Below are 922,746 nucleotides of genomic sequence, written 5' to 3'. Positions count from 1 at the left end.
TCCGTTTGGGAAAGGTAGGTCTGTTTGCCATCGATTTGCACGATGACTCCCGCTTTTCCGCGCAATTGAAGACGATCATTCTGCTGGTCTACCACCACACCCGGCGAGCGTTCCAGTACTTCCAGCGCCGTGGCCCCAGCCGATACGATGCTATTCTCTACATTGACGACCGTGCGGTCGATTTCCTGCTCGATGAAAGGTTTTTGGGCTAACACTTTCACCTCGTTCAGTAGCTCGGCACTGACGGAAAGCGTCACGGCCGAAAGTTGAACAGGTGCATTGGCCACCACGAAGACGGGACTGTATACTTTTTGGTACCCGACCATCGAAACCAGCGTCAGGTAGCGGCCTGCCTCCACCTGTTCAAACGCAAACTTACCGTCGTTATCGGTGGTCATGCCCTTTGCCAGGGTGGAGTCCTTAGCTTTTAGCAGCAGTACATTGACAAAGGGAAAAGCGGCCTGTTTTTCGTCGAGGACGGAGCCAGATATGGAGCCGCGGTCGTTATTCTGAGCCCAAAGAAAGGCCGGAACCAGTAGCAGAGCTACCAGGTAGGTAAAAAATTTCATGGCTAATAGATGGTTATGTTTTCGCTGCGATGGAATTTCGCTAGCGTTTATTATGCTTCAAAGGTAGGTAGTATGTATTGCATAGAACCTTTTATTACACAAAAGGAATATAATTTGGATGAGTGGAGTGGATAGGTGCAATGCGTACTTCAAGCCTTCGGACTAGTGATGCGAAGGAAGGACAGAAAGTTGCACGAAAGAAGAGAATTATTTTAAAACGGCTAAAAATGGGGATGAAGGGGAGTTTTTTAAGGGAAAATTGAAAGTTGAAAATGGAAAGTGATACTTTCAGGGTACCTTACCCATTTTCAATTTTCAACTCTCGACTACATTGATCAACCGCCTTTATGATACTTCGCTAAGCCTGCTTACTGACTTGTACCAGCTGACCATGGCCTACGGCTACTGGAAGTCGGGGAAGGCCGAGCAGGAAGCCGTGTTCAATTTGTATTTCAGGAAGCACCCCTTCGGCGGGGGTTTTACGGTTGCCTGCGGCCTAAGCAGCGCCATCAGTTATCTCAATGAATACGGCTTTTCTAAAAAGGACATCAGGTACCTGGGTACCCTGACGGGCAGCGACGACCAACCGTTGTTTGAAGAAGATTTTCTGGAATACCTGCGGAATCTAGAATTCAAGTGCGACGTGGAGGCTATTGCCGAAGGTACCGTCGTGTTCCCGAACGAGCCGCTGCTGCGCATTACAGGACCGATTCTACAATGTCAGCTTCTGGAAACGCCGCTGCTGAACCTGATCAATTTCCAAACCCTGATCGCCACCAAAGCCGCGCGCATGCGATTGGTAGCACCCGATGACGCGTTGCTGGAATTTGGCCTGCGCCGTGCCCAAGGCCCAGATGGTGGCATGACGGCCAGCCGGGCGGCCTATATCGGCGGCTTCGACGCTACCTCCAACGTACTGGCCGGAAAACTGTACGGCATTCCCGTGAAAGGTACCCATGCCCACAGCTGGGTCATGTCGTTCGATACCGAACTGGAATCGTTTGAAACCTACGCAAGGTACCTGCCCAACAATGTCACATTGCTGGTGGATACCTACGACACAATTCAAGGGGTAAAGAACGCGATCATCGTGGGGCAGCAACTGCGCGTCCGCGGCCACGATCTGGGCGGCATCCGGCTAGATTCGGGCGATCTGGCCTACCTTAGCATCGAAGCCCGTAAGATATTGGACGCTGCCGGATTTGAGAAAACATCCATCGTCGCCAGTAACGACCTCGACGAGCACATTATGGACAGCCTGAAACAGCAGGGTGCTAAAATCAACGTGTGGGGCGTAGGTACCAAACTGGTCACCGCCTACGACCAGCCCGCCCTGGGTGGCGTGTACAAACTGGCCGCACTGAAAAACGAAAGGGGCGAGTGGGAAAATAAAGTCAAATTATCCGAGCAGACCATTAAAACCTCCACGCCGGGTATCCAGCAGGTGCGCCGATACCGCAATGACAGGGGCTTCGTGGCGGATATGATTTTTGATGTGCGTATGGAAGTAAGTGAAAAAGCGACGATGGTCGATCCCTACGACTTTACGCGTCAGCGCAGGTTCGATACGCGCTATCAATCGGAGGATTTGTTGAAGCCAATTTTTCGCGCTGGAAAACAATGCTACGAAATTCCGGCCATAGAAGACACCAAACAGCGCGTACAGCACCAGCTCAGCCAGTTGCACGAAGGTACCCGGCGTTTTGTGAACCCGCATACCTACCCCGTGGGCCTGGAAAAAGGGCTCTTCGATACAAAAACAGCCTTGATTTTAAAACTTAGGGGCGGGGAGTGAGTTTGGTTTAAGTACAGGAGTACAGGAGTACAGGAGTACAGGAGTACAGGAGTACGAAGGGCTGGGCTGGTGCACCAGCAAAGGCACAAAGTATTTTTTGATTGAAGAGTAGGTACCCTTGGCGTCCGAATTTCCCTTCAACAATTACACAATTACACAATTACACAATTACACAATTACACAATTACACAAATGAAAACAGCCGGTGTCGTCGGCGCGGGAATTGGGGGCATTGCTGCGGCGATTCGCCTGGCGGTGAAGGGCTACCGGGTCGAGGTGTTCGAAGGCAATAGCTACCCCGGCGGGAAGTTATCGTCTTTTGAAATCAACGGCTACCGCTTCGATGCTGGTCCATCGCTGTTCACGATGCCGCAGTTGGTCGACGATCTTTTTCGTTTGGCGGGCAAGAATCCAACGGATTATTTTCAGTACCAGAAACTCCCCGAAACTTGCCGGTACTTTTATGAAGACGGTACCCGCTTCACCGCTGACGCCGAGCCAGCGCTACTGGCCAAAACGATTGAAAAGTACCTGGGCGAACCCGCCGAACAGGTACTGGCGCATCTACGGGACAGTGCGGTAAAGTACGAGGTGACCGAGAAACTGTTTCTGCACCGATCATTACATAAGGTAGGTACCTACTTCAACCGCGATGCGCTGAAAGGGTACCTTAACCTGGGCAAGCTGGATGCTTTCCGAAGCATGAATCAGGCTAACAGCAGCCGATTCACCGATCCGCGCGCAGTGCAGCTTTTCAACCGCTACGCCACCTACAACGGCTCCGATCCTTACCAGACCCCCGCGACGATGAACATCATTCCGCATCTGGAATACAACATCGGAGCCTTTTTTCCAAAGGGAGGTATGGTAGCGATTACCAACAGTCTGGTGAAACTGGCGGAGGATTTGGGCGTGACTTTTCACTATACTAGTCCGGTCGAAAAACTGCTCATCGATGGGAAGCGGATTTCGGGCGTACAGGTGAAGGGCGAAGCGCTGAGCTACGACATAGTGATCAGTAATATGGATGTGGTCAATACTTTCCGCAAGCTCCTGCCCGACGCCCGGCAGCCCGAGCGTATTTTGCGGCAACCCAAGTCCAGTTCGGCGTTGATTTTTTATTGGGGCGTTAAAAAGCAGTTCCCCGAGCTGGGGCTGCATAATATCTTTTTCAGTAAGGACTACGCCACCGAATTCCACCATATTTTCCAACAAAAAACCATTCACCACGATCCGACGGTGTACATCAATATTACCGCCAAATACGAACCCAACGATGCGCCCGCTGGCGGCGAAAACTGGTTTGTGATGGTGAATGCACCCGCCAATGATGGGCAGGATTGGGGTACCCTCATCGCCGAAACGCGCCAAAACATTCTGACCAAAATCAGCCGTCAATTGGGTGAAAACATTGAAACCCTAATCGAAGCCGAGGATGTACTCGATCCGCGACTGATCGAAAGCCGCACGTCGAGTTCGCAGGGCGCTTTGTACGGCAATAGCTCCAACAATCGCTTCGCGGCTTTCCTGCGCCACGCCAATTTCTCGCGGCAGTTCAACAACCTGTACTTTGTAGGCGGTAGCGTACATCCGGGCGGAGGGGTACCTTTGTGTTTGCTGTCGGCCAAGATTGCGACGGAAATGGTGAAGTGAAGTTTTTGTTGAAAAGTAGTACCTTGTCTGTTTTCTGACGCTTTGCTCAATAGATAATGCAAGACCAAAACGTACGCTGGCTACAACGTTTCGCAAATTTCAAAAAGGCCCTCGCCAAATTAGCGGAGGTATTTGAAGATCGGGAAGACGACTTATCTGACTTGGAACAAGAAGGTATGATCCAGCGATTTGAGTACACCTTTGAACTGGCCTGGAAAACCTTGCAGGATTTGTTACGATACAAAGGTTATCTCGACATCGCTGGTCCCAATCCAGTTTTGGAGCAAGCGCTCAAAGATGGGTACCTTACCGATGCCGAAGGCTGGAAAGCCATGAAGAAATCGCGTGAACTCACTTCGCATACCTACAATTCCGAAACGGCCGAAGAAATTGCCGATAGTATTCGGTTCAGCTATTACAAGCTTCTGGTAGATTTAGACAAAAGATTGGATGCAGAACGTGGCGGACAGCAGACCTCACTAATTGACACATGAAATACGGATTGTCCAATACTACTCTGGAAGAAATTCTGGCGGTGTTTCGGGAAAATAGCCACGTGGAGGAAGTTATTCTCTTCGGTTCGCGAGCCAAAGGTACCTACCGTCCTGGCTCTGATATTGACCTGGCCGTGAAAGGAAAGGATCTCACTTTTCAGGAATTCATCAAGCTACTGGTCAAGCTGGATGAGTTGGAAATACTCTATAAAATTGACGCTATCAACTACCAAACCATCAAGAGCCAGGAACTCCTCGACCACATTAGCCGGGTAGGAGTTAGCCTTCTGCAAACTGCTGCCCCGTGAAATTTCTAACGAAAGTCCTCAAATACCTTCTGGTTCTGGTGGTCGTGCTGGTAGCTGGAATTGCCATTTTTGTTAACACCGCTCCGCAGTTTGGCGCGGCGGCGGAAGGTACCCGGCTGGCGCGGATGAAGGCCTCGCCTGAGTACCGCGAGGGTGCCTTTGTGAACCTGATCCCCACGTCGATGGACATGAGTGCGGGGCAGGTGGGAGAAACGCTCGAAGAATTCATTACTGCCAAAAATACCCGCCCCGACCAGCCCCTGCCCGTCGATTTTGCGGACAAGGTACCCCCATCGGATAGCCTGTTGCACATCACCTGGTTTGGGCACTCGGCGGTACTGCTCGAGCTGGAAGGCAAGCGCATTCTGCTCGATCCGATGCTCGGCCCGGCCGCGTCGCCCGTGCCGTTTTTTGCCCAGCGCTTTGCCTACCGTGCTCCCATCGACATGGCACAGTTTACCAATATCGACGCCGTCGTTATCTCCCACGATCATTACGATCATCTGGATTACGGTTCCATCCAGAAACTGGACGCGCAGGTCGGGCATTTCTACGTGCCACTGGGGGTAGGTGCGCATCTGGAACGCTGGGGCGTGGATAGCACCAAAATCACCGAACTCGACTGGTGGCAGTCAGTAGAAGCGGAGGGGATTACTTTCACCGCTACCCCCGCGCGGCATTTCTCAGGCCGGGGGCTCACCGACCGCAACTCCACGCTCTGGGCTTCTTGGGTCGTGCAGGGGCGGAAAAATAAAGTCTATTTCAGCGGCGACAGCGGCTACGGGCCGCATTTCAAACAGATCGGTGCGCGCTATGGCCCGTTTGATCTCGCGATGATGGAGTGCGGCCAATACAATGAAAAGTGGAAAGCCATTCACATGATGCCCGAACAAACCATGCAGGCTTTTCTCGATCTGAAAGGGAAAGTACTGCTGCCGATTCACTGGGGGGCCTTCAACCTGGCGGTACATCCCTGGACTGAAAGCGTGGAGCGGCTGAACCGCGCCAACAGGACGAATGTGTTCATTGCCACTCCCATCATCGGCACAAGGTACCCCGTTGCTACGCATCCACCCACCCAACGCTGGTGGGAGCCACTGGTGGCCGAATAGTACACGCCCCACCTAATCCTAAATACCTAAGGAACGGAATTTGTAACGCATACCCGTGTGGGCAGTATCCTCACTACGGAACTACGGGCTATCTGTAACACCGAGTGGCGCTGCCAGATGTATATTTTTCAAATGCTTAAAATCAACTGACCATGAAAACCATGAAAAACATTACTTACATTTTGTTCGTAGCTCTGGCACTTAGTGCCTGCTCCAATAAGATGACCTTTCAGGATTCCTCGGTTGTGCCGGCAGCTTCGGGCGATGTCAAAGTGAAGAAAGACAAAAACGATAACTATGCGATCACGGTAAACGTGAGGAACCTAGCGGAGCCCAAAAAGTTGAGTCCGGCGCGGGAGGTATACATTGTCTGGATGCAATCTGACCGAGATCTGGTTAAAAAGCTGGGACAGATCTCTGTCGGTTCGGGGATGTTTAACAAGTCGCTTTCGGGTGAACTGACGGCCACCGAAACCGTCAAGCCCGATCGAGTGTTCATCACCGCCGAAAACGACGCCCAAACGCTGAACCCCAGCACGGAGATGATATTGACGATAAAATAATCCTCTGGAAATTTATTCGGATTAGCCTACTAACTGTAACACCGTATTTCGAACAATGAGGCGGGTGAAGTAGGAGAGGGATGCCCTACCTTTATCGTCAGGCTGGTAGTAGTAATGGGTTTGTCAAACTCAATGCTATTCCTGGTCTGATGATTGTCCATCTTCTCAAACACGACATTTTCTTGATCGTCGAGCAACTGATAATGCTGCACACAAAATGGCATTACGTTTTCCGGATGGTGCATCAATACGGTTTCGGCAGGGTGATCGTAATCGGTATCGAAAAATAGCTCTACTCGCTTTATTTCCTGCTTTTGTGGCCAGGACAACGTCAACGTAGGTTGCGGATCGTTAAAATCAGCGACCCACGCATTGGGCTGGTGGGTAGGCCGCTGTAAACCATTACGAATATTCTCGGGCTGATAGCAGTCCACATCCGCTTCCAGTTTGAAAGCCAGGTTTTTGCCGGCCGGCCGCCGTTGCGGACACCAGAACTCGAAAGCATCCACGCCGATGTCTTCGGTAGGCTCCTGTTTGCCGTAGTTCGATACGGCAGGATTGATGGAGTTGAAAACGGAGAGCAAACCCGTAATGCGTTGCGGAGAGTACTTTAAAAGTACTTTTTCATTCATTTGAAGTACCAAGAAAGCATAGGTAGGTACTTTAAAGGTTGAGTTGAAGTCAAGCCGTAGGCAGTTTCTTCCTTTTTGCAAAGCGATTGTTTTTTTCTCCAGAATCACATCGGGAGAATGGCTGTCCTTTCGGCTGCATACCCGAAGTTCTATATCCAGATCGGTAGTTTCCGAAGCATAGGGATGAATCGTGACCTGCGGCATTTTTCCGGCCGCTACCGGAATCATCTGGGCGGTGGCGAACTGCATCGGGGTTGTTTCTGCCTCTTCGGGTAGTTCGGTGAGCGATAAGGTACTTGACACAGAAATTTTAGCCTTCCGTACTAAGTCTTCTTCGTCTTTTAAAAGTAGATTAGGTATATGCTGACCCGTTTTCAGTAGTTCTTTTTGCAGGATTTTTACATTTTCTTCTCTGGCTAACTCGGCGGGTAACCAGCCTTTTTCCGCACAGATTTTTGCCGCCATACCTACCGCCTGTCCGCCGTGAGCACTGGTAGCCATCACCCGCGACGAGCCAAAGGCTACGTGCGAGGCGGAAATGATACGACCGGCGATGAACAGGTTTTTAACATTTTTCGAGTAATGGCAGCGGTACGGAATGCCGTAAATTCCTTTGCTATGCCACTGGTTGCAGCCGGGTTTTTCGCTGAATACCCCGTCGGCGGGATGCAGATCGATGCTCCACCCGCCAAAGGCTACGTCGTCGTAGTGAGGGCGCTGCTCTACGACATCCTGCTGAACAAGCATATAATCCCCTCAAAGCGGCGGCTTTCGCGCTTGCCGGGTATGGTACCTACCCATTCGAGTGTCAGGTTCTCGGCCTCGGGAAACTTGCCGGAATTTTTGATATAGTCCCACACGCCATAAATCACCTTCCAAAGCTCCCACTTGATTGTTTCGGTATCATGCACCGTATCGAGCCGACCGCCGTATTCGAGCCACCACAGGCGACACCCGAAATCCTGGGTGTTAAAGCTGCGAAAGCGGGGTATCTTGTGGGTCACATCCAGGGCGAAACTCGGGGCAACGTACTTCACCGGCTTGCCTACATCCTTGGAATAGAAGTACATCGAATGCCCCAGTAACTCGCCATACTCGGCCGAGGGGGCAAATTTTTCCCCGAATTCATCACTTGCTTCGGCCCCCATGCGGAAAGCCGCGCCTGCCAGAAAACCAACGATACCATCACCGGAAGCATCGCAGAAAAGTGGCGCGGACAACTCATAATGCGTGGAATTCTGGGAGCAGAACGCGATGATTTTGGTGATTTTATCGGGGTCGTTAGGATCTTTTTCCAACTCGTACACGGCGGTGTTGAGCAGAAGAGTGATGTTGGGCTCGCTCACTACTTTTTCCAGCGTGATCGTATCGAAAATCAGCGGATTGCCTTCGGCATTGCGGTACATATTCTCGACCAAAAGCTCGTCAATGACGCCCCCTTCCCGCGCCCAGCGGTTGTTGTTGCCCATGTGCGAGGTAGCGCCCAAAATCCACAACCGTACCTCCGACGAAGCGTTACCACCAAGTACCGGGCGATCCTGGACAAGAATGACCTTGATACCCGCCCGGGCGGCGGTAATGGCGCAGCAAACGCCCGACAGCCCCCGCCCACGACGACGAGATCGGCGGAAAGTTCGGATTTTGGGGTAGTACGTTGGGTGGTGGGGTTCGAAAGTAGCATAAGTCTTATTTTAAATCGTTGGTGGTGTGTTACATGCGCCTGCCAACTGGGTCGACATTCTTTATTTTAAATCCAGTGTTTCTTCCAGCGCGGTAAAGCCAGTCGGTTTCATTACTCTGATCAGCAGGCTTTTATCAAAACCTCGCACTGGTACTACCATTTCCCTGCTTTCACCGGGCTGCAAATCTGGAATCGCAAGGATTTTACCCGAAATAGAAAGGGTGTATCCCATGACCGGGTAGGCCGGAAAATCGCTTCTGGCCTGTACCCGAAGTACCAGTTCATGTACCCCCTGCCCACCCGCTGTGAAGCGTACTTTCTCAACCGTCAGGGGCGCCATTTCCTGTTGGTAGGCCGTGTAGGCGGGCCGGGGCGTGCGGTCGGGTTGCACCAGCCCCCAGGGTCGGTAGCCGTTTGGGTTGGTCAGGTAGTAGCGGCTTTGGTAGTCGTTATAAGTCCACCAGGATGCTCCTACCACATACGGACGCTTCCGAATTTCTTCCACTACCTCACGCACATGCTGAGCCTGCCCGGCTTCACCGGCAGGAGCGTCGGCCCGGGTACCCCACTCACTGATTAAGATGGGCTTATCGGGGTAGAGCTGATTGATATAGTCTAATGCTTTAGCATGATTTCCGTAAATATTGACGGAGACAAAATCGACGTACTGACTGGCTTCGTCTTCCGGTTTTTCTGGTCTGGCGTTGAGACGGTTGCTGGCGAAAGTATACAGCCGGGTAGGGTCCAGTTCCCGCGCATAATCGATCATGTCTTTGGTCCAGCGCTGACCAGCGGGCTGATCGGAGAGGTACTCGTTGCCCACGCTGTAGGCAATCACGCTAGGATGGTTCCAGTCACGCTCGACCATTTCGCGGAATTGTTGCCGGAACTTTGTCCGGATGGTATCATTATTGAGTTGGTTGGGCGTAAGTTGCCAGTTGCCCGCTTCGGTGACAATCAGCATGCCGTACTGATCAGCCAGATCGTAAAAATATTCCGAGGGAGTATAGTGCGTCAAACGCTGAAACTCCATTCCGGCCTCCTTCATGAGCCGGAAATCCTTCTCAACAAGCCAGTCGGGTTCCAGCGAGCCAAGACCCGGATAATCGAGCACGCGATTCCCGCCGCCCAACCGCACGGGCTGACCGTTGAGCAGGAGTTGCGCATTCCGTACTTCAATCTTCCGAATCCCGAATCGCGTAGCCATCGTATCCTGTCCGACCACAGATTCCAACTGATATAGTGTTGGCGAATTTATATTCCAGAGCCGGGTTTGCGCCGCCGTGAGGCTGGTTTCAGATTCCACGAGTATCGTTTGCCCCGCCGGGATGTTCGTAGCTTTCGTTTTCCATTTCAGCGGAAGTACCTGTTCTCCCAACCGTATCAGGTAGTTGACCTGAGGAGAAACAGCCTGCCGAGACGTATTTCTGACAAGTACCTTAGTCGTGAGGGTGGAGGTACCTTTGGCCAGATCGGGCGTAGCTTCTACCTTCAGATTCTCTACATACACTTCCGGCTCTACGGTGAGGTACACGGGTCGGGTCAGTCCGCCGTAGTTGATCCAGGCCGGAAATGAGCCGTTAATATCGTCGTTGTCCTTCACCGCCGGAACGGTATTCAGCTTCCAGACATCATTATTGACCGATACGGCCAACAGGTTATCGCCTTCCCGCAGGTAGTCAGTCACGTCAAAGTGAAATGGGGTGTAGCCCCCTTCGTGGGTACCTACCGGCTGGCCATTCAGCCAGACCTTGGTGAGGTAAAAGGCTGCGTCGAAATGCAGAATTACGCGTTTTCCAGCGACAGGTTTCCAGCCAAATGATTTGCGGTACCAGGCCGTGCCCGTATAAAAAAGGTACCTTGGGTCAGCCGAAAAACAATGAGGTACTGTCACTTTATCCTGGCGGTTGGTTCTGGTAATACTATCAAGGTACCACTTCCCAATTACACCCCGGTCGGCTAGATCGAGCGCGAAGGTCCATTCCCCATGCAGCGGAATAGCATTAGGTACCTTGATGGTATACTGCCCCATAACCGGCGCGGCCAGGAACAGGATGACTATAAATTGGGAAAGGATTCGTTTCATTCTTTAGGGTTCGTTCGGCAAGCAACAGGGTATCAGGCCTTTTTGACTTTATCTAGTTATAAATCGTTATTTTTGTCCAAAAAACAATTCGCTATGGCCGTTTCGCAATCATCCAGCCGACTCAGCAATCTTCAATTAGAATTGCTCAAACTATATCCTTACAATGTTTCTGACAATGAGGTGAGAGATATAAAAAAATTGCTCGCCAACTATTTTGCCAATAAAATTGACTCAGAAATGGATCAGCTTTGGGATGAAAAAGCTTGGGATGCTCAGACCATCGAAGGATGGAAAAAGGAGCATTTGAGAAGCCGGATTGATTCATGAAAGTAGTCCTCGACATCAACGTACTATTGATTTGCTTACCTGTAAAATCGCCGTATCGACCTATTTTCGATGCTCTCAAAAACGGAAGATTTGAATTGATAATCAGCAATGATATATTATTCGAATACCACGAAAAACTTGCTGAAAAAACTACAGCTTCGATAGCGGATAATGTGGTCAAACTCTTACTTTCTCTTGACAACGTTACCTTACAATACATTTCTTTTAAGTGGGATATCATGCAAAATGATCCTGACGATAATAAGTATGTCGATTGCGCATTGATAGCCAATGCTGATTTTTTAGTTTCTGAGGATAAACACTTTAACATATTCCAGAACATTGGTTTTCCAGCTTTGAAAATCATAAGGATTGACGAGTTTTTGAGCTACTGGGTTTGATTTCCAGCCGCTTGTTACGCTCCCGCGTCGACCAGCCAATCCAGGCGGCTACCGCTACAATAAGCAGCCCCACCCCGGCAATCAAACCGACGTCTTCTCCTGAATTAATACCTAGCCCCGCTATACTAAGCCCCGTTAACGCAAAGCTGATGGCAATGGCCCGCAGAGCAAAGGTATTTTGAGAATCCGAAGATTTGTCCGTGGCTTCCATTACTTCGATAGTAGGTACTACTCTGCTGCTCAACCAATTTTGATAAGTAACATATTGTAAATCCTGGGTTTTGCTACCATAAATAACCCATTCGTACAGAGCCAGCAGCAGGAAAGGTACCCCCACGCCGACCGACATTTCGGCCGCCCGGCTCAGCGAATAATCGAAAAGCAAGGGTGAGATGAATTTGAAGAAAATCCCGATACCCAGGCTGATCAGCGATACCATCAGGATCGAGCGGGCATTCTGCCGTTTGGAGAAGAGCGTCCAGACTACCGGCAACAACAACGAACCGCCCGAGATCGCCCCTACGCTCAGCACCAGATTGACCAGTCCGCCAATATGCGGCACCGCCAAAGCGATACCAATGGTAATGAAGCCAAATACGACCGTCATGCTGCGCCCTACCCGCACCTGGATTTTTTCGCTGGCTGTGGTATTGATCAATTTCAAATACACATCATTGGTAAATACCGCCGCCAGCATATTCAGCAGAGTATTTGCCGTACTCGCCGTGGCCGAGACCATGGCGGCGAGCATCAATCCTACGAGTCCGGCGGGAAGTACCAATTGCGCCATGAGCATGTAAGCACCCTCCGATTCCAGACCGGTAAGGTCGGGCCTGAGCGAGCGAAAAATCATGGGAGGGAGCATCCACAGGAAAGGACTTATAGAATATAATCCAGCAAAAAGATAGGCTACTTTTTTGGACTCGCGCGGTGTACGTACGCTGGTGTATCGCTGCACGAAAGCCCAACTACCGCCAATGTAGATGATGTGGTACATGACAAAGGCCAGCGTAAAACCGAGGGTATATTCGCCATTGAATACCTTGAAAAAATCGTTGGGTACCTTCTGCACAAAAGCCCCGAATCCATCAGTCCGTTCCAGCGCGAGGGGTACCACAATAAGTACCGCCGCCAGCAGGATCACGAATTGTAGCACATCCGTGACCAGTACGGCCCACAGGCCGCCCAGGGCAGTGTACAAAATCACCATCAACCCCAGCACAATGATGCAGGTTTCGAGCGAAAAAGGCGTGGCCACGTAGACCAGCTTGCCGACCGGATAAAGTACCCCGCCGATGGTAAAAAGCGTAAAGAGGGTCAGGAGGTAGGTAAAAAGCTGCTGTACCCGGGTACCCAGCCGACGGCCAATGTACTCGGCGGCGGTCATGGCGTGGGTACGTTTCCAGCGGGCTGCAATGAAGTAGGCCGTCACCAACCCGCCGATGCACATGGACAATTGGATAGTAATGGCTACGAAACCCAGATCATAGGCAATCGACCCCCACACCACAAAGGTACCTGCCGACAGAAAACTCATGAACAGCGACAGCCCGCTTACCCACCAGGGAGCGGCTTCCCCGGCGGCAAAAAAGGATTTGGAGTCGGTACCCGTCCGGGCGAAGGCCAGGCCTACCACCATCTGGAATACCGCAAATACGGCCATGACTATGAAATCGAGTTGTTGCAATTAATGGAAAGTTGAAAATTGAAAGTGGACCCTGCTTTTTTATTCACTCATTCAAAACTAACTACCTCTATCCCCCAGGGTGGAAGCTGCTTGCGGGTAGGCGATTTTCCGGCCAAAGTCATCGTGAAGTCCGTAGCTTGCGCGCGGTCGTTCAGCAGGATTACGAACTTCTTTTTGCTATCCACTGATTCGGCAAGAATATAGTCGATGACAGGTTGATCTACTTTCACCCAATCTTCGCTGATGACCAGATTGGCCTTCTCGCCGTTGACAGTGCCGGGGGCAAAGCCGTAGGTCTGGTGAGGCCCTACTTTGGGGGTGACGAATCCGCGCGGGAAAGATACTTTGCCGTGGGAGCGCAGCTCAGCCTCAGAAAGCAGATAATCGGTAATCCAGCCGATCTGCCACCAGGCATGGTGCGGGTAGGGCCCGGCCCCTTTGTTCATAGCCTGCCAGTAGTACGAGGCCACGCTGGTTTTGGGGTCCACGAAAGCGTCGCGACCTACCGCTGCCGCCCGCGCCATATCGGCAAAAAGCGGCTCGCCCGTCAGCTCATTCATTCGGATAAACATCCCAGCATGACTGGCCAGCTGGATGGGGCCGCCACGATTGGCCGAGCCGAAAATGCCGCCATGCTCGAAGCTGAGGCCAGCCTGCGAAATTTCCCAGTCTTCACGCGGGGTACCATTGACCATCTTGGGCGAATGGTCGGGAATAGGGTGTGTATAAATAGAACTCGTGTAGATTTTTGCGGCTTTGATGGCCGCTTCCTTGTAGCTTTCCTTTTTCGTCAGATCATAAAGATCCAGCAGCGCCTGCGCCGATTGCCCGGTGGCAAAATCCGGGGCATAGCGGGCATCGCCGCACACGCCCAGAAAACTACCCCGATTTACCCCGTTTTTGACAAACCAGTCGGCCCCTTTTTTCGCAGCTTCCAGGTACTTGGGGTCTTTCAAAATGCGGTAAGCTACCAGTAAGCCGTAGAAGGTCGGGCGGTAGTCGGCCACGTCTTCAAAGAGCTCTTGCTGCGATTTGTGATCATAAGCTACCGACCAGCTACCGTCGGGCTTTTGCCAGCGGAGCAGGTTTTCGGCACCCAGCCGGAGGCGGTCTTTGAGCTGCTGATTGTTGGGTTCAAACAAGAGCATATTACCCACATCGAGCATGATGTAGTAGGTGACGGCCATGGGTTCTACCACTTCGCCCCATTCCTCCACAAATTTCTTTTTCTTGGCCAGGTAGTATTGTCCGATGGCGGCCCCCTGAAAAAAGCCCGGTTCGGTCTGTTGCTGGGTGAGCTTGAAATTCAGGGCGTAGGGTAGTACATTCTCGGTCAGGTCGGGATCATGGGTTGCTTTGCCCAGCATCCACATGGCCCCGTAGTCTGAGTTTTTCATGGCGTCCCTATTAGAGCCTACGACACCCCCGAGGTACGATTGTGCCCCAATCTTCAGACCTTCAAAGTCTTCGATATTCCACATCGACGTTTTCGGGTCGGTGAGGTAGTGGTGCATCTGCTCGATGCGGTCGGTCAGAGATTGGGTACTTTGCCGGAGCGCCAGACCTTCCTTGAATTGGTAGATGTCATAAATGGCATGGTTGAGGGTTTTGAACCAGTCACCATCCACCAGGCTATACCGGAACGAGTACGTCAGACTTTCGCCCGTACCGCGTTCCGAGGCGTACTCGCCCAGCACGGGGTAATACAACGTGGGCGAAAGCTGCCCTTTGCGGTTCATGTGCGACAGGCCGATCCGCCATTCGGTCTGAGTGATTTTATCCTTAGCCCAGGGATCGCGCCCCAGGCCGGGCTCGGGGATGACGGCCAGCGTTACGCCGCTTTTGGTACTTACCAGCGGGGCCAACGTACTGGCAGTGCGCTCGCAGTACACCACCGGCAGTTTCGGAATGCCGAATCCGTAGGCATAGGCCTTGGCAAAATTATCCTGCATGTAGTTTCCCTGAAAGTACCCTGGCACCGACGTCCACCCCATCTTGGCCACGCTAATCGTTGCTAACGAAGGACTGGCCAGTGAAAAGTACCCTTGCTTCTTGGGAGTCAGGGTTTGGGTGATGACCACGTCCGTGGGGTACTTTTCGTCCAGCTTCCAGTCGGTAGTCAGGGTAGCTACTTCGGTTTCTGAGGTGAACTGAAGGTGGTTTTTGTCCACCATTTTTTCCGTAGTCGGGAAGAAATGGTAGGCTTTGCCCGCCGTATTCAGCGCCACGGCGGTGGTACTTTCCTGCCACTGCTTCTGCTGATAATGGTAGTTTTCTTCGGGAAAAGTCCCCCCCGTACTTTTCTCAAAAGTTTGGGCGGCCTGGTCAGAAGGTTTTGTTTCGGAATAGATCAGGGTGTACTCACCTGAGGGCGTGAGTTGGGTATCCCATTTGTTATTTTTTCGAATGGCAACCTTTTGAATTTGCCATCCCCGGGAGGTATTGTGCCACTGAATGCGTAGGTGGTCGTTGGCCAATTGGACAGATTTTTGTCCCTGCACCAAAGTCACAAAACCCGCTGCTAAAAGAAAAGTCAGAAAAAAGAATCGTCTATTGATCATTAGGTCTTTGTGTATCGTGGTTGTGAAAAACCAATTGCCACTGGCGCGGCCTTTTCGTCTTATATTTTTTCCAAAGCTTCAATCCCAGGTACCTTATAGTTTTGGAGTAACTGGTAGTTGGCCGCCGAGAGCTTAATTTTTTTTTCAATCAAATCACCGATCATTTTTTTGATTGTATCCCGATCGTCATTCTTGATAATCAAAGCGATGATCTTTTGATTCTGGATACTGTTTCGGTCGCTGATTTGCGTGAGGAGTTTGTCACTCAAACCCTTTTGCAGGGGTACCTTTTGTAATTTATTCAGGGCCGCTACCTGGGTATAATAAGAGAGCGAATCGTAGTTTTGAATCAGAAAATCCTGCATCTCCTTCCGGGCAAACAATTTTTCGGGAATTTTCTCGACGGCGTTTTTAGGAAAGTACCCCTTCCCCGTTCGTACCAACTCAATGATCTCCGGCAGATTTTGCTCAAACTGAGCTTCCGACAAATGGTCGATCAGATAGTAGTTTGCCGAAGCGGTGTTATAACCGATAATTTTCGCAATCATCGCTTTATCAAGCTGCCGCTGGGTATGCTGGCGAATCGAGTCTACGACGGCCCCGTTGGCGATGTGCCACAGCGTGTAACAGGTAAAAAGCGCCCCGTCGATCACTTCGTCTTTGATGGCCTCAATGGTAGCACCCGAGTAGCCGTCTACGGTTTCATCGGCCTTCACTACCAACTCATGCGCCGGAAGTCCCGTAAAAATCAGGTCGTGATTGGTCAGGATACTTTGGAGTTTGGCATAATCCGCCAGCGTAAAGGGTTTGTGGTCCAGCTTGGTCAGCGGGTCGTAGGGTTGGGTCTGGTAGTCGATGAACTCGCCGATCAGATTCCAGTTAAAAATAACGTTCACGTTGTAGCAGATCCCTTCTTCACATACCGGAGCCATGATATTGGCCGAGTACTTTTCCAGCTTATCGCCCCAGCGTACTTCCTCCACCTCGAAAGATCCGCCATTATTCGTTTCTATCTCAAAGGCAGGGCCAGGCTTGTTCACCAGATACGTAAACAAGCCCACGACTGCCATCAAAACAGAAATGACAAGCTTCATTTTACAACTTCCATCAAGGTACCTCCCAGGTTGTAGTCCTGCTCTCTGGGTAAAGTCGGATCACCTACCCCTTCGATCATCATCGCTTCCAGCTTCGGGAAATAATTTTGGTACACTCCCCTGGGGGTAGTTTTCTCTTCCTTGCAAATGGCGGCGGCCATCCCAAGTACTTCGCCCATCATACCCGTCGTACGCATCAGGCGCACGGTACCCAACGCCACGTGCGACACGCTGATGTCACGTCCCGCCATCATCAGATTGTCGATGTTTTTGGAATACAGACAGCGAAATGGAATGGGGTACGGGTAGATTTTGATATGCTTGGCGATGGACTTAAAGGCCGCACCGGGGAAAAGCTTGGAGTTTTCGGGATCGGGATAGTGTAGGTCGATGGTCCAGGAAGTAGGGGCAGTTCCGTCGGGATACACGCGCTGGTCGGTCAGATCCTGCTCGATGAGTACATAGTCTCCTTTCAAGCGTCTGGATTCGCGCTTTCCTGCCACGTAAGCAACCCATTTGAGCGCATCATGGGCAAACTTCTCCTTATTGGCAGCATGGTTTTTCAGATACGACCAGTTGGAATAGACCGCCAGCATCCCGTAATCGCGGATTTGCTCGAAATCCATCGTCATATCCAGGCCCATGCCCGTTTCCCATTCCCAGTCGCCCTTGGTGATTTCCTCGGCTTTGGCTTCGTTCCAGGGTAGTCCCCATTGTATATCGGGGAAAGAAACGGGATGATCGAGCTTCTCCGAAAACCATTGCACCGAGGCGCCCATCGTCAGGTTGTCGGCTACTTCGGGCGCCGTTTTTTCTCCGTAGACATCGCGGCTTTCGCGGCCAGTCATGTACTCGGCCCCGGCCAGGAAGCCAATGGTACCATCGCCGGTGCAATCGGCAAAGAGGGGCGCTTCAAAGTACACCTTCTCTCCTGTTTCGATGTTGGTGGCATATACCTTTTCTATTTTACCTCCCTTAGTATCCACTTTGTTGGCGTGGTAGTTCAGGAAGAGCGAAATGTTGGGTTCGGCCAGAACGGCTGCCATTTTCTTGTCGTCCTCGTAATATTCTTTCGGCTGGGCGTTTCCTCCCTCCGAAGGACCGATTTCATTGACGAGGTTTCCCAGCGCCGGGTAGGGTTCCAGGTTAATCCGCCCGCCCAGGTGGACCCGTACTTCGGAGCTATTGTTACCGCCCAGAACGGGGCGATTCTGGATCAAGGCTACCTTCACACCTTTTCGGGCGGCTGAGATGGCAGAGCAAGTACCCGCCATGCCACCGCCTACCACCACGAAGTCGAAGCTACCTGCGTTCTTGGGATTCTTGTCAAAACCGAAATACGCGTTGCGGTACTCGGTTAGCTTTTCCTTATCCTCGATGGGTTTGAAATTGGGATCGCTGGTGAAAATAATGGCATCGCAACGGCCATTGAAGCCCGTCAGATCTTTCAGGGCGATCTTATTCTCTTTCTGCGTGATTTTCACCGTTCCGCCGTCGGACCAATTCCACTTGCCGTTGTCTTTGCCGAATGTTTTGGCGAGCGGCTTGTCATTGATCAGTAATTGAAATTGTCCGGCCGCATCCTTATCCGACCATTGGGCGGTCCAGTTGCGGGTGCGAACGTACACTTTGTACGTGCCGGTTTCGGGAAACGTGACAGTCGTGCTGGCGTTTTCCACCGGGCGGCCCATGCCGTGGGCCATCAGGAAGGAAGAACCCATCACATCCATAAACTGCTGGTCGATGGACCAGCCGCCTTTATTGTCGAAACTTTCGGCTTCGACGAATACCGTAGCGGGCTTTTGCGCCAGGGCGAATGGACTGGAAAGCAAGAAAAGAAAGATCAGTCGTTTCATGAATACAGTTGCGTTGATTTTAGAGGCTCAATGGATGAATCGCGTTCGGGCTCGGATAATTCCACGCCGAATTGCCCGTATGAGTGAGGTACCTTTACCCGCGAGGTGAAAATAGGCGAATTAAAAACCGTTACAAGTTCGGATAATTTTTAATTCAGGCTTGGTGAAAACAAAAAAGCGGCTCCCGAACGACAAGAGCCGCTTTATAACCAATTTAACCTATGAGAAAAAACGTATGCATGTGACAGTCTTTTTATTGCCAGTCAGGATTCTGTTCCAATTCCGGATTGGCGTTCACCTCATCCTGTGGGATCGGGAAGTACTTGTTCTTGGCCTGCACTGGACGCGATGGGTACACCGAGTTAGTCGCTTTGGGAATCACCGTCAGAAAACGATCCGTGCGGGTCAGATCATACCAACGGTCACCCTCGGCAAACAACTCCCAGGAACGCTCCTGAAGTACGGCATCGATAAATGAATCTTTGCTGAGTCCGGTGGCCAGGTTTGGTAACCCGGCTCTGCTCCGAACCGCATTGATATAGCCGTAAGCTTTGGCGGTCCCCCCGTTCATGCGGGCTTCGGCCTCGGCGGCAATCAGGTAAATATCGGCCAAGCGCAGAATGGGAATATTCACGATGGTACCCGTGGTCGAAACCGGATCACGGTATTTTCGGATCAATACACCCTCAGTGGTAATTGGGGTAATGTCTTTCTGGGGCACAATCTTTCCAGCTTTATTGACATAGGAAGTTGCCAGTAATTGAAGGCGTTTATCTGTAGGATCGAACGAATTGTAAAAATCCTGATACGCAAACATGGAGCCATACGAAGTACGGGCGTACTCGACTCCCGCGCTACCCGAAGGGCCCGTGAGGCCTACTAATTGATGACCGGTACCCGGTGAAATCGGATCTACCTCAAAAGCCCAGATATTTTCTTTACGGGCGGCGTCTTCCGTCTGATAATCAAAGACATCTAGCACGTTGGTCATCAGCTGGTACTTGCCTGAGTTGATGACGGCTTCGGCTTTTTCCAGGGCTTTGGCCCAGTCTTCGTTGTACAGCGCAGCCTTGGCGTACAGTGCATTCACGGCTTCCTTTGAAGGACGTCCTTTTTCTACCGCAGGATACGAGAGTAGACCTGCCGCCAAAGCCTGATCGAGGTCGCTGTAAATTTGCTTGTAGACATCGACTTTGGGGCTTTTCCCTACGTATGCCTTTTCTTCCGACGTACTTGGCTCCGTTTTGATGGGTACATCACCAAAGTTTTTGGTGAGCATCCAGTGATAAAAGGCTCGCAGATAATATGCTTCGCCGATGATCTGCTTCTTACGGGTTTCGTCCATCGTAGCGTCAGGTACCTTCAGAATAATCCAGTTGGCATTTTCGATGCCTGCGTACGACGATGCCCAAATCTGCTGGGGTGACTCGTTGGTACGGCCGGCGCTGCGTTGGGTAGTATAGGTGGGCTCTACGGTAAAAAGCGTCAGCGTATTACGGCCTACCACCGCCCGGGGGTACACCTGGTCGGCGCTGTAGTCGGGTACCATCACCGCGGCAGGTCCACCGTACAGGCCACGCATGGCATCGTATACGGCGATGAGGCCCTTCTCGGCATCGGAGCCTGTTTTGTAAAAATTATCGGTAAAAATGGACGAGTATACTGTCTCATCCAGTTCGCAGGCAGTCATGCCAATGCCCAGCATAACCAGGGGCAGTATTTTATAAAGGGATTTTAACCTTGATTTCATGATTAGTTTCTTTTTATGGTTGCTTACTACCAAGTTTTTAACACCTACTTAAAAAGTCAGCTGAATGCCGCCCAGGAATGACTTGGCCTGAGGGTACACCAGGTTGTCGATGCCGATGGCGGTATTAGAGCCCGCGTAGGTGTTGACTTCCGGATCAAAGCCCGTGTACTTCGTGAGTGTAAGCAGGTTGTTGCTACTTACGTAGATGCGCACCCGGCTGATGCCCTTGATCGTGGGTAGTGTATAGCCCAGGGTTATATTTTTCAGGCGGACGTAGGAGCCATCTTCCATGGCATAGTCTGTAATGGGAAGGCGGCCTGCCACAAAGGCACTCACGTACTGATTGCTCGGATTCGTGGGAGTCCAGCGATTTACCACTCCTTCCAGCAGGTTGCGTTGTCCCAGCGGATTTTCGAACGATAGGCGGCTGACATTATAGGTGTCGTTGCCCTGTGAGCCCGACAGAAAAAGACTGAAATCGAAGTTCTTGTAGCTCAGGTTGGTAGAAGCTCCAAAAATGAATTTAGGATTGGGATTTCCAGTAATGATCTGATCTTCTGAATTAATGGCGCCATCGTTGTTCAGGTCTTTTACTTTGTGTCCGCCCACACGTCCGTCGTAGCCCGGAATAATGGCGTCGCCGGTTTGGTTAATCCCGTCGAACACGTAGGTTTTGAATACACCCAGCGGCTGTCCGACACTCAGGAGGGAATAGTTGGTCACGAAGCGCTCCTGCGTGGTACCTCCATCCAGATCCAACAATTTGTTGCGGTTGGCGGTCAGGTTACCTGACACCGACCAGCGTACCGGGCCGTTCAGGATCGTAGCATTGGCCGCAAACTCGAAGCCCTTGTTTTCCAGTGAAGCATAGTTGCCGGTGATGCTGCCGTAGCCCGAAGATAGCGGCAGGGTTTTTACATACAGCAGGTCATCGGTACGCTTGTAGTAATAGTCCATGACAATGGACAGGCGGTTGTTGAACAATCCAATGTCGAGGCCAATGTCCGTCTGAGCTGATTTTTCCCATCGCAAGTCCGGATTGGCGATACCGGTCGGACTGATGGCTGTCTGATAAGTATTGCCCAGGTTATACCCTCCACCCGAGCTCACCGTCGCCAGGGATTGATAGGGGTTTAGTCCACCGGCGTTACCCGTGATTCCGTAGCTGGCGCGGAGTTTCAAGTCCGACATCCAGCGCAAATCCTTGATGAAATCTTCTTCTATGATCCGCCAGGCCGCCGAGATCGCCGGGAAGAAACCATACTTGTGGTTAGCTCCGAACTTGCTCGATCCATCCACGCGGGCGGTCAGGTCAAGGAAGTACTTGTCGCGGAAACCGTAGTTGATCCGGCCCATGTAGGAATCGAGCCGCTGCTTGGAGCGACCGCTGCTAACGGTGCGGTTGAGGGCCAACTGCAGAGCTTCGTTACGGGTAGCATCATTGGGAAAACCTGACGCGCTGATGGAGTTGGAATTGGAGTTTTCGACCTGCGAGGCAAACAGACCCGTGAAGCGCAGACTGTGGTCTTCGCCAAATTTATGGCTGTACGACAGGATGCTCTCGTGCAGAAGTCCCAGGAAGTTGCTGTTGGACTTCGAGGCCGAGCCCGAGTTATCGCTGATATCGGCCCGGTTGATGATCGATAGGGGAGAATAAAAATCGTCGAGGCGGTTTTGAACGTCCGCATTGAACGAGGCCCGATACGTAAAACCCGGCAGAATCTCGAACTCTCCGAACAAATTCACCAAAGTACGTTTGATATTCCGCTGGCGTGTAATGGCCGTATAGTTAAGTGGGTTGACTACCTCGCGGTACTGCCCGTTGCCTTGCTCGCCAAAGGGAAAAATAGAGCCATCTTCGCGGTAGGGTTGCAGCGTGGGCGGTGCGCCAACAGCCGCACCCAGAACACTGGCGGTTACCACGCCCGCATCACCGATGGTGGTACTGCCGGCATCGATCCCGTTGTTGACGATGATACTACCCAAAATACTGGTACCTACCTTGAAGCGGTTGCTTACCTTGTGGTCTACATTAAGCCGGTAGGAGTACCTCTTAAAATTGGAATTGACAATGATTCCGTCCTGATTGAAGTAGTTGGCCGATAATGCGAGCTGCGTTTTTTCGCTTCCGCCGTTGATGGATAACTGGTGGCTTTGAATAGGAGCTTTCTGGAAAATCAGACTTTGCCAGTCGGTACCTTCGCCCAACGAAGCTGGGTTAGGATAAGCGTTATTTTTGAATACTTCATTTTCAAGCTGGGCAAATTCGGCGGCATTTAGGACATCCAGGGTTTTGGCAGCCTGCTGCACGCCATAGTAGCTATCGATGGATACCCGGGTAGCGCCCGCTTTTCCACGCTTGGTGGTGATAAGTACCACGCCATTAGCGGCCCGTGCGCCGTAAATGGCCGAGGCCGAGGCATCTTTCAGCACTTCTACCGACTCGATGTCGTTAGGGTTGATGGTCGAAAGGGGACTCACATCGTTGATGCCGCCGCCATTGGAAATCTGGATACCGTCTACCACGTACAGCGGCTCCGAGTTACCGTTGATGGAGTTGGTACCCCGTACACGCACGCTGATGTTTCCGCCGGGTGAGCCGGAGTTCTGGTTGATCTGTACCCCCGAAACGCGCGCCTGCAATCCCTGCGCCACGTTGGTGACAGGTAGTTGGGTCAGCTCATCGGACTTAACCGAGGCAATTGAGCCGGTGGTTTCCACTTTCCTTTGGGTACCGTACCCTACCACCACCACTTCTTCCAAGGCTTTGGTGTCGGTTTTGAGGGAAATGTTGATCGTAGCACGATTGTTCACCACAGCTTCCTGACTTTCATAGCCCAGAAATGAAAAGACCAGGGTAGCGTTCGACGCTGCATTGACCGAGTAGGTACCGTCCACATTGGTAATGGTACCTCGCTGGGTACCTTTCACCGTTACACTTACACCGGGAATGGCTTCCCCGCTATCGTCCGTTACTTTTCCTTTTACGGCCAGGTCCTGCGCCTGTATATGACTCAAGGATAGTAACCCAAGTACCGCCAGTGAAAAGAGTCTGATTAGATTTTTTAACATAAGGCTAATGATTAAGAATAAAGGGTTGAAATAAGTATAGTACAATTTTATGTAAAGATTATCGGGCCTTACAAAACAGAGACGCTTTATTCATTAACTGCCCTGTTTTGTATTTTAGGCTGATTTTATACTAAATATAAGATACAATGCGCAGTTGTCAAGGAATGGGAAATGCATAAAACCAGAATTTTTGGTCAAAAAATATCGGTAACGTTTCCGCAAACGTTACCGATACATAACTTTTATTATTTATAATTGCAGAATACCGAAAAAAAACAATTTCAGTTCTTCCAGTGACTTCTGAGAATATAGGAAAGGCGGACTGTAAAAAATACAATTTTCACTACTATGACAGAATGCCCAAAATGCCAGCAGGTCGATTCGATCATGAAGGCGGGATTTGTGCGGGGTAATCAGCGCTTCCTTTGCAAGAATTGTGACTATTACTTTACCATTCCCTCGGCCAATCGCCAGGTTCGGAAGAGAAGGCGGCATCAAACTACCATCATTGACATCGCTCAGGACCTGGGCGTTTCTAACTCTACGGTATCGAGAGCGTTGCACGGCCATCCCGACATCAACCCCAATACCCGCCGGGCCATCCTGGAAAAAGCCCAGGAGCTCGACTACCAACCTAACCAACTGGCCCATAGCCTAGTGAAAAGTCGTACAGAAACGGTCGGCATCATCGTACCTGAGTTTATGACCCAGTTTTTTCCCAACATCATTGTGGGAGCACAAAAGGTACTGGCGCAGGCGGGGTACCACCTGATTATCATGCAGTCTGACGAATCGTATGAAACCGAGAAGAACAATACCAAAGCCCTGCTGGCCAACCGCGTGGACGGTCTGCTGGTTTCGATGAGCCATGAAACCAACAACTACGACCATCTGAGGATTTTTGAAAAAAGAGATATTCCGGTGGTATACTTCAACCGGGTGAGTGAGGAACTTGGAAAGTATAGGGTGGTGGTCAACGACTACCAGGGTGCCTATACGGCGGTGGATCACCTGATTCGGAATGGCTACCGCCGCATTGCCCACCTGGGTGGTCCCACCAACTTACTGATCAGCCAGGAGAGGCTCCGCGGCTACTGCGATGCTTTGCGCAAAAACGGATTGGAGGTTATCCCCGAACTGGTTATACATGGCGATTTGCGCGCGCAAAAAGCACGAATTTATACGGGCTATTTTCTTGATTTACCTGTACCACCGGACGCTATTTTTGCAGTCAATGACCCCTCGGCGATCGAAATCATGATGCTGGCCAAAGCCAAAGGGCTGCGTATTCCGGACGATCTGGGTGTGGTGGGGTTCAGCGACGACTCTATTGCAGCCCACATTGGCAACGGTCTCACTACGGTGAAGCAACCTACTACGCAAATCGGCGAGGCGGCCGCCAGGATGATTTTGCGGCTGATACAGGGAGAGGAAGAGTTGGCAAAACCCGAGACGGTCGTGCTGGAAGCAGAATTGATCGTGCGGGGATCATCGGTGCGGGTACCTTTAACTCCCCGAAAGTTTTGAACTTTCGGGGAGTTAAAATCAATCAGTCGACTTTCGCGAAAACAGCACCGTTGCCAGAAAACCCGTAATGAAAAGCACCAGGGTACCAAACACGATCGCCAGGTAGGCGTGGAACGGACTGGCGTAGACGCTCAAGGTACCCTCGGTCCAGAAAATGGGAGAAAGGCTCATCCATAGGATCAGTAGTACGCCCAAAACCATACCGACGATCGCGCCTTTCCGGTTGACTTTCTCTACAAATGCCCCTAGCAGGAACAGCCCCAGCATCCCGCCGCTAAACACCGAGGCCAGCTTCCACCAGGCATCCAGTGCGCTCTTGACATTGATCATCGCGAAAGCAATGCCGATACCCAGAATGCTGATGATGAAGGTAGTGAGGTAGAGCACCCGCATGGATTGCTTTTCGGTGAGTTTGGTTTTAGAAAAACGCTGGTAGTAATCGACCAGCACGACCGTGGACGAACTATTGATACTGGTGGAAATGGTACTCATGCCTGCCGCAAAAATGGAGGCGATAAGCAATCCCGTCAGGCCGGGCGGGAGAACCTTGACAATGAAAAAAGGAAATACCCGGTCGCTTTTCGTTACGTCGTGCAATTCGGCGGGCAGCGAATTCGGAAATACGGAATAGTAGGAAAACAGTGCCGTACCGATCAGAAAAAACAGCATCGAGACGGGTACGTACAACATCCCGCCCCAGAACGCCGACCGCTTGGCTTCGGCTTCAGAACGCGAGGCCATGTAACGCTGCACGTAGTTTTGGTCGATGCCGTAGTTCTGTAAATTGATGAAAATACCGTAGATCAGCACCACCCAGAAGGTCGATTCGCTGAGGCTACTGCCAAAGCTACCCAAGCTGAATTTATCGTTTTCCAGCGCGACGGTGAACACCTGACCCGGTCCTTCGGGCATGGAAAAGAAAATGTACAGCAAACAGACCAGTGCCCCGCCAATGAGCACGATACCCTGAATGGCGTCCGTCCACATCACGGCCTGAATCCCGCCCAGCAGCGAGTAACCCATCACCACCAGTCCGGTGAGGGCGATGATTGTGAGAATGTCCCAGCCGAATAGCGCGTTGACAGGCAGCGCCAGCAGGTACAGAATGGTACCGATCCGCATCATTTGGGTCAGCAAGTAGCAGGCCGACACGTACACCCGCGCCCACAAGCCGAACTTTGTCTCCATGTAGGCGTAGGCCGATGGACTGTTCAGTTTGCGGTAGAGCGGCACGAAAAACTGCACCGCCATGATGGAAGCAATGGGCAGCGACAAGCTGAAAACGAAGGCGTTCCAGTTGGTTTGGTAGGCATTTCCCGGTAGGCCCAGAAAGCTGATGCTACTCACGAACGTCGCGAAGATGGACATGGTGACCACCCAAGTCGGAAAATTGCTGTTGCCCAGCGTGAAGGTATCCGAGGATTTGTCTTTGGAATAAAATGAAGCGCCAAAGAGCGAAATGCCGCCCATGTACACAATGAATACGATCAGGTCGAGGGTTTGCAAGGGATAAGCGAAGTTTAAAGTTCTGAAGCTGTTAGCTGATGGCTATTGGCGGAACGCCGCCCGGCTAATAGCTCAAAGTACCAGCGGTATATCGTGCATTTCCGCCAGGGACCTGAACGAATCCATCAAAGCCTTGAAGCGGAGGTGATCTACTTGTGGCATGGTCTCTGTGGGAATACGCGTGTAGGTACCTATAGCCAGACCGCGCTGTTGCAAAAACCACTTGGCCGAGTAGGGATAAAACGTATGCGTGGTGCGATCCATCAAAGTAAGCCAGGCGTGGAATTGCGTCAGTGCGTCGGTCTTGCCGTGCTCCCGGTATTGCTTCATCAAGTAGGTATACAATTCGGGATAAAAATTGGCGGAGATGGGGGACAGCCCGTCAGCACCGGCTTCCAGAGAGTCCAGCGCGGTGGCGGTGTCGGCGTTCATGAAGAGTAGGTTGGAACCCTGCGTAGCTTCCCGCTTTTTCTGAATTGAGGCGGAATGGCAGGAAGTATCCTTGTGGTACACAAACCGGCCGCTACTCACCAGCCATTGCATCAGGCCGGGGCTGAGCAGACGTTTATAGGGTACCGGACATTCGTACAAGCCCAGCGGAATTCCGTCCGTTTGGTCGAGGATTTGCTCCAGTCGATTTTTAAAGGTACCCTCGTCTTCATCGGGCAGCACGATCAGGCTCGAAATGAGCACCACCGCTTGCACCCCCGTATCGTGGACTTTTTTGATAAACTCTACATTCTCCGAAAGATCCCGGCTGAGGGTACCTGTCGCCGCGACGGGTACCTTGCCGTCGCTGGCCCGAAGTACCCCTTTGATCAAATCCAGCCGCTCGGATTCGGTGAGCTGGTACATTTCGCTCGACAGGCAATTGGCAAATAGTCCGTTTGATCCGGCGTCGATATAAAACTGTGTGAGCGTTTCAAGTCCCGCGTAGTTGATTTCGTTGGATGCGGTAAAAGGCGTAATCATCACGGGCCAGAGGCCCGAGGGAAGTTTGGGGTAGCTGGGCATCAAATCGGTTGGTAAAAAAATGTAGGGTTAAAGTTTTATAAAAATCTTTTTTTTGTATAAAGCGTAGGCAGGGATAAAATTAATCGCAGTAAAGGCCAGCGCGTACAGCATGCTCGCCAATTTGGGCGCCAAGCCCCAGTCGATCAGGGCACCTACGGCCTGTTCATTGAGGGGTACCTCACCAAAGAGAGTTCCATAAAAAACCAGGGCGAAAATATCCGCCAGCACGTACACAGTAATAGCATTGGCTCCAAATATGACCCCGACGCCCGTCCCTCGCTGTCGCCCCAGAATGTCCACCACAAAATACAACGCACCCAGCAACAACGCTGCAAATCCCGAGGTGAGCAACACAAACGAACTGGTCCACAGATTCTCGTTGAGCGGAAAGGCCAGGCTCCACGCATAGCCCAGTAGGGATGAAAGTACCCCGGCCGTCATCAGGAAATTAACTTTTTCGTGGGGCGTGAACCGACTGAGCAACAGCCGCCCGGCCAGCATCCCGGTGATGCCCGTAGCAGTGGCGGGGAACGTGCTCAGGATACCCTCCGGGTCCCAGGTACCCTGCCACATCTTGCCAGGCAGCCACTGCTGATCCACCCAGGCCGCCAGGTTGACACCCGGCTCCAGCATGACCTCACCTACGCCCGGCGTGGGAATGAGCGTCATCGCCAGCCAGTACCCTACCAGAATGATGGCGGCGATCCAGGCTTGTTGCCGCCAGGTTGTGTGCAGAAACAGGAGTCCGCAGAATAAAAAAACGAAGGCGATGCGGTGTAGGGTACCCGTCCAGCGGACGTCCGAAATATCAAAAGCGGGCAGCAGGTTGAGGAACATGCCGACGGCAAAAATCTTCACCGCCCGGATGATGATTTTGCGGTGCAGTTCCGCTTTGGGCGACTTCTCCGCTAGCCTCCGGGAATAGGCGAAGGCAATCGAAACCCCGATGACAAAGAGGAAGATGGGCGCGATGAGATCCGTGAACGAAAGCCCGTTCCAGCGGGTATGGTGGAGCGGCGCGTACACGAAGTCGGGATGGCCCGGAAAATTGACGGTGATCATGGCGGCAATGGTGAAGCCACGCAACGCGTCCAGTGACACCAATCGTCCGGCGGGTTTGCCCATAGGTTTTATTTCAGAAAATGCGCAAAAAGTGTTTTATTGGGTCAGTAGTAGTTTTAATACTGCCGGGAGTAGTATAAAGGCTACTTTCAAATTGAAATTTACAGCTATCACCCCGTTGGGGGTACCTAATCGCCTTTCCATGAAAAAAATCGCGTGTTGTTTTCTCCTGTTGTTGAGTACCCTGTTTTTATTCCGGTGTGGTAAAGTCAGTGAAGAAACCCTCACGGGCAAGAGCGAACTGAAGGTTTCGTGGAAGCTGGTCAGTAATTTTACGGAGCGGGAGAATGCCTTCGACGCCTATTTCAATCTCACGAACAACGGTACCACCGACCTGAACGACAGCAATTGGGCGCTGTTTTTCAACATGGCTCCCCGGCCCATCATCCCCAACAAAACCCCGCAGGCGGCCCGGGTGGTACACATCAACGGTGATTGGTACAAGCTGGTACCTGAGAAGGGTTTCTCGCTGAAAGCCGGTGAATTTACCCAGATCTGGTATTCGGGCATCGAAGGCGTCATCAAGGAAACGGACGCTCCCCTGGGCCTATACATCGTGTACTATGACAAAACCGGCAAAGAGGAAAAATTTGAGCAGATAGCCGACTACACCATCGAGCCGTTCACGGAGCGGCAACAGATATTGCGGGGAAAGGAAGATTCGCTGCGGATGCCTACCGCCGCCAACCGCTACGCCGCCAACCTACCCCTGCATGTGGTACCTGCTGACTCGCTGCTGAAAATAATTCCTTCCCCGGTACATATCAAAAGGGTAGGGGGTACCCTGACCCTGGACGGGAGTCAGGCGATCCGGTACGGGAAAGGGCTCGAAAAAGAAGCTAATTTCCTGAGTAAGCGACTGAATGAAATCACGACCGCTAGCTACAAGGTAGGTGCGGCAGCAGCCAATGCCACGCCCGGCATCGACCTGCGGATCGATTCCCTTTCGGTGAATGGGATTGCCAAAGAAGCCTATCGCCTGTCTGTTACCCCCAAAGGCGTCTCCATTGTGGGCTCCGATGCGGCCGGCGTTTTTTATGGTATTCAAAGTCTGCTGGCGCTGATTCCGTTTGAAGCCTACGCGCAGAAAAAAACTACCCTGGCCTGCCTGGACATCGAGGACGCGCCGCGTTTTCACACCCGCGGCCTGCACGTGGACGTGAGCCGGAATTTCCAGACTAAGGAAACCATCCTGCGTACCCTGGATTTGATGGCGCGTTACAAACTGAACCATTTTCTGCTCTATACCACCGAAGACGAAGGGTGGCGACTGGAAATAGACGGACTGCCCGAGCTGACCGAAGTAGGAGCACAGCGGCAGCATACATCAGGTATGGATGCTCCGGCCATACATCCGGCCTATGGGTCGGGGCCGCTGGCCTACGAAACGGGTAAACACGGAAGTGGGTACTATACCAAGGCCGATTTTGTGGAAATATTGAAATATGCCGCTGAACGCCATATCCGGGTCATTCCCGAACTCAATTTTCCGGGTCATGCGATGGCAGCCATTAAATCCATGGAAGCCCGGTACGAGCGGTTGATGAAGCAGGGCAAAGAACAGGAAGCCAACGAATACCGCCTGATCGACCCCGACGACCGTTCGGCGTACCTCTCGGCGCAGGGCTACAAAAACAATGTAGTGAGCGTGGCGCGCGAATCCACCTACCGTTTCTACGAAAAAGTGGTGGACGAAATGGCAAAAATGTACCAGCAGGCCGGCCTGAAAATGAACGTGATCCACGCCGGAGGCGATGAGGTACCCGAGGGAGCATGGACGGCTTCACCGATGGCAGCCAAACTATTGAAGGAAAATCCTACGATCAAAGACCCTAAAAACCTGCAGGCCTATTTCTTCGGAAAACTGGTAGAGCGCATGAAAAAACGCGGACTTACCGTGCACGGTTGGGAAGAGGTAGCGCTGCTAAAAGCCGATGGCGGCAAATACGAGCCCAATCCGGCCTTCGCGGGCGGCGGGGTGGTACCCTACATCTGGAACAACCTGTTCGACTATCGTGATTTGGGCTACCGCCTGGCCAATGCGGGCTATCCCGTAATCCTCTGTAACGTGTCGAATTTCTATTTCGACATGTCCTACGACAACGACCCCAAGGAGCCGGGTCTCTACTGGGCGGGCTTCGTCGATACGCGCGACAACTGGACGTTCGCTCCCTACAACATGTTCAGCACGACGCTGGAAACCAATATGGGCCGCCCGCTGGATGTCAATGCGGATTTCAAGGGAATGGAGCGGTTGCGACCTGACGCCCGCAAGAACATCATTGGGGTAGAGGCGCAATTATGGAGCGAAACCGTCAAAGGGCGCGCCATGCTGGAATCGTATATGCTGCCCAAAATGATTGGCTACGCCGAGAGTGCCTGGGGCCAGGAACGCGACTGGGAAGAAATGCCACCAAACGATGACCGGAAGAAACGGGTGGCCAAGGAATGGAATGTGTTTGCCAATACCATCGCGGTACGGGAACTGCCCCGTCTGGCGCGTTTCAACGGAGGCTACAATTACCGCCTACCCTTGCCCGGCGCTATCGTGCGAAACGACACCCTGAAAGCCAATACGGCCTTACCCGGCCTGAGTATCCGCTATACCACCGATGGTACCGAACCCACCACTGAATCGCCCGAGTACAGACAGCCCTTGCCGGTGAAAGGTACCGTCAGGCTGAAAAGCTTCGATAGAGCCGGACGCTCCAGCCGCACGGCCATCGCTTCGAAATAGGACATTCGATGCTGGACGTTGGATCGGCCAAAGTACTTATCTATAATCTATTAATTTTCAACTCTCCACTGTCAACTACACGAAGTGAAACGCAACCCCTTTATTGTATTTCTAATCTTTGTAATCTTCTTCGTCATTTCGTTTCTCAGCAATATTCTGGGGCCGATCATCCCTGATATTGTGGATAGTTTCGATTTGAGTCTGGGCTTAGCGGGCTTCATGCCGTTCGCCTTCTTCGTTTCTTATGGCGTTATGTCTATTCCTTCGGGTTTGCTGGTAGAGAAGTACCGCGAGAAAAAGGTACTCTTGTGGGCCTTCATGCTGGCTTTTGTGGGTGCGTTGCTTTTTGCGTTGTTGCCGGGCTTTGGCGTCGCACTGCTTTCGCTTTTTCTGATTGGCATTGGCATGGCCATGTTGCAGGTAGTGATCAACCCGTTGTTGCGGGTTGCGGGCGGCGAAGAGAATTTCGCGTTTAATTCGGTCATGGCGCAGTTGTTTTTTGGGGCGGCTTCGTTTCTTAGCCCTTTGCTGTACAGCTATCTGGTTTTGCACGTACATTCGGGCAGCGACTCATCGCTGATTCAGCTGTTCGATTCGCTGGTACCCGAAAATCTGAAATGGGTGTCGCTTTACTGGGTGTTCGCGCTCATTGCGCTGGCGATGGTGATCATCATTCAACTGGTACGGTTTCCAACGGTGGAGCTGAAAGCGGATGAAAAAATGGAAACCGGACTGGCGTTTCGCGAGCTTCTGGCCGACCGCAAGGTACTGCTGTTCTTCCTGGGGATTTTCACCTACGTAGGTACCGAACAGGGCATTGCCAACTGGACCTCCAAATTCCTCCAGACTTATCATGGCGTCGATCCGGCTACCACCGGAGCCTCGGTACTTTCCAATTTCTGGGGCTTGCTCACGATCGGTTGCCTGCTGGGCCTGGTACTGTTGAAGTTTTTCGATAGTCGCCGCGTACTCCTGATTTTCACCGCCGGTGCCGTCGTTGCCTTATTAGCGGCTTTATTCGGTACGTTGGAAATTGCCCTGATCGCATTTCCATTGACGGGCTTTTTTGCCTCTGTCATGTGGTCTATTGTCGTGTCGCTCGCGCTCAACTCGGTGCCCCATCACCACGGTACCTTCTCGGGGATTCTGTGCAGCGGCATCGCGGGCGGCGCGGTGGTACCCCTCGTCGTAGGTGGCCTGGCCGAGTGGCTGGATTTACGTACGGCTATGTTGTTTATGTTGCTTACCTTAGGCTATATTTTTAGTATTGGTATCTGGGCGCGTCCGCTGGTGACGAATGCCACCATTCGGGTAGGTGAGTTGTTTAAAGGCAAGGGTACCTGAACTTTTTCTTTCACTTAGGGAAGCCGGGAATGGTAAAGTTGTTTACGTTGTTTAAAATCAAGATATTTACTTGGGTGTTCGATGGGTGATAGAGTGGAGGCAACAAAAAATTAAGATTATGAAAACGGTTCAACTGAAAGTAAGCGAAACGGATTTTCAGAAATATAATCTGGATAATGAAAGTGAGATAGACTTCTCTGACCTGGTTGAAAAAATAAGCCTGGAATATGCCAGACAGGCCCTATTGGAGTGTAACGAAATTGCGCAACAAGTAGGTCTTTCGGAAATGAGTCTGGATGAAATCAATGCGGAAATTCAAGCCGTGCGCGATACAAAAAATAATTTTACTAAGTAATTAAATGGAATTCCTTAAAATAATATATAGAGGAAAGGAATATTCTCTTAAAGAGTTAGTTCAAGAAACAAACAAGTTTTCAAAAGATTTATTACTTCCATTATCATATCAAATAGATACAAATATTGTTGATTTTGGATTGGTGCATGATAAAGGTTATTCTATTGCTGGCGAAAAATTTAATGATTTGTATTCCGTATTGGCAAGTGCGAGACTTTCTTTAATTAATGCTCATACTAAGATACATAAGTCTGGAGTTACTTGGAATTCTGGGTATTCTGGTCAATTGTGGCTACGAACTCAATTTTTACAAAATTCAATATTATGGTATAATAGCTGTGAAGATTATTTTTTACAGATTATCTGGTTTGCATTCGATTTTTATTCAGATTTAGAAAATTACAAGAGTGAAATGAGAAAGTGTAGTTTTAAGAATATTGAAAAAGAACTGAATAATTATAAAAGTTTTCAAAGTGCAAACTTACTATTAGAGAATTTACTAATTTATAAAGAAAATGAAAATGTAAAGAATATACGAGAAATTTCTAATTCTATAAAACATAAACAATTGATTAGATTTTATGGGCTAGATGAGGAACGTAATATTTCCATTGAATCCGTAAATTTTAAATCTACATGGATAGATCCTAAAATTGTTGACATTGATATCACTATTAATGAATTAATTAGTGTTCATAATTCTATTTTGAGTTTAGGAACGTTTTTATTAGAGTTTATTAAATTTGATGCAATGTTCCCTAAAGATAAGAATGAAAGAATACCTTGGGGTGAAACTAGGCCGAAAGCAGAATACAAGAAAATAAGTATTAGTGATAAATATGCTATATAGAGTTGATTAGGATAAATGATCTGAAATAACTACCGAATTATTTTCAACTCTCCACTAAACAGAAGTGTACAAAATCATCCTCCTCATCGACTTCGCCGAAGAATACAGCAAGAGCCTGCTCAAAGGAATTTCGGCGTATTCGCGGGATCATGGGCCCTGGATTTTCTGCCGGATGCCCCTGTTTCACCGCGAAACGATGGGACTGGAAGGAATCCTGAAATGGGCGCTCGATTGGGGGGCGGATGGCATCGTGGGGCAGTTGTACAACGACGAAGATATTGTCAAAATCGTGGAGGCCGGCATTTCGGTCATTGCCCAGGATTTCAAGGAGCGCTTCCGCGAGGTTCCCAACATCACCGGTGCTTACCGCGAAACGGGCCAAATGGCGGCGGAACATTTTCTTAAAAAGGGCTTCAAGCACTTTGCCTTCTACGGGTTCAGCGACATCGTGTGGTCGCGCGAACGGGCCGAAGGCTTTGAGGAGCGTATCAACAAAGCAGGGTACCCCGTCGAGTACTTTGAGCACCGGAAGGCGCGGTCGAGCGAACTGTGGTACTATAAACCGAGTTCGCTGAGTCAGTGGCTCAAATCACTACCCAAGCCCGTGGCGCTGATGGCCTGCGACGACAATCAGGGACAGCATATTACGGAGGCCTGCCGCCTGTCCGGCATCCGCATTCCCGAAGAAGTAGCTGTGCTGGGGGTAGATAATGACGTAATGCTGTGCGAGTTATCCGATCCACCGCTGTCAAGCATCGCCCTCGATGTGGAAAAAGGGGGCTATGATGCCGCTCGCCTGCTGGACCACATGATTCGCCACGGCACGGCCGATGCTTACGATATTGTAGTAAAACCCACGCAGGTTGTCACGCGTCACTCGACGGATATTTACGCTACCAACGACACCTGTATCGCTACTTCGCTGAAATATATCCACCAGAATGCCGACCGAAACCTGCAGGTCGATGAAGTGGTGAAGCAGGTACCCCTGTCGCGCCGAGCGCTGGAAAAGCGGTTTCAGGCTATTACGGGCTACCCCGTGTACCAGTATATTTTTAATCTGCGCATGGAGAAATTCACCCAGAAACTGCTGGAAACCGATATGTCGATTTTTGAAATCGCCCTCGACATGGGCATGACCGACAGCAAGAACATCGCCCGGCAATTCCGGCAGATCAAAGGCTGCACGCCCATCGAGTACCGGAAACAGTACCTGGCGGGAAGGTGAGTTTCTGCAGTCAGAAAAAGATTTATCAAGGTACCCCCTGAATTTTAACACAAGCGCATGACTCCTTTTCCCGTTACGGATTCTACCCTTTCCGCGCCGCACCTTGCTTTGTTTTTGCAGGAAAAATACGGGTTCGACGAAGGTACCACCTGCAGAATCTTTCGAACCGGAATCAATCATACCTACCTGGTGGCAGCCGGAGGGCTTAGGTACGTTTTCAGAGTGTACAGCTACCAATGGCGCACCGAAACCGAAATCGCCGAAGAACTGCGGCTGTTGAATCTGCTTCGTGAAAACGAGGTGTCGGTTTCGTATCCCATCGAGGATAAAAATCAAAACTATATTCAGCCGATTCCGGCTCCCGAAGGGCTGCGTTATGGCGTCCTGTTCTCTTTTGCCGAAGGACAGAAAATCAGGAATCTGCATGAGAATACCTGCGAAAGCATAGGTACCCTGATGGCGCGCATGCACCAGGGTACCCTGAATCTTAACTTGAAAAGAGTGGACTACACGGTACAGGAACTAGCGGTGCTACCGTACCAATACGCCAAAAAGTACTACGACGAATCGCTGGAAGAAATGCAGTTTGTGAAAAAAGCGGGAGGGTACCTTGCCACATTTTTTGCGCAGGCCGACACTAGCCAGCTGCGGAAGGGAGTTGTGCATCTGGACCTATGGTACGACAACATGAACATTGTCGATGATTCGGACATCACGCTCTTCGATTTCGATTTTTGTGGCAACGGTTGGCTGTTTCTCGACGTCAGCTACTTTGTGGTGCAGCTTTTCAATACCGAACCCGACAAAGAGCGATACACATCGAAGCTGAACGCCTTCTATCGGGGCTATCAAGCCATAACCCCACTGACCGAAGAGGAAAAGCGACTGATTCCCTACGCCGGGCTGGCGATCTGGTTGTTTTATCTGGGGGTACAGTCGCGGCGGTTTGATAATTGGTCCAATATTTTCCTGACTGAAAATTATCTAAAACACTTCATTGGATTGATTATCAAATGGTTGGATTTTAATGGGGCAGATCCAAACTTATGGGAATGAGCTTCGGACTGAGAAAATAATTCATCGTGGAATAATACTTTTATAGGCGTAGACAATTCATGTTTACACCTATAAAATAACACAATGAAAACTAACCTACTTCCCGGCGCGCTGCTTATGGCGGCAGTCTGCGGTTTATCGGCCTGTGAAGACCACCGGTTGAGCCCCAATGCTGATTTTCCCGAACGCATCGAATTCTTTGCCGAGCGGCAGTACCCCGAGGGTATGGCGTACTCGGCCCGGCTGGACCGATTCATTATCACCTCCCTCACGCAGGGCAAGGTAGGTACCGTGAGCACCGATGGCCAGTACGCCGACCTGGTGTCTGACCCCGCATTAATCAGTGGCGTCGGTGTGAAGGTAGCCGACGAGCGCATTTTCGTGGCGAATAGCGACAATGGCGTGTCGAGCAAGAGCAGCCCCGCTACGACCCAAAAAACGGCCGAACTGCTGGTATTTAACCTTAACTCCCGTACCCTCGAACGGCGGGTCGATCTCGATGATCTATTACCAGGTATGAATCATTTTGCCAACGACATCGCCCTCAATCCTGATGGTACCGTGTACGTCACGGATTCGTTTTCGCCCGTAATTTACAAAGTGACTTCCGAGGGTACCCCCAGCATCCTGGTACGCGATGACGTACTGTTTTCCAGTCCGACGTTCGGCTTGAATGGCATCGTGTATCATCCGGACGGCTTCCTCATCGTGGCCAATACCGGAGTCGGAAAGCTTTTCAAAGTGGATTTGAAAAATGGCAATGCCATCACCGAGGTCGGCGGCCTTGGCAACCTGCCCGGCGACGGAATGACGCTGGTAGGTACCACCGATCTGTACGTGGTGACAGGCAGCGGCAGCCGCGTGGCGCTGGTGCGCAGCAACGACAACTTCGCCACCGCCAGCGTGGTCGAAACCCAAACCGACGGTTATTCGATGGCCACCACAAGTACCTATGTCAATGGTCAGATTTTTACGATCAACGCCCGCATTGGTGAAATCAACGCCGCCATGGGCGATGCTTCCAAGCTGCAATCGAATACTTATAGCATTCAGCGGTATAAATAAGGAAGGTAGGTCAGTAACCCGCCTGTCGCCGTTCGGCGACAGGCGGGTTTTCATTTATACGGATTTGGGTACCTTTTCGGAAGCCCTGACAACCGTCTGAATTTTCCGAATGGCTTTGGCAAAAGCTACCATGTCCTCGGCCGTACCCAGCATGGCGTGTTGCAGAATCCATACGGCTTCTTCGGCGCAGGCCTGCTCTGCCACGGGGCACACGGTGTCGGCGTAACTGACCGAATCGGGTAGGGCGTAGCACATGAAAAATTTTTCCTGAAAAAGTGGCTGTTTGTACAACGGATGCGGGTACCCCCGGAAACAGGGTACCCCCTCGGCGGCGAGCATGTCGACAAATTCGTTTTTGGGCAAGCCGTTGAAATGCGCCGGATCGTATTTGAAAATATACAAATGATGGCAATGCACCGTCTCGCCGTGGCCCCGGCTGAGGGGCGTGATTCCCTCGATTTCTGAAAGTAGTTCGTTGAGCAGAAGTCCGTTGTCATCGCGGCGGCGGGTTTGGTCGTCCAGCCGTTTTAATTGGCTCGATAAAAGTACGGCCTGCATGGGCGTGAGGCGGTAGTTGCAGCCCGGCAGGAAGTGGTCGTACCATTGTCCTTCGGGCAGGCGGCCGACATTACGAAGGGATGCCATTTTGCGATACAACTCGGGGTCGTTGGTAATCACCATGCCGCCCTCGCCGCTGGTCAGGTTCTTGGACGATTGAAAGCTGAAACTCCCGGCGTCGCCGAGGGTACCTAGCTTCCGGCCCTTGTACTCAGCGCCGTGCGCGTGGGCGGCATCCTCGATGACGCGTAGCTTGTGCCGCCCCGCAATGTCCAGGATCGCATCCATGTCGCAGGCCTGCCCGGCAAAATGGACCGGGATAATAGCTTTTGTCCGGGAAGTGATGGCTGCTTCTATTTTGGTGGCATCGAGGTTGTAGGTTTCGGGATCAATGTCCACAAACACGGGTACCCCATTGGCTTCGATCACCGTGGAAACCGTGGCGATGAACGTATAGGGGGGGACGATCACCTCATCACCGGGTTGTAGGCCGCAGACAATCAGAGCCAGCCGCAGCGATACCGAACCATTGACGCAACTCACGGCATATTTTGCGCCGCAGTACTTCGCAAATTCCTGTTCGAAAGCTTCGACTAATCCCGTACAATCGGGATTGCCCCACTGCCCACTACGGACCACGTCTGCCACGGCTTCTACTTCGCCTTCGTCAAAAATAGGCCAGGGAAATAATTTCTGGACGGTTTTTGGTCCGCCGTGGAGGGCAAGTTGGGATAGCATAAAACCTTGATTTCGTTTCTCATAGTACGTGTAGGTGTGGGTTTAAGGCTATTTTTTTTCTGATAAAGTTGGGTCAAATGGCCCGATTGGCGGAGCAGTCCGTATTTAAGACACTAGGTACCTACTCCCTTAAAACACTGGAATGAATCCATCGAAATCTTTCTACTACGGGCTTCTCCTGGCCGGCATTTCGCTGGGTACCGCCTGGGCTATTCGCGGGCAATTCGGTCATGAACACGGCGCGGCCTGGGCGGGCGGCATCGGGTCGCTGGCGATTATTTTACTGGCCAAGCGCCCCGAATGGTACCCCAAAGCGCTCAAAGCTACTGTGGCGGGTGCCATTGGCTGGGGGTTGGGCGGCATCATGAGCTACGGCATGGTGGTAGGCTACGGGCGGGGATCGGACTTTGGCAATGTGTATTACGGACTAGCCATGTTGTTCGTGATTGGCGGTCTGTACGGGTTTCTGGGTGGTGGGCTGTTTGGGCTGGCCCTCAGTGATTCCAAAGATAAGCCCGTTTCGTGGGCTAGTCTGCTCGTGGAAATGGTGGTGATGGCGGTGGTTTTTTATTTTTTTATAATCGAACAATTTGCCTGGCTCATGACGCCTCCGCGCTCCGAACTGTGGGCGGCTTGCCTGGGCATGGCGGTGGCCCTGGCGTGGTACCTTGTGCGGAACGGCCATCCGGCTGCTTTGCGGGTGGCGGTGTACGCCGGACTCGGCGGCGGGTTTGGTTTTGCGTTCGGGAATTTCCTACAGGTACTGGGGCGGGTTTCTGAGATCGACTTCAACTTCTGGAATGTCATGGAATACACCCTGGGCTTTTGCGGGGGCATCGGGATGGCCTACGGTACCTTCACCGCCGACTGGACGCCCGCTGCCCCGGTTGAAGTACCCAAGCGAAACTGGTTTCCGATCGTGATGCTCACTTTGGTGATTCCGCTGATTGTGTGGGATCAAAATTTTGAAACAGAGCGCCTATCTAAAATGCTGGAACCGCTTATTTCCATGAATATTGAAAGCGCCACGCAACTCACCCAAACCCTGTCTTTCCTGGCCATCGCCTGCGCTGGATTGTATTGGGTATTCACGTTTTATTTGGCAAATCCGCCCCTTCCGCTTACTTACCTGAATTTAAGGAACTTCTTTCTGGCGCACTTCGCGCTGTATACCCTGTGCAGTTTTCTGATTACGGGCGCTTTCCTGAGTACCTACCGCATCGAGCAGTACCTGTACGTGATCAATCTGCTCATTGTGGGGCTGTTGATCGGAAAAGTAAAGGCTGAGTTTTTTTCTCAACCTAATGCGCCGCGCCAATGGGGTACCTTGTTGGCAGGTGTTTTGGTTTTCATGGCCGTGTTGGCGATAATCGCCATTGCTTCCCACGGTGAGCTGAAAGGCGCACAGGTACGTTTCTGATTTCAAGGTACCCCTACAAAATTTGCCATCGAATAACTGGGTTAGCGGTTTTATGAGCCAAGCAAAATCTTTTTTCTGATTGGCTTGCTTCATAAAATTCTATTCATACTTTTGTAGTGTACTATTATACTAGAACACTATATCAATCTTAACGATGATTCAGTTCGATAGCGTTTCCTTCGGGTACAGCAAGCGTCAGCCCTTGTTTGAAAACCTGTCCATGCAGCTAATGACTGGCCATATCTACGGCCTGCTGGGAAAAAATGGCGCAGGAAAGTCGAGCTTGCTGCGCCTGATGGCGGGTTTGCTTTTTCCGTTAAAAGGGAAAATCGAAGTCAACGGCTACGAACCGCGCCAACGTCTGCCCGCTTTTTTGCAGGATGTCTTTTTCATTCCCGAGGAAATCTACCTACCCTCCGTCACGGTGGATCAGTACGCGGGTACCTACGCGCCGTTTTATCCCCGCTTCGACGAATCGCAGTTCCTGAGGTACCTTGCCGAGTTCGACATTCCTGAAGGCAACAAGCTGACCGGTATGTCTTTTGGGCAAAAGAAAAAGGTACTTATGGCTTTTGCGCTGGCCACCAATACCAAAGTCCTGATCATGGACGAGCCGACCAACGGGCTGGACATTCCGTCCAAGAGTCAGTTCCGCAAAATCGTGTCCGCCGCCCTGCGCCCCGACTGTCTGATCCTGCTTTCCACGCATCAGGTGCGGGACCTGGACCATCTGATTGATCATATCATCATCCTGGACAACCACAAAATCGTGCTGCAACACAGCCTGGAAGCCGTGTCCGAGCGGCTTTACTTTGGCACACGCCCTACGGTCGAAAACGATGCACAGGTACTCTACGCCGAGCCTTCTTTGCGCGGCTACAACGCCGTCACCGAAAATCTGGAACAGGAAGAAAGCCGCGTGGATCTGGAACAACTCTTCAACGCCGCGATGCAGAATCCGGCGCGGATTAGGGAGTTATTCGGGTAAAATGAGGAGCAAAGGCACAAAGGGGCAGAGTACCAAAGTACAGGAGTACAAAAGTACCAAAGCAACCGAATCAGAATTCAATTGCTGCATGTGGAAGGTGAACAAATACTCAAATCAATAACCTTATGAATCAAACTTTCAGCTTCTCGCGCTTCCTGCTTCTGGTCAAAGCGGAATTTGCCGAAAAAGGCCGCATTCAATTATTGACGGCGGGCTTGTTACTAGTGTTTTTGTTGCTGCTTATGCTGCCGATAACAATTGTAAAAGAATACGGAGGGTTTCTTTCTGGGTTGCATAGCTTGGCCTTATTTATGATCGTATATTTTGGGGGGAGCTTATATACAGACTTGGCTTTCAGTCAATACGGCCCACGAGATAAAGGTATGGCCGCCCTTATGGTACCTTCTTCGCGCCTGGAAAAATTTTTGACACCACTGGTTTTGAACCTTATAGTCATCGTACCATTGATGATACTTTTTCTGTGGTTGCATAATTGGACCGTAGATTATGCTAATGCCAAACTATTAGAAGATTGGAATACCACCAAAGGCAATAACAGAATACCCGCTACTGATATTAGCGAAAAATACCGAAAAATACCACTGTCTGTAATACAGTTCTTTACCTTGTTTTATGTCGTTATTCAGGGGGTAGTTTTCCTGGGCTCGCTGTATTTTACGAAATCCTCCTTTGTCAAAACAGTAACTGCTTTTATCCTGATTGTTCTTATTCTTATAATGGCTAACCGTGGGATAGTGCTTTTTCTCCTTGCCGATACCAGTCCATCGGGACTATCTGCGGTTCCTTTCTTTAGCTGGGATGTAGTGTATATGATACCAAGATACAAGTCGTTCCACGTCGCCTACTCCGATGGAACTGAAAACGTCGTATACCCGCTGCTGATAGTCATTGTTCTGATCCTGTGGTACATCACCTATGTCCGGCTGAAAGAGAAAGAGATTTAACCCATTCGATGCATGGAATTCAAAGATAAACAATCCATTTACCTGCAAATCGCCGACTACGTCTGCGAGCAGATCGTGCTGGGGCAATGGCCGCCGGGTGAGCGTATACCGTCGGTGCGGGACCTGGCCTCGACCCTGGAAGTGAACCCTAATACCGTCATGCGTACTTACGATTTTTTGCAGGGGAAAGACATCATTTTCAATCAACGCGGCATTGGCTACTCGGCGGCCGAGAACGCCCAGAAGCTCATTTTGACTTTTCGCCGGGAGCGCTTTCTGGAAACTGAATTACCCGTCTTTTTCAAGACCATGTACCTGCTCGACATCAGCCTGGAAGACCTGCAAACGCGCTACCAGAAATTCGTCGCCGCCGAATACCCAACTACCCCTAATTCCTGACGCTATGAAAACCAGTAACTTGTTGCTCCTCGCGCTGCTTGCGTTTGTCTTTATATCCATGATTGGCTATGATCTGGGGCTCAAAAAAAACTTCGACCGCATCGACCGGACCGATCCCTACTACGGCTTCTCGCACGATACGCTGCCGCCATTCAAGTACATCAAGCTGACGGGAAAGCAATTCGGGATGGTGCAGATCAGGCCGGGCAAAACCTTTGAAATGCGGAAGCAGGATGTAGACCACATGTGGGGTGATCCTGGTTTAGAATGGAAAGTAGTTCACGATACGCTGTTTATCTACCATACCTTGGATACAGAAAGGTACCCCTATGGCAATGGGTATGATTTCAGGAGTAATACCTACCTATACATCATGGCTCCTGCGCTGTCCGGTGTTCAATCCGACGGCGTCGTGGCAAACGTGAGGGGATGGAAAAGTGGTGAATTTTCGATCAGGCAATCGGACAAGGCTATTTTGCTCACCAATAATACCTTTGACCAATTAAATATCGAAGCTCACGCGGGTGGCTTTGTGGAAATAAAGGGCAACAACCAGATCGGCGCGGCCACGCTTCAGGTGCGCGATTCCAGTACGTTGATTGTGGAAAAAGATATTTTCAAATCCATGGAAATACAGGCCGACAGCAGCGCGCACATCAACCTGCCGGGTAGCCTGCTGCGAAGAAGTTTGAGTTTATAGGGGTGGGGTACCCTGCTAGTCAGGTGAGGTATTTTTATAATAATCCTGAATTCTTTAAAAGCTGAATCAAGACCTTATCGGCAATATCGCTTTGAGCTGATTTATCGTAAATGGAAAGAAGCGTGACTACTTCTGCCGAAATTTTTACGCAAATAATTACCCTGGCCCCACCACTTTTTCCCTGACTTTTCGAGCTGATGGCCATCCGTACCTTGTAGCAATCTTTGCCAAGCTGCTTACCCTGAAAAGGGTTTTCTGCCAGACTTTCTCCCAGTTTTCGCAAATCGGCCGCAACAGAAGGGTACTTCTTTAGAAGTTTTTTCAACTCCCGATCAAAGTGCTCAATGGTGTAAACTTTGAACATCAGCCGTTTAGCTCGTCGAGTAGTGCTTCGATGGGCCGTGTTGGCCGCTTCCCTGCTTCGGTAAGTTTATATTCTTCAAAGCCTGCTTTCACATTTTCCCAAGTTTCCCGTTGCGGGGGAGTTAGGGAATTCTCCAGCGTTTCCTGATCTTCGATTTGAACGAAATTCAGGGCTTTTACCAACTGCATGAAAAAGGCGAACTGACCGTCAGGCACGCTAATAGTAATCTGTTTCATGGAAGAAGAATTGTGCAAGTTTTACGATGAAACCTCCGCAAATATACCTTTATTGTGAGAACATTAAACGAAAGTAGGATTGCCTGGATTGCATTTACTTTCAATTACGACCCCTTAAAATGAACCTTAGCCAAACGACCAAAGTTCTCCTGCTCATTCTTCTTCTGGTACTCATAGGCGTGGCCGCCTGGTACCTGTACAAAGAAAAAAACGGCAATCCCGTGTCGGGTCTGAAACCCCGCATCGAAATGGGCGTGGGCCGGATCAATAATTTTACTGACAAAACCATCGACCTGACGCTCAATCTGCTGGTAGATAACCCGCTGCCGATTGGACTGGATATCGAAGATTTCAGCTACTCGGTGCAGATGGACGGCGATACGATCCTGGAAAACAACTACACGGAACCCCTGCGCATCGAGTCGCGCGACAGTACCGTGGTGACCTTGCCCTCACAGATGAACATCAGTACACTGAAAGCGGTCAATGAACGAGCCGCCACGGGCCGCGACAGTGCCGACTATCACTTTGCGGGTGTGTTTCACCTGCGCAAACCTGTGTTGGGCAAAGACACGCTGCGCCTGAGCATGGACAAGCGGCTGCCCCGTTACCGGTTGCCGCAAGTGGAAGTGGTAGGCTACGATATGAAAAAATTCGGGCTGAGCGAATCAAAAATAGTGTTGCAACTCAAATTCAAGAACCGGAACGCCTTTCCGATTGAATTCAAAGATCCGGCCTATGAGGTGGATCTGGGAAGCCAGAAAAGTCTGGCCAAAGGTACCGTAGCGGGTGTAACCCAAGTAAGCGGCGGCAGCGAGGAAATTTACGATATTCCCCTGGCCGTGGACATGGGCGATCTGCTCAAGTCCATTGGACAACTGATCGGGCAGGGCAAAAGCCTGCCCTTCAAGCTTAATTTTAACTGCACCCTGTCGTCCGACAATGAAATGTTCAAAAACAGCGACGTGAACCTGATCATCGAAGGCGATCTGGAAGACTTGCAGAAAATCAAGGAAAACATCGGGAATTGACTCCGCTTAGGCTCGCTCCAGGGTACCTGCCAGTACCCGGTCGGCCTGCTGGATGTGCCGGGCGTTGTGGGCGATGACGAAACCGAACACATCGCCCAGCTTCAAACGTACTAGCGGCGAAATGGAAATAGGTACCCGCGCATTAAGCTCAGCGACGCGATTTACTTCGTCCAATAATCGCAGCCACTGTTCCTGCTGTTCGATAAACTCGGCCACGACCGCCGCTCCATCCAACTTAGGAGCTGGTATGTGTCCCTTAAAAGCCTTGAATTTTTTGGTGTTTTCGGGCTTCATCATATTGATAAAGTAGCGGCCCAACCACCCACTTCGGTAGGTACCCCCGGACGGCTCAGCCGGACTTGCCACAGCATGTAGAGCCTTCCTGACCGCCGGCAGATAAAAATGACCATAACTGTTGAGGTGCTCGAGGCACTGGGCCACCGACCAGCCCCCGTCCGCGGGCGGGGTGTTCATATCCGCGTCCGAAAGGTTTTGGTACACCTCCGTGGCGCGTATCAGATGGGCTTCTACCGATTCGGTAAGGGGTTCGATCCATTGCTGGGGCGAGTATTTTTTCATGGCTGACAGATTGGTTTAAATGTTACCCCAAAGGTCTGGCGGCGACGGGAAAATAATCTTGGTATTTACCATCATTTCAAAGCCGTACTTTGTTGAGCAGCTTGCTGAAATTCGTCGCGTCGATGCCCAGGTAGCTGGCCAGGTACTTGTGGGGTACCCTCTGCAGAATGTGCGGGCTCCGGCGGAGCAGGGAACGGAATTTTTCCTCGGACGAAAAAAGCTGCACTTCCACCAGTCGTTCCAGCAGTCCGCTCAGCGTGGCGTTGGTACCCAGGCGGATCATCCGTTCAATCGCCGGGTACCGGAGCATCAGCTGATCGATTTCGGAGAAGCTGGTTTTGAGGAAAGTCGAAGGCGTGAGGGTTTCGTAATAGTAGCGCGAGGGTACCTGTAAAAGGAACGAATCGATGACGCCGCCAAACGAGGGCGCGTAGGTGAACACTAGCGTTGCCTCCCGTCCCTGCTCGTCCAGATAATACACCCGCTGCAACCCTTCCCGGACAAAATACAGCTCGGTGGCTACCTCGCCCTGGGCGGTAAGCACCACCTTCCGCTTGGCTGTCAGTGGCTTCCAGACCGCCAGAAATGCCTTCATTTCTTCGGGATTCAGCGGATAAATCAGCTCAATTGTGGTACGTAATGCGTCAGTGTCGCTCTTCATACTAGATTCCCTACGGAATAATTACGGCGGCGGGTTAAAACAGAGACTTAGCGAATGGGTGATTGTCGACAGTAAAAATTGCCCCAAGATCGCCTTATCGTGTACGGAGGTACCTATGTGGCTTCGGGTTGGGAACGCAAGGGTACCCCGGGAACGCAACGAAACACCTGGACTGTAAAACTATGAAAAATCCCTACATACTGATCGTGGGTTGTTTCGATACCAAGGGCGAGGTATTTGCTTACCTACGCGAATGCATACGGCGGAATGGGGAACAGGTGGTAACGATGAACACCGGCGTGATGGGTACCACGGAAGCTTTTCCGGTGGACATAGAAGCCGAAGCCGTAGCCCAGGCCGCCGGAACGACCCTTGCCGCACTTCGCCAAAAGCAGGATCGTGGCCAGGCCGTGGAACTGATGGGGCAGGGCGCGGCGATTCGGGTAGCCGAACTAGTGACCAGAGGAGGACTCAAAGCGGCGATCAGCATGGGGGGCGGCGGGGGTACCTATATTGCCCTTTCGGCCATGCAGGCCATTCCACTGGGGGTACCTAAGTTTTGCCTGAGTACCCTGGCGGCCAAGGATTTGTCGCGTCAAATTGGGCATAAAGACATCACCCTCATGCCTTCCGTGGTGGACGTAGCCGGCCTGAACAGCCTCATCCAACCGCTTATCGAACAGGCGGCCGCCGCCATTTGCGCCATGAGCAGGGTGGTACCTTCGGAAAAAGCTGATGCCGCGGGTAGCATCGCCATCAGCATGTTCGGTAACACGACCGCCTGTGCTGATCAGTGTACGGCGCTTCTGAAGCAGCAAGGGTACGAGGTACTGGCTTTTCATGCCAATGGGGTGGGAGGGCGCACGATGGAAGCCCTGATCCGCGAGCACCGTTTCGACGCCGTGCTGGACATAACCACCACCGAACTGGCCGATGAACTCTGTGGCGGCGTCTGCAATGCCGGAATAGATCGACTGACGGCCGCCGCCGAAACGGGTATTCCGCAGGTGGTAGCACCGGGATGCCTCGACATGGTGAATTTTTGGCAGCCCGACACCGTGCCGGAACGTTATCAGCATCGTCAGTTGTATAGTTGGGCGCCCAGTGTCACGCTCATGCGCACCAACGCGGAAGAAAACCGTGAACTAGGCCAACAACTCGCCCGGAAACTACACGGAGCCCACGCTACCGTAGTGCTACCTTTGAAGGGAATTTCCCAAATTGACGCCGAAGGCGGTATTTTTTATAATCCCGAGGTCAATCAGGTACTTTTTGATTCTATCAAAGAAAACAGTGATGAAACTACGAAAGTAATGGAAGTGAACGCCCACATCAACAACCCGCTTTTTGCCAAAGTGCTGGTCGATGAGCTTTTGAATTTGCTGGAAGGGAAAGAGGCACAAAGTGACAAAGGTGCAAAGTGGGAAAGTACAGGAGTACAGAAGTTTTTCAGAAACGGAGAGTAGGTACCCTGGGCACCCGAATTTTCCTTCAACAATTCAACAATTCAACAATTCAACAATTCAACAATTCAACAATTCAACAATTCAACAATTCAACAATTACACATAAAAATGCCAAATCCATGGACCGGTAAGGGGAATCCTTACACACGACAGGAAGTAAGGGACCGCCTGCGGGCTACCCTGAATCAGAACAAAGCCATCATTGCCGCCGGGGCGGGTACCGGCATCAGCGCTAAATTCATCGAAAAAGGCGGTGCGGATTTAATTATTATTTACAACTCAGGCCGGTTCCGCATGGCGGGACACGGCTCGTCGGCTGGTTTGATGGCCTACGGCGACGCCAACGCCGAAGCCATGGCGATCGGGGAGTTCGAGGTACTGCCGGTGGTGGAGGAAATTCCGGTCATCTGTGGGGTACATGGCTCCGATCCGCGCCGCCGCATGTGGCACCATCTGCTCAAAGTAAAGGAAATGGGTTTTTCGGGGGTCAATAATTTTCCTACCCATTCCATCGTGGACGGGCACCTGCGGCAGGTACTGGAAGAAACGGGCATGGGCTTTGCCAAGGAAGTGGAAATGGTGCGGCTGGCTTCGATGATGGATTTATTCTCAATCGTCTACGTCGCTAAGCCCGAAGAGGCCGCCCAGATGGCCGAGGTAGGGGCTGACGCCATCATTGCGCACGTGGGTACCACGGTGGGTGGCTCTATTGGTGTGGTGAACGCCTCGTGCAGCATGGACGAAGCCGTTGAACGCAGCCAGGCTATTATGGATGCCGCGAAAGGTATCAACCCCGACATTTTTTTCCTCGCTCACGGCGGACCTACCAACACACCCGAAGACGTACGCGTCATGCTGGACCGTACCGAACTGCACGGTTTTGTGGGTGCATCGTCGCTGGAGCGCATGGGCGTGGAACAATCGCTCACCGACCTTACGCGCCGTTTCAAGGCGCTGAAACTGGACGGAAAGTCGTGAGGGTACCTTCTTTGACTGTATAAGGATAGGGCTTCGGCCCTTTTTTTGTTATTTTGGCCCTCACTGGTTTGCGTCTTCATCGTGTAGACAGTAAAAGGTATTTTCCTGGCCTGATTCCCAACGTATGATCAATTCCAATCCCGAACTCCGCACCGTACAGGTTACGCGCTATGTCACGCCCCTGCGCGAGGGGGGCTCGTTGCCCGCCCTCACCGAAGCCGATGACGGTTTCCTGTATGTGCTCAAGTTCCGGGGGGCGGGACAGGGGGTCAAAGCCCTCATCGCCGAACTTATCGGGGGCGAGCTGGCCCGGCTGCTCGGCCTGCGGGTACCTGAAATCGTTTTTGCCCAACTCGATGAAGCCTTTGGCCGCACCGAGCCCGACGAGGAAATCCAGGATTTGCTGCGGTTCAGTACGGGACTCAACCTGGCCATGCACTACCTGTCCGGCGCCCTGACCTTCGATCCGCTTGTCACGTCGGTAGATGCCCGCCTGGCTTCCCAAATTGTGTGGCTCGACTGCCTGCTGATGAATGTCGACCGTACACCCCGCAACACCAATATGCTGATGTGGCATCGGGAGCTATGGCTCATCGACCACGGGGCATCGCTGTACTTTCACCATTCGGGACAGGACTGGACCGAACAGGCCAAACGGCCTTTCGTGCAGATAAAGGATCACGTGCTGCTACCCTATGCATCGGAACTGGAAACCGTGGATACCCAAGGCAAGGAAATCCTCACCAAAGAGCGCATTCAGGGTATCGTGGCGCTCATCCCCGACGACTGGCTCGCCGATGAGTCTTCTGATGATTCGCCCGAAGTGCGTCGGCAGCGGTACGCGCAGTTTTTGACCGATCGGATCGCCCATTCCGAAATCTTCATCAAAGAAGCCCAACTCGCCCGTGCAGCACTTGTTTGAGTACGCCGTTATCCGCGTGGTACCCCGGGTCGAGCGCGAAGAATTCATCAATGTTGGGGTAATTCTCTATTGTTCCGGTCTCAAGTACCTGAATGCCCTGCATCGACTGGACGTTGAAAAACTCCGCGCCCTGTGCAGTCATACTGATCCCGACGAACTGGAAAGGTACCTGCAGGCCCTGACGGCGATCTGTGCCGGAAAAACCGAAGGCGGACCCATCGGCCAGCTACCCCTGGCCTCGCGGTTTCGCTGGCTGACGGCCACCCGCAGCAGTGTGGTACAAACCTCCAGGGTACATCCGGGCTTCTGTACTGACGCCAGCGAAACGCTACTGCGTTTGTTCGGGCAGCTGGTCCTGTGAGTATTTGATTAATAATGATGAACTCTTTTTTTCCTAAATCCAACCTGCTTTGAAAAAGTCAATCCCCTGTAATACGGGCGGCTCGCCTGTTTTTCCGCTGATATTCATTTTCATTAATTTAGGAATAATCCTCCCGGCCACCGCCCAAACGCTCCTGCCCACCTACCTCCGCACGGAATACAAAGTGAATCCGGTTACGGACGCAACGGCTCCGAGGTTGAGTTGGGAGCTTACCTCGCCGGAACGCAACCAAATGCAGACTGCCTACCAGATTCTGGCGGCGAGTTCTCTGGAAAAACTGTCGGAGGAAAAAGCGGATCTCTGGAATTCCGGTAAAGTGGCGGGACGCTCGACCGCGCAGGTACCTTATGCGGGTAAAAAGCTGGAATCGCGCCAAATAGTCCATTGGAAAGTCCGTAGCTGGGATAAGGCCGGTAAGCCGGGAGCATGGAGCCAAGCTGCCTACTGGGAAACGGGACTTTTGGACAAAAAAGACTGGCAGGCGCAGTGGATCGGACTGGACCCGGATACGCTGGGGAAAGGGAAAACCTATCAACTCCCTCCGGCCCCCTACCTGCGCCGGGAAATACGGCTGCGGCCCGGTTTTCGCAAAGCCCGCCTGTACGTGACTGCCTTGGGCCTGTATGAATTCTCGATCAATGGCCAGAAAGCCGGTACCGAGTTCCTGACCCCCGGCTGGACGGATTATGACAAACGGGTGTACTACCAGACTTATGACGTAACCAGCCAACTCAAATCCGGGGCGAATGTACTGGCCTCGCAACTTTCCTACGGCTGGTACGCAGGGTACCTTGGCTACGCCCTGCTGGTGGGTAATCCCGTGGTGCGGGCCTTTTACGGAAAGGTACCTTTGTTGAAAGCCCAACTCGAAGTGGAATATCCTGATGGCAAAACCGAAACATTCGCCACCGATAATTCCTGGAAGGCCAGTTTCGGGGCCCTTCTGGAATCGGATATGCTCAACGGCGAAACCTACGACGCCCGCCTGGAATGGGCCGATTGGCAAAAGCCGGGCTTCGACGACAAAAGCTGGCAAAAGGCCGGAGTCTACCCCGACCGGGCGGGTCGTCTGGTGCAGACTTATCCGGGTCCGCCCGTGAAAATAACGGGTACCCTACCCGTAAAGCATCAAACGCAGCGACCCGATGGTACGTATATTTTTGACATGGGACAAAATTTCGCGGGGATCATCCGCCTGCGGGTGAAAGGCCGGGCGGGCGATACGATCCGGCTGCGCTACGGCGAGAAACTGTTTCCCGACGGGCGACTGATGACCGAAAACCTCCGTATGGCCCGCGCTACGGATACCTACATCCTGAAAGGAGCCCGCGAGGGTGAGGTCTGGGAACCCAAATTTACCTACCACGGCTTTCAATACGTGGAAATCAGCGGGCTGCGCGACAAACCCGACGCCACTACCCTCGTCGGCCTGGTCATTGGGTCGGACACCCCGCAGGTGGGTACCTTTGAAACAGACAACGCGATGGTGAACCAGTTGTATCGAAACATCGACTGGACTCAGCGCTCCAATTATGTCGACATCCCCACCGACTGCCCGCAGCGCGACGAGCGCGTCGGCTGGACCGGTGACGCCCAGGTGTATGTGAAGTCGGCTACTTTCAACCGCGATGTGGCTTCGTTTTTTACCAAATGGGTCGTGGATCTCAACGACGCGCAGTACGAAAATGGAGCCTACCCGCTCTATGCGCCGCGTCCGAATCTACGAAAGACGGATACGTTTTCGCCCGGCTGGATGGAAGCAGGGATTATCTGCCCCTACCAGATGTACCAGACTTATGGCGATACGCGCCTCATCGAGAAAGGATGGGTACCTATGGTACATTTCATGGATTTTCTGGAAAAACGCAGCCAGGGTACTTACCTCTTTCCCGAGGGTACCTTCCGGGATTTGAGCCCTAAGGGTGGCTTTGGTGACTGGCTTTCGTTTGGTAAAAAAACGCCGCCCGACCTGCTTGCTTCCTTCTATTTTGCCTACTGCGCCGATTTGATGGCCGAGATGGCCGGAGCCCTTGGCAAACAGGATGATCAGAAACGCTTCGGGGAGATGGGACAGAAAATCCGTAAGGCAGTGCTGGATCACTACACGGATACCAAGGGGCGATTCAAAACGGACACGGTGCCCTATGGCAATGGCGCTGGGTATGTAGACGGTCAACTCGGCTTTTCGGGCCACACCCAAACGGCTTATGCCAATGCCATTTATATGGGAATACTGCCCGCCAAAAGCATTGGACAGGCAGGCGACTACCTGGCTGAACTGATCCGACAAAACGACGGCCGACTGGCTACCGGATTCCTAGGTGCCAAGCCGCTGCTGCCCGCTTTGTCGGCCAGCGGACATTCCGCCCTGGCGTATGAGCTGTTTTTAAGTAAGGAATTCCCGTCCTGGGGATTTGAGGTAGAAAACGGCTCGACTACGATCTGGGAGCGCTGGGACAGCTATACCAAAGAAGATGGCTTCAAATACAATGCTGCTATGAATTCCTTCAATCACTACGCCTTCGGGGCGGTGTGCGAGTGGATGTTTGAAAATGCGGCGGGCATCCAGCCCGCCGAACCTGGTTTTGCCCGCTTTATCATACGCCCCGAAATCGATCCCAAGTCCGGAACAGACAGGATAAATCAACTGCAGGCGTCGTACCATAGCCCGAATGGCCCGATCGTTTCTTCCTGGAAAAAAGAGCCGGACGGCCTGCTGATGAACGTTACCATTCCGGTCAACACGACAGCACAAGTATACGTACCTGCTGCGTCGGTCAATCAGGTCGTGGTGGACGGTAGGAAACTCACCGCCCTTCCGGAAATAAAAAGTTCGGAAACTAGAGACGGATACGTGGTGCTGTCGGTGGGATCAGGAAGTTACGAAATCAGGAGCAGCCGCTAAGCGATTTTTTACAGAGGTACCCCAAATCGGTGGCCGGCGGTCAAGGCAGGTTTTTCAGTTCTTCGATTACTTTCCGGGTAATCTGGGCCAGCTTTTCATAATTGACTCTGATTTCATGCAGGGGTACCTCGGTATTACCCTGATGCTCCAACTCCTTCACCAGTCCATCGTCCCGGATACCCAGCATTGAGTAGGAGGATTTGAGCTTGTGAGCTACTTCGGCTACTATCATATGGTTGGCGTCCCGGATAGCTTTTTCTATGATTTCCAATTCTGCGGGAGCCTGATGGATAAAAAGTTCGATCATTTCATGTTCGAATTCCTTGTTATTGCCTGAAATCTCGTTCAGGTAGGTAAGGTCCACGAGTGAATGGCCGGACGGTACGTCCGCGGTAGCCAGCGTGGTGATTTTATTGAACAGATCGGCGGGTACAAAGGGTTTGGGTAAGTAATCGTCCATCCCGACCGTAAGACATTTGTCACGCTCACCCACCAACGAGTGAGCAGTCATGGCTATGATAGGAACGGTACTTTTCAATTCGTTACGAATGAATTCGGTCGCCTGATAACCATCCATTTCGGGCATTTGCAAATCCATTAAAATAACATTGTAGTTATTTTGTGCCACTTTTTGGGTAGCAATTTTGCCATTTTCGGCCAGGTCAGGTTCAAAACCAAGATTTTCCAGTACCCGGGTGGCCAGACGTTGATTAAGGACGTTGTCTTCCACAAGCAGTACCTTGAGTCGCGTCGCACTTACAGGCTGGGCTGGCTTGACTTGCACCTGAGCTGCGGCTTGTTCGGGTGCTTTTCTAAATGGCATGGTAAAATAGAAGGTGGACCCTTCATTCAGTCGGCTCTCGACGGAAATGCTGCCTTTCTGAAGTTCGATCAACAGTTTTGAAATACTGAGTCCCAGTCCCGTGCCGCCGTACTTGCGGGTTGTGTCGGTATCGGCCTGCGTGAAGCGCTCAAATATGGTAGTCAGCTTGTCCTCCGGAATCCCAATGCCGGTATCGCTGACACTGAACCGGATCACGTATTCAGACTGGGATTCTTCTTTAAGCTCAACTAATACCTTGACCGAGCCCTTCTCAGTGAATTTAAGGGCGTTACTGACCAGGTTTAGCAGAATCTGATTTAGCCGGGTAGGATCGCCCACCATGAAATCAGGGACTGCATCTCCCACAAACACGTCCAGCCGCAGACCTTTTTCGGTGGCTTTCTGCTGCTGTACCGCCTTTACATTTTTTATAAGCCCGTTCAGGCTGAATGGGATTTCTTCAATAGTCAAATGCCCCGATTCAATCTTCGACAGATCCAGAATATCATTGATAATGCCCAGGAGATTTTCGCTCGCGGTACATATACTCTGGGCGTACTCCTTCTGCTCTTCGGTTAAAGGTTTATAATTCAATAGGTTAGCGAAGCCCATAATCGCATTCATAGGCGTCCTGATTTCGTGACTCATATTGGCCAGGAAAATATCCTTAGCCCGGGCGTTTTGTTCGGCCGTTTCCTTTGCCTTCAGTAGCTCCTTTTCCATATTGATCCGGCTGGTCAGATCCACGGCATTACCGATCACGTATTTACGGCCATCGGCAAACTCCGATAGTACGTTGTTGTACATCCAGGTCCTTTTTTCACCGTCTTTATCCAGTATTTGCATCAGTCCCTTCAAGCTGCCGTTTTTAGCAATTTCCTGCAAATAAATATCAATATCATCGCGGTGTTGCGGCACAACGATATCGTGCAGGCTACGGATCAGCATTTCTCCGAAGGTATATCCCATCATTTCGATACCCGCGGGATTAATGCTCAGAAAATTGCCCTTCAGGTCGTGTGTGCACATCAGGCTCTGCGAATTTTCAAAGAACGCCCGATGCCGCCTTTCACTTATTTCGAGCTGGTTGAGGGCCGCATTCCGGGTCGTAATATCTTTCCCTACTGCCAAGTAGCCCGTTATGTCTTTGCCGTCACTTTCGAGTTCCGAAATCGTGAGTTCCACTACGAGCGGAGTACCGTTTTTCTTGATGAAAGTCCAGGAGTCTGCTTCTGTATCGGCCGAATTCGGTTTTGTGAGTAATGTATCAAACTCTACCCTGTCCTGAATGAAATCTACCAGATTCATGCGGTTCACCACTTCCGTCGCATCGTAGTCAAGCATGATCTCAGCCCCGCGGTTGAATGTGGTGATGGTACCCTGCGTATCCGTCGAAATAATAGTATAGTTGGTACCGTTAAGGATCTTTTCGTGAAAATCGGATACCTGAATCAGTTCGTTCTGAATCTTGGTGTATTCCGTGATGTCGCGGCCAATGGCGTATAGGTTGTCATTCTCGGTATCCGGCGTGGCGATCCATTGTAAATATTTATACTCTCCACCTAGCGTTCGGAAACGGTTCGTGAAATTGAGTACTTTTCCTTCCTGATTCAAAGCATGGAGAACCGACTTGGTGGTTTCCACATCGTCAGGATGGATAAAGCTATAAAAGGGCCTGCTCATAATTTGCTTGTCGGTCCATCCAAGCGTTTTGTGGAAAGCCGGATTTATCTTCCTGAAGTAACCATCCGAGCCCCCAATGGCTATCATGTCAATGGATTCGAGGAATAATTTTTCGTAATTTTTAAGCAGTATTTTTTCCTTACGGGCCACAATCTGGGAGACGGCCTCTTCGGCCAGGAGAGCAAGGATCTTTTGTTGCTGGCAATCCAGCTCATTAGGTTCGCGGTCGATGACACAGAAGGCGCCTAATGCGTAACCATCGGGGTCGATAAGTGGATAACCGGCGTAATAGCGCATATTGGGAGGGCCGGTCACCAGCGGATTATCAACGAATCGCTCGTCTTCCCAGGTATCCTTTATCTCCATCAGAGCATCTTCCATGAGCGCATACTGACAGAATGAATCCCGACGCGGTCCCTCACCCACATGCATTCCCACATTGGACTTAAACCACTGCCGCTCCTCATCCAGGAGCGTGATCAGCGAAATGGGCGTTCCACACACGATGGAGGCCATTTTGGTGAGCCGATCAAACTCCTCTTCCGGATGAGTATCCAGAATATGGTAATTTTTCAAGGCCCTCAATCGCTCTTTCTCGTTCTCGGGAATAGGTATGTGGTTCATAAAAAATGGTAATTTCTGCTTCGGTATGCTTTGACGGAATATCCAGACCCTGCGAGTTCGGACAGTGGTTTGCCGGGTAGCATGTCCAGTGTTCTGGAACAGCTTTTCGTTATGCAGTTGGAAAAATAGTACATTCTCCTGATATTGAAGAGTATTTATTGGAATTATGGTTTAATATTTCAAACCGATGGTAACTATATGCTTTCATTATTTTGAGACAATATGTATCCAAAATCGGCTATTTTGTGGTATCAGACCTAAACGTTCGTGCCCGCAGGCACGCATTAGATCTTGATCTTGCTCCACTGAGCCTTAAAACAGGATGAGGGGCGGCAAAAGGCTGAAACTTCTATTCATTGAATTCAGGAGGCACGGAGTTAGCCCGGCACATGCTGATCGGGTAGGGTAAAGGAGTATTTCTGTGCAAAAATAGCGCCAGTTAGTCGGTTTTCCGCTATTAGTCCCGACTGGTTGGTAGCGTCATAAAAGAATTCCTGAAAGTTTGATGCCTGAAAACCCGACCCGACAGAGGATTACAGAAGAAAGGTTGATTGTATTTTGAATAACGTAACTCTGGCGGCAAATTAAAATAAAATTAAAAATGGAAGGCAGATTTCAACAATAGGCAATTATATTTGCCTCGTAATTATTGTTACCCCAATGTTCTGTTGGCTAACTACTGTCTTTATTCTATTTTCTATTGTGTTCAATTTTTAACTTAATCCAGTTCATTTTTTTCATTAGTTTAAACGATTTCCCATGAAAAAAGCTTTCCTATTTTTCATTTTGGTGTGGTCAGTACTAGCCGGAGGGCAAGGATACGCACAAGACAATATGGTCACCGGCAAGGTGACCGACGACGGAGGCAGCGCGCTGCCAGGTGTGAGTGTAGTGGTGAAAGGAACAACCCGGGGAACAACGACTGATACCGATGGCAATTTCCGGATTGCTGCCGGTAGCAATGCACAACTGGAATTTAGTTTTGTAGGCTTTGTGGCCAAAGAAGTCACGGTAGGTACCCAGAGCACCATCAATGTAAGCCTGGCACCCGATGTAGCCAACCTGGAAGAGGTAATCGTAACGGCCTTTGGTAGCTCCAAAAAAGCTTCATTCACAGGTTCAGCCGGAACGATCAGTGCGGAAAAAATCGCCGTCAGGCCCATTACGACTCTGGCTTCGGCCATTGCCGGTACTACGGCAGGGGTGCAGACCACAGCGGGTAGCGGCCAGCCGGGTGCTTCTCCGGAAATCCGTATCCGGGGTTTTGGCTCTATTTCTTCCGGTAACGATCCTCTCTATGTGGTGGATGGTATCCCTTATACAGCCAGCATCGCCAACCTCAACCCCTCGGATATCGAGAATATCACAATTCTGAAAGATGCAGCCTCTACCGCGCTGTATGGTGCGCGGGCCGCGAATGGCGTAGTGATGGTAACCACCAAGAAAGGCCAGAAAGGTAAGAATACAATCAATGTAAAATTTACGAAGGGTTTGAATACAAGGGGTTTACCCGAGTATGATCGCGTAGGACCCGCCGACTATTACCCCCTGATGTGGGAGTCTTATCGTAACAGTATCGCCTACCGGGCTACCAATCCGGTAGCCATCCCTACCGCCAATGCCGATGCTTCGGGTCGGGTGGTTTCTCTGGTAGGCTACAACGTGTATGATGTACCGGCAGCTGACCTGGTGAGTACAGATGGTACCCTGAATCCGAATGCCAATCTGATTTATAGTCCCAAAGATCTGGACTGGGCTGCACCCCTCATGCGTCAGGGCAGCCGTGACGAAGTGAATTTGAGCTTTTCGGGTGCTCAGGACAAGACGGACTACTTTATTTCGATGTCGTATTTGCGGGATAAAGGGTTTTTGATCCGCTCGGACTACGACCGTTTTACGGGTCGTATGAATGTCAATAGCCAGATGAATTCCTGGTTCAAAACGGGAGCCAACCTGTCGGCTACCATTACAAAGTCCAACCAGGCCGATGCGGGCGGTAACACGACTTTCGTGAACCCCTTCTTTTTCTCCCGCAACATGGGCCCCATCTATCCGGTTTATGCGTTCGATCCGGCCAATCCACGCCAGTTCCTGACGCTGCCCGACGGTAGCCTCCGCTACGACTATGGTAACCTGAATGCCCTGGGCTTGCCCAACCGCCCGCAGTTTGGTGGACGCCATGCCATTGCCGAAACGATCAAGAATCAGAATTTCTTCCGTCGTAACGTAATTGGCGCGCGTGGTTATGCGGAAATTTCATTTCTGAAGGATTTCAAATTCACGACCAACATAGGGGTAGATTTGACCAACATCAACAACGTGACTTTTGGTAACCCCGAAATCGGTGACGGTGCACCCGCTGGCCGCGCAACCCATGAGTTTGAGAATATTGCCAGCTACAACCTCAACCAGCTGCTGAACTACGACAAGTCTTTTGGCAACCATAGCATCGGCGTGCTGTTGGGCCACGAAAACTTCCAGGTAACGGACAACAACCTGACGGGTTCACGCGCTAATCAGGTGGTAGAGGGTGATGTGGAATTGATCAACTTTACGAACACGACCAACCTGAACTCCCGCTACAATATCCGGCGGGTAGAGGGGTATTTCTCTCGGATCAACTACGATTACAATGAGAAATACTTTGTGTCGGCATCGGTCCGTCGCGACGGGTCAAGCAAGTTCTATAAGAATACGCGCTGGGGAACGTTCTACTCCATCAGCGGTGCCTGGCGTTTGGATCAGGAAGACTTCATCAAGGCGATTCCTGCCGTTAGCCTGCTTAAGCTGAGAAGTTCGTATGGGCAAACGGGTAACGACGGTGGTGGCAATACGCAAGATGGTACCTCCATCAGCTACTATGCCTGGCAGCCCCTTTATGAGCTAGGCTGGAACAACGCCGGAGAGGCCGGAATTCTACAGTTGAGCCTGGGTAACCGCAACCTCGAATGGGAATCCAGCAATGCCTTCGATGCCGCGGTAGAATTTGGCCTGTTTAACAGCCGGATTTCAGGTACGGTGGAATATTTCAACCGTCAGTCGTCAAACCTGATTTTTGATGTACCCCTGCCTCTCTCAGCGGGTATCAAGACGGAGACTCGTAACATCGGTACCATGTACAACAAGGGAATCGAGTTGGAACTGAGCGGCGATGTGATTCGCAAAGGTGACTTTACCTGGACTTTGGGACTGAATGCCACCTCTTTCAAGAACCGGATTACCAAAATGCCCGAGGAAAACCCCGAGATCATCGACGGTACCAAAAAGTTAAAAGAAGGTAGCTCGATCTACGACTACTGGCTGCGTGAGTACAAAGGAATTGATCCGGCCACCGGCGAAGTCCTATACCGGGCCGAAACCTTCGTAGCGGCTAACTCCAAGATTACTGAAACGGGCGATACCCTGACGACGAGCATCAACAACGCCCGCTATCACTACAACGGTAGCTCCATCCCCAAACTGTCGGGTGGCGTAACGACTACGCTGAGCTGGAAGGGCCTCTCTCTATCCGGTATCTTGGTGTACCAAATCGGCGGTAAAGTGTATGATAGTGGGTATCAGGGTTTGATGAGCTCGGGTGGCTACGGTAGTGCCAAGCACGTGGACATCCTGAACCGCTGGCAGAACCCCGGTGACATCACCGACGTACCCCGCATGGATGCGGCCCGCACTTCCGATTTCGATGCGCAGTCGGATCGTTGGCTGATCGACGCCAGCTACCTCAACATTCGTACCGTCACGCTGGGCTACTTCCTGCCCAAGACCATTGCTTCTAAATTGTTCTTGCAAAACGCTCAGGTGTATGTGAGTGGGGAAAACTTCTTCATCAAGTCGCGCCGGAAGGGTATGAACGTGCAGCAGAGTTTCAACGGTATTTCCAACAACGCATTTAGTTCGCAGAAAAGCCTGGTCATGGGTATTTCCTTCTCATTGTAAGCACCAGACTTAATTTTAAAATTTACAATTCATCAAATTATGAAAAAGAAAATAATATTTCTATCCGTAGCGATGCTTAGCCTGCTGGGGGTTTCCTGTAGCGAAGACTACCTCGATACGATCCCCACAGCAAGTGTGGATTCTGGTGCGGCCTTTGCTTCTACAAAAAATATTTCCGCTGCCATCAATGGTGTTTACCGGGCTATGGTGGTCCGTTATCTTGGTTCGCAAGGACATTTCGGTTATCCGGCCATGATGATCATGCTGGACGTGCTGGGTGAGGACCTGGTTTTTGGCAACTCTTCCAACAACTGGCATTTTGGCGAAGGTCGTTGGATCAGCCATCGCTCCGACCAAGGGAACCTGGCTCAGCTTCCTTACGAAATGTACTACCGGATGATCGGTAACGCCAATTTGATCATTGCCAATATCGACGGAGCCGCCGGGCCTCAGGAAGACCGCGATCGGTTGAAAGGCGAAGCGCTGGCTTTGCGTGGCTTCTCCTACTTCAACCTGGTGCAGCTCTACGGCAAGCGTTACGATGCGGCTGCCAAGCCTAATGCACAACTGGGGGTACCCCTGGTACTCGAGCCGACGACCGAAGGCTTGCCGCGCAATACCGTAGAAGAGGTATATGCGCAGATAAACAAGGATTTGACTGAGGCTGTTGCCTTACTACCCTCGGCCCGTGCTGCCAAGTCACACATCAACAAGGAAGTAGCCAATGGATTGTTAGCCCGCGTGGCGCTGGTTCAGCAGAACTGGGCCGCTGCTGCCACGTATGCTGCCGCTGCCCGTCAGGGCTTTCCGTTGATGTCTGCGGCGCAATATCTCGATGGCTTTTCCGACGTAGGTAATCCCGAGTGGATGTGGGGCTTCGACCACTTGGAAGATCAGTCCGAATTTTTTGGAGCGTACCACTCCTACATTTCGAGTAATTTTAACTCCTCGGTAAACCGGCAGACGCCCAAGGCGATCAACAGCCTGCTTTACAATAAAATCCCATCGACGGATGTTCGTGCCAAAATGTGGTTGAAAGCTCCTACGGCGGCTACTGCCGTTACCCCTCCCGGTGGCGTGCGGGTACCTTACATGAACCAGAAGTTCCGGTTACCGCCCAATCCTGCTACCAGTACTATGGGCGATATTCCCTACATGCGGGCTGCCGAAATGTATCTGATCCAGGCCGAAGCTCTGGCCAATCAAGGCAAGGATGCCGAGGCGGCCAAGGTACTGTTTGACCTGGTGAGCGTACGCGACCCCGCTTATGTCATGTCCACCAAAACGGGTGCCGATCTGCTGGAAGAAATCTATTTCAATCGCCGCATCGAACTGTGGGGTGAAGGCCATCGCTTCCTGGATTTGAAACGCCTGAATCAGCCTTTGAACCGTAATGGTGCGAACCACAACACCGCCGTAGCCGTAATCTTTGACGTACCTGCCGGAGATCCCATGTGGGAGTTTCTGATTCCTCGTCGAGAGATCAACTCCAACGCTGCTATCGTGCAGAATCCACTCTAATTGTGATTGAGTGAACTTTAAATAAAATTTTCATTCTGATTGTCCGTGCCACAGTCTTAAACTGTGGCACGGATCCACGCCCGTCCCTGGATAACAAGGGACGGGCGTTTTATTTTATCTTTGTAAAATCATTCATCATCGCACGGGCCGCTCCAGCGTACCGGACCCCGTCCTCATTCATCAATCATTGAACAAGGTCCTCTTCCTCACCCCACCCTTCACGCAACTCAATACCCCCTATCCGGCGACGGCCTACCTCAAAGGCTTTCTGAACACGGTAGGGGTACCTTCGCATCAGGCGGATCTGGGGATCGAGGTGATTCTAAAACTGTTTTCTAAGCAGGGCTTGGGTAAGATGTTCACCGATCTGGAAGCTTCCGATGTGGCACTTTCCGATAACGGCTACCGGATTTACGCACTGCGGAAAGAGTACCTCCGCACCATCGAGCCGGTAATCGGTTTTTTACAAAATAAAAATCCCACCCTCGCCCATACCCTCTGCGACCGCAACTATCTGCCCGAAGCCGGGCGCTTTGCCGAACTCGACGAACTGGATTGGGCCTTTGGTACCATGGGCATTCAGGATAAAGCCCGGCACCTGGCCACGCTGTACCTGGAAGACCTGGGCGATCTGATCCAGGAAGCCATGGACCCTCACTTCGGATTCAGTCGCTACGCCGAGCGCCTAGGTAGTACTGCTACGCATTTCGACGCGTTGCACGAAAGCTTACAAGCTGCCGAAACCTTGATTTCTTCTTTTTTAGTAGAATTGTTGGAAGAAAAAATTCAACGCTGGCAGCCATCGGTGGTTTGTCTGACGGTACCTTTTCCAGGCAACCTGTTCGGCGCGTTGAAATGCGGGCAGTACCTAAAAAAGCATCATCCGCACATAGCTGTAGTGATGGGCGGCGGGTATTGCAATACTGAATTACGCTCGCTGCGCGAACCGCGCCTGTTCGATTATGTGGATTTTGTAAGCCTGGATGATGGCGAAGCACCGTTGCTCAATCTGCTGGAATACCTCGATGGCAAGCGCGAGCGTAACCAACTCAAACGGGTCTATGCCCGTACCGAAGGAAAGGTACTTTACTACAATAATGCCAAAGAAAAAGACGTAGCCCAGCGCGACGTAGGTACACCTGACTACGCCGACTTGCCACTGGACAGGTACCTGTCGGTCATCGAAATAATCAACCCCATGCACCGGCTATGGAGCGATGGCCGCTGGAATAAACTGACGCTGGCGCACGGCTGCTACTGGGGCAAATGTTCGTTCTGCGACATTTCGCTTGATTACATCAAACGCTACGAACCCGTCACGGCCGCGCTGCTCTGCGACCGCATCGAGGAAATCATCACGCAGACTGGACAAAACGGTTTTCACTTCGTGGATGAAGCCGCGCCGCCCGCGCTCATGCGTGACCTGGCGCTGGAAATCATCCGCCGCCAGCTCACCGTGACCTGGTGGACCAACATCAGGTTTGAAAAAAGTTTTACCCCCGACCTTTGTCAATTGCTCAAAGCTTCCGGCTGCATTGCCGTATCGGGCGGACTTGAGGTAGCTTCCGACCGCTTGCTCGAGCGCATGAAAAAGGGCGTTACCGTGGCGCAGGTGGCCCGCGTGGCCGACTCCTTTACGCAGGCGGGTATCATGGTGCATGCCTACCTGATGTACGGCTTTCCCACCCAAACGGCACAGGAGACCATCGACTCGCTGGAAATGGTTCGGCAGTTGTTCGAGGTAGGCGTGGTGCAGTCGGGCTTCTGGCATCGTTTTGCCATGACGGCTCATAGTCCCGTCGGCCTGCACCCGGCGGGCTTCGACGTGCAGCGCATCGGCCCCGATTTCGGCGGTTTCGCCGACAATGATCTTTATCACGACGATCCCACCGGTGCCGATCATGATCTGTTTTCCGAGGGATTACGCAAATCACTTTTCAACTACATGCACGGCGTGGGTTTTGACCTGCCACTCAGGAAGTGGTTTGACTTCAAGGTACCCCCCACTTCCATTCCCCCGACCTACATCGAGCGCAGTATCGGTGATGAGGTACCCTACGCCGAAACGCGTCCCAATGCGCAGGTGGTGTGGCTGGGTGGCACGGCTGAACTGATGGTGCTAGAAGATATTGTGGTACAGGCCGGGCCGCGTTCGGCTTCCAGCCCGTCCTCGGCAGGAAAAAATAACGGCATTAAAGTCCGAGAAAGAAAGCAAAAGGTAAAGAGGGCCGAACTGGAATTTTATTCAAAAAAGAGCCATTGGACGCTCAAGACCCATGTTTCGTTGGCAGAATGGCTATTGGGTACCCTACCTGTTCTTGCCCTCGACGCGGAAGGGGTACCCCTGTCGTGGCAGCAACTGAAAGGAAGTTATGAAGAAGCGGGTTTAGGTACCTTTGAAGACTTTTTGCAATCGAATGTATGGAAAGCATTGCGAGAGAATGGGTTGCTGGTGGTGTAGACCCGGTCTTGTTCTGAAATAAAAAAATTCCCTACTTGTTCCGCCGCCAGGCCGCCCAGGCTCCGGTAGACCACAGCGCCCACGCTACCAGCACGGGCTGAAACAAAAGGCGTATACCGCGCGCCAGATCCGAATTGAGGCCGAATGCATCGGTATGGTTGAGGTACTGCGCGATGTTGCCGGGAAAGACCAGCACGAAAAACGTAGCGACTACCCACCCGACCAGCACACGCTGCCGCGCCAGAAAGATTAGCGATAAGCCCAGCAGAATTTCGACAATCCCCGACAAAACCACGACCAGATCACCATTGAGAGGTACCCATTGGGGTACCTGCGCCAGAAACTCCGTGCGGGCCCAGGTCAGATGACTGGTACCGGCCAGAATCAGGGCTCCACCCAGCAGAAAACGAAAGATGGTTTGAACGGTAGTGGTTTGAGTCGGGTGGTGAGTTGTCATGGATCGAAGCGGTTGGGTAAGGGGAAGGGATGGTAGGGCCACTTGATAAAAAGATCGTGCTTGACCCCGCGCCAAAACTATTTGACAAGGACGAAAATGACGGATTATTCCTACATTGTGTCATGGAGCAGGAAAAACACAGCTGCATCATTCCAATGAAGAACGACCAACCAAGAACCACTAGCGAACTGAGCCGACGGGATTTTATAGGCATGAGCGCGGCATTTTGCGTGCCGTTACTGGCCAGAGCCAGCGTAAGTACCTTGAAGGAGTCCGTTAAAATGGGTTTGATCACCGATTTGCACCACGACCTGATCCACGATGGGAAAACCCGTCTGAAAGCCTTTTTGGCGCATAGCCGCCAGGTTCAAACGGATGGCCTGATCCAGCTGGGAGACTTTACCTTCCCGGATGAAAAAAACCAGGACGTGATCGACCTGTTCAACCAGGCGCACAAAACTACCCTGCACGTGATCGGCAACCACGATACCGACAACGGCCACACCAAACAGCAATGCCTCGACCGCTGGGGCATGCCGGCCCGGTACTATACCCGGAAAGTCAAAGGTATCTGGTTTATCGTGCTGGACGGGAACGATACCGGCTCGCCCGACCACAAGGGAGGGTACCCTGCCTACATCAACCCGGAGCAGGTGGCTTGGTTGAAAACCCAATTGCAGCAAATCAAAGAACCGATCGTGATCGTCTCGCACCAACCGCTGATCGGGGCGCTGGCGGTCAATAATGCCGCCGAAATGCAGGCGGTTCTCGCCGGCGCGGCCGATCGGATCATCGTGGCCATCAACGGCCATACACACGTGGACAGTCTGATTTACGAAAGTGGAATACCCTATCTTACCATCAACTCGGCTTCCTACTTTTGGATTGGTGATAAGTACCTTCACGAAAGCTACCCAAAGGCGATTCACGAAGCCCATGAGTGGATGTCGCGTATGTGCCCCTACCGGGACCCTTTGTACACGGTGATGACGATCGACCCGGCCACGATGACCGTACAGATCACCGGAAAACCAAGTACCTGGGTAGGAAAATCGCCGACCGAACTGGGTTTTACAGATGAGTACAAACCCCTGCGCGTGGGGGAGGAGATTGTGCCTTTTATTCGGAAGAGTACGGTGAAGCAACACTAATAAATGTTATACTCCCCTTCATTGGCCTACTGCGGTCGTATACAGGTGGAACTCAGGATAGGGGCATGACGCTAAACCGTCCAGCGTTGGCACCTGCGTTACGACAATACAAGATCAAGAATGGATTACAAAAGTACTGCCGAAAGAATAATTGACCTGAGAAATGCTGACCTGGCGCTTAGGGACAAACTTATTCAGGACGGAAAACTTGGGGAAGGCTATGATGAGGAAATGGAAAAACTGCACAACCGGAATGCGAAGATTTTGAGCGATATTATTGATACGATAGGGTACCCGACCCTTAACAAAGTAGGTAAAGAAGCAAGTGAGGCCGCGTGGCTGGTTGTACAACATGCCATCGGACAGCCCGACTTTATGAAGAAGTTTGCGAAACTATTGGAAAGGGCAGTAAACGAAAATGAAGCGGAACCAAGAAGTTTGGCCTATCTGATAGACCGAATCGCGGTGCTTGAAGGAAAACCGCAACAGTATGGTACTCAATTTGACTGGGACGAAAGCGGTAAATTAAACCCAAATCCTTATGATGACTTGGCCAAAGTAAATCAAAGAAGGAAGGATATCGGGCTTAATACCCTTGAAGAACAGACCCTACTTATCAGGAGACAGGTGGAAAATGAAAAGCAAACTCCACCGGCAGATTTTGAAAAAAGGAAGCAGGAAGTCGAAGCATGGAGGAAAAAGGTAGGTTGGATAAAATAATAACTTCTACACGAATCAGGGGATTGTGTATCCCCTAAATCGTAATCGGAAAATAGTATTTTAGAAAATCAGATTCCCTATGAAAAAGCAACAGATATTATTTATTGAGGGAGGAGGCGACGATGGGTATGAAGCGGATAAAGATTTGGTAAACTCCTTGCAGGAAAACCTGGGGAATGGATACGACGTACACTACCCGGAAATGCCATCCGATGAGTCGGCCCCTGACTTTGGGTGGCTGTCCCAAATTGATCAGGAAATTTCTGAGGCTGAAAACGACGTGATCCTGGTCGGGCATTCGCTCGGCGCCTCCATGCTTTTGAGGTACCTTTCCGAGAATATTGTCAACAAAACCATACAGGGCATTTTCCTTATTTCCACCCCATTCTGGACGGGTGATGAAGCGTGGAAAGCCGGTTTAAAACTGAAAAGCGATTTTGCCGACAGGCTACCTGACAAGGTACCCCTATTCTTTTACCATAGCCAGGATGACGAAGTGGTACCCTTTTCTCATCTTGACCAGTACAAGCAAAAAATTAGTCACGCCACTTTCCGTGAAATACAAAGCGGTGGTCATCAACTTAACAACGATTTGCCATGGATAGCTGACGATATTAAATCATTGAATGGCTAAGGAAAGTATATTTTAATTGATTGGATGCAGAGAATTTTGTGAGTATAGTATCTGCTGAAATCTTAGACTGTTTGAATGCCTGTGGAAACCTACATAGATGATGGGAGAAGGAGAGTTGATGGAATGTATATTTATTTTTAATGAAATATCATACGAAAGTGATCCGTAAATTTTTGTTTTATATTTTAGTAGCACTCAGTCAATATCTTTTATTTTCTTGCGATTCAAAAACGAATGAATATACGATAAGTTCGCAGAATGTGGCAATGCTTAAAAGTAAATATGATGCTGAAACTATCAACTACTTCTACGAAACTGTTTTTCATGCAGATTATAATAAAAGCAAACGCAATTATATTTCTAAGTGGAAATCAAACCCTAAGATATTAATAATGGGTAATCCATCCGCTGATGAAATAAACTATGTAAATGAAGTAATCACGGAAATTAACGGTTTAAACCTTTCAATAAAATGTTCTATCGGGACTCTGCGTGATTCTAGCCTTATCAAAGTGTATTTTGGGAATTTTACAAAAATGAATGAATTTCTAGAATCAGATAATAATCTTGCAAGTAATATTGACACCACGGCTGATGCGGGCACTGGAATTTTAGTTGACTATGATGGTGAAATAAAAAAAGCTAGTGTAGGTATTTTTTATGCGAAAGAAGACACTAACCATTTGATGCGGAAGAAACTAGTTTTAGAAGAAATTATTCAAACCCTGGGTGTTATCGGCGATAGTTATACGTATCCAAGTAGCCTTTTTTTTGAAAAAGATAATCCTGAAAAATATTTCACAATCTTAGATAAAAAGGTGCTATCACTACTTTACGAACCGTCAATTCCTGTAAATTTTTCCAGGATTCGTTTTGAAAGGAAGTTTTCAGATGTACTTTATTCTGTAAAGGCTGAGGATAAGATTAAAAAATTATTGATCAAATATCCGCCAAGTTTGTCAAGAGGTAATATTTTGGAAGCCTCTTTTACAAACAATGAACTGCTCAAACATCCAAAAGATGTTCACATATATTTGTACGGAACTATCTTGAATGAGGATTCAGTCACGATAATAAAAGCCATCAAATCTTTAAATAATATATCTCCAAATTTAAAGCTCAAATTGGTAAAATCGAGTATTTTGGAACCAGAGCACGGGATAGTCTTAAATTTTAAAGATTCATGCGAACAAAAAGAACCCATTAAAGTTTCAAATGCATATTTTAAAGGAAGTAATTGCATGTTTCCAAAGCTGATAAAAAATAAAGTAACGTTACTATATAACACTAGCGAAAGAAGTAGGACGCTAAGGCAGCAAAGTATAGTTGAAGCATTATATTTCAGTTTGATACAGCTTCCCACAAAATACTTGGGTTCTGATAAATTATATTATTTAAAAAACGACACAATTGATTTTAATAACAAATACTCTACCCTTTTAAAGTTAATCTATTCAAACGAGTTTATTGATGGACTTAAACTCAGTGATTTTAAGAAAATTAAATCGACTATGCCTCATCCAGGACCAACTGGCAATCAGTAGGCTGTATCCCACAGCCCAAATAATAGAAGGTACCCCATAAAAAAACTAAAAGTCAATCTCAAGAAAAAATGAAAGCCCAAAAAGAACTACCCTCGGTAGAACTAAACCACTTAATCATCCTGGCCAAAGAAAAGCAGAAAACCGCGGATCTATTGACCAGGCTATTGGATTTGCCGAAGGCAATTCCGGCGGATGGCCCGGTACCCGGTTTCTTTCTTTGCATTCAGCTAAAAAACGACGTCATGCTGCTGATTGCGGAGGCTAAAGAACATAGTACGGGCCACTATGCGTTCAAGGTACCCCCCGATGAATTTGAGCGCGTTATCCATCGACTGAAAGATTGGAAAATAGATTATTGGGCCGATCCGCGTATGCAGCGTCCTGCGGAATACTACGTGGAAAACGGCAATAAAGGTCTGTACTTCATCGACCCTTCGGGGCACGGCATGGAAATACTGACGCCGATTTCTGACAATTCGTAAATTCGAAAAGCGTACAATAAGTAAGCTAGCAAAGAAATGAAACCCTTGGTTGTTTTGCTGGTCGTTTTCGTCCTTGCAGTCGTTGCGGTTCAACTGATTACGCAACAATTCGATCTGTCCCTAGCAGCCCGGATCGCGATGTGCGCTATGTTGTTTTTTACGGCGGTTGGCCATTTTGCCTTTACAAAAGGTATGATCCTGATGATGCCTTCCGTGATTCCCTTTAAGAAAGAACTGGTTTACCTGACGGCCGTACTGGAAATTTTGTTGGGAATTGGACTTTTAATTCCGGATTTCACGGTATATGCTGCCTGGGCATTGATCGCCTTTTTCGTACTGTTGCTACCTGCCAATATTAACGCTGCGATCAAACACGTTGATCACGAGAAAGGTACCTATGCCGGCAAGGGCGTTTCCTACTTGTGGTTCAGGGTGCCTTTGCAGCTACTCTTCATTGGCTGGACTTATTTCAGTTCTATTAAAATTTGGGAATAAATTTCTGATAGGTACCTGATATTCCTAAACTCCCATGAAAATTTCCGCTCATATTACCAGCAGCCTCCACCAGCATGAGGCTACCGTCCAAACCAACGACTCGGCCAAAGAACTGCAAATCCCGGCGAAATCCACGGGCTACGGCTCGTCGGTGAATGGCGGCGAACTCTTGATGTTGGCGCTGGCGACCTGCTTTTGTAATGATATTTACCGCGAAGCCGCTAAACGCAGGATGGTGGTAACGGGCGTGGAGGTCAGCGTGAGCGGTGAATTCGGAGCCGAGGGCGAACCGGGTACGAATTTTAGTTACCAGGCTTCTGTCGCATCCGACGCTTCTCCGGCTGAAATCGAAGACTTGATCCGTCACACAGACCAGGTAGCTGAGATTCAAAACACCTTGCGGAAAGGACTCGCCATCACATTGACCAACACAAGTGATCCTACCTAAACAATGGAAATTACCTACCGGCACGATAAAACCCCAACGCCCGAGCAAGTCATCGAACTGTACAACAATGCCGGGCTACCGCGTCCGACCCACGACCCGGAGCGGATTGCCAAAATGTACGAGCATTCCAACCTGATCGTTACGGCCTGGGATGGGGAAACGCTTGTCGGGGTAGCCCGTTGCATCACCGATTGGGCGTGGAGTTGCTACCTGGCCGACCTGGCCATCCGAAGCGATTACCAAAAAGCGGGAATTGGTAAAAAACTGATCGAACTCACCAAAGAAAAGGTCGGCGACCAGTCGATGGTATTACTGCTCTCCGTACCAACGGCTCTGGACTATTATCCCAAAGTAGGCTTCACGAAGCAGGAAAGTAGTTTTATTATCAATCGGAAGGAGTAGCCTGGAGCAAAGAATAACCGGATTTCGAAAATTTTCGTAGGCCAGCCATTTCATGAAGCTTGCCTAAACGAAGCGGGTGAATGGTAGAGAAGGCCATCTTTGGCCATTTCTAATAGATAGGCATACACCGCTCGAAGTGATTCTGAAGTAAGACGGGGGTAACTTTCCAGAAGCATCTGTTCGGTCCAGCCATCGGCTAGGCGTTCCAGAATAAATTCGACGGAAAGACGCGTTCCTTTGATAACGGGCTTTCCACCTACTATCTTAGGGTCAGAATGAATGTATTCTTGCCAGTTCATATATTTGTTTTTTACAAAGATAAAATTTTAGGCTTTACATTCCTTTGACCTCCCAAGAAACTCAAAAACCGACCTCATGAAAGTAATCGTAACGGGTGCCACGGGCATGGTGGGTGAAGGCGTGATGCACGTCTGCCTGAATCACCCTGATGTTGAAAAGGTACTGGTTATCAACCGCCGCCCCGACGGGGTGAAGCATCCGAAACTTACCGAAATCATCCACCAGGATTTCTTTGATTTATCGGCCATCGAAAGCCAGCTGGTAGGCTACGATGCCTGTTTTTTCTGCCTCGGCGTGTCGTCGGTAGGCATGAAAGCACCCGAATACTACCGCCTCACCTACACGCTGACAATGCACGTGGCCGAAACGCTGAGCCACCTGAATACAAACATGACCTTCGCGTACGTGTCGGGTGCGGGTACCGATGGCAGCGAGCAAGGCCGCAGCATGTGGGCGCGGGTGAAGGGCAAAACCGAGAACGATTTGCGGAAGCTGCCCTTCAAAAAAGCGTATGCTTTTCGCCCCGGCTTCATCAAGCCCCTCGAAGGGATGAAGCACGTCAATCAATACTATAAGTACATCAACTGGCTTTTTCCGGTCGGGCGGAAGCTTTTTCCCAACGGATTCTGTACAAATCAAGAAATCGGACTGGCGATGATCTATACAGCCAAAAATATCGTGGCTCAGGATGTAATCGAAGGCCGTGACATCATCGCACTGGCGGCGAAGGAAGAACCCTCAGCCTACCAAACCACCTCGCCGCGCTCCACGTAATTCTTGAAGTTCAGGATATCCTGCATCACCATATCCTTAAACATGGGATTGAGCAGACGGGAAATTTCCTTGCCAGGTACCCCCATCGGAGCCTTGTAGCTGATGACCACGTGCAGGAGGGTACAATTCTCACCCAGATCCGAAAATTCCACCTTTCCGGCGTTCACAATGGGCGCACCCGGCAGCGACCGCCAACCCAGCAGGCGTCCGGGCTCATCTTTGACGATCTCGGCTTTCCATTTCAGGGTACCTATACCGCCCGGTCCGGCCGCCTTCCAGACCGAGGTAGTGGCGTCCAGTTCGGTCACGGATTGGATATGGCGCATGAAGAGCGACAGGTTCTCCAGTTTCCGCCAGAAATCGTATACTTCCTGCCGTACCCGGTTCACTTTCAGATCTACCCGGATGTTGATATTGTCACTATGTTCCTGGGCGGTATTTGCCTCAAGGGCGGTATGCAGCGGACAGTAACCCGTAGCCGAACGGAAGAGCATGTACCCGCCCACCAGCGCTTCGATCGGACTGGCTTTCCGGCGGGCCAGGGCATCTAATAGCAAGAAACCGCCGCCAAAGGCCGAAATGATTCGTTCCGTGGTGCCGACGTTCATTTTCTGGTGGCGCAGGATGGGACTATAAGCATCTTTTTTCATCGTAGCGGATTTTTAGGCGGGAACAACTAGCTTAAACAAAAAGGCCTGTTGTTTCCATGGTTTAGGAATATTCTCAAAAGTCTAAATATGCACAAAGCCTTGCAGGAATGCAAGTGATTTCGGGCTAACAGCTTTTGGGAATAGATCGCTGAGGAAGTAGAATGCAGCACTTTTCCATATTGGAGGTAGTAAAAATGCCGGCCTTCCGTTTTTTAGCAGTACCGCCATCCACTCACCCAAACCATTCATGCAAAAAGCCCTTGCTCCGGCGCGCTGGTATCGCCTGATCCCCATTGCCTTCATTACGTACAGCCTCGCCTACCTCGACCGCGCCAATTTTGGTTTCGGTGCTGCCGGAGGCATGGCTACTGACTTGGGCATCACACCGGCGATGTCCTCGTTGCTGGGGTCGTTGTTTTTCCTGGGGTACTTTTTCTTTCAGGTACCTGGGGCTATTTACGCCGAAAAGCGGAGTGCCAAAAAACTCATTTTCTGGTCGCTGATCCTGTGGGGCGGGCTGGCGATGGCTACCGGCATTATCAGCAATATCAACGGACTGATCGTCATTCGTTTCATGCTGGGGGTAGTAGAAAGTGCCGTCATGCCCGCCATGCTACTTTTCCTGAGCCGATGGTTTACCAAATCCGAGCGCTCGCGGGCCAATACCTTCCTGATTCTGGGCAATCCCGTCACAATTCTGTGGATGTCGGTGCTGTCGGGCTACCTGGTCAATGCCGTGGGCTGGCGGTGGATGTTCATCTGGGAAGGCGTGCCGGCGATCATCTGGGCCTTTTTCTGGTGGAAACTGGTACAGGACAAACCCCAGGAAGCCAACTGGCTCGACGCGACCGAAAAGCGTAACCTGGAAGCGGAACTGCAACGCGAGCAGCAAGGCATCAAGCCCGTAAAAAACTACCTTGCGGCCTTCCGTTCCCGCATCGTCATTCTGCTCAGTTTGCAATATGCGCTGTGGAGCATCGGGGTCTATGGCTTCGTGATGTGGCTACCCTCCATGCTCAACGCCGCGCCCGACATGGACATCGTCAAGACCGGCTGGCTGTCGGCGGTACCCTACCTGCTAGCGATCATCGGAATGCTGGCCGCTTCGTATTTTTCGGATAAAACCCTGAATCGTAAAATTTTTGTTTGGCCCTTTCTTTTGATCGGGGCCGTGGCATTTTATGGTTCCTACCTGCTGGGTACCAATCATTTCTGGCTGTCGTTTACGCTGTTGGTTGTGGCGGGCGGTGCCATGTATGCGCCCTACGGGCCATTTTTTGCCATTATCCCCGAGGTACTCCCCAAAAACGTGGCGGGTGGGGCTATGGCGCTGATCAATAGTTTCGGGGCGTTGGGCTCGTTCGTGGGGTCGTACATTGTGGGGTACCTCAATGGTACCACGGGCGGCTTCGGGGCTTCTTATCTTTTTATGGCGGGGTCGTTGTTGCTCTCGGCGGTCATTACGCTGGTGGCTTTGAAGCCTATCCGTTCTCCGATTCAACCTACCCCCATTCTGGCCAAACCGGAATGAAGGTAGGTTTTCAAAAAATCATACAAATGACGTATTGCCAGCTGGGGTTCCAGCCGCTAATTTTGTCTTGTTGATTAATGGTGATCAATATCAATCTATATCGATCAGGATGAACAAGCTATTTTCTATTACCCTACTACCCATCGTCGCCCTACTTTTTGCGATTCAGCCAGAAGCTGACACCCTTTCGAACAAGGTACCTACCCCAGCTGCCGATCCCGCCACGGTGTATTTTTACCGGGGCAAGCAGTTTGGCTCGGCTCTACAGAATTTTGTGCTCAAAGCCGATGGCAAGGAAATTTGCCGTCTGAGCGTCAAGCGCTACGTGATTTACAAGGGTCAGCCGGGTAAGGTGGCTTTTAGTGCGGTGGAGGGCGGCCTGGCGATTCCCAAGAAGGAAATGCTCGAACTGGAACTGGAAGCCGGAAAAAGCTACTACGTACAATGTGATGTCAAGTCCGGACTGGTGACCACCCGCATGGAAATGACGGAAGTGACCGAATCTACGGCCAAGAAAAAAATGGAAGGGCTGGAAGCAGATAATTGCATGAGTAAAGCGCAGTAAGCCAGCCGATTTTCTTATTATCAAGGGTGCGGAACGCGGGTTCTGCACCCTTTTTGTTGTAGCTTACGGCCTGTGTGACTAACGTCACTGTGGTACCCTGCCCTGGGCATTACCTTTGTAGCAATGAAAGCAATCGGTTAAATACTACATCCACCGATTGGTAAAAGGTGTCCGATCGTTACGTACTAAAAAAGAAAAATGCTATGAAAATCAAACAATTTGAAGATAAAGACCTGGCTCATTATGCCTACGCCATCCTGAGTGAGTGTGAGCAGAAAATTATCCTGATCGATCCGGCGCGCGATCCGAAGCCGTACTACGACTACGCCGAGGAAAATAACGCGAAAATTGTGGGCGTGATCGAAACGCATCCCCATGCCGACTTCGTCAGCTCGCACCTGGAAATTCATGAGCATACCGGCGCGACCATTTACGCCCACAGTTTGACCCAGGCCGGCTACCCCCACAAAGCTTTCGACGAAGGAGCTGAATTGACGGTAGGTAAAATAAAACTGAAAGCACTGCATACGCCGGGCCACTCGCCCGACAGCATCAGCGTGGTACTCGAACACGACGGCCGCGACAAAGCCGTTTTCACGGGCGATACGCTTTTTGTAGGTGATGTCGGCCGTCCCGACCTGCGCGAGAATGCGGGCAACAGCCAACCCAAACGGGAGGAACTGGCCCGCCAGATGTACCATAGCACCCGCGACAAACTCATGAAACTGGACAGTTCGGTGGTCGTGTACCCGGCTCATGGCGCAGGTACCCTATGCGGCAAAAACCTGGGCGATGCCAGCAGCAGCACCATCGGAGAAGAAATCGCCACGAACAGCGCGCTGCAACCCATGAGCGAGGAAGAATTTGTGAACATGATCGTAGAAGACCAGCCTTTCGTACCCCGGTACTTTGGCTACGATGTGGCCCTGAACGAAAAAGGCGCGCCGAATTACCGGACTTCGGTGGAGGCCGTAAAAAGGCTGCCCCTGAATCACCATCCCACTGATAATGCCCTGGTCATCGACGGGCGCAAGGAGAATATCTTCAAAAAAGGCCATTACCGGGGAGCCTTGAATATTCAGGAGGGGGCGAAGTTTGAAACCTGGCTGGGTAGTATTGTGGCACCGGAAGAACCGTACTACCTGGTGGCCGATCAGGAGGAATCATTGGAAAATCTGATTGCCAAAGCCGCTAAAATTGGCTATGAGCTATTTATCAAAGGTACCTTTGTGCTGACCGAAGCGGAGAAAGTTACTTCACCCAAGCTAGATCGGAAAGACTTTGAAGCAAATCCCGAACACTACACCATCGTGGACGTGCGCAATGCTTCGGAGGTGGAAAAGCAGGCCTACTTTGAACACGCGATCAACATTCCCTTACCCGAACTCCGCGAGCGGGCCGCCGAGGTACCCCGCGAAAAACCCGTAGTGGTACATTGCGCCAGCGGCTACCGCTCGGCGATCGGCAGCAGTTTGCTGGAAGCGGCGCTGCCCGGCACACCAGTGATTGATCTGGGTGAGGCCGTCAAGGACTTTATGCCCCAAACCGCATGACGAAGCGACGGTTTTCCTATAAAGATATACCTGGTTGGGTGGTGATGCTGGTGATCTTCGGGGTACTCTACGCCACCGGATTGCATACGGAGGCCATCGGGCAGGTACAACGGCTCATACTGGTTACAGGCATTAAAAATGCGGACGTACCTGATTCCGAATCGCGCGGAAGTGAGGCGACATCGGGCCCGCTGGGCGCAAGCTTTGAATTAGCCGGTTTGGATGGTAAAAGGGTACCTTTTGGAAGTCTGCGGGGCAAGGTCGTCTTTATGAATGTATGGGCTACCTGGTGCCCGCCCTGCCTCGCCGAGATGCCCGGCATCCAGAAATTGTATGATTCCGTGGATACCAGCCGGATCGCTTTCGTCATGCTGTCGGTCGATGAAGCAGGACGGGAGAAAGTCAAGAAATTTATCGATCGGAAGGGGTACACCTTTCCGGTGTACACGCCGCTGACTGGAATTCCCCCGGCGTTTCAGTCCAGCGCGATTCCTACCACGTTTATTCTATCGCCCGAAGGTACCCTGGTGGCGCGGCAGGAGGGCATGGCCAACTACAATACCAGGAAAATGCGGGAGTTTTTGGGGAGCCTGACGGCCCGATAATGGATATATCAATTAATGAGGTAGCTGGTACGAAAGCCGCTTCGCTATCCCGCCCACAATTACCTCCAGCTCCATCCGCGAGGTACCCACGGCGGGTTGTCCCAGAATGCGGGCACTGACCACTGGCGGCGCGGCATTGAAAGGAGCCACGACCGTTACGAAACGGGTACCTGATTCTTGGGCGGTTTTAGGTAGCCGGTACCGGAAGGCAGGGCGGGGTTCCTTTTTGGTATAGACAAACGAGACCTGTCCTTCCTCTTCTTGCAGCGTGAGGCCCGGCTGCGGCATGGTTTGCACCAGCACGTTCCAGCCTTCGCCCAAATCGGTACGTACCTGTTGTTGATCGGGCGTAAAAAGGGCCTTTCCCGGCGCGAGCTGAAAATGAAGATCCACGTCGCCGGTACCTTCGCCAATCGCTTCGTCGACGATCACAAAATACTTCTTATCGACAAACAACACCGCCCGCCGGTGCGCCAGGGTAGGGTAGCTTTGATTTTCCACCACCAGTACATCCAGATTCTGCCCCGGTTGCCAGAGGAGCAGCTTGGGGGCATAGGCCGAGTTGGCGCCGTTTAGCGTGAGGGTTTGGTGGACTTTGGTTTGCCGGAACCACGCCCGGCCTTCTGGATCACCGCTGTAAATGAAGCTGCCCGCGTCGGGCATCAGGTGGCGTCCACCCGCGTAAAGCTCAAAGGTACCATTGTCGGGCTGGCAGTGGCCGCCGCCATCAGGCCCGCATTTCAGGACCAGGCTGATGGCCGCCGGGTCCCAGCTACTCCGCAGGGAATACAGCCCGCTGTACGGCAAGGCGTAGGCCGTGGAGTCAGGTGGGGTACCCTGCTGCCCTTCGGTGGCGGCGTACAGGAAATCGGGGCGGTCGAACAGCTTCGCCCATTCTTTTAGTTGATGGTAGTGCTGACCGGGCTGACCCGACCACGAGTCGCCAAACTGCGGTGTGGAGCCGTCGGGGAAGGCCAGTTTCAGGGGTACCTCGCACATTTTCTCAATCCGTCGGATGTAGGAGGCCGGAAAAGCATCCTGACGGCCATTCAGCTGCGCCAGCTCGTAGGTCCGCATAAACCAGCCGATGCAGCCCATGTGGTAGCCGAAGGCGAGTTCGCGCTGGTGGCCGTCGGGGTACACCTGGTTGGTGATTTCTTTGTTCAACCGCCCAATGGCCTCATCGCTCCATTTTTCTGAATCCTGAAATTCCGGAAATGTTAGCGCGATGAAGGCCATGCCCTCGGCTTCCATCAGGGCCCAGTTGCTGCCTTTCCGGTATTGGGTCATCAGAAAAGCCGAGTGGTCATAACAGCTATTGAGAAACGCAACCAATACCTCAGGCGCAAAAGCAGGTGAGTCGAGAAAAGAATGGAACAGTCCCGTCCAGCGGTAGCCCCGGATACCCGCTTCGATGGAACGCCAGGCGTAGGCGTGCTGGTCGTCGCGCGGATTTTTTCTGGTCCAGTCCACGAACTGGGCGCACCATTCCCTGGCGTACTTTTCGTCGCCCGTCTGCCGGTAGACTTTCCCCATGGCGTCCCAGAAACTCATGCGGTTCAACTGCCACACCCATTCCTTGTCGGGGTAGGGGTTGTTGGCCCAATGGATGTCTTCCCCACAAAAATGCGACGGATAGGCGGGCTGCCCCACGAACACATGCTTCAGGGCGTCGTTGGCTACCTGCATGTCTTTTGGGGTAGCCTGCTCGTCATAACCTGAGCCCGAAGCGTCGGCCGGGTGTTTTACGGAAGTACGGTTGCGATAGTAGGTGAGTAGATGAGCCACGGCCTGGGCGGGATTACTTTCTGCCGAGGCTTTGACTTTCTCAAGGCCAGGGGCGTTCAGGTTCAGCCGTGAGAGGAGAAGGGTAGTAGGGGAGTCACTCCCTTTTTCTGAATAGTCAAAAAAAGGCTGCTTCGGCACACCTGCCCGGATACTCAGGGCAGCCTGCATGAATATCAGAACCGCTAGTACGATTTTCTGGGAAAAGCTGTTGGAAGAAGCAGGCATGCGGGCTTGTCGGTTGGTTATTCAACACTAAAAGCAGCGGTCGGGCTGCTTTTAACCGGTGGGCTGGGAGAAGTGCTTTTTACCGTTAGATAACTTTCTTGAAAGCTGGGAGGGAAATTGGGTAGAAACCTTGCATAGCTTGCTTAGACGGTTACTTTTGCTAAAAAGCCCAGCTGCCCACCTTTACTGTGGGTTGCGTCCCCACAGCCCTTTTGGGTACCCTGCTAAAATATGGAATACCAGGAAAGCAGATACCGAAATTCTAGAATGGAGTTCGACCATGTTGATTATTGGTCGGGGGCGCCTAGTCGGGGGCGCCTAGTCGGGGACGCCTAGTCGGGGACGCCTAGTCGGGGACGCCTAGTCGGGGACGATCAAGGATTGGAAGCGATTACTAAAACCGGATAAGTACAAGGAGGTCATCATTTCTTCCTCGCAAGAGTTGACTGAAAGGAAAATAATGATGGGGTAAGGGTTGGTAATTATGCCGAACCACCTGCACGTAGTTAGGGAAATGAAAGAGCCGAACGGTAAAGAGATCGGAACGCAGCCCGGCCTAAGAACTACTGTTGGGCTTCGGCGCGTCTTTACGAAACGGGCGTTGATGAGTTTGGCATTCTGACCCATTATATGGACAGGTTTGAATATATTTAGCAGCGCTGGGCTAAGGTCTGTGGGGACACAGAGCATGGTGAAAAGAATTCCCTGCCTTCGCAAATACTCGACCCTTAGCTGCAAATTACAGGAAAAATCAACAATAGAAAAATGGCAAGAATAACTGAAATAAGATTAACACTCGCAGCATTCCTTTATGGAATAGAAATAGACATAAAAAACGTTCTTAAAAGATATGTAACACCCTTTCAAGAGGACGTAGGATTTTTTAAAGACTCCGAACTTGAATCAAAAATAATCGACCGATTTAAAAAGGATAACCCAGGCGTTGACTATAAAAATAACATTGATGATGTTTTAGATTTTGTTGATTTTTTTGATTCGTTTAATATTCTAAAGAAAAACGATGTTTTTTTGCCAAAAAAAACATCTGAATATTTGTCACAAATATTTGGAGAACTTAGCGATTTAACTCCAATTAGAAATCGAGTAATGCATACAAGACCATTGTTAGGTGGAGACTTTTCAACAGTATATGACTTTGTGCAAAAGCTAAAAAGTAATTTGCCAATCGATTGGAAGTATGCAATTGAAACCAGAGAATTAATCGATAAAGATCCAACATATTTGCTTACTCTGCGCCTTCCTACCATTGTAACTTACGGGACACCTAGTAAAGTAACGCATAATTTGCCGGCTCCAGATTTTGACGATACGGGTTTTATTGGTCGCACAAAAGATGTAGATGAGATTAAAAAATTAATATTTTCAAATAAAGTAGTTAGTATTTTAGGAGATGGAGGTATTGGAAAAACAGCGTTAGCAGTAAAAGTGGCTTATGACTTAGTTGATATGGGAGATAAGTGTCCATTTGAACTTATCATTTGGACTTCTGCTAAAACAACTATGCTGACATCAAAAGGTATTGAAGATATTTATACAGCAATAACTGACTATACCGGACTAATTTCTGTAATATCAGATTCATTAGACAAATCTATAACAATCAATAAATTTGATGCAGTTATTGAATACTTAGAATTATTTAAAACTTTAATAATCATTGATAATTTAGAAACTATACAAAGTGAAGAAGTGCGAAATTTTATTCGAAATGCTCAAACAAAATGCAACATAGTTATTACGTCAAGGATAGGTTTAGGTGAATTGGAATACCCAAGAACTTTAAGCGGTTTAACAGAAAATGAATGTGCGAAACTAATTAGAGAAATAGCACGAATAAGGAATAGTGATATTTTAATGAAACTACCACAAAGCACATTAATTGACATAGCTTCTAAATTATATTACAATCCCTTGGCTTTAAAATGGTTCGTAAGTACAGTTGAAACAGGAATCTCACCACAAGAAGTATTGAACAACAAGGATAATTTATTGAATTTTTGTTTGACTAATGTTTATGAAAAATTAAGTGAGGGCGCAATTTCTGTTCTAAATTCAATAAGAGCATCTAGAAGAAAACTTAGTAGTGCGGAGATACTGTATCTTTCAGATTATGAAACATTAGATGCACGAAAATATTTAATTGAATTATTTAAAACTACTTTAATTAGCAGAGAGATAGTAGATGCGACGAATATTGAAGAAGTCTACTACTATATTCCAGATTTTGCCAAAGAATATTTATCACAAAAACACCCTGTTGACCAAGCATATGTAAAAAGAATAACATCAAAATCACGTGAGTTAACTTCGGGCATTCAAGAAATTAAAAAGATAAATAACTATAATGAGTTCTCAATAAATGCTTTGGCTTGCGAGACCCCCAATCAAAGAATTGCAGCAAAATTACTATCAGAAGCTTTAAGTTTTTCGAAAGCTAATAATTATACTAAAGCCTTTCAAAAAGTTACCGAAGCTAAAAATGTAGACCCTAATTATTATGAAGTATATAGGGTAAGTGCTTTTATGAAAGCAACTAATGGCGATACGCTAAGTGCAGAAGATGATTATATCTTAGGTTTAGAAATCGCTCCCGAAAATCCAAGATTACTATACTTTTATGCACAATTTTTACTTTTCCATCTTGAGGACACAGAAAAAGCTTTAGAATGTGCTGAAAAAGTTTTTAAATTAAAACCAGACCATCCAAATTCTTCATTTCTATTTGCACGTTGTTACAATGTGATGAAAGAATTTAATAAGGCAATACAAATCATAAAAAACTTAATTTCCGATAAAGAATTAGATCCTTTAAATCTAAGAGTTGCATATACAGAGCTTCTTAGTTTATACAATCATAGTGGGCAAAGCTATTTGAAAATAGAAAATGATATTGATAATGGAGTAGGCCATTTTAAAAAAGCTTTTGATGTTTTTCACATTTGTGTAAAGAAGGAAATTGTAGACATTAAAATGATAAAGAATTTCTGTGAAGCCCTTTATATATTTATGCAAATGTTACCTTCAACAGAAATTGAAAAGAACCATTTATATATAAAAACAATAATTGAAAAAAATAAAAATCAAATAAGCTTAATATACCTTAATAGAAAAGTTGTTTTAAAATTTTCCGAAAAATTTGATGATGATTCTCTAAACTACTTACTGGATAGCCAAATTGAAGAGGGTACTAAAATTGGAAATATAATGAAAGGCTCGAATGACTCATTTGTATTCATTGATTCGGAAAACGAAAGATATTTTGCTCATTGCACAGATTTTTCTGAAATTAAAAACACAAACGAATTAAAAAAAGTTAAAAATGGACAGCTTGTTTCATTTGAAGAAGGACATAATAATAAAGGGATTTGTGCGAAAAATGTAAAAATAATCAGCAGCTAATAGCAGTTTTGCGTTATGGAGGTGGACGTGCGAATATGAACAGTAGTGCATTTAATGAACTTTGTGCGGGTAGACAGTTTAATGTTTCAAATCCGCACCATCGAAAAATCTAATCCGTTAGCGGCCATGCTATGCCGATTCTAATCCACTGTCCACGAAACAGAACCCCCCTTCCCTATACCTCTCCCTTCACCTGCGGAATCGTCCGATTCCCCCACCAGATAATCCCAACAGAAGTTACGAACATCAGCAGGCCGTAAATGGCCGAGGGAATAGACATGGCAGCATTTTGCAGCAGGGTGGCCGCAATGGCGATGCCCAGGGTACCATTCTGGATTCCCGCTTCAATGGCAATGGTGATGCTTTGTTTGAGGCTGTGGCCCGTCCAGCGGGAGGTACCGTAGCCGACGCCCATCGTGAGCAGGTTGAGAAGGAGGGCGGCGGGGCCGATCAATACAAAAAAACCAACCAGGTTTTCCTTTTCTTTAAACAAAGCGCCCGCAATGATGATGAACAGGAAAATGCCGGAAAGCAGCTTGACCGGGCGGTCGAGCCGCGTAGCCAGGGTAGGTTTCATGCGGCGGATCACCATGCCAATCGCGACCGGAATGAGTGTGATGACGAGGACCGAAATAATGGTTTTGAAAATGGGCAGTGCCTGTTCCTGACCATTGGGCATAAACTCGACGATGGCGAAATTGACCAGAAAGGGAATGGTGAACACCGTAATCAGGCTGGAAACCACGGTAAGCGAAATGGAAAGCGCCACATCGCCCCGCGACAAATGAGAGATCAGATTGGAGGTAGGTCCGCCCGGACAAGCCGCCAGAATCACCAGCCCCACGGCGAGTTCGGTTTTTAACTCCAGTACCATGATTATGGCGAAAGCGATGAGGGGTAGCAATACAATCTGATTGACGATGCCGACGGTGATGGCTTTGGGATACAGCAGAATTCGTTTGAAGTCATCTACCACCAGCGACAGACCCATCCCCAGCATAATGATGGCCAAAGCCAGCGGTAAGAAAACCTCGGTCAGTACGTTGGATTGCATGGGAATGAAGGGTTGAGCGTGATAGATAGGTCGATCAGTCCAGTCTCTCGGCGGTGGCAGGAATGGCGTTCGTTAGCTTATTTAGACCATTCTTGCCTTTTTCCAGAACAAACGAATCGTATAATTCACCGGCGGCAGTAAACGCACGGTAGCGCAACTGCTTTCCTTCCAGCGTGATGAGCTGAAAAAGCTGTGTGTTCTGCGCGCGGCGATCCATCCACGGGTCATCAGAAACCTCGTACATTTTGGGACCGGAAACGGAAACGACATAGACGGTTTCGGAGGCTTTTTTTCGGGTGTCGGCCGTGGCCGGAGCGTTGGTCACGCTGCCGCGCCCGTAGGCGTGGTCATGGCCCTGTAGCACCAGATCCACCCGGTGTTTGTCAATGATAGGTTTGAAGCGTTCCCGGAGCTTGGCATTGTCACGCTTCGGGCTGGTGGAGAAAAACGGGTAGTGCAGCGTAACGACCGTCCAGGGGCGGGGATCATGCGTGAGGATGGAATCCAGCCAGGCGGCTTGCTGTGTGGCGTACCGCTCCGATTCGTCAATCTGCTCGGCGTCGAGCGACACCACTTTCAAGTTTCCGTAGTTAATCTGGTAACAGGTTTCGTCCAATCCTGTGGGGCCGTTGGTGGGTAGGTTGAACTGCTTTTTCCACTGCGGGGTCAGAATGACGCCTTTGGCGTACTCGTGGTTGCCGGGCGTCATGAGGCCGGGTACGGTGGCGTGGATGAACGATCCCGCGTGGAACCATTCGCCCCACTCGATGTCCTCGTTGGAACGGTTGATGAGATCGCCCGCGTGGAGCAGGAAGTCTACCTGCGGCATTTGTTTATAAGCTTCCCGGATTACCCGCGACCACATGGATTTTACATCATTCTGGGCGTCGCCAAAGTACAGGAACGAAAGGGTTTTACCCGAATCGGGCGTCTTGAACTGGTACCATTCGCTCCAGTGTTCACCGAAGCCTACCCGGTACACGTAGGTCTGCCCCGGTTGTAAGGAGTCGATCCGGGCGGCGTGGTAATTGGCCTCGATGGTAGCCTCGCCATTCTGCACGGAAAGGAACTCAGTTTGGGCCGAAACCGTATGAAATGTTTTCAGAAACTGCGGTCCCGCCGTGCTCACGGCCCATTGCACTTCGCCCTGCGCCTGGCCAGGATCGGTACGCCAATTGACCGCCACTGACGTCTCGGGGGTTTCAGTCACGTTCAGGATCACACGGTCGGGAACAGCCGTGGGGAACAGGAGGCGTTGGTCTATTTTCGGGTTCAGGGCCAATCGTTGCGCCAACGCCGTCGCGCGGGGCGACGGCGATTGGGCATATGTGTGTATAGATGGAACAAGGGTAAGCAGAAGGAGAAAACAGCGTTGGGTAACATGCATAGGAGTAATCTTGGGTCTGGTAAAGGGTACCTTCCGGTCGGTCAGCTCACGAATCAGATCTGAAGGAAATCACAACACACCCGTGGAATCGGCTACAAACATGCGGGTACTGACGGTGTAGGTACCTCCGGTGGGCGATTGGTATTTCAAATCCATATAAAAAGCGCGGTACCCCTTTTCGGGTAGGGGCTGGGTGGCGGTGATGGTACCTACGTGGTTTTTGCCCAAACTTTTACTGGAAAAGACTTCATTTCTGAAATCCCGATCCTCCACCGAGTCAGCCGACCACAGGATTGCGTCCAGCAACTGATCTGAACTGGCTTTCACACTGAGTGTGATACTATTGCCTTTTTTAGAAAACTCCCATTTACACTCCGGGTAGGGCTTGTTGAGTAGCGTGGTGCCGAAAAACGCCCCCAGGGCGGTAATGGCCTGCTTGCCATCGCCCAGGTCGTGCCCGGCGTTGGGTACATAGTGAATCAGGTTTTTACCGGGAATATCGTCGTAGTAGTTCTTGATCGCATCCACGGGCCAGTATTCGTCGTTGGTGCCGATGAAAATCATCTTGGGCATGGTGAGCGCTTTACGATAGGAGTAGGGGTCGATCATTTGATTGAGCGCTTTTCCGTCTTCGGTTTCGGCACCCTGCGGGATACCCAGCTTTACATAATCCTCGATCTGCACGCTGTAATCGTGCCACACCTCGATCTGATAGTTCAGGCTCACGGGCATGTTCAGTACATCGATCACCATCGGTCCGATGGCCGCCACGCGCTTGTCCTGCGAGCCGGTGAGCCAGGTGGTCCAGCCGCGCTTGGAAGCACCGGATACTACGAAGCGGTTGACGGGATGCTTCAGGGTACCTTTGGCAAACTCCTGCACGGCGTCCATGCCCCGCACGGCACTCTTGACCATCGGAAACAGCAGCGGCCAGGAGTAGTCGTGGTCGTTTTTGAATTGATGGAGCGTGTAGGAAATCAGCTCGTCCTCTTTCAGCTCGCCATAAAGGGGCTGGTTGGGCGTTTGGTTCAGGGCCGCTACGATCGCCTTGTTCTGGTTAGCCGTCTGAGCCAGACTCGCCACCAGCCCGTCGTTGTTTCTCTTCCAATTGGGTTGTTCGTTGGTATTGGAGCCGCCCGTGATGAAGAGCAGAGCGCCGTCATGTTCGATTTGGGCGGGAACCAGGATGGTCAGCTGATGCCGCCAGGTGTACTTGCGCCACTTTTGCGAGGTAAGGGCCAGGTTATAAGCTTTCACCGTGCCGAGTTGAAACGAATCCCGCACCGACCACTGGTACGAATCATCGCCATTTTTCAGGTAGGCTTCAAGAGCTGTTTCGGGTGTAACGGTTTCCTGCGCCCGGCCTTGCGTGCACATAAGACAAACAAGAGTTACGAATAGAAAAAGGTACTTCATGAATGAAATAATTGATGTTTATAAATGATTAATGGGTGGGTTTTGGGCTCTCCTTGACCAATTGTAAAGCTTTCTCCATATAAATTTCTCCGGTCATCTCGCCCAGGCTGGTACGGCTCACGTAGTCGTAGCGCTTGAAACTGGTAAAGTCCACTTTCGTGAGCATGTAGCCGAAGGCATCATTGGTAAGCCCGAACAGAAAAGGATGCTCGGTGGGCATGTTACGCTTCACGTAGTACCCTATGTTGGGCAGGGCTTCACCCGGAATGGTCAGGATTTGGGCAGGACCTACGTTGACGAGGTTGAGCTGGGTGGCCACCGTATTGGGCTTGGCCATCTTATAGTTCAGCGGCGATTTTTGCAAAATGTATTTCATGATGTCGGAGTCGATGGGAAATTCCAACCGTCGTGAGGTACAATATAAATCAGGGTTGTCAAGCACCGGAGCGGCCGCTACCAAACGCAATGCTTCGTCGGCCAGCAATTCGCCGATGCGGTGGCACTCTTCCCAGGTGTTGGCCTCCTGCCCATTGTCGCGCCGTACATCGGCAGTCACCATGCCGCCCTGCGCACCATTGATGAACATCGCCACACCCCCTACCTTCGCCTCGATCTGGTCGTAGAGTGGACCACATAGATCAGGACTCAGAATACCCTGTCCCGAGCCCAGCACTTCGGGATGCACGGCGTAGTTGACCAGGGTAGCAAGGATTTGCCCCTTGCGGGTACCCCCGCTGGCGATGGCTTGAATGACACCACACCGTGGATCATACAGGTCGGGAGCGTAGTAGTTGTAAGCGATTTTGCCCTTCGCTTCGCCCGTCGTGACTTTCAACGCGGCGGGCTCCAGTTTCTGAACGGCTTCATTGATGGCATCGGCGGTTTGCTGCACGCACCAATCGAGGTACTTCAAATCGGCGAACGATTCGCCCTTTTCATTGGGAAAGCCGTAGGCATCGGGCGCGCTGTGGGTATGGGTGGCGGCAATGAGAATATTCTCGGGCTTGATGCCCTTCACCAGCGCACGCGATTTATCGCCCAACACGGAGGGCCAGCCGAGGTTGTCGATGCTCACGAAAGCTACCCGCACATCGCCCTTCTCCAGTACCATGGCCCGCACGAACAAATCCCCCTTTTTTTCGAGGGACTTTTTGGGTGTTCCGATGCCACCCGAAACGGGCAGGAGCGGATCGGGCGTAATGACGCGTTTGGCGGCACCGGCGCTCAGGCCCTGGGCGGCCAAACCCACAGGCAGGAACAGAAGTACGGCAAGAAATAACCTTATTGATCTCATCATAGCTAGGAAGAAAGTACCTTGCAGTCAAAAAAATGGGCGGGAGATTTCTCCCACCCATTTAACCACTAACCTATCGAATTACCAGGGCTTGCCCGTACCTTGAATGAGCCAGGGCTTCGACCAGGCACTGTTTTTGTTATCCGCCTGAGAATAGTTTGTCACTTCCAGCTTGTCCAGGGCGGCAGTGGCATTGGCTTTATTGATGTTCAATTCGTCCTGCATGTAGTAGAAACGAACGGGTAGCACGGAGCGTTTGGCCGCGGGGCCTGCCTTCAGGGCCGGGAAGCCGGTGCGCCGGAAATCGAACCACGCCTCGGTGGCAGCCGTCCAGCTGGCGATCCACTTTTGTTCCATGATTTGCTGTAGGGTACCCTTGTAGGCTACGTTGGGCTGGGCGATGTACTCGGCATATTTCCCTCCGACACCCCAGGTCGTGAGGGAGTTCTGGATACCGGCTTCGTAGTGGGCTTTGGCATCGCCAGCGGCCCAGCCTTTCAGAGCGGCTTCGGCCAGGATGAAATGTACCTCGGCGGCGGAAATCAACCGGGCTTTCAGCAAAGGACCTTTGGCTTGCTTGTAGATGTCGTTCAGGAACGATACATGCGGGTTGAAGGAAGTCTGACCGGGCGTTGGGTTGAGGTTATAGGCCGAAGGTAACGCCGAAAAACTTGGTGGCAGCCCCACGTATTCAGGGTCGGTGTCTATTACCGTATTGCCCACTTTATCAGGCGAAAGCATCCGCTTGCCATTTACGATCTTATCAGTTCCGGCGGGTAGGGTAGCATCCACCACCAGGGGTACTTCTACTTTATTTGCCCAAACACCCAACCGGGGATCATTTTTGGCTTGCAGCGACTCGACTAAGGTAGACGCCATTTTGATGCGGCGGTAGTTGCTGCCGCTTGCGTCAAATACGGAGTTGGCAGGCCAGGACGTACCGTCGCTCGTGCCGGGGAATGCCATGGTGGCGTCCTCGGTGCTCTTGGTAATGATGGGGTACTTGGCAGCATCAGAAACAATTTTCTCAATGCCCGCTTTGGCTACATCGGCCTTTTTGGCCGAGATGCGCATGAAATAGCGCAGGGCCAGCGAATTGGCGAACTTTTGCCAGGCCGCCGGGTTACCGGCATAGTACACGTCCACATTGTCCACGATTCCCGAATACTCACTCTTGGGCTTGGCGAGCAAACCATTGGCTTTTTCCAGATCGGCCAGGATACCGGTATAAATCGCTTCCTGGCTGTCGAAGGCGGGTAGGATATTTTCGGTTCCGCCCAATTCGCCATTCAGCGCACTGGAATAGGGGGCGTCGCCCCACAGGTCGGTGATGAGGCCGAACATGAATGCCCGCATGACCAGTGCCACGCCCTGGTGAAACTCAAAATTGGTTTCCACGGCCCGCTGGTACAGCAGGTCGTTGTTGCGCAGGATGTCATAATAGCCGCTCCAGCTCTGGTTCGACCAGTCGTAGTCGTTGTGTCCGCTCGACCAGGCGTCCTTTTGGGTATGCTGTACCACGCCCGCGATGTCCTGGTAGCCCAGGTTGGTGTATAGTTTTGCCGCTTCGGTAAGTACCGTGGGCATAATCAGGTTGGGGTTCACCTGGCTGGATTCCACGCCGTTCGGGTTTTCGTTGAGTTCCGTAAGGTCTTTACAGGAAAAAAACGAAGTGAGCAACACCAGAAAAACGAGGTATTTTTTGTTGGATGTTTTCATTTCTTTAGAGCTTATGGCTGTTAGCTGATCGCTAGTAGCCTTTTTGATAAATAGTGGTCAAGATTCCTTAGGGAAGCAGAGAGAGCTATCAGCGGAACGCCGCCCGGCCATCAGCCAATAGCCATCTGCTACTCAAAACGTTAGATTCAGCTTCACACCTACGGGAATCACCCAGGGAATTACATTGTAACGCTCGATCCCCTGCTTGAACTGCGTACCTGCCTGCGCGCCGGATTCCTGCTGGAAAGCCATCTCGGGGTCAACCCCGATTTTGGCCTTCGTCCACAGAATGATGTTACGGCTGTACACGGCAATGCTGGCATTCTGCATTTTGAGCTTTTTAGTCAGCGAATTGGGTAGGCTGTAAGCCAGCGAAATCTCGCGCATCTTTACAAAAGAGGCATCGAAAGTAGCGGCCCGCGTAAAGTCCCAGGGGTAGTTGTCGCCGTAGGGGATATACTTGGTGTCGGCACCACCGAGGTTCTCGGTGTAGCCCACGATCTGCCCTTCGGCGTTGTATTGGGCAATAACGCCCGGATTGAACACCGCGTAGGGGTAGGTGTTGCCGCCGTATTCGAAGGGGTACCCGCCGTACTCTTCCGTAGGCCCGCCCACAATGTTGAAATGGTTGCCGTTGACCTTAATCAGCTCATCCGCATTGGCTTTCAGGTAGCTCACCAGCGCGTCGCCGGTCAGGCCATTGGGGTTGATCAGGTTGTCGAGAAAACGCTGCGTCTTCAGATCCGACTCGGCGTAACGGTAGGTTTGCGAAACGAAGTCGCCGCCGTTGCGCCAGTCGAAGGACATGTTCAGTGTGAACGCTTTGTAAGACAAGGCTACCTGACCGCCCATGATGAATTTGGGGTTGAAGTTGCCAATCTTATTCCGCGTGTTACTGGCGCTAATGCTCTGCCACGAACCGTTTTCGTCCAGGATGGGGTACCCATAGTAGGGAGAAGTTTTGTCCGTCACCGTCACGAGTTCTGAATCGTAGATATCGCCGATTTTTTCACCCACGTAGGTCCAGGCACCACCCTTGGCGTCGGTCCAGAGGGTGTAGAAATTCAGGCCATCCGAGAGCTCCTTGATGGTGGTCGTGTTGCGCGAAATGTTGGTATTGATGTCGAGCCGCCACCCGTTTTTGTCGACGGGGGTACCCCCTACGGCCAGTTCAACTCCCTTGCTGACCAGCAAGCCGGCGTTGATATTCTTGGTCGTAAAGCCGGTAGACGGAGGTAGCTTCGTGGGGATAATCTGGTTGCGGTTCTCGACCATGTAGTAGGTACCCGATACGCGCAGTCGGTTGCGGAACATCGCCAGGTCGACGCCTGCTTCGTAGGAGGTGGCAATTTCGGGCTTCAGGTCGGGCAGCAGGATATTGCCCGATTTCGACAACCGCGTGATATCGCCCCAGGCTTCGGCGTTACCGAGCGTATTCAGCAGGGAGTAGGGGCTGGTGTCGTTACCTACCTGCGCTACGCCGCCCCGAATTTTCAGAAGATTGATCGAGTTGGAAAACGGAATCATCTCGTTGAGCAGCACACTCAGCGAAGCCGAGGGATAGAAGTACGAGCGGTTCTCCTTGGGCAGCGTACTCGACCAGTCGTTGCGGGCAGTTACGTCCAGGTACACCATGTCCTTATAACCGAAGTTAGCCAGTCCATACACGCTATATACGGCGCGTTGGGTTTTGTAGCTGCTGTATTGAATGTTGGCCTGCGAAATATTCTGCAACGTGAACAGTCCCGGAATTACCAGGCCCGACTTGGTTTTGCTGGCGTTGTTGACATCCGATGTCTTCTGGTAGCGGCTGTTCCCCCCGGCGGATACCGATATGTGGAAATCACCCAGCGGTTTGGCGTAGGTAGCCAGGAAGTCGGCGTTGCGCTCGAAGCGTTGCAGGTCGATGACTCCGTACGCACCGCGTGGCTCACCCGTGTAGCTGTTGCCGATTTTGGTTTCGCGCTGTTCGTTGTAGGTATCCAGTGAGATACGCCCCATCAGGCTAAACTCGGGGGTAATCTGGTAATCGGCCTTCATGTTGCCAAATACCCGGTCGCGGACAAAGCTATTGTTGACTTCGTAAGCCAGGAAATAGGGGTTGTTGTAGTTTTTGATATCCTGAGATCTCTGCTGTATGCCCTCTTGACCGGGAATCCAGTAATCTTTCAATTCCAGGATGTCAATATGGGGCGATACCGCGTAGGCCCACTGCATGGGGTTGGTACCCCGGTTGCCCGCCGGACGGTTGTTGGAGTTGTTGCGGCTGACATCCACCATCGTGCTCAACTGGAGTTTGTTGCTAAGCTTCAACGTAGAATTCAACGCCAGCGAGTTCTTGAACAGGTCCGAATTGGGTATGATCCCCTTGTTCTGCAGGTTGGAGTAGGACAAGCGGTACGAGATCACATCGTTGCTATTGGAAATCGACACGCCGTTGGTCGTCGTAATGCCCGTCTGCACGAAGTTGCGTACGTTGTTGGGATGCGACACCAGTTCCGTTGGGATGGGTTTTCCGCTGGCATCCTTCGGGCTATTCCACTGAATGGCCTTGTAGCCTCTGTCCAGTTCGGGACCTGATCCACCCGCCGAGCCTTCGTCGATCATCAGCACTCCACCGGGATAGGGGTTGTTGTCGGGCGTGAAGGGTAGTACGCCGGTCGCGAACTTGGAATGGAAATCAAGGAACTTGTAGGGTTTTTCAAAAACCGTATTTGACGAAATGTTGACCGTCATTTTCTTGGCCTTCGAGCCGTTCTTGGTCGTGATCAGTACAACGCCGTTGCCCGCCCGGGAACCGTAAAGCGCCGCCGCGCTGGGACCCTTCAGAATCGACACACTTTCCACATCGTCGGGGTTCAAATCCGAAATCGCGTTTCCGTAGTCCACCCGGTTGTCGCTGCCGATCTGGCTTACGTTGTTGAGCGTGTTAGTAATGGGTACCCCATCGATCACAAACAAAGGCTGGTTGTCGTTGCTCAGCGAGGTAGCCCCCCGGATCACCATGCTCACCGAAGAGCCCGCACCGCCCGTACTGCTGATGGTCACGCCCGGTACCTTACCCGCCAGGCCGTTCAGCACGTTCTCCTGCGCCACGCGGCTCAGGTCCTTGCCGTCTACTTTGCCTACCGAGTAGCCCAGTGAGCGCTCTTCACGCTTGATGCCCAGCGCGGTGACGACCACCTCATTCAGATTCTCAGCGCTTTCGGCCAGGGCGATGTTGATCACACTCCTGTTGCCGACGGGTACCTCCTGGGACACATACCCGATAAAGGAGAAAACCAGCACGGCCTGATTGTCAGGAACCGACACGGAGAAAGCACCTGAGGCATCGCTTGAGGTACCGGTTTGGGTACCCTTTACCACAATATTGACCCCGGCCAATGAAGAGCCATCGGCCTGCGAGGTAATGGTGCCAGTCACTGTACGCGCGGTAGGAAGCAGCGGATTTGCTCCGGCCACCGAGGTCTCCAGCATGACCAGTAGAAGGGCCAGGAACCCGGCACTCAGCTGGCGTCGAAGTAAACGTATTGCATTCATAAGGATTGGGATAAAGGTGAAATTTTAGTTGAATACGTATTGGTTTTTGGTTTGACTTACAAAAGGTGATACACTCAGTTTTGCACGGATTTCCGGTCTTGGAGCAACTCGCTGAAATAATTTTCCAGCAATTCCGAGTACTCCTCGGTCATTTGTTCGCGGCCAATCGCCGCAAGCAGTTCGCTCAATTCATCCTCCGATAAGCTATTTTTGATCAACCGATCAATTAAATAGTGAGCTCTCGAATTAGACATTCCCTCGGACGGTATAGGTTGACTTACCTATGATACTGACTGAGTGGGCCATCGTACTATCACGTTCCGATTTTATTTATGTTAATTTTAATCGGATGATTCCTAGGAGCTTATCGGGCGGTTTTTTGCCTGTTCTGTCAAACTGCACCGCCCGCCCTGTAAGGTACAAGGCGGGTGAATAGTGCAGCGCTAACTGGATTAAAGAGGAGGGGTGAAGAGAGGGCCGGACTTTTTCTTAAAAAGAAGTTTCGTACAGATCTCAGGAGGCCGGCCGGAAAAGCCCTAGCGTCCGTGTGGAACGTAGATCGTAACCAGGTCAGTTGGGTTAGGTATTTGGGCGAATTTGTTTAATTATAGACCACGATAAGCTGGTCTCTGAGAATTTGCTTGGCTTTCACCAGCTGATTTTTGACCGTATTCTTCGATATTTTCATCAGTTCCGCAATCTCCTGGTACGATTTGCCCTCATAGATATTGAGGAGGATTATTTTCTTACGTTTTTCCGAAAGTCGGGCAATGACGTTCTGTACAAACTGATCGCGCTCATCGTGTCGTATTGCCTCATCGGATTCCGTGCTGTGTTCCATGCGGTTCACGTAGGCTTCCCGTAGCCGCTGGTCTTTTTCCATTCGCTTGAAATGATCGAAAACGAAATTACGCAGGCACGTGAACAGGTAAGAATTGAAGTTCAGGTCGGGCCTGATGTGCGCCCGTTTCTCCCATATTTTTATGAAAACCTCATGCAGGGCGTTCTCCGCTTCTTCCTGGTCTTTCAGCAAGGCGAAACAAAATTTCAGGGCGGGTACCCGGTAGTAGTTGTACAATTCGGCAAAAGCTTCCTGGTCTCCCTCAACCACATTACGGAGCAAAAGTTCACTGGGCTGATTCATAGTCGAAAAGGGTTTGGAACGATAGGTTATGGAACGAAAGAGGGTACACAACAGTCATGGAAAAGTACAATCCAGTACCATTGCAATCATAAACTTACCAGCTTTTTTCAACAGATTCGTCGCATTTTGCGTTAATCTATCTTCAATTTGCGTAAATGTTTGAAAAAACAATAAAAGGTTAATAATCAAGGGTACCAAATTTTACGATGGGGTAACAATGGTGGATAAAATGGTCGTATGCCGACTCCGATCAGGCCGCACAATAGCCCAAATCAGAAGCGGATGAGTAATTAGCCTAGTGAGACCATCAATTTCAATCCCTGTGTTATTTCCAACCCTATTCAATACCCGTACTTATAGGCACCCACTGCGTGGAGTGTTTCTGCTTTTACTCAGCGTTTCGGGAGTAATGGCCCAATCCGGCCGCCTACCTACCCCCAAAGTATCCGAAACGCTTATTTTTCCCGAACAGCCCGACCATACCCACGGCAGTAGCCTGGTGCAACTACCCAACGGCGACATGCTGGCGGCTTGGTTTCAGGGGAGCGGCGAACGCACCGCCGACGATGTACGCATCATGGGCGCGCGACTCAAAAAAGGTACCCGGCAGTGGAGCAGTCCCTTCCTGATGGCCGACACGCCCCACCTGCCCGACTGTAACCCGGTACTTTTCCTCAATCATGAAAAGAAACTTTTCCTGGTGTGGATTGCCGTGCAGGCCAATCAGTGGGAACAGTCCATCCTGCGGGTACGCACGGCCACCAACTACGGCGGCGATGCTGCTCCGGCCTGGGACTGGCAGAACAATATTTTGCTCAAACCCGACGATGCCTTCGCCCGGGAAGTGAAAGCCAGGCTCGACGCCCTGCCTGAGCACGGAATCGGCTGGGCTGGCTATGCGCCCAAATACGACAATATGATCAAGGAAGCTTCCGCGGACCCGGCCAAGCGCAGCATCGGCTGGATGACCCGCATCAAACCGATGCTGTTGGAAAACAGGCGTATTATCCTGCCGCTCTACTCGGATGGGTTTAACCTTTCTCTGATGGCGATTTCGGACGATGATGGCGCTACCTGGCAGCCGAGCCTACCCCTGGTGGGGCGTGGGCCGATTCAACCCGCATTGGCGCGCAAGAAAAACGGTACCCTGGTGGCCTACCTGCGCGATAGTGGCGACTGGCCGCCGCAGGTGCAAACGAGCGAGTCGACTGACAATGGTCAATCCTGGTCGGCGGCTACGAAGACGGATATTCCAAACACGGCGAGTGTGGAGCTGTTGGCCATGCAGGACGGGAACTGGGCCTTTGTAGGAAATGACATCCACGACGGCCGCTATCGGCTGGCGCTGTGGATGTCGGACGATGAGGGTAAATCGTGGCGTTGGAAGACCTACCTCGAGGACAAAGCCAAAGATCAGGGAGGGTACTCCTACCCCTGTCTGATCCAGTCGGACGATGGTCTGCTGCATATCACCTATTCCTGGCACGCCGAAAAGAACCGTAAATCCATCAAGTATGTCGTAGTGAATCCGAAGGCGATTACAGCACGTTGAGCCTGATTTCATAAAATCTCAAAACCTCCTTTTACATCACTCTTCCCCAATCCTCATGCAAAAGACACTTCTCACGATTTGCCTTACCTTCACTTTGTTGTGCTTGAATCACGCCAATTCCTGCGCCCAGCGCGTCTATCAGGACAAACCCTTTCTGCAGGAGTACAGCGTCAAATACTACCTAGATTCTCCCAAAGCGGATTTGAAAGCGGTCGGTGTCGATCGCAATGGCGTGGTCAAGGTACTTTCGTCCAAGGGACTCATGATGCCGCATGGCGGCCAGTTCTTGTATCCGGGTACATTGGTACCCGACGGAAGGTACCGTTTTATCAAGGATAAAAAACTTACGGATATGACACTCTCAGAAAACCAGTTTGTTTTTCTGAGCGACAAGGCCGTGCTGAGCGATGCCTGGGCGGGTTCGTTGTACCAGAGTCACGACCTGGCCAAAGCCGACCACCTGGCCGCTGGGGCGGATTTTACGTTTCTGGTGTCGGATGGTAGCCAACTGGTGCTTGTATCGAGAGAAAAGAACGTGTGGGAAGGCAAACTGGATAGGGATGAGGTTCAGGAAATCAGGTACCAACCATCCGGGAAGCAGTTTTTTATACTGGGCAAAACCGGCCTGTTTACCTTCTCGACTACTTCTCAGAAACTCACCAAAGTACTGGATGGAAAAAATTTCACGGCCTTCGATGTGGCTAGCGATTCCCGGATCGTCATAGGTACCTCCGAGGGGTACCTGGAATGGAATCCGGCCACCAAAAAATCGACGGTTAAGACCAAACTGCCCGCCACCGACATCACGACCGTGGAGGTGATTGGGGACAAAACCTGGTTCGGTACCTCGCAGGGTGCCTTTGCCGTGGATGCCAAGGGGAAAATCGATTACTACTACGGCGAACGCTGGCTGCCGGGCAATGAGGTGGTGGACATTGCCAAGGGTACCGATAATTCCGTCTTCATCCTGACGAAGGCAGGGTTGAGCGAATTGATTTTCAAATCCATGACCCTGGCCGATAAAGCAAAATTCTACGACCAGCAGGTGCGTACGCGCCACATTCGCGACGGCTTCAATGCCTCGCTCTCGCGCATGGAAAAAGGGAACCTAGCCACGGGGTACCTCTCGGACTCCGACAACGACGGTCTGTGGACGAGCATGTACCTGGGGGGTGAAATTTTCCGCTACAAGGTCACCAAATCCGCCGAGGCCCTGCAAAATTGCCGCGAAGCGCTGGATGCGATGGAGCGGCTTTACACCGTCAATCCAATCCCGGGTTTTCCTTCGCGCTCCTTTGAGCGGCGCGGCTACATCGATCAATTGTCCGATCCCGATCGCTGGCAGCACTCCGACAATCCCGAGTGGGACTGGAAAGCTACCACGAGCAGCGACGAGGTGATCGGCCACATGTTCGCCTTCGGTGCCATGGCCGAGCTGGTGGATGCGCCCGATCTGAAAAAACGCGCCATTGCCCTGATGGATACCCTGATGGACCATATCGTGGTCCACGATCTCTACCTGATCGATTATAACGGCAAGCCCACGCAATGGGGCAAGTGGAATCCGGCCTATGTAAATAATTTTCCGACCGACGTAGGTGACCGTAAGCTGAATTCGTCCAACATTATTGCCATGCTGCAAACGGCCTATCATTTTACCAAAAAAGAAAAATATAAGAAAAAGGCGTTTGAACTGATGCAGCAGCATGGGTACCTCGAAAACCTGATGCGCCCCATGGAACAGATCGGGAAAGCGCCCGAAGGGGCCGATGCGTACAGCAAGATGCTATCGGAAGGCTGGAACCACTCCGACGACGAAATGTACTTCGTAGGCTACTGGGGCCTGTACCGCTATGCCTTCAACGATACCCTGAAAGCCAAGTACAAGCAGGCGATCCTGGACCACTGGCAGGCCGAACGCCCCGAAAAAGAGGGTGCGTGGAATATTTTTACAGCCCTGACCGGCGTACAGAATTTCGACCTGAATGAAGCGGTATGGTACCTGAAGGAATATCCGCTGGATCTGATCGATTGGGCTGTAAAAAACAGCCACCGGAAAGATATTGAGCTTATGAAACCCAACTTCCGCAACCAGACCACCACCGAAGTGCTGCCTCCCGACGAACGGCCTATTCAACGGCACAATGGCAACACCTTCACGCTGGACCGCACGGGTGGCAATGGTACCTCCGAGCACAGCGCGGGTGATATTTGGCTGCTACCCTACTGGATGGGCCGCTACCTGGGTGTCATTAGTGCGCCGGTAAAGTAGAAGGTACCCCCTGACTAATGCTGAAACCGGTCTTGTAAAGTTGCCGGAATACGACGATATAGACTGTCCACAATGGACCGCAGTAATTCGGGGGGCGCATTATGGTCGAAAGTATCGGAGGTATACGTCGTGTCGCTCGTCACGACAGTCAACGTTGCGTGCAGGGCGGCATCGACCTGGTGTTTCTTGCTCAGAATGGGAATTTCAGCCAGGCTGGACACAGGCAGATTTTGTAGCTGCTGCGTCAAGTCTTGCCAGCTTTTAGATGGGGTAGGGGTAGTTTCTTGGGCATCGTTGATCCGCACCGTCGTTTGGGTGGGCGTCACCTCGATACTCCGGTTGGTACCCCGGGTGAATTCGGTAAGGCGGATGTTTTCTATAGTACCTGAATCGTCCATTGACTTTGGCCGGCAGGCGGGCTCGGGAGAAATTAACAGAATGAGGTAGGTTGACAAAAGCAGGGGAAAGCGCATGAACGGGACAGAAAAAGGCGAGGTGAAATACAGACTTTCCTGAAAACGCTTCGACTCTAACAAAAGTGCGTTTGTCATTCCGACTCGGCTTGGTTTTTGCTCTCCATTCCATGTAGCTGATTTTAGTGCATGGGAAAAAATAGAGTTGGAATTAGGGTTAGGGTCTGGTTGGTGCTGGGATGTAGTGGGTTAATGGGTGGAGTGATGCAAGCTCAGCAGTTGCCGCAGGGTACCTTATACACCATGAACCCTTATGTGGTAAATCCCGCCCTGTCGGGAGCCTATGATTTTGCCGATGTCCGGCTCAGCTACCGTCGCCAGTGGCAGGGGCTGGACGATGCTCCCAACACAGCGTATATCACTGCCCATACCCCCGTTGGTTTTGGTGATAAAATAACGGGTGCGGCGCGCACTCCCCGCTACGCCGGAGGAACCACCCGGTTTCCTGCCCCGCCCGTAGGTACCTGGCGCTGGGGGGCAGGAATGGTGCTGCTGGCCGACCGGACCGGACCCACCGAGCGCAACATCGGCCAACTCACGGGGGCGGCCCACGTTAGCCTGCCCGGGGAGTGGCAACTCTCGGTGGGGCTCGGCGCGGGCGTATTGCAGTATGTCCTGCGGTTTGACCGTATTCAAACGGCCAATCCTTCCGATCCCATTTTGCCCGCGGGTCGTGTATCACAATTGAAACCCTATTTTTCGGCGGGCTTGCTGGCCCGGAAAGGGAATTTCTGGGGTGGTGCCTCGGTGCTTTCACCCACGGCCGTTTCCTTATCCTATGCTACCCCGTCGGGGGTAAGGCTGCCGGCAAACTTGTTCCCCACTACTACCTCACCGCCGCCTACCGCCTCGAACTGGCGGAGGAGTGGGTCATGTTTCAGCAGCTATGGTTCAAAAAAGCCGGTCCCGCATCTCCTTCGCTGGATGCACAGGTACGCCTACAGTATGCCGACCGCGTGTGGGGAGGCCTCCAGTATCGTCACAAAGATAGCCTGGGCGGCGTGCTGGGTATGGCCCTCACGAGCGACCTCACGCTCAGCTACGCCTACGAATATCCCCTATCATCCATTAGCTCGGTTTCGACCGGAAGCCACGAAGTCCTACTAGGCTTCCGGTTCAACAACCGAGCCGCTGTTTATTGCCCTCCTATGGGTTGGTAGATTTTATCGGTGAGTGCCATACAAACGCCCGTTTTAGGGCCAATTTTCGTATTATTGCACTCTACCCGCTAAACCACAGTCCGTATTTATGGATATTTCCATATTAATTATTATCCTCAGTTGTTCGGTACTGTTATCGTACGCGTTCGACCTGATCAGCAGCCGGACAAAGCTCCCCTCGGTGGTGCTGCTGCTGGCTACGGGGATGGTGGCCCGCCAGGTCACCCAATACTTCAACATTACCATTCCGTATGTAGATGTACTGTTGCCTACGCTAGGTACCATCGGTCTGATCCTCATCGTACTGGAAGGGGGGCTCGACCTGGAGTTGAGTGGCGGCAAGCACAAGCTCATTGCCCGTACCTTTGTTTCGGCCCTGCTGGGGCTGGTGCTCAGCATGCTGGTCATTGCGGGGATTTTCTATTTACTGCTGGGCGAGAGCTTTTACAATGCGATGGTTACCGCTACGCCTTTTGCCATCATCAGTAGCGCCGTGGCGATTCCCAGCGTGCGGGGGCTTGACAACCGGCGGCGCGAATACATGGTGTACGAGTCGTCGCTGTCGGATATTCTGGGGCTGATGCTATTTAATATCCTGGTCATCCCGAGTGGTTCGGGCTGGGAGTCGGCCGGAAAATTTTTTCAAAGTACCCTGCTGATTGTCGTCATATCGGTCATCTGCTGTTTCGTGCTTCTGTACCTGATCAGCCGCATCAGCCACCACGTCAAGTACCTGCCCATCATTTCGGCCTTGTTTATTATTTATGCCGTCGGCAAAATCTACCACCTTTCGTCATTGCTGGCCATTTTGGTCTTTGGCCTGTTTCTGAACAATACCGAACTTTTTGTGCGGGGAAAACTTGACAATTTCTTCAAAAACGATCTGTTCGAAGAAGAACTCGAACAATTCAAGAACCTGACCGCCGAGAGCGCCTTTATCATCCGTACGTTTTTTTTCCTGATTTTCGGCTACGCCACCAATATCAACGAACTGCTCGATTTTGACGCCTGGATCGTGAGCGGCCTTATTTTGCTGGCCATTCTCGGTACCCGTTACCTGACACTCGCCACTACCTTCAAGGGGAATTTGAGCCCGCTGCTGTACATCGCCCCCCGAGGACTGATTACCGTTTTGCTCTTCCTGACCATCCCGCCCCAGTACATGGTAAAGGGATTCCGGGAGGGTATTCTGATGATCACAGTCATCATGACCGCCCTGACGATGATGGTAGCCGTAATGAGCTACCGCAAACCCGTCGAGGAGGAAGAACATGAGGAATTAGATGTACTGTAAAAATGCCCAATTGGGGCGTAGTCGCAAGTAATCAGCGGAGGTTTCATGCCGGAAAGCCTCACGCTCAAACGAAATGGCGCGGTAGGCGCGGTAGTGATTCCGGTAATGGAGTAAATGAATAAGGTACTCGGTCAGATACCAGACATAAAACAGAATAAAACCCATCTCAAGCTGCTGCCGCAAATGGATGCGCTCGTGATTGAGCAATATCCAACCGGGGCGGTCGCTTTTCACGAGTACTAACGGAAAGAGCGCCATGCCTTCTACCCATAAAAACGATACCCGTACGACAAAGCCTTTAAATGCCATAAAGATGACTGAATTCCAGATTATAGATTCTGGACTTTGTTTGAAACTTCAAGCGGATAGAGCGGCCTGCTCCTTGCTTCCTGCCTTCGAATATACCCACTAAGCTTGGTAAACTCCAACGGATTGAATTCGATTAGTAACCAATAAACTTTTTTTCTTCCAATAACTTACAACTCTAAATTCAAAACTTTTAATTCCTTTATGCTCACTACTATTGTCATTATTTTTGTTGTCGGATACCTTGCCATTGCCCTTGAAGAACCCCTCCGCGTAAATAAAACCGCTTCCGCCCTCATCACAGGGGTACTTTGCTGGACGGCCTACGTACTATATAGTTCTGATACCGAACACGTCGTGGATGCCCTGTCGGAACATCTGGGCTCCATCTCCGAAATCCTGTTTTTCCTGCTCGGAGCCATGACGATCGTCGAGTTGATCGATGCTCACGAAGGCTTCGCCATTATTACCGAGCGCATCAAAACGCGGAATCCGGTGTACCTGCTCTGGATCATCTGTATCCTCACCTTCTTCCTGTCGGCCCTGCTCGACAACCTGACTACCTCGATCGTGATGGTATCGCTCTTGCGGAAAATCATGCCCGAATCGGAGCAGCGCAAGCTGATGGCGGGGATGATCATCATCGCGGCCAACTCCGGGGGCGCGTGGTCGCCCATCGGGGATGTGTCCACGACGATGCTCTGGATCGGCGGGCAGGTGACCACTACGGCTCTTATTACTAATCTGATCCTGCCCAGCATGGTATCGCTGGCCGCGCCGCTGCTGTACATGACCTTTGCCATGAAAGGTAGTCTGAAAGCACTTCCGGTCTTATCGGGTGAGAGTGCCGCGCCTAGTTTCGACGCCGAGAATGGTGTTTCGCGTAATCAGGGAAGGCTGATGCTGGTAGCGGGGGTAATTGGACTTTTGTTCGTTCCTTTTTTCAAAACCGTCACGCACCTACCCCCTACATGGGGATGTTGCTGTCGTTGGGTTCACTCTGGGTACTTTCCGAAATCCTGCATAAGGATAAGGACGAAGAAGACCGCCTGCCCTACACCCCGGCTTACGCGCTGAGCAAGATCGACGTACCCAGCATCTTGTTCTTTCTAGGGATTCTGGCCGCCGTGGGCGTGCTGGAATCGACCCACGTACTGAGCGACCTGGCCACTCAACTGGATGATCTGGTTGGAAACCTGGATGTGATCATAGTCATCATCGGCGTTGTTTCGGCCATCGTCGACAATGTACCCATCGTGGCGGCGGCGATGGGTATGTATGATTTAGGTACCTACCCGACCGACCACAAGCTATGGGAGTTCATGGCCTACTGTGCGGGAACGGGTGGTAGTATGCTGGTGATCGGCTCAGCTGCGGGCGTGGCTGTGATGGGTATCGAAAAACTGGACTTCATCTGGTACCTCAAGCGCATTACTTTGCTGGCTCTGCTAGGATACCTTGCGGGAGCGGGAGTGTATTTGTTGCTGTTTTGAATCGTGATGGAGACGAATCCAGAATATCTTCCTTTATCATAAAAAAGCAGGGGCCGGCATTAAACTTGCCGGCCCCTGCTTTTATAATTTTCCAGCAATGCTGCAAACCCATCAATAATGCGAGGGATTCTCGTCCTGCCATTCGTTGACGCCGTCGCGGATGCGGTTGCGGAACGTGAGCGTGTCGGTGGCGTAGGAGGTGGTACCGTCGGCATTGGAATATTTGTATTTCAGGAACAGCTTCCGATCCTGTAGCAGCTTGGGGCGGTTGAAGGTACTTTCGCCATCGGGCAGCACGTTCACTTTGGAACCGGGTGCCTGGCTGACAATGACTTTATTGCCGTCCAGCGTGATCTGGAAGGAGCCCTTCTGATCGCTAATCAGGTTGGTCACTAGGGCATTGGGGGCCACGGTCGTCAGATTCATCACCTTCACTTCGGGAGAGGGAATAGTCGTGTAGTAGTTTGTTGTTTTCACCACTTTTCCCGTCGAATCTTTCACGGTGGTCACGCCTCCGTGCCAGTAGTTGCCAAACAGCATGTTTTCGTATTTCAACCCAATTACGGCATAACGCTTCTCCATAGCCACGGAATCGGCGTCGGCTGAATTGATATAAAACGGCAGCGCATAGGTGGCAGTAAGGGTAGCCGGATCGGCCAGAAAAGCCGCCGAATCAGCCTTGACGACCACCGAACCCGAATACGAGCCTTTCTGAATAACCAGCTGGTTGTTGCTGGATATGGTGAAATAGTTGGCCGGAAGCGGTTTCAACGCGGTTACCGAGGCCACCGCATTTTTGATATAAGCGGTACCTACCTTCATCGTTTCCAGGATTTCGTTGGTAATCAGCTTATTGTCCATCGTAAAATTGACCAGCCGATCGCGGGTATTGTCACGTACTCCGGCCAGGGCCGCGCCTATCTCAATGGTCATACCTTCCCCCACCACAAACGTACGGACGTCGGTTTGGTACGGGAAATAGATGGCGGTGTAGTCGAAATCCTCGATGTAGTCTTTGTAGCATGAGCTGAGGGCTACCAGAAGGAACAAAAACGGGATAATTTTCTTTTTCATGTTGAATTGAGCGGTTTAAGGATACGCCAATGAATTCTTGATTTTTTTGTATCAGTCAATTATTTCCAGGCGTCCCAGCCTTCGTTTTGCACCAGATTACTCATCCGCAGCACTTCATCGTAAGGAATGGGTAGGTAGGCCGATTTGAACGAGCGCGTTTCGACGGGTACCGTCAGATCGTACGTGAAGGTGTTGTCGTCATTTTTAGTGATTCGGGCCATGTGTACCGGTTTGTTGAGGACATCCAGGCTGGTAGACCAGCGGCGCAGGTCATAAAAGCGCTGCCCCTCGAAACAAAGTTCGAGCCGACGTTCGTTATGGATGAACTCCGTAAAGGCCGCTTTCCCGGCATCGGCTACTTCGGTCAGGTAGGGGTCAGTGGTGAATCCTTTCCCTCCGTCGGGTGTGTCGCGGGAGCGAAGGTACCCCATGGCCTCCTTGGCCGAAAGGCCGTACTTGCTACCGTTGGGCCCTTCCACCTGATTGGCTGCCTCAGCAAAGGCCAGTACCATGTGCGACCAGCGAAGGAAGAACTTGGCGTGCGGCTGCCGGTTGATGGAGTTGTCAGAGAAGTTGAGGCCCATGAAAACCATCTTTTTGATATGGTAATTGGTGCGGCTGTTTACGGGTGGACCGGCGGCATCTTTGCCATTGAGCCAGTTCTCGAACGTATACATGACGTTGGACGTATTGATCTTCACCGCTTTGGCATTATTGTAGAAGATGGTGCTGTAAAAACGTGGATCGCGGTTTTCGTAAGGCTTGGTAGGATCGTATCCGCTTTTGGGATCGGTGATCGGGTAGCCGTTCTTCATCGGAAACGCATCGACCAGTTCCTGCGTGGCACCCACCGAGCCGGTACCCTGGAAGCCTCCCGGGTAGAACATCCTCTCCATGGCGTCGTTGGCGTTCTGGTAACGTGAGCTGAAAATTATACCCGGAAAATTGGGATCGAACCAGTTGACGGCCTTGTTTTTGGTAAAGCCCTTGCTCACAGCGTCGGTGTTCATTTTGAAGTCCATCACTTCCTTGGCATACTTCGCGGCCATGTCCCAGCGGGTCAGGTCATTGCCGGGATTGAACCGGGGACTTGCCCAGGTCAGGTACACCTGGGCCTTGATAGCCCGCGTGGTGATGCCGTCGAAGCGGCCCCAGTACCTTGCGCCGGCGTAGGCGCGGTCGTTGATGTTGGGTACCAGGAAGTCACGGTGGGCGATAGGCAGGTACTTGTAGGCAGAATCGCAATCGGCCAGAATCTGCTTCACGCATTCGTCGTAGGGGCTGCGGGCAAAGTTGACTTCCTTTCCAATATCGACCGGTTCGAGCACGATGGGGTACCCCAACATCTGGCCGTCCATGCCTTTGCCGCCAAATTTTTGTAACAAATCCCACTGAAACCAGGCCCGCAGCGCAAAGGCTTCGCCCTGTAAGCGATTCTTGACCAAGCTGTCCAAATGGATATCGACCAGGAAACGGGTGTTGTAGCCCCGGCGGTCTTTCAGGAACAGATTGACCGAATAAATGGCCCGGTAGTCGCGGTCCCAGTAAGTGCGGAAGGGGTCCTGGCTGGTAGGTAAAGAACCGACCGCCAGGCGCGTTATGTTGTTGGTAGTACTGGTGATGACTACATCGTCGGAGGCACCGTCGAGGTACACCCCTTCGTTGTCGTTGTAGTTGCGGGGCATGAAGTCGTAGCATTGACCCACCAGGCCCTGCACCATGTCCTGATACTGCCAGAGATCTTCCGAATCGCGATTGCCATTGGGGTAGGGGTCGAGATAATCGACGCAGGAAGCCAGCAATGTACCAATCAGAAGAAGGAAAGCGGTGCTTCGTGCACTCTTATACATTGATTTCATAGCGAGTTACGTTAAAAAGTAAGTTTAAGACCCGTGGAAAAAGTCCTGAACAAGGGATTGACCGTCACACCCGAGTTAATGGATTCGGGATCGACATCTTTGATTTTGGAAAGTGTCAGCAGGTTGGCCCCGCGCACATATACCCGCAGGCCGCGAATACCCATGAGATTGCCCGCGCTCAGGGGGACGGTGTAGGCCAGTTCCACGTTTTGAACCTTGAAGAAACCACCGCTTTTCAACCAGAAATCCGATGCCACAAAGTTGTTATTCACTTTGTAGTAGGTCAGGCGGGGATAGTCTCCGCCGATGTTGTCGCGGGTGAAGTTGGAGAAATTATTGTCGCCCCAGCCGTTCCAGAAGTACTTGTTGGTCATAGGAATATCGTAACCCGCCCGTCCGGCACCAATGACCGTCAGATCGAAATTCCGGTAGCCGAGGCGCAGGTTAAGCCCGTAGAAGAGACGGGGCGTGGTGTGGCCGATCTGACTTTGATCGTTGTCGTCCACGACGCCATCGCCGTTTTTATCCAGGTACTTGAGGTCGCCTTGTTGCAGCGTCTCGTCATAAATCTGGGGTACGGCCTGGGTTTCGGCATCACTGGCAAATTTACCCAGGTAGGTCTGACCGTAGTAGGCGTCGACGGGCTGACCGATGCGCGACTGGTAATCGAAGCGATAGTTGGGCTGATCGAATTTCAGGATTTTGCTGTTCTGCACCGTGGCATTGGCCCCGATCGAAAACCGCAAGGCCCCGATTTTGTCTGTATACTGGAGAGACGTTTCCAACCCGTAGTACCTGATTTTGTTGTAGTTGAACCAGGGCCGGGCGTTAGAGATTCCTGCCGTATAGGGAACGGTGTTGAACAATTGGCTCACCATGCCATCGCGAAGATTGTTGTAGTAATTGGCTTCAACCGATATCTTACGGTTAAAGAGCAAAGCATCCAGGCCAATGCTGACTTCCTTGCGCTTTTCCCAGGTCAGGTCGGGATTGCCAATGCGATTGGCGGTGGTACGGTACACGGCGTTGTCGGTGTTGGTGCCAAACCACTGGTTGGTAGAGTAGGGGCCAAAGGCTGAACCCGAAGAATTGACGCCCCAGCGATCCAGGTAGAGGAAAGGCGTCAGGAAGCTTTCGTAACCTATGATACCCGCCTCAGCGCGGAGTTTTAGATAGTTGATCGCTTTTACATTCGAGAGAAAGCTTTCTTCCGAAATCACCCAGCCCAAGCCCGCCGACGGAAACATGGCGTAGCGCTTACTCTTGGCAAAACTATAGGTACCTGCGTAGTTGAGCACACCCTGCACAAAGTACTTGTCTTTCAATGAATAAACGCCCGTCATTACGGCATTTTGCTGGCGCTGGGGTTCCTCGATACCGTTTTTGGATACCTTACCCAAGTAATAGGTTGCCCCAACCTGGACATCATGATTGCCCCATTGCTTTTCGTAGCTCAGATTTTCGTATACCACGAAACGTTGCGAGTAGTAATCGTGGAGCTTGGCTTGCTCGGCCAGGTCGGTTCCGTCGTGTACCTTGGAAAGGCTGATCGTATCGGCACCCGAAGCGGTTACGCCCGGTGTGACGATGTAGGCGATGTAGTTTTCAGCCTTGCCGATACGTACACTGTTGAAAATGTTGAAGCCCACGAAGGTTTTGGATTTCAAACCCGGTATAACTTCCTTCAAATCATAATCGAACGTCAGATTGGATGCCCCTGTGCGTCCGGTTTCATTGTAGTAGCCATTGTGGACCAGATTCCCGATGGGATTGTCGCGGTAAGCGGTATTGGCACTCACCGCATACCAGGGAGCCTGAGCGTTGTCGCCGAAGGCCGCGTAGATCGGGAAAGCGATGGGCGGCGTGTCGGTAATATCGCCGATGGCTGAGTTGAATTCGACCAGATCAAGGGCCGTGTTAACATTGCCATCGTCGCTGGTGAAGTTAGAATTATAGCCGTAGTTGGGTGAACGGCGGATGTTCAGGCCTCCGAAGAAATCGACTTTCACTTTAATCAAATCATTTATTTTAACGTCGATGTTCGAACGGACGTTGATACGGTTGTAATCCGATATCTTGCCCAAGTTGAAAATGTCGCCCTCCCCGTTGTAGCCCAGGTACGCGCCATACTGCACGGTTTCGTTACCGCCCGTTGAGGAAAGGTTGACCCGGCGGAACGATTTGGAATCTTTCAGCATCAACTGCCGGAAATCCACGCTGGGGTACTTGAAACTGTACGGATCGTTTTTGGCATATTCGCTAATGGCCGTATCGTCGTACAAAGGCGCCAGGCCGCTATTCGTGCGGGCCTGGTTGTTCAGCCGGGCGTAATCGGCCCCGGAGGCCCAGCCAGGAAAACGGTCTACCCGGCTGACGCCCTGCTCGGCGTTGACGGTTAGGACGCGCTCGTTGGCCTTGCCGCGCTTGGTCTTGATGTAAATGATGCCGTCCGCACCCCGGGGACCGAGCATGGCTTTACCTACAATATCTTTAATAACCGTGACCGATTCAATTTCCTGCGGGTCGAGGGGCATCTCGGTGATGTCGGTTGGGACGTCGTCTATGATGAAAATCGGACTGCGCCCCCGGGTGGCGAGGCTGATTTTCTCAGTTACCCGAAAATTTCCCAGTTCTTCCTCGGCATTCAGTCCCGTTGAACCATCGCGCTCGATAACTTCGAGGCCAGGTACCAGTCCGGTAAAAGCATTCCGCAGGTCATTAGTGGGATATTTTTCCAAATCGGAGGTTCGCAGTACGCTATAGGCACCCGAGAGTTTGCGCCGTTTGAAATCCATAAAGGGTAGGGGTACCTCATCCTCCGAAGTGTTGAACAGCTTGGACCTTTTAAGCTCCAGCACATTGTTGGCTACCAGGGTACCTACCAATGAAACTGACTTGTGGAAGCCATAGGAACTGACCGTAACGAAGTTCTCAGGCAATGCCTGGAAGGAGAAGGTACCTGTTTCATCCGTTTCAGCATGAATGTTGCCTTCACCTACCACAACGGCAGCGTTAGGAATGGGGTTGCCCTGTTCGTCGGTTACTTTCAGACTGATAGTAACGGGCTTGGCTTTTTTTGCGTTGTTCTGGGCGCTGAGTTCGGAAGTCGCTCCGAGGCAAAGTACCAGCAGTGCCAACACACAACGCAGAGTGTACGGGAAAATTAATCTCATGATGGTCTGTTTAGAGAGTTGGGACTACCAAACGACGTTGGGAGTAAAGTTTTTCATTTTGTACGTGTCGTCGGTATTGAACGGAAAGTAGTACATGGCGTCTTTCCACTTCACCTGACGCGTCGCTGGCAAAGGCTGCCGGATATACTTGAAGCCGGTAGGGTAGGTCTTGCTAACCGGAACTTTCTCGATGTCCATCCCGATGAGCGTACTCGTCATCACTTCCGGGGCGTCCTTCCAGCGACGGATGTCGTGGTAGTAGTGTGACCCTTCGAAGCACAGTTCGATCGTCCGCTCGTTCTTGATGCGCTCCCGGAGTGCATCCTTTGAACCTGTATAAGCGTCCAATACGTCAGGCATTTCCGCCCGTTTCCTGATTTTGTTGAGGGCCTGAAGGGCTGTCATGCTCGCGCCGGGTGCCATACCGTTGGGACCGTAGGCTTCGTTGGCGGCTTCGGCGTAGTTGAGATACAATTCGCCCAATCGGATGATCGGATCGGTGTACTGGGGCGTAGTCTTGTTGTTGACACTCTGCTCGCCCCAGGTCTTACGCAGGTAGTAGCCCGTCTTGGTGATTCCGGCGTAGGATTGATCCAGCAACTGGCCATAGTTGGCAGCCCCATTGACGGTTTCGTAATAGATCTGGGCTTTGCCATAGCCCGGCACCGGTGCCGTATTATAAATGATATCGATATAGAAGCGGGGGTCGCGGTTTGCGTAAGGGTCTTGGTCGTTGTAGTGCCCTGCAGCAATAGCGGCCTGCCGGTCAGCGGCCGTATTGAGGGGTTCCCCCCACTTGGTTTCGAACTTGTCCACAGTATTCTGCGTGGGTGATTCGCCGGAGAAACTGGTCTTCGAAGCGCCAAATATTCCGTTATTTAAGCCTGCCAAATCACCGGTATTGTACGTTTTGGTACCAGCGTACCAGGCCCAAAGCTGTTCGTTGGAATAGGTGGTACCGATGTAGTTTTTCTTATAGTCGGCCAGGGACAGCAGATCGAAGCCGAAGCTCTCGGCGATTTTGATAGCCTCCCAGTTGGCAGCGGCGGCTGCTTCCCAGTCCTTAATCCCCTGTTCGTTGTTAAGCGGACTGGCGGCATACAGTAGCGCGCGTCCTTTCATGGCTTTGGCCGCGACGCCGCCGGGCCGGAACTGATTGGGACTATTCAGGTGACCCGCCACGCCAGGACCTGGGTCGCGGCGCATCAGGTCGGCCTTTGCGAAGAAAGTGGCCGCTGAGTCCATATCCGCCGCGATCCGCAGCAGGGTCTCGCGCTTGGACAGCCGGGCAACATCCCACTGGTCGTCAGGGCCAATTACGGTGGTTAGGTACGGCATGGCGCCCCAAAGCCGGAACAGTGTGAAATGGGCAAAGGCACGGATAAAATGTGACTGCCCTTTGAAATCGTTGATATCCTCGGCGTTCACACCCGTCAACTTATCGATGTTGGCCAACGACATATTACAGATACGGATAATCTGAAACATTGACCCCAGGACGGGTCGCCGGGCCTGATCGTAGGTCATCTTGTTAATTACCGCCGAAACTGAACCCGCTTTGACGACCTGCGCGTCCATCGACCGGCCCATATCACTCATGTCGGTGAGTGATTCCAGGGTGTATTTTTGATCCCAAAAATTGAAGTAGAGCGAAAAAGCGGTCTTGATATTGTAGTCCCGCCAAGTGGTACCATCCAGTTTGGTGCCTTCGTAAATGGTATCGAAAAACCGCTTGAAGTTGTCGTACTTACTGAACACTTCCTCGGTATCCAGCCCCGATTCCGGCGATTTGTCCAGAAAGTCCTCTTTACAGGCTGCCATGAGTACGGTTACCAGCGCTGAAGCCAGTAACAGCGTACTTAATTTTTTGATTTTCATAGGAGTCATGTTTAGAATAAGGCCCGAACGGCAAATTTGATTGCGGTCATTTGGGGATAAAAGCCCTGGTTGAAGTCCTTGCGCTCAGGGTCGCCTTCGATCAGCCTGGTTTTGGTCCAGAGGTTGTTGGCGGTCACGAAGAAGAGCAGGTTATTGGTTCCCAACACTCTTTTCAGGGTTTTGGAATTGAAGGTGTAGGCCGCATAAACCTCCTTCAACCGCAGGTAGTCGGCATTGCGCCAGAAGCGGTTCTCGACCATGATGTCAAAACCCCGGTCGGCTTCACCTCCACCCCAGAAAAGGTTTTCGGTACTACCACCCGCTGAGTAATGCAGCGTGGCGTGGTTAGTCGCACCATTGGTGGGCGTCCAGTAGTCGAGTTGCGAGGCGTGTACCCGCCAGTCGCCTTTGATAAACTCTACTTCGTAGGGTTGGTTGAATTCAACGTACTTGCCGATGTTACCCGTGAAGAGGAAGTTGAAATCGAACTTTTTGTAGGAGAATCCCGAAGAGAACGAATACGTGAGTGGCGCGTAGTCGGAGCCGCGAATGGGGTACTTGTCAAGACTTGTAATTTTACCGTCGCCGTTGAAATCCAGGTACTTGTAGTCCCCCACATTGAGCCGGCTCACGTCGATGGCCGACACGTTGTTGTGAATGTCATCGACGGAAGTGTAGTACCCGGTGCCGGTAAGTTCCACGCCGCTGAGTTGTGCCCCCAGCGGTTTACCCTGATTCTTCTGGTAGTCGGCGGCAAAGGGAAGGTCATCTTTGTAGAGGATGCGGTTTTCGTTGAATCCAAAGATTCCCCGGACGAAAAAGTTGATGCCCGACGCCGTGTTCTTGCGGTATTCGGTTTCGAGTTCTATCCCGTGCTTCTTAAGACTACCCAGGTTGAGTTCCTTGAACGAGTTACCCACCAGCATCGTGACGGTGCGGGGTACCAACAGCATTTTGTCACGCTGCTCGTCGAACACATCGACGCTGAACGTAAAGCTATCGTTCCAAAGTCCCAGTTCCAGGCCGATATCCCGCTTCCGCGCTTCTTCCCACTGGGCGGTTGAGTTGGCTCCCAGATCTTCATGAATGTACCCCCGGCTATCCTTGAAATAATTGCTGAGATACAGCCAGCGGTTGTCTGCGATGTCGCTGCCCACGATACCGTCGGAATAGCGAACCTTTAATTTGCTGATCCAGGGTAGGTTGTCTTTGATGAATCGCTCCTCCGAAAGCATATAGCCCACGGCTCCCGACGGGAAAAAACCGTAGCGGTTGCCGGGCGCGAAACGTTCTGAACCCGTAAGTCCCACGTTAACTTCTACCAGATACTTATTAGCGAAGTCGTAGGTAGCCCGACCGACCAACGCCTGGTTGTAGTAGGGGAATTGAGTGTCTTTGTTCTTTTGCTGACGGTTGGCCAGAGCCAGACCGGACACGGTGTGCTTCCCGAAGCTACGGTTATAGCTCATGGAAAGCTCGTAGTACATATCCTTGTAATAGTCGTTTTCCAAACTACCTACGTTGATGTCCAGTGGTCCCTGCTTGAAAATCTCGTTGCCCTGCCCGTTGCGGAACCAGGGGTTTTCTTCGCTGCCGATCTTGTCGTAATTCAACTGGTAGTCGGGGAAAGAATAGGAGGCCGTTAAGGTACGGTTGCGGTAATAGGTACTCATGGATACCTTGCCTTTGGCGGAAAGGCCCTTGGTAATGAAGTCCAGACTTTGGTTTAGGATCAAATCCGAAAATAGTTTGGAGTCCAGATAACGGTTGAAAGAACCCTGGTTGAAGGATGTGTAGGGGTTGCCCGTGTACTCACCGAAGTTCATGGCCAGCCGCCGTCCCTGGTCGTCGGGGTAGTCGGGATCGGGAACCTGCTCAAGCACCCATTCGGGGAAATACGCCGGGTAGCGCGACGGACCAGTGGAGTACAAATTACGCCAGGGGGTACCATTGGGCTGATTCTTAACACCCGTTTCGCCGCCTACATTTAGCGAGAGGACGGTACTTTGGGTAAGATTGAAATCGATGTTGGTGCGGTAGTTGAAGCGGTCGTACCAGAAGCGGGTATCGTCGTAGCCGTTATGATATGCCTTGAAAAAATCTCCCTGGTGGGTGTAGCCCACCGACGCGAAGTACTTGATAAATTCAGTACCCCCCGACACGTTGAAGTTGGCGTTGGCATTGGCCGCAAAGGGTTTGATCATCGTATCGAACCAGTTGACGTTCGGATAGCGCAAGGCATTCAGCGGTGTCGAAGGGTTCTGGTATTCGTTCAGGACATTCTGCGGAATCAATTCCGTAAATTGCTGGCCGTTCATTAAAGCTACATTATACATGCTCATCGTCTGATACGAGCTGATATGAGCCGGAATCCGGGTGGCCCGTGACATACCGTACGAGGCCGTAAAATCAAGTTTAGGCTTGCCGAACGCGCCTCTTTTGGTAGTGACCAACACCACGCCATTAGCTCCTTTGGCTCCGAAAACTGCCGTAGCTGACGCGTCTTTCAACACCGAGATGGTAGCGATTTCGTTGGGATCCATATCCTTAAAATCGCGCTCGACGCCATCCACCATGATAAGGGGCTGCGACCCGTTCCAACTCGACAAACCCCGGATGATAATTTCGGAGTGGTCGTTGCCGGGTTCACCGCTGTCTTGCATCGTGAGTACTCCCGACAGCTTGCCCGCGATGGCGTTGGTAATATTGGAAGTCCCCGAACGCATGAGCTGCTTGTTGTCCACCTGCGTAATGGCCCCCACTACGCTTTCCTTGCGCTGCGTACCGTATCCTACCACTACCACTTCCTCGAGTGCCTGGTTTTCTGACACCAGCGTCACATTGATAGTGGTTTGTGTTCCTACCAGGACTTCCTGAGATTTGTAGCCAATGTAGCTGAATACCAGGATTGATTTCTCACTGGCGACTACAAGTTTGTATTGGCCTTTCGTATCGGTGGAAATACCGTTCATGGTACCTTTCTCCACGACGTTGACGCCTGGGATTATCGCTCCGTCGTCACCTTTTACCGTCCCCGAAACCGCCACGGCAGCTAGGGTTTGTGAATCGTTACCTACTTTGAGGTCTTCCGGTTTTCTTCCATCGGAAGCGGCCACTAGCCCCACAAACAGAAACTGAAGCAAGACTCCGGTAGCCATCTGCCGCGCAATAGCCGGGATGTAATTGGGTAGTTTTAATGGCATAATCAAGTGAGTTATGTTTTGCAAAGTTGTCTTGATTGACCGTGTTTGCGCTCGAAGCGGGGTACGGCTGGACCCGGCTTGAGAGAACTCAACTCGTATTGCGTAGCATGGGATAAAGGTTTAGGTTCGTTGTGTATTATTTTATATATGCTTCTGAATGCCAGTCATTTTAGAATGGCTATCCACCATACAGGGGATGCGGTAAAACCTGTCTTCAGGATTAGGCGGACTTTTTTTCAGAAGGTCCGTTTTTGAACTACATGGAAATAAATCATCAAGAGTAAGTAGACAAAGGGGATTGTTTACCTATGCATGCAACTGATAAATGATTAATAATTGAATTATTTCTTAAAAGACTATACACTTATGAATATCGGTATAAGAAATGTACAATACTATACTCAGTTGATTATGAAGTAGGGTACCTCTCAGTAGACGAGGAGGTCAACTGGGGTGTCCATTTGACTTGACGTCTGCCTTCAGTAAACACCCCTACCTGTAAAATACTTTTTTGTCACTTTTTTTGATTTTTTTAGTACTGTATGTGGAAGTCGGGCCTGCCAAACTGATGTAGCGCGGGGGTGAAAGTATTTTTATCGAATCCCAAACTAAGTATGGATAGCTGAGCGAAATCTTTTGTATTTTCTTTGTATTGGTAGAGATAGGAGGTATGTATCCATCCCAATTGAATGGTGTGCTTCCTTGAAAAGAAGTGAAAAGAAAAGACAGGAATTAGTGCGTAAGCCGCTTGAAAACAGTAAATTGTGCTAACTGAGTGGAGTTTGTGAGCTAATTCCAAACTGAAAGTATCAAACTATAATTTTCTGATTTTATACATTTACCTGAAATCAAAATTTCGCTTATTATGAAAATCAAAATGTTCTCCGGACTCCTGGTGGCATGGCTGCTGGGTTTCTCGGCTCAGGGCCAGGATCTGACCACGGCTGATGCGGTAGTTAGCAAATACCTGACGGCTATTGGCGGCCTCGAAAAACTCCGTTCACTACAGGATATGACCGCCAGCGCGACAGCCGATATCCAAGGTCGCACACTGGAAATGGAAACAAAAATGAAAATGCCCAATAAATACAAACAGGTGTCTTATATGATGGGAAACGAAGCTGGAGGCGCTACCTTTGACGGTACTACCCTGTCGCGCTCGATGCGGGGGCAGCAGACCACCAAGGATGGGAAGGAAGCTTTCATGGAATTTTTGCAGGGCCATCCTTTTCCCGAGCTATACTACGATACACTGGGGGTGGAGAAAAAGCTGGTGGGCGTGGAGAAAGTAGATGACAAGGATGCCTACAAGATTCAGTATACAGTCGATGGCAAAGAATGGTACGATTACTTCGATAAACAAACCGGCCTGAAGGTGAAGCGATCCGCTACGAATGAATCACCCCGGGGTAAAGTCGAGACAGATATACGGTTTGGAAACTACAAAGAAGTGAACGGTATCAAGTTCCCTTTCACGAGGAGTCAGAAACTGGGGCAATTCGAAATGACTATGGAAACGCAGTCGATCAAACTAAATAAGGGAATCGACGATAAGCAGTTCAAGATCAAATAGTGGAAATGAACAATGAATCATGAAATAGTGGAATCGAAATTGGCGACTTTTCACCATTCATTGTTCATCACACTCAGCCTCGGCTGATTTCCAGTATTTCAAATTCGACGGTACCGGCCGGGATCTTGATCTCGGCCGCTTCGCCTACTTTTTTGCCCAGTAGCCCTTTCCCGATGGGCGATCCTACCGAAATCTTGCCCGTTTTCAGATCCGCTTCTTCTTCCGAAACCAGGGTGTAGCTCATTACAGCACCGTTTTTCTTGTTTTTCAACTTGACCGTAGACAGCACCGCCACCAGGGAGGTGTCGATGGACGATTCGTCCAAGACCCGGGCATTGGAGAGGATTTCCTCCAGCTTGGCGATTTTCATCTCATGCAGGCCCTGGGCATCCTTAGCGGCATCATACTCGGCGTTTTCACTCAGGTCCCCCTTGTCGCGGGCTTCGGCAATCTGGCGGGCGATTTCGGTGCGCCCCTTTGTTTTCATGTCATTTAATTCATTTTTCAGGCGGTTGAGGCCTTCTTCGGTGTAGTATGAAATCTTTGCCATGGGGTCAGACAGTCGTTTGAAAATTAAAAATATCGTTTATTTACTAGGGGCTTTATAACAAAAAAGAACGGCGTGCCGACCGTTCATGGAGAATAAAAAATCACTCGCAGGAGTGATTTTCAGGTCTCTTCGGTTGGGAAGCCGTATCGGAAATATTGTTTCATAGTCCAATCTTGGACGACAAATTTAACAATATTTGCAAACCTTGCCAACAGAATGGTTGAAAATGGACCAAGGCAACGTTGTAAAAAATTGAAAAATAAATTCAAAAAATTGTAAAATGCTTGGAATAAGTGGATTGCAGTTTTTAAACAGCTGGAAGATCGTCTATGTCAAAACCGTTGAAAATCATATTTATGGGAACGCCCGAATTTGCCGTTTCCAGCTTGCAACTACTCCTGGATAACCAATGTGAGGTCGTAGCGGTTATCACCGCCCCCGACCGACCGGCTGGCCGTGGGCAAAAACTGACCGAATCGCCCGTGAAGCAGTGTGCGGTAGCCCGGGGTATACCGGTGCTGCAACCCGAAAAACTTAAAAATCCCGAATTTCTGGCTACACTGCGCTCGTTTGAGGCCGATCTGCAGGTCGTCGTGGCATTCCGTATGCTGCCCGAAGTAGTGTGGGCCATGCCACGACTAGGTACCTTCAACTTACACGCCTCGCTGCTGCCCGACTACCGGGGAGCGGCGCCGATCAACTGGGCCATCATGAACGGGGAAACGGAAACCGGCGTGACCACTTTTTTTATAGAAAAAGAAATTGATACGGGCAAGATCATTTTTCAGGAGAAAGAAGCTATTGCGTCCGACGACACGGCAGGTACCCTCTATGAGCGCCTGATGAAACAGGGTGCCCAATTGGTGCTACGCACGGTACGGGCCATCGAAGCGGGTACCTATCCGCAGATTCCTCAGCCCGCCGGGCGGGAAGGCAAGGAGGCACCTAAACTTTTTCGGGAAACGTGTGAAATCGACTGGAACCGCCCGGCAGCTGAGATTCGGAATTTTGTACGGGGATTATCGCCCTACCCAGCCGCCTGGACGACCCTGAACGGTCAATTTTGTAAACTATACCATGTGAGCGTAGTGAAACCTGATCCAGAACCAAACGCCGAACCCGGTGACTACTGGTCCGATCAAAAGACTTTCCTATACTTTCGGGCGGCCGATGCCTGGGTAGCCGTTCATGACATTCAGGTGGAAGGAAAAAAACGGATGAAAACCGAGGACCTCCTGCGGGGTTTCCGATTCTGAAAGGATAGCCTGGTGCTATCGACAAATCAATCTAACGACATGCTTGTTTCTATTCTTGTTGCCGTATCCAATAACGGAGTGATCGGCCGTGACAACCAATTATTGTGGCGGCTCCCTGACGATCTGAAGCGATTCAAACAATTGACCCAGGGCCACCCGATCATCATGGGCCGTAAAACCTTCGAGTCCATCGGTAAGCCGCTGCCCGGTCGCACGTCCATCGTCATCACCCGTTCGCCCGGCTATATTGCAGAGGGTACCTACGTGGTAAATTCCCTGGAGGAGGCCCTGACCGTAGCCCGGCAGCACCACAGCGAAGAAGCCTTTATCATCGGAGGAGGTGAAATATATCGGCAGGTTCAGGAAAAAAAATTAGCAGATCGCCTCTACATCACAAGAGTACTGGCTGATATTGAAGGAGATACTTTTTTTGAGGTTTTAGATGAGGCAAAATGGCAGCTGGTCAGTGAGGAATTTCATGACGTAGATGAACGCCATCCAATAGCCTTTTCTTTCAACAATTATAGTATAAGAGATGTTATATAATCTTTATCACAAAGATAAGTTAACCCGACTCTTAATTTTTTTTGACCTAAACAGCGAACTATGGAAATAGCTGTACAATCCCCAACACGCACGCTAAAACTAGAACTCATCACGCCCATACTGGATGACCGTCCGGTCTATGTCTCTGGGAATTTCTGCAACTGGTCGCCCGATCTCGATGAACTGAAAATGGAGTGCCTAGCACCCGGACATTACCAATTTGTCTTTCCGAAAGACCTTGAACTGCCCGACGAAATCGAGTATAAATATACCCGCGGCGGCTGGGATCAGGTGGAACTCGATAGTAACGGAAATGCGCCCCTGAACCGTTTTGCACCCCTGGACCGTAAGCGGATCAAGGATTTCGTACCTCACTGGAGACGCAACGGTGTTTCGCTCGACTCGGCGCTGTTTCCTATCGTCGAACTTTTGGCCGAGGCATACGACGTACCTGAACTCAAGGTTAAACGTAAAATTCAGGTACTGCTACCTCACAACTACCACGAGCACCCCGACCGGCGCTATCCGGTGCTGTACCTGACCGACGCCCAGAATCTGTTTGGGGCGGGCTCGGCCTATGGTAACTGGGGCATCGATCGCAAATTGGCAGTATTGGCTGCCCGTGACCGGGCCGATGTGATTATTGTGGCCATTGATCATGGTGACAAAGAGCGGATCAATGAATTTTCGCCCTATGATACTCCCCGCAATGGAAAAGGTAAAGGACGGGAATTTCTGCGTTTTATAATCAATACGCTGAAACCGGCTATCGATGCCAAATACCGCACCAAACCGCACCGTCTGCACACGGGGATCGGAGGTAGCTCGCTGGGAGGACTGCTGGCTACGTACGCCGGACTGATGCATCCTGATGTGTTCGGTCGGTTGATGATTTTCTCGCCCTCTTTATGGATATCGCCCCGCATCCATTTCGACGCCATCCACTTCTTCGAGCCGTTCGAAACCCGAATTTATTTGTACGGAGGTAATCGTGAAGGGGCCAATATGGTCAAGAACCTGAAAAGCCTGCACGAAACCATCGAGAAACAAGGCTATGGCTATGATCGGGTAAAAGTCAAGCTGGAAGTTGATCCACAAGGCAAACACAATGAAGCCCGCTGGGGCGAAGAATTTCCTAAGGCGTTGGAGTGGCTATATTATTGAAAAGCTACTGGCTATTGATATTGACCAATAGCCAGTAGCTTTTACTTATAAAATAAACTGGCTGAGGTCGCGGTTCTGGACTAGCTTGGAAAGCTTTTCATCCACCATTTCCTTCGTGACTACCACGTGGGCGTTCGGTCCGATCACATCCGGGATATCGAACATGAAATCGTTGAGGAGTGAACTCATGACCGTTTGCAGACGACGGGCTCCGATGTTCTCTACTTCACTGTTCACTTCGAAAGCAATTTTGGCAATTTCCCGGATTGCTTCCTCCTGAAACCGCAATTCTACCTGTTCCGACTGCATCATCGCTTCGTACTGCTTGGTCAGGGCATTTTTGGGTTCTTTCAGGATCTGGTAAAAATCATCCTGCGTCAGGCTCTGTAGTTCCACCCGGATTGGGAAGCGTCCCTGCAATTCCGGAATCAAATCGGAGGGTTTGGCCACGTGGAAGGCTCCAGCCGCAATGAACAGAATGTGGTCGGTATTGATAATACCGTGCTTGGTGTTGACTGCACTGCCTTCCACAATAGGGAGCAGGTCACGTTGCACGCCTTCACGGCTGACATCAGGACCGCCGCTACCACCCGAACGGCTGGAGGCCACCTTGTCAATTTCGTCGATGAAGATAATGCCCAGGTTTTCTGCTTTCTGAATGGCTTCGGACTTCACCTCGTCCATATCGATGAGCTTGGAGGCCTCTTCTTCCAACAATAATTTCTTGGCCTCTTCCACGGTAACCTTCCGCTTTTTGCCACGCCGGGGCATCATATTGCCGATCATTTCCTGAATGTTCATCATCGAAACATCGTCAATCGCACCGCCAATCATGCCCACGTTGGGGCCAGAACTCTGCTGGATTTCGATTTCAATTTTCCGGCTGTCGAGTTCACCGTTGCGGATTTTCTCCCGGAAACGCTCCCGGGTACGCTGATTCAGTTCCTGATCGCTGTCGGGCATGGATTCGGAGGTAGAGCTACCATTACCGTTATCATTTCCAAAGCCGACTCCGGCGGTCGAAGAGGCGTGCATGGGCGGAATAAGAATATCCAGGATCGCATCCTCGACCATCTGCTCGGCCCTGATTTTCACTTCTTCTTTTTTCTGAGCTTTCACCATGCCCACTGCCTGCTCCACCAGGTCGCGCACCATGCTTTCCACGTCGCGACCCACGTAGCCTACTTCGGTAAATTTGGAAGCTTCAACTTTGACAAAGGGAGCGTCGGCAATTTTGGCCAGACGGCGGGCGATTTCGGTTTTCCCTACGCCCGTCGCGCCAATCATGAGAATATTGTTAGGGATAATTTCGCCCTGGATTTCTTCGGGGCTATTCATGCGACGCCAGCGGTTGCGCAGGGCAATGGCCACGTGGCGCTTGGCATCGTGCTGGCCGATAATATATTGGTCCAATTCGGCTACAATTTGCCGGGGGGTAAGTCGATCTAAGTGTTCAGTCATATAGGTTAGCTGATGGCGGACAGCCAGTAGCCGATTGCCATCTTTATATTGTATAGATTAAAAAAGGGCGGCAGGCCGCCGGAAAAAAAACTATAATTTGGTAATAAATAAAGGGAGCCGGAACGATAGGTGAGGACGGGTTGAAAGAAATTAACACCCAAACAACCGTTCCCGTTTGGAAAAAACGGTCATTTTTTCAGATTTAGATTAAAACTGAAGGTATTGGCAGCCATTCCTGCATGGTACTGGGCGCGTCCGTAAGCGAGTTCAAACCGTTTGATCCGTAGCCAGGCACCAAATGAAAAGCCCGAAAAACCGCCCATATCCTGTAGGCGCAACTCCTGCCGGAGCAGGTGGTCGTAGCCCAGCATAAGCCGAAAGGTAGGATGAATCAGGATTTCGGTACCCAGCGTGAGGTGCCGCAGGAATTTTTCGGGTAGGTTGGTTTTGCGTGGAATACGATTGCCATTCGCATCGAAATCATAAAATAGAGCCGGATCATTATATACCATGTCGAAGGAGTTGAGGTGGTGGGCGGTGAGTGAAAGGCGCAGAGGTGCATACTCAGGCTTGAAAGTAACGCCTATCCGCAGGTCGAAGGGCAGGGGAGGTACCTCGCCGCCGGCGTAGTTTTGTTTCAGGAACCCCAGGTTTTTCACTACAAAACCGGCAGTCAGGTCACGGGTAGGATGCCTGAACACGGCCCCCCAATCCAGCGCCAGCCCCCATAGTTGGTAACTGGCCAGCGAGGAGCCCACTAGTTTTAGCGCGCCGCCGATGGTAATGTTCTGAATCGTGTTGCCATAGCCTACCGACAGTGAGTAGTCGGCCGCCCGGAATTCGCCCACCGGATTGCCCAGATCATCCGTTTCTACCATCGTACCGTAGTTGAAATACTGAATACCACCCGCCCATACACCCCGCATTTCCCCGAATTCGTGGGCAAAGGCCATGCTCACAAAGCGGGTGTCAGCCAGGTAGGGCATATATGTCATCGAGAGTTGGTCAACTTTGGCCGTATCCAGCAGAGCCGGATTTTGCATGAATAAAGTAGCATCGGCGCCCGACAGCGTAACATGGCGCGCCCCCAGCGCCGTGAGGCGTGCAGTGGGGGGAGCTGTAGGAAAGTAAGACCCGCTCTCCCGCCTGTGGGCTGGGCGGCCAGCCCTGATCCAATGCTGAGCAAAAGCAGTAGGAACAAAGGTTGGCTCCCTAGGTACCCCCGTCCGGTACGTTGTTGCATAAAAGTATTGATTCCGTAAATTGCCCGTTATTTGCCGGTTGGTTGAAAAGTAAAAGTACAATGAAAAAACCAACCTATCCCAAACCAACACCCTCACAAACAAACGAGCGAAACAACATGAAAACGCCGGATTCAACGACGGGTCGAACCGAAATATTGGATAAAAAAAACGCCGAGGCCCTGTTGGGAGGCGGTGAAAAGCGGATTGCCTCCCAGCACAAAAAAGGAAAACTGACGGCCCGCGAGCGCGTGGAGCTGTTGATGGACGAGGGTACCTTCGAAGAGATCGGTAAATTTGTCATGCACCGCAGCAAAGATTTCGGGCTGGACAAGGAACACTACCTCGGCGATGGCGTCGTGACGGGTTATGGTACTGTAGCGGGGCGGCTTACCTACGTATTCGCCCAGGATTTTACGGTGTTTGGCGGCTCGCTTTCTGAAACCCACGCCGAGAAGATCATCCGGATTATGGACCTGGCCATGAAAAATGGCGCCCCTATCGTGGGCCTCAACGATTCGGGCGGCGCGCGTATTCAGGAGGGGGTGCTTTCGCTCGCCGGCTATGCCGATATATTTTATAAAAACACCCTGGCCTCGGGCGTCATTCCCCAGATATCGGCCGTGATGGGTCCCTGTGCGGGCGGGGCGGTGTACTCTCCAGCCATCACGGACTTTATCCTGATGGTGGAAAATACCAGCTATATGTTCGTGACGGGGCCTAACGTGGTGAAGACCGTGACCCACGAAGACGTGACTTCCGAAGAGCTCGGCGGTGCCATGACCCACGCCACCAAGTCGGGCGTAACGCACTTTGTGGCCGCCAATGAAGTGCAGTGCATCGAATACCTAAAAAAGCTGTTGAGCTATATGCCCCAGAATTGTGAGGACGAAGCCCCGCGCCAGCCTTACGAAGGTACCGACGAGCAGCGTCCCAAATTGAAAGACATCATTCCGGCGAACCCCAACCAACCCTACGACATCCGGGAAGTGATTGATGAACTGGCTGACGCCGATAGTTTTTTTGAGGTACACTGTCATTTTGCCGAAAACATCGTCGTGGGTTTCGCGCGCCTGGCCGGGCGGAGCATTGGCATCGTGGCCAATCAGCCCGCCGTGCTGGCCGGGGTACTTGATATCCACGCCAGTCAGAAGGCGGCCCGCTTCGTTCGTTTCTGCGACAGCTTCAATATTCCGCTGCTGGTGCTCGAAGACGTACCCGGCTTCCTGCCCGGCACCGATCAGGAATGGAACGCCATCATTACCAACGGCGCTAAATTGCTCTATGCTTTTTGCGAGGCCACGGTACCCCGCATCACGGTCATCACCCGCAAAGCCTATGGGGGGCCTATGATGTAATGAATTCCAAGCACATTGGGGCCGACATGAACTACGCCTGGCCAACGGCCGAAATCGCGGTGATGGGGGCCAGCGGCGCGGCCGAGATTATTTTCAAGCGCGAGATTGCGGAGGCGGACGATCCGGCGGAGAAACTGCGTGAAAAAGTGCAGGAGTACACCCACAAGTTTGCCAACCCCTACCGCGCTGCCCACCGGGGCTACGTGGATGAGGTGATTTATCCCGAGCAAACCCGCGAAAAGCTGATTCGGGCCTTCGCCATGCTGGAAAATAAAGTAGACACTTTGCCCAAAAAGAAGCACGGAAACATTCCCCTCTGAGAAAAGTTTAGCTTCCAAAGTACCTGTACCTGATTTTAGCTTCCCATCAAGAATCAAAAAATGATTGACAAACAACAGCGCTTTGAAGAATTACATCCCGATGTATTCTTTCTTACTTCGGAACAACCCACTCAATTGGCTGATTTTCTGCGGCAGTGCGGCTGGATTGTTGCCGATGAAGCCGTGCAGCGTATCGAAAAACCGGGTGAGGGCAATATGAATTACGTACTTCGGGTAGGTACCGACCGCCAATCTTTCATCGTGAAGCAGTCGCGGCCCTGGGTGGAAAAGTACCCCCAGCTCGACGCGCCCATTGAGCGGATTATCGTAGAGGCCCAGTTTTATGATGCTTTGTCGGAAGTGGCAGGATTACAATCTTACATTCCGGCGCTGAAAGGCTTTAAGGCGCAGCACTTCATGATGGCGGTGGAGGACTTGGGCGAAGCTTCGGACTTTACGAATAATTATAAGAAATCGGAGCAGATCACTCCGGCCGAACTGGCCGACCTGATACAATTTATTTCGGGGTTGCATCAGGTATCGATCGGGCAGCTGCAAGTCCCCTTCCCCGACAACCAGGCCTTGAAAACCCTGAACGCGGAGCATATTTTCAACTACCCCTACCTGGAAGATAATGGCTTCGACCTCGATACGGTACAACCGGGCTTGCAAACCCTGGCCACCACGTATAAGAAAGATGAAACACTGAAAAAGAAGATCCAAAAATTGGGTGAGGTATATTTGGGCGAAGGGGGTACCCTACTTCATGGCGATTATTATCCCGGTAGCTGGCTGAGAACGGCGAAGGGTACCCGGATCATCGATCCGGAATTCGCCTACGTGGGCTGTGCGGAATTTGATCTGGGGGTGCTGGTGGCGCATCTCAGAATGGCCCAAACCGACGATGCGGTCATCCGTGCCGGTTTGGAGGCCTATGACCTTACGACCCGTACCTTCGACCATGCCCTGTTTGCCGGGTTCTGCGGGGCCGAGATTCTGCGGCGCATCATCGGCCTGGCCCAGCTGCCGCTGGATCTGACCCTGGAAGAGAAAGAGCATCTGCTGCTGTGGGCGGCCGCGTCGGTACTGAATCCCGAAACCAATCCCTACCTTACTGGCTTGCCGGAAAAAGATTCGGTACCTTCAATCGATAAGAAAGAATGAGATTTTTTTGCATGAACAGCCGGACTGTCGGTTTTGGAAAGCTACTGGTTCTGGCTTGGTTGGTGAGTACATCGGCTGCGCTGGCGCAGGTTTCGACCCGATTGTCCAAACAGGAATACTACAACAAAATACTGGGCTTACTGGTTGGCTCGGCCATCGGCGATGCAATGGGCGCGCCGACCGAAATGTGGCAGCGTCGGGATATCGAGGTGGAATACGGCCGGGTTCACAAGCTGGACTCGATGGTGCGTGCCCCGTCGCCCGAGGGTACCTGGAAGTACAATCTGCCCGCCGGCGGTACCACCGACGATACCCGCTGGAAAAAACTGACGGTTGACTACGTACTGACGCAAAAGCTACCCCAACTCAATTCCAAAGCTTTCGCTGACCACATGATCGGGCGTTATAAAGACGACATCAAAAACCTGAAAAACACCGAAGGATTTGACCCCGAACCTTACGAGGAGGCGATCATGCGGATGGCGTGGCTGCAGGAATGGGCCAAAGTAGCGGAGCCTTTCCGGAACAACGATCTTAAAGCCTACGCCGATGCGCTCAGTAAATTCTACGGCGGTGAAATGGTGTGCGCGGGCCTGCTGTACGCGCCGGTAGTGGGGGCGGCCGTACCCGGCAATCCGCTGCAGGCTTACGAACAGGGCTATGCGCTTTCTTTCTTCGATATCGGTTACGCCCGTGACCTCACGGCTCTGGCGGCCGCCATGACCTCCGCCGCTTTCGAGCCGCGCGCTACCCCCAAAGCGTGATGAACGTGGTCAGGACGGTGGACCCCAAAGGGTATTTCAAAAGCCGGTTGGTAGGTCGGCGTGCCTATGCTTTCTAGCAGGTTGCCCAGAACATCGCCTACGATTTTCAGAAAACCCAGCCGTCGGACTTGCCGGGGGGTACCTGGTACCTGCCGCCTGGACCGCGCTTTCGCCGCTGGAGCATTACCGCATCACGCAGGCCTACGCCCAACTGGACAAGCTGAACGAGGACCTGCCTTTCCACGCGGCCGAAATCATATTGATTACGCAGACGGCCCTGCTCTGCCATCAGTTTGATTTTGAAAAGAGTATGGCTTTCATCATCAATTACGGCCGCGACAACGATACCGTAGGTGCCGTGGCGGGTGCGATCCTGGGCGCCTATTGGGGAGCCGATCGCCTACCCCAAGCCCAATCCAAACTTGTGCGGGAAGTATGCAAAAATCAGCTGGGAATTGATCTGGAAAAACTGGCGCAGCAGATGACGGACAAGGTGTATTGATCTACTGGACTTGATGTGTACTTTCTTATCTATTCATGCAAAGAAAGCACTTCAATCTTATCTTGTAAAGATCTTGTTCACAGCATAGGATCGGTTAATTAGTTGCACCTGAAAATATTTCAAGTACCCATGATCACTAGTTTACGGTCTCTTACTCTTCAAAAAATGACTTGGCTGCATTTCTTTGATATAAAATATCCCGTCAAAGACCTCGGTCCAGCGGGCTTCAATCGCACTGTGTCCTCTTGCTTTTAGTTTGAAGTAGTCGGCATAGTCAGGGTACTTCTTTTTGAAAGCCTGAAAATCAATGAAGGCGTAATCCAGTTCTTGATCTATCCAGTTTTCAAAATCGTTTCTTCTGCTTTTTTTAATAAGAAATAAGGGCTGGTTTAGGGAGGCTTTCGGGGCTGTCTGTGATTGGCCATAATTGGAGGTGAATCCCAGCATGTAGGTTTGTTGGTGTAGAGCACTATCCGTCGAGAAATAATGCCCCATCGAGGCAATGCCAAGGTGAGGATTTTTGAAGGACGTTTCCCCATTTTTCATAATATGAAGATTTGCCGCCCACACAATAATTTTTTCATTAGGGTACCTTTCCTCAACCAGCCATTTTAGGTTTTTTGCCATTCTGGCTTCCCTTGTGTTGTGAGAAGCCGATTTTCCCTGGTTGCAGATCTCAATGGCAAACTCTTTCAGGTTTTCCAGGGCCAGGTAGGGGGCTTCTCTTTTTTGGCTGTTTGGTAGTTCTTTCTCTATTCCCTCGACCGCAGTTTGAAATTTTTCAAGTTGTTTGATGAAATCGGTATTCACCAGGCTATCCAAATAAAGAGTAGTCTTATAATTTGATGGCAGCAGTGTATCAATAAAAGGAAGAAAAAGTGATTTGTAATCGTCTGATTCATAGTATTCGCTATGGTTTGTTGATAAAAATTCGTCGAGCGATTTTTTCAACGAATCAGTAGTGAATCGACCATGCATTTGATTGTCGAAACCCGCAATGATTAGAGGATGAGTCGATCGGTAGGAATCAGGTATATAGTTATAAAGTAAAAGGCTGCATTCTTCACTATATGACCAGACAGGGTATAAATTCTCTTTAAAAAACCGGGAAACAGTGGCTGAATCATGGCTTGTGTGTTTCCAGCCTTCGGTCAGAGCGAAGAAATCACTTTCAAAAGCGAGAACGTTAAATCCCATTTGCTCGTGGAGATATTTTATTAGTTTGGTTTTGGCCAGAAAGGTGGTTCCATCCCCATGCGACTGCTCTCCCAGCATTACTACTCTGGAATCTCCCACTGCCTGCCGGATTGGAAGTAGGTCGTCTGAATTATCAGTGATCAGGGAGGGGATATCTTTAGTCTCTTGTTGTACATATTGTTTTAACTTAGGCTGTCCGTATCCCAGAATAGGAGTGATGGCTGAGACTATGAATAGAACGTATTTTAGATAATCGAGTCTAGGCTTTTGCATGATTTCCTAAGTGTATGTTTGCCAGACCCGAACATTGCTAAAAGTGTTGGAATTAAAAGCAATTTTACTGCGGAATAACCCATTTGAAAAAGGCAGGGGTAGCTGGTTTTTGCCAGCTACCCCTGCCTTTTAATATTTTAGAAATATAAACCTACGCCAATTTTGCTTCGGCGCGTTCAATGGCTTTGTTTTCCTTCCACTCCTTCCATTTCGGGCCGAGCAGCGAGTTCATGCCTTTGTCTACCACGGTATGACGGGCCAGATTCATGCCGCCTTTGAGCAGCGTGAACACCGAGTCGTTGGCGCGTAGGGCCAGGCCGAAGCCCCCGTCGATGTACTTGATGTAGTGCCACCACAGCGAGGGAATGAATACCGTTTCGCCGTGTTCCAGAATCGTTTCGTAGCCGTGGGCTTTGTCGAAAGCCGGGAAGCGCTTCAGGTCGGGGTGCAGCGGGTGCACGTGACTCATCACCGTAAACGGATGCTGGTACAGTTTTACGCTTTCCGAGGGGGGGAAAAGGATGATTTTCTTGCGGGTCTGGAACTGCGACAAGAACACGTGCGAGCAATCCATGTCGTAGTGCAGGTTCACTTCGGAATTCTGTCCGCCAAAAAACATGAACTTGTAGCTTTTGACAAAGCCGTCCATGATGGTCGGGAACTGCACGTCGGCGTTCAGTTCGGGGATTTTCTTGAAAATATCGAACAGGAAAATCCGCAGGTCCGTCGGCCCTTTTTCAATCAGCGACAGGTACTCTCCGAACGGCATGGTGGCCGCATTCTGAAAGTACTTGTCCGGGTCGTGAATGTGGTTGTCGACCAGGGGTACCTCCAGGTCGCCGTGGTTTTCCCGGAACCAATCGAACGTCCATTTCTGGGTAGCGGGCCAGTCTTTGATCAGGTCCTTGAAAACCACCGGACGGCGGGGCTTGAGGTAGTTTTCGATGAATTCTTCGCGGGTCAGGCCCGAGCGTTTTTCTATGGGTGTTAGTTTCATAGCGGCGAGAAGTTTGCGCAAGTACTAGGGGAGGTCCCGTTTCGAGGGATGTCTGTCTTGTCGTTTCCGGTGCAAATTTATACTTTCTCGAACAATTTACAGTACGAAGTTGGTTTCTTATGCAGGCAAAAAAACGTTTTGATCTGCCCGAACTACACGGGGCCGTTGTACCTTGCGGCCTGAGTGGTATACTGAACAATTTATATACATTATGACTGAAAAGAGCACCGAATTTCTGTACAAGTACCTCAACAATGCCTCCCCGACGGGCTTCGAAGCCTCGGGCCAGCAGATATGGCTGGATTATTTGAAACCCTACATCGACGAGCAAATCATCGACGTGTACGGCACTGCCGTGGGCGTAATCAATGCCGGAAAGGAGGCCGCTAACAAGGACTACAGGGTAGTCATCGAAGCGCACTCCGATGAAATTGCCTGGTTTGTGAACTACATCAATGACCAGGGGTACATCTACGTCCGGCGCAATGGCGGTTCCGATGCGGCCATCGCGCCCTCTATGCGCGTCAATCTGCACACGGTCAATGGTCCGGTACCGGGCGTATTCGGCTGGCCCGCCATCCACGTGCGCGACGTGGCCAAAGATCAGGTACCTCAGGTGCATGATCTGTTCATCGACGTGGGCGCAGCCAATAAGGATGAAGTGGAAAAAATGGGCATTCATGTAGGTACCGTGGTGACGTTCGCCGATGGACTGACCGAAATGAACGGCCGATATTACGTAGGCCGTGCCCTCGACAATCGCGTGGGCGGTTTTATGATTGCCGAGGTAGCCCGGATGCTGCACGAAAACAAGGTGGAGCTGCCTTTTACCCTGTATGTCGTCAATGCCGTGCAGGAAGAAATTGGCTTACGGGGTGCCGAGATGATTTCGCGCCGTCTGAAACCCGACCTGGCTATTGTGACGGATGTGACCCACGACACGCAGTCGCCGATGTACACCAAGACCAAGCAGGGCGATCTCAAATGCGGTTCGGGTCCGGTGCTGTGCTACGGTCCCGCCGTGCAGAACAACGTCCGCGATCATATCATCCAGGTAGCACAGGAAAAGGAAATTCCCTTCCAGCGGCAGGCCGTGAGCCGCTCCACGGGTACGGATACCGATTCGTTTGCCTATTCGGCGGAAGGAGTAGCGTCGGCGCTGATTTCCCTGCCGTTGAAGTACATGCATACTACCATCGAAACTGTGCACAAGGACGACGTTCAGAACGTGATTAAGCTCATGTACGAAACGCTGCTGAGTCTGAAAGGCGACGAAGATTTCCGGTACATCAAGTAGGGGTACCTTCTCTATGGTGGCAGGTGTTTCCACCTGCCATCACGGCAATCACCTGAACTATAAAATCCCCCACAGACTGAGCGGTTTGTGGGGGATTTTTCGTGGATTGGCATTTTTATTTAATCTTGTAAAAAATGAAGACTGCCCCATGAAACAACAACTTCAACGCGAACGCAACAAACTCCTGACCTCCATCGACCGGTTGCTGGAAGGCCCGATGATATTCCTGGGCTTTGTGTGGCTCATCCTGTTGGTAGTGGATCTGGTTTGGGGGCTATCCAAAACGCTGGATTACATCAGCCTCACGATTTGGGGAATCTTCATCATCGACTTTGTCGTCAAATTTATTTTGGCTCCGGTCAAACTACTTTTTATCAAAAAAAACTGGCTTACGGCTATTTCGTTGATTATTCCGGCTTTGCGGGTCTTCCGTATTTTTCGCTTTCTGCGGGTGCTGCGGAGTTTGCGCGGGTTGCGGCTGGTGCGTATTGTTTCGTCGCTCAACCGCAGCATGAAGAGCCTGACCGCTACCATGCAGCGACGCGCGTTTGGCTACGTAGTGCTGCTATCGCTGGTCGTTACCTTCACCGGAGCAGCGGGAATGTATGCCATCGAAAGCCCGGCACCCGGCTTCGACAGCTACGGCATGGCCTTGTGGTGGACGGCCATGCGGGTCACCACGGCGGGCAGTGAGTACTCACCTAAGACGCCCGAAGGCCGCGGACTGGCCTTTCTGATCACGTTGTTTGGTTTTGCCATTTTTGGCTACGTGACCGCTACCCTGGCCACGTTTTTCATTGGCCGCGATGCCGAGGAGAATGATGCCCCCGTAGCTGGAGCAAAAGATGTCGCGGAACTAAGGAAAGAGATTTCCCGGCTTACCAAAACGATTAATGAAATGAAGGAAAAACTAGATAGTAACTAACTCAGTCGGAACGGGGAGAGGTACCTTCGATGTCTGAAGCTTCTATGGGAATGCCTTGCTTGGCTAATTCGGAATTTTTCAATTCACGTTCCAGAAAATAATTCAGGGCGGTCCGTAGCGTGGCGATGGCCGCCAGTTTGCCGATCTCATCCCAGGTAGGAGCGATGGCCGTAGCCAGGATGTCGGCGCCTAACAGAAGTTCGAGTGACACCGTGAGCGAGCTGCCAAACCGGATGCGAATATCCTGAATGGTTTTCCCCGAATTGGGCCGCGAAACGTTGAGGGCATAGCTGTAAAGAAATTGCAGCAGCGCGATGCCGATCACGACAGCCGCCAGGATTTCGATAAAACTACTGAGGTACTTGGTGACGAGTTCGGCTAGTTCTTTCATGAAAATAGAAGATAAAACTACCTTGCCAGGCACGTCAGGGCAGATTCCTTAGGTTATCGGGCTGGCGAATCAGGATGAGTGCCGCCATGCCCCAGCCAAAGCAAGCCATTTAGAATAAGTTTATTTTGCTCTTCACTCCCGAAGGTAGATGACAGCGTAGCGTTCGTTTTACCCTCGTAGTCGATGTCATTGTGTCCCATATTCAGGTAAAGCATCCGGTACTTACGGTTCGTCCAGACTACGGGATAATACCCGCTATGCCATATTTCGTGCGGTTTGGGGCCGGTGCCCAGGGGAAAGCTGGTCGAGTCGATAGCCAGAAGAATATCGATGTCGGGATTTTTTCGCAAATCGTTTTCCCAGCGGTACCACTCGTTGGCCGACGACCGGAAGGTAACGGGCACGCCCTTCGTGACTGGTTGCTTCGGATCTTCGACGCGCAGAATGGCCGGCGTTGGTCGCCAGGTATTGCTCCCGTAGGAACCCGAACCCAAAAACTGCTGATGGTACCAATCCCAATTCTGGGGGTAGGTGGAAGGCGTGAGGGCAAAGGCCGCGAAGTGAAAACCCAGCCAGGCTCCGCCGCTTTCCATGTACTTCTGAAAAGCTACCCGTTGGGCGGGACCTTCGGGCCGGGTATCCAGAAAAAGTACCACCTGATAGTCCTTCAGATACTTTGTATTCAGATTGTCCCAGTTGCTCGTCGAGTCGTAGGTGAAGCCATATTGGGTGCCCATTTTCGGAAACCAGCGGTTGGCCTCGTGCACAAAACTAATGTGCGCCGCATCATTTTTGGCCGTGTAGAAAGCGATAACGCGAAAATTCTTCTGGCTGGCCTGAGCCTGAGTAGGTACCCTTGATCCACTGGCGAAAATGATAGCGAAGGCAAGTAGGTACCCCCATGTTGTCATAGCTTTTAAAGTGGTAAAGTTTCCGGGTAGGGTCATTTGTTCAAATCAGGCCGTTTATCGAACCAGGGTTCGGTGGATTCCAGTTGTGCCGCCAGTCGGAACAGTAAATCTTCTTCGCCCATTCGCCCGGTGAACATAACCCCCACGGGCAGGTTGGTTTCGGTCCAGTGCAGGGGTACCGACATGGAGGGTTGTCCCGTCATATTGGCAATGGGGGTGAAGGGAATATAGCTGAAGGTACGTTCGACAAGCTCATCGATGATTTTGCTGCCTTTCAGGAAACGGTACCCGCCCGTTTTTTGCAGAAGTTTCAGGGAAATGTTTTCCTGGGTGGTATTCTGTAACTCCCCTATTTTGATGGGCGGGCGCGAAAGTACCGGCGTTAGCATCACATCATATTGTTGATGCAGGGCAGCCATTTTTCGCGCCAGCTGATTCCACTGGAACAGAGCATGAGCATAGTCGGCTCCCGTATACACTTCGCCCAGTTTGGCCAACAGCCAGGTGTTGAGCTCCACATCGTCGGTACCCACCGGCTGGCCCAGGTAGGTACCTAGGTTGCGCAGGGTGGCGGCCGTTTCGCTGGCCACCATCGGGAAAAACAAATCCTTGAACGCTTCGGGACCGTAGGGTAGGGGTACCTCTACCACTTCGTGGCCCAGCGATTGCAGCAACCGGGCAGCTTTCTCGACGGCCCGCACGCATTCCACATCCACCGATTGGCTAGGGTAGGGATGATGGCTGCACAGCGCCACCCGGAGCTTTCCGGGCTCCCGCCCCACCTCCTCCGCGTAGGGGCGTGCGGGACTTTGGATCTGATAGGGGTCACCGGGAGCGTACCCTTGCAGAATATCCAGCATCGCGGCGCTGTCGCGCACGGTTCGCGTCACGGAACCTTCCACCACTGCTCCGCCCCAGGATTGCCCGAAAAGGGGACCCAGCGATACCCGGCCCCGCGAAGGCTTCAACCCGAATAGACCACAACAGGAAGCCGGAATCCGGATGGAGCCGCCGCCGTCGGAGGCAGAAGCGGCTGGTACGATCCCTGCTGCTACGGCTGCTGCCGATCCGCCACTCGACCCACCCGATGAGTGCGCCGTGTTCCAGGGATTGCGGGCAGGGCCAAAGAGCGTTGGTTCAGTAAAGGGAGTGAGCCCGAACTCGGGCGTGTTGGTTTTTCCAAAGGGTACCAGTCCTGCTTTCCGGCAGCGTTCCAGATAGTAACTGTCCTGCCCCGAAACGTATTTAAGGTACCCCTTGCTACCCGATCGCATCGGCGTTCCCGCCCATTCCACACTCAGGTCTTTCACCAGAAATGGTACCCCCCGTAACGCGCCCTGCTCGGGGAGATTGGAAGCAATTTTCCGACCTTCTTCGTACAGCGGATGCACGATGGCGTTGAGCGCCGGGTTTCTTTTTTCGGCCAGAACGCGGGCATTTTCCAACAGTTCCAGCGGGCTTACTTTGCCGACTTGTACCAGTTGGGCCAGGCCCACGGCGTCGTACTTCTGGTATTCTTCGGCGGTCATAGCAGGGTAGAGTTAAGAAACATGGGGATTAGGAAAGTAAAACTTGGGCCGGAATACCCAAGTCGTGGTACAGGTACTTCATGAAGCGCACACTCATTTGTTTTCGACCGTTCAGGATTTCGGAAATGGTGCTTTTGCTCATGGCGAAGCGCTTTGCCAGGTCACTTTGGGTCAGTCCCTGTTCCTCCATTTCATGTTTCAGTGCTTCCAGGGGTGTGAGCAGTTCAATTTTATAATGCTTTTGCTCATATTCGTGCACGAGTAATGACAGGACTTCCAGCAGGTCACCCTCCGGAGTATTAGGCTTTGCATGTAACACACTTTCTAACTCTTTCAAGGCTGCGTCGTAGTCTTGTTCCGTTTTGATCGGTTTTATCGGCTCCATAGCTTTTTCAAGGATTATAGTCGATGGTCTTGGCATCTATTCGGTCATATTCTTTGTGGGTTCCTACAAATTTTACGAAGCAGAGCTGATAACCATAGTTAAAGGAGACAATTAGCCGGTACTTGTTTCTTGCAATATTGAAAACGATTCTTTCATTGCCTACATAATTTGCTCCTTTAAATTGCATAATGACTTCCTGCGGGTTTGCGTAGGTACCCCCCTCTATTTTACCGTACCAGTGTCTCAGGTTTGGCTCGGAATCCGGGTATTTATTCCAAAAGGATTTTAAGGTTTTCAGAGCATGAACTCTCATATTGACAAATATACGAAAAAGGGTTCGCTGCCGGCGAACCCTTTCTGTTTTAAAAAATAAAATTTAATGGTAGGCACAAAGCTCTTGCCAGGTTTATGACTCTCTACGCCATGATTTTGCCGATCGAATTATCGTACAAATCCTTCGCTTCGTCGGAACTCAGTACCTGCTGGCCATCTACCACAAAACCCTGTGCGGTGACGGTACCCAGCAGCGTGTGGGCGATTTTCAGTTCACCGCCCAGGTACTTCTGGAACTCACCCTGTTGCGCCGGCTTCACTGAAACCAGCACCCGGCTTTGTGCTTCGCCGAAAAGGTAGGCATCGGTGCGGAAATTCTTGTCAGTCGCGATCTGGAAACCGAGTTCGCGTGGCATGGCCGATTCGGCCAGGGCTACGAATAATCCACCATCCGAAATATCGTGAACCGACTGCACCAGCCCTTTGGTAATAAGTTGTTTGACGGCTTGATGCAAGGTGTACTCTTCTTCCATATCAAAAACCGGCGCGGGCGATTCCTTCATTTTCCGATAGCTGTACAGGTACTCCGACGAGGCAATGTCATTTTTGGCCGCACCGACCAGATAAATCAGGTCGTCGGCGGCTTTGAAATCCAGCGTCATCTGGTGTTCGGGATGTTCCATCAGGCCGATCATGCCAATGGTCGGTGTCGGGAATACGGGGCCGTCGTCGGAGCTTTGGTTGTAAAAACTCACGTTCCCCCCGTGACGGGCGTACTGAATTTCAGACAAGCCGCGCCCATGCCCTTCACGGCCTGCACGAACTGCCAGTAAACTTCCGGTACATACGGATTGCCAAAATTGAGATTATTGGTCACGGCCAGCGGTTCGGCGCCCGTGCAGGTAAGGTTGCGGGCGGCTTCCGACACGGCAATCTGCGCGCCCACGTAGGGGTCGGCATTCACGTAGCGGCTATTGCAATCCACCGTCATGGCGATGCCCTTTTTGTAGTCGGGGCGCTCCACATCGCGGATGCGCACCACGGCGGCGTCGGAGGGGCGGTTGGTGCTTCGGTTGGCTGTACCGACCATCGAGTCGTACTGCTCGTAGATCCAGCGCTTCGAGGCGATGTTGGGGTGCGCGAGCAGGTGGCGGGCTACTTTCCCAATCTCCTCCTTTTTTGTATCGGCTACTTTGTCTATATTGAATTCTTTGAATCGCTGATAGTAGGCGGGCTCGCGGTACTCGCGGTGGTACTGCGGAGCCCCGCCGCCCAGCACCAGGTCGTGGGCGGGTACGTCGGCGATGAGTTCACCATGCTGGTAAAAATGCAGGCGTCCTGTATCGTTCGGCCCGGCAGCCACCACCTCGCCGATTTGGGCGCAGTGCAGGTCCCACTTGTCGAAGATACCCTGAATAATGTCTTCCTTGCCTTTTTCGACCACCACGAGCATTCGCTCCTGTGACTCCGAAAGCAGGATTTCCCAACCGTGCATGTTGGTCTGGCGGGTAGGTACCTTATCCAGGTCGATCACCATGCCGTGCTCGCCCTTGGCGCTCATCTCGGACGTGGAGCAGATGATGCCCGCTGCGCCCATATCCTGAATACCAATGACGTGGCCCGTCGCGATAATTTCCAGGGTAGCCTCCAGCAGCAGTTTTTCCATAAATGGATCACCTACCTGCACGGCGGGTAGTTTCTCATTTGATTTGTCCGAAATATCTTCCGAAGCAAAGGTAGCACCATGGATGCCATCTTTACCCGTAGCCGAGCCAACGATGAACACCGGGTTGCCTACCCCATAGGAAGTCGCTTTGGCTACCTTACCTACCTCCACGATGCCCGCCGAAAAGGCATTCACGAGGGGATTGGTATTGTAACATTCGTCAAAAAACACTTCACCTCCCACGGTGGGAATGCCGAAGGCGTTACCATAGTCACCGATGCCTTTTACGACCCCCCGCACCAGCCACTTGGTTTTGGCCAGGTCGGGATTGCCGAAACGGAGCGAGTTGAGCTGGGCGATGGGCCGGGCGCCCATCGTGAATATGTCGCGGTTGATGCCGCCCACGCCCGTAGCTGCTCCCTGATAGGGTTCCAGCGCTGAGGGATGGTTATGGGATTCGATTTTGAAACTACACGCTAGTCCGTCGCCGATGTCCACCAGTCCGGCGTTCTCCTCCCCGGCCTTGGCCAGCATGCGGTCCGAGTCGCGGGGCAGCGTTTTGAGCCACACGATAGAATTCTTATAAGAACAATGCTCCGACCACATCACCGAAAAGATACTCAATTCGGTAAAGTTGGGCGTACGGCCCAGAATATCCTTGATACGATCAAACTCTTCGGGAAGTACCCCCAGTTTGCGGGCGGTTTCGACGGTGGGTAGGGCGTTGCCGTCATGTATTTCGTTGCTCATCGGTTAACAATTGACAGTTGACAGTTGACAATGGCGGCTAGCCATCAGGAGCCCGGAACGAACGGACTCGGCACAAAACTAGGGGTTTATGTGTAGAGAAGCGGCATCAGAAGATTTTTTCTGTTAAAAGTATTGACAGGTTGAAAATGATCCCTAATTTTGCAGCCTAGTTTTTACCGCACCGGCGGGCCAGTAAAGAGGGATGGCGGAGTGGTCGAACGCGGCGGTCTTGAAAACCGTTGTAGGGTAACCTACCGGGGGTTCGAATCCCTCTCCCTCTGCAAAACCCGTTCAGAATCATCTGAACGGGTTTTTTCTTGCCCCAGGGTACCCCGTTCGCCCGTGCCACAGGAATGCAAGTGTTATTATTTTTCTTCCCTTTGCCGAAGTTCTTTGTCGCTCCAATGCCTGATCAAGCGTCTGCTGCCTCGACATAATCAGCTGGCTGTGTTAGGCTATTTGCTATGCCGACTACGCTATGAATAGTAAATTCCGGGCCTCCCCTGCTTGCTACGATAAGTAATATGCTCATTTTTTAACCAGGAGTATTGACAGGCTGCGTGAATACGGCAATCCATAGCTTTTAAGGATCGAGTCAGGCCAATGAGTATCAGGAATGCAAATAAAAATTTTGTATATTTATTACTTAAAAATTGTCATCGTAGAATACATCGGACCAATCAAAATTTCTCAATTGCTTGACGGTACTCTATAATGCAATGTGAGGTTAGAGTCTGAAAACACGTGGCCCTTGCAGCGACAGTCTATATATCAACAACTGTAGACGGTAAGACAGATTCAAGAGGCAACAGTTAAGGAGTAGACGACACATATAAATGAAGGCAGGCGAAAGATATCCGCAGAAAATCTGAGACTATAATCTGGATGTGATTGTCTGGTGATAGGATGGGATAAGGAAATGGAATGGTTTTAATATAGGTATATATAACCTATATTTATAAAAAGCCTACCTTCTCCCCCAATGTTATGTCACTAATACGTAGTAAATTTGATACCGATTATGATAATCGGCCTCTGGAATTGTCGCTGGTCAGAAAAATTAAGCTGAGTCCGGCGAGTCCTAAGAATAAAGGCTTGTGGATTCTTCGTTTCTACGGGTTGGATGAAAATCAGAATGATGAAGTGTTGAGATCGTGGTTTTATACTACTAACCGCAAGCGGATGGATGACTTACGGGGAATCTTAAAAAATAATCCCCAAATTATAGTGTGCCAAGTGCAGTATAGTGCATCGGTACCCAAAGCTTGCGTCCCAAGGTAATTCCCTCTATGCGGCAAAATTGCACACACAAATGGAAAGTATTTCGAGCCTGTTCAGGGTTAAAAACATGAATCCTCCGGTTGAGGAAGCAAAAATACGCCGGGTGGTACCTGCCCCTGCCGATCCTGATAATCCTCAACTGTCGATCCTTTATTTTTATGGAGCCGATGACCAGGGACATGATAAGATCGTGCGGGTATGGTTCTATGCGTCAAAGGCTATGCGTGAACAAGAACTAGCCAGTATCCGACTAAAATATCCACACCTACCCATTATATAAGGTCGCCCGCTGTATCGATACAGCGGGCTTTTTCTTACGTACCAGGCGGACAGTCAAAGACAGCCGAACAACACTAACTAGTACTTCGTACCTTTTGAAAAGCAACACGATCCGGAGAGGGCATTTTTAAATTAAAAAACCGAAAAGCGGCTACGTAATGCAAATATTTCAGTCTTAGCCCCAACCCCGCCCTAGATTACGTTAAAACGGTTCGCGTGTTCATCTATTCCCAGGTCCATTTGGTCTATGAAAGTAACCTATTGGGCGAATGAGGCTATTATAAATATCAATTTCAAGGCTCTATTGAGATAGGTACAACAAATTATATTACTTATCTACATTAATCTAATAGCTATGGCCCTTTTAAAAAGTAAGTTCAGAAGCGGATTGAACAATCTGACGGTGGAAGCTTCGAAGGTGGCAAGAATCAGACTCAGCCCCGCCTTTCCTGCAAAGCCCAATCTATGGGTTCTCTATTTTTGTGGCCTGGACGATCAGGTCGTTCGTACCTGGTATTACGACTGCCAGAACAAACGACAGAATGACCTTGATCAGGTTCTCGAAAGATGTTCACACCTTAGAGTGGCATAAACTGTGATGCATTTTAATACTATCAAAAAGGCCCCGGCCTCAAGGCTGTGGGCTTTTTTAATGAATTGAGGACATTATTTCGGGTTGATTCTTTTTGTTGACCCTTTTCCAGCAGCCCGAATCTTACAAGAAAACAGCCGATCTGCAAAGGCTGTCTGGCTGTTATACACTATACACACATTTATATATTGATGACCTGAGCGTCAATATCCTTCACCTTTAAACCGTACAGGACTGCAGCATTATGCTTATATTCTATTAGTCAATAATAGCTATTTTGGGCGAGCTGGTTCATGTCTTTCATAGCTAACTGTGACTAGTTACAAAAACCATTGTCTCGTATTGAGACAGAAAGTGCTGCTTTTGTGACTGTGTAAAAAAATAGTATAAAAAATAATTACTAATAAATTGTTTCATAATCAATAACTTAGTTACCTTTGCTTCTAGTTACTTACACACTATGCACACACAATAATATACTCTATTCGCTTAAAAGTCCTAAAAGAAAATTTACCATTATTTATTTTTCAGTTACAATTTTGATATTTTCTTTTTAGAAAGCGTATCTAGTTACTTTTTTTCGTTTTGCTTTTTAATAGGGTTCTGACAAAGCTCTGTTCACTGCTTTCCTTCCGTTCGTAAGGTACCTTGGTTTTTCTTAGATCCGGTCTTTACTGTTGGTTCTTCGTAAGGACCTAGACAAGGCATAACCCGTTGCGTTCCAGCCTGCCGATTGGATACCTTGCACCTGTTGCGCTTGAAAACTCCCAGTCAAATCCATTTTTATGAATAATTTTTTCCAAACCCTCGCTGCTATATGAGGATTTCTGGCAGCTATTTAATGACGCTAGAAGCGAAAATAAAGATAAAAGATTAGTGGTAGGGAAAAGCGCAAGGAAAGCATAAATAGGTATAACCTTAGACTTCGGGCCTAACAAAAAATCGCCCCGCTGCGAGCACCACCCATCTGATCCACGTTATATACACACTCAGTCTTGATATCTCGGAGTAGTCCATTACTCCGTACTAAGCCAGAAGGAGCGGATTAGGTAAGAACAGGGTACTGTCAATATGACAATCAATCTGTTTGATAAATTAAATTCTCATACTCAGTTTGCAATGCTTTTACGCTGTTACAAGTAATAGCCAACTCAATACAGTTACTTGATAACGAGTAAAACAAACAGCCGGGCTGCAAATGCTGCCCGGCTGTTTTGACTACACACACACTATATATTATATTTCGAACAACATCATACTCCTTGCGTCCTCGTTCAAGAAAAATCCTGAAAAAATCGATGACAATTTGTTAAAAGGGGATCGTTGAAAAAGAAGTATTCAATAAGAAAACTCCAAACTTACTTGTTAAGTACTAGAAGACAGGTTAATTAGATTCGTGAGAAAGATATAGAATGGAAAGGTAAAAAGCAAATGTTTTTATCCCTTTTTCTATATATTTTATAAATACTTTGTTAAGAATCCCACTACTATACGTTTCCAATCAAGGTGATTTGATGCTTTATTGAATGCTCAAAGCGGGAATGACGAATTTTTATTTCAACCGACAGATGGTTTTCAGTAGGACTATTGGTAACTGACGGTATAGTCTAGACGTTGAATACCAATACCTACACCGAACTATATTAGTCATCGGACTTCCTTTTTTATTGCTTATTCTGAAGCGATAGGTAAAGCGGATCTGACTGCTTCGGGTCAAATAAAAAGTAGTTGCCGAGGAATAGCAGCTTTTTTTTAAAACCGATTACATACAAAATAATTCACTTCAAACATGTGCTATCATACCTCACTCGACGTCAAAAAAGCCGCCCTGGAAGCGCGCTACAAGGCCGAACTAGCCAAGGGTAAGACATGGAAATCGGTCATCCATGCCAATGCCTACGCCGTGCCATTCTGGCCGTTGGTGACGGTTCAGCAGCCCGAAATACTTTCCCTATTCACCTGGGGGATGATTCCAGGCTGGACCAAAAGTGAACAGGACGCCAAAAAGTTGCGTACTATGACCATCAATTGCCGCTACGAAACTATGTATGAGAAACCCTCCTTCCGGGGCGCAGCAAGCGCGGGCAGGCGGTGCCTGATCCCGGTGACGGGCTTTTTTGAATGGCATACGGAAGGCAAGAAAAAGTACCCCTTTTATATTCACCCCCAAAAGGAAGAGATCGTGAGTATCGCGGGCTTGTGGGACGAATGGGCCGACCCCGCCACCGGGGAAGTTCATTATTCTTACACCATGCTGACCCAGCCTGCGAATACACTGATGGCCAAGATACACAACAGCAAAAAACGGATGCCTTGTCTGCTGACTCGCGAATCGGAACGGGAGTACCTGAATCGAACTCTGGAATCAAAGGAAATCCTGGAATTGCTCTCGGAACCCTATGCGGCCGAAGCGCTGCGGGCGTACCCGATTAGCAAGCAAATCACCTCCCGAACCGAACCTACCGATGTTCCAGCCGTGCTGGAACCTCACAATTACCCTGAACTTTCGGATTTGCTTTCCTGAAACGAACGGACCAGGTTATTTAACTTGTAACAAGTCCGTCCATTTCGTGGTGTAGGCTGGCGACATCCACTGTTGCCTGTGATGCCAGGTGACGTCGTAGCCCGCACTAGCCAGCCGTACCTTGTCGCGCCCAAAGCGGTGATTGAGGCGATCCATGGTTGCCGACAGTACGGCCAGTCGCTCATCGGGACCTTTAGTGAAGTAATGGGTCTGGTGGTGGTCGATGGGTACCAGGCCTGACAGGATTACACCTACTTTCTGGTATGCGTAGCCGAACTGATAGACCGATTGTAGCGCTGCCAGTGCGTAGCCCGTCAGTTCGGCGGTACTAGCCGTGGGATGCGGCAACTGTATGGTACGGCTGTTGTAATACTGCCGGGCGGGCTGTCCATTGGCCGATCGCTTGAAGCGGTTGGTATGGACAAAGACGGTCATTGTCCCGGCCGCCGAGCCCTGTCTGCGCAGTTTTTCGGCGGCACGGCTCAGGTGCGTCACTAAAGCTTCCGACATGGTCTTCAGGTCAGGAATCAGCCGTCCGAAACTCGGGCTGGTGCAGATCGCCTTCTTAGGGGCGAATTCTGTTTCCAGCATCTTACAGGGTACCCCCCGCAATTCGTAGGCCAGTCGCAGTCCGTTCACGGTCATGGTCCGGTTGATCCAGTCGTCGGGCGCGTTGCTGAACTGGGCAGCGGTGCGAATGGCATTGCGGCGGAGTAGGGCCGCATAGCGCGAACCCACACCCCAGAGTTCGGAGACGGGAAATTCCTGTAAAATTTCAGAAATCCGTTCAGGCGAATCCAAAAGCAGAATGCCCCGGTTCTCTGCCTGGCGTTTGGCAAAGTAGTTGGCCACCTTGCAGAGCGTCTTGGTCGGGGCCATGCCTATGGATACCGGGATGCGCGTCCACTGCCTGACCGTACTTTGCAAAGTTAAGGCCAGTTGGTGCAAATCCGGGTACAGGTGGGCAAAGCCTTCAAAATCCAGAAAGGCTTCATCGATGGAATATATTTCTACCTGATCCACGAACCTACCTAATGTAGCCATCACCCGTGCCGAAAGATCGCCGTAGAGCGTGTAGTTGCTGCTGAATACCCGCACATCATGTTCTTTGATCGTATCCTTCAACTGAAAATAAGGAGTACCCATCTTGATCTCCACTGACTTGGCTTCATTGGAACGTGCAATCACGCAACCGTCGTTGTTGGAAAGCACCACCACCGGGCGACCTTCCAGAGAAGGATTGAAGCTCCGCTCGCAGGAAACGTAGAAATTGTTGCAATCCACCAGTCCAAACATAGCTAACTGGATTTATGTAAGACATAGGTGACTACCCCGAAGACCCGAAAATCGTCGCCAGGCCCTACCCGGATGGGAGAAAAACGGGGATTGGAGGGCACAAGAATCACATTTTCTTCCTGATAATGGATCCGCTTGACGGTATGTTCGCCGTTGAGCCACACAATCACGATCCGGCCTTCCCGGGCTTCCAGCGAGCAGTCCACTACCAGCACATCACCTACCTCGATGCGATCGCCATTCATGCTGTCGCCCGTTGCCCGTACAAAGTAGGTAGCCTCGGCGTTGGTAATGCACAACTCGTTCAGATCGCAGACCCGCTCGATGTAGTTCTCAGCGGGCGAGGGGAAACCCGCCTGGACGAAAGAATGGAAAAAAGGGATCCAATGGCGGGTCGATATCTGCGCTTTGGCAGGTAGAAACGAGTCTGTGTGGCTCATGGTATTTAATGTAAAATACAAGTATAGTAAAATATAATACAAGTATATTATATTCATGCTTAATTCTTTATAACATGAGACAATAGCAGCGGATTACCTTTATCAGATAGCACCTTCTGAGCACTTCCAAAATCTTCCATTTCTGGAAATGGAATCTGCCAGAACATACCTTACAATCAGGTAAAGTGAGTGTACAGAATTCTTGGCAATAGTGCTCCTGACCCGCGGGCCTGTGGAACAAATGCCAGGGTTGGAATTTGAGAGGTACCTGTTTTTATTAAATCATCAGATATTTTTGGAAGCCAGATTCAAACAATTGGAATATGGGGAAAATTGAGCCGAATGTAGTTTAGCTCCTGTTCCCGGAACATCCGGGAAGAATAGAACCATATCCGCACGATCTTGTCATGTCCCTGGTCATCCAATCCATAGAAATAGAGCATGGAAAGGTGCGAGTTTGCGGCATCGACAGGAACAGACTCTATCCGGCTGATCCGGTCCTCGTCTACTGGAGGGTTCAGATTCCTGATTCTGAAAATACTCGACACACTACCCATAGGAATTGGTTTTAGCCCCAACCAGCTTGATAAACTGGACAGGGAATACGAAAAATGGGAAACCTGTCACGCTAAATCGGGACCATCTGGACTCGATTTAGCGGAGCTTACCTTGATTCGTACATTCCTTCTGGATCAATGCGGCGATTGCCAAATTCGTCTTCGGATTTACTTCGGATTAGAAACATAACGTTGAGGGGAGATGTATCTATTTCTAGATATTGGCTATATAGAATACTAGTAAAAATCGTTCCATACACCTACTAGGTACTTGATAACGTGCAATCGTACTAGTGACAATCGTCCAATGGGTGACTTTATCCTATCAAACGGGCCTGGGAATAGATGAGTAATTAGTCGCCTGGATCTACGTTCAATTTTCGAAAACGATACGCGGCATCTCCGTAGCTAATAGTCTGTGATAGGAAGTAGTTCGTCGGAAGCCAGGTTTGGAACCTGGACATGGTGAGCAAAAGCAACAACCTACCCTGCTAAAAATCATTCAAAGGCAACATCAGGTTTGCCGGGTTATTGCCCGAAAAAGGTCCGAGTCGAGCGTGACTCTGAGTAGTAAGCAAATTTTTGGCAAGGTACCCTCCTTGGGAGGCATCCTTGGATTTGCATCCTGATCCGGCCAGTTAGGCTGAGTAATGAAGTTCAGGAAGGGCTATTCTTGTTCTGAGATTGTATTTGGTGATCATAGAGCGAGTACAGGCGCTAGTGGACTGCCGCCCGAGAAGGCTTGACAACTTCCTTTCTGTGGAGATCAATAAACCGCTGCATTTTTTTTACTGTGGTGGTATACGCTGCACCTCTTGCCAAATTTGTCATCTCGTCGGGGTCGTCATCAATCCGGTACAATTCCCGGAAATTCACCCGGTCCAGTTTATCATCCTCATACGTAACAATGTACCGGTAAGGCCCCGAAACTACCGTAAGATTCGGCTGAGCACCGCCGTAGGTACCCAGGCCTTCGTACACAAAATGATCTCTCACGTTTTTCTCCTTTCCCAGCAATATCTCTTTTAGGCTTTCTCCATGAATATTGCCCGGAATTTTCAGCCCAGCCAAATCCAGGATAGTGGGCATCAGGTCAATATTTAAGACAAGACTTGAATTTTCCGAAGCAGCAATGCCTGGTCCGATGATGGCCATCGGCACATGAGTACTGGGCAGGTAGGGGAGTACTTTTCTGGTGAAGCCGTGGTCGCCCAGCATCCAGCCATTATCGCTTATGAAGATAATGTAGGTATTATCGGCTATTCCCAATTCTTCCACTTTTTTCAAAATACTGCCCACGAAGGCGTCCATCTCCGACAACACGGAATAGTAGTCTTTGGTGTGAGCCTGAATTTTGTCTTTGTCAGGGTAGCCGTACTCTTTGGCTTGCGTGCGGTTACGGACGGTTTTCAAATAGGCGGGCTTGTCACTCAGGTCGTCATCTTTATTGGCTGCTACGGGCATATCGGCTTCCTGGTACCTGGCGCGGATCGAGTCAGGCGCGGGCCACGCTAATTTGTCGTTCATGTGCGGAAGCTGCGTGTTATGAAAAAGGAAAAAGGGCCGGTCCGCGCCGGCCCTTTCCAGGAACTCGATCGAGCGCCGGGCACAGTAGAGATCGCAATGCTCGGCTGGTTGTACTATGTTGCCTTGATCGTTGATTTTCCGGCCGTAGTAGGTACCATTGCTGTAAAAAGTTGTGGCAAAGTCGAAGCCTAGTTCTTTTGGCGACTGGTCCACGTGCCACTTGCCCGATACTCCTGTATAGTAGCCCGCCGCTTTCAGGTAGTTGGCGATGGTTTTCTCTCCTGGATTAAGCTTGCTGTCGAGTTCCAGTACCCCGTTGGCGCTTCCATAGCGACCTGTGAGCACGGCGGCCCGGCTGGGACTGCAGAGCGAAAAAACAACGTGGGCGTTGGTGAAGTTCTTTCCCCGTTTGACCAGACGATCAAGGTTGGGAGTTAGAATGACCGGGTTGTTGTTGGCCTGTAGAGCGTCGAACCGCTGGTCGTCGGTCAGGATGACAATGAAGTTGGGTTTCTTTTGCGCCCATGTTGAATGATAGCCCAGGGTACCCAAAAAGAGTATCAGCATGGCAAAAAGAATCCTCATGTCTCTCAGAAATTTTTCACTCATAGCGTAACCAAGCCGTTGCCGCGCAATCCTGATCGGCCGCAAACCGTATCCACCGTGCTTCAAATTCCTTTGGGAAATCGTAGGTAAAGGTTTCGCCCGGCTTTATGGTGATCTCTTTGTAAGTCATCCACGGCCCATGGCCGATGGGGTTGACCTGAATTTGGAAGGTCACGGACTGCGTAGACTTATGCGATAGTTTCAGACTCTTTTTATCATAAAAGCCGATCAGATAGGGATCGGAAGGGGTACCTGCTTTCACCTGCGTATCTTTCCACGGACCACCATGGCCGATTAGTTTGCCCAGTTTCCAAAGATCGTCGATGGTACCCGCCCATATTTTGGCCTTGCCGTCGTTAGAAGTGATAATGTGCTCGCCATTTGAGGCTTTTGAGTCGATGCCCGTCATGACCAGCAACCCGCGGTAGGAAGCGTAATCGTGGATACCCAGCGAATGCGAGGCAACGGGCCGGATTTTGGCAAAACCGTCGGCATTCTCGGCGGGTAGTTCATAGAAAGTACCGTGGGCATTGAGTAAGTCGCGTTCGGTGGCTACTTCCCGGGCAATTCGCAGATTACCTGCATTGGTTTCTTTAGTGAATTTCTCATCCCCGAGAGGTAATCGCCAGCGACGGCCACTGTCGTCCACGATAAGTACCGAAGAACCCTCTACTTTCATGACATTTTTTGGAATGGCAAATTTCTCCCGGATAAATTGCGCCGTTTTCGGATCATCTTTCCTGACCAGGTTCATTGCACTATCCAGTTCGTAATAGCCATTTTCAGTGTACTTACCATTTTCGAACTGTCCAGCCAGCAAGCCTAGAGCACGACGATTGTCGCCCAGGCCGTACATGAGGCCGCCCAGGTACTTATTGTTGCCAATACTCGCTAATCCATCAAAAATTTTGTCTTGATTTTTGGCAAAGCGCGAAGCATCGTGGTAGTTGAAATTAACGGTGGCTTTGGTACTATTGCTACTTTTCACCCGTACCCATTCGCCTTTATCACTAGTTGAGAAGACTACAGCAACCGCCTGATTGGGCTTGGCTTCCACCGAGCGAAGCTCTTTCCAGTTGCCTTTGCCGTCGGTATCTACCTCAAATGTAAACGTCGCAGTTTGGGTACCTTCATTTTTTACCCAGGCCATGCGATTTTCCCAGCCCGCAAACAGGAAAGGATCGGAGGGAGCATTGGCTTCTACATTTTCCGAAAGCCAGATCGCCCCCTGCGCGGTATTGGGGCCTAACTCATCGGGCTTAATCACGGAGGTAAACCACAGATTAGAGTTGGATTGTCCGGGGCCACCGATGGTGCCTTTTATTTTCCGGGTGTTCAAAAACTCCTTCTGCGCCGAGTCGTCGCAGCCAAACACTAGATGGTCGTTCCAGCGGGTGTAGTCGCCAATGACTTTCAGGTGCGCTGAGCGCGGACGAATGCCCGCTGTGTTCTTAGCAGTGAAGGTACCTGGAAATTTCCAAAACATCCCGTGCATGGTCATCAGGTAGTCGGGCTTACCCTCGGTACCTACATCGCGAATGCGGGGCCACTCCGTGTTCCAGCCGTGGGCGCCGTCGTAGCTGTGACTGGCTTTGGGCAGGCGGTAAAAATTCCATCCCTGTTTAGCATCCCGTACTCCAAGAAGTACCGATTTATGGTCCCATCCCGTAGCCCAAATGGGGTCAGTGGCGGGATTCGGGTTGCCGTAAATTCCGCCCGGCCCGGTTACCTCCACGAACTGACTACGCCTGACTACCTTCCAGTCTGTACCATCCCATTCCGACAGCGCACCCGACTTGATATCGAACTGCTTGAGCGCTTCCGGCGAGGCCTCCCCGTTGTTGGAGTACACCGCCACGCCCTGCCCGGAGTAGAATCCCTTGCCATGTGCGCCGGGTAGCAGGGTACCTGGCTGGTTGGTGGAAATATCGTCGCCCTTTTCGTGTTTTACGTTGGCGTCTTCATAAAGCATTTTGGTTTTCAGAGTATGTACATCCAGTTCGTAAAAGCCTTCTTCCATCGTGGCCAGCAACAGTTCCTCCTTCGGATCGGTAAGCGAGCGAGCTAAACCTGTATAGCGACCGGGGGCTTCTTTATACGGAATCGTGCGTACCTTTCGCTGGGCATCAATGGCGTAGGGACCTATAAAAAGCTGGTTGCTCTCGCGGTGAATCATCCGGTCGGCGGGGGTACCTCCCACACTTTCGGGACGAACCGTCTTTTGTAAATCCGTAGTAATCTCATACAGCTTATCCGATGAGCCAAAGGGTAGGTGCGGACCGTAGGTGATTACCCACAGCCGCCCTGCCCAGGGTACTACCGCGCCGGTGCCGCATTCGCCCTCGTTGTTGTAGTAGGCCAGATGTGGATATATGCCGCTGATCTGTCGAGGTTTGGGTTGAGCCAGCGAATAAAAGGAAAGCAGGCTTAGACTAGCCAGGCAGAAAAAATTGCGAAGGCTGAATGTTCTTTTTTTCATATAAAAAGCAGAAAGGGATGGAGCAAGCACTTTCGGGAAGTGGAGCAAATCATCCACTTCCCGAAAGTACATACAAGGTCAATAGCCAGGATTTTGGGTTAGGTTGGGATTTAGCAGTCGTTCGCTCGCCGGGATGGGCCACAGGTACTGCTTTGAAGCGTCAAATTGGTAGCCAGCGATTTTACGGGCAAAGCCAGCCTGGATGATATGGTCATGAAATACCAGTCCATTTTCGTCAATTCGCGGGAGTAGCGTATTGGTGAACGGCCATTGCTTTCGATCCTGTTTGGTGGGATCGTTCAACCCTGGTACGTCAGTATTTAAAGCTTTATCGGCTAGTTTCCAGCGTATCAGATCCATGTAGCGCAAACCTTCAAGTACCAATTCTACCCGCCGCTCCCGGCGCAGGGCATTGCGCAGTGCCGCCTGATCGGTGGTTGTGATTTTGGGGTACCCTGCCTCGGTCGGGGATGTTTTTCCATAGGCCCGTGCCCGGATGGTATTAAGGGCGTCCAGAACACTCTGGTCAATTTCGTTGAGTTCGATCTTGGCCTCGGCATACATCAGCAGGATATCGGCATAACGGAGTACGATGATGGGATTTTCAGCCATCTGCAGGTCGGCCCAGCTTTGATCGATCCGCTTTTTCCAAATAAAACCGGTGTAGCTTGCAAACTGTGCAATGGAACGAGTATCGTTATTATTGACTCGAGTCCCCAATTTGGAACTATATACCTTGACAGAATCAGGATGAGGCTGGTAGGTAAATCCCAGCCAGCTTGATCCTAATTCTACGATGCTCATGGCCATGCGTGGGTCCCGGTTTTTGAAGGGTTGGTGGGGATCGTAAAGCGGAGATTTGTCGATCGTCTGTCCGTCGGTACATTCGTAAATATCCAGCATTGACCAAGTGGGAATCCAGGCCCCAAAACCACCCGAATTGCGAGAAATGTAGTTACGGACATTTGCCGTCGGCTCATAGACATTACCCAGCGAAATGGACTGCGGTAGTGAAAAGATTATTTCGCTGCTATTTTCGCCCTCCTTGGTGAACAGGGTACGGTAGTTCGGAAAAAGAGAATGAATTTTTAGATCGATGACCGCTTTGGCGGCATCGCGAGCGGTGGCATAGTCACCCATGTATAGGGCAATACGCGCCTTGATTCCCAAAGCCGTACTTTTGGTAACGCGCCTTATTTCACTAGCAGAATAGCTTTGGGGAAGCACCTGAGCGGCGGCATCCAGTTCCTTAAAGATAAAATCAAGGATAGTCTTTTTATCGGTGCGCGGAAGGTCATATGACTCACTCAGTGCTACGGTTTCACCATAGAAAACGACATCTCCAAAATGACTGATCAGGATCGAGTAACAGTAGGCTCTTACAAAACGTGCTTCCGCCTCGATCCGATTGTAAACTGCCTCAGGTACCCGGTCTTCGGCCTGCTGCATGTTTTCCAGCAGGGTGGTAGCGCGGGAGATACCCTTGTATAGATCCGCCCAATATTGGGCTATGAAGTCTGTCTGGGAGTTGAGAGTACTGTTGGTAATGGGGTTGGTGAGCTGACCTCTGATCCAGTGGTCGTCACCCCATTCGTCCAGGTCTAATTTGAACAGGAATTCCTGATACAAGTCATTAACGGCTATTTCGAGCTCCTTCTGATTGCTGTAAAAATTTCCGGAGGCGCTGGAGGAGGTAGGATCGATATCCAGATCGGCACAGGATCCCAGTACCAAGGCCGTTAGTAGGAAAAGGATTTTAGCAAAATATTTCATAGGATTAAGTTCTTAAAGTTTGATGGAAATACCCGCTGTGAATGATTTCAGGACTGGATAGCTGGCGGCATTGCCTTCGGGGTCCCAGCCTTTTGGGTAGTTGTGAATCGCAAAATAGTCCCGTAACGATACGTAGATCCGCAGGCCACCCAGCTTCATTTTGCTGGCCACGTTTTCGGGTACATTATAGCCTAGGGCTATATTCTTGATGCGGAAGTAGGCTGCATTAATAAACCAGAAATTGGACACGGCGTAATTATTACCGCTCGAAGTACGGGAAAGCCGGGGGTAGATGGCAGCACGGTTCTGCTCGTCCGTATTGTTGGTACTCCACGAGCGCCCGTCAATGAAAGCAGGTACATTGCCGTAGTCTTCGCTGAATGGCGCCACCTGGAAGTCGTTTAGCCGATCGGTCTGTTTGCCAACTCCCTGGAAAACGGTGGTAAAGTCGAAATTGCCGTAATTGAGGCTGATATTTCCGCCGAAAATATAACGGGGCAGCGAGCCCCCCAAGGGAATTTTATCGAACTCGTTGATGATACCGTCGCCCTTGTCGGGTACCCCATCCCCGTCGGTATCGACCGTCAACTGGTCCACATACTTCACATCTCCCAGTTTGGTTGTGGTAAATTTGGGAGAGTTGTCCAGATCTTCCTGGGTCAGGAAAAGCCCCGGCGACTCATACCCATACCATTCAGAAAATTCGTTACCCTCGCGGCTGATCTGTGTGCCGTTGGCTTGGGTTAGGTTATTTCGGCCGTTGATGTCAATGACGGTGCTTTTGGAATCGGACAGGTTGAAGCTGGCCGAGTAGTTCAGCTTACCGATCCGGTCACGATACGATATCTGGAAATCCCATCCCTTGACCCGGATGGCCCCCACATTCGTGACGGGATCGACGAAACCCAAGTAATCCGGGATGTCCAGGGGCATCAGAATGTCGTCGGTATTCTTGACATAGTACTCGAAAGTGGTACTCAAGCGGTTATTAAAAAGCCCGAGATCCACCCCCACGTTGGAAGTTTTGGTAGTTTCCCAAGTAATGTCCGTGACAGCATAGTCGGTCTGTGAGTCCGAGAGCAGGGACACGGGCTGTCCATTTTGATAAAACAGACTATTGCGGAAATTGATCAGCGCCTGGTAGGGCCACCACTTGAAAGCGTCGGAGTTATCGCCCGACACGCGCTCGTTCCCCAATGTACCGTAGGAAGCCCGGATTTTCAACAAGTTGACCAGGCGGACCTCCTTAAAAAAGTTTTCGTTCGATACAACCCAACCCACCGATACCGAGGGAAAGTACCCCCAGCGGTTTTCGGGTGCAAAGCGCGATGAACCGTCGGCCCGGATGTTGCCCTGAACCAGGTACTTGTTCTGGTAATCGTACTTTAAGCGGCCAAAGTAGGAGTTGAGGCCGTAGGCGTACGACCAGCCCGCATTGGTGACCAGGTCCTGGCTACCCAGATTCAGGTAGGGAAAGGAGTTGATGGCAAAGCCCGTGCGGGAAGCCGCCAGATTCTCGTATTTTTCCGATACATCCTCGTAGCCCGCCAAAATACTGATGGTATGGTCGCCCAGGGTTTTGTCGTATGTCAATAGCAGTTGTTTGTTGAGCAAAACCCGCTCGCCCCGGTTTTCGGAGAGCTTATCCTGCGCCCGGGTCTTAAAAAGAATTCGATTAGGATCGGTTCGGTCGGACAACTCGACGACTTTGTTGAATTCCTTCGATTTGTCAAAATCCAGGGTAGGTGAGAAAATTCCCTTGATTGAAAATCCGGTGAAAGGCTTGAATTCCAGCCCGATGCGCCCGGTAAGCTTATTGTAGTTTTCGCGGCGGGTACCCCCGTCCACCAGTATGGCCGCCGCATTTTCTCCGTCCTTGCCAGTGGCCCAGCGGCCGTCCTCGTAGCGATCGTCGTAGATGCCGGGGTACCGGCGCGAAAAAGCAATGGTATTGTCAGCACCCGGGTAGTTGTAAACGCTGTTTTTAAAACTGAGGTCTAGGAAAGCGGTCAATTTATCCGAGAAAAGAAAATCATTATTGACGCGGGCCGTATAACGGCTGAAATCCCTTTTCACATAGAGGGCATCTTCAGTGTCATAGTTCAGGGAGGCATTCGTACGCAGGAATTTATTCCCAATTGAAAAAGTAAGGTTGTGACGGTGGCGCTGCGGAGTTTGAGTCAGGAGCACATCCTGCCAATTTGTATTCGGATATAAATCCGGGTTTTCAGCGTGAAGCTGTTCATAGTTGGCCACCGTCTGCGGGTTAAAGCGGGTACCCAGGCCATCATTGGCCTCCCGCTCGTTGAAGAGCTCCATGTAGCGCTTGGCATCCGTAAATTCCGGCAGAGCGGTTGGAGAACTAGAGCCGAACTCATAGGTGTACGAAAGCGTTTTCTTGCCCTCAATGCCCCGCTTGGTCGTGACCAGGATTACCCCCGCCGCCGCCCGCGAACCGTAAATGGAAGCCGCCGAAGCGTCTTTTAGAACCGAAATGCTCTCTACGTCATTGGGGTTGATGTCGTTGATACCCCCGCTGGGAACACCATCAATGATTACCAGCGGGTCGTTGGTGTTGAAGGTGGTGATACCCCGCACGCGGATGGTGCTGGTAGCGCCGGGAGCGCTGTTGTTACGGGTCACGGTCACGCCGGGAATCGCGCCTTGCAGGGCATCTGAAAGCTGAATGGATTGCCGGCTGGCGATTTGATCCGCCTTTACGCTTACTACGGAGCCAGTAAGGTCGACCTTGCGCTCGGTGCCGTACCCTACTACCACGATTTCATCCAGGGTAGTATCGTCGGGTTGCAAGGATAAATTAATGTTCGATTGGCTACCGATGTTTATCTCCTGCGTTTTATACCCCACAAAACTGAATACCAGTATCTCAGGGGAATCCGTGCGATCGGGCAGGGTCAATTGAAACCGTCCATCCGTGTTGGTGGTGGTACCGCGTTGGGTACCTTTCAAGACGATGCTGACGCCCGGCAGGCCCTGTCCCTTTTCGTCGGTGATAGTACCGGTGATGAGCCGATCAGGTATCACAACCGAAATGGTGGAGAAGGGTTGCGGAGTCGCGTACGAGTTAGACTGCTGACTCAGTACGATTTCCTTACCGATGACCCGGTATTTTAATTTTAATGGCAGCAGTATTCTATCCAGTACTTCGCCGAGTGATTCATTAGAGAGGGAAAGGGTAATCGTCTGATCAGTCGGGATAAGGCGAGGACGGTAAGTAAACCGTATTTCCGCCTTATACTCGATGTCCGACAGCACGGATTTGAGGTTCTGATCGACTGCTTTGAGGCTGATCTTCTGATTTAATAATTCCTGGGCCACGGCATCCCGGGCCAGGGAAACACCCGCAAAAATCGCCGCAATGCAGAATTGAATGAGCGTGATTTTCATGAGCTGCAATAACTTTACTTGGTTTCGTAAGGGTTTTTTCATTTTTTTACAATGTTTTTGAGGTTTGACAACGCAAAAACATTCCCTCCGGCCGTCACAAGCGGCCAGTACTGACAGGTACCTTAAAGGGAATCTTTACAGGCCGATGACGCTGGAACCGTCATCGGTTTTTTATTAGGGAGAATAAGCTGTTTTACATGGGCATCCTATTTTAGAGTTCAATCAATTTTTTCGCATCCCCTGCTGGTAATCACCACCTGAGCATCCATTACCTTGAAAGTGGCCCCGATACCTTCACAAATCACTTCTAATTTTTCAAATAGGGTTTCAGCAGAGAGGGAAGTTGTCAGCCGGCAGTTGGAAATCACTTCCTCGTCAAAGACAATATCCACGCCATAGACTTTTTCCAACGCTTCAAAAATCTGACTTACCGGAGCGTCTTCAAATGAGAATTGCTGCATCTCCTCCTTACTCAGCAATATGACCGGCTTCTTTACGAGCGTTCGATTAAAGCGTTCGTCCGAGCGGGTGAAACGCACTTCCTGGTTGGGCGTCAGAAGCATACCCGTTGTTTCGGGATCGGGGTGTTGCGAAGATTTGTGCGCATATACCGATACTCGGCCTGTTTTTACCGATACGACGATGTTCTTATCCTGTTCAAAGGCCTGGATTCGAAAGCTGGTACCCAGTACCTTGGTTACCAGTTCATTGGAGTAAACCAGAAAGGGTTTTTCAGGATTTTTGGTTACGTCAAAAAAGGCAGCACCAGTTAGATACACTTCCCGATTTTTTCCCGCGAAAACTTTGGCATAACTTACCCGGCTGTCTTTCTCGAGGGTGATGACACTACCATCGGGGAGGTTGACCACGCGCGGCTTCTCTGACTTATTGACGACCTCCACCAAAGGCTGGATCGTCTCGGCTTCTTCCACAAGGGTTTGGTAAGACTCAGGCATACTCGATTTTGAAGAACTAGCAAAGTACCATCCCACGCCCAACGTCAGTACCACTGCAGCGGCCGCCGCCCAGCGTTGCCAGCCTTGGGCCAGAAACCCAATCCGGCGAATCGGTATAAAATTCAGGCTTTCCTCGATAGAATCCCAGATTTGCTCCGCCTCCTTCGAAGCGGGTGGGATCGCTCTGCCTTCCTGGATCAGTAACTGAACCGCTTGCCGGGCTTGCTGCAAAGCCGGGTGCTGGTGGGGAAATACTTCCAGGTACTCCTGCCAAAATTGGTTGGAGGCTGCTGTTGGCCGACGAACCCACTCGATGAAATCGGTATCGGCCACAAAGTCGGCGGTCTGGAAGGAGGCGTATTTTTGAAACATAGTACAAGTCGTTCTTGCCCCCTAAATCGGGAGAAAGTCTTTTTGTACTGTTTTTTGTCAAAAAAATTTAAAGTTTTTGGAAAAAACCAGCGAGAAGAGCGAAAAGGAAGAATCCTTCCCCAAAGAAATCACGCAACCGACCAATGGCCTGGTGCAGCAGATTTCGTACAGATTGATTGTTGATTTCCAAAAGTTTGGCTATTTCCTCGGCGTTGAAATCGTGATAATAGCGCAGCTGAATTACTTCCTGCTGCCGTTTGGGCAGGCGGGCAATGGCAGCGCGTAGCTTATCGGCCTGTTCCGCCTGCTTTTCCTCCGCCATCCACGCGCTTTCAAAGGGTAGGTCACCTGAGATGTGTTCAGGGATCAGGTGTACGTCGGTGGCCAGTCTGGATGATTTTTCCGTGTTGCGGAGGATGCGGTTCCGTAGCGAGCGGTACAAGTAGAATTTAATGGAATCGGTAGGGGAAAGGTTCTCGCGTTGCGCCCACAAGTAGAGAAAAAGATCCTGAATGCTGTCGCGAATCAGTTGGCGGTCGTTGGTAATGCGGTAGCCGTACGAGAGAAGTTCCTGAATGTACAGGTCATAGATTTGGCCAAAAGCCACGCGATCTCCCCCTCGGAACGCTTTCCAGAGTTCAGAATCTTCTGCCTGCGTCAGGCCGGGTTTTTGGGGTAGGGTAGCCAATGCGATGACTCGGAAAAGAGGGCAGAAAAAAGTGTCCTGATTAAAAGCGAGACTTCACACAAAACTACCAATGACCACCAAGACAGCCGTGAAGCAAATGAAAAATGCCTCTCCCTTTCGCCCTGGCAATATTTTTAAGAAGATAAGAACCCCTATGGTACCTGCGGAAATAGGTAAGCGGTACCTGTCATTCGCACATTGATCCCGACTTTACTCCGTTTGTGCTTTCGCCAGGTCTTGGGGATCGATTAGTGCTGTCCTTTAAGTAGTTGCGAGTCAGTCGATGAAGGTAGGTTCTCGACCTCCGTAATTTCATTGGAAAAACCGGGACAAATGAGGAATTGAGGTAGAGCATTGTTTCTGCCAGCCATTGAACCGAGACGTATTATGAGGCTACGAGAAAGTCGGGTTGTCGTAAATAGAGAAAATAATACAGGAAAGGCCCTATGCGCCGGATGTGGAAGGTAGCTTTTTGACAAAGGGGTTTCAATTAGATATGCTTCACAGCGCCAACTTCTGGACGGTATCAATTTCGTTGGTTTTAGCGACCATTAAACATGAGGTACCAGTAAGAGCTCTCATTTACAAGAATTCATTAAAATCTACTACTGACTGTAGTTAGAGAAAGCATCGGCTTGCGAGCCACCTTTCAGCGTGAGCCTGGCCACCGAGCCGATCTTCTTCAGCGTCGGCTTCACGTATGACTTCTTGCCCCCGGGCGTCGTTGCGTTATTGGATGTATATGCGTTCATGGGAATTTCTGTTTTAGGAGATGAATGGGATTGACAGCTGCGTATGGGGTACCCTACTGCTTGAGGACCTTGAATGTGTCCGTGCTGCCGTTGGTACGCGTGACCCTGACCACATAGAAGCCGGTAGGCAGGCCCTTCACATCGATGCCGCTGGCGGTAATCGCCTCCGACTCCAGCACGCTTTTCCCAGACGCATTGTAGAGCTCCACCCGGCGGATCTGGCTCAGGTCGCCTGCTTTCAGCAGCAGGCGTTCGGATACAGGGTTGGGGTAGAGCGCCGTCTCGAGCCTGATGTCGAATTCCAGGCTCCTGGCGCGGGTATAATCGAAGGTACCGTCGCGGTCGACCATCCGCAGCCGGTAGAGGTTGGAGCCGTCGGCCGGGTCGGCGTCCGTGAAGGTGTACCACTGCGTGCTGCTGCTGTTGCCTCTGGCGGCCACGCTGCCGATCATCCGCCAGTTCTTGCCGTTGAGGCTGTGTTCCACCTCGAAGCGGTCACTGTTGATCTCCTCGGCCGTGCTCCAGCTGAGCACGGCTGTCTGGGCTTCCTTCTGGGCGGTGAAGCTGATCAGGGAGACGGGATTCGGCGCCCCTGTGACGCTGGCCGTGGTCGAGCGGTTGTCATTCTCGGTAATGTTGCCTGGGGGCTGGGGGGCGTACGAAAGGTTGGCCACGGTGGTCGCGCTGGCCGTAGCCGTGTACCCCCCGACAGTAATGTCGATCTGAGTACCATCCCCCGGTGCCAGAGCTACGCTGTTTGTCCCGTTAAACGTACGGTTTAGCGCATCGTAGGTAAAGGTAAACAGCGGAACGGTCTGCGTAATGGTAGGAGTGCCCTCGGGTACCGGCCTGTAGGAGTTCGGAAATGAGACTTGAATAGTAACCGAACCAACCGGAGCGGTGGTGGCCCCCTGCCCCCCCACGGAGAAGTTTACTGAGGCCGTGGCCGTTGTTCCGACGGGGATGGCGTTCGGTGCCACCTGGATGGCGGCAATCTGCGGGTCCACCACATCCTGCCCTAAAGTAACACCCGCAGAGGCAAATGCGCTGATGAACACAGCCAGCCGCATATAATTTAAAATACGCTTTCTCATGTTGGTTTTCGTTAGACGTGAATTAATTGTTTGAATCGTTAATACTTATCCGATACACGGCACTGTTGTTGGTGGTTGGGGTTTCGCCCCCACCAGTTCCGTTGAAGACCCTGGCCGTGATGGTAGCCGCTGCGTTGGGAGTATTGGTCGCAGTGACCTGAATCACAATTTTCTTGTTGGCCCCTGCCGAAATCGAGAAGCCATCTTTCAGAGTCACTACATAGCGTGTGGCTTGCTCCGTAAATGTCCATTCTGTATTATCCACGCTACCATTGCCTGTTACTGTTGCAGTGGTAGCGGTGGAATTGATTGAGGTGGTGAATGAGGGGGTTAGTTTGTTGAACTCAAAAGTTACCGGACTGGTGGTTGCAACTGGGCCAATATTATAGATGACAAGCACGACGTCCTTCTGCTCATTGGCGTTATAGGTGGCACCATTCGAGAAAATAGAGGGCGTCAAATCCGGGGCAACGTTGACTTTGTTGGCATCCAGGTTGATTTCTCCGGCGATTGATAGAGCTCTTCCTTGAAGCGAAGCACCCGTTAGTAAACTGATTGCTCCATTGGCTAGGATAGTTCCCTTGAAAACTGAACCGATTCCCAAGTTGACGGCACCATTCACTTGAAAATATACATTTTCAAAAGAAGCACCGTTGATCAGTACAATGCTAGAACCAGTAGCGGTAGAAAGTGCACCCGTTAGCTTAATGATAAAAACGGCATTCGGGTTTCCTTGCCCGTCCAATGTCAGAACACCCGTCAAATCTGAAGCAGAAGAACCGCTCTGGCAATATACGCCTGCTGTCAGAGTCTGCCCCCCTATGCTGGCGCTGATCGGGGCTGTGCAACCTGTAGCAGTTAGTTCGGCGTAAGCGGCTGTCACATCATTGGCAGTCTGAAGGGAGGATGCATTGGCTACATGGGTTTCTCCCATCACTTCGCCTGGCGGGAAACCCGTGAGTGCGCCCGAATTGGTTCCGATATTTCCCTTTACTAAAGTACCTCCGTTGTTAGAAAAGGCGCCGACCACCGTAAAGAGGGCATAATTGGAAGCAGTTCCCAAATTGGGGACTTGACCGAGACTCAAACGGGAAAAAGCAAACGCAATGAACAGTGTCAAAACTAATAATATTGGCTTCATCTTTATTGATGTTTAAATGTTGTTGTATTAGTCCTGACAAGGTCGGGTTAATAGTAGTCATTATCGTTACATAAGAATACATGATTGTTATAGAATTCACATATATAGCATATTAAATGTAACTAATAATTAATTTAGCCAATTGTAGTCGAAATGATGTGGAAAATATGAGTGTGCCGAAGTGATTGACCGATAGACTGACAACTTTATTGATAGCAAGAGGAAAGCTTAGTACCCCACGGCGGTATCCTCTAGAAGCGATTGGTAAAAGCGTTAGTAAAGCTATCCTCTTTTAAAGCTGAGTCCCTGATTTTAACTCTGAATCTGTATAAGGGAAAGATCGTTATTTGTTAGGAGTTTACCGATCACCATTTCTTGATTTAAGTCGGACACATTGATATAGTAGGCGTTATGCACATTTTTAACAGCTAACCCCTAGGATTGCCCAGAGTAGCTAGAAGTACAGGTGCCTGTATAGCCGTGAGGAGGTCTACAAAATCGACCTGAGAAAGGGAAGCTAAGTTGAGCTATTTATAGGTATTTTCCATCGGACTATTATCCTCTCCGATGCGATGGGCGCCAGCCCGGATAGCACAAACGGATTCGATTCGGTCGGAGACGGCTTCAGTTAAAGCACATGTTAGATTTGATCAGTACCCCTCCAGGCAGGCAACTGAGGGCCTCATAAGTCTTCTAGAGGAACCCTTTTGTAATTGGATTTCTTAAAGTAGCTGGGAGTCAGTCCCGTTACCTTTTTGAACTGACTGGATAAGTGTGATACACTGCTGTATTGTAATTGATAGGAGATTTGTGTCAGATTCAATTCATCGTATGATAGTAGCTCCTTAACCCGTTCAATCTTATGGATGATGATATATTGTTCAATCGTAGTGCCCGTTACTGATGAAAAGAGATTGGCCAGGTAGGTATAGTCATAGCCGAGTTTCTGGCTAACGTAGTTGGAGAAATTGGTTTTGGGAAGCTGATCTGAATGATGCACCACTTGGATAATGGTATTCCTTATTTTTTCAATCAGTATTGCTTTTGGATCCTCCATAAGTTCTAGCCCATGGGTCAGCAAAGATTCTTTCAATTGATTCCGCTGCTCAGCATTCACAATACCCATAATCTCTACTTCCCCTAAATCAATCGGGCCGTAGAGCAGGCCTTGTTTGTCCAATTCCGTTTGAACTACTTCTTTACAGCGTGAACTGACCATATATTTGATGTTGATTTTCAATAGGTACCCACTAGGTAGTGGTGTTTGGTGGTGGTATCTGAGCGCAGTCTCAGGATTCAGTATATTTTATCAATTATCGAGCCAAATACAGTATGGTTGACACCGGAGGTAGCGTAGAGTCTCAAGAAGCCGTATATAAATCATTGCTCATACCACATCATGCTATGTATTATTGTACGATGACGGGTTTACGGCCAATATTCCCTTATGCGACAAGTTTTTTAGATTAATACCAATTTGTACTACAACTAATTGACTATCAGCGAATCAGGTCCCAGTTAGCTCATGCCTGTATTACCTAAGATGGGTTGCCCGAAGGTGTAGAGAGAAAGTTTACCAAAAACGGTCAAATGATTGCAATATTCTTTTGGTAGCCAAATTTAAAATATCTTCAATTGACTAATAATCAGTCGATTGTAAAGAATAGTCACACAAATTTAAATTTTGCAATGTGCTCTTTCGAGTGTCATAATCAAATTAAGATTTTTTAACTGGCTCAAATCCTTACTATTCCTCCTAACTCATTTGTATTGCACCTATAAAGAAAAAGAATTTGGCTTGGCCCGATCGATAAACACTAAAGAAACCAGGTTCTTAGGTTAAATGAATGCATTCGAAGCCTTAAAATAAGGACTAGTACTATCCTTTTCTTCAACCTCTGCCAGCTACACACGCCGCGTCAAAAGGTGCTCTGCTTCTTTTCTTAGGGTCTCAAGAATAACGGCAGTAGACATTTCGAGTGTTGTCAACTCATGATACCGTTTGCTCAAGTATTCCTTGAAATTCATAAGTGTAGCGTGTTGGGGGTCGTAGATTGGAATACCATCCTCCCGTTCATGCCACTCTTCCGTAGAAACCGTATATCCTATCGGAAAAGAAACGCGGGTCTCGCCCTCCTTAATGCAACAGAATAAATTTTCCTTTTGATCAGGCTCTAGATAATAGGCAATTTTCATTCCGTGGTGCATAAGGGAATTACCAAAGAATAAAGATAATAAAAAAGTAACAAGTATCGGTACTTATAGTTATATTCAATAACATGTATCCAATAGTAATTAAATTTTATATGCCTTGATGAGATTTCTTTTGCGGTAGGAATCTGTCCTGTCTTTTCTGGAAAGATATGGGTATCATGAGTTGGAGGGTTGAAACTTAGGGCAAATTATAGAGCATGAGCACAGTGCAGAATTTGTTTCCTCCAGATCTGGGTATATCAGTGTATTCAGGGAGGCACTAGCTTCACATAAGGAAGGCAGCCATCGTTCACAACTAAATGGGGACCATGAGGAATGGTCGTTTAAAGACCGGTTCTTCCTATTCAGGTTTTGGTAATGGTTTCTTCCATGTTGTAAATCGTCTCGATGACCTGCATGAGCGCCGCCCGGCCGGCGATCTTAGCCTGCGGGTACTCGCCCACGTCGAGTAACTTGCTGGCGTTGAGCTTCTTTTGCCTGAAAAGTGCCATCTGTCCTTCGAAGTACCCCTTCAGGATTGCCGTCTCCTTCTCGGTTGGTTTACGGCAGACGATCCGGCGGAAGGCCTTGGTGATCTTCTCCTGCGCTGGGCTTTTCTCCTGCATCAGATTCTGGGCCAGCACCCGCGAGGCCTCCAGCACCGTCGGGTCGTTCATCATCACCAATGCCAGCAGCGGCGTGTTGTTCTTTTTGAAGAAGCTGTTCTTCTGGAAGCACGGGCCACCACCAGAATCAGCGTTCCCAGAAAGGCAGTCAGTAAATAGAGTTGGTTTTGCATCCCATCAATATCCATAAAATCCCCAATCCCAAAGACTTTTCTACCTTCGGACTGAGGCTAATGTTTTCAAAGCCTCCTCGTCCTTGTATTCCTCCATGAGCTTTTTCAACATAGCTTTCAGATCAGTGGCGATTTTCTCCGTACCCGGCTTCCCGTAGATATTGGCCATTTCCTGCGGGTCCTTTTGAAGATCGAATAATTCCCACGAATCAGCTCCTCCGTAAAAGTAGGCAAGCTTATACCGGTTGGTGCGGATGCCAAAATGCGGATACACGTGGTGGGGCTGTGGAAACTCATAATAATGATAGTACACTTCCTTCCGCCAGGGTACCTTGGCGGATTGTGGGGCTTTCAACAGCGGCAGAAATGATTGCCCCTGCATGTCGGTTGGAATTTTGGCACCTGCCATATCCAGTACGGTTGGCGCCCAGTCGATATTCAAAACCAGCTCATCCACTTTGGTACCTGGTTTGACCACACCGGGGTATCGCACCAGCAACGGGGTCTTCATGGATTCTTCGTAGATGAACCGCTTGTCGAACCAGCCGTGTTCGCCCAGGTAAAATCCCTGGTCCGAGGCGTAGATAACGATCGTGTTTTTGGCTAGTCCGGATGTATCCAGGTAGTCCAGTAATTTGCCGATATTACGGTCCAGCCCATTGGCGGTGGCGTAGTAGTCCTTGAGGTACCTCTGGAATTTCCATTCGACGAGCGCCTTACCGGTCAGGTGCTTCGCTTCCGGTTCTTGGGCGATCCGGTCGTAGTAAGCCTTAAACACCTTTTTCTGCTCGGGATTAAACCGCCTGAAAAGAAACCCTTTCTCGTAATTCGGAAGAACCTTCAGGTCTTCCTTCATGCGCATGGTTTTGTCAATGGTCATATCCTGCTCATGGGCCGCAAATCGCCCGACAAAATTTGCAGGGTTACGGTAGGTTGAAGGTCAGAACCCGGTTGAACCAATTCATCGGCGGCGCGGGCCGGAACATGCGTCAGGACGACGGCCCAAGCCATTAATACCAGAGACAGCATACGTGCCGTTTTTTGTCGCGGCGGCACATGCGGGAGTAAAAGGTTTTTCATAGGGAAAGGATTTAGGATAATAAAGTAGCACCGGTCATCAGTACACGTAAAAGATTCAGTCCGAGGATATTTACCTGTAGTCTGGATGCTTTTGTGAAGGGTTAACCGCCAGGATACGAGCGCTTTGAAGGCAATGCTGTCCAAAATAGTAGCAGCTCTGATTTTCTACGTACCGGTTGTTTTCATTTCTCCACGTAAGCCGGCCTGATTTCCGCGGTCAGGACGGTATCGAAAGCCTGAGCGGCGGCGGTCAGTTGCGCAACTATTTTAGAGTTGTCCGCGGCGCGGTTTTTGGTTTCCCCGATATCCGTGGAAAGGTCATAAAGCCAAGGCAGGGGCGTAGCCGGTTTTGTATCCAGCAGGGCTTCCTGCACAGGCTGCTTGCCCGCCCACTTCTCATCGGGTGCCAGAAAATGAAGCTTCCATTTTCCCTTTCGAATGGCGTACAACTGTCCCGTCCGGCCGTAGTAACACAGAAAATCGTAGGGAGATTTGGCTTTTTTGCGGGTCATGAGCGGGAAAATATCATGACCATCGATCTTGCGATCTGCGGGTACCTGAGCGCCGGTGAGTTTGGCCAGCGTGGGGTAAAAATCCATCATGGTGGCTAACTCTCCGGTAACGCTGCCGGCCGGAATATGGCCCGGCCAACGCACAATGAGCGGCACCCGGAAGCCCGCCTCCCAACTGCTGCCCTTACCACCATGCAGCGGCGGAGCCGCCACGCCCGAGGGACCATTGTCGGAGGTGAAGACGACAATGGTATTTTCCATGATGCCGGTGGCTTCGAGTTCTTTCAATATTTCACCGCAGCTCCAGTCCAGCTCTTCGGTCATGTCCCGATAAAGTCCGGTGGTACCTTCGTGGCGCCGGAATTCTTTGGATGCAAACAACGGAATGTGAATGGCGCTATGGGCCATGTACAGAAAAAAGGGCTTTTCCTTGTTTTCGCGTATGAAAGCAACCGCCTCTTTCGTATAGTTCTGCGTGATCTGATCGTATTCCACCTCGCTGTTCTTTTTCAAAAGCTCAGTATTACGATACAGGTCTGAGCGCCCGTGGTTGGGCCCAGGCATCCCGTAATAGTAGTCAAATCCCTGCGCGTTCGGCTTCACCTCGGGTAGTAGCCCCAGGTGCCATTTGCCGATGGCACCGGTGGTGTAGCCCTGTTCTTTCAGGAGTTCCGCAATGGTTTTTTCATTGGGATTCAATCCGCTGTGGGTATCCGGGGGCAACACGGCCACGTGCAGGCCTACCCGCTTGGGGTAGCTGCCCGTCATCAGGCTGGCCCGGGTGGGCGTGCAGACACCCGCTGGGGCATAGAAATCAGTAAACCGCACGCCTTGGGAGGCCAACTTATCCAGATTAGGTGTTTTTATTTCTTTGGCACCATAGCAACTCAAATCGGCGTACCCCAAGTCATCGGCCAGAATAAATACGATATTAGGCTTATCCTTGGCTGGGCTTTTCCCTTCGGAAGGTCCGGCGAAAAAGAGGAAGAATGCCAGTCCGGCCAGCGCTAGGGTAGCGCGTTGTTGTATCCGGAGTAGCGGATAGATTTTGAATAGTTTGTGCATAAGGCCTGAATTTTAGGTTGGGGCATGTATCAATTTAGCTCATTACCAGCCCGGATTTTGTACCAGATTGGGATTGAGGGAGAGTTCACTCACGGGTATGGGCAAAAGATTGTAGTACTCAAGGTACCCATTCGGAAATTTGGTTTCGATAACCCCGCCCAGGTGATCCCTGATCACTAGGGGATAAAGCTGCTTGCCGATATTCCAACGCTTGATGTCGAACCAGTAGAGACCTTCCAGAGCAAATTCAATTCTTCTTTCCTTGCGCAACCGCGTGCGGGCCTCACTCTGCGAAAGACCGGTGGGAATGGGAGGTAGCTTGACATCATTCCGCTCCGTCCGGATTCGGTTGATCAGTGCAATGGCTTCGTCCAGATTTTTGTTCGTTTCGATCAGTGCCTCTGCTTTGGACAACAGTACATCGGCATACCGCAGCACGATATTATTCATATTGGACTGGCCCGAAGGAGGGAGCGAACTCATCTGGTTTTCGCGGTATTTCCGGGTACTCAAGTGCTTCAACCGGTTGCCAGGATGGTTGAAAGCGCCACCGGGATACAGATAATTGGGAAACTGGAAACCTAATATGTAGGTACCAGGCAGGACCACGGTAAATCCAAGCCTCGGATCCCGGTTTTTCAGGGGTTCTGGGGGTCTGGCGCCGAACCGTCCAGAGTTTCGTAGGCACTTACCAGATCATCCGTGGGCACGTACCGGGAACCGCGGGTAAAGCTACCCGTCCCGGTACCACAATACTGATCAATGAAGGTACCCTGGGAATTCTCGCCGGAGATGTACTGAATATCAAAAATCACCTCCTTGTTGTTCTCGTTCTCTTGTTTGAAGAGCCCTTCGTAACTCGGGAAAAGCGCATACTTTTTCAGGGCTTCGATCTGGTCGATCACTTCCAGCACCTTATCGTATTTGTTCTGGTACAGATAGGCCCGCATTTTCATCCCCAGGGCAGCCCCTTTATCGGCCCGGCCTACTTCCGGTGCTTTTTCGGACAAATTCTGAATAGCCACATCATAGTCGGCAATCACTTGGTTCCACACTTCATCCTTAGTGGCTCGGCTGAGGTTGCGGGCCTCATTCGCCGTCACGGCTTCCAGAATTAATGGGACGCCCCCGTAGCTGTCCACCAGCAGAGAGTAGGCCAGTCCCCGCAAGAAATGCGCCTCGCCCAGGTATGTAGCTTTGGTTTTATCGGCCAACTCGACCTCCTCGAGGGCACTCATCAGATAATTGGCCCTGAAAACGATGGCGTAGCATCGGGTCCAGCGGAAGGTAATCATCTGCGCATCCTGGGAAGAAAGTTGTCCGTTGCCGATTTTGGCAATGGACGTGTTGCCCCAGTTGAATCCATTGGGAGTGGCGCCGTCCAAGGCTCCAAACCCAAAAAGGCCCTCGTCGTAGATTGATTTTTCCCGCAGCAAGGCATAGACCCCATTCAGAGCCAGTTTTACATCGGCCTCATTCTGGGGGAAATTGGCTTTCGTGATTTTGTCTTCCGGAAATACGTCCAGATACTGGTCTGAACAACCCTGACAGAAAAGTAAGACTAGTAGAAAGATAGGTTTGAGTTTCATGGTCTTAAAAGGTAAGGTTAGCGCCAAATGAAAAAATCCGGGGAACAGGGTACACATTGTATCCCGAATCAAACGTGTTTCTTTCGGGATCGTAGCCCTGGTACTTGCCATTCACCAGCGTGAACACGTTTTGGGCATTCAGGTAAAAATAGGTTCGCTTCAAACCGTATTTGGTGGAAACTTTTTCGGGCAGGGCGTAGCCCAACTGAATGTTCTTGACTTTGATGAAGTCGGCCTTATTGACCCAGAAGGACGATTGCGAATTGTCCCAGGTGCTGTTAAAGCGGACGGCGGGGATGTCCGTATCGGTATTCTGTGGGGTCCAGGCATCGAGCCAGCTGGTAGCGATAACCCGATTCTCGAAGGAAAGGCTGGTAAAATTATTCTGCGTGAACATATTGACCCCCAGAATCCCCTGCATGAGCACGTTCAGATCGAAGCGTTTGTATTTCAGGCTCGGCGACAGGCCAAACGTCAGTTTGGGAATTGTGTTTCCCAACGGTTGCTTGTCCTCGAACCCTAATTTTCCGTCGTTGTTGACGTCTTCAAATTTCAGGTTTCCAGCTTTGGGTTTGAACCCGTTGGCCGACATGTGCTGTAGGGCTTCCTCGTCGGTCTGGTAAATGCCGATGGCCTTGTAGCCGTACAATTCCCGGAAAGAGTACCCCTGCCGAATCAGATACAGCTGGTCCGGAGAGCGGCCGGTCCCGAACCGGGTCACCTGGTTGTCGATGTAAGTAAAATTGAGGCCCATGTTGAAGCCTACCTGATTTTGATCCGAACGCTGGTTGTTGTAGTTGACGATAAATTCGAACCCGTTGTTCTTCATTTGACCTTCGTTCTCGAAGGGGGGCGTTAGTCCACCCAACACCAGCGGAATGGGAAGCTGGACGATGATATTATCGGTGGTCTTCCGGAAGTAGTCGGCTTCCACCGTGATTTTATCGTTGAACAAGCCCATTTCCAGCCCAAAATCCAGAGTAGAGGTGGTTTCCCACGTGATATTTTCATCAATCAGCGAGGTGACCGCCGCTCCCGGCGCCAGCTTGCCTCCGTAATTGTAGCTGAGGTCATTGTTCTGGTTGATGATGGTCAGGTAGGGCCAGTAGTCAGCGATATTCTGGTTGCCGAGTTTACCCCAGGAGGCACGCAGCTTGAGGTTGGAGAGAGCCCGCACATCCTGCATGAAGGCCTCGTCCGAAATGCGCCAGCCGGCCGAAAATCCGGGGAAGATACCCAATCGGTTGCCCTCTTTGAAGCGCGATGAAGCATCGGCCCGCAGATTGGCCTCAAAGAGGTACTTCTGGTCGAAGGCGTAATTCAGTCGTCCGAAATAGGAAAAGATCCGCAACCGGTTCATGTTACCCGTCCCCTGAATACCCGAGGTACCTGCATCGACCTGTGTGAGGCCTTCCTTGGGAGGGCTGGTACGGCGCGCGTACAGGGTCTGGATTTTGTTGGACTCCAGCTGAATACCGGCGATGGCCGAAACTACGTGCCTGGTGCCGAAAGTCTGGTTGTAATTCAGCGTCGAGAACAGGTTCGTGTTCAGGTTCGACGTATGGCCCCGGTTGATTTCCAGACCCTCGCGGTTGTAATTCTTGGTAATGGTCTCGATGCCCGTATCTGTATAGCCAAATACACTCGTATTGTGCCGGTCTACCAGGCTCCAGGTACCGTTGGTGGCGAAGGTGGTCCGGGACGTCAGATTCTTGTTGAATTTGATTTCGGCCGTTGAATTGATCGTGAATACATTGTCCTGGGTTTCAGTCCGCCCGTTGGCGGCGTCAATGAGCGGATTCCGGTTATCGTACAGCAAAGTACCATCGGCCCCGATTGCCTGGACCGAACCAAACCGGCCATCCTCCGTGTAGGGCGCAATGTAGGGGGCCGCGCCTCCCAGCATTTCAAATACCCGGCCCAGCGAACCGTAGGTAATGTCGGCGTAGGGTTCCCGGGAACTCCGGTTGAGGTAGCTCAATCGGCCGATTACCTTGAACCAGTTATTGACATTGGATTCCAGATTGGCCCGAAGACCGTACCGCTGCGAGCTGGTGTTGGGAATCATCCCCTGCTGGTTCAGGTAGTTGAACGAAATGTAGGAGGACGTTTGGGCGGTACCGCCCTTCACCGACACATTATGCTCGTGGATCAGAGCCGGTTTGTACAGTTCCTTAAACCAGTCCGTGTTTGGGTACTTATACTGATTCGTACCGGTATTAAAAGCCGAAATCAACTCGTCGGAAAACAGCTGGCTCCCGCCGTCATTCATCAGCGCCATATTGGTCAGTTTCATGTGTTCGGCGCTGTTATTGATCAAGTCGTAATGCATGCCCAGCGTCTGGACACCTACGTAGGAGTTGATATTCACCTGCGCTTTTTCGTTATTCTTGCCCATCCGGGTTGTGACCAGTACCACTCCGTTAGCCGCTTTGGATCCGAAGATGGCCGCGCTGGCCGCATCTTTCAGTACCGAAATGGATTCAATGTCGGAGGGATTCAACTGGTCAAAGGAGCCTTCCACCCCGTCGATGATGATGAGCGGATTGGAGTTGTTGAGGGTACCCCAGCCCCGCACCCGGATCTGCGCGCCATCGCTGCCGGGCTTTCCTGAGTTCTGGCTCACCCATACCCCCGAGGCGGTACCTCCCAGTGCCTGCGAGGAGTTGGTAATGGGGCGGTTATTGATTTTATCATCGAACTTCACCACGGATATCGCGCCCGTAAGGTTGACTTTCTGCTGACTGCCATAGCCGACCACGACTACCTCGCTGAGCGATTTGCTATCCGTCACCAACTGGATATCGATGGTGCTGCGGTTTCCGGGGTTCAGTTCCTGAGAAACGAAACCCACTGAGCTGAATACCAGCGTCACTTCTTCGTCGGGTATCAGCAGCTCATAGCGCCCGTTGACATCCGTGGAGGTACCCCGGTTGGTCCCTTTCACCACCACATTGACGCCCGGCAGACCTTCGCTCTTCTCGTCGGTCACCTGGCCCGATATCGTGCGGTCCAGCGAAGCCTGCTGCCGGGGGGTACCTTGTTACGCTTCTCGTTGGATTCATCTGGCTTGCCCGGGGCGGCACGTTTGGGTTCACGCGCCCCTTTGTTTCTGGCGATGATGACGAAGGTACGGCCGTCGATTTTTTCATACACCAGACCGTGGGGTTTCAAAATCAAACGCAGGGCCTCTTCCTGGTTGTCAGCTGACCTGAATGTGCCGGTTTTGCCTTCCAGCAGCTGAGCGTCGGCCAGAATGTTGACCCCGTAGTGTGATTCGATTTCAGTCAGTGCCTTTTTTAAGGACTGTACGGTGACCTCCTCACGGACGTTTTCCTTGTTCTGCTCTTCTGTAAGCATCGCTTTGGCCAGGGCCTGGGCGCACCCCGCTTGGACGGTCAGAAGCCAGAGGCCGCCCAGCAGGAAAGTAAAGTTTGTTTTCATCGGTCATTGGAGTTGGTTTAGGAATAAAAAAATTACCGGGATTGGATCAGAATGGCATCATCCCGGACAGTAATGCGCAAGTCAAAGGCTGTGGCAAGCGCCTGAGTAAGGCGGCTGAGGTCATCGTCAGGAATGGTGCCCGTCAGGCGGCGGCTCATCAGGTCTGTATCGGCAAAGGTGACTGTTTTGCCATAGGTGTTCCGGATCGTCTCGGCTACCTCCGAGAGGGGGGTGTTATCGAATACCAACCGGTTTTCCCGCCAGGCATTAAACCGCCGGATGTCCACCCGCTGGCGGTTGAGGGCATGATCCTGCGGGGAGTAGGTTGCCGCCTCACCAGGGGTCAGGTCGAGCAGTGGCTGATGGCTTGCGGTGGCGCGCAGGCGCACTTTACCTGTTTCCAGCACCACCTGCGTGCGCTTGGCCCAATGCTGTACGTTGAATTCGGTACCCACTACTTCGATACCCAAATCTCCCACCCTTACAGTGAACTTAACCGGCCTGCCCGCTACCCTCCGCTTGCTCACGCGAAAATAGGCCTCTCCGTCGAGCGCTACCTCACGATCACCGTTGATCGGCCAATCGGGGGAGTAGCGGAGGGTCGTGTTGGCGTTGAGCATAACCTCCGACCCATCGGGCAGGCGCAGGAGACGTTTTTGTCCATAAGCCGTTTTGATGACAACCTGGTCGGCTTCGGCGTACAAACGCGTCAGGACCCAACCGGCACCGGCCAGGAACAGCAGCGCAACCACCGCGGCGGCCAGCGAGCTTCCCAGCCACCGCGCGCGTCCTGCAAATGGATGGGGTACTTTAAGGTCATGGACAGCGGCTCCCTCAGCATCCATCTGTTCCACAAGCCTGCGAAGTTCGGCCCCCTGGTCGGGTAGGGGTAGGCGGTTCTTCGGACCGTTCAGCAAACGAATCAATTCGGCGGCTTCCTGCACTTCCTGCTCCCGGTGCGGGTTACGGGCCCGCCAATGGGTCCAAAAGGCTACGGCCTCCGAATCGGTACAGAGTACATAGGCCTGGAAGTAGTCATCCAGGACAAAATCAGAAAGGGTATAGCGGTCGTAGGACATGGAGAGCGTAAAAGCACTGAGTCTAGTTGCGGCACGGTAACGGGCAGAAGTCCTGCCCAAAAAAATCAGTAAAGCTTTTGAAAACCATCCCTGGACGACTATCCAGGTACCCAGACGGGGCTGCGCGCTCTGCGGTCGTTATGGCTTCGCGCTGATCCGTTTCTCCAGGTTGCTCTTGGCCGGTTGTGCGGTTTTCAGGTGCTCCTGAACCATCGCTTCTATTTCTTTGATGACCTCAGGGTTTTTGTCCGCTATGTCGTAGCGTTCCGAGGGGTCATGCTGTACATTGTACAACTTCGGGGTGGCCAGTTTTTCAAGCTTTTCAGGGTACCCCAACGGATTGTTGCTGTAATACAGCAGCTTATACGCTCCCTTCCGGGCCGCAAACAGATATTCGTCGTGGTAGTAGTACATTTCTTTCCGGGGGTTCTCCTGTTTTCCCAGCAGCACGCCCGACAGGTCATAGCCGTCATACACGCGGTCGGTGGGTACCGCTACTCCGGCCAGTTTACTGAAGGTCGGGAACACGTCCATCGTACAGCCCATCTGCGAAATCACGGCCGGTTTGATCCGGCCCGGAGCCCAGAAAATGGCCGGTACGCGTACCCCCCCTTCGTAACTGGTACCCTTGGAACCGTAGAGCAGCCCGGCAGAGCCGCCGTGCTCGTTGAAAATAGCCCAGGGTCCATTGTCGGAAGTGAATACCACGTACGTGTTCTTGTCCAGGCCTTGCTGCCGAAGCGTGTTCAGGATCTCGCCCACGCTCCAGTCGATTTCTTCAATGACATCGCCGTACAGGCCCCGTTCACTTTTATCCTTGAAATCCGGTGAAACAAAGAGGGGTACGTGCGGTAACGAGTGCGCCATGTACAGGAAAAAAGGCTTGTTTTTACTCTCCCGGATAATTTTTAGAGCTTCGGCGGTGTAGCGCTTGACGATGGTATGCTGATCGGCAGGGCGCTCCACCTCCACGGTATTGCGGAGGAGGGGTACCTGAAAGTATTCAATTTTGGGATGCAGGAAAGCTTCCTTCGAATCCACATTATTGACGCGGTCCATGTCGTTGCTGTACGGAATGCCAAAATAGGAATCGAAGCCGTGGCTGGTGGGCAGGTAGGCGGGTAGGTGTCCCAGGTGCCACTTGCCAATGGCAGCGGTGCGGTAGCCCTTCTGTTTCAGTTGCTTGGCAATAGTGATTTCGGTCTCGGGAAGGCCTCCATCCGAGTCTGGAAACAGCACACGACGCTTGTGGCTGTACATGCCATTGCGAATGGGAAGCCGGCCCGTCATTAAGGCAGCTCTTGAAGGGGTACATACGTTGGCCGCTACGTAGAAACTGGTCCATTTTTGTCCTTCGGCGGCCATGCGATCCAGGTTCGGTGTCCGTATAGTCGGGTGGCCGAAGCAACCCAGATCGCCGTAGCCCTGGTCGTCGGTAAAAATGATGATGAAATTAGGCTGACCGGACTTACCCTGTGCTTGTGCCGGGTACCCTCGGGAAAGTGCAACGAGCGAAAGAAGGGCGAGCCAGAGGATAGACGAACGGGCAGAGTGCGCAAAATGGGTTGTAAAATGGAGCATGGATTTAGGAATAAGTAATACGTAAAAGGATTCAGGGATGGGTCGGGGACTGCCAGGGTACCCGGCCGCCTTGCTGAATATGCTGCATCAGGAGCGCGTTCAGCTTCTTATATTGATCAGGATGTTCCTGTCTGATATTGTGCTTTTCCAAAGGATCATTTTTAAGATTGTACAGTTCCATGGCTTCAAAAGGCGTATTCTTGACCAGCTTCCAGTCTCCCTGCCGCATGGCGTAGCTGCACTGTCCCCCGTATTCGGTTCCTCCCTCACGACGGGTAAAATACAGCGGCCGGTTAGGTTCGTCCGCCGGCGTTTGTCCCAGCAGGGTAGGCAGAAAACTCCTTCCTTCCAGAGTAGGACCGGGTGTGACCCCGGCTGCCTCCAGCAGGGTTGGGAAAAGGTCCATGGTCAGGTTCACCTGCGGCGAGATGGCATCTGGCTTGATCCTGCCGGGCCAGACAAGGGCGGTAGGGACGCGGAGACCCCCTTCATACATACTCTGCTTGCCGTCGCGGGTAGGACCGTTGTTGGCCAGGCTGGGCAGGTGGCCTCCATTATCGCTGGTGAATACAATCAGGGTATTGTCATACTGTCCCGTCGCTTTCAGGGCGGCGATTACCTTTCCGATTCCGTCGTCCAGATGCTCGATGAGGGCTACCAACTCGGCTCGTTTTGGCTCGATACCCGGCTCACGGGTCTGCACCCGCTTGAGCCAGTCGGCCGGGGGCTGAACAGGAAAGTGGGGGGCGTTGTAGGCCAGGTAGAGGAAAAAAGGGTGGGCCGTAGCCGACTGTTTAGTTTTGGCGTGATTTGACACATAATCCACGGCCCACTGGGTAAACAGGTCGGTGGCGTGTCCGGCGGGATCAATGGTTTTTGCGTTGTCACGCATGTAGTTGATCCCGTGCCGACGGTGCTTCCAGTAGTCGTCCATCATATCGCCCAGCCAGCCCTCGAAGGTATCGAAGCCCCGCTCATTAGGCAGATTGGGCGACTCCAATCCCAGGTGCCACTTCCCAATGATTGCGGTCTGGTACCCGGCTTTCTTGAGAAGAGACGGTAAGGTAGTGGCTTGGGGATCGAGGTACCCCCAGCTGTTTTCGGGATGGGTTCGGATGACGCCCGGTACCCCCACGAAATCCTGATAGCGGCCGGTGAGCAGGGCAGCCCGGGTTGGAGAGCAGACCGGACAATTGGCGTAGAAATTGTCAAACCGCATACCTGATTTGGCTAACTGATCCATATGGGGCGTTTTGATATCCTGAGTCCCGTAGTAGGAAACATCATGGTACCCCTGATCATCGGTCAGTATGACGAGAATATTGGGTTGGGAAGCAGCCGGGATTTGCCGGGGAGCGCTTCCGGAAAGGAAACCAATCAACAGAATAAGAAGGCACGGCACGGTCGCCGAAGCACCTGAACGTAGAGTATTCATAGGGGCCGATGGGTTCTCGCCGGAACAATTTATGAAAGGTAAGGTCCCGGTTTTCGATAGCAACACGGGGGATCGCCGATCATCTACCCAAAAAAAATGAAAAATTTCTTGAGTCGCCCGGACCACTCATTCTCTCCGGCGGAAAAAAGCATCGGAAGGTGCTACTGGACGCTCAACAGCAACAGCAGGAAGAAGTTGTCACGCAGGGCCTGCACCGAACGGTAGAGCAGGTTATAAACCGATTGGTCGGAAAGCCCCATGATCTGAGCGATCTGATAGGGTTCGAAATCCTCGAAATAGCGAAGGTGGATGGCTTCACGTTGCCGCCGGGTAAGCTGGTTGAGAGCCCGTGTGAGCCGCTGCCGCTGTTCCTGGTCAATCTGTTGGGAAATGAGGAAATCTTCGTGGGAAAAAATGACATCAAGACGGTCTTCATCCGCGGGATTCCAGATTCTGTACCGCCTGGTACCCTCCCGAAGCGCGTCGATGATGCTCCGGCGCAAAGCCTTGCACAGGTAGGGCGTTACTTCCACGACCGCACCCACGGCATCCCGTCGGTGCCATAGTTTCAGAAACAGTTCCTGAATACAGTCCTTGACTAGATCTTCGCAGCCGTACAACCGGTGCCCGTAGCGGTACAGGGTATCGTACTGATTGAGAAACAGATCAGCCAGTGCCTGCTGATCACCCCGTCGGAAGGCCTCCCACTGTTTGAGGGATTCCTTTGTTTTCGGGATGGGGTTTCTGACCATGAGAAAGGCTTGTTACGGGCTGGGTCGGAGATTGTGGCTCTTAAAACTTTTGAAAAGCAGGCACCGATGTACCGCCCAGGTTCCACCACCGGGCTGGTCATGTCAAAAAATTGAGACGAATGCTTTGGAAAGTTGTATAATAACAGGATCTACTTCTTTTGCCGGGTGATTCACACGGAGAATTCTTCTTCACTATCCAGTTCATGCAGGTACTTGTCTCCTGGTGGGGCAAGCCGGAATCCAGTGGGTACGGCGTAAACCGCCAGAGCGGTGCGCGGCTGAAATTCTTGGTTGTACAGCCTTAGCATGAAGGGTCAAAACCGCTAACTTTTCAATTGGAAGGTAGGGTACCTTAACTTCTATTTAAAGTTCATACTGAATATCTTAAGAAAGTTCGGACGCCAGACTCTCTGTTTTAGCCGTTCATACCGCACTGTTCAGGAACCGGGCTACCAAAAAGGCGGCGGCCGCCGCGATGACGCCTACGATCAACACCTTAAAAGCACCCTGGATAGGGGGCTGCCCGGTAGCTCTGCTTTTGAAGTAGCCAAAAACAAACAGGCATATGATTGTTAAAACCGACGAAACCATTAGGCCCTGCATGGGTAGGTCGGTGAAGAAATATCCCAGCAAAGGCACAAATCCGCCCACTACGTAAGCTCCGCCGATGGTAAGGGCGCTATTGCGGGCGCGGTTGAGGGAAGGGCGTTCCAGGCCCAGCTCGAACTTCATCATGAAGTCCACCCATTGGTCCTTGTCTTTGGCCAGTTCTTCCACAATTTGCTTTTGGGAGTCCACGCTCAGGCCGTAGCCAGCGAAAATCTCCCGGATTTCTTCCTTCTCTTTCTCGGGAACCGCCTCCACTTCGTCGTACTCGCGTTTCAGTTCGGAGTCATAATGTTCGATTTCGGTTTTGCCCGCCAGGTAGCCGCCCAGCCCCATGGCGATGGACCCCGCCACGATTTCGGCGATACCCGCCGTGAGGATGATACCGTTGGAAGCCACCGCTCCGCTCAGGCCCGCCGCGAGCGCGAAGGGTACGGTCAGGCCGTCGGACAGGCCGATGACGGTGTCGGTAATGAAGTCGGAATTGCGGAGGTGTTGTTCCTGATGCTTATTCAAGGGGAGAAGTGGTAAGGGGTAGGTTAATCATTAACTAGTTCGGATGAGATTGCCGTGGCTTCATTTATTATTTCCAGACCAGTACCAGCAGGCCGGCAAAGACCAGGGCGGCGCCGAGAAGCACTTTTCCGGTGACGGGCTCCCGCAACAGAATGAAGGAGAGCATCAGGGTAACGACAATGCTGGCTTTGTCGATGGATGCTACGTAGGATACCGGCCCTTCTTTCATGGCGCGGTAGTAGAACACCCACGAGATGGTGGTACACAACCCAGAAAACGCAAGCAGCCACAAGTCGCGTGAGGCAGAATGACGGATCTCAGTGAAGGCGTTTTTAAATAGAAACGCATTGACCGTCACCAGGGTGAATACCACCGCCGTGCGCACGGCCAGGGCGGAGTCACTGCTCATGTTGCTCATACCGAATTTGGCCACCACCGATGTCAGGCCCGCGAAGACCATTGAGATCAGAGCGTATACCATCCATTTTTCCATAGAATCCGATAGCCGAAGCCGTTGAAAGTAGAATCAAAAGTCGAGGAAAATGGTGGTATCTACCCGCCCGTTCCGGTGAAGATTTAACGTCGGTACATGACCAGAGGCGTCGTCAATCCTTTTTGTAAAGATACGTGCAATCCGCCACAAAACGACGCAGTGGCACCTTAGTACATAACGGGAACAGGCGAGCCTTCCTGTCGATTCCTATAACTCTACCCTAGGCAAGCTGCGGGTCGCTCCAGCCGTTTCGGCCCGTTTCCACGCGGCCCGCATAGCGCTGCTCAAAGGCATCGACGCCTTCGACGGTCACACTGAAATCGTACCAATTGGCGCTCTTGCTCAAATCCAGCTCGATGGACTTCCCGGCGCCCTTTTCCGACTTTTTGGGTAGCAGGTAGGTTTGGGGCTGAGCTCCATAGGCCCGGTCGATAATCCGAATTTTTTGGGAATTTTCCGGGTCCAGGTTTTTTATATTCACCACGACCTGGCCCGTGAATTCTGCCCGACGGTTGCGGGGGTAGGTACAGGTAATTTCCAAAGCGGGATTTTGGCTTCCGCCCCGGAATTCGCGATAAAAGCCGTTGGGGCCATAGACCTGCAGGTGGTACCCCTCCCGCCAGTAATCTTTCAGGGAAGTCCCGGCGGCTACTGTATAGGAACGGATTTGTACGCCATTTTCCGAATGCTGGTACACCTGGAAAGGCGCGCCTAAAGCCTTTTTGCCAAAGGTCTCGTTGCGTGCGGCGAAGGTCAACTCAAAGCCTTCGGGGCGCATGACGCCATCCACATAGAGCTCGTAGGGAAGGGCGCAGGAAGGCCGGGTACCGGGCTCCTGGGCTACCAATGCCCGGACGGCTTTGGGATCGGTCCTGTGGCGGGCGATTTCTTCGGCGGAGAGTTTCCGGTAGCCCGTAGGTACCTGCTTGAACTGGGCCTGGTGAATGGAGGCGATGAAGGGCTCACGTTCCACGTAGGCCAGGGGCTCCATCCGTTCGCCCTGTTCGGGCCGGAACACCGAGGTCAGGTCGCCGCAGACCGTCCGTCGCCAGCTGCTGATGTTTTTTTCTTCAAGGGGTACCTGCTTTTTATGACTCAGGAAATGCTCGAGAAATTGCAGCACCGACGTGTGGTCGAACACTTCGGAGCAGACGTACCCCCCGCGACTCCACGGAGAGGCCACCACCAGGGGTACCCTGAAGCCCAGGCCCACCGGCCCGGTGCGCCCGCCATTCTTCCGCTGGCTTTCCTGGGCGGCGGTCACGAATTCGCCCCGGGTGTCGAGGTCGGGGCTGTTGAGGCCGGTTTCAGGCTGGTCAGGATGGGCAGGCACGAAGGGCGGTACGTGGTCGAAATAGCCGTCGTTCTCATCATAAGCCAGAATGAAAATGGTTTTTTTCCAAACCTCCGGATTCTTAGTCAGGATGTCCATGACCTCCGAAATATACCAGGCTCCGTACCAGGGGGCACCGGGGTGGTCGGAGAAATTTTCGGGTGCCACCAGCCACGACACGGTGGGTAAGGCCTGATTTTCCACGTCGGACCGGAATTGGTGGAGTACATCGCCCTGGGGAATGTTCACCTGCCTTTCCTGGGTACCATCCCGGTAGGTCATGGGCGTCAGCTTCCGGTAGTCCGGATCGCCGGTGTTGGTGGTGAAAGCTTTGCGGTGCAGGTTCCTCGCAGGCTCGGGCAGAGCTTCAAATTTTTCCGGAGCATAACGGACCAGGTCTTCCTCCACCATTTTCAACCACGCCTTCTCCTGAGCCAGTTTCTTTTGCGCCGGGGCGTAGGCGGGGTCATTCTGCGCCAGGGAGTTCAGCTTTTTCTCAAGCGCCGTGATCCGTTCGGGAAGTACCTTCGCCTCCTGGGTTATGTGGGCGTAGTAGGCAGGATGAAACCGTACCCGATATTGGGAAAACCACTCGATGGGATTGTCGGTAAAATTACTCAGCCAGCCCTCCTCCTCGTTGCCAAGTCCGGTCGAAAGACTGATTTCGTTCTGGTAGATGCGCCACGAAATGCCGGCTTTTTCCAGCCGTTCGGGAAACGTGGTCCAATCGGCTTCATCGTCATAATCCACGTTTTCGTTACGCACGTTGGCGATAGCTTCGGGGTTAGCCGGATCGCGCACGGTACCCGTCCACAGAAACAGGCGGTTGGGGGTGGTACCCGTCAGGGAAGAACAGAAATTCTGATCGCAAACCGTAAAGGCATCGGCCAGGGCGTAGTAGAAGGGCAAATCCTCGCGGGTATAGTACCCCAAGGTAAGCGGCATGGCAGCGTACTCTTTTCGGCCCGATTTCTTCGCTTCCAGCCAGCCGTCCATCTTGCCCCCGTTGCGGGCATCCACCTGATTTTCCCAGGAGTGGGGAAGGGAGCTCATCCAGGTGGATTTGGTGTCTTTGATATTCAACCGGAAGGGGGCGTAGGTTTCGTTCGCGGCGTTGGTTTGCAGCCACACCTTGTTTTGATTGGGTAGCGCCACCGCCCTTGGGTCGTTGAATCCCCGCACACCGCGCAGGGTACCGAAAGTATGATCGAAGGAACGGTTTTCCTGCATCAAGATCACGACATGCTCGGCATCCAGGTAGGTGGAGCCGGGCGCGGGCGCGATGGCGTAGGCTTTTTGGATCGAATCGGGCAGAATTCCGGCAAATCCTGTGGAAAGCAGGGCGGCTTTCTTGAGAAAATCTCGTCTAGAGTTCATAAGGGTACCTTGTAGCATCGGGCCTTGTGCCTGACCCGGGCGGGTAAAAATAGCCATAAAAAGCGTTTTCCAGCCTTTTTTCTGATAATACCGCTAGGGTAAGGAAGTGATTTGATCGGTAAATCTCCGATTCTGATACAAATTACTACCAAACAACCGGGTATAGCGTGGTATCCCTTCCGATCTTTAGTATGTTAACTTTTTATGAAATTTTCTATGAACACTTATCTGAAGGTACTTTTCGCATATTTGCTGTGTGCTGTTCATCCCTACCTTGCTTTGGGCAAAATCACGCTGCCCTCCCTGGTAGGCGACAATATGGTATTGCAACAGAAAACCGACGTTTCGCTCTGGGGAAAGGCCAAAGTCCGAGCAACCGTGGAGGTCATCCCTTCGTGGAATAACAAAAAGTACACGACCCAGGCTGCTGCGGATGGCTCCTGGCGGCTTAAGGTACCTACCCCACAGCGGGCGGACCCTATACCATAGCGCTGAGTGACGGGGAAAAACTCATCCTCAACAATGTGTTGATCGGGGAAGTGTGGGTATGTTCGGGCCAATCCAACATGAGCATGCCCATGATCGGCTATAAAAACCAGCCCATTAAGGATTCCAACGCCGAGCTGCTGCTTTCCAGCAATCCCAATCTCCGCCTCTTTACGGTAAGCCGGAATGCCGTCCGGACTCCCCAGGACGATTGCGTGGGCAAATGGGAGGTATCTTCCCCGGGCGTCGCCCGCGTGTTCAGTGCCATAGGCTATGAATTCGGGACGATTTTGGAACAAAGTCTGCATGTACCCATCGGCATCATTCATTCTTCCTGGGGAGGTACGCCGATCGAAGCCTGGATCAGTGAGGAAAGCCTGAAGCCGTTTCCGCACGCCAAAATCATCCCTCCCTCCGATACTAGCCAGGTACTTCCCCGGAATCCGGCTTCGCTTTACAACGGGATGATCCACCCCCTGGAGAATTACGGAATCCGGGGTTTCCTTTGGTACCAGGGCGAGGCCAACACGGCATCCTATGCCCGGTACGACAGTCTGATGAAAGGTATGATTACCGACTGGCGCACGCGATGGAACCAGGACAATGCACCCTTTTACTATGTGCAGCTGGCCCCCTACAAATACCCCAATAACCAGAATTATTCACCCTACCTGCGGGAAGCCCAGCTACGCGTTATGCAGCAAGTGCCCGGCGTAGGCATGGCCGTGGCCCTGGATGTGGGCGAAGAAAACTACATCCATCCCCCCAATAAGGCGGATGTCAGCAAACGGCTGGCTTACTGGGCGCTGGCGAAAACCTACGGGTGGGAAGGATTGGCTTACTCCGGCCCGGTGTACGAAGGAATGAAGATTGATGGGAATAAGATTCAGTTGACCTTTTCGTTTTCCGCCGGTGGATTGACCAGCTTTGGAAAAGAGTTGTCAGGGTTTGAGGTAGCTGGCGACGATAGGGTTTTTTATCCCGCCGAGGCCACGATCAATCCGGCTGGGGTGGTCGTTATGAGCGCGCAGGTACCCAAGCCGGTGGCGGCCCGCTATGCGTTCAAGGACTGGGTGGTCGGGTCGCTCTACAATGTGGAGGGACTTCCCGCATCTTCCTTCCGCACGGATGACTGGAAAAAGTAGATTTGGTAAATCAGAGAAATTGGGAGTCAATCCAGCAGCCGGACATTGTACTGTCGTGGACCTGGAAGGTACCCTTTGAAAGCTTTGGGTCTGAGGGGCGCAGGCGTATAGATATACACCTGACTGTCCCAGGGATTGTATAGTACCACCTCCTCACGGGTATCGCCGCACACGTCGGCAGGTACGCAATGGTACCAACCCTGCCGGAAACTACCCACGGGAGCGGGCAGATCGGCAAAGACACCGTGGGCTTTCCCCTGGCCGTTCCACAGCATACCGCCATTGTAAAGGTAGGCTGGCTGATCGATGCCGTCCCAGAAGACCGCATCCATACCCGTGTTGTTGGGCGATTCATTGATCTTAAACTTTCGGATGACTTGGCCTTCCCGGCCTACCAGCATAATATCGGGCTCGTGACCGTTGTAGCGGATCATCATTTGCGGGCCGGGTGTGGCGTCATCGAAATGGGCCACCCGTAGTTCCTGGCCGTGGGGGACAATTTTTTCGCCCAAAGCCAGAATGGCATTACCCTTTTCGTCCATCACGTGGCCGAAACCGGAGCAGAAAGCCCTTTTTTTCTTAGGATCGTCCCAGTAGTCGATGACTACCGCATCCATGTTTTTGCCCAACTTCTTTTCCCACAACGGCTGGCCATCAGAGCCCAGAACATAGTACCCTCCGTTGATTTCATCGCGGCCGTCGTTATTCATATCCCCCACGGTGGGTACGTAAGCCGGGCAGTTGGCGTAGGTATCCCACTCGCTTTGGTAGGTCCAAAGTACCTGCAGCTGGTTGTCAAATGCCATGATTTTCTTCCCCAGTTTGATGATAAAATCCTGCGGAGTTTTCCGCCCGCGCAGGTTAGCGATCAGGATGCGCTGGTGCACCCAATTGGGCCCTTCGCCCCGGCTGGAAGTCAGTTCCGGCGGACTCGCTTGTCTTTTGACCGTACCTGTTGCCCCGTCGAGAATCTGTACGGTTATGTTTTCCATGCTATGGGAATCCACAGATTCGGCCGCTTGCACGAAAAAGGTAATGACCTCATTTTTTCCGTCGCCGTCAATGTCAAAAATGGCTACCGGGCCGGGACGATTCGGCTGAAGGCCGCCTTCGCCTTTGTGCCATAACGCCCGACCTTCCTGATCAAAAGCACCCAGAAAGCACGGCTGCACGGCTCCGCCATCCACGGAATTCAGGGCCCTGTACACCAGAAAATCGACCTGTCCGTTACCCGTCAGGTCGCCCATTCTGATGTCCCCTCCGAAGGTCAGACTATCTTGGGTGGTCAGAAAGGATTTGGGAATGGTAATTTTTTGGTACAGGATGGGGGTACCTTTCCTGACTTCCGTTGACTCGGTTTGGGGTGTGAAGTCCAGGGTACGCATTCCGGCGCAAAGCAGTACTGAAAAAAGGACAGCGCTAAATAAGTACTGCGGCATGGTCTGAGGTTGTTAAAGTACAGTGGGCGTCTCGAATCAGACTTTTACTTTTTAGCGAAGAACCGCCAACCGATTTCAGCTGCCTCCACGCAAGGTCTAGTAGGCAGCAGGGAAAATGGAATAGGTACCTCCTGCTTCGGCGGCAAAAGAGAATCCTTGTTGGGTGGCACCATCAAAAACGGGCGTCAATTTTTTGCCGGTTCTAATATTTTGGATGACCAGGTTTTTCGTGGTCCAGGGATTCACAATATGGCAGGGAATGCTGCGCCGGGCGCTCACCTCAAGGAAAGTGACCTGACCTTCCCGAAGCTCGGACGACACCTCGAATCCCCCGCTAGCCAGCAGTTTTCTGAACCCAATGGTAAAGTCCTCGGGCACGCACGGGTACAGGTGGATTCGTCCGCTGCGGGAATTCAGCAGCCGCTCGGGTTCCAGCCAGCAGGCGTTTACGTGGTCCAGGTAAGTATTCAAGATGCGGTTGCCGTCGGAGCTGGGTTTCATTTGCCGCAGCATTTTCTGGTGTTGCCAGCGCGCCGTGGTACCCACATAGCTATATAGTTGGTCTTTGGCCTGACCCAACAGATGGTAGGTGAAGTTCTTGTCCCACACGACAGGATCATGAAAGCGAGCCGACCGCAACGCAATAGCCGTATCGGCCGGGCTTGAATCCAGATTCACTTCGTTGGTCAGCGTGACGGGTGCCATCATGCCGCTGATTTTGGCTAGACAACCGATCGAGTAATCCTGTTCCAAAGGGTCGCCCGCCACCGGCATCCATACCGGTCCGCTAGCGGTTATTTTTTGGGGATAAGGCGGCAGCTCTTTACTCAATGCAATCCACTGCGCCCGAAGGTCCTGATCTACCCCCAGTACCGCAGCTGCTTCGGCGGCTTTCAGGAAAGTCCAGCGGAACATGGCGATGGAGGTGGTAGCGTCGCGATTATACTTAAATCGGTAATTGAATACCCACCGCTCCTGAGGGATGGTAGGTACAATATGGTAGCTGCCGTCTTCATCCCGGGTAATAAATTCAGTATAAAAAATCGCCAGATCCTTCATGACCGGATAGACTTTCTCCCGCAAAAAATCCGTGTCACCTTCGTAGTCCCACACATCCCAGATGTACTTGAGAAGCTGGGCGGGCATGTCCATCGAAAGTTCGTAGATCAAATGCGAATGGGGGTAGGTATCGGTTTTGATGGGGGCAGGTACCCATGCCCCACGTAAAGCCCCGGCAAGTCGAACACCTCCCAGGCATTTTTCCGGGCTGTTTCATGCCACATGCCGATGAGTTTGACATAGTAGTTCAGCAAATCGGTTCGGTTGGCCACCGCCAGAGGGGTCGACATGAAAAGTTCGTTGTAACAGGGAAGGGCATGCCAGGGGGCGGCGTCGAGTTCTAGTAAAGAGTACCCTTTGGCCTGCGCTTCATAGCGCGTGGGATCGGGGCTGGTGAGGGAATGATCGTACATCCAGCTATAGTAATTACCTGGCATGACCGCCTTGACATCCTCACTATTCCCGGTAAAAATCCGGCCTTTTTCGCGCTGGTTGTAGAGCGATGTGTACCAGGCTTCGTTTTGGGTCGTGAGTCCGGCGAAACCTGCTTTCTGAGCAGACAATAGTCGTTTTTTTGCCTCGGCCAATAGGTTTTGCGCATCGTTAGTGGTAACGACCGTGATGTAGGCTGTAAATTGATGCCCTCTCTGCTTTGGGAAAGTGGCTATGGCGGCGGCACCCGTGGAATCTCTGACATACTTGGAAAGCGATCCGCTGGATTGGGGTAGGGTACTTACGCCTTTTGCTCCTTCCACCGTTTCTATGCTGTATTCCTCGCCGTCGATCAATCCGACCAGCAGGTATTCAAAGCCTTCGAGATAGGTTTTTTCGGCGGGCATTTTCTGTTTAATCCAGAAAAATTTTCCTTCCCGTCCGCTCTCGGGAGGGTCGAGGCGCTGATTCCAGGCAGAATCTGCCGTTACATCGTAGCCTCGGTAGTGCTTGTTCTTCAACATCGGCAGATTCGCGGGATCGTAGGTATCCCGATGCCGGGAAAAACGTAGCTTCAGGTCTTGGTCAAGATTTTTAAAATCGCCCCGAATGGCGATGACGTTCTGCTCCATCATGACCAGGTAGTTCAGTTTTCCCTGCGCAGTACCTTGTGCTAAATTCACCTCAGTCAGTCCATTGTGCATCCGGGTGGTAGCGGTGGGTTGATCCGCCGCTTTGAAATCATCGGCCAGTATTGCTACCTGACCGACCGGTTTAATGCAGGGGAAGGGATACACACGCCAGGAGGCGTAGGGATCGACCCAATTTCCCTCGGGCGTCGGATAAAATGAGGTGGTAAATCCCAGTGGGTCGGAGTTGTCGGCATTGACTGGTGAAAAGTACCCGGCTTTCATTTCAGCCAGCGTTACCGTGGTATCGTGGCCCATCCGCCGGTCCCAAACATCGTTTTTGTTGATGCTTAGTGTAAGCTGATCGGGTGGTCCCCACAGGGCAATGGTCATTTTAGGATTGCTCAGATTGGGCGTACCGTCCGATTCGGTCATGCCCATGGGTTGGGGGTTTGTCCTGCTAACGGCATACTGAAGTGAACACTCCCGCGCCACCGTAGCCAAAGGTACCTCGGAATTCCACAGTTTTGGGGTGTGTTCCAGCAAGGCACTGCGGGGAGCCGTAGGTTTCTGGCAGGAGGTGAGCCATAAACCCGCCATCAGGCATCCCGTTTTCAGCACGGCTAATAAATGAATATTTGGCATTATTGAAATGGTCTATTCCGGCTGATACCGGAATTTTTGTAGAAACAGCGCGGCGAACGGCTCGTTATCTTTTTTCTTCGTGAGCCGATGGCTGATGCCCCAGTAGGGCGGCTGCATTGAGGTGTTATTCTGAAAATTGTCACTGCGGTACATTCCGGGGGCTGACGGACAGTTTTCGGCTTTATCCTGCATCTCGAAATGAACGCCGTCGGCGGCAAAATAAATGGCCTTGGGTCCCGAGGCCGTCGCCATGGAGGCGACGCCCCCATTCAGCGGCCACACCAGTACTTCATGCCCGGCATGCAGGGCACCATACTGTTTCTGCTTTTTGTAGGGTCCGGTAGGTTTGTCGGCAATCGCCAAACCCATTTTCGTATCACCCGTGGATTTGTTCTGCGACCTACCCTTGTAGTACAACCAGTACTTTCCGTCCCGGACAATCAGGCTCGCATCGTCTACCCGAAAGCTGTCGAAATAGTCTGGCTCACTGGCTTCTGGTTTCAGAATCGGGTTCTTTTTGAATTTTTTCCACGGGCCCTCGGGCCGGTCGGCTACGGCTACCCCGATGGCGGTCGGTGTAATTCCCTTGGTGTAGGGTACATCGAAAGGCTCGGGTACCGCCGTATAAAACAGATAGTACTTTCCATCGGCAACCAGGATGTTGGGCGTGAAAACCCCGTGACTGTCCCACGACTTCCCTTGACCAGTTTCCAGGCAGACGCCCTCTTCCTGCCAGTTTTCACCATCCGGCGAGGTGGCATAGGCGATTACGCCTGGATAGCCGGAAGGGTACCCCTCCTGACTCTCAAGTACTTTGGTGTACCAGAGGTAGTACAGGCCACCTACTTTAATGACATCGCTCGGATCACGGCGAGTTATGCCAGTTTCGGGGCCAAGGGCGGTCGAGTAGGTGAATTGACTAGCCGGGCGGAGCGTAGTTTTCTTGGAAACACCCTGTTGAAAGGTGGGTGAAAAAGCCAAACTACCGGTTAGGAGGATACTCAGCACAGCCACATTGACAAATCTCATGGTATCAGTTCGATAAAATTCTACTTATATAGCTGCTAGGAGAGACGCCGAACCCGGGCATCTCCCATGAACCAGACCCATCAATTATAGCCCGGATTCTGCTCGAGCGTGCCTTCAATGTTGGCATCGATGGCCGTTTGGGGAATGGGAAACAATTCGTGTTTTTCTTCAATGCTGGAACTACTCCGGGGATTGTACTTGCGCACGCGCTCCACGAGTTTGCCCACGCGGGTCAGGGTACGGCGGCGTACTTCTTCGGTGGTCAGCTCCCGGGCGCGCTCGTCCAGAATGTAGTCGATCGACATCTGAGCGGGTGTGGCGGGTTTGGCCTTGGCGCGCGCCCGAACTACGTTCACATCGGCCGCAGCGCTGGTCATATCGCCTTTGCGGATGTAAGCTTCGGCCCGCAGCAGGTAGGTCTCGGCTAGCCGGTACACATACTTGTCTTTTACCGTTTGCCCGGTATTACGTCCCAGCACGGGTTCTCCCTCTACTTTCCTTAGCATCGGACCCACATGCTGCATCGTATCGAGTCCGGGAAAATACGTTACCTTCTTGCCAAAATAGGGCGAAGTGGGCAGATTGTAATACCAATCACGCCGGATGTTATAGGGCGAATTACGCATGTCTTTAGAGTCCTCTTTCCAGATATCGTAGAAAAGATAATTAGTGCCCCGCAGCCAGCCTACCCCACGGCCGAGGCTATCGGCCACGACCATCGCCGTGGTACCATTGGGCGCTTTGGCCGCACTGTAAAAAGAGCCCCACCCGCGCAGGTCCATATTCCCCAGATTACCTGACGAAGAAGCCAGTCCACCCGGAGTTTGAAACTCATACTGCAAAGCCCAGATGGTCTCCGTGTTGCCGCTGCTGGGGTTCTGATTGCCATCCCGGAATAAGTCAGAATAGACATCACCGGGTTCGCTGGCTTTGCTACCGAAACGGGCGTTCATCAGTTTGTACTTGCCGGAATTGATCACAGCCGAAGCGCTGGCAATCGCCTTGTCGTACTGCCCCAGGCTCATGTATACTTCGGATAACAAATGGTCGGCGGCGGCTTTGACAATGCGGCCGGGTTGGGTGGTCGTTTCGGGCAGCCATTGCGAAGCAAATTCCAGATCCTGCCGCACGAACTCGTACACTTCCTGCTGGCTGGCCCGCACAAAATCGAACTTGGGTTGGTCATAAATCCGGTCCACAATCGGTACCCCGCCGTAGGTATTGGCCAGGCCGTTGTAGGTATAGGCCCGCAAAAAACGCGCTTCGGCCACGATGGCATTCTTCTCCGCCTCATTGGCCCATTTTGCGGCCGGACGATCGGCGTAATCAATCACCGTATTGGCCCGGGGAATCATGGTTGTGTACTCAAAATTCCAAAAATAGGCGGCCGTGCTTGATCCCGGAGTGAGGGTGGTTTCATAGTTTTTGAAGGTCTGAAGGGTTTCATCACCCGTGGTGCACACATCGGTGCCCAGCTGGAGTATATAGATTCCCGTAGCATTGCCTCGGTTGAATTCGTCGCGTACGGCTTGGTGGATGGCCGCAATGGCACTTTCAAAGCCCGCCTTATTGACCAGCGCGACCTCGGGGTTCAGGAAAGCCAGGGGTTTTTCTTCCAGAAAATTATCCTTGCAGGACGTACCTAACAAGATAAGCGTGGTACAGATAATTGCTTTATATAGTATCGTTTTCATTTTCATTGATTTTTTGTTTAAAAACTGAGGTTCACGCCAAGGACAATCGAGCGGGGCGTAGGAAAGCCCACCCGGTCGGCCGATCCGCTCACATCGGAAGCGTATCCACTTTCGGGGTCCCAACCCGTCCAGTTGGTGAACGTAGCCAGATTTTTGCTGCTCAGGTACACCCGGGCCGATGCCATTTTGTACCGGCTCAGAAGATCATTCTTGAAAGTGTAGGATAAGGACACGTCCTGGATACGGACAAAATCACGACTTTCGTAGAAACCCAGCCCCAGCGGATTGGTAAATACCAGCGAGGGCCGCGTGTTGGATTTGTTCTCGGCGGTCCACCAGCCCACGTCGGCAAAATTCAGCGAGCGACCGGTGAATATTTTGGACGGATCGAGGAAAAAGCTGTTGTTCTTCTGCCAGCCCAGCAGTGAATTCACAAAAACCGACAGGGAGAAACCATTGTAGTTGAACGTGTTCGTAAACCCCCAGCGGTACTTAGGCTGGCTTTGGCCCACCACCTGACGGTCGCTGGCGTTGAAAATACCATCCCCGTTCAGGTCTTTTACCCGCACGAAACCGGGTTTGTATCCTTTGGGTAGTTCATCTCCTTCCTGGTAAATACCATCCCGGACATAATCGTACAAAACACCCAGCGGCTCGCCGATAAACCAGCGGTTGCTGATGTCGTTGTCTTCCACGCCATCGCCGTCGGCATCATTGCCGTAAAGTTTCACAATTCGGTTGCGGTTGGTCGAGAAAACGATATCGCTGGTCCAGCTGAATTGCGCTCCCTTCACATTGACGGTATTCAGTGTTATTTCAAGCCCTTTGTTATTAGTCGCTCCGACGTTGGTTCTTATTTTGGAGAATCCGGTCATAACCGGGATAGAGCGGTCCAGCAGCAGATCGCGCGTGTCGAGATTATATACTTCGACTGTACCGCCAATTCTACCCTTAAGCACACTGAAATCCACCGCCAGGTTGGCGGCCGTAGTTTTTTCCCATTTCAGATTGGAGTTGGGAATCGTGGAAAGGTAAATGCCCGTGGTCGTGGGGCCGCCGTCACCGTACACATAGCGGGTACTTTCCATCTGACTTAACGATGAATAGGGCGATACCGCCTGATTTCCCACCAGGCCGTAGGAAATCCTGAATTTGAGCATATCCATCCAGGAGACACTCTGGAAAAAAGATTCGTCGGAAGCGATCCAGGCCAGGGCCGCGGAAGGAAAAACGCCGTACTTATTATTCTTGCCAAACACGGAGGTACCATCCCGTCGGGCGGTGAAAGTTAGCAGGTAGCGTTCCATGAACCGGTAGTTGATGCGGGCCATGGACGAAATTCCGGCCTGTTTATAGGCATCCGTATTGGAAGTCTGTACCTCGGCTAGGCTCAGGTTATTCCAGCCTAGTACATCATTGAAAAAATTGCTGCCCGATGCCTGGGTAGAGTTAAAATTGAAGGCATTGGCTCCGTACAGCAGCGTGACATCCAGGTTGTGCTTATCGCCAAAGTGTGTGTTGTAGGTCAGAATGTTCTCCACCACCCAGTCGAAATTCTCCTCGTTGTACTTGCTGCCACTGCCCAGCCGGTTGATGCTGTTTTTTACATAAACCGGGGAGAAATTGTAATTGTGCGCCCAGCGGAAGTTTGGGGAGTAGTTGAGCCGGTACTTCAGGCCTTCGATGGGTAGATTGACGATGGCATAAAAATTCGCAAAAAGGTTATTGTAAATCGATTCGTTCTGGTTGGTCAGCGCATTGAATTTAGGGTGCAGAATCAGGTTGTCGGTCTGGGGATAGGGGATGGGGTCCGTTTTGGCTTCGTCAAAGTACAGCGTGGCGTACGGACTCAACTGCGCGGCCGAGGAAGTACTTGCCTCGATTCCACTTAGGTCCCGCTGGCTGAACTGCGATGTGATGCCGACATTCAGCCAAGATGTGATCTTGGTGTCGACATTGGACCGAAGGGTTATCCGCTTGGCCCGATCGCCAAAGATCAAGCCTTTTTCGTCGGTATAGCCCGCCGAAAGGTAGTAGGATGACCGCTCTGAGCGGGCTCCGATACTCAACTCGTAAGACTGGATAGTCGCCTTTTGCGTGATCTCATCCCAGGGATCGATGGTAGTTCCGTTACGGTAGTTCTCAAGCTCTAGCGGCTGGAGGTAGTTTTCAATATCCGCCGGATTGGACACTTGATCATTCTGAGTGCGGTAATCGAGAAATTTCTTGATGTAACGTTCCGGCGTCAGCAGCTGGATTTTATGGGCGAAAGATTGCACGCCATAATACGTATTGAATCGGATCGTCGGCTTTTCGGTTTTGCCCTGTTTGGTCGTGACCAGAATCACGCCATTGGCCGCCCGCGACCCATAGATGGCCGAGGCGCTGGCGTCCTTAAGTACCTCCACCGACTCGATGTCGTTGGGACTGATATCCGCCAGACTTCCGTTGAAAAAAGCGCCGTCGACTACGATCAGCGGATTATTGCTGGCCGTGATGGAACGGAGGCCCCGGATGTAAATGCTCCCACCCTGTCCGGGACGGCCGTTATCGGTAAACTGCACGCCGGCGATGGTACCCCGGAGGGCCTGAGTCACGTTGGTATTGGGCAGGGTTTCGGTGCGCTTAAGATCTACCTTGGCCACCGAACCTGTCACATTTCGTTTGGATTGGGTACCATACCCTACCACCACGACTTCTTCCAGGGCTTTGGTATCGGGCGATAGGCTCACCCGGAAAGTAGTTTGACTACCCACTACAATTTCCCTGGCTAAATAGCCTACGTAGCTGAATACCAGGGTAGCTTCGCCCGAGGGTACGTCAAGCCTGAAATTTCCGTTCTGGTCCGTGGTAGTACCCCGGCTGGTATTTTTTACCAGAATACTCACCCCGGGAAGCGCTTCACCGGATTTTTCATCGACGACATTTCCCGTCAAAGTAATGTCCTCGGGGGCTGTCACAATGCCAAACGTGGCGTCATCTTCCTCCGCCGGTACTTTCAAAGACGCTGTCTTACGGCGTCTGAGCACAATTTGCCGGTTGGTGATTGAATATTCGATTTGTAACGGATGGAGCACCCGGTTCAGAATAGAAGCCAGGGCTTCCTGATTGGCCACAATCTGTACGGACTCCTTTACCGGAATGAGGCTCCGGCTGTAAGCAAACCGGATATTGGCCTTGGCTTCAATTTCAGTCAATACCTGTTGCAGGGGGACGTTTTCGGCCCGAATACTAATCTGCTGCTGCAGAATATCCTGCCCGGCGCTATCGCGGGAATAAGCGGCCGCGGTGATGAGGCCCAGGAGCAGGATTTGTTGAAATGATAATCGCATAAGTAGGTGCCAACACGATTGCTTGTTCCTTAGAAATAATTGCATAGCTTTGGGTTTGGTAAATTTTGATAAAAGGAGTCTTCCATCACCGCTGGGTGACGTTCGTAAGGGGGAGGCTTCGATCCAATCAGGAGTGGCGCAATCACTCCTGATTTTTCTTAAGAAGCAGTCCCGGTCGTAAGGTTGGGTTTGGGCATAGGCAATGTTTTGTTAGTTTATCAGATATTTCTTCAGTACTTATTCAGGACAACCTGCTCCCGTCAGAATAATGGTATTCCCCTGCATTTCGTAGGTAGCTTCTACCATCAGGGTGGTCATATCCAGGATTTCGGGTAGGCGCTGCTGGTCAAAAACAGCTTTAATCCGACAGTTGGCCAATCTGGGATTGGCCAGGGTAATCTTCAAATCAAACTTTTTTTCGAGCCGGCTGACGACCTCTCCCAATGTGGCATCCTGAAAAGTGAGAGATACGGGCTGCCAGGAGGCAACCTTTCCAGCACTGGCGGGTAACTCTTTCTGGGCTAACTGGCCACTCGTGGCGTCGATGATCGCTTGCTGACGGGGCAATAGCTGTACTGATTGCCGGCGCCCACTCGGATCGGGCGCGGAGACGGATACTTTGCCCGTCACGACCGACACTTCGTATTGTTGATCGATCGGATTGGCTTTAACATTGAAGCTTGTTCCCAAAACCGTAGTCAGCATTTTGCCACTGCTTACCCGGAAGGGACGCGATGGGTTAGGAGTCACCTCAAAAAAGGCTTCTCCCTCCAGCGATACATCCCGAAAATCGGATTGAAATAGTTTGGCATACCGGATGGAAGCCCCCGGATTCAGCCATATTTCGCTACCATCGGGTAGGGAATGACGTACGATTCTATTGAGCGTGTTTTCGATCCGGACAGTTTCAGGGGCAGACACCCCGACGGTCGTCATCCTTTCGTCATCCTGAGTATTTTGCCAGTACCGGTACCCACCCAGCACGCCCAGCAGTAGCAATACGGCGGCGGCGATCCGCGAGAAATTCGGCCACAGGGGTAAGGTTTTCGATTTGGCCGGAGTGTAGGTGTGCCCGGCCGGATTGTCCATGTGATCCCGCAGGGCGGCCCTCACGCGTGCCCATTGCTTCGGTTGGTCGAACACCTTTTCGTCGGCAGGCAGGCTTCCCTCTTCGTCCAGAGAGGCGTACCATTTTTCTACCAGATATACCTCTTCCGCCGTGCACCTGCCTGCCAGGTACTTGTCCAATAGTTCGTACGAAACGGGATTCTTGCTCATAGGGAATTTATGGATACCTTGGTAAAAAAACGAGGGTTATAGGGGTAAGACGCCGCAGGGACGGGGTACCCTAGTGGGTTTTGACTTTTTTTTTGAAATTATAGTATTATTGGCATAGGGGTTCCTTTCCAGCTTAAGGTGAATGTAAACTATCGACATATAGAGGATAAAATCCTTTGGAACCTCGTAGGTTCGGAGGATGACTCTTTGGCTTTTGGGGAGCTGCACCGGCGCTACGCGGCCAAAATGTACACCCTGGCCCGTCGTAAACTGGACGATCAGGCGGCGGCTGAAGATCTGGTGCAGGAACTGTTCGTTTCGTTCTGGCTGAAGCGAAAGGAAATCCGGATTGAAAAGGATATCGACGTATATCTGTTCACATCGCTCAGGAACCGGATTATTTCGAGCTTGCGGAAAAAGCTGTACGAAAAGTCGGTTTCGCTCCATGATATTCCAGACCAAACGTTGGCTTCCCATTCGGCTAACCCCGTGCAGGAGGAGATTCTGCTCAGTGAGCTTCAGGTGGCTTATGACCGCGAACTTGGCAAGCTACCCGAAAAAAGCCGCCGGGTGTTCCAGTTGAGCCGCAGCGGCCTTACTAACCGCGAAACCGCCGAACTGTTGGAGATCACGGAAAAGACCGTTGAATTTCATATCAGCAAAGCGTTGCGTATTCTCCGGGAGAAATTGAACTACCTCGCGCTGATCGTGGCCCTTCTATCGTCTTAGGGTAGGTGTGCTTGTTAGCCATTCACTGTTTCCCTTTGGTTATCAGTCATTTGAAATTACATGAGGTACCCCTTAGCACGAAATGCGCCCCGAACTGTACTGCTAAGGAGCTTTACCTTCTTAGGGATTAATAGTCAGATTTCAACCCTTTCCACCCTGATGAACAAAAGCAGTTTATACCTCAGGATTTTTCCGATACCTAAATCCGGGCGGATGGGCGGCCCGCTGCGTCTGCTGGGTACCTGTATGCTGATGGGTCTGATGTCAATGACCCTTCCCCAGGCCATGAGGCCCGCTGGAGGGGACCATGCTTCGGGAAAGACCAAGGAATGGAAACTGATCAATGCCTTTCCGAATCTGACCTTTGAACGACCCGTAGAATTTACCCACGCGGGGGATGGCAGTAATCGGCTGTTTGTCCTTGAACAGGAAGGCCGAATCAGGGTGTTCGCGAACGATCCCGGTGTACAATCCGCCCCGGTTTACCTGGACATTAAACATAAGGTTTCCTCCGAAGGAGAAATGGGCTTGCTGGGACTGGCCTTCCATCCCCAATTCAGGCAAAATGGCTATTTCTACGTGTACTATACCAAGCGCAATCCGCTCGAATCGGTATTGGCAAGGTACCAGGTTGCTTCCCCAGGACAGGCTGTGGCCGACCCCGCCACTGAAACCGTACTCCTACGCTTTGCACAGCCTTATGACAACCACAACGGGGGTAAAATTGCGTTTGGTCCCGAAGGGTACCTGTACATCTCGACTGGTGACGGGGGTGCTTGGGGCGATCCGCATCAGAACGCCCAGAACCGGGCCTCCCCTCCTGGTTGGGAAAACTGCTCCGCATCGACGTCGACGGCACCCAAAAAGGTACCTACGGCATTCCCTCGGATAATCCCTGGGCGGGAAATGCCGAGATGGTACTGGAGGAGGTATTCGCGTACGGCCTTCGCAACCCCTGGCGGTTCAGCTTTGACCGGCAGACTGGCCTGATCTGGGCGGGGGATGTGGGTCAGAATGAATTTGAAGAAGTGAATGTCATTACCCGGGAAGGCAACTATGGCTGGCGACTGAAAGAAGGCAACCGCTGTTACAACCCCCGGAACGATTGCGATCCGGGGAATCTGATTGCTCCGGTTCATACCTACCCCCGGCAGGACGGGGTATCCATTACCGGAGGGGTGGTTTACCGCGGAAACCGGTATCCTTCCCTACAGGGAAGCTACCTGTATGCTGATTACGGGAGTGGAAAGGTGTGGGCGTTGGTGACAGAAAAGGGACAGGAAACAGCGAATCAATTACTGGTAGATGGGGCGGGAAATATCAGTGCGTTTGGGGAAGATGCAGCCGGAGAAGTCTACCTGCTGGATCATCAGGGTACCATCAAGCAGTTTCTTCCCGCAAACTGAATAGGCGTAATTTCTGGTTTGCCAATATCCAGAAGCTTTTCTTTTAGGGATGGGAATCAAGTCTACAGAAATAAAAAAGAAGCTGTTCGAGTTAAGTTTTCTATACAAAATGAATGGCTTTCGTCAGGACAAGGTACCAAACCCGGGACCGAGGGGTACCTTAGCATAGGTTTGGCGGAAAAGCGTAATTTTAAATAAGATCAAGATTAACTCGAACAGCTTCTAAAAAGCGCGAGCCAGACTTATGGCCGGGCTCAAAACCTTTCGGAAATCAGTACCCCGGGTTCTGGTACATGGCTTCGGGATTGAGTTTAAACTCATCGAACGGAATAGGGTAATAGCGATCCTTGGCGCTGAAATTCGACAGTTTGGCGAGTCCGTAATCGTCCTGACTTTTGGCCCGGAAATAACTTACCAGTTCGTCGGTTGTGAAGAAACGGAGCAGGTCGTACCAGCGCTGGTTTTCGAAGGCCAGCTCTACCCGGCGCTCGTGCAGAATAGCCAGTTTCAGGGTGGGGTACCTGGCTGCGTAGGCAGGGTCGCTTTTGGCGGTACCATACAGGGGTAGTCCGGCCCGCTCGCGTACCTGGTCGAGGTACCCAATGGCCGCAGCCTCGTCGCCCAGGTACAGGTTTACTTCGGCCAGCATCAGGATCACGTCGGCGTAGCGCAGCAGAATCCAATCGTTGCCACCGTACCCGTTGGTCGTAGCCGCAGCGCTATTGTCCCGGAATTTGGTGATGAAATAATCCTTGACGATGGGATCATTGGCGTACTTGATGGAGAAATCCTTCCGCTTGTCTCCTTCTTCGAAGGCTTTTACCAGGTCGGGTTTCACGTTGGTTCCCGAACCACTGGATGTAAAAAGCGAATTGATCGTTTCGCCTTTCGCCTGGTTGTTGCGGGCGATGGACGAAGAGTAGTTGATATCGCCCTGTTTGTTCACAATCTGAAAAATCAGCTCGGGATTGGTGGTCTTCTTGCTCACATCGAACACATCGGCGTAAGGAATTTCCGACAACTTTCCGAAGGTACGCATGCCGTAGGCCGCCATCAGGTAAGTCTTAGCCTGATTTAGGTTCGTAGAGCGGTTAGCCGCATCGAGGGTGGTGGCCATGGTCAGGTACACCTTTCCCAAGAGTGCGTTTCCGGCGGCTTTAGATACCCGGCCCCTATTGGCGGCGTTCTGCTGATTGGGTAGCGGACTGGCTACTACGTCCTTCAGGTCGGCCACGATTTGCTGGTATACGACCTCCTGCTTCTCACGGAAGGTACTGGCCCGCACTTCGTCGGCAGTCGTGAGCGGCCTGGTCACCAGAGGTACATCGCCCCATTTTCGTACCAGCTCGAAGTAGATCAGCGCCCGCAGGAACTTCGCTTCGGCTTGGTACTGCTCTTTCAGGTTGTTATCCGAAAACGTCACTTTCTCAATTCCCTCAAGTACCTGATTGCTGCGCGATATAGTCTGGTACAAGCCCAGCCAATGGCTTTTCAGGTAGGTGTTGCTGGGTAGCAGTGAGAAATCGTTGAACTGGAACGGCTCGCCGGCATTGGATTGGTTGTCGTTGCGGCCGGCATTGTCCGAACGTTCCTCGTTGAAAAGTCCACTGGTTTCGCCAACGCTATTGCCGCTGCGCAATGATTGGTAGATCCCATTGACGGCCAGCTGCACGTCGTTCTCGGTACGGTAATAGGTGGATGATGCCACGGCATTCGGATCCTGTAGGTTGATGAAATCGGTCGAACAGGAGGCGAGTAATGTCAGGGCGAAAGCAACCGCTGTATGGCGAAAAATATGTATTTTGTTCATTGTCTTCATTGTTATAAAAAATTAATAGCGAATCATCTGGAAAGCTAAGAGCCAATCGCTAACGGCATCCTCAAAAAGTGACTTTTGCTCCGATGTTCCAGGCGCGGGCCAGGGGGTACTTGCCATAGTCCACACCCGGCGTCAGATTAGCCCCATCATTATAATCCACTTCGGGATTGTACCCCAGGTACTTCGTGAGCGTAAAGGCGTTGTCGGCGCTTACATACAGCCGCAGGTTGCTGATGGCGTTGCGGGTCAGACCCGCTATGTTGGGTACATTATAACCCAGCATCAGGTTGGTGCAGCGTAGAAACGAACCGTCCTGCAGGTAGAAGGTAGAAAGCCGCGTACTGTTGCTCTGGGTACCCCCGCGCGAAGCGCGGTATACGCTGCCATCGCCCGGCTCGGTTTCGGAACGGTAGCGGTTCACGACTTTCTGGTACTGGTTGCCCGAAGCTTCCATGTTGAAGAGGTAGTAGTCTTGTCCGTCGAGTACCTGGTTGCCGTACACGCCATTGAAGGAAGATGTGAAGTCGAAATTGCGGTAGCGCGCCGACAGCGAAAAGCCATAGGTGAATTTTGGATGCGGACTGCCGATGACCCGCTTATCGTTGTCGTCCACTATCCCGTCGCCATTGACATCTTCAAAGTACAGATCGCCGGGACGCAACGGGTTGGAGGAAGCCAAGGAGCGGGCCGGACCTTTGAGTACATAGCCTTCCGGAAACGACTTGGTAGCGGAGTTGTAGTTGGCATTGTCAATGGCGATATTCTCCATGTCCGCTTCGCGCACCATGCCTGCCACTTTGAATCCGTAGAACATACCGATGGGCTGGCCTTCCTGCGTGATGTGGGTCAGGTAGGAGCGCTCGGCTCCGTTGGTGATGATGGTACTCGCGCCGCCCATGTCCAACACTTTGTTGCGGTTCAGGGAAATATTACCACTGACGTTCAGGCTAAAATCCCGACTGGAAATGGCCCGGCCATCCACCTGGATGTCAAAACCCTTGTTCTCGACCTTGGAGTCACGCAAATTGGTCAGAATGGTAGAGGTACCGGAAATCGCCGAGATGGGTTGGTAAAATAACAGGTTGAACGAGCGGCTCAGGTAGTAATTGGCGATGATGGATAGCCGGTCGTTAAGTAATCCAATATCCGCGCCAAAGTTAAACTGCGAAGTGGATTCCCAGCCCAGGTCCAGATCCTTGATACCCTCGGCCCACAAGGCGGTGTTGACCGATCCATTGCCGAAGACAACGCCGCCCGGCGTGGCCATGGTTTGCAGGAAGTTGTAATTTCCGATGTTGTTGTTGCCGCTCAGTCCCCAGCTGGCGCGTAGCTTAAGGGTCGTCGATTTTCCGAAACGGTCGCCGTAGAAGGATTCGTTGGAAATGTTCCAGCCGGCGGATACCGAAGGGAAATTGCCCCAGCGGTTGTTGGGACCGAAGCGCGACGACCCGTCGGTTCGGAAGGAGGCCGTCAGGTAGTAGCGGTTGTCGTAGTTATACACCGCGCGGGCCAGGTAGGAAAGCAGTGACCACTCGGTTTTTCCGGTATTGTTGAGCATGGAAAAATTGGTGGCGTCGGCACCCTTGGCCGTTACCTCTTCGATCAGGTCATTTTGGAAGCCATTGGCCCGCACGGCCAGTACATCGCGCGTGTTTTTTTGGGCCGTATACCCGGCGAGCGCATCGAGGCTATGCAATCCGAACTGCTTCCGGTAATTGAGCGTGAACTCGGCCAGCTGGTCTACCTGCGTGAGCAGTTGTGACTCGGCAAAGGCCGCCGCCACGGCCTGCGGTGAGCCGGGGGGATTGGCCCCGCTGCTCAGGCTGGTCGGCTTGTAAAACTCGTATTTTTCCGTGTAGGTCTGCATTCCCAGATTGGCTTTGAAGGTTAGGTCGGGAATGATTTCGTAGGTGGCGAAGCCATTGTAGGTACCCCGCAGCCCCCGGCGGTTGATGTGGGTTTCGGTAGCCAAAGCCACAGGATTTTCGATCGACTGGAAACCGAAGCCGGAGCTGAGCGCGGCGGCCTCGTTCTTGGCCAGGGTACCGTCTTCGTTGTAGGCTTTAAAAATCGGCATGTAAATCAAAGCGCCCAGGATAGGTCCCTGGTTGAAGCGGCCTTCCTGAACCTCCCGGTTGGTGTTGGAGGTTACGGCGAGATTGGCACCCACTTTCAATTTGCTGGTCAGCTCCGCGTCCAGATTGGTCCGGAAATTGAGCCGTTGCTGGGCCGTGCTGAGAATAATTCCCGGCTGGTCGAGGTACCCCCCGCTGACGGCGTAGCGCACGCCGTTTTTACCCCCGGTAAACGAAAGGTTATGCCGCTGCACCAGCGCATTCTGGTACAGTTCGTCCTGCCAATCGGTGTCGTACTGCTGCGGCAGGGCCTTTTGGGTTGCAAAATCGTACAGACTGGTGGGAATACTTACCGAGCCCGCGCTCCCTATGTTTTTGATGCGGGTAGCGTTGTCGTCCGAATAGTTGGCATCCGTAAAAGGCTTGCCCGCGTTCACCATCAGGTCGCGGTAGGTACCATTGCGGGCGTCGATGAACAGTTGGGTGTATTCGGCGGAGTTCATCAGCTTCACTTTTTTACTCAGCTGATTCACGCCAAACTGATAGTCGTATTCCAACCGTCCCTTGCCCTCCTTGCCGCGCTTGGTGGTGATGAGCACCACGCCACCCGCCGCCCGCGAACCGTAGATGGCCGCCGAGGCGGCATCTTTCAGGATGTCGATCGACTCGATGTCGTTGGGGTTGATGAAAACGTCGTTTCCCGCCGGATAGCCGTCGATGACATAGAGGGGGTCCGAACTGGCGTTGACCGAACCTACCCCCCGTACCCGGATTTTGGTCGTATTGTAAGGCGCACCACTCACCTGTGAGATTTGTACCCCGGCTACCTTACCCACTAAGGCCTGGCCGATGGTAGGCGTGGTCAGGTTGAGTTCCTTGGCTTTCACGCTCGATACCGCCCCGGTCAGATCGCTTTTGCGCAGCGTCTGGTACCCTACGGCCACCACTTCGTTGAGCATCAGTGCATCCTGTACCAGAGTGACGTTGACCGTGGGCCGATCGGATACCGGAATTTCCTGGGCGATGAAACCCACAAAGGAAAACACCAGCGTAGCCCCGGGTTCGGTGTTCAGCGTATAGTTGCCTGTTTCGTTGGTAACGGTTCCCCGGCTGCTGCCTTTTTCCAGTACCGTCACGCCGATCAGCGGTTCGCCCGCCTCGTCCACCACCTGGCCCGACACCGAAATCAGGGCCTGAGGCACTGCGTTTTCTCGCCTGATGACGTCTTCCCCTCTTACCACCGTCGCCCCACCCGAAAACGTGAAGCCGATCGACAGCACTCCGGTCAGGAGGTAGGGTACCACGGATAATAGTTGTTTTCTCATACGACTCCTCTGTACTTAAAATTGAATAATTACAATAAAAAAATACATTTACACTTTATTGATCTCACCAGTAAAGTGATTCAATCAAAGCGCAAATGTATTTTTGGGCTGTTACCCTAATGCAGAGTAAAAATTAAGAAAATATGAAATTTAAGGGATAGGGATAATCAAGGCTTTACATGAATGAGGTGCACATTGTTCTTCCGGGAGGAGGTAACGGCAATTCCCGTTTGCCCCTTGCCGACCATCGCAAATCCTTCCAGTTCGTCGGCTTTGTCAAGATCATGCGTGCTGAGCAGGTGCGCGGTACCCTCGTTGAGTGATTTTTCAAGGTCCAGGTAGGTGAAGCGCCATTTCCGACCTTCGATCTGATTCTGGATCAGCACCAGCACCCTGTCTTTTGCTAGCCAGTGTAGATTCTGTACCCAGGGACCGCACGTGAATTTTTTGTAGAGTACCCCCGGCTCTGAGGTTTTGGTGGCGCTTTTGAGCTTTTCAGGATCATAGAGCCGTACCTCGTTCCGTTTGTCGCCGTAATCGGCGGTGGCCACGTACCATTTCCCCTTGTATTGCACGTACTCCGGACGGGTACCCTGGATGCAGGCGTCGTCTTCAATCGTGCGCAGTAGGTTGCCGTCCAGCGTTTTGCTGTTTTGCAGGCCCGGCCAGTCTACCTGGTAGATAACCGCTTTCCATAGGGTACCTTCGGGATTCAGCCGGATGCTGTTGCCCATGAATACGGGCTGGCCCGGCTGGTAGGCGATACCCGTCGGGTGGTTGATGACGTTTTTCCCATCCACAGTGAGGCGGTATTCTCTACCCGAATAAACCAGCGAATCAGGGCTCACGGAATATTCCCGGATTACGCCTACCTCCCTATCCCCGTATAGAAAGACCTTGTTGTCGATAAAACTCACGCCCTGACATGCCCCCAAAGAATCCACGGTGAGGGAACGGGTGACTTCCATTTTTCCTACCCCCGGCAACTCGTAGGTAAAGCACCAGAGCATACCGGCGGTGATAGTCGCCAGGATCAGATTTTTCATAGAGTTAAGGGTCTAGGGGTTCGTCGTGGTCGATCTGTAAAGAATTCAGAGAAGGAAAAAACTCCAAATCAGTATCGCTCAGCCGCTCCCCCAGGCGGTAGGGCAGGTACCCCAGTTCGCGGCGGCAGCGTTCGACAAAAGCGTGGGAGCCGATGCTCAGGCTTTGGGAGCGGGTAGTGGTGATCAGGCAGGGCTTGCCAATAGGCATGCCGTAGTGGAATAGCAGCCGGACGGTGTTGCGCAGGTTCGTTGTCGTATGTCGGGCGTGGGGCTCCAAGACGATTGCCTCCTCCGGCACGTGCAACACCTCCATAAGGTACCTTTTCATCTCAAACGCCTCACTGTATTTGGTTTTGAAAGGATGTACCCTTCCGCCCGACACGACCAGGAACGGGGCCAGGCCATCGAAGTACCGCAACGCCCCCAGGCGGCAGCGCAACATGCCGACCGGACTCAGCGCAACACTGGGGTCGGAAGGCCCGGAGCCGGGTACCAGGATAACGCTGTACTTAAATTTGTCCCAGGCAGCCAGGGAATCCAGGGCTCTGGCGTGCAGAAAAGCAGCCTTGTTCTCCGTAAACCGCATGGGCTCGTAGTCGGCGGCCTCGTCGCGGCCATTCACTTCCAGCCACCGCAGAGCGTATTGGAGGGAGGGGGAAAAGAACAGACTGGTATTGCCTTCTTGTCGGGTCAGTTCGGCCACGTCGTAGGCCAGGGTACCAAAACTGCGGGACTTGGTATTGAAAGCAATGGAGTCGATGGCCGGGTAGTTGGGTTTCATTCCCTCGGCGTACACTTCCAGGACGTGGTTGAGGCCCCGGGCTTCCAGTTCCCAGGCTTTGACCAGCAGTTCCCCGAGGGGCAGGGAGTCGTAGAGGATATAAGTACCCGAAGGAATAAGGTGGTCTTTTACCAGTTTTCCCAGGCCGTTGTCTGCTTTATAGAGCTGAGACAGCCGCCCGCTAACAAGTTTGATTTCATCCTCTGTGAATTTCATTGTACCCGTATAGCAACCCACGTCGCTGCCACATTCCTTCACCGCCCGACTGAGGTGGTCATTTTTCTGCTGATACAAACTGCGCAGGGCAGGATCGGCCAGCAGAATCCGTGATGCGTCCGGGCTTTCCAGCAAACTGAGGGCATAGAAATTCTTCAATTGAACAACTGACGGCCCGTAGATGGGTTCATAGGTGGCCAGGGGCCCGGGTTTCTGGGCAGACAGACCTAAGGACAGCGCTAGGAACAGCAGGCATATCGGCGTCGCTTTGAGGAATTGGCTCATCTGGTTATAGATTTTACGGAAGCAAAGGAAGATAGGGAGCGTTAAGCCAGGATTAACGCACCGTTAAATTTTTAACGATTCGACCGGAAAGCTATCTCCTGGCCAACTGCCTGCCCCCGGTAGGTACCTGGCTGTTTTGGAGATGGGTATTAGTTCTGTCTTGGACAGAACGATTTATCCAGCCGGAATGCCAGTTAGGACAGTCTAGTGCCCAATTGGTACGAGTCGTATTTCCCCGAAGACATTCCAAAGGGGAATTTTGAAGGGTCAAAAACAAAGTCAACTCCGCCGCAGCGGAATTTCCGTTCTTCAACCATGAACATGCTACGTTTACATCAGATTTTATTGCTGGGCTTGCTGGCCTGCACTCAGCCTGATGCAACCATCGAACCTGACACGCCCGATCCCAACATTCCATCGGGGGGCATCTCTACGGAAGTAGGCCAACCCAAGGGGAGCTCCTTTACCCGGATGGTCGGCCCGGCGGGAGGAGAAATTACCCTGCCGGGCAGCCCTGTAACGTTTACTTTTCCCGCCGGTGCCCTGGAAAAGGAAACGGCCATCACGGTACAACCCATCGAAAACAAAGCCCCGGGGGGAGTAGAATCCGGGTACCGGCTGTTGCCCGCCGACGCTACTTATAAGAAACCCATCACCGCCACCTGGAATTATAAGGACGAGGATATTATCGGTTCCACACCCGATGCGCTGGGCTTAGCCGTGCAGCAAGCCAATGGAACATGGCTGGGCTGGGCCATTACTCCTGACAAAGTAAAAAAACAGGCTATGGCATCCATCAGCCGGCCGCAGGACATCGCCTTTTTTGAACAGTTTTTTCTGCGTCCTGAAAACCCCCAAGTGTTACCTAATGAAAGCATACTGGTAAAACCCTACTATCTGAAAAATTTCAGTGGCGACCCTGAAGAAAAGTGGCTTGCGCTCACCAATCCAGAAGAATCGGGGCTTGCAAGTAACTGGAGGATCAACGGGGTACCTGTGCGTGAGCACGCTAATGCGGATTTGGGGCTCGCTGTAGAACATGACGATGGGCGGAATCTGGAGTACCTGGCTCCCCCCCACTCACCAGGGAGCACTGTAACCATCAGCACTCAGATCATGATTGCTGAAAAAACGCAATTGCTGCTCGTGACCAACTTAAGCATCTATGGTGGCAACACTTGTACCGTTAACGGCAATTCGGTAAATAACGCCTTTGTATCGCTGGCCAACGCCAATGGTACACTGGTTGGACTTGTTTCGGAGAAGGGAGCCGTTATTCCCGGAGCGGCATCGGTTGGCTTTACAATTGAAAATTTTTCGGGCAAAGGTACCTACGAGGTGAACGAAGCCAGTACAAATCCCGGCAAAAGTATTGGTATAAATGCATATGACGGGAGTAAAGCCTACGCTCACTTCTACCGCTCGGATAACAATCAATGGATGTCAGGTGGAGGGAAAATTACCATTACCGATTACATTCCAGGTAAACTTATTGCGGGATCGGTTTCTGGAACCCTGTTCTATACCCAGGGTGGTAAGCAGCAAGTCAAGTCCATCCAGAGTTCGGCTTATTTCCGTGCATGGATCAATTGATGTACTTTATAAACTTGGAATAAACTGAAATTCCCGGCTGGAAAATTTAGAGATCGGGTAGGTCAAATAGTGCCTGTGCTGACCTCCAAATCAGTATAGTTAATAAAATTGGTTCGATCTTACTTTGCGTGAGGGCTCCTTTTACTAATCCTTCTGCCCTTACGGGCAGCAGTGGGCTGACTCCAAAGTGGTCAAGCGGGCAATCGATGTTTGGCTCAAACGTATTCATACGGAGTTTACCCTCGGGTTAGTGCCCTGAATCACTGCAACTCATGGACTGCTTATCGTTTCATACGGTCCTATCTCTTTCACTCAATACTTTGTAGATCGATGAATTCGGAGCGGCTGGAGGTAGATACTCCAAATAAGCTTCATCAATGGCGTAATCTCCACATTGCAATCACCATCAGACATCCTATTTAGTAGCGCGACTGCGAACATCAGATAATATTCTCCAACCACCGTCCCGCCAAGTTTGCAGATCGATCATTACATATGAAAATACTGGTCAAACAGATCAACTTCCTTTTGTAACGATTGATGAATTGATTAAGCGGGTTCAAGAACAGCTTGTTTTAAAGAAAAGAACTAACGGTCCATCTTTAGGGCAATTAGCTTTTAAATCACTACTTTATATGAAACTACTATTCTTGCTTCGGTTGATTTTCAATGCTGTTTTTTTGTTAGCGGTACCCTGGCTAACGGTCAGCGTCGCTCAACCTACTGGGGAACATTCAGCCACAACTGACTCAGGGGCCCGACTGTTGCGTTTCGAGGCCAACCCTGCTATGGGTTTTCACTTTCCGTATTTTGTATTCGTCCCTGCCGGCACACCCCTCCATGACACCCGTTTCCTTCTCGTAGAACCAAATAATACAGGCGTCGTGAATGATACGCTGGCTGTTCATGAACGGGCCGCCTACTATGCCGCCCGAACAAGTTCGGTAGGTAACTACGTGGCCAAGGCCCTGCGTGTACCTCTGCTGGTACCCGTCTTTCCCCGGCCTTTCAGTGATTCGCTGACCTATACCCACGCCCTCGACCGGGATGCTGTGTTGATTGCACAGGGGCCATTGAAGCGGTTAGACCTGCAGTTACTGGCGATGATCGAAAATGCCCGCAGACAGTTGGATACCCTCGGTATTGTCATACACCAAAAGGTATGGTTGACGGGTTTTTCAGCTTCGGGAACATTCGTTAACCGCCTGACGATGATTCATCCCGACCGGATAGCTGCCACTGCTTGTGGCGGCATCAATGCTATGCCGATCCTGCCCCTCAATACTTTGCGCGGCAGGCCTCTAGCGTATCCGCTGGGACTGTATGATTTCAAGCAATGCTTTGGAAAGGACCCCGATCTAAAAATGTATCAGCAAGTTCCGCAATTTCTGTACATGGGCGAACTGGATGAAAACGACGCTGCGCTGTATGATGATGCGTATAGTGACGAAGAACGTGGCGTCATCTTCTCGGTCATTGGAAAGCCCATGTTTCCAGACCGCTGGGCTACCTGTGAAATAGCTTACCGGATGGGCGGGGCCACCGCCTGGTTCAAAACTTATTCTGGGATTGGGCATGGCACGGACGACAAAATCAATACTGAAGTAGCCCGGTTTTTCCAGACAGCTATGAATCCACCGGGTATCAAATGATGAGTCCCGGTAATTCTACAGACTAGGCTTCGGGTAAGTTCTTTTAAACTTCCGGCTTTGGATCTGTACTTATTAAAGCATCACCGAAATTTTCCCTAAACCGAGATTTGTTCACCACCCAGACTCATTTCTAGGATTCAAACAATTGGAATATGGGGGAAATTGAGCCGAATGTCGTTTAGCTCCTGTTCCTGGAGCATCCGGGAAGAATAGAACCATATCCGCACGATCTTGTCATGCCCCTGGTCATCCAATCCATAGAAATAGAGCATGGAAAGGTGCGAGTTTGCGGCATCGACGGGAACAGACTCTATCCGGCTGATCCGGCAATGAAGGCCAAAGTCATTGAGTATCGGGCCAACGGAAAGCTGAGATTCAGGAACCATACAGCTCGGATTTTAAGCTGTCCGCGATTAAATCCTGGTGCTGTTTGGCTTTTCTGAAAGCGGAGGTAGCTCGAAGTGCTATCGCTTACTAATCCGTATTCGGGGAAATGGCCTCCGCCAACGCGCCGTAATTGTCATCGTAGTGGTGGCCGCCCGGCAAATGGGCTACCCGGATGCCAGCCTGGGTGAGTTTGGCTTCCACGGCATTGTCTTCATCGTGCCCAAACAGGCAGACCAAACCTGAGTCTTTGATTCGGGTCATTTCGGCTAGTACATTGTAATGGCCCTTGTTGTTGCCCAGGTTGAGCATATCGGCCAGATGTACCTCAAAATCCGTCCGTTCGTCGGGCGAAAGGGCTATGACTACCCGTAATGATTTTTGTAAGTCGGGTGCCAGCCGAGTGGCGACAAAAGGTACTATGGATGCGCCAAATGAAAAGCCCAGCAGCACAAACGTCTTTTTGTTCCAGCGTTTCATGTATTGCGCGATGGCCGCGCTCAGTTCGGCGGTTGTTTGGGCAGGCGTTTTTTCCTTCCAGAAGTACTTCCTGGCGTCCAGTCCCACAACCGGCATCCCCCGACGGGAGAGGGTTTCCGACAGCTTTTGGTCAAACTCGATCCAGCCGCCATCCCCCGAAATAAAAAACACCAGCGGCTGCTCGCTATTCACCGACGTCGGGATCAGCGTTAAGGGTAGGTCTGCGGGCAAATGGAAGGAACCCGCGATAGACCATTGATTTATCAAAACCAGAAGAATCACCCATCTCACTCTCTTCATAATCATTTATAATTCCTCATTGAAATTACGGTTTTATCACCTTAGCCAGAACAGTCGTAATATTGAATAAGTCATAGTCGTCATTGAACACCAGGTACTTGTTGTGCCAGGTTGGGGCAAATTTATCCTTAAAATCACGCAGTCCTTTGTAATGGCCAAACGAGCGGATTTTCTCATAGGCAAATTTCATGGAGCGCTCGGGCAGGTTCTGTGGATCGGCGATGCCCGACATGGGGGCAAACCCCAGATTGACTGACGTATAGCCTGCCGATTTGAGGTACCTGAACAGCTCTACGGTGATGAAATCAATCACGCCACCAGGGGCGTCTTTGGTTTTGCGAATGAGGTCATAGGTACCCTCGCCAGGTGCATAGTCGGGAATCACGTTCAGAAAGGCGACGATCTTTTCTTCGGGATTCTCCACCGTCAGGATAGTCTGCTGTTTCAGTTCATCCCATAGGAACATCCCCTGCGAGAAGACAATTTCGCTACGTTCGGTGTCAGCCAGCCATTCGTCCGACACGGATTTGAGTTTTTGCAAAAGCCCATCATTGATGGGTGGCTGATACACCCGGGCCTGATAGCCTTTTTCGGATACTTTTTTCAGGGCATTTCGGATTGATTTCTTAGCGCCCCCTTCCAGCGAAAACGAAATGAGGTCCATGACTGCTTCCTGTCCAAGCAGGATTTTCTTTTTCTTGGGAAACAGGGCAAGATTTTCCTCCGGAACGCGGTAGTACAGGCTTTTCAATCCGCTTTCACGGCAGAATTTGTTGAAAGCGATGACGCAAGCACGCCAGGATTCCCTCGGTCCCACAGGCCCTTCCAGCGCCACGGCGTAGCTGCCCGTAACCCGGTAGGCGATGAAGCAGTCGAGGTGGTCGGGTTTGAAAATGATCTTGTCAAAATAGGTCTTGAAATGATCGAGCGCGGTGCATCCGTGTTGTTGCAGGACTGTCCGCGCCCATTCCAGGTCCTCGTCTTCCACCGCGGCTTTGATGATGTAGGGCCGCACCAGGGTGTAGATCAGAAAGGCCAGGCACAAAAAACCGCTGATGTTGATCGAATACAGGAATCGCTGCGCGAAGGCATCTTGAGGTACCAGGTCGCGGCAGCCGATCAGGAAAAAATTCTGTACCGTGTAGCGGATGGATTCGCCAAGACTGAAATCGTTGATGAAGTGTTTACGGTCTAAAAAATAGAACCCGATGCAGCCATACAGTACCACCGCCGCGCAACTCAGCAGGGTGGTTTGTACGCCGATGATGCCCAATTTGCGGTTGTTCTTGACATAGTACTCGCGGCGGGAAACCAACAGGATGAGTAGCGTGACAAAGGAAAAAATCGCCTCCTCGTAGTCGATGGCTTTGGTGATATTACCCACGATTGACAGCCCGCACAGCACCACCGCAAAGTACCAGGCCATGCGCAGGCCTTTGAGCATAAAAGCTGCCGTGACGAGCAGAAACAGTCCGGCGATCAGCACAAAGAAGTTGGAGGCTTCGATGGCATCGGTGGGGAGTACCCCTTTCAGAAAACTCAGCCGCTGGTTGATCGCGGGCGTCAGCACCGACACGATATTGACTACCCCCAGCACGAACAATAGCAAAGCCGGGAAAATGCGCAGCAGCAGTTTGTTGATTTTCAACAGAAAACTCGCCGCCCCGGCAAACAGCGGCAGCCAGAACTCGAGAAAGCGGAACAGGAACGTGACCGATACGGCGGCGGCCTCGGTATAGCCGAAGCGCACCAGGATAAAGCTCATGGATACCTCGATGGCACCCAACCCGCGCAAAAAAGGCGAGATGATAAGAAAAATAACGGCCACAATGTAACTCATCAGCGCGGCGAATAGGGAAGGCTCGAGCCGCAGGGCCACCATCGCAATGTACACATGCGCGACGCCGACCAGTTCGATGAGGACACTGTAAAAAACCGTCAGCGCAAAGTGCCGGCGATCGATCCGGTTGCCCAGCAAATCCTCGATGTAGAGTTCCGCCGCCGGGAAGTACCGGATCAGTTTCTCGTAGAGAAAGCCTTTGGCCAGAATGGAACGGTACAAGCCGTACAGTCCGGCTACCAGGGCGATAATTCCGAGCAGAGCAACCCACTCGCCCGTACCCAGGGTACCCTGGACCAGCGCGTACCCAAAGGCCGGCAGCGCAACCACCACAACCGACAGGATGCCCACAAAGGCATAAATGGAAGACGCAAAGTGGATCTGGGATTTGCTGACGCCTTTTTTGGTAAGGTCGCTTGTAAAAAAAGCCAGGGACGAAATGCCGCCCGCGGGCAGGAATACGCTGACGAAATTACGTTTCAGGAATAGAATCACGGCGTCGTAGAGCGGTACCCGGCTACCAATGGCCGCAAAGGACGCTACGTACATCAGGCCCTGAATGATGAGGTAGGCTACCGTAAGTGCGATGCCCGCTGCCACCCATTGCCCCGAAGCAGTGACCAGCAACTGCCTGACCTGCCCCAGCTCGGCCTGCTCGTGTTTGATAAACCAGATTCCCAGGCCGACAAAGAAAATAGTCAGGATAAACTGACCGATACTTTTGGCATTCTCGCGGAGGTAGGGGAGTCCCTTTTGGGTGATGAAGGTAAGTGGTCTTGTGGACAAGGTCATAGAACGTCAATCGTGTATTAGGGGGTAATGAAGCTAATACTAACGATTTTTTGCGGCAATACGGCCACATGTCTGGGAAAAATTACAGGGTTTTCACAATGATATAGATCGACTCGACTGATCCCGCCGGGTTCAGCTGAGCCCTTAATTCTTGGATACTCGGTATTTGATTCCAGCGCCAGAAGCTAGGGCTGGTAGAATCGGGAGGGGTGTCGGGTAGGCCCAGTAGAATTGGGGTTTGTCGGGCCGGGGTACCCTTGGGCGGGTATATCGTAATCCAGTCGGCCATATCGTTGATGTAAGTGATTTCGATGGTACCCTCCTGGTAGGAGTACTTCTGACAGTTTGGACACCGTGACCTGGCGGCTTTCTCGGGGTCGAGGCTGCTCTGCGGTCCCAGAATAGTAGCGATATCTTCCTGGGTTTGGTCCGCAATGTCGCGGATATTCAGTAGAGGTTTTGGACCGGAATGGTCCGTGGTATTTTGATGTTGCGAAGGTGCAGACCCACAGGCCAGCATGAGTAGTGAGAAAAAAATCAGTTGACTGACCGTCATGGATCGTAAACGTAGGATGGTGCTACCCTACCAAATCCATCAGAAAGCAATATTTACTCAAAGCCGCAGGAAACATTCAATAACCAGGATAGCGAGCAAAAAGAAAAGAAGTGCCCGGCTACTGCTGCTACGGCGGAGGTGAAAGACGATATCCTCGAAAAGGTACTTCATGAAGGCGGTCTGTTTGGGGTTTCAAAGCAAACGACCCCGCCCTAAGACTCCAAAATATTTCCATTATGGTTTTGTTACGCTTTCGTGCGGACGACTATACAATACGCAAAAACCCCCGAAGCGAGGTGCTTCGGGGGTTCTGTACTTTTCATTAATGAAGTGCAATTCGACACATTATAGGTCGGCTATTTCTTTCTTGATTTCGTCTTTGGTTTTGCCTACTTTCTGCTGGATTTTACCCCAGGTTTCGTCTTCTTTTCCTTCGGCGTAGGTTAGGTCGTCGTCGGTAAGTTCGCCATACTTTTGCTTCAACTTACCTTTCATTTCGTTCCAATTTCCTTTTATGGTTTGCTCGTTCATGACAGTTAATTTTAAATTTAGTGGTAAATGGTACTTTGAAAAACTATACTATCTCATGTAAAAAGATTATTCCACCCCCAGTCGAGCGATTCGAGAGCGGAAAATGGGCCATTCGGGGACGAAATGGGAATATTATTGCGCAGTGTTTCCTATAAGTTAAAAGAGCCTTTGATGCCCGACAGAATGCTCTGCATGGCAAAAGAGGCCAGAATCAACCCCATGATCTTACTGATGACCGTAATGGCCGACTCACCGATACGATCCTGTATCTTGCTGGCTGTCAATAATAAAAAGCAGGTAAGGCTCATTACTAATAGTACATTCAGGGTAGTGAGCGCTTGCTCCTCGATCGTGTATAGGTGGTTATCGGTGAGAAGTACCACCGCCATAATGGCTCCGGGCGAGGCCAGCGAAGGAAGGGCGATGGGAAAGATAGTGACGTGCTTGTAATCCTTGATCAGGTGCTTTTCTTCGGCCGGCTTACCTTCTCCAAAAACCATGGTAAGGGCAAACAGGAACAGAATGACGCCCCCGGAAATCTGGAAGGCATCCAGCGAAATGTGCATGGCTTCCATAATCACCTGGCCAACCACAATGAAGAATACGAGGATCAGAGCCGCAATGACGCTGGCCCGCAAGGCGATTTTCTTTTTTTCTTTATTGTTAAATTGTTTGGTGGCCTCCAGGAACACGGGTATGGAGCCAATCGGGTCAATAACGGCGATCATGAAAAAAAAGGTCTTTATCGCTTCAACCATGCCATGTTGGTATTTTGGAGAACAGAATCTGAATGGGTACCCACCAAGAACGGATGTTATGCCTTATGCGTTCTGTGAAATTTCTCAAAGGTACCTATGGGGATAAAAAAAGCGATCTTTTAACACCAGAGCCTCCCCGATTTTAAAATTGGGGAGGCTCTGGCATTTCTAGTCCGGCAGCAATAGCCTATGTTACATTTACTGAGCCAGTAACTTATCCAGCCGCACGATGCTCTGCACCATGGCCCGCACGCTGTGGTAGTTGACTTTCCATGAATGGCTCATGTGCGTCCAGATGGGTTCACCCTGTCGGGTCAGCAGCGGCTTCCATTCGCCTACTTCGTGCGCGATCATCTTATCGAAAACGAACCGATGCGTGGCGTCGTAGGCTTCCAGGTACTTTTCGTCGCCATACACCCGGTAGGCATCCAGCATCCCGATGAGTACCTCGGCCTGCTGCCAGAATTCTTTTTCGCGGTCGTACACTTCACCCGCGTGGGAACCTTCCACGTACACGCCACCGTACTCCCAGTCGATGCCGTGCGCGATGGCGTGCCGGAACGATTGCAGAAGCTGGTTTTCGTACTGGCTATACGGAATGCCCAGCACGTCGAGGGCGTGCATGAGCAGCCAGGCAAATTCTACATTGTGGCCGTAAGACGTATTGTCCTCGGCGGCGCTCTTTTGACCGTCCTCACTGAACCGGTCCCAGCCCCAAATGATGTCGAACTTGATCTGCGGCGCCACGCGCCAGTCGGCCCAGAACTGCGGGATGCCCGTTCCGTATTCGGGGTGCGTAACTCTATGGATCAGCAGCTCGATCATTTCCAACAGCTTGCGGCGGTGAATTTCCCGGCCGCTGGCTTCGTAGAGGGTCGTGAATGCTTCCATGAGGTGCATGTGGGCATCGAGCGTTTTACGGTCGCCGCCCGCCGAGCCGGGCCCTTTGAGCGTCCAGTCGCGGTGGAACATTTCAAAGTACCCGCCGTAGTAGGTATCCACGGCATATTTTTGCAGCAGGTCAAAAACTTTTTCGGCGTATTCCAGACCGCGCGGGTCGCCCGTGGCCAGGGTATATTCACTGAGGGAGTAGATGGCAAAGCTGTGGCCGTACACGATTTTCTCGTCGATCGTGACCTCGCCCTTGCGGTTCATCAGCCAGTAGAAGCCACCATGTTCCGGATCCCACATTGTATTGAGCATGAAATCGACGCCGTGGCGGGCAATGTCGGCAAAGCGACCGTCGCCGTAACCTGCCCGGTGGGCCGAAGAGAAGGTGAATACCGTACGGCTTTGGGCGATAAGTGATTTTTCATCTTCGCCGGAGTCGTTTCCGTCTTTATCGAAGTGGGTGATGAAGCCACCGTTCTCCCGGTCCACGCAGCGGGTTTCCCAGAAGGGGAGTAGTTCCTGAGTCAGATGATGGTAAGCTTCGTCGCGGTAGGTTTGCAGTTTTTTCAATTTTGAATAAATGATTGAGTGAATGAGAAATTGAGGGGTGTGAGAAGAAAGGAAGGTACCTGTACGTGGGCAATCCAGTTCTGCTCATTTTTTTAAACTGTGCGGATCAGTTCAATGATTTCGTCCCGGGTGGCGGTACCCGTCTGGTTGATTTTCTGGACCGTGACGGCGGCCGCCAGATTGGCCAGGGCCAGTGTTTCCAGCACAGGTACCCTGGCTCCGGCGCAAGCTGCGAAAGCTGCTACGCTGGTATCGCCCGCGCCGACGGTGTCCAGTTCGCCTTCCAGCGTCAGGGCCGCACTCTGGTGTACGCCGCTGGCGTGTACGTACTGCATGCCTTGTTCGCCGCGCGTGATCAGCACCGGACCCTGCACGTGGTCGGAGAGTTGATGCCCGTAAAAGGTACATTCGTCGGTGGTCCAGCTTTCGTGTCCTGCTACTTCCAGGAGGCGGCCCATTTCTTCGGTATTTACTTTCAGCGTCATGCCGCGCAAGGCCAGCCCGTAGGTACGCATGTCGGCCAGAATATACACCTGTGGGTACACGGTGGCCAGGGTGTTCAGCAACTCCACGCGCTCCTGGGTTATGAGGGGCGAGGCAAACTGCTGATTGATGATCAGGATGTCCAGATGCGCCATCTGGGCTTTCAGACTTTTCAGGATTTTTTCAAAGCCCTCTTTGCTGAGTAGGTTGTGAGTGCCGAAGTCCACGCGGTTGAGCTCGGTACCCTGGTGCAGTGGCTTGGTGTAGGCGCAGGTTTCCCAGCCTTCGTCCTGTATCCGGATTCCGGCGGTATCCACGCCCAGCTTCTGCATCAGATGCAGCATTTCGCGGCCATAGACATCCCGCCCCACAGCTCCGAATACCTTCAGGGTACCTACACCCAGGGCGGCCAGGTTCTGCACCACATTGCCCGCGGCCCCGAGCGAAGTGCGCGGCTGGCGTCCCCACCACACCTCCCGTCGGGTTTCGAGGGAAATTTCACCCGTTTTTTTTTGCAGGTCATAATAAAAATCCACGGCAAAATCACCAATCACGCCAACCCGCAGGCTGCTTATTTTTTCAAAAATATAATGGACTTCGCTTTCCTGCATGAATTGTAATGAGAGATTGAGTGAGTTGTGAAGGGCGTGCGATGAGTGAACAGGTATTTGCACGATTCACTCATCGCACGAGCGATCCTGCCAAAATTATAAAACTACCACGTACGACCTTTCAGGAACTCATCCAGCTGCTGCTTGGTCATAGGTACCTCTTTGGGGTTGTCGGCTACCCATTTCAAAAAATCCGCCTTGATGGTATCGGTCCAACGGGTATCGATTTCGCCAGGGGTATACTTGCCTTCGCGGAGCCGCAGGTGGCCGAATTTATCTTTCAACGAAATGAATTCTGAATTAACAACCACTTTCTCAGCCAGATGCGCCGGAATAAAGACAATGCCTTCCTCCTTGGCCAGAATCAGATCGCCCGGAAGCACCGTGGCGCGTCCGATCCGGGTAGGGCAGTTGATGCAGCCCACCACCATGCCCTGAATGTAGGACGGATCGTAGCCGCGCACCCAGGCGTTGAACCCCTCGATGGCTTTTAGGCCTTCCAGGTCGCGCACCGAGCCGTCAAAAATAACGCCGTTTTTCGATTTGGCATAAATTGAGTTGCCCAGGTTGTCACCAATCAGGGTACCATCCTGAATTTTGCCAAAGCCGTCGGCAATATAAATATCGCCTTCCTGCAGCATATCGATGGGCCAGGAGTTGCTGGCGCCGCTGCGTTTTTCTTTTTTACCCTGCTCTTTGATCGGGTTTTCCATATCGGGCCGCGAAGGTAGGTAAGTTACCGTCAGGGCGCGGCCCGCCATCGGTTGTTCGGGGCGCATGATTTTCCAGTCACCCACAAACTGGTTGTGGTACCCTTCGTTGCGCAGTACCCCCCAGGCTTCTTCGAGCGAAATATTGCGGGCGCGGCGCACGAGGTCGTCCGATACGCGCGGGCGTCCATCGGCCGAGCGCTCCCCTTTCCATTCCTGAGAGTAAGCTGCGATGGCCTCTTTTGTGGCCTGAACCGATTGCGCATGGCTGGATATCGAAAGGCCGTAAATACTAAAAAGGCTTACGAGTAGGAATAATTGCTTCATGTTCTTTATCAGGTTAAAGTTTAAGAACTAAAAAGCTGAGTGCAATTTTTTTTACTCACCAGCAAAGAAACCTCTGCCTGAGTGGGAAACTACCAGGCTTAGGGATAAGGCGTTGCTGACCGCTGGCCTGCCTGGATTTTTTTGCTGTGCCTTGGCTTCACCAGCCTCAATTACCTATCATTTCTTTACAAAACCCTTAAAAACGATGAAAAAGAGATTACAAGACCTGTTGAGCAAACTACCCCAAAGTAGCCGCGATGCGGCGGACGCTCCGCCTCCATTTTCACCAGGCTCACCCCAGGACAGTCGGCGCGACTTTTTCAAAAAAGCTACTCTGGGCGGTCTATCGCTGGGAATGGCTCTGGATGGACAGGTAGATAGGGAAATGGAGTTTTTGACCCAAAAAGTAAAGCGCGATTCCAAACCGTCGGATCTGAAAATAACCGACATCCGGGTGGCTACCATCGTGGGAGCGCCGATGGTTTGTCCGATCATCCGGATCGATACCAATCAGGGCCTGGTCGGCTGGGGTGAAGTGCGCGACGGCGCCAGCCCCAACTACGCCCTGATGCTCAAAAGCCGCCTGCTGGGCGAAAACCCCTGCAACGTGGAGCGGCTTTTCAAGAAAATTAAGCAGTTTGGCGGCCAGAGCCGGGCAGCCGGTGGGGTGTGCGGCGTGGAAATGGCGCTGTGGGATCTGGCCGGCAAGGCCTATAATGTACCTGCCTACCAGTTGCTGGGCGGCAAGTTTCGGGATGAAGTCCGGATTTATGCCGATACGCCCGAGGTGAAGACGCCCGCCGAGTTTGCGGTGAAAATGAAGCAGGAGCGCATGGACAAAGGGTTTACATTCCTGAAGATGGACTTCGGGATTCAGCTGGTAGCGGATATTCCCGGCGCGCTCATCGGCGCCAAGGACTGGAACATCAAGCGGCAATGGAGTGACGGATCGAATAGGGGGAAAATTGGCGACTACGGCATGACGAAGCACCCTTTCACGGCGGTGCAGATTACGGACAAGGGATTGGACGCCATGGCCGAATTTGTGTCGCAGGTACGTGATGCCGTGGGCTACGAGATACCGCTGGCGGCGGATCACTTCGGTCACTTCGATGTCAACACCGCCATCCGCCTGGGCAAGCGCATCGAACAGTATCAGTTGGCCTGGCTCGAAGACCTGGTACCCTGGCAGTATACCGAGAAGTGGAAGCAGATTTCGGACGCCATCGAAACACCTACCCTGACCGGCGAGGATATTTATCTGAAAGAAGGTTTCATGAAGCTCATCGATGCCCACGCCGTGGACATGATCCATCCGGATCTGTCTTCGTCGGGAGGTTTGCTGGAAACCAAGAAAATCGGCGACTACGCCGAAGAGAACGGGGTACCTATGGCGATGCACTTTGCGGGGAGTCCGGTGGCTTTTATGGCGAACGTGCACTGCGCGGCCGCTACCGAAAACTTCATTGCCCTGGAACACCACTCGGTGGATATACCCTGGTGGGAGAGTCTGGTAAAATCTACCAAACCTTTGGTTGTCAAAGGTTTCGCGCCGGTACCTGATGCGCCCGGTCTGGGGATTGAGGTGGTGGAGGAAGTGGTGAAAGAGCACCTTAAGCCCGGCACGAAGCTATTTGCCCCCACGCCCGAATGGAACACGAAGGATTCGTGGGATCGGGAGTGGAGCTAAATCAATTGTGACGGGGTGCGGTACGCCGGAGCGGCCCGTGCGAGGTCAGAATGAGAAAATGGGTGAATTAAATTTTCGTCAAGGAAGTATTCACCCATTCTCTCACGATGTTCTCCATTCGTTCAATACTTCTGTAGTGCCTTTCCCCGAAAAATCGTACGAATTGTTTAGGATATCGAGATACCGCTGTCCGTCAGAATGCCGTACCGTGATCCGTACGTAAGGTAGGGGCGTTCCTTCGCTGACGGCTCTCCGCCTTCTAATCAACTCAACCGATTCTATGTCCGATTTTTGAATCATGACGATAGGTAGGAAAGGTACCTTTCTCCGCCACACTAAAAAATGGTCATCCAGAAGAAGGCCGAAATGAAACCGAGTTTGCTCTTTGTTTCGGGCGATGGCAAAATCCCGAAAAAGGGTGATGTACATGGCGACCGCGCAAAGAATAATGGCCAGCAGCAGCAAGGTGCCAAAAGCCGTCAGGAATGCTAATCCGGCAGACTGTGCCTGATTTTGCTCCTTGAAAAGCCGCCCTACTCCGTAAAAAAAGAAAACCAATATGCCGATGAATATGGGGAAGGTAAGCAGCGACACGATTCCCAACAGTACCCGCTGGGTATGGGGATGGTAAGTCCTTAAAGCCGGTGAGGGAGGTACGTGACCCGTTTGGAATATACCCCGGTACGGCTGCGGCACTTGACTCAGAAAATGATAACGTTTGATCCCCATCGTTCCTTGATTTACACCTTTATCTCCTTTCCCGTCCGGGCGGCTTCGTAAATAGCCTCCACGACTTTGATGTCACGAAGTCCTTCTTCACCGGGAGCGATCAGGGGTTTATTTTGCATAATGGCCAGAGCGTTGTCGTCCATCTGATTGGCCTGTTGATTGTTCAGTGGGACAGCGAGGTCAATCACCCCGTTGGAGTAGGTACCCTTGTTGCCGCTGTAAGCCGAAAACGGTTCCATCAGCAGGGTACCCTTTTCGTAATTCACTTTCAGGAAATTGGTGTTGATGCCGAAACTAGCGGTGCAGTTGGCCAAAGCCCCGCTGGGAAAGTGCAGCTGGTACATCGTCGTTTCGTCCACATCTTTATAAATCTCCGGCCGGTTTGTGAAGTGGTGGGCCGTCACCAGGGTGGGTTCTTCGCCCACCGCATGCCGTGCCCCCTGAATGGAGTACACGCCCATGTCGCCCATCACGCCGCCGCCCATTTCTTTTTTCTGTTTCCAGTGCGTGGTGCGGTTGTCCACGTAGCCCGCCGCGCAGCTGACGAGCCGGGGCTTGCCCATAGGCCCTTCTTTGGCGAGTTTCATCCAGGCCTGCATGTTAGGATCGTGTAAATTGCGGTACCCGATCGCCAGTTTCTTTTTATTGTCGGCGCAGGCTCTGATCATCGCCTCGCAGTCTTTGACGCTGGGTGCCATGGGTTTTTCGCACCATACATCTTTCCCGGCTTTGGCCGCCCGTACCACGTACTCGCGGTGCATCGAGGGGGGGAGCACCACATACACCACGTCGATATCGGGGTTGTTGGCAATCTGGTCGAAGGTCTGGTAGTTGTAGATATTCTTATCCGGGATGTTGTACTTCTTTTTCCAGGTTTCGGCTTTTTCGGGGGTACCTGTCACGATGCCCGCGAGGTAGCAGTGCTGGGTGAGTTGCAGCGCGGGCGCCAGCAGGTCGGTGCTGTAGTAACCCAGTCCTACCAAGGCAACGCCCAGCTTTTCTTTGGCTTTGGTGCGGCCGATCACATAGGGCGAAAAAGCGGCGAGCGCCGCTGCACCTACGCTGGTGGTCAGGAAATTTCTTCGTGAGAACAGAGCAGAGGAAACGATCTTTTCCATAATAAATGTCGAGCGTGAAGAATAAGGACGGGGAATGGTTAAAGAAAAAACTTTTGGCTTAATAATGCAAATCAGAAAGTCGCAGGAACTACTTACCCCAAATCCAGCGCGACGATTTCATGATCCAGGATGCGGGGTACCTGCACCGTGATTTTTCCATCGGTTTGTGTGAATTCAGGCTCCGTTCCGCGCATGAGGAGTTTTACGCGGGAAACTTTCTTGCCGGCAGGTACCTGCACAGTAACCTGGGTGTCGATGGGAATCAGCTCCCGGAAAGGGCCTTTCATCATCATCGGATTCGTGAGGTTCACGAGGTGTACCGTCATGGACTTTTCCTGCTGCCATACGGTACTGTCAATGACCCCCGGCCCGGCGATTGTCGTGATTGGCTCTTCGTCCAGTGCCCAGCCGATGATGTTGTTCAGTAAAATCCGGTGATCTACATTCAGCAGTTTCCAGAAGGTACGATCCAGATCGCCAGGCAAATAGGCTACCCGGCCTTTTCCAACCTGGCGCAGGTACACCTCCCGGATGTCGGTTTCGGGTACGCGCGGGTACACATCTTCCATGGGTAGATCGGGGTAGGTGGGGATCAGCGTAATGGGACTGGCAAAATCGGCCGTGGGTTTTACATTGACTTTATAAATCGCGTTCACGATCCGGGGGTACCTTCCAGTCCGGCCAGAATCTGCGTATGCAGGACATCCTGAGGCTGGTGCCGCAAGTGCAGGTAGCTGTTGCGCATGGGGCCTTCCACCTTTTGGTCAAAGGAAACGCCGAACAGTCTGGCCAAACCAAAATCCGAACGGGGCTGGGCTTCTTCGTCGTAGAGGGACGTTTCGAAGGTAGCCACCACGCTACCACCCCGCTGTACAAACGCTTCGATTTGCTGGCATTGCGCATCCGACAAGGCCGCAATATTGGGCAGGATCAGCAGTTTGAAGCGTTCCAGATCGGCAGCGCCGAGCAAACGGTCGTTGACCATGTCGAACGGAATCCGGCTTTCGACCAGCGCGTGGTACATGCCGTCCAGGTGATCGCCGCTGCGCTGTTGCCAGGGTTGGCCGCCGTACTTGCGGTCGGTTTGCTCGGAGTACATCACACCTACCCGCGCCAGCGAAGCAGTATTGCGCAGGTACTGCTCATTTTTGTGATAGACTTCGTACAGGGTAGCTACGGAATCCATCCAGCGCTTGTCGTAGATATCGGCACCGAATTTTACAAAACAGGGTCGCATGCCGTTGGCGGTACCCTCGGCTACCCAAATCCGGATTTCGGCGTCGCTCTGCACGGAATCCTTCCACCGGAATTCTTCTTCCAGTCCGACGCTGAAAATACCAATCAGTGGTTTGGCACCTAGCGTTGCGCGCAGTTCCTTGGCGCCTTTGCCATTAGTCCAGGGCGGAATCAAGCCCGAACGAGCCTGCTGGTCGGCAAAGAAAAGATCGGCTTCTTTGCCCGTGAGTACCTTATCCGGAAAGCCATTGGGAATGAAGCGGGAGGCCGGGCGTACCTCGCGGATGCCAGCATCCCACAAGGCCCACAGTTCCCGGAGGCGTTTGGTGCGCCATTCCGTCCAGCGGCGGTAGGTAGGGTCGAGCCTTTCTTCTTTTTGGGGCAAAGCCAGACCCGAAAAAGCTTTGAAATTCTGCTGGCAATGCTCACAGTAACACACGCCATGGCCCGCCCAGCGGTTGGAAAAAATGCCCTCCGGCGCGAAGCGCTGCATGATTTCGCGATTGACCTGCGGCATGAATTCAAAATTATAAGGCCCCAGCGCACAGGTGACCCACAGATCAGGATTGGCCCAGTGCCGCCGTTTATGGCCGTCGGCCGTCACCGCAATCCAGTCGGGATGGGCGTCGAAGGTACCCTGCCGGGTGGCGTGGGGGTCGGTGCGCAGCATGATTTTCATCCCCAGTTTCTTGCAGCCTTCCACCAGGTACCCCAAGGTATCGGCATCCCCCATGTATTGGCTACGGTGGTGCAGGGGAATTTCAGTCGGGTAAAAAGCCACCACACCCCCCGCGCTCAATAGCGCGCCATCGGCATGAATGCGCTTGAAGTAGGCAAGCCAGAAGTCGGGATCGTAATGGCCGGGATCGCGCTCTACAAAGGCCAGCTGCGCCCAGCGCATGGGACCGTCCAGCCAGAGGGTACCCTGCGGCGTATAATAATGGCCCGTATCCGATCGCGAGTTCGCCAGTACCGCGGTGCCCGTCAGAGCGAGGGTACCTCCCCATAATCCTGTGTTCTTGATGAATGCTCTTCTTTCCATATACAAAAGTTGTCAGCCGCGCCGAGGTGGCATTTTGGCCAATACCCGGTCGGGTACCTGAGGGGTAAAAGGACGTATGGTTTCCATTTTACCATTCATCCTCAGAATCCGGATGATACTAAGCCAGGAACCTATGGAAACGCCTTCCGGCTCGTGGTGAGGGTAAGAATCGGCTTGGGCTGTGAGAGGGGTACCTTTGTAATAATTTTTAATATATAAATATATTATAGAAATATTGGTAGATCGTATGAATAGGTGTCCTTTTAACACTATTCACTAAAACCTATGAAAAATGGAAAAACTTTCTCCTACTAAAACCCTAACATTCATGGGGTTATTTCTACTGCTGAGCCTGTCTAGTTTGGCTCAGGTGAACCCGGTGACGGGGACTGTGACGGGTGCCCGGGAAAACCAGCCTCTGCCGGGAGTTTCTGTGCTGGTAAAGGGTACCAACACGGGTACCACGACCAATGCCGACGGTAAATTTTCGGTCAATGCGGGGCCATCCGCCACGCTGGTGTTCAGCTTCATCGGATACTCCACGCAGGAGGTAGCCCTGAACAACCGCAGTAGTGTCAACGTAACGCTGGAAGAAAGCGCTACCGCGCTGAGCGAAGTAGTCGTCACGGCCCTGGGTATCCGGAAAGAATCCAAGAAGCTTGGCTATGCCGCCACCACGGTAGGTTCCGAAGCGATTACCGTCAACCGGACGCCTAACTTTATCAATACCCTGCAAGGCAAGATTGCGGGCGTCAACATTACGAGCCTGGGTACCGGGCCGGGGGGTACCTCCAAGATCCGTATCCGGGGACAATCCTCATTCTCGGGCCAGAACTCACCGCTGATCGTGGTGAACGGGGTACCCATCGACAATACCAACTTCGGTACCAACCCCAACAACCAGTCGTCGGATGGTTCCATTGCCGTGCGCGGCGGTGGCGGCAACACTTCCGATGGTGGCGACGGCTTGAGCAGCATCAATCCCGACGACATCGAAAGTATGACCGTACTGAAAGGCGCTACGGCGGCGGCCCTCTACGGTTCCCGCGCCAAGGACGGGGTGATTATGGTCACGACCAAAACCCGGGGCGAAAGCCGGGGCATCGGCGTGAGCTACAATTCTAATTTTACCGTGGACACACCCCTCGATTTTACGGATTACCAGTATGAGTACGGACAGGGTGAGGGTGGTGTACGCCCTACCACGGCTAACCCTACTTCGGGGCAGTGGTCGTTCGGGGAGAAGTTTCAGCCGGGTATGACGCAGGTACTTTTCGATGGCGTGACGGTACCCTACGAGCCTGTGTACGACCGGATCAGAAAGTTCTACCGCAATGGTACCAACTTCAATAATACGATTTCGGTTTCTTCCAATTCCGAAAAAGGCGGCTTCAACCTGTCGCTGGCCAACATGGACAATAAGGGAATTGTGCCTAACAATACCTTCAACCGCAAGACGATCAACCTCGGATTCAGCTATGACCTTTCCAAGCGGTTGAGTGTTACGGGCAATATCAACTACTCCAACGAGTACAACAAGAATCCACCTGTGATTGCCGAGCAGGATAACTCCATCCCGACTGCCCTCATGAACATGGCCAATTCCATGCCGCTCGACTTGCTGGATGAAAAAAAGTACGATGCCGATGGCAACGAGTTTGTGTATTCGCGCTTCAAGAACCGGACAAATCCCTACTTTACCCTGGCCGAACAGTTTCAGAATATTCGGCGTGATCGGATTTTTGGTAACATAACCGCCCGCTATAATTTGTTCGACTGGATGTACGTGCAGGCCCGGGTGGGTCAGGATTACTGGTCGCGCGACCAGGATTATACCAACTTCCCGACCGGACAGGCTTCTCGTCCTCCCGCGCCCGAAGGGTTTGTGAATGGCTTATATACGCAGGAAGCCCGGCGTTTTCGTGAAATCAATAAAGACATCTTGATTGGCGCTAACCATAAATTTGGGGTAATCGGGGTGGATGTTACCCTGGGCGGCAACCAGATGTACCGCCGCTCCGACCTGAATAGCGTACAGGTGACCGATTTTGTAGTGCGTGACCTGTACACCGTACAGAATGGTCGGGTAAAAGATCCTCTGTATAATCTTTCCGAGCGGGCGGTCAACTCAGTATACGGGGCGGCCGAACTCTCATACAAAGATTTCCTGTACTTGAACGTGACGGCCCGGAACGATTGGTTCTCTACCCTTTCTCCCGCCAACCGGAGTATCCTGTACCCTTCGGTATCGGGTAGCTTCGTGTTCTCGCAGGCCTTTGTCAATGTACCCAATTGGCTGACTTTTGGCAAGCTGCGCGCCGCCTACGCGGAAGTAGGGAGCGATACAGATGTTTCTCCCTACTCGAATAATCTTTTTTACGGAATCAATGCCAACCTGTTTCCCAACGTGGTCGGTGCCCAGCAACCCGTTGGCAACATCGCTACGAATACGGTACCCAACGCCAACCTGAGGCCTATGAGCACCAGCGAGACCGAGCTGGGACTGGAATTGAAAATGTTCGACAACCGGCTTGGTATTGACTTTGCCGTATACCGTAAAATAACCACCGATCAAATCGTTTCGGCGCAGATTTCCAACGCTTCGGGTTTTGCTAATACCCTGATCAATAGTGGGAAAGGACAAAATCAGGGAATCGAGTTGCTGGTCAACTTAGGCCTGGTGCGGAGTAATGATTTCCAGTGGGACTTTACCTTCAATGGCTCAGTCAACCAAACCAAAGTGCTCAGTCTGCTGACCGATACCCCCGGTGAACGCATCACCGTAGGTACCCACGTGTTCAACGGCGAACTGCGGCAGGTAGTGGGCCAACCGATGGCTTCGCTGTACGGCTTCGGCTTCAAACGGGACGACCAGGGCCGGAAGATTTTTGCTACCGATGGAAGACCCCAACGTACCACGGATCTCATTTCGTTCGGGTCGGCCATTCCTAAGTATGTGGGGGGCTTTACCAATACCTTCAATTACAAGGGTATCAACCTGTCGTTCCTGATTGATTTCAAGTTAGGGCATAATATGATGTCGGGTACCAACTTCAACGCTACCCGCCACGGTCTGCATAAGATGACCCTCGAAGGCCGTGAAGGTGGCGTAGTGGGCGATGGAGTGAACGAAAAAGGTGAGAAAAATACCGCAGTGGCCCCGGTGCAGTCGTACTGGGAGGTGGTGCGGTCACTGGCTTTGGTGGAGCCTATCGTGTACAACGCGGGTTTTTGGAAACTGCGGCAGATTACCGCCGGGTACGATTTCTCCCGGTTCCTGCCCGCCAAATCGCCATTGAAGGGGGTACGCCTGAGCTTTGTGGCCAATAATGTATTGTTACTCAAAAAATGGGTACCTAACATCGATCCCGAATCCTTCGGCTATGGCTCCGACAATATCGTGGGTCTCGAATCCACGGGCTTGCCTACTACCCGCAGCATGGGCTTTAACCTGAATGTAAAATTCTAACTGTGAATGAGGGATTGGGAGAATAGACTACGAAGCTTCATTTTATTCGCTCATTACCTCCATCAAAACTAAACTGAACAATGAAAAAACTACCTATATACCTCGCCCTCGCCACCTGCCTGTTTGCGACTTCGTGCGACAAAGGGTTTGACGAAATGAATACCAATAAGACGGCGGCTACGACGGTAAATCCAGTTTTCCTGCTGAACAATGCCGTCATTAACGCCTCATTTCCTTCACCCATTTTGTGGTACGACATGAGTATCGTGCAGCAGACGGTCACGCCCAACTCGGGCGTATTGACGGGTGCCAACTTCAACCAGGATAACCGCGATTACACGCAGCAAATCTGGCTTCGGTACTATCCTGATGTAATCAGAAATACGAAAACCACGATTGACCTTGCCTCGAAAGATCCCGCCCGCAGTAATCTGGTCAACATGACCCGGATATGGCAGGCTCACGCCTTCATGGTGCTGACGGATACTTACGGCGATATTCCCTACTTCGATGCTGGGGTTGGGTTTATTAATCAGGTAGTTCTGCCCAAATATGATCCCCAGGAAGCTATCTACAAGGATATCATCAAAGAGCTGAAAGAAGCTTCGGCTGCCCTGGATGCTTCCAAGCCCAAAGAAAATGCGGATATTATGTACGCAGGTGATATAGCCAAATGGAAGAAGCTGGGTTATTCGTTGCTCTTGCGGGCGGGTATGCGACTAACGGAGGTTGACCCCACGCTAGCGCAACAAACCGTAAAGGATGCCGTGCAGGGGGGGCTCATAGAGTCCAACGCCGACAACGCGGTGGTCCGGCATAATGCCAACTACAACAATGCCCTGGGAAGTACCCTCAATGGTACCGAAGGCAACAATATCTATCTAGGCGCGCCTTTCGTGAACTACCTCAAAAGTACCAACGATCCCCGGCTGGGTTCCATCGCGGTACGCTATGTAGGGGCTACGTCGGGGCCGCAACAGATTCCGGCCAACGCCAAAACCGACCCGTCGGTGCAGATCGGTATGCCGTTCGGATTTGACAACATTAGCATAAAAGAACAGGCTACCAAAGACGGACTTGCCAGTTTCTACGCGTACAGCCAGATCGACCGTACCCGCCTGGCCAAGCAGCAGAGCCCGATGTTCCTTGTGACCTACGGGATGAATCAACTTTTGCTGGCGGAGGCTGCCACACGCGGTTGGGTGGTGGGCTCAGCGGAGGATTATTATAAAAAGGGGGTTCGCGCCCACATGGAGCAGATGGCTTTGTACGATGTCAATTCGGCCATCCCGAGCAGTGCCATCGATGCCTACCTGGCCGCCAATCCGTTCGATGCCAGCAAAGCGCTGGAGCAGATCAACACGCAGTACTGGATCGCTACGTTTATGAATGGCCCCGAGTCGTTTGCCAACTGGCGGCGTAGTAACTTCCCGAAACTGACACCCAATCCGTTTCCGGGTAAATCGATCAAGGGCAATTTCATCAATCGCCTCACCTACCCCAACTCCGAAGTATCGGTCAACAGTGCCAACCTGAAAGAAGCCGTAGGTCGCATGGGAGCCGATGATCTGGACACCAAAGTGTGGTGGGATAAGTGATCAATTTTGAATGACCGAATGGGTGAATGATGGAATAAGCGTTGTACTTTTATCGTATCATCGCACCGGCGACCCGGTCACTTATTCTGTCATTGAAAACTTTGCTCCACGCATGACTAATTCTGAGATTGTAGAAACTCTTGAACTGACTGCCCGCCTACTGGAACTCCACGAAGCAGATGCCTTCAAAATAAGAGCCTACGGGGCGGCGGCTTTCAATCTGGATAAATTGACGAATCAACAGATCGCCGGACTCCCGTTCGGCGATCTTATTAAAATACAGGGGGTAGGTAAGGGTGTGGCGGGCAAGATCATCGAACTAGTCGAAAAAGGTCACATCAAAGAAACCGACGAGCTACTGGCCGCTACGCCGCCTGGCGTGCTCGAAATGTTCCGGATCAAAGGAATTGGCCCCAAGAAGATCGCCGCCCTCTGGCACGAATCGGGAATTGAATCCATCGCCGAACTGGAAGCTGCCTGCCTGGACGGCCGCATTGCCAAGCTCAAGGGTTTTGGGGAAGGTACTCAACAAAAAATTCTGGATTCACTGGCGTTCCTGCGCAGTCAGACGGGTAAGTTGCGCATGAATCAGGCCGAGGCGCTTGCCCAGCTACTTTTGGATGAACTGGAGAAACAGTTTGATCGGGTAGAGGTGGCAGGCGAGGTACGTCGCAAGACAGAAACGGTCGAGACCATCCGCTTCCTCATTCCCGCGGATTCGCCCGTTGCGGTGCAAAAGGTACTTTCCAAAATGGATATGCTCCATCAGGACGTGAAAGCTTCCACGCCCTTCGTGTGGCGTGGGAAGGCATTTGATCAAGATATTCTTGTAGAAATCGTGGCCGTAAGCCCCGCCAGAATCGAGAACGAACTTTTTGTGCAAAGCAGTGCGGAGGGGCATCTGACCCATCAGACAGCCAACGGACGCACGCTCCTGCAGATCGCCCGCGCCGAAGCAGTGGACGTAGAGGAGGAGATCTACCAGAAGGCCGGGGTACCTTACATTGTGCCCGAAATGCGCGAGGGACATGGGGAGTTCAGCTGGGCGCAACACCATACGCCCGATGAACTCGTGACGTGGGACGATCTGAAGGGGATTTTGCACAACCACAGTACCTACTCCGACGGACAAAATACGCTGGAAGAAATGGCGGAGTATTGCCGCGAACTGGGCTTCGAATATCTGGGCATCGCCGACCACTCACAGACCGCCGCTTACGCCAGTGGGATGCGGGTCGAGAAGATTTTTGAACAACACGATGAAATTGACCGGCTGAACGCCCGTTTTGCGGCGCAGAATTCAGACCAACCCTTTAAAATTCTAAAAGGCATCGAGTCCGATATTCTGGGCGATGGAGCGCTGGACTACCCCGATGCCGTACTGGCTTCCTTCGATTACATTGTGGCTTCGGTGCATAGCAACCTCACCATGTCGCTCAGTAAAGCAACGGACCGGTTGCTGGCGGCCATTGCCAACCCCTATACCACCATTCTGGGGCATCCCACGGGTCGGCTGCTGCTTTCGCGCGATGGGTACCCCATTGATTACAAGGCCATCATCGACGCCTGCGCGCAGCATCAGGTCATCATCGAGATTAACGCCAGTCCCTGGCGGCTAGACATTGACTGGCGCTGGGTAGGGTACTGCCTGGAAAAAGGGGTGAAGTTGAGCATCAACCCCGACGCTCACGCCACGCAGGGCTACCATGATATGCACTACGGGGTAGCTATTGGCCGTAAAGGTGGGTTGACGAAGGGTATGACTTTTAATACTTTGTCTTTAAAAGAAATGGAAGGGTACCTACAGAAGAAAAAACAGAAAAAGCCTGAGTAAGCTGTATTCCTTTCCATGATATTTGCGCATCCTATTCCTTAGCTATTCCACATGATTTGTCAACGTTATTTCCTCACCATACTTTTTTTTGCAGGATTTCTAGTAAATAGTCAGGGACAGGGTACAAAATCCACCACACTTTTTGGTACCGTAACCAACGCGTTGACCGGCGAGAAAATGTCCGGCGCCAGCGTGTTTGTCATGGAAGTACGGAAAGGGACTCAAACCGATAAAGGAGGCTTTTATATACTTTCGGTACCTTCCGGCAAGTACACCGTCAAATACAGTTCCATTGGGTTTAAGCCGGTTTTGAAAGAAATTGAGTTGAGGGCCGATCAGGTGAATCAGGACATACAACTGGAAGAAGATACCAAGCTGCTGGATGAAGTGACGGTCACTACGGGCAAGCCCGAGGAAAATGTCCAGAAAGTAGAAATCGGCGCTTCGCGTCTCAACATCCGCAGCATCCAGAAAATCCCGGCCTTCATGGGCGAAGTGGATGTAATGCGCAGCCTGCTTATGCTGCCCGGCGTCACGACCGTGGGCGAAGGTACCACTGGCATCAATGTGCGCGGCGGCAGCATCGACCAGAATCTGGTGCTGATGGACGAGGCTCCGCTATTCAACACCTCGCACCTGTTCGGCTTCTTTTCCGTCTTCAATCAGGATGCCGTGCGCGACGTGACTCTACAGCGCGGCGGTATTCCGGCCGAATACGGCGGGCGGGCCTCCTCAGTGCTGGACGTGCGGTTGAAATACCCCAACTCCGAACAGTTCTCAGGCAGCGGTGGCATAGGACTCATTTCCAGTCGTCTGACACTAGAGGGACCGATTGTCGCCAAGAAGCTGTCTACGCTGCTGGCGGTGCGGGCATCGTTCAACGACTTTCTGTTTAAGATCGGTCCCATCGCCCTGCGCGATACGAAGGCCAATTTCTATGATATTACCAACAAATGGCTCTGGACGATCAACAACCGTCAGGAGTTGACCTTCTCGGGGTATTTCAGCAACGACAATTTCAAAATCCCGTCCGATTCGCTCTCGTCGGTCGATGTTAATGCCTCTTCGTCGTTGTTTGGCTACCGCACGGCGAGTGGTACCCTGCGCTGGCAGTTCAATGTCAATGACAAGGTGAGCTGGGAAGCCGCCGCGGTACTGACCAACTACCGCGCCAGTACCATGATTCCCGACTCGGCCAATGCAATCGATCTGGTGTCGTCGATCACCTACCAAAACCTTAAATTTCAATACAGCAACCGAACCAACCCCCGGCATTTTCTCAAAGGGGGCGCGGGTGTGATCGGCTACGGGGTACAACCCAACACGCTGACACCCGGTCCCTATTCCAACATACTGCCGTTGGACATCGAGCGCGAACACGCAGCCGAATTTTCGGCTTTTGCCGAAGACGAATGGAAGCTTACGGATAATTTTTCGGCGGTCATCGGGCTGCGCTATTCGCAGTTTCTGCGGCTGGGTGCCGCTACGATCAACCGTTATGCACCCGGCGGCCCGCTGGCTGAGGATGTGGTTATTGAAACCGAAACCTACGACAAAGGTGCGGTGGTGAAAACCTACGGCGGGCTGGAGCCTCGCCTGGCGCTGCGTTGGACGCTGGGAGCCACTACCTCGGTGAAGGCGGGGTACAATCGGATGCGGCAGTACCTACAACTGGTGTCCAACACCACGGCCGCCTTACCCACTGCCCGCTGGACCACGAGTAGTCCGTACATCAAGCCACAGATTGCAGACCAGGTATCGCTGGGACTCTTTAAAAACCTGAAAAATGATATGTACGAAACCTCCGCCGAGGTGTACTACAAGAAAATACAGAATGCTCTCGACTACAAGGATGGTGCCGATATCGTACTGAACGAAAAGCTGGAAACGGCGGTGTTGCAGGGCGATGGCCGTGCCTACGGCCTGGAACTGATGGCCAAGAAGAATACTGGCTTCTGGACGGGTTGGGTAAGCTATACCTACGCCCGTACCTTTTTACAAATCAACAGTCCGTTTCCTGAGGAGCGCGTCAACAATGGCAACTGGTACCCGGCTAACTTTGACCGGCCCCATACTCTGAACGCCATGACCGTGTTCCGGCCTAACCTGATGGTGACGGTGGCGTTCAACTTCACCCTGAGCAGTGGCCGGACCGCCACCTACCCATTCGGGCGTTACACCCTATTTGACCCCACGATTTTCGGGGCCAATATTCCTATTTACCTCAATCGCAACCAGGATCGTATCCCCGCCTACCATCGGCTTGATTTTTCTATTACGTTCGACCAGAATCCTGAAAAGCATCCGGAGCGGAAATGGAAAAACAGCTGGGTGTTTTCGCTCTACAATGTATACGCACACAAGAACGCCTTTTCCATATTTTACAACTTACGACCCTACGCCCTGACCGAAGCCAACAAGCTTTCGATTTTTGCCACCGTGTTCCCTTCCCTGACGTATAATTTTAAGTTTTAGGGGTACCTAAGCAAAAAAGTACAACGTGTTAAAGGTATAAGGTATAGAGAAGCAAAGTCAGGTTACAGAATTTTTCAGGAGTTTTATAGATAAACCGATCCAACATTGTCCATCATCCAGTACTATTTATCCATTAGAAAGGCTGCTTTGTGGGCGGTAATCGCTCTGGTATCCGCCTGTGTGACACCCTACGAGGCTGATTTTAAGCAGCAACCCGAATCGGTGGTCGTGCAGGGTTTTGTTTCAAATCAACCGGGTCCTTACACCATTCAACTCGTACGGCCCGCCAACTACTCCTTCGCGGGATATAGCATTGGCATTCAGGGAGCCAAAGTGTATATTACCGACGATACGGGCCAGCGGGAAGACCTCGTGGAAACGCTGGCCAGCGGACAGTACAAGACTCAAAAGCTGCAGGGAATTGTCGGTCGTACCTACCAACTTCATTTTGAGGTGAACGGTAAAAAGTATGAATCGAGGCCCGAACTGTTGCGCGATGCGGGTACCATCGGCCGTATTTACCATGAGGCTTTCCAAAGCATCAGCCCGATTACGCAGGAGCGACAGCTTGGCGGCTGGCACGTTTATATCGACACAAAGGATCCCGCCGAACGGGGCAACTATTACCGTTGGAACTCAGTGCACTACAAGCGGTTGGTAGCGTGCGGATCGGCCAAGGATCGTTATGGCAACCCGCTGTACCGGCTATTCTGCTGTACCGATTGCTGGGACATCGTCCGCTGTTTGGGGCCCGATTGTATCAAGGTTGCCAACGATGCCCTCAACAACGGCCAGGAGATAGCCCGGCAGGAAGTAGCTACGGTTCCGGTGGACTGCCGCGACAAATATTACCTTGAAGTGGAACAGCAGGCACTCTCGCGCGAGGGGTACCTCTACTTCAAGACGATCAAGCAATTGCTGGAAAACACGGGTGGCGTGTTCGACGTGGCTCCATCGGCCGTACCGGGCAACATGAGCTGCCTCACCGATCCTGACGAACAGGTACTGGGCTTATTCGGCGCGGTGGGAATCACGCGCGTGGGGTATGTGGTGGATCGCAGTAATGCCGAACGGTCGGCTTGTCCGCAAGAACTGCCCGATCCGCCTTCGGGACCGCCGCCGCCCTGTGCGCCCTGTGAGGAAAGCCTGTACCGGACGGGCCAGAAGCCACGCTTCTGGGATTTATAAGCTAGGGATTTTGGACGACAAACGTCGTTTCTGGCTCAGACAATCTGGCTCCTGGGGGAGGGTACCTTTGAAACGGAATTTTAAAGATATTTCCCAAATCTCCATTTTCAGGGGGTATCAATGCCATAAATGAGCTAGCTGCCCTCCGGCGGTTTCGCACTGAAAAGATATTGCGGTATTTGAAACTCGTATCGGACTTTGTAATGGTGATGATGCAGATCGACAGCCCGAACTCAATACTAAACACAGAATTTCACAAAGTTCACACGACGTATGTTAACAAAAAATAAACCCTTATACCCTTGTTAACTTTCCTTCATCAGTTGCCCTTTAAAAAAGCCCTCGCATGGGTAACCATTGCCTTAGTGTCCGCCTGTGTGACACCCTACGAGGCTGATTTTAAACAGCAGCCCGAAAATGTGGTCGTGCAGGGTTTTGTTTCAAATCAACCGGGCCCTTACACCATTCAACTCGTACGGCCCGCCAACTACTCCTTTGCGGGATACAGCATTGGCATTCAGGGAGCCAAAGTGTACATTACTGACGATACGGGCGGGCGGGAAGATCTGGTGGAAACGTCGGCCGGCGGTCAGTATAAAACCCAGAAATTGCAGGGAGTTGTCGGCCGCACCTACCAGCTTCATTTTGAAGTGGATGGAAAAAACTATGAATCCCGACCCGAACTGCTGCGCGATGCGGGTACCATTGAGCGCATTTATCACGAACCGTTCCAAAGCATCAACCCGATTACGCAGGAGCGACAGCTTGGCGGCTGGCACGTCTACATCGATACCCAGGATCCTGCCGAACGCGGCAACTACTACCGCTGGAATTCAGTGCGTTACAAGAAGTTGGTTGGGTGCGGCTCGGCAAAAGACAGATACGGTAACCCCATTTATTTTCTTTTTTGCTGTTCAGATTGCTGGGATATTGAACGCTGCCTGGGCCCCGACTGCATCAACGTCGCCAACGATGCGCTCAATAATGGGCAGAAAATCGCGCGGCAGGAGGTAGCCACCGTTCCGGTGGAATGTCGCGACCAGTACTACCTGGAAGTAGAGCAACAAGCCCTCTCCCGGGATGCCTACCTGTACTGGAAAACGATCAAGCAACTACTGCAAAATACAGGCGGCGTTTTTGACGTGGCCCCGTCGGCGGTGCCGAGCAACCTAATCTGTATCAGCAATCCGCAAGAGCAGGTACTGGGCTTTTTCAGCGCAGTGGGCATTACAAGGGTAGGGCATGTGGTGGATCGCCGGGATGCCGAGCGTGCCAGCTGCCCCGCCGGATTGCCTTATCCTCCTACGGGAGGGATCCCACCGCCCTGCACCCCTTGCGAGGAAAGCCTGTACCGGACGGGCCAGAAACCCCGTTTTTGGGACTTCTAGGTCAGGGATTCTGGACGACAAACTTTGTTTCTGATTAAGATAACCTCGCTTTTAGAGATGGGTACTTTCGCAAAGGAATTTTCATCAGCTTATTGCCCAACCCCCCATGTTCAGGTGGGAGTTGATGTGGTAAACAGGTTGGCTCCCTCCACCGGATTCAGGGTACCGAAAAGCCGGTTCTAGACTAAAAAGATATGGCGATATTTGAAATCCGTATAGGACTTTGTAATGGTGATGATGCAGATCGATAGTCAGATCCCCGAGATACGGATCAATACTGGACACGGAACTTCATAAAGTTCACACGACGTATGTTAACAAAAAATAAACCCTTATACCCTTGTTAACTATCCTTCATCAGTTGCCCTTTAAAAAAGCTCTCGCATGGGTAACCATTGCCTTAGTTTCTGCGTGTGTGACACCCTACGAGGCTGATTTTAAGCAGCAGCCCGAATCGGTGGTCGTGCAGGGCTTCATTTCCAATGAGCCGGGCCCCTACATCGTCCAGCTCGTACGACCTGCCAACTACTCCTTCCAGGGATACAGTATAGGCATACAGGGGGCCAAAGTGTACATCACTGATGATGTGGGGGAACGTGAGGACTTAGTGGAAACACGGGACATCGGTCAGTATAAAACCTTGAAATTGCAAGGCATTACCGGACGAACCTATCAGCTTCATTTTGAAATAGATGGTAAAAAGTATGAATCAAAGCCTGAACTATTGCGCGAGGCCGTTGCAATCGACCACATTTACCATGAGCCTTTTCGGAGCATCGATCCCATTACCAAGGAACGGCAACTCGGCGGCTGGCACGTCTATGTCGACACTCAGGATCCTGATGAACGGGGTAACTACTACCGCTGGACCGCTATGCATTACAAATACTTGCTTACTACCTGTACCGATTGCTGGGATATTGTCCGCTGCCTGGGGCCGGACTGCATCAAAGTTGCCAATGACGCCTTGAACAACGGCCGGAAAATTGCCCGACAGGAGGTGGCTACGGTCCCGGTGGAATGCCGAAATAAGTATTATCTCGAAGTGGAACAACAGGCACTCTCGCGCGAGGGGTACCTCTACTTTAAGACGATCAAGCAATTGCTGGAAAATACGGGAGGCGTGTTCGATGTGACTCCATCGGCCGTACCGGGCAACATGAGCTGCCTCACTGATCCTGACGAACAGGTACTGGGCTTATTCGGCGCGGTGGGAATCACGCGCGTGGGGTATGTGGTGGATCGCAGCAATGCCGAACGGGCAGCCTGCCCACCCGTCCTGCCCTATCTTCCACCGGGGGGAATACCACCGCCTTGTATTCCCTGTGTGGAAAGCCTGTACCGGACGGGTCAGAAACCCCGTTTTTGGGATTTATAGCTTCATTTATTCTGCATTCCCGAAATCGGTTCATGGGCTTCTTTTGCTGTCCCCACGGGTGGGCGGTACTTTTGAAATGGAATTTTTAACAAATTCCCGATGTGACTATGCTCGTGCGGTTCCCGGTGCGTATCGATACCATAGATGATTTCACTCCCCTTCAGACGCCTAAAAGTCCCGAACAGGCGATCCCAGATAGGAAAAATATTACTGTAGTTAGAATCCGTGTAAGGCTGCACGTAGTGATGGTGTACGTGGTGCATATTGGGCGTTACGATGAACCAGCTAAGTACCCTGTCGACCGACTCGGGTAGGTTGATATTAGCGTGGTTGAATTGAGAAAGTCCCGCCGAGATGGCCTGATACAGGAACACCAGCCAGATCGGGGCACCTACCAGCACTACGCCGATGGTGGTGAATAGGAAGCGGAACACGCTCTCGCCGGGATGATGGCGGTTGGCAGTGGTCGTGTCCACGTAGGCATCGGAATGATGAATCAGGTGGAGACGCCACATCCACTTCACCTTATGATGCAGCCAGTGGATGAAGTATGCACCGATCAGATCCAGGAGCAGCAGCCCTACCCCCATGTAAGCCCACAGCGGCATTTCCGGCAGCCACTGCAATATCCCGAAATCGTGAGCAATAGTCCAATCGCTCGATTTGAGCAAAATAAAGGCCATGGCAAAGTTGACAATGATGGTCGTGAGGGTGAAGAAAATATTGATTCCCGCGTGCTTCCATTTATTATAGCCGAAGCGAAACAGCGGAAACGCTCCCTCGATGAGCCAGAACAAGGTAAGGCCTCCGACCAGAATAGCACTCCGGTGCGCCGAAGGTATGTGCTCGAAATAATCTACGAAAGTCTGCATGAGCATGCGTTTACTTTGAAGGAAATAACTCCTTTAAGGTAAACGATTTAAAGCATTTGTTTGCACAAAATCAATTAAATATTTGACTATAGCCAGTGTGTATATAAAAATTGCTGATGGAGCAAAGTGGTATTCCTTTAATCAAAGTGGTATTCCTTTAACCAAATATGCACCCCTTACCCAATAAAACCTATGCAGGCAGATAGCTGTTTTTCAGGAATTTATCGAACGGTAGGTACCTTTGGAAGGTAGGTCAGACGATGGGGACTAGCGCCAGATAGCCAGCTTTTCGTATTTTTCAGAAAATCTTTTCATATTCCATGACGCTATCCGTTCAAAATCTGCGAAAAAGCTACGGAAACCACGAAGTACTCGCCATCCCCGAGTGGAGTATCGACGACGGAATCTACTGGATACAGGGTGAAAACGGAGCCGGTAAATCCACATTATTCCGAACCTTGGCGGGGATGCTACCTTATGAGGGTACCATTCTTTTAGACGACCGCTACGATCTCCGAAAGCAACCCGTCGAGTACCGCCTGCGATTGAACCTGGGCGAGGCTGAGCCGCTGTACCCCGCTTTCCTGACACCTGCCGATTTGCTGGCGTTTGTGGCTGAAGCCAAACGCAGTCCCGCCGGGCAGGTAGAGGAACTGGTGAACGCACTGGGAATCAATTTTTTGGATCAAACGATGGGCGCATGTTCGAGCGGGATGATCAAGAAGACGTCACTGGCATTGGCCTTTCTGGGTGAGCCGCGCATAATCATCCTCGACGAACCGCTCATCACCATCGACCAGGAAGCCCGCGGCAATCTGTTCGGGCTGATTCATGCCTATCGGGCGCGGGGTGTCACGTTTCTGCTATCGTCGCATCAGCCGTTTGAACACGACGATCTGGTTATTACCGCTTCGTATGCTTTAAGGAACAAAACCATGATGTTGCAAAATCCACTTGCACAGCCTAACGCGCCAGAGGTACCTTCATGAAAGCACTACTGCTCTCCACCGTACGCGAGTTTTTCCGGCAGCGGGCCGGTTTCTTTCTGGTCGGAATTTTTCTGATTTTCGGTTTTCTGACCAGTCGTGAACATTACGCCTTTGCGATGTTTTTCCTGACAGATGACTGGGGTATGTTGACCCTTTTTGTGGTTTGGGGTGGTTATATACTGCTTTGCGCCCAATTCATAGCGCACCAATGGTTACGGCCCGAGTACGTTTTCCTGCACAACGTCCGGTTGTGGCCGTTCGGCAGGCGTTTGTATCGATTGTCCGTAATGGCTCTGGGATTCATTCAACCCCTGCTTTTGTATGGGATCTATGTACTAAGTATTGCCCGGCAGGAAAAGATTCTGGGTAGTAGCTGGCCTTTGTTGGTGTATTGGCTGATCTTATACCTGGCTCTGGTGGTGGTGACGGAGTGGCGATTGCGCAATCCGGACGTGGCGTCTTCCGCCCGGAAATCCGGTGTTCGGCTACCTTTCAAACGCCCGGCCCATATGATTTTCTGGACCCTGGAATGGTTGCTGCGCGAGCGCGGGCTTACGCTGTTGCTTACCAAAGTCGGTGCCCTACTCTTTGTTACCGCTACCCTGGTCTATGACCACACGGGCGACTACGATTTGCGTCTTCCTGCTATCGGATTCACGCTGGCCTACCTCATGAACATTGGCCTTTCGCAGGAACTATTCGAGTGGGACAATCAAATATGGCTCTGGGGGAAAAGTCTGCCGATTTCCCAAGGGAAACGGTTTTTGAATGTACTGATTCTGCACGCCATTCTCATCCTACCTGAAACGTTTGTGGCGGTCCGGGGCGATACGCTGGGTTCGTTGAGCGCCTGGGAATGGGTGCAAGTTTTTGGACTGGGGCTAGCTTGTTTGCTTTTACACCATGTCCGCTTGTATAGAAAAAGCTACGACCCCGAAAAAAGCAGCCAATCGCTATTGGTAGGGTACCTGGTGCTTACTTTTCTGATTTTGTACAGTGTTCCGGTATGGGCGTTGGGGGTGGTACTTTTGGGCTGGTCTATGTGGATGTGGTACGGCGGTTTGAAAGGCAGGCTTCCAGCCCGTTTGTAAGTGCTGTCAAAACGGGCTGGAAGCCGACCCATCGGACTGTCGTACCACAGGTTTTTACTTGGGTGGCATCGAAGGCCGTACTTCCACCTTGCTGGGCAGGGTACGGGCGGGCATTTTGATCAGGTCTACTACGATCTGCCCGATATCTTCAGGCTGGATTTTCCAGGCGTCCTTTTCGCTGGGTTCGTGGTCGCCGAAGTGCGTGGCCACCGATCCGGGCATAATGGTACTTACCTTGATTCCGTCATTTCGCACATCCAGCATCATGGCTTGTGTAAACCCAACCAGCCCGAATTTGCTGGCATTATAAGCGGCTCCGGCGGCGAAAAAATTGGTACCTGCCAAACTGGCAATGCTGATGAAGTACCCCTGCGATTCTTTTAGGGCGGCCAGGGAAGCTTTGGCGCTGTGAAAAACGCCCGTCAGGTTAATGTCAATGGTTTCATGCCATTCCTTATCGGTCATCTCCTGAATCGGGGCAAAGTGACCCACACCCGCATTGGCGATGAGATAGTCCAGGCGACCCCATTGGTCAAGTACCTCGGCAACGGCTTTTTCCTGGGCGGTGAGGCTGCGTACATCAGCTATCAGACCCAGCGCGTAGCCGTCTTTGATTTTATTGAGAGAAGCGGCCGCTTGATCGGCATTTTCCTGAGAGCGGCTCGTAATGGCCACTTTAATGCCTTGGTTGATGAGGGCTTCGGCTACGCCATAACCGATTCCCATGGAGCCACCCGTAACGAGGGCGGTTTTAATTGTATCGCTCATTTTTCTGATTGATTAGGGTAGTGAAAAACAAAAGACGCTACAATATCTGTGCCCCGGCTGGTAGTACGGAGGAATCGCCATAAAAAAAGTGGCCGGAGATTCATTCCGGCCACTTCAAAAAAACTGGTACCAACGTTGATCACTTCAACTCCATCGTTTTGATCATCCGCTTTTCACTGGTTTGCAGATTGTCTTTTAGGAACTCGCCCGACAGCGGGGTTACACGGGCCGTCGCTCCTACGCGGGCCGACGTACTGGCCGGAATGCCCATCACATTGAGTACCTTACTGAATAGCGTTTCGTTATCGTCGCCAAACGAACGGAACGGAATTACCGTATCGTCTACTTTATAGCCGGCAGCAATGCCGTTCACATTACCGTAATCCGACTCGCCGTTGGCGTTGGCGGTTTGTCCCAGCATGACGTACATGCCCCAGTTCCAGCGCTTTTTATCATCGCTCACCAGGGTACCGAACAGGTTTTTACCGTACGTGTGATCACCCACCGTAATAACCGTCATATAGGGTTTGAGGCCGTTGATAACCAGCTCGCTGGCCGAGGCGGTACCTTCGGAGGTAAGCACAAATACGCGACTGAGATTGGCTCCGATATTGTTCGGTTCATTCAGGAAAGTATGATCCAGAGCATTGGGACCACTTTCTTTCTGATAGTAAGCCGTGTAATTCTCATTCCACTGTTCTTTATAGAATACCTTGGACGTAGAGATGTTTTTACCGATCAGGGATGCCAGCGTTTCGGCTGAGCTGATGTAGCCACCGCCGTTGAAGCGTAGGTCGAGCACCAGTTCGTTAACGCCCTGCGCCTTGAAATCGCCGAAAATTTTGCGAAGCTGGTCATCGTACAAGGTAGGTGAAGTGTCCGTGCCGGGTACGAACTGGGTATACACCAGGTACCCTATCTTCTTGCCGTACTGCGATTTGTCGATGACCGCCGAAAAGCCGACCGGATTTTCGGTCACCTCGGCTTTGGTCATCGTGTATGTTTTCTGGTCGTCGGCTACCAGCGCGGCACCGTCCAGCTTGCCCAGATTAAAACTAATATTATCGCTGCTACGCAGTAAGGTAGCATAGTTACCGGTAGTCAGAGCCTGTCCGTTCACTTTCAGGATAATATCCCCACGCTTCAGCCCAGCCGCTTCGGCGGGGCTACCTTTTACGACATAGCTCAGAAACAGCCCAATGTTCGACTGGTTTTGATCCACCGCCGCCAGTTGGTACTGGATGCCAAAAATCTTGCTGATGCCGTTGAATTCCTTCTGCAGCGACTCGATGTCGTCCGTAATGCCCGAGAAGCGGTCCACGGTGGCTCGTTGATAAATCAGTTTTTCAAAATAATCGGCCGGATTGGCATTGGCGTTGAGGGTACCCTGTGCGGGCATTTGCTTCGACCAGAAATATGCATCCTGCATCACCTCGTAAATCCAGGCATTGATGGAGCTGTATTGAACGCCCGAAGTAGACAGAGAATCGACCCCAACCTGGGAAGTGGGCTCGACGGCATCTCTCTTGCAACTTACTACAAAAAGGAACAGAACCGCAAACCCAAAAGCACTGAGTCTTTTACCTATATTCATTCGTAATCAAAGGTTTAAGTTGAAATAATAGGTAGAGCGATTAGGCCATAAAGTCAGGGTAGGTATATTTTAGTTTTAATATAATATCACTAACATATACGCACCCTTTTGCAGAAAAGTTGCAGACGAAAGCTATTTTTTTGCCCGGAAAGAAAGAAGCCTTTGAGGTACCTAGCGTACGAATTTTCGCGTAAGCACCGCCTGACCCGAACGCGCCCGGATGAGGTACATGCCTTTGGGCAGGGTACCTACCGAAAACTCGCCGGAATGTTGGATTGCAGACATTTTGAATTCTTTTTTTTGTAAAACCCTGCCCTGTAAATCAACGAGTTCTATTACAGATGTGGAAGGTCGGCGGGTACTTACTTCCACGGTAATGTACTCGTGGCTGGGCACAGGGTACACCACCATGTTGAGTTCAGTAGGAAGAAACTCCTGCGGAGGTAGCGCCGTAATGATTCCCTCGAATTCAACCTGCACCGGCTCAAAGGGCGGGATTGGATTGGACGAACTGTTCTGATCGGTGACGAACAGCGCATTGGTACGCCAGCTTTCGGCGATTTTCACCCCCTGCCGCCACTCTTCCGTCACATAGGCGTAGGTATACAGGCCAATCTGGGCCGGAGCGTTCCAGACCAGCTTTGCCGCCGGGCGGTCGAGCCGGAAGGTACCTTGTCGGGTAACCTCATTGGGGAAAATATAATTGTTGCTCGGAAGATTGGGGGCACATTCCTGGCCCGGTACTAGGATTTTGACCAACCGATAGGCCAAGCTATCACCATCAGGATCGGTGGTAGCCAGCGGAAGCAAGAAAACCTGACGCAGTCCGGTGGTAAACGTAGGGGTAGGGGCTGGCGCCGTGGAGTTGGATACTGTCGTATTCAGAGTTGTTTGAATCACCATTTGCAGCCCCCCCGTGGGAACAGGCCCCAGATTAATGATACTGCTGGTGAGATTATCCAGCTTGGTTGCGATGGTATATTGCCCGGGAGCCGGGTAGGTGTAGCGAATCCGGTACACGCTGCGATTGACCAGCAGACCGGGTAAAATTTCCGAACTAATGCGCTCTGCCTTCATTTGGGTACCATCACCCAGGCAGAAACTAATTTCCGTCTGTGCGTCGGCCGCTGGCCTTCCATTCTGATTGTCCAGATATATTACGCCCGTAATATCGTAGGTCAGTCCACTGATGTTTCTGGCCTGGATTTCTCCGCCCAGCAAATGGGTGGCGTAGGCGGTGGTGCCGACGCAAAGCAGCAGGATAAAAAAGAAGAACTTTTTCATGGGAACGGACTGGTTTAGGGTGGAAATCAGGGACTAACTACTTTTTGAACGTGACTTTATTCTAAAAAAGTATCAGTAAAGTCCACAAAAAAAGACGAGCCGTATGACTCGTCTTTATAAGAAATTTAAGAAGCTGATTTTTTATTTTCCTGCCTCCTTCGCCCAGTTATCGCGTAAGCCGACCGTGCGGTTGAAAACCAATTTATCGGCGGTACTATCCGGATCTACCGCGAAGTACCCTTTTCGCAGAAACTGGAACGAATCGCCCGGCTGTGCGGACTGTAAAGCGGGTTCGGCATATCCCGTGATGACCGACAGCGAGTCGGGGTTGAGGTAATCTTTGAAATCACCCTCTTCCGAAGATGGATCTTCTACCCGGAACAGGCGGTCGTACTGACGGATTTCCACGGGAATCGCCTCCGAAGCCGACACCCAGTGCAGGGTCCCTTTCACCTTCAGGCCTGATTCGTCCTGACCACTTTTACTATTTTCGATGTAGGTGCAATGTACCTCCTGGACGTTGCCGTCGGCATCTTTCACTACCTCATTACACTGAATGATGTAGGCACTTTTCAGGCGTACCATCTGGCCGGGCGCCAGGCGGAAGTACTTCTTGGGCGGGTTTTCCATAAAATCCTCCTGCTCGATATACAACTCGCGCGTGAAAGGCATCTCACGGTCGCCCGTTTCGGGTTGCTCAGGGTTGTTTTCACTTTGGCAAGGCTCTACTTTGTCCTCGGGAAAATTGGTTACGACCACTTTCAAGGGATCGGTGACCACCATCCGGCGGGCGGCGCTCTTGTTCAAATCCTCCCGCACGCAGAATTCCAGCAGACTCATATCGATGAGATTGTCGCGTTTAGCCACCCCGATGCGGTCACAGAAATTACGGATGGATTCGGGCGTGTAGCCCCGACGCCGTAGACCCGAAATAGTAGGCATCCGCGGATCGTCCCAGCCCGTGACGTGTCCTTCGTTCACGAGTTGGAGGAGTTTCCGCTTGCTCATGACCGTGTAAGTCAGGTTCAGGCGGGCAAACTCGTACTGTTTGGAAGGGAAAATCTCCAGATTTTTAATAAACCAATCGTACAAAGCCCGGTGCGGAATGAATTCCAGCGTACAGATCGAATGCGTGATTTTTTCGATGGCGTCCGACTGTCCGTGCGCAAAGTCGTACATGGGATAAATGCACCAGGTGTCGCCCGTGCGGTGGTGGTGGGCAAACTTGATGCGGTACATGAACGGGTCGCGCAGGTGCATGTTGGGCGAAGCCAGGTCGATTTTGGCCCGCAACACGCGGCTCCCCTCGGCAAACTCACCCTTCCGCATCCGCTCGAACAGATCCAGGTTTTCCTCCACGCTGCGGTCACGGTAGGGACTGGGTTTGCCGGGCTCGGTAGGGGTACCTTTCAACGCGGCGATTTCCTCCGCCGTGGAATCGTCCACATAAGCCAGTCCGGCTTTGATCAGTTCAGTCGCGAAAGTATAGAGTTGATCGAAATAATCGGAGGCATAGCGCTCCTCCACCCAGTCAAAACCCAGCCAACGCACATCGTATTTGATGGAATCCACGTACTCGACATCCTCGGTAGTAGGATTGGTATCGTCAAAGCGCAGGTTGGTGCCGCCGCCGTACTTTTTGGCCAACCCAAAGTTCAGACAGATGGATTTGGCGTGGCCAATGTGCAGGTACCCATTGGGTTCGGGCGGAAAGCGCGTGAGCACCCGGCCGCCGTGCTTGCCCTCGCGGATATCGTCTTCGACAATTTCTTCAATGAAATTGAGCGACTTTTCTTCTTTTTTCTCTTCGATAGTCATGATACGGGTACTTGGTTCCGAATTCCTGGTTTTAGAAGAATTCCAATAAAGAACGCTATACACTGCGCCAGGAATTCCCAAAGTTACGGTTCTTCATGCTAGGATAGAAAAGAAATTGCGGAGTTGTTGCGAAGTAAAAAATATTCTGAGGATGGCGCGGGAGAGAAACAAACGCGGCCGCGGGCTTTTCTGCCTATCTTTGCGCCATGCGGTACTTTATCGAACTCAGCTACAAAGGCACGGATTTTATCGGCTGGCAGCGGCAGGTCAAGGGCCGCTCGGTACAGCAAACGCTCGAAGAAGCTATGGCTACCATTCTGCGGCAGCCCGTCGAAATCGTCGGCAGCAGCCGCACCGATGCGGGCGTGCACGCCGGGCAGCAGTTTGCGCATTTTGATTCGCAGGTACCCCTGGCAGATCCCGAAAAGCTGGTATATCGCCTGAACAGCATTCTGTCTTACGATCTGGCCGTACGCCGTATTTTTCCGGTCGAAGCCGAAGTCCACGCCCGTTTTGCGGCTACGTACCGTCGCTATGAATACCGCATCATCCGGCATAAAAATCCCTTTTTAACAAATCAGGCCTACCTATTTCGTCCTGATCTGGATCTGGAAGCCATGAATGCAGCGGCGGCATTACTGCTGAAATTCGACGATTTTGAGAGTTTCAGTAAGGTACATACCGACGTCAAAACTTTTTTGTGCACGATCACCACCGCCGAATGGCAGTGGGCAGGGGGTACCTTAATATTCAGAATACAAGCCAATCGGTTTCTGCGGGGTATGGTGCGCGCACTGGTGGGTACCCTGCTGGATGTGGGTACGGGTAAGCAAACCGTAGCTGATTTTGAAAATATTATTCTGGCCAAAAACCGAAAGCATGCCGGAGCACAGGCACCGGCCCACGGACTGTTTCTGGTCGAGGTAGGGTACCCTTCTGAAATTGTAAGGCCTGATTATCTGAACTTTACCTGATTTATTAAAAATAACGCTGACGGATCATTACCGAAAGCCAACAACGGAAAGTATGACGATAGGAATAATAATTCTGGCCGCTGGCGCTTCACAGCGCATGGGCCGACCCAAGCAGACCCTCGCGCTGGATGCCGGCAAAAGTATGTTACAAACCACCGTTGAAACGGCTCTGGCCACGAAGCAGCGCCCGGTGATCGTGGTGGTAGGGGCCAATAAAGCCGAGGTGGTTCCCGAACTGGCAGGGTACCCTGTGACGATCGTAGACAATGCGTTCTGGCCGGAAGGTATGGCCACCTCCATCAAGGTAGGTTTGGCCGGGTTGTACATGACCGAACCCAAACTGGACGGCGTGCTGATGCTGGTCTGCGACCAACCCTACCTCACCACCGCGTTACTGGAACAAATGGCAGCTACTTTTCAGGAATCGGGTAAGAAAGCGGTGGCGTGTCGCTACAAAAAGCAGTGGGGGGTACCTGTACTCATCGGACGCGAATTACTGGCCGAACTCACCCAACTCACAGGCGATCATGGAGCGAAACCTTTGCTGGAAAAGCATTTGACTGACGTAGCTTTCGTGGATTTTGATCAAGGTGTTATCGATCTGGATACGCCGGAGGATTATGAGGCGTTTTTGGCGAAGTGATGGAAATCAGTTGTGAAGTCAGTTGTTTCCACCTGATTTTGCAGAAAACAGGCAGGTGCCCTGTTCTGGCGGCTGTTAGGTGGAAACACTCGACAGTACGGAAAGAACCAGCACAAAGTAGATGATTAAACGATTTTTTAGATGGAACTGTTGGAAAAGGTGGTTATCCATAACAAGGGGGTGCTTACTTTTTGTTTATGCATCCTCTGTGGATTTTCTGTGTTTTCTCAAAATTCGGAACATAGGGTTCATCCAGCAAATATTGAATTGTTTCCAAAGCCAGGATTTGAGCCGCTTCCGCCGCATAAGTCTAAAATTATCGATAGATCAAACTTCAAACCCGAAAATTTTCGATTTTCGGATGCAACCGGCAAAAGTTTGAATGATCGACTGTCCGCGGGTGTAGGCATAGAACCGGCCAGTTGTAAACCGTCCTATGGGTTGTTTAAGTTTAGAGTCAATGGCAAAGGGGTGATCGACAGCACCTGGTTCGATGGCCAACTTTCAAAAGAAGTGTCAGTTCGGATCTTGGACAATATTCGTGCCACGGAGGGCAGTTGGGTAATCACGTCTGGAACCAAAGAAGCGGATGTGGCTTGGTATGTATATTTTTATTCTGATACGCGTGCCCGATGGGATAAGAAAATGAAGTGTACAGAATCAGACAAGGAGCTACAAAAAGCAGTTTCTGCAATTTCAAATTACTATTACAACCTTTATTATTGGATTGGAGAGGACAAAGCTACGCTAATTAGGCCAACAGCAAACGACGGTCAACCCAGGTATTAGACTTGTAGTGTTGTTTTTGTAGTGTTGTCGGGTGTTTTTACCTGACTTTGCAGAAAGAGATAAGTGCCCTACTCTGTCCACTACCAGTACCAGAAGGAAACAACCGACAGCACGAAAAAAGGCGTTAACGACCTGGATACGCCGGAAGATTACGAGGCGTTTTTAGCGGAGTCATGGGTGTTCCAGGAAATAATACAGTCAGATATTTTCACCTGATTGTAGAAAAAATATAAATTTCAACCGTTAGTATACGCTCGTCAATTCTTTGAATTTCGTTATTTTATTATAAAAGACTTTTTCGCTCCATTTTAGCGAATCCGGGAAAGGTAGATTGAATTTGGAGAAATCGGACCAAAAGATCAATATCCGGTGTTTGGACGGATCTTCTGAGGAGAGAATGACAGGAAAGTGCGCACCCTCTATCAGGCTCCATTTGTCTTTGGTGAAATTGACGAAATAGCGTTGATATTTATAATCTACACGATATACGAAAACCTGATTTTGGTAAGAGTACCGGTAGTGAAATCTTACATAAAGTGTTAGGGGTCTGGATCTTTTTACCATCTCAATCCCACTTATCGTTGCCGTTTCGTAGACTTGATTTTCAATTATTTCTTTTTTTATATGAGCACCCCTAATACTCATATAAAGCGCCGGTAAGGCGAGCAGTACAAATCCCCAGATCGAAATAAACATCGCCCACTCAAATTCCGTTTTCGATTCCTTGGGAACACCTTCCATCATCTCTGGTACAGCTAGTGTTTGGGGGTTTAGAACTGACGTTGGGTAGATACCTTTCGTTGGGGGAAAGTCAGGTGTCGCCGTGCTGTCAGGTGTGTCCACCTAACATTCTAGAAGATGGAAGATTTCGAGGCCAAGATTACTTTTGGACGAACATACTCCCAGTGGCCCTGGCATTGCTTATTCAACGAAAATTGTGTCCTCTACATTTTTTTCAACGGTCAAATTTACTGTTCTATTGATAGCACTTGTTTTATGAATTATTTTGGAAGGTATTTTAATAAAATCACCCGGTTTTAAATAAACGGGCTCCTTGTCTTTAAATTCAATTTTGAGTAAGCCTTCAAGAATCAAAAATAACTCATCTGTATTTTCGTGGAAATGCCATTTATATTCTCCATTCATAACGGCAATCCTCAAACAGTGATCATTTACACTTTCAAGAATAAAATTATCATACACTTTGTCAACCTTATCACTGATTTCTTTAAAATTTTTCTTAATCAGAATTTGTGAGCTTACCATTTGAGGTCGTATTTAATATAAAAATTTGTTGAGCAAAACCGTGAACCTTTGCAGTGTAGTCAGATATTTCCACCTGATGTTGTAGGAAGGTCATTGTCGGATGGTAATAACCGACAGCACAACGACATCCCACACCACACCTGTTTCTGAACAATTATAACGAAAAATTCCCCAAAAAGCAGTCGCTTTTTGGGGAATCAAGAATATAACAGGTCCACCAATTTATATGGCGTCCTGGGTCAATTCATTATTAACCAAACGCCAGATTCCGAGCGGATTGCTGTCCTTTAACTCGTCGGGCAAAAGGCTATCCGGCCAATCCTGGAAGGAGAGTGGCCGCACGAAACGCAGGATAGCGTCGCGCCCGACGGACGTGAACCGGGAGTCGGTGGTAGACGGGAATGGGCCGCCGTGGTGCATAGCCGCACATACCTCTACGCCCGTAGGTACCCCATTCATAATGAACCTTCCGGCCCGGCGCGAAAGGAGGCGTAAAATCTGCGGATGCCCGGCGGCTTCGGCGGCATCGGCCATCAGCGAAGTAGTAAGTTGTCCGGGAATGTGCTTCAGGGCAGCTTGCAATTCGATGGAATCCTCACAAACGACTAATAACGAGAAGGGACCGAACACTTCCTCGTGCAGGTTTGGATTTTTGATAAAATCCTTGCCACTTACACGCGCAATGGAAGCCTGAGATTGGTTTTCACCTTCTGCTTTTTCATCGGAAAGTACCAACGTTTCTACCCCGGCCTCAGCAAGAGCCTTGTCGCGTAGTTTGAAAAAATTCTTCCGAATACCCTCGGTGAGCATCGTCATGGAAGTGATTTTACCAACTTCCCGGGCGTAGATTTTCTCAAATTCATCCAGAGCGGGCGAATCCAAAGTAAACACCAGTCCCGGATTCGTGCAAAACTGTCCGGCCCCCAGTGTCACCGATCCGGCCAGGGTTTTTGCCAGCGACTCCGTATGTGCGGCCAGCGTATCAGGCAGGATCACGACTGGATTCACGCTACCCATTTCGGCAAAAACGGGTATGGGTTCGTCGCGCTCCTGCGCCATTTTGTAGAGGGCCATGCCGCCCTTAAAGGATCCTGTAAAGCCAACCGCTTTGGTATAGGGGTGCTGCACCAGGGCGGTACCTACCTCATAGCCATCGTCGTAGAGCATGGAAAATACGCCATTGGGCATACCCGTGCGCTGAGCCGCCTTGACAATGGCCTGAGCTGTGAGATCGCTTACACCGGGGTGGGCAGGATGGGCTTTGAGGATAACCGGGTTGCCCGCCGCCAAAGCCGGAGCCGTATCGACGCCCGCAATAGAATAGGCAAAGGGAAAATTGCTGGAACCGAAAATCACGATCGGACCGATGGGTACCAGCATCTTCCGCAGATCGGGCTTGGGCGCGGGGGTACGGTCGGGCTGGGCGGTATCCACGCGCGCTTCGACCCAGGAACCCTCCCGTATCAGATTGGCAAACTGCGTAAGCTGGTTGATGGTACGGCCCCGCTCGCCCTGCAAACGCCCCATGGGTAAGCCGGTTTCCTGATGGGCGCGCTCCAATAATTCGTCGCCCATAGCCATCATTTCTTCGGTGATCGCCATTAAAAAATCGGCCCGTTGACTGGCCGGAATGGCAGCGTATTCGTCAAACGCTCGCTCGGCCAGTTGCATGGTTTTTTCTACTTCTTCCGCAGTAGCGGGATGAAATGTTTCGGGTAGGTGCGTATGTTTTACCGGAACGTATGATTGAAATGTTTTGGCGTTTTCAGCTGATTGCGAATAGCCAATATAGTTTTTACCTGTGATGGACATGGTAGTTTTTGTTTAATTGTTTAATCGTGTAATTGTAATGACAGGGTGCGTGATAGGAAATCTCTCTTTTTGAGTTTTGCTACAAAAAGAAAAGATTTGCGCTGATTTCCTGTAAGGACGGGCGCAAATCTTAAAATAGAATAAAAAAATAGGGAGTTTATAGGTTGGTTGACTGAGCCATTTTTTGCTACAATTAAACAATCAACTCTCTACTTTCAATTTTCAGCTAATTTTAAACCAATCGCCCGATCAGATTATCCACGGTAATTCCTTCGGCTTCGGCCTTGAAATTACGGACGATGCGGTGCCGCAAAACGGGTAGCGCCACGGCCTTCACGTCCTCAATATCAGGTGAGTACTTACCCGACAGCAGGGCATTGCATTTAGCGGCAAGAATAAGGGCCTGCGAAGCACGCGGACCTGCGCCCCATTCCAGGTAGTCGTTGGCTTCGGCGGCCGAAAGACCGGTATCCGGGCGGGTTTTCTGGACGAGTTTTACGGCGTACTCGATCACGTTGTCGGTCACAGGTACCCGGCGTACAAGATGCTGAAACTCCTGAATATCTACACCACTCAATACTTCCTGTACCTGATAGCGCACGTCCGTCGTAGTGTTCTTCACAATGCTCACTTCTTCGGCGTAGGAAGGGTAGTCCAGCGAAATCATGAACATGAAGCGGTCCAGCTGCGCTTCGGGTAGGGGATAGGTACCTTCCTGTTCGATAGGATTCTGCGTGGCCAGCACGAAAAACGGCCGCGATAGATCATGCCGCTGACCGGCTACGGTCACCGAGTACTCCTGCATGGCTTCCAGCAGAGCCGATTGGGTTTTGGGTGGCGTACGGTTAATCTCATCCGCGAGGATGATGTTGGCGAAAACCGGTCCGCGCAGAAACTTGAAATTCCGTTGCTGATCCAGGGTTTCAGAACCCACAATATCCGAAGGCATGAGGTCGGGGGTAAACTGAATACGGTTGAAGCTCAAATCCATGGATGAGGCAATGGTCTGGATCAGCAGGGTTTTGGCCAGGCCGGGTACCCCTACCAGCAGGCAGTGTCCCTGACAAAAAATGGCCGTCAGCAGTAGTTTCACTACGTCGTCCTGTCCTACAATCACCTGCCCGATTTCGGTGCGGAGTTTTTGGTAAGCTTGCGTCATCGCCTCGGCGGCTTCGACATCCGATTGGTATTTCACGTTAGTTAGTCGGGGTTGGTTTAGAGTAAAAAGCTATCAGCCAATAGCCAATAGCTATCAGCTTTTTTTGGAACTACTGATTTTCCTTCGGAGCCAGGCCGAAGATTTGGCAATTTTGGAATTCTTCGTCCACACTGATGAACACATCCCCCGCCGCCTTCTTAAACCACTCTTCCAGCGCATTGTTTTTCTTATTGGAAAGTACGATCTGTGCCAGCTTTTCGTAGTCGTCGCGCAGGTTGGCCGTGTGAGGCTCCGATTTGCTTTTGTACCACAGAATCCGCATGGCCGACCGTCCATCTTCGGTGCGGTAGGAAATAGGGGCACTTACGTCGCCTACTTTCATGCTGTCGAGCGCAAAGTAGAGCGCCGGGTCCATCGAGGCGTCCAGGGGTATGCGGGCCAGACCCGTATTGGGGTCCACAATGAGTCCTCCGCCATCGGCCGTCATTTTGTCTTCGGAATTTGCCTTGGCGGCCTGCGCGAAGGTAAGCGAATCGATCTCGATCAGCGTGTGCAGGCTGTCAAGATAGCGGGTAGCTTCGGTAATATCAGTACCCCGGTTATAGTCGGGCCGGAGCAGAATGTGCCGGGCATGGTACTCGGCACCCCGTACCTCGAGCAGTTGAATTAGGTGAAAACCGTACTGGCTTTCCACGATGTCGGATATCTCATTGGGCTTCAAAGCCAGGGCGGCGCCTTCAAACTCGGATACCATAGCTCCGCGCTTGGCAAAGCCCAGGTCGCCACCATTTTTGGCCGAGCCCAGGTCTTCAGAATAGATTTGGGCCAGCATGGCAAAATCTTCGCCAGCTTCGGCTTTCTTTTTAATGTCGAGCAGCTGCTGGCGCAGCTTGTCTTTTTGCTCCTTGGTGACGGTCGCCAGGCGCACAATCTGACCTACCTCCACTTCCGACGGAATATAGGGTAGGCTATCCTTGGGAATTGCGTTGAAAAACCGCCGTACCTCGTTGGGCGTTATCTTCACGTCGCCGGCAATTTTCTGCTGCATGGTTTCCACAATAGCCTGATCCTTTACTTGCTGACGAAGTTCGGTTTTCAATTCGTTGACGCTTTTACCGTAGGCTTCCACCAGGTTTTTTTCTGAACCGAACCGCTGAATCATGTAGCTCATGCGGCCGTCCAGTTGGTCGTCTACCTGGCCCTCTTCCACCGTAACAGAGTCTATCTCAGCTTTGGCCAGCAGCATCTTGTTAATAATGAGCGATTCGAGCAATTGGCAGCGTTCGGGCGTACGCTGGCCTTCGGCTTTGTAGCTTTGAAAAATTTCTTCCAGTTCGGAACGAAGGATATAGTAATTGTCTACGCGGGCGATGATTTTATCTACGCTGATTCCCTGCTGGCCCTGTCCAAAGCCGATCAGGGATACCAGACCAAAGGCCAGCACGAGAAGGCCTCGGCGCATAATTGGATTAAATTTCATATTGTTTTGTTGCTGTCGTTGCAAAATACGGTTATCTGGTGAGTTTTTCTAACTCCTTTTCATTGACCTGTACGGGAAATCTCGTTTTCAAGGAATCCAGCCATTGCTTTTCCAGAATTTTCTGGTACGCATTGATGACCGAACCGCGGGCTTCATTAAAGGTTTTCGGACGCGGAGGCTCGATTTTCTGAATCTGGATGGCCAGTACGCTTCCATCCAAAGCAGCAGGAATACGTTGATCACCTACCTCCCAGAGGGCTTCTTTGAAGAGGGGATGGTCTTTGGCAAAGTACCCTTCCGTAATCCGAACATTACCGGGCGCGTCGCGGTTCATGGCTCGTTCCAGGTCTTTTTTAGAACGACTGAAAAACTGAAAACTGACCCGGCGGTTGCGATCCGGCTCCGGCACGGGGCGGAACGAGCCATAGTCTTTTTCCATGATTCGGGTAATCGGAATGCCCTGGCTATTGAGGTAGCGCACCGCGTGACTGATGCGACTGGCCGATACGGTATCCGCTTCGTCAGCCGTACGGTAGCCCGCCACTTCCACCACGTACTCCTGGTTTTTCTTCAAGGTAGCAGCCAGGCTGTACAGCGTATTCGTTTGTAAGGGTGAAAGCTGGGTTTTTCCCTGCTCAAAAAGCAATTCTTCCCCTTTCAGCCGCAAGACATAAGGTACCTGGGCCAGTGATTCCAATACCTGATTCAACACCGTCGTGTCCTTGGCCTGGATCACTGTAGCCAAAGCCCGGGCAGGGTACTGATACTGCTCCAGGTTCTGCTCGTAAAGCCGGCGTTGGCCGGTTGAATCATCCAGCGACCGCTGCCAGACCTGCTCTTCCATCACCTGCGAAAGAAGTACCCCATCCCGGATTTCGTTCATCAGTACCTTAAATTCGGGGTACTTTGTTTCCAGAATACTCTTCTCATAATCCAGGAGTCGCCGGGCCAGGAAATCGTTGTAATAGCTACGCAAAACAATTTTGGGATCGGAACCTGCGGGACGCGCCACGAGATGACTTTTGACGTAATCCAGAAACATACGGCTACTGGAAGCTTCTTTCTCGATGGTGAACAGCATCGGGTTTTCCACAGCCGCTGTGAAGGTTTCGGGAATTTTTAAGGTACCCTTAAGCAGGCTGCTGTCGGCCAGCTCCAGCATTTCGCTCCACGCGTCGGGATTTTCCTGAATGGTATATTCTTTCTTCAGACGTTCTATAAAATCCCTCTCCATCAGGTGGCCCCGGCTGTCGGTCATCACTTTCTGCCGCAGGGAGGGCTCCATCGTGGCAAATGATTCCAGCGGGCGTTTCTCTACCAACCGGATGATATGCCAGCCGTAAGGAGTTTCGACCGGTTTGGAATAATCACCGACTTTATCCAACCCGTAGGCCGCCGCTTCGAAGGCGGGCATCATTTCTCCTACCCCAAATGCCGGCAGAAGTCCACCCGACTGCCGTGACTGGAAATCGTCGGAGTAGACCTGCACCACTTTGTCCCAGGGCTCCCCTTTTTCCAGGCGGGCGTAGGCATCCCGGATGCGCTGCTCGGCTTCCTTTTTCTTCTCAGCAGGAAAATCGGGCTTCACCTGAATCATCACGTGGGCCACGCGGCGTTTGCCCCGCGTGGGACGGCGGTCGAGTACCTTGATGAGGTGATAGCCAAACTTGGTGCGAACGGGCTCGGAGATTTGCCCGACGGGTGTGGTGTAGGCAGCGTTCTCGAAGGGGTACACCATCTGAAAAGCCGTAAAATAGCCCAGGTCGCCCTTATTGTCTTTGGCCGTTGCGTCCTTGGAAAATTTCTGGGCCATATCGCCAAAATCCGAGCCTTCCAGTAAACGTCCACGCATGGCTACGGCGGCCCGATAGGCCGAGAGCGTATCGGCGGGTAGTGCTTCCTCAGGTACCGCGACCAGAATGTGGGCGGCATGTACTTCCTGCTTCAGTCGGTTGTAGGCTTCTTCGGTCAGTTCGGCTACCCGTTCCTTATCGGTGAGGTAGGGAGCGGCCAGTTGTTCGCGGTACGAAGCGATTTCTTCCTTAAAATCGCTCGTGGTGTCGCGGCCCTGCGCCTCGGCTCCCAGAAGTTTCAGTTTGGTATTGGTATAGATATCAAAGTACTGCCGGGCACTGAGCGATTGGGCCGAGTCGGCGGAGAAGCGGTTTTTGGTAAAAGACTGAAAGAAAGCATCCGGGCTGAAAGTCTTATCCCCGATCTGCACCAGGGTAGGTACCTCCGGTTCGGCGGGCGACTGTTGGGGGGGAATAGCCGTTTTGCAGGACGCCACAACTCCGGCCAGAACCACTATATACAGCCAACGAAAAGTATGCATAGATCGAATTGAAATCAGACTTGCTCGGATTTGCATGGGTGTTAGTATAAACAAACCGAAGGGGAAAATATTGTACAAAACCTCAAAGTTACGGGCTTTCCTCCCAGGATAAAAACGAGTGGTCAGGATTTTGGCTTTCGGGTACGTCCTACCCGTACCGTCTGGGTACGGAGATCGTAGTTCAGCTCGTAATGAAAACTGCTGCCCAGGTGGCCGCCTTTGAAAGTCAGGGGTACCTTGAGGTCAGCAGAAAGCAGGGCTTGCTGGTAGGTGAGTTCGGTGTTGTTTTGGCCGATCAGGTCATCGTCGTCGAGGCGGTCGGCCAGCTGGAAACCTACCCCCGTGGCGGATAAGGCCAGCGAAAGGTACTTAAGGGGCGTCAGGGCTACGTCGGCTAATTCGGCCAGCGCTGCCGGGATCTTGATGTAGTCGTGGTACCTTCTGATTTCGGTCAACGTCTTCTGGGCGCTGGCGTAATCATCCACTTCCACCAGCACCACCGTGGCTACTAGCTTGCCGTTTTTGGGCAAAGGAATCGAAATCGGCTGAAATGCATTTTCCCGAAATTCCTGCCCTGTCTTGGCTTCCTGTACCCCCCAACTCCCGGTGCTTACGGCCACGGCTTTGTTCGAAGCGTCGAAGGAAGTCAACGTATAAGCCATTAGCAGCTCATCCTTCCGGGTAAGGGTTTCTTCCAGATCCAGCGCTTTCAGGGAGGTAATTTGAAAACTCGTTACGGTTTGTTTCGCACAGGAGGCGGAAAGTAAAAGGAGTAGGCAGTAGGCGCTAAGCTTCAGGCTTTTCATAGCTGAATAAAGTGAGATATCGGGCGAAATTTATGAGCAATAGGTTTTCTAGACCGCCGGCTCCTGCTGGCTCAGGCAGTGAAAGCTACCTTGCCCCCAGATGATTTCGGTGGCGGACAGCGGAATGATTTTCCGGTCGGGAAAGGCTTGTTCCAGAATGTCGATAGCCGTTTGGTCATTGGGGTTGTCAAAGACCGGTACGATCACGCCCGCGTTGCAGATCAGAAAATTGGCGTAGGAGCCTGGCGTGCGGAAGTCGTCGATCATCACGGCTTTGGGCATGGGCAGTTCAATGACGTTTAGAGGTTTGCCATTCATCAGGCGCATGTTCTGGAGCAGACGCAGATTCGTTTGGAGTACCTCGTAGTTCGCATCGTGCGGATCGGTTTCCACGCAGGCTACCACCGTATTTTCGTTTACAAACCGCGTGGTGTCGTCGATATGGCCATCGGTATCGTCGCCCACGATGCCGTCTTCCACCCACAGAATTTGTTCTACTCCGTAATAATTGCGCAGGTACTCTTCAATCTGGTCCTGATTCAATTGCGGATTGCGGTTGGGGTTGAGCAAACACGAGCGGCTTGTGAGCAGGGTACCTGCTCCATTAAACTCGACCGAGCCGCCCTCCATGATAATGCCGGGCTGTACCGTGAGCAGGCCCAGATGCTCCGCCACGGCCAGCGGGGTGCGGTTGTCGTCGTCGTAAGGGGGGTACTTGCCGCCCCAGGCGTTGTGACCCCAGTCGACTACGAGGCGCTGCCGGGTTTCGGGATTGATCAGAAACGCCGGGCCGTGGTCGCGGCACCAGGCATCGTTGGTAGGTTTTACCACAAATTCAATCTGATTCAGATCTACGCCAATCGCGTCAAGTTCCTGCGTGACAAACGCTTTAAGCGATTCGTCATGGGCAATAATACCGACCTTCTCGCCCTGGCTGATGGCTTTGATAAAGGCCAGATACTGCGGCCTCATACGGGCAAGTCGGTCGCCCTGCCACGAGGCTTCGTTATGCGGAAACGTGAGCCAGGTGGCGCGGTGCGGATACCATTCGGCGGGGAAAGTAAAGCCTAGCTGGCTGGGAGTAAGCGAAGAAGCGGGAAGGGGATTGGTCATTGTCACAGGAAGTGGGTGGGATACTGGTTTATTCACCAAAACCCTCGTATTTTTATTGTAAAATCAGTGTTTCTTTATTCACACAAAGGTACTGAATCATGTCATTTCAAGCCTACTTGGACAACATTAAAGCTAAAACTGGAAAAACACCGGAGGATTTTAAGAAATTGGCGGAGGCGAAAGGATTTTTCCTGAACGGACAAATCCAACCGAGCGTAAAAGCCGGGGAAATTGTCAAATATTTGAAGGAAAAAGGCGTAAGGTACCTTACGCCTGGCAATTTAAGGAGAAGCTCAGCATCAATCGGCATCACCGGCCCTTGTCAGCGGTGCTTTTTTTAGCTAGCAGACTTCTTAGTAGTTGGTCGCCAAAATGGTAGTTAAAATACCAGAAATGGCTATTCCGATACCGTATATGAGATAAAAAAACAGTAAATTTATGATTAGAAAATATTAATCCACTCACTGACTCTCATGACTTCATCTTCGGCTAGTCTTACTAATATTCATAATTTCAAGAATATAACAATTTTGCTGGTCGAAGACAATCCCGATCACTTATTTCTGATCAGGGCTGCTTTACAGGAATGTGTGCCCGATATTCATTTAGTCGAGACGGTGGACAGAAAGTCGGCTTTACAATACCTGGCTTCTGAATGGGATAAAAAAGGAAAAAACCTTCCAAAACTCATTTTGCTCGATCTTTACCTACCCACCCGCGAAGAAGGACTGGAAGCCCTGAAAGGGTTCAAATCCTTCTTCGCGGGCAGAAGCCAGCCTTCCATCCCCGTCGTAATGTTCAGTTTTTCGGACCGCGTGGAAGATATAAACGACTCCTACGAATTTGGAGCCAATGCTTATTTGGTAAAATCACCTGACTACGAAGCGTGGAAGAAGTACTTCGAAGGCTTACGGGATTTCTGGCTGGAGACTGTCAGTCTGCCGATGCATGAAGTATGAGAAGTAATCTGAAACCCAATTTTCTGTCTGCTTTGGGCAGACTGCCTCAGATTAGAATCTAATCTATATACCGCTGCGTAATGGGTTGATACGAATCTACCCGACGATCGCGGAAGTAGGGCCAGGTAGTACGGTAGTGGTCGATGCTGGCCAAGTCAATTTCCTGCGTATACACGACTTCGTCATCGTGCGGGGCCAGGTACAGTAGTCTACCGTGCGGATTAGCCACGAATGAGCCGCCCCAGAACTGTTGGTCGCCTTCTCGGCCCACGCGGTTCACAGCCACCACAAACACCCCGTTGGCCACGGCATGGCTACGTTGAATGGTTTGCCAGGCGCCGTACTGTTCCTCATGGATCACGGGATCGGTTTCGTTAGTATCCCAGCCAATCGCCGTAGGATAAAACAGGATTTCAGCCCCCATCAGGCTGGTGATGCGCGCGGCCTCAGGGTACCACTGATCCCAGCAAATCAATACCCCGATTTTGGCAAATTTAGTGTCGAATACGCGGTACCCCTTTTCATCGGAGGCGGAGGTACCATTGACGGGAGCATCGCCGGGGGTGAAGTAAAATTTCTCGTAGTAGCCCGGGTCGTCGGGAATGTGCATTTTGCGGTACTTACCCAGGTAGCGTCCGTCGGCGTCGAGTACGGCGGTGGTGTTGTGGTAGAGACCGTGCGTTCGTTTCTCAAACAATGAAGCGATGATCACCACACCCAGCTCAGCGGCCAGCACGCCCAGGGCCTCGGTAGAAGGCCCCGGAATGGCCTCAGCCAGACTGAAATTGGCGTGGTCTTCCACATCACAGAAATACAGCGATTTGAATAATTCCTGCAAACAGATGATTTGGGCACCCTGAGCCGCCGCCGCCCGGATTTTAGTGGTAGCTTTCTGAAAATTAGCGTCCAGATCAGCCGTACAGCTCATCTGCACCAGGCCTATGTTTATTTTTTTTGTCATTTAGTATCGGTTTGGGCAGCGGGTAATTTTGGACAAGAAAAATTGTAAGTCCCAAATTAAATACCCCTTTAACCCCTTTTCCGGGCGCTTAGTTCTTTAATCTCAAATTGGAACGAGAGTTCGTTCATGCATTTGAAATGTCCTTTCGGACATTTTTCATAGCCGATTTTAGAACAGGGACGGCAGGAAAGGCTATTATTTTCGAGTACGACGTGCGGGGTTTGGTAGGGGTACATGCCAAACAGCGGCGTCGTGTTTCCCCAGATCGAATACACTTTCTTTTTGAAAGCGGCCGCGATATGCATCAGCCCCGTATCGTGTGAGAATACGATCCCTGCCTGCTTCACCAATGAGGCCGACTGGTTCAGGTTGCATTTGCCGCAGGCGTTAAAAATCAAGGCATCGCCCAGCGCCAGCCGTACGAATTCACCCGTCTCAAAGTCCTCTTTCCCTCCGAGCAGGATGGTAGGATAATTGATTTTTTTGCAAAGTTCGACCATCCGCTCCACAGGGAGCCGCTTGGTGGCGTGCTGGCCGCCGATGGCATAGGCCACGTACCCGGCGCGGTGGGTTAGCGGTAGCCAGTCGCGCTCCACTTCGTCGCGGTAGGGAATGAAGTAATCAAGACCCTGATCGTCATTTGATACACCCAGTGGAGCTACCGTGGCCATATAGCGGTCCACGATATGCATAGAAGGCATGACATTGAACTTGAACTGGGTGAGGAGCCATTTTTGTACGTTGAGTTTTGGGAAACTGTACGACTTGACTCCCAGGGCCAGTTTGATCCGCAATGTGCGGACATTGGTATGGAGATCGAGCACATAGTCGAATTTTTCGTGCCGTAGCTCTTTCAGCAGGGTACCTAGCTTGCCATCCAAACACCAGATTCTGTCAATGTAGGGGTTTTCGGTCAGGAGGGTTTTGTGCCGGATTTTAGTAAAATAATGGATTTCTGCCTGAGGGTACTGCTGCTTCAAACAGCGGACCACGGGCGTAGTGAGCACAATATCGCCAATGGACGAAAAGCGTAGAATCAGGAATTTAACGGGCTTGTGGCTCACGATGCGAGGTTTTATCGAATACTTGGGAAGGTTCCAGACGCGTAGGTCGGCGGTGCTTCCAGCGCTTGTGGCTCCACAGCCAGTTGGCAGGTTGCCGTCGGATGTCGGCTTCCAGGAGCCGGGCTTGTTTTTCCAGAATTCCGTTCTGAGGTACCTCGGCCGGGTTGTCTGTGATCAGGTCGAGTGCTACCCGGTAATGTCCTCTTTTGGCTTCATTGCGCTCGATCTTGGCGTATACGACGGGACTGTTGAACTGCCGGGCGATCACCTCCACGCCCCGGAATATACCCGTATCCTGATGGAGAAACGTGGTCCAGTAGGCTTTGTGCGGGTTGGGAGACTGGTCGTTGACCAGAAAGAATAAAAAAGGCTTTTCCCCGGGGACAGGCGGACGCGCGTACGCCTGCTTCATGGGAATCAGTTCGGAACCGAACCGGCTCCTGACGTCCTTAACGTACTTCTCAAAAAGCGGATTAGCCAGGGGGTGGTACACGACCACAATATGATGCGAAAAATGAGAGGACGCATACAGGTTAGCCAGCTCCCAGTTGCCCAGGTGCCCCAGTACCACCACTACGTTACGACCCTGCCGGTAGTAGTTTTCTAGCAACGACACATCCCCTTCGAAACGCTGACCGATTTCCTGCCGGGACATGCGGGAAAGTTTGAGCGTTTCTGCGATAATGTCGGACAGGTTGCGGTGGAAAGCACGCTGTATTTGGGATCGTTCCGCCGCTGATTTGTTGGGAAAACTTCGTTCCAGATTTTCGGCAATGACCTGTTTGCGGTACTTGAACAAATCGAAGACAATCCATTGAATGGCATCCGAAAGCCTGTACATGGTTTTCCAGGATAGCCTTGAAATTGCGTTGAGCAGGGAGACAAGAAGATGGCCAGGTAAATTCTTCATGACTTACTTTTTACAAAAATAAAGGAAATCCGGCATCGTTAAAGGATTGTTGGAGATGTTTCCAAAGATTAGTACCTTCACTTGCCAAAAAAATATACCTGAGGTATGTTCGAAGGAATATTTGACATTAAAAACGACCGGCGGCTGAGCATGTACCTGTATAGGCTGGGCTTCGGTCTGTGGTTGGTGTACCTGGCGCTGGGTGCGCCGGCTCTGCGGGCTTACGGTCACTTCCGTGAGGACGCGGGGGTAGGGTGCATTCTGCTGATGGTGGTTGGGTTCTCAGCTTCGATGGTGTACGATTATTTTCATAATCACGAAGCCTACGAGCAAAAGAAAAAATGGTTGTTCGTTTCCTACCTTTTTTTGGCGGGGATCGTGTATCTGCTGGAATTTCAGCACAAGGGCATCCGCCTGGACTGGACATGGCTGCTACGGTGGTTCTCTTAATAAAAGCAAAGCACATAGCAATTTATAAGTCAAAAAAAAGGGCCTCGTAATGAGGCCCTTTCTTTTGATAAAGTACTTTTAAGCTATTCAAAATCGCAGTAAGGATCAGTAACAATGTCCGATTACGACATTAAATCCGACTTGCTGGAAACCTGTCGCACACACTCAATGGCCGTATCGGGCAGAGCCGCTGCCTGACCAATGACGATGATCGCGGGAGAACTGATGCCGCTGATTTGGGCCAGGGGTAGAATATTGCTGATCTTTCCCGTTACCATTTTCTGGTTGGGAAGCGAACCATTTTGAATGATGGCGATCGGCTGATTCAACTTTCCTAATTCTGAATAAATTTCCACGATTTCGGGCAGTTTATGTACCCCCATCAGAACTACCACGGTGGCGGTCGACTGAGCAGCCAGGGCCAGATCGCCGGACATCTGGTGCGATTTGGTGGTACCTGTCACCACCCAGAAACTTTCGCTCACGCCGCGTGAAGTCAATGGAATACCTGCCAGGGCAGGTACTGCGTAACTGCTGGAAATACCGGGAATTACCTCAGATTCAATGCCGTGGCGGGCGGCGAATTCTACTTCTTCATAGCCCCGGCCAAATACATAAGGATCGCCGCCTTTGAGACGTACCACCTCGCCGTACTGGTAGGCGTATTCCACAATCATAAAATTAATGACGTCCTGACTGCAGCTGTGCTTTCCGAACCGCTTGCCCACGTGCACTTTCACGCAGGACTCTGCGCAATGCTCCAGCAGAGCGGGATGAATGAGCGCATCATACAGTACCACCCTGGCTTTTTGCAAAGCCTTTACGCCTTTCAGCGTGATAAGGTCGGGATCGCCGGGGCCGGCGCCTACCAGGGTTAGTTTCATTGTATTTTTCATGGTCACATATCTTTGAAGGTACCTGAGTTTGAAAAATTCATCTGGCACCCATTTTCAACTAATCAACTATCTTGTCCAAACACCAGTTCCTGCAAAGCCGGTAGGGGATTGTCCGAAAGTTGGTTCTCACGATACCCCTTGACTTGGTTCAGGAACTGCTCAGCCTTGGCGACAAATTCCCGGGCAAAGGCTTCGGTCGGTTCATTTTTGTTAATACTGAACACGATTTCAGCAAAGGGTTTGTCTCCTTCGGCTGCATTAGGATAAAACACCTGGCCAAAGTTTTCGTCAAACTCTTTCACCATACCGTATTGGGTGTTGGTAGCGATTCCTTCACCAATCAATAAGGCTTTGGCCCCCGTAATGAAGGTATTGTAAGCATGATAGATGCCATCAGCCCATACACCTACTTCCAGCATTTCGTGCGCCAGACCCAATTTTTCGTTGGCTTCCACGAGCGTGGTACCCACCAGGTCGATCATCACGCCCGCGCACTCGCCTACCCCTACCTCAGTTTTAAACAATTCATCGTGATCCCAGTCGCGGTACTCATCGTCCTGAACGGTTGATAAATCAGCTATGGGTTTGAGAAGCTGGTAGAAATAATTCTTGGTTTGCCGGGCATAGTACTGATTGAAGTATTCCCCTTCGAAAGAATTAGTTTGGTAATCGTCCAACAGTACCCGCATGGCCTCAGGGCCGCGCTTGGAAGGTAGTTTGATTACTTTATCACCAATCAGTCCAATACCGTCGCCCGTAAATCCTCCGCCGAGCAGTACCTGCAAAGCCGGAAGTACCAGTTTGCCGTTCTTGATGGAGCTGCCATGGAAGCCGATGTTGGCGGCGCTATGCTGCCCGCAACCGTTCATGCAACCGCTGATCTTGATCTTGATGTCGTTGTTATAAATCAGGTCAGGGTACTCTTCTTTCATCATCACTTCCAGTACCCGGGTAATCCCGTAGCTGCTTGAAATAGCCAGATTGCAGGTATCCGTACCGGGGCAGGTAGTAATGTCGGCGGTACTGTCGAAGCCCGGCTCCGCTAGTCCCAAGGTGTTCAATTCATGGAAAAGTGCAGGAAGGTCTTCTGCCTTCACAAACCGTAGCAGGTACCCTTGGTTCACCGTCACTCGTATGTCGTCGGCGGCGTATTGCCGCACGAGGTCAGCTAGTTTGCGGGCCGTATCGGAGTGCATATCACCCAGCAGAACGCGCAGGTACACACCATGCCAGCCTTTTTGTTTTTGTTCAAATACGTTGGTAGTCAGCCATTTTTGGAAAATTTCTTTTTCAGAATGTTCCAGTTGTGTGTCAGCCAGGACCAGGATATCTTCCCGGCTCGCTGGCTCGCTCTCAGCCAGATTCTGCCACGCAAATGACAGTTCTTCCACGGGAAAAGTCTTATTTTTAAGAGCCGTCCATTCTTCCTTCACTTTTTCCAGCATGGCTTCCAGGCCCAAATCGTTGAGCAGAAACTTCATGCGGGCCTTGTGTCGCCGGGTACGTTCGCCGTAGCGGTCAAACACCCGAATGAGGGCTTCGGTAAACGGAATCACCTGATCGGCAGGCAAAAACTCGTAGGCTACCTGCGCTGAGAAAGGCTGTGCGCCCAGGCCGCCCCCGATCAACACCTTAAATCCTTTGATCGTTTCGCCTTGCTCATTCTGACCCAATTTGGGAATGAGCCCTACGTCGTGCATGAAGGCGAACGCTGAATCCTTTTCAGAAGATGAAACCGCAATTTTGAATTTACGGCCCATTTCCTGCGAGATAGGATTGCGGAGAAAATAAGCAAAAAAAGCCTGGGCGTAGGATGTTACATCGAAAGGCTCGTCAGGGTCTACCCCCGCCGTAGCAGAAGCCGTAACATTCCGAACCGTATTGCCGCAGGCCTCGCGCAGCGTAATATTGGCATCTTCCAGGTCAGCCCATAATTGGGGAGAGTCGGCTAACTTGACGAAGTGAAGTTGTATATCCTGACGGGTCGTGGCATGCAGGTTCCCGGTCGCGTACTTATCCGAAGAGTCAGCAATGCGTACCAGTTGGTCGGCAGTCAGGTGGCCAAAAGGCAATTTGATGCGGATCATCTGTACTCCCGGCTGCCGCTGTCCGTACACTCCGCGCGTCAGGCGGTACTTGCGGAAAGCCTCTTCGGGACCGTCTCCCTGGGTAAAGGACCCGATTTTGGCCTGCAATTCAAAAATATCGCGTTTGGCGGCAGTTGATACGTTTTCGGTAATCGTCAGGTTTTTCATGATATCAATGTCTTCTAGTCTATCGGATTAGTAGTATTTAGGATTCTAGGTATAAGATTTAGGATACTGGATAGTGACTGATTGTGCACTTTGGCAAAAACCGAGTAAGCTACCTGCTCATCAAGTTCTCAAAACTCTAGCTTCCTACATCCAGTTTCCAGTCTCTTTTTTTACTCCACCATGCAGGCACCTACCGTCACATTTGAAGTTTCGTCAATCAGAATGGCCGCTCCGTTTGCCCGGTTTTTCAGGTAGGGATCATACGCGATGGGATTGGCCGTACGCAATACTACTCGGGCTACATCATTTAATTTCAGGCTTTCGATGTCTTCGAGTTGCTCATACGTGTTAATATCCACCCGGTACTCTATGCTACGAACCGAGCAACGGGTACGGTTGGTTCCGTGCTGCAAGGTGAATTTACTCCCCACTTTCAGCTCCTTGCGGTCATCCATCCAGCAAATCAGCGTTTCCAGATCCTGACTTACGACGGGCTGAGCCTGATTGGCAGTCACCAGCAAATCGCCCCGGCTGATGTCGATATCATCGTCTAGTATCAACGTGACCGACTGCGGTGCGTGAGCTACCTCAACCTCCTTACCCGCTACTTCTACCCGCGCAATGGTGGAGCTTACTTCCGACGGCAGTACTGTAATACGGTCGCCTTTACGGAAGGTACCACTTTTGATGCGGCCGGCGTACCCACGGTAATCGTGTAATTCGGCCGTTTGGGGACGGATGACATACTGCACGGGAAAACGCCCGTCGGTAAGATTCAGGTCGTTCAATACATCGACATTTTCCAGCACCGAAACCATCGTTTCTCCGTCGTACCAAGGCATATTATCCGATCGGTCCACTACATTATCACCATTCAGGGCGCTGACGGGGATAATCGTGAGGTCTTTGATTTTCAGCTTAGCGGCTAATTCCTTGTAGGCTTGGGCGATTTCCAGAAAACGGTCTTCTGAGTACTCAACCAGGTCCATTTTGTTAACGGCCACCACCACGTGCGGTATCCCCAATAGCGAAGCAATGAGCGAATGGCGTCGAGTCTGCTCGACCACCCCCTGCCGGGCATCAACCAGAATTATGGCCAGGTCGGCATTGGAAGCGCCCGTGACCATGTTGCGGGTGTATTGGATGTGCCCCGGTGCGTCGATGCTGATGAACTTACGTTTTGGCGTTTGGAAATATTTATAGGCTACATCAATGGTAATGCCCTGCTCGCGTTCGGAGCGTAGGCCGTCGGTCAGCAGCGCGAGGTCGATCTCTCCGTCGTTGCGGCTTTTGCTGGCTTTTTCGATAGCTTCCATCTGATCGGCCAGAATATTTTTAGTGTCAAAAAGCAGCCGCCCGATGAGCGTACTCTTGCCATCGTCTACGGAACCTGCGGTAATAAATCGTAATATGTCCACCGTATTAGTATTGAATGATAGAATGAGTGAATAATGGGGTTGATAACCAGTGCTTAATTATCTAGGATCAATTATCCATTGATCAAAAGTACCCCCCTTTTTTCGGTCCTCCATAGCCGCTTCGGTCTGCTGATCGTCGATGCGGGTTTCGCCGCGTTCGCTGATGCGCGAAATCGTGATTTCGGCCACCACTTCATCAAGCGTAGCAGCGTCGGATTCTACGGCGGCCGTGCAGGTCATGTCCCCTACGGTACGGAAGCGCACGCGTCGCGTCACGATCCGGTCGTTCTCATCGGGTTGTATAACGGGCGTATTGTTCAGCAAGCGGCCGTCGCGCAGGATACACTCGCGCTCATGGGCGAAGTAAATACTGGGTAGGTCAATATTCTCACGCTTGATGTATGACCACACGTCGAGTTCGGTCCAGTTGGAAATAGGAAATACCCGCACATTCTCGCCTTTGTGGATCCGCCCGTTGAACAGGTTCCATAACTCGGGTCGTTGTCGCTTGGGATCCCATTGGCCAAACTCATCACGAAATGAAAAAATACGCTCTTTAGCACGGGCTTTCTCTTCATCACGGCGGGCTCCGCCAATGCAGGCATCGAACTCAAATTCCTCGATGGTATCCAGTAGGGTGAAGGTTTGCAACCAGTTACGGCTGGCGTTTTTACCCGTAGGTTCCTGTAAGCCTTTGGCCTTGATGGTATCTTCCACGTAGCGAACCACTAGCTTGGCCCCAATTTTCTCAACCAACTCATCGCGGTACCGGATGGCTTCCTCAAAATTGTGGCCTGTATCCACATGGACGAGCGTAAAGGGTATTTTGGCCGGAGCAAATGCCTTCTGCGCCAGACGCACCAGGGTGATCGAATCCTTACCCCCCGAAAACAGCAACGCGGGACGTTCAAACTGCCCGGCTACCTCGCGCATGATATAAATCGCCTCGGCCTCGAGTTGATCGAGGTAATCGAGGGTGATGACGTTTGGAAAAGTGCTTTGCACGGCTTGTTCTTTGATCAATGACATAATTCACACTATTTAATAACAATCCAAAACCTACCTGGCATGCAGCCCGCACTCTTTTTTGCTCTCATCCTCCCACCACCAGCGGCCGGCGCGGAAGTCCTCGCCCTCCTGGATGGCCCGGGTACAAGGGGCGCAGCCTATACTGACGAAACCTTTGTCGTGTAGCGGGTTATAGGGTACGTTGTTCGTTTTTACGTAGGCTTTGACTTGCTCGAAACTCCACGAAAGAATCGCATGAAACTTGAACAAATCATGGGCATCGTCCCGCTCGATTGGGGGCATCTCCTGGCGGTTACCCGACTGCTCGGCCCGAATACCCGTCACCCAGATTTTTACACCCTGCAAAGCCCGATTCAGCGGCTCTACCTTACGTATGAAACAACACTCTTTGCGATTTTCAACCGTATCATAAAAACTGTACGGACCTTTTTCGCTAAGTAGTTTTTCAACGGAATCGTTTTTCGGAAATACCACCTCGAGTTTGGTGTCGTATCGCTTGTTGGTACGTTGGAGAGTCTTATAGGTTTCCTCAAAGAGCCGTCCCGTATCCAGCGTAAAAATTCGGATCGGAAGATCGTTTTTCAGAATCAGGTCCGTGATCACCTGATCTTCGTAGCCCAGACTGCTCGAAAAAGCGACTTGGCCAGGAAACAATTCTGTAAGGGAGCGCAAGGCTTCAACTTCCGTTTTGTTGGAAATGAGATCTAGCAGTGACTCAGATGTCACGTTCTCACTCAGTATCATAAGTACTTATAGTTTTATTGGTTCTATCAAATCCCAAAGATTTCCGTACAAATCCTCGAATACCGCAACAGTGCCGTAAGCTTCGACGCTGGGTTCACGCACAATTCTGATTTCCTGATCCAGTAAATTCTGATAATCCCGCGTAAAATCGTCGGTGTGCATGAATAAAAACACCCGGCCTCCGGTCTGGTTCCCAACGCGACTTTTTTGTTCTTTCGTAGCCGCCTGAGCCAGTAGAAGTCGGCAGCCATCCGATCCTTGTCCTTGCGGAGCTACCAGTACCCACCGTTTGGTTTCGCTCAACCGGGTATCCTCAATCAGATCGAAATGCAACTTTCGGGTGTAGAAGTCGATCGCTTCATCGTAGTCGCTTACTACGAGGGCTATATGGGCTATGCGTTGGTTCACTCACTCACTAGTATCTCGGCACTCACTTTTACTGCCTGCGTAAAATCTTCAATCAAATCCTCTACCGCTTCCAGACCCACTGAAATCCGAATTAGCCCTTCGGTAATTCCCAGGGTAGCTTTCTCTTCCGGCTTCAATTTTGAATGGGTCGTTGTATAGGGATTGGTGACAATAGTCCGGGTATCGCCCAGGTTGGAGGAAAGGGAGGGGATTTCCAATGCCTTCATAAAGGCGCTTACGCGTTCGAAGCCCCCTTCCAGATCGATCGTGACGATAGCACCCCCGGCACTCATCTGCCGGGTAGCCAGTTCATACTGCGGATGTGAAGGTAAAAAAGGGTAGTTTACCTGCTTCACTTCGGGTAGCTGTTCCAGGGCCTCCGCTAGTTTCAGCGCATTATCGCAGTGTTTTTCCATACGCAGGTCCAAGGTTTCCAAACTCTTGGATAAGATCCAGGCATTGAAGGGAGACATGGATGGACCCGTCTGGCGACAGAAGAAACGCAGCGGCTTAATGTATTCCTTGGTACCTACCACCACGCCTCCCAAAACCCGGCCCTGGCCTTCCATAAACTTCGTCGCCGAATGAACGACCAGATGCGCCCCAAATTCCGAGGGTACCTGAAGCGATGGTGTGGCAAAGCAATTGTCCACATTGAAAATCAGACCGTGTTTCTTGCACAACCGGCCGATCATTTCCATGTCTACTAGTTCGAGACCGGGATTCGAGGGCGTTTCCACGTAAACCATGCGGGTGTTGGGTTGCACGGCTGCTTCCCAGTCGGCTTCGGGAGCCGAGGCATCGAGGTAGGTATGCGTAATGCCCCACTTGCTCAGGATCTGCGTAATGATCTGATGGGCGGAGCCGAATAACGCCCGACTGGCAATCAGGTGATCACCCGATTGCAGGATTCCGGCCAGACTGGCGAATACCGCCGCCATGCCCGTCGCCGTGGCCACACCGTCTTCACAATCTTCCAGCATGCACACTTTGTCCACAAATTCCTGCACCGTGGGGTTCGAAAACCGGCTGTAAAGATTACCTTGCTCGGTTTCGTCAAACAGCGCTTTGCCTTGCTCGGCGGATTCAAACGTGAAGCTGCTGGTTAGAAACAGGGGCGAAGAGTGCTCGCGGTACTGTGTCTGCTGGGTTTGGGTACGAATGACTTTGGTTTGCTTTTTCATGCTGGAATTCAAAGAAGATTACTCAATACGACCATATAAATAATCCTCAAACTTACCACAATTACCACGATTCCGACCAGAATCATCATCGTTTTTATCGGCAAACGGCGTGAGAGACTAGCCGCGATAGGAGCTGCCACCATACCGCCAAGGATCAGACCCACAATGACTTGCCAGTGCGAAAAGCCGATCAGGGTAATGAAGGTTACCGAACTGGCCAGGGATACAAAAAATTCCGTAAGATTGACCGAGCCAATCGTATACTTGGGATGGCGACCCCGGGCGATCAATGTAGAGGAGACGATCGGCCCCCAGCCTCCGCCACCGATCGCATCCATCGAGCCACCCAGCATGGCCAGCCAGCCAATTTTGGTGAAGGGGCGTTTTTCGATGCGTTTTTTAAGCGCTTTTTTAATGATCAGGATGCCCAGAATCAAAGTATATACGGCCACAATGGGCTTAATGATGTAAACGTATTCTTCCAGCGAGGTAAGTACATACGCACCCAAAATGGCCCCGATTACGCCCGGAATCAGGAGAGTTTTGAACAGCTTGCTGTTGACATTCCCGAATTTCAGGTGCATGTAGCCTGATACGCCGCTGGTAAATATTTCGGACGAGTGGACACTCGCGCTGGCCACCGAAGGGGGTACCCCCAGCGTGAGCAGGAAGGTGGTGGCCGTTACGCCGTACGCCATACCCAGAGCACCATCGATCATCTGCGCGATGAAGCCCCCAGCAGATAGTAGAAGAAATCATTGTCTTCGAGCAAGCTGCTCCATACCAGCCCCAGGCGGTCTACGCTGACGTAACTAAAAAGTAAATGGCCCACAACCATCAAGGCCAGCGCCGAGAAAATATTGACGGCCACTTCGGTGCGGCTTCGCTCCCGGAAGACTACCTCAGACAAGCGCGTAGACAGGCGTTTCCAAACAGTAAAAGAAGTTGTATTATTGGAAGGTATAGTTAAATTATTTTTATTCCCTTCAAGTTTGTAAGCTTGGCTGATCAAGAGCGCATCCGATTCCTCGGGTAGGTCTGGTAAGAAAACAGTGTACCCCTGTTGACGAGCTAAGACAGCCAACCGACGATCTTCGGATAGATCGCCCGTAGCAATGCTGACAGCATTTACAGGCTGCCATTCGGCATTTGCAGCTATTTCCACGAGGGAAGAGGCAGGCTGGGGATTTTCCAAAAGTCTATTTAGTATAGTAAGTTAGTAGAGTAAAAAACTAAAAAGAATGTGGCTTGCCTGAGCCACACTACAAACGTACAATTGAATTATTGATTTTCCAAGAATGGGTCCAGGGTTATTCACGAATTTTCATGATTTTATAAACTGTTGTTGGCTAAGCAAAAGTACTAAAGGTACCCTCGACAAGCTCCACAGCCAGGTAGAGAAATAGCGCCCGTGAGGTAGTGACTGAGGGATAATTTGTATTTTTGAAAAAATCATCAACAAACCGACGCATGCAGGAGGAAGTATTCATAGTAGCAAACGCCCGGACACCCATCGGCAGTTTTGGAGGTACCCTGGCTTCGATTTCAGCCACCGAACTGGGCGGAAAAGCGATTCGGGGCGCTCTGGAAAAGATCGGACTTGATCCATCACTCATTGAAGAGGTGTACATGGGCAACGTCGTGTCGGCCAATCTGGGACAGGCACCGGCCCGTCAGGCAGCTTTATCAGCCGGCCTTGCCAAAGAGACTATTTGCACGACGGTCAATAAAGTATGCGCGTCCAGTATGAAAGCAGCGGCATTGGCCGCGCAGTCCATTCGCCTTGGCGACGCTGGGCTGCTTGTGGCTGGAGGAATGGAAAGCATGTCCCAAGCCCCATTCTACCTACCCAAGGCACGTTACGGGTATGGCTACGGAAACGGCGAAGTGGTGGATGGCCTGGCGCGGGATGGACTAGTGGATGCCTACGACTGCATCGCTATGGGAGTATGCGGCGACCGAACGGCGGCGCAGCGCGAAATCACGCGGCAACAGCAGGACAAATATGCCATCCGCTCATACCGACGCAGCGCCGAGGCTACCGAGAAAGGCTATCTGAAAGAAGAAATCGTGCCCGTAGAGGTACCTCAGCGTAAGGGCGAAACTCTGATCATGCAGGAGGACGAAGAATACAAACGGGTGAATTTTGACAAGATACCTACCCTGCGTCCGGCTTTCTCGGCGGAGGGTACCGTTACGGCGGCCAATGCATCGACCATCAACGACGGTGGGGTAGCGCTCATCCTGGCGAGCGGGAGCAAAGTAAAAGAGCTGAACCTGACCCCACTGGCCCGCATAGTTGCTTGTGCCGATGCTGAACAGGAGCCTGTCTGGTTCACTACCACGCCCATCGCCGCCACGCGTAAAGTGCTTAAAAAAGCAGGATTGACGCTGGGTGATATGGATTACTTTGAAGTAAACGAGGCCTTTTCAGTCGTTGTGCTGGCCTATATGAAGGAACTTGGGATAAGTGCCGATCAAATTAATCTTTTTGGAGGAGCAGTGTCGTTGGGACATCCGCTGGGTGTATCAGGTGCGCGTATCATGGGTACCCTCCTAAATGTATTGCGCCACAAACAAGGCAGGTATGGATTGGCGGCCATCTGTAACGGCGGCGGAGGGGCTTCGGCTGTAATTCTTGAGCGTGTTTAGAAATCCGAAATACTGCAGCCGACCCTCTATTTAATAAGTGTTTTCAGGCGGTCGTAAAAGCCGGTACTTTGAAAAGTAAAGGTTTTGTGCAAGGTATAGTTGCTGATAAAGCTACATCCCATGCCAAACACATAGCAAATCAATCCAGTGACATCAACTATCTTCTTGGAATGCGGGATTTGATATTCGATCAGATCAAAATTGGAGTTGGCAATGAATACGGCAAATCGAACGGCCAAATCCATCACAAAGCCTGAGAAAATCGCAACCATCACAAACTTCACCATTTCACGGCGGGTTTGATTGGTGCGGCGGGCGTCAAAGGCAAAAAATTTGGTAAGTACAAAGCCCACTCCGAACGAAACAATATAAGAGGGCCAAACCGACTGAGTTAGCGTTAAATCAAACCAGTCCTGAATCAAACTGCTGCACACCAACTGGACAATAGCACCCGTACCGGCAACCAGAAAATAAGCAATTAGGTCTTTACGATTGAGGAATTTAGTTCTTGACTCGGTTGACATTACGGCGCTCTGTTTCATAGGCGGTGGCTGATTTGGGGCACAATAGTAAAAATAAATCCCACTGCAAACAACGTACCCGGTACGATTTTAGGATTTTGTGTTGCTTTGAGCGCACGGTTTTTGATGCATAATATAGCTTGTGGAGCGGCAAAATTTCGGGCAAGCAGATAGTACACTTATTTTTTCAATACGTAGAGATTGGCCATAGATCCTTCCACCTTTTTTCCCGACATGTCCAACTGCGTCAGGGTATTCTCACCCACAGTATATCGATTGGGGCCTTCAATGCCTTTCAGCTCAATCGTGCGACTTGATACGTCCCAGGCATAGGTACCTTTTTTTTCAAAAACGGCGCTTTCCTTTTTTCCCAGGTAGGTCGTCTTCTTTATGAAGGATTTGTCCGTGTGCAGGGTGATTTCAGTTTGTATACCCTCACAATCGGCGCAGGGAAGTACGCCTGTGTAGGTACCTGCGTAGTCGGCAGAGTCAGGCAAAGACCGATCCTGATCAGTAACCGATTGGGTGATAGTAGTATCTGTGGAATTGGATGCTGAATTGGTTGAGGAAGTACAACTTCCCAAAACAAAGGCCACAAAGCCAAGCATCAGCCAGACATTTTTCATTACGAATCCAACAGGTTTTAGTTATTAAATTTCTCAAACGATTTGGCAACATCCCGGAAGGTATTTCCCGCTACCTTGGGGCTGTCTTCCTGTTTGATCGAGCCACTGCGAAGCGCGTCGATTACCGCGCACATGGTCATACGGCTGTTGACATATTGTTGATAAAACTCATCGCTTACTGGGGTGCGTGACTTGGAGGCTTGCTCAATATACGTCTTGAGCGCGGATGAAACAGCCATCGGATTGGTGTTCTTGTTGGCTACCAGGCGATCCATAGTGGCGGCATCGGCCTGGGCCGATTGGGTGATTTTTTCGGCCAGTTGATTTTGTTTGGCCTTATCGAACTGTTGGCTTGCATAAAGCCACTGCAACTTATCCAGCGGACAGCCCTTCGACAGCAGGCTGTTGTCGGTATCCGCCGATCCTTCGACATCGACCCGGGCGTTGCCGCCTCCCATAGAGGGACTTTGGCTAGGGGAAGTGGTAGCGCATTGGCTAAGGATGCCCATACATCCTATAAAAATGAGTTTTTTGATCGTTGTCATAACCTTAATGCTTGTTTGGCAGGTTGGACAAATATCGGATAAATGTGTTTAAATGCCCGGGTACCTTAGCAGAAATCACGGAGTGTCACGCGCATTCTTGATTTATTCCCAAAAACTTGCTCACAGCAAAAAAAGAAACGGCGATCACTGTATCGTGATCGCCGTTTGTCAAAAATCAAATAATTTCTGTCTTACAGAATAGCAAAACCCAGGGTAGCCTGGAACAGGTTGCTCTTTTTGCCGAATTTGGAGGCCGTGCTGGCGTTGTTGTAGTTAATGTTGACAACATCGTTCACATTGCCCTCATAGCGCACATCCAGGCTTAGGCGTCCGAAGTCCAGTCCAATACCCGCCTGGTACCCAATCGCTACGTTATTATCAAAAGTAGCTTCGGTATTCCCTTCGGTGTACTTATTGAACGAATCGCTGATTTTTCCGCTATCCGATAAGCGGAATGAAGCTACGGGTCCCACGTTGATCCGGAAGATTTTGGCGATGCGATAACCCAACAATACAGGAATGTCCAGATTACTGAAACGCACGTCCAACTCGCCCTCATCGTTGGTTAATCCGGTCTTGTACACGTCGAATTTACCTCCTTTTTGGGAGAGCATTATTTCGGGCTGTACGTAGAACTCGCGTCCGAACCGCATGAAAATACCTCCGGCAAACCCGGTAGAACGATTGTCATTGTTTTTGAAGTCGAAGCCCGTGCTACCTGAGCCCAGTGAGAGGTCATTGCCCCGGATGTTGGATAAATTTACCCCGGCTTTAAGACCCAGGCGGAAGAAAGGATCATATTCCTGTGCTGTAGCAGCGAAACTTAGCAGTGTGGCAACCGCCACGATGAATAACTTTTTCATGGTTTGTAATTTAAAATATAAGTGATTGAGAATTGTACTAAAAATAGAATGCCATTGGGATTAGAGGGGGGTAAAAAAGAAAAGAATAGGAAAATGGGTAGGAGTTTCCCCGAATCGTTTCGCCGGAGTCAGGTAGTTTTTACTATTCGCAATTGAACCGGAAAAACAAGGAATGACGCGAGGGCAGAAGCTTCCTCTATGAAGTATTTTGGCACTGAAACCACTTTTTTGCCGGGCTTTTATGGAAGAAACACCGGTACCACGGGTGAAAACGCTAATTTTGCGCCGTCGTTCCGGGCTACCCCACGACCTTGAATCCCGTTAACATCAATCCATTAGCAGAATGAGCGAGTACAACCACCGCGTAATTGAACAAAAATGGCAACAATTCTGGGACGAGCAGCATACCAATCGCGTCGTCATCGATCCCTCCAAACCCAAGTATTACGTTTTGGACATGTTCCCCTATCCGTCGGGGGCGGGCTTGCACGTGGGACATCCGCTGGGGTACATCGCCTCGGATATTTATTCACGCTATAAGCGTCTCAAAGGCTTTAACGTATTGCATCCCATGGGGTTCGATAGCTTCGGGCTACCTGCTGAGCAGTACGCCATCCAGACGGGCCAACATCCGGCCCTGACGACCGAGCAAAATATTACCCGCTACATCGAGCAATTAAAGAATTTAGGGTTCAGCTACGACTGGAGTAGGGAGGTACGTACCTCCGATCCGGCTTATTACAAGTGGACGCAGTGGATTTTTGGAGAGTTGTTTAACAGCTGGTACAATAACAAAACCGACCGGGCTGAACCAATAGGTACCCTGACACAGGAGTTTGGTCACCGGGGCAACGGACGGGTCGATGCGCCCTGTGACGAAGATACGCCACTGTTTACGGCCGCCGAGTGGAAGGCCATGAGTGCGGACGAACAATACCGAATGACGCTTAAGTACCGCCTGACCTACGTGGCCGACGCCACCGTGAACTGGTGCGCCGGGCTGGGCTCGGTACTTTCCAATGACGAAGTGAAAGACGGCGTTTCGGAGCGCGGCGGTTTTCCGGTGGAGCAGAAACTCATGCGCCAGTGGATGATGCGCATCACGGCCTACGCGCAGCGACTGTTGGACGGCTTGGATACGATCGACTGGACGGAATCGCTCAAAGAACAGCAGCGCAACTGGATCGGCCGATCAGTGGGCGCGATGGTCAAATTCGGGGTGGAAGGGTACCCCGACCGCACCATCGAAGTTTTCACGACCCGCGTGGATACCATCTACGGCGTGACCTTCATGGTGCTGGCTCCTGAGCATGAACTGGTCGATCAGATTACGACCGAAGCGCAGAAGGCGGAAATTAAAGATTATATAGAAAGTACCAAAAAACGTTCCGAACTCGACCGCGTATCAGACGTCAAAACCGTTTCCGGCGCTTTCACCGGCGCGTACGCCATCAATCCGTTCAACGACCAAAAGGTACCTATCTACATCGCCGACTACGTGCTGGCGGGCTACGGGACGGGCGCGGTGATGGCGGTACCTTCAGGCGATCAGCGCGACTGGAATTTTGCCACGCACTTCGGCTTGCCGATCATTCCGATTCTGGACGGGCAGCAGAATATTGAAACTGAAGCCGACCCCACCAAAGAGGGTAGGTACATCAATTCCGGCATCATCAACAGCTTGTCGTACGCCGAAGCTACCCCGGTTTTGATTCAATGGATGGAAGAGCGTAACATCGGAAAAGGAAAAGTCAACTACCGGCTCCGTGATGCCGTATTCAGTCGGCAGCGCTACTGGGGCGAACCCGTACCTGTCTACTACAAAAACGATGAAAACGGCCAGCCGCTTCCCTACTTGATGCCTGAATCCGAGCTGCCGCTGGAATTACCATCCGTGGATAAGTACCTGCCCACCGAAACCGGCGAGCCACCGCTGGGCCGGGCCGAAGATTGGAAGTACCACGGAAAATATGATTACGAGCTGAGTACCATGCCTGGCTGGGCGGGCAGTAGCTGGTACTGGTACCGCTACATGGACGCCCATAATTCCCATGAATTTGCTTCCCCGGAAGCCATCGATTACTGGCGCGATGTGGACCTGTACCTCGGCGGGACCGAGCACGCCACGGGCCATTTGCTGTACAGCCGTTTCTGGAACAAATTCCTGAAAGACCGCGGCTATGTACCCGAAGAAGAGCCATTCAAGAAGCTCATCAACCAGGGGATGATTCAGGGACGGAGTAGCTTTGTGTATCGCGTGAAGGGTGATGATTATTCCAAACCTGTTTTCGTAAGTGCGGGTTTGCGGGCTCAATACGAAGTTTCCGCATTGCACGTGGATGTTAATATCGTGGAAAACGACGTGCTGGATATTGAAAAATTCAAAGCTACCCGTCCCGACATTGCGGGAGAGGGCGCTGAATTTATTCTGGAAGAGGGCAGGTACCTGTGCGGTGTGGAAGTGGAAAAGATGTCCAAGTCCAAGTTCAACGTCGTCAACCCCGACGACATCGTGGAGCGCTACGGGGCCGATACGCTGCGGCTGTACGAAATGTTCCTCGGTCCGCTCGAGCAGGCCAAACCCTGGAACACCAATGGCATCGACGGTACCTACCGCTTTATTCGCAAATTCTGGCGCTTGTTCTATAACGATGCCGGACAATGGCTCGTGAAAGACGAGGTACCTACTAAGGAAGAACTGAAGGTACTCCACAAAACCATCAAGAAGGTACAGGAAGACATCGAAAGCTTCTCGTTCAACACCGCCGTGAGTGCCTTCATGGTGTGTGTCAATGAGCTGGGTACCTTGAAATGTTTTAAGAAAAGCATCCTGACTGAGCTGGTCGTGTTGTTGTCGCCCTACGCGCCGCACATTACCGAAGAGTTGTACGCCGCCCTGGGCAATGAGCCAGGTACCCTTACCAAAGCCACTTTTCCGGTTTGGCAGCAGGAGTACGTTACCGACGATGTGTTCGAATATCCGATTCAGATCAACGGTAAGGTACGGGCTACGCTTTCGTTCGCCCTCGACACGCCACCCGCCGAGGTAGAAAAAGCCGTGCTCGCCAACGAAATCGTGCAAAAATGGCTGGATGGCAAAGCTCCAAAAAAGGTGATTGTGGTACCCAAGCGGATCGTGAACGTGGTATTATAAAAAAATCGGGAGGGGTAATGGCCCCTCCCGATTCGTCACTATTTCTCACTATACCCTTTAAAAGTTGTTGGATTACTCGAACGTCAGTGTGCGCTCGATTACCGATTTTTCGCTGGTGATGGAGAATTCTTTCACTACTTCTTCGCCTTTGCTGGCTACCATCACTTTGTATTCACCATCGTTCAGGTCTTTCAGGTTGAACTTGATGGCGGTTTTCATTTGCTTGCGGCCGATGCCTTCACGAGCCAGCACGTCGCCCTTGGCGTTGGTAATGATCACGGCGGCCGTGGCGAGTCCTTTTTTCTCGACGTTGACGTTGATGCCCCCGTCGATGTTTTTGTAAATCACCGTAGCGAAGGTGGTGGGTTTTTTAGCGCTTTCGCCAGGACCGGCAAATGCTACTGTAGTACCAAGCGCCAAAGCGCAGATAAGGGATTTGAATGAATTTTTCATGGCTTTTTGTTTTTTAAGTTTTGGCTAATATTTGTCGTTATTGACTCTACAAAGGTGGGGTATAGGAAGGTACTATGTAATACAAAGTACAGGAACGGAAAATTGAAAGGATGAGTGGTGTAGAAAGGGGAGAATAGTAATTTAAAGGCATACGAACTTGTCGGCCCGGTCGTTGGACTGGTAGTCAAGTGTGGTACAACCGTAATACAATTGGGAGTGAAATTTGTCAAATGGGGCGCCGTTGTAGTCGGCTTGGTAGCGGGAATATGCGGATGTTCATCCCGCAATCATTTGCTGATCAATAACTTATCGAATTATCTTCAATACAGCAGCCATAAAACCCCCATAATCAGCGCCCACCGGGGCGGGGGTACCTATGCGGGCTATCCCGAAAATTGCCTCGAATCGTTCGGCTACCTGGCCCGACAGATGCCCGTTGTCATCGAGTGCGATATTTCTATTACGAAGGATAGTATACTGCTGATGATGCATGACGACACCTACGAGCGCACGAGTACCGGTACCGGCAAAGTCAGCGAGCAGACCTGGACCTACGCCCAAACGCTTTTTCTGGAAGATCACCGTGGTGTTGCTACCAAGTACCGCATTCCCACGCTGGATGAAGTGTTGAAATGGGGGAATGGAAAAGTTATCTACACGCTGGACGTCAAGAAAGACGTACCCTACCGCTGGGTAGTGGAAGCTGTGCAAAATGCCAAAGCTGAAAACTACGCCGCGATTATTACCTACACCGCCACTCAGGCCGAACTCGTGCATCGCCTGGACCGCCGACTGATGATTTCGGTTACCATCCGAAATCGGGAGGAGTACGACCGCCTGCACGCGGCGGGCATTCCCGACAACCGTATGATTGCCTTCGTGGGTACCCGCGAACCCCCGGCGGACCTCTACGAGTTCCTACACAAAAAAAAGATCATGACGATTCTGGGTACCTTGGGTAATCTGGATGGCATGGCCGAAGCCCGGGGCGATGGTACCTACCGCCGGTTTGTGGAGAATGGCGCTGATGTCCTTTCGACCGACCGGCCCCTGGAAGCCGGACGGGCGCTCAATCTGATCAGGTAGAGAATGGGTAACGAACTACTGCTCCAGTTTGGTTAACAAAGCAATGACATCTTTCTCCGAACGTAGGTTCAGTTTCTGCTCCTGCACGATATTGCGGGCTCCCCGCTGATCCGACAATTTAGCAAGCAGACTCCTTTCGTTGAGCTTTATCGGCACGAGTGACCCATCGAGGCTTTGCAGGAAAAGGTCATCGCCCTTGGTGTATTCGTAGTCGTACTGTACGTTTTCATTATAGCCATTGCGCTCTACCGGATCGAGCCGGGCGGTATAGCGGCGCAGTAGTTTGGTTTTGCCATCGTACAGGGCTTGATAATATTGACTCTTTACCCGTACGAACGTCAGGTCGTTGATCATGAACGATTCAGGGTAAATCTGTTTCTCACCGTCGGCCAGACTTACGACGGCGTAATCCTCCATAACATTGTAGTTAATTAACAGAGCCAGCGACCGATTGTTCCGATAAGGAATGCTACCCTGTTGCCATTTGTTAAACAGAAAGGGCGAACCCTTGATGGCTACCGTACGGTAGCTGTTCTGCTGACCATTGAGGCGGTAGTCGTATAGTTCGGCCCGATATTCGTAGCGGTGAATGTCGGTAATGGAATCGTAGGCGATTTCTTTCTGCGCCCAGGTGGGCGCAGTGATCAAGGCGACAAACAGACAGATAAAATTTTTCATAGCCAAAGTATTTAAAAGGATGCCTTTCACAAATATACAAAAAAAGGAGGGAAAACTATTTCCCTCCTTTTTGCACCACATTGCTAATCAAAGAATTACTCGGCCACTCCTTCGGTCGCTAGCACGACTTTAGGTTTAGGCTTGGACTTCTTACGCATCACCACGTCGTAGAGATCGGTGCGGCGGTCTTTCATAATCTGTACCGACCCGTGCTCATGCAATTCTTTCAATTGCAATAGGTCCACATCCACGATCAGCATGATCTCGGTATTCGCGGTAGCTTCGGCCTTGATCGTGTTGGTGGGAAACTGGAAGTCCGACGGCGTAAACACCGCCGACTGCGCGTAGTGGATATCCATATTCTCGACGCGGGGTAGGTTACCCACACAGCCCGAAATGGCCACATAGCATTCGTTCTCGATGGCCCGCGCCATCGCACAGTTTCGTACGCGCATGTAGCCGTTCTGGGTATCAGTCAGGAAGGGTACAAACAGGATTTCCATACCCTGCCGGGCCAGCAGGCGGCTCAGCTCGGGGAATTCCACGTCGTAGCAAATTACAATCCCGATCTTGCCGCAGTCGGTATCGAACACCCGTACCTCATCGCCACCTACCATACCGTAGTGGCGTACCTCGTTGGGGGTAATGTGGATTTTACGAAATTCCTCGCTCGTGCCATCGCGGCGGTAGAGGTAGGCAGCATTGTACAGCTTGTCGTCCTCGACCAAAGGCATGCTGCCTCCCACAATATTGACATTGTAAGATATGGCGAACTCCTGCATTTTCTTTCGCACCACATCGGTATAGTCGGCCAGTTTACGGACCGCCTGGGGTTCGGGCATGTCGTTGAACTGTTCGAGCAGCGGCATGTTGAAGAACTCAGGAAACTGGATAAAATCAGCCTTGTAGGAACTCACGGCATCCACAAAGAACTCTACCTGCTCGAAGAAGGCGTTTACATCCTTGAAGAGGCGCATCTGCCACTGTACTACCCCAATGCGGATAATCGAGTCCGAAGGGTTGGTTCGCTTCTTGCCGGGTTGGAAATAGATGTTGTTCCATTCCAGCAGGGTAGCATAGTCCTTCGATTCGGTATCGCCGGGTAGGTAGCTGTTGAGTACCTTGCGCACGTGAAAGTCATTGGCCAGCTGGAAAGTCAGCGTCGGATCGTACAGTTCACGTCGTTTAACTTTATCGATGTATTCCTTGGGAGTCAACTCGTGGGCGTACGTATTGTAGTTCGGAATCCGGCCTCCGGCCACAATGCTTCGCAGATTGAGCCGCTCGCATAACTCCTTGCGGGCGTCGTAAAGGCGGCGACCCAGGCGCATGTCGCGGTACTCGGGATGCACGAACACCTCGATGCCATATAGCACATCGCCCTTGGGATCGTGGGTTTTGAAAGTATAGTCGCCCGTTACTTCCGCGTAGGTATGTTCGTCTCCGAATTTGTCGTATTTGATAATAATCGACAGTGCCACGGCTACTACTTTGCCGTCCACTTCCACACAAATTTGCCCTTCGGGAAATTTGCCCAGCAGTGAATCAATTTTATCCTTACGCCAGTACTCACCGCCAATACCCTGGTAGGCTTCGATCATGGCGGCCTTCAGGTCTTTGTAATCTTCTTCGACGAGTTCTCTGTTTATTATTTTCATAAATGAATTCTGAATTATTGATGGGTATGTTGGAAAAAACGTCCCGCGTGGATCATGACCGTGCTGGCAGACGAAGGGGTAAAACGTATCGTATAAGATCGAGCAAAAACGATAGAATCACCCACAAAACATTGCCAAGGAAAAGGAGGTTTGCCCAAACAGATGAAAAAACAAAAATAAATGCTGCTTGGCGAGACGGGAGGTACCCCTGATTTATACAAAAATACGCAAATCGGCCTTGAATGTCAAACTTTGCCAGTCCTGCCCGATGGGATTAAAATGGGCCCAGGTACCCCCTGCTAACCGAAAATGAGAAGAGCAGGCCATCTCCCGCGATCCGGGAGATGGCCTGCTCTAAAAATATATTAAAGGAGTTATAATTCGATTTGCCCGCGGATTTCTCCGCCCGGATTGGTGGCCGTATGAAAATTGAAATAGTACAAGCCATTCATCAGATCGGCCTCCTGCGCGGCTGTCAGGACGACCGAACCATTTACCGCACCGGAGGTAGAAGCCGGGAGGCCCGAGAAGGGGAACAGAACGGGGGCGTTGGCGCCCCGAGCAGCGTTGCCATGAATGTGACCCATCGTCGGATTGCCCGACAGGTTACTGTACGTCACGTAGTAGCTCAGCCGCTTGGTGTTTTTGTTGTAAGAAACATCGCCGCTGCCAGTACCGGAACCTGGTTTGGCAGGTACTTCCTGATCACCGCTCAGCGGTATTCCCTTTTTGCTGACATTAAAGCTCAGATTATAAAATTCGATCTGTCCCCGAATTTCGCCAGCAGGATAGGCCGCCGTGTGGAAATTGAAGTAAAAAAGCCCGTTCAGAAGATCAGTTTCCTGCGCCGCTGTTAGCGTAGCCGTACCATTCACGGTACCTGATGTAGCGTTGGGGATGCCGGTGAAGGGGAACAACACCGGAGCATTGGTACCACGCGGGGCACTGCCGTGAATATGGCCCATCGTGGGAGCACTCGTAAGGTTGCTGAACGACACGATGTAGGTCAACACCCTCGTGCTCTTATCATAGGAAACAATGGCGTTGCCGGTAGCCGGACTATTGATCTGGCCGGGTTCCTGAAAGGTACTCAGGGGTAGGTCATTCTGCGTGATAATGTTGCCGCCTAAATCATGATCCTGGCAGGCTGTGAAGAGGGCGATCAGAGCTAGTAGAGGGAAGAGTTTGGAGATAGTTTTCATAGGTAGATTCGTGTTTAGTATGATAAGGGAAACAGAAAAAGTAAAGATATGTTTAATAAGTTTTCATATTTCTTAGTGACTAAAATAAAGCTAGTTATAAAAGAATAATCTACCCTGTTTTGAAAACAGAACGGGACGGAAAGATCATACGCACAATGATCTTTCCGCCCCGTTTTATAATCTTAAAAATAACGCTAGACCTCGGTCTGTTCCTGGATGATGTTGAGCAGTAAAGCAGGAATAACGCTGCCGCTGTAATTTACTAATCCGATGAAATAAAATCCTCCTATCAGCTCTGATTCCTTAAAGGGTACCCCATTTACCGAAACATAACCCAAAAGAGAATTGAAAGCAGGATATTTTACGATATAATAAAGGGGGAATAAAAGAGATATGCGATGCCGCTATTCTTGCGACAAGCTAGTCCAGGCGGGAGGTTCCACGCCCATTAAGTGCCTTACGAAGAAGTCGCGCCGCTTGCGTTCACCGTATTCGCCCCCGGAGGAGTGCGCCATATTGGGTACCATCAAAAAATCAAAGTCCTTATCGGCTTTCACCAGGGCATTGACCAACTGCATCGTAGAGGCAGGATCGACATTGTCGTCCACCTCACCCAGAATCAGCAGCAGTTTTCCTTTCAAATTGGCCGCGTGAGTCACATTGGAACAATCGGCGTAATGTGGACCAATGGGGTACCCCATCCATTGCTCGTTCCACCATATTTTATCCATGCGATTGTCGTGGCAGCCGCAGGAGGATACGCCTACCTTATAAAAATCAGGATAGAACAGTAGCGCGCCGGTGGAGCTTTGCCCGCCGGCCGAAGTACCATAAATCCCCACACGGTCGAGATCCAGGTAGGGGTACTTTTTGGCCGCAGCCTGCATCCACAGCATCCGGTCGGGTAGACCTGCATCTTTCAGGTTCTGCCAGCACACGTTGTGGAAAGCTTTGGAGCGTTGCGAGGTACCCATACCGTCGAGCTGCACCACGATGAATCCCAGCTCGGCCAGCTCGAACATGGAGCGGTTGTTGGTCATGAACGACTTCGGAGCGAAGGCACTGTGCGGACCCGCGTAGATATTCTCGATGACGGGGTACCTTTTGGTCGAATCAAAATTCGTGGGGCGAATAATGATCCCCCAGATGTCGGTCTTGCCATCGCGACCCTTGGCCACAAACGATTCAGGCGCCCGCCAGCCTACCTTCGTCCATTCCGACGCATCGGCCTTTTCGAGTTCCATCACCACCGAACCATCGGTACTACGCCGCAGTACCGTCACCGGCGGCAGATCCACGCGGGAGTAGCTATCCACAAAATAGGCAAAATCGGGCGAGAACGTGGCGGCGTGATTGGCGTCTTCGGTCGTCAGGGCAGTCAGACCCGAACCATCGAAATTGATGCGAAAGTACTGAACAAAGTAGGGGTCCTGCTGCGGGTTGACGCTTCCGGCGGCAAACAGAATGGTACGCTTTTTCTCATCGACGTGTATGACATTCCGCACCACCCAGTTGCCCCGGGTAATCTGATTTTTTACCTGTCCAGAGGTACCATCGTATAGGTACAGGTGATTCCAGCCATCGCGTTCCGACGCCCATATAATCTCTTTGCCATCGGCTATATCCTGGCGAAAACGTTTGCCGCTGTAATCGATGAAAGTCGGACTTTTTTCCTCGATCAAAGGCTGGATGGTACCATCGGCGGCGTTTACTTCCAGCACCCGATAGAGCTGATGCCCGCGTTGGTTATACTCGAATGTGAAGGCGCGGCTGTCCTCACGCCATTCCATCCGTGAGAGGCTGTATTGCTGCGCAAATAGCGCGTCGTCGATGGACAGGTGCTTTTTCTCTTCTACCCAAAAGAGCTGCGGCCTCCGCACGGGCAAGGCATCACCAGGTTTAAGGTACTCCCGGTTTTCAAGTTTGGGCTGGAGCTGGTCGTCGGGTGAGGAGCGCACGAAATAAATGAGGTGCTTTTCGTTAGGACGGATTTTGTTGGTCACGAGCTTTTTTGAATCCGGTGACCAGCGCACGTAGCCCGAATAATACTCACCTTCCGAACCATCGAAACTGAGCTGGCTTTCTTCCTGCGTCTTTTCAGTACGTACGTATAGGTTGTGGTTTTTTATGTAGGCTGTGCGGGTACTGTCGGGCGAGAACACGGGTTTGGCCGACTTTTCGTCGTCGCTGTTGGCCCAGTAACGGCGTTCATCGGTAGGAATCGGGTCTTTTTTGGTAAGGCTGTTATTGGCCAGGTTATAGGTCCAGGTGAAACGCTCAGCCCTGAACTCGATTTCCCGGTCGTCCTGGATGTAGGCAAGTCGTGCAAGGGGTAGGTTGTAGGGATCGATTTTCGACTGCGTCAGTTCCGAAAGTTTATTGGCCAGTTTTTCATGATCAAAAGCCACCAGCCGTTGCTTTTTGGCCGGATTGACCGCCATGTACTCTTTGCCACGTGGTGTCTGGATCGCGTACCAGAGCCATTTCCCACTTGCCGACCACGCCATAGCCTGGGGGGCATGGTACACGTTGTCTTTCAATTGCTTTTTTAATTTTTCGGCCCGCTGGTAGTCCTCCAGCCGTCCCTGTCCATGGACAAGCGCGTGGCAGGCCACCAGCAGGATGCAGACAAGGGAAAAGCTACGGAGGGTGCTGAGTAAAGTAGGCTTCATGGAAATGCTGATCTTGGTTTTTGGGTAAATTTAAAAGAATCTCTCAAGATTGCCAGACAGGCAGCATTAACGATTGTGCAGGTAGTAGTAATGGGCGGAAATACACTTTTAAGTATAGTTTCTTAGTTAGTGCTACCTCTCGAAATCATGCCCCAGATTTTTTATAACCACGGCCGACGTACTTTTCTGAAATCATCCGCCCAGGCAGCAAGTGTATTGACCGCCTACGGAATGGGCCTGACTTCCGTTCTGGGAGCTGGCAAAGCCGATGAAACATTGCTGGCCCTGCTGTCGGATACCCACGTTTCCGAAGATCCCCAAAATGAATACCGGGGTTTCTTTCCATTCAAAAACCTGCAGACTGTGGTACCCCAGGTACTGGCGGCCCGTCCTGATGCCGTGCTAATCAACGGCGATGTCGCTCGCCTGACCGGCGAGAAAGCCGATTATCAGCAAGCCAAAGGGCTGCTGACTCCGCTAGCCAGCCAGAAGCCCATCTACATGACACTGGGCAACCACGACCACCGTGAAAATATCCTGGAAGTTTTTTCGACTCCCAAAGAAATGCAGGATTTGAAAGACAAACGCGTACTGGTGATCGAACAGCCCACTACCCGCTTCGTACTGCTCGACTCGCTGCTGTTCACGAACAAAACGCCCGGACTGCTGGGGCAAAGCCAGCGTACCTGGCTGGGAGAGTACCTTAAACAGTCGTATACTAAGCCGACAGTGCTTTTTGTGCACCACACCCTGTCAGATGCGGACAGTGCCTTGCTGGATACGGACAAGTTTTTTCAGATCATCCAGCCTCATCGGCAAGTGAAAGCCGTGTTTTATGGCCATTCGCATGAGTACAAGTACAGTACCCTGGATGGCATTCATTTGGTCAATCAACCCGCGGTAGGTTATAATTTCGCGGATGAGGAGCCCGTGGGCTGGCTATCGGGTAAGTTTCGCAAAGAGGGGGCCGAACTCACGCTGCACGCTTTTGCCGGTAACAGGAAGGACGATGAAAAAACGGTTTCGCTCAAGTGGCGTTAATATGGGTCGTATACCAAAAAACGAAAAAAGGAAGAGCGTTCGCTCTTCCTTTTTCGTTTGAATTTCATGGCTGTGAATTCTTACTTGTCTTTTTCGAACCCTTCCATTTTCACGAGCTTGTTGTAAAGTCCCAACATCAGGAATGAAGGTGCCCATTGGCCCACAAAAGTAGAATCCTTGTCTTTGCCCAGGATTTTGAACGCGGCCGAAACGGCCATCGAACCCAGGGCAGCCCATAGGAATACATCAGAAGGTACCCGTGCCGTGTAATCTTCAATGGCTGCCGCCACCGGTCCTTCTTTATGGTCGGGGTTATAGTTATTGACTTTGTCTTTTACTTCTTTGGCTTTCTCTTTCACTTGTTCGGTAGCTTCCATGGTGTTTCGTTTGTTTTAGTTAGTTGATAGGTACCCAGTAAATAATCTGTTTTGGGCGATTGTTTCAAATTTCTCAAGATTTCTTAGGTACCCATGACCTATTCTTTTTCCGAACTAATCAAAAAAGTATTCCAATACCAGGCCACTCGGTTTATCCGCGTGAGTATGTAAGTGGAACCCCACCACAGCGGGTGAAAATTCAACAAGAACGAGGAAACAACGAATCAGTTGGTGTAGATCATAATGTATTTTTTATCCTGCCGATCTTCTCCAATGACTATCTGTTTTACCTTGTCAAAAAGAAGGGTATTCAACTCTTGCATGCTTGATAGTTGGCCGTCCAGATAGAAGACCGCCCCCATGTTCCTGCCCGTTATTTGAAGTTTATTATCGATGGATTTGCCTACCCCCAACTTTTCGAGTTTTTCAGCCTGATTCTTTCCTTCAAAAAATGCACTAGGGTAACTGGCTCTACCCATTTGGATTCCCTTTTCATCGAACTCTTTCATGAGTTTGTCTTCAACATACTCCGACTCATGCGCCTTTTTGAGGGCCAAAGCTTCCTGATAGTTCTGATTATAGCGCGAAAGCAAGGGCTCAGGGGGCAATTGACCCAGACCTACCCCACCCCCAAGCACGTACCCCGAGTACCCTTTGATGGGCGAGTATGCATCATCACTGCTGTTGTTTCCTGTACCCGAAGATCCGCCGCCCCCCGAAATAGTGTGTACCACAATGCTGGTAATGAACTGCTGCATGGGATCATATTTCAGTTCGTTTATACTCATTTTGGCCCCAAACTTGTTGAAATCTCCCTTTATTACACTGATTTCATCCCAAGTAGCTGTGGCCGGAATGGTCCAAAAAAGCGTATCACCTTTCATTTGAGTCCATTTGCTTTTGGTTGCAGAGGCGGTGTCGGACTGGGGTACCCTGGCTTCCTGAGCAACGGGTTCGACTACTTTCTCTGGAAGAATTGGGGACGGTGTTTCCGCTTGGGGTACCCCCTTTGTAGTCTCAGTCTCAGTCATGAGTGCATCAACGACGGGCTGCATTGCCTCAGGTACCGCAACCACAATCTTACTTTTGTAGGGAGCCACAAAGGCCGAGGATAGGTACAGCGTGGCGAGCAGGCAGGCGTACTTCCCGGCTACCCAGTAGTTGGATGGTTTTCGGTTCATCATTTTGATACGTTTTTTGAGTAAGGATTGGGCAAAGGAGTTGGTCAGAGGTGGTTCGTTGGTGCGCATCACCGTTTTCAGCAGACTCACCTGGTAGTACTTTCTTTCAAATCCGTGATCCAGTACGGCCCGGTCGGCCAGATATTCCAGATTCTCCTGCACCAGCCGCTGATGCATCCAGGCAAACGGGTTGAACCACAAAAGGATGCGCTGGATTTCAGCCAATAACAGATCCAGGCTGTGGCCCTTGCGGGCGTGCTCGAATTCGTGCAAAAGAATGTGCTGTAATTCAGCTGGAGTATGTTTTTCGGGATTGCAGACCACCCAATGAAAAAACGAGAAAGGGGACAGGGTACCTTTATGCCGTAACATGCTCACGCCGTTCTCGAGTCGCTCGACCGGATGCCGCCAAAGCATGCGAAACAGACCCCCCAAGTGGTACAATAGACGTGCAAGCATGATGCCGGCCCCTACGAGGTATATTAATAAAAGCCAGTCGGCTAGTTCCCATACGGGGGTACCTTGGGTACCCGTTGAAACCGGTTCCAAGGAGATTGCTGCAATAGGCGGCGCTACCGTTGGTACGGCATTGACGATTTCGGGTAGGGTACGGTGAAATTCCTGCTGTACCTCCACGGGTCCCCAACTTGCCAGCGGAATCCACGGCAACGACCAGGCCGCTAATACATTCAGCCACAGCAAAGCGCGGTTAATTCCCGAAAATGTTTCGAACTGAATTAGCCAGCGGTAGCCCAATGTCAGGGCTGCCAGCAACAGGCTTACTTTGAGTAGATAGTATAGTAACATGGAAATGGTGAGTTTAGGATGAACGGAATGCCGCAGAATTTTGCGCCGCTACGGATTCTCTTCGATCATTTTGATGATTTCGCGCAATTCATCGGGGCTGATTTTGTCCTGTTTGGCAAAATATGCCACCAGATCTTTGTAGGAGTCGTTGAAATAGCCACTCACGACTTTGTTGAGGACAAAGTGATTCTGATAATCCTCCTTGCTGATTACTGGGTAGTATTCGTGCGTGTTGCCAAACTGCCGGTGCGCGACGTACCCCTTCTCTTCCAGATTGCGGACAATGGTCGAGAGGGTGTTGTAGTGCCAGTTAGTTGCCGCGAAGAGCGGCAGCATGTCCTTGATGAAGGCACGTTGCAGATTCCACAGCACCTGCATGACCTCCTCCTCTTTGTTGGTTAGTTTTTCTATTTCCATGCACCAAAGCTAAAACTATTTTTCTAGTAATCAAACTATTTTTCTAGTGGAAATTCTAAAGCAACAAAATCCTGTGAGCGTATCGGGATTTTGGTTGGGCGAATTATGAGGAGGGAAAATTCGTATAGCACTCCGTTCAAAATTTGGCATACTTTTTAAAATCGACTAGGATACTCAGCGGGATCTAGCAGGGAGCTGGGCATTTTCAACCATTATAAAGCAACAATCAGATGAAAGAGAAAAAGACGAATGAGGGGCGTCGCTCCGTGGGGCGGGTATTGCGGTCGGCAGGAGGCATGCTAGCGCTGGTACTTGTCATTGCGGTAAGCTGTAAGGAGGGAGAGGATTTCTGGGATAGCATGATTCCGGAGACTGATAAGGAAACCACTACCGCTCAGGTAGCCGGGTATGTGTTTCGTCCGGCCCTGGCGCCAGCCAATGAAGCCAATGAGCGCCAGCTCAAGGTACCCTCGGGCTTCCAAGTGAGCAAATTTGCGGAAAACATGGGACAGCCCCGCATGATGGTTGTTAGCTCGAGCGGCCGGGTGTATGTGTCGGATCGGGAAGCGGGCACGGTCACCATGCTTATGGATGCTGACGGTAATGGAATGGCCGAAAGCAGCAAGGTAGTAGCTACGATCAAGCAGGTACATGGGTTGTCGATTTATAACGGAAAAATATACATGGTGGCAGTAAACGAAGTGTATGTTGCCGACATGAATGGCGACGGAAGCTTGGGCCAGCCTAAGATGCTGATCAGCGACCTGCCGGACGGGGGGCAGCACCCCAACCGGACAATTGGGTTCGGGCCGGATGGGATGATGTACCTTACGGTAGGCAGTACGTGCAATGCCTGTGCCGAACCTAATCCCGAAAACGCCACCATTTTACGGGCCAATGCCGACGGTAGCAATCGAAAAATATACGCCAAGGGTCTGCGCAATACCATTGGCTTTGGCTGGCACCCCGAGACGGGTGAATTGTGGGGCCTGGACCATGGAATCGACTGGCTAGGTGATAATGAGCAGGAGGAGGAGGTAAACCAGATTAAACAGGGTGCCGATTACGGATGGCCTTACATCTACGGAAATGGTAAATACAATCCTGCTGATCGTCCTAAGGGTGATACGACCTACCAGCAATATCTACAGAAAACCACCCTGCCTACCCTTACCTACCAGGCTCATTCCGCACCAATCGGGATGGTGTTTTATACGGGATCACAGTTTCCGGCTGAGTACAAAAATGACGCTTTTGTAGCCATGCGGGGTTCCTGGAACCGTAGTTCGCCGGTAGGGTACAAGGTAGTTAGGCTACATTTTGAAAACGGGAAACCCGTCCGCTTCGACGATTTTCTGACGGGCTTTGTCATTGACAACAACCGCTCGCATTTTGGCCGTCTGGCAGGATTAGCCGTGCATACTGATGGTTCGCTGTTGGTATCAGACGATACCAACGGAGTTATCTATCGGATTTCGCGACAACCCTAACTAGTTTGGCCAGGAAATTTTTGGAAAAGGTACTATTTATCGCTTCAATGGCTCCATTAGTTTAGAAAAAGATAACGGTACCCCAATAAGCAAGTCTCTATTGCTTATTGGGGTACCGTTAATTCAGCCCAGCCACTCGTCATATCGAAAATAGGCCAGCATTGGAAGTATGTGCGGTTAGTCCGTTTGGCTTTTAAATAACAGCGAAGGTTTTGCCTGCACCTCTTGTCGGAAAGCTGCCCACTGGGTATCAAAAAACTGATTCACCTTTTCGATCGCCTGCGTTGCCATCACCTCAGCGTCCCGTACCATTTGCTCATCCTCCTGATTGGGCATAAAGGGTTTGCTGCCGGTCCAGGGGGTACCTGCCACGGAGTAGTAGGCGTCGCGCCATACGGTGAGGGCGGTTTGGCGGTAGGGGCGTCCGTAGCCCTGTTTTTCGAGTGGCTTGGGTTCGATCAGTTCACGGGTAATTTTGAGGGTATCCTGCATGGCCTTCAATTTCTTATCCCACCCTCTCCAGGCTTCACTGTCGGCACCTTTTAATTGTTCAGTAAGCAGCTTTACGGTGTTATCAGCATCGTTGAGACGATCGGTAACTTCGGTCAGCTTCGCGCCGGTTTCGGTCAGGCGATCGGCCATCGCGCGTCGCGCCAGAATTGCGGTCCTGTTATATTCCAGGCGCGGGTCAGCGCGGACATTCACCGTGGTAGAATCCTTCAGGTCTTTGTAGCTCACCACCACCCGGTAGGTACCTGGCATCACGGGTAAGCCAATGGGTTCGGGAGCATTGGTTTTGGGTTTCTGGCTGCCGGGCTGGCGGATTCCCCGCTCGCGCAAATCCCAGGTCGTGCGCTGCATGCCTACGGTATCCACTTTATCGGTGAACGAACGCACCAATTTCCCTGCCGCATCATACACCCATATTTTTACCGTATCCATCTTCACAACCTTTGCCGAATCCGTTTTCACTACGGGTAGGGTCATATCCTCGCGGTTCGTTTTTTTCTCCACTTTCTTGGCTACCGGAGGCGTAACGGGCGCAGGAATGTCCTGTATTTCCGGGTTGAGATAATAGGTGAGCCGGGCCATGCGACTACGGTTTTGAGCCTGGTATAGCCCATCTCCGCCTGATCCGTAGCCCGGTATGTCTTTGGTTTCGGCCAGATAGGCCTCCGGGCTCGCAAAGGCCACTATTTTTTTGTCCAACGTCTTGGCATTGGAGGCGATCGCCCGCAGAGGACGGATGTCGTCCAGCACATACAGCGAACGCCCGAAGGCACCTATTACCAGATCGGCCTCACGCTCCTGCAAAGCCAGATCCATAACGCTTGTGGAAGGAATGCCCGACTTCCATTGAGTCCAATTCTTGCCATCGTCCGTACTTACCCATAGGCCGTGTTCGGTGCCGGCAAAAATCAGGTTAGGTACCTCGGTGTCGGAAAGCACGCAGAGCGCGTAGCCCCGTACTTTTTTATCGTCCACTAGGCGCTCCCAACTTTTGCCATAGTCGCGGGTGCGGAAGATATAGGGGGCAAAGTCGCCCATACGGTAGTGGTTGGCTACTACGTAAGCTTCGGCCGGATTCTTCTTGGTGACTTTAACCTGCGGAATCCAAGCTTCCTTAGGTAGGCCCGGAATCCGGTCGCGCAGATTGGTCCAGGTTTGGCCGCCGTCTCGTGTCAGCTGCACATTACCGTCGTCAGTCGTAATCCAAATCACTCCCTTTTCGGTATAAGATGGGGCGATGGCCAGAATAGTCGTGTTGTTTTCGGCGGAGGTCACATCCAGCGAAAGGCCACCGCTTTCATCCTGCTTTTGTTTAAGAGGATTGTTAGTCGTGAGATCCGGGGAAATAATGGTCCAGGATTTTCCCTTGTCCGTGCTTTTGTGCAAAAACTGACTACCGTAGTAGATCGTACTGTTGTCCAGCGGATCCTGGGCCAAAGCAGCGTTCCAGTTAAAGCGCAGGCGGGTGGCCAAGTCTGGTGCCGGTGGGCGCAGGCTATAACTTTGTCCGGTTTCAATGTCAAAACGGCCCAGATTACCACCTTGTGACATAGCATAGCCATAGCGGGCATTGTCGGGGTCGGGCAGTACGTCGAAACCGTCGCCTCCCCATACGCTTTGCCACAGGTAATTACGAATTCCTTCGCTCATCCAGGTGTAGGCTGGGCCCCGCCATGAGCCATTGTCCTGTAAGCCACCATATATATTGTACGGAATTTCATTGTCTACATTGACGTGATAAAACTGCCCAATGGGGATTCCTTCCGCAAAAATCCATTTTTTGCCTCCATCCCGTGAGATAGTCACACCGCCATCATTCCCATTGATGATAAAAGACGGATCTTTTGGATGAATCCACAAGGCGTGATGATCGGCGTGAGCCTGGTCAAACCCGGCGGCAATCTTGAAACTTTTGCCACCGTCGACACTGACATTCACGGTTTGCCAGAGAGTATATACCTTGTTTTCATTAATTGGGTCGGCAATGATATCATTGAAATAGAACGGGCGGTTGGTGGCAATTTCGGGATCATCGGTAATTTTGGTCCAGGTGAATCCACCGTCACTGCTGCCATATAACCCGTTTTTTTTGGCTTCCACCAGTGCATACATGCGGTCGGGGTTGGCGGGTGAAATCGCTACGCCGCAACGTCCGTAGTCACCTTCGGGCAATCCCTCGTCCTTTCCCAGTTTTTTCCAGGATTGGCCGCCGTCGTGCGTCAGATACAGGCCCGAACCCGGTCCACCTGACTGGAAGTCGTAGGGCGTACGGCGGTGTTCCCACATGGCTACCAGAATTTTCTGGGGGTTAGCGGGGTCCATGATCATGTCCGCAACGCCCGATTTTTCGTTGGTAAAAAGGATTTTCTCCCAGGTTTTGCCGCCATCCATAGTTTTGAACACTCCCCGTTCGGGATGCTCGGCGTAAGGATTGCCAATGGCGCCGGCGTATACCACTTGGGAATTGGTTGGATCAATCAGTATCCGGTGAATCCCCCGCGTTTTTTCCAAACCCATGCGTTGCCACGTTTTTCCGGCATCCAATGATTTGAAGATACCTTCACCCAGGTTAATCGAATTGCGGGGATTGCCCTCACCAGTACCTACCCACACTACGCTGGGATTTGACTGCTGAATGGCCAGAGAACCGATATTTAGCGTTGGCTGTCCATCAAATACAGGCTCCCAGGTACCTCCACCGTTTTCGGTTTTCCACACGCCACCCGAAGCCGCCCCCACATAGATGATATCGGGGTTGGCGTGGACGGCATCGACGGTTGTGATGCGTCCCGACATCACGCCGGGTCCAATGCTACGCGCTTTCATGGCTTTTGTAAGGGAGGTAGGTAAGGCCTGGCCGGAGGAAGAGTACCCCATTATACTGATCGTAATGGCTAAAAGCAGCGATTTTAAGGAAATGTGTTGCATTTGATCCGAGTTAGGTTAGAATTATTCTGCGAAACGCCTAAAATACAAAAAGACCGCGAAGGCGGTCTTATGTTTTTATAAATGTATTTGGTTATTCGCTCATGGCGAGTGACATTGAGAAACTTACATTTTTTTCAATTGCTTCTCCAGTTCTTCCAGATGATCGTCTGTAAAATCCAGGTGCGTCACCAAACGTACCAGGTGCTTGCCAAAGGCCACCGCCCGGATACGCAGCATATCCAAACGCCGCACATAGTCTGTAGCCAGAATGGTATCGGGCAAGCGGAAAATCACGATATTGGTGTCGATGGGGTAGATGTCTTCAACCTCCGGCATCTGCCGAAGCATGGCCCCGATGGACCGGGCCCGCTGGTGATCTTCCCGCAGGCGGTCTACATGGTGGTCGAGGGCATAGATACCCGCGGCGGCCAGGAATCCGGCCTGCCGCCAGCCGCCGCCCATCACTTTGCGAAAGCGCCGCGCCTGCCGGATAAAATCGGCTTTTCCCAGCAGCAACGACCCCACCGGACAGCCCAGTCCTTTGGACAGGCACACACTTAGTGAATCAAACAGGGCCCCGTGTAGGGAAGGTGCTTCACCCGTTTCGACCAGTGCGTTGAATAGCCGGGCACCGTCCAGATGCAGGGGTACCTTGTGGTTATCACATACCTGGCGGATCGCCTCGATCTCTTCCAGCGCGTAGTAGCATCCGCCGCCCTTGTTCATGGTATTCTCAAGCGATACGAGCCGGGTCACGGTGGCATGTACATCGTCGGGACTGATTGCCTCGGCTATCTGCTGGGCATTCAGGCGGCCCCGGTCACCGTCCAGAAGCTTTACCGAAGAAAAAGCATTGAGCATAATGCCACCGCCTTCATAGAGGTAGATGTGTGACAGCTTATCACAAATCACGTCACTGCCGGGCTGCGTATGCACCCGGATGGCAAGCTGATTGGTCATAGTACCCGAAGCGCAGAACAGCGCTGCCTCTGTACCAAACAGTCGGGCGGCTTTTTCTTCGAGCGCATTGACGGTCGGGTCATCACCCAATACGTCGTCGCCCAGCGGAGCCGCCCACATGGCTTCTCTCATGCCTTCAGTGGGACGGGTAACGGTATCGGAGCGGAGGTCGATTTGCATAGGATCAGGCGTTTCCTTCTGGAGGGTTGGAAGGTTGAGGCAAAGTTAGGGTACCGATGATTCAAAACGCTCTTTTTTCGGATTTTCAATTTCATATTGCGTTACAAGTTTTTTGTTTCTGAAAATCAGTAATTTATTGTCTGATAATTCTAATTTGTTGCCCATAAATCGCTTGTTGTACACAAAAAATTTATCCTGGCTCCTTTCAATGGTACGGATCAACTTCTTGCCCTTCCGGGTAGGTCGGTAGATTCCCAGTGTCTTATTCTGGTTGGTCAGAGCTACTATGTAGTGGTCCCGAAGATGAATTTCATCACCAGTGAGGCGATAGTCGATTTTCTTGCGGCGCCTTTGCAAGTAGAAATTCTCGTCATTCCGTTTATAGATTCCTTCCGTCACCCTTCGTTTGTTCCGATGTACCAGTGCCGAGTCACGCTGGACAACGGTATATTTGAGGTTGCTTTTGCGCATGAACGAAAGACTGTCTTGCGGACCGGAGCGATGGTACTGGTAACGGATTTTTTTGCCGGGTGGACGGGAAATGGTCAGCGTATCGTTGTCGAGCGAATAGACTGTGAAGCCACTGCCCACCGTGGCGGGCGTTATTTTCTTCAATTCAAAAGCCTTCTTATCCGCGAAGTCCAGCAAATAATCCAGCCGTAGAGAAAAGTTTTCATTCAGATCGTAGAAAAGCCCGTTTCCCAGATTCAGGCCGAGGGGATCGTAAGGTACCTCTACTGTTTGCAGGGTATTTCCTACCATTTGCTGTTCCGTCTGCCGTACCACATCCAGCCTCAGATCGTTCGGTTCGACGTCGGGTTCGATATGCACAGTTTCGAACGGAATGCGTTCGAGTGCTTTGATTTCCCTGACATTCAGGGTAGAACAGCTGCTCAATCCCAATCCGGACAGAAGCAGAAAAGTACCTAAGGTGATGGTTTGAGTTTTCATGCTAGGTTGGCTAATTTGGAAAGTTATAGAGACACTTGCTGCTTACCTTACTAGTGGAGGCTCACGCAGGCTTTTAGATAAAGGGTATGCCACCTACTTTTTTCCCCACTGGTTTGGGAGAAAAAATAGACATACCCATATACGTGAGCAAAACATTCGACAATTATAAGTACGGGTGTGAACTAGGTAGTAGTTGAAAATAATATCTATTAATAGATTGATAGTCAATAAATTGAGTTTTTGAATTAGTGAAAACACCCGGCTGATGTTGAGTAGAAGAGTAAGGATATCCTATATGTGGCTTAGATGTTTTATAGTATTCCATGAAAATTTAGTATTTAAGTTTTCTACAACTAACTCTTAACAAACTAGAAAAATGGAAAATAATCAGAAAAATCAGGAAAACGAACAGCAAACCAATAGGAACGCTGGACAACAAGAACAACGTAGCGGACAATCACAAGGTAACCAGGGCAACACGGGGCACCAGCAGGAGCAGCGCCAGAGCGGCCAAGGCCAGCAGGAGCAACGCAACCAGGGAAACCAGGAAGGCAGCGACCGTAATAGCAAAGGTTGGCAGGACCGCGATGAAGAAACGCAGCGTACGCAGCAATCAGATCAGAATCGCGACCGCAACAGTTAATTGCATAAGATAAAATCTGTTAATGAACGGAGGAATTCAATAACTTGAATGGTTTTGTTCATTGATAAGATGGAAAGCAGGAAAGCGAAAGCATTCCTGCTTTTTTTTATGTGATACTAACCCAATACTCCTACCAATCAGGGTAGGTACCGGGAGACAAACGGATTTGAGCAGGCGCCAATGTGAAGCGTCCGCACAATCCTTGTGTCACCATCAGCCTATTCGCGGGTATCGGTAGGGATAAAGCGTGGGCGTGGGTACTAAAGACCAAACCTAGTGATGTTATCGGAAACGTTTCACCTTATCGTATCGAATGCGTACGTCGTCGCCTTCGTGTATGGCGCGTAGGAAAATAACATCCCCCTTCACATCTTCCACTTCCCGGATCTCCAGATGATTGGCAGGCGCTTTCCGACGCAGATTATTCATCGGAATCTGAATGCTCAGGTTGGTTTTGTTGCCAAAACTATACACTCCATCCAGAAAAAAATAGAAGACATTGGATTCTACTTTCATGCGGTTTACTTCTACTTCCTCTCCTTTTAGGATAAACTTCGTTCGGAAGGGAGCGAACTTTATGTTATCCAGGTCCCGGTTTTTAAAAATGAGTTTGCGGATATCCATCAAAGGCTTGAAATCAATAATACGTACCTTATCCAGATTCAGGTTGACAAAGCCTTTCATAGAAGGTTTTACAAAAGTGGTATCGTTACTGATGCGGGATTCGAACTGGAAATCGGCGGTAAGAATACCGTGAAGGTTCTGGTCTGTAATGGTTTTCTGTCCGAAATTAGCCAGTGAGTAAAAAACGGAATCCACTGTGGCCTTGTCCACATTTCCCTCAGCATAGAACAGAGGCAAGCCCTGGCCATCAAAGGTTTTGATTCCGCCGGACAAACGTACCTTACCCCCGCAGGTATTCATGGAAAGATTTTTCAGCTCGATCAATTGATTCTTGACCAGTACTTGGCCCCGCACCTGATCGGCCCGTAGCCTATGGTACCGCATGTGGTCGACTTCCAGACTGGCGGTTACCTGAAGTTTGTCGATGGTTTCATCCAGAAGTTTGGTGATTTTAAACTTCGTTTTTCCGCTGGTCCGGCGGGCACGTCGGCCCGCCAGCCGGTCGGGAAACGTCACAACCCAGTTGGGGATCCGGGCATGAACAAAAGCCTGGGCCGGATTGATGGAACCGAACAGGGCCGCAGGCAGATGCATCACTTTACCGGAAATAAGCAAATCATTGCGACCATCATACAGACTCAATCGGGGAATCCAGACGGTATTTTCGTCAAAAGTAGCCTTTCCGGTAAGCTGACTGAGATCGATCTTTCCTGGTTTGTTGCGGAGCGACAGATTGGACAGTTGCAAACTACCCCGTAGTTTTCCGGTCATGCGGTCAGCTCTGGCATCATAAAAAGTAACGGGGCTCCCTTCGTAGTGAAACGTAAGTGCCGCGGTACCCTTACCCACCGCATAACGGCTCGAATCGAGCAGGGCATTGAGAGTAGCGGGGGTAGCGCGCAACGAAAAATCCATGACCGAACTGGCTACTTTAAGATTCGTAATGCTGAGATGGCCTTGTAAAGGTATGGTTTCAAAGAAACCTGCCGCCTGACTGACGTCGATGCGCGAATTTTCGTCACCCGCCGGTTTTTTAGTATCGTACCGGTTGGTGAAGGTACCCTCGGCTTTCATACCCCGCAAGTGACCATAGGGTAGGGGATACGAGAAGGTATCGGTCTGGAAGCGCACATTGATTCGGGGGTTTGGATCAGTCAGGGTACCCCTCAGGTGTACCGTGGCCCTGACAGTCGGCAGAATTTTGCGACGGACAATAGCCCGCTCCAGTTTTTCGGGCAACAGATGGAGCGTAGCCGCAAGGCTGGTTTTTTCTACCCCGAAATTCAAACCTACAAAGCCGGGTTTTGGTCCCCCTTTGATGTAGCCGACTATAGTGATTTTGTCAACGTTTGGATTAGCTACCCGGATGAATGATGGATTGACCCGCCACAGCTTACGGGTAGGAAAAAAATCAAGACTCAGGTGTACTTGCGCCAGCTGATTCCGTAGAAAACTGCCTTTGGCTGCGTTGAATACCAGGCCATTGAAATAGGTTTCTCCGTCGACATCAAAATGACGTAGGGTGTCAGTCAGATGCACATCACTCGTTACCCGTCGAAGCTCGGCTCCGTATGATTTGCCTCGGAGTGAGTCGGTGTATTGAATGGGGCAGTTGCTGAACGAGAGAGTTTCAAGTGTTTGCAGAAAATCGCCATTCTTCTTTTTTAGAGTATCGGGTACCTCGCTGGTGCGGGCCTTCTCAAACATGGAAGCATTAGAATACCCATCCCGCCTGACAAATACGGTGATGCTACCTTCTTCCACCCCTACCTTCCTGATCCGTATACTTCCATGGAATAGCTGGTCAAAATCCAGGGTAGCAGTTACACGATCGGCCCGTAGTAAAGGCGTGTGGTGTTCGGAAAACCGGCGGTCTGTCATCGATACATTTTCAAAGGAGAAGGTCAGACCCAAGCCGTGCCCGAAAGGAGTAAACCCGACATCGCCTACCTCCAGTCTGCCATCGAGGTTTTCGGCGGTCAGGGCCTGCACATAGGCCAATAGCTTCGATTTATAGGTACGTGTCCAGAGTATGGTACCTCCTACCAGCCCCAGAACCAGTAAAATTAATCCCGTGATGATAATTCTTTTGAACAAAACCCTGCGCATGTATATTCGAGATCCGGAAAAACAGTTTAAGGTTGGTGGGCAAAAGAAAAAATAAACGAGGGAAAGAGAAAAGAAGAGAAGTTCTGGATGGCAAGTGCAAGTCCACCGGCAGCCTCAGTCGACAGGACGGTTTTAATTGAAACTACTGGCTAGTTTAGTATTCCACAGGCATGCAGAACCCTTTCAACGAGCCTGGAGGGTGGGTTTTTCGGGAGTCGAGCATCCACATCCTTTCGCACACCCACCCGTAGCCGGGCGGCGCAGCGTTTTCCACAATCGGGTACCCAGGTACCCTAAAGCTCCCGCAAAAATGAGTAACACGATGATTTGCTGAATCATGGAATAACAGATTGGATAGCTATGTAAGCACTGAATTCAAACCAACGCTTACACACGTACAAAACTCCAAACTTACTGCCAATGGTTCCGCTGTGCCAGTGTAAAGGCCTGCTGGTAATGGTGCTCGCTATGCCAGGCATAAAGCGCTATCACTTCCGAAAGCGGATAAATGCGGCCGGTTTCGGGGTGGACATAGGTACGGGCCAGATCGTCCCCATCCAGGGAGTTCATCAGCAGAACCCAGCGCAGGTGGATGTATTTCATCAATTGCAGCGAAAGATCGACCTGGGCAGATTTGGCGTCGGGTAGTTCGGCCCATAAATTCTCCATGTAGGGCTTGATAGTGGGCGAATCTTCGGTAAGGGCCAGCCGAAAGCGAACGTAAGCATTCATATGGCTGTCGGCCACGTGATGGACCAATTGCCGGATAGTCCAGCCATCAGGTCGGTAGGGGGTATCCAGTTTTTCGTCATCCCAACCGCCCAGCAGATTCATGAATTTGGAGGGTAGGGCGCTGATGATCTGTATATTCGATTTTATTTCATCGGGCGAATACTGGTCTTTTTTCTGAAAGCGTCCGATGGGGTAGCGTAAATCTTCGAGTTCCGGAGTCATAGGCAAATCTTGGATGGCGTTTATAAATTTCGGCTTGTACCGTTTTCCATTTTTCCCGGCTAATTTAAGCAAAAGAATCCGGTAAGAACACGGGACAATATTTCAGGTACCTTTCATCACCAGAAACAGCGAACTACCAAAGGGGGCGCTGCGGAGAAGCGCTTGCTCTGCCCTGGTCACAAATCGGAGGGTACCATTGATTAAGTCGCCCGGGTACCGCACATCGGATTCAACCGTCTGTGGTACCCTGCCCCGTCGAAGCTGATGGCGCTGCCACTGTCGAACAGCCAGAATGGGTAGGGAAAGCAGGAACGGCCAATAGGTATGGTAGAAGCTACGCAGGCCGGCAGCCTGGGCGTAGCTCTTGAAATCAGCCCAGGTGAAACGACGGGTACTGCCCACGGCGACGTCGTGGGTACCTGCAAATGCACTGAAGGCATGGATATTGATCAAAACCATACCATTCTCAGTGAGTCTTTTCCGAAAAACCGACAGCGTTTTCTTGATCTCCGCATCGGTTAGGAAATACAGGGCATCATTGCAAATAATCACATCGTACTGCTCCCGGGGGCGAAAGTTTTCTGTCTGCCGGAGGTCACCAAATCCTACGTCCAGTCCACGTTCCCTCGAAAAGTCAATGGCGTGCGGGGAGAAATCGAAGCCTGTGAGGTTGGAGTAGCCCTTTTCGTGCAGGTAAGAAAGTAAACCACCCGTGCCACAGGCGGCATCCAGAATTTTCAGGTCCGGGGTAGGTGGGCCAAAAGTTTTCCGGATTTGGTGAAAAATCCGATCGTGTAGAATCTGGTACCACCACAAGCTGCGCTCTACCTCGTACATCCGCTCGTATTCGGCCCGGTTGTCGATCATTCTACTATTTTTTTGATCACGTATTGCGGCTGGCCGCTCTGCGCCATGAAACTCTTGCCAATATACTCGCCCAATACGCTCAGCAAGCTACATTGGATTCCTCCGATGAACAGCAACGTAGCTGTCACGACCTGCCAGCCTTTGGGATCGGGGCCGACGACCCACTGCCCAAACAGATACAGCAACAGCAGAAAACCGATTCCTACGAGCCCTAGCCCGATGGGCATGAACAGCCGGATTGGCAGAGCCGAATAACAAAACAGGATGTTGAGGAAGAGCGAAATCAGTTTGCGTGGCGTGTAGTTGGAGCGGCCTTCTTCGCGCTTTTGATGGGTTACCTTCACGGTGCCAATGTTGCGAGTGACTCTCAGGATCAAGCCGTCGATATAGGGGTAAGGGCCTGTGTACTTGATAATTTCCTGGACCACTTCAAGTCGGATGAGCTTAAAGCTCGATAAATATAAATTCCGGGGCTTATTGAGCAGGTAACTGGTAATCCAATTGACGAATCGGCTGCCGAAGTTGCGATACAGGGCATGTTCTTTTTTGCCATAGTAGGTGTATACAACGCCATAGTTCCCCATCTCGGCCGTGTGTATGAGTTTTAGGATTTCCTCGGGCGGGTTCTGGAAATCATCGTCGATCATAACACAAAAATCTCCCTTCACATAATTCAGGCCACACATAACCGCATTGAACTCCCCGAAATTACGCCGCAGCGATATGAATGTCACCTCAGGCCGGGCCTGGGCCAGCTGGGTACATACCTGCTCCGAGGCATCGGGACTGCCATCGTTGACCAGTATCACCTCGTAGGTAATGCCCTGAAGGGCTTCACTAAGACGATTGATGAGCGGCCCAATGCTGTTTTGACTGTTGTAGACCGGAATAATGACGGAGAGTTCCATACGCCTACGCAAATTGATTGATGGATTCGATAATGTAGGCACTTTGTTCGTCGGTCAGCACGGTGTTGAGTGGAAGGCTGATGACTTCCCGGTGAATTTGTTCCGTCACGGGCAATGATACGTCATGGTACCTCTGATACGCCTTTTGCTTATGGATGGGCAAAGGGTAGTGTACGTTGGTCTGAATTCCTTTTTCCGAAAGATAAGCCACGAAAGCCTCCCGGTGTGGATGCCTGACTACAAACAGATGCCAGGCATCGTCCTCGATCTGGTCAGCGGGAGGGAGTACCAGGCTGGGCAGGGTAATGCCGTTCAGATATAGTCGCGCTAGCTGACGGCGGCGTTCATTCTCGGCATCGAGATACGGCAATTTTACATTTAGTACGGCCGCCTGTATTTCGTCCAGACGACTGTTAATGCCCTGATAGTCGTTTACGTACTTCTGTAATGAACCATAATTCCGGAGGTAGCGGATCTTTTCGGCCAAAGTCGCGTCGGACGTTACTACGGCTCCGGCATCGCCCAGAGCACCGAGGTTTTTGGTAGGATAAAAACTGAAGGCCGCCGCATCGCCCAGCATTTTATCACGCTGGCCCTGGTGCCGGGCCCCGTGTGCCTGGGCAGCATCGGTCATGAGCTTCAGATCATGACGTTGCGTGATTGTACGTAGGGCCGACATATCGCAACTACGACCGTACAGATGAACCGCCAGAATTGCCTTAGTCTTATTCGTGATTTTTTCCTCAACCTGAGTAGGGTCAATCAGTAGAGTGGTGGGGTCGGGTTCTACCCAGACAGGTACGAGATCCAGAAAATTCACGGATAACACGGAGGCGATGTAGGTATTGGCCGGGACTATCACCTCGCTGCCTCTAGGGAAATCGTACGCCTGAAGAATCAACTGCAAAGCCTCTAGACCGTTTGCTACACCTACGCAGTGTGAAGCCCCACAGTATTTTGCAAAGTTGTCCTCAAAAGCCGAAAGTTCATGGCCAAGGATGTACCATCCCGAGCGAACCACCCGTTGCACAGCCTCTTCTAGAGCCTGCTGATGAGGCGCATTGATCTGCTTTAAATCGAGAAACGGAATCATGGGGACAGGTACGGCCACACTGCGAGATTACTTACTTCAGGAACGAATTGACCGCATGCTCGGAATGGAAAACAGTCGGATAGGGGGCGTCGATATAATCGTTCAGGTCGTAATACTCATTGGAAAGTACTAGCAGGATGGCGTCCTCAGAAAAATCCTCCATCGTGTGCCAGTCGCGGGGTTCTAAAATAAGACAACTGGCAGGGTTTTCCAGAAAAAAATGATTTTCCTCTTCACCGTCATGCACATATACGCGGCATTTTCCGTGCAGACAAATGAGAGCGTTCCACGTCTTTTTGTGGCGATGGCCGCCGCGCGGAATATGTCCGGCTCCGTAAATATAGAACACCCGTTTGATGGTACCGGGCATCATTTTTTCGAATACCGTCAGGTTTCCCGCCTCAGAATGGAAGGTACTGAGCTCAATTAAATTGGGCATGAAAAATGTCAATAAAAGAGTAAATTTCTATTCATTCAATCGGATTGCACTTTTCAAACTTCACATACTAACCTCCAAAATACGGATTATTACCAAAAACCGCTAAAATATTTCTTTGATAACTGCTAATAATTCGTCGTGAACGGCACATCCCGCTACGATATCGCCCCCAAAAAGGTAGTTGTCGCCCCCTGAAAAATCAGTTACTTTTCCTCCTGCTTCCTGAATGAGCAATACGCCTGCCGCCATGTCCCAGGAATTAAGGTTGTATTCATAAAACCCTTCAAAACGTCCGGCGGCCACATAGGCCAAATCCACCGCTGCCGCACCCAATCGACGTAGACCGTGGGTTTTTCGCATGAGTGTTTCAAGGATCATCATGTAGCGGTCGTGCTTGTCGAAACGATAGTACGGGAAGCCCGTTGCCAGCAGGCTTTCGCCTAAGTGCTGGGCTGTGGATACCTGCAACCGTTGCCCGTTGCACCAGGCTCCGCCACCTTGCCAGCCGTAGAAAAGCTCGTCGCGATTGGGCTCGTGAATCACGCCGATCAGTGGTTCCTTTCCCTGTGCCAAGCCTACACTCACGCAGTAAATCGGCAAACCGTGAACGAAGTTGGCCGTACCGTCTAGTGGATCAATAATCCAGTTGAGCGCCTCAGGGTCGGGGATTTGGCCCGTGGTGCCTTCTTCCGTAACAAAACTGGCTTCAGGAAGCAGGGCAGAAAGACCAGCTACTAGCCTTTTTTCAGCTTCCTTATCCACATAGGACACTAGGTTATTGACGTCTTTGTATTCAATTTTTTCCTGCCTGAAAGTTGCGGCCTCAAGCTGAATGAAGGCTGAAGCTTCTTTGACGACGCCTATTGTTTTTTGGGTGAGGTTTTCCAGGTTCATACAGGTTACTGCTTTTTGGAAGTTGAAATCTTTGATAAGGAATTAATCAGGTAGTATACCCGCATCACTAAAATCAGCAAAATGGGAATGAGCACATAGTTGTGTTTTGATAAATTTCCAGCGGCCAATAGCAGTAAAGCTCCATACGTGATCAAAAATCCCCGGGACCAGGCGGATTTATGGGTTTTTGAAAATGAGAAATGAAGGGTACCCACAAAGGAAATGCCCACAGAATGTCCCAGTTCCAGCTCGTGACACCGTGATCGGTACCTATCCACAGAAAGACGATCAACCAGCCCGTGAACCCTATGAGGGTAAAAAGTATTTTGTCAAAAACAAAATGAATTCTGTGGGTTTTGATTTGCCAAGCCGTAAACATCGCCACCAAGGTTGCCAATGTCCAGAAAAGTAATTTAGGAGTCAATACATGCTCTTCGACAGTGGGAGTAGCGACGTAAAGGATATGAGTGTCTAGCACCAGAGGTACCTTTCCCTCGCTTGACTTGACCCAGGCATCGGCGAAGGCGTCACTTAGATTATTGGGCAGGAAAGTAGCCTGCTGGGGCGTGGCGATTTCGTCGGAAGGCGAGCCGATGGCTAGGTCCATGCCAAAGTCCGCCCAGGGTTTCTGCACATAGGCGTAGCGGTCGATCCACTGTCGGAAGCTCAGCGTGTCGCGGGTGTAGCCTGGGAAAATCAGGCTATTGCCTACGGCGATTTTCAATACATCAGCTAGTCGCGTTGAGCAATTGTCGTAGAAGAATTTATACTTCTGACTGCGATTCTGGGGGAGAAGATTGGTTTCCAGGTACTCAAAAATGCGCTGTTTCTGAGCCGCTGTGAGGTCAAGTACCTGTTCTTTGACCGAGCGGTTTTCCTGCTGCCAGCGATAAAGCTGAGGTGTCAGCGCATTGACAGAGATCGTGTAGGGGATGGTATTACGCAGAAATTTGATATAAAAGTACTCCGTTTCTGCGCTGGGAAAGGTACCGTAGTTATACGCGCGATCGAGCTGGTACATGGGATCATAAATCCACAGGACGCTATGACCAAAACTCGAATAAAGATCAGTTCCCGCCCCAATCGTAATAAGACTTATTTTGGCGTGCGGGCTGAGTTGAAGCTGGGCGGAAGCAAAAGGGGCGCTGAGAAAAGCCACAATAAACAATAGGTATCGCCTCAAAAACGTATAGGCCGGGCAAAATGAGGAGCCGAACTTGATCATCCCTGGCTCTTTACGTTACCTATCTTTTCCAGCGAATTATTCAGGTAATATACCCGCATTATCAAAATCAGCAGGATAGGAATAAGTACGTAATTATGCTTCAAAAGATTGGCCGTAGCACACAACAACAGCACTCCGTAGGCAATCAGAAACCACTGGAACCAGGCGGGTTTATGGGTTTTTGAGAAAGAAAATACAAAAGGTATCCACAGCGGAAACGCCCACAGAATGTCCCAGTTCCAGCTTGTGACGCCGTGGTTGGTACCAAACCACAATAATAAAATCAACCAGCCCGTGAGCCCGACGAGCGTGAAAAGAATTTTGTCAAGTGTAAAGTTGAGTTTGTTCTGTTGGATTTGCCAAACCGTGAACGCTGCGATCAAAATAGCCAAAGCCCAGAAGAAAAGCTTGGGCGTGAGCCAGCCATGATCAGCCTCGGGCGTGGCGGTATACAGCTCGCGGGTTTCCATCACCAAAGGTACCTCCTGATTCCCGGCCTTAACCCGGGCGTCGGAGAAGGCGGCACTCAGATTATCGGGCAGGAAGGTAGCCTGCTGGGGTGTGGCGATTTCGTCGGAAGGCGAGCCGATAGCCAGGTCCATGCCGAAGTCGGCCCAGGGTTTCTGCACGTAGGCGTAGCGGTCGATCCACTGCCGGAAGCTCAGCGTGTCGCGGGTGTAACCCGGAAACGTCAGGCTGTCGCCCGCAGCGGCCTTAAGGGCATCGCCGAGGCGCGTTGAGCAATTGTCGTAGAAAAATTTGTACTGATACTCCCGGTTCTGCGGCAATAAGTTCGTTTCCAGGTAGTCGAAAAGCCGTTGCTTTTGGCGTGTACTTAGGTTCAGTTCCTGCTCCTTCACCGAACGGTTTTCCTGCTGCCAGTAGTAGAACTGCGGCATCAAGGGGTTGACCGAGATGGTGTAGGGTAGGGTACCCCTGAGGAATTTGATGTAGAAATTGCCCGTCTCGAAGCTGAAGGTACCGTAGCTATAAGCGCGGTCGAGCTGATACACGGGATCATAAATCCACAACGCACTGTGTCCAAAACTGGAATACAGCTCATCGCCCGGCCCCACGGTAATGAGGCTGACCTTAGCCTGCGGACTGAGTTGAACCTGGGCTTTGGAAGAAAAAGAAAAAAGAACCAGGCAAAAAAAGAAAAAAGTGAGGAAGGTACCTTGACGGTAGTGGGTAATCGTGCGAACAAAAGGCAGTGACTCGGCACGCATTATTCCTAATTCATCATTCATCTTTTCCATTACTTTTCTTTGCCCCCGACGACAATAACGATTTCCCCTTTGATGCTTTTTTCGGCAAAGTAAGCAATTATTTCGCGTAAAGATCCCCGGACGTTTTCCTCAAAGACTTTGGTCAATTCGCGCGACACACTGGCCGGGCGATCGCCGCCGAAGTACTCGGCCAGTTGTTCGAGCGATTTGAGCAGCCGGTGGGGCGATTCGTAAAGCACAATCGTGCGGGTTTCTTCAGCCAACTCTTTCAGCCGCGTTTGTCGGCCTTTTTTATGCGGCAGGAAACCCTCGAAAGTAAAACGGTCGCAGGGGAGGCCCGAATTGACCAGCGCCGGTACGAAAGCCGTGGGGCCGGGCAGGCATTCGACCGGAATGGAAAGCTTGATGCATGCCCGCACCAGCAGAAAACCCGGATCAGAAATGGCAGGGGTACCTGCGTCCGAAATAAGCACCATCGTTTCGCCTTTCAGCATCCGATCGGTGAGCCGGGCGATGGTCTGGTGTTCGTTATGAATGTGGTAGCTCTGCATGGGTTTGCTGATTTCGAGGTGTTTCAGCAAATGCCCGGAGGTACGGGTGTCTTCCGCCAGAATTACGTCCACACTCTGGAGCACCCGAATGGCCCGCAGCGTAATGTCTTCCAGATTGCCGATGGGGGTCGGAACCAGGTATAGTTTCATGCCTCGGGCCGGTTTTCCAGCAAGAGATCGATCGCCGCCGCCAGTTGGCGGTCCTTTTCGGTAACGACGTCACCCGCATCGTGGGTGGAGAGCTTGATCATCACTTCGTTATATACATTCGACCACCACGGATGGTGGTTCATGGCTTCGGCGATTTCGGCCACCTGGGTCATGAAAAGGAACGCCGCCCGGAAGTCGGCAAATTCAAAACTCTGGCAGAGTTTGTTATCTTGTTCGGTCCACATTTTTTTCAATGGAAAAGTGAAAATGGAAAATTGATAGTGAAGGTACCCTACTGTTTCGTGGCCCGCAGCTGGACGAAGGTTTTGGCGGCGGCGAGGCTACGGGTACATTCCAGGGTTTCCAGGAGGAACAGTTTATTGTCTTTGAATGAGCCTTCTCCCTGAATCTTGGCCACCCCACAAGCTGCTTCAGTAATTCCCAGGTCGTAAGTGAAGCGGTTGTTCTGCATAGTTACCAGGTACTTGAATTCGTTGGGCGATGTTTGGAGTATCTGAACCTGGCCCGAAGGCAGGCGTTTCACTTCCAGGATGATCCTCGTCGAATCCTTAGCGACCTGCTGACCGATCTGTTGGGAGCGATACCCGGAATAGGTACCCTCAATGGAATCGGCATCCGGGATCATCGAGGCGCTATTTTCTTTCTTAATGCAAGAGACAAGCGTGAAGAATATGATTACACAAAGGGGGACGAAAAACTTCATGGGTGTAGGTCGTTTCACTTTTAAACGACCTACAAACCATAATAGTTTGTTTTTTATTGTTCTAAAGCCAGCACGACATGCCGGATGTTGCGGCGCTGCCAGGTGTAGGTAATGTGTACACGCCCATCGGCGGCCTGTACCACGGCTGGGTAGCTGAACTCACCCTTGGGCTGATCTTCCAGGGAGTACACATCCGTCCAGTTTTTGCCATCTTTCGACATGGCCACTGACAGTTTTTGACGACCATTGGACCATTCTTTGCCCTTGAAGGTTGGGTTATAAACCAACAATTGCCACCCGTTTTTGAGCGTCACAGCGTCGGTACCCGAGTTAGGATTGAAGAGTTCGGTTTTAGTCAGGGTACCCCACGTTTTTCCCCCATCCGTCGACCATACCTCCGCGATGCGGTCTTGTTTGCTGCGGCACAGCATCTGTAAACGCTGGTCGGGGTAGGTCAGGATACTGCCCTGAATCACGTCCAGATCCGTCTTAGGATCGACCGGGATCAGTGTCCAGGTTTTGCCACCATCCGTCGACCGCTCCACGTGGGCCTTCCAGCTTTCACGGGTTTCGGTGCTCGCTGAACTCAGAATACTGCCATCGGCCAGTTGAACCGGCTTGTTTTTGATGGGCCCCAGAATTCCGTCGGGCAGGCGTTCGGGTTCGGTCCAGGTGCGGCCGTCGTTGGTGGAAGTCCGTACCATACCCCACCACTCGCGGGGCGATGGACCTACTTTATAAAACAAGAACAGTTTTCCTGCTTTGCTTTTGAACAACACCGGATTCCAGCAGGGCCAGCGGGTGTTTTCATCTATTATTCCTTCGGCCATAAGCGTGGGCTTGCTCCATTGTCCGTTGGTATTCGTGGAAAGCCAAATTCCGACATCCTTATTGCCCTCGTCCGTCCCGCCAAACCAGGCCGACATCCATTTCCCGGGGTTAGTTTCTATAATGGTGGAAGCGTGGCAGGAAGGAAAGGGCGGGTTTTCGAAAATATATTCTTCTTTGACCAGAGTAGCCTTAGGTACCTTGGGCGACGATTGCGCGAAACCCAGATAGGTACCCAGCAGAAAAACGACAAGTGGAAAGGAACGTGAGCGCATAAAGGGTTTATGGAAGTTTGACGTATAGGTAGTACCCGATTAGTAGTAAATGCGACTACCGGCCGTACCTACTTATTTTTCACAAAAACGTGACGGATGTTGCCGCTACCCGTGGGCCGCTCGTCAATTTCGAACTGGTGGAAACTTTTAATGAGGGGAAGGAGCTTATCGAATCCATAGTTTCGGGAGTCAAAACTGGGTTGTTTCTTGATCAGTAGGTTCCCTAGTGCGCCCAGAAACGCCCAGCCGTCCTCGTCGGCCAGGTCTTCGATGCTGCCAGAAATCAGATTCAACAGCTTTTTATCCGTTTTTGGTGCTTGTTTTATTGCCTTAGGGGCTTTTGTGACGGCTTTGGCATCCTCTTCCAATTTGGTTAGAATCTCAATATAGATGAAACGGTCGCAGGCCGACGTAAAAGCCGAGGGCGTTTTTTGCTCACCCATGCCGAATACTTTCATACCCGCTTCGCGGAGGCGAATGGCCAGCCGCGTGAAATCGCTGTCGCTCGATACCAGGCAGAAGCCGTCCACGCGTCCCGTGTAGAGGATATCCATGGCGTCGATGATCATGGCCGAATCGGTGGCGTTCTTGCCGGTCGTGTAGCTGTACTGCTGAATGGGCGTGATGGCGTTGTCGAGTAGGACGGCCTTCCAACTCGTAACGCGGGGATTGGTCCAGTCGCCGTAGATGCGTTTGAAAGTAGGGGTGCCATATTTGGCAATCTCCTCCATCATGGCCTTGATCTTGGCGGAAGGTACATTGTCCGCATCAATCAATACAGCGAGGCGAAGATCGGAAAGGGAAGTTTGCATGAAGAGTGTTATGTGGTATTAATGAATGTACGAGATAGGTTTGTACACGGCAGGTGTAGCCATGAAGGTACAATGCTTGGGGTACATTACCAATTTACGGCCCGATTGGCGCAAGAATTTGAACCTTTCAGAAAGGATTCGGACTTTTGTAATGTATAGATCCAATCAAAAATCCAATCCATGAAAATAGAACTCCTGCGCGTAGACGACGCGTTTCATTTTGAAGGCACTGGCTCCTCGGAAGTAAAGGTACACGTCGATGGCTCGCCCGACATTGGCGGACAGAACGCCGGGGTACGGCCCATGGAACTATTGCTGATGGGCCTGGCCAGTTGCAGCGCGATCGACATCGTGTTGATTATGAAGAAACAAAGGCAGGAAATTACCGATTTTCGTATCGTGGCCGAGGGCGACCGCGAGCAGGAGGAAGGTACCCAACGCAAACCCTACCGGAATATAAACCTGCATTTTATCCTGAAAGGAAATAATCTGGATACCGATAAGGTAGAACGCGCCGTGCAGCTTTCAATGGAAAAATACTGCTCGGCCACGGCTCAGTTCGAAGGCAGCGCGAACATCACCCACAGCGTTACGGTAGAATAGAGTTCAGGATTTCGAGGTTTAGAAAGGGCTGAAATTTTGCGCCTCAGCCCCTTTTTGCAGAAATGAATGAGGTACCCTCATTCACAATTCACGGTCTAACAAAAACACTGTCAAACAACTACATACCCATGCAGCAATACCACGATCTTCTGCAACATATTCTGGAAAAAGGTACCCGCAAAACCGACCGGACGGGCACGGGTACCCTCAGCGTGTTTGGCTACCAGATGCGCTTCGACCTGGCGGAGGGATTTCCGCTTGTGACGACTAAAAAAGTACATACTCGCTCCATCATCCATGAATTGCTGTGGTTTCTAAAGGGAGACACCAATACCAAGTATTTGAAAGACAACGGCGTAACTATCTGGGACGAGTGGGCCGATGAAGAAGGTAACCTGGGGCCGGTGTACGGCAAACAGTGGCGGTGCTGGTCGAGCCCGGATGGCCACAAGATCGACCAGTTGAAGGAAGTACTGGATCAGCTTAAGAAGAATCCCGATTCGCGACGCATGATCGTATCGGCCTGGAATCCAGCCGATCTGCACATGATGGCGCTACAGCCTTGCCATGCATTGTTTCAGTTCTATGTCGCCGATGGCAAGCTTTCCTGCCAGCTCTACCAGCGCAGTGCCGATGTGTTTCTGGGGGTACCCTTCAATATTGCCAGCTATGCTCTGCTGACGATGATGGTCGCGCAGGAATGTGGGCTGGGTCTGGGCGATTTTGTGTGGACGGGCGGCGATACGCATATTTACCTCAACCATCTGCAACAGGTAGAGCAGCAGCTTGGTCGCGCGATTCTTCCACTACCTACCATGCGCCTAAATCCCGAAGTAAAAAAAGTACTCGATTTTAAGTATGAGGATTTTACCTTGGAAAATTACGATCCCTGGCCGGCAATCAAAGCGCCCGTAGCGGTGTAGTGACTACTGCTGATCTTCCCGGAGTAGCTTATCATACTCTTTCTGCACCGAATCGCCATTGTCCCAGTAGGCCTGGTAGTAGTTGAAAGCCAGGCCTACGCCCCAAAAAAACAGGGGGAATACGGGCCAGAAAAAATTACGGGGCCCACTGGTAAAGTACCAGATAGCCACCAGCGTGGTGTTGACGACAAGGTAGGTAATGGCACTATTCTTGAATTTGGCCCGTAGCCGGGCAATTTTCCAAAGCCGTTCGTTTCGAGGTTCCATGATTATTTAAAGGATAAAGTGGCAAAGCCACAAAGTGGTTCGGTATTCCGGCACAACGCTTTTTCAGCAAAAAAGTAGTTTGCGCCGAGTGGTCATTTTTTCAGTTTTCAATCTGAATCATACTCTTTCCGCAGGAGCTTCTGATATTCCGCTTCGGCCATTTTTTGCTGATCCAGGTTGCCATAGGCCGAAAAATAGTGGCTAATCAGTCCGATGCCCCAGCCGAGCATAGGCCAAACAGGCCAGGGATAAATGTGTTCGCCCCAGGGTTGCATGGACATAAACAGATAAAGCCCCCAGAAACCCGCATTGACCAGAACGTAGGTCAGGGCGTGCACCTTAAACGCAGCGCGATTTTGGGCTTTCCTCCACAGGTATTCGTTACGTTGATTTTCCATGATTTCGAGTTGTTTAGGTTTGGGGCTGATTTAGTTTCGTACCAAAATTAGATTAGCCGCTAACAACCCGCCAATCATTTTGGATGAAAGCCGGAAATAGCAGAATGAACCCCGCGAAAAATGGAAATGAACCTGAGAAAGTCAAATCAAAGGAAGCCGTACTCTTTGAAACGACGCAGATCGTAGGCCACGGCTTCCAGGGGCGTTTTGGTACCGTAGGATTCCTGTTCGATCACCCAATATTTGACGGGCGTATTTTTTTTGGCAAAGGCGAAAATTTCTTCCAGATCGAGCGTGCCTGCGCCTAGGTGGGTACTTTGGTCTTTTCCCGCCAGCCGATCCTTCACGTGCATCGACTCAAACTGGTGGGGGTACCTGCGCAGCCAGTACATGGGGTCGGTATTGGCCAGGGCCAGATTGCACAAATCCATTTGCTGGCTTACGTTCCTAAGATCCCAGTTTCTGAGCATGTATTCGTAGACAGGTTGCCCGTCGTATTTGACTTCAAATTCCGCCCTGTGGTTGTGAAAACCGAAGCGTAAACCGGCCTGATTGCATAGCTCTCCGCAACGGTTGTAGGCAGCTACCCCTTTTTTCATTTCGTCAGGATTGGTCAAGTCCCATTCGAACCAGGGGCTGATCAGGTACTCCTGGCCTACCATCAGAGCATCCTCCAGCGTAGCTTTCCAGGCGTCGGTCACGTCGTTTTGGGCTTCCAGCCAGTGCGCTTTACGAAAAACCGTATGAGCGGTGGGCATGGACAGGCCGGTATCTTCCAGAATTTTCCTGAATTCAGCGGCGGCAAATCCGTAGAACTTCCGATTAGTGTAATCCGCTGCTTCCACTTCTTTATACCCTATTTTAGCTACCGAATTTAACGCTCCAATGGGATCTTTCTTCATTTCGTCCCGTATCGAATAGAGCTGTAAGCCAATATGGTACACTTTTATGGCTGGCTTGGCTGCCAACGCCAGGCCAGGTAGCAGCGCAGCGCAGGTTTGCAGGAAGGAACGACGGGTACTGGTAATACTGTTCATAAAAAATGGCTATGGATTCGAGATCAATATATTCAGAACTTTTCATATTCTCCATAGACAGCAGGGTAGGGGTTTGGTTTAGCCAATCACAGATCAGGAGAGAATTCTAGGAGAAGCATTTGATTCTTATAAATTTTGCCAATTCCTGTATGATGACCCTTTGCAGGGTAGTATTCATTTTGGGAAAGGCCTATTTTGACCGGACTACATTCCATGGAATTGTTTACTAAACGACTTATACTGACAGAAGTAACCTGGGGCGATGTGGATATTATTCACCGGCTTCACTCGCTGGAAGAAGTGGAGGAATATAACACCATCGGGATTCCCCGCCACACGGGCGATACACTAGAGGTACTTTTGGCGTCTATCGAGGATCAGCAGATGTCGGTTCGCAACCACTATGGCTGGACGGTTCGAACTCATGAGGATGGGGAATTTGTGGGAGAAGCCGGCATGCATCTGTCGGGTGATAGTTTCCGTAGCAGCGATATTTACTACAGTCTTCTGCCCGCTCACTGGAAAAAGGGGTACGCTACGGAGATAGTCAAACGGATGATTGTATTTGGATTCAGCGAATTGAAACTTCACCGGATTCAGGCCGGGGTAGCCACCGAAAATGTGCGTTCGATTCGGGTTTTGGAAAAAGCAGGAATGGTGTGCGAAGGACTACGCCGGAAAATTCTGCCCATCCGCGGTGAGTGGAAGGACAACTACCACTACGCCATCGTGGAAGATGATCCGTTTGAAAAATGAGGGTAAGAAAACTTTCAGAGGGACAAAAGAGCAAAGTTTCTTTGAATGGTAAGTAATAAGTAAGTGGACTCCAGGTACCCTATTTTTCATAACTCATTTCCCTTTTCCGGGTCCATAAACGGCTACGCCCGGTGTAGCGTTGGTATGTTCTCCATTTTTCAATACCTGGATACCCTTCACAAATACGTGGATCATCCCTTCGGCCAATTGGTGGGGCCGGTCGAAGGTAGCCTTATCCTGAATGGCCGCTGGATCGAAAACGACCACATCGGCAAAGTAGCCGGGCTTAAGGTACCCCCGGTCTTTGATTTTGAGATTCTCGCAGGGGAGTGATGTCAGACGGCGGACGGCCTCCGGTAAAGAAATGATTTTCTCATCGCGGACGTACCTGCCCAGCAACCGGGCAAAGTTGCCGTAGGTACGGGGATGCGGATTGCGTTTTAAGCTGGTACCTTCGGGCGCTATCGAGCCCGCGTCGGACCCGAAGCTCATGTAGGGCAGCGCGATTTGCTTTCGCACATTTTCTTCTGACATCAGGAAGTAGGCCACACCTACCCGCGAGTCATCCTGCACCACCAGGTCCATCGCCGTTTCGTACCAGGGTTTACCCCGCAGGGAAGCTACCTCGGCCAGAGTTTTGCCCGTATATTTTTTCAAGGAGTCCTGCTTGAAACCCAGCAGAATGGTACCCTCAGGGCCCGCAGCCAGGCAGAGGTTTTCCCAGTCCTGGGCGGGATCGGTCATCTCTTTGGCTACCTTTTCGCGCAGGGTAGGGTCCTGCAAGCGCCGCCGCCATTCCTGCAAACCGCCTTCCTGCACCCAGGGCGGCATGGCGGCGTCCAGTCCGGTGGCTCCGGCAATGTAGTTGTACATATTGGCCGTGATGGGCAAACCCGCTTTTCGAGCGCTGTCGATTTTCGTTAGGACACGATCCAGCTTGTTCCAGTTGCTTTTTCCGGCAGCTTTCAAGTGATAGATTTCCACCGGAATATGCGCTTCCTTACTTACCTGGATCATTTCGTCGACGGCCTGCCCGAAGCGGTCGCCCTCGCTGCGGATGTGGGCGGTGAACAGGCCGTTGTACTCGCTGGCTACCTTTGCCAGTTCTATCAGCTCGTCGGTTTTGGCAAAAGTGGCAGGCACATAAATCAGCATCGTGGTCAGGCCCATGGCGCCTTGTTGCATGGCCTGGCGCACCAGCGCTTTCATGCGGGAGAGTTCGGCCGGGGTAGGGGCGCGGTTGATTTGTCCCAGTTCATGCTCCCGGATTTCGGAGGCGCTCACGAACGAGGCAAAGTTGGTAGCTACCCCTTTTTTTTCCAGATGCTGCATAAATTCGGCCAGCGTAGTCCAGGATACGTCGTATTGGTCCTCACCCTGCTGCTGAATCATATCCTGTTTCATTTGGGGCGATAGCGGCCCCATCGAATTTTCGCCGAATACTTCCAGCGTCACGCCTTGTTTGATATCCGATAGCGATCGGCCATCGCGCATCAATGCGGTGTAGGCATGGCTGAGCATATTGACAAAGCCCGGCGCGACGGCCTTGCCCTTGGCGTCGATCTCTTGCCGGCCCCGACCGGGTACTTTTCCAATGGCTACGATCTTTGTATCCCGGATGGCCACATCACCCTGATAGGGTACCTTGCCCGAACCGTCGTAGAGAGTACCGTTACGAATCACCACATCGTAGGTTTGGGCAAATGAAGGCCAGGAAATGAGGAGCAGGAGGAATATTTTTTTCATCTGAATGGAGGTTTGCCCGAAATTAGCAAAATTGAACGATGCGGACTGGCTCTTACCAAAATTTCACGATGAAAAAAACGGGTATGTACCTGCTGATCATGGGCTTCTTTATTTCTTGTTCCAAAGAGCAAACTCATAATGAATCAACGATTTACGAGAAAGAGTTTTATTCCGTGCTGAATGATTTGATTCGGATAAAACTGATCAATACTTCGGTAATTCAGGCTGAAACTACTCCGGTTTCCAAAGCGATGTGGCAAGAAATAAGGAACCCCCTGAAAATCAACTTACTCTCAGACAGTACTCTTTTGGCCACCAAAGGGATGTACGCGCTACGCGCGGAAAATTTAATGGATTCGGCTGAAATACGTTTCATATACAACAGCATCGATAGTACAAAAACGATACGACTTGATTCTGCCAAAGTAGTCGTACCGACGATTTCTGTCCGGAAATTAAATAAGGTTTTTAACGAAATAAATCGGGAAGAGGGCTATGAAGTATTGAGAGAAACCTACGGTACGAGCTGTATTATAAAAGTATCGACTCCTTTATTTAATTCTACTTTCACGAAAGTAATTCTCTGGATAGATTATCAGTGCGGGTGGAAACATGGCCAGGGGTATATATTTATTTTGGAAAAAAGAAAAGGAAAATGGTGGTTGATTGAAGAGGTGGGTACCTGGATTAGTTGATAATGTGCTATATAGCTCAAAAGAAAGGGGTACCTCGATCTAGCGAGGTACCCCTTTCTTTTATACGAACAAATATTATAAATCCACGTTCTTGGGCTTGCGACCTGCCCGCTTGGCTTTGGGGGTAGGCTTATTCAGCTTCAATTCAACGCCCTTGATATCGTCGCCATACACAAATGAATTGATATCGAAGGTGTATTTATTATTCTGGTAATCCAATCCACTCTTTTCTAAAATAACACCCAGCGCGATAAAGTTATTCCGGCCACTGCTTTGCATTTCAAAAGCACCTTCCACATGTCCGGAAGCAGGAATGATATACAGCGATTTGAGTTTCCGCTTGTTTTGTTGGGTACCTACCATGTAGGTAGTGTGCTCTGAATTCAAGCCCACTTGCTCAGCGGCTTTCTGAGGAATAATCACTTTTCCGGTAGCAGAAATATAGCCCGTTGCGGGAGCATCTGTTTCCTCTTTTGTACGCGTTTTACGTTCCGCTTTGTTTTCCTGGGGAGAAAAGAAACGAATATCATCTAAGTTCATAATGAATGGTTTTATTTGTTTATTTTGGCAAAGAACGTAAATTTTTTTTGCAATAATATATTTATCCCCACTAAAATATCTGCAAAAATTACAACCATATAACTCATTTGTCAGAACACTATTACGAAAATGGCTTACCTTACTTCTGGAAAAAGTTAGCTTGTAGAGGCTGTTAATTAGAATCTACCTCGTGTTAAAATGAGTGAAAACATGATCAAAGCCTGTGATTTTGGGTATGATCTTTTTGGAAAATATCTTTCGACTGACAAAACGCCGCTTATATTTTTTAATTTTGGAGAACGATCAATCGTTTTAAAGTAAACCGCTACGGCTAACCGAATGGAATACATAGATTATTATAATATACTGGGTGTAAATAAGGAGGCCTCCGAGAACGACATTAAAAAAGCTTATCGAAAACTGGCCCGGAAGTACCATCCCGACATCAATCCCAACGACAAGGACGCCGAAAAGAAATTCAAGGAAATCAACGAGGCCAATCAGGTACTGGGCGATCCCGAAAACCGGAAGAAATACGACAAGTACGGGAAGGACTGGAAGCACGCCGAGGAATTTGAGAAAGCGGGGCAGCAGCGACAGTACCGGGGCAGTAGCCAACAAGGCCCGTCGGGAGGCTTTTCGGGCGGTGGTTTTGGGGGAGGAGGCGACTTCTCCGACTTTTTTGAATCCATGTTTGGTTCGGGGGCTTCGTCCTTTGGGGGCGGTGGTTCCTGGGGCGGAGGTAGGAATTATAAAGGCCAGGATTTTAACGCCGAGTTAAGCCTCGATCTGCGGGATGTGTACGAAACCCACAAACGTACCATTACGGTGAACGGAAAAAATATCCGGCTTACCATTCCCGCGGGCGTCAGCGATGGACAGGTGATCAAGATCAAGGGCTACGGGGGCGAGGGGGCCAATGGTGGCCCGAAAGGCGATCTGTACCTTACATTTTCCCTCGTCAATAGTACCCCCTTCAAGCGCGATGGGGATAATTTGTATAGAACTGTGGCGCTTGATTTGTACAAGGCAGTACTGGGCGGAGAAATTACGGTGGATACTTTCGACGGGAAAGTGAAATTAAAGGTAGCGCCGGGTACCCAAAGCGGCACGAAAGTAAAGCTAAAAGGTAAAGGATTCCCGGTCTACAAAAAGGAAGGTTCGTTTGGTGATTTGTTCATTACCTACCAGGTCAATTTGCCGACCAACCTGACGGAGAAAGAAAAAGAACTGTTTACTGAATTGGCAAATCTGAGAACGTCATGAACACCGAAAACTTCATCCCAATCGCCACGCTTTGCACGCACTATCACGTGGAAACGTCCTTTTTCGATAGTCTGAATGAAGTGGGATTGATCGAAATAGAATCCATCGAAGAGTCGCATTATATCCACGCTGAACGGATTAGCGAAGTAGAAAAAATCATTCGTATGCGCAACGACCTGCATCTGAACCTAGAAGGGATCGACGTGGTCTTGAATCTGCTGCAAAAAATGGATCATTTGCAAAACGAACTGGTTTCGGCTAGAAATCGCTTGCGACTCTACGAAAATTGACAAATGGTAAAGGTGTCGGGTGTTTCCACCCGACACCACCGAAATCCTAAGGTACCCCACTTACTTCATCAGCAGCGTGGCTTTGTCCACTTGCGCGGCAAACTGCGTCAGCGCTTCGCTCACCCGTTCAATGCCTTGCTGGGCTTCGGTCCAGTTCTTCTGCTCGATGGCCTCCCGAATCATGGGCAGCGTTTTTACGCCGTAGCCGGTGTAGAATCCGGGGGCGTAAATCTGGTGCTGAAACCACGAGCGGCGTGGCAGACCTTCGGGATGGGTCAGGTACCGCTCTGACTTATAAAGTACCTCGTTTAATTTTTCTACATTCCCCACGGGCAATTGGCCGGATTTCTGTAAGGCCTGGCTATATTCCGTGGCGCTTTTATCCAGCGAAGCCAGGGCGTTATCCAATGGCGCAAAATTCAGGAAAGGTACCTCATCCATCGGCTCGGGCTGCGTGAATGGTTCCTTCGGGTCGGCGGCCAGTTGGTACTGGTTGTCCCGCAACAGACGGTTGTGATCCTCCGACTGGGTACGCATGCTCTCTACGTTCTGCTTCACTTCGGCGGCATATTGTTGCACGGTATTGGCAAAATTCTGGAATTCAAAGGGCAGGATTTGGGCATCAGCCATACGCAGTACGCAGCGACCCATCGTTTCGGCCAAAGCCACACCGTAAGAGAAATCGGTATCCTTGAACCGGGTGTAGTGATCGTAGGAATCATAAATGGAATGGTACTCGCCGCCGTCGTCTTCACCCCCAAAGCCGATGTTCATGGAAGCAATACCCAGGTGCTGGATAAAAGGCGTATAGTCGGAGCCCGATCCCAACGCGCCGATGCGCAAATCGCTCCGGCTGCGGGCTTCCTGCTTGGCTTTAGGACTACCATCCACCAGTACCTTGGCGCGCAGACGGTCGGCCACACTCACGTTGCGCTGCGGGTCGGTGACGTCCCGGGCCACCTGGTTCAGGAATTTTTCGAGAGTATGTGATCCGCCCGCATACAGAAATCCCCGGGCGTTGGAGTCGGAGTTGAAGTATACGACCGCCTTGTCTTTCAATTCCTGCTGCCGTTCTTCTACCCACTCGGTAGAGCCCAGCAGGCCGGGTTCTTCCGCGTCCCATAGGGCATACACAATGGTACGTTTGGGTTTCCAGCCGGTTTTCATCAACTCACCCAGGGCACGGGCTTCTTCCAACACCGCCACGGCTCCGCTCAGCGGATCGTTGGCTCCGTACACCCAGCCATCGTGGTGGTTGCCGCGAATCACCCACTCGTCGGGATACTCGCTGCCTTTGATCGTGGCGATGACATTGTAGGCAGGTTGAACGTCCCAATTGAATTCCAATTTGAGGTGTACCTTCGCCGGCCCGGGGCCCACATGGTAGGTGAGGGGCAGCGCCCCGCGCCAGGCGGCAGGGGCTACCTGTCCCCCCAGCGCTTTGAGCAGCGGCAGAGCGTCGCCATACGAAATGGGTAGCACCGGGATCTTCATGATCGTGGGCGCTTCGGTGCGAGCGAGGCGTTTGGCGTTTTTGGTGGCACCGTAGCCGGGCGTCAACGGATCGCCAGGGTACATGGGCATGTCCAGCACTGAACCGCGCTGGGCTCCGGCGTCGCTTTTGAAGGCACCTTTGGGGTACACATCGCCCTGAAAGAAACCGTCTTCCTTGGGATCGGAATAGATGATGCAGCCAATGGCGCCGTTTTCAGAGGCTACTTTGGGCTTGATGCCACGCCAGGAGTTGCCGTACTTGGCCAATACGATTTTGCCTTTGACATCGATCCCCATTTTTTTCAAGGCTTCATAGTCCTCAGGAATACCGTAGTTCACGAACACCAATTCAGCGGTCACGTCACCGTCGGCCGAAAAGGCATGGTAGGTAGGTAGCTGCTCTTTCGTCTGGCCCGAGGTTGCGTCTTCCTTCAGAATTGGCTCGGAAAGAGAAGCCTTGAATTTGGTGGGCTCCACCAATTCTACCACCCGGGTCTTGGGGGTTGGAAACAGGACGTACGAGGTGTCGATGCGTGCCTCGAAACCGTAGGATTTGAGCAGGTCACGTGCGTATTCGGCATTTTCTCGGTCGAAGGGCGAACCTACGTGGTGCGGATGCGCACTCATGCGTTTCATGTGGGCGCGGAGGTTTTCGGCTTTCAATTGCTGATCGAACCGCTTTTCGAGGGCCACTTCTTTTTGGGCGCCTGCTGCGTCGAAGCCCAGGATACTTTGTGAAAAGGCCGGATTCAGTGCGCAAAACACAGCTCCGGAAAACAATAGAATCTTTGGTAAATTATACCGCATAGGTTTGAATAGATTAAGAAAGAGGGTTTTTGATAAAACAAAGGTTAATATACTACGAAAATCTAAAAAGAAAAGGAAGCCCTGAATTTTGGCAATACTTCGATCCGTTTCGCGGAATGATGATTACTGGCGAACTTTGCTGACTTGTTAGCCCTTAGCTACGTTTGCCTTTCATGAGCATTCAGTATATTCTGGAAATTGTAGGTACCTGCGCCTTTGCCATATCAGGAGCATTGGCCGTAAAAGACAAAGACGATCCCGACTGGTTTTCCGCCAGTTTCACGGCGTTTGTTTCTTCCATCGGGGGTGGTACGGTACGCGATCTTTTGCTGGGTAGCTATCCACTCGTCTGGATCAGCGACATCACCATTTTGTACGCCATCATGGTCGGGATTGTCCTGACCTTTATTTTTTATAAAAGACTTATCCGCCTTCGCAGAACCCTTTTTCTCTTCGATACTTTTGGTATTGCGCTCTTCACAATAGTAGGTACGGAAAAAGCGCTCTCGCTGGGCGTCCGTCCCGAGATCGCAGCCATTATGGGCGTTTTTTCGGCGGTCATGGGTGGCGTAATTCGGGATACGATGACCAACGAAATCCCGATTGTTTACCAGAAGGAAGTGTACGCTACGGCTTGTCTGGCCGGAGCGGTATCATATCTGGTGCTCGATTATGTGGGCACTGAGCGCAATACTACTTTCATTCTCGCCGCGGCGGTCATTATCCTGTTGCGCATTTTGGCGGTCCGCTTGAAGTGGCGGGTACCTACTTTTTTCAGGTGAGGCCGAGAATTGGCTTTTCCCCTTTTATTGTCGAATTTACCTATCGAAAGGCAGGAGTCGATTGATTACTGACTCTGCCTTCAAAATAAATTGACATGAAAATCACCGCCTTCACTTTCCAGCATCGACCAGCCCGTATCATTCTTCCAGTATTCTGGCTGGGTGTGGCCGTTCTGGCTACCGGACAGGACGCGCTTTTCGCTTTTCTCAAAGACACCTCTTTCTACTGGAGCGAAAGTTTACTGTACAAAGTCTACTGGTTGCTGTTTATTCCGCTGACAGTTTTTATCGGCTTAGTCGCTAGGCGATTTCCGGTCGAGCGCCTGCTTGCCCGGAATCTGTTGACCCACGCGCTGCTGGCTGTTTCGACAAGTCTGATTCAAATCCTGCTATTTTCGGCATTGATGGCGGTTTTAAGTGAAGTTGTACTAGGGTATCCCTTCCCCTTTCAAGGCGTATTGCGCAAATCCCTTGCCGAAGATTTTTTCACCGGGATCGTAATGTACTGTCTGTTGCTGCTACTGACCAGCCGTTTCACAGAAAAGCACCCCCACCAGCTGCCGCCAGTAGGGGTAGGTAATCAGTCAAATCAAGATAGTGGGGTTGAATATTTGAGCGTTTTTTTGGTCAAAGACGGAGCCAAAACCCTACGCCTGGCAGTCGAAAGCATCGACTGGATCGGCTCGGAAGATTCCTACACCGTACTACACCGGGGGAGCCAAAAGTGGTTGTATTCCGAAAGCCTCACCAGGCTGGAAAATCAGTTGAATCCCGATGACTTTATCCGTATTCATCGCTCGTGCATCGTGAATATCCATCGGGTGCGGCAGGCTACTTCCCGGCTCACGGGCGACTACGATGTGTATCTGGATAACGGTGCTACGGTACGGCTCAGCCGTCATTATGTCAAAGCAGCCAGGGGGCGACTGATCTGATTCGCGGCTCGACCTTCCAATTCCGCCACTGAGCGGAAATGGATTGGGTACCAGGCCTTGTAAGGCTATTTTTGAAAACTTCATTTTTCAAAAAACTAGCTGCATTGCCATGAAAGTACCTTTTTTTAGTTTTCTGCTTCTAGCCGTTTTTATTTCCTGCGAGAGCCGTAGTCAGCAACAAAAAAGCTCCGCCTCCCCGAAGGAACTTATAGGTGGTGGCTGCGATGGTTGCGAGATCATGTACATCGGGATGCCCATCCGGATGAATTCCACCGATACCAGTGTGGGTTGGCGAGGTACCCGTACCAAACTACTTGTAACAGGTACCGTCTACCAGGTCGATGGTCGCACCCCTGCTCCCAACGTGATCGTTTATTATTGGCAAACCGACGATCAAGGGTACTATTCCAAAAATAGCATGCTTACCGGCGAAGCGGTCCGGCATGGCGCGCGCCGGGGTTGGATGCAGACCGGAGCCGACGGAAAATATGCCCTTTACACCAATCGTCCGGCCCCGTACCCGGGTCGTGATATTCCAGCCCATATTCATCTGTCTATCAAGGAACCCAACCTGCCCAATGAATACTACGTGGACGAACTGGTTTTTGATGATGATCCGCTCTTGACCACCGCCAAAAGGAAAGCTTTGGAAAACCGGGGCGGAAGTGGGGTACTACGACCTCGTGAAGAAAACGGAATCCAGGTAGCGCGGCATGACATTATCCTGGGATTGCACATACCCCACTACCTGGCCACGACTTCCGCAAATAAAAGGACGGGACTCTCCATCGGGGAAGAGAGTCCCTCGTTCACCCCCTATCATGCGTGGGGGCCCGATAAAGGTTCCAAGGCGTGCCCGGTGTGCAAGTATGGCCGTAACTACGGAATTCTGTATTTTGTTGGGGCGACTGAATCTTGGGATAATTTCAAAAAATGGCTAGTACTACTGGAAAAGCTGAGTGGTGAAAAACGGGATCAGCTAAAGGTGTACCTGGTATGCGAAGCGGGTGGAACGCCGGAGAAAACCCAGCGTCAACTTGAACAGGTAGGTCGTGAATTGGACATACAGAATCTCGCACTCACTTTTGTGCCTGACTTTGGAGATCAGGAAAGTGATGTCTATCTTAACAAGTTAGATGCCAAAGCAGTGAACACGTTCATTGTGTACAACAGCCGGGTCATTATCGATACCTACACGAACCTAAGACCCATCGACTTCGGTATCCTGACCAGGAAAATACCTTAAATGGGCCTTGATTATGAAGATTGGGCTATTCGGGTTATCTTTTTCTCCGCCAACCGCCCAGAATCGCTCCCATGGTGGCGAAGCTAATGGCGCTGAATCCGGCATTCAGAACGGATAAGCCCATGGGCTTCATTTCATAAGCATTATTGGTGAAAATATTGCCACCTACGATCAGGGCACCAATCAGTGCTCCGGCGGTCATGCCGGTTTCCCAGGTACTGATGTTCATGGATTTGAATAGGAGAGCCAGGGCCAGGGCACCCAGCAGGTAGGTAACAAAACTGATAATGTATGAAGCCAGAGCCCCGCCGCCTTCCACTACCTTTGCTTCGGTCAGCCCGGTCAGTTTCATCCAGGTAGTTTGGAAAGCAATGTACCAGAGGGCACCCAATAGGAAGGTGACTGCTGCGGCCACTAGGATCGCCACAAAGTTGATTTTTGCAGAATTCATAGGAGAGAGGGGTTTGTGAAATTACATTCGAAAATAATGATTTTTTTCGTATATAACCAATTGGCTCTATTGTGACACATAGCTGAGTTTGGGGAATCGGAATGGGTTGAATACCTTTGGAAAGGCTCAAAACATCCGGAAAATGAATCAGGAACCTTCACCCGAGCAGAACTGGCGGCACAAACTCTACGTGATCATTTACGAAGCAGACACCCGGGCAGGCAAGCGGTTCGACGTGATCCTGTTGTGGCTGATCGTGCTGAGTGTAGTATTGGTGATGCTCGAAAGTGTCGAGGAGATCAACACCCGGTACCATGCCGTCTTTAATCTGGCCGAATGGGGCATAACCGTTCTGTTCACCGTAGAATACGTGGCCCGGATCATTACCGTACGAAAGCCACTGGGGTACATTTTTAGTTTTTATGGCCTGATCGATCTTTTGTCTACCATTCCCAAATACCTCTCTCTGTTTCTGGTCGGGACGCAGGTATTAGTGGTTTTCAGGTCGCTGCGCCTGCTGCGGGTCTTCCGCATTCTCAAGCTGCATCAGTACGTAGGAGAGTCGCAGAAACTCATGAACGCCCTGCGGGCTAGTCGTACCAAAATATCCGTTTTCCTATTTGCCATTCTGATAATCTGCGTCGTGCTGGGTACGATCATGTACCTGGTCGAGGATCGGGAGAGTGGATTCACAAGCATCCCGAAAAGCATTTACTGGGCCATTGTCACACTGACCACGGTAGGATATGGCGACATTGCCCCTCAGACGATCTCGGGACAGTTTATCGCCAGCTTCATCATGATTCTGGGCTACGCCATTATCGCCATCCCCACGGGGATCGTCACCAGTGAAATGACCAGAGATAGGGAGGATAACGAAGTTTTTGACACCCAAAGCTGTCCTAACTGTTCGGCCGACCGGCATCCGCCTCGGGCGGTCTTTTGCTATCGGTGCGGTACCCGGTTGAATCCATGAGTCTATATTCGATGTGGGAGTTTTATTTCTGAAGCACGGGGATTTTACTCTGGTGTTAACTTATAAATCAGAAGTGTAAAGCCGCCCAGGAAAGGAAAGTTTTGGATTGCCGGGCCAAAGTTTTGGGGATGCTGTGTATATTGGCAGCCCAAAAGGCGAATGTCCTTTGGCAAGTATTACAAAACCACTTAAACAATTATTGGATTATGGCCACAATGGTTCAGCTAGAAGGTACGAACGTAATATTCAATCTTGACCACGTTCTTACTATTCAGAAAGGCACAGTAAACGCAACCCAGAAGGAAGGGATCGTATTCAACTTACTGGAGAAAAATGAAGTGATTTGGGAATTTGTTTCCGGAGAAGCCCGTGACGAAGCCTTTGAAGCATTATTGACAACCACAGAAAGTCGGATGTTTTGATTTTCCTGAGAGCGCAGTACCCTGCATGGGCTGCGCTCTCTACCTTACCCCCATGCAGTAGGTACCTTCATCCCAGTAAAATGACCTTCTTCACTCAGGTTTTGATCGGGAAGTAAATTTGCTGATCAGAATTCCCACCAATACTACGGAATAAAACTGGCCTACAATCCCCAAAAAAGAGGTAATCAGTTTGGTGTAATAAGCGTTGGGTGTAATATCCCCGAAACCAATGCTGGTCATGGTGATACTGCAAAAATACACCAGATCCATAAACACGGAGGCTTTGCTCGAATCATCAATTCCATTGAGAGCACCGAAATTCTGGTATAAAAACACCTGCATCAGGAACACACTTATTTCCAGAAGCAAAAAGTACCCACAGGCCGCGGCCGAAATTATGTCCTTATTAATATAGCCCGGCCGGATCAGGAAAGTGATGATTTCTCGAAAGATGAATGAGAAAAAAATGACGTACGCGATATTGAGCGTCAACATAAAATAAGGCATATGCCCAAAAAAAGGTAGAGCAATGGGCAAGGCTAAAACTACAATAAAGAGGACGTTCCGAAGGATTATTTTCCAGGGTACCTTTCTTACAAAAATGCCCACGCTTGCCAACCCTACTATGAAAATGTTGATGGGCCAGATCACCTTCGTATAAAATTCCAGGTCTTTCAGAAACACTCCAATGAATAAATGTTGGATTAGGGAAACGAGGAGAACTTCGTACTTGTTGACGTGCAGGAAGGCAAGAAACTTCATCATGCTCGGACCGGATTTTGGGAAAATGTAATAGACAGGTGTAGATGAACCAAGGTTTCGTTTGTGAAACGTTAGAAACCTGGCTCCTGTTTAGAGCAAAGGCAAAATAAAGGTACCTTTACACTAGTTAGTTCTCACAATTGTATAGGGTTTATGGCTCAGTTTACCGATCAGATGGGTTTACCGCTTCAGCTTAACGACTGTCCCCAACGGATCGTATCGCTGGTACCTTCCCAAACCGAGCTGCTCCTTGATCTGGGTTTGAATGATACAGTCGTGGGCATCACGCGCTACTGCCTTCACCCAAAACCAAAAATTCAGGGCAAGGCGATCATAGGCGGAACCAAGACTCCTGACCTGGCGCTGATTCGTAAGCTGCAACCCGACCTAATTCTTGGAAATAAAGAAGAAAACCGGCGCGAAGATATTGAAGCCCTACGAGCGGAATTCCCTGTCTGGATGTCGGATATCAATTCGCTGGCCGACGCAACAGCAATGGTCCGGGAAATAGGCCGTCTTGTGTGTAAGGAAACCTCTGCCGACTGGCTGGCCGAACGGATCGAGGAGCGATTTGAAACCTTAGCCGGCGAATTGGCTTCCCGACCACTCCGCAAAAAAGCAGCTTATCTGATCTGGCGGAAACCGTGGATGGTAGCTGGAGGGGGTACCTTCATTGACGCTATGCTTAGTCAGGCAGGGCTTGATAATGTGTTTGCTGGGCAGCCCCGCTATCCCGAGTGTGCAGAGGAAACCCTGAAGGCTTCTCTGCCGGAGCTTATTCTGCTCCCGTCAGAACCTTTTCCCTTCAAAGAGGGGCATCTGGCCGAGATTCAGGCTCTGTGTCCTGATGCCCAAGTTCTTCTGGTAAACGGGGAGTTATTCAGTTGGTATGGCACCCGCCTGCTACGAACTCCTGCCTACCTCCGTTCCCTAGTGACCTCCGCATCGGTGCAGCCATAAAAGGTTGCACATGTCTGTAGTACCTATCTCCTGTCATCGGTCTATAACCGTATAATAATTTGATTATACCGATATAAAATAAAGCTATAGTTTTACGTTATAAAATAGCGAAATTTCGCCTCGAGTATTTTGAAGTAAGATTATTAAAATAGAGAGTTATAAAATTTTTATACATTAAGGAAAGATGAAAAGAGTTATATGGTTATTTCCAGTAGTGCTGGCTGTCAGCACCGCCACGCTTTGGAAACGCAAGAGTAAATTCCACACCCGAATCGATATTCTGGGTATCTAATGCTGGCGTACGTGATGGAGCAGGCCAAAAAGGAATCGACCGAAAGACTTTTTTGATTGTCTGCCCAGAAGAAAGCGCGGGAGCGGCTACGATCGTAGCCGCTCCCGCGCTTTCTTTTTAGGGGTACTAAGCGAAGAATGGTTACAGAGCTAGCTGTTTGTCAATAAACTCGAAGACTTGCGGATCGTTCCAGTTAATGGCCCCTACTTGCTCGGCAAGTACCTGGCCATGACGGAGCATATAGGTTCGGGGAATAGCGCTTCCGTCCAGAACGGGCGGGTAGGCCCCATTGAACAAATAGAACGGAAGCTCATAATCCTTCTTTTGCAAAAAATTGTGTACCGTGGAGGGGTTTTCATCCGATACTACGTAAAAGGCCATTTTGGGATGATCCTTATAACGTCGATAGAGTGCCTGAATACTGGGCATTTCTGCGTTGCAGGGGCCGCACCAAGTGGCCCACACATTGACAAAAACGAGCTTCGACGAGTCCATCACTACCGTATTACCTTTCATATCGCTGAGAGCAAGGTAGGGTGAGATTGGATTCTGCTCAGTGGACGCGGACGTTTCTGAATTAGCCACATCATTATTCTGGTCGGCAGGTGATTCCTTGAAAACTTTATAGAGCGCTATGATCGCTACGAAAATAGTGGCAAAAATGACGATATATTTCTGACTTGGTTTCATGGTTCAGCTCAACCCGCGATTGAAAAAATGGTAAAAGAATGCCCAAACTAACAAAACTCTCCGGGAAACTCAAATACAGCCCGATTTAGGCAGGGTTATACTCCAAGAACAAGGTTACATATACCCACATATACCCGGCATGGGTACATAGGAAGGTTTAAAATTTCAAAAGTAAGTTTTGCCCCTAATCCCTATTTTGAATACTTTTAACATTTGGTAGGAAGTCAAGGACCGCGAGGATTCGGCAATTAAAGTTTTTCTAATAGATATAAAGCCAATAGGTACCCCCTAGGAAGGGTATGTTGCCATTCATCGTTTTCTGACGAGTTCATTCCAATAACAAACAACCCATAATCCTCCCTAATTAACATCACATTCATGAAAAGTTTTATTGCATCCTGGATTTTTATTGCCCTCTGTATTGGTTCCGTAAGTCAGTCGGTAGCTCAGCGTTCGGCGGCCGAATTTTTCGAAGACGGCAATGCCAAAGCCCGGGCCGGAGATTTTGCCGGTGCCATGCAATCATACAGTGCCGTCATTACCATGAACCCTGACCATGCTCCTAGCTACTTCAACCGTGGGCTGGCCAAAGCCAATCTCAAAGACCATCGGGGGGCCATTCTGGATTATGACCGCGCCATCGAAATCAACGGCAAAGAAGCCTTGTATTATCAGAGCCGGGGCGTGAGTAAAAGCATGCAAGATGACCATCGTGCTGCCATACAGGACTATACACGTGCCATTGAGTTGAATCCAGACGATGCGAAGTCCTACTATAACCGGGGAGTAAGCCGGGCCAAAACTGAAAACCAGCGGGGGGCCCTACAAGACTATAATAAAGCTATTACGGTTGATCCTAACGATGTGCCGGCGCTATACGCCCGGGGAGCCTGCAAGCAAAAACTGGAAGACTATGCGGGATCATTAGCTGATTTTTCGCGGGTCATTGAACTGAGCCCCAAAAGGGCTGGTGCTTTTGCAGGCCGCGGCTACGCAGAAATCAAACTAAATGATTATAAAGGAGCCATCGCTGACTATACAAAAGCTATTGAAATCAGCCCGGAAGAAGCACCCTCGTATAGCTACCGGGGTTTTGCCAAAGCCAAAGTTGATGATTATGCCGGAGCCGTGGCCGACTATAACCGGGCCTTACAGTTAAATCCGGATGATTTTGAAGCGTATTATGGTCGTGGATTTGCCAAAAGCAAGCTCAACGATCAAAAAAGTGCCATTCAGGATCTGACCCGGGCGGTGGAAATCAGTAACTCCTATACGGCCGACCCCAAGAAAATTGTGTACATGGGCCCCATCAACCGTGATGTACTCGACCGGTTGCGTTCGGCTGTGCAGGAACGTATCAAAATAAAGGAATTGTCATCTGAGCGAGCAGAGGCATATTTTATCCGTGGCATGAGCAAGAGTAAGAGTGGCGATAGCAAGGGGGCCATTCTGGATATGAACAGCGCTATTGATTTGAACCCGACTTATTCCGAAGCCTATTTTTCACGGGGACTGGTTCGTTCATCTACAGGCGATCAGATGGGTGCCATTCTGGATTGCAGCAGCGCCATAAAATTACGCCCGGATTACTCGGAAGCTTTCTACGTGCGTGGACTCATCAAGCATAGTCTGGGCGATGTGAATGGCGGCTGCCTCGACCTGAGTAAAGCGGGTGAGCTGGGCTACACGCCGGCCTATAAGGTAATCAGCGATTACTGTAATTAATGGATTCCTATCATTGAATAAAAAGCCCGCAGCGTAAAGTTGCGGGCTTTTTGAGTTTTATGAATGAACATGAGGCAACAAAGAACAGCTTACGCCTTAGAATTACTCATCAGCTCACCTACCCGATCCCAGTTCACAATATCCCAGAAGGCACCTACGTAGTCGGCGCGCTTATTTTGGTACTTAAGGTAGTAGGCGTGTTCCCACACGTCGAGGCCCAGCAGCGGGGTACCTTTAAAATCAGAAATACTCATGAGTGGGTTGTCCTGATTAGGGGTAGAGCCTAAGGCCAGTTTCCCATCCTGCGCGACCAGCCATGCCCATCCCGAGCCAAAACGCCCGGCTGCTTCTTTCCCGAAAGCTTCCTTAAAACCATCGAATGAACCAAACTGCCCGTTGATAGCATCCGCTACGGCTCCGGTTGGGGTACCCCCTTTGCCGGGTGCCATAGCTTTCCAAAAGAAAGTGTGGTTCCAGTGGCCACCGCCATTATTACGGACAGCATCAGGGGCGTTGCCCATATTTTTGAAAATATCAGTGAGTGCCATTTTCTCGTACTCCGTTCCCTTCACTGCGTCATTGAGTTTACTCACGTAGCCTGCATGGTGCTTTCCATAATGGATTTCCATCGTCATTTTGTCGATGGAGGGCTCCAAGGCCCCAAAGTCATAGGGTAGGGGCTCCTGGGAATAGGGGGCCATCATTTCGGCTCCTTCCTTGGAAGACGTCTGGCAGGCCGAGTTAGTGGCCAGCGCTCCTACGGCCAGGGTAGTGCCCGCCAGCGAGCGCAAAAACTCAATACGGTTCATAGTTAGTAAGGTTTTAGGATAAAAAATTAATCGTAAGCCACCCGGCTCACGATACTTCGCCCCAGAGTTACCTCATCGGCATACTCAAGGTCACCGCCAATAGGAATTCCCCGCGCGATGGTACTGATCTTCACCCCCAGGGGTTTCAATTTCTTTTGTAAATAAAAAGCAGTAGTATCCCCTTCCATCGTGGGACTCAGCGCCAGAATCACCTCCCGGATTTCCTCATCGACGATACGGGCCAGCAGGGAGTCGATGTGTAAGTCGGCCGGTCCAATACCTTCCAGGGGTGAGATAATCCCACCCAGCACGTGGTAGGTGCCGTTAAATTGGCTGGTATTTTCAATGGCTAGTACGTCGCGGGTATCCACCACCACGCACAGCAGCGAGGCTTCTCGTTTTGGACTTTTACAAATGTTACAAAGTTCACCGTCTGAGATATTGTGGCACCGCCTGCAAAACTGAGACTGGGTGCGCATGGCAACCAATGCTTCCGATAGCGAGCGGGTTTGCTGTTCTTCCCGTTTGAGCAGGTGAAGGGTCAGCCGCAGGGCGGTTTTTTTTCCAATGCCAGGCAGTTTTGAAATTTCGTTGACGGCATTTTCAATCAGTTGTGAAGGATAATTCATAGAATGCTCGTACGGCGGCTTTAACAGATCTCGGCGGATATGCCCCGGTGGCAGATTTCATTACGCATCGGCACCAGCGAATCGAATTCCCCTTCCTTCACAGAACACTTTCCCTTAAAATGGATAATCAGGGTACATTGTTCAGCTTGTTCAGGCGTATGGTTGCACACTTTAATCAGGGTATCGATGACCCAGTCAAATGTATTGACTTCATCGTTGAACACAACGAGCGTCCGCACTTCCGTTTCCACGGTTTCTTCCAAAACTTCTACGTCGGTTTCTATATGGGTTTGCATTACAGTCAAATTTACGTTTGATTAGCAAAATTAATCAAAAAGAAGGACTATCGGAAAGACCGGGTCATTCTTTATAACCCGTTTACCCTCCATAAAGTTAATCTCCATTTTCATGAATCCTTACATTGCCCTGGCTATTCTGGTGGCTTATTTTGGAATGCTGATCGTTGTGTCTGTCTACACCTCCAGGGGTGCAGACACCGCCACCTTCTTCACCGCCAACCGGCAGTCGCCTTGGTATCTGGTAGCTTTCGGGATGATCGGTACCTCGCTTTCGGGCGTAACTTTCGTATCAGTCCCGGGTGCGGTCCTCAATATTCAGTTTTCGTATTTTCAGGTAGTCATAGGGTACATTTTGGGGTATCTCGTGATCGGCACCATACTCATGCCATTGTACTACCGCCTCAATCTCATTTCCATCTATTCCTATTTCAGCGATCGGTTCGGCTTCTGGTCTTACAAATCGGGTTCCGCTATTTTTCTGGTATCCCGCACGGTGGGTTCGGCGGTACGGCTGTACGTCGCGGCGGGCGTACTGCAAATCGCCCTTTTCGGTCCTCTGGGGGTACCTTTCGAGGTGGCAGTAGCCATCACCATCCTGTTGATCTGGATTTATACTTTCAAGGGTGGTATCAAAACCATTATTATCACCGATACTCTACAAACTACGTTCCTGGTGACTGCCGTCGTATTGACCATCGTGCTGGTATGCCGTGAATTGAATCTTTCGGGTTTTTCTGAAATGGTTTCTACCGTGCAGGAAAGTGCCTATTCAAAAATATTCTACTGGGATGCCAATGATCCTAAGAACTTCTTTAAGCAATTTTTTGCCGGTGCTTTCATCGCCATTGTCATGACAGGCATGGATCAGGATCTCATGCAAAAAAATCTTACCTGCAAGAACATCGGCGAGGCGCAGAAGAACATGTTCTGGTTTACGGTGGTACTGGTGGTCGTCAACCTCCTCTTCCTTTCGCTGGGTGCTTTACTGTATGTGTACGCCAGCGAGAAAGGCATTGCACTTCCTGCCAAAACGGATGATTTTTACCCCATGCTGGCGCTGAACAATCTGGGATTGGTAGTAGGTATTACATTCTTGCTGGGTATCACAGCGGCCACCTACGCTAGTTCCGATTCGGCCCTCACGGCTCTGACTACGGCTTTCTGCATTGATTTTATGAATGTGGAAGGAAAACCCGAAGCGGTGCGCTCACGTACCAAATTCTGGGTACACATCGGGTTTTCTGTACTCTTTTATGTCGTTATCCTGCTGTTCAATCAGTTGAATAGCAAGGAGGTCATCACGGCTGTTTTTGATCTGGCGGGGTACACCTATGGGCCTCTTCTGGGGCTGTTCAGTTTCGGTTTGTTCCTTAAGCGTCCCGTGCGTGACCGCCTGGTACCCCTCGTGTGTATACTTGCCCCCATTTTGACCTATGTGGTGAATCAGAACTCGGCGGCCTGGTTGGGGGGCTATAAAATAGGGTTTGAGCGGTTGATCCTGAACGGTCTGCTTACTTTCCTGGGGCTCTGGCTGCTCTCACTGGGGAAAGTGAAAAAAGGGTGACCGTGAAATTGTGGTGGACTAAGTGCGAAAACATTTCCCCAATACCATTCAGGAAAGGTGATTTTTCGGAGTGGTTTAATTTTTTACAATTTGGGGAAAAACCAACTACAATCGATCTGCAATGGAAGTTTTACTGTTTTTTATGGCCTCAATCACCGGAGGAATTTGGTGCTCCTACTTTGTTGAATATCTGGAAGACAAAAAAATGAGAAAAAATCTTTCAGATCCTGAATAAACCCCCTATCCCAATTCTACCGCGGGATCCCAGAAACACCGATCGAAATGAACGATCTGATCATTTTCAATCTGGATTCCCTCTGCTTCGAGCAATTCCTGCATACGTTCAGGACTGCCAAAGAAATTTTTCCCGCTAAGTACCCCATTCCGATTTACCACACGCTGGGCAGGCACATCAGGCCGGGCGTGGCAGTTGTTCATGGCCCAGCCTACCATCCGTGCCCCCCGCTTAGAACCCAGATACGCCGCAATAGCCCCGTAGGAGGTTACGCGGCCAGGGGGAATGAGCCTCACTACATCGTAAACATCCTCAAAAAAATCACGAGATGGCATCGGGGGTAGGGTTCCGTTCTTCTACTTCTTTTACCAATTCTGCATACCAGGCCTCACCGTAAGCCCGGATGAGGGGTTCTTTCAAAAACTTGTATAGTGGCACGCCCAGGCTTTCGCCCAGCTCACAGGCCGGACTACAGATATCCCATCGGTCGTAGTTAAGGGCATGGTACTGTTCGTACTTTGTGACCCGAATCGGGTAGAGATGGCAGGAAATCGGTTTTTTGAAATCAATCTTTCCGTCGTTGTACGCAGCTTCGATCCCACATTTCAGAATATTCTTTTCATCATAAAAGGCATAGGCGCACTCTTTGCCGTCTATGACGGGTGTCACTATGTCCCCCTCCCAGTCCTTGGTGTAGACACCTTCCCGAGCGATGACCGCTTTTCCGGCCTCCGAAAGATAGGGCTCTACATGGCGGTAAATTCGCTTCATTATGGGTAGTTCGGTATCTTCCAGGGGAGCACCCGAATCACCTTCCACGCAGCAGGCCCCCTGGCACTTTTGCAGATTACAAACGAAAAACTGGTCGCCCAGGTCATCGCTGACGCAGGTATTGTCGATTAATATCATGATTGAACTAGTATGCGGGTATTATTGTGCAATCAGCCACGAGCTGCCACCAGCAGACCCGGCGTAGGGTACCTGATTAATTTTTCGGAATTTTTAATTTTTCGCCAAGAATGACGCTGACTCCGCTCATATTGTTCATCCGCTGGATGTCGGCAATACTTACTCCATAATTCTGCGAAATCCGAAACAGGGTTTCGCCCGAAGTGACGGTATGTACCGTGTACTCGGCGCGGGTAGCGGATGAGCTGGCCGCTGGAACAGCGCTGCTTGATGAGGTACCAGAGGTACCACCCGATGGGCTTACGACCAGCTGCTGGCCAATTTCCAACTGATCCTTCAACGTGAGTTGATTCCAGGCGAGCAGGTCGCTTATTTTTACATTGTATTGCCGCGAGATACTGTAATAGGTTTGTCCCTTTTCCACTGAATGATACCGGGGGGTACCTTTGGCTGGTGGAGTCCGGGTGGGTACCTTGGTATTGGTTGAGGGATTGGTTGTCGTACTGGGAGTGCTTTTGGTCGGAGGTGGGGTCGTGGTGGTGCGGTTGCGGGTAGGAGTGCTGGTTTCTGATTCGAATGCAGGCGAAGACGTGTCGTTTTGGGATGAAATAATCACAATCCGGTCGTTGCTTCCGCCCGATGCCCGTGCGGGGGTAGACTGAACGGGCGGGGTTGTGGCCACAGGCTTATCCTCCACAACGGGTACCGGGGTTTTGGCAGGAACCGGCTCCATTTGGGTAGATTGGGTAGGTGCTGATTTGGCAGGTTCCTCCTGAACAGACCCGAGGGGGGCACCATCAGCCAGCTTAGGGGTATATTTTTTTCGTTCGGAGGGAGTCTGCGGAATAGTAGGGGCCGGAGCACTACTGATTAGTTCCGGCTGAGCGACTACGTTATCGTTCACAGGCGCCTTACTATCGATGATCTCAATGGGCGTCTTGGCTGGTCTCTTTTTCATCAGCCACATCACCCTACCTTTTTGCAAGCGCATGTTCCGGTTGGAAATCCGGTTGTATTTCATCAGATCCCGAATCCTTAGCCCGTAAATTTGTGAGATGTTACGAATGGTTTCATTCTCGCGGGCCGTATGGAACGGTACCATCGCTTTCTTGTTTTTCATGGCCAGGTAGTACACGTCGCCGGGTACCAGTGGATCTCGACTACCCAGGTCATTGTATTTCAGAAAGGCCGCCGTACTTATTTTAGCCGCCTTGGCCAGATCAGAAGCCTTGTCGCCCGGCCGGGCCCGTATGCCGGGAAGGCCGTTGATTTCGTAAAAAACCGGATCATTGCGTCCTTTCAGTTGCACACTCGCTTTCCGTAATACCGGAAAGCCTATGTCTGCGGAAGCATAGTCCATACCATTGCCGGCGTCCTGGCGCACGATGGCCAGTTTTTCCCGGACGTTGGTGATTTCGGATAATGATACCGGCAGTACCAACGCATACTCGCGGTCGGCAGGAATTTGGTCGGACTCCAGCCAACGGTTGTAGCGGCGTAGTTCGAGGGGATCCAGATTGAACTCGCGGGCCACGGCCTCAAAGTTGCGTCCCCGGGCATTGGAGTACTCCATCAATACAATGGGATTGGCCGTGCGGTGGCGCTCCAGGCCTGACTCCAGGGCAATCTTGTGGGCAAAAAAACGGAGGACATACCGATCGGTGCGGTCATTGAGCGTGACTTCGCGGGCATTAGCCCAATTCGAAGGAATAAGTTTGGTAATACCTCCCATGCCCAGGTAGTACGAATACAACGAGGACACCCAGTTGTTGAACTGCACATTGCTGCGCTTAAGGTAGCGGGCGGCGGCGTGAGTGGAAGCAGCGATATTTTTACGCTCGTCAACCTGATTATCCACCCGTAAATTGAGTTCACGGGCGGTTTCCTGCTTGAATTGCCAGAAACCCACCGCATTGGAAGATGAAACGGCATCGGGCGTCAGCGAGCTTTCCTGCACAGCCAGGTACTTGAAGTCAATAGGTACCTCCTCTTCAATCAGGACGGCTTCCAGAATGGGAAAATAAAGGACGGCACGATCCATCTTGTCTTCCCAAAACCGTTTGTTGGCCATCAGGCTGCGGACATCGGATTCGATGATCTTGCGCGCCCCGTTGTCGAACTTCACCACCAGACCGCCGAACTGGACACTATTGGGGATATCGGGAATATCCTGGGCCAATGCCGAACGGTCTGCTCCGGCAAACAGCAGGAAACAGACGGTGGCGAGTGATAGAAAAATAGAATTTGTGCGGTACATGGGCTTGGCTTGGATACAGGTAAATGAATTAGAATTGGGAATGGATAGGTCTGGAATACAAAGTGCACGGCAGAAAGCTAGATTTTCTGTGCCACCATGATTCCATCCCGAACGGGAAGCAACAGGCATTTGACCCGGGCATCCTCCCTGATTTTTTTATTGAACATCAATAGGGCCTGTGTGTCACGGTCCGACTGCGTGGCCGATTCATCCACCACTTTGCCGCTCCACAAGACATTGTCGGCCAGAATAATCCCTCCCGGCCGTAATTTATCAAGAATCATATCATAATAGCGGGCGTAGTTGACCTTATCGGCATCAATAAATACCAGATCAAAAGGACCGGTGAGGGTGGGGAGTATATCTAGTGCTTTTCCAATCCGAAAGTCGATCTGGGCGCAGTACTCCGACTTAGAAAAGGTTTCCTTTGCAAAGCCTTCCAGTTCTTCGTTGCTATCGATGGTGATGAGTTTTCCGTTCTCGGCCAATCCCTCACAGAGACACAGGGCCGAGTAACCCGTGTAGGTACCGATTTCGAGAATCTGCTGGGGGCGAACCAGGCGAGAAAACAACGCCAGCAGCCTGCCTTGTAGGTGCCCCGACAACATACGGGGCCGCATGACTTTGGCGTGGGTGTCGCGGTTGAGCCGCCGCAGCAGATCACTTTCGGGTTCGGAATGCGCTTCTGCGTAGGCCTCGATTTCCTTGGGTATGAACTCCATGTAGCAGATTAGCAGCAGGAAATAATAAACGTTGTTACTTCAAATATATCAAAGAAACGACATCTTTCCTGAAATCTTATACAAAATTCGTGTGACTGCGCGGTGAATTTCAGTCAATAATGTGTTGCAAATAGCGACCGTACCCACTTTTAACCAAGGGCTGAGCTATTTCCATCAACTGCCGGGCATCGATAAATCCCATGCGGTAGGCTACCTCTTCGATGCAGCCGATCTTCAGGCCCTGACGCTCTTCGATGACCTGTACGAACTGCCCCGCCTGCATCAGCGACTGGAAGGTACCCGTATCGAGCCAGGCCGTACCCCGGTCCAGCACGCCCACCTTCAGTTTACCCAATTCGAGATAGCTGCGGTTGATGTCCGTGATCTCCAGCTCGCCGCGGGGCGAGGGCTTGATGTTCTTGGCAATCTCAACGACCTGGTTGTCGTAGAAATACAGGCCGGGTACGGCGTAGTTGGACTTGGGCTGTTCGGGTTTCTCCGCAATGGAAAGTACCTTGAACTGCTCGTCGAATTCCACCACGCCGTAGCGTTCGGGGTCCTGAACCTGATAGGCGTAAATGACCCCGCCGTCGGGATCGTTGTTGGCCTGAAGCAGTTTGGTGAGTCCCGAGCCGTAGAAAATATTGTCGCCCAGGATTAAGGCTACCTTATCATCTCCGATGAACTCCTCTCCGATGATGAAGGCCTGCGCCAGGCCGTCGGGACTGGGCTGAACGGCGTACTGAAATGAACATCCCAGCCGACTGCCATCGCCCAGCAGTTTCTCGAAGTGGGGTAGGTCGTGGGGAGTCGAGATGATCAGTATTTCCTTGATGCCCGCCAGCATCAGTATGGAGAGCGGGTAGTAGATCATCGGCTTGTCATACACGGGCATCAGCTGCTTGCTGACGGCCAGCGTCAGGGGGTGCAGACGGGTGCCGGAGCCTCCGGCGAGAATAATTCCTTTCATTGAGTTGATCGTTGACAGTTGACCGTCGACAGTGAAAAGCGGCCGGTACTTTTACAAGAAACCGGCTTTCAACTTTCCACCCTCGACGGGCAACTAATTGCCGTACATTTCTTCGTAGTACTTCTGATAATTACCCGATGTGACGTTCGTGAGCCACTCCTGATTGGTAAGGTACCAGTCCACGGTTTTTTCCAGGCCTTCGGCGAACTGCAGCGAGGGTTCCCAGCCCAGTTCGGTCTTGAGCCGGGTGGCGTCGATGGCATAGCGCAGGTCGTGCCCGGCCCGGTCGGTGACGTAGGTGATGAGCTGTTCGGAGGTACCCTGGGGCCGGCCCAGCTTCTCGTCCATGATTTTGCAGAGCAACAGCACCAGATCCAGGTTCTTCCACTCGTTATGGCCGCCGATGTTGTAGGTTTCGCCCCGCCGTCCTTTATGGAAAATGACATCGATGGCGCGGGCGTGATCCTCCACGTACAGCCAGTCGCGCACGTTTTCGCCTTCGCCGTACACGGGCAGGGGTTTGTTCTGCATGATGTTGTGGATCATCAGCGGGATCAGCTTTTCGGGGAAATGGTTGGGGCCGTAATTGTTTGAACAGTTCGAGATCACCACCGGCATTTTGTAGGTGCTGTGGTAGGCACGCACGAAATGATCGGAAGACGCCTTGGAAGCCGAATAGGGCGAGCGCGGGTCGTAGCGGGTGGTTTCCAGGAAAAACTCATTCGGGTCGTGCAGCTCACCGTAGACCTCATCGGTGGATACGTGGTAGAACAAACGGTTGGTCGCACCATGGTTTTCCAAATCGCCTTTCCAGGCCTTGCGGGCGGCGTTTAGCAGGTTGACCGTACCCAGCACATTGGTAACCACAAACGCCAGCGGATCGCTGATGGAACGGTCCACGTGTGATTCGGCTGCCAGATGGATGACCCCGTGGAAATCATGCTCGGCAAAAAGGGCATCCAGGAAAGCCGCATCCGTGATATCGCCTTTCACAAAGGTATAATTGGACGCATCTTCAACATCGCGCAGGTTTTCCAGATTACCCGCATAGGTCAGCGCATCCAGGTTGAAGACGTGGTAGTCGGGGTACTGGTTTACGAAGCGCCGCACCACGTGCGATCCAATGAAACCTGCACCACCCGTAATAAGTATTTTTTTCATATAAGTAGCTGTCAGCAAGTTGCTGTGGGCTTATGGATTTATATATTTAATTGAAAAGCAATATCGTCAATGCATAATAAAAAAGTAAGCAAACACCGTTTTCACCGTTAGCCCTTTGTTATTTTCTGCTGCCACCGCCATGCATCACGCAGCGAATCTTCCAATGTTTTTTCGGTTTTCCATGCAAGTTTCGAATTGGCTTTGTCCGACTGCGCCCAGATTTTTTCTACATCACCGGGGCGACGCGGACCTATGGTGTAATTGAGCTTGACGCCATTGGCCCGCTCAAACGTTTCGATCAGTTCCAGCACCGTATTGCCCTGGCCAGTGCCCACGTTGAACACATCGTAAAAATTGGTTTCGGGCTGGCGGTTCAGGAGTTCAAGGGCCTTGACGTGGGCTTTGGCCAGGTCCACAACATGAATGAAATCCCGGATACAGGTACCATCCGGTGTGTCATAATCGTCGCCAAACACAACAAGTTTTTCGCGCAGGCCGGCGGCGGCCTGGGTCAGGTAGGGTACCAGATTGCTGGGGACGCCCGAAGGCAACTCGCCGATTTCGGCAGAAGGATGCGCCCCAACGGGGTTGAAGTACCTCAAAGACAGAGCTTTAAGGCCAGGTTTTGCGTAGACATGGTCCCGGATGATATCCTCGCTGATGGCCTTGGTGTTGCCATAAGGCGAGGTAGCAGGCTGACGGGGCGTGTCTTCAGTGACGGGAAGTACATCGGGCTGTCCATAGACGGTACAGGATGAAGAAAATACAAAATTACTTACCCCAAAATCCTTCATGACTTTCAGCAGGACAATCAGCGAACCCAGGTTGTTTTCATAGTATTTGAGTGGTTCGGCCACCGACTCGCCTACGGCTTTATAGGCTGCGAAATGGATTACCCCGTCGAATTTTTCGGTTTCAAACAGTTTCCTGACGGCGGCTTCGTCAGTGGAATCTATTTCATAAAAGGGAGTGTCGCGGCCCGTAATGGCTTTCAGGCCTGTCAGTACTTCTTTATTGGAGTTATATAAATTATCCAGAATGACTGGCTGATAGCCAGCTTCTTGCAGTTCCACTACCGTATGAGAACCGATAAATCCGGTACCACCCGTAACTAGTATTTTCATGAATCAGGAGTGAGGAGTTTAGAGTTTTTTTACAGAACGACCCAAGGTAGGAGCACGAGCGAAGCGAAAAGTTTTTTTCGTCTAAAATACAAGCACAGCCCTATTTGAGGGGACTTTTTCTACTGAAAATACAATTTTTTTCCGGGCAAAAGTAGAAAATTTGACAGCCATTCAAAAATTGTTTTTCTTTAAGCCTTATATTAGGAAACACCAGGATAGCTGCCATGGATGAAAAAGAAATAAAAGCACTAGTGTCGTTACTAGACGACGAGGATTCGGAGGTGACAACCCTCGTGGAGGAAAAAATCCGTTCTCTGGGCCGGGGGATAATTCCATTTCTGGAAACGGAATGGGAGGAAAGCTTTAGCCCGATTGCGCAGCGTCGAATCGAAGAACTGATCCACGAATTACAGGTGGCGGTCATGATCGATCGGCTCACTGAGTGGAAAAACGGCGGTGCCCTGGATTTGCTGGAGGGTATGTGGATTGTGGCTACCTACCAGTATCCTGACCTTGATATCGAAAAACTACAGGCCGAAATCGACCAGCTCCGTTACCGGGTATGGGAGCAGTTTGAGGATGAGGGTACCCCTGTTGAACAGGTCAAAGCCATGAATGGGGTATTCTACGGTACCCTGGGCTTCGGCGCCAATACCAAGAGTTTCCATTCGGCTTCCAATTCGATGATCAATGTGGTGCTGGAAAGCCGACGCGGTAACCCGATTACACTGTGCGCGATTTATTTGCTCATTGCCCGGAAGTTGAATATACCCGTGTACGGGGTGAATCTGCCCAACCTGTTTGTTTTGACCTATAAGAAGGACAAAACGCAGTTCTACATCAATGTTTTTAACCGGGGTATTATTTTTTCCAAAACCGACATTGATCACTACATCGCCCAACTGAACTTAACCCAGAAGGAATCCTTCTATCAGCCCTGTTCCAACCTGGAAATCATCCAGCGGGTGCTGCGCAACCTCATCCTCTCCTACGAAAAAGCAGGTGAACCCGAAAAAATTAAAGAATTGGAGCGAATTCTGATGTCTATTGTAGACGACGCAGGATAGGGGATTTCTGTATTTGGTTTTTAAAATTTGCCCTGGATTAATATTTTATTTTTTTGAAATAAGGGATATGAGAGCTTCACTGGTTTTGTTGGCTACTATTCTGTTGGCCTTTTCAACTACGAGCGAGGCTCAGGATCTCAGTGTAAGTGAGATCCTTGGCAAGATGAATCAGGCTGTTGAAAAATTTGAGCAAGGTCAATTTACTTTTCATGAAAAAAATACCAGATTTGGTACGGATAGAGACACAACCCGTAGTGAACATACATATTTATGTTTCTTCAAAAAGAATCCCGAAGATTCCTTGGTAGGATATCAGCTAGCTTCTTTTCAAGACGATGGTTATCAACAAATTTATGATGGCAAAGTGCTTTTTGCTCTGTATAATAAAAAACTGGAAGTAATTCGTAAAAGGGATTATCCGGCGAATATAGAAGAGTCTTTTAATACTAGTAGTGGTGCTATCTATATAATTAACACAAATAAGTGGATCCAATATGATAATCAAAAACTACAAATAACAGGCACCGAAATTATCTTGGGGGAAAAATGTTTTAGATTGCAAAATATCGAAATTTCAAAAGATTTAAAAAGCAATGTAGAGAGCTACTATTATGTATCTACTAAATCTTTCCTCCCTATAAAGAGTGTTACAATTCTAAAATCGGTACTAGGAAAAGCAGAGGAAACCCAGATGTTTGATTACTCGATAACGAATATAAAGGACAAGCCAATCGAAGCCAAACAATTCAGTCGGGAGGCGCTTTCAGAATACCAAATTGAAAAAATTTATGACCCTGCTGTACAAGAAGCCCGGGATGCGTTATTGCCTCTGGGTTCACAGGCGCCCGATTGGAAGCTACCCTTACTAACGGGAGGTACTATGGCCCTGAGCGATTTAAAAGGCAAAATTGTCGTTATGGATTTTTGGTTCAAATCGTGCGCCCCTTGCATCCAGCAGATGATTTCGTTAGAGGCCCTACACAAAAAATTTCCCAATGAAAAGGTTGTTGTGCTCGGGGTAAATACTACTGATGATCCTGAAAAAGATAAGTTGGAGCTGTTCTTAAAAAACAGACTAGTTACCACGAATTCGGTCTATAATGGTAATTCAATAGCATCACTTTATAAGGTTTACGCATCACCGGCTTTGTTTGTCATTAATCAAGAAGGTAGCGTTGTTTTTACGAAAAGTGGTTATACGTCCACTATATTAGATGAAGTCAGTAAAGTGATTAATGAACAATTAAACTAAATAGTCAAATTTTTCTTCTGAATATTTATTTAGATAAGACTTTTTATAAAGATCAAGAAAATTTATTATAAATATAAAGCAGCTACACCGCCACGATCAGACAATAGGTACCAAACCAACGAACTTGCAGACTAGCCCGCACTTCCCGGCCTGAGTCACGCCAGGTACCCTGCAATAGGTTGCTATTTTCGTTGAATATTTCAACGAAAATGTTGTCTTTGAAACTCACATTGTTTCGCCCGTTTAGCTTGTAAAGTGCCTCTTTTCCGCACCAATACATGCAAAGCTTCGACAGAGAGTTTTTGGCTTCAAACAACTCACTTTCATTTAGGTACTTTCGGGCGGTGCGAATCAACTTGTCGTTTTTTTGCTCCATATCAATCCCCACTGAAAGGGTAGGATGGATGACGGCCGCTACATAGTCATGCGTGTGTGTCAATGAGATAGGGTAGGGGCAATCAATAAGAAAGGGCTTACCGTGCTCATCTTTCCAGGTACCTTTGAAAACCTCTCCCGCCTCGGCCACGATTTGTGCCAGAACGATCCGCCCGGCCATCCATTCGCGCTTTTTTTGGGGATGAGAAATAGACGAGAGTTCTTCAAAATCGGCGGATGAAGGCAGCATTTTCCGTAGCACTTCTTCGGTTTCGACCAGCTGCCATACCAAGAGGCGACCGACCTCGGCGATGTTTTCTGAATGAACGAGCGGCATATCCTTTGCGTTTACTACCCAATTATGCGGAAGCCAGGTAAAACTCCCTCTTTAAATGAATGTGCGCAAAATAGATACTTTTTCGGGTCATCGCGACTGTGTATACACGCTAATTTCCGATGCGTCGGGCTCTTCTTTCTATTCGGCGGGCGGTGATGGACTAGTAGTGAAGTGGGATATGGCCAAGCCCGACCTTGGCGAACTAACAGCCCGCATTGAGGCCTCCGTGTACGCCATAGCCATCGATCCCGCCACCGGCCTGCTGTGGGTGGGACAAAACTACGAGGGAATTCAACTCATCGATCCTGTACAGAAAAAAGTCGTGGCTTCTATGAAAATAGGCGCAGCGCCTATTTTCGACATCAAAATCTGGCGGGAAAAAGCATTCATTGCGCTCGGAGATGGCGTGATTGTGGTCGTTGATATTCCGGCGTTCGCTATTCAGAAGTACCTGAAGGCATCCACAAAAAGCGTGCGGACGCTGGCCATACGCGAAACGGAAAATGAATTGGCGGCCGGGTACAGTGATCATAGCGTCGGTATTTTCGATCTGGAAACATTCAATTTGAAAAAACGCTTCCAGGCGCACACCAACTCCGTATTTACGGCAAGCTATTCGCCCGATGACAGGTACCTGGTCACGGGAGGACGCGATGCACATTTGAGAGTATGGGATGCCACCGCTCAGTATACGCCGGTGCATGCCATTCCCGCGCATATGTTCGCCATCAATCACCTGGCATTTCGAGCCGATGGTGCGTTTCTGGCTACGGCCAGCATGGACAAATCCATCAAACTGTGGAGGACCGATACCTTCCGGCTGGTAAAGGTGGTCGACCGGGCCCGGCACGCCGGGCATGGTACTTCCATCAACAAACTCCTGTGGCTGAGCGAGGGCGATTGGCTGGCGTCGGGCAGCGACGACCGCACAATTTCGGTCTGGGAATTTCGGGATTAAAGCTCTGACGAAAATGGCGGACGAAACCTAGCCCCGGGCCAGGATTTGCCCTGATGCGTAATTATTTGGATAAGTTTTTGAAATTTGCGATTTTAGTCTGTAATTACCGGATTACCGCACGATTTTTCTATAAAACCGCCTATTCAAATGAAAATCTCACCCATCGATATACGGCAGCACACGTTTGAAAAAGAATTTAGAGGGTATGTTGTCGATGAGGTCAATGCTTTTCTGAACTCACTTTCGCAGGAGTGGGAACGCGTGATGAATGAAAACAAGATGCTGAAAATGCAGCTTGAAATTGCCGAAAAAGAACTCAACAAACTGCGGGACGTGGAAATGACACTTTTCCGGACCCTGAAAACTGCTGAAGATACCAGCAACCAGATTACCGAACAGGCCAACCGGGCCGCCGAAAAGTATATTCAGGAATCGCGGCAAAAGACCGACGAAACCATCGTGGAAGCCCGGCGCAAGGCTAGCATGATCATTCAGGATGCGGAGAATGAGTCGAAGTACATCCGGGAAGAAATCATCAATGAGCTGAAGAACCAGGAGCGCGACTTCCGGGCTATGGAGAAGTACCGCGACAATCTGGTGGTACAGCTCAAATCGCTGGCCAACAATACCCACGAAGCAGTGGAACGATTCGAGAAAAAATTCAGCAAAGATCCTTCGTTCGACCAACGCATGGAGGAAATCAAGAATCAGGCTGTCGAGGCTGAAACCCCTTCCGAGAAAAAGAATCCGGCGAGTAAGGGCGAGCAGGTACCTACAGGTACGGATGAAGCAGAGCCGACCCAGGAGCCTGAAATTTCGGATGCCGAAAATAAAGAGGCAGAACCCGAGGAATCCACTGCGGAGGAAATTTCGGCGGTCGCCGAAGAACCGCAGGCGGATGAATCTCAGGATGAGGAGCTCGCATCTGAGCCCTCGGCCGAAGGTACCCCTCCGGACGCCGCCGAAGAAGCGCTGGCGGAGGTGGAAAAAATGGCCCACACCCGTCAACAAACCCAGGATTTGGATGTGGCCAATACCCCACCCAAGCCCGAAGGTGATTCTGAAACTAAGCCACAGGTCAAAGGCTCGTTTTTTGACCAGATCGGGTAACTTTCTGATTTCTCTTTCCAGGGCAACCTATCTGATTTTACCAAAGCTTCGGCCGTACTTTTCAATTTTATATCTTGGGAACTATCTCACTCGAAGGGCTGGAGTTTTTTGCCTACCATGGCTTCTACGACGAGGAACAGAAAGTCGGCAACAAGTATGCGCTGGATATCACCATTCATACCGATTTTGAAAAAGCCGCTCAGAACGATCGTCTGCGTGGTACCGTCAATTATGAAGAGCTCTACGGCATCGCAGTGGCGGTGATGGCCGAACGTTCGCGGCTGCTGGAACATATCGCCTACCGGCTGATCGAAAAGATTCGGGAGAAGTACCCCGATGTAGAAAAGGTCCACGTGGCGGTATCCAAGTTCAATCCTCCGATCGGGGGCGTGTGCCATCGATCCAAAATCACCCTGGAAGGCTAGCGGATGTATGGAGCGGAAAATCTACTACGGGAGCAGAGGCGTAGGTAATGTACTGAAAATGATCCTGCCCTACCTGGTGATCGTAGGGGCCTTCCAGGCATTGGGTGCCTGGGTAGCGGGGTACGACCTGACAACTGCCGACGCTCCCGCCCAAAATCTTGAACAGGCTTTTATCATTGTCTTTTTTAGCTTACTGGGCAATGCCCTTCTGATCGGGCTTTTTCGAAGGTACGTCGACCGCGAATCGTTTCTCAGCCTGGGTTTTCAGACCACGTTCCTGGGTAAGGACCTGCTCATCGGGATCATTGTTGGCTTTGAAGTAATGTTTTTGGGGTTTATGGCCCTGACCCTAACCGATCAGTTGGATTTTATTACCTTCCAGTACAGTTTTGCCGATCTTCTGCTTTGCCTGGGATTTTATATTGTTGTAGCTTTCACCGAAGAACTGCTCATGCGGGGGTACGTCCTCAATAATCTACTGCTCAGTTTTGACAAGTACGTGGCGCTGGCTATTTCCGCGCTACTGTTTAGTCTGATGCACGGGTTCAATGCCAACTTTACACTGCTGGGTGGGATCAATCTTTTTCTGGCGGGTATCTTGCTCGGGCTTTCCTACATTTTTACCAAAAACCTCTGGTTTCCCATCGCCCTGCATTTTAGCTGGAATTTTTTTCAGGGACCTATCTTCGGATTCAATGTGAGTGGAAATAATTTTTACAACCTTTTTTTGACCGAATACAGTGCCCCTACGATCTGGAACGGCGGGGCTTTCGGATTCGAAGGCTCGATCGTGTGTCTGTTTTTTCAGCTCATTGCGATTCTGGCCGTGTATGTTGTCTTCAAAGACCGCTTTTCTCCGGAGCGGGAGCGGACCCTGGCGCTGGAGGAGCAATCGACCCCCTATTACTACGATGAAAGCACAGATCTTTGAAGCGACCCTCGCTTTGATTATTTACATTTTTTGGAAAAACAGGTACCGAATATTGAACCGATGAAAGAATACCTACTGGATACTTTCCAGTTCAATGATCTCACCAACCGCACCTTGTTGGTCAAAATCAAGGAACTTCCCGACCCCTCGGAAAGTATCCGGTTGTTTAGCCATTTGATCAATTCCCAGTTGAAATGGATGGCACGAATCAGCCAGGACCCAAACGCTATGGCGATGAGTTGGTGGGACCCGGTGTACAACTATGAAGATCTTGAAGAGAAGTGGGCCGAAAGTCTGGAGCTTTGGCAAAATTACATTTTGTCGAAGACGGAAGAGGAATTATCCAGCGAAACCACCTTTGTCGGCTATGATGGTACCTTCTGGGCTGCCACCCCCCAAGACATCGCTCTGCAATTGAACTACCATTCCATTCACCACCGCGCCCAGATTCAGACTATCATTCGGCAGCAAGGTCTGGAGCCGGATTTTGTGGATTACATCGGCACTAAGTACCGCCGGGTAAGTGCCTAGGGTACTCTCCTTCCCAAAAAAGAAGCGCATGAACTCATCCTATACCGAAAATCAGGAATTCATCCACCAATCTTTCACGGCCGAAAAACTTCCTAGAGGAGAGTACGAAACCTGTACCTTCACCGATTGTGACTTCAATGGCACCGATCTGTCGGGGGTACCTTTGTGGATTGCGAATTCGAAGAGTGCAATCTCACCCTCGCCAAACTCTCCAACACCGCGTTCAAAAATGTCCGGTTCGTTCGGTGCAAAATGGTAGGGCTGCACTTTGAAAACTGCAATCCGTTTTTGCTGGAAATGCACTTCGACGGCTGCCAGCTGAACCTGTCTTCCTTTTACAAACTGACGCTGAAAAAGACGCGGTTTAAAAACTGCGCGATGCAGGAAGTCGATTTCGCCGAGGCTAACTTTACGGAATCAAGTTTTGTGGAATGCGATTTGGCCGGAGCGACCTTCGACTGCACGATTCTGGAAAAAGCCGATTTTCGAACGGCGTCCAATTATTCGATCGATCCCGAAAACAATCGTCTTAAAAAGGCCAAATTCTCACTGACCGGCGTGGTTGGCTTGCTGCACAAATACAACATTTCCGTCGAAGTCTAAGGGGGTACCCTAGTACCCTACACCATATCCACCGCCACTTTGTAACGCGGATCTTCCAGCACGTTCACATCGATCAACTCCTCGGCGTTGGCGAGCAGTTTCCGACAATCGGGGCTGAGGTGTTTTAAATGTACTTTCTTACCTACCTTGCTATATCGCTCGGTAATTTTGTTCAGGGCTTCGATGGCCGACATATCCACCACGCGGCTTTCTTCAAAATCAATCACAATTTCCTCGGGATCGTTCAGGACGTCAAATTTCTCATTGAAGGCTGTGACCGAACCAAAAAACAGCGGTCCGTAGATTTCATAATGTTTGATTCCCTGTTCGTCGAAACGCTTACGGGCCCGGATACGTTTGGCGTTGTCCCAGGCAAAAACCAGCGCGGCAATAATAACCCCCACGATTACGGCCAAAGCCAGGTTGTGCAGCACAGCCGTGACTAGGGTGACCAGTACCATCACGAACACGTCGGACCGGGGCATTTTGGTAAAAGTACGCAGACTGGCCCACTCGAAGGTACCTATGGCTACCATAATCATCAGTCCCGTCAGGGCGGCCATGGGTAGCTTTTCGATCAGCCCCGAGCCGAACATAATGAACACCAGCAGCATCACCGACGCCACAATACCCGACAGTCGCGCCCGTGCCCCGGAAGAAATGTTAATCAAGCTCTGTCCGATCATGGCGCAGCCTCCCATGCCCGAAAATACACCCGACAAAATATTGGCGGCACCCTGAGCCACGGCTTCTTTGTTGCCGCGTCCGCGCGTCTCGGTTATTTCGTCGATGATATTCAGGGTCAGCAGACTTTCGATCAGGCCAACGCCAGCCACGATGGCGGCGTAGGGAAAAATTAGGGTCAGGGTTTCAAACGTAAAAGGTACCCTGGGCAGATGAAACGGTGGAAAGCCACCCTGAATGGAAGCCATGTCGCCCACCGTTTTGGTATCAATGCCGAAAGCCGTCACAATGCCGAACACGACCAAAATGGCGGTCAGGGAGGCAGGAATGGCTTTGGTGAATTTGGGCATCGCCCAGATAATGAACATGGTAGTCAGTACCAGGCCCAGTAAAATATACAAAGGGGTACCCGTCAGCCAGGCACCCGAAACATCCTTGAACTGGTCCAGCTGCGACATGAAAATGATGATAGCCAATCCATTCACGAAGCCGAAAATTACGGGGTGGGGTACCAGCCGCATCAATTTTCCCAGCCGCAGCACACCCGCCGCTACCTGAATGAGGCCGGCCAGCACCACTGTGGCGAATATATACTCGACGCCGTGTGATTTGGCCAGTGTGACCAGCACTACTGCCACCGCGCCCGTTGCCCCCGAAATCATACCGGGACGTCCGCCAAAGATGGAAGTGATCAGCCCCATCATAAAAGCCGCATACAGCCCTGTTAAAGGAGAAAGTCCGGCGATAAAGGCAAAGGCCACCGCCTCGGGTACCAACGCCAGGGCTACCGTCAGTCCCGACAGGACTTCGGTTTTATAGTCGACTTTTTGGGAAAGATCGAAGAGGTTGAAGTATTTTTTCATCAGGAACGAGTCAATGCCAACCAGAATGGAAAATGAATTTTTCCGGGAAGCTGACAAATGAATATTTTAGGATTAAAACAGTAATTTATTCGAAAGGAGAAAGAAAACGAAGATTATTGTAAAGAATGTATTCGCATGATTTTTTGCAAAGATAGGATTTTTTCTAAAAGGATTTTTTGGATGAAAACTGAAATACTACTTAGCACTCGGAATATATTTTATTCGTACTACCATCGCGTTATTTTTGTTGACCTTTCCAAAATCAAGTATGAACAGTACCTACCTCACCAGCGTCATCAAGCAGTTTGAATATTACAAAATGCTGGGCGACAAATCCTTTGACCAGCTTTCGGACGATCAATTGTTCTGGAAAGCCAACGAAGACAGCAACAGCATTGCGGCGATTGTAAAACATCTGTGGGGCAACATGCTGTCGCGCTGGACGGATTTTCTGACCTCCGATGGGGAAAAAGAATGGCGCGACCGCGAAGGTGAATTCGACGATGACATTACCAACCGGGAAGACATGATGACGAAATGGAATGAAGGCTGGAACTGCCTGTTTGCAGCCCTGCGTCCCCTGACCGAAGCCGAGCTGGAAAATACGGTTTATATCCGCAACCAAGGACATACCGTTACGGAGGCGATCAATCGGCAGCTCGCGCACTATGCCTACCACGTGGGGCAGATCGTTTTTATCGGTAAAATGCTGCGGGACAATGCCTGGAAATCCCTCTCCATTCCTCGGGGTAATTCAGGTACCTACAACGCCGAAAAATTTGCGCAACCACTCAGAAAGGAACATTTTACGGAAGAGTTTTTGCGGCCAGGTACCTCCGAACCGGAATAGTAGTGAAACTCGGGAATGCTCTATTTTACGTAACACCATGCAATCATCCACATCCAGGCGCGCGCTTCCCTATTTGTTGCCGGTGCTCATTACCACAGTTTTTATGGTGACTGCGGCTACCAATTTCGTGTGGGTGGCAATGGGAATCATTCTGATCGTTGGGCTGGCGCGTAAGTCAATCGGCCAATTCAGCGTGGCGGAGGTAGTGGCCGAATACGATTTTTTTCACCATAGTCCGTTGATGACCTACCTCAAGACGGCATCCGGACTTTTCTTTGTGGGTTTCAATGGTTGGGTACTTATATTTCTGGCTCAGCACGAGCTGGCGGGCTGGGCGCTGGTGGTTTTTATTTATTCCGTCGTCATCATCAACAGCAACTTTGCCATTTCCCTCGCCCATGACCTGATGCACTCCACTCGTACAATGGATCGTTTGCTATCGACGGCGCTGCTTTTGCAAAATGGCTTTTTCTACCTCGAAGCGGACCATATCTATATCCACCACCGCCACGTAGGTACCTCCGGCGATCCGGCCACGGCGCGGGTAGGAGAGGGGATTTATACCTACTTTCGGCGTTCCATTGGGGCACGCGTCCGCATGCTTTTTTTTCGGGGGGTACCTTTCCCCGTCCGCGCAAACGTAGTATCATCCGGGGCAACGTAGCGCGGCTGCTGGCTTGTATTTTTTATCTGATGGGTACCTTGTTCCTGGGCGGTCGGGTATTCGCTTGTGTTTTGGCGCAGTTCATACTGGTCACACTGATTTATGAATCGGTAACCTACATCCAGCACTACGGACTGCGGCGGAAAACAAACCAGATCGGGCAGGCCGAAGCGGTACAACTGCACCATGCCTGGAATTGCTACTACCGTACCTCGACCTGGATGCACTATATGATGCCCGTGCACTCCATCCATCATCTAAGGGAAGAACGTCTGGACGAAATCCGCGATTTTGCCGGCTTATCCATGCCCCTGCCTTTCGCTAAGATGCTGGTCAGGGCGTGGATTCCCGCCCGCTGGTTTCGGCTGATGGATGAGAAGGTACCTACCCATGCCCGACCGGAAAAGTATGAGGCTTAGCTCCGGCATTCTTTTACTTTTCATGACGCGCTGTGTTTTTGCACAGACGGATTTTCCACGGCAGGGCTTATCCATTCAGTCGGGGTTTCAGGGAGGAGCCAGTTTTTCAACGGATAAAATTCCCGCCTACCGGCAGTATGGTTTTGTGTTGGAGATCAACCAGCAGACTTCCGGAGAAAAGTACTGGCAGGCCGACCATAGGTACCCACAAATGGGTCTACAAATCTCGGCCCGCGGGTTTCCGGGTACCAGCGGACCAGGTAGTGTTTTCGTTTTGATTCCCTATCTGGAATTTAACGTGGCTGAATCGAAGGTAGGTCAATGGCAAATCAAGCACGGTACCGGATTGGCCTACGTTACGGGCGATTTTGAAAGAATGCAAAAGGTACCCTTGGGAAGTAAGTTGAATGCTTCTTCAATTCTGGATATAGGGTACCAGTTCAAAACCCGAGCCCGGTTTGCTGGCAAGGTCGGTATCGTGGCGAGCCATATTTCCAACGGAAACCTGGTGCGGCCCAACGCGGGGCTGAATTCCTGGCTGGGGTACGGGCAACTGGTTTATTTTCCCTTTGGTGAATTACCAACACGCATTCCGTACAAACTGGCAACGGACTTTAGACGCTGGCGGTATCGCTTCTACCTGGCTGACGGACTTTATGATTACAAGAAATCGGAGAATCAGATTCAGCAAAATATCCAGGCTGGGCTACTGGTTTTTTATCAACACAGTACCCGTTTTCGAACAGGAGCTGGCCTGGAACTAGGAAGGGTGGGAAAAGGAGAAAAAACTCAACTGGCGGGGTACCTTGAGGAAGAGGTACTTTTCGCGCACTTGGTTACGCGGTACGGGTTCGGTGTCTACCTGACTCCGCCCATAGCCGATGAAAGCAGAACCTACGCCAAAGTCGGAATTGCCTGGTACCCTTGCGAGCTGCAAAAGCAGATTGCCAACGGATTCTCGATCGGGGCTACCATCAAAGCCCACGGTTTCCGGGCGGCTCATGTAGAGCTGGCAGCGGGCTACACGTTTTGAAGTTTAGTACTCTTTGCGCTTGTTCCAGTCCCGGTTGGCCGGAATGGGACGCAGCCAGTACCGGGCTCCGATGGCAAAGGTATAGAAATCGGGATAGCCGGGAATGACATTGATATTCAGATCGATGTTCTTACTGATTTTGTAGTCATATTCCAGTTCGCCCCCGTACCATACGAAAGCATACTGCCAGTGCTCCGAGTTTTTTAGCCGGGGCGTTTGCTGTACGTACCCGTCGAGCCGATTCCAACTCTGGCGGTACACGAAAGTAGGTCCAAAGCCGAACTCGAGGTAATGCCGGCGGCCATTCAGGAAATTGACCCGGAAGCCCAGATGCGTATGCCCGGCAAACAGTTCGGCGCAGTCGCTGTACCCGCCCTGCGCCACTTTTAGGGCCAGGCGTTTTTTGTAGATGTAGCGCTCATAGGAGGCAATGAAGCCCCAGTTAATTACGGCTACTGCATTTTTGTCCAGTTTCCGGGGTTGCAGTGGTGCAGTTTTATCACCGCCGGGATGTAAGGTACCAAACACATAGCGCAGCCCAAAATTGTCCTGAGCCGGGCAATCTCTGCCCACCATACAAAGCAATGGGATAGCTACATACCACAGAAAGGTTTTTTGTTTCATGATGGCCTTGGATTGTAACGCATAGCCAGGCCGTTCATTTTACTGAACCATAGGGGAGGCAGCAGCGCCATCGTGATCATCAGGAAATACAGGTAGGGCATCCGAGGGCCTGATTTTAGATCGGTTATCTTTCGGCTACGGACGGGTAGGTGATGCAGCGAATGCAGAGGTAGCAAAAACAGGATGTAGTTGGTGTATTTGTAGTAGCAGTTCCAGGACAATTGGAGTGTAATGTCGTCTCGGCGATCCTGACGGAAGAGCCCATAATGCTGAATGTAATTGATCAGCTCATACAGTACATACGAAATGAATCCCTGCAGAACAAAAAAGGTCAGACACGCGGCGGGATGGCGGCTAAAAACAAAAATGCAGCCCCATACCGTAATCAGCAGCGCCAGCATGGCCAGATTGGTGCGCAGAATTTTACGGCGGAGGTAGGTCGGTAAACCATACTGGGTAAGGTAGCTTTCCCGCAGGTTCAGACAGGTGATTTTGAAGAAATAGGAATAGAAATTTTCGTTCAGTTTGGCGGTTGTGGGATCTTCCTGTAGGCCGATGTCCCGGTGATGGCCGCAAACGTGCTCCGTCGCAAAATGGGGGATGCCGGCCGCGGTGAGTAGAAGCACCGACAAGGCTTTCTGGATTTTGGAGTGGCTGTGCAGCAGATCGTGCGCCAGTGTGACGATGAAGCAGCCGGTAAGCAGTCCGGTGGTTACGCTGAAACCAATAAGGTGTACCCAGGAGAAGTTTTGCCGATCCACAAAAACGATTCCCCACACGATTAGTCCGATCAGGATCACCGCATTTATGCATTTTATGGTGTAAGCAGCCCGGGACCGGTAAAAAAAACGCAGTTCGTCGCGTAATTCCCCATTTTTGAATTCACCCCAGTAGATGTTCAGAATATTGGCTGCGAGTAGGAGCAGATATACGTAGTAATACTGCGTATTGCTACATATACCCATGAAAAGCAGGGTGAGTATGGCAGGAATCAGGTATCGCCAGTAACGCTCCATAGGCAGCAGGTTGAGAATCGACGGTGAAAATTCCTCTTGAAGTAAGGCTAGATCGGTAAAGAAGTGTGCCAGAAAGTGGACTAGCCCCGGAAAGATCTGGGCAACAAAAAAGGAGACGGTGCATAATTCACACCGTCTCCTTTTTTAATTCTCCTGTCGACAATCAGTAACCCGGATTCTGCTTGATGTTGGCTACCCCATCCACCTTGCTCTGGTTGACCACAAACTCAGGGATGGGCAGGTATTCGTCCTTGCCCTTGGTGAATTTGGCGCCCGCCAGACTGGTTCTGACTTTCGACTCACGGTTAAGGAAATCCGTAATTACCACATCGGCCACGCCCCAGCGCACCAAATCGTAGAAGCGGTGCCCTTCCTGAGCCAGTTCGATGAAACGTTCGAAGCGCACGGCCTTGCGAGCCGCTTCCTTATCCGTCCAGGGGCCGGAATAGGGCGCAACTTTATAATCAGCCACGGGCTTTCCATCCTCCATTTTGACGACACTCGAACCCGCTGCGCGTGTGCGGATCATGTTGACGTACTGGAGTGCTTTGTCCAGGCTACCCACCTCAACCTCGCATTCGGCGTCCATAAGGAGCAGATCAGCATAGCGCATCAGAATCTGGTTCTTTCCCAACTGGGTTTGTCCCCAGCCGCCGGGAATATAATAGGTACCGATCTCATCTTTCCACTGAATCATTTTGTTGGGTAGCCAAGGGCCGCCGTTGGCCAGCTGGCGAATCCAGGTGGCTTTGGCTGGGCCAAAGTCTTTGTAAGGAACTCCTACACGGCCTACGGTATAGTCGAGGCGCGGATCGAGCATACCCCGATCCGGGTAGTTGTTCGGATCGGATTCCTGGCTCCTCACATTCATGGTTTTGTAGGTGTCGAGAAAGGGTAAGCCCTTGGCATCTACCTGATAGGCATTGACCAGCGTTTGGGAAGGCTGGTAAAATCCGCAGCAGCCGCCGGGACCGTCGTTGTGAGGATTGGTCAGCTCGCCTTCCTTGTTGCTGTTGGCTCCGCCTGTCCCGTCGCCCACGGTGTACTGGATGCTGAAAATGATTTCTTTTCCGTTTTCCTCTTCACCCCGGAACACATTCTTGAATTCAGACACCAGACCATATTTTTCGCCTTTACTCGTAGTACCATTGGCAATCACCTGATCGAATACGGCCTTGGCTTCACTGAACTTGCTCTGGTACAGCAACGCTTTGCCGTAGTAAGCACCCGCCGCCCATTTATTCACCCGCCCTACGGCGGTCTGGGTGCCGGGAAGGTTGTCATAGGCGAATTTCAGATCGGCTTCGATCTGCGGCCAAATACTCTGATCGTTTTTCAGCGCCTTATAGGCGTCGGTACCTTCGATCGTTTCGTCCACATAGGGTACGTTGCCAAAGTTGCGCTTGGCCTCGAAGTGCTGGAAGCCGCGTAGAAAGCGGGCTTCGGCGATGATCCTGGTCTTGTTCTCCGCTGAAATTTCGGGGGTCTTCTCTACCAGCCTCAACACGATGTTGGCCATACCGATTCCATCGTAGAGCGCCCTCCATTTGTTACCTACGGATGGCCCGTTGGGCAGTACCTCGAAGCGCTCCACAGGGTTGATTTCCGTAGCCTGATCCAGCGATTCGGAACCTTTGTACGAATCGTCCGAGCGTATCCCACCCCAAAGCCAGTTGTTAGCGCTGGTGTACCATGCTCCAATTTGCACGCCGGTGAGCCCCCGGTAAGCCACGATGAGTGCGCCATTCACCCCATTGGGATTAGTAAGAGATGTTTCGGCGATGGCCCCCAGGGGTGGGCGGTCCAGAAAGCTATCCTTGCAGGAAACGGTGATTCCCACGAGTAGGACGGCCGATAAAAGGATTGTCTTGATATATCTTTTCATAATGAATAAGTCTGAATTAAAATCCTCAATAGGTTTTAGAGAGCCAGGTTTACCCCGAAAATGATGGTGCGCGGCGAGGGCGTACGGAACTGATCGACACCCATCTGCAATTCGTTGCCCAGGATGCCAATATCCGGATCTGGTCCCGAATAATTTGTGACGGTAAAGATGTTTTGCCCCTGTACATACACGCGCGCCCGGCTCAGGCCGATCTTACTCAGCAAATTGGCCGGTAGCGTGTAGCCAAGCTGCATCTGGCGCGCCCGCAGGAACGAGCCACTCTCTACATAGTAAGAAGTCGAAATGGAACCCGAATAGGTGTCGTTGGCATTCAGGATGGGCAGCGAGGCACTGGTGTTTTGGGGCGTCCAGGAGTCGGTCAGTACCTCAGTATTATAGCCACCCACGAAACCCCGCAGGTGCGTGGCCCACTTGGTGTAATTGTAAAGGTCGTTGCCATAATTCCAGAACAGGAACGTCTGGAAATCGAACGCTTTATATTTCAATGAAATATCGGTACCTATCTGGAACTTAGGAATCGGGTTGCCGATGTAGGTCTGGTCATCTCCATTGATGATACCGTCGCCATTGATGTCCCGTAACTTCCAGGAACCCACCCGCTTGTAGCTTTGGTCGGCATGCGCATCAACTTCGGCTTGGGATTGGAAAATGCCGTCCACGACCCATCCCCAGAAGGAAGCCAGCGGCTTGCCGCCCTCGACCCGCTGGATATTACCCAGGCGCCCTGCGCCAAACAACAGAGCGGATGAACCTTCGGCGTCAATTTTCACCGCCTCGTTCACATAATGGGTAAAGGTCAGGCCCACATCGAAAGTAAGGTCTTTGGTGATTTTTCCCCGGGTGGTAAACTGCGCATCGACCCCTTTGTTGATCATGGTACCTACGTTGATCTGGGGCTGGCCCACCGAAGGTTCCAGGCCGTTGGGCTGACGCGTTACGAGCAAATCCTTGGTTTTGTTGTTGAAGTACTCTACCGTGAAGTCGAGTTTTCCGCCCCACAAACTACCATCCAGGCCCACATTGACCATTTCGGCAGCCTCCCATTTGGTGTTCGGGTTTCCGATAATGGACGGGCGATAGCCAATGACTGGCAGGCCGTTGGTACCGTTGAGGTCGTAAGCCGTTCCGGTCAGCGATGCACCATAGAATGAGTAGGCGTTGGCCGAGCCCACGTTGCGCTGGCTACCCAGCTGGCCCCAGCCCGCACGAAGCTTGAGGTCGTTGATCGCCGATACGCCCTTCAGGAAACTTTCCTCCGACAAGCGCCAACCTACCCCTACGGCCGGGAAGATACCGACCCGATTGTCGGGGCCGAATACCGAGGAGGCGTCGCGCCGGAGCGTGGCGCTGAACAGGTACCTGTCGTTGAACTGGTATTCGGCTTTTCCGAAAATAGAGTACAGGGTACGGGGCGTTGAGGGCGAACCGCCATTTTGAGGGAGGTTCTTACCGGTGTTGAGCGAGCGGAAAGCCGGATCGTTGAAGTCATAGTCGGTTCGGGTACCGTTGATTCCTCTGAATTGGTCGAAAATGGATTCGGTCGCCGCAAAGAGCTTGAGCGTGTTCCGCTCGTTGATGTCCAGCGAATACTGCAGGCTGTTGGTCCAGGTCCAGGAACCGCCTTTGAAGAAGTATTCCGAGTAGTTGTTGTTGCGGGTAGGTTCGGCCTTCTCGGGCGTAATGAACGTAAAATTATAGCCATTACCGTAGCGCTGGTCGATCCCGAACGAGGACGAGAGCATCAGGCCCTTGGCAATTTCGATCTGGGCGAATAGGTTTCCCAACAGATTGAGCCCGCTGTATTTGTTATCCCGTCCCCGCGCCAAGGACACGGGAGCGGTGATGTTACTTCCTGCTTCACCCAACGAGGTACCCGCGAAATTTCCCTGAATATCACGCACCGGAATAAAAGGAGGTACCCGGTAGGCATTGTACCAGGGAGAGCTTTCACCCGAAAAATCGAGTCCTCCGCCCAAGTCGAAAGGATTGCCGCTACTCCCGTAAGACCGGGAAAAAGCCATTTGGACATTCTCACCAAGTGTCAGCCATTTCCTGGGCTTGAAGCGCGTGTTGGCCCGAATGGTCACCCGGTTGAATCCCGTCTCTTTAAATACCCCGTCGGAACCGAAGTAGTTGATACCCAAGGCGTAGGTGCCTTTATCGCCTCCCCCGGTGGCCGTAAGCTGGTGGCTTTGGACGGGGGCGGGTCGGGTTATTTCATGAAACCAGTCCGTGCCGGGGCTGGTTTCAGCGATCTGGTAGGTGTTGTCGTAGCTGTACGGATCATAATTGTAGCGGTCGAAGTTGGGGTTCGTTGCATCCGTGGGATTAGCCACAAAATTTGAGTTCGTGACCAGGTACTTGGGGATTCCGTTTTGGAAAACATTACTCTTAAACGGGATGTCGGCTCCTTCGGCTGCCCTTTGCAGATATTCATAGTACTGCTGGGTGTTCATCATGGAGGGGTAGGCACGGTTGGGGATGGTTTGGATACCATAGTAGCCGTCGTAGGAGATTTCCGTTTTGGCACCGCCCTGTTTCGTTGTGACAACAATTACGCCGTTGGCGGCGCGAGAGCCGTAGATGGAAGCCGATACCGGATCTTTGAGTACCTGAATGGAGGCAACGTCCTGTGGGTTGAGCGCATTGGCGTTATCAGTAGGTACCCCATCGATGATGTAGAGTGGATCGTTATTACCGAATGAGGTAAAACCCCGAATCCGTACCTTGGCCGCCGCACCAGGCGCGCCCGTGCCGCTTACCGTAACGCCCGAAGCCCGGCCCTGTAACATATTGCCCAGGTTGGAGCTAGGCTGCTGTAAGGTAGACTTGGTATCCACGACCGATACCGAGCCGATGATGTCTTTCTTTTTTTCTGACGTGTAGCCCGTCACGACTACTTCTTCCAGAGCATTAACATCCTCTTCCATCCGCACATCGATGACGGAGCGGTTACCAATTGTCACTTCCTGGGACTTGAAGCCCACAAAGCTGAAGACCAGCACATCATTGTCAGCCGGTACATTAATTGCGAAGTTACCACTGCCATCGGTGTTGGCTCCTACCTGTGAGCCTTTCACCAGTACTGTTACACCTGGGATTCCGGTGTTCGAACCATCGGTGACCTGCCCCGTGACCCGGCGGTTCTGGGCAAGAGCAGCGAGATTCAATAGGGTCAGAAATAGGAGCAGACCTGCATTTCTGAACTTACCAAGGTAGATTTTTTTCATAGATTTGTTTAGGATTAAGGGTTTTAGAATAGAATAATGAAATTAAATCCAATTTTTATGAAATAAAAATTTAACCAACTAAATAATCGAAACTGGACACTTTGGTGTTGTCTTCTTATTATTCAATTAGGACTACAGCGTAGGTAGGCGCCTGCTAAATGGGAAAGAGTGAGGGGCGCCCCTCACTCTTTCATTCTTAAATGTACGTATCCAGTGCTACTTGTAAGCCGGATCCTGGGTCAAAGTGGGTTCACCTGCTTTGTAGGAACGATCGATGGCGTTCTGGGGAATTGGGAAGTACTCATTTTTGCCTTTGGTGAAAACCGCATCCTTCAGGTACACCCTCTTTTTCGACTCTTCGGCAAGGTAGGCCTGTAGTACGGAGGCCTGGACGCCCCAGCGCTGGAGGTCAAAGAAGCGGTGTCCTTCCATGCCAAACTCCAGACGGCTCTCAAAGCGGACGGCTTTGCGGGCCATTTCCTTGCTTGCAAAGGGTGTGTCGTAAGTTTTGATGACATAGTTGGCTGCGGGCTGGTCCAGTACGGTGTAGTCGTCACGGGAAGCTGGCCCCTGTACGGCTTTTTTAACAAATCCATCGGGATTAGCTGCTCGGGTACGAACCTGATTGATCAGCGTCCGGGCTTTTTCCAGGTCGCCTACTTCCACCTCCACTTCAGCCAGCCACAGCAGAATCATATCGTAGCGCAGGATGCGGTAGTTATTGCTCGATAGGTTTCCCCAGCCTCCGATACCGAAGCCTGCGCGCTCCGAGATGTGTTTTTTGGGCGAGTAAGGGCCCGCGTAGGTCTGATCACGGATAAAATCACTCCCGTGAATTTTGAAATCCTTGAACAGAATGCCCCGGCGACCTACCGTATGGTCCAGCCGGGGGTCCAGGTTGCCCGTATAGGGTTCAAAAGGATCGGTATATTTCAATCCCTGATCGTTCTTTACGTCACTGGCATTGAAAGTATCCAGCAAGGGTAGCCCATTGGCGTCGGTTTTAAAGGCATTCACCAGATTCTGAGAGGGCTGGTAGAACCCGCAACATCCCCAGGGGTCGATGTAGGGATGAGCCAGACCCATGCCCGCATTGGAAGCTCCATCGGATGCGCTGGAAACGGCATACTGTACCTCGAATATTGACTCGGCGTTATTCCGGAAGGCAATCAGGAAGTTTTGCTCATAACGGGGCATCAGGCTGAATTTTCCGGAAGCAATAATCGCCTCCAGCAGCGGCTTGGCCTGGTTAAGCTTGGCCGCGTTGGCCGCACCAGTCTGCACGTCCCAACCCTGGTACATATACGCCTTGGCCAGGAAGCCCATAGCGGCATATTTGGTAGGACGGCCTACTTCGGTTTGCGTTTCGGGCAGTACGTCCATGGCTGCCTTGAGGTCGGCCTCGATTTTGTCCCAGATCGGCCCGGTATTGGGTATCTTGGTGCTCTCCAGGTCGTCCAGTAGGAACGTGTTGTCGTCGATATACAACGGAGTCTTCCACATTTTCTGGGCTTCAAAGTGAAAAAGCGTGCGTAAGAAGCGAGCTTCGGCCACAATTTGGGCGCGTCGCGACTCCGGAATGTTCTGTACTTCTTTCAGCGTGTTCAGCACGTCGTTGGTGCGGGCCACACCCTTGTATAAGCCCCGCCACTTGTTACGGATATGACCGTTGTTAGTCTGGAAATCGTATTTCTCGATGAAGGACTGCTCGGGCTGGTCGCCGGAGTCAGTACCTTTGTAGGCGTCGTCGGAAGCGATGCCGCCGAATACCCAGCTTTGGATTTCGCTGTTCCAGTCGTCCTGACCATCAAGGCCCCGGCCGTCCAGCATGCCGTAGGCCCCCAGCAGCAGGCCTTCTACCCCATCGGCCGATTTTAGTGCCGTGGGGCTGTACTGTCCTTGTGGCTCCCGGGTTAGAAACTCATCATTACAGGCCGTCACGACTGCCAGAAGGGCGGTCACGGCAAGGCCGTATTTTACAAGATTGGTTTTCATATAGCTAGTTTATAAAATTCTAGTTTTAATAGATCAATAGTTGAAAATGAATCCGAAAACAGCTTTTGGTTTCGTCAAAAAGAAACATTGAGACCCAACAGGAAATTACGCGATACGGGCATGTACCCTCCATCGAAACCGATCGTATTGTCCTCTCCGGTCTGGATTTCGGGGTTCAGACCCGTGTATTTTGTAATGGTGAACATATTCTGGCCCTGCAGGTACAGCTGGAAGTTGGAGAAACCGATTTTGGAAGCCAGGTTTCGGGGTAGGGTGTACGTAAGCTGGACATTTTTCAGGCGGAAGTAGGTACCCTTTTCGAGGAGGTAGGTCGAAGGGCGGCTGCTGATCTGGTCGTTGGCGTCCATGATGGGCGTGGTACCCCCCTTGTTGGTCGGTTGCCATGCATCGTACAAGGCACGCTTGGAGCGGTTGCCCTGGAACGTGTTAAAGTCGGCAAAGAATCGGGTATAGTTGAAAATGTCGTTGCCCACCACACCATTGCCGAATACCGTCAGGTCGAACGCCTTGTAGCCCAGGTTCAGGTTCACGCCGTAGTTGAACTTCGGGTGGGGGCTCCCTATGACGCTTCGGTCGTCGGGATTGATGACACCATCGTTGTTAGTATCCTTAATCTTGAACTTGCCCTCCTTGTTGTAGGTACCATAGGGTGCCCAGGCGTCGGCTTCTTCCTTCGATTGAAAAATGCCCAGTACTGTAAGCCCGTAGAACGAGGAGAGGGGTAGGCCGGCCTGCGTCAGCGTTACGGCGTCGGTGCGTGAGCCGTATCCGAAGTACTTCGTGCTTTCACTGTCGGTCAGCCTGATTACCTTATTACGGTACATCGAGTAGTTGGCCCCGATCGAATACCGCAAGTCGCCGTTTACGAGCGAGTTTCGATAGTTGAGGCCCAGGTCGATTCCTTTGTTGTTCATTTCACCCACGTTGAATGAAGGTGCGCTGGCGTCGCCTACCGTGTAGGTGAGCGGAATGGAGAACAGCATATCACTGGTGCGCCGATTCCAGAAATCGAGCTCGAGCGTCAGGGAACTGTTGAATAGGGTTGCATCCATGCCCAGGTTGTTCGAGGTAGTGGTTTCCCATTTGGCGTCGGGGTTACCGAGAGAGGCCGCATCGTAGCCAATCGTGGGTTGACTGCCTGAACCGTTGATGGGGTACCCCGCGTGGAAAATATCGGACCGGTAGGTCGTGTAGGCGTTGTAGTCGCCGATTTTCTGATTACCCGTTTTTCCCCAACCATAACGGAGTTTCATATCATTGATCCAGCTCACACCTTTGAGGAAGCCTTCTTCCGACACCCGCCATCCGAGGCTGAAAGCCGGAAACGTGGCACTCCTTGATGCACTAAGAAAGCGCGAAGAGGCGTCATTCCGAAGAATGACCTGCGCCAGATATTTGTCTCTAAAGGAGTAGTTGGCCTTTCCAAACAAAGAGAAAAGGGTATAATCCCGATCCACCCGACCGTAGTTGGAAGCCTTAGTAGCGTCGCCCAGGTCGAGGTAGCTGATGATAGAAGGAATCTCGAAGGCATAACCGTTACGGCTGGCACCGAAAATTTCCTTGAATTCACGGATCGCCTCCGTCCCCACGTACGCATCGAATTTATGATCAGTGCCAAATTCTTTGGAATAGGATAGGGTATTGGTCCACACCCACTGGTAGTAGTATTCGTCCGCCGAAGTGGAGCCATTGTTGAAGCTACCCTCTACATACTCGGGGTTGGCCCGACCAATGTAACGCCCCCGTTGACTGCTGCCGTCGATACCCAGACTGGATTTGACCGTCAGGTTAGGGAGAATGTCGAATTCCCCGTATACATTGCCAAACACCCGTAGCCGCATGGTACGGTTGTCCTGCTCGCGGTACAGGGTAGCGTAGGGATTGGAGTTATTGCCCAGGTTTAAGCCGCGTGAGCCCGCAAAATTGCCCGCGATGTCATAAATGGGTAGCAAAGGGTGGTGCTTGTATGAACCCGAAACGGCATTCTGCTCCTGGTTGTTGCCGAAGCCGCCCTTCCGGTTATCGAATGACACCGACAGGTTTTCGCCAATGCGGAGTTTCTGATTCAAGCCCGAAAATTCCGTGTTTGCCCGGATTGTATACCGGTCGTATCCGATGAATTTTACGACACCGTCCTGACTAAAATAGCCCAACGAAATAGCATAATGGCTGTTTTCGGTTCCTCCCGTAGCCCCGAGCTGGTAGTTCTGGATCGGAGCGGACTGGGTTTGCACTTTCCACCAGTCGGTATCGGCTGACTTGGTAATCGCGTAAATGTTGCCGGGTTTCAACGAGTAGCGGTCAGGGTTCACATCGGGGGTACCTTCCTTGCCTGCACTGGGGAACACATAGTCGGGGATAGTCACCTCGCCATTGGGTCCGAAAGTATACTGGCCGTGTGTGGGTGTTTTGCCCGCGTATTTATCGGCCAGGTACAGGTATTCGCCAAGTTCTTTGGCGTTAAGAACGTCAGGACTTCTGGACGGGGCCTGGGTACCGTAGTAGGCGTTGAAGGAGATGACAGGCTTGCCTACTTTACCGCGCTTGGTCGTAATGATGACTACACCGTTGGCCGCCCGGGAACCGTAGATAGACGCTGCCGACGCATCTTTCAGGATTTGAATGGTTTCAATGTCATTCGGGTTCAGGTTGCCCGAGTTTTCGGTGGGCACGCCGTCGATAATAAACAGGGGATCGTTGTTACCAATGGTACCGAAACCCCGTATACGTACCGTAGCGTTACCGCCGGGAGTAGCATCGTTCACTACATTGAGCCCCGAGGCACGTCCCTGTAGCTGCTGGGCAAAAGTAGTGGCCGGAACGGCTTTCAAATCCTGTGCATTTACGGTCGTAACGGCCCCGGTAATGTCGCGCTTGGACTGGGAACCGTATCCTGTAACAATAACCTCCGACAGAGCGTTTACATCGCTATTGAGTTGGACATCGATGACACTTTGGTTGTCAATTGCCACTTCCTTGTTACGGTACCCTATAAACGAGAACACCAGTGAAGTGGCACCCGGGCTGACCCGTACTGAGTAATTACCCTCAGAATCGGTGGTACTTCCCGTGAGGGCATTGCCACCTTTTACCGTAACTGTAGCGCCGGGCAGGCCCGTACCCGACTGGTCGTCGATTACTTTTCCGGTCACCGTGCGATCCTGAGCGTAGGAGGTGTGGAAAATGAATGTCAGTAGCAGGCACATGAATACTGTGCCGCTACCAAAACGCGGGTAGCATTTTTTCATGGAAAAATTAGTTTAGGTTAAGAAAATTAGTAATTCACGAATGTAGCTTTATTTATAAATTAAGACAATTAATGTCCTGTTTTTATGTAAAAAAAATATTTAATATGACTATTTAAATAAATCATTCAATAATAATTGTATAATTTCAATACATAGTATCCTTGCCGGGGTCATTGAATACCGGGAATCGAAAGTACAGATATAGGGTCTTCTGATGGCCGAAGCCTTTTTTGAACCAGCTCGCCACGAATTGTGATTCCTATCTGAGAGCGACTGGAAGGGAATATCCGGTAGAGAGAATAGGGGTTAGGGGTGAACCCTGTAAAATCCGTCCATGATAGTGGGCCGGAACCGACGCTAAAACCACAGGTTCCTGAAAAAGAAAAGAGGGTATATCATTGCCCGTTGCTGTCCGTTATTAATACCTACCCCGAGTGACATTAGGCTGACGGGGTACTTTATCAAAGAAGGTTTAGGACAGAACAAGCCCTCTTGGCAAGAGCGCCAAAGAGGATATTCGGTAAACACATTAAATGAAAATATTAGACTTGACAGTCAGCGGGCGACATACTGAGTCGGGTAGCGTACTACCGGAAGGCGATGCCGTATACTGGGAGTCGTTAAAGGCAGGGAGCGTATCGGCTTTCGAGGCGATATTCAGAGCCCACTATGATTTTTTGTACAACTACGGACTGCGGTTTCATGATGACGAAGATGAAATCAAGGACTGTCTTCAGGTACTGTTCCTGACGATTTGGGAAAGAAGACAAAACCTGGGTACCACAAACTCGATTCGCAACTACCTGCTGGCTTCTCTGCGCCGGCTGATCCTGAAAAGATTAAAATCACAGGATGGCCGTCAGGAAATTGATCCTGATTCCTTTCATCTGCAAGTAGAACTTCCCCTGGAAAGTACGCTGATTATGGATCAGTCTACCGCCGAGGATTTGGCGCTTCTGCGCCGCTCAATGGAAAAACTTCCCGAACGCCAGAAGGAAGCGATTTATCTGAAATATTACGGTGACCAGTCGTTTGCCGAAATTGCGGGCGTCATGAACATTACTACGCGCGCCGTATATAAGCTCATCTACAAAGCACTCGATAGCCTGAACGCTACCCTTTCGCAGGCCCGCAACAAGTAGCGCCAAACCATTCTCACTTTATCCAGCTGACGGCTCCGGCCCATCTACACCCGTCGCAGCCACGCACTTACGGGCGGGCAGGGTAGGGTACCTATGTTGCCGAAGCAGGGTTAAAATTAAAGGTCATTTTGACACTGCATTTTTTTTAGAAAAAAAATCATTCGCAGAGGGTCACTCCGTTAATAATACTGCTTTCTAGAGGTAAAGAACAATTCATACCCATTTGGAAAAAGAACGCTACTCCGATTTTAAGGCGCCTGACTTTTTGCTTGACGATGATTTCCTGGCCTGGCTACGAGGGGAAGATCCCGCCGCGGAAGAAAGCTGGCAGCAGTGGCTTGCCGAAAATCCGGCAGGCCGGGTGGAAGTGGAAAAGGCCCGACTCTTGGGACAGGCCATGGTTTTCCGCCACCGGAAGCCGGGTGCAGATGCTGTGGACGATGCCTGGCAGAAACTAAGCAAAAACACAGGGCAGGGTACCCTGGATGCCGCTCTTGAAACGGAAGGTACCCCGGGCCGCGTGATTCCCCTGTGGGTTCGGCTGGCGGCTGCCTCGGTGGTACTCGTGATGCTGGCGGTGTGGATAGGTAAAGACTACTATTCCAGTCGTCCGTCGTCCGAACTCTCCCGGGTGCAAACGGCCAACGGCCAGCAATTGGCCGTAACGCTTACCGACGGTACCACGGTACGGTTGAATGCCGGTTCGACACTTACTTATCCGGAAACCTTTCTCGCCGACAAGCGGGAGGTTCGGCTGAAAGGCGAGGCTTACTTTGAGGTAGCTCCAAATGCCACAGCTCCCTTTTTGATTCGCACGGGTGAGGTAGACGTACAGGTAATCGGGACGAAGTTTACGGTAAAAGCCTACCCGGAAAGTGAACTGGTAAAAGTGGCGGTAGTCGAAGGCAAAGTGGCGGTACAGGCGGCGGGCAATGCAACCGCACCCGAGGCCAAAGAAGTGCTGCTGACCAAGGACGAGATGGCTACCGTAGAGAAAGCAAAGCGCGAGTTAAGCGTAACCGGCTACGACAAGAATGTGGCCTTGGGCTGGCAGAATGGCATCCTGTATTTCGAAAAAGCCAATTTCACTCAGTTTTTAAAGCAACTGGAGCGCTGGTACGGGGTCGACATCAGCGTGGGAGATGACGTCGTAATGGATGAAGCCTGGCGTTTCAGCGGGAAGTTTGAGAGAAAGCCTATTGACTATATCCTGGATGTATGCCGCTACCCCGAGCTTTTCAATTACCAGGTAGCGGATAAAAAAGTATTTATAACGAAAAAATAAACCCAAATAAAATATGAACAGCAGTTGAATTCAGGCAAACACACTAAGCCGGAGCCATACCCTGCCAGGTACTCCGGGCGATACAGTCCATGAGAAATCCAATAACAAAAAACGAATTCTATCATAACCCAATTAATTATGAATTTCAAACTACTACCACAAATTTTGGCGGTGGCAAGGTACGCGTTGATCGGAGCGATTTGCCAGGTCTTTTCTGTGGGAATTCTGTGGGCCGACGATCGGGCCGACCGTGAGAAAAGCATCGAGGATATTTACATTTCGGCCAATCTGCGTAACCTGAGCCTTGAAGATGCCTTTGTGAAAATTGTGGAGAAAACGGATCTGAACTTTCAATACACCCAGGAAATGGTGGAAAAGAAGAAGGTCACCCACAATTTTGTCAACACGAGCCTAGGTGCTGTACTACGTTCCATCTCGAAAGAAACCGGGCTCAGTTTCCGGCGGATCAAGGAAACCATTTATGTACAGCCCAATCCAACGAAGAAAGTAATCGTTACCGAACAGCTCAGCGCGGTGGAAATGCAACCACTGCAAATGGCCGCCCGTGAGCCCAAGTCAGGCATGCGTGCACCGTTTCAGTCCGAAACGGTGGCCCGGATGCTTGAAAATGCCCTAAAGGTGCAAATGCTCGCCGTATCGGGCCAGGTGACTGGCGACAAGCAGGAGCCCGTTCCGGGTGTGAGTGTGCTGGAAAAAGGTACCGTCAATGGTACCTCCACAGATGCCGAAGGGCGTTTCACGCTCAACGTGAGCGGACCTACCTCGGTGCTGGTGTTCAGTGCCATTGGCTACATTACTCAGGAAGTCGAAGTAGGCTCGTCGAGTATTGTAAATGTGAATTTGCTGACCGACGTCAAAGCCCTGGAAGAAGTCGTGGTCGTAGGGTACGGTACCCAGAAGCGGGCCAACGTAACGGGCGCGGTGGCTACGGTCAACATTGACGAAAAAATCGCCAGCCGCTCTCTGACCAATGTATCGTCGGGCTTGTCGGGTCTGGTACCAGGTCTGGCCGTAACGCAATCTACGGGGATGGCGGGCCGCAATGGTGCCGCGCTGATCATCCGGGGCTTGGGTACAGTCAATAACGCCAGTCCGCTGGTTGTCGTGGACGGAATGCCCGATGTGGACATTAACCGTCTTAACATTAATGATATCGAGACCATTACGGTACTGAAAGATGCTACCTCAGCTGCTGTTTACGGATCACGGGCGGCCAACGGCGTTATTCTTATTACCACCAAAACGGGGAAAGGACAGGCCAAAGCCAGTATCAATTACTCGGGTAATTACGCGTTCCAGACTCCTACCCGCGCCTATGACTTCCTGCCTGATTATGCCCGTGCGCTCACGCTACACCAGCAGTCGGCAGCTGTGAATACGTTGCGGTCCAACTATTTCTTTAAGGATGGTACCATCGACCAGTGGCTGGCTTTGAGCAAAGTTGATCCGCTACGCTACCCGAGCACCGACTGGTGGGACGTAATTTTACGGACGGGTGCGGTGCAAAACCACAATATTTCGGCTTCCGGTGGCGGTGATCGATCCAACTTCTTCATCTCGGTGGGTATGATGGATGAAAAGGGTTTGCAGGTCAATAACGACTACAAGCGATACAATGCCCGCTTCAACTACGATTACAAAATTCGCGACAATATCAACGTCGGGGTACGTTTCACGGGCAACTGGTCCAACCTGACCTACGCGCTGGCGGATGGATTTACGGATGATGATCCGGGCAATACGGCGGGTTTTGATATGCAGTATGCTATCGCGGGTATTGTTCCCTATGATCCCGTATCGGGGTACTTTGGGGGGGTGATGGCTTACAATGAAGACCCGCAAGCCTATAACCCTTATACGCTATACGTTAACAACCTGAACCGTCAGGATCGTCAGGAAGCCAACACCAACTTCTATCTGGACTGGTCGCCGATTCCGGGACTGACTGCCCGCGTGGATTACGCTTTGAACTACTACAACCAGTTCCGCTGGAACGCTAACACGCCCAATCGGTCGTATAACTTCCAGACCGAGTCGTTCGGTAGCCGGGTGTACGTAGGGCCCAATGCCGGGGTAGGTAACTACACCAACACGGGCTACAAAACCCTGATGAATGCGCGTTTGACCTACAAGAAAACCATCGCCAGGAATCACGATTTAACGGCTTTGTTTGTGTATAGCGAAGAATATTGGAAGGATCGCTACCAGGCCAGTTCACGTAATGATCGCCTGTACCCTAACCTGCACGAAATCGATGCCGCGCTCACCGATATCCAGTCAACGGGTGGTAATTCGAGCACAGAGGGATTGAAGTCGTATATTGGGCGTCTTAACTACGCCGCCTTTGACAAGTACCTGGTAGAATTGAACTTCCGCTACGATGGTTCATCGCGGTTCCTGGAAGGTTACCAGTTTGGTTTCTTCCCGTCAGCAGCTTTGGGATGGCGCTTTACCGAAGAATCTTTCATCAAGACGTTTACGGACCGCTTCATGTCGAACGGTAAACTGCGGGTATCCTACGGTGCATTAGGGAACAATAGTGGGGTAGGACGCTACGAGCAGCAGTCAACCCTGAACGCCAGCAACTACTACATTGGCAATAGCATCGTGAAAGGATTCGTAAACCAGAAACTGGTAAATAAAAACCTTTCGTGGGAAACGACTACGGTATTCAACGTAGGTCTGGATCTGGGCTTTCTCAACAACCGCCTGACCACTGAGCTCGACTACTATGACCGCTTGACTACGGGTATGAACCGTCCTTCGGAGATGTCCATCCTGCTTACTGGTGCCTACGACGCACCCCGCAAGAACATCGGTAATATGCGCAACCGGGGTGTGGAGGCTAATATTACCTGGCGTGACCGCTTCGGCGGAATCGATTACAGCGTTAACCTGAATGCTTCTCACAATGCTACAGTATTGGAAAAATGGAATGAATTCTTGAGTAGAACATCACAAAATTCAGGAAATCAGGTCTTTCTGAACATGCCCTACGGCTTTGTGTATTCATACCAAGACCTAGGTATTGCCCAAACCTGGCAGGATGTGTACAACGCCACTCCACAGGGTGCTTCACCGGGGGACATTCTTCGTAAGGACATTAACGGCGACGGCCGTATCGATAGCAACGATAAAACAGCCGATCCCCACTCCCAACGTGATCGTCCTACTACGTACTTCGGTCTGAATGGCAGCGTATCCTGGAAGGGCTTCGATCTGACGGTATTATTACAAGGAGCAACGGGCCGTAAAGATTATTGGCTCAATATCTACAATAATGTGAACTTCGGAAACCAGCGCTACGCTTCTACTTATCAGCACTTAACCGAGCCCTGGTCGGTAGAAAACCGCGACGGGTCTTGGCCACGCCTGAGCGGCAATGCCAACCGGGAAGAAACGACATTCTGGCTCGACGACCTGAGCTACCTGCGCCTCAAAAATGTACAGTTCGGGTACAATGTTCCCAAAGCCTGGGTAAACAAGGTTCGTCTGAGCAATGTTCGCCTGTTCGTATCGTCGGAGAACCTGGCCACCATCACCAGCTTCCGGGGCCTCGATCCTGAGAAAGCTGGTAACCGGAGCGATTCCTATCCGTTGAACAAATCGTACTCGTTCGGTATCAATGTCGGTCTGTAAGAGGACTGATATTGAGCTGTCGGTGCGATTAAAAATTAAAAATAAATAAAGCTTTTTATGCTAATCATGAAAAAAACGATTTCAAAATTAATATTCCTGACGGTTGTTACCGGGCTGGTTTTTGTAACGGGCTCGTGTAAAGAGGACCTACTCTATCAGGAACCCACGACCGAACTGGCGGCAAACGCTTTCTGGAAAACCGAGGACGACGCTCTGATCGGTCTGTATGGCGCTTACGCAGATGTGCGGCCGCTTTTCGACCGCGACTATTATTTTTCTGGTCATGGTGAATACACCCGGGTACGGGGTACCAGCGCTACGGACAAGAACCTCCAGCGTGGGGATGCCTACCAGGGGGCCAACTACAACCCTTCGGGGTATGGGGCGGCATTTGATAAATATCACCGGTACCTGTACGGTGGTGTCAACCGGACCAACTATGTGATCGAGAATGTCAACCGCTTGCTTGAAACTGCCAATCCTGCTTCGGTTCCCGGTCTGGAAGCAATCGTAGGCGAGGCGCGCTTGTTGCGAGGTATGGTGTATTTTCGCCTGATCTCTATGTGGGGTGATGTACCCTATTTCAGCCGGATCATCAACGACAACTCCGAAGTGTCCACCATTGCCCGGACTCCCATTGCGCAGGTGAAAGATTCCATCATGGCCGATTTTACCTACGCTTTCGAAAAGCTACCGGTCAAAGGATCGGCCGTGGGCCGGGCGGGTAAGCCCGCAGCGCTGGCCTTCCGGGGTAAGCTCCAATTGTTCTGGGCTAGCTGGAACAAGAATGGCTGGCCCGAACTCACGACGTTCACGCCTAGTGCAGCGGAAGCCAATACGGCCTACGCCGCCGCTGCCGCTGATTTCAAGAAAGTGATTGACGATTATGGCCTGGTGCTATTCCGGGGCGGTGAACCCGGCCCTATTGACGAACTGGGCGAAGCTGAACAGCTGCCTAACTACTACTACCTCTTTACGCCCATCGCCAACGGCGACGCGGAAATGATCATGACCTTCACCCACGGAGGTACGGGTACGGGACAGGGCGAAGAACTCATGCGTGACTTCTCGGGACGCTCACACGAAGGTTCGCAGTGCTGGGTATCGCCGCGCTATGAACTTGCTGATCGCTACCAATTGGTATCTACGGGTGATTTTGCTCCTCCCCTTGTACCCATGAACCCTTCTACGGCCGGAGCCCGAACCGCGAAAAATTCGGCAGTGAATCCCCAAAGCTATGTAGGGCGCGATTACCGCATGAAGGCTTCCATTATGTGGGACTACGAGGTGAGTGTAGGTCTGAACTCCCTGAAATCGACGGGTTGGGTACCTTTCATCTATAAAACCTACAATCAGCCTATTGTCATCAATGGTGAAAAGCTGACGACCTACAATACGGATGGTACCAACTCCGGCTATGTGTTCCGTAAATTCCTGCGCAACTACCCCGGTCAGGGCCGTAGCGACGGTGACTACGACTTCCCGGTGATGCGCCTGGCCGATGTGTATTTGATGTATGCTGAGGCTACCAACGAAATCAACGGCCCGCAGGCTGAGGCCATCGAGCTGGTGAACAAAATTCGTCATCGGGGTAACCTACCTGCCTTGACTGCCGACAAAACGGCCAATAAGGATGTTTTCTTCGATGCCATCGAGCAGGAACGTATTGTCGAACTGGTGGCTGAAGGGCAACGCGGATTCGACCTGCGCCGCTGGCGCGCGCTCGAGCGGGTTTGGGGAGCTCCCTACACCGATGGCGTATGGCGGATCGATACGCATGGTGCTAACCAGCAGCGTTACTTCCAGAATGCCAGTGAGCGTACCTACGAGCAGGCGTACATTTTCAGGATTCCTCCCGGAGAACGCGACCGGAACCCGAATTTGACCCAGAATACACCCTGGCTGTAATGCATAACCGACTTAGACATCTCTAATTTAATATTGAAAGAAATGAAATATTATTTGAAAGCACTTTCTTACACGCTGGTAGTTGCCTTTATGCTGGTAGCTTGTAAGCAGGATTTTCCCATCGACGAAGACGGACTGCTCATTACGACCCGGACCGATTGCTATGTCAGTAATTTTGAGTTGCTGGGTGCCGATTTTCAGACCGTACGCACCAAGAACCCAGTTATCGACACCACGGCTCAAACCATTGCGGTAGAGGTGTTCTTCGGGACTGACCTTAAGAATCTGTACCCCCAGTTTTCGCTGGTGACCGATGCCAAGCTGGACCCCAAGATTACGGGTCCCGTAGATTTTTCGGATCTGGGTAATCCCAAGACCTATACCGTGGTTTCGGGGAATCGTAAGGTAAGAAAACCCTACACTGTAACTATCACTGTTCAACAACCGTAATTAACCCCCTTAGACCATGCAACAACGTAGCTATCTAACTTATACGCTCGTCGTGCTGTCCCTCCTGGCGGGGTTGACAGCCTGCGATCCCAGCGATCACCCGACTGTCACGCCGCTGAAGAAGGTTGGTTTCCAGAACGATGTGATCAAAAGAACCTTAGGTCCCAATGTCATGGGACTGGATATAGAGTTTGCCTTTGCCATGGCCCTGCCCGCCGATGAGGGCAAGCTTACCTCAGCTCAGGTCGAAGCTTCCATCGGTGGCGCATCGGGTACCTACCTTGAGCACCGATCCTACTATACTGATGGTAGTGGAAACGACATCGGCGTGGTAGTGGGAAGCCCATCGTCCAGTGAAGGGAAGATCACGAAGGTCAACTTCACCGCCGATACTTCCGCAGCCACCTTACGGTACTATTATAAAATTCCCGAAGCAGCCCGGGGCGAATCCGTTTCATTCACATTTACCTCCACCAGCAGCACGGGTGAGGTGGTTACCTACAACATGGGCCCCTACAAAATCGCTGAGATGGACATGGTGCTCGACTTGGACGTGAAGGATGGCGGTGCCCAGTACATTTCCATCGAGGACATGAAGGTATATACAGCCGCCGAGGCCGCCCAAATGCCCAATAAGATCGATTTGGTGTACCTGTACCGATCCATTCCTAACATCACGTTCAATCATGCCCTGGTGTCTCCGGCCGCGGATGCTCAGTATCGGCCCGGACTGACTTTGCCCGCCGGGCTTACCAACAGCGCCAAGATCAGCAAGGTGTGGGGCCTGCGGGATTTCCACTTGGCCCGCCTGCAGTATGGCATCTACATCGACGATCTGGATTTTGAAGAGCTCGATATTTCAACGGCGCCCAACTACGCCATCAACCTCCGGGCGGAAGCCGGAGCGTGGGTTGAAACGGCCGATGGCAAGTACCGTGCCTACATTTACATGAATTCGGTGAACAATACCGCGAAGAGCGCTAAAATCAGCATGAAGCGCTATACGCTGAAATAATCTTACTTTTTCAAAAGGGTTATTCTGTCGGCATGAGGCAGAATAACCCTTTCTTGTTTTCATTCCAGTCGCCTACAGGTTTTATATGAGACGCTTCGTAGCCCCCATGCTATCTCTGGGAATGATGCTGGTCCTGCTGGTACCCGTTTCGGGACAGAAGTTTGCGCATCCCGGCATCAATCAAACCGCTGCTGATCTTCAGTACATGAAAGCAGAAGTGTTGAAAGGGCATCAGCCGTACAAGGATGCTTTTGAGCGGCTCAAAGCGGCCACTGATTTGGATTTTAAGGTGACTCCTTATACCCATGTGTTGAGGGGCCCCTACGGCCGCCCCAATATAGGGGGCGATGATCTCTCAAAAGGAGCTACCCTAGCCTATAACTGTGCCCTGCTCTGGTACATCACCGATGACAAGACCTATGCTGATAAGGCTATTCAGGTGCTCAATGCCTGGTCAGGTACCCTCTGGGATTTTGACTACAACGACGCCAAGCTTCTCGCCGCCTGGACGGGGCATCTGCTTTGTAATGCAGCCGAATTGTTAAAATACACGCCCTCAGGTTGGAAAAATCATGACATCGACCGGTTTACGCATCTGATGACGACCGTATACTATCCACTCTTACGATATTATTTCCCGCAGGCCAATGGTAACTGGGATGGGGCCATCATCCATTCAATTCTGGCGATTGCCGTTTTTACCGACAACCGCTCTCTGTTCGACCAGGCCACGGATCACCTGCTGCATGGACCGGTTAACGGGAGTTTGTTCAAGTATATTTTTCCCAGCGGTCAATGCCAGGAAAGTACCCGCGACCAGGGGCACGTTCAGCTTGGCCTTGGGGAGTTTGCCGGCGCCGCCCAAATTGCCTACACGCAGGGAGTGGATGTTTTTTCAATGGCCGATAACCGTCTGGCGCTCGGATACGAATACACAGCCAGGTTTCTGATGGGTGAAACTCCTCATTGCTATGGACTCATTTCGGAGCGCGCTAAAACGCTCCGTGACGACTATGAGTACGTGTACCGCCACTATGCTGCCATGGGTGTGGAGGTACCTTATACAAAACTAGCCGCCGATTCGGTTCGCAACAACGCTTCACGGAGCATCCTGACTTCTGTCCGCAAGCCGGGATCGATTAAGTCCGGAAAGTACCCTCCTATTCGAGCCAGTACAATCGGGTACATAGCGGGTGCTCTGGCGATTCCGGCCACAAAAATTCCCGGCGATGCCGTTCGGGTAGCACCAGGACAATCCCTGCAGCAAGCGCTGGATGCCGCTGCCGGCAGCAAGCGGTGGGTAGTGGCTCAGGCGGGCCTACACACGCTACCCACTACCCTCAAAATCCCCAGCGGGGTTACCCTGGCGGGTGAGGGCATCCAAACAATATTGTTTCTGGATCCGTCGTCGGGAGTACGTGACGCTATCGTGAGCGCAACCGATGATTTGCATGATGTTACCCTGCGGGATTTTGTAATTGAAGGTTCGACCCAACCCGAAACCGGAACTGATCCGAATAGCCGCCGATCGTTTCGCAGTACGGCCAACCGGGGCGGCATTATGTTCCTGTCTCCCCGCCAGGGCGCAATGGCAAACCTTAGTTTCATCAACCTCACCGTGCGGAACTGCACCTACAATGGTGTCTTCGTGAGTGGTGCTACACAGGTGACGGTTACCTCCTGCGATTTTACCGAAAATGGATCCAGCGTGGTGCCAGGCCCCAAATTGCAGCATAATCTGCTACTTACCCATTGTGAGAATGTAAAAATAAAGGGCTGTCGGCTAGATACCTCTCCTTTTGGATGTGGACTTTCCCTTGGGCATTGCAAACAGGTTTCAGTATCGGCCAGTGAAATAGCCCGCAATGGCCATTATGGTATTCTGGTGGCCGAATCAGAAGATATAACAATTGAGGAGAATTTGATCGAAGCCAATGACCGCAGCGGGGTTATGATGGAGTACCTCGACCTGGGTTCGAACCAGGTAACCGTGCAGGGTAACCGGATTCAATACAACCAGGGATTCGGAGTGGAAGCCTATGCGCTCAAAAAGGGTATGATAAAGAACAATACCTACGAGGGAAACGGAAGTTCGGCCAAACAGGAAAAAATCAGCGAAGAGAAACGGATCCTGATGGAATGAATCAATCTTCTTAAAGAAATCAAACTAAGGTACCCTGTACCGGCTACTATTCGCGGTGTGTACTGAACACGTTTTAACCCTGCATCATGCTATGAAAAAAATATTGATTTTCTGTCTTTCAATTGGTTGGGGACTTGTTTCTGCGCAGTCGCCGCAAGCGATCATTCCCGACAGCATGGCCCTAACCACCAAACTCATCGGTCTGGGTAATTCCCACCCACGGCTTTTACTGGCAAAGGGTGAAGAAAAAAAATTACTAAAAAACGTTGAGTCCGACCGGTACCTGAAGGCGATCCATACTGCTATTCTGGCGGAGTGCGATCGACTGATCGGTGTCCCGCCGGTGGAGCGGATCCAGATCGGTCGGCGTCTCCTCGATAAATCCCGGGAGTGTTTGCGACGGGTGTTTCAGCTGGCCTATGCCTACCGCACCACCGGCCAAAAAAAGTATTTGCAACGGGCCGAAAAAGAAATGCTTGCCGTGGCAGCTTTTTCAGACTGGAATCCGACCCATTTTCTGGATGTGGCCGAAATGACCATGGCGGTGGCTATCGGCTACGACTGGCTGTATAACGATTTGTCGGCCGGGAGTCGGGGTACCCTCCGTGATGCGCTGATCAACAAGGGTGTTCTGCTTTCTTTCGACGACCGGTACAACTGGTTTTTGACCGCCGAACATAACTGGAATCAGGTATGTAATGCCGGAATGACCTTTGGGGCCCTGGCCATTGCAGAGGAAGAACCCGTGCTGGCGGGTCGTACCATCCGTCGGGCTCTGACTACTATTCCCAAAGCCATGGTACCTTACGGCCCCGATGGCGGTTATCCCGAGGGATTCGGCTACTGGGAGTACGGTACCAGCTTCAATGTATTGTTTTTGAGCGCTTTGGAAAAATCCCTGGGTACTGATTTTGGGTTGGCCCAGACGCCCGGTTTCCTGAAAACAGCCGGTTTTGAGCAGAACATCGTAGGGCCTCAGGGTACCGTACACAACTGGGGCGATAGCGGCGCTCAGAATGGCATCAGCCCGGCCATGTTCTGGTTTGCCGCTAAAAACAACGATCCGTCACTCTTGTGGATGCAGCGGAAAGTCATCCAGGAACAGCCCGCCAGGGAGTTTGTCAGCGAGCGGATCTTGCCCGCTCTATTGATTTGGGGCAATAACCTGAACCTGGAAAACAGCAAACCACCCACCGAAAAAATGTGGATAGGGCAGGGACCAAGCCCCGTAGCTTTCATGCGCACTTCCTGGGCCGATACCAACGCGATTTTTGTAGGCTTCAAGGGAGGGTCGGCCTCGGTCAACCACGCGCACATGGATGCGGGATCGTTTGTACTGGATGCTTTGGGGGAGCGTTGGGCGATGGATTTTGGCCCTCAAAACTACAATTCGCTGGAAGAGCGCGGCATCAAACTGTTCGGTCGCACGCAGGATGCCGAGCGCTGGGATATTTTTCGTTATAATAATCTGGTTCATAATACTCTGACCATCGACGGTCACTATCAGAACGTTAAAGGGTACGCCCAGATAGATGCCTGGTCGGATAATCCTCAGGATATGCGCATCGTTTCCGACCTGTCGACGGTGTATGAGGGACAGGCGGCAGCGGTCAAGCGCGGGATAGCCCTGTTGGAAGAGAAATACGTGGTGGTGCGCGATGAAGTGAAGGCTCCGGCTCAGGACATCACGCTTCGGTGGACGCTGCTTACCCCGGCTGAGGTCAAAATTCTGGATGATAAAACGGTGGCGTTATCACAGCATGGCAAAACCATGTACCTGCATTTTAATGCGAAGGTACCCCTCACCCTCAAAACATGGTCTACCGTACCTACCCACGATTATGATGCACCCAATCCGGGCACGCAGCTGGTGGGTTTTGAGGCATTAATTCCCGCCAACACCTCCCAGGGTTTTAATGTAAGTTTTAGCCATTCTCAAACCCCCAGAACCGTAGCACCTCTGGCGGAATGGAGCGTAAAAAAAGCTAAGTAATTAAAGGAATTTACTTTTTAATCCGTCGGGGTGGTTTTATGCGTCCCCGACGGATTTTTTTTTCGACAAACAGGTACCTTCCAGAGTGCTCCTGTGAATTGTCGCATACCCACTTCTTTTTAGGCAATCACAGTAGAATTCCCCTTACACCTATTTTACCTACTAGGTAAGCGGCTCATCCTGTCCACCTACCGCTGTCTGCTCTCTGCTCTCTGAGTAGAAGCTACCTCTCCCCCTCTTTTATTCAACAATTCTAAGAATTTTTTGTGAACTACTTGTAGGGGTAGGTTTCTGATCTATGCGTCCGATCTATCATTATCGGATACTAAGAAGACAGAGGTACCCTCCCTGCGCTCCCTAAATTAATCCGATGAAGCCTTACTCGGAATACAGTGCCGAAGAGTTAGCCATGGAACGCCTGTTCATCCGGTGGGTCATGGCTCCTGACGATCCGCCGATCAAGAAATTCTGGATGGGCTGGATCGAGAAGCATCCGCATATGGAGGACACGGTGCGAGAGGCCGATGCCCTGGTGCGTACGGCATCGGACTGGAACCTGGAAGGCGTGAGCGCGCAGGAATCGGGGTCACTGTGGAGCCGAATACGGACCACAATTGAGACTCTGCCGGAAATGGAACATCTGGAACCTTCGCTGAAGGCCATGGCGACCAACTGGTACTTTTTAAGGTGGAGTGCCGGGATTGCGGCGACAGTCGTTCTGGTCCTGCTCTGGTTTTTCTGGGAACCGAGTGTTTTTCACGGGCGCTCGAACGAAACAAACATCGCCAAGTCGGATACAACGCGAGTTATGGAAAGGCCGGATAGTACGAAAAAGAATATCCCTTTTAAAATCAAATAAACCCAATCAATTTTCAATTTAACCTCAAATCAATTACCCAATGAGAAGAATGTTTACGAGTCGAAACAGGAGCGTGCAGCAACGGGTCGCAGTCCCGCACAGTTTCCTAATGATGGTACTGCTACTTGGGCTGGGCCTGCTCCCCCAGCTACTGATGGCCCAGGGACAGGCCGTGACCGGTGTGATTAATTCCGCCGAAGACAACACACCTTTGCCCGGCGTAACGGTCGTACTTAAGAATTCTACGGTAGGTACCACCACGGACCAGGATGGTAGGTACCGGATTACTACGACCGGCAACAACCCTACGCTCATCTTCTCTGCCGTAGGTTTTGCAACTCAGGAAGTAGCGGTTGGCAACCGTAGTACTGTGGATGTAACACTGGCTGTTGACCAGAAAACCCTGAATGAAGTAGTGGTTGTAGGGTACGGTACCCAGAAGAAAAGCCAGGTAACGGGCGCTATCGTGCAAGTAAGCTCCAAAGAAATTCAGGAAATGCCGATTACCAACCTAGGCCAAGCGCTTCAGGGTAGGGCGGCCGGGGTCGACGTAACTCAGACGGGTTCTAAGCCAGGTACAGTTCCAAAAATCCTGATTCGTGGCCGCCGGTCGTTCAACGCGACCAATGATCCCCTTTACGTAGTTGACGGGATACCACTGGCAGGAGGCTATGAGGATATGAATCCAAGTGATGTAGCCTCCATGGAAATATTGAAAGATGCTACCGCAACAGCTATCTACGGTGCCCGGGGTGCCAACGGGGTAGTCCTGATTTCTACTAAACGCGGTGCGGCAAAGGGGAAAACCACGGTATCGTATGATACGTATGCAGGGGTGTCCAAGCCGCTCGACAAGGTACAGCTGTTTAGCGGCCCGGAATTCGCTGAATTTGTCCGGGAAGCCTATCGTGCTACCGGTGGCTATAAGGATGCCAATGGAAATGCAGTTCCTACCGGTGTTGCCGATCCGGTCGCCGATGCCAAGGTCGCCGTTTTGGGTGGCGACCCGGCCGTTGCCAAAGGTATAGCGAATGGTACTGATACCGACTGGCAGAGCCTGATTCTGCAGAATGGCTTTGTCCAGAATCACTCTATCGGGATTCAGGGCGGGAGCGACAGAACGCAGTTCTACCTTTCGGGAGGGTACTTTAAAGACCAGGGCATTTCAGAAGGTCTGGACTTTACCAGAATGTCACTGCGGGCCAATCTCGATCACCAAGTAAACAGCTTTTTGAAAGTAGGGCTTTCATCGTATATGATGTATAGTATCCGCAATGGTGAAAACCTGAACCCTTATCAGTTCACCCTTCAGCAAAATCCGCTGGCTGCTGTGTATAATGACGATGGTAGCCTCAAATTCTCGCCAACCAACGATGCTCTGCTCACCAACCCGCTGGCCGAAATCGTGCCCGGTGCTCAGGTAGATGAAACAAAGAAATACCGCATTTTCAACAGTATTTTTGCGGAAGCTCAGATCATAGAAGGCCTTAAGTACCGGGTTAACTTTGGTCCAGACTTTACTATTGCTCGTTATGGGCGCTTCATTGGTGCCCAAACCAATGCTCGTAAAGGCGGTGCTCCGCAGGCGTCCAATGAAAACCGGTTTGGCTTTAACTATACCCTGGAGAACATCCTGAGCTACAACAAAAACTTTGGTGGAAAACATAATCTAGGCATTACGGCGCTTCATTCTATTCAGCGTGACAACTATGAAACCTTCCGGGCTGATGTACAGGGGGTACCCGCTGAAAGTCAGCAGTTTTATAGCCTGGGTACGGCCAGCTCAATTTTATCTACTCCCAGTAACCTGATCCAGTGGACCATCAACTCGTTTATGGCCCGGATTAACTACGACTACAACGATAAATACTTACTAACCCTGACGCTGCGTCGCGATGGTTCGAGTCGATTCGGTGAAAACACCAAGTATGGTAACTTCCCTGGCGTTGCGGTTGGCTGGAATATAAGCAATGAGCCATTCCTGAAAAATGCTCCTTGGATTGACCTGATGAAAATACGCGCAGGTTGGGGACAAGTTGGTAATCAGGGGGTAGCGCCTTACCAGACCCAGGGCTTACTGAGCCGCACTGCCTACGCCTGGGGAAGCACAGCGGCCTTTGGTTATCGGCCTAGTACGATTGGTAATCCGGATTTACGCTGGGAGACATCTTCTACGGCTAACGTAGGTGTTGACTTCAGTTTCCTTAGCGGTCGGGTACAAGGTTCATTGGAATTGTACCAGACCAATACAACGGCGCTTCTGTTGTCTGACCAGCTTCCGGGCTCAATCGGTTTCTCGGCCGTTACCCGTAACGTAGGGGAAACCCGCAACCGGGGCATTGAACTGGGCTTCACTACGATCAATGTGAACTCAGGCTCAGGCTTTAAATGGTCAACGGATTTTACTTTTATGAAAAACACCGAAGCCATTATCTCGCTGTACAATGGAAAGATTGATGACGTAGGAAATGGCTGGTTCATCGGTCGTCCATTAAGTACTGTCTTTGATTACAAGAAGATCGGCATCTGGCAGTCGGACGAAGCAGAGAAGGCAAAATCATACGCCAGCGAAGTGGGTCAGATCAAGATTCAGGATACCAACAATGATGGAAAGATCAATGCCGACGACCGTGTGATTCAGGGATCCGACGTACCTAAGTTTAGCGGTGGTATCACCAACCGCTTCAACTTCAAAGGCTTTGACTTGTCGTTCTTCTTCTATGCCCGCGTTGGTAACCTGATCCGAAGCGAATTTCACAGAAATTTGAATCAGTTGGCGGGTCGTTATCAGCAGATTAAAGTTGACTACTGGACTCCCAATAACCCAACCAATGAATTCCCTCGTCCAAAGAGTAATCAGGAATTTCCGGTTTACAATACAACACTGACCTACTTTGATGGTACGTTCGTAAAGCTGCGTAATATCAACTTTGGCTATAACTTCAGTCCAGCAGTTGCTAGTAAACTCGGGATGGAATCGTTGCGGATTTACTCCAGCATTCAGCAACCATTTATTTGGTCAAAGTACCGCAGCAAGTATAACGGGGTAGATCCGGAGACGACAGACCTCAATGCAGGTGGTTCGGGTGTAACCCCAGCTACCTCCGTGTACACGCTTGGTTTGAATGTTCGCTTCTAATCAACCTCCTGACTGTTAAACTTTAAATTTTTAAAGAGAAAATGAAATACGAAAATATAATTAAACCAATAAAGGTCCTAAGTCTGGCCGCATGCCTGATGGTGAGTCAGTCTTGCAACGACATTCTGGACGAGAAGGTGATTTCCAATATTGGAAATGACTACATTAATACGACGCAGGGCTTTCAAGATGCGGTAAAAGCAGCGTATTCAACGCTCCGGTACTATTACGCCTCGCAACAGGGCCTGACTTTGTCGGAGTACGGGACCGATATTTACGCTACTGGGGCCGACGGAGGTTATAAAGGCTTCCATTTCTACGATGGCCAGTTGAACCCAACCGTTGATTACCTGGGTAATACCTGGGACGAACTCTATCGGGGTGTCAATACCTGTAACGCGGTCATTGACCGTGCTCCTGATGTTACGGGCGTAAGTGATGCGGTAAAAAAACTTCGGGTAGCCGAAGCTAAATTTTTGCGGGCTCACTATTATTATATCCTTTTTATGCAGTGGGGCCCGGTTGATCTGCGCCTTACGGAGACCCTGGTACCCACCAAAGACACCAAGCGGGCTACTGATGCCGAAATGTACGCCGCTATTATCAAGGACCTGAACGAGGCTATAGCAGATTTGGAGCCAAAAGCACAGTCGACGGATTATGGACGCGCTACCAAACCAGCGGCCGAAACGCTTTTGGCTAAGGTGTACCTGGCAAAAGGCTACTCGTCGGTCAAGGCGGCAGATGATTTCTCTAAAGCGGCCGAACTTTGCAACAGTGTAGTTAATAACTATGGATTCAAACTGTTGGATGACTTTGCCAGCGTTTTCGATGAGAATAATCAGATGAATAGTGAAGTTGTTTTTGCCGTACAATACACTTCCGACCCGCTTTCAAACCTGACCAATAATACGGGGTCAGTCAATGGAGGTAATAACCTGCATTTATTCTTCGGGATGCAATACGACGTTCAACCGGGTATGAAACGGGATGTTTTTTATGGTCGTCCCTTTAAGCGGCTACGTCCTACATCGTATCTGTTGAATACTGTTTTTGCGGATCGTACTAATGATTCCCGCTATAAGAAAACTTTCCGCGATACCTGGCTGAGTAATAACCCTGGTACCTATAATGCCGCGTCTTTTGATAATTCAAAAACCAAAGTGACCTTCGCGGCTGGTGACACGGCTATCTATATTCCCGGAGTTGAGTGGACGCAGGCACAGCGCGCTGCCAAGAAGTACCAGGTGTTGGTACCCAGCCAATATAGCGAGGCATTGTTCCCAACGCTCCAGAAGTTCTTTGATACCAAGCGTCCTGATCTAACCTATGAAGCAGGGAGCCGTGATTACTTCGTATTCCGTTTGGCCGATGTATATCTGATGCTGGCGGAGGCTCAACTGAAAGTGGGTAATATCGCCGAGGCCACGAAGGCGATCAACGCCGTACGCTATCGGGCAGGCTGGCCGGGTAAGAAAGACAACATGCTGATCGCCGAGAAAGACATGAACATGGAGTTGATCATTGAAGAACGCGCCCGAGAGCTGGCCGGTGAGCAAATGCGCTGGATCGATCTCAAGCGCTGGGGACTTCTGATCGATCGGGTTAAGAAGTACAACCCGCAGGCAGCTGTCAATATTAAAGAAACCCATACTGTACGTCCTATTCCACAAACCCAGATTGACCGGAGTGCAAAAGGTACCGATGGCAAGTCGGTCTTCCCACAAAATCCGGGCTATTGATTCACAGAGAGTTGTTTTAAGGGAAGTGAAAACCCCGGCGATGAATTCAAGTATTGAAATAAATATTATGAGTCAAAAGTGAAAAGAGATGGGTGAAAGTCTCGACAATTCTCGTCCTGTATTGTATCCAGGTACATTGCAAATGTGGCCGTTCAGACTTTGTTCATTCAATTAAAAATACTACCTGTGTGAGGTAGGGCAGTTGGCCGGTCAAATGGCGGCTGCGCGATTGATTCCTCGGTAGAAAAGTCCCCCGTATTGGGGGCTTTTCTCTTTATAGCGGGTAGTATAAAAACTTTGGTAGATGCTTATGTAAGGGTATGGAGTCTGTTCTGTCGTTCTTAAATTGACAAAGTGGAAACGGGGCCAGGCTCTATACTCGACCTCTCAAAACGCTGTGACCCAAAAAACCAGAAAATAAGGAATGAAAAAAAACAGTTCAATTTTTATTGTCTTACTGCTCAGTTGCCTGACGCAGATTTCCCTCGCCCAAAAATCCAAAGATGGCTGGCAGGATTTATTCAATGGCAAAGACCTGACCGGCTGGAAACAACTGAATGGCAAGGCCAAATACGAAGTAAAGGATGGTACCATTGTGGGTACCTCCACGATGAATACCCCCAATTCTTTCCTGACGACCGAAAAAGACTACGGTGATTTTATCCTCGAATTGGAAGTAATGGTCGATGATAAACTGAACTCGGGCATTCAGATCCGCAGTGAATCGACTCCCGACTACATGAATGGACGGGTACATGGCTACCAAATTGAAATCGACCCTAGTCCCCGCGGTTGGTCGGCCGGGATTTACGACGAGGCGCGGCGGGGCTGGCTCTACCCCGGCGACTTGAACCCTCTGGCTAAAACGGCATTTAAAAACAATCAGTGGAATAAATACCGCATCGAGGCCATCGGTACTACAATCCAGACTTTCCTGAACGGAATTCCCATCGCGCATCTGATCGACGATATGACACCCAAGGGTTTTATTTGTCTGCAGGTACATGCCATCAACAAACCCGAGCAGAACGGTACCCAGGTGAAATGGAAGAATGTGCGTATAAAGACCAGCAATATCAAACTCAGCCCATCAGCCAACATCCGGATCGTGAACACGATTCCCAATTACCTTTCTCCAGATGAGGCAGCACAGGGCTGGAAGCTTCTTTACGACGGGAAATCGGCCGATCAATGGCGGGCTTATGGCGGCACGGAGTTTCCCCAAAAGCGGTGGAGTGCTAAGGATGGTGTCATCAGTGTGGCCAAGTCCGATGGCTCCGAAACAGGCAACGATCTGGTGACCCGCGAAAAGTACGGGCCAGGCTTTGAATTTGAGTTTCAGTTTAAGCTCACCGAAGGCGCTAACAGCGGCGTGAAGTATTTTGTGAACGAAAATCTGGATTCCAAAGGCAAGTCGGGCCTGGGCCTGGAATACCAGGTGTTGGACGATGCCAAACATCCTGACGCCAAAATGGGTGTAGTGGGTAACCGTACCCTGGCTTCCCTGTATGATTTAATCCCGGCGGAGAAACCCGGGAATTCCATTAAGAAAATTGGCGAGTGGAATCTGGGACGCCTGGTGGTACATCCCGATGGAAAAGTAGAACACTACCTGAATGGTCAGAGGGTGCTTGAATATCAGCGTGGTGGACCAATTTATCGCGCTTTGGTGGCTCGCTCGAAGTACAAGGACCATGCTGATTTTGGTTTGGCTGAAAAAGGCAATCTACTTCTGCAAGACCACGGCGACAATGTAGAGTACCGAAGTCTGAAAGTGAAGGAGTTGAAAGAGTAGGTGGAAAAGGTGCGATGTTCTGAAGAGCGCGAAGGGTATATTTTCAATAAGCGCACTTTTATTTAGGGGGAAATCTCCTGCGAGTTTGTGTAAATGTACGCCAGGTACCTTGGAAGGTACCTGGCGCACTAAGTTAAATTCAAAAGATCTCATAACTCATATCTTATAATTATAGAAACATGGACAACAGAAGGGATTTTATAAAAAAAGCTACCCTGGCTTCGGCGGGCGTAGCCATAGGTACGCGGGCCATGAGCGCCGCCAGTTATAACAGGATTATTGGTGCGAATGATCGCGTTCGGGTGGGTATCATCGGTTTCTCCAATCGGTTCCGGTCTTCGCTGGCTCCCAGCTTTGCGGATCACTCGAAAGCGATGAACTTCGAATTCATGGGTGTGTCCGATATCTGGAACCGCCGCCGCGACGAAGCGGAAGCTTTTTTCAAAGGCAAGCCTTCGGCAGCGAATGATTTTGTCAAATGCCGCAACAATGACGAACTCCTCGACCGCAAGGATGTGGATGCCGTGATCATCAGTACGGCCGATTTCCAGCATGCCTTGCATAGCACCGCCGCCATCAAGTCGGGTCGCGATGTGTACATGGAAAAACCCTTTGCCGAATCGCTGGAAGATGCCAAACTGTGCCTGAAAACGGCCGAAGCTTCCAAACAAATTGTACAGGTAGGTTCACAGCGTCGCTCCGCGCCTAATTACCATGCGGCAAATAAATTCATCAATTCCGGTGAATTTGGCCCTATTTCGATGGTAGAAATGACTTGGAACGTCAATCAGCCCGGCCGCTGGCGGCTACCCGAACTGACCAAGGAAATCCGCAAAGAGGATACCGACTGGGATCGCTTTCTCATGAACCGTCCCAAGGTAGCCTGGAATCCCCGCTTCTATCTTGAATATCGTTTGTTCTATCCCTACTCATCGGGAATTCCAGGACAATGGATGTCCCACCAGATTGATACCGTTCACTGGTTTTCGGGACTGAACGCTCCGCGTAGCGTATCGGCCAACGGTGGGGTATACGTATGGAAAGATGGACGGGTGAATGCGGATACTTTCTCCGCGGTATTTGAATACGGGCCCTTTGACGATCCTTCCAAAGCCTTTCAGGTGATTTATTCATCCCGGATGCACCAGGCTGCGGGTGATGTAAAAGAATACTACTACTCCAACGCTGGGATGATCAACCTGGACACCAACGAGATCACCCCCGAAGGAGGCTTGCAGGCAGGCCCCGCTAAGGCGATGGGCATGAAGCCCAATCTGTTGCCCAAAATGAAACTGGGCGAGGTAGCCAAAATGGAGACCGGTGCCAACACCGGTGCAGATCCCATGACGTCGCTGCACATGCTCAACTGGATGGAGTGTATCCGTAGCCGCAAACAGCCTAACGCTCCCGCCCGGGCGGGCTTCAACCACGCCGTGGCCAATATCATGGCTACGCAGGCGCTGCATACCGGAAAACGGGTGACTTGGGATGAGAAGAAAAGTGATATTGTTGTTAGTTAAGCCGTTGAACTATTGAACCGGGTGATCGTGTAATTGGCAAAAGATAATTTGTACAATTACACGATCACTTTTTATCCAGATATCCAGTATGAAAAAGATACTTTTACTGCCCGTTTTGATGTTGACCGCTCATTTGACGAACGCCCAGCGGGTCGAACTGACTAATAATGCAGCCGAGAAGAAAGTGACGGTCAATGTGGATGGAAAGCCTTTCACTGCTTACATCTATCCCGGTACCGAAACCCTGAAAAAAGCGGTACTATATCCGGTAAGAACGGCGCAGGGGACGGTCATTACGCGGGGCTGGCCCATGGAGCCGCGGCCCGGCGAACGGGTAGATCACCCGCACCATGTAGGGGTATGGTTCAACCACGGGAACGTGAATGGCTACGACTTTTGGAATAGTTCCAATGCCGTGGACCGCACAAAGCATAAGTACGGCGATATTATACACACGGGTATCACCAACATTAAAAGTGGCCGGGGAAAAGGCGAACTGGACGTAACCGCTGACTGGGTAAGCCAGGATGGCGACACTTTTTTGAAAGAAAAGACCAGCTTCATATTCACGGCAACCGGCGACGAACGCATTATCGACCGTATCGCCACATTGACGGCACTAGAAGATGTTACCTTTGAGGATTCGAAAGAGGGAATGTTCGCAATCCGGCTGGCGCGTGAACTGGAGCATCCGTCCAATAAAGCCGAAGTGTTTACCGATGCCAACGGCGTCGCGACCAAAGTGGCTTCCCTGAACAACGAAGGAGTTACGGGTAAGTACCGCAACAAAGAAGGTGTGGAAGGCGATGATGTGTGGGGTAAAAAATCTGCCTGGACCGATTTGGAGGGAAAAATCGGTAGCGAAAACATCAGCGTGGCCATTTTGGATCATCCCAAAAATATAGGGTACCCAGCCTACTGGCACGCACGGGGTTACGGTCTTTTTGCTGTCAACCCAATGGGTGATAAAGAGTATTCATCAGCCAGTGCCGCACGGAATTTTGCCTTGAAAAAAGGGGACTCCGTTACGCTGCGCTACCGCATGGTTGTGGCTTCCCACCACCTTTCCGACCAGGAAATGAATACCCTGGCCGCCGATTTTGCAAAAGTGAAATAAGAAAAGAATCAAGAACACTACTTAGCGGACGTTCCAGGGAATCACCTGGGACGTCTTTTTTTGTTGAGCTACATTCAGGTTTTTCCTGCTCTTAGTCTTCAATGAAAAGACTACCCGCTACGCGATCCGCGAAGAGCTTTCCTTTTTCAGTAAGCAACAGTACGCCGTCTTTCGAGCATAACCAACCCACCTCAGAGAGGCGAAAGATTTCTTCGCCCATTTGAGCGAGAAATTGTCCATTGGAAAGCACCTGCAACAATTCAAGCCGACAGCCCCAGCGGGTACGGAGGCCGGTCAGCAGGTACTCGTTGACCTGGTCGGCGGGCGTCAGCGTTTCCAGAGTAAAAGGCAGTTTGCTTTTGGCGATTTCCCGCACATAAGCGGCGTTGTTGGCGATATTATACTGACGGCTGGCACCATTGTACGAATGCGCGCTGGGCCCCACCCCCAGGTAGGGTCGCCGCTGCCAGTAAGCGCTATTGTGCAGGCTGTATTTCTGATTACGAGCAAAGTTGGAGATTTCGTACTGGTCGAAGCCATGCTGCTGTAGGGTACCCATGAGGAGTTCAAATTGCCCGGCGGCGTACTCATCGTCAATTGGCTGAATTTTATTGGACTTTACCCAATTTCCAAAAACGGTTTTTGGCTCGATCGTCAGGCAGTAGGCCGAGATGTGGTCGATTTCCAGGCTCAGCATTTTTTCAATATCCCTTTGTAGGAGGCTGTCATCGGCCGACGGAATGGCATAAATAAGATCCGCCGTCAGGTTGGTAATACCAATATCCTGGGCGGACTTGACGCTGCGCTCCGCTTCTTCGGCAGAATGCGCCCGGTTCATAAACCGCAGATGGGGATCATGAAATGACTGGATGCCAATGCTCAACCTGTTGATTCCCTGCGAAGCAAGGGTACGGAGGGTACCTTCCGAAAGATCGTCGGGGTTAGCTTCCAGGGTGATTTCGGCGTCGGGTCTGAGTTGAAAATGGGTACCAATGGTCTCCAGCAACAGGGCTAGTTCCGACTCCGTCAGCAGCGAAGGGGTACCCCCGCCAAAATACACCGTCTGCAATACCCGTCCGGGCAGGTAATCCTTTTGCAGTCTGATTTCAGACGCGATAGCCTGAACCAGCGTACCCTTGTCACGGAGGCTGGTACTGAAATGAAAATCGCAGTAGTGACAGGCTTGACGGCAGAAGGGGATATGAACGTAAAGATGCATGGCAGCAGGAGGGTACAACGACAAAAGGCACGGAATTCCGTGCCTTTTGTCGTTGCCTAATGCAATCGGAGATTATTCGGCCGGTACGACGTTGATCGTAACGTTATGCTTAACTTCCTTATGGAGGTCGATGACAGCCGTATAAGTACCTACCGACTTCACCTCATCCACCGTGATCTTCTTCCGGTCGATATCGATCCCACGCACCTGCAGGGCGTCGGCTACCTGCGTGTTGGTCACGCGGCCGAAAATGCGGCCACTTTCACCCACTACTGCCGGTATATCGATGACCATGTCGCCGATAGCCGCAGCAATCGCCTCGGCGTCGCTCTTGATTTTTTCCGCCTTGTGTGAGGCCTGGCGTACGTTTTCTTCCACAATCTTGCGATTGGACGAATTGGCCAGAATAGCATACCCCTGCGGAATCAGGAAGTTACGACCGTACCCGGGTTTCACCGAAACGATGTCGTTCTTATACCCTACACCGGCTATATCTGTTATTAGTATGATTTCCATTTCTTACGATCTCTTTTACGGTTTATTTCAATTGATCGGCCACGAATGGCATCAGGGCCAGGTGGCGCGAGCGCTTGATGGCTTGAGCCACTTTACGCTGGTACTTCAGGCTCGTGCCGGTCAGGCGGCGGGGCAGAATCCGGCCCTGCTCATTCACCAGTTTCAAAAGGAAATTGGGATCCTTATAGTCGATATACTTGATGCCGGCTTTCTTAAAGCGGCAGTATTTCTTACGGTTTACGTTTTTTTCAACGGGTTCGTTTACGAGTGTCATAGCTTAGGCTGCTGCTGGTTTTTGGGTTTCATCGATCGCTTGTTCCTTTTTCTTGCCTACCAGGCCTTTACGCTTTTTCTCGTTGTAAGCCACGGCGTGCTTGTCCAGGGCTACAGTCAGAAAGCGCATGATACGCTCGTCGCGGCGGAAAGCCGTTTCGAGGATGTCGATCACCGTACCGGGAGCTTTGTACTCGATCAGGTGATAGAATCCGTTGCTTTTCTTCTGAATGGGGTAGGCCAGCTTGCGCAGTCCCCAGTTTTCCTCATGTACCAGTTCCGCGCCGTTTTCGGTGAGGATTGAGCGGAACTTGTCAACGGTGTCCCCTACCTGGGCCTCAGATAGGATGGGAGTCAAAATGAACACCGTTTCATACTGATTGTTCATACGAATAAATTGATTTGTAATAAAAAATGGGTATTGTTCTCAAAATGAGGGTGCAAAAATAGGGCTTGCAACGCAGAGTTGCAAGCCCTATGCAGGGTAAGTCAGTAAAATTGACGAGTTTCTAGTGCAAAGGCGTGACAACAGCGGGCCACCTGCTGTTCCAAAAACTAAGAAAGCTGTGGCCCCACAACTCTACTTACTTGACTGTAAAATCTCCCTGTCCGATCTTGAACCCCTCGCTGTAAAGTTCCACGGTGTATTTTCCATCCTTCAAGGGTACCCCCCACGTCCGTACATGATATCGACCGACTGCTGGGTGTTATCGAAGTTAACGGCCTCTTTTGAACTGTAAATCATTTCGCGGCCATTGTAAATAAAAGCTCCGGACCCCGTAGCCATATCGGAAAGAACGGCTCCGTTGGGGTCAAGAATGCGCAGATAGATTTCCTTGCGATCCTGCCGGGCGATGGAGTTGGGACCCAGGACAAAGCTTACCTTCAGCTTGTCGATCCGGCGGGCTTTGTAATTTCCCCCTTCCCGTTCCTTGCCCTTAGACGACAGGGCGTTGACGCTTATTTTCTCGGCCCGCAGTGCGGAAGCAATCGTCACTTTTTCGTTCAGTTCCCGGTTTTGCACAGCATAATTCGTTACCGAATCAGTCAGAGCCTGCCGCTCTCCTTCCAAGCCCGTGACGGTCTGCGTGAGCTCTTCGTTTTTAGCCGTAACAACCCCTAACTCTTCTTTCAACCGGGCTATGTCCTGATCTTTCTGATTCAGAATGGCTTCGTATGAACGAATCTTATCTTCGTATTTTTTAGCCGAATACGTGTTGAGGTTTTTCAGCGATTGTTTGTCCTTCTCAAGTTGCTGTTTTAGCGAAACCAGGGAATCGACACTCCCGCCCAATTGCTGAATTTCGGCAATTTTGGCGTCCAGCTGCGCCGAAATGGAGTCCAGTTTTGTTTTGGTAAACAAGACTTCCTCGGTCTTGGCAGCAATGATGGTATCTTTGCTGTCATTTTCCTGCCTTTCCTGATAGAAAAAGTAGAGAAGCACGATATTCAGCAAGGCCAAAACGGCCAAAGCAGCCCACAAGAGGGTTTTACGGTCGCGCTTTTGCTCCTGATTGTAATCCATACAGTGATTTGGTTAGGGTTGAAGAGGTACCAGTACTTTTTGAAAGTATTTTTTCCGGCAAATATAGCGGATTATTTTAATATCTATTTTAAATAGTTCATATACAGTTGATTAAAGACGATAAATCTATGAGAATACAAAAGGCCATTGGCCAGATATCGCAAGAGCTCGGATCGAAAGCCCGGCTCGTTGCCGTTACGAAAACCAAACCCATCGGCCTGTTGCGTGAAGCCTACGAGGCGGGCTGTACGATGTTCGGTGAAAACAAAGTCCAGGAAATGGTCGAAAAACACGAGCATTTGCCCCAGGACATCGCCTGGCACATGATCGGCCATTTACAAACCAACAAAGTGAAATACATCGCGCCATTCGTTGCGCTGATTCACTCGGTGGATAGCTTGAAAGTACTGAAAGAAATTGATAAACAGGCCAAGAAAAACAACCGCATAATCGAATGTCTGTTGCAGGTTCATATTGCCGAGGAAGAAAGCAAGTTTGGATTCTCTGAACAGGAAGTACTCGAATTGCTGGCTTCCGACGAGCTGGGTACCCTGAAAAACGTGCGGATCGTAGGCCTGATGGGCATGGCTACCAACACGGACGCCGAAACCCAAATCCGGAAAGAATTCCGGGGACTGCGTACCTTTTTCGATTCGCTCAAAGCGCGGGAAAATGAGCAGGTAAGCATGCGTGAACTGTCGATGGGTATGAGCGGAGACTACCGGATTGCGATAGAAGAAGGAAGTACCCTCGTCAGGGTTGGCAGTGCCATTTTCGGTGCCCGCCATTAGGTGGTTTTATAAGAAGCTACCTCCAATTTCCGATCAATGGCTTCTTGAACCACTTCCAGGGGTAGCTGCGCGCAGGGTTGTCCTTCGCGTCGAATCAATACACAATTCTGCTGCCGGCCGTACGCTCCTGAGTAGGGGTTATAGGCCGGAAATTCGTTGAGAGAACCCATCAGGATAAAGCCGAAGGTACCTACGGCGTTGGCCAGGTGCGAAGGTCCACTGTCGAGGCCAATGAAGTACCGGGCTCGCCGGATCACTTCGGCGGTTTCCAGAATTGAAAGCTGACCGCAAAGGTTGCGATAGGCGGGGCTGGAAACCGAAAGATTGCTCCTGAGGCCCACTTCCATTATTGCAAAGGGGTACCTGGTGGACAATTGTTCAATCAGAGCTTCCCATCGTCCGGCAGGCCAATCTTTAGGGGCATAGTTGGATTGACAGTGAATTACTACGAAGTCAGAAGGCAGATGCAGCGAATCCACTTTTTGGCGATGACGATCCTGAAGGTACAACCGGGGCTGATCGTCGGTGGGTAGTGTCAATCCGGCCGTTTGGGCAAACACCTCGAGCAGATTGCCAAAATTGAAATAGGTATGGACATTGATGCCCCGCGCCAGGGCCGTGGGATTTTCCAGAAAAACCTGGCAGGTAGGACAGTGGTTGTTGTTACGGAATTGAAGTTCAAATACCTGGCCGAAAACACCCGTACGCAGCAGCACGCACCGCTGGGTAACACAAAACTCCGGGAACGACTCGTCGATGGCCGGATTGGTATCGATGAGTTCGCGGTAAGCGGGCTTTACAAACCAGACGATATGCGCCGAAGGGTAGAGGGCACGGATGTGGCGGGCAAGTGGCTCGGCCGCTACGATGTCGCCAAAATGCTCCGTGCGGATGATCGCAATGAGCGGCTTTCCTTTTTCAAAATTTCTTTTCTTCCAGCAAAAATAAAGCCACGCCCAATAGGCGCGTAGATGCGCTTTGGCGATGTGCGAATATTTGTGGTAGCGGTGCGTCCACAGGGCAATGAAAGCTTGTAAAGTCATGCGCGCTGAATCCGTTTGCGCCGCAAGTTAGGCAAGAAATAGCAAATGTCAGTTGCTTGCCCACACCCGTGACCGTACCTTTGAAGTAGTTATTGTTCACGCTTTACACAAAAACCATGAAATTCATGTTACAAGCCGGGGCTATTCTGGGTGCCCTAGCCGTAGCCATAGGTGCCTTTGGCGCACATGCCTTAAAAGCCTCCCTGGAAGCATCAGGTAGGGCCGATACCTTCGAAACCGCAGTCAAGTACCAGTTTTACCACGCGCTGGCGTTGGTATTGGTTGGCTTGCTACTAGGCCGGGCCGAGGCGGGCGATCCGTCGCTCGGAGCCGTCAGATGGCTCAACTGGTCGGGTTACGCTTTTGCCGCAGGAGTACTGATCTTTTCCGGATCGCTATACGCCATTTGTTTTACCGGCATTACCAAATTCGGCGCTGTGGCACCCATCGGGGGCTTGCTGATGATTGCAGGCTGGGTATTGCTGTTCCTGGCGGCTGGGAAGCTAGGGTAGGTTGTGTTTATAGAGACAGAGGCACAAAGTGAAAGGTGCTTTCTTAAAATCTTCACTTTGTGCCTCAGCTGCTCTGCCCCTGAGTGCCTCAATACTCTAATGCGCCGAAAGTAGCCGCAGACTGGTGCGGACGATCTGACCCATGGTCTGACACTCCATAAAAGCCTGATATTGATAGTGCCGGGCGAGGTTACGACGCAGGAGATTCACGTACTCAGAAGTAGAAATCGTGTCGTCTGCCATTACGTCCATAATGTCCGTGGCCCGCGATTTTTCGATACGCATGCGGGTGGCAATCTGGGAGCGCTCTTCCATCTGGTACTGCCGGACGCTCTCGGTGGTCATGTATCGCATCCCCAGCTCGACGATCACATTGTTCTGTTTGAAGTACTGGGGCATGTACACCGTTTTTTTTCCTTCATACGATTGCTGATCGAAGTCAATGGCGCGGAAACGGTAGTAAATCTCTTCAAAGTCTGGCGTGATGTCGACCACGAAATTGCTCGAATGCATGTCTCCCAACAGCCGCACGAAGCACCGCTCGTTGAACTTGACAAACTCTTTACACAGACGAATGGGATTCAGGTAGGGGTCGGATAAGTGGGTCTTAATGAACACATCGCCTGGAATACCGGCAATGTGTTCCTCTACCAGCGAAGCGCCGTTGGTCATGTAGCTCACCTGATTGGGCGAGAAAATATCTTCCAGTTCCAGCCCGTAAACCCGCGAAGCATCGGCGTGTTTGATGTAAAAATAATCGAAATTGTCGTTGATCTGATTCACGATCCGGATACGAAACGGACGGGTGTTACCGTAAGTGCACAGATCCACCCGATCTACGGACAGGTGTTTGAGAATCGACAGGTCACCGTCTACTTTCAAGTGTGCATAAATGGTTTTCAGGGCCTGGAAAATCTCGGCGGTATCACCCGGATCGTAGAAAACCGAAATCCAGAGGGTGTCGTTTCCTTTGGGATCGTAAAGCGAAATAGCATTGGAAAAGCGCAGCAAATCAGAATAGTGAATGCTCAAAGGTACCTCCCGCTGGTACTTGACCAGGTAACCACGGAGGTCCGAATTGATAGGGTAGGGTACCTTCTTCTTGCTGATGAGCGCCATACCTAGGTTCGGGATAAGGTGAAAGGCCGCTGCGAATCGATTTTTAGAAAGATAAACAAAAGGATGGAAAACGACCACAGAGAAGAGCCCCCGTAACTAAAAAAAGGCAGGGGGATACCGATTACGGGCATGAGGCCGATGGTCATGCCGATGTTGACCATAAAGTGGAAAAAGATGATTCCCGCCACGCAGTAACCATATACCCGCGCGAAGCGCGTTCGCTGTCGCTCGGCCAACACGATGAGCCGCAGGATAAGTCCCACAAACAGGCACACCACCACCAGACTGCCGATGAAGCCGTGTTCTTCGCCCACGGTGCAGAAAATGAAGTCGGTACTTTGCTCGGGCACGAAGTCGAATTTAGTCTGGGTACCTTCCAGAAAACCCTTGCCGGTCAGCCGACCCGAGCCAATGGCAATCTTGGACTGAATGACGTTCCAGCCCGCGCCACGGGGGTCAGAATAAGGATCGACCAACACCACGATGCGGCTCCGTTGGTGCTTCTGCAGTACATTATTAATGAAAAAATCGACCCCGAATACCACGGCAATCATCAGCCCGGCTACCACGACGGTAGCCATGGTACCCCCCTGCGCCGGGAGGATTTGGGCATCAGCCACCAGAAAAGAAGGGCTGCCACCACAATTCCGAGGGCAATGTACCATTTCACAAAAAGCAGCGTCATGATCACCAGTATGACCATAATGATACCAATGGCGGGTATATAGCCCGGCATACCTTCGCGGTACAGCATGATGGCAAACGATGCAAACACCAGCATGGAGCCCGTTTCGTTGGAAAGCAGAATGAGTAAGGAGGGCAGTAGGATGATGGCACCGATAGGTAGGTAATCCTTCCAGTAGCGGGTCAGATTTACGGCCGGGTCGCTCAGGTACTTGGCCAGCGCCAGGCTGGTGGCCAGCTTGGCAAATTCGGCGGGTTGCAACGAAAAGGTACCAATCTTGATCCACGAACGGGAGCCGTTGATTTCGCTTCCCGCAAAGAGCACCGCTACCAGCAACAGCACGAAAAAGCCATAAATAATAAAGGCAAACGTGTCGTAAAATTTGTAATCAATGACCAGAATACAAATAATCAACAACACCGTGGTACCGATCCACATCATCTGAACCCCCGCCCTGTTCGACAGGTCGAATATGCTGGTCGGCACTTCGGGGCTATATACCGCTGCGTAGATGTTGAACCAGCCGATCAATACACACAGTATATAGATCAGCACCGCTACCCAGTCGAGGTTTTGCGTTAAGTTATCGTTATTGCGGGAAGCCATGTGAGAGCTATTAGCCAATAGCCGTTAGCCATTAGCTTTCAAAAAATTATTTAATAAAATTATTTGCCCGATGAGGTAGCCGGGGCTTTTTCTTTAGGTGCCGATGTTGGCTTCTTCTCGGCCAAAGGGTTGAGGATTTCCTTTTTCTTGACCGTATCCACAATGACAGGCTTCTTAGGCGCTGGAAATACGGTGTAAGGTAGGTAGTTTTCGTGCAGGACGTAGTTTTCCAGTGCTTTGTTTTCGGTTTTTCCTTTCAGGTACCGTTCGATTACCAGGTTGGCGACGGGGGCCGCCGCTGTACCTCCCCACTTGCCGTTTTCTACAAAAACGGCAATGGCAATTTTGGGATTGTCGGCTGGGGCAAAGGCAATGAAAATCGAATGATCGCGGCCTTTTTTATTTTGGGAGGTACCCGTTTTGCCGGCGATCTGGATATCGGCAATTTTAGCCAGCCGCATCACGGTACCTGCCTCCACGGCCCCGATCATGCCGGGGATTACCGTATCAAAATGCCGGCGGTCGACGCCTGTTTCGTGGCGGACAGTATATTCGGGCAGCGGATTGTCTTTTTTGCCAATGCCACTCACAATGTGGGGCGTATAATAATAGCCCCGGTTGGCGACAATAGCCGCCACGTTGGCCATTTTCAGTGGGGTAATCAAAAGTTCGCCTTCGCCAATAGAAAGAGAATAAACATTGGAAAATTTCCAGCGCTTTTCGCCATACACTTTGTCGTAATACTCAACATCGGGCAGGCTACCCTTATATTCGCTGGGCAAATCGACCCCTAACCGCGTTCCTATGCCGAATTTTTCTACCTGATCGTGCCATACTTTGAGTCCCGCCCGCGATGCCTCGTAGGTATTGCTCAGATCGTTGTGGTAAAGAATACTCTGGAATACCCGGTAAAAATAAGGATTGCAGGAGTGTTGCACCGCTTGCGGAACGCTGTTGCCATGCCCGCCACCGTGGCACTTCATAGGTACCCCCGCATGGCTGAATGCCGTGGAGGGCGAAATGGCACCCGTCTGGAGCCCCGTCAGGGCCTGAATGACTTTAAAGGTAGATCCCGGACGATAACTGGCCATTACCGGGCGGTTAAAGAGCGGTTTATAGGGATTCTTGGCGAGTTCGCGGTAGTTGTCAGAAAAATGGCGGCTGGCCAATTTCCGGGGATCGTAGCTGGGTGCGGAAACAATCGCCAGAATCTGCCCGGTGCTGGGCTCGATAGCCACCACACTACCTACCTTGTTGACCATCAGACTGTCGGCATATTGCTGCAGATCGAAGTCGATGCCCGTGTAGAGGTTCTGGCCCGCCACAGCCATGGTATCGAGGGCGCCGTCTTTCCACGAACCCTTGGCTACGCCGTTTACATTCTGCATCACGAATTTAACGCCGCGCTGCCCCCGGAGCTGTTCCTCATAGAAAATTTCCAGGCCGCTTTGGCCCACATAATCGCCCTGCTGGTAATAAAAGCCTTCTTGCTTTTCGAGCTGTCCTTTGGTAATCTCACTGACATAGCCCAACGAATTGGCCATCGTGGGAGCCAGGTAGGTACGCATGGAGCTCTTGGAAAACTCGAAGCCGGGATAGTCCACCATGATGTCCTGGATCCGGGCGAAATCCTCTCGCGAAAGCTGCCGCAGAAACATCGAGGGTTTCATCCGGGAGTAGCTGGCCGCTGCCTTCATCAAGCTGTCGAAGGTAGTGCGTTGGATGCCGAGTAGATTGCAAAAGGTAAGCGTATCCTGTACTTTGGCCTTGTAGGGAGTCACCAGCAGGTCATATACAGGCGTATTAAACACCATCAGCTTGCCGTTCCGGTCGTAGATCTGTCCCCGGAAGGGTACCTCCATAACCCGCTTGATGGAGTTGCTCGATGACTCGATCGAGTAACTGTCGTCTAGCACTTGCAGATAAAAGAGCCGGAACAAGTAGGCAAAGCCTATAATTCCAAAAAAAGCACTGATTACGAAACGACGATTGTCTAACATTCTATTGTATATAGCCTACCCCCACGATTTCCCGCGAAGTTCATCAAAAAAAGCTACAAATCAAAGCAGGTAGCGCGTTGAAAGTTTGGATTTTGCGGTAGTAGCCATTTGAAGGGGTAGGTACAAAATCAGGGTACCCGCAAAGCCTCCTTATCAACTCGTGGACTCCCGGGTTTACTGCCAAAATCTACCATCCCGCACCCATCGTACTGGTTTTGATCCGACATAAGTAGCTGTCGGCCGTAATGTACAGAATAGAACCGTCATCGCCCCAGGCACAGTTGGCGGTGGCTTGCCCGGTTTCGATCCGGCCCAGAAGGGTGCCCTCGGGGCTTAAAATCAGCACGCCGCCCGGCCCGGTGGTCCAGATGTTCCCCGCTTTGTCTACTTTCAGGCCGTCGGGCAATCCCTGTAATCCTTTCTTTACCAATGGGGTCGCGTCGTACAAAAGTTTCCCCTTGCCCAGATTTCCGTCACTTTTAACGGGATAAGCCATCAAGATGGCCTTATCCGGATCAGACTGGGCGACGTATAAGGTACCCCCGTCAGGAGAGAAGGCCAGGCCGTTCGGGCGGGTCAGATCAGCGATTACCCGCGTGACCTTTCCATCGGGCGCAATGCGGTACACGCCGAATTCAGGTATTTCCCGCGTGGGGTCTTTCTCTTTCTGGGGCATGCCGTAGGGCGGGTCGGTGAAGTAGTAACTACCGTTGCCCGCGTGTTGCACCACGTCGTTGGGGCTGTTGAAGCGCTTGCCTTCGTACCGGTCGGCCAGGGTGATTTTGCCGCCGCCTGTCAGCGGCATGGCCGACACCCGCCGGTCGCCGTGCTCGCAGCTGATGAGCCTGCCCTGCCGGTCGATGGTGAGGCCGTTGCTGCCGGGCTCGTCGCCGTAGGTACCCCGGCCCGTATAGCCCGAGGGTTTCAGAAATTCCGAAAGTCCATCCTTTTCGCTCCATCGGTATACCGTATTGGCCGGAACATCCGAGAACAAAAGGTACCCCCCGTCTTTGATCCAGACCGGCCCTTCCGACCACACAAAGCCCGACGCCAGTACTTCCAGTTGGCTGGTTTTGGGAATCAGTTTTTCCAGGCGTGGGTCGTCATACTGTACTTTGCCGAGGGTAGGGTAGGTAGGTTGGGCGCGCATCGTGAGGTAGGTGAGCAGAAGCGATAGGGTAATATAGGTTTTCATAAGGGTTTTAGGAGGCTTTTTAGAAGAGCAATAGTACGGAGAAATGGTTAGCGATGAAATGTCAGGGGCTGGGATTTATACTACTAAATAGCGACTGTACCCATTTTTTATAGTGAATACCAAACATATTGACCAACGTTCTAAGAAATTAGTAGCATTTCATATACCCGGACAATCACAGCAACACTACTGCTGGTTTTGTTGTAACGCTGCCTTTTCAGTGGTGTCAGGTGGAAACACCTGACATTCAAATCAGCTCCTAATCGGTTGACGGATTCTCCAACAGATTCAGGTGGAGGTGCGTGTCTGTAGTTCACCTACCCCAGCCGATATACAAACTAATGATACTGGTGGAAAAAGCGATCCAGACTGCCAGCGCCAGCAGGGTAGCCAGGAGTGATTTCAGGTACCCCGTCCAGCGGCCCAAACCCATGAATTGGTAGTAGGCAATGGGTAGGTAGATGAGCTGGAAAAGGAGTTGTTGTTCGTTGAGGGTGGAGAGGTAGCGATTGAACAGCGAGAGTACCAACGTGATGACTGTGGCAAACAGCTGAAAGTACCCCGCAAAAAACACGTTGGCCACCAGATGTTCGGCGTAGTTGACACCCGAGCGCCGAAAGAAGAGCCAGAAAGCCAAAGCAAAAAGTGGAATGGCCGCAAAGGCCACCAGGTTGGCGCGTTTGTCCAGAAAGTGTGAGACATTGCGTGAGCGTTCTTTTCTCAACTCGGCCGCCGTTGGCGCCGTTCCGTGGGTTTCGGTCTGCGGGGATTGGGGGCTGATGTTACGCTCATAAGGCTTGAAAACCGAATTGACAAAGACGCTGAGTCCCAACACAATCACCAAAAACGTAAAAGGATTGAAATAGCGTTTGCGCTTGCCTTCCAGAATGTATTCCCGCGCTACGAGGCCGGGCCGGAGCGTGAGATTCTTCAACAGATGTAGGATACCCTTGTCGGCATGCGTGAGGGCATGAAAAGCCTCATGGCCAATGTGACCCAAATTGAAGCGGTGCAGATAGGTGGTTTGTCCGCAGGCCGGGCAATACCGAAAATCTTCGTTAAGAGGAACAGAACAGTTGGGGCAAGTTTCCATCGGGGTTTCAGGGAGCATGTACGCGGTGGAAAAGATCCTCCAAATTAATGGTTTATCCCGGAAATTTTGTCAAAAGCTGAGGTATGGCTCTTTTAAATTTCCCCTATCTCTGCATACTGTACATCTTGCATCATGGCAATGTGTGTCGCTGTACTTTGGCCACGCCTTGGTCAGACGGGCAGGATGCCCGTACCACATTTTACTTTCCCAAAACAATACTACTGTAAGCAGTCAGCCGAAGACGTGAGCCGCTAAGCGTGGGGGTACCCTGGGTCTGGAAAAGAATCCTGTTGAAAGAGGATTCTTCTTCCCCGAATTTTATCAGCTTGGTACGACCTGAAATATTGTGAATCACCAGCACAGGTTCTGTCGGATGCGTACGGTAGTAGGCAATAATTTTACGGTCATAACCTAGGGCCGGACGCAAATTTGGGCGAACAATTTGGGCCAAAGCCGGATGCTGTTTTCGTAACGCAATCAACCGCTTGTAGTGATTCAAGAGCGAATCGGGGTCAGGTACCTGCAAAGATACAGCCCGCACCGCCGCCCGGCGCGAGTAGAGGGGCTTGATCCAGCGCGGACGATCGGGGTCGTCGCGGCGGTCAGTCCACAGGAAGGGCTCGCGGATGCGCTCGTCGGGCTTACGGCCCAGCATGCCGATTTCTTCGCCATAATAGATGTACGGCTGGCCGGGGAGAGTAAGTAGCATAGCCGCCGCCAGTTTCATCTTGTCGAGATTGCCGTCTGCCACACTACCGATACGTACCTGATCGTGGTTGGTGAGCATGGTGGCGTCGACGAAGTCGGGATTGTGCGTGCCAAACAGCCGGTAGTCGCGCATCAGCGCCTCGACCAGTCCGGCATCTTTTCCCGTGGCGATGATCCGCTGGATGGCGAAGCTCAGGTCAAAGTGAAAATTGGCTTTGAGGCCTTTGAAGTACGGGGCTACCTCTTCTGCTTTGGCCCATACTTCGCCCACGGTGTAGGCATCCGGGTTGGCCTGGCGTACCACCTGACCAAATTCTTCCCAAAATTCAATATTTTTTTCCCGCAGCCACGGGGGGTAGATATGGCGCGCCGCGTCGAGCCGGAAACCGTCTACCCCCACTTCCGTAAGCCAGTAACGCACAATTCCGTAGACATCTTCCCGCAGGCCCTCGGAGTCGTAGTTCAGGTCGGGCATACCCTTCCAGAACATGGCGTAGTACCTTTCCGGATCGCCGGGGTTGGCATGCCAGGGATTTATCTCGTGGGCGTCGGCGGTTTGCTCGCGCTGGGCCACGCCCAGGGCGTCGATCCGGTCCTGCGTCATCCACCAGTAGTAGTTGCGGTAGGGGCTATTGGCGTCGAGCCGCGCCTGCTCGAACCACGGATGGTGAACGCTCGTATGGTTGACCACCAGGTCCATGTACAGTTTCATGCCGCGCTGATGTACCCCAGCCAGCAAGCGCCGGAAATCGTCGAGGGAGCCATACTCGGGGTCGATGGCAGTATAATCCTGTACGTCGTATTTGTGGTAGGTCGAGGATGGGTGAATGGGCGTAAGCCACAGGGCCTCCACACCCAGATCATGCAGGTAGTCAAGTTTGGAAGCAATGCCGTTCAGATCGCCGATGCCGTCGCCGTTGGAGTCACAGAACGAGCGGACGAAAATTTCGTAACAAACCTTGGGAAGTGTGGACAAGGGAAATTAATTGTAAGTGGAAAATTGAACGCTTGACGAGCCGTAAACGACTTCGGTATTATTCCGCAAAATAAGGTTTCAATAAGTCATAAACCAAGTGGGTAGGTAGGCCCATGATGGTGTAATAGGAACCCTCGATGCGTTCGATCCCTACCATGCCAATCCACTCCTGAATCCCGTAGCCACCCGCCTTGTCATAAGGACGACACTGTTCGATGTACCGTTCAATTTCCCGGTCCTGTAACCGCCTGAACGTGACCATTGCCACATCAGTAGCGGTGGTGTACCGATCGCCATCGAGCAGACAAACGCCTGTAATAACCCGATGGGTGGCGCCGGAGAGCAGGCTAAGCATGGAGGTGGCTTCCTGCGTATGTTTGGGTTTATTGAGAATCACGTTATCTTGCACCACAATGGTATCGGCGCAGAGGATCAGGCGGTTGTCATGATCGTGCCGGAAGCATTCGGCCTTCTGTTGGGCCAAATAGACAGGTACCTGCTGGGCGGGCATGGAAGCAGGAAATTCTTCGCGCGTGGGCCGTACCTCAGTCGTGAACTCAAACCCGCATTCCTGCAAAAGCTGACGGCGTCGGGGTGAGTTGGAAGCCAGTACGAGCGGGCGGGTAAGGAGAGTAATCATTTGATGCTGGCAAATTTCAGTTTTATAGTTCCATCCTTTCCGGAGTGGAGTGGTAATGAAAAGATTACATGATCCATTCAGACGCAAAGAAAAAAAATATTCTTATTTGATGTTTGTACATTAATTGTAAATACTCTAATTTTGTCCCCTGCAAATTAAAGACATGTCCATCGAAAACGATATTAAGCAAAATAAATTCAAAAATCCCTACCAACGGCTGGGGATCAACCTGATTTATACGGGTAACTGGATGATGCATCAGCAACTGGAAATGATGCGCAGCTACGACCTCACTCCTCAGCAATACAACGTATTGAGGATTCTGCGCGGGCACCATCCCGAGCCTATGAAAGTGAATGCCATTGCGGAGCGGATGCTGGACAAAACTTCTAATACTTCGCGGCTGGTTGACAAACTGCTTCTAAAGGAATTTCTGGTTCGCCGGGTGTGTCCTAGCGACCGCCGCGCTGTGGATGTGCTCATCACCGAAAAAGGACTCGATTTACTGAAAGAAATGGATCCCCTGATTGCGGAGTGGGAAAAAAACCTGCACTCGATTACGGCCGAAGAGGCCGTACATCTTAGCGAGCTGCTCGACAAACTCAGAATGTCAGAATAAAAACAACAAACTATACACACACTTTTTCAATTCTATTTTTATCACTAACCATTTAGCAGAAGTAATGAAGCAATGGAAACAGATGGCTGGTCTGGTGGCCGCAGTAGTAATGTTGTCGAGCGCGACGCTCATCGAAAAGCCCACCAAAGCCACGACCTACAAGATAGACACTTCCAAGAGTGAATTGAAGTGGAACGGCAAGAAAGTTACCGGTGAGCATTACGGTACGATTGACTTGAAAGAGGGTACCTTCACCCTCGATGGCACCAAACTCACCGGTGGCTCGTTTGTGGCTGACATGAATACCATCGTGGTACAGGATGTGACGGATAAGGAATTCAACGGCAAACTGACAGGGCACCTGAAATCGGACGATTTCTTTGCCGTAGAGAAGCACCCCACGGCTAGTTTCATCGTTACGAGCGCCACGCCAAAAGGCAACGGTACGGTGGATGTAGCGGGTAATCTGACCATCAAGGGCATTACCAAACCTGTATCTTTTCCGGTTACCGTTACTCCTACCAAAGACGGGGCAATGGTGAAAGGTACCCTGGTGGTGGATCGTTCCAAGTACGATATGAAATTCCGCTCTAAATCATTTTTCGATGCAGCTACCCTGGGTGATAAAATGGTGTACGACGATTTTACGATCGAAATGGATCTGGTTGCGAAGAAATAAGTTTGGATATACGGCTTTTGACTAAGTTAAAGGTTGAAATTTTTAGAAAGCCCACTCAAATTTTGAGCGGGCTTTTTTCATCTAACGAAAACCGGGAAATCATCCAGATACGAAATCTGTCCATCCTTGATTTTGAAACAATAGTGGGTCAGGCCGTTGGTCAGTGCCAGATAAAGGGGCCGGAGAGTGAAATTGTAGCGGGCGATCTGGGCGAAGGTACCCTGGGATATCTTAACATCCGGCGACTTGCACTCCACCAGCAGGTGCGGTTTTCCATCCGTTCCCAGCACCATAATATCCGAGCGTTTGGCTAGCTTGTTATAAAAAAGACCCGTCTCTACTGCAAAAAGTGATTTCGGATATTGGTAGTGGTCGATGAGCAAATGAATGAAATGCTGCCGAACCCATTCTTCGGGTGTGAGCATGATGTATTTGCGGCGAATCAGGTCGTAAATGTGCGGTTTCCCGTTCAGGTCTTTAACTTTGTGCGCAAAGGGTGGCAGATTCAGCGATTCCAATGAGTTAGTGGACGATTGATAGTAAACAAATTATAGTTTATATTCTTGCCTGCTTTCGGGACTTTACGTACCAATATAAGTGAGAACGATCGATTTTATTGCATCTTTTTGATCACCGGAAAAGTGATCTTTACCAACTGTTACCCCCCATTGTCAACTTTTTTCGAGCATGAACACTAAAGAAGAAATTGTTCATAATTGGCTGCCACGCTACACAGGTACCCCCGTGGAAGAATTCGGTGAGTATATTCTGCTGACCAATTTCATCAACTATGTAACGATGTTTGGTGAAAAATTCGGGGTAGAAATTAAGGGTGTGGGACGTGCCATGCAGACAGCCACAGCCAATAATATCACAATCATCAATTTTGGCATGGGCAGTGCGATGGCGGCCACCGTGATGGATCTTCTTTCGGCCGTTGAGCCCAAGGCCGTGCTTTTTCTGGGAAAATGCGGCGGCCTCAAGAAAACCCAGATCGGGGATTTAGTTTTGCCCATTGCGGCCATCCGGGGCGAAGGTACCAGCAACGATTACATGCCGACCGAAATCCCAGCCCTACCCTCATTCCGTCTTCAACGGACGGTGTCATCCAGCATTGCTCGGCACGAAATGGACTACTGGACAGGTACTGTTTATACGACCAATCGCCGGATCTGGGAGCACGACGAGGTTTTTAAGGAGTACCTGCGGGAAATCCGCGCGATGGCGATCGACATGGAAACCGCCACAATTTTCATCGTAGGGTTTGCCAATTCCATTCCCCACGGCGCCTTGTTGCTGGTGTCTGATAATCCCATGATCCCCGAAGGCGTAAAAACCGAAGAAAGCGATAAAAAAGTAACGTCCCTCTTCGTACAGAAGCATCTGGAAATCGGAATCGACGCCCTCACCGAACTGGCCGAATCCGGAGAGTCGGTGAAGCATTTGCGATATGAGTAGTTGTGGTACAAGCTGGCCTGAGCCATTAGCAGTTATGGCGGCGATTACCGATCAATGGATTGCGATCTTTGTCGATTACTGTCCAAAAGCCTTGCAACTTCTAAGAAGCTTTTTGGCCAGTGAAGAAAGGGGTAAAGTCATGTTACTCAGCAAACGGATTGGGCATCTGATTAAAAGCATGAATCAGGTAGCTGACGAGTCAATATAAAAGGTCTCGTTAGGTTCATTTCAAGCACCGTATTACACTATTCGTCGGGGTGCTCGTGATGGTACCTGTATTGTTTACCAGTATATCAATCACCGGAAAGTACCCCTTTACCTTGTCCAGGAATGCGTATAGGGAGGTTCAATTTTTAAAATCGCACTAGTATGCCCGGAAAGCCCGTTCCATGGCTGTGACCTCCTGTACTACTCCTATTTTCCACTTTTAGATTGGCTGAAACGACGATAATGTCGGCACCAGCTTCGGCCAAAGCCCGTTTTATATAGTCACTAACAGCTTTGTATAAAATCCGTCATGAAGTAGTTCCAGTTGATTCTAATCCTTGATGGGTGCACTGCGAATGCAAAGTTAAAATTATGGATTTTAACTTTGCATTCGGGTAAAAATCTGAATAAATTATAGTCGGGCATAGTCATATCCTGCCCCAAGTCCGTATTGTTAGTAGGGTTCAGCGCTTGAGTTTCCAAACTTTGCACCAATGATTGGATCACAATGGGGCGGAGCGTTTTTACCGCTGCCCTCAGGCGCATATCTCCCGGCAGGAGTTGGGTTATGGACTATGATTTGGCTTATTTAAATCGACTTCGAAGGGGCGACAAGTTAATGCACCAAAGGAAAATACTCTTTCTGGTACTCGGGGCTTACCTTTTGATTTCCTTTCGGATGGTAAGTAGTCGCCTGCTCAGCCGGGGAATCGCGACAGAATATACAGTCCAGTATTATGAGGAGAATGCGGTTGCATTTGCCCAAAAGACAAAAGTTCTTGAACAGGACATTATAAATCTATCCAGCGATTCGTCCACGTTGCGGAGGGCCATCAAAAGCTTGACGGATTGCCGTCTGCAATACAAAAAAATCGAATTTTTTACGGCTTATTTTTTCGACAGTGAAACGAGGTCGATCAATGCCGCCCCTGTGTATGAGGTAGAAGAACCTACTCTGGAACTGGTGGAGCCCATGGGCTTGCAACAAATCGAAGCGTTGCTTTTTGATGATAACCACCTCCGGCAAAAGCCGGAGCTACTGCTACAAGCGCAGCTTTTGCGGAACACAGCCTCGGAGCTCACCACCCTACTCTACCATTTTGAATTGACGGATGCGCAGATACTGGAAAGTTTGCGCATTAATTTAATCCGCGTGATTACCTTGTCCATTTCTGGCTATGATGCGCCGGAATTGAAGACCGGGATTCGGGAAGCGGCGGTGGCGCTAAAAGCCATGAATGAGCCCCTTGTGCTTTTTATCGGCCGAGAAGATATTCCAAGTTCTGATGCCGAAGACCTGACCAGGGTACTTAACCAGGCGATTAGGTACCTGGATCAAAACTCTGATTTTGACTCATTTGATCGGATGACTTTCCTGCGAGATTACGCGTTGCCCTTACAAACTGCCCTGGCCAGAGCAGTCCGGGGTTGGGGTTTAGAGCTACAGACGGAGGATCAGCTAAACTACCGGGCCGACCATCTCTTTTCCAGGGGTGCCATCCGATTTGGTACAGCAGCTTCCTTGTCACAGGCCGAAAATTCGAAGCGGTTGCTCGGCGAGAAGCTGTTTGCAGAAACGGCGCTGTCGGGAAATGGCGATCGGAGTTGCACAACCTGTCATCAACCCACTCGGTATTTCAGCGATAATTTGTTCAGAAGTACGGCGGTAAACCCGGATTCCAGCTTAAAAAGGAACACACCTACCTTACTCTACGCGGCAGTGCAGCATTTCCAATTTTGGGACGGGCGCTCGAAAAACCTGCAAGAGCAAATCGTCCACGTTATTTTTAATCCGCTGGAACTGAATGCTGATCCGAAACGGATCTCCCAAGAAATTCTGAACTCAAAAAACTACCAAAAGCTCCTCGTAGAGTCATTTCCGGAGATTGATAACCAAGAATTTACGACCAATGACATCGCCGATGCCCTGGCGGCGTACCTGACTACCTTACAGCCCTTCAACTCTACGTTCGACCAATATGTCAATGGAGATTTGGCGGCCCTGACCGACCGGCAAATCAACGGTTTCAATTTGTTCATGGGGAAAGCCCAGTGCGGTACCTGCCATTTTCTGCCCTACTTTAATTCCCTCCTGCCGCCGCATTATGATGTTTCGGAGGTAGAAGTACTGGGTACACCCGCCGACGCCGACCTGGACCATCCCAAAAAAGACAGCGACCGGGGAAGACATGATCTGTACCCCATTCATTTCTACGATGCTGCTTTTAAAACCCCTACCGTCCGAAATGCCGCCAAAACCGCGCCTTACATGCACAATGGTGCCTTCGAAACGCTCACTCAGGTGATCGAATTCTACAACCGGGGCGGTGGTACCGGCATCGGGCTTCATGTCCCCGACCAAACCTTATCAGGTAAACCTTTGGATTTGACTCCTTCCGAAATTGAAGATATTACCTTGTTCATTGAATCTCTAACCGACAAAATTTAAACCCATTATTGTCCGATGCAATCCATGAAGTATTTTAAAACCCTTTTGCTGCTGGTCTTGGCCACTACAGTCTACGGCCAGGCGCAGAGACGCATTCCCACCCCTTCCAAAAAGCACCTCAAAGGCGTACAGGCCGAGCTGATCAGGGGACCTTACCTACAGAAAGCGAGTCCCACCAGCATCACGGTGCGCTGGCGAACCAATGTGTACGACCGAAGCCGGGTACAATACGGTCCGCAGCCGAATGAAATGGAGTATTTTGTGGATGATTCCACGCTGGTATCCGAGCATAGCATTCAACTCACGGGCTTAAAACCCAACACCAAGTACTACTATACTATTGGAAATCTGGCAGACACGACCATTCAGGGCGATGCCGACAATTATTTTGTCACTTTGCCGGAAAAAGGCAGCGAGCAGTTGATTCGCATTGCCGGATTTGGCGATTGTGGCAACAACTCCATCAACCAGATGAAAGTACGGGGCGCGGTGGAAAATTACATTGCGGATAAGCCCCTGACGGCCTGGATTCTGATGGGAGACAATGCCTATTCGGACGGCAGTGATGCTGAGTATCAGATAAAGTTCTTTAACAATTACAAGGACAATCTGCTGAAGAAATACGCCCTTTTCCCTTCGCCCGGTAATCACGACTACCGCGACTTCCCCTCCGCTTCCTTTGATGACCAGTACAAAATGGCCTATTACCAGAATTTTTCCATGCCTACCGAGGGAGAATCGGGCGGTGTGGCGTCGCATACGCAATCCTATTATTCGTTCGACATCGGCAACACCCATTTTCTTTCCCTGGACAGCTACGGCCCTGATCCCAAAGGTACTTTTATGGTCGATAAACTGAGCGAACAGGCGGAATGGGTGAAAAAAGATCTGGCCGCCAACCAGAGCAAATGGGTGGTGGCTTACTGGCATCACCCGCCCTACACGATGGGTTCGCACAATTCCGATACGGAAAAGGATCTGATTGCCATACGGGAGAATTTTATCAAAAATCTGGAAGACCTGGGTGTCGACCTGATTCTGTGCGGCCACAGCCACGTGTACGAACGCAGCAAACTGATCAAAGGGCACTACGGCATGGAAACTACCTACGACCCCCAAAAACATGAGGTCAATTCTTCAACAGGATTATACGATCAAAGCAAAAATTCTGCTCCCTACCTCAAAAAAAGTGGTAACAATCCGGGTACCGTGTACGTGGTAAGTGGTTCGTCGGGCGCCCTCGGCGGACATAAACCAGGATACCCCCACAACGCCATGTACTATTCCGAAAACAAAATAGGTGGCGCTGTGGTACTTGAAATCGAGGGCAACAGGCTGGATCTGAAATGGCTTTGCTCCGACGGCGAAATCCGTGACCACTTTACGATGATGAAGGATGTGACCAAAGCCGAAGAAAAAATACTTTTGAAAGATCAGATTTTAGAAAAGGATAGGACGAAGTAGGTACCTTGCTAATAGTATAAAGCATGGCCGACAGTCTTCATCAGCATGTTTAGACAACTGCTATTATACCTTTTCATGAAAACTATGAGTATCATTAAGTCTGCTTCCTCTGAATCTCACATCTCTATGTTTCTCTGATGAGTCAATAGAGCAGTTTTATCCGGAATGTTAGGGAGGTAAGGTTCCCTTCGATTTGGCGACGGCCGCTTCAAAAGGAGAACTGCTGAACGACCTGACGCTCAAACGGGCGAGTCTAATCGAGGACCACGCAATAGGGTACCCCGTTCTATTTTCCTTTGTAGCGAATTTCTAACATCTTGGAGTACTATTAGACATCAAAACCAAAGGCGCGGCTCCAGCCTGCAATAATCGAGAAAGAAAATCTTTCTGCCAACACGGGCAGGTCACTCACAGCGTATTATTTCAGTCCAAACCCCGCCCACGACTGAGTAGGATCGTCCAGCACCAGCACCCAGTCGGTGCCCGGGCCGGCGGCGTAGGGCTTGAATTCGACGGTACCTTCATTCTTCAATTCCCCAATTTTGATACTGACCCCATCGCGTGGATTATACCAGTAGGCCAGCAGTCGCGGGGCGGCCGTAAGCATACTCAGATCAATTTGCAGGGGCTTTCCGTGCGGGGTGTAGGCTATCAGAAAATTCATATCTTCTGAAATTGCTGCCATTTGGTACCCCCCGTCTTCAGGATTGGCATTTTTGATAATGCGTTGCTCAGGCATCATGCGCCACCACGGATGCGAGTCCATAAGGCGGCGAAGGTACCCCATCTGATACGCGCCGGGTAGGTCCATGGCCCGCTTCCAGTGCGTCCGGGCAAACGACACGGGCGGGTTGCGATTGGGATCGAAAAACTGCCAGATGTCGTGGCAGCCGTAGGTGTGCCCGCCGGCCCCCGCCAGCACTGACCACCAGGCCGCCTGCCGGGCGTCAAAATCATCGAAGTACCCTTGCTGGGGCTTCCAGTCGATGGGGTGGTCTTCGTAGCGCGGTTCTCCATCGATGGTAGGCTTGACCGGAAACAGGTAATGATTCTGCCGGGTAAACACGTAGTTTTTCTTGTCCCGAGTTCCGTGCCCCGACTGGAACATGTTGAAATTCAGCCATGAATCCTGATGGAAAAAAGCCGCGGAATTGCTGTCTCCCGTAGGGTGGTAGGTCATCAGGCGGGTACCGCCATCGCCCGCTTTCAGGCCTTCGGCCATCGCTCTTATGATCTTGTAGTGGGCTTCGTTCTCGGGGCTGCGATCGCCGCCCAGAATCCAGATAACATTTTTGTTTTTATAGCGCTTTCCCAAAAACTCACCGTAAATCCGGGCATTCTCGGGTGTGAAAATCTCTGGCCCCACGCCCCATTTTTTATTAAACTTATCGCCCCAGGTAGGTAGTAGCCCTACGAACATATTGTACTGCGCGGCTTTGTCAATGATGTAGTCGACGTGCTTGAAGTAGGCCTCGTTGGGCTGAGTGGGGTCATTATTGACCAAAGGTAGGTGTCCATAAGCATTGGGTTGGGTCAGACCATCGAACTCAGCCAGGGCTACGGCCTGAATTACATTGAAGCCTTTGTCCGCACGATTCTTCAGGTACAAGTCGGCTTCCTCCCGACTCAGGCGATGGAACAATTCCCAGGCCGTATCGCCCAGCCAGAAGAAAACCCGGTCGTTGCCCTGCGAAATGTAGCGCTTGTCCTTAATGATATACAGCTTTTGCCACGAAGGCTGGCTGGTGGTGGCGGGTTTACGGGTTTGGGCGTTGGCAGAGGTGAAAATCAGGACGGCCAGGAAAAGGAAAAGTATATTTTTCATGAATCGGGCACACGTGTGATTGTTTGAAGAACAACGGGACGATTTTACAAAAGTAAGGATTTGCATCGGCATCCGCTTCAGAAGCCCACTTCCTTAATATTGTCAACTTTCGGGAAGTTCGAAGTACCTTTGCGGCATGAATTTGCAGGATAAAATTAACACGTTTCCCATTTTTGGAAAAATTGCCGAAGCAGCCCGCCGGGAAGGCGTTGAAGCTTATGTGATTGGCGGCTTCGTTCGTGACCTTTTGCTCAAGCGGACCAGTAAGGATATCGACATCGTCTGCGTGGGCAGCGGCATTGCGCTGGCCGAGCGGCTGGCCGCGTCGCTGGGGCCCGATTGTCACGTGGCTATTTATAAAAATTTTGGTACCGCCCAGATCCGTAGCGGCGAGTTGGAAATCGAATTTGTGGGGGCCCGGAAAGAGTCCTACCGCGCCGAATCGCGCAAACCGATTGTAGAGGATGGTACCCTGGAAGACGATCAGAATCGCCGGGATTTTACGATCAACGCTCTCGGTATCAGTCTGAACGAAGCCGACTATGGCGAACTGATCGATCCCTTCGAGGGCGTGCGTGACCTGCGGATGCGGATGCTGCGGACGCCCCTTGAACCTTCCATTACCTTCTCCGACGATCCGTTGCGCATGATGCGCGCCATTCGGTTTGCGTCACAACTGAACTTCGACATCGAGCCGGATACCTACGAAGCGATCAGCCGCATGAAAGACCGCATCGAAATCGTATCCATGGAACGCATCAGCGATGAGTTGAATAAGATTATTCTCTCTAAGGTACCCTCGTACGGTTTTAAGTTATTGTACCAAAGCGGTTTGCTTGAAAAAATATTCCCCGAAATGATTGCCCTGCACGGAGTGGAAATCATCGAAGGGCGTGGCCACAAGGACAATTTTTACCATACGTTGCAGGTACTGGATAACCTCAGTGAATATTCTGATGACTTGTGGCTCCGCTGGGCGGCCATTCTGCACGACATCGCCAAACCCGCCACCAAGCGTTACGATAAAAAGGCGGGCTGGACATTCCACAATCACGAGGAAATCGGCGCGCGCATGGTACCTTCCATTTTCCGCCGGATGAAGTTGCCGCTCAACGAAAAGATGCGGTTTGTAAAAAAACTCGTGCGCCTGCACCTGCGGCCCATCGTGTTGTCGCGCGAGGAAATCACCGACTCGGCCATGCGCCGCCTGCTGGTAGAAGCCGGCGACGATCTGGAAGCCCTGATGAAGCTGTGCCGAGCCGATATTACTTCCAAGAACCCCGAGAAAGTAAAGAGGTACCTCCGCAATTTTGATATTGTAGAACAGCGGCTGATCGAATTGGAGGAAAAGGATAAATTGCGCAATTTCCAACCTGTCATTACCGGCGAAATCATCATGCAAACCTTTGATTTGAAACCTTCCCGCGAGGTAGGTCTGATAAAAGAAAGCATCCGCGAAGCCATTCTGGAAGGCATTATTGCCAACGAGTACGAACCTGCCTATGCCTTTATGGTGGAGGAAGGTAAGAAGATTGGGTTAACGGTAAAACAGGGTTAACGGTGAAGGGCGGACGGTCAATGGCATTCGCTGATATCCGTAAACCTGCCGATTAATCCCGCTTTTCCGTTGACTTTTAACCATTTACCCGATTACTAAATCACTCTTTTAAATAAAAATGGACGACACCCGTTTCAAACGCTTTTTTGCCTCGCTGCTCACGATTTTGGGAATCGTAGTCGTGTTGTTTGCCTGCATCGCTTTCATGTCCGATGGTCCCGTCTTGGGCATGACCGTCAGCAAGTGGGAGTCAATTGTGCCTTTTCTGGTTGGTACTGTTTTTCTGCTTTCGGGTGTAAACCTCATCAACCGCAGCTAATTGATGTGGTACGGGCGTCTTGCCCGTAAATGCAAGAAGGTACCTCTCAGGGCCCTCTACACCGGACGTACCAGAAACGCACCTACTGTACATTCCAGGCAGCCTTTCCGGGTGCAATACTGGTTGTGCCATTCTATGAGCGCCTGTGAATCAGAGGCGGTCGTGACCCGCATACCCAGACTTGCCCAGGCGCGCAAAATGTGGTTCTTTTCGGCAGATAGTTGCTCTAGCCACCGGATTGCCCGATCCAGGTAGGTTGACTGGTCGCGTTGCCGGGCGTAGGCGACCAGGAGCGGAACGGCCGCATTGATGATTAGTAAATCGGCGGCGTCTTTGCCCAGTGCAGGTACCTCAGCCGCCGATTGCTTACCGAATTGGTAGTGTTTTTTCCAGTAATTACTTTGGCTCACGCGAAACATTTGCCGCAAGTCAGTCACGTCCTCGACCGCCGTTAGGGAAGCAAACAGTCCCGCTTCCCGTTGGAGCAGCACGGCCCACTGCGCCAGGCGAACCGTGGGAAAGCCCGCCGGACGCAGACGCAGAAACTTCCATTCGTGGGTACCCATTTGCCGGGATTGCAAGCCATACTTGGCTGACAAAAACTGATACTCTTTCCGCAGGTTTTTTACGTATTCGTCTTCCTGATGTTCAGGCAGCAAACCCGCTGTCCCGAAAAGCAGGGCTTCGATCTGTAGGCCCGAAGTGCGGTGTTTTTGCAGTACCTTCAACGGGACAATTTGCGCCAGTCGCAGGAAAGCCGGGGTGTTAAGCTTGAACCCAAAATACTGCGCCAGCCATTGGTAGGTGGTCTCTTCCCAATCGCGCTGGTTCTGTTCCCAGAGCGCCGTCACGCGGGCGGCTTTGGCGTCGAGGCGTTCTAACAGAACGCGATCCAGCATGGCGATTTTTTGCAGGCGGGGTACCTCCCGAAACTGCGGCGCGCAGGGAATTTCTTCCTTACTTTCCAGCAACCGCTCGTAGCGTTCGCGCACGGCAGGTTTCACGCGTTGGTTAAGGGTGAGCGTCGGAATCAGGGTACCATCCTCCCTTTTCACGGGGCGGTCGTCATCCCAAACCACGTGCAGGATGACGCTTTCGTAGGCGGCATCGGACGGGTGCTGGTGCACGTCCCAATCCGATGATTTCACGTGCAGCTCCACGGAACCTACCCATTCCATCCCGTCCAGCAAAATGCGGGCGTCGGCGAAATCCGGCCCGGCATCCGTATTCAGCTGACCGGTGCGCAGAATCTGTACCTGCTCGTCCGATTCGGTGCGGAGGTTCGTGGCATCAAAGTACTGGTAACGCCACACAAAACTCAGGAAATCTTCGTTCATGGAGTAGTGCGCTAGGAGAAGATAGGAGTACAATTATAGCCATAATCCCCAAGCACTCCCGTAAAAGTTTCCTTACTTTGTGGAATCGATGTAAATGAATTCTTACGTATGGTCCGCGTTGTTTTTTCCTTCCTTCTCAAATTTACGCTCTACTTCTTACTTATTTCCGTGGTATGGGTTATCGTGTTGAAATTTGTTCCGGTATGGATCACCCCGCACATGATTGGTCGGAAAATCGAAGCCTCCAGTGCGGGAGAGAAAACCAAACTCTATAAGGACTGGGAGTCGTACGACAATATTTCCAAAGAAGCCGCTCTGGCCGTAGTTGCCTCCGAAGACCAGCAGTTTCCTACCCACTGGGGTTTTGATTTTGACGAAATTCAGGATGCCATGACCGAGAAACGCAAGCGGACGCGGGGCGCCAGTACCATCTCGCAGCAAACGGCCAAAAACGTGTTTTTGTGGCACGGCCGCAGCTACATCCGCAAGGCGCTGGAAGTGTATTTTACATTATTGATCGAATTATTCTGGGGCAAAGAACGAATTCTGGAGGTATACCTCAACGTAGCCGAAACCGGACCTATGACCTTCGGCGTGGAAGCCGCTGCGCAACGCTTTTATGGAAAGTCCGCCAAAAATCTGACTCGCTCCGAAGCCGCCCGCATCGCGGCGGTGCTACCTAATCCCATCCGATTTTCCATCAAGAATCCTTCCTCCTACGTCCTGGGGCGAACCAGTAAAATATCCCGGCAAATGCGTGCGCTGGGCGGGCAAAAGTACCTGGCGGGGTTGTGAAAGAGGATTCTGGAAGCTGGATGTTAGATTCTAGATTATTAAATCTGGCATTCAATACCCAAAATTCTATTCCTCCAAATACGCCTTCACAATCTTCCTGATTTTCCCATCGCCTTTTGTCATCAGGTACATTTCCTTTTTGAAGGGATCGTAGGAAATCCGCAGGTCGAGGCGCGGAGTGGGGGAGAGCTCCTTCATGGTGACGGGGGTACCTTTCTGCTGCACGAAAAATTCGTGAATCGTGTGGTCGGTCAAGCCCTGGCTCAGGTCAAGGTACCACAACCTACCCCGGATAATATCGCTGAAAATGTACTTGTCTTTTAAAGCTTCTAATGGCCCTTCGTAGACGTACCCACCGCTGATGGCATTGCCGTCGGTGTGGTCGTATTGCGCAAAAGGAGGCCGGTAGGTACCCACTTCTCCGGCGGGTACGGGTGTCACCGTATCCAGCGTTTTGTAGTTGATGGCGTAGTCGCCTTCTCGCACGTTCCAGCCGTAATCTTGCCCTTTTTCGATCAAATTAATCTCTTCCACCGCGCCTTCACCTACTTCGGTAGCCAGCAACTTCATGCCCTGCGGTGACTCCCACCACGCCAGGCGGTGCGGATTGCGGAAACCATAAGCCCAGATTTCCTTCCGTACTTTCGGGTCGGGATTATTGAAAAAAGGATTGTCCGACGGGATTCCATACTTTCCGTTCGGACTATTGTTTCCCAAAGGATCGATGCGGATGATGGTGCCCAGCAGTGAGCGCAGGTTGTGCGGGAGTTCGGGATGTTTACTAATCGTGGAGCCACCATCGCCCGTGCCGATGTAGAGCATTCCGTAATCGGGGTCGCCCTTTTTCAAACCCGGTACAAAACCGATGTCCTGGGTACCGTGCACCACATTAGGTACATTGATCCGTAGCAGTTCGCGCCTGGTACCTTCGAATACCGGACTCGTAACATCCTTTATTTTCCATTCGGACACCACCCATTGCAGGGCTACCTTGACCGAATCGGCGTAGGAGTAATCCGCCGGTTTTCTCAGGGGTTTCTCGGTGTAAGTAATATAAATCAACCCGTTGTTCAGGTAATCGGGGTGAAAGGCAAAGCTGCCCAGCCCCGTACCCAGCCCGGGCGTAGCCACGAAGTTATCAATCACAGGCCGGACATCAAGGAAGGTACCAGCCTGTCCCTGATCAAGGCGGTAGATCAGTCCATTCTGATCGCTGACGTAGAGGGTACCGTCACCGGAAGGATGAGCGCGCATGGTGGCAATGCGGGTACGGGGCAGTTTGTCGCTGGAAGCGGGAATAGTAACAAAGTCTTCCAGCTCGATCCGCAATTTACTGGGCTGAATCAGGGGTGCATAGCGTACCGTTTCGGTGTTTGGGTCTGTCGCCGTAATCGTCAGAGGTTCAATGTTTTTAGCATTCGTTTCCTGGGCAATGTAGGTAATGATCGAGCGGATTTCTTCCGGTTTCAGGTAGTCGAAGGCAGGCATCACCAGTTTGTATTTTTCAAACTGCGCTTTAGCCCGGGCATTGCCAGCTTCGATGACTTTCGCGGGATTTTGAATAAAAGCCAGCAATTCTTTCTCCGACCATACTTTGGTAATCCCACCCAGTCGGGGGCCAATGCCCGCGGCCTCCAGACCATGGCAGGAGGCACAGTGGGTGGCAAACAATTCCTCGCCGGGCGATACCGCGGCCACTGCTTCAGCTGATGAAGGCTCTGTGGTGGAAAAATTCCGGGTCGATACTTGCTTTGATTTCCCTCCTGCGCAATTGAGCAGAAGCAGAAAAGAGGAAAATAAAGTAATCGGATATAGGATTCTGCGAAGCATAGGCATTCATCGCACGGGCGATCAGTCATTTATTCTATCATGATTAAGGACGAGGTCCGCACCCGTTGGCCCTGTATGGTAAAGCCTTCCACCACGAAACGATACTGTCCGGCGGGTAACAGGGGTACCCTGCCCTCGGTAACTCCCAGCGGATCGAGGTTTAACTCTGGTAGCCAGATTAGGCTGGCCGTGGCGCGGTCGGTGGGGAGGGTGTACCCTTCCAGCGCGATTTTCCTGGCGCTCGGATCGTTGGCTTCCAGGGTATTATCGGTACCCGCGCCCTGTTTGGTGAAAATCGAAATGACACCGCCGTAGCCGCGCATGCCCAGCATCGGTTCGGCGCGGGTAAGTACTTCCACGCGCTCGACCGAGGCGGGCGAAATGGACGAAATCTGATTGATGTCCTCGAAAGGTACCCCATCCACCAGGAACAGCGGCGTATTTTTATTGGATGAACTGAACCCGGCCGAGGTACCTCCCCGGATGAAAATCACCAGTTTGATAAATCCATCCGCATCCCGCGTTTCCCGGATCTCTAGACCGGGTACGCGCCCCTGCAACGCCACCAGGAAATTACTGCCCACGGCGTTTTGGATATCCTTGCCCTGCACCGTATAGTCGGGCTGGCGGTAGACTTTAGGCGGTGGTGGTGTACGTTGTGCTTTGACCGCCACCTCATTGAGCTGCACGGCCCGAGCGGCATAGTCCGTGTCGTAAACGATTTTGATTGGGTTCAAGGTAGGTTGGACAGGAAAAGTCGGGGCCTGCTTAGTAGGAGCTGTAAGCGTGGGGCTGGGCTCATCCAGAACAATTGCCCCGGCGGGTTTGCCTTTGGCGTTGGTGGCTTTGAGGATCACATCCTGGGTACCCTGAATGGGCAAATCGCTGAACCGGAACCGGCCCTCCGCGTCGGTGCTGCGGACGAAACTCAAACCCAACCGCGGTACCACCAGAAGTACCTGGGCATCGGCCGAAGCCTTGTCTTTTTTGCCCTCCACCCGACCACTCAGAGTTATGCCCCGTTCCAGGGGGAAGTTTATCTTTTGGGGAAAATCGAAAGAGGCTTGCGGAGCGGCAGGTGCCTTTTCGGGGTAGGCCAGTGGCGAGGTACCCTCGTCGAGCACACTCAGGCTGACGGTAGAAAGATTCAGATTCTGCGCCTCCAAACGCCACTGCAAGGCGGTGTCCCGGCGGGTCACGGTCAGGTGAAGTAGCGAGTCGGCAGCCAATGGGGTAGGGAGGGGTTTTTCGGAAAGCCCGATGATCGGAATCCACTGCGTAGTGGCCAGTTCATCCGCAAAATTGCGCATCCATTCCGAATGGATGCGCAGCAGGTACATGCCTGGTCGCAATGTGTCGGGAAGCGCGATTTGCCCCTGAAAAATGCCTTCCTGCACAATCCAGCGGCCCGCATACACCGGTTTTTTATCCGCATGGAATAGCGCCACCCGCAGTAGGCGGCTCAGCGAGTCGCGGTAGGCCGGGTTGTGGTACTGCATGTGTCCGGCCAGACTTATATTTTGGCCGGGCCGGTAGTAGGGCTGGTCAGTCGTGGATACAGGGCGCTCGATCCAATCGTCGCCCGTTCGGCGGACAATCGGCGCACGCTGGCTGGCGAGGTAGTTGATAGGCAGCGTTTCGGCCATGCGCAGGTTGGCCAGGTACCCCGATACCGCCCATTCCTGCGGATTGAGCAGCAGCCCGTCCGTGTTAAAAATCAGAGGCTTGCCAGTCGTCTCGATCCACGAAACCTGCACCGGTTTGTCGCGGTAGATGGCGAAGATACCTTCACCACCCGCGCTGTGCAGCTCAAAGCGGCGCGGCAGACGAATCTGAAAGGTACCCTGATTGCCCGTAACCAGCGTGTCCAGCCCAAATTGCGTCAGTTTTTTTGCTTGGTCCTGATAAAAAAAGCGGCTCCGGCTATGGGGATCGGCGCCCGGTTTATCCACGTAGGCTTCATAACCTGCTTCGGTAGTTTTGCGCTCAGCCAGATTTTTGAAAAAATGAATTTCCGAACCGAAAAATGCTTTTTCACGATTGGCCTTCCATTGCTCGGTTTCGGTGGCACTGGCCGCGATGAGCGGCTGAAAGGAGGTAAGTCCACTGTAAAAAGTCTCTTCCCCGTTGAATTTGAAAGAGCGCAGATCGTAAAGTACCTTATAGCCCAGATAACGGTTTTCTATTTCGATGATCTGATCGGCTTTGGCCGTGAGCGTATTGCCCTTCTCTTCCAGTTCGATTACCCACGGATTGATGATCTTGCAGGCTTTGGCGGAGGCTTTTTCTCCAAAGAAAACATTGAAAAATGTCTGGTACTGCCTCTCCCAGACTTTGTCGCGCTGAGCCGTCACCTTCACTTCGGCCAGTTCGCGCCCATCGGCTTTCAGCTTGATGTTGATCTGCGTCTTAATACCGGTTTGTAGAGTAACGGTTTGGTAGTAAGGCGTGTATCCTACCACCCGTGCGGCCAGGGTGTAGCGTCCCGGTGTGATGCTCGCCAGCTTGTACGCGCCTGTCGTATCGGTATCGGTGGCGTAGGTGGTGTTGCTGAGGTACACCGAGGCGAAGGGCAGCGGTTCGCCTGACTCAGAGTCGGTAACAATCCCGGTCAGGATTTGGGCAGTGGTGGTTTTGCCAAAAAACAGCAGGAAAGCCAGCCACACGGGTACCCCTCCTCTGGAAAGAAAGGAAAATTTTTTCATAGGAAGGAAATGGGAGTAAGATTCCCCGGAAATCCGATTGATAAAGATAGTCGAATCGTGTAATATTACTCCTAATCTTACCAAATCAATCGTATTGCCCGACCTACTCACTGTGAAAAATTCAAAAATGAGCCAGAAAAGACTGCCGATCGGCTACTGGTTGAAAAGAACGGATACTTTACTGACCGAAGGGATCGACGCTGTTCAGGCTGAATTCGGCCTCAACAGAACGCAGTGGCAGATCCTACATACAATCGCAGAAAATCCGGCCCTTGAAAAAGAGGCGCTGGCTGAGGTGATGAAGCCTTTTGTGAGTGAAAATCAACTGGTCGCCTACCTCGACATACTCATTGAAAGGGGTACCGTCACTGGACAGGAAAGATTTTATTTGACCGAAAAAGGGCAGCAGCTACACGCCGAATGCCTGGACAAGCAAAAAGAATTCAGGGAGAAAGCCATGCTTGGGGTTTCAAAAGAAGCGTATGAACAGACTTTGTCAACCCTGGAAAAAATAGTGGAGAACCTCTCCTGAACGACCTGGCTTCTCATGCTCAAAGATTTGTGGTTTTATTCGGCTAAACTAAGCGCAGGCTTTTGCCAGAAAAGTCGGGTAAGTGATCAAGCAAGATGCTCGCGGGGTCCAATCTTATTGGGACAAAAAAGGTCAAATCGTACAGAGAGGTAAATTTTATTTTTATTGCAACAATTGAATGTAATTCCTTGATTCTCAAAGAAATGATTTTCGATTCTTTGGAATGAATCAAGCGCCAGATCTCAAAAAAGGTATATTTTTATTAATTTGCCAGAACGAAGCCGAATCCATAAAACCAAAATCCGCTTTCATGGCGAAGAAAAAAAATACCCTAATTCCCGAATCCACAGAAGGCCGCACCCGGGTGGTCATTGAACACGTTATTCCCGAAATAAATGAGGGCCGCTTTGCCGTCAAGGCTGTTCCCGGCGAGAGTATCCACGTAGAAGCCGATGTGTTTTGCGATGGTCACGACCATGTTATGGTGCGACTGCTGTACAAGCACGCCGACGATAACGATTGGTCGGAAATAGGGATGGCGCTCATCAACAACGACCGCTACGAGGTGGATTTTACCGTTGAGAAGCAGGGACATTACCTTTACACCATCGAAGGCTGGGTGGACCATATCGATACCTGGCAGCACGATACCGAACTGAAAATCAAAGCCGGCCAGCGGGTGCCGCTGGAATTGCTGATGGGGGCCAACTTTCTGGAAGGTATGCTGGACAAAGCTACCGCCGAGGATAAGCCCCTCATTGAGGAAGCCATCGAAATTATGCGCAACGAGCATCGGAACGAAGACGCCCGCCAACTGGCGATGAGTTTTCGCATGACCGAATGGCTGCAAAGGTACCCCGAACGAAAATTCGTTACCCGCTACCGCGAACTGCCCGTGTACGTCGATCGGGCCAAGGCCGGGTTTAGTGCCTGGTACTCGATGTTCCCGCGCTCGTCGGCCCCGGAGCCGGGAAAGCACGGTACCTTTCAGGATCAGATCAAACTCCTGCCGCGGGTGGCCGACTTGGGTTTCGACGTGCTGTACCTGCCGCCGATCCATCCCGTTGGCCACCAGTTTCGGAAGGGTAAAAACAACGTCGTAACCGCCGAGCCGGGCGAACCGGGGGTACCCTACGCCATCGGCAGCGAACTGGGCGGCCACGATGCCATCAATCCCGACCTGGGTACCCTAAACGATTACAAGCAACTGATTGCTGCCGCTAAGGAGTTCGGCATGGAGGTGGCGATGGATCTAGCGATTCAGTGTTCACCCGACCACCCCTGGGTGAAATCGCACCCCGAATGGTTCAGCATCCGGCCCGACGGTAGCATTCAGTATGCCGAGAATCCACCCAAAAAATACCAGGATATCTACCCGATCAATTTTGAAAGTCCCGACTGGCAGGGGCTATGGCTCGAAATGCGTCGCATCCTGCTGCTGTGGGCCGAGTGGGGTACCCGCATCATTCGGGTGGATAATCCACACACTAAGGCGTTCAGTTTCTGGGAGTGGGTCATTGCCGAAGTCAAAGCGCAGTACCCCGATATGATTTTTCTGTCGGAGGCATTTACCCGTCCCAAAGTGATGCGGCAACTGGCCAAGGTAGGTTTCTCGCAATCGTATACCTACTACACCTGGCGCACCGCAAAATGGGAACTGGAAGAGTACCTTACCGAGCTCACGCAGTCGGACATGAAGTACTACTATCGCCCCAATTTCTGGCCCAATACTCACGACATCAACCCGTACCTCTTGCAGGGAGGCCACGAACCCTACTTCCTGATCCGGTACTTCATGGCGGCAACCATGTCGTCTAACTACGGTATTTTCGGACCTACCTTCGAGTACATGATCCACGAAGCGTATCCGGGTAAGGAAGAGTACCTCAATTCGGAAAAATATGAGGTGAAGCATTGGGACTGGAAGCGGGAAACCAAGCTGACCTACCTGATCCGGATTATTAACCGGTTGCGCCACGAGAACACGGCCTTACAGTTTACCAACAACCTGCAATTCTGCCGGATCGACAACGAGAATATTGTCGCCTATACCAAAATTCACACCAATGGCAACCGCATATTGTGCGTCGTCAACCTGGATGGCTACAACACACAATCGGGTTGGGTACAGCTGCCGTTGCGCTTGCTGGGTAAGAACGAGTACGATTACTTCCGTGTCCATGATCTGGTGACGGGAGCTATGCATACCTGGCAGGGGGAGTGGAATTATGTGGAATTGAACCCGCATATTCTGCCGTTCCATTTGTTCCGGGTGGAGGATTTGAATTAGTAAAAGGATTTCCCCAACGCTGACAGCTTTCAAAAACGCAGTCGCCGTTACTATAAAGATTTTGGCCGCGCAGTACGTACCATGCCTTTGATAGTCTCACCCTGGCGGGTGGGAATAAAAAGGTATTAAACCAATTGAAAATGAAAAAGCAGTATGTAGCGGCTCTGGTTTTCGTGGGCCTGACGATGGGGAAAGTGTGGGCGCAAACGCAGCCCATCACCGAAAAGCAAAAAGAGAAAGCGGCCAAAATTCACGCCCAGGCGCTGACCATCGATACGCACGCCGATGTACCCATCAACATGATGAAGGACGGCTTCGACGTGGCGCAGAAGCACGATTTTGAAAAAGACGGCTCCCAGATTGACTTTCCGCGCATGAAGGAAGGCGGCATGGATGCCATGTTTTTTGCCGTGTACCTGGGTCAGGGAAAGCGGACGCCCGAGGCTACCGCCGAAGCAAAGGAAAGGGCGTTGGCGATTTTTGATAAGATTCATAAAGCCGTGGCTGCCAACCCTGACGTGGCCGGCATCGCTACGACGCCCACGGATGCTTACGATTTGCAGAAGCAGGGCAAGCGGGCGGTATTCTTCGGGATGGAAAACGGCTGGCCCGTAGGCAACGACCTCGCCAACCTGAAACAGTACTACGATCTGGGCTTAAGGTACATCACGCTGTCGCACTCGGCCAACAACGATATATGTGATTCCTCGACCGATCCCGATGGCCCCGAATACAATGGCCTGAGCCCGTTTGGTGAAAAAGTGGTGCAGGAAATGAACCGTTTGGGGATCATGGTGGACATCTCGCACGTATCTGACTCGACCTTTTATGATGTGATGCGACTCACTAAAGCTCCGGCCATTGCCTCGCATTCGTCGTGCCGTGCGCTTTGCGACCATCCCCGCAACATGACCGACGACATGATCAAAGCCCTAGCCAAAAACGGTGGCGTGATCCAGATCAATTTCGTGCCGGATTTTCTCAGGAAAGCTAGCCAGCAGCAGGAACTGTCCATGAAAGCCATCCGGCTGAAGATGCGGCAGGTAGATCTGTCAGATGACGATAAAAAGGCCCTATACGCCGAAATGAAGGCCATGCGCGAGAAATATGCCGGCGATATGCCCACCGTGGCGGTGGCTGTCGATCACATCGAGCACGTTATCAAACTCGTCGGCGTGGACCACGTCGGCATTGGCATGGACATGGATGGCGGCGGCCAGGTGATTGGCTGTCGCGATGTTTCTGAAATCGGCAGCATCACCGAAGAACTCGTCCGTCGGGGCTATTCGGCCAAGGACATTGAGAAAATCTGGGGCGGCAATATCATGCGTGTTTTGGCGGCGACAGAGAAGGTGGCAAGGAGTTTATGAGGTATAAAGTCTATGAATGCATGGGTAGGCGAATGGAGTCAATTATCGCAACAACAGGATTCCCGTAAACTTTGAACCGTTGTCTGATCGCTCAATAACGCATCTGCCCCTGAACTTATAGACTAGAATCATAACCCTTACAATCAATGCCTATTTCATCCGATCAATTACTCGACTTTCTGAAAAAATGCCGCTGGTTTGCGGGTAAGGCACGTCAGCTCACTTACTGCGCGGTGGGCCAGCAGCTTTCCTTTCACACGGCTACCCTCTGGATTGTAGAGGTAGGCTACGCCGAAGGGGACACCGAGCAGTATCAATTGCCCGTAGCTACAGTACCCGAGATGCCTGGGTTCAGCACCGAGCAGACGCTGATCATGGAAACGGACGGGGGGTACCTGGTGGATGCGATTTATACGGAATCTTTTCGTAAAGCGCTCTACACCCATATCTATACGGAAGAAGGCATCGGGCACGACGAATCCCGTCTGGCGTTCAACCGGGGTAAAGGCTTGGCCGCTGATGATGTCCCCGAACACATCGTTACCCGTGTACTGCCGGTTGATTCCAGCAACTCGGCGCTGGTTTTTGGCGAAAAGTACTTCTTCAAACTCTACCGGAAACTTTTCCGCGAAACCAATCCTGAGGTGGAAATGGTGGAATTCATCACCGAAAATTCCAGTTTCACCCAGATCCCGGCCTTCTGTGGCAGTATGACTTGGAAACGCCTGGGCCAATCCGATATCACGCTGGGCATGATGCAGCGCATGGTAGAGGCCGACAAAGACAACTGGGTTCGGACGGGCGACTACCTCAATGACTTTCTGTATGCGGTCCCCAACCGGGTGTTTTCCATTCAGGAAGATGTCTTCGAGCGGGTAAGCCTATTGGGGAGGCGTACCGGTGAAATGCACCGGGCGCTGTACAGTCCCCGCGCCCAGACCTCTTTTTCACCAGAACCCTTTACCGATGATTATCGGGAATTTCTACGACATCGGTTGGGACATCTGCTGGAAACGCGATATAATCTGTTAATTGACAAGTACCTAACGCTCGATGAGCCCACCAAGGCCCTGGCCTGGAAGTTTATGGAGGCGAAGGAGCTGATTGATGAATTTTCGGAAGAACTCCTGAGTCAGGATCTGGACTCGCTGCGAATCCGTATTCATGGGGATTACCACCTGGGTCAGGTACTCAATGTGCATAATGACTTCATTGTCATTGATTTTGAAGGTGAACCCGAAGCCAGTATCAGCGACCGGAAGATTAAGCACTCGCCTCTGAAAGACGTGGCGGGTATGGTGCGGAGTTACCACTACGCGGTTTCGTCCAAAGTATTCAACAGCGTTGAAACCGAACATGTGGAGACCAACCGCTTACTCAAGGTGACCGACCGCTGGTACAAGCTGATGAAAGAAACCTACCTGGATGGGTACATGGAAGCCATCGGCTGGCCGCATCCCCTGTTCAAAGATCAGAACGAAATCAACTCGCTCATGCTCTACTATCTGCTGGAAAAAGCGGTGTACGAACTGGGCTACGAACTAAGTTACCGACCCGACTGGGTCAAGATCCCGTTGAAGGGTATTGTGGATGTAATCAGGGAAATTGAAAAAATGCATGGATAAGCAAACAAAATTGGCTTAGCCCGAAAAGATGATTACTTTGGCAATAGATTTTATATAATTTCTTATTCCAGAAATACAAAATGGCAAAAAAGCACGATAAAGATACCACCGAAAAAAAGAACCCCTCAGTCGGAAAGAAACCAACCGAAAAGAAAGCTGCCAAAGGGGATAAAGCGACCGCAACGAGTAAAAAAGTAGCCGCCATCGAAAAGAAAACGTCTGAAGCAACGCCGAACGTACGGGAGGAGGTACCTCAGGAGGATCTTCAGGCCCGTGACATGAGCCGTACCCACAACTTCAAACCCGTGGAAGGCGTCAGCCGTTTTTCCGAATTTGATATCTTTCTTTTCAAGGCAGGTAAGCATTTCAAGCTGTATGACAAGCTGGGATCGCACGTCATGGAGCATGAAGGGGTGGTGGGTACCTACTTTGCCGTGTGGGCTCCAAATGCCAGTGCCATTTCCATCATTGGCAATTTCAATGGCTGGAACCGCGAAGCCCATGCGCTCTACCCGCGCTGGGACGAATCGGGTATTTGGGAAGGCTGGATTCCCAACATTGGCCGCGGGGAAGTCTATAAGTATTTCATCAAATCCAACAACGGACAGCATCTCGAAAAAGCTGATCCTTTCGCCCTCTGGTGTGAGGTAGCCCCCAAAACGGCTTCCATTGTGTGGGATACCTGGTACGAGTGGAACGACGCCGACTGGATGGAAGTACGGAAGGATAAGAATAAGCTCAACGCCCCAATCTCGGTTTATGAGTTGCACCTGGGTTCGTGGCGGCGCGATCCGTCCGATCCCGAGCGGTACCTGACCTTTCACGAAATTGCCGATGCTCTGGTACCCTATGTGCAGGAAATGGGCTTCACGCATGTGGAGTTCATGCCTGTGATGGAGCATCCCTACCCGCCTTCGTGGGGGTATCAGATCACCGGCTATTTCTCCGTGGCCTCCCGAATGGGTACCCCTCAGGAACTGATGTACCTCGTGGACAAACTGCATCAGGCCGGGATCGGCGTCTACCTCGACTGGGTACCTTCCCATTTTCCCGGCGATGCCCACGGCCTCTATCGCTTTGATGGCTCGGCGCTCTACGAGCACGAAGACCCACGCAAGGGGTACCATCCCGACTGGAAAAGCTATATCTTCAATTATGGCCGCAATGAGGTACGTTCCTTTCTGATCAGTAACGCCTTATTCTGGCTCGATCGTTACCACACCGACGGCCTGCGGGTGGATGCTGTGGCTTCCATGCTGTACCTCGATTATTCCCGTAAGCATGGCGAATGGATTCCCAACGAATTCGGCGGGCGCGAGAACCTGGAGGCCATCTCGCTGCTGCGGGAAATGAACATGGCCGCTTACAAGGAGTTCCCCGACATTCAAACCATCGCGGAAGAATCCACCTCCTTTCCGGGAGTGTCGCGTCCCGTATTCGTAGGTGGACTGGGCTTTGGCATGAAGTGGATGATGGGCTGGATGAACGACACGCTCAAGTATTTCGAAAAAGATCCTTCGTTCCGCAAGTGGCATCAGGATCAGTTGACGTTCAGTTTGGTGTATTCCTTTTCCGAGAATTTCATGCTACCCTTCTCACACGATGAGGTAGTGTACGGCAAAGGCTCCATGGTGAATAAAATGCCCGGCGATGAATGGCAGCGTTGCGCCAATCTGCGGTTGCTGTATAGCTATATGTTTACCCATCCGGGTACCAAGCTGATATTCATGGGTTGCGAATTCGGCCAGACTTCCGAATGGGCTTTTCAGAAAAGTTTAGACTGGCACCTGTTGGATTATGCTCCGCACCAGGGAATCAAAAATTGTTTCAAATCGCTCAATGAACTTTATAAAAGCGAACCCGCCCTTTATGAGCATAGTTTCTCTCCCGAAGGCTTTGAATGGATCGATACGCAGGACCGTGAGAATTCAGTGGTGATCTATGCCCGTAAGGGTCTCAAACCCGCCGAGAATGTGGTGGTAGTTCTTAATCTAACGCCCATCCCCCGTCCCGACTATCGGGTCGGAGTACTTTCCGAAGGTACCTGGGAGGAAATTTTCAATAGCGATGCACCGGAATTTGGCGGTAGCGGAGTAGGTAATTACCAGGAAGTAGCCACGGATAACAAACAGTGGCATGGTAAGCCACAATCAGTCCAGCTCAATCTGCCTCCGTTGGGAGCCCTAGTCCTGAAAAAAGCAGAAAAATAGTCCGAAGGGCCGATTCTCAGAATCGGCCCTTCTAATTTTTGGGCTTTTGCGTACCTTTGCGCTCTTTAAAAATACTATTGAGCTGATGAAGAAAACGTTTGGAGTCGTATTGCTATTAATAATCGGGATCGTGTCGGGGTATGGGCAACGTATATCCCGGGTTGCGTCCGGTGTGGATGTAGGTGCCAGTTTTGCAAAGGGACAATTCGCTCCCTCCTTGCTCTACTACCAGGCTCTGCACCCTGCCAATTCTCCCTGGATAGAAATAAATGGAGGAGCGAGGGTATGGAGTTATTTTGCCAATGATACCTACCTGACCGCCCCAGCGGGTAATTCCAAGGAAGACGCAATGCAGCTCAGCCGTGTCACGGCCACAGGCATTAGTTTCGTGATGGGGGCAAATTTCAAACTTGCCAAAGTCATCGACCTGGGCGTGAACGCCGACCTACTGGGCATCTCTTTTGGAAAACGCAGGAACGCGATCTACCGCCTGGCTTCGCCCGAATCCGTCAAAGACAGCCTGAGCCTTGAATTAAACGGAGAAGACGTAGGGATTGCTCCCGCCAATCTCAACGTGATTCCCTTCCTTAAAAATAAGAACAACGGCCAGGCCGAGGCATTCATACGCGTGTGGGTAAGTCCGCAGTTGGCCATCAAGGCAGGATATGTGTGGGGGCAGGTTAGTTATCGTGCAGATATGAAGCTGAACAACGGCCAGAAGCGTTTTTCTACTAACTACCAAATGCCCTACGTCGCCATTACGATACCTCTGTATAATTAGCCAGCCTCACTCCTTATCGGTAGACGTGGGGTTGTTTTTATTGCTTGATGAAGGAGCCTCGGACTTGGCGAGGATATTGAAAAACTCGAAACTCCGGCGTTCCAGAGTTTCCTCCATATCGTGGAGTTCTATTTGCAGGGCTTTGATCGAAACGGAAATTTCCAGAAACGACAGCGCCAGAGCCGAAATCTGCAAGACCAGTGCCCCAATAAACAGGGCACGGGCCGTGAGCATGTGTTCCTGAAGCAGCACCAGCATGCAAATGGCACTCAGGAGTAAACTCAACACCGCCAGACCCTGAATGGTACGGATTAGCCGGAGCCGCATGTGCAGGTTCTTGATTTGGGCTACCACCACCCCGTCCGGATTTTTCTGAAACTGCTTGTGCAGATCCCGGATCAGGTTGGCAATGGCCAGAAAACGGTTTGTGAAGGCAATCATCAGCAATGAAACCGTAGAAAACAGCAGAGCAGGCGTACTGAGGGTGAGTTCCATGTAATGAGAGGTAAGAAAAGGAAGGTGGTATGTTGATCCAAAAATAATCAATAAACCTATCAGCTAAGGGCACTAAACCGGTAGCTTATTCAAAATGACAGAAGAAAAACTAGCAGACGCTCATAAATTCCAGCTTTGGAAGAGTAAGCTCGAATCAAACGGGCTGGATGTGCACAGTATTGAAGAAGTATATTCGCGCCGCAAAGGGAACGGTGAAATCCTGTTCTCACTGCTGATGACTGATGCCACTACACCTGAGGGCGACAAAATTCCGCCGATTTGTTTCTTAAAAGGCGAAGTGGTTTGTGTTTTGATTTGCTTCATTGAAAAGCAGAGCCGGGAGAAGTACCTGCTGTTGGTGAGGCAACGTCGCATATGCGATGGCTCCCACACCTACGAACATCCGGCGGGGATGCTGGACAGCGAAAGTGATCCGGCGGCCGTAGCCGCCCGCGAAGTCCACGAAGAAACGGGCATTGTGGTACCCAAGGAAAAACTAACCCGCCTGTTGAATCATCCCTGCTACCCTTCTACGGGTACCAGCGACGAAGCCATGTATTTCTTCTTTTGTGAAATTGAATTGCCACTCGAAGAAATCAGGGGATACCATGACCAGTCCATGGGCGTAGAATCCGATCATGAGCGCATCACCACGTATGTCGCCCCGTTTGCCGAAGGACATCGCCTCATCACCAACACCAATGGCATTCTGCTTGACTACCTGTACCTGAAAGAAGTGGGAGATTGGGAAATGATGAAAGTGCTTTAAATCAGACTTCCTGCTTTGAAGCTCAAAATAATTGACAAAAACTGACGGAATACTATTGCCACATTTTTAAAAATACGGCTATATTTGCAGCCCGATCCCAAGCACCCGTAGTTCAATGGATAGAATTTCGGTTTCCGGTACCGACGATAGGGGTTCGAATCCCTTCGGGTGCACACTATATTGTTCAAATCCGCTATCTATCAATTAGTTAGCGGATTTTTTATTTCTTGTGTATCAGAAAAGGTACCCTATATTAGACAGAACATTATTTGGGTACTACGTTCATCAGCCCCTTTTTGTATCGGGTTCGAGTGAGGGTTCCCTTATCCGTAGGTTGCAGGGTAAAATGCGGGGTTTCTTTAAGGTCGATCAAAGTTTCTATTAACGAAAAGGTAAGCCGGAGAGAAATTAACAACTTATAAACGCTGTGGAACCAGAGGCAAAAGCGCCTTATTTCAGCCACTCCCAGCGTTTAGCCCAATCGCTAAGAAATGCTTCCCGATGCTTGGCCACGGTTTTGGCTCCCTGCTGCGGGCCCAGGAAAAGTTCGGGTTCGGCACGGTCACCATACCAGTGGGTACCTAGCTTGATGTCGTCGGGGCCTGGTTTTCCCGGCCAGGGGGCTATGCTCACATAGCTGCCGGTCTGCCCATTCAACTCCGGAATATTGCTTGCTGTGGTATAGGTACCCGTTTCGGCCTGCTTAGGGGAGTACCTGACACCGTATATTCCCTCACCGAGGTAGTAACCTGGCCACGATTGCCCCCCGCTTTTGAACGTAAAACAGGCGGAATCCTGCGGAATTTCGAGCTTAGGCCCCTGGAACTGCCATTCCAGCACCGCGTAGGTAGCTACGGTATCAGCCCTGGTGCTGTTGCCCTCAAATAGGGTGCGGGAACTCCGGTCAATCCGTGTAAAGCTACCGCCCCAACTTTCGCCCATGGGAATATCAGGATTGCCTTTCATTAGGTAAGCGAGCGAGGGCGTGTCGCCCATTTTAATTTCGCCCTTGTAGTAATTGACAAAGTCTTTTCCCAGGGCTCCTTTTCCCTGAATATGAGTACCATAGTAGGCCTTGCCGGTCAGGCTTTTGAGTGATTCCGAATCCATAAACAACCCACGGTAGGTGGCATTGGCCTCAATCATCCACAAGTCGGGGTGGTACTCAGCCAGGTAGGTATAGGCATTGACACTCCATTTTTTGTTGGGGCCACCTATCCAATACACCCTGATTTTTTCCTTGATCTCGGGAGCATCGTGCAGCGCTTGCGCTACATCTTCGATACCGCCCCATACCAGTACCCACAGGGGTTGGTCGCTTGGTTTTTTTGCGCAGGTAATGAGCCAGTTGGAGCCTTCGGTCGAGGTAGAAAATCCTTTATAGGGTGCTTCGGGAATGGTACCCTGTTTGCAAACCTTCCGCAATGCATCGGGAGCCGGAAAGCCGGAGGAATGTTTTTTTAATTTGGGCAGATCCTTTTCGTAGAGATCAATTATATCCAAAATGTTTTGCTTGCGGCCGTCGCCAAAGGGCGAGGATACCAAGCCTTCGATCTGAAATTGATCGGCATACATTAGCAAGTGGATCATGGATTGGAAATCATCCGCGTCGGTCCCGCCAATATCCGTACTGATCAGAATCCGGGGTTTGGATTGTGCTTTCACCCAGCTAGTACCCAGGAAATGCAGGATCATAACTACCAGGCCAACATACCTGAGAGCCATCTTCAAATACCTAATGATAGGATAGGTCATAGGTCAAATACTGGTAAATGAAAGAAAATTGTTGCATTATGTGAGAGGTACCTTGTGCCATTAGCATAAATCAATAGCCGTACCATTCGTTCCACCATTGCTGCAGGTTGCGCCTGATTTCTGCTTCCCGGGGATTATTGCCGGGGGTGTAGAGCGTGGTACCCTTCAACTCATCGGGCAGGAAATTCTGCTGGACGAAGTTTCCTTAGTAGCTATGGGAGTACTTATACTCTTTCCCGTAGCCGATTTGCTTCATTAGTTTGGTGGGAATTACTAGGCCATGCTTTTCGGGGTTGAATAAGAAAAGATCTATATTTTATTGTGCTTGGTTGGATAGAGATAAGGGTTCAAACTTTATAATTCGAGTCTAAGAGTAACAATATAAAGGGAACAAGTAAACTATGCTCATAATCTTTTTAGGTTTAAAGCAAATAATCGTAATTCAATGATCAGCAGTTAATTTCTGTATAAAATTAAATACTCCGAGCCTATAAGAATTTGCAGAATATATCTAAATTGTATTAATATTTAGTTGAAAACTGCACCCATTATGAAAAGAATTTACATTTTTCTATTTGTTTTTATTCTATCGTGCTACTGTATTCAGAAGACAGCCCACGCCCAAATTAAAATTGGTGGTTCTGGCGCTCCCAACCCTTCGGCTGTTCTTGAATTAGAAAGCTCCAATCAGGGGTTCCTTCTACCTCGACTTACCAGTTCTCAGCGTGATTCGATTGCAGGTCCAGTCGATGGGATGCTGATCTTCAACGTTACGCTGAGTTGCACTCAGCTTTATAGTGATGGTGGTTGGGCTTGCCTTGGTGTTGGCAGCCAGAGTACGAATTTTCCTCTCCGTCTCACATTCGATGAAATTGCAGCCCTTCCCTCTCCTGTTGAAGGCGACCTGGCCTATGATAAAACTTTTCACTGTTTACGCTATTACAACGGTATTGAGTGGCTATGCACCTACAAGAAAACTGGTGATACAAGTCCCGAAGTGACTGCTTGGAAAACGAATGCCAGTTACTATGGCAGTAATGCTCATAGGATAGCTGTGAGTCCGGATGGTAGCGTTTACATCAACAGTGGCCCTGGCAATAGAGTGTCGGACGGGAATTTAGCTAAATACGACAAAAACGGAAATTTGCTTTGGGTAAGAGTGATTAACGGGGCGGTCAAAGACATTCAAGGATCAGATTTAGATGTAGACTCCGATGGTAATGTTTATATGGTTGGTAGTTTTGATAATTCAGCTAACTTTGGCTCCACCAGCTTAACTTCATATGGAGGCTTGGATATTTTTATTGTTAAATACAACAGTAATGGAGACTTGCAATGGTTACAACAAGCAGGGGGAACCCAAAACGATTTTGGATTTAGGATCGCAGTAGATGCTTCGAGAAATATCTATATATCTGGGGTGGCAGATGGAACTGCTGGCTTTGGTTCGCTTACTCTAAATCCATCTAGTGGTGGATATTTTATCGCCAAGTATAATAGCAGTGGAGTGGCTCAGTGGGTTCAAAGGGCAGGTGGTGCAATCTCTGGAATCGCAGTTCAAGGCAGTGGTGCCCTATATATAACAGGTAGTTTTGGCGGAACAGTTAACTTTGGTTCAATCCCCTTGACTGCCCTAGGTGGGAGTGAAGTGTTTATAGCAAAATATACCTCTGAGGGAGCTGTTTTATGGGCGAAGAGTGCTGGCGGGGGCCAGAATGATACATCGACGAGTATTGCCGTGGACTCTGGAGGAAATACATTCGTTACCGGGGATTTTTCAGGTACTGCCACATTTGGAAGTACTACGTTAACTTCGAACGGCATAACCGATATGTTCGTTGCAAAATATGATATCAATGGAATTTCTCTCTGGGCAAAGAGCGAAGGGGGCTCTTCGGGGGACAGTGGTTCAAGCATAGCTGTGGATTCAGATGGGAATGCGTATGTGACTGGTACAGGTTACTTCACCGAAGGGACTTTGCTACTGACGAAGTATAATGGTAATGGGACAGTACAGTGGTCTGAGATCGCAGGTGGCACAGGAACGAAGGTTGGAAGTGACGTAGCTCTGAGTGGTGGAAGTGATGTGTTTATAACCGGATTCTTTACTGTCAATGCCGTTTTTGGTGCTACAAAGCTGACCACATACCAACAACATGAAGTTTTTGTTGCAAGATACAAGCAATAACGTAAATCAATACCCATACCATTCACCCCACCACTGCTGCAAACTTCGCCTGATTTCCGCTTCTCGGGGATTCTGACCGGGGGTGTAGAGCGTGGTACCCTTCAACTCATCGGGCAGGAAATTCTGCTGGACAAAGTTTCCTTCGTAGCTATGGGAGTACTTATACTCTTTCCCGTAACCAATTTGTTTCATCAGTTTGGTGGGTGCATTGCGTAGGGCGAGCGGTACGGGTAGGTGTGCGGTTTTTTCGGCCAAAGCGATGGCTTCATTGATGGCCATATAGCTGGCGTTGCTTTTGGGCGAAGTAGCCAGGTACACCGCCACCTGTGAAAGGATAATCCGACATTCAGGGTACCCGATGGCTTTAACGGCCTGTATGCAGGCGTTGGCCATAATCATGGCCGTAGGGTTGGCATTGCCGATATCTTCAGAAGCCATGATGAGCATGCGGCGGGCAATGAACACGGGATCTTCGCCTGCCACAATCATGCGGGCCATCCAGTAGAGTGCCGCGTTGGGATCACCTCCCCGCAGCGATTTGATAAAAGCCGAAATGATGTCGTAGTGTTGCTCGCCCGATTTATCGTATCGCGCCATAGTTTGCTGGGCCACCTGCGTTACCAGCTCGTCCGTAATCGTAACATCTTCTTTGGTACCCTCGCCCAGCACGACCAGTTCCAACAGATTCAGTAGTTTGCGGCCATCCCCGCCCGAGAGGCGGAACAAGGCCTGGTAGGAATCAATTTGAACGGTTTTGGATTGTAGCCAAGTATCCTTTTCGAGTGCCTGATGTACCAACTCCTCCAATTCTTTTTCTCCCAGCGCTTCCAGAATATAAACCTGGCAGCGCGACAACAAGGCGGAATTTACTTCAAAAGAGGGGTTTTCGGTGGTAGCGCCGATCAAAGTAATCTGTCCTTTCTCTACGGCTCCGAGCAGGGCGTCCTGCTGGCTTTTGTTGTAGCGGTGGATTTCGTCGATGAACAGAATGGGCGAGAAAAGACCCATAGGCTTAGAAAGTATTTCACGCAGGTCCTTCACGCCCGAACTGACCGCGCTCAGACTATGGAAGGGACGCTTGGTAGCCTCCGCGATCAGAAAAGCAAGCGTCGTTTTCCCGACGCCCGGCGGTCCCCACAGGATAAGGGAAGGGATGGTGTTGTTTTCAATGGCCCGGCGCAGCGGACCCTTCGGTCCGACAAGCTTTTCCTGGCCTACATATTCGTCGAGTGTCCGGGGGCGCATGCGTTCGGCCAGGGGGGCAGTGGTGGGAATCATAGTCAAATTTTGCAATGCGTGGTTTAATACGAAGATAGCCCAAAATGCTTTCTGAAAGGGTACAAAAAAATAGCGCAACCCTCGGAGAAGGTCGCGCTAGCGGCAGAAAATAAATTAATAACTCAAATCAGGAAGTAGTAAGATCTCATAGGGTGACGCATTCCAAAGTCATGTTCTTTTTCAGATTGCTCAGAGCACCAAATACCAGGTTATAAACCGATTGGATGTTGATTTTCATCAGTTCCGCAATTTCCTGGTTATTCATGTTCATGTAGAATTTCAGGAAAATAGCTTCGCGTTGCCGGCGGGGCAGGTGGTTGATGGCCTTGTTGAGGTGTTTGTTCGTGGCCTCAAATTCTTCCTCTGAAATAAGGTCTTTCTCGTGCGAGGTCGTATGGATGTGCCAGTACTCGACGGGAATGTCTTCGTTGCTGGTGTGCTTTTGAAGCGCGTTGAGGTGGCGGACCAATTTACGCTTGATGGAAGCCATCAGGTAAAATCGCACGGATGTCGTGTCCCCGATCGTATTACGATTTTTCCATAACTCTACGAATAAATCATGGATACAATCTTTGATGAGGGGCTTGTCAATGGTAAACTGGGAACAGTACTGATAAAGGATGTGGACGTAGGATTGATAAAGGCAGGCATAGGCGTTTTCGTCGCCCGTTCTGAACTGGTTCCAATAACGCAGTTCCTCTTCTTGCTTGTATCGTACGTAGGCCATGAGCAGGGTTAAAAGTGAGAGGTTAGGAATAAAGGTCAAATATACACTTGTAAATATATTTATAAAAAAACATTAAAAAAAAATATTTGAAAGAGAAAAAGATTATTTATCCGTGGAATACTCTACATGCCTATACGAATTATACAAGACATTGACGAGCATTAAGGAGGTCTACCCGGAAAGGGAAACGAAATTAAAACGATCGCCGTCGAAAAGACCTTTGTCACTCAGTTTTAGGGAAGGTATGACCAGTAGGGCCATGAATGACAAAGACATAAAAGGAGAAGTGAGGGTACTGCCCAGAATTTTTTTAACGAATTGATCGATTCTCGTGTAGCTTTCGGCTACGGAATAGCCATCGACGTCGGTCATCAGGCCCGCAATCGGGAGCGCCAGCCGGTGGGTTTCCTCCGGGCTTACGGCCGAGATTCCCCCTTTGGTTTCTATGACCGCATTGATGGCTTCGCACAAGCTGGCATCGTCGCAGCCTACCGCGATGATGTTGTGCGAATCGTGGCCGACGGTGGAGGCAATAGCTCCCTTTTTCAAGCCAAAATTCCGGATGAAAGCGACGGCAGGCGGCGCGTCCTGGTACCGATTGACGACCGTGATTTTGAGCAGATCGCGGCTTATGTCGCTTTCAATCACCCCATTGGGGGTAGGTACCTGCTCTTCCACGGAGTTTGTAATCAGTTGACCGTCCAGCACTTCGATGATACGGAGGCGAACGGAATCTGCCTGGGATTCTATAGTGAAATCAGAGGGTACCTTTACAGTACAGGAAAAGTTATTGACGTGCTCCGAACGCAGATCCGGAAGCAGGGAGCGTCCGGCTTCAGCCACTGATTCTCCGTTGAGGTAGGTATTTACTACTGAAAAATTCTGCAAATTATCCACGACAATGAAATCAGCCGGATCGCCCTCGCGAAGAAGCCCTACTGGTAATCGGTAGTGCAGTACGGGGTTCAGACAAGCCGCCTGCAGCACATTGAAAAGATCATGACCGGCCGCCAGGGCGCGTTTTACCAGGGCATTGATATGGCCTTCCACCAGGCTGTCGGGGTGTTTGTCATCCGAGCAGAACATGATCTTCCGGGGAAATTCGGCCAGAAGTGGAATCAACGCATCGAAATTTTTGGCGGCGCTGCCTTCCCGAATCAGGACGTGCATGCCATTCTCGAGCTTTTCGCGCGCTTCTTCGTACATAAAACACTCATGGTCGGTGCTGATGCCCGCCTCGATGTATCGACGGGCATCCTCTCCCCGCAGTCCGGGGGCATGGCCATCGATGGGCTTGCCAAATGCTTGCGCCAGCGCCAGTTTTGCCATGATTTCCGGGTCATTGTGTAGTACACCCGGATAGTTCATCATTTCGGCCAGGTACCCTACCTCTTTCATACCCAATAGTTTCCGTAAATCGCGCAAGCCAATGGCAGCTCCGGCGGTTTCGAACGGCGTAGCGGGTACACAGGAAGGAGCACCGAAACAAAACTTAAAGGGTACCCTGCGTCCATCCTCGATCATGTACTCTACGCCTTCGATACCCAGTACGTTACCGATCTCATGTGGATCGGAGACCGTCGCTACGGTACCATGCACCACCGCAAGCCGGGCAAACTGGCTGGGTGTGAGCATGGAACTCTCGATATGCACGTGCGCATCCACAAAACCCGGCAGCAGGTAGGGGAGGGCCGGGTTCTCTTTTCCAAGCACGAGCGTATTGCTGATGCGGCCGTTTTCAATTTCCAGTCGAGCTTCGCGAATCGTGCGGTCGAAGATATTGAGAAGGTTGGCTTCTAGGGGAAAGCTTTTCATGTAAGGGTAGTAGGATTGCGGCGGGAAAAAGGCAGCTACAAAGTAGGAATTTTTAATTCTATTTTGAAAAAAAGAATCAGGATACGATTATTAGTGCTTGATTTGAGCCTTTATTACCAAATGTACCCCGGGGCGGGTAGCTTAGCACCGGGTACCCCAGTTAATTCAAATTTCAATTAAAACCGCTAATGTTTCGATTAGATAATAAAGTAGCCCTCGTTACGGGCGGAGCCAGTGGGATCGGCCTGGCAATTTCCAAGGTATTTGCACAACAGGGTGCCCAGGTGCATATTTTGGAAATCAACGAGCAGCAAGCCCAAACCGCAGTAGATGAAATAACAGGGACGGGCGGTCAGGCTTGGGCGCATGGGGTGGATGTGTCGAAGCAAAAGCAGGTAGTGGAGGTGATTGATGCCATAGCGGCGGAGCGAAAAATTGATATCCTGGTCAATAATGCCGGGATTGCCCACATCGGGAAAGCGCACACGACGTCCGAAGAAGATTTTGACCGCATCTTGAGCGTAAATATCAAGGGCGTTTATAACTGTCTGTTTGCCATCATTCCCCACATGCAGCGGCAGGGCGGGGGTGTTATCCTGAATATGGCTTCCATCGCGGCCACGGTAGGAATCCCCGATCGGTTTGTGTATTCGACCAGCAAGGGCGCAGTATTCACCATGACTTTGTCAGTTGCCCGAGACTACCTGGCCGACCACATCCGATGCAACAGTATTTCACCTGCCCGGGTGCATACGCCTTTTGTGGATGGCTTTATCTCGAAGACCTACCCCGGCCAGGAAAAGGAAATGTTCGAAAAACTTTCTAAAACGCAGCCCATTGGCCGCATGGCCAAGCCCGAGGAAATTGGCGCGCTGGCGTTGTACCTTTGTTCCGATGAGGCTTCGTTTATTACGGGTTGCGACTACCTGATCGATGGGGGCTTTGAGAAATTAAATAATTGAAAAAAAGCTTTACGCCCTAAACTTTCCAGTAATGAACTGGAGATCGCCAAACGATCATCATACTTGCGGCTTAAAGCCTATTGCCTAAAGCTCTACATAATTCAAATTCTAAATAAAACTGCATGAAATTATTTCGCTTCGGCGCGCATGAACAGGAAAAGCCGGGAGTACTGACGGCTGACGAGAAAATGCTGGACGTATCGGCCTTCGGAGAAGACTACAACGAGAAGTTTTTTGCTAGTGATGGTACTAGCCGGCTTTCCGAGTGGCTTGCTACGCATGAAGGTACCTGCCCGCAGGTACCCGAAAAAACGCGCCTCGGCTCGTGCGTGGCGCGTCCTTCCAAGATCATTTGCATCGGTCTCAACTACGCCAAGCACGCGGCGGAGTCTGGTGCCCAGCCACCCGCCGAGCCCGTGGTATTTTTCAAAGCTACCTCGGCGCTGTGCGGGCCCAATGATCAGGTAGTGATACCGAAAAATTCCGTGAAGACTGACTGGGAGGTTGAATTAGCCGTCGTGATCAGCCAGCGGGCCAGCTATGTGGAAGAAAGCGAAGCCATGAAGTACGTGGCGGGCTACGCCTTGCACAACGACTACTCGGAGCGTGAGTTTCAGCTGGAACGTGGCGGCCAGTGGGTGAAGGGTAAGAGCAACGATACCTTTGCTCCCGTAGGACCCTACTTCGTGACTGCCGATGAGGTACCCGATCCGCACAATTTGCGCCTGTGGCTTTCCCTCAACGGAAAAACTTTACAGGATTCCAGTACGGCGGATATGATTTTCTATATACCCAAATTGATCAGCTACCTCAGTCACTTCATGACCCTACTGCCGGGCGACATCATCTCAACAGGTACCCCCGAAGGGGTGGGCCTGGGCATGAAACCACCGATGTACCTTAAGCCCGGCGATGTGGTCGAGCTAGGCATTGAAGGCTTGGGTACCCAGCGGCAGGAAGCGATTGCCTGGGAAGCACGCTGATAGCAAGCTAGTTGGTATGTTAAAAGGGAGTCCGAATTTCGGACTCCCTTTTGATTTTTTAAGCAACAAGGTACCCTCGTTCATGGCATAATTCCCTGCCGTTTCAACTCATTCCGAAAGTAACGCAGGTACTTATACACGCTTATCTTTTCCAGGTGGGTACCATCCGTGGTGAAGTACCCTTCGCAATCGGGCATGTCTACGAATTTGCAGCCCATCGGCTCGAAGGCCGCTTTGATCATGGTGCGGAGTTGTACAGGCGCACCCATGCCGCAGAGTTTTGGGTCCACGGGTACCTCAAAAAAGATGATCTGCACGCCCTGCTTCTGGAAATACTCCACCAGGGTTTTCAATTTATTGATCTGATCGGCCACGTAATTTTCGGGGTAGGCGTTTTTTTGGGCTTCCAACTGTACCGCGAGCATGGCTTTGTACGAGTCTTCGGAACGTTCCAGTCCTGTGGGTGGGGTGGCGGGTTGCAAATCAGGGTTGCCATCCAGCACCAGGGGTAGGCGGGCCAGTACGCCCAGAGGCTGATTGCGTTCGCGCCACGAGTGCATCACTTTTTTGACGGGGTACATGACCGGCGAAAAAAGCGAGGCCTGTAAATCCGGGTCTTCATTCCGCATCAGCACATTCATCTCGATGAAGATGCGTTGGGGTTTGTAGTCCATTTTCTTCAAAATCTGTAGGCCGTCGAAAATGGATTGCCCGCCAAACGATAGGTTATAGAAACTTCTGGGTAGACTGTCGGCAGGTACCTTGGAGGTAATCCTATTGCCAATGGACGAACCAACCATGATGTTGTCGTAGGTTTTGGTGGCATAGATAAAATCATGCGCCCGCACCACACTGCTCTGCGGGGCGTTTTGGCCGGTAGACCACCACGCATCCACCGATCGCATCAATATTTCGTAGCCCACCAGCAGAAAAAGAGCCGTAAGCAGGGATTTTTTAAGCATAGAGGGAGTTGATCAAAACTGGAAATAAATGAAATCGGTCCCGATGCCGCTATTGGTGACGATCAGAAAAAACATTAGTCCGTACACATAAGGCTCGGCCCGGCGGGCCAGCGTGTGCGTGGGGTTATGAGTTTTGTAGAGATAATACAGATGGTAAAGTACCACCGGTGTCGAATACAGGGCCACATACACCACGATGGCCATGTAGGAACTGAAGCCCGTGTTGTTGAATAGTGCCTGCATAAACTTAATGACGTGACCAAAATCGGTGAGTTTGAACAAAAGCCAGGCCAGCGTCACAAAGGAAAAAACCAGCAAACCGGAGAGTATTTGGCGCAATACGGAGGGCTTTTCGGGTGCCGGATGGCGATCACGCCAGAAACGCTCAACGGCCAGCGCCAGGCCGTGGAAGGTACCCCACACCGCGTAGCTCCACGCGGCCCCGTGCCATAGGCCACCGAGCACCATCGTAATCATCAGGTTAAAGTAGGTACGGGCCTGTCCCTTGCGATTGCCGCCGAGGGGAATGTAAAGGTACTCTCTCAGAAAAGTGGAAAGGGAAATATGCCATCGCCGCCAGAACTCAGAGAAAGAAGTGGAAATGTAAGGGAAATTAAAGTTTTGCATGAGCTGGTAGCCGAACAGTCCCGCCACACCAATGGCAATGAGCGAATAGCCCGCAAAATCGGCGAAAATCTGGATGGAATAGCCAAAAAGCAAGGTCAGCAGCACAAAGGTAGAATGCGTCTCAAAGTAGGGGTACTGGATCCAGAAGGTGTGGTGGTTGAGTTGATCGGCAATCACCATTTTCAAAAAGTACCCCGTCACCAGCGCTTTGTAACAATATTGCCAGTCGAGTTCACCAAAGAATTTTTCTTTGATTTGGGGGATAAAATCGTGGGCTTTCAAGATGGGCCCCGCCACCAGGTGCGGGAAAAAAGCCACGAAAAACGTGGTGTTGATGGCGTGTCTGGTGATGGATTTGGCTACTAGGCTCCGGTACTTGGGGATGTCGCGACCCCGGTAAGCGTCGACTACCAGACTGATGCCTTCAAACGTAAAAAATGAAATACCGATGGGTAGGGGTACATACGCCAAAAATTCACCTACGCTGTGACCGGGCGGAAAAAAGGTCCGTCCAAACAGTGGACTGTATTTGAAAAAAGCCAAAATGAGCAAATTCATCACTACACCGACGGTGGCATATGCCCGTCGCCGTTGGGGCAAACCGTGTACGACCAGATAACTCGTTGTAACGTTGATAATTACCGAAACCAGGAAAAGGATCAGCAGCTTCGGATTGGTGTACCCATAAAAAAACAGACTAGCAGCAATTAGGATCGGTACCTGAATACGGCGAAGAAAGGGCAGGTAATACAGTCCAAAAGTGACCAGTACCAAGGCCACAAACTCGAAGCTATTGAATAACATAGGGTTTTGATGGTTAGAAAACCAACGTTCGGTGATTTACATACTAAGGATAGGTGCGGGTGAGCGACCATTCCCGGTGCCGGTCTGTCTTTATGGTTCAAAAGTAAACACTCCAGCCGGATCAGCAAAAACCGATGCCTATGAAGTACCTGCATCTGTCCAGGAAATGGCTATGTGCTAAGGAATAGTTACCTTGGCACGTATGTTGCAGGTATATTTTTCGGAAACTGGTATTTACTTATTTTTGATGGAGAAAAGCCTTGAACTGTATCCGGGAAAGAGCGATTAACCAGCCATTATCTTGAAAAATAAAGTTATTAGCCTGTTGGCCTGGGTCGTAATGATGTGCCTGATGGGTTTGAGGCCCCAAAGGGTAGTTGAGGTGCGCGTGTTAAGCTACAACATGCATCACGGCGAAAACAAATGGGGAGAATCGAATCTGAGGGATGTACTCAAAATTATTCAGGATCAAAAACCGCAAATCGTCGCCTTACAAGCTGTTGATAGTCTGCATGAAAACGGCCGGATAAACTATCAAATCAGGCGATTGGCCGCCCAAACGGGAATGCATTATCTCTACGGAGCCTCGGACAGCCTAGCGAACGGAAGTCACGGGGTAGGTATTTTGTCGAAATGGCCCTTTGAAAATTCGCAGAAACTGACCCTGCCAAGTTCCCCGGGTGCTGACCCACGTACATTGCTGTGTGGGCTGATCAGTGCGGCTGAGGGACTCACTTTTCGTATTTGTAGTGCCCGGCTCGAATATGCCTCGGTCTTCGACCGTGCCCTGCAATCGGCTTACGTCAACCAATTGCTTGCCCCAAGCATTCAGCCAGTCCTGTTGGCGCTCGATATGGGAGCGCGTCCCAACGAGCAGCCCTACTTTTCGTACCGCACCCGGTGGCTCGATGCCGCCAAAGGGTCCTATCTACCTACCTGGACCGAGGGTATTTCCGGCGATCGGTTGGATTATCTCATGGCACTCAAAAATACCCGGGTACGGGTCAAATCGTATAAAGTGATTCAGGATTATCCCGACGCCTCGGACCATTATCCTATCCTGGCCACGTTCGAGTTCTGGTAAAACCCAAAAAAAATCCGGTGCAGGGTACCCTGCACCGGATGCATACAAAGTTTTGTGGAGGTCAGAGTCTGAGAAGAAAACTGTTGAGGATCAGTTAAAAGCTGACACAATCCGACGGGTCTGCGTCACGACATCGAACGACTGATTGTACTTCTCATTTCCGTCCACAATTTCAAAAGTGTAGGTGCCATCATGTAGCGGGGAAAGGTCGAAGTACCTCAGATAGGCCGTTTGGACTGCCTTGGTTTCCTTGTAGAGAACAGTGTTCTCCGAATCCAGGATCCGAACGGCAATTTTGGGATTTTGAGGTGTATTGAACAATACTTTGAATTGCATAGGTTTGGTCTGAACGACCAGAAATTTGCCCGTCGGGGACTGCGTTATTGTCTTTTCAGGTGCATCGTTGACCTGCGCTACTACGCACACGGCGGAGGCAGTCAGAAGTAGGCCACTCAGGGCTACTGTTGAAATGAAATGGTTTGTTTTCATAAGGAATTAATAATTTGAAGTTTCTAAAAAAAGTTAAATAAACTGATTTAAGAATCCGATTCTCCAATTCTAAAAACTTTGTATTTCAAATGTATAAAATATTGTAATACAGAAAAATATGTAAATGTTGTTTTGGCAATAACTTATTTTAATAGATATTAAACTACTTGAAATAGTACAACGGATATATTTTCTTGAATGAAGTTTGTTTAAAAAGTACCATTATTAAATTGTTACGAAAAGTATGTATTCCCTGTGCATAGTACTATTTTTAACCTGAGTTCCCAATGAACCGGGAGCCAGATCTCCCGATCCTCAACCAATCTATCTCCTAAAATGTATAGCACAATGAAAAAACAGGTATTGCTTTTATTGATTTTCGGTCTGACCTGGTCAATGGCGCAGGCGCAATCAAAAGACAAACAGGAGGTACTCGACCGCGTGGAAACCTGGCGTAAGGCTGTTCTGGCGCAGGATGTTAAGATGTTGGACAAGCTTTACGCCAATGAACTTACCTATGGTCATTCCAATGGCCGCATCGATACCAAGGATTCATTCATCACTACCATCGGTACAAAAAAGGAAGTATATAATGAACTGAATCTTGACGACATGACCGTAAGCATTGTGGGTAACACCGCGCTGGTACGGCATAAGATGACCGGTAATGTTACCCTAGAGGACGGTACCCTCAGTAAGCCCAACCTGGGGGTACTCCAAGTATGGAGCAAAACCAAATCGGGCTGGCAACTTCTGGCCCGTCAAGCTTTCAAGCTACTATAAAAAAGGAAAGCCCATGGCCATCCGAATCAGACCGTTCCGGTCGGGCGACGAGGACGACCTGGTACTACACGCCAATAATCCACGGATAGCAGCCACGCTACGCGATTCCTTTCCTTATCCTTACACCCTTCAGGACGCGGGCCAATGGATTGGCCGCTGCCAATCGGATGAGCCCAACGGAACTGTGCAGAGGGCAATCATACTGAACGACAGAGTCATCGGCGGTGTTGGTGCGTTGCGTGCTTCGGATGTCTACCGGTATAACGCCGAAGTAGGGTACTGGCTGGGCGAGGAGTACTGGGGACGCGGCTACACCACACAAGCCCTGCACCAGTTGGTCGATTGGCTCTTCGCCCATACCGATCTGAATCGCCTTTACGCCGGGGTATTTAGCTTCAACGAACCTTCCATGCGGGTACTTTCCAAGGCAGGTTTTCAGTTAGAGGCGATTCATCAGGATGCCATTTACAAAAACGGGCAGTTTTGGGCGGAACATTATTTCGTAAAGTTTCGGCCTCAGAAATACGTACCTCGGTGAGTTTCGCTTATTTTGCCGATTTACCGGACGTCATGCATTTATGTCTTCAATCATTATAGCCCTCGACGGATATTCGAGTTGTGGCAAGAGTACCACGGCCAAACTGGTCGCCCAGCAACTCCATTACGCCTACATTGATACCGGGGCCATGTACCGCGCCGTAACACTCTATTTCATACAAAACCACATCGCGCTTACCAATCCCAAAGAAATAGATAAAGCCCTGGAAGACATTCATATTACCTTTCGGCTTCATCCTGTTACCAAAAGCAGCGATACGTTCCTCAACGGAATGAATGTCGAACACGAAATACGGAAAATGTACGTATCGGATCGGGTAAGTGAAGTGAGCGCAGTGGCCGAAGTACGTCACGCCATGGTGGCGCAGCAGCAGCGGATGGGCAGGAGTAAGGGGATTGTCATGGATGGAAGGGATATAGGTACGGTGGTTTTTCCAGAGGCCGAATTGAAAGTATTCATGACCGCCGACCCCCTCATGCGGGCTCAACGTCGGCAGAGCGAGCTCCTGGCCAAAGGTGAGATGGTGGACTTACCGGAAATTATGGCCAATCTAGAGAAACGGGACTACATCGATACCCACCGCGATGAGAGTCCACTGCGGCAAGCGGACGATGCTGTCCTGATCGATAATACCTTCATGACTGTTGATGAGCAGGTCGAATTGGTAGTCGGATTAGCCGATGCAAGGATAGGGCAGGCCGTGCGCCGGGCCGAAACAGCAGGCAAGAAATGAATAGCCGGAAATACGATTACATTCTGGTAGGGCAAGGAATAGGCGGCACCGCCCTCGCCTGGCATTTGATTGAAGCCGGTAAGCGGGTTCTGGTAGTGAATGACTCAAGCCGTCCTTCGGCTACTTCGGTGGCAGCGGGAATTTACAATCCCCTGACTGGCCGCAAACTCGTGAAAACCTGGATGGCTGACATCATTTTTCCATATGCGGCACACTTTTATACGCAGCTTGAGGGTACCCTACACAGTCGATTCGTTTATCCGCTTCCGATCTATCGCCCGTATCGTTCACTGGAGGAACGTAATAGCTTTTTAACCTACGCATCCGAAAGCGGAGTCGCGGAGTATATTGCAAAAGATTCTGATAGTCATTCCGATATTCCAGGCCTGCGGGCGCCGTTGGGTGGATTGGTGGTAAAAGGGGGAGGTTGGATCGATTTAACGAGTGTGGTTAATAGAAGCAGAAGCTTTTTTATAGAAAATAATCAATATATAGATTGTGATTTTTTTTCTATAAAGCTAACAATCAATGATTCTAATGTCAGTTGGGGAGAGTATGAAGCTGGTAAAATCATATTTTGTCAGGGGGTTGATGCCCGCGAGAATACGTTATTTGACTGGCTCCCGTTTAATCCTGTGAAAGGGCAGATTCTGGACGTGTTATTTGATAAGTATTCAGCCGAAGAAATCGTCAATCAGGGTATATTCATACTCCCTTCGCCCGACCGGCAAACCTACCGGGTGGGTGCTACCTACTCCTGGCACGACCTGGATTGGGCGACAACGGATGACGGTCGGGAATATCTGGAAGATAGGTTGCGGCCCCTTGTGACGGATCAGTATACAGTATTGGCACAGCGGGCTGGCCTGCGACCTTCGAGCAAAGACCGCCGCCCATTCATCGGACTGCACCCGGTTCATCCCACTATTGGGATATTCAATGGGCTGGGTACCAAAGGGGTGACTCTGGCTCCGTACTTTGCGAATGAATTTGTACAATACCTTGAGAATGACAAAGAATTGAATTCCGAAGTGAATATTGACCGCCATTTTTCGTTATATTACCGCTAAAGACAGTCAAACAAGACCCATGAAAATAACTTTCCCTTCCAGATATGTGGCGTGTGGGATACTATTCGCGCTGCTTTGGGCCATTTTTCCGGCTCAGGCACAACGCTATCCTTCGCAGGAACAATTTGGCAAAAACCGCATACAGTACCGTACTTTCGATTGGAAAATCTTTAGGTCTTCCAATTTCGAGGTGTATCATTACCAAGGCGGAACCAATATGGCCCGCCTCACCGCGCAGTTTGCCGAAAGCGAATTCGACCGTATCACGGAGCTTCTGGGGTACACCCCCTACAATCGCATCAAGATTTTCCTGTATAATTCTCCCGGTGAGTTACTCCAAAGCAACATGGGGTTGGCTACTTTCGGAGATTTGGATGATCAGGAACTGGATCTGGCCCAGTCACGGGTCGAAATTGCATTTACGGGTGATCAAATCAGTTTTCGTAAAAACCTCGTAATGGAAATTTCCCGCCTATTTGTATACGATATGTTGTACGGCGGAAATCTGAAAGACGCGCTCCAGAGTTCATTGCTATTGACCCTACCCGACTGGTTCATGTCGGGTATTGCGGCCTACATCGCCGAAGGTTGGACGCCCGAGCTGAGCGATTATATGCGGGATGTGGCTCTCAAAAGACCGATCAAAAAGCCCGCTCTGCTCTCAGGTCGGGATGCCACAGTGGTAGGGCAGTCGATCTGGAACTACATTGCCGAACGTTACGGGAAGGATAATATTTCCAACATCCTGAACCTGACTCGTATCATCCGCACCGAACAAACCAGTATTACCAGTACGCTGGGGGTACCTTCCTATTCCCGATTCCTACGCGAATGGAGGGATTTCTACGGTACCCTGGCCACTCAGGCCAAGCAGGGTTATACGGAACCTACCCCAAGCTGGACCTACCAGATCCATGATCAGCATGCTATGACGGACAACCCGTCAATTCAGATTTCACCCGATAAAAAATGGATTGCCGTCAGTGAGTTGCGCAAGAACCGCTACAAAGTTACCGTGTTCAACCGTGAAACCGGTCGGGACATTGTGATCCGGCAGGGTAGTGTCCAATTGGGCAATGCGCAGCAGAGTAGCATGCTTCCGCTACTTTCATGGACAAAGTACAATACCCTTGCACTGGTAGTGGAGGAGAATAACCGTCAGAATTTGTTCATTTATGACAAACTCGACACAAAACGGCCCGTGATAAAAATCAAGCGAAACATCCGCGGGCTCGAACAGATTGTGGACATGGACATTTCGGATGATGGTACCATGCTGGCAGTGAGCGCTGATAAAGGAGGAAAGAATGATCTGTATCTGGTGAGTGTGGCCCGGGCCTCGGTGATTGCCCTTACCAATGACCTCTTCGATGATCTTTCCCCACAGTTCGTAGCGGGATCGGCTCGCAGAGTAGTTTTTACCTCCAACCGACCTACCGACTCGTTGGGCACGGATCAGGGCAATTATAAGAATCTGACGACTTCCGTGGGCCTTTTCGAACACGATGGATCGCCATCGGCCGAGACAGTCACTCGTTTGGTAGATTCACTGGGTAATTCGCTGGCGGCGGTACATGCCGATGAAGAAAGCATCTATTTCTTATCGGATTACAAAGGAATAAGGAACCTATTCAAATTCAACCGCCAGAATCAGGAAGTAACTCAGCTTACTAATTATTTGTTTGCCATCCGCAACGCGGATATCACTTTGCAGGGAAGCGGTGGAATTGTGTACAGCAGACTCAATAATGGCGGGTACCAGATGGCATTCGTAGACCGCTTGGATCCGAATGCTTCGCTAGATAGCCCTGTATTGAATAAAACCGGAAAGACATCGGTGGCGGTGGCTCCGGGTTCGCTGGTGCAAGCGGGTAATGCTAAGGCCAGTACTCCAGCTGTCAGCCAGGATACGCTTAACCAAGCGAATGTAACTCCAAAAATTACCCTTCGTGAAGGAGAGGTAAATACCGATGATTATCAATTTGATGAGGACATACTGAAAACATTTGAATTCAGACAGAAAAAGGGTAGTCTGGCTGCTGTACCTACGTTGGTGCCCAAATCCCGCAAACGCGAAAACATAGCCATTAAGGGGCCTTATGATTATCGGGGCCTGTTCATTGCGAATGACGCTACTTCTGACTGGAGGATTGATCCGCTGCGGGGATTCGGCTATGCCCAGTCGATCTCAATGAATGATCTTTTGGAAAACCATGTGATCAAGGCAGGCTTTTTTGTTTCGACAACCTTCCGCAATAGTGATCTGTTTGCCGAATACACCAATAACACCTATCGGGTTGATTTTGGAGCCAGGATGGATCGGAAAACACTTTATGTGGACTACGGCAATATCCAGAAGTATCGGTTCAATCAATTTCAGGTTTTTGCTTCCTATCCTTTCTCAACTTATGCCCGGTTTGTGGTAAGCCCCACTTTCACGGTTACGAGGTTGATAACCCTCGGGCCCGGAGCCCTCACCGAACCCGATCGTTCCACACAATACGGGGGGATAAAATCCGAGTTTGTATTCGACAATACGGCAGTGAACGGCATGAATATGGTAGAAGGTACCCGTTTTAAGGTACGGTATGAGAATCAGCTAGGTATTGGACAATCCTATCAGAACTTCAACCGCCTGAGTGTGGATTTTAGGCGCTACCAAAAAATCCACCGCGATTTGATTTTGGCACTACGGGTTGCCTATAGTCGCTCGGGCGGTAATGCGCCCAAACAAAATATTATGGGGGGGATGGAGAATTGGGTACTCAATAAGAAAGACAGCCGACCTAATAGCAATGACAATCCCCTGTATTTTGGGGAAGGTATTGACAATCGGGATATTTTCTTTGCCGAATTTGCGACTAATCTACGAGGGTTCAATCTTAATCGGCTATCGGGTACCAATTATGTTCTGGGAAATCTGGAGCTAAGGGTTCCCTTAGTGAAATATCTTTACCGAGGTCCCATAACTTCCAATTTTCTCCGGAATTTCCAGGTTATAGGTTTTAGTGACATTGGTACCGCCTGGACTGGCAAAGGACCTTTCAGTCAGGAAAACAGCTTGAATACTGAAATAGTAGGAGGGGGTTCAGAACCATTCAGAGCAACAGTCACGAATTTCAGAAACCCCTACCTAATGGGTTATGGTGTGGGAGCGCGTACAATGCTCTTTGGCTTTTATGTTAAATTCGACTATGCCTGGGGAGTCGACAACGGTGTACGCGGCAAAGCGATTCCGTATGTAACTCTTGGTTACGATTTTTGATCTTCCGTATATTATTTCCCAGTCAATCAATCGCTTGGAACCTCCTGGGAAGATCGACATTATTTTGAGAGAGTCTACCTATAATAGGTGAGCTATTTTTAAATATATGGTTAGTTAAATGAAAAAGTGCCAAAAATGGCACTTTTTTGGCTAGAGACCTTCAGGCTCAAACTAGTATTTTTTACGATGCTGACAGTACCTATTATGCCGAGGCTCTCAACGCACGAACCGGAGAATTAGGTTCATTGGATTTTTCCAAAGCTTCAAAACGATGGAGTATGGTGTTAATCTCAATGACTTGTGGAATTTGGCATAATTTGTGTTACAAATCGGAGAAAGAACCCTGGCATTTTATAGGCCACTATAAAGAAATCATTCAGTGCGGTGTGTATTTGAGTGGCTTTCACAACCAATACACTTGGGATAGGGATATAGACAAACTGATATCCGGACTATGCGTTTAAAAAAAACGGTGGTGGGATCATGTAAGTTTGTTTACCAAATATATAACATCTAATTTTGTTATATTTGTTGAAAAAATAAAGCATACTATTCGGAGATAAAATATCGGTGCAATGAGCACAGGTATTTCTGTTGTGAAGGAAGATGAAATTTCATTATTCTGGCAACAGAATAGTAATGTTTAGAGAAGGCCCGCCTGTTTATAAGGCTATACGATACACACTATATAATACTACAGGTTTTTAACGCCGTATCTATGAATACTCCACTACTACTAGGGAAAATTGTATCCTTTTTGAATAGTTGCAGAGCGCAGCTCTTACCATCACCTCATTCCAATAAGGGTATTTATTTGTCATCGCCTTCGCGTGATTCTGATCAACTCCAACACAGAATACCAATAAGATTTGTAGTTGAGACACTACCAAGGAATAAGCATTCCGCTGGAATTCTGGTAGTATTAGCTACGTTCTTCCTAACCCTTTCCACCGCTTGGGCTCAGGTTGACCTTAGTTTATCTAAAAAGATAGATAATTCAAAGCCTGCTATTGGAGAAACAGTCACCTACTCAATTATTGTCAAAAACACGGGACTACTTCCCGCGACTGGGGTAGTCGTGAAGGATAGCCTACCCATGGGTGGGGTTACTTATTTAGGAAATGTATTAGTTCTGGGGGGATAGATTATACCCCTGATTCGGGTCTTTGGAACGTAGGTACCGTATTGCCCGGCGATTCCGCCATTTTGGATATTAGTGCCAGAGTAGAAGCGCAGGGAATTTTCTTTAATGTGGCCGAAATACAATCCATGAACGAAGAAGACACGGATTCGTGGCCGGGTGACGGGAAATTTGATCAGGATGATATCGCTAGCACCTGTTTTTCAGTCCCATTGGATTGGTACGCGGGGATGAATTCATTGTTTCGGTCCCTCCCGGTTATAAAGGTATTCAGTGGTACTACAACGGATCGCCAATAAATGATTCTACTATGGTAGACGGGGTGACCGTTGCTGTTGTTAACTCCGATTCGACGCTTACAATCAAGGGACCGGGATCCTATACATTCCTATCTACTAGTGGAGTATTATACCCGGCTTCGGGCTTTTGTGCAATAGAAGTGGTACCTGGTGCTTTTTTTGACCTGGCTTTGAGCAAGTCTTTGGCTCCGGGCCAAGCGTCCACGGTAACAGCGGGTTCCTTGGTGAAGTTCCGGCTGACGGTGAGCAACGAGGGCAACATGGAGGCCCTGCAGATTGCCCTGAGTGACTCATTGCCCGAGGGCATGACTTTGGCCGACACATCTTGGACGGCCTCGGGCGGCTTCGCTACCCTGAACGTGCCTCTGGCCGGACCGCTGTACCCGGGTGCGACGGCCTTTATTGACATCACCTTGCAGGTTGATTCGAGCTTCACGAGCGGCACACTGACCAACTTTGCGCAAATCAAGGACGCTAGTTGTGCGACGGACGAACCGGTAATCGACATAGACTCCACGCCGGACAACGGATTTAATAATGGCGAGGACGATGATGACAGCGAGTCCATATCTATTTCGCAGTGCCCTACTATTACATTAACTACTTCGTCGGATAAAGTTATTTGTGAAGGAGAGTCAGTAGTTCTGAATGTGACAGCAAGTGAAAGTGGAGCTACCATCGACTGGTATACAGTTCCAACGGGTGGAACGCCCTTTGTGACGACAGCCAGTGAAGCTGATCAAACCCTCAGTCCCACCCAAACTACTACCTATTATGTAGAGGGTAGTTTGCAGGACGACTGCAAAAGCGCCCGCGTGCCCATAACAGTAACGGTAAACGCGAAGCCTACGATACCGGTTGCGCCAGGAAATATCCAGAATATCTGCCCTGATACAACGGCTGACCTTACGACCATTGACTTGACGGCTTCAACACCGGGAGGTTTTTTTGAATGGCGTGAAGGTATGTTGTCTACCTCGGCCCTGGTGGATGATCCTACAAAAGTCGAGGCGGGTACCTATTACATTTGCGAAAAATCAGTGGAGGGTTGTTATGGCAGTGCCCAGGCTGTGGTCGTGAACATTGTTCCCTGCGACTGTCAGTTGGAATATAGTGTGGCCGCCGGTGTAGATCAGGAGGTATGCGCCGGAATGCCGATATCGGTGACAGCGACCACGTCAGGTACGGTTTCAGGAATTATCTGGACTACCTCAGGAACCGGGACATTCGCTAATGCAGATAGCCTCAATACTACTTACACACCCTCTGCGGCCGATATTGCAGCAGGAGAAATAGCATTGACAGTAACGACGAACGATCCTGATGGAGACGATACTTGCGTTCCCAAAATGGATGCTTTGACCGTTGTAATCATTCCCCAACCTGCTCCCGCGTATGGGGTAGCCTGTGACGATACCCTTATCTGTGTGGGTAAGAGCACGAAACTGCTTGGATTTGCTCCTGGTTATACCATTAATTGGTACACAACTCCTACGGGCGGCACACCCATTGGCACAACACCAAGTGGTGGCAAACTAACTGTTTCTCCATCGGCGACTACCACCTATTACGCTGAGGCCATTGGCGACAAGGGATGCAGCAGTGAAGAAAGAACACCAGTAACCGTAGTGGTACAACCCTGCTCCTCGGATCTGGCTATTGTAAAAACCGTTCTAACCCCAGCTCCATATTCCGCCGGCCAGGAAATAAATTATTCATTAACGGTTACGAGTCTGGCCGTTGGCAATGCCTCCAATGTGACAGTGGAAGATGTTCTGCCTGCTTCATTACTATATGTGGCTTCGGCTCCGGCGGGCGAATACAATGCGGAAACCGGAGTTTGGACAATTGGAAATATGATCAACGGATCGAACCGGGTATTGGTCATAACTGCAAAGATCCAGGACAATGCTTCGGGTGATATCACAAACACGGCTATTGTGAAGAGTCCGGATAACGATCCTGGTAATACAAGTAACGACACTTCAAGTGTTACCATCAGGGTGGGTAATCTGGCAGATCTTATGCTGGCCAAGAAGGTATCCACAGTGAATCCGGCTTTGGGTGAAAGCATTACGTATACCCTCGAGGTGTCCAATAACGGGCCTCAGCGCGCCACGAATATAGAAGTTACGGATCAGCTACCCGCGGGACTTGAATTTGTATCTAGTACGGATTTCTCTAAAACAGGAAATTTACTGAAAGGTACAATTGACAGTATTGAAGTGGGGGACACCAAAACACTAACCTTCCTGGCCAAAGTTGTCAGTGGTACCTCAATCACCAATATCGCCCAAATCAGTAAATCCGATCAGAAAGATCCTGATTCTACACCGGGCAATGGCTACTCGAATGGAGAAGACGATGAGGCTTCGGTGACCGTGAATACCGGTTGCCCAACGATTGATCCACCCATTATCGCATGTGCTCAAACTACTATTTGCGTGGGTACATCGGTAACGCTCACCGCTGTGGGATGTAAAAACGGTACCGTTAAATGGTCGAACGGGATGGAAGGGGTCTCTATCACATTGCCCATCGACCAGACAACTACCTTCACGGCCGTTTGCCAGAAGGATGAGTGTAACAGCATACCATCTAATCCGATTACAATTAATGTAGCGAACACTGTGAAGCCCGTGCTCGCCAGCAATGTGAGCTCAGTCTGTGAAGGGGGAAGTGCCACCCTGACTGCTGCGAATTGTAATGGCGTGCTGGTGTGGTCAACCGGAGCCACAGGTACCCCCTGGTAGTGACACCAACAACTACTACTACCTACACTGCGTATTGCAAAAAGAATGAATGCGTAAGCGATACTGTCTCTATCACGATCCAGGTAGGTCAGCCTGGACCTGCACCGATCATCACGTGTGGCAAAATGGAAATTTGTCCCGGTGAAAGTGTGGTTCTGACCGCCCATGAGTGCGAAGGTGTTGTGAAGTGGTCGGATGGAGAAACGGGTACCTCCATTACCGTAAGTCCAATGACGACTACTTCGTATTCGGCCAAGTGTGTGATTGGCACATGCGAAAGTGCGCAATCGGAGCAGCATGAGATCAAGGTAAGCAAACCCGACGCTCCGATGATAGCCTCCAACAAGCTCACCGTTTGTCCGGGTGGAAGCGCTACCCTGACGGCCACGAATTGTGAGGGAACCGTAAAATGGTCGACGGGTCAGACAGGTACCTCAATTAACGTTACCCTGGCTGCCACGAAGAGTTTCACAGCTACCTGTAAGACGGAAGCCTGCGAGAGTGGTGAGTCTAATACCGTTACGATCAACGTAGTAATACCGACAACCCCGATCATAGCCAGCGATAAAACCGTAATCTGCTCAGGCGATTCGGTGAAATTAACCGCAACCGGATGCGCAGGCACAGTAAACTGGTCAAACGGCCGGATGGGCGCTAGCATATACGTCTCACCATCGGCTACTACCAGCTATACTGCGAAGTGTAAGGTGGAGGGTTGCGAGAGCGGGATATCCAATACGTTGACGATCAACGTAAACACCTCGGGTACTGCACCGGTCATCGCGGCCAACAAAACGGACATTTGCGCCGGAGACGAAGTTACGCTGACTGCCACGGGCTGTATCGGAAGCGTAAAATGGTCTAGTGGGGCTGAAGGCGCTTCGATCAAGGTCAATCCGACGACCACCACGAATTATACCGCCACTTGTAAAACCACCGCAGGTACCTGCGCAAGTGGTGCGTCCAATCAGCTGACCATTCAGGTGTCTCCTGTTACACCACCTGTGCTGACGGCTAACAAAATGTCGATTTGCGCGGGTGACAGTGTTACCATCACGGCAACTGGTTGTACGGGGCAAGTAAAATGGGACAATGGCATGACCGGAGCGAGTATTAAGGTTAAGCCTACCTCTACCACAACCTATACCGCTACTTGCGAAAAAGGTACCTGTATCAGTGCGAAGGCTACCATAACGATTGACGTCACGACGACGCCTCCGCCAACGGTTGTATGCTCAACCGACAGTATTTGCAAGGGAGGCAGCGTGACCCTCCTCATTGAAAACTGTGCAGGTACGGCTAAGTGGTCTACCGGCCAAACCGGAGTCGCCATTGTGGTTAGTCCGGTAGTTACCACAAACTATACCGCAAAATGTGTAGTGAACGGCTGCGAGAGCGCAAGCTCAGGAGTATACAAAATCAATGTCGTTGAGCCCTTGAAGCCCGTGCTTGTAGCTTCCAAGAATTCAATCAATGCGGGAGATTCGACAAAAATTACGGCTACGGGTTGCGAGAATGGCATGTTGGAATGGTCAAATGCAAGCGCTGGAAACAGCATAACGGTTTCACCCACCAGCACGACTACCTATACAGCCATCTGCATCGTGAAAGAATGCATCAGCGATACTGCCAAGATTACCATTATGGTGAATGGATGTGATGTGGTAGCCCCCACTATCACGGCCAGTTCACCGACGGTATGTGTCGGCGATTCGGTTACCTTGAGGGCAACTGGATGCACGCAGACAGTAGTATGGTCTACGGGCCAAACCGGGCCTAGTATTACAGTGGCCCTGAGTGCGACCAAAACTTTTACTGCCTCTTGCAAAGTAGACGATCTGTGCACCAGTACCCCTTCAAATGCCGTGACCGTAAGCGTTACGAAGCTAAGCGTACCCACCATAGCCGCAAGCTCGAAGAGCATCTGCTCGGGTGATAGTGTCAAGCTGACCGCCATGGGTTGTGAGGGTAACGTGATGTGGTCAAATGGAATGACAGGAGCCAGTATTTTTGTAAAACCAACTGCCACTACATCGTTCAGTGCCGTATGCAAGCTGGGGAGCTGCGAAAGCAAGCCCTCACTGGCCTGCGTCATCACGGTAGGTAAGCCCGAAGCGCCTGCGATAGTTGCAGCAGCTACAACGGTGTGCTTCGGTGAATCCGTTAATCTGACGGCCAGTGGTTGTAGTGCAAACGCCACAGTCACCTGGTCAAATGGTCAGACGGGTAGTTCAATTGTTGTTTCTCCTGAAGCTACCACGACCTATACCGCCAAGTGTATCACTTCGGGCAACTGCCAGAGCAATGCCTCAACCCCCGTAGTCGTCAAGGTGGTTCCAAAGGTAGACAAGCCGCTTACTCAGAATCTGACGAACAGCTGTCCTGCTACAACGGTGAATCTGACGCTGGGAGTCACCAGCACGCCGAAGAGCACGGGTGGTACCTTCATCTACCGCAAAGGAATCACGCCAGGATCAACAGCTGTTGAAAACCCAGCTTCGGCTCCCGCAGGTACCTACTATGTGTTTGAGCAGACAACCGCAGGCTGTTACAGCGCGCCTTCGATAATTGTCGTGACGATTACCAACTGTAACAACCCGGTAGCTTGTGAAACCAATCCTGCCACTGCCAACGCGGGTAATGACGCTACGATTTGCGCAGCGGTATCCTATCAGCTAACGGGATCAATTGGCGGAGCTGCCACCAGCGCGACATGGACTACCGACGGAACCGGAACCTTTGATAATCCGGCCTCATTGACCGCCACGTATATGCCATCACTGGCAGACATCGGGAAAGGTTCGGTAACGCTCAGCCTGAAGACGAACGATCCCGACGGAGCAGGTACCTGCAAGTCAGCAACAGATTCAATGGTACTTACGCTTAAATCCATCAAAATCCGTCCCCGGATTGCAATAAACGGCGTAACAAAAACCGATACAGCGACGACTACCCTCACCGTGTGCGCCGGTGATTCGGTTGTACTTACTGCTCTGGATCTGCTGGATGAAAGCTCATCGGCCTACACATACAAATGGAACGGGGGCGCTGCTTCTTCGAAGGTAAACTTCGTAGTGAAAACAAGCGGTACCTACTCGCTGACGCTGGTCAATAAAGACGGTTGTACCTCGATCGCCTCACCGAAAGTCATCATAATTGTGAAAGATGCTCTGGTTAAGCCTATCGTGTCCAACAAGCGCAACACGTGTCCTGCGACTACAGTTGACCTGACAACAGCGATTACCGGATTGCCTGCGAGTGGAAACTCATACATCTACCGGATTGGAGCTTCACCGATGTCTGACGAGATCGTATCACCCCAAGCGGTAGGTGCCGGAACCTACTACGTGTTTGAAAAATCGAGCATGGGATGTTACAGCGAACCAGCCAAGATCGAAGTAAACATCGTGGATTGTGCTGCTGATACAGTAAAAACGGACCTAGCCATTTATAAAACTGTTGACAAAACCACGGTCAATACCGGCGGAGAAGTTACCTACTCGATTAAGATCAAGAATAACGGACCTGTGAACGCCACGAATATCACAATCCTTGATATACTCCCGGCGGGCATAGAGTACATTGCCGGAGTAGGGTACAGCATTGAAGGAAATGTGATCAAAGGGGTGATTCCTGCTCTTGCCGCCTACGACAGTTTGATCTTCTCTTGTGCTGTAAAGGTGACTGGGGTGGGACCCATCAAAAATGTAGTCAGGATTGCTAATTTTGATCAACTGGATTCAAACCTGTCCAACAACGTCTCCGAGGTCGACATTGTGGCAACCGGCGGACCGATTACCAAGGCAAATTCAATTGGGGTAGCTAAAATGGCCGGGACACCCGTTAAGATTTCCGAGGGCGTATACGATGTTCCCTATACCATCATGGTCAAAAACCTGGGTACGAATGACCTGACCAAAGTCCAGGTAGATGATAACCTGTCGCTTACCTTTGGAAATGGGGCGGTAATTGTTCCAGGAAGTATATCGGTCACAGCAGATCCAGGATTTACGGTGAATCCGCTGTACACCGGCGCGGGAGCCAACACGGGCTTGCTGGTTGATTCACTCAGTACTTTGCCTCATGGTGTGATGCGCGACATTATGCTGACGGTACGTGTGGATGTGACTAAAGCTACCACGACCACATTTAACAACATTGCGATGGGTTCAGGAATGGGAGCGGATCGTAGTATGGTAGCGGATAGCTCTACTGTCGGCAACAATCCTGATCCTGACAATGATCTCGATCCTACCAATGACAGTAGTCCCACTCCGATTGTACTGAACAGCGTTCCCGGGGAAGCCAGAATTGGAGTAGCCCTTGCGGTGAAGGATACCGTACGCCAATCGAACGGAAGCTATAACATCACCTACGTGGCCATTGTCAAGAACTATGGTACGGCAGCGCTCACTAATGTACAGGTGACCGATTCACTCTTCTCGGTGTTCAATACCAAAACCGGAGCCACATTCCGGAAGGTAGGTACTCCAAGAGCAAGTAATATCAGCCAGCTGGCGGTTAATCCCGACTTCGATGGAATTAATGATGTAGAGTTGTTAATCAGTTCCAACAGTCGACTGAACGCCGGTGCCACCGATACCCTGACGTTTACGATCAATGTTTCCACCGACGGACGCAGTACCCCCTACATGAACTGGGTATATGCTTCGGCTAAATTCGGAACAATAAGCGTTGCGGATAAATCGACGAACGGCCTGAAGCCTGACCTGAATGGAAACAACGATCCGACCGAGGCGGGCGAAAACGAATTGACACCGATTGTAATTCCGGGTGGTACCAAGATATTCATACCGGAGGGCTTCTCACCCAATGGCGACGGTATCAACGACTACTTTGTGATTCGCAACACGGGTGGCAAGAAAGTGATCCTTGAAATTTACAACCGCTGGATGACCCTTGTCTATAAGAACAACGATTACAAAAACGACTGGGATGGCACCACCAACAATGGACTGCGTGTAGGAAGCACCAGCCAGGGACTGCCGGATGGAACGTACTTCTACGTCGTGAAACTTGAGAATGGAGAGCAGTTTGTAAGGTACCTGACTATAACACGCTAAGATTATGATACGAAATTCTAGAACGAAGAACTGGGCCTTACTGGTACTGCTAATCCTTGGGGTTGGCAGTACCAAAGTACTCGCGCAGCAGGACAAGATGTACTCGCAGTACATGTTCAACATGATGGCGCTCAACCCTGCCTATGCAGGTAGCCGTGATGTGTTAAGTGCTACGGGCCTGTATAGGAACCAGTGGGTCAATGTGGAGGGCGCGCCCAAAACCATGACCTTTACCCTGGATGCTCCTGTCAATAAGGAGCGGGTGGGCCTTGGCCTGCAACTTTACAATGATCAGATTGGCTTACAGACCGAAACGGGTGTCTACGCTTCCTATGCCTTCAAGATTCGGGTAGGCGAGCGCAGTACGCTGGCGCTGGGCCTTCAGGCTGGAGCCACAAGCTTTCGATGGAGCCTTACAGAAGCCGTATTGTCGCCCGGAGGCGGTAGTGATCCTGTCTTTGGACAAAACATTTCGAAGATACTTCCCAACTTTGGGACCGGAGTCTACATCAGTAATGATAAGTCGTATCTGGGTATTTCAGTCCCTCAGTTGATTGCCAACAACCTTACTGAATACAACACAGGCGACAACCGGGCTAAGCAGAAACGGCATGCCTACCTGATGTCGGGCTTTGTGGTAGGGCTAGGCAGTACCCTCAAATTGAAACCTTCATTACTGGTCAAATATGCAGATGGAGCGCCCCTGGGCGTAGATGGAAACCTTAACTTGTGGATCAATGACCGCATCGCGATCGGTACCTCCTATCGGCATAACCAGTGGAGTACCCTAAATAACAGCAGTGGATCGGGCAACAACATTAACAACTACATCAGTGATGCCGTCGTAGGCATGGTGGAGTTGCAGATTACAGACCAGTTCCGCCTGGGATACGCCTATGACATGATGTTGAATGGACTGAAGCAAACGAATTTGAGCATCAACTCGGGCAGCCACGAAATAATGCTCCGCTATGAGTTTGGTTATGGGAAAAGCAAGATTCTGACACCGCGCTATTTCTAACGACCTAGTCGTACCACTTCCCACACATTCGCATATCAGGCATATTCTCCCAAGGTACTGTAGCCCAGTTTCTATGAGAATATGCTTTTTTTGTTTCAATTGTTAAAACACACACTGATGAAGTATTTTACTATTCAACTGATCCTCCTTTTACTGGTGTATCGGGGTTGGGCCCAGTCGACGATGGAGCTGGCCGATCGGGAATACAATTCGCTTGCTTACCTTAAGGCGGTCACCCTTTACGAGGAGGCCCTGAAAAATCCTAGCCTTAACAAAGGTGAAATACTTTCGGCACAGGCCAAGCTGGCTTACAGCTACCGCCAGTTAAAAGATATGCCGAATTCAGAAAGGGTGTTCCGGCAATTGATAAGCGACTTTGAGCAGGACTTGCCAGCCGAATACGTCAATTGTTATTTGTACTTTGCACAGGTGTTGGCCAGTAATGGTAAATACGGAGAAGCGCAGGAGACATACGAGAAATACAATACTTTGAACGCCGAAGACCGTCGGGGCAGTAAATTCTCCAAGCTGTACAGCAACGTGGCGCTTCTTACTAAAAACGCCGGTTCTTACAAAGTCGAACATCTCAATATGAATAGTTCGGCGGCGGACTTCAGCCCTACCTACTATAAAGACGGACTCGTGTTTGTGTCAGGACGTGATGAAGCGCTGGCCATCAAACGGGTTTTCAACTGGGACGAAACGTCTTTTCTGGATTTATACTATCTACCCAATCTAAAAAAAATCAAAGGGCAGGCTACAGCCTCGCTGGGCGGTTCGATCGATCCGGTACCCAGGATAAAGCGGCGTTGGAAAAGTGTATTGGGTATGGATGCTTATACGGCCCTTACGCCAAACGACTCCCGCACTGTGGGCTTTTTTGCCGGGGTTGCCTATAATACCAATTTGGGCTATGAAGAACGCCCGCTTACCGAATCACAGCGATTTAGCAAGACTCTTAATACAAAATACCACGAAGGGTCGGCTACCTTTACCGCCGATGGAAACCGGATTATCTTTACCCGTAATAACTACAATAATAACAAATACAAAACCAGCCAAGAGGGTATTAATAAGCTCAAGCTCTACACGGCAGAGCTGGTGAATGGAGTTTGGACGAACGTGGAGGAATTGCCACTGAACAGTGACGAGTATTCATCGGGACATCCCGCACTGAACCCTGACAACACCTTGCTCTATTTTGCTTCCGACCGTCCCGGTGGCTTGGGCGGTACGGATATCTATGTGTCGCGTTTTGAGAACGGAGTCTGGACCGAACCCCTCAATGCAGGACCGGAAATCAACACCAAAGGCAATGAAATGTTTCCTTTTGTGGACCCGGTGGGCAATCTTTATTTTTCATCGGACGGCCATGCCGGCATGGGTGACCTGGACATATTTTACGCTCCTATGGAATCCTATTGCAAAGCAAAAAAAAGCATAAACCTCGGCGCACCCATCAATTCCAATCGGGATGACTTTGGGTTGATTACGGACGCAGAGCGGACGACGGGCTATTTCAGCAGCAACCGAAAAGCGGGAGGGATCGATGACGACATCTACCGGTTTAGCCGGCAGGGCCCCCTGTATGCATGCCGCGACCTGACCGTGGCCGTATTTGACGAAGCTACCGGAGAACCCCTTGTGAATGCTCTAGTAGAGATAGAAAATAAAAGCAATCCCGGCGGAGAGCGACAGGTGAAGACCGACAGCACGGGCAATGTACTGCTCTGTTTGACGGCCGAAAATCAATTTACGTTTGTGGCCTCCCGCGAAGGCTATCAAAACAGTACCCTGGGGTTCAGTACGGAGGCATTTGACGATGAGCGACCAACGAGCCTGGAGATACCCCTGAAGCGGACTGTGGCTCCCAGGGGGCAGGAACCCACGGTTATCAACAACGCAACCGGTAGGGTCCTGGCCCGTCAGGGTACCCGGCCGCTGCCGGGTGTGGTGGTCACTATTAAGGATGCTACCGACGGTACCATCCAAAACACAACCACCGATGCCAGTGGCAATTACGGATTTACGGCGGTACCCGGGCATAACTACACCCTGGATGTGAAGTCGAATGAATATGGTACCTTCGGAAAGCAGGTAATTGGTTATAATCCTGCTACTAACCTGGATCTGGATATTCAGATGTTCGAAAAAGGCGACGTGGTCAAAATCGACAACATCTATTATGACCTCGATAAAGCCACGATTCGTCCCGATGCGGCCTTTGAGCTAAATAAGGTAGTGGAAATACTGGAAAAGTACCCCATGATGCGCATAGAGTTGGGTTCCCATACGGATAGCCGCGCCACCGCGCGGTATAACAGAATTCTGTCGAACGACCGGGCCAAGGCGGCTCGCGAATATCTGATGTCGAAGGGGATCTCAGCCGACCGAATTACTTCGAAAGGCTTTGGAGAAAGCCGACTGGTAAATAATTGCGGCGACGGTAGTGACTGCACCGAAGAGGAGCACCAGAAAAACCGGAGAACCGAAATACGGGTACTTAACTTTCAGTAGGTACCCCCACGGGACTGAATGAGGCAGGAGAAATTTTTCTCCTGCCTTTTTTGTATTTTATTGATGTGTTGACTTGATTATGTCTTTATTTGTCAGATTTCCTGGCCGCCCAGGTACCTGAACAGACTATTTGCTTATGAAATCAATTCTTTGCCGACGCGCCGTACTGGCCGGGACACTTGCCCTGGGAATGGCGCTGCTTTTTTATTCAGAGGCCCAGGCCCAAAAAGAAGTATTGTACGAGCAGTACATCCAAAACCCCATGGCCATCAATCCCGCTTTTACGGGTGTCCGGGAGGATTTCAATATGTCGGTGTTGCTCCGTCGGCGCTGGTTTTTCATTCCGAACGCGCCTATCACCCAAACATTTGCCATGGATGGCACCGTGGCCAATGGCAAGGTAGGGTTGGGACTTCAGGCCCTGAACGACCGGATGTCGCCCTATTATACCACAGGTGTGTACGGTTCGGCGGCCTACCATTGGGATGCCTCGGTAAGCTGGAAAGTATCCCTGGGGGCTCAGGGAGGGATTAACGTACTACCTGTCTATGATTTTGCCTCGGGTACCTCGCTCAATCGGGCCTTGGGAAGTTTCGGACTGGGGGTGTGGATTCATTCGGACGAATTTTATTTCGGCGTTTCCAAGCCGGAACTGTTGTCGCAGGGTTATGGCAACGGACAGAATTCGCTTGTGTACAGCAAACCCCTGTATATCACAGCAGGAGCCACGCTTCAGTCCTCCGATCAGGTCAAAATCATACCCAGTGTCTTGTTTGTTCAGGAGTCAGGCTCCAAGTTGCGGATTGACGTAGGGGGGCGGTTATGGTACGATGAAAAGATAGGCCTGGGCGCATTCTATCGCATGGCGAGGGTCAACTATGTGCAGCTCTCGGGCGAAGCTCAGGTAGGTCGAAATGTTCGCCTGGGGTACATTTACAATTCAAGGGCTATTGAGAGCAGCATCGTCGGGATCAACAACACCCCGATCAGCATACACGAAATCATGCTCAAATTCACACCGAATCCGTCGGGATTTCACATGAATTGATTCCTGTTTTTCCACTAAATTCCCTTGTGAGGAACCCTTTAAAATGGGTATTTTATATGCCTTGTTTGGAAACATCTCGTAACTTTGTCGCGTAAAAGAAAAATCACCACCCGTGATGGACAAATATTCGTATATAGCTAACTCAGACGGCGCTTACATCGAGGAATTGTACAATTCCTATAAGCAGGATCCCACCTCAGTAGATGGAGGATGGCAAAAGTTTTTCGAAGGCTTCGACTTCTACCAGAAGTACCCTTTGAATGGAAATGGCCACGCCAACGGGGCAGCTACTAAAGCCGCTCCTCCGAACGGCAAGCCCGTCGCAGCGCCGGTGGATGCTTCCCGGATCCAAAAGGAAATGGAGATCGTCCACCTGATCCGGGGGTACCGTTCGCGCGGGCATCTTCTAGCCCGTACCAACCCTATCCGGGAGCGTCGGGACCGTCTTCCCAGGCTGGAATTGGCGGATTTCAATCTGTCCGAGGCCGACCTGGATACGGTTTTTGAGGCAGGTACCGAAGTGTTTGGCAAGCCTGCTACCCTGCGTGAAATCGTGGACGCCCTGAAAACAATCTATACCCGCGAAATCGGATTCGAATATCTCTACATCCGGGATCGGGAACAGAAAAACTGGCTGCGGGACAAAATCGAGAAAGAGGCGCTGAATATGAATTTTTCCATTGACGAGAAAAAGCATATTCTTTCTAAACTCAACGAGGCGGTTGTTTTCGAGAATTTCCTCCATACGAAATACATTGGTCAGAAGCGGTTTTCGCTGGAAGGCGGCGAAACGACCATCCCGGCTCTGGATGCCATGATCAACAAGGCTGGCGAGATGGGAGTGGTGGAGGTGATGATCGGGATGGCCCACCGGGGACGCCTGAACGTGCTGGCCAACACCATGCGCAAAACCTACGAGCAGGTATTCAATGAATTTGAAGGCAATCTGCCCGATCAGGTCTGGGGCGATGGCGACGTAAAGTACCACATGGGATTTTCATCCCAGATCACTACCACGGGTGGCCAGCAGATGTACCTGAAGCTGGCGCCTAATCCATCGCACCTGGAAGCCGTGAACCCCGTGGTGGAAGGCTTTATTCGCGCCCGCGCCGATGGCATGTACAACAGCGATTATGATCGGGTACTTCCCGTACTTATTCACGGCGACGCCGCCGTAGCGGGGCAGGGGATTGTGTACGAAGTGACGCAGATGTCGGGCCTCGAAGGGTACTATACGGGAGGTACCATTCACTTTGTGATCAACAACCAGGTAGGGTTTACCACCGACTTCGAGGATGCCCGGTCAAGTATCTACTGTACGGATGTGGCCAAGATCGTGGACGCTCCGGTGCTGCACGTCAATGGCGACGATCCCGAATCGGTAGTATTCTGCATGCGACTGGCGGTAGAGTACCGTCAGAAATTCAACAAGGATATCTTTATCGACATGGTGTGCTACCGCCGCCATGGTCACAATGAGTCGGACGAGCCGAAATTCACGCAGCCCGTTTTGTATAAATACATCGAGAATCACCAGAATCCGCGGGAAATCTACCAGAAAAAACTGGCTGAGCGGGGTGATGTGGATGCCGAACTGGCCGCCACGATGGATAAGGAATTCAAGGCCCTGCTGCAGGAGCGCCTGGAAATGGTGAAGCAGAAGGTACTTCCCTACGCCATGCCCAAATTGGAGCAGGAGTGGAAAAGCCTGCGCGTATCTACCCCCGAAGATTTCGAGAAATCGCCTGCTACGGGCGTTCCTCTGGAAAGTCTGGAAAAAATCGGGCAGGCAATCACCACCCTGCCGGAAGGCTTCAGTACTCTCAAGCAGATTGATAAATTGCTCAAAGATCGCAAACAGATGATTTTTGAGGATAGGTCGGTTAACTGGGCTACGGCTGAATTGCTTTCCTATGGATCGGTGTTGCTGGATGGCAAAATCGTGCGGTTGAGCGGGCAGGATGTCCAGCGGGGTACCTTCTCGCACCGTCATGCGGTACTGCACGATGCCGAGACCAACGAAGCATATAACAACCTGGACCACATCCAGTCGGAGCAGGGTAAGTTCATGATTTACAATTCTCTACTCTCTGAGTACGGGGTACTGGGCTTTGAGTTTGGCTACGCGATGGCCAACCCCAATGCACTGGTAATCTGGGAAGCCCAGTTTGGTGATTTTGCCAACGGGGCTCAGGTAATGATCGACCAGTTCATTACATCCAGTGAAACCAAGTGGGACCGCTGGACAGGATTGGTAATGCTGCTGCCCCACGGCTACGAAGGCCAGGGGCCCGAGCACTCCAACGCCCGTCCCGAGCGCTACCTACAGTTGGCGGCCGACAACAATATCTTCGTTACAAACGTAACCACCCCGGCGAACCTCTTCCACATGATGCGGCGGCAAATGGCGTTTCCGTTCCGTAAACCGCTGATCGTGATGTCGCCGAAGTCCATGTTACGGCACCCCTTGTGTGTTTCGCCGCTGAATGATCTGGTGGAAGGACGTTTTCAGGAAACCATTGGCGATGCATTTGCCGATTCGAAAAAAGTGAAGAAGGTACTGCTGTGCACCGGAAAGATTTATTACGAACTTTTTGAAAAACAACAAAAAGAAAACCGCGACGATGTGGCCATCATCCGGGTGGAGCAGTTGCATCCTTTCCCCAAGAATCAATTGAACGCCTTAATCGCCCAATACAAAAAAGCAAAAGTATATTGGGTGCAGGAAGAGCCTTTCAACATGGGCGGCTGGACATTCATGCTACGCATGTACTCCGAGCAACCGTTGGAAGTGATTGCCCGGCGCCCAAGTGCCTCGCCTTCCACAGGTTTTGCCAAAATCCATGCCCAGGAGCAGGCCGAAATCATACGGCGGGCGTTTGAGTAGTTTTTGGCCGAAAGGGCACACGCTTGGTAGATTGGGTTACGAGCCTACCCGCTGTCGGGACACTCATAACTCATAATTCATAACTCATATCTATTTAAAATGGCTGAATTAGAAATAAAAGTACCCCCTGTGGGCGAGTCCATCTCCGAAGTGACCATAGGTACCTGGTTTAAGAACGAAGGGGATATGGTGAAAATGGATGAGGTGATCTGTGGCCTGGACTCTGACAAGGCTACCTTCGAACTGACCGCCGAAACAGATGGCATACTCCACATAAAAGCCCAGGAAGGCGATACCCTGGCCATTGGCGACCTGATTGCAACCATCGAATCCCAGGCGTCGTCGAATGGAGCCGCCACGCCGGAACCCGCCAAGCAGGATACACCTGAGAAAAAGGAAGCACCGGCTCCGGCGGCCCAGCCCGCAGCGGCGGCTTCCCCCTCGAAGGTAATCGAAATGAAGGTACCTACGGTAGGTGAGTCCATTACGGAAGTCACGATCGCTTCCTGGAACAAGAAGGACGGCGACCATGTAGAGCTTGACGAGATTATCTGCGAACTGGAATCAGACAAGGCTACTTTCGAGCTGCCTGCCGAATCGGCAGGTACCTTGCGGATTGTGGCGGCCGAAGGCGAGACACTGGAAATCGGGGCGGTAATCTGCCGGATCGAAACGGGCGGTACCGGCTCGGCCACTGCTTCCTCGACAGGAAATTCTGATAAAACAACCACTGCCCCTGAGGTACCTACGCTCCACCAGTCAGATTCGGACGACATATCGGCCAATTCGGCCCATACATCGCCCGTTGCGGCCAAAATATTAGCCGAAAAAGGTATAGATCCCAAAGACGTGAACGGAACGGGTGCGGGTGGAAGAATCACCAAGGAAGATGCTCTGAACGCTCAGAAATCGGCTCCCAAGCCCGCAGAAGCCAAAGCGCCTCCCGTGGGTGTTCCCGGAAATGCTGCTACGCCTGAGAAAGCCGCGCCTTCAGCGGATGGAGAACGGGGTACCCGGCGCGAGAAGATGTCATCCCTGCGCAAAACCATTGCCCGGCGGCTTGTGGCGGTCAAGAACGAAACCGCCATGCTCACTACCTTCAATGAGGTGGACATGAAACCAATCATGGATTTGCGGGCGCAGTTCAAAGATAAGTTTAAGGAAAAGCATGAGGTAGGGCTGGGCTTCATGTCCTTTTTTACCAAGGCAGTATGTGTGGCCTTGCAGGATTTTCCGGTAATCAATGCCTACATGGATGGTGATGATGTCGTGTATAATGACTTTTGTGACGTATCCATCGCCGTATCTTCGCCGCGTGGCCTGGTGGTACCGGTAATCCGCAACGCAGAAAAACTATCTTTTGCCGGAATTGAAAAAGAGATTGTCCGTCTGGCCACCCGCGCACGGGACGGTAAGCTGGGGATCGACGAAATGACTGGAGGTACCTTCACCATTACCAACGGGGGTATCTTTGGTTCCATGCTTTCAACGCCGATCATCAATGCGCCCCAATCGGCCATACTGGGTATGCACAACATCGTGGAGCGCGCCGTGGTGGTAAAGGGTGAAATTGTGATCCGTCCCATCATGTACGTGGCGCTGTCTTATGATCACCGTACCATCGATGGCAAGGATTCGGTAAGTTTCCTCGTACGGGTCAAGCAGTTGCTGGAAGATCCGGCCCGTCTGTTGCTCGAATTATAAGCGCAGCAAGCTGAGCGGTTCCTTTTTTCTGGACTAGATTTCCCATCAAAAGTCCGGTGCATAGCACCGGACTTTTTTTGTACTTTCGGCATAATATTTGTTAAGTAATTAAAAAATACACACACACATGATAAAGAAACTGATTCTGACGAGCGTACTGCTTTCCCTGGTTTTGGGATGTAAGAAAAACGACGATGGTACCTCACCTGATTTACAGGGAAGTGACTGCCTGATTAAGTCGGAAACTATTGATGGTAAGCCCTACCGTACCTATGAATACGACGATGATCAGAAGCTGTTTCGGATCGTCCAGAACGAAACTAAGGCGAATAACCGGGTAGAAAAGCGGTTTTCATTCGACTACGACCAGAGCGGCCGGGTAACTGCTTTCCGGGAAACCAATCTGCTGGCGCCTTTCAACAATTATCAATACGAAATGCATTACACCGCCGCCGGCTTGATTGACACGGTCAGGAAATCACAAATATTCAATTCCGGTCCCAAACTTCTTGAAACCTACATCTTGGAATATGACAGTCAGCGGCATCTTACCAAATATAAATGGGGCGATAACTACTGGCGCTACGAGTATGACAATGCAAAAAATGTGACCAAGTGGTTCGCGAAGTACCCCTCGGTTGCACCGATTGAAGGCCTGCTGGCTGAGTTTGGCAACTATGACGGGAAGCACAATACCTATGCATTCTCGACGCCCACGCAGCTGATCAATCTGGTAGGCGGGGGAGGAGCCAGCGCGCAGAATCCCGGTAGTTTCAAGTTTTACGAAGCCAGCCTCACACCAACCCAAACGGGCGTAGTCACCTACAAGTATAACGAACACAATCTACCTACCGAAGCCAGCATCTCTGTTTTTACGGCAGGCGGTGCTTCTTCTACACAGGTATATAAATTTGCTTATGAATGCTTGTGAATTTCGTTGAAAGATATTTCAGTCCCGTGCTTAACAGTACGGGATTTTTATTTTTGCTAAAATTCAAAATAGTATTCTATGAAAAACATTTTCTCCCTCCTTTTATTCTTTACGTTAGGGCACCTACCTACCCATTCTTTTGCACAGACTGAATTTGCGGCTGATTCGATTTTTATTAAAAAGATATTTGATGAATCACTGGCTAGAGGTAAAGCATACGAGTGGCTCAGAGTACTCACGACCGAAATCGGAGGCCGTTTGAGCGGCTCGGAGGGCGCGGAGAAGGCAGTAACCTACTCGCAGAAAGTGATGGAATCCGAAGGATTCGACCGGGTATTTTTACAAAATGTAAATGTACCGCATTGGGTGCGGGGAAAAGCTGAGAAAGCCTACATTCAGGCGGGTAGTAAGCAGATCACGGTACCGATAGCTGCTTTGGGTGGCTCGGTGGCTACGCCAAAAGAAGGTGTAAAGGCTCAGGTTGTCGAGGTGATGAATTTTGAGCAACTACGGGCGCTGGGGAAGGAAAAAATCCAGGGGAAAATTGTGTTCTACAACCGCCCGATGGACCCTACCAAACTCAATACGTTTGAAGCTTATGCCGGGGCCGTGGATCAACGCGGAAATGGCGCTACCGAAGCCGCCAAGCTGGGGGCGGTAGGGGCAATTGTACGTTCCATGACCACCCGACTCGACGATTTTCCGCATACGGGCGGTATGCGCTATGGAGCTGGGGTACCCCTCATTCCGACGGCGGCGATCAGCACCAACGGGGCCGAGCTGCTTAGCAAAACGCTGAAAGAAAATCCAGCCACGCAATTCTACTTTCAGCAAAATAGCGAAAGCCTGCCCGATGCTCCTTCGCACAATGTGGTGGGTGAAACCCGGGGAAGTACCCAAGCCTCCGAAATACTGGTCGTGGGCGGACATCTTGATTCCTGGGATCTGGCCCAGGGAGCACACGATGACGGCAGTGGGTGCGTGCAGGCGATCGAAGCCCTGCGCCTTCTAAAATCCCTGGGCTACCAGCCAAAACGTACCCTGCGGGCTGTTATGTACATGAATGAGGAAAATGGCCTGCGGGGAGGTGTGGCGTATGCCGACTCGGCCCGTTCCAAAAAAGAAAACCATCTGGCCGCCATAGAGTCAGACCGGGGCGGCTTTACGCCCCTTGGATTCGGCATTGTGGGCGACGCGGCCAAGAAAGCCAAAATTATGGCCTGGCAGCCCCTTTTTATTCCCTACGGTCTATATGCCATTGGTCCGGGCGGCGGCGGGGCCGACATCGGACCTCTTGCCCAGCAGGGCGCCACGCTTCTGGGGCTGGTACCCGATTCGCAGCGATATTTTGATTATCATCATGCGGCATCTGACAAATTCGAGGCCATCAGCCAGCGCGAACTGCAAATGGGAGCCGCATCCATGGCAGCGATGCTGTACCTGATCGACAAGTACGGACTTTGAATGTCTACCCTTTCGTTTCAGATTCCGTTTCTGGTTGGGAAAAGCCGTTTTCCCGCAGCATGGTCAGCACATTCTGAATGGCTTCGGTTTTGATGGCCGGCGCCTGAGTTTCTGTTTCGTGGCTTTTAATCCAGAAACATATTTTCATGCACAGGGCATTGGACTTGGTTTCTTCGATACTGACCGTAGGTACCCGGTCGGTATCGTGCAGCACACCCGTGGTGTCGAGTAGTGCCTTTTTGATGAGGGGAATAGCGCGCTTGTAATTTTCCCGATTGTCCAGGTCCACGCTGAATTCCAGGCGCAGGAAATTATCTACTGAATAGTTGTAGAGCGGGCTTTTCAGAATACCTCCGTTGGGTACGTACACATCTTTTCCATCCAGGGTTTTGATGATCGTCTCCCGCAAACTCAAATCGATGATTCGGCCATGTACTCCCTGCGTTTCGACCAGATCTCCGATTTTGAAGGGGCGTTTGAAGGCCAGGAGGATTCCGGCCAGAAAATTTTCGCCAATGTCTTTCAAGGCGAAGCCCAGAATAAAAGCCGACAGTCCGGCACCCGCCAGGATATTGGTGACGGCTCCGTTGAGGCCGATGGTACCCAGAGCGACGGACAGACCCAAAATCAGCATGAGCCAGTATCCTATGTCGCCCAGAAAGCCTGTCAGCAACGTGTCGTCCGTGTTTCGGGTAAGACGGGGAATCAGCCAGCGCCTGATTTGGCGGGCCAGGAACATGAAAACCAAAAAAAGTACCAGCGCCAGGGCTAGCCGGGGCAGTGCTTTCAGGAAGGAATAGTAGTACCCATTCAGTACTTTCCAAAGGTCATTTGTGAACTTGTCCATAGGGTAGGGTAGGTTGATGAATCCTAAAAATAAGGTACCTCTGCGAAAAGAACTATACCATCCCCAGCCTACAGTTTCGGATTTTGCTTGTGACGATCCTTATCACGAATCGTTTTTTTAGCCATATTTTTTTCAAACGCTTCGGTCAGGTCCACACCCGTTTGATTGGCCAGGCAAATCAACACCCAGAGTACATCGGCCATTTCGTCTCCCAGATTCCGATCCAGATCCGACTTTTTAAACGACTGATCGCCGTAGGTACGGGCCATAATCCGCGCCAGTTCGCCTACCTCTTCGGTAAGGATGGCCATATTGGTCAACTCGGAAAAATACCGGACGCCATATTCTTTGATCCAGGCATCGACTTGTTTTTGAGCTTCTTGAAGAGTCATTTTTTAGTTGGAGGAAAAGCGAAGGCCGGAAAAACTATTATTAACCCACAGCGGTAAAGCTACGTCCGATTTTTGGAATCCACGATGATCGTGACGGGCCCGTCGTTGAGGAGGCGTACTTTCATGCCGGTCCCGAACTCGCCGGTTTCAACGGGTTTGCCCAGTTCAGAGCTCAGGAAGGTGATCATTTTTTCATATAGGGGGATGGCTACCTCGGGTCGTGCCGCTTCGATGAACGACGGGCGATTACCTTTTTTGGTACTAGCGTGCAGGGTGAACTGGCTGATGAGTAGAATGTTACCGTCGACACTTTTCAGGTCCAGATTCATCTTTCCCTCGGCGTCGCCAAAAATGCGCATATTCACAATTTTCCGTCCCAGCCATTCCAGGTCTTCTACGGTGTCGCTCGTCGTGATGCCCAGCAACACAAGGTACCCCCTCGCGATGCTACCTTGTACGTGTCCTTCAATGGTAACGGAAGCTTCACTCACGCGTTGTATTACTGCAATCATTCAATTGTGTAATTGTTGATTTGTTGAACTAAGGAGATGTTGAATTGATGAAAATCATCAACTGGAAATCAGTAGAAGTACCATGAAGTGCATGTTTTATTTTACACAATTACACAATTACACAATTACACAATTACACAATTACACAATTACACAATTTTTTCACCCCCGGCTATCTTTTACGATCAGGAAAAAATCATTGTCGAGTTCCAGATAGCCGTAATCATAGACAAAATAGTACACGCTGCCCTTCTGCGTAACACGCTGACTGGTCATCAGCGTGAAATCAAAACCTTTCGCGTTAAGGGTGTTGCGGGTAGTTTTTGCTTTATCTTCGGGACATAGTTCTTCCAGAATCCGACGGTTGCGCCGGAGTTGGTTATTGGTGTTCCGCACCACATTGTAGGTGTCCGAATTCAGTTTGTTATTGTACGCGTTGCGGCACATGTCCGAGCAGAATTTCTTGTCGGCCCGACCCACAAGTACACTTCCGCATTCCTGGCAGGTATTCATTGTTTTTGTATGTTAATCATCCGCTTTCTGCCCGTTATAAAACCTCAGCCAGCTCCATTTTCATTTGGTAAAGATCAAAGCCGGGAGCCCAAAAATCGGTTTCGGTTTTATCGAGCGGAAAGCCTAGTTTTTCATAAAAAGGGTACACCAACTGTGTGGTCCTAACTATAATTGTTCTGATGCCTGAATGTTTTTTTATTTCCCCGATTCGGTACCTCGTGAGCTCTGTTCCGATTCCTTTGCCCTGGTGGTCAGGGTGAATAATATCCCACGAGAGCCGGGCGATTCCTTCCTGTGGGATATAATTGATTCCGCCACAACCGACTATCATTTTGCCCTGTTCCATCACAAAATAGCTTTCGACGTGATGTGACAAATATTCCTTAAAATCTTCTACTTCGGCAGGAGCAAAATAGCGGGGTACATTGAGTTTTAGTAGTTCAATAAGTTCTGCCTGGTATTGCTCGTGGTAAGGGCGGATCATGGGTACCGAAAGTATCAATGTCAAGATAGAATATACCTATTCCAATCCGGTCGACTTTCCCCAAAGTTACCATAACTATAACCATTTGCAAACGACTACAAGCATTTTTATCCGACTATAAATAGTTAACAACCGAATCGGAGTCCGGGTACCTGCCACCTTTGTCCCATCAGTTCGAGTAAACCAATTATTCACCATGGCAACAGCCACTAAAACAAACAAAATCATGAACTCAGTAAAATTAATGGGCAACGTAGGACGCGAAGTGAACGTCCGGGAATTTGAAGGTGGTAAGGTGGCGACATTCAGCCTGGCGACCAGCGACACGTACACCAACCGCAATCAGGAGGAAGTGACCAGTACCTCCTGGCACAATGTGGTGGCTTGGGGTAAGCTGGCCCAGCAATGCGAGCAACTACTCAGCAAAGGAAAATTTATCTCGGTAGAAGGCAAGCTCAACTACCGCCAGTACCAGAACCGTGAGGATCAGACGGTGCGGATTACTGAAATCGTGGCTTACAAAATCGAGGAAGTAGCCAGAAAGATGGTAGCATGATGGCTAATGTATGCGTACATAAGCCATTTCGGGTATTTCCCATTGACTTATGTACGCATACGAGCTTCACTAAAAACCAGGCGGCAGGGGTACCTTACGATAATCTCTTAGGGGAAAGGGACGATCTGAGCCACAAGGTACCCCCCTAGATGTGGATTTGATTACCGCCCCATCCAGCCACCATCGACCGTCAAGATAGTCCCGTGCACGTAGCGCGATGCTTCTGAAGCCAAAAATACGGTTGCGCCTTTGAAATCGTCGGGGGTACCCCAGCGCCCGGCAGGAATCCGTCCCAGGATGGAGGCACTGCGGTCAGGGTCGTTGCGAAGCGCTTCGGTGTTGTCGGTGCTGATATAGCCAGGGGCAATGGCGTTGACATTTACGCCTTTTATGGCCCACTCGTTGGACAATGCCTTCACCAGGCTGCCCAGCGCCGCTTTGCTGGCAGCATAGCCGGGCACGTTAATTCCCCCCTGAAAGGTGAGTAGTGAAGCCGTAAATATGATTTTGCCCGATCCGCGTTCAATCATTTTTTTTCCTAATTCCCGACTCAGAATGAAGGGGGCGGTCAGGTTGGTTTCCAGCACGGTATCCCAATATTCATCGGGGTGCTCATGGGCGGGTTTACGCAATATGGTACCCGCATTGTTGATCAGAATGTCAATGACGGGATAATCTTCCACTACCTTATTGATGAAAGCGTAAAGTGCTGTCCGATCGTTGAAATCGCACTGGTAGGCCCGGAAGCTACGTCCCAATCCTTTTATTTCCTGTTCCACCTCGCTGTTCTGAATTTCCAGACTGGCCGATACCCCGATGATATCAGCGCCCGCTTCGGCTAGCGCAACGGCCATAGCGCGACCAATTCCTCTTTTGCAGCCTGTCACCAGTGCGGTCTTGCCGGTTAGGTTGAATGAATCGAGTAGTGTCATGATTTTTAACTTATTTGGGAATTGTTCACGATTTTCGTGAAGGGTACATAGGTATATTGGATAGACGAGAGGTACCCTGGTCGTTAGTTAAAGTCAATTTCTGTACTTAGATAATGTAATTCCCCGGCTTATTTATTTCTGTTTGCTTTGTTTGGAAAGAAAACGAGCGCTTCCAGAGAGCCTGGAGTCGGGGCACGACGGCCGATGCGACGTCATAAGAGAGATGAATCTAGATTGTCCAACAAGGTACCGACCGTATGAACCAACGCTTTTTGAAAAAACTATCCGGAGGCTGCCTGGGGGTACTCCTTGCCTTTTACCTGACCGCTTCGGCACCGACGGTACCCCGAAAGTTAGATCTGATTCTGCTCATCGGGCAATCCAACATGGCAGGTCGGGGAAAAGTGGATGCCGCCTCCACGCCCAACAACGACCAGATTTGGGTTATGAACGCGCAGAATGAGTGGGTAATGGCTCATGATCCCCTACATTTCGACAAACCCGGAATTGCCGGGGTAGGTCCCGGCCTGGCCTTTGCCCAAAAATGGCTGGAAATCAATCCGAAGAAAAACATAGGCTTGATTCCCTGTGCGGTGGGCGGTAGCGGCATCGACGACTGGCAGGTAGGAGCCAAACATGCCCAAACGGGTATTTTTCCTTACGACGCCATGCTCAAACGAGTGAAAGAAGCGCAGAAACAAGGGAAAATCAAAGCAATTTTGTGGCATCAGGGCGAATCGGACAGCAGTCCGGCAAAAAATAAGGTATATGAAGCTAAACTCACCGAATTTTTCGGTCGCCTGCGCAAAGACCTACATGCTCCCAAGACTCCCATTATCATGGGTACCCTGGGTGATTTTTTTGTCGATAAGAACCCCAATGCCGCTCAGATCAACGAAATCATAACCAACTATCCCAAAAACCATCGCCAGGTCTACGCCGTATCTTCGGCGGGATTGATTCATAAAGGTGATACGACACATTTCGACACTCAGTCCGCGCGGGATTTGGGGATACGTTACGCAGAAAAACTATGGGAAATACAGAAAAACTGAATTTTACAGGAATAGATCATCCGGCGGTTGCCGCCGACGATGTGGAGGTACTCAGCCGCTGGTACTGCGAGGTACTGGGCTACGAGCAATGGTTTTACCATCCTACGGGTAGCCCTCAGGGGAAGCCAGTCTGCATGCTGAAAGCGCCCGATGGTAGCTTGCTCGAAGTTATGCCCAAGGACGGTACCCTCCGTCAGGAACGTACTACCTGGACGCCCGGTTGGTCGCATCTGGCCTTTCGGGTGACTGATTTGGACGAAGCCATTCGCCTTCTCGACCAAAAAAATATCCAATGGACCGGAGAAATCATCAACGCCATCGGTGGCGGCAAAGTCCGTAACGCGCTTGATTGCGAAGGCAATATGATTCAGATCCTGGAAAGAGGCAGTCTGACTCGTGAGTCCTGATACCCCGAGCGCCTACTTATCCACCTGTTAGAGGATTGAAACCATGCTACATAGGTACCCTATTTGGGACTTTATTACAACCCCAGTAGCATATGTGCCAGCCCGAAGTACACGCCGTAGCCGATCAAATCATTGGCGGTGGTAATGAACGGCCCGGAGGCAACCGCCGGGTTGATGCCCAGCTTTTCCAATAACAGCGGCGTCACGGTACCCATGAACGAAGCCAGGAATACTACCGACAGTAAAGCGCTGGAAACCACCACCGCCAGGCGGAATTCGTTCCCAATCAGTAGATTAAAGCCGAAAACGATAATACTAATGATAATGCCATTGATGAAAGCTACGCCGAACATCCGGGCCAGGCGATGCCAGACATCCGTATTGAGACCCGTCTTGTCGGCCAGACTTTGCAGAATGATGGAAGAGGTCTGAATCCCCACATTCCCGCCCGTGGAGCCGATAATGGGGATGAAGGCCGCCATGGCAGGTACCACTTTCAGGTCGCCTTCGAAGAACCCGATAAACTTGGCGGCCAGGATACCGCCCATCATGCCTACGAGTAGCCACGGCAGGCGGGCCTTGGTTTGTTCCCATACGGTGTCGTCTTCCTCCACGTCACCCGTGATACCGGCCATCGCGAGGGTGTCTGAACTGGCTTGTTCGGTAATCACATCCACCACGTCGTCGATGGTGATGCGGCCCAATAGACGGCCCTGCACATTCACTACCGGAATCACATCCAAGTCGTAGCGCTGCATGAGTTCAGCTACTTCCTCGGCGGGCCGGTAGGTTTCGACGTAGATAATGTCTTTATCGTACAGATTCTCAACTTTGGTGTTTTTGTGGGCCAGCACGATACGCTTTAACGAGAGCAGCCCGAGTAACTTATCGTTGTCGTCCACCACATACACGGCGTAGACTTTCTCCACGTCCTCAGCCTGCTTGCGGAGCTCCTCAATGCACTGGTTCATGTTCCAGTTGACGTTGGCTTTCACCAACTCCTTTTGCATCAGTCCACCAGCTACGTCTTCATCATAGTGCAACAAGTCCAGAATAAACCGGGCCTGTTCGCGGTCTTCAAGAAGGGCAATGACTTCCTCGCGTACCCGGATAGGCTGCTCATTGAGCAAATCCACTGCATCGTCGGAGTCGAATTCATTGACGTAACGGGCAATCTCTTCGGAAGTGAAACTTTTCAAAAAATCCTTCCGTTCGTCGGTGTCCAGCGCGGCCAGAATCTCCGCTCCTACTTCGGTATCCAACTGACTGACCAGGTACTTGGCCTGTTCGGTATCGATCTCGTAGAGGATACCTGTGACGTCAGCCGGAAACATGCCTTCCATCTCGGCTTTCAGGGTAGTCGAATCTTGTTTTTCAATCAGTTCTTCTATGTGGTCAAGGTACTCCTTGGTAAGTTCGAAAGCCATTTTCTTGTTTTTTGGGGAATCGTTTTTTGTTTTTTGTATAAGATAGAGCAGGAAAATGGTACCTATGAACTCATTTGAGATTTTCTCAAAGCATTGAGCTTGTTGCTTATTTCGTTAATGCTTACTCTTAATTCGGTCAGTTTTTCTGCATCTAAAAAACCTAAATCGTTGGCAATGATCAACTGGTTAAGTACCTCCATCAAACTTGCAAATGCCACTGTGCTAAAATGCGCCTTGTCTTTTCCAGAAGTCCGTGAAGTGCCCTCAGCGATATTTGAAGCAATTGATATTACAGCTCTTTTGAGCTGACTGGATAAACCAAACATTTCTTCTTTGGGGAAACCCGAACATAGCTTGTAAATATCGACAGCCAGTTTCCTGCTCAATTGCCAAACCTCAAGCTTTTCAAATGTATGGATATACATGGATTATAAGTTTTTGAGAAATAGGAATGGAAACATATAGAAGCATGAATTTGACACCAATAAAGACACCTACATCAAAAAACAAAAAACAAAGAACAGTTCAACACTTGACTACCCCATTGCCTTCTCCACCAACTTCGTAAGTTTTACAAAGTCTTCCACGCTCAGCTGTTCGGCGCGCTGGTCGAGGTAGGGTGAGTCCAATTCTACGCCGAGTGGCTTCAGGGCATTGCGGAGCGTTTTCCTGCGCTGATTGAAGCCCGTTTTTATGACCCGGAAAAATAGTTTTTCGTCACAATCCAGTCGGGCGGTTTGGTTCCTCAGGAGCCGGATGATCCCCGAATTCACCTTAGGTGGCGGGTCGAACGCCCCGGGGGGGACACTGAACAGGTACTCGATGTCGTAGAAGGCTTGCAAAAATACGCTGAGAATGCCGTACTCCTTATTGCCGGGCGGGGAAGCGATGCGCCGGGCTACTTCTTTCTGCAACATACATACCACTTCGGGTACCTGATCGCGTTGCTCGAGTACCCGGAAAAAAATTTGCGAGGAAATATTATAGGGTAGGTTTCCGATAATAGCCACCTTTTCGTCGGTGAGTTGAGAAAGCTGCCAACGCAGAAAATCACCCTCGATGATACGGGGCGACAGGGTAGGAAAGTGCTCCTTCAGGTACGCCACCGACTCGTGATCTACCTCGATCACATGGGTTTCGAAGTCGTCCTTGGACAAAAGGTACTGAGTTAGCACGCCCATGCCCGGCCCGATCTCGAGTACTCGGGTGTAGTCCTGATGCGGTATGAGGCTGTCTACAATGCGTTGTGCAATCGCCTGATCACGAAGGAAATGCTGGCCAAGGTGTTTTTTTGCGCGAACTTTCATAAGAATGTTTGGGGGTGAATCGGAAAATCCTTCAAAATGGTACATACACCGGCGGATGCAAGGGTAATCCTGAAAATCCCGAAATTACGCTAAATTCGTAGATTTACGGGATACATGACTTTTATGATAAGACGATCGCCGGCTATTCACTGCCAATTACCACTCTCAACCTGCCACTGATACAATGCAAACTATAGAATCGTCCACCGACTGGCAATCCGTCACCACTACCCTCGATCATCTCAATCTGATCGGGATTACCCTGGATCTGGATTTGACCATTCTGGGTGTAAGTCCCTATGTGCCGCGCAAGACAGGATGGCAGGCCACCGACCTGGTGGGGAAAAATATGCTGGAGATGCTGATTCCCGAATCGGAACGGGAAGAAATCCAAGACTTGCTGGAAGACGGTATTTACCGGGGTATCAAGCTGGAACAGCGTGAAATCCCGCTGTTGGCCAAGAATGGCTCCCGGCGCACGGTGACGATCAATTCGGTACTGATCAAGGATGATGAGGGAATCCCAAGCGAGTTTATTCTCATAGGCGACGATATTACGCGCCGGTTACGTATGGAGTCGGCGCTCTCCAAATCCAATTCCCAATTGCAGGATCTGGTAGATAATACGAGCGATTTGATTCAGCTTATTACCCTGGATGGAAAATTCATCTTCGTAAACCGCGCCTGGCGCGAGGTGCTGGGCTACAGCGTAGATGAAATTGCTTCCATGAGTCTGTCGGATATTCTGCACCCGCAGTTTCGGGATGAGACGCTTGACCAACTCAGGCGGATTCAGAAAGGGGAGGAGGTACCCTACTTCGAAACGGTATTTCTGAGCAAAAGCGGACGCAAGATATTCCTGACGGGTAGTGTCAACTGCCGCTACGACCACGGTAGCCCCTCCGCTTTCCGCTGTATTTTGCACGACTTCACCGAGAAAATCCGGGCTGAGCGGGCGCAGAATCTCTATTACAGCATTGCCAACTGGACCATAAGTACCCAGAATCTCGACGAATTATACAACAACATTCATCAGGAACTGGGTAAGATTATCGACGTCAAGAATTTCTTCATCGCCCTCTACGACCAGTCCAAGAGCTACTTGTATTTTCCCTACTATATAGATGAATACTTCCAGGGCCTCCGCTTCACCAAGCGGCGCCTTGGCAATGGCCTTACCGAGTACGCCATCGCTTCCAACCGTCCCTTGTTTTTGTACAAAGAGGACATTCAGAAACTGGCCAAAACCAACAGTCTGTATCTCTACGGCACTACGCCGGAGGTACTCCTGTGCGTGCCGCTTCGCATCGGCGACCGCGTGACGGGTATTATTGGAGTGAAGTCATACGATAATCCCAATACCTACGATGCCCGCGATCTCGAACTGCTCGAATTCATCTCAGGGCAGGTAGCGCTGGCCATTGCCCGAAAGCAGAGTGAAGAAGAATTGAGCAAATATGCCGCCCGGCTGAATGCTATTTTTGACAGCAGTTCTCACCTGATTTGGTCGGTGAATAAGAGTATGCAACTGACTTCCTTCAACCGGAATTACTCCGATCTGATGGAGAGCCAAATCAAGACGGTACCTGCTCTGTACGTCAGCACCGAAAAGCTGGGCTGGCGGCTGGTGGGGCCCGAAAACCGCCGCTATCTGGAGAATCGCTACCGGCAGGCATTCCGGGGCGAGTTGCAGTACTTCGAACTGAAACTCGATACGCGCGATGGTTCGGAGATGTGGCTTGAGTTTTACCTGAACCCTATCTTGTACACCGGGGGGGTGATCGAAGAAGTGTCAGGCATCGCGCGGGACGTGACGCGCCGCAAGCAGGCCGAGATTTCCCTACGGCAGAGCGAGGAAGTGTTCCGGGGAATCTTCGAGAACCTGCAGGATATTTACTGCCGAATGGACCGGCAAGGTATCATCACCATGATCAGTCCCTCCGTATTCAAGCGTACCGGCTACACGCCGGATGAGGTCATGGGCAAACATATCACTGAGTTCTTTTTTGACAAAAAACTAATCCACCGTGCCCTCATCAAGTTACGCCGCGACGGTAGCTTGCGCAACGTGGAGGGTAGCTTGCGCGTGAAAGACGGGAGCATCCGTCAGTTTATGTTCAATATGCTGATGTTCACCGATGAGCAGGGGCGGCCGTCGGAAGTGGCTGTGCTGGCTCGTGATATTACCGCGCTCAAACGCAACGAACTCGAGCTTCTGAAAGCCAAAGAACAGGCTGAGCGTTCGCTGAAGGTGAAAGAAGGGTTCCTGGCCAATATGAGCCACGAGATACGTACCCCCATGAATGGCGTGATCGGGATGATCGACCTGCTGATCAATACCCGTCTCAACGACGAGCAGCGTGACTATATCCAAACCATCAAACGCTCATCTGAAACACTCCTGCACATCCTGAATGACATTCTGGACCTCTCAAAAATCGAGGCGGGGAAAATGGCGCTGCACGAAATGCCACTTTCGCTGAAGGAACTGATGGAAAAACTGGTGTCACTATTTGGGCAGACGGCGCGCAATAAGCACAACACGCTGACCTATACTTTGGCCCCGAACTGCCCGCGTATGTGATTGCCGATCAGACCCGCCTGTTGCAGATATTGTCTAACCTGACCTCCAACGCGCTGAAGTTTACGGAAAACGGTGCGGTGAAAATTGAAGTGAAACTGATTCGGAAGACAGGCAAGAAGAATTTGATTAAAGTGGAGGTATACGATTCCGGCATCGGTATTTCGGAAGAGGATCAGAAAAGACTTTTTACCTCCTTCACGCAGTTGGACAATTCGTCGCAGAAATCCTACGGCGGCACGGGACTGGGGTTGGTGATTTCCCAGCAGTTGTGCCGCCTTATGAATGGCGACATCGGCGTGGTATCCCATACGGGCGAGGGGAGCATGTTCTGGTTTACGTTTGAGGCCCGGGAAACCGCCATCGCCCCGGCCTCCGTTGTGGAAAATGAAGAAGAAGCCTTCATCGATAATGTATTCGAATCCTACCATCCGTTCATTTTGCTGGTGGACGACAATATCGTGAACCGGAAAGTTGCCAGTGAAATTCTTAAGAAAGCGGGTTGCGTGGTGGATACCGCCGAAAGTGGTTTTGAGGCAATCGAGAAAGTTGAACAAGTATATTCTTCGGCTGAAGGCTATTACGATATCATTTTTATGGACATCCAGATGCCAGACATGGATGGTGTTGAAACTACCCAGAAACTTCATGAAAGGTACCCGAAAGGTCTTCCACCCATTGTGGCCATGACGGCCTATTCGATGAAAGAAGACCGTGACCGTTTCATGAATCAGGGCATGGACGATTACGTGGCCAAACCCATTCGGGCCCAGCATCTGATCGGCAAGGTACAGGAACTGATCGGCAAGTCCAGCGACCGGCCTATGGGTGAAAAACAGCGCGCTCTGGCCCAGGAAACGATCTTGCCCGTGCTGGATCGGGATATTGTAAATCAGCTCAAACAAATAGGGGGCAAAGAGCTGGTGATGTCGGTATTTGACGATTTTGTCAATGAATCGAACGAATTAGTTGGAGAATCCCTGACTGCTTACGAGCAGAAGGATATCGCTACGGTTAAGAGCCATCTGCATACGCTCAAAGGCAGTGCCGGTACGGTAGGCGTGATGCAGGTAGCCGAAATTGCCCGCGAAGCCGAAGGCCGACTGAAAACCAACGATACCAGCACCCTGGCTAAGGCGCTGCCCGAGTTGCAACTGGCTTATGGAAGATTCCTGGAAAGCTATAAGGATTGCCTGAATGAATGGCTTTAAGTGGGCTTTGCCGGTCTAAATCCCCTCAGTGCTCTTTTCCAAAATTCATTTCGCCTGCTTCGATCCTGGCGGACAAATGGTTCTCCTGGGGCGGAATCGGACAATTGTACCCTTCCGCGTAGGCGCAATAGGGATTATAGGCTTTATTGAAATCGAGCAGGCTGGTAGACCCCTGAATATCTTTTATGGTGAAATCGAGGTACCTCCCGCCGCCGTAGGTACCTTCACCATTGGTCAGGTCTTTGAAGGGTACAAACAGATAATCGCGGTACTGGGGCAGGCGGCGCAAATCCAGGCTTTGATAGACACTGAGCGTGTCCCGTTTGCCTTGCAACTCAAATTGTAATTCGCCGTATTTGACGTATTGCTTGCGCTGACCGCTGTAAGTGAGCATCGCGAAGGGCTCGCTTGCGGGCGTGGCGACAAATTTTGCCCGAAGCCGGTAACCGGAATCGGGTTCGTAAAATCTTAGGTACGCAAGATCAGGGGCACCCAATGGTGAGTTGGCAGTAGTCAGAAACTCATTTTTGTACGCTTCCCGATGCTGCCTGATTTCTTGTTCGAAGCCCTGAGCACGCACCATACAACCCATAAAGGCGAAGCCAGTCAGAAGGCAGGCAAAAAGTACCTTTTTCATTTTTTGAAAAGTAGTTGAACGCAGTTCGTTCTATTAAAAGTCTGAAATTCAAATAAATAATTCCCACGAGGTGCTACTTTACAAGGGAACGCTCCTCCAAAAGTCATCGGACCTCAGGTATCATTCGGTATTCCTTCCGGCGAAATTTTGCGTTCTTGCTAGAAATATGCCTAAATTCACCATGCCAAATTAATTAACAACCCGAACAACTCCCCATGTCGTACACCAAACGCGTACTGATCGCCGAAGATAGCTCGGTAATCCAGAACTTAGCCCGCAAAATACTCGAATTCCAAAATTACGAGATTACTGCCGTCAAAAATGGCGAGCAGGTTTTGCAACTTCTCGAAAAGGAAAATTTCGATATTATTCTGCTCGATATCAACATGCCCATTATGGATGGCATGGAGTGCGCCCGCCAAATCCGGGAACTGGGTGATCCTAAGAAAGCAAAAACTCCCATTGTGGCCATTACCGGTAATGCCAAAAACTACACCGACGAAGACTTCAAAGAAGCAGGTTTCAACGATGCCCTGATGAAGCCTCTGAACTTCGACCGTCTGGTGGAAGTAGTGGCGAATCTGACCGAATAAAAACCCCATGACCATTACGTTTCTTGGCACTGGCACGTCGCAGGGGGTACCCGTTATCGCCTGCGACTGTGTCGTTTGCCGGTCGCTTGACTACCGGGACAAACGACTGCGGGTGTCGGTATGGATCGAGGTAGACGGTAAATCGTTCGTGATTGACACCGGACCTGACTTCCGCCAGCAGATGCTCCGGGCGCGGGTCCGGCACCTGGACGCAGTGCTGTTCACTCATCAGCACAAGGACCATACGGCCGGACTCGATGATGTGCGGGCGTTCAATTTCTCGCAGCAAAAAGATATGCCTCTGTACGGAAGGCAGTCGGTTCTGAATCAGATCAAAGCCGAATTTTCGTACGCCTTTTCCGAGCATCGCTATCCGGGTACCCCCCGTCTTCAGCTTCACAACATCGAGAACGAGCCTTTCGAGGTAGAAGGTACCCCCGTTATTCCTATTGAGGTCATGCACCACCAGTTGCCGGTTTTTGGCTATCGGATCGGCGATTTTGCTTACATCACCGACGCCAACTACATCTCAGAAACCGAACTCAAAAAACTGGCAGGAACGCAGGTACTCGTACTGGACGCCCTTCAGCGCGAGTCGCACCTTTCTCATTTTACGCTCTCTCAGGCACTGGCACTTATCGATCGCCTGAACATTCCTACCGCCTATCTAACCCACCTTAGCCATCGTATGGGCCTGCATGGTGCCGTGGAAGCCGAACTCCCCCCTAATGTGCACGTGGCCTACGATGGATTGCAGCTTGTTGTTTAAGGTTGAAGTGTTTGATGAGTCAACAGGACAAAACCGATTAAACTTTTCAACCACTGAACAACCCCGCCTCCATGCACCAAAACTATTATTTCCTCCGGCAATTGGCCCCTCGTCTTGACGATGAGTTACGGGGAAAATGCTTTATGGAAGCCTTCAGTCAGGAAAAGGACGAGCTGATTATGGTTTTTGCCGAGGCCCGTGGCAAGCACAACTTCTACAAACCTTTTTTTCTCAAAGCTACCCTCCGCCCCGATTTCGCCACCCTGAGTTTTCCAGAGCAGTTCGACCGGGCACGCCGCAATAGTGTGGATTTGTTTACAGACCTCTATGATCGGAAGGTACTCCGCATCCGGGTGTTTGACAATGAACGGGCCATCGGCCTCTACCTTGACAATGGCGAAGTTCTGGTTTTCAAGCTCTTCGGGAATCGCTCCAATATTGTGCATTTTGGCCAAGACGGCGAAGTGCTGGACGTTTTCAATAATAAGCTCAGTGGCGATCTTACTTTGAAAATCGGAGAACTGGATCGGAAGCTGGATCAATCCTACGAAGCGTTTCTGGCTAACGACAGTCAGTTCGAACCTGTTTTTCCTACATTTGGCAAAGCGGTAAAAGAGTACCTGCATCAAGAACTAACAAGCCTTGAAAGCTCCGAAGCAAAGTGGAGTGCCATTCAGGGTACCCTGCGGGTTTTGCTTGATCCGTCCGCGTATTACCTCACCGAGTTGCATCACCTGCCTGCACTTTCCTTATTACCACTTGGCAAAATAAGCGATCGGGTTTCCGATCCGATCGAAGCGTTGAATCGCTTTTACCATGCCTTTGCCCGGCGAGGTAGCATTGAGAAAGAGCGGGCGGAATGGCTGCGGATGTTACAGAAACGCATAAAGCAAACGGAAAACTACCTGTCCAATTCTTTTCAGAAACTGATAGAATTAGAAGAAGGAGGCAAAAATGAGGAGTGGGGACATATTCTGATGGCCAATCTGCATCAGGTACCTGAACGGGCCGAGCGCGTGGAACTGCACAATTTTTATCGCGACAAACCCGTAAGTATCAAACTTAAAAAGGACCTTTCGCCTCAAAAAAACGCGGAGGTGTATTACCGTAAAGCCAAGAATGAGAGAATAGAAATCGAGAAATTGCAGGAAAATCTCGATTTGCGGGAGAAAGAATTGATCCGACTTCGGGAACACTACACCGCCATCGAGCACATGGATCAGCTGCGGGAGTTACGGAGTTATACCAAAAAAAATGGCCTGGCGCCTGCACAGGCCGGAACGGATCAGGGACAGCTTTTCCGGCGGGTTGAATTCCAGAATTTTGTGATATTGGTGGGGCGGAACGCCAAAAACAATGATTTGCTCACCCAGCAGTATACCCATAAAGAAGATTTATGGCTCCACGCTCGGGACGTGACGGGCTCTCACGTAGTGGTCAAGTACCAGGCGGGTAAGAAATTCCCGGCGCCCGTCATCGAGCGGGCGGCGCAGTTAGCGGCCTGGTACTCCAAGCGTCGCACCGATACCCTGTGTCCGGTCATTGTGACGCCCAAAAAATTCATTCGGAAACCCAAAGGGTTGCCACCTGGATCGGTGCTGGTTGAAAAAGAGGAAGTTGTGATGGTAGAGCCTAGGGCTGAGTAGGTCATCGATAGCGGGCGGTTACTGTACTATGAGGTTTACCCGCTTATCTTTTTGAAGTAACCTCATTTTTAGCCGGGTAAAAGAGGTGTAGTGCAAGCCTCACAAAAAAACTCCGCAAATGTACCCAATGAGCAAATTTTTGTAGCTATTATATTATATTTGTCCACTGATGGATAGGTGTAATTTGTAATTTTGTTGCTTATCAGTCAGTAGGTTGCCTTCTCCTAATAGTTTTTCCTTCATTTCAGCGATCAGCCCTTAGTATGAAAATTCAACAGATTGTTTATCAGGAACCGACCTGGAAGTTCTTGAACGAAACGCCTGATTTTGTAGCCAGCAAAGCCCAGCTCGTACTTGCCTTCGGAGAACGTACCTGTCTTGAGAGTCTGGAAATATATAACCATTTGAGAGAACAATATTCGCATGCCGACATCGTAATAAACTCCACCTCGGGAGAAATCTACGAAAATTCGGTGTACGATAACAGTGTGATTGTAACGGCAATTCAGTTTGAAAAGAGCCGGGTCCGCACGGTGCAGTTCAACATTGACAATCACTACGAAAGTGGGGAGGTTGGGGATAAGATAGGCCGGGAACTGGGGGCGGAAGATTTGGTTTCTCTGCTCATTATATCCGATGGTGGACGGGTTAATGGCAGTGCGTTGCTAACCTCTCTCAATTCGCACATCAGCTCGAGCATACCGATTTCAGGGGGCTTGGCCGGGGATGAAGCGAGATTTGAAAAGACCCTGGTAGGTTTGAACCAGAATCCCGAACCGGGACGGGTCGTGGGAATTGGGCTATATGGTAAAGAGCTGAAGGTAGGAAATGGTACCTACGGGGGATGGGATGTGTTTGGTCCGGAACGGCAGGTAACCAATTCAGAGTACAATATCCTGTACAGCATCAATGACAAAGCCGCTCTGGATCTTTACAAGGAATATCTGGGCCGTTTTGCCAAGGAATTACCAGCCGCTGCCCTGCATTTTCCCCTCTCGATGCGCACCAGTACCGAAGCAGAGCCCGTTGTACGCACCATTCTGTCGATCGATGAAGACGCCAAGAGCATGACCTTTGCCGGCGATATACCCGAAGGGGCGTGGGTCAGGTTTATGAAAGCGAATTTCGATCGTCTGATCGATGCCTCGGCTTCGGCGGCTATGAGCGCCATCGAAACTTTTGAAAATCCTGCCGAATTGGCGCTTCTGGTAAGCTGTGTGGGCCGCAAACTTGCCCTGGGGGTACGTACCGATGAAGAAGTAGAGGCCGTGCGGGAAGTGTTGGGTTCCGATACCTTGATTACGGGTTTTTATTCCTACGGGGAAATCTCTCAGCTGCATCCTGGCGTACCGAGCGAACTTCACAATCAAACGATGACCATCACTACTTTTTCAGAAAATATAATTTAATGGCACCTAATTCCCACCCATTGCTTACCAAGCAAATCTCCAAATTTCTGAATGAAGAAACTCTCCATCAAACCGACCTACAGAAGTTCATAAAAGTGGTGAACGATTCCTATCTGAACTTCGAGCGGGATAAAGAATTATTTGAACATTCTTCCAAACTGAACGAGAAGGAATATGCTACAATCAATCAAAAGCTAACGGAGGAAATTGCCCAGCGCAAACTTTCGGTCGAAAAGCTGATCGAGGCGATCTATTCCCTGGAAATAAAAGGGGATATATCGGATAAATCGCTGGATCCTAATAATCTGATAGGGTTGGTCGATGTGTTGCAAATCCAGATCGACAACCGCAAAGAAATAGAGGATCAATTGCGGGCGGCAAAGGAAGTGGCTGAACACGCCACCCAGGCGAAGTCGGAGTTTTTATCCATGATGAGCCATGAGATTCGGACTCCCCTGAATGCAATCGTCGGGCTGACCTACCTGATGCAACAAGAGGAAGTATCGGAAAAAATGGCTGAGAACCTACGGATCTTACAGTTTTCTTCTGATAACCTGCATTTGCTGATCAATGACATTCTGGACTTCAGCAAGATTGAAGCTGGCAAAATAGAGCTGGAGAAGGTACCTTTTGATATTAAGCAACTGATATCCAATATCAAAAAGGCCAATCAGGTAAAGGCCGAGGAAAAAGAGAACAAGATCAAGCTCATGATTGACGACGAAGTACCCCAAATGGTGATGGGGGACGTGCTTCGGTTAGGGCAGGTCATATCCAATCTGGTTTCCAATGCCGTGAAATTTACCCGTAAAGGAAGTATCGCCATCGAGCTATCAGTACAGAAGAAAACGGATACAAAAGTTTTCCTGGAAATTTCGGTGGCTGATACGGGAATTGGTATCCCCAAGGATAAGCAGGGGATGATCTTTGACCACTTTACCCAAGCCAACTCGCAAACCACACGGGAGTTTGGGGGGACGGGGCTAGGCCTGGTCATCACCAAAAAGTTGCTTGAGTTGTTTGGCAGCGAAATTAAGCTTGAAAGCGAACCTGGCAAGGGATCGAAGTTTTATTTTGACCTTGAGCTGGAGCTGGGAGGCGAGCAACAATTACGGAAGGAGGATACTTCAAACCACATCCTGAACGAACATACCCTGAAAGGCCTGAGGATTCTGCTGGTGGAAGATTACCCCATGAATGTCAAGGTAGCCTGTCGGTTTTTGGAACGGTGGAATGTAGAGGTGGATGTAGCCGAAAACGGGCAGATCGCGCTTGACAAGTTTACGCCCCAAAAATATGACCTCATTTTGATGGATATCCAGATGCCGGTAATGGATGGGTACGAAACGACCAGAAATATTCGGCTGCTGGATACTGAAATTCCTATTATTGCACTCACCGCGTCGTCGTCGTTGAGCAATCAGGACATTGCCTTTCAGGTTGGTATGAACGATTTTCTGACTAAGCCCTTCAATCCTAAAGAACTATTTCAAAAAATAGTCCGGCACGGCCGACGGTAGGATAAGTATCAGTCCATGTTTTTATGCTTAGGCAGAGGCTCCACTTCTGCCTCCAGTTCGTGGTAGGTGGCGTACTTGGCGAGCATTTTCTGGTTTGCTTCGGTCAATTGCATTGCTAATTTCCAGTTCATCGTGGCGGCCAGCTGGTACATCATCAGCTGAATTTGGTTGTTAGCAATACGGGGCAGATCGCTTTCCATGGCCTTTTCGTTCATTACTTCTTTCGCTTCTGCCAGAATGTGGGTAAGGTCGTCGGTTTGGAAGCGGTTGAGCCAGCCTGATTCTATATCGTAGAACTTATATTCGGTATCCATCGAAAGTATTTCGGGCGCTGGGAAGTACTCTACCACCAATTGCCGGTTTTCTCCCTCCACCCGCAGACGTACCTTGGAAAAATCAAAGCCCACCAACACCTTGGCCTTGGCAATGATAAGCGCTTTTTTTTTATCCTTGAACAGATGCCAGATATCCTTGTCGTGCTGGTAGTTATAGATTTCCGTAAAGTACCCCTCGGCCATTACTACCTTGAATACCTTCTCGATGCGGTCGAGCAACACCGAGGCTTCCCGGGTAGGTTCGGGTTTTTGGCCTTCAACCCACCATCGGTTGTAGCCCCATATACCAGCTCCAGCCCCCAGCCCTAATGACATCAGAAAAAATAGTAGGGTGGAAAATTCCATGGTTTTTTTATTTTAGAGGCGAGAAAGTACCGAAGTTTCAGGAGTACAAAAGTACTGAAGTTGTAAGGTACCCCTTTACTTTTGTTCTGCTATACTTTTAATCCTGTCAACTCCTGAACTCCTCCACGCATAAACTGATTGTCATCGCGGGCCCGACTGCGGTTGGGAAGACCGACCTTTGCCTAAAATTAGCCAAAGAATTGGATACCGAGATTATTTCTGCCGATTCGCGGCAGTTTTTTCGGGAGTTAAGCATTGGCACGGCCAAGCCATCCGCGCAGGAACTGAATCAGGTACCCCACCATTTTATCAACTCTCATTCCATTGCGGAAGAGTACAGTGCCGGCGATTTTGAGCGCGATGCCCTGCTTATATTAAACGAACTGTTCCGGCGGAAAGACAACGTCATTCTGACGGGCGGCTCGGGCCTGTACATCAAGGCCGTATGCGAAGGCCTGGACGACCTGCCCCGGCCTATTCCCGGCCTGCGCGACGAACTGATGCGGCAGCTACGGGAAGATGGCCTGGAATTTCTGCAAAATGAAGCGCTGCGTGTCGATCCGGTTTTTTCAGGTACCCCCGAGTTTTTTAACCCCCAGCGGGTGGTGCGGGCTTTGGAGGTATTTTACACTTCGGGGCGGCCCATTTCTTCCTATCAGAACCAACACAAAGCTGAGCGTCCCTTTCAAAGTATCACCGTAGCGCTCGAACGTGAACGCAACGAACTCTACCACCGGATTGAAAGCCGGGTTGACCACATGCTGGACGCAGGACTGGTACAGGAAGCCAGAAGCGTACTACCCTATCGCGATCATCATGCCCTCAAAACGGTAGGTTATAAAGAGGTTTTCGGATTTCTGGACGGCGACTACGATGAGGCAGAAATGATCCGTTTGCTCAAACAAAATACCCGCCGCTACGCCAAGCGACAGCTTACCTGGTTTCGGCATCAGGGCAACTACACCTGGTTTCAGGCGGACGAGTACCAGAAAGTCAGGGATTGGGTGCTAGGGAAGGTAGGGTAGGGATTTGGATTGTTAAAAGTTGAATTGTGTAATTGTTTAATTGGTTCTTTTTAAGTATCTATTCTGAAAATAACCAACTTAAAATCAGTAGGTTGTATCGAAAATCGAATTTCATTTTACACAATTACACAATTACACAATTACACAATTACACAATTACACAATTACACAATTACACAATTACACAATTACACAATTACACAATTACTCCTCGTCCTCCATTTGACGATACGCCAGTATGCCGCCCGTGACGTTACGGACGTTGGTGAAGCCGTTGCCTTGCAGGTACTTCTGGGCATTGCCACTACGTGCCCCCGAACGGCAATGAATGATAATCTCCTCATCTTTCAGAGGTTCCAACTCGTCCAGATGATCGGGTAGTTCGCCAAGGGGTATGAGTGTGGCTCCGAGGTTGTCGGCTTCGTATTCATACTCTTCACGCACGTCGTAGAAATGCAATGCTTCGCCTTTATCTAAGCGTTCTTTCAATTCTTGTACGGTAATGTCCATGGGGGTAGATAGAGTAAAGGTTATTATTTTTTAAGTAAAATCTTCTGGGAAATAGCCCGCAGGCCATCCGAAATACGCAACATGTACAACCCGTCTGAAAGTTCGGCAAGCGAGGCTTCGCGCTGGCCTTCGGCGGGTACAATAGTTATTACACGGATGCCCTGCAACGAATATACGTCGATTTGTCGCACATACTCGCTCTCCCAGCGGATTAGCCCGGAGGTAGGATTAGGAAAAACCGATACCGACAGGACAGGCAAAGGCTCTGGACCCGTGACCACCCCGCTGGTTTTGCCCCCGAAGAAAGGCCGAATCATGATGCTGCCCTGGATCTCCGTGTTGCCGGCCCACTCCGTCGAAAGGTTAGAGAAAAGTTGTGAGGTACCCAGGCTCGAATTACGATCAAACCCAACGGCCAGCCCGTCCTCACTGATTTGTAGCCAACCTACATAGAAAGTATCGGTCACGGCCACGCCGTTGTCGAACTCATACTCGATGAAGTCATTGCGATTTGCTCCGTACTTTACAGCTACCGATTTCTGATAAAGTACCTGGTCGGGCTTGCCGTTGCGGTTGCTGTACACCTGAATCGTGAAAGCCTGGCCGCTGATATCCTTGCGGAAAGGTACCAGAGCCATCCGTACCCCGCCCAGCGTATCGGGTTGGTTAGCAATGAACCGCACCGCCGTGCGTCCGAGCCGCTGGTTCATCCGAACGCCAAACTCGGCACTTCCGTCGTCGTAGGCATAGTAGTCGGCTAGTTCGGTGATGGCACTGATGGTATCGTTACGGCGCAGGTTTACGGTAGGAATTGTGGGGTTCTGGTCGTCGGTAGTCAGCAGATCGAACTTATACCGCAGGCGCATCCGATTGCCGGTGGCCGGTGGGGTCAGAGGCTGAACCGCTACACTTTTTACCTGGGTCTGCCGGGCGCCAATGATCGCTGAAACCGGCTGCTGGTAGCGCTGGACTTCTTTTTTGCTTACTTCGTCGAAAATCGTAAAGGTGTAGGATGTGAAATTGAAGTTATTGAACAAATTCACAATATCGGTCCGTACTGAGTCGGCCGTGGCCGCAGCAGGATTGGCGAAGTAATGCTTGAACGGCATGGCCGTATAGTTTTTTAGCAGCGGGTTGAGCGGCCGCCGGACGGCAATGTCCTTAATGAAGCGGTCGTTGACGGACCGATTCTTATTCAAATAAATATAATCGATATGCCAGGTGTCGAAAGCCCCCGAGAGGCGGCCGGATGCCCGGAACCGGAACTGGAAATTGCTGTGCAGGTAGGCGGGGTCGACAATGCGAATGAATGTCTGCTGGAACAGCGAATCGAAGGTACCCCCCGCTTGTTTCCACACCGCTATCCATGCCCCGTTACTGTTCAGAAATTCGAGCTGAAGCGTGTCGGTGCGGTCGGGAAGCTCGCCTAATCCTTTGGCTTGCCAGTAATAGCTAATATACAGCGAGTCGGCGGGCTTAAGACCAGCCAGGCTAATGGGCTGCGAAGTAAGCGTATCCGAATCACCCTGTGATTGCTCATTGGTAAAATTATAAGGTACCCCATCCGCTTTCAAGCCGTCGAAGGTGGCCACGTTGATGGATGGCTGTTGCGTAGTGAGTGTGTTGTTGATGTAAACCCCGCTGCCCGACATCCACAGTTGCGGATCGGGATGGGTGGAAGTAGCAGTAGAGAAATCGTCAAAAAAGGGAAGTTGCAAAGTTTCCACACGGGCCGCTTTGGCAGGTATTAGAGCTTCTTGCCCTATTCCCGCTTCCAGTGGCACAAGTTCGAGCTGGGCCCAAAGTGAGGTAGCTCCGCCCAGCCAGAGGCACAGGAAGACAAGGATTGCCCGGCAAAAAAAAAGCGTAAAATTACTGGTCAGTTTGAGGTTCCTCATTCGTGTCTTCAAGCGGGCGAATAACCCATAGGTCAATTACGTCCCCGATGCGGGTTTTATTGCCTGCATCAGGATTTTGTCGGATCACCGTGCCGGGTTCCGCCTCTTCCTTATCAACAATCATAATCTGACCTACCTTTAAGCCCGCCCCAACAATCTGGAATTTGGCGTCTTCCAGGGTCATCCCAATCACGCTGGGCATGCTGAACGCTGTTTGTCCCAGGCCGTCACCTACCTCCAGATCGATCTTCGAGCCCTTGGCGATGGGCTGTTCGGGGAGGATCTCCTCGCCCTTGTACAACTGTTTAAGCACCGCACCTTGCGCCAGATCAGGCACGTAGCGCAGGTTGCCCAGTTCCAGCCCTGCGCTCTTGAGGAGCATTTGCGCACTCCGCTGGGTCATGTCGGTCAGTTTGGGCATCTTGACCAGGGGAGCCGTGCGGTAAACGACCGTTACGTATATCTTGCGGCCCTCCTTCACCTTGGAGCCCGGCTGTGGGTACTGAGAAATCACCGTCAAAGGGGGTACCTTAGGCACAAACGTACAGTCACTCACTTCGTACCGCAAGTCGCGCTCATCGAGGAAATCTTCCAATTCGGCGGCATTCATCTTACGCAGGTCGGGCACGGTGATGGATTCGCCGTGATTGGTACGCATGGGAAGATAAAGAAAGAAAAAACCGAGGAAAAAGATCGTAATCAGAGACAGGATAATGCCAATGTGAATATAGAGGTCTTTGCGGGAGTTAGTGCTTATTTTAGCCATGGGCTTGCGGATCGCATTTCGTTACGGAACGGTAAAAATAAAAGGAATATTTCACGCCACCAACATCGGTCAACGGGCCCGCCCCAGGATGCGCTGGACGTATTTGCCCAGAATATCGAATTCCAGGTTTACCGTATCGCCCGCCTGTAAGGCATGAAAATTCGTGTGCTCATAGGTGTAGGGGATGATCGTGACGCGGAACGAATCATCGGTGACGTTGAAGACCGTAAGGCTCACGCCGTTGATACACACGGAGCCTTTTTCCACCAGAATATTGCCTTGAGAGCCATCAAACGCAAAATCGAACAACCAGCTCCCTTTAAGCTCCTGTACGGAGGTACATACGCCGGTCTGGTCCACGTGGCCCTGCACGATATGTCCGTCGAAGCGGCCGTTGGCAGCCATACACCTTTCCAGATTCACTACGCTTCCGGGTACCAGTTGGCCGAGGTTGGTTTTTTTTAGCGTCTCCTCCACGGCCGTCACCAGGTAGGTGTCGCCCTCAATGGCCGTTACCGTGAGGCACACGCCATTATGACTCAGGCTCTGGTCCACTTTCAGTTGGGAGGCCAGAGAAGCATGCAGTTGAAAAGTGAGGTTGGTACCTTCGGGGGTACTTTTAAGCACCGTTCCGGTGGTTTCTATAATGCCGGTAAACATAGAGTTTGTTTAGAGATGATTAGTTGATCTGGGCTGAGGCACAGGGCCGATCCGTATAAATTTAGAGCGAAAGAAATCGGTATTGCGTGTTTTGGAAACAGAGAAAATCAAGGGGCTGTATCAGGAGGTATTACGCATTTTTGCTTTGCCTCATTTGCTATTCAGCGCATATCGTCGGAATTTTACCAAAATAAAAGCGATTCCCTATGTTTAAAAATAAAATTGTCCGGTGGAGTACCCTGATTATGATCGTAGCCATTCTGGCCTACTTCTTCACCGAAACTTTTCAGCCTGCGGTGGAGGATACGGCTACGGCACAGATGGAAAAAATACCCGACGAACAATACGCCGCTAAACTCCAGCAACAAAGAAACGAAAAAGAAGAGTTCTTTCGGACGTCCGAAGAGTCGCCCGTGGAAGACAAAAAACTTTTTACCGGGCTCGACTACTATGCACCCGACCAGGATTATCGGGTCATGGCGCAGCTCACGCCCTACGATGGTGCCGACAAAGAACTTAAGCTACCTTACACGGATGGTACCACAGCCGTGTACGAGCGCATGGCTTACGCCGATTTTACGGTGAAGGGGGTACCTCAGCGGTTGCTGCTGTTAAAAAATGAAGGTACCATTTCTGTCCTTTTCCGTGATGCAACCTCCGGCATGGAAACCTACGGCGGAGGGCGCTATCTGGATATTCCGGCAGAAGAAGTGAAGGGAAACAAGCTCATCCTGGATTTTAATGATGCCTATAATCCTTACTGTGCCTACGCCCCGAATTATGCCTGTCCGCTGCCTCCCGCCGAAAACACCCTGACGGCGGCAATCGAGGCAGGGGAAAAATTTAACGCAGAAAAGCACTAATTTTGCGCACCGAATTGCTAACAGCTAGTGGCCGGTGGCCGGTAGCCATTTTTTTTACTGCATGAAAATCTCGTACAAGTGGCTCAAAGGGCTGCTCGATATAAAAGAAAGTCCGGAGGATATTGGCAATCTGTTGACGGATACGGGGCTGGAAGTGGAAGGCATCGAGGAGGTCGAAACCGTAAAGGGAGGCTTGCGTGGTGTGGTGATCGGTCAGGTACTGACCTGTGAAAAACATCCCGATGCGGACAAACTAAGCCTGACCACGGTGGATGTAGGGGGCGAGGTACCCCTGTCCATCGTGTGTGGGGCGCCCAATGTGGCCGCCGGGCAAAAAGTGGTCGTGGCTACCGTAGGTACCACGCTGCACCCTGCGGGGAGCGATCAGCCCCTGGTTATGAAAAAAGCCAAAATACGGGGTGCTGTTTCGGAGGGGATGATTTGCGCCGAAGATGAACTGGGACTGGGTACCTCTCATGCGGGAATTCTGGTACTGGATACGGATGTACCCAATGGTACCCCCGCCGCCGACTACTTTGGGATTGAGTCGGACTACGTGTTCGAGATCGGCCTGACGCCCAACCGGGCCGATGCTGCTTCGCACTACGGCGTGGCCCGCGACCTGAAAGCGGTGCTGGGCCGGGAAATACATCTACCCTCCGTGGAATCCTTTTCCGTTGAGTCTCACGATCTGCCAATTGAGGTACGGGTTGAAAACTCCGAAGCCGCGCCTCGCTACTGCGGCATTACAGTAAGTGGGCTTATTGTGGCTGAGTCGCCGGAGTGGTTACGGCAGCGGCTGGAAGCCATCGGAATACGGCCCATCAACAATGTGGTGGATGTCACCAATTACGTGTGTCACGAACTGGGCCAGCCGCTACACGCTTTCGATGCGGCGGCGATTAAAGGCAGTCAGGTAGTGGTGAAAACGCTGCCTACCGGAACTCCATTCGTGACACTCGACGATCAGGTACGTACCCTATCGAACGAAGATCTGATGATTTGTAATGCCGAAGACCCTATGTGCATCGCGGGTGTTTTCGGAGGTAAAAAATCGGGAGTAACGGTCGAAACGAAGGCAATATTTCTGGAATCGGCTTACTTTTCCCCAACCTGGATCCGGCGGACGGCTCAACGCTTTGGCCTGAAAACGGATGCATCGTTCCGCTTTGAACGGGGGACGGACCCAAATATGCCACTGTATGCGCTCAAGCGGGCGGCATTGCTGCTCCGCGAAATCGCGGGCGGACGGGTGTCTTCCGAGGTGATAGATCTGTATCCGCAACCCGTGGAAGATTTTAGGGTGCCCGTGAAATATCGGAATATTGACCGATTGATTGGCAAGGTGTTAGATCGCTCTTTGATCCAATCTATTCTGGAGAGCCTGGATATTCGACTTGAGACCCAGGATGAGGTTGGTTTTTTGGCCGTGGTACCTCCCTACCGGGTGGATGTTCAACGCGAAGCCGATGTAATTGAGGAGATTCTGCGGATCTATGGCTTTGGCAATGTAGAGCTTTCACCCGCTTTGGGCGCGGATTTCTTGTCTGACTTCCCGCTCAATGATCCCGAAAGACTACGCCTCCGGTGCACGGAAATACTGGCGGCCAACGGATTTTATGAGATCATCAACAATTCACTGACTAAGCCGGGTGGGCAGGCGTTGCTGGCAGAGGAACTCAGTGGCGACCCCGTACCGGTGCTCAACTATTTGAGTGAGGATTTGTCGGTGATGCGCCAAACCATGTTGTTTACCGGACTGGAGACGCTGGCTTACAATGTGAACCGGCGGCAAAGCAACTTAAAGCTTTTCGAATTCGGGAAAACCTACCACAAAATCAACGGGAAGTACGTTGAAAAAGAACATTTATCCGTTTTTATGACGGGCGATGTACAAGCCGAAAGCTGGTTGGAAAAAAGCAGGCCGGTGCAGTTTCATGATTTGGCTGGGCAGGTGAGCCGGATTCTGGCCGTGATGCGGGTAAGTGTAGGCGAAACATTAACTTTGAGTACGAAGGTGTTCCAGTCGGGCGTAGCGTTGAGTTTGAATAAAAAGAATCTGGTGAATATGGGGCTCGTGCAGCCCACTTTGACCAGAAGTGTGGGCTTGAAAGCCCCGGTTTGGTGGGCCGATTTCGACTGGGATTATATCCTCAGGCAATACGGTCAGGGAGTGCAGTTTCAGGAAGTGTCCAAATTTCCCGAGGTACGTCGTGACTTATCGCTGGTGTTGGATAAAGCTATAAGTTTCGATTCACTGCGGCAGGTAGCTTACCGCACTGAGCGGCAGTTGCTGCAGGAGGTGAATGTGTTTGATGTGTATGAGGGCGAATCGTTGGCAGGTAAGAAAGCCTATGCACTGAGCTTTATCCTGCAGGACCCCCGCCAAACGCTGACCGACAAAGTAATTGATAAAACCATGCAACGCCTGATGGCTTCTTTCGAGAAGGAGTTAGGCGCCATTATCCGAAAGTAACCCTGTACGATGCCCGTTTATCCGATTCATAGTTTAAATGTAAAGTTGAACAACGTCAGGGAGAAGCTAAAACACCTGATTGCCATCAAGAACAAGCAAAAGTGGGATTTGCTGAAGCTTGAACGGGAAAATACTGAACTCCGGGCTGCCAATAAGCAGCTGGAGGACGAGTTAAAACAAATCCGGAAAAAGTACAGTTTAGTACAAAAAGATTTTAATAAATCTAAAAATTTCGCTAAGATTGTCAGTAATAAGCTGACACCCACAGACGGTTTAGCCGAACTGAAAGATTCAGTAGAACGATATATAGTTGAGATTGATAAGTGCATAGAAATACTTGAGGACACCCTGTAATGGATGATATCAGACCCAAATCGTATTCGACGGTATTCATCAAGATCATGGACAAGGGCTTCAACCTCAGTGTGCCCACTGAGCAGGAGTCGATGTACCGTGAAGGATATGAAGTTTTTATGCACAAAATAAAGTTGCACGAAGCTAAGGGCCACGGCCCTCTCGAAGCCGTCGCCCTGTCATCGGTGGACTGCATGGTGGCCCTACAAAGGGCGCAGGACCAGCTCAATAAACTTATAGCTGCCCTCGAAGACCGGATGGATGACCTGGATTCTACCATTTCTGAAGCCCTTGTAGGTTTGTAAAACTATTCTCAGAACAATCGTTTCATTGGAGCCATTTCGTGCATAAATTGCCTGTATAGGGTAGGTCAGCAGTCGTAAACCACCTAGTTAACAGGAATGAGTCATGCCACAATATGTATGGATGCTAATTGCCATTGCCAGTGCCCTGGCAGTCGGTTTTTTTATCGCTAAAACGCTCTTTCAAAAGTCTTCCGCCAAAATAGAGCAGGAAGCACAGGCCAGAGCTGCCGAAATTCTTCGCAATGCCGAACTGAGTGCTGAAAATGTTAAGAAAGACCGGATTTTAGAAGCTAAAGAAAAGTACCTGCGATTAAAGGAGGAATTTGAGGAAGAAGCCAATAAGAAGCGGGGTATCCTGCAATCCAACGAGCAGAAGCTTAAACAGCGCGAGCAAAACATCTCGCAGCTGATGGAGCAGAACAAGCGCCGCGAAAACGAACTGGAAGCCCAGAAAAACGCTCTTGCCCAGCAAACAGAAACTGCTACCAAGCGCCGGGAAGAAGCCGAGCGCATGCTGAACCAGCAAGTGACCCAGTTGGAAAAAATTGCCAATCTCACCGCCGCAGAAGCACGCGATCAACTCGTAGAGGCACTGCGCGCTGAAGCCGAAACTAGGGCCGCTTCCCACATAAAAAATGTGATGGAGGAGTCGCGATTGACCGCTACCAAAGAGGCGAAGAAAATCGTGATCGAAACCATCCAGCGGACAGCGGCCGAACATGCCATTGAGAACTGTGTTTCCGTTTTCAATATCGAAAATGACGACATCAAAGGGAAGATCATTGGTCGGGAAGGCCGGAACATCCGTGCTTTAGAAGCTGCCACGGGCGTGGAAATTATTGTGGATGATACCCCGGAGGCCATCGTAATTTCGGGCTTCGATCCGGTACGCCGGGAAATTGCGCGGTTGTCGCTGCACCGTCTGGTTCAGGATGGCCGTATTCACCCCGCCCGCATCGAGGAGGTGGTGGCCAAAACCCGTAAGAATATCGAGGATGAGATTATCGAAATCGGCGAACGTACGGTTATCGATATGGGCGTTCACGGCCTACACCCCGAATTGGTGAAGATGATTGGCCGGATGCGATTCCGGTCGTCATACGGGCAAAATCTATTGCAGCACTCCCGCGAAGTGGCCAAGTTATGCGCAACCATGGCCTCGGAACTGGGACTGAATGCGAAACTAGCCAAGCGGGCGGGACTTCTGCACGATATTGGGAAAGTATGGCACGAAGAGTCAGATATGCCACACGCCTTGCTAGGCATGGAACTTGCCAAGAAATACAAAGAACATCCCGAAGTCTGTAATGCGATTGGGGCGCACCATGACGAAATCGAAAAAACCAGCATCATTTCGCCCATCATTCAGGTATGCGATGCAATCTCGGGTTCACGGCCGGGCGCCCGGCGTGAGATGATGGAATCGTACATTAAGCGCCTGCGTGACCTGGAAAATCTGGCGACTTCATTTGAGGGAGTGGAAAAATGCTACGCTATTCAGGCCGGACGCGAAATACGGGTAATAGTGGATGCCGAAAATGTGACCGATGAGAAAGCCAGCCTGCTTTCATTCGATATTTCGCAAAAAATAGAGAAGGAGATGCAGTATCCCGGCCAGATCAAAATCACCGTTATCCGCGAGATGCGTTCCGTGGCCTATGCCCGATAAGCCATACCTTTAACCCTGGAAACCCATGGCCTAACTCTTCGGGCCATGGGTTTTTATGGGTAGCCCACTTACCCATAACCAATGTCAACCAGTTCAAAAGTCATCCTGATTACCGGTGCTTCTTCAGGTATTGGCCACAGCGCGGCCGAATACCTTTCAGGCTTGGGGTACCGCGTATTCGGATCTAGCCGAACTCAGCCGCAGGAGGCACATTTTGAATGGGTATGCATGGATGTTACAAGTGAAGACTCGGTGCGGGAAGCGGTGGAGGAAGTACTGGAACGCGCAGGCAGACTCGACGTACTGATCAATAATGCCGGTTTGGGGATTGTGGGTCCGCTCGAAGAGACCACCGACGAACTAATTTATCAGGTGTTCAATACCAACGTAATGGGAGCTTTGCGTATTTGTCGTAGGGTCATTCCTATTTTTCGTAAGCAGGGACACGGCCTGATCCTGAATATCAGTTCGATTGCGGCAGAAATTGGTTTGCCTTTCCGGGGAATATACAGTGCCACCAAGGCCTCTCTGGATGCTCTGACGGAATCCTTAAGTATGGAATTGAAAGAGTTCAATATCCATGTGTGCAGCCTCTTGCCTGGTGACATTGCAACCAGCATCAATCAGAACCGACTCGTGGCAAGTCTACAGAAAAATTCGGTATATGCTCACAATTTTGCCAAGGTACACCGTCAGATCAAAGAAGAGGTGAGTAATGCCGACAAGCCTATTGTCATCGCCAAAGCGATCGCCCGGATTATTGAGACCCCTAGTCCCCGCCTTCATTACACCGTGGGACCTATACTACAGAAAACTGCTATCTGGCTACGAATTCTTTTACCACAGCGGTTTTTCGAACGCCTTCTGATGCTGTTTTATGGCATGTAATGCCAAACCATTTCATTCGCCCGGTTGTTAGACTAGGGTACATTTTCCTTCTTTTACCATTCATACATGAATTATCCTGATCTGACTGCGAAGCAGCGAAAGACTATTGATACGTTGGGCGAGCTGAAATCGGCGGGCTATCGTCCCAAAACCATTAAACAGGAACTCCGAGACAATTTAATTGAAAAAATCCGCCGGAAAGAAGAAGTATTTCCTGGCATCTGGGGCTATGAAGACACTGTGATTCCCGATGTGGAGCGCGCCATACTATCGATGCACAACATCAATTTGCTGGGTTTACGCGGACAGGCCAAAACCCGGATTGCCCGGATGATGGTCAACCTGCTCGATGAGTATATTCCCTACATTCCGGGTACTGACCTGAATGACGATCCCCTGGCCCCCTTGTCCCGGGTAGCCAAGGATATTGTAGAAGAAAAGGGAGATAGCACGCCTGTGGCCTGGATGCACCGCTCCGAACGCTATACCGAAAAACTGGCTACTCCCGATGTGTCGGTGGCCGACCTGATCGGGGATGTGGACCCGATCAAGGCTGCTACTCTTAAGCTACCCTATTCCGACGAACGCGTCATTCACTTTGGGCTGATTCCGCGTTCGCATCGGGGAATTTTTGTTATCAACGAATTGCCTGATCTGCAGGCTCGCATCCAGGTAGCTTTGTTCAATATTCTGCAGGAAGGTGATATCCAGATTCGCGGCTTCAAACTGCGGCTGCCACTGGACATCCAGTTTGTGTTCACGGCTAACCCTGAGGATTATACCAACCGGGGTAGCATCGTGACGCCTCTGAAAGACCGGATTGACAGCCAGATTGTAACGCACTATCCTAAAAGCCTGGAAACGGGCCAGAAGATCACCGAACAGGAAGCGCACGTGAAGCCGGAGCAAAAGGGTATGGTGCGTACGAACCAACTTGTGAAGACTCTGATCGAGCAGATCGCCTTTGAGGCACGCGAGAGCGAGTACGTGGATAGTAAGAGTGGGGTTTCGGCGCGGATGACGATTTCGGCCTATGAAAGTTTACTGAGTGCAGCCGAACGTCGGGCGTTGCTCAACAGCGAAAAAGATACCTACGTTCGCATTTCTGATTTATACGGGGTAGTGCCTGCCATCTGTGGCAAGGTCGAGCTGGTGTACGAAGGGGAAGTAGAGGGGCCTGTTATTGTGGCGCAGAATCTGATTGGCAAAGCGATCCGTACCCAATTCCTGAATTTTTTCCCTAATCCTGAAAAAGCAAAGAAATCGAAGCGGAATCCATTTGCCAAAATCACCGACTGGTTTGGAGCCAATAATGAAATGGATCTGATGAGTGATATGACCAATCGCGAGTATGAGGCGCGTCTAAAAACTATCGAAGGACTTGACGATTTTGTAGATGAATTTACCGCGCGCCTGCCAAAAGAAGAAAAACTCTTTATGATGGAGTTTGCCCTGCACGGGATGGCTGAGTACTCGCTCATTGGGAAACAGGCTCTTGACAAAGGTACCCATTTCAAGGATTTGGTGAGTAGCATGTTCTCCGGGCCGGGAGCAGAAGATGACGACGATGACACTTATGGCTTTGACTTCGATGACGACGATGATGATGATAACGGAAAGCCATTTTGACTCGCATTCCAAACATTTAGAGAGTTTAGCCCTCACATTTTAGGGAATTGTCATTTATTAATTCTCTAACCACTAGTACCTCAAGCAGCAATGCCCCGCTCGGTCGAGCGGGGCATTGCTGCTTGAGGTACCTTCAAATACGGAATCTGAAAGCCAGTAATGAAAAAAAATTATTCGGGCGAGCCTTCGTCCACTATGTTAGGTTCGCTAGTGTCTACCAGTACTTCGGGGTCTCCACTTACCTTGGCTTTAATTTTATTTTCCAGTTCTTCCATCAGTTCGGGATTGTCCTTGATCAGGGACTTGACCGCGTCACGGCCTTGACCCAGGCGATTCCCATCATAACTAAACCAGGAACCTGATTTTTTGACGATATCCAGTTCAACGGCCAGGTCGATAATTTCACCGGCCTTGGAAATTCCCTCACCGTACATGATATCGAACTCAATCACTTTGAAAGGAGGAGCCAGTTTGTTTTTGACCACTTTCACACGGGTACGGTTCCCCAGGATATTATCGGCGCTCTCCTTAATCTGACCCACGCGCCGGATGTCGAGACGAACGGAGCAGTAGTATTTCAGGGCATTACCCCCCGTAGTGGTTTCGGGATTGCCAAACATAACCCCAATCTTTTCACGCAGCTGGTTGATGAAGATGCAGCAGCAACCCGTTTTGCTGATGACACCGGTAAGCTTACGTAAAGCCTGCGACATCAGACGCGCCTGGAGGCCCATCTTGCTGTCACCCATTTCGCCTTCCAACTCGGCACGGGGCACGAGAGCAGCCACGGAGTCGATCACGATAATGTCCAAGGCACCGCTACTAATCAGATGCTCAGTAATTTCAAGAGCCTGCTCGCCGCTATCGGGCTGCGAAATAAGTAGATTTTTGGTATCGATTCCCAGTTTTTCGGCATAGGAACGGTCGAAGGCATGTTCGGCATCCACAATAGCAGCAAGGCCGCCTTTCTTCTGGGCTTCAGCAATGCAATGCATCGCCAGGGTAGTCTTTCCTGACGATTCAGGACCATAAATTTCGACCACGCGACCGCGGGGCATACCGCCGATTCCCAAAGCCAAATCCAGACCCAGCGAGCCGGTTGAAATAGTGGGGATATCCAAAACCTTGCTATCGCTAAGGCGCATTACGGTACCTTTCCCGTAGGTTTTGTCTAATTTCTCGAGTGTCGTTTGCAGGGCCTTAAGTTTGCTGTCTGCGTCAACTGCTTGTGCCATAAAGGAAGTTTGAAAATTTTGTTTGAAACATAAAAAAGGCGGTCGAATGTACGTCCCAACCGCTTCCGCATTGTATTGAATTGAAGTGTAAATATATATTTAATTATTGACATAGCCAATTCATTCTTGTATTATAATCAATACTTTTTTTATGCCTATGCAAGACCCTCTGAATTACTATTTCAGCGGTTCCTGACCTTCTGCATTTTGCCGATATTTTATTGATTGTAGCCAACAGAATGTCCTGCTTCGCACGAAAAAAGGCCAGAATTAGACTCAAGCATACCGCTTTACGCATAATCGCTAGCCACCTGTTTTCCTATGGAATTAAGGATCAGGTACCTTACTATTTTTGTATATTTCTGCTGTATGATATGAGGCAGGTGGGAACGCTGCAATCGGGCTAGCGCCTACATGCCAGGCTGTATTCTGCCAAACTGGGGATGTGAGAGCTAGGGAGATAGGGCAGAAGGCCGCTAAACGTACCCCCTCCTATAAAAACTGGGAATTGAACATAGTCAAGATCAACGCCTGGGCTTTGCGTATAAATAAATTATTCAAAAAAGAACACCAGTTTCCTGGAAACTGATTATGCTCATCTCTTATGCGATTTCAGGCCTCTATTTTTGTCAAAAAAATATTCGCCTTCAATTGTCTTTTTTATGGAAATCTTCTTGTTCTTCGTTGCCCACTGGTACCTTTCTCTGCTTATGCAGACTTTTTTTCTGCATCGCTACGCCGCGCACAAAATGTTTACGATGAGTCCGGTCTGGGAAAAGTTTTTCTATACCCTTACTTGGATTTTTCAGGGATCATCGTTTCTGAGCCCTTACGCGTACGGGGTCATGCACCGGCTGCACCATGCCTATGCCGACACCGAAGAAGACCCCCATTCGCCGGGTTTCTCGAGTAGCGTAGTGGACATGATGTGGAAAACCAAAAACTACTACAACACCATTTTGAATCATCAGGATACTATTGAGCCGAAATTTAAAAGAGGGGTACCTCACTGGGCGTTTATGGAGCGGCTGGGCGACTCCTGGGTTTCGCGTTTAGGCTGGGGGGTACTTTACACACTTTTTTACATACATTTTGCCACGGCCTGGTGGATGTTCCTGTTGCTGCCTATTCACTACCTGATGGGCCCCGTGCATGGCGTGATTATCAATTGGTACGCCCACCGATATGGTTACGTGAATTTCAAGGTGGACGATACGGCGAAGAATCTGATACCCTTCGATTTCCTGATGATGGGCGAGTCCTACCACAACAACCACCACAAGTTCGGCGGCCGGGCCAATTTTGGCATCAAATGGCATGAATTCGATCCTACCTACCCGCTCATCAGGCTATTAAACGCACTACACGTGATCAAGCTGAAAGCCAATAACGACTTGAAATACATGTAAAAGCAGTTCTTGGAAAGTCGATTTACTGCCTGGCCTTTGCCCGATTAATGCGCACCAGCTGCATGAATTGGCAAGGCTTTTTTGTGTAGGTTTTGGGCAAAGCAGAAATGATCCTACATTTGACCGGCCAACCGCCTTTCAGATTTTTCGGGCGGGTGATTTTAAACTTACTGCTTCGAATATGCTCAAAACCATTGCCTGGGGGACCTTACTGGTACTCATTCTTGTAGGCTTGTTTTATCGTAATGAAATCCGCTATGGCTGGTGGCAGGCTTCGGGGCAAATCCACATTCTCAGGAACGTCCAGGATGTGGAGGAAGTCATGGCTGATCCAGCCTTCCCCGATTCGCTCAAACGGCGCATCGCGTTAATTCAGGAAATTAAAAAGTTCGGCGTGGATTCGCTGGGGCTCAATCCTTCGAAAAACTATACGACATTCTACAATCAGCACGGTAAGCCCATTCTGTGGGTCGTGACGGCATCGGAGCGGTACAAACTGGCCGCCAAAGAATGGAAGTTTCCGCTGGTGGGTACCTTTCCCTACAAGGGGTTTTTTGAGGAGGAAAAAGCCAATCAGCAGGAGGCTGAACTGATTCAGGCGGGGTACGACACGGACATTAATGAAGTGTCGGCCTGGTCGACGCTAGGGTACCTTAAGGACCCCATTTTATCCAGCATGTTGTACCGTTCTCAGGGTAGCCTGACGAACCTGATTTTACACGAATTGACCCACGGAACGCTTTTTGTGAAAAACAATCTGGAATTGAACGAGAACCTGGCGAGCTTCGTTGGCGATTGGGGAGCGATCCGTTTTCTTACCTACAAATACGGTCCGGAATCAGAAGAATTGAAAAAATACGAATTCTCCAAAAAGTACAACGATGCCTATTCGCAGCATATCTTGCGGGGAGGTCGGCAACTGGATAGTTTGTATGCCACGTTCAGGGATCAGAAAGTGGAAGTACGGAAGGATACCCTTAAAAGGAATCTGATTCGACAGATCGTTTCCTCGGCCGATACACTACTGGCTGGTCAGGTGACGTTCAGTAAGAAAGCCGATAGCACGGAAACCAAACTGCCGAATAATGCGTATTTTATAGGGTATCAGACCTATAAGTCGAAGCAGAACACATTTCGAAAAGAGTTTGAGCAAAAATTTGGCGGGGATTTTAAAAAGTACATGAAGTATCTGAAAGATAAGTACCCATCCCTGTAAGAAAGCCCTTCACAGCTATGAAAATTAGGGAACTATGAAACACAAACAGCTAATCATCTTAATCTTTGCAGGCCTGGCGCTGGGCGTAACCGCCTTCCGGATGAAGGACACCTACCGTCAGGTTCCCAATAGTAGTTTTGGTACCGGCGAACGCATCGAGTACCGCGTGCATTACGGATTCATCAATGCGGCGGAAGCGAAAGTGGAGGTGGCCAATTCTTTAGTGAGGGTCAACAATCGTCCCTGCTACCGCGTGAACGTCACGGGCCGCACCGTAGGAGCTTTTGATCTGGTGTCGCGGGTGCGTGACCAATGGCGGTCCTACATCGACACGTCGGCTATTTTGCCGCAGATGTTCCAACAGAATATTGAAGAGAACAAGTACCGGAAACAGGAAACGCTGACTTTCAACCACGGTAGCGACGTAGTGTACCTGGACGACAAGGAAGAAAAAAAGTCATTCAAGGTACCTGATAATGTCCATGACGTGATCAGCGGCTACTATTTTCTGCGTACCATGAATTTTGACCGCCTGAGCGAAGGTCAGTTGATTGAGGTACCTACCTTTTTCTCAGGCGAGGTGTACCCCATGCGAGTACGGTACCGGGGTAAGGACGTAATCAAGACGAAGTTCGGGAAAATTCGGGTCATCAAGCTCAACCCGGTCATGCCTAATAACAAGCTGTTTAAAGGCGATGATTCGGTTCGTATATGGGTGTCCGACGACGAAAACAAGGTACCCGTAAAAGTGGAAGTGGATTTGTGGATCGGGGCTTTGGAAATGGATTTGAAGTCGTTTAAAGGCTTACGTAACGACTTTACCTGGATGTAGAGAAGGGATAAGCTTGTGAAATTTTAATTCGTCCGCTATTGCTACGTGGCGTCAATGGCGGAATGTTCTGAAAAGCAACTTTCGTATGTTCTGAAGCTGCCTGAATGGAAAAGGCAGCTTGTTTTTTTTCAGGGAAATGAAGGTCTGCTGACTGGCACCGAAGCTTTGGTAGAACTGAGCAATACTAGGTACCTCAGGACTTTCAAAATCAAAGGCTTCTATCCGTCCGGCTTTTTCCTGAAAGTAACGATCCAATAAAAAAGTCCGGGCATTGCCCTTGCGCCCTACCGCATCGGCCGCATTGAAAATGTAGATTCCCATTCCTTTATTTTCCAGAATCATGATGCCCGCGTGAATCTTGCCGTGTCGATAGGTATACCGGATGAGTGCTACTTTCTTTTCCTGCAAAAGTTGGATCAGAGTTCGTAATAGTACGTAAGCACTTTCGTGTATACCTTGAATCTGGATAGCGTGATTTTCTTTGAAAAGCTGGATCAGCGGTTCGATATCGTCTGATTCAACCCATTCCCAAAGATACTTCCTGGATTTTTTTAGATTTTTTGTCCGATCAACTGTGTACTCACTGGCTAGATCGACATAGGATTTTTCCAGATTCAGCCAATGGGTTGTTTTTTCCAGTACCTCGAAATCTGGGCAGGTAGGTAGGAGCCGGCGAAGGGCCACCGTATGGCAAGGGTGAAAATCATATACCGAAATATAGGGAAAATGCCGGCCAAGGCTTCTGAGAAAAAACTCTACTTGACTTTCCGAAACCTCTTCTCTTGAAAATAATCCCAGATACTGACAGAACAACGGCTGCTGCACGAGGGCCATGCCCCACTTCGTGCGAACAGGGAGCGGCATTACAGTTCTATACTTACAATGAGGGATAAGTTGATGAACAGAATTGAGGGCGCTATCTACCGTCAACTTTCCACTATCAACTAGTACAAGGGCCTGCCAATGGGGAGAAACGCAGTCAAGGTACCAGGTGTAAGCGTACACTACAGAATGTCGGGCCTCGTCAATCAGTGCATTCCAGGCCCGGTCATCGATTTGATCACGTTTCAGCAGAATCGGCTTATTCACCTATTTGAAGTAGCTGCGGAGTTTTTGCACCGTTTCATCTACGTCCGGGTCGGAGCCCATCAGCTCGTTGATGCTCTGGATGGAGTGAATTACCGTGCTATGGTCGCGTCCCCCAAAGTGGTAGCCGATGGATTTGAGAGGCAGGTCAGTATATTCCTTGGCCAGAAACATGGCCAGCTGGCGCGGGTACACACTTTCTTTCTTGCGGCTTTTACTTTTCATATCGGCCACGGTTATTTCAAAATGGTCGGCCACCACTTCCTGAATGGTATCGATGGTCACTTCCTTTTCTTCATTCAGGACAATGTTTCTGAGCGTATTCTTGGCCAGTTCCACGTCGATCTCCCGGCGCGTCAGCGAAGCCTGGGCCATCAGGGAAATGATAACACCTTCCAGTTCACGTACGTTGGAATTCACGCTGTGGGCCACGTATTCGATCACATCATTCTCGATGAAAATGCCCTCGGCCTGTAATTTTTTCTGAATAATGGCAATCCGGGTTTCGAAATCAGGAGTTTGCAGATCGGCGGTCAGACCCCACTTGAAGCGCGACAGCAGGCGGTCCTGCAGGCCCTGAAGTTCGCGGGGAGGACGGTCGCTGGTCATGATGATCTGCTTGCCGAGCTGGTGCAGGTGATTGAATATATGAAAGAAAGTATCCTGCGTTTTTTCTTTACCCGACAGAAACTGCACGTCATCGATTACAAGGACATCCACTTTCATGTAGAAATCCGTGAAATCCTGCAACACATTATTTCGGATCGAATTGATGAACTGGTTGGTGAATTTCTCGGACGAAACGTACATCACCACCTTCTCATTGAAATGGTTGCGGATGTAGTTGCCGATCGCCTGCACGAGGTGGGTCTTGCCCAGCCCGACGCCTCCGTACACCATCAGCGGATTAAAGGAAGTCAGGCCAGGGCGTTGCGCTACCGCGAAGCCCGCCGAACGGGCCAGTCGGTTGCAGTCACCCTCGATGAAGTTGTCGAACGAATAATTCTGGTTGAGGTAAGTGTCAAGCTGGAGCGAATCCTGATCCTTGGGTGGGGTTGAATTAAGCCTTGGATCGGTCTGGAAATTATCCGGTCTTGAATTCTGAGGGTTTTTGGTAGTCGGTACATTGACTGTCAAGGGCTGGTGACGCTCCGTGCCGGGATCTACAATAATCGAGTATTCCAGCATACCATCACGCCCGATGGCGTAATCGAGTGCATCGCGCAGCAAATGAACAAAATTATCTTCCAGCCACTCATAAAAGAACTGACTCGGCACCTGAATGGTAAGCACCTTCCCGCTTAGGCGCAGGGGACGGATCGGCTCAAACCATGTTTGGAAGCTCTGATCCGGGATATTCTCCTGAATGATCCGAAGGCACTTGTTCCATACAATGTCCACTTCGCGCGGAGGAGCAACTCTTTCCAAGGTGAAACTTAGCTGATCTGGTGTCATGTTCAATTTCGGGGGAGGCAAAGATAGCAAAATGATCCCGTGTGCTGCCTAAAATTTGTTCCTGAAATTACCATTGAAATAATCATAAATCAAGCCGCTTGATAAAACTAAAGGAATAGTACAATCCCCGAAAAGGACAATTGGAAATCGGCCTACCCGGCAATAAAAAAAATGTAATACCAAATTCGTAGATTTGCTTGGATGCGAAAAATCATCCTGTTTTTTAATCAATTTTTTTTGTATGGAGCCCTCCTTTTTATCGGAATTTTCAGCATTGCCTAAGAATAGTTGGCAACAGAAGCTCGAAGAAGAATTGAAAGGCCGCTCCTTTGCCGAGGTACAGCATGAGGTTGCCAATCATCTGACGATGGCACCTTATTACGTGGCCGCTGACCTAGCTGGCTACGCGGTTTATAAGGAAATACAGGCTTGCCAACGGCAAACGCCCGGCTGGCTTACCCTACCGGTGATTGATTTCGAGGTTCCTAATGAAGTCAATCAGCGCATCAGAAATCAGTTGCAACAGGGTGCGGATGGGATTTGGCTGGATTGCGGTAGTACGCCGCTGAGCCATCTGGAACTGACTAAAACCCTGCACACAGTCCGATTGACTGATACGCCCGTTTTTCTGGATAGTCCGGAGGCTGCTCCTGCAATCATTAGTGAATTGACGCAGGGATCAAGCTACTACCTGAAAGGTGGCGTCGTTTACGATCCGGTAGCAGATTGGATGCGAACCGGACAGAATTTTTCAACGGCTTTTGATGGGATTGCTCAGGGAATGGCTTTAACGAAAGCCATGCGCGAGTTCCGATCTTATAAGGTTGAAAGTCATATTTTCCACGAAGCCGGGGCCGATGTGGTGCAGGAACTGGCATACACGCTGGCTTCTTTTGTTACGTACCTGGATCAATTGACCGAACGGGGCGTTTCGCCGCTACTGGCGGCCAACCGATTTGTTTTCGCTATTTCGGTGGGTACTGACTACCTGACCGAAATCGCAAAGCTGCGGGCGTTAAGATACCTGTACCAAAAAGTTACCCGCGCCTATGGCCTGCCCGACGAACTTTGCCAGGCATACATTCAAGGACAAAGTTCACGGTTGTACCAATCGGCTCATTCTTCGCATACCAATATTGTCCGGCAAACGGCCGAAGCCATGAGCGCGGTAATGGGAGGCTGCGACGCGCTTAGCATTTTGCCTTACGATGCTGCTTTCGCTGAGCCTTCCGAATTTTCGGAGCGTATGGCTCGGAATATTTCTTTGGTGTTAAAAAACGAAAGTTACCTAGATAAGGTAGCCGATCCGGCAGCGGGTTCCTATTACCTAGAAATCTTGACGGCCCGGTTGGCTGGGGAAGCTTGGGCAATTTTTTTGGAAATAGAGTCAAAAGGGGGCTTGCCGAAGGCATTTGAACAGAACTTCATTCAGCAGGCAATCGAGCATTCCTGGAATCAAAAAGTGGCCGAATTTCAAAACGGACGCGTGATGGTAGGGGTAAATAAATTTCAGGAAAAAAATGAAGAGGTACCCCTGTCGGTGAAAATAAGAGCGCAAAATGTTACGCCCCATTGGGAATACGGTTTACTGAAAGCAAGAACGTTGGTTGAGGTTGCAGGTACCTATGAGCAATAAAGTATGAAGCCGAACTTTGAGAAAATAACTAATCCTGAACTGAAGCGGAGCCAGGGTGCCGATTCTACTAAACCGTATCCGACTTCGGAAGGTATCAAACTGAAAGCCAACTACGGAGCGGAAGATTTGACCGATGCCGGGCATTTGGATTTTGGAGCCGGGGTACCTCCCTACCTGCGTGGGCCCTACGCCAGCATGTACGTACAGCGGCCCTGGACCATCCGGCAGTATGCGGGCTTCTCGACCGCCGAAGAATCCAATGCTTTCTACCGCCGTAACCTGGCCGCCGGGCAAAAAGGCCTTTCCGTGGCCTTCGATCTGGCGACGCATCGAGGCTACGATTCGGATCATCCGCGCGTGGTGGGCGATGTGGGTAAAGCGGGGGTGGCCATTGATTCGGTGGAGGATATGAAAATCCTGTTCGACCAGATTCCGCTCGACCAGATGTCGGTATCCATGACCATGAACGGGGCGGTGATTCCGGTGATGGCATTTTTCATCGTGGCCGCCCAGGAACAGGGGGTACCTTTGGAAAAACTTTCGGGTACTATTCAGAATGATATTCTGAAAGAATTCATGGTGCGCAATACCTACATCTACCCGCCCGCGCCCTCCATGCGGATCATCGGGGATATATTTGCGTACACGGCGCAGCACATGCCCAGATTTAACTCCATCAGTATCAGTGGTTACCACATGCACGAGGCGGGTGCTCCCGCCCATCTGGAGCTTGCCTACACCCTGGCCGATGGCTGGGAGTACCTGCGCACCGGGTTGGGGGCAGGGTTGGACATCGATGGTTTCGCGCCGCGGATTTCATTCTTCTGGGGCATCGGGATGAACCATTTCATGGAAATAGCCAAACTGCGGGCGGGAAGGGTACTTTGGGCCAAAATTGTAAAAAAACTCGGTGCCAAAGATGACAAATCCATGGCACTGCGGACACACTGCCAGACGAGTGGATACAGCCTAACTGAGCAGGACCCATTTAACAACATAGCTCGTACGGTGATTGAGGCTACAGCGGCGGTGCTGGGCCACACGCAGTCGTTGCACACCAATTCACTGGATGAGGCGATGGCCTTACCTACCGACTTTTCGGCCCGGATTGCCCGGAACACACAGCTTTTTCTACAATACGAAACCGATATTTGTCATGCTGTGGACCCGTGGGGAGGCTCTTACTATCTGGAGTACCTTACTCACGAATTAATTGAAAAAGCCTGGGCCCTGATCGAAGAAGTGGAAAGTCTGGGAGGCATGGCGAAAGCCATCGAAACCGGACTTCCCAAAATGCGCATCGAAGAAGCTGCGGCCCGCAAACAGGCCCGCATCGATTCGGGAAAGCAAATCATCGTGGGCGTCAATAAGTATCAGACTGATAGCCAACAGGACATTGACGTACTGGACATTGATAATAAAGCCGTCCGTGAGTCGCAGATTATCAGGCTGAATGAAATAAAAAGCACCCGAAACCAAACAAGGGTAGAAGGTACCCTGGCGGCTCTGACTGTTGCCTGCCGTGAGGAGGGAGGCATGGACATGCGCAGTAATTTGCTGGCCCTGGCCGTTGAAGCCGCACGCGAACGAGCCACTCTGGGCGAAATCTCCGATGCCATGGAGCAAGTTTTTGGTCGATATAAAGCTACCATAAGATCCATATCCGGCGTGTATAAATCCGAAGTATCCGACGATGAAAATTTTAAATTAGCCCGGGAAATGGCCGATCGATTTGCCGAACTCGACGGTCGCCGCCCCCGTATCTTGGTAGCCAAAATGGGCCAGGACGGTCACGACCGGGGCGCCAAAGTCATCGCCACCAGTTTTGCCGACCTCGGTTTCGATGTCGATGTAGGTCCGCTGTTCCAGACGCCAGAAGAAGTTGCCCGCCAGGCCATTGAGAACGACGTGCACGTGGTAGGCGCATCGAGCCTGGCCGCCGGTCATAAGACGCTGGTACCCCAACTGATTGAAGAACTACGAAAACTGGGGCGCGAGGACATTATGGTAATCGCCGGTGGCGTCATTCCGGCACAGGACTACCAGTTTTTGCATCAAGCGGGCGTTAAGGGAATATTTGGGCCCGGTACGGTCATTTCTATTGCGGCGCAAAAGATCTTATCGGACTTGATGGGGGAGGGGAATTAGGATAATGTAAGAATTCCTATAATCCCGCTTCCCGCTGAAATCCGCGTACCAGGGTAGTATATTCATTCACCATTTGCCGTTCCGTGGGTGCGTCCCAGCCCAATTCCCCCGCCATTAAGTCGCAGACGGTCGGCAGACAGGCCAGGGTAGCGTCCCAATCCGTAATTTCCATGCGAATGCGACGAGCCAAAAAGTCGCGGGGGGTAGCGGCCATTTCGTAGCGAGCGGCAAAAACTACCTCAGCTTTGAGGTAGGGTAGGTTGGGAAGTAGGCGGTCGGCCAGGGTAGCATCGGTCTTGATGAGTCCAACCACCCTTTCGGCCCGCGATCCGTATTTCAGAATCAGGTGTTTGCAAGTATCTTCGCCTAAATCATATTCCTGTTGAATAGTTTTCCAGGCATCGTAATTGAAATTTTCGCCACCCGCCAGCAGGTGATCAGCGGTCAGGCAGGGATTGTTTTGTTCTAGTAGCTCTTCCACTTTATCCACAGCATCTTTAGCCATGAGACGGTAGGTGGTCCATTTTCCTCCCAACAGGCTCACCAGGTTAGATTTACTATCGTGCTCCACCTCATGGTCACGGGTAAGGCCTTTCGTAGACTTGGTAGGATCGGCAGCCAACAAAGGACGCAACCCACCAAATCCCGCTTTGATGTCACCGGATTCGGGGTCTTTTTTCAGGTAGGGCCGAAGGGTATCCAGCAAAAAATTAACTTCACTTTGCTCCAGAACGGGTTCGTTCTCAACATTACGGTACTCGGTATCGGTGGTACCTACCACAAGTTGACCTTCAAATGGGATGGCGAACACTACCCGGCCATCGCTGGTTTTGGGAATCAGCATGGCATCGGTGCTGTTCAGGGTTTCATAGGGTAGTACCACGTGCACGCCCTTGCTGGGCCGCATCCGATTGGGTAGTGTCGGGTTGGCCAGTAGCCGGATACGGTCGGCAAACGTACCGGTACAGTTCACAAACACCTTTGCTTTGATTGAGAAGGTTTGGTGCGTAAAGGCGTCTTCCACCGAACAGGCGGAGAGTTTGCCAACCGGGTCTTTCAGAAAACCGAGCACTTCCACGTAATTGGCCACAGCTACCCCTTGCTCATGGGCTGACTGCACGAGCGCCAGACAATAGCGAGCGTCGTCGTGCTGGCCGTCGTAATACAGTACCGCACTATGGAGCTTGTCTTTATCTAGAGTAGGCATTCGGCTCAATACCTCTTTTTTTGAGAGCCATCGGCCCTTGGGTAGGGTATCGTCATTGGCAAACCAGTCGTACATTTTCAAGCCAATGCTGTAGTACACTCCTTCAATCCACGAAAAAACCGGCGTTAGTAAGGCTAGAGGGCGGGCCAGATGCGGGGCGTTTTTTATCACGATGTGCCGTTCCTCCAGGCCGTGTCGGACTTGCTTCAGTTGCGCAAAATCAAGTTTGGTAAAGGCTTGCTCAAGGTAGCGGACTCCTCCATGTATGAGTTTAGTGGAGCGGGAGGAGGTTTCGGAGGCAAAATCCTTTTTATCAATCAACGCGACCCGGTAGCCTCGCAGGGCGGCATCCAGCGCACAACCTGCTCCACTCGCGCCTCCGCCAATGATACAGATATCGAAATTTTCAGATTGCAGACGGGAAAGGTTGTCGGCGCGGTTCATGGGCATGTACGATAGAGAAGGAAGTCGGATCTCCACAAAACTAGCACGTTTTGAACGGAGAAAAAACCATTCGTCCCAGCCAATGCAGGTTTTTAGCTACCCTACAGGTCTACCATAGACTCGGGCACATTTTTACGGAGTTTGCCCAACGCCCGTTGAATCAGATTACGCACGGTTTGTTCCTTAATAGCCAGTTGCGTGGCTACTTCCCGAACCGAATTGTTTCGGTAGTACCTCAGCATTACTACCTCGTGTTCCCGCTTGGAAAGGGTACCCAGAGATTCGGACAACCATCGGCCACTGTGGTCAGATGACTCCTCTCGAATCCAGTGACTTTCGCAACACTCCGTCCATGCCTGAGACTCATGGGTTTCATCCAATCCGTACGTAGAGTTTTTTGATAGCAGGTGAATGCGTCGCCGTAAGGATCGGCACAGGTAATACCGAACTGATACGTTATCAGCCAGATTTTTCCGCATCCGCCACAGATCCAGGTACAGGTCATGGATAGCATCCTGAATCACCATGCGATCTGCCCCCAACCTCTGCCCATACCGATGCAAAGTAGGGAAGTAAGCTTCGTACAGCCATGTGAAAGCCTGGAGATTGCTCTGCTTAAACTCCTGCCAAATAAAACTCTCATCCGGTAATGGGTCAGCGTATAGGTGCGAAGCGGCCAAAATGGTTTGGGGTATAATTTAGTAGCTATATAAAGGAATGCTCATTTTCTAATCCAGACTTTCACTTCTGGGAAGTGATTTTCTCTCCGAGAAAATTTAAAAGTAAAAATAACTTTTAATAGACTAAGAAAAAACAGAAATGCAAAAAAAAGTAAAAATAGTAATGAAATGGGAGCAGAGGCAGAATCGGAACCTAACCAATCAGTTCCTTGCTATTGGGCGTCAGATTCAGGAAACTGGTGAATTTTTCGCGGTATCGCGCTTCGTCCAGCTGATAAAAGTAGGCGCCTTTTTTTGAGCTGGACCTGTCCTTTTCCCAAAGTTTGACCAGCAGACCGGAAGCCAGAATCATGCGGCGGAAATTGCCTTTGTCGAGCTGGGTTTCAAAGATGGCATCGTACAAAAGACGGAGTTGGGTAAGTGTGAATTTCTTGGGAAGCAACTCAAATCCAATCGGATGCAGGGCCGCTTTGTACTTCAATTTGGCCTTGGCGTAATCGACCATTTGCTTGTGATCGAAAAGGAGATCGGGTAGGTGCGAAATAGAAAACCAGCGGGCTTCGTATTCGTGCGTGATCTGATGCTCGTAATTATGGATGTTGATCAGGGCAAAGTAGGTAACTGAGATGGTACGTTCGACCGGATCGCGGGTAACATCGCTGAAAACCTTGAGTTCTTCGAGGTATACATCGGTCATCCCGGTGAGCTTGACCAGAATACGCTTCGCTGCCTGATCCAGCGTTTCTTTTTCTTCCAAAAGCCCTCCCATCAGAGCCCATTGACCTTTTCCGGGTTCAATGTGGCGCTTTACCAACAGGGATTGAAGCCCGTTCTCATCGTACCCGAATACGATGCAGTCAATGGCTACCAGAATACGATCGCCATGTGTGTAGCGATAGGTGGAGGTGGGAGAGGAAAATTGTAAATTAGTCACTTCAATTGCTGCCCGTCTGTTTTTACGGTAAAGTCATAAGTTAGTTGATTCTTACTTCATCTGGACTACAATTTCTGGTTGATACCCTGATATTTAGTTTTTCAAAGTCGGTATTCACAGGGCTGGCTTATAGAAAAGAAGAGGGTGATTTCTGATTGTTGTGGGGCTTTAGCTAGGTACCCTAGCCGGGCTTTGTGGGAATATGAACTCACCTTTGATAACAAGTAGGGCTACTTTTTTCAAGTATTATCTGACATATAGTACCTCCTTCCAGAAGACTGAAAATTGTACTTTCATAAGGGTAACCATACGATTAGGAATACTTTTTTTAACTAAATCATCACCTTGAAACTGTAAATCCCCTTACTGATGAAAAAAATCCTGCTCCTGACCGACTTTTCTGAAACTTCCCGCAAGGCCATTGATTTTGCACTGCAATTGTACAAAGGAATAGCCTGTGAGTTTACCGTACTCAATTGCTATATCGAATTGCCTCTATCCAACGACCAGGTCGATGAGGTAGTTGACCATAATGCCCAATCCCGTATCAACGAATATGTTGACGCGTTGAAACAAAAGAATTCTGATGGGGATTTTTCATTCCGAGGCACCGCTATTGGGGGTAACCTGGCCGTGGCGGTAACAGGAATCTACGAAAAGGTACCTTTTGATGCAGTAGTGGTAGGTGCAAGCGGGACCGGCAGCAGTGTGCGCCTGGGTAGTGTAGCCACCGAAATCATCCGGGCGGCCAGGTACCCTGTCCTGGTAGTTCCGTCTTCGGTACCGGTCAAACCTGTTCAGAGGATAGTAGTAGCCATCGACTATCAAAACTTCCGCATGCCTGAGGTACTTGCACCCGTTAGGGAACTGATGAAGAGCGGAATGTCGGGGTTAGTTTTTCTTAGTATTTTGGACCCGGATTCTTCGGATTCAGAAGTAGATAGCCAGGAAAAAAGGCTTTTAAATGAGTATTTTCTAGGGTATAATCCACAACACCACTATACCAAAAATGACTCGCCCGCTGCTGGAATTGAAGCCTTCATTTCCAGCCATGAAACCGACCTACTGGTAACGGTTTCGCACCACCACAGTTTGTGGGACGTACTGCTGAACCGAAGTACAAGCCGAATACTTGCCTACGATGCTCAGGTACCCTTGCTGGTACTATCTGAAACCGTTCCTGATCCGACGGATGAATTGCCTTCACCTGATTGGAATGTCATACTGTAATACTCAACTACCATGAAAAAGGACACAACGAGCCATCTTAGGCACTTTGAAAGCATGCTTTGGCAAAACGAGCTCGAATACAACCGCCGTGAACTTGCGATTTTCGAGAGTTACCTTTTAAACAAAGGAGCATGCATACAGCCCTACAAACTGACTGATTTGATGAGTCAACTCCATCAATACCTGCAATCAGTCGATAAATTGTTGGATGAAATCAGACCTGAAACCCGGGTAATGCCTCTTGCTGCGAACGGGGATATTTCTAAAGGTAGGAAGACAGAGTGCGCGCAGTGGCATATTCGGGAAGAGATGTTTTACTTCGAGCAAAGCTACCGCCAGTTCAGGCATAGGTTCTGCTCCTTTGCGGAGGGACTGGAGGTAGCGTAAATAATGGCCTTCGCAAAGTGACGGTATGATTGTTTTACGTCTATACGTTGTCGAATTGTTTGAACCTATTAGATTTGAGCAATTCTAATTTTTACTAATGTTCACTTAAAAATAAGAAAATCATGGGATTGATGTCATTTTTGAAAGGAGTTGGCGAAAAAGTCTTTAAAAAAGAGGAAGCCGCCGCTCCTACCCCCGAGGCGGAACCACTGCGGGCAAGTAGTTTGCTGGCCCACGTGAAAGCCCTGGGTCTGGCGTATAAAACTATTCAGGTAAAAACTTCCGGCGACACGGTGATTCTGGAGGGCGAGGTAGAAAAACAGGCTGACGCCGAAAAAATTGCCTTGGCGGTAGGTAACGTAGAGGGTGTAGCTGTTGTGGATAACCGCATGACTGTGGCCGATCCCGCTCCCGAAGCACAGTACCACACCGTAGAGAAAGGCGATACGCTTTCGAAGATTGCCAAGCAATACTATGGCGATATGATGAAGTACCCACAGATTTTTGAGGCCAACAAGCCCATGCTTTCCGATCCTGACAAAATATATCCAGGACAGGTACTTCGCATCCCGGCTCTGTCATAGAAGATAGATTTCAAAGAACAAAAAGGGGCTTCCACTATTTTAAGTGGAAGCCCCTTTTTGCATAAGGTAACAGGTACCTACTTGATGTTCTTACGTCGGTTCCGCTGAAAATCTTCCAGCACGAATCCGCCCAGCCCCTGCAAGTTACTGTAATAGGCCCGACCATTATTGACTTCTGTGAAGTTCTGCACGAATTGCTTGAGGTAGGGATCCGAGGCAATCATGAAGGTCGTGACCGGGATATCCAGCCGACGGCACTGGGCAGCAAGGGTAAGTGTTTTGCTGACGATTTTCCGATCCAGGCCAAAGCTATTCTTATAGTATTTTATCCCTTCTTTCAAACAGGTAGGCTTGCCGTCGGTGATCATGAAAATCTGCTTGTTGCGGGTTTTCTTCCGACGCAGCAAATCCATCGCCAGTTCCAGCCCGGCTACGGTGTTGGTGTGGTAGGGACCTACCTCAAGATAAGGTAAGTCTTTGACCTGAATCTGCCAGGCGTCGTTGCCAAATACGATAATGTCCAGCGAATCCTTGGGGTACTTGGTTTTGATTAGCTCGGCCATAGCCAGGGCTACCTTTTTGGCAGGCGTAATCCGATCCTCGCCGTACAGAATCATAGAATGGCTGATGTCGATCATCATCACGGTGGAAGTTGTCGTTTTCTGTTCTTTTTCCACCACTTCCAGATCCTGCTCCATCAGCGTAAAATCGCCAATACCGTGATTGACTTGTGCATTTTTGATGGATTCAGTCATAGAAATCTGTTCCAGCGTGTCGCCAAACTGATAGGGGCGCACGTCGCTGCTCAGTTCGTCACCCGTCCCCGTGAAAGGCGTGTGGTGATTACCCCCCGACTTGGAGCGTTTTAGTTTACCGAATATTTCGTCCAGGGCACTCTTACGAATACTTTGCTCGCTCTTGGGCGTCATCACAACCTGCCCTTCACCATCTTTTTCGGTGATGTAGCCCTTGCGCTTCAGATCATCGTAGAAATCACCAATCCCGTACTGGTCATTGGTAAGGCCATAGCGGCGATCCAGCTCACTCAGCCACGACATGGCTTCCGTGACATTGCCGGATGTCATTAGCAGTAATTGCTGGAAAATATTGAGGAGTTGGTCAAACTTGCTGTTGGGCCCCTGCTCCTCGGGAATGAATTTTGAAAAATGATGTCCGAGCATATTGATTATGAATGAGTGACCGGGTCGCCGGTACGATGAATGATCAATAGAATAAGAATAATGGAGGTAGAGTTATTTCCTTTAACGTAAGATAGGGGTTTTTGGTTTTTATTCAAAAAAGGAAAGGCGGCCATTTGGCCGCCTTTGCATTGTAATGATCAGAAGCATCCAGGCTTCTATTCTGCTTTTTCGCCACAAAATTCCTCGTAGGCCATTTGCAAATGCTGGGCAATCATTTCCGCGGAGCGACCCTCGATATGGTGTCGCTCGATGAAGTGGATCAGTTCATCGTCTTTGAAGATGGCAATCGCGGGCGATGATGGTGGATAGGGTAGGGTGTACTCACGCATTTTGTTCACCGCGTCGGTGTCGACACCTGCGAAAACCGTCACCAGATTGTCGGGTTTTATTTCGCTCCGCGAAAGCGAGGCACGTACCCCGGGACGAGCCGCGCCAGCCGCGCAGCCGCACACCGAGTTGATAACCACCAGGGTGGTACCCTGGGCATTGGTCATGAAATTATCCACTGCTTCGGCGGTGGTAAGTTCCTGAAAGCCTACGTTGGTCAGTTCGGCTTTCATGGGGGCAACTAATTGTGGAGGATACATAATTTTTTGATTGAAAATGGATTGTTGAAAATGTAAAAAAATCAAAAGTGGATTGCCATCAGCCGATAGCGCTCTTACCTACATGAAGCCCAGCTCAAGCTTGGCCTCCTCGGTCATCATTTCGGTAGAGTAGGGTGGGTCGAAAGTAAGTTCCAGACTCACATCATTCACTCCGGGTACCTCTCGAATCCGCTGCTCTACCTCGCTGGGCAAGGTACCAGCCGAAGGGCAGGAAGGCGAAGTGAGCGTCATGGAAACGTACACATTGTTGACAGGAAATATCTTCAGATCGTAAATTAACCCTAGCTCGTATACATCGACTGGAATTTCGGGATCGTAAACCCGCTTGATGGCTTTTACGATTTCTTCTTTGAGTTCAGCTTCGGTGAGCGTGGTATTTTCCATGGTAATCAGATATGAGTTTTGAAATAAGAAACATGAGTGAGCGAATGAGTACTAAGGTACCTCCTGATTCTTATCACATTCGTTAGCTATTGATGCTTTGGTAGGCCAGACCGTACATTTTCATCTGCTTCACCATACTAGCCAGGCCGTTGGACCGGGTCTGGGCCAGATGCTGATGTAAGCCGATGCGCTCCATAAAGTAAAGGTCGGCGCTGGCGATTTCTTCGGGTTTATGTCCCGAAAGTACCTTGACCAACATACTGACCAGCCCTTTCACAATAATGGCGTCGCTGTCGGCAGCAAATTTCACTACATCGCCATCAGTTTCGGCATGTAGCCATACCCGCGACTGACAGCCCTTTATGATATTTTCCTCGGTCTTATATTGCTCAGATAACGGGGGCAGTTGCTTGCCCATGTCGATGATGTACTCGTACTTGCTTTCCCAATCGTCAAAAAGGGCAAAGTCTTCAATCAGTTCATCCTGTATTTCGTTGATAGACATTCTGTTGGTTGAAATAATGAAAAGTTTAATTGTTTAACAAAATTTTCCTGAAGCTGAATGAAACAGGAAAGCAGCACTTCAACTATTAAACTAAAACTACCCCAACATCTTCTTTACTTTATGCAAGCCTTGTACGAGCCGGTCGATTTCCTCGGTTGTGTTGTAAACAGCGAATGAGGCCCGTGAGGTTCCGGGAATACCAAAGCGTTGCATCAGGGGCTGGGTGCAATGATGCCCGGTACGGATGGCAATCCCCTGCTGATCCAGCAATACGCCAATATCCTGGTGATGAATGCCCTCCATCAGGAAAGAAATGACACTTACTTTTTCGGCGGCGGTACCGACAATTCTTAACCCATCGATACTTTTCAAGGCATCCGTTGCGTAGTCGAGTAAGTGGTGCTCGTAGGCTGCGATGGCTTCCTTGCCCAGATCGTCCACGTAATCCAGTGCTGTTTTAGCAGCCACTACGTCAGCAATGTTCGGGGTACCTGCCTCAAATTTATAGGGTAGTTCATTGTAGGTGGTTTTCTCGAACGTAACTTCCTTAATCATCTCGCCCCCCCGCGGTAGGGTGGCATGGCATTCAATAGTGCTTCCTTTCCATACAGCACCCCCATGCCCGTAGGTCCATAGATCTTATGGAGCGAAAGTGCATAAAAATCACAATCCAGTTTCTGGACATCGAGGCCCAGGTGGGCGCTGGCCTGGGCCCCATCGACGAGTACTTTGGCACCTACCGCATGAGCTTTCTCGATGATTTGGGCGACGGGGTTGATGGTACCCAAAGCGTTGGAAACATGAACTACGGAAACAAATTTGGTACGTTCCGAGAGCATTTTCTCATATTCGTCCATGAGCAATTCTCCCGCATCGTTGATCGGAATAATACGCAGCACGCAGCCTTTTTCCTCGCACAGCATCTGCCAGGGTACTATATTGGAATGATGCTCCAGCGTACTGATGATGATCTCATCTCCTGCTTTCAGGAAAGCGCGCCCGTAGGTTTGGGCTACCAGATTGATACTATCCGTAGTACCGTAGGTGAAAATGATTTCTTCGGGCTTCCGGGCGTTCAGGAAAGTCTGAATACGGCGTCGCGAGGCCTCAAATTGGGCCGTAGCTTTTTCGGCCAGAAAATGGATACCCCGATGAATATTGGCGTTAGAGTGCTCATAATAGCCGGCTAATGCATCCAGTACCGGACGGGGTTTCTGGGTAGTAGCGGCATTGTCGAAGTACACCAGCGGTTTTCCGTTGATTATTTCATTCAGGATTGGAAAATCCGCCCTGATTCGTTGTGTATCCAGCTGTATGTTGGTTTCGAGTAGCATATTTTTACAAAGCGAGTGGCTGTTGATTCCGAGCAAGGTACTTCCTGCTCGGGAGGTACCTTAGGCCAGTTTCTGCGTGATAATTCCTTCGAGGTACTCCCGGATCGGTTCGATCTTGATCTGTGTGATCACATCTTCGCAGAAAGCAAACATCAGCAGATTCATGGCCTCATCTTTGGAAATGCCGCGCGACCGAAGGTAAAACAAAGCCTCGTCGTCCAGTTGGCCGGTCGTGGTCCCGTGCGAGCATTTGACATCATCGGCAAAAATTTCCAATTGCGGCTTGGTATTCATGGTTGCCTCAGGCGAGAGTACCACGTTCTTGCACGATTGAAAAGCGTTGGTTTTCTGGGCATCTTCCTGCACAAAAATTTTTCCATTGAAAACACCTGTCGATTTACCCCGCAGTACACCCTTATAAAGCTCGTTACTTTCGGAATTAGGCTTGCGGTGATCGGCTACCGTATGGTTGTCGATGTGTTGCCTGCCATCGGGGAAATACAGTCCATACATGTGCGCATCGCAATGCTCTCCATCGATGGCAATATTCAGATTATTGCGGATAAACCCTCCGTTGAGTGATACCGTAGCCGCGTAAAAGTGCGAGTTGTCGGCCATCCTGACCTGCGTGGTACCTACGTGGTAGGCATTATCGCTGGCATTTTGTACTTTGTAGTACTGGACATGCGCGTGCTCGGCAACGTAAATTTCAGTGACGGCATTCGTAAAAGTTTGAGCTTCTCCCAGCGTAAGAAAGGTTTCAGTCAGCGTAACCTGGGCATTCTCGTTAATAATGAAAAGATTCCTGGGCTGTGCGCCAATGTCCTCGATACGGGCATCATTAATAAAATACAGCACAACGGGCTCCTCCACTACCTTGCCTTTGGGAATGTGAATGAAAACCCCGTTTCCGGCGAAGGCCGTGTTAAGGGCCGTAAAAGCTTCGTTCTGGTTATCAGTCAGTTGGTTGAAGTACATCTGAATCAACTCAGGCTGTTTTTCCAGGGCCTCCCGCAATGATAAAATAGAGATTTGTTCGGCCGGAGAAACAATGCTGGAAAGGCCGGCCTCGTACTGGCCATTGACAAAGTACAACACATTGCCCGTAAGATTGGGTATACTGATGTTGCCAATTGTTTCAGAAGATACCTGGTGTTTTGCGGAAAAGTTATAATTGTGAGAAACAAGATTACGCACATTACTGTACTTCCACTCTTCGTTACGAGGAGTAGGGAAGCCCAGGGTTTCGAACCGTTCCAGGGCTTGCTGCCGGATCTGGTGAAAGGGGGTACCTGCCTCCCCGTTCATCGCCTGCTCGCGTCGCCGGAAGTCGGAAATAAGTTCTGATTTAAGATCTATGGTTTCGGTAGTCATATATAAAACTAAATTCGTTGATTGAAGCCAATGGCTTGTATACTGCTTACCTATAGACCTATCAGGCCATTGTAGCTTCCACTTCGGCTTTGATCCAGTCGTAGCCCTTATCTTCCAGTTCGAGCGCCAATTCCTTAGTGCCGGATTTTACAATTCGTCCTTTATAGAGTACGTGTACATAGTCGGGAACAATGTAATCGAGCAGGCGCTGGTAGTGGGTAACGACAATGGTGGCCTTTTCGGGCGAACGCAGGGTATTCACGCCTTCGGCTACGATACGGAGTGCGTCAATGTCGAGTCCTGAGTCGGTTTCGTCCAAAATTCCCAGTTTGGGGTCCAGTACGGCCATTTGGAATATCTCATTGCGCTTTTTCTCACCGCCCGAAAAGCCTTCATTCAGTGAGCGTTTCAGCAGCGAGTCATTCATACGTACCAGCTTTGCTTTCTCACGTACCATTTTCAGGAACTGAGCGGCATCCAGGGGAGCTTCCCCCCGGTACTTACGCATTTCGTTCACTGCCGTTTTTAGAAAATTAATGGTCGTTACACCCGGAATTTCTACGGGGTATTGAAAAGCCAGAAAAATGCCTTCGGCGGCTCGCTCTTCGGGTGCCAGATCGAGCAAATCCTTTCCCTCGAAAAGTACCTCACCCCCGGTCACCTCATACTCTTCGCGACCGGCTAGCACCGAAGCCAATGTACTCTTGCCTGAGCCATTTGGGCCCATAATGGCGTGGACTTCACCCGCATTGACCGTAAGATTAATTCCATTTAATATTTTTTTGCCTTCGATGGAGGCATGTAAGTCATTAATTTTAAGCATAATAGATTGAAGTAGTATGTATTTTAGGGAATTTGCAAAAGTACTAAGGTTTGGCCGTTAAACGAAATCAGGATTAGAACGTTTCTAAACAACCACTTGCTCTATCTATAACCCATTAGTCCTAAGCCTTGTTCCCTATTTGATTTCTTTGTTCAAACCAGCATCCGGCGGTCCTTGTGCGGATTTTTATTGAAAAATAATCCCGTTACTTTGCGGACTGCCATTTCACATTGCCTCAATGAAGACTGATAAACCAAGTACCTATACCATCAGGGTGTCCTCGGAAGTAGGAGACCTCAAACGCCTGCTCATCCACAGCCCCGACCGGGGCCTGGGTAAGGTGGTACCTTCCAAAGCGCAGGACTGGCTGTTCGAGGACATAGTACACCTGGATACCATGCGGCGCGACGAGTACGATTACTACGTGAAACTGCTGCTGTATTTTCTGGATCCTGAAAAGGTACGGGGACGCATTGCCGAAATCGATGCGGATGAGTCTCGCTCCTTTTACAAGCCCGGGGCGGAAGGGTACTTTGATTCCGATCGGGTGGTGGACTTGCAAAGCCTGCTGGGATTTATTCTGAAAGATGAGGTAATCCGTACCAAACTGATCGCCTCGATCTGCGGGATTGAGAAGTGCTCGTACCATACCCAGCTGGAACTGACTGCACATGAACCTGACGAACTGGCCAAGATTTTCATTTCCGGTTCGCTTTCTGACGAGCGCATGCTGTTCTCGCCGCTACCTAATTTGATTTTTACCCGTGACATAGGGATCGTCATCAACGATTATATTCTGCTCAATCGGCCCGCCAAGGCCGCCCGAACGCGGGAGTCGTTGCTGGCGCAGTATATCTTCTTTCATCATCCGATGTTTGTCGACTACCGGGATAAAATCATCGAGATACCCGACAACGATAAACATTTCCTGCTGCCTGAGGATGAGAAACTGAACGACTACAACCGCTCGACGCTGGAAGGCGGCGATGTGATGATGGTAGCCCCCCGGCACCTGCTTATCGGGTGCAGCGAGCGGACTACCCTGTACGCGGCCCAGCAGGTGATGCGGATATTGTTTGCCAAAAATGTGGTAGATACGATCACGATTGTCAAAATTCCTAAGAAGCGTGACTATATGCATATCGACACTATTTTCACGCAGGTGAAAAAAAACATGTGGGTACTGCTCCATTCGCTTGGAAGACAGGGCGATGAAGCGCGCAAGAAGGATGTGTTGCATTTTTTTGCGGCCCAGGCTTTAGATCAGGAGTTGAAAATCATGCAGTTCCACAAAGGGCAGGAACATACGCCCATCGAGATCGAAAACCTTGAAGATCTGTTGGCTGAAATCAGTCGCAATGACTTGGGTTGCCAGGATGAAGTCAAATTTATTTACTCAGGAAATAATGAATTCCCCTTCGGTGACCGTGAGCAATGGACCGACTCCTGCAATCTGCTGGCGCTGAAAGACGGCGTGGTCATAGGTTACGACCGTAATGACAAAACCCTGGATGCATTCAGGGCTCAGGGTTTCCGGGTACTCTCCGCCGCTGATCTTTTGGCCCAGTTTGAAGCCGGGACGTTAGCGCCCGATACACTGACCGATACCTTCATCATGCTGCCTTCAGCGGAGTTGTCACGAGCCCGGGGCGGTTCCCACTGCATGAGTATGCCGATCTGGCGGAATGATCCCTAGGATCGGATGTACGGCTTTGAGGATGCTTGCAAAGGGGCCGATATAATAGTAAATTCGCAGAAAATGAATCCATGAATTCTCTAATCCCTATGCGCTCCATTCGCTCAATCCGTACTTCAACGCAGGTACAGCCCCAATCCACCTCCCGAATCATGATGATCCGGCCTGTACGGTTTGCCTATAATGAGCAAACTGCCGGAAGCAATGAGTTTATGGATGCGGATTTTGCCCAGGAAACACGAAAAATAGCCCAGGAAAAAGCACTGGAGGAATTTGAACAAATGGTCACCGTACTGACGGCTGCCGGGGTAGACGTGACCGTGTACGAAGATACCGTTTCTCCCTATTCTCCCGATTCCATTTTTCCTAATAACTGGGTTTCGCTGCACCAGAGCGGTAAGGTAGTGTTGTATCCTATGATGGCTCCCAATCGCCGTGTGGAGCGCCGCAGGGATATTATTGACGACCTGCGGGAACGCTATCATGTGGAGGAAATCATCGATCTCACTCATTTTGAACAGGAAGGTAAATTTCTGGAAGCTACCGGGAGCATGGTGCTCGACCGCCGCTTCAAGATTGCCTACGCCTGCCTATCGCCCCGCACTGATGCTGAGGTATTGGACGCTTTTGCGCGAGCTACGGGCTACGAGGTAGTTAAGTTCTCGGCGTTTGACGACAACGATGTGCCGGTTTATCATACCAATGTGCTCATGTGCATTGGGGATGTGTTTGCGGTAGTATGCCTGGAAGCCATCAAAAACCCCGACGAGAAGTTTCTGGTGCGCTCCGTACTGGAAGAAACCGGAAAATATATCGTTGAGATCACCATGGAGCAGATGAAGCACTTTGCAGGAAATATGCTCTTGGTTCGGACTAAGAAAGATGCCAAGTTATTGGTCATGTCTACAAGCGCTTTCCAATCACTCAGTGATCAGCAGCGTAACGCTCTCGATGACTATGCTGAACTGATCCATACTGATTTGTCCATGATCGAGGGCAACGGAGGTGGTTCGGCCCGTTGCATGATGGCTGAAATCCATTTGCCGTTGAAATAAGCATTCGCTTCGGGGTACTTCTTCTATTTTCCGGTCGCCTGGGGAGATTCGTTCTCAGTGCTCCTGTCATTCTTTTTTCTTTAGTTCCTACATTTCCCCAACTACCAAGGTTAGATGTGTGGAAAGGTTTTTTCTTCTGTCATAGCAAGTTTAAATCAAATACTCATCAACAAATTTTGACTAGATCATGAAAGATAGGACCGAAAAAGCACAGGATGTACTGGAAAAATTGTCCAAACTGCATTACGATAGAATTCAGGGGTACCATAGGGCCAAAGAAGATACCGAAGATACCGACCTTCTTGCCCTGTTCAGCTTTTACGAGCAGCAGAGTCGTCAATTTAAATCGGATCTCAACAGCGAAATAATAAAATACGGTGGAGAGGTACCTGACGATAATTCATTCATGGGAGATATCCATCAGGCATGGATGGATCTGAAAGCCGCTGTAACGGGCAAAGACCGTGACTCCGTGTTGAGTTCATGCGAGTTTGGCGAACAGACCATCGTGGGAGCTTACGAAGATGTACTGAAGTACGACGAAGACGATACCCGCCTTCCTGAGGCATTGGAGTCAACACTTCGTAAGCAACTGGAAGAGTTGCAGGCTGCTAAGAGCCGTATTGCCACCTTACACGCTCACGCCGATTGAACAAATGTCGATTTTATAAGTTAATAGCTAATTGTTAAAACAAGGGATGGCCTAAGGGCTATCCCTTCCTTTATTGAACATAGAATATTATTGATGAACACTACGGTAGAATCAGAGCAGATCATGGTAGGGGGCATGGGCGCAATTTGCCATGCCCAAGGAGTATTTTTCAGGGTTTGGGCTCCGCACGCTGAGTCGGTGTCGGTGCTGGGTTCGTTCAATGACTGGAATGGGGAAGCGAACTGGCTGTGGCGGGAAGAAAAAGGCTATTGGGGCGTGAATGTCCAAAATGCCAAAGCGGGTGACGAATACAAGTTTTTGCTGCGTACCCCTTCGGGTGATTTGTACCGGAACGACCCTTACGCGCTTCACCTCACCAATTCAATTGGGAATAGCATTGTGTATGACCATGCTTCCTTCGACTGGCAGAACGACTCGTTCGGGACTCCTTACTGGAACGAGTTGGTCATTTATGAAATGCATGTGGGTACCTTCAACGTCAAGGATGGATATGGTCCAGGCAACTTCTATACAGCCATTGAGCGCCTACCCTACCTGCGCGACCTCGGGATCAATGCCGTAGAGGTAATGCCACCCTTTGAGTTTCCCGGTTCGGTATCCTGGGGATATAATCCAGCCTTTCCATTTGCCATCGAAACGGACTACGGCGGACCTGATGCTTTCAAGAATTTTGTAAAAGCAGCCCATGAACATGGTATAGCGGTTATTCTCGATGTGGTGTATAATCACTTCGGCCCTACGGATATGGATTTGTGGCGGTTTGATGGCTGGTATGAAAACGAAGGAGGAGGTATCTATTTCTACAACGATTGGCGCTCCGAAACCCCCTGGGGTAACACCCGACCCGATTATGGCCGCGAGGAAGTAAGGCGGTATATCTTAGATAATGCCATCATGTGGCTTGAACAGTACCGCGTTGATGGCCTGCGTATGGACATGGTACCCTACATCAGGAATGTGAAAGCTGACGGAAACCCTGGAAACGATATTCCGGAAGGCAAGACCCTGATTCGATGGATCAACTCGGAAATTCAGAAAAAGTATCCCTACAAAATAACCATTGCCGAGGACATGCACAGCCTCGACTCCATTACCAATTCCCTTCAATATGGTGGGTGGGGTTATGGCGCTCAATGGGACGCCCGCTTTGTGCATCCGGTTCGGGAAGTTCTTATTACTCAGGATGACGCCCACCGGGACATGGATTCGGTGGCTCAGGCGATTACTTACCGCTACAACGGAGATTCCTTTGAGCGTATCATCTTTACCGAGTCGCACGATGAGGTTTCAAACGGACAAGCACGAGTAGCCGAAGAGATTGCCCACTCGGATGTTGACAATTACTACTCCAAGAAGCGCGCTGCGCTAGGCGTTGCTTTGGTACTTACTTCGCCGGGCATACCCATGCTATTCCAGGGGCAGCCACTGCTGGAAGATAAGTGGTTTTCGGATACCGATCCCCTGGATTGGTCCCGGCTGGACCGGTTCAATGGATTTGTTTCCCTTCACCGCGATCTCATCCACCTGCGTCGTAACTTTACAGATGTTTCCCGGGGTCTTAGCGGTCAGAATGTAGAGTTATTGCGGGTAGACGACGATAAAAAAGTAGTGGTATTCCACAGATGGAAAGAGGGCGGGCCCCGCGATAGCGTAGTAGTAGCCATGAATTTCTCCAATCAGCACTATGATGACTACGCCGTTGGCTTTCCTGCTTCCGGTGAATGGATTCCGCGGTTCAATAGCGACTGGAAAGGGTATGACGAAGAGTTTTCGGATAAAACCGTTGTGAATGTCCATACCCAGCAAGGTGAGTACGATGGCAAGACTCAGTACGTTCAGCTCGGCCTGGCACCTTACTGTACGGTTATTTATTCACAGGATTGATAGGATTTTGAAAAATCATAGAGGTAATGGAAAGGCCCTCGTATACCTTGATCTTTAGGTCGAAGGTACGAGGGCCTTTATTGTTCTGAACTGTTTTGAGATAGGTCTAAATCAGGGCATTATCGGATGAGTTGAAGCGAATCTAGATTTTTGATGGTGATATCGCCCGCTATGGTATCCGAGGCCGTAACACCCGGGAGATTTGGAACGGGAGTAGTGGGGTTGGCGTACCGGAAAAGGAGCATGGACAATACTACTGCCAGGATGAAAAGTGACCCAACAAACAACCGAAGAGCGTTCTGTTGAAGAAAAGATTTCATTTCAGGTGGGATTTATATGCCAGTAACCCTCAAAAAGAAACCCACATCGAGTGGGTTTCTTTTTGAACAGCAATTCGTTAATCTTTCAGATCAGCTTCGACTTTGTCCAGCTTATTTCGCACGTCGGATTTAAACTCATTCCAGTTATTTTCCGTACGATCCTTCAGGTTATCAAGCGATTCCTTAAGGTCTTCCCGTTCCTCCTGCCACTCTTTTTTTCGATTCTCCCAACGTACTTTTTCATCGGCCGTAGCCGCTTTGATTTTATCATTGGCTTCCTCGATTTTTCGATCCAGTTTATCGACACCATCGTTAATGTCGTCCTTCAAATCTTCTTTGTCTTGCTCCCAGTTGTCAGCAATATTATCACCGGATGCCTCCATGTCATCGCCTACCTGTTCGGCGGTATCGTTGGCTTTGTCCTGAGCTGACTCGCTACAGGAGGTGAAAGTAAGTGAAGATGCCAACAAAAATGCACTGACGAATAAGGTTATCTTTTTCATTGTAAGGTTATGTATGATTGATTATGAAAGGATTATATATAATGGGTACTGCTACCCAGTTAAGTATATTACATAAAAACAGATACCAAAGGAAAGTGAACTACCTATTCTGACTACAATTTGAGTCTCTTTTGGATAAATAATCCCATTGCTTAATAGCATTTCCACTACTCTGAAGCAGGTAATGGCGGTTATAGGGTAGTTATCTATCTAGGGTAAGACAATAGGTTGCAAGCTTTGAAGGGCAATCTAGAGCAACTACCCCCGTTTGGGTTAGGGTACCCGGTGACCTGTATACACGTTGGGTTATACAACCTTAGAATCAACGATGCTCAATCTGGGGAGTTTTTGAGAAATTGAGGAAATAAGTCCTCGTATGTTCGCATCCCTGCCTGTCGAGCCCGTCTTCAGGCTATGGCTTAAAAATTGAATATGTATCTGAAATATCATATCTGACGAAACCATGAATCGGGCTAATCTCTTTCTAAGTTCCAAGCTTCTGCGCACTTGCCTGGTAATGATTGTCGTCACAATCAGTGTCTATTGGCTTGTGGTACTACAAACCTTCCTGGTACCTATCTTGGTGTCGGTATTACTCTCCATTCTGGTGTCGCCAATTACTATGCAACTGGAAGAAAAAGGGTTAAGTAGAATGCCTGCCATTGCTATCACCTTAGTGCTTTTCCTGGGACTCATAGCTGGTATTCTCTATATTTCCTTTATCCAGATTTCGGACATGATCGATATGTGGCCTAGCTTTCAGAACAAGGCCGACATTATGTTTCATCAATCCCGGATTTGGATGAGTGAAACGTTTGGATACGAAACTCGCTCACAACTAAACGATTTGGAGGATGTTTCTGCCAAATTGATCCAGGATAATGGCTCAACGGCCATCATCATGACTACCACCCTGCTGGGTACCTTGGCTCTGATACCACTTTACATGTTTTTTATGCTTTATTACCGTACCTTCTTCTGCAATTTTTTGTACGGTCTGTTGGGTAGGGCTGAAAAAAAACGCATAAACCTTATTCTGTACCGCATCTATGATGTGATTCATAATTATCTCGCGGGTATGTTTACCGTTATGGTGATCGTGGGTTCACTCAATACGCTGGGATTGTTATTGTTGGGAATCAAATATGCGGTATTCTTCGGATTCTTTGCCTCATTGTTATTACTCATTCCCTACATCGGAGTTATCATCGGATCGGCCCTACCCATTATGATGGCCTTGGTAACCAAGGAGTCTCCTATGTACGCCGTGGGGGTAGGTGCCATATTCCTGACGATTCAGTTTCTGGAAGGAAATTTCATTACTCCTTATGTGGTAGGTTCTAAAATCAGTATTAATCCGCTCATGGCCATTCTGGCTCTATTGTTAGGTGGTATGCTGTGGGGAATCCCGGGAATGATTCTGGCTCTGCCGATGATTGCTATTCTGAAAGTAATTCTGGATCACTCAGAAAACCTGAAATCTTTTGGATACGTTTTGGGAGATCCCGACTCTCACAAGGGTAGGGATATATTTGGTATCGAAGATGATGAAGAAGAAGTGCAGGAAGCAGATGATGCACAGCTAAGCACTCCGAAGGAAAATGTGAAAGCAGCGGATAAAGTGAGTGCCCCTGCTTCTTATGTACCAGCAATCGACTAAGGGCATATAAATCAATACATATGCTATCTCGAAATACCCTTCTTTTATATTATTTACTCATTGACTGATTCTTGTGAAGAGGGTAGTTCTCCGCCAAGTATGCGCCGTATTTCTACAAAGCTAATGGGCTTGTCCATAAAGTAATCCACTCCTCGCCGAAAGGCTTCTTCCTTGAGATTGCTCATGGCACTCATCATAATTAGTCGCGACGAGTGAGACTGCTTGATTTGCTCGATTACATTGATACCCTTGCCATCCGGCAAATTGTTATCCAAAAAGATCCAATCGGGGTGCAACTCATCAATATACATCAGCCCATCGTGTAGATTGGTGGCCGTTTTTACTAAATTAGGAGTTTCCAGAATTTTCTTGCGCAGAAAATTCTGGATCAGCTGTCCCAGTTCTATTTCATCTTCGATTATAACTATCTTCATAGTACCAATTCAGCAAGAAATTTTCGCAACGTTAGGCTGAAAACACTCGCAGCAGCCAGGGCGAATAACGTTAGGACGATGATTAAAATAATCTTGCCATTAGGTGCCGATTAGGCTGATAAACTTTATCAAGATGCTTAGAAGCAGGTTCTACACCGTGTGGAAATTAATGCACATCCCTGAAAACTGGATAACCCTAAAGCCCGAAAATGACGTATGGTATGGGTTTTTAAGAGATTTGTATCAAACCAAAACAAGTACAAGTAATCATCGTACGTAAACTAAATTTTAGATAATCATGAGCAATAGTAAGGTATTTTGGAGCATTTTGATGGCTGCCGCTGCTGGTGCCGCAATAGGTATGCTTTTCGCTCCCGAAGATGGAGACAATACGCGCAAGAAAATCAAGAAGTCCGCAAATGACTGGGCTTCCGAAGCCTTAGACGCCCTTGAAAAAGGAAAGGGCAAAGTTCAGGATGCTGCTGATAGCCTTATTAAAAAAGGTAACTCTCTGAAAGGAGATGCCGTAGCCATGGCTGACGATACGCTGAACGATGCCAAGAGTACCGTGAATAAAATGAAGTAGTACTCACCGAAGGATATTTAAAAATAAAGAGGTAATACTATGGATTTCATTAGTATTACCTCTTTTTAATAACCCACCAACCCCTGGATTTTAACCCTGACCAGCTATGATATTCAAAGAAGCCAAGCAGAAAGCAGAGCAAACTTACCAGCACCTGATCGACTACGCAGAAGCTCGCTGGAATGTGATAGCTCTGGAAGTATCCGATCATACGGCTACCATTGCGACATCCGTGGTGATGGGAATTTGCCTCGGACTTCTGGGCTTGTTTTTTCTGTTTTTTATAAGTACCGCACTGGCGCTTTGGCTGGCCGACCTTCTGCACAGCTACGCCTTGGGCTTTCTGCTTGTTTCAGTTTTGTACGGAATCATTGGCGTAATTGTGTACGCCAACCGGAAACGGTGGCTTTTCTTACCTTTTATGGATAAATTTTTAAAAATACTCTACCGCAAACAAAATGATAAAATCGTATGACGATCTGAAAGCACAGCGAGCGCTGGCCCACAACGATTTACAATTGGCGAAGTCGCAACTGACGGCCGACACCGAAGCGTGGAAGCAGGAAGCTAAACCTCTGCGTCTTGTCAGTTCAATCGCTGGAAATCTGCTTACCAACCGCATGGTAGGAAAAGGCAAAAAAGGCCTTATTGGCAACGGATTGCAATTGGGTCTGAATGCCGTTTTGGCAACGACAGCGTTGCGAAGCCTACCTACCCCCCTAAACATGATATTGCCCCAGGTGATAGAGAATGCCGCACTGAACTATACAAAAAAGAACGGGCGGGACTGGCTCATTAAGGGTTTGCGATGGGTGAAAAAAGTAACTGATGAAACTCCTGAGCCCGAAAAAACAGGAATTTTGGAGCAATCAGAAACAGCGATTGCATACCTACCCGCACATGAGCCTGAACTGCCGAATATTTCTGAAGGCGACCAATTGCCTCCTTCTATCTAGCGGGGAGTCATAGCTGTATTGAGCCAGAAATCACTTATCTTCTGAATGACTTCCTTCAGGTGTTCATAGCTTGAAGGCTTCACTACGTAGCTGTTAGCACCCAACCGGTAAGACGAATTGATGTCATCGGGAGCTTTGGAAGTACTGAATACAATAATAGGAATAGTACTAAGTTCCTTATCGGCTTTAAGGGTACGAAGCACATCCCGCCCGTCACGTTTGGGCATATTCAAATCCAGCAGGATAAAACGGGTGACCCCTTGTACGGTTTCATCGTGTAGGTGGTCAAGTAGCTGTTCTCCGTCTTCAAAAAAAAGTAACTTCTGGTCGATTCTATTGTCTTCGAAGGCTGCCTGCACCAAAAATCGGTCGTCCGCATCATCATCAGCCATCAGAATGTGTTGATTCAACATAGATTTCTATCGCGTAAATAGATTTTCCTTGGGTAAATATATATAAAATTTAGCGCCTTGTCCTTCTTCGCCCTCCGAAACAATATAACCTTTGTGATTCGAAATGACTTTACGGCAAATGGCCAGCCCTATTCCAGAGCCCTGGAATTTTTCCTGGCTGTGCAGGCGCTGGAAAATTACAAAAATTTTCTCAGCATATTCTTTCTTGAATCCAATTCCGTTGTCCTTTAGAGTAATACAATAAAAGGTGGTTTCGTCGGTTGAGGAGCGGGGACGTGCATGGGGTGTTTGATGACCAGGTACCTCCGTATATGAAATATCAATCATTGGAGACATACCTTCTTTACTGTATTTGATAGAATTGGATATCAGGTTCTGAAAAAGCTGTATGAGCTGTGAAGGGTACCCTATAACGGTAGGCAGATAAGAGGTGTGTATTGTGGCCGAGGTTTCCCGAATACTTTCCGAAAGGCTGCTTTTGACTTCCCTGATCACTCCATTGAGATCCACTGCTTCTGCTTCCAGCGTATTATCGATTAATCGCGAAAACAGGAGCAGGTCATCGATCAGAAGCTGCATGCGTATTGCTGACTTCTCAATTTTTTCGAGCATGAGGCCTGCCTCTACCGAGAGGGTACTTTTGCTTTTTGCAACGAGTAAATCAGTAAATGAACGTATCTTACGCAAAGGTTCCTGCAGATCGTGGGAGGCGACGTAGGCAAATTGTTCCAGTTCATTATTGGAGCGATTGAGGTTTTCTACCTTTTTCTCCAACTCAAATTTGTACAATTTATTGCGTTTGAGCTCACGCTCCAGCAAAATGAACGAAGATAGCAGAAAAGCCAGCGCTACCCCCATGATAACCCAGTTGAACCTGAATATCTGTTGCTTGTAGTTGTTTCGGCTTTGTACCCGGGTGGTCATCAGCTTGTGTTCAATAAGCGCCATCTCGTCCAACATGTTTCTGACCTGTTGAGTAGAGGTTGTGCCGTTTCTGAGCAGGGTGGTACGCCGGGCAGCAGTATATTCTAGCGGATTCTCTACGGCAAAGCGCATGATCTTCTGTCGGTAAGGAAGCAGGGCATTTATAAGAGCCTTAGTCTTAATTATCTGTGCGTTATTGTCCTTGACCAACCAGGCTAGTTCTTTGGTTCGTAGGGGTAGCTTATGAACCTTGCTAACGAGTTGCCGACGATTAGTAGAGTCAGCTAATATCAAATAACCACGACCATAGTAGGTTACCTCATACAAGTTAATGTTGATCTCATTGATCTTATCCAGTACTTTGTGCGAATGGTCCACCCGCTCAGAGAAGTATATCAGCTCCCGGTTGATGGAATGATAGCTGAAAGAAAGGATTATGATAAGAATAACTGAAATGACGAACAAAAAGCGGATCGCCCAGGAAAGTTGATCTTCATTCAAAGTACGGCTCAACAATCGCGGCGAGGTAAGCTTATTCATAGGGTAGGCATCTACTAGCTGTTACCTGAGTGCACTGGACAAATTTTCCCCAAATTAAGTAAATGTTTACCCGAAAAAATATCTTCCCAAAACAGTGCCTGGCCACGACTTAGGTGTCGAAGCTATAATTTTTTAACAATAAATGCCTTTTTCTACTTGTAGATTACACACTTACCCTACCATAGGGTATAAAAAATAGGCCTGACCCTTATACCCGGACAGGTATCTGGAATCAGTTTTTTTTAAGATGTGTTCACATTTAGTATCGTAAATAGGTATGCAAAGACAAGCACAGGTTCAGCGCCAGACGCTGAAATACTCTCCCCTTCAAATCCAGATGCTTAATTTATTGCATCTGACCACCCTCGAACTTGAACACCGTATTAAGGAAGAAATGGAGGAAAATCCGGTACTTGAAGAGGGGAAAGACGAAGAAACGAAGGAAAAAGAAGAAGTCGAGGATTTTGCGGACAAGGGCGAAACCGTAGGAGTAGGGGACGATGAGGTACCTGCCATGCAGGATTACTACGACTGGGACGAGTTTCGTGATAACGACATACCCGACTATAAGACTTATTCCAACAATTATACCCCCGACGATGAATTGTATACTCGTCCCATGGTGGAAACCGTGTCGTTTCGGGATGAACTCAAAGAGCAAATCCATTTTCTAAAACTGGATGAACGGCAGGAATTGATCGCCGAATTTATTCTCGATTCGTTGGATGAGGATGGCTTTCTGCGTCGTGATTGTGACATTATTGCCGATGATATTTCATTTGCCAACAGTATTTTTATCGATGCTGGAGAGGTAGAGGCCATGTTGCGCGTAATCCAGCAGCTCGATCCGGCAGGAATTGCCGCCCGAGATCTGCGTGAAAGTCTGTTGATTCAACTCAATCGCCTGGGAGGGAATTCGACGGAGTGGAAACTGGCTCGCCAGATCGTGTCAGATACCTTCGATGAACTGGGTGCCCGGAATTACGACAAGATCATGCGCGTTCTTGAAATCTCCGAGGACCAATTAAAGGATGCCCTGCAGGTGATCGTATCCCTGAATCCTAAACCCGCCTCCGGGTTGCGAAACGATACTTCGATCAATGATAGTATCAAGCCCGATTTTCTGATGCGCTATCTGCCCGATGGCGACATCGAAGTACAGCTCGCCTGGGGTAATAGCCCGGCGCTGCGGATGAATCGGGTTTTTACGCAAATGGCGGTTGAAAAGAACGACCGTGCTACCAAGCAGTTTCTCAAGAATAAGATCAATTCGGCCAAATGGTTTATCGACGCCATCAAGCAGCGCGAAACCACCATGCTGAATACCATGAAAGCCATTGTCAAACTACAGTACGACTATTTTCAAACCGGAAATATCAAGAAACTTCGGCCTATGATTTTGAAAGATGTAGCCGAAATCATTGATATGGATATTTCGACAGTTTCCCGCGTCACGACAAACAAATATGTTCAAACACCTTTTGGCATTGTTTTGTTAAAGGATTTATTTACCGAAGGAGTGGCACGGGAAGATGGTACCGAAGTATCTAACCGGGCCATTCAGGAAGCCATACGTGAAATTGTAGAAGCCGAGGACAAAAGACATCCCCTTAATGATCAGCAAATTACTGATTTATTGGCCGAGCGAGACTATGTGGTAGCCCGGCGTACGGTGGCTAAGTACCGTGAGCAGTTGAGCATTCCTACTTCCAGATTGAGAGTTGAAATATGAAAAGAGTAGACCTACTCCCCAACCCTATAATTGAAACAACATTTTAATGGAAAAAATACTAGTAGTTGATGATGAGGGTGATATTTGCATGTTATTAAAGCGTTTTCTGACCAAAAATGGCTTTGAGGTGGAAACGGCCCAAAACGGGAAACGCGGACTATTGTTGGTCGACGAGTTTAAACCCGATCTGGTAATGACCGATTTCCGGCTTGGCGATTTGACAGGTTCGGAGTTGTTGGTGAGCATTAAGAAGAAACTTCCCCATGTGCCGGTGCTGATCATTACGGGCTACTCGGATATAAAAACCGCTATTAGCGTAATGAAGCAAGGGGCTTATGATTACATCACAAAGCCCCTGTTCCCTGACGAAATACTGGTAACGGTACGAAAGGCTCTGGCTGATGCGGGCGCCGATGCCGAAACATCCACTACTGAAACACGTAGTGGAGGAAATCGTAAAGCCGCTAAGACAGTGTCAGGGTACGTCATCGGCCAAAGTCAGGTTTCCGACGAACTATATCGTCAGATTGACCTGGTGGCCCCCACCAATTTCAGTGTTATTATCTATGGTGAAAGTGGGTCGGGCAAAGAGGCTATTGCACATGAAATACACAACCGTTCTCCGCGAAAAAACAAGCCGTTCGTCGCTATGGATTGTGGAGCGATCTCCAAAGAACTGGCTGGCAGCGAGCTTTTCGGTCATGAAAAGGGATCTTTTACGGGTGCGCTTCAGACTAAGATCGGGCATTTTGAAATGGCAAATGGAGGTACCCTGTTCCTCGATGAAGTTTCGAACCTCTCGTATGAAATCCAGATGGCTTTACTCCGTGTGGTTCAGGAACGTAAAGTACGCCGGATTGGGGGCAATAAAGAAATTGACCTCGATGTGCGGATCATCGTGGCCAGTAATGAGCGCCTCTTGGAATCGGCCCGCAAGGGGAAATTCCGGGAGGATTTATATTACCGTTTCAACGAATTCAGCATGGAGGTACCTGCACTTCGGGACCGTCGCGACGATCTGATGTTATTCGCCGAAGCTTTCCTGCAGGCGACCAATGAAGAATTGGGCAAAAACATCAAGGGCTTTACCGACGATGTGATCATGGACTTTATGACCTACGAATGGCCGGGTAATTTGCGTGAACTAAAGAACGTTATCAAAAGGTCGACGCTGCTTACGAATGGGGAATATATCGAAGAAAAAGCGCTTCCCTTTGAAATAGCCAATTTTCAAAAACTCAGGGAAATGGACGAAGAGTTTGGCACCTTACCTGCCCCTCAGCCTCAGGCAGACCTCGACCCAAACCCCAGCCTGAAAACCGTAGCGAATGAAGCAGAATATGATATGATTATGCAGGTACTCCGGCAGGTGAATTACAATAAAAGTAAAGCCGCCCGACTACTGAATATTGACCGTAAGACGCTTTATAACAAAATGAAGCAATTTGATATGCAATAGTAAATGGAGAGTGGAATGACTGATATTAAGAAAATATTTCATTCATTTGGAATCAACGACCTGCTGAATGCATCTACCAGTGGCCTTGTCCTTTTTAAGAAAGACCGGAGCCAGGAAAAAGATGTGGTGCGGTACATTTGCACGGTAGACAATGAATCGGCTCGGCGATTGACGGGCCAGAAATCATTGACGGGTCTTAGCTGGCAGCAGATGGTTGGTGAAGGTGCCGAAGTCGGAGATCCGCTGCTCTGTCCCGACATCGAGTTGCACTTCAAATCTCTGAATGTGTGGTGCCGCGCCAGTAATGTGGCTGTGGACGACAGTCATTTTATGTGTACCCTTACTGATATAACCCCCCGCAAAAAAACCGAAGAACGGGAAAGCAATGTACTCAGCATATTGACAGATGCCGAAGATAGCATGCGCTTCGGGAGTTGGATGTGGGATTTGGAGAGTGATACCAACGAGTGGTCGTCGGGGTTGTATTCTCTGTTGGGCTACAGTCCTGAACAGGTGACCGAAATACGAGCTTCTTATGATCTTTACCTGAGCCATGTGCATACCGATGACGCGGAAATCCTTCGCCACGCCGTCGAAGATTCTATCAGGAATCAGCGATCATTTAATGCAGAATATCGCATTAAAACTATATCGGGTCAGGAAAAGTACGTGATGAGCCGTGGCCAGTTCAGGGTGGGTGAGGGTGCGAAGCCCGCCATGTCGATTGGAAGTGTGTTTGATCTGACTTCAATTCGAAACATCCAGAATGAGCTGGAAAAGAAGGTAGACGAACTCAACCGTTCTAATTTTGATCTGGAACAGTTTGCTTATGTAGCCTCGCACGATTTACAGGAACCGCTACGAAAAATCGTTTCTTTTGGAGAAAGGCTAGAAAAACGAAGCCAGGGGGCGTTGGATGAAGAAATGGGCTTATACCTGGACCGTATTCTGAATGCTACCCGAAGAATGCAGGACATGATAAATAACCTGCTGGAATTTTCGCGGGTAGCACGCTCCAAGGAGGGTTTTGTGGCTACGGATCTGAATACAATCATAAGTGGTACACTGAGCGATCTGGAAATTGCTATTCAAAATAAAGATGCGGTTATTGCCATCGATGCGCTGCCTACACGGGTGGAGGTAATACCTACCCAGATGTCACAACTATTCAATAACCTGTTATCCAATTCCCTGAAGTTCACTCAGGAAGAACGGAAACCGGAAATTACCATCAAGTCGGATCGGCTCAGTAAATCCGACCAACTTAATTATGGCTTGCCAGCCCAAGGCGATTACGTGCGCATTACTTTTTCGGACAATGGGATAGGATTCGAAAACAACGATTCCAGCCGAATATTTACCCTTTTCCAACGTTTGCGAGGACGCTCAGAATTTGAGGGAGCGGGTATTGGCCTGGCAGTATGCAAGAAAGTTGTTGAAAATCACTCGGGCATCATCATGGCTTCTGGCAAATCGGGCCAGGGAGCTATATTCACCATCATATTGCCTCTCACTCAGTCTTAGCCTTCCGCCGATGATCTATCACTACTCATGTCCCAATTGAAGCCCCTCACTGTGTTGCTCGTCGACGACGACGAAGACGATTTTATCCTGACCAGCGCTTATTTTAAGGAACTTACCGGCTGGAACTTCAAATTGGATTGGTGTTCTACCTACGATAAGGCAGTTTCTAGCCTGACCCATTGCCGGCATGATGTATATATTTTCGATTACCTCCTGGGATCAAAATCCGGTCTGGATTTGATTCAAGAGGCTATCCGCCTGAATTGCCAGGAACCCATTATTCTACTTACTGGCAAAGGCGATGATAAGGTAGCCTTAGAAGCCCTGCGTATTGGAGCGGCAGACTATCTGATAAAAAGTGAGCTTGAGAAAACCCTGCTGGAGCGCAGCCTGCGTTATTCACTGGAAAGGGCCAAGGTCATTAAAGCGTTGCGGCAAAGTGAGCGCCGGTATCGTCGGGTGTTCGAAGAGTCACAGGACATGCTGTTTATCAGCGACCTGCGGGGGCATTTTCTGGATTTGAATTATTCTTCAAGTGCGATCACCGGCTTTTCAGAAGCGGAACTTACACAAAAGAATATTTTTGATTTTTTCGAGCCGGACGAGATTATGCCCATTTGGGAGGCTCTCCTGGAGGAAAAAGATATTCACGATCGGGAAGTTCGTTTTATCACAACTGAAGGAGAAAAAAAGTACGGTATACTCTCGGCGACGATTGAACATGACCAGGAGGCCGATTACGTTCAGGGTAGGTTGCATGATGTCACTGCCCAGCGGCAAACGGAACGTGAGCGGCTGTTCTCAGAGAAGTTGGCCGTTACCAGTCGACTGGTACGTATGTTGGCGCATGAAGTACGCAATCCGTTGACCAATGTCAATCTGTCGGCCGAGCAACTGGAATCGGAACTTGAAGATGAAGATCAAATTTTCTACATCGACATTATCAAGAGAAACTGTAATCGTATCAACGACCTCATTACGCAGCTTCTCCAATCGTCGCGCCCCAATGATTTTAGCCTTAGTCCCGGTTCACTTTATGACTTGCTCGACGAGACGCTGGCTTCAGCCATTGACCGGTTGCAGTTGAAAAAAATCAAAGTCGAAAAGTACTATGAAGATGGCGATGCCGAAATCATGATGAATGCCAACATGCTGAAAATAGCGGTGCTGAATCTGATTACCAATGCCATTGAAGCGATGGAGGAAGGACATGGCCTGCTTAAAATTACGACCCGTCGCACCGAACAGGACGTACAGGTACTTATCGCCGATAATGGTTCGGGAATCAGCGAAGAAAATATGACAAAGGTCTTCGAACCCTACTTTACGGGAAAGAAATCCGGTATGGGTATCGGCTTGGCCAGTACCCTCAATATTGTGCAATCGCACCGGGGCCGAATTGATGTCCAGTCCGAAGTAGGCGTCGGCACAGTGTTTACGCTGAGTTTCCCGCTGGAAATGACTGAACTCTCGCTGTGATTTTTTTCATCAGATTATAAATTCCCCGATTGAACTATGTGGAATCGTTGCCCCTAAAATGGGGCAATTTTTGTTTTTGGGAATCCCAAATGCATCGGGCATGAGGTTTGTTTCAACAAGAAGAAATTAACCTAAATGTCCACAGTATGGAAATGCTAATCTTCTTTTTCATCTCTTTGTTTGCTGGCATACTGGCCGCCTATTTTGTAGAGTACCACAGCCGCAAGCAGTCCAACCAGTACACCTATGGACGCAAGCAGGATCTAAAATCCATGGTCAACCACCTACAGAAAATATCGCGACAGTTTTAAACCCCTGAAGGTTTTCCGTTGCTAAAGGTACCCCTATAAGCCTTGGGACTCATGCCTTTGGCGCGACGGAAATATTCATTGAAATGTGAGAGGTTGTGGAATCCTGTCTCCTGACAAATTTCCCCAATCGGTTTGGAAGTAGTTAGTAGCAGGCGACAGGCATGCCGTATCCTGATTTCGTTAAGAAATGTAACGTAGGTTTTGCGGGTACGTAATTTAAAGAACCGGCAGAATGCCGACGGAGTCAGCGCTACCAAACTGGCTACTTCATCAATTGTAATAGGTCGATGACTCTCCCGGAACGTGAAGCCAATAATCCGGCTCATGCGTTCGTCTAATATCCCTTTCGAGAAATCCTTCCCTACTTGTAGGGAAAGAGGAATGAGATCTTCACTTTCACTCATAGACTTTAATAGAGTGAAACCCCCGATTAATTTTTCAATTCCCTGTAACCGAATCAACTCCCGGAGCAGGCTCCCGGCTTTTTGCCTTGAGGTACCTTCCAGCCTGAAACCACGCTTGGCTCCGGCCAGCCACTCTCGAATAGCCTGCAGCTCATGTGCCTCCCAAAACACGGTACCCGCATAGCTTTCATCAAAGAAAACGGATACGCTTTCTACACCTTGGTCCGAAGTATAGTAATGGCTATCGCATCTGAAGACATGGGGCATGTCCCGATCAATTACGAACACGTCTCCTGCCTTGAACCGCCCTACATAGTCGCCCGCCACCAGGGTACCCTCCCCATTCATGATTAGAGTGAATTGTAGTTCATCATGTATATGCAGTTGGTCATAAAAGAAAGAAAGGCATTCATGTTGTACCCGAAAAACCTCCCGTCCAACCTTGGGTATATGAAAAGAAATAGGTTTCACAGAGAAAATATATACGTGATAAAGGTGACTGTAAACTAAAATTGGTCAATATACCATTAGTTTTAACGAGTTTTCGTTCAAAATGCCATTTAAATGTCAGGTATTTTTGTAAACCGATAAACTTGTAACAAAATCCTATTCGACCCGCTCATGGCAATAACCTGGAAAGGGGTATTTCCCGCCCTCACGACCAAATTTACCGAAGACGATACCCTTGATTTGTCTACTTTCGATCTGAACCTGGAAGCCCAGCTATCCGCCGGGGTCGATGGAATTATCCTGGGTGGATCGCTGGGGGAAGCCAGTACCCTCAGCAATGAAGAAAAAGATGTTCTGGTAAAACATGCCGTAGAGAAGATAGCGGGCAAAATCCCGGTGGTACTGAATATTGCCGAAGCTTCCACCCGTGAAGCCGTCCGCATTGCTGAATCTGCAGCCGACCTGGGCGCGAGTGGCCTCATGCTACTTCCTCCTATGCGGTACAAGGCCGATGAGCGCGAGACAGTAGCCTATTTCAAGGCGATTGCGAAGTCCACTGCGCTACCCATTATGATTTACAACAATCCGGTCGACTACAAAATTGAAGTAACAGTCGATATGTTTGCTGAGCTCCTGGAATTGGATAACATTCAGGCTGTAAAGGAATCTACCCGCGATATTTCCAACGTAACCCGATTGCGCAACCGTTTTGGCGACCGCATCAGTATCCTTTGTGGGGTTGATACCTTGGCCATGGAAGAACTGGTGATGGGAGCAGATGGCTGGGTAGCCGGCTTGGTGTGTGCCTTTCCCCGCGAAACTGTAGCGGTGTATCGTTTGGTAAAAGCCGGAAGGCTCGACGAGGCCCGGGCTATCTACCGCTGGTTTATGCCCCTGCTTGAACTGGACCTTCATCCTAAACTGGTACAGTATATCAAACTGGCCGAAGCACATACAGAAATAGGTACCGAGCACGTCCGTCTGCCCCGTTTACCCCTGGTAGGTCAGGAGCGCGAGCGCGTGGAGACCATTATTCGGAAAGGTCTTGATACGCGTCCTGATTTACCCGAATACCTCAAACTATAACGGCCGTCCGGATTATGGTAGACCAGCATTTCTTCTGCATCGATGCCCATACCTGCGGCAATCCCGTGCGGGTAGTTACGGGAGGTGCCATTCCTCGACTGGAAGGTACCTCGATGAGCGAAAAACGTCTTCATTTTCTCCATGAGTACGACTGGATCCGTAAGGGACTAATGTTTGAGCCCCGGGGCCACGATATGATGTCGGGAAGTATCCTGTACCCCCCAATCGACCCGGCCAACGACGCCGCAGTGCTTTTTATTGAAACGTCCGGCTGTCTGCCCATGTGCGGGCATGGTACCATCGGTACCGTGACTGTGGCCATCGAGCAGGGGTTAGTGACGCCGAAGGTACCCGGCCGACTGCTGCTGGAAGTCCCGGCAGGAATTGTTACAGCAGAGTACCTTCAGGTAGGTAAGAAAGTAAGGTCCGTAAAAATAACCAACATCAAGTCCTACCTTGCGGCGGAAGGAATTGCGGTGGAGTGTCCCGACCTGGGTACCCTCAAGGTCGACGTATCGTATGGAGGTAATTTCTACGCTATTGTGGATGTGCAGCCTAATTTCCCCGGTTTGCAGCATTTCATGGGTGAGCAACTCATAGCCTGGGCGCGTGTACTTCGCGAACGGATTAATGAAAAGCATACATTTGTGCATCCTGAAAATCCTTCGATCCACGGTCTGAGCCACATTCTCTGGACCGGAGAAACGATTGATCCTACCTCTACGGCCCGAAATGCGGTATTCTACGGCGACAAAGCCATCGACCGCTCGCCCTGCGGTACGGGTACCTCGGCCCGCATGGCGCAATGGTACGCTCAGGGCAAACTGAAAAACGACGATGATTTCGTGCATGAAAGTATAATCGGCTCCAAGTTCATTGGTCGCATTGAAGCCGAAACCACATTGGCCGGAAAGCCCGCCATCATTCCCAGCATCGAGGGTTGGGCTATTATCCACGGCTACAATCACATCATCTTTGATCAGGACGATCCCTACGTTCATGGATTCCAGGTGATTTAGCGCTCGGGGTGTGAAAACTTTTGACACATGGGCTGGATACTTATAAAGACTAAACTACCTATATGAAAAGCGTCGGGATTGTTGGTGGAGGGATAAGCGGTTTGTTTTCAGCGTACTATTTGCTGGAGTATGGCTGTGAAGTCACCGTCATTGAGCAGGGGAGTTTTCAGGATGGATGCTCATTTGGTAATGCGGGTATGATTGTACCCAGTCATATTATTCCGTTGGCCCAGCCCGGCATGATTACCAAAGGCATGCGTTGGATGCTTAGTTATGAAAGTCCTTTCTATGTCAAACCCCGTTTGAACTGGGGCTTGATGAAATGGGGGTACCTCTTCTGGAAACACTCAACGGAAGCACACGTTCACAGGTCTATTCCGGTGCTACGTGACCTCAGCCTGCTTAGCCGGCAACTGTTCCAGGAATTGGCCATGCGCGGAGACTTTGATTTCGGCTGGCAGGAGAAAGGTCTTTTCATGCTTTTTAAAAATCAGGAAACTCGCCACGAAATGCAGGAAGAGGCCCATGTAGCCAACCGCGCAGGGATTGAGGCACAGGTACTATCGAGTCAGGAGGTACAGGCCATGGAACCCGATGTGCAAGTGAATGTGGAAGGGGCTGTGTACTACCCCGGCGATGCCCATATTTACCCCAATCAATTGATGGATGGCCTAGTGGCATATTTGAAAAATAAAGGTGTCCGATTTCTGGAAAACCATTCGGTGAAAGATTTTGCTGTACAGGGAAATTCCGTAAAATCTGTGGTCACTTCGGGAGGTACCTTCTCATACGATGAAATTGTGTTAGCAGCCGGAGCCTGGTCGCCCGAATTATCGGAGAAACTGGGTGTTTCGCTTCCCTTGCAAGGAGGGAAAGGATACAGTTTTTTTACCAGCGATTTGACTAATAATATCAGAATTCCCGCTATCATGTTGGAAGCCCGCGCTACAGCCACCCCCATGGGTGGCGGACTACGCTTTGCAGGTACCCTGGAAGTAGCCGGAACAGATCGGTCGGTGAATATGAGCCGGGTAAAAGGGATTCACAATTCAATCAACCAATACTATCCTGATCTGAAGGTACCTTTTCCAAAAGAGGCAGACGTATGGCGGGGGCTACGACCCTGTTCGCCGGACGGCTTACCCTACATCGGGCGTGCGGGGCGGTTTTCAAACGTCATACTCGCCACGGGCCACGGCATGATGGGAGTGAGCCTGGGACCCGCCACGGGAAAGCTGGTTTCGGAGCTGGTGACGAATCAGCCTACGAGCATGGCACTACCTGCGCTTGATCCTTTACGATTTTCTTAGTTGGGTAGGGTAGGGATAAGGTGCCAGATTTTCCTATTATTGATTAACTCAGTTTTCCTGCTCTTCATATATGGTATAAATGTATAGGTATACTATATAGTTTTTATGGTGAAAAAGAACGTTGTCTATCAACGAGATAAATAACACTAAAAGTTAAAAGTAAAATGAATACCAAAGCACCAATAAAAATAAGTAAGGCCTGCTTGGTACTCTTTACACATGATTTAATGGTAATAAAACCTATCACCAAGACTACTGAAAACAATAGGTCTGAAATAAAATATGAAAGACGCTCATTTAAAGCTAATGAGGGAATTTTTGAAAGCAGTATCATACAAATAAGGCATATAATAGCATTCGAAAATCCATTTGAAGGGGTAAACTTCATGATATAAAGAATTTGGCACGATAGTTATTTCTTAAAGATATACGTAATTTCCATAAAAAATTAATACCTATATAATTACACTTAATATGCAAAAAATCATACATTGAGTCTCACCCTTTGTAGCATATTTATTTCATTCAAACTAATCAGCACTAAAATAGCTGTTTTCTTATTGTTAACAGGAATCTTCCTCCTATAAGCACAATATAGTCGTCGGATGTTGAGGGTCTACATCAGGTGCTCACGACCCATCTGTTATCTTCAGAACTCAATGTTTCTAAAGCAGAACGGGGCGAAACATTTGGTTCGCCCCGTTCTGCTTTTAGAAAGACTAGATTTTTCCTTACGCCTCGGCCAGTTCCGGCTCCCGTTTCTCCTCAACGGGCGGTGCCACATAGTTGCGTGACATGTAGGAATATACTGCCGGTATAACAAAAAGCGTCAGAATCGTAGAGAATAGCATTCCGCCTACCACGGCGATACCCATCGAAACGCGGCTCTCTGAGCCCGCACCTAATGCCAAAGCAATAGGTAGGATACCCAGGATAGTACAGAGACTGGTCATCAGGATGGGCCGGAAACGCGACACGGCGGCTTCGATTGCGGCTTCGCCTTTGGGTAGTCCCTCTTCCTTACGTTGGTTCGCAAACTCCACGATCAGGATACCATTCTTAGTCACCAGACCTACCAGAACGATGATTCCGATCTGACTGAAAATATTCATCGTCTGTCCAAAATCCCAAAGCGAAATCAACGCCCCGCACACCGCCAAAGGTACCGTCAGGAGAATGATAATGGGATCGATAAAGCTTTCAAACTGAGCAGCTAGAATGAGAAAAATAAGTACGAGTGAAAGCACAAATGCGAAAAGCAGACTGTTGGAACTCTCCTTGAACTCGCGCGAGTTTCCATCCAATGCCGTAGTAAAGGTGTCATCCAATACCTCACGGCCGATCTGCTCCATCTCAGCGATGCCTTCGCCCAAAGTCACACCTTTGGCGGGGTTGGCTGATATGGTGGCCGATATATACCGATTAAAGCGCAACAGCTGGGGCGGCGAACTTTGCTCGGTTAACTTCACCAGGTTATCCATTTGAATCAGTTCACCACTTCTACTTTTAATGTACAGCGATTTTAGGTCCAGCAGGTCGTTCCGGTCGGAGCGTTCGATCTGGCCGATCACCTGGTATTGCTTTCCATCCTGGATAAAATATCCAAATCGGCGGCCGCTCAGGCCTAGTTGCAACGTTTGTCCCACATCCTGGATCGAAACGCCTAGACTTTGGGCTTTTTCGCGGTCGATCTCAACCCGAATTTCGGGCTTCGTGAATTTCAGGTTGGCATCGACCCCTTCCAGTTTAGGATTAGATTGTGCTTTTTCAAGGACCTTGGGAAGGTACTCCTTCAACTTTTCAAAATTAGGTGCCTGAATTACGTATTGGATAGGCTGGCCCCGCGAACGACCCGCGTTGATGGTCTGATCTTGCGAAACGATGGTACGGGCGCCCGAAAACTTTTTCAATTTGGCCGTCAGATCATCCACGATTTGTTGCTGCGAACGGGTACGCTTGTCAGGTGTGGTGAGCGTCAATCTTGTATAACCCGAGTTGGTAGCCGATGATCCAAAGCCTGGGGACGTGATTGTTACGACACCATCACGCTCATTGGGGGCAAGCTCATCGTATACAAACTGCCCGACTTCATCCATGTATTTCTGCATGTACTCAAAGGTAGCTCCTTCCTGCGCTGTGCTGTTGATCCGAATATTACTCCGGTCCTCCAGAGGTGCTAATTCAGAAGGGAGCCGCTTACCAGTCAACAGATAGTAGCTGATTCCCACGAAACCGAGCATCAGTACCCAGGCCATCCAGCGGTAGCGCATGAACGTTACGAGTGCTGCCTCATATCCATCGGTAAGCCAGGTAAAGAAAGGTTCGGTTTTTCGATACAGCCAGGGCTGCCGTTGCCGGGTTTTCAGGATTCGTGAACTCAGCATGGGCGTCAAAGTCAAAGAAACAAAAGCCGAAATGATTACGGCACCGGCCACCACAATTCCAAACTCCCGGAAAAGTTGTCCGGTAACGCCTTCCAGAAAGATGACGGGCAGAAACACCGCCGCCAGAGTTATGGTGGTCGAAATTACAGCAAAATATATTTCACGCGAACCGGCAAAAGAAGCCTGAATGGGATCCATTCCTTCTTCAATTTTGGCGTAGATGTTTTCCAGTACCACAATAGCATCATCTACCACAAGCCCGATGGCCAGTACAATTCCCAGCAGAGTCAATACATTGATCGAAAAGCCGAACAGGTACATGATGAAAAACGTCCCGATCAGCGAAATCGGAATGGCGGTCAGCGGTATTAGTGTGGAACGCCAGTCGCGGAGGAAAATGAATATGATGAGAGCCACCAGAAAAAAGGCGATCACAATAGTTTCCTCTACCTCGGAAATGGAGGCTTTTACAAATTTTGTATAGTCGCTTCCCAGCTCTACAATGACGTCAGGCGGCAGATCTTTCTTAATCTGGTCCAGCTTTTTGTTCAGATCGCTGACAATACTGATATGGTTGGCTCCCGGTTGTGGTATCACCGCCACCGCTACCATAGGTACACCATCCCGTTTGAAGGCCGTCCGTTCGTTTTCGGGTGCCAATTCGGCTCTCCCTACGTCTTTGAAGCGAACGATCCGGTTGGCTTCTTCCTTGATGATCATGTTGTCGAAATCCTCAACCGTTCGCAGCCGACCCAGGGTACGTACGGTGAGTTCCATATTCTGGCCCTCGATGCTGCCGGAGGGAAGTTCCACATTTTGCCGGGCCAGCGCCGACGAGATGTCAATGGAAGTGAGGCGGTAGGCCGCCATCTTGGCGGGATCGATTCGCAGGCGCATGGAGTATTTTTTCTCTCCCCAAATCTGTACACTGCTGACTCCGGTTACGGTCTGGAATTTTTCCTTGAACTGCCGGGTGACAATGTCATTCAGATCGAGTAGGGGACGGGTTGCACTCTGTACATTGATGAACCAGATAGGGGAAGCATCAGCGTCGGCCTTGGATACATTGGGGGGTTCGACATCGGGAGGCAAGTTGCGTTGTGCACCCGAAACCCGGTCGCGCACATCATTGGCAGCGGCTTCCATGTCGACACCCAGATTGAACTCTACCGTGATACTGCTGCGACCGTCGCGACTGGAGGAGGAAAGAGTACGAATGCCGGCAATACCATTGATCGACTCTTCCAGCGGTTCGGTAATTTGGGATTCAATGATTTCGGCATTGGCCCCGGTATAGGTAGTGCTCACGTTGACCACCGGCGGATCGACGCTTGGGAATTCCCGCACTCCCAGGTACAGAAAGCCAATGACCCCAAAGAGAATGAGGACAAGCGACATCACAATGGCCAATACAGGCCGCTTAATGCTTACTTCCGATAGACTTGCCATGTGTTAGTTAAGACCGGGTCGCCGGTACGATTGACAGTTGAAAATTGACAATGATAGGGGCAGAGGGAAGTGATTGTAGTAATGCTATCAATGTACAGCTATTAGATATTTTTTATAAGCTAGACTTGGCGCCCACGCCTGTGGTACCCGCATTGACTACGTTCCGGATTTCGACGGGACCGTCGGGTTTTACCTGCAAAATACCGGTTGTAATGAGTGTATCACCCGCCGAAAGGCCTTTGGTGATTTCCATGTCGAACTCGCCCCGCATACCTACATCCACCGAACGGGGGGTAGCTTTGCCTGATTTGACTAAAAATACCTTATGACCATTTTCTTCCGGGATAATGGCTTCATTAGGAACCGTAATGGCGGTACCCCTCGATCCGATAATTAACTCGATCCGGGCAAAAGCACCGGGCAGTAGTGAACCATTGCCATTTGGGCTGGTAGCCCGCATTTGTAAGGTACGGGTTTGAGGGTCTATCTTAGGATCTACGGCGTACACACGTCCCGAATATTCGGCATCCGAGCTTTCAGTGGTATACTTTATGGTACTTCCCGCTTTGATCCGGTCCGAATATTTGGCAGGTACCGAAAATTCTACTTTGGCAGGATTGGTGTTGGTCAGGGTACTGATTCGGGATGTGGGGGTAATATAGCTACCTTCACTTACGTACCGGAGTCCAAGTCGCCCGCTAAAAGGAGCCCGAATGGTAGCCTTGGCCAGCTGGGCTTTTATGTTTTCGATGTCGGCCTCGTTTGTTTTTACGGTAGTAAGGCTGATGTCGTATTCCCGCTGGCTGATCGCTTCTTTTTCCAGCAGTTGGCGTTGCCGGTATTCATTATCTTCCGAGAGTTTTTTGCCGTATTCCAGTTTTTTCAGCTGAGCCTGCAAATCGTCATCGTTAATTTTTAACAGGACGGTACCCTTCTGAACATACTGTCCTTCCTTGAAATATAGATTGGTAATCTTACCTGATATTTCGCTTCTTATCTCGACTTCTTCGTTGGCGAGTACGGTACCAGTCGTCTTTACAATATCGTTCAGGGCTGCTGGTTCTACTACCATCACAGAGACGACCGTTTTACCCCCTCCGCCTGCCTTAGGGCCCTTTTCAGCTTCTTCCGGTTTGTTAGAAGTAGCCAGGTACTCTTTTATACGAGGATAAAAGGCCAACCCTATTAGAAAAACAATAATTAGGGCGGTAATGAGGCGTTTTGTTGTTTTATTCATGGAAAAGTGGGTGAAACACAGAATCGGAAAACAAATTTAACGCATTCCTCGTCTGAACAAGCACGAATGGGTAGAAGTTTGTGAATGAACCAAATTATAACGAAACAGCTCATAAAAAATGCCCGGCTTTGCCGGGCATTTTTTATTGTATGCTTTAAGAAAATTACTTATCCCACCAAACGGGAGTATACTGAGTATCCGCTCCCTGACGAGCAATCACGGCGTTGTAGTTATCCTTATTCAGAGTGAACTCTGTAGTAGGATACGCAGTGCGTACAGGAATATCCGTACCACCGTTCAGTGTGGTAGGAGCGGGGGTCAGCTTAGGAAAGCCGATCCGCCGCCACGAATCCCACGCCTCGGTACCCTGGAAAAAGAGGGCGATCCAGCGCTGCGTACCGATCCGCTCGAGTGCATTGGCCGCTGAGTAGGCTACATCGGGTTGAGCAATGTAGGCCGTATAGGCGTCCTCCGTGTAGGAAGCACCCATCCACTGTTGCAGTGAAGCTTTAACGGCTGCTTCGTACAGTGTCTTGGCATCGTCCGTGATCCAGCCCCGCTGGGCGGCTTCAGCCTGGGCAAACAAAATCTGAGCATAGGTCAGGATGTTGATCGGTGCGGTTTGTGCGCTCAGGGTAGGAGCTACCAGTGAAATGTCCTGTGCTTTCCAGGTAACAGGGAATACGCCGTAAGGTACCCCACGATACTCGCCCAGGATATTCTTGGAAGCCATGAAAGGCAAACGGGGATCGTTTACTTTCTTCAGATAATCCACATAGGTACTGCTGACCGCGAAATCCTTCCGGTTGTTGGTCTGGTAGTTGTTGTACAGCGGATTCTCGTTATTCAGATCGCTCAGGTACTTGTATTGTACATTGTCGGCATTGGAGGTAAATACTCCGTCAGCCAGAGCTGATTTAAATTCAGCGGCTCCCTTTGCGGCGTCTGCTTCGGAAATGCGAAGAGCAGCAACCAGGCGCAATGAATTGGCAAACTTCTTCCAGCGGGCAATGTTGCCGTTCAGAATAATTTCACCTTTCACCGTAGGGCCATTGTCAAACTGTGCAACCGCTTCTTTCCACTCCTTGAACAGATCATTGTAAATGTCCTGCTGCTTGTCGAAAGCGGGCGAGAAGTTTTCCTGTCCCTTGAGTGCTTCGGTATAGGGTATATCACCCCAGCGGTCGGTAATCCACTGATAAAAATAGGCTTTCAGAATCCGGGCCGTGGCAATCTGATTGGCATTGGATCCAAAAGCGGCGGCAGCCGTTTTGGTCTCATCATTGGTATTCAGATTGATGATCTGCTGCAAGCTGTTCAGTGGACCAGTATACCAGCCGCTGTAGTTGAAGTTGATCGTTTTGTAGCGTGAGTCTTCAATATAAGTCACGTCTGACAAGTGTTGCACATAGAGTGCAGGAGCGCTGTTAGCACCGCCTGGCCCTACCTGGCCGTTGATGGCACCGACGTTACGTTCCGCGCCGGTCAGCAAGCTGGCCGCGTTAGGTACCGACGGGTTATTGGGGTTCACATTCATGTCCCCGAAGTCATTACATCCCACCACCGTTACCAGGGCAAAGGAGGCAATGGCTGCTTTAAACCATAGCTTTTTCATATATATTGTATTTGGTCAATTTAGAATTTAATTTTTAACTACTGTTGGAGTGGATTAGAAACCAAGACGTACGTTAACACCCATGGAACGTACAGGAGGCAACTGACCACCTTCGTACCAGAGGGTTTCGGTCTCAGTAATGTCGATTCCACCACCTACAGCGCTGTAAATCAGCAACAGGTTACGACCGATCAGCGATACGTTGGCCGATTTGATGAACTTACCCAGTACACGCTTGGGCAGGTTATAGCCCAGGGCTACTTCGCGAAGTTTGACGTACGTTTTATTGTAGATATACTCCTCATTCAGTGCGAACAACCAGTTCTCGTACAGGTTCTGCGTATCGACACGGTACGTGTTGGGCTGACCGTCCTCGGTAACAGCGTCCAAAATCACACCACCGCCATTAGCCGGATCGTCACGCTTAGGATTGCCTAGCTCATTCAAACCTGCCGTTTCAGCGCCAAGACCTGAATAATTGTTGAACATCTTGGTAGTGGAGAAGAATTTGCCACCTACAACGAAGTCGGTATTGATTCGCAGCGTGATGTCATTATACTTGAATGTATTCAGCAATCCACCTTTGAACTTAGGCAGTACTGAGCCCAGGTTTACATTATTCTCTTTCACGTAAAGTCCAGCGATACCGCTTTCGATGTTCTCAGCCGTTGGTGAATACACTACCCGGTTGCCATTGGCGTCTTTCTTGATGCCTTGGCCTATCAGGGTACCCCAGGGAAGTGCATCGCCGTTGTCCCCAATGCGGGCATTGAGCGTAAGTGTACGCCACTGCGGACCGTCGATTTGGTAGTTTTGCTGACCTTCGGCCAATTCTACTACCTCCGAACGGTTACGGTCTGCGTTCAGGTCGATTTGCCAGGAGAAGCTGCTGGTTTCTACTGGGGTAGCTGAGATGTGCAATTCCAAACCCGATGTCTTGATCAAGCCGGCATTAACGATAGCATTACTAAATCCGCTGGTAGGGGCTACTGCCAATGGAATAATCTGGTTGCGGTTGTTATTTTGGTAAGCGGTAAATTCAACGCCTAATACATTGTTAAACAACCTCAAATCAATTCCTGCTTCGTACGATGAAGAAAGACCTGGCTTCAGATTAGCGTTAGGAAGCTGGCTGGGAAGGTAAGATAACGAATTGCCACCGTAGGTGAAGGTGCCAACCGTATATGTCAAAGCAGTGCGGTAAGGATCTACATCTGTACCTACCTGAGCATACCCAGCCCGGATCTTACCGAAAGAAAGGATATTGTTGCGAGGAATGAACTCAGTGAATACCACGCTACCCGAAACGGAAGGATACAGGTACGAATTATTGGCTTTAGGCAGCGTTGAAGACCAGTCGTTCCGGATAGATCCTTCCACAAACACAAAATCTTTAAAGCCCAGGCTTACATTGCCAAAGAGGCTATTGACCCGACGCTCATATAGATAGTTTTGTGAGATGGCAGGATTTACAGAGGCACCGATGGCGTAGAATCCTGGGGAAGTTAAGCCTCCTACGGTAGATTGGAAGGTACCTTCCGTGCGGTTGTAGCGGATGTTACCGCCAGCGTTGGCCACCAGGGAGAAATTTTCAAAATCCTGATTGTAGCTTAACAAGCCTTCGTAGTTGTTTTCCAACTGTAAGCCAGTTAGGTAGGCAAATCCCCCCTTACCCCCTTCATTAAGGGTACCTGCGGCAATGCGGCCTTGATTGACGTACGAACCGTAATCACGACGTACCTTGGCCGAAGCCGTCAGATTGTCTAGAATTTTGTACGTTAAACCAATGTCTCCGAACAACCGTTGCTGGCGAGCCAGATTGGTATTCTCATATACCTGAGTGTAAGGGCTGTCCCAGTACTTGGGCTTGGGGTCAAGAGGACCACCGATATTCCAGCTACGGAACGTACCGTCGGCGTTCTTATAATCACGTAAATCCTCGATACGCAACTGGCGCTGGAACCACTGGTTGAAAGAACCGATCGTCTGGTTGAAGCCGCTCAGGGTTGAGCTTCCGACACCAAACAGTGAATTGCTGGTCCCCGTTCCGCCCGAAGATCCGTAACGGTCGGCAGGGATATTGTTATTTTTAGTAGAAGTGTAGTTAATGTTCAGATCAGCGATCAGCCTTTTTGAGAATGAAATAGAGTTTTTTGCCGATACATAGTCCTTGGTTTGGCTACTGTTAGGTACTATACCATTGTTGATGATGTGCGTGTACGAAATACGGCTATTGTAAAACTCGCCGCCCCGCGCAAAAGCAATGTTGGTGTTGCTACTTACAGGCTTTTCAAAGAAATCCCGTACGTTGTTGGGTTGGGCTTCGTAAGGAGTCTGTATCCCAAACTTAGGCGTTCCCGGAACCCAGGAAGCGGCTGAGCGGTGGGGTTGTCCATCCAGCTTAGGACCCCAGCTTTCGTCAGCGGAGTAGTCCAGAATACGTTGACCGTCGAATGCAGCCCAGTCGGCAGGGTGGATGGCCGGATTAAATTGGAATGTGTCAAAATCCTGCGAATAGCCACCGCCGTACTCATTCTGATAGTCGGGCAACAGTGCTACCATGTCCAGAGTAGAGCTGTGGTTGACATTCAGGCTGGTTTCGCCCGCTTTGGCCCGCTTGGTCGTGATTACGATTACGCCCGCCGAAGCACGGTTTCCATACAGTGCCGTCGCCGAAGGACCTTTCAAAACTGTCAAGGCCTCTACATCGTCCATGTTTACCTGGCTGATGTCCGTGGGAGTACCATCTACCACGTAGAGGGGATCACTGCCCGTCAACGAGTTGATACCCCGGATACGGATAGAAGGTGTACCGAACTTGGCACCTGATTGACCAAGTACCTGTACCCCGGCCACTTTACCGGCCAATGCATTGGCTACATTGGGATCACGGGCTACAGTCAGGTTTTCACCTTTTACTTCCTGCACCGAATAGCCCAGTGCTTTCTTATCACGTGAAATACCAAGTGCCGTTACCACGACTTCCTGTAATTGGTTGACGTCGGTTGTGAGTGAGACGTTGATGGTGGATTGGTTGCCGACCGGAACTTCAGTGTTCTGAAATCCGATAAAGCTGTAAACCAACGTTGCAGTTGATGAAGCGGCGATCTGGTACATACCTTCGCCATTAGTGGTGGTACCGCGGGTGGTACCTTTGACCGAGATGTTGACGCCCGGTAGCACCGAGCCATCCTCTGCCGTTACTTTACCGGTAACGGTTCGATCTTGCGCAATTGCCTGTGTTCCGATCAGAAACAGGCATCCCAAGAATAGTCCTAAAAACTTCCTCATACGATTAGGTTATGTGATTGATGAAATTATTAAAGTTGCAAAGGTAATCCTTTGCGTTGTTATAACAACTACTGAAACGTTTATGTTCAAGCAGTTATTTTACAAAACCGCCCCGAACCAGAGGCAATATATTCATAGTCACTGAATAATGATCATTAGTGACACATTGTGTTTTAGTACAAAGTTCGTGCCAACGCTCGTGCGCACACAAGACTGGCCTTTGAACAGCGGATGATTTTGGGATAAAAAAGGCCTCCTGATGGAGGCCTGGGGCGGTATTGATTACAAAAAATCTTTCTTAATTACGTACAATTTTTTGTATTTAGTGAAATTTTTTGAAGTAGGATTTTTTTTACAAAAAAAAGTATTATGAGGCATTAATTTATTTATTGTCTATCCCATTATTTAAGAACCATAAAGTCGATTATAGTTATTGAGGGGTGTTTTTGCGTACCATTTTAAACAAAAAGGAAGGCCATAACCTTCTCAGGTATACAGCGGCCATTTCGGTAAGCCCGCCAATGAAAGCCTCCTTTTGATCCTGGGCGGCGGCATGCAGGATTTTCCGGGCGCAGACATCGGCGGGCATTCCTTTTGCCTGATTGGCATCCATTTGCCCGTACTTGTCACCCTGGCTATCCAGGGCATTCAGCGATACGTTGGTCTTGATGTACCCCGGACACACTACGGTCACGCGTATGTTATCATCAAATACCTCGGCCCGCAGTGAATCGTAGAACCCGTGCAAGGCGTGTTTGGCCGCATTATATCCTGAACGCATGGGGGTACCTACCTTACCCGCCACACTGCTGATGACGATGAAATGCCCGTTTTGTTGCGAGATCATGTAAGGCAGCACGGCCTTCGTAAGGGCCACGGTACTAAAAAAATCAACATCCATGATCCGCTGGTAAACGTCCAGGGAGGTATCACGCACATACGAACGCTGACTTACGCCGGCATTGTGTACCATGACGTCGATACGGCCGAAGCGGGTTATGATTTCGGCCGCTTTTTCGGCCGCTAACTCAAATTTCGTCACGTCCAGTGGAAGAACCATGACGCGTTCGGCTGGGAGACTGGTACTTTGCTTCACACGTTCGAGTTCTTCGACGCGACGGGCGCTCAGTACCAGGGTAGCGCCCGCTTTGGCAAGTTCAAGGGCGAGGGCTTCGCCAATGCCTGAGGAAGCGCCGGTGATCCAGACGACTTTTTGATTGAAGTAGGTGCTCAAAGGGAAGTTGATGGTTTTTGAAAAGAATCGTTATGAATTTGTTGGGTACCGTAGCTGCCCGCCGTACTCGCTCACATCCAGGGTAGCCATAAGACCTACCGGCAGAGCCCGGTTGTCGGCCACATGGCCGACTGGAAAATCGAAACAGATGGGAAAGCTGTACTCCTGGGTATGGTCCGCTATGATTTCGTAGGCAGTTTTTCCAAAAGCCGGATCCGAATTATCGCGCACTTCGGTAAACTGACCCACGATCAATCCCGCCAGATTTTGGAGTTTTCCGGCGCGCTTAAGCTGGATCATCATGCGATCGATGTTGTAAAGGTACTCATTGATGTCCTCGATGAACAGGAGGGTACCTTGTGTGTCAACCTCCGAACTCGACCCAACCAAATGAGCCAGTAGACACAGATTGCCCCCCATGACTAATCCGTCAGCGATTCCTGGCCGATTGAGTGGATGTGCAGGAACCGAATAAGCCATACTTTCGCCAAAAAGAGCTTTTCGAAGCGATTCCAGCGCCTGCTCGCCGCCTTCATGAGCCATTGTCTTCACCATAGGGCCGTGGATGCTCGCGTAACCAAGGGTACCCAGGTGAGCCAACAGCGCAGTCAGATCACTGAAACCAACCAGCCATTTGGGCGATTGCTCGAAAGCTGTAAAATCCAGATCATCTACTATTCTCGAACAGCCATAGCCGCCCCGCGCCGCCAGAATGGCCTTTACATCAGGATTGTCCAGCAGGCTTTGCATATCGTCGCGGCGTTGCTGATCGGTACCTGAATACTGGTAGTACTCGCTCCAGAGTGTCGGGCATTCGACCACATTCAGGTGCCACTCGTTCCTTAAAACATGGAGTCCGGCGACACAATCGTCATAGCTGACTTTACTCGCCGGAGCCAGCACACCCACGGTATCGCCAGGCTGTAGATAAGGAGGGAGAAGGAGGGATAGGGTCATCGGGAGAAAGTCAGGTGTTTAAAGAAGCAGGTTGGTAGCGGTCAATGTCCGAAACCCGCACGGCAATATCGCCTTGCACGCTCGTATCGAACATGGGTTCAAACTTAGCTCCCCAGAGCAGCTCTTCATAATGGTACGAAAACCGGACGTGGACCTGCTGCATGAAGGTTTCGTCGATGGCCCGGATCATGATTAGAAATTCGGCGTCGGCATCAGCCAGGCTTTTCTCCGTTGCGTTAGCCAGTGGGCTGTCTTCGGTAATGGGATGGACCAGGGTCCAGTTGAGCGGAAAAAAATTCACGTGATCACGCTCCAGATCCAAGGGGTAGTATTTGCGGATTTTAGCGCCACTCGGCAGGGTATCGAGGCACGAAAGCGTCATTTCCACATCCAGGTCGATCAATTCGTTGTCCCGTTCGTGGATAATGCGGAACATCAGGCCGTTGATGTCCAGGTAGGGCGCCACGACAATATTTTTACTGAATCGGATGCGGGGTACCGAGCGGGAAAAACGCCCGTAGAACAAGCCCGTAGCCAGCGCTATGAGCAACAAACCAATCAAGGCCTCTAGCCCCGCCACACTATTGGCCCAAAAGCCCGTAGGACTTATGCGACCGTACCCTACGGTCGTCAGGGTTTGGGCACTGAAGAAGAAAGCTTCCCAAAAGGCAGGTTGCTGGTGCTCGTTACTGATACCTTCCAGGTATTCAATCCCAATGAACAGATAAAGACAGGCAAAGACAATATTGAGTAGGAAATAAAAGAGGAAAATAATACCGAAAAACTTTCTCCAGCCCAGAATGATCAACCGATGGTACCAGTTGACACTATTCAAGAACGAGTCGCCTACCCGTCTTACATTAAAAGTGCCGTCTTTATTGATCAGCCGGACCCGTTCACTAGTTATTTTGGTGCCAAATCCAAGATCCTTGCGGTTTTCTTCCTGGGTCAGCATGGAACTCTTGGAACGGGAAGGTATTTTTTTTGCCATGTTTTTTATTCAGTGGAGAGTCGACAATGTCTGCTCCCTGGATCACCAACTGCATACGATTGAGTGGTAAAGTAGTTGGCTGAAACCAGTAATACTAAAAATAAAGAATAGGGATCTGTGATACACCGGACTATACGCTAAATAAAAACCACCTCCTCAATTAAATCACCCTTCATTTCACGGTTGATGAGTTCGATGATCTTTTTCTTGGCGTGAACGAGTTCATTGCGCAGGGGAGCCGATTCAATCTGTAAAAATAATACCCGGTCTTTCACATACACTTTCTGGGTACGTGAAGATATGGGCAGGCCCATGATTTTCTCCCAGTGGGCACTCACGTAGCTTTCCTCAAAACCCTTTTTCATGTGATGCGCACTGAACATGCGCTCAATAGCCTCTTTCAAGGGCGTAACGCCGGGCTTGCGGGCGGCCCGCTCTTTATCGAATTTGTAGTATTGAGCCATGTTTTGAAGATGCTTTGTACAAAGATAGGGAATAACTTTGACCGAAAAATCCCCCGAAAGGCGAAGGACAGCGATGCAGAGCAGAAAAATCAGTTTCGCAAAAAATACCGAATCGGGCTTGGAATTCCCTGCATTGGGGCTTAATATTGCGTCATCAAGTCAATTGCTTCACCACCGGCGGTTGATTTATAAAGAAGAGGCTAGAGAATGGGCTCACAGAACCTCTGGCAACCTATCCCACGCGCAACCGGGACAAGGTGCTAACTCCCACCTAAGCAGTTAGGAAATATAAACTCAAACCGCGCATGAATCAGAACCAACCTCATTCCGTTTTCGGAGTAGCCCGCTGCTACTCACCTGTACCATCTCAACTTGCTAGGGCCAGCCGGGATGGTGTTTTTTGTTGCATGTGTATCTAGCGCGGAAGAATTCCTTTTGGGTTTTCTTTCTGCTGCTATACATGGCTGCACATATTTCCTGTGTTTCCGGTACATCGCAAATAAGAAGACTACCCTACTGAAAATCAGATAAATAGTATAAAATGCTCGCAGTACAACAATTACACAATTAAACCCATAACCAATTATGTCACAAGATCCCCAACGTTTCGAAACTCTCCAACTGCACGCCGGCCAGGAGCCAGACCCCACGACCAAATCGCGGGCGGTACCCATTTACCAAACGACCTCTTACACGTTCAATGATTCCGAGCATGGTGCTAACCTGTTCGCTTTGAAAGAGTTCGGGAATATCTATACCCGTATTATGAATCCTACCACCGACGTGTTCGAGAAGCGCATGGCAGCCCTGGAAGGCGGCGTAGCGGCGCTGGCCACGGCGTCGGGCCATGCCGCGCAGTTTTTGGCCATCAACAACATTACATCGGTCGGTGATAATTTCGTTACGACTTCCTTCCTGTACGGCGGTAGCTACAACCAGTTCAAGAATTCGTTCAAGAACATTGGCGTGGAAGCTCGCTTCGCGGATGGCGACGACGTATCGAGTTTCGAAAAACTGATCGACGACAAAACCAAGGCGATCTACCTCGAAACCATCGGCAATCCGAGTTATAGTGTCCCTGATTTCGAGGCGTTTGCCGAACTAGCCAAAAAGCATGATCTGCCCATCATCGTGGACAATACTTTCGGCGCGGGTGGGGCGATCTGCCAGCCGCTCAAATGGGGTGCTCATATCGTTGTCGAGTCGGCTACCAAGTGGATTGGCGGTCATGGTACCACAATGGGGGGCGTCATTGTGGATTCCGGCAAATTCGACTGGGGTAACGGCAAGTACCCCCAGTTCACCGAGCCATCGCCCAGCTACCACGGCCTGGTGATGAACGATGTGTTTGGCATGAACGGACCGTTTGGTAACATTCAGTTTATCATTCGGGCACGGGTGGAAGGTCTGCGCGACTGGGGCCCAAGCCAGAGTCCATTCAATTCGTTCCTGCTGCTACAAGGCCTCGAAACCCTATCGCTTCGGGTAGAGCGGGCCTGTGAAAATGCCCTGGCCCTGGCCCAATGGCTGGAAGGCCATGCCGATGTGGAATCTGTAAATTATTCCGGCCTGGCGTCCAGCAAGTACCATGCGATAGCAGCCAAGTACCTCACACGGGGTTCAGGAGCGGTGCTTTCTTTTAAGTTGAAAGCCGGTAAGGAGGCAGCCGACCATTTTGTAAATTCATTGAAGATGATCAGCCACCTGGCCAATGTGGGCGACTCCAAAACCCTGATCATTCATCCCGCCAGTACCACGCACTCGCAACTTTCCGCCGCCGACCAGCTCACCGCGGGTGTTGCGCCCGGCGAGCTGCGTGTATCGGTAGGGATCGAACACATCGAGGATATTAAGGCCGATCTGGAGCAAGCCTTTGCCCAGATTTCAGTACCCGCCTGATTCGACTTCTACGGCTCCGGCAGCAAACCGGAGCCGTAGTTTACTTTTGGGAAAATAGTTGACTTACCGGATTGATTTGTCCAGAATCAGCGAGTATTCATTCTCCATTCCCTCTTTCCAATTCTCCATTAACAAGTGGTTGGGCACGTATGCAACCTGAGAAAAAGACCTTTAAATATCCTTATACCTTTACGCTCGAATCGGGCCGCGAACTGCCCGGCTTTGAATTGGCCTACACTACCTGTGGCACTCGTTCAGCCAATGACGATAACATTGTGTGGGTATGCCATGCGCTGACGGGTAGTGCCAATGCCGCCGAATGGTGGGACGGCCTGGTAGGTGCAAATACCCATTTCGATCCGTCCCGGCATTTCATCGTGTGTGCCAATGTGCTGGGCTCTGCTTACGGCTCTACGGGGCCGCTTTCCATCAATCCATTGACGCAGCAACCCTACTACCACGATTTCCCTACCCTGACGGTACGCGATGTGGTAGCTGCCCTGGACCTACTGCGCCAGGAATTGGAAATTGAGCGCATTAGCGTGTGTTTGGGCGGTTCTTTGGGCGGACAGCAGTCGCTGGAATGGGCTATTCAGGAACCCGATTTATTTGATGAGCTGATTCTGATCGCTTCTAACGCCGTACATTCTTCCTGGGGCATTGCCTTCAATGAATCACAACGGATGGCTATTCAGGCTGATGCAAGTTGGACGCAAGCTTCGCCCGAAGCGGGCATGCTGGGCATGAGCGCGGCGCGGTCCATCGCATTGCTGTCCTACCGTAACTACGACACCTACAATTTCACGCAGGCGCGCGACAACCCCGACCAGATCGATGAGTTTCGGGCGTCATCGTACCAGCGGTACCAGGGCGAAAAATTCATGAAGCGATTCAACGCGTTTTCCTATTGGGTGCTGTCCAAAGTCATGGACTCACACAATGTAGGGCGTAACCGGGGCGGCATCGTCAATGCTCTGGGTATGGTGAAAGCCCGTACGCTGGTGTTGGGCATCAAATCGGATATGTTGTTTCCGACAGTGGAACAGCAGTTCCAGGCGCGCCACATTCCCGATGCCGAGTACCAGGAAATTGACTCACTCTACGGGCACGACGGTTTTCTGATCGAATACAAGCAACTCACCCAAGTCATCCGGGCGTGGCAGGAAAACAAGGGTACCCTGGAGATGGCTTAGAATCCATACCATCACCGAAATAAAAAGCGGGCTCGGCATTCAATCGCCGAATCCGCTTTTTAATAATTGGTTATCTACCGTACCAACTGCACCCACCCTTTATACTGCAAGGGTACCCTGTCGCGTTCCACGGACTGGAACTGCACCGAAGCCTGATAAAAATACTGCCCTGAGGGTAAATCCTGCCCGGCAGAATTTTTTCCATTCCATTTCAAAGTCGCATCCGTTGTTTCGAACACCTTCGTACCCCAGCGGTTGAAAGCTACGAACTGAACCTCCTCCACGAAGGTAGGGCAGTTCAACGGAGCGAATTCGTCATTTTTTCCGTCGAGGTTCGGGGTAAATACATTAGGAAGAGCAAATTGCGGGCAATTGTCCCGGCATGCCAGATTACTGGGGGTGCTTTCCTGGCCAAAGCGATTCACCGCCGTGACGTAGTAGCATCCCGCAAAGGAACTCAGCCCCGTATGGGTGTAGTCCGTTGCCAAGGGGATAGGCGGAGGTAGCACGGAAGCCAGGTACGTCGGCTCTTCGTCGCGGTAGCGAGCGAAGTAGATTTTATAGGCCACAACGCCACGTCCACAGGCCGCGCCCGTGGCAGAACTTTCAGATGATTTCCAGCTAAGTGTGTTGGTATAATCAGACTGTCCGCAAAAGGCATCTGGGGATAAGGTAGCGCAGTCGGGAATATCCAGTGCCAAAACGGGTGGACAGGGCCGGGTGGTATCGGTGGGACTGACGCATAGGGTTTGGGAGAAATTGTACAAAAGCGCGGGCCTAACGCGGGTATTGTTATAAGAACCCACGGTTTCTACGCGATAGCAGTAGGTCGAGTCTGGCGATAACGTGATGGTATGGGTACCGTCGGCCACGAAGCGGTCGGTACCATCGTCCGTATATTCAAATGTTTCGAAACCCTGCACTTGCACTTCCGCAATCCGATTGAAGGTGCCCGGCTGGCTGCGGTCTTCCCGATAAATACGATGCAGGCGGTTGGTGTTATCCCAGGGTACATTCGCCATCCAGGCCAAGCGTACCTGAGCGCTGGTACCCTGCACCTGTTCCAGGCGTACACTACTGGCAGGTTCTGTTTCTTCGAGCTTTGTTAAGGTACCTTGATTGGGGTAATAATAATCTACGCGATAGCGGTAGGCATTTTGCGTGGTATTCAGGTTTTTATCGACAAAAAGCGTGTCAGGTACCCCCGCTTGCAAGCGGGTATCAAGGGTAGCTATCTGCGTAAAATCAGTACCATCCAATCCCGTGGCCCGAAAGAGCCGATACTGCGAAGGTCCGGCATCGGCTCCGGGAACGGCGACGGCCGGGCGGGTCCAGCGCACCGTTATGACGCCGCGCGTCTGGCTGGTCGAATCGACCGTGACATGGGTGATGAGGGGTGCTAGTTGGGGTAGGTCGGAGCAAAATTCAGCTGAGGGCAGACTACTACCACCTCCATTCAGGCGACCGGGATCATCGGCCAGGGTACCCTGGCGTGGAAAAAGTGCCACCAGACGGTAGCTATAGCTGATTCCCCGTTGTAAACCCTGACCGCCGTTGTCGTCCACAAAAAACGTTTCACCTACTCCCACGCGCGCTACCTCTTCGTAACCCAAGGCTGGCGACAGACCCGGCTGGCAAACCCCGGCCTGGAAATCAGAGCAACCTACTTTACGGTAAATGGCGATCTGCGCGCCCGGTATCTGACATTGATACGCACTCCATGTAAGCCGGAAGGCCCGCGCGGTCGCATCCGCCACGGGTTCGGCTCGCAGGTTTTGAGGTTTGGGACCATACACCCGTATTTTGAACGTTTTGATGTCCACCAGTTTCCGGAAAAGCGAGGGGTTAGGGAAATTAGGCCCGGCCGCATCCTCTACTTTGACCAGCACATCGTAAGGTTCCAGGCGAATATGATCGCAGCCGGTTTGCCAGCGGAAGGTACCCTTTATTTGACCCAAATCGTTTTGCATTACGACACTGAACTGGGCGTTCTGAGCTGGTACCAGGTCGCTGAGATACACCCCGCTGTTGGAAGTCAGCGTAAGGCGGTCGCCGTTTTTGTCATTGGCCGTAATGGTTTGCTGAATGAGGGTACCTGCTTCCACGCACAGGTCGGGTAGCGGATCGAGTCTGGGGCGGTCGTTGGGGCTTTCGATCACGATGATCTGCATATCGCGCACGATTTCCCCGATCAGTACACCATTGCGCCACTCTTCCACCACAAATGCGACATTGTAAAAACACGGCTTAGTCGGCGCATCCCACACCAGATCACCCGTGAGCGAATCGAGCGTAAAGGTCGAAGGCGTGGCGCCATCTTCAGTGGCGCCGATGGGTGGACCAAACGACGTTTGCCGGTTGGGTGGTACATACACGCCGAGGTCAGTTCCCTTTCCTGCCGACAGGCTACGCTGAGGAACCACCAGCCGATAAGCCAGGCTGTCTCCATCGGCATCGTAAGCTCCGGGATTATGAATGTAGCGCTGGCCCACGGCGGCCAGGTCGATCGGCGGGTTCAAGAGCACTGGAGTGCGATTAAGACCTAGGGAAGAATTGATGATAAGGGTAGTACGGACAAAAAAATCTATTTGCCCGGAGTCTCCACCACCAAGATTACAAATGTTGGCATTTCGGTTTATTATCGAGGTCGAGATTGTGAATCGTCCCGGAGCCGGAAACGTATAAGTAAAGGTGTACTCGTTTCGGGTAGTGCCGTTGCCAATGTTGGGATAGGGTACTTTCCGGTTGACTTGGATGGGGCCTACATCGCCGATATAAAAACTGACATTGTTCTGCCCGTCCGCCGCTCCTTTTCCGTTTTCTACGTCGTAGTAAGCCGTAAAGGTGATTTCATAAGTCAGCGAGGTATTTGAGATTCGCTTGGCGGTGATTTCGCCCGCCCGGACGTGGGAAGCCGAAACGTCTTGGGTACCTGCTGCCATTAGACACAGCACGAGGAGACACGGTAGTGGCTGTCGCATAGGAATGAAAGGTTTAGGATGGGCAAAGGATATAACCTTTCAACGACAAGCCAGCTGAAAAATATATGTACTCCGAAGGTTTTGATTAGATCGTTAAAAACATGTGCGTTATAAAAAAGGAGGTGTGCTATCTTTCATAAAATTCAATCGGCAGGTCATCCGGATCGGCAATGAACGTAAACCGTTTCCGCGTAAATTCATCCACCCGGACCGGCTCGGCTACCACGCCGTGATTGGTGAGTTCCTGAATTGTAGCATCCAGATCACCTACCTCGAACGCCAGATGCCGAAGCCCGGTAGCTTCCGGGCGGGAAGGCCGAGCGGGGGGATTGGGAAAAGAGAAAAGTTCAATGATATACTCACCATCCAGCGCCAGATCCAATTTATACGATTGCCGGGCTTCGCGGTACACCTCCCGAAGGACGGTCAAACCCAATACTTCCGTGTAGAAGATCTTCGACTTTTGATAATCGGAAGCGATAATGGCAATGTGGTGGATTTTGGTGAGGTTATTCATCGATTTTAGTATAGGTTATTAGTTAAAACGCCACGCCCAGCTTCACGCCACCCCAGCTATGCTCGCGGCCGGTTTTGAATTCCCGGCTGAGGTAGGTTCGGTAATATTCGGCGTAAATTTTCCAAAATTGAACCACAACGCCATAGTTATTTTGAAAAGTAAATCGATTCAGTTCGGAAGCTTTCAGCGTGTACGGACTATTTTGGTTGAATAACCCGCCTTGCAGCGTAGCATCGTACCCGACCGAAGCGCCCAGCGACTGACTGTACAAATACAACTGAAAATTGTGTCCTGAACGCTGAATGGAAGAAGTCAGAGGCGAATCGAACCTACCCAGGGTGAGCGTAAAGCCCGCCTGCACTTTGTCAGAAAGGGTACCTAGCCGGAGCTGGGCGTTGGAATGGATCGAGACGATGTGAGGTACCTCCAGCAGTTGCCGCTCGTGGTTGAGTTCGTAGTTGATCGCTACGTCGTTTCGGATCTGATATTGCCAGCCCTGTGGGTCTACATCGCCCGACCAGTGGTGGATGGTAGCCTGCATCCGTCCGGCAAAGGCGGCTGGGCCGATCATCCCGGTACTCAGCACCGATGATAATCGTTGCTTATGTACTTTATCGACCGAGGTAGCAAAAGATTTGAGCAGAATAACCCCCGCGAAAGGGCGGTCGCCCACCAGAATTTCATTGCTGCGGATACTGGTAGGCGTGAAGCCAAAATGCTCGAAGGCCAGTCCGTAGGTAGGCTCACTTTCTTTGAAACGCAGCAGGATTTTGGACAACGGATTTTTCCGAAAAACCGGACTACCTACCTCGAAGCTGTATCCTTGGGTGTAGTAATAGTCGGTTTTAGCCATGGCAAAAAAATCGTTGTCGTAATGAAACCGGAAGTACCCCTTGTCGTTTGGAAGAAATCGGAAATCCGCCGTTTGGTCGATGCGTTGGGCCGAAGACCAACTGGGGTTCAGTACGCAGAGCAGGAGAAACAAAAAAATGATTCGCATAGACCGGATGTACGTCACAGCGGGCCAGATAGATTTACTACGAGACCGGCGGAAGCCTGCTCCCAGGGTACCTTCAAAAAAATCAGCGAAGAACCCCGTTCTTCGCTGATTATGGATGGATGTCAGTCTTTCTTTGCTTTTTGCTTTTCCTTCTTTTCGGCGCGTTTTTCTTTCAAAGTTTTCTCCGACTTCTTTTTCTCATCCTTTTGATGCGATATTCCTTTGGCCATGGTCGTAATTGTTTTTACGAAAGTTAACGTTAATCGATTTAATGTATATGTGTAGGGTACCCTATAAAAGATAAAATTTTTACAATGCTTAGAATATCAAGAGGTTAATATGCTATTTTTTTGCGCATCCAACAGTCAGACCGACCTTATCTATTGCTTGGAAGATATCTCCCAGCGGAATTCCAACAGCGATAGGGCCCTACATTTCTGTGCCATGGCCTGCGGCATTGGCAAAGTCCGGTTAAGGTACCTACCTTAGCGAGCTAACCTTTGTATTATAGTCACCGATGGCAAAATTTGCGCATTTACAGAAAACAGAGTTCATGGTCAACCTCGCCCAGGTTGAATCCATATCCAAAATCATGAATGGAGGGAAAGAGGCCATTGTGTTTAATTATTACAGTGGTCGTTCGGATATCTGGTTGTTTGAAAGTTCCAGTGCTCGTGAAAAAGCCTTCGCCGACCTTCGCACCCAGGAATACACCGAGTATTCTCCCGTGTAGAGCACTGACGAACTCAAAGCATAAGCTTGTCCGTACTGTTCAAATTTTATTGAGCCACCATAAAAAAAGTACCCCGGAAGTTTTCGGGGTACTTGATACTGGCAGGACTCGATCCCATGGCATGGAATCGAGCCAGATTGGAATTATTTCTTTTGGTAGGCGATCCGGTAAATAGTACCGTTCAGATCGTCCGAGACGTACAGGGAGCCGTCAGGCCCCTGGGCCAGTCCGCAGGGGCGGTGCTGGACGGGACCGCTGGGATTTGCCAGGTCGAGACCCGCAAAATTATCCGCAAATACTTCGTAGGGACCCGACGGTTTTCCGTTTTTGAAGGGCAAAAAAGCGACGAAGTACCCTTTTTTCAATTCAGAGTTCTGCCCGTGGAAGGCGATGAAAGCTCCGTTTTTGTATTTAGCCGGAAACTGGGTACCCGTATAAAACAACAGGCCGTTAGGGCCGAAGTGAGCCGGGAAAGCCGCCAGCGGCGTGAGGGCTTTTTCTCCGCCGGTTTTCTTGCCGTCGCCGCCGTATTCAGGATTCAGCATTTTCTTTTTCTTGACGGGATCGTAATATACATAAGGCCAGCCGGCATCGTCGCCTTCGTGAACTTCGTACATCGTTTCGGCGGGCAGCAGGGCGCTTTGCTGCGGCGTATAGAATTGCGAATAAAAATCATGGAACTGTCCGCGCCCATGCTGCAACACAAAGAGCGAGTTGGTTTGCGTGTTCCAATCCAGACCTACCGTGTTTTTCAGGCCCGTGGCGTAGCGCAAGCCGTCCTTCTGAGTTTGGTTCTTGATGTCGGCCTTAAACCGCCAGATTCCACCTACCGTATCCAGCAGGGTACAGGGCATCATGCCCTTGCCGGTACCTGCCTCGCGGCAGGCATCATTGGACGACCCGATGTTGACGTAGATGTACCCCTTGTCATCCAAAGCAATGGACTTGGAGTTATCCCGACCCGTATCCACCATGCCGGTCACGATGGTTTCGGGTTGTTCGGGCTGGATGATTTCTCCTTTTTCGTTGAGCTTGTACCGAAAAATTCCGCTGTTTGAAGAAGCGTACAGGTAGCCGTTTTTGATAGCTACTCCCGTACCCTTGTAGTCACCGAAGCTCGTGGCCTGGTCGGGTACCCCGTCGCCATTGGAATCGTGCAGTCGGTAAAGGCCCTTGCCATCTTTTAGGCGGGAAAGTTTCACGTAAATATCACCTTCTTTAGAAGCTACCATGTGGCGGGCTCCGCCCAGTTCGTCGGCAATAACCATGGTGGTAAATCCCGCCGGAACTTTAATTTCTTCTGCAACCCTGGGGTCGCTCAGGGGGTAGGTGTGGGTTGTTACGGTAAAGGCGGCCAGGGCGGCGAATCCCGTCAGGGTAGCCGTCAGCAAGGCGGGACGAATGCGTTGTTGCATGGAAAACAGGGGAGGATAAATGAAAGAACTGATTTTCTTCCAAAGCTACGAATTGAATGCTTATACTTATTCAACCCTCAGACCACACGCCACAAGGTTACGGGCAAAAAGCTGAAAATTGTAAACTTTTGGGGATAGATGCCGTAGGATTGGACCGGTTTTTTGAAAAACGCACGTGTAATCCATCTAACTTTCAACGACCATGAATCATAACGACGATCCACAAATTCCACCTGACTGGAGCTATAATCCTTCCGCCTGGAACCAGCGCATCCCGATTATCGTACTGGCCCTGGGAGGAATGGGTATCGCTACCTACCTTACCCTCTACCAGCTCCGGGTGCTCAGTAGCGTCTGGGAACCCTTCTTCGGCGATGGAAGCGAAAAAATCCTCAACTCATCGGTGTCACGCCTACTCCCCATACCCGATGCCGCCCTGGGCGCTATTTCCTATCTGGTCGATGTCGTTTCGGGTATTGTCGGCGGCACGGGACGCTGGCGTACCATGCCCTGGATTGTGATTGTGTTTGGTCTGGCGGTGGGACCGCTCGGAGTGGTCAGCATTGTGCTGGTGATTTTGCAGCCTGTACTTTTCGATGCCTGGTGTACGCTATGTCTCTCGTCGGCGGTGATCTCGCTTTGGATGATCGGTCCCGCCATGGACGAAATGCTGGCTTCGTTACAATACATGAAGCGCGTAAAAAAAGCGAATAAATCCGTATGGAAAGCTTTTTGGGGAAATGAAAAGGCAATCAGTCAGGTACATTAAACTAGGTAAACTATGTGGGCACAAATTATCAATGTTATCTTGGGGCTATGGCTCATGGTAGCTCCTTCGGTGCTTAGCTATGACCAAACCGGGTCCAATAACGCGCATATCATTGGTCCCTTGGTAGTCACTTTTGCCTTTGTGGCCTGTTGGGAAATTACCCGGCCCGTACGCAAAGTCAATTTTCTGTCAGGAGCCTGGTTGCTGGCCGCTCCCTGGCTTTTGGGGTACAGTGAAACCCTGCCGATTTTAAACGACATGGTGGTCGGCGCGCTCGTAATTGGTTTCGCCTGGGTAGAAGGAAAAATCACCACCTCGTTTGGAGGCGGTTGGAAGTCACTTTGGACGTAGGTACCTTTCAGTCAGAAGGACTCAAATGCTCTCGTCGCAGCGCATTGACGAACAAATGGGCCCGGCGCGTGGGTTCGGGCAGGCGGTAGCCCCCGTCGCAGCGCAGGGTCAGATCAATGGCAGTAGGCAGGTCGATGAGGTGGCCGGGGGAAACAAAAACCGGATTAACTTTATTTTTGGTCCGCAGGGCCGCACCGATGGTGTCGCCCCGATGCAGCATGGGGGTCCAGTTGCCCCGCTCAGGTGCGGGATCATCAAACTTCCCCGCCAGCACCGATTTGCCGCAGCCAAAGCTGGGCCGATTGATCCACAGTCCCATATGCGTCGCGATGCCCATGCGCCGTGGGTGCGCTATGCCGTGGCCATCGAACATCACCACGTCGGGTTCAATCGTCAACTTTTGCCAGGCTTCGATCAGGGCGGGGCCTTCCCGAAACGTTAACAAGCCAGGTACATACGGGAACGGTGCAGTACTCACCACACCTACTTCTTCAAGCACTTCCAGGGTAGACAGCCGTAGTACCACGATGCCTGCGTAGACGGTTTCTTCGTATTTATTGAATGAAATGTCACAACCAGCAATCGTTTCTGGCTCAGCGGGTAGCGGTTCGATGCGCACACGTTCGCGAAGCCGTTGCTGTAAAGCTACGGCTTCTGCGGGAGTGACCGTCCAGGGGTGCAGGTTTTGATAAGTAGCCATAAGGGTTTTCTTTTTCGGAGTTAGCGGTGGCGGGTAACCCCCACCTGTTCACACCAGGTGAGCACGGGGCAGGCCGAGCAGTAGGGTAGGGTACCCATGCAGATGTGTTTGCCGAAAGGCATAAGCAAACGATTGATTTCGGTCCAAAGCGCTAGGGGTACCTGCTGTTCCAGGGCTTTCAATGTTTTCTCCGGGGTAGCAGCCTGCACGTAACCCCAGCGGTTGACTACGCGGTGTACATGAATGTCTACACTGATGGCTGCCTGGCCAGCAGCTACCCCCAAGGCCAGGTTGGCACATTTGGGACCAACGCCTTTCAGGGCCGTCAGTTGGGCAAAATCGGCGGGTAGCTGGCCGCCGTACTGCTCGACGGCGGCTTTGGCAATGCCCAGAATTGTATACGTTTTTTGTTCGGGGTAGGTACTGCCGTCGAGCAGCTCGGTCAACTCGGCCGGACTGAGTTTCAAAATGGCTTCGGGGGTACGGGCCACCGCAAATAGTCGCAGCGAGACAGGAATGGTAGTTTCGTCGAGAGTACGAATGGAAATAATGCAGGAAATCAGTTGCTCGAAAAGCGTGGAGTACCCCCGCTCGGTCAATTCGAACATGGCGGCTTTGGGGTAGGGACGGATGGCTTCCTCGATATGGTCGAGGACTCTACTTAATTCAAAATCAGGTTTCATGGAGATGGGGAAAGACTTATGATTTGCTTTGGTAGGGATTTATACTTTCCCATGGTTGTCCCAATGATCTTTTACTACCTTTCCCTCCTGATCCCGGATCAATGTGCGCACGTAGCGGAAACCCTTTATGTCGCCACTTTCTTCACGACTTCCCAAAAAAGCCAGGACGGCGTTTCCGGCTTCGTCGGTCTTGAGCGTTAGAGCATATTTTCCAAATTCCCTGTCAATCGTACTGGAAGGGGCGAATTTCTTAGATAACTCTTTGCGTAATTTATCACCGATCTTCATGGTCACTGTGATTCATTAAAACGAATAAAGGAATACTCGCTTTCTGCAAAAAAGTATGCCCGGACTCCCTGCTTCATCCGTGCCATGAAGCATTCGGTCTTATACAATCAATGAATCTCTGTCCTTGCCGCTCCAACAATCTGGTAGTCCGTCTGTTTTTGAACATAGGCAATAACTGCCATATTTTCCCGCTTCAGAGTAGTGGGGTTAAACAGTACTTCTCCCGATTGTTTGGGATCGACGCGAATAAACTGCCGCACCACATTATCGCTGGTCAGTGTTTTTCCGCCGTTTTCGCCGCGTTTGATAGGGGTCGTTTCGTGGCGTGAAACCAGGGCAAAGTTTACTTTACAGCCTTGATAGTCGCCCGCTAGGGCGTACTTCACTTTCAAAAGATTTCCGTCTTCGATTTTGGCATTCAAAATCTCAAAAGTCGTCACCGGTGTGCGTTTGGCTGCTTCCTGTAAGGCGTTTTTCAGATTGGCCTCGTTGGAGCCCACAATTTCGCGCGTACCGTTAATGACCATTTGCGGGGTGTAGACCGACTTGGAATGAAAGACCTTGGCATACTCATACTGCCTTCTCGTGTAGGCTTTATCACTAAACGGATCCGCCCAGCCCAGGTGATTCCAGTAATCGACGTGGAACGACAGCGCCAGTATTTTCGGGTCTTTGGTGTTCAGGTTGCTGATCGTTTTGGAGAGCAGCCGGTCGGCCGCCGGGCAACTGGAGCAGCCCTGTGAGGTGAAAAGTTCGATGACAGCAACGGGTTCAGGCTTTTCTACTTCCCCGGGTTTCAGAAAAGCCAGGCTACCTACGGTTACGAGCGACAACAAGAACATCCATTTCATGATCATGGGCGTTAAGTACTAGTGAAAGGATTGTAAATCAATGGATAAATTATTTATTTATAACTCTTTCGATCTGTTCTTTGTTGTTGCCCCTGGTATTTTTACGGAAGCCTGGCAAGCAGGAGGTTCTCCACGTAAGTACTAGCGAAGTTTAAGAAAATTTTAGGAAAAGGATGCTTTTAAATTCGGAAAGGCGATCTTATTTTTGCTCGCTAAAACCGTAAGAATAAGAACCTTCCTTCTGTTGTATGCGTGATTTATTGGACTCCAAAGAAGTGTATGTGCTGTTGATGCTAGCTTCCAAGTTTGTCTGGCTTTATTTTTCGGGCAAATACTCCATCTCATTTTTAGTAGAATATTCCTCAACTCGTATGCTGGGCATTCGGGCTCAGTCCATCGCCCCGCTGGTCTGGGCGTTGCTGTGGATTGGTTTCCTCTTTCTTTGCTAATCGAAAGGTATCAGGTGCACTTTGTTGCACGAAGGCGGTAAAGCGTTATTTTGGCTTTTTGTTTTGACAATATATAACCAAAAGCCAAAAATGCCTCAGCTCGACCTGAACTTCGTCCGCAATCAATTCCCTGTATTTAGTACTGATCTGGGCCAAAAAATCGGGTTTCTGGATAATGCCGGAGGTAGCTACGTAACCGGAGCCGTCATTGACCGCCTCACCGATTTTTACACGAATTACAAAGTACAGCCCTACGGCGCCAATCCGCTTTCTAATAAAGCAGGAGAAGCGATGGATTTGGGTCGACACACCATAGCCGCCCTTCTGAATGTACCTCCTGACCGGGTGACACTGGGTGCTTCCTCTACTCAATGCTTCAACACCCTGGCGCAAGCCTGCGCGCCCCTGTTTCAAAAAGGCAGAGAAGTAATCGTATCCGAGCAGGATCATGAATCCAATATCGGCGGCTGGGAACGCCTCTGCCAGCAGCAGGGGGGGACCTTGAAAATCTGGAAAGCAAATTCCGAAACCGGGGAATTGGATGTTGCCGACCTGGAAAAACTACTGAGTCCAAAAACGGTTTTGGTGGCCGTCACCCACAGTTCCAACATCATAGGTACCCTCAACCCCATCAACGAGATCGCGCAACGGGTTCGGCAGGTAAACGCCCGACTCGTGGTGGATGGCGTATCGTACGCTCCGCACTGCTGGCCCAATCTGGATGAGCTGGACGTGGATGCCTACGTGTTCAGTACCTATAAAACCTACGGCACGCATCAGGGTGTAATGGTCGTGCGGGAGGATTTTCTGGACGAACTGACGCCGCAGTGCCACTTTTTCAATGTACCCTATTCTGCCAAACGCCTCGATACCGCCGGGCCCGACCATGCCGCCATCGCGGCCCTGGCCGGAATCGGGGATTATTTCGAAACCTTATACCACCACCATTTCGGGGCAGACAAGGTACCCCTGCACGTGAAAGCCCGCGCGATGGCAACGCTGATGAACCAGCACGAAATGAAGCTGTGTACCTACTTGCTGGAAAACCTGGCGAACTTGCCGGTGCGGATTTTTGGCCGCCCCGGGCCCGAGCAGCGGGAAGCGAACATTGCGCTTTCGAGTCCAAAAATTTCATCGAAAGCGCTCGCCGATGGGTTAGTCGACTACACTGTTGCCGCCAAGAATGGCCACTTCTACGCCTACCGACTTTTGCGGGCGATGGGTGTGGAGGATATGAACGATGGGGTACTTCGAATCAGCCTGTCACATTATACTACGCAGGACGAGGTAGAGCGGTGCGTAGCGGGACTGCGGGCGTTGTTAACGGAAAGCTAATCGGAATTGATCAAGGAAGAAAAGCAGAAGTTAAAAGGCTTTTTGCAAAAATTGGGGTACCCTGTCATTTTCTCAGCATCAACCCCTATATTTAACCAAACAAAAAACTTCATTTCAATGAAAAGACACTATGCACTCTGTTACTTTCTGATTTTTGGATTATTTTCTTTTGTAAAAGCACAAAACACGGTTGTTGATAAAATCATCAAAGAAGAGAAGGAGAATTCGCAGCTTGAAAAAATTGCCCACGAGCTGATGGATGAAATCGGCCCCCGGCTGGTAGGTAGCCCAAAAATGAAGCAGGCTCACGACTGGGCCGTGGAAAAATACAAAGGCTGGGGAATTGCGGCCCGCAATGAGAAGTGGGGCGAATGGCGGGGCTGGGATCGTGGCATTACGCATATCGACATGGTGAGCCCCTGGGTAAAAACCCTGGCGGGTACCCAACTGGCCTGGAGTCCGGCTACCCCCAAAGGCGGTGTGAAAGGGGAGGTGATTATTCTGCCCGAGTTTGCCGATTCGCTGGCATTCCAGAAGTGGCTACCCAGCGTGAAGGGCAAGCTGGTGATGATTTCGATGCTACAGCCCACCGGGCGGCCCGATTATAACTGGAAGGAATTTGCCACGGAGGAGTCGTTCGACAAACTTAAAAAGGAGCGCGAAGAAATGACCAAAGCCTGGGATCTGCGCGTACAAAAAACGGGCAAAGGACGGCGCGACCTACCCCTGGCGCTGGAAAACGCCGGAGCGGTGGGCATCCTGACTTCGTACTGGTCGCAGGGATTCGGGGCCAATAAGATTTTCAGTGCCTACACCAAAAAGGTACCTACCCTGGATCTCAGCCTGGAAGACTACGGCCTGGTGTACCGCCTGGTCGAAAGCGGAGAAAAACCTACGCTGAATATCGTGGCCGAATCGAAGGAAACGGGCGTGGTACCTACCTTCAATACCATCGGCGAGATAAAAGGCACCGAGAAGCCCGATGAATACGTAATGCTTTCGGCCCACTTCGATTCGTGGGACGGTGGCACGGGCGCTACCGACAACGGTACGGGTACCATCACCATGATGGAGGTAATGCGCGTGCTAAAAGCCGTTTATCCCAATCCCAAGCGGACGATTCTGGTTGGACACTGGGGCAGCGAAGAACAGGGGCTCAACGGTTCCCGCGCCTTCGTGAAGGATCATGCCGATATGATGCCCAAAATTCAGGCACTTTTCAATCAGGACAATGGTACGGGTCGCGTGGCGAGTATTTCGGGGCAGGGCTTCGTGCAGGCTTACGACTACCTGGGGCGCTGGCTCAGGCCGGTTCCCGATGATATCACAAAGGGTATTACCTACACCTTTCCTGGCAATCCGGGCGGCGGCGGGTCTGACTACGCTTCTTTTCTGGCCGCCGGGGTACCTGCCTTTTCCCTAAGCTCGTTGAGCTGGTCGTATGGCAACTACACTTGGCACACCAACCTGGATACCTACGACAAGATTGTGTTCGACGATGTGCGCAACAACGTGATTCTGGCCGCTATCCTGGCCTACGAGGCCAGCGAGGATGATAAAATGACTTCACGGGAAGTGCGGGTACCTGTGGGCCGCAACGGCGAGCCTACCACCTGGCCTACTCCACGAGATGCTACCCGTCGGGGAGGGATAGATTAAAGTTCCGCCGATTCAGGGCGGCACCAAATGATTGAATAGGGGAGAACTTTGAACCGAATGCGTTCGGGGTAGTTGTTAGGGAAGTATCTGTCGTATTTTTCAACAACTAATCCTTACAAAAATGGTACAAGTAGGAATATTGGCCCGGCTGAAAGCCAAGGCCGGAAAAGAAAAAGAAGTAGAAGAGTTTATCAAAGGAGCCTTGCCGCTGGCACAGGCCGAAGAAGGTACCATTACCTGGTACGCGATCAAATTAAGCGATAACGAATTCGGAATTTTTGATTCTTTCAACGATACCTCGGGTCGGGATGCTCACATGAACGGCGAAATTGCCAAAGCCTTGATGGCTAATGCCTCGGCGCTTTTATCCGAAGACCCCACGATTGAATATGTGGATATCCTTTCTGCCAAAGGGGCAGAGTAGGTACCTTTAGGTAGAATCGGCAGCAATCAAAACAAAAAAGCGGGTGGTTCTTCGGAACCACCCGCTTTTTTGTTTTGAGCTGAAAGTCATTAACGGCTCATGTACATATTCCGTTCTCCGTATACCTTCAGAAAGAAATCGTCCTGTAAATCTTCAATGAAGAAAATCCCCTCACCTGTCGACTTCATTTCAGGTCCGAGTTCTTTGTTCACATTGGGGAATTTGTTAAACGAGAACACCGGAATTTTGATGGCCCAGCCTTTCTTGACGGGGTTGAAGGTTAGATCTGAAATTTTCTTGTCGCCCAGCATTAGCTTGGTAGCGTAGTTGACATACGGTTCCTGGTAGGCCTTGCAGATGAAAGGTACCGTCCGCGATGCGCGCGGATTGGCTTCGATCACGTATACTACGCCATTTTTTATCGCAAACTGCACATTGAGCAAGCCTTTGACACCCATCGCCAGCGCGATGCGTTTGGAATACTCTTCCATCGTCGCGATGATTTCATCGGAAAGATCGAAAGGGGGTAGGGTAGCGTGCGAGTCACCGGAGTGAATCCCGGCGGGCTCGATGTGCTCCATAACCCCGATGATGTAGGCATCTTCACCGTCGCTGATGGCGTCGGCTTCGGCTTCGATGGCACCTTCCAGGAAGTGATCGAGCAGGATATTGTTATCGGGAATATCGTGCAGGATCTTGACTACATGCTGTTCCAGTTCCTGCTCGTTGATGACGATCTTCATGCTTTGTCCACCCAGTACGTAGCTGGGGCGCACCAGCAGCGGGAAGCCCAGCGTACGGGATAAATCTACGGCCGCATCCGACGTCCGCACCGTACCGAACTTAGGGTAGGGGATGTCCAGCTCCTGCAACAGATTCGAGAACCGCCCGCGGTCTTCGGCCAGGTCGAGCGCCTGGTAGCTGGTACCGATGATTTTGATACCGTACTTGTCGAGCTTCTCGGCCATTTTCAAAGCCGTCTGTCCACCGAGCTGCACGATGACGCCCTCGGGTTTTTCGTGCTCGATGATATCGTACACATGTTCCCAGAAGACAGGTTCGAAGTACAGCTTATCCGAAATGTCCGGGTCGGTGGATACTGTTTCGGGGTTACAGTTGATCATGATGGTCTCATAGCCCGCTTCCTTGGCGGCCAGTACCCCGTGGACGCAGGAGTAGTCGAACTCGATGCCCTGCCCGATGCGGTTGGGGCCGGAGCCCAGCACCACCACTTTCTTCTTATCGCTGACAATGGATTCATTGTCGGGATTCTCCTGCGAGGTATTGAAAGTCGAGTAGTAGTAGGGCGTTTTAGCTTCGAATTCGGCCGCGCAGGTATCCACGCATTTGTATACACGTTTGATGCCCAGTTCTTTACGACGGTCATACACTTTGCTTTCTTTCACGCCCAATAAATGCGCAAGCTGACGATCGGCATACCCCTTTTGCTTGGCTTCCAGCAGCAAGTCTTTGGGTAGGGTTTCAAGATCGAACGCGTGGATTTTGTTTTCCAGTTCAATCAATTCCTCGATTTGCCGCAAAAACCAGGGATCAATCCTGGTCAGATTTTGGATGGATTTGAATGAAAGCCCGATCTTGAAGGCGTCGTAAATATGGAACAGGCGGTCCCAACTCGGGTGCGCCAGACTTTGCTTGATTTTTTCCTGGTCGCGTAGTTCGCGGCCGTCGGCGCCCAGGCCGTTGCGGCGAATCTCGAGCGACTGGCAGGCCTTCTGCAAAGCTTCCTGGAAGTTGCGTCCGATACCCATGGCTTCTCCTACCGATTTCATCTGCAGGCCCAGCGAGCGGTCGGCACCCTGGAATTTATCGAAGTTCCAGCGGGGTACCTTCACAATCACGTAGTCGATACTGGGCTCGAAGAAGGCCGAGGTGGTACCTGTAATGGGGTTGATCAACTCGTCGAGGTTGTAGCCGATGGCCATTTTGGCGGCAATCTTGGCGATGGGGTACCCTGTAGCCTTGGAAGCCAGCGCCGAGGAGCGCGACACGCGCGGGTTGATTTCGATGACGATGATCTGGTCGTTTTCAGGGTTGACCGAAAACTGAATGTTACATCCCCCCGCGAATGAACCGATGCCCGCCATGCAGCGGATGGCCAGGTCGCGCATTTGCTGATACAGGGTGTCGGGTAGGGTCATGGCCGGAGCCACCGTAATACTGTCGCCCGTATGAACGCCCATCGGGTCGAAGTTTTCGATGGAGCAGATGATGATGAAGTTGCCATTGCCGTCGCGCAGGAGTTCCAATTCGTATTCTTTCCAGCCCATCACACTCTGCTCCACCAGTACTTCATGGGTAGGTGAGGCGTGCAGACCGTTGGTAAGGGCACGGTCGAAATCAGCGGGCTTGTCCACAAAGCCGCCACCTGTGCCGCCCAGCGTGTAAGAGGGCCGGATAACCAGCGGGAAGCCGATTTCCTGGGCGATTTCCTTACCCTCCAGAAACGAACGCGCTATGCGGCCCTGGCATACGTTGGCACCGAGTTCCAGCATTTTGAGGCGGAACAGCTCACGGTCTTCGGTAGTTTCGATGGCTTTGATATCCACGCCGATGATCTTAACATCGTATTTTTTCCAGATACCCGCCTTATCACAGTCGATTGCTAAATTTAACGCCGTCTGGCCTCCCATGGTTGGCAAAACGGCGTCGATTGGTTTTCCGGCGGCTTTGTGTTCTTCCAGAATCTGGATGATGTACTTTTTTTCCAGCGGGAGCAAATACACGAAGTCGGCATTGATCGGGTCGGTCATGATCGTGGCCGGATTGGAGTTGATGAGGCTTACCTCAATGCCCTCCTCGCGCAACGATCGGGCCGCCTGTGAGCCGGCGTAATCGAATTCGCAGGCCTGGCCAATGACAATGGGACCTGAACCAATAATAAGAACGGACTTGATATTCGGATTTTTTGGCACGGTAGTAGTTTGGGTTTATAAAATAATACGAGCTTATACGTGCTTTTTGAACGCTCGCCGTACTTTTTCCCAACCGAAGTTATAGGGAACCGGCGAGGGGTACGCCCAAAAATTCCACAAAGTTAAGGCGCGCAGGCCGAAAAGGCTCACTCGGATTAGTAAAAAGGGAATTTCACAGATGTATTTTAAGAATAATCCTATATATACGAAGAATAGGATAATTTTTCCCCGCTGGGAATAAATGGAATCAATCTACTTAGAAAGCGTACTTCTTCCGGGTAGTTTCGTCAAAGAGGATAGGCAAACTCCAGGGTACCGGGTAGGGCTTCCCACGACGGTAATAAACGTCCCATTCGGGTAGAGACTTTACTGCCCTCATAGCTTCCTGGTCTATGGAGTAGTAGTTTGATTTTTTCATAAACGCAACCGAATCAGGTCTTCGATCACTTCCCGCGGTAACTTTTAAGAAGACTTTCACTTTTTTATCTCCTAAATTTGGAATCCTTGACCAGTCGATGTGGCTGTAAATGTATTCGTAAAATAGCTTCGCGCTTTTTGTGAATTTGGATTGGTAGGTTTTTGAGTTATCGAACCGCTCTTCCTTTACCAGCAGGCCATCCTGCATCGTCAGAACGCGTTCGCCTTCGTAGTAAGACATAGAGGGCGTCTCAAAGTAGCGGAGCAGTTTCCCAACGGGGATAACGAGCTCGCCACTCACCCAGTCAGCCCTGACCTTCCCATTCTTCACTTGCGAGCCAAACAACACCGACAGGTCGGCTTGAAAGTGTTCATCGGTTCGGGTGCAACTTTCGATAGCCGTTAGGAAAAGTTCACGGCCTTCCAAAGTCCAGATAGCCGTGTAGCCCGTCCAGCAGTCAATAACTCTACTGAATTCCGGTTTTTTATCAGTCTTGTACCACAGACTGTCCACGAAAAGCAGTTTGTCGAGCGGTTTGGTTAAAAGAGTGAGCGTATCGCCATCTTTGACAAGTTTATCACTGGCCTTTCCTGTTGCTTCCGCCTCTTCTGCAAACAAGATGATGAATATAGGTAGGAGTAAATATTTCATTGCGAACTATTTAACCACACACAAAGCCAAACGCCCATAACTTACCGTCCTTCCCGCACTTTCAGAATCGCCTGCGCGGCGTTTTGTCCCTGACTAGGCGGTGGGGCGTTGCGGGAGGCGTACTTGCCATTAGGCTTCATGATGCCAAAACTTGGGTAGGCCAATGGGTTAAGCCTGAAAAGCAGTTGCACCACCTGATCGTCGGTCAGGTACAGGTGTACGCCTTTTAATTTGTGGCGGACAATGAATTTCTTCCAGAGCGCGCTGTTGTCATTCACTTCCGTGTCGGGCAGATGAATATAGAGCAACTCCACATCCGTGGGCAACTGGGCCCGCAGCGCCGGGGCGTACAACACTTCGTTGCGACTTTCGTCGTCGAATAGATTCCACTTGATCACATATACAGTTTTTCCCTTGAAGAGCGCCTCGACTTGATCCAACGCGGACTTTCCCGAGGAGGCCGATTCAGCCAGCCAGATTCCGCTCAGTACCTCCGTAGGGTTGGCATTCAGATCAGTGCGTTTTTCTATCAATCTGATGTAGGTACTATCCTTCACTTCCAACTGGTACAACTCGTCCAGCGAATATCTGACAACAGACTTTTCTATTTTACTACGGATATGGGAGTAGAGCAGGCTCTGCTCCGGAAGAGAAAGCCGATAAAATCGCTGTACCAGCCAACGGGCGGCTAGCAGGTCATTGGTGGAGGTGCTAAATTTGTCAGCATAGGCACTGCTCTGCTTTTCAAACTGTGTGACCAGATCCAGTATCCGGCGGTTGCGGGCATATAGCGTATTGAGGAAATCCAGCCCGGCCGTTGTCGCGCTTCCTTCCTGGATCATGGTGTTCAACCGCTCGATTTCTCCGGTGGATAAAAGCGGGACGTATCGCTTGATGAGTTCCGCCATAGTCTCCACCTTCAATGATTTGGATTTAGTCGGATATTGATATTCCTTTTGTTCAACCAACCGGTCGGCGTAATCCCCCACCCGAATCATCCATTGTACACGTTGGAAGGTCAAAATACCCTGCGTCAACTCCGGCAGGCCACCGAGGGCATACAGTTGGGGGGTAGCTACATTGACCAGCGCATGCTCGAACAGAGCCGAGCGTTTTTCATCTCTAATGGTGGTCTCGATCCACTCTTGCAATTGCGGCGGTACTGTGGTTTTCTGAGAGATGTTTTTCAGAGCTGATAGCCGGAGTTGGGCCCGCTGATCCAAGGCTCTCAAAGCTTCGGAAGCTTCCAGGTTCCAGAAAGTCTCGAAGAAGTTCTCACCGTAGCGCTTGTTCGCTTTCATGATTCGGTCTTCCTCCATCACGTACTGCATGTACTTGTTGTTAGCCTCCGCATTGACACCCGAAAAGTAGAACAGCCGTTTTGCTTTGAACATGGAGTCTGCATCGAACGAGAGTTGCAGGCGACCTGGTGCAGCCAGGAAGGTAGTATATACTTTTCCCCCATAATCCAGGTACACTTCCTCCTGGGGATAGATTAGCGGCATCGTGACCTGGAAGGTACCGTCAGCCTGCAAAGGAGCTTGTCGTGCAAGTTCACTTTGGGGCTGGAGAATATTGTTGCGGGTAAATGTGATGGCCGGAGCCTGACGGTATAAGGCCGCCGTCAGGTTTAGCACGCGCCCGGTAATCACCACGGAATCGGGCTGGGCGAAGGAAATACTACTTACGCCAACTGTAAGCATCAAACCGACAGCAAGCCAAAAAGCGGAAAATCTAATCATGTAAAGCGATCTACTCATAACTCCTGGATTCATAAATTAAAGTACTACTTCACTCCTCCTTCCGATCTTCAAATTTAACCCGTATCCCATGGTACAATTCCTGTGCCTCGTAATCTTTCCGCAGGGGATGTCCCTCCCAATCGGCGGGCAATAGAATGCGGCGCAGGTCGGGATGGTCCTCGAAGCGTATACCCAACAAGTCGTAGGCTTCGCGCTCATGCCAGTCGGCGGTACGCCAAAGGTGACTCAGGGTAGGTATTACGGGAAGCGGCTCATCTGTCCCATTCCGGGCCAGTACCACTTTCAGCACCAGTGTGTGGCCGTAGGGGATGGAAGCAAAATGGTAAAGTACCTCCATGGTACCCTTCTCGGGGCCATTGTCCAAGGCTGTGATGCAAGCCAGGTGGTCAAAATACAACTGCTCGTGGCGGTAGAGTACCTCGGCCACCTCAGCGAGTCGCACCGCCGGAACAACCAGAAAAGGCTGCGGCACATTTTCAACGGCTTCGCTAATGACATCGGCGCCCAGGCAGTCGGTTAGCAGGGAATGAATAGCGGGAAAATCCATAAAGCAAAGGTAATGAATCGCACACTTATTTGCCTTCGACAAAATTCAGCTACCCTCCGGGCCTGCGTAGGGCAGGCAAGCCAAGTGAATGCCCGGTTCGAATTGAGTCGCCATTTTCCCAAATAAAAAGCCTCATCGCTAAACCTGCAGGGAAGGTACCTTGTTACTCACTAAGAGCAGAGCTAAAAGAGAGAAGGTACCTATGGGAAAATCGAGTTTTCCGGAAAAAGTGATTTTTGTGTGCGATGGCAAAAAATGTGGCCGGTACAGTGAAATTCGTAAATACTGTAAGGACGCTATCAAAGAACACGGCCTCAAGCATGAGGTGGAAGTAATCAAAATGGACTGCACCGATCACTGCAAGCAAGCGCCGGTAGTGTGTTTCCAACCCGGTAACCAATGGTTTGTGGAGGTCTCCGAGAAGCAAATTCGACAGTTATTCGATGAAATCGTGCTGGGTCAATAACACAGAAAGGGCCGCTTGCGGCCCTTTCTGTGCTGGTTTTGTTAGTTAGATTTACCGGCTACTTACGATACACGGCGACCTACCTTGCTGATTTCTTCGTCGAGCACGAAACGGCCGGTGGAGCTATTGGCGTCAATTAACTCGAAGAGTTCCATGACACGGCGGGCGTTGTGTTCTTCTTCGCGTTGTTCGCGCACATACCACATCATGAATTCTTCGGTAGCGTAATCGTTCAATTCGCGACACTTGGCCACAATGCGGTTGATCGAATGCGTCACGGCAATTTCGCCCTGTAAAGCGGTTTCAAAAACATCCCGTAGCGAACCAAACTCCTGCTGCACCTCATTGGGCGTGGGCGTAATGGCTACGCCTCCTACTTCGGTAATGTATTTGAAAATCTTCAGAAAATGCTCCCGCTCTTCTTCGGCCTGAGCATAAAGGTATCCTGCCGAATAATCGAATCCGTTGCGATCCAGCCACGCGGCCATCGCCAGGTACTTCAGCGACGCCTCGGCCTCCATTTTGCATTGGTCATTCAGGGCGGCTTCTATTTCTTCAGTGAGGGAAGTATGGAGTCTTACGAGGTCTTTCATGTCTGTTTTTTTGGTTTGAGCGTGTTAGGTTGAGTTTATAGGGTACTGCCTACACCAGCGATACAGTTCCCAGCGCTTCGTGCAGCATGCTATTGAGTTTCAAAGCGAACTTCGTGCCATCCAGCAAATCGCGAAGCTGAACGAGTTCGCAAAGCCCCAACTGTAGCGATACCCCCTGCTGAGGAGCTTCAATGATTTCAAAATCGAAATCATCAGATAAGTTGTAGATCATCTCATGGATATCGATCGCACTTACTTTCCGATGAAAGGCAAAAAAGTCGCGAAGGCGGAAGGCGGCAACTGTTTCCTGGAATTGGATATACACCCGATTGGTAAGATCACACTGCCACGAGCATCCTTTAGGTACCCGGTATAGTTCGTTCGAATTGATTGCCTGATTGGTCATTTAATGGAAAAGCCTATTGATTAAACCTTTGCGCAAAAATAGGGACTTGACCAGTAAGTAGCAATACTTATTTGAATTTATTCTAAATAAGTATTGTGGTTTCTAAAATGCAATAACTAAGCGGAGTGAGGCAAACCCTCCATTTCCAGAAGCAGGGTAGGTGCCAGGGGATGTTCGCGGCGGATTTTTTCCTGTAATTTCATAAAGCCCCCGATCAGCGCTTCCGGACGGGGTGGGCAACCCGGGACATACACATCGACGGGTATGATCTTATCCACTCCCTTCACGACATGGTAGCCGTGCTCCCAGTAGGGACCTCCGCAGTTGGAGCAGCTACCCATCGAAATCACATAGCGTGGCTCAGGCATCTGTTCGTAGAGCCGCCGTACGCGGTCGGCCATTTTGAAAGTGACGGTACCCGCCACAATCATCACATCCGACTGCCGGGGCGAAGGGCGAGGAAAGATGCCGAAGCGTTCCAGATCATAGTGAGAAGCGAAGGTAGCCATCATTTCGATGGCACAGCAGGCCAGTCCGAAGCCCATCGGCCACAGCGACGACAGCCGGGCCCAGTTCATAAGGTCTTCGGCGCTGGTCAAAATGATTCCCCCATCGCCGGTTTTGATACGTTCCATGGTTTCAGTTTTGTATGAGTTGTATATCGGATATGCCACCCGAGTGCCTTTCCCACCCGTCACTCCTTCACCTTTGATGGCTCAGTCCTATACTTTTCGTTCAGTTTTCCGTAGAGGTCGGCAGGTACAGGGCTGTTGAGCGGAGTTGCTTTTGGTTGGGGCCGCACCCAGTCAAGGTACCCCTTGACCCAGGCATACGCTAGTCCTAGCGCAAGTACCCCCACGAACACGGCCATTTCGGCTAGCGCAAACCAGCCCCATTGCCCGTCAGTCTGTGCGATCAAGTCCTTATTTCCAAAAACAACCGCCCAGGGAAAAAGAAAAACGAGTTCTACTTCGAACAGTACGAAGATCAGAGCCACGACATAAAAGCGCACGTTAAACTGTACGTTGGCATTGCCTACAGGATCTTCCCCCGACTCGTACGTTGTGTTTTTTTCGGGGTTGGGATGATGGGGGCGTAGTAACCGTCCTATGCCCAGCACGACCCCCAGTAAAGCGAAGCCCGCAATAATGAACAGCAGAATTATCCCGAAATCAGTCAGCATACCCCTTGTTTTGATCACGACAAAGGTAGGAAAAGGATTTTGCCCGGATGTACATATTTAATATAATAAAAAATACAAAATATTTTCACTATGATATAAATAAAATATAAAAATGCTCTATATTTGTAATATGTTTTATAGCAAATGTATGATATATGGAAACTGAAAAGAACAGCAATCAGATAGAAGAGGTAGTCCCCGCTCAGGTAGGCCTCATGCAACGCTCGGAGGAAGCCCTGGTACCCGCCCACGAACAGAAGTACCTCTACTTCGAAGGACGTCCGCGGGAGTACCGGTTCAACGGGCAAAACGGACAGTTCAATCTGTATGGCGACCGGGTACTTACTGACAAGTCGGGGCGCCTGCTTTCGTCATTCTCGTTCCAGCCGATTGCTTACCGGATCTTCGAAGACTGCCTGTTTGGTCGTTCGTTGCGCGAGTTGTGGGCCGAATTGTTCTTTGTGGATGACGACAATTGCGTGGCCTCCATTATGTTCAACAATACCTCGGTAAACGAATTGTACCGATTACTTGAGCCCATTCTGTACGAGCGCAAATCGCTGTGCGACGTAATACTTACCATAAAGCCCGAGCGGGTGCAAAGCAAGAACGATCCCAGCAAATCATGGTTCATTTCGCGATTCACCTACGAGCCGGCTAAACCCGAACGTATTGCTGAAATGCGTGAGTTTGTCAGGACGCATCGGGTTTACCGTAACGAAACGCTGACCGTTTCGGCGCAACACAAGCTGGTATCGCAGGGCTACTACATGGCCATCGATCCGCTGGACGATTATTCATTGCAGCAGGCTGCTTAACAATATAAAATCATGACACAGAACGGATTCATTGCCCTACGCGGGCTTAATTCCTTCCACATGGTGGATCGACATATTATCAAAGAAGTAGAGGTAGGGGCGAAGCACTCGCGGATTGTGACCCCCTATCATGTCATCGAAGTGGATACACGCTCTAACATGGATACGCTGAGCCTGCTTTGTGAGGAAGCGATGCAGGAGGTAATGACGGCGCAGAATTCAAGCCGTGATTTGTATCCGCGTCTGGCTGATCTACCCTTTTAAGATTCGGGTACGGTTGGAGCCGACTCATCGGCTCCAACCGTACCCGGGTTAAGGGTTGTTGGCTAAGAAAAGACTCACTTTACGAGAGTACCTCGTTCCGGTGAGAATGGTTAATGACCTCCCGCAGAATCATGATTTGCTGTTTCAGTAATTCAATCGTTTCGTCCCGATCGGCGATCTGATTTTGCAGACTTCGGGTGCGTTCACGCAGCAGGTCGGTCTGATTACTGGACGATTCGTTTTTTTGAGGAGCCACAAAAGGATCTCCCGTTCCCCTTAATAGCCAGTCACCATTCACGTCTTCAAAGCGGCGTGTGATACTGACCAGGGTTTCATAGCTGGGTTTGGTGCGGCGATTCAGGATAGTATAGAGCTTGGCAGGCTTGTCGAAACCCAACTCCTTGCTCAGTGCATATACGGTCATTCCTTTGGCTTGCAGGATAAATTCAATGCACTCGTGGATATCTAGTACGGAATCTTTCATATAGTTAATATATTATATATATTTGCTTAGATTCACAAAAATATCAAATACTTATTGGTTTTCCAGAACATATTTTTAAAATACATTCAAATCAATAGTTATTGTATATGTCAGAAATCAAAGATTCATTGGATTTATCCCGCTCAACCTGGCAGCGGCCCGTGGTTTCTCCCGAATGGGAGTTGTTCCGGGCTACGCAGCAAATGAGTTGGGGAGATTTGAAAAATGGTGTCCAGTCCGGTATTCTGGATATGTACCGGAGTATCGAACTCGGACTGAACCTACAGAAAGCTCTGGCCTCGCCCAAACTGAGCCAGCTTGGTGATAAACACGGTAAGGATTTGGTTTGCCGTTTGATTGGCCTTACCCTTACAGTATATTTTGGTCGCCTTTCCGCCAACCCCGAGGCACATTGGGGTACCTGGCGCTTACGGCAAACCGCTGAGTGGCTATTTGAAACCTATAGCCATGAGAGCCTGCGTGACCTGATGTATGCCTTCCGCCGCGAGCAGGGAAAGTTTGTCCACGATCTGTCTACCGTGATGACCGACTACCTGGAATGGCGGGCTGCCAAATTGGAAGAAACCCATCAGGCCCGATGCCAGGCGGATGTGAACCCCTGGCCCGACGACTTCAAAGAGAAACTACCGGAGCGGTGGTTTCTAGGATACCTAACCCAACCTCATGCAAACGATAGTAAAAACGCCGCCTAAGCGTAAGGCATCTGAATCCTCCTCTAGTAAGAAAACCCCTGTGCTGGCTGCCCCCCAGCCAGAAAAGAAAAAAAAACAGAATCAGGCCAGCTGGGACAAGTGGGTAAAAGAATGTGTCGTGTCGGTAAGTCCGGATGTGTGGCGTACCCACGCCTCGGAGCTGAGTCACGGGGCGCAGCTTCTGGAAGACCTGAAAAGAATCCCCAGGCAGGTTCTTCTCGACACGCCCACGCTTGACTACCTGTTCCGCTGTCCTTCCCAACTTTCGCACAATGCGCTGCTGGTTCTCAACGACGAAGACGTCGAATGCCTGGTAAGCCCCGAGAGCTTGTTGGAATGGGCCGACAAGATGCGCGGAGGACAATATATTATCAGTAAGGAGAACGGCTTTTTCGATAAGGTTTTTGCCCGTTTTGAACTAAAAGGCGTCGCGTCGACGGCCGAGGTATATCAGAAGTATCTCTCAATAAAAAGCACGGGGTCCGTTGAGATTTCCTGGGAACGCAAGCCCGGTGATTTGATCGGTATCCGGCTTGACGCTGAAGAGCGCCCCACCCGCATGATTGCGTCCCATGCCCTGCTACTGGGCGTACCCATTGTTTCACCGGATCTGCGATTCAATGCTTACCGAAAAGAAGGACTAAAGACTATATGGTGAAAACATTACCAGTAGGGCTATATGCCTAGACGTATTGAAGACTATACCTAACCTAAGTTGACTAATACAGGTATCAGAATAGGGTACCTTAGGAGGACAATCCCTCACCCCTCTATACAGACCGGCTACTCACGTTTCACGCGGGAGAGTCGGTTTTTTTATTTACCAAGTTCATAGGTTTCTTCATGCGATGCATAGCTAAAAACTAATAATTTTCTCCACAATTTTTCCTTCCTCGATGGTGATGGTAAAAGTACGGGTCTGTCCACCACTTTTTCCTATGGTTTCCACTTTCACATCATAGGTGCCGGTACTTAGGATAAATTTCCTGGGATTGCTTTCCGGGGAAGTGTAGGTACGACGATTTGATACCCCTGTTTTCGTTTTATTATCGGATATATGTACCATTGCATCCACTAGGCCAGAGGAACTTTTTGCTCCGATCAGGGCGGTACCTGTCTTGAACTCATGACTCCTTTTTGCCTCCTCCCCGGCCTTTATTTCAATATTTTCCAGTTTGTGCGAAATGGAAGAACCTTCAATTACAAGAGCTTGTACTTCGATATCGTAGACTCCGGGACTTAAATCGAAAGTACGGGGTTTGCCATAGGTACGGGCGGCCGCAACGGGTTTCTTGTCCGAATAAGTGTAAACCCGTACCATTGCATCCCATCCCTCTCCGTTGTTTGTGGTACTAACTTCAATTTTACCTCCGTCAAAATTTATGGTCTGATGATTAATCTGGTCTTTGAAACTCTGGATACGGCTTAAAGTAACGGGCAGAATATCACCCCTGATAGGGGTGGCTTCGAAATCGTAAACGCCCTGAGGTAAAAACATAAGAGCCGTGTCCGCATATGTACGGGCAATTCCTGCCTTTGACTTTGTACCCGCTCGATAGGCAACAATGTACGCGTCGATAGGCTTATCGTTTTTAAGAGCGTAAAGAGACATGTTTTCAACGGGTTTGTCTACACTGGCGGCGATTGCTTCATTCAGCACATCGCCCAGTCCACCCGCATCGGCAGCATCAAAGTACCGGCCGTCGCCGGCTTTGGCGGCACAACGCAGCTGTTCGGTTTCTCCGGCTTTTAGTCCGAAACCAACGATATGGAGTTTAAAGTCGATGCCCTCCTTTTTCGCGGCTTTTACCACCTCACAGATGTTTCCTTCACACGATTCGATTCCGTCGGTAATCAAAATAACAGTGGCCTTCATCTGAGTGGCCCGCAATCGGTCGAACACCTGCCGTGCCGAATAGGCCAATGGCGTTTTACCAAGGGGTTTTATGGTTTTTAACGACTGGTCGACCCGACTTTTTGTTCCATCCGCTATATCCACCAGAAATTCCACATCCTGACAATCTCCTTCTTTACGATGCCCGTATGCCACCAGGCCGATATTCTGATTATCAGGTAGTTTTTCTATCGAGTTTGACAGTACCTGGGAGGCAATCTGCATTTTGGTTTTTCCCTGCAATTTCCCCCACATGGAACCGCTGGCGTCATAAATGAAAAGAATGGGTGAGGGAGATGAGGCCGTCTGGGCGAACAGTGAAAGCGAAAAAAGGAAGTATAGTAGAAGGAGGGCAAGTGACTTCATGATTGGTACAATTGAGAGGGGAGGTGGCATAATATACCCAATTTTCCCGAAACGGTGACCTTATAAACGGAAAAATCCATCCGGAGCCAAAAGATCAGGATGGAAAAGGTACCTCCTCAAATAAACCAAACTACAAGATAAGAATAGAAAAAGTACCCCTTACCCTTTGGGATTAGAGGTATAAAAAATCAGTTCTTCTTCAACTACCTCGTATCGTTCGGCAGTTTCGGACGCCAGCGTATACTCTACTTTCTGACGGCCATGCAGGTAGCACAGCAATCGGCCCAGGGTTTGGGCGCGGTCAGTGGCCGTGCGAAGTTCACATTCGTAAATAGTCCAGATGTTCCAGCCCAGCTTTTCCAACAGAAATAAGTTTCGTTGGTCCCGCGCACGGTTGCGATTAATTTTTTCTTCCCACCAAGTACGATTGGATTTAGGCAGACGACCGATTCTGCAAGGTTCATGGCCGTGCCAGAAACACCCTTGCACCAGAATCACGGTATTGTATTTACGCAAGACAAGATCAGGACGACCGGGAAGTCGACGATCATGCAGCCGGTATCTGAAGCCATGCCGATGCAGGCACTTCCTGACCAGCCATTCGGGCCGGGTGTCTTTCCCCCGAATGGCCTGCATGATTTTCCGCCTTTTGGCCTTATCAAAGATATCTGCCACTGGTTAAAATTCAATTAACAGTAGATAAGCATATGATAAAGCCGTTGGCTAACGAACTGTAAAGCGACACTCATATCACTCTTTTCTTCCTCACTCAACTTCCTATGAGTTACTGCTGCACGAACAACACCTTGAAAACAGGCTAAGCTGCTTGCCTGCCATTGAAAAGACGTACTCTCTCTTCGTATAGATCCAGTCCAGCGCGTATGGCTTCCCGAATTTCCTTGGCGGTCAGACCACCCGATTGGGCCAACTGATAACACTGGCTGGAAACCGAGCCATGTTGAGCCGTCCACTGTTTTAAATACAAAATAATGCCTTGCTTTCCTCGCATAATTCTGGTGCTTATTGTTTCCTTACAAAGATAAAACTTTATAATATAACTATGGGCTAAATTGTAAAATTATGTTATATTTGTATTGTACTAGAAAATTAAAAGCGTACATGAACATTGTGAGACAAACGATGCCCGAAACGGTTCAGCAAGCCGAGCTGGAGCGCGCCTTGCGCCCGCTGAGCTTCGACGATTTTTCGGGTCAGGAAAAGGTGCTGGACAATCTGAAAATATTTGTTCAGGCAGCGATCGAGCGTAAGGAACCGCTGGATCATGTCCTGTTGCATGGCCCTCCCGGCTTGGGTAAGACCACCCTGGCCGCTATCCTGGCCAATGAACTTGGAGCGCATCTCAAGACTACAAGCGGGCCCGTACTCGATAAGCCTAATGAACTGGCTGGCCTGCTTACCAATCTGCAGCCGGGCGATGTCTTGTTCATTGATGAAATCCATCGTCTGAACCCTGTCGTGGAGGAGTACTTGTACTCTGCCATGGAGGATTTCAAGATCGATATCATGCTCGATAGCGGTCCTAATGCTCGCTCGGTTCAGATCGGGCTGAGTCCTTTTACCCTGGTGGGAGCTACCACCCGCGCCGGTATGCTTACAACGCCTCTGCGCGCCCGATTCGGCATTTCCTGTCGTTTGGAGTACTACCAGCCCAGTCTCTTGTCTACCATCATTCAACGATCAGCCGATCTACTGGGATGTCCCATCAGCGAAGATGGTGCGCTGGAACTGGGTACCCGTAGCCGGGGTACCCCCCGTATTGCCAACAACCTGCTGCGCCGTGCCCGCGACTTTGCGCAGGTACTTGGTACGGGCACGATTACCACCGATGTGGTACAACGCACGCTAAGGGCATTGGAGGTGGGCGAAAACGGTCTTGACGAGATGGACAATCGTATTCTGACCACCATTGTGGAGAAGTTCGCCGGGGGGCCCGTAGGCCTCTCGACTATCGCGACCGCGGTAGCCGACGAAGCCGAAACCATCGAGGAGCTATACGAACCCTTTTTAATTCAGGAGGGGTACCTTAAGCGCACCTCGCGCGGCCGGGAGGTAACTGAAAAAACCTATAGGTACCTGGGCGTGGAATTACCTGAAAAGTGGCAGCAGGCGGCATGATTTTTTAATGATTGATAGTATATATTTATATTATATAAGGGAATCATTTTGGTAATTATAGCGTTTAATTATAACAGGCGTAAAGCATTGTAGACTATGGAGACGAACTTGGAAAAATCATATAAAGATCAGGAAGAATGGCGGCGTTCCATACCCGCTCAGGTTTTCCTGAATCACTTCTTTGGTATTCATCGCCACATTGAGCACATGCGGCACACGAAGAGCTTGGGTCAGGTGTTGCACTTTCGAGAATTTGCTCCACAATTAACTCAGGAGCAGGAAGATATCGCCAAGCGATTACTGATTCAAGCCTGGAATACGGAATATGCCCTTCGTAAGACCGCCGAGAACCGTGATGAAACGTTTCATCGCAATGCGCTGTATTGGACGTTCCCGCAGGCTTATTACAGTATTTTCTTTGCTACGAAAGCATTTTTGACCGTGCAGGGAGGAAGTGTGAGCAACGAATGGGTCGCGCGCGCGCGCGTAGGGCGGCTTGTGGCGGCCAATTGGTACCCTGCCCCCCTTGCCTTTGGCGCGATGGGGTACCCGGGTCATTTTATGCATTTGGGGTTGCCCTCCGGACATTTCAAGCCCAATCTGCAATTGATCGATACGCCGCATGAGTGGCAGGCGCAGGTAGGACAGTTTCTACGGACTACCCGCACCCAGCAGATGCAGGCGGCCCGGGTCCGGACTCAAGCTGATCCCGAGAAGGCATTGCGCACCAAGACCGGAAAAATCGCAACTCGTTTTGGTGCCAAAGAGTGGGCCGAGGTGGCTAAGCGCGTGAGCCCTACCAGTTTTCTGGACCTTTTTGCCCGGTTGAAGATTTCCTCGACGCACCGTGAGATTGAACGCTTTCTGGAAGCAGAAATTGATTTCCGTCTTTTTCACACTTGTTTGTTCGAGACTGTACGGTACATCAATTCCGTGCACGAGGCCTACGTCGCCAAGGCGATGGGAGCTGAACGTTTCGCGGAGTTCAAGGAATCACTGCCTGAGTACCTCCGCCATGAATTCGGAAATGGTCCCAAAGGACCACAGGAAGCGGCCGTCATTCCGCTGGAACCGCGGCGGTTCGAGAAAATGGCCGGTTAAACAAACACTTAATCTTAACGCACAGAATCATGAATACGAATCCAGCATTTTTTAAGAGCAAGGGAGGTGGACAGTACTTCAAACGTGAGGGCGACCGTGTGAAAATCGTGTGCCTGTATGAGTTCAACCCTTCGGTGGAGCGCACGACCTATGATGATAAATTGATTTCGGCCCTGGAGTGCATTCCCTGCGACGAAGCGTCGTTCAACAGCGCCCAGGATCAGGTCATCCGTATCCTGCAACTGAGCGACGGCGGATGGGCCCAAAGAGCATAATGTAGTTTTGGTTTTATGGATAAATGAACAGCTCCAGGTTTCTGACCTGGGGCTGTTTTGTTTGCGGGAAACCCGGTAAATCTTGTTAGGATACAGCTGCAAACAATAAAAGAGTGAAATGTAGTTTTAGCGGTTCGTCGCTAAGATTTATGGATAAATCCGATAGGTTCGGGCTACTGGCCCAAACCTATTTTGTTTTTGGTCTTTTCGTTCGATCCCACCAAACGTACATTCCGAAACCGACCGTACATACCACACTCGCCCAAATAAGCCCCCTTTGCAGGCGTTCGGTGTTGCCGCCGAGGTAGGCTAAAAAACCGATAAGGGGCGTGATGCCCAGTGCAGTTCCGGCCATGAAGCGCCAGAAATGCATGCGGGTAAGCCCGGCCATAAAGCTAATTGTATCGTTAGAAAGGAAAGGAGCCAGCCGGAATAGGATCACTGTTCCCAGACCGTAGTTTTTGAGGTAAGTGGCCATTTTCTGTTCGGCTTTTTTACCCAATAGAGCCAATAGGGTAGCCTTGCTCAAAGATTTCCCAATGAAGTAAGCAGCGGTGGATGCCAGCAAGATTCCCAAAAGCGCCAGTGCGCTGCCCCACCAGGGGCCATAGGCTAAGGTACATACCAAAATCAATAGCCACGAAGGAATCACGAAAGCAATCATTTGTACAAAAAATAGAACTAAAAGCAGTGCTGGCCCTCCCAAACCAAACTGCGAAACCCAAGAGGCAACGCGTGCTTCCTCTCCACTGGTGAGTACCTGCCAGGCCTCCCGGCAAAACTGCTGAAAATCGGGCAGTAAAAAGTAGAACAATGTACCTCCGCCGATGATAAGAGCCGAAAGAACCAGGGGTAGGTACCTGGTAAAAGCGATTCCAGAAGAATTATGAGGGGAAGCGGCCATTCAGTGGAGTGTTTCAGCTCGCAGACAAAGTTTCCAGTTAGTCGGATAGGGTGGGTGATGCAGGCTCGTATGTCCATCCCCAGACTTTCCTATCCTCTTCATCATAAACGGTTCCCAGGTACCTGAAACCATTTTTTTGCAGAATTTTGGTGGAGAAATTATTTTCGGGGAGGGTGCAGGCGGTAATTTGTACGGAGGAATCGGTTGCCTGAGCCGGTTCGACCAGTTTTTTGGCTATTTCAGTTCCTACTCCCTGCTGCCTGAACCGCTCGAAGGTACCATAGGCTATTTCAACTTTGCCCGCTGCTGGCGGCCCTTTGTAGGCGGCACATCCTACCAATTCACCATCCTTCTGCGCATAATAGCCGATCCAGGGTGGATGATAGCCGATTTTATTAAAATAATTCAGAGTACTGAGCAGGTTATCCTGGCAGTCGGGATGCATGGCGAATACTTCGTTTTCCTCGACTGTCTGCCTGATGGGAAGTAACTCCATTTTATGATTTTTTAAAGAGCAAAGTCAGGACTCGGGGTACCGTTGTCCGGATATTCTCGTCAAAATATTCGTTCATATCTACCAGCTGCAGCCCGTACTTTTTGGCCGTTTGCACAAAATCGGATATGTGGTGCGTGAAACAAGGAACAACCTGGGTACCTTCTGCCGTATCGAACCGGGCCTTGCTGCCTGAATACTGCTTGAAAGGGTGCAGTTCGCCCACATATACGTATCCTCCCGGCAGCAGGACTGCCGTCGTTTTCTGAAAAACAGGACCCAAGTCTTCAATATGTTCAAGTACCAGGCTAAATGTCACCAGGTTGTAATTCCCATCGGCAAATGTCCAGGGTTGGGTCATATCGGCCTGATGAAATTCTACCGTATCGGAATTGATTTTCTGCCGGGCTTTGGCCAGCATCTCGGTCGAAAGATCCACCGCAGTGGTGTGCCTGGCTTTTGTGATTAGCCATTCAGTATTCTTGCCCGTGCCGCATCCCATTTCCAGGGCGTTGTCAAAGGGTACCTCGGCCAGCGTGATCCGCAGAGCCTGGCCTTCAAGGTCACGGGTTTTGTTCAGGTTCGTGTCATATTGCTCCGACCACAGGTCGTAGGCTTGGGCAGTATTCATAGTATGGTTGGGATACATTATTACAAACACGCAAAAAGGGGCATTTGCATAATCTGTTATTCCTGACTGATCAGTGGAACACCCTGCATTGCTTCAAGGTAGCTCCAAAGTACAAAAATCAGGATGCTTCCGAACACTACCAAAACTGCCGCATTCTTTTGTCTGGTCGTTAATCGGCGAGTAGCCAGAAATAACCCCAATAGCATCAGGACCTGCAAACCGTGTAGTCCGAAGAAATGGGCAATGCGCAAGTCGCCAAAACGAGTGCTCCAATTAAGCAACGGGAGGCCTGGTCCGCCATCGGGCGCGCCCACCGTGTGGCCCCGTTGCGCCGACATATAGCCTCCCAAGGCGCTTCCCAGCAGAAAAAGAAAAAGACCCAGGCGAGCCCCAAGTACATAGGGCCCCGGCAGATTTCTTAAATCGGCTCTGAAATACCGGATGGTAAAGAGTACGGTCCACAGGGTATTGTAGAGGATGAATAGCCCCATGATGGAATAAACCATGCCTCCTTCCTGCGACTCCATATTGAAATGAGACTTGACACCCCGCGCTGCCTGTATGACAATGGCTGTAATTTCCACAACCATAGCTACCACGATCTGTATCGAAAATATACGGACGAAACGGCTCTTGGGCAAATCTCCTGCGAGCCAGCCAAAAGTGAACAGGTAGATCGTCACGGAGACGAAAAACTTGAAAGGTTTGATCCAGCGGTTTATTCCGAGAATTTGGGTATCGTCCACCAGCATGAAAAGCACCATGAGGAAGGCACCAACCAGATTGGCCAATCCGGCGTAATACAGAATTGGGTTGCGTTCACGCAGGGCAGAGAACAGATTCAAGAGCTGGGAAGGGTTTGTAGTAGGGTAAAAGTAAGAAATCCGTACCTTTCGTACAACACGCATCTGCCCCGTTAAAGCTAATTCCGAGGATTATCAAGCAGCAAGGAGCATTGTTCTATGCAGCACAAAAAAGGCTGCTATTCCTGACGATTCTTTCGTATTCTTGTCAGAAAGAATTTTCTAACCTTCCAAAATTCTGATAACCCGATGAAAGAATATAAGCTCGAAAGCCTGATTTACTACAGTAAACTCACGCTCGACTCCAATCATATACTCAACTCCTCCACGAAAGACATCCAGGCCAAGTTGGATGAGTACGCCCAAAACGGCTGGCGTCTGGTATCTACCAACACTACCGGTTTTGGTGCGGCCGTTTATTTTTACCTGTACTTCGAGCGGGACGTAGCCTCATGAGTGATGGTTGGCGGAGTCGGGTGCCGATCAATGCTCGTCTCCGTCGTAAATCCACATGGACTTAGTCTCCCCGGCCCGTTTGAATCCGATCTTCTTGTAGAACTCCACCGTGTCGCCGTCGGCGGTGAGTACCTGCATGTGGAAATGGCCGTATTTCTCCTGCATTTTTTCCAGGAGTCTGAGTCCGATTCCTTTTCCCTGATATTCGGGATGAACCAGAAAGTGCGGGTAGTACACCACCAGGTACCCGTCAGAGATGGCATTACCCAGGCCCACGAGCTTGTCGCCTTCCCAGGCAGTGTACAAAGAGTGCGAATTGAGCAAACCCTGATGCAGTTCCGAAGGCTTGCCGGCCGCACTCCATTCGTTGGCCTGGTACAACGCCAGGATATCTTCTATTTTCAGGTCTCTTCGGTCGGAGATAATAATTTCCATAGGGTAGGGTAGTTGATTAGTATTTTGGATGAGCAAAGGAAAAACCCGTTTCTTCCTCATCTACCCCTAACAACGACTTCTCCAATGGCGTTTCCTGTGTTGGTTAATTTGCGTTTTTTATCGAGGCGGTACCTGACGTAGGGAATTAGAGTAAAGTAGGCCTACTTTGGTATTTTCCTTACCCAAAACACCATAGGTTTGGGGGTTGAGATTTCCTCCCCGACATCGGGCCATTCCATGGTTGTCTGAAGCGATGGCATCTTTTGGTACCCTCTTTTGAGCCAGAAATCATCGTTGCTTCGGTAGTTGGAGGGCATAAGCGGATGTGAGGTACCCCGGTCTACGGCGCAGAAGCAGGTATGCGTGTGGGTGCCGAACGACTTCGCATGAGCCTCCCGTTCGTCGAAGAACAGGTGGCCGAAACCCTGGCCCCGATGAGGCTGCAAAATGATGCTCTCCCCAAAATAGAAGTAGGTAGCTGGATCTAAACCGTTTTCCCGAAAGGGCTTTTTCAATTCATCCGTTTCCTCATCCAGCGGTAGGCAGGTTGTCGCTCCCACCATTTTATCACGGAGATAGAGTGCCGCCATGAACGACCGTTCGGACCTGGAGTAGATCTGTAGGTAGTCTTTTTCGTAGGCCACATTTCCTTCGTATAGGTAGGGGTACCCCCTGAAAACCGCAATTCTCAAAGCGGCAAGCTCATCAAAAACCGACGCGATTTCTGCTCCTTTTAGCCTGACTATCTCGTACTTAGTTTCGGACATTTCAGGAAACCAGACTGATCCACAAGGGGAGATTGTAGTAGGTAGTAACCCGGGTGATTTTATTATCGGCAACCTCCACAAAAGCCGCCGCGGGGAGTTCGTAAGCCTGGCCGTGCGCTTCCGGGAAGCCTTCCTCACCTTGTTTGTAAATTCCGTTTACGGTGAATTCCACCGCAATTCTTCTGCCCGACGGCTCCGTAAAAAATACCATATCAGACAGCGTTTCTTCGTAGGCCGTGTCCATCATACCCAGAAATTCGGTAAATTTTTGGATACCTACCCTGACATCGCCCTGATTGGGTTCATGCCTGATTTCGGGGGCTACGAGGGCGAGCATGCCAGCCCAGTTTTTGTCGTTGAATGCGGCGTAATAGTTTTGAACGATTTCTAAGGATGTCATTCGATTGGGAAAGGAGTTGGTGTAAAAAATGCCACAAAGGTACGCTACAGAAAGTAACGGGTTGATGTGGATAGGAATCCAATCCATGAATTTGGATCACAAACGGTTTACTCGCGTAGCCCGTTTGTATGGCAGCTACTGCTTTTCGACGTATTTCTTAAAGTTATCCAGAATGGCCTGCCATCCTGCCTGCTGCATCTCCACCGTGTTTTCCGATTCGGGCTCAAAGGTTTCCGTTACCTTGGTCTGGCCGTCCGACTCCCCGAAAGCCACCGAAACTTTGCGATCATCGGTGAGCACGTACTCCAGCAACTCCTTTTCCTTGACTGTCTGGTAGGTACCTGTAAAATCGAAGCCGAAACTTCCATCCCGTGCCTCCATGCGGAACACAAACTTCCCTCCTTCGGTCAGGTCGTTATCGGCGCTGGGGGTGTACCAGTCGTCGCTGGCGTTGTTCCACTGCCTAATGTTTTCGGGCGTAGTCCAGCATTTCCAGACTTGGTCAAGTGGGGCGTCGATGGTCGTCTCTACGGTGATGGTGTTATTTTCGTTAGCCATGAGGTTGTGTTTCGGTAAGTGGTTAGTGAAAGGGTATCAAAACCGGAAAAAATCTATGCCGATTGGATTTTCTCACTTGTGTGGGGCCAATGCTAGGCAAAGTGAGCACGACGTCGAATGCTCGTTTTTCAAATCGAGCGCAGGGTACCCCATTCCAGGTACCCTCCCCAGTAGATGCAATCTGGCGAGAGTGGAGAAAAACAAAGGGGTACCTTCTTCATCGATTGGGATTGAGAAGGGAGAGATGATCTTAAGAAATTAAGAGTTGTACAAATCAGTTCGGAATGTACGGTCCTCCCGTTTCTCCCCAACCCCACCTGGGCATGGGTTCGGACTCGACCATGGGATTTTCGGTAAGCTGGGAGTTAATGACCGCCAGCCGGGTACCCCACTCAAGGTACCCTACCAGGGCCGAGCGAAATTCCGGATCGCTTTTGAGTCCCAGTTCGTCGGCAGTTTGTAAAAGAAGCTGGAGCCAGCGCTGCCGTTTTTCTTCGGTGAGCATTTTACCGATATGTTCGCCGATCATTTTAGCGTGGCTTCCCTGGTCCTGTTCTGTGTACAGGGTAGGTCCGCCAAAGACTTCCGCCACAAAGTGGGCCACGTGTCGGACATGGTCGGGAGACATGTTTTTGAAGAGACTACCCAACAAATCGTCCCGCAGGACTTTATCGTAAAATGTCTCGAACAGGGTTTCAAAGGTCTGGATATCACCCGCCCATTCGTATAAAGTAGGTACCGTCTTCATCGTAATGTTAGCTTTTTTACACTACGCAAGCTACCTAAAAACGCTCAGAACTTTCGCGTTGAAGTTTTGGGTTTTGTGCACTTTTTTGCAGACATCCGATAAAATTCGAAGACTGTAATTACTCTACATACCCGTTGTTCCAGAAATGACCCCCAGTTCATTTTATTCGCTCTTGAGTACCTTCACCGGATTACTCCTCGCGGCCTTCATCGTTTGCGAACCGATCATAACGAATGCAATCAGCAATACCGCCAGCAGACCCGCGAATAGCTCGCCGATTTGTACCGGTGTATGATAGGGGAAATTCCTGAGTACAAAGTTTTCGAATAAAAGGTAGGTCGCGGGCAGCGCGATGAGTGCCGATACGGACAACAACACTAGAAAACCGCGACTCAGCAGGTAAACAAGGCTGCCGTCGCTGGCGCCCATCACTTTTCGGATGCCGATTTCTTTGAGTCGGGTTTCGGTAGTGAACACCACCATCCCGAACAACCCCATCGATGCGATGGAAATGGCCAGGAATGAAAGGAAGCCAATGATCTTGATCATGGTGGAAAATTCGCTGTAGGCCTCTTCGATGGCTTCTTCGTAAAATTTGGCCTTCAAGGGATGAACCCGATCGATTTTCTTCCAGGTGGACTCGATCTTGTCCATCGTCGCTAGCAGATCCGTACTTTGTATTTTGGCATTAATGATTGCCCCGTTTTCCGGAGTCCAGAACGTGAATGCCACCGGCTCGATGAGGTTCTCGATTTTGCCATAGTGAAAGTCTTTCATGACGCCCACAATGGTCATTTTGTGGTCATTCATTTTGAAATTGCTGAATGTGATCTCCTCTCCGATTGCTTTTTCCGGGTCGCTGGCACTGATGTTGAAGCGTTTTAAAAACTGCTGGTTCACGATTATTTCGTGGGCATCGCTGGCTGTGGTAGGGCGTGCTCTGAAATTTCCCCCGGCAATGAGTTTGTAGCCATGCAGCGGCAAGTAGTTTTCGTCCACGTTGTTGGTCATGACCAGCGCAGAATCCCGGGAATCTTTGTATTTCATGTAGCCGCCCCAGGCATTTCCGACGCTGGTGACGATCAATGATCGGGACAAGGCCGTAACTTCCGGCATCTCGCTCAGTTCCTTCATCAGTACATCGGGTTTATTGCCCTGCATATTGATGTTCAGGATGTTTTCAGTAGTGTATCCCAGATCGAAAGCCAGTATGTTTTTGTACTGCACATAGCCCACGACGGTTGTGGTGATAAAAATCAGGGTGACGGTATACTGAATGACCACCAAAGTGCGTCTAAATGTTCCGTGTTTGAAGGCTTTCACCTTCGATACATTTCTAAGCGCCTGAATCGCGCTGACCTTCGAAAAGAATAGGGCAGGTACCAGACCGGCCATGACACCCACGGTGACCGAAAAGACGATAAATGCTGCAACCATGGACGGCGTAAGGTCGAGCTTCACGGTGCGCTGCATCTCCGGGGCCAGGTTGATCAGCTGCGGCCGCAATACGAGAAATAGAAAAAATGAAAGCAGAAGGGCGGCCAGAGAAATCATGATTGCCTCGGTCAGGAACTGTTGCCACACCTGGCTTTTGCGGGCGCCGATCGCTTTGCGAAGCCCTATTTCCTTAAATCGGCGCATGGCCCGCGCAATCGAAAGGTTGGTATAGTTGAAACATGCCGACAGGATCACCACGAAGGCCAGCCCACCCAGTATCCAAAGCACAATCGGAGGCATGTGTGGGCCTCTGGAGCCACTCATGGAGCCGGAACGGAGATTTTCTCCGACCACGATATCATATAAGGGAAGAAGCTCGAGTTGGATTTTTGTATTTTCTTCGGCGAGATTTTCCTCTTTGGCAAGGGCATCGAGCTGTGACTGAATGGCGGTGATGTCGGCCGTTGGAGGTAACAGCAGGTACACGGAGTTCGAAAACATGCTGGTCCATTTTTCGAAATTCTGATCGTTCCTATTGAGTTGCTCGGCCGTTGACAGCGATACTAACGCTTCGAAATTGATGTGCGAAAAGAAGGGAACGTCTTGCATGACGCCAGTCACCTGATAGTCGAGGGTATCGAATTTGATCACCTTGCCCAGGGCATCTTCACTGCCGAAGAGTTTCCTGGCGGCAGTTTCCGTAAGAACGACCGAGTAGGGGTCTTTCAGTGCCGTGTCGGGATTGCCTTCCAGCATCGGAAAGGTAAAGACCCTAAACAGCGACGGCTCCGCCCAGAAGCCTTTGATGGGAAGAACATGGTCGCCAACCCGCGCATCCTGCGTAAAGTCATTGCGCAGAATAGCTACCTCTTCAAAGCCGCTCACTTTCTCGCGAATGAGCTTCCCGGTTTTGAGGGATGTCGATGCAAACTTGCCGCCCTGTGCTCCCTTGAAAGTAGCTACGCTGGTGATGCGATAGATACGCTCACCCTGCTTATGGAAACGGTCGTACGAACGCAGGTCGAGCACGAACGCGATCAGCAATAACCCGACGGACATACTGATGGCAAGGCCGACGATATTGATGGACGAGAACAGTTTGTTACGCATCAAGCTGCGTCCCGAAGTTTTAAAGTAGCTTCCGATCATGATCCAGTTGATAAAAAAATTGACAAGTGTTGGTTTGCGTACCGTATAGGTTCTGAAAAACTTGAAGGCATCGATGATGTAGATTAGCTTCGCGCGACGCGGCCCGACGGATCGCACATTCCGCTCGAAGTACTCATGGAGATCGCCGGTAAGATCCTCCACCAGTCCGGGCTTACAGTACCATTCTACAAATCGCTGCGCCCAGGCGGGCGGTTGGGGTGACCGTGGCTCTTCCATGCTACGCTTTTTTCCAGACCAGCGACGGTATCCTATCCCACAACTGATCGCGCATCGACTTGGCGCTTACCAACGCGGCCTTGCCCGGTATGGTCAGTTGATAGAATCTTTTGCGTTTCCCACCCCGTACCTTCGTGGCTTCCCCCAGCTCACTTTTCACAAGGCCCTTCTCTTCGAGGCGGTTGAGCACGGCGTGTACCACGCCCAGTTTTACCGAACGGCCCGTTTGTTCTGTGAGCTCGTCGCAGATCGCGACGCTGTAGGCTTCTTCCATCAACGCCGCGACGGTGAGCAGCACCAGTTCTTCAAATTCTCCGAGGTTTGTACCTTTCATCTCTGATTTTAATTGCGTAAATGTATGTAAAATGTATTTATTATACATACAAAATGTAAATAAATACATTAATAGTAGGGGAAATATTTAATTACCAATTGCTTACGTCTTAGGAATTAGTATAAGCCTTAGATAAAATTTATGTACTTAGAATTGGTAGGTGACTGCAAGCTAGATTCATTCACCACCTGCAAGCTGGCGGAATCGTGAGAATGAAAAGTGAGAACAATAGTACAATAGCTCATACGGTAATAAAGTACTAACATACCTTCGGTTTAAAAAGTAATAACTTCGTCTGTGGTAGAGTACTCAACCTAATTAGATCAGGAATTTCTTCACAGTTAAAAATACCCCTTTCTTTCTCCATGAGAAAAAACGTCGTCCTCATTTCCGCCTCTGTCGCAATCCTGGCCTATCTCGTGTACATTGTCTTGTCCGAAAAGCCATTCGCAATAAAATTTCAGGAGCCGAAACCACCCTATCCCTATCATACCGAAGAAGTACAATTCAAGAACGACCAGGCGGGCATTACGCTGTCAGGTACCCTGACTATACCAGAAAAGGATGGAAATTTTCCGGCCGTGGTACTGATCACCGGCAGCGGCCCTCAGAACAGAAATGAAGAAGTTTTTGGACATAAACCTTTCCTGGTGATTGCCGATTACCTGACCCGGCAGGGTTTCGCGGTTTTGCGGTACGACGACCGGGGCGTTGGCCAATCTACCGGAAATTTTATGACAGCGACTTCGCAGGATTTTGCCGCCGATGCGGAAAGCGCGATGGCCTATCTGAAATCCAGAAAGGAAATTAATCTGGAAAAAATGGGTGTGGCCGGGCATAGCGAAGGCGGACTCGTCGCCGCGATTGCGGCATCCCGCTCAAAAGATATCAGCTTTGTTATTTCACTGGCCGGACCGGGCGTTACCGGTATCGAAGTGATGACCTTACAGGCGGAATTAATCGCGCGGGCCGGCGGTGTGGACGAAAAAGGAATAGCGATGCTTAAAAAGATAAATCAGGAAACTACCGATATACTCAGGAAATCCACGGACACGACCCAACATGACCGCATACGTGAAGGATCACATGCAGAATTACCCCGAGCAAATGCTACCTCCCGGACAAACCAAAGAGCAGTTTTTTAGAAACCAGATCGATGCCATGTGTACGCCCTGGTACCAGTTCCTGTACCAGGTAGAGCCAGCAACCTATTTTGAGAAAATTACTTGTCCGCTACTGGCAATAAACGGAGCGAAAGACTTGCAGGTGGATGCCCGGCAAAATCTGCCTGCTATCGCGGCAGCAGTAAAAAAGGGAGGCAATCAAAACGTGACGGTGAAGGAACTACCCAATCTCAATCACTTTTTCCAGCAGTGTAGCATCGGCCATCCGAGCGAGTACGCAGGCATTCAGGAAACTTTTTCGCCAACCGCGTTGGCCGTCATGTCCGACTGGTTAAATGATCAGGTGGAGTGAAGGTTACTCGCTAACTCGAATTCTTGGTTGTCTTAAGCGGGAAGGACAATTTTTTTGTTCGGCCCGGTAGTTACAGACTGTCTGTTTTAATTCGGTACTCATCTCCCCCTATGGAGGTGACCATCATCCAGTATTCTAAAGATTAATCCTTCGTGAGTTTATTTAAGGGGATGGTGGAGTGAGTAAAGATTTAGACTTTCGTCGCTACCTCAATAACTATCTTCCCCCTGGCGTGTCCTGCTTCCACGAATCGAATCGCTTCAGGTACTTCGCTCAACTTGTAATTCTTTTCGATCACAGGTTTTACCTTCCCGGTTTCAATGAGTTCTTTCAGAATGAACAAATCTTTCTGGCTGGGCTTAGCCAACATTGCTCCCAGCTTTTTTTCCTTCCCTGAAACCAATGAACCCAGGAGCAACGCCTGAAACATCTGGGCGTTTACCCCGCCGGTCATGACGTACCTTCCTCCGGGGTTCAGGGCTCGCTTGTACGCCAGGATTGGATGGTAGCCATTGGCCGCCAAAATCAGGTCGTATGTTGTTCCTTTTTCCTGTGCTGCCAATGCGGTAAAATCTTCTTTGGTGTAGTCGATAACGTGATCGGCACCCAGGGAACGCAGCATATCCAGTTTTCCCGTACTGCCCACTGCGGTGACCTCGGCGCCAAACGATTTGGCAATTTGCACGGCAAAGGTTCCCACTCCACCCGATGCTCCATTGATGAGTACTTTTTCCCCCGCACTGATTTTTCCTTCATCACGCAAGGCCTGTAAAGCCGTGACTGCCGCGCAGGGTACGGCCGCGGCTTCACCAAAAGTCAGGTTGTTTGGTTTTAAGGCGAGCAGGTGTTCGGGCACGCAGGTGTACTCCGCAAATGCTCCAAAACTACTAGCCGACAAATCTGCGAATACTTCATCGCCTGCCCGGAACTGACTGACGTCCCGGCCTACTGCTTCCACCCGGCCAGCCATATCGAAGCCAAGGATGTTGTGTTTTGGTTTTAAAAGCCCCAACGACAGGCGGGCAAGCAGCGGCTTTCCACGCAGCAAGTGCCAATCGCCGGCGTTGACCGATGCGGCATATATTCTAACCAGTACCTCTTTGTCACCAGGCGTGGGTTTTTCTACCTCTTTGAGGGTAAGAACATCGGGTGAGCCGTACTCCGTGCAAACGATAGCTTTCATGGTAATTGTTCGTTTTATAGTTAATTGCTACGAGCAAATTACTGATAGTTAGCAGATACCTTTTGAGAAATTGATACGTGGCGATTTCTTTACGCTCAGTGGGAATATGCCTACGTCGACTAAAAACCCAATCGTAGACGCAATGTAGCAGACAGTAGTAAAATTCACTCTAGAACCAGCTGACTTTGAAATGGCTCTACTTCGCCAGACGGATATGACCCAACAAACTATTTCAGAAGACTGGACAAGATTTCAAAAACTCACACGATCGACATCAGGATAATAGAAATCAGCGCTACTACCCTCATCGGGGTAGTAGCAATGCCCATTTTCCGGGATTTCGGCCAGCCGAATATCGAAATAATGGGAGTCATGGTGAGTATGCCCAGCATGAACGTGGCAGTACCCACCAACCTGGGCATCAGCAGGGAGGAAGGATCGCTTTTCATGGGGGTACCTGGTGTAGTGGCGAATAACAACGTGGTCATCGAAAAAATGGAAATGATGAAAAGGTCAGGTGGACTTCTGGGTTTGGAGGTAGCTTTTAATCAATTCCAGATAGTGATCTAGATCCGGCGTAGGGTAGTCCTGCAGCTTGGCGGCTTCGTCCCAGCGACGCATGCGGATGATCAGGTCAAAGTACGGATTCTTTTCAAATTCTTCGGCTTCGGCCGTTTCCATCGGACCACCCTGAAAGGCGAGCGTCTGGATGCTGGCTTCGGACAGCGCGGCGAAATAAGCGGGATTTTTCCAGGTAAGGTACCTTTTGGCATTCACATGGTTTTCGATCAGGATCCCCACCTTATCGGAAAACCCGCGCCTCCGCAGCCAGTCAGCGGCTACGCCTTCGTGGTCACGGCGGCCGTAGTCGTCCATAAGCTCGGCGGGATCGTCGGTAGGCAGCATGTGGCCGATGTCGTGCAGGAAGGCGGCGATTTGTACTTCCTCATCGTAGCCGTCGCGTACGGCGAGTTCGGCGGCTTGCGCAGCGTGTTCAAACTGCGAGACATCCTCGCCGTAGTAGGGTTCGCGGCCATGTTGGTCAAATAGCGACTGGATTTCAGTCAGGATTTCTTCGGTAGCGTAAGGCACGTTTTTTAGATATGAGTTATGAGATATGAATTATGGGCGAGGCCTTATGTTTTGTTGGGTAAATAACCTGTTAGAAACCTGTGTGGAAGCATTGATCAAAAGTTTGGTGATACTTTAAAAAAATCTTATATCTCATAATTCATATCTCCTATCTATTTTATTGCTTCCACAATGGCCTTTCCCGTCCAGCATTCGAACGGTTTTACTTTCAACACTTTGGCGATGGTCATGGCGGTGTCGAAGGTGTCGATGGAGGTACTAAGTTCGTGATTTTTCTTTATGCCTTTACCCGAGATAATCCACGGAATGGTCATTTCGGCGCGGCTGGTACCCCCGTGGCCTTTGCCCACGCCGCCGTGGTCGGCCGTAATAAGGACTACCGTTTCGTCAGCCTTTCCCGAGGCCCGGATCGCGTTCATGATTGTGCCGATCAGTGAATCGGCCTTGCTTACCGATTTGTAGTAGGTAGGGGTACCATGCCCGGCGTCGTGACCGGCGTGATCCACATGGTCGAGATGCACAAAGGTAAACAGCGGGGCGTTGGCCGCAATGTACTCCGCGGCTCGCTGGGCGGTATCGTCTTCGCCCTTACGGTCCTCCTTTACGGTACATACATTATCCTCCAGCAGTCGCCCGAAATCGTCCCAGTCGTAAAAACAGGCGATGACGGCCTCGTTTTTTTGTTCCCGAACGGCGCGGAAGATGGTCGGGTACAGCTGCCCGTTGGGCCCGCCGCAGTACGACTTATCGGCAATGTCGGTACGCTTCCAGTCGTTCGACCACACCTCATGGTGGGCGGGTGAGGTACCTGTGATCATCGAAGCCCAGTTCGGACTGCTCGAACTGGGGTATACCGCTTTGGCATTCAAGGAATAACTGCCGTTTTTCATCAAGGAATCCAGCACGGGCGTCGAGGCGTTGCGGATGCCATCGGGACTCAGGCCGTCGAGGCCGATGACCACGACGCGTTTTTGGGCAAAGGCAGAATAAGACAGGAAAAGGGTCAGGAATAGGAAGTATCGCACAACGGAACAAGTTTATGAGTTGAAAATCAATGAGTGGCTGTATTATACGGCCAGGATATGAGGCTCCATAATAAAAGCGGGAGTAAGGTACCCCCGCTTTTTAAAAACATCATAACCTATGAGGAAAAAATTATTTAGAGATCCAAAGGGCGTCGTTGATATTGTCTTGTCCGCCGAATTGACTCTGGATAGCCGCCTTATAATTGAGTTCGTTGGTGGTGCGCTCCGAGAACGGGTACTGCCAGCGCGTGGCGATGCGGCCCGAATTGCCCGTACCTACGCCCGTCAGGAAGGAAGGTACCCCCGTGCGGCGGTAGTTGAAATAAGCTTCCATGCCCGAGTTCATGAAGAAGGCCAGATACTTCTGGGTCAGGATTTTGGTCAGCCCGGCGGCATTGTTGCCATCGTACTTGACCAAAGGTTGTGCGTAGTAGGTATCGAAGTTGAAGTCGATGGTATAGGTACCAAAGTCAGCGGCGTCGCGGCCTCCGGTGCGGGAATAGCGCAAAGCAAGGGTACCATCCTTCACACCGTAGAATTCCTGCGAAGCCTTGATGCCCTGCTTGTACCATAGCTCGGCGTCGCCGCTGGCCCAGCCACGGTTGATACCCTCAGCCAGATTAAAACATAGCTCAGGGTACCCCAGAATAAACACTGCCTCGCCCACGTAATTGGAGTAATAGCGCGAGCGGCTCTGGAACGAATATGCGCCGGGTGCGAAGCCCGCGCCGTTGTCACGACCCGCTTTTTCGCTCATGTCGGTGAGGTCTTCGCCCGAGCTGGCACCTACAAAAGCCGTGAAGTCCGAGGGCTTTTTTCCCGCTTTCAGTTCGGCACCGGCGGGCTCGGCCACTACCATCACGCGTGGATCTTTGCGGGCTACCAATAAATCCACGTAGGTTTTGGCCATATTCTGGCGCGTGGCGTCGAAACCGAAGTTGTCTGGGTTGGAGGGGTACTTGTTAAAGTTGTTGGAAATGAACTGGAGGTTGTCGCCCATCCCTTCGAACAGCGGAAATTTGGCGGGATTGTTCAGAACCTCCGCAAAACGGCCTTTCACGTTCAGTTCGGCGTCGCTTTCTTTTTTGCTGAGGCGAATGAGAATGCGCAATTTCAGGGCATTCACCGCTTTCTGCCACTTGCGCAGGTCTCCTCCGAAATAAAAGTCTCCAGCCACGGTATTTTCGCCTTTGGTGATCAAAGAAGCGAGGTCCGCGTTGGACTCATCCAGCCATTTCAGAATCTGTACATAAATCGCTTTCTGCGAATCGTACTTAGGCGTAAAATTGTCGTTGCCCGCCAGCGCTTCCATCACGGGCAGGTCGCCTACCCGAATGGACATCTGATCGAAGAAGAACGCCCGGAAAAACTTACCCAGCGCCGAGTAGCCGTTTACGTCGGCAGCCCCGGCGCGTTTGGCTTCCTCTTCCATCCGCACCACATTTTTCAGCGTGAAGTAGTGATTCGGCATTTCGCCCCACTGGTACTCGTTGGTACCGTAGTAGTTATAATTAATCGCATAAAACTGGTTCCAGCGCATCTCGGAGCTGAACGGCCGACCCGTGTTATTGTACAGGTCGTATTCGATGCCCTGCAACACCAGCGACGCCGGTGCCGATACGGCACGGTTGGGATCTTTTTCGAGCTCCTCGAACGATTTATCGCAGCTCGAAAGGGCCAGGCCCACTACGAGGAAAGCGAGGGTGATATGCTTATTGATTTTCATAATAGTTTAGTTGTTAGGTTGTTCGCTGCAAGTGACAATCGACGTATGAAGAGACCTTTGTGCCTTTGCCACTTAGTGCCTTTTTAAAATGTCAAACTTACATTCACGCCGTACCTTCTGGTCGAGGGCGTCTGCAAACCTGAGGAACCGTCGGTGATGTACTGGTTGAGGTCAATGTCTTTTTTCTCGGCAAAGTACAGTAGGTTGCGCCCTACGAGCGATACCGAGGCGTTCTTGATGAACTTGCTTCTTTCGAGTAATCCGGCTGGTAGAGTGTACCCGATCACGACTTCGCGTAGCATCCCGAACGAGCGGCTCATCAGGTTGCCCTCATCGGAGTTGTAGTAGCGGCTTACCCAATCCTGCAGGAATTGCTGGGTAGTATTGGGGGTGAACGTCAACTCGCTCATATTGGTGATTTTACCGTCGGCATCGTAGTTGAGCGATGCGCCATTGGCTACCTGTACGCCTTCACCTACCCAGGTTTTGTTGCCCAGATAGTCCTGGTAGCGAGCTTCGCCCATGGCTCCCTGCACCAGGTCGATGTGACGACCGCCCCGGAAAGTCTGCTTCTGGATGTAGTTGGAAATGATGCCGCCGATGCGACCGTCGAACTGGAAGCTGAAATTGAAGTCGCGGTAACTGAATTTATTGTTGATTCCGAATACAAACTTGGGATTTACATAGCCCAAGAACTGATTCACCGGCAAGTAAATGGGGCGGCCCGAAGCGTCGTTGATAATCTGCCCGTCGTCCGTTTTGGCAAAAGCCCGGCCATAGTATTTATCCAACCGGTCGCCTACCTTGAAGAAAGTATTCAGCGCGTCCACGCCGGGATAAATTTCCGTGAGTACCTCTTTGAAGGTGGAGTAATTAGCCACGATATTCCAGTTCAGGCCCGTAGCGGAACGCAAAGGCGAGCCCGTCAGTGCTACTTCCCAACCCGTTTTGCGGGTTTTGATGCCATTCACCAAAGCCGAGCTGTAGCCCGTAGTGGTGGAAATGGGCAGCGAGAAAATGCGGGGACCTTCGTTGGAAACAAAGTAGGTCACATCCAGGCCGATGCGGTTTTCCAACACGCGAAAATCAAGACCTACCTCCGATTGGGAAGTCGAGCTGGGCTGTAGGTTGGGGTTGTTGAGCGTATTGGTGTAGTAAGCGGCAGGGGTATTGTTGTAAGCAAACGGAGTGGAGTATACGGCGGCGTTCTGGTAGGTAGGTCCGTCGTAAGGCGAGTAGTACTGATCGCCGTACCCCAGCGGATTGCCGTCGCCCAAGGCGGGAGTAGTACCGATCGTCGAGCGGGTTAGGGCATCTTTCACGTTGGCGTAGGAACCGCGCAGCTTGAAAAACGATACGACTTTGGGCAATTGGATATAGTCAGAAAGTACCGTGGAAAGCGCCACGGAAGGATAGAAGAAGGTATTGTTTCCGCTAGGCAGCGTCGAAAGCTTGTCCACCCGACCCGTGGTCGAAACGGTAAACAGATTGCGGTAGGTAAAATCCGCCGAATAGTAGGCTGAGTTTACACGCATAGCCGAGGCGAAATTGGACGTGCGGACGGGGTTAGCGGAATTGTTGAAATTATACAGACCGGGTACGTTCAGATAGTCTGTGGAGCCGTACTGCGAGTTGTACTCGAAGGTACGGATGTTGCCCCCGGCCCATACTTTGGCGTTGAAATCTTTGAACAAATCCTTATCAAATTTTATCAGTACGTCCGTGTTGTTTTCGAACAGGTTCCGGCGATCTTCGCGGTAGTCGCCCCGGCGTTCGTCGCGTCCGTATGATCCGGCGGAGTAGGGCATCTTCTCGTTACGGAACAGGTTCCAGGTCGTTACCTGTGTGCGTAGCATCACATCCAGGAAGTCAGTAATCTTGTAGTTCATCGAAGCCTGGCCGATCACATCGGTTTTATAGTGGCCGCGCAGCCACTCGTAGCTCATAAAGTACGGGTTGTTGTAGCGCTGGTACTCGGCGTAAATTTGCTGAATCCCCTCTTTGCCCGGCTGCCAGTAATTGCGCATATCGGCCACGTCCCAGTCGGCGCCAGCCCAGAGCGTCATATTGTATATGATAGAATTGGGACCGTAGTTGACATCAGGAATATTGGGCGTATACTGGCGGTTGTACTGTAGGCCCGACTGGAAAGTCAGCCGCTTAGAGAAATTATAATCCGCCGTGACGTTGAAGTTCGTGATGTTCAGCTTGGTGTTGGGGACAATGCCTTTCTGCGAAATCTGGGAAGCCGAAAAACGCAGGTTGTATTTCTCGCTCGAAGCCGCTACCGAGATATTATTGGTTGAAAGTACCCCCGGATTCAGGAAGCGGTTCAGATTGTCTTTTCCCCGTGCTATCCAGGGGGTACCCTGCCGCACGCCCGTTACCGGATCGACGGGGCTATCGTACTGCGGAATAGGCTGTCCCTCAAATTTGGGCCCCCAGCCGCCGTCGTAATCGCCGTCGTTGAGTCCGCCGCCCTTGCCATCACCGAACGCATAGCGGCCATGGTCGCCGGGACCGTACTCATCCTGTACCTTAGGAATGGCGTAAAAGCCATTGTCGATCATCGTGGACGAATTTACATCCACCGAAAAACCGCGCTGGTCTTTGGTACCGCGTTTGGTCGTAATTAGGATAGCGCCATTTTTACCCCGGAAACCGTACAGCGCCGAAGCCGTCGCACCTTTCAGTACCGAGTAGGTTTCGATGTCGTCGGGCGAAATATTCCAGGTATCGGAGTTGACAGGTACCCCATCGACCACGAAAAGTACATCCGAATTACCCCGCAACATAATGTTGGGCTTGCGCAGCAGTTCCTGCTGGATTCCTACCGTAAGCCCGGCTACTTTGCCCGCCAGCGCGTTGACGGCATTGGGTTCACGGGCCTTTACCGTCGATGTGCCGTCGACAGTCTGGATAGCTACCCCGATGCGGCGCACGTCTTTCTTGATACCCAGCGCCGTCACGACTACTTCCTGCAACTGGCGCAGGTCGGTGGACATAGCAACGTCGATGGTCGAGCGGTTGTCAATGGAGATTTCCTGGGTGGTAAAACCCACAAAAGAAAATACCAGCGTGGTGGCCGTAGCCGGAACGCTGATTTGGTACTTTCCGTCAATGGCCGTGCTGGTACCTACATTGGTACCTTTGATCACAACACTGGCACCCGGCACGGGCTCACCCGTAGCCTGGTCGGTCACCCGGCCCGTGAGCTGGTTTTGGGCGAAGGCTTCCAGGCAAAATAGCCCCGCCAACAGAATGCATGAAAAAGTCCGAAAAAAACGAGTTTGGAACGGTGGAGAAAATACACGTAACATCATACGCTTTAAAGAGGTTGGTTAGAGTAAGACCATCGAAAAGGGAAGGTGTCCGAAACCAGGAACGCTTCCAGCCGCAAAATTCGACAAAGGCAATGGCGGGAGCGGTTAAGCATATGTGAACTGTTTTTGAATTTTTTTTTAAAGATTGGGTAACTGCGTAATTCAGCCGTAATACTCGACGTTTGGTTTCGATACGTTGATTTATAATATTTTAGTTTTCAAAGGCTTATCCTGTACAGAAAAATTAATAAACAAACCTGTTTGAGATGACAGAGAAGTACAGCCAGGAATTTTTTCAGGATATTCTCATTACCCTGCACGAAAATATCCGCGACTTGCAGGGTAGGAAAGTATATGCCAATGCTGAAGAGCGGGATTACCTCACGGGCAGGTTGTTCAGCTACCGTGAAATGCTGGAAATTATAAAAGATTCAGCCCGGCGCTTTGGCTACGATCCGGCGGAAATGGGGCTATGAAATTTTAGTTTTCCCCTTTTTCCCCCAACTTTGCGCATAAGCCATTATCGCCATCTATGCTATATGACAAAATAGGCATCCTCGGCGGCGGTCAGCTCGGCCTGATGCTGTTGCAGGCCGCTATCGACTGGAATCTGGACATCCACGTTCTCGACCCCGACGCCGACGCCCCGTGCAGCCGCATTGCCCCGCACTTCCAGCAAGGTTCCTTACAGGATTATGATACGGTCTATGCTTTTGGCAAAGACCTGGATGTGATTACCATCGAAATTGAGAAAGTGAATGTGGATGCGCTGGAAGCGCTGGAAAAAGAAGGCAAGCGCGTCTATCCGCAGCCTTTGGTAATCCGACAAATCCAGGATAAACGCATTCAGAAACAATTCTATCGGGTCAATAAGCTACCTACCGCCGATTTCATCCTGACGGAAAGCCGCGCCGATGTGGCAAGGTACCCTGATTTTCTTCCGGCTTTTCACAAGCTGGGAAAAGATGGCTACGACGGGCGCGGCGTTCAGCGCATCAGCTCGGAAGCAGATCTAAACAAGGCGTTCGATGCTCCCGGTCTGCTGGAAAAAGCGGTGGATTTTGAAAAAGAAATCGCCGTGATCGTGGCGCGTAATCCGGAGGGGCATATGAAGACGTTCCCGGTGGTGGAAATGGTGTTCCACCCCGAGCACAATCTGGTGGAGTACCTGTTCGCTCCCGCCGAAATTAAGGATGATGTGCGCTTCCGGGCGGAGGAAATAGCCAGCCAAACGGCTGAGGCGTTCGGCATCGTAGGTCTACTGGCCGTGGAAATGTTCGTGACAAAAGATGGCGAAATATTGATCAACGAAGTAGCACCGCGCCCGCACAACAGTGGGCATCATACCATCCGGGCCAATGCCACCTCGCAGTACGAGCAGCATTGGCGGGCCATTCTGGGTTTGCCGTTGGGCAGCACGCACCAGTACGCACCCGCTGCCATGGTGAATCTACTGGGCGAAGCAGGCTACACGGGCCCGGCCTACTACCAAGGTATGGAAACCTTGCTGGCGACCAGTGAAGTTTTTCCATTTCTTTACGGAAAAGCCATCACCAAGCCCTACCGTAAAATGGGTCACGTGACCATTATGGATGAAAATACGGAGCGCTTGAAGGAGAAGGTAGCGTTAGTACAGCGTAGTGTGAGGGTGGTCAGTGGAGAGTGGACAGTTGACAGTTGACAGTTGTTTTATTGTTATTCAATCATTTGAAATTATAAGTTTACCAGGTATAAAAATTCATACGGATAGAAGTAGGTTCACAACCGCGAAGGCACTGTCAACTCTCAACTGTCCACTGTCAACTGAAAAAATGGTCGGAATCATCATGGGTAGCATCTCGGACCGCAAGGTGATGCAGGAGGCCGCTGAGGCACTAAATGAACTGGGCGTGGCGTTTGAAATGGAGATCGTATCGGCCCACCGCACGCCGGAGCGGATGCTGGACTACGCCAAAACCGCCCGTTCACGGGGCCTGAAAGTGATCATCGCCGGTGCCGGGGGAGCGGCGCATTTACCGGGCATGGTGGCTTCACTGACGACGCTGCCCGTTATTGGGGTACCTATTCTGTCCAGCAATTCCATCGACGGCTGGGACTCGGTGCTCTCTATCCTGCAAATGCCCGGTGGGGTACCTGTAGCTACCGTCGCCCTGAATGGGGCCAAAAATGCTGGTATTCTGGCCGCGCAGATTGTGGGTACCTCCGACCAAGCGGTAGCCCGGCGGCTAGACGAGTACAAGCAAGAGCTGCAAGATAAGGTAGCGGATATGAATAAGGCTCTGAAAACGAATACCTAAGCCTGATTTGCATCTATTTCTTACCTTTGTCTGAATAGAGAACGTTTTATGCAAAAGCCATCAGCGGAAAGCCGCCCGGCCCCAGCCCCTAGTCATCAGCCAACAATGCAAGAAGAAGAAACGCCAAGAAAAAGAAATATCCGTCCCAAAGAGACTTCCAGGCTGCCCCTGATCACCCTGCTGACTTTGCTGGCCATCATTGTGGCGTTGTTTGCGGTCGGCTGGGAATACATCACGGACGATGTCACGGGATCGGAAGAAGTGACCGATATTGTGCCTGATACCACCAGCAAATTCATCCCTCCTTCGGTGGACACGGAGCCGGACCTGGCTGAACCCGAACGGGTAGAACCTGCCGAAACGAGCTTGCCCGAAGATGTAGGTACCCCCGTTGCCGTGCAGGAACCACCCGCCGAAACGCCTGCGCCTGAGAAAAAAACCGTGGATGTGGGCGGAACGGCCATTACACACACGGTGCGTCCGGGCGAAACATTCTTTGGCATCGCCAATAAGTACAATCTAAGTACCGAAACGCTGAAAGCGCTGAATCCCCAACTCAGTAATACCACCACCGATTTGAAATCGGGCGTCACTAAACTCAACGTGCGGGTACAGGCCGTGCACACCGTTGGCCCCGGCGATGTACTGCGCGTAGTAGCCAAGAAATACGGAATCAGCCTGCAGCTCCTGATGGAGGCCAATGGCAAAACCCGTAACTACTCCGAGCGCGGTGAAAAACTAATCATTCCTTTTGGGAAGAAGAAGTAAACGGCCGGTTCTGGTTTCGCTGTCGCGGTTCAGGTAGTTGTTTGTGATTGCTCGAAGCTTTTCGAGCATCCCTGTCCCTGTAATTCTGGACGCGTTGAAACTCAACCCTAAAACCCCCGTTTATGAAGGCTGCTTTCTTTACCCAATACGGTCCTCCCGAGGTTCTCTCGGTACGGGAAGTTGAAAAACCAGCGCCTAATGAGAATGAAGTATTGGTACGCGTGTATGCCACGACGGTCAACAGGACCGACTGCGCCAATCTGACCGCCCAACCCTTCATCATGCGGTTCATAAACGGGCTGACAAAGCCCAGGCAACCCATTCCGGGTACCGACTTCGCTGGCGAAATCGAGGCAATTGGCGGCAATGTGCAGTCTTTCAAAGTAGGGGATAAGGTCTGGGGTTTTGGTGATTACGGCATTAAGTCACAGGCAGAGTACCTGTGTTTTCCAGAGGGAAAAGCTATCGCCCGTTTTCCCGACAACCTTACGTATGAGCAGGCCGCTGCCAGTTTAGAAGGAGCACATTATGCCTATCACTTCATTAATAAAGTAAAGCTTAACCCCAGCCAAAAGGTACTGGTCAATGGCGCTACCGGTGCTATTGGCTCGGCGCTTCTGCAATTTCTAAAGTACCACGGGCTCTACGTTACGGCCGTCTGCAACACCAAAAATATTGGATTGATTAAATCATTAGGGGCTGATAAAATCATCGATTATACCCGGCAGGACTTCACAACGGACGATGAAAAGTATGACTTCATCTTCGATGCCGTGGGTAAAAGTACCTTTGGCCGCTGCAAGCCTTTGTTGAAAGCGAAGGGTACCTACATTTCATCAGAACTGGGACCGGGAAGTCAGAATGTTTTTCTGGCGCTTTGGGGCCTTTGGGCGAGCGGGAAAAAGGTCATTTTTCCGATCCCTTCCGATATCAGAGGGAGCATGGCTTTTATTCGGGATCTCATTGAAAAAGGGAAGTTCAGGCCCGTGATTGACAGGACGTATCCGCTTGAAGAGATTGCCGAAGCATATCGCTTTGTACTCACAGGACAGAAAACCGGCAATGTGGTGATCACGATGTAGGTACCTCCGTAGCGGCAGCTTACCGGCCTTTTCTCGTTTCCAAGGTACCCTCCCCCTTACCGTATGCGAAAGATCACAGCCTGCCTACGTACTCATGTGCATGAAGACTTTGATCAAAGTCTTTATCTGAAAGAGGCCGTGTTTCTGAGTATTCTCATCAGCATCAACTATGCCATTGAGTTGGAAGACCGGATCATCGACGCCTGGATCGGCAATCCGATCCGGATCGTCTGGTACTTTCTGCTGTACGCTACCGCCTACTATGGCGCGCTGCTGATCTGGGCCCTTCATACCAGACAAATGCTAATATTCCGAAATCGCCACGTATGGCTGTATAGCTTATTCGGACTGGCCGTTTTGGCCTGGAATGGCGGATTCTATGGGTACCAGGCGTGGAGCAAACAGCTTTTTGACGGACAAATCTACTGGTTCGCGTACTATGGGCTGTCTAACTTGTCGTCGTTGCTGACGGTCTTTCTGCCCTTAGTTCTATTTTATTTCATAGTAGACGATCAAAGTACCCGCTTTTACGGACTTTTCAAAGCCCAGCCGGTCAGTCCCTACCTGATCCTGTTGGCGGCTATGCTGCCGCTGATTGTCTGGGCTTCCTTTCAGCCCGATTTTCTGCGTACCTACCCCTCGTACCGTGACTCCGGCGCAGACGAATTTTTCGGCGTAGCGCCTTGGGTTACGGCGCTGGCCTATGAGCTTTTTATGGGTTTGATTTTATCTCAACCGAGCTACTGTTTCGGGGCTTTCTGATCATCGGCATGGCGCATTGGCTGGGCCGGGGTACCCTGTTGCCCATGGTAGTCTGCTATGCTTCCCTGCATTTTGGCAAACCCCTCGGCGAAACCATCGGTTCGGTGTTCGGAGGGTACATTCTGGGGTGATTGCACTGCACTCACGGTCGGTCTGGGGCGGGCTACTGGTACACGTGGGCATAGCCTGGGCTATGGAATTGGCCGCCTGGGTACAGTTGATGAGGTAGGCGTCGTAAAAAATCCCCCACTAGTAGGTAGCGGGGGATTTCTCAATCAACTGTCATTCATAGGGTCGGAAACCACCGCCCTCACCCCCGGGTCCGCGCTCGCCCCGTTGCCAGTCGCCCCGGGGACGATCCTGCGCCGGAGCGGGTGCTTTGCCAAAATTCCGTAGCGTGTAGGTGAACGTCAGCATGGCATATTGCGTCAGTACCCGGCTCGTTACGTCCTCCACGTAGGTTTCGGTCACATTGCGGTTGATGCTGTTGTTCTGGGCCAGGATGTCAAATACGGTCAGCTTCAGTTCGCCCTTGTTGTCTTTCAGGAATTTCTTGCCCAGGCTGGCGTTCCAGAGCGTGAAGTTCTGGTTAAAACCTGCCCCCAGGCCCCGGTACGACTGGTTGGTAATGTCCGTTTGCAAAACGAAACCTTTGCCGAAAATCCAGTTCAGCCGCGCCGAGCTCACCTGTGAGAAGTAGTTGTTATCGAGCTGTGGCTGCAGGCTGTTGCGCACGATGTTGTAGTTGCCATTAAAGGACAGCGTGAAGTCCAGTTTGGTGCTGATGTTGCTGCTCAGGACAATACCCTGTGAGATGGCGTAGTTGTTCGAAACGTTCAGTTTGTAATTGATCATACCCGGCAGACGGCTGTAATTCACCCCGGTATTCAGGTTGAAATTGGTCTTGATGGCCTTGATGGGCGAACCATAGTTGGCGAAGGTACGTACCGACCAGTTGCCATCCAGGTTGACGGGTGAAGTCAATTGCGCGCCTGGTTCCAGCTGAATGCCGTTGGGTAATATGGTGAGGCGCTGCGCCACGAAGGTAGAATTCGTAATGCTGTTGGCAGTGTAGTTGGCTGAGCCATAGATGAAAAAGTTGCGTCCCAGTTTGGTGTCCGAAGCCGAGTACCGCAGGCTGGCCCGGTGGGCGTATTCCTGTTTCAGATTCGGATTACCCGCCGTCAGGAACAAGGGATTGGTATTGTTGACTACGTTCTGCAACTGCGTGATGGACGGCTCGTTGGTAGAGGTGCGGTAAAACAGACGGAGGTTTTTGGATTGGCTGGGCCGAAACATAAAAAACGCGTTGGGTAGCAGATTGTTGAATGTTTGGTCCACCTCATTGCGGCGGGGAAACAGCTGCTGGCTGAACAGTCCGGCGCTCTGGAAGTCTACCCCCACCGAACCTGTGACTTTCTTTTTGTTGCCCCGCAATGACACCCCGGCCCGATGCGTGAGGTACTGGTTGTCGAACGTATTGGATAACAGTGTATCCAGGCGAGAGTACCCCCGTTCGCTATCAGTAAAGTTATACGTCTGGCTTTTGGAATCGCTGTTGCTCAACGATAAGTTGTAGCTTAGCTGCAGCTGAATCGTTTTGCTTAGGGGCTCCGTATAGTTCACATTGGCTCCCAGCCGCATATTGTCCGATTTGGTATTAGATATTTGGTCGATAGTATCGCTGGGATTGCGGGTGGACGTGTAGTACTGATTGAGCGCGTACAGGGAACCATCGCTACTGCGGTTATTGACATTGCCCGAAAGATTGACCGAAAAGGTACGGCCGACTTTGGCAAACTTATGCCGCCACAACAAGGAGTTGGTGGAACTCAGCGCATTACTATGGCTATACTTGTCGTTGTTGGTTTCGTTCAGCGGGGTGCCCTCGGCCGATGTGGTAGCGCCGATACGTAGCGTGGTGGCCTGGTTGTCCTGCCAGTTGACGCTGGGCGAGAAAATGATTGTATTGTTTTTGTTGATACTGTATTCAAACCGGAAATTGATGCGGTGATTCAGGTTGGTGTTCGCGTAGCTGTTTTGCTCTTTATAGAATTGACTGCCGTTGCTCAGGAAAGTCTCCCGGTTGGTGGTTTGAGTATTGGCATTGCCCGATCGGTTGAAAAAATAGCTGCCCGTCACGTCCAGTTTTTCGCCCCATTTGTCGGTATAGTTGAGTCCGAAAGCGCTGGTATTGGTAATCCCGTTTTGCTGGCCAACCAGGAAGTTTCCGGCGTTACCACCACCGCCAAAGCCACCGCCTCCACCGCCGCCGCGACCACCCCGGCCTCCACCGCCGCCCCCAGCACTACCCAGTACCCCCGCCAAATCCTGCGAAGCGAAGTTCTGCTGGTTGATGTTGTTGGAAAGCCCGATGATGGAAATACGTTTTTGCTTGCCGAAGATGTTGAGGTTTCCGCCGGTCATGTAGCGGTCGTCGCTGCCGTACCCGGCAAACGCTTTGCCGAATTTACCGGCGTTGCGGTCCGCCCGGGTCACGATGTTGATGGTTTTCTGGGCGTTGCCGTCGTCGAAGCCCGTCAATTGCGCCTGATCGCTCTGCCGGTCAAAAACCTCGATCTTATCCACGATTTCAGCGGGTAGGTTTTTGAGCGCCAGGGTAGCGTCATCGCCAAAGAATTGCTTGCCGTCGACCAGTACACGTTGTACCTTTTCGCCCTGGGCCTGCACCTCGCCATTTACGACGGCGATACCCGGCATTTTCTGGATCAAATCCTCTACGTTAGCATCGGGATTGGTTTTGAAAGCCGCCGCGTTAAATTGCGTCGTATCGCCCTTCATCTGCGACTGCTGAATTTGCCCCACTACCTGTACCTCTTTCAGATCCTGGGCCGCTTCTGTCAGGATCAGGTTCCCCAGATCGGTAAGGGGGTCCTTGATTTCAACAGACTTCTGGACATCGTGGTAGCTAAGGTAGGTAACTTTAAGAGCGTATTTTTGGGGACTCAAGCCCGTAAACTCGAACTTTCCGTCGAGGTTGGTGGTGGTGTAGATCGGCTTGGCCGTTGAGCCCGGCACTTCCACACTCACATAGGCACCTACTACGGGACTTTGGGCGACACTATCCACCACCGTTCCGATGAGCCGGTAGTTCTGAGCGCGGACTGTTTGCAAAGTCAAACAGAGGATGGCGAATAAAAAGGAGAATAGGATCTTTTTCATGGGGATCTGATGAGGTAGTTTCGCCGGATTTGATTTATGAAATTACAGGCGGTTTAACTGGTACTACCGACTACTCGACTAAATGGAACTTTTGACCGATGAAAAAGGAATTTGGCTCTATACTTTGGCTACTATTTTCAGAGCGGAATTCGCCAATGGGCCTGTTTTTGTAGTGTATTCAGTTGTGCTGGTCCTTTTTTGCTGAAGGGTGGGGCAGATCAGCATTCGTTTTCATTTCCGCAAACCTTTAGCCCTGTACCCTGTTTATTTCTTCATGCAAAACGACAAAAAACAACCTGAATCGACGACCCTCGTGCGATTTGGAAATAAGAAGATAATTCCTGACCTGTTGCGGGAAGAAATCCTGCTGGCGCTGTCGTACTACCCCGAATTGCTGCATACGCACATCGAGTTTGTCATTCTCAGCCCCAGTATCAAGAAATCGATCATGCAGGCGCAGCCGCTGATCTCTACCCTTTTTCGGACTCGGGCCGAGCGGGGCTATGTCATTAAAATCAGCCGTTACTTCCAAGGCGATTCGCATCTGCTCCCAATCGAAACCATTCCCCAAAATATCCTGATCGGGTGGGTTGGACACGAATTAGGTCATATTATGGACTACCTCGACCGGTCGGTGTGGTCGATGGCCCGCTACGGGCTAGGGTACCTCTTTTCAAGAAGGTACCTCATGCAGGCTGAACGCACCGCCGACTTACACGCCATCAGTCACGGGTTGGGGGAGAAAATCATTGCGACCAAAAACTTCATCCTCGACCACGCCCACCTGCCCGAGCGCTATAAAGAAAAAATCCGGCGACTGTATGTATCGCCGGAAGAAACGGTTTTGCTGGTAGAGGAATACGAGAAAAAGCTGTGAACTCGCCGCATCTAGGACAGCGTATGCTCTTTGACGAAGGTTTCGAATTCCAGAAAATCCTCTTCTTTCATTACTTTGGGCATCTTGGCTTGTCCGCCTTTCTGCTTGGTATGCTCATTCCAGTTGTGGAACATATCCGTCGGAATTACAAAAGCCTCCACACCTTTAAGTGCCTTACTGCGGGCCACGTCGTAGTTTTTGTTGGAAGCCCGTAGCTTTTCGTCCAAAAGCTGCGCCACATCATGCGGTTCGTGGCAGGGGTCGTCGCTGCCCAGGTACCATCGGTTGATGTACTCGCCGTCGTCGCGCCGTACGGCGGATACCGTAAACTCGGTGATCGCGATGCCTTTTTCGTCGCATAGGGCCTGCACCGCATCCTGCATTTTATTGACGGGTAGCTGCTCGCCCACTACATTAAGATAAAATTTGGTGCGGCCGCTGATGATGATTTCGCCGCGCTCCACGTCGGTAAACTGTACCGTATCACCGATCATGTACCGCCATGCGCCCGAAACTGTGGAAATGAGCAGCACATAATCTACGCCTTCGGTCACTTCGCGGCTGTTGAGCACAGGTGCATCCGGCCGCACGGTACCATCGTCGGCCATGAAACGATCCTGAAAAGGTACGAACTCAAAGTAGATGCCGTTGTTGAGTACCAACTTCATGGCCTTGGTTTCGGGTCTGGCCTGAAACGCCAGAAAACCCTCAGAAGCCAGGTAGGTATCGATGTAAATAAGCGGATGGGCCATCAGCTTATTCAGGTTCGGAATGTAGGGTTCCAGTGCCACGCCACCCGAAGTGTACACGAGCAGGTTGGGCCAGATATCGTGAATGGTCTTAAGACCGTGGTATTCGATGACTTTCTTGAGCATCAGCTCGATCCAGGACGGAATGCCCGACAGCGCACCGATGTCCCACTTGGGGGCTTCCTGCGCGATACGCTCCACACGCTCGTCCCAGTTTTTGATGGACGATATTTCCTTGCCCGGCTTATAATAGAATTCAAACCAGCCCGGAATGTTACTGGCGCTAATGCCGCTGATTTCCCCTTCCAGGTGGCCGTCCACTTCTTTCAGATCGGTGCTGGAACCCAGCATTAGGATTTCTTTCTCAAAAAAAGCAGGCGGCATGTCGTATTCCGACAAGGCCAGTACCTGCCCGATGCCCGCCCGGCGGATAGCCGAGATCATGTCGTCGGTGACGGGAATGTACTTGCTGGCGCTCGTAGTGCCCGAACTAACGGCGAAGTAATCGGGGGTACCCGGCCAAGTGACGTCGGCTTCTCCGGCCAGGGTACGGTGCCACCAGTGCGTGTGAATCTTGTCGTAATCGTGGGTAGGTACGCTCTCGGCAAAAGTCTTGAAGAGTGTATCGCTTTTCAGGATTTGGGCAAAATTATAATGTTTGCCGAAAGCGGTATTCTGCGCAGTTTCCAGCAGATTGCGCAGCACTTTTTCCTGCTCTTCAACGGGTGAATCGTAACTGGTGAGGGCTTCGCCGAGTTCTACGGCCTTTTTTATAAAACTACCTAGTAGGGGCATGAAGTTGCGTATTTGAATGGAAAATGAAACAACCACAGTCCTTAAAAAAGCATGCCTTACTTACAGAGGTACCCCGCCGAGGTGCTTATCAAAGAAAAAAAGCCCACCGCAACGGATAAACCATTCGTTGCGGTGGGCTTTTGAAAAATGCAGGAAAAAGGTACCCTGCTATTTGTTTTTGCCGTAGGTACACAGTGAGTTATCCGCCTTCACGTAGTACGACTTGAAGTTGGTGGCCTTGGGGTCCATGCAGCCTTTCAGGTTTAGTAATTCTACTTTGCGGAACTCCACCGGGTGGCTCTCGCTTTGCAGCGAAATGGAGCCCTCGGTCAGGAGCTTGCCATCGGACTTTTGGGCTGGATTGAAACTACTGACGTTGCCGCCGCCGATTTGGGGTTTGGTGTATTCCAGTACTTTTTCGCCATTGACAAAATGCTGGATCAGTGAATCGCCGAGCACCAGTACTTCGGCCCGTACCCACTGATCGCCGTTGTAGGTTTTGGAGGTAGAGTTGATGCAGTGCCGCGTGTCGAGCTTGCCATTGTACACCACATTGGTGCCGGGCGTGCAAAGGTTGCAGGTAGGACGCTCGCCCTTGTCGAGTCCGCCCAGAAGCTGCACTTCGATCGAAATCGGGAAATCCTGGTCTTTGCCCATCGAAGCGGCCGTTTGCCCGTGCACCATGATGCCACTGTTGCGCTGGGCCCAGCCCTCGCCACCGGGAGGCTGCTCGCCCACGAAGCGGTACTCGGTCACGATGCGGTAGTAGGAAAAATTTTCTTTGTAAAATAAGTGGCCGTACTTCTGCTTGAAATTGTCGTAGGCATCGTAGCGCGTCACGATCTTGCCATCCTCGACCCGAAACGTATTACCAAAATTATCGTTGAGGTCGTAGCCCCGGATTTTGATGTCCCAGCCCGTGAGATCTTTGCCGTTGAAGAGTTGCTTCCATTCTTCTTTATCCGGGCTGGATTTTTTTTGTGCCGGAGCCATGCACGAAGCCAGTAAAAGCAGAATCAGGGGGAATACGTTTTTCATAAAAGGATAAAGTTAGGAGTAAAGCAGGAACAAACCTGGGCATTAAAAGTAAAGCAAATCCCTCAAATCCCAAGTGAGTTTTCTACTTTTGACCACGGAAAAGGGATCATGCAATGCCATTTTCCCGGATACCCCGGTACTCTTTTGAACACATGGTTTTACCCGATTCGTTTCTGAAAACCAATTGAAAAAAACAAAAAAAGGCCATTCGGAAGACTTCTTCGGCGATTACCGCGACTTCTGGTGGAACGAGAGTTTTCTGAAGCTGCTGGCCCGGCGTCTGGGTCTGGAAAACTGCCACAGCCTGCTGGATGTGGGTTGCGGCCAATGCCATTGGAGCAAACTCTTGGTGAACTACCTGGGTACCTCGGAAATCGAGCCCACACGGGTATGCGGGGTGGATAGCGACCGGAAATGGGTCAAGGGTACCCCCGCATTGCGTGCTTACTTCGCGGACAAAGGCGTGGAGTTTGAATTGAAAAAGGCCAACGCCGACGCCCTGCCGTACCCTGACGATACGTTCGATCTGGTAACCTGCCAGACGCTGCTCATTCATGTGCCCCAGCCCAAAGAAGTACTCGCCGAAATGAAACGAGTGCTCAAGCCGGGAGGTACCATCCTGTGCGTGGAGCCTAACAATCTGGTGCAGAGTCTAACGCGCAGTTCCATTTCCAGCAACGACCCCATCGACGAAGTGCTGGACCACGTGAAGTACGCGTTACTTTTCGAGCGGGGAAAGAAAAAACTGGGGCAGGGCGACAACTCTCTGGGCGACCTGGTACCCGGCATGCTGGCGCAGGCGGGCTTCGAAAATATCGACGTGCGCCTTTCTGACAAGGCCATCGCCATGTACCCTCCCTACGACACCCCCGAACAACGCGCCACCATGCAGCAGTGGCGTACCGCCGACCGCTGGACGACCGACGAATTCAGCGATTACGACTACTTCAAAACGCTCGGGCCGGAGTCCCTCGCATTCTATGAAGAATACCTCCGCAAGTACGCGCACCTGAGCGAACGTACCGAGCGCTACATCCACGCCCAGAAGTACCACGCGGCGGGCGGGGCTATGATGTACGTCGTGTCGGGTACGAAGAGAGCTGACAGTTGACAGTGGAGAGTTGACAGTTATTCATTCTCCCAAATCATTCCACAATTTTGCTACCATCTGCGACGCACTAACCGACAGATCGGCGGGCAGCAGGTATAGGGGTAGGTGCGGCTCGTACCGGTGGGGCGGGGGAGCCGAACTGAAGTCAGGGGTTTGGGGATAGATCAGCCCGAGTTTCACCGTTCCCTCTTCGGTCAGGTAGCGCTGCCCGTAGGCGTACAGTTGATACAGATCACTTTGGGCAAGGTGGCTGATGTGCGAGCTGCTGCCCTGTACCAGTTTCCATTTCGTATCCAGAATCCATACGTCATTTCCCCGCCGTACCACCACGTCGGGCCGCAGTCGGTGTGTGGCTTTACCCGCAAAATCGAACAGCAAGTGGTAGGCGGATTCCTGGATACTCAGCCGGAATTCCGGGGGTAGGTACCTTCTAAGGCTGATCGCCACGTAGCTTTCAAATAGACGTTGGGTAGGAAACAACAGGCCGGGCAGGCGGTTTTTGCCTTCGGTCAGGCCGGGGGCATACCCACCCAGCAGCCATTCGACCCAGGGCCACAACCAAGCATACGACTGGAAGGTACGGTCAAGGCGACGGGCCAGAGCCAAATCTTTACGCCAGTCGAGGGTATCCGGTATTTCATCCAGCACAAACAGATATTGCCGTACCCGTCGAGCAGAGCCACCTCCGCTCAAACGTCGTAGACTGGCTTTCAGCAGGCGGTTGGGCGGATTGTTGCGGGTACGTTCGTCAAAGGCCACGGGTAGTCGCTCGGGGTGCATGGCCAATGCGAATGGGTTTTGGCTAAGCCGTAGTTTGCCTTTGACAAAAGGCAACTCCTCCTCCACGGTTCGGTAGTCGGTCTGTAAGCCACGATGTAGCAGCTTTTCGGCATTTTGTAAAAAAAGCGCGGTCAAAACCTCGGGCATCGGAAAGCGGACCAACTGACTGAACTGAGATTCGGGCAGTGGGTGTGGAAACAGGTCGGGTACAGAGAGCAGCATCCGCAACAGGGAAGTTCGGGCGGCGATTACAGCCTCAGGGGTAAGATCCTGGGAAGTTTTTGGCAAAATTTCGATCGCGACCGACGGCGTGGCTTGTAACAGCCCCACGTAGGGTCCCACGCGCAGGTACTCCCACCCGCGCTGCACGAAATACCGCAGAATCGGCTCGGCATCATCGCGCAGGGCATAGGTCCTAAGTGCCTCAAAAGCCGCTTTCGGTAGCAAAATCGCGGCCGGGTCGCCGGGCTGGCAGGCAAGGAGGCTCTGTTCGGTGGCCTGGTGAAGCATGGGTTAGGGGAAAAGCGGGAAAAAGCTTATTTTTGGTTTAGTTTGTAATATAAATCAAACCCTCGGTTATGAAACATCTCTCAGATAAAAAATGGCTGACTGGCCTGGCTGCGCTGGCCATCAGTATTTCGATAGCCACGGCACAGAACTGGCAAGCCGCCGAACCACTCAATTTGCCTACCCAACGGCACGAAAGTGCCATGACCGAGGCTAATGGAAAACTATATCTACTTGGGGGTCGGGGCGTAAAGCCCATCGATGTGTACGATCCCAAAAAGGATACCTGGACTACCAAAGCCATGGCTCCTCTTGAAATGAGCCACTTTCAGGCGATCAGCTATAAAGGTGAAGTGTACGTGGTCGGGGCTTTCACGGGCAGCTACCCCCACGAAACACCCATTCCGGCGATGTACATTTATAATCCCGAGCGCGACGAATGGCGCAAAGGGCCGGAGGTACCTACAGATCGCCTGCGCGGTTCCGCCGGGGCTTTTGTACATAATGACAAGATCTACGTCGTGTGCGGGATTCAGGACGGGCACTGGGATGGACAGGTAGCGTGGTTCGATGAATTTGATCCCAAAACCAATACCTGGCGCAAACTACCCGACGCCCCCCGTCCGCGCGACCACGTGTCGGTGGCAATGGTAGGCGATAAATTATACGTAGCGGGGGGACGGCTTTCAACGGCCAAAATCAATCAGGTCCTCAACCGTACCATCCCCGAGGTGGACGTATATGATTTCAAAACCAACGCATGGACCACTCTGCCCGCAGACCAGAACCTACCTACCCTCCGGGCCGGCAACATGGCCGTGGCGCATGGCAATAAAGTGCTGATTATTGGTGGCGAAAGCGACAAGCAGGTACCCGCCCACAGTGAGGTGGAAGCCTATAATCCCAAAACCGAAAAGTGGGAGAAAATGCCGATGCTGATTCAGGGGCGGCACGGTACGGGGGCCGTAGCGATGAACGGCAAGGTGTACGTCGTGGCCGGTTCGGCCAATCGCGGCGGCGGACCGGAGCTGAATTCGATGGAGATTTTGGTGAAGTAGTTTTGGTGGTTGGCTATTAAATTTGAATTGTTTTGTATGATTTTACTGAACTTTATTTAGTGAAAGTTTCTGGAAATACTGGGAAGTTAGTATTGAATTGTCGCTACTCGGAAAAAGCTTCTGTGGATAATTACGGCATTAGAAATACTATTTATTTTTATAAGGTAAAAATAAATATAAAACTTTCAGATATTTACTAGTTGGGTATAACACATAAAAAATGAATAATTTATCCGAAAGACACCATTATATACCAAAATTTTATGCAAAAGGCTTTTTAGATGAAGATAAAAAATTTTATGTCTACGACAAATATAAAGATGAAGTAAAGAAAAAGAAAACTTCACCGAAAGAGATCTTTTACGAATGGAATAGAAATACAATCAGTTCGAGAAGTGGAAGTATAGATTTGATAGAAGATTACTATGGCTTTTTAGATTCTGACTGTGCAGAAGTGATTCGAAATTTAAGAGAAAAACCGAATGAAGATGGAATTCAAACAGATGAAACAATTGCTTTACTAAGGTTCTTCATAATAAGCTTGTTTTGGAGAGTCCCAAAATCAGATTTTGCAGCAATAGATTATTTTAGTAGAGCGAAAACGACTTTTATCGATACGGAAACAGGAGAAATTGTAGATAAGACAGAATTAGAGAAGAAGATAAAGTCTGACCCAAACTATTTAAAATTTCTCAGACCCAATTTTTCGCTTGAAATTATAAAAAACGTAGCTATCTCTAATAAGAGTAGCTCAACTTCACAGCTATTTGGATTTAATAAGGATATTTTTTTAACTGGGGATTATCCTATTCTATTTAGGAAAATGCCTTCTCAGGTAGATGAATTATTAAATGGAGATTACATTTTACCCATTTCATCAAAAAGAATTTATAGAATAACAAAGAAAAAAATAGAAATGACATTTTCCCTTGAAAATGCTATTGATTTTAACGCTTTATTGATTGAACAAAGTAAGTTTTATGTATGTGGACCAGATAGGGATTTCTTGGAAAAGTGCATAAGATATTGGAAGGCAGTTAAGTCGAATGGAATACTTTGGAACTTGCCAAATAGTTTGTTTAAATCATATTTAGATAGGTATTAATTGTAAATAAGTTAGTTACAGTTTTTTCTTCACCGTGGTCTGAGTCCTCTCAGAGCTTGCAGATGTGTTATGTCAAATAACTTTTCCAAAGCGCTAAAAAAAACAAACTCTATGCCCAAATACCTCCTGGGAATTCTTCTAACCTTTTTCTCAATCAGCCTCTTGGCTCAGGTACCTACCTTCACGCATCAGGATAGCCTGCGCGGGGCCATCACGCCCGAGCGCGCCTGGTGGGATTTGACCTATTACCACCTGGACATCAGCGCCAATCCGGCGGATAGTAGCATCGAGGGTAGCAACACGGTGCATTACAAAGTATTGAAACCCTACCAGACCATGCAAATCGACCTGCAACCCCCGCTGGCGATCAGCAAGGTCGTACAGGATGGAAAGGAGTTAACCTACCGCCGCGATGGCAATGCGTATTTTATTACGCTACAAAAACCACAGAAGGTAGGTCAGAAGGAATCGGTCGAGGTATTCTATTCCGGCAGGCCCCAAATCGCCAAGAATCCACCTTGGGAAGGTGGGGTGCAGTGGGTGCGCGACAGTCAGGGTACCCCCTTCGTGGCTACCTCGTGCCAGGGCCTGGGCAGTAGCGTGTGGTGGCCCTGCAAGGATCACATGTACGACGAAACCGACAGCATGTTGATCAGCATCAGGGTACCTAAGCCGCTGATGGACGTATCCAACGGTCGCCTTCGTAAAGTCACCGAAAACGCCGACGGCAGCCGTACCTTTGACTGGTTTGTGAACAATCCGATCAACAACTACGGCGTGAATATGAACCTGGCCGACTACGCGAGTTGGAAGGAAACCTACGATGGCGAAAAAGGAAAACTCGACCTGAGCTACTACGCTCTGCCCGCCGACCTGGTCAAAGCCAAGGAGCAGTTCAAGCAGGTACCTTTTATGCTGAAAGCCTTCGAGCATTGGTTTGGGCCGTACCCTTTCTACGAGGATGGCTACAAACTGGTGCAGGTACCCTACCTCGGCATGGAGCACCAAAGCTCGGTGACCTACGGCAACGGCTTCATGAATGGCTACCGGGGGCGCGATTTGTCGGGTACGGGCTGGGGCCTGAAATGGGATTTCATCATCGTCCATGAAAGTGGCCATGAGTGGTTTGCCAACAACATCACCTACAAGGACGTGGCCGATATGTGGGTGCACGAAAGCTTCACCAACTACTCCGAAAACCTCTTTACTGAATATTACTACGGCAAAGAAGCCGGTGCCGACTATGTAATAGGTACCCGCAAACTGATCAAAAACGAAAGTCCGATCGTGGGGATTTACGGCGTCAATCACGAGGGCTCGGGCGATATGTATTACAAGGGCGGCAACATGCTGCATACGATCCGGCAGATCGTGAACGACGACGAAAAATGGCGGGCCATGCTGCGCGGACTGAACAAGACGTTCTACCACCAAACCGTCGACGGCTCCCAGATCGAACAGTACCTGAGCCAGCAGGCGGGCCGGGATTTGAGTAAAATTTTCGATCAGTACCTGCGCGATATCCGTATTCCCCGGCTGGAATATTCCTTTGCCGGAAAAACCCTGAAATACCGCTGGGCCAACGTGGTACCCGGCTTCGACATGCCCGTGAAAATTACGCTGGCAGGTAGCGATGCCGCACAGTTTATCTACCCGACCACCTCCTGGAAAACCCTGAAAACCAAAGGTGAAACTTCACTGACCATCGACCGGAATTTTTACGTAACCGGGGTGGCGGTGGAGGAATAATCGGTTAAATTTGCGGAATTCACCAAATAGTATTTGAAATGAATCTACTCACCCGAATTACCATAGATCCGCTTATTTGCCACGGCAAACCCTGCATCAGGGGCATGCGCTGGCCTGTCGAAGTAATCCTGGATATGCTGGGGGCGGATATGACTTTTGAAGAAATTCTGGAAGATCATCCTGAGTTGGAGCGTGACGATATTTTAGCCTGCCTGCAATTTGCCAGCCGTACAGTAGCTGGCAAATCACTCCCGATTGCTGCATGAAAGCACTTTGCGATGTTCACATTGCCTTCAAAGTAGTCTATTTCCTGCAAAAAAATGGTATTGAAACAAAGCACGTGAATGAGTTGCCCAATGGCTGTTTTACCGCTGACCCAGAAATTTGTGACTTTGCAGATCAGGGTGATTATGTGATGATCACCAAAGATGCTGATTTTCTGGATTCGTTTTTACTTCAGAAATCTCCCAGGAAACTATTGAAGATTAATTTGGGCAATATAACTACCTCTAGATTGATAGCTATACTGGAGGAAAATATCGATTATTTAAAAAGCTTCTTTGAAACGAATGAGGGGTGCATAGAAATTTACAGTGATAGAATATTTGCTTATAAACCCAACTAGTTCAGTGCCAAATTTAAGAATGACCTACTCTTCTAAGCCATTTTTTGTGCTTTTGATCTTGACTTTCCTTACGGGCTTCGCTTACGCCCAAACCTTCACCAACCCGCTCCTGCCCAACGGCGCCGATCCGTGGGTGACCTACGAAGGCGGGTACTACTACTACACCAATACCGTCGGGAATCGGCTCATTTTGTACAAAACCCAAAACCTGGCGGAGCTGGGCCAGGTGCAGCCCAAAACCGTATGGACACCGCCTGCCACCGGGCCCAATTCCAAGGATATCTGGGCACCTGAACTCCACCGTCTTGACGGCAAGTGGTACCTCTACTACACCGCCACCGACCAGGCCAAGCCCGGCGATATGAACCGCTACGTGTTTGTGCTGGAAAATGCGTCGGCCGATCCGCTGCAGGGTACCTGGGTGGATAAAGGAAAGATGAATACGAAGTTTACGGGATTGGATGGGTCCATCATGACGCACAAGGGCCAGCGGTACTTTCTATACTCGGCATACGACGGTCCGCAGAGTGTGCTCCATATCGTGAAAATGAAAAACCCCTGGACGCTCACAGGATCGGAAGTGACCATTGCCCGCCCTACCCACGACTGGGAAAAGTACGACGGTCGTGAGATCTGCGAAGGCCCCGAATTTCTGCAACGTGACGACAAAAGTCCACTCTGCATTGTATACTCCGCCTCGGCCTGCTGGGACGATAATTATTCCCTTGGTCTGCTCACGGCCCCGGCCAACGCCGATCCAATGAACGCCGCCGCCTGGATAAAGACACCAAAACCGGTCTTTGAGAAATCAGAGGCCAACGGCGTGTACGGACCGGGTCATAATGGTTTTTTCAAAACCAAAAACGGTCAGAATTGGCTAGTCTACCACGCCAAGTCGGTTGCGAATAAAGCCTGCCGGGAACGCAATCCGCGCATGCAGCCCTTCGGCTGGAACGCTGACGGTACTCCCGATTTTGGCGTGCCGGTAGCGACGACAGAGAAGCTGAAGGTACCTGAAAACTGAGGAGGTCTATTCCTTTCACAACCACTTTCCCAACGCCCGCATGCTCTCTACGTTATGCGCCGGGGCAAACACATCCACATGGGGTAGAGCCGCCTGCATGGCGGCGGTTCGGGGTTCGTAACCGGCTCGCCCGGCCAGAGGATTGAGCCAGATGACCTTACGGGATTTTTGCTGAATGCGCTGCATAGTCTCAGCCAAGGTACCCGTGTCACGGGTGTCATCGGTGTCCCAGCCATCGCTCAAAATCACGACGATGGTTTCGCGGTTGAGTAGCTTGCCGTAGTCGGTTACGAAGGTGTGCAGGCTCCCCCCGATGCGGGTACCCCCCGACCAGCCCGTTTCGCTTTCGGCCAGTTTTTTGAGGGCTTCCTGAAAATTCTGCTGCTTCAATTCCGCCGTGACGCGGTGCAGGTCGGTACTGAACACGAATGTTTCGATGCGCCGGAACACGTTCTGGAAAGCGTAGAGGAATTGAATCAAAAACGCGCTGTACAAATCCATCGACTTACTCACGTCAGCCAGCACCACGAGCCGCATCCGGTTGCGGCGGGGGCGCTTGTAGGCCAGGTCTATGAGTTCGCCACCCCGGCGGAGGTTGCGGCGCAGGGTACCCCGCAAATCAAACGCTTTGGCGTGCAGGGTTTTTTCCCGGCGGCGGTTCACTTTTCGCGCCAGCGCCAGCGATACTTCGCGCAGTAACCGTTCGAGGTCGGCGAGTTGGTCGGCGGGGATGAGCGAAAAATCCTGGTGGCTCAGCGATTCGGTCGGGGAGTAGGTGGCTGTTTCGGTTTCTTCGGTGTTGCGGTTACCGTTCAGCCACGATTTCAGGGCGTTGAAAGACGGTTGCGTATTTTTCTGGTACTTCGATCGTTGGCTTTCGTCGTCCTTGATCTTGCTGTCCAGCGCATTTTCCAATTCCCGCCAGTATCTCTCAAAAAGTACCTTAAACTCCGCCACTTCCTGCACCGAGCGCGTCAGGCTCACCTGCAACGCCAGCGCAAAGGTACCCCGGTCGTTCAGCGTGACCAGCGCCGCCGCCCGCAGGGCCGTGGCCTCTTCCTCCGGCCCAATGCGGAAACCGTAGGCGCGGAGGTAGCGGCAGAAGGCTACGACGTTGGCGACGAGGTCAGTGTGGCGCTGAATCAATTGTGAATTTTGAATGAGTGGTTGAGTGAATATTTCCAGACTTAGTCTTGCCTCCTTACAACTCCTCAATCTTCGACACTACTCCCATTTTTTCATACAACTCACTCAGCGACAACTGGGCGGTGCGGGTGTCTTTCCAATCTTTCAGGATGACGCCCAGGGTTTGTTCGATGATTTCCTGGGGCAGGTGATCGAAATGCAGCGTGGAGAGGGCGGTAGCCCAGTCGAGAGTTTCGGCGATGCCGGGCGTTTTTTCCAAGCGCAGTTGGCGGAGTTCCTGCATGAAGCGGCAGATTTGTTCGGCTAGTTGCGCTGAAATCTGAGGTACCTTGCCCCGCACGATCGCCAATTCCTTCTCGTAGTCGGGATAGTCGATCCAGAGGTACAAGCATCGGCGGCGCAACGCCTCCGACAATTCCCGCACGCGGTTGCCCGTCACAATCACCTGCGGAATGTGCGTGGCCCGGATGGTACCTATTTCGGGAATCGTAATCTGCCAGTCGGAAAGTACTTCCAGTAAAAAACTCTCGAATTCCTCATCGGCGCGGTCTACCTCGTCGATCAGCAGGACCGGGGATTTGTGGTGCGTGATCGCTTGCAGCAGGGGCCGCTTCATCAGGAACTTCTCTCCGAAAATCTCTTCCTCCAAAGCATCCACCGCGCCGGGAGTACCTTGCCGTGTTTCCAGCATTTTGAGGTGCAGCAACTGCCGCTGGTAGTTCCACTCGTATAGCGCGTGGGAGGCATCGAGGCCCTCGTAGCACTGCAACCGGATGAGGTCGGTATCCAGTGCCCGGGCCATCACCTTGGCAATCTCGGTTTTACCAACCCCCGCCGGTCCTTCGATCAGCAGGGGTTTTTGCAATTGCATCGATAGGTACACCGCCATCGTTACCGCGGGCTCCGTGATGTAGCCCTGCGTTTTCAGTAAGTCGGCGATGTGGGGAAGATCGGGGATCAATTTTAGCGTGGAGTAAGGGGTTAAACGGTTAAAGGTAAACGGTTAAGGACGTTTTTAGAAAAGGCACAGGACGCCGCTTGACCTTTTACCATTCACCTTTCTACCCAAAATCATACCAAGGCCATCAACGCTCGCTTGCAATACACCCGCGCCAAATGCAGGCGGTACTCTTCTGAGGCGTAATGGTCGGCGTTGATGTTTTGGCCTTCGGCGGCCTGGGCCGCGGCGGCCTCGAGGGTACCTTCCGACCAGTCCGTGATGGCTGCTTCCACGGTATGGTCGCGGAAGGGGGCATCGGCTACGCCCGTAAAGGCCACGCGCGCCGAGCCGTCGGGCAGGCGCGCGGCGGCGCAGCCCACAATGGCAAAGCGGGAGGCGGGTTGGGTGAATTTCTGGTAGGTCATGCGGGTACCTTCCGCCGGAATGGGAAAACGGATTTGGGTCAGGATGTCGCCGTCTTCCAGCGCGGTGGAGTAAAAGCCCGTGAAAAAGTCGTCGCCCCCAATGCGCCGTTCGCCGGTTTTGTTCCGTACCACAATGGTGCAGCCCGCCGCCAGAATCATCGCGGGCCAGTCGGCCGACGGATCGGCGTGGGCCAGGCTACCCCCCATGGTACCCTTGTACCGAATCATGGGATCGCCCACCGCGGCGGCACCTTTGGACAGCATGGGCAGGTGCTCTTGGATAATTTCCGAGTCCATGATTTCGCGGTGGGTGGCCGCGCCGCCGATGACGACTTCGCCATCTTCCACTTTAATTTCTTTCAAAGCCGGAATCCGGGCAATGTCTACGAGTTTGTCGGGCGCACTCAGGCGGAGTTTGAGGGCTGGGATCAGGCTATGGCCGCCCGCCAGGAGCTTGACGTTGTCGCCCAGTTGGTCCAGGGCCTCCTCGATGGTATCGGGCCGGCTATATTCAAAGGGATATGAGATCATAAGTAGTTCATTTTCAATTTTAAACTTTCAATTTTCCATTTTCAATTGTTTTGCATGGCCCGCCACACGCGCTCACCGGTTAGGGGCATGGCGATGTCCTTGACCTGATAGCCGCCGCTCCACAGGGCGTCGATCACGGCGTTGACGACGGCGGGTGTGGAGCCGATGCATCCCGCTTCACCGGCGCCTTTTACACCCAATGGATTATGTGGACAAGGCGTTATCTGCCGATCCACTTCGAACATGGGCAGGTCGTCGGCGCGGGGCATGGCGTAATCCATGTAGGAGCCGTTGGTCAGCTGTCCGTTTTCGTCGTAAATAGCGCCTTCCAGCAACGCCTGTCCGATGCCCTGCGCCAGCCCGCCGTGAATTTGTCCATCCACGATCATAGGATTGATGACATTGCCTACGTCATCCACGGCGATGAAGCGCCTGAGCCTGACCTTGCCGGTTTCTTTGTCCACCTCCACCACGGCAATGTGGCAGCCGAAGGGGTAGGTGAAATTGGCCGGATCGTAGAAGCTCGAGAAATCCATGCCCGGCTCGAGCCCTTCGGGGTACACGTGCGGGATGTAGGCGGTCAGGGCGACGTCGCCGAAACTGATGGATTGATCGGTACCTTTCACTGTCCATTTTCCTTCGGCGAATTCCAGATCGTCGGCAGCGCATTCTAGTTTGTGCGCAGCGATTTTCGCACCCTTTTCCAGTACCTTATCAATGCTTTTGACGATAGCCGAACCCCCTACCGCCAAACTCCGCGAACCGTAGGTGCCCATGCCGAAGGCTACGGCGTCGGAGTCGCCGTGCACAATGTCCACGTCCTCCATCGGAATCCCGAATTTGTCAGCAACGATTTGGGCAAAAGTCGTTTCGTGGCCTTGACCGTGCGAATGCGAACCCGAGAAAACGCTTACCTTGCCCGTAGGCTGCACCCGTACCTGCGCCGATTCGTACAGGCCGGCCCGCGCGCCCAGTGCCCCCACCACCGCCGAAGGAGCGATGCCGCAGGCTTCGATATAAGTTGAAAAACCCACGCCCAGTAGCTTGCCATTCTGGGCGGCTTCCTTTTGTTCTTTCCGGAAATTCCCGTAATCCAGCATTTCTACGGCCCGCTCCAGCACACCGTGGTAGTTGCCCGAATCGTATTGCAGGGCCACCTGGGTTTGATAGCCCGGCTGTTCCACGCCATCAAAGGCGGGGATGAAATTGCGTTTGCGCAATTCTACGGGGTCTTTGCCCATTTCCAGCGCGGCCAGGTCCATCAGGCGTTCCAGCAGGTAGGTAGCCTCGGGCCGACCGGCACCCCGGTAGGCGTCCACAGCCACGGTATGCGTAAACACGCCGTACAACTCGATGTGAATTTTTGGGGTCGTGTAGAGTCCCTGCAACAGGGTACCATGCAGGAAGGTAGGTACCACCGGGCCAAACGTGGATAAGTACGCGCCAAGATTAGCGTAAGTCTTGATGCGCAGCGCCGTGACGTTACCCTCGGCATCGAAGCCCATTTCGGCTTTGCTGACGTGGTCGCGGCCGTGGGCATCGAGCATAAAGGCCTCGGAGCGCGTTTCGGTCCACTTGATGGGGCGTTTGATTTTTTGTGAAGCCCAGGTGACGAGCGCTTCTTCGGTATAATGGAAAATTTTGGAACCAAAGCCACCGCCTACATCCGGGCCCAGCACGCGCACTTTGTGTTCGGGGATACCCAGCACGAAAGCGCACATCAGCAACCGGATCAGGTGCGGATTCTGGGTAGAGGTGTAGAGCGTATACTTGTCGGTCGCTTCGTCGTAGTGTCCGATGTAGGAACGCGGCTCGATAGCGTTGGGAACCATGCGCTGATTGATGAAATCCAGCGTCGTGACGTGGGCTGAGGCCTCAATAGCGGCATCCACTTCACTGATCGGATTGCCCAATTCCCAGTCGAAAGCCAGGTTGCCGGGCGCACTGTCGTGAACGAGCGTGGCCCCATCCTGCGTGGCTTTGAAGGCGTCGGTCACGGCGGGGAGGTCTTCCCAGTCCACTACCACGGCCTCCGCAGCGTCTACTGCTTGAGCGTACGTCTCGGCTATGACTACCGCCACCGGATCGCCGATGTGCTTGGCGGTACTGCTCGTGGCGATCAGCAGCGGATGAGGTGGTTCCTTCATGGTGTCGCCATTTCTGAAATTAATAACCCAGCCGGTAGGTACCCCCCCGATGCCCGAGGCCTTGATATCGTCGCCGGTGAAGATGGCTACGACGCCAGGCATTTCTAGTGCTTCTGCACTTTCGATGCTCAGTACTTTGGCGTGGGCGTAGGGGCTGCGCACAAAGGCCGCGTAGGTCATGCCTACTAGTTTGATATCATCGGTATAGCGGCCTTTTCCGGTAATGAAGCGCTTGTCCTCGACCCGCTTCACGGATTGGCCGATGTATTTAGTATTGCTCATGGGTTTGCTTTTGGATGAGTGACCGGGTGGCCGGTGCGATGAGAGAATAAATGATTCAGGGTACAGGTACACTGGTATAGAGTACTTGATCTTATGAGGTCAAGTCATGGAATAGATTAGGATTCTATTATTCAAAACCCTATCACTCTACCATGATCTCTTTCTTCATTGCTTCTGCGGCCCATTGCACGCTTCGCACAATGTTATGGTACCCCGTGCAACGGCAGAAGTTGCCTTCCAGGCCATGACGAATGTCTGATTCGGTGGGGTCGGGATTTTGATTCAGCAAGTCCACGGCGGTCATGATCATGCCCGTGGTACAAAAGCCGCACTGCAACCCGTGGCATTCCTTGAAGCCCGCCTGCACAGGGTGTAGTTGCCCGTCGGTGGCGAGGCCTTCGATGGTAGTGATTTCGCAGCCGTCGGCTTGAACGGCCAGGATGGAGCAGGATTTGACGGCCATGCCGTCCATATGGATGGTACAGGAACCGCAGCTGCTGGTATCGCAGCCGATGTGGGTACCCGTCAGGCTCAGTTGCTCGCGCAGGTAGTGAGCCAGGAGCGTCCGGGGTTCTACCTCGTGGGAGTGTACTTTGCCATTGACTTTTACGGTGATTTGGGTCATGTTTTTTGGGTTAAGGGTTAGTAAATGTTTTTAGGAACAAAGGCACAGAGCTACAAAGGCACAAGGTCAAAAGCTACCGGATGTGAAATGCTCAAAGCCGAAGTCGATGTGAGTTTTGTCAACTGTCCATTGTCAACTGCTTGAAATTTCTTGTTCGAAATTTTCAAAAAATTGCTTGGTCAGTGAGTTTGCGACTCCACTCATGACGCGGTTGCCGGTGCGGGCCAGCAGGCCCGATAGCTTGGCCCCGCCATCGAAAACCAGTTCAGTCTTGTCGTCGTCAACGGATTTCAGATCAATTTTGACGGTGGCGTCGGCGTTGCCGATTTTGCTGCTTTGCTTCACATTCAGTGTGTAGCCCTCGCCCTCACGAATGTCCTGCATGGTCAGGCCACCCGAAAACGAACCATTGACGGGCCCCATTTTAACCTGGGCAATGGCTTTGTATTCGTTTTCACCCGTTTTTTCCAAAGTTGTGACACCGGGTACGATTCGCGCCAGCACGTCGGTATCCATGAGCATGGCCCACACCCGATCGGGCGTGGCATTGAGGATGTGGGAGCCGGATAAATCCATCGTTCAGAATTTTTGAAAATTGAAACAGTTCAAATTTACAAAAGAATAATTCTATTCATTAGAACGATTGCCTCATTCTACTACACGATTCTATCAGAAAGAGGGTACCTGAGAAGAAGAAAAAATACTACGGAGTAAATAGCCTCAAAAAGCTCCGTTTCGCCATGATTCGGAGGTAGCCCACAAAGCCGACTGGGTGTTGGTCCGGGTCTTCTGGCGCTCGCGGAATTCGGTAGGTGTGGCACCTGTTTGGCGGCGGAATAATTTCGTGAAGTAGTTGACGTGGTTGAACCCGCAGTCGGTGGCTATTTCAGTGATCGTCCGATCCGTGTGGATCAGGAGCTGGGTACCCCATTGAATACGTTCGCGGTTGATGAACTCGACGGGCGAAAATCCGAATTGCTGCCGGAAGCAACGATAGAAATTTGGTTCGCTCATGCAGGCTTTTTCAGCCAGGGTAGCCACGGATATGCTTTCGTGCAGATGGTCACGCAGGTACTGTACGGCATAAGCCAGGCGATTCTGGTTGGCAAATACGGCCGGATCGTTGAGCATAATGCGCCGCGCCTTAGTCTGCATGAGCCGGATGGTAAGTTCTTGCAGGATAAGCTCCGCAAAGTAGTCCCGCGCTGAATTACCTTCCGAGCAGACGAAAATCAGGCGGTTGAGCAGCTGATTGATGGCTTCTTCGTTGGTAAAATACAGATTGTCGGGCGTAAATTTCCAGCCCTCGGTGCTATCGATCAGCGGAAAGCGGTCATTCAACTGATCGGTCAATTGATGGGTTTTTTCTTCGGACAGGGCTAACGCCAGGCATTGGGTAGGGTTCTGGAGGGTAGCTTCCGGAAAATCGATGTGCATCGCGCTGTGCCCGGGCACCATCACCGACTCGCCGGGATAAAAATCAAAAGCCGGGGTGTTTTCAAGGTGCATGATCTTCTTACCCCGAATCATACTGGCCAGCACCGGACTGCTGAACGACAGCTGCACCTTTTCGGCAACTGCGTGTGTCTCGTATATATTGAGTTCAGCCATCTTCAGCGGGTAAACGGTCCGGTTTTCTACCATATCATCCAATTTTCGGACAGCCAGGTGCCGTGATATGTCGAGGGTTTGCTTTGCTTTCATCTCGATAGTGCCGGGTTTAGTGCGCGTTCAGGTAAGAGGTGGGTTCAGAGGATTCTGACCCATAGGGTACCAAATATATAGAATTTCGTGAGGAAAAAATAAAACGAAAGCCATTTCTATAATTCGGATAAGAATATAGTAGTAGCACACTATCAAGCAGGTTGCACAGCGACCCTACGATAGCTTCAACAGCCTACGCCTTATGAATCCAGCAGTTGATGGCGAAGCGATAGTCCTGAAACTCTCCGCTCGGGCAGCTGACCGGCAACACCTCGTGGTGGACGTACGACTGGAATACCGCTAGCGAATTGTGGGTAGGTTCCAGCACGACGGGCTGGTCGTCGCCCGGAAAAATCTCCATGGGATAAATTTTAAGCCCACCACCGGCGAAGTTTTTAGGAGTACCGTGCAGGTAGTATACGGCACTGATTACGCGGTCGCCGGTTTCGCCGAGCCGCATGTCGATATGGGGCTTGAAAAATGCGCCGTCGCCGTGGGCGGCCAGTTCGATTTCGAAGTTTTTTCTTTTGTTAAAATCCGCCATACCCAGTCCCTGCCGGATTTGGGGGTAAAATGCTTCCACTTTTTCCTGAATGACTTTCTCCCATGGGCCAAGCTCCCGCGATACGTGCGAAATACGTACCTTTTCGTTGATCTTATTTTCCTTTCCTACCAGCGAATGCGTATAAATATCTTTATTATTAACTGCGTAGGCCAGTAGCTGTTGGCTGAGGTCTTCGTCAAGGAAGTTTTCGACGTGCATATAAGGAAATAAGCGGGGCATTTTTTTGAAAATTGATAGTAGACAATGGATTTTGGAAAAAATGACTGACTCATTTTCTGGCAAGTTAGGAAAAAACTCGACCCTGAGATTACCTCCGCAGCCGTTCCACTACATCCCGCACGTGGGCGATAGTTTCTTCAACGTCCGCCTCGCGGGTGAAACGCCCCAAACTAAACCGCACCGAGGCATGGGCGAGGTCGTCAGGTACCCCCAGGGCTTTTAACACGTACGAGGGTTCTATCAGCGCCGACGTACAGGCCGACCCATTGGATACGGCGATACGGTTGAAGGACATCAACAGGGCTTCTCCGTCTACATTCTCAAAGGAAATATTGGTCGTCTGGGGTAGGCGGTAGGTACGATTTCCATTGACGTGCGTATCAATTACTGCGTTTAGAATTTCGTTTTCCAGTCTATCACGGAGTATCGAAAGCCGTTTCTCTTCTTCCAGCATCGAAGTACCCGCCAGCTGACAGGCTTTCCCCAAACCCACAATTCCCGGCACATTCAGGGTACCCGACCGCAGTCCGCGCTCGTGACGGCCGCCATCCAGTTGGGCGGTGAGTTTAATGCCTTTGCGCACATACAAAGCGCCGATTCCCTTAGGGCCGTACAACTTGTGCGCCGACAGACTAAGTAGGTCGATGTTGTCCCTGGCTACGTCGACCGGAATTTTCCCTACCGCCTGCGTAGCATCCGTATGGAAAATTATGACCCGTTCCCGACACAGCCTTCCTATGTCGGCGATGGGCTGGATTACGCCGATTTCGTTGTTGGCATACATCACCGATACCAGCAAGGTGTCGGGTCGAAGTGCGTTTTCAAGCTGTTCCAGGGTAATAAGACCGTCCGAGGCGGGCATGAGGTAGGTGACTTCAGCCCCGAGGGCTTCAAGGTGCTGGCAGGTGTCGAATACGGCTTTGTGCTCGGTCGCTACCGTTACGATGTGGTTCTTCTGCGCACCGAGCGCTTCGAAGGTACCTTTCAATGCCAGATTGTTGGCTTCCGTAGCCCCGCTGGTGAAGATAATTTCCTTTTCACTGGCACCGATCAGCCGGGCGACCTGTTGCCGGGCATGGGCTACGGCGTCGGCAGCTTCCCATCCGTAGAGGTGCGTGCGGCTGGCGGCATTGCCGAATTGTTCGGTAAACCACGGGAGCATCGCATCCAGTACCCGTGGGTCTACGGGGGTGGTGGCGTTGTAGTCGAGGTAGATGGGGCGGCTATATTCCATGAAGCTACTCTGCTTTTTTGAATTTTTTGGCCTGATGATAAACCGTTACGCCCAGCAGCTTCCATTGCAGCATACCGTCGACTGTGTAATTGAAATCACTCCCATCGGCCGTAGTGTTGACGAGGATTCTATGGGGTACCCATTCAAGCCCGCCGACAAACCCATTCCGGATTGAGTGGGCGTCAATGGGTACCCTCTTTCCGGTGCTGTCTTTTCCGTATAGTATGGACAAGGCCATTGAGTTTCCCAGTGATTTTTCCAAGTCTATGTAAGTATGACGAACCGAGGCTGGATCTGCTTTATCCTGCGAGGTCAAACCTTGCTTCACGACCTGATTTTTCGCATTTTTATCTTTTCCTGATTGTCCCATGAAGGACAGCAAACCAAGCCCGAAAAGGATGGAAGCGAACAAGCCCGAATTTTCCCGAATGAGTTTGGCGGCCCGGAAACAAAGGACGATAAAATAAATGAGCAGGGCGACGTTCAGCGCACTCCACAAAAGTTGTAGCATACTATCTTGAAAGTTGACCGATAAGCTAAGCTATCAAAACTTTCCTTACTAGGGCACATTTTATGCGAAAATAGCCGGTAATGACGACTGTCCGTGGCCAGGCTCTGAAACGTACCACGGGTACAAGGTTCTCAAAACTTCGCTTTCTTCTTCCGGGCCTGCGAAAATAGCCAGGGTAGCAGCTGCGGTTCGGCGAAGGCATTGTCCCAACTGTTGTGATTCACGCCGGGGTACTCGGTATACTGCACAGGTACCTTTAGTTGTTTGAGTTTTTCGACGATCTGCCGCGAATTCTCCACGGGTACCACCGAGTCCGCATCACCATGAAACACCCAGAATGGCGTTTTGCGCACGCGCTTGTCGTAGGCGGGCACATCGGCTCCGCCGCAGATGGGCGCAGCGGCCGCAAAGACATTGGGGTGGCGGTACAGTTCTTCAAAGGTACCCATGCCGCCCATCGAAAGTCCCATGATGTACAGGCGGCGCTGATCGACGCCTTCCTCTTGGGTGAGTTGCTGCACCACATCCAGCGCGGCTTCCAGCGGCCAATTGGGCGGGCGGGTATAATCAAAATTAAAGGTCATAGGCTGTTTGGTGCGATCCGCTTGCACCGAACTCCAATAACTTTCCTGCGGACACTGTGGCATGATGACAAAGCAAGGGTACTGCTCGCGGTTTTGCTCGGTCAGAAACATTTTTGCGCCGTGCGTGAGCTGCTTTTCATTGTCGTTGCCGCGTTCGCCCGCACCGTGCAGGAACAGAATCACGGGGTAATTTTTGGTTTTGTCATAATTTTTAGGATACAACAAGCGGTAGGGTAGGGTGTTGCCGGCGGCGGTTTTGTACTCCCGTTTTTCGTATTGGGACAAATCCTGCGCATGGGCAGTAGTAACCAAGAAAAGCAGCACAAGGTACCCCGCCAGCCGAATCGAAGAAATGGTTCTCGAAGTCATTTTTTGTAGAAATAAATACTGAAGATAAAGAATGCATACAGGGTATTTTACCCGGAGCACCTCGTCAGGTACGTAGAAAAACACAAGAACGGCCTTTTCCTTACCATGCAAAAAATCGTTGGAACGGATTTTTCGGGCGAGGTACCCACAGAAAACCTGCCTTTTAGGAAGTACCTTGCCTGCCTTACTTATTCACTTTTAACCCCTATACGCAATCATGTCCAGAATTGCCCTCATTACCGGCGCTTCGTCCGGAATCGGTAAAGCCACCGCGCAAGCCTTCGCCAAAAGTGGCATCGACCTTATTCTCTGTGGCCGACGTAAAGACCGCCTGCGCGACTTAAGCGAAGAGTTTCACCACATAAAAACGACATTGCTCGACTTTGACGTCCGCGACCGCAAGGATACTTTCAAGGCGATCGAGTCGCTGGGCTCCGACTGGCAGAATATTGATATCCTGGTTAACAATGCCGGCAATGCCCACGGTTTTGACCCCGTGGATGCGGGCGATCCCGACGACTGGGACGCCATGCTGGACAGTAATGTCAAGGGCTTGCTGTATGTGAGTAAAGCCGTAATACCCGGCATGGTCAGGCGCGGGCGGGGGCACATCGTGAACCTGAGTTCTATTGCCGGAAAGGAAACCTACGCCAACGGTACGGTGTATTGTGCCTCCAAAGCCGCTGTGGAAGCGCTGAGCGCGGGCATGCGGCTGGACCTTACCCAGCATGGGATTAAAGTGACCAACATTGCGCCCGGCGCGGTGGAAACTGAGTTTTCGATGGTACGTTTCAAGGGTGATGAAGCCCGGGCAGACAAGGTGTACGCAGGTTTTGATCCCCTGCGGGCTGAAGATATTGCCGATAGTATTCTCTACGCCATCAATGCGCCACCCCACGTGACCATTGCCGACATTACAATTCTGGCGGCTGCACAAGCGGCCGCTACCACGGTATATCGGAAGGGCTAACGGGTTAAGAGATGAGGTGAGAACAGAGAAAAAGCGAATTTTATTCTTTGAACCTACTACTCAGTACCTCCGTGTCAATCGCATGACCACCCGGGTATTCCAGTACTTTGAGAAAAGGGAGCTCAGTTTGCAGTGATTCAAGGTACTCGGTCAGATTGAGTTGAGTCAGGTACTCGTCCCGGTTACCATACACGTAATGGGTGTCCTGGGGGGGAAGGCGGTTGGAATCGATCACTTCCCGGATACCGTTGGCGAAGTACCCCGCCCAGAGTATCAGACGATCGCAACGTAGGCGACCTCGGTCGAGCCAGCGGCAGGCCGTGGCCGTCCCCTGCGAAAAGCCCAGTAGCGTGATACGAAGGGAGTCCGGCGAGTGATTCAGGAAAACGGCCTTATAAATACTTTCCAAATAGGCGACGTAATCGTCGATTTCGCTCAGGCGATCTTCGCGGGTCATCCACGACGCGCCGACGCGACCTGAATTGCCGTTCAGATAAAAGTGTGACAAAGCCTCCGGCGCGACGACGTAGGTCTGCTCGTCGCTGATCTTCTCAAATTTTCGAATGAAGTATTCGGCCAATTGCCCGTATCCGTGCAATACAAACCATACATGGCGCGTGCGCTCGCTCATTTCGCCCAGTGTGAAGTAGCGGGCAGAACGGGTAACGGTAAGGGAGTGAGCGGTAGCCAAAATAATGGACAGTTGATAATTGAAAATGGAAAATTTTCGATTCTTTCTAAAAATTGGTCGATTGATAACAACTTGGTAGTAAATCCCTTGGATTCCACTGAAATGCTATTTTCAATTTTCCATTGAATAAAGTACCCCCTCTTTCAGGGCGTAGGTAGATACCCGCAGGCGCTGGATGTGGTAGCTACGAAGTACGTAGTCGATCAGACAAACGGCCACGACAATCATATCGACCCGTAGCGGTATCATGCCCGGAATGGCCAGTCGTTCCTCGTGGTTTTTGGTGAGGAGTTGGGTATAGCTGCGGCGGAATTCTTCCAGTGAGAGCTCGAAGCCCGTCTGGGTGGCGTCGGGCCAGGTGCCGGTCCGATGCTGGTAGTCCATGGCCACCAGCGTGTCAAACGAACCCGACGAACCTACAATAGCGGTAGGAGCGTACTGATGGATGGCGTTGGCCAGCGGAATAAGGTGTTCATCGAAGTAGCTGTACAGGCGCTTGCGGTCAGCCTCCGACAGCGGATCGGTGCGCATGAATTTTTCCAGGATTCTTTGTCCTCCAATCTCAAAGCTCTGTTTCCAAAAGACCTGGCTGTGGTTTCCGATTATGAATTCCACACTCCCTCCCCCGATATCCATCACCAACGCGGGATCCGGTCCCAAATCCAGGGCAGCACGCACACCCCGATAGATGTAGTCAGCTTCCCGCGCCCCATCGATCACCTGAATTGAAATTCCGGTAGCTTCCTGCACTGTCTGACAGAACTCCCGGCCATTTTCGGCATTGCGGATCGCGCTGGTACCAAAGGCAAATGTGCGTTCCGGCGCGACGTCGTAGGCATTCAGTTTTTCACGAAAATAGCGCAGTACCGTCAAGGCACGCTCGGTGGCAGCCGGGGTAATGGTGCGCTGATTAATGCCGCCCTCCCCGATTTTGGCCGCGCGGCTTTCGTGGAAAAGGGTACGGGTGGGCTCCTTTCTGGCAGAACCTACCCGATAGCCATCGCCCGGGGGCTCGACAATGAGCAAGTGAAAGGTATTGGTGCCCAGATCAATAATGCCCAGCCGCTGATGGTCCATGGAAAAAGGTTAGGATAGATGCATTGTGATTTTGCCAGAATTCCAAAAATAGTTAGATTTTTGAATACTTAATGCTTGATTTTCTGGTAAATCTGCGTTTTCTTTGCAATCCTATTTTTTTCGAAAACCAATCAAAAAACAGTATATAGCTCCTATGCTTATCATTAACGTCAAAGACAACGAATCAATCGACCGCGCGTTGAAGCGGTACAAGAAGAAATTTGAAAGAACCGGTACCATGCGTCAGCTGCGTGCCCGGACGGCTTTTACCAAGCCTTCCGTAAAGCGTCGTCACGAAATTCTGAACGCTATCTATAAGCAGAAAACCTACGGTCACCTGGAAGACTAGTCCTTTGGGCTTTTCTTTTTGCTGACCAGCTAGTGCGGAAAAACTATATCTTTTTCCGTATATATATTCCTAGGGGATGTCTTGCGCAAGACATCCCCTTTTCGTATGTTAGGGCGATGATAGAAACCTTTCTCGATCACCTGCGCTACGAGAAGCGCGTTAGTGCCCACACGCTTACCGCCTATGGCAATGATCTCGATCAGTTAGCCAAGTACCTGCTGTTCCAGTATGAATGTGCAGCTCCCGAAACCGCCAACGCCTCCATGCTGCGCTCCTGGGTGGTGAGTCTGGTGGAAGAAGGGCTGAATCCCGCTTCGGTCAACCGGAAAATGGCTACGCTCAGATCCTATTATAAATTCCTGCGCCGTCGCCAGCTCATTACCCAGGATCCTGCCCGTAATCTGCTTTCCCTGAAAACCAAACGGAAACTACCGGCCTTCGTAGAAGAGAAGGCCATGGGGGTGCTCTTTGACGAAGTGGAGTTTACAGATGATTTTGCGGGTCTGCGCGACCGCGTAATTATGGAACTACTCTATGGTACCGGGATGCGCCTCTCGGAATTACTGGCTCTGGAAGTAGGGCATGTGGACACTGAATCGAGGCTGGTGCGGGTGTTGGGCAAGCGGGCCAAAGAGCGCCTCATTCCTGTGACGACTTCCCTGGCGCAGTTACTGACGGAATACATGGCATTTCGGGTGCCCGAGGAGACCACGGAACAACTCATCCTGACCGATGCGGGTAAACCCGCCTACCCTGTGTTCATTCAGCGTAGGGTGAAGAGGTACCTTTCGGTCGTCACTACGCTTTCCCAGAAGAGTCCCCACGTGCTGCGGCACTCCTACGCCACACATCTGCTCAACCGGGGTGCCGACCTGAACGCCATCAAGGAATTGCTCGGCCATGCCAACCTGGCCGCCACGCAGATCTACACCCATAATTCCATTGAGAAACTTAAGAAAACCCACCAGCAGGCCCATCCGAAAGCTTAGAGAAACTAAAAATTGAGCGTCGAATGCGGAAAGCGAGGCGAGTTAATTTGTTAAAAATGAGATATTTATACCAAACTTCTCTTCTAAGAATATTATATATGCCCTTCCAAACAACTTTTTCGGGGTATATTTGCTTGAATAACACAAATTAAATTCTGTAAAAGTGGCAGAAAACAGGACGCACCTACCGTTAGCTCTCCCACTTTATATTCTCAATTTTTTCAACTCTCAATCCTACCCTAACTAAATGGCCAACGTTTTTCAAGACGCCGTCGTTACGAAGTACAATATTTTCAATAGCCTCTTTCTGAGTTTGCCCTATCGGGGGGTGTTCCAAACAGGGTCGTTGTTGCCTTTGCTGACCCAGAAATGCGAGGAAGGGTTTCAGGAGAATAAGTCGCCCCGGCAGATTATCGAGCATTTTTTCAATGAATACCTCGAAGAAGCTACCCCCAAGCAACGCATGGACCTGCTGTTTGCTTTTATTCAGTATATCGAGCGGCAGGTGGTTTTGTTCGATTCGGTGGAAGATGCCTCTTTCGACCTGACCCACGAAATGGAGGGGAAAGGCTCGGTGAAGTTCCTGGCCGATCGCCTCGACAGTGACGCGATGCGACGGAAAATGCTGGAGAAATTACAGGATTTCAGCGTCCGGATCGTACTCACGGCCCATCCCACGCAGTTTTATCCGGGCAAAGTACTGGGCATTATCCATGATCTCGAAAAATCGATTCGCGAAAACGATTTTAAGGCGGTCAACGAGCTTATTCTGCAGCTGGGAAAAACCGCCTTCATCAACCATACTAAACCTACCCCCTACGACGAAGCCGTGAGTTTGAGCTGGTTTCTGGAAAACGTATTCTACGAAGCGGTTCCGACCATTCTCAAAAAGCTCATCGACAGTCTGGGCATGTCGGCCCACGACTGGCCCTATCCTGATGTATTCCGGCTGGGCTTCTGGCCGGGTGGCGACCGTGATGGCAACCCATTCGTCAATGCCGACATTACGCTCAAGGTGGCTGCCAAGCTCCGCGATTCATTGCTGCGGGGGTACTACCGCGACATCCGTAATCTGAAACGACGGCTAACCTTCAAAGGCGTAGAGGATACGATTTCGATGATGGAACGCAAGATGAACAGTTCCATTTTTGGTCCAGAGGAAGAGGGTTATAAAAGTGCGGATGAACTCATGAGCGAGTTGCAGCAAACGCGGCAGGTACTTGTGGAAAAGCATCAGGGGTTGTTTTTGGATGCACTGGATACCTTTATCCTCAAAGTGAAGCTGTTTGGATTCTTCTTTGCCAGCCTGGATGTGCGTCAGGATAGCCGCAAGCATACCAAGGCCTGGGAGGATATCTTAAAGCGGCTGGAGTCAAAAATTCCGCTCATGAGGTACCATGAGTACCAGGATTGGGACGAAAACAGGAAAATCGATCTGTTGCTTTCGCTCAACATACCCCTGCGGGATGAAGACTATGAGGATGCGACTACCAAGGATATTATTTCGTCCATGCGCGCGATAAAAACCATTCAGGAACGTAACGGAGTGCCGGGTGCACACCGTTACGTGATCAGTAATTCACAGAAAGCCCTGGACGTGATGGGAGTCGTGGCTCTGGCCAAAAATCTGATCGCGGACGCAGAGGGGTACCTTACGCTGGATGTGGTACCTTTGTTTGAGACTGTTGACGACCTGGCCAATTCGGCCGACGTAATGCGTACGCTGTACGGGAACGACTACTACCGCGCGCATCTGTCGCGTCGGGGCAATCATCAGACCATCATGGTCGGTTTTTCGGATGGTACCAAAGACGGAGGGTACCTGCGCGCCAACTGGTCGATCTACGAAGCCAAAGAAGAACTTACCAAAGTATCGCGTGAGTTTGGGATTAAGGTTACGTTTTTCGACGGACGTGGCGGCCCTCCGGGCCGGGGCGGCGGCAATAACCAAAACTTCTACGCTTCACTGGGCAAAGATATCGAAGACAAGGAAGTACAGCTTACCGTGCAAGGGCAGACCATCAGCTCAAATTATGGTACCGTCCAGACTGCCGTGTACAACCTCGAACGGCTCTTTTCGGCGGGACTGGAAAATAGTTTGTTCCGCAAAAGCCATAAAGACGAACAACTGACCGACGCCGACAAGGCCCTGATGGAAGAACTGGCCGAAGCCGCCTACCAGTCGTATCTGGATTTAAAAAATCATCCGGCGTTCGTAAAGTACCTCGATACCAAAACCCCCCTGCGCTTTTATGGCCAAACCAACATCGGCAGCCGCCCTACCAAGCGCGGCAAGGACGGTGAAGGACTCAAATTCGAGGATCTGAGGGCTATTCCTTTTGTGGGTTCCTGGGCGCAGATGAAGCAGAACGTACCCGGTTTTTACGGATTCGGCTCGGCCATCGAGCAGTTGGCTAACGAAGGTAAGCTGGACGACATCAAGAAGCTTTACAAAAAATCGCTCTTCTTTCGCACTTTGATCGAGAATTCCATGCAGTCGTTATCCAAAGCCTTTTTCCCGGCTACGGAGTACCTGCGCGACGAAGAAGAGTACCGGGAGTTTTATGATAAAATGCACGAAGAATTCAAAAGGACCGATAGGCTGCTGTTGGAAATATCCGGTCAGAAAGAATTGCTGGATAGCAATGTAGTTACCAAAGAATCGATCAAAATTCGGGAACGCATCGTACTGCCCCTGATCACGATTCAGCAGTATGCCCTGCAAATGCTCTCGGAAGCGCCCGGGAATCGCAGCATGGAAGTGGAAACGCTGAACAAGCTCATCATGCGCGCCATGTTTGGGATTATCAATGCGGCCCGAAATTCAGCCTAAGGGTAACTTTTAAAAAAGAATTTGTCACAAAAAAGCGACGCCGGAACTCCGGCGTCGCTTTTTTGTGGGGGTAGGTAGGTTTATCTTTTCTTAAATTCCAGGAAATCCGTAGAAGTGGTGGTGGTGGCTCCCGGATCTTTGAAAGTGAGGGTGATGCCTATACTCTCGCCTCCGCTTCCATCCTTCGACTTGGTGGCTTCGCCCGACACATGGCGGGTTTTCAGCGTTCCATCTTCGTTCAGTTCAGCATCCTGATCAATCTTAAATGAAACAGGATTGAGTACCTGAATGTCTTTGAGCTGATATACATCCTTGCTGGTGAACACTTTACCTTGGTTCTTGAAGGTATAATCAATGGTATACACAATGTTGAGCGTGTTCTCGGTAGTCGATGTCACTACCCAGGTCTGGGCCGTGGAGTTGGCCCCGTCGGCCGTATTGGTCCAATATTCACCCACAAAGTTGGTGGCGTAATCGGGCTTGGGCTCGTCATCCTTATTCGTGCAGGCAGCCACTGAAACAATCAGAAACAATACAAGTAGTTTTTTCATGGAGCAAATTTGATGATCAGACGGAGTTAATTTGATACAGTTGGGTGATTTATTTAGTTTGGATAACGACAAACAGCCGCTTCGTCATATTTCTCAATCCACCTTTTTCCATTTTCCGCGTCTGGTATTTCGCCCTCTGCTTGTGAATCAGGCCTAAACATACTTGCGAAGTACCAGAAGATTTGTTTTCAAATAAACAAAATAATTCAAAAATTTGTTGGAATAATAAATTGTCTGTATAATTGTTGCTTAAACAACTGTACCGTTTTTATTACCATCATTGATTGGAATATGCCGATTTATCACCATTTAGGAAACGTTCCGCACAAACGCCACACGCAGTTTGAGAAACCAACCGGTGGGCTATACTACGAGCAGGTTTTCGGTACGGTGGGTTTCGAGGGTATGTCATCGTTGCTCTACCACGTTCATAGGCCCACGCAGGTCAGGAGAGTGGGAGTACCTCAGGATGTCAGCCCGAAGGTAGTGGTGGAGAATAATCTCACCATGCGGAAACTGCTTGGATTTTCGGTGAAGCCGATGGAGGATTTTCTGGACAGCCGCGTGCCGCTGCTGGTCAACCGGGATGTGACGATTGGCGTAGCGGCACCACGCCACTCTCTGACCGACTATTTCTATAAGAATGCCGATGCCGATGAACTTCTTTTTATACACAGGGGGAGCGGCAGACTCCGGACTATGTTTGGCTCGATTGCTTTTGAGTACGGGGATTATTTGGTTATTCCACGCGGAATAATTTATCAGATTGACTTTGATGGTACCGATAATCGCCTGCTGTACCTGGAATCGCACGCGCCACTGGAAACGCCCCGCCGATATCGCAATCATTTTGGCCAGCTCAAAGAGCATGCTCCCTACAGTGAGCGCGACTACAAGCTACCCACCGAACTGGAAACCCACGACGAAACGGGTGATTTTCTGATCAGGATCAAAAAACAGAACGCCCTGCACCCGCTCACCTACGCGACGCATCCGTTTGATGTGGTAGGTTGGGATGGCTACAACTACCCCTGGGGTATATCCATCCACGATTTTGAACCCATTACGGGTCGCGTACACCAGCCGCCGCCTGTCCATCAGATGTTCCAGACCGACGCTTTTGTGGTGTGTTCATTCTGTCCGAGGATGTACGACTACCACCCCAAGGCCATTCCGGCTCCTTATAACCACAGCAACATTGACTCTGACGAGGTACTGTATTACGTGGATGGCGATTTCATGAGCCGCAACGACATTGCACCGGGGTACCTCACCCTGCATCCCGGCGGCATTCCGCACGGGCCGCATCCGGGCGCGTACGAGCGGAGTATCGGGAAGAAAGAAACCCATGAACTGGCCGTAATGGTGGATACCTTCCGACCTCTGATGCTCACGGAGGCGGCGATGGCAATTGATGATGGAAAATACTATAAAAGCTGGCTGAGTGAAGAGATGTGAATTATGAATCATTAGATATGAGATATGGAAACGCTGGAATTAACCAAACCAACTATTGAAACAACTAAGGATTTCCTGCCGCTGAACGGGACGGACTACCTTGAACTCTACGTGGGAAATGCCCGTCAGGCTGCTCACTACTTTCAAACTGCTTTCGGCTTTCAGCCGTTGGCCCACGCGGGTCTGGAAACCGGACTACACGACCAAGAATCGTATGTGGTGGTGCAGGGCAAAATCCGCCTCGTACTTACCTCACCCTTAGTCAAGGGTACCGAAATCGGGAAACACCTCGACCGCCACGGCGACGGAGTGCGCGTGGTGGCCTTGTGGGTGGATGATGCTACCTACTCGTACCAAGAAACGGTGAAAAGAGGTGCCAAACCCTTTATGGCACCTACTCTGGAAGAAGATGGACAGGGACGCGTGGTACGCTCGGGCATTCGGGCTTATGGCGATACAGTGCACATTTTTGTAGAGCGCAAAGCCTATGCCGGTGTTTTTCTGCCCGGTTTTAAGGTCTGGGAGCCTCACTATCAGCCCGCTCCGGTAGGATTGAACTATGTGGATCACATGGTGGGCAACGTAGGATGGAACGAAATGAACACCTGGACGTCCTTCTACGCCAAGGTGATGGGATTCAGTCAGTTGGTGTCTTTTGATGACAAAGATATCTCCACCGACTACACGGCTCTGATGAGCAAAGTGATGAGCAATGGCAACGGGCGCATCAAATTCCCGATTAACGAGCCCGCCGAAGGACGTAAAAAATCACAAGTGGAAGAGTACCTCGACTTTTACGACGGACCCGGAATTCAACACATCGCGGTAGCCACCGACGATATCGTTGGAACGGTGACCGATCTGAAAAACCGCGGCGTGGAATTCCTGCAGGTACCTCAAGCCTACTACGATGATCTGCTGAGTCGGGTGGGGGATATCGATGAAGAGCTGGACGAGCTGCGCAAACTGGGTATCCTGGTCGACCGGGACGAAGAGGGGTACCTGCTGCAAATTTTCAGCAAACCCATTATGCCCCGTCCGACGCTATTTTTTGAAATTATCCAGCGCAAGGGTGCCCGGTCGTTTGGCAAGGGAAACTTCAAAGCCCTTTTCGAAGCCATTGAGCGGGAACAGGAATTGCGGGGTACCTTATGATTTTGAGGGACAAAGGGACATAGTACCAGAGACACAGAGTGAATTAGACAATCCAGAAATGAATTGGATCGGATAAAACTAAAAATTGACTTGGTCCCTGTAGTGCTTTGTTTTGGAAATAAGTATCAACCCCTTTGTGCCTAAGTGCCTTAGGAACTTTCTGCCTTTGAAAATGAACCAGCCCTATAACAAATACACTCCTGCCGACCATGCCATGTGGAAAAAGCTTTTTGAGCGGCAGATGGAGCAACTTCCCCACATTGCGAGTGAAGCCTACCTGAGCGGAATTGAAAAGGTCGGTTTCGTAGCCGATCATATTCCCAACTTTGCCCTGGACACCAATCCCCGGCTGCGAAAACTCACGGGCTGGGAAGTTTATGTGGTGCCGGGCCTTATCCCGCACAGGGAATTTTACCAGCATTTGGCCGATCGGCAGTTTCCAGCCTCGACCTGGCTGCGCAAGCCTGAGCAGCTGGATTATCTGGAAGAGCCCGATATGTTTCATGATACATTCGGGCATGTACCCTTGCTGAGTAATCAGGCTTTCTGCGACTTTATGGCCAACCTGAGTAAGGTGGCACTGCGCTTTATTGATGACGAGGATGCTCTGCAGCGCCTTTCGCGCCTGTATTGGTACACCGTGGAGTTCGGGTTAATCCGCGAGAAGGGCGAATTGAAGATTTATGGAGGGGGTATTATCTCGTCGCCCGGCGAGAGTGCGTATTGTTTACAGCAGGAGGTACCTAAGCTTGACTTTGATGTTGCGAAGCTCCTGCAGACGCCTTACCACATAGATCGGTTTCAGGATCATTATTTTGTAATCGATTCGTACGAACAGTTATTTGATTCGGTTCCGGAAATTGAGGGATTCTTGGAGAATATTGCACAAAATAGCTCCGTTCACTAAATGAATCGCAAAAAAAATAGTGTTTTATTAGTAAGACAATAGTTTCCGCCTAGTATATTTGTAGGATTTATATACAGTCCTGAATCCCCTAACCGTATCATGACGCATCACTCCGACCAACGCGCCTATTTCTTCAAGATCGATACCACCATTAAAAAAATCCGCAGTTCCCTCCAGAAAATGCTGAATGAAAGCGGCATCGACCTGACCGTGGATCAGTGGGTACTGATAGACCATATTTCCCGGGATGAGGGGATCAGTCAGAATGCTTTAGCCGAGGTTACCTACAAAGATCCCCCGACGGTAACTCGCATCATTGATCTATTGGAAAAGAAAGGCTTTGTGGAGCGCCGGATGGCGGCGGGTGATCGCCGTAAGTTCAACATCCACATGACCAAGAAGGGATTACAAATCCGAGATGAAGCCTTTCCGGTGGTAGCCGAAATCCGCCGAAAAGGTTGGGGAGAGTTGAATGAGGCTGACTATCAGCAATTTGTACGCATCATGGATTCGATCTATGCCAACTTCAGTAATTCCGAATGACATTGCCTGCTTCGTGGCTCCCCGTTGCTTCCGACTCTGATTTTTCCGTGCACAACCTACCCTTTGGGGTTTTCAGCACCGGATTAGAACAGCCCAGGGTAGGGGTAGCCATTGGGGATTTTATTATCGATATGAGCACCGCGGCTCAGCTTGGGGTTATGTCCGAGGCAGGAGTGGCGGTTTCTGTTTTTCAGCACCCTACCCTTAATCCTCTTATGTCGCTGGGACGGCCTGCTGCCCGTCGAATACGGGAAATTTTGCAACGGCAGCTTACCCAAACCGATTCTTTTTTGCACAAACTGGCGGCTGAGGTACTTGTACCACAAGCCATCGCCCAATTGCACCTGCCCGTCGCTATTGGCGACTACACCGATTTTTATTCCAGCCTGGAACACGCCACCCAGGTCGGCCAATTGTTCCGCCCCAACAACCCCTTGCTACCCAACTGGAAGCATTTACCCGTAGCCTATCACGGTCGGTCGTCGTCCATTGTGGTGTCGGGTACCCCTATCAACCGTCCCAATGGCCAGGTTCTGCCGATGGGAGCCGAGGTGCCCATTTTCCAACCTACCCAGGCGCTGGACTATGAGCTGGAGCTGGGGTTTGTAATTGGCAAAAACTCAAAACTTGGGGTACCTGTTTCCGTGGAAGAAGCCGAGGAGTACATCTTTGGTTGCGTGCTGTTCAACGACTGGTCGGCGCGGGATATCCAACGGTGGGAATACCAGCCACTGGGGCCTTTTTTGAGCAAAAATTTCGCCTCGTCCCTATCACCCTGGGTCGTGACACTCGATGCGCTGGAAACTTTTCGGGTAGCGGGCCCGGAACAAAATCCCGAACCGCTGCCGTATCTGAGAACCAGTGGCGCTTTGAATTTTGATCTGAATCTGGAAGTGGCGATCAAGCCTCAGGACGTGAGTGAAACCGTGGTCTGCCGTACCAGCGCCCGGTACGTGTATTGGAACATCCGGCAACAACTCGCCCACCATACCGTGTCGGGTTGCAACCTGCGGGTAGGCGATTTACTGGCAACGGGTACCATCAGTGGACCGGACGGCAGCGGTTGCCTGCTGGAACTGACCGAGGGCGGCAAGAAGCCGATTCGCCTGACGGATGGAACTGAACGTACCTACCTGCAGCATGGCGACGAAGTGATCATGCGCGGTCATGCCGGGCGCGGTGATGTGCGGGTCGGATTTGGTGAAGTGCGGGGTAGCATTCTGGATTCGCCAGAATCTGAAAACTAAAATTCTTGGCTATGAAAACCATCACTCCCGATACGATCGGCTCCCGCGCCTTTTACAAATACATGACGTCGGCGGTAGCACCGCGCCCCATTGCGCTGGCCAGTACAATAGACAAAAATGGCAATGTGAACCTTAGCCCGTTCAGTTTCTTCAATTATGTGGGCATCGATCCGCCGATTGTGGTGTTTTCGCCCGGACGGCGCGGACGCGATAATTCTTATAAAGATACCGCGTTGAATCTTTTTGAGGTACCCGAGGTGGTCATAAATATGGTTACGTTCGAGATGGTGCAGCAGATGTCGCTGAGCAGCGCCGAATACGAGCGGGGCATCAACGAGTTCGCCAAGGCGGGCTTCACCAGGGTACCTTCCGAGCGGGTACAGCCGCCCCGAGTGGCCGAATCTCCGGCGCAGTTTGAGTGCAAGGTGTTGGAAATAAAAGAAATAGGTACCATGGTACTCGTGCTGGCGGAGGTGGTACTAGCGCATTTTGCCGAACATATACTGGATGAAAACGGCCAGATCGACCAGACCCGCACTGACTGGGTGGCCCGGATGGGCGGCGACTGGTACGCGCGGGCAAGTGGTGGAGCGCTCTTTGAGGTACCCCGTCCGCAGTACGGCATCGGTGTGGATGCATTGCCCGCGTCGGTGCGTAACTCTAAAATTTTGACTGGTAATGACCTGGGGCAGTTGGGTAGCCTGACACAACTACCTGATATATCAGAAGTTGAATCTTTCAGCGGCACCGAAGCTATTCAGGCTTTGCGCGAAGAGGCGCGGCTAGGTTGCCAGTACCTACCCGATTTGTTGCATAACCATGCACTTCAGTTGTTACAAAAGGGGCTTGTACGGGAGGCTTTGCTAACGGTGCTGCTGGCCGCTACACCCCAATCACCGAATTATTCTTGATTTCCCCCATCACGAACAGGCTGTGGGTACTGCCAATGTTTTCCAGCGAGCCTAGCTTCTGCATCAGAAACTGCTGGTACTCCGGCATGTCATTGACCAGAATTTTGAGGTGAAAATCATAATCGCCTGATATATTGTGACATTCCAGTACTTCGGGAATGGCCATGATCGCTTCCACAAATTTCTCCCCCATCGCCAGCGAGTGCTCTTTCAGAGCAATCTGACAGAAAACCATCAGTTTCTTACCTACCTTTTCCCGGTCGATCAGCGCCACATATTTTCGGATGACCCCTTCCCGTTCCAATCGCCGGACGCGCTCGTACACAGGTGTGTAGGAGAGGTTGAGCCGGGCGGCTAGTTCTCTGGTTTTCAGGGTCGCATCTTCCTGTAAGTAGTGCAGTATGGCCCGATCGGTATCGTCTAGTGTATGCATTTATTCAGTGAATCATGGAAGGTCAAAAATGGATAATGAACAGGATTGTATTAATGCGGTTTGAAAAAAGAAAGGGTAGGAGTAGCTAGATAAAATTTCCAAAAAATCTTGAATCCAGCAAATTTCGAGGTAAAATATGTGAGTTCGCATCCATTGCCAGATAGAATAACCAATAATACGCACTAATTCTCAATTTGCTTCAAAGCATCGTATTTTTGTGGTTATAGTATAAAACAAAGGTAGCCTCCGTTACTTTCTACGCTTCAAAGACGATATGACCACTGCAATTGTAAAAAACGATATCCGCGAGATTCTTAAAAACCGTATCCTGGTGCTGGATGGTGCGATGGGTACCATGATCCAGCGCTACAAGCTGGAAGACGAGGACTATAGGGGCGAGCGCTTCAAAGACTGGCCCCACGATGTGAAGGGTAACAACGACTTGCTGTCGCTGACGCGCCCCGACATCATCAAAGAAATTCACGCCGCCTACTTTGAAGCAGGCGCCGATATTGCCGAAACCAACACGTTTTCGGGTACCAGCATTGCCATGGCCGACTATGCGATGGAGGAGTTTGTCTACGAACTCAACTACGAGTCAGCACGGCTGGCGCGTGAGGTAGCCGACGAATTCACGGCCCGAGAGCCGCATAAGCCACGCTTCGTGGCGGGTTCCATGGGACCCACCAACCGCACCGCCTCCCTTTCGCCCGATGTGAATAATCCCGGCTACCGCGCCATCACGTTCGATCAACTGGTGGCTGCTTATTACGAGCAAGTCCGTGGCCTGGTAGATGGTGGGGCCGACCTGTTGTTGGTAGAAACCATATTTGACACCCTGAATGCGAAGGCAGCCTTGTTTGCCATTGATAAATTTTTTGTTGAAAATCTCCAGCACAAGCCGCTACCCATTATGGTGTCGGGTACCATTACCGATGCCTCGGGCCGTACCCTTTCGGGGCAGACCACCGAAGCGTTCCTGACATCTGTCTCGCACCTACCCCTGCTTTCGGTGGGACTGAACTGCGCCCTGGGTGCCGATCTGATGCGGCCCTACGTGCAGATGCTGGCCAACGAATCGCCCTTCAATACTTCGGCGCACCCCAATGCGGGCCTACCCAACGAAATGGGTGAGTACGACGAGAGCCCCGAGCAAATGGGGGCCGTGATCGAAGGATTTCTGAAAGATAATCTGATCAATATCATCGGAGGCTGCTGTGGTACGACGCCCGCCCATATCCGGGTCATTGCCGATCTGGCGGCCCGTTTCCGGCCGCGCCTGCTACCTACCTTTGCCAAAAACATGAAGCTTTCGGGTCTGGAACCCGTCAAAATTACAGCTGATGCCAACTTTGTCAATATCGGTGAACGCTGTAATGTGACAGGCTCCAAGAAGTTTGCCCGGTTGGTACGCGAGGGCAACTACGATGCTGCCCTCAGTATCGCCCGCGAACAGGTTGAAAACGGCGCGCAGATTCTGGACATCAACCTCGACGAGGGCATGATCGACGGCGTGGAAGCCATGAAGACTTTCCTGAACCTGATCGCCGCCGAGCCGGATATTTCGCGGGTACCCATCATGGTGGATTCCTCCAAATGGGAGGTTATCGAGTCGGGCCTGAAATGTGTGCAGGGTAAAGCGATTGTGAACTCTATTTCGCTCAAAGAAGGCGAAGAGAAGTTTAAAGAAACCGCCCGTACGGTACTGCGCTACGGCGCGGCTACGGTGGTGATGGCTTTTGATGAAGACGGACAAGCCGACAACTACGAGCGCCGGATCGAAATCTGTCAGCGGGCCTACAATATTCTGGTCAATGAAGTGGGTTTTCCTGCCGAGGACATCATTTTCGACCCCAATATCCTGACCGTCGCTACGGGTATGGAGGAACATAACAACTATGCTGTGGACTTCATCAACGCCACGCGCTGGATTAAGGAAAACCTACCCTACGCCAAGGTATCGGGCGGCGTATCCAACGTATCGTTCAGTTTCCGGGGCAACGAGCCTATCCGCGAAGCCATCCACACGGCTTTTCTGTACCATGCCATCCGGGCTGGGCTGGACATGGGCATCGTGAACGCCGGGCAGATCGGCATTTATGACGAGATCCCCAAAGAAACCTTGGAACTGGTGGAGGACGTACTGCTCAACCGCCGTCCTGATGCCACCGAACGACTCGTGACCTTTGCCGAAACGGTTAAAGATAAGGGAAAAGCGCAAACCGGACCAGACCTTACCTGGCGTGAGCTTCCCATCAAAGAGCGTATCTCTCACTCGCTGGTGAAAGGCATTGCCGACTATATCGATGAGGATGTGGAGGAATGCCGACACTTGTTTGACCGCCCGCTGGAAGTCATTGAAGGCCCGCTCATGGATGGCATGAGTATCGTGGGCGATTTGTTTGGTGAGGGCAAAATGTTCCTGCCGCAGGTGGTAAAGTCGGCGCGGGTGATGAAAAAAGCCGTGGCCTACCTGCAGCCTTTCATCGAGGCGGATAAAAGTGTCGAAGCCAAAGCCGTGGGTAAAATCCTGTTGGCTACGGTAAAAGGCGATGTGCACGACATTGGTAAAAACATCGTAGGCGTGGTGCTGGGTTGCAACAGCTACGAAATCATCGACCTGGGTGTGATGGTACCTACCGATAAAATCCTGGCGGCTGCTAAAGAACATAATGTGGATATCATCGGTCTTTCGGGCCTGATTACACCCTCGCTGGACGAAATGGTAGGGGTAGCCAAGGAAATGGAACGCCGGGGTATGACCATGCCACTCCTTATCGGCGGGGCTACTACGTCCCGCATCCATACCGCTGTCAAGATCGATCCGCACTATTCCGGGCCGGTCATCCACGTGCTGGATGCTTCGCGCTCGGTACCTGTGGCGGGCAAACTGACCCAAAGCGACAAGAGCCAGGCTGAAGTACTGAGCGACATAAAAGCTGAGTACGCTCAATTGCGCGAGGATCACGCGAAGCGTCAGGTTGACAAGCAACACCTTAAAATTGAAGCGGCCCGCGCCAACGCGGTGAAAATAGACTGGAATGACTTCGTTCCGACTCGTCCGCAGTTCCTGGGTACCCGGACTTTGGAAAACTACGATCTGGCCGAAATCGCTAAATACATCGACTGGACGCCCTTCTTCCAGACCTGGCAGTTGCACGGCAAGTTTCCGGCCATTTTTGAAGATAAAGTGGTGGGTCAGGAGGCTCAGAAGTTATATGAAGATGCGGCGGTATTGCTGGGTGAAATCATCCGGGACAAATCGTTACAGGCCAACGCCGTGATCGGCTTCTGGCCTGCTAACCGGATTGAGGACGATATCCTGCTGCATGATTTTGAGGAACTAAGCCAAGAGGTACCCTGCGAACGACACGGTTCGCATACGCACATCGAGTACAAAATAAGCCGCCGGAACGCTGAAGAAGTAGCGGGGCAAGTAAGCCCTGTTTCTCAAACGGGTGGAGAACTAGTGGCCGATACCCTCACTGTACTGCATCATCTGCGGCAGCAAAGCCAGAAAGCCGCCAACCTACCCAACTACTGTCTTTCCGACTTTGTAGCGCCCTTCGAAAGCGGCCATACCGACTACATCGGCGGTTTTGCCGTAACGGCCGGCCTTGGGATCGAGACGTTGCTGGACAAGTACGAACGCGAACACGACGACTACAACAGTATCATGGTCAAGTCGTTGGCCGACCGCCTTGCCGAAGCCTTTGCCGAACTGATGCACGTCCGTGTCCGCAAGGAATTCTGGGGTTATGCCGCCGATGAAACCCTGGACAACGAGGCGCTCATCAAGGAAAAGTACCAGGGCATCCGTCCCGCGCCGGGCTACCCAGCCTGTCCCGACCATACCGAAAAGCGGGCTTTATTTGAATTGCTGGATGCTGAGCGACTGGGCATTACCCTCACGGAAAGCTACGCTATGTACCCGGCTAGCAGCGTGAGTGGCTGGTACTTTTCCCATCCTGATAGCCGTTATTTCCCGGTCGGAAAAATTCATAAAGATCAGGTGGAAGACTACGCCCGGCGTAAGGGTATGTCGGTGGAAGACGTGGAAAAATGGCTGTCGCCCGTGCTGGCCTATTGATTCGTCCGGTCACTTCCACACCTAGTATTTTTTCACTATCTTGTGAAGGTACCTTTGGAAATCGCAACAAATTGGAATTGAAACAACACCTTATTGAGCACCTCATTGCCATGCTCGACGACCGGATGGCCGTCGCCTGGAATGCCATGGAAGCCGCGCAGGAATCGGCCAACGACCAAAGCAAAAGCTCGGCGGGCGACAAGTACGAAACATCACGTTCGATGGGTCAACTTGACCGCAATATGCATGCGCGGCAGTACGAGCAGGCCCGGCAGGAACGCACGATTCTGGAACGGCTGCAGGCTGTGAACGGATCAGGTACCTATGAGCGAGTGGCGACAGGCTCACTCGTAAAAACTACAGCCGGGTACTTTTTCATTGCCGTGAGTGCCGGAGCCATCAACCTAAAAGGTGAGACTATCCTGGCTGTGTCGGCAGCTACCCCCATAGGACAGGCACTGATTGGAAAAGAAGTGAAGGACACTTTTTTGTTCAAAGCTAAAAATCGAAAAATCGAGGAAATTCTCTAACGAAACGGACCAGTAGGGTACCGTCTCGTTAGAGAACTCATTTTTTCTTAGCCGATAGCTATTTACGCCATATTGTGGTACACCCGCTGCACATCGTCATCTTCTTCGATGCGCTCGATGAGTTTTTCAATTTCGGCGGTTTCTTCTTCATTCAACGATTTGGTGTCGCTCGGAATCCGTTCAAAATCTGCTTCGAGGATCTCGATACCTTTTCCTTCAAGGTAGGACTGCAAGGTTCCGAAAGAAGCAAATTCGCCGTAAATATTGATCTGGTCCTTCTCTTCGTCCAGAAATACTTCCTCGGCACCGTAGTCGATCAATTCCAGCTCCAGCTCTTCGATATCCTGTCCTTTGTTGGCGATTTTGAAGATGCACTTTCGGTCAAAAAGGAAATCCAGCATACCCATGGTACCCAGGCTACCCCCCAACTTGTTGAAATAGCTGCGGATATTAGCCACCGTGCGAGTAGGGTTGTCGGTGGTACTTTCGATCAGAATAGCTACTCCGTGCGGGCCATAGCCTTCATACACCATTTCCTTATAGTCGTCCTGATCCTTGGCCGTTGCGCGTTTGATGGCCCGTTCAATCGTGTCTTTAGGCATGTTGGCCGCCCGGGCGTTCTGGAGCAACACCCGCAGCCGGGAGTTGGTCGCCGGATCGTCGGTACCTGCTTTCACGGCCAGTGTAATGTCTTTCCCAATACGGGTGAAGGTTTTGGCCATGTGGTCCCACCGCTTGAACATGCGGGCCTTCCTATATTCAAATGCTCTTCCCATTAGCTAATGAGTGAATGTTATAATGAATGAAGGAGTGAATATTTTTTTCACTCCCGGTATTTTTTGCAAAATTACAAAACCCAAGCGTACTCCGCCAACTAATCTCACCCTTCCGAAGCCATGCAGGTTCACTGGATACTCAAATCCTTTCCCCAACTCACTGTCGAAGAACTCTACGCGTTGCTACGCTTACGCAACGAGGTTTTTATTGTAGAACAAAACTGCCCTTTTCCTGATCTGGACGGGAAAGACCCGCTTTGCCACCACCTGCTTGGCTTCGGTGAAACCGGCTGCCTGTTGGCTTACACCCGGCTGGTACCTCCGGGAGTCATCTATCGGCACCCTTCGATCGGTCGGGTGGCAACTGCATTGAATGCCCGCCGTTTTGGCAAGGGACGGGAACTGATGCAGCGCTCTTTGGTTGAAATGTATCATTTATACGGCCAGTCTCCTATTCAAATCGGTGCACAATCATATCTACAGGCTTTTTACGAATCATTTGGCTTTCTACAATCGGGCGATGCTTACCTGGAAGATGGTATTGAACATATTCCCATGACCAGAACCTTAAGCTAGGAGTGGGGACAATATTGGGCAAAAAAAATGGAAAGTGAGGATTTTTTTTACCTTGTTTTTCCACCGTATATTCCTATCGCGTTCAATACAATATTCTAAATAATTGGACTTAAATAACTGATTTTGAGATTTTTATGAAAAAATAACCTTCGAAGTATATATTTTAGGCATAATGATTTTAAAACTATTAATCGTCAAGCTATTGACACCTGTGTTAAGCGTAAATAAGCGACTTTTTATAAAGAGCTTTTATGATATCACAGATAGAGGAGGGTTTACATCGAATAGTCTACTGTCATGCGGTAGACTATTTTTATTTTCTACCCCCTGTGTTAGCACCTCTACTCCGGATTTCTGCATGCAAAGCCGGACAATGGAATACAATTTGCTGATTTTTATAGTTACGCAGTACGGCTATCGAAGGTACCTCTGCATAAACAAGCACATGAATCATGGAAACGAACCCTAAAAAAGAGACGGTTAACGAAAAAGACCACCCCGAACAGCTAAAGCACGTTGCGACGGGAACGCCCGTACCTTCCGGGCCAGAAAATGATAAAAAACACCTGGACGATTCGGCCAAGCCCGCCGGGCAGCTCGATCATGAAGCGAAGAAGGAATTTGAAAAGCACAACATGAACGATCACCGGGGCTACAATGAAACGGCCGTCGATGTACCTGTGGAAAAAAAGAATATAGCCGAAGACGAACAGGAGGCTAAAAAGACCAACAAATAAGAATACAATGAAAGAAACTCAGAAGAAAAATCTTACACGTGTTCTGGTGGCAGGTTCGGTACTGGGTGGTATCGCCCTAGTTGCTTCATCTTTCCGTCGCAACAAGCCGTTGGAGACGGTCCAAAAAGTGGATTTGTCGCGATACCTGGGCAAATGGTACGAAATAGCGGCGTTTCCGGCGCGCTTCGAGAAAAACTGCACTTGCACGACTGCCGAGTATACCCTTAACGACGACGGTACCATACGGGTGGACAACCGCTGTTACAATGCTAAAAAAGAAAAATGGGAAAAAGCCTCTGGCAAAGCCATTGTTCAGGACGAGACGACCAATGCACAATTAGCCGTCCAGTTTTTCTGGCCTTTTAAAGGCGACTATTTCATCATTGCGCTGGCCGACGACTATTCCTATGCCCTGGTGGGTGAACCTACCCGCAAGTATTTGTGGATTTTGAGCCGTTTGCCCCAACTTTCGGAAGGTACCTTTGACCAGCTGACGGCAATTGCCACGGAGAAGGGATTTGATGTAAGCAAATTGAGGCGAACCGAACAAAAAAACTGCCTGCCGCAGTCCTGACATTCCAACCTTTTTTTATCGGCGTGTGTCTTCGGTAAAAAAACATGGATATGCTAAAAAGACCATTGCTTGCGATAGCCCTATTGGGGTCGCTACTGGCTTGTGAGTCCGGAAAAGATGATCCGGCTGCCGATGCCTTGCCAACCGACGACTGTTATTACAGTTCCCGCAAAACGATCGATACCTTCGATAAGGTGGAAGGGATTATCGTACTGACGACGGCCGGGAGTGAAACCGAGGCGACAATTTATTATCCCGTCGTTGCAGGTACCCCCTACTGTGCCTGCAATCTGCCCGCTTCTTTTTTGCAGGATAGTCTGCGGGTTGTGTTCAGTGCTGAGCAAAAAGAAATTTATCCCAACGAAAAATGGAAGTGCCAACCTATAGTTCTGACTTCCATAGCCACGAGCCCAGGAAAAGGTACTCCTGAATAGGTATCGGCTGCTCCTGCATGGGAGTAGATAGAATATCTTTTTTAAAGGACAATCTTTGTCTAAGTACCTAGTTAAAGTGCAGACTTTTTATCTAAAATTTTTTATTTATTCAGATAAAAGTTAAGGAATGGGATGGTTTTAAAGAAAACCGGATTCTGATTTTAAGGTACCTAATCTACCCTATTTAGCTTATTTATCACTTATTTTGCGGTGATAAATAAGCTATTTTTTGTTGTTCTTCATGACCAAAGTCACCGAATATATTCAACAGGCCGCTGGCAAGCCGCTTTTTTCAATCGAAATTATCCCACCCCTGAAAGGGCAAAATATCAACCAATTGCTCGACTCCATCGATCCGCTGATGGAATTCAAGCCGCCCTTTGTGGATGTCACTTACCACCGTGAGGAACTCATTGACAAGCATAATTCCGATGGATCGGTGCTCCGCATACCCATTCGCAAGCGACCTGGCACGGTGGGCATATGCGCCCGGCTGATGGAGCGATTCCGGGTCGATGCCGTGCCCCATGTAATCTGTGGAGGCTTCACCAGGGAAGAAACCGAGGACATGCTCTTCGACCTGCACTACCTGGGGATTGACAACGTGCTGGTGCTGCGGGGCGATCCCGAAAAATCGGCGGGTGTTTTCACGGCCAAAAAGGGTGGACATGCCTACGCTTCGGATTTGATCCGGCAGGTGTGCGGGATGAATCAGGGGGTACTTCTGCACGAGGAAACTCAGGCTTCGCCTACCAATTTCTGCATTGGCGTGGCGGGTTATCCTGAAAAGCATTTTGAAGCGACCGATTATGATACCGATTTCGGGTACCTCAAAAAAAAGGTGGAGGCTGGCGCTGACTACATCGTAACCCAGATGTTTTTTGATAATCAGCGGTACTTCAAGTTTGTGGAGCGTTGCCGCGCGGAGGGGATTACCGTTCCGATTATTCCCGGGTTAAAACCTCTTGCTACCAAAAAGCAACTCACCGTACTACCCCGGATTTTCCACCTCGATATGCCAGAAGATCTGGTTCGGGCCGCTGAACAATGCGAAACCGACCAGCAGGTACGGCAGGTAGGGGTAGAGTGGGGTATTCAGCAGTGTCGGGAATTGATTGAATACGGGATACCCGTGCTGCATTTCTACACCATGGGCAAATCGGATAACGTGCTGCAGATCGCGCGGGGCGTTTTCTGAGTTCTGCTTTTTTTACCCTACTCTACGATCACCGCGGTACCGTTGGCACTTACCATGATCATGGAGCCATTGCTGCCGATGGCCTGATAGTCGAGATCTACCCCGATGATGGTATTCGCGCCCAGACGTTGCGCCTGATCCATCATTTCCCGAATGGCGATGCTTTTGGCTTCGCGCAGGCTCTGTTCGTAAGAACCGGCGCGCCCACCGACCACATCGCGGACTCCCGCGAAGAAATCCTTGACGGCATTGGCACCGATGATGGCCTCGCCGTTGACGATGCCGATGTACTTGATTATTTTTTTGCCTTCAACGCTTGAGGTAGTGATTACGAGCATAGGGATCAGTTTAGGATTCTTGCAGGAAAATTACAGAGGAGTATCGGAAAAGCAGCCTGTAAATGGGATTAACGGCCTCAGGTGTTTTTTTTTGGTTGCAGCCCAAGAGCAGTGGTAATTGAGCATTGAAAACTTTTCAGCAATGAATTGGGCGTGAGGTGCCTGTAAGGGTATTCGATGGTGTTGAAACAGACTTTCAGAAGGCCATCCGCATCAGCAGGTATAGTACCGAAGGGCACATCAGGCATCCTAAGCCCGTATAAAAAGTAGCCGTCAGGGCTCCGTAGGGTACCAGTTTCGGATCGGTAGCAGCCAGGCCTGCGGTCACCCCGCTGGTGGTACCCATGAGTCCGCCGAAAATCATGGCCGTATGCGGATTGTTAAGACCGATGTATTTGGCAATGAAGGGGGTACCTATGGTCACGACGATGGTCTTGACTACTCCGGCCGCAATGCTAAGCGCAATCACTTCTGAACTGGCTCCAATGGCGGCACCGGTCACCGGCCCCACGATGTAGGTACAGGCTCCTGCTCCGAGGGTAGTGAGACTGACAGCATCGGTATAGCCCCAGAGCAGCGCCACGCCCACGCCTCCCAGAAACGAAAGTAGGGTACCCAGTAGTAGAGAGAGCGCTCCGATCCACCCCGTGCTTCGCATCACCAGCAGACTGGCACCCAGGGCAGTGGAGACAACGGCGAAATCGCGGAACATAGCCCCACCCATGAGCCCAAAGCCCGAAAAGAGGGGGACATCGGCCAATCCCTTTTGCCCGCCCGAATACAGGCCGCCCAGGTAGGCCAGCAACAGTCCAATAATGATGGCGATGGCCGACCCCGGTATTTTATGGTTGGTTAGTTTTTTCGAGATCAGCCCTGACCCGTAGACAATCACACCTACGACCAGGAAAGCGAAAATCAACCCGTTTTTGTCCAGAAACTTATTCAGAATTTCCATACGGGCGCTTAGAGGTAGGTTTGGACAAGCGGGAAAGCAGGGGAAGTACAGCGAGACAAACTACCACCGGAACGCTACCGGCCAATAGAACAACCAGACCGCTGGATACGGCCAATTTTACGTTTTGGATGGCTGCCATGGCTACAATGATGGGGATATACATCTGGTTCCAAAAGTAAATCCCGTCTTCGGTAGGTAGGTCTAGCCGCCCTTTTTTGTGCAGCCAGTCGTGCAGCACTACCAGCAGGAGCATGGCAAAGCCGACCCCTCCTACGTTGGCATCCACCCCGATGAGCAATCCCAGGTACTCACCCACTAGTTGCCCGACCACGTAACAAAAAGCCAATAGGGCCACACCATATATGATCATCTCGTAGAATTGTTATTGCAGAGCATGGGGAATCGAAAATGAAGGTAGCGGTACCTCCGGGAGATAATAGTAACTAGAATATATTTTTCAAATCGTTTTTAGTCACTTTGCCCATGGCATTGCGGGGTAGGTCGATCACAATCCTATACTGACGCGGAGTCTTGTAGGCCGGGATTCGCTCCCGAAGCCAGGTCGTAAGGGTAGCGACATCCAGCGTGGAATCCTGTAGAACCAGCACCGCGGCCACCAACTCGCCCCACTCCTCGTTGGGAATGCCCACTACGCTGCAATCGGCAATGGCGGGGTGCGTGCGAAGTACCTCCTCAATTTCAAGCGCGGAAATCTTATATCCGCCCGACTTGATGATATCAATCGAGTCGCGGCCCAGAATCCGGTAGTAGCCATCTTCTACCAGCGCTATGTCGCCCGTCTTGAACCACCGGTCTTCGGTGAAAGCCTTTTGCGTGGCCTCGGGTTTGTTCCAGTATTCCCGGAATACCCCAGGTCCTTTTACCTGAATTTCGCCCGGTTGCCGGGAAGCCAGCACCTGATCCTGTTCGTCCACTAGTCTGATTTTTACACCCGGTAGAGGCTGCCCGATGTGGCCGGCCCGGCGCTCGCCTTGGTAGGGATTGCTGATCCCCATGCCAATCTCGGTCATGCCGTAGCGCTCCAGCAGTGTATGTCCACTTATATCCTTCCATTTTTTCATGACAGATACGGGAAGGGCGGCCGAACCCGATACCATCAGGCGGAACTTGGCCATGCATTCTGACAACCGTTTTTGATCGTCGGGTGGCAGGCTCTCCCAGTAGGCAATTAGCTTGAAGTAGATCGTTGGCACGGCCATGAATACATTGATCTCCCCTTTCAGAAAAGCATCGAAAACTCCCTCCGCCGAAAAGGAGGTGAGAAATTCTACGGTTGCCCCGGACCATAATGCACAGGATACCACATTGATGATACCATGTACATGATGCAGGGGTAGGATACATAGAACATGGTCGGAGAAGGACCAGCGCCAGGCTTCCACCAGGGTCGAAATCTGCGCGTTCAGGTTGGCGTGGGAAGTAACCACGCCCTTGGGCAGGTTAGTAGTACCGCTGGTATACAGAATCATGGCCCGGCGGTCGGGGGTAAGCTCAGGCAGAGGGTTCAGCTGCACACTTTCGTCTTCTACCCCTCCCAGAATAATAAATCGAAATCCTTTTTCGTGGGCTAGAGGGGCCAAAATGGAAAGGTACTCCTGGCTGGCGATGACAATCTCGGCCCCCGTATCCTCGATGACATATTGTAAAGCGGGTAGGGGGTAGGTAGTACACAACGGAACGGCAATTCCTCCCGCGCGCCAGATTCCCCACTGCGTCCGGACGTAGTCGAAACCGGGCGTGACCATGTAAGCGATCCGGGTTTCCTGCAAGTCAGAAGCGTCCCCAAGGAGTAGGGATGCCATCTGTGCGGAAGCTTCCAAGAGATCATGGTAGGAATATACCCTGTTCTCGGCCACAATAGCGGGGTTACTGAGATATTGACTGGCGTTTGTAATCAGTTGGAGCATAAAGTGGCTGATAAGGTTTCCTCGAACGCGTAAAGGTAATAAGTTAATCCTGTACCAGCTTTACTTGGAGTCGTGGGTTTAGCAGGCGGTCTTAGTATAGAGATAATTTTGTTTAAGTATTTATATAAATAAATTAAACAAAATAAAAAAACATTAGGTTGTGAGTGTAATAATGATAAGCAATAACGCTTACACTTTAAACAAACTTGCAAAATGAAGACGAAACTGGGATGGATGAAAATTGGCACCATGATGCTGTTAGCTTGCGGAGTGATGCTGTGTGCGAATGCGCAAACTATGACGGGGAAAGACCTGGCGGGTAGTGCCGGAATGTCCGAAAACCACACGACGCTCCTAGCGGCTTTGAAAGCGGCTGGTTTGGCCGATCAGGCTACTAAGGCGGGCCCTTTTACGGTGTTTGCTCCCGAGAACAGCGCGTTCGAAGCGCTTCCGGCGGGTACGGTAGAGACACTTTTGAAGCCCGAAAACAAAAAGATGCTGTCGGGTATCCTGCTTTACCACGTGGTGCAGGGATCGGTGATGTCCAGTGATTTGAAGGATGGACAGGAAATAAAAACCGTAAATGGTGGTATGCTGACTGTACGGATGAAGGATGGAAAAGTAATGCTCGAAGATGCCAAGGGCGGTATGGCCACAGTTAACACGGCCGACATCAAGGCTACCAATGGCGTGGTACATTCGATCGACACGGTACTGATGCCATCGAAGTAAGTAAAAGCCAAAAAATTAAGGGTTGTGAATGTGAAATGCCCCGGCTCAATCAGGCCGGGGCATTCTTGTGCTGTTACTGATTGTATTGAAACTCTCTGGTGCTAATTAATTCTTCGTTTTTATAGGTTTGTACCCGCGAGGGGTACCCATTGGGCCGATATTCGTACTCGTAACGGAATGTCGTGATTACTCCGTTTTCAATGATCTGCTGTGTCAGGATGTTATTGGAATTGGTGACTTCCGGCAGCAAAATATCCCCCGTAGTGCGGTAGGGATTCGGCTTGTCGTCGTAGGTCATTTTGTGTTCCGTGATCGGATAATTACCATTCACGTATCTCGTGAAGGTAGCATTGCCATTCGCATCCCGTTTGTAGAGTTTGTATGAGGTTATTCGTGAACTGGCGGCATCCAGATATATTCCTTCTTCCCAAACCAACTGCCCTTTGGCATCAAAACCCAGCCGGGTGCGCTCAATAGGTGAATTCTGATTATTGCTATAATAGCGCTGAAAGGATTTCAGGCCCCAGGAAAAATCCTCGTCGGTGGATTCATACAGCGTGTTGCCAAACAGACTCAGTTCGTTTAATTCTCCTCTGAAATAGTCTATCCCCGTATTGACTTTGGTAGCTATTTGAATTTTTCCTTCCGCATTAGGCTCATAGGTATTGATGTCCCAAATCATGCCTTTGGTAGTTTGGCGGATTTTCTTAACCAAATTTCCCGAAGCACCATATTCGTAAATTGTCTTGTCGTTGTACCGTTCACTGGGATTGGTGATGGAATTGGTGACCTTTTCAATAACTTCTAAAAGCCTCACCCCAACGGGTTCATTGACTGTTCCAAAAGGAAAGGCCCGCTCCACATTAGCCGCTCCGATGACGGGCCTGTAGGCATTGATCGAATCAGACGCCAATGGACTGCCTTTTTTCTCTTCAAAAACGGGCATAGGGTCCAGATAAAAAACACCGTCTTTCTCAGGTTTACAGCCTGCTAGTGCCAGCAGCGCGATGGCAAGGTACCTTACAGATTTCGTTTTCATACGTGCAGCTCGGTTGGATGGTGTATAATAATAATAAGATGGGTCTGATTTTCAAGTATTAAGGACGCATTTTCTTTACGGAAATTCAGCGTACCTCCACCACGCGCCAGTAGGGTGGGCCTTCCTGGACTATGCTGCCGAATTCATTAATCACCTGCACCGATACATGGTACATGCCCGAAGGGATTTGGATTAAGGTACGTAGCCTGAATTTTGTTTTGTCTTCCGAAGGTGTAGGCGAGCCGATAAAGACAGAATGCACGCGGGCTGAGTCCTGCACGGCCACCAGTTTCAGTTGGGCGCGCGCCGCGGTTCCCTGGACTAGTAGTTGGGTATAAACAGTTCGGTCCAGCACGAGCGGGCCCTGAATGGAACAGGCGATGGAAGGGGGACTGATGCGACTGATCTCCAAAGGAGCGAGGGGTAGGGGAGTCACATGGATTTGGCGGCAATATTGGATTTGAGTGGCTTTACTGATGATTCGAACCGCGTAATGTCCCTGTTTGATGGAAGTGGGTAGCTTCAAACCCATTCGGGTACCGTAGGGGTCAAATTCCACCTCAGGTACCTCAACCACCCGATCGTTCGAGTCCAATACCGTAACCGAAATATCGTTGGCAAACAGGTTGCGCCCCGTAAGAACGTAGGTTTCGCCCGGACGCAGGCGGGGTACCTCATCCGATTCCCAACCATTTATCCGCACCAGGTTTAGCTGGAAGGTGATCGGTTGGGGTACCTTGAGCACGTCTCCGTCTTTGGTCACAAATTCCACATCATAGGTACCGGGAATCACCTTGGCAGCGAAATCAATCACGTCTACATTCAGCATATTCAACTGCTCGGCACTAGTCCCCCACGAACGGCTCATCATCCGTACATAAGGGTTTCCGTAGTAGAGCAGGTTGGGCGAGGTACTATCGTACACCGAAACTTCCTTCGTTTCGCGATTGATGAAACGAGTCTGGACGGGCAGCGCGTTGGCGTACAGGTTTTTGAAGGGAATGTGAAGAAGCCAGGAACCTACCTCATGGGACGACATTTGCGCAAGCTTCTCCGGGTCGATTTCCAGCGGCCCCTGCGGGATTAGGTCGACGCGGTAGATAGCGGCGATCTTCTGAGAATTTGTTTTGTTGGTAAAGGTACCTATTTCGTAAAGCGGGATTTGTCGGTACACCAGAGAGTCCTGCACGAAAATGGCACCGGAGAGGTGGCTCGTTCCGGCATATACCTTCCCGCTCACCTTTATGTCGGGAACCGATGAACCGGGTGGCATCCGCTCGGGTACCTTCACGTGAATAAGGTACCTCTCCTGATCAATCGAAATGTTTTCCGGCGGGATTCCGGGAATATGAATGGAAACAATACGTGGCTTTCCGCCGGGCAGAGGGTCAAACAGCAGAAACTGACAGCCCGCACAGCAGACCATCAGCAACATCCAGGCGAGGTACTTGACGGAGCGCTTCATGGTGTGGGTACATAAAGTGTTAGATTTTATTTCTCGTATAAAAATAGCGAAAACCTAGACTAATGTTACCCGAAGAAAGGGTAGGGGAGAAATTATATTTAAAAAAGCTTCCTTCTGTTTTTGTAGACCCTGTTTGTGGGGAACTCTGCTGGTAAGATTCAGAATTTTGCCATCCGTAGGAAATGCTGACAGGATTAGCGAAGGCAAACCCACCGTACAAAGCCCACCGGGATGCCAAACGCCAGGCAATTCCTGCACTGAGGTTTATACCCGAAGTAAGTGTATTGCTCTGGTTTCTAATGACAATAATATCGCCATTCTGGCGGTTATCCTGGTTCTCCAACTGATAGGTCAGCCCAAGGCTGGGACGAATATAAAGCGCCAGTTTTTCGGAAATCGGTTTATAATACTCTACGAATCGACCTATTCCCACGCCAAAACCCTGTAAAGTGCGCGGGGCTGCGTAGGTACCGAACCAATCGTCATAATTAATCAGCGACAGGGATTGATTGAGGGTCCAGCCAACTGCTTTGTTGTCCGTGGTGAAATGTCCCAGGCTAGCACTAACATTATACCCGTAGGTGCCATAGTGGGGGGTCGAGTTAGGATTGACATGTTTATTATCGTTTAGAGAAATGTTGACATCTCCTGTCACGAAACGTTCTCCCGCATTGAATTGGGCTTTGGTAATCCCAGAAAGTAAAATGAGAACCGGTAGAATTTGAAAGATTTTCATAGGTCGTCTAGTTAGTTTTGGTGGGGATATACTTAGCGATCCGAAGTATGAAGTAGGAGGGGAAATTGGATGAAAGACCGGTAGATATTTTAAAACTACCATCTCCATACTGATCAAAGTCAGCGTATTGCGCATTGAACGACAACACATTAGCATAGCCTTCAATCGCCAGATTCTTCTTTGGAAAAAAATAAACCAAACCGGGCTTAATGCTCAGTCCGTAACGCCATTGATGATTCTCTCTATCGTACTGAGTCAAATTGTCATTTTTTGACCTGTTCCAGCTATAGGTTGGCCCAATTTCCCCGTGAAGAAAAATGGACCACCGTTCGCCCAATGCCTTATATTTTCTAATAAAAGGAAGCAACCCGATGCTATGACTGGTGGATCGGGTTCGGTTGGAATAATTAGGAGTAAATTGGCTGCCACGACCCCAGCTAAAAGCATACGTGGTACCTACTCCCAGCAAAGTAGTTGAGTTCACGAACTTCCCCCATTGGAGCTCAGGAGCGAAGGTTTGCTGCTTTTGATCCGATGCCGGAAAATTACGATTGTTTGTTTCGTGCTCTGCCTGAAAATTGCCTTCAAAACTCACTGTCCCGCCCCAGTAGGTGGTACCCTTTTGAGCCTGGGCCTGCGCCGGAATCCAGCCGCTCAGGCCGATGAGGGTACCCCATAGAAAAAGTTTTTTCATGTCTTGGTATGGTTTGTATTTGAGAAAGCAAGATACTGATTTTAGTAACCGAAGTCTACGGCTTAACTTTTTTTAAGGAAGTTCTGACCAGGATACCTAGTACAACTTGTCAAGCAGTACTTTAAGCTCCTGGGCATCAGCCGTAAAGTCATTGTAAGGGATACCTTTCTGCATAATGTTTTTGCCGGAGCAGTCGAAGATATGGCTCATGGGCGAGGAGAGTATCAAATTTTCAAACGCCAGGTAGTAGTCATTTTTGTAGGAGTAAACCACTACGCGCAGGCGGCCGCTTTTCGGGCGCTGAAAGTTGGCCAGCTCGGCTTTGGCCCAGGGGACGGTTTTCAGCGGGGCATGGGCGAAACACCCTTGGTCAGGATCTTGCTTTTTGTGAGTTTCACAACCGGGAGCTGTGAATAAGAAAACAGCCAATAAAGTGGCCAGGAGCATACGTTTTTTCATGGGGAGTACAGGAAAAAGGTTCAGGTACCCGCAGGACCCGCGTAAGAAGAAAAGGGTTGGAAATAGTTTGAAACTTCTACCATCCAAAGTCCCTTTCCTCTATACGCAACCTACCTATCCTGTTCAGCTACCCATTCGGTGATCTGCTGCACCAGTACTTCATTGATTCTGACGTAGCTTTCGTGCGTCCAGCCCGCGATGTGGGGCGTAAGCACGGCGCGTGGGGAAGAACGGAAGTAGTCAAAAGCTTCCTGTTGCGGGTTTGTGAGTTGGCTGAGTTTCTCGTTTTCGAGTACGTCCAGACACACGCCCAGGATTTTATTGTTTTTCATGGCCTGAACCACGGCTTTGGAATTGACAATCTCGCCGCGCGATACATTGATGAGGTAAAATGGTTTTTGAAAATTCGAGATGAATGTTTCATTGATCAGATTACTCGTAAGTTCAGTAAGCGGAATGTGCAGACTCAGTACGTCCGCTTCGCGCTGAATATCGGCCAGGGTGGCTTCCTGCGCATACTGATCCGAGTAGTCCTCCCGGTACTTGTCGTAGGCGAGCACCCGGCAACCGAAGCCGCTGAGCCGCTGCGCGGTGGCGGTACCATTGTTGCCATAGCCGATCAGCCCTACGGTTTTGCCCATCAATTCTACGCCCCGGTTGCCTTCCCGGTCCCAGATTGCCTGCCGTACCTCGCGGTCAGCGCGGCTAAGGTTGTTAAACAGCATGAGCAACATGCCCACCGTGTGCTCGGCCACGGCGTCGCGGTTGCCCGTCCCGGCGTGGAAAAGTTTGATGCCCAGCCGCTGGGTAGCTGCGTCGTCGATCAGATCGAGCCCGGCGCCGGCGCGTGCAATGAACTGCAACCGGGTAGCCTGGGTCAACAATTCCTCGTCAATGCGGGTTTTACTACGGATTATCAAACCGTCGTACTCAGCCAGGCACGAAATGATGTCGTTGCGGCGGAAATCGGGTCGGTAGTCATACTGCCAGCCCTGGGCGTCAAGCAGAGCGAAGAGTGAGGGATGCATTTGATCGGCGATGAGTATTTTCATAGGAGCGGGAGATTTTTCGTAACTTGCCCGTTAGTTGATATACAAAAGTCAGGGGTATTTGCGTAAAAAGCATACCTATGTGGGGCTGTCGGCGGATGACTGCCGGCTGTCTGCCAGTTCAAGCAATTGAAACATAGGATTTTGTTCGGTTTTGCCGGGGATGGATTTTTATTATCCGGCACGAACGGTTCGCTTTCAAATCCTGATTTCTTAACAGTATTAACAACAACTTGCTTTAAAACCTAATGTTTTTAGGCCCTTGGCTAACCGCCGACGGCCATCAGCTAAGAATCCAAATGAGTGAAGTACTAAATGAAAAGCCGATCGTCGGGATCAGCATGGGCGATTATAACGGCATCGGACCGGAAGTGATTCTGAAAGCACTGGAAGGAAACCAACTGATGCGGCAGTGCACACCAGTAATTTATGGTTCACTGCGCGTCCTGAACCGCTACCGGCAGATGTTTCACATGAAGGACTGGAACCTTCAGAGCATCCATAAACCAGAGCAGGCCAATCCCAAGGCTACGAATGTAATTACCTGCTGGAACGATCAACAAACCGAGATAGAACCGGGTAAAATCACAGCCGACGCGGGCAAAGGAGCCTATGCCGCCCTCAAGCGTGCCACCGAGGATTTGAAAGCCGGGCGGATCGACGCTCTGGTGACAGCGCCGATCAATAAAGATTCGATGCAGAGTGAGGAGTTTAAATTTCCCGGCCATACCGAATTTCTGGCGCAGGCATTCGATACCCAAGAAGCGCTTATGTTCATGGTAGCCGACGATTTCCGGGTAGGGGTACTTACGGGCCATATACCTCTCGAAAAAGTACGTTCGCAAATTACCAGCGAGAAGCTAACCGCCAAAATACAGCAGATGCTGCATTCGCTGCGAAGCGATTTCGGAATAGTCAAGCCGCGTTTGGCGGTATTGGGGCTCAATCCCCACGCGGGCGAAAACGGCTTGCTGGGCCGTGAGGAACTGGACGTAATCGGCCCGGTGCTGACTAGCTTTCGTGAGAAAGGGGAACTGGTGTTCGGGCCGTTCCCGGCCGACGGTTTTTTTGCCGCTTCCACTTACAAACAATACGACGCGGTATTGGCCATGTACCACGACCAGGGGCTGATTCCTTTCAAAACCATTGCTTTCAATTCGGGGGTGAATTTTACAGCCGGACTACCCGCCGTACGTACCTCACCGGATCATGGTACCGCCTACGATATCGCGGGTAAGAACGTAGCGGAACCCGGCTCCATGCTGGAAGCCATCTACCTGGCCTGCGACGTGTCGCGCTACCGGCTGGAAGCGGCCGAGCTGGCCAAAAATGCGCTGGTGTCTACACCTCAGGCCTCCGAAAGCCAGGCGCCCGGTAAGGCGCAGAAGTCGAACCGCCGCTAGGTCGTTAGGCCGACCAGCTTGGTGTCTACAGGCAGGTACCTACCTCACTCCTCAAAAACGTAGTTCAATAATTTACTAATTCACCAATACTCCAATCCACAAGTCAACAGACCCTCCATGCTTAAATCCATGACTGGCTACGGAACCGCCACATTTGATTCCGATTCACTTTCCGTTACGGTAGAAATCAAGACCCTGAACTCTAAGTTTTTGGATATTTATTGTCGCATACCCCGCCAATATTCTGAGCGTGAGATTGAGATTAGAAACCTGCTTACACAAGTGCTGGAACGGGGCAAAGTAGAATTGAACCTGACCATTCAGCCCAAAGGTACCGGGGCGGGCGCTACGGTGGTGAATCGCGCGCTTATCAATGCTTACTACCGCAACCTGGTGGAAAGTTCGCAGGAACTGGGCATCATGGCTGATCCGACCGAGCTGTTCAAACTATGCCTGCAAATGCCAAATGCCTACCAAACGGATGTACCCGATGACGCGCGTCGCGATCAGGACTGGGGGCTTATCCAAAAGACTGTCCACGAAGCGATTGACCGGTGTAATACGTTCCGCAAACAGGAAGGCAAGCTGACCGCCGACAAACTAGAGGATTATATTGGGGCCATTCGCCTGCTGTTACTCCAGATACAGGCTCAGGATTCGCAGCGCATCCCCGCCGTGCGCGAGCGGTTGGAAAAGCAGGTGAAGGATTTGCTCTCGGACGACAATTACGATCCCAACCGCTTCGAGCAGGAGCTGATTTACTACATTGAAAAATACGACATTTCAGAAGAGAAAGTGCGCCTGGGCAACCACCTGGACTATTTTCTGGAAACCCTGAATTCGTTGGACAGCAACGGTAAGAAGCTCAACTTCATCGCCCAGGAAATCGGTCGCGAGATCAATACCATCGGCTCCAAGGCCAACGATGCTACGGTGCAGCGGCTCGTGGTACAGATGAAGGATGAACTGGAGAAGATCAAGGAACAGACCATGAATGTGATCTAGAAAGTATGCGGGGGTACCTTTCGGCCGATTTTTACCAACAACATGACACCCTGACACTAGCGCAATTACTGCTGGGTTGCGAACTGGTGCACGAAAGTGAGGCTGGGCGCACCGCGGGGTTGATTGTGGAAACCGAAGCCTACCTATGGGGCGATCCGGCCTGCCATGCTTACCGCCGCCAGACGAAGCGCAACGCCGCCATGTTTGGACCGGCAGGTACCTTATACGTCTACCTGATATACGGGATGTACTACTGCGTCAATGTAGTAGGAGGGGCGGTAGGAGAGGGAGAAGCCGTACTGATCCGGGCATTGGAACCGACCGAAGGACTGGACCTGATGCAGGAACGGCGACAGCTCAATCCTAAAACGCTTCTGCCCCAAACCCGGAAAAAGGCCCTGACTGAAAAAGACCTGTGCAATGGTCCCGGCAAGCTGGTTCAGGCGATGGGGATCCGTCCCGTGCATAACGCGGTATCGCTGTCGGGTAGTGAAATCCAAATCACTGCACCGGTACTTTCTGATTTTGAAATGGTTACCACCACCCGCATCGGCATTACGCAGGGAACCGACCTGCCTTATCGTTTTTACATAAAAAATAATAAATACGTGAGTGTAAAATAGAAGAAAGCTATCAGCCAATGGCCATTAGCCTAAGAATTACTATTCTAATCATCAAAACTATTTAGAATGACAACTCAAAATAACATCCGGGTACTCGTGGTAGGCTGTGGTAATATGGGAGCTTCCCATGCGCAAGCCTACCAGTCCATCGACGGCTTCGAGATTTGCGGCATCGTCTCTACCGGCGATAGCAAAAACGTATTGAACGAAAAACTGGGAGGAGGGTACCCCCTTTTCTCTGATTATGCCGAAGCATTGGCCGCTACCGAACCCGACGCCGTTTGTATTTCTACCTACCCCGACACGCATGAGACGTTCGCCATCATGGCGCTTGAACAGGGATGCCATGTATTTATCGAAAAGCCCCTGGCCGATACCGTGGCGGGTGCCGAGCGGGTGGCGGAGGCTGCCCGGAAAGCAGATAAAAAAGTGGTGGTAGGTTATATACTACGGCACCATCCTTCCTGGGAGAAATTTGTGGAAATAGCGCAGGAAATGGGTAAACCGCTGGTAATGCGCATGAACCTGAACCAACAGAGCCACGGCCGCATGTGGACCGTGCACCGGAATCTGATGAAGAGCCTGAGCCCAATTGTGGATTGTGGCGTACACTACATCGATGTCATGTGCCAGATGACCCGGTCACAACCTACCCAGGTGACGGCAATCGGGGTACGAATGACGGACGACATTCCGACGACCAACTATAATTACGGTCAGTTGCAGATTAAGTTTGCCGATGGCTCGGTGGGTTGGTACGAAGCAGGCTGGGGTCCCATGATGAGCGAAACGGCTTTTTTTGTGAAGGATGTGATTGGCCCCAAAGGGTGTGTTTCTATCGTGGCGAAAGAGGCGGGTGGCAGTGGCAAATCCGATAACGTGGATGCCCATACGAAAACCGAATCGTTGCGCGTCCACCGTGCCGATCTGAATGCTGATGACCAGTTTGTACACGAAGATGAATGGATCAACCTCACCGATGAACCCGATCACCAGGAACTCTGCAATCGGGAGCAGCGCTATTTTCTTAAGTCAATTCGGGAAAATATCGATTTGACCGATCACGTGCAGGATGCGGTGAACAGTTTGCGGGTAGCCTTTGCCTGCGACGAATCCGTGCGGACGGGCGAAGTGGTGCGGCTGGATTCATAAGGTACCTTACCGGGTCAGTCTAAACCGAAAGACAGAGAATGTGTTCTTTGTCTTTTGGTTTTTTTAGTTTTTTTTAAGTGCAGGTTATATACTTTCCCCGGCTATTTCATTCCTTGAACGAACCTGTTCCCCAGAATGGGGAATTCTTCTACCACAGCCATGGGAATCTAGCAAGATAACATACCCCTACCTTACTAGTACGAATCGATGTTGTTGTCCTGGACGGTTAGCTACGATAGTTTGGTACCCAGTAAAGATCAAATTGGGCTTATTATAGATAACATATAATCGACCAAAGTAGCCATTTCATTTGTTTGTACTCAAAAAAGTAATAATTTTAAGCAAACAATTACAATTACTTCCTAGTTAGAACGGTGTAAGTAATTAGGCTTACCAGATTTGGGCACAATTTTGTTATGGTCGGATTGATGGTAGGGTAGGTAAATTGACTAAATTAACAAATGCCTCAATCCGTTTCTATTGTTTCGGGCGTATATGCAAACATGTGGTGCCTGAATACGATCAACACGACTCTCCCTTTCAAATAGCTCATATATCAATCCCTCGAAAGATTGATAGTCCTCTCTTTCTTTAAGCATACCCTGGTTGTTCATTCCAGCTACTAGCCATGCATCTTCTGTTCGAAGGTACTGTGCGCTGGCTGTGTTCATTCCCTTCGAATAGGGACGTTATGTTTCGTGTGCGTTTTTAGCTTAATAATTTTAGTAACCAAATCCAGCAAATGAGTAAAAACTTTTACATCGACTCTACCTAGTATTCTTCTTCTGCTGGCATTCCGGTTTTTCTATATCACCGGGCCGGGCATTCGATGCCGAAATAACCCCGCCTTTTCCGGCTGCTTTTACTCTCAGCAACCCCACTGCTTTGGTTGCTTCCTGCCTATTTGTCTTTACCCGTTTCATTTTCTATTCTAACCTTTTTAATCAATCACTATGCGAATGATCCCTATACTTTTTGGGTCGCTCAGAACTGGCTTACTGAGTTGCGCCCTGCTGCTACTGACCATCGGTAGCTATGCTTCCAGCCACCGGGAAGCTCCGCTTATTTCTCAGGACCCCCTGGCCGACAACACGGACGTATATGCCTTTAAGAGTCCCGATGATCCCAACATGATCACCATCATTGCGAACTACATTCCGTTTGAGTCGCCCGAAGGGGGACCCAACTATTACAATTTCGGCATGAATGTCCGCTATGAGATTCACATCAAGAATAAAACGACTACGGCCGGCGACGATATCACCTACCGTTTTACATTCTACCAGACCAACGAAGACCCTACTACTTTCTTTAACATCCGACTGGGTAAACAGAACCTCAAAACCACCTACAAGTGCGAAAAAAGCATGGACGGGGGCAAGACGTTTATGACGATCGTTGCCGATGGGATGGTCCCCCCAACAACATCGGCCCCCGGTCGATTGAAGGAGCGGCAGGCTTGAATACAACCTACGAGGCCCTGATGACTAATTCGATCATGACCGCTTCGTCTGGTGAAAAAGTATTCTGCGGGCCTGTGGACGATCCCTTCTTTGTGGATTTGGCTGGTGCATTTGATGTGGGTAACTTCCGTCCCGAGGGCAATTCGACCAACGCTCCCAAAGATGGGCTCAATCGTTTCAATGTACACACTATTGCGTTGAAGATTCCGGTCGGTATGCTCCAAAAGGATGGGAAAGACATTGGCCAGGCCAAAAACATTCTGGATGGCGACTATGTGATTGGCGTGTGGGCTTCGGCAAGCCGTCAGATGATCCAGACCATTAATAATGGCGGCGATATGTCGACCGATGGCAAATTTGTGCAGGTATCGCGCCTTGGCATGCCGCTTACCAACGAAGCGGTTATCCCCATCGGCATGAAAGACCGCTGGAATGCCACCAGCCCTTATGGAGGAGAGGACCTGCAATTTGCCAAGTACTTCACCAATCCCGAACTGGCATTGTACATGGATGATTCTCAGTTTGGTGGAGCGGTACCCTCACTGAATGCTCTGCGGATCCAGGCTAATTCACTCGGTTCTTTCGACTTCCGTAATGGCAAGCCCGGCTTATATCCTTTAAAAGGCAATCCCGCTTTGGACGGTACGGCGCTGGCCGAAGCGGCTTTTGGTGGTATATTATTACCTGACGCAAAAAGCCCCCGGGCGGTCGATTTATTACCTATCTTTTATACGGGGGTACCTAACCTGGCTCCCTATCAGTTAGCTACGGGCAAGGGTGGTAATCCACTGGCAGTAGGCAAGCCCTTCATTAACAACTTTTTGCCTACCCTGGGTGACATGTTGCGGCTCAATATGGCGGTGCCTGCTACGCCACGCAATGATCCTAAATTTAGTTCACTGGGCCTGGTGCAGGCCGCTGCACTGGGACTTACTGATCCCGCTTATAATACGGACGCTAAAATGCAGTTCATTCCAAACATGGATGGCTTCCCCAACGGACGCCGCCTCGAAGATGACGTGACGACTATTGAGTTGCAGGCTGTTTCGGGGGTAGTACTGGCTGCTGTGGGTTTGTGGTATGACGACTTCAAGCCTGGCGTGACAGCCAGTCCTGTGACTCCTCAGCTGGGCAGTGTGCTGGGCTTCACTGCCGGACCTACGATGAACGACACGCCATTGATGAGCACATTTCCTTACATGGCTAAGCCTTGGCGCGGGTTCGACTATCCACAAAAAGACAGATTCTGATATTCACTCTTACAAAATTGAGAACTATGAAAAATCTCTTATATTATATAGTGGGGCTTCTGGCGCTGGTCGTTCTTCAGCCCTCGTCAGCGGTTGCCTCTTCGCACCGGGAAGCGCCCCTTATTTCCAATGACCCGTTGGCCGACAATACCGACGTGTATGCCTTCAAAAGCCCTGCGAATCCAGATAATATCGTGCTAATTGCCAATTATATTCCGTTTGAGCACCCGGCTGGTGGCCCTAACTGGTACTCTTTCGGTGAGCATGTCCGGTACGAAATTCACGTAGATAATAACGCAGGTACCCCTGGTGGGGACATCATCTACCGGTTTATGTTTAAGCAGGAAAATCAGGATCCTACCACCTTTTTCAATATCCGTTTGGGTAAGGAAAACCTGAAAACTACCTATACCTGCGAACGCAGCATGGATGGCGGACGTACCTTTCAGATGATTATCTCCAATGGGATTGTACCTCCGCCGAATATCGGTCCCCGTTCCATCGAGAACAAGACGGTTGGCCTGGGGGCTGCCAATTATAATCAATTGGTCGAGAAATCGATCATGACGGCCAGTACGGGCGAGAAGGTGTTCGCCGGTCCCGTGGACGATCCGTTCTTCGTGGATCTGGGCATTTTTGATTTAGGAGCAGTTAGAGCTGATAATCCCCGTGATGCCGTGGCCAAATTCAACTGCCATTCTATCGTAATCGAGGTACCTGTATCGACTTTGCAAAAAGATCATAAGTCGTTGGCCGAAGCCAGGAATATTCTGGACGCTAATTATGTGATTGGTGTGTACGCCTCAGCCAGCCGCCAAATGATCAAAACACTTTATAATGGTGGTGATGTGGGCTACGATGGAGGATGGAAGCAAGTATCGCGGCTAGGCATGCCCCTGACTAATGAAGCCATCATTCCCATCGGCATGAAAGACCGCTGGAATGCGACGCTACCTACCAACGATTTGCAGTTTGCTCAGTACTTCTCGAATCCCGAGCTGGCACTGTATATGGATGATTCCCAGTTCGGTGGAGCTGTGCCAGGTCTTGCTCCCTTGCGTATTCAGACCAAGTCGCTAGGAACATTCGACTTCCGTAACGGCAAGCCCGGCCTTTTCCCTTTGAAAGGAAACGCGGCATTGGATGGAACGGCGCTCTCCGAAGCCAATTTTGGAGGTATCCTGCTACCTGACAACAAGAGTCCTCGGGCGGTGGATTTGCTGCCAATCTTTTATACGGGGGTACCTAACATACCTCCTTACCAGCTGGCAACAGGTAAGCCGGCAGGCAATCCACTGGCAGCCGGTAAGCCATTCATCAATAACTTCCTCCCTTCACTGGGCGACTGGTTGCGGTTGAATATGGCGGTACCTGCTACGCCGCGGAATGATCCCAAATTCAGCTCACTGGGTTTGGTGCAGGCCGCTGCGCTGGGCCTTACCGACCCGATGTACAATGCTACCAAGGATTTGCAGTTTATTCCTAACATGGATGGCTTTCCCAACGGACGCCGTCTGGAGGATGACGTAACTACCATCGAATTGCAGGCAGTAGGTGGCGTCGTGTTGGCCGCAATTGGACTCTGGTACGACGACTACACAGTAGGTGGAAATCCCGTAACCGCCCAATTAGGGAATGTACTCGGTTTCAAAGCGGGTCCCGTAAAGAACGACACTACGTTGAAGGCCGTTTTCCCCTACGAACAGAATCCCTGGAGAGGTTTCCGTGGCCCAAGCTACGAAGGTAAAAAAATAGACGTACCTACGCCCCCCAGTACTGCATTCGCTGTTAAAGTGCTACGGTTTGCTTGTACCAATGGAGACATTGAGTTTGCAACTGATAATGCTGCCGCGGGACGTACCGTCGAGTATTCAGCTGCCGGTGTAACGCCCTGGACAACCAATCCCCGCCAGCGTGTCGAGCAGGAATTATTCTGGGATAATAACAGTAGCGGCGTACTGAATATCAAAGCCCGTTACGTAGGCGATCCCGGTTCGGAAGTTTCTATGCAATATGATTTTCGTAAGCAGTGCAGCCAGGCTCGTATCGCTTACGAATCTCCCGAAAAAGTCTCGCCTTTCTCGGTGACTGTATTGGGGAATCCTACTACGAACGATCGGGTAACCGTAGAAGTGAAAGGGGTAGCCGGGCAAACCATGCAGATGGGGCTGGCTAACAGCCAGGGCCAGATCATGACCCAGCAGACTTTCCAGGCTACGGGTGATGTGGAGCAGCGCAGTATGAAGCTCGGCCGTCAACCTGGTATTTACTTCATAAAAGTGTCTACTCCTACCGATAGCCGGACCATTAAGTTGCTTCGTCAGTAACAGAATAAATAAATTCGGGTACCTCAAGGTACCTGAGTACAATTAGATTAGCCGGAGATGAATAGGCACATCGGAAAACCTTTGGTATCCGTCTATTCCTCTCCGGCAATTCATGGATAACAGAATAAAAATCAGTTCAATGATGGCAATGCATCTTACTAAATTCAGAGGGGTACCCGGCCGAATAGGGGTAGTTCTACTTTTAATTAGCGTACTGGTGGCTTGTAAAGACACAGGTAAGTCGGATGAGGGTTCGGCATCTTCTACAACTTCAATGGAAATCCCTCCCCTTTTTCAACGCAAGGGTGAGCTGGCTACGGCGGTAGAATGGCCCAAGACTGTGGCAAAGGTGGATGAGCTGAAGCAGATAATCGCCAAAAATCCCGGCGAAGTGAAACCCCGTTTGCAACTTGCTACCATCTACATGGCCGAGGCCCGCATCACCGGAGAACACCCGTACTATTATCCGGCGGTGTTGAAAATTCTGGATGGGGTGCTCAGCATCGATCCTCGGAATTTTGAGGCAACCACCTTTAAGGCGTCCGTAAAAATGTCGCAGCACCAGTTTTCCGAAGCGCGCCAACTAGCCGAACAAGCCCGGAAGATCAATCCCAACAATGCCTATGTATATGGTGTTCTGGTGGATGCCAATGTAGAATTGGGCGATTACGAAGAAGCTGTGGCAGTATCGGATAAGATGCAGGCGCTCAAGCCTTCCCTCGAATCATATTCGCGGGCCTCGTACCTGCGGGAGATTTACGGAAACTACCCCAGCTCGATAGAAGCCATGAAGCTTGCCGTACAGGCGGGACTCCCTGGCTCGGAACCTTACTGCTGGAGTAAGAACACACTGGCGCATTTATATATCGTGACCGGACAGCTTGACAAGGCGGAGAATGAGTACGCCGAGATTCTGGCCGTTCGTCCCAGCTATGCTTTTGCAATGGGCGGTCAGGCAAAAGTGCAGACCTTGCGAAAACAATATGACAAGGCACTGACTACCCTGAACAAGGCCACAGCCATTCTGCCAGAGTTTTCATTCCACGAGCAAATGGCCGAAATTTATGCCTTACAGGGAAACAAGGAAAAAGCTGCTGAAAAGTATGCGGAGGTAGTGACCATGCTGGACGAAGATGCTCAGTCGGGTCATGCTGTTGATCTGGAACTATGCAAACTGTATACCAAGACGGGGCAACTGGATTCGGCCGCTTTTTACGGACAAAAGGAATTCGCCAGGCGTCCAAATAACATTGATGTGAATCATGCATTAGCGACGGTAGCCTTCCAGCAGAATAATATGAAGAAAGCCCAGGAGTACATCAAGACCGCCATGCGCACGGGAAGCAAAGATCCCGAACTACTACAACAGGCTAGTCAGATTGCGCTGGCAATGGGCAATGTGGACGAAAGCAAAAAACTAATTTCCGAAGCTAAAAAAGTGAATCCGCTCACTGTTCTGTAAACTAAGGCAGACTAGGCAAAAAGTTTTAAGAAATCCCCTGCGCAGCCAATCAGCGGCGCAGGGGATTTTTGGTAAGATAGCTCAGGCAACGGTTACAGCCGCTGGGTTCTGTCTTTTTTATTGTATGCTACAAAAAACTATATTTGCTAATCCAGGGGCGGTCAACGTGCCTGGCCCGAATCAGTCAAGAATCGTCGACACGCTCCCTATTGTTGAATATGGTATGAAAAAAATTTTGGTAATCGGAATGGGAAAAGTTGGTTTGCTGGTAGGTACCCTGCTCAGCAAGCAGTTCGAGGTTACGGGGATGGACAAGCATCTACCCGGTGTGACCTTGGACTTTCCCGTTCTAACAGCCGATGTGACCCATTTATCCGAACTTCGGGCAAATATGGAAGGCTATGATGCGGTCGTCTCGTGTATGCCGTATAATCTCAATCTTCCCATTGCCACAACGGCTTACGAATTAGGTATTCACTATTTTGACCTAACCGAAGATGTACCTACCACAGCCGCTATCCGGGAAATGGCCCGTGACAGCCAGGGAGTCATGGCTCCGCAGTGTGGCCTGGCACCCGGTTTCATCGGCATTGTGGGAGCTGACCTGGCGGGAAAGTTTACCAAACTACGTGACATTGAACTTCGGGTAGGGGCCCTGCCGCGCTACCCGAACGGCCTGATGGGCTACTCGTTTACCTGGTCGCCGGCGGGGGTAATCAATGAGTACATCAATGACGCGGAAGTAATCCATAATGGTACCCGCAAAACGGTTTCTTCGCTGGATGGCATCGAAGTGATCAACATCGAAGGACAGGAGTTTGAAGCCTTTACAACCTCAGGAGGACTGGGTACCATGTGCGAAACGTACGAGGGAAGAGTCGATACACTCAATTACAAAACCATTCGTTATCCCGGTCATGCCAGTCTGATGCGATTCATGCTATATGAATTGATCCTGAAAAATAAGCGGGAACTCATTGAGCAAATTCTGACCGAGGCCAAGCCGCCTGTACAAGAGGACGTCGTGTATGTGTATGCGGTGGTGGAAGGCTGGAAGGGGAATCACCTGGAACGTGAGGAATTCTACCGCGCCTACCATCCCATTCAAATCGACGGTCAACACTGGCGGGCTATTTCATGGACCACCGCCGCATCCATTGCGGCAGTGGTGGAGATGGTAGCTGCTGGCAGTTTACCCCAGCGCGGTTTTATTCGTCAGGAGGACATACCCCTGGATAAATTTCTGGATACGACGAATGGATCGTTCTACCATACTCAGGGTTGATGAACCATCAGGTCCCAATTGAAACAAGATGAAAGAATTTCTTAGAGAACTTACCATACAAGCGGACAACCCTGGGGTAAGTACCGGACAAAATCAGTGGGCAGGACATGGAAAGGTTCTCGAATCCTATTCGCCAGTCGACGGACACTGTATTGCAAATACGCAGGTAGCCAGCCGCGAGGACTACGATGCGGTGATCCGGCAGGCTCAGGTCGCTTTTGAAGTATGGCGCTTGAAACCCGCACCTCTTCGGGGTGATATAGTGCGCCAGATGGGCCAGCAATTCCGGCAGCATAAACAAGCTCTCGGCCAATTGGTCAGTTATGAAATGGGCAAGAGCCTACAGGAGGGGCTGGGTGAAGTACAGGAAATCATTGACATCTGTGATTTTGCTGTTGGTCTTTCGCGCCAGTTGTACGGTCTTACCATGCAAAGCGAGCGCCCCGACCACCGTATGTACGAACAGTGGCACCCACTGGGCGTGGTAGGTATTATTTCCGCCTTCAACTTTCCTGTGGCTGTCTGGTCGTGGAATGCCATGATTGCCTGGGTTTGTGGGGATGTATGCGTGTGGAAACCTTCGGAGAAGACCCCATTGACGGGTATCGCGTGTCAGAATATTATCCGGGAGGTACTGCGAAACAATGAAGTTCCCGAAGGCGTATCCTGCCTGGTGTTGGGTGGTCGTGAACCTGGGGAATGGATTGCCAGTGATGCGCGGGTGGCGTTGGTTTCGGCTACAGGAAGTACCCGCATGGGAAAGGCCGTAGCCGAAGCAACCGGGCGGCGGCTAGGCCGCTGTCTGCTGGAACTCGGAGGGAACAATGCCATTATCATTACCCCCGAGGCCGACCTTGCCGTAGCTGTTCCCGCCATCGTGTTCGGGGCAGTAGGTACGGCTGGTCAGCGTTGCACGAGTACGCGCAGGCTTATTGTACACGAAAAAATCTACGAGGATTTGAAGCAACGGCTTCAAAAAGCTTATACTCAGCTCCGGATTGGTGATCCCATGGAAGCGACCCACCACGTAGGGCCCCTCATTGACCAACAGGCCGTAGACGACTATCAGGCCGCATTAGAAACTATCAAAGCCCAGGGGGGTACCTTTGTTATTGAGCCGGGTACCCTGACAGGATCCGGATACGAGTCAGGTTGTTATGTTCGACCCTGTGTAGCTGAGGTGGAGAATCACTGGGATATCGTGCAGCGGGAAACTTTCGCTCCCATTCTGTATTTGATCAAATATGCCACGCTGGAAGAGGCAATCGCCTTACAGAACGGGGTACCCCAAGGACTTTCATCGGCCATCTTTACTCTCAACATGCGGGAAGCCGAACGATTTTTGTCGGCAGCGGGTAGTGACTGCGGCATCGCAAATGTCAACATAGGTACCTCGGGGGCCGAAATCGGAGGAGCATTCGGGGGCGAAAAAGAAACCGGCGGGGGACGCGAATCGGGATCGGATGCCTGGAAAACCTATATGCGCCGACAGACCAATACGATCAATTTCGGGCATTCTCTGCCGTTGGCCCAAGGGATTACGTTTGAATTATAGGGTGATTTTCGGTAAATAAGTGAAAGCTTGACTCCAACGGGAGGTATATTTATTATTTTTGTGAATAATTTCAACACCACCTACCCCACAAGCATAACAATTTCCATTGCATGAATGAATTGAGCAATAAAAAATTCAGCTTATCTACCGCGCAGGTGTCATCAAATATGGCCGATGAGGTAGTTATCCTGAACCACGACAAAGGTATGTACTACGGTTTGAGTGAAGTAGGTGCTTTAGTATGGAGCGCCCTTGAAAGCGGCCCGAAATCCTTTGACGAACTTTGCGAGCTGGTAATGAATGAATACGAAGTTGACCGCGTAAACTGCGAGGAGGATATAGCGGCGTTGCTTGATGAACTGCTACGTGAAAAATTAGTAGTCGATGAAGCCTAACGCAGCCGAATGAGTGAGCTGGTAGAACATGGACTGGAACAAGATACGAAAACTCAGCAGCAGGCAGTGGCTCTTACTGGGGAAAGCCATGGTAGTTCTACTCGTTATTAAAGCGAGCCTGCGGTTCCTTTCTTTTAACCAGTTCAAAAAAGCCTACGCATATACCCTACGGGTACGGCAAGCGGGTGTTTATCCAAAACAATACATAGCCGATGCGGCGTGGGCCGTGCAGACGGCAGCGTTTAGATTACCCTTTGCATTGACCTGCCTACCCCAGGCCCTGGCTTTAAAATATATCCTTCGGTGTGATCCGGATATGCCATTACACATTGGCGTGCAGACAGCGGCCCCCCAAGGATTCGAGGCCCATGCCTGGGTCGAGAAGGATGGGCATATTGTCATTGGCGCTTGGCCTGAAGAAACAAACTACCGGCCCATTTGGGTATGGCAGTAATTACCAAGAAAAGGAATTATGCCCTTGTACCGTGCTTTCGAGCTGACCATTGCTTCCGATATCCTACTCCCCGAATTGATTTCCTTACCGGAAAACGGTAATTCTATCCCGGACATTCATATTGTCCGGTCAGCGATCACGTTTCCGTCCATGGAACAAACCGCTATTCATAGGCGAGGCGTCATGGCGCGAAGTGGGACGGGTTCGGATGGGTCGATCTGCTTGCAATGGGAAGGCATAGCGAGCTTCCGGGCGGTTGGTGGCCATACCCTTTATGTCGATTCTTATACAGAGGATTTCGCTCTTCTCAGTCTTTTTACAGTTAGTGAGGCGCTGGGATGTGTCCTTTTCCAGCGAGGATTGCTACTGCTACATGCCAGCTCGGTACAAGTAGGCCAGGAAGCTTTTTGCTTCATGGGCGAGCCGGGGGCGGGTAAGTCTACTACTGCATCGGCCTTTGTCAAACAAGGAGCTCAACTACTCAGCGATGACCTCACGGCCATTGCATTTGACAAAAAGAATCAGCCTTTTGTACTACCGGCTTATCCTCAATTGAAAATATGGGGAAATACAGTACAAGGACTGGGGCTAGATTCGGCTCGATTGGTCCCCGTTAGCGAAGGCATCAATAAGTTTGCCATGGTACCTGATATGGATTTTCCAAGTAAACCCGTTCCGGTGGCGCAAATCTATTTTCTTCATAAGGCACGTAATCGTTCTGCCCTACAGGCCGTACAACCTACCGAAGCTCCAGTCGAGTTGGTCAGGCATTTTCCTTTGGCTACCCACCTCCTTACTGGGAAAGCCCTGCAGCGGCATTTCATGCAAAGCATTTGGTGTGCTTCGGCGGCCTCTATATGGCGGTTGCGCCGCCCCAAGGACTTTGCCTCGCTGGAGGAGTGGGTGCTGTCTAATGCGACGAAAGTATAATGGAAAAACGCAGCGTAGGTTTTTCGCCAGAACTATCTCTACTGATCTCAACCAGCATAGACCTGCCTTTGGACGAGCAGGAAATGAGGTCAGTTAGAAGCGATCGGTTGTTGGCTCTTGCACGTTGGCATAATGTCCGGCCTCAACTGTTCTCGTTGGTACAAGGGAAAAATGAAAGTTGGGTTTCTGAGCTTAGACAAGAATGTTTGGACATTACAGTGTCCAATCTCATCAACACGCAGGAGACAATTCGAGTGGCCAAAATACTGGAGGAAAACCAGATTCCGGTATATGCCTATAAGGGATGCGTCTGGGCCGAATGGTTATATGGACAAGTCGGGAAACGGGAGTTCGGTGATATTGATATGTTGGTGGGTGTGGATAAATACCAATCTGCGTTGGACCTCGTTACAAAGGCGGGTTTTTCTGCCGACCCTTATCGGATATATTTATTGAATGGTTCGCCTACTTTGCGAGACGCATTTCTGCGCACAGATTATCATGTGCCCATGTTAAGAAAAGTTACGGGTAGTTCCCTGGAATTTACATTGGAAATGCATTGGAAAGTATCCTATCCCAGATTGGGTTTTCATTTTCCTTCCTCAGAATGGTCTACATTCGAATTGTTTCATCGAATTCAGAACGAATCCCTTCGTAGTTTTTCAAATGAATATCAATTCTTGCTTTTGCTAATGCACCACGGAGGCAAAGAACGCTGGTTGAAGTTGAAATATATTGCTGATTTTGCAACCTATCTTTCAAGATACGGGCATGAAACCGATTGGGAAGTAATCAATGAGATGGCTCAGAAGAAGGGAATCCAAAAATTGGTGGAACATAGTCTGGGAGTCTTGAGAGGCCTGGGTTTGGAATGGAAAAAAGAATGGCCTGACGTCACGCCCAAAACCTTATCAAGCAGTGTTCTGAAGGAGTGGGAAAATATGCCTAAGAATCCTAAGAACTCGACATGGGCATATTTTCGCCACGCTCTGACCATGCGCGATACTTTGTTGGATCGCTTAAAGGTTGGCAAACTGCATCTAAGTTATGCTTCCGAATTTAGCCTTCTATACCATAAGGCATTGTGGTATTTGAAAAATGAATAGCTCATATAAATAAAGAGGCCAGTTTCTTAAACTGGCCTCTTTATTTATATGAAAAGTGTGATTTACACTTTTGGCTCACCGCCTTCTACTTCGGTTTCCACCACCACATCACCAGCCTGTTCGTTGGTTTCGTGCGCTTGCTTTACTGCCTCATCATGGATGGCGGCTTCCTCACGCGAGCGACGGTTAACATAAGCCTGGTAGTTGGTTTCTTTCTCATAAGGCCGCTTACCTATCAATCGTTCAAGGTCACTTTGGAACAGGATTTCCTTTTCCAGAAGTTCCTGGGCGATCACTTCCAACGCTTCGCGTTTGTCACGCAGCATGGACATCACATGCTGGTAGGCTTTGTCAACCAGCAGGCGTACTTCATGGTCGATTTTCTCAGCAGTAGCATCCGAGTAGGGCTTGGTAAATGAATAGTCCGACTGTTTGGAATCGTAAAACGATATATTTCCAATCTTATCATTCATACCATACATAGTAACCATGCTGTAGGCCACTTTGGTAACGCGCTCCAGATCACTGAGGGCACCCGTGGATATTTTTCCAAAGACCACATCCTCCGCCGCACGACCACCCAGTGTCATGCACATCTCATCGAATAGTTGCTCAGTGCGGTACAAGTACTGCTCTCGGGGTAGGTATTGGGCGTATCCCAAAGCAGCTACGCCACGAGGAACAATCGTCACTTTCACCAAAGGATCGGCGTGTTCCAGGAACCAACCTGCCACAGCGTGACCAGCTTCATGATAGGCCACAATCTGCTTCTCTTCGGGAGAAATCAATTTGTTTTTCTTTTCCAAACCACCAATCACGCGATCCATGGCATCCTGAAAGTCCTGCATGGTCACACTATCCCGATCGCGCCGGGCGGCGATGAGGGCCGCTTCGTTACATACGTTGGCAATTTCGGCTCCAGCAAAACCGGGCGTCTGAGCAGCCAATTTCTGAATATCCACATCTTCCGAGATTTTGATCGGCTTAAGGTGTACCTTGAAGATCGCTTCCCGGCCAATAACGTCAGGTTTGTCTACAGATATCTGACGGTCAAAACGACCGGGACGTAGCAAAGCTGAATCAAGTACATCAGGACGGTTGGTGGCGGCCACAATGATAATACCTGAATCCGTGGCAAAGCCGTCCATTTCTACCAAAAGTGAATTCAGCGTATTTTCCCGTTCGTCGTTTGAACCCGGCATACCACCCCGGCCACGTGAGCGACCAACGGCGTCGATTTCATCGATAAATATGATACAGGGAGCCTTCTCTTTGGCTTGCTTAAACAGGTCACGTACCCGAGCGGCACCTACCCCCACAAACATTTCGACAAAGTCGGAACCTGAAAGCGAAAAGAAAGGTACTTCCGCTTCACCCGCTACGGCTTTGGCCAGGAGGGTTTTACCGGTACCGGGAGGTCCCACTAACAAAGCGCCTTTCGGAATTTTGGCCCCTAATTTCTTGAATTTGTCAGGACTTTTCAGATAGTCTACGATCTCCTTGATTTCTTCTTTGGCTTCATCAAGGCCTGCTACATCGTTGAAGGTGATCTTGACTTTGTTTTCGGCATCGAACAATGTAGCCCGGGACCGACCGATGTTAAAAATCTGACCTCCTGGTCCTACGCCTCCCGACATACGGCCCAGCAGGAAATACATCACCAGAATCATGACAATGAAAAAGCCCCAGGTACCTATAAACCCGGTCCAATCGTTTCGGGTATCAATTTTGTATTCGACTTTATCACCGTCAGGGACGGCCTCCTGCATTTTCTCGAGATCTTTCTTGAAAGTTTCCGCCGAAGTGACCTGGAACTGGTAGTGCGGACTGGCCTCGCCTCCGAAGTAATTGTTCTCCTTGGAAATAACCTGGTATTTATCCTTTCTAAGGGCTTCTGGTTTGAGGGTAACCTCCACAGACTTGTCGTTGACGATAGTCACGCGGGCCACTTCCTTATCGGCCACCATTTTCTCAAACCGCTTTTGGGTAATTTCACGGAGTGAGGACGATCTGTTCAGGTATGTTATTCCCAGAATCGTAGCAATGAGGGCGGCAATGATCCAACCCTGATAGCCCCGTTGCGGACTTTTAGGATTCAAGGGATTTCTTTTGTTATCGTTATCAGACATTATAAAGGGTCATTAGTAGAAATTTGAAAGTAAAACGAATTCTGCCTGTTTAATGTTCAAACGAACCGGCTCAGGCTGCCGACTCCTCGATGAGGGTAAGATCGGCATCTCCCCACAATTCCTCAAGATCATAATATTTCCGACGATCTTTCTTGAATACGTGGGCTACGACATCAACATAATCGATCAAAATCCACTCACGGTTTGTTTTTCCCTCTTTATGCCAGGGATTTTCCTCAACGGCTTTATACACTTCGTGTTCCACCGAATCGGCAATGGCATCGATTTGGGTATCAGAGGTACCCGAGCATATAACAAAAAAATCGGCAATGGCATTTTTAACTTTGCGGAGATCGAGGATGGCAACTTCCTGCCCTTTCTTTTCCATCATACCTTTCGCCACTAACTGGCAGAGGTCTTGTGAAGATACTTCTTTATTTTTGCGTTGTTTCATGCGATGTGATTACCCGTGACTGGCCGAAATGGAATAGCCGCATTTCGCCTCTAATAAAAGTATAAAATATTTTAAAAAAAGTGTACGATCCTTGTGTTAAAACTCTCTTTATCGGGAAAAAGATTATTTATCTGCCAACTTGTCATTCTACCAACGACATAGCGGCTGAATTAGTGCGCAAGGAAAACCTTTCAGAAGGTACCCTTGTCATTACTGACTCACAAACCGCGGGCCGGGGTCAGCGCGGCGCAAGCTGGGTTACTTCACAAGGACAAAATTTTACATTTTCGCTCATTCTGCGCCCTACTTTTCTCGCGCCTGGAGAGCAATTTCTGTTAAGTCAGGCAATATCGCTAGGTGTGAGGGATTTTGTATCAAGTATTACGGAAGATATACAAATCAAATGGCCTAATGATTTGTATATCAATGATTTTAAACTAGGTGGGATTCTGATTGAAAGTACATGGCAAGGGGCGCGCATGGCTCACGCTGTGGTAGGGATTGGCCTGAATATCAACCAGACACATTTTGAGTCAAGTATAGGTTCCGTTACCAAAGGTACCCCGCAACGGGCGACCTCACTGCGCCTGGAAACAGGGCAGTGCTTCGAACTGGCCGCACAACTGCCCCACCTCCTGCAGGCTCTAGAACATACCTACCTTCGGCTACGTGGGGGTAGGTATGAGGCCATCAGAAATGACTATCAATCAGCGCTGCTGGGCTATGGGGAGAAAAGGCTGTTTCGCGGGAAGGATGGGCGGATATTTGAAGGAACGGTCACTGGTGTGACTGCTTTGGGCAAACTATGCATTAGGCATGCCGATGGGGTACAGCTCGAATATGATATCAAGGAAGTGGAGTGGTTGTGGCCCGACCAGTACTCCAGCCAAGAAACGCCATGACCAGGGCGCAGATTCCTAACCCCAGTGACTCTCGAGCCAGTTCGATATTGAGGCTTTTCATAGCGAGATCACCAAAAAAGATTCCTTCGAAGGCAGGAGGCCATTGTAAGACTGCGCCCACTGCGTAGACGGCTGCCATAATATAAAATACCCAGGCGGGCCAAAGCTCACGATAGGCCATATAGCACCCCAACGCCGCCGCCGAGTATACGGGAATCCAAATCTGTGGATCGGGATCGTTGAATTGAAAATAAGAAAAAAGTAAAAAAACTAACCCGAAAATAATAGCTACGATTTTCATACGTACCAGCGGCGAAACGAGATAGACAATTGGGAGTTGGCCCTTTTTTATAGAAGCCAAAAAATGAGCCAAATTACTTATTGGCAGGTGAAAAATACAAAAAGCGGAAACAGGTGGCCTGTCTCCGCTTTGATGTATGTGTACAGTATGCTACTTCTGCTTCACGATTTTGTGGGTACGGCGCCCGTTGGGCGTATCGAGCGTACAAATATACACGCCGCTTGGCAGCGTTTCAGATTCGAAAGTAACCCGGTGCGTCCCACCGTCTTGCTTTTGGTCTTTGAGCAATCTCGATATTACCACACCCCGTACATCCAGGATGTTAATACTGACCGTAGAGGTTTCGGGAATCGTATATTCGATTAACGTATTTTGTGCAAAGGGATTTGGGTAGGCTCCCAGAGTAAACACATTTTCTTCCCAAGCAGTAAGGTTAATGTCCACAGCCTGGCAGGCAGCGATAGAAGCTTCAAACACCGCGCCTGGCTTTACTTCGAAGCCGGGAGTAAGTGTTACCGACTGTCCCGCACGGTAGGCAGTTTCGGCGGATTGAACCAGGTTAGAAGCAGTGAGGTGCTCACTGGCCTGTTCTACTATTTTTGCCCCTGAGACTGGCGCGGTAAGCGTTATGGAAGTAGGACATGAGTCCTGAGCCTGCGAAAGGGTAGTCAGCAGAGTTAAGGCACCGACCAATACTAAAGTAGATTTTTTCATCACGAAACGTCTGTTCAGTAGGTGAATTTTACGAACACAGAATCACTCCTAATCGAGTAATTTGTCCAAATATAAAATTTAAGAATTACAATGACTAGGGGAGCCGTCTAAAATATTGGAAAACTTATCAAACGGGTACTTTTTTCAAAGCAGAGGACCTGCTGTCTGAAAAAGATTATGGGCTGGTTTCTCCGCAGTATTGGCTACGGGCTGCTGTAGCTTCGCTAAAACCCAATCGTTCGGCCTGCCTGAAGCTCGTGCAGCCCAACTCATGTTCACCGCTCTCCCATTGACTCAGACCAAGGGCATAGTGAGCTTTTCCGAAGGTAGGATCATAGCGGGTTGACTGTCGGAAAGCCAGGGTAGCCTTTGCATATTCTTTTTCGCGGTAGTACAGATTACCCAGGTTGTACCAAGCCAGTACGTTTTCCTCGTCAAGGAGGGTAGCTTTCTCAAAATCCTGAATGGCCTTTGGTGTTTGGTCCAGCAAAGCGTACACTTGTCCCCGGTTGAGGTAGATATCCGCGGTATCAGGAGCTAGGTGAGCGGCGCGGTTGTAGTCGCTGAGTGCCGAGTCGAGGCGATTTTGTGCCGTGTAGAGCAAGGCCCGATTCAGGTAGGGGGCATAAAACTGAGGGTCAATCCGAATCGCTTGCCCATAGTCGAGCAAGGCGTTGGGATATTCCTTGAGTTCAAAATAGGCTACCCCCCGGGAGTTGAAGGCATCGGCATTCCGCAAATCTTTCTCAATCGCCTGATTAATGTACCCGATGCCTTCGCGTAGTTTTCCCTCGCGCAGCAGGGCTTTTCCTTTGTTCAGAAAAGCTTCTGATGAATCCGAACAGGCGGAAAGCAGAAAACCGGAACAGAAAAGAATAAGAACGAATGAAAGTGATTTTTGAAAAGAAGCGTGCTGCATCATGGTTGGCCTGACTGGAAGGTACTTGTGGGAGATTTTAGTCCCAAAAAAGTGATAGTCCGTTATTATTCAGGTAGTAAAGAGGTGAATGAGGCCTGGGTCTGGATTCAAAACCTAACCTGCCCGGAAGTGATCGCTGCAAAAGTACGGCACAAAGCTGTGCGAATGGTTTCTTTTTGTCAAGAAAAAGTCATTACCTTTGCAGAGGCAAATCGGAACTACCAGCTCCTGCCGAATCCCCCAGGTCCTGACCGAAGCAAGGGTAGGTGGTCGTAGCGGTGAGATTCTCGGTTTGCCTTTTTTTGTTTCTTTTCCTGACAAAAAATCTCCTTCCTTTCGGTCTTCCGCTGCTTTCCCTACTTTTGCGGATAATAATCTCCAAAACCTAATCAATTTTACTGACATGAAATTCTTCATAGATACGGCCAATCTGTCCGAAATCAAGGAGGCCCATTCCTTAGGGGTACTCGACGGAGTCACCACGAATCCTTCTCTGATGGCTAAGGAGGGTATTACCGGCAAGGACAACATCATGCGTCATTATAAGGCGATCTGCGACCTGGTGGATGGTGATGTGAGCGCCGAAGTTATTTCAACCGATTTTGACGGTATTGTCCGCGAAGGCGAAGAGCTGATCGAAATAGATGATAAGATCGTCGTGAAGGTACCTATGATCAAAGACGGCGTGAAAGCGCTCAAATATTTTTCCAATAAAGGTATCCGTACCAACTGTACCCTGGTTTTCTCGGGTGGGCAGGCTCTGTTGGCCGCCAAAGCCGGCGCTACCTATGTGTCACCGTTCATTGGCCGCCTTGATGACATCGCTACCGATGGTGTGGCGCTTATCGAGCAGATCGTGACCATCTACCGCAACTACAACTACGAAACCCAGGTTTTGGCGGCTTCTATCCGTCACCCCATGCACATCATGCAGTGCGCTGAAATCGGTGCAGACGTGATGACAGGGCCCCTTAGCGCCATTCTGGCGTTATTGAAGCATCCGCTCACCGACAGTGGCCTTGAGAAATTTTTGGCCGATTACAAGAAGGGAAATCAATAGTTGTACAAGCCGTTTTCCGGGCGATTCGCTAAGGCAGGCATCAGCGGTTGATGGACACGATTCTTTGCTTTCCAGCCAATCGGGTAAACAAATCCATGCAAAAATTTCAATGAGATGACCATTTCTTCCGAACCCGTAGTTTCGCTGGAACATGCGGATATTTACCAGGGAGATAAGCCTATTCTTGCCGATGTGAATTTCCAGATCGACAAGGGGGAGTTTGTGTTCCTGATCGGGCGAACCGGCAGCGGGAAAAGTTCACTACTCAAGACCCTCTACGCCGACCTGTGGCTCCAGACCGGGTCGGCTAAGGTAGCTGGGTATGAACTGCACAAGATCAAACGCTCCGACGTACCCTTTCTGCGGCGGCGCATCGGTATCGTTTTTCAGGATTTTCAGCTGCTTACCGATCGCTCGGTAGAGGAAAATCTGACTTTTGTGCTACGCGCTACGGGTTGGAAAGAAAAGGCGGACATTGCCCGGCGCATTTCCGAGGTGCTGATGCAGGTGGGGTTAGGTACATCACCCAAGAAAATGCCGCATCAGCTCTCAGGCGGCGAGCAGCAACGGGTAGTTATTGCCCGTGCCATGCTCAACGAGCCCCAGATTCTGATTGCCGACGAACCTACCGGGAACCTCGATCCCGATGTCAGCGATCAGATTATGCAGGTATTCAAAACCATCAACAGTGCAGGTACGGCTGTACTGATGGCAACCCACGATTATGATCTGCTGAAAAACCATCCCGCCCGAATTATTCGATGTGAAGGCGGTAAAGTGAAGGAGTCCTGAGTTCTGTCGATCTACCTTTTCTGTCAGGATGTGGCCGAATAAAAACGATCGAAGTAGTCTTGGATAGAGCAGAAAGTATCGTTTGCCGATTCGATAATCTCCTCCGCACTAAGGGGAAAAAGCTTAACATGGGATTCGCACTGGGATCGGAATTCTTTCCAACCCTCCGTGCCTGAACCGCCGGTGCCGGCAAAAAAACGTCCTCCGCGCAGGGGAGTTACCCCGATTGTCTTTGAAATCTGCCGGCTGATGACTTTCCCGCCCAGTTTAGATCCTTCCAGAACATACAGGGTACCTAGTGCTTTGGCCGTAGAAGGTTGCTGCTGACGGGGCGGCGGGCAAAGCAGGATGGAAGGATCAAAGGTACCCGTCAGATCACGGATATCCTCAACGGCTAATGAAGCGCGGAAATCAATTGAAAAATTGATTCTATTATTTTTTAGTGCTTCCAGTAGCATGGCCTCAAACGGTGCAAAAGCACCATAGAATGCGTACAGAATACGTGTGTAGGCCTCCACGTTAAGCGACGGACTCATCAACAGACGGCTTATATCAGTGGCTTCCAAAGCCTGATGGTGGTACTGGGTACTCCTCTTCAATAAGGCGAGGAATTCGTTTTCTCCCGGCCTCGTTTCCTGCAAGGCCGCATGCGTGGGTCCGTTCATGATTCCTTGATTCTCGCTTTTGGAAAGAGCAACTGAAACTCTGTTCCCTGCCCCAGTTCGCTGTCGACCCAAATATACCCTTCGTGGTTCATCATTACTTTTTTACAGATGGCCAATCCAATTCCTGTGCCTTCTTTATGGCCGCTGGTGTCGTTATTGAGACGTTTGAAAAGTTTAAAAATGATATCCCGATAATCACGATTGAAGCCAACTCCGTTATCCTTCACCGATACCGCCAGATATTGGTCGAATCCGATGCCTGATTCCAGAAGCGCTTCTGCGGTCGGAACGGTACTGCGCACTGTAATGTATAGTGCTTCATCGGGCTTACTAAACTTGAGAGCATTGTCGATCAGATTTAGCATCAATTGCTTCAGCTGAAATTGAACTCCCCGAATGGTGGGTAGGTGCTCGTAGTGGATGAACCCCTTTTGAGAACGGATAGCCTGATCCTTTTCCCGGATAATATCGGCCAGTAACCTGTTCAGATCCACAGGCTCAATCAGTTCATTTTGGGAAGAAATGTGGGAGTAGGCCGAAACATCATCTAGTAATTTTTGCATCCGCATGGCCGAATTGTGCATTCGGTTAATCGAGTCCAGCAGTGATTCCGTCAAGCTCTGGGCTTCGCGGCTAAGTACCCGTGAAGCCAGTACCTGGATTTTACGCAGAGGCTCTTTCAGATCATGCATACTGATCCAGTTGATGTTTTCGAGCTCTTCGGTAGCCGCTTTCAGCTTTTCGTTGAGCGCGCGCTGCTTGTCGGCTTCCTGCTGCAATTGTAGCAAGCGAAGTTGCTTTTGGAGTACCGAAGCCAGGTATTCAGTGGCTTGCTTGTGAACGGGCAGCCAGCGCCGGCTGACATTCCGAACGGTCTCCTGCCAGGCACTGAATGAATTCCGCGGCGTCAGCCGTTGGCTGACATCAAGCTGCGCCGAGGTACCCTTGGGACGGCCGGCCCAGTTGATGGTTTGTTCGATACCAGGCCTGAACCACAGTATGCAGTCTTCGTTCAGGTAGCTCAGTGGCTGGTAAAGGATGCCCGAAGCGCTGTCGGCAAATTGCTCCGCCTCGGGGTAGAGGCCCGCGAGATTTTTACTTGAAAATCCTTTGTGTTGGGTTCGCTCAGAGAGAAAAAAGGCCAGATTCTTGATGGCATCACTGGAAGGGGTACCTCCATGAGTATACACCAGCCCATCGGTCAAGATCGCAACGCCCGAGGCATCAGCGATCTCAAGCAACTCGGGCCGAATAATAATTTCTCCTATTCCCAGCTCATTTTGGTCCAGTGCCGGAAGCAGGCGATGAAGTTTCTCTTCGACTCCACGGGCATAGGCCGACGAGTCGTTCCGCTCATGCAATTCGATTTGGGAGGACAGCAGCATACCCAGCAACTGAGCACTGTCGCGTTGCTTTATGGTGAGGTGTCGGGGAGCACTGTGATGGCAGGCAATAAGCCCCCATAATCTGTTGCCGATGACAATCGCGATAGAAAGTGAGGAAGCTACCCCCATGTTCTTAAGGTACTGAATGTGAATGGGCGATACGCTGCGCAGGTAAGCCAGGCTCAAATCCAGTTGCTGAGCGGTACCATGGGCGTCCGGCAGCCCATAAAGCGCCACGGGCTCATAGAAAGTATCATTGATGGAGCGTAAGGAATTTTTCAGATACAGCTCACGGGCCTGCTGCGGGATGTCGCTGGCGGGGTACCTTAGCCCCAGATAGGGCTCCAGACCTTCTGACAGGCTTTCGGCCAATACCTCGCCCGTAAAGTCTTCCTGATCGAACCGGTAAATCATGATCCGATCATAGCCCAGCGTTTTTCGAAAATGTTCCGCCAGAATCTGGCATAATTCGGTCAGATTGTTCGGAATTTTGATCAAATCTAGCAAATCGGCAATCTGAAGCGAATCGGACGCCTCATCTGACCAGCGCTCCAGTTCGACAATCCGGCAAGTGGCATCGACTCGATGCGCATTGAGCAGATATTCCCTACCCTGCAGGCGGGTGAGAAGCCTTTTGCTTTGGAAGTTTTCTTTCAGCTCCAGATAGTCCCGGAGTTCGTCTTGCTGATCGGGAAAAAAATGCAGGATATTATTTCCCAAGATACTCTGTAACGGAATGCGGAAAAGTTCGGAAAGGTTGGCACTGCCATGGGTGATTGTTCCCGTTTCAGAATCTACGGCGAGCAGGTAGCCGTGGGGCTGAATACTGCCGGGGATATGAATGGGTTCCTGGTCACAGTCGGTAATAGTTGCAACTGTGTGATTAGTCAAATCAATCATTCTAAATAGAAGTATGGGGGTAGCTCAAAAGGCTATTCTTCTACTAATTGGTTTAAGTAATAGGGGACGATCGCCGAAGAGTGTATTTGCTGAAGGGCGATCTTGATCAGGTCTCTTAGTTGGGTGAAATTTTCTGATTTACGAATATAAAGATTGGCACCCTTATCACGGGTAGTTTCAATCATCAAATCGGAAGAACTGGTGGATATAATGAATACTTTGGTGAATTTGTCGCCCAGGGCGGTTCGAAGATAATCAAGGCATTCGATTCCACTCCGTTTGGGTAGGTTCAGATCCAGGAAAATCGCGTCCGGAGGGTTCGACGTGTTGGATAAGGTAGCCATAAGGGTTTCACCATCCGCAAATTCCCTGAACTCCAGATCGTTTCTCAGTTCGGTCACTGCGTCCAAAAAGAGAAATCGATCGTCCTCGTCGTCGTCAACCAGGAATATTTGTGGCTTTGAATAAAATGGGGTGGGTGCCAGCATTTGTTCGTTTTTGTAAAATGAATAACAACTCTTCAGCAGAGAGGAGGCTCATGAAGCGAACACCATTTTCAGGGCAAATAAACGAAAAAAAAACATAAGCCGCTTTATACAATATTTTGAGTATAAGAACGGCTATGTTTTCTCGACGTGATAATCATTTCGCTTTCATATCGATGAAGGGTATGATGACTTCTTCCAGTGAAACGCCCCCATGCTGGAACGTATCGCGGTATAGATTCACGTACTGATTGTAATTGTTTGGGTAGGCAAAAAAGTAGTCTTCCTTGGTGAACACATAAGACGTGGAAACATGGGGTTTGGGCAGGAAAAAGCGTTCCGGCTTGCGGCAGACCAGCAGGTGATCGTCGTCAAAACCCAGGTTTTTGCCATGCTTGTAACGCAGGTTTGTATTCGTTTCGCGGTAGCCGATAATCTTGACCGGCTTCTGAACCCGAATCATACCGTGGTCGGTAGTCAAAATCAGGCGTCCCTTTTTCTCCGCTACTTTCTTGATGAAATCGAGTAGCGGTGAATGCTGAAACCATGACCTGGTGATCGAGCGGTAAGCCGCTTCGTCGGGAGCCAATTCCTTGATCATCTGCACATCGGTACGGGCATGCGAGAGCATATCTACGAAATTATAAACCACCACATTCAGCGCATTCCCCATCAGGTTATTAAAATTATCCACCAGCGATTTTCCCTGATTGGTGTTCAATATCTTATTGTACGAAAACTTGATGTTCAAGCGGTTCCAGTCGAGTTGCTTTTGCAAAAGCTCGTGTTCGTGTTTGTTGAGGCCTTCTTCACCCTCGGGCGTATTCTCGTCGCTGACCCACCATTGGGGGTACTTTCGCTCGATTTCACTGGGCATCACCCCGGCAAAAATTGCGTTCCGGGCGTACCCCGTGGTAGTGGGTAGGATAGAATAGTAGGCGCTTTCTTCTTCAATGGTAAAGTACTCCTGCATCACGGATTGAATCATCTTCCACTGGTCGTAGCGGAAATTGTCGATCAGCAGGAAGAACAGCGGTTCGCCGCTGCCTTTCAGGTGCGGGAACACCTTCTGCTTCATCAACTGGTGCGACAGGATCGGTCGATCCGCGCGGGGATCGTTCAGCCAGTCTTCGTATTCTTCCTCAATGAACTTGGCAAAATTGGCATTGGCATCACTTTTCTGCATACTGAATACTTCCGCCATACCCTGGTCCTGCGAACTTTCCAGTTCCAATTCCCAATAGATCAGCTTTTTGTAGATGTCTACCCATTCTTCATGGCCAATCCGATCCTGATATTGCATCGCCAGGTTGCGGAATTCCTGCTGGTAGCTCAGGGTGGTTTTTTCGGTAACCAGACGTTTATTATCCAGGATTTTCTTCACCGAAAGCAGAATCTGATTGGGATTGAGGGGCTTAATGAGGTAGTCAGCAATTTTGGAGCCAATGGCATCCTCCATAATATGTTCCTCTTCGCTTTTTGTAATCATCACAACCGGAAGCGAGGGGCGCATCTGCTTGATTTGGGCCAGGGTTTCCAGGCCCGTCATGCCGGGCATCATCTCGTCCAGGAACACAATGTCGAAGCGTTCTTTCTCGACCTTATCGAGGGCATCGGAACCGCTGTTGACGGGGGTCACCGCATAGCCCTTGTTGGTCAGAAACATGATATGGGGTTTCAATAGATCTATTTCGTCGTCGGCCCAAAGGATGTTGTATTGCATGGTTCAGCGTTTTGTTTTATGGATGAATCGTCGTCAAAATCGACCCGCCACCGGTAAGCCGACTTGTGACAATCTTTTTTTAACGTAAAAAGAGGCAGCCTCGTACGTGACAGTGGGTGAGAGAATTTTGAAAAACAGTCTAATCCGCTCGAAGCCAACCTATATACGTTATTTGGTAGATAGACGATTTATAGCAAAAACTTTCGTGCCACGCGTGCCAAATCCTCAGGAGTGTCGATGCCGTGGGAATCATCGGGAGTGATGACGGCCTGAATCGAGAAGCCGTTTTCGAGCCAGCGTAGTTGCTCCAGGGCTTCGGCTTTTTCCAGCAGTGATACGGGTAGCTGTGTGATTTGAGCCAGGACGTCGGTACGGTAGGCATAAATACCGATATGTTTGTAAAAGGTATGCCGGGCGAGCCAGTCCGATTTTTCGGTACCCCGTATCTGGGGGATAGTTTGACGACTGAAATACAACACGTTCCGCTTGGCGCTCAGTACCACTTTGGGCGAATTGGGGTTAAAGAGCGTTTCTTCGTCCTCGATCACTTTCACCAGCGTAGCCAGTTGGGTGTCGCCGTTGAGTACCGCGGCCAGCCGGTTGATCTGGGTAGGCTGGATGAAAGGCTCGTCGCCCTGAATATTGATTACATATTCATAGACACCTTCCAGATACTGCAAGGCTTCAAAGCAGCGGTCGGTACCGCTTTGGTGCGCTGCGGAAGTCATCACGACTTCACCGCCAAAGGACCGGACGTGGTCGAAAATCCGCGCATCGTCCGTAGCTACTACCACATGCGAAAGCCGCGAAGAGAGTTTGGATTGCTCATAAACCCGGCGAACCATGCTTATGCCGCCTATCTCGGTCAGGGCTTTGGCCGGAAAGCGGGTGGAGGCGTAGCGGGCAGGAATAATTCCAACGATTTGCATTGGGGAAAGAGCGGCTTTTTAACAAAATACCAAAAAAGCCAGCAGCGGTTAGCAATTAGCTGATAGCTTTACTACTTGGTTTAAAAACACCAAATCTAGCACATCAATCCCATAACTCGTGCCTACCGCTTCGGAAAACCTATTCGTACACACTTTTTCACAGACCATCTGGCGTATACTGCCGCATGCCACCCGCGACGAGTGGGCGGTAGAATTACGGGATGCGGACCGTAAAACCGTTTCATGGGCCTTACTGGATCTGGCGCTGCCCGCCCTGCGCTGGCATACCACCCCGGAAGCGACCGACTGGTGGAGTACCCTCGTGGCCTTTGCGGAGGATGCCCTGTACCTCCACAATTACCGCTTCCCCGACATTCCCGAACCGACGGATTTGCTGGCAGTTTCACGATTGGAGGGTACCCTACGCTGGGCGTTACCCGGCTGGACGTTTGTTGAGCAAGACCTCCAATCAGGTACCTTGATTGTGGCCAGGAAGTTGCCCGAAACCATTCAGTACCAGCAGTGCGATTCTCATACAGGGCGTATCTTACAACCTATTGATAGGGAAAAAAGCAGAGCCCTACCCACGTCCGATTTCCGGATTCCGGTGCGGTATGGCCCCAGGACATATACTTTGATGTACTTTCGTCGTTTTTGGAGAAAATAGTCCGTGTCCGGGATCCAATTGCCGTTGATTACCTCGAATCGGACCCTTATTTAGTCTTTTCTTATTATCTTTACGAGCAGGAAAAAGTAGCTCAGTATCTTCTGATTGTAGATCGTGGGAAGCAAATTGTCCATCATGAACGGCTGGGTGAAAACCGACAAGGCGTGGGACGGGACACGATTATCTGGAAAGCCCATCGCCTGGTTTGTCTTCGAAACAGTAATGAATTCATCAGTATAAAATTGACACCCTAGAATGAAATACGCATTTGGTCAGATTTTTCTAATGGTCTGTTTTATAGCCCTTATGAGTCCGGCGTCAGCTATATCCGGGTCAGGCTCGGTGGCAGCCCTCAGGGATTCCATCGGGACAGAGCGGGCAAATGGAAAAACTTATATTTTGCACAAAGTGGATGCCGGGCAAACCCTATATGCCGTGATGCGGCGATACGGTGTACCAGTAGGCGAAATCAAGGCCGCCAATGCGGGGATGGCCGATAATCTGCGGACTGATCAGGTCATACGGGTACCCTACACACCGCCTAAATCGAGCCGGGCATCGGCCCGGGAGGAGCGGATCGCGGCCCGGGAAGAAAAGAAAAAAAATGAAGAGAAGAAAACCGAACCCGCCCCGGCTACTGCTCCTGCGGTAAAGTCCGCTCCGGGCATTCATAAGGTAGAGCAGGGGCAGACCTTGTACAGCATTGCGGTAAAATACGGAGTGCTAATGGCGGATGTACGCAAATGGAACGGCCTGACTTCCGACAATGTGCAGCTGGGGCAGGATTTGATCGTATCCGAAAAGGCCTATTCGGAACGTCGCCCTAGCGTGACCCCTTTTCCGGCGCCCAAGGCAGCGGAAAAGACCGAACCTACCCCCCCGCCCGTAGCTACCGTGGAGAAACCCAAAAAACCGGTAGTCGAAGAGACCAAGCCAGAACCCGAACCCAAGGAAACAACGGGTCGGCGAATGAGCGAATCGGGATTGGCAGAATTGATCGACACTGAGGAGAGCAGCAGCAAGTACCTGGCCCTGCACCGCTCGGCTCCATTGGGTACCTTGATTGAAGTGAAGAACCAGTATAATCAGGAAAAAATCTGGGTGAAAGTGGTCGGGCGGATTCCCAGTACGAGTATCAACGAAGACATTGTGATTAAACTGTCGGCCCGGGCATTTGAGAAACTTTCTCCGAACAGCCGCCGTTTTAGGGCTGAGATCAACTACATCTCGGCCAACTGATCTGCATGAAACACGCTCCCGAATTCAAATCCCGCCGCGAAGAGGAACGCGCTGAACTCAAAAAAACCACCGGCTACAAAGTGTGGAGCGTGGCTTTTACGTTGTTATATCCGTTCATTGCGATTTTCACTTTCCTTTTTTCCAGCCTGGTGATGGTGTTTTCCGGAATCTCACAGGGTTTGGCTTATGTACTTGGAAAAGTTGTCCGCCGATAGTTCCCTGGAAACCTTGGCCGAATTGCTCGAGCGTAAGTATGAGCAATACAACCGTCCGGATTTTATCCCTCACGATCCCATTAGCATTCCTCACCGGTACAGCCTGAAGCAGGATATTGAGCTTATGGGTTTCTGGGCTTCTATGCTGGCGTGGGGACAGCGGAAAACCATTATCAACAAGTGTCTGGAACTGGATGCTTTGATGGATCATGCACCCTATGATTTTGTCCTGAATCATCAGGAAAATGACCTGAAACGCTTTCTCTTGTTCAAGCACCGTACCTTCAACGCTACGGATACGCTGTACTTTCTTCACTTCTTCCAGGATTTTTATAAAAAACACGACTCGCTGGAAGAAGCTTTTTTGATTCCTGGACAGGCTGAACAAACTACTACGGAAGGTAGCCTGATTGCTTTCCACGACCTATTCTGTGGCCTGGAAGATTTCCCCCCCCGGACAAGAAAACACATTGCCACGCCTGCCCGTAAGTCGTCCTGTAAGCGGCTGAATATGTTTTTGCGCTGGATGGTGCGCCAGGACGACCGAGGTGTTGATTTCGGGATCTGGCAGCGCATACGCCCCGACCAGCTGGTGATGCCCTGCGATGTGCACGTGGACCGTGTGGCCCGGTACCTGGGCCTAATCCAGCGGCCCCAAACCGATTGGTCTACTGCTCTGGAACTTACGGCTGCCCTTCGAGCACTCGATCCTTATGATCCGGTGAAGTATGATTTTGCGTTGTTTGGGTTGGGTATCGAGGGGTATGTATGAGGTGAGAACTTAGTTCAAGCCATCTATATCGGCTTCGCTTAAACCCTCACGAAATTAGAGAAAAATAATATGAGTGAGAAAAAACTGGTTGCCGGGCCAAATGTGGGCCTATCTATTTGCCTATAAGAAAAGTCAGTCCCAGCCGCAAGCCATTGAAATCTCCGGGTTGCTGTTTGCTCAGAATACTCCGGTTGTACATCAAGTCGAGGTTAATGCGCTTGCTGAGTCTGAAACTCACACCCAACCCGGCTTTGGCAGTGAAATTGGAGGCTGAAGCCTGGGTATTCTCTCCTATGAAATATGTTGCCTCCCTAGTTTGAAAGTTCCAGCCACCTGATAGTTGGGCAAAGGGCTTTACTTTTCCAGAAGTAAAATAATAGCGGGTGAAAAGTTCCGGGGTAATAAAGCGTTCATTCCTTTTCCAGGCAGGTTGCGGAAACATACTGCTCGCTGCGGCTAATTTGTTAACAGCGTGATAAGCTCCGTAAGAGACTTGTATTCCAGTTATCCAACGATTGGCGATAAAATAGCCCGCCTGCCCTGTAGCAGACCAAGTGTCGCTGTCTGAAACATTCCCTCGACCCAGTCCTCCCGTTCCGTTTAGGCCAAGAAACCATTGTCCTTTTTGCATAGAGGCGTGGGTAAAATCTTTGCCAGTCAGGTTACCCTGTGTTTGGGCCAAAATCGGATTGAAGAGACTAATGAATAGGAATGAGAGCAGGAGGTTTTTCATGCGATAATCGTTTATTGTTAAAAGGGTTAAAGGTACTTTTTCAAAAGAAATCAACACAATTTACATTTTACTGAGTTTATAGTAGAGAAGGTTACGGCCTGAATGGTTGGAAAGAAAAAGCGAAAAAATAGAATTTATGAAATACAAATATCAAAACGTCATGAAGCTACCCCAGCTATTTTTAGCCTTGGCTATTCTGTTTTTCAGCTGCACTACCTCCTCTTCCCAACAAAAACAGACTGCCGAAGCCCAGGCCGATACGAATGTGTACGGGCGGCAAACTGCCTCGTACGATGGCATTGGCAAGACCTACTTCGGTAGGGAAATAGCCCACGTGATGGGTTTCGGCGGGGCCAGCTGGCTGGAGCGCGACGAACGACAGGAGGAAGAAAACACCACGCTGGCGATCAGCAAGCTACCTATTTCCGCCACGAGTGTGGTGGCCGACATTGGCGCGGGTACCGGATATTACACCTTCAGGATTGCACCCAAGGTACCTCAGGGAAAGGTGTATGCCGTGGATGTGCAGGACGAATCGATCAAGTATTTACGAAACAAAGCCGAAAACCTGGGGCTGAAAAATGTAGAAGTGGTTAAAGGTACCCCCCAATCGCCCAACCTGCCGGACAATTCGGTGGACCTGGCCATTATGGTGGATGTGTACCACGAACTGGAATATCCATACGAAATGTTGCAGGCCCTGCGCAAAGCCCTGAAAGCGGACGGAAAAATTCTGCTGCTGGAATACCGCGCCGAAGACCCTGCCATTCCCATCAAAAAGCTGCACAAACTCAGTGTGGATCAGGCTAATAAAGAACTGGAAGCAAACGGATTTAAATTGGTCCAGCGCGGCGATTTTCTTCCCATTCAGCATTTTCTGGTGTACCAGAAGCAACCGAGTAGGTAGCAGCATTGCACTCCACAATACTATTCAAGGAATAGACGTACCATTGGCTTTCAGGACTTTATGGAAGAATAATAGCTGGTAGGGCAGGGCATTCTCCCAATATTCCCAACTATGTCCGCCTGGCCGCTCGGTGTAGTCGTGCGGAGTTTTGTTCTCTACCAACTGGTGATGAAGATCGCGGTTGGTATCAATCAGAAAATCATCTACCCCAATATCGAATATGAGGGGCAGACCGTTGGATTTGAGGCGATCGGCCAGAGTAACCATCGTATAGCCGGGATAGGGCGTTGCACCTGTCTGGGGCGGACCTAACAGTTTGGCAAAGTTTTCCGCTCGCGATTTGGCAAATTCCGCGGGTACTTTCCAGGTAGCCGTGTTGATATCCATCACTCCACTCATGCTTCCTGCCGCAGCGTACAATTCGGGATGACGGCTCGCTATGTACATAGCTCCGTGTCCGCCCATCGATAATCCTGCAATAAGTCGCCCTTTTTTATCCTTAACGGTACGGTAAGAACTGTCGATTTTATCCATTAATTCTTTGACGATAAACGTCTCGAACTGACTGGTTTTGATGAGCGGACTGTCAAAATAATAACTGGTAGGATCACCATCGGGCGTTACGATGATCAGGTTGTACTGATCCGCCAGTCGGTGCAGCAGCGTTTTGTCAGGTACCTTGGTCAGCCAGTCACGAAAACCTCCTGAGCCACCGTGGAGCAGATATAATACGGGGAAAGCCTGGTTTAGTTTCTGATAGTTGTCAGGAAGCACTACGGCGGCCTTTAGGGTACGGTTCATTCGCGCACTGTACACATCAAGGGTATCTACTTTTGCCGCGGCTGCATTCAGGCCCAGCAGGCACAAAAAAAGTAAGGCAGTGACATTTTTTGTTTTGGACATGAGGCGATAGGTAAATAAAGATGTTTCAAATTTCATTGTTTTCAATCCACATTTCCAGTAAAGCGAAACTCAGGCTTTTGCCATGCGTATCCATAGCCAGTGATGTGGTAACTCCGCCCAACAACGCCTGTCGGCAGACAAACTGTAAGGCAGGCAGATTGGGCAATTCGTAACGTTCAATTTGACCCGCTACGATATCTTTCAAATGTTCTTTCACGGCTTCTGCAGTCACTTTTGCTTTCAACAGTGGATAATCCTTTTCGCGGTAGGGAATGAGCGAGAGTACGAGCGTGTCGCCTTTGTCGCCAGCCCGGCTGTGGGCCAGGTCATACAATTTTATTTTCATGATTTTCTGATGGTTAGGGTAGGTTCCACCTGCTCACGGTTCAGGAAAGTGGACACAATCCCCACGACTTCGTGTACATACTTACGAGCACCACCCCCACCCGCAGGGCCGTTGGTGTAGAGGGCTTCCACTTCTTCGCCGATCACGGCAGCCTCAGCGGCGGTGGGTGCCTTCCCCGCCACCCGGAGCCGAATTTCGTACGGCTCCGGCCAGGTACCCCATTGGGTTCGATGCACGGAAGTGCTTCCTATGTAATCGATACGAAGTTCCGTAAATCGGTTTTTCAAACGTTCTTCCATCATTGCTCCGGCCAGTTGAGCGCGGCCCAGGGCATTAGTACCGGCGTAAGATATTTCTCCTTCACCCACAAAACCGGCCTGGTAGCCTACACTTACTTTCAACGCTTTTGGTTTGGCCTGGCCCCGCCCGCCCGTCACTTCGAGTAAGCTGGGACCGGTTTCACGCATTTTTACCTGGGTGAAGTCAGCTACGACATCCGGCGTGAAGTACTGGCTGGGGTCCATCACTTCGTACAGCAGTTGTTCTTTGACCGTTTCCAGCCGCAAGGTACCTCCGGTGCCAGGTACCTTGCTGAAAACTGCCGTACCATCCTGCATCACATCGACGAAGGGATGCCCCAAATTGGCCAGATCGGGTATGTCTTTTTTGCCCGGATCGGCGAAGTACCCTCCCGTAAGTTGCCCGGCGCATTCGAGCAAATGGCCGATGATGGTCGCTTGTCCAATCCTGTTGGCATCGTCCAGTGACCAGCCCAATTCGTGCACCATCGGCGCTACAAATAGGGACGGATCGGCCACTCTGCCCGTGATAATCACTTCGGCGTCGGAAGCCAGAGCGGGTAGCAGTGCATCGGCGCCGAGGTAGGCATTGGCCGAAATCAAGGGGCCAAAGTCGGTCAGTAGTCGTCCGGTATCCAGATCACGGTCTTGCGGGCTAAGGCTACTGAATACGTCATCGCCGGTAACCGCAGCCACAGTAATGTCGATTTTCAGTTTCCTGGCGATTTCAACTATTTTTTCTGCTGCCGCAATCGGGTTGGCGGCTCCCATGTTGGTGATTAGTCGGATTTTGTTGCTTTTTATGAGGGGCAAAAGCAGTTCCAGACGGCGTTCGAGCAGCGGATCATAGCCTTGGTTAGTATCCTGGATTTTTCGTTTCTGAGCGAGGGCAATGGTTCTTTCGGCCAGGCATTCGAGTACCAGATAGTCCAGCTGCGCTTTTTCAGCCAATATTACGGCTGGTTCCAGCCGATCGCCCGAAAACCCTGCGCCGCAGCCTATTCTGATTTTTTGTTTCATGGAAGTTGTCGGACTATTGTCGACTGAATTTTAGACAAAATAGATAAACCATTGATTGTTGTTTTTTTAGCTGATTACCCAGAGCCATTTTTACCACTAAAATACATTACCAGCTTATTGTCCCCAGCAGAATGGCTACCGTAAGCATCACCAAAGTTACCAGAAAAGCCAGCGGAATGGTCTTGCGCTGATGGTCGCCCAGGTCTACGCCCGTGAGGCCAATCAGTAGGAAGGTAGCCCCGGTGAGGGGGCTTATCGGAAATCCGGTCGTCATCTGCCCCAGAATAGCGGCCCTACCTACCTCCAATGCATCGCCCTGAAAGTGCGTAGCGGTGGTACCCAGCAGCGGCAGAATACCAAAATAAAAAGAGTCGGGGTCAAAAAGCAGACTGGCTGGCATGGAAACTACCCCCGTAACTACCGCCAAATGATTACCTACCACGGCGGGGATATAGGTCACAGCCGCTTCGGCCATGGCTTTGATCATACCCGATCCTTTGAGAATACCCGTGAAGCAGCCTGCCGCGAAGAGGATACTCGCCATGAGCAACGCGGCTTTGGCGTGCGCGTCGATACGCTCCCTTTGTATTTTCAAATCAGGATAGTTGAGGGTAATAGCCAGGGCAAAAGCGATCATAAAAATGACATGGGGCGGCGCTATCCCTGCAATCAGAAGCGTAATGGCAGCTACCACCAGCAGTAGATTGACCCCCACTAAACGCGGCCGTTCGAGTTCCCGGAACGACTCTGCCGATTCTTGGATTGTTTTCTCTCGGGTGATGATTCTGGCGGCCTGCAGGTAGGTTCGTTCCTTGACCCCTAACACAAAAGCGATGATCATTACGGTCAGCAGGCCGCACACCACCGGGATGAGCAGCGGATTAAAAAGTTCGGTGACAGGTACCTCCAGCGCCGTGGCCGCGCGGATGGTAGGACCTCCCCAGGGCAGAATGTTCATCGTGCCGGCGGCCAGCGCCACCGTAGTAGCCAGGGTGGTCCGGCGCATGCCGAGACTGTCGTATAGGGGTAACAGAGCCGGTACGGTAACCAAAAAGGTTACGGCCCCGGAGCCGTCCAGATGCACCAGCATAGCCAGCAGAGCGGTGACGACCGTGATGCGGGCGGGATCATTTCCGGCAAGTTTCAGAAGGTAGGCGATAAGAGGCCGGAAAGTACCGGCGTCCATCAGGGTACCGAAAAATAGAATGGCAAACACGAACATGACGGACGTGGTGGCAATAGACTGGATACCCTCGGTCATGAAAGCCAGCAGCTCCGATGTGAAACCTGCCAAAAGTCCCGTGGTAACGGGTACCATGATCAAGGCAACTACCGGCGAGACTGTTTTGGTCATAACCAACAGCAGCAAGAGAACGATGGTCAAAAGACCCAGAAAGGCGAGCATATTACGGAGTTGGTTAGTTGCCCGACGACTTTGAAAGCAGGAAGTCCAAGGCGGCCTGATCGGGCAGCGGCTTGGTATGCTGGTCTTTGCCCAATATCATGATCTGCTTGTCTTTTGGGGTATAGGTCGGCCAGGGGGTAAACCTGGGGCGTTAGGATTGCCGGTTTTAATAAAATTGGCCCAATACTCAGACATTAGCTGTGCCAGTTTCCGATCAGCTTCCTCCCAGGGACGGTCTACAAAGCGCAGGTTGTCATAGGCATAGGGTACCTCGCCGGTATGAAACGCTCCGTACTTCACGTACTCACCCGTCGCTGGTACTTTGCGCGTGAAGCGATATACATATACTTTTGATTTGTTCTGGGTAGCTTGCACATTGGCCCAGGCGTAGTTCTGGGTACCGAAAATCATATCTCTGGAAAGATTTAGCTGAGAGGCCGCCGCTTCGGTATCGGTACTGGCGGGGTAGTATTTCAGAAATGTTTCGGTATCAGCGCCATATTGCGCTTCGCTCTGTTTTCGAAAATCAACGGCGTTTTTGAGCGGGCCGAAAAGAAGCCCTTCATCCTGATTCCAGCCTGTGAGCAGGGTAACCTCGTTCTGTTTTCCCGCCGCAAATATGTCAGCAATGGTAGTAGGCAGCACGTATCCATCGATGATGGGTCCCCGCAACCCCTGCGCTTTTTTCAGGATGTCATCGGCCGATAGGGCGCGGAGTGCTTCTACAGAATTGACACCTAGACTTTCAGCTATTCTGACACCGTCTTTTTCGGCCTGGTCAAGTCCCGAGTTATTTCGGGAAAAGCTTGCTCCGCTTTCGGCAATGGCTTTATTGAATAGCCCCTTAGCCAGCGGCGAGGCTACCAGGCAATTCACACTCATGGAGCCCGCCGACTGTCCGGCAATGGTGACGTTATTGGGGTCACCGCCAAATGCGGCAATATTCGTCCTTACCCATTTCAAAGCCGCTATTTGATCCATAAGTCCGTAGTTGCCCGAAGCCTGGTGGGGCGACTCTTTGGTCAGGTCAGGGTGCGCAAAAAAACCAAAGGGCCCAACCCGGTAGTTGGTGCTTACGAACACAATTCCCTTCCGGGCCATAGCCTCCCCATCATAAATGGGCACGGCACTACCCCCACTCGAAAATCCGCCTCCATAGATCCATACCACAACCGGCCTTTTCTCCTGGGGCCCCTGTGCTCCCGACCAAACATTAAGATAGAGGCAATCCTCGTTGATGGGTTCTTTGGGAATCAGGAATTCTGCCGACCACATGCTGAATGGTGCCGGGGTACCCTGCATGGGGCTGGGACCGAATTGATCGGCTTTCCGCACGCCGCTTCAAGGTTTTACCGGTTGCGGGGCTTTCCAGCGCAGTGCGCCCACCGGTGGCGCTGCAAAGGGTACCCCCTTGTACATGGCAATTTGACTATCGGCACTTAGGGTACCTTCAATCATGCCCGATTCGATTTTTATCACCCTAGGCATTGACGACGGGATAAAAAATGAAGTGGAACAAAATGTTAAAAGTCCGCAGACAAGTACCTTATATATTTTCATCGTCTTTGATGTTGGGGGATTTTACAGGAAAGCTGTTAAATTAACACATGCTGTCAGTCTGATTTCCAGAGAAATCCACACTTGATTTATACTTGCTGATGGAGCATAAATGCAAAAAAAGCGGGAGTCGGTATTACCCGCCCCCGCTCGTACATGGTCATGGTATTTTTGTTACATCGCTCCGTTGATAAATTCCAGCGTATCGATCGTATACAACGGTTTACCGCCCGCTTTGGGGTTCTTGAATACAAGGTATAGGTCGCGCTGACGACGGTCGGCAGGTACCTGAAGCGGAATTTCCACTGCACCCATGGTATCTTCGCCTACATCCACCGAGCCGATTTTCGGGCCAGTTGGCGAGTCGAGGTGTACCTCAAGCGCGCCGCCCACAGTCATGCCTTTGGCCGTAAAAATACTGGCTTTCAACTTGCTGATACCCGTCAAGTCGATGTTATCGTACTTCACGTAGCCACCATCGGCGGTTGCTACTACTACCTCATTACCCTGGGGAAGCTTGTATTTCATGAAATCCTTACCGGAATCATAGGTGGTGGCCTTCATTTTGGCTGGGCGCAGGGCAATGGTTTGGCTACCCGTCAGCGGGCCGATGGCTCCATTTCCCTTATCGGTGTAGCTGGCCGTGAACACATACGAACCTTCCTTGGCTTTTGATTGAGCTGCATAGGTACCTTTCAGCGGTTCACTTTTTACTTTATTCTCATTCGCTAGCGACAGGATGTACTTCACCATGTCTTCGGCTTCTTCCTGCTTCAACTGAGGGTGGGCAGCCATGGCCTGCTCACCCCATACGCCGCCACCGCCTTTGATTACTTTTTCGGCCAGCGTCTTGGGAGCATTACGGTCTTTCTGGTATTTTTTGGCTACGTCAATATAGGCCGGGCCCACTGATTTTTTGTCGATGCTGTGGCAAGCCTTGCAGTCGCTCAGCTCAATCAGGCGCTTGCCCGTGGCAAAACCGGTATTGACCTGGTGTCCCTGAGCAATCATGGTTTTGTCAAAACCTTCCAGATAGTTAACCGTCAGCAGCACGTCATTTTGATCGACGCCCTTCGCCAGCGAGCCATCCTCCTTATCGTTCACCTTCACTTCGTAAGCGATGGGTTTGTTGTCCCAATAAAACGATTTGTTTCCGGTCATCGCGATTTCTACGTCAGGAACGGCATTTCCGGCTTTTACAGATACCTCAGAGGTAGCCGCATTGCCTTTGGCATCCGTAACTTTTAGTGTGGCCGTATATTCGCCGGTTTTGGTATAAGTAAAAGTCGGGTTAGCTTCTGTGCTTTTGGGAAGACCTTTTCCAAACGTCCACTCGTACTTAATGGCATCCTTATCATAATCCATCGAACCTTTGGACGAGAACGCTACTTTCAACGGTACGGCTCCCACAGTTTTATCGACTGCGGCCATGGCTACCGGGGTGCGGTTGCCGGCATTGTAAGTGATGTGCGTGAGCCGGGCTTCGTCGTTCTGCGCAAACCAGTTGCTGCCGTATTCCAGCATATAGAGTGAGCCATCCTTAGCAAACTGCATATCCATGGGGTGGTTAAAAGTAGAAGAAGGCATAAAATGCTCCATCGAAATGAAATCACCATTGGGGGCCATGGTTACCGGATTGATCCAGCCCCGCATCCACTCATAGGCAAATAGCTTCCCGTCGTAATAACGGGGGAATTTTACTTTACTGTCGGCATAATCGTCGTAGTAGTACACGGGCCCGGCCATAGCGTTACGGCCGCCCTTGCCCACAATTGCCCCGAATTCAGGCGATTCGGCGTAGGGGTAGTAGATGAAAGCTTTTTGCGCGGGAGGCAATTCCTTAAGCCCCTTGATTGTTGTGGAAGGATTTACAGGTTTCGCAGGATCAAAATACGGTCCGGAGGTACTATCGGCAAAATTGAACAGACGGTAGGGTTTGTTGTCGCCCACAAAAAGCGGCCAGCCAAAGTACCCCGCTTGGCGGGCCTGATTGATTTCATCGTGGCCACGGGGACCGCGCTTGGGATTATCTTCACCGGCATCCGGCCCTACCTCACCCCAGTACAGGTACCCATTACGCTGATCTACTGCAATACGGTAGGGGTTTCGGTTGCCCATTACATAAATCTCGGGACGAGCTCCTTCGGTACCTTTGGGGAAAAGGTTGCCTTCGGGAATATCATAACCGCCTTCGGCAAGGGGCTTGATCCGAAGGATTTTACCACGCAGATCGGCCGTGTTACTGGCTGAATTCAGGGCGCTGAATTTCTCGCGTCCGGGGCGCAGATCGCTGGGCGAGAAACCGTTCGACTGAAAAGGATTGGTATTATCACCCGTCGAAAGATATAGATTTCCCTTTTTGTCCCAGGCGATGGAACCTCCGGTATGGCAGCAGTCGTCCTGGCCCCCGATGCGGTTTTCGGCCACATTCAGCAAAAGCTGCTCCGTATCAAGTAACAGTTTGTTGTTGGCATCGTCCCATTTCATCCGGACCAGGCGATTGTTTTTGTCAGGATCAACAGCCGAGTAATACAGATACACCCACTTATTTTTGCTAAAATCCGGATCAATGTTAACCCCCAGCAGACCATATTCGCGTTGGAAATGGACGGGAATAGTAGCCGCCAACTCGGTGGTACCTGTTTTGGGATTATATACTTTGACTGCTCCTTTTCTTTCGGTGAAGAGTACCTTATCGTTGTCGAGTACGACCAGTTCGGTAGGTTCGTCCAGATGGTCCACCAGCACCTTCCGTACGAAACGGTTTTCTTCGGGGCGGGATTTGGAGTAGTCCAGTTTATCGGCCATGGCCCATTTCATGCCGCCCAGAAGATGCTTCATGTACACCGGATTGGCGTACATTTCATCAGTATGGCCAAAGTTGGTATAAAACGACTTACCGCCCTCAAACTCATGGTACCAGGCCATAGGATGGTCATCGCCCATTTTGCCCTCAGTATAGGTTTTTTCATCAATCTTGACGAGTACCGTTACATCTTTGTTAAAATTCTTGAAATCGTAGAACTCATCCTTCACTGACCACTTATCCGGAAATCCTTCCATGGACGGATTGCTGCGGTTCACTACGTAAGCTTCGCCCGTTTGGATATTATTCTTCGGATGGCTAGCGAACCACGCTCCGGCCAAGCGGTTGTACCAGGGCCAATCGTACTCGGTATCGGCGGCAGCGTGGATGCCCACATAGCCCCCACCGGCTTGGATATAGCGTTCGAAAGCAATTTGTTGCTCGTCGTTGAGCACGTCGCCGGTGGTGCTCAGGAAGACAACCTCACTATATTTTTTCAAGTTTTCATCGGTAAAAGCAGCGGCATTCTCGGTGGTATCTACGGCGAAGCCGTTCTCTTTTCCGAACTTCATGATGAGTTTTTGCCCCACCGGAATGGAGGCGTGACGGTAGCCGGCGGTTTTGGAAAATACCAGAATCCGCTTGCTGGCGGTCTGCGCTACTGAGAAGCCAGTGCCGACGCCGCAACATAAGGCAAGGATTAACAAGCCTTTATGAATAAATTTATTACGCAAAATGAACATGGGTTAAAAGGTTAAATTGTATTCGGTACTTAAACGGTGCAGGGTACCAGATGTTTGAAGGAAAGTGAATTGAACACGTCAAACTCTGATTGCTCACCGGAACCTCAAAGTTAACGATCAAAACGTTAGGTTTTGGAGAATTCTTATGGTTTTTTGGAGATGTAGTTTGAAGAAAACCGATGGAGCTTAGAGGAAAGCGCGTATAGGATGAAACACCTGCACCCGTGCGCAATACAAAAATCAAACCATGATTTTTCGGATAAAATAGCGGCAAACAACAAAAGGTACGGTACTCCCATTAAAGAGAACGCCGTACCTTTCCAGACTGAAGGATAACGTGGATATCCTTCGGGGTACTATTTCTTGGCCACAAAACTCAAACTGGTGGTCTCCTGGGTTTGGGGATCGGTTTCGGAGTAGCTGAAAATGACATTCTGTCCATCCGCATCGGCCACTAATTCTCCCTCCACGTACAGGCTATAGGCTTCGCTACTTTTCCGGACTTCCACGCCGTCTATGTCAAACGATTCAGGGGCTTCGCCCGTAATTTTTAGCGTGACGGTCAGCGTAACTTCGTCCGTAGAAGTAGGGCTTAACTCTAACGTTCCCGAGATCGTCTGGCCTGCTTGAGAGAAGGGTAGCTGGGGCAAATTGAGGTCGTCGGTACCCTGGACAAAACGGAACGAGGTGAGTGCGTAGGTACCTGCCACCGCATCGGCAGGATTCTTGGGTGTAACGTCGTCATTCTTTTTGCAAGCTGCAAAGGCTGTGGCAACGAATAGAAATACAAGGAGCTTTTTCATACAAATAAGGTAGTTTTGTTTGTGATTATTGTGACAAAACTACCCGGCGTATGTACCCCCGACAATACGGCATTTGTATGATTTTGGAAGTAGGAAAGTGGACGTTTGACGTTCATTTTTTGATACTACTGCATCCTCGGATAGCCGAGCGTCAAAAGTCATCAAGAAATCAACTCCGCCCCAGGTACTTATTGACCGCCTCGACTTTGGAGTGTACCTGCAGCTTTTCGTAAATATTGAAGATGTGTTTACGTACCGTAGTAGGGCTTACAAAGAGTTCAGTGGCTACTTCCTTGTGGCTGTGGCCTTTGGAAAGTTTTTCAAGGATCTCGCGTTCACGGGGAGTCAGCACGTCAAGTTCGCTGGGCGCTGAGGTATCGGTATGAAACGAAAGGGCGATTTTGCGCGCGATGGTACTACTCATGGGCGATCCCCCTTCGTGCAGTTCGGTAATGGCTTCCAGCAACTTGTGGGGCGGGCTACGTTTGAGAATGTAGGCGTTAGCGCCAGCTTTGAGCGCTTCGAAGACGGTCTCATCCTCGTCGTACATGGTACACATCATGAACTGGGTATCGGGACAAAGGGGCTTGAGATGCCGCACACACTCGATGCCGTTCATGCCGGGCAGGTCGATGTCCATAAGCACCACATCGACACAGTGACCGGGCAAATCGGCCAGGGCGGCTTCGGCGGTTTCGTAGGTAGACTGGCACGTAAACCCATCGGCCCCACCGACCAGAATGGCCAGCGACTGGCGAATCGGCTCCTTATCTTCGACGATGGAAACGGTAATGGTAGTTTTCATCTGGCAATATTCCTGACTTTCCGGTTCATTCGCTATACTCCATTTGCATGATTTTTATTTCGGGCACCGTAGGGTAGGGGTAGGTTATTTTTAAGCAGGTACCCCGCGCCGACGACGAAATCTCGCAATTTCCGCCCACGTCAGCCATCCGGCTCCGCATATTGGTCAAGCCATTCCGGGTGCCGATTCCCTCTTTCGGAATAAACCCTTGCCCGTTGTCGCATACATCAATGCTCAGGTGATCGGCTTCTGGCCGAATCCGCAGCCGTACCTCGGTGGCATCGGCGTGTTTCACCACGTTATTCAGCGCTTCTTTTACCGTTAGAAAAACGTTCCGTCGGTCGGTGCCCCGCATGGATACTTCGTAGGGTAGCTCATCTACTTCTGTTTTCAGGGAAAGCGTGGTGTTGTCAATGAACTCGCTGGCGTATGAACGGGTGTAGGCGATCAGTCCGTTCAGGCTGTCGTTCTTGTTGTTCAGTGACCAGATGATTTCGTTCATGGCCGTGACCATCTCAGCGGATATGCTCGATATTTTCTCAATTTCGGGGGTGGTAGCTGCCCCCATACGGCTTTTGGCTACTTCACTGAGCAATCCAATGGCGGTTAGGGACGCGCCCAGGTCGTCGTGCATTTCTTTGGAAATACGCAGGCGTTCTTTTTGCTGTCCCTGCAACTCCGACTGCACTACGGCCAGTTCACGTTCGCGCTGAGCGGCCAGCAGAGCATTGTCGGCCGCCCGACGGCGCTGGCGGGTATAGAGATAGGCGAAAAGTAATCCGCTAATCACCCCAAGTCCTACCAGCGTAGCTAACAGGATCCAGAAATTCTGGCGTTGGTTTGCCAACTGCAGCCGATCGATATACTGCTGCTTCTCGGCGAGTTTCTGTCGGCTCTCAGCCTCTTTTAGCTTAACCTCGTATTCCTGCAGTAATTCTTTGGTTTGCTGGTTGTTCAGCGAGTCGTTGGTGTCGATGTATTGATTGAGCCACTTGACGGCGGCTTTGTGATTGCCCAAGCTCTCGGTTGCGATGGCATATTCAGCGTAAATATTCCTGAACTCGTCGAGACCTACCTGGTTTTCCGAAGCAATCGCGTAAGACTCGTCCAGCAGCTGGGTAGCCTGGCCGTGCTTTCCCATGCGGTTGTAAGTCTGCGCCAGCATCATGAGGGTATGCAGTTCGTGGCGGGGGTTTCCCAATTCCCGGCTTATCTGCACAGCCTTACGTTGATAGTACAGCGCGGAGTCGTACTGGGCCTCCCGCGTGTATTGAGAGCCTATGTTGCCATACACGTTGACCATGAAGTCAAGATCATTTTCGGGATCAATATTATCCAGAGCTTTTAGGTAGTACTTTTTGGATTCGGCGACTTTTTCCTGGTCATCCAGGATGTTCCCGATACTGAAATAATCCACTGCGGCCGACCGCCTGTCTTCTTTATCAGTGCTGTCATAAGCCAAAGCACGTTTGTAGTACTCAATCGCTTGGTCATACATGTGTTGCCGCCCGAAAATATAGCCCAGATTCTGGTTCACCACCGCCACATTGGCCAGATGGCCGATTAACCGCATGTATTGAGCGGCTTTCTGGTAATTGGGGATAGCTTGCTCAAAGTTTCCGGCATAAAGTGCCGTATTGGCCACGGCAAAATAGCTCAAACCCAGGTTTCTTTTGGAGGTGTCTTGCTTAGCCTTTTGCACGGCGGCCTGGGCTACCTTGCTCGCTTCCTCGTGCCGCCCCAGATTGTTCAGGGTATAGGCTAATAGCCGCATGCTTTCAAAATAGCCTTTGGTATAGTTGGTTTTTTTGGAAAAATCGTAGGCCTTCCGGTAATAATTCAGCGCGACGTTAACCTTTTTTCTTTCAAAGGATTCACCCTTTTTGAGCAATTTCAAGACGTACGTCGTATCCGCCGGGCTAGGCTTCGGCTGGCTATATCCAGATAAGGTGGCCAGCAAGACGAGTAGCAGAATGAAAGGTTTGTTCATGGCGACCGGAAAATCGATGAAATATTTTACCAAAAAGTAGACTAATGTAAGCATTGGATGGTGATGAAACAATTTGTCTGCTTCTAAGCTTTCCCGTTCTCTCTGAATTCTTTATGAAGAATATAAAAAAAGCGGCGATCCGAATAAACAGACCATCGCTTTTAAAATAATATATAGTACTCCTTAGTGGATGCTATTTATCTGAGCAGTTTTACCCGCTGCCCAAACCAGGATATAAAAAGCCCGTGTAGCGTCCTGGGTGGTAGGCTACACGGGCGTCTTTGTAACCAGAATTAGCTTTATAGTCCCAGCACGTTCCGATTGAAATCTTCGTCGGCACCCGTGCCGGCGAAATCGTCGAAAGCCTTGGTTGTTACTTCGATAATGTGGTCGGCAATGAAGGGAGCTCCCTCAGCCGCACCCTGTGCGGGCGATTTGATGCAACATTCCCATTCCAGTACTGCCCAGCTATCGTAATCATACTGCGAGAGCTTGGAGAAGATACCGGCAAAATCGACTTGTCCGTCACCCAGCGAACGGAAACGCCCGGCGCGGTCGGCCCAGCCTGCAAAACCGCTATACACGCCCTGACTGCCCGTGGGGTTAAACTCGGCGTCTTTCACGTGGAAGGCTTTGATACGGTCGTGATACAGGTCAATGAAAGCCAGATAATCCAACTGCTGTAGTACAAAATGGCTCGGATCGTAGTTGATATTGGCGCGCTGATGGCCGTCCACAGCGTCGACGAAGCGCTCGAAAGTAGCTCCATCGAACAAGTCCTCGCCCGGATGCAGTTCATAGCAAACATCCACGCCCGCTTCATCGTAGACATCCAGGATGGGCTTCCAGCGCTTGGCTAGTTCTCCGAAAGCGGTTTCTACCAGGCCCGCCGGACGTTGGGGCCAGGGATACATAAAGGGCCACGCCAATGCTCCCGAAAAGGTGGCAGAAGCCTTCAGGCCCAGATTTTGACTGGCCTTTGCCGCCAGTTTGAGTTGGTCAACCGCCCACTCAGCGCGAGCTTTGGGGTTGTTACGTACCTCAGGCGCGGCAAAGCCGTCGAACATAGCATCGTAGGTCGGGTGCGAGGCTACCAATTGTCCCTGTAGGTGGGTGGATAGTTCGGTCACTTCTACACCGATGTCTTTGAGTTTTCCCTTGTACTCGTCACAGTAGGTTTTAGACTCGGCGGCTTGCTTCAGATCAATACAGCGGGCGTCCCAGGTAGGAATCTGGATTCCTTTGTAACCCAGGTCGGCCATGTATTGAGCAATGGATTCCAGAGTGTTAAATGGAGCTTCGTCGCCCATGAACTGTGCCAGAAATATGGCGGGACCTTTTATGGTTTTCATTATTTAGCGTTTAGTTTTGATTGGGAATATTTATCACATAGGCATAAAATGGGCAGGTATTTTTCTTTGTGCCTCTGTGCCTTTGGTACTATGTACCTAGACCTCCACCCACTTTTCCCCGCGCGCGCTCTCGAGTATCTTCTCACAGATTAGGAGTTCACGGTAACCATCGGCAAAGGTAGGGTAGGTGGGGTTTTCGGGTTGCTTGCCGGCTTCAACGGCGGCGTACACCTCCTTGAACATTTGCTTGGAAGTATCAGGGAAGCCTTCGTTGTGGCCGCCGGGGAACGAAATCACCGAACTGGCTTCACGGTGAACCAGCGACGGATCACGCATGAGTACCTCGTTGTAGCCGTCGCGGTTGCCAATCCAAAGTTCATTAGGACTTTCGGAATTGAAGCTGAAAGTTTTCTTGGAACCCGAAATTTCCAGACTCATGCGGTTCTTGCGGCCTGCAGACACCTGCGACACCGTAATGACGCCCCGGTTGCCGTTGTCGAAGCGCAGCAGTACGTTGGCGTGGTCTTCGGTATTGATGGGTACGTCGGCGTAGTCCTCGGGTTTCAGGATTTTACCTGAGTAGGTTTCAACTTCCGTAAGCGGTTTTTTACGGGTTTTGTGAATGGTATTGAAATCGGCCATTACGGCGACGGTCTTCAAGCCTGTGATGTATTCCAAAATATCCATCAGGTGGGAGCCGATGTCGGCAATAGCCCGCGAGTCACCCGATTTGTCGGGTTCAAGCCGCCAGTTGTAGTCAGTTTCGTAGAACAGCCAGTCCTGCAGGTAGGAGCCAATCACGGAATACACATCGCCAAGTTCCCCTTTTTCACGCATCACTTTCATCTGGCGGGCCAGCGGATAGTAGCGCAGGTTGAAATGCACGGCGTTGACCAGCCCGGTTTTGGTGGCCAGAGCTACCAATTCCTCAGCTTCAGCCAAATCCTTGGCCAGGGGTTTTTCACACACCACATGCTTGCCCGCTTCCAGGGCAGCTTTGGATTGGGAATAGTGCAGAAAGTTGGGGGTACAAATATGGATACACTGAATATCGTCCTGCTTCAATAGCTCATCGAAGGTATAGGAACGCTCAATGCCCAGGGATTTGGCCTTGTCGGCGGCCAGTTCGGCGGTGACCTCACACAGGGCTGCTACTTCAACATTGGGCAAACGGCGCAACGCCTCGATGTGGGCAGGGCCAATGAATCCGGTTCCTACGACTCCTACTTTAATTTTTGACATAGTTGTTTTTTGTTGAAACGTTTTTTGTAAAAAAGGGATAAAGGTACTATTGATGGATCAATCGTCAGGGGTTAGTTGTTGGATTGCCTGGTTCATAAAATTGACTTTTTATAATTCAATAAACCAAGAAACACGATCAAACAATGAACTTGGTCCACTTCTCGTCCGATTTGTCCGAGGCTATTACGGTATCGATGAACTTCATGCCGCGCAGGCCGTCATACACGTCGGGGAAATCGTACAACGGGTCTTGATCTTTTCCTTCCCAGCGGGCGCGTACCGCCAGGGCAAAATTCCGGTACAGGTTGGCAAATGCCTCAAAGTACCCCTCGGGATGGCCCGCCGGAATGCGGGTATGTGCTTGAGCTGCTTCCGATAAAGCACCTACCCCCGTCCGCAACAGACGCGCCGGGCTACCCTGTACCTTATGGATGAGCGTATTGGGTTCCATCTGGTTCCATTCCAGACCGCCTAACTCACCGTAGATACGGATGTTCAGGTCGTTTTCCTCGCCGTTGCAGATCTGACTATTTTGCAGGATTCCCTTGGCGCCGTTGTCGAAGTGGAGCAACACATTGGCGTCATCGTCGAGCAGGCGGCCTTCGACAAAAATGGTCAGGTCCGCGCATACCTCGGTTATTTTCAGTCCGGTGATGTATTCGGCCAGATTCTCGGCGTGGGTACCTATGTCGCCCAGCCCGCCCGCCGCGCCAGAGCGCTCGGGATCGGTACGCCAGGATGCCTGCTTGTTGCCCGTAGCTTCCACCAGCGTCGACAGCCAACCTTGGGGGTACTCTACGATTACCTTACGGATGCTGCCTAGAGCGCCAGCCTTGATTAGTTCCCGGGCTTCTTTGACCATCGGATAGCCCGTGTAATTATGAGTAAGGCAGAAAATGAGTCCACTTTCCTCCACAATTTTGACCAGAGCTTCAGCGTCTTCAGTAGTATGGGTGAGGGGTTTGTCACATACCACGTGGAATCCGTTTTCGAGCGCAAGCTTGGCGGGAGGGAAATGTACGTGGTTGGGCGTTACGATGGCGACGAAATCCATGCGCTCGCCTTCGGGTAATTCCTTTTCCTTTTGGATCATTTCCTCGTAGTTGGCGTACACCCGGTCGGGGGGCAGGTACAGGGCGGCGCCCGTGGCGGCGGATTTTTCGGGGCTTGAGCTGAACGCACCACAAACGAGCTCGATTTCGCCATCCATGATTGCCGCTCGGCGATGCACGGCTCCAATGAAGGCATCGGTGCTGCCGCCTACCATTCCCATGCGAATTTTTCTTGGCATTACTGGTTGGTTAAAGGTTTTTGAAATTTTTATTGCTGAAAAAAGAGTAACATAGCGCACTCTTACTACTTACAAAGGTAGCAAGTTCAAAAAAATAGCAGAATAGCCAATCCGTTTATAAGTAGAAATGCGGGCTATTTCTTTTTTTTACGAAATTATTGGACGAAACTCACCACTAGCTCTTTTTTTAACCAACTAATCCTTTCTCACTAAACCGACTACTTCTTATGAATCAAAATGTCAATGCGGATCGCCTGTTTCTGGGCAGTTGCTTTGCACTCATTACTACGGCCTTTTCCTTTGCCATCCGAGCGGGTATCCTACCCCAATTGGGAGAAGAGTTTGGACTGTCTGCCGAGCAGCTGGGCTTCATCAACTCCATGTGGTTCTATGGTTTCCCCATCGCCATGATCGTCGGGGGTATAGTCTACCACAGTGTAGGGCCGCGGATCATCATGATGGTGGCGTTTGTCATGCATACCCTGGGCATTGTTATGACCATTTATTCGGGCGGCTATAACGGTCTGTTGCTTTCTACCCTGTTCATCGGCATCGGTAACGGTTGTACCGAGGCTGCCTGTAATCCCATGATCGCCGACTCGTACGCAGGCGCAAAAATGAACAAAATGCTTAGCCGTTTCCACATGTGGTTTCCGGGCGGTATCGTGTTGGGTAGCCTCATTTCACTGGCGATGACCAAAATGGACATGGGGTGGCAGGCACAAATCTGGATTATCATGATCCCGACGCTGATCTACGCTTTCCTGTTCTGGGGACAAACCTTCCCCAAAGCCGTGGTAGAAGGAGCTACCTCACTCTCTGCCAACTTCCGGGGAATGCTTAATCCGCTGTTCATTTTCATCTTCTTTTTCATGGCATTCACCGCCATTTCGGAGTTTGGTCCGCAGCAGTGGACGGCCATTATCTTGAGCAAAAGTGGTGCTGAACCTTTGTTGATTTTGGCGTTGGTGACGGGGCTGATGGCGGTAGGGCGCTTCTTCGCGGGGCCTGTCATTGGTCAATTCGGCCAAACGGGCGTTTTATTAGGCTCGGCCATTTTTGCTACGATTGGAATTTATCTGTTCAGCAGCGTTACCGGACCTATGGCTTACCTGGCTGCTATTTGTTTCGCTCTGGGCGTATGCTACTTCTGGCCCACCATGTTGGGCTTTGTCGCTGAAAAGGTACCCCTTAGCGGTGCGCTGGGACTCTCACTTGTGGGAGGTATGGGCATGTTCTCTACCGCCATTTTCCAACCCTTTATCGGAAGTTGGATCGACAACCACCGGGCTGAGATGTCCGCCCAGGGGCTGAGCGGTGACGCGCTGGAACTGGCCGCCGGACAGGCTACCCTACAAAATATGACTACGTTCCCGATCATTCTGATCGTAGCCTTTACCTTTCTTTTCTTCTGGGTACGTGCTCGTAAGGCCAAGGGGCTGCACGGACTACCCGAGTCGGAAGTATTGCAGCAGCCGCAGTTGTAGGGGTACCTATTGGCTGTTGGCAGTCGAATTTATTTATAAACAAAATTCCCCGAGAGCTTTGAGCTTTCGGGGAATTTTGTGTTTCAGGAACATTGATTGAATAGAACGTGACCGAGCGACCTACCTTTACCGCATCCGCACCACCGTCACACCTGCACCGCCTCGATCGGCGTGTTCGTCCTGCATGGCTGCTACCTGCTTGTATCCACGGAGATGATTTCGCACTAAGGTACGGAGTATACCGTCGCCCTTGCCGTGCACAATACGCAGTTCGTCGTAGCCCAGCATCAGGGCGTTGTCCATGAATTGGTCCACCACACCCAGAGCTTCTTCGCCGCGCTTACCCCGGATATCGAGATTGAAGCTGAAATTCAGATGTCGCTCGTTCAGATCCACGCCACCCGTACCGGATTTCAATTTCTTTTCACCCGTAAGTTCGCGGTAGGTTTTATTGGATACTTTTTCCAGCCGGTTTAGCTTGATGTTGGATTTGAGTTCGCCAATCCGTACTTCGGCGTCCTTGCCTTTTAGTGCCAGTACCTCAGCCAGAGCATTCTGCCCCTTAATGCGCACAAAGCTACCTACCTCGATTGCTCCGCTTTCCGGCTCATATTCTGCGTTGGCTGTGGGTAGCTCGGCTACAGGTTCGGGTTTGAGGTCTTTTTTGGTAAACCGTTCCAGTTCTGTCCGGACTTTTTTAGTCGTTTCTTTTTCAGCCTGACTTTCCTTGATTTCCCGGATGGTGTTCTCGATGCGCTGATTGGTACCGCTAAGTAGTAGCTTGGCTTTCTGCTTGGCTTCGTTCAAGATCCGCTTTTCGTTATTATCCAGGGTAGTTTTCAGGGCGGTGTACTCGGCTAGTTGTTGAGCTAGCTTTCGTTCCTTAATACCCAATTCCAGATTTTTCTCGGCAAATACCCGGCGTTCGATGTCAAGTTCTTTCAGGAGTTTTTCAAAGTTCACCTGTTGTGCCCCCAGTTTCTCTTTGGCTTGGACTACCACTTCTTTGGGCAAGCCGATTTTGGACGCAATTTCGAACGCAAACGAACTGCCCGGCCGACCTATTTCCAATTGGTACAGGGGTTCCAGATGCTCACCATCGAAACGCATGGCACCATTAATGAGCCCTTCGGTTTTGTCGGCCAGTACCTTAAGGTTGGTATAGTGCGTGTTGATCACGCCATACGCACCTGAGCGGGTCAGATTTTCCAGGATGGCTTCGGCAATGGCTCCACCCAGCCCCGGTTCGGTACCTGTACCGAACTCGTCGATCAGGAAGATAGTGCGCTTGTTGGCCATGGCCAGAAAATTCCGCATGTTGGTTAGGTGTGAACTGTAGGTACTCAGATCGTTTTCCAGCGACTGCTCGTCACCAATGTCAATGAATATATTCTGGAAAAAGCCCATCGTCGAGTCCTCCCGCATGGGTACCAGCAGACCGCACTGGTACATATATTGAATGAGACCGACGGTCTTTAACGATACAGATTTCCCTCCCGCATTGGGACCCGAAATGATCAGGATACGCTGTTTGGCATTTAATTCAATGCTGAGGGGTACCACCGTTTTGCCCTGCTTCTGAAAGGTTAGGTGCAGCAGCGGGTGCCGGGCTTCGCGCCAGTCGACCACGGTACGGTTTTCGAATTTTGGATTAATAGCACTCATCTGGGCGGCAAGCTTGGCCTTGGCCCGCAGAAAATCCATGAGTCCGAGAAATTGGTACGCTTTATGCAACTCAGGCAGGTAGGGCCTCAACTGATCCGTAAGGCGGGTCAGAATGCGGTTGATTTCGCGGCGTTCTTCGTATTCCAGCTCCCGAATGGCGTTGTTGGCTTCCAGTACATCGGTAGGTTCAATGAACACGGTCTGCCCCGTGGCGGACTCGTCATGAATGAAGCCCTTAAACTTACGCTTGTGTTCGGCGGCCATGGGGATCACCATGCGCCCGTTTCGTATCGTGAGCGACACATCATCACCAATCCAGCCATTACTTTTGGCAGTGCGCAGCATGGTATCAAGCCGCTTGCGTACATTGACCTGCTCGGCAATAAGCCGACGCCGGATTTGTACCAGTTCGGGCGAAGCATTATCGCGCACTTGCCCCCGCTCATCGATGATTCGCTCGATCGCATCGGTTACGGCACGCTCCACTCGGATGGTTTTGGCATACTCGCTCAATAATGGGTAACTCTCCGGTGACTGGTTTTCGAAGTACCTTAAGCAACCGCGTATAGTGTTAAGCGATACTTTCAGATCGAAGAACTCATCCTGCATCAGCATGGTACCTTCGATAGCGGCGCGGTGAAGGTAGGGGGTAGCGTCGAGGTAGTTTTGGGCGGGAAACTCGCCGCCCGACTGCATGATGTGCTGCATCTCAGCAGTTTGGCCGACGAGTTTGTCCACCAGACCAAAATTGTCGGAAAAGCGTATTTTGTCCACATAGGTTCGGCCCAGAGAACTAATACACGCCTCTTTGAGCCACTCACGTAGCCGGTCAAATCCTAATTTTTGTTCGAGATTTTTGGGATATAGCAAAGTAATTGAAAAATTGAAAGTTTAAAACGATGAAGGATTTAGCTGTTGAATCGCAAGATCGCAGGTTATTTAGTGAGCAGAGTAACCTGAATCGCATGTAATCAAACCTGCCGACAATTTGACATAATAAATCCTTTTCAAAATATGCGCTGCACTTCTTCCTTTACGACGCGCAGCGCCAGTGTACAGGGTTGTGTTTCCTGCTGAATCACCTGTTCAAAAATCTTCCGCCCCAGATCATTGGCCGGGGCTTCATCATCCACTTCGGCGGCCGCGCGGTTAATCAGCGACTGCACTTCGTTGACAGCTTTCTTGATTTGTTCCCAGGTATCGTTGCTGAGGTATACTTGTTGGGCCAGGTTGTGGTTAAACTCCTCACGGATTTCCCGCAATAGAATCTGCTGAAATTCAAGGGCATTGGAAGCCGAGCCGGCAGTACGCAGCAGTAACTGGTTGGGGGTGATTCGTTCAAGAAAGAGACACATCCGCTCGTAAGCCTGTAAGCGCAGAGGAAGAATGATTTCAGTGTTTTTGGCCCGAATGTCCCATCTTTGTTTTTCAAAGATTTTTTCGGCCAGCGTTGTCAGGATCAGATACAAGCCAAATACTACGATCAAGGCCACTAAAAGTATTGTCACCAGGGAATACAGTTCCATATAGAATTGTTAACAAAATTGAACGGCAAAAGTACGCTTAAAAGCCGGCTGAACGAAGACAAATCCCCTACGGTTTTAAGCCTGAAATTACCGCTATGAAAGATAAATCGCTCGATGAAAACACTGTTCCGGAGTCTCCGGTTCATATATCGGCCCGTGCCAGGGCAGAAATTATGGATACTTTTACTGCCAATAAAATCCCCGATGCGTACGGTCTGAGGGTAGGTTTACGGGGTGGCGCTTGTAGCGCTACCTACCTGCTGGGTTTCGACACCGCCACCCCGCACGACCAAGAATATGATGTGGAAGGAATACGCGTTATAATCGATCGCAGACATCTGATGTACGTTTTGGGAGCAGCTGTTGACTACGAGGAGAATCCACAAGAACAGGGGTTTACAATAAACATGCCGCCAAGGGAGGACTTAAACGATAAGGTGTTTTCGGACACAAAAGATTTGCAAAAAAACGATTAAAAAAAGTAACCAATAGAATTTAGTTTTTTGGCACGGTTTTAGGTTAATACAAGATATTCATAAGATAAAACTTTACATTGATCTATTAATATCCTGATAGAGAAATAGTTGTATTGGTTTTTCTGTTGAGTATCAGCAATGTTCGGCCATGCCTAAGTATATCCCATAGTACGGTGTCCCTATTCCTAAGAAAATACATTTTCCTACTTGCATCGATAATGGCGTTCGTGGGGGCTGTGGCATTCTATCTTACCAAGAACGAAACGGTAACCAGCGAAACCTACGCCGGAACGATCCAGGAAAGGCTGCAAAAAGAGGTTTTGCGGGTCAATGAGGATATGGATCAAATCATGGGTCGGCTGCCGCTGCCCGATGGAAAACCTTTTTCCGAATTACTTCTGGAAACCCCTTATCCCTACTACCTGTACCGTGATTCCACCCTTTTGGTATGGTCGGACTATCGGTACGTAGTTAATTATGCGCTTTTTTCTGGAGCGAGTTCTGAAATACGCCCTATCGAAACACCCCAGGGTAAATTTTTACAGCTCAGCCAGCGTCGTGAGATCGGTGGAAATCTCTATGATTTATTTGTGCTACTCGAACTGCAATCCCACTTTCAGGCTGAGCAGGATGAAACCGCTTCGGGTTTCAATTCGAGGATTTTCGACGTGGCACCCCAATCATTGAGCCTGACAGGGGACGAAGGGTACCTGCCTGTAAACGACCAAACTGGCCGCCCTTTCTTTTACGTAAATCCACCCAACGGTTGGACAGGCCCGAGAGGTCGCATTCCGGTTCAGTCTTTTTTATTAGCATTTCTGGCTCTCCTATTTTTGATTGCCTACCTGGGTAGGGTGGTGAGGCAGCTGGGTACCCGGCACCGCTACGGTCTTGGACTGGCCGTTATCGTACTTTTTGTCGTGATAATCCGGGGCTTGATGCTGCATTTTTCGATTCCTTCTGCATTTTATGACAGTGCGATTTTTGATGCCCAGAATTATGAGGGTAGTCCGCTTTCCCCCTCCCTGGGCGACTTGTTACTGAACGGAATGGGTATGCTGTGGATATTGGTATATGCCAATCGGAACTATTTCCGCACGGTCACCTACCGGCGACTGGTCACAAGTCCTCCGGTGTTTCAGTATCTGGTTTCACTGCTCATACTCTTAGTCAGTTATATGGCGTATTACCTATGCTACCGCGAACTCGTCGCTATATATGGTAGCAGGCTATATACCCTCGATATCACCCTTAGCATCACATTCAGTCCTCTGAAAATTACCGCCCTAGCCGTGTTTGTATGCCTGTCGGGCCTTTACTTCATGATAACCCAGCTGGTGTTTATTGTGTATATCCGGCTCACGCGCGATCCACGAGTGGGAGGGGCAATACTGCTGCTGAGTGTGGGACTGGTATACGCAGTTTCCTGGTTAATAGGGGTGTATTTCAAGTGGATTTTCCTGACCCACGTGGCCTACATTCTGACTTTGTATCTCACCCGGCTTCCGCGGACCTTCTACGGTTTCCGATATCCGACGACGGTGTATTACTTTCTGACCGCGCTGGTGTGCGCCCTCACGGGTACTTACGTAGTGGAAAGCCAGGAAAATACCAAGGACGTACTCAACAAGAAAGAGTTTGGACAGCAACTATTAACCGGGAATGACCCGCTGGCTGAATTTCTGCTCAAGAAGGATATTCAACTGGTGGCTCAGGACAGGGAAGTGCAACAATTCCTGGTTAATAATGTACCCCTTGCCCGTGAGATGATACAGCAGCGTATCAGAAGTCAATACCTCGATCGGTATCTGGACGAATACACCGTAGAGGTACTTACCTTCGATCGGCAGGGCAATCCGCTGGACAATAGCGCCCAGGCCCGTTCGCATGATTATTACCTCAATACTTTTGGCAAACCTGCCTTTGCCACTCCTTATCCCGGCGTGTTCATGATTGACATGCCGGGCCTGGATACGTCTGCCGCGTCAACATCGGGAGTGGGGGTACCCCTGCCGGACAATGCAGTCCGGGATACCACTTTTGCCAAGCAGTATGTAGCGTTCATAACGATACAAAATCAAGCTGAACTGGCGGGGTACGTGGTGGTGGATCTAAGGCAACGACCCCGGGTATCCCGTGATCCGGCACCTATGCCGGACGAGCGGTTCGTCAAAACACCCGACAACCAGGAATACAGCTATGCTCTATTTGAAGGCGACGTGCAAAAATTCAGCAGTGGGCCCTACAACTACGAACGAAAATTCCCTTCCACGGTTCTGCTTGATTCGGCGCTGTACACTACTGGTCTCGATCTGCATGGGTACCGTCATGTCGGGCAGGTAGGTACCCACAACCGTCGGATTGTGGTTTCTACAAAATCGTGGGGCTGGAACGGATTCCTGGCCAATTTCTCTTTTCTGTATCTTATTCTGGTTGTAGTGGTAGCGCTGGTCATTTTCGGACATGCACTTCACTCGGGTATATCCAACTTGCCACTGACCTATTCTACTAAGATTCAGATATTGCTCAATGCCGCCTTCATTATTCCGTTGCTGATCGTGCTTTTCTTCATACTGGGGATCATTGACAGCCACTACCGGGAAAATCAGGAAAATGCCCATATCGTCAATACTCGTAACCTATCGGTCAATATAATAGGTTATATGGACGACTACCGCCAGGGGAGAATGAGTCAGGGATATTTTGAACAACAAATCAAGCAGATCGCCCGTGACGGCGATCTGGTAGTGAACCTGTACGACACCACTGGGAAAATTCTGCTAGCCTCCAAACCTATGCTTTATCAGGGCGGGCTAGTCTCGGAACTTATCAATCCGGTAGCCATGAAACAGATCGTCGAGCAAAAGGAAAATCAGCTGTTGCTCAATGAATCCTTGGGTGATAAACCCTACAATACCGCGTATGTAGGGTTGAAATCGTACGATCAAAAGCTACTCGGCGTGCTGAGTGTTCCTCAGTTCGATGCCAAATCAATCCTGGACCGACAGATCATTGATATTGTGGCTTCGGTGCTGATTGTATTCACCACCATGCTGATTGTGTTCCTGCTGGTATCCTACCTGGCGGCCAATTTGCTCATCGAACCGTTGAGAGTGCTGGCTCGGAAAATCAGCACCACGAATCTCAATCAACTCAATGATCCGCTGCCCTGGCATTCGAACGATGAGATTGGCTCCGTGATCAAAAAGTACAACCAGATGCTGGTGAATCTGGACCACAACAAACAGGCGCTTTCCTCCAATGAAAAACAATCGGCCTGGCGGGAGATGGCCAGGCAGGTAGCGCACGAAATCAAGAATCCGCTCACTCCTATGAAGCTCACACTGCAGCAGTTGCAGCGCACTATCCGCCGCGATGACCCCGAAGCACTGGAAAAAGTGAACCGCGCCATGGAATCCATCATTAAGCAAATCGACACGATTGGCTACATCGCCCAGTCTTTTTCGGATATAGCCCGCATGCCACCGCCCAAAAACGAGTTGTTTGAAGTAACCTCAGTAGTCAATAAGGCTTACGAACTCTATTCAAGCGATGATACCGTCACATTTCGGCGCGAGATTACCCCCGGTCCCCTCTATGTAATCGGTGATCGCCAGCAGTTCGGCAGCAGCATCTCCAATCTGATCATCAATGCCCGGCAATCCGTACCCGAATCGCGGCCCGCTCAGGTTACGGTAAGGCTTTATACTTACAATGAAACAATCATTGTAGAGGTAGAAGATAATGGGACCGGTATTCCTCAAAACATCAGGAGCCGGGTATTTCTGCCCAATTTTACGACCCGTGAGGGCGGAACCGGCCTCGGTCTGGCAATGGCCAAGCGCATCATTGAGTACGCAGGAGGCAGCATCTGGTTCGAAACAGAAGAAGGCATAGGTACCACCTTTTTTCTATCACTTCCGCTTGTGGAAAGTCCTTAAGAAAAGCGACTCCCTTATCTCTGATTAAAGCTTCTCTTTACTCGGTATGGGGTACCTTTTATCAACTATGTCCGGTCAGTCGTCGATTGTTACATGCTTCCAGTTTTCTCCTGAGCGGATTCGATTAAGTTGGGTATGGGTAATACCGAACTGCTTCGCGATCATCTTCAAACGATTATTGTCGTTTTTAAGGAGCTTCTTAATCATACGTACCTTGGTTTCGGTAAGCTTGTAGTTGCTGGTACGGCGGGGCATGACCCGATTGACCAAAGCCGGATTGTCCCGGTTATGATCAGTCATTTCGCTTTTGGTCACCCACTTCAAATTCTGAAAATAGTTGTTTTGCTTGTCGTAGTCGAGGTGGATGACGTACTTCTGATCGTTGCTTGTTCGGGCCAGAAAATAATCAGCCACCAGCTTATGAACATAGCGGTTGATGGTGCGTCCACCCGGAACCCGGATGTTAAGTGAGCGGTAACCCTGAATCACCGATCCATTGATGATGGTTCCTTTTACAGGATCGGTCTGGAAGCTTTTCAGGCGTCCATAGTTTGATATTTCATAGTGTGGAGCGTTGTCGACTTGGTCGAAGACGATGCGTACCCACTTCTCATTCCAGTAGCTGTTGCTATTCTTTCTCTCTGTCATGGGTTATTGTTAATTAGGTACTGTAGGTTCGATGCATGGATCGAAATGTTGAACGGAATAGGTTAAGTGCGGATTGATTTTATCACCCTGCATTATTTCATACTCAACTGGTAAAGTACGGTCGGGTACAATCGTATAAAAACAGTTTAGAGGTACCTATACGAAATAAGACTTGGGCTGAATTCAAACCGAACTAACGGCTTTTGTGTTGACAAATAAAAAAATAGGGCCAGCGTACAAAGCCCTTTACATAGAAGCGCTATACGTCGTCAGGCTGAGGAATATATTGAGCACCTGTACTAACATCCAGGGCAGGCAGGCCGTCGGGATTTGCCAATGGTGCGACTTGGGTAGCTGGGACATATAGGTGGAGATAACTGCAGCCATGTCCCTTCGAGTGCGCCGAAGGGTTGGCGCAATTTTTAAGCTAATACTTCCAGATTGTTTATCGAAAGAATAGAAACCAAAAAATGAATCAGTCCACAGGAAAGACCTTAATTATCGGCGCAACGCCCAATCCAGGCCGATACGCCTTTGCAGCAGCCCATCGTTTGACGCAACGCGGCCATTCTATCGTTCAGATTGGCCTGCGGCAGGGAGAAGTAGCTGGAGTGCCGATCACCACTCAGAAAGAAAACTACACGGATATTGATACAGTGACTCTCTATGTAGGACCTCGTAACCAGCCCGAATATTACGACTACGTAATTTCACTTAGGCCGCGGCGCGTTATATTTAATCCGGGTACGGAGAATACCGAGTTTGAAAATCGACTCTTGAAGGAGGGAATAGAACCTCTAGAAGCCTGCACATTGGTTATGCTCGCCACCGGGCAGTACTAGTGAAAAAAATCACAACTTGCTGATTTATTGGGGAGGAATTGACACAAAGGGGCATACAGTACCGCATCTTGTCGTAATAGAAAACCTTCGAAACCGGATCCTGTCTGAAGCTTTACCAGCGAATAAGCGCCGAGGCCCAGGTGAAGCCACTCCCAAAGGCTGCCAGGCAAATCAGGTTGCCCGGTTGAACGCGGCCTTGCTCCCAGGCTTCAGCGAGGGCGATCGGGATGGAGGCTGCGGTGGTGTTGCCATAACGCTCGATGTTATTGACGACTTTATCGGAGGAGAGTCCCAACTGCTGCCTGACGTACTCACTGATACGAATGTTAGCCTGATGAGGTACCAGTAAGCTTATTTCGTCGGTTTGGGCACCGTTGGCATCCAGGGCTTCCTGAATCACTTCCCCAAACCGCACTACGGCATGTTTGAAAACGGCGTTGCCGTTCATGAATACGTCGAAACCACCTTCGTCCAGCAGTTCTTTGGTAGCGGCGCGATCGGGGCGGCTGCTACCGGGATCTTTTACGTACAGATCTTCCGCAAAGCGTCCATCGGCGTGTAGGTGTGTGGACAATATGCGGTGGTCGGTGTCGTCGGTACCCTGCACCACCACGGCTCCGGCTCCATCGCCGAATATTACGGCCACATTGCGCCCCGCGGTACTTTTATTGATCCAGGTGGACTGGATTTCGGAACCCACCACCAGGGCCGTCTTATACATGCCCGACTTGATAAATTGGTCGGCAATGGATAACGCGTAAATAAAACCCGAACATTGCTCACGAATGTCAATGACAGGCTTGCCGTCCATGCCCAGTTCGCGCTGCATCAGAAAAGCTGAGCCAGGGAAAAAATAATCGGGCGTAATGGTAGCATACACAATCACATCGACCTGATCGGGCGTGAGTTCGGCACGTTCCAGGGCCTGGCGCGAAGCGGCAGCGCCCATGCTGGCGTTGGTTTCCTTGCCGTAGGTGAAGTATCGCCGCTCTTTGATGCCGGTGCGCTCCTGTATCCATGCATCGGAGGTTTCCATCCATTGGGAGAGGTCGTCGTTCGTCACGACCTGCTCGGGTACGTAGTAACCTACTCCGGTGATACGCGCGTAAGGCATGGGTTCAGGATTTGGCGAAAAAAAAAGACTGGCAGTCTGGAAAAAAGCGAGTTATCAGGCGGGATGGATGTCGAAACTGAATTCCTCCATAATCAGATTGGCCAGCAATTTTTCGCAAGCCGTTTTTACCTTCGTTTCGGCTTCGTCGGCATCGGCGGCATCCAGCCGAATGGTGATGTGCTTCCCGATGCGGACATCGTCCACCTGATCGATCCCGAGGTTGTGTAGCCCTAGTTTGACTGCTTTGCCCTGCGGATCGAGAATTTCTTTGATGGGCATAATGTTGATATCAGCGACGAATTGCATGGTAGGTAGCGGTAGAGTAAGTCGGTTTTGATGGATGATTTTAATGCTGCAAAAATGCAATAAAATAAACGGCTTACCAATTCGGTTTTTTCTTTTCGTGTTATTTAAGGTACCGCATAGGATATGAATGCTGGCTGATTTTTGATGGAGGTGAATCTGTTATTTGACCTGTTTTGATAAATTTTAATAAGCGGATTACAGACAACTAGACGTATTACCAGTATGAGGCTGACATTCAGAAATGAGCGAATGAGAAGAGCGCTATTATCCGCCTCAGTTGGACTGTTTTGCTGTGTTTTGTCGTATAAGATGTACGAAAGCTATGAAGAGCAGGTTTATGTACAACAGTATAGTCCTCTGGTACGTATGCTGATCGTGGGTAGGGTCAAAGGGCTAGGTACCTTGAAAAGTCCCAACAAGATTCTCGTTTGGCACAAGGGGAAAGATATACTCTACCCAAGAGCAACCCTTATTTCAGAAAAACGGCAAAAGATAAAAGTATCGAAGTGAATTTTGATCCCTTGCGGGATATCGCCATGCGCCCCGATGAGAATCCCCGACACGCCTATCCCTTGCTGGGTGTCATTTTTTTTAACAGGTTTGTTGCTTTTAGGGTACGCTGCCTATGACTTCCGTTCAAGCAGTACGGTGGTAAAAGATCATAAAAAGTAACATTTCGTGCTCAGCTATAATTAATGTAAATTTGAATTCAACTGTTTTACTAGACAAGAAACGATGACAAAATTGATCGTGACACTTCCGAATGAGCAAGATGTAAATTGGCTGATTCCAATGCTTAATCGGCTGGGTGTTGAGGTTATGCCACTTAGCGAGCCTGAATTGCCAGAAAATGAGGCTTTTCACAAAAAAAATATAGAACTCGGCGGGCAGGATCGTGACGATCTTGATGCCTATTTGGCTGAATTCGAACAAGGTCGTCAGGATCGAATTTTACCTTTACGCAATTAGAAGGTAAGTTATGTACTTGATTGATAGTAATTTGTTGATTTATTCTTCTTAATCAAAGTTTGATTATCTACGCCCACTCTTATTGCATCCTGATGCCAGTGTGTCGGAAATTTCTCGTTTGGAAACACTGGGTTACCATCAACTTGCAGATAAAGACGAGCAGTATTTCAAGAGTCTTTTTGCATTGATGGTTGTGCAATCCGTGGATCGACAAATAATCGATAGAGCTATCTTATTGAGAAAAATCCGGAAAATGTAGATAGGCGATGCCCTCATAGCGGCAACTGCCCTACTCAGAGACTTAGATTTATACTCCCACAACGTTCAGGATTTTATTTGGATTGATGGTCTGAAAGTCATTGATCCGATTAGGTATTCAGAAGGCACCTAGCGACGCATAAGTACTAGTAGGTTGGCACTACTTCACCAGCATTACCCCCACACTCATCAGCACGTACAACGCCACCACCAAAGGTACCCCTAGTACGCCCAGAGTAGCCAGCAGCAGGACGGATGCCAGCAAAAACGAATACCGCACCTGATTGCCCTTCCAGCCGAACGATTTGAATTTCAAAGCAAAAAGTGGCAACTCGGCTACCAGCAAGTAAGACATAACCACTGTAAAAATCAAAAGGGTAGGGGTACTTACGATCACGGATTCCCACGCGGGATGAAAGCGGATGATGAAAGGCAGTGATGCTATCAGCAACGCGTTGGCGGGGGTAGGTACCCCAATGAACGAGTCACTTTGCCGGGGATCGATGTTGAACTTCGCCAGCCGCAACGCCGAGCAAACGGCAATCAGGAAGGCCAGATTGGGTATCCACATATCTTCCATTTCAGGTACGCTCCGCACCAGCAGTTGGTAGATGATGATGGCAGGCAGTACCCCGAACGTAGTCATGTCGGCCAGAGAATCCAGCTCTTTCCCAATCGGTGAACTCACCTTCAGTAGGCGAGCGGCGAAGCCATCGAAAAAATCGAACACAGCCGCCAGGCCGATCAGCCCACACGACAGAAGAATATTGCTGTGAAATGCCTCCACGATACCCACACAGCCGCAGAGGAGGTTAGCACAGGTAAGGGCGTTGGGAATGTGTCGTTTCATGAGCGGGAGGCTAATTCAGAAAGGGATTGTGCTTCTTCTCATACCCAATGGTAGTCGGTTGCATGTGGCCGGCGTACACGGTGTAGTCGTCAGGCAGGGTGAATAGTTGGGTGCGAATACTGTTCAGAAGGGTACCCATATTGCCGCCGGGTAGGTCGGTGCGGCCAATGCTCTGCCGAAACAACACATCGCCCCCAATCACGAATTTCTGCGCGTCATTGACAAAAGCGACATGGCCGGGTGCGTGGCCGGGCACGAAGCGGATACCCAGTGAGGAATTGCCGAATTCCACGGTTTCGCCTTCTTTGAGCCAGCGCTCTACGGCAGGTTCCGAGAAAACGGGGAAGCCATAGTTTGGGGCGTAGGTTTTGACCGCCCGCAGCAGCGGCTCATCGAGCTTGTGCAGGGCGAAGGGTACCTTGTATATATTTTTTAATTTTTCTACCCCCAGCACGTGGTCGATGTGCGCGTGGGTATTGTAAATACCGACGGGGGTAAGCTGATTATTTTTGATAAAATTGTTGAGCTCATCATATTCGTATGGTTCATAACAGCCGGGGTCGATGATAATGGCTTCCTTACTTCCGTCGTAAAGTACGTAGGTGTTTTCGGAAAATGGGCTGAAAACAAAGGATTTGATTTCTATCATAGTTAGGGTGCGTTGAAGGCGCTAAGGTAAGAAAGGCTGGGAAAAGGGGCGACCGGAATCGAAGAGAATATACATTAAAAAAATCCCCCGTCGCTAGGACGGGGGATTTATCAAGGATACAATCCTTTGTTTATTCTAAAAGAAATCCCTTAAAGAATACGGTCGCTGGTCGTCGTATTCCATACGTCCGATTCCCAACCTGTGTGGATATTGCGTCCCCGGTAGGTTTTCCATTCGTCAGAAATAGCAGTACCTTCTTCATGATTACGTGCTTTGACACCTACCACGATTCCGCCATTTTCCAGACTTTCCTTATAAACCGCAGCGCGTTCCTCAGGAATACCGGAGCCTACCAGGGCACCAATAATTCCGCCCGTCAGTCCGCCCGCACCAGCTCCGGCCAGTCCGGCGGCGATAGGTCCTGCTATAACCAAACCGAGTCCGGGTAGGGCAATAGCGGTACCGATAGCTGCAATGGCCCCGATGATAGCGCCCGCCGTTCCGCCGATGGCTGAACCTACGCCAGCACCTTCCATGGACTTGTTGCCCAGATCCGAACGGTCGTCCTCGTCAACATCTTTATAATGAGTATTGCGCGTATCATCGGACATGAGTACTGATATCTCATCGCGCGAATATCCCCGGCTCAGCAAACTGTTGTAGGCCTTTTCAGCATCGTCCTTGTCGTGAAACACGCCCGTGATGGTACCTGTGTCCTGATCCATTTCGGCGTTATTCGATGCATTGTTCCTTTCGTTAAAATTTCTTTGAGTTTCCATAGTAATAACTAAGTTTAATAGAATGGTGTAAAAGATTACTTTCAACTATACCTTAAATAATTATTCCAACGTGCCGGAACCATCCTTTCCTGATTTTTGAGAAGTTTCTTGCCGGTACCTTTGTGTAATCGTATGCCCAACTCCCTAGAAAGGTGAAAAAACAAAAGCTCCGCTACCCTCGATCGAGGATAGCGGAGCAATTCGTTTTTAATCAAAAAAAATCGCTCTATTCGCGGATCGTGACTTTGATCCGATCATAATACAGGATGGTAAGACCCTCAAAGCCCGAATCCGTACCGACACACAACCAGATTTCTCCGTTGGCGTTAGGCTTCACAGAAACCGGGGCATCGTTATTCGAACGCTGCACCACTTTGTAGACCGTGCTGTCCAGCCCATTGCTTACATTGCCCAATACGGGCATTTCGGTACCTCCTGTGGCCTGTTGGCCTTTGTCGATGCTAACTTCGTAGAAGCCGTTTACTAGTTTCCTCACGGGCTCGTTGGGTGAGGCCCCCGCTTTCAAATAGACCGACTCTGCTGGCGAACCGCCGATGCCTACACTACCGTTGGGATAATTGGTACCCAGGTCGATCTCGTACGTTACCTTGTACGTACGGTTCGGATCCAGGCCGGTAATCTTCTTCTTAAGGTACATGAACATATCGTCGCTGCGGTTGTGACTCTGTACTCTTAACGCTTTTTTCGTGGTATCCAGCGGAGCGGGCAAAGCGGATAGCCGCGAATTGAATTCAAGAGACGTAGAATCCTGGTCAGTACTATAATCCGCAAATTCAACTGCCCACCCATCGACTGTCGTCTCAAAATCGGAGTCTACTGACTTCATGTTCGTCAAATCCTTATCCTGATCACAGGACCACAAACCCATCCCCAGCAGGGCACTCATCATCCACACACTCTTCTTCATGCTAAATAGTTGTTAAGTTTTACAAAAAATGGTAATCGCCTTTATAGAGGCCCGAAAAAACCGATCCGTTGGAAAGGAAAATGAAATTTTTGGGAAGAAAAGGAGGTACTGCTTGAATATCAGGTAGGTGAAATGCAAAAAAAATCCCGCTTTGGGCGGGACTCAGATTGAAAGAAGCGCGTAGTCGTCATCATCCCAGCAGAAATATCGTCGGTTGTTTGTGCAGGTCGATCTTCTGGGTTTTCCATTGCCGGATGGTCTGCGTCCTGATGTACTCCTGGGGCGAGGTGAGGTTGCTGGCCACGCACAGCAGCGTGTCGGGCTGGCATGCTTCAAGGATTGTCTCCATCATGTGATTGTTGCGAAAAGGCGTTTCCATGAAAATCTGCGTTTGCCCAAATTCGCGCATTTCTCTTTCCAAAAACACGATGGCCTTCCGGCGGGGGGCCTGATCGATGGGAAGGTACCCGTGGAAAGCGAACGATTGCCCGCTCAGTCCCGAGGCCATCAGCGCCAGCAGTACCGACGACGGCCCCACCAGAGGTACCACCTTCATCCCCACCTGGTGCGCCAGCCGCACGGCCACCGCGCCGGGATCGGCCACACCAGGGCAACCGGCCTCCGAAAGTACACCGATGTCTTTTCCGGCGGGTAGCCTGCGAAGTTGCGCGGCGGTTTCGGCTTCGGGTGTTTTTTTATTGAGCTCATAAAAAGTCATTTCTTCGATCACCCGGCCTAGCCGCAGGCTGCTTATAAACCGACGGGCCGTACGGAGTTCTTCGGCGAAAAAATAGTCGAGGGTACCCAGTACGTCCGCCACTTGCGGGCTGAGCACCTGCTGTGAGGTACCTTCAGCTAGGACGGTGGGAATGAGGAAGAGGGTGGAAGGGGAGACTTTTGGAATTATTTCAGACATTTTAGGATCAATAATGAGGATTTTTTGTACAAAAGAACCTCTTTTATTCAAAAATCGATACCTAAAATGAATTTTACCAAGAGTCTGCTACGCTTTTCCTTGCTACTGGTGCCGCTGATTTTATTGGTGGCAATGGGCCATCCTACGCCAGGTACCTTTCCCCAAGCTTCTCCGCCCAACGTCCTGCTCATCTTCGTAGACGACCTGGGCTGGGCGGACCTGAGTAGCTATGGGAGTAAATATTACGAAACGCCCAATTTGGATAAAATGGCCGTCGAAGGCCTTAAATTTACGGATGCTTACGCGGCAGCAGCCATCTGCTCACCTTCGCGCTCGGCCTTGATGACGGGCAAGTACCCTGCCCGCACGGGCATCACGGATTGGATCCGGGCGAGTTTTCAGAACGCTTCGGCGGAATATGATGGCAAGAATAAAAAGGAATACGAGCGCGACCTGACCCAAAAACTCAAGGTACCCCCCATTCCTTTCGAATTGCTGTTGTCGGAAAAGACGACCGCCGAGTACCTGAAAGAACAGGGGTACTTTACGGCTTTCATTGGCAAATGGCATTTGGGCCTGGAACCTTACTATCCCGACAAGCAGGGCTTCGACGTCAACATCGGCGGCTGCGATTTCGGTCAGCCACCTTCCTACTTTGATCCGTACGCCAATGCCTCGGTCAAAGGGATTCCTACCCTACCTGCCCGCAAAACGGGCGAGTACCTCACCGACCGCGAAGGCGACGAGGTGATTAAGCTGATCCGGAGCCATAAAAACGGACCTTTCTTCATCAACTATGCGCCCTACGCGGTGCATACGCCGCTCGGTGGCAAGCCTGAGCTGATCGCGAAATATAAGGCTAAGCCTTCATCGAACGGACAAAAGAATCCGGTGTATGCGGCCATGATCCAAAGTCTGGACGAAAACGTGGGCCGCATCGTGGCCGAACTAAAAGCCCAGAATCTGCTGGACAACACCCTGGTTATTTTCACTTCCGATAACGGTGGACTAATGGGAAGCGAACAAAATCCGATCACGTCCAACCCACCCTTCCGTAGTGGCAAAGGTTTTCCGTACGAAGGGGGTACCCGCGTACCGATGATCGCTTATTGGCCGGGACAAATTGCCCCGCGAGTGTCAGCAAGTCCGGTTATCACGATGGATATTTTCAACACCATTCTGGAGGTAGCAGGTACCCAACCGGACCGGTCCATTCCGAATGATGGCGTGAGTTTGCTCAGTCACATGAAATCGGGAAAGCCACTACCCACGCGCGATTTGTTCTGGCATTTTCCCCACTACCGTTATGAGGAAGTAACGCCGTATAGTATAGTGCGTAGCGGTTACTGGAAGCTGATTCATAACTATGAGGATGATTCCGACGAATTGTATAACCTCAAAGACGACATCGCCGAAACCCGCAACGTGGCCGCCCGACTTCCGAAGAAACGGCAGGAGTTACGCGGAAAATTGGATGGATTTCTGGAACGGACAGGCGCTAAGGTACCCCGTGAACGCTGACAAAATCATAAAATGCTGTCAGCGTTGGAGCGTCAGAAACTTTATCAGTTCCTCCACAAAGAGTTTCGGTTGCTCGGCGTGCACCCAATGGCCGGATTTGGGGATGGTCACGAGTTGCGCCTGGGAAAACATGTCCTCAACGGCTGGCCAGTCTTCGTCTTTAAGGTACCCCGAAAGCGCACCGCGCATGAATAGGGTGGGTTCGGTCACGGTACGAAGCTTGGGTGTTTCGGCACCTACATTGGCTTGTAATTCAGTGAGGACGGGTAAATTGAAACGCCAATCGAAAGCTCCAGCATCGGTGCGGTACAGGTTTTTGAGTAGAAATTGCCGTACGCCCAGGTTAGGTTCAAAAGCGCTGAAAAGTTTATCCGCCTGTTGACGATCTTCTATCTCATCTAAGGATAAAGCGTTAAGGCCTTCGATCAACTCCTGATGATGCGGTGGGTAGGCTTTGGGGCCAATATCGATGATGACCAGTTTGTCAAAGGTACCTGGGTACTGCTCGGCGTATTGCATCACTGTTTTTCCACCCATAGAATGGCCAATCAGGATAGGATTGTCAAGTGCATGATCCTGAATGAATTCGGCCAGGTCCGCCGCCATCGCTTCATACGTGAACTCATCGGCATGAGGAGAGCGCCCGTGGTTGCGCTGATCTACCAGATATACTGTATAGCCAGCGTCAGCGATGGATTTGCTAACGGTAGCCCAGTTATCCAGCGAGCCAAAAAAACCGTGCAGAATCACCATGGGCTGGCCTTTTTCTCCTACTTTCTTATAATTCAGTTTCATTGGTGTTTATAAAAATATGAAACATAGCCTTCTCGGAGGATCCCTGGCTCAAGCGAAACTGGAAAATTGCATTTCCTCTGCAAAATATACCACCCTTTGTCCAGGCTTCACCAGTCTCCCAATCGGTTCGGCCTCGATGTTGAAAGTGCGCAGGATATTTTCTACATCATGTTGGCCCTCGGGCGAAACGGCGATGAGCAGACCACCGCTTGTTTGGGGATCAGCCAGGATGTAGCGTTGGGTTTCGGTGAGGTCGGCTACCTTGTGGCCGTAGCTCTGCCAGTTGCGCACCGTACCGCCGGGAAAAGATTTTTGGGCCAGGTACTCTTCAATGAAAGGCAACTTGGGTACCTTGTCAAAATCGATGACCGCACTCAGACCGCTACCCTGTGCCATCTCGATGAGGTGTCCCAGCAGACCGAAACCCGTCACGTCGGTCAGGGCTTTGACTGATTCCAGTGCGCCCAATGCTACCCCTACTTTATTGAGTTGCCTCATTTGGTCGGGTGCCAGGTGAGCGTGCTCCTCGCGCAGCAAACCTTTCTTTTGGGCAGTCGTCAAAATCCCCACGCCAAGCTTTTTGGTCAGATATAAAAGGTTGCCTTCGATAGCGGTGTCATTGCGCTTGAGATGCTGTACCGCCACGCGGCCCGTTACGGCCAGGCCGAAAATCGGTTCGGGGCTGTCGATGCTATGGCCACCCGCCAGCGGAATTCCCGCTTCGGCACAAATAGCCCGGCTGCCTTCAATCACTCGTCCGGCTATTTCGGGAGCCAGCTTATCGATAGGCCAACCCAGAATAGCGATGGCCATAAGCGGCTGCCCACCCATAGCATATACGTCGGAAATGGCATTGGCCGAGGCGATCCGGCCAAAATCATAGGCATCGTCCACTATAGGCATGAAAAAATCGGTGGTACTGATGATGGCGTCGCCATTACCGAGATCCATGACCGCAGCGTCGTCGCGGGAATGATTGCCTACGAGCAAAGTAGCCGTATCAAAGGGAGGTATACCGGCAAAGGCGGCGGACGAATCGTTGCCGTGCAGGATTTGATCCAGGATTTGCGGGGATATTTTGCAACCACAACCTGCGCCGTGGCTATACTGGGTCAGGAGTACAGAATCTGAGAGTATGTTCATGGAAAAAATAATGAGTGATGACTGTGAAGGAATCAGAAATATTTCTCAGGCATGGTACGGATGGTACTTTATGGGTACGCTAAAGGTAGTGGATTGCCTATGACCTACCCTGAGAAATATTCCAGTATCAGAAAACCATTCGGCAAAATCGAATTTTGCCGGATTAAAAAACTCTTTTCAAAACCTTTTTTACCCCAAAAAGTTCAGTTACTGAAATATCCGGGGCTCCCGGTTAGTTAACAATATCTTAATATTAGTAATATTGAAGAATTGAGATAGAAAAATGCATTATTTCAATAAATCAAAGAGTTACGCCAATAAGTATAGTATTTTAGTAGGAAATCATGCATTGCTTGTGAACAAAAATTAGGCTTATTTTGCGGCCAGATTATTGTAGTAAATAATGGAATGCAACAACAAACATCTCTAACCAAATCCCAATTCCAAATGAACAGAAAAGGTTTACTTTTCAAAGCAGTGTTTAGCGCGCTGTTCGCGTTCGTCCTTACTTTCCTGGGAGCCCAGGTGCAGGCTCAAGTAACATCCTCGTCCATTACCGGGCGGGTGTCCGACAACAAAGGCGAAGGATTGCCGGGAGCTACGGTAGTGGCGACCCACTTACCTTCGGGTTCGCAGTATGGTACCGTCACTAATGAATCAGGGCGGTATACACTTCCTTCGGTGCGGGTAGGTGGTCCCTACAAGGTTACGGTAAGCTACGTAGGCTATTCGGAGCAATTCAAAGAAAACATTTTTGCCAACCTAGGAACCGCAGCGGATGTGAGTTTCGACATGCTGGAGGAAGGTACCCAACTCAGCGAAGTGACAATTTCGACGAACCGAACGGATATTTTTAGCTCGGATCGAACAGGTGCTGCGGCTTCGTTTGGAAGGGAGGCTATCAACACAATTCCGACCATTGGTCGTTCCATAAGCGACATCACCAAATACAATGCATATGGCAACGGGCAGTCGTTCGCAGGGCAGGATGCTCGGTTTAATAACATTACGATTGACGGTGCTGTCTTTAATAACGGCTTCGGCCTGGGAAGTTCCGCCCAGGCGGGGGGGCGTACGGGTACATCGGCCGTATCACTTGACGCTCTTGATCAGGTTCAGGTTAACGTGGCCCCTTTTGATGTGCGCCAATCGGGCTTTACAGGGGCGGGTATCAACGCTGTGACACGATCAGGAACAAATGAAATTTCTGGATCAGCTTATACACTTTTCCGGAACAACAGCATGGTGGGAAAGAAAGCAAACGGTGTCGAAATTACTCCCAAACCTAATGTGAATGAGACTACCTATGGATTCCGAGTGGGTGGGCCACTTATCAAGAACAAGCTTTTTTTCTTTGTAAACGCCGAGCAGTTTACCAGCAGTACGCCAGCACTCAACTGGTCGCTGAACCGCCCGGGTGCAACAGGTAACGTATCGCGGGTAACAGAGGCCGATATGCAGGACCTCAGCCAATTCCTATTGACTAATTTTAATCGGGATTTGGGAGCGTTGGATGGTTTTAACAATGAAGTAAAAAGTACAAAAGGCTTGATCCGGTTGGATTACAATATCAACAACAACCATAAACTATCGGTCAGGTATTCGCATCATGATTCGGAATCGGGTTCAATCATCAGCAACAGTAACAGTAGCAACACCGCGGGTAATGGCAACCGCACCAACCGGGTAGAGGCTATTTCACCCGAAAATACCGGCTACATCATTGCGGATAACACACGCTCAATAGCAGCGGAGTTAACTTCCAACTTTGGCGGTAAGTTTGCCAACGATCTGATCCTCACTTACAACAAGCAGATCGAAGACCGTACCTATAAGACGGATATATTCCCGACGGTGGACATCCTGAAAGACGGCAGCACTTACACTTCCATTGGCTTTGATCCTTTTACACCCAATAACAAGCTGAACTATTCGACCTTTAACATCACGAATAATTTCAGCTATTTTGCCGGGAACCATACCTTTACGGTAGGAGGGGTATATGAACATTTCACTTCAAACAACGTATTCTTTCCCACCTCGAACGGATCGTATGTTTATAACTCGATTGCTGACTTCAAAACAGCCGCCTTGGCTTTCATCAACAATCCTAACGCCACGGTTTCACCGGTTCCGGTAGCTCGCTATAACCTACGTTATTCCCTGCTTCCCGGCGGAGGAGAGCCTTTGCAAACTCTAAAACGCGACCTGTACAGCGCTTATATGCAAGATGAGTTGCAGGTCAATCCGAATTTTAAAATCACAGCGGGTCTGCGCGCTGATGTATTCGCCTATGACAATTCTACGGCAGAAGACTTCAATAACCCTATAGTAGCAGGTTTGACTTTTCGGGACGAAGATGGAAATCCTTACAAAGTGAGTACCGGTACTTTTCCCAAATCCCGCTTTTTGATTTCACCCCGGATCGGATTCAATCTTGATGTGTCGGGTGATAAAGTCACTCAGATTCGCGGAGGAAGTGGTTTCTTCGTATCCCGAATTCCGGAGGTTCTGGTTTCCAATCAGTTAGGTAACAATGGGGTCAATACTGCTGTTATCAATGTGACCAACACGACGGCTTATCCCTTCTCGCTGGATCCCAGCCGTTTTGTGCCCGCCACGGGACCCGATATTTCCAAGTTGCCTCCTTACGTAATCAACGCCTCCGATTCTGATCTGAAGTACCCGCAAATCTGGAAAACGGATATCGCCGTTGATCAGAAGTTGGGATGGGGCCTGATTGGAACGGTCGAATTCATTTACAATAAAACATTGAATGGACTACGCTACATCGATGCTAACCTGAAAGCTCCCGATCGCGTGTTCTCAGGCCCCGACGATCGCCCTCGTTTTCCTGGCTCGGGTGTAGCCAGTAGTGCATTAGCAGCAGCACGTTTCTATAACCCCGCTATTTCTAACGTATTTGTATTGAAGAACACCGACAAGGGTAATTCGTACATTGCTACTGTCAAGCTGGAGAAACCAGCTACCAATGGATTTGGCGGATTTGTGTCTTACACGTATGGGGAAGCGAAAGACATTGCTTTTGTAGGTAGCACGGTACAGGCCAACGTTCCCTCGGTGGTGGGCCAGAACTACCTGCCCCTGACCTATTCAGACAACGACCTGCGCCACCGCATTGTGGGCGTACTGAACTACCGCATCAACTACGGTGGCAAAATCGGAGGCTCCACCACTTTTACCTTGGCCGGGGTATCCAACAGCGGAAGCAAGATTTCCTATACGCTTAACCAGGATTTGAACGGCGATGGTCAAACGACCAATGATCTTATCTATGTGCCTAATACTGCCTCCGAGCTGACGTTCGCTCCGTTGACAGTAGGAACGGGTTCTGCCGCTAAAACCTTCTCTCCCGAGCAGCAACAGGCCGCTTTCGATGCTTACATCAATGGTAATGATTATCTGAAAACCCGTCGTGGACAGTACGCGGAGCGCAATGGCGGTTCTTTCCCCTGGTTGACCCGATTCGACTTTACGGTCATTCAGGAATTTTATGTAGCGGTTGGCGCCAAAGGCAAGAAAAACGTAATTCAGCTGCGTGCCGATATCCTGAATGTCGGCAACCTGCTCAATGACAAATACGGAACAGGCCAGCAGGCCACTACCTTTAACCCGCTGGCTCTGGCAAGTGTTAGCGCTGCGGGTGTACCTTCATACCGATTAGCTACTCAGGTGGTTGACAGGGAGACGGTATTGCTTAAAGATTCATTTGTTCCTAGTGTATCAGTTAATAATGTGTGGCAGGCGCAGGTAGGTCTTCGCTACATTTTCAACTAAACTGAATATATTTAAAGAAGCTTGAAACCACGAAAAAGCCCGCACCAAATGGTGCGGGCTTTTTCATGGAAAATCTAATTTTCAGGGCTTGGAAGCGGTCTCTCTGGATCGTTTCAACGCATCGAGGCCAATCCGGTACCCATCCAGAATCAAACGCGTAATATCGTCGGATGAGAAACCCTGCAAGTCGAGCAGCAGCGGCTCTTCGGGCCGGATGATGGTGAGTTTGATCGGATCACCACGCAAAACAGAGCGCTCGGCGTACCCTTCAGCCCACTCGATGTCATTGTTGACGATCTGATTGACCGTTACATCTTTCACGCGCTCGATGAGGCTAATCAGGTTACGGGAATTGAAATTTTCGCGGGTGTAGAGTTGTTTGGCGTGGCAGGCGATCAACACGATTTCACGGGCACCGTCCCGGATGGCTTCGTGGATGGGGGCCACCACACGCAGGCCTCCATCAAGGTACTTGTCGTTACGGCTGCCGATGGGCACGGCAGGCATTAGCATGGGCAGCGACGAACTGGCCCGGACGTAATCCATGAAATATTCGTCATCGGGCGAGGCAAATTTAATATTGCCGTTGGTGATATTGACCGCTCCTACCTTGATTTTGACGGGGCTGGTGCGCAGCATGTAGGCATCGGTGTGACGGCGGATGAGGTTGTGAAGAGGTGATGGGTCGAGTAGCCCGTCGAAGCGACTCATCAGAGTGTTGAATCCCAGCGAAACCCGGGAGCGCAGAAGCGCCACATCCTGAGGCTGTGTAATATGCTTGATCCAGAAGGCCATCAATTCCCGGCCCGCGAGGGGCCAGTTGACCCGGCCATTTTCCAAATCCTGTTTCCCGGCTTCATTAACCAGATAAGTGGCGTTTAGGGCACCTACCGATACTCCGTAAATCATGTCCGGCTCGAAACCGTCTTCTAACACCGCTTTAGCGGCTCCTACCTGAAAGGCACCTTTCATAGAACCTCCTCCAAATACTAATGCTCTCATAGATTGACGGTTGGCACTGGCCGTAAATAATCGGCTAATCGGTTTAGCTGAATTCAGCGATATTCCCGGCTACAGCCTGTGCTTTTGGTTTGTATAGGTTCGTCCCGATGGCCACGGCCCGGCAGGTACTTTGTTTCTTTTTCTCTACTTTGGCTGACGACATTCGGTTCGTGTGGAACGGCTAGATAACAAAATCATTGTCTATTTTCAACTTTCCCCGCCTGATCAGATAAACATTTTGCCCGGCAAATAGGTATAAACAAAAGAATTTATGGCAATTTTGGGCTTGTAAAGTCACCAATCACTCACCCATTTTTTAACGATCGGCCCATTTATAAACAATCGAACTTCTTTGAAGGTGAAGTGCCACTGCCCGGTAAGTGTAAGAAATTTCCACCTGGCAATAGTACCCGATTCTCCCTTTTGGAACTTCCCAATGCCAATAGCTAGTCGCTATTAGCAGTCAGCTATTTATGTCACTTTCCATCCAAGCTATCCAGGTACCCATCCAAGACGAAATGAAGGCGTTCGAACCGAAGTTTCGGGCTTTCATGAAAAGTGACGTCCGGTTGCTGGATCAGATCATGAATTATATCGTGCGCCGGAAAGGTAAACAGCTCAGGCCGATGTTTGTCTTTTTATCGGCGGGCGTGTGCGGCACCATTGCCGAAGCCACCTACCGGGGTGCCTCGCTGATCGAGCTGCTCCACACGGCTACGCTCGTGCACGACGATGTGGTGGACGACTCCAACTACCGCCGCGGTTTTTTCTCAGTCAATGCCCTTTGGAAAAACAAAATCGCCGTGCTCGTGGGTGATTATCTGCTCTCGCGCGGACTACTGCTGTCGGTGGATAATCAGGATTACGAACTACTGAAAATCGTTTCCACCGCCGTGCGTGAATTGAGCGAAGGCGAATTGCTGCAAATTGAAAAAGCCCGGCGGTTGGACATCAGCGAAGAAGTATACTACGAGATAATTCGCCAAAAAACCGCCTCGCTCATTGCCTCCTGCTGCGCGGTTGGGGCAAGTTCGGTGTGCAGCGATGCCGAAACCGTCCGCCGGATGCACGCTTTTGGTGAGAAAGTGGGCATTGCCTTTCAGATCAAAGACGATCTTTTCGACTACGGCGATGCTGAAGTAGGCAAGCCGCTTGGGATCGATATCAAAGAAAAGAAAATGACCTTGCCGCTGATTTATGCTCTCAATCAGGCACCGTGGCTGGAAAAGCGAAAAATCATCAACATCGTCCGCAACGAAAGCCATAAGCCCCGCAAGGTGTCAGAAGTGATCGCCTACGTTAAAAGCTCCGGGGGAATCGAGTACGCGCAGCGGGTGATGCATAGTTATGTGGAAGAAGCCCGACTGTTGCTTCAGTCGTTTCCCGAATCGGTATACCGCACCTCACTGGAACAACTCGTTCAGTTCACCATCGAGCGGACGAAATAAGTTCCTGAAGGGAAGTACCTCAGGGCAGCAGAATGTCCCAAAAACTTAAAACTTTCGACTAGGAGCTACGAACTCGGTAAGTTGCTTCCCGCGCTTTGGGTAGCCGCCACCAGGGTAGGTAGGGGTAGGCGTGATGCTCGAGATGGTAGCCAAAAAAGTAGCAGGTCATAAACGCCCAGGCGTGGTTGAGTACCTGACTGCGGGCATTATGGGGCGGATTATGGTGTTCGCCACGGTGGGGTAGATAGGTGCCGAAAAAGAAAAGCTGGAATGTACTCAAAATGGCCGGAATCATCCAGAAAACCACCAGATTTTCCCAGGGAAATGCCAGTTTCAGCAGGTTATAGGTGATCGCCATGAACAGGATCTGTTTCCAGGAAATATACTCCTTCAGGAAGCTGTAATACCACATGAAGAAATTGGCGTTCCCTTCGTGAAAATCGGGATCATCGAAGGTACCCGAATGCTGGTGGTGCAGATGGTGCTTTCGAAAAAGGGTCTTATAATTGTTAAATGCAAACAAGGTAGCTGATAACCACCCGATGGCCTGGTTTAGTTTGGGTTGTTGGGGAGCTACGACGCCATGAATGGCATCATGAGCCGTGATGAACACACCCGTGTACAAGTGCATTTGGACCAACACGAAAAGATATACGAGCGGATCAGTAAATGACAGGGGGTAGTTAAGCAGAAAGGCCAGCGATCCGAACCACAGCGACAGCACGACGACTGCCGCCCAGATACCCTTATTACCAATGGGAGTGGGCTTCATACGGGGTAGGGGGAGCACGGGGCCATTTTCGATGAGCATAGAGATCTTGTCTTATACTAGGGACAAAACGGTTGGTGGAGCAAAATGGTTTGGGAGAAATCCAAATGGGGGTAGGTTGAGAAATATCTTTTAACTTTACCGCCCTCATGAATTCCTTTTTAGACTCCTGTATCCTATGCAATTTTTTGACAACCGACCCTACCGATTGCTCATCGTTTTCTTAGCCCTGAGTTTTAGTACCTTCGCTCAACCTTCTCCCAAAAAAACGCCCCCTCTCGCCCGCCCCAAGCTTGTGGTAGGTATCGTAGTGGACCAGATGCGGTACGACTATCTGTACCGCTTTTATGATAAATACGGAGAGGGTGGACTGAAACGATTGATGAATGAAGGCTTCAACTGCCGTAACAACCATTACAGCTACGCGCTGACAGTTACGGCGGCAGGGCATTCGGCAGTGTATACTGGTTCGGTGCCGGCTATCAACGGTATTATAGGCAACGATTGGTTCGATCCCATTGCGGGCAAAGGAGTATATTGCGCCGAGGACACTACCGTCACGACCGTAGGAAGCACCAATGCCAGTGCCGGGAAAATGTCCCCCCGCAACCTGCTGACCAGCACGATCACCGATCAATTGCAATTGGGTACCAATTTCCGTTCCAAGACGGTGGGTATTGCCATCAAAGACCGGGGAGCCATTCTGCCCGCCGGACACACGGCTACGGGAGCTTACTGGTTTGATTCCAAAACGGGCAATTGGATCACCAGCACCTTTTATACCAATGAATTACCCAAATGGGCGCAGGAGGTGAATGACCAAAAGCTACCCGCTAAGTACCTGAAAGACGGCTGGAAAACCTTGCTACCCATCGAACAGTACGTGGAAAGTACCCCGGACGATCGTCCTTACGAAAACAAACTGGCCGGCAACCAGACTTCGGCGTTCCCATACGATCTGGCGGGCCGGGCGGGCGATGCGTTTGGGATCATCGCTTCCACACCCTTTGGCAACACGATGACCAAGGATATGGCGATCGCCGCCATCAAAGGTGAGAACATGGGTAAAGGCCAGCAGACCGATTTTCTGGCCGTAAGCTTTTCTTCTCCCGACTACGTGGGGCATGCTTTCGGTCCCAATTCCGTTGAAGTTGAGGATGTGTACCTGCGGCTGGATCGCGAGTTTGCGGAGCTGTTTACTTTTCTGGACAGTTGGACGGGAAAGGGCAACTACACCGTATTTCTCACGGCCGATCATGGCGTAACCGACGTTCCTGCTTTCTGGAACGAGCATCGCCTGAATGCCGGTGTGCTCAACAACGGCACCATCAAGAATAATGTAAACAATGCCCTGGAAGAGGCATTCGGAAAAGGCGACTACATCCGGGCCAGTGAGAATTATCAGATGTACCTGAACCATGCGACCCTGAAGCAGAAAAAAATTAAGGTGCAGGAAGTGTTCGAGGTGGTGCGCGAAGCATTGCTACCCGTACCGGGCGTGGCCGACGTGATCAATCTGGCCGAGCTGGGTAAAAGTTCACTTAACAGCTATCAACTGGAACTTTACAAAAACCTTATCAATGCTAAACGGAGTGGCGATTTGCAGATTGTGATGCAGCCAGGCTGGTTTTCGGGCAGTACCCGAGGTACTACCCACGGTTCACCCTACAATGGCGATACCCATGTACCCCTACTATTTTACGGCTGGGGGATTCCCAAAGGCGAAACGCTGCGCCGCACGGCCATCCCGGACATTGCTCCCACCATCGCCGCCCTGCTGCATCTGTTGCCACCCAACGGCACGGTAGGAAATCCCATACCGGAAGCGTTGAAATAAAAGGAGGATAAAAAGGTGAAGGGCTAATGGAGAATGGGATTCTATGAATACCTTTTCCCATTAGCCCTTCACCTTTTTATCCCAAAGAGAGTCTACGTTTCTTCAACGATCAATTTGATTCCGTCCGTAGCCCGGATGATGACCTTGCTACCGGCTTCTATAATGGAATTCGTGGCCGAAAGGGCAATCCATTCGGCACCCCGGTAATAAATTTTTCCCTCGCCTGTGGCGGGTATATCCTTGATGACCATGGCAGTTTCGCCCGCATATTCACTATATTCCGTGTGCTTTCCCCGGTTTTCGAGCAGTCTGCGGGCCTGATTTCTCAGAAGGACCAGCGAAAGCACAGAAATTAGCGAAAACGCAAACAACTGGGTGTTTAGATCAGGAAGCAGTCCAATGCTGGCCAGTAAGGCGGTAATTAAAGCGCCGGCGGCAAAAAACACAAATACCAGTACGACGCTAACCAACTCGGCCACCAGCATGAGCAGTCCGACAATGAGCCATATTTGGGGCAGGGTTAATTCCATGAGTACACTTGGTAAAAAAATCAAATAAATAGACCATTGGAAGCCTCGATAAAGGCCCCATGTCTATCATCAACAATCCATTACTTCGACTTGGGTAGGTCCGATTTGACAACCGTCATGGCCGCTGCAATCAGCGAACCCATATCAGCAAAGTTGGCAGGCAAAATAAGCGTATTGTTTGTTTTGGCCAGTTTTCCAAACTGTTCTACCAGATTATCAGCCACCCGGAGTTGGACTGCTTCCATGCCACCCTGGTTTTGAATGGAAGCCGCCACGAGGCGGATACTCTCGGCGGTTGCCTCAGCTACGGAAAGAATCGCTGAAGCTTCGCCTTGCGCCTCATTGATCTGCCGCTCCCGAATCCCTTCTGATTCCAGAACAACCTTCTGCTTCTGACCTTCGGCTACATTAATGGCGGCCTGCTTCTCTCCGTCCGATTGCAGAATCACCGCCCGGCGCTCCCGTTCGGCCTGCATCTGTTTTTCCATGGCCATCAGCACACTTTGCGGTGGGGTAATATTTTTGATTTCGTAACGTAATACCTTCACTCCCCAACCCGTAGCAGCTTCATCGATAGCTTCGACTACCGCCCGGTTAATCGTCATACGCTCCTCAAAGGTCTTGTCAAGGGCCAGTTTGCCAATCTCACTCCGCATGGTCGTTTGGGCTAACTGGGTTACGGCAAAGGTATAGTTGGAAATGCCATAGGCGGCTTTCTTGGCATCGATCACCTGAATAAAAATGACCCCATCCATGCGCACCTGTACGTTATCGTTGGTGATGCATATCTGCTCGGGAATATCAATGGCCGACTCTTTCAGGGTATACTTGTAGGCGACGCGATCAAAAAAGGGAATGATGAAATTGATGCCGGGTTGCAGCACGGCGTAAAACTTCCCGAGCCGTTCGACGACATAAGCAGATTGCTGGGGTACTACTTTGACGGCCATTAGAATAGCCAGCACCACCAGCACAAGAAGTACTATTAAGGCGATCATATCGGAGGTTGATTTAAGGGTACGCCACGAATGTAGGAAGTGCGCAGCAGGTCCGCAATACTTGTCGGATGAACGCCCCCCGGTCGGGGGCTATCGGCGGAAGGGCGTTATAAGTGGTGAGGTAAAAAATAGGCTGTTCTTTTGGAGGGATGAGTGGTACCCCTTTCCAGAGAACAGCCTGTTACGTCCGGTAGACTTTTAAGGGGTACCTATCCCCGCAATATTTCCCGCGAAATGACTAGTTTCTGGATTTCGCTGGTACCTTCCCCGATGGTGCACAACTTGCTGTCGCGGTAGAATTTCTCGACGGGGTAGTCTTTCGTGAACCCGTAGCCTCCAAACACCTGCACAGCCTCATTGGAAACCCGCACGGCAGTTTCGGATGCGTGGTACTTGGCTACCGAACTCGCCAGGCTTACTTTTTCCCCCCGGTCCTTCATGTCGGCGGCATTGTAGGTGAGCATGGTGGAGGCCTGGATGTCGGTGTACATATCGGCCAGCTTGAAAGCGATGCCCTGGAAGCGGGAAATGGATTGGCCGAACTGCTTGCGTTCTTTGGCATAGTCGCGGGCGGCTTCGTAAGCCCCCAGCGCCGTACCTACGCTCAAAGCGGCGATAGATATACGTCCACCGTCCAGAATCTTAAGCGATTGTATGAATCCTTCACCTACCTCGCCCAGCCGTTGCTCGTCGGAGATCCGGCAATCCTGAAAAATAAGTTCGGCGGTTTCGGAAGCCCGCATTCCAAGCTTATCCTCCTTCCGCCCAGCCGAAAAGCCGGGGGTACCTTTCTCGATTACGAAGGCAGTGGCTCCGTGCTTATCGCCCGGTTCACCAGTGCGGGCGATTACCACGGCCACGTCGCCACTCTTGCCATGGGTGATAAAATTCTTGGAACCGTTCAGAATCCATTCGGTACCCTCTTTCACTGCTACAGTACGCATGTTGCCCGCATCCGATCCCGTGTTAGGCTCGGTGAGTCCCCACGCACCAAGCCACTGGCCCGACGCTAGTTTGGGTAGGTAGGTGCCTTTCTGATTTTCAGTACCAAACATTAAAATATGATTGGTGCACAGGGAGTTATGGGCTGCCATCGAAAGGCCGATGGAGGGGTCTACCCGGGAAATTCCAATCAGAGCGGCCACGTACTCACGGTAGCCGAGGCCTGAACCACCGTACTGTGGTGGTACCAGAATACCCATAAGGCCGAGTTCGCCCATCTGATGCATGACATCGACGGGAAAATGTTGGGCTTCATCCCATTCCCGGATATAAGGACGGATGTTCCGCTCCGCAAAGTCGCGGACGGTCTGTTCGATAAGGGCCTGGTTTTCGGCGGTTTCGGTAAGCATAGGTCTTTATTGAATTGATGAAGTGTTGGCAGAGGCAATATACTAGATAAACGAGTGGGGCTCATTTCATGGTATTATCCCGCCGGCTTGTGACAAGTTAAGTGAATTTTCCACATTTTTCTCCTTTTCGCCCATTTTTGGTATGAGATTTCAGGAGTACAGTTACTAAATTATGTGAGGTGGGCCATTTGATTCTTGGAAAAAGTGCTATTTTTGGGCTGCTTTCCCGATAAAACACTAGGAAAGTACAATTCAGGAATCAATCGTTACACAATCTTACCCATCCAAGCACATGAAAATCGCAGTTGTAGGTACCGGGTACGTCGGACTCGTGACAGGTACTTGTTTTGCCGAAACCGGAAATCAGGTCATTTGCGTCGACATCGACGAGAACAAAATCCAGCGGCTCACCAAGGGCCAGATCCCCATTTATGAGCCGGGGCTCGACGTGCTGTTCGATCGCAACGTGGCCGAGGGCCGTCTGAAATTTACGACCAACCTGGCCGAAGGGATCAAGGAGGCGCAGATTATCTTTCTGGCCCTACCCACCCCGCCGGGCGAAGACGGCTCCGCCGATCTGAAATATATTCTTAAGGTAGCCGATGATTTGGGTCCCCTGCTGGAACACTATGCCGTCATTGTGGACAAGAGCACCGTACCCGTGGGCACAGCCGAAAAAGTGCATGCGGTCATTGCCAAGAATGCGAAAGTCGAGTTCGACGTCGTGTCCAATCCCGAATTTCTGCGCGAAGGAGTGGCCGTGGAGGACTTCATGAAACCCGATCGCGTGGTGGTAGGTACTACCTCAGAGAAGGCCCGCAAAACCATGGAAAAACTGTACGCGCCCCTGGTGCGGCAGGGTAACCCGGTGATTTTCATGGACGAGCGCTCGGCCGAAATGAGCAAATACGCGGCCAATTCGTTTCTGGCCATGAAGATTACCTTCATGAACGAAATCGCGAATCTGTGCGAGAAGGTAGGTGCCAACGTGGACGACATCCGCCGCGGCATCGGTACCGACAGCCGCATTGGCAAGCGTTTCCTGTTTGCCGGCATTGGATACGGGGGAAGCTGCTTTCCCAAAGACGTGCAGGCCCTGGCCAAGACTTCGCGTGACTTCGCCTATGATTTCCGGATCCTGAACTCGGTCATGGCGGTCAACGAGGATCAGAAAAAGCGGCTCATTCCGCTGCTGATGGATTATTTTGAGGGAGACTTGAAGGGGAAAACCATTGCCGTATGGGGCCTGGCCTTCAAGCCCTACACCGACGACATCCGGGAGGCTCCGGCCCTGGAAAACATAAAGGTACTCCTAGAGGCAGGCGCCAAGGTGACAGTCTACGACCCCGAGGCCATGGACAATGTGAAGCGCGTACTGGGTGACCAGCTCACCTACTGCCATACACCCTATGCCGCGCTCGACGATGCCGACGGCCTTATGATTTTTACAGAATGGCCGCAGTTCCGCACGCCGGACTTCGAAAAAATGAACAAACTGTTGAAAAACAAGGTCGTGTTCGACGGGCGTAATCTGTACGAACTGGACCTGATGCGCGAAATGGGGTATACCTATTACAGCATTGGCCGGGAAGCGGTGATGAGTGGACAGCTGGCGGTGGACGATACCGCCCTCTGAACTCTGTAGCATTGAACAGAAGGGTCTGAGGCTTTGCTCATTCCCATCAAAAGTTACTTTTAATTCTCAATTTTTCATTTTTAACTAGTTAAATGAAGCGTACCCTCATCACCGGAGCCGCGGGATTTTTAGGCTCACACCTGTGCGACCGATTCGTAAAGGAAGGACACCACGTAATCGCGATGGACAATCTCATTACGGGCGATATGCGTAACATCGAACACCTGATGCCGCATCCGAATTTCGAGTTCTACCACCACGACGTTACGAAGTTCGTGCATGTGCCCGGCGATCTGCACTATATTCTGCATTTTGCCTCGCCCGCCAGCCCGATTGATTACCTGAAGATACCCATCCAAACGCTCAAGGTAGGAGCCATGGGTACGCATAATTTGCTGGGCCTGGCCCGGGTCAAAAATGCCCGGTTTATTATCGCTTCTACATCGGAGGTGTACGGTGATCCACTGGTACATCCCCAAACTGAGGAGTACTGGGGGCACGTAAACCCTATTGGGCCGCGTGGCTGTTACGATGAAGCCAAACGCTATCAGGAGGCAATCACAATGGCCTACCACCGCTATCATGGCCTGGAAACGCGCATTGTACGCATCTTTAATACCTACGGTCCTCGGATGCGCTTGAACGACGGTCGGGTACTGCCCGCTTTCATTGGGCAGGCACTGCGGGGCGAAGACCTGACGATATTTGGTGATGGCTCGCAGACACGCTCATTCTGCTACGTGGCTGATCTGGTGGAAGGTATTTATCGACTCTTATTGAGCGACTATCCCTATCCTGTCAATATTGGAAACCCGTCCGAGATTACTATCAAGGAATTCGCAGAGGAAATCATCAAATTGACCGGAACGAACCAGAAAGTGATTTATAAAGAACTTCCGCAGGATGACCCCAAGCAACGACAGCCTGACATCACGAAAGCGAAAGAAATTCTGGGTTGGGAACCAAAGGTACTACGGGAAGAAGGATTACGGATTACCTACGATTATTTCAAAAGTTTGCCCGAAGAACGATTGTATGAAGATTCCAACCACCGGGCTTTTGACGATTACAAGAAGGATTGATTGCGTAGCAACGTACATGGAAAAGAGCTTCCCGACTGGGAAGCTCTTTTTGTTTGTCATAAAAGTCTATCATTGAAAAATACCTCATTGTCGGTGTGGAGTAGCTGAAACACCTCCTGTTACAGAAACTCCGCATATACGTCATCGAAAAGTAAGTAAGAGCTTGTGGGAGGGGTCGGAATAGTTTTTTTGGTTTAATAAGTGAAATTATAAGCTTGGTAATGAATGAGTTATTTATTTTTCAAGCACTTACATCTATTTTAAAAGAAAACTTAATATATCATGAAACCACTAAAAAAAACATTACTGATCCTGTTAGCCTTTGTAACGACACCGCTTCTGGCTCAACGCTACACCGTGACTTCTGACCGGGATATGTCGGCACCCTTTGACAACTACAAAAGCTATAGCTGGGCGAAACACGTAACCACAACGAATAGTCTGGCGTATGCACTTAATGACGCAATCATAAAGAGTAAGATACAAGACGCAGTCGCCCACGAAATGAAATCCCGTAACTTCACAATGAATCAGTCGAATCCGGATGTGCTGGTAAACTACCGGGTATTCGACAAGCCGGTGAGTGTGAAAGATGCCGATGGATATTTCCATGACGCCAAGTACTGGGGAACGGACGAAGTAAGAAATAATGCCTTGGGGACGCTTCCTATTTCAAGTTCTACGTATGACAATGACAACGAGTACTATTTCGACAAAGGAACTGTCATGGTACAAATCGTAGATGCTAAGAAGGGCGTAGTGGTGTGGCAGGGATACGCCAGCGGATTGACCGATGGCAATTCCTTTGACCGTGATCCCGATCACATTGCACAGGCCGTAAGGCTTATTTTTGACAAGTATGATCTGGCGCTTAATCAGTAATCACACTGTAAAAGTATAAAAGCAGACAGGCTCTCCCGCTTTGGGAGAGCCTGTCTGCTTTTATAGGTCAAAAAAGTGTTACTACACTTCCATGATATCTTTTTCCTTGGCATCAAATATTTTATCTACCCGGTTCGTGTGCTCGTCGGTAAGTTTTTGAACGCGTTCTTCCCCGATTTTGACCATATCCTCAGACACCCCTTCCTTGGTCAATTTCCGAATGGAGTTATTGGCATCCTGACGTACGTTCCGGATATTCACCTTGGCCGTTTCGACTTCCTGCTTAGCGCGCTTCACCAAATCTTGACGGCGCTCTTCGGTAAGAGGGGGTACCGAAAGCCGGATCGTCTCGCCGTCGTTATTTGGCGAAAGACCGATATTGCTATTTCGGATGGCCTTCTCAATTTCACCGATCATTCGCTTCTCAAAGGGACGGATCGCCAGTGTACGGGTATCCGGTGTGTTTACGGAGGCCACGTTTTGTAAAGGCGACATTGAGCCGTAATAATCTATTTGGATTCCTTCGAGCATCTGGGGGGAGGCCCTACCCGCGCGGATTTTACCTAGCTCAATGATCAGGTGCTTAATGGCGCCGTCCATAGTTTCTGCGGCGGATTCCAGATAAATTTCTATTTCTTCCATTGATTAATTGTGATTGAGTGAGTACATGGATGACGGAATGTCAAGAAATGAAAGTACGACATGCATGCATTCAAATTTAACTCTCATTCGAAACCAGCGTCCCGACAGAATCGTCGCCCATAACCAGGTTGTACAGGTTGCCGGGCTTGTTCATATCAAAGACGATGATGGGTAGGTTATTTTCCTTGCATAGGGCAAAGGCCGTGAGATCCATGATTTTGAGATTCTTGGCCAGGGCTTCATCAAACGAAAGATGCGCGTACTTCACCGCCGATGCGTCCTTTTCGGGGTCAGCGGTATAGACACCATCCACCCGGGTACCTTTCAATACTACTTCCGCCTCCGACTCGATGGCTCGCAGACTGGCGGTGGTATCGGTGGTGAAATAGGGGTTACCCGTACCAGCGCCAAAAATCACGATGCGTTTCTTCTCGAGGTGACGAATGGCCCGGCGACGAATCAGGGGTTCACATACCTGTTCCATCTTGATCGCCGACATCAGCCGCGTGTACATACCATGCTTTTCGAGGGCACTCTGTACTGCCATGCCGTTGATCACGGTAGCCAGCATTCCCATGTGGTCACCCTGAACCCGATCGATCCCGGATTTCTCAACGGATGCTCCCCGGAAAATATTGCCGCCGCCAATGACGATCGCAATTTCGACCCCCACATCGTATACCCGGCGGATCTCCCGGGCGTATTCATCGAGTACATTAAAGTCTATTACCTGGTTTTTATCGCCTCCGTTGAGGGCTTCGCCGCTGAGTTTGAGTAAAATGCGCTTATACTTGGGCTGGGGCATGGGGGTGTTTTTGGCTATGAATCCGTAAAAATAAGAAGGCTGGGGTCAGAATTACAACTTATTCAGGCAAACTCTATCAGTACCTGGTTTTTTTCAACGCTGGTACCCGGCTCAATTCGGATGGCTTTTACGGTAGCCTCGGCGGGAGCTTTGATGGTATTTTCCATCTTCATAGCCACCAGCACCAGCAAAATATCGCCTTTCTTTACCGCATCACCTACCTTGACCGATACAGTTTGAATCAGGCCCGGCATGGGGGCCTTTACTTCGTTGATTTTGGTGGCGATGGCATGGTCCATACCCATACTTTCCAGAAGCAGGGCCACGCGGTCTTTGGTAGTGGTGGTCAGAAGCTGTCCATTGATTTTGAGTGTGGTTTTCTTTTCTGCCGGATCGTATTCTACTACTTCTACTTCGAAAGAACGGTCTTTCCAAAGGACATGGTACCGGTTGGGGCTCAACTGTGCCACATCGCCTTCGAAAAGCGACCCGTCCAGGTACCATTTGTCTTTTTCCTGCCTTACCTCGAAAGTACTCGCTTCGTTGACTGTGATTTTCAGCATAAAAGGAAATGATTAAAGGGTACTTTCAATGTTGAGCAAAGCTTTTCGGGTTTTGGTGCGGCGGTTGATCAGGTACACCCCGATCAGAATGACAGCCGTACCAAGCCATTGCTGAAGCCCGATGAATTCACCGTCCAGCAAACCCCACGATAAGGCTACGATGGGCATCAAATAGGTGACCGAAGCTGCGAAAACCGCACTGGTAATCTGGATGATGCGGTTGAAAATAACCGACATCAGTCCCGAGGCCAGCACGCCAAGGCTCAGCAGGTAGGAGGAGGGAATCAGGTTGACCGGATCGACTATTTTTTCAAAAAAATTGGTAAACAACAAAATTCCAAAAGCGACCGGTCCTACTCCCGCAAAAATCCACGCCGTTGAGACGACAGCGGGTAGTTGGCTGTAATAATGGGATACAATGTTGATATTGGTACCGTAGCAAACCGTAGCCAGGACAATATACAGCGCGTAGTAGTTGATTACCGGCATGGCTACCCCGCCCCGGGTGAATACCAGCATCAGAGCACCCGCCAAAGCGATCACCAAACCTACCACCTGCATCCGGTGGGTACTTTTGGCAAAAAACAAGATTCCGATGAGCATCGTAAACATCGGGCTTACCGCGTTGAGCGTACCGGCCAGGGCACTGTTGATTTTGCTTTGGGCGATGGCGAAAAAAAACGCTGGCATCAGGTACCCCAGCATACCTGAGGTAAAGAAGTGCCCCATAAGCGGTTTGGGGATGGTTTTCCAGCTGCGGATCAGGACCGGTATGAAAAAGAGAAAGGCGAAAAACACCCGCCCGGCGGCTACCTCAGAAACCGAATAGGTGAGCAGGCTTTTTTTGATAAGGATGAACGAACTCCCCCAAACCAGAGCCAGCAACAGTAGCAGCCCCCACGCCAGCCAAGTGCCGGAGGTGTTGGGGTGGGCCGGTTTTTCGCTCATACCGACAAGGATTCTACCTCCCCGAATACCTCACTGATTTCGTTCAGGATCGTATTGAGTTCGTCGAACGACATGCTTTGCACCAGTCGCATCCGGTAGGGCTTGAAGTGATCCAGGCCCCGGAAATAATTGGTATAATGGCGACGCATCTCAAAAATTCCCGTGATCTCGCCTTTCCAGCGCACTGAAAATTCTAGGTGTTGGCGGCATACTTCCACGCGTTCGGCCAGGGTAGGTGAGGGGAGGAAGGTACCTGTTGCGAGGTAGTGTTTTATTTCATTGAAAATCCAGGGGTACCCAATGGACGCGCGGCCTACCATGATTCCGTCCACACCGTAGCGGTTTTTGTAGTCGAGGGCTTTTTGGGGACTGTCGATGTCGCCATTGCCAAAAATCGGGATCGTAACCCGCGGATTCTCCTTAATGCGGGCGATGAGCGTCCAATCGGCAGCACCCTTGTACATCTGTACCCGCGTCCGGCCGTGGACGGTGAGCGCCTGAATGCCCACATCCTGTAGCCGTTCGGCTACCTCAAGAATATTTTTGGTGGTCTCGTCCCAGCCGAGTCGCGTCTTGACGGTCACGGGTAGGTGGGTGGCTTTGACCACGGCTTCGGTCATTCTCACCATTTTGGGTATGTCCTGCAGCAAGGCTGCTCCTGCGCCCCGGCAGGCTACGTTTTTTACCGGACAGCCGTAGTTGATGTCAATCAGATCGGGCTGGGCGCGGGTAGCGATTTCGGCGCAAGAGTGCATGGTTTCGACATCGCTGCCAAAGAGCTGGATGCCGATGGGCCGTTCGTATTCGAAAATATCCAATTTCTGTACACTCTTGGCCGCATCACGGATCAGTCCTTCGGACGAAATAAATTCCGTGTACATCAGGTCGGCCCCGTTCTGCTTGCACACCGCTCGGAACGGAGGGTCGCTCACATCTTCCATCGGGGCCAAGAGCAGGGGGAAATCGTTCAGGGATATATTACCAATCTTTACCACTTTGTTTTCGGTTGAAGTGTCTGATCGTTAAAATGTTTGGTATTCTGCTGCGGGAGAAGCGTGTACTGTAAGCCACAGTTCGAGGACTCAGCGGATAAACAAGTGAACAATTAAACAATATTGCCGTAAATTTACGGGAATTATGCAAAATACTACGCCACTAACCCTACCATCACGCGTCCCTAACACCTGGCGGAGCCTTCTGGTTCTTGTGGGATTTATTCTGGTGGGAATGTCAGTGGGCAATATTCTGGCCGTTTTGGTACTGGTGAAGGTGTTGGGGAGTGGGCAGGGAATTGCTGATATGGATATCATCAATACCCTGATTCGGTCGCCTCAGGATGTACCCAACGGCTGGTACGCCTTGCTGCTGCTGCAGGCTATGGCGCATGTATCTACTTACCTGATTCCTCCCCTGCTTTACTGGTTTTATATCGAGCGCCGGAAACTACACGATTTCCGGACGCGACCGTTTACACCGCCAGTCCTGTGGGGACTTACCCTGGTTGTGGTACTGGCCTTTATGCCACTCAATAGCTTGATCATCGAATGGAACGCGGAGATGAAGCTTCCCGATGCGCTGGGCGGCGTAGAGCAATGGATGCGCAGCCAGGAAGATCAGCTGGCCAGACTTACCGATTTCATGACTGCTTTCGAAACCCCCAAGCAGTTTGTGGTGGCCATGCTGGTGATCGGAGTGCTGCCGGCCATCGGCGAAGAAGTGCTGTTCCGTGGTGTGCTCCAGCGCAAACTCACAGAACAGTGGGTCAACCCGCACCTGGCGATTTGGGTGGCCGCTGCGTTATTCAGTGCGATCCATGTTCAATTCTACGGTTTTCTGCCCCGGATGTTGCTTGGTGCCCTCTTTGGCTACCTGTACTATTGGTCGGGAAGCCTTTTGATTGCTATCTTCGCGCACTTTGTCAACAATGGCATCATGGTGCTGATGTTGTACCTTTACCACCTCGGGCTGGTCGACTACAACATCGAGGACAATGAGTCGGTACCCTGGCCCGCCGCTCTGGCATCACTGGTCGTTACGGTAGCTTTGCTCTATGGAATCCGGCGACAAAGCAAACCTCAGGTGGCCTGATTTTTGAATGCAGGACCAAAAGAAAGCAAAAGGTGAAGCACCGCCCAAAGCTATGTCCGCAGCCGTGAACGTCGGCTGGCAACAGGATTTGAAGATTGAGTAAAAATAAGCTGAGGAATTGACAAGATGACGGGTAAATACTTATTTTAGACCAAAATGTGGTACCCTGAGTCCAGTATCTACTTTTAAATTAATACACAGCAATATGGAGAATTGGGAAAGTGTAATGAATACTAAAAACTCGGCACAGGCCGAGATCGCGCGTGGACTTTTGGAGCAGAACGGCATCGATGCGGTAATCATGGACAGAAAAGACAGCAGCTATTCCAATATTTTTGGTTATGCCGAAGTGCTGGTGCCTGTTGAGTACGTCGAAGCCGCCAAAGCGCTGTTAGCCAATGAAGTCACGCCTGAATAGCCTGAGCAATTTACAACAGCGGGTCGTAGCGGCGGTCATCGGAGTGGCCATTATCGTGTCATCCATTTTATATAGTGATCTTACGTTCGCCCTGCTGTTTTGTGCCATGAGCATGTTCACGCAGCTCGAATTCTACAAGCTGCTGGGGTTGGATGGCAACCTGCCCCTAACCTTTTATGGTACCTTGTGTGGGGTGTTGCTGGTATTGCTCACGTATGTGATCGAGAAGGGCCTGATCGCGTTTGAAAACTATTTCCTGATCAGTCCGTTTCTGGCAATGATTTTCTTTATCAAGCTCTACAAAAAAAATGACCTGAAACCTTTTACGAACATTGGTTTCACATTTCTGGGGCTTATCTATGTAGCGCTGCCTTTCTCACTCATTGTGGTCATGGCCATGCGGGGCGGGGTGTATAATTTTGAAATAGTGCTGGGTAGCCTCTTGCTCTTGTGGGCTACGGATATCGGGGCCTATTTTGCCGGCACCAAGTTTGGCCGGCGTAAATTATTCGAGCGTGTTTCGCCCAAGAAATCGTGGGAAGGCGCGGTGGGTGGGGCACTTTCGGCCACGGTGATTGCTTTTGTACTGGGCTTGTATTTCCACACATTCGAGCCCTGGAAATGGTTTTGTATCGGAGGCATCATCGTAGTGACAGGTACCTACGGCGATCTGGTAGAGTCGTTGTTCAAGCGTAGCATAGCCATCAAGGATTCGGGAAGTACCATTCCGGGTCATGGCGGTTTTCTGGACCGCTTCGACGGATTATTACTTTCGGCCCCTTTCATCGTCACTTTTTTGAAGCTTTTTTCGTAGGCCGGGCAACCTTTTATTGAAAAAAAGGAACAATTAGGGGGGGGATGGTGCGTTTTGACTCAAAGGACTATGAAATCCAACTAAACTTCTACCTGAGGTAATATATACGGTAAGTTTCAGGTACCTTGTTATAGATAGTATAAAAAGATTATGGCCCAAAGCCAGTCCAACATATGAGCATGAAAAACAACCTCCTACTAATCGTATTATTGCTTTCTGCAACCTTTTTTGGCTCAAAAGCCCAGGCACAGGGTGAGCAGAAGGCCATTATCTTCACGGGGGTAGTTGTAGCAGGTAAGTCGACCGAGCGGTTACCGGGGGCGTACATTTATCTTCCTAAGGCGGGCCGGGGTACCCTATCCAGTAACGGGTACAATGCGGGTTATTTTTCAATTCCCGTTTTTCCGGGCGATAGTATCGTGTTTAGCTACGTAGGGTACAAGACTCAATACCACATCATTCCGCGAAACTACAATGCCGAAACCTACTCGGCGATCATTGCCATGCAGGAGTCGGTCACGATGCTGGCTGAGGTACGGGTGTACCCCTACGCTACCGAAGAAGAATTCAAGAAGGCCTTTTTGGCATTGAAATTACCCGATCAGGCCGACCGTGACGCCCTGGCTCGCAGTACCGATATTGACTACATAAACCGGATGGCCGCCCAAATGCCCAATAATGCGCAAACCAACTACCGCTACACGATGGACCAACAATTGTTCGGGCGGGAATCGGCAGCTAATAAGGGCTTTGCGACTACCTTTCCGTTCCTGAATCCGTTTGCCTGGGGTAAATTCATCAAGTCGGTGCAAGATGGTGACCTGAAGAAAAAAGAATATCGTAAAGATCTGAATCAGACTCCCCGCGAAAACATGACCCGGCAGGATTTTATCAAAAAGTGAGTTTTTCAGTTGAAGGTACCCGGCAGGGTTTGTTACGGCGTGGGTACGGTGTGTAGTTCGCTAGGACTGAGTTTTTGTTCTCCTAAGCTTCTGGGCCCGGTCTTCTTCGTATACCAGTAACTCCATCTTCTCTCCGTCAAATTCCGCGTAGGTCTGTTGGTTGACCCATTCTCCCAGATTGATATACCGACTGGTTTCACTGACTCGCAGGTCAAGGGGTAGGTGGCGATGCCCAAAAACATAGAAATCGTGCGGACTGACGGCTTCTACTTCACGACAATACAGGAAAAGCCATTCCTGCGCTTCGCCTTTAAAAGTCTCTTCCCCTTTCTTACTATTGGAAATACGGCTGCGTTTCGACCAGGTTGTGGCAATGCGCAGACCCACGTCGGGATGTAGTTGCCGGAACGTCCAGCGGGCGAGCGAATTTTCAAATACCTTTTTCAATCCCTTGTACACGTGGTCGCCCGGCCCCAGCCCGTCGCCATGGCCCACCAACAGGGTACGCTGGGTACCCTGTGCCGTGCGGAAAAGGTAACGAACGGGCGCCCGGTGAATCGCTGCCCCCAGTTCGGTGGCAAAGTAGTCGGCCATCCACATGTCGTGATTGCCCGTAAAAAAAACCAGTTCAATACCTTCATCGGCCAATTCGGCGAGTTTTCCCAACAAGCGGATGAAGCCCTTGGGTACGGCATGCTTGTATTCGAACCAGAAATCGAAAATGTCCCCTACCAGAAAAATAATCTGGGCATCGGGTCGGATACTTTCGAGCCAGCGCACAATGGTTCGCTCGCGCACCTGGCTCGCTTCGGGGCTGGGGGCACCCAGGTGGAAGTCGGACGAAAAATACGCCCGCTTGCCAGGCTTCAAGTCAATACGCTCCGTGGGGAAAGTCGTGGTCATAGTGCTGCTTCAATTGGGCCGCAAGTTACGAGGTTGGTACGGAGCTTTACAAGTCGTGCCCTCCGAATGATAGCCCATCCACCCCGATTGCCATTTCGGGGAGTTGATTTGCTCACTAACGCGCGCAAGTCCGTTTCCAAGTCCGTATATTCGATAAAATGATCTGCACATCCGTCCTCCCAAAGGAAGATTATTGCTATGTATGCCTCTGGATATTGACCTTCAAATGGCCCGGTTGGAAGTGAAGCTACTGCGCGCGCAATTTAGCTCCCACTTTTTGTTCAATCATCTGAATGCGATCAATTACCGCATTTTGAGGGAAGATCCTACAATGGCGTCTTCGTACCTCACGCTGTTTGCCCGGCTATTGCGGCGTATCACGGCCGATTCACGCCGCGAATTCGTCAGGCTGTCTGACGAGATGGAGACCATTCGGCTTTTCATAAAGCTCGAAAGCATGCGGTTCAGTCAGCCGATCCATTTCGTCACTTCCATCGAGCCCGGGATCGACCCTGCGTACGTATGGGTACCTTCCTTGGTGCTGCATACCTACGTGGAGAATGCCATATGGCACGTTTTGCAGCAGCGGGAGGAAGCGGGAGCCATTCAGTTGAAACTGATCAAGAAATCAACCCGGTACCATCTGCTCCTGGAAGATAATGGCAAGGGGCGCTCAAAGCGGCTTTCTGACCGGCTGAAGCCACACGATCAGGCCGGATTGGATTTGGTTGGAGAGCGCCTGCGGCTGCTCAACCGACAATTCGGCACGGATCTGCGGGTAACCCTTGGAAATCCCGAGCTTGCGGGCGAATCACATGCCGGGGTACCTGGCAAGCGGGGGGGGTACCTAAGGGCAGGACGGTAGATCTCTCGTTTCAACCCTTTGCGATTTGAGCGCCTGATCCCTGGAAAGTACCTTTATATTTGTTTTATAAAAAAGGAACCTGACAATCTGCCGATAAAACCATGAAAGCTATTCTCGTAGATGATGAACTGCATTGCACCGAAAGCCTGGACATTCTGCTGCGCAGTTATTGCCCGGGTGTACAGGTACTGGCCAAGTTCAATCGCTCGGAAGAGGCCTTGCTCCGGTTGGGTCAGGGTGATTTCGATGTGGTTTTTCTGGATATTGAAATGCCGGTCTACAATGGCTTTGAACTCTTGAACCGGGTACCCAACAAGAATTTCGACGTCGTATTCACGACTGCCTATGACCAGTTTGCGGTGAAAGCCTTCAAATATAGCGCCTTCGATTACCTGCTCAAACCCATCGATGCCGAAGAGCTTCAGGAATGTGTAAGCAAATTGAGTGAGAAACAACGGCAGCACGATCTGGAAGGGCAGTTAGGGTTTCTGCGTACGATGTTGCTGCGCGAGCAGCAGGTACCCCAGAAAATTGCCTTGCCCACTACCCAGGGCGTCGAATACGTCGAGATTGCGGAAATAATCCGTTGTGAGTCGGATAGCAACTATACCCGGATTTATCAGGGCGGGAATAGCCCTACCCTGATCTGCCGCACACTGAAGGAAGTGGAAGAACTGCTGGAAGGCGCCAATTTTGCCCGTATTCACCACTCTCATCTGATCAACCTGGATCACCTCCGTAAGTACCTGCGCTCGGACGGAGGGTATGTGGTGATGTCGGATGGCAGCGAAATTACGGTATCGCGGAGCCGGAAAGATGTTTTGAATACTTTGCTCAAAGTGCGGTCTTTCCGGAACTAAGCCTTTGTTGTCCGCTTACTCATTTTTTGGGCATCTCAAGGCAATAAATGGTATATTTACCCATCGGATTCAGAATCACCAACCAACTCATTACCAATGAAATCGTTTAAAATATTCGCATTATTAACCACAATGGGCTTTGCAATCGCTTGGGAAAGCCAGGCTCAGATCCGCATCAATAGGCCCGAACGCGTGATCGAAAGGCAGGCCGAAAACCGCGCCAACCGCCGCATCGACCAGGCTGTAGACAAGGGCTTCGACAAACTGGAAGAAGGTATCGGGAGTATCTTTAAGAAAAAAGATAAAAAGGAGGAGGTCAAGAAGGAAGAGGGTGGAAATAATGGGAATGGTACCGCGGAAACCTCTGAAAGCCAGAATGGGGGTGGACGCATGTCGGGCGGGGATGCTAACGACCAAGCCGCCCAAGGGGCTGGCTCTGAAAAAGCCGCCTTTAAATCGTACAGCAAGTTTGATTTTGTGCCGGGTGAAAAAATTGTGGCCTCCGAAGATTTCTCCCAGGATGCCGTAGGTGATTTTCCGGCTAAGTGGAATACCAATGGCTCGGCCGAAGTGGTGACGATCGAAGGCTACGAGGGCAAATGGCTCATGTTCAATCAGACGAAGAGCGCATCGTATATTCCCGATTTTATAAAAAACTTACCCGATAATTTTACGCTCGAATACGACCTGATTTATAATAACTTAGACAAAGAGTATGCCTACCAGCAATGGCTCTACACGGCATTTTACGAGGCAGAAAAAAATGACGCCAATATCCAAAGTGAAAGTGGCGGCCGGGGGGCAGTTTTTGGAATCAATGGCGGTATGGGATCGGGCAGCGTTTCACTGGTTCAGACTGACCCAAATGCCTACCGCACCGATTTGCAGGGCAACCGCGACATGGCCAACGTCATCAACCCTGACAACAACGGTAAGATTTTCCATGTAGCGATGTGGCGGCAGAAGCAGCGACTGCGGATCTATGTGGACGACCTGAAAGTATTCGACCTACCCCGCATTTTTCCCGCGGACATCAATTTGAACGCCATGCGGTTTCATTCGAGTCTGTCCAGGGAAAATGACCAGATGTTCGTATCAAACATTCGCCTGGCCGTCGGTGCACCCGACACGCGTTCCAAGCTGATCACCGAAGGCAAATTTGTGACAACGGGAATTACCTTCGATGTGAACTCCGCTACCATCCGGCCCGAGTCTTATGCCGTTCTTAAGGATATTGCCGGCACGCTCTCCGAAAATCCAGCGGTAAAGGTGAAGATTATCGGGCATACCGACTCCGATGGGGACGATGCAACCAATATGGCGCTGTCCAAAAAGCGGGCTGAGTCGGTAAAAGAAAACCTGGTGACTGAATTCGGAATCGACAAAAGCCGTCTGGAAACCGACGGCAAGGGCGAAACCGCTCCGGCCGCTCCCAACACTACTCCCGAAGGCAAAGCCAACAACCGCCGGGTAGAGTTCGTGAAGATGTAAGGGAAGATAGTTTTGAATGATGGCATGAGAGAATGATAGAATAGTTTTTATTCACGAATTCTATCATTCTCCATTATACGCTACTCGGGCAACTGGTAGCGAATTTCTACGGAGGTACCTGCAACCTCGCCATCCGGTCCTACCACATCATTTACCGCAATCTGGATTTGGGAGGAAAAGTTTTTGTTAAAAAGCTCCACCCGTTTACTGGTGATCTGCATACCGAACGATTTCTTGACGTGGGCCGAGCGGCTCTTCATCTGGCGGGCTTTCTGCCTGCCGATTCCGTTGTCCTCAATCACAAACAGGCAAAAGTCTTTCTCTTCCGAAACCCTTACAGTGAGCTGCTTGTCGGGATTAGGGCTGTGTAACAAGCCGTGCCAGATAGCATTTTCAGCAAAAGGCTGCAGTAGCAACGGGGGTACCTGCAGGCCGTCCGTATCGAAGTCTTCAGGTACCCTGATCTCATACCCAAAACTTTCTCCGAAGCGCCTCGCTTCAATTTCAAGGTACAGCCGCAGGGCCTCCAGTTCTTCACTCAACGGGATCGTGTTCTCGCTGGAATTTTGGAGTACCATCCTGAGGAGGCGGGCAAATTTGCCCAGGTAATCGCTGGCCTTGTCGTTCTCATTGTTGAGTACGAAGTACCGAATCGTGTTGAGGCTGTTGAAAATAAAGTGCGGATTCATCTGCGCCCGCAGGGCCTGCATTTCCATTTCACTCAGCTGAAACTCAAACTCCGACCGCAAATGTGCTTCTTTCTGTACTTGCATGGCTTCCGACATGGCCATCACTTCCCGAGTTCGCTCGTCTAGCTTTTCGGTCAGTTCGCGGTTTGCTTTTTCCGAAATATCCTGATTCACGCGCAACTGATCAATGTAAGCCCGCTGATTATTGTTTCGTTCGCGTTCCAGTAGCCTTACGTTGTAGCCAAGCGCAAACGAAAAGCACATGATTTCGCACAGAACGCCAATCTGAAAAAAGTTGATCGGTGAAAGCGTTGCGTACACTTCCCTATCAATCAGCCCCAGGCTGGTAACGGTGGAAAGTACTACGCCGGTGATAAAGAAAACATTACCGATCAAAAAGTACGTCAGGAGAGGCGAGCGGTTTTTTTGGAGAATACGTACCAGCATGGCCACATTGAATACCAGCAGCACCACCCGGTCGAAGATGAGCAAGTTCTGTTCAAACTCACGCTTCCAGATGACCGCCGAAACTAACAAGACCAGGAAAGCATAGTCTATCAATCCCTTCCAGGAAATATTCAGGAAGCGGTCCAGGTGCGGATCATGCTCCCTGATCCGCAGCAGTCCCATGGAAAAACGGATATAGAGCGCAGTATAAATCAGTTGCAGAGGTTCGTTGATAAGGCTGACGGTTATGGGGAAGCCATCGACCCAGTAGCCCATAAAAAACAACGAGTCGGTTTTCAGAGTGAAGTACAGGGCTACGCCACCCAGATATAGACCATAGTATAGATAAAGGGAGTCGCGGGTGGTGATGAATAGGAAAGCGACGAACAAAAAGATAGCCAGTACCGCGCCCAGAACCAGCACGCTAAGGTACGCGCCATTGAAGTTGCTCGAATAGCTTTCCCAAAAGCTATCCTTCAGGCTTTGTTCCGTGATAAAGCGTACATTGGGGTCAGAGAAAAGCGCATAGCGGTTATCGATTCTGATCAGGAAGGAAAGCGTTTGGCCGGGCGAAAAATCCACCGGTAGCAGATAATTGCTATACCGGTAGGCTACCTCCCAGTAGGATACGAAACGTCCTACCCGCTCGTGCCGTACCGTGCGGAAACGGTCGGGCGAGATATAGAAATGAACGACATCATTCTGAGCGGGCGAATCAAAAATCCGACGTTGGGGGTAGGGTGTATCGTTAAGTACATCAAATCGGGCCCAATAGACACTATCACGCCCTGATTCTTGCCCACCCCCGAAAGTATGAAACGTTGAAACCGCCAGTGTGTCGTTCGGAAACGGGGGCTGTGCCGTAATGCGCCATAGGGCCAGGCCAATCAGTGAAGTGTCATTTTTGATATCTGAAAGGCGAAGGGTAGGTACGGGTTGGGCAACCAGGATTGGCGTAAATAACAGGATAAGCAAACAGGCAGATACGAGTTTCCGCATGGGTAGGAGCGAGTGCATTCGGGGTTCTGATCGCTAAGATAGGAATTACCACGTAATAGCCCGTCAGCCTGATTCGGTGCTTATGAACCCACACCTGACTAAAATCAGGATTTTTCTGAGGCAGTTGTTGATGTTCTCACCAACAACTGCCTAATTTTATTCGAGACTTCTTATTTATCCCGGAAAATGCGCTTGAGATTTGATAGGACGTGCTATGGCATTGGTGATAATGCTAATGTAAACGTAAAACACCACATAAAGCAAAGCGCCTTGAAATCACTGTTGCTTTAAAATCTGATCGTTAGAAAACGCTGGTCTTTTCCGCCAAGCTGTCTTCCTCCTTCAAAATAACGATAGAACCAACTGAAAAAACTTTCTTGGGATCATTCGATATTTCTTTAACATATTGGGCGAAATGATAATCCTTGATGCCATCAGGAGTGATTTCCCCAGAGATTGCAATTATCAAAACCAATGAAGTTCCGTCACTATACTGAGCGAGTACCTCCGTGAAGGCCGTGAATAAATTCCCATTTCCAGATACCGTTCCTTTCCAAAAAGTAGCATTTGAACTTGTCGCCAACTTGAAATATATATCGACGGTCTCATGATCCGAAGGGTCAATAAAGTCCACGGCAACGAACTGCATTTTAGTGGCGTCAGCCTTGGCTCCGACTCTGGAAATACTACTCGCTGCCCAATCTTTTACGAACACAAGGGATTGCATCTGAAATATTCCCTGAACCAACGGCTCAGTAGTTCCCCCGTAAACGGGCATTCCCTGCGCTTTTAAATCATCGATGATTTTTTGGGAAGCGACATTCAGTACTTTTTGTGAAAACTGGTTGGGCGTCACTTTATTTTTGCTACCGTCCTTACAGGAAAATGTGAACAAAATCAGGAGTAGAGTACCAAGATTGACAATCCTTTTCATGGCTTTTTGATTTAAGGTTTTAGGATTAACTTCCTTAAATCTAAGAAATTATAGGCTGTAATGCTGGAAACTTTAGTATTCGGTAGCTGATCAAAGTCATGTTTTTCAAGAAGGGTACGTCATCTTTTTAGGAAAATTGTGGAGCGAATTTTGGGGTTTGTAAAGTACCCCAGCGCTACACTTTCATGGGAAAGAACGAACCCAATACACAGGTACCTACCGCCGAACCTACCCTTTGCTACCACTGCGGCGAACGCTGTCGCGATGAGCCAATCAGCCACGATCACCACGATTTCTGTTGTGAAGGCTGCCAGACGGTCTATGACCTGCTCAAGGAGAATGACCTGTGCCAGTACTACCGCTTCACGGATGGAAAGGGCAACTCGCCTGACGTGGATTTCTACCAGGGTAAGTTCGCCCATCTGGACCTGGACGACATGCGCACCAAATTACTGGAATTTACCGATGGGCGGCAGGAGCGGGTCAATTGGCTGGTACCCAAAATGCACTGCAGTTCGTGCATCTGGCTGCTGGAGCAGTTGCACCGTTTGCATCCGGGCGTCAGGAGTTCGGTTGTCAACTTTCCCGAAAAGACCGTTCGTATTACCTTTGACCCTGCCCAAATAAGACTCAGCCAACTGGCTGAACTCATGGCGCGGGTCGGTTATGAGCCTTACATCAGTCTGAATGATGTAGAAAACAAGCGGCCTCCCAAATGGAACCGTACGCGTCTGTACAAGATCGGCATTGCGGGTTTTGCCTTTGGCAATATCATGATGCTGAGCCTGCCCGAGTATTTCAACCTTGGGCAAAGTACCGAAGACCAGCAATTGCGCGGCTTGTTTACCACGCTGAATGTAGCCTTGGCCGTACCGGTGTTTTTTTACAGTGCTTCCGAATTTTTTGTGTCGGCCGGGAAAGCCCTGCGGGGAAGGTACCTCAACATCGACGCGCCCATTGCCCTCGCACTGCTGAGTGTTTTTCTGACGAGTATCTACCAGGTCATTACGCAAAGTGGATCGGGGTACTTCGATTCGTTAGCCGGAGCCGTGTTCTTCATGCTATTGGGAAGGTACTTTCAGGATAAAACCTACGCCAGTATCGCCTTCGATCGCGATTACAAATCCTACTTCCCCATAGCCGTCGCGGTCGTAAACGACGGCGTCGAAACGCGGCTACCCGTACAGGATCTGCGGCCCGGCGACCGCATTAGGGTACGCAACCGCGAACTGATTCCGGCGGATGCCACGTTGGCAAGCCCCGCGACGCTTATTGATTACAGTTTCGTATCGGGTGAAGCGGAACCGGTGAAACGGAAAAAGGGAGATATCCTCTACGCCGGGGGACGGCAGTGCGGTCCGGCTATAGAGCTGGAAATCGTGCGGCGCGTCTCCCAAAGCTACCTGACACAACTCTGGAACAATGATGCCTTTACCAAAGAAAAAGAAGATCAGAACCAAACGCTGGCCGCACGCATCAACCGTTATTTCTCGGTTGTCGTATTAGCGCTGGCGGCGGTCACGTTTGTGGTATGGTCGGTAGCAGGGCAGTGGGAAACCGCCTTCAATGCGTTTACGACGGTCCTGCTGGTAGCTTGTCCGTGTGCCCTGTTGCTTTCGGCTACTTTCACCAATGGTAACCTGCTGAGCCTGTTCGGCAAGCACGGCTTTTATCTCAAAAATGCCCACGCTCTCGAACGCCTTTCCAGGACCGATACGGTCGTATTTGACAAAACAGGAACGATAACGCTCCCCAGTGAAGCGGAGGTGGAGTTTGTGGGGGTACCTTTGACTGCCAAAGAGCAGAGTATGTTCAAAACCCTGGCTACCCAATCGTCACATCCATTGAGCCGCTTGCTAGTGAAAGCATTACCGGAGGTACCTACGAGCAAAAAAGCGTTCACCCAATTCTACGAGCAGGAAGGGGCAGGCATCCGGGCTGAGTGGGGGCGGCAATCGGTACGTCTGGGTTCGTTCCGTTGGGTAGGTGAGGGGACAGGAATTCCATCTGAATTCGGCGAAGGTACCCCTCCCCAAAATCCGCACGTTTACGTAGCAGTCGACGGCAATATCAGGGGGTACTTTGCGATTCGTCCGCGCTACCGGCCCGGCCTGGCCGCTACGGTAGCTACCCTGCAGGCCGAAAACTACGATACCTACCTGTTATCGGGCGATCAGCCCACCGATCCGCAGTTTCTGGGCGAACTTTTCGGGGATAATTCTCACCTGCTTTTTCAGCAAAAACCAGAGCAAAAGCTCGATTTTATCAAGAAGCTTCAACAAACTCAAAACCGGAACGTACTCATGGTGGGCGACGGCCTCAACGATGCCGGAGCCTTACAACAAAGCGACGTAGGGCTGGCCGTTTCGGACGACATTAACAACTTCTCGCCCGCCTGCGATGTACTTTTACAGGGCGAAAAGCTACCCTTACTGCCCAGGTACATCCGGCTGGCGCAGTCCGGACAGCGCATTATAAAAACCAGTTTTGGCATTTCGTTGCTCTATAATTTAGTGGGTGTTTCGTTCGCGATTACGGGGCAATTGTCGCCCGCAGTGTCAGCCATTCTTATGCCTATTAGTTCTATCTTCATCGTGCTTTTTACAACCGCCGCCACTAACTATTCGGCGCGCCGATGGTTGCGGGTAAAGTAATATGGACGTATGATGCACTCCGTAGTGTATTGGTCCGCGAAATTGGAAAAATCTTCTTTCAGGAGTCTTACTCCGGCGAATATTTCACAACATTGGAGACGGTAGAGCGTTTTCGTGGATATATTTGAACACGAATCAACGCCAATTTCTATGAAGGTTTTTAAATTGCTGGTAATACTGTTGCTGGCATCGGGCACATCCAATGCACAGCAGGCAACTGTCAAGGCACCGACTGTGGACGATATTCTGAACAAGTACTATGAAAACAGTGGAGGTAAGGCTCTGTGGGATTCTCTGAAAAGTGTACGGATGACAGGGCAGGTTTCAGTGCAGGGTATGGAAATTCCGGTCACGATTATCCAGACGGCCGCCGGGCAGCAGAAGGTAAGCATTAAATTTCAGGGGCAGGAGATAACGCAGGTGGCCTTTGATGGAGAAAAGGGCTGGAATACGGACTTTATGAACCAGAAGGCGGAGAAAATGAGCGCCGAAGCCAATGCCAATACTAAACAGCAGGTAATGGATTTTCCCGACGCTTTACACAACTACAAGGCAAAAGGCTACCTGGCCCAGCTGGAAGGGAAGGAGATGATCGAAGGTAAGGAAGCCTTCAAAGTCAAATTGATAAAAACCCCCGTCAAACTCGATGGCCAGGAACAGGAGAATATCGTGTACTATTTTTTCGATCCTGAAAATTATCTGCCTGTCGCCATGCGTAATATGTCCCTCAGTGGACAAACCAAGGGAGCTTCTGTAGAAACGCTGCTCGACGACTACCGTCAGGTACAGGGGCTACTCTTTCCGTTTTCGAGCAAAATCAGCTACAACGGCCAGCCTGGCGAAACCATTCAACTCGAGAACATCGAAACGAATGCGAAATTTGATCCAAAACTGTTTGCGTTTCCGGAGTAAAGCGCGCGACAACTGATAGCTAGCCTGGGAAAATTGGGTTCTGATGAAAGGTCCGATGCCAATGCCAGGGGCGTGAAAGTACATTGTCGGGTCGGGCGATCCGGTACGCCCCAGAATGTGAAATGGGGGAGAAGGCTAATGGGGTATTTTGTTTTTGGACTATTTGGTTTATTTGTATAACAATGGCTACTTTTGGGGAAATGAAAACATCAGGAGGCGTTTCGATAGGTGCCACGCCTGCCTGTAGGTTTTGTGTACACCTTCTCCCCTCAGGTAATGATCAAGAAAATACTTTTCGGAATTATACTGTTATTCCTCAATATCGTCTTCGTTGAGGTTTGTCTTCGCTTGTTCAATTACGTATATCCAACCTCCATTTTCTACCGCGAAGATTACAATCAGTACCGGGGGATTCCGCACTCGGATAGTTATGGATTCAAACTCAACGCCCACGGATTCAAAGACGTAGAATACAATATTGCCAAAACGCCCGGTACATACCGGATCGTGGGCGTTGGCGATTCTTTCACTTTTGGGGTGGCACCTTATCCTTATAACTACCTGACCCTTCTGGAAGACACGCTTCACAACATGTCTACTTTGCCTCCAGTGGAGATTATCAACATGGGGATTTGCAGCACTGCGCCGCCTCACTACCTATCCATCATCACCGATGAAGCGCTACCACTCAAACCCGATATGATTCTGCTTTCGGTTTTCGTAGGTAACGATATTGCGGAAAGTTCCCGCGACTCGCGGAAACGCAAACTGTTCACCTATTCCTATCTGGCGTCATCTGTATACTACATTTACAAAGTTCTGACCGGACTTAGCCAGAATGGCACGGCTACTGCCTATGGCAAAGGATATGTGTACTGTGACTCCTGTAGTACATTGGACCCCGAAAGGTACCTCGATATCGAAACGCAACGCAGCTATGTTTTCTGCCAGAACAATACCAATTTTGAAAGGCATGTACAGGATGCTCTTTCCTACCTGCACAAAATCAACAATTTATGCAAGCGCCGGGGTATCAAACTAGTGGTAGCATTGTTGCCCGATGAAATGCAGGTCAATACGGACTTACAGAAACGCGTGCTTGCTAAAGGTACCCTTGCCGCGGCAGCCTGGGACAACGAACAGCCCAATCGGGTTTTGAGGCAGGAACTGGAAAAAGCCAATGTACCGGTGGTGGATCTGTTGAACGAATTCGTCGCCCGGCGGCAAGGCCCACCGCTTTACATACCTAACGACTCCCATTGGAATATTAAAGGGAATCGTGTGGCTGCGGCGTCTCTGGCGGGTCAACTACCAAGCCTAATAGCCGGGCCATGACGCTCATTACGCAGATGCGTTGCGCTGCTGAAGGAACCATCTACTTTTTTCATAACTCTTCGATCAATTGGCAGTAGGCGTTTAAAGTAGGTTTAGGTGAGTAAGCCTCTCGCAATGCAAACAGTTCAGAATGCGTGATATGATCAGCTAAAACCATACATCAAAGCCCAAAACACCATCAGTAAACCTGGGGATTGAACGACCCAAGATCTTATGAATAAGAAAAGGCCGACACACACGTGTGTCGGCCTTTTCTTATTTCCATTGTTCCAATAAATGTTGTTTTTACTATGCCCTTATTCTTAAAACTGACCAATGTCATTTCCCGACCTTGACCTACCTCATCGTTCAGCGGTGAGCCTGATGGTAGTTTTGTTGCCATGAAAGGTAAGACACTGATTTCTGACCCAAGTCATAACCAAAGGTACCCCTTATGAGCGCACTAATTATCCTGATCGGTTTCAGCCTGTTGGCTGCCTTGGGATTCCTGGGAGCCTTTGTGTGGTCGGTGCGGGGCGGACAGTTCGATGACGACTACACACCCTCCGTCCGCATCCTGTTCGACGATACCATCAACCCGCTTCCTTCTGACAAATCGACACCCCAGACAGCCAGCAAATAAACATTCACTCAATCAAAATTAACAATATGAGTTCAACTATAGCTATCGATGCTCACCCTCCGGTTGTGATGGACGAATTTCAGTACGACAACAAAATCGTCCGGAACTTTGCCATTGCCACCGTATTGTACGGCCTGATTGGCATCCTGGTCGGGGTGCTGATTGCTTTTCAGCTTGCCTACCCCTTCCTCAACTTCGAACTGTCGTACACGACTTTCGGACGGCTGCGCCCGCTGCACACCAACGCGGTGATTTTCGCCTTTGTGGGCAATGGTTTCTTCACGGGTATGTACTACTCGGCGCCCCGCATCCTCAAAGCACCGATGTGGAGCAAAAAATTGAGTTACTTCAATTTCTGGGGCTGGCAAGCCATCATTCTGGCGGCTGCCATTACCCTACCCATGGGTTTGACCACTTCCAAGGAATACGCCGAACTGGAATGGCCCATCGACATCGCCATTGCAGTAGTGTGGGTGGCAGCCATGATCAATCTGCTCATGACGATGGTCAACCGCCGGTCCGAGCATATCTACGCGGCCATCTGGTTCTACATTGCCTCCTTCATCACGGTGGCCATGTTGCACGTCGTGAATAGTCTGGCGCTACCCATTTCGTTGTTCAAGAGCTACTCGGTATACGCCGGGGTGCAGGATGCGCTGGTGCAGTGGTGGTATGGCCACAATGCCGTGGCGTTCTTCCTGACTACCCCCTATCTGGGTCTGATGTACTACTTCTTACCCAAGGCTGCTAACCGTCCCATCTATTCCTACCGCCTGTCGATCGTGCACTTCTGGGCGCTGATCTTCCTGTACATCTGGGCGGGGCCGCACCACCTGCTCTACAATGCCCTGCCCGACTGGGCCCAAACCCTGGGCGTAGTGTTTTCGATCATGCTGATCGCGCCTTCCTGGGGTGGAATGATCAACGGCCTCTTTACGCTTCGTGGAGCCTGGGATAAAGTGCGCGAGGATGTGGTGCTCAAATTCATGGTGGTAGCCCTGACGGCCTACGGCATGGCGACTTTCGAGGGGCCGATGCTGTCACTCAAAAGTGTGAACGCCATTAGCCACTTCACCGACTGGACCGTCGCCCACGTGCACGTGGGAGCGCTGGGCTGGAATGGCTTCCTGACCTTTGGTATCCTGTACTGGCTCATTCCGCGTATCTATGCTACGCCGCTGCATTCGCAGAAACTAGCCAATTTCCACTTCTGGATCGGTACCCTGGGTATCATCTTCTACGCCGTGCCGATGTACTGGGCGGGCTGGACGCAAAGCTCCATGTGGATGCAGTTTACCGAAGAAGGGTTGTTGAAGTACCCCAATTTTCTCGAAACAGTGATCCAACTGGTACCCCTTTATATCCTGCGTGGAATCGGCGGGGTACTGTATCTGGTGGGCTTCGCAGTGATGATTTACAACCTGTTGATGACTGCCAAAAACGGCACGCTGGTCGAAACTGAAACTGCAAGGGTACCCTCCGTCGCGTCGTCCTGGAAGCCCAGTAAAGGTGAATACTGGCATAGCCGCACGGTAGAGCGGAAGCCGGTACTGCTTACCGTTTGCGCGTTGATCGCCGTGGCTATTGGGGGCGTCATCGAGCTCGTACCTACCTTCATGGTCGAGTCCAACGTACCTACCATTGCCAGCGTGAAGCCCTATACGCCGCTCGAATTGCAGGGCCGTGACATCTACGTACGGGAAGGCTGCTATGTGTGCCATTCGCAGATGGTGCGCCCATTCCGGGCCGAGATCGAACGCTACGGCGAGTATTCCAAAGCCGGGGAATTCGTCTACGATCATCCCTTCCAGTGGGGTTCCAAGCGTACGGGCCCCGACTTGCACCGAGTAGGACAAAAGTACCCCGACTCCTGGCACTACAACCATATGGAAGATCCGCGCTCGATGTCGCCCGGCTCGCTCATGCCGCCCTATTCGTTCCTGTTGGACGCGCCGCTCGATACGGCTACTACGGCGGCCAAAATCCGCGCCATGCAGACCCTGGGGGTACCCTATGAGGAAGGCTACGACCAAATCGCTAACCGCGACCTGATGAAGCAGGCCGACCAGATTAAGGGCCGCCTCAAGCAAAGCGGCATCGAGACGCAGTCCGACCGCGAAATCGTGGCACTCATCGCCTACCTGCAACGCCTGGGTACCGACATCAAGGGCAATAATGGAAATGTAGCAAACCTAAACTAATCGATAACGGAGACAGGGTATTGGGTGCCCTAGCGAAGCATGGGCATCCAGTACCCAAAATCCAGCCGCTTCGGCGGACCGATCCAACATCCAAGCATATGAAATTCAAGAACTATCTCGAAACCATTGCGGGCGTCAGCATTTACCCGCTGATCTCGCTGGTGATATTCGTGGCCTTTTTCGTTGGGCTGCTGTGGTACGTCCTCCGCATGGGCCGTCAGGAAGTGGACGCAATGAAAGCGGTTCCACTGGACGACAGTGTAATTAAAAAGACCCTTTTGACCATTTTGGCCCTGCTAGTTGTCCCATCGGCTTTCGCCCAGGGCACCGAGGTACCTACCTCCTATTCCGATTTCCTTCTTTATGTCGTGATGTTTCTGTTGGTCTGTATGATCCTTGTGCTGCTGGTCGTACTGGTACAGGTAATCGTATTGTATCAGAAAATCACCACCAAAGCGCTACCCGCCGAGGTACAAGCCGAATCTACCCCTCTGTTCAGTCCCGGCTGGTGGCGCAAGTTCGTAGGTTTTTCCACACCGTTGAGTAAGGAAGAAAAGATCCTGCTGGCGGGCCACGAATACGACGGCATTCACGAGCTCGACAACCGGATGCCGCCCTGGCTGCAGTTCATGTTTGTGGGTACGGTGCTCTTCGCCATAACGTACGGTCTGTACTATCATGCCTTTGGTTTTGGTGATTTACAGATGGAAGAGTTGAACAAAGAACTGGCTATGGCCGAGGTGCAGAAGAAGGCCTATATTGAGAAAATGGGCGCGGGTATTAATGAAGAGAATGTGACGCTGCTCACCGAAGGAGCGCTCATCAAGGAAGGGGGCGTGATTTTTACGGAAAAATGCACCGCCTGCCACGCGGCTGACGGTGGAGGTGGGGTAGGTCCCAACCTGACCGATGACTATTGGCTTCATGGTGGCGATATCAAAGATGTGTTCAAGGTGATTAAGTACGGGGTACCTGAAAAGGGCATGATTTCGTGGGAAAAGCAACTCCCGCCCCAGGAAATGCAGAAAGTGGCCAGCTTCATCCTAGCCGAGTTACATGGCAACAAACCCATGGCTCCCAAAGCACCGCAGGGAGAATTGTACGAAACGCCTGCCGACGTACCCACCAATCCGGTGCCCCAAGCCCTTGAAGTAGCCAAACAACAATAAGCTTTTGGCCCTAAGATACTCGAGGCAATGGGTTGAAAGCAGCAGGCCAGTCATGTAGAGTTGATTATCATTTCAAAACGAAAAGGCTTCTGGCCGATAGCGGAGCCTACAGCATGAAATCCACGTACGAAATTTACGACGACTCGTTCCGCGACCATTATAGCGCGGTCAACGAAGAAGGTAAGCGGAATTGGTTTTACCCCCAGAAACCCAGCGGCTTCTGGCACAACCGCCGGGCCTGGTTTTCCGCCGTGGCCCTGACCCTCTTGTTTGCCGGACCTTTCCTCAAAGTCGATGGCCAACCGCTGTTTTTATTCAATGTCATTGAGCGGAAAATCATCATCTTCGGCCTGTTCATCGGGCCGCAAGACTACTGGCTTTTCGGCCTGGCTATGATGTCATTTATGGTGTTCATCGTGCTGTTTACCGTGGTGTACGGGCGGCTGTTCTGCGGCTGGGCCTGCCCGCAGACCATTTTTATGGAAATGGTTTTTCGCAAGATCGAGTACGCCATCGAAGGTACCCACACTCAGCAAAAAGTATTGGACAAAGCTCCGTGGACGACGGATAAGATCGCTAAGAAAGTCAGCAAATGGAGTATTTTCTTATTGATCTCGTTCGTGATTGCCAACCTGCTGCTATCCTACGTCGTGGGGGTGGATGAATTGAAAAAAATCATAACCGAGCCACTCTCCGAACATTGGTCGCTGTTTGGCGGCGTGGTGGGTTTCACGGCAGTTTTCTACTTTGTGTTCGCTTGGGCGCGCGACCAGGTCTGTACGGTGATTTGTCCCTACGGCCGCTTGCAGGGCGTACTGCTTGACCGCAACTCGATGGTGGTGGCCTACGACTACAAGCGCGGCGAGCCCCGCGAAAAACTCCACAAAGGTCAGGACCGCAACGCCGGCGATTGCATTTCCTGCCAGCAATGCGTGGTGGTGTGCCCCACGGGCATCGACATCCGGAACGGTACCCAGATGGAATGTATCAACTGTACGGCCTGCATCGACGCCTGCGACCACATGATGGACAAGGTAGGTTTCCCGCGCGGCCTGATTCGTTATGCTTCCGAAAATTCCATCGCCGATGGTACCAATCGGCTTATTACACCCCGGGTAATTGGCTATTCGGTGGTACTGGCGCTGCTGTGGGGCGTGTTAGGCTTCATGGTGGCTACCCGCACCGATACCGAAACAACACTTTTCCGCGCTCCCGGTACTACCTACATCGAAAATTCCGACGGCACGGTGAGCAACCTGTACACGTTCAAAATTTTTAACAAAACCAATCACCCTATTGCCCCCACGCTGAAACTCGAATCGCCCCAGGGTACCCTGCGCTTTGCAGGAAAACCTGATCTTGCGCTCGATCCGGTAGGTATGTCGGAAGGTACTTTGTTCGTGACATTACCCAAATCTGAGTTGAATAAGCGCAAGACGGATGTGAAGTTTTCGGTGTACCAGGGCGATAAAAAAATGGAAGAATTTAAAACCACCTTCATTGCCCCACAGTAGAAAAATGCCGAAAGCCGCATGCGATAGGCTTTTATGGCGCATAATACTCTAAGATATTAGTACCCACTCAGCAAGAACCCGCAACTTACAGCTTAAAGCAGAAAAGATGAAAAAGATCAATTGGGGCACGAGAATCGCCTTGCTCTACATCGGCTTCGTGGCCGGAATCCTGACGCTCGTCACCATGAGCATGAACCAGCGCGTAGACCTGGTTACGGAAGATTATTATGCCCAGGAACTGGCATTTCAGAAGAAAATTGAAAAGATAAACCGCGCCAAAACCCTGCCAACACCCTTGCGCTGGCAGGTGTTGGACGGAGCCCTTGAAGTGCAGTATCCTACCGAATTGACGGGGCAAGACCTGGCCGGTAGTATTCATTTTTACTGTCCTTCGGATAACAAGAAAGATGCCGAATTTTCGGTACATCCAGGTTCTGCCAACAAGCAGACTGTTCTCTTGCAAAGTGTTCAGCCGGGCCGCTATCTCCTTCAATTCGATTGGAAAAATGGTGAAACCGCCTACTGGAACGAAGGCGTAGTGGTGGTGAAGTGATTATGAATAATGAGAAATGAGTGATGCACAAAAGCACTAGCCTGCGCCAATCGTCCAATTCTCACTTAACCCCGACCCCATGCTTTTCCTGACTTTCACAATCGGCATCATTAGTAGCTTTCACTGCGTGGGGATGTGCGGGCCCATTGCCTTGGCACTCCCTATCCACCGGGGTAGCAAAGTCCGACAAATTGCGGGTTTGTTGACGTATAATTTAGGCCGGGTGGGTACCTACGCACTTCTGGGGGCAGCCATCGGAGCGCTGGGTGGCGCGGTCCTTTGGGTAGGGTACCTTCGCTATTTGTCTATCGCAGCGGGTACGCTGATGCTGCTGTATGTGCTGTGGCCCGCGCGACTTGATCGGGTTTTGAAAGTTCCGGTCTTTTGGCAAAAGGCAGTCGCACGACTGAAATCCGGCATGGCGCAGCATCTGCAGAGCCGCAAGCTCAGCGGCTGGGCAGTCCTGGGTATGTTGAACGGACTACTGCCTTGCGGACTGGTCTATCTGGCTCTGGTGAGTTCGATTGCCACGGGTACACTGCTAAACGGGGCGGCTTATATGTTCTTTTTTGGCTTAGGTACCCTACCCGCTATGATGGCGGTAGGTTTTTTCAAACAATGGTTCAGCCCCGCGCTACGAAGCCGGATGCGACGCCTCACGCCCGTGCTGATGGCTGTGGCCGGAATTTGGTTGGTAGGGCGCGGACTTTTGATTCAGTTACCATCCCCATTTCTTGTCTCTGGTACTCCCACCGAACTCCCGATTTGTCATGGTGGAGCGGCTTCTTTTTCAAAGTAAAAAATACCTCAATGTTCGGGTACGGGACAAGGTTTTTCGCCTTCCGGACTAAGAGGGAGAGCTTGCCCCAATGAGGTTACTCTCAAAGTCATTCCCATTTCTGACCGTTGTCATGTTCAGAGGCTAAAACTCCCCGTAGTTTTGGAGGTACCTGGCAAAGTCCAGAATCCAACATTAATTATCCAGTATAGCCTACAATGAACCACGAACTCCTGCAAAAATACAACGTGCCCGGCCCGCGCTACACCAGCTACCCGACCGTACCCTACTGGCAAGGTACCCCGCCTTCACCCGAACGTTGGGGTGAACTGGTGAATGATACGTTCTCGGTCACGAATCAAAAGCAGGGTATTAGCCTATATGTACATTTGCCTTTCTGCGAAAGCCTGTGTACCTACTGCGGCTGTAACACCCGTATCACCGTCAACCATAAAGTCGAGCGCCCCTACCTGGAAGCGGTGCTGAAAGAATGGGAGTTATACAAGAAAGTGCTGGGAGCTGAAAAACCCATCATCCGCGAGCTGCATCTGGGCGGGGGTACCCCTACCTTTTTTAGTCCGGAAAATCTTCATGAAATGATCACCCGGCTCCTTGAAGGCTGCGAAGTGCACGCGCAGGCCGAATTCAGCTTTGAGGCGCATCCCGGCAATACCACCGACGAACATTTGCAGGCACTCTACGAAGTCGGCTTCCGGCGTGTCAGCATCGGTGTGCAGGATTTTAACCCCGTCGTGCTCGAAATCATCAACCGTCATCAAACTTACGATCAGGTAAAGCACCTGACCGAAAAAGCGCGGGAAATTGGTTATACTTCGGTCAATTACGATGTGGTGTACGGGCTACCGCAGCAGAAGGTGTGCTCCATGATCCAGACGATTTTCAAGGTAATCCAGCTCCGGCCCGACCGCATTGCGTTTTACAGCTACGCCCATGTACCCTGGATCAAACCTGGGCAGCGCCGCTTCACGGAAGAGGACCTGCCCGATTCGACAAAAAAACTGGCGATTTACGAAACCTGCCGCAACGCGCTGGAACTGGCGGGGTATCAGGATCTGGGCATGGATCATTTCGCCCTCAAAACCGACGGCCTGTACCGAGCCGCCGCCGAAAAGCGACTGCACCGCAATTTTATGGGCTATACCGATACCCAGACCTCGCTGCTCATCGGTCTGGGTGCGTCGGCCATCAGCGATGCATGGTGGGGCTACGCCCAGAACGAAAAGGGTGTGGAGGCATATTACAAGCGGCTGTCTAACGACGAGTTGCCCTTCTTCCGGGGCCATGTATCGTCGCGCGAAGACCTCATCCTGAGCCGTCACATCCAGCGCCTGATGTGCAACTTTGAAACTACCTGGCGTCAGGAATCGGAGAAATGCAAGGCGTTATACGAAGGCCTGAATCGTCTGGAAGAAATGGAAGCTGACGGACTGGTGGAAATCGAGCCCTACCATTTGCGCATTACTGAAAAAGGCCGCTCGTTCGTCCGGAACGTGTGCATGGCCTTCGACGCCCGGCTTTGGGAAAACGCACCCCAGACAAATCTGTTCAGTCAGACTGTATGAGTTTAAAAAAAGGACCATAGGGGCAAAGGCACAAAGTACTTTATTCAAACGTGATCGCCTGGAACCCCTTCTATGAACTCTCGGCTCTGAACTACGAACCCATAAACTCGACACAACGAACATCCCTTTTGTTCCTAAGCAAAAACCTCCCTTACTTTGATATGTTAGAATTGTATATCAAACATACGGAACAAATGAAGCGGCATATTGAAATGCTCAACGCGCTGTTCATACACGCTACGGAGGGGATCGTTGTGGTGGATGGCCAGGGGGTAATTGCCATGATGAACCCGACTGCGAAGCAACTTTTTGGGTATGATGAGGAAGAGTTGATCGGCAATAAAATAGAGCTTTTGGTGCCAATCCGGTATGCCCGCAGCCACGCCAGTTTACGGATGGGCTATATGGGTGCCCCGCAGGCGCGGGGCATGGGTCATAATCGCGATTTGTTTGCCCGCCGTAGCGATGGTACCGAATTCCCAGTGGAAGTGAGTCTCAGCCCGTTTGCTACCAGTGAGGGCGATTTCGTGGTGGCCTTCGTCGTGGATATCACAGACCGCAAGCGGCAGGAGAATGATCTTCGGGCCGCCAATGAAGAAATTCAGAAACTCAATACCGAACTCGAAATGCGCGTAACGCAACGCACGCAGGAGCTGGCCGAAACGCTATTAAAGCTCGAAACCTCGCAGCAGGAGGTCATACGGGCTTTGGAGAAAGAGCGCGAACTGAACGACATGAAAAGCAAGTTCGTGACCATTGCCTCACACGAGTTCCGCACGCCGCTGGCTACGATTCTGTCGTCGGCCTCGCTGATTGGACGGTACGTGCATACCGAAGAGGACGAAAAACGCCAGAAGCACGTGCACCGCATCAAATCGGCGGTGAACAACCTGACCGAAATCCTGAACGATTTCCTCTCTGTGGGTAAGCTGGAAGAGGGGCGGATGCATAGTGTTCCGGTAGAAGTGGATCTGCCTGCCTGCTGCTCCGAACTCATGGACGAAATCAAAGGCGTCTGCAAGGAAGGACAGCAAATTTTCTACCAGCATGAGGGGGCTGCCGAGGCGTGGCTCGACAAACATTTGATACGCAACGTGTTGATCAATCTGCTCTCCAATGCCATCAAGTATTCCGAAAGCTACACCGATATCTGGCTCCGTACCCGGGTGGACGAGGCAGGTGTTCATTTAGAAATTCAGGATCAGGGCATCGGCATACCCGAAAGCGATCAGACCAATATCTTCGAGCGCTTTTTCCGCGCCCATAATGCCGGGAATGCACAGGGTACCGGGCTGGGTTTGAATATTGTGAAAAAATATCTTGATTTGATGAAAGGGGAAATATCGTTTACGAGCAAAACCGGTAAGGGAACGACCTTTTACATCAATTTGCCCAACTACGCCCCATCCGCCGCCTAACCCGACCAACCCCTATGAGTACGAAAAAAATACTATTGATCGAAGATAATCCCGAAATGCGGGAGAACACGGCCGAAATCCTGGAGCTGGCCAACTACGAAGTTACGACCGCTACCAATGGCAAGGAGGGTATAAAGCTGGCACATCACCAACAGCCAGACTTGATTATCTGCGACATCATGATGCCCGAACTAGACGGATACGGGGTGCTGCATTTGCTCAGTAAGGACGACCGGACCGCAAACATTCCCTTCGTTTTTCTGACCGCCAAGGCTGAAAAAAATGATTACCGCAAGGGCATGACGATGGGTGCCGACGACTACCTGACCAAGCCCTATGACGATGTAGAGCTGCTCGGAGCCGTAGAAATGCGCCTGAAAAAAAGCGAACGTCTCAAGGCGGAGTTCAGCCGTACTGGTGAGGGATTGGATCAGTTTATTCAGGAAGTCCGCACCGTAGATGCGCTCAGCAAACTGGCCGAAGAAAAAAAAGTCAAAAGCTTTAAAAAGAAGGATACGGTTTATACCGAAGGCAGCTACCCCACGGGTATATTTTTTCTGCTAAGCGGGAAAATCAAAGCCTACCGTGCCAATGAATTCGGCAAGGAGTTTATCACCGATTTGTACAAAAAAGGGGATTTTTTTGGATACGTAGACATATTGCAGGATAAGCCCTACCAGGATACGGCCGTGGCGCTGGAAGAAGCGGAGGTGGCGGTGATTCCGAAAGAGGATTTTTTCAGCCTTTTGCAGGGAAACCGAGAGGTGTCAGCCAAGTTTATCCGGATGCTCTCCAATGAAATCAAGGAGCGTGAGGAACGCTTGCTACAGCTGGCCTATAATTCAGTGCGTAAGCGGGTGGCCGAGGCACTCGTAATGCTGTCCAACCGCTATCAGGCTGATAGGGGCAAGCCTTTTTCCATGGCAATTACCCGGGAAGACATTGCTTCCATCGTAGGTACTGCCACCGAGACGGTCATCCGTACCCTTTCGGATTTTAAGGATGAGAAACTGGTGGAGATGAAGGGTAGCCTTATCACGATACTGGACTATGATAAATTGCTCAGAATGCGGAATTGATGCTTGCAGAATGCCAGTCCGGCGGTTTTTAAAAGAGAGGTACCCTTCTGATGGCTTGGTTTGAAGAAGAATTGTTTCCTTTGCAGGAAATAAACCTCGATCCAGCTAAGCTATTATTTTCTCCATGCGTATCTCCTACCTGTTTTTGATCGGCTCGCTGTCCGTATTCCTATTGGGAGGCAAAGTCGTAGCTCAGACTACCCCACCCAAAAAATCCGCGTCGGACGCGCAGCGCAACGCCCAGTGGAAACCCGAAAAGGGGAAGTACTATTTCAGCCATGCGTTGATCTACGAATACTTCAACAAAGTCGATTCGACCAAAGGTGAGTTATGGGTGTTTATCGATCCCGTGACGGGTACCCTATGCTTTCAGCGGGAATCCAGTTTTGGGGCTACTGACGACATGAACGAGGCAATTCTGGCTTTTCCCAATGGGCAGATGATTGCCTGTGGCAAAACGGAATCGGGTAAGAAAATCAGGGAAACCTTCAAGAACAGCTCTGTAACGCCCGTGCCCGAAGACGTGGAATTTCAGCGTGAGACATTTCGGAAACAATGTATTCCCACCGGCAATACGCGCCAGGAGTTTGGATGGCAAAGTACCGAGCATACGCTAACCTACCTCAAGACCAATGAGAAAAGTAAACTCTGGCTGGCTGAGGTACCTTTCAATGTGTACCCGCTGTATGCGTTTGACGAATGGGAAGGCGATGCTCAACTGCCTGTTTCATTCAGTTACACCTACCTTTTATCTCCTCAACAACTCGTCACGGAAGCCGACGACGCCTACATGACCGTTAAGTTAATTGCTTACGAAAGCAACCCCTACTTTTTGGATTTAAACCAGTACGCAAAGCAATACTAAGTGGCTTCGATCTGCAGGTACCCTGGCAAATAGGTGCCCAAAGCGGGAGTCTCGCCGTGCGTTAGGGTACCTGTGCGTCCCTTGTGCTGTTAAAAAAGTTGCCCCGGTTATCGTCGAGGTAGGTATATGAAAAGGGCTCGCCCGATTGGTCCGTGAGGAAATTCCTCACGGACCAATCGGGCGAGCCCTTTACTTGCGTATGGATAGCGATCAGGCGTTTTGGGCCTGCTCGACCTGTACCTCTGCCAAAGGTCGGAAATTGGGTGGTACTACCGCTTCCGGCTCAGCGGAGTAGGGGAACACATCCAGAATAGGGGTCAGGTTCAGGTCTGTGGTTTCGTAGGGAATCAGCATCGTGCGCTGGCTTTCAGTGATGCGTTCCAGGGCCTGTGTGATGTCGTCGGCATTGACGAGTATGTAGTTGACCACTTTCTTTTCTTTCCCGCTTTTTTCATCCAGCGAATAAAAAACCACCTTGGCCTTGAACCACTTTTCACCGCCTTCGTAGGTGAAAAGATCCGCCAGCCGCATGCGGGTAATGGCCGTCACCGTGAAATCCGAAACCCCCGTCACGATCTGGCCGTAGAGGCGTGCCTCGGCTTCAGTATAGGTCAGAGCATCCACGAGGTAGGCCTCGTTGGTAGTTTTCAGCCGTCCGTTTTCATCTTCCTTTTGATATCTTATTTTGCCTAAATACCAGCTTGCCATGGAATCGGTTATAAATTATGAATGATAAATAAATTGGATGTTCCCGATGTCGTAAGGAAACGCATCAAATAAAAAAAGAGGCAGGCGGTACTTGCCGTCTCACCTCTTTTGGGATTGCAATACTACGTACTTTTTCGTTTCTATTCCAGTAAAGAACCACGATTTGCATGATTCAGGAAGCCTTATCCTTACGGATTTTCTTCCCCCGATTTTCGCCCCATTCTTCTGCTTTTGATGTGGCGATGGCGATAGCTCGTCCTTCCTCGTAGCCTTCATTAAGCAAGGCATTGGCTATATCGATGGCTTTGTTGCGTACCGGAGCCATGAGGTTTTTCATGGATTGCGGATAGTCTTTTTTGGTCCAGGGCATGATTAAATTGGTTTTAAGATGTCAGTGGATAAGTTGTCAACTTAAAAACTCATGCCATGAAGCAACCGCCGTTAAACGATTCCATCGCGTAGAAGTCTTACCTTTGCTGAACAGAGAAATAGGACGGTTTTTCTTCCAGGAAAAACAAGGCTCTGATGAACGGAAAGCCCTTAATCTGGCGTTCTATAACCCGTTAAACAGCGATTTGGCTTAATTTTCCATTATCAATTTTCCATCATTTTTAATAATCCCATGAAAAAAATAATCAGTGCAGTCGGCTTGTTGGCTGTGGTCGTGCTTTTAAGTCAGTGCGGCGTGAGCAAGCAAATAAAAGAAGCCAAGACCTTTGGAGACTGCAAATACGCCATTACCTCCATCGACAGTATCTACCTGGCTGGTACCGACGTGCGCGAGTTCAGAAACGTCAGTAGTGTCAAAGATCTGGATCCCCGGAAGTACCCCGACCTTGCGCTGGGATTGCTTCGCAAGAAGGTACCCCTTGATTTGCGGGTCAATCTGGATGTGAATAATCCCACCAACCGCCTTGCCGCAATCAACCAGCTCGAATACATCGTGTTGTTGTCGGATAGCGAGATTTTCAAGGGGGTACTTAACCGCCGGATTGAAGTATATCCCGGCACGGGGAGTACCAAGGTACCTGTGCACCTCAGCACCAACGCCTATGAACTGCTCACCAACGACAAGACCCGTGATGATTTTATTGCGATGGTGCAGTCGCTGGCGGGAAAATCCGACACCAAGCCTGCGAAACTGACGGTTAAGATCAAACCTACTCTGGCGGTAGGGGATAAGCAGGTCAACTACCCAGGCTACATCACCTTCGATCAGGAAATTACGACGAATATGGTACTGGGTAGGTAAGAGAGAAGGCTCAAAAAGAAAAAGGCACAGAGGCACAAAGTTGAATTCATAGACGAATTCAACTTTGTGCCTCTGTGCCTTTGAACTTTTTAATCTCTCTTACACTCCTTCCTTCAACTTTCCCTTGTAGGTAGCCTTGAATTTGTTGAAACGCGGGATCGAGACATTCTGTACGTACGGATTTCCGGGGTTGTGCCTGATATAATCCTGGTGATAGCCTTCGGCGCGGTAAAATTTGTCCAGCTTTTTGAGCTGGGTCACGATTTTACCATTGTACCTATCTTTATTCATCTCTGCCGTCACTTTTTCGGCGGTAGCCTTTTCCTCGGGGGTGTTATAAAATAAAATGGAGCGGTACGACGATCCCCGGTCAGGGCCCTGCTGATTGGGAGTGGTGGGATCGTGCGAGAGGTAAAATACCCGCACCAATTCTTCGTAACTTACCTTGGCCGGATCGTAATATACCAATACGGTTTCGGCGTGGCCCGTGGTTTCGGTATTCACCAAGTCGTAGGTAGGGTTGCTGGTGGTACCGCCCGCATAGCCCGAGATCACGGAATCCACGCCCACTACGGCTTCAAAAATTTCTTCGGTGCACCAGAAGCACCCTTCTGCAAACGCCGCGGTGGCTTGGCCAGCGGGAGCTTCCAGCGCTACACTACGTACGGCGCTATTATCGGTTCCCTGTTGGGTATTACCACTGGTTTCGCAGGCTGCGGCCCCTAGTATCAGACTGACCGCGGCAACAGCGATCGATTTGTAAAGATTCATAGGTTGTTTTGTTTTGATTATAGGCATAAAACGCACGAGTGGGGTATTGTGTTCATCGGGTCATGCTCAAGGTACTTACGCAAATTCGTGGGGTAGGGTTTCAACAAACGAATAATTCGGGCACGTAGCGATGGCAAGACAACGATTGCAAGATGGTCGGGAATACCCTTTACCTGGTGCTGCTGGAACGATCTTTTAAGTTTTCTGTCTTTTCATCTACCCTTATAAAAACTATTATGGCAAATTACCTGAGAATCGATGGCGAAGACGAAATCTATAACCTGGCCTACATCCGAAAAATGTGGAAGACCGACGAGCCCACCGAGCAAGCCGAAGACGGCTTGCCCGTAATCTATATGGAGCTGGATACGGATCGAAAGCTCCACATCAAGTTCGAAACCAAGGAACAACGCGACGAGACTTTCTACGATCTGCTGAATAAGATGGACATTTTCGATATTGTCACCAAGTCAATAGCCGATCCGGGCATCGCCACGCTATAATTGAAAGCACAGGTACCTATTGGCAAAAAATCCCCTGATGAAGCTCCATCAGGGGATTCTTATTGACCTGCCGGATTGCTAATCCGGTATTTATTTTCTTTCGGTCACGCATTTAATTTTTCATCAAGACCAGCCCGCTGATTTTGAATTCTTCGCCATGCCTGGATAAAATATAGAGGTTGGTTTCGTCCGATACTTCTTTCCCCGTGCTGTCGTAATTATTCCAAAGTACCTTACTCATGAAAATTTTATCCGAAAGCTGTTCTTCACTCACAAGGGTAGGTTTTGCTTTTTCAATGTGCTGGGCGGCGTAAGGTTTGACTCCTTCCTTCCAGAAAGCCACCACATCGGATGCTTCGGTAACAGTCTGAATGCCTTGATCGGAGTAAACAGCCAGGGGTACCTGATAATATTCCGAAATCTTTTCGGCAGAGAGCGATAGCAAAGCCGTCGCATACTCATCAAAAAAATCTTTAATTGAGTTTTCCATAAGTCGATTGTGTTTTGGTTTTTCCAAATGCGCTCCAAGCCGGATGGAAAAACTTGTGCCATGATTTTATTGATTCATATCTGAATTTTCTGTATTATTCATAAATAAATACCTGATGATAAGGTATTTGCTGTGATAAGGTACCCCTCGTTTTAAATCATTGTAGATGGGATATAGATGCACTTGGGTACTTGGTTCACGATGAAATTCCTACTCATCAGAAAAATGATAAAGAGAAATATGAATATATAAATATTTTGTTAAAACATATTATGGGATAAACTGATTTTTAATCATATTCCAGTTAATCTAAGTAGATGTCAAATGAATAAATTGACACTATTTATTGTACTATACTATTATTTTTATCAGTGAATATCAAGAACTTTTCATCTCATGAGCAAATACATATGATTTTTGTAATCAATTGATAAATAGTCTTGTTCCTTTGTGAAGAATTTAGGATTCTGCCTGAAGTAAGGATCGGGTAATTTTATCTATTCATATAACTAATACAAGAACGTAGCTCGATCCTAAGGTACCCGGAAAGTAGATAGAGTCGTATTGGGCTTACCAGCCGACTATAAAAACTACTTTGTACTTTTCCAATACACACATTACTGCTCTACTCCCGCGAACGCGGATTCCATTTCCTGAATTTTTCTTGGTTTATCTAACAATTCTAAATCTTAGGAATTATGACACTTATTCAAGCATATAGAAATAAAATCTCCCTATCAGAAATCCGTACCTCCGTGGAGACATTTCTGAATACGAAGATCAACGCCAAACAGGACGTTTTTGAGTCGCTGGCCCGCATGGGCAATCACTACGGGGGTAGCGTGCTGCCCGACCGGTTCCATACGGATGGCAATCGGGTGCCATCCGGAGAGTTAAATCGCGGTGCTCCTCCGCAACGGGCTATCGAGGAGCCTCACCATGCCCCGTATGCCAACCGTTACTCGGTGGTGTATCTGTTAAAAGAACAATACAAACATCTGGGTTGCGCCACATATGCACAGGCCCAGGCCGCCTTGGGGGTGTTGCTCGATGATAAGGACCGCACGCCGGTGGGAATCTACGATGACCGAACCGAACTCTTTGAGTGGGACGCCGCCCTGCGCGATGAATACGAAAAGGCTAGTATGAGGGATCAGGGCCGTAAGGGTGAAGAGGTGATCCGGATTGCGCAGGCTTTGCGCCGCCGCGATTCGTCCTGGGACTCCGGTGAATTCAGACGTCCCAGCTTTTTTGCGTAGATGTCGGTTCAAGTGATTGGCTGGTAAGTTAGCGAATCCCCTCACACATACTTTTGTTGTGAGGGGATTTTTGTTTGGTAAAGAATCAATAAAGACATAATTCGGGCTATTGGCAGTGTATTTGTAGCAAATCGGATTAAACAAAAATTATGAGCAGAGCATTTGTCAAAGAAGGTGACCAGGAAGAGGTTCCGATCATACCGCCCCGCGCTTTCCTTCCACCGGGCGTCACCAATTACGTGACACCCGCCGGATATGAGCAATTATTAAAAGAGCAGGCGGCCTTACAAACCGAAAAGGATACCCTTAGCCTGGAAAACGAAACCGAGCAACGAATTGCAGCGGCTGTCCTCAACGGAAAACTACAACTCTTGCAGGAACGAATCAATTCGGCCGTACTACTTACCCCGGACGATACCCAGCGGAATGCGGTACGCTTCGGAGCTACCGTGACTCTGAAAGTCGCCGGAAAAATCCAACAATTCCAGATCGTGGGCGTGGACGAAGCGGATATTCAAAAGCAGAAAATCGCCTTTGTAGCGCCCATTGCCGTAGCCGTTACAGGAAAGAAAGTGGGCGAAGTGGCGGAGCTGCGCCTGGGTAGGGAAGTGCGGAAATTGGAAATACAAAAAATTACCTGGTGAAGCATTTCGCTGGTCGTGCGGATCCGTGATCAATGTTTGAAAAAGATTTCCGATGCTAAGTCGTACATGTAGCCGTCATTGAGATAAGTCTCTCCCCACAAACCGTCCGTTGCCCAGCAAAAACTGAATGGCCCTTTCGATGTTCCGCTCCCGGCTTTCTTTGGTTTTCAGCCGGGCCAGGTACCTTACTATTTCCAACCGTAAAGAGGGAGTCAAAGCATCGAATACGCGTTGGGCCTCGGGCTGAGCCGCAAGTGCTAGCACAAACTGTGCGGGTGGCAGGATTTCCCGACTTTCCGGGTCGTGCTCAATTGTCACCTCCACTACTTCACCGATGCGCCTGGGAGAGTTTTTGAGCATCATCAGGTTGATATACAGCCGCCACGCACCCGCGTACTTTACCAGGGTTTGCCGGTACAAGATGCCATTAATCGCTCCCCTGATAGGAATAGGACCTTTGGCTTTCCCGGCCTGCTCAAATATCTCAGCCAGAATCTCCTCGGGTACATATACGTAAGGGTTGATTCCGATGATTTCTAGTGTAGCCTGAAAGGGTTGCATGTACGTATTGTTGGACTGTATTAGCTTCTTTTGTAAAGCTACGACCCCCTCACTGAAATTGAGTTGGGCAAAAATCGCAAACCATTGCCCACTCCAAGTGAGGCGATTTCTGCAATAGATAAGACAACACGTTTTTGGTTTTTTGTATTTTGGTCAATCCAACACGCTGCCTTTTTCAATTTTCCAGCATTCTCATGCAACAGATGATGATAGAAGCTTTGAAAGTACATATACAAAAGTTTGTTGATATCAATGAGGAAGATATTGTAAGAATTTCGAGTTATTTCAAGCATCATAAAATTAAGAAGAAGCAATATCTATTAGTAGAGAACCAGCTATGCAGATCCAATTATTTTGTAGTTCGTGGATGTTTGAGGATGTTTTTTACCAATGAAAAAGGCAAAGAAAACACCATACAATTTGCTTTGGAAAATTGGTGGCTAGCTGATTATACAGCTTTTTCGACCCAAAAAGCTTCATCTTTCGCAATCCAGGCCATTGAGAATTCCGAGGTTTTATCGCTTGATTACGTGGATCATGAAACGATGCTGGAGCAATTTCCCCAAATGGAAAGATATTTTAGGATAATCCATCAAAGAGCGCATGCCGCATCGCAATTTAGAATAAAATATTTGTACGATTTATCGAGCGAAGAATTCTACCACCAGTTTAACAAACTTCATCCCGAATTTGTACAACGCATCCCTCAATATCTGTTAGCTTCATTTTTGGGATTTACCCCTGAATACCTCAGTGAAATCAGAAAAAAAGCTATTTCATAAACCAGTTTAAGGATTTGTACATAGGGCGCAGGGTACCTTTGGGGTACCAAACAACAACAAAAATTATGCAAAGCAGAGTAAAAATTGAACAAGCAAAGCCCGAAGTCTGGAAAGCTATGTATGGCTTGGCGGGGAGTCTGAGTAAATCCACTCTAACCCCCATTCAAAAGTCCCTGATCAAAATCCGGGCTTCTCAAATCAATTCATGTGCCTATTGTATCAACATGCATACCAAGGAAGCCTTAAAGGCAGGTGATACACAACAGCGGATATTTTTAATAGGTGTATGGGCGGAGACGAATCTATTCACGGAAGAAGAAAAGGCAATTCTATCCCTGACGGAGGAAGTAACGCTAATCCATCAACATGGTATTTCAGATAGCACGTATGCGCAGGCGGAAAAGTATTTTAGCCCAGAAACCATCGCGGAGATCATTATGTCGGCAGTAGAAATAAATGCCTGGAATAGGATTGCGATCAGCACGCATTTATCAATTGCCCATTGATTATTGACTGAAAATAAACCCCAACGCCTGGTTCTCTTTTATAAAGGGTCAGGCGTTGGGGTTTATTTAAAAGTTTATCTGCACTATTTTTTCATTACGGCCGGTATTATTGACCACTTCAAGGCTTAGCGATCTGCACATTTCCACCCATGAGCGAAAGATTTCCGTTCTGTCGAATTTCCAAACCGGCAATCTGCACCGTATCAGCCAGTGCGATGGTGTGATCTGTATTGATGACTACCTGATCACACGCTAGCGGAACGCGCCCACATGTCCAGGTGGCGGCATTGCCCCAATCTCCGCTTCCGGTACTTTCGCACAAGCCCAGAACGTTGCTGCCTGGTATGGCACTGAGTGTCAGGGTCCGGCTACCGATCGTAACTTCAGCGGTATACTGACCGCTCGTGTAGGCAGCCAGAGTAGGTGCAGTACCCAGGAATTTCTGGATTTTCTTTCGTTGGTTATCGGCTACGTATAAGTTGTTCAGGCTATCAATGAAAATACCGGTGGGGGTATAGACACTCTGGGTAAGCGTGTCTATTTTGCCCATAAGGCATCCATTCAAAATTTCATTAGTTGGGCTCCAGCGTCTAATACTGGAATTATAGATAGTAGTTCTGTATGCATCATAGTAGCTGAAAAGAATATTTTTTTTGCTATCTAAATAAATATCAGAATTGTAATTAGTGCTAATGCCACATAGTCTGACTCCTGTACTAACTCCGGGACCCCATTTACTACCCGCGGCATAGATGGTATCTTCCCGAACAAAAATGTAGCTACTTGGAGCATTGACAACCGTGATTCCACTCGTCGAATTATTGGCCCATTTTTGAACCCGACTCCCATCCGCTATAAACAGATTCTTGTTCTGATCCTGGAAAAAGCGGTTTGGGTAATTCAACTGATTAGCAGCAGAGCCGGGCCCGTTTCCTCCCGCCATGGTAACTCCTATGGAACTACCAGGACCAAATCGCTGAACCCGATGATTATTCTTATCGACTACATAGATATTCCCCTCATTATCCTCAGCGACGTCCGTAGCATTATTTAATTGATTTGAAGAATTTCCAAGACCGTTTCCACCCGCCAAAGTAATACCTACTTTGCTGTCAGGCAACCACTTTTGTACTCTATCTTCTCCTGCGGTAAAAATTTCACCGTTTTCATTTACAAATACGTCGTTAGGTGAAACCATGTTGGTTTCGCTGCTGATGTACTTTTCTCTACTGAGTTGAGGATAAAAGCCAGAGCTATACTTGAATACTCCACCACTGTACCCACCACCTATATCCGCATTTAGATGTATTTCTCCATTCAGAGATATAGCGATGCTGTATATAATGGACCTATTAGAAGGATGATTGCCTTCTAAACGAAAGATTTCTATAATCCCATTCTCATTTAAACGGTATACTTGCGTTCTGAGTGAGTTATCGTAAATCGGGATGTATAAATTTCCTTTGGTGTCTCCTTGTAGAGCTAATGGTGTGATGTTTGGGTAATTGTAGAGAGGTATTGCATTCAGTGAATTAGCCGGCCATTTGTAAATAGTGCCCTCTGAAGCAGTGAACAGACTGCCAGCTGCATCCACAAAAAATAGCCAATCTACTTTGTTTCCCTGGGCCACTGTTATACCCTCGCTAGCACCGGGGTTCCAGCGCTGAATGCGATTGTTGCCCCTATCGAGGACATAAATTATACCCGCTTCGGTAACCTGGACAGTCTGTAAAACCGGTGAGCCAAGTGAAAGCTGGTTGGCATTACTCCCTATTCCATTCCCTCCAGCAACTACGGTACCTAGGGTATCACCAATCTCCCATTTTTCCACGCGGTCTTCAAAAGGAACATAAAATCTTCCATCCCGTGCGCGGAGAAATGATTGTCGGGTAGAGGGAATCACAATTTTTTCTCTGCCACTTGCTTCAATTTTCAAAATACCCATATTACTAGCTGTGTACACCGCATTGGCCTCGTCCACAAATATACTTCCGGCAACAACGGTTATCCCTTGCGGATTGCCACCAGCTACCGTCACTCCCCCGCCCCTGTTACTGGTGACAGGATTTTCGATGTACTGCCCATCCTTTTTCCAGCGGATTTCGGTATAGGGTAGGTCGTTCAGCGTGAGTGAAGCCTCACCGCAGGCTCCCTCCGACACCAGTTCGGGAATCTGAATCGTGAGTTCGTTGCTTATTACTTTGTCCAGTTGGAGGCAAGGCGCGTTGCTGGTCAGAATGCAGCGGATCGAGTCACCGGAATTCAGTTGAGCGTCCGTATAGCTCGGGCCGTTGGTACCTACCACGACCCCGTTTTTCCGCCACTGGTACACGGGCGTTGTTCCCCCATTGGTGATGTTGGCCGTAAAAGTGACGGTTTCTCCTTTTTGAATGAAAGTACCCGGATCGGCTGAAATACTGATGGTCGGCATGACCCCCTCCACGTTAATCGTTATTTCAGCCGCGTTGCTGGGACATCCGTCTGGACTCACACACCTGGCCGCGTAGGTGGTGGTGGTGTAGGGAGTAACGGTGATGGAACTGCCCGTCTCTCCCGTTCCCCATGCCACACTGCCCGTGCAATTGCTCGCGGTAAGTCGGGTGCTGATTCCCGCACAGATAGCCGTAGACTGGGCGGAAAGAATAGGTGCAAAGGTGGGTGATTCAGTAATCCAGGTAGCGTTTACGATTTTACCTGTATTATATCCTGCCGGATCATTCAGTGAAGTTCCATAGCCTTCATTAAGTGGCCAAACTGCGAGGGTTTGGGAATCAGTCACATAAGTTTCCGTGGGAGTGAAATCGGCCAGGTAGCGGGCTACCTTCGATACGCGCATCCAGCGGATGTTGCCCTTCCATAATTCATTAATTTCTCCGGCACCATTGTTACGGGCTCCGATGCACACCATGGCATTGTTGTTGGGGAGGCTCGTGGAGTTGTCAGGAGCGGTGGCTCTCAATTGCCCGTCGATGAATAGGATGAGGGTACCCTGGGCGGCATTCCTGACAAAGGCGAGGTGGTGCCACAGGGTATCGGCCGGGTAGGGGGTTTGGACCGACGAGGTACCTATTTCTCCCACAAACTGATTGTCGATGATCCGAAACTGGTAGATGAAGTCTTTGGAGAGAATGCGCTCATACCCTCCCGGATTGCTGATACGATCCCGCTTCACCCAGGCTTCAATGGTATAGCTGACCCCACTCTCAATGGTGGACATGGGACCATAGGTGGAAATATCCACATGATCGTTGGAGGTACTTTCTGCGTTATAAACTCCATCAAAGTACAAGGACGTTTTGAAACATTGCGCCGAAATGAGGTTCGGGATAAGCAGGGTGGCAAATAGGAAAATGTAGATTCTATTCATGGTGGTGTAGGGATGTAGGTGAAGCAAATACCTGAAGGTGCAAAGTAGAATTTTTCAGTGGTTCGATTTCCGGGATTTCTATGAACAATTCTTCTTCCTCCGCTGCCACCACTTCCGCTTCACTACCATCAAACCGCCTCCGGAAACCTTGACTATGGGCGGCGGAGGAAGTAATTCGATGACTTCGGGATAGGCTCCGGCCCGGAGGGGTATACTTTGGCGCGCAAAATCGACATGAGTAATGGCCAACTTTGTGGACTGGTCCACTAAGCTATCGGGGATGGTCATTTCAAAGAATCCCTCCGCATCAGAGGTAGTCACAGATACGCTACGGGAGTAGCCATTGCGGGGTGGGAGCATAAGGGCTACAAGTGCGTTGGGGGCAGGTTTTTGGGTTTCTGACGAAATAAGACGAGCCTGTAAGCGGACTTTCAAAGCGTAGTCGGGGTTGTTGGCTAGGCTGACCGCGTCTTGCCTCCATCCCGTCGGAGTCTGAACGAGCGCGCGCGGCTGTTTCACGATGGGTTCTTGGGCCAGACTTTTTGTGGTGGTCAACAGAAAAAGTCCGGCTAAGGCTTTGAAGAGGCGGGTGGAAAAAGAGGATTCGGTGCGGCTGATGAGGTAGCGGTTTAGCTGCGTTTCCTCCACTCGTCCGCATAGGGTACCTTTGGATTTTTTGAGGATAGCCAGTACCTGATCGTCGGAGAGGCCAGTGAAATCAATGACGTTTTTGGTGCAGTTTTGACAAAACCGCCCCGTGGGAGTAGGTGTCATGGAATCCCAACTTTCGGAGCAGGGATTATCCAGTTGAATCAGGTAATTGGAGCGTTTCATCGTGTGGAAGGGAATGCCGACATTAAGTAACTTAATATTTGCCACAAAAACCAACAGGGAGTACATTTTTTAACTAAAAAATGTACTCCCTGTTGAGTGATACGTATCCCACAAAAAAACGCTGGCAGGGTTTTGATCCCTACCAGCGTTCAGGTCAATTATCGGCCTGCTTATTTATTATTTGAACTTCCGCCCATGCGTGCCGGTGCGGAAGAGGACGAAGCCGTCGTTGATGCGTTCTTTACGTACTTATCCAACCAGCCGTTCATCTCGTTCAGCATGTGCAGGAGCGATTCCTGGGCATCGTAATGATGGCTTTCGTAGGGGAAAAACACCAGCTTGGTGGTAGCGCCCATGCCTTTCAGCGCGTTGTAATAACGCTCCGACTGAATGGGGTAGGTACCCGTGTTGTTGTCAGCCTCACCGTGAATCAGCAGCAGGGGCGTTTTCATCTTGGTGGCGTTCATAAAGGGCGACATGGTGTTGTATACCTCGGGCGACTGCCAGTAGGTACGCTGCTCGTTCTGAAAACCAAAGGGCGTCAGCGTTCGGTTGTAAGCCCCCGACCGCGCAATCCCTGCCTTGAACAGGTTGCTGTGGGTAAGCAGGTTGGCGGTCATAAAAGCTCCGTAGGAGTGGCCACCTACGCCCACGCGGCTACTGTCCACTACCCCCAGACGTACCCCCTCGTCGATGGCGGCCTTAGCGCTCGCCACAAGTTGCTGTACATAGGTATCGTTAGGCTCATCTTTGCCTTCGCCGATAATGGGGATAGAAGCGTTTTCAAGCACAGCATAGCCCATCGTGGCAAAGGCGGCACCCGTCCAGTAGCTGATGCGGTTAAAAGTATAGGGCGACCCGATTACCTGTCCGGCGGCGGCGGCACTCTTGAACTCAGCGGGATAAGCCCACAGAAAGGTGGGAAGCGGGCCGTCTTCCTTCTTATAGCCGGGAGGCAACAGCAGGGTGGCGGTCAGGTCTACGCCATCGGGACGCTTGTAGCGGAGTTGCTGCTTCTGAATGCCTTTCCACTGCGGATAAGGGTGCGGGAAAAACGTAACCTGCGTCAGGGCGGCAGGGGCTGCTTTTTTGCCTTTCTTGGGCGCGGGATTCAGGTCACGGATGAAATAGTTGGGCGGCTCTTCCTGCGATTCACGGCTGGTGAGCCACAGGCCTTTGGGGGCATCGAGAATCGTGATGGGTCGCTCGAAATAGGGTGCCTCCGATTGCCACAAACGTTTGCTTTGTTTGGTGGTCAGATTCAGCAAATCCACAAAGGGACGATCGCCTTCGGGCGAAGCGCCCTGCCCCGTCATGTACACCTCCCGGGCGGGCGTCATGTACATCACATACTGTCCGTAACTGTTTTTGGTAAGTTCAGGGGTACCCGGATTACCGTAGCGGTCTTCCGACGAACGGTCAAACAGTACCGTTGGATTCTCTGGTTTCGAGGGATTCACCAGCTTGGTGATGGCTTTGCGGGTTTCGTTCCAGCGCTCCGAGAACAGGGCGGTCTGGGCATCGCCCCAAGTTACGCCGCCGAAGCGGAAGGTCGCTTTGTACAGTTCTTTGGGGGTACCTGAAAAGGGTGCTTCCAGACTGTACACCACGTCGCGGACATCGGCTTTTTTCTTGGGATCGCCCCCGTCTTTAGCCTCCACCCAGTAGATGGTAGCGGGGGTGTCGTCGCGCCAGTCGTGGTTGCGCTGGCCCATGGGAGCGGCATCGCGTCCCCAGGGCATGTTTTCCAACAGGGGGCTGTCATTCAGGCTCTTGACCAGAGTACCGTCAATACTATATACATCGGTTTTCTGCGGAAAACGATTGACCGGTACCAGGTAGGAGAAAGGCCGGTGCAGGGTTTCCACCAGTACGAACTTGCCATCGGGCGAGGGTGAGGCCGTGGCCACCATGCCCATCGGGCCGATGGGCTGTAAGGAGCCGTCCAGCCCCAGTTTCATGGCCTGTGAGGTGGTGTAGTATTCAAATAGTTTTTCATCGTTGGGATTCTTGAGCAAATCCTGATAGGTAGCCGCCTGGGCTTTCTTGCCGAGGTTTTCCTGCACCGTGGGGCCGTCAGGTACCCGGGTGATGACGGGAGCCTTACCGCGCTCGGCGGGAATAGCCCGCACAATGAAGGATTGATTGTCGGAAAGCCAGCGGAATGGCGTACCCAGTACCCCGCTCAGGGCTACGTCGCTCACCTTGCGGGCCGTAGCAGAAGCCACATCCAGCACATACAATTCCAGTTTATCGTCGGTGGTGTTGGTAAAGGCAATCTTGCTATCGTCGGGCGACCACTGAATATAGGACAGCTTGGCGTTGTCCGGCAGGCCCTGCACAGCCACGTCGTTGGCACCACCCGCCACTTTGCGGAGAGTCAGGCCATTGGTGTATACCGCCCGGCTGGGGCCGCTGGTAGCGGGGTTCAGTCGCAAGCCCGCAAGCCGGTACTCAGGCTCAGAAAGCTCGGCGATGGTGGTCGTGGCAGTATTGCGCGACATCAGTACCATCCATTCACCCTTGCCATCTACGCTCACGGTAGGGGTGGGGGTGGCCATCACCAGGTCGGCCAGAGGTTTAGGAGGGATTTTGTAGCCGTTGTCATCCTGGGCCAGGACGGGGAAGCTAAGCAAAAGGAAAAAGAATAGATTTTTCATGTTGGGGTTGAAAGTGAGTCGATTTGTTATTGTACCAATTGTTGATCTACCAAAGAAACGAAAGAAACAGCAAAATAAAAAGATGAAAAAATGCAACAGGACATTATGCAAGGTACTTAGGTATCTCCCGGTTCGCCCGGCCTCGTTGAAGAAAGAAGTTTTCATTGCCGTTGAAGCAGTGAATTAATTTTTCATTCTGGTCTTCAATCAAGAAAAAATTGCATTTCAGGAATGAATTTTTCAACTTTAAACGATTGTTAACCATTCCTTAACACCAACGTTCCTCATCGTCGTACCCTAACTCTCTACCTTTCGGAATTGATTGAATTTCCTCCGATCAAAGCCCTTGTACCTTATGTTTCCTAATTCCGACATCCACAATTCCGACCTTTGGGATGCCTTCCGACGGGGCGACCGAGATGCGCTGGATCGGATATACCAGGAGCAGATCCGTTCCTTGTACGGCTACGGCTTCAAGCTGGTAAAGGATAAGGATTTAGTAGAGGATTGCATTCAGGATATATTTGTTGAACTCTGGGAAAAACGCGAGCGCCTGGGACCTACGGATTGTATTCGCTTCTATCTTTTCAAGGTACTTCGCCGAACGCTGTACCGGCGTAAGTCGCAGGAACAACGCCAGCCACGCCATCTTTTTTCTTTGGAAAATGCATGGTCGGAAGAGTCTTTCGAGTTTCGGCTGATCCTGGAACAGACCACTTCTCGTGTCAACCGCTCGCTGCAAAAGGCGCTCGACCTTCTTTCCAGCCGGCAGCGAGAGGTGATTTTTTTGCGGTTCTACGACGAGCTGTCTTTCGAGGAAATTGCCGAAACGATGGAGATCGACGTCAAGTCTGTATATAAACTTACCTACAAAGCACTGGACTCCCTGAAAAAGAAAATCTCCCCGCGGAATGTCTTGATTTCTACTTTGTTGCTTCTTTCATTTCTCTATTTCTTCTAACCTGTCCGGTTGCTGTTTTCTTGGATAAATTGAAGTTTATCATTCTTTTTTGAAAAAAGTAGGGATACTTTTTTCGCTTTCTCCCATTTCCTGTCGTACCACTGATTTTCTTCTTCATGAAGTATGACGATTATTCCCCGGACGATTTCCTGACGGACGACTTCTTTCTGAAATGGGTGAGGCATCCCGATCCGTCCAGCACGGCTTTCTGGAATCACTGGCTGGCTACCCACCCCGACAAGGTAGCGATGGTGCATGAAGCCATCGCCTTCATCAAGTCGCTGGATTTTGAACAGGATGAAATTTCCGAGGCTCGTATTGACCGATTGCGGATAGCTATCCACCAGAAAATCGACGAGCGGGAGACGGCTATTCCGCTACCCGTTCGGCGGCCTCGATCCTATGGGTGGTACTGGCTGGCGGCTTCTGGGTTGCTGATCGCAGGTACCCTGGCCTTGCTGTACCCCACTTTTTTCTTTGATTCTACTATCCAGGTCAGCAGTGGCTATGGGGCAACCAAAACGGTTTTTCTGCCCGATAGCTCGCGCGTCACGCTGAACGCCAATTCGCAGCTTTCCTACGCCCGGGACTGGCAGCAGGGCAGTCGCGATGTGTATCTGGAAGGGGAGGCGTTTTTTGAGGTTCGGAAAATCAGCCGAAAGACTTCCCAATCCCCATCTGCTACAACGTATCGGAAATTCAGGGTACATACGCAGGATGTGACCGTGGAAGTGCTGGGTACCACCTTCGACGTACACCATCGGCGCGGGGAAACGAAAGTAGTCCTGAAAACCGGACAGGTAAAGGTACTTGACAACGCCGCCGGAAAAACCATTATGATGAAACCGGGCGATATGGTGCGGGCGACCCGGCAGGAACTCGTGATGCAGGAGGTAGACCCAACGCCCTACACGGCCTGGAAGGACAACCAACTCGTGTTTGACAATATTTCCCTGAACGAAATCGCCCGGCTCCTCGAAGATAATTACGATTTCAAGGTATCCATTGAAGGGAGTCAATTAGGACAAAAAACCTTCCGGGGTACCTTCCCGGCCGATGATATCGACCTTTTGCTGCAAACGCTGTCCAGAGCGATCAACGTGGATATCGATCAGAAGAAAATAATATTCAGTAGGAAAAGTGAACCTGCTGTCCCGCAACCCTAGCCGGGACATTGACTATGTATAATCAAAAAAGTAAACTATACAATCTTATGAAAAAGTCGTTACTCTTCAAGGCTATGCTCTGGGTGAGTGTGTTGTCCGTAGGTAGCCTATTGCCCGCTTTTGGTGCCAGCGCGGGTACCTCCCTTCCTGCCGAATCCCAGAGGCCGGAACTGGACGGCAAGGCGCAGACCTTGCAATCGGTTCTGCGCGATTTGCAGAAAAAATACAAAGTGTACCTCAACTACGAGGTGGAGGTTGTCAAAGGAAAAATGGTTAGTGCGGCGGCCTTTGAAGGCGCAGCTGGCATTGATGAATCGTTGCAGCGAATCCTGAATCCTTTGGGGCTGAAATACGAAAAGCTACGCGAAAAATATTACGTCATTTATCCCAAAGAGCGGGAAAGCCGGACAGTACCTTCTCAACGAGAAACCTCCGATTCATCGTCGCGGCTGGAAAATATAGTCCGCACGACGGGACAAAGTAAGCATTACGACAAAATAATTCGGGCCGAGGTAGCCCGGACGGTGAGCGGCAAAGTGACCGACCAGGAAAACGGCCAGGCGCTGCCGGGCGTGAGCATTGTAGTCCGGGGTACCACCCAGGGTACCGTCACGGATGTAGAGGGAAATTATAAAATCAGCATCGGGGATGACGTGCAGACGCTCGTTTTTTCTTACATCGGCTATGTTACTAAAATCGTCGAACTGAATGGTCGCCAGTTGCTTGATGTCGCCATGACGGCCGATATTCAGGCATTACAGGAAGTAGTGGTAGTCGGCTATGGTACCCAAAAGAAAAGCGTGGTAACCGGAGCTATTTCCAGCGTAAAATCGACTGACCTCGAAAATCAGCAGATTGGCCGTTTGGAGCAAGCCCTACAGGGCCGGGCCTCGGGTCTCACGATTGCTTCCAGCTCGGGCGCGCCCGGCTCTACGGCCACGGTCAGGATTCGGGGTACGACTTCGCTGAATGAGGGAGCCAGCAATCCCTTGTACGTAGTCGACGGCGTTGTGGTAGGCACCGGCGGGATCGACTACCTGAATCCCAGTGATATAGAATCCATTGAAGTACTGAAAGACGCCGCTTCGGCGGCCATTTACGGAGCACGCTCTTCGGCGGGGGTAATCCTGGTCACGACCAAGAAAGGTACCTCAGGCGGGATTCGGGTCAATTACAGTGGCTACTATGGCGGTCAAGCTCCGGCCAAGAAGCTCGATCTGCTGGATGCGTCCCAATACGCTACCCTGATGAACGAGCAGGCGGTCAACGACGGCAAGAAAGCTCCTTTCGCCGATCCGGCCTCCTATGGGAAGGGGACCGACTGGCAAAAACTGATTTTCAATAACAATGCCCGCATTCAGAATCACGAACTCAGCATCAGTGGTGGCACCGATCGGTCGACTTTCTACACTTCGTTTGGCTATTACGACCAGCAGGGAATCGTGGCCTCGGAGGTATCGGGTTTTCAGCGGTACAACATCCGGCTCAATTCCTCGCATAAAATCAAGGATTGGCTGGTTTTTGGTCAAACGCTGGGCTATTCGCATATCAGGAACAAAAGTGGTGTCAATGCCAACAGTAATTTCGGCGGCCCGCTGAGTTCGGCCCTCATGCTCGACCCCATTACGCCTACGGTGATTACCGATCCCACCGTAGCAGGCCAGGTACCTTATTCCACGCAGCCCGTGGTGCGTGATGCGCAGGGCAACCCCTACGGTATCTCGGATTACATTGCGCAGCAGGTTACCAATCCACTGGCTTTTGTACAAACCGTGCGAGGAAACTACAACTGGTCGGACGATATCGTGGGGAATGTTTTCGTGGAGGCAGAGCCGCTGAAAGGCTTGAAATTACGGTCGACGGTAGGTACCACCCTGTCCTACAATGGCAATGAGAATTTTACCCCATTGAGCTACCTGAATTCCAATCAGCTGACTACCCAGACTTCCTTTTCCCGCTTCAATGGTAAAACCGTGAACTGGAACCTGGAAAACACGGCTTCCTACCGCCGTACCGCGGGAAAGCACGACTTTACCATTCTGGTCGGGCAGGGAGCCTACCTTGACAACAACTCCACGGGCCTCACGGTGACGTACTTCAACCTGCCGGTCAATACATTCAAGGAGGCTTCGATGAATTACAGTACCTCAGCCAATGACATCAACGCCACCGGCTACGAGGGAATTAATCATAAGGTAAGTTCGCTGTTCAGCCGGGTGACTTACAGCTACAATGAAAAGTACCTGTTCACGGGCGTGTTGCGCCGTGATGGTTCTTCGCGCTTCGGGTTCAACAACCGTTTTGGGTACTTCCCCTCCGCCTCGGTAGGTTGGGTCGCTTCGCAGGAAGATTTCTGGACGATCAAGAACACGATCAATTTCCTGAAATTCCGGGCTTCCTACGGGGTTACCGGCAACGACGTGCTGGGTAATTTCCGGTACCTGTCCACAGTGGGTGGTGGCCGGAACTTCACCTTCGGCAACGACAACTACCTGATTGGCTACAGCCCTGACGCACCGGCCAATCCCGACCTGCGGTGGGAACAGACCAGCCAGCTCAACTTCGGCGTGGATATGGTGCTTTTCCAGGATTGGAACCTGACCTTCGACTGGTATAACAAACTGACGACGGGCATCCTGCAAACCGTCACGTTCCCCGCCTATGTGGGCGCAACGGGCTCGTCCTACGGCAACGTAGCCGACATGAGCAACCGGGGCGTCGAACTGGAACTCGGCTACCGCAAGCAGGTAGGGGGCGTAAAGCTCAATCTGAGGGGTAATATTTCGTACCTGAAAAACGAAGTGAAGTACCTGGGTGAAGGCAAGGATTTTTTGCAGGGTGGAGCCACTTTGCAGAACAGTACCTACGAACTTACCCGGACGGCAGTGGGACACGCCATCGGCTCTTTTTACGGATTCCAGACGCAGGGCATTTTCCAGAATCAACAGGAAATCGAAGCCTACACGGGGCCTGACGGGAAGCCCATTCAGCCAGCGGCCCAGCCCGGCGACTTCCGCTGGGCGGACATTAATAACGATGGGCAGATTACCTCGGACGACCGTACCTTCATCGGTGATCCCATTCCCAACTGGTCGTTCGGGTTTACAGCCAATGCTTCTTGGAAAAATTTCGACCTGCTGGTGTTCGGACAGGGCGTGGCCGGCAACGATATTTTCCAGGGCCTGCGCCGTCTGGACATTCCCACGGCCAACTGGCAGACCAGCGTGCTCGATCGCTGGACGGAGCCCGGTACGTCGGATACCTACCCCCGCCTGACCACCAAGGATGCCAACAAGAACTTCGCCAATCCGTCGGACTTTCATCTGGAGCGCGGCGACTATTTCAGGATCAAGTCGTTGCAGGTAGGCTATACACTGCCTAAGGCGATCGCGGGTAAGGTCGGACTGCAGAAAGCCCGCATCTACGTGAGTAGCAATAATCTGATTACGTTCACGAAATACACAGGCTACGATCCTGAAATCGGGGGTAGTAGCTACGGTATCGACCGGGCTATTTATCCGCAGTCGCGCTCGTTCTTGCTGGGCCTCAATCTTGGTTTTTAACCTTAAATCAACTCCAAAATGAAGAAGCAACAAATCTTATATACGGCACTTTTAGCGACCAGCTTACCCCTGTTGACTTCCTGCCAGGAAAACTTCCTGGAAGTGGATGCCAAAGCCACGAAGGTAGAAACCAATTACTACAAGAATCCCGAAGAAGTGTTCAACGGTCTGGTGGCGGCCTACGATCCGATGAGCTGGGAAGGTACGGTTCAGTACGGCAACTTTGCCTGCCTGAATGCCGCCTCCGACGATTGTTATGGCGGTGGGGGTAGCTCATCCGATGTACCCTTCCTAAATACGATGAATGCCTTCACGCTCGATCCGGCCAATGGTCCGCAGCTTGATTTCTGGCAGAAAAACTTCACGGGCATTTCCCGGGTTAATACTATTTTGACCAAGCTGGAAGGCGAGGTACCCAACCTGAGTGCGGCGGTCAAAAAACGGTACGTGGCCGAAGCCAAATTCCTGCGCGGCTATTACTATTTTGAGTTGGTGCGCCTGTTCGGCAAGGTACCTCTATTTACCGCGCCCATTGAAACGAGCGAGATTTACAACGTGACGCAGGCCACGCCGGAAACCGTGTATGCCCAGATCGAAAAAGACCTGACCGAAGCGGTAGCCGAAACCAACCTGCCGGACAAGGTACCTGTCGAAACGGAAGGGGGGCGCGTAACAGCGGGCATGGCGCGGGCGCTGCTGGGCAAGGTGTATTTGTTTGAAAAGAAGTGGACGAAAGCCGCTGAGTTGTTGGCCCAGGTTAATGGTACGCCGGGCACTACCAACAAATATGGGTATCAGCTACTGGAAGATTTTAATACCATTTTCCAACCGGATAACCCATTCAGCAGCGAAGCGATCATCGAGATTCCTCATACATCCATCGCTGCTTCGGGCTGGGGCGATGCTTCCAAAGTGGAAGGGTTGATTGCCAGCAAGATGTTCGGCCCCCGCAGCTACAACGGTCCGGAATACTACTCGGGCTGGGGCGGCTGCCCCATCACGCCGGGGTTGTACCATGCCCTGCATTATGACCCTCGTTTTAAAGCTACTGTGGCGGATGTGGACAGTCTAGTGAAAGCTAAGAAAGCCACCTACATTCCGGGCTACGAGGATACGGGGTATTTTATCCAGAAATACGCGCCGTTGAAGGTGTTTGAAAGCAAAGGAGCCGGTCCTTCGGCGCTCAACTATCCGCAGAATTACATCGAAATGCGCCTGGCCGATACTTACCTTATGGAAGCCGAAGCATTGGTACAGGGGGGCGGTAGCCTTACGCGGGCAGCTACCTTATTGAATGCCGTGCGTGCCCGCGTGGGCCTGAATCCCGTTGAAGCTACGCTGGCAAATATCTACAACGAGCGCCGACTGGAACTGGCTACCGAAGGCCACCGCTGGTACGATCTGGTCCGTACGGGCCGGGCCGCGACTATGCTGGCGTCAGATGGTTTTGTAGCGGGTAAGAACGAAGTGCTGCCTATTCCGTTGCCCGAGTTGAACAACACGAAACTGGTACAAAATCCGAATTACTGATGCGCAAACTAATTCGCCGGGGATACCGATTTTTGCTCGTGTTGGCACTGGCCGTTATCTCCGGCTTTATGGGTTTTTCTCAACCTCCCAGACTGCACGTAATCAGCCTGAAAAATCCCCGTCAGTTGCGGACTTTTCTGCGGTATGGCCCCGACCGATCGCGGCCCGACCGGATTCCTTTCGTGAGCGCGCATCGGGGGGGACCACGTCCGGGTTACCCCGAAAATTGCCTGGCTACCTTCGAAAATACCCTGCGAAGTACCTGGGCTATGCTGGAAATCGATCCGCGCTACTCCAAAGACAGCGCCATCGTGCTCATGCACGATCCTACCCTTGACCGCACCACCACCGGTCACGGCAAAGTATCGGGCTTTACCCTGGAAGAATTGCGGAAACTCCGGTTGAAAGATCCGGATGGACGAGTGACAGACTATCCGATACCTACCCTGGGCGAGGCGCTGGAATGGGCGAAGGGGAAAACGGTACTCATCGTGGATCAGAAAGACGTACCCATGCCAGCACGGGTACAGGAAATCACGAAACACCGGGCCGAAGCGAATGCTTTAGTAATGGCCTATACCTTTGAGGACGCCCAACTTGCGTATGCTCTGAATCCTGAGGTGGCGATGGAAGTGTTCATCCCGGACCGGGAGGCCGCCGACCGGTTTGAGCAGATGGGGGTATCCTGGCAGAACGTCGTGGCCTTTGTTACGCACACGCAGCCGAAGGATGCCACGATTTTCCAGCATCTGCACAAGAAGGGTACGCTGGCCATCGTGGGCAGTTCCCGCACGATCGACAAAGCCTATGCGGAAAAGGGAATAGCCAAAAACGAACTGGACAAGGGGTACCTGGCCATCATCGCTTCGGGAGCTGATATCATTGAGGCCGATCTGGCCATCGAGGCGGGCGAAGCGCTGAGGACGATCCCCAAAAAGAAAAGTTCGAAGGATCAGTTTTTTAAAATACGACCCTAGAGAAAATGTTTGACAGGAAAGAAGCACTACCATTAATAAGAATCATTGAAAAACGCTTTGGAAGCGGGCTGCTAACAGGGTGCCTAAGAAAATTCGGGTACTATGTTGTCTTGTTTTCCAGCTTGGTCGGAGCTGCTCAGGGCAGCGAGATTGTCCGCCTGACCGAAAAAAACTTGTCTTTGCTGCCGGGTGGGAAAGAAGTAGATGGCATGGCAGGCGACTGGCTCATGCGCAACGATTGGGTGGTGGCCGTAATCGGCGCGGCGTATTCCGACCGGGAGGCCAATCAGATGGTGTCCTCCATCCAGGGTGCTGTGATCGACTACACCAGCCGCCGCGTCAACAACGACCAACTGGTAGTGTACTATCCGCAGGGCGCGCGGGTGGATATTCCTTCTGCCGATACGATCATCGTCCTCCGGGACAAGGGTACCTCTGTGCAGTTGCAGGCCATTAGGTATCCCACCGCTGCCGAACCCTACGGATCTGCCACCACCTACACGTTGAACGACGGTGAAGGGTTTCTACGCGTGATGACTACATACGAAAACAAAACCGGCAAGACCGTGGCCGTCCGCCTGTACGATCAGTTGCGCTGTGATAATCGGGTGGACGACGCGGCCCCGCAGGGAGAAAGCCGACTGGCCTATCTGCAAAACGACTGGTACCATGCGGCCTACGGGGTTGCTACCACGGATCGGGAACTCTACACAGAGGGCAGGGTAGGGCGCAAAAATCTTATCAAATTGGGCTACGAAATTCTGTACGCGGAGGATTCTGTTCAATTGAATCCGGGGCAAAAGCTAACCATTTCGCGCGTGCTGCTCACCGGAACTGATGTGGCGGATTTGCAAAAACAATACATGACGTTGAGCGGTGAAAAGAATCCCTCGCTTGCCATTAACCTGAAAACTACTACAGGCCAAGCCGTAGACGGAGCTTTCGTGACAGTACGCGATGCGCAGAACGCAGTACTATCATCTGCTATTACGGATGCTACGGGGCAGGGTAGGCTATATCTTCCGGTGGGAAGCCACCAGGTAGAAGCCTCCAAGCCCGGTCATGATACCCTGCGCCGGGAGATAACGATACCATCAGACAAAGCCTTTGCGCTGGTGATGCAGCCGCCCACGAAAGTTCTGATGCGGGTAGAAAGTGCCGACGGAAAAATGCTGCCCGTCAAAGTGGAATTCCGGGGTGCCCAAGGTACCAAGAACCCGATGCTGGGCCCCGAAACCCGCACCGAAGGGGCGTTTAATTTGTATTACAGCCATACTCCCCATTTTGAAGTTCCTCTGCCGCCCGGTACCTACCGGGTCATTGTGTCGCACGGACCGGAATACCAGGCCGAGGTGCGCGAGGTTACGCTGAGTAGGGGAGAAGCCAAGCCCCTGACGATTCAGATTAAACGCTTGTTCACTACGCCTAACTGGATCTTAGCCGATCTGCACAACCATTCGACCGGGAGTGGTGATTCCAACGTAGGCCGCGAGGACCGGGTGATCAACCTGGCCGCTTCGGGCATCGAGTTCGCCCCGGCTACCGAACACAACCGCATCAGTTCCTATACGGAAGTGATCCGGGCGGCAGGTTTGCAACCCTACATCGCTTCGGCCGCGGGCATTGAATTGAGCGGACGCCCCGGCCCTGGCGACATCAACCATCAGATTGCTTTTCCGCTACGACCGAAACCGGGCCGCGGCTACGGGGCACCCAAAACGGACGCAGACCCACGGGTGCAAATGAGCCGTTTGTACCACTACGATCAGGACCGCTTTAAGCTCATGCAGCAAAATCACCCGAACATCGGCTGGCTGTACTTTGATAAAAATCAGGATGGAGAAATAGACCAGGGTTTTGGCACCGAAAGCATGACGGATGTAATGGAAATCCGGGAAACCATGGCCGACCTACCGGGGGCCGTCAATGGCGGCGACACGGATACCCGCTCCTTCCACTGGCTGCAGATGCTGAATCGTGGTTACCGGATTTTCGGTACCGCCAATTCGGACAATCATACGGTAGGCCATGCCAGTGGGTCCATGTTCAATTATGTACATGTGCCCCACGATAAGCCGGAAGAAATCGATCCGGAAGAGGTAGCGCGGCAGGTCAAGGCTGGCCACGTGGTCATCAGCGACGGACCTTTCATGGAGGTGCGCGTCAATGGGGCGCTACCCGGTGAAGAAATAAAAGCGGCTGATGGAAAAATCAAGGTTCAGGTGAAAGTATTGACCGCCAACTGGGCACCCGTCAACACGGTGCAGATTCTGGTCAACGGGAAAGCCGATAGTTCGCTGATTTTTAATCAAAAAAACAATCCGGCGATGTTCCGAAATACGCCCACCGTTTTTGAAGGTACCCTACCTCTTGACCTCAAAACCGATGCCCATATCATCGTGATGGCGTACGGACTGGGAGAAAATGTGGGGCTGGTTACGGGCGGGAAAATGAAAACCGCCCTGCCTATCGCGGTATCAAACCCGGTATTTGTGGACGTAGACGGCCATGGTTTTAGCCCAAATCATGATTTACTAGGTATGCCCTTACCGACGGCATTGAAAAAGAAAGCGAAGGATTCGGAAGTGGAGTGATGGGCCGTTAGAGGTACCTACCATTAGAAAAAGCGATAGGCCGGCTTTTCCAGGTTCACCTCCATCATTATTGGATGTGAGCCTGGAAATTTGTTCATAATCAATCGCTTTTAATGAAAAAAATAGCACTCCTCCTACTTCTAGCTACCTCCCTCCACGCCCAAACCTTCAGGAATCCCTTGCTACCTGCCGGGGCGGATCCGTGGTCTATCTACCACGACGGCTACTACTATTACATGCACACCACAGGCAAAGACCTGAATATCTGGAAAACCAAAGACCTCTCTCAGTTACCTTCTGCTGAAAAAGTGACCGTATGGACGCCGCCCGCTACGGGGATGTATTCCAAAAGTATCTGGGCACCCGAGCTGCATTTTCTGCGGGGCAAGTGGTACATCTACTTCGCTGCCGATAATGGGCAGAATCGCAATCACCGCCTGTATGTACTGGAAAATGATTCTCCCGACCCCACCGAAGGTACCTGGACATTCAAAGGCAAGCTGGAAACTCCGCAGGACAAGTGGGCCATCGACGGCTCGGTGTTTGAACACAAGGGCCAACTGTACCTGACCTGGTCGGGCTGGGAAGGCGAGGAGAACGGTCGGCAGGATATCTACCTATGCAAAATGAGCAACCCGTGGACTTGCACGGGCAACCGTATCCGTATTTCCGACCCAAAGTTTGCCTGGGAACAGCACGGTTTGTTGACCCATCCGGGTCCTGACGACCAGCCGATCGTTCTGGTGAATGAAGGACCACAGTATCTGCAAAGCCCCAATGGCCGGGTCAATATTATCTTTTCGGCAAGTGGCTGCTGGACTGACTATTACGCTCTGGGCATGGTGTACGCCGATGCCAATGCCGATCTAATGAGCCCGAAATCCTGGCAAAAGCACCCGGCGCCCGTTTTTTGGGCCGATGACGTGAAGGGTACCCACGCGGCGGGGCACAACAGTTTTTTCAAGTCGCCCAATGGTAAGCAGAATTGGATTCTGTACCACGCCAACGCCGAGGCCGGGCAGGGGTGCGGTGGCAAGCGCGCGCCCCGTATGCAGCCCTTCACCTTTGGGGCCGATGGTACCCCTGTGTTCGGGAGTCCGTTGCCGTTGGGCGTGGAGATGAGTGTGCCGAGGTAAAGGGAAAGTTGATCGGGGACAATTAAAAAGAACATCAAGTATAAACCCTTTCCTCAAATGCTTTGAATGCAAGTGAATTGTTATGAAAGAAAATTGTCAACTTTCAACTGAAAAATGAAAACCACCCGCCGGAATTTTGTCAAACTCGCTGGCCTGGGGTCGGTGGGTTTGAGTGTACTTTCTTCTTTTGAGTTCCAAGGTACCCTTGCCCAAAACTTACCCCGGGCTACTCCCGAATCGCAGGGTGTGGACACCAACGGTATTCTGAACTTCCTGCAGGCTATTCAGGTATCCGGGCTGGAATGGCACAGCTTTATGCTGGTACGGCATGGGCACGTAGTGGCTGAGGGCTGGTGGAAACCTTTTGCTCCAGAATTCAAGCACACCCTGTACTCGCTCTCCAAGAGTTTTACGAGCACGGCCATTGGTTTTCTGGTGAGCGAAGGGAAAATTACGGTGAATGATCCCGTCCTGAAATTCTTCCCCAAGGATGCCCCCGCCGATCCGGGCGAAAATTTAAAAGCCATGCGGGTGAAGCACCTGTTGACAATGAATACCGGGCATGATGCCGATACGTTGCCAGCCATCCGGAATGCCGAGGGGAAATCGTGGGTGGAGACCTTCCTCGCCCAGCCCGTTCTCCATGCGCCAGGCTCTCATTTTCTATACAATACGGGCGCTACCTACATGCTGGGGGCTATCGTGTACAGTGTGACAGGTCAAACACTGGAGGAGTACCTGGAACCCCGCTTGTTTAAGCCACTAGGCATTGTGGGTTATGACTGGGAAAAATCCCCGCAGGGGCTCAACACGGCGGGTTACGGCCTGCGCGTTAAAACGGAGGACATTGCCCGGTTCGGACAGTTTTATCTGCAAAAGGGGATGTGGGAAGGCAAGCAATTACTTCCTGCAGCCTGGATCGAGGAAGCCACCAGCAAGCAAACCGAATCCCAAAAGGGCGACGGCGACTGGTCGCAGGGCTACGGCTACCAGTTCTGGCGTTGCAAGCCGGGCTTCTACCGCGGCGACGGGGCCTATGGGCAGTTCTGCTTTGTGATGCCCGAGCAGGATGCCGTACTAGTCATGACCAGTGAAAGCTGGGATTTGCAGAAATCCATGAACATTGCCTACGAAAATCTGCTGCCAGCGTTTGCTAAGGGACAATTGCCCGAAAAACCCACTGAGCTGGCGATTTTAAAGAAAGAGTTGAGCCAGCTGACGCTTCCGGTACCTCAAGGCTCGAAAACCTCACCGCTGGCGGCCCGCTACAACGATAAAGTATTCACGATCAACAAAAACTCTTTCAACATCACTGAATTATCTGTCGGCCTGAATAAGGATTCCTGCGTATTGAAAATGGCTACGCCAGGCGGCATGGAAAAAATCACGTTCGGATGGGAAGATTGGAAACTGAATCCCGGTGAAAACAAAATGCGTTTTCCGGTAGCTACCCGCCTCGAAATTCCGTCCCGAATCGCCGGGACGGCCACCTGGCTGGACGATAACACGTTGCAGTTAAAACAGAAATTCGTGGACGCCATCCATGGTGATACCTTGACGCTGACCTTCCAGGGGGATACCTTGGCGGTGGATTTCATGAACAGCGTTTCGGCCCACGTTAAGACTTTTCCGGATCAGCGCCAAAAACTGACGGGCACAATGAAGGGATAAATAGAGTAAATATATTCAGGCTAACTCAGAGAAGTCGGTAGATGGTCAGGAAGTTGATGAGTTCCATGGTATCCGTCATCCCAAATTTTCTGAGCATTTTCTGGCGATGTGTGTTGACGGTATGGGGGCTAATGAATAGCCTTTCGGCGATGGCATGACTAGTCAAATTCTGCCCCGAAAGCCGGATGATTTCTAACTCGCGCTTACTGATTTCTTCCAACGGACGGCATTTTCCTGTCGCATTATCCACCTCATACAGCAGGTTTTCTTTTCCATCCGTAAGCCGCAGGTGTTGGCGGTGGTCGCGCTTAAGACTGGAGATGTCCGAAACCAACACCAGGAAAAATAAGATGTTCCCCTTCGCATCGCGCTTGAGCGCCACACTTTCCTGAATAATTCGGCTGACTGTACCGTCCGAGCGGGTCAGTTTGTAATCGAAGATAGCCCGGAAGTTTTTGGCTCGTTCTTCATTCAGCGAAACTATGTATTGGTTCATGAGTCGCGTCATTTCCTCCAGTCCCCGCAACTCGGCAACAGGAATCTGCGAGACGTAGAAATCTACCCCTCCGTTCAGAAAAATCTCCCTACTCCATCCACAGACCTTCTCCACGTCGCCCAGAATGCAGGAATAGTACATCCGCTTGATGTCCTTGATAGCTAAGGCTGAATTCCTGAGTAGGAGCGTTTCGTGCAGCAGTGGATTCGCCCCGATCAGATCGTTTATTTCATCTATATCCGATTCGATGAGATCGAAATGCCAAGCCTTTTTGTATGCGCTGAAATTTAGGGTATTAGCGGCCGGGTTGCTCATGGAAGATCGGGACAAAATGAGGCTAAATATACTGAATGATCAGTATTGGTTAGTAGAGTAGGGTTGAAGAATTTTACCTGCTGAATCACTCCTTTCTTAAAAATAGCTACATCGTTGTCAGAAAGGTAGGCTGAACGATAGCGGACTGTTGAAAAACAGAAAAATACGGGGTGAAAAGGATATATATGACGTAGTAAGGTACCCCTGTGAAAAGGATATTTGAGCCTATAATTTTTTATCTATTTGGTCGATGGAACACATAATTTTTCAACAGTGCCTTTAGTACTCAAGCCAAACCCATACACTCAAACCCTTCCCAACTATGAACACCAAAAATCTCTTCACTTGCGTGGCGGCGGTCTGCCTGCTCTTCGGCATTACCTTAGCTTTCATGCCCGAGTACATCGGCAATCAGTACCTCGCCGACCCAGCCATGATGAATCCGGTTACCCGAATGCTCAGTCAGAGCTATGGGTCGTCCCTGATCGCCATTGCCGTAGCGCTAGGATATGCCCGGGACTCTGGTCCCACATTCGCCCGTAAGGCTCTGGTCTTTTTCGTATTGATCTCCAATCTGGCGCTGATCGTCATTCATACCATGGCTATTTTAAATGGCTTGGAAACCGCCACCGCCTGGCTGACGGTAGGGATGTCAGTAGTTTTTACCGCCTGGTCGGGTATGTTGCTATCCCAACCGGAGAATCGGGCAGCCGTACTGGCCTAAGCGGAGTAATCACCAAATCAAGTGCTTATATATTATTTTCTTTTTCAAATCCAAACCAATCACTACGATGAAAGTACTACACTGCCGCGAGGTAGGTTTCGATTGCCTGGGGGTAATCAAAGCCGAGAGTGAAAACGAAGTGCTGCAAATGGCCGCCCAGCACGCCAGCGACGCACATCAGGTCAACGTGACCCCTGAAATGGCCGAACAAATCAAGACACTCATTCGAGAGGAATAACTCGCCCTATTTTAACCAGTTAAAATATGAAAGCTTTTTACGGCTTATTGCTGCTATTTCTCCCATTGGCGGGAATTGATATTTCCGAAACCCATCAAAACAATGCTGAAAAAATGAAATTCCTGATTCACGTAACCCACGGCCCCGAAGACCCTACTCGCGCGGCCCTTGCTTTTCTAGTGGCAAAAACGGCCCTGGAAGAAGGGCATACCGTAACCCTTTTCCTGGCGGGCAATGCAGCACTGTTGCTGCGGGATGCGGATATGGCTAAGGTGGAAGGGGTAGGTACGGGCAAATTGAAAGAGCATTACGAAGCCATCGTGAAAGCAGGCGGTCGCTTTTATGTATCGGGTATGTCGGCCAAGGCCCGTGGCATGACCGATGCGGATATTCAGGGCAAGCCCGCCGAGTTCGCCATGCCAAAAAAATTGGTGGAACTCGCGGTGGATAGCGACCGGATGTTTACGTACTGAATTTCAATCCTCAACGCTTGATCCATACCATTCTTTGCTTATAAAAAACGCCCTCAATTAGGGCGTTTTTTTATTGGTTAGGGGTATGTCAGGTGAATTGTTGGGGAAGGTTGTTGAATATTATAGTTATAGGAAATGATAAACTAATATTCTAAATAAGGCAGCATTTGCCCAGGCAAGTCGGAAAGCGAAAGGCCGACCAATATTTCGAAGGTGGTATGACCCAACCCAATCAACCCGAAATCCGGGAGCTAGGCATCATCGGTGACCAGCGTACCTGCGCCTTACTGGATAAAAAAGGTACCATAGCCTGGTACTGTCCCGCACGGTTCGATAATCCGGCCCTTTTTGCTTCCCTGCTCGATACCGAGAAAGGTGGGTTTTGGGAAATTGAGGCACGATCCGTTTTCCAAAAACGCGGGTACCTGGGCCGCAGCAGCATCCTGCGTACCAAGTTTGACACCTTTACACTTACCGATTGGATGCCCTACCAGGACGACGCGCTGGAAGGCGTTTGTCGGCTAATCTCAGAATCTCACGTGCCGGTGACACACCGAATCCGATTTCGGGACAATTATGGGTTGGGTGAGGTTGGGATTGAAAAACAGGACGAGAGTACTTTCCTGATCATTGGCGACCGGAAGGTGTACCTCCTCTCGTCCTCGCATTCCATTCGGTATTCAGGCGATGAAATACGTATCACGATTCCGCCTCAGGAAGTGGGGTGGGTGCATTTTTCTTCTTCCAGAAAGCATAAGGGAGGCATTACTTCCGAACTAATTGGGCAGTCCCTTGCCGATACGTTGCATAGCTGGGAGGAGAGGTTGAAAATAATCGACTACACAGGCGCGTATGCAGAACATATCCTCAATTCGTGCCGGGCTGTATGCCTAATGACCCACGCTCCTAGCGGTGGCATTGTGGCTGCAGCTACCACCTCTCTGCCCGAAAGCTCCGGCAGTGGGCGCAACTATGATTACCGCTACGTGTGGCTGCGCGATTCAGCTATGATCGCGAGCGCGCATATTCGGGCTGTAGGCATGGTGGAGCCCGCCGTTAAGTTTCTGGAATTTCTGGAAAAGGCCAAAGAAAAGAACCACGACAAGCGGTTCGTCCCGTTCTATGACCTGGGATTGGGGGTTGCTCCCCCCTTGGAGAAAATCCCGCTACGGGGCTATAAAGGTGAAAAGCCCGTTGTAATCGGCAACGACGCCAACCACCAGCTGCAACTGGATGCCAATGCCAATGTTCTGCTGGCGGCTAAACTGATTTATGCTAAAAGGGGCGATAAACCTCATTGGAAAACAGTTCACCGGATCGCTGATTTTGTGGCAGATAACTGGCACGAGAAAGACCACGGGATTTGGGAAGAGGGCATCGAGCAGCATTTTACCTCCAGTAAGGTGATTGCCGCCAAGGCACTGGAATTTATTGCCGTACACGCTGAAACCGAGAAGCAGGCCAATAAGTGGAATGAGGCAGCCCGCCAAATCCGCGCGTTTGTGGACAAACACTGCCTGACCCGAAGCGGTGCTTACGCAGTCTATGCCGGATCGCAACACGTCGACGTGACAGCAGCCCTGTATCCTGTATGGCTTTTCTGTGAGCCCAACAGCCCGGAGATGGTAGCTACCATGCAGGAAATCGAATGTACCCTGAAGGAGGGAGAGCTCTACCATCGCCGCCTTGAACTATTCGATTCCCGCAAAGAAGGCGTATTTCTGGCCGCGTCGCTTTGGGTAGCGCAGTACTACGTGATGCTGGATGAGCTGGAAAAAGCCAGGCGGATAATCGATGCTGCCCTGGAATTTGCCAATGACCTGGGGTACCTGGCCGAAGAAGGTAACGTAGCCACCGGAGAAATGCTGGGCAATTTCCCGCAGACATTCGTTCATGCCTCGCTCATGGGCGTTATTGTGGATTTGAATGAGGCGGAGAAGAAGCGGATGTAAGCAACCTGCCTTCGAGTTTTGAATTGAGTCAGGTTCATGTATCTTTATCCTTCAATGCCATTTGCTATGAAGCGATCCAACTACTTACTCAAAATCGCCAGCCCCTGTGCTGAAAGCTGGGACAAGATGCGCCCTACGGATTCGGGCCGCTTTTGTGCTGCATGTGGCAAAAATGTGATCGACTTCACTCAACTTTCGGATGATCAGGTACTGGCGATAATCGAAAAGTCCAGCGGAAATCTGTGTGGACGCTTGGAAGAGAGCCAGATGAATCGGTACCTGGTAAGCAAAGCCGAGCCGTCGAACAAAGCCCGGTTCTTTCGGCTTTTGGCCAGTTTGTTCCTGCTTTCTGCTGCCGAGGGCAAGGCGCAGGAACTGATCGTGCGGGAACCGATAGCCATGGTCGAGCCACCAACGCAACAGGAAAAATTCTTAAAAGAAGCGAAAGTCAGTCCCCACTACGCGCAGAAAATCTGGATCAGCGGCCGTGTCGTTTCTGCCGAAACAAAAGCTCCCGTTTTCAATGCATTCGTGCACCCAATGGGAAGGGGAAATAAACACCTTGCTACCACCGACGAAGACGGGTACTTCAAGCTGCTTATACCGGATAGCGCAACCACCCAGGAAATACGGTACATGGTTATTCATCCTCAAAGTGGAGATACCACTTTCAGCGCTACGGTTGAGAGTTTTCCTCAAATAATTGAATTATCTTCAATCCCCCAAAAGGCCCAAATGGTAATTTCCGGTGGCGGGCTGACCATTGTCGAAAGGAAATGGTGGCAATTCTGGAAAAAGAAGTATTGCAAATAAACTATAACAAGATATTAGTTACAGATCACAAATTTCCCGACGCACCGGGCAAACGGGGATCAACCGGATACGGAACAATTGAATTTACCTGGCAGCTTTTTCGTAACGCATGAAGCGGGTCGAGTAACACGTTGCGGGAGGGAGAAAGTGGAACCACCACTGAGGGGATGCCCAGACCCAGAGTACCATACTGTCGGAATTGCGCTTCGGCGAAATCCGCCAGTCCCGGTGGAGTAATGTGCGGATCGTTCCAGCCATCGGGCAGCGCATCAGCATCCAGAAAGGTAATCGAGCCGTCAGGTACCACTATTTCGCACAAAATCAGCGGCGGCAGATCGAAAAGAGGGGTACCTTCCAGATGCACCATGTATTCCAGAAAGCACAGCTCGGGCGTAGTAGCGGTGTACACCATCGGTCGGCCTTTGTCATTCCAGCGTCCTCCCCAAAGCTGTGCGCCAATTCCTTCTAAAATCGTATCGCGGTGGCTGTCCGTCTGAATGCGATACAGATTGATGGCCATCAGCTAAACACCCCATGTTCGATGCGCCCCAGCATATCCTCCACCAGCAGGATACCTGTCGGGCTATCCATCAAGTCCAGAGGTTCATGGTCGCCCAACAGACGAAGAGGGCGGCGAAGCCAGCGGGTGAATTTGCCAGCATCCTGAAAAACCGCCCCGCCGTGACCCGCCAGGCGTTCCAGCATCAGCAAGCGCTCCGAAGTAGCAGCGTCGAGGCGACCGGATTTGGACCGCCGGTGAAACGTAGCCACCGATTGGTTGAGCAATCGTGCCATTTCCTTATCGCTCACACGCAATAGGCTGGCTATGCGGTCAGCTTCGCTGCCGTCAAGTCCTTGTCTCGAACAGTTGATGAGGTGTAAGGGAGATATTTTAGTAGAAAACCCATGACCATGTGGCAACTTCAACCTTGGGCCATCATAAATGGCAGAACGGTTGACTTTGGTTCCTGTCAGTCCTTTACTGGTATTGTAAATTGATTTTGAAGAGTCGGGTTTATAGGAGGCCTTGGTACCTTTAGAGCCAACAGAGATTGCCTTGTTTTTCGATATAGCCATTGTATTGTTCTTTTTGCTTTCAATAAGGAATCATTTGATAGCAATATAACGATCTTTTGATTCTTTTCGTTTTTCCATGAAAATTTTCAAAGAATCAGATGTAGCATTACCAGCAAAATATGGGAACCTGTCTGCTTGCGACTGAGACCCAACGCAATACCTTTGTGTCTCGGGACCATTCCGATGAAACGATGTTTGGTAAACGGTAATGACATATAGAGTCTAAACCTATGAAAATACTATACAAACTCCTCCGCTCGCTCATTCTCACATTTTCCTTTTCCAAACCCCTCTACGCCCAGGGTACCCGTCTCGTCTGCCAACCCACAATTAGCGCAAAACCCATTGTCTTCGTTTATGCCGATGATCTGTGGCTTGTGGACCGCGAGGGTGGCGATGCCCATCGCCTGACGACCAACATTGGGTCCGAATCCAACCCTCATTTTTCGCCCGACGGGCAGACGCTTGCCTTCTCGGCGGAGTACGGCGGCAATACCGATGTGTACGTAATGAGCCTCAGCGGCGGCGAACCCCGCCGCCTGACCTGGCATCACGGCGAAGACGCCGTGCAGGGTTGGACACCGGATGGTAAGTCGGTCCTGTTCCGTTCGGGGCGCGAGGGGTACCCCACGGCTTTGACTAAGTTCTGGACCGCGAACGACATACTGATCCGGTTTGGTACAAAAACACGACCTACTTCCTGTCCGAACGCGACTACGCCAATAACGTCTGGTCGCTTGATCCGGCCATGAATGCGCTGAAACAGATTACCTTTCACCGCGATTTTGACGTGAAAAGTCTGGCTGCTGGGCCCGATCGCATCGTGTGGGGTACTTGGCCGAAGAAGGTAACGTAGCTACCGGAGAAATGCTGGACAATTTCCCGCAGACATTCGTACATGCTTCGTTGATGGGGGTGATTGTGGATTTGAACGAGGCGGAGAAGAAGCGGGCAGGCAGGTAGAGGATGAACTACCTACCTGAGTTTTGAATTGAGCCAGGTTCATGTATCTTTAACTCTCAATGCCATTTGCTATGAAGCGATCCAACTACTTACTCAAAATCAACAACCCCTGTGCTGAAAGCTGGGACAAGATGCGCCCTACGGATTCGGGCCGTTTCTGTGCCAACTGTGCCAAGAATGTCGTCGACTTTACTCACCTTTCGGACGATAAGGTGTTGGCAATTATCAAGAATTCCAGCGGTAATCAGTGCGGACGCTTGGAAAAAAGCCAGATAAACCGGTATCTGGTAAATAAATCAGATCCGTCAAATAAATCCAGATTCTACAAGTTCTTTGTTGGGGTACTGTTGTTAACAGCAGTAAATCAGTCCTTGGCCAGAAATGGAATGAAGCGTGAGATAAATGTGGAGCTGACTAAACATCGTATCTCTGATTTTGAGCTTATTCATGAAACTATATCAAAACAGCATTCAACCGATAGCTTGAAAAACGTAATCAGGGGAAGGGTGGTCGATTCATTAGAACATCTTCCAATACCTGGCGTAACCATACTTTTGGAAGGTACAAGGCTAGGAACCGCCACAAACGAAGATGGAGAATTTGACCTGATCATTCCTCCCAAATTTCTGAAAGAAAAAAACGCATTAATTGTTTCATTCATAGGCTATAAAACCAATAGGCTAACAGTAAATTCTGACGATTTCCTGAATAAAAAAAGCATCTTTCTTACCGAAGATGGCCAGCTTCTAAACGAAATTGTGTATGTAGGAGACTATTCGGTTCATCATAAAAAATGGTGGCAGTTTTGGAAAAAGAAATATTAAATAAAGAAAAGTAAAATATTCATATGTGAGTTAGAAATTTTAAATTAGCTTATGGCTACTGAAATTAAAACTTGGCAAATAGTTGATGGTAAGCTTACTCATGTCTCTTCTTCGTTGACAGAAAATGGAAGAAAAGAAAAGGACGATCTTGAACAATGGATAAAAAGTAATCCTGAGATATTGGGAAATGAAATTGCAATTATTGGACAACAAGTATACACCAAATCTGGTCCGCTTGATTTTTTGGGTATTGATCGCTCAGGGAACTTAGTCATTATTGAGCTTAAACGAGATAAGCTTGCCAGAGAAGTTTTAGCCCAAGCCATAGACTACGCTTCTGACGTTGCTACCTATGAACCAAACTACCTAAATGAAATTTGCGAAAAATTTACAAATCAAAAACTCGGTGACTACTTGACTGAAAAGTTTCCAGATACAAATTTTGAGGAAGTAGCTGTAAACCAAACTCAACGCTTACTTTTAGTAGGTTTTGCAATCGAAGAGCCCCTTCATAGGATGATTGAATGGTTGTCAGAGAAATATAGTTTGGCTATAAATGCGATTATCCTCCATTATACAAAAACAAAAAGTGGGGATGAGTTACTTTCCAGAACTGTAATAATTCCTGAATCGGTAGAAAGGGAGAAAGTAAATAATAAAAAATATGTGATTGAAATGTCAAATGAACCAGGTAATTATGAAGAGTCTGAATTAAAAATACAATTAAAAAAATATTTATTGAAGAATTTGTACTCTTCAATGCGTATTCGTGCCTATTTCCTTCCGGTACTTCTAAAAAATGAAACAGTAACAAGAGATAAAATGAGGAAAGAGTTTGTCAAGATGAAGGCAGCTGCGGATGAAAGCCAAGCAGGTTCTTTTCTTTCTCTTATTTCAGGGCAATTAGGACATCAGTGGAAAGATTATCTTAGGCAAGTGATTCATTATGAATATCCAAATAACGAATGGGAAAAAGATAATTTTAGTATTCGTCCTGAATATAAAACTCTTGTTCAAGAAGTGTTGGATGAGATTTCAATAAACAAATAATTGCCAAATTGATTTCAAAAATGAAAATATTCTACACATTTGTCTTTCCACTTACTTTCCTTTTCTCCCAAACCCTACACGCCCAGGGTACCCGTCTTCTTCGCCAACCCACAATTAGCGCGAAATCCATCGTCTTCGTGTACGCCGACGACCTGTGGCTCGTGGACCGTGAGGGCGGCGACGCCCGTCGCCTGACTACCAACATTGGGTCCGAATCTAATCCGCATTTTTCGCCCGACGGACAGACACTTGCTTTTTCGGCGGAGTACGGCGGCAATACCGATGTGTACGTAATGAGCCTCAGCGGCGGCGAACCCCGCCGCTTGACCTGGCATCCTGGCGAGGACGCCGTGCAGGGCTGGACACCGGATGGTAAGTCGGTCTTGTTCCGTTCGGGGCGCGAGGGGTACCCTACGGCTTTGACCAAGTTCTGGACCGTGAGCGCCACCGAGGGTACTTTTCCGCAGGCCTTGGTTGTGCCGCAGGCCCACGCCGGGCAACTCTCGCCCGATGGCACACAGGTCGCTTATCAAAGCATCGCCTTCTGGGATTCTGAGTGGCGCAACTACCGGGGCGGACAGGCGCAGCCGATCTGGATTATGAATCTGAAAGATCATTCGGTTAAAATGACGCCGCAGCCCGACCGCGAGCGGCATACCGATCCGGTTTGGTACAAAAATACGATCTACTTCCTGTCCGAACGCGACTACGCCAATAACGTCTGGTCGTTTGATCCGGCCACGAATGCGCTGAAACAGATTACCTTTCACCGCGATTTTGACGTGAAAAGTCTGGATGCCGGGCCCGATCGCATCGTGTACGAGCAGGGAGGGTACCTGCATCTGCTTGATCCGGCTACAGGCAAGGCCCGGCAGTTGGACATCAGGGTACAGGGAGATTTCAATTATGCTATGCCGCGCTGGGAGGACGTAAAGGCTTCTGAACTCGCGAACGTTTCGCTGTCTCCCACGGGTCAGCGGATGCTGTTCGAGTACCGGGGCGATATTTTTACGGCTCCCAAAGAAAACGGTACCTGGCGCAATATTACCCAAACTTCAGGGGCAGCAGATCGCTCCCCGATCTGGTCACCGGACGGACAGCAAATTGCCTGGTTTTCGGATCGTAGCGGGGAATACCAACTCATGGTGACAGATCAGGCTGGTATGACACCGCCCAAAGCCATTGATCTACCCAACCCTACCTTCTTTTTCCGGCCCGACTGGTCGCCCGATGGCAAGTACATCGCCTACACGGATACCGACTACAACCTCTGGTACGTCAATCTGGCGAGCGGCAAAGCCAAAAAAGTCGACACCGAACGCTATGCCCACCCCAATCGCTCGATGAACCCGAAATGGTCGCCCGATAGTAAATGGATTGCCTACGCCCGGCTGCTGGACAACCATTTGAAAGTCATCAAGGCCCACAACATCGACACGGACGAAACCCTGCAGCTCACCGATGGCATGTCGGACGCCATTGCCCCTGTCTGGGATGAGAGCGGTAAGTACCTCTACTTTCTGGCCAGTACTGATTTTGGCCTGAACACCGCCTGGCTGGACATGACTTCTTACGAACACCCCATTACGCGTGGGCTGTACGCCATCGTGCTGGCCAAGGGGGTACCTTCGCCCATGCTGCCCAAAAGTGATGAGGAAAAGTTGAAACCGGAAGAAAAAGAGGATGGGAAGGCGGGGTCGACCGTTGGGGCCAAAAAAGACGATAAGAAGAAAAAGGATGAGCCTGCGCCCAAAAAAATCAAGATAGATAAGGAGGATATTGACCAGCGCATCGTGTCATTGGGCGTACCCCTGAAAAACTACGTCGAACTCCTGCCCGGACCCGAAGGTACGGTCTTTTATATCGAAGACGCCCAGGGTGAGCCTACACAAAAACTGCATAAATTCACCTTTGAGGACCAGAAAAGCAAGGAATTCCTGTCCGGGATGCAGGAAGCCGTCGTGTCGCACGATCGTAAACAGCTGCTCTACAATACCAAGGGTACCTGGAGTATCGTGCCCACCGCGGGCGAAAAGGCAAAAGCGGGCGAGGGGAAAGTGAATTTGGCTTCCATCAAAATGAAAATAGAGCCGCAGCCCGAATACGAGCAGATTTTCCGCGAAGGCTGGCGCTACCAGCGCGATTTCCTGTATGTGAACAATACCCACGGTGCGCCCTGGGACTCCGTGTACAATTGGTACCAGCCCTGGGTGCAGCACGTCCGCCACCGCACCGACCTCAACTACATCGTGGATATTCTGGGTGGCGAAGTGGCGGTGGGCCACTCGTTTACCTCCGGGGGTGATTTGCCCAAAGTGGATAATGTACCCATTGGTTTGCTCGGAGCTGACGTCGTGGCAGATGGAAACCGCTACCGCATCACTAAGATATTCACAGGTGAAAACTGGAATCCCGGTCTGAAGTCGCCCTTGTCGGGGCCGGGCATCGATGTTCGTGAAGGGGATTACATTCTGGAAGTGAACGGGAGGCCTGTTACTACGGCCGAAAACTTTTTCAGCTACTTCGAAGGATTGGCCGATCGGCAGATAAAGGTACGCGTGAACCAAAAGGCCGACACCAGCGGCTCACGCCTGGCGACGGTGGTACCCATTGCGAACGAAACGCAACTGCGGCTGCGCGGCTGGGTGGAAGGCAACCGTCGCAAGGTCAGCGAGCTGTCGGAGGGCAAACTGGCCTATGTGTGGCTACCCAACACGGGTGGCGGCGGTTACGAGTATTTCAATCGCTACTATTTTGCGCAGCAGGATAAAAAAGGGGCAATCATCGACGAGCGCAACAATGGCGGTGGCTCGGCGGCGGATTACATCGTGGATGTGCTGGGCCGCAAGTTGCAGGGGTACTTCAACAGTAACGCCGGCGACCACAAGCCTTTTACTACGCCCATTGCGGGCCTTTGGGGACCGAAAGTCATGATTATCAACGAGCGGGCGGGTTCGGGCGGTGACCTGATGCCCTACCTTTTCCGGCAGGCGAAGGTAGGCCCGCTGGTAGGTACCCGTACCTGGGGCGGTCTGGTAGGTACCTGGGATACGCCGCGGTTTATTGATGGCGGTCGCATGGTAGCCCCGCGCGGCGGTTTCTACGACCTGAACGGCAACTGGGCCGTGGAAGGCGAAGGCATCGCACCCGACATCGAAGTGATGCAGAATCCGGCCGATGTCATCGCGGGCCGCGATCCCCAACTCATCAAAGCCGTGGAGGAAGCCATGCGGCTCCTCAAAACCGAGGAGGTTGTATTGAAGCCTGAACCACCGGCCCCGAATAAGTACCGGCGACCGGAGGGGCAGAAGTGAGCGTGCATGGAAGTTTACTAGGATGGCGCAAAAGTGAAACCTTGTATCAGCACGTGTTTGCTACTAAAAGACTGGTAAACTCTCCCTTGCCAAACCATCCCAAAGCGTTAAATTTGTAGTTACGCGGGAAGAACTTTCCGCCCTTACTCCGTAAATACAAATTCCTTTGGCAAAGTCGGCAAAACGAGAAACTCCCCTTAACAAACAATACAACCAAATCAAGGCCAAGTACCCCGGCGCACTGCTGCTGTTCCGGGTCGGTGATTTTTACGAAACATTTGGCGAGGACGCCATCCGGGCGTCCAAGATACTGGGCATTGTCCTTACCCGCCGCAACAACGGCGGGGCGCATGAAGAACTGGCGGGTTTTCCGCATCATTCGCTGGATACCTACCTACCCAAGCTGGTACGGGCGGGTGAGCGCGTAGCCATCTGCGATCAGCTCGAAAACCCTGCCGAGGCCAAGGGCATCGTTAAGCGTGGCGTGACCGAACTGGTAACACCCGGCGTGTCGTACAACGATAACGTACTGGATGTGCGGCGCAATAATTACCTGGCGGCGGTGCATTTTGGCAAAGACGATCAACTGGGTCTTTCGCTGTTGGATATTTCAACGGGCGAGTTTCTGGCCGCACAGGGCAACGCGGGCTACGTCGACAAGATGTTGCAAAGCTTTTCGCCTGCAGAGGTACTTTTTTGCAAGAAAAACAAGAAAGAATTCGTCGAGCTTTTCGGCGACAAGTTCCACACCTTCACGCTGGAAGACTGGTGCTTTGGTGATGACTTTGCCTTCGAAAAACTCACTACGCACTTCCGTACTACTACCCTGAAAGGCTACGGCGTGGAACTGCTACCGCTGGGCGTCGTGTCAGCGGGCGTCATCATTCACTACCTGCTCGAAACCGAACATAAAGAAATTGGCCACGTGAGCCGCATCACGCGCCTGGAAGAGGATAAGTACGTCTGGCTCGATCGGTTTACGATTCGCAACCTCGAACTGGTTTTTCCGCAGCAGGAGGGAGGGGTACCTTTGATCCAAATCCTCGACCATACCGTGACTCCGATGGGCGCGCGGCTGCTCCGTAAATGGGTGGTACTGCCTTTGAAAGAAAAAACACCCATCCAGGAGCGGCTCGATACCGTGGAACTGTTGCTGCAACAGGAGGATTTGCACGAGCAGCTGCTGAACCACCTCAAACAGATCGGCGACCTCGAGCGACTGATTTCCAAGGTAGCCGTGCGGCGCATCAGTCCGCGTGAATTGGGGCAATTGAAGAAATCATTGCTGCAAATCGCGCCCATCAAAGAACTCCTGGGCAGCCGGGCAATTGTGCCAGCCCACGCAGTTGAAGAAACGGATATAAAATCTAAAAAATCGTCAAGTGTCCTTCGTAAGTACGCCGATCAGTTGAACCCCTGCTCGTTTCTTTTGGAAAAAATTGAAGCCGAGCTGCGGGAAGATGCGCCCATTCTGAGTACCCAGGGTGGGATGATCAAAAGCGGCGTGGATGCCGAACTCGACGAGCTGCATGAGATCGCATTCAAGGGAAAGGATTATTTGCTCAAAGTACAGCAGCGGGAAATTACCAATACGGGCATAAGTTCGTTGAAAGTGGCCTTCAATAAGGTGTTTGGCTATTACCTGGAGGTGAGCAATGCCCATAAGAACAAGGTACCCTCTAACTGGATTCGCAAGCAAACCCTCGTCAACGCCGAGCGCTACATCACGCCCGAGCTGAAAGAGTACGAAGAGAAAATTCTGAACGCCGAAGACCGGATTTTTGCCATCGAGTCGCGGATCTTCAATGACCTCATGACGGCCGCGACCGAGTACGTAGCGGCCATTCAGCAGAACGCCCGCATTGTATCGGTACTGGACGCGCTGGGTTCGTTTGCCACGGTGGCACGGAAAAATAATTACGTAAAACCCGTCATTACCGAAGGCAAGGAACTGGATATTAAAGACGGTCGCCACGCCGTGATCGAGCAGCAACTGCCACTTGGCGAGAGCTACGTACCCAACGACCTTTTCCTGGACGACGAAACCCAGCAGATCATTATCATCACTGGACCCAACATGGCGGGCAAGTCGGCACTGCTGCGGCAAACGGCTCTGATCGTACTGATGGCCCAGATGGGTAGCTTTGTACCGGCTAGTGCGGCTACTATTGGACTGGTGGATAAGGTATTTACGCGCGTGGGTGCCAGCGATAACCTGAGCCGGGGCGAGAGTACCTTCATGGTCGAGATGACCGAAACGGCCAGTATACTCAACAACCTCAGCGACCGCAGTCTGGTACTGATGGACGAAATCGGACGGGGTACCAGTACCTATGACGGCGTATCCATTGCCTGGGCCATCGCCGAGTACCTGCACACGCATCCGAACTTCAAGGCTAAAACGCTCTTTGCCACCCACTATCACGAACTGAACCAGCTGGCCGAGGATTTTCCCCGCATCAGGAATTTCAACGTGGCGGTGAAGGAGGTCGATAACAAGATCATTTTCCTGCGCAAACTCAAACCCGGCGGTAGTGCCCACAGCTTCGGCATCCACGTAGCTCAGATCGCCGGCATGCCGCAGTTGATCGTCCTCCGCGCCAGCGAGATTATGCAGCATCTGGAAAAAGACCACCTCACTGAGAAACGCGACCAGAAGGTAAAGGAAATGCCCAAGAACAATTTTCAGCTGAGCATCTTCGAACCGAACGACCCGCGCACGGAGGAGTTGAAGGAAAAGCTCTCGCTGATTGACGTCAATACGCTCTCACCCATTGAGGCGCTGTTGAAGCTGAATGAGTTGAAACGGCTGGTGGAGTAATGTAGAAGTGGTACGGGCTTCCGGCGGACCTACCACAACCACATCTACCCCTTCACCATTCCCTCAAAAATCTTTTTCTGATCCATCAACGCCGCTACTTTGTCCTTGGGATCGGTGCGACATTCGAGCAGGATCCAGCCTTTGTAATTAATATCCTTGAATAGATTCATCAATTTCTGGTAGGGGTAGTCGGAAGAATCCAATTCGCGCACGTGAACCGTATCGCCAAAACGGTCTTTCACGAGGTTGAAGTTGTATTCGAGCCCTTGCCCGATGAGGTCTTCGGGATTACAGTTCCAGCAGACAGCGGCGTTACGACTGGGACAATTGTCCATGATCGTCTTGATGTTAGGTAGTTCCTGGGTACCATTGCCGTGGACTTCCAGGCGGATTTTCTGGCCAAAGTCGGCGGCGTACTGGCCTAGCTCGCTCAGCGAACGGCCGATTTGTTCCAGGGTTTTTTCGTGGGGTACATCTTTATGAAACTGGTTGGGCTTCACCTTCACACCCGTGCCGCCGATGTCGGCGCTGAGTTTGATGAATTCCTTGGTACGATCCATGTTCGCTTTCAGCTTGGCCGGATTGGGCGAATCGTACTGCTCGTTGGTACCCATGCCCACAATTTGAACGGGGCTATCGGCAAACATTTTCTTAACCTCCATGCGGCGGGCTGCTGAAATATCAGGCATCACTTTGTGAGCATGTTCCACGCGTAATTCCACCCCATTGATGCCCGTTTTGGTGCAGTTCTCGATAATGGTAGGTACATCCCAATCCTTAGCCCAAAGGTAGGTGACCAGGCCCAGCTTCATTTTTGATTTTTTCACTAGATCAGTTTCGGCGAAAGAAAGGCCGGGGATGAGCGAAGCGGCTGCTAACAGGGATAGGTCTTGAAGGAATTCCTTGCGGGTACTGTGTTTCATCGGATAAGGGTTTTAGTCTGGTTGCAATAAAGGGCTAGAAAAAGGACGTCAAATTGGTCAAGGGTACCTTACAGCATCACAAAGAATAAATTCCTTCTTGTCTACCCGCACAAAAAAACGCTGACAGCCTTCAAAAGGCTGTCAGCGTTGAATTAAGGGAAAGAATAGACAAAATTACGCCGCAAATACCCGATCCATGCGTTCGCTGACATCGGCCAGCCGGGCACGGTCCCCGCCACTTACTTCGGCGGAAGCCCAACCCGAGTAGCCGATCTTGGCAAGTGCTTTATTGACTTCCGGCCAGTTGCAGTCATCTTCCATGATCTCCACATTGAAACCTTTCCAGATACCTTCGTCCGCCTGTTTTTTGCGGCTGTACCCCTTAATGTCCAGCTTCATAATACGTGGCCCCAGCACCTCGATCCAGTGTTCGGGCCAGCCATAGCGTACGATGTTTCCCACGTCGAAATACCAGCCTACCAGTGGGTGGTTGATTTCATCCACATAGCGGGCGGCTTCCAGCGGGCTGAGCAGGAAGTTGTTCCAGACGTTTTCGAGCGCAATTTTAACCCCCGTTTTCTCGGCCGTCGGAATTATTTTCCGAATCTCGGCTTGCGAACGTTCGTAGGCATCCTTGTAGCTGATGCCCGGATTGACCACTCCTGGTACCAGAAGTACCGTGGTACCCCCGTACATCTTGCAGTCGTTCAGCGCGGTTTTCATGGATTCCACGCAGATGGCGCGGGTTTTGGGGTCAGGATCTGACAAGGGAGATTTCCAGTGTACCGAGTTGACCATGCCGGGCAGTTCCAATCCGGTTTTGTCACGGGCGGCCAGAATCTCCTTGTGGTCAAGGGTATGGGGCGAGTCGAGTTCAACTCCGTCGTAACCAATCTCCTTCAACATTTTGAACTTGTCCATGATGGACATGTCGCCCTTGACCATGCCCCATTTCAGGCTTTTCTTGATCATGGGTCGGGCAGGAGGTACCCTGGTAGCATTGGCACCAGCCGTAACACCCAGTGTAATGGCTGAGGCGGCTAATGCGCTATTTTTCAAAAAATCTCTTCTTTCCATAGAAAGCTGTTGGCTACTGGCCTAGGGTTGCTAGCCTTATTGAATGTATAAAAAATCCGACTGAAGTGCAGTCATTCAAATCAGCTGAAGGGCGTGATACCTGGCTTGGCCACGACTACTTCGGGAGGAGTCATGCTGAAACTATTCACTTCGCCAGCCAGATCCTCCGTCGAGTTCATGGCATCTTCCCAAGTGATTTTTTTGCCGGTATAAGCCGCCATACGGCCCATGATGGCCAGCATGGTACTTTGCGACATCCACTCACCGTTGTTGATGGGCTTGCTGTTGCGGATGGAAGCGAAAAGCTCGTCGTGCTCGGTCTGGTACATGTCGTTGGCCTTGCCGCTGTATTTCCAGGGGTTGGCTCCCTCAATTTCGTGTACATTGCGCGAGCAATCGACCATGGCTTTGCCCTTGGTACCAAAGCTTTCCACCGCGTAGCTACGTTCGGTGTTGATCTGCTGGCGCGACATGTGAAAGCCTTTCACGCCGTTGGGGTACTCATATGTAATCGCGAAGTGATCGAAGATGTTACCAAACAGCGGGTCGACGCGTACCTGCCGCCCGCCCGTACCGACGGCACTGATGGGCAGTACATCGCCCAGCGCCCACGACATCATGTCGATGCTGTGCACGGCCTGCTCTACAATATGGTCGCCGGCCAGCCAGGTGTAGTACGTCCAGTTACGGAGTACGTACTCCATATCGGTCCAGCCCGGCTGACGCGGGAATGACCACAGGTTTTCGGTATTGTAAGTATTGTAAATCGCCATCACATCACCGATAGCGCCTTCGTTAATTTTGCCAAACGTAGCCCGCTTGGGCTCATGAAAACGCCAGCACAGGCCCGAGACCAGCGAAAGGTTTTTTTGCTTGGCCATTTTGGCGGCTTCGAGTACTTTTTTCAGACCGGGGGTATCCACCGCGACGGGTTTCTCGCAGAACACGTGCTTGCCCGCATTCACGGCGGCGGTCAGATGCTCGGGCCGGAAATGGGGCGGCGTTGTCAGGATGACCACATCCACACCCGAGTCGATTACCTTCTGGAAGGCGTCGAAGCCAATGAATTTATGGCCCTCGTCTACTTTTACCTTATCTCCTACGGCTTTGGTGAGGGCGTCCAGAGACATATCGAGGCGATCGCGGAAAATATCACCCATGGCGTGCAGTACTACATTGGGATCGGCATTCAGGGCTTGCTTGGCGGCGCCGGAGCCCCGGCCTCCACAGCCGATCAAGCCTACCTTTAGGGTTTCGCTGTTGACACCCGCAAAGGCACGGTTGGGTACAATGATAGACGGAAACGTGCTGCCCGTCAGGGCCACACCCGCTAGTTTCAGGATATCTCTGCGTGAAGTACTCATTGGACAAGGTTTTTGGAAATGAATGAATAAGTTAAACGAATCAGAAGGTAGAACTGAGCCGGTTAGTTAATAATACGGTCATACGACTCAAATATGCTACTATTTTTAAATTTTTTTTAATAAATAACGGATTCTTTTGTCGCTAAATCGAAAAAAAGCAACATCCACAGGATGAATCAGAATGAACACTAAGCGCTGAACTTTGTTAAACCACCATCCTGCACAGAATCCGCAGGACCATTGTATGAAAAGTCGGGTTTCCGTATATTCTTTGGTAGGTTGGGTACTTTTTTTGTGCCTGTGGGACAGGGACGCCCAGGGGCAGTGCCCGGCATCGCTGCCTGGCCTGAGTGCCTACGAGACCGGGGAAGCTACTCTTACGCTCAGTGGTTGCCTGCCGCTTTCTGTGGAAATCCACTCCGACTTGCCTGATGTGACTCATATCCGCACCCTTTTCGATTACCGGGGTGGCCCTATTGCCCCACAGAGCCTGACGCCGGATAGTGTCCACGTCTACCCCAAGCCTGGTACCTACACCATTGTGCAGTATGCAGAAAAAGATAGCCGCCAATGGGTTACCTGCCGAACTGTGGAGGTAATGGATACCCTGGCTCCCGAGGTTCGCGCCATTCCGTGTGCGAACGGGGGCGTCCAACTGGTATTCGATGCCAGGCAACCTACTGACTATCCTACCTACCAGGTCGACTGGGGGGATACCGAAATCAAGGGGTACCCTGGGTATGGAAAAAAAATAAACTATACCTACGCCGCTCCCCAAACGTATACCATTCGGGTACGGGGGGTACATACCCCAGGCCAGTGCCGGGGAGCTGTTACGCGCATTACGTTTGTGTCGCCCAAAACCCTCAATCCGCCTGCGATCACTGAGGCCCGGATGTTGGACCCGACGAAATTGGAACTGAAAGTGGAGAATTCGCTACCCACGGATCTGATTCTGCTGAAAGGGAATACACAGGGAGCTTTCGAAAAAACGGGCATCATCCTTGGCGAAAAGCAGGAAAAGGTAAGGACTGATCTTGAACGTCCTGACAAAATCTGTTTTCAACTACAACCGGCCGATTCGTGTCTGGCCCCCCTGCGTTCCCGGCCCGTCTGCGCGGCTGATTTTGAAGCCTCGGGTAAGCCGGATGCCAATACATTGTCCTGGAAAATTCCCGATCAGCCGCCCGGCAGTACGGCTTCGATCCAAAAGGATGGGGTACCTTGGAAGGATATTTCGGCGCTGGGCAGCGAGGCTTCGCTAGTAGACCGGGAGTTTGTGTGTGGGAATGCGGTGTGCTATCAACTGATTACCAAACACGACGGTTTTACATTTTATTCTTTAAAAGAATGTCTGACGGTACCCCTGGATCAGTGCGTGGCCCGGCCGCCTTTTTATATGCCCGATGCGTTTTCACCCAATGGGGACGGCATCAATGATGTATTCCTGGTGCAGGGCGTGGTTAGCTCGGATTTTGAGCTGTCGGTTTTCAATGCTTGGGGAACGGTGGTCTTCAGTACGAAAGATCCCGGTTCTGCGTGGGATGGTACTTACTTGGAACAAAAAGCTCCGGGGGGTAGCTATGCCTACGCGGTGCGATTCCGGGATGTGAGCGGCAGGTACCTTACAAAACGGGGGGTACTTTTATTAATTCGATAACGTATTTCTTATTTCAAGAAATAATGTTCAGTCCAGTCCCGCGCAGAATTCCAGCAGTTTTTGTAAGTCTTCAGCTTCATTGTAGCGTACGGTATGCTCCTGAAGGTAGTCGTTGATGGCAGCTTTATGCCTTGGGTATAGCTTAAGCACCGTTTTTCGGGAGGGAGCCAGCGAAAGGCCGTTCTGGTTGATAAGGTACAGTAAATCGCGGCGGGAGAATACGACATCGCCTTTCATTTCCAGCTTGGCAATGGCACCACTACCCGTTGGATACGAACTGTACGAATTGACTGACGAAAGGCTCGACGACTGCCCGTAAGCTACCTCTTTGTCGACATTGGCCACTTGCAGGGAATGGTGGAGAGCTAATTTTACTCCTCCGTAATCGGCCATGACATGCAAAGCGGTGCCGTTTTGGTCATAGGCAAATACGTCATTGTTGATGTTGATCTGCCGGACGGTCTGGACATTGGCCAGTGAAAGCGTATCGCCCGTAGGATTGATGAATTGAATTTCCCGAAGTAATAAATGGTAGTTGAGTGGCACCGTGTGGGTTTGCCCATTGCGTAGCTGCACTGCACCCGAGACAAACTTGGGATACAGGTAATTCGCTGCGGTAGGAAGTTTTTCTCCTGATTTGACCCGGATGGCTTCATTGGGCTGGGCACTTACTATGCCACCGGCCAAAACAATTGGAATGAAGAGTGCCAGAAGTTTTTTCATGGTTGTAAAATGCATTGGATATAAGGCAAATATACGGATATTTTATGAATGAATACCGGCTACCTTCGCTGATCATCTGCATGACAGGAACCTCCGGGGACTTCAAAATAGATTTGCCGTTTTTTTTGTGTGTGGATTAAATCGTAGGTTTGACCTGAGTTTGACGCATCAATCCAAGATCCTATCTCCCATTGCCATGCAAAAACGTTCAATGGAAGAGATGAACCGGCTTTCGGTGGACGAATTCAGGCAGGCCGAAAAGTTTCCTTTTGTCATTGTGCTGGAGAACATCCGTAGCCTCAACAACGTCGGTTCATTTTTTCGTACCGCTGACGCCTTTCGAGCCGAGACCATCTACCTGGGTGGCTATACGCCGTCGCCTCCGCACCGGGAAATTACCAAAAGCGCTCTGGGGGCCGAGCGGGCGGTGGCTTGGCAAAAAGTGAATGACACCCTGGAGCTGGTCCGAAATCTACGCGAAGAGGGGTATATTCTGGTGGCGGTAGAACAGACGCTGGACAGCGTACCTTTACATAAATTCCGACCAAAATACGCCGCAAAGTACGCCTTTGTGTTTGGCAATGAAGTAGAGGGAGTGAGCGAAGAGTTGCTGGCCGTTACCGATATGTGTGTGGAAATTCCGCAATTCGGCACCAAGCATTCGTTCAATGTATCGGTATCGGCCGGGATTGTGCTGTGGAAATTTGTGGAGGAAAACTTAACATAAAAATAACCCGAAATTTTTGTTCTTACGGAAAAATACGTAGGTATTTGTAGATTTTTTCATCCCAAAGCTTCCTTGCGAAGTAGTCCCATTCTACCAAAACGATCATCATGAAATCAAAAACCAAGAAACTAACGACTGAAATTGCCTCGACGCTGGAAGAAAAGCTGAAATCGCTAACGACCGAGTCGAAAAAATTGAAAAAGTCGGTTGAGAAAACGGCCGAGAAGCTTGCGAAGAAAGTGGCCAAACTTGTGAAAAAGGAAGAGAAGAAAGCCGGAAAGGCAACCAAAAAGGTACAGAAAAAAGCCGAAGACAAACAAAAGAAAGTAGCAAATAAGACTAAGAAAAACGCCACCAAAGCCGACAAGAATGCCGCTCGGGCTGCCGCGAAAAAGGCCAAATCGGCGAGCGATACCGTTTCGACAGTAACCGGCCAGGCAGCACCGCCGGCCCCTTCAAAACCCACTCCCGCCCCCCGGTCCCGTCCTAGCCGTGCCCGTAAACCGGCGGCAGCTACATCGACCACTACCGGGAAGGCCGCCGTGCCGGCTACCCGCAAAACAACCGCGTCTAAAACCACGGAGGCTGATAGTACCAACGGAAAATCCTAGAATAGGCGATATAGGTTTTGAAGCAATGCAGGCCCCTCGGCGGTCTGCATTGTTCGTTTTGGAACATGCTTGCGCGGGTAGAAAAGTTGTGGTCCCTATACCAATTAGTACGAGTGTTTAAAAGAGGCTACCTCCCAGGGGCTTTGATAAAAGCCAAATCACCAGCATAACCAGGCCCAATGCCATAATCCAGCGACCGTGCCTACGGTCGCTGGCCTGGTACATGTAGATGCGTTGGCCATTGGGGAGAGTTTTGCGGGCGGTCAGCATATGCCAGCCCATGAAGATGCCGACCACTCCACCCAAAATCGCAAAAAAGTAGGCTACCCACAGGCTATTCGTTTGTTTCTCTTCGGGTTGCGCCAACTCCTGCAGGCGGGATTTTTTTAGTAAGTCCAGCATCTTGGCATCAATTTCGATGCCCCGCTCGCCCAGAATCCGCCGGGCCAGTTGATAGTCGAAAGCCGACCACTCATCGGGGCTGGCCAGAATGTCGAAAAGTTCTTCGTCTTTGAAATCAAACAGATAGTGCTCATCACTGGCGTGTAGGACAGCCTGAGCGGCCAGCTCGTTCATCAATTCGGAAACCTTTGAAAAATGGTGGGCCTGCACTTTAACGATAAATTCGGGAGCCAGAGTCACCATGCTGATCGGGTCGATGCGCTGCCGGTACTCTTCGGTCAGGTAGGGGATATCGTGGGTTTGCAGTACATTCAGTAATTCTATGTACTGTGCTTCCTGACTGAAATGCCTGATTGTCAAAAATTCCTGCATAGCTATCTTAGCCGAACAATTTTTTCTACCTTCTTCTTTATTCCCCGTGTCTCAATCTCACAAATGGGTGCTGCAACACAAGGATTTCACTTCTTCTCCACCAACTCATATACCCGCACATAATCCACAATCATGCTTTGCGGGAAAATATTTTCGTCCACTCCCTTTTGACCACCCCAATTACCCCCTACGGCGATATTGAGCAACAGAAACTGCTTGCGGTCGAAGGGCCATTGTGTCCAGTTGTAGCCAGAATTCCGTTCAAACCGAAAGTATTCCTTACCATCCACCGCGAAAGCCATGTAGTCGGGCTTCCACTCACAGGAGTACACATGGAATTCCGTGGAAGCGGTCGGAACGATGATATTGTTTCCTTTATTGGTACCAATGGAATGATTGAAAGCTTTGGTGTGGATGTTAGCATGCACGTTATTTTGGTCAAAGCCCACGTGTTCCATGATGTCGATCTCGCCATTGTCGGGCCAGTACTGCGTACCGTAGTTACTATCCGAGGCCAGCATCCAGATGGCTGGCCAGGTACCTACCCCCGTCGGAAGCTTGGCTTTTACCTCGATTTTGCCATACAGGAAGTCGCCTTTGCCTTTTGTGAGTAGCCGGGCGGAGGAAAACTGCCGGTTGCCGGAGGTCTCTTTGCGAGCCGTAATTACGAGATGACCATCCTTCACCTGGGCGTTTTCCAAATTGTTGGTGTAGTTTTGCAGTTCGTTGTTACCCCATCCACTGCCGCCCAACTCATAGCCCCACTTGGCTGGGTCGGGCTTTCCGCTGTACTCGAATTCATCCTGCCACGTGGGCGTGTCGCTGAATGTATATTCCTTGGGAGAAGTCGGTGGCGTCGGAGTGGAGACTGCCGGCGCGGGTGTGGTTCCTTCTTTCTGCTGACAGGCGGCGTAGACATTCAGGGAGAAAATCAACAGGAGGGCTAGGGGGCGCATAGGAATCTAGTTTGTTCGAAAAGTTAAATTCAAAGTTAATGAAGTCCTTACATATTCGCACCGAAGTACCTGTAAATCCATCGGACTGGAAAATCGACTACCAAACACCCGTGCTTACGGTGGGATCTTGCTTCGCTGAGGTACTGGGCAGTCAACTCTCCGAGTATAAACTGCCGGTCCTGAACAATCCATTCGGCACGGTATTCAATCCCTATTCTATTGCCAAGTTACTGACGATGGCACTGGAAGGTACCCCTCCCAATGAAGAACTTTACGTCCAGAACGCCGACGGAATCTGGCTGCATTATGATTTTCACTCTACTTTCTGGGCGGATAGTCGCGAAGCCCTGGAAGAGCAATTGAAGGGTACCCTGGCCCGGGTCCGGGATTTTTTGAATACCTCCGAAGTACTGGTGGTTACGTTTGGTACCGCCTATGTGTACCGTTATAAGAAGAACCTGTCGCTCGTGTCCAATTGCCACAAAACGCCCCAAAATGAATTTGTGAAAGAGCTATTGGGCTACGAGCAACTGCTGAACTTGTGGAGCAATGTACTTCGCGCGCTGAAACATACCCGTAAAGTGATCCTAACCGTCAGCCCGGTACGGCATACCCGCGATACGCTGCCGCTCAATCAGGTCAGCAAATCGGTGCTGCGGCTGCTCTGCCACCGCCTGACCGAGCAGCATGCGAATGTGAGCTACTTCCCCAGCTACGAAATGATGCTGGACGATCTGCGCGACTACCGTTTTTATGAAGATGACCTGATTCATCCCAGTACCTGGGCCGAAGAGTATATTTTTCAAAAATTTGCGGAAAGCTACCTGGACTCATCGGTTCGGGAAGGGCTGGAAGAGTGGGACAAAGTGCGGAAGATGATGGCGCACCGGCCCCAGCACGGGTTGACCGAAAGCTACCGGCTACTTTTGATCAACGTAAAAAGTCGTCTGGAAAAAATGGCCGAAACCCTGCCTGTATCCCCGGAAATGAAACAAATCGAAGATAAGCTTCGTGAATTTCCAGGCCAGACCAAAACTCAATAGGAAATAAACGTGTTACCTTTTTGGAACATTTAACCCTCATCGCTTACCAGATAAAGTCCGTAGCGCAGAAGAAGTACCATGGGAGAATTTACAATCAATAAAGAGAAGGTTTTACAGGCACTGAGCACCGTACAGGAACCGGATTTGAAAAAAGACCTGGTGACGCTGGGCATGATTCGGGACATCGAGGTGGGTGTCAACCAGGTGAGTTTTACGGTGGTACTTACCACCCCCGCCTGTCCGCTCAAAGAGCTCATCCGCAGGAGTTGCGTGGAGGCAATCCACACTCAACTTTCTTCTGACATCGATGTGAAAGTCAATCTCACGGCCGACGTTACCTCCACCCGCAGCGGGGCTTCGGTGATTCCGGGCGTGAAAAACGTGATTGCCATTGCTTCGGGCAAGGGCGGGGTAGGTAAATCGACCGTGACGGCCAACCTGGCCCTGGCACTGCACCGCTCAGGTGCCAAAGTGGGGATTATTGATGCCGATATTTACGGTCCATCCATCCCCGTCATGTTTGGTGCCGAAGACCTGCAACCGACCATTACGCCCAAAGACGGCAAGAACTACATCAATCCGATCCGGCAGTACGGCATCAAAATGATTTCCATTGGTTTCCTGACGCCCCCGGATAGCGCCGTGGTGTGGCGGGGCCCGATGGCGAGCCAGGCGCTGAAACAGTTTTTTGGCGATACCGACTGGGGCGAATTGGATTATCTGCTGATCGACCTACCGCCCGGCACGAGCGACATTCACCTCACGCTGGTCCAGACAGTACCCGTCACGGGAGCCGTGATCGTGACCACGCCCCAAAAGGTAGCCCTGGCCGACGCCAATAAAGGACTGGCCATGTTCCGGCAGCCGCAGATCAACGTACCCATTCTGGGCGTTATAGAAAACATGGCCTACTTTACGCCCGCCGAACTACCCGACAACAAGTATTACATCTTCGGACAGGGTGGGGGTGTGAAGTTGGCCGAACGCTATCAGGTACCTTTCCTGGGGCAGATTCCACTGGTGCAGAGCATCCGCGAAGCGGGCGACGAAGGCCGCCCGGCGGTAATGAATACCGAATCGGTGGGCACGGAGGCATTTCGTGATGCGGCCGAAGCCCTGGCGCAGCAGGTGGCGATCCGCAACGCCGGCCTGGAAAAAACCAAGGTAGTGGAGATGCGGGTTTAAGGAACCGATCGGTCAAAAGTTTGATTTTTAGAGAAAAAAGTGCATTTTAGCGCATATTTATACCCCATGATCACAGAAGAAAGAAACAAGATTGAAGGCCTGATCGAAAACGCGCTTGACTCCGTACGTCCCTACCTGGAGGCCGACGGTGGTAATGTGAAGCTGGCTGAAGTAACAGACGACCTCATTGTCCGTCTAGAATTGATGGGATCGTGCCAAACCTGTCCCATGAATGCCATGACCTTCCGCGCCGGTCTGGAAGAGTCCATTCGCAAGGCTGTACCGAATGTACTACGCGTGGAAGCCGTCAATGTACCCAGCCTGGTCTAGGTGAAAATAACCGATGGAAACGGGGTCGCCCGGGCGATGGAAATTAATTTCCATCGCCCGGGCGACCCCGTTTCACTTTTCTATTAAAAATCTCCCCTTATCTTGCGGTTTCGTTACTAATCAACGCAAACCATGCGCATTGGCATTTTTTTCGGGGGACCGTCCCGCGAGCGCGAGATTTCCTTCGCCGGGGGCAAAACTGCTTTTGAACATCTCGACAAAACCATTTTTGAGCCCGTTCCCATTTTTGTGGATAGCTTCGGACGTTTCATCAAGGTTCAGACCGAGGTACTTTATCAAAAAGAAATCCGCGACTTCTTTCCACAGGCTACCTATCAAAAGGAAGGATACCGTCTCTACGCGGAGTCGTATCCGGAGTTAGCCACAGCGGACTTGCCCGCAGAGGTAGGCGAACTTCTCATTCCTCAGGATTTCAAGCACCATTTCGACTTTGCTTTTCTAGCCATGCACGGCCCCGACTGTGAAGATGGAGCCATCCAGGGCCTTCTGGAATGGTACCGCATTCCGTACAGCGGTCCGGGGCTAATGGGCTCAGCGGTGGGAATCGACAAAATCCTGCAAAATGAAATGATTGCCCTCGCCAACGGCCAGCAGAAAAAAATGGGGGTACTTACGTATGCGGATTGGCAAAGCCGGAATCGGGAAGAAGTATTCGAAGAAATAAAGAACGAACTGGGTATCCCGATCGTGGTGAAAGCTCCGCACCAGGGATCGAGCATCGGGGTAGCCATCGTGCAGAAAGATGATTTTTCTTCATTCGTGCAGGCCATCAATCAATGCTTTTTCCAACTGGAATTATCCGCAGACGAATGGGCGGATCTTACAAAAACCGATAAACAGAATTGGGCGCAGCGCCTGGCCAATCTGGACGAAGGGATCGGCTTTCCAGTAATAGTCGAGGGTAAGGAAATCTTCCATCCCGACGCATTGATAGAGCTTCTTGATCATAGTTTTGCCCAGGTTAAAAACCGAGTCACCATATCCAGCAGCAATGCTGAAGATCAGGTACTGCTGGAAACCTTCGTACGCGGACAGGAGTTTTCGTGCGGTTGTCTGCAACTCGACGAGGGTACCCCCCTGGCACTGCCTCCGACGGAAGTGATCAAGGTCGTAGAGGTTTTTGACTTTAACTCAAAATATAAGCCTGGGGCTACCCGGAAACGCATTCCGGTCGATACATCCCAGGAAAATAATCAAAAAATCCGGCAGAACATAGCCACGGTGTTCGGGCGTTTAGGCATCAACGTTTGCGCCCGGATCGACGGTTTCCTGACCCCTGAGGGTACCGTATTGCTTCACGATCCCAACACCATTCCGGGCATGTCGCCTACCTCGCTCATCTTTAAGCAGATGGCTGAGATTGGTCTGAACGTGACGCAGGCGCTTACCTATTTCATCCGGCAATCCATCCGCGAACGCATTCGGACGGGTAAAGGTACCTGGACTTTGCGGCAGCAATTGACCGCCCTGGACAAGAAAATAAAGGCGGGCGCCGAGCGGACTTTGCCCCGGCAGGGGCTGCTGGTCAAAGCCAACGATGCGGGTTATAAGCAGGCCCAACGCGAATTCGGCCTGATTTGTGCGGGAGGTACCCATGAAGCCGTGCCCGTGCTGGAAATCAGTTCCGGGGAATATTTCCGGTTGCCGGTACAACTCATGTTCAAGGAATACGTGGAGGATGTGATCCGGGAGTGCGGGCGTGAACGTGACCCTGTACTGGTGCAAACCGCTCGGGAGGGTGATTCACTCACAGCCTTTTACGCCGGAAAGGTCGACTATTCAGTCAAACGGGTGGTTTCTCTGGATGGTATCGAAAACATAGAAAGTTGGACAATTTTGGGTGATTAGAATTTGTTCACGCTTTATTTCACCAATTCAGTAACAATCCCTTCGCAAAACCTCTTTATTTGTGAACTTCAAAAGTTTAAAGAGTTTGTTTCGTTTTTAGTAAGTCCACTGACTGAGTAAAACTTTGGGCAAACAAACTCTCCGGGATCAATTCACCGATACAATATGGCTAGTAGCGCAGAAAAAGTAAGACTTACCCTCCAAAAAGAAAACAAAGGCTGGAAGAAGTGGGGACCCTACCTATCGGAACGGCAGTGGGGTACGGTGCGCGAGGATTACAGTCGGAATGGTGATGCCTGGAACTACATCACCCACGAGATGGCCCGGTCCAAGGCGTATCGCTGGGGCGAGGAGGGGATCGGAGGGCTCTCGGACAGCAAGCAGCACATCTGTTTTTCCTTTGCTTTCTGGAACCATAAGGACAAGATGCTGAAAGAGCGCATCTTCGGCCTTACCAATACCGAAGCCAATCATGGCGAGGATGTCAAGGAAATGTACTATTACCTGGATAGTACCCCCACGCACTCGTACATGAAGATGCTCTACAAGTACCCCCAGACCTTGTTTCCCTACGAAAAAATACGCCAGGAGAACGCCCGGCGGGGAAAAAACGAGCCAGAATTCGAGATCATGGATACCGGCATATTCGACAAGGACGAGTATTTCGACATTTTCATGGAGTATGCCAAGGCCGATGAAGAGGATATCTACATCCGCGTGACCGTGCATAACCGGAGCCATAAGGACGCTCCGATCACCATTCTGCCTACCATTGCCTTTCGGAACACCTGGTCGTGGGGGTACCCTGCCTTCGACTACAAGCCCATCATGAACGGCATGGCCAACCGAATCATCGAGGTGAACCACCGGAAGCACGGCAAATACAATCTATATCTTGACAAGACGGACGAATTGCTGTTTTGTGAGAATGAAACGAATTTCAAAAAACTCTACGGGACAGCCAATAGCACGGCGTATCCTAAGGACGGTATCAACGACTATGTCATCAGTGGCCGCAAGAGCGCTACCGTGAATCCGAACCATATCGGTACCAAAGCCGCCGGTCGGTTTTCGCGGATCGTCAAGGGAGGCGAAAGTATCTCGATCCGGATGCGACTGGTCAATCACACCATTTCGGAACCTTTCGGGGGCTTCGATGACATGTTTGACAAACGAATCCGGGAAGCCAACGAATTTTATGCCGAAATTCAGAAGGATGTCAAGGACCCCGAGCTGCTCGCCATTCAGCGGCAGGCTTACGCCGGAATGTTGTGGAGCAAGCAGTTTTACTACTACAACGTGTACGAATGGCTGAAAGGCGACCCCTCGCATCCTGAGCCCGCCTACGGGCGCAAGTGGGGCCGGAATTCGGGCTGGAAGCACTTGTACGCGGCCAATCTTATTTCGATGCCCGACAAGTGGGAGTACCCGTGGTTTGCGGCCTGGGATCTGGCCTTCCACTGTATTCCGTTGGCCCGGGTAGATGCCGATTTTGCCAAGCGTCAGCTGGAAATCCTGCTTCGTGAATACTATATGCATCCCAATGGCCAGATTCCGGCCTATGAGTGGAATTTCTCGGATGTGAATCCTCCGGTGCATGCCTGGGCTACCTGGAAGGTCTATGAAATCGACCGTGAACAGAATGACGGGGTAGGGGATGTGGAGTTTCTGGAAAAGATATTCCACAAACTACTACTCAACTTTACCTGGTGGGTCAACCAGAAAGACGACACCGGAAACAACATATTCAGCGGAGGCTTCCTGGGATTGGACAACATTGGCGTGTTCGACCGCTCTACGCCCATGCCCTTCGGCGGCAAACTCGAACAGGCCGATGCTACGGGCTGGATGGCCATGTACACGCTGAATATGCTGCGTATTTCGGTGGAGATTTCGCTGAAACAGCCTGTGTATCAGGATATGGCTTCCAAGTTTTTTGAGCACTTCCTGTACATTGCCGGGGCGATGGAGGCGATGGGCGACAAAAACTCCACCATTAGTTTGTGGGACGAGGATGATCAATTCTACTACGATGTGATCCACATACCTAACGGACAAAGCATACTGTTGAAGGTACGTTCCATTGTGGGCCTGATCCCGCTATTTGCCGTGGAAATCTTGGACCCTCAGATGCTGGATAAAATGCCCATCTTCAAGCGCCGCGTGGAGTGGGTTCTGGCCAATCGGCCCGACCTGGCCCGCCTTATTTCGCGGTGGTTTGAGTCGGGAAAAGGGGAGAACCGTCTGCTGGCCATTCTGCGGGGACACCGCATGAAAATGATCATGAAGCGCATGCTGGACAAGGAGGAGTTCCTGTCGGATTACGGCATACGCGCCATGTCCAAATTCCACGAGGAGAACCCCTACAAATTCTACATCAATGGCGAGGTACTTCAGGTAGGCTACACGCCGGCCGAAGCCCTGACCGACATCATGGGTGGCAATTCCAACTGGCGGGGCCCGATCTGGTTTCCGCTGAACTACCTGATTTTTGACTCCCTGATGAAATTTCATGCCTACTACGGTGACGATTATGAAGTAGAGTACCCTACCAATTCGGGTAATATTACCACAATCGACGAAGTAGCCATGGGCATGGCCGATCGGTTGATTGGCCTCTTCAAAAAGGATGCAGACGACCGTCGGGCTGCGTTTGGTACCAATGAGAAACTACAGACCGACCCCCATTTCCGGGATTATATCCTGTTCTACGAATATTTCCATGGCGACAACGGCCGGGGATGCGGGGCAGCCCACCAAACCGGCTGGACGGGACTTGTGGCCGAACTGATTCTGAAAACGGCGCAGGCCAAGGCCAAATCAGCCGCCGCTCTGAAAGCCGATGCGCGGATGGAAATGGAGAAATTAGTGGTGGATAAAGGATGAGAATTGTCCGGCGGGGTACTTTAAATACGAAGCACAGAAGGCTTTCAAAAGATTCGATATGAATCGGGGAGCTACTGTCGATTGTCCACTTTCAACTTTCAACTAAAAAATGGCCGTACAACTGGAACAAAACGTAGAAGATAAAGTCAATTCCTGGCTGACAGGTAATTATGATCAGGAAACAAAAACCGCTATTCAAAAACTGATTGATGAGGGAAGCAATACCGAGCTGACCGACGCTTTCTACAAGGATCTGGAGTTCGGAACCGGCGGACTAAGGGGCCTGATCGGCATTGGCTCCAACCGCATGAACCGCTACACCGTGGGAGCGGCCACGCAGGGGCTGGCCAACTACCTCAACAAAGCCTTTCCCAATGAAACCATCCGGGTGGCCATTGCCTACGATTCCCGCATCAAGTCGGACGAATTTTCTCAGATTATTGCGGATATTTTTTCGGCCAATGGCATCACGGTCTACCGCTTCGAGTCGCTGCGTCCTACCCCTGAGCTTTCGTTCACCATCCGTGAACTCGACTGCCATAGTGGCGTAGTGGTCACCGCCTCACACAACCCTAAGGAATACAATGGCTATAAAGCCTACTGGGTGGATGGCTCGCAGGTGGTAGCCCCGCACGACCACAATATAATCCAGGAAGTCAATGCCATCACTTCCGTGGATCAAATCAAATTTGAGGGTAATTCTGAATTGATCCACAGCATTGGCGAAGAAATTGATAAAAAATACGTCGATCACATCCTTTCCCTTTCGATTTCAAAAGATGCCATCAAGCGGCAGAAGGATACCAAAATCGTGTATACCCCGATCCATGGCACGGGGGTGAGCCTGGTACCCCGTACCCTGGCCGCGATGGGTTTTGAAAACGTGACCGTGATCAAAGAACAGGCCGAACCCAACGGCAACGGGCAGTTTCCGACGGTAGTGTACCCCAATCCTGAGGAGAGCGAAGCCATGAGCCTGGCCCTGGAAAAAGCCCGGGAGATTGACGCCGACCTGATCCTGGGTACCGACCCCGACGCCGACCGCGTGGGAATTGGGGCCAAGAACCACCACGGCGAACTGCAACTGCTCAATGGAAATCAGACGGCCAGTCTGCTGATTTACTACCTGTTGTCAGCTTGGAAAGAGGCGGGAAAATTGACCGGCCATCAGTTTGTCTGCAAGACCATTGTGACGACCGACCTGATTGACAATATGGCTGATGGCTTCGGCGTGAAGTGCTATAATACGCTGACGGGTTTTAAATACATTGCCCAGGTCATCCGCGAAAAAGAAGGCCTGGAAGAGTTCATTGGTGGGGGAGAAGAAAGCTACGGCTACCTGATCGGCGATGCGGTTCGCGATAAGGATGCCATCGCCTCCTGCGCCATCATCGCCGAGCTGACGGCTTACGCCAAAGACAAAGGACTGAGCCTGTTCGATATGCTTATGGAAATCTATAAGCAATATGGCTTCTATTATGAAGGCCTGATTTCGATTACCAAAAAGGGCAAGAGCGGAGCTGAGGAAATTCAGCAGATGATGGCCGATTTTCGGGCCAATCCACCCAAGACCCTGGGCGGGGCGCCGGTGATCCGGATGGACGACTACCAGGCCCTCACCAATACGGACATGCGCCAGGGTACCGTGTTCAGCATCCCATCGGGCAAAATGGGCATCGAGCCGTCCAATGTACTCCAATTTTTTACCAATGACGGCACCAAATTTACCTGCCGCCCATCGGGTACCGAGCCTAAAATAAAATTCTACGTCGGCGTTCGTGCCAACCTGGATAAAAACGAGGATTTCGATGCGGTGTATGAGGGGTTGAAAGATAAGGTACAGTCGATTGGCAAAGAGCTGGGACTGGTGTAATTATTGGCCTTGTAAGTACGTTTTTCAAGGGTACCCTACATTTCTGACTTTCTTTTCATCCTATAAAATGGGCTGCCCACCTGGCGCAGCCCATTTTTTAGGGTCAATTACTGAACGTCAAAAATCCAACGTCCTACATCCAGCACCTAATCCCAGGCTATTCAGTAGCTAATCGTAGTTTGCCGTTCGTTGCTTTCGAAAGCCAGGTCGATGACGCGCGTAGTGCGCAGAATCTCCGCGGGCTTTACGGCTAACTCCTGGCCGTTCACAATGGCATCGTACACCGAATCATAAAACGCCATGTAATCACCCGCTTCACTGGGGATGATTCCTGTAAAATGATCGCTATAAAGGGTACCCCAGCGGTCTTCGGGTTCGGCGCCCCAGTTCTCCACGTCGGGTAGTACGTCTTTGCGGAGCGTTTCTTCCTGGGCATCAAGCCCCCGTTTGATGAAGGTACCCTTGGTGCCGTGGATCGAGTACCGCAGGCTGTTTTCATACACCAACAGGCTCGATTTGATGATGACCATTTTATCCTCGTAGCCCAGATGGATGTCGAAATAGTCGTCCACATCACTGTGCTCGCGCACGCTGCGGATGGTGGCCGTTACGGTTTGGGGCGTCCCAAATAACACAAACGCCTGATCGAGCAAATGCGGCCCCAGGTTATAGACATTCCCACTACCTTCGGCTTGTTTTTCTTTCCAAGTATTGGGAAGTACCTCGGGGCGGTAGCGGTCGTATCGACTTTCGTATTCTACGATTTTTCCAAGTTTGTCTTCCTGGATCAGTTTCTGGATGGTCAGAAAATCTGAATCCCAGCGCCGGTTCTGGTAAGCCGTGGCAATAAGCCCGTTGCGCTCCGCGACGTCGAACAGCTGTTTTGCTTCGGCTTCGGTATTGGCAAAGGGTTTTTCTATGACCACATGCTTGCCGTTTTCCAGCGCGTCCATCGCGTACGAAAAATGCGTGTCATTAGGAGTACATATAAACACCAGGTCAATGGAAGTGTCGGCCAGCAGTTCATCGACCGAACGCGCGTTTTCAATGGTAGGGTCAAAATCCTGGGCTTCGTTTTTAGAGCGCTCCACTACTTTTTTGAGTTTGAAACGCGGATTGACCGACAGAAAGGGAGCATGAAAATAGCGGCCCGATAGACCAAAACCGATGAGTCCGACATTGAGAACACGTTCTGACATGAGTAGTTGAGTATTAATTATGAGATAAGGTACCTGCTGATACGTGGTAATTTCAACGAAGTAAAGGTCGTTTCCAATGAGTTTTAATACCAGTATTCAAGTTAGAGACGACATTTTTGGACCAAACATCGGATTAAAGCAGAAATTCTACAAGAAATATGAGCTGATCTGGCAATTTAAGTAACACTACGCAACCCGGTTTTGGAGAAGGCGCGGGTAGGTGAAGCCGTAAAGTAAGAAGGATGCGGGCAAGGCCGGGCTTTTGATGGTAAAATCACTAATTTTGTGCTATGAATGTCCAACCCCTTTTTATTCGTTGTTCCGATTTGACCCAACTCGATGCGGTGGCCCAGCAATTGCTCCAGCTAGGTGGTTCAGTGCCTGTTTGGCTCTTGCACGGCGACATGGGGGCTGGAAAAACCACCCTGATCAAGCAGCTTTGTGAGCGGCTTGGAGTCAGGGGTACCGTTCAAAGCCCCACCTTTTCCATTGTAAACGAATATGATGCCGGAAAAAACGGTCTGATTTACCACTTCGACTTCTACCGGATCAAAAACGAAAGCGAGGCGTACGATCTGGGCGCGGATGAATATCTGGATTCGGGAGCCTATTGCTTTATCGAATGGCCCGAAAAAATCGAGTCTTTGTGGCCGGAAACCTATTTTTCTGTGACCATTCAGTCAGAAAGGGATGGTAGTCGGAGCATCCGGGCCATGATCGAAGCGGGGTCCTTGACGGGCATGAACGACGTTAACTAATTTTTGAATATTGACACGAATTGATCCTTCACTCCACCAAGCAATTCCCAACAAATAAATGGCGCAACCTCAGATAACCGGGTTCGAACAACTGGCCAAGCAATCGGCTCTCTATCCGCAGGAGTCGTTGGTGGAGGTCAGGAAAGATAGAAATGCGTTGCTGATTGGCTTGCCCTGCGAAATATCCTTACAGGAAAACCGCATCGCGCTCACGCCGGAGGGCGTGGCGATTCTGGTGCGCAACGGCCATGAGGTATGGGTGGAAAAGGACGCAGGAGCCGGGGCTAAGTATCCTGACCATGAGTACAGTGAAGCGGGTGCGCGGATTGTGTACAGTGCCAAAGAAGTGTATCAGGCCGACCTGATCCTCAAGATTGAGCCTCTGGTGTCGAAAGAATTTGAATTGATCAAAGCCGGTTCTACCCTGATATCCACGCTCAACCTACCCGCCCTGGACAAGAGCTACTTCGAAAAACTGAATCAGAAAAAAATTACTGCCATCGGGTACGAGTTCATCGAAGACCAGGTAGGTGGGATGCCCATTGTGCGGGCCATGGGCGAAATCGCCGGCAGCACGGTCCTGTTGATTGCGGCCGAATATCTGAGTAATTCCAACGGCGGTAAGGGCATTATCCTGGGTGGGATCACGGGGGTACCCCCTACCAAGGTTGTGATTCTGGGTGCCGGTACCGTCGCCGAGTACGCCACCCGTGCCGCGATGGGGGTAGGAGCCGACATCAAAGTCTTTGATAACCACATATATCGCCTGCAACGGTTGAAATACGCCGTAGGGCAAAACCTGTACACGTCCATCATCGATTCCGATACACTGACCGAAGCCATTGCCCGTGCCGATGTGGTGATCGGGGCCATGCGGGCCGAAGATGGACTGAGTCCCTGCGTGGTGACAGAGGAAATGGTGGGGCGGATGCGGCCCAATTCCGTGATTGTGGACGTAAGTATCGATCAGGGGGGATGCTTTGAGACGTCTCGGATGACGACTCATAAGGACCCTATTTTCAGACACAATGATATTATTCACTATTGCGTCCCTAATATCGCCTCACGCGTGGCGCACACGGCCAGTACAGCGCTGAGCAATATTTTTCTTCCTTTTTTGCTGCAAACGGGTACCATTGGGGGCATCGAGGAGATGATTTATGCCAACCGTTGGTTTATGAAAGGGGTGTACGGCCATAAAGGTACCCTTACGAATGCCTACATTGCCCGGAAGTTCGGGATGCGCTATAAAGATCTGACGCTGCTGCTAGCTGCCCGGATGTGATCCTTTTATAGGTACCGAGTGGCAATAGCGAAGTTGAATTTTCATTTAAGGTACCCTGTTTCACAGGCAGTACCTGCCAAAAATCCACTAAAAGAATATGATTAATCATAGTAATGAAAATGTCCTGATGGACGACGCCAATTCGCCCGAGGTGAATCGGAAACTGCTGGGACTGATTTCGCAGGATTTTGTGAAAGTAGCCGATCAGCTCAAAGAGGCTTCCTACCAAATCCGCCAGCGCGGCTTCTCGGAGTATCCGATCTTCATAGTGGTTCGGGAAGAATCGGAACTTGGCTTGATACTGATTGCCCGCGAGGAATTGGGCAACAAATGGAATTACCGGGCTTCTTACTTACAGGAATTTGTGGATCGGAATCTGATCGGCGAAGAATCCGTTGAACTTTTCAAAGAAAACTACCGGAAACCTGACGAATATTGCTGCCTGTTCGTGATCGAAGGCGATTTTGCGGGTTTCGTATTCGTACCCTTTCCTGAGGATTAACGATCCGGGGCATTCACAACCCTGACTGATTGTGATGTTTTTTGCAGAAAGGTTTCATTGTTTCAGTCGATTTTCCCACATTCATGCATTTCCTGCGTAGGCTTCCGGTACAACCCTTTCTATTCTTGCCCATTGCGTTTCTTCTCGCAACTGTGTTCATCTATTCCGAAACGCTGTTTTTTGCCGATGATTTCCATTTATTGAAAACCATCGTGTGGTTCCAGGAAACGGACTCTTTTTATGAAAAAATAGCGCTGTTGCTTCAGCAGCACAACGAACACAGGATTCTTTTCCCTAGGTTACTTACCTGGCTGGATTACCGCCTGGAAGGCCACATCAACTGGCCTGTACTTATGGTATTAGGGAATATGGTTTGGTGCGGCGTGCTCTATTTTCTTTGGGATGCCTTCCGTACCCTGCGGCTCAATCCCTGGCTTTTTTTGCCCATACCCTGGTTGCTTTTCCATCCTTTCTATTATGATAACCTGACCTGGACTATTAGTGTCCTGCAGCAGTCAGTCATTGTGTTCATCCTGGCATGGCTGGTGCATGCCTTCACCAACCGGCGGTTTTTATTAGCCATAGGCATCGTCCTGCTAGGTACCTTTACCCACGGCAACGGTATATTTGGCTTCGCTGTGGGAATCGTGTTTTTGGTAATCTACCGGGAATGGCGCTGGCTGGGGATTTGGTTATTGGTCGCTCTGATTACGGCTTTCGTTTACTTTTATGGTTTCGAAAGAGGGCAGAGTGCGGATTTTGCCCGAAGCCTTTCCGACCCGCTACGGCTCATTGCCTACTTTTGCACTTTCCTGGGATCGGTTACGCAGGTATTTGGTCCACATGACTGGCCTTCGGTAGCTTGGGGCGCTATTGTTTTCCTGGGAATAGCCTGGTTCGGATTTCCCAAAATCTACGCCCAGTACCGTTCTGGCCCACCACTCAGCTATTTTGAAAAAATGCTCCTGGGAAATCTGCTGTTTTTAGGCATCACCGCGCTGCTCGTCGCGGTATCCCGGAGTTGGTCAGCCACCGATTTTCTAATACCACCCCGATACGCGCATTATTCACCCTACATCACGGCTTGGTTTTATCTGGTAGGTATAGCCGTATTGGCGCGGTCTTACATCTGGTATTGGTCCCTTCCCTGGGGTATTCTGGCTGTACTTATATGGTTGGTTTCTTACCTGAACTACTTCACTACCCTCGAATACCGGCGCGACTGGCTTCGGGCTGATAAGGCCAACTGGGAAAATTACGACGTGTTCTTACAGTATGCTCCTTCTTTTAACCGCAATATCCGGGATGTTTACCATAAGGCCGTCGATCGCGGCATTTGCTACCATCCCTCCGGACTGCCTTCCCAACTTACGGGTGCTTCCACCGATAGTACCCTGGCGCTTACATTTGAAAGAGGATTCAGTGTATCGCAGGATGCCAGTGGCGAGTATCGGGAGAAAATCCTGCGCGTGGGCAATAAGTCCAATGCCAGCGACACGCCATTCCTGGCGTTGGTGGCAGAAGGACAACCTGTAGTATGGGTACCCTATTACCGTCTGCGTAATGCCTACCGTGGTATACTGCGGGGGATGGACTACGGAAAGAAAACCTGACGACGGAAATTTTGGTGGATAATCTCCCGACGGGTAATTTTAGGCTTGGGATTTTCTCAGGGGGAACCTTGACCTTTACCAGCTATTCCATGGAGGTAGGCGCTGACCACAGCGTTCGAATGTACTGATCTTCACATAATTTCCTTTGTATTTGGCTTACATGGAAGATTGGCATCTAGATATTGCGTTAAATTTTAATAATTTTAACTTATTGCGAATTATATATTAAAAATTTATATTTATGCAGAATTTCATTTAGACCTTCTCATTCTATGCTTAGAAAACTACCCGTGGGGCTGCTCGTATACATATGGGCAGCCTTTTTTACCACCCAGTCATTTGCTCAGGATCGCCAGATTACCGGGCAGATTCGTGACGAAAATGGCGCAGGAATGCCCGGAGTTAACATCCTGCTACAAGGCACCAACCGAGGTACCAACTCCAATGCGGAGGGGAATTTTAGTATCAGTGTGCCAGCAGGTACTTCGACGCTAATCATTTCTTCCGTCGGCTATGAAACCAAAGAGGTGCCCGTTTCTGGGTCTACCTCGACGCTTACCATCGATCTGAATCCCGATGTCAGGAATTTGGGCGAAGTAGTGGTGACGGCCCTCGGGATCGAGCGTAGTGCCAAATCGCTGACCTACTCAACCCAGAAGATCGATGGGAAACAACTGACCGATGTACGCGATGCCAACTTTGTCAACACGCTTTCGGGCAAAGTGGCGGGGATGGTCGTGACGCAGGGGGCTTCGGGCCCCGGTTCGGCTACTCGTGTAACGCTGCGCGGAAACCGCTCCATCCGGGGAAATAATAATGCTCTCTTTGTAGTGGACGGGGTACCTATCGACAATACGGTGCAGAGTCAGGTAGGGAACGATTTCGGCGGAATCAACGGCAGCGACGGGGCAGCCAACATCAACCCCGACGACATCGAGTCCATGAACGTACTGAAAGGCCCGGCAGCGGCGGCCCTCTACGGGAGTCGGGCGGCCAACGGGGTTATTATGGTGACTACCAAAAAAGGTAGCGCGGGTCGGGTCACGACTAACATCAATTCGGGTGTCGTGGTCGAAACGCCCTTTCTGTTGCCCCAATTCCAAAATACCTACGGCCAGGGCAACGGTGGTGTGGCCAGCGACAAAGCCAGCGGGAGCTGGGGTGCGAAAGGCACCACCTACCCCGACAACGTCCGGGATTTCTTTCGCAATGCGGTTTCTACCAACAACTCGGTGGGCATTTCGGCCGGTACCCAGAACGTGCAGACCTACGCGTCCTACACCAACAACTACAACCAGGGTTTGCTGCCCAACAACGACCTGATGCGCCATACGATTAATTTGCGGGTGAGCTCGCAGCTGACCAAACGGCTTACCACGGATGCGAAGATTACCTATACCAATCAGACCATCAACAACAAGCCGCGTTCGGGTGAGGAGAGTGCGGTGGTGATGAACCTGTATAAGATTCCGCGCAGCGTGGACCTGAACCAATACAAGAATTTTCAGGATGAAAACGGAAATCCTACCTACTGGACCACCTCGTCCATCTATATGAATCCCTATTGGACCACTAACAAGACTACCGATAAGGAACGCCGCAACCGTACCATCCTGCTGGGTTCAGTAAAATATGAATTGACGGACTGGCTCAACGTGCAGGGGCGCGTGAGCTTCGACCGCTACGACGATCGCTACAATCGTAGCTGGGCCGACCGTACTCTGCTATTCGCCGGGCCGGGTGGGTCGTACCAGGATTTCACCAACGATATTCTGGAAAGAAACATGGACGTGATCGTGTCGGGTAATAACAAGCTGGGCAAGGACATCGCTCTCACATACAACTTTGGAGCGGGGCAGACCTACAAGAAATTCTCGCAAGTAGGTGCCAACGCCAACGGGTTGCTGGTACCCAACAAATTCGATCTTTCGTTTGCCCGCGCGCTGAGCCAAATTGCCGCCTTCTCGGAGCGTGAACTTCAATATGTTTTCGGGACAGCCTCATTATCTTATCGCGACTTTCTGACCGTCGACATGTCGGCTCGTAATGACTGGTCGTCTACGCTGCCCAAGCCTTACTCGTATTTCTACCCATCGTTTGGAGCCAATCTTATTCTGACGGATGCTCTCCAGATGCCCGAGTGGGTGAGTTTTGCCAAACTGCGCGGATCCTGGGCGCAGGTAGGTAACGACACCGATCCCTACCTTTTGACCCAAACCTACTCCTTCTCGCAGGGTGGTACGGGCGGATTCATCTCCCGGGATGCTACCCAACCCGCAGCTACCTTGAAACCCGAAATCTCGTCCTCGACCGAGGTAGGGCTGGATCTGCGTTTCTTTGGCGGACGCCTTGGTCTGGATATGACCTACTATAACACCAATACCGTCAACCAATTGTTGACCCTAGGCCTGGCTCCTGCTTCGGGCTTTTCCGACCAGTTTATCAATGCCGGAAAAATCAACAACGAAGGTTTCGAGTTTACACTGACGGGTAAACCGCTCCGCAGTTCTGATCTGAACTGGGATATGACCCTAAACTTTGCCCGCAATGTCAATACCATTGTCGAGCTGCACCCCGACATCAAAATCGCCTTTCTGGCGGGTGGCTACGGCCGTACCGCCGGTCCCGTGGTAGCCGAAGGCGGCTCGTACGGCGATATGTACGCCCAGCGCTGGAAACGCGACGATCAGGGTAGGTACGTCGTGGATGCCAATGGCAAGCCCGTAGCTACCGAAAGTGAGAAGATCGGTAACTTCAATCCGAAGTTTACCATGGGTTTCAACAACTCATTCAATTATAAAAACTTTGTGCTGAGCTTCCTGATCGACGGTCGTTTCGGGGGTACCATGACCTCGGGTACCCAGGCCAACCTGGCCTTCGACGGTAACGCCGACTACACGACGAATAACCGCGACGGGGGCTGGGTGCTACCCGCCGTTACCTCCACGGGGGAAACTAACACCAAGGCCATCAACGCCGAAACTTTCTGGACGACGGTATCGGGAGGACGCTACTCGTGGGGTGAGTTCTTTACCTACTCCACCACCAATGTACGTCTGCGGGAACTGTCGATGGGCTACAAGATTCCGGTTCCTGAGAATTTCTTTATTAAGAATGTCCGACTTTCGTTCATAGCCCGCAACCTGTTCTTCCTATATCGCGGCTATGCTACTCTGGATATTCCCGGCGTGGAAAAGCGCAAGCTACCCTTCGATCCCGATGTGAATCTGGGTGCTGGGAATTTTCAGGGTGTGGAGTACGGTAGCTTACCATCTTCCCGTACGATGGGCCTTAACCTGAAACTTGGATTTTGATTTCTAATCCTTTGCTTCCGGGTCAGGGTACCTTGATTTTGAAGCGAAGAATAATCTGATCCCATATCACGATCTATCAAAACAGTACAAACAAAGCATTGTATGAACATACCGTTTAAAAAATCCTTGCTCAAACTTACGGCCTTTGGGCTGGTGGTTGGTTCCGCCAGCATCTGGTGGAGCTGTACGGACAAGTTTGACGAAATGAATACCAGCAAAACCAAACTGACCACGCTGGGAAAAGATGAATTGCCGTTCCTGTTTTCCCGGGCCGAGCAGCAGGCTTCCTACGCCGGGGGTACCTACCAGATCGCCCAAAACCTGTTTGCCGATCTCTACGCCCAGTACTTTGCTACTTCGGCTACCTACTTTCCTTCCGACCGCTACGTCATGCGGTTCGACTGGCTGGGCGGGCACTGGAACCCCATCTATACCCAGGTGGTACCCCAGCTGAAAACGCTGCTGGAATCCACCGAACCCAGCTCGGCGGAGAATGCCCTGGCCAATGTCATGTGGGTTTTCGCTTTCCATCGCGTTACCGATTACTACGGCCCCATTCCGTATTTTGATGCGGGCATTCCGGCTCGTTCCGTCAAGTACGATGCGCAGGAGAAGATCTACGAAGATTTTTTCAAACGTCTGGATGCCGCCGCCGCCATCTTGAAAGGTAAAACTTCCGAAAAACCCTACGGAACTTTCGACTTGATCTACGCGGGCGATGTAAATAAGTGGATCAAATTCACCAATACCCTGCGGCTGCGGTTGGCCTTGCGGATTTCTAAAGTGAATCCTGCTGAGGCTAAAAAACAGGCCGAAGCCGCATATGCCGGCGGCGTGTTCACTGAACTAGACGATGCAGCCTTCATGGTGAAAAACCTGGCGGGTGATGATCATAACGGCCTGGGCCGGATCGCCATCTGGAACGAATTTCGCATGAGCGCTTCCATGGAGTCGGTGCTGAAAGGCTACGAAGATCCCCGCATCGGCGTTTTCTTCCAACCCGCTACCGCTACCAATACCTACGAAGGTCTGCGGAACGGATTGTTACCTGCGCAGTTGAATCAGGAAGGAAATGGCAACAACGATAATTCCAACGTAGGGACGCGCTGGGCTACGGGCGGCGGTTCGGCCTGGACGAGCCAGTTGACCGTTCCGCAGGACATCATGCACACATCCGAGGCGTACCTGCTTCGGGCCGAAGGAGCGCTCAATGGCTGGAGCATGGGTGGTACAGCTAAAGAATTGTACGAGAAAGGGATCGAAATGTCGTTGAAGCAATGGGGGGCCAGTGATGCTGCCGTCCAGACCTACCTCAACAGCACCAAAACTCCCGTGGCACCTGGTGATCCGCTCAAATCGCCCGCTCTATCCAACATTCCGGTGAAATGGGATGCCGCGGCTTCAGAGGCTGTAAAGCGCGAGCAGATTGGTACCCAGAAATGGCTGGCGCTCTATCCTGACGGCCTGGAAGCCTGGGCCGAATTCCGCCGTACCAGGTACCCCAAACTTTATCCGGTGGTTAATTCCGATAACGAAGAGCTACCTGTAGGTACCTTCATCCGCCGCATTCCTTTCCTGACCTCGGAGAAACAAACCAATGCCGAAGCCGTGAAAGCCGCCGAGGCCTTACTGAACGGACCGGATAAGGCCAGCACCCCGCTATGGTGGGATAAGAACTAGACTTTTTTACCAAAAAAATACTTTACCAAAAAAGGCAGGCATTTTGTCTGCCTTTTTTGGTAAATTTTGACCTATGAATTTGTACAAAACGAATGTTGCACAGTTAACATCAGTGAGTCTGCTTACCTTATCGCTGGTTTTTTCCGGTTGCCGGTCCGACGATACCTTGTTTACCCTCTTGGACGCGGGTGATACGGGCGTAGAATTCACCAACTTTATCGAGGAAGATGCCGAAAATAACGTACTCGAGTACGGCTATTTTTACAATGGGGGAGGAGTAGCCGCTGCCGACTTCAATCATGACGGACTGGTAGATTTGTACTTTACGGGAAACATGGTGGCCAACCGGCTGTACCTGAATCGGGGCGGGATGGAGTTTGAGGACATTACCAACCAAGCCAAGGTAGGCCTGAATGAGGGATGGAAAACCGGCGTGTCGCTGGTGGACATCAATGACGACGGCTGGATGGACCTGTACGTATGCCGTTCGGGGGCGGAGAATCCGGCCTTGCGGCGAAACCTGCTCTACGTCAATGACGGACCTACCGCAGACAATATCCCTACCTTTACTGAAAAAGCGGCTGCATACGGTCTGGATGATCCTTCCTACACGACCCAAGCCGTTTTCTTTGACTATGACAAGGATGGTGATACGGACTGTTTTCTGCTCAATCATTCAGTGCAGGACTATGCCGGTTTCAGCCGATTGCTGGGAAGCTACCGCCAACAGAAGAATCCCGCTTACGGCAACAAACTGCTCCGAAACGAAGGAGGACACTTCGTTGACGTGACCGACTCGTCGGGCGTTGTGTCCAACGTGCTGAGTTTTGGACTCGGGATCAATATCAACGACTTCAACAACGACGGCTGGTCGGATTTGTACATTGCCAACGACTATAATGAGAACGACTACCTGTACCTTAACCAGAAGGACGGTACGTTCCAGGAAGTGATCCGGCAGGCCACAGGACACGTGTCGCTCTATTCTATGGGGACCGATGCCGCCGATATCAACAACGACGGCTGGACCGACATCCTCACGCTGGACATGCTACCCGCCAGTAACGAACGCATCAAGCTCACCGCCGGGGACGACAACTACGATAAGTACCGGGAGCTACTCCGTGCGGGATTTCATGAACAGACCATGCGAAACATGCTGCAGCTCAACAATGGCACCAATGCCGACGGGGTACCCGTATTCAGTGAGATAGGCCAGCTGGCGGGGGTGTCCAACACGGATTGGAGCTGGGCTGCCCTGATGGCCGATTTTGACAACGATGGGTTTAAAGACCTGTTCGTGACCAATGGCTACGCCCGGGACTATACCAACATGGAATTTTTGAAATATTCAACCGATGTCCAAACTGCTTCCCGTGCCTCGGGGAAAGCTCCGTCGCAGATGGAGGTGATTGCCGAGATGCCCCCCATTAGCCAGCCCAACTATATTTTCAGGAATGAAGGCAATCTTACATTTAGTAAAAAAGTGGAGGATTGGGGCTTTGGGGCCAAAAGCCAATCGAACGGGGCGGCCTACGCCGATCTGGACAACGATGGCGATCTGGATCTGATTACCAACAATGTGAATCAGAAAGCCTTCATTTACCAAAATAACAGTACTCCCAGTGATTCCACTCGCAACTTATCCCTGGAACTCCTGGCTCCTAGCTATGCCCTGCGAGCCGGGGCGCGGGTGATTCTCTACCAAGCAGGTCATGGTATCCAGATGCAGGATGTAATGCCGGTGCGGGGATTTCAATCGGCTATGGACGGCCCGCTGCACTTTGGTTTGGGCAGTCGGGGCGTGGACTCCATTCGGGTATCCTGGACCGACGGCCGCATATCGACCCTGGTGCGCCCCGATGCTTCTCAAAGGATCAGGATACGGTACGACCCGAGCCAAGGTGCCCCTCATCCCGCAGAGGCTGTTTTTACCCCGCTGTTTACGGAGGTACCCGGCATCGATTTTACGTATCAAGCCACCAACCAGAACGATTTTCGGGTGCAGCCCTTACTACCAGTAATGCTTTCCCGACAGGGACCTGCCCTCGCCCAGGGTGATGTGAATGGCGATGGACGGCCGGATGTGTATCTGGGGGAGCACGCGGAGAGGCGGGGCGGTTGCTTGTAAGTCGGGGTACCGCTTTTGTGCCTGTTGCTGTCTCGGATTTCAGTAAAGATGCGGGGTATGAGGATGCCGGAGCTGTTTTTTTTGACGCCGATGACGACGGTGACTTGGACCTTCTGGTGGCGAGTGGAGGGTACTCGCTCAATCCGCAGGCGCTATGGCTACGCCCCCGACTTTACCTCAACCATGGAAATGGCTGGGCCCGGGATAGTTTTCCCGATGTACGGATCAATGCATCCTGCGTGACAGTCGCCGACTTGGATCAGGACGGCGATCAGGATATTTTCATTGGAGAGCGCGTCACGCCGGGTCGTTTTCCCGAGAGCAGCGGTGATCGCATATTCTTGAATGATGGCAAAGGGCATTTTTCGGATCGTACCACACAATTTCTCCCCGACCACGCCACCCTGGGTATGGTAACGCAGGCTTCCTTTCAGGATTTGCGTGGCGATAAGGTACCCGAGCTGGTTACTGTGAGCGATTGGGGGGCAATTCAAATTTGGGAAAAAGACCGGCAGGGTACCTTTCGGAATGCTAGCGAAAAATGGGGTACCCTTGCCCTGACGGGTTGCTGGACGGCTCTTGCTCCCGCAGACCTGGACGGGGATGGAGATATGGATTTTGTGGTAGGCAATATGGGTACCAACGGTCAATGGTACCTGACGGCCCCGCAGGGCATGAATCTCTACGCGGATACGCACTCCACAGTGCCCCCGGTTCCGGTTGTCGCCCTGCTGGATCAGGGCAAAGAATACCCTTATCCCAGCCGGGATGAACTGTTTGGCCAAATGCCCGAGCTTAAGAAAAAGTACCCCGACTACATAGGCTATTCAAAAGCTACTATTACGGATTTGTTTTCTCCGGATCGAATCGGGAAAATGAACCGAAAGGAAGTGCGGGAATTCCGGACTGGAGTTCTGGAAAATTCAGGGGGTACCTTTCGTTTCAGGGCGCTGCCCGTGCAGGCGCAATTTGCTCCCGTTTATGCACTGGCCGTAGCGGATTTCGATGGCGATGGAAAATTGGATATTATGTTGGGCGGAAATCAAGATAAAGCCAGGGTCCGGCTTGGAAAAAGCGACGCCAATCTACTACAGGTTTTCCTCAACCGGGGCACGGCAGGATTCGAATATATGCCCCAGGCGCTAAACGGACTGTTTGTACAGGGCGACGTACGTAGCCTTTTGGTGCTCAACAAAGGCTCCGAATTGGCGATTTTGATCGGACGGAACGACCTGCCCTTGAAAACCCTGCAAATAGCACGAAAACGGTAGGCGAAGCGAGGAAAAAATTGTATCTTTACACGATTATAAACCCCGCATTGGCGGGCGCTTTTTATTGTAGTGTAAAACAAACTTTATGGCAAACGAAGCAACGCTGGAAGTAAGTAGTTATTCAGCCGAGAACATCCAGGTTCTGGAGGGATTGGAGGCCGTGCGGAAGCGCCCGGCCATGTACATCGGCGACACCGGTTTTAAGGGGCTGCATCACCTGATCTGGGAGGTAGTCGACAATTCAATTGACGAGGCCATGGCGGGGTATTGCGATACCATCCATGTGACCATCGAAACGGACGAATCTATCACCGTGCAGGACAATGGCCGGGGTATCCCTACGGGCATTCACTCGAAAGAAAAACGATCGGCGCTGGAAGTGGTGATGACGGTATTGCACGCCGGCGGTAAATTTGACAAAGACACGTATAAAGTATCCGGAGGTTTGCACGGCGTGGGGGTGTCCTGCGTCAATGCGCTCTCCGTAGATTTGCGCGCTGAGGTACATCGCGAAGGCAAGATTTTTGAGCAGGAATACCAGAAAGGATTTCCTCTGTACCCTGTACGCGAGATTGGCGAGTCCAGCAAAACGGGCACGATGATTCATTTCAAGCCCGACGATACCATATTCACCGTTACCGAATTCAAATACGAAACCGTAGCGAACCGCTTGCGTGAGCTATCCTTTTTGAATAAAGGACTCCGCCTGACGCTAACGGATATGCGCAACCTGGACGACGACGGCAAGCCCAGCTACGAGGAGTTTTTCTCCGAGGGTGGTCTGGTCGAATTCGTCACCTATCTTGACAATACCCGCCAGCCCCTGATTCCGGCCCCTATCCACATGGATAGCGACAAAGGGGTCATGCCCGTGGAAGTATCCATGATGTACAATACTTCGTACAGCGAGAATGTCATCTCCTACGTCAACAACATCAATACCATCGAGGGAGGAACCCATGTATCGGGCTTCCGGGCGGCGCTTACCCGTACCTTGAAAAACTACGCCGACAAATCGGGGATTTTGGCCAAGGAAAAGATCGAGGTGAGTGGTGATGACTTCCGGGAAGGTCTTACGGCCGTTATTTCGGTGAAGGTACAGGAGCCGCAGTTTGAAGGACAAACCAAAACCAAACTCGGCAACTCTGACGTGGCTGGGGCGGTGAGCCAGGTCGTGTCCGAAATGCTGGACACCTACCTCAATGAGCATCCCAAGGAGGCACGTATGATTGTCGACAAAGTGGTGCTGGCTGCCAAGGCCCGTATTGCGGCCCGCAAGGCCCGCGAAATGGTGCAGCGCAAAAACGTCCTGACTGGCACCGGGCTACCCGGCAAACTGGCCGATTGTTCCGAAACCGATCCCGAAGTGTGCGAATTGTACCTCGTAGAGGGTGACTCGGCGGGGGGAACCGCCAAGCAGGGCCGCAACCGGGCTTTCCAGGCTATCCTGCCATTGCGTGGTAAAATCCTGAATGTGGAAAAAGCCCAGGAATACCGTATTTACGAGAATGAAGAAATCAAGAACATGTTTACGGCCATGGGCGTGCAGATTGGTAAGGAAGGTGATGAGCGCGCTTTGAATATTGATCGGCTTCGTTACCATAAGATCATTATCATGACTGACGCCGACATCGACGGTAGTCACATCCGTACCCTGATTCTGACATTCTTCTTCCGGTACATGAAGGTACTTATCGAAAATGGCTATATCTATATCGCCCAGCCGCCCCTGTACCTGATCAAGAAGGGAAAAGAAGAGCGTTACTGCTGGACCGAAGCCCAGCGCGAAGCCGCCGTACACGAGCTCGGCAATGGACGGGAAGAATCGGTGAACACGCAGCGCTACAAGGGTTTGGGTGAAATGAACGCCGAACAATTGTGGCAAACCACGATGAACCCCGATTTCCGCAGCCTCAAGCAGGTTAGCATCGATTCGGCGGCGGAAGCCGACCATCTGTTTTCAATGCTGATGGGCGACGAAGTGGCCCCGCGCCGTGAGTTTATTGAGAAAAATGCCAAGTACGCCCGTGTGGACGTGTAGGTACCTGACGAAATAGTAGTTTTAGGCGCATGACTGACTATTTCTGGTCAGTCATGCGTTTTTCGTAGGAAACCGAAAATTAATTACAATACCCAACGGAACCGTTTGCATTCGGAACCCAGATTTCGGAAACACAAACTCAGAAGCCAATACTAAGTACCAAGAATTTCAAGCCATGCCACAGGATTCAAATCACCTTTCTGGAAACGAGAAGCGAAGTCGTTTGTCCAATCTGTTATCATTCTTCAACGATAAAAACGAAAAAGTGGAAGAAGGTAAATTCATGCGCTCAAATGAGAAAGTCAATGACCTGATTGTTCAGAGCGATTTCATCAGTCGGGATTTGAGCTGGCTCAAATTCAACGAGCGGGTACTGGATCAGGTACGGGATACGGAACGCAGCCTGTTCGACCGGCTGAAATTCCTGGCGATCACGGCCTCGAATCTGGATGAGTTTTTTTCGATCCGGGTCGGTAGTTTGTACAATTACCTCGACTACGGCAAGGAGCGGGTGGATTATTCGGGCTTGCGGGAGGTACCCTTCCGGAAAACCCTGCTGAAGGCCTTACAAGGGTTTGTGGCTGAGCAAAACCACTGCTACAAGCAGGAATTACTGCCTCTTTTTGAGAAGCACCGGGCTGCCATCGCCACCATGAAAGACCTGACGGAAGCAGAAAAAGCCAAGGTGTCCGACTACTTCGATCGTACCATTTACCCGATGCTAACGCCGATGCTGTACGATTACACGCACGTCTTCCCGGTATTGTTGGCCAAAGTACTCATCCTGGGAGTCATCACCCAAACTTCCGGTACTACAAGCGAGGAGGATCGTAAGCTTTCGTTCGTACAGCTACCTCTCAATCTCCCCCGTTTCTACGTGATTGAGCGCGACAACGAGATTTTGTTCCTGCCGATTGAGAACATTGTGCGGGCCTACATTAAAAAACTCTACCGGAATGTAGACATCGTGTCGACTAATCTGTTGCGAATCATCCGCAATGGAGATTTCTCTCTGGAAGAGAACGACGACATGGAAGTGGATTTCATTGACGAGATCAAGCAGAAAATCAAGAACCGACGCCTGGGTAGGGTCGTGAAAGTGGAGGTGGAGTCTGACGTGGATGAAGATCTGCTGAGTCTTTTGAAAAAACGCTGGGAGATTGATGATTTTAATATCTACCGGGCTGATAACCTGTTGGACTATACCTGTTTCTGGCAGATTATTAAGCATAACGAGTTCAAGGATCAGATCCCTCCCTTGCACCCGCCCGTGCCCCCGCTGAGCATAGGTAGGGAACGCATCACCGATATTTTTGAGGTAATGCGGGAGCGCGACATCTTGCTACACCATCCCTACAACAACTTTGAGCCGGTGCTTCAATTGCTCGAGCAGGCCGCCGAAGACCCCAACGTGCTTTCGATCAAGCTGACCATTTACCGGCTTGCGAAAAACTCCCGGGTCACCGAGGCGTTGCTCACCGCCGCCGAGAACGGCAAGCACGTGGCGGTACTTTTTGAAGTGAAGGCCCGCTTTGACGAAGAAAACAATATTCGCGAAGCCCAGCGCCTGCAAAAAGCCGGATGCTTTGTGATCTACGGGATTGGTCTGCTGAAAACCCACACCAAGCTGCTGCTGATTGTGCGGAATGAGGGCGAAAAAGTAGTCCGCTATGCGCATTTGTCCACCGGGAACTACAACGAAGAAACAGCCCGACTCTACACCGATATTGGCCTATTGACCACCAACGAGGAATACACACATGATATCTCCGAGTTTTTCAATGTCATCACCGGCCACTCGCTGCCCAGTGACTACCGGAATCTGATCACGGCCCCACGACAGATGCGCGAGCGCCTGATCGCGATGATCCAGCAGGAAGCCGAAAACGCACGCCAGGGTTTGCCCAGCGGTATCTGTATCAAGATAAATTCATTGGAAGACCGGGCCGTGATTGATGAATTGTACAAGGCTTCGCAGGCAGGGGTACCCATCGATCTCATTGTGCGGGGCATTTGCTGTCTACGGCCGGGCCGGACCGATCTGAGTGATAACATTCGGGTCAAGTCGATCGTGGGCAACTTTCTGGAACATTCCCGCATCTTTTACTTCCACAACGCGGGAAATCCGCTGGTGTATGGGGGGAGCGCGGATGTGATGGTCCGCAGCTTCGACCGGCGTATTGAATCGCTATTCATTCTGGTCAATGAGCGGGTCAAGCAGGAAGCGATTCTGATGCTGAATTATAACCTGCGCGACAACGTCAATTCTTACGAACTACAGGAAGACGGTACCTATGAGAAATGCCATGTGGGCGAAGGTACCGAAGCCTTCGATATCCATAAAGTGTTCTTTGAGGTAAAACCCGATGACGTCATGCAGGCCAGGCTGTTTGAGAAGCAGGACAAACTGCTGGCCGATAACCATACAAATGCAGAAATGCTAGAGGAAATCGACAGCGAAGAGAAGAACAACTGAGCCGACTTTATTCCAAAGAAAAGCCTCCCGGGATATGATATTTCCGGGAGGCTTTTCTTTGGAATCGCATGAAGTTGCAACTACTTCACCAGGCGCAGCGACAGGGGATAACGGTATGCTTTCCCTCCATTGGCGCGTACACTGCCCGTAATCATAACTACCAGAGAGAAAATCCCGATGGCAAAAAACACCAGGCCGACCACCAATCCGGAGCCCACCATGCCCATTATACCCACGTCAGTGGATGTTTCGTTGTCACTGACTCCCCCGATAATGAGGCTGAGGATGGAACTGCCAAAGGCGAACAACATGAATAGGAGGATCACCACCCCGACCACCGCCAGGGTAATCTGGAAATTGAGTGACTCCTTGCCGTGTTCATCCACAAAGCTGCTTTTGCCTTTCTGGGTGTTGTAAAGTACTAAAATGACGATTAGCGCCAGAAAAGGAATTGGGACCAGCATATTGGCAAACGAAGCCAATAATGCACCCAGGTGCATCCACATACCCGCAGAGCGCTGCCCGGCGGTGATTTCGGAGGGGTAGGAGGGGGTAAAGTTTTGATCTTCCATGAATTATAGCAGATTTAGGATGAATTGTGGTGATAAAAGCAGAGGGGCGCTGTAAAATACGTGGCCTGTTGGCGAATTTACCTAAATTCGCGGTTTCTTGGAAATATTATTTTGTCAATCTGCTACATGGAAAGATTTACCGGACTGATCGGAATCGTGCTAATTTTAGGAACGGCCTATGCTCTGTCGAGCAATAGGAAAGCCATCAATTACCGTACGGTAGGCGTGGGGCTGGCGCTGCAATTCGGCCTGGCGGTATTCATCCTCCGTACCGAAACCGGACAGGCCATATTTCAGTGGCTGGGCGACAAAGTGCAGAAACTGTTGTCGTTTTCCGACCAGGGTGCCAGTTTTGTGTTCGGTACCCTCGTGAGCAGTGATCTGATGCAGAAAGTATTTGGCCCTGGCAACGATTTTGTCTTTTTCTTTAAGGTTATCCCCACCATCATTTTCGTGGCGGTGCTGGTCAATATGCTCTACCACTTGGGCATCATGCAGCGGGTTGTGGCTATCATTGCGCGGGGCGTGTACTGGCTCATGGGTGTGAGTGGTTCAGAAGCGCTCTCCAACGTGGCCAGTACCTTTGTGGGGCAAGTGGAGGCGCAAATCATGATCAAGCCCTACCTGAAAGGTATGACCAACTCCGAGCTCATGGCCTCTATGACGGGTAGTTTCGCCTGCATCGCCGGGGGCGTCATGGCCGTCTACATATCCCTGGGGGTACCTGCCCCCTACCTGATTGCCGCCAGCCTCATGGCCGCGCCGGGGGCGTTGGTGATTTCCAAAATCGTTTATCCCGAAACGGAGGTGTCCGAAACCAAGGGCGCCATCAAACTGGAAATCAAGAAAACCCACGCCAACCTGCTCGACGCCATCGCGGCGGGTGCCAGTGAGGGCCTCAAGGTAGGTTTCAACGTAATTGCCATGCTGATTGGCTTCATTGCGCTGGTGGCTTTGCTGGATTTTCTGTTGGGTAAGGTGGGAGGCGTTTTCAATTTCCCCCAGCTTAGCTTCAATTATCTATTGGGCAAAGTTTTCTCGGTATTTGCGTGGGCGATGGGGGTACCTTCGCAGGACATTGAGGCGGCCGGTTCGCTGATGGGTACCAAAATGGTAATCAACGAATTCGTGGCCTACCTCGATTTGGTGAAATTGAAGGAAACCCTCGATCCCAAAACGCTCGTGATCACGAGTTTTGCGCTATGTGGTTTTGCCAATTTTAGTTCCATTGCCATTCAGGTAGGGGCATTGGAGAATTGGCTCCTTCCCGCCGCTCCGATTTGGCTAGGCTCGGCTTTCGGGCGCTGATTTGTGGTACCCTGGCTTCCTACATGTCTGCAACCTTCGCCGGGTTGTTGATGTGAAACCATTACAAATACGTAAATAGTACTTGGCCAGTAGCCAAAAAAAGCGGGGCCGGAAATGATTTTCCGGCCCCGCTTTTTTTTGACTTGGATGGGTATCTATCGTATATCCAGACCGAATGGCATACGCGCCTGCAAACCTTCCATATTCAGCAGTTTGCGGTACATTTTTACGTGAGGAGCTAGCTCGCCCAGTTGCCGGGCCATAATTTGGTCTTCTGAATTGCCGGCCATTTTGCTCACAAACTCCTGTAGCGGATTCTTCTTTTCGGGATAAAAACGTACCCGATAATCGCCTTCTTTTAGTTTGGCAGCATTGGCCGCCAGTTTGATGGCTTCGTCGAGCCCACCGAGCACGTCCACCAGACCGTTGGATTTGGCCTCCACGCCCGACCACACCCGGCCCGAAGCCAGGCTCCGCAGCTTTTCAACGGACATCTTACGGCCTTGAGCAGCTTTGCTGGTAAAGTTAGCATAGCCTTCGTTGACGCTCTTCTGGATCTTATCTTTCTCAAAATCAGTCATTTCGCGCGTCAAAGTAGGCCAGTCGGCATGTGGGTTGGTTTTGACACCATCGAACGTGATGCCTAATTTGTTATCTAGGAAATTTTCCAGATTGAACAGCATGGCAAAAATACCGATTGAACCCGTGATGGTATTAGGTTGGGCGACGATCTTGTCGCAACCCATGGCCATGTAGTAGCCACCCGATGCCGCTACATCGGACATGGAGGCAATTACGGGTTTCTTCTTGGTTGTGAGCTGTATTTCACGCCACATCACATCCGAGGCCAAAGCACTGCCGCCGGGTGAATTGATCCGGAGCACTACGGCTTTGATTTTGTCATTCTCACGGATTTTTTTGAGTTCTTTCACAAATTTATCCGATCCGATGGTACCGTCACTGCCTTCGCCCGACACGATTTCACCTTCGGCCACGATGACGGCCACGCGCTTGTTGAAATCCCCATCCTCCGAAGGATGTTTGCCCTTAAGGTACTTGCTGAGGCCTACAAATTCGATGTCTTCGTCGGTATCTACCTTCAGCTCTTTTTTCATCGCCGTTTCCAGCTCATCGTAGTAGCCGGCATGGGTTACAAGCTTGTATTTTTCGGCCGAAGCTGGATTCGTGACCGCCAGTGAGTCGGCCAGACCGCGTAATTCGGAGGCGGGAATATTGCGCGACTTCGACACATTGGCGATGTAATTTCCGTACAGCGCGTCCAGCAGTTCGATGGACTGTTGTTTGCTGGCCTCGCTCATATCCTTGCGCGAAAAGCTCTCCACGGCACTCTTGAATTCACCTACCCTGAAAATCAGGGGCTTAATATCCAGTTTGTCAAAGGTACCTTTGTAAAATTCATATTCCGCCGAAAGCCCGTTCCATTCCATGAGTCCGGCGGGATTGAGGTAGATTTTATCGGCCAGGGAGGCCAGGTAGTAGCCTTTTTCGGAGTAGTACTCGCCGTAGGTATAGATGAATTTCTTCGATTTCTTGAATTCCAGCAACTCATTCCGAATCTCTTCGAGCGAGGCCCAACCCGCTCCCGGATCCTGTGTTTTCAGGTAAATGCCTTGGATATGGTCGTCTTTGCCGGCCCGCGTAATGGCTTCACGAATGTCTTTGAGGCCGATGGTTTCATCGTTCCCGGCAAATGGAAGGGACAACTCCGCAAAGGGGTTTTCGACACCTACCTCCTTAATCGGGCGGTCGAGGTCGAGTTTGAGTACGGAATTGTCTTTGATCACAACCTCATCCTCACTCGATAGGGCCGAACCGATGCCCACGAGGATAAAAAAGGATACGATAAAAAATAAAAACAGACCGACTAAAGTGGCCAGTACAAATTTGAGAAACTGCAACATAAGAAATATAACGTGTTAATTGATAATCCTTCAATCCGATGAATTCAACAAATTTAATGATTTAAAGTGCCGGTTGAGGCGACTAAAATTGCTAATGGCGGATATGCCCTGACGAGCGGTCAAATGTATGGGTATAAATTTTTATGCGTAACATTACCCTTGCCGATTTGTTCTATTTTTGTGAAAAATTAAAATCACCCCATGAAGAAAACGCTACTTCTTGTCCGCCACGCCAAAGCCGAAGACCAATCCAAAATGTTCAAGGACTTCGACCGGGAGCTTCTCGGGTCGGGTATAATGGATTCGGCCCGGCTGGGTCACTTCCTCAAAGCCGAGGGCGTGGCCGTAGACAGTATCAGGACCAGCAGTGCCGCCCGCACCTACCAAACCGCCAAGATCATCGCCGAGCAGCTGAAGTACGAGGTAGATCAGATCGAAGCGGTCGACAAACTGTACAGCGGCGGCCCGCAGGCCTATCTGGCGGTGGTCAATGCTACGCCCGAAACAGTGGCCACGCTGCTCGTGTGCGGACACAATCCCGATATCAACTACTTTGCCGAGTATCTGACGCATGCTGATGTGGGCTCAATGGAAAAATGCAGCATGGTGACCGTGGAGTTTGAGGACCTCACCTGGGCCGAAATTTCAGCCAAGTCAGGTACCTTGAAAAACTACCTGACTCCCCAATCCCTGAAAGACCGGGGGTGAAACGAGAAGTTCGGGTAGGTATAAGTTTTAGTAGTTGAATAAGCAATAGATCTGCAAAAAAGATAACGCATTCCCATGTCGGAGCCGAACAAGAACCGGAAAACTTTCATTGTAGTCTTCATTATATTTCTGCTCATCATTATCTTCCTGGTCATCGATATGGCGAGCCGCACCACTGCTCCCTGGAACCGCACCAAGGGTACCGGCACTGACGCCATTCCTGGCGCAGTAGCTCCCGGCGCCCTGCCTCTGAGCGACTCCGTGGTACTGGACTCCCTGCTGCCCGACACCACCTATCACCAGGATTAAATCTCTTATCCTTTCGCCAGCGCATCGACCAGGGCCTCCACGTCTTCTGGGGTATTGTAGACCTGCGGCGATACACGCAAGCCCTGTCCCCGCGCCGAAACGAGGACTCGGTTGTCTGACAGCATCTTTTGGATGCCTGCTACATCCTGGCCCACCGGTAGCCGCACCCCTACCAGATGGTGGGCCCGGTACGGTTCGGGCTCTAGGTGGTAGCCCGCATGTTGCAAAACAGGTATAGCGTCCTTCAGCAGTTCACGGCAATAGGCTTGTATGTTTTCAGGACCCCACGCCAGCACCTGTTCAAGTGCTGCCTTCAGTATGGGCAGCTGGATGAAATGAGAGTGCTCGCCCACATTGTATCGGTAGGCTTTAGGGCGGTAGGTGGCCTGATAGTCGGTGAGTGTATGAAAGTGGTGGCTTTCCTGCCGGGCCATCCAGGTTTCCTCAAGGGGAATGCCGTCGTCGAATGTTTCATTGAAATAAGCCAATCCCAAGGAATAGGGACCCATCAGCCACTTGTATCCTGCGCAAACCAATACATCGGGCTGTATCTTCCCAAAGTCAAAAGGGAAAGCCCCCACGGATTGGGTACCGTCCACAATGAGCCACGCGCCCACCTCTTTCGCCCTAACTGAAATAGCGGGCAGGTCGAAAATAAATCCATACATCCAGTGCACGTGCGGACATACGATCATGGCGGTTTGGGAGTCGATGGCGGTGAGGATGGTTTTGTTCCAGACTTTGCCGGTTTCGTGGTGCAAAGGCATCGGAACGGTCTGTAGAGTCAAACCCTGTTCGGCGGCTACCCGCTCCCAGGCGTATACATCGCTGGGGAATTCCCCTTCCAGCAAAATGATTTTTTGTCCCCGGGCGAAACCGGCCTTGTGGGGTAAGTTGCGGGCTACAATGCTCATGGCGTACGATACCGAAGGTACCAGCGCAACACGTTCGGGATCGGAAGCCTGGATAAGATTTGCAAATAGCCGGCGTACCTCCCAGGCAGGCTCAAAGAAATCTGTGGCGGTAAGGTGGTGGATCTGACTCGTGGTATTCCCGATAGCCTCAATGCCGGCGGCTTCCACCGCCCGGCTGAATGGCCCGCGCGAGGCACAGTTGAGGTAGTGGACACCAGCGGGTAGGTTGAAACGGTGTTTCTGACAATCCATAAAAGAGTGGGGCTATGTGAGGTAAAATGAGATCATGGTATGATAATTGAAAATTCCGCTTGGGAAAAGGTAATCATATTGAAGATTAAAACCGAAAGAACATGACGCAATTGCTGGGAATTGGCTCGCGGGTCCGCCATCCTGACTACGGGGTTGGGGTAGTGCTCAATCAGAAAACAAGGGGGTACCTTATCACCTACGTGAACTACGGCATGGAAGAGACGCCCTACGAAACCGAGCTAGAAGTATTGGAAGCCATTGAGCCGGACGGAAATCAGGTCAGTATGCTGGACGTGGAAATCGCGCTGAGCAAAATCCTGAAACGGTGGGCTGACGTGACTGAACTGGTACCCTTGGGGCAGAAATGGCAGAAAGGAAAGATGATTTTGAAACCCGGAGTTGCAGGAATGCAGGAAAAAGAATGGCCCATCGAAACCTTTTTCCACAAGATTGTGATGCTGCGTGACCGCCTGCGGGTACTTAAACAGCGCGTAAACGCCAGCAATCTGGATGACGAAGAGAAAGTGAACATCCAGCAGTACATCACGCGTTGCTACGGTTCACTGACTTCTTTTAATGTACTTTTCAAGGAGAAAAGCCACCATTTTTCGGGTGGTAAGGGAGTAGAAGAGTGAGCCGGAAGGATAAAAAAAAGACCTGCCTCAGCATTGAAGCAGGTCTAAGCACTACCGTCCCCTCTAAGTTATTACTAATGTTATTGAACCGTTTTTAAGCGGTCAACAACCTAAGATACGTATACGACGCATGTTTGGATTGCTGAAGTCGAAAAAAAAGCAAAATTTTTTTTGCAACCGGAAAGCCTACCCCCGGGGATGGAACTCCGTAATGACCTGCCGCAGGTAGTCGCGGTCGAGGTGGGTGTAGATTTCCGTAGTAATGATAGACTCGTGGCCGAGCATCTCCTGCACGGCCCGAAGGCTGGCCCCGCCCTCGATCAGATGAGTCGCGAAGGAATGCCGGAACGTGTGCGGGCTGACATTTTTGGTAATGCCTGCCTCCTCAGCTACCGCTTTGATAATCAGGAAAACCATCACGCGCGAAAGTTGGCCGCCCCGCTTGTTCAGGAACACGATATCTTCGCTTTCTTTCTTCACATCCAATTGATTCCGGATCGTATTCAGGTAGATTTCCGTGTACCTGATCGCGTCCTTTCCGATGGGTACCAGCCGTACCTTGTCGCCTTTTCCCAGCACGCGGATAAACCCGATATCGAAATAACAGTTAGTCAATTGCAGCGAGGTGAGTTCCGAAACGCGCAGGCCACAGCTGTACAGTACTTCCAGCATGGCCCGGTTGCGGGTACCTTCGGGCGTGGAGTGGTCGATGGCCTCCAGCATGCGTTCGATTTCGGGGTAGGAAAGCACATCGGGTAGTTTGCGGGGCAAGCGGGGCGACTCGACCAGTTCGGAAGGATCTTCCCGAATGACGTTTTCCAATAAAAGGTACTTGAAAAAAGCCTTGATTCCCGACAGGAACCGGGCCTGCGTGTGGGCCGAAAGGCCCAGTTCGGTCAGGTAGCGCAGAAAACCCAGCAGGTGCTCTTCCGTGATATCGGCCGGCGAGGAGGCCAGTCCGTGCAGTTCGGCGTACTCACGGAGCTTGTCGGCATCGTGCACGTAGGCATCCACTGAATGGCCCGACAGTGAGCGTTCGAGGCGGAGGTAGTTTTTGAAATGTTTGATGTAGCTTTGCCACATAGTAGGGCTGATGGCTGATGGCGGTTAGCAATTAGCCTTTTTTTATGCTGAATAATTTTTTATTGAGCGAACATAAGGAAAGGAATACTCAATCGACGCATCTCATGAAAAAAATCCTGATCCTGAACGGCCCGAATTTGAATTTGTTGGGCAAGCGCGAACCCGGCATCTACGGGAGTCGATCCTTCGAGGATTATTTTGAATACCTGCAAAAAACATTCACAGAGGTGGAATTGCACTACTTTCAATCCAATCACGAAGGAGCTCTGCTGGATAAAATTCACAAGGTAGGGTTTGAATTTAATGGCCTGGTGATCAATGCCGGCGCCTATACCCATACCTCGGTGGCACTCGCCGATGCGCTGTCCGCCGTACCCATGCCCGCTGTGGAAGTGCATATTTCCAACATTCACAAGCGCGAAAGTTTCAGGCACCACAGCTATCTGACCAGCCGCTGCGAGGGTATGATCTGCGGCCTGGGCCTGAAAGGCTACGAACTGGCCGTAAGGTACCTGCTGGATCTGACCGTGAAGCCCCCCGTAGTGGTGTAATAAAACATATCCTATGAAGCAACACTTTCTGACCAACTACCACAGCCACAGTCACTACTGCGACGGTGTCGAACCACCCCGAGCGCAGGTGGAGGCAGCGCTCGCACAGGGCGTGCGGGTGTTGGGTTTTTCGTCGCACGGGCCGGTATATTTTGACAATGCGTGGAGTATGAAGGTGGAAAAGTTGGAAGCCTACCTGTCCGAAACGCGCGCTTTGCAGGCAGAATATGCCGATCGGCTCGAACTCTACGTGGGGCTGGAAGTGGATTATCTGCCTTCGGAGGATGCGTCTAAGTACGGCGGACCATCCACCTATGCGCCGAAACTGGATTATACCGTGGGTTCGGTTCATTACCTCGACCGGAACGAAATCGGCGCGCCGTGGGAAATCGACGGTTCCTCCGAGAAATTCATGCGCGGATTGGTGGAGGTGCATGGCGGCGATATTCAGAAAGTCATCCGCTTGTACTATGGGTGCATCCGCCAAATGATCGAGCGCGATCCGCCCCATATCGTGGGACATTTGGATAAAATCAAAATCCACAACATCGGCAACAGCCTGTATGACGAGGAGGTACCCTGGTACCAGGCGGAGATCGACCAAACGCTGGATGCCATTGCCGCATCGGGCTGCGTGCTGGAGGTGAACACGCGCGGTGTGTACAAGAAAAACCTGACCACCTACCCTTCGCTGTCGATTTTGCAGAAAGCCCGCCAGCGCCACATCCCGATCATGGTCAATTCCGACAGCCATGCGCCCTCGGAAATCACCGCCGAACTGTTACCTACCTACCGGCAGCTCAGCGATCTGGGCTTCAGAACTTTCCGCATTCTCACCCAGGGCCAATGGCAGGATGTTGCCTTTGACGAACAAGGTCTATATTTGTAAATGAACCTGACATTCTACCCCGGTCCTTCCCAGCTCTACCCCCAGGTGGAGGGGTACCTACAGGACGCCTACAGCTCGGGCATCCTGAGCATGAACCATCGCTCGACGGCCTTCATGGACATGATGGCGCAGACCATCGCCGGTCTGCATGAGAAACTCAACATTCCGCTGGACTACGAGGTGTACTTCACGTCATCGGCCACCGAATGCTGGGAGATTATTTCCCAATCATTGGTTGAAAAGAGTAGCCTCCATGCTTTCAATGGCGCTTTTGGTGCGAAATGGTTTGAGTACGCACAGCGCCTTCATCCCGCCTTCGGGCACGAATTCGAATTCAACACGCTATTGGATGTCGAAGCCAGTGAACATTTTGCTAAGTCCGAACTACTTTGTCTGACCCACAATGAAACGTCCAACGGTACCGCACTTTCGTACCAATCTCTGAAACATACCCGAAAAAACTTTGCAGGACTGATCGCCGTGGACGCTACCTCGTCGATGGCGGGTGTAGTGTTGCCCTGGGAAATGGGAGATGTGTGGTTTGCTTCGGTGCAGAAGTGTTTCGGGCTGCCGCCGGGGTTAGGTGTGCTCATCGTATCGCCGCGGGCCATCGAAAAAGCCAAGGCGATCGGGGAGAGGAATCACTACAATAGCCTGCTGTTTGTACGGGACAATTTTCAAAAAAATCAGACGCCCTATACGCCCAATACGCTGGCGATTTACCTGTTGGGGCGGGTGATGCAGCAGGTACCCCCCATCGAACTAGTCGACGATGAAATCGTGAAGCGGGCAGAAGATTTGTATGCCTTTTTCCATGACGAGGGTTTTGAAGTGCTGGTCGATAAACCATCGGTGCGTTCCCATACCGTCATGGCGCTGCGGGGAGCCGAAGGTTGGATTAACGCTCTTCGGGAAAAAGCCCTGGAAAATGGGGTTTTGCTGGGAAAGGGGTATGGTACCTGGAAAAACACCTCGCTGCGCATTGCGAATTTTCCGGCCCTCACCGATTCGGACCTAAGCCGCCTGAAAAAAATCATGGAATCCCAAAACCCGGCCTGAATTTGAGTAGGTCACGCGGAGAGCGGCGCTTTTAGGGATACGTAACCCAAAGAAGCAACCCTGAAACTTAACTACTGCGCGTGATCAACCGTATGCTTGAACAATACCAGGCCCAAACCAAGTGCCTGGTAGCTCTCGACTCTATCATATTTGGCTTCGATGGCGACGAACTGAAATTACTGCTGGTCAAGCGGGGGTGGAAGAATACGACGGCACCTGGTCGTTGATGGGAGGTTGGCTGCAGCCTAACGAAGCTCCCGAAGCCGCTTCCGCCCGCATTTTGAACGAACTGACCGGTCTGCGCGATATCTACCTGGAGCAACTTTACGTCTTTGGTGATCCCTACCGCGATCCTGTCGAACGCACGGTTTCGATCGGGTACTTCGCTCTCATCAACGTAGCCGATTACGACGACATCATTTCGCATACCTACGAGGCGCAGTGGTTTTCGATGTACGAATTACCGACCCTGTTGTTTGATCATGGTACTATGGTAAATATGGCCATTGAACGGCTGCGGTATAAGGCCACCCAACACCCGATTGGTTTCGAGCTTTTGCCCGAAAAATTCACCATTCCCCAGTTGCAGAAACTCTATGAGGCCATCTTCGCCACCCAGTTCGACAAGCGTAATTTCAGCCGTAAAATTCTTTCCACCGGCCTGCTCATCAAACTGGACGAGAAGCAAAAGGGGTACTCCAAGAAAGGTGCCTACCTCTATACCATTGATAATGAGAAATATAAAAAGGTATTCGATTCGTTTCTGAATTTCATTCCCAACGGATTCATGGCCTGATCCGGAACGGTACTTGCTTATCCTCTTTCTTTCCGACAAAACATTTGGGTGTGTTTGGGCTTTTGCTGACCTTTGCGCGCATCGTCAAACTGTACCCCTCCCATGTTCGATTTTCGAGAAATCGCCTCGGTTACCCTTATACTTTTTTCTGTCATCGATGTGGTGGGAGCGGTACCCATTATTGTGGACTTACGCAAGAAAGTAGGCCATATCGAATCCGAAAAAGCCACCCTCGTGGCGGGCTTCATCATGATCGCCTTTCTCTTTCTGGGCGAGCGGATTCTGAGCTTGTTCGGGGTGGATGTTGCTTCTTTTGCGGCAGCCGGTGCGCTGATTCTCTTCCTGCTGGGTTTGGAAATGATCCTGGGAAGGAATATATTCAAGCATGGTGATGTGGATACCTCCTCGGCGTCCATTGTGCCCATTGCGTTTCCGATCATTGCCGGCGCCGGTACCATGACCACCCTTATTTCGCTGCGTTCTACCTACCAGCTGGCCAATATTCTGGTGGGTGTTGTGCTCAATCTCATCCTGGTCTATCTGGTGTTGAAGTCCTCGGCCTGGATTGAACGCAAGCTCGGCCACGCCGGAACCGACATCCTGCGGCGGGTGTTTGGCATCATTTTGATAGCTATAGCCGTAAAATTATTCAAAGTGAATTTTTTGTGAAAAGGGGGTTAAGGAGAAACAAAGGATTAAAGTACAAATAGTACAGGAGTACCTAAGTGGCTAAGCTACAAAGTATTTACAAAATGAGTCTATAGGCCAAAAGCCCGAATTCAACCTAACTTTCTATCGCACAGGTGACCCCGTTTCAATTTTTAACTTTCAACTAAAAACAAGTGAAACAAAAAAGTCCTAAACCCCTGGCGTATACGCCCACTGGTGACGAGCCCGCCATGCAGAAACTCGACAGCTTGAATCAGGTGGCCGAGTTCCACCGTACCTTTAAGCACCCGGTGCTGGAAATCCCCATGATTCCCTCCGAGGATCGCAGCCGCCTGCGGGTGGCGCTGCTGGCCGAAGAATTGAAAGAACTGGAGGTGGCGATCCTGCAAAACGATATTGTGGAGGTAGCCGACGCACTCTGCGACCTGCAATATGTATTATCCGGCGCAGTACTTGAATTCGGACTCGGTGAAAAATTCGTGGATCTGTTCAACGAAGTGCAGCGCTCCAATATGTCCAAAGCCTGCAACTCGCTGGAAGAGGCCGAAGAAACCATGAAACACTATAAGGACAAAGGCGTCAACTGCCATTTCAAGGAAGACGGCGGCAGGTACCTTGTGTACCGTACCTCCGACAACAAAACTTTAAAGAATATTCACTATTCTCCCGCTGATCTGGTAAGTATCCTGAATGAGGATAGTAACCTGAAGCCCCAAAGCTAACCGCCGATGGTCTTGAAAATACCTGTCCACTTTCCACTCTCAACTGTCCACTAAGATTGTCTTCTGTTCTAGACCGTTTCCTGCGCTACGTCAAAATCGATACCCAGTCCGATCCGCATTCGACCAGTTTTCCGAGTACGGACAAACAGCGCGATCTGAGTAAACTCCTGTTGGTGGAGTTGCAAACGATGGGCGTCACGGACGCTCACCTGGACGAATACGGCTATGTGTATGCCACCATTCCGGCTACCAGCCCGAAACTTCAGGTACCTGTGATCTGCTTTTGCTCGCACGTAGATACTTCTCCCGATGTAACGGGTACAAACGTAAAACCGATTGTTCATCCCAACTGGCAGGGTGAAGATCTGGTCCTGCCCGACGATTCTGCGCAGGTGATTCGCCTGGCCGACCATCCCGATCTGGCGGGACAGATTGGTAACGATATCGTGACAGCCAGCGGTACCACGCTGCTGGGGGCCGATAACAAAGCCGGGGTAGCCGAAATCATGGCCGCTACTGAATATTTACTGCAACATCCCGAAATCCCGCACGGTACCATCCGGATACTGTTTACGCCCGACGAAGAGGTAGGTCGGGGTACCGAACACGTGGACATGCTGAAGCTGGCTGCCGATTCCGGCTATACCGTGGATGGCGAAACCGTAGGTACCCTCGAAAACGAAACCTTCTCGGCGGATGCCGCCCGCATAAGCATTCAGGGGGTAAGTACCCATCCCGGCTTCGCCAAAGGCAAACTGGAGAATGCCCTGAAAATTGCAGCCGATATCGTAGCGTCGCTACCTCAAGGTACCCTGTCGCCCGAAACGACCGAGGATAAGGAGGGCTTTATTCATCCGGTGAGCGTACAGGGTAGCCAGGACGAAGCTACCGTGGATTTTATCATCCGGGATTTCACGCTGGTAGGCTTAAAGCAAAAGGAGGAGATTCTGCGCCAGATCATGGAAAAAGCGCTGACACGCTATCCAAATTCCAAAGCCGAACTGACCGTGACGGAGCAGTATCGCAATATGAAGGATGTGCTGGACAAGTACCCTCAGGTAACGGACAACGCCATCGAAGCCATGCGCCGGGTAGGGCTCGCGGCCGAACCGCGTTCGATCCGGGGCGGGACCGATGGTTCGCGACTGTCGTTCATGGGCTTGCCGTGCCCCAATATTTTTGCGGGCGAACACGCCTTTCATTCTCGCCTGGAATGGGTGTCGGTGCAGGATATGGAGAAAGCCGTGGAGGTGATCGTGGAGATTGCCAAAGTATGGGAAGAACGCGCCTAGTACCGCTTCTTACGAAAGAAGAGCGGAAGGAGCAGCGAGAAAACCAAGCCGGTCAACAGGTTGAATATCAGGCTCGATGTCTGGTAAGCTTTCATTTCAAAATAGTCTTCCATCATCTCGACCGAACTTTCAAATCCACTTCCGGCGGCAGTCCATTCCCTGCTCTGGGTCAGTACATTGTTAAAAAAATCGGGATTGATCAAGTCATAGAAAATCCACCGGCTCAGCAGGAGCATGGGTAGGGCCAGAACTGTGGTCAAAAACGCGGTTCGGAACCTTTTTCCGTAGTTCCAGGTCAGGGCGGGGTGGGTATGTTCTTTCTCCCGGATTTCCAGAAAAAGCCCTACGGACCATACCAAACTCGTCAGGAAAGTTGTCAGAGGAAGGTAGCTAACGTACCGGTCGTGGAATCCGATCCAGAATTCGAGGCACAGCCAGACAAATAACAAGACGGACAGAATAGCAGCGTACTTAAATTCGGTTCTCATAGGCGGGGCGACGAATAGTGGTACTTTGCAAATATTCAAATAAACGGCCAAAATTCCCGGTTTCGTGTTTTATTTGCGTTGCTATGGCAAAGAAAAAATCCAAATACTACGTCGTGTGGCAGGGACGGCAATCGGGTATTTTCACCGATTGGAAAGAGTGCGAGGCGCAAATCAAAGGCTTCCAGGATGCCCGCTTCAAATCGTTCGACACCCTGCCCGAAGCCGAGCAGGCCATCGACCGCAACTACTGGGAGTTCGTCACCAAGAAAGAGCAGGCCAAACCCGTTCCGAAAGCTGCTCCAACCCACATCGGGCAGCCCATTAAGGAAAGCATCGCCGTGGATGCCGCCTGGAATACCGCCACCGGCGACATGGAGTACCAGGGGGTGTACCTCAACTCGGGCGAGCGGATTTTTTTGCAGGGGCCATTCCGGGATGGTACCAACAACATCGGGGAATTTCTGGCCATCGTGCACGGGTTGGCCTACCTCAAAACCAACAACAGTACCCTGCCGATTTATACCGATTCGAAAACGGCAATGGCCTGGGTTCGGAAAAAACACGCCAATACCAAACTCGTGCTGACGCCCCGCAACAAGACGCTCTTCGAACTCCTGCAACGCGCCGAGCGCTGGCTGGCCGAGAACAAATACCCCAATAAAATCCTGAAATGGGAAACGGAGTACTGGGGCGAAAATCCGGCGGATTTTGGGCGAAAATAGTGCTCTCAAACAAACGCCACCCCTGCTTCCAACGCTGAGACAGCGTTATAGATAGAAACATGGCCAGAAATTCCTACTTCCGGTTCAAGCAGTTCACGGTGCAGCAGGATCGCTGCGCCATGAAAGTCTGTACCGACGCCTGTGTGTTCGGGGCCTGGGCGGAGGTTTCAGGAGCCGGAAGAATATTGGATATCGGTACCGGCACGGGTTTGCTGTCGCTGATGGCCGCACAACGGAATCATGAGGTACAGGTTGATGCCGTGGAAATTGATTCGGAAGCAGCAGCGCAAGCCCGCGAAAATGTACAAGGTACCCCCTTCGCCGAAAGAATTCAGGTACACCAAAGCCCCATTCAGGATTTTGATCCCGTTTATCGTTTCGACACCATTCTCGTCAATCCGCCCTTTTTTCAGTCGGATCTGCGTTCGCCCGATGCCCGCATCAATCAGGCGCACCACGCCGAAAGCCTGACTTTTTCGGAACTCCTGACCGCCGTGGCGCGGTTGTTGGAGGTAGGGGGTACCTGGCACGTGCTGTTGCCACCCGATGAGAGCAGTACCTTGACGGATATGGCTTTGGCGCAAGATTGGGTAAAGCAGCGGGAACTGACCTTGTACCACACGTACGAACGTAGACCTTTCCGCATTATGACTACTTTTGCCGGGGGTACCTTCACGCAGGAAAAGAGTGTTTCGGAACGATTGGCCATCTTTGACGCCGACGGCCAAACCCATACCCTTGCTTTTCGCGAACTTTTGCAGGAAATTTACCTGAATTTCTAATCTGCCGATGAACGACCAGCCTTTGCAAATCTCCGTCCTCATTCCCCTGTATAACGAGGACGAATCGCTGCCCGAACTGCACGACTGGATCGTCCGGGTGATGGAGGCGCACGACTTTTCGTACGAAATCCTGTTCATGGACGACGGCAGCAAGGATCAATCGTGGGAAGTAATTCGCGCGCTTTCGCTCAAAAACCCGCACGTACGCGGCATCCGCTTCACCCGCAACTACGGCAAAACCGCCGCCCTCCAGACGGGTTTCCAGGCCGTTCGGGGCAAAGTAGTGATCACCATGGACGCCGATTTGCAGGACAGTCCCGACGAGATTCCCGAACTGTACCGCATGATTACCGAGGAAAAATACGACCTCGTGTCAGGCTGGAAGCAAAAACGCTACGACCCGCTCACCAAGACCCTGCCTACCAAAGTCTACAACGCCGCGACGCGGTACATCTCGGATGTGTACCTGCACGATTTCAACTGCGGTCTGAAAGCTTACCGCAGCGAAGTGGTCAAGAACATCACGATCTACGGCGAAATGCACCGCTACATTCCCGTCATTGCCAAGTGGAACGGTTTCAGCCGGATCGGCGAGAAGGTGGTGAAGCACCAGGCCCGCAAGTACGGTACCACCAAGTTCGGGCTCGAACGTTTCATGTACGGTTTGCTGGATTTATTGTCCATCGCGTTTGTCAACAAATTCGGGCGGCGGCCCATGCACTTTTTCGGGAGCCTGGGTACCCTTATGTTTTTCTTCGGGTCGCTGCTGACGGTTTGGCTCATTATCCTCAAAGTCTACAACATCTACACGCACCAGCCCTACCGCAACGTCACCGACAATCCCCTGTTCTTCATTGCGCTCACGGTCATCATCGTGGGTTCACAGCTGTTTCTGGGCGGTTTCCTGGGTGAATTGCTGGTGAAACAGTCCATCCATGCGACGGGCGACTACCTCATCGCCGACGAAGTGGGCAGCCGTCCGGAGGTACTGGTTAGGAAAGGGTAGGGGCTACCATCTGATAATATTATTTCCGGTTTCTGGCGATAAAGGTTATTTTAGGAATTCTTTTGCCTTTGTTCCTAAAAACGCTTTATGAAACTACGATTACTCGCGGCTTTTCTGCTCTCCGGGCTGTACCTACCCCTCACGGCCCAAACCAAACTTACCACCAACATCCCCTACCAGAAGCTGGTCGAGGCGAAAAATGCCGAGGCGGTGGGCATGTCCACCGAGCGGTTGCTGCGGCTCGACAACGTGATGAAAAGCTTCGTCACCGACAACAAACTCCCCGGTTTTACGGCCATTCTCATCCGTAACGGGCAGATCGTCTACCACAAAGCCTACGGACTGGCCGACGTGGCCACCAATCGGCCCATGAAGCAGGACGATATTTTCCGCATTGCTTCCATGAGTAAGGCCATCACGGCCACGGCGGTGATGATGCTCTATGAAGAAGGAAAATTCGGCCTCGACGATCCCATCTCGAAGTATATTCCCGAATTCAAGAATCCGACGGTGCTGACGTCTTTGCGCTTTTCGGACAGTACCTACACTGCCCAACCCGCCAAATCCGAAATTACGATTCGCCAGTTGATGAGCCATACCTCCGGCCTGGGCTACGGCATGATCGACGGCGACGAACGTTTCAAGGCCCTCTACCAGAAAGCTGGCATCACGGATTTGTTCACCACCGAAGGCGTAACCATCGGCGAGAGCGTCCGGAAACTGGCTACGTTACCCCTGCATTTCAATCCGGGCGAAAAGTACTCCTATTCCGAAGGCCTGGATGTGATGGGGTATTTCGTCGAAGTCGTGTCGGGTATGCCGTTCGATGTGTTTTTGAGTACGCATCTGTTTGAGCCGCTGGGGATGAAGGATACTTACTTCTACCTGCCCGAAGGCAAGAGCGACCGCCTGGTGACCATCCACCGCCCCGACCACGGGCAGTGGGCGGCCTTTCCCGTGACTTTCTACGACCCCGACTACCCCCGCAAAGGTGCGAAGCAGTTCTTTTCCGGCGGCGCGGGCCTGTCGTCCACCGCGCGCGACTACGCTACCTTCCTGCAAATGCTCGTCAACGGCGGAGCCTACGGCGGCAAGAGGTACCTCAGTCGCGTGAATACCGAACTGCTCACCGTCTCGAACCAGACGGGTACCCTGTTCAACGGTGAAGGTGGGCCGATGTATTTTAGTCTGGGATTCAGCGTCGTCAATCCCATCGGCCACGACCGTGGGCTGGGTAGCGTGGGTAAGTTCAACTGGGGCGGGTACTTCAACACCAACTACTTTGCCGACCCGAAGGAAAAAATCGTGGCCGTGCTGATGAAACAGACCCAGCAGCTTTCCGGCGATACCAGCGAGGCGACGTTTATCCGGATGATCTATCAGGCGCTGGATGATTGAGACGAGGTACTCTTCGCAAACCATTTGAAACATTATGGAAGAGCCGATTTTTTTGGTTAAGTCTGAGGAGACTCAGATCACGGTGAAGCTATGATCATTTCGAATGAAAAGGGAGGTTTGCTGCTTTTTTCATATCAGAAAAATAAATATTTCCATACAGCAATCAACTGCCAAACTAAAAACATATGTTTAATAATAAAAATCTTACGAATAGTCTTTATATAAATTGGATATATTCGACGGGGATTACCATTTTTTTTCTCTTCATATTGGCATGTGAGACCAATCAGGATCAAGAAAAGAAGAAGCTACAGGAGGGTCTGGAGATCGGGCATAAGAGTCTCTACGGAGATGAAAAGGGTTTTGCGCATTATGCTTTTTTCGTAAAAAACAATAATCAAACGACAATAAAATCGGCTAAACTCAGCTTATTTGTTCTAGGATCAAAATCTGGGATGTCTCCCAATGAAGTTAGCTTTAAGAACTTAGTTCCGGGAGACTCAGTAAAACTATCAGTCAATCTGTATTCAGATTATTCTGATAAACAAGGTTATTCTTGCACATTCAAGGTGAAAAACATCACCTATTGAGGTGTACAACTGCCATTGTACGGGGAAATTTGAATAGAGAATGCTGTCTTGGAGGGTCTGTGATAACAAAGATCAGAGCGAATAGAGAAAATCGTAGCAGTGCTGATGAAGCAGACCCAGCAGCTTTCCGGTGATACCAGCGAGGCGACTTTTATCCGGATGATTTATCAGGCGCTGGATGACTGACCCCAATGATTGGTGATCACACAACCTGAGTATACATTTTAATTCATGGCAATCTGAAACAACCCTTTTGTATAAAAATGGATCTAACCTATTCAAGTCAACGGAAAGAGAAATTTAAAAAAGCTTCTCACATTTTGGCGAGCGCTATTATTCTGTCGCATGCCTACGGAAACTATGAAAGTGGTCATAGCTCCTATATGTATTTTGCAATCGCCGGCGTAGTGTTTTTAAGTATTGCCCTGTTCCATCATCCGCTTAAATTAAAATTTCCCTGGATCGATACCTGCTTTTTCCTGATCGAGGCCCTATTATCATTCATCATTGCGTATGAATATTTTCATATGGGTAAAAAGGGAATCCCATTCATGTATTTGCTGGCTGGGTTCTTTCAATTATCCGCCATTTATTTTTTTACAAGGCGCCTGAAAAGAATGTAAGTCCTCTTGTAGGTTTCATAGAGCGTGAATCATGTCGTTGATTCCATAGCCTGTGGACAATCAGACCATGAAGAAGAAAGGACAGAAGGAAGCACAACTCAAAACAAACGATTTAAACGGAAGTACAGCATGACGCAAGATGAACTAGCCGGACTAACCGACCAGGAATTGTTACAGGAAGTAAAGAAAAATAAATCCACAACTATCATCAATGGCTTTTTATTCGGTGTAATGATTGGCATTGCTATATATAGTACCTGGAAAAACGGTGTTGGATTCTTTACCCTGGTTCCACTGGTTTTTGCCTTTTTTGCTTTTAACAACTCCAAAAAGAGCAAAGCCTTGGCTGCGGAAGTTAAGTCTCGAAATTTAAAGTGAGGTAGGGGGAATTAGGTTCATGGTTTTTTTCTGTATTACCACAGACCTATTATGTCGGGAGGTCTGTGAGGACATAGAACATGGTAAAGGAAAACTATTTGTAATTTTAAAATATTATTAATATGAATTGGATAATAGATAATAAGGAATGGATTTTTAGTGGGATTGGCGTCTTTATAATTGGAATAGTAATTACATTTATGACACGAGAAAGGAAAAATAAATCAGTTAAAATGAAACAAAAATCAGGCTCAAATTCTAAAAATATTCAGATAGGAGGAGATTATAATGGCTAAGAGCATGAAACAAGATTCAGGGGACAATTCAAGTAATATTCAAATTGCTGGAAATGCTAGCTTTGGTATATCAGCCACAGAAGCAAGACAGATTGCAATAGATGTATTCAAGGCAAATTATTATGAATTTTCTGAAAAAGCAGCCAAAAAGGCATTAGAAAGAGCAGAAGAAATAACTGATAATTTTATAAAGAATTTTTATGAAAAAATTCCTCATTTAGAAGAAAAGTTACAAGAGCCATCTGTTCAGTCTAGTATGTTTATAGCTCAAAAAGAATATGCAAGAACAGGAGATCAAGATTTAAAAGATCAGCTTTTGGATTTATTGATCCAAAGAATTGATTCTAAGGAAAGAAGTTTAAAGCAAATTGTTTTAGATGAAGCCATCACTATTATCCCAAAATTAACGCAAGATCAAATAAATATTTTAACCCTAATTTTTTCTGCTGTTTATTATAATCATAGAGATATTAAGGACTTAAATTCATTCTTTAACTTTCTTAATATTAAAATATTATATTTTTATCCTAATAATGAACCTTCTTATTCTTTCTTTACACACTTGCAGTTTACTGGATGCTGTACGTTATTATCTGAGGGTAGTACTTATAAACCGTTTGAGCAAATTATTGTAAACAGATATAAAGCATTGTTTATCAAAGGATTTACAGAGCAAGAGTATTCAATTGAATTTGGAGAGGATTCTTCAATTTTAAGACCATTATTAATTAGGTGTATCCATAATCCAGTAGCTTTCCAATTTAACGCAATGAATGATGAAGTCTTTGAATCACAAAAGGTAGAATTAAATCTTGGGGCAATCATTGAAAAAGCTATGGCTTTTCAAAATAAATTTTTAATGTCAGATAGTGAAATAATTGAATTATTGATTTCAAATAATATTTTATTTGAAAATTTTATTAAAAATTGGAAAGAAACAGAAATTAAAACTATTACACCTACATCAGTAGGTTTCGCAATTGCAGTTTTAAATTATAATCGCGTGACAGGTGAGAATATATTAGTTGAATCATTTCTATGAATATTTTTTCCGTAGTCTGTGTACTCATAGACCTTACGATTATGTTAATGAAGGAGCAAAACACGGGAAGTGCCGATAACATAAAATACCAGCTACCCCACTAACTCCAATTTGCAATCAGGACTGAATCACTTCGCGTTACAAACACGATCACGAGCAAAATAGGGTACCCTCTACCATTGCCTAGCTAAACTTCAAAACAAATAACTACTAAATCCTTGAACCCATGAGAAAATCAATATCCACCCTAATCGCGCTGATTTATTTACTGTCGATCAATGCAGCACGGGCGCAGCAGGGTACCTCCCGCATCGTGGAAGATGGCGGTACGGGCCCGTACAGCGCCGTGATGATGACGGAGGCTTCCCTGCCTACACATACAGTATTCCGGCCCCAAGACCTCAACCCGTTTGGCAAAAAAGAAAAGCTGCCTATTATTGCCTGGGGCAACGGGGCGTGCTTCAATTCGCCCTTTGAGCACGTCAACTTTTTGAGTGAAGTGGCTTCCCATGGTTTTCTGGTCATCGCGATCGGCGTGATGCCGAAGGAAACGGGCGAACCAGTAAGGGATCGTTCCACTTCCAACCAACTGCTGGATGCCATCGACTGGGCCATCGCGCAGAATAGTGATAAAAACAGCCCGTACTATCAAAAGATTGACGTCAAGAAAATTGCCGTCAGCGGGATGTCGTGCGGAGGCTTGCAAACCCTCGAAGTGGCGGGCGATCCGCGGGTGAGTACCACGGTCGTTTTGAACAGCGGCATTTTTAAAGATCCGGCCGGTAGCAGAATGCCCGGGATGCCGGCCCTCAGGAAGGATCAGTTGAAAAAAATTCACACGCCCACGCTCTATCTGCTCGGCGGGCCGTCGGACATTGCCTACAACAACGGCATGGACGATTACGCGCAAATCAATCACGTACCCGTTTTTGTGGCGAATATGGATGTCGGACACGGAGGTACCTACAGCAAACCACACGGCGGCGAGTTTGCCCGGGTGGCCACGGCCTGGTACCAATGGCAGTTGAAAGGAGATAAGCAGGCAGGTACCTTGTTCACCAATGAATCGAGCGATCTTTGGAAGTCGGATGTTTGGACGGTCGCCAAGAAGAATATGCCCTGAAAAACACCCCACAAAAGATGAACCCGATTCCAAAATATTTCCTGTGCATTTCTACGATAGCTTTCACAGCTTTGTGTCTACTTTCAAATCCTGCCACCGCACAGAACGTTGAAAAACAGCTAAAACCCAGGATTGTGGTCACGGCCGACCCGGAACTCGACGATAACAACTCTCTCATCCGGTTGCTGCTATACAGCAGCGATTTGGAGATTGAAGGGCTGGTGTACGCCAGTAGTATGTTCCACTGGAAAGGTAATGGAAAGGGTAAAAAGTGGTTTGTGCCGGGGCGGGAATACACGCGTTTTGGCCTGGACACCTGTCCGTGTCCTTCGTGGCGATGGGCCGACAAAGAACGTTTCATTCATGAGGCCGTTGAAGCCTACGAAAAGGTGTATCCCAATCTTAAAATCCACAACCCAGGGTACCCCGCTCCGGCTGTATTGAAATCCAAAATCAGGTACGGCAACATTGAATTTGACGGAGATATCTCACAAGATTCACCGGGCTCGGAACTTATTAAATCGCTAATTCTGGATGATAAGCCAGGTCAGCTTTTTATTACGGCCTGGGGCGGACAAAGTACCATCGCCCGGGCGCTCAAATCCATTCAGGAGCAGTATCAATACACCACCGAATGGGAGAATATGCAATCGAAAATAGCCCGGAAAGTGGTCTTGCTACCCTCTGGAGATCAGGACGATACCTATGCTACCTACATCCAACTCAATTGGCCGGCCATCGAATACCGGCAATTCCGGCTTGGACCCAACTATGGCTACGGCGCGCAGCTGCGGGCCAGTCAGGACAATGCTTCGTATTTGACGCCGGCCTGGATGCAGGAAAATGTTTCCAGCCGGGGACCGTTGGGTACCCTGTACCGGGTGTGGGGCGACGGGAAACAGATGGTTCCGGGAGATAAATTGGATTATTTTGGCTTGGATGGTTTCAGCAATGAAGAATTAAAACGGATGGGCTACAAAGTGTGGATGCCGGTGCAACCCAAAGGGTCGTGGCTGGGCGAGGGGGATAACCACACGTTCATGAATATGCTGGGCAATGGCCTGCGTGCCTACGAAGCCGGATTTTACGGCGGGTGGGGTGGTCGTGATACGGGCAATCAGGCTATTTTCAATTTTTCAATGCCGGCCTCCGGTTCATCGGCTCCTGATACAAGCGCCGCGGCAATGGCCAATGCCCTCAGTACCCTGAACCAGGCCAATAAAAACGCGACTGAAACGTACCCCAATTTCTTTCCCCAGGCTCAGCGCGACTTTGCGGCCCGGCTTGCGTGGTCGGTCACGGGTACCTATGCCAAAGCCAATCATGAACCCGTTGTAAAAATTGCGGGTCCCCTGCATATCATGGCGGTGGCGGGAGACAAAATACGGTTGAACGGCGTGGTATCGGACCCGGATGGGAATGCGGTTTCCGTGAAGTGGTGGCAGTTCCGGGTAGGTACCTATCCGGGACAGGTCAGTATTCTAAATCCTGAGTCGCTGCAAACCGAAATTCAAATTCCGAAAGATGCCATCGGCGGTCAAACCATCCATTTGATTATTGAAGCAACCGATCAAGGTACCCCCGCGCTCACCCGGTACCAGCGGGTGATTGTTACGATCAGGAGTAGCTGATATTGGGAGTATATTGATTTTTATTCCGCATCCACATAACTTCACCCGACATGATAACAAGAATTTGGCATGGAAGAACGAAAGCGCAGGACGCCGACGCTTACCTGCAATACATCCGGGAGACCGGACTGAAAGAATACGCCGAAACTCCGGGCATTGTTTCGGCCAAAATACTCCGGAGAATAGAAGGCGACATTTGTCATTTTTATACCATCACTGAATGGGATACGATCCACAGCATCAAGGCGTTTGCCGGTGAAGCGTTTGAGAAAGCAAAATACTATGACGAAGATAAAAGGTACCTATTGGAGTTTGAAGAGGAAGTGAAACATTATGAGACCTTTTATTGAATCGGAATAAAATGAATGAGAAGTTAAAAATAGGATTAGACTTTGCCGCGCCTGTTCCACTGCATACTGATTTTTCAAAAGGTAATTTTGAAGGGTTTGAAGTAGACCTGATGAACCAAATAGCGGCTGAATTAAACCTTGAATTAGAATACTCAGTTTCCTTTTGGAAAGATATAATAAGAGATTTACAAGATAAAAAAATTGATGTGATTTGCTCCGCTGCGACCAAAACATCCGAACGCGAAAAGGAATTTTTATTTAGCCGACCTTACCTGGATTTTCACCTCGGTGTGGTGTGTTATCAAAGCAATAGATTAAGCCTGGATGATTTGACCGGAAAACGGATTGGTGTAAGGATCAGTACCGAAGCGGAGAAGTACCTAAAAGAAAAATTTTCTGATATAAAGTTAGAATATTCGGATAGCAACGAAGAATTATACAGCCAATTGAGAAAAAAGGAAATCGATGCCTTACTTGATGATTCGCCCATAGCGTTCGGCCTCACACAAGATAATCCAGAACTTTCCATCAGTAGCTTGCTTCCCGATACATCTGCCCAGTATGCGATCATGTTGAATAAAAATAATCTTGACTTAAAGAAAAAACTGGATGTTTGTATGGACAAATTTAGCAGCAATGGATTATTGGAGGAGCTACAACAAAAATGGTTCAAAGGAGCAGAACTTTGAGCAATAAAACGGACGATAACAAGGTGTTGGCGAAGAATCAGTTGGCAGCGTACATACCCAAGTCGATCCGAAACTCGTAAGCCGGAAATATCCTACCTTTATAGGGTACATTGATCACGTAAAAACAGTTAGACCCAAAATGACATACAAAATAGGAATTATCGGATCGGGCAACATCGGGGGTGGCCTCGGAAAACATTTTGCCAATGCCGGACATGCGGTGATGTTTAGCTCCCGCAATCCGCAGGAACTACAACCGCTGGCCGAGCAGGCCGGCCCCAACGCGCAGGTAGGTACTGTAGAAGAGGCGGCCCAGTTTGGCGAGGTACTTTTGCTGGCGTACCCCTTTGGCAAAACGCCGGAGGTTGCCAAACAAGTGGCTGACCCGGCGGGCAAGGTACTGATCGATGCTAACAACTACTACCCCGGCCGCGACGGTCAGGAGCCCGGTGAGGAAATGGAGGAAAAAGGGCTGCTCGAAAGCGAATGGACGGCCAGCTACTTTCCGGGCGCGCACGTAGCCAAGGCCTTCAACAGCATTCCCGCCAAAACGCTGGCCGACCGGGCGTTCAGTGAAGGGGTACCTTTGGCCGTTCCCTTCGGGGCTGCGGATCAGAAAGCCAAAGAAGTACTGGAGGCGATTCTGGCCAGCATCGGTTTTGTGGGCGTGTACCTCGGCGATTTGTCCCAAACTAAAATCTCCCAGCCCGACGAAAAACTCTACGGCAAGCAGGAATCGGAGGAAGGGATACGCAAGCTCATTGGGTAAAACCTGCTAACGCGGAAAAGTAATGTACATCCCCTCGACCAACCAAATGAACGACCGCAACGAAATCGTAGATTTCATGCGGCGTTTTAGTTTTGCCACCCTCATCTCGACGAAGGAAGGTACCCCTACGGCGACGCACCTACCCTTTGTAATCGAGCTCAGAAACGACACCATCGTGTTGCTTTCCCATTTGGCCAGAGCCAATGCACACTGGAGGTACCTTGAGAACCAAACCGTTCTGGCGATTTTCAGCGAGCCACACGCCTATATTTCCACCAAAAACTACGACAAAGAACTCAACGTGCCGACTTGGAATTACGTAGCGGTGCACGCCTATGGGAAAGTAGAATTGATGGAAGGGTACGAGCAGACCCTTGGGATTCTTGAAAAAACCATTGAAAATTACGAGTCTGAATACTGCGGGCTATGGAACGGCTTTCCCGAAGCATACAAAGTGAAAATGACCAAAGGAATTGTTGCTTTTGAGATGACGATCACGGATATTCAAGCCAAGAAGAAATTGAGCCAGAACCGGACGGACAGCGAAAAGCAGAAAATAATTGAATCGCTCGCGCAGAGTCAGGATACGAATGAAAAATCGATTGCGGACTATATGATGGACCTTTCAAAACCTAATGTCTCGTATGACAACGGCCGATCCTAATTCACTCATCCGGGAGGTACCCGCGCAAAAGCCAGCCAAAACGACGGCCCGGTTGGTGCGCTGGTGTGGTGTGGTGCTGGTAGTTACGGTATGGGTCAGCGCGGGCTTGTTTGGGCTGTACATCCTGGCCTTTTATGCAGCGGCGCTGTTTGGCGGCAATCTGGAAAAATGGAATAATATTTTGCCGGGATTGTATCAAAAAGAATCTGTCTATGCCACCCTGGGCATCGGCCTGCATTTTGCCATGGGGGGCATTATCCTGATGCTCGGCAGTATTCAACTGATTGAAGCCATCCGGGTCCGGTATTCCCGCTTTCACCGCTGGGTGGGGCGCGTCTATGTATCCGCCGCGCTGCTGGCGGCTATCGGAGGGCTGGTCTTTATTCTGGTCAAAGGTACCATCGGAGGCACGGTGATGAGCATCGGTTTTTCTCTGTACGGTATACTGATGTTCATCGCGGGCATACAAACCTTCCGGCACGCCCGAGCCCGCCGCATCGAAAAGCACCGCGCCTGGGCCTTACGCCTGTACGCCCTGGCCATTGGTTCGTGGCTCTACCGCATGGATTACGGTTTTTGGATCATGCTGGCCGATGGCGCCGGACATTTGGATAATTTTCAGGGGCCGTTCGACCGGGTGATGGCCTTTTTCTTCTATATTCCCAATTTGCTGGTCGCTGAGGTTTTTATCCGATCGCTTAGGTACAAAACATCGGCCGTGCTGAATGTGCTTTCTGCCCTGGTACTGCTGCTCATGATCACTTTTTTGGTGGTAGGTACCTATTATTTCACTAAAATTTATTGGGGACCAGCCATTCTTTCATGGATTATGGGTACCTGAGGCGCTATACATTCCGTTTGGACAGATCTAAAATCCAAAAGGATGACGGTAGGGAAGTCAGGGTACCCTAGACAAACTAATTGCGGACCTATGAATTAAAGCCAAAAAGTATACAAACGACGGATAATGAAACTGAATCATATCAATTTAGTGGTCTCGAATGTGGCCGAGGCCATTACCCTTTTTGAGACCTATTTCGACTTTAAATGCACCGAGGTAAAGGGAGATAATGTCATTGCTGTTCTGGAAGGCACTGACGACTTCTCGCTGGTGATTATGGCCAACAAAAATGGGCAGGCGGAGTACCCGGCGGCCTTTCATATTGGCTTTTTGCTGGACAGCGCAGACGCAGTGACAGAAACCTATGAAAAGCTGCTAAGTGGTGGGGTTTCAGTAGGAAAGGCACCAGGAAAAATCCGGGATAGCTTCGGCTTCTACTTTACATTTGACAGCCTGATGATTGAAGTTGGGTATTATGAATAGACTGGTGCCGTACACAAAGCCAATCATTCTGTAAATGAAAATCGCTATCGCCCAGATACGCTCCATGCCCGGCGATATTCCCGGCAACATCGTGGCCCACAAAAAACTGATCGATCGGATAATCTCGTACGGAGCCGACACGCTCATCTTCCCCGAACTGTCCCTGACGGGCTATGAACCTACCCTGGCCCACGCCCTAGCGATGGATCTGCACGATGGCCGACTGGATGATTTTCAGGCGCTGAGCAATTACCACCGGCTGACGCTGGGGGTAGGGGTACCTTTAAAAACTCCGCTAGGCATCACCATCAGTCTGGTCATTTTTCAACTTGGCCAGCCGAGGCAGGTGTACACCAAGAGGTACCTTCATCCCGATGAAGAGGCATTCTTCGTCAGCGGCCAGGGTACCCTGAGTACATTGGGCAGCAAAGGTACCCTCGCGCTTGCAATTTGCTACGAGCTATCCGTGCCCGCACATGCCGAAGCAGCCTCCAAGAATGGGGCGGAAATATACCTCGCCAGCGTAGCCAAAACGGCACGCGGCATCCCGAAGGCCGAAGAACGCTTGTCATCTATTGCGAAAGACTACGGCATGACGGTACTCATGGCCAACTGCGTGGGACCGTGCGAAGGTGAAGAAGGCGGCGGGAAATCGGGCGTCTGGAACAGCAAAGGGGCATTGCTGGCGCAAATGAACGAGCGTGATGAAGGTGTGCTGCTCTTTGACCTCGATACTCAGCAGTGCCAGTGCATTGGGGTTTAGGTAGGTAAAAGTACCCCTGCTTTTGTAAAAAATACCAGTCCGGGTCGTTAAAGGCCGCCTTTTTTGTACTTTATTCCGAAAAACCCCTTTATGAAACTTCGATTACTCTCCCTCTTGCTTCTCCTGGGACTGCCGCTGGCGGCCCAAACCAAACTGACTACTTCGGTTCCCAATCAGAAGCTGGTTGAGGTCAAAAACTACAAAACTACCGGTATGTCGGTCGAGCGGCTGGATCGGCTCGATGGCGTTATGAAAAGCTACGTGACAGAAAACAAGCTACCCGGTCTGGTAGCGATTCTGATTCGCAACGGGCAAATCGTCTACCACAAAGCGTACGGACTGGCCGACGTAGCTTCCAACCGGCCTATGCAAAAGGATGATATTTTCCGTATCGCCTCCATGACCAAAGCCATCACGGCCACGGCGGTCATGATGCTGTACGAAGAGGGTAAATTCAGCCTGGACGATCCCATTTCGAAGTACATTCCCGAGTTCAAAAATCCCAGGGTACTTACCTCGTTTCGTTTTTCGGACAGTACCTACACCACACAACCGGCCAAATCCGAAATTACCATTCGCCACCTGCTGACCCACACTTCAGGCCTGGGCTACGGAGCAATCGACGGCGACGAGCGTTTCCGGGCCCTGTATTACAAGGCAGGAATCGTGGATGCCTGGACAACGACGCCCCTCCGGCTCAAAGAAAATATTGCGAAACTGGCCCAGCTGCCACTGCACTTCAATCCGGGCGAAAAGTACTCCTACTCCGAAGGACTGGATGTGCTGGGCTACTTCATCGAGGTGGTGTCGGGCATGCCGTTTGATGTCTTTTTAAATACGCACCTGTTTGAGCCGTTGGGCATGAATGACACCTACTTTTATCTACCCCCTGCCAAGTATGGCCGACTGGTGACGGTCCACCAATTACAAAATGGCCGCTGGACGGCTAGTGACGGGGCCTTTTTCGACACCAACTTTCCGCGCACGGGTGCCAAAACCTATTTTTCCGGGGGCGGAGGCTTATCATCCACGGCCCGCGACTACGCTATTTTCCTGCAAATGCTCGTCAACGGTGGAGCTTATGACGGCAAAAGGTACCTCAGCCGCGTGAATACCGAACTCCTCACCGTCTCGAATCAGACGGGTACTCTGTTCAGCGGCGAGAACGGCCCGATGCATTACAGTCTGGGATTTAGTGTGGTCAATCCCATCGGCCACGACCGGGGGCTGGGTAGCGTAGGTAAGTTCAACTGGGGCGGGTACTTCAACACCAACTACTTCGCCGATCCGCAGGAGAAAATCGTGGCCGTGCTCATGAAACAAACCGTGAACGTTCCGGGCGACACCAGCGAGGCCACCTTTATCCGCATGATTTACCAGGCGCTGGACGATTGAGGTACCTTGGCGTTCGGTTGCGAGATAAAGCGCTCCTTGAACATCCCGCGTACTCTGATTTAGTCCTGATTGCTGGGTTTTGTCTAATATTTTGGTTATTTTGTGCAAATTAATTAGTAATCCAACCAAAAAATTTACGACAGAAGTATGGTAATCAAGGTAATTGAAATCATGGCCAGTTCAAGTAAAAGCTGGGAAGACGCCGCCCAAAACGCCCTCAATGAAGCATCCAAGAGCATACGGGGTATTAAATCGATCTATATTCACGAAACGAGCGCCACTGTAGAAGACGGTAAGATCGCCCAGTACCGGGTCAACTGTAAAATCAGTTTTGAAGTGCAGTAACACCCCAAAGTTGCAAACGATATACGATGAAGCAGGAGCGGCCGGAAGGTCGCTCCTGCTTTTTTTTAACTGAATTTTGAAGAAATCGGAAATACGTAGTTGTACATTTCCGTGGGTTATTGGCTTGGGAAAGATTATCTTTGCACCGTAATTTGATTAAACCAAGACATAACCATGAACGCAAACGTACATAAGGCCCATCCGTGGCACGGTATCCCGATCGGTGAGAAATCGCCCGAAATCGTGACGGCCTTTATAGAAATTGTTCCTACCGATACCGTTAAGTACGAAATCGATAAGCAGACGGGGTACCTCAAGATCGACCGCCCGCAGAAATATTCCAACATTGTCCCCGCTCTGTACGGGTTCATTCCCAAAACCTACTGCGGCGAACAAATTGCGCTATTGGCGCAGGAACGCTCGGGCCGTGAGGTGACCGAGGGCGATGGCGACCCGCTGGATATCTGTGTACTGTGCGAGAAGATCATTTCGCACGGCGACATTATCTGCGAAGCGCGTCCCATCGGTGGCATCCGCCTGATCGACAAGGGCGAAGCGGATGACAAAATCATCGCCGTCCTCAAAGGCGACGAAGTCTATGGTTCCTATCAGGATCTCAACGAGGTACCTGCCAACGTGGTGGAGCGCCTGAAGCATTACTTCCTGACCTACAAAAACCTGCCCGGCGAAACGGCCCTCATCGAAATAGCGAATGTTTACGGCCGCGAAGAAGCCCACGAGGTAATCCGTACCTCGGTGGAGGATTACAAGCAGTCGTTTTATTGATTCATGACAAAGCCTACGGTGTACCTTGATACTTCGGTAATCAACTTCCTATTTGCGGACGATGCCCCGGAGAAGAAAGAGATTACAGAAGCCTTTTTTGAGGATTTTATCAAATTGTCAATCTACGATACCTATATCACAGAATATGTACTTGATGAAATAAACCAAACTCGGAACGAGGAAAACAGAAACCGCCTACTGCGTGTTTTTCAGGAATATCCTATTTCGTTACTGCCACTGAAAGAATCGGCAGAAGTAGTTTCTCTGGCAGAGGCGTATCTGGACGGAACCATATTGCCTGTCAGAAAAATCCTTGATGCTCTGCACGTTGCATGCTGCACTGTTGCCAAGATCGACTATCTGGTAAGCTGGAACTTTAAACATTTAGCGAACATTAATAGAGAGCAGCGTATTCTTGCCAAAAACTACGAGCTCGGTTATAAATATCCTTTAAAAATCATTACACCCATTGAGCTTATTGATTATGGAACCTAAAATATCAAAAGCCCAACTTGAAGTCTGGGAATGGAAGGAAAAGCTTTATGAAGAGTTTAAAGACATGCCTCTGCGTGAAGCAATGCAAATTATGCATGATCGCACTCAACCCATTATCGAAGAAATTTACAGGAAAAAGCGCGAAAAGGTGGGGAAAGAAAATGACTCATCCGCTGCCATTCAATAGTACGACCTTGACAATATAATATCCCATTGAGCTACCAAGAAGAAATAAAAAAACGCCGGACATTTGCCATCATCAGTCACCCTGATGCAGGTAAAACTACACTGACCGAAAAATTGCTGCTGTTTGGCGGAGCCATCCAGACGGCCGGGGCCGTGAAGTCCAATAAAATTAAGAAAACCGCTACCTCCGACTTCATGGAAATCGAGAAGCAGCGCGGTATTTCGGTGGCTACCTCGGTGATGACGTTTGAGTATAAAGATCTGCTGATTAATATTCTGGACACGCCGGGCCACAAGGATTTTGCCGAGGATACCTACCGTACCCTCACGGCGGTGGATAGTGTAATCCTGGTCATCGACTGCGTGAAAGGCGTGGAGGAACAGACCGAACGCCTGATGGAGGTATGCCGGATGCGAAAGACACCCGTCATTATTTTTATCAACAAGCTCGACCGCGAGGGACAAAGTCCGTTCGATCTGCTAGATGAATTAGAAGACAAGCTCAAAATCAGGGTACGCCCGCTGACGTGGCCCATCAACATGGGCGCGCAGTTCAAGGGGGTCTACAGCCTGTATGAGAAGAAGTTGTATTTCTTCCGCATTAATAAAACCAAGATTGAGGAAGATGTGGTGGAGATTGGTCTGGACGACGAAAAACTCCCCAAACTACTGGGCGAGCGCGATGCGGCTACCCTGCGCGAAGAAGTGGAACTGATCGAAGGTGTGTACGATCCGTTTTCGGAAGAAGCCTACGATGCGGGCGAGCTGGCTCCCGTGTTTTTTGGGAGCGCCATCAACAATTTTGGGGTAAAAGAATTGCTGGATACTTTCTGTGAAATTTCACCTACCCCCCAGCCGCGCCCGACCGACGTGCGGCCCGTGGAACCGACCGAAGATAAGCTGAGTGGCTTCGTGTTCAAGATTCACGCGAACCTCGATCCGCGCCATCGCGACCGCATCGCGTTTTTCCGGGTTTGTTCGGGCAAATTCGAGCGGCGCAAGTTTTACCACCACGTACGGCTGAACAAGGACGTGCGGTTTTCGAGTCCCTTCACGTTCATGGCTTCTGACAAAAGTATTCTGGAAGAGGGGTACCCTGGCGATGTGGTGGGCTTGTATGACACCGGAAATTTCAAGATTGGCGACACGCTCACCGAAGGGGAGGATTTGCAATTTTCGGGTATCCCCAATTTCTCGCCGGAGATATTCAAGGAGCTGGTCAATCTGGATCCTATGAAATCCAAGCAATTGGATAAAGGCGTGCAGCAACTTACCGACGAAGGCGTAGCGCAGCTATTTACGCTGGAACTGGGCAATCGGAAAATCGTAGGTACCGTAGGTGAACTGCAATTTGATGTGATCCAGTACCGCCTCGAAAACGAGTACGGAGCAAAGTGTCGCTGGGTACCTATGAATATTTCCCGCGCCTGCTGGATCACGGCCGACGACAAACAGAAACTCGCCGAATTCATCCGTTTGAAAGGCAACCAGATCGCTTACGACAAAGACAATAATCCCGTTTTTCTGGCCGAATCGGAATGGATGATTCGCATGAATCGCGAGAACAACCCCGGCATTCAGTTCCACTTCACGTCGGAATTTAAAACGGAAGCCGTTATTTAATGATGAAAGCCGAGTGATGAATGTTTTTTATAGCATTCATCACTCGGCTTTCAACACGCATCATTACCTCGGTCCGCGTTGACCGCCGCCACCGCGTTGGGCGCGCATTTCGGCTTCCATTTCTTCATACTTCTTTGCTTGATCCGGGGTCAGGATAGCCGCCAGGTTTTTCTGGAATTCTTCGTTGGCGGTTCTCATTCCATCCCGGTTTTGTGATTCGCGCAGCTCCTGCATTTTATTTACCCGAGCCAGTTGCAGCGTGTACACTTGCTTCTGCTGATCCTCGGACAACCCGAGCTTCTCCGTCATCATCTTCGTCTGCCGCTCGGCCCGTACTTCGGGAGTAGCGTTGCCACCACCGCGTTGTTGTGCGTAGGAAGCGGTACCCAGTACCAGCAAGCCCAGCATGATCATTAATTTTCTCATTTCTAGAAGTCGTTTATTGGTTAGAACGGGGATTAGAGATCAAATATTGGAGGAAGTTTAATGAGTAATTATTCAGACAGAATAAATTCTTCCGCCAGCGGAGTAGAGGGTAGGTCGGTGAGGGTTTTATGTGCTATAAATCGTCCCTCAAGGGTAGGTTTTCCGGTTTTCGGTATCCTGTACAAAACAAGTCCATCGCATATGCAGCGTACCCGTTCATTCCTCTTTGCCTGTCTTTCTATTCTGCTGGCGGGCAAACCATTAATGGCCCAAAAGACCGCAACTTCCACAAAGCAGGCCTCGGTCCAACCCAACATTATTTTCATCCTCACCGACGACCAGCGCTGGGATGCGCTCGGCTACGCGGGTAATAAACTCATTCATACCCCCGAAATGGATAAATTGGCGCGTCAGGGAGTGTATTTCAAAAACGCGGCGGTAAGTACCCCCATCTGCGCGGCCAGCCGGGCTACTTTATTGAGCGGGATGTACGAGCGTAGCCATCGGTACAGCTTCACGACGGGGCCGATTCGGGACGAGTACATGGAGACTGCCTACCCCAAGGTATTGCGGGACGCGGGCTACTACACGGGCTTTTTCGGGAAATTTGGGGTAAAGTATAAGGATAAAGAGAAGCTTTTCGATGTACATGACGATTACGACCGCGGCCCGTACCCCGACCGGCGGGGGTACTACTACAAGAAAATCGGCAACGATACTGTCCATCTGACGCGCTACACCGGGCAACAGGCGCTGGATTTCCTGGATAAAGCCCCCAAAGACAAGCCCTTTTGCCTGTCATTGAGTTTCAGCGCGCCGCATGCCCATGATTCCGCTAAGGATCAGTACTTCTGGCAAAAGGAAACGGATCATCTGCTGGCAAGTACCGAGATGCCCAAGGCCGATCTTAGCGAAGACATGTACTTCAACCGGCTGCCCAAACCCGTCCGTGACGGCTTTAACCGGACCCGGTGGTACTGGCGTTACGACACGCCCGAAAAGTACCAGCATAGCGTTAAGGGCTACTACCGTATGATTTCGGGGATCGATCTGGAAATTGCCAAAATCCGGGAACGCCTGAAAGCAACGGGGCAGGATCAGAATACGATCATTATTCTCATGGGTGACAATGGGTACTTTATGGGCGAGCGGCAGTTGGCAGGCAAGTGGCTGATGTACGATAACTCCATCCGGGTACCCCTGATTATCTACGATCCGCGCCTCAATAAACATCTGGATCTGGACGAAATGGCCCTGAATGTCGATGTGCCGAAAACAATTCTGGACATCGCCGGGGTGAAGGCGCCCACCAAATGGCAGGGAAAAAGCCTGTATCCGCTCGTGAAAGGTACCACCAAAAGTCTGCAACGCGATACCATTCTGATCGAGCATCTGTGGGAGTTTGCCAACATCCCGCCCAGCGAGGGCATCCGGACCAAAGATTGGAAGTACTTCCGCTATGTGAACGACAAATCCACCGAAGAGCTGTATTCGCTCAAAGGCGATCCGAAGGAAATCCGTAACCTGGCGGCTGACCCTAAATATAAAAAACAACTGCTGGCTCTACGCAAGAAAAACGACGAGTTAGCCCAAAGGTTCAGCGACGGAAATTCGGCTCCCCCCACAAACCTGACCGTAGATTGGACACAGACCGGTGGGCAAAAAGTACTGACTGAAGCCGCTACGCCGTTTCGCTGGACCACACCCTCGTACGCAGGCAAGGAAACTTCCTATCAGGTGTTGGTATCTTCTTCTCCCGAAAAAAGTGAACAGAATCTGGGCGACGTGTGGGATAGCGGACAGATGAAGGACAAATCGGCGGCCGGCGTTTCGGGCGAATTTGCCAATGCCACCACCAAGGCACCTTCCAGCCCCAGGGTACCCCTGCAAGCCAATACCGACTATTTCTGGAAAGTCAGGATCTGGGACAAAGACAACCGCGTGTCGGAATATTCACCCACTCAGCTGTTCAAGGTGACTGACTGATTCTTTAAAGAACTGAACGTCGTCCTGTAAGTCTTCTCCTATCCCATATTCCAGATTTGACAACTTTTTGAAAGTTGTCAAATCTCACACATAAGCTAATCATCGGCCCTGACAGCTTCCTTAAAAGTTATCAGGGCCTCTGTTTAAAAAAAGCCATTAACCATTAGCTAATAGCTATTTACAAATTCCCCTTCACCAGACTTTCCCATTCGTCCTGCAAGGTACCTTCGGGCATGGTACTTCCGGCCCGGCGGTACCAGTAGTTCGCATTCCAGGTATCGCCTTCCACGCGGTGCAGGTAGGCGTGCAGCCGATCGTAGGCGCGGGTACCTTCCTGCGATTGCGCCACATGGTGGGCGGCTTCCCAGTCGCCTTTAGCGTCGTGCCAAAGGGCCGCCAGTATTGGGTTCAGTCCCGTGGCGGGCGTGTCATTTTTCAGCGATTCCTTAAATTCCGTATACGTCATGGGGTTACTAGTAGGTGTTGTGAAGGTAAATGGCCAAACGAAAAAATAAAGCTAAGGCCTGGTGGTTTGATTAAAAAAAATACCAGCATTTTTCCTGAAATGTACTCGAATTTTTAGTTTTTGATTATTATATTTACGCATAGAAAAATTAATTGCTGCATATGTCTGTGTTTTTTGCTCAAAATATTTCATTCCTCAGAAACAATCACGAGTCCCGGCCTTCCCAGCAAAAGCTGGCCGAGGAGTTGGGATTCAAAAAATCGACCCTGGCGGCCTGGGAATCGGGACGGGCCAAGCCTTCCTTTGAGGACATGCTGCGCCTGGCCGATTATTTCAAAATATCGTGCGACGACCTGCTTACTAATGACCTGTCTACCATGCAGGTCCGGCCCTGGGTCAAAGAAGAAAATTTGCGGGTACTGGTGACGACCGTTAACGCTGAAAACCAGGAAAACATCGAGTATGTACCCGTACGGGCGATGGGCGGCTACGCGCAGGGCTACGGCGACGTAGATTACATCAGTGAACTACCCGCCTTTCAGCTACCTTTCCTGGCGCGGGACCGCAAGTACCGTGCTTTCCCCTACGAGGGTGACTCGATGCCACCCTTACGCGAAGGATGTACCGTCATGGGCGAATTTGTGGAAAACTGGCATTCGATCAAGAGCGGTACGATTTGTCTGGTCGTCACGCAGGACGAGGGGGTGGTGCTCAAAAAAGTGTTCAATTATCTGGAAGAAAAAGGTCTGCTGGTGCTGAAATCTACCAACGAGCGTTACGCGCCTTATCCCGTAATGCGCGACGATATTCACGAAATCTGGCGCTTCGCCGGATACTTCGACACGGAATTCCCCCGCTAAGCGGAATAGATTGCAGAGTGCCCTGATAATTGGAGTAAGGTAGGTGCAGGGGTAGCAGGGTTTTGAATGCTTTTGAGTGAATCTGAAAACGTATAAAAGCGCAACGAATCAATGAACAAGGCACACCTGATCCCCAACTCTTACTACCAGTTTTCGAAAAAAATAAGCGGCAGTCTGCTTTTTCCATCCCACGACGACTACCTGCACTTTCTGTTTTTGTATTGCCGTCAGGTTCAGCCCATTGCCCGTACATTTGCTTATTGTCTGTTACCGGATTCTTTTTTTGTGCTGCTGCAAATCAGGGACGAAGCTTCTCTCCAACGCCATACCGAGCGGGTAGGGGCCGGGATCGAGGAAGTAGCCGAGGATTGTCAGGGGTACCTTGAGCGCCAGATTTCAAACTTCGTGGCCCGGTATCACAGTTCGCTGAACATTACTTTTTCGGAAAACGAAAGGGGCTGGCACTGCGAATACCTTCCCAATGAGGCCGAAGTTTCTCACCGCGTTGAACTGCTGCATCTTTACCCGTTGTATCACGAAGCGGTTCAGGGAAATGGACGCTGGCCCTACATGTCTCTACATTCGCTGCAAAGCCGCCGCCATACCTTCCTGGACCGGGATACCGTACACGCGTGGTTCGGAGGTTTTGAGGAATTTCTAAAGGAAAGTAGCTTTACCTTAGCCGAATGCTTTTAGGCGGCTGAGGGTAGCCCGATTACTCAGAAAACAGGTAGTGTAGTGAAAACTACTTTCTGATGCACTTTCAATCGATACGCGTAATCGGCCCGGCGCTCTGGTACCTGCTTGTTGCTATTTCAGTTCATGGGCAGGAAGTGCCTGCCAAGCGGTACCCTGTGGTGGTGATCGCGCACCGGGGAAACCATGTCAAGGTGCCTGAAAACACCTTGGCCGCTTGCAAGGAAGCCATCAGGGTCGGTGCCGATTATGTGGAAGTCGATCTGCGAACGACAAAAGACGGGAAAATGGTGTTGCTCCACGATGCTACCGTAAATCGCACTACCGATGGGCAGGGGCCGCTAAGCGATTTGACCTGGAAGGAAGTCAAACATCTGCACTTGAAAACGACTGATTCAAAAAAGTACAGCATCCCCGAGTTCAAGCGCATTTTGAAACTTTGCAAGGGAAAGATAAATGTGTACCTGGATTTTAAAGAGGCTGATATAGGCCAAACCTGGAAATTGATTCAGCAGGCCAACATGGAAAACCAGGTTATTGTCTATCTCAATAAGGAAGAACAGTATCAGCAATGGAAAAATACCGCCCCTAATCTGCCGTTGATGACGAGTCTGCCGGAAAAATATTTGACAAACCATGATCTGGAAACTTTTCTTAAAAAGGTCAACGTGCAGGTGCTGGACAATCTGAAGACCCCGGAACGCGTGGAGGAAGCCAGAAAGCACGGAGTGGACGTATGGCTCGATGTGCAGTCACCCACCGAAGGCCCCATAAGTTGGAATGCTGCCTTACAAAAAGGCGTGTCGGGAATGCAGACCGATCATCCCGAGGCGTTGATCCGGTATCTGAAACAGCGAAACCTTCATTAAGCTACACTTTGCACGCAAATTCTTCCGTTTGCCTGGTAAGGTATTCAACTAAAAAACTACCCTGATGAAACATTTCGTCATGCTGCCGCTGCTACTGGTGATTTCCTGTCAGGAAAAAGATGCGGGCAAGCAGAAATTGACCAATAATCTGGAAGCTGTTTGGGCCGAATATGAACCGGCTTCGGTTTTGATGGATGCCGACATCGACCCTTTTGTAGCGGTCGAGGCTATGTCGATCGACGAAGTAAAGGTACTCCTCGGCCACATGTACCAGGCGGATCAGCAGTATCGTGACAGCCTCTACAATGGCAATCCCGATCGGAAGGATTACTACTGGAAAAAGATATATGGAAACGATCAAGCAAATAAAAAGCTTTTGAATAAAATACTCGACAAATACGGCTGGCCGTGCATAGCCAAATTCGGGGAGGCGGGGTCTGAGGCGGCCTGGTACGTAGCCTGGCATCAGCGGGATAGCGAACGTAGCATGGCTACCTACCTAAAATATATGGAAGAAGCGGACCGCAGGCACGATATGAAACATGAGCAATATCTGTTGGTAAAAAATCAGTTGGCCAATCTGCGGAGCGTAGGGAATGCAAACAACTAGTGCGCAAGATCATTCACATAGACATGGACGCGTTTTTCGCCTCCGTCGAGCAGCGCGACCATCCCGAGCTACGTGGCAAACCCGTGGCCGTGGGGGGCGGCGGTGATAGGGGCGTGGTGGCCGCGGCTAGCTACGAAGCGCGCAAATACGGCGTGCGATCGGCCATGGCGTCCCGAACGGCGAGGCAAAAATGCCCGCATCTGATCTTTGTCAAATCCCGTTTTGAAGTATATAAGCAGGTATCGGCGCAAATCCGCGCCATTTTCGCCGACTATACCCCCCTGATCGAACCCCTTTCGCTGGATGAAGCCTACCTCGATGTGACGGAAAACTTGCGGGGTATCAAATCGGCTACACTCATTGCGCAGGAAATCAAGCAACGCATCCGGCAGGCAACTCAGCTTACAGCTTCGGCGGGAGTATCGTACAATAAGTTTCTGGCCAAGCTGGCCTCCGACCACCGCAAGCCGGATGGTATATTTGTAATAAAACCCGAAGAAGGCAAGGACTTCGTTGCGCAGCTACCCATCGAACGCTTCCACGGCATAGGGCGGGTAACGGCTCAGAAAATGCACGAACTGGGTATCCTGACCGGCCTCGACCTACGCCAGCAAACGGAAAGTTTTCTGCGGCAACACTTCGGCAAAGCGGGCGGGCATTACTTCCGCATTGCCCGCGCCGAGGACGAGCGCCCCGTCGAGCCCGACCGCGTGCGCAAGTCGGTGGGCTCGGAAAATACCTTTGCTCAGGATCTGGATACGTTGGCCGAAATGCAGGGCGGGCTGATTCCGCTCCTGGACGATGTGTGGAAATGGTGCGAGCGTACCGGGGTATATGGCCGCACCGTGACGGTAAAAATTAAACTGAACGACTTTCAGATCATGACGCGCAGCCGCTCGTCGTTCCTGCCGATCCGGGAACGGGGCTTTTTTGAAAACCTGGCCTTCGAGCTTTTGGAAGAAAATTTTCCCCTACCGCTTCCGGTTCGGCTGCTGGGCGTTTCGCTTTCCAACCTCGAAGATTCCCAGCCTTACGAGGGCAAGCAACTGACACTTACTTTTTGAATTAGCCCGTACTTTTCAAAGGTACGGGCTTCTAAAAGGGTAGGCTTTTGGCAAAGAGCGGGGAAAAGCAGTAAATTGCTGTCGGCTTATTGATTTCGTGCCCAAACCCGAAACCGACTCTTACCCTCTGTTGACTCGCTATGGAGCTCTCGTATCTGCTCATTGTGCTGTATTTCGTGCAGTATATTCAAAAAAACCTGAACACGAAAGAGGTGTACCCCCGCTGGAACCAGTGGCTGGTATACGCCCGGTACCTGGCCATTGTGCTGCTCTGCCTGCCGTACCTTACCTCCAACAGTACTTTGCCCCCGGCGCTTGTAACCTGGCTATGGCATATATTCATGGGGGCGTTTGTGGGGATCATCTACACCCGCGAGGAATTCAAATCCGTACGTTCGCTCATGCTGTCGGTGATACCGTTGATTATTATCGCGGTGCTGGGAGATGCCCTCGAACTGGTTGCCCGGAATGTTTACAAGCAGTACGACGACTATTTCGATATGTTCAAAATGATCGCGATCGTTTGGGTGATCGCGATGTGGTACCAGAATAAGCGGCAGCAAAAGCAGTTAGCCGCCGAGCGACAGCAACGGCTGGAGGAAGAAAAGGAAAACCGATTGATGCAGGCCCGCAAAGCCGAACTGGAAATTCTGGTAGCTGAACGGACCGCTGAAATTACCAAGCAGAAGGAGGAACTATTGATCGCTGTCGATCACCTCAAAACCACCCAAAGCCAGCTTGTTCAGTCCGAAAAAATGGCCTCCCTGGGCGAGCTGACCGCCGGCATCGCCCACGAAATCCAGAATCCGTTGAACTTCGTCAACAACTTCGCCGAGGTTAACAGCGAGTTGATCGAGGAGCTGAGGGAGGAGCAGGAAAAGGATACACCCGATAAGGAATTGATCGAGGAAATCCTGCACGACCTGGCCGATAACATGCAGAAGATGGTACACCACGGCAAGCGGGCCGACTCCATCGTGAAAGGTATGCTGATGCACTCCCGCACGGGCAGCGGGGAGAAGGAGGTTATCGATGTGAACGCGTTGGCCGACGAGTACATGCGGCTGGCTTACCACGGCCTGCGGGCCAAAGACAAGTCGTTCAACGCGGCGTTGGAAAAAGACTTCCAGTCGGAGGTACTGATGGCCAAGATAACCCCGCAGGATTTTGGACGGGTGTTGCTCAATATTTTCAACAACGCGTTTTATGCCGTCATGCAGAAAAAGAAAGCGGTGGGAGAGGGGTACCGCCCCACCGTTTGGCTACGTTCCCGGCAGGAAAACAATACTGTAGAAATCAGGATCAAAGACAACGGTACGGGAATTCCGGACTCAGTGCGGGCGAAGATCTTTGAGCCTTTTTTTACAACCAAACCGACGGGGCAGGGTACCGGTCTGGGGCTCTCGCTCAGTTACGAGATCATTCATGTCGGCCACGACGGCTCGCTGGAAGTAGAGAGTGAGAAGGATGCATTTACCGAATTTATTATCAGAATCCCCCAGGGAAAAGTTAACTAAGGCAGACTATGGAAAACGAACACACCAAGATTTTGGTTGTAGATGACGAGCAGGATATCAAATCGCTTTTTGAAATGAAGTTCCGGCGGGAAATCCGCCGGGGTGAACTGGACTTCTCTTTCGCCTTTTCGGGAGAAGAGGCGCTGAATTTCATGCAAGACCACGCTTCGGAAGTCGTATTGATTCTCTCGGATATCAATATGCCGGGCATGAGCGGCATTGAATTATTGAAAAAAATCCGTGTGGACCATCCTTCGCCCCACCCGAAAGTAATGATGATCACCGCCTACAACGATGACGACTATTATCAGCAGGCGATCCGGAACGGGGCCAATGACTTTTTGACCAAGCCGCTGGATTTCTCAATACTCAAAGAAAAACTGGAAACCCTATGACCACGAAAATCCTGGTTGTGGATGACGAAACCGACTTGCAATCATTGATCAAGCAGAAATTCAGGAAGGAAATCCGGGAACAGAAATACGAATTTGAATTTGCTTACGACGGCGAGGACGCCCTCGAAAAACTCAGCGAACACCCCGAGATCGAGCTCGTGCTGACCGACATCAATATGCCCAAGATGGACGGCCTGACGCTGCTCCTCAAGCTCCACGACCTTAGCCCCATCCTGAAAGCGGTGATGGTGTCGGCCTATGGGGATATGGAGAAAATCCGTACGGCCATGAACCGAGGAGCATTCGATTTTGTGACTAAGCCCGTGGATTTCAAGGATTTGGGCGTGACCATAGAAAAAACCATTAACCATATTCAACAGCTGAAAAGAACAGTGCAGGCCATCAAGGAGAATAATATCCTGAAAATGTACGTTGACCATAACGTGCTGGATTTCATGACGGGCGGCGAATATGAAAACGTCATCACGGCCAACGAAACCGTAGAAGCAACGGTACTTTTTATCGATATTTGTGGTTTCACGGCAATCTCGGAGAAGGTACCCCCCGATGTGGTGGTACGGCTCATCAACAAGTATTTCGATGTGATGGTGGAGGAAATCATTGCGCAGGGCGGCTACGTGGACAAGTTCATGGGAGATGCCGTCATGGCGGTTTTTCGCGACGAGTACCAGCTCGACCGTGCCATTGAGGCTTCGCTGGCCATACGGGCCAAAATCAACGCCGTCAAGGAAGAAATCAGCTCGGAATTCACCTACCTGCCCAAAGTGGCGATCGGAATCAATTCCGGTGAGGTGATCAGTGGCAATATCGGTTCGGCCAAGCTGCGTCGCCTGGACTACACCGTCATTGGTGATAGCGTCAACATGGCTCAGCGCTTCCAATCGGTGGCTCAGCCGGGACAAATCGTCATCAGTCAGGGTGCATACGAGCAGGTGAAGGAATCGTTTGTGTGCGCCGAGGTAGGGATGGTGGAGTTGAAGAACAAAGCCAATCCGGTTCGGGTTTATGAGGTGGTGGAGTAGATGTATACCGGATTTAGGACGTTCGATATGGGCACTAACCGCTTTTAGTTTAGTTTCTGATTTTATAATAATACCCCAGCAAGCAACCTAACGGGCTATCCTTTGGCAACCTCAGTAAGCCAAATGGCCCATGTCAACTAGTATTTATGAAACAAATCTCAGTATTTCTCCTGCTGCTGCTTACAAGCATCACCACGGCCTTTGCTCAAATTCCCGATACCTTCCAGTGGTTGTCCGACGGCAGCGGTTTCCGCGATTCTGATGGCGAGGTAATCATGGAGGTAAAGCTGCCGGGCCAAACCAGCGAAACCATCGTTTCCAAAGCCCAATTGACTCCTAAAGGCAGCACAACGCCCCTCAAAATCAGGAGCTATACGCTTTCTGAAAAAGGCGACAAAATACTGATTTACACGAATTCGCAGCGGGTATGGCGCTACGATACGCGCGGGGATTATTGGCTACTGGATCGCACTAACAATACCCTGACCCAGATCGGGAAAAATCGCCCTGAATCTTCGCTGATGTTTGCTAAAATCTCGCCCGATGGCCAGAAGGTAGCTTATGTAAGCGAACACAACATTTATGTGGAAGACGTGAAGGGCGGACAGAGCAAAGCCCTGACGCAGGATGGTACCGACCGCATCATCAACGGTACCTTCGACTGGGCTTATGAAGAAGAGTTCGACTGCCGCGACGGCTTCCGCTGGAGCCCCGACAGCAAGTCCATTGCCTACTGGCAGCTGGACGCCCGGAAAATCCGTAACTTTTTGATGATCGATAATACCGATTCCATCTATTCCTTTACAGTTCCCGTAGAGTACCCCAAGGTGGGCGAGACCCCTTCTCCTTACCGAATCGGAGTGGTGGATATTGCCTCGGCCAAAACCAACTGGATGGCCATTCCCGGCGATCCGCAGAACACCTACGTACCTCGCATGGAGTACGCGGGTAATCCCCAGGAACTGGTGATCCAGCAGCTCAACCGCAAGCAGAATGAAAGTACCCTGTTTTACATCAATACTAAAACCGGCAAGTCGACGCCGTTTTATACCGAGACTGACAAGGCCTGGATCGATATCAAAAGCCGCTGGGCCGACAGCCCGGTAGGCTGGGACTGGCTCAATGGCGGCAAGGAGTTTCTGTGGGTGAGCGAAAAGGACGGTTGGCGGCACACCTACCGCGTGAGCCGCGACGGCAAGCAGGAAACGCTCGTCACGAAGGGCAACTACGACATGATCAGCCCGGTGCTGATCGATGAGAAAAACAATGCTTACTACTTCATGGCCTCGCCCGACAACGCCACGCAGTCGTACCTCTACCGTACAAAACTCGACGGTACGGGTACCGCCGAACGGGTCAGCCCGGCGGCTCAGGCAGGTACCCACAGCTACGACCTGGCTCCGAATGGTACCTTTGCCCGCCATACGTTTTCCAGCGCCCGCATCTACCCCATCACGGAGTGGATCACGCTCGCTACCCACGCTTCCCTGGATCCAAACGCCAGCGTAGAGAAAGGCATGAAGGCTCCTCAACGCGCTGATATCAACATTGAATTTTTTAAAGTAAAAACCGCCGATGGTGTCGAAGCCGATGCCTGGATGGTGAAACCCACCAACTTCGACCCCACTAAAAAGTACCCCATCGTATTCACGGTGTACGGCGAACCCGCCGGTAGCCAGGTCATCGACCGCTTCGGTACCGGGCGCAACCGCCTGTACCTGGGCAACATGGCCGATGATGGCTACATCTATGCCGCCGTCGACAACCGGGGTACCCCCATGCCCAAAGGCAGGGAGTGGCGCAAATCCATCTACCGTAGCATCGGTACGATCAATATCCGCGACATGGCGATGGGCGCCAAGGCGATTTTTGAGAAATTTCCCTTCGTCGATACCAGTCGTGTGGCCGTGCATGGATGGAGTGGGGGAGGCTCTTCGACGCTGAACCTGCTGTTTCAATATCCTGATATGTTCCAGACGGGCATCGCGGTAGCCGCCGTGGCCAACCAACTGACCTACGATAACATTTATCAGGAGCGGTACATGGGCTTGCCTCAGGAAAATCTTGAAGATTTTGTGAAAGGATCGCCGATCACCTACGCCAAAAATCTGCGGGGTAATCTCCTCTATATCCACGGTACGGGCGACGATAACGTACATTATCAGAACGCTGAAATGCTCCTGAATGAGTTGATCAAATACAACCGGCAGTTCCAATACATGCCTTATCCCAACCGCTCACACGGCATCTACGAAGGTGAAGGTACCTCCCGGCACCTGGCTACGCTGTTCACCAAATTCCTGAAAGAGAAGTGCCCTCCGGGTGCTGCTGTCGCAGGGAATACTACCGGAGCTACCACGCCTTCGTCTGTCTCAGGAGCAAAAGGCACAGCCAACGGACCCAATTAATGCGTTCAACCTACCCCTTGGCCATGAGAAAGTTGTTGGTTTGTCTGCTTAGTCTGTTTGGTGCAGGTACCTTGGCCCAAAACCAGATGCAAATGCTCAACACGACCCGTGATCAGATCAACATGGAAGGGTTGAAAATTCCGACCACGGGAACGCTATGGGGCGTGGCCTCGGCCAATAAAGGTGAAGTGGTGGGTGAAATCTACCTGGATACGCTATGGACGAAGGGCAATGTGAAGCTCTACCAGAGCATCCAACCGATTGGCGGAAAGGCGATCGACACGCTCTCGGGGCTGGCGATGCGCTACAACGTGCATTTCAACGAAATCGAAATCCTGCTGAACACCTTCAATGATGTGAAAGCCTTGCAGGGTAGTCAGATCAAAGTATTTTCATTAGAAAAAGCCGGGAAACCTGCCTACTTCCTGAACACGCAATTGTATAAAACCGACAAGCAACCGACCGGTTTTTACGAAATCCTGGTACCCGGTAAAGTCACCCTGGCCGCTCTACCCCGGACCATCGTAAAGAAGCCTACCTACAATGCGGCCTTTGAAGTAGGTACGAAAGATACCCGTATTCTGCTCGATGCCGACTACTACGTGCTGAAAGACGGCAAGGCGGAAAAGGTAAAACCCACCAAGAAATCTATTCTGGAGTTTATGCCCGACAAGGCCAGGGAAATGGAAGCATTTCTGAAAACCAACGACCTCGATCTCAAAGAGCGCACCAATCTTGTGCGGCTCTTTGAGCATTACAATTCTTTTTAGTGGACAGTGGATAGTGGACGGCGGACAGTTTTGGGAGACAGGGTGTTGGAACTGCGAGATTGTCAGAGTGAACTCTCACTCTCAACTCAGTCGCCGCCACATCTCGGCGCAGGCCCGGGCGTTGTGGTAGGGGCCTTTCCAGAAATGGATTTTATCGCCTTTTACCGCCGTGCCGTCTTCCTTGACGGTAGAGTACCACTCGCCCCGTTCCCGATCCACAAATTTGTCATAGGTATAGTCCCAACTGCGTTCGGCCATTTTTTTGTATTTTTCCTCGTGGCTTAGCTGGTAGGCGTTGTAAAATCCCACGATCTGCTCGGCCATGACCCACCAGCTCCGATCGGTTTGGGTATGTTTGGTTTCGGGATCATATTCATAGTTGAGCGCTCCGTCCGGACTCAGGCCCGAGGTGGCGGCTTCGGCCATTTTCAGGCAGCGCTCGTGTACCCAGTGCAGCATTTCCTCATCTTTCAGTATTTCGGCGGTTTCGTACAGCAGCCACGAAGCTTCAATGTCGTGCCCGTACGAAATCGTATTGCTTTTCGGCTTCCAGTCTTTGGTGAAAAACAACTTCATCCGGTTCGTTTCAGGATCCACGATATGACCCAGAATGGCCCCCATCATGCCCTTGATCCGTTGCCGGAGCAGCGCATCGGGCCACACCACGTACAGGTTGGTGTAGGCTTCGATGAGGTGCAGGTGGGTGTTCATGCTTTTGAGGTAGGGGGCCTGGCTCAGAATGTAGTTCTCGATCGGTTGACCCTCCCGTCCCACCGCCTCAAGGTACCCCCCTCGTTCGCATCAAAAGCATATTTTTCGATATATTCAAAAAGTCCCCGCGCCAGTTTTAAAACTTCCGCAGATTTGGAAATCCGGTAGTACTCGCTCAATCCGTACATGGCAAACGCCTGTCCGTACATCTGTTTGACGGTTTCCAGTGGCTTGCCTTCCGCCGTGACCGACCAGTACACTCCGCCGTTCTTTTCGTCAAAAAAATGTTCTGCCAGGTACCCAAAAGCCCGGTCGGCTAGTTTCTTGTAGGAAGGGGACGGAAATAGCCGATGGGCCATCGAAAAAGTCCAGAGGATGCGTCCGTTGACGACCACCGAACGGGGAGCGTCCGGTTTCGGGACGTTGTCGTACGTGACCTGACCGTAAATGCCTCCCCGGTCGGGATCGGGCCCGTACTTTTCCCAGTAGCTCAGGATGCGTTTCAATTCGGTGGCAAACGCTTCGGCGGTAAATGTGGCGGGCATAAAGCGGGGATTTGATTGTATGAAAAAGGGTCAGGCGAAATAAAATTACTTAGGAAGGCAGAAATTAACCTCCCCGTTGGAAATTTTGCCTTACATTTCTACTGGAATCGGGTACCTTAGGGTACCTGGAAAAGAAATTCATTCAACCTTCTCTAATCGACAATTTATGAAAACCTTGACCGCCTTCGGGCTGATGCTACTGGCCCTTTGCCTGAATGCCGTGGAAACGCAGGCACAAACCAAAGAATTTCCCGTGATCAAGAACGGGGGTGGGGTGTTTCCCGTACCCGAAGCCGTGGCAGTAGCCGATCCGTCGATGGCTTACAAAATCGTGGGCGATCTGATGGTAGGGCCCGAAAAACCCAATGAACTCAACCCGGGTCTCGACCGCGTGGCCCGCCTGTTCAACGCCTATTCCGAAGCGGGTATTCCTGCCGACAAAATCAAGATGGTGGTGGTGGTGCATTTCAAAGGTACCCCCTTGATCATGACCGATGAGGCCTACAAAAAGGAGTTCGGGGTACCTAATCCCAACACGGCGCTGATCGACGAATTGGCCGGCAAGGGCGTTGAATTCTTTATTTGTGGTCAGTCTTTGCGGATGCGCGGCTACACCGATACCCCCCGCAACCCGAATATCAAGGTCACCCACGCCGCCCTGATTGCCACCACGACCTACCAATTGAAAGGGTACGCCGTGTTGAGCATGCCGTAAACTGTCCTTTTGAACTGCAACAGGGTACCTTGTGGGGTCGTTAGGCTGGCTGAGAGCCCTGGGGAAGAAACACATTTCCTTTTTAATCATGTAGAACGCTGGTCTTACCGGGGTACCTTTGCATTGTATCAGATTTGGGCGGGACCCTTGGCGGACTCAGGACTATTTGCATGGGGCAACTAGACACTAAACGCACATCCGGTGCCCAGATTTGGACGACTCGGGATCAGTAAAATGAAAATACCGGCCGGGGTTAAGGGGGAAAGGTGTTTGATTTTAAAAATAAAATGTATCTTTGTTGCTTCACTGGTTACTCTTTCTTTAAGAACAGGTAATCAGGAGCCTACACACACTAAGATACATTTCGAAATGAAAACTGTTTTCAAAAAAACTGTGCTTCTGGGCACAGTTGTCCTTGCGGGCATGGGAGCCACCATCCATGACTTCTCTGCCCCGCCTTCTCCGCAAACCTCTCAGCGGTTCCACCCGGTTACGAATTCCCAACAAAGGTATGTGTTCAACACTCAAGTGTCAGGTGGCGATGTCTCCCTGCGAATCCCCAGGCGGTTTGTAGTGATCAATACAAGGCTGGCTGCGTTACAGGAGGGAATCTTAGGAGATTCTATGGCCGAAGATTTGAAAGTTGCCTCGAGAGAATACCTGGCCCTTCAATAAAGGTAGCCTACTCTTAATCTGTAGCCCTGGTGTCTAACCTACAGACCTAGGAATAGTAAACTGTGGCCCTACCAATCCAGGGTTTTGCGGAAGGGTACCTGCATAAAACGAAAAAAGCATCTCAAATTGAGATGCTTTTTTTTGCGGTCCGGGCGGTTTCACATATTCATCAGAGAACCTCGTGATTCCCTTATACATTATCTCGGGAGGGAAGGCAAGGTACCGACTGTTCGTTGCCAGGCTACCAACTACCATTATGCCAAAGGTTGTTTTTGAGTAGTTCAAAGAATATTTTTTTCGAAGAAGATCTTAATGATAAAATCCACTATTCATTGGGTTTAGCGTATTTTATAATGATTTTGGAATATGTTTAGGAGCTGAATATGCAAGTATTCACTTATGGCTGTATCGATATATAAGGCAATAAAACCACTCGGAAATGAATTTCTTAGGTATCTGGGGAAAACTTGTACCAATCCGGAGAGCAAGCTAGGCTGCACATACGAATTTAAGTGCAGCCTCATGCCTTCAGATGACGCTGTTTTACTCTATACTTTTTGCCTTTTTTCTCCTGCTAGGATCACTTGATCATTATACCACGGATTTCATCCACGATATAGAAAACAGGGTCATTATTTTTAAATTCACAATTTGGGGTCAGAGTGTCGTTTTGCTGGTGGAATTTATATGCTACCCGCAAAATACTGATCCTGCACCTTGCTTTTGCAACTTTCTGATCGCACCGCTGTCAAATCAAATTGATGGATGAAACAAAAGGCAACAGATTGACAGACCAGCTTTTGGTAGCCAGGGTGCTAGGTGGCGATACGGGTGCCTTCAGGTACATTATTGAAGATACTGAGGGAATAGTAGCCCAAATTATTTTTAAAATGATCCCGAATCTAGAAGACCGCAAGGATATCGCACAAGACGTCTACCTTAAAGTATTCCATAATTTGAGCCGTTTCAAATTCCAGTCCAAACTTTCCACTTGGATTTGGCAGATCACATACAACACCTGCCTGAACTACCT

The 922,746-nt window shown here is 50.6% G+C and carries 792 protein-coding genes, 2 tRNA genes, 15 pseudogenes and 1 riboswitch (2 of these 810 running past the window's edge); of the genes and pseudogenes, 413 read left to right on the top strand and 396 right to left on the bottom strand.

Annotated elements, in window-relative coordinates:
• On the bottom strand, nucleotides 1–569 hold the beginning of the coding sequence (locus tag GBK04_RS07310) for an outer membrane beta-barrel protein (RefSeq protein ID WP_152758207.1). Its footprint begins 1,867 nt before the window's first position; only the first 569 of its 2,436 coding nucleotides appear in the window; the start codon lies at nucleotides 567–569; the stop codon falls past the left edge of the window.
• Nucleotides 570–900: 331 nt separating this feature from the next.
• On the opposite strand from GBK04_RS07310, the gene GBK04_RS07305 reads away from it, so the two are divergent.
• From GBK04_RS07305 to GBK04_RS07280, 6 genes are all read left to right on the top strand, one after another.
• Nucleotides 901–2,364, top strand: coding sequence for a nicotinate phosphoribosyltransferase (locus tag GBK04_RS07305; protein WP_152758205.1), 1,464 nt, complete (start codon nucleotides 901–903; stop codon nucleotides 2,362–2,364).
• A 192-nt stretch (nucleotides 2,365–2,556) separates the two neighbouring features.
• Entirely contained in the window at nucleotides 2,557–4,017 is a 1,461-nt protein-coding gene (crtD, locus tag GBK04_RS07300) for a 1-hydroxycarotenoid 3,4-desaturase CrtD (protein ID WP_152758203.1), read from the top strand.
• A 56-nt stretch (nucleotides 4,018–4,073) separates the two neighbouring features.
• Nucleotides 4,074–4,511 carry a nucleotidyltransferase substrate binding protein gene (locus GBK04_RS07295; protein WP_152758201.1) on the top strand — a complete coding sequence of 146 codons (438 nt, stop codon included), beginning with the start codon at nucleotides 4,074–4,076 and terminating at the stop codon, nucleotides 4,509–4,511.
• Nucleotides 4,508–4,819, top strand: a complete 312-nt coding sequence (locus GBK04_RS07290; RefSeq protein WP_152758199.1) for a nucleotidyltransferase family protein — start codon at nucleotides 4,508–4,510, stop codon at nucleotides 4,817–4,819. Before GBK04_RS07295 ends, GBK04_RS07290 begins: the two co-directional genes overlap by 4 nt.
• Nucleotides 4,816–5,931, top strand: coding sequence for an MBL fold metallo-hydrolase (locus GBK04_RS07285; protein WP_373330790.1), 1,116 nt, complete (start codon nucleotides 4,816–4,818; stop codon nucleotides 5,929–5,931). The genes GBK04_RS07290 and GBK04_RS07285 overlap by 4 nt, the downstream gene beginning before the upstream one ends.
• A gap of 152 nt (nucleotides 5,932–6,083) precedes the next feature.
• Nucleotides 6,084–6,494: a hypothetical protein gene (locus GBK04_RS07280; RefSeq protein ID WP_152758197.1), complete on the top strand. Its 411-nt coding sequence runs from the start codon at nucleotides 6,084–6,086 to the stop codon at nucleotides 6,492–6,494.
• Nucleotides 6,495–6,523: 29 nt separating this feature from the next.
• Here the strand turns inward: GBK04_RS07280 and GBK04_RS07275 are convergent.
• Nucleotides 6,524–8,685: pseudogene (locus tag GBK04_RS07275) on the bottom strand (FAD-dependent oxidoreductase).
• Nucleotides 8,686–8,868: 183 nt separating this feature from the next.
• Nucleotides 8,869–10,893 (bottom strand): glycoside hydrolase family 2 protein, encoded by a 2,025-nt coding sequence (locus GBK04_RS07270; RefSeq protein WP_152758196.1) that lies wholly within the window; start codon nucleotides 10,891–10,893, stop codon nucleotides 8,869–8,871.
• A gap of 93 nt (nucleotides 10,894–10,986) precedes the next feature.
• On the opposite strand from GBK04_RS07270, the gene GBK04_RS07265 reads away from it, so the two are divergent.
• Nucleotides 10,987–11,220 (top strand): DUF8507 family protein, encoded by a 234-nt coding sequence (locus tag GBK04_RS07265; protein WP_152758194.1) that lies wholly within the window; start codon nucleotides 10,987–10,989, stop codon nucleotides 11,218–11,220.
• Complete coding sequence (locus GBK04_RS07260; protein WP_152758193.1) at nucleotides 11,217–11,621, top strand: putative toxin-antitoxin system toxin component, PIN family; 405 nt, start codon at nucleotides 11,217–11,219, stop codon at nucleotides 11,619–11,621. The genes GBK04_RS07265 and GBK04_RS07260 overlap by 4 nt, the downstream gene beginning before the upstream one ends.
• Here the strand turns inward: GBK04_RS07260 and GBK04_RS07255 are convergent.
• From GBK04_RS07255 to GBK04_RS07230, 6 genes are all read right to left on the bottom strand, one after another.
• Complete coding sequence (locus tag GBK04_RS07255; RefSeq protein WP_373330789.1) at nucleotides 11,584–13,284, bottom strand: sodium:solute symporter family protein; 1,701 nt, start codon at nucleotides 13,282–13,284, stop codon at nucleotides 11,584–11,586. The genes GBK04_RS07260 and GBK04_RS07255 overlap by 38 nt on opposite strands.
• 71 nt (nucleotides 13,285–13,355) lie before the next feature.
• Complete coding sequence (locus tag GBK04_RS07250) at nucleotides 13,356–15,869, bottom strand: glycoside hydrolase family protein (RefSeq protein WP_152758190.1); 2,514 nt, start codon at nucleotides 15,867–15,869, stop codon at nucleotides 13,356–13,358.
• A gap of 59 nt (nucleotides 15,870–15,928) precedes the next feature.
• Complete coding sequence (locus GBK04_RS07245) at nucleotides 15,929–16,963, bottom strand: hypothetical protein (RefSeq protein WP_152758188.1); 1,035 nt, start codon at nucleotides 16,961–16,963, stop codon at nucleotides 15,929–15,931.
• Nucleotides 16,960–18,819 carry an FAD-dependent oxidoreductase gene (locus GBK04_RS07240; RefSeq protein ID WP_152758186.1) on the bottom strand — a complete coding sequence of 620 codons (1,860 nt, stop codon included), beginning with the start codon at nucleotides 18,817–18,819 and terminating at the stop codon, nucleotides 16,960–16,962. Before GBK04_RS07240 ends, GBK04_RS07245 begins: the two co-directional genes overlap by 4 nt.
• A 253-nt stretch (nucleotides 18,820–19,072) precedes the next feature.
• Nucleotides 19,073–20,569 (bottom strand): RagB/SusD family nutrient uptake outer membrane protein, encoded by a 1,497-nt coding sequence (locus tag GBK04_RS07235; RefSeq protein WP_152758184.1) that lies wholly within the window; start codon nucleotides 20,567–20,569, stop codon nucleotides 19,073–19,075.
• 48 nt (nucleotides 20,570–20,617) lie between these two features.
• Nucleotides 20,618–23,641 (bottom strand): SusC/RagA family TonB-linked outer membrane protein, encoded by a 3,024-nt coding sequence (locus tag GBK04_RS07230; protein ID WP_152758182.1) that lies wholly within the window; start codon nucleotides 23,639–23,641, stop codon nucleotides 20,618–20,620.
• A gap of 348 nt (nucleotides 23,642–23,989) precedes the next feature.
• On the opposite strand from GBK04_RS07230, the gene GBK04_RS07225 reads away from it, so the two are divergent.
• Complete coding sequence (locus GBK04_RS07225; RefSeq protein ID WP_152758180.1) at nucleotides 23,990–25,168, top strand: LacI family DNA-binding transcriptional regulator; 1,179 nt, start codon at nucleotides 23,990–23,992, stop codon at nucleotides 25,166–25,168.
• An 18-nt stretch (nucleotides 25,169–25,186) separates the two neighbouring features.
• On the opposite strand, the gene GBK04_RS07220 is transcribed toward GBK04_RS07225, so the two are convergent.
• The 3 genes from GBK04_RS07220 to GBK04_RS07210 form a co-directional block, all read right to left on the bottom strand.
• Nucleotides 25,187–26,674: a sodium:solute symporter family protein gene (locus GBK04_RS07220; protein WP_152758178.1), complete on the bottom strand. Its 1,488-nt coding sequence runs from the start codon at nucleotides 26,672–26,674 to the stop codon at nucleotides 25,187–25,189.
• A 72-nt stretch (nucleotides 26,675–26,746) separates the two neighbouring features.
• A complete protein-coding gene (locus GBK04_RS07215) occupies nucleotides 26,747–27,688 on the bottom strand; it encodes a dihydrodipicolinate synthase family protein (protein ID WP_152758176.1) in 942 nt (313 codons plus the stop codon).
• Nucleotides 27,689–27,715: 27 nt separating this feature from the next.
• A complete protein-coding gene (locus tag GBK04_RS07210) occupies nucleotides 27,716–28,813 on the bottom strand; it encodes an acyltransferase family protein (protein WP_152758174.1) in 1,098 nt (365 codons plus the stop codon).
• Nucleotides 28,814–28,952: 139 nt separating this feature from the next.
• On the opposite strand from GBK04_RS07210, the gene GBK04_RS07205 reads away from it, so the two are divergent.
• From GBK04_RS07205 to GBK04_RS07175, 7 genes are all read left to right on the top strand, one after another.
• Entirely contained in the window at nucleotides 28,953–31,547 is a 2,595-nt protein-coding gene (locus GBK04_RS07205; RefSeq protein ID WP_152758172.1) for a family 20 glycosylhydrolase, read from the top strand.
• An 84-nt stretch (nucleotides 31,548–31,631) separates the two neighbouring features.
• A complete protein-coding gene (locus tag GBK04_RS07200; protein ID WP_373330788.1) occupies nucleotides 31,632–32,891 on the top strand; it encodes an MFS transporter in 1,260 nt (419 codons plus the stop codon).
• A 118-nt stretch (nucleotides 32,892–33,009) separates the two neighbouring features.
• Complete coding sequence (locus GBK04_RS07195; protein WP_152758170.1) at nucleotides 33,010–33,246, top strand: hypothetical protein; 237 nt, start codon at nucleotides 33,010–33,012, stop codon at nucleotides 33,244–33,246.
• Between the two features lie 4 nt (nucleotides 33,247–33,250).
• Nucleotides 33,251–34,096 (top strand): hypothetical protein, encoded by an 846-nt coding sequence (locus GBK04_RS07190; protein WP_152758168.1) that lies wholly within the window; start codon nucleotides 33,251–33,253, stop codon nucleotides 34,094–34,096.
• A gap of 64 nt (nucleotides 34,097–34,160) precedes the next feature.
• Nucleotides 34,161–35,324: a DNA-binding transcriptional regulator gene (locus GBK04_RS07185; protein ID WP_373330787.1), complete on the top strand. Its 1,164-nt coding sequence runs from the start codon at nucleotides 34,161–34,163 to the stop codon at nucleotides 35,322–35,324.
• Nucleotides 35,325–35,381: 57 nt separating this feature from the next.
• A complete protein-coding gene (locus tag GBK04_RS07180; protein ID WP_152758166.1) occupies nucleotides 35,382–36,380 on the top strand; it encodes a phosphotransferase in 999 nt (332 codons plus the stop codon).
• A gap of 84 nt (nucleotides 36,381–36,464) precedes the next feature.
• Entirely contained in the window at nucleotides 36,465–37,445 is a 981-nt protein-coding gene (locus GBK04_RS07175; RefSeq protein WP_152758164.1) for a gluconolaconase, read from the top strand.
• A 54-nt stretch (nucleotides 37,446–37,499) separates the two neighbouring features.
• Here the strand turns inward: GBK04_RS07175 and GBK04_RS07170 are convergent, their stop codons facing one another.
• Nucleotides 37,500–38,741: a DegT/DnrJ/EryC1/StrS family aminotransferase gene (locus tag GBK04_RS07170; protein WP_152758162.1), complete on the bottom strand. Its 1,242-nt coding sequence runs from the start codon at nucleotides 38,739–38,741 to the stop codon at nucleotides 37,500–37,502.
• Nucleotides 38,742–38,883: 142 nt separating this feature from the next.
• Between GBK04_RS07170 and GBK04_RS07165 the strand changes: the two genes are divergently transcribed.
• The 5 genes from GBK04_RS07165 (at nucleotide 38,884) to GBK04_RS07145 (ending at nucleotide 43,213) form a co-directional block, all read left to right on the top strand.
• Nucleotides 38,884–40,161, top strand: coding sequence for a hypothetical protein (locus tag GBK04_RS07165; RefSeq protein ID WP_152758160.1), 1,278 nt, complete (start codon nucleotides 38,884–38,886; stop codon nucleotides 40,159–40,161).
• A gap of 154 nt (nucleotides 40,162–40,315) precedes the next feature.
• Nucleotides 40,316–41,149 (top strand): ABC transporter ATP-binding protein, encoded by an 834-nt coding sequence (locus GBK04_RS07160; RefSeq protein WP_152758158.1) that lies wholly within the window; start codon nucleotides 40,316–40,318, stop codon nucleotides 41,147–41,149.
• 125 nt (nucleotides 41,150–41,274) lie between these two features.
• Complete coding sequence (locus tag GBK04_RS07155; RefSeq protein WP_152758156.1) at nucleotides 41,275–42,114, top strand: hypothetical protein; 840 nt, start codon at nucleotides 41,275–41,277, stop codon at nucleotides 42,112–42,114.
• 12 nt (nucleotides 42,115–42,126) lie between these two features.
• Nucleotides 42,127–42,513, top strand: coding sequence for a GntR family transcriptional regulator (locus GBK04_RS07150; protein ID WP_152758154.1), 387 nt, complete (start codon nucleotides 42,127–42,129; stop codon nucleotides 42,511–42,513).
• Nucleotides 42,514–42,517: 4 nt separating this feature from the next.
• Nucleotides 42,518–43,213, top strand: a complete 696-nt coding sequence (locus tag GBK04_RS07145) for a hypothetical protein (protein WP_152758152.1) — start codon at nucleotides 42,518–42,520, stop codon at nucleotides 43,211–43,213.
• A gap of 34 nt (nucleotides 43,214–43,247) precedes the next feature.
• Here GBK04_RS07145 and GBK04_RS07140 read toward each other — a convergent pair whose 3' ends face one another.
• Both GBK04_RS07140 and GBK04_RS07135 read right to left on the bottom strand, forming a co-directional pair.
• Entirely contained in the window at nucleotides 43,248–43,577 is a 330-nt protein-coding gene (locus GBK04_RS07140; RefSeq protein ID WP_152758150.1) for a type II toxin-antitoxin system RelE family toxin, read from the bottom strand.
• Nucleotides 43,577–43,813: a hypothetical protein gene (locus tag GBK04_RS07135; protein WP_152758148.1), complete on the bottom strand. Its 237-nt coding sequence runs from the start codon at nucleotides 43,811–43,813 to the stop codon at nucleotides 43,577–43,579. The genes GBK04_RS07140 and GBK04_RS07135 overlap by 1 nt, the downstream gene beginning before the upstream one ends.
• Nucleotides 43,814–43,932: 119 nt before the next feature.
• Here GBK04_RS07135 and GBK04_RS07130 point away from each other — a divergent pair, with 119 nt between their 5' ends.
• Nucleotides 43,933–44,844 (top strand): LEA type 2 family protein, encoded by a 912-nt coding sequence (locus GBK04_RS07130; protein WP_152758146.1) that lies wholly within the window; start codon nucleotides 43,933–43,935, stop codon nucleotides 44,842–44,844.
• Between the two features lie 6 nt (nucleotides 44,845–44,850).
• On the opposite strand, the gene GBK04_RS07125 is transcribed toward GBK04_RS07130, so the two are convergent.
• On the bottom strand, nucleotides 44,851–45,423 hold the full coding sequence (locus GBK04_RS07125; protein WP_152758144.1) for a DinB family protein: 573 nt from the start codon (nucleotides 45,421–45,423) through the stop codon (nucleotides 44,851–44,853).
• A gap of 76 nt (nucleotides 45,424–45,499) precedes the next feature.
• Nucleotides 45,500–46,084 (bottom strand): Crp/Fnr family transcriptional regulator, encoded by a 585-nt coding sequence (locus GBK04_RS07120; RefSeq protein ID WP_152758141.1) that lies wholly within the window; start codon nucleotides 46,082–46,084, stop codon nucleotides 45,500–45,502.
• 182 nt (nucleotides 46,085–46,266) lie between these two features.
• On the opposite strand from GBK04_RS07120, the gene GBK04_RS07115 reads away from it, so the two are divergent.
• The 5 genes from GBK04_RS07115 (at nucleotide 46,267) to GBK04_RS07095 (ending at nucleotide 52,737) form a co-directional block, all read left to right on the top strand.
• Nucleotides 46,267–47,550, top strand: a complete 1,284-nt coding sequence (locus GBK04_RS07115) for a Tm-1-like ATP-binding domain-containing protein (RefSeq protein ID WP_152758139.1) — start codon at nucleotides 46,267–46,269, stop codon at nucleotides 47,548–47,550.
• 108 nt (nucleotides 47,551–47,658) lie between these two features.
• On the top strand, nucleotides 47,659–48,528 hold the full coding sequence (locus GBK04_RS07110) for a phosphoenolpyruvate hydrolase family protein (protein ID WP_152758137.1): 870 nt from the start codon (nucleotides 47,659–47,661) through the stop codon (nucleotides 48,526–48,528).
• 124 nt (nucleotides 48,529–48,652) lie between these two features.
• Nucleotides 48,653–49,450: a HipA family kinase gene (locus GBK04_RS07105; protein ID WP_152758135.1), complete on the top strand. Its 798-nt coding sequence runs from the start codon at nucleotides 48,653–48,655 to the stop codon at nucleotides 49,448–49,450.
• Nucleotides 49,434–49,811: a DUF3037 domain-containing protein gene (locus GBK04_RS07100; protein ID WP_373330786.1), complete on the top strand. Its 378-nt coding sequence runs from the start codon at nucleotides 49,434–49,436 to the stop codon at nucleotides 49,809–49,811. Before GBK04_RS07105 ends, GBK04_RS07100 begins: the two co-directional genes overlap by 17 nt.
• A 49-nt stretch (nucleotides 49,812–49,860) precedes the next feature.
• Nucleotides 49,861–52,737: a family 78 glycoside hydrolase catalytic domain gene (locus GBK04_RS07095; protein WP_373330785.1), complete on the top strand. Its 2,877-nt coding sequence runs from the start codon at nucleotides 49,861–49,863 to the stop codon at nucleotides 52,735–52,737.
• Nucleotides 52,738–52,777: 40 nt separating this feature from the next.
• On the opposite strand, the gene GBK04_RS07090 is transcribed toward GBK04_RS07095, so the two are convergent.
• Entirely contained in the window at nucleotides 52,778–55,867 is a 3,090-nt protein-coding gene (locus tag GBK04_RS07090; RefSeq protein ID WP_152758133.1) for a PAS domain S-box protein, read from the bottom strand.
• A gap of 759 nt (nucleotides 55,868–56,626) precedes the next feature.
• Between GBK04_RS07090 and GBK04_RS07085 the strand changes: the two genes are divergently transcribed.
• The 3 genes from GBK04_RS07085 to GBK04_RS07075 all read left to right on the top strand — a co-directional run bounded on the left by GBK04_RS07085 (nucleotide 56,627) and on the right by GBK04_RS07075 (nucleotide 63,785).
• Nucleotides 56,627–59,803 (top strand): SusC/RagA family TonB-linked outer membrane protein, encoded by a 3,177-nt coding sequence (locus GBK04_RS07085; protein ID WP_152758132.1) that lies wholly within the window; start codon nucleotides 56,627–56,629, stop codon nucleotides 59,801–59,803.
• A gap of 39 nt (nucleotides 59,804–59,842) precedes the next feature.
• Nucleotides 59,843–61,324: a RagB/SusD family nutrient uptake outer membrane protein gene (locus tag GBK04_RS07080; RefSeq protein WP_152758130.1), complete on the top strand. Its 1,482-nt coding sequence runs from the start codon at nucleotides 59,843–59,845 to the stop codon at nucleotides 61,322–61,324.
• A gap of 187 nt (nucleotides 61,325–61,511) precedes the next feature.
• A complete protein-coding gene (locus tag GBK04_RS07075) occupies nucleotides 61,512–63,785 on the top strand; it encodes a B12-binding domain-containing radical SAM protein (RefSeq protein ID WP_152758129.1) in 2,274 nt (757 codons plus the stop codon).
• Nucleotides 63,786–63,816: 31 nt separating this feature from the next.
• On the opposite strand, the gene GBK04_RS07070 is transcribed toward GBK04_RS07075, so the two are convergent.
• Nucleotides 63,817–64,242 carry a DoxX family protein gene (locus GBK04_RS07070; protein ID WP_152758127.1) on the bottom strand — a complete coding sequence of 142 codons (426 nt, stop codon included), beginning with the start codon at nucleotides 64,240–64,242 and terminating at the stop codon, nucleotides 63,817–63,819.
• Between the two features lie 155 nt (nucleotides 64,243–64,397).
• On the opposite strand from GBK04_RS07070, the gene GBK04_RS07065 reads away from it, so the two are divergent.
• The 8 genes from GBK04_RS07065 to GBK04_RS07030 all read left to right on the top strand — a co-directional run bounded on the left by GBK04_RS07065 (nucleotide 64,398) and on the right by GBK04_RS07030 (nucleotide 70,118).
• Complete coding sequence (locus GBK04_RS07065) at nucleotides 64,398–65,393, top strand: metallophosphoesterase family protein (protein WP_373330784.1); 996 nt, start codon at nucleotides 64,398–64,400, stop codon at nucleotides 65,391–65,393.
• A gap of 120 nt (nucleotides 65,394–65,513) precedes the next feature.
• The gene (locus tag GBK04_RS07060) at nucleotides 65,514–66,113 is read left to right on the top strand and encodes a DUF6624 domain-containing protein (protein ID WP_152758124.1); all 600 of its coding nucleotides are present in this window, start codon (nucleotides 65,514–65,516) and stop codon (nucleotides 66,111–66,113) included.
• A 79-nt stretch (nucleotides 66,114–66,192) separates the two neighbouring features.
• A complete protein-coding gene (locus GBK04_RS07055; protein WP_152758123.1) occupies nucleotides 66,193–66,747 on the top strand; it encodes an alpha/beta fold hydrolase in 555 nt (184 codons plus the stop codon).
• 140 nt (nucleotides 66,748–66,887) lie between these two features.
• Nucleotides 66,888–68,291 carry a DUF2927 domain-containing protein gene (locus tag GBK04_RS07050; RefSeq protein ID WP_152758121.1) on the top strand — a complete coding sequence of 468 codons (1,404 nt, stop codon included), beginning with the start codon at nucleotides 66,888–66,890 and terminating at the stop codon, nucleotides 68,289–68,291.
• 68 nt (nucleotides 68,292–68,359) lie between these two features.
• Nucleotides 68,360–68,773, top strand: coding sequence for a VOC family protein (locus tag GBK04_RS07045; protein ID WP_152758120.1), 414 nt, complete (start codon nucleotides 68,360–68,362; stop codon nucleotides 68,771–68,773).
• 36 nt (nucleotides 68,774–68,809) lie between these two features.
• Nucleotides 68,810–69,268, top strand: a complete 459-nt coding sequence (locus tag GBK04_RS07040) for a DoxX family protein (protein WP_152758118.1) — start codon at nucleotides 68,810–68,812, stop codon at nucleotides 69,266–69,268.
• A gap of 34 nt (nucleotides 69,269–69,302) precedes the next feature.
• Nucleotides 69,303–69,716, top strand: a complete 414-nt coding sequence (locus GBK04_RS07035; protein ID WP_152758116.1) for an OsmC family protein — start codon at nucleotides 69,303–69,305, stop codon at nucleotides 69,714–69,716.
• Between the two features lie 3 nt (nucleotides 69,717–69,719).
• Complete coding sequence (locus GBK04_RS07030) at nucleotides 69,720–70,118, top strand: GNAT family N-acetyltransferase (RefSeq protein WP_152758114.1); 399 nt, start codon at nucleotides 69,720–69,722, stop codon at nucleotides 70,116–70,118.
• Between the two features lie 50 nt (nucleotides 70,119–70,168).
• On the opposite strand, the gene GBK04_RS07025 is transcribed toward GBK04_RS07030, so the two are convergent.
• Nucleotides 70,169–70,417 carry a DUF433 domain-containing protein gene (locus tag GBK04_RS07025; RefSeq protein ID WP_152758112.1) on the bottom strand — a complete coding sequence of 83 codons (249 nt, stop codon included), beginning with the start codon at nucleotides 70,415–70,417 and terminating at the stop codon, nucleotides 70,169–70,171.
• A 76-nt stretch (nucleotides 70,418–70,493) separates the two neighbouring features.
• On the opposite strand from GBK04_RS07025, the gene GBK04_RS07020 reads away from it, so the two are divergent.
• Nucleotides 70,494–71,192, top strand: coding sequence for an NAD-dependent epimerase/dehydratase family protein (locus GBK04_RS07020; RefSeq protein ID WP_152758110.1), 699 nt, complete (start codon nucleotides 70,494–70,496; stop codon nucleotides 71,190–71,192).
• Here GBK04_RS07020 and GBK04_RS07015 read toward each other — a convergent pair.
• A complete protein-coding gene (locus GBK04_RS07015) occupies nucleotides 71,162–71,842 on the bottom strand; it encodes a YgaP-like transmembrane domain (RefSeq protein ID WP_152758108.1) in 681 nt (226 codons plus the stop codon). The genes GBK04_RS07020 and GBK04_RS07015 overlap by 31 nt on opposite strands.
• 247 nt (nucleotides 71,843–72,089) lie before the next feature.
• Between GBK04_RS07015 and GBK04_RS07010 the strand changes: the two genes are divergently transcribed.
• The 4 genes from GBK04_RS07010 to GBK04_RS06995 all read left to right on the top strand — a co-directional run bounded on the left by GBK04_RS07010 (nucleotide 72,090) and on the right by GBK04_RS06995 (nucleotide 76,096).
• Nucleotides 72,090–73,373 (top strand): MFS transporter, encoded by a 1,284-nt coding sequence (locus GBK04_RS07010; protein ID WP_152758106.1) that lies wholly within the window; start codon nucleotides 72,090–72,092, stop codon nucleotides 73,371–73,373.
• Nucleotides 73,374–73,482: 109 nt separating this feature from the next.
• Nucleotides 73,483–73,938, top strand: coding sequence for a DUF2846 domain-containing protein (locus GBK04_RS07005; protein ID WP_152758104.1), 456 nt, complete (start codon nucleotides 73,483–73,485; stop codon nucleotides 73,936–73,938).
• Between the two features lie 203 nt (nucleotides 73,939–74,141).
• The gene (locus GBK04_RS07000; RefSeq protein WP_152758102.1) at nucleotides 74,142–75,491 is read left to right on the top strand and encodes an MBL fold metallo-hydrolase; all 1,350 of its coding nucleotides are present in this window, start codon (nucleotides 74,142–74,144) and stop codon (nucleotides 75,489–75,491) included.
• Nucleotides 75,488–76,096 carry a TlpA family protein disulfide reductase gene (locus GBK04_RS06995; protein ID WP_152758100.1) on the top strand — a complete coding sequence of 203 codons (609 nt, stop codon included), beginning with the start codon at nucleotides 75,488–75,490 and terminating at the stop codon, nucleotides 76,094–76,096. The genes GBK04_RS07000 and GBK04_RS06995 overlap by 4 nt, the downstream gene beginning before the upstream one ends.
• A 12-nt stretch (nucleotides 76,097–76,108) precedes the next feature.
• Here GBK04_RS06995 and GBK04_RS06990 read toward each other — a convergent pair whose 3' ends face one another.
• A complete protein-coding gene (locus tag GBK04_RS06990) occupies nucleotides 76,109–78,109 on the bottom strand; it encodes an alginate lyase family protein (protein WP_152758098.1) in 2,001 nt (666 codons plus the stop codon).
• A gap of 765 nt (nucleotides 78,110–78,874) precedes the next feature.
• On the opposite strand from GBK04_RS06990, the gene GBK04_RS06980 reads away from it, so the two are divergent.
• Nucleotides 78,875–81,529, top strand: a complete 2,655-nt coding sequence (locus GBK04_RS06980; protein ID WP_152758096.1) for an NB-ARC domain-containing protein — start codon at nucleotides 78,875–78,877, stop codon at nucleotides 81,527–81,529.
• Nucleotides 81,530–81,704: 175 nt separating this feature from the next.
• Here the strand turns inward: GBK04_RS06980 and GBK04_RS06975 are convergent, their stop codons facing one another.
• The 8 genes from GBK04_RS06975 to GBK04_RS06940 all read right to left on the bottom strand — a co-directional run bounded on the left by GBK04_RS06975 (nucleotide 81,705) and on the right by GBK04_RS06940 (nucleotide 93,083).
• Nucleotides 81,705–82,583, bottom strand: a complete 879-nt coding sequence (locus GBK04_RS06975) for a bile acid:sodium symporter family protein (protein ID WP_152758094.1) — start codon at nucleotides 82,581–82,583, stop codon at nucleotides 81,705–81,707.
• Between the two features lie 34 nt (nucleotides 82,584–82,617).
• The gene (locus tag GBK04_RS06970; protein ID WP_152758092.1) at nucleotides 82,618–83,970 is read right to left on the bottom strand and encodes a purple acid phosphatase family protein; all 1,353 of its coding nucleotides are present in this window, start codon (nucleotides 83,968–83,970) and stop codon (nucleotides 82,618–82,620) included.
• 69 nt (nucleotides 83,971–84,039) lie between these two features.
• A complete protein-coding gene (locus tag GBK04_RS06965) occupies nucleotides 84,040–85,386 on the bottom strand; it encodes a PhoPQ-activated pathogenicity-related family protein (protein ID WP_152758090.1) in 1,347 nt (448 codons plus the stop codon).
• 28 nt (nucleotides 85,387–85,414) lie between these two features.
• A complete protein-coding gene (locus GBK04_RS06960) occupies nucleotides 85,415–86,680 on the bottom strand; it encodes a hypothetical protein (RefSeq protein ID WP_152765927.1) in 1,266 nt (421 codons plus the stop codon).
• Between the two features lie 81 nt (nucleotides 86,681–86,761).
• Complete coding sequence (locus tag GBK04_RS06955) at nucleotides 86,762–88,399, bottom strand: SusD/RagB family nutrient-binding outer membrane lipoprotein (RefSeq protein WP_152758089.1); 1,638 nt, start codon at nucleotides 88,397–88,399, stop codon at nucleotides 86,762–86,764.
• A gap of 132 nt (nucleotides 88,400–88,531) precedes the next feature.
• A complete protein-coding gene (locus tag GBK04_RS06950; RefSeq protein ID WP_373330783.1) occupies nucleotides 88,532–91,939 on the bottom strand; it encodes a SusC/RagA family TonB-linked outer membrane protein in 3,408 nt (1,135 codons plus the stop codon).
• A 74-nt stretch (nucleotides 91,940–92,013) separates the two neighbouring features.
• Nucleotides 92,014–92,193, bottom strand: coding sequence for a hypothetical protein (locus tag GBK04_RS06945; protein ID WP_152758087.1), 180 nt, complete (start codon nucleotides 92,191–92,193; stop codon nucleotides 92,014–92,016).
• Nucleotides 92,194–92,540: 347 nt separating this feature from the next.
• Nucleotides 92,541–93,083 (bottom strand): RNA polymerase sigma factor, encoded by a 543-nt coding sequence (locus GBK04_RS06940; RefSeq protein ID WP_152758085.1) that lies wholly within the window; start codon nucleotides 93,081–93,083, stop codon nucleotides 92,541–92,543.
• Nucleotides 93,084–93,405: 322 nt separating this feature from the next.
• Between GBK04_RS06940 and GBK04_RS06935 the strand changes: the two genes are divergently transcribed.
• Nucleotides 93,406–94,635, top strand: coding sequence for a sialidase family protein (locus GBK04_RS06935; RefSeq protein ID WP_373330782.1), 1,230 nt, complete (start codon nucleotides 93,406–93,408; stop codon nucleotides 94,633–94,635).
• Between the two features lie 55 nt (nucleotides 94,636–94,690).
• Nucleotides 94,691–96,907: a hypothetical protein gene (locus tag GBK04_RS06930; RefSeq protein ID WP_152758083.1), complete on the top strand. Its 2,217-nt coding sequence runs from the start codon at nucleotides 94,691–94,693 to the stop codon at nucleotides 96,905–96,907.
• A gap of 14 nt (nucleotides 96,908–96,921) precedes the next feature.
• On the opposite strand, the gene GBK04_RS06925 is transcribed toward GBK04_RS06930, so the two are convergent.
• Nucleotides 96,922–97,458 (bottom strand): hypothetical protein, encoded by a 537-nt coding sequence (locus GBK04_RS06925; RefSeq protein WP_152758081.1) that lies wholly within the window; start codon nucleotides 97,456–97,458, stop codon nucleotides 96,922–96,924.
• A gap of 51 nt (nucleotides 97,459–97,509) precedes the next feature.
• Here GBK04_RS06925 and GBK04_RS30415 point away from each other — a divergent pair.
• From GBK04_RS30415 to GBK04_RS06915, 3 genes and pseudogenes are all read left to right on the top strand, one after another.
• Nucleotides 97,510–98,121: pseudogene (locus tag GBK04_RS30415) on the top strand (PorP/SprF family type IX secretion system membrane protein); the annotation flags it as partial.
• Entirely contained in the window at nucleotides 98,058–98,540 is a 483-nt protein-coding gene (locus GBK04_RS30410) for a type IX secretion system membrane protein PorP/SprF (RefSeq protein ID WP_373331444.1), read from the top strand. The pseudogene GBK04_RS30415 and the gene GBK04_RS30410, both read left to right, overlap by 64 nt.
• A gap of 88 nt (nucleotides 98,541–98,628) precedes the next feature.
• Nucleotides 98,629–99,834, top strand: coding sequence for a cation:proton antiporter (locus GBK04_RS06915; protein WP_152758077.1), 1,206 nt, complete (start codon nucleotides 98,629–98,631; stop codon nucleotides 99,832–99,834).
• On the opposite strand, the gene GBK04_RS06910 is transcribed toward GBK04_RS06915, so the two are convergent.
• Nucleotides 99,820–100,143 (bottom strand): hypothetical protein, encoded by a 324-nt coding sequence (locus tag GBK04_RS06910; protein ID WP_152758075.1) that lies wholly within the window; start codon nucleotides 100,141–100,143, stop codon nucleotides 99,820–99,822. The genes GBK04_RS06915 and GBK04_RS06910 overlap by 15 nt on opposite strands.
• A gap of 201 nt (nucleotides 100,144–100,344) precedes the next feature.
• On the opposite strand from GBK04_RS06910, the pseudogene nhaD reads away from it, so the two are divergent.
• Nucleotides 100,345–101,633 (top strand): annotated as a pseudogene (nhaD, locus tag GBK04_RS06905) (sodium:proton antiporter NhaD).
• A gap of 111 nt (nucleotides 101,634–101,744) precedes the next feature.
• On the opposite strand, the gene GBK04_RS06900 reads toward nhaD, so the two are convergent.
• Genes GBK04_RS06900 through GBK04_RS06880 form a run of 5 tightly spaced genes read right to left on the bottom strand, consistent with a single transcriptional unit; the run spans nucleotide 101,745 to nucleotide 112,820 of the window.
• Nucleotides 101,745–102,707 carry a DUF1735 domain-containing protein gene (locus GBK04_RS06900; RefSeq protein WP_152758073.1) on the bottom strand — a complete coding sequence of 321 codons (963 nt, stop codon included), beginning with the start codon at nucleotides 102,705–102,707 and terminating at the stop codon, nucleotides 101,745–101,747.
• 59 nt (nucleotides 102,708–102,766) lie between these two features.
• Nucleotides 102,767–104,566 (bottom strand): RagB/SusD family nutrient uptake outer membrane protein, encoded by a 1,800-nt coding sequence (locus GBK04_RS06895; protein WP_152758071.1) that lies wholly within the window; start codon nucleotides 104,564–104,566, stop codon nucleotides 102,767–102,769.
• Between the two features lie 11 nt (nucleotides 104,567–104,577).
• Entirely contained in the window at nucleotides 104,578–107,739 is a 3,162-nt protein-coding gene (locus GBK04_RS06890) for a SusC/RagA family TonB-linked outer membrane protein (RefSeq protein WP_152758069.1), read from the bottom strand.
• Nucleotides 107,740–107,763: 24 nt separating this feature from the next.
• The gene (locus GBK04_RS06885) at nucleotides 107,764–109,617 is read right to left on the bottom strand and encodes a RagB/SusD family nutrient uptake outer membrane protein (RefSeq protein ID WP_152758067.1); all 1,854 of its coding nucleotides are present in this window, start codon (nucleotides 109,615–109,617) and stop codon (nucleotides 107,764–107,766) included.
• An 11-nt stretch (nucleotides 109,618–109,628) separates the two neighbouring features.
• A complete protein-coding gene (locus GBK04_RS06880; protein ID WP_373330781.1) occupies nucleotides 109,629–112,820 on the bottom strand; it encodes a SusC/RagA family TonB-linked outer membrane protein in 3,192 nt (1,063 codons plus the stop codon).
• An 865-nt stretch (nucleotides 112,821–113,685) separates the two neighbouring features.
• Here GBK04_RS06880 and GBK04_RS06875 point away from each other — a divergent pair.
• A complete protein-coding gene (locus tag GBK04_RS06875) occupies nucleotides 113,686–114,393 on the top strand; it encodes a LolA-like protein (RefSeq protein ID WP_152758065.1) in 708 nt (235 codons plus the stop codon).
• A gap of 73 nt (nucleotides 114,394–114,466) precedes the next feature.
• On the opposite strand, the gene greA is transcribed toward GBK04_RS06875, so the two are convergent.
• Nucleotides 114,467–114,943: a transcription elongation factor GreA gene (gene greA / locus GBK04_RS06870; RefSeq protein WP_152758063.1), complete on the bottom strand. Its 477-nt coding sequence runs from the start codon at nucleotides 114,941–114,943 to the stop codon at nucleotides 114,467–114,469.
• 329 nt (nucleotides 114,944–115,272) lie between these two features.
• Between greA and fmt the strand changes: the two genes are divergently transcribed.
• The 3 genes from fmt to GBK04_RS06855 are packed head-to-tail and all read left to right on the top strand — an operon-like array spanning nucleotide 115,273 to nucleotide 117,909.
• A complete protein-coding gene (gene fmt / locus GBK04_RS06865) occupies nucleotides 115,273–116,199 on the top strand; it encodes a methionyl-tRNA formyltransferase (RefSeq protein WP_373330780.1) in 927 nt (308 codons plus the stop codon).
• Between the two features lie 39 nt (nucleotides 116,200–116,238).
• A complete protein-coding gene (locus GBK04_RS06860) occupies nucleotides 116,239–116,745 on the top strand; it encodes a dihydrofolate reductase (RefSeq protein ID WP_152758060.1) in 507 nt (168 codons plus the stop codon).
• Between the two features lie 60 nt (nucleotides 116,746–116,805).
• Nucleotides 116,806–117,909 (top strand): alpha/beta hydrolase, encoded by a 1,104-nt coding sequence (locus GBK04_RS06855; protein WP_152758058.1) that lies wholly within the window; start codon nucleotides 116,806–116,808, stop codon nucleotides 117,907–117,909.
• A 45-nt stretch (nucleotides 117,910–117,954) separates the two neighbouring features.
• On the opposite strand, the gene hslU is transcribed toward GBK04_RS06855, so the two are convergent.
• Both hslU and porQ read right to left on the bottom strand, forming a co-directional pair.
• A complete protein-coding gene (hslU, locus tag GBK04_RS06850; protein WP_152758056.1) occupies nucleotides 117,955–119,370 on the bottom strand; it encodes an ATP-dependent protease ATPase subunit HslU in 1,416 nt (471 codons plus the stop codon).
• A gap of 188 nt (nucleotides 119,371–119,558) precedes the next feature.
• Nucleotides 119,559–120,704, bottom strand: coding sequence for a type IX secretion system protein PorQ (porQ, locus tag GBK04_RS06845; protein ID WP_373331443.1), 1,146 nt, complete (start codon nucleotides 120,702–120,704; stop codon nucleotides 119,559–119,561).
• A gap of 26 nt (nucleotides 120,705–120,730) precedes the next feature.
• Between porQ and GBK04_RS06840 the strand changes: the two are divergent.
• The 3 genes and pseudogenes from GBK04_RS06840 (at nucleotide 120,731) to GBK04_RS06830 (ending at nucleotide 124,217) form a co-directional block, all read left to right on the top strand.
• Nucleotides 120,731–122,289: pseudogene (locus GBK04_RS06840) on the top strand (acyl-CoA carboxylase subunit beta).
• Nucleotides 122,290–122,349: 60 nt separating this feature from the next.
• A complete protein-coding gene (locus GBK04_RS06835; RefSeq protein WP_152758054.1) occupies nucleotides 122,350–123,453 on the top strand; it encodes a phosphotransferase in 1,104 nt (367 codons plus the stop codon).
• A complete protein-coding gene (locus tag GBK04_RS06830; RefSeq protein ID WP_152758052.1) occupies nucleotides 123,450–124,217 on the top strand; it encodes an ADP-ribosylglycohydrolase family protein in 768 nt (255 codons plus the stop codon). Before GBK04_RS06835 ends, GBK04_RS06830 begins: the two co-directional genes overlap by 4 nt.
• A gap of 106 nt (nucleotides 124,218–124,323) precedes the next feature.
• Here GBK04_RS06830 and GBK04_RS06825 read toward each other — a convergent pair whose 3' ends face one another.
• On the bottom strand, nucleotides 124,324–124,506 hold the full coding sequence (locus GBK04_RS06825; RefSeq protein WP_152758051.1) for a hypothetical protein: 183 nt from the start codon (nucleotides 124,504–124,506) through the stop codon (nucleotides 124,324–124,326).
• On the opposite strand from GBK04_RS06825, the gene GBK04_RS06820 reads away from it, so the two are divergent.
• Nucleotides 124,477–124,719 (top strand): ADP-ribosylglycohydrolase family protein, encoded by a 243-nt coding sequence (locus GBK04_RS06820; RefSeq protein WP_373330779.1) that lies wholly within the window; start codon nucleotides 124,477–124,479, stop codon nucleotides 124,717–124,719. The genes GBK04_RS06825 and GBK04_RS06820 overlap by 30 nt on opposite strands.
• 141 nt (nucleotides 124,720–124,860) lie before the next feature.
• Here the strand turns inward: GBK04_RS06820 and GBK04_RS06815 are convergent, their stop codons facing one another.
• Nucleotides 124,861–126,189: an erythromycin esterase family protein gene (locus GBK04_RS06815; protein WP_152758047.1), complete on the bottom strand. Its 1,329-nt coding sequence runs from the start codon at nucleotides 126,187–126,189 to the stop codon at nucleotides 124,861–124,863.
• 151 nt (nucleotides 126,190–126,340) lie between these two features.
• A complete protein-coding gene (locus GBK04_RS06810) occupies nucleotides 126,341–127,186 on the bottom strand; it encodes a cupin-like domain-containing protein (RefSeq protein ID WP_152758045.1) in 846 nt (281 codons plus the stop codon).
• 211 nt (nucleotides 127,187–127,397) lie between these two features.
• Here GBK04_RS06810 and GBK04_RS06805 point away from each other — a divergent pair, with 211 nt between their 5' ends.
• Nucleotides 127,398–128,483, top strand: coding sequence for a M42 family metallopeptidase (locus GBK04_RS06805; RefSeq protein WP_152758043.1), 1,086 nt, complete (start codon nucleotides 127,398–127,400; stop codon nucleotides 128,481–128,483).
• Nucleotides 128,484–128,631: 148 nt separating this feature from the next.
• A complete protein-coding gene (locus GBK04_RS06800) occupies nucleotides 128,632–129,408 on the top strand; it encodes an ion transporter (protein ID WP_152758041.1) in 777 nt (258 codons plus the stop codon).
• 1 nt (nucleotide 129,409) lies between these two features.
• Here GBK04_RS06800 and GBK04_RS06795 read toward each other — a convergent pair whose 3' ends face one another.
• The 6 genes and pseudogenes from GBK04_RS06795 to purL form a co-directional block, all read right to left on the bottom strand.
• Entirely contained in the window at nucleotides 129,410–129,799 is a 390-nt protein-coding gene (locus GBK04_RS06795; protein ID WP_152758039.1) for a DUF1622 domain-containing protein, read from the bottom strand.
• Between the two features lie 53 nt (nucleotides 129,800–129,852).
• Nucleotides 129,853–130,746, bottom strand: coding sequence for a ThuA domain-containing protein (locus tag GBK04_RS06790; protein ID WP_373330778.1), 894 nt, complete (start codon nucleotides 130,744–130,746; stop codon nucleotides 129,853–129,855).
• Nucleotides 130,743–132,239: an amidase gene (locus tag GBK04_RS06785; RefSeq protein ID WP_152758035.1), complete on the bottom strand. Its 1,497-nt coding sequence runs from the start codon at nucleotides 132,237–132,239 to the stop codon at nucleotides 130,743–130,745. Before GBK04_RS06785 ends, GBK04_RS06790 begins: the two co-directional genes overlap by 4 nt.
• 28 nt (nucleotides 132,240–132,267) lie before the next feature.
• On the bottom strand, nucleotides 132,268–132,624 hold the full coding sequence (locus GBK04_RS06780; protein ID WP_152758033.1) for a helix-turn-helix domain-containing protein: 357 nt from the start codon (nucleotides 132,622–132,624) through the stop codon (nucleotides 132,268–132,270).
• Between the two features lie 7 nt (nucleotides 132,625–132,631).
• Nucleotides 132,632–132,937, bottom strand: a complete 306-nt coding sequence (locus GBK04_RS06775; RefSeq protein ID WP_152758031.1) for a type II toxin-antitoxin system HigB family toxin — start codon at nucleotides 132,935–132,937, stop codon at nucleotides 132,632–132,634.
• Nucleotides 132,938–133,040: 103 nt separating this feature from the next.
• Nucleotides 133,041–135,313, bottom strand: a pseudogene (purL, locus tag GBK04_RS06770) (phosphoribosylformylglycinamidine synthase subunit PurL).
• Between the two features lie 196 nt (nucleotides 135,314–135,509).
• On the opposite strand from purL, the gene GBK04_RS06765 reads away from it, so the two are divergent.
• The 4 genes from GBK04_RS06765 (at nucleotide 135,510) to GBK04_RS06755 (ending at nucleotide 139,989) form a co-directional block, all read left to right on the top strand.
• A tRNA-Ser gene (locus tag GBK04_RS06765) sits at nucleotides 135,510–135,594 on the top strand.
• A 706-nt stretch (nucleotides 135,595–136,300) separates the two neighbouring features.
• Nucleotides 136,301–136,594: a hypothetical protein gene (locus GBK04_RS30405; RefSeq protein ID WP_373330777.1), complete on the top strand. Its 294-nt coding sequence runs from the start codon at nucleotides 136,301–136,303 to the stop codon at nucleotides 136,592–136,594.
• Between the two features lie 31 nt (nucleotides 136,595–136,625).
• Nucleotides 136,626–136,874, top strand: coding sequence for a hypothetical protein (locus tag GBK04_RS06760; protein ID WP_152758030.1), 249 nt, complete (start codon nucleotides 136,626–136,628; stop codon nucleotides 136,872–136,874).
• Between the two features lie 2,380 nt (nucleotides 136,875–139,254).
• Nucleotides 139,255–139,989: an SOS response-associated peptidase gene (locus GBK04_RS06755; protein WP_152758028.1), complete on the top strand. Its 735-nt coding sequence runs from the start codon at nucleotides 139,255–139,257 to the stop codon at nucleotides 139,987–139,989.
• Nucleotides 139,990–140,004: 15 nt separating this feature from the next.
• Here GBK04_RS06755 and GBK04_RS06750 read toward each other — a convergent pair whose 3' ends face one another.
• The 30 genes and pseudogenes from GBK04_RS06750 to GBK04_RS06615 all read right to left on the bottom strand — a co-directional run bounded on the left by GBK04_RS06750 (nucleotide 140,005) and on the right by GBK04_RS06615 (nucleotide 176,932).
• Nucleotides 140,005–141,285: a Y-family DNA polymerase gene (locus tag GBK04_RS06750; RefSeq protein ID WP_152758026.1), complete on the bottom strand. Its 1,281-nt coding sequence runs from the start codon at nucleotides 141,283–141,285 to the stop codon at nucleotides 140,005–140,007.
• Nucleotides 141,286–141,287: 2 nt separating this feature from the next.
• Entirely contained in the window at nucleotides 141,288–141,725 is a 438-nt protein-coding gene (gene umuD, locus GBK04_RS06745) for a translesion error-prone DNA polymerase V autoproteolytic subunit (protein ID WP_152758024.1), read from the bottom strand.
• 308 nt (nucleotides 141,726–142,033) lie between these two features.
• Nucleotides 142,034–142,282, bottom strand: coding sequence for a hypothetical protein (locus GBK04_RS06740; RefSeq protein ID WP_152758022.1), 249 nt, complete (start codon nucleotides 142,280–142,282; stop codon nucleotides 142,034–142,036).
• Between the two features lie 717 nt (nucleotides 142,283–142,999).
• Nucleotides 143,000–144,394: a sulfatase-like hydrolase/transferase gene (locus GBK04_RS06735; RefSeq protein ID WP_373330776.1), complete on the bottom strand. Its 1,395-nt coding sequence runs from the start codon at nucleotides 144,392–144,394 to the stop codon at nucleotides 143,000–143,002.
• Between the two features lie 16 nt (nucleotides 144,395–144,410).
• On the bottom strand, nucleotides 144,411–146,894 hold the full coding sequence (locus GBK04_RS06730) for a hypothetical protein (protein WP_152758019.1): 2,484 nt from the start codon (nucleotides 146,892–146,894) through the stop codon (nucleotides 144,411–144,413).
• A gap of 78 nt (nucleotides 146,895–146,972) precedes the next feature.
• On the bottom strand, nucleotides 146,973–148,667 hold the full coding sequence (locus GBK04_RS06725) for a RagB/SusD family nutrient uptake outer membrane protein (RefSeq protein ID WP_152758017.1): 1,695 nt from the start codon (nucleotides 148,665–148,667) through the stop codon (nucleotides 146,973–146,975).
• A 12-nt stretch (nucleotides 148,668–148,679) separates the two neighbouring features.
• Nucleotides 148,680–152,117, bottom strand: coding sequence for a TonB-dependent receptor (locus tag GBK04_RS06720; RefSeq protein WP_373330775.1), 3,438 nt, complete (start codon nucleotides 152,115–152,117; stop codon nucleotides 148,680–148,682).
• A 176-nt stretch (nucleotides 152,118–152,293) separates the two neighbouring features.
• Entirely contained in the window at nucleotides 152,294–153,403 is a 1,110-nt protein-coding gene (locus GBK04_RS06715) for a FecR family protein (RefSeq protein WP_152758015.1), read from the bottom strand.
• Nucleotides 153,404–153,470: 67 nt separating this feature from the next.
• Nucleotides 153,471–154,091 carry an RNA polymerase sigma factor gene (locus GBK04_RS06710; RefSeq protein ID WP_152758013.1) on the bottom strand — a complete coding sequence of 207 codons (621 nt, stop codon included), beginning with the start codon at nucleotides 154,089–154,091 and terminating at the stop codon, nucleotides 153,471–153,473.
• Between the two features lie 605 nt (nucleotides 154,092–154,696).
• The gene (locus GBK04_RS06705) at nucleotides 154,697–154,843 is read right to left on the bottom strand and encodes a lasso RiPP family leader peptide-containing protein (protein ID WP_152758011.1); all 147 of its coding nucleotides are present in this window, start codon (nucleotides 154,841–154,843) and stop codon (nucleotides 154,697–154,699) included.
• A 53-nt stretch (nucleotides 154,844–154,896) separates the two neighbouring features.
• Nucleotides 154,897–155,937, bottom strand: a complete 1,041-nt coding sequence (locus tag GBK04_RS06700; protein ID WP_152758009.1) for a T9SS type A sorting domain-containing protein — start codon at nucleotides 155,935–155,937, stop codon at nucleotides 154,897–154,899.
• A 22-nt stretch (nucleotides 155,938–155,959) separates the two neighbouring features.
• Complete coding sequence (locus tag GBK04_RS06695; RefSeq protein ID WP_373330774.1) at nucleotides 155,960–157,000, bottom strand: ice-binding family protein; 1,041 nt, start codon at nucleotides 156,998–157,000, stop codon at nucleotides 155,960–155,962.
• 760 nt (nucleotides 157,001–157,760) lie between these two features.
• Nucleotides 157,761–158,318: a helix-turn-helix domain-containing protein gene (locus GBK04_RS06690; protein ID WP_152758005.1), complete on the bottom strand. Its 558-nt coding sequence runs from the start codon at nucleotides 158,316–158,318 to the stop codon at nucleotides 157,761–157,763.
• 665 nt (nucleotides 158,319–158,983) lie between these two features.
• Nucleotides 158,984–159,274 carry a hypothetical protein gene (locus GBK04_RS06685; RefSeq protein WP_152758003.1) on the bottom strand — a complete coding sequence of 97 codons (291 nt, stop codon included), beginning with the start codon at nucleotides 159,272–159,274 and terminating at the stop codon, nucleotides 158,984–158,986.
• A 362-nt stretch (nucleotides 159,275–159,636) separates the two neighbouring features.
• Nucleotides 159,637–159,969, bottom strand: a pseudogene (locus GBK04_RS06680) (DUF1553 domain-containing protein); the annotation flags it as partial.
• Between the two features lie 141 nt (nucleotides 159,970–160,110).
• On the bottom strand, nucleotides 160,111–160,950 hold the full coding sequence (locus GBK04_RS06675) for a sulfatase/phosphatase domain-containing protein (protein ID WP_152757999.1): 840 nt from the start codon (nucleotides 160,948–160,950) through the stop codon (nucleotides 160,111–160,113).
• On the bottom strand, nucleotides 160,947–161,150 hold the full coding sequence (locus tag GBK04_RS06670) for a hypothetical protein (RefSeq protein WP_152757997.1): 204 nt from the start codon (nucleotides 161,148–161,150) through the stop codon (nucleotides 160,947–160,949). Before GBK04_RS06670 ends, GBK04_RS06675 begins: the two co-directional genes overlap by 4 nt.
• Nucleotides 161,151–161,332: 182 nt before the next feature.
• Complete coding sequence (locus GBK04_RS06665; RefSeq protein ID WP_152757995.1) at nucleotides 161,333–162,727, bottom strand: sulfatase family protein; 1,395 nt, start codon at nucleotides 162,725–162,727, stop codon at nucleotides 161,333–161,335.
• A 42-nt stretch (nucleotides 162,728–162,769) separates the two neighbouring features.
• Entirely contained in the window at nucleotides 162,770–163,336 is a 567-nt protein-coding gene (locus GBK04_RS30400; protein WP_373330773.1) for a RagB/SusD family nutrient uptake outer membrane protein, read from the bottom strand.
• A gap of 29 nt (nucleotides 163,337–163,365) precedes the next feature.
• Entirely contained in the window at nucleotides 163,366–164,316 is a 951-nt protein-coding gene (locus GBK04_RS30395) for a RagB/SusD family nutrient uptake outer membrane protein (RefSeq protein WP_373330772.1), read from the bottom strand.
• 4 nt (nucleotides 164,317–164,320) lie between these two features.
• Entirely contained in the window at nucleotides 164,321–167,308 is a 2,988-nt protein-coding gene (locus GBK04_RS06655) for a SusC/RagA family TonB-linked outer membrane protein (protein ID WP_373330771.1), read from the bottom strand.
• Nucleotides 167,305–167,760 carry an STN domain-containing protein gene (locus GBK04_RS06650; RefSeq protein WP_152757991.1) on the bottom strand — a complete coding sequence of 152 codons (456 nt, stop codon included), beginning with the start codon at nucleotides 167,758–167,760 and terminating at the stop codon, nucleotides 167,305–167,307. Before GBK04_RS06650 ends, GBK04_RS06655 begins: the two co-directional genes overlap by 4 nt.
• A gap of 32 nt (nucleotides 167,761–167,792) precedes the next feature.
• Nucleotides 167,793–168,839 carry a FecR family protein gene (locus GBK04_RS06645; protein WP_373330770.1) on the bottom strand — a complete coding sequence of 349 codons (1,047 nt, stop codon included), beginning with the start codon at nucleotides 168,837–168,839 and terminating at the stop codon, nucleotides 167,793–167,795.
• A gap of 138 nt (nucleotides 168,840–168,977) precedes the next feature.
• On the bottom strand, nucleotides 168,978–170,420 hold the full coding sequence (locus GBK04_RS06640) for a sulfatase family protein (protein WP_152757987.1): 1,443 nt from the start codon (nucleotides 170,418–170,420) through the stop codon (nucleotides 168,978–168,980).
• Nucleotides 170,421–170,451: 31 nt separating this feature from the next.
• Nucleotides 170,452–171,855, bottom strand: a complete 1,404-nt coding sequence (locus GBK04_RS06635; protein ID WP_152757985.1) for a sulfatase family protein — start codon at nucleotides 171,853–171,855, stop codon at nucleotides 170,452–170,454.
• 161 nt (nucleotides 171,856–172,016) lie between these two features.
• The gene (locus GBK04_RS06630; protein WP_152757984.1) at nucleotides 172,017–172,607 is read right to left on the bottom strand and encodes an RNA polymerase sigma factor; all 591 of its coding nucleotides are present in this window, start codon (nucleotides 172,605–172,607) and stop codon (nucleotides 172,017–172,019) included.
• A 170-nt stretch (nucleotides 172,608–172,777) separates the two neighbouring features.
• A complete protein-coding gene (locus GBK04_RS30390; RefSeq protein WP_373330769.1) occupies nucleotides 172,778–172,915 on the bottom strand; it encodes a hypothetical protein in 138 nt (45 codons plus the stop codon).
• Nucleotides 172,916–173,030: 115 nt separating this feature from the next.
• Nucleotides 173,031–173,729: a VIT1/CCC1 transporter family protein gene (locus GBK04_RS06625; protein WP_152757982.1), complete on the bottom strand. Its 699-nt coding sequence runs from the start codon at nucleotides 173,727–173,729 to the stop codon at nucleotides 173,031–173,033.
• 67 nt (nucleotides 173,730–173,796) lie between these two features.
• Nucleotides 173,797–174,222, bottom strand: a complete 426-nt coding sequence (locus tag GBK04_RS06620; protein WP_152757980.1) for an EamA family transporter — start codon at nucleotides 174,220–174,222, stop codon at nucleotides 173,797–173,799.
• A gap of 220 nt (nucleotides 174,223–174,442) precedes the next feature.
• On the bottom strand, nucleotides 174,443–176,932 hold the full coding sequence (locus GBK04_RS06615; protein ID WP_152757978.1) for a phosphocholine-specific phospholipase C: 2,490 nt from the start codon (nucleotides 176,930–176,932) through the stop codon (nucleotides 174,443–174,445).
• Nucleotides 176,933–177,148: 216 nt separating this feature from the next.
• On the opposite strand from GBK04_RS06615, the gene GBK04_RS30385 reads away from it, so the two are divergent.
• The gene (locus GBK04_RS30385) at nucleotides 177,149–177,421 is read left to right on the top strand and encodes a hypothetical protein (RefSeq protein ID WP_373330768.1); all 273 of its coding nucleotides are present in this window, start codon (nucleotides 177,149–177,151) and stop codon (nucleotides 177,419–177,421) included.
• A 35-nt stretch (nucleotides 177,422–177,456) separates the two neighbouring features.
• A complete protein-coding gene (locus GBK04_RS06610; protein WP_373330767.1) occupies nucleotides 177,457–178,563 on the top strand; it encodes a sialate O-acetylesterase in 1,107 nt (368 codons plus the stop codon).
• 26 nt (nucleotides 178,564–178,589) lie between these two features.
• Here GBK04_RS06610 and GBK04_RS06605 read toward each other — a convergent pair whose 3' ends face one another.
• The 7 genes from GBK04_RS06605 to GBK04_RS06575 form a co-directional block, all read right to left on the bottom strand.
• Nucleotides 178,590–180,002 (bottom strand): hypothetical protein, encoded by a 1,413-nt coding sequence (locus GBK04_RS06605; protein ID WP_152757977.1) that lies wholly within the window; start codon nucleotides 180,000–180,002, stop codon nucleotides 178,590–178,592.
• Nucleotides 180,003–180,098: 96 nt separating this feature from the next.
• On the bottom strand, nucleotides 180,099–181,172 hold the full coding sequence (locus GBK04_RS06600) for a glycosyl hydrolase family 95 catalytic domain-containing protein (protein ID WP_152757975.1): 1,074 nt from the start codon (nucleotides 181,170–181,172) through the stop codon (nucleotides 180,099–180,101).
• Nucleotides 181,169–182,767, bottom strand: coding sequence for a hypothetical protein (locus GBK04_RS06595; protein WP_152757973.1), 1,599 nt, complete (start codon nucleotides 182,765–182,767; stop codon nucleotides 181,169–181,171). Before GBK04_RS06595 ends, GBK04_RS06600 begins: the two co-directional genes overlap by 4 nt.
• 12 nt (nucleotides 182,768–182,779) lie before the next feature.
• Entirely contained in the window at nucleotides 182,780–183,796 is a 1,017-nt protein-coding gene (locus tag GBK04_RS06590) for a family 43 glycosylhydrolase (RefSeq protein ID WP_152757971.1), read from the bottom strand.
• Nucleotides 183,797–183,876: 80 nt separating this feature from the next.
• Nucleotides 183,877–185,490: a RagB/SusD family nutrient uptake outer membrane protein gene (locus GBK04_RS06585; RefSeq protein ID WP_373330766.1), complete on the bottom strand. Its 1,614-nt coding sequence runs from the start codon at nucleotides 185,488–185,490 to the stop codon at nucleotides 183,877–183,879.
• A 17-nt stretch (nucleotides 185,491–185,507) separates the two neighbouring features.
• The gene (locus tag GBK04_RS06580; protein ID WP_152757967.1) at nucleotides 185,508–188,822 is read right to left on the bottom strand and encodes a TonB-dependent receptor; all 3,315 of its coding nucleotides are present in this window, start codon (nucleotides 188,820–188,822) and stop codon (nucleotides 185,508–185,510) included.
• Nucleotides 188,823–189,059: 237 nt separating this feature from the next.
• The gene (locus tag GBK04_RS06575; protein WP_152757965.1) at nucleotides 189,060–190,100 is read right to left on the bottom strand and encodes a FecR family protein; all 1,041 of its coding nucleotides are present in this window, start codon (nucleotides 190,098–190,100) and stop codon (nucleotides 189,060–189,062) included.
• A 138-nt stretch (nucleotides 190,101–190,238) separates the two neighbouring features.
• On the opposite strand from GBK04_RS06575, the gene GBK04_RS06570 reads away from it, so the two are divergent.
• From GBK04_RS06570 to GBK04_RS30375, 3 genes are all read left to right on the top strand, one after another.
• Nucleotides 190,239–190,829 carry an RNA polymerase sigma-70 factor gene (locus GBK04_RS06570; RefSeq protein ID WP_152757964.1) on the top strand — a complete coding sequence of 197 codons (591 nt, stop codon included), beginning with the start codon at nucleotides 190,239–190,241 and terminating at the stop codon, nucleotides 190,827–190,829.
• Between the two features lie 159 nt (nucleotides 190,830–190,988).
• Nucleotides 190,989–191,819 carry a PQQ-dependent sugar dehydrogenase gene (locus tag GBK04_RS30380; protein WP_373330765.1) on the top strand — a complete coding sequence of 277 codons (831 nt, stop codon included), beginning with the start codon at nucleotides 190,989–190,991 and terminating at the stop codon, nucleotides 191,817–191,819.
• Complete coding sequence (locus GBK04_RS30375; protein WP_373331442.1) at nucleotides 191,708–192,235, top strand: PQQ-dependent sugar dehydrogenase; 528 nt, start codon at nucleotides 191,708–191,710, stop codon at nucleotides 192,233–192,235. The genes GBK04_RS30380 and GBK04_RS30375 overlap by 112 nt, the downstream gene beginning before the upstream one ends.
• 271 nt (nucleotides 192,236–192,506) lie before the next feature.
• On the opposite strand, the gene GBK04_RS06560 is transcribed toward GBK04_RS30375, so the two are convergent.
• From GBK04_RS06560 to GBK04_RS06545, 4 genes are all read right to left on the bottom strand, one after another.
• Nucleotides 192,507–194,045, bottom strand: a complete 1,539-nt coding sequence (locus GBK04_RS06560; RefSeq protein WP_373330764.1) for a RagB/SusD family nutrient uptake outer membrane protein — start codon at nucleotides 194,043–194,045, stop codon at nucleotides 192,507–192,509.
• 70 nt (nucleotides 194,046–194,115) lie between these two features.
• Entirely contained in the window at nucleotides 194,116–197,454 is a 3,339-nt protein-coding gene (locus GBK04_RS06555) for a SusC/RagA family TonB-linked outer membrane protein (RefSeq protein WP_152757960.1), read from the bottom strand.
• A gap of 167 nt (nucleotides 197,455–197,621) precedes the next feature.
• Nucleotides 197,622–198,500, bottom strand: coding sequence for a hypothetical protein (locus tag GBK04_RS06550; protein ID WP_152757958.1), 879 nt, complete (start codon nucleotides 198,498–198,500; stop codon nucleotides 197,622–197,624).
• Between the two features lie 4 nt (nucleotides 198,501–198,504).
• Entirely contained in the window at nucleotides 198,505–199,782 is a 1,278-nt protein-coding gene (locus GBK04_RS06545; RefSeq protein ID WP_152757956.1) for a YdcF family protein, read from the bottom strand.
• Between the two features lie 321 nt (nucleotides 199,783–200,103).
• Here GBK04_RS06545 and GBK04_RS06540 point away from each other — a divergent pair, with 321 nt between their 5' ends.
• Together GBK04_RS06540 and GBK04_RS06535 are read left to right on the top strand one after the other, a co-directional pair.
• Nucleotides 200,104–201,375, top strand: coding sequence for a hypothetical protein (locus GBK04_RS06540; protein WP_152757954.1), 1,272 nt, complete (start codon nucleotides 200,104–200,106; stop codon nucleotides 201,373–201,375).
• A 635-nt stretch (nucleotides 201,376–202,010) separates the two neighbouring features.
• A complete protein-coding gene (locus tag GBK04_RS06535) occupies nucleotides 202,011–203,027 on the top strand; it encodes a hypothetical protein (RefSeq protein ID WP_152757952.1) in 1,017 nt (338 codons plus the stop codon).
• Between the two features lie 137 nt (nucleotides 203,028–203,164).
• Here GBK04_RS06535 and GBK04_RS06530 read toward each other — a convergent pair whose 3' ends face one another.
• The 9 genes from GBK04_RS06530 to GBK04_RS06490 all read right to left on the bottom strand — a co-directional run bounded on the left by GBK04_RS06530 (nucleotide 203,165) and on the right by GBK04_RS06490 (nucleotide 212,260).
• Nucleotides 203,165–203,413, bottom strand: a complete 249-nt coding sequence (locus GBK04_RS06530; RefSeq protein WP_152757950.1) for a hypothetical protein — start codon at nucleotides 203,411–203,413, stop codon at nucleotides 203,165–203,167.
• A gap of 88 nt (nucleotides 203,414–203,501) precedes the next feature.
• A complete protein-coding gene (locus tag GBK04_RS06525; protein WP_373330763.1) occupies nucleotides 203,502–204,191 on the bottom strand; it encodes an AcvB/VirJ family lysyl-phosphatidylglycerol hydrolase in 690 nt (229 codons plus the stop codon).
• Nucleotides 204,192–204,216: 25 nt separating this feature from the next.
• The gene (locus tag GBK04_RS06520) at nucleotides 204,217–206,817 is read right to left on the bottom strand and encodes a phosphatidylglycerol lysyltransferase domain-containing protein (RefSeq protein WP_373330762.1); all 2,601 of its coding nucleotides are present in this window, start codon (nucleotides 206,815–206,817) and stop codon (nucleotides 204,217–204,219) included.
• A gap of 88 nt (nucleotides 206,818–206,905) precedes the next feature.
• Complete coding sequence (locus GBK04_RS06515) at nucleotides 206,906–207,379, bottom strand: hypothetical protein (RefSeq protein ID WP_152757944.1); 474 nt, start codon at nucleotides 207,377–207,379, stop codon at nucleotides 206,906–206,908.
• 345 nt (nucleotides 207,380–207,724) lie between these two features.
• Complete coding sequence (locus tag GBK04_RS06510; RefSeq protein ID WP_152757942.1) at nucleotides 207,725–207,910, bottom strand: CsbD family protein; 186 nt, start codon at nucleotides 207,908–207,910, stop codon at nucleotides 207,725–207,727.
• Between the two features lie 149 nt (nucleotides 207,911–208,059).
• Entirely contained in the window at nucleotides 208,060–208,668 is a 609-nt protein-coding gene (locus GBK04_RS06505; RefSeq protein WP_152757939.1) for a MarC family protein, read from the bottom strand.
• Nucleotides 208,669–208,866: 198 nt separating this feature from the next.
• A complete protein-coding gene (locus GBK04_RS06500) occupies nucleotides 208,867–210,129 on the bottom strand; it encodes an AGE family epimerase/isomerase (RefSeq protein ID WP_152757937.1) in 1,263 nt (420 codons plus the stop codon).
• A gap of 92 nt (nucleotides 210,130–210,221) precedes the next feature.
• A complete protein-coding gene (locus GBK04_RS06495) occupies nucleotides 210,222–211,223 on the bottom strand; it encodes a bifunctional heptose 7-phosphate kinase/heptose 1-phosphate adenyltransferase (RefSeq protein WP_152757935.1) in 1,002 nt (333 codons plus the stop codon).
• Between the two features lie 104 nt (nucleotides 211,224–211,327).
• On the bottom strand, nucleotides 211,328–212,260 hold the full coding sequence (locus tag GBK04_RS06490) for an RraA family protein (RefSeq protein WP_152757934.1): 933 nt from the start codon (nucleotides 212,258–212,260) through the stop codon (nucleotides 211,328–211,330).
• 205 nt (nucleotides 212,261–212,465) lie between these two features.
• On the opposite strand from GBK04_RS06490, the gene GBK04_RS06485 reads away from it, so the two are divergent.
• Entirely contained in the window at nucleotides 212,466–213,950 is a 1,485-nt protein-coding gene (locus GBK04_RS06485) for a mandelate racemase/muconate lactonizing enzyme family protein (RefSeq protein WP_152757932.1), read from the top strand.
• Nucleotides 213,951–214,052: 102 nt separating this feature from the next.
• Here the strand turns inward: GBK04_RS06485 and GBK04_RS06480 are convergent, their stop codons facing one another.
• The 4 genes from GBK04_RS06480 to GBK04_RS06470 all read right to left on the bottom strand — a co-directional run bounded on the left by GBK04_RS06480 (nucleotide 214,053) and on the right by GBK04_RS06470 (nucleotide 218,075).
• Nucleotides 214,053–214,679, bottom strand: a complete 627-nt coding sequence (locus tag GBK04_RS06480) for a hypothetical protein (RefSeq protein WP_152757930.1) — start codon at nucleotides 214,677–214,679, stop codon at nucleotides 214,053–214,055.
• An 11-nt stretch (nucleotides 214,680–214,690) separates the two neighbouring features.
• On the bottom strand, nucleotides 214,691–215,797 hold the full coding sequence (locus GBK04_RS06475; protein ID WP_152757928.1) for a Gfo/Idh/MocA family protein: 1,107 nt from the start codon (nucleotides 215,795–215,797) through the stop codon (nucleotides 214,691–214,693).
• Nucleotides 215,798–215,889: 92 nt separating this feature from the next.
• The gene (locus GBK04_RS30370) at nucleotides 215,890–216,453 is read right to left on the bottom strand and encodes a hypothetical protein (protein WP_373330761.1); all 564 of its coding nucleotides are present in this window, start codon (nucleotides 216,451–216,453) and stop codon (nucleotides 215,890–215,892) included.
• Nucleotides 216,450–218,075: an alpha-amylase family protein gene (locus GBK04_RS06470; RefSeq protein ID WP_373330760.1), complete on the bottom strand. Its 1,626-nt coding sequence runs from the start codon at nucleotides 218,073–218,075 to the stop codon at nucleotides 216,450–216,452. The genes GBK04_RS30370 and GBK04_RS06470 overlap by 4 nt, the downstream gene beginning before the upstream one ends.
• Before the next feature lie 292 nt (nucleotides 218,076–218,367).
• Between GBK04_RS06470 and GBK04_RS06465 the strand changes: the two genes are divergently transcribed.
• From GBK04_RS06465 to GBK04_RS06435, 7 genes are all read left to right on the top strand, one after another.
• Nucleotides 218,368–221,544: a SusC/RagA family TonB-linked outer membrane protein gene (locus GBK04_RS06465; RefSeq protein WP_152757926.1), complete on the top strand. Its 3,177-nt coding sequence runs from the start codon at nucleotides 218,368–218,370 to the stop codon at nucleotides 221,542–221,544.
• 80 nt (nucleotides 221,545–221,624) lie between these two features.
• Complete coding sequence (locus tag GBK04_RS06460) at nucleotides 221,625–223,142, top strand: SusD/RagB family nutrient-binding outer membrane lipoprotein (RefSeq protein ID WP_152757924.1); 1,518 nt, start codon at nucleotides 221,625–221,627, stop codon at nucleotides 223,140–223,142.
• 112 nt (nucleotides 223,143–223,254) lie between these two features.
• A complete protein-coding gene (locus GBK04_RS06455) occupies nucleotides 223,255–224,976 on the top strand; it encodes a helix-hairpin-helix domain-containing protein (protein WP_152757922.1) in 1,722 nt (573 codons plus the stop codon).
• 51 nt (nucleotides 224,977–225,027) lie between these two features.
• Complete coding sequence (locus tag GBK04_RS06450) at nucleotides 225,028–227,451, top strand: TonB-dependent receptor (RefSeq protein ID WP_152757920.1); 2,424 nt, start codon at nucleotides 225,028–225,030, stop codon at nucleotides 227,449–227,451.
• A gap of 105 nt (nucleotides 227,452–227,556) precedes the next feature.
• Nucleotides 227,557–228,639, top strand: coding sequence for a DUF4249 domain-containing protein (locus GBK04_RS06445; RefSeq protein WP_152757918.1), 1,083 nt, complete (start codon nucleotides 227,557–227,559; stop codon nucleotides 228,637–228,639).
• A gap of 302 nt (nucleotides 228,640–228,941) precedes the next feature.
• Entirely contained in the window at nucleotides 228,942–230,027 is a 1,086-nt protein-coding gene (locus GBK04_RS06440; RefSeq protein WP_152757916.1) for a DUF4249 domain-containing protein, read from the top strand.
• Nucleotides 230,028–230,367: 340 nt separating this feature from the next.
• A complete protein-coding gene (locus GBK04_RS06435) occupies nucleotides 230,368–231,405 on the top strand; it encodes a DUF4249 domain-containing protein (protein WP_152757914.1) in 1,038 nt (345 codons plus the stop codon).
• A gap of 2 nt (nucleotides 231,406–231,407) precedes the next feature.
• On the opposite strand, the gene GBK04_RS06430 is transcribed toward GBK04_RS06435, so the two are convergent.
• Nucleotides 231,408–232,277, bottom strand: coding sequence for a sterol desaturase family protein (locus GBK04_RS06430; RefSeq protein WP_152757912.1), 870 nt, complete (start codon nucleotides 232,275–232,277; stop codon nucleotides 231,408–231,410).
• Nucleotides 232,278–232,597: 320 nt separating this feature from the next.
• Between GBK04_RS06430 and GBK04_RS06425 the strand changes: the two genes are divergently transcribed.
• Nucleotides 232,598–233,266, top strand: a complete 669-nt coding sequence (locus tag GBK04_RS06425) for an ABC transporter ATP-binding protein (protein WP_152757910.1) — start codon at nucleotides 232,598–232,600, stop codon at nucleotides 233,264–233,266.
• A complete protein-coding gene (locus tag GBK04_RS06420; protein WP_152757908.1) occupies nucleotides 233,263–234,357 on the top strand; it encodes a hypothetical protein in 1,095 nt (364 codons plus the stop codon). The genes GBK04_RS06425 and GBK04_RS06420 overlap by 4 nt, the downstream gene beginning before the upstream one ends.
• A gap of 54 nt (nucleotides 234,358–234,411) precedes the next feature.
• Here the strand turns inward: GBK04_RS06420 and GBK04_RS06415 are convergent, their stop codons facing one another.
• The 4 genes from GBK04_RS06415 to GBK04_RS06400 all read right to left on the bottom strand — a co-directional run bounded on the left by GBK04_RS06415 (nucleotide 234,412) and on the right by GBK04_RS06400 (nucleotide 239,821).
• Entirely contained in the window at nucleotides 234,412–235,125 is a 714-nt protein-coding gene (locus GBK04_RS06415; RefSeq protein WP_152757907.1) for an SDR family oxidoreductase, read from the bottom strand.
• A 139-nt stretch (nucleotides 235,126–235,264) separates the two neighbouring features.
• A complete protein-coding gene (locus GBK04_RS06410; RefSeq protein WP_152757905.1) occupies nucleotides 235,265–236,719 on the bottom strand; it encodes a S41 family peptidase in 1,455 nt (484 codons plus the stop codon).
• Between the two features lie 171 nt (nucleotides 236,720–236,890).
• Nucleotides 236,891–238,003 carry a T9SS type A sorting domain-containing protein gene (locus GBK04_RS06405; protein ID WP_152757903.1) on the bottom strand — a complete coding sequence of 371 codons (1,113 nt, stop codon included), beginning with the start codon at nucleotides 238,001–238,003 and terminating at the stop codon, nucleotides 236,891–236,893.
• Nucleotides 238,004–238,144: 141 nt separating this feature from the next.
• The gene (locus GBK04_RS06400; RefSeq protein WP_152757900.1) at nucleotides 238,145–239,821 is read right to left on the bottom strand and encodes a glutamine--tRNA ligase/YqeY domain fusion protein; all 1,677 of its coding nucleotides are present in this window, start codon (nucleotides 239,819–239,821) and stop codon (nucleotides 238,145–238,147) included.
• 206 nt (nucleotides 239,822–240,027) lie between these two features.
• Between GBK04_RS06400 and truA the strand changes: the two genes are divergently transcribed.
• From truA to GBK04_RS30365, 4 genes are all read left to right on the top strand, one after another.
• Entirely contained in the window at nucleotides 240,028–240,795 is a 768-nt protein-coding gene (truA, locus tag GBK04_RS06395; protein ID WP_152757898.1) for a tRNA pseudouridine(38-40) synthase TruA, read from the top strand.
• 52 nt (nucleotides 240,796–240,847) lie between these two features.
• On the top strand, nucleotides 240,848–241,438 hold the full coding sequence (locus GBK04_RS06390; protein ID WP_152757896.1) for a nucleotidyltransferase family protein: 591 nt from the start codon (nucleotides 240,848–240,850) through the stop codon (nucleotides 241,436–241,438).
• A 141-nt stretch (nucleotides 241,439–241,579) separates the two neighbouring features.
• Nucleotides 241,580–242,227 carry a hypothetical protein gene (locus GBK04_RS06385; protein ID WP_152757894.1) on the top strand — a complete coding sequence of 216 codons (648 nt, stop codon included), beginning with the start codon at nucleotides 241,580–241,582 and terminating at the stop codon, nucleotides 242,225–242,227.
• A gap of 63 nt (nucleotides 242,228–242,290) precedes the next feature.
• Nucleotides 242,291–242,443, top strand: coding sequence for a hypothetical protein (locus tag GBK04_RS30365; RefSeq protein WP_373330759.1), 153 nt, complete (start codon nucleotides 242,291–242,293; stop codon nucleotides 242,441–242,443).
• A 705-nt stretch (nucleotides 242,444–243,148) separates the two neighbouring features.
• Here the strand turns inward: GBK04_RS30365 and GBK04_RS06380 are convergent.
• From GBK04_RS06380 to GBK04_RS06350, 7 genes are all read right to left on the bottom strand, one after another.
• Nucleotides 243,149–243,493 (bottom strand): cupin domain-containing protein, encoded by a 345-nt coding sequence (locus GBK04_RS06380; protein ID WP_152757892.1) that lies wholly within the window; start codon nucleotides 243,491–243,493, stop codon nucleotides 243,149–243,151.
• A 222-nt stretch (nucleotides 243,494–243,715) separates the two neighbouring features.
• Entirely contained in the window at nucleotides 243,716–245,305 is a 1,590-nt protein-coding gene (locus tag GBK04_RS06375; protein ID WP_152757890.1) for an aldehyde dehydrogenase (NADP(+)), read from the bottom strand.
• Between the two features lie 232 nt (nucleotides 245,306–245,537).
• Nucleotides 245,538–246,500 (bottom strand): AAA family ATPase, encoded by a 963-nt coding sequence (locus GBK04_RS06370; RefSeq protein ID WP_373330758.1) that lies wholly within the window; start codon nucleotides 246,498–246,500, stop codon nucleotides 245,538–245,540.
• A 73-nt stretch (nucleotides 246,501–246,573) separates the two neighbouring features.
• On the bottom strand, nucleotides 246,574–247,926 hold the full coding sequence (locus GBK04_RS06365; protein ID WP_152765916.1) for a peptidylprolyl isomerase: 1,353 nt from the start codon (nucleotides 247,924–247,926) through the stop codon (nucleotides 246,574–246,576).
• A 49-nt stretch (nucleotides 247,927–247,975) separates the two neighbouring features.
• A complete protein-coding gene (locus GBK04_RS06360; RefSeq protein ID WP_152757888.1) occupies nucleotides 247,976–250,279 on the bottom strand; it encodes a peptidylprolyl isomerase in 2,304 nt (767 codons plus the stop codon).
• 122 nt (nucleotides 250,280–250,401) lie between these two features.
• Nucleotides 250,402–251,085 carry a hypothetical protein gene (locus tag GBK04_RS06355; RefSeq protein WP_152757887.1) on the bottom strand — a complete coding sequence of 228 codons (684 nt, stop codon included), beginning with the start codon at nucleotides 251,083–251,085 and terminating at the stop codon, nucleotides 250,402–250,404.
• 48 nt (nucleotides 251,086–251,133) lie between these two features.
• Entirely contained in the window at nucleotides 251,134–252,198 is a 1,065-nt protein-coding gene (locus GBK04_RS06350) for an agmatine deiminase family protein (RefSeq protein WP_152757885.1), read from the bottom strand.
• Between the two features lie 98 nt (nucleotides 252,199–252,296).
• On the opposite strand from GBK04_RS06350, the gene GBK04_RS06345 reads away from it, so the two are divergent.
• Together GBK04_RS06345 and GBK04_RS06340 are read left to right on the top strand one after the other, a co-directional pair.
• Nucleotides 252,297–252,539, top strand: coding sequence for a DUF4287 domain-containing protein (locus GBK04_RS06345; RefSeq protein WP_152757883.1), 243 nt, complete (start codon nucleotides 252,297–252,299; stop codon nucleotides 252,537–252,539).
• A 132-nt stretch (nucleotides 252,540–252,671) separates the two neighbouring features.
• Nucleotides 252,672–253,157, top strand: coding sequence for a response regulator (locus GBK04_RS06340; protein ID WP_152757881.1), 486 nt, complete (start codon nucleotides 252,672–252,674; stop codon nucleotides 253,155–253,157).
• A gap of 58 nt (nucleotides 253,158–253,215) precedes the next feature.
• On the opposite strand, the gene GBK04_RS06335 is transcribed toward GBK04_RS06340, so the two are convergent.
• The 3 genes from GBK04_RS06335 to GBK04_RS06325 form a co-directional block, all read right to left on the bottom strand.
• The gene (locus GBK04_RS06335) at nucleotides 253,216–254,118 is read right to left on the bottom strand and encodes a carbon-nitrogen hydrolase (protein ID WP_152757879.1); all 903 of its coding nucleotides are present in this window, start codon (nucleotides 254,116–254,118) and stop codon (nucleotides 253,216–253,218) included.
• Between the two features lie 68 nt (nucleotides 254,119–254,186).
• The gene (locus GBK04_RS06330) at nucleotides 254,187–255,182 is read right to left on the bottom strand and encodes a glycosyltransferase family 9 protein (RefSeq protein ID WP_373330757.1); all 996 of its coding nucleotides are present in this window, start codon (nucleotides 255,180–255,182) and stop codon (nucleotides 254,187–254,189) included.
• On the bottom strand, nucleotides 255,163–256,092 hold the full coding sequence (locus GBK04_RS06325) for a lysophospholipid acyltransferase family protein (protein WP_152757876.1): 930 nt from the start codon (nucleotides 256,090–256,092) through the stop codon (nucleotides 255,163–255,165). Before GBK04_RS06325 ends, GBK04_RS06330 begins: the two co-directional genes overlap by 20 nt.
• 105 nt (nucleotides 256,093–256,197) lie before the next feature.
• Between GBK04_RS06325 and GBK04_RS06320 the strand changes: the two genes are divergently transcribed.
• Nucleotides 256,198–256,542, top strand: coding sequence for a hypothetical protein (locus tag GBK04_RS06320; RefSeq protein ID WP_152757874.1), 345 nt, complete (start codon nucleotides 256,198–256,200; stop codon nucleotides 256,540–256,542).
• A 122-nt stretch (nucleotides 256,543–256,664) separates the two neighbouring features.
• Here the strand turns inward: GBK04_RS06320 and cobA are convergent, their stop codons facing one another.
• The 8 genes and pseudogenes from cobA to GBK04_RS06280 all read right to left on the bottom strand — a co-directional run bounded on the left by cobA (nucleotide 256,665) and on the right by GBK04_RS06280 (nucleotide 265,560).
• Nucleotides 256,665–257,426: a uroporphyrinogen-III C-methyltransferase gene (gene cobA, locus GBK04_RS06315; protein ID WP_152765914.1), complete on the bottom strand. Its 762-nt coding sequence runs from the start codon at nucleotides 257,424–257,426 to the stop codon at nucleotides 256,665–256,667.
• A 74-nt stretch (nucleotides 257,427–257,500) separates the two neighbouring features.
• Nucleotides 257,501–259,693 carry a ferredoxin-like domain-containing protein gene (locus GBK04_RS06310; RefSeq protein WP_152757872.1) on the bottom strand — a complete coding sequence of 731 codons (2,193 nt, stop codon included), beginning with the start codon at nucleotides 259,691–259,693 and terminating at the stop codon, nucleotides 257,501–257,503.
• A gap of 170 nt (nucleotides 259,694–259,863) precedes the next feature.
• Nucleotides 259,864–261,111 carry a sulfate adenylyltransferase subunit 1 gene (locus GBK04_RS06305; protein ID WP_373330756.1) on the bottom strand — a complete coding sequence of 416 codons (1,248 nt, stop codon included), beginning with the start codon at nucleotides 261,109–261,111 and terminating at the stop codon, nucleotides 259,864–259,866.
• Between the two features lie 57 nt (nucleotides 261,112–261,168).
• Nucleotides 261,169–262,140: a sulfate adenylyltransferase subunit CysD gene (gene cysD, locus GBK04_RS06300; protein ID WP_152757870.1), complete on the bottom strand. Its 972-nt coding sequence runs from the start codon at nucleotides 262,138–262,140 to the stop codon at nucleotides 261,169–261,171.
• A gap of 30 nt (nucleotides 262,141–262,170) precedes the next feature.
• Nucleotides 262,171–262,884 carry a phosphoadenylyl-sulfate reductase gene (locus GBK04_RS06295; protein WP_152757868.1) on the bottom strand — a complete coding sequence of 238 codons (714 nt, stop codon included), beginning with the start codon at nucleotides 262,882–262,884 and terminating at the stop codon, nucleotides 262,171–262,173.
• A gap of 6 nt (nucleotides 262,885–262,890) precedes the next feature.
• Nucleotides 262,891–263,292 carry a VOC family protein gene (locus tag GBK04_RS06290; RefSeq protein WP_373330755.1) on the bottom strand — a complete coding sequence of 134 codons (402 nt, stop codon included), beginning with the start codon at nucleotides 263,290–263,292 and terminating at the stop codon, nucleotides 262,891–262,893.
• Nucleotides 263,289–264,476: a trans-sulfuration enzyme family protein gene (locus GBK04_RS06285; RefSeq protein WP_152757866.1), complete on the bottom strand. Its 1,188-nt coding sequence runs from the start codon at nucleotides 264,474–264,476 to the stop codon at nucleotides 263,289–263,291. The genes GBK04_RS06290 and GBK04_RS06285 overlap by 4 nt, the downstream gene beginning before the upstream one ends.
• 8 nt (nucleotides 264,477–264,484) lie before the next feature.
• A pseudogene (locus GBK04_RS06280) lies at nucleotides 264,485–265,560 on the bottom strand (sulfite exporter TauE/SafE family protein).
• Between the two features lie 386 nt (nucleotides 265,561–265,946).
• Between GBK04_RS06280 and GBK04_RS06275 the strand changes: the two are divergent.
• Complete coding sequence (locus GBK04_RS06275) at nucleotides 265,947–267,128, top strand: acetyl-CoA C-acyltransferase (RefSeq protein WP_152757864.1); 1,182 nt, start codon at nucleotides 265,947–265,949, stop codon at nucleotides 267,126–267,128.
• Between the two features lie 26 nt (nucleotides 267,129–267,154).
• Here the strand turns inward: GBK04_RS06275 and GBK04_RS06270 are convergent, their stop codons facing one another.
• The 4 genes from GBK04_RS06270 to GBK04_RS06255 form a co-directional block, all read right to left on the bottom strand.
• A complete protein-coding gene (locus tag GBK04_RS06270; protein ID WP_373330754.1) occupies nucleotides 267,155–267,670 on the bottom strand; it encodes a GtrA family protein in 516 nt (171 codons plus the stop codon).
• Nucleotides 267,671–267,828: 158 nt separating this feature from the next.
• Entirely contained in the window at nucleotides 267,829–268,275 is a 447-nt protein-coding gene (locus tag GBK04_RS06265) for a copper resistance protein NlpE (RefSeq protein WP_152757862.1), read from the bottom strand.
• A gap of 17 nt (nucleotides 268,276–268,292) precedes the next feature.
• The gene (locus tag GBK04_RS06260) at nucleotides 268,293–268,820 is read right to left on the bottom strand and encodes a hypothetical protein (protein ID WP_152757860.1); all 528 of its coding nucleotides are present in this window, start codon (nucleotides 268,818–268,820) and stop codon (nucleotides 268,293–268,295) included.
• Between the two features lie 191 nt (nucleotides 268,821–269,011).
• Nucleotides 269,012–269,683: a porin family protein gene (locus GBK04_RS06255; RefSeq protein WP_152757858.1), complete on the bottom strand. Its 672-nt coding sequence runs from the start codon at nucleotides 269,681–269,683 to the stop codon at nucleotides 269,012–269,014.
• A gap of 343 nt (nucleotides 269,684–270,026) precedes the next feature.
• On the opposite strand from GBK04_RS06255, the gene leuS reads away from it, so the two are divergent.
• A complete protein-coding gene (leuS, locus tag GBK04_RS06250) occupies nucleotides 270,027–272,837 on the top strand; it encodes a leucine--tRNA ligase (protein WP_152757857.1) in 2,811 nt (936 codons plus the stop codon).
• A gap of 72 nt (nucleotides 272,838–272,909) precedes the next feature.
• On the opposite strand, the gene GBK04_RS06245 is transcribed toward leuS, so the two are convergent.
• Nucleotides 272,910–273,290, bottom strand: coding sequence for a T9SS type A sorting domain-containing protein (locus tag GBK04_RS06245; RefSeq protein WP_152757855.1), 381 nt, complete (start codon nucleotides 273,288–273,290; stop codon nucleotides 272,910–272,912).
• A 216-nt stretch (nucleotides 273,291–273,506) separates the two neighbouring features.
• On the opposite strand from GBK04_RS06245, the gene GBK04_RS06240 reads away from it, so the two are divergent.
• A complete protein-coding gene (locus tag GBK04_RS06240) occupies nucleotides 273,507–274,376 on the top strand; it encodes a glycerophosphodiester phosphodiesterase family protein (RefSeq protein ID WP_373330753.1) in 870 nt (289 codons plus the stop codon).
• 15 nt (nucleotides 274,377–274,391) lie between these two features.
• Here the strand turns inward: GBK04_RS06240 and GBK04_RS06235 are convergent, their stop codons facing one another.
• The 4 genes from GBK04_RS06235 to GBK04_RS06220 all read right to left on the bottom strand — a co-directional run bounded on the left by GBK04_RS06235 (nucleotide 274,392) and on the right by GBK04_RS06220 (nucleotide 280,586).
• Nucleotides 274,392–275,054, bottom strand: a complete 663-nt coding sequence (locus GBK04_RS06235; protein ID WP_152757853.1) for a hypothetical protein — start codon at nucleotides 275,052–275,054, stop codon at nucleotides 274,392–274,394.
• Nucleotides 275,055–275,149: 95 nt separating this feature from the next.
• Entirely contained in the window at nucleotides 275,150–276,712 is a 1,563-nt protein-coding gene (locus GBK04_RS06230) for a GNAT family N-acetyltransferase (protein ID WP_152757851.1), read from the bottom strand.
• A gap of 374 nt (nucleotides 276,713–277,086) precedes the next feature.
• On the bottom strand, nucleotides 277,087–277,914 hold the full coding sequence (locus tag GBK04_RS06225; protein ID WP_152757849.1) for a CHRD domain-containing protein: 828 nt from the start codon (nucleotides 277,912–277,914) through the stop codon (nucleotides 277,087–277,089).
• 404 nt (nucleotides 277,915–278,318) lie between these two features.
• Entirely contained in the window at nucleotides 278,319–280,586 is a 2,268-nt protein-coding gene (locus GBK04_RS06220; protein WP_152757847.1) for a DPP IV N-terminal domain-containing protein, read from the bottom strand.
• 147 nt (nucleotides 280,587–280,733) lie between these two features.
• Between GBK04_RS06220 and GBK04_RS06215 the strand changes: the two genes are divergently transcribed.
• The gene (locus tag GBK04_RS06215; RefSeq protein ID WP_152757845.1) at nucleotides 280,734–281,627 is read left to right on the top strand and encodes a metallophosphoesterase family protein; all 894 of its coding nucleotides are present in this window, start codon (nucleotides 280,734–280,736) and stop codon (nucleotides 281,625–281,627) included.
• Nucleotides 281,628–281,707: 80 nt separating this feature from the next.
• Here the strand turns inward: GBK04_RS06215 and GBK04_RS06210 are convergent, their stop codons facing one another.
• The 3 genes from GBK04_RS06210 to GBK04_RS06200 form a co-directional block, all read right to left on the bottom strand.
• On the bottom strand, nucleotides 281,708–282,004 hold the full coding sequence (locus tag GBK04_RS06210) for a hypothetical protein (RefSeq protein ID WP_152757843.1): 297 nt from the start codon (nucleotides 282,002–282,004) through the stop codon (nucleotides 281,708–281,710).
• A 224-nt stretch (nucleotides 282,005–282,228) separates the two neighbouring features.
• Nucleotides 282,229–283,992, bottom strand: a complete 1,764-nt coding sequence (locus GBK04_RS06205; protein WP_152757841.1) for a M56 family metallopeptidase — start codon at nucleotides 283,990–283,992, stop codon at nucleotides 282,229–282,231.
• Between the two features lie 48 nt (nucleotides 283,993–284,040).
• The gene (locus GBK04_RS06200) at nucleotides 284,041–284,409 is read right to left on the bottom strand and encodes a BlaI/MecI/CopY family transcriptional regulator (protein WP_152757839.1); all 369 of its coding nucleotides are present in this window, start codon (nucleotides 284,407–284,409) and stop codon (nucleotides 284,041–284,043) included.
• 230 nt (nucleotides 284,410–284,639) lie between these two features.
• Between GBK04_RS06200 and GBK04_RS06195 the strand changes: the two genes are divergently transcribed.
• Entirely contained in the window at nucleotides 284,640–285,899 is a 1,260-nt protein-coding gene (locus GBK04_RS06195; RefSeq protein ID WP_373330752.1) for a PQQ-dependent sugar dehydrogenase, read from the top strand.
• A gap of 177 nt (nucleotides 285,900–286,076) precedes the next feature.
• Here GBK04_RS06195 and GBK04_RS06190 read toward each other — a convergent pair whose 3' ends face one another.
• The 3 genes from GBK04_RS06190 to GBK04_RS06180 all read right to left on the bottom strand — a co-directional run bounded on the left by GBK04_RS06190 (nucleotide 286,077) and on the right by GBK04_RS06180 (nucleotide 291,428).
• Entirely contained in the window at nucleotides 286,077–289,337 is a 3,261-nt protein-coding gene (locus GBK04_RS06190) for a VPS10 domain-containing protein (protein ID WP_152757837.1), read from the bottom strand.
• A 123-nt stretch (nucleotides 289,338–289,460) separates the two neighbouring features.
• A complete protein-coding gene (locus GBK04_RS06185) occupies nucleotides 289,461–290,477 on the bottom strand; it encodes a threonine aldolase family protein (RefSeq protein WP_152757835.1) in 1,017 nt (338 codons plus the stop codon).
• A gap of 45 nt (nucleotides 290,478–290,522) precedes the next feature.
• The gene (locus tag GBK04_RS06180; protein ID WP_152757833.1) at nucleotides 290,523–291,428 is read right to left on the bottom strand and encodes a hypothetical protein; all 906 of its coding nucleotides are present in this window, start codon (nucleotides 291,426–291,428) and stop codon (nucleotides 290,523–290,525) included.
• Between the two features lie 376 nt (nucleotides 291,429–291,804).
• Between GBK04_RS06180 and GBK04_RS06175 the strand changes: the two genes are divergently transcribed.
• Nucleotides 291,805–292,071 (top strand): hypothetical protein, encoded by a 267-nt coding sequence (locus GBK04_RS06175; protein WP_152757830.1) that lies wholly within the window; start codon nucleotides 291,805–291,807, stop codon nucleotides 292,069–292,071.
• 282 nt (nucleotides 292,072–292,353) lie between these two features.
• Here GBK04_RS06175 and GBK04_RS06170 read toward each other — a convergent pair whose 3' ends face one another.
• The 15 genes from GBK04_RS06170 to GBK04_RS06100 all read right to left on the bottom strand — a co-directional run bounded on the left by GBK04_RS06170 (nucleotide 292,354) and on the right by GBK04_RS06100 (nucleotide 305,753).
• A complete protein-coding gene (locus GBK04_RS06170) occupies nucleotides 292,354–294,792 on the bottom strand; it encodes an AsmA family protein (protein ID WP_373330751.1) in 2,439 nt (812 codons plus the stop codon).
• Nucleotides 294,793–294,987: 195 nt separating this feature from the next.
• Entirely contained in the window at nucleotides 294,988–295,143 is a 156-nt protein-coding gene (locus GBK04_RS06165) for a FeoB-associated Cys-rich membrane protein (protein ID WP_152757826.1), read from the bottom strand.
• A gap of 72 nt (nucleotides 295,144–295,215) precedes the next feature.
• The gene (locus GBK04_RS06160) at nucleotides 295,216–295,758 is read right to left on the bottom strand and encodes a YfiT family bacillithiol transferase (protein ID WP_152757824.1); all 543 of its coding nucleotides are present in this window, start codon (nucleotides 295,756–295,758) and stop codon (nucleotides 295,216–295,218) included.
• A 102-nt stretch (nucleotides 295,759–295,860) separates the two neighbouring features.
• The gene (locus GBK04_RS06155) at nucleotides 295,861–296,625 is read right to left on the bottom strand and encodes a class I SAM-dependent methyltransferase (protein WP_152757822.1); all 765 of its coding nucleotides are present in this window, start codon (nucleotides 296,623–296,625) and stop codon (nucleotides 295,861–295,863) included.
• The gene (locus GBK04_RS06150) at nucleotides 296,622–297,533 is read right to left on the bottom strand and encodes a glycosyltransferase family 2 protein (RefSeq protein WP_152757819.1); all 912 of its coding nucleotides are present in this window, start codon (nucleotides 297,531–297,533) and stop codon (nucleotides 296,622–296,624) included. Before GBK04_RS06150 ends, GBK04_RS06155 begins: the two co-directional genes overlap by 4 nt.
• Before the next feature lie 4 nt (nucleotides 297,534–297,537).
• Entirely contained in the window at nucleotides 297,538–298,626 is a 1,089-nt protein-coding gene (locus GBK04_RS06145) for a DegT/DnrJ/EryC1/StrS family aminotransferase (RefSeq protein WP_152757817.1), read from the bottom strand.
• Nucleotides 298,627–298,657: 31 nt separating this feature from the next.
• Complete coding sequence (locus GBK04_RS06140) at nucleotides 298,658–299,065, bottom strand: sugar 3,4-ketoisomerase (RefSeq protein WP_152757815.1); 408 nt, start codon at nucleotides 299,063–299,065, stop codon at nucleotides 298,658–298,660.
• Nucleotides 299,066–299,167: 102 nt separating this feature from the next.
• Nucleotides 299,168–299,959 carry an inositol monophosphatase family protein gene (locus tag GBK04_RS06135; RefSeq protein ID WP_152757814.1) on the bottom strand — a complete coding sequence of 264 codons (792 nt, stop codon included), beginning with the start codon at nucleotides 299,957–299,959 and terminating at the stop codon, nucleotides 299,168–299,170.
• Between the two features lie 151 nt (nucleotides 299,960–300,110).
• Nucleotides 300,111–301,118: a lipoprotein N-acyltransferase Lnb domain-containing protein gene (locus tag GBK04_RS06130; RefSeq protein WP_373330750.1), complete on the bottom strand. Its 1,008-nt coding sequence runs from the start codon at nucleotides 301,116–301,118 to the stop codon at nucleotides 300,111–300,113.
• 62 nt (nucleotides 301,119–301,180) lie between these two features.
• Nucleotides 301,181–302,443 (bottom strand): Lnb N-terminal periplasmic domain-containing protein, encoded by a 1,263-nt coding sequence (locus tag GBK04_RS06125; RefSeq protein WP_373330749.1) that lies wholly within the window; start codon nucleotides 302,441–302,443, stop codon nucleotides 301,181–301,183.
• Complete coding sequence (gene rsmI, locus GBK04_RS06120) at nucleotides 302,443–303,114, bottom strand: 16S rRNA (cytidine(1402)-2'-O)-methyltransferase (RefSeq protein WP_152757812.1); 672 nt, start codon at nucleotides 303,112–303,114, stop codon at nucleotides 302,443–302,445. Before rsmI ends, GBK04_RS06125 begins: the two co-directional genes overlap by 1 nt.
• Entirely contained in the window at nucleotides 303,111–303,359 is a 249-nt protein-coding gene (locus GBK04_RS06115) for a 4a-hydroxytetrahydrobiopterin dehydratase (protein ID WP_152757810.1), read from the bottom strand. Before GBK04_RS06115 ends, rsmI begins: the two co-directional genes overlap by 4 nt.
• Nucleotides 303,360–303,406: 47 nt before the next feature.
• Nucleotides 303,407–303,838, bottom strand: coding sequence for a hypothetical protein (locus GBK04_RS06110; protein ID WP_152757808.1), 432 nt, complete (start codon nucleotides 303,836–303,838; stop codon nucleotides 303,407–303,409).
• Between the two features lie 53 nt (nucleotides 303,839–303,891).
• Nucleotides 303,892–304,941 carry a sialidase family protein gene (locus GBK04_RS06105; protein ID WP_152757806.1) on the bottom strand — a complete coding sequence of 350 codons (1,050 nt, stop codon included), beginning with the start codon at nucleotides 304,939–304,941 and terminating at the stop codon, nucleotides 303,892–303,894.
• A 68-nt stretch (nucleotides 304,942–305,009) separates the two neighbouring features.
• Nucleotides 305,010–305,753 (bottom strand): NYN domain-containing protein, encoded by a 744-nt coding sequence (locus GBK04_RS06100; RefSeq protein WP_152757804.1) that lies wholly within the window; start codon nucleotides 305,751–305,753, stop codon nucleotides 305,010–305,012.
• 180 nt (nucleotides 305,754–305,933) lie between these two features.
• On the opposite strand from GBK04_RS06100, the gene GBK04_RS06095 reads away from it, so the two are divergent.
• Nucleotides 305,934–306,356, top strand: coding sequence for an OsmC family protein (locus tag GBK04_RS06095; RefSeq protein WP_152757802.1), 423 nt, complete (start codon nucleotides 305,934–305,936; stop codon nucleotides 306,354–306,356).
• A gap of 128 nt (nucleotides 306,357–306,484) precedes the next feature.
• Entirely contained in the window at nucleotides 306,485–307,279 is a 795-nt protein-coding gene (locus GBK04_RS06090) for a thymidylate synthase (protein WP_152757800.1), read from the top strand.
• A 3-nt stretch (nucleotides 307,280–307,282) separates the two neighbouring features.
• Here the strand turns inward: GBK04_RS06090 and GBK04_RS06085 are convergent, their stop codons facing one another.
• From GBK04_RS06085 to GBK04_RS06075, 3 genes are all read right to left on the bottom strand, one after another.
• Nucleotides 307,283–307,546 (bottom strand): 2TM domain-containing protein, encoded by a 264-nt coding sequence (locus GBK04_RS06085; RefSeq protein WP_152757798.1) that lies wholly within the window; start codon nucleotides 307,544–307,546, stop codon nucleotides 307,283–307,285.
• Between the two features lie 107 nt (nucleotides 307,547–307,653).
• Entirely contained in the window at nucleotides 307,654–307,944 is a 291-nt protein-coding gene (locus tag GBK04_RS06080) for a 2TM domain-containing protein (RefSeq protein ID WP_152757796.1), read from the bottom strand.
• Between the two features lie 146 nt (nucleotides 307,945–308,090).
• Nucleotides 308,091–308,981, bottom strand: a complete 891-nt coding sequence (locus GBK04_RS06075; RefSeq protein WP_152757794.1) for a sugar phosphate isomerase/epimerase family protein — start codon at nucleotides 308,979–308,981, stop codon at nucleotides 308,091–308,093.
• Between the two features lie 213 nt (nucleotides 308,982–309,194).
• On the opposite strand from GBK04_RS06075, the gene GBK04_RS06070 reads away from it, so the two are divergent.
• Nucleotides 309,195–309,737, top strand: a complete 543-nt coding sequence (locus tag GBK04_RS06070; RefSeq protein WP_152757792.1) for a GNAT family N-acetyltransferase — start codon at nucleotides 309,195–309,197, stop codon at nucleotides 309,735–309,737.
• Nucleotides 309,738–309,830: 93 nt separating this feature from the next.
• Here GBK04_RS06070 and GBK04_RS06065 read toward each other — a convergent pair whose 3' ends face one another.
• Entirely contained in the window at nucleotides 309,831–311,483 is a 1,653-nt protein-coding gene (locus GBK04_RS06065) for an N-acyl-D-amino-acid deacylase family protein (RefSeq protein WP_152757790.1), read from the bottom strand.
• Between the two features lie 68 nt (nucleotides 311,484–311,551).
• On the opposite strand from GBK04_RS06065, the gene GBK04_RS06060 reads away from it, so the two are divergent.
• Nucleotides 311,552–312,178, top strand: a complete 627-nt coding sequence (locus GBK04_RS06060; protein WP_152757788.1) for a hypothetical protein — start codon at nucleotides 311,552–311,554, stop codon at nucleotides 312,176–312,178.
• 75 nt (nucleotides 312,179–312,253) lie between these two features.
• Here GBK04_RS06060 and GBK04_RS06055 read toward each other — a convergent pair whose 3' ends face one another.
• Complete coding sequence (locus GBK04_RS06055) at nucleotides 312,254–312,718, bottom strand: hypothetical protein (protein ID WP_152757786.1); 465 nt, start codon at nucleotides 312,716–312,718, stop codon at nucleotides 312,254–312,256.
• A 339-nt stretch (nucleotides 312,719–313,057) separates the two neighbouring features.
• On the opposite strand from GBK04_RS06055, the gene GBK04_RS06050 reads away from it, so the two are divergent.
• Both GBK04_RS06050 and GBK04_RS06045 read left to right on the top strand, forming a co-directional pair.
• Entirely contained in the window at nucleotides 313,058–313,984 is a 927-nt protein-coding gene (locus GBK04_RS06050) for a DnaJ C-terminal domain-containing protein (RefSeq protein WP_152757784.1), read from the top strand.
• Nucleotides 313,981–314,274, top strand: a complete 294-nt coding sequence (locus GBK04_RS06045; protein WP_152757782.1) for a chaperone modulator CbpM — start codon at nucleotides 313,981–313,983, stop codon at nucleotides 314,272–314,274. Before GBK04_RS06050 ends, GBK04_RS06045 begins: the two co-directional genes overlap by 4 nt.
• A gap of 60 nt (nucleotides 314,275–314,334) precedes the next feature.
• Here GBK04_RS06045 and GBK04_RS06040 read toward each other — a convergent pair whose 3' ends face one another.
• Nucleotides 314,335–316,575 (bottom strand): M28 family metallopeptidase, encoded by a 2,241-nt coding sequence (locus GBK04_RS06040; RefSeq protein WP_152757781.1) that lies wholly within the window; start codon nucleotides 316,573–316,575, stop codon nucleotides 314,335–314,337.
• A gap of 173 nt (nucleotides 316,576–316,748) precedes the next feature.
• Between GBK04_RS06040 and GBK04_RS06035 the strand changes: the two genes are divergently transcribed.
• The 3 genes from GBK04_RS06035 (at nucleotide 316,749) to GBK04_RS06025 (ending at nucleotide 319,538) form a co-directional block, all read left to right on the top strand.
• Complete coding sequence (locus tag GBK04_RS06035) at nucleotides 316,749–317,357, top strand: trimeric intracellular cation channel family protein (protein ID WP_152757779.1); 609 nt, start codon at nucleotides 316,749–316,751, stop codon at nucleotides 317,355–317,357.
• A 95-nt stretch (nucleotides 317,358–317,452) separates the two neighbouring features.
• Nucleotides 317,453–318,292, top strand: a complete 840-nt coding sequence (locus GBK04_RS06030; RefSeq protein ID WP_152757777.1) for a LytR/AlgR family response regulator transcription factor — start codon at nucleotides 317,453–317,455, stop codon at nucleotides 318,290–318,292.
• Between the two features lie 109 nt (nucleotides 318,293–318,401).
• On the top strand, nucleotides 318,402–319,538 hold the full coding sequence (locus GBK04_RS06025; protein ID WP_152757775.1) for a dioxygenase family protein: 1,137 nt from the start codon (nucleotides 318,402–318,404) through the stop codon (nucleotides 319,536–319,538).
• A gap of 34 nt (nucleotides 319,539–319,572) precedes the next feature.
• On the opposite strand, the gene GBK04_RS06020 is transcribed toward GBK04_RS06025, so the two are convergent.
• A complete protein-coding gene (locus GBK04_RS06020) occupies nucleotides 319,573–319,989 on the bottom strand; it encodes a DUF1761 domain-containing protein (RefSeq protein ID WP_152757774.1) in 417 nt (138 codons plus the stop codon).
• A 142-nt stretch (nucleotides 319,990–320,131) separates the two neighbouring features.
• Between GBK04_RS06020 and GBK04_RS06015 the strand changes: the two genes are divergently transcribed.
• Together GBK04_RS06015 and GBK04_RS06010 are read left to right on the top strand one after the other, a co-directional pair.
• Nucleotides 320,132–320,965: an ion transporter gene (locus tag GBK04_RS06015; protein ID WP_152757772.1), complete on the top strand. Its 834-nt coding sequence runs from the start codon at nucleotides 320,132–320,134 to the stop codon at nucleotides 320,963–320,965.
• 206 nt (nucleotides 320,966–321,171) lie between these two features.
• Entirely contained in the window at nucleotides 321,172–321,387 is a 216-nt protein-coding gene (locus GBK04_RS06010; RefSeq protein WP_152757770.1) for a hypothetical protein, read from the top strand.
• A gap of 90 nt (nucleotides 321,388–321,477) precedes the next feature.
• Here GBK04_RS06010 and GBK04_RS06005 read toward each other — a convergent pair whose 3' ends face one another.
• Nucleotides 321,478–322,152, bottom strand: a complete 675-nt coding sequence (locus GBK04_RS06005) for an ion channel (RefSeq protein ID WP_152757769.1) — start codon at nucleotides 322,150–322,152, stop codon at nucleotides 321,478–321,480.
• Between the two features lie 150 nt (nucleotides 322,153–322,302).
• Between GBK04_RS06005 and GBK04_RS06000 the strand changes: the two genes are divergently transcribed.
• Entirely contained in the window at nucleotides 322,303–323,109 is an 807-nt protein-coding gene (locus tag GBK04_RS06000; RefSeq protein WP_152757767.1) for an ABC transporter substrate-binding protein, read from the top strand.
• A 433-nt stretch (nucleotides 323,110–323,542) separates the two neighbouring features.
• Here GBK04_RS06000 and GBK04_RS05995 read toward each other — a convergent pair whose 3' ends face one another.
• Nucleotides 323,543–324,091 (bottom strand): TlpA family protein disulfide reductase, encoded by a 549-nt coding sequence (locus tag GBK04_RS05995; protein WP_152757765.1) that lies wholly within the window; start codon nucleotides 324,089–324,091, stop codon nucleotides 323,543–323,545.
• A gap of 378 nt (nucleotides 324,092–324,469) precedes the next feature.
• On the opposite strand from GBK04_RS05995, the gene GBK04_RS05990 reads away from it, so the two are divergent.
• Nucleotides 324,470–325,816: a tetratricopeptide repeat protein gene (locus GBK04_RS05990; RefSeq protein ID WP_152757763.1), complete on the top strand. Its 1,347-nt coding sequence runs from the start codon at nucleotides 324,470–324,472 to the stop codon at nucleotides 325,814–325,816.
• An 89-nt stretch (nucleotides 325,817–325,905) separates the two neighbouring features.
• On the opposite strand, the gene GBK04_RS05985 is transcribed toward GBK04_RS05990, so the two are convergent.
• Genes GBK04_RS05985 through GBK04_RS05975 form a run of 3 tightly spaced genes read right to left on the bottom strand, consistent with a single transcriptional unit; the run spans nucleotide 325,906 to nucleotide 327,550 of the window.
• Entirely contained in the window at nucleotides 325,906–326,625 is a 720-nt protein-coding gene (locus GBK04_RS05985; RefSeq protein WP_373330748.1) for a superoxide dismutase, read from the bottom strand.
• A gap of 26 nt (nucleotides 326,626–326,651) precedes the next feature.
• Nucleotides 326,652–327,254 carry a recombination mediator RecR gene (gene recR, locus GBK04_RS05980; protein WP_152757761.1) on the bottom strand — a complete coding sequence of 201 codons (603 nt, stop codon included), beginning with the start codon at nucleotides 327,252–327,254 and terminating at the stop codon, nucleotides 326,652–326,654.
• Nucleotides 327,255–327,274: 20 nt separating this feature from the next.
• Nucleotides 327,275–327,550, bottom strand: a complete 276-nt coding sequence (locus GBK04_RS05975; protein WP_152757760.1) for an ATP-dependent Clp protease adaptor ClpS — start codon at nucleotides 327,548–327,550, stop codon at nucleotides 327,275–327,277.
• A gap of 112 nt (nucleotides 327,551–327,662) precedes the next feature.
• Between GBK04_RS05975 and GBK04_RS05970 the strand changes: the two genes are divergently transcribed.
• Complete coding sequence (locus GBK04_RS05970) at nucleotides 327,663–329,117, top strand: sodium:solute symporter (protein ID WP_152757758.1); 1,455 nt, start codon at nucleotides 327,663–327,665, stop codon at nucleotides 329,115–329,117.
• A 240-nt stretch (nucleotides 329,118–329,357) separates the two neighbouring features.
• Here GBK04_RS05970 and GBK04_RS05965 read toward each other — a convergent pair whose 3' ends face one another.
• The 7 genes from GBK04_RS05965 to galE all read right to left on the bottom strand — a co-directional run bounded on the left by GBK04_RS05965 (nucleotide 329,358) and on the right by galE (nucleotide 336,495).
• Nucleotides 329,358–329,687 carry an MGMT family protein gene (locus GBK04_RS05965; RefSeq protein WP_152757756.1) on the bottom strand — a complete coding sequence of 110 codons (330 nt, stop codon included), beginning with the start codon at nucleotides 329,685–329,687 and terminating at the stop codon, nucleotides 329,358–329,360.
• Entirely contained in the window at nucleotides 329,674–330,261 is a 588-nt protein-coding gene (locus tag GBK04_RS05960; protein WP_152757754.1) for a DUF3109 family protein, read from the bottom strand. The genes GBK04_RS05965 and GBK04_RS05960 overlap by 14 nt, the downstream gene beginning before the upstream one ends.
• A 76-nt stretch (nucleotides 330,262–330,337) precedes the next feature.
• A complete protein-coding gene (locus tag GBK04_RS05955; RefSeq protein WP_152757752.1) occupies nucleotides 330,338–332,518 on the bottom strand; it encodes a LysM peptidoglycan-binding domain-containing protein in 2,181 nt (726 codons plus the stop codon).
• Nucleotides 332,519–332,595: 77 nt separating this feature from the next.
• A complete protein-coding gene (locus GBK04_RS05950) occupies nucleotides 332,596–333,240 on the bottom strand; it encodes an O-methyltransferase (protein WP_152757750.1) in 645 nt (214 codons plus the stop codon).
• A gap of 109 nt (nucleotides 333,241–333,349) precedes the next feature.
• Nucleotides 333,350–334,210: a glucose-1-phosphate thymidylyltransferase RfbA gene (gene rfbA / locus GBK04_RS05945; protein ID WP_152757749.1), complete on the bottom strand. Its 861-nt coding sequence runs from the start codon at nucleotides 334,208–334,210 to the stop codon at nucleotides 333,350–333,352.
• A 93-nt stretch (nucleotides 334,211–334,303) separates the two neighbouring features.
• Nucleotides 334,304–335,371, bottom strand: coding sequence for a dTDP-glucose 4,6-dehydratase (gene rfbB, locus GBK04_RS05940; protein WP_152757747.1), 1,068 nt, complete (start codon nucleotides 335,369–335,371; stop codon nucleotides 334,304–334,306).
• A gap of 107 nt (nucleotides 335,372–335,478) precedes the next feature.
• Nucleotides 335,479–336,495 (bottom strand): UDP-glucose 4-epimerase GalE, encoded by a 1,017-nt coding sequence (gene galE / locus GBK04_RS05935; protein ID WP_152757745.1) that lies wholly within the window; start codon nucleotides 336,493–336,495, stop codon nucleotides 335,479–335,481.
• A gap of 224 nt (nucleotides 336,496–336,719) precedes the next feature.
• Here galE and GBK04_RS05930 point away from each other — a divergent pair, with 224 nt between their 5' ends.
• Together GBK04_RS05930 and GBK04_RS05925 are read left to right on the top strand one after the other, a co-directional pair.
• Nucleotides 336,720–337,562, top strand: a complete 843-nt coding sequence (locus GBK04_RS05930) for a transglutaminase-like domain-containing protein (RefSeq protein ID WP_152757743.1) — start codon at nucleotides 336,720–336,722, stop codon at nucleotides 337,560–337,562.
• A 67-nt stretch (nucleotides 337,563–337,629) separates the two neighbouring features.
• The gene (locus GBK04_RS05925; protein WP_152757741.1) at nucleotides 337,630–338,814 is read left to right on the top strand and encodes a redoxin domain-containing protein; all 1,185 of its coding nucleotides are present in this window, start codon (nucleotides 337,630–337,632) and stop codon (nucleotides 338,812–338,814) included.
• 82 nt (nucleotides 338,815–338,896) lie between these two features.
• Here GBK04_RS05925 and GBK04_RS05920 read toward each other — a convergent pair whose 3' ends face one another.
• On the bottom strand, nucleotides 338,897–339,526 hold the full coding sequence (locus GBK04_RS05920) for a 4'-phosphopantetheinyl transferase family protein (RefSeq protein ID WP_152757740.1): 630 nt from the start codon (nucleotides 339,524–339,526) through the stop codon (nucleotides 338,897–338,899).
• 55 nt (nucleotides 339,527–339,581) lie between these two features.
• On the opposite strand from GBK04_RS05920, the gene GBK04_RS05915 reads away from it, so the two are divergent.
• From GBK04_RS05915 to GBK04_RS05890, 7 genes are all read left to right on the top strand, one after another.
• Entirely contained in the window at nucleotides 339,582–340,484 is a 903-nt protein-coding gene (locus GBK04_RS05915) for a WD40 repeat domain-containing protein (protein ID WP_152757738.1), read from the top strand.
• Nucleotides 340,485–340,631: 147 nt separating this feature from the next.
• Nucleotides 340,632–341,594: a DivIVA domain-containing protein gene (locus GBK04_RS05910; protein WP_152757736.1), complete on the top strand. Its 963-nt coding sequence runs from the start codon at nucleotides 340,632–340,634 to the stop codon at nucleotides 341,592–341,594.
• Nucleotides 341,595–341,668: 74 nt separating this feature from the next.
• Nucleotides 341,669–342,019 carry a dihydroneopterin aldolase gene (gene folB / locus GBK04_RS05905; RefSeq protein WP_152757734.1) on the top strand — a complete coding sequence of 117 codons (351 nt, stop codon included), beginning with the start codon at nucleotides 341,669–341,671 and terminating at the stop codon, nucleotides 342,017–342,019.
• A gap of 7 nt (nucleotides 342,020–342,026) precedes the next feature.
• Entirely contained in the window at nucleotides 342,027–342,950 is a 924-nt protein-coding gene (locus GBK04_RS05900) for a CPBP family intramembrane glutamic endopeptidase (protein ID WP_152757733.1), read from the top strand.
• Between the two features lie 60 nt (nucleotides 342,951–343,010).
• Nucleotides 343,011–343,481, top strand: coding sequence for a DinB family protein (locus tag GBK04_RS05895; RefSeq protein ID WP_152757732.1), 471 nt, complete (start codon nucleotides 343,011–343,013; stop codon nucleotides 343,479–343,481).
• A gap of 28 nt (nucleotides 343,482–343,509) precedes the next feature.
• Complete coding sequence (locus tag GBK04_RS30360) at nucleotides 343,510–343,740, top strand: hypothetical protein (RefSeq protein WP_373331491.1); 231 nt, start codon at nucleotides 343,510–343,512, stop codon at nucleotides 343,738–343,740.
• Complete coding sequence (locus tag GBK04_RS05890; RefSeq protein WP_373330747.1) at nucleotides 343,647–344,084, top strand: pentapeptide repeat-containing protein; 438 nt, start codon at nucleotides 343,647–343,649, stop codon at nucleotides 344,082–344,084. Before GBK04_RS30360 ends, GBK04_RS05890 begins: the two co-directional genes overlap by 94 nt.
• 17 nt (nucleotides 344,085–344,101) lie before the next feature.
• Here GBK04_RS05890 and GBK04_RS05885 read toward each other — a convergent pair whose 3' ends face one another.
• Complete coding sequence (locus tag GBK04_RS05885) at nucleotides 344,102–345,631, bottom strand: SulP family inorganic anion transporter (protein WP_152757730.1); 1,530 nt, start codon at nucleotides 345,629–345,631, stop codon at nucleotides 344,102–344,104.
• A 268-nt stretch (nucleotides 345,632–345,899) separates the two neighbouring features.
• Here GBK04_RS05885 and GBK04_RS05880 point away from each other — a divergent pair, with 268 nt between their 5' ends.
• The 3 genes and pseudogenes from GBK04_RS05880 to GBK04_RS05865 all read left to right on the top strand — a co-directional run bounded on the left by GBK04_RS05880 (nucleotide 345,900) and on the right by GBK04_RS05865 (nucleotide 348,597).
• Entirely contained in the window at nucleotides 345,900–346,481 is a 582-nt protein-coding gene (locus tag GBK04_RS05880; protein WP_152757728.1) for a DUF1572 domain-containing protein, read from the top strand.
• A 37-nt stretch (nucleotides 346,482–346,518) separates the two neighbouring features.
• A pseudogene (locus tag GBK04_RS30355) lies at nucleotides 346,519–347,564 on the top strand (fatty acid desaturase).
• A 22-nt stretch (nucleotides 347,565–347,586) separates the two neighbouring features.
• Entirely contained in the window at nucleotides 347,587–348,597 is a 1,011-nt protein-coding gene (locus GBK04_RS05865; protein ID WP_373330746.1) for an acyloxyacyl hydrolase, read from the top strand.
• Between the two features lie 3 nt (nucleotides 348,598–348,600).
• On the opposite strand, the gene GBK04_RS05860 is transcribed toward GBK04_RS05865, so the two are convergent.
• From GBK04_RS05860 to GBK04_RS05835, 6 genes are all read right to left on the bottom strand, one after another.
• A complete protein-coding gene (locus tag GBK04_RS05860; RefSeq protein ID WP_152757722.1) occupies nucleotides 348,601–349,221 on the bottom strand; it encodes a hypothetical protein in 621 nt (206 codons plus the stop codon).
• Nucleotides 349,218–350,237 carry a fatty acid desaturase gene (locus GBK04_RS05855; RefSeq protein ID WP_152757720.1) on the bottom strand — a complete coding sequence of 340 codons (1,020 nt, stop codon included), beginning with the start codon at nucleotides 350,235–350,237 and terminating at the stop codon, nucleotides 349,218–349,220. Before GBK04_RS05855 ends, GBK04_RS05860 begins: the two co-directional genes overlap by 4 nt.
• Before the next feature lie 163 nt (nucleotides 350,238–350,400).
• Entirely contained in the window at nucleotides 350,401–352,122 is a 1,722-nt protein-coding gene (locus GBK04_RS05850) for a RagB/SusD family nutrient uptake outer membrane protein (RefSeq protein WP_152757719.1), read from the bottom strand.
• Between the two features lie 35 nt (nucleotides 352,123–352,157).
• Nucleotides 352,158–355,373 carry a SusC/RagA family TonB-linked outer membrane protein gene (locus tag GBK04_RS05845; RefSeq protein ID WP_152757717.1) on the bottom strand — a complete coding sequence of 1,072 codons (3,216 nt, stop codon included), beginning with the start codon at nucleotides 355,371–355,373 and terminating at the stop codon, nucleotides 352,158–352,160.
• Nucleotides 355,374–355,589: 216 nt separating this feature from the next.
• Complete coding sequence (locus GBK04_RS05840) at nucleotides 355,590–357,368, bottom strand: RagB/SusD family nutrient uptake outer membrane protein (protein WP_152757715.1); 1,779 nt, start codon at nucleotides 357,366–357,368, stop codon at nucleotides 355,590–355,592.
• A 74-nt stretch (nucleotides 357,369–357,442) separates the two neighbouring features.
• Nucleotides 357,443–360,637 carry a SusC/RagA family TonB-linked outer membrane protein gene (locus GBK04_RS05835; protein WP_152757713.1) on the bottom strand — a complete coding sequence of 1,065 codons (3,195 nt, stop codon included), beginning with the start codon at nucleotides 360,635–360,637 and terminating at the stop codon, nucleotides 357,443–357,445.
• Between the two features lie 533 nt (nucleotides 360,638–361,170).
• On the opposite strand from GBK04_RS05835, the gene GBK04_RS05830 reads away from it, so the two are divergent.
• From GBK04_RS05830 to GBK04_RS05765, 14 genes are all read left to right on the top strand, one after another.
• Complete coding sequence (locus GBK04_RS05830; protein WP_152757711.1) at nucleotides 361,171–361,779, top strand: RNA polymerase sigma factor; 609 nt, start codon at nucleotides 361,171–361,173, stop codon at nucleotides 361,777–361,779.
• 223 nt (nucleotides 361,780–362,002) lie between these two features.
• Complete coding sequence (locus GBK04_RS05825; protein ID WP_152757709.1) at nucleotides 362,003–363,064, top strand: FecR family protein; 1,062 nt, start codon at nucleotides 362,003–362,005, stop codon at nucleotides 363,062–363,064.
• A 138-nt stretch (nucleotides 363,065–363,202) separates the two neighbouring features.
• On the top strand, nucleotides 363,203–366,724 hold the full coding sequence (locus tag GBK04_RS05820; protein ID WP_373330745.1) for a SusC/RagA family TonB-linked outer membrane protein: 3,522 nt from the start codon (nucleotides 363,203–363,205) through the stop codon (nucleotides 366,722–366,724).
• Between the two features lie 66 nt (nucleotides 366,725–366,790).
• Nucleotides 366,791–368,632 carry a RagB/SusD family nutrient uptake outer membrane protein gene (locus GBK04_RS05815; protein ID WP_152757708.1) on the top strand — a complete coding sequence of 614 codons (1,842 nt, stop codon included), beginning with the start codon at nucleotides 366,791–366,793 and terminating at the stop codon, nucleotides 368,630–368,632.
• A gap of 42 nt (nucleotides 368,633–368,674) precedes the next feature.
• A complete protein-coding gene (locus tag GBK04_RS05810) occupies nucleotides 368,675–369,082 on the top strand; it encodes an SGBP N-terminal domain-containing protein (RefSeq protein WP_152757706.1) in 408 nt (135 codons plus the stop codon).
• Nucleotides 369,083–369,098: 16 nt separating this feature from the next.
• Complete coding sequence (locus GBK04_RS05805) at nucleotides 369,099–370,097, top strand: DUF4466 family protein (RefSeq protein WP_152757704.1); 999 nt, start codon at nucleotides 369,099–369,101, stop codon at nucleotides 370,095–370,097.
• A gap of 85 nt (nucleotides 370,098–370,182) precedes the next feature.
• Nucleotides 370,183–372,240: a right-handed parallel beta-helix repeat-containing protein gene (locus tag GBK04_RS05800; protein WP_152757702.1), complete on the top strand. Its 2,058-nt coding sequence runs from the start codon at nucleotides 370,183–370,185 to the stop codon at nucleotides 372,238–372,240.
• A gap of 91 nt (nucleotides 372,241–372,331) precedes the next feature.
• Nucleotides 372,332–374,233, top strand: coding sequence for a heparinase II/III domain-containing protein (locus tag GBK04_RS05795; RefSeq protein ID WP_373330744.1), 1,902 nt, complete (start codon nucleotides 372,332–372,334; stop codon nucleotides 374,231–374,233).
• A 370-nt stretch (nucleotides 374,234–374,603) separates the two neighbouring features.
• A complete protein-coding gene (locus GBK04_RS05790) occupies nucleotides 374,604–375,092 on the top strand; it encodes a hypothetical protein (protein ID WP_152757700.1) in 489 nt (162 codons plus the stop codon).
• A 154-nt stretch (nucleotides 375,093–375,246) separates the two neighbouring features.
• The gene (locus GBK04_RS05785) at nucleotides 375,247–378,231 is read left to right on the top strand and encodes a SusC/RagA family TonB-linked outer membrane protein (protein ID WP_373331441.1); all 2,985 of its coding nucleotides are present in this window, start codon (nucleotides 375,247–375,249) and stop codon (nucleotides 378,229–378,231) included.
• A gap of 41 nt (nucleotides 378,232–378,272) precedes the next feature.
• A complete protein-coding gene (locus GBK04_RS05780) occupies nucleotides 378,273–379,973 on the top strand; it encodes a RagB/SusD family nutrient uptake outer membrane protein (protein WP_152757698.1) in 1,701 nt (566 codons plus the stop codon).
• A 424-nt stretch (nucleotides 379,974–380,397) separates the two neighbouring features.
• Nucleotides 380,398–381,768 carry a 3-keto-disaccharide hydrolase gene (locus GBK04_RS05775; RefSeq protein WP_152757696.1) on the top strand — a complete coding sequence of 457 codons (1,371 nt, stop codon included), beginning with the start codon at nucleotides 380,398–380,400 and terminating at the stop codon, nucleotides 381,766–381,768.
• Between the two features lie 179 nt (nucleotides 381,769–381,947).
• On the top strand, nucleotides 381,948–383,288 hold the full coding sequence (locus GBK04_RS05770) for a Gfo/Idh/MocA family protein (protein ID WP_152757694.1): 1,341 nt from the start codon (nucleotides 381,948–381,950) through the stop codon (nucleotides 383,286–383,288).
• 88 nt (nucleotides 383,289–383,376) lie between these two features.
• Entirely contained in the window at nucleotides 383,377–384,405 is a 1,029-nt protein-coding gene (locus tag GBK04_RS05765) for a DUF6807 domain-containing protein (RefSeq protein WP_152757692.1), read from the top strand.
• 91 nt (nucleotides 384,406–384,496) lie between these two features.
• Here the strand turns inward: GBK04_RS05765 and hemW are convergent, their stop codons facing one another.
• The 6 genes from hemW to GBK04_RS05740 all read right to left on the bottom strand — a co-directional run bounded on the left by hemW (nucleotide 384,497) and on the right by GBK04_RS05740 (nucleotide 387,938).
• Nucleotides 384,497–385,624, bottom strand: coding sequence for a radical SAM family heme chaperone HemW (gene hemW / locus GBK04_RS05760; protein ID WP_152757690.1), 1,128 nt, complete (start codon nucleotides 385,622–385,624; stop codon nucleotides 384,497–384,499).
• Nucleotides 385,625–385,696: 72 nt separating this feature from the next.
• Nucleotides 385,697–386,140 (bottom strand): 50S ribosomal protein L9, encoded by a 444-nt coding sequence (gene rplI / locus GBK04_RS05755; RefSeq protein WP_152757688.1) that lies wholly within the window; start codon nucleotides 386,138–386,140, stop codon nucleotides 385,697–385,699.
• Nucleotides 386,141–386,162: 22 nt separating this feature from the next.
• Nucleotides 386,163–386,414: a 30S ribosomal protein S18 gene (gene rpsR / locus GBK04_RS05750; protein WP_152757686.1), complete on the bottom strand. Its 252-nt coding sequence runs from the start codon at nucleotides 386,412–386,414 to the stop codon at nucleotides 386,163–386,165.
• A gap of 3 nt (nucleotides 386,415–386,417) precedes the next feature.
• Nucleotides 386,418–386,801, bottom strand: a complete 384-nt coding sequence (gene rpsF, locus GBK04_RS05745) for a 30S ribosomal protein S6 (protein ID WP_152757684.1) — start codon at nucleotides 386,799–386,801, stop codon at nucleotides 386,418–386,420.
• Nucleotides 386,802–386,997: 196 nt separating this feature from the next.
• Nucleotides 386,998–387,054, bottom strand: coding sequence for a hypothetical protein (locus GBK04_RS31575; RefSeq protein WP_505952493.1), 57 nt, complete (start codon nucleotides 387,052–387,054; stop codon nucleotides 386,998–387,000).
• 17 nt (nucleotides 387,055–387,071) lie between these two features.
• The gene (locus tag GBK04_RS05740) at nucleotides 387,072–387,938 is read right to left on the bottom strand and encodes a DUF8428 domain-containing protein (protein WP_373330743.1); all 867 of its coding nucleotides are present in this window, start codon (nucleotides 387,936–387,938) and stop codon (nucleotides 387,072–387,074) included.
• Nucleotides 387,939–388,066: 128 nt separating this feature from the next.
• On the opposite strand from GBK04_RS05740, the gene GBK04_RS05735 reads away from it, so the two are divergent.
• Nucleotides 388,067–388,729, top strand: coding sequence for a YggS family pyridoxal phosphate-dependent enzyme (locus tag GBK04_RS05735; protein WP_152757682.1), 663 nt, complete (start codon nucleotides 388,067–388,069; stop codon nucleotides 388,727–388,729).
• Here the strand turns inward: GBK04_RS05735 and GBK04_RS05730 are convergent.
• A complete protein-coding gene (locus GBK04_RS05730) occupies nucleotides 388,726–389,772 on the bottom strand; it encodes a glycosyltransferase family 9 protein (RefSeq protein ID WP_152757680.1) in 1,047 nt (348 codons plus the stop codon). The two genes, GBK04_RS05735 and GBK04_RS05730, sit on opposite strands and share 4 nt — an antisense overlap.
• A gap of 116 nt (nucleotides 389,773–389,888) precedes the next feature.
• On the opposite strand from GBK04_RS05730, the gene GBK04_RS05725 reads away from it, so the two are divergent.
• Complete coding sequence (locus GBK04_RS05725; protein WP_152757678.1) at nucleotides 389,889–390,284, top strand: DUF423 domain-containing protein; 396 nt, start codon at nucleotides 389,889–389,891, stop codon at nucleotides 390,282–390,284.
• Between the two features lie 96 nt (nucleotides 390,285–390,380).
• Here the strand turns inward: GBK04_RS05725 and GBK04_RS05720 are convergent, their stop codons facing one another.
• The 7 genes and pseudogenes from GBK04_RS05720 to GBK04_RS05690 all read right to left on the bottom strand — a co-directional run bounded on the left by GBK04_RS05720 (nucleotide 390,381) and on the right by GBK04_RS05690 (nucleotide 399,306).
• Nucleotides 390,381–391,403, bottom strand: a complete 1,023-nt coding sequence (locus GBK04_RS05720) for a hypothetical protein (protein WP_152757676.1) — start codon at nucleotides 391,401–391,403, stop codon at nucleotides 390,381–390,383.
• Nucleotides 391,404–391,405: 2 nt separating this feature from the next.
• Nucleotides 391,406–392,694: pseudogene (gene rodA / locus GBK04_RS05715) on the bottom strand (rod shape-determining protein RodA).
• Between the two features lie 59 nt (nucleotides 392,695–392,753).
• Nucleotides 392,754–394,694, bottom strand: a complete 1,941-nt coding sequence (mrdA, locus tag GBK04_RS05710; protein ID WP_152757674.1) for a penicillin-binding protein 2 — start codon at nucleotides 394,692–394,694, stop codon at nucleotides 392,754–392,756.
• 187 nt (nucleotides 394,695–394,881) lie between these two features.
• Complete coding sequence (locus GBK04_RS05705; protein WP_152757672.1) at nucleotides 394,882–395,889, bottom strand: SMP-30/gluconolactonase/LRE family protein; 1,008 nt, start codon at nucleotides 395,887–395,889, stop codon at nucleotides 394,882–394,884.
• Nucleotides 395,890–396,202: 313 nt separating this feature from the next.
• Nucleotides 396,203–397,000, bottom strand: a complete 798-nt coding sequence (locus tag GBK04_RS05700; RefSeq protein ID WP_152757670.1) for a DUF3667 domain-containing protein — start codon at nucleotides 396,998–397,000, stop codon at nucleotides 396,203–396,205.
• A gap of 181 nt (nucleotides 397,001–397,181) precedes the next feature.
• A complete protein-coding gene (locus GBK04_RS05695) occupies nucleotides 397,182–398,666 on the bottom strand; it encodes an alpha-amylase family glycosyl hydrolase (protein ID WP_152757667.1) in 1,485 nt (494 codons plus the stop codon).
• A 58-nt stretch (nucleotides 398,667–398,724) separates the two neighbouring features.
• Nucleotides 398,725–399,306, bottom strand: a complete 582-nt coding sequence (locus tag GBK04_RS05690) for a Maf family protein (protein WP_152757665.1) — start codon at nucleotides 399,304–399,306, stop codon at nucleotides 398,725–398,727.
• A 163-nt stretch (nucleotides 399,307–399,469) separates the two neighbouring features.
• On the opposite strand from GBK04_RS05690, the gene GBK04_RS05685 reads away from it, so the two are divergent.
• Nucleotides 399,470–399,925: a MarR family winged helix-turn-helix transcriptional regulator gene (locus GBK04_RS05685; RefSeq protein WP_152757663.1), complete on the top strand. Its 456-nt coding sequence runs from the start codon at nucleotides 399,470–399,472 to the stop codon at nucleotides 399,923–399,925.
• Nucleotides 399,926–399,989: 64 nt separating this feature from the next.
• Nucleotides 399,990–400,604, top strand: a complete 615-nt coding sequence (locus GBK04_RS05680; protein WP_373330742.1) for a YceI family protein — start codon at nucleotides 399,990–399,992, stop codon at nucleotides 400,602–400,604.
• A gap of 77 nt (nucleotides 400,605–400,681) precedes the next feature.
• Here the strand turns inward: GBK04_RS05680 and GBK04_RS05675 are convergent, their stop codons facing one another.
• Nucleotides 400,682–401,122 carry a type I restriction enzyme HsdR N-terminal domain-containing protein gene (locus tag GBK04_RS05675; RefSeq protein ID WP_152757661.1) on the bottom strand — a complete coding sequence of 147 codons (441 nt, stop codon included), beginning with the start codon at nucleotides 401,120–401,122 and terminating at the stop codon, nucleotides 400,682–400,684.
• A gap of 169 nt (nucleotides 401,123–401,291) precedes the next feature.
• Between GBK04_RS05675 and GBK04_RS05670 the strand changes: the two genes are divergently transcribed.
• From GBK04_RS05670 to GBK04_RS05660, 3 genes are all read left to right on the top strand, one after another.
• Entirely contained in the window at nucleotides 401,292–402,062 is a 771-nt protein-coding gene (locus tag GBK04_RS05670; RefSeq protein WP_152757659.1) for an AMP nucleosidase, read from the top strand.
• 826 nt (nucleotides 402,063–402,888) lie between these two features.
• The gene (locus tag GBK04_RS05665; RefSeq protein ID WP_373330741.1) at nucleotides 402,889–404,718 is read left to right on the top strand and encodes a cytochrome-c peroxidase; all 1,830 of its coding nucleotides are present in this window, start codon (nucleotides 402,889–402,891) and stop codon (nucleotides 404,716–404,718) included.
• A gap of 24 nt (nucleotides 404,719–404,742) precedes the next feature.
• The gene (locus GBK04_RS05660; RefSeq protein ID WP_152757655.1) at nucleotides 404,743–406,182 is read left to right on the top strand and encodes a purple acid phosphatase family protein; all 1,440 of its coding nucleotides are present in this window, start codon (nucleotides 404,743–404,745) and stop codon (nucleotides 406,180–406,182) included.
• A gap of 418 nt (nucleotides 406,183–406,600) precedes the next feature.
• Here the strand turns inward: GBK04_RS05660 and GBK04_RS05655 are convergent, their stop codons facing one another.
• The gene (locus GBK04_RS05655) at nucleotides 406,601–408,007 is read right to left on the bottom strand and encodes a glycoside hydrolase family 140 protein (protein ID WP_152757653.1); all 1,407 of its coding nucleotides are present in this window, start codon (nucleotides 408,005–408,007) and stop codon (nucleotides 406,601–406,603) included.
• A gap of 136 nt (nucleotides 408,008–408,143) precedes the next feature.
• On the opposite strand from GBK04_RS05655, the gene GBK04_RS05650 reads away from it, so the two are divergent.
• Nucleotides 408,144–409,565, top strand: coding sequence for a CCA tRNA nucleotidyltransferase (locus tag GBK04_RS05650; protein ID WP_152757651.1), 1,422 nt, complete (start codon nucleotides 408,144–408,146; stop codon nucleotides 409,563–409,565).
• A 118-nt stretch (nucleotides 409,566–409,683) separates the two neighbouring features.
• On the top strand, nucleotides 409,684–409,884 hold the full coding sequence (locus tag GBK04_RS05645) for a hypothetical protein (RefSeq protein ID WP_152757649.1): 201 nt from the start codon (nucleotides 409,684–409,686) through the stop codon (nucleotides 409,882–409,884).
• Between the two features lie 56 nt (nucleotides 409,885–409,940).
• Here the strand turns inward: GBK04_RS05645 and GBK04_RS05640 are convergent, their stop codons facing one another.
• Nucleotides 409,941–411,221 (bottom strand): DUF2851 family protein, encoded by a 1,281-nt coding sequence (locus GBK04_RS05640; RefSeq protein WP_152757647.1) that lies wholly within the window; start codon nucleotides 411,219–411,221, stop codon nucleotides 409,941–409,943.
• A 108-nt stretch (nucleotides 411,222–411,329) separates the two neighbouring features.
• On the opposite strand from GBK04_RS05640, the gene mtgA reads away from it, so the two are divergent.
• Entirely contained in the window at nucleotides 411,330–412,016 is a 687-nt protein-coding gene (mtgA, locus tag GBK04_RS05635; protein WP_152757646.1) for a monofunctional biosynthetic peptidoglycan transglycosylase, read from the top strand.
• 66 nt (nucleotides 412,017–412,082) lie between these two features.
• Here mtgA and GBK04_RS05630 read toward each other — a convergent pair whose 3' ends face one another.
• Both GBK04_RS05630 and GBK04_RS05625 read right to left on the bottom strand, forming a co-directional pair.
• Entirely contained in the window at nucleotides 412,083–413,714 is a 1,632-nt protein-coding gene (locus GBK04_RS05630; RefSeq protein ID WP_373330740.1) for a PQQ-dependent sugar dehydrogenase, read from the bottom strand.
• 161 nt (nucleotides 413,715–413,875) lie between these two features.
• Nucleotides 413,876–416,551, bottom strand: coding sequence for a carboxypeptidase regulatory-like domain-containing protein (locus GBK04_RS05625; protein WP_152757642.1), 2,676 nt, complete (start codon nucleotides 416,549–416,551; stop codon nucleotides 413,876–413,878).
• A 112-nt stretch (nucleotides 416,552–416,663) separates the two neighbouring features.
• On the opposite strand from GBK04_RS05625, the gene GBK04_RS05620 reads away from it, so the two are divergent.
• From GBK04_RS05620 to GBK04_RS05595, 6 genes are all read left to right on the top strand, one after another.
• Nucleotides 416,664–417,083: a MarR family winged helix-turn-helix transcriptional regulator gene (locus tag GBK04_RS05620; protein ID WP_152757640.1), complete on the top strand. Its 420-nt coding sequence runs from the start codon at nucleotides 416,664–416,666 to the stop codon at nucleotides 417,081–417,083.
• A 310-nt stretch (nucleotides 417,084–417,393) separates the two neighbouring features.
• On the top strand, nucleotides 417,394–419,373 hold the full coding sequence (locus GBK04_RS05615) for an alpha-1,4-glucan--maltose-1-phosphate maltosyltransferase (protein ID WP_152757638.1): 1,980 nt from the start codon (nucleotides 417,394–417,396) through the stop codon (nucleotides 419,371–419,373).
• Between the two features lie 185 nt (nucleotides 419,374–419,558).
• Nucleotides 419,559–420,743: a dipeptidase gene (locus GBK04_RS05610; RefSeq protein ID WP_152765893.1), complete on the top strand. Its 1,185-nt coding sequence runs from the start codon at nucleotides 419,559–419,561 to the stop codon at nucleotides 420,741–420,743.
• Nucleotides 420,744–420,889: 146 nt separating this feature from the next.
• Nucleotides 420,890–422,368: a maltokinase N-terminal cap-like domain-containing protein gene (locus GBK04_RS05605; RefSeq protein WP_152757636.1), complete on the top strand. Its 1,479-nt coding sequence runs from the start codon at nucleotides 420,890–420,892 to the stop codon at nucleotides 422,366–422,368.
• Nucleotides 422,369–422,646: 278 nt separating this feature from the next.
• A complete protein-coding gene (gene glgB / locus GBK04_RS05600) occupies nucleotides 422,647–424,578 on the top strand; it encodes a 1,4-alpha-glucan branching protein GlgB (protein WP_152765891.1) in 1,932 nt (643 codons plus the stop codon).
• 85 nt (nucleotides 424,579–424,663) lie between these two features.
• On the top strand, nucleotides 424,664–425,359 hold the full coding sequence (locus tag GBK04_RS05595) for a hypothetical protein (protein WP_152757634.1): 696 nt from the start codon (nucleotides 424,664–424,666) through the stop codon (nucleotides 425,357–425,359).
• A gap of 6 nt (nucleotides 425,360–425,365) precedes the next feature.
• Here the strand turns inward: GBK04_RS05595 and GBK04_RS05590 are convergent, their stop codons facing one another.
• Nucleotides 425,366–425,854, bottom strand: coding sequence for a DUF2721 domain-containing protein (locus tag GBK04_RS05590; protein ID WP_152757633.1), 489 nt, complete (start codon nucleotides 425,852–425,854; stop codon nucleotides 425,366–425,368).
• A gap of 94 nt (nucleotides 425,855–425,948) precedes the next feature.
• On the opposite strand from GBK04_RS05590, the gene GBK04_RS05585 reads away from it, so the two are divergent.
• Both GBK04_RS05585 and GBK04_RS05580 read left to right on the top strand, forming a co-directional pair.
• A complete protein-coding gene (locus GBK04_RS05585; protein WP_152757631.1) occupies nucleotides 425,949–426,623 on the top strand; it encodes an NUDIX hydrolase in 675 nt (224 codons plus the stop codon).
• 101 nt (nucleotides 426,624–426,724) lie between these two features.
• Nucleotides 426,725–426,796 (top strand) — tRNA-Arg (locus GBK04_RS05580).
• Nucleotides 426,797–427,073: 277 nt separating this feature from the next.
• Here GBK04_RS05580 and GBK04_RS05575 read toward each other — a convergent pair.
• Nucleotides 427,074–428,348, bottom strand: a complete 1,275-nt coding sequence (locus GBK04_RS05575) for a nucleoside hydrolase-like domain-containing protein (RefSeq protein ID WP_152757629.1) — start codon at nucleotides 428,346–428,348, stop codon at nucleotides 427,074–427,076.
• Nucleotides 428,349–428,448: 100 nt separating this feature from the next.
• Nucleotides 428,449–428,646, bottom strand: a pseudogene (locus tag GBK04_RS05570) (AAA family ATPase); the annotation flags it as partial.
• Between the two features lie 282 nt (nucleotides 428,647–428,928).
• Between GBK04_RS05570 and GBK04_RS05565 the strand changes: the two are divergent.
• The gene (locus GBK04_RS05565; RefSeq protein ID WP_152757627.1) at nucleotides 428,929–430,566 is read left to right on the top strand and encodes a phage tail-like protein; all 1,638 of its coding nucleotides are present in this window, start codon (nucleotides 428,929–428,931) and stop codon (nucleotides 430,564–430,566) included.
• Between the two features lie 6 nt (nucleotides 430,567–430,572).
• On the opposite strand, the gene GBK04_RS05560 is transcribed toward GBK04_RS05565, so the two are convergent.
• The 3 genes from GBK04_RS05560 to ade all read right to left on the bottom strand — a co-directional run bounded on the left by GBK04_RS05560 (nucleotide 430,573) and on the right by ade (nucleotide 434,386).
• Nucleotides 430,573–431,844, bottom strand: a complete 1,272-nt coding sequence (locus tag GBK04_RS05560) for a replication-associated recombination protein A (RefSeq protein ID WP_152757625.1) — start codon at nucleotides 431,842–431,844, stop codon at nucleotides 430,573–430,575.
• 145 nt (nucleotides 431,845–431,989) lie between these two features.
• Nucleotides 431,990–432,571: an RNA polymerase sigma factor gene (locus GBK04_RS05555; protein WP_152757623.1), complete on the bottom strand. Its 582-nt coding sequence runs from the start codon at nucleotides 432,569–432,571 to the stop codon at nucleotides 431,990–431,992.
• 171 nt (nucleotides 432,572–432,742) lie between these two features.
• The gene (gene ade, locus GBK04_RS05550; RefSeq protein WP_152757620.1) at nucleotides 432,743–434,386 is read right to left on the bottom strand and encodes an adenine deaminase; all 1,644 of its coding nucleotides are present in this window, start codon (nucleotides 434,384–434,386) and stop codon (nucleotides 432,743–432,745) included.
• 188 nt (nucleotides 434,387–434,574) lie between these two features.
• Between ade and GBK04_RS05545 the strand changes: the two genes are divergently transcribed.
• Nucleotides 434,575–435,348 carry an SDR family NAD(P)-dependent oxidoreductase gene (locus GBK04_RS05545; protein WP_152757617.1) on the top strand — a complete coding sequence of 258 codons (774 nt, stop codon included), beginning with the start codon at nucleotides 434,575–434,577 and terminating at the stop codon, nucleotides 435,346–435,348.
• A 122-nt stretch (nucleotides 435,349–435,470) separates the two neighbouring features.
• Nucleotides 435,471–436,331 (top strand): fumarylacetoacetate hydrolase family protein, encoded by an 861-nt coding sequence (locus GBK04_RS05540; RefSeq protein ID WP_152757615.1) that lies wholly within the window; start codon nucleotides 435,471–435,473, stop codon nucleotides 436,329–436,331.
• 80 nt (nucleotides 436,332–436,411) lie between these two features.
• On the opposite strand, the gene GBK04_RS05535 is transcribed toward GBK04_RS05540, so the two are convergent.
• Together GBK04_RS05535 and GBK04_RS05530 are read right to left on the bottom strand one after the other, a co-directional pair.
• Entirely contained in the window at nucleotides 436,412–437,293 is an 882-nt protein-coding gene (locus GBK04_RS05535) for a hypothetical protein (protein ID WP_152757613.1), read from the bottom strand.
• A 12-nt stretch (nucleotides 437,294–437,305) separates the two neighbouring features.
• Nucleotides 437,306–438,724, bottom strand: a complete 1,419-nt coding sequence (locus GBK04_RS05530; RefSeq protein WP_152757611.1) for an MBOAT family O-acyltransferase — start codon at nucleotides 438,722–438,724, stop codon at nucleotides 437,306–437,308.
• 301 nt (nucleotides 438,725–439,025) lie between these two features.
• On the opposite strand from GBK04_RS05530, the gene GBK04_RS05525 reads away from it, so the two are divergent.
• Entirely contained in the window at nucleotides 439,026–439,808 is a 783-nt protein-coding gene (locus GBK04_RS05525) for an endonuclease/exonuclease/phosphatase family protein (RefSeq protein ID WP_373330739.1), read from the top strand.
• Between the two features lie 90 nt (nucleotides 439,809–439,898).
• Here GBK04_RS05525 and GBK04_RS05520 read toward each other — a convergent pair whose 3' ends face one another.
• Entirely contained in the window at nucleotides 439,899–440,297 is a 399-nt protein-coding gene (locus GBK04_RS05520) for a hypothetical protein (protein ID WP_152757609.1), read from the bottom strand.
• A 348-nt stretch (nucleotides 440,298–440,645) separates the two neighbouring features.
• Between GBK04_RS05520 and GBK04_RS05515 the strand changes: the two genes are divergently transcribed.
• From GBK04_RS05515 to GBK04_RS05445, 16 genes are all read left to right on the top strand, one after another.
• Nucleotides 440,646–441,080 (top strand): nuclear transport factor 2 family protein, encoded by a 435-nt coding sequence (locus GBK04_RS05515; protein WP_373330738.1) that lies wholly within the window; start codon nucleotides 440,646–440,648, stop codon nucleotides 441,078–441,080.
• A 13-nt stretch (nucleotides 441,081–441,093) separates the two neighbouring features.
• Nucleotides 441,094–441,618, top strand: coding sequence for a GNAT family N-acetyltransferase (locus GBK04_RS05510; RefSeq protein ID WP_152757605.1), 525 nt, complete (start codon nucleotides 441,094–441,096; stop codon nucleotides 441,616–441,618).
• Between the two features lie 40 nt (nucleotides 441,619–441,658).
• Nucleotides 441,659–442,372: a (d)CMP kinase gene (cmk, locus tag GBK04_RS05505; protein WP_152757603.1), complete on the top strand. Its 714-nt coding sequence runs from the start codon at nucleotides 441,659–441,661 to the stop codon at nucleotides 442,370–442,372.
• Nucleotides 442,369–443,442: an NAD(P)/FAD-dependent oxidoreductase gene (locus tag GBK04_RS05500; RefSeq protein ID WP_152757601.1), complete on the top strand. Its 1,074-nt coding sequence runs from the start codon at nucleotides 442,369–442,371 to the stop codon at nucleotides 443,440–443,442. Before cmk ends, GBK04_RS05500 begins: the two co-directional genes overlap by 4 nt.
• A gap of 19 nt (nucleotides 443,443–443,461) precedes the next feature.
• Complete coding sequence (locus tag GBK04_RS05495; RefSeq protein ID WP_373330737.1) at nucleotides 443,462–446,707, top strand: hypothetical protein; 3,246 nt, start codon at nucleotides 443,462–443,464, stop codon at nucleotides 446,705–446,707.
• A 718-nt stretch (nucleotides 446,708–447,425) separates the two neighbouring features.
• Nucleotides 447,426–447,851 carry a DUF11 domain-containing protein gene (locus tag GBK04_RS05490; protein WP_152757599.1) on the top strand — a complete coding sequence of 142 codons (426 nt, stop codon included), beginning with the start codon at nucleotides 447,426–447,428 and terminating at the stop codon, nucleotides 447,849–447,851.
• A complete protein-coding gene (locus GBK04_RS30350) occupies nucleotides 447,833–448,147 on the top strand; it encodes a hypothetical protein (protein ID WP_373331440.1) in 315 nt (104 codons plus the stop codon). The genes GBK04_RS05490 and GBK04_RS30350 overlap by 19 nt, the downstream gene beginning before the upstream one ends.
• Before the next feature lie 170 nt (nucleotides 448,148–448,317).
• On the top strand, nucleotides 448,318–450,900 hold the full coding sequence (locus tag GBK04_RS05485) for an Ig-like domain-containing protein (protein ID WP_373330736.1): 2,583 nt from the start codon (nucleotides 448,318–448,320) through the stop codon (nucleotides 450,898–450,900).
• 125 nt (nucleotides 450,901–451,025) lie between these two features.
• On the top strand, nucleotides 451,026–455,984 hold the full coding sequence (locus GBK04_RS05480; RefSeq protein WP_152757595.1) for an Ig-like domain-containing protein: 4,959 nt from the start codon (nucleotides 451,026–451,028) through the stop codon (nucleotides 455,982–455,984).
• Nucleotides 455,985–455,988: 4 nt separating this feature from the next.
• Nucleotides 455,989–457,005, top strand: coding sequence for a PorP/SprF family type IX secretion system membrane protein (locus tag GBK04_RS05475; protein ID WP_152757593.1), 1,017 nt, complete (start codon nucleotides 455,989–455,991; stop codon nucleotides 457,003–457,005).
• Nucleotides 457,006–457,122: 117 nt separating this feature from the next.
• Nucleotides 457,123–459,522 carry a carboxypeptidase regulatory-like domain-containing protein gene (locus GBK04_RS05470; protein WP_152757591.1) on the top strand — a complete coding sequence of 800 codons (2,400 nt, stop codon included), beginning with the start codon at nucleotides 457,123–457,125 and terminating at the stop codon, nucleotides 459,520–459,522.
• A 136-nt stretch (nucleotides 459,523–459,658) separates the two neighbouring features.
• A complete protein-coding gene (locus GBK04_RS05465) occupies nucleotides 459,659–460,570 on the top strand; it encodes a PorP/SprF family type IX secretion system membrane protein (RefSeq protein ID WP_152757589.1) in 912 nt (303 codons plus the stop codon).
• A gap of 115 nt (nucleotides 460,571–460,685) precedes the next feature.
• Nucleotides 460,686–463,457 (top strand): 2-oxoglutarate dehydrogenase E1 component, encoded by a 2,772-nt coding sequence (locus GBK04_RS05460; RefSeq protein WP_152757587.1) that lies wholly within the window; start codon nucleotides 460,686–460,688, stop codon nucleotides 463,455–463,457.
• Nucleotides 463,458–463,556: 99 nt separating this feature from the next.
• The gene (gene odhB, locus GBK04_RS05455) at nucleotides 463,557–465,161 is read left to right on the top strand and encodes a 2-oxoglutarate dehydrogenase complex dihydrolipoyllysine-residue succinyltransferase (protein WP_152757585.1); all 1,605 of its coding nucleotides are present in this window, start codon (nucleotides 463,557–463,559) and stop codon (nucleotides 465,159–465,161) included.
• Between the two features lie 127 nt (nucleotides 465,162–465,288).
• Nucleotides 465,289–466,092, top strand: a complete 804-nt coding sequence (locus GBK04_RS05450) for a hypothetical protein (RefSeq protein ID WP_152757583.1) — start codon at nucleotides 465,289–465,291, stop codon at nucleotides 466,090–466,092.
• Nucleotides 466,093–466,170: 78 nt separating this feature from the next.
• Nucleotides 466,171–467,556, top strand: a complete 1,386-nt coding sequence (locus tag GBK04_RS05445; protein WP_152757581.1) for a M28 family peptidase — start codon at nucleotides 466,171–466,173, stop codon at nucleotides 467,554–467,556.
• Nucleotides 467,557–467,560: 4 nt separating this feature from the next.
• Here GBK04_RS05445 and GBK04_RS05440 read toward each other — a convergent pair whose 3' ends face one another.
• From GBK04_RS05440 to GBK04_RS05420, 5 genes are all read right to left on the bottom strand, one after another.
• On the bottom strand, nucleotides 467,561–468,403 hold the full coding sequence (locus tag GBK04_RS05440; protein WP_152757579.1) for a mechanosensitive ion channel family protein: 843 nt from the start codon (nucleotides 468,401–468,403) through the stop codon (nucleotides 467,561–467,563).
• A gap of 68 nt (nucleotides 468,404–468,471) precedes the next feature.
• Nucleotides 468,472–468,795: a nucleotide pyrophosphohydrolase gene (locus tag GBK04_RS05435; protein ID WP_152757577.1), complete on the bottom strand. Its 324-nt coding sequence runs from the start codon at nucleotides 468,793–468,795 to the stop codon at nucleotides 468,472–468,474.
• Between the two features lie 59 nt (nucleotides 468,796–468,854).
• Nucleotides 468,855–469,307 carry a D-aminoacyl-tRNA deacylase gene (dtd, locus tag GBK04_RS05430; protein ID WP_152757575.1) on the bottom strand — a complete coding sequence of 151 codons (453 nt, stop codon included), beginning with the start codon at nucleotides 469,305–469,307 and terminating at the stop codon, nucleotides 468,855–468,857.
• Nucleotides 469,308–469,469: 162 nt separating this feature from the next.
• The gene (locus tag GBK04_RS05425; protein WP_152757573.1) at nucleotides 469,470–469,820 is read right to left on the bottom strand and encodes a hypothetical protein; all 351 of its coding nucleotides are present in this window, start codon (nucleotides 469,818–469,820) and stop codon (nucleotides 469,470–469,472) included.
• A 34-nt stretch (nucleotides 469,821–469,854) separates the two neighbouring features.
• The gene (locus GBK04_RS05420) at nucleotides 469,855–470,304 is read right to left on the bottom strand and encodes a GNAT family N-acetyltransferase (protein WP_152757571.1); all 450 of its coding nucleotides are present in this window, start codon (nucleotides 470,302–470,304) and stop codon (nucleotides 469,855–469,857) included.
• 226 nt (nucleotides 470,305–470,530) lie between these two features.
• On the opposite strand from GBK04_RS05420, the gene GBK04_RS05415 reads away from it, so the two are divergent.
• The gene (locus GBK04_RS05415) at nucleotides 470,531–470,860 is read left to right on the top strand and encodes a single-stranded DNA-binding protein (RefSeq protein ID WP_152757569.1); all 330 of its coding nucleotides are present in this window, start codon (nucleotides 470,531–470,533) and stop codon (nucleotides 470,858–470,860) included.
• 161 nt (nucleotides 470,861–471,021) lie between these two features.
• On the opposite strand, the gene GBK04_RS05410 is transcribed toward GBK04_RS05415, so the two are convergent.
• Nucleotides 471,022–471,792, bottom strand: coding sequence for an SDR family oxidoreductase (locus tag GBK04_RS05410; RefSeq protein WP_152757567.1), 771 nt, complete (start codon nucleotides 471,790–471,792; stop codon nucleotides 471,022–471,024).
• Between the two features lie 257 nt (nucleotides 471,793–472,049).
• Here GBK04_RS05410 and GBK04_RS05405 point away from each other — a divergent pair, with 257 nt between their 5' ends.
• Nucleotides 472,050–472,847: a sialate O-acetylesterase gene (locus tag GBK04_RS05405; RefSeq protein ID WP_152757566.1), complete on the top strand. Its 798-nt coding sequence runs from the start codon at nucleotides 472,050–472,052 to the stop codon at nucleotides 472,845–472,847.
• Nucleotides 472,826–473,254 carry a VOC family protein gene (locus GBK04_RS05400; RefSeq protein ID WP_152757564.1) on the top strand — a complete coding sequence of 143 codons (429 nt, stop codon included), beginning with the start codon at nucleotides 472,826–472,828 and terminating at the stop codon, nucleotides 473,252–473,254. The genes GBK04_RS05405 and GBK04_RS05400 overlap by 22 nt, the downstream gene beginning before the upstream one ends.
• A 74-nt stretch (nucleotides 473,255–473,328) precedes the next feature.
• On the opposite strand, the gene mgtE is transcribed toward GBK04_RS05400, so the two are convergent.
• From mgtE to rsmA, 3 genes are all read right to left on the bottom strand, one after another.
• The gene (mgtE, locus tag GBK04_RS05395) at nucleotides 473,329–474,681 is read right to left on the bottom strand and encodes a magnesium transporter (protein WP_152757561.1); all 1,353 of its coding nucleotides are present in this window, start codon (nucleotides 474,679–474,681) and stop codon (nucleotides 473,329–473,331) included.
• 62 nt (nucleotides 474,682–474,743) lie between these two features.
• Nucleotides 474,744–475,106 carry a four helix bundle protein gene (locus GBK04_RS05390; protein ID WP_152757559.1) on the bottom strand — a complete coding sequence of 121 codons (363 nt, stop codon included), beginning with the start codon at nucleotides 475,104–475,106 and terminating at the stop codon, nucleotides 474,744–474,746.
• A gap of 111 nt (nucleotides 475,107–475,217) precedes the next feature.
• Nucleotides 475,218–475,988: a 16S rRNA (adenine(1518)-N(6)/adenine(1519)-N(6))-dimethyltransferase RsmA gene (rsmA, locus tag GBK04_RS05385; protein WP_373330735.1), complete on the bottom strand. Its 771-nt coding sequence runs from the start codon at nucleotides 475,986–475,988 to the stop codon at nucleotides 475,218–475,220.
• 184 nt (nucleotides 475,989–476,172) lie between these two features.
• On the opposite strand from rsmA, the gene GBK04_RS05380 reads away from it, so the two are divergent.
• Both GBK04_RS05380 and GBK04_RS30345 read left to right on the top strand, forming a co-directional pair.
• The gene (locus GBK04_RS05380) at nucleotides 476,173–478,572 is read left to right on the top strand and encodes a PAS domain S-box protein (protein WP_373330734.1); all 2,400 of its coding nucleotides are present in this window, start codon (nucleotides 476,173–476,175) and stop codon (nucleotides 478,570–478,572) included.
• The gene (locus tag GBK04_RS30345) at nucleotides 478,569–479,780 is read left to right on the top strand and encodes a response regulator (RefSeq protein WP_373330733.1); all 1,212 of its coding nucleotides are present in this window, start codon (nucleotides 478,569–478,571) and stop codon (nucleotides 479,778–479,780) included. Before GBK04_RS05380 ends, GBK04_RS30345 begins: the two co-directional genes overlap by 4 nt.
• A gap of 25 nt (nucleotides 479,781–479,805) precedes the next feature.
• On the opposite strand, the gene GBK04_RS05375 is transcribed toward GBK04_RS30345, so the two are convergent.
• Nucleotides 479,806–480,417: a DUF1684 domain-containing protein gene (locus GBK04_RS05375; protein ID WP_152757554.1), complete on the bottom strand. Its 612-nt coding sequence runs from the start codon at nucleotides 480,415–480,417 to the stop codon at nucleotides 479,806–479,808.
• A 215-nt stretch (nucleotides 480,418–480,632) separates the two neighbouring features.
• Here GBK04_RS05375 and GBK04_RS05370 point away from each other — a divergent pair, with 215 nt between their 5' ends.
• The 5 genes from GBK04_RS05370 (at nucleotide 480,633) to GBK04_RS05350 (ending at nucleotide 486,354) form a co-directional block, all read left to right on the top strand.
• A complete protein-coding gene (locus GBK04_RS05370) occupies nucleotides 480,633–481,010 on the top strand; it encodes a response regulator (protein WP_152757551.1) in 378 nt (125 codons plus the stop codon).
• Between the two features lie 7 nt (nucleotides 481,011–481,017).
• Nucleotides 481,018–481,779, top strand: coding sequence for an MBL fold metallo-hydrolase (locus GBK04_RS05365; protein ID WP_152757549.1), 762 nt, complete (start codon nucleotides 481,018–481,020; stop codon nucleotides 481,777–481,779).
• A gap of 71 nt (nucleotides 481,780–481,850) precedes the next feature.
• On the top strand, nucleotides 481,851–483,425 hold the full coding sequence (locus GBK04_RS05360; protein WP_152757547.1) for an NFACT RNA binding domain-containing protein: 1,575 nt from the start codon (nucleotides 481,851–481,853) through the stop codon (nucleotides 483,423–483,425).
• A 263-nt stretch (nucleotides 483,426–483,688) separates the two neighbouring features.
• The gene (locus GBK04_RS05355; RefSeq protein WP_152757545.1) at nucleotides 483,689–484,834 is read left to right on the top strand and encodes an FIST signal transduction protein; all 1,146 of its coding nucleotides are present in this window, start codon (nucleotides 483,689–483,691) and stop codon (nucleotides 484,832–484,834) included.
• Between the two features lie 20 nt (nucleotides 484,835–484,854).
• The gene (locus tag GBK04_RS05350) at nucleotides 484,855–486,354 is read left to right on the top strand and encodes a response regulator (RefSeq protein WP_373330732.1); all 1,500 of its coding nucleotides are present in this window, start codon (nucleotides 484,855–484,857) and stop codon (nucleotides 486,352–486,354) included.
• Nucleotides 486,355–486,362: 8 nt separating this feature from the next.
• On the opposite strand, the gene GBK04_RS05345 is transcribed toward GBK04_RS05350, so the two are convergent.
• Nucleotides 486,363–487,034, bottom strand: a complete 672-nt coding sequence (locus tag GBK04_RS05345; protein ID WP_152757541.1) for a DUF4230 domain-containing protein — start codon at nucleotides 487,032–487,034, stop codon at nucleotides 486,363–486,365.
• 113 nt (nucleotides 487,035–487,147) lie between these two features.
• Between GBK04_RS05345 and miaA the strand changes: the two genes are divergently transcribed.
• A complete protein-coding gene (gene miaA, locus GBK04_RS05340; RefSeq protein ID WP_152757539.1) occupies nucleotides 487,148–488,059 on the top strand; it encodes a tRNA (adenosine(37)-N6)-dimethylallyltransferase MiaA in 912 nt (303 codons plus the stop codon).
• 204 nt (nucleotides 488,060–488,263) lie between these two features.
• On the opposite strand, the gene GBK04_RS05335 is transcribed toward miaA, so the two are convergent.
• From GBK04_RS05335 to GBK04_RS05320, 4 genes are all read right to left on the bottom strand, one after another.
• A complete protein-coding gene (locus GBK04_RS05335) occupies nucleotides 488,264–488,569 on the bottom strand; it encodes a rhodanese-like domain-containing protein (protein ID WP_152757537.1) in 306 nt (101 codons plus the stop codon).
• Between the two features lie 23 nt (nucleotides 488,570–488,592).
• A complete protein-coding gene (locus GBK04_RS05330) occupies nucleotides 488,593–490,467 on the bottom strand; it encodes a T9SS type A sorting domain-containing protein (RefSeq protein ID WP_373330731.1) in 1,875 nt (624 codons plus the stop codon).
• Complete coding sequence (locus GBK04_RS05325; protein ID WP_152757535.1) at nucleotides 490,442–491,233, bottom strand: PASTA domain-containing protein; 792 nt, start codon at nucleotides 491,231–491,233, stop codon at nucleotides 490,442–490,444. Before GBK04_RS05325 ends, GBK04_RS05330 begins: the two co-directional genes overlap by 26 nt.
• 69 nt (nucleotides 491,234–491,302) lie before the next feature.
• Complete coding sequence (locus GBK04_RS05320; protein WP_152757533.1) at nucleotides 491,303–491,893, bottom strand: riboflavin synthase; 591 nt, start codon at nucleotides 491,891–491,893, stop codon at nucleotides 491,303–491,305.
• 206 nt (nucleotides 491,894–492,099) lie between these two features.
• On the opposite strand from GBK04_RS05320, the gene GBK04_RS05315 reads away from it, so the two are divergent.
• The 7 genes from GBK04_RS05315 (at nucleotide 492,100) to GBK04_RS05285 (ending at nucleotide 500,077) form a co-directional block, all read left to right on the top strand.
• Nucleotides 492,100–492,756: a DUF1684 domain-containing protein gene (locus GBK04_RS05315; protein ID WP_152757531.1), complete on the top strand. Its 657-nt coding sequence runs from the start codon at nucleotides 492,100–492,102 to the stop codon at nucleotides 492,754–492,756.
• Between the two features lie 61 nt (nucleotides 492,757–492,817).
• A complete protein-coding gene (gene pheT / locus GBK04_RS05310; protein WP_152757529.1) occupies nucleotides 492,818–495,232 on the top strand; it encodes a phenylalanine--tRNA ligase subunit beta in 2,415 nt (804 codons plus the stop codon).
• 9 nt (nucleotides 495,233–495,241) lie between these two features.
• Nucleotides 495,242–495,586: a hypothetical protein gene (locus GBK04_RS05305; RefSeq protein ID WP_152757527.1), complete on the top strand. Its 345-nt coding sequence runs from the start codon at nucleotides 495,242–495,244 to the stop codon at nucleotides 495,584–495,586.
• On the top strand, nucleotides 495,586–495,891 hold the full coding sequence (locus GBK04_RS05300) for a cell division protein ZapA (RefSeq protein ID WP_152757525.1): 306 nt from the start codon (nucleotides 495,586–495,588) through the stop codon (nucleotides 495,889–495,891). The genes GBK04_RS05305 and GBK04_RS05300 overlap by 1 nt, the downstream gene beginning before the upstream one ends.
• Nucleotides 495,892–495,994: 103 nt before the next feature.
• Nucleotides 495,995–497,560, top strand: coding sequence for a ribonuclease Y (gene rny, locus GBK04_RS05295; protein ID WP_152757523.1), 1,566 nt, complete (start codon nucleotides 495,995–495,997; stop codon nucleotides 497,558–497,560).
• An 81-nt stretch (nucleotides 497,561–497,641) separates the two neighbouring features.
• On the top strand, nucleotides 497,642–498,448 hold the full coding sequence (locus GBK04_RS05290) for an SDR family oxidoreductase (RefSeq protein ID WP_152757521.1): 807 nt from the start codon (nucleotides 497,642–497,644) through the stop codon (nucleotides 498,446–498,448).
• A gap of 66 nt (nucleotides 498,449–498,514) precedes the next feature.
• Nucleotides 498,515–500,077, top strand: a complete 1,563-nt coding sequence (locus GBK04_RS05285; RefSeq protein WP_152757519.1) for a P-loop NTPase family protein — start codon at nucleotides 498,515–498,517, stop codon at nucleotides 500,075–500,077.
• Nucleotides 500,078–500,247: 170 nt separating this feature from the next.
• On the opposite strand, the gene recA is transcribed toward GBK04_RS05285, so the two are convergent.
• On the bottom strand, nucleotides 500,248–501,312 hold the full coding sequence (recA, locus tag GBK04_RS05280) for a recombinase RecA (protein WP_152757517.1): 1,065 nt from the start codon (nucleotides 501,310–501,312) through the stop codon (nucleotides 500,248–500,250).
• A gap of 662 nt (nucleotides 501,313–501,974) precedes the next feature.
• Between recA and GBK04_RS05275 the strand changes: the two genes are divergently transcribed.
• The 3 genes from GBK04_RS05275 to GBK04_RS05265 all read left to right on the top strand — a co-directional run bounded on the left by GBK04_RS05275 (nucleotide 501,975) and on the right by GBK04_RS05265 (nucleotide 504,769).
• Nucleotides 501,975–502,721, top strand: a complete 747-nt coding sequence (locus GBK04_RS05275) for an acyl-CoA desaturase (RefSeq protein WP_152757515.1) — start codon at nucleotides 501,975–501,977, stop codon at nucleotides 502,719–502,721.
• Nucleotides 502,722–502,902: 181 nt separating this feature from the next.
• Nucleotides 502,903–503,937, top strand: coding sequence for an aminopeptidase (locus GBK04_RS05270; protein ID WP_152757513.1), 1,035 nt, complete (start codon nucleotides 502,903–502,905; stop codon nucleotides 503,935–503,937).
• 34 nt (nucleotides 503,938–503,971) lie between these two features.
• Nucleotides 503,972–504,769 (top strand): DUF3108 domain-containing protein, encoded by a 798-nt coding sequence (locus GBK04_RS05265; RefSeq protein WP_152757511.1) that lies wholly within the window; start codon nucleotides 503,972–503,974, stop codon nucleotides 504,767–504,769.
• A gap of 51 nt (nucleotides 504,770–504,820) precedes the next feature.
• Here GBK04_RS05265 and GBK04_RS05260 read toward each other — a convergent pair whose 3' ends face one another.
• On the bottom strand, nucleotides 504,821–505,633 hold the full coding sequence (locus GBK04_RS05260; protein ID WP_152757509.1) for a GNAT family N-acetyltransferase: 813 nt from the start codon (nucleotides 505,631–505,633) through the stop codon (nucleotides 504,821–504,823).
• Between the two features lie 225 nt (nucleotides 505,634–505,858).
• The gene (gene dnaA / locus GBK04_RS05255; protein ID WP_152757507.1) at nucleotides 505,859–507,310 is read right to left on the bottom strand and encodes a chromosomal replication initiator protein DnaA; all 1,452 of its coding nucleotides are present in this window, start codon (nucleotides 507,308–507,310) and stop codon (nucleotides 505,859–505,861) included.
• Nucleotides 507,311–507,584: 274 nt separating this feature from the next.
• Here dnaA and GBK04_RS05250 point away from each other — a divergent pair, with 274 nt between their 5' ends.
• Together GBK04_RS05250 and scpA are read left to right on the top strand one after the other, a co-directional pair.
• On the top strand, nucleotides 507,585–508,946 hold the full coding sequence (locus tag GBK04_RS05250; RefSeq protein ID WP_373330730.1) for a methylmalonyl-CoA mutase family protein: 1,362 nt from the start codon (nucleotides 507,585–507,587) through the stop codon (nucleotides 508,944–508,946).
• 3 nt (nucleotides 508,947–508,949) lie between these two features.
• The gene (gene scpA / locus GBK04_RS05245; protein WP_152757503.1) at nucleotides 508,950–511,094 is read left to right on the top strand and encodes a methylmalonyl-CoA mutase; all 2,145 of its coding nucleotides are present in this window, start codon (nucleotides 508,950–508,952) and stop codon (nucleotides 511,092–511,094) included.
• A 16-nt stretch (nucleotides 511,095–511,110) separates the two neighbouring features.
• Here the strand turns inward: scpA and GBK04_RS05240 are convergent, their stop codons facing one another.
• From GBK04_RS05240 to GBK04_RS05230, 3 genes are all read right to left on the bottom strand, one after another.
• Nucleotides 511,111–512,751, bottom strand: coding sequence for a glycerol-3-phosphate dehydrogenase/oxidase (locus GBK04_RS05240; RefSeq protein ID WP_373330729.1), 1,641 nt, complete (start codon nucleotides 512,749–512,751; stop codon nucleotides 511,111–511,113).
• Nucleotides 512,752–512,846: 95 nt separating this feature from the next.
• Nucleotides 512,847–513,425 (bottom strand): RNA polymerase sigma factor, encoded by a 579-nt coding sequence (locus GBK04_RS05235; RefSeq protein WP_152757501.1) that lies wholly within the window; start codon nucleotides 513,423–513,425, stop codon nucleotides 512,847–512,849.
• A 193-nt stretch (nucleotides 513,426–513,618) separates the two neighbouring features.
• The gene (locus GBK04_RS05230; protein WP_373330728.1) at nucleotides 513,619–514,359 is read right to left on the bottom strand and encodes an NUDIX hydrolase; all 741 of its coding nucleotides are present in this window, start codon (nucleotides 514,357–514,359) and stop codon (nucleotides 513,619–513,621) included.
• A 369-nt stretch (nucleotides 514,360–514,728) separates the two neighbouring features.
• On the opposite strand from GBK04_RS05230, the gene GBK04_RS05225 reads away from it, so the two are divergent.
• From GBK04_RS05225 to lysM, 3 genes are all read left to right on the top strand, one after another.
• Nucleotides 514,729–515,589 carry a universal stress protein gene (locus GBK04_RS05225; RefSeq protein ID WP_152757499.1) on the top strand — a complete coding sequence of 287 codons (861 nt, stop codon included), beginning with the start codon at nucleotides 514,729–514,731 and terminating at the stop codon, nucleotides 515,587–515,589.
• Between the two features lie 12 nt (nucleotides 515,590–515,601).
• The gene (locus tag GBK04_RS05220; protein ID WP_152757497.1) at nucleotides 515,602–515,976 is read left to right on the top strand and encodes a hypothetical protein; all 375 of its coding nucleotides are present in this window, start codon (nucleotides 515,602–515,604) and stop codon (nucleotides 515,974–515,976) included.
• A 122-nt stretch (nucleotides 515,977–516,098) separates the two neighbouring features.
• A complete protein-coding gene (gene lysM / locus GBK04_RS05215; protein WP_152757495.1) occupies nucleotides 516,099–516,560 on the top strand; it encodes a peptidoglycan-binding protein LysM in 462 nt (153 codons plus the stop codon).
• 77 nt (nucleotides 516,561–516,637) lie between these two features.
• On the opposite strand, the gene GBK04_RS05210 is transcribed toward lysM, so the two are convergent.
• The 7 genes and pseudogenes from GBK04_RS05210 to sufC all read right to left on the bottom strand — a co-directional run bounded on the left by GBK04_RS05210 (nucleotide 516,638) and on the right by sufC (nucleotide 522,790).
• Nucleotides 516,638–517,741 (bottom strand): vWA domain-containing protein, encoded by a 1,104-nt coding sequence (locus GBK04_RS05210; protein WP_152757493.1) that lies wholly within the window; start codon nucleotides 517,739–517,741, stop codon nucleotides 516,638–516,640.
• Between the two features lie 176 nt (nucleotides 517,742–517,917).
• The gene (locus GBK04_RS05205; protein WP_152757491.1) at nucleotides 517,918–518,349 is read right to left on the bottom strand and encodes a BrxA/BrxB family bacilliredoxin; all 432 of its coding nucleotides are present in this window, start codon (nucleotides 518,347–518,349) and stop codon (nucleotides 517,918–517,920) included.
• A 78-nt stretch (nucleotides 518,350–518,427) separates the two neighbouring features.
• The gene (locus GBK04_RS05200) at nucleotides 518,428–518,754 is read right to left on the bottom strand and encodes a DUF59 domain-containing protein (RefSeq protein WP_152757489.1); all 327 of its coding nucleotides are present in this window, start codon (nucleotides 518,752–518,754) and stop codon (nucleotides 518,428–518,430) included.
• 82 nt (nucleotides 518,755–518,836) lie between these two features.
• Nucleotides 518,837–519,259, bottom strand: coding sequence for a SufE family protein (locus GBK04_RS05195; RefSeq protein ID WP_152757487.1), 423 nt, complete (start codon nucleotides 519,257–519,259; stop codon nucleotides 518,837–518,839).
• 96 nt (nucleotides 519,260–519,355) lie between these two features.
• Nucleotides 519,356–520,593: pseudogene (locus tag GBK04_RS05190) on the bottom strand (SufS family cysteine desulfurase).
• 60 nt (nucleotides 520,594–520,653) lie between these two features.
• Nucleotides 520,654–521,967 carry a Fe-S cluster assembly protein SufD gene (gene sufD / locus GBK04_RS05185; RefSeq protein ID WP_152757485.1) on the bottom strand — a complete coding sequence of 438 codons (1,314 nt, stop codon included), beginning with the start codon at nucleotides 521,965–521,967 and terminating at the stop codon, nucleotides 520,654–520,656.
• A 61-nt stretch (nucleotides 521,968–522,028) separates the two neighbouring features.
• Nucleotides 522,029–522,790 carry a Fe-S cluster assembly ATPase SufC gene (sufC, locus tag GBK04_RS05180; protein ID WP_152757483.1) on the bottom strand — a complete coding sequence of 254 codons (762 nt, stop codon included), beginning with the start codon at nucleotides 522,788–522,790 and terminating at the stop codon, nucleotides 522,029–522,031.
• A 238-nt stretch (nucleotides 522,791–523,028) separates the two neighbouring features.
• On the opposite strand from sufC, the gene GBK04_RS05175 reads away from it, so the two are divergent.
• The 4 genes from GBK04_RS05175 to GBK04_RS05160 all read left to right on the top strand — a co-directional run bounded on the left by GBK04_RS05175 (nucleotide 523,029) and on the right by GBK04_RS05160 (nucleotide 528,098).
• Nucleotides 523,029–524,486, top strand: coding sequence for an arginine deiminase family protein (locus tag GBK04_RS05175; protein ID WP_152757481.1), 1,458 nt, complete (start codon nucleotides 523,029–523,031; stop codon nucleotides 524,484–524,486).
• 71 nt (nucleotides 524,487–524,557) lie between these two features.
• Nucleotides 524,558–525,541, top strand: a complete 984-nt coding sequence (gene ctlX, locus GBK04_RS05170; protein ID WP_373330727.1) for a citrulline utilization hydrolase CtlX — start codon at nucleotides 524,558–524,560, stop codon at nucleotides 525,539–525,541.
• 187 nt (nucleotides 525,542–525,728) lie between these two features.
• On the top strand, nucleotides 525,729–526,193 hold the full coding sequence (locus tag GBK04_RS05165; RefSeq protein WP_152757479.1) for a ferritin-like domain-containing protein: 465 nt from the start codon (nucleotides 525,729–525,731) through the stop codon (nucleotides 526,191–526,193).
• A gap of 93 nt (nucleotides 526,194–526,286) precedes the next feature.
• Entirely contained in the window at nucleotides 526,287–528,098 is a 1,812-nt protein-coding gene (locus GBK04_RS05160; RefSeq protein ID WP_152757477.1) for an alpha-amylase family glycosyl hydrolase, read from the top strand.
• A gap of 119 nt (nucleotides 528,099–528,217) precedes the next feature.
• Here GBK04_RS05160 and GBK04_RS05155 read toward each other — a convergent pair whose 3' ends face one another.
• Nucleotides 528,218–528,418 (bottom strand): hypothetical protein, encoded by a 201-nt coding sequence (locus GBK04_RS05155; RefSeq protein ID WP_152757475.1) that lies wholly within the window; start codon nucleotides 528,416–528,418, stop codon nucleotides 528,218–528,220.
• 77 nt (nucleotides 528,419–528,495) lie between these two features.
• Nucleotides 528,496–528,921 carry a sll1863 family stress response protein gene (locus tag GBK04_RS05150; RefSeq protein ID WP_152757473.1) on the bottom strand — a complete coding sequence of 142 codons (426 nt, stop codon included), beginning with the start codon at nucleotides 528,919–528,921 and terminating at the stop codon, nucleotides 528,496–528,498.
• 463 nt (nucleotides 528,922–529,384) lie between these two features.
• On the opposite strand from GBK04_RS05150, the gene GBK04_RS05145 reads away from it, so the two are divergent.
• Nucleotides 529,385–530,581: an AI-2E family transporter gene (locus tag GBK04_RS05145; protein ID WP_152757471.1), complete on the top strand. Its 1,197-nt coding sequence runs from the start codon at nucleotides 529,385–529,387 to the stop codon at nucleotides 530,579–530,581.
• 53 nt (nucleotides 530,582–530,634) lie between these two features.
• Here the strand turns inward: GBK04_RS05145 and GBK04_RS05140 are convergent, their stop codons facing one another.
• Nucleotides 530,635–531,015, bottom strand: a complete 381-nt coding sequence (locus GBK04_RS05140; RefSeq protein WP_152757469.1) for a response regulator — start codon at nucleotides 531,013–531,015, stop codon at nucleotides 530,635–530,637.
• 298 nt (nucleotides 531,016–531,313) lie between these two features.
• On the opposite strand from GBK04_RS05140, the gene GBK04_RS05135 reads away from it, so the two are divergent.
• From GBK04_RS05135 to GBK04_RS05125, 3 genes are all read left to right on the top strand, one after another.
• Nucleotides 531,314–531,601, top strand: a complete 288-nt coding sequence (locus GBK04_RS05135) for a YtxH domain-containing protein (RefSeq protein ID WP_152757467.1) — start codon at nucleotides 531,314–531,316, stop codon at nucleotides 531,599–531,601.
• Between the two features lie 106 nt (nucleotides 531,602–531,707).
• Entirely contained in the window at nucleotides 531,708–532,076 is a 369-nt protein-coding gene (locus GBK04_RS05130) for a phage holin family protein (protein ID WP_152757465.1), read from the top strand.
• The gene (locus GBK04_RS05125; protein WP_152757463.1) at nucleotides 532,060–532,557 is read left to right on the top strand and encodes a hypothetical protein; all 498 of its coding nucleotides are present in this window, start codon (nucleotides 532,060–532,062) and stop codon (nucleotides 532,555–532,557) included. The genes GBK04_RS05130 and GBK04_RS05125 overlap by 17 nt, the downstream gene beginning before the upstream one ends.
• Here GBK04_RS05125 and GBK04_RS05120 read toward each other — a convergent pair.
• The gene (locus tag GBK04_RS05120) at nucleotides 532,554–532,970 is read right to left on the bottom strand and encodes a response regulator (protein WP_152757461.1); all 417 of its coding nucleotides are present in this window, start codon (nucleotides 532,968–532,970) and stop codon (nucleotides 532,554–532,556) included. The genes GBK04_RS05125 and GBK04_RS05120 overlap by 4 nt on opposite strands.
• A 6-nt stretch (nucleotides 532,971–532,976) precedes the next feature.
• A complete protein-coding gene (locus GBK04_RS05115) occupies nucleotides 532,977–534,434 on the bottom strand; it encodes a sensor histidine kinase (protein ID WP_152757459.1) in 1,458 nt (485 codons plus the stop codon).
• A 277-nt stretch (nucleotides 534,435–534,711) separates the two neighbouring features.
• Here GBK04_RS05115 and rpoN point away from each other — a divergent pair, with 277 nt between their 5' ends.
• The 5 genes from rpoN to GBK04_RS30340 all read left to right on the top strand — a co-directional run bounded on the left by rpoN (nucleotide 534,712) and on the right by GBK04_RS30340 (nucleotide 540,939).
• Nucleotides 534,712–536,166, top strand: a complete 1,455-nt coding sequence (rpoN, locus tag GBK04_RS05110; protein WP_152757457.1) for an RNA polymerase factor sigma-54 — start codon at nucleotides 534,712–534,714, stop codon at nucleotides 536,164–536,166.
• A 46-nt stretch (nucleotides 536,167–536,212) separates the two neighbouring features.
• The gene (locus tag GBK04_RS05105; RefSeq protein WP_152757455.1) at nucleotides 536,213–537,625 is read left to right on the top strand and encodes a sigma-54-dependent transcriptional regulator; all 1,413 of its coding nucleotides are present in this window, start codon (nucleotides 536,213–536,215) and stop codon (nucleotides 537,623–537,625) included.
• A 15-nt stretch (nucleotides 537,626–537,640) separates the two neighbouring features.
• Entirely contained in the window at nucleotides 537,641–539,149 is a 1,509-nt protein-coding gene (locus GBK04_RS05100; protein ID WP_373330726.1) for a sensor histidine kinase, read from the top strand.
• A gap of 27 nt (nucleotides 539,150–539,176) precedes the next feature.
• Nucleotides 539,177–540,628, top strand: coding sequence for a hybrid sensor histidine kinase/response regulator (locus GBK04_RS05095; protein WP_152757451.1), 1,452 nt, complete (start codon nucleotides 539,177–539,179; stop codon nucleotides 540,626–540,628).
• 146 nt (nucleotides 540,629–540,774) lie between these two features.
• Entirely contained in the window at nucleotides 540,775–540,939 is a 165-nt protein-coding gene (locus GBK04_RS30340; protein ID WP_373330725.1) for a hypothetical protein, read from the top strand.
• On the opposite strand, the gene GBK04_RS05090 is transcribed toward GBK04_RS30340, so the two are convergent.
• Nucleotides 540,936–541,814: an AraC family transcriptional regulator gene (locus tag GBK04_RS05090; RefSeq protein ID WP_373330724.1), complete on the bottom strand. Its 879-nt coding sequence runs from the start codon at nucleotides 541,812–541,814 to the stop codon at nucleotides 540,936–540,938. The two genes, GBK04_RS30340 and GBK04_RS05090, sit on opposite strands and share 4 nt — an antisense overlap.
• A 156-nt stretch (nucleotides 541,815–541,970) precedes the next feature.
• On the opposite strand from GBK04_RS05090, the gene GBK04_RS05085 reads away from it, so the two are divergent.
• The 4 genes from GBK04_RS05085 to GBK04_RS05070 all read left to right on the top strand — a co-directional run bounded on the left by GBK04_RS05085 (nucleotide 541,971) and on the right by GBK04_RS05070 (nucleotide 545,603).
• Complete coding sequence (locus GBK04_RS05085; RefSeq protein WP_373331439.1) at nucleotides 541,971–542,879, top strand: dihydrodipicolinate synthase family protein; 909 nt, start codon at nucleotides 541,971–541,973, stop codon at nucleotides 542,877–542,879.
• 14 nt (nucleotides 542,880–542,893) lie between these two features.
• Nucleotides 542,894–543,898 (top strand): 4-hydroxyproline epimerase, encoded by a 1,005-nt coding sequence (locus GBK04_RS05080; RefSeq protein ID WP_152757447.1) that lies wholly within the window; start codon nucleotides 542,894–542,896, stop codon nucleotides 543,896–543,898.
• A 62-nt stretch (nucleotides 543,899–543,960) separates the two neighbouring features.
• Nucleotides 543,961–545,208 carry an NAD(P)/FAD-dependent oxidoreductase gene (locus GBK04_RS05075; protein ID WP_152757445.1) on the top strand — a complete coding sequence of 416 codons (1,248 nt, stop codon included), beginning with the start codon at nucleotides 543,961–543,963 and terminating at the stop codon, nucleotides 545,206–545,208.
• Nucleotides 545,209–545,372: 164 nt separating this feature from the next.
• Nucleotides 545,373–545,603 carry a hypothetical protein gene (locus GBK04_RS05070; RefSeq protein ID WP_152757443.1) on the top strand — a complete coding sequence of 77 codons (231 nt, stop codon included), beginning with the start codon at nucleotides 545,373–545,375 and terminating at the stop codon, nucleotides 545,601–545,603.
• A 336-nt stretch (nucleotides 545,604–545,939) separates the two neighbouring features.
• On the opposite strand, the gene GBK04_RS05065 is transcribed toward GBK04_RS05070, so the two are convergent.
• The 8 genes from GBK04_RS05065 to GBK04_RS05030 all read right to left on the bottom strand — a co-directional run bounded on the left by GBK04_RS05065 (nucleotide 545,940) and on the right by GBK04_RS05030 (nucleotide 558,830).
• Nucleotides 545,940–549,041 carry an efflux RND transporter permease subunit gene (locus GBK04_RS05065; protein WP_152757441.1) on the bottom strand — a complete coding sequence of 1,034 codons (3,102 nt, stop codon included), beginning with the start codon at nucleotides 549,039–549,041 and terminating at the stop codon, nucleotides 545,940–545,942.
• 112 nt (nucleotides 549,042–549,153) lie between these two features.
• The gene (locus tag GBK04_RS05060) at nucleotides 549,154–550,278 is read right to left on the bottom strand and encodes an efflux RND transporter periplasmic adaptor subunit (RefSeq protein WP_152757439.1); all 1,125 of its coding nucleotides are present in this window, start codon (nucleotides 550,276–550,278) and stop codon (nucleotides 549,154–549,156) included.
• Nucleotides 550,279–550,441: 163 nt separating this feature from the next.
• Entirely contained in the window at nucleotides 550,442–551,893 is a 1,452-nt protein-coding gene (locus GBK04_RS05055) for a SusD/RagB family nutrient-binding outer membrane lipoprotein (protein WP_152757437.1), read from the bottom strand.
• Between the two features lie 54 nt (nucleotides 551,894–551,947).
• The gene (locus GBK04_RS05050) at nucleotides 551,948–555,184 is read right to left on the bottom strand and encodes a SusC/RagA family TonB-linked outer membrane protein (protein ID WP_152757435.1); all 3,237 of its coding nucleotides are present in this window, start codon (nucleotides 555,182–555,184) and stop codon (nucleotides 551,948–551,950) included.
• A 430-nt stretch (nucleotides 555,185–555,614) separates the two neighbouring features.
• Nucleotides 555,615–556,418, bottom strand: coding sequence for an SDR family oxidoreductase (locus GBK04_RS05045; RefSeq protein ID WP_152757433.1), 804 nt, complete (start codon nucleotides 556,416–556,418; stop codon nucleotides 555,615–555,617).
• Nucleotides 556,419–556,448: 30 nt separating this feature from the next.
• On the bottom strand, nucleotides 556,449–557,375 hold the full coding sequence (locus GBK04_RS05040; protein ID WP_152757431.1) for a S66 peptidase family protein: 927 nt from the start codon (nucleotides 557,373–557,375) through the stop codon (nucleotides 556,449–556,451).
• A 10-nt stretch (nucleotides 557,376–557,385) separates the two neighbouring features.
• Nucleotides 557,386–558,366 carry an ion channel gene (locus GBK04_RS05035; protein ID WP_152757429.1) on the bottom strand — a complete coding sequence of 327 codons (981 nt, stop codon included), beginning with the start codon at nucleotides 558,364–558,366 and terminating at the stop codon, nucleotides 557,386–557,388.
• A gap of 137 nt (nucleotides 558,367–558,503) precedes the next feature.
• A complete protein-coding gene (locus GBK04_RS05030) occupies nucleotides 558,504–558,830 on the bottom strand; it encodes a DciA family protein (protein WP_152757427.1) in 327 nt (108 codons plus the stop codon).
• 183 nt (nucleotides 558,831–559,013) lie between these two features.
• Nucleotides 559,014–559,125, top strand: a riboswitch (SAM riboswitch).
• 290 nt (nucleotides 559,126–559,415) lie between these two features.
• On the opposite strand from GBK04_RS05030, the gene GBK04_RS05025 reads away from it, so the two are divergent.
• Both GBK04_RS05025 and GBK04_RS05020 read left to right on the top strand, forming a co-directional pair.
• A complete protein-coding gene (locus tag GBK04_RS05025) occupies nucleotides 559,416–560,729 on the top strand; it encodes an O-acetylhomoserine aminocarboxypropyltransferase/cysteine synthase family protein (protein ID WP_152757425.1) in 1,314 nt (437 codons plus the stop codon).
• Nucleotides 560,730–560,878: 149 nt separating this feature from the next.
• Nucleotides 560,879–561,922: a homoserine O-acetyltransferase family protein gene (locus tag GBK04_RS05020; RefSeq protein WP_152757423.1), complete on the top strand. Its 1,044-nt coding sequence runs from the start codon at nucleotides 560,879–560,881 to the stop codon at nucleotides 561,920–561,922.
• Between the two features lie 74 nt (nucleotides 561,923–561,996).
• Here the strand turns inward: GBK04_RS05020 and GBK04_RS05015 are convergent, their stop codons facing one another.
• The 3 genes from GBK04_RS05015 to GBK04_RS05005 form a co-directional block, all read right to left on the bottom strand.
• The gene (locus GBK04_RS05015; RefSeq protein WP_152757421.1) at nucleotides 561,997–564,903 is read right to left on the bottom strand and encodes a T9SS type B sorting domain-containing protein; all 2,907 of its coding nucleotides are present in this window, start codon (nucleotides 564,901–564,903) and stop codon (nucleotides 561,997–561,999) included.
• Between the two features lie 127 nt (nucleotides 564,904–565,030).
• Nucleotides 565,031–565,420 carry an SMU1112c/YaeR family gloxylase I-like metalloprotein gene (gene gloA2, locus GBK04_RS05010; RefSeq protein ID WP_152757419.1) on the bottom strand — a complete coding sequence of 130 codons (390 nt, stop codon included), beginning with the start codon at nucleotides 565,418–565,420 and terminating at the stop codon, nucleotides 565,031–565,033.
• A gap of 22 nt (nucleotides 565,421–565,442) precedes the next feature.
• Nucleotides 565,443–566,420: a lipid A deacylase LpxR family protein gene (locus GBK04_RS05005; RefSeq protein WP_152757417.1), complete on the bottom strand. Its 978-nt coding sequence runs from the start codon at nucleotides 566,418–566,420 to the stop codon at nucleotides 565,443–565,445.
• 517 nt (nucleotides 566,421–566,937) lie between these two features.
• Between GBK04_RS05005 and GBK04_RS05000 the strand changes: the two genes are divergently transcribed.
• Nucleotides 566,938–567,153: a hypothetical protein gene (locus GBK04_RS05000; protein WP_373330723.1), complete on the top strand. Its 216-nt coding sequence runs from the start codon at nucleotides 566,938–566,940 to the stop codon at nucleotides 567,151–567,153.
• A 143-nt stretch (nucleotides 567,154–567,296) separates the two neighbouring features.
• Here GBK04_RS05000 and GBK04_RS04995 read toward each other — a convergent pair whose 3' ends face one another.
• Nucleotides 567,297–568,568 (bottom strand): PQQ-dependent sugar dehydrogenase, encoded by a 1,272-nt coding sequence (locus tag GBK04_RS04995; protein WP_152757413.1) that lies wholly within the window; start codon nucleotides 568,566–568,568, stop codon nucleotides 567,297–567,299.
• 202 nt (nucleotides 568,569–568,770) lie between these two features.
• Between GBK04_RS04995 and GBK04_RS04990 the strand changes: the two genes are divergently transcribed.
• The gene (locus tag GBK04_RS04990) at nucleotides 568,771–569,337 is read left to right on the top strand and encodes a vitamin K epoxide reductase family protein (RefSeq protein ID WP_152757411.1); all 567 of its coding nucleotides are present in this window, start codon (nucleotides 568,771–568,773) and stop codon (nucleotides 569,335–569,337) included.
• 12 nt (nucleotides 569,338–569,349) lie between these two features.
• Nucleotides 569,350–569,688 carry an SPW repeat domain-containing protein gene (locus tag GBK04_RS04985; RefSeq protein ID WP_152757409.1) on the top strand — a complete coding sequence of 113 codons (339 nt, stop codon included), beginning with the start codon at nucleotides 569,350–569,352 and terminating at the stop codon, nucleotides 569,686–569,688.
• A 7-nt stretch (nucleotides 569,689–569,695) separates the two neighbouring features.
• On the opposite strand, the gene nfi is transcribed toward GBK04_RS04985, so the two are convergent.
• The 4 genes from nfi to GBK04_RS04965 form a co-directional block, all read right to left on the bottom strand.
• On the bottom strand, nucleotides 569,696–570,388 hold the full coding sequence (gene nfi / locus GBK04_RS04980; protein WP_152757407.1) for a deoxyribonuclease V: 693 nt from the start codon (nucleotides 570,386–570,388) through the stop codon (nucleotides 569,696–569,698).
• Between the two features lie 20 nt (nucleotides 570,389–570,408).
• A complete protein-coding gene (locus tag GBK04_RS04975) occupies nucleotides 570,409–571,071 on the bottom strand; it encodes an endonuclease III domain-containing protein (protein ID WP_152757405.1) in 663 nt (220 codons plus the stop codon).
• Nucleotides 571,072–571,110: 39 nt separating this feature from the next.
• Entirely contained in the window at nucleotides 571,111–571,359 is a 249-nt protein-coding gene (locus tag GBK04_RS04970; protein ID WP_152757403.1) for a hypothetical protein, read from the bottom strand.
• A gap of 107 nt (nucleotides 571,360–571,466) precedes the next feature.
• Nucleotides 571,467–572,210, bottom strand: a complete 744-nt coding sequence (locus tag GBK04_RS04965) for a DUF1223 domain-containing protein (protein ID WP_373330722.1) — start codon at nucleotides 572,208–572,210, stop codon at nucleotides 571,467–571,469.
• A gap of 248 nt (nucleotides 572,211–572,458) precedes the next feature.
• On the opposite strand from GBK04_RS04965, the gene GBK04_RS04960 reads away from it, so the two are divergent.
• The 4 genes from GBK04_RS04960 to GBK04_RS04945 all read left to right on the top strand — a co-directional run bounded on the left by GBK04_RS04960 (nucleotide 572,459) and on the right by GBK04_RS04945 (nucleotide 576,077).
• Entirely contained in the window at nucleotides 572,459–572,659 is a 201-nt protein-coding gene (locus GBK04_RS04960) for a hypothetical protein (RefSeq protein WP_152757399.1), read from the top strand.
• 90 nt (nucleotides 572,660–572,749) lie between these two features.
• Nucleotides 572,750–573,994 (top strand): aminotransferase class V-fold PLP-dependent enzyme, encoded by a 1,245-nt coding sequence (locus GBK04_RS04955; protein ID WP_152757397.1) that lies wholly within the window; start codon nucleotides 572,750–572,752, stop codon nucleotides 573,992–573,994.
• 117 nt (nucleotides 573,995–574,111) lie between these two features.
• Nucleotides 574,112–575,653 (top strand): M20/M25/M40 family metallo-hydrolase, encoded by a 1,542-nt coding sequence (locus tag GBK04_RS04950; RefSeq protein ID WP_152757396.1) that lies wholly within the window; start codon nucleotides 574,112–574,114, stop codon nucleotides 575,651–575,653.
• A 121-nt stretch (nucleotides 575,654–575,774) separates the two neighbouring features.
• A complete protein-coding gene (locus GBK04_RS04945) occupies nucleotides 575,775–576,077 on the top strand; it encodes a putative quinol monooxygenase (protein WP_152757394.1) in 303 nt (100 codons plus the stop codon).
• 89 nt (nucleotides 576,078–576,166) lie between these two features.
• On the opposite strand, the gene carB is transcribed toward GBK04_RS04945, so the two are convergent.
• The 4 genes from carB to GBK04_RS04925 form a co-directional block, all read right to left on the bottom strand.
• A complete protein-coding gene (gene carB, locus GBK04_RS04940) occupies nucleotides 576,167–579,010 on the bottom strand; it encodes a carbamoyl-phosphate synthase large subunit (protein WP_373330721.1) in 2,844 nt (947 codons plus the stop codon).
• Nucleotides 579,011–579,266: 256 nt separating this feature from the next.
• On the bottom strand, nucleotides 579,267–580,079 hold the full coding sequence (locus GBK04_RS04935) for an energy transducer TonB (RefSeq protein WP_152757392.1): 813 nt from the start codon (nucleotides 580,077–580,079) through the stop codon (nucleotides 579,267–579,269).
• Nucleotides 580,080–580,120: 41 nt separating this feature from the next.
• Nucleotides 580,121–581,785: a hypothetical protein gene (locus tag GBK04_RS04930; protein WP_373330720.1), complete on the bottom strand. Its 1,665-nt coding sequence runs from the start codon at nucleotides 581,783–581,785 to the stop codon at nucleotides 580,121–580,123.
• Nucleotides 581,786–581,870: 85 nt separating this feature from the next.
• The gene (locus GBK04_RS04925; protein WP_152757389.1) at nucleotides 581,871–582,389 is read right to left on the bottom strand and encodes an NADH-quinone oxidoreductase subunit C; all 519 of its coding nucleotides are present in this window, start codon (nucleotides 582,387–582,389) and stop codon (nucleotides 581,871–581,873) included.
• A 202-nt stretch (nucleotides 582,390–582,591) separates the two neighbouring features.
• Here GBK04_RS04925 and GBK04_RS04920 point away from each other — a divergent pair, with 202 nt between their 5' ends.
• Nucleotides 582,592–582,855, top strand: a complete 264-nt coding sequence (locus tag GBK04_RS04920; RefSeq protein ID WP_152757387.1) for a (2Fe-2S) ferredoxin domain-containing protein — start codon at nucleotides 582,592–582,594, stop codon at nucleotides 582,853–582,855.
• Between the two features lie 62 nt (nucleotides 582,856–582,917).
• On the opposite strand, the gene GBK04_RS04915 is transcribed toward GBK04_RS04920, so the two are convergent.
• From GBK04_RS04915 to GBK04_RS04900, 4 genes are all read right to left on the bottom strand, one after another.
• Nucleotides 582,918–583,448: a ferritin gene (locus GBK04_RS04915; protein ID WP_152757385.1), complete on the bottom strand. Its 531-nt coding sequence runs from the start codon at nucleotides 583,446–583,448 to the stop codon at nucleotides 582,918–582,920.
• 49 nt (nucleotides 583,449–583,497) lie between these two features.
• A complete protein-coding gene (locus GBK04_RS04910; protein WP_152757383.1) occupies nucleotides 583,498–583,854 on the bottom strand; it encodes a hypothetical protein in 357 nt (118 codons plus the stop codon).
• Between the two features lie 116 nt (nucleotides 583,855–583,970).
• Nucleotides 583,971–584,489: an NADH-quinone oxidoreductase subunit NuoB gene (gene nuoB, locus GBK04_RS04905; protein WP_152757381.1), complete on the bottom strand. Its 519-nt coding sequence runs from the start codon at nucleotides 584,487–584,489 to the stop codon at nucleotides 583,971–583,973.
• Between the two features lie 59 nt (nucleotides 584,490–584,548).
• Nucleotides 584,549–585,037 carry an NADH-quinone oxidoreductase subunit A gene (locus GBK04_RS04900; RefSeq protein ID WP_152757379.1) on the bottom strand — a complete coding sequence of 163 codons (489 nt, stop codon included), beginning with the start codon at nucleotides 585,035–585,037 and terminating at the stop codon, nucleotides 584,549–584,551.
• 155 nt (nucleotides 585,038–585,192) lie between these two features.
• Here GBK04_RS04900 and GBK04_RS04895 point away from each other — a divergent pair, with 155 nt between their 5' ends.
• Nucleotides 585,193–585,855 carry a hypothetical protein gene (locus GBK04_RS04895; protein WP_152757377.1) on the top strand — a complete coding sequence of 221 codons (663 nt, stop codon included), beginning with the start codon at nucleotides 585,193–585,195 and terminating at the stop codon, nucleotides 585,853–585,855.
• A gap of 12 nt (nucleotides 585,856–585,867) precedes the next feature.
• Nucleotides 585,868–586,119: a hypothetical protein gene (locus tag GBK04_RS04890; RefSeq protein ID WP_152757375.1), complete on the top strand. Its 252-nt coding sequence runs from the start codon at nucleotides 585,868–585,870 to the stop codon at nucleotides 586,117–586,119.
• A 79-nt stretch (nucleotides 586,120–586,198) separates the two neighbouring features.
• Here GBK04_RS04890 and GBK04_RS04885 read toward each other — a convergent pair whose 3' ends face one another.
• Complete coding sequence (locus GBK04_RS04885) at nucleotides 586,199–586,603, bottom strand: helix-turn-helix transcriptional regulator (protein WP_152757373.1); 405 nt, start codon at nucleotides 586,601–586,603, stop codon at nucleotides 586,199–586,201.
• Between the two features lie 107 nt (nucleotides 586,604–586,710).
• Here GBK04_RS04885 and GBK04_RS04880 point away from each other — a divergent pair, with 107 nt between their 5' ends.
• Both GBK04_RS04880 and GBK04_RS04875 read left to right on the top strand, forming a co-directional pair.
• A complete protein-coding gene (locus GBK04_RS04880; RefSeq protein ID WP_152757371.1) occupies nucleotides 586,711–587,316 on the top strand; it encodes a hypothetical protein in 606 nt (201 codons plus the stop codon).
• A complete protein-coding gene (locus tag GBK04_RS04875; protein ID WP_152757369.1) occupies nucleotides 587,288–587,974 on the top strand; it encodes a hypothetical protein in 687 nt (228 codons plus the stop codon). Before GBK04_RS04880 ends, GBK04_RS04875 begins: the two co-directional genes overlap by 29 nt.
• Nucleotides 587,975–588,172: 198 nt before the next feature.
• Here GBK04_RS04875 and GBK04_RS04870 read toward each other — a convergent pair whose 3' ends face one another.
• The 3 genes from GBK04_RS04870 to GBK04_RS04860 all read right to left on the bottom strand — a co-directional run bounded on the left by GBK04_RS04870 (nucleotide 588,173) and on the right by GBK04_RS04860 (nucleotide 590,585).
• Nucleotides 588,173–589,576 carry a vWA domain-containing protein gene (locus tag GBK04_RS04870; RefSeq protein ID WP_373330719.1) on the bottom strand — a complete coding sequence of 468 codons (1,404 nt, stop codon included), beginning with the start codon at nucleotides 589,574–589,576 and terminating at the stop codon, nucleotides 588,173–588,175.
• Between the two features lie 159 nt (nucleotides 589,577–589,735).
• Nucleotides 589,736–590,251: a very short patch repair endonuclease gene (locus GBK04_RS04865; protein ID WP_373330718.1), complete on the bottom strand. Its 516-nt coding sequence runs from the start codon at nucleotides 590,249–590,251 to the stop codon at nucleotides 589,736–589,738.
• Between the two features lie 142 nt (nucleotides 590,252–590,393).
• On the bottom strand, nucleotides 590,394–590,585 hold the full coding sequence (locus GBK04_RS04860) for a hypothetical protein (protein ID WP_152757365.1): 192 nt from the start codon (nucleotides 590,583–590,585) through the stop codon (nucleotides 590,394–590,396).
• Nucleotides 590,586–590,695: 110 nt separating this feature from the next.
• Between GBK04_RS04860 and ruvB the strand changes: the two genes are divergently transcribed.
• From ruvB to GBK04_RS04845, 3 genes are all read left to right on the top strand, one after another.
• On the top strand, nucleotides 590,696–591,712 hold the full coding sequence (gene ruvB, locus GBK04_RS04855; protein ID WP_152757363.1) for a Holliday junction branch migration DNA helicase RuvB: 1,017 nt from the start codon (nucleotides 590,696–590,698) through the stop codon (nucleotides 591,710–591,712).
• A gap of 96 nt (nucleotides 591,713–591,808) precedes the next feature.
• Nucleotides 591,809–592,813: a hypothetical protein gene (locus tag GBK04_RS04850; RefSeq protein ID WP_152757361.1), complete on the top strand. Its 1,005-nt coding sequence runs from the start codon at nucleotides 591,809–591,811 to the stop codon at nucleotides 592,811–592,813.
• Nucleotides 592,814–592,842: 29 nt separating this feature from the next.
• Entirely contained in the window at nucleotides 592,843–593,088 is a 246-nt protein-coding gene (locus GBK04_RS04845; RefSeq protein ID WP_152757359.1) for a hypothetical protein, read from the top strand.
• Between the two features lie 187 nt (nucleotides 593,089–593,275).
• On the opposite strand, the gene GBK04_RS04840 is transcribed toward GBK04_RS04845, so the two are convergent.
• Genes GBK04_RS04840 through GBK04_RS04825 form a run of 4 tightly spaced genes read right to left on the bottom strand, consistent with a single transcriptional unit; the run spans nucleotide 593,276 to nucleotide 595,961 of the window.
• Nucleotides 593,276–593,992, bottom strand: coding sequence for a TVP38/TMEM64 family protein (locus GBK04_RS04840; protein WP_152757357.1), 717 nt, complete (start codon nucleotides 593,990–593,992; stop codon nucleotides 593,276–593,278).
• A gap of 37 nt (nucleotides 593,993–594,029) precedes the next feature.
• A complete protein-coding gene (locus tag GBK04_RS04835) occupies nucleotides 594,030–594,488 on the bottom strand; it encodes a GNAT family N-acetyltransferase (RefSeq protein ID WP_152757355.1) in 459 nt (152 codons plus the stop codon).
• Between the two features lies 1 nt (nucleotide 594,489).
• Nucleotides 594,490–595,116 (bottom strand): class I SAM-dependent DNA methyltransferase, encoded by a 627-nt coding sequence (locus tag GBK04_RS04830; RefSeq protein WP_152757353.1) that lies wholly within the window; start codon nucleotides 595,114–595,116, stop codon nucleotides 594,490–594,492.
• Nucleotides 595,117–595,172: 56 nt separating this feature from the next.
• Nucleotides 595,173–595,961, bottom strand: a complete 789-nt coding sequence (locus tag GBK04_RS04825) for a hypothetical protein (RefSeq protein ID WP_152757351.1) — start codon at nucleotides 595,959–595,961, stop codon at nucleotides 595,173–595,175.
• Nucleotides 595,962–596,168: 207 nt separating this feature from the next.
• Between GBK04_RS04825 and GBK04_RS04820 the strand changes: the two genes are divergently transcribed.
• The gene (locus GBK04_RS04820; RefSeq protein ID WP_152757349.1) at nucleotides 596,169–596,375 is read left to right on the top strand and encodes a DUF4177 domain-containing protein; all 207 of its coding nucleotides are present in this window, start codon (nucleotides 596,169–596,171) and stop codon (nucleotides 596,373–596,375) included.
• A gap of 27 nt (nucleotides 596,376–596,402) precedes the next feature.
• On the opposite strand, the gene GBK04_RS04815 is transcribed toward GBK04_RS04820, so the two are convergent.
• The 7 genes from GBK04_RS04815 to GBK04_RS04785 form a co-directional block, all read right to left on the bottom strand.
• Complete coding sequence (locus GBK04_RS04815) at nucleotides 596,403–596,810, bottom strand: GNAT family N-acetyltransferase (protein WP_152757347.1); 408 nt, start codon at nucleotides 596,808–596,810, stop codon at nucleotides 596,403–596,405.
• 161 nt (nucleotides 596,811–596,971) lie between these two features.
• Entirely contained in the window at nucleotides 596,972–597,577 is a 606-nt protein-coding gene (locus GBK04_RS04810) for a GNAT family N-acetyltransferase (RefSeq protein WP_152757345.1), read from the bottom strand.
• 1 nt (nucleotide 597,578) lies between these two features.
• A complete protein-coding gene (locus GBK04_RS04805; protein ID WP_152757343.1) occupies nucleotides 597,579–597,977 on the bottom strand; it encodes a nuclear transport factor 2 family protein in 399 nt (132 codons plus the stop codon).
• 135 nt (nucleotides 597,978–598,112) lie between these two features.
• Complete coding sequence (locus GBK04_RS04800; RefSeq protein ID WP_152757329.1) at nucleotides 598,113–598,535, bottom strand: SRPBCC family protein; 423 nt, start codon at nucleotides 598,533–598,535, stop codon at nucleotides 598,113–598,115.
• Nucleotides 598,536–598,809: 274 nt separating this feature from the next.
• On the bottom strand, nucleotides 598,810–599,283 hold the full coding sequence (locus GBK04_RS04795) for a group II truncated hemoglobin (RefSeq protein WP_152757327.1): 474 nt from the start codon (nucleotides 599,281–599,283) through the stop codon (nucleotides 598,810–598,812).
• A 162-nt stretch (nucleotides 599,284–599,445) separates the two neighbouring features.
• The gene (locus GBK04_RS04790) at nucleotides 599,446–602,106 is read right to left on the bottom strand and encodes an ABC transporter permease (protein WP_373330717.1); all 2,661 of its coding nucleotides are present in this window, start codon (nucleotides 602,104–602,106) and stop codon (nucleotides 599,446–599,448) included.
• A gap of 1 nt (nucleotide 602,107) precedes the next feature.
• Nucleotides 602,108–602,440: a PadR family transcriptional regulator gene (locus GBK04_RS04785; protein WP_152757325.1), complete on the bottom strand. Its 333-nt coding sequence runs from the start codon at nucleotides 602,438–602,440 to the stop codon at nucleotides 602,108–602,110.
• A gap of 365 nt (nucleotides 602,441–602,805) precedes the next feature.
• On the opposite strand from GBK04_RS04785, the gene GBK04_RS04780 reads away from it, so the two are divergent.
• Nucleotides 602,806–603,585: an alpha/beta hydrolase family protein gene (locus GBK04_RS04780; protein WP_152757323.1), complete on the top strand. Its 780-nt coding sequence runs from the start codon at nucleotides 602,806–602,808 to the stop codon at nucleotides 603,583–603,585.
• A complete protein-coding gene (locus GBK04_RS04775; RefSeq protein ID WP_373330716.1) occupies nucleotides 603,548–603,916 on the top strand; it encodes a dienelactone hydrolase family protein in 369 nt (122 codons plus the stop codon). The genes GBK04_RS04780 and GBK04_RS04775 overlap by 38 nt, the downstream gene beginning before the upstream one ends.
• Before the next feature lie 190 nt (nucleotides 603,917–604,106).
• On the opposite strand, the gene GBK04_RS04770 is transcribed toward GBK04_RS04775, so the two are convergent.
• The 6 genes from GBK04_RS04770 to GBK04_RS04745 all read right to left on the bottom strand — a co-directional run bounded on the left by GBK04_RS04770 (nucleotide 604,107) and on the right by GBK04_RS04745 (nucleotide 612,262).
• Nucleotides 604,107–605,099: an NAD(P)-dependent alcohol dehydrogenase gene (locus GBK04_RS04770; protein WP_152757319.1), complete on the bottom strand. Its 993-nt coding sequence runs from the start codon at nucleotides 605,097–605,099 to the stop codon at nucleotides 604,107–604,109.
• Nucleotides 605,100–605,359: 260 nt separating this feature from the next.
• The gene (locus tag GBK04_RS04765; RefSeq protein ID WP_152757317.1) at nucleotides 605,360–605,587 is read right to left on the bottom strand and encodes a hypothetical protein; all 228 of its coding nucleotides are present in this window, start codon (nucleotides 605,585–605,587) and stop codon (nucleotides 605,360–605,362) included.
• Nucleotides 605,588–605,612: 25 nt separating this feature from the next.
• Nucleotides 605,613–606,191 carry an HD domain-containing protein gene (locus GBK04_RS04760; RefSeq protein WP_373330715.1) on the bottom strand — a complete coding sequence of 193 codons (579 nt, stop codon included), beginning with the start codon at nucleotides 606,189–606,191 and terminating at the stop codon, nucleotides 605,613–605,615.
• Nucleotides 606,192–606,343: 152 nt separating this feature from the next.
• Entirely contained in the window at nucleotides 606,344–607,216 is an 873-nt protein-coding gene (locus tag GBK04_RS04755; protein ID WP_152757316.1) for an alkaline phosphatase family protein, read from the bottom strand.
• Between the two features lie 130 nt (nucleotides 607,217–607,346).
• The gene (locus tag GBK04_RS04750; protein WP_152757314.1) at nucleotides 607,347–608,942 is read right to left on the bottom strand and encodes a SusD/RagB family nutrient-binding outer membrane lipoprotein; all 1,596 of its coding nucleotides are present in this window, start codon (nucleotides 608,940–608,942) and stop codon (nucleotides 607,347–607,349) included.
• Between the two features lie 83 nt (nucleotides 608,943–609,025).
• Nucleotides 609,026–612,262: a SusC/RagA family TonB-linked outer membrane protein gene (locus GBK04_RS04745; protein WP_152765871.1), complete on the bottom strand. Its 3,237-nt coding sequence runs from the start codon at nucleotides 612,260–612,262 to the stop codon at nucleotides 609,026–609,028.
• Nucleotides 612,263–612,531: 269 nt separating this feature from the next.
• Here GBK04_RS04745 and GBK04_RS04740 point away from each other — a divergent pair, with 269 nt between their 5' ends.
• From GBK04_RS04740 to GBK04_RS30335, 7 genes are all read left to right on the top strand, one after another.
• Nucleotides 612,532–612,741: a hypothetical protein gene (locus GBK04_RS04740; protein ID WP_152757312.1), complete on the top strand. Its 210-nt coding sequence runs from the start codon at nucleotides 612,532–612,534 to the stop codon at nucleotides 612,739–612,741.
• A 56-nt stretch (nucleotides 612,742–612,797) separates the two neighbouring features.
• Complete coding sequence (locus tag GBK04_RS04735; RefSeq protein ID WP_152757310.1) at nucleotides 612,798–613,946, top strand: 5-(carboxyamino)imidazole ribonucleotide synthase; 1,149 nt, start codon at nucleotides 612,798–612,800, stop codon at nucleotides 613,944–613,946.
• A 130-nt stretch (nucleotides 613,947–614,076) separates the two neighbouring features.
• Complete coding sequence (gene purE / locus GBK04_RS04730) at nucleotides 614,077–614,562, top strand: 5-(carboxyamino)imidazole ribonucleotide mutase (protein ID WP_152757308.1); 486 nt, start codon at nucleotides 614,077–614,079, stop codon at nucleotides 614,560–614,562.
• Between the two features lie 105 nt (nucleotides 614,563–614,667).
• The gene (locus tag GBK04_RS04725; protein ID WP_152757306.1) at nucleotides 614,668–615,330 is read left to right on the top strand and encodes a LysM peptidoglycan-binding domain-containing protein; all 663 of its coding nucleotides are present in this window, start codon (nucleotides 614,668–614,670) and stop codon (nucleotides 615,328–615,330) included.
• 122 nt (nucleotides 615,331–615,452) lie between these two features.
• Complete coding sequence (locus tag GBK04_RS04720) at nucleotides 615,453–616,412, top strand: NAD(P)-dependent alcohol dehydrogenase (RefSeq protein WP_152757304.1); 960 nt, start codon at nucleotides 615,453–615,455, stop codon at nucleotides 616,410–616,412.
• A gap of 63 nt (nucleotides 616,413–616,475) precedes the next feature.
• Entirely contained in the window at nucleotides 616,476–617,174 is a 699-nt protein-coding gene (locus GBK04_RS04715) for a CPBP family intramembrane glutamate endopeptidase (RefSeq protein WP_373330714.1), read from the top strand.
• 8 nt (nucleotides 617,175–617,182) lie between these two features.
• Nucleotides 617,183–617,305: a hypothetical protein gene (locus GBK04_RS30335; RefSeq protein ID WP_373330713.1), complete on the top strand. Its 123-nt coding sequence runs from the start codon at nucleotides 617,183–617,185 to the stop codon at nucleotides 617,303–617,305.
• A 151-nt stretch (nucleotides 617,306–617,456) separates the two neighbouring features.
• On the opposite strand, the gene GBK04_RS04710 is transcribed toward GBK04_RS30335, so the two are convergent.
• Nucleotides 617,457–620,357: an outer membrane beta-barrel protein gene (locus tag GBK04_RS04710; RefSeq protein ID WP_152757302.1), complete on the bottom strand. Its 2,901-nt coding sequence runs from the start codon at nucleotides 620,355–620,357 to the stop codon at nucleotides 617,457–617,459.
• 274 nt (nucleotides 620,358–620,631) lie between these two features.
• Between GBK04_RS04710 and GBK04_RS04705 the strand changes: the two genes are divergently transcribed.
• Nucleotides 620,632–621,234 (top strand): hypothetical protein, encoded by a 603-nt coding sequence (locus GBK04_RS04705; RefSeq protein ID WP_152757301.1) that lies wholly within the window; start codon nucleotides 620,632–620,634, stop codon nucleotides 621,232–621,234.
• 11 nt (nucleotides 621,235–621,245) lie between these two features.
• Here GBK04_RS04705 and GBK04_RS04700 read toward each other — a convergent pair whose 3' ends face one another.
• Nucleotides 621,246–622,778, bottom strand: a complete 1,533-nt coding sequence (locus GBK04_RS04700; RefSeq protein ID WP_152757299.1) for a GH3 family acyl-acid amido synthetase — start codon at nucleotides 622,776–622,778, stop codon at nucleotides 621,246–621,248.
• 168 nt (nucleotides 622,779–622,946) lie between these two features.
• Nucleotides 622,947–623,816 (bottom strand): 3-keto-disaccharide hydrolase, encoded by an 870-nt coding sequence (locus GBK04_RS04695; RefSeq protein ID WP_152757297.1) that lies wholly within the window; start codon nucleotides 623,814–623,816, stop codon nucleotides 622,947–622,949.
• Between the two features lie 184 nt (nucleotides 623,817–624,000).
• On the opposite strand from GBK04_RS04695, the gene GBK04_RS04690 reads away from it, so the two are divergent.
• Nucleotides 624,001–624,927, top strand: a complete 927-nt coding sequence (locus GBK04_RS04690) for a class I SAM-dependent methyltransferase (RefSeq protein ID WP_152757294.1) — start codon at nucleotides 624,001–624,003, stop codon at nucleotides 624,925–624,927.
• Nucleotides 624,928–624,948: 21 nt separating this feature from the next.
• Here GBK04_RS04690 and GBK04_RS04685 read toward each other — a convergent pair whose 3' ends face one another.
• Complete coding sequence (locus GBK04_RS04685) at nucleotides 624,949–626,217, bottom strand: McrC family protein (RefSeq protein WP_152757292.1); 1,269 nt, start codon at nucleotides 626,215–626,217, stop codon at nucleotides 624,949–624,951.
• A 68-nt stretch (nucleotides 626,218–626,285) separates the two neighbouring features.
• On the opposite strand from GBK04_RS04685, the gene GBK04_RS04680 reads away from it, so the two are divergent.
• The 6 genes from GBK04_RS04680 (at nucleotide 626,286) to GBK04_RS04655 (ending at nucleotide 631,775) form a co-directional block, all read left to right on the top strand.
• Nucleotides 626,286–627,272 carry a Kelch repeat-containing protein gene (locus GBK04_RS04680; protein ID WP_152757290.1) on the top strand — a complete coding sequence of 329 codons (987 nt, stop codon included), beginning with the start codon at nucleotides 626,286–626,288 and terminating at the stop codon, nucleotides 627,270–627,272.
• A gap of 220 nt (nucleotides 627,273–627,492) precedes the next feature.
• Nucleotides 627,493–628,377 carry a DUF4238 domain-containing protein gene (locus GBK04_RS04675; protein ID WP_152757288.1) on the top strand — a complete coding sequence of 295 codons (885 nt, stop codon included), beginning with the start codon at nucleotides 627,493–627,495 and terminating at the stop codon, nucleotides 628,375–628,377.
• Between the two features lie 111 nt (nucleotides 628,378–628,488).
• Nucleotides 628,489–630,126, top strand: coding sequence for a M1 family metallopeptidase (locus tag GBK04_RS04670; RefSeq protein ID WP_152757286.1), 1,638 nt, complete (start codon nucleotides 628,489–628,491; stop codon nucleotides 630,124–630,126).
• A gap of 38 nt (nucleotides 630,127–630,164) precedes the next feature.
• Nucleotides 630,165–630,392 carry a DUF433 domain-containing protein gene (locus GBK04_RS04665; protein WP_152757284.1) on the top strand — a complete coding sequence of 76 codons (228 nt, stop codon included), beginning with the start codon at nucleotides 630,165–630,167 and terminating at the stop codon, nucleotides 630,390–630,392.
• Nucleotides 630,389–630,751 carry a DUF5615 family PIN-like protein gene (locus GBK04_RS04660; protein WP_152757282.1) on the top strand — a complete coding sequence of 121 codons (363 nt, stop codon included), beginning with the start codon at nucleotides 630,389–630,391 and terminating at the stop codon, nucleotides 630,749–630,751. The genes GBK04_RS04665 and GBK04_RS04660 overlap by 4 nt, the downstream gene beginning before the upstream one ends.
• A 19-nt stretch (nucleotides 630,752–630,770) precedes the next feature.
• Nucleotides 630,771–631,775 carry a glycoside hydrolase family 43 protein gene (locus GBK04_RS04655; RefSeq protein WP_152765869.1) on the top strand — a complete coding sequence of 335 codons (1,005 nt, stop codon included), beginning with the start codon at nucleotides 630,771–630,773 and terminating at the stop codon, nucleotides 631,773–631,775.
• 15 nt (nucleotides 631,776–631,790) lie between these two features.
• On the opposite strand, the gene GBK04_RS04650 is transcribed toward GBK04_RS04655, so the two are convergent.
• The 11 genes from GBK04_RS04650 to GBK04_RS04600 all read right to left on the bottom strand — a co-directional run bounded on the left by GBK04_RS04650 (nucleotide 631,791) and on the right by GBK04_RS04600 (nucleotide 643,057).
• On the bottom strand, nucleotides 631,791–632,921 hold the full coding sequence (locus GBK04_RS04650; protein ID WP_152757280.1) for a vWA domain-containing protein: 1,131 nt from the start codon (nucleotides 632,919–632,921) through the stop codon (nucleotides 631,791–631,793).
• Nucleotides 632,922–632,976: 55 nt separating this feature from the next.
• Complete coding sequence (locus tag GBK04_RS04645; protein WP_373330712.1) at nucleotides 632,977–633,882, bottom strand: AAA family ATPase; 906 nt, start codon at nucleotides 633,880–633,882, stop codon at nucleotides 632,977–632,979.
• Nucleotides 633,883–633,992: 110 nt separating this feature from the next.
• Nucleotides 633,993–634,817, bottom strand: a complete 825-nt coding sequence (locus tag GBK04_RS04640; protein ID WP_152757278.1) for an FAD binding domain-containing protein — start codon at nucleotides 634,815–634,817, stop codon at nucleotides 633,993–633,995.
• 41 nt (nucleotides 634,818–634,858) lie between these two features.
• Nucleotides 634,859–637,246 carry a xanthine dehydrogenase family protein molybdopterin-binding subunit gene (locus tag GBK04_RS04635; RefSeq protein WP_152757276.1) on the bottom strand — a complete coding sequence of 796 codons (2,388 nt, stop codon included), beginning with the start codon at nucleotides 637,244–637,246 and terminating at the stop codon, nucleotides 634,859–634,861.
• A 142-nt stretch (nucleotides 637,247–637,388) separates the two neighbouring features.
• Nucleotides 637,389–637,871 carry a (2Fe-2S)-binding protein gene (locus GBK04_RS04630; protein WP_152757274.1) on the bottom strand — a complete coding sequence of 161 codons (483 nt, stop codon included), beginning with the start codon at nucleotides 637,869–637,871 and terminating at the stop codon, nucleotides 637,389–637,391.
• A 132-nt stretch (nucleotides 637,872–638,003) separates the two neighbouring features.
• Nucleotides 638,004–638,447: an SRPBCC family protein gene (locus GBK04_RS04625; RefSeq protein WP_152757272.1), complete on the bottom strand. Its 444-nt coding sequence runs from the start codon at nucleotides 638,445–638,447 to the stop codon at nucleotides 638,004–638,006.
• 144 nt (nucleotides 638,448–638,591) lie between these two features.
• A complete protein-coding gene (locus tag GBK04_RS04620; RefSeq protein ID WP_152757270.1) occupies nucleotides 638,592–639,575 on the bottom strand; it encodes an AraC family transcriptional regulator in 984 nt (327 codons plus the stop codon).
• A gap of 193 nt (nucleotides 639,576–639,768) precedes the next feature.
• Nucleotides 639,769–640,359, bottom strand: coding sequence for a 2OG-Fe(II) oxygenase (locus tag GBK04_RS04615; protein WP_152757268.1), 591 nt, complete (start codon nucleotides 640,357–640,359; stop codon nucleotides 639,769–639,771).
• A gap of 88 nt (nucleotides 640,360–640,447) precedes the next feature.
• Nucleotides 640,448–641,593, bottom strand: coding sequence for an IscS subfamily cysteine desulfurase (locus GBK04_RS04610; protein ID WP_152757266.1), 1,146 nt, complete (start codon nucleotides 641,591–641,593; stop codon nucleotides 640,448–640,450).
• 4 nt (nucleotides 641,594–641,597) lie between these two features.
• Complete coding sequence (locus GBK04_RS04605) at nucleotides 641,598–642,104, bottom strand: hypothetical protein (RefSeq protein WP_152757264.1); 507 nt, start codon at nucleotides 642,102–642,104, stop codon at nucleotides 641,598–641,600.
• Between the two features lie 131 nt (nucleotides 642,105–642,235).
• Nucleotides 642,236–643,057 carry a carboxylesterase family protein gene (locus GBK04_RS04600; protein WP_152757262.1) on the bottom strand — a complete coding sequence of 274 codons (822 nt, stop codon included), beginning with the start codon at nucleotides 643,055–643,057 and terminating at the stop codon, nucleotides 642,236–642,238.
• A gap of 217 nt (nucleotides 643,058–643,274) precedes the next feature.
• Between GBK04_RS04600 and GBK04_RS04595 the strand changes: the two genes are divergently transcribed.
• Nucleotides 643,275–644,027 (top strand): SDR family NAD(P)-dependent oxidoreductase, encoded by a 753-nt coding sequence (locus GBK04_RS04595; protein WP_152757260.1) that lies wholly within the window; start codon nucleotides 643,275–643,277, stop codon nucleotides 644,025–644,027.
• Nucleotides 644,028–644,067: 40 nt separating this feature from the next.
• Here the strand turns inward: GBK04_RS04595 and GBK04_RS04590 are convergent, their stop codons facing one another.
• Both GBK04_RS04590 and GBK04_RS04585 read right to left on the bottom strand, forming a co-directional pair.
• Nucleotides 644,068–644,718: an alpha/beta hydrolase gene (locus GBK04_RS04590; protein WP_152757259.1), complete on the bottom strand. Its 651-nt coding sequence runs from the start codon at nucleotides 644,716–644,718 to the stop codon at nucleotides 644,068–644,070.
• Nucleotides 644,719–644,829: 111 nt separating this feature from the next.
• Entirely contained in the window at nucleotides 644,830–645,795 is a 966-nt protein-coding gene (locus GBK04_RS04585) for a Ppx/GppA phosphatase family protein (RefSeq protein WP_152757257.1), read from the bottom strand.
• A gap of 154 nt (nucleotides 645,796–645,949) precedes the next feature.
• Here GBK04_RS04585 and rpsU point away from each other — a divergent pair, with 154 nt between their 5' ends.
• The 3 genes from rpsU (at nucleotide 645,950) to GBK04_RS04570 (ending at nucleotide 649,966) form a co-directional block, all read left to right on the top strand.
• The gene (gene rpsU, locus GBK04_RS04580; RefSeq protein ID WP_152757255.1) at nucleotides 645,950–646,144 is read left to right on the top strand and encodes a 30S ribosomal protein S21; all 195 of its coding nucleotides are present in this window, start codon (nucleotides 645,950–645,952) and stop codon (nucleotides 646,142–646,144) included.
• Between the two features lie 116 nt (nucleotides 646,145–646,260).
• Nucleotides 646,261–647,133, top strand: coding sequence for a tyrosine-type recombinase/integrase (locus tag GBK04_RS04575; RefSeq protein ID WP_152757253.1), 873 nt, complete (start codon nucleotides 646,261–646,263; stop codon nucleotides 647,131–647,133).
• Nucleotides 647,134–647,380: 247 nt separating this feature from the next.
• Nucleotides 647,381–649,966 (top strand): phosphoenolpyruvate carboxylase, encoded by a 2,586-nt coding sequence (locus tag GBK04_RS04570; protein WP_152757251.1) that lies wholly within the window; start codon nucleotides 647,381–647,383, stop codon nucleotides 649,964–649,966.
• Nucleotides 649,967–650,046: 80 nt separating this feature from the next.
• Here GBK04_RS04570 and GBK04_RS04565 read toward each other — a convergent pair whose 3' ends face one another.
• On the bottom strand, nucleotides 650,047–650,517 hold the full coding sequence (locus GBK04_RS04565) for a hypothetical protein (RefSeq protein ID WP_152757249.1): 471 nt from the start codon (nucleotides 650,515–650,517) through the stop codon (nucleotides 650,047–650,049).
• Between the two features lie 291 nt (nucleotides 650,518–650,808).
• Between GBK04_RS04565 and GBK04_RS04560 the strand changes: the two genes are divergently transcribed.
• From GBK04_RS04560 to GBK04_RS04535, 6 genes are all read left to right on the top strand, one after another.
• Complete coding sequence (locus GBK04_RS04560; protein ID WP_152757247.1) at nucleotides 650,809–651,975, top strand: homogentisate 1,2-dioxygenase; 1,167 nt, start codon at nucleotides 650,809–650,811, stop codon at nucleotides 651,973–651,975.
• 24 nt (nucleotides 651,976–651,999) lie between these two features.
• Nucleotides 652,000–653,130, top strand: a complete 1,131-nt coding sequence (hppD, locus tag GBK04_RS04555) for a 4-hydroxyphenylpyruvate dioxygenase (protein WP_152757245.1) — start codon at nucleotides 652,000–652,002, stop codon at nucleotides 653,128–653,130.
• Between the two features lie 172 nt (nucleotides 653,131–653,302).
• On the top strand, nucleotides 653,303–654,037 hold the full coding sequence (locus GBK04_RS04550; protein ID WP_152757243.1) for a phenylalanine 4-monooxygenase: 735 nt from the start codon (nucleotides 653,303–653,305) through the stop codon (nucleotides 654,035–654,037).
• Between the two features lie 99 nt (nucleotides 654,038–654,136).
• Nucleotides 654,137–654,580 carry a MarR family winged helix-turn-helix transcriptional regulator gene (locus GBK04_RS04545; RefSeq protein ID WP_152757241.1) on the top strand — a complete coding sequence of 148 codons (444 nt, stop codon included), beginning with the start codon at nucleotides 654,137–654,139 and terminating at the stop codon, nucleotides 654,578–654,580.
• Complete coding sequence (gene fahA, locus GBK04_RS04540; RefSeq protein ID WP_152757239.1) at nucleotides 654,577–655,827, top strand: fumarylacetoacetase; 1,251 nt, start codon at nucleotides 654,577–654,579, stop codon at nucleotides 655,825–655,827. Before GBK04_RS04545 ends, fahA begins: the two co-directional genes overlap by 4 nt.
• An 11-nt stretch (nucleotides 655,828–655,838) precedes the next feature.
• The gene (locus tag GBK04_RS04535) at nucleotides 655,839–656,738 is read left to right on the top strand and encodes a flavin reductase family protein (protein ID WP_152757237.1); all 900 of its coding nucleotides are present in this window, start codon (nucleotides 655,839–655,841) and stop codon (nucleotides 656,736–656,738) included.
• Here the strand turns inward: GBK04_RS04535 and GBK04_RS04530 are convergent.
• Nucleotides 656,710–657,171 carry an Lrp/AsnC family transcriptional regulator gene (locus GBK04_RS04530; protein WP_152757235.1) on the bottom strand — a complete coding sequence of 154 codons (462 nt, stop codon included), beginning with the start codon at nucleotides 657,169–657,171 and terminating at the stop codon, nucleotides 656,710–656,712. The two genes, GBK04_RS04535 and GBK04_RS04530, sit on opposite strands and share 29 nt — an antisense overlap.
• Nucleotides 657,172–657,445: 274 nt before the next feature.
• Between GBK04_RS04530 and metH the strand changes: the two genes are divergently transcribed.
• On the top strand, nucleotides 657,446–661,261 hold the full coding sequence (metH, locus tag GBK04_RS04525; protein WP_152757233.1) for a methionine synthase: 3,816 nt from the start codon (nucleotides 657,446–657,448) through the stop codon (nucleotides 661,259–661,261).
• Between the two features lie 77 nt (nucleotides 661,262–661,338).
• A complete protein-coding gene (locus tag GBK04_RS04520) occupies nucleotides 661,339–661,791 on the top strand; it encodes a transcription elongation factor (RefSeq protein ID WP_373330711.1) in 453 nt (150 codons plus the stop codon).
• A 62-nt stretch (nucleotides 661,792–661,853) separates the two neighbouring features.
• On the opposite strand, the gene GBK04_RS04515 is transcribed toward GBK04_RS04520, so the two are convergent.
• On the bottom strand, nucleotides 661,854–662,567 hold the full coding sequence (locus tag GBK04_RS04515; protein WP_152757231.1) for a YebC/PmpR family DNA-binding transcriptional regulator: 714 nt from the start codon (nucleotides 662,565–662,567) through the stop codon (nucleotides 661,854–661,856).
• A 120-nt stretch (nucleotides 662,568–662,687) separates the two neighbouring features.
• Between GBK04_RS04515 and GBK04_RS04510 the strand changes: the two genes are divergently transcribed.
• From GBK04_RS04510 to metF, 5 genes are all read left to right on the top strand, one after another.
• Complete coding sequence (locus tag GBK04_RS04510) at nucleotides 662,688–663,143, top strand: GNAT family N-acetyltransferase (protein WP_152757229.1); 456 nt, start codon at nucleotides 662,688–662,690, stop codon at nucleotides 663,141–663,143.
• 452 nt (nucleotides 663,144–663,595) lie between these two features.
• A complete protein-coding gene (locus tag GBK04_RS04505) occupies nucleotides 663,596–663,880 on the top strand; it encodes a hypothetical protein (protein ID WP_152757227.1) in 285 nt (94 codons plus the stop codon).
• A 7-nt stretch (nucleotides 663,881–663,887) separates the two neighbouring features.
• Entirely contained in the window at nucleotides 663,888–664,454 is a 567-nt protein-coding gene (locus tag GBK04_RS04500) for a lipocalin family protein (RefSeq protein ID WP_152757225.1), read from the top strand.
• Nucleotides 664,455–664,504: 50 nt separating this feature from the next.
• Nucleotides 664,505–664,888 (top strand): hypothetical protein, encoded by a 384-nt coding sequence (locus tag GBK04_RS04495; RefSeq protein ID WP_152757223.1) that lies wholly within the window; start codon nucleotides 664,505–664,507, stop codon nucleotides 664,886–664,888.
• Between the two features lie 241 nt (nucleotides 664,889–665,129).
• The gene (gene metF, locus GBK04_RS04490; protein ID WP_152757221.1) at nucleotides 665,130–666,086 is read left to right on the top strand and encodes a methylenetetrahydrofolate reductase [NAD(P)H]; all 957 of its coding nucleotides are present in this window, start codon (nucleotides 665,130–665,132) and stop codon (nucleotides 666,084–666,086) included.
• 17 nt (nucleotides 666,087–666,103) lie between these two features.
• Here metF and GBK04_RS04485 read toward each other — a convergent pair whose 3' ends face one another.
• From GBK04_RS04485 to GBK04_RS04470, 4 genes are all read right to left on the bottom strand, one after another.
• Nucleotides 666,104–666,424 (bottom strand): heavy metal-binding domain-containing protein, encoded by a 321-nt coding sequence (locus GBK04_RS04485; RefSeq protein ID WP_152757219.1) that lies wholly within the window; start codon nucleotides 666,422–666,424, stop codon nucleotides 666,104–666,106.
• Nucleotides 666,425–666,620: 196 nt separating this feature from the next.
• The gene (madM, locus tag GBK04_RS04480; protein ID WP_152757217.1) at nucleotides 666,621–667,379 is read right to left on the bottom strand and encodes a malonate transporter subunit MadM; all 759 of its coding nucleotides are present in this window, start codon (nucleotides 667,377–667,379) and stop codon (nucleotides 666,621–666,623) included.
• The gene (gene madL / locus GBK04_RS04475) at nucleotides 667,363–667,749 is read right to left on the bottom strand and encodes a malonate transporter subunit MadL (protein WP_152757215.1); all 387 of its coding nucleotides are present in this window, start codon (nucleotides 667,747–667,749) and stop codon (nucleotides 667,363–667,365) included. Before madL ends, madM begins: the two co-directional genes overlap by 17 nt.
• Before the next feature lie 73 nt (nucleotides 667,750–667,822).
• On the bottom strand, nucleotides 667,823–669,307 hold the full coding sequence (locus GBK04_RS04470) for an acyl-CoA synthetase (RefSeq protein ID WP_152757213.1): 1,485 nt from the start codon (nucleotides 669,305–669,307) through the stop codon (nucleotides 667,823–667,825).
• A gap of 213 nt (nucleotides 669,308–669,520) precedes the next feature.
• Here GBK04_RS04470 and GBK04_RS04465 point away from each other — a divergent pair, with 213 nt between their 5' ends.
• Complete coding sequence (locus GBK04_RS04465) at nucleotides 669,521–670,039, top strand: fasciclin domain-containing protein (RefSeq protein ID WP_152757211.1); 519 nt, start codon at nucleotides 669,521–669,523, stop codon at nucleotides 670,037–670,039.
• 73 nt (nucleotides 670,040–670,112) lie between these two features.
• On the opposite strand, the gene GBK04_RS04460 is transcribed toward GBK04_RS04465, so the two are convergent.
• The 6 genes from GBK04_RS04460 to GBK04_RS04435 all read right to left on the bottom strand — a co-directional run bounded on the left by GBK04_RS04460 (nucleotide 670,113) and on the right by GBK04_RS04435 (nucleotide 675,484).
• On the bottom strand, nucleotides 670,113–671,078 hold the full coding sequence (locus GBK04_RS04460) for a hypothetical protein (RefSeq protein ID WP_152757209.1): 966 nt from the start codon (nucleotides 671,076–671,078) through the stop codon (nucleotides 670,113–670,115).
• 85 nt (nucleotides 671,079–671,163) lie between these two features.
• Nucleotides 671,164–672,543 carry a hypothetical protein gene (locus GBK04_RS04455; protein ID WP_152757207.1) on the bottom strand — a complete coding sequence of 460 codons (1,380 nt, stop codon included), beginning with the start codon at nucleotides 672,541–672,543 and terminating at the stop codon, nucleotides 671,164–671,166.
• A 19-nt stretch (nucleotides 672,544–672,562) separates the two neighbouring features.
• Nucleotides 672,563–673,279 carry a hypothetical protein gene (locus GBK04_RS04450; RefSeq protein ID WP_152757205.1) on the bottom strand — a complete coding sequence of 239 codons (717 nt, stop codon included), beginning with the start codon at nucleotides 673,277–673,279 and terminating at the stop codon, nucleotides 672,563–672,565.
• 7 nt (nucleotides 673,280–673,286) lie between these two features.
• Nucleotides 673,287–673,973 carry a hypothetical protein gene (locus GBK04_RS04445; protein ID WP_152757202.1) on the bottom strand — a complete coding sequence of 229 codons (687 nt, stop codon included), beginning with the start codon at nucleotides 673,971–673,973 and terminating at the stop codon, nucleotides 673,287–673,289.
• A gap of 96 nt (nucleotides 673,974–674,069) precedes the next feature.
• Entirely contained in the window at nucleotides 674,070–674,432 is a 363-nt protein-coding gene (locus GBK04_RS04440) for a hypothetical protein (protein ID WP_152757200.1), read from the bottom strand.
• Between the two features lie 110 nt (nucleotides 674,433–674,542).
• Nucleotides 674,543–675,484 (bottom strand): 2-hydroxyacid dehydrogenase, encoded by a 942-nt coding sequence (locus tag GBK04_RS04435; RefSeq protein ID WP_152757198.1) that lies wholly within the window; start codon nucleotides 675,482–675,484, stop codon nucleotides 674,543–674,545.
• Between the two features lie 296 nt (nucleotides 675,485–675,780).
• Between GBK04_RS04435 and pdxA the strand changes: the two genes are divergently transcribed.
• The 13 genes and pseudogenes from pdxA to GBK04_RS04370 all read left to right on the top strand — a co-directional run bounded on the left by pdxA (nucleotide 675,781) and on the right by GBK04_RS04370 (nucleotide 691,891).
• The gene (gene pdxA / locus GBK04_RS04430) at nucleotides 675,781–676,884 is read left to right on the top strand and encodes a 4-hydroxythreonine-4-phosphate dehydrogenase PdxA (RefSeq protein WP_152757196.1); all 1,104 of its coding nucleotides are present in this window, start codon (nucleotides 675,781–675,783) and stop codon (nucleotides 676,882–676,884) included.
• Between the two features lie 117 nt (nucleotides 676,885–677,001).
• On the top strand, nucleotides 677,002–677,889 hold the full coding sequence (locus GBK04_RS04425) for a YicC/YloC family endoribonuclease (protein ID WP_152757194.1): 888 nt from the start codon (nucleotides 677,002–677,004) through the stop codon (nucleotides 677,887–677,889).
• 5 nt (nucleotides 677,890–677,894) lie between these two features.
• Nucleotides 677,895–678,512, top strand: coding sequence for a DNA-3-methyladenine glycosylase (locus GBK04_RS04420; protein ID WP_152757192.1), 618 nt, complete (start codon nucleotides 677,895–677,897; stop codon nucleotides 678,510–678,512).
• Nucleotides 678,513–678,578: 66 nt separating this feature from the next.
• Nucleotides 678,579–679,664: a Gfo/Idh/MocA family protein gene (locus GBK04_RS04415; protein ID WP_152757190.1), complete on the top strand. Its 1,086-nt coding sequence runs from the start codon at nucleotides 678,579–678,581 to the stop codon at nucleotides 679,662–679,664.
• A gap of 953 nt (nucleotides 679,665–680,617) precedes the next feature.
• Nucleotides 680,618–682,377: pseudogene (locus tag GBK04_RS04410) on the top strand (DUF4331 domain-containing protein).
• A 26-nt stretch (nucleotides 682,378–682,403) separates the two neighbouring features.
• The gene (locus GBK04_RS04405) at nucleotides 682,404–684,704 is read left to right on the top strand and encodes a DUF4331 family protein (protein WP_152757188.1); all 2,301 of its coding nucleotides are present in this window, start codon (nucleotides 682,404–682,406) and stop codon (nucleotides 684,702–684,704) included.
• A gap of 274 nt (nucleotides 684,705–684,978) precedes the next feature.
• Nucleotides 684,979–686,166, top strand: coding sequence for a tetratricopeptide repeat protein (locus tag GBK04_RS04400; protein WP_373330710.1), 1,188 nt, complete (start codon nucleotides 684,979–684,981; stop codon nucleotides 686,164–686,166).
• A gap of 223 nt (nucleotides 686,167–686,389) precedes the next feature.
• Complete coding sequence (locus GBK04_RS04395; protein ID WP_152757186.1) at nucleotides 686,390–687,451, top strand: saccharopine dehydrogenase family protein; 1,062 nt, start codon at nucleotides 686,390–686,392, stop codon at nucleotides 687,449–687,451.
• A gap of 28 nt (nucleotides 687,452–687,479) precedes the next feature.
• Nucleotides 687,480–689,006: an L-piperidine-6-carboxylate dehydrogenase gene (amaB, locus tag GBK04_RS04390; protein ID WP_152757184.1), complete on the top strand. Its 1,527-nt coding sequence runs from the start codon at nucleotides 687,480–687,482 to the stop codon at nucleotides 689,004–689,006.
• 110 nt (nucleotides 689,007–689,116) lie between these two features.
• Nucleotides 689,117–689,401 carry a PqqD family protein gene (locus GBK04_RS04385; protein WP_152757182.1) on the top strand — a complete coding sequence of 95 codons (285 nt, stop codon included), beginning with the start codon at nucleotides 689,117–689,119 and terminating at the stop codon, nucleotides 689,399–689,401.
• Nucleotides 689,402–689,489: 88 nt separating this feature from the next.
• The gene (locus tag GBK04_RS04380; RefSeq protein ID WP_373330709.1) at nucleotides 689,490–689,855 is read left to right on the top strand and encodes a lasso peptide biosynthesis B2 protein; all 366 of its coding nucleotides are present in this window, start codon (nucleotides 689,490–689,492) and stop codon (nucleotides 689,853–689,855) included.
• 18 nt (nucleotides 689,856–689,873) lie between these two features.
• Nucleotides 689,874–690,785 (top strand): serine kinase, encoded by a 912-nt coding sequence (locus GBK04_RS04375; protein WP_152757178.1) that lies wholly within the window; start codon nucleotides 689,874–689,876, stop codon nucleotides 690,783–690,785.
• Nucleotides 690,785–691,891: a nucleotidyltransferase domain-containing protein gene (locus tag GBK04_RS04370; RefSeq protein ID WP_152757176.1), complete on the top strand. Its 1,107-nt coding sequence runs from the start codon at nucleotides 690,785–690,787 to the stop codon at nucleotides 691,889–691,891. The genes GBK04_RS04375 and GBK04_RS04370 overlap by 1 nt, the downstream gene beginning before the upstream one ends.
• 62 nt (nucleotides 691,892–691,953) lie before the next feature.
• Here GBK04_RS04370 and ftsH read toward each other — a convergent pair whose 3' ends face one another.
• Complete coding sequence (gene ftsH, locus GBK04_RS04365) at nucleotides 691,954–694,020, bottom strand: ATP-dependent zinc metalloprotease FtsH (protein ID WP_152757174.1); 2,067 nt, start codon at nucleotides 694,018–694,020, stop codon at nucleotides 691,954–691,956.
• Between the two features lie 70 nt (nucleotides 694,021–694,090).
• Nucleotides 694,091–694,474: a ribosome silencing factor gene (gene rsfS / locus GBK04_RS04360; protein WP_152757172.1), complete on the bottom strand. Its 384-nt coding sequence runs from the start codon at nucleotides 694,472–694,474 to the stop codon at nucleotides 694,091–694,093.
• Nucleotides 694,475–694,554: 80 nt separating this feature from the next.
• On the opposite strand from rsfS, the gene GBK04_RS04355 reads away from it, so the two are divergent.
• The gene (locus GBK04_RS04355; protein ID WP_373330708.1) at nucleotides 694,555–695,376 is read left to right on the top strand and encodes a biotin--[acetyl-CoA-carboxylase] ligase; all 822 of its coding nucleotides are present in this window, start codon (nucleotides 694,555–694,557) and stop codon (nucleotides 695,374–695,376) included.
• Here GBK04_RS04355 and GBK04_RS04350 read toward each other — a convergent pair.
• The 3 genes from GBK04_RS04350 to GBK04_RS04340 form a co-directional block, all read right to left on the bottom strand.
• Complete coding sequence (locus tag GBK04_RS04350) at nucleotides 695,321–695,737, bottom strand: transmembrane 220 family protein (protein WP_373330707.1); 417 nt, start codon at nucleotides 695,735–695,737, stop codon at nucleotides 695,321–695,323. The genes GBK04_RS04355 and GBK04_RS04350 overlap by 56 nt on opposite strands.
• Nucleotides 695,738–695,827: 90 nt before the next feature.
• Complete coding sequence (locus GBK04_RS04345; protein ID WP_152757168.1) at nucleotides 695,828–696,391, bottom strand: T9SS type A sorting domain-containing protein; 564 nt, start codon at nucleotides 696,389–696,391, stop codon at nucleotides 695,828–695,830.
• A 175-nt stretch (nucleotides 696,392–696,566) separates the two neighbouring features.
• On the bottom strand, nucleotides 696,567–697,313 hold the full coding sequence (locus GBK04_RS04340; protein ID WP_373330706.1) for a tetratricopeptide repeat protein: 747 nt from the start codon (nucleotides 697,311–697,313) through the stop codon (nucleotides 696,567–696,569).
• A 400-nt stretch (nucleotides 697,314–697,713) separates the two neighbouring features.
• Here GBK04_RS04340 and fsa point away from each other — a divergent pair, with 400 nt between their 5' ends.
• Together fsa and GBK04_RS04330 are read left to right on the top strand one after the other, a co-directional pair.
• Nucleotides 697,714–698,370, top strand: a complete 657-nt coding sequence (gene fsa / locus GBK04_RS04335; RefSeq protein ID WP_152757166.1) for a fructose-6-phosphate aldolase — start codon at nucleotides 697,714–697,716, stop codon at nucleotides 698,368–698,370.
• Nucleotides 698,371–698,484: 114 nt separating this feature from the next.
• On the top strand, nucleotides 698,485–699,162 hold the full coding sequence (locus GBK04_RS04330) for a cell division ATP-binding protein FtsE (protein ID WP_152757164.1): 678 nt from the start codon (nucleotides 698,485–698,487) through the stop codon (nucleotides 699,160–699,162).
• A gap of 23 nt (nucleotides 699,163–699,185) precedes the next feature.
• On the opposite strand, the gene GBK04_RS04325 is transcribed toward GBK04_RS04330, so the two are convergent.
• From GBK04_RS04325 to kdsB, 5 genes are all read right to left on the bottom strand, one after another.
• The gene (locus GBK04_RS04325) at nucleotides 699,186–699,827 is read right to left on the bottom strand and encodes a biliverdin-producing heme oxygenase (RefSeq protein WP_152757162.1); all 642 of its coding nucleotides are present in this window, start codon (nucleotides 699,825–699,827) and stop codon (nucleotides 699,186–699,188) included.
• A complete protein-coding gene (locus GBK04_RS04320; RefSeq protein WP_152757160.1) occupies nucleotides 699,824–702,112 on the bottom strand; it encodes an ATP-binding protein in 2,289 nt (762 codons plus the stop codon). The genes GBK04_RS04325 and GBK04_RS04320 overlap by 4 nt, the downstream gene beginning before the upstream one ends.
• A gap of 32 nt (nucleotides 702,113–702,144) precedes the next feature.
• The gene (locus tag GBK04_RS04315) at nucleotides 702,145–702,600 is read right to left on the bottom strand and encodes a response regulator (protein ID WP_152757158.1); all 456 of its coding nucleotides are present in this window, start codon (nucleotides 702,598–702,600) and stop codon (nucleotides 702,145–702,147) included.
• A gap of 154 nt (nucleotides 702,601–702,754) precedes the next feature.
• A complete protein-coding gene (porX, locus tag GBK04_RS04310) occupies nucleotides 702,755–704,320 on the bottom strand; it encodes a T9SS response regulator signal transducer PorX (protein ID WP_152757156.1) in 1,566 nt (521 codons plus the stop codon).
• Between the two features lie 188 nt (nucleotides 704,321–704,508).
• Nucleotides 704,509–705,249 (bottom strand): 3-deoxy-manno-octulosonate cytidylyltransferase, encoded by a 741-nt coding sequence (gene kdsB / locus GBK04_RS04305; protein WP_152757154.1) that lies wholly within the window; start codon nucleotides 705,247–705,249, stop codon nucleotides 704,509–704,511.
• 118 nt (nucleotides 705,250–705,367) lie between these two features.
• On the opposite strand from kdsB, the gene GBK04_RS04300 reads away from it, so the two are divergent.
• The 4 genes from GBK04_RS04300 to GBK04_RS04285 all read left to right on the top strand — a co-directional run bounded on the left by GBK04_RS04300 (nucleotide 705,368) and on the right by GBK04_RS04285 (nucleotide 708,142).
• The gene (locus GBK04_RS04300) at nucleotides 705,368–705,916 is read left to right on the top strand and encodes a DUF4905 domain-containing protein (RefSeq protein ID WP_152757152.1); all 549 of its coding nucleotides are present in this window, start codon (nucleotides 705,368–705,370) and stop codon (nucleotides 705,914–705,916) included.
• Nucleotides 705,917–706,171: 255 nt separating this feature from the next.
• On the top strand, nucleotides 706,172–707,155 hold the full coding sequence (locus tag GBK04_RS04295) for a LysM peptidoglycan-binding domain-containing protein (protein ID WP_152757150.1): 984 nt from the start codon (nucleotides 706,172–706,174) through the stop codon (nucleotides 707,153–707,155).
• A gap of 5 nt (nucleotides 707,156–707,160) precedes the next feature.
• On the top strand, nucleotides 707,161–707,370 hold the full coding sequence (locus tag GBK04_RS04290; RefSeq protein ID WP_152757148.1) for a hypothetical protein: 210 nt from the start codon (nucleotides 707,161–707,163) through the stop codon (nucleotides 707,368–707,370).
• Entirely contained in the window at nucleotides 707,342–708,142 is an 801-nt protein-coding gene (locus GBK04_RS04285; protein WP_152757146.1) for a TIGR02757 family protein, read from the top strand. The genes GBK04_RS04290 and GBK04_RS04285 overlap by 29 nt, the downstream gene beginning before the upstream one ends.
• A gap of 112 nt (nucleotides 708,143–708,254) precedes the next feature.
• Here GBK04_RS04285 and GBK04_RS04280 read toward each other — a convergent pair whose 3' ends face one another.
• Nucleotides 708,255–708,875, bottom strand: coding sequence for an outer membrane beta-barrel protein (locus GBK04_RS04280; RefSeq protein ID WP_152757144.1), 621 nt, complete (start codon nucleotides 708,873–708,875; stop codon nucleotides 708,255–708,257).
• Nucleotides 708,876–709,011: 136 nt separating this feature from the next.
• Between GBK04_RS04280 and GBK04_RS04275 the strand changes: the two genes are divergently transcribed.
• The gene (locus tag GBK04_RS04275; RefSeq protein ID WP_373330705.1) at nucleotides 709,012–709,782 is read left to right on the top strand and encodes a class I SAM-dependent methyltransferase; all 771 of its coding nucleotides are present in this window, start codon (nucleotides 709,012–709,014) and stop codon (nucleotides 709,780–709,782) included.
• A gap of 24 nt (nucleotides 709,783–709,806) precedes the next feature.
• Here GBK04_RS04275 and GBK04_RS04270 read toward each other — a convergent pair whose 3' ends face one another.
• The 12 genes and pseudogenes from GBK04_RS04270 to GBK04_RS04215 form a co-directional block, all read right to left on the bottom strand.
• Nucleotides 709,807–710,685 carry an alpha/beta hydrolase gene (locus GBK04_RS04270; RefSeq protein ID WP_152757142.1) on the bottom strand — a complete coding sequence of 293 codons (879 nt, stop codon included), beginning with the start codon at nucleotides 710,683–710,685 and terminating at the stop codon, nucleotides 709,807–709,809.
• Between the two features lie 25 nt (nucleotides 710,686–710,710).
• The gene (locus GBK04_RS04265) at nucleotides 710,711–711,031 is read right to left on the bottom strand and encodes an AtuA-related protein (protein WP_152757140.1); all 321 of its coding nucleotides are present in this window, start codon (nucleotides 711,029–711,031) and stop codon (nucleotides 710,711–710,713) included.
• Complete coding sequence (locus GBK04_RS04260) at nucleotides 711,028–712,350, bottom strand: acyclic terpene utilization AtuA family protein (protein ID WP_152757138.1); 1,323 nt, start codon at nucleotides 712,348–712,350, stop codon at nucleotides 711,028–711,030. The genes GBK04_RS04265 and GBK04_RS04260 overlap by 4 nt, the downstream gene beginning before the upstream one ends.
• A 106-nt stretch (nucleotides 712,351–712,456) precedes the next feature.
• Nucleotides 712,457–713,755 carry a CitMHS family transporter gene (locus tag GBK04_RS04255; RefSeq protein WP_152757136.1) on the bottom strand — a complete coding sequence of 433 codons (1,299 nt, stop codon included), beginning with the start codon at nucleotides 713,753–713,755 and terminating at the stop codon, nucleotides 712,457–712,459.
• Nucleotides 713,756–713,851: 96 nt separating this feature from the next.
• Nucleotides 713,852–715,213 (bottom strand): annotated as a pseudogene (locus GBK04_RS04250) (carboxylesterase/lipase family protein).
• A 273-nt stretch (nucleotides 715,214–715,486) separates the two neighbouring features.
• Nucleotides 715,487–718,861: a ThuA domain-containing protein gene (locus GBK04_RS04245; protein ID WP_152757134.1), complete on the bottom strand. Its 3,375-nt coding sequence runs from the start codon at nucleotides 718,859–718,861 to the stop codon at nucleotides 715,487–715,489.
• Between the two features lie 356 nt (nucleotides 718,862–719,217).
• The gene (locus GBK04_RS04240; RefSeq protein ID WP_152757132.1) at nucleotides 719,218–719,664 is read right to left on the bottom strand and encodes a hypothetical protein; all 447 of its coding nucleotides are present in this window, start codon (nucleotides 719,662–719,664) and stop codon (nucleotides 719,218–719,220) included.
• A 169-nt stretch (nucleotides 719,665–719,833) separates the two neighbouring features.
• Entirely contained in the window at nucleotides 719,834–720,469 is a 636-nt protein-coding gene (locus GBK04_RS04235; protein ID WP_152757131.1) for a response regulator transcription factor, read from the bottom strand.
• Between the two features lie 25 nt (nucleotides 720,470–720,494).
• Nucleotides 720,495–722,459: a tetratricopeptide repeat-containing sensor histidine kinase gene (locus GBK04_RS04230; RefSeq protein ID WP_373330704.1), complete on the bottom strand. Its 1,965-nt coding sequence runs from the start codon at nucleotides 722,457–722,459 to the stop codon at nucleotides 720,495–720,497.
• Between the two features lie 299 nt (nucleotides 722,460–722,758).
• Entirely contained in the window at nucleotides 722,759–723,811 is a 1,053-nt protein-coding gene (locus tag GBK04_RS04225; protein ID WP_152757127.1) for a sugar phosphate isomerase/epimerase family protein, read from the bottom strand.
• A 96-nt stretch (nucleotides 723,812–723,907) separates the two neighbouring features.
• A complete protein-coding gene (locus GBK04_RS04220) occupies nucleotides 723,908–725,053 on the bottom strand; it encodes a Gfo/Idh/MocA family protein (RefSeq protein WP_152757125.1) in 1,146 nt (381 codons plus the stop codon).
• A gap of 136 nt (nucleotides 725,054–725,189) precedes the next feature.
• Complete coding sequence (locus tag GBK04_RS04215; protein WP_152765854.1) at nucleotides 725,190–726,326, bottom strand: Gfo/Idh/MocA family protein; 1,137 nt, start codon at nucleotides 726,324–726,326, stop codon at nucleotides 725,190–725,192.
• A 245-nt stretch (nucleotides 726,327–726,571) separates the two neighbouring features.
• Between GBK04_RS04215 and GBK04_RS04210 the strand changes: the two genes are divergently transcribed.
• Nucleotides 726,572–727,831 carry an MFS transporter gene (locus GBK04_RS04210; protein WP_152757123.1) on the top strand — a complete coding sequence of 420 codons (1,260 nt, stop codon included), beginning with the start codon at nucleotides 726,572–726,574 and terminating at the stop codon, nucleotides 727,829–727,831.
• Between the two features lie 126 nt (nucleotides 727,832–727,957).
• On the opposite strand, the gene GBK04_RS04205 is transcribed toward GBK04_RS04210, so the two are convergent.
• Both GBK04_RS04205 and GBK04_RS04200 read right to left on the bottom strand, forming a co-directional pair.
• Nucleotides 727,958–730,366: an endonuclease MutS2 gene (locus GBK04_RS04205; protein WP_152757121.1), complete on the bottom strand. Its 2,409-nt coding sequence runs from the start codon at nucleotides 730,364–730,366 to the stop codon at nucleotides 727,958–727,960.
• A 137-nt stretch (nucleotides 730,367–730,503) separates the two neighbouring features.
• Nucleotides 730,504–731,022, bottom strand: a complete 519-nt coding sequence (locus tag GBK04_RS04200; protein WP_152757119.1) for a DUF7935 family protein — start codon at nucleotides 731,020–731,022, stop codon at nucleotides 730,504–730,506.
• A gap of 95 nt (nucleotides 731,023–731,117) precedes the next feature.
• Here GBK04_RS04200 and GBK04_RS04195 point away from each other — a divergent pair, with 95 nt between their 5' ends.
• Both GBK04_RS04195 and GBK04_RS04190 read left to right on the top strand, forming a co-directional pair.
• Nucleotides 731,118–731,498 (top strand): HesB/IscA family protein, encoded by a 381-nt coding sequence (locus GBK04_RS04195; protein WP_152757117.1) that lies wholly within the window; start codon nucleotides 731,118–731,120, stop codon nucleotides 731,496–731,498.
• Between the two features lie 218 nt (nucleotides 731,499–731,716).
• Nucleotides 731,717–735,439 (top strand): ATP-binding protein, encoded by a 3,723-nt coding sequence (locus GBK04_RS04190; protein WP_152757115.1) that lies wholly within the window; start codon nucleotides 731,717–731,719, stop codon nucleotides 735,437–735,439.
• Nucleotides 735,440–735,514: 75 nt separating this feature from the next.
• Here the strand turns inward: GBK04_RS04190 and GBK04_RS04185 are convergent, their stop codons facing one another.
• Nucleotides 735,515–736,087, bottom strand: a complete 573-nt coding sequence (locus tag GBK04_RS04185) for an NUMOD4 domain-containing protein (protein ID WP_152757113.1) — start codon at nucleotides 736,085–736,087, stop codon at nucleotides 735,515–735,517.
• A gap of 246 nt (nucleotides 736,088–736,333) precedes the next feature.
• Nucleotides 736,334–736,474 (bottom strand): hypothetical protein, encoded by a 141-nt coding sequence (locus GBK04_RS30330; RefSeq protein WP_373330703.1) that lies wholly within the window; start codon nucleotides 736,472–736,474, stop codon nucleotides 736,334–736,336.
• An 83-nt stretch (nucleotides 736,475–736,557) separates the two neighbouring features.
• Here GBK04_RS30330 and GBK04_RS04180 point away from each other — a divergent pair, with 83 nt between their 5' ends.
• Nucleotides 736,558–736,929, top strand: a complete 372-nt coding sequence (locus GBK04_RS04180) for a CoA-binding protein (RefSeq protein ID WP_152757111.1) — start codon at nucleotides 736,558–736,560, stop codon at nucleotides 736,927–736,929.
• A 112-nt stretch (nucleotides 736,930–737,041) separates the two neighbouring features.
• On the opposite strand, the gene GBK04_RS04175 is transcribed toward GBK04_RS04180, so the two are convergent.
• Entirely contained in the window at nucleotides 737,042–738,043 is a 1,002-nt protein-coding gene (locus GBK04_RS04175) for a 3-oxoacyl-ACP synthase III family protein (RefSeq protein WP_152757109.1), read from the bottom strand.
• A 54-nt stretch (nucleotides 738,044–738,097) separates the two neighbouring features.
• Complete coding sequence (gene purS / locus GBK04_RS04170) at nucleotides 738,098–738,349, bottom strand: phosphoribosylformylglycinamidine synthase subunit PurS (RefSeq protein ID WP_152757107.1); 252 nt, start codon at nucleotides 738,347–738,349, stop codon at nucleotides 738,098–738,100.
• A 735-nt stretch (nucleotides 738,350–739,084) separates the two neighbouring features.
• Between purS and GBK04_RS04165 the strand changes: the two genes are divergently transcribed.
• Complete coding sequence (locus tag GBK04_RS04165) at nucleotides 739,085–739,318, top strand: hypothetical protein (protein WP_152757105.1); 234 nt, start codon at nucleotides 739,085–739,087, stop codon at nucleotides 739,316–739,318.
• Nucleotides 739,319–739,736: 418 nt separating this feature from the next.
• Here GBK04_RS04165 and pssA read toward each other — a convergent pair whose 3' ends face one another.
• From pssA to GBK04_RS04140, 5 genes are all read right to left on the bottom strand, one after another.
• The gene (gene pssA / locus GBK04_RS04160; RefSeq protein ID WP_152757103.1) at nucleotides 739,737–740,426 is read right to left on the bottom strand and encodes a CDP-diacylglycerol--serine O-phosphatidyltransferase; all 690 of its coding nucleotides are present in this window, start codon (nucleotides 740,424–740,426) and stop codon (nucleotides 739,737–739,739) included.
• A gap of 10 nt (nucleotides 740,427–740,436) precedes the next feature.
• On the bottom strand, nucleotides 740,437–741,075 hold the full coding sequence (locus GBK04_RS04155; RefSeq protein WP_152757101.1) for an MBL fold metallo-hydrolase: 639 nt from the start codon (nucleotides 741,073–741,075) through the stop codon (nucleotides 740,437–740,439).
• 149 nt (nucleotides 741,076–741,224) lie between these two features.
• The gene (locus tag GBK04_RS04150; RefSeq protein WP_373330702.1) at nucleotides 741,225–741,854 is read right to left on the bottom strand and encodes a hypothetical protein; all 630 of its coding nucleotides are present in this window, start codon (nucleotides 741,852–741,854) and stop codon (nucleotides 741,225–741,227) included.
• Nucleotides 741,855–742,080: 226 nt separating this feature from the next.
• Complete coding sequence (locus tag GBK04_RS04145; RefSeq protein WP_152757099.1) at nucleotides 742,081–742,782, bottom strand: hypothetical protein; 702 nt, start codon at nucleotides 742,780–742,782, stop codon at nucleotides 742,081–742,083.
• 190 nt (nucleotides 742,783–742,972) lie between these two features.
• Entirely contained in the window at nucleotides 742,973–743,698 is a 726-nt protein-coding gene (locus tag GBK04_RS04140) for an SAM-dependent methyltransferase (protein ID WP_152757097.1), read from the bottom strand.
• A 66-nt stretch (nucleotides 743,699–743,764) separates the two neighbouring features.
• Here GBK04_RS04140 and GBK04_RS04135 point away from each other — a divergent pair, with 66 nt between their 5' ends.
• Nucleotides 743,765–745,219, top strand: a complete 1,455-nt coding sequence (locus GBK04_RS04135) for a sulfatase (protein ID WP_152757095.1) — start codon at nucleotides 743,765–743,767, stop codon at nucleotides 745,217–745,219.
• Between the two features lie 18 nt (nucleotides 745,220–745,237).
• Here GBK04_RS04135 and GBK04_RS04130 read toward each other — a convergent pair whose 3' ends face one another.
• Complete coding sequence (locus GBK04_RS04130) at nucleotides 745,238–746,014, bottom strand: alpha/beta fold hydrolase (RefSeq protein ID WP_152757093.1); 777 nt, start codon at nucleotides 746,012–746,014, stop codon at nucleotides 745,238–745,240.
• 48 nt (nucleotides 746,015–746,062) lie between these two features.
• On the bottom strand, nucleotides 746,063–747,157 hold the full coding sequence (gene selD, locus GBK04_RS04125) for a selenide, water dikinase SelD (protein ID WP_152757091.1): 1,095 nt from the start codon (nucleotides 747,155–747,157) through the stop codon (nucleotides 746,063–746,065).
• Nucleotides 747,158–747,604: 447 nt separating this feature from the next.
• Between selD and GBK04_RS04120 the strand changes: the two genes are divergently transcribed.
• Nucleotides 747,605–750,955: a TonB-dependent receptor gene (locus tag GBK04_RS04120; RefSeq protein WP_152757089.1), complete on the top strand. Its 3,351-nt coding sequence runs from the start codon at nucleotides 747,605–747,607 to the stop codon at nucleotides 750,953–750,955.
• Between the two features lie 81 nt (nucleotides 750,956–751,036).
• Here the strand turns inward: GBK04_RS04120 and GBK04_RS04115 are convergent, their stop codons facing one another.
• Nucleotides 751,037–751,957 carry a patatin-like phospholipase family protein gene (locus tag GBK04_RS04115; RefSeq protein WP_152757087.1) on the bottom strand — a complete coding sequence of 307 codons (921 nt, stop codon included), beginning with the start codon at nucleotides 751,955–751,957 and terminating at the stop codon, nucleotides 751,037–751,039.
• Between the two features lie 473 nt (nucleotides 751,958–752,430).
• Between GBK04_RS04115 and GBK04_RS04110 the strand changes: the two genes are divergently transcribed.
• Nucleotides 752,431–753,405 (top strand): polyprenyl synthetase family protein, encoded by a 975-nt coding sequence (locus GBK04_RS04110; RefSeq protein ID WP_152757085.1) that lies wholly within the window; start codon nucleotides 752,431–752,433, stop codon nucleotides 753,403–753,405.
• Between the two features lie 58 nt (nucleotides 753,406–753,463).
• On the opposite strand, the gene GBK04_RS04105 is transcribed toward GBK04_RS04110, so the two are convergent.
• Entirely contained in the window at nucleotides 753,464–754,216 is a 753-nt protein-coding gene (locus GBK04_RS04105) for a fatty acid desaturase (RefSeq protein WP_373330701.1), read from the bottom strand.
• Between the two features lie 136 nt (nucleotides 754,217–754,352).
• On the opposite strand from GBK04_RS04105, the gene pafA reads away from it, so the two are divergent.
• Entirely contained in the window at nucleotides 754,353–756,011 is a 1,659-nt protein-coding gene (pafA, locus tag GBK04_RS04100; protein ID WP_152757083.1) for an alkaline phosphatase PafA, read from the top strand.
• Between the two features lie 92 nt (nucleotides 756,012–756,103).
• Here the strand turns inward: pafA and GBK04_RS04095 are convergent, their stop codons facing one another.
• The 3 genes from GBK04_RS04095 to GBK04_RS04085 form a co-directional block, all read right to left on the bottom strand.
• Nucleotides 756,104–756,541 carry an NfeD family protein gene (locus GBK04_RS04095; protein WP_152757081.1) on the bottom strand — a complete coding sequence of 146 codons (438 nt, stop codon included), beginning with the start codon at nucleotides 756,539–756,541 and terminating at the stop codon, nucleotides 756,104–756,106.
• A gap of 80 nt (nucleotides 756,542–756,621) precedes the next feature.
• Complete coding sequence (locus tag GBK04_RS04090; RefSeq protein WP_152757079.1) at nucleotides 756,622–757,539, bottom strand: SPFH domain-containing protein; 918 nt, start codon at nucleotides 757,537–757,539, stop codon at nucleotides 756,622–756,624.
• Nucleotides 757,540–757,748: 209 nt separating this feature from the next.
• Nucleotides 757,749–758,891, bottom strand: coding sequence for an acyl-CoA dehydrogenase family protein (locus tag GBK04_RS04085; RefSeq protein WP_152757077.1), 1,143 nt, complete (start codon nucleotides 758,889–758,891; stop codon nucleotides 757,749–757,751).
• Nucleotides 758,892–759,183: 292 nt separating this feature from the next.
• Between GBK04_RS04085 and GBK04_RS04080 the strand changes: the two genes are divergently transcribed.
• From GBK04_RS04080 to GBK04_RS04070, 3 genes are all read left to right on the top strand, one after another.
• Nucleotides 759,184–760,527: a UDP-glucose dehydrogenase family protein gene (locus GBK04_RS04080; protein WP_152757075.1), complete on the top strand. Its 1,344-nt coding sequence runs from the start codon at nucleotides 759,184–759,186 to the stop codon at nucleotides 760,525–760,527.
• A 92-nt stretch (nucleotides 760,528–760,619) separates the two neighbouring features.
• The gene (locus GBK04_RS04075) at nucleotides 760,620–761,609 is read left to right on the top strand and encodes a UDP-glucuronic acid decarboxylase family protein (RefSeq protein ID WP_152757073.1); all 990 of its coding nucleotides are present in this window, start codon (nucleotides 760,620–760,622) and stop codon (nucleotides 761,607–761,609) included.
• Nucleotides 761,610–761,891: 282 nt separating this feature from the next.
• Nucleotides 761,892–762,491 (top strand): DUF4136 domain-containing protein, encoded by a 600-nt coding sequence (locus GBK04_RS04070; protein WP_152757071.1) that lies wholly within the window; start codon nucleotides 761,892–761,894, stop codon nucleotides 762,489–762,491.
• A gap of 81 nt (nucleotides 762,492–762,572) precedes the next feature.
• Here the strand turns inward: GBK04_RS04070 and frr are convergent, their stop codons facing one another.
• From frr to dusB, 5 genes are all read right to left on the bottom strand, one after another.
• On the bottom strand, nucleotides 762,573–763,133 hold the full coding sequence (gene frr / locus GBK04_RS04065) for a ribosome recycling factor (protein ID WP_152757069.1): 561 nt from the start codon (nucleotides 763,131–763,133) through the stop codon (nucleotides 762,573–762,575).
• A 76-nt stretch (nucleotides 763,134–763,209) separates the two neighbouring features.
• Nucleotides 763,210–763,938: a UMP kinase gene (gene pyrH / locus GBK04_RS04060; RefSeq protein ID WP_152757067.1), complete on the bottom strand. Its 729-nt coding sequence runs from the start codon at nucleotides 763,936–763,938 to the stop codon at nucleotides 763,210–763,212.
• A 62-nt stretch (nucleotides 763,939–764,000) separates the two neighbouring features.
• On the bottom strand, nucleotides 764,001–764,501 hold the full coding sequence (locus tag GBK04_RS04055; protein WP_152757065.1) for an acyl-CoA carboxylase biotin carboxyl carrier protein subunit: 501 nt from the start codon (nucleotides 764,499–764,501) through the stop codon (nucleotides 764,001–764,003).
• A gap of 12 nt (nucleotides 764,502–764,513) precedes the next feature.
• The gene (locus GBK04_RS04050) at nucleotides 764,514–765,449 is read right to left on the bottom strand and encodes a DMT family transporter (protein ID WP_152757063.1); all 936 of its coding nucleotides are present in this window, start codon (nucleotides 765,447–765,449) and stop codon (nucleotides 764,514–764,516) included.
• Nucleotides 765,446–766,444 carry a tRNA dihydrouridine synthase DusB gene (dusB, locus tag GBK04_RS04045; protein ID WP_373330700.1) on the bottom strand — a complete coding sequence of 333 codons (999 nt, stop codon included), beginning with the start codon at nucleotides 766,442–766,444 and terminating at the stop codon, nucleotides 765,446–765,448. The genes GBK04_RS04050 and dusB overlap by 4 nt, the downstream gene beginning before the upstream one ends.
• Before the next feature lie 142 nt (nucleotides 766,445–766,586).
• On the opposite strand from dusB, the gene GBK04_RS04040 reads away from it, so the two are divergent.
• The 4 genes from GBK04_RS04040 (at nucleotide 766,587) to GBK04_RS04025 (ending at nucleotide 769,671) form a co-directional block, all read left to right on the top strand.
• The gene (locus tag GBK04_RS04040) at nucleotides 766,587–767,537 is read left to right on the top strand and encodes a CPBP family intramembrane glutamic endopeptidase (protein ID WP_152757061.1); all 951 of its coding nucleotides are present in this window, start codon (nucleotides 766,587–766,589) and stop codon (nucleotides 767,535–767,537) included.
• A gap of 205 nt (nucleotides 767,538–767,742) precedes the next feature.
• Nucleotides 767,743–767,955 carry a putative signal transducing protein gene (locus GBK04_RS04035; protein WP_152757058.1) on the top strand — a complete coding sequence of 71 codons (213 nt, stop codon included), beginning with the start codon at nucleotides 767,743–767,745 and terminating at the stop codon, nucleotides 767,953–767,955.
• A complete protein-coding gene (locus GBK04_RS04030; RefSeq protein WP_152757057.1) occupies nucleotides 767,936–768,769 on the top strand; it encodes a phosphatidate cytidylyltransferase in 834 nt (277 codons plus the stop codon). Before GBK04_RS04035 ends, GBK04_RS04030 begins: the two co-directional genes overlap by 20 nt.
• A gap of 179 nt (nucleotides 768,770–768,948) precedes the next feature.
• Nucleotides 768,949–769,671 carry a carboxypeptidase-like regulatory domain-containing protein gene (locus GBK04_RS04025; protein ID WP_152757055.1) on the top strand — a complete coding sequence of 241 codons (723 nt, stop codon included), beginning with the start codon at nucleotides 768,949–768,951 and terminating at the stop codon, nucleotides 769,669–769,671.
• Nucleotides 769,672–769,731: 60 nt separating this feature from the next.
• Here GBK04_RS04025 and GBK04_RS04020 read toward each other — a convergent pair whose 3' ends face one another.
• Nucleotides 769,732–770,574 carry a UDP-2,3-diacylglucosamine diphosphatase gene (locus GBK04_RS04020; protein ID WP_152757053.1) on the bottom strand — a complete coding sequence of 281 codons (843 nt, stop codon included), beginning with the start codon at nucleotides 770,572–770,574 and terminating at the stop codon, nucleotides 769,732–769,734.
• Between the two features lie 202 nt (nucleotides 770,575–770,776).
• Here GBK04_RS04020 and GBK04_RS04015 point away from each other — a divergent pair, with 202 nt between their 5' ends.
• From GBK04_RS04015 to GBK04_RS04005, 3 genes are all read left to right on the top strand, one after another.
• A complete protein-coding gene (locus tag GBK04_RS04015) occupies nucleotides 770,777–771,439 on the top strand; it encodes a sensor histidine kinase (RefSeq protein WP_152757051.1) in 663 nt (220 codons plus the stop codon).
• A gap of 101 nt (nucleotides 771,440–771,540) precedes the next feature.
• Nucleotides 771,541–772,299 carry a LytR/AlgR family response regulator transcription factor gene (locus GBK04_RS04010; RefSeq protein ID WP_152757050.1) on the top strand — a complete coding sequence of 253 codons (759 nt, stop codon included), beginning with the start codon at nucleotides 771,541–771,543 and terminating at the stop codon, nucleotides 772,297–772,299.
• 96 nt (nucleotides 772,300–772,395) lie between these two features.
• Nucleotides 772,396–773,790 (top strand): OmpA family protein, encoded by a 1,395-nt coding sequence (locus GBK04_RS04005; protein WP_152757048.1) that lies wholly within the window; start codon nucleotides 772,396–772,398, stop codon nucleotides 773,788–773,790.
• An 80-nt stretch (nucleotides 773,791–773,870) separates the two neighbouring features.
• Here the strand turns inward: GBK04_RS04005 and GBK04_RS04000 are convergent, their stop codons facing one another.
• Nucleotides 773,871–775,925, bottom strand: a complete 2,055-nt coding sequence (locus GBK04_RS04000) for a histidine kinase (RefSeq protein ID WP_373330699.1) — start codon at nucleotides 775,923–775,925, stop codon at nucleotides 773,871–773,873.
• Nucleotides 775,926–776,226: 301 nt separating this feature from the next.
• Entirely contained in the window at nucleotides 776,227–776,859 is a 633-nt protein-coding gene (locus GBK04_RS03995) for a hypothetical protein (RefSeq protein WP_152757044.1), read from the bottom strand.
• A gap of 185 nt (nucleotides 776,860–777,044) precedes the next feature.
• Between GBK04_RS03995 and GBK04_RS03990 the strand changes: the two genes are divergently transcribed.
• The 13 genes from GBK04_RS03990 (at nucleotide 777,045) to GBK04_RS03930 (ending at nucleotide 793,542) form a co-directional block, all read left to right on the top strand.
• Complete coding sequence (locus tag GBK04_RS03990; protein WP_152757043.1) at nucleotides 777,045–779,513, top strand: heavy metal translocating P-type ATPase; 2,469 nt, start codon at nucleotides 777,045–777,047, stop codon at nucleotides 779,511–779,513.
• A 150-nt stretch (nucleotides 779,514–779,663) separates the two neighbouring features.
• Nucleotides 779,664–780,425 carry an outer membrane lipoprotein-sorting protein gene (locus GBK04_RS03985; protein WP_152757042.1) on the top strand — a complete coding sequence of 254 codons (762 nt, stop codon included), beginning with the start codon at nucleotides 779,664–779,666 and terminating at the stop codon, nucleotides 780,423–780,425.
• 276 nt (nucleotides 780,426–780,701) lie between these two features.
• Entirely contained in the window at nucleotides 780,702–781,760 is a 1,059-nt protein-coding gene (locus GBK04_RS03980) for an SGNH/GDSL hydrolase family protein (protein WP_152757041.1), read from the top strand.
• A gap of 433 nt (nucleotides 781,761–782,193) precedes the next feature.
• Entirely contained in the window at nucleotides 782,194–782,382 is a 189-nt protein-coding gene (gene ccoS, locus GBK04_RS03975; protein ID WP_152757040.1) for a cbb3-type cytochrome oxidase assembly protein CcoS, read from the top strand.
• A gap of 26 nt (nucleotides 782,383–782,408) precedes the next feature.
• The gene (gene ccoN / locus GBK04_RS03970; protein WP_373330698.1) at nucleotides 782,409–784,583 is read left to right on the top strand and encodes a cytochrome-c oxidase, cbb3-type subunit I; all 2,175 of its coding nucleotides are present in this window, start codon (nucleotides 782,409–782,411) and stop codon (nucleotides 784,581–784,583) included.
• 98 nt (nucleotides 784,584–784,681) lie between these two features.
• Nucleotides 784,682–785,752, top strand: coding sequence for a cbb3-type cytochrome c oxidase N-terminal domain-containing protein (locus GBK04_RS03965; protein WP_152757039.1), 1,071 nt, complete (start codon nucleotides 784,682–784,684; stop codon nucleotides 785,750–785,752).
• A 113-nt stretch (nucleotides 785,753–785,865) separates the two neighbouring features.
• Nucleotides 785,866–787,266, top strand: coding sequence for a cytochrome c oxidase accessory protein CcoG (gene ccoG, locus GBK04_RS03960; protein WP_152757038.1), 1,401 nt, complete (start codon nucleotides 785,866–785,868; stop codon nucleotides 787,264–787,266).
• Nucleotides 787,267–787,372: 106 nt separating this feature from the next.
• Nucleotides 787,373–787,819 (top strand): FixH family protein, encoded by a 447-nt coding sequence (locus GBK04_RS03955; protein WP_152757036.1) that lies wholly within the window; start codon nucleotides 787,373–787,375, stop codon nucleotides 787,817–787,819.
• 79 nt (nucleotides 787,820–787,898) lie between these two features.
• Nucleotides 787,899–788,618, top strand: coding sequence for a sulfite exporter TauE/SafE family protein (locus GBK04_RS03950; protein WP_152757034.1), 720 nt, complete (start codon nucleotides 787,899–787,901; stop codon nucleotides 788,616–788,618).
• 197 nt (nucleotides 788,619–788,815) lie between these two features.
• The gene (gene hemN, locus GBK04_RS03945) at nucleotides 788,816–790,180 is read left to right on the top strand and encodes an oxygen-independent coproporphyrinogen III oxidase (RefSeq protein ID WP_152757032.1); all 1,365 of its coding nucleotides are present in this window, start codon (nucleotides 788,816–788,818) and stop codon (nucleotides 790,178–790,180) included.
• 194 nt (nucleotides 790,181–790,374) lie between these two features.
• Entirely contained in the window at nucleotides 790,375–791,598 is a 1,224-nt protein-coding gene (locus GBK04_RS03940; protein ID WP_373330697.1) for a PAS domain-containing sensor histidine kinase, read from the top strand.
• 14 nt (nucleotides 791,599–791,612) lie between these two features.
• A complete protein-coding gene (locus tag GBK04_RS03935) occupies nucleotides 791,613–792,677 on the top strand; it encodes a response regulator (RefSeq protein WP_152757028.1) in 1,065 nt (354 codons plus the stop codon).
• A gap of 124 nt (nucleotides 792,678–792,801) precedes the next feature.
• Nucleotides 792,802–793,542, top strand: a complete 741-nt coding sequence (locus GBK04_RS03930) for a hypothetical protein (RefSeq protein WP_152757027.1) — start codon at nucleotides 792,802–792,804, stop codon at nucleotides 793,540–793,542.
• Between the two features lie 210 nt (nucleotides 793,543–793,752).
• Here the strand turns inward: GBK04_RS03930 and GBK04_RS03925 are convergent, their stop codons facing one another.
• On the bottom strand, nucleotides 793,753–794,250 hold the full coding sequence (locus GBK04_RS03925) for a DUF4494 domain-containing protein (protein ID WP_152757025.1): 498 nt from the start codon (nucleotides 794,248–794,250) through the stop codon (nucleotides 793,753–793,755).
• Between the two features lie 172 nt (nucleotides 794,251–794,422).
• Nucleotides 794,423–794,620, bottom strand: a complete 198-nt coding sequence (locus GBK04_RS03920; protein ID WP_152757023.1) for a DUF2188 domain-containing protein — start codon at nucleotides 794,618–794,620, stop codon at nucleotides 794,423–794,425.
• A 252-nt stretch (nucleotides 794,621–794,872) separates the two neighbouring features.
• Here GBK04_RS03920 and GBK04_RS03915 point away from each other — a divergent pair, with 252 nt between their 5' ends.
• Nucleotides 794,873–795,502, top strand: a complete 630-nt coding sequence (locus GBK04_RS03915) for a hypothetical protein (protein ID WP_152757021.1) — start codon at nucleotides 794,873–794,875, stop codon at nucleotides 795,500–795,502.
• A gap of 99 nt (nucleotides 795,503–795,601) precedes the next feature.
• On the opposite strand, the gene msrA is transcribed toward GBK04_RS03915, so the two are convergent.
• Nucleotides 795,602–796,273: a peptide-methionine (S)-S-oxide reductase MsrA gene (msrA, locus tag GBK04_RS03910; RefSeq protein ID WP_152757019.1), complete on the bottom strand. Its 672-nt coding sequence runs from the start codon at nucleotides 796,271–796,273 to the stop codon at nucleotides 795,602–795,604.
• Nucleotides 796,274–796,509: 236 nt separating this feature from the next.
• Between msrA and GBK04_RS03905 the strand changes: the two genes are divergently transcribed.
• Entirely contained in the window at nucleotides 796,510–796,776 is a 267-nt protein-coding gene (locus GBK04_RS03905) for a hypothetical protein (protein ID WP_152757017.1), read from the top strand.
• 112 nt (nucleotides 796,777–796,888) lie between these two features.
• Here the strand turns inward: GBK04_RS03905 and GBK04_RS03900 are convergent, their stop codons facing one another.
• The gene (locus tag GBK04_RS03900) at nucleotides 796,889–797,266 is read right to left on the bottom strand and encodes a DUF6841 family protein (protein WP_152757015.1); all 378 of its coding nucleotides are present in this window, start codon (nucleotides 797,264–797,266) and stop codon (nucleotides 796,889–796,891) included.
• 698 nt (nucleotides 797,267–797,964) lie between these two features.
• On the opposite strand from GBK04_RS03900, the gene GBK04_RS30325 reads away from it, so the two are divergent.
• Complete coding sequence (locus tag GBK04_RS30325) at nucleotides 797,965–798,525, top strand: hypothetical protein (protein WP_373330696.1); 561 nt, start codon at nucleotides 797,965–797,967, stop codon at nucleotides 798,523–798,525.
• 149 nt (nucleotides 798,526–798,674) lie between these two features.
• Nucleotides 798,675–799,169 carry a GreA/GreB family elongation factor gene (locus GBK04_RS03890; RefSeq protein WP_152757013.1) on the top strand — a complete coding sequence of 165 codons (495 nt, stop codon included), beginning with the start codon at nucleotides 798,675–798,677 and terminating at the stop codon, nucleotides 799,167–799,169.
• A 75-nt stretch (nucleotides 799,170–799,244) separates the two neighbouring features.
• Here GBK04_RS03890 and GBK04_RS03885 read toward each other — a convergent pair whose 3' ends face one another.
• A complete protein-coding gene (locus tag GBK04_RS03885; RefSeq protein WP_152757011.1) occupies nucleotides 799,245–799,730 on the bottom strand; it encodes a YdeI/OmpD-associated family protein in 486 nt (161 codons plus the stop codon).
• A gap of 194 nt (nucleotides 799,731–799,924) precedes the next feature.
• Between GBK04_RS03885 and GBK04_RS03880 the strand changes: the two genes are divergently transcribed.
• Entirely contained in the window at nucleotides 799,925–800,512 is a 588-nt protein-coding gene (locus GBK04_RS03880) for a Crp/Fnr family transcriptional regulator (RefSeq protein WP_373330695.1), read from the top strand.
• A 65-nt stretch (nucleotides 800,513–800,577) separates the two neighbouring features.
• Nucleotides 800,578–801,018: a carboxymuconolactone decarboxylase family protein gene (locus tag GBK04_RS03875; protein ID WP_152757009.1), complete on the top strand. Its 441-nt coding sequence runs from the start codon at nucleotides 800,578–800,580 to the stop codon at nucleotides 801,016–801,018.
• A gap of 118 nt (nucleotides 801,019–801,136) precedes the next feature.
• Here GBK04_RS03875 and GBK04_RS03870 read toward each other — a convergent pair whose 3' ends face one another.
• The 3 genes from GBK04_RS03870 to GBK04_RS03860 form a co-directional block, all read right to left on the bottom strand.
• Nucleotides 801,137–804,385 (bottom strand): LamG-like jellyroll fold domain-containing protein, encoded by a 3,249-nt coding sequence (locus GBK04_RS03870; protein WP_152757007.1) that lies wholly within the window; start codon nucleotides 804,383–804,385, stop codon nucleotides 801,137–801,139.
• A gap of 78 nt (nucleotides 804,386–804,463) precedes the next feature.
• On the bottom strand, nucleotides 804,464–805,219 hold the full coding sequence (locus tag GBK04_RS03865; RefSeq protein WP_152757005.1) for a hypothetical protein: 756 nt from the start codon (nucleotides 805,217–805,219) through the stop codon (nucleotides 804,464–804,466).
• Between the two features lie 170 nt (nucleotides 805,220–805,389).
• On the bottom strand, nucleotides 805,390–807,879 hold the full coding sequence (locus GBK04_RS03860) for an alpha/beta hydrolase family protein (RefSeq protein ID WP_152757003.1): 2,490 nt from the start codon (nucleotides 807,877–807,879) through the stop codon (nucleotides 805,390–805,392).
• Nucleotides 807,880–808,234: 355 nt separating this feature from the next.
• On the opposite strand from GBK04_RS03860, the gene GBK04_RS03855 reads away from it, so the two are divergent.
• The 8 genes from GBK04_RS03855 to GBK04_RS03820 all read left to right on the top strand — a co-directional run bounded on the left by GBK04_RS03855 (nucleotide 808,235) and on the right by GBK04_RS03820 (nucleotide 821,477).
• On the top strand, nucleotides 808,235–808,840 hold the full coding sequence (locus GBK04_RS03855) for an RNA polymerase sigma factor (RefSeq protein WP_152757001.1): 606 nt from the start codon (nucleotides 808,235–808,237) through the stop codon (nucleotides 808,838–808,840).
• A gap of 116 nt (nucleotides 808,841–808,956) precedes the next feature.
• Nucleotides 808,957–810,006: a FecR family protein gene (locus GBK04_RS03850; protein WP_152756999.1), complete on the top strand. Its 1,050-nt coding sequence runs from the start codon at nucleotides 808,957–808,959 to the stop codon at nucleotides 810,004–810,006.
• A gap of 47 nt (nucleotides 810,007–810,053) precedes the next feature.
• The gene (locus GBK04_RS03845) at nucleotides 810,054–813,569 is read left to right on the top strand and encodes a SusC/RagA family TonB-linked outer membrane protein (RefSeq protein WP_373330694.1); all 3,516 of its coding nucleotides are present in this window, start codon (nucleotides 810,054–810,056) and stop codon (nucleotides 813,567–813,569) included.
• A gap of 18 nt (nucleotides 813,570–813,587) precedes the next feature.
• Complete coding sequence (locus GBK04_RS03840) at nucleotides 813,588–815,099, top strand: RagB/SusD family nutrient uptake outer membrane protein (protein WP_152756997.1); 1,512 nt, start codon at nucleotides 813,588–813,590, stop codon at nucleotides 815,097–815,099.
• Nucleotides 815,099–816,076, top strand: coding sequence for a glycerophosphodiester phosphodiesterase family protein (locus GBK04_RS03835; protein WP_152756995.1), 978 nt, complete (start codon nucleotides 815,099–815,101; stop codon nucleotides 816,074–816,076). The genes GBK04_RS03840 and GBK04_RS03835 overlap by 1 nt, the downstream gene beginning before the upstream one ends.
• Before the next feature lie 110 nt (nucleotides 816,077–816,186).
• Nucleotides 816,187–818,670, top strand: coding sequence for a CehA/McbA family metallohydrolase (locus GBK04_RS03830; RefSeq protein ID WP_373330693.1), 2,484 nt, complete (start codon nucleotides 816,187–816,189; stop codon nucleotides 818,668–818,670).
• Between the two features lie 113 nt (nucleotides 818,671–818,783).
• Nucleotides 818,784–819,806, top strand: coding sequence for a glycoside hydrolase family 43 protein (locus GBK04_RS03825; RefSeq protein WP_152756991.1), 1,023 nt, complete (start codon nucleotides 818,784–818,786; stop codon nucleotides 819,804–819,806).
• 114 nt (nucleotides 819,807–819,920) lie between these two features.
• On the top strand, nucleotides 819,921–821,477 hold the full coding sequence (locus GBK04_RS03820; protein ID WP_152756989.1) for a serine hydrolase domain-containing protein: 1,557 nt from the start codon (nucleotides 819,921–819,923) through the stop codon (nucleotides 821,475–821,477).
• Nucleotides 821,478–821,502: 25 nt separating this feature from the next.
• On the opposite strand, the gene GBK04_RS03815 is transcribed toward GBK04_RS03820, so the two are convergent.
• Nucleotides 821,503–822,288: a helix-turn-helix transcriptional regulator gene (locus GBK04_RS03815; RefSeq protein ID WP_152756987.1), complete on the bottom strand. Its 786-nt coding sequence runs from the start codon at nucleotides 822,286–822,288 to the stop codon at nucleotides 821,503–821,505.
• Between the two features lie 322 nt (nucleotides 822,289–822,610).
• On the opposite strand from GBK04_RS03815, the gene GBK04_RS03810 reads away from it, so the two are divergent.
• The 5 genes from GBK04_RS03810 (at nucleotide 822,611) to GBK04_RS03790 (ending at nucleotide 826,488) form a co-directional block, all read left to right on the top strand.
• Nucleotides 822,611–823,012, top strand: a complete 402-nt coding sequence (locus tag GBK04_RS03810) for a hypothetical protein (protein WP_152756984.1) — start codon at nucleotides 822,611–822,613, stop codon at nucleotides 823,010–823,012.
• A 67-nt stretch (nucleotides 823,013–823,079) separates the two neighbouring features.
• On the top strand, nucleotides 823,080–823,250 hold the full coding sequence (locus GBK04_RS03805) for a DUF1059 domain-containing protein (protein ID WP_152756983.1): 171 nt from the start codon (nucleotides 823,080–823,082) through the stop codon (nucleotides 823,248–823,250).
• 26 nt (nucleotides 823,251–823,276) lie between these two features.
• On the top strand, nucleotides 823,277–823,723 hold the full coding sequence (locus GBK04_RS03800) for a DsrE family protein (protein ID WP_373330692.1): 447 nt from the start codon (nucleotides 823,277–823,279) through the stop codon (nucleotides 823,721–823,723).
• 218 nt (nucleotides 823,724–823,941) lie between these two features.
• Nucleotides 823,942–825,675 carry a glycoside hydrolase family 15 protein gene (locus tag GBK04_RS03795; RefSeq protein ID WP_152756981.1) on the top strand — a complete coding sequence of 578 codons (1,734 nt, stop codon included), beginning with the start codon at nucleotides 823,942–823,944 and terminating at the stop codon, nucleotides 825,673–825,675.
• Between the two features lie 66 nt (nucleotides 825,676–825,741).
• On the top strand, nucleotides 825,742–826,488 hold the full coding sequence (locus tag GBK04_RS03790) for a peptidase associated/transthyretin-like domain-containing protein (RefSeq protein ID WP_152756980.1): 747 nt from the start codon (nucleotides 825,742–825,744) through the stop codon (nucleotides 826,486–826,488).
• A gap of 25 nt (nucleotides 826,489–826,513) precedes the next feature.
• On the opposite strand, the gene GBK04_RS03785 is transcribed toward GBK04_RS03790, so the two are convergent.
• Together GBK04_RS03785 and GBK04_RS03780 are read right to left on the bottom strand one after the other, a co-directional pair.
• Nucleotides 826,514–827,008: an RES family NAD+ phosphorylase gene (locus GBK04_RS03785; RefSeq protein WP_152756979.1), complete on the bottom strand. Its 495-nt coding sequence runs from the start codon at nucleotides 827,006–827,008 to the stop codon at nucleotides 826,514–826,516.
• Nucleotides 827,008–827,565, bottom strand: a complete 558-nt coding sequence (locus tag GBK04_RS03780; RefSeq protein ID WP_152756977.1) for an Xre family toxin-antitoxin system antitoxin — start codon at nucleotides 827,563–827,565, stop codon at nucleotides 827,008–827,010. Before GBK04_RS03780 ends, GBK04_RS03785 begins: the two co-directional genes overlap by 1 nt.
• A gap of 230 nt (nucleotides 827,566–827,795) precedes the next feature.
• Here GBK04_RS03780 and GBK04_RS03775 point away from each other — a divergent pair, with 230 nt between their 5' ends.
• The 6 genes from GBK04_RS03775 to mutS all read left to right on the top strand — a co-directional run bounded on the left by GBK04_RS03775 (nucleotide 827,796) and on the right by mutS (nucleotide 836,537).
• Complete coding sequence (locus GBK04_RS03775; protein WP_373330691.1) at nucleotides 827,796–828,317, top strand: hypothetical protein; 522 nt, start codon at nucleotides 827,796–827,798, stop codon at nucleotides 828,315–828,317.
• 73 nt (nucleotides 828,318–828,390) lie between these two features.
• Entirely contained in the window at nucleotides 828,391–828,528 is a 138-nt protein-coding gene (locus GBK04_RS30320; RefSeq protein WP_373330690.1) for a hypothetical protein, read from the top strand.
• A gap of 71 nt (nucleotides 828,529–828,599) precedes the next feature.
• Nucleotides 828,600–829,352 (top strand): carboxypeptidase-like regulatory domain-containing protein, encoded by a 753-nt coding sequence (locus tag GBK04_RS03770; protein WP_373330689.1) that lies wholly within the window; start codon nucleotides 828,600–828,602, stop codon nucleotides 829,350–829,352.
• Between the two features lie 51 nt (nucleotides 829,353–829,403).
• On the top strand, nucleotides 829,404–830,402 hold the full coding sequence (locus GBK04_RS03765; RefSeq protein ID WP_152756975.1) for an endonuclease NucS domain-containing protein: 999 nt from the start codon (nucleotides 829,404–829,406) through the stop codon (nucleotides 830,400–830,402).
• 20 nt (nucleotides 830,403–830,422) lie between these two features.
• A complete protein-coding gene (locus GBK04_RS03760; RefSeq protein WP_152756974.1) occupies nucleotides 830,423–833,716 on the top strand; it encodes a S41 family peptidase in 3,294 nt (1,097 codons plus the stop codon).
• A 160-nt stretch (nucleotides 833,717–833,876) separates the two neighbouring features.
• A complete protein-coding gene (gene mutS, locus GBK04_RS03755; RefSeq protein ID WP_373331438.1) occupies nucleotides 833,877–836,537 on the top strand; it encodes a DNA mismatch repair protein MutS in 2,661 nt (886 codons plus the stop codon).
• Nucleotides 836,538–836,581: 44 nt separating this feature from the next.
• Here the strand turns inward: mutS and GBK04_RS03750 are convergent, their stop codons facing one another.
• From GBK04_RS03750 to GBK04_RS03740, 3 genes are all read right to left on the bottom strand, one after another.
• The gene (locus GBK04_RS03750) at nucleotides 836,582–837,460 is read right to left on the bottom strand and encodes a sugar phosphate isomerase/epimerase family protein (protein WP_152756972.1); all 879 of its coding nucleotides are present in this window, start codon (nucleotides 837,458–837,460) and stop codon (nucleotides 836,582–836,584) included.
• Nucleotides 837,461–837,634: 174 nt separating this feature from the next.
• Nucleotides 837,635–838,537, bottom strand: coding sequence for a sugar phosphate isomerase/epimerase family protein (locus tag GBK04_RS03745; protein ID WP_152756971.1), 903 nt, complete (start codon nucleotides 838,535–838,537; stop codon nucleotides 837,635–837,637).
• 80 nt (nucleotides 838,538–838,617) lie between these two features.
• The gene (locus tag GBK04_RS03740; RefSeq protein ID WP_152756970.1) at nucleotides 838,618–839,901 is read right to left on the bottom strand and encodes a Gfo/Idh/MocA family protein; all 1,284 of its coding nucleotides are present in this window, start codon (nucleotides 839,899–839,901) and stop codon (nucleotides 838,618–838,620) included.
• 244 nt (nucleotides 839,902–840,145) lie between these two features.
• Between GBK04_RS03740 and GBK04_RS03735 the strand changes: the two genes are divergently transcribed.
• On the top strand, nucleotides 840,146–841,561 hold the full coding sequence (locus GBK04_RS03735) for a T9SS type B sorting domain-containing protein (protein WP_152756968.1): 1,416 nt from the start codon (nucleotides 840,146–840,148) through the stop codon (nucleotides 841,559–841,561).
• Between the two features lie 27 nt (nucleotides 841,562–841,588).
• Here GBK04_RS03735 and GBK04_RS03730 read toward each other — a convergent pair whose 3' ends face one another.
• Entirely contained in the window at nucleotides 841,589–842,284 is a 696-nt protein-coding gene (locus GBK04_RS03730; protein ID WP_152756967.1) for a hypothetical protein, read from the bottom strand.
• Between the two features lie 196 nt (nucleotides 842,285–842,480).
• Here GBK04_RS03730 and GBK04_RS03725 point away from each other — a divergent pair, with 196 nt between their 5' ends.
• Together GBK04_RS03725 and GBK04_RS03720 are read left to right on the top strand one after the other, a co-directional pair.
• Nucleotides 842,481–843,011: an RNA methyltransferase gene (locus tag GBK04_RS03725; RefSeq protein WP_152756965.1), complete on the top strand. Its 531-nt coding sequence runs from the start codon at nucleotides 842,481–842,483 to the stop codon at nucleotides 843,009–843,011.
• 107 nt (nucleotides 843,012–843,118) lie between these two features.
• The gene (locus GBK04_RS03720) at nucleotides 843,119–843,622 is read left to right on the top strand and encodes a hypothetical protein (RefSeq protein ID WP_373330688.1); all 504 of its coding nucleotides are present in this window, start codon (nucleotides 843,119–843,121) and stop codon (nucleotides 843,620–843,622) included.
• A 117-nt stretch (nucleotides 843,623–843,739) separates the two neighbouring features.
• On the opposite strand, the gene GBK04_RS03715 is transcribed toward GBK04_RS03720, so the two are convergent.
• Nucleotides 843,740–844,396, bottom strand: coding sequence for a hypothetical protein (locus GBK04_RS03715; protein WP_152756964.1), 657 nt, complete (start codon nucleotides 844,394–844,396; stop codon nucleotides 843,740–843,742).
• Between the two features lie 86 nt (nucleotides 844,397–844,482).
• Nucleotides 844,483–845,352, bottom strand: coding sequence for a glycoside hydrolase family 16 protein (locus tag GBK04_RS03710; RefSeq protein WP_152756963.1), 870 nt, complete (start codon nucleotides 845,350–845,352; stop codon nucleotides 844,483–844,485).
• Between the two features lie 38 nt (nucleotides 845,353–845,390).
• Between GBK04_RS03710 and GBK04_RS03705 the strand changes: the two genes are divergently transcribed.
• The 6 genes from GBK04_RS03705 to GBK04_RS03680 all read left to right on the top strand — a co-directional run bounded on the left by GBK04_RS03705 (nucleotide 845,391) and on the right by GBK04_RS03680 (nucleotide 854,538).
• Nucleotides 845,391–846,395 carry a GSCFA domain-containing protein gene (locus tag GBK04_RS03705; protein ID WP_152756962.1) on the top strand — a complete coding sequence of 335 codons (1,005 nt, stop codon included), beginning with the start codon at nucleotides 845,391–845,393 and terminating at the stop codon, nucleotides 846,393–846,395.
• Between the two features lie 78 nt (nucleotides 846,396–846,473).
• Nucleotides 846,474–847,580 carry an Mrp/NBP35 family ATP-binding protein gene (locus tag GBK04_RS03700; RefSeq protein WP_152756960.1) on the top strand — a complete coding sequence of 369 codons (1,107 nt, stop codon included), beginning with the start codon at nucleotides 846,474–846,476 and terminating at the stop codon, nucleotides 847,578–847,580.
• A 66-nt stretch (nucleotides 847,581–847,646) separates the two neighbouring features.
• Nucleotides 847,647–847,910 (top strand): NifU family protein, encoded by a 264-nt coding sequence (locus tag GBK04_RS03695; RefSeq protein WP_152756959.1) that lies wholly within the window; start codon nucleotides 847,647–847,649, stop codon nucleotides 847,908–847,910.
• Between the two features lie 132 nt (nucleotides 847,911–848,042).
• Complete coding sequence (locus tag GBK04_RS03690) at nucleotides 848,043–849,779, top strand: D-alanine--D-alanine ligase family protein (protein ID WP_152756957.1); 1,737 nt, start codon at nucleotides 848,043–848,045, stop codon at nucleotides 849,777–849,779.
• 165 nt (nucleotides 849,780–849,944) lie between these two features.
• Nucleotides 849,945–852,665, top strand: a complete 2,721-nt coding sequence (locus GBK04_RS03685) for an MGH1-like glycoside hydrolase domain-containing protein (RefSeq protein WP_152756955.1) — start codon at nucleotides 849,945–849,947, stop codon at nucleotides 852,663–852,665.
• A gap of 109 nt (nucleotides 852,666–852,774) precedes the next feature.
• Nucleotides 852,775–854,538, top strand: a complete 1,764-nt coding sequence (locus tag GBK04_RS03680) for a phospho-sugar mutase (protein WP_152756953.1) — start codon at nucleotides 852,775–852,777, stop codon at nucleotides 854,536–854,538.
• A 161-nt stretch (nucleotides 854,539–854,699) separates the two neighbouring features.
• Here GBK04_RS03680 and GBK04_RS03675 read toward each other — a convergent pair whose 3' ends face one another.
• A complete protein-coding gene (locus tag GBK04_RS03675; RefSeq protein ID WP_152756951.1) occupies nucleotides 854,700–855,737 on the bottom strand; it encodes a Gfo/Idh/MocA family oxidoreductase in 1,038 nt (345 codons plus the stop codon).
• A 290-nt stretch (nucleotides 855,738–856,027) separates the two neighbouring features.
• On the opposite strand from GBK04_RS03675, the gene tsaE reads away from it, so the two are divergent.
• The 10 genes from tsaE to ppk1 all read left to right on the top strand — a co-directional run bounded on the left by tsaE (nucleotide 856,028) and on the right by ppk1 (nucleotide 872,808).
• Nucleotides 856,028–856,495: a tRNA (adenosine(37)-N6)-threonylcarbamoyltransferase complex ATPase subunit type 1 TsaE gene (tsaE, locus tag GBK04_RS03670; RefSeq protein WP_152756949.1), complete on the top strand. Its 468-nt coding sequence runs from the start codon at nucleotides 856,028–856,030 to the stop codon at nucleotides 856,493–856,495.
• A 58-nt stretch (nucleotides 856,496–856,553) separates the two neighbouring features.
• On the top strand, nucleotides 856,554–857,780 hold the full coding sequence (locus tag GBK04_RS03665; RefSeq protein WP_152756947.1) for an alanine dehydrogenase: 1,227 nt from the start codon (nucleotides 856,554–856,556) through the stop codon (nucleotides 857,778–857,780).
• A 97-nt stretch (nucleotides 857,781–857,877) separates the two neighbouring features.
• Nucleotides 857,878–858,282, top strand: a complete 405-nt coding sequence (locus tag GBK04_RS03660; RefSeq protein ID WP_152756945.1) for a hypothetical protein — start codon at nucleotides 857,878–857,880, stop codon at nucleotides 858,280–858,282.
• A 152-nt stretch (nucleotides 858,283–858,434) separates the two neighbouring features.
• Nucleotides 858,435–859,895 carry a hypothetical protein gene (locus GBK04_RS03655; protein WP_152756943.1) on the top strand — a complete coding sequence of 487 codons (1,461 nt, stop codon included), beginning with the start codon at nucleotides 858,435–858,437 and terminating at the stop codon, nucleotides 859,893–859,895.
• 272 nt (nucleotides 859,896–860,167) lie between these two features.
• Nucleotides 860,168–863,209 (top strand): SusC/RagA family TonB-linked outer membrane protein, encoded by a 3,042-nt coding sequence (locus GBK04_RS03650; protein WP_152756941.1) that lies wholly within the window; start codon nucleotides 860,168–860,170, stop codon nucleotides 863,207–863,209.
• Between the two features lie 102 nt (nucleotides 863,210–863,311).
• The gene (locus tag GBK04_RS03645; RefSeq protein WP_152756939.1) at nucleotides 863,312–864,889 is read left to right on the top strand and encodes a SusD/RagB family nutrient-binding outer membrane lipoprotein; all 1,578 of its coding nucleotides are present in this window, start codon (nucleotides 863,312–863,314) and stop codon (nucleotides 864,887–864,889) included.
• 73 nt (nucleotides 864,890–864,962) lie between these two features.
• Nucleotides 864,963–867,020, top strand: coding sequence for a CRTAC1 family protein (locus tag GBK04_RS30315; RefSeq protein WP_373330687.1), 2,058 nt, complete (start codon nucleotides 864,963–864,965; stop codon nucleotides 867,018–867,020).
• 17 nt (nucleotides 867,021–867,037) lie between these two features.
• Nucleotides 867,038–868,291, top strand: a complete 1,254-nt coding sequence (locus GBK04_RS30310; protein WP_373330686.1) for an FG-GAP repeat domain-containing protein — start codon at nucleotides 867,038–867,040, stop codon at nucleotides 868,289–868,291.
• Between the two features lie 85 nt (nucleotides 868,292–868,376).
• On the top strand, nucleotides 868,377–870,332 hold the full coding sequence (gene gyrB / locus GBK04_RS03635; RefSeq protein WP_152756937.1) for a DNA topoisomerase (ATP-hydrolyzing) subunit B: 1,956 nt from the start codon (nucleotides 868,377–868,379) through the stop codon (nucleotides 870,330–870,332).
• Between the two features lie 175 nt (nucleotides 870,333–870,507).
• Nucleotides 870,508–872,808 carry a polyphosphate kinase 1 gene (ppk1, locus tag GBK04_RS03630; RefSeq protein ID WP_152756935.1) on the top strand — a complete coding sequence of 767 codons (2,301 nt, stop codon included), beginning with the start codon at nucleotides 870,508–870,510 and terminating at the stop codon, nucleotides 872,806–872,808.
• A gap of 80 nt (nucleotides 872,809–872,888) precedes the next feature.
• Here the strand turns inward: ppk1 and GBK04_RS03625 are convergent, their stop codons facing one another.
• Complete coding sequence (locus GBK04_RS03625; protein WP_152756933.1) at nucleotides 872,889–873,380, bottom strand: DUF4870 domain-containing protein; 492 nt, start codon at nucleotides 873,378–873,380, stop codon at nucleotides 872,889–872,891.
• A gap of 126 nt (nucleotides 873,381–873,506) precedes the next feature.
• On the opposite strand from GBK04_RS03625, the pseudogene GBK04_RS03620 reads away from it, so the two are divergent.
• Nucleotides 873,507–874,744, top strand: a pseudogene (locus GBK04_RS03620) (NupC/NupG family nucleoside CNT transporter).
• A 99-nt stretch (nucleotides 874,745–874,843) separates the two neighbouring features.
• Here GBK04_RS03620 and sppA read toward each other — a convergent pair.
• Nucleotides 874,844–876,610 (bottom strand): signal peptide peptidase SppA, encoded by a 1,767-nt coding sequence (gene sppA, locus GBK04_RS03615; RefSeq protein ID WP_152756931.1) that lies wholly within the window; start codon nucleotides 876,608–876,610, stop codon nucleotides 874,844–874,846.
• Nucleotides 876,611–876,811: 201 nt separating this feature from the next.
• Here sppA and GBK04_RS03610 point away from each other — a divergent pair, with 201 nt between their 5' ends.
• Together GBK04_RS03610 and GBK04_RS03605 are read left to right on the top strand one after the other, a co-directional pair.
• On the top strand, nucleotides 876,812–877,318 hold the full coding sequence (locus GBK04_RS03610) for a SixA phosphatase family protein (protein ID WP_152756929.1): 507 nt from the start codon (nucleotides 876,812–876,814) through the stop codon (nucleotides 877,316–877,318).
• Between the two features lie 75 nt (nucleotides 877,319–877,393).
• Nucleotides 877,394–877,627: a hypothetical protein gene (locus tag GBK04_RS03605; RefSeq protein WP_152756927.1), complete on the top strand. Its 234-nt coding sequence runs from the start codon at nucleotides 877,394–877,396 to the stop codon at nucleotides 877,625–877,627.
• Between the two features lie 5 nt (nucleotides 877,628–877,632).
• On the opposite strand, the gene GBK04_RS03600 is transcribed toward GBK04_RS03605, so the two are convergent.
• Nucleotides 877,633–878,793 (bottom strand): aminotransferase class V-fold PLP-dependent enzyme, encoded by a 1,161-nt coding sequence (locus tag GBK04_RS03600; protein WP_152756925.1) that lies wholly within the window; start codon nucleotides 878,791–878,793, stop codon nucleotides 877,633–877,635.
• 101 nt (nucleotides 878,794–878,894) lie between these two features.
• Between GBK04_RS03600 and GBK04_RS03595 the strand changes: the two genes are divergently transcribed.
• The gene (locus GBK04_RS03595; protein WP_152756923.1) at nucleotides 878,895–879,428 is read left to right on the top strand and encodes a DUF8685 domain-containing protein; all 534 of its coding nucleotides are present in this window, start codon (nucleotides 878,895–878,897) and stop codon (nucleotides 879,426–879,428) included.
• Between the two features lie 186 nt (nucleotides 879,429–879,614).
• Here the strand turns inward: GBK04_RS03595 and xerD are convergent, their stop codons facing one another.
• Nucleotides 879,615–880,511, bottom strand: a complete 897-nt coding sequence (gene xerD / locus GBK04_RS03590; RefSeq protein ID WP_152756921.1) for a site-specific tyrosine recombinase XerD — start codon at nucleotides 880,509–880,511, stop codon at nucleotides 879,615–879,617.
• Nucleotides 880,512–880,615: 104 nt separating this feature from the next.
• Between xerD and aroQ the strand changes: the two genes are divergently transcribed.
• From aroQ to pepT, 7 genes and pseudogenes are all read left to right on the top strand, one after another.
• Nucleotides 880,616–881,062, top strand: coding sequence for a type II 3-dehydroquinate dehydratase (gene aroQ, locus GBK04_RS03585; protein ID WP_152756919.1), 447 nt, complete (start codon nucleotides 880,616–880,618; stop codon nucleotides 881,060–881,062).
• A gap of 13 nt (nucleotides 881,063–881,075) precedes the next feature.
• On the top strand, nucleotides 881,076–881,951 hold the full coding sequence (locus GBK04_RS03580) for a histidinol-phosphatase (RefSeq protein WP_152756917.1): 876 nt from the start codon (nucleotides 881,076–881,078) through the stop codon (nucleotides 881,949–881,951).
• Entirely contained in the window at nucleotides 881,952–883,010 is a 1,059-nt protein-coding gene (locus GBK04_RS03575; RefSeq protein WP_152756915.1) for an aminotransferase class V-fold PLP-dependent enzyme, read from the top strand.
• Nucleotides 883,011–883,102: 92 nt separating this feature from the next.
• Nucleotides 883,103–883,806, top strand: a pseudogene (locus tag GBK04_RS03570) (NUDIX hydrolase).
• Between the two features lie 102 nt (nucleotides 883,807–883,908).
• Nucleotides 883,909–884,475: a MarC family protein gene (locus GBK04_RS03565; protein WP_152756913.1), complete on the top strand. Its 567-nt coding sequence runs from the start codon at nucleotides 883,909–883,911 to the stop codon at nucleotides 884,473–884,475.
• A gap of 230 nt (nucleotides 884,476–884,705) precedes the next feature.
• A complete protein-coding gene (locus GBK04_RS03560; RefSeq protein WP_152765828.1) occupies nucleotides 884,706–885,197 on the top strand; it encodes a pyrophosphohydrolase domain-containing protein in 492 nt (163 codons plus the stop codon).
• Between the two features lie 56 nt (nucleotides 885,198–885,253).
• Nucleotides 885,254–886,489 (top strand): peptidase T, encoded by a 1,236-nt coding sequence (gene pepT / locus GBK04_RS03555; RefSeq protein ID WP_152756911.1) that lies wholly within the window; start codon nucleotides 885,254–885,256, stop codon nucleotides 886,487–886,489.
• Here the strand turns inward: pepT and GBK04_RS03550 are convergent.
• Nucleotides 886,486–886,977 carry a DUF4199 domain-containing protein gene (locus GBK04_RS03550; RefSeq protein ID WP_152756909.1) on the bottom strand — a complete coding sequence of 164 codons (492 nt, stop codon included), beginning with the start codon at nucleotides 886,975–886,977 and terminating at the stop codon, nucleotides 886,486–886,488. The genes pepT and GBK04_RS03550 overlap by 4 nt on opposite strands.
• An 83-nt stretch (nucleotides 886,978–887,060) precedes the next feature.
• On the opposite strand from GBK04_RS03550, the gene GBK04_RS03545 reads away from it, so the two are divergent.
• The 23 genes from GBK04_RS03545 to GBK04_RS03440 all read left to right on the top strand — a co-directional run bounded on the left by GBK04_RS03545 (nucleotide 887,061) and on the right by GBK04_RS03440 (nucleotide 905,957).
• The gene (locus GBK04_RS03545) at nucleotides 887,061–887,699 is read left to right on the top strand and encodes a ribonuclease H1 domain-containing protein (RefSeq protein ID WP_152756907.1); all 639 of its coding nucleotides are present in this window, start codon (nucleotides 887,061–887,063) and stop codon (nucleotides 887,697–887,699) included.
• A 59-nt stretch (nucleotides 887,700–887,758) separates the two neighbouring features.
• Nucleotides 887,759–888,481 (top strand): tRNA1(Val) (adenine(37)-N6)-methyltransferase, encoded by a 723-nt coding sequence (locus tag GBK04_RS03540; RefSeq protein WP_152756904.1) that lies wholly within the window; start codon nucleotides 887,759–887,761, stop codon nucleotides 888,479–888,481.
• 7 nt (nucleotides 888,482–888,488) lie between these two features.
• Entirely contained in the window at nucleotides 888,489–889,487 is a 999-nt protein-coding gene (locus tag GBK04_RS03535) for a glycosyltransferase family 2 protein (protein ID WP_152756902.1), read from the top strand.
• An 87-nt stretch (nucleotides 889,488–889,574) separates the two neighbouring features.
• On the top strand, nucleotides 889,575–890,885 hold the full coding sequence (locus GBK04_RS03530; RefSeq protein ID WP_152756900.1) for a serine hydrolase domain-containing protein: 1,311 nt from the start codon (nucleotides 889,575–889,577) through the stop codon (nucleotides 890,883–890,885).
• A gap of 853 nt (nucleotides 890,886–891,738) precedes the next feature.
• Nucleotides 891,739–892,098 (top strand): hypothetical protein, encoded by a 360-nt coding sequence (locus tag GBK04_RS03525; protein WP_152756898.1) that lies wholly within the window; start codon nucleotides 891,739–891,741, stop codon nucleotides 892,096–892,098.
• 24 nt (nucleotides 892,099–892,122) lie between these two features.
• Nucleotides 892,123–892,476 (top strand): hypothetical protein, encoded by a 354-nt coding sequence (locus tag GBK04_RS03520; RefSeq protein WP_373330685.1) that lies wholly within the window; start codon nucleotides 892,123–892,125, stop codon nucleotides 892,474–892,476.
• Nucleotides 892,477–892,598: 122 nt separating this feature from the next.
• Nucleotides 892,599–892,772, top strand: coding sequence for a hypothetical protein (locus GBK04_RS30305; protein WP_373330684.1), 174 nt, complete (start codon nucleotides 892,599–892,601; stop codon nucleotides 892,770–892,772).
• Between the two features lie 4 nt (nucleotides 892,773–892,776).
• The gene (locus GBK04_RS03515) at nucleotides 892,777–893,814 is read left to right on the top strand and encodes an LPO_1073/Vpar_1526 family protein (protein ID WP_152756894.1); all 1,038 of its coding nucleotides are present in this window, start codon (nucleotides 892,777–892,779) and stop codon (nucleotides 893,812–893,814) included.
• Between the two features lie 226 nt (nucleotides 893,815–894,040).
• Nucleotides 894,041–894,937, top strand: a complete 897-nt coding sequence (locus GBK04_RS03510; protein WP_152756892.1) for a poly(ethylene terephthalate) hydrolase family protein — start codon at nucleotides 894,041–894,043, stop codon at nucleotides 894,935–894,937.
• 17 nt (nucleotides 894,938–894,954) lie between these two features.
• Nucleotides 894,955–896,568 carry a nucleoside hydrolase-like domain-containing protein gene (locus tag GBK04_RS03505; RefSeq protein ID WP_152756890.1) on the top strand — a complete coding sequence of 538 codons (1,614 nt, stop codon included), beginning with the start codon at nucleotides 894,955–894,957 and terminating at the stop codon, nucleotides 896,566–896,568.
• Between the two features lie 50 nt (nucleotides 896,569–896,618).
• Nucleotides 896,619–896,918: an antibiotic biosynthesis monooxygenase gene (locus tag GBK04_RS03500; RefSeq protein ID WP_152756888.1), complete on the top strand. Its 300-nt coding sequence runs from the start codon at nucleotides 896,619–896,621 to the stop codon at nucleotides 896,916–896,918.
• Nucleotides 896,919–896,929: 11 nt separating this feature from the next.
• Nucleotides 896,930–897,607, top strand: coding sequence for a substrate-binding periplasmic protein (locus GBK04_RS03495; RefSeq protein WP_152756886.1), 678 nt, complete (start codon nucleotides 896,930–896,932; stop codon nucleotides 897,605–897,607).
• Nucleotides 897,608–897,746: 139 nt separating this feature from the next.
• Entirely contained in the window at nucleotides 897,747–898,376 is a 630-nt protein-coding gene (locus tag GBK04_RS03490; RefSeq protein WP_152756884.1) for an NADPH-dependent F420 reductase, read from the top strand.
• 22 nt (nucleotides 898,377–898,398) lie between these two features.
• Entirely contained in the window at nucleotides 898,399–899,040 is a 642-nt protein-coding gene (locus tag GBK04_RS03485; protein ID WP_152756882.1) for an FMN-binding negative transcriptional regulator, read from the top strand.
• A complete protein-coding gene (locus GBK04_RS03480; RefSeq protein WP_152756880.1) occupies nucleotides 899,021–899,881 on the top strand; it encodes a DUF2306 domain-containing protein in 861 nt (286 codons plus the stop codon). Before GBK04_RS03485 ends, GBK04_RS03480 begins: the two co-directional genes overlap by 20 nt.
• A gap of 126 nt (nucleotides 899,882–900,007) precedes the next feature.
• Nucleotides 900,008–900,364, top strand: coding sequence for a VOC family protein (locus GBK04_RS03475; RefSeq protein WP_152756878.1), 357 nt, complete (start codon nucleotides 900,008–900,010; stop codon nucleotides 900,362–900,364).
• 34 nt (nucleotides 900,365–900,398) lie between these two features.
• Complete coding sequence (locus GBK04_RS03470) at nucleotides 900,399–901,127, top strand: carbon-nitrogen hydrolase family protein (RefSeq protein WP_152756876.1); 729 nt, start codon at nucleotides 900,399–900,401, stop codon at nucleotides 901,125–901,127.
• A gap of 90 nt (nucleotides 901,128–901,217) precedes the next feature.
• Nucleotides 901,218–902,522 carry a serine hydrolase domain-containing protein gene (locus GBK04_RS03465; RefSeq protein WP_152756874.1) on the top strand — a complete coding sequence of 435 codons (1,305 nt, stop codon included), beginning with the start codon at nucleotides 901,218–901,220 and terminating at the stop codon, nucleotides 902,520–902,522.
• Nucleotides 902,523–902,669: 147 nt separating this feature from the next.
• On the top strand, nucleotides 902,670–902,867 hold the full coding sequence (locus GBK04_RS03460) for a dodecin family protein (RefSeq protein WP_152756872.1): 198 nt from the start codon (nucleotides 902,670–902,672) through the stop codon (nucleotides 902,865–902,867).
• A gap of 174 nt (nucleotides 902,868–903,041) precedes the next feature.
• Nucleotides 903,042–903,653 (top strand): inorganic pyrophosphatase, encoded by a 612-nt coding sequence (locus GBK04_RS03455; RefSeq protein WP_152756870.1) that lies wholly within the window; start codon nucleotides 903,042–903,044, stop codon nucleotides 903,651–903,653.
• Nucleotides 903,654–903,656: 3 nt separating this feature from the next.
• The gene (locus GBK04_RS03450) at nucleotides 903,657–904,148 is read left to right on the top strand and encodes a PIN domain-containing protein (protein WP_152756868.1); all 492 of its coding nucleotides are present in this window, start codon (nucleotides 903,657–903,659) and stop codon (nucleotides 904,146–904,148) included.
• Nucleotides 904,138–904,335, top strand: a complete 198-nt coding sequence (locus GBK04_RS03445) for a hypothetical protein (RefSeq protein ID WP_152756866.1) — start codon at nucleotides 904,138–904,140, stop codon at nucleotides 904,333–904,335. The genes GBK04_RS03450 and GBK04_RS03445 overlap by 11 nt, the downstream gene beginning before the upstream one ends.
• A gap of 26 nt (nucleotides 904,336–904,361) precedes the next feature.
• Nucleotides 904,362–905,957 (top strand): peptide chain release factor 3, encoded by a 1,596-nt coding sequence (locus GBK04_RS03440; protein WP_152756864.1) that lies wholly within the window; start codon nucleotides 904,362–904,364, stop codon nucleotides 905,955–905,957.
• A 63-nt stretch (nucleotides 905,958–906,020) separates the two neighbouring features.
• Here GBK04_RS03440 and GBK04_RS03435 read toward each other — a convergent pair whose 3' ends face one another.
• Nucleotides 906,021–906,383: a DUF4890 domain-containing protein gene (locus tag GBK04_RS03435; RefSeq protein ID WP_152756862.1), complete on the bottom strand. Its 363-nt coding sequence runs from the start codon at nucleotides 906,381–906,383 to the stop codon at nucleotides 906,021–906,023.
• 201 nt (nucleotides 906,384–906,584) lie between these two features.
• Here GBK04_RS03435 and GBK04_RS03430 point away from each other — a divergent pair, with 201 nt between their 5' ends.
• A complete protein-coding gene (locus GBK04_RS03430) occupies nucleotides 906,585–908,369 on the top strand; it encodes a sulfatase family protein (protein ID WP_152756860.1) in 1,785 nt (594 codons plus the stop codon).
• 178 nt (nucleotides 908,370–908,547) lie between these two features.
• Here the strand turns inward: GBK04_RS03430 and GBK04_RS03425 are convergent, their stop codons facing one another.
• Nucleotides 908,548–908,835, bottom strand: a complete 288-nt coding sequence (locus tag GBK04_RS03425; RefSeq protein ID WP_152756858.1) for a hypothetical protein — start codon at nucleotides 908,833–908,835, stop codon at nucleotides 908,548–908,550.
• 161 nt (nucleotides 908,836–908,996) lie between these two features.
• Between GBK04_RS03425 and GBK04_RS03420 the strand changes: the two genes are divergently transcribed.
• From GBK04_RS03420 to GBK04_RS03375, 10 genes are all read left to right on the top strand, one after another.
• Nucleotides 908,997–909,695, top strand: a complete 699-nt coding sequence (locus tag GBK04_RS03420) for a helix-turn-helix domain-containing protein (RefSeq protein ID WP_152756856.1) — start codon at nucleotides 908,997–908,999, stop codon at nucleotides 909,693–909,695.
• Nucleotides 909,696–909,806: 111 nt separating this feature from the next.
• Entirely contained in the window at nucleotides 909,807–910,391 is a 585-nt protein-coding gene (locus GBK04_RS03415) for a hypothetical protein (RefSeq protein WP_152756854.1), read from the top strand.
• A 59-nt stretch (nucleotides 910,392–910,450) separates the two neighbouring features.
• On the top strand, nucleotides 910,451–911,260 hold the full coding sequence (locus GBK04_RS03410; protein WP_152756852.1) for a glycerophosphodiester phosphodiesterase family protein: 810 nt from the start codon (nucleotides 910,451–910,453) through the stop codon (nucleotides 911,258–911,260).
• 64 nt (nucleotides 911,261–911,324) lie between these two features.
• Entirely contained in the window at nucleotides 911,325–911,870 is a 546-nt protein-coding gene (locus GBK04_RS03405) for a hypothetical protein (RefSeq protein ID WP_152756850.1), read from the top strand.
• 23 nt (nucleotides 911,871–911,893) lie between these two features.
• Nucleotides 911,894–912,934 (top strand): DNA polymerase IV, encoded by a 1,041-nt coding sequence (gene dinB, locus GBK04_RS03400; protein WP_152756848.1) that lies wholly within the window; start codon nucleotides 911,894–911,896, stop codon nucleotides 912,932–912,934.
• A 140-nt stretch (nucleotides 912,935–913,074) separates the two neighbouring features.
• Complete coding sequence (locus GBK04_RS03395; protein WP_152756846.1) at nucleotides 913,075–914,451, top strand: ATP-binding protein; 1,377 nt, start codon at nucleotides 913,075–913,077, stop codon at nucleotides 914,449–914,451.
• Nucleotides 914,452–914,459: 8 nt separating this feature from the next.
• Complete coding sequence (locus GBK04_RS03390) at nucleotides 914,460–914,846, top strand: response regulator (protein WP_152756844.1); 387 nt, start codon at nucleotides 914,460–914,462, stop codon at nucleotides 914,844–914,846.
• Nucleotides 914,843–915,889, top strand: a complete 1,047-nt coding sequence (locus tag GBK04_RS03385; protein ID WP_152756842.1) for an adenylate/guanylate cyclase domain-containing protein — start codon at nucleotides 914,843–914,845, stop codon at nucleotides 915,887–915,889. Before GBK04_RS03390 ends, GBK04_RS03385 begins: the two co-directional genes overlap by 4 nt.
• 146 nt (nucleotides 915,890–916,035) lie before the next feature.
• Nucleotides 916,036–918,297, top strand: coding sequence for a S9 family peptidase (locus tag GBK04_RS03380; protein ID WP_152756840.1), 2,262 nt, complete (start codon nucleotides 916,036–916,038; stop codon nucleotides 918,295–918,297).
• Between the two features lie 23 nt (nucleotides 918,298–918,320).
• On the top strand, nucleotides 918,321–919,067 hold the full coding sequence (locus GBK04_RS03375; RefSeq protein WP_152756838.1) for a hypothetical protein: 747 nt from the start codon (nucleotides 918,321–918,323) through the stop codon (nucleotides 919,065–919,067).
• A gap of 81 nt (nucleotides 919,068–919,148) precedes the next feature.
• On the opposite strand, the gene GBK04_RS30300 is transcribed toward GBK04_RS03375, so the two are convergent.
• Both GBK04_RS30300 and GBK04_RS30295 read right to left on the bottom strand, forming a co-directional pair.
• The gene (locus GBK04_RS30300) at nucleotides 919,149–919,778 is read right to left on the bottom strand and encodes an AGE family epimerase/isomerase (protein ID WP_373330683.1); all 630 of its coding nucleotides are present in this window, start codon (nucleotides 919,776–919,778) and stop codon (nucleotides 919,149–919,151) included.
• A 23-nt stretch (nucleotides 919,779–919,801) separates the two neighbouring features.
• On the bottom strand, nucleotides 919,802–920,323 hold the full coding sequence (locus tag GBK04_RS30295) for an AGE family epimerase/isomerase (RefSeq protein WP_373330682.1): 522 nt from the start codon (nucleotides 920,321–920,323) through the stop codon (nucleotides 919,802–919,804).
• Between the two features lie 166 nt (nucleotides 920,324–920,489).
• On the opposite strand from GBK04_RS30295, the gene GBK04_RS03365 reads away from it, so the two are divergent.
• The 3 genes from GBK04_RS03365 to GBK04_RS03355 all read left to right on the top strand — a co-directional run.
• Entirely contained in the window at nucleotides 920,490–921,038 is a 549-nt protein-coding gene (locus tag GBK04_RS03365) for a DsrE family protein (RefSeq protein WP_373330681.1), read from the top strand.
• Between the two features lie 234 nt (nucleotides 921,039–921,272).
• A complete protein-coding gene (locus GBK04_RS03360) occupies nucleotides 921,273–921,713 on the top strand; it encodes a hypothetical protein (RefSeq protein ID WP_152756836.1) in 441 nt (146 codons plus the stop codon).
• Nucleotides 921,714–922,474: 761 nt separating this feature from the next.
• Nucleotides 922,475–922,746, top strand: the 5' portion of a protein-coding gene (locus GBK04_RS03355; RefSeq protein ID WP_152756834.1) for an RNA polymerase sigma factor. 328 nt of this gene lie beyond the right edge of the window; the window shows 272 of its 600 coding nt (coding positions 1–272); it begins with the start codon at nucleotides 922,475–922,477; its stop codon lies beyond the right edge, outside the window.

Origin of the sequence: Salmonirosea aquatica, assembly GCF_009296315.1 — a bacterium.
Taxonomy (GTDB): Bacteria; Bacteroidota; Bacteroidia; order Cytophagales; family Spirosomataceae; genus Salmonirosea; species Salmonirosea aquatica.
This window is presented reverse-complemented; position numbering and strand designations above follow the sequence as displayed.

Bases quoted from the DNA above. Each gene is read 5' to 3' on its own strand.
- GBK04_RS04130 (WP_152757093.1), bottom strand. From the start codon at position 746,014: ATGAAACTGAATTATAAGAAAGTAGGAGAAAAAGGCCAGCCCATGGTG.
- GBK04_RS06810 (WP_152758045.1), bottom strand. From the start codon at position 127,186: ATGAAACTAACACCCATAGAAAAACGCTCGGGCCTGACCCGCGAAGAA.
- GBK04_RS06425 (WP_152757910.1), top strand. From the start codon at position 232,598: ATGACGCTATCCGTTCAAAATCTGCGAAAAAGCTACGGAAACCACGAA.
- GBK04_RS04275 (WP_373330705.1), top strand. From the start codon at position 709,012: ATGAAATACAAATATCAAAACGTCATGAAGCTACCCCAGCTATTTTTA.
- rsmA (WP_373330735.1), bottom strand. From the start codon at position 475,988: ATGAAAGTTCGCGCAAAAAAACACCTTGGCCAGCATTTCCTTCGTGAT.
- GBK04_RS03740 (WP_152756970.1), bottom strand. From the start codon at position 839,901: ATGAGTACTTCACGCAGAGATATCCTGAAACTAGCGGGTGTGGCCCTG.
- GBK04_RS06975 (WP_152758094.1), bottom strand. From the start codon at position 82,583: ATGCAATCCAACGTACTGACCGAGGTTTTCTTACCGCTGGCTTTGGCC.
- msrA (WP_152757019.1), bottom strand. From the start codon at position 796,273: ATGAATCTTTACAAATCGATCGCTGTTGCCGCGGTCAGTCTGATACTA.
- recR (WP_152757761.1), bottom strand. From the start codon at position 327,254: ATGAATTATCCTTCACAACTGATTGAAAATGCCGTCAACGAAATTTCA.
- GBK04_RS04505 (WP_152757227.1), top strand. From the start codon at position 663,596: ATGGAAACGAACCCTAAAAAAGAGACGGTTAACGAAAAAGACCACCCC.
- GBK04_RS05515 (WP_373330738.1), top strand. From the start codon at position 440,646: ATGAAAAAACAGGTATTGCTTTTATTGATTTTCGGTCTGACCTGGTCA.
- GBK04_RS04635 (WP_152757276.1), bottom strand. From the start codon at position 637,246: ATGAGCAATACTAAATACATCGGCCAATCCGTGAAGCGGGTCGAGGAC.
- GBK04_RS30385 (WP_373330768.1), top strand. From the start codon at position 177,149: ATGAACACTTATCTGAAGGTACTTTTCGCATATTTGCTGTGTGCTGTT.
- GBK04_RS05985 (WP_373330748.1), bottom strand. From the start codon at position 326,625: ATGAACCGTATTGAGTTTTTGCGCTCGCTGGCGGGCACTACCCTGGCC.
- GBK04_RS06340 (WP_152757881.1), top strand. From the start codon at position 252,672: ATGACTTCATCTTCGGCTAGTCTTACTAATATTCATAATTTCAAGAAT.
- GBK04_RS04040 (WP_152757061.1), top strand. From the start codon at position 766,587: ATGCAAAATACTACGCCACTAACCCTACCATCACGCGTCCCTAACACC.
- GBK04_RS04190 (WP_152757115.1), top strand. From the start codon at position 731,717: ATGGCGTTCGTGGGGGCTGTGGCATTCTATCTTACCAAGAACGAAACG.
- GBK04_RS07150 (WP_152758154.1), top strand. From the start codon at position 42,127: ATGGAATTCAAAGATAAACAATCCATTTACCTGCAAATCGCCGACTAC.
- GBK04_RS06230 (WP_152757851.1), bottom strand. From the start codon at position 276,712: ATGAAAATAATAAACAGAGAACTCGTCGAAGAAGATTACAAAGACCTG.
- GBK04_RS06175 (WP_152757830.1), top strand. From the start codon at position 291,805: ATGGAAAATAATCAGAAAAATCAGGAAAACGAACAGCAAACCAATAGG.
- GBK04_RS04245 (WP_152757134.1), bottom strand. From the start codon at position 718,861: ATGTTCATTTTGCGTAATAAATTTATTCATAAAGGCTTGTTAATCCTT.
- kdsB (WP_152757154.1), bottom strand. From the start codon at position 705,249: ATGCAAATCGTTGGAATTATTCCTGCCCGCTACGCCTCCACCCGCTTT.
- GBK04_RS06390 (WP_152757896.1), top strand. From the start codon at position 240,848: ATGACGATAGGAATAATAATTCTGGCCGCTGGCGCTTCACAGCGCATG.
- GBK04_RS04320 (WP_152757160.1), bottom strand. From the start codon at position 702,112: ATGATTGATTTGACTAATCACACAGTTGCAACTATTACCGACTGTGAC.
- GBK04_RS04285 (WP_152757146.1), top strand. From the start codon at position 707,342: ATGTACTTGGAAAAGTTGTCCGCCGATAGTTCCCTGGAAACCTTGGCC.
- GBK04_RS04400 (WP_373330710.1), top strand. From the start codon at position 684,979: ATGGAAATCCCTCCCCTTTTTCAACGCAAGGGTGAGCTGGCTACGGCG.
- GBK04_RS05970 (WP_152757758.1), top strand. From the start codon at position 327,663: ATGAATCCTTACATTGCCCTGGCTATTCTGGTGGCTTATTTTGGAATG.
- GBK04_RS04780 (WP_152757323.1), top strand. From the start codon at position 602,806: ATGAGAAAAAACGTCGTCCTCATTTCCGCCTCTGTCGCAATCCTGGCC.
- GBK04_RS04955 (WP_152757397.1), top strand. From the start codon at position 572,750: ATGCCTCAGCTCGACCTGAACTTCGTCCGCAATCAATTCCCTGTATTT.
- GBK04_RS04415 (WP_152757190.1), top strand. From the start codon at position 678,579: ATGACAACTCAAAATAACATCCGGGTACTCGTGGTAGGCTGTGGTAAT.
- GBK04_RS05800 (WP_152757702.1), top strand. From the start codon at position 370,183: ATGAGACGCTTCGTAGCCCCCATGCTATCTCTGGGAATGATGCTGGTC.
- GBK04_RS03885 (WP_152757011.1), bottom strand. From the start codon at position 799,730: ATGCAACCCTTTCAGGCTACACTAGAAATCATCGGAATCAACCCTTAC.
- GBK04_RS05240 (WP_373330729.1), bottom strand. From the start codon at position 512,751: ATGCCCATGAACCGCGCCGACAACCTTTCCCGTCTGCAATCTGAAAAT.
- dinB (WP_152756848.1), top strand. From the start codon at position 911,894: ATGGACGCGTTTTTCGCCTCCGTCGAGCAGCGCGACCATCCCGAGCTA.
- GBK04_RS06215 (WP_152757845.1), top strand. From the start codon at position 280,734: ATGCCCCAGATTTTTTATAACCACGGCCGACGTACTTTTCTGAAATCA.
- GBK04_RS06125 (WP_373330749.1), bottom strand. From the start codon at position 302,443: ATGGAAAAGATGAATGATGAATTAGGAATAATGCGTGCCGAGTCACTG.
- GBK04_RS30360 (WP_373331491.1), top strand. From the start codon at position 343,510: ATGAACTCATCCTATACCGAAAATCAGGAATTCATCCACCAATCTTTC.
- GBK04_RS07140 (WP_152758150.1), bottom strand. From the start codon at position 43,577: ATGTTCAAAGTTTACACCATTGAGCACTTTGATCGGGAGTTGAAAAAA.
- GBK04_RS03785 (WP_152756979.1), bottom strand. From the start codon at position 827,008: ATGGCCATCAATCTGTATCGCATTCAGACGGACAGCCACCGCGATACG.
- GBK04_RS04710 (WP_152757302.1), bottom strand. From the start codon at position 620,357: ATGAAAAAGATCCTATTCTCCTTTTTATTCGCCATCCTCTGTTTGACT.
- GBK04_RS06925 (WP_152758081.1), bottom strand. From the start codon at position 97,458: ATGACAAACGCACTTTTGTTAGAGTCGAAGCGTTTTCAGGAAAGTCTG.
- GBK04_RS07070 (WP_152758127.1), bottom strand. From the start codon at position 64,242: ATGACAACTCACCACCCGACTCAAACCACTACCGTTCAAACCATCTTT.
- GBK04_RS03460 (WP_152756872.1), top strand. From the start codon at position 902,670: ATGGTAATCAAGGTAATTGAAATCATGGCCAGTTCAAGTAAAAGCTGG.
- GBK04_RS04625 (WP_152757272.1), bottom strand. From the start codon at position 638,447: ATGGATTTATCCGGCTCCCACATCCTCAATGCCACGCCCGATCGGGTG.
- GBK04_RS06940 (WP_152758085.1), bottom strand. From the start codon at position 93,083: ATGAATCAGCCCAGTGAACTTTTGCTCCGTAATGTGGTTGAGGGAGAC.
- GBK04_RS03985 (WP_152757042.1), top strand. From the start codon at position 779,664: ATGAAGGTTTTTAAATTGCTGGTAATACTGTTGCTGGCATCGGGCACA.
- aroQ (WP_152756919.1), top strand. From the start codon at position 880,616: ATGAAAAAAATCCTGATCCTGAACGGCCCGAATTTGAATTTGTTGGGC.
- ccoN (WP_373330698.1), top strand. From the start codon at position 782,409: ATGAGTTCAACTATAGCTATCGATGCTCACCCTCCGGTTGTGATGGAC.
- GBK04_RS06980 (WP_152758096.1), top strand. From the start codon at position 78,875: ATGGCAAGAATAACTGAAATAAGATTAACACTCGCAGCATTCCTTTAT.
- GBK04_RS06085 (WP_152757798.1), bottom strand. From the start codon at position 307,546: ATGGAACCTCGAAACGAACGGCTTTGGAAAATTGCCCGGCTACGGGCC.
- GBK04_RS03765 (WP_152756975.1), top strand. From the start codon at position 829,404: ATGGCTACTGAAATTAAAACTTGGCAAATAGTTGATGGTAAGCTTACT.
- GBK04_RS05845 (WP_152757717.1), bottom strand. From the start codon at position 355,373: ATGAAAAAAATCTACCTTGGTAAGTTCAGAAATGCAGGTCTGCTCCTA.
- GBK04_RS07215 (WP_152758176.1), bottom strand. From the start codon at position 27,688: ATGCCCAGCTACCCCAAACTTCCCTCGGGCCTCTGGCCCGTGATGATT.
- GBK04_RS05925 (WP_152757741.1), top strand. From the start codon at position 337,630: ATGAGAGCTTCACTGGTTTTGTTGGCTACTATTCTGTTGGCCTTTTCA.
- GBK04_RS05400 (WP_152757564.1), top strand. From the start codon at position 472,826: ATGGGAAATACAGAAAAACTGAATTTTACAGGAATAGATCATCCGGCG.
- GBK04_RS05370 (WP_152757551.1), top strand. From the start codon at position 480,633: ATGTCGTACACCAAACGCGTACTGATCGCCGAAGATAGCTCGGTAATC.
- GBK04_RS04290 (WP_152757148.1), top strand. From the start codon at position 707,161: ATGAAACACGCTCCCGAATTCAAATCCCGCCGCGAAGAGGAACGCGCT.
- GBK04_RS03500 (WP_152756888.1), top strand. From the start codon at position 896,619: ATGATAACAAGAATTTGGCATGGAAGAACGAAAGCGCAGGACGCCGAC.
- GBK04_RS05510 (WP_152757605.1), top strand. From the start codon at position 441,094: ATGGCCATCCGAATCAGACCGTTCCGGTCGGGCGACGAGGACGACCTG.
- madL (WP_152757215.1), bottom strand. From the start codon at position 667,749: ATGATCATATATGGTGTGGCCCTATTGGCTTTTTGTTACGTGGTCGGG.
- GBK04_RS04255 (WP_152757136.1), bottom strand. From the start codon at position 713,755: ATGCTCGCCTTTCTGGGTCTTTTGACCATCGTTCTCTTGCTGCTGTTG.
- GBK04_RS07065 (WP_373330784.1), top strand. From the start codon at position 64,398: ATGAAGAACGACCAACCAAGAACCACTAGCGAACTGAGCCGACGGGAT.
- GBK04_RS05105 (WP_152757455.1), top strand. From the start codon at position 536,213: ATGGAAAAAATACTAGTAGTTGATGATGAGGGTGATATTTGCATGTTA.
- GBK04_RS03715 (WP_152756964.1), bottom strand. From the start codon at position 844,396: ATGCAGGAATTTTTGACAATCAGGCATTTCAGTCAGGAAGCACAGTAC.
- GBK04_RS06705 (WP_152758011.1), bottom strand. From the start codon at position 154,843: ATGAACGCATATACATCCAATAACGCAACGACGCCCGGGGGCAAGAAG.
- GBK04_RS05210 (WP_152757493.1), bottom strand. From the start codon at position 517,741: ATGCTCGGACATCATTTTTCAAAATTCATTCCCGAGGAGCAGGGGCCC.
- GBK04_RS04995 (WP_152757413.1), bottom strand. From the start codon at position 568,568: ATGCAACAACGCATTCGTCCCGCCTTGCTGACGGCTACCCTGACGGGA.
- GBK04_RS06345 (WP_152757883.1), top strand. From the start codon at position 252,297: ATGTCATTTCAAGCCTACTTGGACAACATTAAAGCTAAAACTGGAAAA.
- GBK04_RS05665 (WP_373330741.1), top strand. From the start codon at position 402,889: ATGCACCAAAGGAAAATACTCTTTCTGGTACTCGGGGCTTACCTTTTG.
- GBK04_RS04230 (WP_373330704.1), bottom strand. From the start codon at position 722,459: ATGAACAAACCTTTCATTCTGCTACTCGTCTTGCTGGCCACCTTATCT.
- GBK04_RS06505 (WP_152757939.1), bottom strand. From the start codon at position 208,668: ATGGTTGAAGCGATAAAGACCTTTTTTTTCATGATCGCCGTTATTGAC.
- GBK04_RS05785 (WP_373331441.1), top strand. From the start codon at position 375,247: ATGGCCCAGGGACAGGCCGTGACCGGTGTGATTAATTCCGCCGAAGAC.
- GBK04_RS06910 (WP_152758075.1), bottom strand. From the start codon at position 100,143: ATGGCATTTAAAGGCTTTGTCGTACGGGTATCGTTTTTATGGGTAGAA.
- GBK04_RS04545 (WP_152757241.1), top strand. From the start codon at position 654,137: ATGACGCATCACTCCGACCAACGCGCCTATTTCTTCAAGATCGATACC.
- GBK04_RS05120 (WP_152757461.1), bottom strand. From the start codon at position 532,970: ATGTTGAATCAACACATTCTGATGGCTGATGATGATGCGGACGACCGA.
- GBK04_RS03745 (WP_152756971.1), bottom strand. From the start codon at position 838,537: ATGGAAAGAAGAGATTTTTTGAAAAATAGCGCATTAGCCGCCTCAGCC.
- GBK04_RS06825 (WP_152758051.1), bottom strand. From the start codon at position 124,506: ATGGCAGAGCAGGGCCGTCTGCGTAATCAATATGATTTCGGCCGCGTG.
- GBK04_RS05995 (WP_152757765.1), bottom strand. From the start codon at position 324,091: ATGAAACCAAGTCAGAAATATATCGTCATTTTTGCCACTATTTTCGTA.
- GBK04_RS03690 (WP_152756957.1), top strand. From the start codon at position 848,043: ATGCGCATTGGCATTTTTTTCGGGGGACCGTCCCGCGAGCGCGAGATT.
- GBK04_RS04280 (WP_152757144.1), bottom strand. From the start codon at position 708,875: ATGAAAAACCTCCTGCTCTCATTCCTATTCATTAGTCTCTTCAATCCG.
- GBK04_RS06465 (WP_152757926.1), top strand. From the start codon at position 218,368: ATGGAAAAACTTTCTCCTACTAAAACCCTAACATTCATGGGGTTATTT.
- GBK04_RS06735 (WP_373330776.1), bottom strand. From the start codon at position 144,394: ATGAGGATTCTTTTTGCCATGCTGATACTCTTTTTGGGTACCCTGGGC.
- GBK04_RS04610 (WP_152757266.1), bottom strand. From the start codon at position 641,593: ATGGAATATAGCCGCCCCATCTACCTCGACTACAACGCCACCACCCCC.
- odhB (WP_152757585.1), top strand. From the start codon at position 463,557: ATGGCTGAATTAGAAATAAAAGTACCCCCTGTGGGCGAGTCCATCTCC.
- dnaA (WP_152757507.1), bottom strand. From the start codon at position 507,310: ATGACACCAGATCAGCTAAGTTTCACCTTGGAAAGAGTTGCTCCTCCG.
- GBK04_RS04215 (WP_152765854.1), bottom strand. From the start codon at position 726,326: ATGGGAATGGTAGGCGGCAGCACCGATGCCTTCATTGGAGCCGTGCAT.
- GBK04_RS03915 (WP_152757021.1), top strand. From the start codon at position 794,873: ATGAAAAAAATAATCAGTGCAGTCGGCTTGTTGGCTGTGGTCGTGCTT.
- GBK04_RS05835 (WP_152757713.1), bottom strand. From the start codon at position 360,637: ATGAAAAAATGCTACCCGCGTTTTGGTAGCGGCACAGTATTCATGTGC.
- hslU (WP_152758056.1), bottom strand. From the start codon at position 119,370: ATGACTGAACACTTAGATCGACTTACCCCCCGGCAAATTGTAGCCGAA.
- GBK04_RS03710 (WP_152756963.1), bottom strand. From the start codon at position 845,352: ATGCGCCCCCTAGCCCTCCTGTTGATTTTCTCCCTGAATGTCTACGCC.
- GBK04_RS06050 (WP_152757784.1), top strand. From the start codon at position 313,058: ATGGAATACATAGATTATTATAATATACTGGGTGTAAATAAGGAGGCC.
- GBK04_RS05440 (WP_152757579.1), bottom strand. From the start codon at position 468,403: ATGGACAAGTTCACAAATGACCTTTGGAAAGTACTGAATGGGTACTAC.
- GBK04_RS03900 (WP_152757015.1), bottom strand. From the start codon at position 797,266: ATGGAAAACTCAATTAAAGATTTTTTTGATGAGTATGCGACGGCTTTG.
- GBK04_RS04700 (WP_152757299.1), bottom strand. From the start codon at position 622,778: ATGCCCCTACTAGGTAGTTTTATAAAAAAGGCCGTAGAACTCGGCGAA.
- GBK04_RS07255 (WP_373330789.1), bottom strand. From the start codon at position 13,284: ATGGCCGTATTTGCGGTATTCCAGATGGTGGTAGGCCTGGCCTTCGCC.
- purE (WP_152757308.1), top strand. From the start codon at position 614,077: ATGGTCGGAATCATCATGGGTAGCATCTCGGACCGCAAGGTGATGCAG.
- GBK04_RS05790 (WP_152757700.1), top strand. From the start codon at position 374,604: ATGAAGCCTTACTCGGAATACAGTGCCGAAGAGTTAGCCATGGAACGC.
- GBK04_RS05780 (WP_152757698.1), top strand. From the start codon at position 378,273: ATGAAATACGAAAATATAATTAAACCAATAAAGGTCCTAAGTCTGGCC.
- GBK04_RS06815 (WP_152758047.1), bottom strand. From the start codon at position 126,189: ATGCAAAAGCCTAGACTCGATTATCTAAAATACGTTCTATTCATAGTC.
- GBK04_RS06595 (WP_152757973.1), bottom strand. From the start codon at position 182,767: ATGCCAAATATTCATTTATTAGCCGTGCTGAAAACGGGATGCCTGATG.
- GBK04_RS03925 (WP_152757025.1), bottom strand. From the start codon at position 794,250: ATGGCAAGCTGGTATTTAGGCAAAATAAGATATCAAAAGGAAGATGAA.
- GBK04_RS04495 (WP_152757223.1), top strand. From the start codon at position 664,505: ATGCTAAAAAGACCATTGCTTGCGATAGCCCTATTGGGGTCGCTACTG.
- GBK04_RS07015 (WP_152758108.1), bottom strand. From the start codon at position 71,842: ATGAAAAAAGATGCTTATAGTCCCATCCTGCGCCACCAGAAAATGAAC.
- nfi (WP_152757407.1), bottom strand. From the start codon at position 570,388: ATGGCTACTTATCAAAACCTGCACCCCTGGACGGTCACTCCCGCAGAA.
- GBK04_RS06365 (WP_152765916.1), bottom strand. From the start codon at position 247,926: ATGCGCCGAGGCCTTCTCGTGCTGGCCTTTGGTCTGGTATCCCTGATC.
- GBK04_RS06990 (WP_152758098.1), bottom strand. From the start codon at position 78,109: ATGCCTGCTTCTTCCAACAGCTTTTCCCAGAAAATCGTACTAGCGGTT.
- GBK04_RS03700 (WP_152756960.1), top strand. From the start codon at position 846,474: ATGGGAGAATTTACAATCAATAAAGAGAAGGTTTTACAGGCACTGAGC.
- GBK04_RS06310 (WP_152757872.1), bottom strand. From the start codon at position 259,693: ATGAAAAACCTGACGATTACCGAAAACGTATCAACTGCCGCCAAACGC.
- GBK04_RS04920 (WP_152757387.1), top strand. From the start codon at position 582,592: ATGGGAAAATCGAGTTTTCCGGAAAAAGTGATTTTTGTGTGCGATGGC.
- GBK04_RS04185 (WP_152757113.1), bottom strand. From the start codon at position 736,087: ATGACAGAGAGAAAGAATAGCAACAGCTACTGGAATGAGAAGTGGGTA.
- GBK04_RS04260 (WP_152757138.1), bottom strand. From the start codon at position 712,350: ATGAAACAAAAAATCAGAATAGGCTGCGGCGCAGGGTTTTCGGGCGAT.
- GBK04_RS07165 (WP_152758160.1), top strand. From the start codon at position 38,884: ATGAATCCATCGAAATCTTTCTACTACGGGCTTCTCCTGGCCGGCATT.
- GBK04_RS07235 (WP_152758184.1), bottom strand. From the start codon at position 20,569: ATGAAATCAAGGTTAAAATCCCTTTATAAAATACTGCCCCTGGTTATG.
- GBK04_RS04845 (WP_152757359.1), top strand. From the start codon at position 592,843: ATGAATACGAATCCAGCATTTTTTAAGAGCAAGGGAGGTGGACAGTAC.
- GBK04_RS07195 (WP_152758170.1), top strand. From the start codon at position 33,010: ATGAAAACGGTTCAACTGAAAGTAAGCGAAACGGATTTTCAGAAATAT.
- GBK04_RS04665 (WP_152757284.1), top strand. From the start codon at position 630,165: ATGAATCTACTCACCCGAATTACCATAGATCCGCTTATTTGCCACGGC.
- GBK04_RS06225 (WP_152757849.1), bottom strand. From the start codon at position 277,914: ATGAAAACTATCTCCAAACTCTTCCCTCTACTAGCTCTGATCGCCCTC.
- GBK04_RS06535 (WP_152757952.1), top strand. From the start codon at position 202,011: ATGAAACTACTATTCTTGCTTCGGTTGATTTTCAATGCTGTTTTTTTG.
- GBK04_RS06105 (WP_152757806.1), bottom strand. From the start codon at position 304,941: ATGCGCTCACGTTCCTTTCCACTTGTCGTTTTTCTGCTGGGTACCTAT.
- GBK04_RS04070 (WP_152757071.1), top strand. From the start codon at position 761,892: ATGAAACCACTAAAAAAAACATTACTGATCCTGTTAGCCTTTGTAACG.
- GBK04_RS03805 (WP_152756983.1), top strand. From the start codon at position 823,080: ATGAAAGTACTACACTGCCGCGAGGTAGGTTTCGATTGCCTGGGGGTA.
- GBK04_RS06380 (WP_152757892.1), bottom strand. From the start codon at position 243,493: ATGGTAAGCTCACAAATTCTGATTAAGAAAAATTTTAAAGAAATCAGT.
- GBK04_RS06550 (WP_152757958.1), bottom strand. From the start codon at position 198,500: ATGAAAAATCTGATCCTGGCGACTATCACCGCCGGTATGCTCTGGTGC.
- GBK04_RS03595 (WP_152756923.1), top strand. From the start codon at position 878,895: ATGACGCAATTGCTGGGAATTGGCTCGCGGGTCCGCCATCCTGACTAC.
- GBK04_RS03385 (WP_152756842.1), top strand. From the start codon at position 914,843: ATGACCACGAAAATCCTGGTTGTGGATGACGAAACCGACTTGCAATCA.
- GBK04_RS04880 (WP_152757371.1), top strand. From the start codon at position 586,711: ATGTCAGAAATCAAAGATTCATTGGATTTATCCCGCTCAACCTGGCAG.
- GBK04_RS06895 (WP_152758071.1), bottom strand. From the start codon at position 104,566: ATGAAATCAATGTATAAGAGTGCACGAAGCACCGCTTTCCTTCTTCTG.
- GBK04_RS07025 (WP_152758112.1), bottom strand. From the start codon at position 70,417: ATGAACTGGCAAGAATACATTCATTCTGACCCTAAGATAGTAGGTGGA.
- GBK04_RS04270 (WP_152757142.1), bottom strand. From the start codon at position 710,685: ATGTCCAAAACAAAAAATGTCACTGCCTTACTTTTTTTGTGCCTGCTG.
- GBK04_RS06525 (WP_373330763.1), bottom strand. From the start codon at position 204,191: ATGAAGAGAGTGAGATGGGTGATTCTTCTGGTTTTGATAAATCAATGG.
- GBK04_RS05530 (WP_152757611.1), bottom strand. From the start codon at position 438,724: ATGTTATTCAATAGCTTCGAGTTTGTGGCCTTGGTACTGGTCACTTTT.
- GBK04_RS05030 (WP_152757427.1), bottom strand. From the start codon at position 558,830: ATGGCTCAATACTACAAATTCGATAAAGAGCGGGCCGCCCGCAAGCCC.
- GBK04_RS05830 (WP_152757711.1), top strand. From the start codon at position 361,171: ATGAAAATATTAGACTTGACAGTCAGCGGGCGACATACTGAGTCGGGT.
- GBK04_RS06750 (WP_152758026.1), bottom strand. From the start codon at position 141,285: ATGTTTGGACTGGTGGATTGCAACAATTTCTACGTTTCCTGCGAGCGG.
- GBK04_RS04155 (WP_152757101.1), bottom strand. From the start codon at position 741,075: ATGATAGAAATCAAATCCTTTGTTTTCAGCCCATTTTCCGAAAACACC.
- GBK04_RS05000 (WP_373330723.1), top strand. From the start codon at position 566,938: ATGGCAAAATTTGCGCATTTACAGAAAACAGAGTTCATGGTCAACCTC.
- GBK04_RS04405 (WP_152757188.1), top strand. From the start codon at position 682,404: ATGAAAAATCTCTTATATTATATAGTGGGGCTTCTGGCGCTGGTCGTT.
- GBK04_RS05495 (WP_373330737.1), top strand. From the start codon at position 443,462: ATGAAAATAACTTTCCCTTCCAGATATGTGGCGTGTGGGATACTATTC.
- GBK04_RS06040 (WP_152757781.1), bottom strand. From the start codon at position 316,575: ATGCGGTATAATTTACCAAAGATTCTATTGTTTTCCGGAGCTGTGTTT.
- GBK04_RS05615 (WP_152757638.1), top strand. From the start codon at position 417,394: ATGGCGAAGAAAAAAAATACCCTAATTCCCGAATCCACAGAAGGCCGC.
- GBK04_RS04010 (WP_152757050.1), top strand. From the start codon at position 771,541: ATGAAAGCTATTCTCGTAGATGATGAACTGCATTGCACCGAAAGCCTG.
- GBK04_RS04180 (WP_152757111.1), top strand. From the start codon at position 736,558: ATGAATCAGTCCACAGGAAAGACCTTAATTATCGGCGCAACGCCCAAT.
- GBK04_RS04820 (WP_152757349.1), top strand. From the start codon at position 596,169: ATGAAAGAATATAAGCTCGAAAGCCTGATTTACTACAGTAAACTCACG.
- GBK04_RS06480 (WP_152757930.1), bottom strand. From the start codon at position 214,679: ATGGGGATCAAACGTTATCATTTTCTGAGTCAAGTGCCGCAGCCGTAC.
- GBK04_RS06035 (WP_152757779.1), top strand. From the start codon at position 316,749: ATGAGCATTCAGTATATTCTGGAAATTGTAGGTACCTGCGCCTTTGCC.
- GBK04_RS04695 (WP_152757297.1), bottom strand. From the start codon at position 623,816: ATGAAAAACGTATTCCCCCTGATTCTGCTTTTACTGGCTTCGTGCATG.
- GBK04_RS05145 (WP_152757471.1), top strand. From the start codon at position 529,385: ATGAATCGGGCTAATCTCTTTCTAAGTTCCAAGCTTCTGCGCACTTGC.
- GBK04_RS06670 (WP_152757997.1), bottom strand. From the start codon at position 161,150: ATGAAAAACCTTTTACTCCCGCATGTGCCGCCGCGACAAAAAACGGCA.
- GBK04_RS03980 (WP_152757041.1), top strand. From the start codon at position 780,702: ATGATCAAGAAAATACTTTTCGGAATTATACTGTTATTCCTCAATATC.
- GBK04_RS05460 (WP_152757587.1), top strand. From the start codon at position 460,686: ATGGACAAATATTCGTATATAGCTAACTCAGACGGCGCTTACATCGAG.
- GBK04_RS06605 (WP_152757977.1), bottom strand. From the start codon at position 180,002: ATGCCGCAGTACTTATTTAGCGCTGTCCTTTTTTCAGTACTGCTTTGC.
- GBK04_RS05730 (WP_152757680.1), bottom strand. From the start codon at position 389,772: ATGACTTTACAAGCTTTCATTGCCCTGTGGACGCACCGCTACCACAAA.
- GBK04_RS04945 (WP_152757394.1), top strand. From the start codon at position 575,775: ATGGTACAAGTAGGAATATTGGCCCGGCTGAAAGCCAAGGCCGGAAAA.
- purS (WP_152757107.1), bottom strand. From the start codon at position 738,349: ATGCAATTCGTCGCTGATATCAACATTATGCCCATCAAAGAAATTCTC.
- GBK04_RS06890 (WP_152758069.1), bottom strand. From the start codon at position 107,739: ATGAGATTAATTTTCCCGTACACTCTGCGTTGTGTGTTGGCACTGCTG.
- GBK04_RS04775 (WP_373330716.1), top strand. From the start codon at position 603,548: ATGCTACCTCCCGGACAAACCAAAGAGCAGTTTTTTAGAAACCAGATC.
- GBK04_RS04765 (WP_152757317.1), bottom strand. From the start codon at position 605,587: ATGACCACGTTGTTATTCGCCACTACACCAGGTACCCCCATGAAAAGC.
- GBK04_RS05480 (WP_152757595.1), top strand. From the start codon at position 451,026: ATGGAAATTTGTCCCGGTGAAAGTGTGGTTCTGACCGCCCATGAGTGC.
- GBK04_RS06780 (WP_152758033.1), bottom strand. From the start codon at position 132,624: ATGGAGCCGATAAAACCGATCAAAACGGAACAAGACTACGACGCAGCC.
- GBK04_RS05260 (WP_152757509.1), bottom strand. From the start codon at position 505,633: ATGCCGCTCCCTGTTCGCACGAAGTGGGGCATGGCCCTCGTGCAGCAG.
- recA (WP_152757517.1), bottom strand. From the start codon at position 501,312: ATGGCACAAGCAGTTGACGCAGACAGCAAACTTAAGGCCCTGCAAACG.
- GBK04_RS07010 (WP_152758106.1), top strand. From the start codon at position 72,090: ATGCAAAAAGCCCTTGCTCCGGCGCGCTGGTATCGCCTGATCCCCATT.
- GBK04_RS05220 (WP_152757497.1), top strand. From the start codon at position 515,602: ATGAAAAAGGACACAACGAGCCATCTTAGGCACTTTGAAAGCATGCTT.
- amaB (WP_152757184.1), top strand. From the start codon at position 687,480: ATGAAAGAATTTCTTAGAGAACTTACCATACAAGCGGACAACCCTGGG.
- GBK04_RS03605 (WP_152756927.1), top strand. From the start codon at position 877,394: ATGTCGGAGCCGAACAAGAACCGGAAAACTTTCATTGTAGTCTTCATT.
- GBK04_RS05345 (WP_152757541.1), bottom strand. From the start codon at position 487,034: ATGGAATTTTCCACCCTACTATTTTTTCTGATGTCATTAGGGCTGGGG.
- GBK04_RS03560 (WP_152765828.1), top strand. From the start codon at position 884,706: ATGCAGAAACTCGACAGCTTGAATCAGGTGGCCGAGTTCCACCGTACC.
- GBK04_RS04815 (WP_152757347.1), bottom strand. From the start codon at position 596,810: ATGGAAATTATTATCTCCGACCGAAGAGACCTGAAAATAGAAGATATC.
- ruvB (WP_152757363.1), top strand. From the start codon at position 590,696: ATGAACATTGTGAGACAAACGATGCCCGAAACGGTTCAGCAAGCCGAG.
- GBK04_RS30395 (WP_373330772.1), bottom strand. From the start codon at position 164,316: ATGAAACTCAAACCTATCTTTCTACTAGTCTTACTTTTCTGTCAGGGT.
- GBK04_RS05275 (WP_152757515.1), top strand. From the start codon at position 501,975: ATGGAAATCTTCTTGTTCTTCGTTGCCCACTGGTACCTTTCTCTGCTT.
- GBK04_RS06855 (WP_152758058.1), top strand. From the start codon at position 116,806: ATGGAAATAGCTGTACAATCCCCAACACGCACGCTAAAACTAGAACTC.
- gyrB (WP_152756937.1), top strand. From the start codon at position 868,377: ATGGCAAACGAAGCAACGCTGGAAGTAAGTAGTTATTCAGCCGAGAAC.
- GBK04_RS04315 (WP_152757158.1), bottom strand. From the start codon at position 702,600: ATGCTGGCACCCACCCCATTTTATTCAAAGCCACAAATATTCCTGGTT.
- GBK04_RS07060 (WP_152758124.1), top strand. From the start codon at position 65,514: ATGGATTACAAAAGTACTGCCGAAAGAATAATTGACCTGAGAAATGCT.
- GBK04_RS06700 (WP_152758009.1), bottom strand. From the start codon at position 155,937: ATGAGAAAGCGTATTTTAAATTATATGCGGCTGGCTGTGTTCATCAGC.
- hppD (WP_152757245.1), top strand. From the start codon at position 652,000: ATGGAAACGCTGGAATTAACCAAACCAACTATTGAAACAACTAAGGAT.
- GBK04_RS03725 (WP_152756965.1), top strand. From the start codon at position 842,481: ATGCAAAAACGTTCAATGGAAGAGATGAACCGGCTTTCGGTGGACGAA.
- GBK04_RS03865 (WP_152757005.1), bottom strand. From the start codon at position 805,219: ATGAAACGCTCCAATTACCTGATTCAACTGGATAATCCCTGCTCCGAA.
- GBK04_RS03415 (WP_152756854.1), top strand. From the start codon at position 909,807: ATGAACAAGGCACACCTGATCCCCAACTCTTACTACCAGTTTTCGAAA.
- GBK04_RS03770 (WP_373330689.1), top strand. From the start codon at position 828,600: ATGAAGCGATCCAACTACTTACTCAAAATCAACAACCCCTGTGCTGAA.
- GBK04_RS03870 (WP_152757007.1), bottom strand. From the start codon at position 804,385: ATGAATAGAATCTACATTTTCCTATTTGCCACCCTGCTTATCCCGAAC.
- pheT (WP_152757529.1), top strand. From the start codon at position 492,818: ATGAAAATCTCGTACAAGTGGCTCAAAGGGCTGCTCGATATAAAAGAA.
- GBK04_RS05405 (WP_152757566.1), top strand. From the start codon at position 472,050: ATGAACCAACGCTTTTTGAAAAAACTATCCGGAGGCTGCCTGGGGGTA.
- cobA (WP_152765914.1), bottom strand. From the start codon at position 257,426: ATGAAACTAACCCTGGTAGGCGCCGGCCCCGGCGATCCCGACCTTATC.
- GBK04_RS06470 (WP_373330760.1), bottom strand. From the start codon at position 218,075: ATGGAAAGAAGAGCATTCATCAAGAACACAGGATTATGGGGAGGTACC.
- GBK04_RS04515 (WP_152757231.1), bottom strand. From the start codon at position 662,567: ATGGGAAGAGCATTTGAATATAGGAAGGCCCGCATGTTCAAGCGGTGG.
- GBK04_RS06360 (WP_152757888.1), bottom strand. From the start codon at position 250,279: ATGCATACTTTTCGTTGGCTGTATATAGTGGTTCTGGCCGGAGTTGTG.
- GBK04_RS03475 (WP_152756878.1), top strand. From the start codon at position 900,008: ATGAAACTGAATCATATCAATTTAGTGGTCTCGAATGTGGCCGAGGCC.
- GBK04_RS06930 (WP_152758083.1), top strand. From the start codon at position 94,691: ATGCAAAAGACACTTCTCACGATTTGCCTTACCTTCACTTTGTTGTGC.
- GBK04_RS04720 (WP_152757304.1), top strand. From the start codon at position 615,453: ATGAAGGCTGCTTTCTTTACCCAATACGGTCCTCCCGAGGTTCTCTCG.
- GBK04_RS05865 (WP_373330746.1), top strand. From the start codon at position 347,587: ATGACGCGCTGTGTTTTTGCACAGACGGATTTTCCACGGCAGGGCTTA.
- GBK04_RS05660 (WP_152757655.1), top strand. From the start codon at position 404,743: ATGAAGTATTTTAAAACCCTTTTGCTGCTGGTCTTGGCCACTACAGTC.
- GBK04_RS03930 (WP_152757027.1), top strand. From the start codon at position 792,802: ATGCGTATCTCCTACCTGTTTTTGATCGGCTCGCTGTCCGTATTCCTA.
- GBK04_RS05810 (WP_152757706.1), top strand. From the start codon at position 368,675: ATGAAATATTATTTGAAAGCACTTTCTTACACGCTGGTAGTTGCCTTT.
- GBK04_RS05900 (WP_152757733.1), top strand. From the start codon at position 342,027: ATGGAGCGGAAAATCTACTACGGGAGCAGAGGCGTAGGTAATGTACTG.
- GBK04_RS05140 (WP_152757469.1), bottom strand. From the start codon at position 531,015: ATGAAGATAGTTATAATCGAAGATGAAATAGAACTGGGACAGCTGATC.
- GBK04_RS03955 (WP_152757036.1), top strand. From the start codon at position 787,373: ATGAAAAAGATCAATTGGGGCACGAGAATCGCCTTGCTCTACATCGGC.
- GBK04_RS06755 (WP_152758028.1), top strand. From the start codon at position 139,255: ATGTGCTATCATACCTCACTCGACGTCAAAAAAGCCGCCCTGGAAGCG.
- GBK04_RS04095 (WP_152757081.1), bottom strand. From the start codon at position 756,541: ATGGAATTAACCCTGCCCCAAATATGGCTCATTGTCGGACTGCTCATG.
- GBK04_RS04440 (WP_152757200.1), bottom strand. From the start codon at position 674,432: ATGAAAAAACGTATGCTCCTGGCCACTTTATTGGCTGTTTTCTTATTC.
- GBK04_RS05770 (WP_152757694.1), top strand. From the start codon at position 381,948: ATGGACAACAGAAGGGATTTTATAAAAAAAGCTACCCTGGCTTCGGCG.
- GBK04_RS06325 (WP_152757876.1), bottom strand. From the start codon at position 256,092: ATGAAGAATTTACCTGGCCATCTTCTTGTCTCCCTGCTCAACGCAATT.
- GBK04_RS03495 (WP_152756886.1), top strand. From the start codon at position 896,930: ATGAATGAGAAGTTAAAAATAGGATTAGACTTTGCCGCGCCTGTTCCA.
- GBK04_RS04640 (WP_152757278.1), bottom strand. From the start codon at position 634,817: ATGATCTCATATCCCTTTGAATATAGCCGGCCCGATACCATCGAGGAG.
- GBK04_RS03365 (WP_373330681.1), top strand. From the start codon at position 920,490: ATGAAAACCTTGACCGCCTTCGGGCTGATGCTACTGGCCCTTTGCCTG.
- GBK04_RS06385 (WP_152757894.1), top strand. From the start codon at position 241,580: ATGGAACTGTTGGAAAAGGTGGTTATCCATAACAAGGGGGTGCTTACT.
- GBK04_RS03990 (WP_152757043.1), top strand. From the start codon at position 777,045: ATGGGAAAGAACGAACCCAATACACAGGTACCTACCGCCGAACCTACC.
- GBK04_RS03575 (WP_152756915.1), top strand. From the start codon at position 881,952: ATGAACCTGACATTCTACCCCGGTCCTTCCCAGCTCTACCCCCAGGTG.
- GBK04_RS05520 (WP_152757609.1), bottom strand. From the start codon at position 440,297: ATGAAAACAAACCATTTCATTTCAACAGTAGCCCTGAGTGGCCTACTT.
- GBK04_RS04005 (WP_152757048.1), top strand. From the start codon at position 772,396: ATGAAATCGTTTAAAATATTCGCATTATTAACCACAATGGGCTTTGCA.
- GBK04_RS04705 (WP_152757301.1), top strand. From the start codon at position 620,632: ATGCAAAACGACAAAAAACAACCTGAATCGACGACCCTCGTGCGATTT.
- GBK04_RS05545 (WP_152757617.1), top strand. From the start codon at position 434,575: ATGTTTCGATTAGATAATAAAGTAGCCCTCGTTACGGGCGGAGCCAGT.
- GBK04_RS05225 (WP_152757499.1), top strand. From the start codon at position 514,729: ATGAAAAAAATCCTGCTCCTGACCGACTTTTCTGAAACTTCCCGCAAG.
- GBK04_RS05975 (WP_152757760.1), bottom strand. From the start codon at position 327,550: ATGCAAACCCATATAGAAACCGACGTAGAAGTTTTGGAAGAAACCGTG.
- GBK04_RS06620 (WP_152757980.1), bottom strand. From the start codon at position 174,222: ATGGAAAAATGGATGGTATACGCTCTGATCTCAATGGTCTTCGCGGGC.
- GBK04_RS06665 (WP_152757995.1), bottom strand. From the start codon at position 162,727: ATGCACAAACTATTCAAAATCTATCCGCTACTCCGGATACAACAACGC.
- GBK04_RS06510 (WP_152757942.1), bottom strand. From the start codon at position 207,910: ATGAACGAGCAAACCATAAAAGGAAATTGGAACGAAATGAAAGGTAAG.
- GBK04_RS06830 (WP_152758052.1), top strand. From the start codon at position 123,450: ATGAGATTTTTTTGCATGAACAGCCGGACTGTCGGTTTTGGAAAGCTA.
- GBK04_RS03810 (WP_152756984.1), top strand. From the start codon at position 822,611: ATGAACACCAAAAATCTCTTCACTTGCGTGGCGGCGGTCTGCCTGCTC.
- GBK04_RS04725 (WP_152757306.1), top strand. From the start codon at position 614,668: ATGCAAGAAGAAGAAACGCCAAGAAAAAGAAATATCCGTCCCAAAGAG.
- GBK04_RS03850 (WP_152756999.1), top strand. From the start codon at position 808,957: ATGAAGTATGACGATTATTCCCCGGACGATTTCCTGACGGACGACTTC.
- GBK04_RS04200 (WP_152757119.1), bottom strand. From the start codon at position 731,022: ATGGAACTGTATTCCCTGGTGACAATACTTTTAGTGGCCTTGATCGTA.
- GBK04_RS06585 (WP_373330766.1), bottom strand. From the start codon at position 185,490: ATGAAAACGATACTATATAAAGCAATTATCTGTACCACGCTTATCTTG.
- GBK04_RS07120 (WP_152758141.1), bottom strand. From the start codon at position 46,084: ATGAAGAGCGACACTGACGCATTACGTACCACAATTGAGCTGATTTAT.
- GBK04_RS04985 (WP_152757409.1), top strand. From the start codon at position 569,350: ATGTGGGCACAAATTATCAATGTTATCTTGGGGCTATGGCTCATGGTA.
- GBK04_RS03820 (WP_152756989.1), top strand. From the start codon at position 819,921: ATGAAAACCACCCGCCGGAATTTTGTCAAACTCGCTGGCCTGGGGTCG.
- sufC (WP_152757483.1), bottom strand. From the start codon at position 522,790: ATGCTTAAAATTAATGACTTACATGCCTCCATCGAAGGCAAAAAAATA.
- GBK04_RS06200 (WP_152757839.1), bottom strand. From the start codon at position 284,409: ATGGAAATAGAAAAACTAACCAACAAAGAGGAGGAGGTCATGCAGGTG.
- GBK04_RS06400 (WP_152757900.1), bottom strand. From the start codon at position 239,821: ATGACTATCGAAGAGAAAAAAGAAGAAAAGTCGCTCAATTTCATTGAA.
- GBK04_RS04425 (WP_152757194.1), top strand. From the start codon at position 677,002: ATGCTTAAATCCATGACTGGCTACGGAACCGCCACATTTGATTCCGAT.
- GBK04_RS04080 (WP_152757075.1), top strand. From the start codon at position 759,184: ATGAAAATCGCAGTTGTAGGTACCGGGTACGTCGGACTCGTGACAGGT.
- dtd (WP_152757575.1), bottom strand. From the start codon at position 469,307: ATGATTGCAGTAATACAACGCGTGAGTGAAGCTTCCGTTACCATTGAA.
- fahA (WP_152757239.1), top strand. From the start codon at position 654,577: ATGACATTGCCTGCTTCGTGGCTCCCCGTTGCTTCCGACTCTGATTTT.
- pafA (WP_152757083.1), top strand. From the start codon at position 754,353: ATGCAATTTTTTGACAACCGACCCTACCGATTGCTCATCGTTTTCTTA.
- GBK04_RS06615 (WP_152757978.1), bottom strand. From the start codon at position 176,932: ATGAACTCTAGACGAGATTTTCTCAAGAAAGCCGCCCTGCTTTCCACA.
- GBK04_RS05565 (WP_152757627.1), top strand. From the start codon at position 428,929: ATGAAAAGAATTTACATTTTTCTATTTGTTTTTATTCTATCGTGCTAC.
- GBK04_RS05320 (WP_152757533.1), bottom strand. From the start codon at position 491,893: ATGTTTACCGGCATTATAGAAACCACCGGAACGGTGCTTAAAAGTACC.
- GBK04_RS06100 (WP_152757804.1), bottom strand. From the start codon at position 305,753: ATGCAAACTTCCCTTTCCGATCTTCGCCTCGCTGTATTGATTGATGCG.
- GBK04_RS06045 (WP_152757782.1), top strand. From the start codon at position 313,981: ATGAACACCGAAAACTTCATCCCAATCGCCACGCTTTGCACGCACTAT.
- GBK04_RS03685 (WP_152756955.1), top strand. From the start codon at position 849,945: ATGGCTAGTAGCGCAGAAAAAGTAAGACTTACCCTCCAAAAAGAAAAC.
- GBK04_RS03995 (WP_152757044.1), bottom strand. From the start codon at position 776,859: ATGAAAAGGATTGTCAATCTTGGTACTCTACTCCTGATTTTGTTCACA.
- GBK04_RS03935 (WP_152757028.1), top strand. From the start codon at position 791,613: ATGAGTACGAAAAAAATACTATTGATCGAAGATAATCCCGAAATGCGG.
- GBK04_RS03510 (WP_152756892.1), top strand. From the start codon at position 894,041: ATGAGAAAATCAATATCCACCCTAATCGCGCTGATTTATTTACTGTCG.
- GBK04_RS04965 (WP_373330722.1), bottom strand. From the start codon at position 572,210: ATGAAATGGATGTTCTTGTTGTCGCTCGTAACCGTAGGTAGCCTGGCT.
- GBK04_RS06995 (WP_152758100.1), top strand. From the start codon at position 75,488: ATGACGAAGCGACGGTTTTCCTATAAAGATATACCTGGTTGGGTGGTG.
- GBK04_RS05355 (WP_152757545.1), top strand. From the start codon at position 483,689: ATGAAAATTCAACAGATTGTTTATCAGGAACCGACCTGGAAGTTCTTG.
- GBK04_RS05470 (WP_152757591.1), top strand. From the start codon at position 457,123: ATGAAGTATTTTACTATTCAACTGATCCTCCTTTTACTGGTGTATCGG.
- GBK04_RS03450 (WP_152756868.1), top strand. From the start codon at position 903,657: ATGACAAAGCCTACGGTGTACCTTGATACTTCGGTAATCAACTTCCTA.
- GBK04_RS06210 (WP_152757843.1), bottom strand. From the start codon at position 282,004: ATGGAAGCTACCGAACAAGTGAAAGAGAAAGCCAAAGAAGTAAAAGAC.
- GBK04_RS06775 (WP_152758031.1), bottom strand. From the start codon at position 132,937: ATGAGAGTTCATGCTCTGAAAACCTTAAAATCCTTTTGGAATAAATAC.
- GBK04_RS07175 (WP_152758164.1), top strand. From the start codon at position 36,465: ATGAAAACTAACCTACTTCCCGGCGCGCTGCTTATGGCGGCAGTCTGC.
- rfbB (WP_152757747.1), bottom strand. From the start codon at position 335,371: ATGAAAAAAATACTTATTACGGGTGGTGCAGGTTTCATTGGATCGCAC.
- GBK04_RS03920 (WP_152757023.1), bottom strand. From the start codon at position 794,620: ATGCCCTGGACCAAAAAAGACTATCCGCAATCCATGAAAAACCTCATG.
- GBK04_RS05690 (WP_152757665.1), bottom strand. From the start codon at position 399,306: ATGATTACTCTCCTTACCCGCCCGCTCGTACTGGCTTCCAACTCACCC.
- GBK04_RS03405 (WP_152756850.1), top strand. From the start codon at position 911,325: ATGAAACATTTCGTCATGCTGCCGCTGCTACTGGTGATTTCCTGTCAG.
- GBK04_RS06790 (WP_373330778.1), bottom strand. From the start codon at position 130,746: ATGACCCTACCCGGAAACTTTACCACTTTAAAAGCTATGACAACATGG.
- GBK04_RS04090 (WP_152757079.1), bottom strand. From the start codon at position 757,539: ATGATCGCCTTAATAGTACTTCTTGTGCTGGTGGTGCTGGCTATTCTA.
- GBK04_RS05055 (WP_152757437.1), bottom strand. From the start codon at position 551,893: ATGAAAAAGCTATGGTTTAAAGCAGCCATTGCCTCCTTTGCCCTGGTA.
- GBK04_RS04575 (WP_152757253.1), top strand. From the start codon at position 646,261: ATGATAGAAACCTTTCTCGATCACCTGCGCTACGAGAAGCGCGTTAGT.
- GBK04_RS05115 (WP_152757459.1), bottom strand. From the start codon at position 534,434: ATGAATAAGCTTACCTCGCCGCGATTGTTGAGCCGTACTTTGAATGAA.
- GBK04_RS03410 (WP_152756852.1), top strand. From the start codon at position 910,451: ATGCACTTTCAATCGATACGCGTAATCGGCCCGGCGCTCTGGTACCTG.
- GBK04_RS05490 (WP_152757599.1), top strand. From the start codon at position 447,426: ATGAATACTCCACTACTACTAGGGAAAATTGTATCCTTTTTGAATAGT.
- GBK04_RS07125 (WP_152758144.1), bottom strand. From the start codon at position 45,423: ATGAAAAAATACTCGCCCCAGCAATGGATCGAACCCCTTACCGAATCG.
- GBK04_RS06725 (WP_152758017.1), bottom strand. From the start codon at position 148,667: ATGAAATATTTTGCTAAAATCCTTTTCCTACTAACGGCCTTGGTACTG.
- GBK04_RS04750 (WP_152757314.1), bottom strand. From the start codon at position 608,942: ATGAAAATCAATAAGCATATCACCCTCGCTTTCCTCGTAGTGGGCCTG.
- rsmI (WP_152757812.1), bottom strand. From the start codon at position 303,114: ATGAAACTATACCTGGTTCCGACCCCCATCGGCAATCTGGAAGACATT.
- GBK04_RS04975 (WP_152757405.1), bottom strand. From the start codon at position 571,071: ATGAAACCTGATTTTGAATTAAGTAGAGTCCTCGACCATATCGAGGAA.
- GBK04_RS07190 (WP_152758168.1), top strand. From the start codon at position 33,251: ATGGAATTCCTTAAAATAATATATAGAGGAAAGGAATATTCTCTTAAA.
- GBK04_RS03445 (WP_152756866.1), top strand. From the start codon at position 904,138: ATGGAACCTAAAATATCAAAAGCCCAACTTGAAGTCTGGGAATGGAAG.
- GBK04_RS03665 (WP_152756947.1), top strand. From the start codon at position 856,554: ATGGCGCAACCTCAGATAACCGGGTTCGAACAACTGGCCAAGCAATCG.
- GBK04_RS05680 (WP_373330742.1), top strand. From the start codon at position 399,990: ATGAAGCAATGGAAACAGATGGCTGGTCTGGTGGCCGCAGTAGTAATG.
- GBK04_RS04900 (WP_152757379.1), bottom strand. From the start codon at position 585,037: ATGCTGACTGATTTCGGGATAATTCTGCTGTTCATTATTGCGGGCTTC.
- GBK04_RS06880 (WP_373330781.1), bottom strand. From the start codon at position 112,820: ATGCCATTAAAACTACCCAATTACATCCCGGCTATTGCGCGGCAGATG.
- GBK04_RS06640 (WP_152757987.1), bottom strand. From the start codon at position 170,420: ATGCTCCATTTTACAACCCATTTTGCGCACTCTGCCCGTTCGTCTATC.
- GBK04_RS04785 (WP_152757325.1), bottom strand. From the start codon at position 602,440: ATGAAAGGTACAAACCTCGGAGAATTTGAAGAACTGGTGCTGCTCACC.
- GBK04_RS06955 (WP_152758089.1), bottom strand. From the start codon at position 88,399: ATGAAAACATCCAACAAAAAATACCTCGTTTTTCTGGTGTTGCTCACT.
- GBK04_RS04770 (WP_152757319.1), bottom strand. From the start codon at position 605,099: ATGAAAGCTATCGTTTGCACGGAGTACGGCTCACCCGATGTTCTTACC.
- gloA2 (WP_152757419.1), bottom strand. From the start codon at position 565,420: ATGAATAACCTCACCAAAATCCACCACATTGCCATTATCGCTTCCGAT.
- GBK04_RS06320 (WP_152757874.1), top strand. From the start codon at position 256,198: ATGTTCGAAGGAATATTTGACATTAAAAACGACCGGCGGCTGAGCATG.
- GBK04_RS06140 (WP_152757815.1), bottom strand. From the start codon at position 299,065: ATGCCCAATTTAATTGAGCTCAGTACCTTCCATTCTGAGGCGGGAAAC.
- GBK04_RS05005 (WP_152757417.1), bottom strand. From the start codon at position 566,420: ATGCGAATCATTTTTTTGTTTCTCCTGCTCTGCGTACTGAACCCCAGT.
- GBK04_RS06965 (WP_152758090.1), bottom strand. From the start codon at position 85,386: ATGAAGTACCTTTTTCTATTCGTAACTCTTGTTTGTCTTATGTGCACG.
- GBK04_RS05095 (WP_152757451.1), top strand. From the start codon at position 539,177: ATGTCCCAATTGAAGCCCCTCACTGTGTTGCTCGTCGACGACGACGAA.
- GBK04_RS07145 (WP_152758152.1), top strand. From the start codon at position 42,518: ATGAAAACCAGTAACTTGTTGCTCCTCGCGCTGCTTGCGTTTGTCTTT.
- GBK04_RS04025 (WP_152757055.1), top strand. From the start codon at position 768,949: ATGAAAAACAACCTCCTACTAATCGTATTATTGCTTTCTGCAACCTTT.
- GBK04_RS06685 (WP_152758003.1), bottom strand. From the start codon at position 159,274: ATGAAAATTGCCTATTATCTAGAGCCTGATCAAAAGGAAAATTTATTC.
- GBK04_RS03505 (WP_152756890.1), top strand. From the start codon at position 894,955: ATGAACCCGATTCCAAAATATTTCCTGTGCATTTCTACGATAGCTTTC.
- GBK04_RS06375 (WP_152757890.1), bottom strand. From the start codon at position 245,305: ATGTCCATCACAGGTAAAAACTATATTGGCTATTCGCAATCAGCTGAA.
- GBK04_RS06630 (WP_152757984.1), bottom strand. From the start codon at position 172,607: ATGGTCAGAAACCCCATCCCGAAAACAAAGGAATCCCTCAAACAGTGG.
- GBK04_RS06000 (WP_152757767.1), top strand. From the start codon at position 322,303: ATGGCTCAGTTTACCGATCAGATGGGTTTACCGCTTCAGCTTAACGAC.
- GBK04_RS03660 (WP_152756945.1), top strand. From the start codon at position 857,878: ATGATTAATCATAGTAATGAAAATGTCCTGATGGACGACGCCAATTCG.
- GBK04_RS04715 (WP_373330714.1), top strand. From the start codon at position 616,476: ATGCGAAAGATCACAGCCTGCCTACGTACTCATGTGCATGAAGACTTT.
- GBK04_RS06460 (WP_152757924.1), top strand. From the start codon at position 221,625: ATGAAAAAACTACCTATATACCTCGCCCTCGCCACCTGCCTGTTTGCG.
- GBK04_RS05070 (WP_152757443.1), top strand. From the start codon at position 545,373: ATGAATACCAAAGCACCAATAAAAATAAGTAAGGCCTGCTTGGTACTC.
- pdxA (WP_152757196.1), top strand. From the start codon at position 675,781: ATGAGTGAAGTACTAAATGAAAAGCCGATCGTCGGGATCAGCATGGGC.
- GBK04_RS03890 (WP_152757013.1), top strand. From the start codon at position 798,675: ATGAGCAGAGCATTTGTCAAAGAAGGTGACCAGGAAGAGGTTCCGATC.
- mrdA (WP_152757674.1), bottom strand. From the start codon at position 394,694: ATGTTAGACAATCGTCGTTTCGTAATCAGTGCTTTTTTTGGAATTATA.
- GBK04_RS06110 (WP_152757808.1), bottom strand. From the start codon at position 303,838: ATGAAGTTTTTCGTCCCCCTTTGTGTAATCATATTCTTCACGCTTGTC.
- GBK04_RS04295 (WP_152757150.1), top strand. From the start codon at position 706,172: ATGAAATACGCATTTGGTCAGATTTTTCTAATGGTCTGTTTTATAGCC.
- frr (WP_152757069.1), bottom strand. From the start codon at position 763,133: ATGGAAGAAATAGAAATTTATCTGGAATCCGCCGCAGAAACTATGGAC.
- GBK04_RS05605 (WP_152757636.1), top strand. From the start codon at position 420,890: ATGCCTATTTCATCCGATCAATTACTCGACTTTCTGAAAAAATGCCGC.
- GBK04_RS03375 (WP_152756838.1), top strand. From the start codon at position 918,321: ATGAGAAAGTTGTTGGTTTGTCTGCTTAGTCTGTTTGGTGCAGGTACC.
- rpsU (WP_152757255.1), top strand. From the start codon at position 645,950: ATGCTTATCATTAACGTCAAAGACAACGAATCAATCGACCGCGCGTTG.
- GBK04_RS04885 (WP_152757373.1), bottom strand. From the start codon at position 586,603: ATGAAAGATTCCGTACTAGATATCCACGAGTGCATTGAATTTATCCTG.
- GBK04_RS05375 (WP_152757554.1), bottom strand. From the start codon at position 480,417: ATGAAAAAGGTACTTTTTGCCTGCCTTCTGACTGGCTTCGCCTTTATG.
- GBK04_RS06115 (WP_152757810.1), bottom strand. From the start codon at position 303,359: ATGTGGACCGAACAAGATAACAAACTCTGCCAGAGTTTTGAATTTGCC.
- GBK04_RS05465 (WP_152757589.1), top strand. From the start codon at position 459,659: ATGAAATCAATTCTTTGCCGACGCGCCGTACTGGCCGGGACACTTGCC.
- GBK04_RS03420 (WP_152756856.1), top strand. From the start codon at position 908,997: ATGTCTGTGTTTTTTGCTCAAAATATTTCATTCCTCAGAAACAATCAC.
- ctlX (WP_373330727.1), top strand. From the start codon at position 524,558: ATGAATTCTCTAATCCCTATGCGCTCCATTCGCTCAATCCGTACTTCA.
- GBK04_RS04595 (WP_152757260.1), top strand. From the start codon at position 643,275: ATGTCCAGAATTGCCCTCATTACCGGCGCTTCGTCCGGAATCGGTAAA.
- GBK04_RS04165 (WP_152757105.1), top strand. From the start codon at position 739,085: ATGACAAAATTGATCGTGACACTTCCGAATGAGCAAGATGTAAATTGG.
- GBK04_RS03795 (WP_152756981.1), top strand. From the start codon at position 823,942: ATGACCCAACCCAATCAACCCGAAATCCGGGAGCTAGGCATCATCGGT.
- GBK04_RS05885 (WP_152757730.1), bottom strand. From the start codon at position 345,631: ATGAAAAAATACTTCAACCTCTTCGATCTTTCCCAAAAAGTCGACTAT.
- GBK04_RS03360 (WP_152756836.1), top strand. From the start codon at position 921,273: ATGAAAATACCGGCCGGGGTTAAGGGGGAAAGGTGTTTGATTTTAAAA.
- GBK04_RS30335 (WP_373330713.1), top strand. From the start codon at position 617,183: ATGGCGCATTGGCTGGGCCGGGGTACCCTGTTGCCCATGGTAGTCTGC.
- GBK04_RS05015 (WP_152757421.1), bottom strand. From the start codon at position 564,903: ATGCGACAGCCACTACCGTGTCTCCTCGTGCTGTGTCTAATGGCAGCA.
- GBK04_RS06095 (WP_152757802.1), top strand. From the start codon at position 305,934: ATGAAAATAGAACTCCTGCGCGTAGACGACGCGTTTCATTTTGAAGGC.
- GBK04_RS07000 (WP_152758102.1), top strand. From the start codon at position 74,142: ATGAAAATCAAACAATTTGAAGATAAAGACCTGGCTCATTATGCCTAC.
- GBK04_RS04235 (WP_152757131.1), bottom strand. From the start codon at position 720,469: ATGAAAACTACCATTACCGTTTCCATCGTCGAAGATAAGGAGCCGATT.
- GBK04_RS05175 (WP_152757481.1), top strand. From the start codon at position 523,029: ATGAAGACTGATAAACCAAGTACCTATACCATCAGGGTGTCCTCGGAA.
- GBK04_RS05930 (WP_152757743.1), top strand. From the start codon at position 336,720: ATGGATGAAAAAGAAATAAAAGCACTAGTGTCGTTACTAGACGACGAG.
- GBK04_RS05560 (WP_152757625.1), bottom strand. From the start codon at position 431,844: ATGATTCCCACCACTGCCCCCCTGGCCGAACGCATGCGCCCCCGGACA.
- GBK04_RS04660 (WP_152757282.1), top strand. From the start codon at position 630,389: ATGAAAGCACTTTGCGATGTTCACATTGCCTTCAAAGTAGTCTATTTC.
- GBK04_RS07280 (WP_152758197.1), top strand. From the start codon at position 6,084: ATGAAAACCATGAAAAACATTACTTACATTTTGTTCGTAGCTCTGGCA.
- GBK04_RS05915 (WP_152757738.1), top strand. From the start codon at position 339,582: ATGAATGTGCGCAAAATAGATACTTTTTCGGGTCATCGCGACTGTGTA.
- fmt (WP_373330780.1), top strand. From the start codon at position 115,273: ATGTCAAAACCGTTGAAAATCATATTTATGGGAACGCCCGAATTTGCC.
- GBK04_RS07260 (WP_152758193.1), top strand. From the start codon at position 11,217: ATGAAAGTAGTCCTCGACATCAACGTACTATTGATTTGCTTACCTGTA.
- GBK04_RS06540 (WP_152757954.1), top strand. From the start codon at position 200,104: ATGCTACGTTTACATCAGATTTTATTGCTGGGCTTGCTGGCCTGCACT.
- GBK04_RS04620 (WP_152757270.1), bottom strand. From the start codon at position 639,575: ATGAAAGCAAAGCAAACCCTCGACATATCACGGCACCTGGCTGTCCGA.
- GBK04_RS05410 (WP_152757567.1), bottom strand. From the start codon at position 471,792: ATGACACTACTCGATTCATTCAACCTAACCGGCAAGACCGCACTGGTG.
- GBK04_RS04655 (WP_152765869.1), top strand. From the start codon at position 630,771: ATGACCTACTCTTCTAAGCCATTTTTTGTGCTTTTGATCTTGACTTTC.
- GBK04_RS06260 (WP_152757860.1), bottom strand. From the start codon at position 268,820: ATGACAACGATCAAAAAACTCATTTTTATAGGATGTATGGGCATCCTT.
- GBK04_RS04340 (WP_373330706.1), bottom strand. From the start codon at position 697,313: ATGATGCAGCACGCTTCTTTTCAAAAATCACTTTCATTCGTTCTTATT.
- GBK04_RS06915 (WP_152758077.1), top strand. From the start codon at position 98,629: ATGGATATTTCCATATTAATTATTATCCTCAGTTGTTCGGTACTGTTA.
- GBK04_RS04600 (WP_152757262.1), bottom strand. From the start codon at position 643,057: ATGACTTCGAGAACCATTTCTTCGATTCGGCTGGCGGGGTACCTTGTG.
- GBK04_RS05540 (WP_152757615.1), top strand. From the start codon at position 435,471: ATGAAATTATTTCGCTTCGGCGCGCATGAACAGGAAAAGCCGGGAGTA.
- GBK04_RS03790 (WP_152756980.1), top strand. From the start codon at position 825,742: ATGAAGCGATCCAACTACTTACTCAAAATCGCCAGCCCCTGTGCTGAA.
- GBK04_RS06235 (WP_152757853.1), bottom strand. From the start codon at position 275,054: ATGAAAAATTTTATCTGTCTGTTTGTCGCCTTGATCACTGCGCCCACC.
- scpA (WP_152757503.1), top strand. From the start codon at position 508,950: ATGAAGCCGAACTTTGAGAAAATAACTAATCCTGAACTGAAGCGGAGC.
- GBK04_RS06730 (WP_152758019.1), bottom strand. From the start codon at position 146,894: ATGAAAAAAAGAACATTCAGCCTTCGCAATTTTTTCTGCCTGGCTAGT.
- GBK04_RS04240 (WP_152757132.1), bottom strand. From the start codon at position 719,664: ATGAAAAAGCTCCTTGTATTTCTATTCGTTGCCACAGCCTTTGCAGCT.
- GBK04_RS05300 (WP_152757525.1), top strand. From the start codon at position 495,586: ATGGATGATATCAGACCCAAATCGTATTCGACGGTATTCATCAAGATC.
- GBK04_RS07270 (WP_152758196.1), bottom strand. From the start codon at position 10,893: ATGAAACGAATCCTTTCCCAATTTATAGTCATCCTGTTCCTGGCCGCG.
- GBK04_RS05050 (WP_152757435.1), bottom strand. From the start codon at position 555,184: ATGAGGAAGTTTTTAGGACTATTCTTGGGATGCCTGTTTCTGATCGGA.
- GBK04_RS05475 (WP_152757593.1), top strand. From the start codon at position 455,989: ATGATACGAAATTCTAGAACGAAGAACTGGGCCTTACTGGTACTGCTA.
- GBK04_RS04110 (WP_152757085.1), top strand. From the start codon at position 752,431: ATGTCACTTTCCATCCAAGCTATCCAGGTACCCATCCAAGACGAAATG.
- GBK04_RS06165 (WP_152757826.1), bottom strand. From the start codon at position 295,143: ATGATTCAGCAAATCATCGTGTTACTCATTTTTGCGGGAGCTTTAGGG.
- GBK04_RS05795 (WP_373330744.1), top strand. From the start codon at position 372,332: ATGAAAAAAATATTGATTTTCTGTCTTTCAATTGGTTGGGGACTTGTT.
- GBK04_RS04800 (WP_152757329.1), bottom strand. From the start codon at position 598,535: ATGGCTAACGAAAATAACACCATCACCGTAGAGACGACCATCGACGCC.
- GBK04_RS04615 (WP_152757268.1), bottom strand. From the start codon at position 640,359: ATGCCCCGCTTATTTCCTTATATGCACGTCGAAAACTTCCTTGACGAA.
- crtD (WP_152758203.1), top strand. From the start codon at position 2,557: ATGAAAACAGCCGGTGTCGTCGGCGCGGGAATTGGGGGCATTGCTGCG.
- GBK04_RS05670 (WP_152757659.1), top strand. From the start codon at position 401,292: ATGAACACTAAAGAAGAAATTGTTCATAATTGGCTGCCACGCTACACA.
- leuS (WP_152757857.1), top strand. From the start codon at position 270,027: ATGAGCGAGTACAACCACCGCGTAATTGAACAAAAATGGCAACAATTC.
- GBK04_RS04115 (WP_152757087.1), bottom strand. From the start codon at position 751,957: ATGAGAGCATTAGTATTTGGAGGAGGTTCTATGAAAGGTGCCTTTCAG.
- GBK04_RS03610 (WP_152756929.1), top strand. From the start codon at position 876,812: ATGAAGAAAACGCTACTTCTTGTCCGCCACGCCAAAGCCGAAGACCAA.
- GBK04_RS30405 (WP_373330777.1), top strand. From the start codon at position 136,301: ATGTCACTAATACGTAGTAAATTTGATACCGATTATGATAATCGGCCT.
- GBK04_RS07240 (WP_152758186.1), bottom strand. From the start codon at position 18,819: ATGAAACGACTGATCTTTCTTTTCTTGCTTTCCAGTCCATTCGCCCTG.
- GBK04_RS03695 (WP_152756959.1), top strand. From the start codon at position 847,647: ATGATCACAGAAGAAAGAAACAAGATTGAAGGCCTGATCGAAAACGCG.
- GBK04_RS06205 (WP_152757841.1), bottom strand. From the start codon at position 283,992: ATGTTACTATACTATCTACTCAAAGTAAGCCTGTTGCTGGCAGCCCTG.
- GBK04_RS05125 (WP_152757463.1), top strand. From the start codon at position 532,060: ATGATAAAATCGTATGACGATCTGAAAGCACAGCGAGCGCTGGCCCAC.
- GBK04_RS03430 (WP_152756860.1), top strand. From the start codon at position 906,585: ATGCAGCGTACCCGTTCATTCCTCTTTGCCTGTCTTTCTATTCTGCTG.
- GBK04_RS05450 (WP_152757583.1), top strand. From the start codon at position 465,289: ATGATAAAGAAACTGATTCTGACGAGCGTACTGCTTTCCCTGGTTTTG.
- rplI (WP_152757688.1), bottom strand. From the start codon at position 386,140: ATGGAAATCATACTAATAACAGATATAGCCGGTGTAGGGTATAAGAAC.
- GBK04_RS05390 (WP_152757559.1), bottom strand. From the start codon at position 475,106: ATGTATATCCATACATTTGAAAAGCTTGAGGTTTGGCAATTGAGCAGG.
- GBK04_RS04840 (WP_152757357.1), bottom strand. From the start codon at position 593,992: ATGGCCGCTTCCCCTCATAATTCTTCTGGAATCGCTTTTACCAGGTAC.
- GBK04_RS06410 (WP_152757905.1), bottom strand. From the start codon at position 236,719: ATGAATATAGGTAAAAGACTCAGTGCTTTTGGGTTTGCGGTTCTGTTC.
- GBK04_RS30340 (WP_373330725.1), top strand. From the start codon at position 540,775: ATGGAAATGCTAATCTTCTTTTTCATCTCTTTGTTTGCTGGCATACTG.
- GBK04_RS03675 (WP_152756951.1), bottom strand. From the start codon at position 855,737: ATGTCAGAACGTGTTCTCAATGTCGGACTCATCGGTTTTGGTCTATCG.
- galE (WP_152757745.1), bottom strand. From the start codon at position 336,495: ATGAAAATACTAGTTACGGGTGGTACCGGATTTATCGGTTCTCATACG.
- GBK04_RS05700 (WP_152757670.1), bottom strand. From the start codon at position 397,000: ATGCTCCCTGAAACCCCGATGGAAACTTGCCCCAACTGTTCTGTTCCT.
- GBK04_RS03720 (WP_373330688.1), top strand. From the start codon at position 843,119: ATGAAATCAAAAACCAAGAAACTAACGACTGAAATTGCCTCGACGCTG.
- GBK04_RS07030 (WP_152758114.1), top strand. From the start codon at position 69,720: ATGGAAATTACCTACCGGCACGATAAAACCCCAACGCCCGAGCAAGTC.
- GBK04_RS04935 (WP_152757392.1), bottom strand. From the start codon at position 580,079: ATGAAATATTTACTCCTACCTATATTCATCATCTTGTTTGCAGAAGAG.
- GBK04_RS04465 (WP_152757211.1), top strand. From the start codon at position 669,521: ATGAAGACGAAACTGGGATGGATGAAAATTGGCACCATGATGCTGTTA.
- hemN (WP_152757032.1), top strand. From the start codon at position 788,816: ATGAACCACGAACTCCTGCAAAAATACAACGTGCCCGGCCCGCGCTAC.
- GBK04_RS06350 (WP_152757885.1), bottom strand. From the start codon at position 252,198: ATGACCAATCCCCTTCCCGCTTCTTCGCTTACTCCCAGCCAGCTAGGC.
- GBK04_RS05415 (WP_152757569.1), top strand. From the start codon at position 470,531: ATGAACTCAGTAAAATTAATGGGCAACGTAGGACGCGAAGTGAACGTC.
- GBK04_RS06295 (WP_152757868.1), bottom strand. From the start codon at position 262,884: ATGATACTGAGTGAGAACGTGACATCTGAGTCACTGCTAGATCTCATT.
- GBK04_RS04795 (WP_152757327.1), bottom strand. From the start codon at position 599,283: ATGAAGACGGTACCTACTTTATACGAATGGGCGGGTGATATCCAGACC.
- GBK04_RS05150 (WP_152757473.1), bottom strand. From the start codon at position 528,921: ATGAAAAAGATAACCTTATTCGTCAGTGCATTTTTGTTGGCATCTTCA.
- GBK04_RS04585 (WP_152757257.1), bottom strand. From the start codon at position 645,795: ATGGACCATCAGCGGCTGGGCATTATTGATCTGGGCACCAATACCTTT.
- GBK04_RS03825 (WP_152756991.1), top strand. From the start codon at position 818,784: ATGAAAAAAATAGCACTCCTCCTACTTCTAGCTACCTCCCTCCACGCC.
- GBK04_RS05625 (WP_152757642.1), bottom strand. From the start codon at position 416,551: ATGAAAAAATTTTCCTTTCTTTCCAGAGGAGGGGTACCCGTGTGGCTG.
- GBK04_RS06285 (WP_152757866.1), bottom strand. From the start codon at position 264,476: ATGAAAAAGCAAACCAAAGTCATTCGTACCCAAACCCAGCAGACACAG.
- GBK04_RS04120 (WP_152757089.1), top strand. From the start codon at position 747,605: ATGAACAGAAAAGGTTTACTTTTCAAAGCAGTGTTTAGCGCGCTGTTC.
- GBK04_RS06155 (WP_152757822.1), bottom strand. From the start codon at position 296,625: ATGATCGACAACCGGGCCGAATACGAGCGGATGTACGAGGTAGAGCGC.
- rpoN (WP_152757457.1), top strand. From the start codon at position 534,712: ATGCAAAGACAAGCACAGGTTCAGCGCCAGACGCTGAAATACTCTCCC.
- GBK04_RS03565 (WP_152756913.1), top strand. From the start codon at position 883,909: ATGTTCGATTTTCGAGAAATCGCCTCGGTTACCCTTATACTTTTTTCT.
- GBK04_RS06945 (WP_152758087.1), bottom strand. From the start codon at position 92,193: ATGTCTAATTCGAGAGCTCACTATTTAATTGATCGGTTGATCAAAAAT.
- GBK04_RS06635 (WP_152757985.1), bottom strand. From the start codon at position 171,855: ATGAATACTCTACGTTCAGGTGCTTCGGCGACCGTGCCGTGCCTTCTT.
- GBK04_RS07135 (WP_152758148.1), bottom strand. From the start codon at position 43,813: ATGAAACAGATTACTATTAGCGTGCCTGACGGTCAGTTCGCCTTTTTC.
- GBK04_RS05955 (WP_152757752.1), bottom strand. From the start codon at position 332,518: ATGTACCGCACAAATTCTATTTTTCTATCACTCGCCACCGTCTGTTTC.
- GBK04_RS04570 (WP_152757251.1), top strand. From the start codon at position 647,381: ATGGCCAACGTTTTTCAAGACGCCGTCGTTACGAAGTACAATATTTTC.
- GBK04_RS07090 (WP_152758133.1), bottom strand. From the start codon at position 55,867: ATGAACCACATACCTATTCCCGAGAACGAGAAAGAGCGATTGAGGGCC.
- mtgA (WP_152757646.1), top strand. From the start codon at position 411,330: ATGGTCCGCGTTGTTTTTTCCTTCCTTCTCAAATTTACGCTCTACTTC.
- GBK04_RS05590 (WP_152757633.1), bottom strand. From the start codon at position 425,854: ATGGAACTCACCCTCAGTACGCCTGCTCTGCTGTTTTCTACGGTTTCA.
- GBK04_RS05195 (WP_152757487.1), bottom strand. From the start codon at position 519,259: ATGTCTATCAACGAAATACAGGATGAACTGATTGAAGACTTTGCCCTT.
- GBK04_RS07170 (WP_152758162.1), bottom strand. From the start codon at position 38,741: ATGCTATCCCAACTTGCCCTCCACGGCGGACCAAAAACCGTCCAGAAA.
- GBK04_RS07155 (WP_152758156.1), top strand. From the start codon at position 41,275: ATGAATCAAACTTTCAGCTTCTCGCGCTTCCTGCTTCTGGTCAAAGCG.
- GBK04_RS07180 (WP_152758166.1), top strand. From the start codon at position 35,382: ATGACTCCTTTTCCCGTTACGGATTCTACCCTTTCCGCGCCGCACCTT.
- GBK04_RS03875 (WP_152757009.1), top strand. From the start codon at position 800,578: ATGCAAAGCAGAGTAAAAATTGAACAAGCAAAGCCCGAAGTCTGGAAA.
- GBK04_RS07210 (WP_152758174.1), bottom strand. From the start codon at position 28,813: ATGGGCAAACCCGCCGGACGATTGGTGTCACTGGACGCGTTGCGTGGC.
- GBK04_RS05065 (WP_152757441.1), bottom strand. From the start codon at position 549,041: ATGGCAAGTCTATCGGAAGTAAGCATTAAGCGGCCTGTATTGGCCATT.
- GBK04_RS04195 (WP_152757117.1), top strand. From the start codon at position 731,118: ATGAAAGATAAATCGCTCGATGAAAACACTGTTCCGGAGTCTCCGGTT.
- GBK04_RS03470 (WP_152756876.1), top strand. From the start codon at position 900,399: ATGAAAATCGCTATCGCCCAGATACGCTCCATGCCCGGCGATATTCCC.
- GBK04_RS03840 (WP_152756997.1), top strand. From the start codon at position 813,588: ATGAAGAAGCAACAAATCTTATATACGGCACTTTTAGCGACCAGCTTA.
- GBK04_RS05060 (WP_152757439.1), bottom strand. From the start codon at position 550,278: ATGAATAAAACAACAAAACGCCTCATTACCGCCCTAATTATTGTTTTT.
- GBK04_RS07050 (WP_152758121.1), top strand. From the start codon at position 66,888: ATGAAATATCATACGAAAGTGATCCGTAAATTTTTGTTTTATATTTTA.
- GBK04_RS06405 (WP_152757903.1), bottom strand. From the start codon at position 238,003: ATGAAAAAGTTCTTCTTTTTTATCCTGCTGCTTTGCGTCGGCACCACC.
- GBK04_RS04895 (WP_152757377.1), top strand. From the start codon at position 585,193: ATGGAAACTGAAAAGAACAGCAATCAGATAGAAGAGGTAGTCCCCGCT.
- GBK04_RS05025 (WP_152757425.1), top strand. From the start codon at position 559,416: ATGTCACAAGATCCCCAACGTTTCGAAACTCTCCAACTGCACGCCGGC.
- GBK04_RS05850 (WP_152757719.1), bottom strand. From the start codon at position 352,122: ATGAAAAGATATATCAAGACAATCCTTTTATCGGCCGTCCTACTCGTG.
- GBK04_RS06715 (WP_152758015.1), bottom strand. From the start codon at position 153,403: ATGTTTCAAAAATACGCCTCCTTCCAGACCGCCGACTTTGTGGCCGAT.
- GBK04_RS05735 (WP_152757682.1), top strand. From the start codon at position 388,067: ATGAGAATACAAAAGGCCATTGGCCAGATATCGCAAGAGCTCGGATCG.
- GBK04_RS04455 (WP_152757207.1), bottom strand. From the start codon at position 672,543: ATGAAGCGCTCCGTCAAGTACCTCGCCTGGATGTTGCTGATGGTCTGC.
- GBK04_RS05595 (WP_152757634.1), top strand. From the start codon at position 424,664: ATGAAGAAAACGTTTGGAGTCGTATTGCTATTAATAATCGGGATCGTG.
- ppk1 (WP_152756935.1), top strand. From the start codon at position 870,508: ATGCCACAGGATTCAAATCACCTTTCTGGAAACGAGAAGCGAAGTCGT.
- GBK04_RS03780 (WP_152756977.1), bottom strand. From the start codon at position 827,565: ATGGCTATATCGAAAAACAAGGCAATCTCTGTTGGCTCTAAAGGTACC.
- GBK04_RS03390 (WP_152756844.1), top strand. From the start codon at position 914,460: ATGGAAAACGAACACACCAAGATTTTGGTTGTAGATGACGAGCAGGAT.
- GBK04_RS07005 (WP_152758104.1), top strand. From the start codon at position 73,483: ATGAACAAGCTATTTTCTATTACCCTACTACCCATCGTCGCCCTACTT.
- GBK04_RS04670 (WP_152757286.1), top strand. From the start codon at position 628,489: ATGCCCAAATACCTCCTGGGAATTCTTCTAACCTTTTTCTCAATCAGC.
- GBK04_RS04380 (WP_373330709.1), top strand. From the start codon at position 689,490: ATGGTAGTTCTACTCGTTATTAAAGCGAGCCTGCGGTTCCTTTCTTTT.
- GBK04_RS03880 (WP_373330695.1), top strand. From the start codon at position 799,925: ATGCAACAGATGATGATAGAAGCTTTGAAAGTACATATACAAAAGTTT.
- GBK04_RS05840 (WP_152757715.1), bottom strand. From the start codon at position 357,368: ATGAAAACCAATCTTGTAAAATACGGCCTTGCCGTGACCGCCCTTCTG.
- GBK04_RS06560 (WP_373330764.1), bottom strand. From the start codon at position 194,045: ATGAACAAAATACATATTTTTCGCCATACAGCGGTTGCTTTCGCCCTG.
- GBK04_RS05130 (WP_152757465.1), top strand. From the start codon at position 531,708: ATGATATTCAAAGAAGCCAAGCAGAAAGCAGAGCAAACTTACCAGCAC.
- fsa (WP_152757166.1), top strand. From the start codon at position 697,714: ATGAAATTCTTCATAGATACGGCCAATCTGTCCGAAATCAAGGAGGCC.
- GBK04_RS05910 (WP_152757736.1), top strand. From the start codon at position 340,632: ATGAAAATCTCACCCATCGATATACGGCAGCACACGTTTGAAAAAGAA.
- GBK04_RS05335 (WP_152757537.1), bottom strand. From the start codon at position 488,569: ATGGACATTACCGTACAAGAATTGAAAGAACGCTTAGATAAAGGCGAA.
- GBK04_RS03535 (WP_152756902.1), top strand. From the start codon at position 888,489: ATGAACGACCAGCCTTTGCAAATCTCCGTCCTCATTCCCCTGTATAAC.
- lysM (WP_152757495.1), top strand. From the start codon at position 516,099: ATGGGATTGATGTCATTTTTGAAAGGAGTTGGCGAAAAAGTCTTTAAA.
- GBK04_RS30390 (WP_373330769.1), bottom strand. From the start codon at position 172,915: ATGCTAAGGCTGTACAACCAAGAATTTCAGCCGCGCACCGCTCTGGCG.
- rny (WP_152757523.1), top strand. From the start codon at position 495,995: ATGCCACAATATGTATGGATGCTAATTGCCATTGCCAGTGCCCTGGCA.
- GBK04_RS04890 (WP_152757375.1), top strand. From the start codon at position 585,868: ATGACACAGAACGGATTCATTGCCCTACGCGGGCTTAATTCCTTCCAC.
- GBK04_RS04420 (WP_152757192.1), top strand. From the start codon at position 677,895: ATGCGGGGGTACCTTTCGGCCGATTTTTACCAACAACATGACACCCTG.
- GBK04_RS06675 (WP_152757999.1), bottom strand. From the start codon at position 160,950: ATGACCATTGACAAAACCATGCGCATGAAGGAAGACCTGAAGGTTCTT.
- GBK04_RS05765 (WP_152757692.1), top strand. From the start codon at position 383,377: ATGAAAAAGATACTTTTACTGCCCGTTTTGATGTTGACCGCTCATTTG.
- GBK04_RS06160 (WP_152757824.1), bottom strand. From the start codon at position 295,758: ATGACTCCGGAACTCGAAGATTTACGCTACCCCATCGGACGCTTTCAG.
- GBK04_RS06795 (WP_152758039.1), bottom strand. From the start codon at position 129,799: ATGAAAGAACTAGCCGAACTCGTCACCAAGTACCTCAGTAGTTTTATC.
- GBK04_RS05775 (WP_152757696.1), top strand. From the start codon at position 380,398: ATGAAAAAAAACAGTTCAATTTTTATTGTCTTACTGCTCAGTTGCCTG.
- GBK04_RS07055 (WP_152758123.1), top strand. From the start codon at position 66,193: ATGAAAAAGCAACAGATATTATTTATTGAGGGAGGAGGCGACGATGGG.
- GBK04_RS06055 (WP_152757786.1), bottom strand. From the start codon at position 312,718: ATGAACTTAGATGATATTCGTTTCTTTTCTCCCCAGGAAAACAAAGCG.
- glgB (WP_152765891.1), top strand. From the start codon at position 422,647: ATGAGCCGTACCCACAACTTCAAACCCGTGGAAGGCGTCAGCCGTTTT.
- pssA (WP_152757103.1), bottom strand. From the start codon at position 740,426: ATGAAACGACACATTCCCAACGCCCTTACCTGTGCTAACCTCCTCTGC.
- GBK04_RS03950 (WP_152757034.1), top strand. From the start codon at position 787,899: ATGCTTTTCCTGACTTTCACAATCGGCATCATTAGTAGCTTTCACTGC.
- madM (WP_152757217.1), bottom strand. From the start codon at position 667,379: ATGGAAATTCTGAATAAGTTTCTGGACAAAAACGGGTTGATTTTCGCT.
- GBK04_RS06185 (WP_152757835.1), bottom strand. From the start codon at position 290,477: ATGCAAATCGACCTCCGCTCCGATACCGTTACCCGTCCCACTGAAGGC.
- GBK04_RS05920 (WP_152757740.1), bottom strand. From the start codon at position 339,526: ATGCCGCTCGTTCATTCAGAAAACATCGCCGAGGTCGGTCGCCTCTTG.
- GBK04_RS03905 (WP_152757017.1), top strand. From the start codon at position 796,510: ATGGCAAATTACCTGAGAATCGATGGCGAAGACGAAATCTATAACCTG.
- GBK04_RS07160 (WP_152758158.1), top strand. From the start codon at position 40,316: ATGATTCAGTTCGATAGCGTTTCCTTCGGGTACAGCAAGCGTCAGCCC.
- GBK04_RS06145 (WP_152757817.1), bottom strand. From the start codon at position 298,626: ATGATTCCGTTTCTCGATTTAAAGCAGATCAATGCGCCTCATCAGCAG.
- GBK04_RS06080 (WP_152757796.1), bottom strand. From the start codon at position 307,944: ATGGAAAATCAACGTAACGAATACCTGTGGAGGAAAGCCCAAAATCGC.
- GBK04_RS03730 (WP_152756967.1), bottom strand. From the start codon at position 842,284: ATGAAAAAACTTCTGGCACTCTTCATTCCAATTGTTTTGGCCGGTGGC.
- GBK04_RS05135 (WP_152757467.1), top strand. From the start codon at position 531,314: ATGAGCAATAGTAAGGTATTTTGGAGCATTTTGATGGCTGCCGCTGCT.
- GBK04_RS06555 (WP_152757960.1), bottom strand. From the start codon at position 197,454: ATGAGAAAACAACTATTATCCGTGGTACCCTACCTCCTGACCGGAGTG.
- GBK04_RS06455 (WP_152757922.1), top strand. From the start codon at position 223,255: ATGACTAATTCTGAGATTGTAGAAACTCTTGAACTGACTGCCCGCCTA.
- GBK04_RS03490 (WP_152756884.1), top strand. From the start codon at position 897,747: ATGACATACAAAATAGGAATTATCGGATCGGGCAACATCGGGGGTGGC.
- GBK04_RS04535 (WP_152757237.1), top strand. From the start codon at position 655,839: ATGAAAACCATCACTCCCGATACGATCGGCTCCCGCGCCTTTTACAAA.
- GBK04_RS04910 (WP_152757383.1), bottom strand. From the start codon at position 583,854: ATGACCAATCAGGCAATCAATTCGAACGAACTATACCGGGTACCTAAA.
- GBK04_RS06150 (WP_152757819.1), bottom strand. From the start codon at position 297,533: ATGGAACTCTCCGTCATTATTCCGGTCTACAACAGTCAAAACAGCATT.
- GBK04_RS06015 (WP_152757772.1), top strand. From the start codon at position 320,132: ATGAATCAGGAACCTTCACCCGAGCAGAACTGGCGGCACAAACTCTAC.
- GBK04_RS07085 (WP_152758132.1), top strand. From the start codon at position 56,627: ATGAAAAAAGCTTTCCTATTTTTCATTTTGGTGTGGTCAGTACTAGCC.
- GBK04_RS05305 (WP_152757527.1), top strand. From the start codon at position 495,242: ATGCCCGTTTATCCGATTCATAGTTTAAATGTAAAGTTGAACAACGTC.
- GBK04_RS04015 (WP_152757051.1), top strand. From the start codon at position 770,777: ATGCCTCTGGATATTGACCTTCAAATGGCCCGGTTGGAAGTGAAGCTA.
- ccoS (WP_152757040.1), top strand. From the start codon at position 782,194: ATGAGCGCACTAATTATCCTGATCGGTTTCAGCCTGTTGGCTGCCTTG.
- GBK04_RS06760 (WP_152758030.1), top strand. From the start codon at position 136,626: ATGGAAAGTATTTCGAGCCTGTTCAGGGTTAAAAACATGAATCCTCCG.
- GBK04_RS04875 (WP_152757369.1), top strand. From the start codon at position 587,288: ATGCAAACGATAGTAAAAACGCCGCCTAAGCGTAAGGCATCTGAATCC.
- GBK04_RS05960 (WP_152757754.1), bottom strand. From the start codon at position 330,261: ATGATATTAATCGACAATACCTGCGTCAGCGATGACCTGGGCGACCAG.
- GBK04_RS06650 (WP_152757991.1), bottom strand. From the start codon at position 167,760: ATGAAAACAAACTTTACTTTCCTGCTGGGCGGCCTCTGGCTTCTGACC.
- GBK04_RS03750 (WP_152756972.1), bottom strand. From the start codon at position 837,460: ATGAAACACAGTACCCGCAAGGAATTCCTTCAAGACCTATCCCTGTTA.
- GBK04_RS30305 (WP_373330684.1), top strand. From the start codon at position 892,599: ATGAATTGGATAATAGATAATAAGGAATGGATTTTTAGTGGGATTGGC.
- sppA (WP_152756931.1), bottom strand. From the start codon at position 876,610: ATGTTGCAGTTTCTCAAATTTGTACTGGCCACTTTAGTCGGTCTGTTT.
- GBK04_RS05080 (WP_152757447.1), top strand. From the start codon at position 542,894: ATGGTAGACCAGCATTTCTTCTGCATCGATGCCCATACCTGCGGCAAT.
- GBK04_RS07020 (WP_152758110.1), top strand. From the start codon at position 70,494: ATGAAAGTAATCGTAACGGGTGCCACGGGCATGGTGGGTGAAGGCGTG.
- GBK04_RS05535 (WP_152757613.1), bottom strand. From the start codon at position 437,293: ATGCTTAAAAAATCCCTGCTTACGGCTCTTTTTCTGCTGGTGGGCTAC.
- GBK04_RS06335 (WP_152757879.1), bottom strand. From the start codon at position 254,118: ATGACAAAAAAAATAAACATAGGCCTGGTGCAGATGAGCTGTACGGCT.
- GBK04_RS06415 (WP_152757907.1), bottom strand. From the start codon at position 235,125: ATGAGCGATACAATTAAAACCGCCCTCGTTACGGGTGGCTCCATGGGA.
- GBK04_RS03735 (WP_152756968.1), top strand. From the start codon at position 840,146: ATGAAAAGTCGGGTTTCCGTATATTCTTTGGTAGGTTGGGTACTTTTT.
- GBK04_RS06475 (WP_152757928.1), bottom strand. From the start codon at position 215,797: ATGGAAAAGATCGTTTCCTCTGCTCTGTTCTCACGAAGAAATTTCCTG.
- GBK04_RS05360 (WP_152757547.1), top strand. From the start codon at position 481,851: ATGCACCAAAACTATTATTTCCTCCGGCAATTGGCCCCTCGTCTTGAC.
- GBK04_RS04735 (WP_152757310.1), top strand. From the start codon at position 612,798: ATGCTATATGACAAAATAGGCATCCTCGGCGGCGGTCAGCTCGGCCTG.
- GBK04_RS05155 (WP_152757475.1), bottom strand. From the start codon at position 528,418: ATGAAATCTTTTCTTCAACAGAACGCTCTTCGGTTGTTTGTTGGGTCA.
- GBK04_RS04835 (WP_152757355.1), bottom strand. From the start codon at position 594,488: ATGGAGTTACTTCCCATCAGGCAGACAGTCGAGGAAAACGAAGTATTC.
- GBK04_RS04435 (WP_152757198.1), bottom strand. From the start codon at position 675,484: ATGAAAATACTCATCGCCGATCAAATGCATCCCTCACTCTTCGCTCTG.
- GBK04_RS05290 (WP_152757521.1), top strand. From the start codon at position 497,642: ATGTCAACCAGTTCAAAAGTCATCCTGATTACCGGTGCTTCTTCAGGT.
- GBK04_RS05855 (WP_152757720.1), bottom strand. From the start codon at position 350,237: ATGGAGCGTTACTGGCGATACCTGATTCCTGCCATACTCACCCTGCTT.
- GBK04_RS06515 (WP_152757944.1), bottom strand. From the start codon at position 207,379: ATGACGGTCAGTCAACTGATTTTTTTCTCACTACTCATGCTGGCCTGT.
- GBK04_RS04970 (WP_152757403.1), bottom strand. From the start codon at position 571,359: ATGAAGATCGGTGATAAATTACGCAAAGAGTTATCTAAGAAATTCGCC.
- hemW (WP_152757690.1), bottom strand. From the start codon at position 385,624: ATGCATCTTTACGTTCATATCCCCTTCTGCCGTCAAGCCTGTCACTAC.
- GBK04_RS07250 (WP_152758190.1), bottom strand. From the start codon at position 15,869: ATGATCAATAGACGATTCTTTTTTCTGACTTTTCTTTTAGCAGCGGGT.
- GBK04_RS03515 (WP_152756894.1), top strand. From the start codon at position 892,777: ATGAAACAAGATTCAGGGGACAATTCAAGTAATATTCAAATTGCTGGA.
- GBK04_RS05585 (WP_152757631.1), top strand. From the start codon at position 425,949: ATGACAGAAGAAAAACTAGCAGACGCTCATAAATTCCAGCTTTGGAAG.
- pyrH (WP_152757067.1), bottom strand. From the start codon at position 763,938: ATGCCCCAGCCCAAGTATAAGCGCATTTTACTCAAACTCAGCGGCGAA.
- GBK04_RS04745 (WP_152765871.1), bottom strand. From the start codon at position 612,262: ATGTTACGTGTATTTTCTCCACCGTTCCAAACTCGTTTTTTTCGGACT.
- GBK04_RS06070 (WP_152757792.1), top strand. From the start codon at position 309,195: ATGGAATTGTTTACTAAACGACTTATACTGACAGAAGTAACCTGGGGC.
- GBK04_RS05575 (WP_152757629.1), bottom strand. From the start codon at position 428,348: ATGGCTCTCAGGTATGTTGGCCTGGTAGTTATGATCCTGCATTTCCTG.
- GBK04_RS06720 (WP_373330775.1), bottom strand. From the start codon at position 152,117: ATGAAAAAACCCTTACGAAACCAAGTAAAGTTATTGCAGCTCATGAAA.
- GBK04_RS06960 (WP_152765927.1), bottom strand. From the start codon at position 86,680: ATGAGATCAATAAGGTTATTTCTTGCCGTACTTCTGTTCCTGCCTGTG.
- GBK04_RS04210 (WP_152757123.1), top strand. From the start codon at position 726,572: ATGAATCAAAATGTCAATGCGGATCGCCTGTTTCTGGGCAGTTGCTTT.
- GBK04_RS05705 (WP_152757672.1), bottom strand. From the start codon at position 395,889: ATGAAAACCTATATTACCCTATCGCTTCTGCTCACCTACCTCACGATG.
- GBK04_RS04680 (WP_152757290.1), top strand. From the start codon at position 626,286: ATGAAACATCTCTCAGATAAAAAATGGCTGACTGGCCTGGCTGCGCTG.
- GBK04_RS04345 (WP_152757168.1), bottom strand. From the start codon at position 696,391: ATGAAAAAATCTACTTTAGTATTGGTCGGTGCCTTAACTCTGCTGACT.
- GBK04_RS03465 (WP_152756874.1), top strand. From the start codon at position 901,218: ATGAAACTTCGATTACTCTCCCTCTTGCTTCTCCTGGGACTGCCGCTG.
- GBK04_RS06530 (WP_152757950.1), bottom strand. From the start codon at position 203,413: ATGGTTCCTGAATCTCAGCTTTCCGTTGGCCCGATACTCAATGACTTT.
- GBK04_RS04740 (WP_152757312.1), top strand. From the start codon at position 612,532: ATGACAGAGAAGTACAGCCAGGAATTTTTTCAGGATATTCTCATTACC.
- GBK04_RS05205 (WP_152757491.1), bottom strand. From the start codon at position 518,349: ATGTATCCTCCACAATTAGTTGCCCCCATGAAAGCCGAACTGACCAAC.
- GBK04_RS05200 (WP_152757489.1), bottom strand. From the start codon at position 518,754: ATGGAAAATACCACGCTCACCGAAGCTGAACTCAAAGAAGAAATCGTA.
- rpsF (WP_152757684.1), bottom strand. From the start codon at position 386,801: ATGAACAATCAGTATGAAACGGTGTTCATTTTGACTCCCATCCTATCT.
- GBK04_RS04860 (WP_152757365.1), bottom strand. From the start codon at position 590,585: ATGCGAGGAAAGCAAGGCATTATTTTGTATTTAAAACAGTGGACGGCT.
- GBK04_RS05315 (WP_152757531.1), top strand. From the start codon at position 492,100: ATGTTTAAAAATAAAATTGTCCGGTGGAGTACCCTGATTATGATCGTA.
- GBK04_RS04030 (WP_152757057.1), top strand. From the start codon at position 767,936: ATGAAGTCACGCCTGAATAGCCTGAGCAATTTACAACAGCGGGTCGTA.
- GBK04_RS05325 (WP_152757535.1), bottom strand. From the start codon at position 491,233: ATGGCTAAAATAAGCACTAACTCCCGCAAAGACCTCTATATTCACATT.
- GBK04_RS03530 (WP_152756900.1), top strand. From the start codon at position 889,575: ATGAAACTACGATTACTCGCGGCTTTTCTGCTCTCCGGGCTGTACCTA.
- GBK04_RS04960 (WP_152757399.1), top strand. From the start codon at position 572,459: ATGCGTGATTTATTGGACTCCAAAGAAGTGTATGTGCTGTTGATGCTA.
- rsfS (WP_152757172.1), bottom strand. From the start codon at position 694,474: ATGAAACAACGCAAAAATAAAGAAGTATCTTCACAAGACCTCTGCCAG.
- GBK04_RS07225 (WP_152758180.1), top strand. From the start codon at position 23,990: ATGACAGAATGCCCAAAATGCCAGCAGGTCGATTCGATCATGAAGGCG.
- ade (WP_152757620.1), bottom strand. From the start codon at position 434,386: ATGAAAAGCTTTCCCCTAGAAGCCAACCTTCTCAATATCTTCGACCGC.
- GBK04_RS04450 (WP_152757205.1), bottom strand. From the start codon at position 673,279: ATGAAAATCTTTCAAATTCTACCGGTTCTCATTTTACTTTCTGGGATT.
- GBK04_RS06645 (WP_373330770.1), bottom strand. From the start codon at position 168,839: ATGTCCTACGACCGCTATACCCTTTCTGATTTTGTCCTGGATGACTAC.
- GBK04_RS06835 (WP_152758054.1), top strand. From the start codon at position 122,350: ATGATTGACAAACAACAGCGCTTTGAAGAATTACATCCCGATGTATTC.
- xerD (WP_152756921.1), bottom strand. From the start codon at position 880,511: ATGTGGCAAAGCTACATCAAACATTTCAAAAACTACCTCCGCCTCGAA.
- ccoG (WP_152757038.1), top strand. From the start codon at position 785,866: ATGAAATCCACGTACGAAATTTACGACGACTCGTTCCGCGACCATTAT.
- GBK04_RS05950 (WP_152757750.1), bottom strand. From the start codon at position 333,240: ATGGAGTTCATACCCAAGGAAATCGAGGCCTACGCAGAAGCGCATTCC.
- GBK04_RS03580 (WP_152756917.1), top strand. From the start codon at position 881,076: ATGAAGCAACACTTTCTGACCAACTACCACAGCCACAGTCACTACTGC.
- GBK04_RS03645 (WP_152756939.1), top strand. From the start codon at position 863,312: ATGAACATACCGTTTAAAAAATCCTTGCTCAAACTTACGGCCTTTGGG.
- mgtE (WP_152757561.1), bottom strand. From the start codon at position 474,681: ATGGCTTTCGAACTTACCAAGGAGTACCTTGACCACATAGAAGAACTG.
- GBK04_RS04630 (WP_152757274.1), bottom strand. From the start codon at position 637,871: ATGACCCAAATCACCGTAAAAGTCAATGGCAAAGTACACTCCCACGAG.
- GBK04_RS05365 (WP_152757549.1), top strand. From the start codon at position 481,018: ATGACCATTACGTTTCTTGGCACTGGCACGTCGCAGGGGGTACCCGTT.
- metF (WP_152757221.1), top strand. From the start codon at position 665,130: ATGACCAAAGTCACCGAATATATTCAACAGGCCGCTGGCAAGCCGCTT.
- GBK04_RS04950 (WP_152757396.1), top strand. From the start codon at position 574,112: ATGAAAAGACACTATGCACTCTGTTACTTTCTGATTTTTGGATTATTT.
- GBK04_RS04370 (WP_152757176.1), top strand. From the start codon at position 690,785: ATGGAAAAACGCAGCGTAGGTTTTTCGCCAGAACTATCTCTACTGATC.
- GBK04_RS30325 (WP_373330696.1), top strand. From the start codon at position 797,965: ATGACACTTATTCAAGCATATAGAAATAAAATCTCCCTATCAGAAATC.
- GBK04_RS04990 (WP_152757411.1), top strand. From the start codon at position 568,771: ATGAATCATAACGACGATCCACAAATTCCACCTGACTGGAGCTATAAT.
- GBK04_RS05655 (WP_152757653.1), bottom strand. From the start codon at position 408,007: ATGAAAAATATACTTTTCCTTTTCCTGGCCGTCCTGATTTTCACCTCT.
- GBK04_RS03625 (WP_152756933.1), bottom strand. From the start codon at position 873,380: ATGGAAGATCAAAACTTTACCCCCTCCTACCCCTCCGAAATCACCGCC.
- GBK04_RS05285 (WP_152757519.1), top strand. From the start codon at position 498,515: ATGAATTATCCTGATCTGACTGCGAAGCAGCGAAAGACTATTGATACG.
- GBK04_RS05160 (WP_152757477.1), top strand. From the start codon at position 526,287: ATGAACACTACGGTAGAATCAGAGCAGATCATGGTAGGGGGCATGGGC.
- GBK04_RS04325 (WP_152757162.1), bottom strand. From the start codon at position 699,827: ATGAACGGACCCACGCATGCGGCCTTGCAGGAAACGAGGCCGGGAGAA.
- GBK04_RS03435 (WP_152756862.1), bottom strand. From the start codon at position 906,383: ATGAGAAAATTAATGATCATGCTGGGCTTGCTGGTACTGGGTACCGCT.
- GBK04_RS04375 (WP_152757178.1), top strand. From the start codon at position 689,874: ATGCCCTTGTACCGTGCTTTCGAGCTGACCATTGCTTCCGATATCCTA.
- GBK04_RS03600 (WP_152756925.1), bottom strand. From the start codon at position 878,793: ATGGATTGTCAGAAACACCGTTTCAACCTACCCGCTGGTGTCCACTAC.
- GBK04_RS05165 (WP_152757479.1), top strand. From the start codon at position 525,729: ATGAAAGATAGGACCGAAAAAGCACAGGATGTACTGGAAAAATTGTCC.
- GBK04_RS05100 (WP_373330726.1), top strand. From the start codon at position 537,641: ATGACTGATATTAAGAAAATATTTCATTCATTTGGAATCAACGACCTG.
- GBK04_RS05610 (WP_152765893.1), top strand. From the start codon at position 419,559: ATGGGGAAAGTGTGGGCGCAAACGCAGCCCATCACCGAAAAGCAAAAA.
- GBK04_RS04035 (WP_152757058.1), top strand. From the start codon at position 767,743: ATGGAGAATTGGGAAAGTGTAATGAATACTAAAAACTCGGCACAGGCC.
- GBK04_RS05895 (WP_152757732.1), top strand. From the start codon at position 343,011: ATGAAAGAATACCTACTGGATACTTTCCAGTTCAATGATCTCACCAAC.
- GBK04_RS05805 (WP_152757704.1), top strand. From the start codon at position 369,099: ATGCAACAACGTAGCTATCTAACTTATACGCTCGTCGTGCTGTCCCTC.
- GBK04_RS04265 (WP_152757140.1), bottom strand. From the start codon at position 711,031: ATGAAAATAAAATTGTATGACCTGGCCCACAGCCGGGCTGGCGACAAA.
- GBK04_RS04460 (WP_152757209.1), bottom strand. From the start codon at position 671,078: ATGAAAACGAAATCTGTAAGGTACCTTGCCATCGCGCTGCTGGCACTA.
- GBK04_RS06270 (WP_373330754.1), bottom strand. From the start codon at position 267,670: ATGAAACAGAGCGCCGTAATGTCAACCGAGTCAAGAACTAAATTCCTC.
- GBK04_RS04470 (WP_152757213.1), bottom strand. From the start codon at position 669,307: ATGCTCCAACTGATTACAAACGCCAGTCAATATCTCAGTAACCCCGCT.
- GBK04_RS04075 (WP_152757073.1), top strand. From the start codon at position 760,620: ATGAAGCGTACCCTCATCACCGGAGCCGCGGGATTTTTAGGCTCACAC.
- GBK04_RS04020 (WP_152757053.1), bottom strand. From the start codon at position 770,574: ATGACCACGACTTTCCCCACGGAGCGTATTGACTTGAAGCCTGGCAAG.
- GBK04_RS06800 (WP_152758041.1), top strand. From the start codon at position 128,632: ATGAAACAACAACTTCAACGCGAACGCAACAAACTCCTGACCTCCATC.
- GBK04_RS30300 (WP_373330683.1), bottom strand. From the start codon at position 919,778: ATGAACACCCACCTGCACCTCATCGAAGCCTACACCAACCTGTACGTG.
- GBK04_RS07045 (WP_152758120.1), top strand. From the start codon at position 68,360: ATGAAAGCCCAAAAAGAACTACCCTCGGTAGAACTAAACCACTTAATC.
- GBK04_RS06860 (WP_152758060.1), top strand. From the start codon at position 116,239: ATGCTTGTTTCTATTCTTGTTGCCGTATCCAATAACGGAGTGATCGGC.
- GBK04_RS04220 (WP_152757125.1), bottom strand. From the start codon at position 725,053: ATGTCAAAAATTAAAGTAGGAGTCGTAGGAACCGGATTCATTGGCCCT.
- GBK04_RS04055 (WP_152757065.1), bottom strand. From the start codon at position 764,501: ATGCTGAAAATCACAGTCAACGAAGCGAGTACTTTCGAGGTAAGGCAG.
- GBK04_RS04510 (WP_152757229.1), top strand. From the start codon at position 662,688: ATGCAGGTTCACTGGATACTCAAATCCTTTCCCCAACTCACTGTCGAA.
- GBK04_RS06485 (WP_152757932.1), top strand. From the start codon at position 212,466: ATGAAAAAGAGATTACAAGACCTGTTGAGCAAACTACCCCAAAGTAGC.
- GBK04_RS06575 (WP_152757965.1), bottom strand. From the start codon at position 190,100: ATGAGCAAGAATCCCGTTTCGTACGAACTATTGGACAAGTACCTGGCA.
- GBK04_RS06875 (WP_152758065.1), top strand. From the start codon at position 113,686: ATGAAAATCAAAATGTTCTCCGGACTCCTGGTGGCATGGCTGCTGGGT.
- GBK04_RS07080 (WP_152758130.1), top strand. From the start codon at position 59,843: ATGAAAAAGAAAATAATATTTCTATCCGTAGCGATGCTTAGCCTGCTG.
- GBK04_RS04550 (WP_152757243.1), top strand. From the start codon at position 653,303: ATGAACCAGCCCTATAACAAATACACTCCTGCCGACCATGCCATGTGG.
- GBK04_RS05425 (WP_152757573.1), bottom strand. From the start codon at position 469,820: ATGAATACCTGCCAGGAATGCGGAAGTGTACTTGTGGGTCGGGCCGAC.
- GBK04_RS04685 (WP_152757292.1), bottom strand. From the start codon at position 626,217: ATGCTTCACCAGGCCACCGAACAGAGCCTCCTTGCCTGCCAGCCCGGC.
- GBK04_RS06950 (WP_373330783.1), bottom strand. From the start codon at position 91,939: ATGAATGCAATACGTTTACTTCGACGCCAGCTGAGTGCCGGGTTCCTG.
- GBK04_RS04135 (WP_152757095.1), top strand. From the start codon at position 743,765: ATGAATTTTACCAAGAGTCTGCTACGCTTTTCCTTGCTACTGGTGCCG.
- cmk (WP_152757603.1), top strand. From the start codon at position 441,659: ATGTCTTCAATCATTATAGCCCTCGACGGATATTCGAGTTGTGGCAAG.
- selD (WP_152757091.1), bottom strand. From the start codon at position 747,157: ATGAACATACTCTCAGATTCTGTACTCCTGACCCAGTATAGCCACGGC.
- GBK04_RS03965 (WP_152757039.1), top strand. From the start codon at position 784,682: ATGAAATTCAAGAACTATCTCGAAACCATTGCGGGCGTCAGCATTTAC.
- GBK04_RS04850 (WP_152757361.1), top strand. From the start codon at position 591,809: ATGGAGACGAACTTGGAAAAATCATATAAAGATCAGGAAGAATGGCGG.
- GBK04_RS03480 (WP_152756880.1), top strand. From the start codon at position 899,021: ATGACAACGGCCGATCCTAATTCACTCATCCGGGAGGTACCCGCGCAA.
- GBK04_RS05645 (WP_152757649.1), top strand. From the start codon at position 409,684: ATGGACGACACCCGTTTCAAACGCTTTTTTGCCTCGCTGCTCACGATT.
- GBK04_RS06355 (WP_152757887.1), bottom strand. From the start codon at position 251,085: ATGAAAAGCCTGAAGCTTAGCGCCTACTGCCTACTCCTTTTACTTTCC.
- GBK04_RS04395 (WP_152757186.1), top strand. From the start codon at position 686,390: ATGAAAAAAATTTTGGTAATCGGAATGGGAAAAGTTGGTTTGCTGGTA.
- sufD (WP_152757485.1), bottom strand. From the start codon at position 521,967: ATGACTACCGAAACCATAGATCTTAAATCAGAACTTATTTCCGACTTC.
- metH (WP_152757233.1), top strand. From the start codon at position 657,446: ATGACCACTGCAATTGTAAAAAACGATATCCGCGAGATTCTTAAAAAC.
- GBK04_RS05035 (WP_152757429.1), bottom strand. From the start codon at position 558,366: ATGGCAAAAAAAATACCTTCCCGTTCCAAGAGTTCCATGCTGACCCAG.
- GBK04_RS05445 (WP_152757581.1), top strand. From the start codon at position 466,171: ATGAAAAACATTTTCTCCCTCCTTTTATTCTTTACGTTAGGGCACCTA.
- GBK04_RS06010 (WP_152757770.1), top strand. From the start codon at position 321,172: ATGGCCACAATGGTTCAGCTAGAAGGTACGAACGTAATATTCAATCTT.
- GBK04_RS30330 (WP_373330703.1), bottom strand. From the start codon at position 736,474: ATGGCTGCAGTTATCTCCACCTATATGTCCCAGCTACCCAAGTCGCAC.
- GBK04_RS05640 (WP_152757647.1), bottom strand. From the start codon at position 411,221: ATGAACGAAGATTTCCTGAGTTTTGTGTGGCGTTACCAGTACTTTGAT.
- GBK04_RS06740 (WP_152758022.1), bottom strand. From the start codon at position 142,282: ATGGGTAGTGTGTCGAGTATTTTCAGAATCAGGAATCTGAACCCTCCA.
- GBK04_RS05990 (WP_152757763.1), top strand. From the start codon at position 324,470: ATGAAAAGTTTTATTGCATCCTGGATTTTTATTGCCCTCTGTATTGGT.
- GBK04_RS06190 (WP_152757837.1), bottom strand. From the start codon at position 289,337: ATGCAACACATTTCCTTAAAATCGCTGCTTTTAGCCATTACGATCAGT.
- GBK04_RS04870 (WP_373330719.1), bottom strand. From the start codon at position 589,576: ATGAAGTCACTTGCCCTCCTTCTACTATACTTCCTTTTTTCGCTTTCA.
- GBK04_RS06075 (WP_152757794.1), bottom strand. From the start codon at position 308,981: ATGAACAGTATTACCAGTACCCGTCGTTCCTTCCTGCAAACCTGCGCT.
- GBK04_RS03815 (WP_152756987.1), bottom strand. From the start codon at position 822,288: ATGAGCAACCCGGCCGCTAATACCCTAAATTTCAGCGCATACAAAAAG.
- GBK04_RS03940 (WP_373330697.1), top strand. From the start codon at position 790,375: ATGAAGCGGCATATTGAAATGCTCAACGCGCTGTTCATACACGCTACG.
- GBK04_RS07105 (WP_152758135.1), top strand. From the start codon at position 48,653: ATGATCAATTCCAATCCCGAACTCCGCACCGTACAGGTTACGCGCTAT.
- GBK04_RS05020 (WP_152757423.1), top strand. From the start codon at position 560,879: ATGCAACCTGAGAAAAAGACCTTTAAATATCCTTATACCTTTACGCTC.
- GBK04_RS30380 (WP_373330765.1), top strand. From the start codon at position 190,989: ATGAACAAAAGCAGTTTATACCTCAGGATTTTTCCGATACCTAAATCC.
- GBK04_RS07130 (WP_152758146.1), top strand. From the start codon at position 43,933: ATGAACCTTAGCCAAACGACCAAAGTTCTCCTGCTCATTCTTCTTCTG.
- GBK04_RS03835 (WP_152756995.1), top strand. From the start codon at position 815,099: ATGCGCAAACTAATTCGCCGGGGATACCGATTTTTGCTCGTGTTGGCA.
- GBK04_RS06065 (WP_152757790.1), bottom strand. From the start codon at position 311,483: ATGAAAAAAATATTCCTCCTGCTCCTCATTTCCTGGCCTTCATTTGCC.
- GBK04_RS06020 (WP_152757774.1), bottom strand. From the start codon at position 319,989: ATGAATTCTGCAAAAATCAACTTTGTGGCGATCCTAGTGGCCGCAGCA.
- GBK04_RS03540 (WP_152756904.1), top strand. From the start codon at position 887,759: ATGGCCAGAAATTCCTACTTCCGGTTCAAGCAGTTCACGGTGCAGCAG.
- GBK04_RS06495 (WP_152757935.1), bottom strand. From the start codon at position 211,223: ATGCAGGAAAGCGAAGTCCATTATATTTTTGAAAAAATAAGCAGCCTG.
- GBK04_RS06245 (WP_152757855.1), bottom strand. From the start codon at position 273,290: ATGAAAAATTCATTCAAATCCCTTATCTGCGCTTTGGCGCTTGGTACT.
- GBK04_RS04175 (WP_152757109.1), bottom strand. From the start codon at position 738,043: ATGCCTTACGCGCGTATCACCGGAGTAGGTTACTACGTACCCGAGCAG.
- GBK04_RS04000 (WP_373330699.1), bottom strand. From the start codon at position 775,925: ATGCGGAAACTCGTATCTGCCTGTTTGCTTATCCTGTTATTTACGCCA.
- GBK04_RS05500 (WP_152757601.1), top strand. From the start codon at position 442,369: ATGAATAGCCGGAAATACGATTACATTCTGGTAGGGCAAGGAATAGGC.
- GBK04_RS03380 (WP_152756840.1), top strand. From the start codon at position 916,036: ATGAAACAAATCTCAGTATTTCTCCTGCTGCTGCTTACAAGCATCACC.
- GBK04_RS04225 (WP_152757127.1), bottom strand. From the start codon at position 723,811: ATGAAAACCATAAAAGGTCCCGCCATATTTCTGGCACAGTTCATGGGC.
- GBK04_RS05650 (WP_152757651.1), top strand. From the start codon at position 408,144: ATGAATTTGCAGGATAAAATTAACACGTTTCCCATTTTTGGAAAAATT.
- GBK04_RS04085 (WP_152757077.1), bottom strand. From the start codon at position 758,891: ATGCTTACCGAAACCGCCGAAAACCAGGCCCTTATCGAACAGACCGTC.
- GBK04_RS05965 (WP_152757756.1), bottom strand. From the start codon at position 329,687: ATGCCATCTCGTGATTTTTTTGAGGATGTTTACGATGTAGTGAGGCTC.
- GBK04_RS06805 (WP_152758043.1), top strand. From the start codon at position 127,398: ATGACTGAAAAGAGCACCGAATTTCTGTACAAGTACCTCAACAATGCC.
- GBK04_RS06255 (WP_152757858.1), bottom strand. From the start codon at position 269,683: ATGAAAAAGTTATTCATCGTGGCGGTTGCCACACTGCTAAGTTTCGCT.
- GBK04_RS03550 (WP_152756909.1), bottom strand. From the start codon at position 886,977: ATGAGAACCGAATTTAAGTACGCTGCTATTCTGTCCGTCTTGTTATTT.
- GBK04_RS05435 (WP_152757577.1), bottom strand. From the start codon at position 468,795: ATGACTCTTCAAGAAGCTCAAAAACAAGTCGATGCCTGGATCAAAGAA.
- GBK04_RS05270 (WP_152757513.1), top strand. From the start codon at position 502,903: ATGCTCAAAACCATTGCCTGGGGGACCTTACTGGTACTCATTCTTGTA.
- rfbA (WP_152757749.1), bottom strand. From the start codon at position 334,210: ATGAAAGGAATTATTCTCGCCGGAGGCTCCGGCACCCGTCTGCACCCC.
- GBK04_RS03855 (WP_152757001.1), top strand. From the start codon at position 808,235: ATGTTTCCTAATTCCGACATCCACAATTCCGACCTTTGGGATGCCTTC.
- GBK04_RS07040 (WP_152758118.1), top strand. From the start codon at position 68,810: ATGAAACCCTTGGTTGTTTTGCTGGTCGTTTTCGTCCTTGCAGTCGTT.
- GBK04_RS05725 (WP_152757678.1), top strand. From the start codon at position 389,889: ATGAAATTCATGTTACAAGCCGGGGCTATTCTGGGTGCCCTAGCCGTA.
- GBK04_RS04145 (WP_152757099.1), bottom strand. From the start codon at position 742,782: ATGAAGAAGAGTGTGTGGATGATGAGTGCCCTGCTGGGGATGGGTTTG.
- greA (WP_152758063.1), bottom strand. From the start codon at position 114,943: ATGGCAAAGATTTCATACTACACCGAAGAAGGCCTCAACCGCCTGAAA.
- GBK04_RS06275 (WP_152757864.1), top strand. From the start codon at position 265,947: ATGCAGGAGGAAGTATTCATAGTAGCAAACGCCCGGACACCCATCGGC.
- GBK04_RS05880 (WP_152757728.1), top strand. From the start codon at position 345,900: ATGAACAGTACCTACCTCACCAGCGTCATCAAGCAGTTTGAATATTAC.
- rpsR (WP_152757686.1), bottom strand. From the start codon at position 386,414: ATGACACTCGTAAACGAACCCGTTGAAAAAAACGTAAACCGTAAGAAA.
- tsaE (WP_152756949.1), top strand. From the start codon at position 856,028: ATGAATGTCCAACCCCTTTTTATTCGTTGTTCCGATTTGACCCAACTC.
- GBK04_RS07110 (WP_152758137.1), top strand. From the start codon at position 47,659: ATGCCAAATCCATGGACCGGTAAGGGGAATCCTTACACACGACAGGAA.
- GBK04_RS03760 (WP_152756974.1), top strand. From the start codon at position 830,423: ATGAAAATATTCTACACATTTGTCTTTCCACTTACTTTCCTTTTCTCC.
- GBK04_RS05075 (WP_152757445.1), top strand. From the start codon at position 543,961: ATGAAAAGCGTCGGGATTGTTGGTGGAGGGATAAGCGGTTTGTTTTCA.
- nuoB (WP_152757381.1), bottom strand. From the start codon at position 584,489: ATGGAACGTATCAAAACCGGCGATGGGGGAATCATTTTGACCAGCGCC.
- GBK04_RS04050 (WP_152757063.1), bottom strand. From the start codon at position 765,449: ATGAGCGAAAAACCGGCCCACCCCAACACCTCCGGCACTTGGCTGGCG.
- GBK04_RS30295 (WP_373330682.1), bottom strand. From the start codon at position 920,323: ATGCCCGCCACATTTACCGCCGAAGCGTTTGCCACCGAATTGAAACGC.
- GBK04_RS04500 (WP_152757225.1), top strand. From the start codon at position 663,888: ATGAAAGAAACTCAGAAGAAAAATCTTACACGTGTTCTGGTGGCAGGT.
- GBK04_RS03455 (WP_152756870.1), top strand. From the start codon at position 903,042: ATGAACGCAAACGTACATAAGGCCCATCCGTGGCACGGTATCCCGATC.
- GBK04_RS07265 (WP_152758194.1), top strand. From the start codon at position 10,987: ATGGCCGTTTCGCAATCATCCAGCCGACTCAGCAATCTTCAATTAGAA.
- GBK04_RS04810 (WP_152757345.1), bottom strand. From the start codon at position 597,577: ATGTCCGAAACTAAGTACGAGATAGTCAGGCTAAAAGGAGCAGAAATC.
- GBK04_RS05815 (WP_152757708.1), top strand. From the start codon at position 366,791: ATGAAAAAAACGATTTCAAAATTAATATTCCTGACGGTTGTTACCGGG.
- truA (WP_152757898.1), top strand. From the start codon at position 240,028: ATGCGGTACTTTATCGAACTCAGCTACAAAGGCACGGATTTTATCGGC.
- GBK04_RS05330 (WP_373330731.1), bottom strand. From the start codon at position 490,467: ATGAGGAACCTCAAACTGACCAGTAATTTTACGCTTTTTTTTTGCCGG.
- GBK04_RS05380 (WP_373330734.1), top strand. From the start codon at position 476,173: ATGCAAACTATAGAATCGTCCACCGACTGGCAATCCGTCACCACTACC.
- GBK04_RS03650 (WP_152756941.1), top strand. From the start codon at position 860,168: ATGCTTAGAAAACTACCCGTGGGGCTGCTCGTATACATATGGGCAGCC.
- GBK04_RS03395 (WP_152756846.1), top strand. From the start codon at position 913,075: ATGGAGCTCTCGTATCTGCTCATTGTGCTGTATTTCGTGCAGTATATT.
- GBK04_RS04560 (WP_152757247.1), top strand. From the start codon at position 650,809: ATGCCGATTTATCACCATTTAGGAAACGTTCCGCACAAACGCCACACG.
- GBK04_RS04445 (WP_152757202.1), bottom strand. From the start codon at position 673,973: ATGAAAAAACTTTTTCTATGGGGTACCCTCATCGGCCTGAGCGGCTGG.
- GBK04_RS04330 (WP_152757164.1), top strand. From the start codon at position 698,485: ATGACCATTTCTTCCGAACCCGTAGTTTCGCTGGAACATGCGGATATT.
- umuD (WP_152758024.1), bottom strand. From the start codon at position 141,725: ATGAGCCACACAGACTCGTTTCTACCTGCCAAAGCGCAGATATCGACC.
- GBK04_RS03525 (WP_152756898.1), top strand. From the start codon at position 891,739: ATGGATCTAACCTATTCAAGTCAACGGAAAGAGAAATTTAAAAAAGCT.
- GBK04_RS04925 (WP_152757389.1), bottom strand. From the start codon at position 582,389: ATGGATTTTCCCGCTATTCATTCCCTGCTAACCGACTGCCTGGGCGCC.
- GBK04_RS06885 (WP_152758067.1), bottom strand. From the start codon at position 109,617: ATGAAAATCAAAAAATTAAGTACGCTGTTACTGGCTTCAGCGCTGGTA.
- GBK04_RS07205 (WP_152758172.1), top strand. From the start codon at position 28,953: ATGAAAAAAATCGCGTGTTGTTTTCTCCTGTTGTTGAGTACCCTGTTT.
- GBK04_RS07115 (WP_152758139.1), top strand. From the start codon at position 46,267: ATGAAAAATCCCTACATACTGATCGTGGGTTGTTTCGATACCAAGGGC.
- GBK04_RS06420 (WP_152757908.1), top strand. From the start codon at position 233,263: ATGAAAGCACTACTGCTCTCCACCGTACGCGAGTTTTTCCGGCAGCGG.
- GBK04_RS04830 (WP_152757353.1), bottom strand. From the start codon at position 595,116: ATGAATACTGCCCAAGCCTACGACCTGTGGTCGGAGCAATATGACACG.
- GBK04_RS03680 (WP_152756953.1), top strand. From the start codon at position 852,775: ATGGCCGTACAACTGGAACAAAACGTAGAAGATAAAGTCAATTCCTGG.
- GBK04_RS05265 (WP_152757511.1), top strand. From the start codon at position 503,972: ATGAAACACAAACAGCTAATCATCTTAATCTTTGCAGGCCTGGCGCTG.
- GBK04_RS04675 (WP_152757288.1), top strand. From the start codon at position 627,493: ATGAATAATTTATCCGAAAGACACCATTATATACCAAAATTTTATGCA.
- GBK04_RS04805 (WP_152757343.1), bottom strand. From the start codon at position 597,977: ATGACATCCTTAGAAATCGTTCAAAACTATTACGCCGCATTCAACGAC.
- GBK04_RS05555 (WP_152757623.1), bottom strand. From the start codon at position 432,571: ATGGCCTACGTACGATACAAGCAAGAAGAGGAACTGCGTTATTGGAAC.
- GBK04_RS04105 (WP_373330701.1), bottom strand. From the start codon at position 754,216: ATGCTCATCGAAAATGGCCCCGTGCTCCCCCTACCCCGTATGAAGCCC.
- GBK04_RS30315 (WP_373330687.1), top strand. From the start codon at position 864,963: ATGAATTTGTACAAAACGAATGTTGCACAGTTAACATCAGTGAGTCTG.
- GBK04_RS05820 (WP_373330745.1), top strand. From the start codon at position 363,203: ATGAATTTCAAACTACTACCACAAATTTTGGCGGTGGCAAGGTACGCG.
- GBK04_RS04605 (WP_152757264.1), bottom strand. From the start codon at position 642,104: ATGCTACAACTTTTGTGGAGTGCGCTGAACGTCGCCCTGCTCATTTAT.
- GBK04_RS06265 (WP_152757862.1), bottom strand. From the start codon at position 268,275: ATGAAAAATGTCTGGCTGATGCTTGGCTTTGTGGCCTTTGTTTTGGGA.
- GBK04_RS03425 (WP_152756858.1), bottom strand. From the start codon at position 908,835: ATGACGTATACGGAATTTAAGGAATCGCTGAAAAATGACACGCCCGCC.
- GBK04_RS06195 (WP_373330752.1), top strand. From the start codon at position 284,640: ATGAAAGAGAAAAAGACGAATGAGGGGCGTCGCTCCGTGGGGCGGGTA.
- GBK04_RS05740 (WP_373330743.1), bottom strand. From the start codon at position 387,938: ATGGATTACAATCAGGAGCAAAAGCGCGACCGTAAAACCCTCTTGTGG.
- GBK04_RS03545 (WP_152756907.1), top strand. From the start codon at position 887,061: ATGGCAAAGAAAAAATCCAAATACTACGTCGTGTGGCAGGGACGGCAA.
- GBK04_RS05040 (WP_152757431.1), bottom strand. From the start codon at position 557,375: ATGACCCTATCCCTCCTTCTCCCTCCTTATCTACAGCCTGGCGATACC.
- GBK04_RS06025 (WP_152757775.1), top strand. From the start codon at position 318,402: ATGAAAGTACCTTTTTTTAGTTTTCTGCTTCTAGCCGTTTTTATTTCC.
- GBK04_RS06090 (WP_152757800.1), top strand. From the start codon at position 306,485: ATGCAGCAATACCACGATCTTCTGCAACATATTCTGGAAAAAGGTACC.
- GBK04_RS06060 (WP_152757788.1), top strand. From the start codon at position 311,552: ATGAAAAAAACGGGTATGTACCTGCTGATCATGGGCTTCTTTATTTCT.
- GBK04_RS03775 (WP_373330691.1), top strand. From the start codon at position 827,796: ATGAAAATACTATACAAACTCCTCCGCTCGCTCATTCTCACATTTTCC.
- GBK04_RS06430 (WP_152757912.1), bottom strand. From the start codon at position 232,277: ATGCAGACTTTCGTAGATTATTTCGAGCACATACCTTCGGCGCACCGG.
- GBK04_RS06900 (WP_152758073.1), bottom strand. From the start codon at position 102,707: ATGAAAAAGAAAATTATCCCGTTTTTGTTCCTTCTGGTAGCCCTCAGC.
- GBK04_RS03845 (WP_373330694.1), top strand. From the start codon at position 810,054: ATGAAAAAGTCGTTACTCTTCAAGGCTATGCTCTGGGTGAGTGTGTTG.
- GBK04_RS06005 (WP_152757769.1), bottom strand. From the start codon at position 322,152: ATGATGAAGTTTCTTGCCTTCCTGCACGTCAACAAGTACGAAGTTCTC.
- GBK04_RS04385 (WP_152757182.1), top strand. From the start codon at position 689,117: ATGAATGAATTGAGCAATAAAAAATTCAGCTTATCTACCGCGCAGGTG.
- cysD (WP_152757870.1), bottom strand. From the start codon at position 262,140: ATGTCATTGATCAAAGAACAAGCCGTGCAAAGCACTTTTCCAAACGTC.
- GBK04_RS05860 (WP_152757722.1), bottom strand. From the start codon at position 349,221: ATGAAACAAAAAACCTTTCTGTGGTATGTAGCTATCCCATTGCTTTGT.
- GBK04_RS06135 (WP_152757814.1), bottom strand. From the start codon at position 299,959: ATGAACCTGGAAAACCTCACCCAAAAAACAATAGGCGTCGTCAAAGAA.
- GBK04_RS06450 (WP_152757920.1), top strand. From the start codon at position 225,028: ATGATTTGTCAACGTTATTTCCTCACCATACTTTTTTTTGCAGGATTT.
- GBK04_RS03705 (WP_152756962.1), top strand. From the start codon at position 845,391: ATGAAGTCCTTACATATTCGCACCGAAGTACCTGTAAATCCATCGGAC.
- GBK04_RS05720 (WP_152757676.1), bottom strand. From the start codon at position 391,403: ATGGCGCTCATCAGCAAGAAGAAGGTACCCTACCCTATCAATTCGGAC.
- GBK04_RS07230 (WP_152758182.1), bottom strand. From the start codon at position 23,641: ATGTTAAAAAATCTAATCAGACTCTTTTCACTGGCGGTACTTGGGTTA.
- GBK04_RS06030 (WP_152757777.1), top strand. From the start codon at position 317,453: ATGAAAATCACCGCCTTCACTTTCCAGCATCGACCAGCCCGTATCATT.
- GBK04_RS06970 (WP_152758092.1), bottom strand. From the start codon at position 83,970: ATGCATGTTACCCAACGCTGTTTTCTCCTTCTGCTTACCCTTGTTCCA.
- GBK04_RS07290 (WP_152758199.1), top strand. From the start codon at position 4,508: ATGAAATACGGATTGTCCAATACTACTCTGGAAGAAATTCTGGCGGTG.
- GBK04_RS04485 (WP_152757219.1), bottom strand. From the start codon at position 666,424: ATGCTCGTAATCACTACCTCAAGCGTTGAAGGCAAAAAAATAATCAAG.
- GBK04_RS06545 (WP_152757956.1), bottom strand. From the start codon at position 199,782: ATGAGCCAATTCCTCAAAGCGACGCCGATATGCCTGCTGTTCCTAGCG.
- GBK04_RS06590 (WP_152757971.1), bottom strand. From the start codon at position 183,796: ATGAGATTTGTCAATGTGGCTGTGCTGAGTATCCTCCTAACCGGTAGT.
- GBK04_RS04140 (WP_152757097.1), bottom strand. From the start codon at position 743,698: ATGTCTGAAATAATTCCAAAAGTCTCCCCTTCCACCCTCTTCCTCATT.
- GBK04_RS04565 (WP_152757249.1), bottom strand. From the start codon at position 650,517: ATGAAAAAACTACTTGTATTGTTTCTGATTGTTTCAGTGGCTGCCTGC.
- GBK04_RS06580 (WP_152757967.1), bottom strand. From the start codon at position 188,822: ATGCGATTATCATTTCAACAAATCCTGCTCCTGGGCCTCATCACCGCG.
- ftsH (WP_152757174.1), bottom strand. From the start codon at position 694,020: ATGTCTGATAACGATAACAAAAGAAATCCCTTGAATCCTAAAAGTCCG.
- GBK04_RS06220 (WP_152757847.1), bottom strand. From the start codon at position 280,586: ATGAAGCCTACTTTACTCAGCACCCTCCGTAGCTTTTCCCTTGTCTGC.
- GBK04_RS03485 (WP_152756882.1), top strand. From the start codon at position 898,399: ATGTACATCCCCTCGACCAACCAAATGAACGACCGCAACGAAATCGTA.
- GBK04_RS04530 (WP_152757235.1), bottom strand. From the start codon at position 657,171: ATGCATACACTAGACGATACCGATCGGGCCATACTGCACTACTTACAG.
- GBK04_RS04150 (WP_373330702.1), bottom strand. From the start codon at position 741,854: ATGGAAACTCAAAGAAATTTTAACGAAAGGAACAATGCATCGAATAAC.
- GBK04_RS06490 (WP_152757934.1), bottom strand. From the start codon at position 212,260: ATGAAGCAATTATTCCTACTCGTAAGCCTTTTTAGTATTTACGGCCTT.
- GBK04_RS06785 (WP_152758035.1), bottom strand. From the start codon at position 132,239: ATGACCGCCGAAGAATACCAGAAGTACGACGCCGTGGGCCTGGCCCAA.
- GBK04_RS07035 (WP_152758116.1), top strand. From the start codon at position 69,303: ATGAAAATTTCCGCTCATATTACCAGCAGCCTCCACCAGCATGAGGCT.
- GBK04_RS05685 (WP_152757663.1), top strand. From the start codon at position 399,470: ATGTCCATCGAAAACGATATTAAGCAAAATAAATTCAAAAATCCCTAC.
- GBK04_RS07295 (WP_152758201.1), top strand. From the start codon at position 4,074: ATGCAAGACCAAAACGTACGCTGGCTACAACGTTTCGCAAATTTCAAA.
- GBK04_RS03800 (WP_373330692.1), top strand. From the start codon at position 823,277: ATGAAAGCTTTTTACGGCTTATTGCTGCTATTTCTCCCATTGGCGGGA.
- GBK04_RS04790 (WP_373330717.1), bottom strand. From the start codon at position 602,106: ATGGAAGAGCCACGGTCACCCCAACCGCCCGCCTGGGCGCAGCGATTT.
- porX (WP_152757156.1), bottom strand. From the start codon at position 704,320: ATGCAATACAACATCCTTTGGGCCGACGACGAAATAGATCTATTGAAA.
- GBK04_RS04915 (WP_152757385.1), bottom strand. From the start codon at position 583,448: ATGAAAGACCTCGTAAGACTCCATACTTCCCTCACTGAAGAAATAGAA.
- GBK04_RS07245 (WP_152758188.1), bottom strand. From the start codon at position 16,963: ATGAAGCTTGTCATTTCTGTTTTGATGGCAGTCGTGGGCTTGTTTACG.
- GBK04_RS05420 (WP_152757571.1), bottom strand. From the start codon at position 470,304: ATGATCCGCCCTTACCACGAGCAATACCAGGCAGAACTTATTGAACTA.
- GBK04_RS06180 (WP_152757833.1), bottom strand. From the start codon at position 291,428: ATGAAAACTCAAACCATCACCTTAGGTACTTTTCTGCTTCTGTCCGGA.
- GBK04_RS03860 (WP_152757003.1), bottom strand. From the start codon at position 807,879: ATGAAAAATCTATTCTTTTTCCTTTTGCTTAGCTTCCCCGTCCTGGCC.